Source organism: Chitinophaga sp. YIM B06452, assembly GCF_039655965.1.
Classification (GTDB): Bacteria; Bacteroidota; Bacteroidia; order Chitinophagales; family Chitinophagaceae; genus Chitinophaga.
In genome coordinates, this window is record NZ_JAWLKY010000001.1 from 1,496,997 (window position 1) to 2,407,923 (window position 910,927).

762 protein-coding genes, 7 tRNA genes, 1 pseudogene and 1 riboswitch (1 of these 771 running past the window's edge) are annotated in these 910,927 nt (G+C 52.4%); of the genes and pseudogenes, 425 read left to right on the plus strand and 345 right to left on the minus strand.

Features of this window, described 5'->3' with window-relative positions; all coding sequences use genetic code 11:
- Together R3I13_RS05840 and R3I13_RS05845 are read left to right on the plus strand one after the other, a co-directional pair.
- On the plus strand, positions 1 to 108 hold the end of the coding sequence (locus R3I13_RS05840; RefSeq protein ID WP_346316990.1) for a DUF4440 domain-containing protein. 324 nt of this gene lie to the left of the window's left edge; 108 of the gene's 432 nt are visible here — the last part of the coding sequence; its start codon lies beyond the left edge, outside the window; its stop codon occupies positions 106 to 108.
- A 160-nt stretch (positions 109 to 268) separates the two neighbouring features.
- The gene (locus tag R3I13_RS05845) at positions 269 to 1,867 is read left to right on the plus strand and encodes a D-aminoacylase (protein ID WP_346316991.1); all 1,599 of its coding nucleotides are present in this window, start codon (positions 269 to 271) and stop codon (positions 1,865 to 1,867) included.
- Positions 1,868 to 1,869: 2 nt separating this feature from the next.
- Here the strand turns inward: R3I13_RS05845 and R3I13_RS05850 are convergent, their stop codons facing one another.
- The 4 genes from R3I13_RS05850 to R3I13_RS05865 form a co-directional block, all read right to left on the minus strand.
- The gene (locus R3I13_RS05850; RefSeq protein WP_346316992.1) at positions 1,870 to 2,220 is read right to left on the minus strand and encodes a phage holin family protein; all 351 of its coding nucleotides are present in this window, start codon (positions 2,218 to 2,220) and stop codon (positions 1,870 to 1,872) included.
- A gap of 61 nt (positions 2,221 to 2,281) precedes the next feature.
- Positions 2,282 to 3,565 carry a pitrilysin family protein gene (locus R3I13_RS05855; RefSeq protein ID WP_346316993.1) on the minus strand — a complete coding sequence of 428 codons (1,284 nt, stop codon included), beginning with the start codon at positions 3,563 to 3,565 and terminating at the stop codon, positions 2,282 to 2,284.
- A gap of 4 nt (positions 3,566 to 3,569) precedes the next feature.
- Positions 3,570 to 4,766: a pitrilysin family protein gene (locus R3I13_RS05860; RefSeq protein WP_346316994.1), complete on the minus strand. Its 1,197-nt coding sequence runs from the start codon at positions 4,764 to 4,766 to the stop codon at positions 3,570 to 3,572.
- Positions 4,767 to 4,880: 114 nt separating this feature from the next.
- Positions 4,881 to 6,089, minus strand: coding sequence for an aspartyl protease family protein (locus tag R3I13_RS05865; protein ID WP_346316995.1), 1,209 nt, complete (start codon positions 6,087 to 6,089; stop codon positions 4,881 to 4,883).
- Between the two features lie 120 nt (positions 6,090 to 6,209).
- Here R3I13_RS05865 and mqnC point away from each other — a divergent pair, with 120 nt between their 5' ends.
- The 3 genes from mqnC to R3I13_RS05880 all read left to right on the plus strand — a co-directional run bounded on the left by mqnC (position 6,210) and on the right by R3I13_RS05880 (position 9,203).
- On the plus strand, positions 6,210 to 7,334 hold the full coding sequence (gene mqnC / locus R3I13_RS05870; RefSeq protein WP_346316996.1) for a cyclic dehypoxanthinyl futalosine synthase: 1,125 nt from the start codon (positions 6,210 to 6,212) through the stop codon (positions 7,332 to 7,334).
- A gap of 573 nt (positions 7,335 to 7,907) precedes the next feature.
- A complete protein-coding gene (locus R3I13_RS05875) occupies positions 7,908 to 8,558 on the plus strand; it encodes a hypothetical protein (protein ID WP_346316997.1) in 651 nt (216 codons plus the stop codon).
- A 99-nt stretch (positions 8,559 to 8,657) separates the two neighbouring features.
- Complete coding sequence (locus tag R3I13_RS05880) at positions 8,658 to 9,203, plus strand: GNAT family protein (protein WP_346316998.1); 546 nt, start codon at positions 8,658 to 8,660, stop codon at positions 9,201 to 9,203.
- A 9-nt stretch (positions 9,204 to 9,212) separates the two neighbouring features.
- Here the strand turns inward: R3I13_RS05880 and R3I13_RS05885 are convergent, their stop codons facing one another.
- A complete protein-coding gene (locus tag R3I13_RS05885) occupies positions 9,213 to 10,106 on the minus strand; it encodes a TIM barrel protein (RefSeq protein WP_346316999.1) in 894 nt (297 codons plus the stop codon).
- A 232-nt stretch (positions 10,107 to 10,338) separates the two neighbouring features.
- Here R3I13_RS05885 and R3I13_RS05890 point away from each other — a divergent pair, with 232 nt between their 5' ends.
- Positions 10,339 to 10,641 (plus strand): hypothetical protein, encoded by a 303-nt coding sequence (locus R3I13_RS05890; protein ID WP_346317000.1) that lies wholly within the window; start codon positions 10,339 to 10,341, stop codon positions 10,639 to 10,641.
- A gap of 15 nt (positions 10,642 to 10,656) precedes the next feature.
- On the opposite strand, the gene R3I13_RS05895 is transcribed toward R3I13_RS05890, so the two are convergent.
- Together R3I13_RS05895 and R3I13_RS05900 are read right to left on the minus strand one after the other, a co-directional pair.
- Positions 10,657 to 13,389: a TonB-dependent receptor family protein gene (locus R3I13_RS05895; protein WP_346317001.1), complete on the minus strand. Its 2,733-nt coding sequence runs from the start codon at positions 13,387 to 13,389 to the stop codon at positions 10,657 to 10,659.
- A gap of 24 nt (positions 13,390 to 13,413) precedes the next feature.
- On the minus strand, positions 13,414 to 14,292 hold the full coding sequence (locus R3I13_RS05900) for a GLPGLI family protein (RefSeq protein ID WP_346317002.1): 879 nt from the start codon (positions 14,290 to 14,292) through the stop codon (positions 13,414 to 13,416).
- A 123-nt stretch (positions 14,293 to 14,415) separates the two neighbouring features.
- On the opposite strand from R3I13_RS05900, the gene R3I13_RS05905 reads away from it, so the two are divergent.
- Positions 14,416 to 15,909, plus strand: coding sequence for a HAMP domain-containing sensor histidine kinase (locus R3I13_RS05905; protein WP_346317003.1), 1,494 nt, complete (start codon positions 14,416 to 14,418; stop codon positions 15,907 to 15,909).
- 8 nt (positions 15,910 to 15,917) lie between these two features.
- Positions 15,918 to 16,598 (plus strand): response regulator transcription factor, encoded by a 681-nt coding sequence (locus R3I13_RS05910; RefSeq protein ID WP_346317004.1) that lies wholly within the window; start codon positions 15,918 to 15,920, stop codon positions 16,596 to 16,598.
- On the opposite strand, the gene R3I13_RS05915 is transcribed toward R3I13_RS05910, so the two are convergent.
- Positions 16,591 to 20,319, minus strand: a complete 3,729-nt coding sequence (locus R3I13_RS05915) for an SNF2-related protein (RefSeq protein WP_346317005.1) — start codon at positions 20,317 to 20,319, stop codon at positions 16,591 to 16,593. The two genes, R3I13_RS05910 and R3I13_RS05915, sit on opposite strands and share 8 nt — an antisense overlap.
- A 284-nt stretch (positions 20,320 to 20,603) precedes the next feature.
- Between R3I13_RS05915 and R3I13_RS05920 the strand changes: the two genes are divergently transcribed.
- A complete protein-coding gene (locus R3I13_RS05920; RefSeq protein ID WP_346317006.1) occupies positions 20,604 to 21,053 on the plus strand; it encodes a DoxX family protein in 450 nt (149 codons plus the stop codon).
- 66 nt (positions 21,054 to 21,119) lie between these two features.
- Here the strand turns inward: R3I13_RS05920 and R3I13_RS05925 are convergent, their stop codons facing one another.
- From R3I13_RS05925 to gcvT, 3 genes are all read right to left on the minus strand, one after another.
- Positions 21,120 to 21,845, minus strand: a complete 726-nt coding sequence (locus tag R3I13_RS05925; protein WP_346317007.1) for a 2-phosphosulfolactate phosphatase — start codon at positions 21,843 to 21,845, stop codon at positions 21,120 to 21,122.
- 16 nt (positions 21,846 to 21,861) lie between these two features.
- Positions 21,862 to 22,335: an SRPBCC family protein gene (locus R3I13_RS05930; RefSeq protein ID WP_346317008.1), complete on the minus strand. Its 474-nt coding sequence runs from the start codon at positions 22,333 to 22,335 to the stop codon at positions 21,862 to 21,864.
- Between the two features lie 83 nt (positions 22,336 to 22,418).
- Entirely contained in the window at positions 22,419 to 23,507 is a 1,089-nt protein-coding gene (gcvT, locus tag R3I13_RS05935) for a glycine cleavage system aminomethyltransferase GcvT (RefSeq protein ID WP_346317009.1), read from the minus strand.
- Positions 23,508 to 23,668: 161 nt separating this feature from the next.
- Here gcvT and R3I13_RS05940 point away from each other — a divergent pair, with 161 nt between their 5' ends.
- The 7 genes from R3I13_RS05940 to R3I13_RS05970 all read left to right on the plus strand — a co-directional run bounded on the left by R3I13_RS05940 (position 23,669) and on the right by R3I13_RS05970 (position 31,078).
- Positions 23,669 to 25,294 carry a M28 family peptidase gene (locus tag R3I13_RS05940; protein WP_346317010.1) on the plus strand — a complete coding sequence of 542 codons (1,626 nt, stop codon included), beginning with the start codon at positions 23,669 to 23,671 and terminating at the stop codon, positions 25,292 to 25,294.
- A gap of 23 nt (positions 25,295 to 25,317) precedes the next feature.
- On the plus strand, positions 25,318 to 25,707 hold the full coding sequence (locus R3I13_RS05945) for a hypothetical protein (RefSeq protein ID WP_346317011.1): 390 nt from the start codon (positions 25,318 to 25,320) through the stop codon (positions 25,705 to 25,707).
- A 19-nt stretch (positions 25,708 to 25,726) separates the two neighbouring features.
- The gene (locus R3I13_RS05950; RefSeq protein ID WP_346317012.1) at positions 25,727 to 26,419 is read left to right on the plus strand and encodes an NUDIX domain-containing protein; all 693 of its coding nucleotides are present in this window, start codon (positions 25,727 to 25,729) and stop codon (positions 26,417 to 26,419) included.
- A gap of 210 nt (positions 26,420 to 26,629) precedes the next feature.
- Positions 26,630 to 28,039 (plus strand): nicotinate phosphoribosyltransferase, encoded by a 1,410-nt coding sequence (locus tag R3I13_RS05955; RefSeq protein WP_346317013.1) that lies wholly within the window; start codon positions 26,630 to 26,632, stop codon positions 28,037 to 28,039.
- 15 nt (positions 28,040 to 28,054) lie between these two features.
- A complete protein-coding gene (locus tag R3I13_RS05960) occupies positions 28,055 to 28,930 on the plus strand; it encodes a hypothetical protein (protein WP_346317014.1) in 876 nt (291 codons plus the stop codon).
- Complete coding sequence (locus R3I13_RS05965; RefSeq protein WP_346317015.1) at positions 28,927 to 29,805, plus strand: hypothetical protein; 879 nt, start codon at positions 28,927 to 28,929, stop codon at positions 29,803 to 29,805. Before R3I13_RS05960 ends, R3I13_RS05965 begins: the two co-directional genes overlap by 4 nt.
- A 238-nt stretch (positions 29,806 to 30,043) precedes the next feature.
- Positions 30,044 to 31,078: a BamA/TamA family outer membrane protein gene (locus tag R3I13_RS05970; protein ID WP_346317734.1), complete on the plus strand. Its 1,035-nt coding sequence runs from the start codon at positions 30,044 to 30,046 to the stop codon at positions 31,076 to 31,078.
- A gap of 63 nt (positions 31,079 to 31,141) precedes the next feature.
- Here the strand turns inward: R3I13_RS05970 and R3I13_RS05975 are convergent, their stop codons facing one another.
- Complete coding sequence (locus tag R3I13_RS05975) at positions 31,142 to 31,273, minus strand: hypothetical protein (protein WP_346317016.1); 132 nt, start codon at positions 31,271 to 31,273, stop codon at positions 31,142 to 31,144.
- A 176-nt stretch (positions 31,274 to 31,449) separates the two neighbouring features.
- On the opposite strand from R3I13_RS05975, the gene R3I13_RS05980 reads away from it, so the two are divergent.
- Complete coding sequence (locus R3I13_RS05980; protein WP_346317017.1) at positions 31,450 to 32,046, plus strand: DJ-1/PfpI family protein; 597 nt, start codon at positions 31,450 to 31,452, stop codon at positions 32,044 to 32,046.
- A gap of 11 nt (positions 32,047 to 32,057) precedes the next feature.
- Here R3I13_RS05980 and R3I13_RS05985 read toward each other — a convergent pair whose 3' ends face one another.
- The 4 genes from R3I13_RS05985 to R3I13_RS06000 form a co-directional block, all read right to left on the minus strand.
- A complete protein-coding gene (locus R3I13_RS05985) occupies positions 32,058 to 32,762 on the minus strand; it encodes a DUF4377 domain-containing protein (protein ID WP_346317018.1) in 705 nt (234 codons plus the stop codon).
- Between the two features lie 104 nt (positions 32,763 to 32,866).
- Positions 32,867 to 33,478 carry a YiiX family permuted papain-like enzyme gene (locus tag R3I13_RS05990; protein ID WP_346317019.1) on the minus strand — a complete coding sequence of 204 codons (612 nt, stop codon included), beginning with the start codon at positions 33,476 to 33,478 and terminating at the stop codon, positions 32,867 to 32,869.
- A 9-nt stretch (positions 33,479 to 33,487) separates the two neighbouring features.
- Positions 33,488 to 34,177, minus strand: coding sequence for a DUF4241 domain-containing protein (locus R3I13_RS05995; protein ID WP_346317020.1), 690 nt, complete (start codon positions 34,175 to 34,177; stop codon positions 33,488 to 33,490).
- A 10-nt stretch (positions 34,178 to 34,187) separates the two neighbouring features.
- The gene (locus R3I13_RS06000; RefSeq protein ID WP_346317021.1) at positions 34,188 to 34,643 is read right to left on the minus strand and encodes a hypothetical protein; all 456 of its coding nucleotides are present in this window, start codon (positions 34,641 to 34,643) and stop codon (positions 34,188 to 34,190) included.
- 542 nt (positions 34,644 to 35,185) lie between these two features.
- On the opposite strand from R3I13_RS06000, the gene R3I13_RS06005 reads away from it, so the two are divergent.
- Both R3I13_RS06005 and R3I13_RS06010 read left to right on the plus strand, forming a co-directional pair.
- Positions 35,186 to 35,740: a CAP domain-containing protein gene (locus tag R3I13_RS06005; RefSeq protein ID WP_346317022.1), complete on the plus strand. Its 555-nt coding sequence runs from the start codon at positions 35,186 to 35,188 to the stop codon at positions 35,738 to 35,740.
- A gap of 236 nt (positions 35,741 to 35,976) precedes the next feature.
- Positions 35,977 to 36,519 carry a CAP domain-containing protein gene (locus R3I13_RS06010; RefSeq protein WP_346317023.1) on the plus strand — a complete coding sequence of 181 codons (543 nt, stop codon included), beginning with the start codon at positions 35,977 to 35,979 and terminating at the stop codon, positions 36,517 to 36,519.
- An 11-nt stretch (positions 36,520 to 36,530) separates the two neighbouring features.
- Here the strand turns inward: R3I13_RS06010 and R3I13_RS06015 are convergent, their stop codons facing one another.
- Together R3I13_RS06015 and R3I13_RS06020 are read right to left on the minus strand one after the other, a co-directional pair.
- On the minus strand, positions 36,531 to 36,797 hold the full coding sequence (locus tag R3I13_RS06015) for a hypothetical protein (protein ID WP_346317024.1): 267 nt from the start codon (positions 36,795 to 36,797) through the stop codon (positions 36,531 to 36,533).
- Positions 36,798 to 36,806: 9 nt separating this feature from the next.
- Positions 36,807 to 37,571 (minus strand): glycoside hydrolase family 25 protein, encoded by a 765-nt coding sequence (locus tag R3I13_RS06020; protein ID WP_346317025.1) that lies wholly within the window; start codon positions 37,569 to 37,571, stop codon positions 36,807 to 36,809.
- Between the two features lie 121 nt (positions 37,572 to 37,692).
- On the opposite strand from R3I13_RS06020, the gene R3I13_RS06025 reads away from it, so the two are divergent.
- Positions 37,693 to 38,718, plus strand: a complete 1,026-nt coding sequence (locus R3I13_RS06025; RefSeq protein WP_346317026.1) for an SPASM domain-containing protein — start codon at positions 37,693 to 37,695, stop codon at positions 38,716 to 38,718.
- Between the two features lie 2 nt (positions 38,719 to 38,720).
- On the opposite strand, the gene R3I13_RS06030 is transcribed toward R3I13_RS06025, so the two are convergent.
- From R3I13_RS06030 to R3I13_RS06040, 3 genes are read right to left on the minus strand one after another with little or no spacing between them, the layout of a single operon-like run.
- Complete coding sequence (locus R3I13_RS06030; RefSeq protein ID WP_346317027.1) at positions 38,721 to 39,089, minus strand: hypothetical protein; 369 nt, start codon at positions 39,087 to 39,089, stop codon at positions 38,721 to 38,723.
- A 17-nt stretch (positions 39,090 to 39,106) separates the two neighbouring features.
- On the minus strand, positions 39,107 to 39,517 hold the full coding sequence (locus R3I13_RS06035) for a hypothetical protein (protein ID WP_346317028.1): 411 nt from the start codon (positions 39,515 to 39,517) through the stop codon (positions 39,107 to 39,109).
- Positions 39,518 to 39,548: 31 nt separating this feature from the next.
- Positions 39,549 to 39,743 carry a YtxH domain-containing protein gene (locus R3I13_RS06040; protein WP_346317029.1) on the minus strand — a complete coding sequence of 65 codons (195 nt, stop codon included), beginning with the start codon at positions 39,741 to 39,743 and terminating at the stop codon, positions 39,549 to 39,551.
- Positions 39,744 to 39,957: 214 nt separating this feature from the next.
- On the opposite strand from R3I13_RS06040, the gene R3I13_RS06045 reads away from it, so the two are divergent.
- Positions 39,958 to 41,034: an AI-2E family transporter gene (locus R3I13_RS06045; protein ID WP_346317030.1), complete on the plus strand. Its 1,077-nt coding sequence runs from the start codon at positions 39,958 to 39,960 to the stop codon at positions 41,032 to 41,034.
- Positions 41,035 to 41,050: 16 nt separating this feature from the next.
- On the opposite strand, the gene nadD is transcribed toward R3I13_RS06045, so the two are convergent.
- The 5 genes from nadD to paaA are packed head-to-tail and all read right to left on the minus strand — an operon-like array spanning position 41,051 to position 44,290.
- Positions 41,051 to 41,623: a nicotinate (nicotinamide) nucleotide adenylyltransferase gene (gene nadD / locus R3I13_RS06050; RefSeq protein WP_346317031.1), complete on the minus strand. Its 573-nt coding sequence runs from the start codon at positions 41,621 to 41,623 to the stop codon at positions 41,051 to 41,053.
- 27 nt (positions 41,624 to 41,650) lie between these two features.
- A complete protein-coding gene (gene paaD, locus R3I13_RS06055; RefSeq protein ID WP_346317032.1) occupies positions 41,651 to 42,139 on the minus strand; it encodes a 1,2-phenylacetyl-CoA epoxidase subunit PaaD in 489 nt (162 codons plus the stop codon).
- Between the two features lie 10 nt (positions 42,140 to 42,149).
- Positions 42,150 to 42,914, minus strand: a complete 765-nt coding sequence (paaC, locus tag R3I13_RS06060; protein WP_346317033.1) for a 1,2-phenylacetyl-CoA epoxidase subunit PaaC — start codon at positions 42,912 to 42,914, stop codon at positions 42,150 to 42,152.
- Positions 42,901 to 43,281, minus strand: a complete 381-nt coding sequence (locus R3I13_RS06065) for a hypothetical protein (RefSeq protein WP_346317034.1) — start codon at positions 43,279 to 43,281, stop codon at positions 42,901 to 42,903. The genes paaC and R3I13_RS06065 overlap by 14 nt, the downstream gene beginning before the upstream one ends.
- A 10-nt stretch (positions 43,282 to 43,291) precedes the next feature.
- Positions 43,292 to 44,290, minus strand: a complete 999-nt coding sequence (paaA, locus tag R3I13_RS06070; protein ID WP_346317035.1) for a 1,2-phenylacetyl-CoA epoxidase subunit PaaA — start codon at positions 44,288 to 44,290, stop codon at positions 43,292 to 43,294.
- Between the two features lie 133 nt (positions 44,291 to 44,423).
- On the opposite strand from paaA, the gene R3I13_RS06075 reads away from it, so the two are divergent.
- Positions 44,424 to 45,104: a hypothetical protein gene (locus tag R3I13_RS06075; protein ID WP_346317036.1), complete on the plus strand. Its 681-nt coding sequence runs from the start codon at positions 44,424 to 44,426 to the stop codon at positions 45,102 to 45,104.
- On the opposite strand, the gene R3I13_RS06080 is transcribed toward R3I13_RS06075, so the two are convergent.
- The 4 genes from R3I13_RS06080 to R3I13_RS06095 all read right to left on the minus strand — a co-directional run bounded on the left by R3I13_RS06080 (position 45,094) and on the right by R3I13_RS06095 (position 50,592).
- Entirely contained in the window at positions 45,094 to 45,975 is an 882-nt protein-coding gene (locus R3I13_RS06080; RefSeq protein WP_346317037.1) for a M20/M25/M40 family metallo-hydrolase, read from the minus strand. The two genes, R3I13_RS06075 and R3I13_RS06080, sit on opposite strands and share 11 nt — an antisense overlap.
- Before the next feature lie 101 nt (positions 45,976 to 46,076).
- Positions 46,077 to 48,203, minus strand: coding sequence for a ferrous iron transport protein B (gene feoB / locus R3I13_RS06085; protein ID WP_346317038.1), 2,127 nt, complete (start codon positions 48,201 to 48,203; stop codon positions 46,077 to 46,079).
- A gap of 204 nt (positions 48,204 to 48,407) precedes the next feature.
- Positions 48,408 to 50,210: a PspC domain-containing protein gene (locus R3I13_RS06090; RefSeq protein ID WP_346317039.1), complete on the minus strand. Its 1,803-nt coding sequence runs from the start codon at positions 50,208 to 50,210 to the stop codon at positions 48,408 to 48,410.
- Positions 50,211 to 50,253: 43 nt separating this feature from the next.
- On the minus strand, positions 50,254 to 50,592 hold the full coding sequence (locus R3I13_RS06095; RefSeq protein WP_120518891.1) for a PadR family transcriptional regulator: 339 nt from the start codon (positions 50,590 to 50,592) through the stop codon (positions 50,254 to 50,256).
- 407 nt (positions 50,593 to 50,999) lie between these two features.
- Here R3I13_RS06095 and R3I13_RS06100 point away from each other — a divergent pair, with 407 nt between their 5' ends.
- The 3 genes from R3I13_RS06100 (at position 51,000) to R3I13_RS06110 (ending at position 53,891) form a co-directional block, all read left to right on the plus strand.
- Positions 51,000 to 51,245, plus strand: coding sequence for a hypothetical protein (locus tag R3I13_RS06100; protein WP_346317040.1), 246 nt, complete (start codon positions 51,000 to 51,002; stop codon positions 51,243 to 51,245).
- 250 nt (positions 51,246 to 51,495) lie between these two features.
- Positions 51,496 to 53,142 (plus strand): SulP family inorganic anion transporter, encoded by a 1,647-nt coding sequence (locus R3I13_RS06105; RefSeq protein WP_346317041.1) that lies wholly within the window; start codon positions 51,496 to 51,498, stop codon positions 53,140 to 53,142.
- A gap of 65 nt (positions 53,143 to 53,207) precedes the next feature.
- Complete coding sequence (locus R3I13_RS06110; protein ID WP_346317735.1) at positions 53,208 to 53,891, plus strand: carbonic anhydrase family protein; 684 nt, start codon at positions 53,208 to 53,210, stop codon at positions 53,889 to 53,891.
- A 67-nt stretch (positions 53,892 to 53,958) separates the two neighbouring features.
- Here the strand turns inward: R3I13_RS06110 and R3I13_RS06115 are convergent, their stop codons facing one another.
- Together R3I13_RS06115 and R3I13_RS06120 are read right to left on the minus strand one after the other, a co-directional pair.
- The gene (locus R3I13_RS06115; protein ID WP_346317042.1) at positions 53,959 to 55,050 is read right to left on the minus strand and encodes a mannose-1-phosphate guanylyltransferase; all 1,092 of its coding nucleotides are present in this window, start codon (positions 55,048 to 55,050) and stop codon (positions 53,959 to 53,961) included.
- A gap of 3 nt (positions 55,051 to 55,053) precedes the next feature.
- Positions 55,054 to 56,028 (minus strand): KpsF/GutQ family sugar-phosphate isomerase, encoded by a 975-nt coding sequence (locus R3I13_RS06120; protein WP_346317043.1) that lies wholly within the window; start codon positions 56,026 to 56,028, stop codon positions 55,054 to 55,056.
- A gap of 171 nt (positions 56,029 to 56,199) precedes the next feature.
- Here R3I13_RS06120 and recQ point away from each other — a divergent pair, with 171 nt between their 5' ends.
- Entirely contained in the window at positions 56,200 to 58,401 is a 2,202-nt protein-coding gene (recQ, locus tag R3I13_RS06125; protein WP_346317044.1) for a DNA helicase RecQ, read from the plus strand.
- A 78-nt stretch (positions 58,402 to 58,479) separates the two neighbouring features.
- A tRNA-Phe gene (locus R3I13_RS06130) sits at positions 58,480 to 58,552 on the plus strand.
- A gap of 55 nt (positions 58,553 to 58,607) precedes the next feature.
- On the opposite strand, the gene R3I13_RS06135 is transcribed toward R3I13_RS06130, so the two are convergent.
- The 3 genes from R3I13_RS06135 to R3I13_RS06145 form a co-directional block, all read right to left on the minus strand.
- Positions 58,608 to 59,006 (minus strand): hypothetical protein, encoded by a 399-nt coding sequence (locus tag R3I13_RS06135; RefSeq protein WP_346317045.1) that lies wholly within the window; start codon positions 59,004 to 59,006, stop codon positions 58,608 to 58,610.
- Between the two features lie 335 nt (positions 59,007 to 59,341).
- Positions 59,342 to 60,073 (minus strand): HAMP domain-containing sensor histidine kinase, encoded by a 732-nt coding sequence (locus R3I13_RS06140; protein WP_346317046.1) that lies wholly within the window; start codon positions 60,071 to 60,073, stop codon positions 59,342 to 59,344.
- Between the two features lie 181 nt (positions 60,074 to 60,254).
- Positions 60,255 to 62,456, minus strand: coding sequence for an ATP-binding protein (locus R3I13_RS06145; protein ID WP_346317047.1), 2,202 nt, complete (start codon positions 62,454 to 62,456; stop codon positions 60,255 to 60,257).
- A 310-nt stretch (positions 62,457 to 62,766) separates the two neighbouring features.
- On the opposite strand from R3I13_RS06145, the gene R3I13_RS06150 reads away from it, so the two are divergent.
- From R3I13_RS06150 to R3I13_RS06175, 6 genes are all read left to right on the plus strand, one after another.
- Positions 62,767 to 63,627 (plus strand): ThuA domain-containing protein, encoded by an 861-nt coding sequence (locus R3I13_RS06150; protein ID WP_346317048.1) that lies wholly within the window; start codon positions 62,767 to 62,769, stop codon positions 63,625 to 63,627.
- Positions 63,628 to 63,642: 15 nt separating this feature from the next.
- The gene (locus tag R3I13_RS06155; protein ID WP_346317049.1) at positions 63,643 to 65,013 is read left to right on the plus strand and encodes a putative oxidoreductase C-terminal domain-containing protein; all 1,371 of its coding nucleotides are present in this window, start codon (positions 63,643 to 63,645) and stop codon (positions 65,011 to 65,013) included.
- Positions 65,014 to 65,018: 5 nt separating this feature from the next.
- Complete coding sequence (locus R3I13_RS06160; RefSeq protein WP_346317050.1) at positions 65,019 to 65,774, plus strand: glucose 1-dehydrogenase; 756 nt, start codon at positions 65,019 to 65,021, stop codon at positions 65,772 to 65,774.
- A 21-nt stretch (positions 65,775 to 65,795) separates the two neighbouring features.
- Positions 65,796 to 67,205, plus strand: coding sequence for a Gfo/Idh/MocA family oxidoreductase (locus R3I13_RS06165; protein WP_346317051.1), 1,410 nt, complete (start codon positions 65,796 to 65,798; stop codon positions 67,203 to 67,205).
- Positions 67,206 to 67,428: 223 nt separating this feature from the next.
- Complete coding sequence (locus R3I13_RS06170) at positions 67,429 to 68,148, plus strand: hypothetical protein (RefSeq protein ID WP_346317052.1); 720 nt, start codon at positions 67,429 to 67,431, stop codon at positions 68,146 to 68,148.
- Between the two features lie 127 nt (positions 68,149 to 68,275).
- Positions 68,276 to 68,629: a hypothetical protein gene (locus R3I13_RS06175; RefSeq protein WP_346317053.1), complete on the plus strand. Its 354-nt coding sequence runs from the start codon at positions 68,276 to 68,278 to the stop codon at positions 68,627 to 68,629.
- A 54-nt stretch (positions 68,630 to 68,683) separates the two neighbouring features.
- Here R3I13_RS06175 and R3I13_RS06180 read toward each other — a convergent pair whose 3' ends face one another.
- Positions 68,684 to 69,943: a hypothetical protein gene (locus R3I13_RS06180; RefSeq protein ID WP_346317054.1), complete on the minus strand. Its 1,260-nt coding sequence runs from the start codon at positions 69,941 to 69,943 to the stop codon at positions 68,684 to 68,686.
- Between the two features lie 31 nt (positions 69,944 to 69,974).
- Between R3I13_RS06180 and R3I13_RS06185 the strand changes: the two genes are divergently transcribed.
- Positions 69,975 to 71,048 (plus strand): winged helix DNA-binding domain-containing protein, encoded by a 1,074-nt coding sequence (locus tag R3I13_RS06185; protein ID WP_346317055.1) that lies wholly within the window; start codon positions 69,975 to 69,977, stop codon positions 71,046 to 71,048.
- 12 nt (positions 71,049 to 71,060) lie between these two features.
- Here R3I13_RS06185 and R3I13_RS06190 read toward each other — a convergent pair whose 3' ends face one another.
- A complete protein-coding gene (locus R3I13_RS06190) occupies positions 71,061 to 71,243 on the minus strand; it encodes a hypothetical protein (RefSeq protein ID WP_346317056.1) in 183 nt (60 codons plus the stop codon).
- A 73-nt stretch (positions 71,244 to 71,316) separates the two neighbouring features.
- Between R3I13_RS06190 and R3I13_RS06195 the strand changes: the two genes are divergently transcribed.
- From R3I13_RS06195 to R3I13_RS06205, 3 genes are read left to right on the plus strand one after another with little or no spacing between them, the layout of a single operon-like run.
- Positions 71,317 to 72,618 carry an MFS transporter gene (locus R3I13_RS06195; protein ID WP_346317057.1) on the plus strand — a complete coding sequence of 434 codons (1,302 nt, stop codon included), beginning with the start codon at positions 71,317 to 71,319 and terminating at the stop codon, positions 72,616 to 72,618.
- A gap of 12 nt (positions 72,619 to 72,630) precedes the next feature.
- Positions 72,631 to 73,581, plus strand: a complete 951-nt coding sequence (locus R3I13_RS06200; protein WP_346317058.1) for a carotenoid biosynthesis protein — start codon at positions 72,631 to 72,633, stop codon at positions 73,579 to 73,581.
- A gap of 42 nt (positions 73,582 to 73,623) precedes the next feature.
- Positions 73,624 to 74,157: a CopD family protein gene (locus tag R3I13_RS06205; protein ID WP_346317059.1), complete on the plus strand. Its 534-nt coding sequence runs from the start codon at positions 73,624 to 73,626 to the stop codon at positions 74,155 to 74,157.
- On the opposite strand, the gene R3I13_RS06210 is transcribed toward R3I13_RS06205, so the two are convergent.
- The 4 genes from R3I13_RS06210 to ybeY form a co-directional block, all read right to left on the minus strand.
- Complete coding sequence (locus R3I13_RS06210) at positions 74,154 to 75,518, minus strand: outer membrane beta-barrel protein (protein WP_346317060.1); 1,365 nt, start codon at positions 75,516 to 75,518, stop codon at positions 74,154 to 74,156. The genes R3I13_RS06205 and R3I13_RS06210 overlap by 4 nt on opposite strands.
- Positions 75,515 to 76,093 (minus strand): RNA polymerase sigma factor, encoded by a 579-nt coding sequence (locus R3I13_RS06215; protein WP_346317061.1) that lies wholly within the window; start codon positions 76,091 to 76,093, stop codon positions 75,515 to 75,517. The genes R3I13_RS06210 and R3I13_RS06215 overlap by 4 nt, the downstream gene beginning before the upstream one ends.
- A gap of 385 nt (positions 76,094 to 76,478) precedes the next feature.
- Complete coding sequence (gene mnmG, locus R3I13_RS06220) at positions 76,479 to 78,350, minus strand: tRNA uridine-5-carboxymethylaminomethyl(34) synthesis enzyme MnmG (RefSeq protein WP_346317736.1); 1,872 nt, start codon at positions 78,348 to 78,350, stop codon at positions 76,479 to 76,481.
- A gap of 876 nt (positions 78,351 to 79,226) precedes the next feature.
- The gene (gene ybeY, locus R3I13_RS06225; RefSeq protein WP_346317062.1) at positions 79,227 to 79,649 is read right to left on the minus strand and encodes an rRNA maturation RNase YbeY; all 423 of its coding nucleotides are present in this window, start codon (positions 79,647 to 79,649) and stop codon (positions 79,227 to 79,229) included.
- A 132-nt stretch (positions 79,650 to 79,781) separates the two neighbouring features.
- On the opposite strand from ybeY, the gene R3I13_RS06230 reads away from it, so the two are divergent.
- Complete coding sequence (locus R3I13_RS06230; protein ID WP_346317063.1) at positions 79,782 to 80,012, plus strand: FeoA family protein; 231 nt, start codon at positions 79,782 to 79,784, stop codon at positions 80,010 to 80,012.
- Positions 80,013 to 80,160: 148 nt separating this feature from the next.
- Here the strand turns inward: R3I13_RS06230 and R3I13_RS06235 are convergent, their stop codons facing one another.
- On the minus strand, positions 80,161 to 80,625 hold the full coding sequence (locus R3I13_RS06235; protein ID WP_346317064.1) for a DUF6364 family protein: 465 nt from the start codon (positions 80,623 to 80,625) through the stop codon (positions 80,161 to 80,163).
- A 236-nt stretch (positions 80,626 to 80,861) separates the two neighbouring features.
- Positions 80,862 to 81,869 carry a quinolinate synthase NadA gene (gene nadA / locus R3I13_RS06240; RefSeq protein WP_346317065.1) on the minus strand — a complete coding sequence of 336 codons (1,008 nt, stop codon included), beginning with the start codon at positions 81,867 to 81,869 and terminating at the stop codon, positions 80,862 to 80,864.
- A gap of 753 nt (positions 81,870 to 82,622) precedes the next feature.
- Here nadA and R3I13_RS06245 point away from each other — a divergent pair.
- Together R3I13_RS06245 and R3I13_RS06250 are read left to right on the plus strand one after the other, a co-directional pair.
- On the plus strand, positions 82,623 to 84,743 hold the full coding sequence (locus R3I13_RS06245; protein WP_346317066.1) for a SurA N-terminal domain-containing protein: 2,121 nt from the start codon (positions 82,623 to 82,625) through the stop codon (positions 84,741 to 84,743).
- A gap of 140 nt (positions 84,744 to 84,883) precedes the next feature.
- Positions 84,884 to 85,387, plus strand: coding sequence for a DUF2480 family protein (locus tag R3I13_RS06250; protein WP_346317067.1), 504 nt, complete (start codon positions 84,884 to 84,886; stop codon positions 85,385 to 85,387).
- Here the strand turns inward: R3I13_RS06250 and corA are convergent, their stop codons facing one another.
- The 7 genes from corA to R3I13_RS06285 form a co-directional block, all read right to left on the minus strand.
- Positions 85,388 to 86,485, minus strand: a complete 1,098-nt coding sequence (corA, locus tag R3I13_RS06255; RefSeq protein WP_346317068.1) for a magnesium/cobalt transporter CorA — start codon at positions 86,483 to 86,485, stop codon at positions 85,388 to 85,390.
- Between the two features lie 106 nt (positions 86,486 to 86,591).
- Complete coding sequence (locus R3I13_RS06260) at positions 86,592 to 86,792, minus strand: helix-turn-helix transcriptional regulator (protein WP_346317069.1); 201 nt, start codon at positions 86,790 to 86,792, stop codon at positions 86,592 to 86,594.
- Positions 86,776 to 87,216 carry a hypothetical protein gene (locus R3I13_RS06265; protein WP_346317070.1) on the minus strand — a complete coding sequence of 147 codons (441 nt, stop codon included), beginning with the start codon at positions 87,214 to 87,216 and terminating at the stop codon, positions 86,776 to 86,778. The genes R3I13_RS06260 and R3I13_RS06265 overlap by 17 nt, the downstream gene beginning before the upstream one ends.
- Before the next feature lie 126 nt (positions 87,217 to 87,342).
- The gene (locus R3I13_RS06270) at positions 87,343 to 88,608 is read right to left on the minus strand and encodes a DUF3472 domain-containing protein (RefSeq protein ID WP_346317071.1); all 1,266 of its coding nucleotides are present in this window, start codon (positions 88,606 to 88,608) and stop codon (positions 87,343 to 87,345) included.
- 80 nt (positions 88,609 to 88,688) lie between these two features.
- Positions 88,689 to 89,171 (minus strand): hypothetical protein, encoded by a 483-nt coding sequence (locus R3I13_RS06275; protein ID WP_346317072.1) that lies wholly within the window; start codon positions 89,169 to 89,171, stop codon positions 88,689 to 88,691.
- 161 nt (positions 89,172 to 89,332) lie between these two features.
- Positions 89,333 to 89,704, minus strand: a complete 372-nt coding sequence (locus R3I13_RS06280) for a septal ring lytic transglycosylase RlpA family protein (RefSeq protein ID WP_346317073.1) — start codon at positions 89,702 to 89,704, stop codon at positions 89,333 to 89,335.
- A 7-nt stretch (positions 89,705 to 89,711) separates the two neighbouring features.
- Positions 89,712 to 90,209 carry a GNAT family N-acetyltransferase gene (locus R3I13_RS06285; RefSeq protein WP_346317074.1) on the minus strand — a complete coding sequence of 166 codons (498 nt, stop codon included), beginning with the start codon at positions 90,207 to 90,209 and terminating at the stop codon, positions 89,712 to 89,714.
- Positions 90,210 to 90,296: 87 nt separating this feature from the next.
- Here R3I13_RS06285 and R3I13_RS06290 point away from each other — a divergent pair, with 87 nt between their 5' ends.
- Positions 90,297 to 91,370: a lipase family protein gene (locus R3I13_RS06290; RefSeq protein ID WP_346317075.1), complete on the plus strand. Its 1,074-nt coding sequence runs from the start codon at positions 90,297 to 90,299 to the stop codon at positions 91,368 to 91,370.
- A gap of 154 nt (positions 91,371 to 91,524) precedes the next feature.
- Here R3I13_RS06290 and R3I13_RS06295 read toward each other — a convergent pair whose 3' ends face one another.
- From R3I13_RS06295 to R3I13_RS06315, 5 genes are all read right to left on the minus strand, one after another.
- Positions 91,525 to 92,079: a putative glycolipid-binding domain-containing protein gene (locus R3I13_RS06295; protein WP_346317076.1), complete on the minus strand. Its 555-nt coding sequence runs from the start codon at positions 92,077 to 92,079 to the stop codon at positions 91,525 to 91,527.
- Complete coding sequence (locus tag R3I13_RS06300; RefSeq protein WP_346317077.1) at positions 92,076 to 92,921, minus strand: neutral zinc metallopeptidase; 846 nt, start codon at positions 92,919 to 92,921, stop codon at positions 92,076 to 92,078. The genes R3I13_RS06295 and R3I13_RS06300 overlap by 4 nt, the downstream gene beginning before the upstream one ends.
- Positions 92,922 to 93,088: 167 nt before the next feature.
- The gene (locus tag R3I13_RS06305; RefSeq protein ID WP_346317078.1) at positions 93,089 to 94,564 is read right to left on the minus strand and encodes a glutamate synthase subunit beta; all 1,476 of its coding nucleotides are present in this window, start codon (positions 94,562 to 94,564) and stop codon (positions 93,089 to 93,091) included.
- A gap of 36 nt (positions 94,565 to 94,600) precedes the next feature.
- Complete coding sequence (gltB, locus tag R3I13_RS06310) at positions 94,601 to 99,130, minus strand: glutamate synthase large subunit (protein WP_346317079.1); 4,530 nt, start codon at positions 99,128 to 99,130, stop codon at positions 94,601 to 94,603.
- Positions 99,131 to 99,414: 284 nt separating this feature from the next.
- Entirely contained in the window at positions 99,415 to 100,953 is a 1,539-nt protein-coding gene (locus R3I13_RS06315) for a family 10 glycosylhydrolase (RefSeq protein WP_346317080.1), read from the minus strand.
- Positions 100,954 to 101,212: 259 nt separating this feature from the next.
- Between R3I13_RS06315 and R3I13_RS06320 the strand changes: the two genes are divergently transcribed.
- On the plus strand, positions 101,213 to 102,217 hold the full coding sequence (locus tag R3I13_RS06320) for a DUF3500 domain-containing protein (RefSeq protein ID WP_346317081.1): 1,005 nt from the start codon (positions 101,213 to 101,215) through the stop codon (positions 102,215 to 102,217).
- A gap of 15 nt (positions 102,218 to 102,232) precedes the next feature.
- Here the strand turns inward: R3I13_RS06320 and R3I13_RS06325 are convergent, their stop codons facing one another.
- Positions 102,233 to 102,685 carry a methylglyoxal synthase gene (locus R3I13_RS06325; RefSeq protein WP_346317082.1) on the minus strand — a complete coding sequence of 151 codons (453 nt, stop codon included), beginning with the start codon at positions 102,683 to 102,685 and terminating at the stop codon, positions 102,233 to 102,235.
- Positions 102,686 to 102,776: 91 nt separating this feature from the next.
- On the opposite strand from R3I13_RS06325, the gene R3I13_RS06330 reads away from it, so the two are divergent.
- The 4 genes from R3I13_RS06330 (at position 102,777) to R3I13_RS06345 (ending at position 106,315) form a co-directional block, all read left to right on the plus strand.
- Positions 102,777 to 103,358 (plus strand): NifU family protein, encoded by a 582-nt coding sequence (locus tag R3I13_RS06330; RefSeq protein ID WP_346317083.1) that lies wholly within the window; start codon positions 102,777 to 102,779, stop codon positions 103,356 to 103,358.
- Positions 103,359 to 103,461: 103 nt separating this feature from the next.
- Positions 103,462 to 105,129 (plus strand): PNGase F N-terminal domain-containing protein, encoded by a 1,668-nt coding sequence (locus R3I13_RS06335; protein WP_346317084.1) that lies wholly within the window; start codon positions 103,462 to 103,464, stop codon positions 105,127 to 105,129.
- Between the two features lie 44 nt (positions 105,130 to 105,173).
- Complete coding sequence (pnuC, locus tag R3I13_RS06340) at positions 105,174 to 105,803, plus strand: nicotinamide riboside transporter PnuC (protein ID WP_346317085.1); 630 nt, start codon at positions 105,174 to 105,176, stop codon at positions 105,801 to 105,803.
- Positions 105,800 to 106,315, plus strand: coding sequence for an ATP-binding protein (locus R3I13_RS06345; protein WP_346317086.1), 516 nt, complete (start codon positions 105,800 to 105,802; stop codon positions 106,313 to 106,315). Before pnuC ends, R3I13_RS06345 begins: the two co-directional genes overlap by 4 nt.
- Here the strand turns inward: R3I13_RS06345 and mtgA are convergent.
- Positions 106,308 to 107,015, minus strand: a complete 708-nt coding sequence (mtgA, locus tag R3I13_RS06350; protein ID WP_346317087.1) for a monofunctional biosynthetic peptidoglycan transglycosylase — start codon at positions 107,013 to 107,015, stop codon at positions 106,308 to 106,310. The two genes, R3I13_RS06345 and mtgA, sit on opposite strands and share 8 nt — an antisense overlap.
- Positions 107,016 to 107,141: 126 nt before the next feature.
- Here mtgA and R3I13_RS06355 point away from each other — a divergent pair, with 126 nt between their 5' ends.
- Complete coding sequence (locus tag R3I13_RS06355; RefSeq protein WP_346317088.1) at positions 107,142 to 107,759, plus strand: L-threonylcarbamoyladenylate synthase; 618 nt, start codon at positions 107,142 to 107,144, stop codon at positions 107,757 to 107,759.
- Positions 107,760 to 107,817: 58 nt separating this feature from the next.
- Here R3I13_RS06355 and R3I13_RS06360 read toward each other — a convergent pair whose 3' ends face one another.
- The 3 genes from R3I13_RS06360 to polA form a co-directional block, all read right to left on the minus strand.
- Complete coding sequence (locus tag R3I13_RS06360; protein WP_346317089.1) at positions 107,818 to 108,966, minus strand: C1 family peptidase; 1,149 nt, start codon at positions 108,964 to 108,966, stop codon at positions 107,818 to 107,820.
- A 59-nt stretch (positions 108,967 to 109,025) separates the two neighbouring features.
- Positions 109,026 to 109,571 carry a GNAT family N-acetyltransferase gene (locus tag R3I13_RS06365; RefSeq protein ID WP_346317090.1) on the minus strand — a complete coding sequence of 182 codons (546 nt, stop codon included), beginning with the start codon at positions 109,569 to 109,571 and terminating at the stop codon, positions 109,026 to 109,028.
- A 155-nt stretch (positions 109,572 to 109,726) separates the two neighbouring features.
- Positions 109,727 to 112,564 (minus strand): DNA polymerase I, encoded by a 2,838-nt coding sequence (gene polA, locus R3I13_RS06370; protein ID WP_346317091.1) that lies wholly within the window; start codon positions 112,562 to 112,564, stop codon positions 109,727 to 109,729.
- 43 nt (positions 112,565 to 112,607) lie between these two features.
- On the opposite strand from polA, the gene R3I13_RS06375 reads away from it, so the two are divergent.
- Positions 112,608 to 112,958, plus strand: a complete 351-nt coding sequence (locus tag R3I13_RS06375) for an ArsC/Spx/MgsR family protein (protein WP_346317092.1) — start codon at positions 112,608 to 112,610, stop codon at positions 112,956 to 112,958.
- A 71-nt stretch (positions 112,959 to 113,029) separates the two neighbouring features.
- Here the strand turns inward: R3I13_RS06375 and R3I13_RS06380 are convergent, their stop codons facing one another.
- On the minus strand, positions 113,030 to 114,130 hold the full coding sequence (locus tag R3I13_RS06380) for a glycosyltransferase (RefSeq protein ID WP_346317093.1): 1,101 nt from the start codon (positions 114,128 to 114,130) through the stop codon (positions 113,030 to 113,032).
- 353 nt (positions 114,131 to 114,483) lie between these two features.
- On the opposite strand from R3I13_RS06380, the gene R3I13_RS06385 reads away from it, so the two are divergent.
- The 4 genes from R3I13_RS06385 (at position 114,484) to R3I13_RS06400 (ending at position 118,032) form a co-directional block, all read left to right on the plus strand.
- Entirely contained in the window at positions 114,484 to 114,732 is a 249-nt protein-coding gene (locus R3I13_RS06385) for a hypothetical protein (RefSeq protein WP_346317094.1), read from the plus strand.
- A gap of 303 nt (positions 114,733 to 115,035) precedes the next feature.
- Positions 115,036 to 116,175 (plus strand): formimidoylglutamase, encoded by a 1,140-nt coding sequence (locus R3I13_RS06390; protein ID WP_346317095.1) that lies wholly within the window; start codon positions 115,036 to 115,038, stop codon positions 116,173 to 116,175.
- 53 nt (positions 116,176 to 116,228) lie between these two features.
- Positions 116,229 to 117,122, plus strand: a complete 894-nt coding sequence (locus tag R3I13_RS06395; protein ID WP_346317096.1) for a YitT family protein — start codon at positions 116,229 to 116,231, stop codon at positions 117,120 to 117,122.
- 19 nt (positions 117,123 to 117,141) lie between these two features.
- The gene (locus tag R3I13_RS06400) at positions 117,142 to 118,032 is read left to right on the plus strand and encodes an alpha/beta hydrolase (protein ID WP_346317097.1); all 891 of its coding nucleotides are present in this window, start codon (positions 117,142 to 117,144) and stop codon (positions 118,030 to 118,032) included.
- A 68-nt stretch (positions 118,033 to 118,100) separates the two neighbouring features.
- On the opposite strand, the gene R3I13_RS06405 is transcribed toward R3I13_RS06400, so the two are convergent.
- Together R3I13_RS06405 and R3I13_RS06410 are read right to left on the minus strand one after the other, a co-directional pair.
- A complete protein-coding gene (locus R3I13_RS06405; RefSeq protein WP_346317098.1) occupies positions 118,101 to 118,745 on the minus strand; it encodes a GDSL-type esterase/lipase family protein in 645 nt (214 codons plus the stop codon).
- 9 nt (positions 118,746 to 118,754) lie between these two features.
- Entirely contained in the window at positions 118,755 to 119,678 is a 924-nt protein-coding gene (locus R3I13_RS06410) for a TIM barrel protein (RefSeq protein WP_346317099.1), read from the minus strand.
- A gap of 214 nt (positions 119,679 to 119,892) precedes the next feature.
- On the opposite strand from R3I13_RS06410, the gene R3I13_RS06415 reads away from it, so the two are divergent.
- The 3 genes from R3I13_RS06415 to R3I13_RS06425 all read left to right on the plus strand — a co-directional run bounded on the left by R3I13_RS06415 (position 119,893) and on the right by R3I13_RS06425 (position 123,978).
- Complete coding sequence (locus tag R3I13_RS06415; RefSeq protein WP_346317100.1) at positions 119,893 to 120,855, plus strand: formylglycine-generating enzyme family protein; 963 nt, start codon at positions 119,893 to 119,895, stop codon at positions 120,853 to 120,855.
- A gap of 132 nt (positions 120,856 to 120,987) precedes the next feature.
- The gene (locus R3I13_RS06420; protein WP_346317101.1) at positions 120,988 to 122,334 is read left to right on the plus strand and encodes a Gfo/Idh/MocA family oxidoreductase; all 1,347 of its coding nucleotides are present in this window, start codon (positions 120,988 to 120,990) and stop codon (positions 122,332 to 122,334) included.
- 348 nt (positions 122,335 to 122,682) lie between these two features.
- Positions 122,683 to 123,978, plus strand: coding sequence for a D-alanyl-D-alanine carboxypeptidase (locus tag R3I13_RS06425; RefSeq protein WP_346317102.1), 1,296 nt, complete (start codon positions 122,683 to 122,685; stop codon positions 123,976 to 123,978).
- Between the two features lie 71 nt (positions 123,979 to 124,049).
- Here R3I13_RS06425 and R3I13_RS06430 read toward each other — a convergent pair whose 3' ends face one another.
- Positions 124,050 to 126,191, minus strand: a complete 2,142-nt coding sequence (locus R3I13_RS06430; protein WP_346317103.1) for a S46 family peptidase — start codon at positions 126,189 to 126,191, stop codon at positions 124,050 to 124,052.
- Positions 126,192 to 126,341: 150 nt separating this feature from the next.
- Here R3I13_RS06430 and R3I13_RS06435 point away from each other — a divergent pair, with 150 nt between their 5' ends.
- Both R3I13_RS06435 and R3I13_RS06440 read left to right on the plus strand, forming a co-directional pair.
- Positions 126,342 to 126,818 (plus strand): META domain-containing protein, encoded by a 477-nt coding sequence (locus R3I13_RS06435; RefSeq protein ID WP_346317104.1) that lies wholly within the window; start codon positions 126,342 to 126,344, stop codon positions 126,816 to 126,818.
- A gap of 42 nt (positions 126,819 to 126,860) precedes the next feature.
- Positions 126,861 to 127,334, plus strand: a complete 474-nt coding sequence (locus R3I13_RS06440; protein ID WP_346317105.1) for a hypothetical protein — start codon at positions 126,861 to 126,863, stop codon at positions 127,332 to 127,334.
- Positions 127,335 to 127,453: 119 nt separating this feature from the next.
- Here the strand turns inward: R3I13_RS06440 and R3I13_RS06445 are convergent, their stop codons facing one another.
- Complete coding sequence (locus R3I13_RS06445; protein WP_346317106.1) at positions 127,454 to 128,896, minus strand: Gfo/Idh/MocA family oxidoreductase; 1,443 nt, start codon at positions 128,894 to 128,896, stop codon at positions 127,454 to 127,456.
- 221 nt (positions 128,897 to 129,117) lie between these two features.
- Here R3I13_RS06445 and R3I13_RS06450 point away from each other — a divergent pair, with 221 nt between their 5' ends.
- From R3I13_RS06450 to R3I13_RS06460, 3 genes are all read left to right on the plus strand, one after another.
- Positions 129,118 to 130,758: a peptide MFS transporter gene (locus R3I13_RS06450; protein ID WP_346317107.1), complete on the plus strand. Its 1,641-nt coding sequence runs from the start codon at positions 129,118 to 129,120 to the stop codon at positions 130,756 to 130,758.
- A gap of 478 nt (positions 130,759 to 131,236) precedes the next feature.
- Positions 131,237 to 131,401, plus strand: a complete 165-nt coding sequence (locus R3I13_RS06455) for a hypothetical protein (RefSeq protein WP_346317108.1) — start codon at positions 131,237 to 131,239, stop codon at positions 131,399 to 131,401.
- Between the two features lie 189 nt (positions 131,402 to 131,590).
- Positions 131,591 to 132,082 (plus strand): hypothetical protein, encoded by a 492-nt coding sequence (locus R3I13_RS06460; RefSeq protein ID WP_346317109.1) that lies wholly within the window; start codon positions 131,591 to 131,593, stop codon positions 132,080 to 132,082.
- Positions 132,083 to 132,139: 57 nt separating this feature from the next.
- On the opposite strand, the gene R3I13_RS06465 is transcribed toward R3I13_RS06460, so the two are convergent.
- From R3I13_RS06465 to R3I13_RS06475, 3 genes are all read right to left on the minus strand, one after another.
- The gene (locus tag R3I13_RS06465; RefSeq protein ID WP_346317110.1) at positions 132,140 to 132,793 is read right to left on the minus strand and encodes a hypothetical protein; all 654 of its coding nucleotides are present in this window, start codon (positions 132,791 to 132,793) and stop codon (positions 132,140 to 132,142) included.
- 66 nt (positions 132,794 to 132,859) lie between these two features.
- The gene (locus tag R3I13_RS06470) at positions 132,860 to 133,546 is read right to left on the minus strand and encodes a gluconate 2-dehydrogenase subunit 3 family protein (protein ID WP_346317111.1); all 687 of its coding nucleotides are present in this window, start codon (positions 133,544 to 133,546) and stop codon (positions 132,860 to 132,862) included.
- A 5-nt stretch (positions 133,547 to 133,551) separates the two neighbouring features.
- Complete coding sequence (locus tag R3I13_RS06475; protein WP_346317112.1) at positions 133,552 to 135,285, minus strand: GMC family oxidoreductase; 1,734 nt, start codon at positions 135,283 to 135,285, stop codon at positions 133,552 to 133,554.
- Between the two features lie 104 nt (positions 135,286 to 135,389).
- On the opposite strand from R3I13_RS06475, the gene R3I13_RS06480 reads away from it, so the two are divergent.
- A complete protein-coding gene (locus R3I13_RS06480) occupies positions 135,390 to 136,871 on the plus strand; it encodes a gluconokinase (protein ID WP_346317113.1) in 1,482 nt (493 codons plus the stop codon).
- Here the strand turns inward: R3I13_RS06480 and mutL are convergent, their stop codons facing one another.
- Positions 136,872 to 138,722 carry a DNA mismatch repair endonuclease MutL gene (gene mutL, locus R3I13_RS06485; RefSeq protein WP_346317114.1) on the minus strand — a complete coding sequence of 617 codons (1,851 nt, stop codon included), beginning with the start codon at positions 138,720 to 138,722 and terminating at the stop codon, positions 136,872 to 136,874.
- A gap of 258 nt (positions 138,723 to 138,980) precedes the next feature.
- Between mutL and msrB the strand changes: the two genes are divergently transcribed.
- Complete coding sequence (gene msrB, locus R3I13_RS06490) at positions 138,981 to 139,445, plus strand: peptide-methionine (R)-S-oxide reductase MsrB (RefSeq protein WP_346317115.1); 465 nt, start codon at positions 138,981 to 138,983, stop codon at positions 139,443 to 139,445.
- 166 nt (positions 139,446 to 139,611) lie between these two features.
- Here msrB and R3I13_RS06495 read toward each other — a convergent pair whose 3' ends face one another.
- The 3 genes from R3I13_RS06495 to R3I13_RS06505 form a co-directional block, all read right to left on the minus strand.
- The gene (locus R3I13_RS06495) at positions 139,612 to 141,324 is read right to left on the minus strand and encodes a RagB/SusD family nutrient uptake outer membrane protein (protein WP_346317116.1); all 1,713 of its coding nucleotides are present in this window, start codon (positions 141,322 to 141,324) and stop codon (positions 139,612 to 139,614) included.
- Positions 141,325 to 141,341: 17 nt separating this feature from the next.
- Positions 141,342 to 144,581, minus strand: coding sequence for a TonB-dependent receptor (locus R3I13_RS06500; protein WP_346317117.1), 3,240 nt, complete (start codon positions 144,579 to 144,581; stop codon positions 141,342 to 141,344).
- 402 nt (positions 144,582 to 144,983) lie between these two features.
- Positions 144,984 to 145,265 carry a YciI family protein gene (locus R3I13_RS06505; RefSeq protein WP_346317118.1) on the minus strand — a complete coding sequence of 94 codons (282 nt, stop codon included), beginning with the start codon at positions 145,263 to 145,265 and terminating at the stop codon, positions 144,984 to 144,986.
- Between the two features lie 168 nt (positions 145,266 to 145,433).
- Between R3I13_RS06505 and R3I13_RS06510 the strand changes: the two genes are divergently transcribed.
- The 5 genes from R3I13_RS06510 (at position 145,434) to R3I13_RS06530 (ending at position 150,783) form a co-directional block, all read left to right on the plus strand.
- On the plus strand, positions 145,434 to 147,191 hold the full coding sequence (locus tag R3I13_RS06510) for a DUF4836 family protein (protein WP_346317119.1): 1,758 nt from the start codon (positions 145,434 to 145,436) through the stop codon (positions 147,189 to 147,191).
- A gap of 95 nt (positions 147,192 to 147,286) precedes the next feature.
- A complete protein-coding gene (locus R3I13_RS06515) occupies positions 147,287 to 147,937 on the plus strand; it encodes an ATP-binding cassette domain-containing protein (protein ID WP_346317120.1) in 651 nt (216 codons plus the stop codon).
- A 1-nt stretch (position 147,938) separates the two neighbouring features.
- Complete coding sequence (locus tag R3I13_RS06520) at positions 147,939 to 149,129, plus strand: FtsX-like permease family protein (protein WP_346317121.1); 1,191 nt, start codon at positions 147,939 to 147,941, stop codon at positions 149,127 to 149,129.
- Between the two features lie 17 nt (positions 149,130 to 149,146).
- Entirely contained in the window at positions 149,147 to 150,454 is a 1,308-nt protein-coding gene (locus R3I13_RS06525) for an amidohydrolase family protein (protein ID WP_346317122.1), read from the plus strand.
- Between the two features lie 5 nt (positions 150,455 to 150,459).
- Positions 150,460 to 150,783 (plus strand): Dabb family protein, encoded by a 324-nt coding sequence (locus R3I13_RS06530; protein ID WP_346317123.1) that lies wholly within the window; start codon positions 150,460 to 150,462, stop codon positions 150,781 to 150,783.
- An 11-nt stretch (positions 150,784 to 150,794) separates the two neighbouring features.
- Here the strand turns inward: R3I13_RS06530 and R3I13_RS06535 are convergent, their stop codons facing one another.
- From R3I13_RS06535 to R3I13_RS06545, 3 genes are read right to left on the minus strand one after another with little or no spacing between them, the layout of a single operon-like run.
- Positions 150,795 to 151,478 (minus strand): DUF2569 family protein, encoded by a 684-nt coding sequence (locus tag R3I13_RS06535; protein ID WP_346317124.1) that lies wholly within the window; start codon positions 151,476 to 151,478, stop codon positions 150,795 to 150,797.
- 14 nt (positions 151,479 to 151,492) lie between these two features.
- Positions 151,493 to 152,584 (minus strand): DUF2891 domain-containing protein, encoded by a 1,092-nt coding sequence (locus tag R3I13_RS06540; protein ID WP_346317125.1) that lies wholly within the window; start codon positions 152,582 to 152,584, stop codon positions 151,493 to 151,495.
- Between the two features lie 6 nt (positions 152,585 to 152,590).
- Entirely contained in the window at positions 152,591 to 153,829 is a 1,239-nt protein-coding gene (locus R3I13_RS06545) for a geranylgeranyl reductase family protein (protein WP_346317126.1), read from the minus strand.
- A gap of 66 nt (positions 153,830 to 153,895) precedes the next feature.
- Here R3I13_RS06545 and R3I13_RS06550 point away from each other — a divergent pair, with 66 nt between their 5' ends.
- Positions 153,896 to 154,210 (plus strand): YbaB/EbfC family nucleoid-associated protein, encoded by a 315-nt coding sequence (locus R3I13_RS06550; protein ID WP_346317127.1) that lies wholly within the window; start codon positions 153,896 to 153,898, stop codon positions 154,208 to 154,210.
- Between the two features lie 68 nt (positions 154,211 to 154,278).
- Here R3I13_RS06550 and typA read toward each other — a convergent pair whose 3' ends face one another.
- The 3 genes from typA to R3I13_RS06565 all read right to left on the minus strand — a co-directional run bounded on the left by typA (position 154,279) and on the right by R3I13_RS06565 (position 159,617).
- Positions 154,279 to 156,093, minus strand: a complete 1,815-nt coding sequence (typA, locus tag R3I13_RS06555; protein WP_346317128.1) for a translational GTPase TypA — start codon at positions 156,091 to 156,093, stop codon at positions 154,279 to 154,281.
- A 184-nt stretch (positions 156,094 to 156,277) separates the two neighbouring features.
- Positions 156,278 to 158,530 (minus strand): patatin-like phospholipase family protein, encoded by a 2,253-nt coding sequence (locus R3I13_RS06560; protein WP_346317129.1) that lies wholly within the window; start codon positions 158,528 to 158,530, stop codon positions 156,278 to 156,280.
- 46 nt (positions 158,531 to 158,576) lie between these two features.
- Positions 158,577 to 159,617, minus strand: a complete 1,041-nt coding sequence (locus R3I13_RS06565; RefSeq protein ID WP_346317130.1) for a COX15/CtaA family protein — start codon at positions 159,615 to 159,617, stop codon at positions 158,577 to 158,579.
- A 108-nt stretch (positions 159,618 to 159,725) separates the two neighbouring features.
- Between R3I13_RS06565 and R3I13_RS06570 the strand changes: the two genes are divergently transcribed.
- The 5 genes from R3I13_RS06570 to R3I13_RS06590 all read left to right on the plus strand — a co-directional run bounded on the left by R3I13_RS06570 (position 159,726) and on the right by R3I13_RS06590 (position 165,131).
- Positions 159,726 to 160,337, plus strand: a complete 612-nt coding sequence (locus R3I13_RS06570; RefSeq protein WP_346317131.1) for a ribonuclease HII — start codon at positions 159,726 to 159,728, stop codon at positions 160,335 to 160,337.
- A 13-nt stretch (positions 160,338 to 160,350) separates the two neighbouring features.
- Positions 160,351 to 161,838, plus strand: coding sequence for an RNA polymerase factor sigma-54 (gene rpoN / locus R3I13_RS06575; RefSeq protein WP_346317132.1), 1,488 nt, complete (start codon positions 160,351 to 160,353; stop codon positions 161,836 to 161,838).
- Positions 161,839 to 161,853: 15 nt separating this feature from the next.
- The gene (locus R3I13_RS06580) at positions 161,854 to 162,519 is read left to right on the plus strand and encodes a hypothetical protein (RefSeq protein ID WP_346317133.1); all 666 of its coding nucleotides are present in this window, start codon (positions 161,854 to 161,856) and stop codon (positions 162,517 to 162,519) included.
- A 238-nt stretch (positions 162,520 to 162,757) separates the two neighbouring features.
- Entirely contained in the window at positions 162,758 to 163,759 is a 1,002-nt protein-coding gene (gene recA / locus R3I13_RS06585; RefSeq protein ID WP_346317134.1) for a recombinase RecA, read from the plus strand.
- A 145-nt stretch (positions 163,760 to 163,904) separates the two neighbouring features.
- Entirely contained in the window at positions 163,905 to 165,131 is a 1,227-nt protein-coding gene (locus R3I13_RS06590; RefSeq protein WP_346317135.1) for a J domain-containing protein, read from the plus strand.
- Here R3I13_RS06590 and R3I13_RS06595 read toward each other — a convergent pair.
- From R3I13_RS06595 to R3I13_RS06610, 4 genes are all read right to left on the minus strand, one after another.
- A tRNA-Thr gene (locus R3I13_RS06595) sits at positions 165,131 to 165,204 on the minus strand. The genes R3I13_RS06590 and R3I13_RS06595 overlap by 1 nt on opposite strands.
- Before the next feature lie 55 nt (positions 165,205 to 165,259).
- Positions 165,260 to 165,619: a DUF4180 domain-containing protein gene (locus R3I13_RS06600; RefSeq protein ID WP_346317136.1), complete on the minus strand. Its 360-nt coding sequence runs from the start codon at positions 165,617 to 165,619 to the stop codon at positions 165,260 to 165,262.
- An 8-nt stretch (positions 165,620 to 165,627) separates the two neighbouring features.
- Positions 165,628 to 166,665 (minus strand): GTPase ObgE, encoded by a 1,038-nt coding sequence (obgE, locus tag R3I13_RS06605; RefSeq protein WP_346317137.1) that lies wholly within the window; start codon positions 166,663 to 166,665, stop codon positions 165,628 to 165,630.
- Positions 166,666 to 166,856: 191 nt separating this feature from the next.
- On the minus strand, positions 166,857 to 167,465 hold the full coding sequence (locus tag R3I13_RS06610) for an adenylate kinase (protein WP_346317138.1): 609 nt from the start codon (positions 167,463 to 167,465) through the stop codon (positions 166,857 to 166,859).
- Between the two features lie 346 nt (positions 167,466 to 167,811).
- On the opposite strand from R3I13_RS06610, the gene R3I13_RS06615 reads away from it, so the two are divergent.
- Positions 167,812 to 170,817, plus strand: a complete 3,006-nt coding sequence (locus R3I13_RS06615) for a glycoside hydrolase family 3 N-terminal domain-containing protein (protein ID WP_346317139.1) — start codon at positions 167,812 to 167,814, stop codon at positions 170,815 to 170,817.
- Between the two features lie 69 nt (positions 170,818 to 170,886).
- Here the strand turns inward: R3I13_RS06615 and R3I13_RS06620 are convergent, their stop codons facing one another.
- The 3 genes from R3I13_RS06620 to R3I13_RS06630 all read right to left on the minus strand — a co-directional run bounded on the left by R3I13_RS06620 (position 170,887) and on the right by R3I13_RS06630 (position 176,591).
- The gene (locus R3I13_RS06620; protein ID WP_346317140.1) at positions 170,887 to 171,351 is read right to left on the minus strand and encodes a hypothetical protein; all 465 of its coding nucleotides are present in this window, start codon (positions 171,349 to 171,351) and stop codon (positions 170,887 to 170,889) included.
- 379 nt (positions 171,352 to 171,730) lie between these two features.
- A complete protein-coding gene (locus R3I13_RS06625) occupies positions 171,731 to 173,494 on the minus strand; it encodes a RagB/SusD family nutrient uptake outer membrane protein (RefSeq protein WP_346317141.1) in 1,764 nt (587 codons plus the stop codon).
- Positions 173,495 to 173,504: 10 nt separating this feature from the next.
- A complete protein-coding gene (locus R3I13_RS06630; RefSeq protein WP_346317142.1) occupies positions 173,505 to 176,591 on the minus strand; it encodes a TonB-dependent receptor in 3,087 nt (1,028 codons plus the stop codon).
- Positions 176,592 to 176,767: 176 nt separating this feature from the next.
- On the opposite strand from R3I13_RS06630, the gene R3I13_RS06635 reads away from it, so the two are divergent.
- A complete protein-coding gene (locus R3I13_RS06635; protein WP_346317143.1) occupies positions 176,768 to 177,415 on the plus strand; it encodes a hypothetical protein in 648 nt (215 codons plus the stop codon).
- Positions 177,416 to 177,425: 10 nt separating this feature from the next.
- Here R3I13_RS06635 and R3I13_RS06640 read toward each other — a convergent pair whose 3' ends face one another.
- The 8 genes from R3I13_RS06640 to rlmD form a co-directional block, all read right to left on the minus strand.
- The gene (locus tag R3I13_RS06640) at positions 177,426 to 178,034 is read right to left on the minus strand and encodes a DNA-3-methyladenine glycosylase 2 family protein (RefSeq protein ID WP_346317144.1); all 609 of its coding nucleotides are present in this window, start codon (positions 178,032 to 178,034) and stop codon (positions 177,426 to 177,428) included.
- 2 nt (positions 178,035 to 178,036) lie between these two features.
- On the minus strand, positions 178,037 to 178,999 hold the full coding sequence (locus R3I13_RS06645; RefSeq protein WP_346317145.1) for a M28 family peptidase: 963 nt from the start codon (positions 178,997 to 178,999) through the stop codon (positions 178,037 to 178,039).
- A 3-nt stretch (positions 179,000 to 179,002) separates the two neighbouring features.
- Positions 179,003 to 180,499, minus strand: coding sequence for a cysteine--tRNA ligase (cysS, locus tag R3I13_RS06650; RefSeq protein ID WP_346317146.1), 1,497 nt, complete (start codon positions 180,497 to 180,499; stop codon positions 179,003 to 179,005).
- Positions 180,500 to 180,591: 92 nt separating this feature from the next.
- On the minus strand, positions 180,592 to 181,707 hold the full coding sequence (locus tag R3I13_RS06655; RefSeq protein ID WP_346317147.1) for an endonuclease/exonuclease/phosphatase family protein: 1,116 nt from the start codon (positions 181,705 to 181,707) through the stop codon (positions 180,592 to 180,594).
- A 120-nt stretch (positions 181,708 to 181,827) separates the two neighbouring features.
- A complete protein-coding gene (locus tag R3I13_RS06660; protein ID WP_346317148.1) occupies positions 181,828 to 182,925 on the minus strand; it encodes an endonuclease/exonuclease/phosphatase family protein in 1,098 nt (365 codons plus the stop codon).
- A 66-nt stretch (positions 182,926 to 182,991) separates the two neighbouring features.
- A complete protein-coding gene (locus tag R3I13_RS06665; RefSeq protein WP_346317149.1) occupies positions 182,992 to 183,966 on the minus strand; it encodes a rhomboid family intramembrane serine protease in 975 nt (324 codons plus the stop codon).
- Between the two features lie 37 nt (positions 183,967 to 184,003).
- Entirely contained in the window at positions 184,004 to 184,858 is an 855-nt protein-coding gene (locus R3I13_RS06670; RefSeq protein WP_346317150.1) for a rhomboid family intramembrane serine protease, read from the minus strand.
- A 40-nt stretch (positions 184,859 to 184,898) separates the two neighbouring features.
- Positions 184,899 to 186,308 (minus strand): 23S rRNA (uracil(1939)-C(5))-methyltransferase RlmD, encoded by a 1,410-nt coding sequence (gene rlmD / locus R3I13_RS06675; protein ID WP_346317151.1) that lies wholly within the window; start codon positions 186,306 to 186,308, stop codon positions 184,899 to 184,901.
- Between the two features lie 42 nt (positions 186,309 to 186,350).
- Between rlmD and R3I13_RS06680 the strand changes: the two genes are divergently transcribed.
- The 4 genes from R3I13_RS06680 to R3I13_RS06695 all read left to right on the plus strand — a co-directional run bounded on the left by R3I13_RS06680 (position 186,351) and on the right by R3I13_RS06695 (position 190,302).
- On the plus strand, positions 186,351 to 187,754 hold the full coding sequence (locus tag R3I13_RS06680) for a redoxin domain-containing protein (protein ID WP_346317152.1): 1,404 nt from the start codon (positions 186,351 to 186,353) through the stop codon (positions 187,752 to 187,754).
- 97 nt (positions 187,755 to 187,851) lie between these two features.
- Positions 187,852 to 188,550 (plus strand): porin family protein, encoded by a 699-nt coding sequence (locus R3I13_RS06685; protein WP_346317153.1) that lies wholly within the window; start codon positions 187,852 to 187,854, stop codon positions 188,548 to 188,550.
- A 79-nt stretch (positions 188,551 to 188,629) separates the two neighbouring features.
- On the plus strand, positions 188,630 to 189,253 hold the full coding sequence (locus tag R3I13_RS06690; protein WP_346317154.1) for a porin family protein: 624 nt from the start codon (positions 188,630 to 188,632) through the stop codon (positions 189,251 to 189,253).
- A 335-nt stretch (positions 189,254 to 189,588) separates the two neighbouring features.
- Positions 189,589 to 190,302, plus strand: a complete 714-nt coding sequence (locus R3I13_RS06695; protein WP_346317155.1) for a porin family protein — start codon at positions 189,589 to 189,591, stop codon at positions 190,300 to 190,302.
- 206 nt (positions 190,303 to 190,508) lie between these two features.
- Here the strand turns inward: R3I13_RS06695 and metF are convergent, their stop codons facing one another.
- Positions 190,509 to 191,462 carry a methylenetetrahydrofolate reductase [NAD(P)H] gene (metF, locus tag R3I13_RS06700; RefSeq protein WP_346317156.1) on the minus strand — a complete coding sequence of 318 codons (954 nt, stop codon included), beginning with the start codon at positions 191,460 to 191,462 and terminating at the stop codon, positions 190,509 to 190,511.
- Between the two features lie 147 nt (positions 191,463 to 191,609).
- Between metF and lptB the strand changes: the two genes are divergently transcribed.
- From lptB to R3I13_RS06720, 4 genes are all read left to right on the plus strand, one after another.
- A complete protein-coding gene (lptB, locus tag R3I13_RS06705; protein WP_346317157.1) occupies positions 191,610 to 192,371 on the plus strand; it encodes an LPS export ABC transporter ATP-binding protein in 762 nt (253 codons plus the stop codon).
- A 28-nt stretch (positions 192,372 to 192,399) separates the two neighbouring features.
- A complete protein-coding gene (locus R3I13_RS06710) occupies positions 192,400 to 193,935 on the plus strand; it encodes a GH3 auxin-responsive promoter family protein (RefSeq protein WP_346317158.1) in 1,536 nt (511 codons plus the stop codon).
- Between the two features lie 50 nt (positions 193,936 to 193,985).
- On the plus strand, positions 193,986 to 194,735 hold the full coding sequence (gene fabG, locus R3I13_RS06715; RefSeq protein ID WP_346317159.1) for a 3-oxoacyl-[acyl-carrier-protein] reductase: 750 nt from the start codon (positions 193,986 to 193,988) through the stop codon (positions 194,733 to 194,735).
- A gap of 215 nt (positions 194,736 to 194,950) precedes the next feature.
- Positions 194,951 to 196,000: a nucleoid-associated protein gene (locus R3I13_RS06720; protein ID WP_346317160.1), complete on the plus strand. Its 1,050-nt coding sequence runs from the start codon at positions 194,951 to 194,953 to the stop codon at positions 195,998 to 196,000.
- 2 nt (positions 196,001 to 196,002) lie between these two features.
- Here the strand turns inward: R3I13_RS06720 and R3I13_RS06725 are convergent, their stop codons facing one another.
- From R3I13_RS06725 to R3I13_RS06765, 9 genes are all read right to left on the minus strand, one after another.
- The gene (locus R3I13_RS06725; RefSeq protein WP_346317161.1) at positions 196,003 to 197,463 is read right to left on the minus strand and encodes a rhomboid family intramembrane serine protease; all 1,461 of its coding nucleotides are present in this window, start codon (positions 197,461 to 197,463) and stop codon (positions 196,003 to 196,005) included.
- 65 nt (positions 197,464 to 197,528) lie between these two features.
- Complete coding sequence (ricT, locus tag R3I13_RS06730) at positions 197,529 to 199,070, minus strand: regulatory iron-sulfur-containing complex subunit RicT (protein WP_346317162.1); 1,542 nt, start codon at positions 199,068 to 199,070, stop codon at positions 197,529 to 197,531.
- 257 nt (positions 199,071 to 199,327) lie between these two features.
- Positions 199,328 to 200,464 (minus strand): hypothetical protein, encoded by a 1,137-nt coding sequence (locus R3I13_RS06735; protein ID WP_346317163.1) that lies wholly within the window; start codon positions 200,462 to 200,464, stop codon positions 199,328 to 199,330.
- 21 nt (positions 200,465 to 200,485) lie between these two features.
- Positions 200,486 to 201,013: a hypothetical protein gene (locus R3I13_RS06740; protein ID WP_346317164.1), complete on the minus strand. Its 528-nt coding sequence runs from the start codon at positions 201,011 to 201,013 to the stop codon at positions 200,486 to 200,488.
- A gap of 5 nt (positions 201,014 to 201,018) precedes the next feature.
- Positions 201,019 to 201,543 (minus strand): glutathione peroxidase, encoded by a 525-nt coding sequence (locus R3I13_RS06745; RefSeq protein WP_346317165.1) that lies wholly within the window; start codon positions 201,541 to 201,543, stop codon positions 201,019 to 201,021.
- Positions 201,544 to 201,628: 85 nt separating this feature from the next.
- Positions 201,629 to 202,252, minus strand: a complete 624-nt coding sequence (gene recR, locus R3I13_RS06750; protein WP_346317166.1) for a recombination mediator RecR — start codon at positions 202,250 to 202,252, stop codon at positions 201,629 to 201,631.
- A gap of 22 nt (positions 202,253 to 202,274) precedes the next feature.
- Positions 202,275 to 203,738 (minus strand): Ig-like domain-containing domain, encoded by a 1,464-nt coding sequence (locus tag R3I13_RS06755; protein WP_346317167.1) that lies wholly within the window; start codon positions 203,736 to 203,738, stop codon positions 202,275 to 202,277.
- Positions 203,739 to 203,788: 50 nt separating this feature from the next.
- A complete protein-coding gene (locus R3I13_RS06760) occupies positions 203,789 to 206,950 on the minus strand; it encodes an ATP-dependent DNA helicase (RefSeq protein ID WP_346317168.1) in 3,162 nt (1,053 codons plus the stop codon).
- A gap of 4 nt (positions 206,951 to 206,954) precedes the next feature.
- Positions 206,955 to 208,097 (minus strand): DUF3298 domain-containing protein, encoded by a 1,143-nt coding sequence (locus R3I13_RS06765; RefSeq protein WP_346317169.1) that lies wholly within the window; start codon positions 208,095 to 208,097, stop codon positions 206,955 to 206,957.
- Positions 208,098 to 208,181: 84 nt separating this feature from the next.
- Here R3I13_RS06765 and pdxH point away from each other — a divergent pair, with 84 nt between their 5' ends.
- Complete coding sequence (gene pdxH / locus R3I13_RS06770) at positions 208,182 to 208,829, plus strand: pyridoxamine 5'-phosphate oxidase (protein ID WP_346317170.1); 648 nt, start codon at positions 208,182 to 208,184, stop codon at positions 208,827 to 208,829.
- Between the two features lie 314 nt (positions 208,830 to 209,143).
- Here the strand turns inward: pdxH and R3I13_RS06775 are convergent, their stop codons facing one another.
- The 5 genes from R3I13_RS06775 to R3I13_RS06795 all read right to left on the minus strand — a co-directional run bounded on the left by R3I13_RS06775 (position 209,144) and on the right by R3I13_RS06795 (position 211,592).
- Positions 209,144 to 209,413, minus strand: coding sequence for an HU family DNA-binding protein (locus R3I13_RS06775; protein ID WP_074241463.1), 270 nt, complete (start codon positions 209,411 to 209,413; stop codon positions 209,144 to 209,146).
- Between the two features lie 296 nt (positions 209,414 to 209,709).
- Positions 209,710 to 210,012, minus strand: coding sequence for a DUF4286 family protein (locus R3I13_RS06780; protein WP_346317171.1), 303 nt, complete (start codon positions 210,010 to 210,012; stop codon positions 209,710 to 209,712).
- Positions 210,009 to 210,776: an exodeoxyribonuclease III gene (locus R3I13_RS06785; protein WP_346317172.1), complete on the minus strand. Its 768-nt coding sequence runs from the start codon at positions 210,774 to 210,776 to the stop codon at positions 210,009 to 210,011. The genes R3I13_RS06780 and R3I13_RS06785 overlap by 4 nt, the downstream gene beginning before the upstream one ends.
- 174 nt (positions 210,777 to 210,950) lie before the next feature.
- Positions 210,951 to 211,220: a hypothetical protein gene (locus R3I13_RS06790; protein WP_346317173.1), complete on the minus strand. Its 270-nt coding sequence runs from the start codon at positions 211,218 to 211,220 to the stop codon at positions 210,951 to 210,953.
- Between the two features lie 90 nt (positions 211,221 to 211,310).
- Positions 211,311 to 211,592 (minus strand): hypothetical protein, encoded by a 282-nt coding sequence (locus R3I13_RS06795; RefSeq protein WP_346317174.1) that lies wholly within the window; start codon positions 211,590 to 211,592, stop codon positions 211,311 to 211,313.
- Positions 211,593 to 212,010: 418 nt separating this feature from the next.
- Here R3I13_RS06795 and R3I13_RS06800 point away from each other — a divergent pair, with 418 nt between their 5' ends.
- Both R3I13_RS06800 and R3I13_RS06805 read left to right on the plus strand, forming a co-directional pair.
- Positions 212,011 to 213,981 (plus strand): HAMP domain-containing sensor histidine kinase, encoded by a 1,971-nt coding sequence (locus tag R3I13_RS06800; RefSeq protein ID WP_346317175.1) that lies wholly within the window; start codon positions 212,011 to 212,013, stop codon positions 213,979 to 213,981.
- Positions 213,982 to 214,978: 997 nt separating this feature from the next.
- Positions 214,979 to 215,656 (plus strand): hypothetical protein, encoded by a 678-nt coding sequence (locus R3I13_RS06805; protein ID WP_346317176.1) that lies wholly within the window; start codon positions 214,979 to 214,981, stop codon positions 215,654 to 215,656.
- 409 nt (positions 215,657 to 216,065) lie between these two features.
- Here the strand turns inward: R3I13_RS06805 and pyrH are convergent, their stop codons facing one another.
- The 6 genes from pyrH to R3I13_RS06835 form a co-directional block, all read right to left on the minus strand.
- On the minus strand, positions 216,066 to 216,779 hold the full coding sequence (pyrH, locus tag R3I13_RS06810; RefSeq protein WP_346317177.1) for a UMP kinase: 714 nt from the start codon (positions 216,777 to 216,779) through the stop codon (positions 216,066 to 216,068).
- Between the two features lie 149 nt (positions 216,780 to 216,928).
- Positions 216,929 to 217,753 carry a translation elongation factor Ts gene (tsf, locus tag R3I13_RS06815; RefSeq protein WP_346317178.1) on the minus strand — a complete coding sequence of 275 codons (825 nt, stop codon included), beginning with the start codon at positions 217,751 to 217,753 and terminating at the stop codon, positions 216,929 to 216,931.
- Between the two features lie 118 nt (positions 217,754 to 217,871).
- Positions 217,872 to 218,891: a 30S ribosomal protein S2 gene (gene rpsB, locus R3I13_RS06820; protein WP_346317179.1), complete on the minus strand. Its 1,020-nt coding sequence runs from the start codon at positions 218,889 to 218,891 to the stop codon at positions 217,872 to 217,874.
- A gap of 45 nt (positions 218,892 to 218,936) precedes the next feature.
- Positions 218,937 to 219,326: a 30S ribosomal protein S9 gene (gene rpsI / locus R3I13_RS06825; protein ID WP_298710469.1), complete on the minus strand. Its 390-nt coding sequence runs from the start codon at positions 219,324 to 219,326 to the stop codon at positions 218,937 to 218,939.
- 13 nt (positions 219,327 to 219,339) lie between these two features.
- Positions 219,340 to 219,783: a 50S ribosomal protein L13 gene (gene rplM / locus R3I13_RS06830; RefSeq protein WP_346317180.1), complete on the minus strand. Its 444-nt coding sequence runs from the start codon at positions 219,781 to 219,783 to the stop codon at positions 219,340 to 219,342.
- 243 nt (positions 219,784 to 220,026) lie between these two features.
- A complete protein-coding gene (locus R3I13_RS06835) occupies positions 220,027 to 220,701 on the minus strand; it encodes a zinc metallopeptidase (RefSeq protein WP_346317181.1) in 675 nt (224 codons plus the stop codon).
- Between the two features lie 605 nt (positions 220,702 to 221,306).
- Here R3I13_RS06835 and radA point away from each other — a divergent pair.
- Complete coding sequence (gene radA, locus R3I13_RS06840; RefSeq protein WP_346317182.1) at positions 221,307 to 222,683, plus strand: DNA repair protein RadA; 1,377 nt, start codon at positions 221,307 to 221,309, stop codon at positions 222,681 to 222,683.
- A 35-nt stretch (positions 222,684 to 222,718) separates the two neighbouring features.
- On the plus strand, positions 222,719 to 223,402 hold the full coding sequence (locus tag R3I13_RS06845; protein WP_346317183.1) for a ComF family protein: 684 nt from the start codon (positions 222,719 to 222,721) through the stop codon (positions 223,400 to 223,402).
- Between the two features lie 98 nt (positions 223,403 to 223,500).
- Here the strand turns inward: R3I13_RS06845 and R3I13_RS06850 are convergent, their stop codons facing one another.
- Positions 223,501 to 223,701, minus strand: a complete 201-nt coding sequence (locus R3I13_RS06850) for a hypothetical protein (protein ID WP_346317184.1) — start codon at positions 223,699 to 223,701, stop codon at positions 223,501 to 223,503.
- Positions 223,702 to 224,157: 456 nt separating this feature from the next.
- Here R3I13_RS06850 and R3I13_RS06855 point away from each other — a divergent pair, with 456 nt between their 5' ends.
- Both R3I13_RS06855 and metH read left to right on the plus strand, forming a co-directional pair.
- Positions 224,158 to 225,174 carry a homocysteine S-methyltransferase family protein gene (locus R3I13_RS06855; protein ID WP_346317185.1) on the plus strand — a complete coding sequence of 339 codons (1,017 nt, stop codon included), beginning with the start codon at positions 224,158 to 224,160 and terminating at the stop codon, positions 225,172 to 225,174.
- A 21-nt stretch (positions 225,175 to 225,195) separates the two neighbouring features.
- Positions 225,196 to 227,904, plus strand: coding sequence for a methionine synthase (gene metH, locus R3I13_RS06860; RefSeq protein ID WP_346317186.1), 2,709 nt, complete (start codon positions 225,196 to 225,198; stop codon positions 227,902 to 227,904).
- 56 nt (positions 227,905 to 227,960) lie between these two features.
- Here metH and R3I13_RS06865 read toward each other — a convergent pair whose 3' ends face one another.
- Both R3I13_RS06865 and ispG read right to left on the minus strand, forming a co-directional pair.
- A complete protein-coding gene (locus R3I13_RS06865; protein WP_346317187.1) occupies positions 227,961 to 228,545 on the minus strand; it encodes a hypothetical protein in 585 nt (194 codons plus the stop codon).
- 303 nt (positions 228,546 to 228,848) lie between these two features.
- On the minus strand, positions 228,849 to 230,861 hold the full coding sequence (gene ispG / locus R3I13_RS06870) for a (E)-4-hydroxy-3-methylbut-2-enyl-diphosphate synthase (RefSeq protein ID WP_346317188.1): 2,013 nt from the start codon (positions 230,859 to 230,861) through the stop codon (positions 228,849 to 228,851).
- A 131-nt stretch (positions 230,862 to 230,992) separates the two neighbouring features.
- On the opposite strand from ispG, the gene R3I13_RS06875 reads away from it, so the two are divergent.
- The gene (locus tag R3I13_RS06875) at positions 230,993 to 231,865 is read left to right on the plus strand and encodes a helix-turn-helix domain-containing protein (RefSeq protein ID WP_346317189.1); all 873 of its coding nucleotides are present in this window, start codon (positions 230,993 to 230,995) and stop codon (positions 231,863 to 231,865) included.
- Positions 231,866 to 232,060: 195 nt separating this feature from the next.
- Here the strand turns inward: R3I13_RS06875 and R3I13_RS06880 are convergent, their stop codons facing one another.
- The 4 genes from R3I13_RS06880 to kbl all read right to left on the minus strand — a co-directional run bounded on the left by R3I13_RS06880 (position 232,061) and on the right by kbl (position 236,074).
- The gene (locus R3I13_RS06880; RefSeq protein ID WP_346317190.1) at positions 232,061 to 232,801 is read right to left on the minus strand and encodes a tetratricopeptide repeat protein; all 741 of its coding nucleotides are present in this window, start codon (positions 232,799 to 232,801) and stop codon (positions 232,061 to 232,063) included.
- Positions 232,798 to 233,841, minus strand: a complete 1,044-nt coding sequence (locus R3I13_RS06885) for a VWA domain-containing protein (protein WP_346317191.1) — start codon at positions 233,839 to 233,841, stop codon at positions 232,798 to 232,800. The genes R3I13_RS06880 and R3I13_RS06885 overlap by 4 nt, the downstream gene beginning before the upstream one ends.
- A 109-nt stretch (positions 233,842 to 233,950) precedes the next feature.
- A complete protein-coding gene (locus R3I13_RS06890; RefSeq protein ID WP_346317192.1) occupies positions 233,951 to 234,751 on the minus strand; it encodes a penicillin-binding transpeptidase domain-containing protein in 801 nt (266 codons plus the stop codon).
- A 120-nt stretch (positions 234,752 to 234,871) separates the two neighbouring features.
- Positions 234,872 to 236,074, minus strand: a complete 1,203-nt coding sequence (gene kbl, locus R3I13_RS06895) for a glycine C-acetyltransferase (protein ID WP_346317193.1) — start codon at positions 236,072 to 236,074, stop codon at positions 234,872 to 234,874.
- A gap of 445 nt (positions 236,075 to 236,519) precedes the next feature.
- On the opposite strand from kbl, the gene R3I13_RS06900 reads away from it, so the two are divergent.
- The 6 genes from R3I13_RS06900 (at position 236,520) to R3I13_RS06925 (ending at position 243,250) form a co-directional block, all read left to right on the plus strand.
- Positions 236,520 to 237,005, plus strand: a complete 486-nt coding sequence (locus tag R3I13_RS06900; RefSeq protein ID WP_346317194.1) for an RNA polymerase sigma factor — start codon at positions 236,520 to 236,522, stop codon at positions 237,003 to 237,005.
- 26 nt (positions 237,006 to 237,031) lie between these two features.
- Positions 237,032 to 238,090 carry a hypothetical protein gene (locus tag R3I13_RS06905; protein WP_346317195.1) on the plus strand — a complete coding sequence of 353 codons (1,059 nt, stop codon included), beginning with the start codon at positions 237,032 to 237,034 and terminating at the stop codon, positions 238,088 to 238,090.
- A gap of 27 nt (positions 238,091 to 238,117) precedes the next feature.
- Positions 238,118 to 239,053, plus strand: coding sequence for an outer membrane beta-barrel protein (locus tag R3I13_RS06910; protein ID WP_346317196.1), 936 nt, complete (start codon positions 238,118 to 238,120; stop codon positions 239,051 to 239,053).
- 127 nt (positions 239,054 to 239,180) lie between these two features.
- Positions 239,181 to 239,522, plus strand: coding sequence for a hypothetical protein (locus R3I13_RS06915; RefSeq protein ID WP_346317197.1), 342 nt, complete (start codon positions 239,181 to 239,183; stop codon positions 239,520 to 239,522).
- A gap of 118 nt (positions 239,523 to 239,640) precedes the next feature.
- On the plus strand, positions 239,641 to 242,577 hold the full coding sequence (locus R3I13_RS06920; RefSeq protein ID WP_346317198.1) for an insulinase family protein: 2,937 nt from the start codon (positions 239,641 to 239,643) through the stop codon (positions 242,575 to 242,577).
- A 118-nt stretch (positions 242,578 to 242,695) separates the two neighbouring features.
- A complete protein-coding gene (locus R3I13_RS06925; protein WP_346317199.1) occupies positions 242,696 to 243,250 on the plus strand; it encodes a L,D-transpeptidase in 555 nt (184 codons plus the stop codon).
- 90 nt (positions 243,251 to 243,340) lie between these two features.
- On the opposite strand, the gene acs is transcribed toward R3I13_RS06925, so the two are convergent.
- From acs to R3I13_RS06945, 4 genes are all read right to left on the minus strand, one after another.
- Entirely contained in the window at positions 243,341 to 245,254 is a 1,914-nt protein-coding gene (gene acs, locus R3I13_RS06930) for an acetate--CoA ligase (RefSeq protein ID WP_346317200.1), read from the minus strand.
- Positions 245,255 to 245,466: 212 nt separating this feature from the next.
- Positions 245,467 to 246,612, minus strand: coding sequence for a tetratricopeptide repeat protein (locus R3I13_RS06935; protein ID WP_346317201.1), 1,146 nt, complete (start codon positions 246,610 to 246,612; stop codon positions 245,467 to 245,469).
- A 235-nt stretch (positions 246,613 to 246,847) separates the two neighbouring features.
- Entirely contained in the window at positions 246,848 to 247,114 is a 267-nt protein-coding gene (locus R3I13_RS06940; RefSeq protein WP_346317202.1) for a hypothetical protein, read from the minus strand.
- Between the two features lie 88 nt (positions 247,115 to 247,202).
- Entirely contained in the window at positions 247,203 to 247,445 is a 243-nt protein-coding gene (locus R3I13_RS06945; protein ID WP_346317203.1) for a hypothetical protein, read from the minus strand.
- 124 nt (positions 247,446 to 247,569) lie between these two features.
- On the opposite strand from R3I13_RS06945, the gene R3I13_RS06950 reads away from it, so the two are divergent.
- From R3I13_RS06950 to R3I13_RS06980, 7 genes are all read left to right on the plus strand, one after another.
- Positions 247,570 to 248,142 carry a helix-turn-helix transcriptional regulator gene (locus R3I13_RS06950; protein ID WP_346317204.1) on the plus strand — a complete coding sequence of 191 codons (573 nt, stop codon included), beginning with the start codon at positions 247,570 to 247,572 and terminating at the stop codon, positions 248,140 to 248,142.
- Positions 248,143 to 248,412: 270 nt separating this feature from the next.
- Positions 248,413 to 248,844 carry a hypothetical protein gene (locus tag R3I13_RS06955; protein WP_346317205.1) on the plus strand — a complete coding sequence of 144 codons (432 nt, stop codon included), beginning with the start codon at positions 248,413 to 248,415 and terminating at the stop codon, positions 248,842 to 248,844.
- A 172-nt stretch (positions 248,845 to 249,016) separates the two neighbouring features.
- Positions 249,017 to 251,833, plus strand: coding sequence for a carbamoyl-phosphate synthase large subunit (gene carB / locus R3I13_RS06960; RefSeq protein ID WP_346317206.1), 2,817 nt, complete (start codon positions 249,017 to 249,019; stop codon positions 251,831 to 251,833).
- 92 nt (positions 251,834 to 251,925) lie between these two features.
- A complete protein-coding gene (locus R3I13_RS06965; RefSeq protein WP_346317207.1) occupies positions 251,926 to 254,070 on the plus strand; it encodes a ComEC/Rec2 family competence protein in 2,145 nt (714 codons plus the stop codon).
- A 12-nt stretch (positions 254,071 to 254,082) separates the two neighbouring features.
- Positions 254,083 to 255,600, plus strand: a complete 1,518-nt coding sequence (purH, locus tag R3I13_RS06970) for a bifunctional phosphoribosylaminoimidazolecarboxamide formyltransferase/IMP cyclohydrolase (protein ID WP_346317208.1) — start codon at positions 254,083 to 254,085, stop codon at positions 255,598 to 255,600.
- Between the two features lie 96 nt (positions 255,601 to 255,696).
- A complete protein-coding gene (locus R3I13_RS06975; RefSeq protein WP_346317209.1) occupies positions 255,697 to 256,239 on the plus strand; it encodes a sigma-70 family RNA polymerase sigma factor in 543 nt (180 codons plus the stop codon).
- Positions 256,239 to 257,720, plus strand: a complete 1,482-nt coding sequence (locus tag R3I13_RS06980; protein WP_346317210.1) for a carboxypeptidase-like regulatory domain-containing protein — start codon at positions 256,239 to 256,241, stop codon at positions 257,718 to 257,720. Before R3I13_RS06975 ends, R3I13_RS06980 begins: the two co-directional genes overlap by 1 nt.
- Positions 257,721 to 257,759: 39 nt before the next feature.
- Here the strand turns inward: R3I13_RS06980 and R3I13_RS06985 are convergent, their stop codons facing one another.
- The 6 genes from R3I13_RS06985 to mutY form a co-directional block, all read right to left on the minus strand.
- Positions 257,760 to 259,139, minus strand: coding sequence for a LutB/LldF family L-lactate oxidation iron-sulfur protein (locus R3I13_RS06985; protein ID WP_346317211.1), 1,380 nt, complete (start codon positions 259,137 to 259,139; stop codon positions 257,760 to 257,762).
- A gap of 120 nt (positions 259,140 to 259,259) precedes the next feature.
- Positions 259,260 to 259,844 (minus strand): DUF3109 family protein, encoded by a 585-nt coding sequence (locus R3I13_RS06990; RefSeq protein WP_346317212.1) that lies wholly within the window; start codon positions 259,842 to 259,844, stop codon positions 259,260 to 259,262.
- Positions 259,845 to 259,851: 7 nt separating this feature from the next.
- Positions 259,852 to 260,451, minus strand: coding sequence for a gliding motility lipoprotein GldD (gene gldD, locus R3I13_RS06995; RefSeq protein WP_346317213.1), 600 nt, complete (start codon positions 260,449 to 260,451; stop codon positions 259,852 to 259,854).
- Between the two features lie 8 nt (positions 260,452 to 260,459).
- Positions 260,460 to 261,770, minus strand: a complete 1,311-nt coding sequence (gldE, locus tag R3I13_RS07000) for a gliding motility-associated protein GldE (RefSeq protein ID WP_346317214.1) — start codon at positions 261,768 to 261,770, stop codon at positions 260,460 to 260,462.
- 175 nt (positions 261,771 to 261,945) lie between these two features.
- The gene (locus R3I13_RS07005; protein ID WP_346317215.1) at positions 261,946 to 262,422 is read right to left on the minus strand and encodes a single-stranded DNA-binding protein; all 477 of its coding nucleotides are present in this window, start codon (positions 262,420 to 262,422) and stop codon (positions 261,946 to 261,948) included.
- 173 nt (positions 262,423 to 262,595) lie between these two features.
- Entirely contained in the window at positions 262,596 to 263,645 is a 1,050-nt protein-coding gene (mutY, locus tag R3I13_RS07010; protein ID WP_346317216.1) for an A/G-specific adenine glycosylase, read from the minus strand.
- A 225-nt stretch (positions 263,646 to 263,870) separates the two neighbouring features.
- Here mutY and R3I13_RS07015 point away from each other — a divergent pair, with 225 nt between their 5' ends.
- From R3I13_RS07015 to R3I13_RS07035, 5 genes are all read left to right on the plus strand, one after another.
- Positions 263,871 to 264,158, plus strand: a complete 288-nt coding sequence (locus R3I13_RS07015; protein WP_073084475.1) for an HU family DNA-binding protein — start codon at positions 263,871 to 263,873, stop codon at positions 264,156 to 264,158.
- Positions 264,159 to 264,181: 23 nt separating this feature from the next.
- Positions 264,182 to 265,039 (plus strand): tetratricopeptide repeat protein, encoded by an 858-nt coding sequence (locus R3I13_RS07020; protein ID WP_346317217.1) that lies wholly within the window; start codon positions 264,182 to 264,184, stop codon positions 265,037 to 265,039.
- Between the two features lie 32 nt (positions 265,040 to 265,071).
- Entirely contained in the window at positions 265,072 to 265,167 is a 96-nt protein-coding gene (locus R3I13_RS07025) for an AURKAIP1/COX24 domain-containing protein (RefSeq protein ID WP_224118025.1), read from the plus strand.
- A gap of 315 nt (positions 265,168 to 265,482) precedes the next feature.
- Positions 265,483 to 267,030 carry an Rne/Rng family ribonuclease gene (locus R3I13_RS07030; RefSeq protein WP_346317218.1) on the plus strand — a complete coding sequence of 516 codons (1,548 nt, stop codon included), beginning with the start codon at positions 265,483 to 265,485 and terminating at the stop codon, positions 267,028 to 267,030.
- Between the two features lie 131 nt (positions 267,031 to 267,161).
- A complete protein-coding gene (locus R3I13_RS07035; RefSeq protein WP_346317219.1) occupies positions 267,162 to 268,781 on the plus strand; it encodes a L,D-transpeptidase family protein in 1,620 nt (539 codons plus the stop codon).
- 88 nt (positions 268,782 to 268,869) lie between these two features.
- Here the strand turns inward: R3I13_RS07035 and R3I13_RS07040 are convergent, their stop codons facing one another.
- Positions 268,870 to 269,682, minus strand: coding sequence for a type II CAAX endopeptidase family protein (locus R3I13_RS07040; RefSeq protein ID WP_346317220.1), 813 nt, complete (start codon positions 269,680 to 269,682; stop codon positions 268,870 to 268,872).
- A gap of 106 nt (positions 269,683 to 269,788) precedes the next feature.
- On the opposite strand from R3I13_RS07040, the gene R3I13_RS07045 reads away from it, so the two are divergent.
- The 7 genes from R3I13_RS07045 to R3I13_RS07075 all read left to right on the plus strand — a co-directional run bounded on the left by R3I13_RS07045 (position 269,789) and on the right by R3I13_RS07075 (position 275,021).
- Positions 269,789 to 270,169 (plus strand): RidA family protein, encoded by a 381-nt coding sequence (locus R3I13_RS07045; RefSeq protein ID WP_346317221.1) that lies wholly within the window; start codon positions 269,789 to 269,791, stop codon positions 270,167 to 270,169.
- A 4-nt stretch (positions 270,170 to 270,173) separates the two neighbouring features.
- On the plus strand, positions 270,174 to 270,821 hold the full coding sequence (locus tag R3I13_RS07050) for a 3-hydroxyacyl-CoA dehydrogenase family protein (protein WP_346317222.1): 648 nt from the start codon (positions 270,174 to 270,176) through the stop codon (positions 270,819 to 270,821).
- Positions 270,822 to 270,833: 12 nt separating this feature from the next.
- A complete protein-coding gene (gene tsaB / locus R3I13_RS07055; RefSeq protein WP_346317223.1) occupies positions 270,834 to 271,508 on the plus strand; it encodes a tRNA (adenosine(37)-N6)-threonylcarbamoyltransferase complex dimerization subunit type 1 TsaB in 675 nt (224 codons plus the stop codon).
- A gap of 383 nt (positions 271,509 to 271,891) precedes the next feature.
- On the plus strand, positions 271,892 to 272,173 hold the full coding sequence (locus R3I13_RS07060; RefSeq protein ID WP_209145680.1) for a metalloregulator ArsR/SmtB family transcription factor: 282 nt from the start codon (positions 271,892 to 271,894) through the stop codon (positions 272,171 to 272,173).
- A 204-nt stretch (positions 272,174 to 272,377) separates the two neighbouring features.
- Positions 272,378 to 273,781 carry a rhodanese-like domain-containing protein gene (locus R3I13_RS07065; protein ID WP_346317224.1) on the plus strand — a complete coding sequence of 468 codons (1,404 nt, stop codon included), beginning with the start codon at positions 272,378 to 272,380 and terminating at the stop codon, positions 273,779 to 273,781.
- A 323-nt stretch (positions 273,782 to 274,104) separates the two neighbouring features.
- Positions 274,105 to 274,602, plus strand: a complete 498-nt coding sequence (locus R3I13_RS07070; RefSeq protein WP_346317225.1) for a BON domain-containing protein — start codon at positions 274,105 to 274,107, stop codon at positions 274,600 to 274,602.
- Between the two features lie 44 nt (positions 274,603 to 274,646).
- Positions 274,647 to 275,021, plus strand: coding sequence for a LysM peptidoglycan-binding domain-containing protein (locus R3I13_RS07075; protein WP_346317226.1), 375 nt, complete (start codon positions 274,647 to 274,649; stop codon positions 275,019 to 275,021).
- A 64-nt stretch (positions 275,022 to 275,085) separates the two neighbouring features.
- Here the strand turns inward: R3I13_RS07075 and R3I13_RS07080 are convergent, their stop codons facing one another.
- From R3I13_RS07080 to R3I13_RS07105, 6 genes are read right to left on the minus strand one after another with little or no spacing between them, the layout of a single operon-like run.
- Positions 275,086 to 276,033, minus strand: coding sequence for a lysophospholipid acyltransferase family protein (locus R3I13_RS07080; protein ID WP_346317737.1), 948 nt, complete (start codon positions 276,031 to 276,033; stop codon positions 275,086 to 275,088).
- Positions 275,997 to 277,595 (minus strand): L-aspartate oxidase, encoded by a 1,599-nt coding sequence (gene nadB / locus R3I13_RS07085; protein ID WP_346317227.1) that lies wholly within the window; start codon positions 277,593 to 277,595, stop codon positions 275,997 to 275,999. The genes R3I13_RS07080 and nadB overlap by 37 nt, the downstream gene beginning before the upstream one ends.
- Before the next feature lie 29 nt (positions 277,596 to 277,624).
- Entirely contained in the window at positions 277,625 to 279,244 is a 1,620-nt protein-coding gene (locus R3I13_RS07090) for a serine hydrolase domain-containing protein (protein ID WP_346317228.1), read from the minus strand.
- A 31-nt stretch (positions 279,245 to 279,275) separates the two neighbouring features.
- Complete coding sequence (locus R3I13_RS07095; protein WP_346317229.1) at positions 279,276 to 279,941, minus strand: lysoplasmalogenase; 666 nt, start codon at positions 279,939 to 279,941, stop codon at positions 279,276 to 279,278.
- A 36-nt stretch (positions 279,942 to 279,977) separates the two neighbouring features.
- The gene (locus R3I13_RS07100) at positions 279,978 to 281,312 is read right to left on the minus strand and encodes an ATP-binding protein (protein ID WP_346317230.1); all 1,335 of its coding nucleotides are present in this window, start codon (positions 281,310 to 281,312) and stop codon (positions 279,978 to 279,980) included.
- The gene (locus R3I13_RS07105) at positions 281,312 to 282,658 is read right to left on the minus strand and encodes a sigma-54 dependent transcriptional regulator (protein ID WP_346317231.1); all 1,347 of its coding nucleotides are present in this window, start codon (positions 282,656 to 282,658) and stop codon (positions 281,312 to 281,314) included. Before R3I13_RS07105 ends, R3I13_RS07100 begins: the two co-directional genes overlap by 1 nt.
- Before the next feature lie 336 nt (positions 282,659 to 282,994).
- On the opposite strand from R3I13_RS07105, the gene R3I13_RS07110 reads away from it, so the two are divergent.
- The 13 genes from R3I13_RS07110 (at position 282,995) to R3I13_RS07170 (ending at position 304,405) form a co-directional block, all read left to right on the plus strand.
- On the plus strand, positions 282,995 to 284,242 hold the full coding sequence (locus R3I13_RS07110) for an efflux RND transporter periplasmic adaptor subunit (RefSeq protein WP_346317232.1): 1,248 nt from the start codon (positions 282,995 to 282,997) through the stop codon (positions 284,240 to 284,242).
- 36 nt (positions 284,243 to 284,278) lie between these two features.
- Positions 284,279 to 284,968: an ABC transporter ATP-binding protein gene (locus R3I13_RS07115; protein ID WP_120517577.1), complete on the plus strand. Its 690-nt coding sequence runs from the start codon at positions 284,279 to 284,281 to the stop codon at positions 284,966 to 284,968.
- A 14-nt stretch (positions 284,969 to 284,982) separates the two neighbouring features.
- Positions 284,983 to 287,331 (plus strand): ABC transporter permease, encoded by a 2,349-nt coding sequence (locus tag R3I13_RS07120; protein ID WP_346317233.1) that lies wholly within the window; start codon positions 284,983 to 284,985, stop codon positions 287,329 to 287,331.
- A 2-nt stretch (positions 287,332 to 287,333) separates the two neighbouring features.
- Positions 287,334 to 287,534 (plus strand): hypothetical protein, encoded by a 201-nt coding sequence (locus tag R3I13_RS07125; protein ID WP_346317234.1) that lies wholly within the window; start codon positions 287,334 to 287,336, stop codon positions 287,532 to 287,534.
- A 12-nt stretch (positions 287,535 to 287,546) separates the two neighbouring features.
- A complete protein-coding gene (locus R3I13_RS07130; protein WP_346317235.1) occupies positions 287,547 to 289,961 on the plus strand; it encodes an ABC transporter permease in 2,415 nt (804 codons plus the stop codon).
- Positions 289,962 to 289,973: 12 nt separating this feature from the next.
- Positions 289,974 to 292,397, plus strand: a complete 2,424-nt coding sequence (locus tag R3I13_RS07135; RefSeq protein ID WP_346317236.1) for an ABC transporter permease — start codon at positions 289,974 to 289,976, stop codon at positions 292,395 to 292,397.
- Position 292,398: 1 nt separating this feature from the next.
- The gene (locus R3I13_RS07140) at positions 292,399 to 294,759 is read left to right on the plus strand and encodes an ABC transporter permease (protein ID WP_346317237.1); all 2,361 of its coding nucleotides are present in this window, start codon (positions 292,399 to 292,401) and stop codon (positions 294,757 to 294,759) included.
- Positions 294,760 to 294,761: 2 nt separating this feature from the next.
- Positions 294,762 to 297,152, plus strand: coding sequence for an ABC transporter permease (locus R3I13_RS07145; RefSeq protein WP_346317238.1), 2,391 nt, complete (start codon positions 294,762 to 294,764; stop codon positions 297,150 to 297,152).
- 10 nt (positions 297,153 to 297,162) lie between these two features.
- Complete coding sequence (locus tag R3I13_RS07150; RefSeq protein ID WP_346317239.1) at positions 297,163 to 299,586, plus strand: ABC transporter permease; 2,424 nt, start codon at positions 297,163 to 297,165, stop codon at positions 299,584 to 299,586.
- 26 nt (positions 299,587 to 299,612) lie between these two features.
- A complete protein-coding gene (locus R3I13_RS07155) occupies positions 299,613 to 300,275 on the plus strand; it encodes an ABC transporter ATP-binding protein (RefSeq protein WP_346317240.1) in 663 nt (220 codons plus the stop codon).
- Positions 300,276 to 300,424: 149 nt separating this feature from the next.
- Positions 300,425 to 301,864 (plus strand): TolC family protein, encoded by a 1,440-nt coding sequence (locus R3I13_RS07160; protein WP_346317241.1) that lies wholly within the window; start codon positions 300,425 to 300,427, stop codon positions 301,862 to 301,864.
- Positions 301,865 to 301,894: 30 nt separating this feature from the next.
- Complete coding sequence (locus tag R3I13_RS07165) at positions 301,895 to 303,274, plus strand: efflux RND transporter periplasmic adaptor subunit (RefSeq protein WP_346317242.1); 1,380 nt, start codon at positions 301,895 to 301,897, stop codon at positions 303,272 to 303,274.
- A gap of 111 nt (positions 303,275 to 303,385) precedes the next feature.
- Complete coding sequence (locus R3I13_RS07170) at positions 303,386 to 304,405, plus strand: NAD(P)H-dependent glycerol-3-phosphate dehydrogenase (RefSeq protein ID WP_346317243.1); 1,020 nt, start codon at positions 303,386 to 303,388, stop codon at positions 304,403 to 304,405.
- Here R3I13_RS07170 and hemW read toward each other — a convergent pair.
- Entirely contained in the window at positions 304,402 to 305,526 is a 1,125-nt protein-coding gene (gene hemW, locus R3I13_RS07175; RefSeq protein WP_346317244.1) for a radical SAM family heme chaperone HemW, read from the minus strand. The genes R3I13_RS07170 and hemW overlap by 4 nt on opposite strands.
- A 118-nt stretch (positions 305,527 to 305,644) precedes the next feature.
- Between hemW and R3I13_RS07180 the strand changes: the two genes are divergently transcribed.
- The 9 genes from R3I13_RS07180 to R3I13_RS07220 all read left to right on the plus strand — a co-directional run bounded on the left by R3I13_RS07180 (position 305,645) and on the right by R3I13_RS07220 (position 316,249).
- A complete protein-coding gene (locus tag R3I13_RS07180; RefSeq protein WP_346317245.1) occupies positions 305,645 to 306,616 on the plus strand; it encodes a DUF4271 domain-containing protein in 972 nt (323 codons plus the stop codon).
- Between the two features lie 159 nt (positions 306,617 to 306,775).
- Positions 306,776 to 307,441, plus strand: coding sequence for a uroporphyrinogen-III synthase (locus R3I13_RS07185; RefSeq protein WP_346317246.1), 666 nt, complete (start codon positions 306,776 to 306,778; stop codon positions 307,439 to 307,441).
- Between the two features lie 101 nt (positions 307,442 to 307,542).
- Positions 307,543 to 309,588, plus strand: a complete 2,046-nt coding sequence (locus R3I13_RS07190) for a thioredoxin domain-containing protein (protein WP_346317247.1) — start codon at positions 307,543 to 307,545, stop codon at positions 309,586 to 309,588.
- A 406-nt stretch (positions 309,589 to 309,994) separates the two neighbouring features.
- Entirely contained in the window at positions 309,995 to 311,275 is a 1,281-nt protein-coding gene (locus R3I13_RS07195; protein ID WP_346317738.1) for an SUMF1/EgtB/PvdO family nonheme iron enzyme, read from the plus strand.
- A 128-nt stretch (positions 311,276 to 311,403) separates the two neighbouring features.
- A complete protein-coding gene (gldL, locus tag R3I13_RS07200) occupies positions 311,404 to 312,135 on the plus strand; it encodes a gliding motility protein GldL (protein WP_346317248.1) in 732 nt (243 codons plus the stop codon).
- A 54-nt stretch (positions 312,136 to 312,189) separates the two neighbouring features.
- Positions 312,190 to 313,731 (plus strand): gliding motility protein GldM, encoded by a 1,542-nt coding sequence (gene gldM / locus R3I13_RS07205; protein ID WP_346317249.1) that lies wholly within the window; start codon positions 312,190 to 312,192, stop codon positions 313,729 to 313,731.
- A gap of 23 nt (positions 313,732 to 313,754) precedes the next feature.
- Positions 313,755 to 314,819: a gliding motility protein GldN gene (gene gldN / locus R3I13_RS07210; protein WP_346317250.1), complete on the plus strand. Its 1,065-nt coding sequence runs from the start codon at positions 313,755 to 313,757 to the stop codon at positions 314,817 to 314,819.
- Between the two features lie 81 nt (positions 314,820 to 314,900).
- Positions 314,901 to 315,473 carry a Crp/Fnr family transcriptional regulator gene (locus R3I13_RS07215; RefSeq protein WP_346317251.1) on the plus strand — a complete coding sequence of 191 codons (573 nt, stop codon included), beginning with the start codon at positions 314,901 to 314,903 and terminating at the stop codon, positions 315,471 to 315,473.
- Between the two features lie 149 nt (positions 315,474 to 315,622).
- The gene (locus tag R3I13_RS07220) at positions 315,623 to 316,249 is read left to right on the plus strand and encodes a DinB family protein (protein ID WP_346317252.1); all 627 of its coding nucleotides are present in this window, start codon (positions 315,623 to 315,625) and stop codon (positions 316,247 to 316,249) included.
- Between the two features lie 291 nt (positions 316,250 to 316,540).
- Here R3I13_RS07220 and uvrC read toward each other — a convergent pair whose 3' ends face one another.
- The 4 genes from uvrC to gpmI all read right to left on the minus strand — a co-directional run bounded on the left by uvrC (position 316,541) and on the right by gpmI (position 321,982).
- Positions 316,541 to 318,352, minus strand: coding sequence for an excinuclease ABC subunit UvrC (uvrC, locus tag R3I13_RS07225; protein ID WP_346317253.1), 1,812 nt, complete (start codon positions 318,350 to 318,352; stop codon positions 316,541 to 316,543).
- The gene (locus R3I13_RS07230; RefSeq protein ID WP_346317254.1) at positions 318,349 to 318,930 is read right to left on the minus strand and encodes a hypothetical protein; all 582 of its coding nucleotides are present in this window, start codon (positions 318,928 to 318,930) and stop codon (positions 318,349 to 318,351) included. The genes uvrC and R3I13_RS07230 overlap by 4 nt, the downstream gene beginning before the upstream one ends.
- Positions 318,931 to 319,047: 117 nt before the next feature.
- Positions 319,048 to 320,337: a hypothetical protein gene (locus R3I13_RS07235; RefSeq protein ID WP_346317255.1), complete on the minus strand. Its 1,290-nt coding sequence runs from the start codon at positions 320,335 to 320,337 to the stop codon at positions 319,048 to 319,050.
- A 121-nt stretch (positions 320,338 to 320,458) separates the two neighbouring features.
- Positions 320,459 to 321,982: a 2,3-bisphosphoglycerate-independent phosphoglycerate mutase gene (gene gpmI, locus R3I13_RS07240; protein ID WP_346317256.1), complete on the minus strand. Its 1,524-nt coding sequence runs from the start codon at positions 321,980 to 321,982 to the stop codon at positions 320,459 to 320,461.
- Positions 321,983 to 322,214: 232 nt separating this feature from the next.
- On the opposite strand from gpmI, the gene R3I13_RS07245 reads away from it, so the two are divergent.
- The 4 genes from R3I13_RS07245 (at position 322,215) to R3I13_RS07260 (ending at position 324,798) form a co-directional block, all read left to right on the plus strand.
- Positions 322,215 to 322,607, plus strand: a complete 393-nt coding sequence (locus R3I13_RS07245; protein WP_346317257.1) for a DUF4783 domain-containing protein — start codon at positions 322,215 to 322,217, stop codon at positions 322,605 to 322,607.
- A 92-nt stretch (positions 322,608 to 322,699) separates the two neighbouring features.
- Positions 322,700 to 323,560 (plus strand): carboxylating nicotinate-nucleotide diphosphorylase, encoded by an 861-nt coding sequence (gene nadC / locus R3I13_RS07250; RefSeq protein WP_346317258.1) that lies wholly within the window; start codon positions 322,700 to 322,702, stop codon positions 323,558 to 323,560.
- Positions 323,561 to 323,566: 6 nt separating this feature from the next.
- On the plus strand, positions 323,567 to 324,454 hold the full coding sequence (locus tag R3I13_RS07255; protein ID WP_346317259.1) for a diacylglycerol kinase family protein: 888 nt from the start codon (positions 323,567 to 323,569) through the stop codon (positions 324,452 to 324,454).
- A gap of 11 nt (positions 324,455 to 324,465) precedes the next feature.
- Positions 324,466 to 324,798, plus strand: a complete 333-nt coding sequence (locus R3I13_RS07260) for a translation initiation factor (RefSeq protein WP_346317260.1) — start codon at positions 324,466 to 324,468, stop codon at positions 324,796 to 324,798.
- A gap of 65 nt (positions 324,799 to 324,863) precedes the next feature.
- Here the strand turns inward: R3I13_RS07260 and R3I13_RS07265 are convergent, their stop codons facing one another.
- Positions 324,864 to 325,847 (minus strand): aldo/keto reductase, encoded by a 984-nt coding sequence (locus R3I13_RS07265; protein WP_346317261.1) that lies wholly within the window; start codon positions 325,845 to 325,847, stop codon positions 324,864 to 324,866.
- Positions 325,848 to 326,198: 351 nt separating this feature from the next.
- Complete coding sequence (locus R3I13_RS07270) at positions 326,199 to 326,939, minus strand: biotin--[acetyl-CoA-carboxylase] ligase (RefSeq protein WP_346317262.1); 741 nt, start codon at positions 326,937 to 326,939, stop codon at positions 326,199 to 326,201.
- A 153-nt stretch (positions 326,940 to 327,092) separates the two neighbouring features.
- Between R3I13_RS07270 and rsfS the strand changes: the two genes are divergently transcribed.
- The 4 genes from rsfS (at position 327,093) to R3I13_RS07290 (ending at position 331,101) form a co-directional block, all read left to right on the plus strand.
- Positions 327,093 to 327,497 carry a ribosome silencing factor gene (gene rsfS, locus R3I13_RS07275; RefSeq protein WP_346317263.1) on the plus strand — a complete coding sequence of 135 codons (405 nt, stop codon included), beginning with the start codon at positions 327,093 to 327,095 and terminating at the stop codon, positions 327,495 to 327,497.
- A gap of 71 nt (positions 327,498 to 327,568) precedes the next feature.
- Positions 327,569 to 329,608 carry an ATP-dependent zinc metalloprotease FtsH gene (gene ftsH / locus R3I13_RS07280; RefSeq protein WP_346317264.1) on the plus strand — a complete coding sequence of 680 codons (2,040 nt, stop codon included), beginning with the start codon at positions 327,569 to 327,571 and terminating at the stop codon, positions 329,606 to 329,608.
- 8 nt (positions 329,609 to 329,616) lie between these two features.
- Positions 329,617 to 330,252, plus strand: a complete 636-nt coding sequence (locus tag R3I13_RS07285) for an LUD domain-containing protein (protein WP_346317265.1) — start codon at positions 329,617 to 329,619, stop codon at positions 330,250 to 330,252.
- An 84-nt stretch (positions 330,253 to 330,336) separates the two neighbouring features.
- A complete protein-coding gene (locus tag R3I13_RS07290) occupies positions 330,337 to 331,101 on the plus strand; it encodes a UDP-2,3-diacylglucosamine diphosphatase (RefSeq protein WP_346317266.1) in 765 nt (254 codons plus the stop codon).
- On the opposite strand, the gene recO is transcribed toward R3I13_RS07290, so the two are convergent.
- Positions 331,102 to 331,836, minus strand: a complete 735-nt coding sequence (gene recO / locus R3I13_RS07295) for a DNA repair protein RecO (RefSeq protein ID WP_346317267.1) — start codon at positions 331,834 to 331,836, stop codon at positions 331,102 to 331,104. It lies immediately after the preceding gene.
- Positions 331,837 to 331,854: 18 nt separating this feature from the next.
- Positions 331,855 to 334,068: a two-component regulator propeller domain-containing protein gene (locus R3I13_RS07300; protein ID WP_346317268.1), complete on the minus strand. Its 2,214-nt coding sequence runs from the start codon at positions 334,066 to 334,068 to the stop codon at positions 331,855 to 331,857.
- 173 nt (positions 334,069 to 334,241) lie between these two features.
- Here R3I13_RS07300 and R3I13_RS07305 point away from each other — a divergent pair, with 173 nt between their 5' ends.
- From R3I13_RS07305 to R3I13_RS07330, 6 genes are all read left to right on the plus strand, one after another.
- On the plus strand, positions 334,242 to 336,566 hold the full coding sequence (locus tag R3I13_RS07305) for an efflux RND transporter permease subunit (protein WP_346317269.1): 2,325 nt from the start codon (positions 334,242 to 334,244) through the stop codon (positions 336,564 to 336,566).
- A 243-nt stretch (positions 336,567 to 336,809) separates the two neighbouring features.
- A complete protein-coding gene (locus R3I13_RS07310; RefSeq protein WP_346317270.1) occupies positions 336,810 to 337,511 on the plus strand; it encodes an IS1595 family transposase in 702 nt (233 codons plus the stop codon).
- Between the two features lie 503 nt (positions 337,512 to 338,014).
- Positions 338,015 to 341,224, plus strand: coding sequence for a SusC/RagA family TonB-linked outer membrane protein (locus tag R3I13_RS07315; protein WP_346317271.1), 3,210 nt, complete (start codon positions 338,015 to 338,017; stop codon positions 341,222 to 341,224).
- Between the two features lie 29 nt (positions 341,225 to 341,253).
- Complete coding sequence (locus R3I13_RS07320; protein WP_346317272.1) at positions 341,254 to 342,681, plus strand: SusD/RagB family nutrient-binding outer membrane lipoprotein; 1,428 nt, start codon at positions 341,254 to 341,256, stop codon at positions 342,679 to 342,681.
- A 193-nt stretch (positions 342,682 to 342,874) separates the two neighbouring features.
- On the plus strand, positions 342,875 to 345,721 hold the full coding sequence (locus R3I13_RS07325) for a SusC/RagA family TonB-linked outer membrane protein (protein ID WP_346317273.1): 2,847 nt from the start codon (positions 342,875 to 342,877) through the stop codon (positions 345,719 to 345,721).
- 3 nt (positions 345,722 to 345,724) lie between these two features.
- The gene (locus R3I13_RS07330; RefSeq protein ID WP_346317274.1) at positions 345,725 to 347,119 is read left to right on the plus strand and encodes a RagB/SusD family nutrient uptake outer membrane protein; all 1,395 of its coding nucleotides are present in this window, start codon (positions 345,725 to 345,727) and stop codon (positions 347,117 to 347,119) included.
- A gap of 68 nt (positions 347,120 to 347,187) precedes the next feature.
- Here R3I13_RS07330 and R3I13_RS07335 read toward each other — a convergent pair whose 3' ends face one another.
- Together R3I13_RS07335 and gatB are read right to left on the minus strand one after the other, a co-directional pair.
- Entirely contained in the window at positions 347,188 to 348,333 is a 1,146-nt protein-coding gene (locus R3I13_RS07335; protein WP_346317275.1) for a TlpA disulfide reductase family protein, read from the minus strand.
- Between the two features lie 210 nt (positions 348,334 to 348,543).
- The gene (gene gatB / locus R3I13_RS07340) at positions 348,544 to 350,001 is read right to left on the minus strand and encodes an Asp-tRNA(Asn)/Glu-tRNA(Gln) amidotransferase subunit GatB (protein WP_346317276.1); all 1,458 of its coding nucleotides are present in this window, start codon (positions 349,999 to 350,001) and stop codon (positions 348,544 to 348,546) included.
- Between the two features lie 90 nt (positions 350,002 to 350,091).
- On the opposite strand from gatB, the gene R3I13_RS07345 reads away from it, so the two are divergent.
- A complete protein-coding gene (locus R3I13_RS07345; protein ID WP_346317277.1) occupies positions 350,092 to 351,465 on the plus strand; it encodes an aldehyde dehydrogenase in 1,374 nt (457 codons plus the stop codon).
- A 3-nt stretch (positions 351,466 to 351,468) separates the two neighbouring features.
- Here R3I13_RS07345 and R3I13_RS07350 read toward each other — a convergent pair whose 3' ends face one another.
- A complete protein-coding gene (locus R3I13_RS07350; RefSeq protein WP_346317278.1) occupies positions 351,469 to 352,326 on the minus strand; it encodes an SDR family oxidoreductase in 858 nt (285 codons plus the stop codon).
- Positions 352,327 to 352,459: 133 nt separating this feature from the next.
- Between R3I13_RS07350 and R3I13_RS07355 the strand changes: the two genes are divergently transcribed.
- Positions 352,460 to 352,825 carry a helix-turn-helix domain-containing protein gene (locus R3I13_RS07355; RefSeq protein WP_346317279.1) on the plus strand — a complete coding sequence of 122 codons (366 nt, stop codon included), beginning with the start codon at positions 352,460 to 352,462 and terminating at the stop codon, positions 352,823 to 352,825.
- A gap of 71 nt (positions 352,826 to 352,896) precedes the next feature.
- Here R3I13_RS07355 and R3I13_RS07360 read toward each other — a convergent pair whose 3' ends face one another.
- Both R3I13_RS07360 and alaS read right to left on the minus strand, forming a co-directional pair.
- A complete protein-coding gene (locus tag R3I13_RS07360) occupies positions 352,897 to 353,874 on the minus strand; it encodes a PDZ domain-containing protein (protein ID WP_346317280.1) in 978 nt (325 codons plus the stop codon).
- Positions 353,875 to 354,140: 266 nt separating this feature from the next.
- Positions 354,141 to 356,756: an alanine--tRNA ligase gene (gene alaS / locus R3I13_RS07365; protein WP_346317281.1), complete on the minus strand. Its 2,616-nt coding sequence runs from the start codon at positions 356,754 to 356,756 to the stop codon at positions 354,141 to 354,143.
- 328 nt (positions 356,757 to 357,084) lie between these two features.
- On the opposite strand from alaS, the gene R3I13_RS07370 reads away from it, so the two are divergent.
- The 3 genes from R3I13_RS07370 to R3I13_RS07380 all read left to right on the plus strand — a co-directional run bounded on the left by R3I13_RS07370 (position 357,085) and on the right by R3I13_RS07380 (position 359,216).
- Complete coding sequence (locus R3I13_RS07370) at positions 357,085 to 358,053, plus strand: M23 family metallopeptidase (RefSeq protein WP_346317282.1); 969 nt, start codon at positions 357,085 to 357,087, stop codon at positions 358,051 to 358,053.
- A gap of 93 nt (positions 358,054 to 358,146) precedes the next feature.
- Positions 358,147 to 358,689, plus strand: a complete 543-nt coding sequence (locus R3I13_RS07375; protein WP_346317283.1) for a MerR family transcriptional regulator — start codon at positions 358,147 to 358,149, stop codon at positions 358,687 to 358,689.
- Between the two features lie 11 nt (positions 358,690 to 358,700).
- Positions 358,701 to 359,216, plus strand: coding sequence for a thioredoxin family protein (locus R3I13_RS07380; RefSeq protein WP_346317284.1), 516 nt, complete (start codon positions 358,701 to 358,703; stop codon positions 359,214 to 359,216).
- Positions 359,217 to 359,453: 237 nt separating this feature from the next.
- On the opposite strand, the gene R3I13_RS07385 is transcribed toward R3I13_RS07380, so the two are convergent.
- Positions 359,454 to 360,551, minus strand: a complete 1,098-nt coding sequence (locus R3I13_RS07385; RefSeq protein ID WP_346317285.1) for a mechanosensitive ion channel domain-containing protein — start codon at positions 360,549 to 360,551, stop codon at positions 359,454 to 359,456.
- 21 nt (positions 360,552 to 360,572) lie between these two features.
- A complete protein-coding gene (locus R3I13_RS07390) occupies positions 360,573 to 361,715 on the minus strand; it encodes an amidohydrolase family protein (RefSeq protein WP_346317286.1) in 1,143 nt (380 codons plus the stop codon).
- 165 nt (positions 361,716 to 361,880) lie between these two features.
- Here R3I13_RS07390 and prfA point away from each other — a divergent pair, with 165 nt between their 5' ends.
- The 3 genes from prfA (at position 361,881) to R3I13_RS07405 (ending at position 364,501) form a co-directional block, all read left to right on the plus strand.
- Positions 361,881 to 362,951: a peptide chain release factor 1 gene (gene prfA, locus R3I13_RS07395; protein ID WP_346317287.1), complete on the plus strand. Its 1,071-nt coding sequence runs from the start codon at positions 361,881 to 361,883 to the stop codon at positions 362,949 to 362,951.
- Between the two features lie 149 nt (positions 362,952 to 363,100).
- Positions 363,101 to 363,670, plus strand: coding sequence for a hypothetical protein (locus tag R3I13_RS07400; RefSeq protein ID WP_346317288.1), 570 nt, complete (start codon positions 363,101 to 363,103; stop codon positions 363,668 to 363,670).
- Positions 363,671 to 363,814: 144 nt separating this feature from the next.
- Positions 363,815 to 364,501 carry an OmpA family protein gene (locus tag R3I13_RS07405; RefSeq protein WP_346317289.1) on the plus strand — a complete coding sequence of 229 codons (687 nt, stop codon included), beginning with the start codon at positions 363,815 to 363,817 and terminating at the stop codon, positions 364,499 to 364,501.
- Between the two features lie 104 nt (positions 364,502 to 364,605).
- On the opposite strand, the gene R3I13_RS07410 is transcribed toward R3I13_RS07405, so the two are convergent.
- Positions 364,606 to 365,787: an aminotransferase class III-fold pyridoxal phosphate-dependent enzyme gene (locus R3I13_RS07410; RefSeq protein ID WP_346317290.1), complete on the minus strand. Its 1,182-nt coding sequence runs from the start codon at positions 365,785 to 365,787 to the stop codon at positions 364,606 to 364,608.
- 35 nt (positions 365,788 to 365,822) lie between these two features.
- On the opposite strand from R3I13_RS07410, the gene R3I13_RS07415 reads away from it, so the two are divergent.
- Genes R3I13_RS07415 through R3I13_RS07425 form a run of 3 tightly spaced genes read left to right on the plus strand, consistent with a single transcriptional unit; the run spans position 365,823 to position 366,725 of the window.
- Positions 365,823 to 366,344: a gamma carbonic anhydrase family protein gene (locus R3I13_RS07415; RefSeq protein WP_346317291.1), complete on the plus strand. Its 522-nt coding sequence runs from the start codon at positions 365,823 to 365,825 to the stop codon at positions 366,342 to 366,344.
- Between the two features lie 52 nt (positions 366,345 to 366,396).
- A complete protein-coding gene (locus R3I13_RS07420; protein WP_346317292.1) occupies positions 366,397 to 366,546 on the plus strand; it encodes a hypothetical protein in 150 nt (49 codons plus the stop codon).
- Positions 366,547 to 366,557: 11 nt separating this feature from the next.
- A complete protein-coding gene (locus R3I13_RS07425) occupies positions 366,558 to 366,725 on the plus strand; it encodes a hypothetical protein (protein ID WP_346317293.1) in 168 nt (55 codons plus the stop codon).
- Positions 366,726 to 366,977: 252 nt separating this feature from the next.
- On the opposite strand, the gene rsgA is transcribed toward R3I13_RS07425, so the two are convergent.
- The 5 genes from rsgA to R3I13_RS07450 are packed head-to-tail and all read right to left on the minus strand — an operon-like array spanning position 366,978 to position 371,797.
- Entirely contained in the window at positions 366,978 to 367,907 is a 930-nt protein-coding gene (gene rsgA, locus R3I13_RS07430) for a ribosome small subunit-dependent GTPase A (RefSeq protein WP_346317294.1), read from the minus strand.
- A gap of 33 nt (positions 367,908 to 367,940) precedes the next feature.
- Positions 367,941 to 368,951 (minus strand): VWA domain-containing protein, encoded by a 1,011-nt coding sequence (locus R3I13_RS07435; protein WP_346317295.1) that lies wholly within the window; start codon positions 368,949 to 368,951, stop codon positions 367,941 to 367,943.
- 9 nt (positions 368,952 to 368,960) lie between these two features.
- Positions 368,961 to 369,974, minus strand: coding sequence for a hypothetical protein (locus R3I13_RS07440; RefSeq protein WP_346317296.1), 1,014 nt, complete (start codon positions 369,972 to 369,974; stop codon positions 368,961 to 368,963).
- Positions 369,975 to 369,981: 7 nt separating this feature from the next.
- Positions 369,982 to 370,848 carry a DUF58 domain-containing protein gene (locus R3I13_RS07445; protein WP_346317297.1) on the minus strand — a complete coding sequence of 289 codons (867 nt, stop codon included), beginning with the start codon at positions 370,846 to 370,848 and terminating at the stop codon, positions 369,982 to 369,984.
- A gap of 25 nt (positions 370,849 to 370,873) precedes the next feature.
- Positions 370,874 to 371,797, minus strand: coding sequence for a MoxR family ATPase (locus tag R3I13_RS07450; RefSeq protein WP_346317739.1), 924 nt, complete (start codon positions 371,795 to 371,797; stop codon positions 370,874 to 370,876).
- Positions 371,798 to 372,129: 332 nt separating this feature from the next.
- Here R3I13_RS07450 and R3I13_RS07455 point away from each other — a divergent pair, with 332 nt between their 5' ends.
- From R3I13_RS07455 to R3I13_RS07475, 5 genes are all read left to right on the plus strand, one after another.
- Positions 372,130 to 372,462, plus strand: a complete 333-nt coding sequence (locus R3I13_RS07455; protein ID WP_346317298.1) for a hypothetical protein — start codon at positions 372,130 to 372,132, stop codon at positions 372,460 to 372,462.
- 86 nt (positions 372,463 to 372,548) lie between these two features.
- Positions 372,549 to 373,211, plus strand: a complete 663-nt coding sequence (locus tag R3I13_RS07460; RefSeq protein ID WP_346317299.1) for a peptidylprolyl isomerase — start codon at positions 372,549 to 372,551, stop codon at positions 373,209 to 373,211.
- A gap of 87 nt (positions 373,212 to 373,298) precedes the next feature.
- A complete protein-coding gene (gene gcvH, locus R3I13_RS07465) occupies positions 373,299 to 373,679 on the plus strand; it encodes a glycine cleavage system protein GcvH (RefSeq protein ID WP_346317300.1) in 381 nt (126 codons plus the stop codon).
- Positions 373,680 to 373,716: 37 nt separating this feature from the next.
- The gene (locus R3I13_RS07470) at positions 373,717 to 374,097 is read left to right on the plus strand and encodes a VanZ family protein (RefSeq protein WP_346317301.1); all 381 of its coding nucleotides are present in this window, start codon (positions 373,717 to 373,719) and stop codon (positions 374,095 to 374,097) included.
- Positions 374,098 to 374,317: 220 nt separating this feature from the next.
- The gene (locus R3I13_RS07475; RefSeq protein ID WP_346317302.1) at positions 374,318 to 374,746 is read left to right on the plus strand and encodes a helix-turn-helix domain-containing protein; all 429 of its coding nucleotides are present in this window, start codon (positions 374,318 to 374,320) and stop codon (positions 374,744 to 374,746) included.
- A gap of 19 nt (positions 374,747 to 374,765) precedes the next feature.
- Here R3I13_RS07475 and R3I13_RS07480 read toward each other — a convergent pair whose 3' ends face one another.
- Complete coding sequence (locus R3I13_RS07480) at positions 374,766 to 377,276, minus strand: DUF5686 family protein (RefSeq protein WP_346317303.1); 2,511 nt, start codon at positions 377,274 to 377,276, stop codon at positions 374,766 to 374,768.
- Between the two features lie 349 nt (positions 377,277 to 377,625).
- Between R3I13_RS07480 and R3I13_RS07485 the strand changes: the two genes are divergently transcribed.
- From R3I13_RS07485 to R3I13_RS07495, 3 genes are read left to right on the plus strand one after another with little or no spacing between them, the layout of a single operon-like run.
- Complete coding sequence (locus R3I13_RS07485) at positions 377,626 to 378,270, plus strand: hypothetical protein (protein WP_346317304.1); 645 nt, start codon at positions 377,626 to 377,628, stop codon at positions 378,268 to 378,270.
- Positions 378,271 to 378,280: 10 nt separating this feature from the next.
- Entirely contained in the window at positions 378,281 to 378,583 is a 303-nt protein-coding gene (locus R3I13_RS07490; protein WP_346317305.1) for a transcriptional regulator, read from the plus strand.
- Between the two features lie 30 nt (positions 378,584 to 378,613).
- Positions 378,614 to 378,973, plus strand: a complete 360-nt coding sequence (locus R3I13_RS07495; RefSeq protein ID WP_346317306.1) for a diacylglycerol kinase family protein — start codon at positions 378,614 to 378,616, stop codon at positions 378,971 to 378,973.
- A gap of 74 nt (positions 378,974 to 379,047) precedes the next feature.
- On the opposite strand, the gene R3I13_RS07500 is transcribed toward R3I13_RS07495, so the two are convergent.
- Positions 379,048 to 382,419 carry a hypothetical protein gene (locus R3I13_RS07500; protein ID WP_346317307.1) on the minus strand — a complete coding sequence of 1,124 codons (3,372 nt, stop codon included), beginning with the start codon at positions 382,417 to 382,419 and terminating at the stop codon, positions 379,048 to 379,050.
- A gap of 57 nt (positions 382,420 to 382,476) precedes the next feature.
- Between R3I13_RS07500 and R3I13_RS07505 the strand changes: the two genes are divergently transcribed.
- Entirely contained in the window at positions 382,477 to 383,139 is a 663-nt protein-coding gene (locus R3I13_RS07505) for an MBL fold metallo-hydrolase (protein WP_346317308.1), read from the plus strand.
- Between the two features lie 63 nt (positions 383,140 to 383,202).
- On the opposite strand, the gene R3I13_RS07510 is transcribed toward R3I13_RS07505, so the two are convergent.
- Together R3I13_RS07510 and arfB are read right to left on the minus strand one after the other, a co-directional pair.
- A complete protein-coding gene (locus tag R3I13_RS07510) occupies positions 383,203 to 384,696 on the minus strand; it encodes a polysaccharide biosynthesis C-terminal domain-containing protein (protein WP_346317309.1) in 1,494 nt (497 codons plus the stop codon).
- Between the two features lie 33 nt (positions 384,697 to 384,729).
- Positions 384,730 to 385,113 (minus strand): annotated as a pseudogene (arfB, locus tag R3I13_RS07515) (alternative ribosome rescue aminoacyl-tRNA hydrolase ArfB); the annotation flags it as partial.
- Between the two features lie 61 nt (positions 385,114 to 385,174).
- Between arfB and dtd the strand changes: the two are divergent.
- The 3 genes from dtd to R3I13_RS07530 all read left to right on the plus strand — a co-directional run bounded on the left by dtd (position 385,175) and on the right by R3I13_RS07530 (position 387,479).
- On the plus strand, positions 385,175 to 385,627 hold the full coding sequence (gene dtd / locus R3I13_RS07520) for a D-aminoacyl-tRNA deacylase (RefSeq protein ID WP_346317310.1): 453 nt from the start codon (positions 385,175 to 385,177) through the stop codon (positions 385,625 to 385,627).
- A 25-nt stretch (positions 385,628 to 385,652) separates the two neighbouring features.
- On the plus strand, positions 385,653 to 385,979 hold the full coding sequence (locus tag R3I13_RS07525) for a nucleotide pyrophosphohydrolase (protein WP_346317311.1): 327 nt from the start codon (positions 385,653 to 385,655) through the stop codon (positions 385,977 to 385,979).
- Positions 385,980 to 386,048: 69 nt separating this feature from the next.
- Positions 386,049 to 387,479, plus strand: a complete 1,431-nt coding sequence (locus R3I13_RS07530; protein ID WP_346317312.1) for a glycine--tRNA ligase — start codon at positions 386,049 to 386,051, stop codon at positions 387,477 to 387,479.
- 68 nt (positions 387,480 to 387,547) lie between these two features.
- Here R3I13_RS07530 and R3I13_RS07535 read toward each other — a convergent pair whose 3' ends face one another.
- Both R3I13_RS07535 and R3I13_RS07540 read right to left on the minus strand, forming a co-directional pair.
- Complete coding sequence (locus R3I13_RS07535; protein ID WP_346317313.1) at positions 387,548 to 388,294, minus strand: hypothetical protein; 747 nt, start codon at positions 388,292 to 388,294, stop codon at positions 387,548 to 387,550.
- Between the two features lie 160 nt (positions 388,295 to 388,454).
- Positions 388,455 to 389,180 (minus strand): FAD-binding oxidoreductase, encoded by a 726-nt coding sequence (locus R3I13_RS07540; RefSeq protein ID WP_346317314.1) that lies wholly within the window; start codon positions 389,178 to 389,180, stop codon positions 388,455 to 388,457.
- A 128-nt stretch (positions 389,181 to 389,308) separates the two neighbouring features.
- Between R3I13_RS07540 and mfd the strand changes: the two genes are divergently transcribed.
- Positions 389,309 to 392,680, plus strand: a complete 3,372-nt coding sequence (mfd, locus tag R3I13_RS07545) for a transcription-repair coupling factor (RefSeq protein ID WP_346317315.1) — start codon at positions 389,309 to 389,311, stop codon at positions 392,678 to 392,680.
- 155 nt (positions 392,681 to 392,835) lie between these two features.
- Positions 392,836 to 393,558, plus strand: coding sequence for an SIMPL domain-containing protein (locus R3I13_RS07550; RefSeq protein ID WP_346317316.1), 723 nt, complete (start codon positions 392,836 to 392,838; stop codon positions 393,556 to 393,558).
- Between the two features lie 201 nt (positions 393,559 to 393,759).
- Here R3I13_RS07550 and R3I13_RS07555 read toward each other — a convergent pair whose 3' ends face one another.
- The 3 genes from R3I13_RS07555 to R3I13_RS07565 all read right to left on the minus strand — a co-directional run bounded on the left by R3I13_RS07555 (position 393,760) and on the right by R3I13_RS07565 (position 398,354).
- Positions 393,760 to 394,272 carry a hypothetical protein gene (locus R3I13_RS07555; protein WP_346317317.1) on the minus strand — a complete coding sequence of 171 codons (513 nt, stop codon included), beginning with the start codon at positions 394,270 to 394,272 and terminating at the stop codon, positions 393,760 to 393,762.
- A gap of 211 nt (positions 394,273 to 394,483) precedes the next feature.
- Complete coding sequence (gene gyrB / locus R3I13_RS07560) at positions 394,484 to 396,463, minus strand: DNA topoisomerase (ATP-hydrolyzing) subunit B (protein ID WP_346317318.1); 1,980 nt, start codon at positions 396,461 to 396,463, stop codon at positions 394,484 to 394,486.
- A 220-nt stretch (positions 396,464 to 396,683) separates the two neighbouring features.
- Positions 396,684 to 398,354 (minus strand): hypothetical protein, encoded by a 1,671-nt coding sequence (locus R3I13_RS07565; protein WP_346317319.1) that lies wholly within the window; start codon positions 398,352 to 398,354, stop codon positions 396,684 to 396,686.
- A gap of 115 nt (positions 398,355 to 398,469) precedes the next feature.
- Between R3I13_RS07565 and R3I13_RS07570 the strand changes: the two genes are divergently transcribed.
- Entirely contained in the window at positions 398,470 to 399,396 is a 927-nt protein-coding gene (locus tag R3I13_RS07570) for an AraC family transcriptional regulator (protein ID WP_346317320.1), read from the plus strand.
- A gap of 396 nt (positions 399,397 to 399,792) precedes the next feature.
- Here R3I13_RS07570 and R3I13_RS07575 read toward each other — a convergent pair whose 3' ends face one another.
- Positions 399,793 to 400,266, minus strand: coding sequence for a PepSY-like domain-containing protein (locus R3I13_RS07575; RefSeq protein ID WP_346317321.1), 474 nt, complete (start codon positions 400,264 to 400,266; stop codon positions 399,793 to 399,795).
- Positions 400,267 to 400,494: 228 nt separating this feature from the next.
- Between R3I13_RS07575 and ileS the strand changes: the two genes are divergently transcribed.
- Complete coding sequence (gene ileS / locus R3I13_RS07580; protein ID WP_346317322.1) at positions 400,495 to 403,821, plus strand: isoleucine--tRNA ligase; 3,327 nt, start codon at positions 400,495 to 400,497, stop codon at positions 403,819 to 403,821.
- Here ileS and R3I13_RS07585 read toward each other — a convergent pair.
- Complete coding sequence (locus R3I13_RS07585) at positions 403,801 to 404,355, minus strand: hypothetical protein (protein ID WP_346317323.1); 555 nt, start codon at positions 404,353 to 404,355, stop codon at positions 403,801 to 403,803. The genes ileS and R3I13_RS07585 overlap by 21 nt on opposite strands.
- On the opposite strand from R3I13_RS07585, the gene R3I13_RS07590 reads away from it, so the two are divergent.
- On the plus strand, positions 404,321 to 404,899 hold the full coding sequence (locus R3I13_RS07590; RefSeq protein WP_346317324.1) for a TraR/DksA C4-type zinc finger protein: 579 nt from the start codon (positions 404,321 to 404,323) through the stop codon (positions 404,897 to 404,899). The two genes, R3I13_RS07585 and R3I13_RS07590, sit on opposite strands and share 35 nt — an antisense overlap.
- A 682-nt stretch (positions 404,900 to 405,581) precedes the next feature.
- Here R3I13_RS07590 and R3I13_RS07595 read toward each other — a convergent pair.
- Positions 405,582 to 407,120, minus strand: a complete 1,539-nt coding sequence (locus R3I13_RS07595; RefSeq protein ID WP_346317325.1) for a glycosyltransferase — start codon at positions 407,118 to 407,120, stop codon at positions 405,582 to 405,584.
- 173 nt (positions 407,121 to 407,293) lie between these two features.
- On the opposite strand from R3I13_RS07595, the gene rbfA reads away from it, so the two are divergent.
- On the plus strand, positions 407,294 to 407,659 hold the full coding sequence (rbfA, locus tag R3I13_RS07600; RefSeq protein ID WP_346317326.1) for a 30S ribosome-binding factor RbfA: 366 nt from the start codon (positions 407,294 to 407,296) through the stop codon (positions 407,657 to 407,659).
- Positions 407,656 to 408,885, plus strand: a complete 1,230-nt coding sequence (locus tag R3I13_RS07605; protein WP_346317327.1) for an FtsX-like permease family protein — start codon at positions 407,656 to 407,658, stop codon at positions 408,883 to 408,885. Before rbfA ends, R3I13_RS07605 begins: the two co-directional genes overlap by 4 nt.
- Positions 408,886 to 408,948: 63 nt before the next feature.
- Here the strand turns inward: R3I13_RS07605 and R3I13_RS07610 are convergent, their stop codons facing one another.
- Positions 408,949 to 409,785 (minus strand): transketolase, encoded by an 837-nt coding sequence (locus R3I13_RS07610; protein WP_346317328.1) that lies wholly within the window; start codon positions 409,783 to 409,785, stop codon positions 408,949 to 408,951.
- A 158-nt stretch (positions 409,786 to 409,943) separates the two neighbouring features.
- Here R3I13_RS07610 and R3I13_RS07615 point away from each other — a divergent pair, with 158 nt between their 5' ends.
- Both R3I13_RS07615 and frr read left to right on the plus strand, forming a co-directional pair.
- Positions 409,944 to 411,089, plus strand: a complete 1,146-nt coding sequence (locus R3I13_RS07615; RefSeq protein ID WP_346317329.1) for an MraY family glycosyltransferase — start codon at positions 409,944 to 409,946, stop codon at positions 411,087 to 411,089.
- Between the two features lie 94 nt (positions 411,090 to 411,183).
- Positions 411,184 to 411,747 carry a ribosome recycling factor gene (frr, locus tag R3I13_RS07620; RefSeq protein ID WP_346317330.1) on the plus strand — a complete coding sequence of 188 codons (564 nt, stop codon included), beginning with the start codon at positions 411,184 to 411,186 and terminating at the stop codon, positions 411,745 to 411,747.
- A gap of 51 nt (positions 411,748 to 411,798) precedes the next feature.
- On the opposite strand, the gene R3I13_RS07625 is transcribed toward frr, so the two are convergent.
- Positions 411,799 to 412,665 carry a DMT family transporter gene (locus R3I13_RS07625; RefSeq protein ID WP_346317331.1) on the minus strand — a complete coding sequence of 289 codons (867 nt, stop codon included), beginning with the start codon at positions 412,663 to 412,665 and terminating at the stop codon, positions 411,799 to 411,801.
- 65 nt (positions 412,666 to 412,730) lie between these two features.
- On the opposite strand from R3I13_RS07625, the gene R3I13_RS07630 reads away from it, so the two are divergent.
- The 11 genes from R3I13_RS07630 to R3I13_RS07680 all read left to right on the plus strand — a co-directional run bounded on the left by R3I13_RS07630 (position 412,731) and on the right by R3I13_RS07680 (position 420,489).
- Positions 412,731 to 413,504, plus strand: coding sequence for a PPK2 family polyphosphate kinase (locus R3I13_RS07630; protein WP_346317332.1), 774 nt, complete (start codon positions 412,731 to 412,733; stop codon positions 413,502 to 413,504).
- A gap of 55 nt (positions 413,505 to 413,559) precedes the next feature.
- On the plus strand, positions 413,560 to 413,937 hold the full coding sequence (gene mscL, locus R3I13_RS07635) for a large-conductance mechanosensitive channel protein MscL (protein ID WP_346317333.1): 378 nt from the start codon (positions 413,560 to 413,562) through the stop codon (positions 413,935 to 413,937).
- Between the two features lie 82 nt (positions 413,938 to 414,019).
- Positions 414,020 to 414,964, plus strand: a complete 945-nt coding sequence (locus R3I13_RS07640; protein ID WP_346317334.1) for a DUF3078 domain-containing protein — start codon at positions 414,020 to 414,022, stop codon at positions 414,962 to 414,964.
- Between the two features lie 68 nt (positions 414,965 to 415,032).
- Entirely contained in the window at positions 415,033 to 415,824 is a 792-nt protein-coding gene (locus R3I13_RS07645; protein WP_346317335.1) for a segregation/condensation protein A, read from the plus strand.
- 4 nt (positions 415,825 to 415,828) lie between these two features.
- Complete coding sequence (locus R3I13_RS07650; RefSeq protein WP_346317336.1) at positions 415,829 to 416,731, plus strand: helix-turn-helix domain-containing protein; 903 nt, start codon at positions 415,829 to 415,831, stop codon at positions 416,729 to 416,731.
- A 155-nt stretch (positions 416,732 to 416,886) separates the two neighbouring features.
- A complete protein-coding gene (locus R3I13_RS07655; RefSeq protein WP_346317337.1) occupies positions 416,887 to 417,762 on the plus strand; it encodes a pirin family protein in 876 nt (291 codons plus the stop codon).
- 41 nt (positions 417,763 to 417,803) lie between these two features.
- Positions 417,804 to 418,331: a YceI family protein gene (locus R3I13_RS07660; protein ID WP_346317338.1), complete on the plus strand. Its 528-nt coding sequence runs from the start codon at positions 417,804 to 417,806 to the stop codon at positions 418,329 to 418,331.
- 10 nt (positions 418,332 to 418,341) lie between these two features.
- On the plus strand, positions 418,342 to 418,494 hold the full coding sequence (locus R3I13_RS07665) for a hypothetical protein (protein WP_346317339.1): 153 nt from the start codon (positions 418,342 to 418,344) through the stop codon (positions 418,492 to 418,494).
- Positions 418,495 to 418,641: 147 nt separating this feature from the next.
- Positions 418,642 to 419,052, plus strand: a complete 411-nt coding sequence (locus tag R3I13_RS07670) for an OsmC family protein (protein ID WP_346317340.1) — start codon at positions 418,642 to 418,644, stop codon at positions 419,050 to 419,052.
- A gap of 189 nt (positions 419,053 to 419,241) precedes the next feature.
- A complete protein-coding gene (locus R3I13_RS07675) occupies positions 419,242 to 419,955 on the plus strand; it encodes a pirin family protein (RefSeq protein WP_346317341.1) in 714 nt (237 codons plus the stop codon).
- Positions 419,956 to 420,111: 156 nt separating this feature from the next.
- On the plus strand, positions 420,112 to 420,489 hold the full coding sequence (locus tag R3I13_RS07680; RefSeq protein WP_346317342.1) for a hypothetical protein: 378 nt from the start codon (positions 420,112 to 420,114) through the stop codon (positions 420,487 to 420,489).
- Between the two features lie 10 nt (positions 420,490 to 420,499).
- On the opposite strand, the gene R3I13_RS07685 is transcribed toward R3I13_RS07680, so the two are convergent.
- The 3 genes from R3I13_RS07685 to dxs all read right to left on the minus strand — a co-directional run bounded on the left by R3I13_RS07685 (position 420,500) and on the right by dxs (position 424,833).
- On the minus strand, positions 420,500 to 421,705 hold the full coding sequence (locus tag R3I13_RS07685) for a PAS domain-containing protein (RefSeq protein ID WP_346317343.1): 1,206 nt from the start codon (positions 421,703 to 421,705) through the stop codon (positions 420,500 to 420,502).
- 93 nt (positions 421,706 to 421,798) lie between these two features.
- Complete coding sequence (locus R3I13_RS07690; protein ID WP_346317344.1) at positions 421,799 to 422,854, minus strand: ferredoxin--NADP reductase; 1,056 nt, start codon at positions 422,852 to 422,854, stop codon at positions 421,799 to 421,801.
- A 47-nt stretch (positions 422,855 to 422,901) separates the two neighbouring features.
- The gene (dxs, locus tag R3I13_RS07695) at positions 422,902 to 424,833 is read right to left on the minus strand and encodes a 1-deoxy-D-xylulose-5-phosphate synthase (protein WP_346317345.1); all 1,932 of its coding nucleotides are present in this window, start codon (positions 424,831 to 424,833) and stop codon (positions 422,902 to 422,904) included.
- A 170-nt stretch (positions 424,834 to 425,003) separates the two neighbouring features.
- Here dxs and R3I13_RS07700 point away from each other — a divergent pair, with 170 nt between their 5' ends.
- Entirely contained in the window at positions 425,004 to 426,035 is a 1,032-nt protein-coding gene (locus tag R3I13_RS07700; protein WP_346317346.1) for a histidine kinase, read from the plus strand.
- A 76-nt stretch (positions 426,036 to 426,111) separates the two neighbouring features.
- A complete protein-coding gene (locus tag R3I13_RS07705; RefSeq protein WP_120517470.1) occupies positions 426,112 to 426,840 on the plus strand; it encodes a response regulator in 729 nt (242 codons plus the stop codon).
- Between the two features lie 478 nt (positions 426,841 to 427,318).
- Here R3I13_RS07705 and R3I13_RS07710 read toward each other — a convergent pair whose 3' ends face one another.
- Entirely contained in the window at positions 427,319 to 428,080 is a 762-nt protein-coding gene (locus R3I13_RS07710) for a geranylgeranylglyceryl/heptaprenylglyceryl phosphate synthase (RefSeq protein ID WP_346317347.1), read from the minus strand.
- A 281-nt stretch (positions 428,081 to 428,361) separates the two neighbouring features.
- Here R3I13_RS07710 and R3I13_RS07715 point away from each other — a divergent pair, with 281 nt between their 5' ends.
- On the plus strand, positions 428,362 to 431,685 hold the full coding sequence (locus R3I13_RS07715; RefSeq protein ID WP_346317348.1) for a vitamin B12-dependent ribonucleotide reductase: 3,324 nt from the start codon (positions 428,362 to 428,364) through the stop codon (positions 431,683 to 431,685).
- A 207-nt stretch (positions 431,686 to 431,892) separates the two neighbouring features.
- Here R3I13_RS07715 and R3I13_RS07720 read toward each other — a convergent pair whose 3' ends face one another.
- Entirely contained in the window at positions 431,893 to 432,111 is a 219-nt protein-coding gene (locus tag R3I13_RS07720; protein ID WP_346317349.1) for a hypothetical protein, read from the minus strand.
- Positions 432,112 to 432,670: 559 nt separating this feature from the next.
- Positions 432,671 to 433,420, minus strand: coding sequence for an ATP-binding protein (locus R3I13_RS07725; protein ID WP_346317350.1), 750 nt, complete (start codon positions 433,418 to 433,420; stop codon positions 432,671 to 432,673).
- 72 nt (positions 433,421 to 433,492) lie between these two features.
- Between R3I13_RS07725 and R3I13_RS07730 the strand changes: the two genes are divergently transcribed.
- The 3 genes from R3I13_RS07730 to R3I13_RS07740 all read left to right on the plus strand — a co-directional run bounded on the left by R3I13_RS07730 (position 433,493) and on the right by R3I13_RS07740 (position 436,009).
- Positions 433,493 to 434,836, plus strand: a complete 1,344-nt coding sequence (locus R3I13_RS07730; protein WP_346317351.1) for an alkaline phosphatase D family protein — start codon at positions 433,493 to 433,495, stop codon at positions 434,834 to 434,836.
- 166 nt (positions 434,837 to 435,002) lie between these two features.
- Positions 435,003 to 435,491 (plus strand): hypothetical protein, encoded by a 489-nt coding sequence (locus R3I13_RS07735; protein ID WP_346317352.1) that lies wholly within the window; start codon positions 435,003 to 435,005, stop codon positions 435,489 to 435,491.
- A 17-nt stretch (positions 435,492 to 435,508) separates the two neighbouring features.
- On the plus strand, positions 435,509 to 436,009 hold the full coding sequence (locus tag R3I13_RS07740) for a YcxB family protein (protein WP_346317353.1): 501 nt from the start codon (positions 435,509 to 435,511) through the stop codon (positions 436,007 to 436,009).
- Here the strand turns inward: R3I13_RS07740 and R3I13_RS07745 are convergent.
- Positions 435,985 to 436,416, minus strand: coding sequence for a GNAT family N-acetyltransferase (locus R3I13_RS07745; RefSeq protein ID WP_346317354.1), 432 nt, complete (start codon positions 436,414 to 436,416; stop codon positions 435,985 to 435,987). The two genes, R3I13_RS07740 and R3I13_RS07745, sit on opposite strands and share 25 nt — an antisense overlap.
- A 19-nt stretch (positions 436,417 to 436,435) precedes the next feature.
- The gene (gene prs, locus R3I13_RS07750; protein ID WP_346317355.1) at positions 436,436 to 437,368 is read right to left on the minus strand and encodes a ribose-phosphate diphosphokinase; all 933 of its coding nucleotides are present in this window, start codon (positions 437,366 to 437,368) and stop codon (positions 436,436 to 436,438) included.
- Positions 437,369 to 437,488: 120 nt separating this feature from the next.
- On the opposite strand from prs, the gene R3I13_RS07755 reads away from it, so the two are divergent.
- Positions 437,489 to 438,238 carry a carboxypeptidase-like regulatory domain-containing protein gene (locus tag R3I13_RS07755; protein ID WP_346317356.1) on the plus strand — a complete coding sequence of 250 codons (750 nt, stop codon included), beginning with the start codon at positions 437,489 to 437,491 and terminating at the stop codon, positions 438,236 to 438,238.
- A gap of 53 nt (positions 438,239 to 438,291) precedes the next feature.
- Here the strand turns inward: R3I13_RS07755 and R3I13_RS07760 are convergent, their stop codons facing one another.
- From R3I13_RS07760 to R3I13_RS07770, 3 genes are read right to left on the minus strand one after another with little or no spacing between them, the layout of a single operon-like run.
- Entirely contained in the window at positions 438,292 to 439,620 is a 1,329-nt protein-coding gene (locus R3I13_RS07760) for a TolC family protein (RefSeq protein ID WP_346317357.1), read from the minus strand.
- Between the two features lie 48 nt (positions 439,621 to 439,668).
- Complete coding sequence (locus R3I13_RS07765) at positions 439,669 to 442,800, minus strand: efflux RND transporter permease subunit (protein WP_346317358.1); 3,132 nt, start codon at positions 442,798 to 442,800, stop codon at positions 439,669 to 439,671.
- 50 nt (positions 442,801 to 442,850) lie between these two features.
- Positions 442,851 to 443,951 (minus strand): efflux RND transporter periplasmic adaptor subunit, encoded by a 1,101-nt coding sequence (locus R3I13_RS07770; RefSeq protein WP_346317359.1) that lies wholly within the window; start codon positions 443,949 to 443,951, stop codon positions 442,851 to 442,853.
- Positions 443,952 to 444,458: 507 nt separating this feature from the next.
- Here R3I13_RS07770 and R3I13_RS07775 point away from each other — a divergent pair.
- Genes R3I13_RS07775 through rnc form a run of 3 tightly spaced genes read left to right on the plus strand, consistent with a single transcriptional unit; the run spans position 444,459 to position 446,704 of the window.
- Positions 444,459 to 444,695, plus strand: coding sequence for an acyl carrier protein (locus tag R3I13_RS07775; RefSeq protein WP_012788038.1), 237 nt, complete (start codon positions 444,459 to 444,461; stop codon positions 444,693 to 444,695).
- A 22-nt stretch (positions 444,696 to 444,717) separates the two neighbouring features.
- Entirely contained in the window at positions 444,718 to 445,971 is a 1,254-nt protein-coding gene (fabF, locus tag R3I13_RS07780; protein ID WP_346317360.1) for a beta-ketoacyl-ACP synthase II, read from the plus strand.
- A 4-nt stretch (positions 445,972 to 445,975) separates the two neighbouring features.
- Positions 445,976 to 446,704, plus strand: coding sequence for a ribonuclease III (gene rnc, locus R3I13_RS07785; RefSeq protein ID WP_346317361.1), 729 nt, complete (start codon positions 445,976 to 445,978; stop codon positions 446,702 to 446,704).
- Between the two features lie 43 nt (positions 446,705 to 446,747).
- On the opposite strand, the gene R3I13_RS07790 is transcribed toward rnc, so the two are convergent.
- The 4 genes from R3I13_RS07790 to R3I13_RS07805 form a co-directional block, all read right to left on the minus strand.
- Positions 446,748 to 447,356, minus strand: coding sequence for a GyrI-like domain-containing protein (locus R3I13_RS07790; protein ID WP_346317362.1), 609 nt, complete (start codon positions 447,354 to 447,356; stop codon positions 446,748 to 446,750).
- Between the two features lie 48 nt (positions 447,357 to 447,404).
- Entirely contained in the window at positions 447,405 to 448,367 is a 963-nt protein-coding gene (locus R3I13_RS07795; RefSeq protein ID WP_346317363.1) for a YafY family protein, read from the minus strand.
- A 285-nt stretch (positions 448,368 to 448,652) separates the two neighbouring features.
- Positions 448,653 to 449,687, minus strand: coding sequence for a cytochrome d ubiquinol oxidase subunit II (gene cydB, locus R3I13_RS07800; protein WP_346317364.1), 1,035 nt, complete (start codon positions 449,685 to 449,687; stop codon positions 448,653 to 448,655).
- Positions 449,688 to 449,702: 15 nt separating this feature from the next.
- On the minus strand, positions 449,703 to 451,100 hold the full coding sequence (locus R3I13_RS07805; protein WP_346317365.1) for a cytochrome ubiquinol oxidase subunit I: 1,398 nt from the start codon (positions 451,098 to 451,100) through the stop codon (positions 449,703 to 449,705).
- A 638-nt stretch (positions 451,101 to 451,738) separates the two neighbouring features.
- Between R3I13_RS07805 and R3I13_RS07810 the strand changes: the two genes are divergently transcribed.
- Positions 451,739 to 453,790, plus strand: a complete 2,052-nt coding sequence (locus tag R3I13_RS07810) for an ATP-binding protein (RefSeq protein ID WP_346317366.1) — start codon at positions 451,739 to 451,741, stop codon at positions 453,788 to 453,790.
- Here R3I13_RS07810 and R3I13_RS07815 read toward each other — a convergent pair.
- Genes R3I13_RS07815 through R3I13_RS07835 form a run of 5 tightly spaced genes read right to left on the minus strand, consistent with a single transcriptional unit; the run spans position 453,785 to position 456,975 of the window.
- Positions 453,785 to 454,534 carry an SOS response-associated peptidase gene (locus tag R3I13_RS07815; RefSeq protein WP_346317367.1) on the minus strand — a complete coding sequence of 250 codons (750 nt, stop codon included), beginning with the start codon at positions 454,532 to 454,534 and terminating at the stop codon, positions 453,785 to 453,787. The two genes, R3I13_RS07810 and R3I13_RS07815, sit on opposite strands and share 6 nt — an antisense overlap.
- Positions 454,535 to 454,537: 3 nt before the next feature.
- Entirely contained in the window at positions 454,538 to 455,023 is a 486-nt protein-coding gene (locus R3I13_RS07820) for a hypothetical protein (RefSeq protein ID WP_346317368.1), read from the minus strand.
- A 4-nt stretch (positions 455,024 to 455,027) separates the two neighbouring features.
- Positions 455,028 to 456,287, minus strand: coding sequence for a Y-family DNA polymerase (locus tag R3I13_RS07825; protein ID WP_346317369.1), 1,260 nt, complete (start codon positions 456,285 to 456,287; stop codon positions 455,028 to 455,030).
- Positions 456,288 to 456,330: 43 nt separating this feature from the next.
- The gene (locus tag R3I13_RS07830; protein ID WP_346317370.1) at positions 456,331 to 456,546 is read right to left on the minus strand and encodes a hypothetical protein; all 216 of its coding nucleotides are present in this window, start codon (positions 456,544 to 456,546) and stop codon (positions 456,331 to 456,333) included.
- Positions 456,547 to 456,606: 60 nt separating this feature from the next.
- Positions 456,607 to 456,975: a response regulator gene (locus R3I13_RS07835; RefSeq protein ID WP_346317371.1), complete on the minus strand. Its 369-nt coding sequence runs from the start codon at positions 456,973 to 456,975 to the stop codon at positions 456,607 to 456,609.
- A 305-nt stretch (positions 456,976 to 457,280) separates the two neighbouring features.
- A riboswitch (cobalamin riboswitch) is annotated at positions 457,281 to 457,478 on the plus strand.
- Between the two features lie 145 nt (positions 457,479 to 457,623).
- On the opposite strand from R3I13_RS07835, the gene metE reads away from it, so the two are divergent.
- On the plus strand, positions 457,624 to 459,936 hold the full coding sequence (metE, locus tag R3I13_RS07840; protein ID WP_346317372.1) for a 5-methyltetrahydropteroyltriglutamate--homocysteine S-methyltransferase: 2,313 nt from the start codon (positions 457,624 to 457,626) through the stop codon (positions 459,934 to 459,936).
- Positions 459,937 to 459,999: 63 nt separating this feature from the next.
- Here the strand turns inward: metE and aqpZ are convergent, their stop codons facing one another.
- Together aqpZ and R3I13_RS07850 are read right to left on the minus strand one after the other, a co-directional pair.
- A complete protein-coding gene (aqpZ, locus tag R3I13_RS07845; protein ID WP_346317373.1) occupies positions 460,000 to 460,707 on the minus strand; it encodes an aquaporin Z in 708 nt (235 codons plus the stop codon).
- A gap of 78 nt (positions 460,708 to 460,785) precedes the next feature.
- Positions 460,786 to 462,255, minus strand: coding sequence for a glycosyltransferase family 39 protein (locus tag R3I13_RS07850; protein ID WP_346317374.1), 1,470 nt, complete (start codon positions 462,253 to 462,255; stop codon positions 460,786 to 460,788).
- 164 nt (positions 462,256 to 462,419) lie between these two features.
- Between R3I13_RS07850 and R3I13_RS07855 the strand changes: the two genes are divergently transcribed.
- The 3 genes from R3I13_RS07855 to R3I13_RS07865 are packed head-to-tail and all read left to right on the plus strand — an operon-like array spanning position 462,420 to position 464,580.
- A complete protein-coding gene (locus tag R3I13_RS07855) occupies positions 462,420 to 463,928 on the plus strand; it encodes a glycosyltransferase family 39 protein (protein WP_346317375.1) in 1,509 nt (502 codons plus the stop codon).
- Between the two features lie 33 nt (positions 463,929 to 463,961).
- Positions 463,962 to 464,252, plus strand: a complete 291-nt coding sequence (locus R3I13_RS07860; protein ID WP_346317376.1) for a nucleotidyltransferase family protein — start codon at positions 463,962 to 463,964, stop codon at positions 464,250 to 464,252.
- A complete protein-coding gene (locus tag R3I13_RS07865; protein ID WP_346317377.1) occupies positions 464,245 to 464,580 on the plus strand; it encodes a DUF86 domain-containing protein in 336 nt (111 codons plus the stop codon). Before R3I13_RS07860 ends, R3I13_RS07865 begins: the two co-directional genes overlap by 8 nt.
- A 35-nt stretch (positions 464,581 to 464,615) precedes the next feature.
- On the opposite strand, the gene R3I13_RS07870 is transcribed toward R3I13_RS07865, so the two are convergent.
- On the minus strand, positions 464,616 to 465,098 hold the full coding sequence (locus R3I13_RS07870) for a dihydrodipicolinate synthase family protein (protein ID WP_346317378.1): 483 nt from the start codon (positions 465,096 to 465,098) through the stop codon (positions 464,616 to 464,618).
- An 88-nt stretch (positions 465,099 to 465,186) separates the two neighbouring features.
- Between R3I13_RS07870 and R3I13_RS07875 the strand changes: the two genes are divergently transcribed.
- Positions 465,187 to 466,653 (plus strand): PLP-dependent aminotransferase family protein, encoded by a 1,467-nt coding sequence (locus tag R3I13_RS07875; RefSeq protein WP_346317379.1) that lies wholly within the window; start codon positions 465,187 to 465,189, stop codon positions 466,651 to 466,653.
- Positions 466,654 to 466,705: 52 nt separating this feature from the next.
- On the opposite strand, the gene R3I13_RS07880 is transcribed toward R3I13_RS07875, so the two are convergent.
- Positions 466,706 to 466,939 (minus strand): thioredoxin family protein, encoded by a 234-nt coding sequence (locus tag R3I13_RS07880; RefSeq protein ID WP_346317380.1) that lies wholly within the window; start codon positions 466,937 to 466,939, stop codon positions 466,706 to 466,708.
- 184 nt (positions 466,940 to 467,123) lie between these two features.
- Between R3I13_RS07880 and R3I13_RS07885 the strand changes: the two genes are divergently transcribed.
- Positions 467,124 to 467,795 carry a DNA alkylation repair protein gene (locus R3I13_RS07885; protein ID WP_346317381.1) on the plus strand — a complete coding sequence of 224 codons (672 nt, stop codon included), beginning with the start codon at positions 467,124 to 467,126 and terminating at the stop codon, positions 467,793 to 467,795.
- 180 nt (positions 467,796 to 467,975) lie between these two features.
- Here R3I13_RS07885 and R3I13_RS07890 read toward each other — a convergent pair whose 3' ends face one another.
- Entirely contained in the window at positions 467,976 to 468,278 is a 303-nt protein-coding gene (locus tag R3I13_RS07890; protein WP_346317382.1) for a hypothetical protein, read from the minus strand.
- A 471-nt stretch (positions 468,279 to 468,749) separates the two neighbouring features.
- Between R3I13_RS07890 and R3I13_RS07895 the strand changes: the two genes are divergently transcribed.
- Positions 468,750 to 472,013 carry a hypothetical protein gene (locus R3I13_RS07895; RefSeq protein WP_346317383.1) on the plus strand — a complete coding sequence of 1,088 codons (3,264 nt, stop codon included), beginning with the start codon at positions 468,750 to 468,752 and terminating at the stop codon, positions 472,011 to 472,013.
- Between the two features lie 208 nt (positions 472,014 to 472,221).
- On the opposite strand, the gene R3I13_RS07900 is transcribed toward R3I13_RS07895, so the two are convergent.
- Positions 472,222 to 472,311, minus strand: a tRNA-Ser gene (locus tag R3I13_RS07900).
- A gap of 123 nt (positions 472,312 to 472,434) precedes the next feature.
- On the opposite strand from R3I13_RS07900, the gene R3I13_RS07905 reads away from it, so the two are divergent.
- Positions 472,435 to 473,367, plus strand: a complete 933-nt coding sequence (locus tag R3I13_RS07905; RefSeq protein ID WP_346317384.1) for a sugar phosphate isomerase/epimerase family protein — start codon at positions 472,435 to 472,437, stop codon at positions 473,365 to 473,367.
- An 8-nt stretch (positions 473,368 to 473,375) separates the two neighbouring features.
- Here R3I13_RS07905 and R3I13_RS07910 read toward each other — a convergent pair whose 3' ends face one another.
- Positions 473,376 to 474,410, minus strand: a complete 1,035-nt coding sequence (locus R3I13_RS07910) for a type I asparaginase (RefSeq protein ID WP_346317385.1) — start codon at positions 474,408 to 474,410, stop codon at positions 473,376 to 473,378.
- Between the two features lie 42 nt (positions 474,411 to 474,452).
- Positions 474,453 to 475,223, minus strand: a complete 771-nt coding sequence (locus tag R3I13_RS07915) for a TatD family hydrolase (protein WP_346317386.1) — start codon at positions 475,221 to 475,223, stop codon at positions 474,453 to 474,455.
- Positions 475,224 to 475,343: 120 nt separating this feature from the next.
- Between R3I13_RS07915 and R3I13_RS07920 the strand changes: the two genes are divergently transcribed.
- Complete coding sequence (locus R3I13_RS07920; RefSeq protein ID WP_346317387.1) at positions 475,344 to 476,216, plus strand: hypothetical protein; 873 nt, start codon at positions 475,344 to 475,346, stop codon at positions 476,214 to 476,216.
- Between the two features lie 96 nt (positions 476,217 to 476,312).
- Here R3I13_RS07920 and R3I13_RS07925 read toward each other — a convergent pair whose 3' ends face one another.
- A complete protein-coding gene (locus tag R3I13_RS07925; RefSeq protein ID WP_346317388.1) occupies positions 476,313 to 476,927 on the minus strand; it encodes a polysaccharide deacetylase family protein in 615 nt (204 codons plus the stop codon).
- 55 nt (positions 476,928 to 476,982) lie between these two features.
- Here R3I13_RS07925 and gltX point away from each other — a divergent pair, with 55 nt between their 5' ends.
- Entirely contained in the window at positions 476,983 to 478,512 is a 1,530-nt protein-coding gene (gene gltX / locus R3I13_RS07930; RefSeq protein ID WP_346317389.1) for a glutamate--tRNA ligase, read from the plus strand.
- A gap of 449 nt (positions 478,513 to 478,961) precedes the next feature.
- Here gltX and R3I13_RS07935 read toward each other — a convergent pair whose 3' ends face one another.
- Positions 478,962 to 480,629: a glutamine--tRNA ligase/YqeY domain fusion protein gene (locus tag R3I13_RS07935; RefSeq protein ID WP_346317390.1), complete on the minus strand. Its 1,668-nt coding sequence runs from the start codon at positions 480,627 to 480,629 to the stop codon at positions 478,962 to 478,964.
- A gap of 104 nt (positions 480,630 to 480,733) precedes the next feature.
- Between R3I13_RS07935 and R3I13_RS07940 the strand changes: the two genes are divergently transcribed.
- From R3I13_RS07940 to fumC, 4 genes are all read left to right on the plus strand, one after another.
- The gene (locus R3I13_RS07940) at positions 480,734 to 481,153 is read left to right on the plus strand and encodes a cobalamin B12-binding domain-containing protein (RefSeq protein ID WP_346317391.1); all 420 of its coding nucleotides are present in this window, start codon (positions 480,734 to 480,736) and stop codon (positions 481,151 to 481,153) included.
- A gap of 140 nt (positions 481,154 to 481,293) precedes the next feature.
- Positions 481,294 to 482,121 carry a hypothetical protein gene (locus R3I13_RS07945; protein ID WP_346317392.1) on the plus strand — a complete coding sequence of 276 codons (828 nt, stop codon included), beginning with the start codon at positions 481,294 to 481,296 and terminating at the stop codon, positions 482,119 to 482,121.
- Between the two features lie 120 nt (positions 482,122 to 482,241).
- Complete coding sequence (locus R3I13_RS07950; RefSeq protein ID WP_346317393.1) at positions 482,242 to 483,021, plus strand: enoyl-CoA hydratase-related protein; 780 nt, start codon at positions 482,242 to 482,244, stop codon at positions 483,019 to 483,021.
- A 51-nt stretch (positions 483,022 to 483,072) separates the two neighbouring features.
- Positions 483,073 to 484,473, plus strand: coding sequence for a class II fumarate hydratase (gene fumC, locus R3I13_RS07955; protein WP_346317394.1), 1,401 nt, complete (start codon positions 483,073 to 483,075; stop codon positions 484,471 to 484,473).
- Between the two features lie 68 nt (positions 484,474 to 484,541).
- Here fumC and R3I13_RS07960 read toward each other — a convergent pair whose 3' ends face one another.
- From R3I13_RS07960 to R3I13_RS07995, 8 genes are all read right to left on the minus strand, one after another.
- The gene (locus R3I13_RS07960; protein ID WP_346317395.1) at positions 484,542 to 485,513 is read right to left on the minus strand and encodes a sulfite exporter TauE/SafE family protein; all 972 of its coding nucleotides are present in this window, start codon (positions 485,511 to 485,513) and stop codon (positions 484,542 to 484,544) included.
- 242 nt (positions 485,514 to 485,755) lie between these two features.
- Positions 485,756 to 486,406, minus strand: coding sequence for a lipoprotein signal peptidase (locus tag R3I13_RS07965; RefSeq protein WP_346317396.1), 651 nt, complete (start codon positions 486,404 to 486,406; stop codon positions 485,756 to 485,758).
- Between the two features lie 63 nt (positions 486,407 to 486,469).
- Positions 486,470 to 488,962 carry a bifunctional UDP-N-acetylmuramoyl-tripeptide:D-alanyl-D-alanine ligase/alanine racemase gene (locus tag R3I13_RS07970; protein ID WP_346317397.1) on the minus strand — a complete coding sequence of 831 codons (2,493 nt, stop codon included), beginning with the start codon at positions 488,960 to 488,962 and terminating at the stop codon, positions 486,470 to 486,472.
- 63 nt (positions 488,963 to 489,025) lie between these two features.
- Complete coding sequence (locus R3I13_RS07975; RefSeq protein ID WP_346317398.1) at positions 489,026 to 489,979, minus strand: TerC/Alx family metal homeostasis membrane protein; 954 nt, start codon at positions 489,977 to 489,979, stop codon at positions 489,026 to 489,028.
- Between the two features lie 50 nt (positions 489,980 to 490,029).
- The gene (gene gldG / locus R3I13_RS07980) at positions 490,030 to 491,745 is read right to left on the minus strand and encodes a gliding motility-associated ABC transporter substrate-binding protein GldG (RefSeq protein WP_346317399.1); all 1,716 of its coding nucleotides are present in this window, start codon (positions 491,743 to 491,745) and stop codon (positions 490,030 to 490,032) included.
- On the minus strand, positions 491,745 to 492,482 hold the full coding sequence (gene gldF, locus R3I13_RS07985) for a gliding motility-associated ABC transporter permease subunit GldF (protein ID WP_346317400.1): 738 nt from the start codon (positions 492,480 to 492,482) through the stop codon (positions 491,745 to 491,747). Before gldF ends, gldG begins: the two co-directional genes overlap by 1 nt.
- A 123-nt stretch (positions 492,483 to 492,605) precedes the next feature.
- Entirely contained in the window at positions 492,606 to 492,932 is a 327-nt protein-coding gene (locus tag R3I13_RS07990; RefSeq protein ID WP_120517413.1) for an iron-sulfur cluster assembly accessory protein, read from the minus strand.
- Between the two features lie 12 nt (positions 492,933 to 492,944).
- Positions 492,945 to 494,105 carry an IscS subfamily cysteine desulfurase gene (locus R3I13_RS07995; protein ID WP_346317401.1) on the minus strand — a complete coding sequence of 387 codons (1,161 nt, stop codon included), beginning with the start codon at positions 494,103 to 494,105 and terminating at the stop codon, positions 492,945 to 492,947.
- 100 nt (positions 494,106 to 494,205) lie between these two features.
- Between R3I13_RS07995 and mce the strand changes: the two genes are divergently transcribed.
- On the plus strand, positions 494,206 to 494,607 hold the full coding sequence (gene mce / locus R3I13_RS08000) for a methylmalonyl-CoA epimerase (RefSeq protein ID WP_346317402.1): 402 nt from the start codon (positions 494,206 to 494,208) through the stop codon (positions 494,605 to 494,607).
- A gap of 366 nt (positions 494,608 to 494,973) precedes the next feature.
- Here mce and murF read toward each other — a convergent pair whose 3' ends face one another.
- Positions 494,974 to 496,245 (minus strand): UDP-N-acetylmuramoyl-tripeptide--D-alanyl-D-alanine ligase, encoded by a 1,272-nt coding sequence (gene murF, locus R3I13_RS08005; protein WP_346317403.1) that lies wholly within the window; start codon positions 496,243 to 496,245, stop codon positions 494,974 to 494,976.
- 136 nt (positions 496,246 to 496,381) lie between these two features.
- Between murF and R3I13_RS08010 the strand changes: the two genes are divergently transcribed.
- From R3I13_RS08010 to apaG, 5 genes are all read left to right on the plus strand, one after another.
- Complete coding sequence (locus R3I13_RS08010; RefSeq protein ID WP_346317404.1) at positions 496,382 to 496,753, plus strand: hypothetical protein; 372 nt, start codon at positions 496,382 to 496,384, stop codon at positions 496,751 to 496,753.
- A gap of 19 nt (positions 496,754 to 496,772) precedes the next feature.
- Positions 496,773 to 497,321, plus strand: a complete 549-nt coding sequence (locus R3I13_RS08015; RefSeq protein WP_346317405.1) for a YceI family protein — start codon at positions 496,773 to 496,775, stop codon at positions 497,319 to 497,321.
- Between the two features lie 140 nt (positions 497,322 to 497,461).
- Positions 497,462 to 498,388, plus strand: coding sequence for a DUF5777 family beta-barrel protein (locus R3I13_RS08020; protein ID WP_346317406.1), 927 nt, complete (start codon positions 497,462 to 497,464; stop codon positions 498,386 to 498,388).
- Positions 498,389 to 498,673: 285 nt separating this feature from the next.
- The gene (locus tag R3I13_RS08025) at positions 498,674 to 499,000 is read left to right on the plus strand and encodes a DUF4157 domain-containing protein (protein ID WP_346317407.1); all 327 of its coding nucleotides are present in this window, start codon (positions 498,674 to 498,676) and stop codon (positions 498,998 to 499,000) included.
- 83 nt (positions 499,001 to 499,083) lie between these two features.
- The gene (gene apaG / locus R3I13_RS08030; protein ID WP_120517400.1) at positions 499,084 to 499,470 is read left to right on the plus strand and encodes a Co2+/Mg2+ efflux protein ApaG; all 387 of its coding nucleotides are present in this window, start codon (positions 499,084 to 499,086) and stop codon (positions 499,468 to 499,470) included.
- Positions 499,471 to 499,577: 107 nt separating this feature from the next.
- Here the strand turns inward: apaG and R3I13_RS08035 are convergent, their stop codons facing one another.
- Positions 499,578 to 500,609, minus strand: a complete 1,032-nt coding sequence (locus R3I13_RS08035; RefSeq protein ID WP_346317408.1) for a hypothetical protein — start codon at positions 500,607 to 500,609, stop codon at positions 499,578 to 499,580.
- Positions 500,610 to 500,629: 20 nt separating this feature from the next.
- On the opposite strand from R3I13_RS08035, the gene R3I13_RS08040 reads away from it, so the two are divergent.
- The 9 genes from R3I13_RS08040 (at position 500,630) to R3I13_RS08080 (ending at position 510,381) form a co-directional block, all read left to right on the plus strand.
- Positions 500,630 to 501,352, plus strand: a complete 723-nt coding sequence (locus tag R3I13_RS08040; RefSeq protein WP_346317409.1) for a porin family protein — start codon at positions 500,630 to 500,632, stop codon at positions 501,350 to 501,352.
- Positions 501,353 to 501,395: 43 nt separating this feature from the next.
- Entirely contained in the window at positions 501,396 to 503,063 is a 1,668-nt protein-coding gene (locus R3I13_RS08045; RefSeq protein WP_346317410.1) for an NAD+ synthase, read from the plus strand.
- A 41-nt stretch (positions 503,064 to 503,104) separates the two neighbouring features.
- Positions 503,105 to 504,376, plus strand: coding sequence for a serine--tRNA ligase (gene serS / locus R3I13_RS08050; protein WP_346317411.1), 1,272 nt, complete (start codon positions 503,105 to 503,107; stop codon positions 504,374 to 504,376).
- A gap of 108 nt (positions 504,377 to 504,484) precedes the next feature.
- On the plus strand, positions 504,485 to 504,781 hold the full coding sequence (locus R3I13_RS08055) for a hypothetical protein (protein WP_346317412.1): 297 nt from the start codon (positions 504,485 to 504,487) through the stop codon (positions 504,779 to 504,781).
- Between the two features lie 69 nt (positions 504,782 to 504,850).
- Entirely contained in the window at positions 504,851 to 505,396 is a 546-nt protein-coding gene (locus R3I13_RS08060; protein WP_346317413.1) for a GNAT family N-acetyltransferase, read from the plus strand.
- 3 nt (positions 505,397 to 505,399) lie between these two features.
- Positions 505,400 to 506,458, plus strand: a complete 1,059-nt coding sequence (locus tag R3I13_RS08065) for a M48 family metallopeptidase (RefSeq protein WP_346317414.1) — start codon at positions 505,400 to 505,402, stop codon at positions 506,456 to 506,458.
- Positions 506,459 to 506,503: 45 nt separating this feature from the next.
- Positions 506,504 to 507,580, plus strand: coding sequence for a HesA/MoeB/ThiF family protein (locus tag R3I13_RS08070; protein ID WP_346317415.1), 1,077 nt, complete (start codon positions 506,504 to 506,506; stop codon positions 507,578 to 507,580).
- A gap of 137 nt (positions 507,581 to 507,717) precedes the next feature.
- Complete coding sequence (locus tag R3I13_RS08075) at positions 507,718 to 509,163, plus strand: DUF1800 domain-containing protein (RefSeq protein WP_346317416.1); 1,446 nt, start codon at positions 507,718 to 507,720, stop codon at positions 509,161 to 509,163.
- An 18-nt stretch (positions 509,164 to 509,181) separates the two neighbouring features.
- Positions 509,182 to 510,381 (plus strand): DUF1501 domain-containing protein, encoded by a 1,200-nt coding sequence (locus tag R3I13_RS08080; protein WP_346317417.1) that lies wholly within the window; start codon positions 509,182 to 509,184, stop codon positions 510,379 to 510,381.
- A gap of 91 nt (positions 510,382 to 510,472) precedes the next feature.
- On the opposite strand, the gene bla is transcribed toward R3I13_RS08080, so the two are convergent.
- Positions 510,473 to 511,414: a class A beta-lactamase gene (gene bla, locus R3I13_RS08085; protein WP_346317418.1), complete on the minus strand. Its 942-nt coding sequence runs from the start codon at positions 511,412 to 511,414 to the stop codon at positions 510,473 to 510,475.
- Between the two features lie 118 nt (positions 511,415 to 511,532).
- Here bla and R3I13_RS08090 point away from each other — a divergent pair, with 118 nt between their 5' ends.
- Complete coding sequence (locus R3I13_RS08090) at positions 511,533 to 512,453, plus strand: trypsin-like peptidase domain-containing protein (protein ID WP_346317419.1); 921 nt, start codon at positions 511,533 to 511,535, stop codon at positions 512,451 to 512,453.
- 74 nt (positions 512,454 to 512,527) lie between these two features.
- Here R3I13_RS08090 and R3I13_RS08095 read toward each other — a convergent pair whose 3' ends face one another.
- Entirely contained in the window at positions 512,528 to 513,511 is a 984-nt protein-coding gene (locus R3I13_RS08095; protein WP_346317420.1) for an AraC family transcriptional regulator, read from the minus strand.
- Positions 513,512 to 513,596: 85 nt separating this feature from the next.
- Here R3I13_RS08095 and R3I13_RS08100 point away from each other — a divergent pair, with 85 nt between their 5' ends.
- Positions 513,597 to 514,052, plus strand: a complete 456-nt coding sequence (locus R3I13_RS08100) for a hypothetical protein (RefSeq protein ID WP_346317421.1) — start codon at positions 513,597 to 513,599, stop codon at positions 514,050 to 514,052.
- Here the strand turns inward: R3I13_RS08100 and R3I13_RS08105 are convergent.
- From R3I13_RS08105 to R3I13_RS08115, 3 genes are all read right to left on the minus strand, one after another.
- Positions 514,049 to 514,570, minus strand: a complete 522-nt coding sequence (locus R3I13_RS08105; protein ID WP_346317422.1) for a hypothetical protein — start codon at positions 514,568 to 514,570, stop codon at positions 514,049 to 514,051. The genes R3I13_RS08100 and R3I13_RS08105 overlap by 4 nt on opposite strands.
- Positions 514,571 to 514,591: 21 nt before the next feature.
- Complete coding sequence (locus R3I13_RS08110; RefSeq protein ID WP_346317423.1) at positions 514,592 to 516,655, minus strand: OPT/YSL family transporter; 2,064 nt, start codon at positions 516,653 to 516,655, stop codon at positions 514,592 to 514,594.
- A 99-nt stretch (positions 516,656 to 516,754) separates the two neighbouring features.
- Positions 516,755 to 518,479: a peptide MFS transporter gene (locus tag R3I13_RS08115; RefSeq protein ID WP_346317424.1), complete on the minus strand. Its 1,725-nt coding sequence runs from the start codon at positions 518,477 to 518,479 to the stop codon at positions 516,755 to 516,757.
- A 185-nt stretch (positions 518,480 to 518,664) separates the two neighbouring features.
- Between R3I13_RS08115 and purD the strand changes: the two genes are divergently transcribed.
- From purD to R3I13_RS08155, 8 genes are all read left to right on the plus strand, one after another.
- Positions 518,665 to 519,945, plus strand: coding sequence for a phosphoribosylamine--glycine ligase (purD, locus tag R3I13_RS08120; RefSeq protein WP_346317425.1), 1,281 nt, complete (start codon positions 518,665 to 518,667; stop codon positions 519,943 to 519,945).
- Positions 519,946 to 520,096: 151 nt separating this feature from the next.
- Positions 520,097 to 521,119 (plus strand): rod shape-determining protein, encoded by a 1,023-nt coding sequence (locus tag R3I13_RS08125; protein WP_120518663.1) that lies wholly within the window; start codon positions 520,097 to 520,099, stop codon positions 521,117 to 521,119.
- A gap of 66 nt (positions 521,120 to 521,185) precedes the next feature.
- Positions 521,186 to 522,091, plus strand: coding sequence for a rod shape-determining protein MreC (gene mreC, locus R3I13_RS08130; protein ID WP_346317426.1), 906 nt, complete (start codon positions 521,186 to 521,188; stop codon positions 522,089 to 522,091).
- A complete protein-coding gene (locus tag R3I13_RS08135) occupies positions 522,088 to 522,597 on the plus strand; it encodes a rod shape-determining protein MreD (RefSeq protein ID WP_346317427.1) in 510 nt (169 codons plus the stop codon). Before mreC ends, R3I13_RS08135 begins: the two co-directional genes overlap by 4 nt.
- A 34-nt stretch (positions 522,598 to 522,631) precedes the next feature.
- On the plus strand, positions 522,632 to 524,599 hold the full coding sequence (gene mrdA, locus R3I13_RS08140) for a penicillin-binding protein 2 (protein WP_346317428.1): 1,968 nt from the start codon (positions 522,632 to 522,634) through the stop codon (positions 524,597 to 524,599).
- Between the two features lie 5 nt (positions 524,600 to 524,604).
- Positions 524,605 to 525,891, plus strand: coding sequence for a rod shape-determining protein RodA (rodA, locus tag R3I13_RS08145; RefSeq protein ID WP_346317429.1), 1,287 nt, complete (start codon positions 524,605 to 524,607; stop codon positions 525,889 to 525,891).
- A gap of 44 nt (positions 525,892 to 525,935) precedes the next feature.
- Positions 525,936 to 527,900: a penicillin-binding protein 2 gene (mrdA, locus tag R3I13_RS08150; protein WP_346317430.1), complete on the plus strand. Its 1,965-nt coding sequence runs from the start codon at positions 525,936 to 525,938 to the stop codon at positions 527,898 to 527,900.
- Positions 527,901 to 527,952: 52 nt separating this feature from the next.
- Entirely contained in the window at positions 527,953 to 528,699 is a 747-nt protein-coding gene (locus tag R3I13_RS08155; protein WP_346317431.1) for an MBL fold metallo-hydrolase, read from the plus strand.
- A gap of 66 nt (positions 528,700 to 528,765) precedes the next feature.
- On the opposite strand, the gene R3I13_RS08160 is transcribed toward R3I13_RS08155, so the two are convergent.
- The 8 genes from R3I13_RS08160 to R3I13_RS08195 all read right to left on the minus strand — a co-directional run bounded on the left by R3I13_RS08160 (position 528,766) and on the right by R3I13_RS08195 (position 535,343).
- Positions 528,766 to 529,254: a hypothetical protein gene (locus R3I13_RS08160; protein WP_346317432.1), complete on the minus strand. Its 489-nt coding sequence runs from the start codon at positions 529,252 to 529,254 to the stop codon at positions 528,766 to 528,768.
- A gap of 7 nt (positions 529,255 to 529,261) precedes the next feature.
- A complete protein-coding gene (locus R3I13_RS08165) occupies positions 529,262 to 529,882 on the minus strand; it encodes a hypothetical protein (RefSeq protein WP_346317433.1) in 621 nt (206 codons plus the stop codon).
- Between the two features lie 37 nt (positions 529,883 to 529,919).
- Complete coding sequence (locus R3I13_RS08170) at positions 529,920 to 530,471, minus strand: sigma-70 family RNA polymerase sigma factor (protein WP_346317434.1); 552 nt, start codon at positions 530,469 to 530,471, stop codon at positions 529,920 to 529,922.
- Between the two features lie 146 nt (positions 530,472 to 530,617).
- Positions 530,618 to 531,580, minus strand: coding sequence for a transketolase C-terminal domain-containing protein (locus R3I13_RS08175; RefSeq protein WP_346317435.1), 963 nt, complete (start codon positions 531,578 to 531,580; stop codon positions 530,618 to 530,620).
- Positions 531,581 to 531,624: 44 nt separating this feature from the next.
- Positions 531,625 to 532,656, minus strand: a complete 1,032-nt coding sequence (gene galE / locus R3I13_RS08180) for a UDP-glucose 4-epimerase GalE (protein ID WP_346317436.1) — start codon at positions 532,654 to 532,656, stop codon at positions 531,625 to 531,627.
- A gap of 11 nt (positions 532,657 to 532,667) precedes the next feature.
- On the minus strand, positions 532,668 to 533,528 hold the full coding sequence (gene rfbA / locus R3I13_RS08185; protein ID WP_346317437.1) for a glucose-1-phosphate thymidylyltransferase RfbA: 861 nt from the start codon (positions 533,526 to 533,528) through the stop codon (positions 532,668 to 532,670).
- 134 nt (positions 533,529 to 533,662) lie between these two features.
- Positions 533,663 to 534,676 (minus strand): inorganic phosphate transporter, encoded by a 1,014-nt coding sequence (locus R3I13_RS08190; RefSeq protein ID WP_346317438.1) that lies wholly within the window; start codon positions 534,674 to 534,676, stop codon positions 533,663 to 533,665.
- A 16-nt stretch (positions 534,677 to 534,692) separates the two neighbouring features.
- Positions 534,693 to 535,343: a DUF47 family protein gene (locus tag R3I13_RS08195; protein ID WP_346317439.1), complete on the minus strand. Its 651-nt coding sequence runs from the start codon at positions 535,341 to 535,343 to the stop codon at positions 534,693 to 534,695.
- 235 nt (positions 535,344 to 535,578) lie between these two features.
- Between R3I13_RS08195 and R3I13_RS08200 the strand changes: the two genes are divergently transcribed.
- The 5 genes from R3I13_RS08200 to R3I13_RS08220 all read left to right on the plus strand — a co-directional run bounded on the left by R3I13_RS08200 (position 535,579) and on the right by R3I13_RS08220 (position 542,873).
- Positions 535,579 to 536,409, plus strand: a complete 831-nt coding sequence (locus tag R3I13_RS08200; protein ID WP_346317440.1) for a UDP-2,3-diacylglucosamine diphosphatase — start codon at positions 535,579 to 535,581, stop codon at positions 536,407 to 536,409.
- A gap of 127 nt (positions 536,410 to 536,536) precedes the next feature.
- A complete protein-coding gene (locus tag R3I13_RS08205) occupies positions 536,537 to 536,884 on the plus strand; it encodes a hypothetical protein (RefSeq protein ID WP_346317441.1) in 348 nt (115 codons plus the stop codon).
- A 202-nt stretch (positions 536,885 to 537,086) separates the two neighbouring features.
- On the plus strand, positions 537,087 to 539,918 hold the full coding sequence (locus tag R3I13_RS08210) for a TonB-dependent receptor (RefSeq protein ID WP_346317442.1): 2,832 nt from the start codon (positions 537,087 to 537,089) through the stop codon (positions 539,916 to 539,918).
- A gap of 116 nt (positions 539,919 to 540,034) precedes the next feature.
- Complete coding sequence (locus tag R3I13_RS08215) at positions 540,035 to 541,444, plus strand: hypothetical protein (protein WP_346317443.1); 1,410 nt, start codon at positions 540,035 to 540,037, stop codon at positions 541,442 to 541,444.
- Positions 541,445 to 541,586: 142 nt separating this feature from the next.
- Complete coding sequence (locus R3I13_RS08220; protein WP_346317444.1) at positions 541,587 to 542,873, plus strand: porin; 1,287 nt, start codon at positions 541,587 to 541,589, stop codon at positions 542,871 to 542,873.
- A gap of 5 nt (positions 542,874 to 542,878) precedes the next feature.
- Here R3I13_RS08220 and R3I13_RS08225 read toward each other — a convergent pair whose 3' ends face one another.
- Both R3I13_RS08225 and R3I13_RS08230 read right to left on the minus strand, forming a co-directional pair.
- Positions 542,879 to 543,931 carry an ATP-binding protein gene (locus tag R3I13_RS08225; protein ID WP_346317445.1) on the minus strand — a complete coding sequence of 351 codons (1,053 nt, stop codon included), beginning with the start codon at positions 543,929 to 543,931 and terminating at the stop codon, positions 542,879 to 542,881.
- Positions 543,932 to 544,061: 130 nt separating this feature from the next.
- A complete protein-coding gene (locus R3I13_RS08230) occupies positions 544,062 to 544,745 on the minus strand; it encodes a response regulator transcription factor (RefSeq protein ID WP_346317446.1) in 684 nt (227 codons plus the stop codon).
- Between the two features lie 252 nt (positions 544,746 to 544,997).
- Between R3I13_RS08230 and R3I13_RS08235 the strand changes: the two genes are divergently transcribed.
- The 11 genes from R3I13_RS08235 (at position 544,998) to R3I13_RS08285 (ending at position 557,933) form a co-directional block, all read left to right on the plus strand.
- Positions 544,998 to 547,184 (plus strand): hypothetical protein, encoded by a 2,187-nt coding sequence (locus tag R3I13_RS08235; protein WP_346317447.1) that lies wholly within the window; start codon positions 544,998 to 545,000, stop codon positions 547,182 to 547,184.
- Between the two features lie 74 nt (positions 547,185 to 547,258).
- Positions 547,259 to 549,022, plus strand: a complete 1,764-nt coding sequence (locus tag R3I13_RS08240) for an ABC transporter ATP-binding protein (protein WP_346317448.1) — start codon at positions 547,259 to 547,261, stop codon at positions 549,020 to 549,022.
- Positions 549,023 to 549,287: 265 nt separating this feature from the next.
- Positions 549,288 to 550,433, plus strand: a complete 1,146-nt coding sequence (gene atpB / locus R3I13_RS08245; protein WP_346317449.1) for a F0F1 ATP synthase subunit A — start codon at positions 549,288 to 549,290, stop codon at positions 550,431 to 550,433.
- 62 nt (positions 550,434 to 550,495) lie between these two features.
- Entirely contained in the window at positions 550,496 to 550,738 is a 243-nt protein-coding gene (gene atpE, locus R3I13_RS08250) for an ATP synthase F0 subunit C (RefSeq protein ID WP_209146418.1), read from the plus strand.
- A gap of 88 nt (positions 550,739 to 550,826) precedes the next feature.
- On the plus strand, positions 550,827 to 551,321 hold the full coding sequence (gene atpF / locus R3I13_RS08255; protein ID WP_346317450.1) for a F0F1 ATP synthase subunit B: 495 nt from the start codon (positions 550,827 to 550,829) through the stop codon (positions 551,319 to 551,321).
- Positions 551,322 to 551,343: 22 nt separating this feature from the next.
- Positions 551,344 to 551,904 (plus strand): ATP synthase F1 subunit delta, encoded by a 561-nt coding sequence (atpH, locus tag R3I13_RS08260; protein ID WP_346317451.1) that lies wholly within the window; start codon positions 551,344 to 551,346, stop codon positions 551,902 to 551,904.
- Positions 551,905 to 551,995: 91 nt separating this feature from the next.
- Positions 551,996 to 553,573 carry a F0F1 ATP synthase subunit alpha gene (gene atpA / locus R3I13_RS08265; protein WP_346317452.1) on the plus strand — a complete coding sequence of 526 codons (1,578 nt, stop codon included), beginning with the start codon at positions 551,996 to 551,998 and terminating at the stop codon, positions 553,571 to 553,573.
- Between the two features lie 229 nt (positions 553,574 to 553,802).
- A complete protein-coding gene (locus R3I13_RS08270; protein ID WP_346317453.1) occupies positions 553,803 to 555,959 on the plus strand; it encodes a TonB-dependent receptor in 2,157 nt (718 codons plus the stop codon).
- A 25-nt stretch (positions 555,960 to 555,984) separates the two neighbouring features.
- Entirely contained in the window at positions 555,985 to 556,635 is a 651-nt protein-coding gene (locus R3I13_RS08275) for a hypothetical protein (protein ID WP_346317454.1), read from the plus strand.
- 64 nt (positions 556,636 to 556,699) lie between these two features.
- Positions 556,700 to 556,999: a transcriptional regulator gene (locus R3I13_RS08280; RefSeq protein WP_346317455.1), complete on the plus strand. Its 300-nt coding sequence runs from the start codon at positions 556,700 to 556,702 to the stop codon at positions 556,997 to 556,999.
- Between the two features lie 91 nt (positions 557,000 to 557,090).
- Positions 557,091 to 557,933 carry a class I SAM-dependent methyltransferase gene (locus R3I13_RS08285; RefSeq protein WP_346317456.1) on the plus strand — a complete coding sequence of 281 codons (843 nt, stop codon included), beginning with the start codon at positions 557,091 to 557,093 and terminating at the stop codon, positions 557,931 to 557,933.
- 1 nt (position 557,934) lies between these two features.
- Here the strand turns inward: R3I13_RS08285 and pdxA are convergent, their stop codons facing one another.
- Positions 557,935 to 559,014 carry a 4-hydroxythreonine-4-phosphate dehydrogenase PdxA gene (gene pdxA / locus R3I13_RS08290; protein WP_346317457.1) on the minus strand — a complete coding sequence of 360 codons (1,080 nt, stop codon included), beginning with the start codon at positions 559,012 to 559,014 and terminating at the stop codon, positions 557,935 to 557,937.
- Positions 559,015 to 559,122: 108 nt separating this feature from the next.
- On the opposite strand from pdxA, the gene rsmA reads away from it, so the two are divergent.
- From rsmA to R3I13_RS08310, 4 genes are all read left to right on the plus strand, one after another.
- A complete protein-coding gene (rsmA, locus tag R3I13_RS08295; protein WP_346317458.1) occupies positions 559,123 to 559,875 on the plus strand; it encodes a 16S rRNA (adenine(1518)-N(6)/adenine(1519)-N(6))-dimethyltransferase RsmA in 753 nt (250 codons plus the stop codon).
- Positions 559,872 to 560,798, plus strand: coding sequence for an NAD(P)-dependent oxidoreductase (locus tag R3I13_RS08300; RefSeq protein WP_346317459.1), 927 nt, complete (start codon positions 559,872 to 559,874; stop codon positions 560,796 to 560,798). The genes rsmA and R3I13_RS08300 overlap by 4 nt, the downstream gene beginning before the upstream one ends.
- Positions 560,799 to 560,957: 159 nt before the next feature.
- The gene (greA, locus tag R3I13_RS08305) at positions 560,958 to 561,431 is read left to right on the plus strand and encodes a transcription elongation factor GreA (RefSeq protein WP_346317460.1); all 474 of its coding nucleotides are present in this window, start codon (positions 560,958 to 560,960) and stop codon (positions 561,429 to 561,431) included.
- A 102-nt stretch (positions 561,432 to 561,533) separates the two neighbouring features.
- Complete coding sequence (locus R3I13_RS08310; RefSeq protein ID WP_346317461.1) at positions 561,534 to 561,923, plus strand: HIT family protein; 390 nt, start codon at positions 561,534 to 561,536, stop codon at positions 561,921 to 561,923.
- A gap of 1 nt (position 561,924) precedes the next feature.
- Here the strand turns inward: R3I13_RS08310 and R3I13_RS08315 are convergent, their stop codons facing one another.
- Both R3I13_RS08315 and ruvC read right to left on the minus strand, forming a co-directional pair.
- Positions 561,925 to 562,626 (minus strand): response regulator transcription factor, encoded by a 702-nt coding sequence (locus tag R3I13_RS08315; RefSeq protein WP_209145438.1) that lies wholly within the window; start codon positions 562,624 to 562,626, stop codon positions 561,925 to 561,927.
- Between the two features lie 166 nt (positions 562,627 to 562,792).
- A complete protein-coding gene (gene ruvC / locus R3I13_RS08320) occupies positions 562,793 to 563,356 on the minus strand; it encodes a crossover junction endodeoxyribonuclease RuvC (RefSeq protein ID WP_346317462.1) in 564 nt (187 codons plus the stop codon).
- A gap of 66 nt (positions 563,357 to 563,422) precedes the next feature.
- Here ruvC and R3I13_RS08325 point away from each other — a divergent pair, with 66 nt between their 5' ends.
- Genes R3I13_RS08325 through R3I13_RS08335 form a run of 3 tightly spaced genes read left to right on the plus strand, consistent with a single transcriptional unit; the run spans position 563,423 to position 565,941 of the window.
- On the plus strand, positions 563,423 to 564,379 hold the full coding sequence (locus tag R3I13_RS08325; RefSeq protein ID WP_346317463.1) for a lysylphosphatidylglycerol synthase domain-containing protein: 957 nt from the start codon (positions 563,423 to 563,425) through the stop codon (positions 564,377 to 564,379).
- Positions 564,380 to 564,389: 10 nt separating this feature from the next.
- Entirely contained in the window at positions 564,390 to 565,181 is a 792-nt protein-coding gene (locus tag R3I13_RS08330; RefSeq protein WP_346317464.1) for a DUF3108 domain-containing protein, read from the plus strand.
- Positions 565,182 to 565,239: 58 nt separating this feature from the next.
- A complete protein-coding gene (locus tag R3I13_RS08335) occupies positions 565,240 to 565,941 on the plus strand; it encodes a response regulator transcription factor (protein WP_346317465.1) in 702 nt (233 codons plus the stop codon).
- 113 nt (positions 565,942 to 566,054) lie between these two features.
- On the opposite strand, the gene ruvB is transcribed toward R3I13_RS08335, so the two are convergent.
- Positions 566,055 to 567,083, minus strand: a complete 1,029-nt coding sequence (gene ruvB, locus R3I13_RS08340; RefSeq protein WP_346317466.1) for a Holliday junction branch migration DNA helicase RuvB — start codon at positions 567,081 to 567,083, stop codon at positions 566,055 to 566,057.
- A gap of 79 nt (positions 567,084 to 567,162) precedes the next feature.
- On the opposite strand from ruvB, the gene R3I13_RS08345 reads away from it, so the two are divergent.
- Complete coding sequence (locus R3I13_RS08345; RefSeq protein WP_346317467.1) at positions 567,163 to 568,152, plus strand: M20/M25/M40 family metallo-hydrolase; 990 nt, start codon at positions 567,163 to 567,165, stop codon at positions 568,150 to 568,152.
- Between the two features lie 36 nt (positions 568,153 to 568,188).
- Here the strand turns inward: R3I13_RS08345 and R3I13_RS08350 are convergent, their stop codons facing one another.
- Complete coding sequence (locus R3I13_RS08350; RefSeq protein ID WP_346317468.1) at positions 568,189 to 569,043, minus strand: endonuclease/exonuclease/phosphatase family protein; 855 nt, start codon at positions 569,041 to 569,043, stop codon at positions 568,189 to 568,191.
- 144 nt (positions 569,044 to 569,187) lie between these two features.
- On the opposite strand from R3I13_RS08350, the gene R3I13_RS08355 reads away from it, so the two are divergent.
- Positions 569,188 to 569,565 (plus strand): hypothetical protein, encoded by a 378-nt coding sequence (locus tag R3I13_RS08355; RefSeq protein WP_346317469.1) that lies wholly within the window; start codon positions 569,188 to 569,190, stop codon positions 569,563 to 569,565.
- A gap of 31 nt (positions 569,566 to 569,596) precedes the next feature.
- Positions 569,597 to 569,845, plus strand: a complete 249-nt coding sequence (locus R3I13_RS08360) for a hypothetical protein (RefSeq protein WP_346317470.1) — start codon at positions 569,597 to 569,599, stop codon at positions 569,843 to 569,845.
- A 91-nt stretch (positions 569,846 to 569,936) separates the two neighbouring features.
- Here the strand turns inward: R3I13_RS08360 and R3I13_RS08365 are convergent, their stop codons facing one another.
- Both R3I13_RS08365 and leuS read right to left on the minus strand, forming a co-directional pair.
- A complete protein-coding gene (locus R3I13_RS08365; RefSeq protein ID WP_346317471.1) occupies positions 569,937 to 573,080 on the minus strand; it encodes a S41 family peptidase in 3,144 nt (1,047 codons plus the stop codon).
- 151 nt (positions 573,081 to 573,231) lie between these two features.
- Complete coding sequence (leuS, locus tag R3I13_RS08370) at positions 573,232 to 576,009, minus strand: leucine--tRNA ligase (protein ID WP_346317472.1); 2,778 nt, start codon at positions 576,007 to 576,009, stop codon at positions 573,232 to 573,234.
- 170 nt (positions 576,010 to 576,179) lie between these two features.
- Between leuS and R3I13_RS08375 the strand changes: the two genes are divergently transcribed.
- From R3I13_RS08375 to R3I13_RS08390, 4 genes are all read left to right on the plus strand, one after another.
- The gene (locus R3I13_RS08375; RefSeq protein WP_346317473.1) at positions 576,180 to 577,052 is read left to right on the plus strand and encodes a permease-like cell division protein FtsX; all 873 of its coding nucleotides are present in this window, start codon (positions 576,180 to 576,182) and stop codon (positions 577,050 to 577,052) included.
- Between the two features lie 21 nt (positions 577,053 to 577,073).
- On the plus strand, positions 577,074 to 577,325 hold the full coding sequence (locus tag R3I13_RS08380; protein WP_346317474.1) for a DUF3098 domain-containing protein: 252 nt from the start codon (positions 577,074 to 577,076) through the stop codon (positions 577,323 to 577,325).
- A 69-nt stretch (positions 577,326 to 577,394) separates the two neighbouring features.
- The gene (locus R3I13_RS08385; RefSeq protein WP_346317475.1) at positions 577,395 to 578,189 is read left to right on the plus strand and encodes an undecaprenyl-diphosphate phosphatase; all 795 of its coding nucleotides are present in this window, start codon (positions 577,395 to 577,397) and stop codon (positions 578,187 to 578,189) included.
- A gap of 21 nt (positions 578,190 to 578,210) precedes the next feature.
- The gene (locus tag R3I13_RS08390) at positions 578,211 to 579,455 is read left to right on the plus strand and encodes a hypothetical protein (protein ID WP_346317476.1); all 1,245 of its coding nucleotides are present in this window, start codon (positions 578,211 to 578,213) and stop codon (positions 579,453 to 579,455) included.
- Between the two features lie 28 nt (positions 579,456 to 579,483).
- Here R3I13_RS08390 and R3I13_RS08395 read toward each other — a convergent pair whose 3' ends face one another.
- Both R3I13_RS08395 and tsaE read right to left on the minus strand, forming a co-directional pair.
- The gene (locus R3I13_RS08395; RefSeq protein ID WP_346317477.1) at positions 579,484 to 580,701 is read right to left on the minus strand and encodes an alanine dehydrogenase; all 1,218 of its coding nucleotides are present in this window, start codon (positions 580,699 to 580,701) and stop codon (positions 579,484 to 579,486) included.
- Positions 580,702 to 580,748: 47 nt separating this feature from the next.
- Positions 580,749 to 581,210: a tRNA (adenosine(37)-N6)-threonylcarbamoyltransferase complex ATPase subunit type 1 TsaE gene (gene tsaE / locus R3I13_RS08400; RefSeq protein WP_346317478.1), complete on the minus strand. Its 462-nt coding sequence runs from the start codon at positions 581,208 to 581,210 to the stop codon at positions 580,749 to 580,751.
- Between the two features lie 249 nt (positions 581,211 to 581,459).
- Between tsaE and R3I13_RS08405 the strand changes: the two genes are divergently transcribed.
- The 3 genes from R3I13_RS08405 to R3I13_RS08415 are packed head-to-tail and all read left to right on the plus strand — an operon-like array spanning position 581,460 to position 586,118.
- Positions 581,460 to 583,568, plus strand: coding sequence for a cation-translocating P-type ATPase (locus R3I13_RS08405; protein ID WP_346317479.1), 2,109 nt, complete (start codon positions 581,460 to 581,462; stop codon positions 583,566 to 583,568).
- Between the two features lie 39 nt (positions 583,569 to 583,607).
- Positions 583,608 to 584,213 (plus strand): trimeric intracellular cation channel family protein, encoded by a 606-nt coding sequence (locus R3I13_RS08410; protein ID WP_346317480.1) that lies wholly within the window; start codon positions 583,608 to 583,610, stop codon positions 584,211 to 584,213.
- Positions 584,214 to 584,216: 3 nt separating this feature from the next.
- Entirely contained in the window at positions 584,217 to 586,118 is a 1,902-nt protein-coding gene (locus R3I13_RS08415) for an ATP-dependent DNA helicase RecQ (protein ID WP_346317481.1), read from the plus strand.
- Here the strand turns inward: R3I13_RS08415 and R3I13_RS08420 are convergent.
- The 11 genes from R3I13_RS08420 to R3I13_RS08470 all read right to left on the minus strand — a co-directional run bounded on the left by R3I13_RS08420 (position 586,108) and on the right by R3I13_RS08470 (position 597,132).
- Positions 586,108 to 587,154: a Gfo/Idh/MocA family oxidoreductase gene (locus R3I13_RS08420; protein WP_346317482.1), complete on the minus strand. Its 1,047-nt coding sequence runs from the start codon at positions 587,152 to 587,154 to the stop codon at positions 586,108 to 586,110. The genes R3I13_RS08415 and R3I13_RS08420 overlap by 11 nt on opposite strands.
- A 5-nt stretch (positions 587,155 to 587,159) precedes the next feature.
- Positions 587,160 to 587,528, minus strand: coding sequence for an SdpI family protein (locus R3I13_RS08425; protein ID WP_346317483.1), 369 nt, complete (start codon positions 587,526 to 587,528; stop codon positions 587,160 to 587,162).
- A 51-nt stretch (positions 587,529 to 587,579) separates the two neighbouring features.
- Positions 587,580 to 589,136 (minus strand): helicase HerA-like domain-containing protein, encoded by a 1,557-nt coding sequence (locus R3I13_RS08430; RefSeq protein ID WP_346317484.1) that lies wholly within the window; start codon positions 589,134 to 589,136, stop codon positions 587,580 to 587,582.
- A gap of 28 nt (positions 589,137 to 589,164) precedes the next feature.
- On the minus strand, positions 589,165 to 589,611 hold the full coding sequence (locus tag R3I13_RS08435) for a hypothetical protein (protein WP_346317485.1): 447 nt from the start codon (positions 589,609 to 589,611) through the stop codon (positions 589,165 to 589,167).
- Positions 589,612 to 589,632: 21 nt separating this feature from the next.
- Positions 589,633 to 590,472, minus strand: coding sequence for an MBL fold metallo-hydrolase (locus tag R3I13_RS08440; RefSeq protein ID WP_346317486.1), 840 nt, complete (start codon positions 590,470 to 590,472; stop codon positions 589,633 to 589,635).
- Positions 590,473 to 590,499: 27 nt separating this feature from the next.
- On the minus strand, positions 590,500 to 591,828 hold the full coding sequence (locus R3I13_RS08445; protein WP_346317487.1) for an MFS transporter: 1,329 nt from the start codon (positions 591,826 to 591,828) through the stop codon (positions 590,500 to 590,502).
- A 37-nt stretch (positions 591,829 to 591,865) separates the two neighbouring features.
- Complete coding sequence (locus tag R3I13_RS08450) at positions 591,866 to 592,483, minus strand: ATP-binding cassette domain-containing protein (protein WP_346317488.1); 618 nt, start codon at positions 592,481 to 592,483, stop codon at positions 591,866 to 591,868.
- On the minus strand, positions 592,467 to 593,267 hold the full coding sequence (gene lpxA / locus R3I13_RS08455; protein ID WP_346317489.1) for an acyl-ACP--UDP-N-acetylglucosamine O-acyltransferase: 801 nt from the start codon (positions 593,265 to 593,267) through the stop codon (positions 592,467 to 592,469). Before lpxA ends, R3I13_RS08450 begins: the two co-directional genes overlap by 17 nt.
- 4 nt (positions 593,268 to 593,271) lie before the next feature.
- A complete protein-coding gene (locus R3I13_RS08460) occupies positions 593,272 to 594,690 on the minus strand; it encodes a bifunctional UDP-3-O-[3-hydroxymyristoyl] N-acetylglucosamine deacetylase/3-hydroxyacyl-ACP dehydratase (RefSeq protein ID WP_346317490.1) in 1,419 nt (472 codons plus the stop codon).
- A 67-nt stretch (positions 594,691 to 594,757) separates the two neighbouring features.
- Positions 594,758 to 595,813, minus strand: coding sequence for a UDP-3-O-(3-hydroxymyristoyl)glucosamine N-acyltransferase (gene lpxD / locus R3I13_RS08465; RefSeq protein WP_346317491.1), 1,056 nt, complete (start codon positions 595,811 to 595,813; stop codon positions 594,758 to 594,760).
- A gap of 92 nt (positions 595,814 to 595,905) precedes the next feature.
- Entirely contained in the window at positions 595,906 to 597,132 is a 1,227-nt protein-coding gene (locus R3I13_RS08470; protein ID WP_346317492.1) for an HD domain-containing protein, read from the minus strand.
- A 249-nt stretch (positions 597,133 to 597,381) separates the two neighbouring features.
- On the opposite strand from R3I13_RS08470, the gene R3I13_RS08475 reads away from it, so the two are divergent.
- From R3I13_RS08475 to R3I13_RS08500, 6 genes are all read left to right on the plus strand, one after another.
- A complete protein-coding gene (locus R3I13_RS08475) occupies positions 597,382 to 598,935 on the plus strand; it encodes a response regulator (RefSeq protein ID WP_346317493.1) in 1,554 nt (517 codons plus the stop codon).
- A 17-nt stretch (positions 598,936 to 598,952) separates the two neighbouring features.
- A complete protein-coding gene (locus tag R3I13_RS08480; RefSeq protein WP_346317494.1) occupies positions 598,953 to 599,270 on the plus strand; it encodes a hypothetical protein in 318 nt (105 codons plus the stop codon).
- Between the two features lie 6 nt (positions 599,271 to 599,276).
- Positions 599,277 to 600,038: an MBL fold metallo-hydrolase gene (locus R3I13_RS08485; RefSeq protein ID WP_346317495.1), complete on the plus strand. Its 762-nt coding sequence runs from the start codon at positions 599,277 to 599,279 to the stop codon at positions 600,036 to 600,038.
- Positions 600,039 to 600,283: 245 nt separating this feature from the next.
- Positions 600,284 to 600,916, plus strand: a complete 633-nt coding sequence (locus tag R3I13_RS08490) for a helix-hairpin-helix domain-containing protein (RefSeq protein WP_346317496.1) — start codon at positions 600,284 to 600,286, stop codon at positions 600,914 to 600,916.
- 15 nt (positions 600,917 to 600,931) lie between these two features.
- Complete coding sequence (locus tag R3I13_RS08495) at positions 600,932 to 602,074, plus strand: acyl-CoA dehydrogenase family protein (RefSeq protein ID WP_346317497.1); 1,143 nt, start codon at positions 600,932 to 600,934, stop codon at positions 602,072 to 602,074.
- 271 nt (positions 602,075 to 602,345) lie between these two features.
- Entirely contained in the window at positions 602,346 to 603,974 is a 1,629-nt protein-coding gene (locus tag R3I13_RS08500; RefSeq protein ID WP_346317498.1) for an NADP-dependent glyceraldehyde-3-phosphate dehydrogenase, read from the plus strand.
- Between the two features lie 232 nt (positions 603,975 to 604,206).
- On the opposite strand, the gene R3I13_RS08505 is transcribed toward R3I13_RS08500, so the two are convergent.
- The gene (locus R3I13_RS08505) at positions 604,207 to 604,707 is read right to left on the minus strand and encodes an AraC family transcriptional regulator (RefSeq protein ID WP_346317499.1); all 501 of its coding nucleotides are present in this window, start codon (positions 604,705 to 604,707) and stop codon (positions 604,207 to 604,209) included.
- Between the two features lie 97 nt (positions 604,708 to 604,804).
- Between R3I13_RS08505 and R3I13_RS08510 the strand changes: the two genes are divergently transcribed.
- Together R3I13_RS08510 and R3I13_RS08515 are read left to right on the plus strand one after the other, a co-directional pair.
- Positions 604,805 to 605,680 carry a c-type cytochrome gene (locus tag R3I13_RS08510; protein WP_346317500.1) on the plus strand — a complete coding sequence of 292 codons (876 nt, stop codon included), beginning with the start codon at positions 604,805 to 604,807 and terminating at the stop codon, positions 605,678 to 605,680.
- 27 nt (positions 605,681 to 605,707) lie between these two features.
- The gene (locus R3I13_RS08515; RefSeq protein WP_346317501.1) at positions 605,708 to 606,283 is read left to right on the plus strand and encodes a cupin domain-containing protein; all 576 of its coding nucleotides are present in this window, start codon (positions 605,708 to 605,710) and stop codon (positions 606,281 to 606,283) included.
- A 116-nt stretch (positions 606,284 to 606,399) separates the two neighbouring features.
- Here the strand turns inward: R3I13_RS08515 and R3I13_RS08520 are convergent, their stop codons facing one another.
- The 8 genes from R3I13_RS08520 to R3I13_RS08555 all read right to left on the minus strand — a co-directional run bounded on the left by R3I13_RS08520 (position 606,400) and on the right by R3I13_RS08555 (position 619,305).
- Positions 606,400 to 606,597: a hypothetical protein gene (locus R3I13_RS08520; RefSeq protein WP_346317502.1), complete on the minus strand. Its 198-nt coding sequence runs from the start codon at positions 606,595 to 606,597 to the stop codon at positions 606,400 to 606,402.
- A 10-nt stretch (positions 606,598 to 606,607) separates the two neighbouring features.
- Positions 606,608 to 607,849 (minus strand): ATP-dependent Clp protease ATP-binding subunit ClpX, encoded by a 1,242-nt coding sequence (gene clpX, locus R3I13_RS08525; RefSeq protein ID WP_346317503.1) that lies wholly within the window; start codon positions 607,847 to 607,849, stop codon positions 606,608 to 606,610.
- 176 nt (positions 607,850 to 608,025) lie between these two features.
- A complete protein-coding gene (gene clpP / locus R3I13_RS08530) occupies positions 608,026 to 608,745 on the minus strand; it encodes an ATP-dependent Clp endopeptidase proteolytic subunit ClpP (protein ID WP_346317504.1) in 720 nt (239 codons plus the stop codon).
- Positions 608,735 to 610,105 carry a trigger factor gene (locus R3I13_RS08535; protein WP_346317505.1) on the minus strand — a complete coding sequence of 457 codons (1,371 nt, stop codon included), beginning with the start codon at positions 610,103 to 610,105 and terminating at the stop codon, positions 608,735 to 608,737. The genes clpP and R3I13_RS08535 overlap by 11 nt, the downstream gene beginning before the upstream one ends.
- A gap of 330 nt (positions 610,106 to 610,435) precedes the next feature.
- Positions 610,436 to 612,418, minus strand: coding sequence for a tetratricopeptide repeat-containing sensor histidine kinase (locus R3I13_RS08540; RefSeq protein ID WP_346317506.1), 1,983 nt, complete (start codon positions 612,416 to 612,418; stop codon positions 610,436 to 610,438).
- Positions 612,419 to 612,724: 306 nt separating this feature from the next.
- Positions 612,725 to 614,185 carry a glycosyl hydrolase family 28 protein gene (locus R3I13_RS08545; protein WP_346317507.1) on the minus strand — a complete coding sequence of 487 codons (1,461 nt, stop codon included), beginning with the start codon at positions 614,183 to 614,185 and terminating at the stop codon, positions 612,725 to 612,727.
- 26 nt (positions 614,186 to 614,211) lie between these two features.
- Positions 614,212 to 615,975: a RagB/SusD family nutrient uptake outer membrane protein gene (locus R3I13_RS08550; protein WP_346317508.1), complete on the minus strand. Its 1,764-nt coding sequence runs from the start codon at positions 615,973 to 615,975 to the stop codon at positions 614,212 to 614,214.
- A 42-nt stretch (positions 615,976 to 616,017) separates the two neighbouring features.
- Entirely contained in the window at positions 616,018 to 619,305 is a 3,288-nt protein-coding gene (locus tag R3I13_RS08555) for a TonB-dependent receptor (protein ID WP_346317509.1), read from the minus strand.
- Between the two features lie 366 nt (positions 619,306 to 619,671).
- Here R3I13_RS08555 and R3I13_RS08560 point away from each other — a divergent pair, with 366 nt between their 5' ends.
- Positions 619,672 to 620,499, plus strand: a complete 828-nt coding sequence (locus R3I13_RS08560) for a TIM barrel protein (RefSeq protein ID WP_346317510.1) — start codon at positions 619,672 to 619,674, stop codon at positions 620,497 to 620,499.
- Positions 620,500 to 620,578: 79 nt separating this feature from the next.
- Here the strand turns inward: R3I13_RS08560 and R3I13_RS08565 are convergent, their stop codons facing one another.
- A complete protein-coding gene (locus R3I13_RS08565; protein WP_346317511.1) occupies positions 620,579 to 621,667 on the minus strand; it encodes a glycosyl hydrolase in 1,089 nt (362 codons plus the stop codon).
- 224 nt (positions 621,668 to 621,891) lie between these two features.
- Between R3I13_RS08565 and R3I13_RS08570 the strand changes: the two genes are divergently transcribed.
- The 5 genes from R3I13_RS08570 to R3I13_RS08590 all read left to right on the plus strand — a co-directional run bounded on the left by R3I13_RS08570 (position 621,892) and on the right by R3I13_RS08590 (position 629,399).
- Complete coding sequence (locus R3I13_RS08570; protein WP_346317512.1) at positions 621,892 to 623,949, plus strand: hypothetical protein; 2,058 nt, start codon at positions 621,892 to 621,894, stop codon at positions 623,947 to 623,949.
- A 2-nt stretch (positions 623,950 to 623,951) separates the two neighbouring features.
- The gene (locus R3I13_RS08575) at positions 623,952 to 624,788 is read left to right on the plus strand and encodes an AraC family transcriptional regulator (protein WP_346317513.1); all 837 of its coding nucleotides are present in this window, start codon (positions 623,952 to 623,954) and stop codon (positions 624,786 to 624,788) included.
- A gap of 91 nt (positions 624,789 to 624,879) precedes the next feature.
- Positions 624,880 to 625,638: a phytanoyl-CoA dioxygenase family protein gene (locus tag R3I13_RS08580; protein WP_346317514.1), complete on the plus strand. Its 759-nt coding sequence runs from the start codon at positions 624,880 to 624,882 to the stop codon at positions 625,636 to 625,638.
- Positions 625,639 to 625,810: 172 nt separating this feature from the next.
- Complete coding sequence (locus R3I13_RS08585; RefSeq protein ID WP_346317515.1) at positions 625,811 to 627,553, plus strand: family 43 glycosylhydrolase; 1,743 nt, start codon at positions 625,811 to 625,813, stop codon at positions 627,551 to 627,553.
- A gap of 37 nt (positions 627,554 to 627,590) precedes the next feature.
- Entirely contained in the window at positions 627,591 to 629,399 is a 1,809-nt protein-coding gene (locus R3I13_RS08590; protein WP_346317516.1) for a glycoside hydrolase domain-containing protein, read from the plus strand.
- Here R3I13_RS08590 and R3I13_RS08595 read toward each other — a convergent pair whose 3' ends face one another.
- From R3I13_RS08595 to R3I13_RS08605, 3 genes are read right to left on the minus strand one after another with little or no spacing between them, the layout of a single operon-like run.
- Positions 629,400 to 629,654 (minus strand): hypothetical protein, encoded by a 255-nt coding sequence (locus tag R3I13_RS08595; RefSeq protein WP_346317517.1) that lies wholly within the window; start codon positions 629,652 to 629,654, stop codon positions 629,400 to 629,402.
- 10 nt (positions 629,655 to 629,664) lie between these two features.
- Positions 629,665 to 630,006, minus strand: a complete 342-nt coding sequence (locus R3I13_RS08600; protein WP_346317518.1) for a hypothetical protein — start codon at positions 630,004 to 630,006, stop codon at positions 629,665 to 629,667.
- Between the two features lie 15 nt (positions 630,007 to 630,021).
- Positions 630,022 to 632,274: a hypothetical protein gene (locus R3I13_RS08605; protein ID WP_346317519.1), complete on the minus strand. Its 2,253-nt coding sequence runs from the start codon at positions 632,272 to 632,274 to the stop codon at positions 630,022 to 630,024.
- Between the two features lie 306 nt (positions 632,275 to 632,580).
- Between R3I13_RS08605 and R3I13_RS08610 the strand changes: the two genes are divergently transcribed.
- The 7 genes from R3I13_RS08610 to R3I13_RS08640 all read left to right on the plus strand — a co-directional run bounded on the left by R3I13_RS08610 (position 632,581) and on the right by R3I13_RS08640 (position 642,966).
- Entirely contained in the window at positions 632,581 to 633,762 is a 1,182-nt protein-coding gene (locus R3I13_RS08610; RefSeq protein WP_346317520.1) for an ankyrin repeat domain-containing protein, read from the plus strand.
- A 9-nt stretch (positions 633,763 to 633,771) separates the two neighbouring features.
- Entirely contained in the window at positions 633,772 to 635,064 is a 1,293-nt protein-coding gene (locus R3I13_RS08615) for an ankyrin repeat domain-containing protein (protein WP_346317521.1), read from the plus strand.
- Positions 635,065 to 635,074: 10 nt separating this feature from the next.
- Entirely contained in the window at positions 635,075 to 635,812 is a 738-nt protein-coding gene (locus R3I13_RS08620) for a DKNYY domain-containing protein (RefSeq protein ID WP_346317522.1), read from the plus strand.
- 111 nt (positions 635,813 to 635,923) lie between these two features.
- Positions 635,924 to 636,520 carry an RNA polymerase sigma-70 factor gene (locus tag R3I13_RS08625; RefSeq protein WP_346317523.1) on the plus strand — a complete coding sequence of 199 codons (597 nt, stop codon included), beginning with the start codon at positions 635,924 to 635,926 and terminating at the stop codon, positions 636,518 to 636,520.
- 96 nt (positions 636,521 to 636,616) lie between these two features.
- On the plus strand, positions 636,617 to 637,585 hold the full coding sequence (locus tag R3I13_RS08630) for a FecR domain-containing protein (RefSeq protein WP_346317524.1): 969 nt from the start codon (positions 636,617 to 636,619) through the stop codon (positions 637,583 to 637,585).
- Positions 637,586 to 637,717: 132 nt separating this feature from the next.
- Entirely contained in the window at positions 637,718 to 641,068 is a 3,351-nt protein-coding gene (locus tag R3I13_RS08635) for a TonB-dependent receptor (RefSeq protein ID WP_346317525.1), read from the plus strand.
- A gap of 23 nt (positions 641,069 to 641,091) precedes the next feature.
- Complete coding sequence (locus tag R3I13_RS08640; RefSeq protein ID WP_346317526.1) at positions 641,092 to 642,966, plus strand: RagB/SusD family nutrient uptake outer membrane protein; 1,875 nt, start codon at positions 641,092 to 641,094, stop codon at positions 642,964 to 642,966.
- Positions 642,967 to 643,077: 111 nt separating this feature from the next.
- Here the strand turns inward: R3I13_RS08640 and R3I13_RS08645 are convergent, their stop codons facing one another.
- Both R3I13_RS08645 and R3I13_RS08650 read right to left on the minus strand, forming a co-directional pair.
- On the minus strand, positions 643,078 to 643,605 hold the full coding sequence (locus tag R3I13_RS08645; RefSeq protein ID WP_346317527.1) for a hypothetical protein: 528 nt from the start codon (positions 643,603 to 643,605) through the stop codon (positions 643,078 to 643,080).
- Positions 643,606 to 643,942: 337 nt separating this feature from the next.
- Positions 643,943 to 644,024: transfer RNA gene (locus R3I13_RS08650), tRNA-Leu, on the minus strand.
- A gap of 243 nt (positions 644,025 to 644,267) precedes the next feature.
- Here R3I13_RS08650 and R3I13_RS08655 point away from each other — a divergent pair.
- From R3I13_RS08655 to R3I13_RS08670, 4 genes are all read left to right on the plus strand, one after another.
- Positions 644,268 to 646,502 (plus strand): bifunctional (p)ppGpp synthetase/guanosine-3',5'-bis(diphosphate) 3'-pyrophosphohydrolase, encoded by a 2,235-nt coding sequence (locus tag R3I13_RS08655; RefSeq protein WP_346317528.1) that lies wholly within the window; start codon positions 644,268 to 644,270, stop codon positions 646,500 to 646,502.
- A gap of 71 nt (positions 646,503 to 646,573) precedes the next feature.
- Entirely contained in the window at positions 646,574 to 647,836 is a 1,263-nt protein-coding gene (locus R3I13_RS08660; RefSeq protein WP_346317529.1) for an adenylosuccinate synthase, read from the plus strand.
- 96 nt (positions 647,837 to 647,932) lie between these two features.
- A complete protein-coding gene (locus R3I13_RS08665) occupies positions 647,933 to 648,478 on the plus strand; it encodes a hypothetical protein (RefSeq protein WP_346317530.1) in 546 nt (181 codons plus the stop codon).
- 99 nt (positions 648,479 to 648,577) lie between these two features.
- Complete coding sequence (locus R3I13_RS08670) at positions 648,578 to 649,777, plus strand: anthranilate synthase component I family protein (RefSeq protein ID WP_346317531.1); 1,200 nt, start codon at positions 648,578 to 648,580, stop codon at positions 649,775 to 649,777.
- Between the two features lie 2 nt (positions 649,778 to 649,779).
- Here the strand turns inward: R3I13_RS08670 and R3I13_RS08675 are convergent, their stop codons facing one another.
- Positions 649,780 to 650,700: a TIGR01777 family oxidoreductase gene (locus R3I13_RS08675; protein WP_346317532.1), complete on the minus strand. Its 921-nt coding sequence runs from the start codon at positions 650,698 to 650,700 to the stop codon at positions 649,780 to 649,782.
- Positions 650,701 to 650,860: 160 nt separating this feature from the next.
- Here R3I13_RS08675 and R3I13_RS08680 point away from each other — a divergent pair, with 160 nt between their 5' ends.
- The 5 genes from R3I13_RS08680 (at position 650,861) to R3I13_RS08700 (ending at position 656,887) form a co-directional block, all read left to right on the plus strand.
- Complete coding sequence (locus tag R3I13_RS08680; RefSeq protein WP_346317533.1) at positions 650,861 to 652,375, plus strand: hypothetical protein; 1,515 nt, start codon at positions 650,861 to 650,863, stop codon at positions 652,373 to 652,375.
- Positions 652,376 to 652,390: 15 nt separating this feature from the next.
- Positions 652,391 to 653,371, plus strand: coding sequence for a hypothetical protein (locus R3I13_RS08685; RefSeq protein WP_346317534.1), 981 nt, complete (start codon positions 652,391 to 652,393; stop codon positions 653,369 to 653,371).
- Positions 653,372 to 653,576: 205 nt separating this feature from the next.
- Positions 653,577 to 654,269, plus strand: a complete 693-nt coding sequence (purQ, locus tag R3I13_RS08690) for a phosphoribosylformylglycinamidine synthase subunit PurQ (protein ID WP_346317535.1) — start codon at positions 653,577 to 653,579, stop codon at positions 654,267 to 654,269.
- Between the two features lie 60 nt (positions 654,270 to 654,329).
- Positions 654,330 to 654,779 carry a protein-disulfide reductase DsbD domain-containing protein gene (locus R3I13_RS08695; protein ID WP_346317536.1) on the plus strand — a complete coding sequence of 150 codons (450 nt, stop codon included), beginning with the start codon at positions 654,330 to 654,332 and terminating at the stop codon, positions 654,777 to 654,779.
- Positions 654,780 to 654,877: 98 nt separating this feature from the next.
- The gene (locus R3I13_RS08700; RefSeq protein WP_346317537.1) at positions 654,878 to 656,887 is read left to right on the plus strand and encodes a cytochrome c biogenesis protein CcdA; all 2,010 of its coding nucleotides are present in this window, start codon (positions 654,878 to 654,880) and stop codon (positions 656,885 to 656,887) included.
- A gap of 98 nt (positions 656,888 to 656,985) precedes the next feature.
- Here the strand turns inward: R3I13_RS08700 and R3I13_RS08705 are convergent, their stop codons facing one another.
- A complete protein-coding gene (locus R3I13_RS08705) occupies positions 656,986 to 657,900 on the minus strand; it encodes a hypothetical protein (RefSeq protein WP_346317538.1) in 915 nt (304 codons plus the stop codon).
- Positions 657,901 to 658,057: 157 nt separating this feature from the next.
- Here R3I13_RS08705 and R3I13_RS08710 point away from each other — a divergent pair, with 157 nt between their 5' ends.
- A complete protein-coding gene (locus R3I13_RS08710; RefSeq protein WP_346317539.1) occupies positions 658,058 to 658,741 on the plus strand; it encodes a response regulator transcription factor in 684 nt (227 codons plus the stop codon).
- A gap of 6 nt (positions 658,742 to 658,747) precedes the next feature.
- Here the strand turns inward: R3I13_RS08710 and R3I13_RS08715 are convergent, their stop codons facing one another.
- Positions 658,748 to 658,999, minus strand: a complete 252-nt coding sequence (locus R3I13_RS08715; RefSeq protein ID WP_346317540.1) for a hypothetical protein — start codon at positions 658,997 to 658,999, stop codon at positions 658,748 to 658,750.
- A gap of 90 nt (positions 659,000 to 659,089) precedes the next feature.
- Here R3I13_RS08715 and R3I13_RS08720 point away from each other — a divergent pair, with 90 nt between their 5' ends.
- The 4 genes from R3I13_RS08720 to R3I13_RS08735 are packed head-to-tail and all read left to right on the plus strand — an operon-like array spanning position 659,090 to position 666,188.
- Positions 659,090 to 660,415, plus strand: coding sequence for a HAMP domain-containing sensor histidine kinase (locus R3I13_RS08720; RefSeq protein WP_346317541.1), 1,326 nt, complete (start codon positions 659,090 to 659,092; stop codon positions 660,413 to 660,415).
- A 36-nt stretch (positions 660,416 to 660,451) separates the two neighbouring features.
- Positions 660,452 to 661,849, plus strand: a complete 1,398-nt coding sequence (locus R3I13_RS08725) for a TolC family protein (protein ID WP_346317542.1) — start codon at positions 660,452 to 660,454, stop codon at positions 661,847 to 661,849.
- 12 nt (positions 661,850 to 661,861) lie between these two features.
- A complete protein-coding gene (locus tag R3I13_RS08730) occupies positions 661,862 to 665,098 on the plus strand; it encodes an efflux RND transporter permease subunit (protein WP_346317543.1) in 3,237 nt (1,078 codons plus the stop codon).
- Positions 665,079 to 666,188, plus strand: a complete 1,110-nt coding sequence (locus R3I13_RS08735; protein WP_346317544.1) for an efflux RND transporter periplasmic adaptor subunit — start codon at positions 665,079 to 665,081, stop codon at positions 666,186 to 666,188. Before R3I13_RS08730 ends, R3I13_RS08735 begins: the two co-directional genes overlap by 20 nt.
- 64 nt (positions 666,189 to 666,252) lie before the next feature.
- Here R3I13_RS08735 and R3I13_RS08740 read toward each other — a convergent pair whose 3' ends face one another.
- From R3I13_RS08740 to R3I13_RS08795, 12 genes are all read right to left on the minus strand, one after another.
- Complete coding sequence (locus tag R3I13_RS08740; RefSeq protein WP_346317545.1) at positions 666,253 to 666,639, minus strand: response regulator; 387 nt, start codon at positions 666,637 to 666,639, stop codon at positions 666,253 to 666,255.
- 101 nt (positions 666,640 to 666,740) lie between these two features.
- Entirely contained in the window at positions 666,741 to 667,652 is a 912-nt protein-coding gene (locus tag R3I13_RS08745) for a DUF5017 domain-containing protein (protein WP_346317546.1), read from the minus strand.
- Between the two features lie 29 nt (positions 667,653 to 667,681).
- Entirely contained in the window at positions 667,682 to 669,265 is a 1,584-nt protein-coding gene (locus R3I13_RS08750; RefSeq protein ID WP_346317547.1) for a RagB/SusD family nutrient uptake outer membrane protein, read from the minus strand.
- Between the two features lie 18 nt (positions 669,266 to 669,283).
- A complete protein-coding gene (locus R3I13_RS08755) occupies positions 669,284 to 672,433 on the minus strand; it encodes a TonB-dependent receptor (protein WP_346317548.1) in 3,150 nt (1,049 codons plus the stop codon).
- Between the two features lie 371 nt (positions 672,434 to 672,804).
- Positions 672,805 to 673,248 carry an HAD domain-containing protein gene (locus R3I13_RS08760; protein ID WP_346317549.1) on the minus strand — a complete coding sequence of 148 codons (444 nt, stop codon included), beginning with the start codon at positions 673,246 to 673,248 and terminating at the stop codon, positions 672,805 to 672,807.
- Positions 673,249 to 673,772: 524 nt separating this feature from the next.
- On the minus strand, positions 673,773 to 675,851 hold the full coding sequence (locus tag R3I13_RS08765) for a M3 family metallopeptidase (RefSeq protein WP_346317550.1): 2,079 nt from the start codon (positions 675,849 to 675,851) through the stop codon (positions 673,773 to 673,775).
- A gap of 118 nt (positions 675,852 to 675,969) precedes the next feature.
- Positions 675,970 to 676,365: a hypothetical protein gene (locus tag R3I13_RS08770; RefSeq protein WP_346317551.1), complete on the minus strand. Its 396-nt coding sequence runs from the start codon at positions 676,363 to 676,365 to the stop codon at positions 675,970 to 675,972.
- A gap of 93 nt (positions 676,366 to 676,458) precedes the next feature.
- Entirely contained in the window at positions 676,459 to 676,917 is a 459-nt protein-coding gene (locus tag R3I13_RS08775) for a DUF1572 family protein (protein ID WP_346317552.1), read from the minus strand.
- Positions 676,918 to 676,925: 8 nt separating this feature from the next.
- Complete coding sequence (locus R3I13_RS08780; RefSeq protein ID WP_346317553.1) at positions 676,926 to 677,339, minus strand: nuclear transport factor 2 family protein; 414 nt, start codon at positions 677,337 to 677,339, stop codon at positions 676,926 to 676,928.
- A 17-nt stretch (positions 677,340 to 677,356) separates the two neighbouring features.
- Complete coding sequence (locus tag R3I13_RS08785) at positions 677,357 to 678,373, minus strand: MBL fold metallo-hydrolase (RefSeq protein WP_346317554.1); 1,017 nt, start codon at positions 678,371 to 678,373, stop codon at positions 677,357 to 677,359.
- Between the two features lie 52 nt (positions 678,374 to 678,425).
- On the minus strand, positions 678,426 to 679,193 hold the full coding sequence (locus R3I13_RS08790; RefSeq protein WP_346317555.1) for a TetR/AcrR family transcriptional regulator: 768 nt from the start codon (positions 679,191 to 679,193) through the stop codon (positions 678,426 to 678,428).
- Positions 679,194 to 679,448: 255 nt separating this feature from the next.
- Positions 679,449 to 679,521: transfer RNA gene (locus tag R3I13_RS08795), tRNA-Ala, on the minus strand.
- A gap of 671 nt (positions 679,522 to 680,192) precedes the next feature.
- Here R3I13_RS08795 and R3I13_RS08800 point away from each other — a divergent pair.
- The 3 genes from R3I13_RS08800 to R3I13_RS08810 all read left to right on the plus strand — a co-directional run bounded on the left by R3I13_RS08800 (position 680,193) and on the right by R3I13_RS08810 (position 683,676).
- Positions 680,193 to 680,870 (plus strand): response regulator transcription factor, encoded by a 678-nt coding sequence (locus tag R3I13_RS08800; RefSeq protein ID WP_346317556.1) that lies wholly within the window; start codon positions 680,193 to 680,195, stop codon positions 680,868 to 680,870.
- Positions 680,870 to 682,105 (plus strand): HAMP domain-containing sensor histidine kinase, encoded by a 1,236-nt coding sequence (locus R3I13_RS08805; RefSeq protein ID WP_346317557.1) that lies wholly within the window; start codon positions 680,870 to 680,872, stop codon positions 682,103 to 682,105. The genes R3I13_RS08800 and R3I13_RS08805 overlap by 1 nt, the downstream gene beginning before the upstream one ends.
- A gap of 77 nt (positions 682,106 to 682,182) precedes the next feature.
- On the plus strand, positions 682,183 to 683,676 hold the full coding sequence (locus R3I13_RS08810) for a trypsin-like peptidase domain-containing protein (RefSeq protein ID WP_346317558.1): 1,494 nt from the start codon (positions 682,183 to 682,185) through the stop codon (positions 683,674 to 683,676).
- Positions 683,677 to 683,763: 87 nt separating this feature from the next.
- Here the strand turns inward: R3I13_RS08810 and R3I13_RS08815 are convergent, their stop codons facing one another.
- From R3I13_RS08815 to R3I13_RS08835, 5 genes are read right to left on the minus strand one after another with little or no spacing between them, the layout of a single operon-like run.
- Complete coding sequence (locus R3I13_RS08815; protein WP_346317559.1) at positions 683,764 to 684,180, minus strand: response regulator; 417 nt, start codon at positions 684,178 to 684,180, stop codon at positions 683,764 to 683,766.
- Entirely contained in the window at positions 684,164 to 685,261 is a 1,098-nt protein-coding gene (locus R3I13_RS08820; RefSeq protein WP_346317560.1) for a hybrid sensor histidine kinase/response regulator, read from the minus strand. The genes R3I13_RS08815 and R3I13_RS08820 overlap by 17 nt, the downstream gene beginning before the upstream one ends.
- A 12-nt stretch (positions 685,262 to 685,273) precedes the next feature.
- Positions 685,274 to 687,436, minus strand: a complete 2,163-nt coding sequence (locus R3I13_RS08825; RefSeq protein ID WP_346317561.1) for a 7TM diverse intracellular signaling domain-containing protein — start codon at positions 687,434 to 687,436, stop codon at positions 685,274 to 685,276.
- 35 nt (positions 687,437 to 687,471) lie between these two features.
- Positions 687,472 to 688,170, minus strand: a complete 699-nt coding sequence (locus tag R3I13_RS08830; RefSeq protein WP_346317562.1) for a hypothetical protein — start codon at positions 688,168 to 688,170, stop codon at positions 687,472 to 687,474.
- A gap of 27 nt (positions 688,171 to 688,197) precedes the next feature.
- A complete protein-coding gene (locus tag R3I13_RS08835) occupies positions 688,198 to 689,301 on the minus strand; it encodes a ThiF family adenylyltransferase (RefSeq protein WP_346317563.1) in 1,104 nt (367 codons plus the stop codon).
- Positions 689,302 to 689,963: 662 nt separating this feature from the next.
- Between R3I13_RS08835 and R3I13_RS08840 the strand changes: the two genes are divergently transcribed.
- On the plus strand, positions 689,964 to 690,698 hold the full coding sequence (locus R3I13_RS08840; protein WP_346317564.1) for a superoxide dismutase: 735 nt from the start codon (positions 689,964 to 689,966) through the stop codon (positions 690,696 to 690,698).
- Positions 690,699 to 690,780: 82 nt separating this feature from the next.
- Here the strand turns inward: R3I13_RS08840 and R3I13_RS08845 are convergent, their stop codons facing one another.
- The 3 genes from R3I13_RS08845 to R3I13_RS08855 form a co-directional block, all read right to left on the minus strand.
- Complete coding sequence (locus R3I13_RS08845; protein WP_346317565.1) at positions 690,781 to 692,418, minus strand: glycosyltransferase family 39 protein; 1,638 nt, start codon at positions 692,416 to 692,418, stop codon at positions 690,781 to 690,783.
- Between the two features lie 85 nt (positions 692,419 to 692,503).
- The gene (locus R3I13_RS08850) at positions 692,504 to 693,181 is read right to left on the minus strand and encodes a phosphatase PAP2 family protein (protein ID WP_346317566.1); all 678 of its coding nucleotides are present in this window, start codon (positions 693,179 to 693,181) and stop codon (positions 692,504 to 692,506) included.
- Between the two features lie 36 nt (positions 693,182 to 693,217).
- Positions 693,218 to 694,669, minus strand: coding sequence for an LptF/LptG family permease (locus tag R3I13_RS08855; RefSeq protein WP_346317567.1), 1,452 nt, complete (start codon positions 694,667 to 694,669; stop codon positions 693,218 to 693,220).
- A 140-nt stretch (positions 694,670 to 694,809) separates the two neighbouring features.
- On the opposite strand from R3I13_RS08855, the gene R3I13_RS08860 reads away from it, so the two are divergent.
- The gene (locus tag R3I13_RS08860) at positions 694,810 to 695,412 is read left to right on the plus strand and encodes a hypothetical protein (protein WP_346317568.1); all 603 of its coding nucleotides are present in this window, start codon (positions 694,810 to 694,812) and stop codon (positions 695,410 to 695,412) included.
- Here R3I13_RS08860 and R3I13_RS08865 read toward each other — a convergent pair.
- Positions 695,409 to 695,789 (minus strand): START-like domain-containing protein, encoded by a 381-nt coding sequence (locus R3I13_RS08865; protein ID WP_346317569.1) that lies wholly within the window; start codon positions 695,787 to 695,789, stop codon positions 695,409 to 695,411. The genes R3I13_RS08860 and R3I13_RS08865 overlap by 4 nt on opposite strands.
- Before the next feature lie 398 nt (positions 695,790 to 696,187).
- On the opposite strand from R3I13_RS08865, the gene R3I13_RS08870 reads away from it, so the two are divergent.
- From R3I13_RS08870 to R3I13_RS08910, 9 genes are all read left to right on the plus strand, one after another.
- Complete coding sequence (locus tag R3I13_RS08870; RefSeq protein ID WP_074240841.1) at positions 696,188 to 697,057, plus strand: RNA polymerase sigma factor RpoD/SigA; 870 nt, start codon at positions 696,188 to 696,190, stop codon at positions 697,055 to 697,057.
- Positions 697,058 to 697,186: 129 nt separating this feature from the next.
- Positions 697,187 to 698,506, plus strand: a complete 1,320-nt coding sequence (ffh, locus tag R3I13_RS08875) for a signal recognition particle protein (protein WP_346317570.1) — start codon at positions 697,187 to 697,189, stop codon at positions 698,504 to 698,506.
- Positions 698,507 to 698,631: 125 nt separating this feature from the next.
- Positions 698,632 to 699,090: a 30S ribosomal protein S16 gene (gene rpsP, locus R3I13_RS08880; protein ID WP_346317571.1), complete on the plus strand. Its 459-nt coding sequence runs from the start codon at positions 698,632 to 698,634 to the stop codon at positions 699,088 to 699,090.
- A 77-nt stretch (positions 699,091 to 699,167) separates the two neighbouring features.
- Entirely contained in the window at positions 699,168 to 699,689 is a 522-nt protein-coding gene (gene rimM, locus R3I13_RS08885; RefSeq protein ID WP_346317572.1) for a ribosome maturation factor RimM, read from the plus strand.
- 14 nt (positions 699,690 to 699,703) lie between these two features.
- Positions 699,704 to 700,384: a tRNA (guanosine(37)-N1)-methyltransferase TrmD gene (gene trmD, locus R3I13_RS08890; RefSeq protein ID WP_346317573.1), complete on the plus strand. Its 681-nt coding sequence runs from the start codon at positions 699,704 to 699,706 to the stop codon at positions 700,382 to 700,384.
- An 84-nt stretch (positions 700,385 to 700,468) separates the two neighbouring features.
- Positions 700,469 to 700,816, plus strand: a complete 348-nt coding sequence (rplS, locus tag R3I13_RS08895) for a 50S ribosomal protein L19 (RefSeq protein WP_346317574.1) — start codon at positions 700,469 to 700,471, stop codon at positions 700,814 to 700,816.
- Positions 700,817 to 701,209: 393 nt separating this feature from the next.
- Complete coding sequence (locus R3I13_RS08900) at positions 701,210 to 701,386, plus strand: twin-arginine translocase TatA/TatE family subunit (RefSeq protein WP_346317575.1); 177 nt, start codon at positions 701,210 to 701,212, stop codon at positions 701,384 to 701,386.
- Positions 701,387 to 701,465: 79 nt separating this feature from the next.
- The gene (gene gatA, locus R3I13_RS08905) at positions 701,466 to 702,908 is read left to right on the plus strand and encodes an Asp-tRNA(Asn)/Glu-tRNA(Gln) amidotransferase subunit GatA (RefSeq protein ID WP_346317576.1); all 1,443 of its coding nucleotides are present in this window, start codon (positions 701,466 to 701,468) and stop codon (positions 702,906 to 702,908) included.
- A gap of 15 nt (positions 702,909 to 702,923) precedes the next feature.
- Positions 702,924 to 704,153, plus strand: coding sequence for a lytic transglycosylase domain-containing protein (locus R3I13_RS08910; RefSeq protein ID WP_346317577.1), 1,230 nt, complete (start codon positions 702,924 to 702,926; stop codon positions 704,151 to 704,153).
- Positions 704,154 to 704,355: 202 nt separating this feature from the next.
- Here R3I13_RS08910 and R3I13_RS08915 read toward each other — a convergent pair whose 3' ends face one another.
- Entirely contained in the window at positions 704,356 to 705,768 is a 1,413-nt protein-coding gene (locus tag R3I13_RS08915) for a cation:proton antiporter (RefSeq protein WP_346317578.1), read from the minus strand.
- A gap of 42 nt (positions 705,769 to 705,810) precedes the next feature.
- Complete coding sequence (locus R3I13_RS08920) at positions 705,811 to 706,212, minus strand: DoxX family protein (RefSeq protein ID WP_346317579.1); 402 nt, start codon at positions 706,210 to 706,212, stop codon at positions 705,811 to 705,813.
- A 114-nt stretch (positions 706,213 to 706,326) separates the two neighbouring features.
- Here R3I13_RS08920 and R3I13_RS08925 point away from each other — a divergent pair, with 114 nt between their 5' ends.
- The 4 genes from R3I13_RS08925 to R3I13_RS08940 all read left to right on the plus strand — a co-directional run bounded on the left by R3I13_RS08925 (position 706,327) and on the right by R3I13_RS08940 (position 711,061).
- Positions 706,327 to 706,713 carry an RNA-binding S4 domain-containing protein gene (locus tag R3I13_RS08925; protein ID WP_346317580.1) on the plus strand — a complete coding sequence of 129 codons (387 nt, stop codon included), beginning with the start codon at positions 706,327 to 706,329 and terminating at the stop codon, positions 706,711 to 706,713.
- A 39-nt stretch (positions 706,714 to 706,752) separates the two neighbouring features.
- Complete coding sequence (gene lysA / locus R3I13_RS08930; protein ID WP_346317581.1) at positions 706,753 to 707,979, plus strand: diaminopimelate decarboxylase; 1,227 nt, start codon at positions 706,753 to 706,755, stop codon at positions 707,977 to 707,979.
- Positions 707,979 to 708,623, plus strand: a complete 645-nt coding sequence (locus R3I13_RS08935; protein ID WP_346317582.1) for a DUF3267 domain-containing protein — start codon at positions 707,979 to 707,981, stop codon at positions 708,621 to 708,623. Before lysA ends, R3I13_RS08935 begins: the two co-directional genes overlap by 1 nt.
- Before the next feature lie 80 nt (positions 708,624 to 708,703).
- On the plus strand, positions 708,704 to 711,061 hold the full coding sequence (locus R3I13_RS08940; protein ID WP_346317583.1) for a hypothetical protein: 2,358 nt from the start codon (positions 708,704 to 708,706) through the stop codon (positions 711,059 to 711,061).
- Here R3I13_RS08940 and R3I13_RS08945 read toward each other — a convergent pair.
- Both R3I13_RS08945 and R3I13_RS08950 read right to left on the minus strand, forming a co-directional pair.
- Entirely contained in the window at positions 711,058 to 714,690 is a 3,633-nt protein-coding gene (locus tag R3I13_RS08945; RefSeq protein ID WP_346317584.1) for a BamA/TamA family outer membrane protein, read from the minus strand. The genes R3I13_RS08940 and R3I13_RS08945 overlap by 4 nt on opposite strands.
- A complete protein-coding gene (locus R3I13_RS08950; protein ID WP_346317585.1) occupies positions 714,687 to 715,541 on the minus strand; it encodes a hypothetical protein in 855 nt (284 codons plus the stop codon). The genes R3I13_RS08945 and R3I13_RS08950 overlap by 4 nt, the downstream gene beginning before the upstream one ends.
- A gap of 84 nt (positions 715,542 to 715,625) precedes the next feature.
- Here R3I13_RS08950 and R3I13_RS08955 point away from each other — a divergent pair, with 84 nt between their 5' ends.
- The 4 genes from R3I13_RS08955 to R3I13_RS08970 are packed head-to-tail and all read left to right on the plus strand — an operon-like array spanning position 715,626 to position 720,766.
- Positions 715,626 to 716,858: a Pycsar system effector family protein gene (locus tag R3I13_RS08955; protein WP_346317586.1), complete on the plus strand. Its 1,233-nt coding sequence runs from the start codon at positions 715,626 to 715,628 to the stop codon at positions 716,856 to 716,858.
- Between the two features lie 3 nt (positions 716,859 to 716,861).
- Complete coding sequence (ppk1, locus tag R3I13_RS08960; RefSeq protein WP_346317587.1) at positions 716,862 to 718,862, plus strand: polyphosphate kinase 1; 2,001 nt, start codon at positions 716,862 to 716,864, stop codon at positions 718,860 to 718,862.
- A 9-nt stretch (positions 718,863 to 718,871) separates the two neighbouring features.
- On the plus strand, positions 718,872 to 719,366 hold the full coding sequence (locus tag R3I13_RS08965; RefSeq protein ID WP_346317588.1) for a DUF4442 domain-containing protein: 495 nt from the start codon (positions 718,872 to 718,874) through the stop codon (positions 719,364 to 719,366).
- Positions 719,363 to 720,766 (plus strand): MBL fold metallo-hydrolase, encoded by a 1,404-nt coding sequence (locus R3I13_RS08970; RefSeq protein WP_346317589.1) that lies wholly within the window; start codon positions 719,363 to 719,365, stop codon positions 720,764 to 720,766. Before R3I13_RS08965 ends, R3I13_RS08970 begins: the two co-directional genes overlap by 4 nt.
- Here the strand turns inward: R3I13_RS08970 and R3I13_RS08975 are convergent.
- The 5 genes from R3I13_RS08975 to R3I13_RS08995 form a co-directional block, all read right to left on the minus strand.
- Positions 720,763 to 723,864, minus strand: a complete 3,102-nt coding sequence (locus R3I13_RS08975) for a two-component regulator propeller domain-containing protein (protein WP_346317590.1) — start codon at positions 723,862 to 723,864, stop codon at positions 720,763 to 720,765. The two genes, R3I13_RS08970 and R3I13_RS08975, sit on opposite strands and share 4 nt — an antisense overlap.
- A gap of 54 nt (positions 723,865 to 723,918) precedes the next feature.
- Positions 723,919 to 724,776: an SMP-30/gluconolactonase/LRE family protein gene (locus R3I13_RS08980; protein WP_346317591.1), complete on the minus strand. Its 858-nt coding sequence runs from the start codon at positions 724,774 to 724,776 to the stop codon at positions 723,919 to 723,921.
- 105 nt (positions 724,777 to 724,881) lie between these two features.
- Complete coding sequence (locus tag R3I13_RS08985; RefSeq protein ID WP_346317592.1) at positions 724,882 to 726,918, minus strand: copper-translocating P-type ATPase; 2,037 nt, start codon at positions 726,916 to 726,918, stop codon at positions 724,882 to 724,884.
- 124 nt (positions 726,919 to 727,042) lie between these two features.
- The gene (locus tag R3I13_RS08990; protein WP_346317593.1) at positions 727,043 to 728,806 is read right to left on the minus strand and encodes a hybrid sensor histidine kinase/response regulator; all 1,764 of its coding nucleotides are present in this window, start codon (positions 728,804 to 728,806) and stop codon (positions 727,043 to 727,045) included.
- Positions 728,807 to 729,083: 277 nt separating this feature from the next.
- On the minus strand, positions 729,084 to 731,714 hold the full coding sequence (locus R3I13_RS08995; RefSeq protein WP_346317594.1) for a gliding motility-associated C-terminal domain-containing protein: 2,631 nt from the start codon (positions 731,712 to 731,714) through the stop codon (positions 729,084 to 729,086).
- A 183-nt stretch (positions 731,715 to 731,897) separates the two neighbouring features.
- Between R3I13_RS08995 and R3I13_RS09000 the strand changes: the two genes are divergently transcribed.
- Positions 731,898 to 733,412 carry a sulfatase gene (locus R3I13_RS09000; RefSeq protein ID WP_346317595.1) on the plus strand — a complete coding sequence of 505 codons (1,515 nt, stop codon included), beginning with the start codon at positions 731,898 to 731,900 and terminating at the stop codon, positions 733,410 to 733,412.
- A gap of 18 nt (positions 733,413 to 733,430) precedes the next feature.
- Here R3I13_RS09000 and R3I13_RS09005 read toward each other — a convergent pair whose 3' ends face one another.
- Positions 733,431 to 733,829, minus strand: coding sequence for a response regulator (locus R3I13_RS09005; RefSeq protein ID WP_346317596.1), 399 nt, complete (start codon positions 733,827 to 733,829; stop codon positions 733,431 to 733,433).
- Between the two features lie 183 nt (positions 733,830 to 734,012).
- On the opposite strand from R3I13_RS09005, the gene R3I13_RS09010 reads away from it, so the two are divergent.
- Positions 734,013 to 735,524, plus strand: coding sequence for an arylsulfatase (locus R3I13_RS09010; RefSeq protein ID WP_346317597.1), 1,512 nt, complete (start codon positions 734,013 to 734,015; stop codon positions 735,522 to 735,524).
- A gap of 230 nt (positions 735,525 to 735,754) precedes the next feature.
- Here R3I13_RS09010 and R3I13_RS09015 read toward each other — a convergent pair whose 3' ends face one another.
- Entirely contained in the window at positions 735,755 to 736,714 is a 960-nt protein-coding gene (locus R3I13_RS09015; RefSeq protein ID WP_346317598.1) for an aldo/keto reductase, read from the minus strand.
- Positions 736,715 to 736,789: 75 nt separating this feature from the next.
- Between R3I13_RS09015 and R3I13_RS09020 the strand changes: the two genes are divergently transcribed.
- The 5 genes from R3I13_RS09020 to R3I13_RS09040 all read left to right on the plus strand — a co-directional run bounded on the left by R3I13_RS09020 (position 736,790) and on the right by R3I13_RS09040 (position 742,688).
- The gene (locus tag R3I13_RS09020) at positions 736,790 to 737,755 is read left to right on the plus strand and encodes a D-glycerate dehydrogenase (protein ID WP_346317599.1); all 966 of its coding nucleotides are present in this window, start codon (positions 736,790 to 736,792) and stop codon (positions 737,753 to 737,755) included.
- Between the two features lie 86 nt (positions 737,756 to 737,841).
- Positions 737,842 to 739,818, plus strand: coding sequence for a sensor histidine kinase (locus R3I13_RS09025; protein ID WP_346317600.1), 1,977 nt, complete (start codon positions 737,842 to 737,844; stop codon positions 739,816 to 739,818).
- 27 nt (positions 739,819 to 739,845) lie between these two features.
- Positions 739,846 to 740,463 (plus strand): AraC family transcriptional regulator, encoded by a 618-nt coding sequence (locus R3I13_RS09030; RefSeq protein ID WP_346317601.1) that lies wholly within the window; start codon positions 739,846 to 739,848, stop codon positions 740,461 to 740,463.
- 57 nt (positions 740,464 to 740,520) lie between these two features.
- Entirely contained in the window at positions 740,521 to 740,877 is a 357-nt protein-coding gene (locus tag R3I13_RS09035) for a nuclear transport factor 2 family protein (protein WP_346317602.1), read from the plus strand.
- 74 nt (positions 740,878 to 740,951) lie between these two features.
- Positions 740,952 to 742,688, plus strand: a complete 1,737-nt coding sequence (locus R3I13_RS09040; RefSeq protein WP_346317603.1) for a PAS domain S-box protein — start codon at positions 740,952 to 740,954, stop codon at positions 742,686 to 742,688.
- Here the strand turns inward: R3I13_RS09040 and R3I13_RS09045 are convergent.
- A complete protein-coding gene (locus R3I13_RS09045) occupies positions 742,682 to 743,107 on the minus strand; it encodes a response regulator (protein WP_346317604.1) in 426 nt (141 codons plus the stop codon). The genes R3I13_RS09040 and R3I13_RS09045 overlap by 7 nt on opposite strands.
- A gap of 242 nt (positions 743,108 to 743,349) precedes the next feature.
- On the opposite strand from R3I13_RS09045, the gene R3I13_RS09050 reads away from it, so the two are divergent.
- Entirely contained in the window at positions 743,350 to 744,135 is a 786-nt protein-coding gene (locus tag R3I13_RS09050) for an alpha/beta hydrolase (protein ID WP_346317605.1), read from the plus strand.
- A 67-nt stretch (positions 744,136 to 744,202) separates the two neighbouring features.
- On the opposite strand, the gene R3I13_RS09055 is transcribed toward R3I13_RS09050, so the two are convergent.
- Together R3I13_RS09055 and R3I13_RS09060 are read right to left on the minus strand one after the other, a co-directional pair.
- Positions 744,203 to 745,423: a response regulator gene (locus R3I13_RS09055; RefSeq protein WP_346317606.1), complete on the minus strand. Its 1,221-nt coding sequence runs from the start codon at positions 745,421 to 745,423 to the stop codon at positions 744,203 to 744,205.
- 14 nt (positions 745,424 to 745,437) lie between these two features.
- Positions 745,438 to 751,704, minus strand: a complete 6,267-nt coding sequence (locus R3I13_RS09060) for a HAMP domain-containing protein (protein WP_346317607.1) — start codon at positions 751,702 to 751,704, stop codon at positions 745,438 to 745,440.
- Between the two features lie 167 nt (positions 751,705 to 751,871).
- On the opposite strand from R3I13_RS09060, the gene R3I13_RS09065 reads away from it, so the two are divergent.
- The 11 genes from R3I13_RS09065 (at position 751,872) to R3I13_RS09115 (ending at position 765,359) form a co-directional block, all read left to right on the plus strand.
- Entirely contained in the window at positions 751,872 to 752,279 is a 408-nt protein-coding gene (locus tag R3I13_RS09065; RefSeq protein ID WP_346317608.1) for a response regulator, read from the plus strand.
- A 35-nt stretch (positions 752,280 to 752,314) separates the two neighbouring features.
- Entirely contained in the window at positions 752,315 to 753,223 is a 909-nt protein-coding gene (locus R3I13_RS09070) for a serine hydrolase (protein ID WP_346317609.1), read from the plus strand.
- Positions 753,224 to 753,228: 5 nt separating this feature from the next.
- Positions 753,229 to 753,867 (plus strand): ABC transporter ATP-binding protein, encoded by a 639-nt coding sequence (locus R3I13_RS09075; RefSeq protein WP_346317610.1) that lies wholly within the window; start codon positions 753,229 to 753,231, stop codon positions 753,865 to 753,867.
- The gene (locus R3I13_RS09080) at positions 753,867 to 754,985 is read left to right on the plus strand and encodes a hypothetical protein (protein WP_346317611.1); all 1,119 of its coding nucleotides are present in this window, start codon (positions 753,867 to 753,869) and stop codon (positions 754,983 to 754,985) included. The genes R3I13_RS09075 and R3I13_RS09080 overlap by 1 nt, the downstream gene beginning before the upstream one ends.
- 100 nt (positions 754,986 to 755,085) lie before the next feature.
- A complete protein-coding gene (locus tag R3I13_RS09085) occupies positions 755,086 to 755,676 on the plus strand; it encodes an RNA polymerase sigma-70 factor (RefSeq protein WP_346317612.1) in 591 nt (196 codons plus the stop codon).
- Positions 755,677 to 756,161: 485 nt separating this feature from the next.
- Positions 756,162 to 757,343, plus strand: coding sequence for a FecR domain-containing protein (locus R3I13_RS09090; protein ID WP_346317613.1), 1,182 nt, complete (start codon positions 756,162 to 756,164; stop codon positions 757,341 to 757,343).
- Between the two features lie 192 nt (positions 757,344 to 757,535).
- Complete coding sequence (locus R3I13_RS09095) at positions 757,536 to 760,853, plus strand: TonB-dependent receptor (RefSeq protein WP_346317614.1); 3,318 nt, start codon at positions 757,536 to 757,538, stop codon at positions 760,851 to 760,853.
- A 27-nt stretch (positions 760,854 to 760,880) separates the two neighbouring features.
- On the plus strand, positions 760,881 to 762,461 hold the full coding sequence (locus R3I13_RS09100) for a RagB/SusD family nutrient uptake outer membrane protein (protein ID WP_346317615.1): 1,581 nt from the start codon (positions 760,881 to 760,883) through the stop codon (positions 762,459 to 762,461).
- Positions 762,462 to 762,599: 138 nt separating this feature from the next.
- Entirely contained in the window at positions 762,600 to 763,652 is a 1,053-nt protein-coding gene (locus R3I13_RS09105) for a carbohydrate-binding family 9-like protein (RefSeq protein ID WP_346317616.1), read from the plus strand.
- A complete protein-coding gene (locus tag R3I13_RS09110) occupies positions 763,645 to 764,727 on the plus strand; it encodes a family 10 glycosylhydrolase (RefSeq protein ID WP_346317617.1) in 1,083 nt (360 codons plus the stop codon). The genes R3I13_RS09105 and R3I13_RS09110 overlap by 8 nt, the downstream gene beginning before the upstream one ends.
- Before the next feature lie 56 nt (positions 764,728 to 764,783).
- Complete coding sequence (locus R3I13_RS09115; RefSeq protein ID WP_346317618.1) at positions 764,784 to 765,359, plus strand: YdeI/OmpD-associated family protein; 576 nt, start codon at positions 764,784 to 764,786, stop codon at positions 765,357 to 765,359.
- Here the strand turns inward: R3I13_RS09115 and R3I13_RS09120 are convergent, their stop codons facing one another.
- The 3 genes from R3I13_RS09120 to R3I13_RS09130 form a co-directional block, all read right to left on the minus strand.
- Positions 765,360 to 766,004 (minus strand): hypothetical protein, encoded by a 645-nt coding sequence (locus R3I13_RS09120; protein WP_346317619.1) that lies wholly within the window; start codon positions 766,002 to 766,004, stop codon positions 765,360 to 765,362.
- Positions 766,005 to 766,075: 71 nt separating this feature from the next.
- Positions 766,076 to 768,457 carry an ABC transporter permease gene (locus R3I13_RS09125; RefSeq protein WP_346317620.1) on the minus strand — a complete coding sequence of 794 codons (2,382 nt, stop codon included), beginning with the start codon at positions 768,455 to 768,457 and terminating at the stop codon, positions 766,076 to 766,078.
- 8 nt (positions 768,458 to 768,465) lie between these two features.
- Positions 768,466 to 770,889 carry an ABC transporter permease gene (locus tag R3I13_RS09130; RefSeq protein WP_346317621.1) on the minus strand — a complete coding sequence of 808 codons (2,424 nt, stop codon included), beginning with the start codon at positions 770,887 to 770,889 and terminating at the stop codon, positions 768,466 to 768,468.
- 200 nt (positions 770,890 to 771,089) lie between these two features.
- Between R3I13_RS09130 and R3I13_RS09135 the strand changes: the two genes are divergently transcribed.
- Together R3I13_RS09135 and R3I13_RS09140 are read left to right on the plus strand one after the other, a co-directional pair.
- The gene (locus R3I13_RS09135) at positions 771,090 to 771,701 is read left to right on the plus strand and encodes a phosphatase PAP2 family protein (RefSeq protein WP_346317622.1); all 612 of its coding nucleotides are present in this window, start codon (positions 771,090 to 771,092) and stop codon (positions 771,699 to 771,701) included.
- Between the two features lie 7 nt (positions 771,702 to 771,708).
- Positions 771,709 to 773,292, plus strand: a complete 1,584-nt coding sequence (locus R3I13_RS09140; RefSeq protein ID WP_346317623.1) for a glycosyltransferase family 39 protein — start codon at positions 771,709 to 771,711, stop codon at positions 773,290 to 773,292.
- Here R3I13_RS09140 and R3I13_RS09145 read toward each other — a convergent pair.
- The 3 genes from R3I13_RS09145 to R3I13_RS09155 form a co-directional block, all read right to left on the minus strand.
- Positions 773,285 to 774,178: a DMT family transporter gene (locus tag R3I13_RS09145; RefSeq protein ID WP_346317624.1), complete on the minus strand. Its 894-nt coding sequence runs from the start codon at positions 774,176 to 774,178 to the stop codon at positions 773,285 to 773,287. The genes R3I13_RS09140 and R3I13_RS09145 overlap by 8 nt on opposite strands.
- A gap of 58 nt (positions 774,179 to 774,236) precedes the next feature.
- Positions 774,237 to 775,061: a hypothetical protein gene (locus R3I13_RS09150; RefSeq protein WP_346317625.1), complete on the minus strand. Its 825-nt coding sequence runs from the start codon at positions 775,059 to 775,061 to the stop codon at positions 774,237 to 774,239.
- Between the two features lie 78 nt (positions 775,062 to 775,139).
- Positions 775,140 to 775,694 (minus strand): RNA polymerase sigma-70 factor, encoded by a 555-nt coding sequence (locus R3I13_RS09155; RefSeq protein ID WP_346317626.1) that lies wholly within the window; start codon positions 775,692 to 775,694, stop codon positions 775,140 to 775,142.
- Between the two features lie 91 nt (positions 775,695 to 775,785).
- Between R3I13_RS09155 and R3I13_RS09160 the strand changes: the two genes are divergently transcribed.
- The 4 genes from R3I13_RS09160 (at position 775,786) to R3I13_RS09175 (ending at position 783,646) form a co-directional block, all read left to right on the plus strand.
- The gene (locus R3I13_RS09160; RefSeq protein WP_346317627.1) at positions 775,786 to 776,826 is read left to right on the plus strand and encodes a FecR domain-containing protein; all 1,041 of its coding nucleotides are present in this window, start codon (positions 775,786 to 775,788) and stop codon (positions 776,824 to 776,826) included.
- A gap of 374 nt (positions 776,827 to 777,200) precedes the next feature.
- Positions 777,201 to 780,614: a SusC/RagA family TonB-linked outer membrane protein gene (locus R3I13_RS09165; protein WP_346317628.1), complete on the plus strand. Its 3,414-nt coding sequence runs from the start codon at positions 777,201 to 777,203 to the stop codon at positions 780,612 to 780,614.
- A gap of 13 nt (positions 780,615 to 780,627) precedes the next feature.
- Positions 780,628 to 782,034 carry a RagB/SusD family nutrient uptake outer membrane protein gene (locus R3I13_RS09170; RefSeq protein WP_346317629.1) on the plus strand — a complete coding sequence of 469 codons (1,407 nt, stop codon included), beginning with the start codon at positions 780,628 to 780,630 and terminating at the stop codon, positions 782,032 to 782,034.
- Positions 782,035 to 782,059: 25 nt separating this feature from the next.
- On the plus strand, positions 782,060 to 783,646 hold the full coding sequence (locus R3I13_RS09175) for a calcineurin-like phosphoesterase family protein (protein WP_346317630.1): 1,587 nt from the start codon (positions 782,060 to 782,062) through the stop codon (positions 783,644 to 783,646).
- Between the two features lie 75 nt (positions 783,647 to 783,721).
- Here the strand turns inward: R3I13_RS09175 and R3I13_RS09180 are convergent, their stop codons facing one another.
- The 4 genes from R3I13_RS09180 to R3I13_RS09195 all read right to left on the minus strand — a co-directional run bounded on the left by R3I13_RS09180 (position 783,722) and on the right by R3I13_RS09195 (position 786,589).
- Positions 783,722 to 784,333, minus strand: coding sequence for a hypothetical protein (locus tag R3I13_RS09180; RefSeq protein WP_346317631.1), 612 nt, complete (start codon positions 784,331 to 784,333; stop codon positions 783,722 to 783,724).
- 160 nt (positions 784,334 to 784,493) lie between these two features.
- Complete coding sequence (locus tag R3I13_RS09185) at positions 784,494 to 784,829, minus strand: hypothetical protein (RefSeq protein ID WP_346317632.1); 336 nt, start codon at positions 784,827 to 784,829, stop codon at positions 784,494 to 784,496.
- A 54-nt stretch (positions 784,830 to 784,883) separates the two neighbouring features.
- Positions 784,884 to 785,201, minus strand: a complete 318-nt coding sequence (locus R3I13_RS09190) for a hypothetical protein (protein WP_346317633.1) — start codon at positions 785,199 to 785,201, stop codon at positions 784,884 to 784,886.
- Positions 785,202 to 785,227: 26 nt separating this feature from the next.
- Complete coding sequence (locus R3I13_RS09195; RefSeq protein WP_346317634.1) at positions 785,228 to 786,589, minus strand: serine hydrolase domain-containing protein; 1,362 nt, start codon at positions 786,587 to 786,589, stop codon at positions 785,228 to 785,230.
- Between the two features lie 241 nt (positions 786,590 to 786,830).
- On the opposite strand from R3I13_RS09195, the gene R3I13_RS09200 reads away from it, so the two are divergent.
- Positions 786,831 to 788,564 (plus strand): hypothetical protein, encoded by a 1,734-nt coding sequence (locus tag R3I13_RS09200; protein WP_346317635.1) that lies wholly within the window; start codon positions 786,831 to 786,833, stop codon positions 788,562 to 788,564.
- A 9-nt stretch (positions 788,565 to 788,573) separates the two neighbouring features.
- On the opposite strand, the gene R3I13_RS09205 is transcribed toward R3I13_RS09200, so the two are convergent.
- From R3I13_RS09205 to R3I13_RS09230, 6 genes are all read right to left on the minus strand, one after another.
- Complete coding sequence (locus R3I13_RS09205) at positions 788,574 to 788,987, minus strand: DsrE family protein (RefSeq protein ID WP_346317636.1); 414 nt, start codon at positions 788,985 to 788,987, stop codon at positions 788,574 to 788,576.
- Positions 788,988 to 788,998: 11 nt separating this feature from the next.
- On the minus strand, positions 788,999 to 789,940 hold the full coding sequence (locus R3I13_RS09210; RefSeq protein ID WP_346317637.1) for a c-type cytochrome: 942 nt from the start codon (positions 789,938 to 789,940) through the stop codon (positions 788,999 to 789,001).
- Between the two features lie 5 nt (positions 789,941 to 789,945).
- Complete coding sequence (locus tag R3I13_RS09215; RefSeq protein ID WP_346317638.1) at positions 789,946 to 790,656, minus strand: hypothetical protein; 711 nt, start codon at positions 790,654 to 790,656, stop codon at positions 789,946 to 789,948.
- Between the two features lie 238 nt (positions 790,657 to 790,894).
- On the minus strand, positions 790,895 to 791,494 hold the full coding sequence (locus R3I13_RS09220; RefSeq protein WP_346317639.1) for a hypothetical protein: 600 nt from the start codon (positions 791,492 to 791,494) through the stop codon (positions 790,895 to 790,897).
- Positions 791,495 to 791,622: 128 nt separating this feature from the next.
- Positions 791,623 to 791,694: transfer RNA gene (locus R3I13_RS09225), tRNA-Glu, on the minus strand.
- Positions 791,695 to 791,757: 63 nt separating this feature from the next.
- Positions 791,758 to 792,126, minus strand: a complete 369-nt coding sequence (locus R3I13_RS09230; RefSeq protein ID WP_346317640.1) for a helix-turn-helix domain-containing protein — start codon at positions 792,124 to 792,126, stop codon at positions 791,758 to 791,760.
- 74 nt (positions 792,127 to 792,200) lie between these two features.
- Between R3I13_RS09230 and R3I13_RS09235 the strand changes: the two genes are divergently transcribed.
- Together R3I13_RS09235 and R3I13_RS09240 are read left to right on the plus strand one after the other, a co-directional pair.
- The gene (locus R3I13_RS09235) at positions 792,201 to 792,941 is read left to right on the plus strand and encodes a 3-oxoacyl-ACP reductase family protein (protein WP_346317641.1); all 741 of its coding nucleotides are present in this window, start codon (positions 792,201 to 792,203) and stop codon (positions 792,939 to 792,941) included.
- A gap of 141 nt (positions 792,942 to 793,082) precedes the next feature.
- Positions 793,083 to 794,177: an acyl-CoA desaturase gene (locus R3I13_RS09240; RefSeq protein ID WP_346317642.1), complete on the plus strand. Its 1,095-nt coding sequence runs from the start codon at positions 793,083 to 793,085 to the stop codon at positions 794,175 to 794,177.
- 168 nt (positions 794,178 to 794,345) lie between these two features.
- On the opposite strand, the gene R3I13_RS09245 is transcribed toward R3I13_RS09240, so the two are convergent.
- Positions 794,346 to 795,473 carry a FecR domain-containing protein gene (locus tag R3I13_RS09245; protein ID WP_346317643.1) on the minus strand — a complete coding sequence of 376 codons (1,128 nt, stop codon included), beginning with the start codon at positions 795,471 to 795,473 and terminating at the stop codon, positions 794,346 to 794,348.
- Between the two features lie 325 nt (positions 795,474 to 795,798).
- On the opposite strand from R3I13_RS09245, the gene R3I13_RS09250 reads away from it, so the two are divergent.
- From R3I13_RS09250 to R3I13_RS09260, 3 genes are all read left to right on the plus strand, one after another.
- Positions 795,799 to 796,647, plus strand: coding sequence for a hypothetical protein (locus tag R3I13_RS09250; protein WP_346317644.1), 849 nt, complete (start codon positions 795,799 to 795,801; stop codon positions 796,645 to 796,647).
- Between the two features lie 221 nt (positions 796,648 to 796,868).
- A complete protein-coding gene (locus R3I13_RS09255; RefSeq protein WP_346317645.1) occupies positions 796,869 to 798,068 on the plus strand; it encodes a hypothetical protein in 1,200 nt (399 codons plus the stop codon).
- A gap of 35 nt (positions 798,069 to 798,103) precedes the next feature.
- Positions 798,104 to 798,928, plus strand: coding sequence for an RteC domain-containing protein (locus R3I13_RS09260; RefSeq protein ID WP_346317646.1), 825 nt, complete (start codon positions 798,104 to 798,106; stop codon positions 798,926 to 798,928).
- Position 798,929: 1 nt separating this feature from the next.
- Here R3I13_RS09260 and R3I13_RS09265 read toward each other — a convergent pair whose 3' ends face one another.
- Positions 798,930 to 799,970 carry a PLP-dependent aminotransferase family protein gene (locus R3I13_RS09265; protein ID WP_346317647.1) on the minus strand — a complete coding sequence of 347 codons (1,041 nt, stop codon included), beginning with the start codon at positions 799,968 to 799,970 and terminating at the stop codon, positions 798,930 to 798,932.
- 75 nt (positions 799,971 to 800,045) lie between these two features.
- On the opposite strand from R3I13_RS09265, the gene R3I13_RS09270 reads away from it, so the two are divergent.
- Complete coding sequence (locus R3I13_RS09270; RefSeq protein WP_346317648.1) at positions 800,046 to 801,620, plus strand: beta-N-acetylhexosaminidase; 1,575 nt, start codon at positions 800,046 to 800,048, stop codon at positions 801,618 to 801,620.
- 43 nt (positions 801,621 to 801,663) lie between these two features.
- On the plus strand, positions 801,664 to 803,511 hold the full coding sequence (locus tag R3I13_RS09275) for a M1 family metallopeptidase (protein WP_346317649.1): 1,848 nt from the start codon (positions 801,664 to 801,666) through the stop codon (positions 803,509 to 803,511).
- Positions 803,512 to 803,562: 51 nt separating this feature from the next.
- On the opposite strand, the gene R3I13_RS09280 is transcribed toward R3I13_RS09275, so the two are convergent.
- Both R3I13_RS09280 and R3I13_RS09285 read right to left on the minus strand, forming a co-directional pair.
- Entirely contained in the window at positions 803,563 to 804,255 is a 693-nt protein-coding gene (locus tag R3I13_RS09280) for a DUF1345 domain-containing protein (protein WP_346317650.1), read from the minus strand.
- Between the two features lie 76 nt (positions 804,256 to 804,331).
- Positions 804,332 to 804,766: a hypothetical protein gene (locus R3I13_RS09285; RefSeq protein WP_346317651.1), complete on the minus strand. Its 435-nt coding sequence runs from the start codon at positions 804,764 to 804,766 to the stop codon at positions 804,332 to 804,334.
- A 348-nt stretch (positions 804,767 to 805,114) separates the two neighbouring features.
- Here R3I13_RS09285 and R3I13_RS09290 point away from each other — a divergent pair, with 348 nt between their 5' ends.
- The 5 genes from R3I13_RS09290 (at position 805,115) to R3I13_RS09310 (ending at position 813,580) form a co-directional block, all read left to right on the plus strand.
- On the plus strand, positions 805,115 to 805,717 hold the full coding sequence (locus R3I13_RS09290; protein ID WP_346317652.1) for an RNA polymerase sigma-70 factor: 603 nt from the start codon (positions 805,115 to 805,117) through the stop codon (positions 805,715 to 805,717).
- Positions 805,718 to 805,823: 106 nt separating this feature from the next.
- On the plus strand, positions 805,824 to 807,032 hold the full coding sequence (locus R3I13_RS09295) for a FecR domain-containing protein (protein WP_346317653.1): 1,209 nt from the start codon (positions 805,824 to 805,826) through the stop codon (positions 807,030 to 807,032).
- A gap of 164 nt (positions 807,033 to 807,196) precedes the next feature.
- Positions 807,197 to 810,397 (plus strand): TonB-dependent receptor, encoded by a 3,201-nt coding sequence (locus tag R3I13_RS09300; RefSeq protein WP_346317654.1) that lies wholly within the window; start codon positions 807,197 to 807,199, stop codon positions 810,395 to 810,397.
- Between the two features lie 20 nt (positions 810,398 to 810,417).
- Complete coding sequence (locus tag R3I13_RS09305) at positions 810,418 to 811,806, plus strand: RagB/SusD family nutrient uptake outer membrane protein (protein ID WP_346317655.1); 1,389 nt, start codon at positions 810,418 to 810,420, stop codon at positions 811,804 to 811,806.
- On the plus strand, positions 811,790 to 813,580 hold the full coding sequence (locus tag R3I13_RS09310; protein ID WP_346317656.1) for a TlpA disulfide reductase family protein: 1,791 nt from the start codon (positions 811,790 to 811,792) through the stop codon (positions 813,578 to 813,580). Before R3I13_RS09305 ends, R3I13_RS09310 begins: the two co-directional genes overlap by 17 nt.
- A gap of 260 nt (positions 813,581 to 813,840) precedes the next feature.
- Here R3I13_RS09310 and R3I13_RS09315 read toward each other — a convergent pair whose 3' ends face one another.
- Positions 813,841 to 816,249 (minus strand): ABC transporter permease, encoded by a 2,409-nt coding sequence (locus R3I13_RS09315; protein ID WP_346317657.1) that lies wholly within the window; start codon positions 816,247 to 816,249, stop codon positions 813,841 to 813,843.
- Between the two features lie 139 nt (positions 816,250 to 816,388).
- On the opposite strand from R3I13_RS09315, the gene R3I13_RS09320 reads away from it, so the two are divergent.
- From R3I13_RS09320 to R3I13_RS09345, 6 genes are all read left to right on the plus strand, one after another.
- Positions 816,389 to 817,018: a class I SAM-dependent methyltransferase gene (locus tag R3I13_RS09320; protein WP_346317658.1), complete on the plus strand. Its 630-nt coding sequence runs from the start codon at positions 816,389 to 816,391 to the stop codon at positions 817,016 to 817,018.
- Positions 817,019 to 817,095: 77 nt separating this feature from the next.
- Positions 817,096 to 817,659, plus strand: coding sequence for a sigma-70 family RNA polymerase sigma factor (locus tag R3I13_RS09325; protein WP_346317659.1), 564 nt, complete (start codon positions 817,096 to 817,098; stop codon positions 817,657 to 817,659).
- Between the two features lie 71 nt (positions 817,660 to 817,730).
- Positions 817,731 to 818,783 carry a FecR family protein gene (locus R3I13_RS09330; protein ID WP_346317660.1) on the plus strand — a complete coding sequence of 351 codons (1,053 nt, stop codon included), beginning with the start codon at positions 817,731 to 817,733 and terminating at the stop codon, positions 818,781 to 818,783.
- 121 nt (positions 818,784 to 818,904) lie between these two features.
- Positions 818,905 to 822,684, plus strand: a complete 3,780-nt coding sequence (locus tag R3I13_RS09335) for a SusC/RagA family TonB-linked outer membrane protein (protein ID WP_346317661.1) — start codon at positions 818,905 to 818,907, stop codon at positions 822,682 to 822,684.
- 19 nt (positions 822,685 to 822,703) lie between these two features.
- Positions 822,704 to 824,323, plus strand: a complete 1,620-nt coding sequence (locus R3I13_RS09340) for a SusD/RagB family nutrient-binding outer membrane lipoprotein (RefSeq protein WP_346317662.1) — start codon at positions 822,704 to 822,706, stop codon at positions 824,321 to 824,323.
- Positions 824,324 to 824,428: 105 nt separating this feature from the next.
- A complete protein-coding gene (locus R3I13_RS09345; protein WP_346317663.1) occupies positions 824,429 to 825,721 on the plus strand; it encodes a DUF4157 domain-containing protein in 1,293 nt (430 codons plus the stop codon).
- 206 nt (positions 825,722 to 825,927) lie between these two features.
- Here the strand turns inward: R3I13_RS09345 and R3I13_RS09350 are convergent, their stop codons facing one another.
- From R3I13_RS09350 to R3I13_RS09370, 5 genes are read right to left on the minus strand one after another with little or no spacing between them, the layout of a single operon-like run.
- The gene (locus R3I13_RS09350; protein ID WP_346317664.1) at positions 825,928 to 826,233 is read right to left on the minus strand and encodes an N-acetyltransferase; all 306 of its coding nucleotides are present in this window, start codon (positions 826,231 to 826,233) and stop codon (positions 825,928 to 825,930) included.
- Positions 826,234 to 826,242: 9 nt separating this feature from the next.
- The gene (locus R3I13_RS09355) at positions 826,243 to 826,551 is read right to left on the minus strand and encodes a GNAT family N-acetyltransferase (RefSeq protein ID WP_346317665.1); all 309 of its coding nucleotides are present in this window, start codon (positions 826,549 to 826,551) and stop codon (positions 826,243 to 826,245) included.
- Between the two features lie 53 nt (positions 826,552 to 826,604).
- Entirely contained in the window at positions 826,605 to 826,820 is a 216-nt protein-coding gene (locus R3I13_RS09360; protein WP_346317666.1) for a hypothetical protein, read from the minus strand.
- 16 nt (positions 826,821 to 826,836) lie between these two features.
- Positions 826,837 to 827,589 (minus strand): DNA-formamidopyrimidine glycosylase family protein, encoded by a 753-nt coding sequence (locus R3I13_RS09365; protein WP_346317667.1) that lies wholly within the window; start codon positions 827,587 to 827,589, stop codon positions 826,837 to 826,839.
- Positions 827,590 to 827,598: 9 nt separating this feature from the next.
- Entirely contained in the window at positions 827,599 to 828,354 is a 756-nt protein-coding gene (locus R3I13_RS09370; protein WP_346317668.1) for a hypothetical protein, read from the minus strand.
- Between the two features lie 113 nt (positions 828,355 to 828,467).
- Here R3I13_RS09370 and R3I13_RS09375 point away from each other — a divergent pair, with 113 nt between their 5' ends.
- Positions 828,468 to 831,062 carry a cation-translocating P-type ATPase gene (locus R3I13_RS09375; RefSeq protein WP_346317669.1) on the plus strand — a complete coding sequence of 865 codons (2,595 nt, stop codon included), beginning with the start codon at positions 828,468 to 828,470 and terminating at the stop codon, positions 831,060 to 831,062.
- On the opposite strand, the gene R3I13_RS09380 is transcribed toward R3I13_RS09375, so the two are convergent.
- A complete protein-coding gene (locus R3I13_RS09380) occupies positions 831,063 to 832,358 on the minus strand; it encodes a hypothetical protein (protein ID WP_346317670.1) in 1,296 nt (431 codons plus the stop codon). It abuts the gene before it with no gap.
- Positions 832,359 to 832,564: 206 nt separating this feature from the next.
- Here R3I13_RS09380 and R3I13_RS09385 point away from each other — a divergent pair, with 206 nt between their 5' ends.
- The 3 genes from R3I13_RS09385 to R3I13_RS09395 all read left to right on the plus strand — a co-directional run bounded on the left by R3I13_RS09385 (position 832,565) and on the right by R3I13_RS09395 (position 835,538).
- Complete coding sequence (locus R3I13_RS09385) at positions 832,565 to 833,785, plus strand: hypothetical protein (protein WP_346317671.1); 1,221 nt, start codon at positions 832,565 to 832,567, stop codon at positions 833,783 to 833,785.
- 153 nt (positions 833,786 to 833,938) lie between these two features.
- Positions 833,939 to 834,688 carry a histidine kinase gene (locus R3I13_RS09390; protein ID WP_346317672.1) on the plus strand — a complete coding sequence of 250 codons (750 nt, stop codon included), beginning with the start codon at positions 833,939 to 833,941 and terminating at the stop codon, positions 834,686 to 834,688.
- A gap of 91 nt (positions 834,689 to 834,779) precedes the next feature.
- The gene (locus tag R3I13_RS09395; RefSeq protein ID WP_346317673.1) at positions 834,780 to 835,538 is read left to right on the plus strand and encodes a LytTR family DNA-binding domain-containing protein; all 759 of its coding nucleotides are present in this window, start codon (positions 834,780 to 834,782) and stop codon (positions 835,536 to 835,538) included.
- Here R3I13_RS09395 and R3I13_RS09400 read toward each other — a convergent pair.
- Both R3I13_RS09400 and R3I13_RS09405 read right to left on the minus strand, forming a co-directional pair.
- Positions 835,516 to 837,756, minus strand: a complete 2,241-nt coding sequence (locus tag R3I13_RS09400) for an ATP-binding protein (RefSeq protein ID WP_346317674.1) — start codon at positions 837,754 to 837,756, stop codon at positions 835,516 to 835,518. The genes R3I13_RS09395 and R3I13_RS09400 overlap by 23 nt on opposite strands.
- A 2-nt stretch (positions 837,757 to 837,758) precedes the next feature.
- Entirely contained in the window at positions 837,759 to 839,258 is a 1,500-nt protein-coding gene (locus tag R3I13_RS09405) for an NAD(P)-binding domain-containing protein (RefSeq protein WP_346317675.1), read from the minus strand.
- 186 nt (positions 839,259 to 839,444) lie between these two features.
- Here R3I13_RS09405 and R3I13_RS09410 point away from each other — a divergent pair, with 186 nt between their 5' ends.
- Positions 839,445 to 840,341, plus strand: coding sequence for a class I SAM-dependent methyltransferase (locus R3I13_RS09410; RefSeq protein ID WP_346317676.1), 897 nt, complete (start codon positions 839,445 to 839,447; stop codon positions 840,339 to 840,341).
- Positions 840,342 to 840,429: 88 nt separating this feature from the next.
- Here R3I13_RS09410 and R3I13_RS09415 read toward each other — a convergent pair whose 3' ends face one another.
- Positions 840,430 to 841,935 carry a TlpA disulfide reductase family protein gene (locus tag R3I13_RS09415; protein ID WP_346317677.1) on the minus strand — a complete coding sequence of 502 codons (1,506 nt, stop codon included), beginning with the start codon at positions 841,933 to 841,935 and terminating at the stop codon, positions 840,430 to 840,432.
- Between the two features lie 203 nt (positions 841,936 to 842,138).
- Positions 842,139 to 842,453: an SRPBCC domain-containing protein gene (locus R3I13_RS09420; protein ID WP_346317678.1), complete on the minus strand. Its 315-nt coding sequence runs from the start codon at positions 842,451 to 842,453 to the stop codon at positions 842,139 to 842,141.
- 158 nt (positions 842,454 to 842,611) lie between these two features.
- Here R3I13_RS09420 and R3I13_RS09425 point away from each other — a divergent pair, with 158 nt between their 5' ends.
- From R3I13_RS09425 to R3I13_RS09460, 8 genes are all read left to right on the plus strand, one after another.
- On the plus strand, positions 842,612 to 844,303 hold the full coding sequence (locus tag R3I13_RS09425; RefSeq protein ID WP_346317679.1) for an arylsulfatase: 1,692 nt from the start codon (positions 842,612 to 842,614) through the stop codon (positions 844,301 to 844,303).
- 92 nt (positions 844,304 to 844,395) lie between these two features.
- Positions 844,396 to 844,959, plus strand: a complete 564-nt coding sequence (locus tag R3I13_RS09430) for a sigma-70 family RNA polymerase sigma factor (protein ID WP_346317680.1) — start codon at positions 844,396 to 844,398, stop codon at positions 844,957 to 844,959.
- A gap of 94 nt (positions 844,960 to 845,053) precedes the next feature.
- Positions 845,054 to 846,199 carry a FecR domain-containing protein gene (locus R3I13_RS09435; RefSeq protein WP_346317681.1) on the plus strand — a complete coding sequence of 382 codons (1,146 nt, stop codon included), beginning with the start codon at positions 845,054 to 845,056 and terminating at the stop codon, positions 846,197 to 846,199.
- 313 nt (positions 846,200 to 846,512) lie between these two features.
- Positions 846,513 to 849,902: a SusC/RagA family TonB-linked outer membrane protein gene (locus tag R3I13_RS09440; RefSeq protein WP_346317682.1), complete on the plus strand. Its 3,390-nt coding sequence runs from the start codon at positions 846,513 to 846,515 to the stop codon at positions 849,900 to 849,902.
- A 26-nt stretch (positions 849,903 to 849,928) separates the two neighbouring features.
- Positions 849,929 to 851,392 (plus strand): RagB/SusD family nutrient uptake outer membrane protein, encoded by a 1,464-nt coding sequence (locus R3I13_RS09445; protein WP_346317683.1) that lies wholly within the window; start codon positions 849,929 to 849,931, stop codon positions 851,390 to 851,392.
- Positions 851,393 to 851,403: 11 nt separating this feature from the next.
- The gene (locus R3I13_RS09450) at positions 851,404 to 852,609 is read left to right on the plus strand and encodes a TlpA disulfide reductase family protein (RefSeq protein WP_346317684.1); all 1,206 of its coding nucleotides are present in this window, start codon (positions 851,404 to 851,406) and stop codon (positions 852,607 to 852,609) included.
- 16 nt (positions 852,610 to 852,625) lie between these two features.
- On the plus strand, positions 852,626 to 853,711 hold the full coding sequence (locus R3I13_RS09455) for a TlpA disulfide reductase family protein (protein WP_346317685.1): 1,086 nt from the start codon (positions 852,626 to 852,628) through the stop codon (positions 853,709 to 853,711).
- Positions 853,712 to 853,738: 27 nt separating this feature from the next.
- Positions 853,739 to 854,938, plus strand: coding sequence for a TlpA disulfide reductase family protein (locus tag R3I13_RS09460; RefSeq protein ID WP_346317686.1), 1,200 nt, complete (start codon positions 853,739 to 853,741; stop codon positions 854,936 to 854,938).
- A 78-nt stretch (positions 854,939 to 855,016) separates the two neighbouring features.
- Here the strand turns inward: R3I13_RS09460 and R3I13_RS09465 are convergent, their stop codons facing one another.
- Positions 855,017 to 855,835, minus strand: a complete 819-nt coding sequence (locus R3I13_RS09465; protein WP_346317687.1) for a sialate O-acetylesterase — start codon at positions 855,833 to 855,835, stop codon at positions 855,017 to 855,019.
- Positions 855,836 to 856,051: 216 nt separating this feature from the next.
- On the opposite strand from R3I13_RS09465, the gene R3I13_RS09470 reads away from it, so the two are divergent.
- The 19 genes from R3I13_RS09470 to R3I13_RS09560 all read left to right on the plus strand — a co-directional run bounded on the left by R3I13_RS09470 (position 856,052) and on the right by R3I13_RS09560 (position 884,308).
- Positions 856,052 to 856,645 carry a sigma-70 family RNA polymerase sigma factor gene (locus R3I13_RS09470; RefSeq protein ID WP_346317688.1) on the plus strand — a complete coding sequence of 198 codons (594 nt, stop codon included), beginning with the start codon at positions 856,052 to 856,054 and terminating at the stop codon, positions 856,643 to 856,645.
- Between the two features lie 70 nt (positions 856,646 to 856,715).
- Positions 856,716 to 857,897, plus strand: a complete 1,182-nt coding sequence (locus R3I13_RS09475) for a FecR domain-containing protein (protein WP_346317689.1) — start codon at positions 856,716 to 856,718, stop codon at positions 857,895 to 857,897.
- Between the two features lie 562 nt (positions 857,898 to 858,459).
- Positions 858,460 to 861,864 (plus strand): SusC/RagA family TonB-linked outer membrane protein, encoded by a 3,405-nt coding sequence (locus R3I13_RS09480; protein WP_346317690.1) that lies wholly within the window; start codon positions 858,460 to 858,462, stop codon positions 861,862 to 861,864.
- 10 nt (positions 861,865 to 861,874) lie between these two features.
- Positions 861,875 to 863,347, plus strand: a complete 1,473-nt coding sequence (locus tag R3I13_RS09485) for a RagB/SusD family nutrient uptake outer membrane protein (protein WP_346317691.1) — start codon at positions 861,875 to 861,877, stop codon at positions 863,345 to 863,347.
- 33 nt (positions 863,348 to 863,380) lie between these two features.
- On the plus strand, positions 863,381 to 864,121 hold the full coding sequence (locus tag R3I13_RS09490) for a hypothetical protein (protein WP_346317692.1): 741 nt from the start codon (positions 863,381 to 863,383) through the stop codon (positions 864,119 to 864,121).
- 11 nt (positions 864,122 to 864,132) lie between these two features.
- Entirely contained in the window at positions 864,133 to 865,068 is a 936-nt protein-coding gene (locus R3I13_RS09495) for an ABC transporter ATP-binding protein (RefSeq protein WP_346317693.1), read from the plus strand.
- Between the two features lie 2 nt (positions 865,069 to 865,070).
- Complete coding sequence (locus R3I13_RS09500) at positions 865,071 to 867,392, plus strand: Gldg family protein (RefSeq protein ID WP_346317694.1); 2,322 nt, start codon at positions 865,071 to 865,073, stop codon at positions 867,390 to 867,392.
- A gap of 13 nt (positions 867,393 to 867,405) precedes the next feature.
- A complete protein-coding gene (locus tag R3I13_RS09505) occupies positions 867,406 to 868,695 on the plus strand; it encodes a DNA mismatch repair protein (RefSeq protein WP_346317695.1) in 1,290 nt (429 codons plus the stop codon).
- 5 nt (positions 868,696 to 868,700) lie between these two features.
- Positions 868,701 to 870,026, plus strand: coding sequence for a DNA mismatch repair protein (locus tag R3I13_RS09510; protein WP_346317696.1), 1,326 nt, complete (start codon positions 868,701 to 868,703; stop codon positions 870,024 to 870,026).
- A 25-nt stretch (positions 870,027 to 870,051) separates the two neighbouring features.
- Positions 870,052 to 871,542 carry a S41 family peptidase gene (locus R3I13_RS09515; protein ID WP_346317697.1) on the plus strand — a complete coding sequence of 497 codons (1,491 nt, stop codon included), beginning with the start codon at positions 870,052 to 870,054 and terminating at the stop codon, positions 871,540 to 871,542.
- Between the two features lie 6 nt (positions 871,543 to 871,548).
- A complete protein-coding gene (locus R3I13_RS09520; protein WP_346317698.1) occupies positions 871,549 to 872,316 on the plus strand; it encodes a sterol desaturase family protein in 768 nt (255 codons plus the stop codon).
- A gap of 154 nt (positions 872,317 to 872,470) precedes the next feature.
- Positions 872,471 to 873,064: a sigma-70 family RNA polymerase sigma factor gene (locus R3I13_RS09525; RefSeq protein WP_346317699.1), complete on the plus strand. Its 594-nt coding sequence runs from the start codon at positions 872,471 to 872,473 to the stop codon at positions 873,062 to 873,064.
- Positions 873,065 to 873,183: 119 nt separating this feature from the next.
- On the plus strand, positions 873,184 to 874,215 hold the full coding sequence (locus tag R3I13_RS09530) for a FecR domain-containing protein (protein ID WP_346317700.1): 1,032 nt from the start codon (positions 873,184 to 873,186) through the stop codon (positions 874,213 to 874,215).
- A 3-nt stretch (positions 874,216 to 874,218) separates the two neighbouring features.
- Positions 874,219 to 877,773 carry a SusC/RagA family TonB-linked outer membrane protein gene (locus R3I13_RS09535; protein WP_346317701.1) on the plus strand — a complete coding sequence of 1,185 codons (3,555 nt, stop codon included), beginning with the start codon at positions 874,219 to 874,221 and terminating at the stop codon, positions 877,771 to 877,773.
- A 19-nt stretch (positions 877,774 to 877,792) separates the two neighbouring features.
- On the plus strand, positions 877,793 to 879,157 hold the full coding sequence (locus R3I13_RS09540; RefSeq protein ID WP_346317702.1) for a RagB/SusD family nutrient uptake outer membrane protein: 1,365 nt from the start codon (positions 877,793 to 877,795) through the stop codon (positions 879,155 to 879,157).
- 18 nt (positions 879,158 to 879,175) lie between these two features.
- Positions 879,176 to 880,645, plus strand: a complete 1,470-nt coding sequence (locus R3I13_RS09545; RefSeq protein ID WP_346317703.1) for a TlpA disulfide reductase family protein — start codon at positions 879,176 to 879,178, stop codon at positions 880,643 to 880,645.
- Positions 880,646 to 880,648: 3 nt separating this feature from the next.
- Complete coding sequence (locus tag R3I13_RS09550) at positions 880,649 to 882,232, plus strand: S41 family peptidase (RefSeq protein WP_346317704.1); 1,584 nt, start codon at positions 880,649 to 880,651, stop codon at positions 882,230 to 882,232.
- Positions 882,229 to 883,368, plus strand: coding sequence for a TlpA disulfide reductase family protein (locus tag R3I13_RS09555; RefSeq protein ID WP_346317705.1), 1,140 nt, complete (start codon positions 882,229 to 882,231; stop codon positions 883,366 to 883,368). Before R3I13_RS09550 ends, R3I13_RS09555 begins: the two co-directional genes overlap by 4 nt.
- A gap of 172 nt (positions 883,369 to 883,540) precedes the next feature.
- Entirely contained in the window at positions 883,541 to 884,308 is a 768-nt protein-coding gene (locus tag R3I13_RS09560) for a CHAD domain-containing protein (protein ID WP_346317706.1), read from the plus strand.
- Positions 884,309 to 884,602: 294 nt separating this feature from the next.
- Here the strand turns inward: R3I13_RS09560 and R3I13_RS09565 are convergent, their stop codons facing one another.
- The gene (locus R3I13_RS09565) at positions 884,603 to 885,619 is read right to left on the minus strand and encodes a LacI family DNA-binding transcriptional regulator (protein ID WP_346317707.1); all 1,017 of its coding nucleotides are present in this window, start codon (positions 885,617 to 885,619) and stop codon (positions 884,603 to 884,605) included.
- 393 nt (positions 885,620 to 886,012) lie between these two features.
- Here R3I13_RS09565 and R3I13_RS09570 point away from each other — a divergent pair, with 393 nt between their 5' ends.
- From R3I13_RS09570 to R3I13_RS09600, 7 genes are all read left to right on the plus strand, one after another.
- Complete coding sequence (locus tag R3I13_RS09570; protein WP_346317708.1) at positions 886,013 to 888,943, plus strand: TonB-dependent receptor; 2,931 nt, start codon at positions 886,013 to 886,015, stop codon at positions 888,941 to 888,943.
- Between the two features lie 25 nt (positions 888,944 to 888,968).
- A complete protein-coding gene (locus R3I13_RS09575; RefSeq protein WP_346317709.1) occupies positions 888,969 to 890,765 on the plus strand; it encodes a RagB/SusD family nutrient uptake outer membrane protein in 1,797 nt (598 codons plus the stop codon).
- 33 nt (positions 890,766 to 890,798) lie between these two features.
- Positions 890,799 to 893,888, plus strand: coding sequence for a TonB-dependent receptor (locus R3I13_RS09580; RefSeq protein ID WP_346317710.1), 3,090 nt, complete (start codon positions 890,799 to 890,801; stop codon positions 893,886 to 893,888).
- A 19-nt stretch (positions 893,889 to 893,907) separates the two neighbouring features.
- Positions 893,908 to 895,758, plus strand: coding sequence for a RagB/SusD family nutrient uptake outer membrane protein (locus R3I13_RS09585; RefSeq protein ID WP_346317711.1), 1,851 nt, complete (start codon positions 893,908 to 893,910; stop codon positions 895,756 to 895,758).
- An 18-nt stretch (positions 895,759 to 895,776) separates the two neighbouring features.
- Positions 895,777 to 896,184 carry a hypothetical protein gene (locus R3I13_RS09590; protein ID WP_346317712.1) on the plus strand — a complete coding sequence of 136 codons (408 nt, stop codon included), beginning with the start codon at positions 895,777 to 895,779 and terminating at the stop codon, positions 896,182 to 896,184.
- A 125-nt stretch (positions 896,185 to 896,309) separates the two neighbouring features.
- Entirely contained in the window at positions 896,310 to 896,717 is a 408-nt protein-coding gene (locus R3I13_RS09595; protein ID WP_346317713.1) for a DUF3592 domain-containing protein, read from the plus strand.
- 43 nt (positions 896,718 to 896,760) lie between these two features.
- Complete coding sequence (locus tag R3I13_RS09600; RefSeq protein WP_346317714.1) at positions 896,761 to 897,171, plus strand: DUF3592 domain-containing protein; 411 nt, start codon at positions 896,761 to 896,763, stop codon at positions 897,169 to 897,171.
- A 94-nt stretch (positions 897,172 to 897,265) separates the two neighbouring features.
- Here R3I13_RS09600 and R3I13_RS09605 read toward each other — a convergent pair whose 3' ends face one another.
- The 4 genes from R3I13_RS09605 to R3I13_RS09620 all read right to left on the minus strand — a co-directional run bounded on the left by R3I13_RS09605 (position 897,266) and on the right by R3I13_RS09620 (position 901,056).
- Complete coding sequence (locus tag R3I13_RS09605) at positions 897,266 to 897,880, minus strand: SIMPL domain-containing protein (protein WP_346317715.1); 615 nt, start codon at positions 897,878 to 897,880, stop codon at positions 897,266 to 897,268.
- A gap of 31 nt (positions 897,881 to 897,911) precedes the next feature.
- Positions 897,912 to 898,337 carry a hypothetical protein gene (locus tag R3I13_RS09610; protein WP_346317716.1) on the minus strand — a complete coding sequence of 142 codons (426 nt, stop codon included), beginning with the start codon at positions 898,335 to 898,337 and terminating at the stop codon, positions 897,912 to 897,914.
- A 174-nt stretch (positions 898,338 to 898,511) separates the two neighbouring features.
- On the minus strand, positions 898,512 to 899,153 hold the full coding sequence (locus R3I13_RS09615; protein WP_346317717.1) for a response regulator transcription factor: 642 nt from the start codon (positions 899,151 to 899,153) through the stop codon (positions 898,512 to 898,514).
- On the minus strand, positions 899,143 to 901,056 hold the full coding sequence (locus tag R3I13_RS09620; protein WP_346317718.1) for a sensor histidine kinase: 1,914 nt from the start codon (positions 901,054 to 901,056) through the stop codon (positions 899,143 to 899,145). The genes R3I13_RS09615 and R3I13_RS09620 overlap by 11 nt, the downstream gene beginning before the upstream one ends.
- Before the next feature lie 210 nt (positions 901,057 to 901,266).
- Between R3I13_RS09620 and R3I13_RS09625 the strand changes: the two genes are divergently transcribed.
- Entirely contained in the window at positions 901,267 to 901,842 is a 576-nt protein-coding gene (locus R3I13_RS09625) for a Crp/Fnr family transcriptional regulator (RefSeq protein ID WP_346317719.1), read from the plus strand.
- 119 nt (positions 901,843 to 901,961) lie between these two features.
- Positions 901,962 to 902,321 carry a DUF1801 domain-containing protein gene (locus R3I13_RS09630; protein ID WP_346317720.1) on the plus strand — a complete coding sequence of 120 codons (360 nt, stop codon included), beginning with the start codon at positions 901,962 to 901,964 and terminating at the stop codon, positions 902,319 to 902,321.
- A 146-nt stretch (positions 902,322 to 902,467) separates the two neighbouring features.
- On the opposite strand, the gene R3I13_RS09635 is transcribed toward R3I13_RS09630, so the two are convergent.
- From R3I13_RS09635 to R3I13_RS09650, 4 genes are all read right to left on the minus strand, one after another.
- The gene (locus tag R3I13_RS09635) at positions 902,468 to 902,902 is read right to left on the minus strand and encodes a VOC family protein (RefSeq protein WP_346317721.1); all 435 of its coding nucleotides are present in this window, start codon (positions 902,900 to 902,902) and stop codon (positions 902,468 to 902,470) included.
- A 45-nt stretch (positions 902,903 to 902,947) separates the two neighbouring features.
- The gene (locus R3I13_RS09640; RefSeq protein ID WP_346317722.1) at positions 902,948 to 903,439 is read right to left on the minus strand and encodes an SRPBCC domain-containing protein; all 492 of its coding nucleotides are present in this window, start codon (positions 903,437 to 903,439) and stop codon (positions 902,948 to 902,950) included.
- Entirely contained in the window at positions 903,439 to 903,756 is a 318-nt protein-coding gene (locus tag R3I13_RS09645; protein ID WP_346317723.1) for a metalloregulator ArsR/SmtB family transcription factor, read from the minus strand. The genes R3I13_RS09640 and R3I13_RS09645 overlap by 1 nt, the downstream gene beginning before the upstream one ends.
- A 281-nt stretch (positions 903,757 to 904,037) precedes the next feature.
- Positions 904,038 to 904,109: transfer RNA gene (locus tag R3I13_RS09650), tRNA-Glu, on the minus strand.
- A gap of 278 nt (positions 904,110 to 904,387) precedes the next feature.
- Here R3I13_RS09650 and gap point away from each other — a divergent pair.
- Entirely contained in the window at positions 904,388 to 905,404 is a 1,017-nt protein-coding gene (gap, locus tag R3I13_RS09655) for a type I glyceraldehyde-3-phosphate dehydrogenase (RefSeq protein WP_346317724.1), read from the plus strand.
- Between the two features lie 93 nt (positions 905,405 to 905,497).
- Positions 905,498 to 906,691 carry a phosphoglycerate kinase gene (locus tag R3I13_RS09660; RefSeq protein ID WP_346317725.1) on the plus strand — a complete coding sequence of 398 codons (1,194 nt, stop codon included), beginning with the start codon at positions 905,498 to 905,500 and terminating at the stop codon, positions 906,689 to 906,691.
- 82 nt (positions 906,692 to 906,773) lie between these two features.
- Here the strand turns inward: R3I13_RS09660 and R3I13_RS09665 are convergent, their stop codons facing one another.
- Both R3I13_RS09665 and R3I13_RS09670 read right to left on the minus strand, forming a co-directional pair.
- Positions 906,774 to 908,147, minus strand: coding sequence for a dipeptidase (locus R3I13_RS09665; protein WP_346317726.1), 1,374 nt, complete (start codon positions 908,145 to 908,147; stop codon positions 906,774 to 906,776).
- A gap of 131 nt (positions 908,148 to 908,278) precedes the next feature.
- Positions 908,279 to 908,743, minus strand: a complete 465-nt coding sequence (locus tag R3I13_RS09670; protein WP_346317727.1) for a response regulator — start codon at positions 908,741 to 908,743, stop codon at positions 908,279 to 908,281.
- 334 nt (positions 908,744 to 909,077) lie between these two features.
- On the opposite strand from R3I13_RS09670, the gene R3I13_RS09675 reads away from it, so the two are divergent.
- The 3 genes from R3I13_RS09675 to R3I13_RS09685 all read left to right on the plus strand — a co-directional run.
- A complete protein-coding gene (locus R3I13_RS09675) occupies positions 909,078 to 909,656 on the plus strand; it encodes a LemA family protein (RefSeq protein WP_346317728.1) in 579 nt (192 codons plus the stop codon).
- A 69-nt stretch (positions 909,657 to 909,725) separates the two neighbouring features.
- Complete coding sequence (locus tag R3I13_RS09680; RefSeq protein WP_346317729.1) at positions 909,726 to 910,181, plus strand: TPM domain-containing protein; 456 nt, start codon at positions 909,726 to 909,728, stop codon at positions 910,179 to 910,181.
- Between the two features lie 29 nt (positions 910,182 to 910,210).
- Positions 910,211 to 910,927: TPM domain-containing protein (locus tag R3I13_RS09685; protein WP_346317730.1), on the plus strand; the 717-nt coding region annotated here is incomplete at its 3' end.

Genomic DNA, 910,927 nt, shown 5'->3' on the forward strand with positions numbered 1-910,927 from the left:
GGGAAATGGAACCTGGCGCGCACCATCGGCGACCTTTCCGGCCATTTTTCCATCCTGCTGCGTAAGATCAGCGGGGAATGGAAGATCGTGGCGGACCATTCCAGTTAAACAAAACAATCTGACTATGTTCCAGACTTTTGCAATCACAGAGATCATTTTGATCATATTAATATTGGGTCTCATAGTGCTGGTTGGCATCGGCCTCTACTTTCTTCTGCGCAGGAAATAACCGGCAGGTTATAAAAAACTCCTCGTCAATGTGTATTTTGTGTATACATCCAAACCTGCCATGCACAAACGTTTCACTTTATTCCCGGCGCTCCTGCTGGCCGCTTTCTCCGTTAAAGCACAAACCGGCGCCGATATCCTCATCAAAAACGCACGGATCATCGACGGCACGGGCAACAACTGGTATTACGGTGAAATTGCCGTGAAAGACGGGCGCATCCTGCAAACCAGCCGCATGCCGCTGAACATCACAGCCGCCCGCACCATAGACGCAGGCGGGAAAGTGGCAGCCCCCGGTTTCATAGACGTGCACACGCATATCGAAGGAGACGAGTTTAAAGTACCTACCGCGGAAAGTTTTATTTACGATGGCGTAACCACCGTGATAACAGGCAACTGCGGCTCTTCCAACGTAGACCTTAGAAAATATTTCTACCAGCTGGACAGCATGAAGCTCTCCATCAACACCGCTTCCCTCATCGGCCACAACGATGTGCGGCGCGCAGTGATGGGCAGTACAGACAGGGCGCCCAGCGCGGCAGAACAGCAGCAGATGGAAGCGCTCGTCGAAGAAGCCATGAAAGCCGGCGCGGTAGGCCTTTCCACCGGGCTCATCTATCTTCCCGGCCTTTACGCCAAAACGCCTGAAGTAGTAGGCCTTGCAAAAGTAGCCGCACGCCACGGCGGCGTATATGCCACGCACATGCGCAACGAAGGCGATGCCGTTGAAGCCGCCATCAATGAAGCGCTCACCATCGGCAGGGAAGCGAAGATCCCCGTTGAAATATCCCACTTCAAGATCGGCGGAAAGCAGAACTGGGGCCGCTCCAACGTTACGCTGGCCATGGTGGAGAAAGCAAGGAAAGAAGGCCTGGAAGTAACGATAGACCAATATCCTTACACCGCCAGCAGCACCAGCCTGCGCACGATGCTGCCGGACTGGGCATTGTCCGGCGGAACAGATTCCATCGTATACCGCCTGAAAGACCCTGTGCTGCGCAAACGCATTGCATCCGAAATGACGGCCATTTACAAAGGCCGCAGGCTCAAACACCTGGATTATGCCGTGGTGGCTTATTTCAAGCAGGATACGACATACAACGGCAAAAGCATCACCGAGATCAATAAGCTGCGCGGCCGTAAATCCAACCTGGCCAATGAAGTGCAAACCATTCTCGATATTTCTGAAATGGGCAATGCCGGCATGGTGTTTCACGGCATGAGCGAAGAAGATGTGAAGTACATCATGCAATACCCTTACAACATGTTCGCATCAGACGCGAGCATCCGGGAATTCGGCGTAGGCGTGCCGCACCCGAGGGGTTATGGCACCAACGCGCGGGTACTGGGCAAGTACGTTCGTGAAGAAAAAGTGATCAGGCTGGAAGAAGCCGTGAGAAGAATGACCTCGTTGCCTGCACAGAAATTCCGCCTGCAACAAAGAGGCCTGCTGCTGCCGGGTTACGCGGCAGACATCGTGGTGTTTGACCCCGAAACTGTAAAGGATCTTTCTACGTTCACCGCACCGCATCAATATTCTACCGGCTTCCAATATGTGCTGGTAAACGGCATGGTCACCCTGGATAACGGGAAACATAATGGCGCGCGCGGCGGAGCGGTGCTAAAACTGAACCAGTGATTTTATTCGCCGCGTTCCTGCGGGCCGAGGCTCAGCATAATGCTGCTAATGATGGACAGCACCACGCTGAAGAGCAGCGCCCACCAAAAATTGTCCACTTTAAAACCTTTTACGAGGCTGCTGGCCCACATCACGATCAGCGCGTTGATCACCAGCAGGAAGAGGCCGAGCGTAAAGACGGTCACAGGCAGGGTAAGGATCACCAGTACCGGCTTCACGATGAGGTTCAGCAAACCCAGTACGATGGCCAGTATCAGCGCAGCGGTAAAATCCTGTAGCTTCACGCCCGGGAGGATATAAGCTGTCAGCAAAGCTGCGAGGGCAGTAACGAGTATACGAATGAGTATTCCCATGGTCGAAGGAATTTAGCTATAGAAATTACAAAAAAGATATGCTGAATGTTCAACGCCGCCGTTATATCACGATCAGCTCGTAGAAATCTTCCTTGTTGTAATATTGCTGCGCAAGCTGCTGTAATTCTGCCGCAGTAATGGTTTTGATGGTGCGGATATTATTGTAGAAATAATTTTCGTCGAGATCATTCAGGATGAGGTTCTTCCACCGCTGTATCACCTGGAAAGCGCCGTCGAGGTCGCCCAGGATAGACCCGATCATGAAATTCCTCACCAGGCTCAGTTCTTCTTCCGGTATTTCCTCTTTCTGCAGGCGCTCCATTTCTTTGTAGACCTCTGCTAACGTTGCCTCGCATACGTCGCGGCCCGCTTCGGTGGAAATGTTAATGCCGCTTACCTGGCGGAAATTGTAGAGCTGCGAATGAATACCATAGGTATATCCTTTTTCTTCCCTGATATTGCTCATCAGCCTTGAACCGAAGTAGCCGCCGAAAATGGTGTTCAACACCAGCATCTTTGGAAAATCAGGGTGGTAGCGGTTAGGAAAAGGCCTTGCCACGCGCACTGCGCCCTGTACGCCGCTCTCGTCGTTAAAGATGCGGAATTTCTTTTCTTCAGCGGGCAATACAGGTATCTCGGGGCGGAGAGTGATGGTATCCCCGTTCCATTGCGTGCTGCCAAAATATTGGTTCAGCAGGGGAATGATGTTGGCAGGGAGGTTCCCGGCTATGAATATCTTACAGTTAGCGTAGTTGTAATGCCGCTGGTAAAAGGCTTTCAGGCTTTCGGTCTGCAGCGAGTCGTACGCTTCCATGCTGCTCACGCGGCCATACGGGTGGAATTCGCCAAAAAGGTATTTATCGATATGCCGGTTGGCCACGAACTCGCATTTTTGCAGGTTCACGGCCAGCTTTTGCTTCATGTTCTGGGAATAGATGGCCAGCTCTTCTTCCGGAAATGCAGGGTCCGTGATCACTTCCTGGAGAATGGGCAGCAGTTCCGCGGTATGTTTGGTCAAACAGTGAAGGGTATACGTAGCGTTCTCGTGGTAACAGTTGCGGTTGAGGTATGCGCCGTAATACTCCGCCATTTCGTTGACCTGCAGGGCAGAATGTTTGCTGGTGCCGTTCTTCATCAGGAAGTTGGTCGCGGAGGCAACCAGGTTCTCAGTTTCGTACCAGCTGCCTGCCGGGAACACAAGTTCCAGCTGCACCGTTTCCTGCTCTTCTGAGCGGACTACGTATACGGGAATACCATTGTCCAGCGTGAACAGCTCGTAAGGTTTCAGCAATATTTCAAAATCCACTGCGTCTTTTATTGCGGGGGCCTGGCTTCTGTTGATCATATGTTTAATTTCCTGCGTAATAATGAATGGTGTTGGAGTTCTTCTCCGAAAAAATGATCTGCGCTTCTTCCTGGATCTCTTTGGCGGTCACCTTTTCGTAGTTGTCGAATTCGGTGTTCATCAGCGATGCGTCGCCAAGCAGTTCGTAGAAGGCAAGGTTGTTCGCGCGGCTCAGCAGGCCCATGTCTTCAAACGCCAGCATGCTTTCCACGCGGTTCTTCACCTTTTGCAGCTCTCTTTCGGGTATGATCTGCTGCTGTACTTTTACCAGCTCTTCCTGGATGGCTTTTTCGGCGTCTTTCATTTTCACGCCTTTCACCAGCTTGCCGTCTATCGCCAGCAGGCCCGCGTCGAGGCTGCCGAAATGGTAGCAGTCGATGTTACTGAAGAGTTTCTTTTCTTTCACCAGCGCCTGGTGCAGGCGGGAGGAACCGCCGCCGCTGAGAATGTCGCTCAGCAGGTCTGCCGTGTAATAGCGCTGGTCGATGCGCGGGTAGATGTGATAGGTTTTATACAGTGCGTCCAGCGGTACTTTGCCTTTTATTTCAAGCAGGTGCGATTCCTGCTGCGGTGGCTCCACGGGCAGGTTGCGGACGTACCTTTCGCCGCTGGGAATATCGCCGAACCATTTTTCGGCCAGCGTTTTCACCTGTGCGGTGGTCACCTTCCCGGCCACAACGAGTATCGCGTTGATGGGGCGGTAATGGCGGAAGAAAAATGATTTCACATCATCCAGCTTCGCCTGTTCGATATGCGCCAGCTCGCGCCCGATGGTCATCCAGCGGTAGGGATGGCGGCTGTAGGCCAGCTCGCGCATCTTGTGCCATACGTCGCCGTAAGGTTTGTTGATGTAATGTTCCTTGAATTCTTCCGTCACTACTTTCCGCTGCACTTCCAGGCTTTTCTCTGAAAAGGCCAGGCTCAGCATGCGGTCGCTTTCCAGCCAGAAGGCCGTTTCCAGGTTCTCCGCCGGCAGCTCTATGTAGTAATTGGTAAGGTCGTTGGTGGTGTAGGCGTTGTTTTCCCCGCCGGCCATCTGCAAAGGCTCGTCGTACTCGGGGATGTTGACGGAACCGCCGAACATCAGGTGTTCAAAAAGATGCGCAAAGCCCGTCTGCGCCGGATCTTCGTCTCTTGCGCCCACATCGTACATCACGTTTACCACTGCCATGGGCGTAGTGGAATCTTCGTGTACGATCACCCGTAATCCGTTATCTAAAGTGAATCTGTTAAAGTGAACCATATGTTATTGATAATAAAAGCGGTTTGGCCGTTACTCAGCCAAAACATACAAATTTACGACAAATGCAGTTAGCTACAATATGCTCCTGATCGGCAGTTTTTTCAGCATCAGTTCCCCGTTGCGCATAATGAGCAGGGTGGGCCTTGTGCCGATGTTCTTCAGGATGTCGCGGTACACCTGGAGGTTGCTGGTAAAATTGTTGTTGATGGCCAGCACAAAGTCGCCGGGTTTGAAGCCGGCCTTTTCCGCCGGGGAGTTCCGGATCACATCGGTGACCTCTATCCGGTTGTCTATCAGGTAAATAATGAGGCCTGTGTAGGAATAATCGAACTGGTCGCGGAAGTGCGTGTTCGGCATGATGTAGATCTCCTTTTTCGCGTAGTTGAGCGTGAGGTTGAACCGCCGCAGGAGGTCGTTGCCGATCATGCCGGCCAGGGAAGGGTAGGAAGTGATATTGGTGATATCGTCGAACAGGTAGGTAGGCACATTCCTGAAATTATACGAACCTATCCTGAATTCGTTCATGGTGGTGATGTACATCTGCATTTTCCCGCCCAGGCCCTGCGCTTCGGTGGGAATCACCTTGGCCTTGCGCTTCACCAGCAGCGAGCTGTCTTTCACGAACTGCGTGCTCAGCAGCAGGCACATACCGGCGCCGGTATCGAAATAATAACGGTGGTTCACGTTATGTTTGCCGCTGCGCAGCGGGGACGAAATGACGGGAATGAAAGTAAGATTGGGGCGCAGCATATGCCCGCCACGCGGGTATTTGAAGCTGCCATGCGACCAGATGAGGATCTCTTCCTTGTCGTAGTCTACCTGGAAAATGTAACGGCTCAGCAGGCTAAAGCCGATGATGCCGTCTATCTGGATGCCGTATACCTGGCTGATGAGTTCGTAGTTGTTGATATGGAAGTCCAGGCTGTCTACCTGCAAACCGGGCAGGTGCAGGGTGTTATCTGTCGCGAAGGAAATATTTTTGCTGGCTACCAGGCCTCTCACTACTTTGTCTGAGGGGGTGAGCTTAAGGCCAAGGTTCAGGCAGGTGGTGGTATCGAGGGAAATGCCGGCGCTGCCTGTGTCCAGCAGGAACTGGAGAGTGTCCGGGAAGTTGTTGAGCCTGGCAGAGATCACCACCACGCCGCCATAGTATTGTTTGAAGGGAAAACGGGTGATCAGCCGGGCTTCCGGCTCGGAGGTGTTCTCGGTTTCCTGCGCCGGGGCAGGGATAGTAAACAGCAGGCAAAGGACGATAACGTGAAAAATGACTTTTGCTCCCATAATCGAAAGATGCAATACATCGGTGTTTACCTAAATTTAACGTTTCTGGTCAAACCGCCTTCATCTAATTGGTACAAGCGGCAAAATAAATTCTCCGGATACCCTACCTTTGTTTGCAAGATGCAATTACAGGACTTATACAAAAAGGCGCAGGAGTTCGGTTTTCTGACAGCGGAAGAGGGTGTATTTATGTTCCAGAATGCCCCGCTGGCGGAACTGATGGAGATCGCCAACGAGCTAAGGAAGCAGCAGGTGCCGCATGGCAAAGTAACCTGGCAGATTGACCGGAATGTGAATACCACCAACGTATGCACGGCCAACTGTAAATTCTGCAATTTCTACCGCATTCCCGGCCATAAAGATGCTTACATCACCGGGATCGAAGAATACAAGGTGAAAATAGACGAGACGCTCAAATACGGCGGGGACCAGCTGCTGTTACAAGGCGGCCACCATCCTGAGCTGGGGCTGAAGTTCTATACAGACCTCTTTTCCGAACTGAAATCATTGTACCCTGAGCTTCGCCTCCACACCCTGGGCCCCCCGGAAGTGGCGCATATCACCAAGCTCGAAAAAAGCACGCATATCGAAGTGCTGCGTGCATTGCAGAAAGCGGGCATGGATAGCCTGCCGGGCGCCGGCGCGGAGATACTCAACGACCGTGTGCGCCGCCTCATTTCCAAAGGCAAATGCGGCGCGCAGGAATGGCTGGACGTGATGAGGGCCGCCCACAAGCTCAACATTGCCTCATCCGCCACCATGATGTTTGGCCACGTAGAAACCGTGCTCGAAAGATTTGAGCACCTGGTGGCCATCCGCCAGGTACAGAGCGAAAAACCGGAAGGGCACTACGGCTTCACCGCCTTCATCCCCTGGACCTTCCAGGACGTGGATACCCTGCTGGCACGCATCCGCGGCGTTCACAACATGACCACTTCAGAAGAATATATCCGCATGATCGCCATGAGCCGCATCATGCTGCCAAATATCAGGAACATCCAGGCGTCCTGGCTCACCGTGGGCAAGTCTGTTGCACAGCTCTGCCTGCATGCGGGCGCCAACGATTTCGGCTCTATCATGATCGAGGAAAATGTGGTGAGTGCTGCCGGAGCCCCGCACCGCTTCACTTATAAAAGCATCCAGGAGGCTATCCGCGAAGCTGGATTTGAACCGCAGCTGCGCAACCAGCTGTACCAGTTCCGCGAGATCCCGCAGCAGATCGAGGAGCAGGTGATCAATTACTGATTTTTTTCTTTCAAACGATAGTAAAGGGCCGCTTCTAAAAAGCGGCCCTTTTTTGCAATGGAAAAGCCCGTCATTGCGAGGAGCAGCAGGGCCAAAGCGGGTGGGCGACGAAGCAATCTCTCACATTGGATTGATACACTCATATTCGGAGATTGCTTCGTCGCGGCTCACGCACAAATCCCCCACCGCTCCTCGCAATGACGGGCTTTTCTGATCTTTTTTGCATATTAAATTAACTGTAAAATTCCGTGCGAATTTTATTTCAATTAGTTGACAATCATGCAGATGTGCGTTTTCGGCATTGGTTTTACCAATTTTTCAACAGGTTGATACCTAACTTCTTATCAGGATCAAGTCCACGTCATCTCCGCCTCATCTCCACATTTCCGGTATTATTCCATCAGTTTCCATTGCATCACCCTTCAATACTACTTCCATCTTATCCCGGTCTGATCCCGGTGATACCTTCATTCTCAATCCTTTAACAGTTACCTAAAAGTTCTGTTAAATAGCGTTGCCCCATGTATCTTTTGCACCTTGTTTGCCGTCTAAAGAAATATAAACACTAGAGCAATGAAGAACAAGATGAGATTTTTAGCCGTAGGGATGCTTTCAGGGCTGGTGTTGTTCCTTGCATCCTGTTCAAGTACCAAGGTGACTTCTTCCTGGAAGGAGCCTGATGCTTCACTTAACACTAATCAGAAGATCCTCGTAATGGCGCTCGTGAGCGACAAGGAGGGCAGCCTGAGAACTAATATGGAAAAAGAATTCGTGGCCTCGTTGAAACAGCGGGGGTACAACGCCGTTTCAGCTTACGATGAACTGGGCCCCCAGGCGCTCAGGGGACTCAACGAACAGAAAGCCATGAACAAGATCCGCAAGACCGATGCAGACCAGGTACTGACCATCGTAATGCTGGATAAATCCAAAGAGAAGAATTACGTGCCGGGCCGCAGCTGGTATATGCGCCCGTACCCGATGTATTACGGCCGCTTCTGGCCTTATTACTACTCGATGTACAACCGGGTTTACGAGCCGGGATATTACACGACCAACACGAAATACTTCCTGGAAAGCAATCTTTATAACCTGAGAGACAAACAGCTGGTCTATTCCGTGCAAACGGAAACCTTCGACCCTTCGTCTGCCGCCCGCATGGCCGTAGTATACAGCCAGCAGGTGATCAAGGACATGACGAAGCAACAGTTGATCTCCAAACGTTAGTAGTACAGTACCGTCATAATCAAAATCAACAGGTAACCTGCTCCGGTGGGTTGCCTGTTGGTGTTTTTAGGGAGATTTTATATGTTTACCGGCCTACTTATGCTAGAACTGCCAGTAAACGATACGACCATCCTCCGCCAGCTGCAGCCTGAAAACGCCCCGCAGCTTTTCCAGCTGATCAACCAATGCCGGAAAACCCTGCGCAAATTCCTGCCCTGGGTGGATTATAACACGACTGAAGAACATTCCCTGCGGTTCATTGAACTGATGAAACGCAAAGCGGACGAGCAGGACGCCATTGCCTTCGGCATCTGGCACAACGGGGAGCTTTGCGGTGTGATAGATCTCCATGGCTGGGATCATCTTCTTTCCAAAGCGGAAATAGGCTACTGGATCGGGACAGAGATGCAGGGCAAAGGACTCGTCACGGAATCCTGCAAAACCCTTATCGGGTATGCCTTTTCAGCCATGCGGCTGAACAAGGTGGAGATCCGGTTCGTGCTGCAGAATGAAAAAAGCGCGCAGATACCCATCAAGCTGGGGTTTGCCAAAGAAGGCATTCTCCGCCAGAGCGCAAAGCTGCACGGGCAGTATGTAGACATGGTGGTGATGGGCATGCTCCGCAAGGACTGGAAGCATCAATAACCCCGCAGATCACACGTCGCAGATCTGTACGCCCTGCTTCAGGGAGGCCAGCTTATCTTCTCTTTTCGGCACAAATTCCTGGGCCACGAAACCTTTGAAGCCGGTATCCAGCACGGCCTGCATGATGGCGGGGTAAAACAGTTCCTGCGTTTCATCTATCTCATGCCTGCCGGGCACGCCGCCAGTGTGGTAATGGGCGATGTACTGCTGGTTTTCACGGATGGTGCGGATCACATCGCCTTCCATGATCTGCATATGATAGATATCGTAGAGTAATTTGAAGTTGTCGGAACCCACCGCTTTGCAGAGCTCCACGCCCCAGGCGGTGTGGTCGCACTGGTAATCGCCGTGGTCCACTTTGCTGTTGAGCAGTTCCATGACGAGCGTTACTTTTTTCTTTTCGGCGTAGCCGATGATCTTTTTGAGTCCTTCCGCGCAGTTTTCTATGCCCTGCTGATCGTCCAGCCCTTCGCGGTTGCCGGAGAAGCAGATCAGGTTGGTGAAGCCGGCGGCGGCTGTTGCGTCTATCATCGGCTTGAAATATTCGATCAGCTGGGCGTGGTGCTCTTTGCGGTTCCAGCCGCGGGTTATGCCCCATTCTTTGCTATTGGAGGCTACCATGGCGCTGGTGAGATCATATTTTTTGATCACATCGAAGTCTTTCGGGCTCACCAGGTCTATGCTCTGGATGCCGATATGCTGCGCGGCCTTGCAAAGCTCTTCCAGCGGGATGCCGTTATAACACCAGGCGCATACGGAATGCCTGATCCTGCCTTTGAGCTTATCGCTGAGCGCCTGTTCGTGCGCGGAAACACGGGAAGTAAGTGAAGAGAGGGCTGTGCCTGCCAGTGCCATAGTCGCTACTTTTTTGATCGCATCTCTGCGGGTGGAATGGTTTGCCATAACGGGTCGGATTTACCGGTGGTGAATTTACTTCAAATCCCCGCCAAATGCAAGCGGCAGGGAAACTACTTTTTTTGATATTCCGGGTAAATACGTGACCAATGCTGTTCGTACTAAAACCTTCTCCCAGTAAGCATTACAGCCGGCCGCACCGACGATTTCCGGGGAACATTCCCGGAAGCCCGTAACATTTTGGTAGGTTATTTGATTATATATACAAAAGCCAGTGAGTATGAAAATGAAAACTACTCCCAGTTTAACGATGTGCCTGGTAATGGACCTGATCGGTCTGGCCAGTTATGCCGTGCCGTTACTGGGCGAGGTGAGTGATGTGGTATGGGCGCCGATCTCGGCTTTCATCTTTTACAGGATGTTCGGCGGGCCGCTCGGCGCATTCGGCGGTGTGTTCAACCTGATAGAGGAGCTGTTCCCTGGGCTGGATTTCATCCCAACGTTCACCATCAGCCGCTTCGTGGTGTATATCACCCAGCAATGGTCCGCGCACCAGAAAAAGCGCGTCATCAATGACTTGTAACCCCTGTTAACCCCTTCAGAAGGAAACCGGCTGGGCCTTGCCCGCCCTTCCCATGGCCGCGGACTTGCCTCCGAACCGGTTCAGGAAATAAGAGAAGCTCAGCATGAAATAACGCCGCAGCACCATACTCCGCGTGTCTTCGATGTAGTTATCGCTAACGGTACGGTTTACACTCACATTCTGGTTCAGCAGGTCGAAGGCCTGGAGCTTCAGCAGCCCCTGCTTTTTGCTGAAAACCGTTTTGGAAACAAACCCGTTCACCATCGTAAACTGGTTGTTGTAACCCTCTCCCCGGCCGGTATTGGCCACAAAATCCAGATCTCCCCCGAGTGCGAATCCCAAAGGCAGGTTGAGGTTAAAATCCAGCGTGGCCGTATAGGTGAAGTAATTCGCGTTGTTGGCCTTGTTCTCTGAGAAACGCGCCCGGCTGTAGTTCACATTTCCACCCGCCGCCACGTCGAACAGCTCTTTGTACACCCAGTTCACATTCACACCCTGGTTGAGATTGAGCGAGCTGGTGATGTTCTCCTTCCCGTTCACGAAACTGATATCCCGGTTGTAAGTCGCCTGGGTGGCGGTGTTCAGGAAGGTTTTCTGTTGCCTGTTCAGCGCAAAGCCATTTACAAGGTAGCCGTTCAGGTTGTAAGTGCCGTTTACGTTGATGGGCTTGATGACCTGTATGCCTTCTTTCGTGATCGTATTGGAATTCACGATCCTGTTGGACGTAAGCGTACCGCTCAGGGAAGCAAACAGGCTGCGCATGGTGGTGTGGTCATAATCGTTGAACGTCAGCGTCACCGCATTGTTGAAGGACGGCTTCAGGTCCGGGTTGCCCTCCTTTACCAGCAGGGGGTTCGAGATGTCAGGCACAGGTTGCAGTTGCTCCAGCGTGGGCTGCTGCGTTTGGCCGCGGTAGGTGAATGCCAGGCGCTTGTTGGCTGAGAAGTTGTAATTCAGCATGGCAAGCGGCGAAAAGTTCCAGGTTTGCTGGCGGATATTGCTGCCGGTAGAAAGATTATCGCTGTTGAGGCTGTTCTGCTGGATGTTCACACCCAGGGTGTAATTGTAACGCAGCTTCTGCGTCATAAGGCTGAGGCCTGCCTGGTGGTTGCTGTATACGTTTTCGAAGAGGTTCGTAAGACTGTCTACCGCCACGTCATACACATCCCCGGTTTTGGATTTATTGTAAGTATAGCGGTCGTTGGAACTGAAATTGTAGTTATAAGCATAGTTGATCTCCAGGAAGCGGTCGCGGAACACGGGCTCCGTATAACTTACCCTGATGCCCGCCCTGCGGCTGGAACTTTCCTGTATCACCTTCTGGTTCACGGTATCGAGCCGCGGGTTGAGGCCGTCGTGGAAGTCGATATACGATTCGTTGATGGATTCTTTTTCGCTGCTGTTGAAGCCGAAGGTAAGATTGGCGCTGAGGGTGCGGCCCTTTTTATCGAACTTTTTCCTGAAAAGCGCAGCCGTGCTGAAGTTTGGAGTATTGGAAGAACTCATTGTGCGGTTGCGGCTGCTGTTTACCGTATCCTTCGCATTGTTCAGCGTGGTGCTGTAGGACTCGCTGGTACTGTTGCCGGTTCCATAGGTGAACATGGGTGTTACCAGCACTGAATGGCTGGAGTCTATCTGGTAATCCATGCGCATAAAAACGCGGTGGTTCACCTGGTCTGAAAGTATGTTGTTGAAGTTGTTGACGTAGGAGGAGGAATCCGGACGGAAGATGTTCTGGCGTTCACTGGATGTTTCGTTCTCGCTTTCATTTTTGTCTGCAAAATAACTTGCATTGAAGCGCATGCCTTTCAGGAATTCGTCGCTGTAGTTAAGGCCGCCGTTCCAGCTTTTGGTGAGGCCGGTACTCTGGCCGCCACGCACATCGCCAATGGCAAAGCCCGGCGCGTTCACATTGTTCGTGCTGCCCAGCACGGAGAGCTGCTGCGTTTCCCGGAAGCGGTTGAAGGTGGCCCCGGCCTGGTAGCGGTCGTCTGTTCCATACCCGGCGCTTGCCCGCCCGAAGAAGCCTTTTTTCTTGTCCTGCTTCACCGTCAGGTTGAGCGTTTTTTCTATTTCCCCGTCTGCTATCCCGGTAAACTGCGCCTGCTCGCTTTTCTGGTTGATCACCTGTATCTTATCGATGATATCCGCGGGAAGGTTGCGGGTGGCCATTTTAGGATCGTTCCCGAAGAATGGCTTCCCGTCTACCAGCACTTTTTTCACCGTTTCGCCATTGGCTTTGATGGTGCCGTCCTTTTCTACCTGCACGCCGGGCAGCTTCTTCAGCAATTCCTCCACCATGGCGTTTTCCCTTGTTTTAAAAGAACCGGCGTTGAACTCGATGGTATCTTCCTTGATTCGGATAGGCGGCACCTGGTCTACCACTTCCACTTCGTTCAGGTTGAGACCGGTGCGGGCCATGGCCAGGGTACCCATGTCTATGAGCGTCGTAGTGTCTTTCACATCTATGCGCCGGGAAAGCTGTTTGAAGCCCATGTAGGAAACCACGAGAAAATACTCCCCCGGCTTGGACCCGGAGAATACAAACGCACCCTTCGCGTCTGCCACCACGGTGGTATACACGCTCGAATCCTTCCGTTCCAGCAAGGCTACCGCAGCATTCGGCAATGCCTCTTTATTGGATTGATCCGCTATTTTGCCTGTGATCTTATTTTCTTTCTGCTGTGCCCGGGCAATGGTTCCGATGGCTACCAGGGCCACCAGGATCAAAAGTATACGTTGTTGCATAAAGGGGTTTATCCTGTGTCCTTCCTATTGTATTTGCTGCTGCATTTTCTTGAATTGTTCGTTGTGCCACTTTTCCATGATGGACCTTCTTTTTTCTTTCAGTTCATCTGCGGTGAGTTTCTGCGCAGTGGCGGGCAGGCTTACTTCCGATTCCGGAATGGGTTTCAACTCTACTTTTTTCGCGACGTAAGAACGTTTACTGCTTTCGATGGACAGTACCACTCCCTGCTGCGGCAATACGCCGTTCACGGGCGAAAAAGTTACCGGGATCTCCGTCGTATACCACAGCACAAACTGCTCGTCGCCCTGGTTAACTGTGGCGCGGTTGCAGTTGTACCCCGCGATCTTCTTCGTCTTTTTGGACGTTTTGAAGTCCGGCGTAGCTTTATAATCTTCTTCGGAATACCAGGTATTTTCCACTACGCTGTCTTTTCTTTCTTCTGTTACGCTAAGGTACTTCCTGTTTGCGAGATCAATATACGTCGTATTGCTGACAGGGGGCCGCAGTGCATTAGCAGTGAGCGGGCGGCCGGCGGGTGCGAACGCAACATTGCCAGGCCCGCCGGCGTCGCTTACCGTGGCGCTGCGTGCGGCAACCCCTGCTACGGGGCCTCCCATCATCATCATCCTGGGCCCGCCGCCTCCTTCTGTTTCCAGCTTGCCTTTCCCGCCGGAGAAGGTGAGAATCTGTTTTGAAGTGACCAGGTTCGGAAGGTCCGGCATGCCTTCCGGCGCTCCTTCGGTTCTGCCGCCGGCGGGAGAATAAGATACGATCCTCATCTGGCCGGCTTCAATGCGCGAGGTTACTTCGTACTCTATCACGCCCGACTGCTGGGCGGCGGCTTCCCTGCCCGTAACCAGCAGGGCCGCAATCACTACAAAGGCTGAAATGGTTTTTTCCATATCTCTGATTTTTTCGTAAAATTCAGGTATCCCCGGCAGGCGGCGGGTTAAGCAATCTTATTTAGTGTTAAATAGTGTTAAGCCCTTACGCCTGTTGCGTTAGATGCGATAGATTTACACCCGATGCGCAACAGAATCCGCAATATTCTCATCCTGATAACCGTCTGCACAGCCGGTATCTTTGCCCTGCAGGGCTATTGGCTCTACCAGGCCTACCAGATACGTTTGCAGGAGTTCAACCGGGATATCAACGACGCCCTCCGCACGGCTGTTTTTAATAAACAATTCACCGATGCGGGTAAATTATTGGGTTATGGGCACACCACGCGCATGCCTGCCGTAGCCGCCGCACGCGTTATTCCCGACCAGGCGGCCGGAGGTGTCGCTTTTGAACCGGCGCGCCCCATGGCAGGGTGGAGGCGTAGGGGGCAGAACGCTTTTTTCCTCCGCAAAAGCGTGACCTTTAACGACACCACTACCGCCGAAGGTTACGAGGAAATAACAGAGAACGGGAAGACCATCCGGATCAATCTTTCGAAAGACACGAATTACCGGCAGGTGGCCGATTCACTTTCCCGCAGGATCTCCAACATCCTCGTGCTGAACCGCTTCTTCGATTCCACCCTTACCCTCAACCGGCTGGATTCCATGTACACGGAAGAACTGCTGGCGCGCGGCATACAAACGGGTTTCAGGCTGGATACCGTACGCCTTGAAAAAGAAGATTCCATGTTCTTCGTGGCCAGCAAGCTGCAAACGGCGCCCATTCCTTTCAACCCGGTGCAGAACCTGCTGGTAAGCGCGACCTTCAAAAGCCCGCTGGCGCTCATTCTCGGCAAGATGATCTGGAGCCTGCTCATTTCCGCCGTGCTGATGCTCCTGATGGTACTGAGTTTCATGTATATGCTCCGCACCATTCTCCGGCAAAAACGGCTTTCCGAAGTCAGGAACGACTTTATCAACAACATGACCCATGAGCTGAAAACGCCCATCGCCACGGTATCCGCAGCCGTAGAGGCCTTGCAGCATTTTAATGCCCTGCAGGACCAGCAGCGCACGGCGCAATACCTCAATATTTCCCGCAACGAACTGCACCGGCTGAATGACCTTGTGGAAAAAGTACTGCACATCGCGGCGGAAGAAAAAGAAGATTTCGAGCTCACTCCCGAGCCGACGGATCTCAACGAACTGATCAGCGGCATCATCACGAACCACCGCCTCAAATCGGCCAGGAAAGTGGATTTTACCTACACCCTGCTCGCTGATGCAGAGGTGATGGTAGATGGCACGCATCTTTCCAATGCGATCAACAACCTGGTAGACAATGCCATTAAATATTCCCCCGAGCCCGCAGCTATCACCATCATGGTTACCCGGCAGCAAAACCGGCTCAGGATCAGCGTGAAAGACAATGGCATCGGCATTCCGCATGCTTACCAGGAAAATATTTTCGAAAAATTTTTCCGCGTGCCCACCGGCAACCTGCATAATGTAAAGGGTTTCGGGCTGGGGCTCAGCTATGTGAAAAAGATCGTGGAGAAACACGGCGGCTGGGTGCGGGTAAAAAGCGAACCGGATAAAGGCAGCGAATTCCTGCTGGAGATCCCCTTAACCTGATGTTATTTATGAACCCACGCGTATTGCTCATAGAAGATGAATGGCAGCTGGCCCAGATCGTGAAAGACAGCCTGGAAACCCGCGGCTTCAGCATGTTTTGCGCCAAAGACGGCCGCGAAGGCCTTGAACTCTACCGGGAACACCAGCCGGACGTGATCGTGCTGGATATCATGATGCCGCAGATGGACGGCTTCAGCTTCGCGGAGGAAGTGCGGAAAGGCGACAAACAAACGCCCATCATTTTCCTCACGGCCAAATCGCAAACGGCGGACGTGATCAAAGGTTTTGAGACCGGGGGCAACGATTATCTTAAAAAGCCCTTCAGCATGGACGAGCTGATCGTGCGGATACGCGCGCTGCTGGGGCGTTTCCAGCAAACGCCGCAGGGCGGTGAAGACACGGTGCAGATCGGGCAGTATGCATTCAACTATACCAAACAAACCCTTACGCGCAACAACCACGCTGAATTCCTCAGCCACCGCGAAGCGGAAGTGCTCATGCGGCTTTGTAAGAACAAGAACCAGGTGATGGAACGGAAAGCTGTGCTGCAGGAGCTTTGGGGCGACGATAATTTCTTCAACGCGCGCAGCATGGACGTGTTTATTACCAAACTGAGAAGGTACCTGAAAGAAGACCCGCGGATACAGATCGTGAACATCCGGGGCATAGGTTATAAGCTGATTAGCTGAAGAGGTAGAGCACGTCTTCCTTGGTGAGTTTTTTGATGAACCCGCTGTCGTCCGCGATGATATCCTTTACCAGCGACTTCTTGCGTTCCTGCAATTCCAATATTTTTTCTTCCACGGTATCCTTACAGATCATGCGGTACGCGAAGATGTTCTTCGTTTGCCCGATACGGTGCGTCCGGTCGATGGCCTGCTGCTCCACGGCGGGGTTCCACCAAGGGTCCACGATGTACACGTAGTCTGCCGCGGTAAGGTTAAGACCCACGCCGCCGGCTTTGAGAGAGATGAGGAACACTCGGCAGTCGTCGTTTTGCTGGAAGTTCTGGATCGCTTTTTCCCTGTCCATGGTGGAAGTGCTGCCGTCGAAGTATTCGTAGGAGATCTTCATATGCGCCAGCCTGTCGCGGATGAGGCCCAGCATGCCGAGGAACTGGCTGAACACCAGCACCTTGTGATTCCCGATGTTCTCAGAGATCTCGCGGGTCAACTCATGCAGCTTCACGGAATGGTTGGGATATTTTTCCGTTTCATTCAGGATGGCGGGTGAATCGCAGATCTGGCGCAGCTTCATGAGGCCCTGCAAAATGGTAAGCTGGCTGCGTTCCATGCCCTGGTCTTCTATCACGCCAAGTATCTTGGAGCGGTATGTGTTGCGGTATGCGTCGTAGATGTGCCTTTGTTCGGGATCCATTTCGCAGAAGATCACGGTTTCGATCTTTTCCGGCAGGTCCTTCGCCACCTGCTCCTTCGTGCGGCGCAGGATGAAGGGATAGATGAGCTTTTTGAGATGATCTTTCCGCTCTTCGTCCTGGAACTTATCTATGGGCGTGGCAAATTCATTGCGGAAGAAGTCCACGCTGCCCAGCATGCCGGGGTTCAGGAAGTTCATCTGGGCGTATATGTCAAACGTATTGTTCTGCATGGGCGTACCGCTCAGCGCAATACGGTTGCGGGTATTGAGCAGCTGCGCGGCTTTGGTCACCTTGCTCTGCGGGTTTTTGATCGCCTGCGATTCATCAAGTATCACGTAATCAAAATCGATCTTCATCAGCAGCTGCACGTCGCTGCGCAGGGTGCCATAGGTGGTGATGATCACGTCGAAAGCCTGCAATTCCTCCGAAACCCTTACCCTGGCCGGGCCATGGTGAATGTGATAGGAAATGCCGGGCGTGAATTTCTTGATCTCGTTCTCCCAGTTATAGATCAGCGTGGTGGGGCAAACCACCAGCATGGTGCAGTGTTCGTGCACGTTTTTGTAGTGCTGGATGAAGGTGAGGGCCTGTACGGTTTTACCAAGACCCATGTCATCTGCCAGGATGCCGCCCCATTTTACTTCGTCCAGGTAATTCAGCCACTGGAAGCCGCTTTCCTGGTAAGGCCGCAGGTGGGCGTTCACGTTCTGCGGCAAGGGGACGTTCCTGATCTCGTCGAACTGCAGCAGCTTGCGGCGCTTTTCGTCCAGCTCCACGAGAATGGCGTCGTCGTCAATGAATTCATACAGCTCGTCTATAACGGAGAAGTTGTATTTGCTCAGCTTGAGGCCGGCGCCTTTATCTTTTTCCTCGCCTATTTTGAAAAGGAGGGAATATTTTTTCAGCCATTCTTCCGGCAGCAGGCCCAGTGTGCCATCGGCCAGCTGCACGTAATTCTGCTTGTTGGCCAGCGCGCGTTTGATGTCGCGGATGCCTACTTTCTGATCGCCGTACACCACTTCCACCTGCGCGTCGAACCAGTCGATGCCGGAGCTGATCTGCAGGTTGGTAACGGGTTTCTGCGGATTGAAACGGAAGTTGCGCAGCTGTTCGAAGCCGAATACGCGAACGTCCATTTCCTTGAGCGCGTCGAAGAAGAGGAAGAACCAGTTGTTCTTCAGCGCTTCCTTGGAGCGGAGGTAGAAATAATTATAGTTGCTGAGATGTGTAAAATTGGTGTGCAGCGTGCGAAGCCTTGCCACGAAAGCGTTTTCCGCTTCCTTGTTGCGGTGTATCACCAGCACTTTATTGCCTTCCTGCACGGTAATGCGCGTTTCTTCGTTCCACTCCACTTCATGGCCATGGTAGGCAAATCCCGGCTGGATCACGAATGTTTCGCCCATTTCTTTGAGGTAGACGCGGGTTTCCGGCACAATGTCGTCCACTTCAGCCAGCAATGCGGCGTCGAACTGAACGGGATAGTTTTTGCCGAGGGGCAGCATGACATCCTTCAGGAAGTCCTGCCACTCGGAAGACGGTACTTTCAGCGCATGCATCTGCTGGTAGCGCATGATGCTGATGCTGTCCTGCGAATTGGCGAACGTGTAGATCACGCCATTGTAGAGGAACAGCATGGGGCTGGCCCACTGGTTGGCAGAAACGTTCACGGGTTCGCCGTCTATATCCACCCAGGCGGTCACTTCCACGTGCCCGTCTACCTGGTCTGCTTTAAAATAGGGTTTCAGCGGGTCGCCTTCGACTTGTACGAGCTGGAGGTTCTTGGTCTTGAAGGGCTGCCCGTCCCTCAGCAGGAAAACAAGCCGGTGCTCCGCCAGCACGGGAAGCAGCTTCACGAGCTTCGGGTGCATGTAATCCACGATCAGCTCCATGGTTTCCATAGGCAGGCCGTCTTCATTTTCATGCATGATGTTTTCCCAGATGCCGGCGAAGGGGGAATTTTTATTGAGGAACTTGCTCACCTCCGCATGCTGCAGTTTGCGGACGGGGGTGATCAGTTCGCGGTCTTTTTCTTTGAACTGGTAAAAATCCACGTACTTGGTCAGGTCCAGCTTGCTGACGAGGGACACGAATTCGGATTCGTCCTCGTTGGCGTCGCCGCTTACCAGTTCCGCCTGGAAGTAGGGGAACAGCGTATCGTTGGCATTTAGTACCACGCCCAGGCGGCGTGTAGCCGTGATCGTTTCCTCCGGTTCGGGCTCAGGCTTGGCGTTGGCCGGGGCTTCCACCTTTTTGATGGTGGGGTCCAGCACGCGCAGGAAGGGTTTGCCGTTCAGGTAGGAAAAAGCAAATTTCCCGTTCAGGTCGTCGCTGAGGGAATAGCCGTATGAAGAAAGGAGTTTGTTCTTTTCCTTGTCCCAGTTGCGGAGCGTATCAAAATAAAAAGGGCCGTGCGCATGCAGCAGCTGCAGGAACAGGGCGGTCTTATGCACGCACACGGGGTGCTCGTGCTCGTCGCAGGTGCAATGGGTATCGAAGTTCCGTTCTTCATTCCTTTGAAGGATGAGGGGATACTTCTTTCCTTCGTGCCGCAGTTCTGCTTCCACTTTCTCGTCCTTGGCGGATTTGATCACAGCCTGCGTTTTCCGCAGGATGCGTTCCGCTTCGGCCATGATAGTACTGGAAGTAAGCAGCTTGATCGTTTTAAGATCGATGGATTTCATTTTCACCAGCGTGTGCTGCTGGTCGTATTGCGTTTCGAAGGATTCGAAATGATTCCGGTCCAGCATTTCCTGGAGCTGGAAAAGAGCAGCCGCTTCGTGCCTGCAAATGTCGCCAAGGTTGTAAGGGCATTGGCAGCGCACGCTCATGGTAGCGGGCTCGTGGTATTTGTTGATGGTAACTTTATAATAATTGGCATGCGTGTCGCTCTTCACGCGGAAAGAGGCGGAACGCAGCACAGGATCGCCTTCCAGCAGCTCCACGCCGCCTGTTGCAAAGATGCGTTTCCCCCGGCGGATCACCTCGTCGGTTCCGTTGTTGTATACATATTTTAATAAATGGGGCAGCGACATGCTTATCCTGTGATCGCCTTTTTTTGCATGAGCCAGGGTTATGTAACAAAATCTTATGCCTCAATCTATCGGACTTTTACTGGTCTTTTACGCAGTTCATCTTAAAAATCGGCTCATGAAAAGGCAATCCACAAAAGTAAGCATAAAAATCCAAATAGCGCGTGTGAAAGGGAACAGAATAGCACGTTAGGGTGAAGCGCGCGCGAAAATTGTGCAACGGAAACAAAAAATTATCCATTGAGCCAGGGGGTCATATGACGCTACTTTTGTATAAAATTTTATCTATGGGAAACACACAACTTTTAGACAACGCGAAAACAAGGAACCTGGGATTATTAATTCTCCGCGCAGGAGTCGGCATATTATTTTTCGTTTTCGGATGGCAGAAGATCGCCGGGGGCGAGCAGGTATGGAACGGTGTAGGCGGCGCCATGCAGTTCGTAGGCATTTCCGCCTGGCCGGTGTTTTGGGGGCTGATGGCCACGCTGGCTGAGTTTGCCGGCGGCCTGTTGCTTGCTGTCGGGCTGTTCACCCGCCCGGCCGCCGCTTTCCTGGCCTTCACCATGATCATGGCCACCATCCTGAAAGGCGCTACCGGCACGGGTATCATGGACTGGTACGCTCCATTCACCATGCTGCTGATCATGATCTTCTTTATCATGAACGGAGGCGGCGTGTATTCTATTGACAGCGTGATCCGTTCCAAAAAACACGCGGGCAAGCTGGCCGCTTAAAAATATAAGGGAACCAATCAAAAAAGGGTGAGCTTTCTTATTGAAACTCACCCTTTTCCGTACATATTATTTTTCTTTTACCAATTCGCCGTTCCGGAGTATAGGCAGCACGTTGGCACCGTCCGGCGTGAGGCAGAAGCGGATATCCTCTTCCAGCCCGTAACGCGCAAGGCGCTGGTAGTGGCTGGCTTTTTTCATGAAGGAAAAAAGATCGTCTTTTGCGTGTTGGTAAAGCGTTTCAGCAGCAATTGCGGAATCGCAGTTCACGTCAAAATGTTCGCGGATGCGGCTAACCACGGCGCCGGCAAACAGGGTGTCTTCCATGTTCACCCGGTCTTTCCACGCAGCGCAGCCCAATATCACGTTCTGGCCCTGGGAAATAAGGTATTCGCAAACGGAGGAAATATTCGGGAAGGAACCGGTGATGATCTGCACAGCGTCCTTGGCCATATGCAGCAGCTTGGTGCCGTTGGTGGTGGTGAGCACCAGCACTTTGCCGCCGATGAACTCTTCGGGGTATTCGAAAGGGGAATTGCCGTGCAGCAACCCTTCCGCGATCTTACCGTCTCTTTCACCCGCGGTAATGGCATTCAGCTGGCGGCCGATGCTTACACATTCTTCTACGGTGGCCACCGGTATTACTTTGGCGGCGCCGTTATACAGTGCCGTGCAAATGGTGGACGTAGCCCGCAGCACGTCTATGATCACGACAATGCTGTTCTTTACGTCGTACAGGTGCAAAAGGGCCGGTGATAAACAGACTTCCAGCCTGGGTTTGGTATTCTCGGTCATTCTTTTTCGTTTCTTTTTAATCCAGGATCACCCGCCACTTCTCACTTTCCGCGTACTCCTTGATGATCTTATTACGCAGCTGCAACAGCCGTTTCATGTATTTCCTCAGGTATATCTTTTCAAACCACTTGCCAAACCTGCCGTAAGGCGTGCCAAATTCCATAATATCTATCATCACCGTGCCGTTCTCGATCTCGCGGAAAAAGTGCTCGTGTTTCATGAAGGTGAAATCGCCCTTTTCCATCTCGTCGCAGAAGTACTGCGGCTTTTGCATCGCGGTGATCCTCACGGTCAGCTCCCGCATTTTGGTGAGGTGCTTCGCCCGCCAGGTAACCGTTTCATCATAGTCAATCAAACCACTGGTGCGGCCTTTGACGGCCTCTTCCTGTAAATGTTCCATGCTGCGTTTGTGCAGCGTAATGCTCCGGCTCAGGTCAAATACCCGGGGCACCGGCGCATGAATAACGGTGGTAAGATGAATAAGCGGCATGGCAGTGTACTTTAACAGATATGGTTCTTTGGCAAAATAGGCTTCAATAACGCTGCTCTTCCCTTAAAATTGTCCTTCCCGGCTTATCCCAGGAAAGGCACTTTCACAACTTTCGCTTTCAGGAGCTTATCGCGCACTGCAATATATATCTCTGAATCGAGGGTTGCAAAGGCTGTTTTAACATATCCCAGCCCGATGGCCTTCTGGAGGGAAGGAGACTGGGTGCCGGAGGTTACCCTGCCGATGGTATTGCCGGCCGCGTCTTTGATCTCGTAGTCGTGGCGGGGAATGCCTTTATCTATCATTTCAAAACCTACCAGTTTCTGTTGGATGCCGTCAGCCTTCAGCTTTTCGATGATGGGGCGGGCGGTGAAGTCTTTGGTGAATTTGGTGATCCAGCCAAGACCTGCTTCCAGCGGGCTGGTGCGGTCGTCGATGTCGTTGCCGTAGAGGCAGAAGCCCATTTCGAGGCGAAGCGTGTCCCTGGCGCCCAGCCCGATGGGCTTGATGCCTTTGGAAGCGCCTGCGGCGAAAATGGCGTCCCAGATCTTGTCTGCCGCGCCATCCCTGTCTTCAAAATATATTTCGATGCCGCCCGCACCGGTGTAGCCCGTGGCGCTGATCAGCACGTTTTCCACCCCGGCAAAGGTGCCTTTCACGAAGGTGTAATATTTCAGGTTCACGATGTCCTTGTCTGTGAGGCTTTGCAGCGCGCTGGTGGCATTGGGCCCCTGGATGGCCAGCAGGCAGGTCTTATCGGAAATATCATGCATTTCAACGCCCTTGGTGTTGAAGCGGCTGATCCAGTTCCAGTCCTTTTCGATATTGCTGGCATTCACCACCAGCATATACACTTTATTTTCCTCGATGCAATATACCAGCAGATCATCCACAATGCCGCCTTCTTCATTGGGCAGGCAGCTGTACTGGGCTTTGCCGGCTGTGAGTTTGGATGCATCGTTGGTGGTTACACGCTGGATGAGGTCCAGGGCATTTTCGCCTTTGAGGATGAATTCGCCCATATGGCTCACGTCAAACACTCCCACACTGTTCCGCACTGCTGCATGTTCATCATTAATGCCCGTGTAGGAAATAGGCATGTTGTAGCCCGCAAAAGGGGCCATTTTAGCGCCCAGCGCAATGTGTTTGTGTGTAAATGGCGTGTTTTTCATTGAGTAAAATGTTTCTGTTTTGTTGTAACCCGTTCAGAGTGCGGCAAATTTAGCATATAATTTGAGTATTAAACAAAGAGGGGGACGGCGCCAGACAATCCTGTGATAATTACAGCGTTTGATCACCGATTCCCTATTTTTGTCATCAAATTCCCCTTGCAGTGAAAAAGATCTACCTGTTACTGCCGCTTGTTTCCATTGCGATGGCGGCTTACCCGCAGAAGAAAGCAGACCGCAAAACCCTCGGAAACCTGCAGACCCATATAACCTACCTCTCATCAGACAAGCTGGAGGGCAGGCGCACCGGCACTCCCGGGGAGCAGCTGGCCGCCGCTTACATCGCGGAACAGATGAAACTCGCCGGCCTCAGCCCGAAAGGGGACAACGGCTTCCTGCAAACCTTCACCGTCAGGGAAGGGAGAGAACCAGGGAACAATACCAAACTGGTGGTAAACCACAAGGCCCTGCCTGCGGAACAATACGTGCCGCTGCCCTTTTCCGCCGCCAAAGCCGCCAAAGGTGAAGTGCTGCCGGGCGTGAACGAGCCGGATAATGTATGGCTCATCAATGTAAAGGCTTCGGAAGATGAGATCAATCCCCACGGATCGCCGCTTGAGTTTTACCAGAAAAAAACCAAAGAAGCCAAAGCAAACGGTGCTACCGGTATCGTATTCTTCAACGGCCCGGAAGATTTCCGCACCGTGAGCCGCTGGCTGGACGGGAAAGAAGAAACGCCCCTCGCCATTCCCGCCGTTTGGGTGGGGCCGGAAGCCAGCAAAATATTGTCGGCAGACGATGCGAACGGCTTCCAGCTGGACCTGCAGGTGGATTTTAAACCCAGCAAACGCACCGGCACCAACGTGGTAGGGTATATCGATAACGGCGCCGCCACAACCGTGGTGCTGGGCGCGCATTACGACCATCTTGGTTACGGCGAGGACCATAACTCCCTCGCTCCCGGCGAAAAGGCCATTCATAACGGGGCTGACGATAACGCCAGCGGAACCGCGGCGCTCATTGAGCTGGGCAGGCTGCTGAAAGCCTCCAAGCTGAAAAATAACAATTATTTATTGGTGGCCTTTTCAGGAGAAGAGCTTGGCCTTTTCGGCAGTAAATATTTCACCGAACACCCTGCTGTGCCCGCTTCCAGCTTTAATTATATGGTGAATATGGACATGGTGGGCCGCCTCACGAAAGACAAAGGGCTCCAGATAGGCGGCACCGGCACTTCTCCCGCCTGGGGCGCCGTGCTGAAATCCGCCGTTCCTGCCGACCTGAAAGTGAGTTACGATTCCTCCGGCACCGGCCCGTCTGACCATACATCGTTCTACCGCAAAGATGTACCCGTCCTGTTTTTCTTCACCGGCACTCACGCCGACTACCACAAGCCCGGCGACGATGCGGACAAGATCAATTACGAAGGCGGCCTCACCGTGGTGAAGCTGGTGTACGATATCGTGGCAAAAACCAACAGCAGCCCCAAGCTCGCCTTCACCAAAACCCGTGAGCAGCAAATGGGCAGCAGCGCGCGTTTCTCCGTAACCCTCGGCATCATGCCCGATTACACCTGGACGAAAGGCGGCGTAAAAGTGGATGGTGTAACCGATGGAAAACCCGCCCGGAAAGCCGGCATCCTCACCGGCGACCTCATCACCCAACTGGGCGATTACCCCGTTTCAGACATCGAAACGTACATGAACGCACTGGGAAAATTCAAGTCCGGCGACAAAACGACGGTGAAAGTAAAGCGCGGCGCTGCCGATAAAGTATTTGATATCAGTTTTTAATCGCGCTTTTTATAACTTGCAGCATGCGTTATATCATTTTTACGCTGGCCCTGTTGGCCGCTGCTTCGTGTAACCCTGTCCGTGAAAAGACAGATACCACTAATTATGATGTGATAGATGCGAAATGTTACGTGCTGCGGGAGCATCCCATCCGCGCAGACAGTGCCGTGAACGCCCGCCGCGACAGTATTGTGAGCTTCCTGGAAGCGAATGATTATAAAGCGAGGTATATCAGGAAAGACAGCCTGATGTTCCGCCGCGCCAACGGATTACAGGTTGAAATTGTGCTGCCTGCCCCCGCAGATGCCTGGGAATCCGGAACCATTATTGTTTTTGATCCACAGAAAAATCCGCTCTTCGTGAACCTGCATAAAGGAACATCGCAGGTGAAGCAGTATGTAAGCGGTCAATGAATCCCTAAAATTTTATCCCTTGCCAGTTCATCAACATATCAGGGTGACGGCAGATGCCGTAGTATTGAGATTTACATCAAAAGAAGGAATGATGGTGCTGCTTAGCAAGCGCAGCATACCGCCGCATATCTTCAAATGGGGCCTGCCCGGCGGGTTCGTGCAGAACGACGAGCCGCTTGAAGACGCCGTTCACCGCGAGATCCGCGACGAAACCGGGCTGAAGGTGAATTACCTGGAGCAGATGCGCACCTGGGGCCACCCGGACCGCGACCCCCGCGGGCGCATCCTTTGCGTGGCGCACCTCGGGCTGGTGAAGCCTTCCGCGTCCAAACTCATCCTGGGCGCGGGAAACAAAGAAGCCCGCTGGTATCCTGTAAAAGACCTGCCTGCCACTGCGTTCGACCATGCAGAAGTGATCAATGGCGCCATCGATCATCTCCGCACACGCCTGCGCTCCGAGCCGCTGGCTTTTGAGCTGCTGGACCAGAAGTTTCCCGTTTCAGAACTGGAAAAACTCTACGAATGGGTCTACAACCGGCAGATCGACCGCCGGAACTTCCAGAAAAAAATGCATACGCTGGGATTGCTGGCCATCCAGCAGGAAAAAATGAAACATCCTTTACAAGGCCGTCCGGCTCAATTATATAGCTTCAACCGGCAAAAATTCGCTGAATTGAAGCAAAAGAGCGGTTATATCGAGATTTTCTCCTAATCAATTGACATTCAGCTTTTTCGCCTTTTTTACACAAAAAACATATTCACTTTAAATAAAATATCAAAAGTTTGTGTAAAAATTACGTAAATATGCTTATGCATACTACCAAACGCTTATCTGTATTGAATTTCATTGTTTTGGAACGGGAATGATGCGCATAAGTTCACATTGAAGCCTTACATTCGTAGAGAACAACCTTCGCGGCATATGGAGAACCTCATTTTACTGGCAGACGCATACAAAAATTCCCATCATAAGCTCTACGTTCCCGGCACTTCACATATCTATTCTTACCTGGAGAGCAGGGGCGGCCGGTTTGAAGAAACGGTTTTCTACGGCCTGCAATATTTCCTGAAAGCATACCTGGAGGGCCCGGTGATCACCGCGGAAAAGATCCGCGAAGCGGGACAGATGCTGCCCGAAGTGTTTGGCCGCAACGACGTGTACGACGCTTCACGGTTTGAATACATCCTTGCCAGACATGGCGGGCATTTGCCCGTGAAGATCCGCGCTGTGCCCGAAGGAACGGTAGTGCCGGTGAAAAACGTGCTGATGACCATTGAGAATACCGACCCGGCTTGTTACTGGCTCACCAATTTCCTGGAAACGCTGCTCATGCAGGTGTGGTACCCTTGTACCGTCGCCACATTGTCGCGGGAGATCAAAAAAGTGGTGCTGAAATATTACAAGGCTACTGCCAGCGGGGCTTTCTTTGACGGGATCGACTTCGTGCTGAATGATTTCGGGTTCCGCGGCGCCAGTTCTGTAGAAGGCGCGGGCATCGGCGGGAGCGCGCACCTGGTCAACTTCAGCGGCAGTGATACGCTGGTGGCTTCCACTTTTGCCAAAAGATATTATCACGCAGCATCCGCGCCCGGTCTTTCCATCCCGGCCACGGAGCATTCCATTGTTACATTGCTGGGGGAGGAAGGTGAAGCTGATATTTTTAAACATGTGCTGGACACGTTCCCCGAAGGCACCATCGCCTGCGTGTCTGACTCCTACAATATTTTCCGCGCCTGTTCAGAATATTGGGGCACAGAACTGAAAGAGCAGGTGCTGGCGCGGAAAGGCACGCTGGTGATCCGCCCGGATTCCGGCGACCCCGTGCGCACCTTGCTGGAAGTGTTCAGTATCCTGATGGACAAATTCGGTTTCACGCTCAACGAAAAAGGCTATAAAGTGCTGCCACCGCAGGTGCGGGTGATACAGGGAGACGGGATCAGTTATACTTCCATCCCCGAGATATACGAAGCGCTGAAACAGGCCGGCGTAAGCGCTGAAAATCTCGTGCTGGGCATGGGCGGCGCGCTGCTCCAGCGCGTGAACCGCGATACGCAGGAATTTGCGCTGAAATGCTCGTACGCGGAAATAAACGGCCAAAGCGTGGACGTATACAAATCGCCCGTGGAAATGGATGCGGAGGGCCGGCTCCGCACTTCCTTTAAAAAGTCGAAAGCCGGGAAGCTCAAGCTGGTGAAGGATCTGGATGGTTTCAAAACCTTGCCGCTCGCAGAAAGGCCCGATGCGGAAGACCTGCTCCAGACGGTGTTTGAGAACGGGAAAGTGGTAAAGGACCGGCGGTTTGAGGATATACGGAAACTGGCGGCATTGTAGTATATTAGTAATACTATGAAATATTTATCCCGCCCTGCGGTGCAATTGTTGATCCTCTCTGCCTTAACAGCTGTCATCGGCCTGATCCCGGGCACAGATTCAGCCACGGACCTGCATTTGCATGATACTTATTTTGTCATCTCCTTTCTCCACCTGAACCTGTTCCTGGGATTGATCCTGCTGGCGGAGGCCGGGATATATGCGGCCACGGAGGGATTTAAGCAATGGAAATGGTTACAGGTGCTTCATGTGATCAGCGTTCCACCGGTGATCGTCATACTTATTCTTTCCGCTATTCCTGCTACCATGCGCTGGTATGGCGACGTTGGTGTCGATACTTCTCCCTGGAACAATGAGGTTGTGCTCATGATCGCCAGGATATGCATCCTGTTATTTATCGCCTGCCAGATCGGGTTCATTGTAAATGTGATCGCAGGTTTCATCAGGGGCAGGAAAAACGGTTTCCTGCAAACCTGGCATGCCCATACCGCCGCCTGGCAGTTATATTTCATTGCCTTGCTGGTACTCGTTTTCGCGATCACCGTCGGTCTCTTCGACGATACGCTGCCTTATGTATTCCTTTTATTCTTCATGATAGCCGCATTTATTGCCGCCCAGGCGGGCATGTATGTTTTCACCTCCCGGTTCAGGCAATGGCGGTGGCTACGGATCGTGCATGTAGCGAGCATTATTGTGGCTTTTGTGATGGGGGTGATCTTATTGTATGCATTCATGGAAGACAAGGCATCTTCCATAGTGACCTATTCCATATGGGAACCGCCCGGGGCTTTGGCAACGGCTGAGAAGATCGTATTTTTTGCAGGGCAGGCGGCTTTTATTGTGAATGTTGCCGCCGGGCTTTTCCGGGGTAAAAAATCTCTCACCGCATGAAATACTTATCCCGGCCCGATATCCAGCTATATCTCATCGCTGTCCTGACATACGCCGCAGGGGTGATTGTCTCCGCCAATACAGCGCAGGACATTCATATGCACGACGTTTACAACGCCAGCGAAGGAATGGGAACCGCCGCGCAGCTGGGATTGTTCATTGCGCTGGAGGCGATCGTATATACCGTTACCCAGCGGTTCAGGCAGTCACGCATATTGCAGGTGCTGCATGTAGCCAGCGTGCCGCTCTTTCCTTTCGCTTACCTCTTTACCATCGCACCTGCCATGCCCCGCCGTTATTATGATTATGAAGGAGGGCCTTACCAGTTAGACAAACCTTTCAATACACTCACGTACATCGCGCTGCTGGTGTTTATAACCGGCCAGGTCATATTTATTGTGAACCTTGTAAACGGGTTCCGCCGCGGGAGAAGAGCGCCGCAGGAAGAGGGCACCCACATGCTATCCCCGGCTTCTTCTGCTATCCAAATGCTTACCATCGCATTGATGATGCTTGCCGCAGGGATAACAACGCAACTCTCTTTTGTGGCGGGCATTTTTCTCGAAGGCTTTATACCTGCCGCGACCGTCGCTGCTTTTTTTGCTTTCGAAGCGCTGGTATATGCGCTCACAGCACGTTTCAGGCAATCGCCGCTTTTACAGCGTTTGCATATAGTCAGCACCTTTGTGCTATCCCTTGCACTGTTCTTCTTCTACTATTTTGTTTTGCTCGATAATCTGCCCCCCGGTTATCATTTCAACATCTCCATTGATCTTCCAACGGCTTTATACTGGTTTATCCCTATCGTATTCTTTGCCGGGCTGGCCGTGTTTGCCATCAATGTTATCTTGGGTTTCGTCCGCGGGAAAAAATAACCTCGTCGCCGGCCCAACAGAAAAAATTCAAAATGATGCTATTTTAACAAATATTTATGTTAATCGCCCGCAAACGGCACAATAACGCAACACATTGCCGGTCGGAATATTTTTCGCATATTGCGCCCCTATGCGGAAAGCTTTATCAGCTCTATCATTGTGCGTGTTGGCAAGCTCTGGTTTAAAGGCGCAGGACTCTCTCCTTGCCCATAGAAAAAACAGCTTCTTTCCCTTGCCCGTGCTCGGTTATTCTCCCGAAAAGGGCCTGGAACTCGGCGTGGCGGCGCTTTACTCTTATTATGGCGATAAAAAGAATCCGTCTCCTTTTACCCGCAACTCCACTGCCAGCCTGCTCGCCACCTTCACTACCAACAAACAGTTCAAAATAGACCTGCGTACAGATAACTGGACGAGGAACAATGACTGGCACATCAAAACCAACGTCCGCTACCACGATTTCCCGGTCTATTTCTACGGCCTTGGCGATACCACACATTATGCAGACCGTTCTCTCGTGGGCAATCAACGTTATAAATTACTGGCGGAAGCCGAAAGGCGCATCACCAGCCACTTTTATGCAGGCCTTTCCGTCACCTACCAGCACGACGTGTTCACCCAGGATGAAAATAAAGGCATCTATCCCGAAACGGCGCTTGTGGATAAAGAAGGCGGCTACGCCACTTTCCTGGGTGTTACCGCTATCTATGACAACCGCGATAACCAGAACTACTGTACCCTGGGCACCTACGCCCGCCTGACCATGGCTTATGCCCCGCAGTTCCTCAGCAAGCACCCGCTGTGGCGTATGGAAGTGAAGGCCAGCAAGTTTTTCCGCATTTCCCAACGCAGCACGCTTGGCGTGAACGGCTACGGGCAGTCCCTCCAGGGGAAAACGCTGCCATTCTACCTGCTGCCGGAACTTGGTAGCGACAATATCATGCGCGGGTACTATACCGGCCGCTACCGCGACCAGAACTATCTCGCCGCACAAGCGGAGTACCGCTACTACTTCGACCCGAAGATGCATATCAACATGTGGTTCATAGACATGAAGCCCACCTTTGCCCTGGCGGCCTTTGCCGGCACAGGCACTGTATTCTCCAACCGCAATTTTGCGCTGGACCGGCTGAAACCCAATTACGGCCTGGGTATCCGCTATTTTTACGACAAGCATACCCGCCTGACCGTGCGGCTGGATTATGGCTGGGGTGAAAAAAGAACGGGAGAGAAGCGGCAGAGCGGCTTCTACCTTTCCGTATCAGAAGCCTTCTAAAAGTTCAGGGCATAAAAAAGGCCGCCCCATGCGGGAGCAGCCGGTATCTGGAGTAAGTTTGAATTAGCGTTTTACGTACTTCACCATGGCGTACAGGAACATTGCAGCGAAAATGATGATGCAGAACCAGGTGCCGAAATGGCCGATCTTATTGCCGAGTTCGTAGGTAGAATTAAGTAATACAGTCAGCAGCATGATATACAGTTTTTAAATATTTCAGGGGGCAAGTTAGCGCATTATACCGAAATAGACAATGAGTTTCCTCATTTCCTTCCCGTTAAAAAATTTTTCCCGGCCCCCCGTTTCCTGCTGACACACCGCTGTCAATCCCCCGCATGATCTTTGTACCATCACCTTCAAACGCGCTGATCATGAAAAACAAAGTTTGCTACCTGTTCGTCTTCAACGGTTATTCCGACTGGGAACCCGCACTGGCGGCCGCTGCGCTGCAGCAGTTCTCCGAATATGAAGTACGCCCCTTTTCCATCGACGGCAAAGCTGTTATTTCAGCCGCCAATCTCCAGGTCATCCCGCAGCTGTCGCTGGCGGAAGTAGAAGCAGACTTTGCAGACATCGTAATATTGCCCGGAGGCGCCGCCTGGAGCGAAGGCAGGAACCGGGAGATCTCCCCGTTTATCATGGACGTTCTTCACAAAGGCAAGCTGCTGGCCGCCATCTGCGACGCCACACTTTACCTCGCCAGCGAAGGCATCCTGGATGATATTCCCCATACCAGCAACGACCTGGGCCTGCTGAAACAAGCGGTTCCGGAATATAAGGGGGAGGCGAATTATGTAATGAAACCAGCAGTTACGGCAGACCACGTAATTACTGCCAATGGCACGGCGGGTACGGCTTTCGCCCATGCGATCGTGTCTAAGCTCGGGCTGCCGGAGAACAATGAACAATTTGCTTTCTGGTTCGGCTTCTTTCATAAACCCGAATTCCAAAGCCTTTGGCATGAGTGATTCTTAGCGGGTCATTTTGCTTTTTCTTTCAGCATTACTTCTATCAGCTTGTATTCGTACGCACCTATGTCCTGGATCTTCGGGTCGCGGGGGATACGGTTTATTTTGAGCTTGTAGATATTTTCCTTTTCGAAAGTGAATCCTTCAATGGGCTCCAACAGCTTGTCCCAGGTTTCGTTGGCCGGCACCATCATTTTATCGCCGTACTGCACCTGGTAACATTTCATTTTGCCGAAACCAGGGCCACGGTCGCACTCTTCCTCAGCCTTCACCCATACGATCAGTTCTTTATTGCCGGGAGCGGGCTTTTCTTTCTTTACCAGCGTAAGCCCGTCTGTACCATAATCGCTGCCGGTATATCGGAGACTTTCTCCTTCCTGCCGGAAGGTAAGCGTGTCTTTCTCCGGGTTGCCGCTGCCCACGGTAACGAGTGTGACCACTATGCCACTGTCTTGCAAGGCCCAGTTGCCGATCTGCACTACTTCAGGCGTTGCGTTCAGGTAATCTGTCGTCATTTCCGCATCGTTGGCAGGGCGGAGATTGAGCGTGATGTGCCTGCCGGGGCTGGAAGCCGCTGCCAGGCTGGCTTCGTAATATCCTTCAGCGGGTGAGGTTTGTGTTATGGCCGTACTGTCGGTTGCATTCGTCTTCGGGTTATTCTGGCAGGCGGTGAAAGCCAGCGCTGCCGAAAGTACCAGGATATGATGCTGTTTCATAAGATCGTTTTACAGGATAACAAACAAAAAGCATTTGTGTTGATCCTGCATTATTGTTCCATCATCGTTAAAAAAAGAAAAAAACAATTGTGTCAGGAGGCCCATTATCGCTCTAAAACTGTTACCAGCAAAGGACTTTCATAGATAACGCCGGGCGATACCATTTTTTCATCCAGCGGAACATTGTTGCCATAACGTTCTTTGATCGTGGCTTTCACCAGCGGATGGCTGAGGTCGTATTCGCGCATTGGTTTGAGCTGCCCTACTTCAAGACCAGTGGTGGAATGATAGATCTTCCATACCAGTTCGGAGCAATATATCCGCTCGTCCGACCAGCCGAAGTAGGCGTCGTAGTTCTTTCCCAGGTATTTTTTTCCTTCTTCTTTCATTTTAGCGATCACCTCGGGTGTGATGAGCGAATCGGCTTTGAGGCGTTTCACTGTATAATGATGGCGGTTGCCGCGCATTACCCATTCCTCAAAGGGGGTAATGCTCACGGGCTGCACGGCTTCGAGCACCATCCAGCGGCGGTCTCCCCTGAAAAGCAGCCCGCAGTGGCTGAATTTGGAATGCGTGGCTAGTTCAATGGCCTTGCATTGCGGGGAAATATTGCTCTGGAAAATGATGTCGCCTTCCCGGAGATCTTTTTTCTGGGCGAAAGCCGCCATGCTGAAGAGGCAGGCTGCGAATGCGAATATGTGTTTTAAAGCGGGCATACAAATAATTTATAGCACAATGAAATCGATCACGAGGCTGCTCACAGAACCGTCTTCCGCGATACCCCAATAAGCAGGGTAAATGCCGTCTCCATAGCCGGTCTGGAACATGATCACGTTCAGCTGCGGATGGGTGGGCAGGTAAAAATTATAACAAAGTTGTTCTTCCCCGCGTGCTTTCCGCGCGAAGGTCCTGGTGAAAAGCGAATCGAAAATATTCCCTTCGGGATTGTCTTTAAAGAAACGTTCCAGGTATTTGTTGTAGTGTTTCTGCGTGTGCGCGTCGCAGATGCAGCCGATGCCTGCGTCTGCCGTAAAGCCGGAGAAACCGTTATGCCTGCGCGCACGGCGGCCTGTTTGACCGGGAAGCGCCGCCAGCTCGAAGTTCACAGGCTTTTGATCTGCAAACTTCACCAGCAGCAGTGCGTTGCGCCTCCGAAAGCCGGAGCGTGCCAGCAGCATAGTGGCAGGGTATTCGCCGGGCGGCACTTTCCGCGCAAAAGGGAAGGCGTTGTGCAGCCCCAGCAGCGGATCGCAAGCCACCACGAAACCGACCGGCAAGTGCAGCTTGCCGATATACCATTTCTCCAGGGGCATACCTCCGGCTTCCGTCATCGCAAAGAACTTGCAAAAATCGCGGTGGATGGGCGGCGGCGCATTTTCCCTGTGCCGGGTCCATATTTTTTTCAGGAACTTCATCCGGCGGGGGTTAATGCATGCAGCCCATGTACACTTCGGTTTTCATCACCCAGGCGCGCTGGTATTGCCCGCGGATCAGCGCCAGCATTGAATCTGCCCCTTTTTTCTCCGCAAACAGGCCGGCTACAGCCGCCAGCATGCGGGTGGAGGTATCCCTGCGCCGGTACGCATCCAGGTATTCGATACTGCCGGCCGGCGTCATCTCGCGGCGGGGAAAATAAGCGCCCGCCCACATTTGATCCTCATCGTCTTCGTGAAGTATCAGGCTGTCCTTCTCTGCGTTGTAATACCTGCCGAAGGTGTCAATCCCTTGCCCGGTAAGGTTTTTAACCTCTTCAAGGATGCCGCGGAGAGCGTAATAATCCGTTCCGGTATCGGCCACCACCAGGTAACATTCCTCCCATAACTCCTCTTCAGGAACCTCGTTGAGGACGGAATCTTTTGTTAACACGATCGAATCAGCCAAAGGTTTCAGCTGTTGTGCGGATTTTTTTGCAGGGGCCGGTTGCCCGCATGAGGCAATCATTAACAAGATGGGGAGCAACCATGTGTTCACATGAAGGACAGTAACAGTCGGTTTCATTAATGTTGTTTGAGATTAATATAACAGCGAATAAAAATACGACCAATGTTCTGAAGAAAGGAATTTCCGGCGCTGAAATCTCCACTTCCACATGACATATAAATTTTTACATTATATCAAAAATTTATATATTTGTTCTGTTATTAAAAGCATGTCTAACCGGGAACGCGAATTTCAAACTATGCCGGCTATATCGATTTTGCTTCCCTGTACCTGTGAGCCTGGTTTACAATCTATTAACATTCAACCTGTTAACAGGAATTTTGCATGACGGAAGATGCAAATTCCGGGATTGGTAGATACCTTTGCCACGGTTTAACCATGCTTACGAATAGCCATTAAAAGATCATCCTCCCCCAAACCTGTTTTACCCATAGCCTTCCGAAAGCCGACTTTATTGTTCACTCTTTAAATCATTAAAGACAATGATTTTGCGATTCGTACGTCCCGCAATCGGGACCGCCGTATGCGTATGGCTACTCGTGTGCGCAGCCTGCTCCAAAGAACCATTGACCGTTTACACAGCGCCGCCGCCCGGGCCCATTGGAGACACGACCTTCCTGATGAACAATCCCGTTAATGCAGACCTGTTGCTCTCACTCGTGAACGACGTGCGCGCCAAAGGCTGCCAATGCGGGGATACGTTCATGGCGCCTGCCCCGCCCATCCGCTGGAACAGGTCGCTGGAACGCGCCGCTTACCTGCACAGCGAAGACATGGAGAAGAACCAATACTTCTCCCACAACGACCTCCAAGGCAACACCGCTGGCGTGCGCATCAGCCGCATGGGCTATATCTGGCAGAGCTGGGGCGAGAACATTGCCCTGGGCGTGCTCAATGAAAAGACTGTAGTGGAAGGCTTTGCCAAAAGCCCCGTGCACTGCAAGGTATTGATGAACAGCAAACTCACAGAAATGGGCGTGGCAAAGGTCGGCAACTTCTGGAGCCAGGAAATGGCCAGTCCCAAACCGGTCAAATAAGGCTCCCTGCATTATTTCCGCAGTTGCATGACAAACGAAGGATCATACTAAATTGATCTTTAATTTGTTATTTTCATTAACATATTTTTTGCAAGCCCTATGCTTGTTTTCGGGGGCTTCGCTTTACCTTTGGCTCCTGATAATTCTTAACCCTTTCCTCTGAAAAAGCCAACGTGCTTTAACCTCCTTCCTATAAAAAGCCCAGTACCTATTGTTTTTATATTAACTGGGAAATAATGTCACTGAAATTTGTTCGTTTTGTACCCTTATTAGTAGCTATCAGCCTGTTTATGGCGTCTTGCGGTAAAGAAGACCTCGTACAGCCTGGAGAAAAAGAGGAAGAAATTACCAAGCCCGGCACGGTGGATGTGGTGGAGAACAATGTGGACAAGAACCTGCTGCTGGAACTGGTGAACAACGTACGCGCCAAAGGCTGCAACTGCAACGGCACCTGGATGCCTCCCGTTGCGCCCGTTAAATGGAATGTACTGCTGGAGCTGGCCGCGGCCAAGCACAGCGTGGATATGAAGGATCGTAAATACTTTGCGCATAACAGTCCCACCGGTTCCACCCCGCAAACCCGCATCAAAGCGGCCGGTTTTAATTATTCACTGATGGGAGAGAACATTGCCAGCGGGCCTTCCAAAGAAGAAGCGGTGATCAGCGGCTGGCTGGGCAGCGAAGGCCATTGTAAAAATATTATGAATGCCGGTTTCCGGGAAATGGGCGTAGGTCGCGCAGCTAACTTGTGGACGCAGGTTTTCGGCACTTCGAAATAATATAACGCGGTTCAGGGCGGGGGCATTTTCCTCCGCCAGACCCGCCACAGGAAATAGATGTAAGCCCCAAGGCTCAACACAAACCAGCCATAAAAAATGGTCATCCTGAGCGGGGTAGATTCCTCCGGAACCCCAAACCCCAGGTACAGCCCGAAGAAAATATTGATCAGCATCCAAAACATACCGATGAACACGGTGCGGATGATCTTCGTGAAAAACTGCATCAGCTGCCAGTCAAACTGATCCTTCCTTTCTTCCTGGTCATTCTGTTCGTCCATACGCTAAAGTTACGGAATACAAAGATTTACCAGCTCCGAACTGTCGCCGCGAAACACGTTAAAATCAACCGTAGTGCGGATGCCGTTCACCCGGCCGATGTCGCTGTGCTGCCAGAACACCCAGTTGCGGGCGCTCCGCGGCTTGTCTTTCTGGTAATAATGCGCTACCCAGAGCGGGTATTCGTCAAATTCTTTCCCGAGATAGGTTTCGTAGAAATGAATATTGGTGTAGATGATGGGCTTCACGCCGTAAGCCTTTTCCATTTCCTCCAGCCAGATGCGGGCAGTGCTGCGGATCACGGCGGGCGGCTGATTGTTGTGCACTTCAATATCGAGCACGGGCGGCAGATCGCCGGACTCCAGCTGCACTACGTTCTTAAAATTGATCGCCTGCTTCAGCGGGTCGCGGGTGGAATAGAAGAAATGATAGGCCCCGCGGATGATGCCGGCCGTTTTGGCTTTTTCCCAATTGCGTTTGAATGTAGCGTCCTGCCGGGTGATGCCTTCCGTGGCTTTGATAAAAGCAAAGCTGATCTTTATTTCTTCCACCTGCATCTGCCGCACGGCCATCCAGTTCACATTCCCCTGGAATTTTGAGATGTCTATGCCATGAACGGAATAATTAACGGGAATGTCTATCCCAAACTCCTCGTACCGCACGAATTCCAGCGGCTCTTTGTTGCGCAGCAGCCACCATGCGCCGGCGATCCCGGCTGCGATCAGTATAAAAAAGAGGAAAATAAGGGGGCGGCGTACGCGTTTGGTTCTGGCCACGGTGGTGTTGAGCTTTTCTGTTCTCCTTAAAAATCAACAGCAAGTATAGGGCAATTTTTTGTGCTGTGCATGAAAGGCCGTATTGTTGTCGTAAATTTATACTCCTAAAGAGGCCCGATTTATGCCGAAACCGAACCTGAACGATGCATTGAACTTCCTTTCCAAATTCACGCTGCGCCGCGGCTGGAATGCCGGGAAAGTGCTGGGAAGCTACTACTGGAGCAAATGGCGGAAAAAACCCGTCCAATGGGGCCTTCCTATTTCCATTTCCTTCGAGCCCACCACTTCCTGCAACCTGCGCTGCCCGGAATGCCCCAGTGGGCTGAGGGCGTTCACCAGGCCAACAGGCATGCTGGAAAATGAATTCTTCCGCAAAACTATCGACGAGCTGCATAAAGAACTGCTGTACCTCATCTTTTATTTCCAGGGCGAGCCTTACCTGAACACCGCTTTCCTGGACATGGTGAAATACGCTTCCTCCAAAGGCATTTATACCGCCACCTCCACCAACGCCCATTACCTAACGGACGCGAATGCGCGAAAAACCGTGGAAAGCGGGCTGGACAGGCTCATCATTTCCATAGACGGCACCACGCAGGACGTGTACACGCAATACCGCGTGGGCGGGCATCTTGACAAAGTGATCGCCGGGGCAAAAAATATCGTGAAATGGAAAAAGGAACTGAACTCGAAAAAACCCTTCGTTTTCTTCCAGTTCCTGGTGGTGAAACCGAACGAGCACCAGATAGAGGACATCAAAAAGCTGGCGGCGGAGATCGGGGTGGATGAAGTGCGCTTTAAGACCGCGCAGGTATACGATTACGAGGAAGGCAACCGCCTGATACCTACTATCGACAAATATTCCCGCTATCATAAGAACGACGATGGCACCTATTCCATCAAAAACAGGCTCAGCGATCATTGCTGGAGGCTCTGGCATTCGCCGGTGATCACCTGGGACGGGCTGGTGGTGCCTTGCTGTTTTGATAAAGACGCCACGCACCGCCTCGGCAACCTGAAAGAGTCCAGCTTCAAAACGTTGTGGCATAATGATAACTACGTGCGGTTCCGCTCCCAGATCATCAAGGGCCGCAAGCATATCGATATCTGCGCCAACTGCAGCGAGGGTACGAAAGTGTGGGGGTAGGGTTATTCTTCAGGGCTTGATTTCGCTTTACTGGCTTCCGCTTTGCGGCGGTGCCGCCTGTTCTTGAAGTTGTTGAACAGCTTTATACCGAAGCGCACAGCAATGAATTCCAGCGCGGTGAGCGCTGCCTTGGTAAGCACGGACTTCGCGGAGCCGCTCTGCCAGAGGGTTTTGGCCATTCCGCCCAGGAAGCCCATGGCGCCGCTGTTGGCAATGCCGGGCACTACGGAATTGACGGCCATTTTCTTATAATTTCCTTTAAGATGATCGATGCGGCTGCCCAGCTGGTCTTCCAGCCTGCGGCTCTTTCGCTGGAGCCGCGCGATCTCCTGATCCAGCATTGCAAGGTTCTTGACTTTAACTTTCGCCATATGCGGGAGGGTAAAATTTAGTCATTGGATGCTTTTCTTTTTTCTTCCCTGCGCTCTTCGATCTTTTCTTCCATCTCCTCGATCTCCTCTACCAGCTCGGCCGCGAGCATATTGGCCAACGGGCGTTCAATAAGCCCTTTCCGGAAAAAGATGATCACCAGCAGCAGCACGATAAAGAAACCGGCGGCGCAGGAAAACCCGAGGGTCATGCTGCCCGTTCTTTCTCCTATCCAGAAACCAAGCACCATGCCGAGGAATACGACCACAAAAAAGAACAGCAGGAAAGCCATGATCAGCGAAAAGAACAAACCCAACGCCTTCGACAGCTTTCCTGCTGCCTGCAATTTGATAAGATCCAGCCGGGTCTCCAGGTATTCCCTGGCTACCTTGCCTGTTTCCGTAAAATAATTGGAAAAGTTATCTTCCATGCATAATGATTTTAAGATGCTGAAATGGATATCAAGTTAATTCATTTTCCATAGCATCTTCGAATTGTTGCTTTTTTGCACGGAACTTATCCTTCAGTTTGTCTGCCTGGTATTTCAGCTTCCCTACCAGCTCTTCCTTTTTGTCTGAATTCAGGAAATAGCCCACGGCTACGCCGACAGCGGCTCCTACAATAAAAGATACCACTGCTTTTGAACTTCTGCTCATAATCAAGAGTTTTTATAAAGTGAAAGAAATCGGGTTTCAGGGAGTACGGGGTGCCCATTCAACTCCACATCTATGGTTACAAACTTTGTTCCATAATTGTTCAACTCCCGGGATAAAACATAAAACAACATTATTAGTTCCTTTCGCTAATTCTGGCAAACTTTGTGATCATCCTAAAATCCCGTAAATTATAATTACACCCAGCAACCAAACTATGAGCCACCTCGACAATGAACGTTTAAAGCAGATCGTTTTTCTCCTGATCCTCGCCTTCCTGGCCATTATCCTCTTCAAGGAGCTATATGCCTTTTTCCCCGGGTTCCTCGGTGCGGTCACCTTTTATGTGTTGTCACGCAAATATATGTTCAGGCTGGTGGAGGTGCGCAAATGGGGCAGGCCCTGGGCCGCGGCTACCATCATGGTCCTGTCTTTCCTCATCATCCTCCTGCCCTTCGGGCTGCTGGTGAACATGCTTACTGCCAAAGTGGCCTATGCCATCAATCATTCTTCGGAACTGATCAAAGGGCTTGAAAAAATAAACGAGCAGCTGCACCAGAACACGGGCTTCGAACTGATGACCGACGCGCGGCTGCAAAAGATCCAGGAATATATAACCAATGTGCTGCCGGGCTTTGTGGGCGCCACTTTCAACACCCTCACGGCCGTGGCCATCATGTATTTTATACTGTATTTTATGCTGGTGAACGCGCGGGAAATGGAAGAAGCGCTATACGAATACATCCCGCTGAAAGACGAGAACGTGGAGCTGCTGGGTGCGGAAGTGAAGAACATGGTGGTGAGCAATGCCATCGGCATACCGCTCATAGCCCTCATCCAGGGCGTGGTTTCGCTTATCGGTTACCTGATATTTGGCGTGCCGGAACCGGTATTCTGGTTCGTGGTCACTTCTTTTACGGCCATGCTGCCTATCATAGGGGCGGCGGCGGTGTATTTGCCCATGGGCCTTTACATGCTGTCTATCGGGCAAACCTGGCAGGGTATAGCCGTGCTGGCCTATGGCTTCGGCGTGGTGGGCTCCAGCGACAATATTTTCAGGATGCTGCTGGCGCGGAAGATCGGGGACGTGCACCCGCTGATCACCATCTTTGGCGTTATCATCGGCATAAGCCTGTTCGGCTTTATCGGCCTGATCTTCGGGCCGCTGCTCATATCGCTTTTCATCGTGCTGCTAAAGATCTACTCCAACGAATACCTGGTGAAGAAACGCGAGGTGAAAGTGGTGAAAACCGCGCACGCGAAAGAAAAGCAGATGAAAAAATCGGGGGAATAACTCCACAGATTGTTGATCAGCCCCTGTAATAATTATTTTCATTGATGTACTTCCACACCGCGTCCGGCACCATGTAGCGGATGCTTTTGCCTTCCTGTATCCATTTGCGGATATTGCTGGAAGAAATATCCAGCATAGGTGCGTTCACGATAGTGACCTTTGCCCCGAAAGTGTCTGTTACCGGGTGTTCCGGCCTGTTGTACACATATACTTCGTAGTTGTCCAGCAGCTGGCGGTAGTTCTTCCAGCGGGGAATGTTCTGGAAGCTGTCACTGCCCATGATCACGACAAATTCCTGCGTGGGGAATTTCTCGGTCAGGTAGGCGAGCGTGTCTATCGTAAAGGAAGGGCGGGGGAGGGAGAATTCGATATTGCTTACGCGCAGGCGCGGCTCATCCTGGATGGCCATTTCGGCCAGGTGCAGGCGGTGATGTTCGTTGAGCAGGCTGGAGGAGGCTTTCAGCGGGTTATGCGGCGACACCACCAGCCATACTTTGTCGAGGTCGGTATGATAGGCCATAAAATTGGCGATAATCATATGGCCGGTATGGATAGGATTAAATGATCCGAAGTATAAACCGATTTTCATGGGGGCAATATACCTAAAATTGTCCGCTCACTCCAATGGTTTGAAGTGTTCGAACACGTGCCCGCATTCCCGGCAGTAGTGGATGGCCCGGCACAGCGTGCTGCCGAAAGGCGAGCGCAGGTACGTGTTTTCGCTGTTGCAATGCGGGCAGGCGGTATGCATGAGTATTTCCGAATAGGCTTCCCCGTTATGGATCTGCGGCGGCGCTATCCCGAAGTTCTTCAGTTTTTCCTTCGCGCTTTCCGCCATGCGGTTGCTGTTCCAGTGGGCTTCTTTATCTATTTCCACGGTCACGCTGGCGCCCAGTTCTTTTTCCACGGTGCTGCGGATGTTGTTGCGGATCAGCTCCACAGCAGGGCAGGCGGAAAAAGTAGGGATCATTTTAATGAGCACGGCTTCGCCCTCGGTGATCTCCACATGGGTGATCATGCCCAGGTCCAGCACGTTCAGCACGGGGATCTCCGGGTCCATCACCTGTTCCAGGGCTTTATATATCCTGTCTTCCGTTATCGTCATATGCATTTGGTTACCAGACCGCTTCCGGGTCCATCCTGAAAACGAATCCCATTTCATCCAGCAGGGGCTGAAGATATTCTGTATGATATCCTTTGCGGCCGCCATACACGGGCGTTACGGCTTTTTCATCGGGCAGGTTCAGCCCGGCCACGGCCAGGATGTTATAGACCCTGTCCATCCATTGTTCTTTCAGCGCGGCTTCCCCGGCGTAAATTTTTTCCGCCATCAGCAATTGTTCCGCTTCGGGGTGAGGCTCAAAAATACCCAGCGCCAGCGGGAAACAGGCATTGAGGGCGCTCTGCATGCGGGCGTGGCTTTCTTCCGCTGCGCGGCATAGCTGCGTGATCCAGGCGTTGGCGTGAAGCGTGTGGTATTTTATTTCGCCTTTCAGCTTGCGCGCCAGCGGCGCCAGCGGCTCAAAGGAGCTATGCTGCAACTGTTCCCAGCGGACGGCCTCCGCATGGTCGAACAGGAAGTGGCGCATAAGGCTGAAATCGTATTCGCCGTTGGGCATTTCCACGAGATGGCAGCATTTATATTCTTTTTCCCCGCGGAGGAACGCGAAGCGGTCCGGCTCCTGTCCCTGGAGGTTTTCATGCAGGATGCGGTAAAGCGCCCAGGCATGGCCTATTTTGTCCTGCGCCATGGAAGAAAAAGCGATGTCTTCTTCCATGATCGGGCCGAGGCCCGTCCATTCGGAGTTGCGGTGGCCCTGTACCAGGGCGTCGTCTGCCATGGCGGTAAGCAGGTAGCCGATGGCTTCATTCCTTGTCATTCGTGGATTTTTTAAACTTGTTGATCTTCTCCATTACCTTGAAGCCGCTGGCGTCGCGGTAGGTTTTTTCGAGGTTGTTGGCGAACATGTCCTCATCTTCCGTATCGAAAGAAAGGATGTCTGCACTGCGCACTACCCAGAGGTTCACGCATTTTTTGCGGCGGGCAAATTGTTCTTTCGCGAAAACGAGTGCCAGCTGGGCATTTGGAGCATGCACGCAACCTACGTGCTCGTGGTGGGCGCCGCGTTTTTCCTGGTGGAATACTTCAAAAACATTCCAGTTCTCTCCTTCCTGTACGGTAACGGGTTCGCCGCCGCTGTTGAGTTTCAGGCGTTTTACGCGAGGGTCTAATGATTGGTTATCCATGCTTATATCTTTATGCGACCGGGGCGGTTGTTTTTTCTGCGGGGTTCATTAAGGCCTTGCGCACCCAGCGGCCATGCTCTTCAGCCCATTTCCGCACGTCAAGCCTTTCTTTGTTGCAGGGGCCGCCGCCGTTGATGACTTTCTTGAACAGGTCCCAGTCCGGGTCGGAGTAGGTCCATTTGCCGGTGGCCGGGTCCTTTTTCAGGTTCTCGTCCGGGAGGGTGAGGCCGAGGTCCCAGATCTTGGGCACGTAAGTATCCAGGAACTGGTTGCGCATATCGTCGTTGCTGGCCATTTTCACCTTCCACTGCATCAGCTTTTCACTGTGCACGGAAGTTTTGTCCGGCGGGCCGAAGAAGTGCATGATGGGTTGCCACCAGCGGTTGAGCGCATCCTGCACCATGGCGCGCTGCGCGGGTGTGCCGGTAGCGAGCTCGATGAACGCGTCGTGGCCTTGTTTCAGGTGGAAGCTTTCTTCGTAGCATATTCTTTCCAGGGCGCGGCAGTAGGGGCCGTAGGAACCTTTGGCATTGGCCACCTGGTTCACGATTGCGGCCGCGTCTATGAGGAAACCTATCACGGTAACGTCTGCCCAGGTCTCAGCCGGGTAATTAAATACGTTGGAATATTTGGATTTGCCGCTCAGCAGGTCGTTGATCATGGCTTCGCGGCTTTTGCCGAGAGTTTCGGCGGCATTGTAAAGCAACTGGCCGTGACCGATCTCGTCCTGCACTTTGGCGATGAGCGCCAGCTTGCGTTTGAAACCCGGCGCCCGGGTGATCCAGGTGCCTTCGGGCAGTGCGCCTATAATTTCAGAATGGGCATGCTGTTCTATCAGCCGGATAAGCTGCCTGCGGTATTCAGACGGCATCCAGTCCCCCGGTTCTATCTTTTCTCCCCGGGCAATGCGGGCTTCAAATTCGGCGAGCTTTTCCGGATCGTCGTGCAATTGCTCTTCGTTCAACTGCCGTTTGTTCGGCTCGTCAAAGATGTATCCACCTCCGTACATGGAATGATTGTTTTGGTAATCCTGTAAATTACTGAATTTTACCCGTTCGCCCAATTCGGGATTCCTGCACCCACTGCGGATTTAACAAACTTTTTTGCGGCGCTTGCGGCACATTTCCGATCTTTAATACAGCATGATCACAACTGCCATTGCACTGGTTTGCTGCTGCCTCGCAGGGCCGCTGAACCCGCGGGGAACGGGCGGGGAAAAGATTTTTACGCCTGCAAAAAACTTCCGGCTAAATTATCATGCATCAGTTCAGTCCGGCCGCAAAGATCCCGTCATCAAAGTGGTATTTGTTTCGGAAAACCGGCCCGAAGACCCTTCGTCAGACACGCTTTTCTACCACCAGCGCCACATTGCTCCCGGCGATTTCCTCGGCAGGAGCAGCTCTTCCGGCAGGAGCGAGGCTGTTAGCTACACCAGCTTTGCATTCGATGGCAGCACCCGCCAGTACCGCGATACGCTGGAAATACGGCTGGTCTTGCAGGTGTTCTGGGTGAAAAGTTCTTCCTGGAGCAGGACCATGCCGCCCAGCCGTCACGTGCTGGAACATGAGCAGCTGCATTTTGATATTACCCGCCTGGTGGCGGAGCGTTTCCGGCACAAGGTGCTCTCCATGCCGCTCACGCCCGACGATCATGACAGCCGCATCCAATACGAATACCTCGAATCTTTCCGTGAAATGAACCGCATGCAGGAAGAATACGATATCGCGGTGAACCGCGGCATGAACGTCATCGCCCAGCAGGAATGGCTGCGCCGCATCCGCAACGAGCTGCGGGGGTTCGGGGTGGAGCCGCCTACCGATTGAATTCCTTCACCACTTCCAGCACTGCGCCGGCTGCGCGGTAAAAGAAAGAAGGATTGATCTTTTCAAACTCATCCGTCACTTTGTGATAGTCCGCGTGATCTTCCACGCCGAAATACAGGAAGGGGATCTTCACTTTATGAAATTCGTAATGGTCGCTTTGCGAGGTCCAGTTCTGGCTGCCGTCCGTCGGTTTGTCGTGCCCGAAAGGCAGGCTCACCTTACTGCGGGCTGCAGCGGCGCTCACCGGGCCTTTCAGCGCTGGATAGGGAGTAGTGCCGCAAACGTACAACTCGTTTTTATCGTTGTGGCTTACCATATCCATGTTGATGTTCAGTATAATTTTCCCGGCGGGAACAGGCAGGCGGGCAACGAAAGCCTTTGCGCCCTGAAGGCCCAGCTCTTCGGCATCAAATGCGGCGATGAGCAGGTTGTATTTCGGGGGATGCTCTTTAAAATATTTCGCGATGGCCAGCAGTGTTGCCACACCGGAAGCGTTATCGTCCGCGCCGTTGTAGATGCTGTCTGCGTCTCCCGCATTTTTCCTGATCCCCACATGGTCGTAATGCGCGGAGATCACGATGAAACTATCCACCCGCCCCGGGATGTACCCGTAAAGATTGGTGCCCATGATCCGCGGCTGGCCGAAATAAAAAGGTTGCTCGAAGGTGTTGTTGAACTGGCTGATCTTCAGTTGCTTTAACCTCTCCAGCAGGTAGAACTGTGCCATGCGGTTGCCCCTGGTGCCGGTTTTGCGGCCTTCCATTTTATCGGCGGAAAGGGTTTTAACGTCTTTCATCAGCTGCGATGAATCTACCTGTGCATGTGCATGAATAGAAAAGAGGATAGCTAAAATGGGGAGGGTGTGTCTCATAATGCCGGGTATTTTCTCAAAAATACCACTTCTGGGCCGATGGCCATCCATAAAAAAACCGTCCCGGTTATGCCGGAACGGTTACATATCGTTGAGCGTTTCTATTGAAAGATCTGGAACACGATCCAGCTGCATACATACGCAATCGCGGTCATGTACACGAACTGGATGATGGGATATTTCCAGCTCTTCGTTTCCCGCTTCACGATGGCCAGCGTGCTCATACATTGCATGGCAAAGGCGTAGAATATCATCAGCGACAAGCCTGTGGCCAGCGTGTACACCGGCGTTCCGTCTATCCGCGTGGCAGACGCCATTTTTTCGCGGAGGGTGGCGTCGGTTTCGTCTGCTTCACCAACGCTGTAAAGCGTGGCCATGGTGCCTACAAACACTTCCCGTGCGGCAAACGATGTGATCAGCGCAATGCCTATTTTCCAGTCGAAGCCGAGGGGCCTCACGGCAGGTTCTATCGCGTGGCCAAGAATGCCGGCGTAGGAATTGGCCAATTTATCGGATTGGAACTGGTGGTCGAGCTCTGCCAGCTGCGCGCTGTCTGTTGTTTGCGATTGCAGCTGCTCATATTTCGCATGCACTTCCTGCATCTGCCTTGAAGGCCCGTACGACGCGAGGAACCAGAGTATGATGGAAATGACCATGATCACCTTGCCTGCATCCATCACGAATATTTTTGCTTTCTCCACCATGGTGGTGCCTACGTTTTTCCAGCGGGGCGCGCGGTAAACGGGCAGTTCCATGATGAAATAACTTTTCTCCCTGATCTTAATAAACAATTTCATGATGGCCGCTACGAGAATAGCCATGAAGAACCCGAGCAGGTAAAGTCCCATCATTACAAGGCCCGGCAGGCTCAGGAAGCCCAGTACCGGCTTGTCCGGTATCACCAGTGCGATCATGATCGTGTAAATGGGCAGGCGGGCTGAGCAGCTCATGAGCGGCGTGATCAGGATGGTGATCAGCCTTTCTTTCCGGTTCTCGATATTCCTTGCAGCCATGATGGCTGGCACTGCGCAGGCCACGCCGCTGATCAGCGGCATTACAGACTTGCCGTTGAGGCCCACCTGGCGCATCAGCCGGTCTGTCAGGAAGCTGATGCGGGCCATGTAGCCGGTATCTTCCAGCACGGTAATGAGCCCGAAAAGGATCATGATCTGCGGGATGAAAACCGCGATGCCGCCCAAACCCGCGATGACGCCGTTTACCAGCAGGTCGCTGAAATTATTCTCCGGCAGGATGCCGGATACCCAGCCGCTCAGTTCCCCGAAACCGGCTTCGATAAGGTCCATAGGGTAGCTGGCGATCCAGAAGATGCTTTGGAACAGCAGGAAAAGCACCACCAGCAGGATGAGGTAGCCCCAGAAGCGGTGCAGCAGCAGGTTGTCTATCCGCTCCGTTTGCAGTTGCTGCTGCAGGGGATCGGTTTCCACCACGGTGCTGTTCATAATATGTTTGATGCGGGCGTAACGCTGCATGATCTCGTCTGCCTGCACTTTCGTTTTATTGAAATGCTGCTGCTGCAAAAGGGCGCGGATGGACTGCTGGCGGGTTTTGTCGAGGAAGTCCAGCTCGTCGTGGTTCACGGCCACGTGCAGGGCGGCGTAATCGCTGATGCCGTGGATGTTTTGTTTCACACCTTCTATCACGGCGGGGGCCAGCTGGTGATTTTCGATGAAATCGCGCGCCGGCGCGCCGAACTTTTCCTGCGCGATCAGCTCGATGTTCTTTTTGAGGGCGGGAATGCCTTTGTTCTTCCTTGGGTTGATAGCCACCACGGGCACGCCCAGCTCACGTTCCAGGCCGGCGAGGTCTATCTCTATGCCTTTCTTTTTTGCCAGGTCCATCATGGTGAGACCAATGATCACAGGCATTTTCAGGTCTATGATCTGGGAGCAGAAAAGGAGGTTGCGCTTGAGGTTGGAGGCATCGGCGATGATGAGGATCATATCCGGTCGGTCTTCCCCCTCGGGGTTGAGCAGCACGTCGTAAGTCACAAATTCGTCCGCGCTTTTGGGATACAGGCTGTAGGTACCGGGCAGGTCAATGATATTGGCATTCAGCTGGGGAGTAATGCGGGCAATACCGGTCTTTTTATCCACCGTTACTCCCGGGAAATTACTAACCTTCTGGTTTAATCCTGTCAGCGCATTAAAGAGAGAGCTCTTTCCGCTGTTCGGGTTGCCGACCAGCGCAATGTTTATTGGTACCTTCATCCTTATCTGATCCTTCAATTTTTGAATACGCAAAACTAGCAATTAAATGGCGAGGGGAATGATCGGATCGGGAAAAATGGAGGAACGGCGGCTTTTTTAAAGGAAAAACAGGGGAAACGCCCTGTTTAAGCAAAAAAACCGCGGTGGATACCGCGGTTTTATAATATGTGAAACTAAACTTATTGTGACGAATTTTTTCCTGGTTTACCGGGTAAAGGCGTTGCTGAGAACGAGGGACAGCAGCCCCATAGCCGTGCTCCGCCTGTCTTTCACCGCACCTGAGTCTTTTTGTTTGCTGTCTTCCACGGGCGTGGTATTCTCTTTCGGCGCTTCTTTTTTAGGCGCAGGGTTCCCGCGGGGGCCCTGGTAGCGGTAGTTCTGGTACACAGAATCTGTTCCGCGCTGCGCCGGATCTTCCCTCACTTCAGGCTCCCAGCCGTTATCGTTCATCTGTATCCTGATCTCGCGGTCTTCGTTCCAGTCATAATTGTGATTTCTCCACCATTTGTGGCCCCAATCGTTGATGATGCGGCGCACATCACGGTCTACGGTCACTTCGCGGCCTTTCGGCACGTACACATATATTTCCACTTCCTGGTTGCGGTAAAGGGAATGACGCGGGATGGAAAAGCCATCGGGTATCAGCAGCACGGAATCGTGCTGGTGGATCTTGTAGCTGATCTCACTGGCCAGCATGGCGGCCTGACTGGAATTCCGGCCGTGGGAGGCTTTTTTCACCTCTACGGAAAAGCTGTCTGTGGGGCTTTCGCGGAAAAACATCCGGATGTCGCCAATGATGGCGGTATCGTCTACCACGCGGAGATTGCCGTCGAAGATATTCATATCGTCTATCACCAGCATATCTTCCGCCTTGCGGATCACCAGCCTGCCGTTGGATGGCTGGGTGATGAAAACGTGTTCCTTCACATAACGCTTGGCTCCGGTGAAATCCTTTGTGACGGAAACCGTCAGCCACACGGTGAAAACGAGGCCCAGGATCCAGAAAAAGCCCAGGGTGTAACCTGCGTATTTATTCGTTTGTTTGATACCAGTCATTTTGCGCACCAGGAACAGGATCAGCGCGAGAATGGGAATACCGATCAGCAGTGCCACGGCAGGCCAGAAAAGAACCGTCTGCGCGCCCGAATCGAAAATGAGGTCTTTAACCGGAGCAAGGACCGCGGAAAAGATAGCGGCCATGATGAGGCCTACCACCAATACGAAGAGCATTACCACGCCGAGGAACAGGAAGAAGCCTTTGGCCATGAAGCCAATAACGTTCAAGATCCCCCGGAAGAACCCTTCTATTGCAGATCCGGCATCTCTACCGAACTGTTTCCCGCGGCCCTCCGAAAAATTTCGGACATCGTCTCCCATTTTTTCCATGCGGCTGCGGAAGGAGTTCATTTCTTCCTGCACGGTTGCCTTGATATTGTTAAGGTCTACCCGCTCCCCCCGCATCTCCAGTTTTTCCGCGGCGGTTACGGCCTCGGGAGTGGCAAACCAGAGAATGAAGTAGAGCACGATGCCGCCGCCATACAGGCCGATGGCCATCAGGGCGAAAATGATGCGGAACACGATAGGGTCCACATTAAAATAAGCGCCCAGGCCGGAGCACACGCCGCCCAGCACTTTGTTGTCGGTATCGCGGTAAAATCTTTTACGGGGGCGGATGTACGGTGCGAAGGAATCTGAGGCGGAAGAAGAGGTGTTGGATTGATTGTTGTTCGCACTGCCACCGGCTTCTTCCCCGAATTGTTCGGGCGTGCCCATGGAAGTTTTAATGGCCTGCACATCTTCATCGGTGATGCAATGTGCGCCTTTGCGGATCTTGTCCTGGAATATCTCTGCGATGCGGCTCTCGATATCTCCCACGATCTCATCTGCACCCTCTTCCTGCGAGAAGTAACGCCTGAGGCTGTCCAGGTACTGCCGCAGGATCTCGTAGGCACTGTCCTCTATCGGGATCAGGCGGCTAGACAGGTTTATGTTGATGATCTTTTTCATTGTCCAATCTTGTTTTTAGGTTTTAGGTAAACGGATGGGTCGTTTATTGGATGGTATTAGGTTGTGTGAGTTGCTGCACGGCATTGGCCAGTTCATTCCAGGTATTTTCCAGGTCGCGGTAAAAGAGTTCTCCTTTATCGGTCATGGAAAAATATTTCCGCGGGGGCCCTGAGCTGCTTTCCACCCAGCGGTAGGTGAGCAGTTCCGCATTTTTAAGGCGTGTTAAAAGCGGGTATAAGGTCCCTTCCAGGATATCCAGCTTCGCTTCTTTCATTTTTTCAATAATGTCTGAAGGGTAAGCCTCGCCTTGCTTGATGATAGAAAGGATGCAGAATTCAAGCACCCCTTTTCTCATCTGTGATTGTGTGTTGTCTATATTCATGGCAAGTGAGCTTTTTTTATGCCAGCTGACCAATTTATCAACTTGACGATACAAAGATAGAAAGAATTTACTACTATGCAATACACAATACCCTACATTGCAAACTAATTTGCTTTGAACATTACCGGTTGAAATACATAAAACCCGCCATGGTGGCTTAAAAAAGAAAAATTTGCGGCGTTTTTGAGAACCCCGGATTTGTGATGAGCGGTTTCAGGGAAGGATAAACAAAATAGAACTGCTATCAACTGTAAGTGTAAGGTTTATAATCTATTACAGTCCGATTTAACATTTTTTTGACCTAAGGGAATATGATTTCTGGTTTTAGGGGCTTATTTTTGCTTTTGTATAAGATTTTCATGAAAAAGTTACTCAGTATATTTCTCATCAGTCTGATGTGTATTCAGATGCTTCCGATCAAGGAGGTGGGGAAACTGCTGTTTTGTAACCAGATCGTGGAAGAGCATGTGGAAGGGGGTTGTTCCTCCAAAGGCCCCAAGCTCACCGGCGACTTTAATTTCCACCGGTATGCCGAGATGGAGACCGAGCTGAATCCCGAATTGTTTCTAAGCACCCTTAATTATAGCTATTACGAGGAAATTCCTGCGAGTCCCATCCAGGAAATACAGACGCCGCCCCCCAATGTGGCGTAAGCTTAGCTGACCCTTAGCATGCGTGTCCTCACGCCATGTTTTTCCCTTTTTTATTTCTATCAATAACAGATCAGGCACCGATCCCGCAACCGCGGCTGATTCGACGGCTTTATGCATTACCCGCGTTACCTGCGGTGGTTTTGCGGCCCCGTCTTTCTGCGCGGACCAGCGGACCATTCCTGCACGCATTTCATGACTGCATGTACCAGGAAAGGCTTCAGTGCCCGGCATCTGTATAAACCATTCAAAGATGAGTACGAAGACTTCTATCTTCTCCAATATCAAGGGCGATCTGTCCTCCGGCCTTGTTGTGTTCCTTATTGCCATCCCCTTGTGCCTGGGCATAGCCCTGGCATCGGGCGCCCCTTTGTTCTCCGGCCTTATTGCCGGTATGCTGGGCGGCCTGGTGGTGGGCTTTTTCAGCGGCTCGCAGCTCAGCGTGAGCGGTCCCGCAGCGGGTTTGATCACCATCGTTGCCGCCGCGATCCTCAAACTGGGTTCCTTCGAGGCCTTTTTGCTTGCAGTATTTCTCGCCGGCGGGCTCCAGCTGCTGCTGGGCTTTGTTAAAGCCGGCGTGATCGCCAACTATTTTCCGTCCAACGTTATTACCGGTATGCTTACGGCTATCGGCATCAGTATTATCCTTACGCAGATACCTCATGCCTTTGGGCACGACGAGCAGGCGGAAGGCCAGCTGGCTTTCATCCAGGTTAGCGGGGAGAACATTATTTCCTCTGCATTGAGCAGTATCCGACATATACAATTAGGCGCAGCCATCATCACGCTGGTGTCTATCCTCATACTGCTCTACTGGTCTAAAGTACCTAAACTGAGCGTTATCCCGGCCGCGCTGGTGGCCGTTCTTGCCGGTGTTGGCCTCAACGAGCTGTTCCATGCAACCGGCTCCAACCTCGCGCTGGAGCAGACGCACCTGGTAACGCTGCCTGTGGCCGAATCGTTCAACGGGTTTATCAGCCAGTTCTCACTGCCTGATTTCAGCCAGCTGCTGAACGGGCAGATCTGGATCGTAGCCGCTACCATCGCACTGGTGGCTTCTATCGAAACCCTGCTGAACCTGGAAGCGACGGATAAGCTGGACCCCCTGAAAAGGTACTCGGACCCCAATAGGGAACTGCGCGCCCAGGGTATCGCCAACATGGCCAGCGGCCTGATCGGCGGCCTGCCCATCACCTCCGTGATCGTGCGTTCTTCCGCGAACATTAACGCGGGCGGCCGTACGAAACTGGCCACTATGACGCATGGCGCGCTGCTGCTGGTATGCGCCGCGCTGATACCCGTGCTGCTGAACAAGATCCCGCTGTCTACCCTCGCGGGCGTGCTGCTGGTAACCGGTTACAAACTGTGTAAACCAACAGTGTTCAAATCCATGTTCGCCAAAGGCAAGTACCAGTGGATACCTTTCGTGGTTACCGTGCTGGTGATCGTATTCACCAACCTGCTGGTAGGTGTGGCCGTCGGCCTTTGCGTAAGCATCCTGTTCATCATGATCGGCAATATGAAAGTGCCTTATTTCTTCCAGAAAGAAAAGTACCGCACGGGCGACCTGTTCAACCTGGAACTGAGCCAGGAAGTGTCTTTCCTTAATAAGGCCAACATCCTGCTCACGCTGGACAAGATGCCGGAGAACTGCACCGTGGTGATAGACGCGAGCAAAACGCATTACATCGACCAGGACGTGCTGGACATCATCCGTGAGTTCGCGCAGATAAAAGCGCCGCAAAAGCATATCAAAGTAGTGCTTAAGGGTTTCAAAGAAGCGTATAAAGTAAACAATACAGACCATGTGTTCCATGAGCACCTGGAGAAGGAAAAACCTGTTGTGGCCGTTACCAACGGTACGCACAAGGACCTTTTAAAAGAGTTATCAGTAAACTAAACGTATACAGGCAAGGGCCTTTTCAGAGAGTAGCAGTAAACGTAAAACAAGAACAGTTAAAAAACATTGAATCCATGAAGACAAGCAATAAATCCCTCCAAAGCAGCCTGACGCCGGAATCTGCCTTAGAGATCCTCCGCGAAGGCAATGAACGTTTCGTCAGCAACCTTCGCATCAACCGCAATCTTTTGCAGCAGGTGAATGAAACAAAAGAAGGGCAGTGGCCTTTTGCAGCCATCGTAAGCTGTATGGACAGCCGCACATCCGCGGAGTTGATCTTCGACCTGGGGCTGGGAGATATTTTCAGTATCCGTTTAGCCGGCGCCGTTATTTCCGACAACGTGCTGGGAAGCCTTGAATATGCCTGTAAAGTAGCCGGCTCCAAGTTCATCGTGGTGCTGGGCCACACCCACTGCGGCGCAATCAAAGGCGCCTGCGACGGTGTTGAAATGGGCAACCTCACCGGCCTGCTGGGCAAGATCCGCCCGGCCGTGTTCCAGGAAAAAACATTTAATAAAGAAAAACGGACTTCCAACAACCAGGATTTCGTGGATGCGGTAACGAATATTCATACCGAACGCTCGGTACAAGCCATCCTTGAGCAAAGCGCTATTCTCGCGGACCTGATAGACCGCGGTGAAGTAGGCATCATAGGAGCCATGTATGATGTTGAGACAGGCACGGTAACTTTCCATGAGCACACCAAGCGGATAGGACAACCGCTGCACATGGTTGAAAAATCAGCCTGAGCCTGAAAAAGCAAAAGCCGGAAGAGCAGTCACTTCCGGCTTTTTTATGTCTTGCCTGGTTTTGTGCTTACATATATTTGTCGCCTTTATGGCGTTTCACTTCCGCCACATATTCCTTGATCTGCTGCTCGTTTTCTTTTTTGCAGATCAGCAGCACGTCGGTGGTATCTATCACGATCATATCATCCAGTCCCTGCAATAGCACCAGCTTATCGTTCGGCGCTTTCACCATGCACTTTGTTGCGTCTATCACCATCACGTTCTTGCCTTGTACGGCATTGCCCAGGTAATCCTTTTCCAGGTTCTCGTAGGCGGAAGCCCAGGTGCCCAGGTCGCTCCAGCCGAAGTTGGAAGGGATCACGTACACATTATCCGCCTTTTCCATGATGCCATAATCTATGGAGAGGTTGGTGCATTGTGAATAGATGCGGTCTATCACATCCTTTTCTCTTTGCGTGTTCAGCACTTCATGTTCCGCGACGAACAGCTCGTCCATTTCGGGAAGATGCTCGGCAAAAGCCTGCAGGATAGATTTGGTATTCCACACGAAAATGCCGGCATTCCAGAGGAAGTCCCCGCTTTTGAGGAAGGTTTTGGCCAATTCCAGGTTGGGCTTTTCGGTGAAGGTCTTCACTTTATACACATTATCCGCTACCTGCTCTGTTTCGTACTGGATGTAACCGTAGCCGGTATCGGGCCGGGTGGGCTTGATGCCGAGTGTGAGCAATGCATTGTTCTTTTGTGCAAAGAGCAGGGCGTTGAGGCAGGTGCTGGTGAAGTTGGTGGGATCCATAATGAGGTGATCCGCCGGGGCGCAGATCATGCTGGCTTTGGGGTCTTTTTTATGGATCTTATGGGAAATATAGGCCACGCAGGGCGCGGTATTTTTCCTGGAAGGTTCACTCACGATATTGGCGGCCGGGAGGTTGGGGAGTTGTTTACCCACTGTATCTGCATACTGGTGGTGCGTAACAACGTAGATATTCTCTTCCGGAATGAACTGCGTGAACCGTTCATAGGTCCATTGCAGAAGTGTTTTGCCTGTGTTGAGGATATCCAGGAACTGCTTCGGATAGTCCGTGCGGCTGTAAGGCCAGAAACGGCTACCAATACCTCCGGCCATAATGGCCACGTAAAAATGGTTATTCAACGGTGTCATCGCTCAAATAATTCCTTCTCGGATTAAATCGTGTAAATGTATAATTCCATGATACTGATCACCTTTCATGACCAGGAGTTGCGTGATGTCGTATTCCCGCATCATTTCCAGCGCGTTTACCGCCAACTCGCCATGCTGGATGGTCTTGGGGTTCCGGCTCATGATGTCTGCCGCTTTTACCCCGGATGCGTCCATGTTCTTTTCGAGCATGCGGCGCAGGTCTCCGTCTGTAATAATGCCCTGGAGGCGGTCTTCGCTGTCTACCACGCCGGTAACGCCCAGCATTTTAGAAGATATTTCGACGATCACTTCCCGCAGGGTGCTTTCCAGCTTTACCCTGGGTACCTGGTGAAGGCGGCTGAGATCACCCACCCTGAGGTAGAGTTTTTTCCCCAAAGTGCCGCCGGGATGGAACTTCGCAAAGTCTTCCGCCGTGAACCCTTTCATTTCGATCAGGCAAACCGCCAGCGCGTCGCCCATCACCATCTGGGCCGTGGTGCTGGAAGTAGGCGCCAGGTTATTGGGACAGGCCTCCTGTGTAACTGACGTATTGAGCACAAAATGTGCCGATTGCGCCAGGTAGGAATCCACTTTCCCTACGATGGCCACCAGGGTATTGCCCAGGTTTTTCACCAGGGGAACCAGCACCTTTATCTCCGGCGATTCCCCGCTTTTGGATAGGCACATCACCACATCGTCCGGGGTGATCATCCCCAGATCACCGTGAATAGCATCTGCAGCGTGCATAAATAAAGCGGGTGTGCCGGTGGAATTTAGGGTTGCCACTATCTTTTGGGCGATGATAGCGCTTTTGCCGATGCCGGTGATCACCACACGGCCCCGGCAGCTGGCGATCAGCTCCACTGTTTGTTCAAAGTCATCATCGATAAATTGCTCCAAACTCTCAATGGCAGCAGATTCCAGCCTGATGGTCCTTTTCCCTGTTTCCCGGATGTTTACGGAGGTCTTCTGTTTCATGCGACAGCTGCAAATTTATCATTTTTTAAGCAAGGGCGGCGATCATATAATTTATATTGACACAAAGGGGTTTTTTCAGTAATTTCGTGTCCCCCAAAAATACATGTTGAATAATTTTCATCTATCGGCAGGCGTTCTTACGCCCTGAATTACAAGTAAAATATTAATGTGATGGCTGTTGCAAAGGTAAGTTTGTTGGATGCATTACACGAACATTTTGGGTTCGATTCCTTCAAAGGGAATCAGGAGAAGATTATTAAAAGCATACTTTCCGGGAAAGATACATTCGTGATCATGCCAACAGGCGGCGGTAAATCTTTATGTTACCAGCTGCCAGCGCTGATGAGCCCAGGGGTGGCGCTCATTGTAAGCCCGTTGATTGCGCTGATGAAAAACCAGGTAGACCTGGTGCGTTCGTACAGCAGCAAAGACAACGTTGCGCATTTCCTCAATTCTACCCTCACCAAGGCGCAGATCAAAAAAGTGCGCACAGACCTGCAGTCCGGCAAAACAAAAATGCTGTACGTAGCGCCTGAAACCCTTACCAAACAAGAGAATATTGACTTTTTCCGCGAGCTGGAAATATCTTTTATCGCGGTAGACGAGGCGCATTGTATCTCCGAATGGGGGCACGATTTCAGGCCGGAATACCGCCGTCTCAAGGAAATGATAGACCTGATCGGCAGCGACCTGCCTATCATCGCCCTTACGGCCACCGCTACGCCCAAAGTGCAGAGCGATATCGTGAAGAACCTGGAGCTGAGAACGCCTGAGGTCTTCATTTCTTCCTTCAACCGCCCCAACCTCTACTACGAGATCAGGCCGAAACGCAAGAAGGAACAGACCATCAAGGAGATCGTCAAGTTCATTCACCTGCATAAAGGCAAAAGCGGCATTATTTACACGCTGAACCGCAAAACCACCGAAGAACTGGCGGATATGCTGGTGGCCAACGGCATCAAAGCCGTAGCCTACCACGCCGGCCTCGACGCCGGAACCCGCGCCCAGCGCCAGGATATGTTCCTGCTGGAAGAAGTGGAAGTGATCGTGGCCACCATCGCCTTCGGGATGGGGATAGACAAGCCTGACGTACGATTCGTTATACATTACAATATTCCGAAAAGCCTCGAAAACTACTACCAGGAAACCGGCCGTGGCGGCCGCGATGGGCTGGAAGGGCTTTGTCTTTGTTTTTATTCCTACAAAGACGTGCAGAAGCTGGAGCACCTCATGCGCGACAAGCCCCTTTCCGAACGCGAAATGGGCGCCCAACTCATCAATGAAACCGTGGCTTATGCGGAAAGCGCCGTTTGCCGCCGCAAAGTGATCCTGCATTATTTCGGCGAGAAATATGAAACGGAAAACTGCGGCAAGTGCGACAACTGCCGCAACCCGAAAGAAAAAATAGAAGTGAAGAACCGCGTCGTGATCGCTTTAAAGGCTATTTCCCGGCTCGAAGAGCGCTTCGGTTCAGAATATGTGATCAATATCATCACCGGCAAATCCAACCCGCAGATCAGCACTTTCCAGCACGACAAACTGGATGTGTTCGGCGAAGGGAAAGAATTTGACGCGCACTTCTGGAACTCGCTGCTGCGCCAGATGATGCTGGAAGGCCTCATCGAAAAAGATATTGAAGAATACGGCCTGCTCAAGATCACGGACAAGGGTAAAAAGTTCATTAAAAAACCCTTCTCTATCTACGTCGCGCTCAACCACCAGTTCGACGAAGATGGCGGCGACGACGATGAGAATGCCGCCGGCGAAGCCCCGCTTTCCGCAGACACCGTGCTGTTTGAAATGCTGAAGGACCTGCGCAAGAAAGTAGCCAAAGAAAAGAACCTGCCCCCGTTTGTGATCTTCCTCGAAACTTCGCTGGAAGACATGGCCACGCAATATCCCACCACCGTGCAGGAACTGGAAAAGATCCAGGGTGTGAGCAAAGGCAAGGCCATCCGCTACGGCAAAAAGTTCGTGGATGTGATCTCGAAATACGTGGAAGAAAACGACATCACGAAGCCGGACGACTTCGTAATGAAAAGCGTGGTCAACAAAAGCGGCCTGAAAGTTTTCATCATCCAGAACATCGATAAAAAGATGCCGCTGGAAACCATCGCGAAAAACAAAGAACTAAGCATACCCCAGCTGCTGGATGAAATGGAAACCATCGTAGCCAGCGGCACCAAGCTGAACCTGGATTACTGCATCGATGAAGAGCTGGACGATTATGCGCAGGATGAGATCATCGAATACTTCAAAGGCTGCGAAACATCCAGCCTGCAGGTAGCCAAGGAAGAGCTGACGGAAGGGGAGTACACCATTGAACAGCTGAAGCTGATGCGGATCAAATTCCTCGTGGAATATGGTAATTGACGAGGAAATTTTTCCTAACCTATTGGTTTTTTGAAAGATTGTCTTACTTTTGCATTCCCCTTTACAAACGGGATGCCTGGTGTGGTAGCTCAGTTGGTAGAGCAAAGGACTGAAAATCCTTGTGTCGCCGGTTCGATCCCGGCCCTCACCACGAAAAAAGCCTGCGGAAATCCGCAGGCTTTTTTTATTGTTGCCTGTTTTGTCTGCTACAGTTCTACAGCTAAGAGCTCCCCTCCCAATTCATGAAGCGCTTTTTGGATTTTTTGTTTTTGCGGCAGCCTGGGTTTTTTCAACCCGGAAGAATAGTGCTGCAATTGCCGCTGGTTAATGCCTGTAATATGCTCCAATGCTGATTTTGTGAATATTTTACTGTAGTATTTCAATAAGCTTTCAACATCAAACTTATAAACGATCTCGTATTTGCCTTTTAAAACAGCCGGTACATGCCGGGGGTCATTGTGCTTTATCAATAATTTAATGGCATCCAGTGCAGACTGTTTTGCTTCCTGAACTGTTGCCCCGCCGCCATAAACACCTTCTATGTTTTCAGCATAGGCACTATAAAAATCCTTACTTCTTTCAATGATAATTCTTACAACCTTCATAGCATTTGTTTTTATAAAGGGGATCATATCAACCCCATTTCTTTCACGATTTTCTTTCTGAGTCCTTCTCCTATTTCTTTCGCACCATGGAATGGCACCGGGTAAATCCGGCCCTCTTTTTCATAAATGTGATGGCTTCCTTCCGTTCTTACATGCCTCCATCCATTTCTCCTGATACGCCGGTGTAATTCACTGGATTTCATTTCATTAATTTAATAAACCGGGGTTGGGCCAACTATATAAAGGTAGTAATTTCACTACCATTTCCAAAACATTTCAATAAAAAAAGCCTGCGGAAATGCGCAGGCTTTTTGTTACAAATCCTTCCTGTTGATTCATTTTTTCCACGGAAGCACGATGGTGAACACGCTGCCAACGCCCACTTCGCTCTTCACTTCAACGTTGCCCCCCATCACTTCCGCCAGGTTTCTCACAATGGACAGGCCGAGCCCCATCCCCCCGAACCTGGATGGCACGCCCGAAACGATCTGGTGGTATTCCTTGAAAATGTAAGGCAGTTCTTTAGCCGGAATGCCGATCCCCTGGTCTGCAATCTCGACGCACAGCTTTTCTCCGCCACGCACGAAACAGGTGATGGTGACCCTGCTGGCCTTCGGGCTGTACTTGAGCGCATTCGTCAGGATGTTGTATATGATCTGGGTTAAGTAGGTTCTGTCTGAAAATACGGTGTGCGGGAAATCGTCCGAGATTCTTTTTACGACGGAGATCTCTTTTTCCATGAACAGCGGGGCCATAGAATGCAGGATACCATCCAGCAGCTTGCTGAAATCGAAAATGATCTCGTCCAGCTGGAAGCGGTGCAGGTTCTCCTGCTGCGCGGCCTGCCGCACCCGCTCGAATATTTCCTGGAGGTAGCTGGCAGACGTGCCGATCATCTGGATCAGCTCCTGGATAAATTCCTGGTTGCCGTTCTCCAGCTCCTGCTGCAGCAGCCGGGAGGCTGTTACAATACCGTTAATAGGCGTGCCGATCTCGTGCAGGGTGGTGCGGAAAATGGATTTCATCACTTCGCTGGCCGCAGGCCCTTCCATTTCACATGAAGACATGCTCTTGCTTTTAAGGTGTACGGTTGAATGCGGTTTCCCGTTTGGGTGGAACAAAATTCACGCACTACACCTGTAAAAACAATAAGGAAAAGTGCCTATTTTTCTACGCCTTAAGAAGCAGAATCCTTTACCATGGCTGGTTTCGGCGTGAGTATACAAACATCTGCGCGCAGCCCGCCGCTCAGGCTTCCAGCTTGTTGATCAGTTGTATTTTATTGGTGGCAGATATTTTCTCGAATATATTCTGCACATGTTTTTTAACGGTCCGCTCGGCGATAAACAGCGTTTCGCCAATTTCTTTGTATGAATATCCCTGGCCGATCAAACGGGAAATGTCCTTCTCCCGGGCCGTAAGCTGGTAAGCACGGCAGTTCTGCTCAAACTTGCTGAGGGCTTCCGGCGCCGGTTCTTTTTGCCGGAATTCCAGGTTGCCGGCAGACTTCAGGGCTTTTAACGCGGAATCGAGCATCATGCGCCTTTGCTGAACTGCGTTTTCCAGCATAGACGCCACTTTCAGCAGCAGGTCTTCGGTGTTGAACGGCTTTTGGATATAATCCAGCGCGCCCAGGCGCAGGCCATACGATTTGTCCGCCGGGGTCTGCTTCGCAGTCAGGAAAATAATGGGAATATGCTTTAGGTCGGGGTCTTCGGATAATATTTTCGCCAGTTTGAAACCATCTACTTTGTCCATCATCACATCGGAGATAATGAGATCCGGCGTGGCAGGGTAGTGCCGGAGCTTCACCAGCGCTTCCGAGCCGTTCACGGCTACGGTCACGTTGTATTTTTTCATCAGTTTTTTGAACAGGTAACTCAGCATGGCGGAGTTGTCTTCCACCAGCAGGATGGTTTGTTTCTTTTCGTCGTACAGGGAATCGGAAATGCTGAACCGGCCGAGTTCCAGCCCGGAATAACGGCTCACGCTGTAATCGGAGATAACAGGTTTCCCTTCCCCGGGTACATATTTTTGCAGTACGATCGCAATGCGGGTGCCGGGCCGCACTTCGGGATTGCTTTCGATGCTGATGCTGCCCCCCAGGTCTGCCACTGTTTTTTTCACGATCGGCAGGCCCAGCCCCATGCCCTGGAAGCCGCCCTTTTCCGAATTGATCTGGTAATACGGCTCAAATATCTTGTCGTGCAGGTCCTTCGAAACCCCTATGCCATTGTCTTTCACGCTGAAAATGATCTCTTCAGCGCCCGTTTGCAGCAGGATGCTGATCTCCCCGCCTTCGTCTGTATATTTGATCGCGTTCTCCACCAGGTTGTTCACAATACCATTGATGGCGCCGGGGTCTGCTTTGATGAGCACATCGCCGCCGATATTTTCCCGCAGCGTGATCTGCTTTTTCTGGCAATATACTTTGAACAGTACGAGGTTATCCGTCAATATCCTGCTGAAATTGGCCACCTGTCCGTGGTTGTAGATCACGAAGCCTTTGTTGTAGCGTTCCAGGTCGAACAGGTTGCTGATATCCTTATTCAGCTTGTCGATATTATTTTTTACGATGGCCAGTTCCTTTTCATACCCGTGTTTGTTGATGTACTCCTCCAGGTAATTATTGATCAGCGTCAGCGGCGTTTTTGTTTCATGCACCAGGTTCACCAGCGTGTTGGTGCGCTGCTCGTTGGAGCGTTCCAGCTGTATGGTCCTTTCTTTCACTTTTTCGCTCAGCGTGGTGTTGGACCGCTGCAGCAGGTCGTATTCCACGAGGAACCTTTTGATGGTCTGCCGCATGAAGAACCCGCTCATGAGAAGGAAGTTCACATTATTAAAGATCGCGCTGATGATCCATTTCTGCGTACTCCAGAGTTCGTCTATCGCCGGGGAAATGCACCAGATCACGACGGCAACGAATATCCACAGGCGTTCGCGGTACCCGGCCTTGTTATGGTCTTCGCGGTACTTCGCGCGGATGGCCCTGAACGTGGCCGTCAGCGCCACGATGGCGTACATGGCCGGCGCGTAGTAAGAATATTTGGCGGTGAACTCGAAATCGTTGTAGATCGGGTAGTGGATGAAATACATGAATATGGTCGGCACCAGCAGGAACAGGTAGCCGTATTTGCCGTGCCAGCGGAGCTTTTCGAGTCCCAGCGTTTTGTAGCAATAGAACGGGACATACATGGTCAGGAAATAACCGGCGCTGTCGCTGATGATGTTCTGCGCCATGATTGGCAGCGGGATCCTGGGGTCCGGCATGATCAGCAGGTTTTCGCACATGTTGTAAACGATGAGCAGCCCGGTGAGGATCACATGGTACAGCCTGTTCTTTTCATATGGCCGGGCCATATAAAATAATAGCTGGTTAACAAAAATGGCGATCTCAAGAACGATGATCACCAGGATCACGAGGTTGATGTGGATAGGAGGGAGAAGCATGTTGTGCCGTTTAAGCCAGCCGGAGCGGTGGAAAAATAACAGCCAATAAAAGACTAAAATCTGTCCCTGCCGGTTAAAAGTTTGTTAATGGCCCCAGAAACCCCGCTGGGTAAAACAAGTGAAACAGCTCGTCAATCATCAATAAAAGATACCGGCCATCCGCGTGTTCAAACGTTGTAATTGCGGGGGAAAGGGCTAATTGTCACGCGGTTATTGGTTTCCCCATACGGGATGATTACTTTTAACCACGGCCGCGTTATGAAAACAGGAGAGCCGCCACGTATTCCACTTGTAATTATTTTCTCTAGATATGACAGGTAAGCGCATTAACAGACCATTCATTTTATGGGTATTATTTTGTTTCGCCGCATATGGCATGGCCTGCCGCTCCACCGCAGGCGTGGCTGACGTGAACTGGAAAAAGACCCGCGTGCTGGTATATACCAAGAACGGGAAGGGTTTTGTGCACGATAATATTCCCAGCGCCATTGCGGCATTTAAAAAAATGGGGGCAGATCATGGTTTTACGGTAGATGTTTCCGAAGATCCTTCCGTGTTCACCGATGCGAACCTGGGCAAATATGACGCGCTCATTTTCGCTAGTACCAACAATGAAGTTTTTGATACGGATGCACAAAAAGTGGCTTTCATGCGCTATATTCAATCCGGCGGCGGGTTTATGGGCGTCCATTCCGCGATTGGCACGGAGCGCAAATGGACCTGGTTCAAGATGATGATCGGCGGAACTTTCAGCTGGCATGCGAAATTCCAGCAGTTCTCCCTGCAGGTGATAGATCCGAAACACCCGTCTATGGCCAATGTGCCGAAAGTCTGGACGCGGGAGGATGAATGTTATTTCTCAAAAGAAATGTATCCCGGCATCAAAACGCTGATGGCCCACGACGTATCCAGCCTGAAGATCGTGAACGACACGGTGCTTACTAAAAACCAGGGCTCTTTCGGCAACAGCTATCCCGCTGTATGGTACCAGCATTTTGACGGCGGGCACATGTGGTACACCTCCCTGGGGCACCACATGCGGGATTATGCAGAGCCGGTTTTTGTGAACCACCTGTACGAAGGCCTCCGCTGGGTGGTGAGCCAGAGCGGCCACCGCGATCTTTCGAAAGCTTACGCCACCAGCCCGGCAACGCCCGTGCGGTATGAATAAATACAAACGCAAACCATGAAATACAACAGCTACATCGTGGGAGCAGCCCTCCTGGTAACGGCTTGCAATCCCAAGGCACCGAAAGAAGAACAACAACAAATGGTACACCTCATTACGCTGGCTCCCGGGCACTTCCATGCCGCGCTTGTCCAGAAAAGCACCACTCCCGGCATCGACAGCGTTGTGAACGTGTACGCACCCGAAGGCCCGGAGTTGCAGGCGCACATGAGCCTCATCAACCAATACAATTCACGGCCGGACAATCCTACCCATTGGAAAGAAGAGGTTTACACCGGCCCGGATTTCCTGGAAAAAATGACCGCCGGCCCGAAAGGCAGCGTGGTAGTGATCGCAGGAAATAACCACGACAAAACCAAATACATCAGCACCGCGGTGCAGGCCGGCATGAATGTACTGGCTGATAAGCCGATGGCCATTACCACGGAAGATTTCGAGTCGCTGAAAAATTCCTTCACCGCTGCCGCTGAGAAAAAAGTGCTGTTGTACGATATTATGACCGAGCGCTCCGAGATCACCAATATCCTGCAAAAAGAGCTGATCCATCAACCTGCCGTATTCGGCGAACTGCAGCCCGGCACGGCAGACAAGCCCACCATCGAAATTGAAAGCATCCATCACTTTTATAAAATGGTGTCCGGCAAGCCGCTCCGCCGCCCGGCCTGGTTCTTCGATCCCTCCCAGCAGGGCGACGCCAATGTGGACGTGAACACCCACCTGGTAGACCTTGCCCACTGGATGCTGTTTGACACTACGGCACTCAGCTACCAGTCAGACATCAAGCTGACCAAGGCAGATAAATGGAGAACACCGCTTACGCTCAGCCAGTTCAGCACCATCACCGGCGCCACGGCCTTCCCTGATTTCCTAAAGGCATTCGTAAAACAGGATACCATCGTGGATGTAGCCGCAAACGGCACCTTGCATTATGCGGTAAAGGGAATTAACGTACGTGCGTCAGCGTTATGGAACTTCCAGGCGCCCGAAGGCGGGGGAGATTCCCACTACGCCATTGCCCGCGGCACCAAGGCCAACATCGTGATCCGCCAGGGAAAAGAAGAAGGCTGGAAGCCGGAGATCTATGTTGAACCCGTGACCACGGACGCCGGTTACGAACAGGCTTTGCAGACGGCCATCCGGCAGCTTGCCGGAAAATACCCCGGCATTACGCCGGAAAAACAGGACAAGCGCTGGAAGATCCAGATCCCGGATAATCTTAAGACTGGCCATGAGGCTCACTTTGCAGAAGTGCTGCAACGTTACATGCAATTCCTGAAAGCAGGCAAGGTGCCTGACTGGGAAGTGTCTAATATGATCGCGAAATACTACGTTACTACTGCCGGCCAGGCAATGGCCAAAGAAAAATAATGAACATGAATGAGTTCAATCTGTCAGGCAAGCTGGTATTGGTTACCGGCGGAGGTTCCGGCCTCGGCCGTTCCATGGCCGGTACTTTCATCCGTTACGGCGCCAGGGTCATCATTGCCGGCCGCCGGGAAAGCGTGCTGCAGGATACGGTAAAAGAATTGGGGCCGCAGGCCTCGTTTATCACCGCGGATCTGTCAGCGCTGGAAAACATCCCGGCACTGGTGGAGCACATCGAAAAAGAATTCGGCCCGCTGGACGTGCTGGTGAACAACGCCGGCATCCACCTCAAAAAAGACGCGCTGGACGTATCTGACGCGGAATTCGAGAGCGTGGTGCGCACGAACCAGTCCGCCGTATTCGCGCTTTCCCGCGAGGTGGCGCGTAAGATGATCCCGCGCAAAAAAGGCAGTATCGTAATGGTCAGTTCCATGGCCAGCCGGTACGGCATCCCGAAGGTGATCGCTTATACCGCCGCAAAGTCTGCCATAGAAGGCATGACGAAAGCGCTGGCGGTGGAGTGGTCTCCCGCGGGCATCCGCATCAACTGCATTGCGCCGGGATTTATTGAAACAGAGATGTCTGCCAAAGCATTGAACAACGACCCGGAGCGCAAGAGCAAAGTGCTGGGCCGCACGCCCATGCAAAAGCTGGGCAAGCCTGAAGACGTAGGCCTGGCGGCGGTTTTCCTTGCCTCGGACGCAGCCGGTTTTATTACGGGCGCGAGCCTGGCGGTAGACGGCGGCAATTCCATCGGTTTTTAAAAATCTAAATCCATATTCCACATGCATTCCAAGAAAACTGGCCAGGAATCTTCCCGCAGGAAATTCCTGAAAAATTCCATCAAAGGGGCGGTAGGCACACTGGCGCTTACCAATTTGCCCACCATTGTACCCGCCCATGTAGTGAAAGGCCCGATGGCGCCGAGTAACCGCATCAACATCGGCGCTATCGGCAACGGCCGCATTTCCCGTGAACACGATATGCCCGGCGTTTGGAAACATGACCAGGCCAGGATCCTTGCTGTGTGCGACCTGGATAAGAACCGCGTGGAATCGGCCCGTAAGCTGGTGAATGATTATTACACCAAAAAGACCGGCCAAACCTCCGACGCAGTAAAAGCATATGAGAATTATGAAGACCTGCTCGCCAATAAAGACATCGACGCGGTGATCATCAGCACGCCCGACCACTGGCATGTGATGCCCGCTGTAGCGGCCGTGCGCGCCGGGAAAGACGTGTATATGCAAAAGCCCGCTTCCCTTACGATTGCGGAAGGCCGCTTCCTCAGTAACGAAGTGCATAAAACCGGGCGCATCCTGCAGATCGGCAGCCAGCAACGCTCCATGCCGCAGTTCAAAAGAGCCTGCGAGCTGGTGCGCAACGGCCGGATCGGTAAGCTGCACACCATTTACGTAGGCCTGCCGATCGACAATCCTGCTGAAAGCACCGTGGAGCAAGACATGCCTGTTCCCGCCTCTCTCAATTATGAAAAGTGGCTGGGTGAAACGCCAATTGTGCCGTATACCCTCAAGCGCGTGCACCCGCTCAACGATTTCTCCAGGCCCGGCTGGCTGCGCTGCGAACAATTCGGCGCGGGCATGATCACCGGCTGGGGCGCCCATCACTTCGATATCGTGAACTGGGGAATGGGAACGGAATATACCGGCCCGATAGAAATCACGGCATCGGCGGAGTTTCCCAAACCCGGCAATCTCTGGGATGTGCATGGCCCATTCAAATCAGAGAACATTTATGCCAACGGCGTGAAAGTGCTGGCCAGCAACAGTTACCCGAACGGCGTAAAGTTCATTGGCTCCGAAGGCTGGATCTTCGTTTCCCGCGGCAACTATTCAGCCACGGCCAACGATCCCGCGCAGGCTGCCAAAAACAGCAAGGCACTCGATGCCAGCGATCCGAAAATTCTCAGCTCCGTAATAGGGGAGAACGAAATAAAACTGGTGGATAGCAAAGACCATCACGGCAACTGGCTGGAATCCATCGTGAGCCGCAATACGCCCATCACCCCCATTGAAGTGGGGCACCGCGCCTGCACCGTTTGCCTGCTGAACCACGCAGGCATGAAGCTGAAGCGCAAGCTCTACTGGGATCCTGTGCTGGAGCGGTTCAAAAATGACGACGAAGCGAATCTTTTGTTAAGCAGGCCACAACGCTGGCCTTATATCCTTGCTTAACGCTGGCGGAAGGGAACAGGGCGTATCTATCCAGGTACGCCCTTTTTTATTTTATTATTACACGCGGGGCTTTATTTCGCAGAAAATTATAAATAATGTTATTTTGTAAGGTCGCCATTTTAGGACGTCTGCACCCGGGTTTTCGTATACCCGTTAGCGTTCCCTGATAAATCCGGAGTCGATTGTCTGTGGCAGCGGTGGTGCAGACGCAAAACGAAAACTGATGCCGCTTAAAAACCTGGTGCCGCTGCTGATGGCCTTATACGGCGGCATTGTTTTATTGACCGTTCTCGGTGTAGCTTTTCTCATCAGGTCTTTTTACTACAGCAAAAGGTATCTTGAACAAAAGGAATTACTGCTGCGCCGCGAAAACGAAAAGGCCCGCCTCACGGTCCTTTTAATGGAAGAAACCAACCACCGCCTCTCCCGCGACCTGGAACAGGCCGGGCAACACGCACGGCTATACGAAGATAAATACCGCCTCCAGGCAGAATTGCTTTCATCCGCTGAAAACGAACGGCAGCAGCTGTCTGTACAGGTTGGTTTGCTGCAAAAGGAAATAATGGCCACTACCATGCAGCTGGAAAGAAAAAATGAAGTGCTGCATGCGCTCCGTGAAAAGCTCAGCCAGCCGGGGCTGAACATGGGCAAACTGGTCCATCATGAACTGCTGGTGGATGATGATCTTGACGCCTACCGCGCTTCCCTGAAAAATATCCACCCCGATTTTTTCCATTGCCTTCATCAAAAAGCCGTGCAGAAATTAACCCCGCTGGATGAAAAATACTGTGCGCTCATCTACATGAAACTCTCCAATAAACAAATGGCCGCTTTCCTCAACGTGGAGCCGCGCAGTATCCAAATGACCAAATACCGGCTCAAACAGAAGTTTGGTTTAGGGAAAGATGATATGCTGGATGTATACATTCGGGGGATTATTTAATTGGTTATCAAATAATTATAATAAATTGCCTGTAGTGTAGCCTGTTTGTAGGGCAACTTTTATCGCCCAACCGTTCATATTTGCATTATCGGAAACCTCCTTGCTTAAGCATCTTAATAACCCATCCATGAAAAATGAATCCTTAAGGGAACGCCTGTTCGCCCAATTCAATATTCTTCTTCCTATCAGCGGCGGAACGGGAGAAAGCATCGAAAACGCGGTCGTTATTACCGCTGAAGGCTGCGCACGCTTCGTGGAAGTGCAATTCCATGTGCTGGATCTCGTCTGGAAAGCCCGCGGGCTTCCATGGGAGCTGCACAAAAAAAGTATGCACGAACACTACGACCGCATGATCGACAAACTCGTGATCAAAACACGCGAGGTGAGTGAACATAACATTTCCTACCGCTACGAAAATTTTTTCTTCGATGTTACCGGTTGCCTGGAAACCAGGCTGGTAACGGGCAATGACCTTATCTGATCATCCTTTGTTTAACGGTTTTGCAGATAACCTGTCTGCAAAACCAACCCTTTTTTACAGTGGAACATAAGTTATCCTGATCTCGTTATTCCGTTTCATGTCGGTGTTCAGCCCGAAACTTTTTGTTTGCCCGCCGTAACGGATCCGCAGTTCCGCGGTGTTAGGCGGAATGCTGCCAAGGTTGTCTGCCGAAAAAAGCAGGATGTTTTCACCTGGTTTCAGTTCCACCGGTACCTGCGACATTTTCTTTTTCACGGCAAATCCTTTGTGGATGGGTATTCCATTGAGCCGGAGGGTCACGCTGTCCCCATCTTCCACCTGCCCGTCCCAGAGTTCGAGCGTGAGGTTCTTTTCTTTTACTTCAAAAGCGCCGAGGGGTTCGGTTTTCCGGGAAGTGGCAATGGCAGTGATCGTGTCTTTTTTGCCGGGCCGGTATTCTACCTGCGCCACCATGAAAGTGGCAAAGGCATTTGCCCGGTAAGTGAAATCCAGCGCGTATTCGCGCTGGTCTATGCCCATGTAAAGCCTGCCGGTATTGGGCGGCAGGCGCCCATAGTTATCCGCAAAAAATGCGAGGATGTTCATCCCGCTGTCCAGCATAATATGCTGGCGGCGGTTATCTTCATTTACTTCGGCTTTGGCCAGCAGCGGTTTGCCGTTGTGCAGCAGGGTCACGGTGTCTTTATCCAATGTTTCCTGGTCGTTGATCTGCAGCAAAACCTGCGGTTCGTGTGAAATGATCTTATCATACAGTCCGTAGAAGACATCGCGGTTTTCGGGATGAAGGATTTCCTGTGTAGCGGTGTCTTTCCAGGGAATGTTATTCACTTTTTGAAGGGTGATGGAATCGCGGTAGAGCAGTTCGCGGAGCGTTACTTTGGTGCTGACGTAAATTTCATCGTCGTCGTACAGTCCTTTCATCCAGATGCCGAAATTGTCTATCCACATCCGGTTCAGCGAAAGGTGTTTCCCCTGCAGGTCCAGCGTGCCGTTCAGGTACATGAGCCAGATGCCCGGTTTGAAAGGTGTTTCGCTGAAAGCGATCTTATTCCTGCCGATGCCCAGCTGGCCGTTGTTCTTTTTCACCAGCAACACTTTGTAGGAACCGGAAAAAACGCTGTAGCGGATGTTCAGCTTCGCCGGGAACAGCACGCCGTTCTCAGGTTCGCCGATCTCCAGCTCCATGGTGGTAGCCGGGATGCCAGGCCAGCGCTTGCTGCTCATTTTCCAGGTTCCGGTGAAGGGGTTCTGCTGGGCTGTGGCGTTGAAGAATATGCCCGTTAACCAGGTACAAACAATTATCAGTTTCCGCATACACTAAAATAAATATTTAATTTCGATGGGTATGACCCTTGCTGAAATTCTTCAGCTCCGCCTGGAGCAACAATTTATTGCGCGGCCATTCACCGGCAGCGCGCCTGAGCTGGCCAGCCATTTGTGCGCCATGCAGGCGCAGGATTATGCAGCGGGAAAATGGGCGATGGGCGTGCGTTTGCCGGGTTTCACCGATGCCATGGCGGATGCGGCCTTCGCGGATAGATCCATCATCAGGACCTACAGCCTGCGCAGCACTTTCCATATCGTGCATCCTGCGGACGCGCGGTGGCTAACTGCGCTTGCGCGGGAGCGTTTCATTTCCACGACAGCCAGCATGCACCGCAAGCTGGAGCTCGATGAAAAAACTTTCGCGAAATGCAATACCATCATTCACGACGCGCTTTCCGGCGGCAGGGAATTAACCCGGGAAGAACTGAAAGCCTTGCTGGAAAAGAAAAAGATCAACTGCGAACCGCAGCGAATGAATAATATCCTGTACCGCGCGGGGATGGATGAAGTGATCTGCTCCGGGAAACGCCGCGGCAAAGAATTTACCTATGCGCTGCTGGACGATTACGCGCCGGCCACGAAAAAACTCCCGCCGGAAGAAGCGCTGAGCTTGCTGGCGCGGCGATACATCGCCGGCCATGGACCTGCTACCGCACAGGATCTCGCCTGGTGGAGCGGTTACCCGGTCACGGCCTGCAAAGCGGCATTGCTTTCGCACGGTAAAGCGCTGCATACCGAAACAGTGCAGGAACAGGAATACTGGCTGCTCCCGGGAACCGCGCCGGGCAAAGCCGCCACAGGCATGAAGCTCCTTTCAGGTTTCGACGAATATTACATGGGTTTTAAGGATAAACGCCCCATGCTCGATGAAGCATTTTCCCAACACATGTCGCCGCCGAACGGCCTGCTGCCCTATATCATTTTGCTGAATGGAAAAATTGCGGGCACCTGGCGGAGGGACATCAAAAAAAATGTGATCGGGATGGAATATACGCCGTTCAAGCCTTTTAGTGCCGCACAGTTGAAAGCCCTGAAAGAAGCCGGGAAGGCGTTCAGCACATTCATGGAACTTCCGCTGGAATGGGCAGGCTGATCCTTTGAAAGATCAGTGTTCCGGGATCTCCCACATCTTCCTGAACCTTTCCTGCGTATAATCAATTTTATCCAGGCCTTCTCTCAGCAAACGCTGCTGGTAATGCTGCAGCTGCTGCATCCTGCGCAGGGCCCTGCGTGCCTGGCCGCTGCGGATCCTGAGCTGCCGGTTAACAATTTGCCGGTTGTTTTTCATAGTCAACGAATATAACTTTTTTTACCGCGCGCCGGCGAAACCTACATGACCGGGAATTATTTATTTTTGAAGGATGACCACTTCCACGATCCCTCGAAAAGCCAGTACCGCCTGGCGGCTGAAAGCCATCTTTACCGGCTCCGTCGGCAACCTGGTGGAATGGTACGATTGGTACGCCTATGCCGCATTCGCATTGTATTTCGCGCCGGTGTTCTTCCCGAAAGGCAATCCCACCGTGCAATTACTTAACACCGCCGCCATTTTTGCCGTTGGTTTTCTCATGCGCCCCATCGGCGGCTGGCTGTTCGGCAGTATCGCGGATAGACGCGGGCGCAAAACGGCCATGACCTTATCAGTGATGCTTATGTCCTTCGGTTCTTTTATGATCGCATGCACGCCGTCGTACAACAGCATCGGCATTGCCGCGCCTGTATTGCTTTTACTGGCCAGGCTGCTGCAAGGTTTGAGCGTAGGAGGGGAGTATGGCACTTCCGCTACGTACCTCAGCGAGGTAGCGGATCATAACCGCCGTGGTTTTTTCTCCAGCTTTCAATATGTGACACTCATAGGCGGGCAATTGCTCGCATTGGGCATCCAGCTCTTGTTGCAAAAAGTTTTCCTGGATAAAGCGCAGCTCGCCGAATGGGGCTGGCGCATTCCTTTCGTGATCGGCGCCGTGCTGGCTTTGGTAGCCTTATACCTGCGCCGCAATATGCACGAATCCGTAAACGTGGAAACCAAAAAGAAAGAACGCGGTTCGGTGAAAGTACTCGTCAGGAAACACCCTAAAGCCGTACTTACCGTTGTGGGCCTCACTTTGGGAGGAACGCTCGCGTTTTATACCTACACCACCTACATGCAGAAATTCCTGGTGAACACGGTAAAGCTCAGTACCGAGCAATCCACGCTCATCACTTTCTGCCTGATGCTGATCTACGCACTGCTGCAGCCTTTGTTCGGCCTGCTGTCAGACAAAGTGGGACGAAAACCTTTGCTGATGGGCTTCGGCATATTGGGAACTATTTTCACGGTGCCCATTCTTACCGCCATCAGCCATACCACTTCGCCCTGGGCCGCTTTTTTCCTGATACTGGCTGCGTTGCTGATCGTGAGCGGTTATACGTCCATCAACGCCGTTGTGAAAGCGGAACTGTTCCCTTCGGAAGTACGCGCGCTGGGCGTAGGCCTGCCTTACGCGCTTACGGTTGCGCTGTTTGGCGGCACGGCGGAATACCTCGCGCTCTGGTTCAAGAATATTGGTCATGAGCCCTGGTATTACTGGTATGTTGCATGCTGTATCTTTATTTCCCTGATCGTATACACCACTTCCAAAGACAGCCGGAAGGATTCGTATATGGACAAGGAACAATTATAAAACACAACGCTTATGCAACCCTTTGCCGGCATGCCTTACGGCTATCCGCCCGCTTACTGTTACCCCCTAACGGAATTATGCATGTACATCCTGTTCATGCTCTGCCTTTATCATGCCTGGAAAAAGGGGCCGGGCCACATGGCTTACCTGCTGGGCGGCCTGGGCTTCGGGCTTTTGCTGGAGTATGTGAACGTGCGCGCCAGTGCGGGGTATGTATACGGAAAGTTCTGGGTCATGTTCGGCAATGCCCCGAAAGATATCCCGCTTTGCATCGGCATGGGCTGGGCGGTGATCATGTACACGGCAAGACTGGTAACGGATTCTCTCAACATGCCGATCTGGGCCGCTGCCGCGGTAGATACATTGCTGGCCATCAACATAGACCTGAGCATGGACGTGGTGGCTTACCGCCTGCACATGTGGCACTGGGATTGGGAAAACCGCACGGGTGTTGAGTTTTCACTTACGGGCCAGTGGTTCGGCATACCATATGGGAATTTTTATGGCTGGTTGCTCGTCGTGTTCTATTACTCCGTTTTCGCGCGGCTGCTGGAAAAGGTGAAATGGGCGGGCAGCAAAGCCTGGCGGATCGCCACGCCACTGTTGTCCATTCTTATTTCGCAGGTGGCCTTATATATTTCACTTTTCCCGCTGGCCGATTGGTTGCGGACATTCGGCATCACCAGCGCACACAGGCTGGTGGCGCTTTTCATCATTTTCATCATCCTCGCCGTGCTGGGTTTTATGAAAAAAGGAACAGTGTCGCGCACACGCTTACCAATTGTAACCTGGCTGGTACCCGGGTGGTTCCACGTGTATTTCCTTTGCTGGTTCTTCGCTGCGGGCTTTTATCTTGAAAACAGCCGGATGACCTTCTGGTGCATCCTGAATTTCATCGTGGGCATCATCATTCACTGGATCATTTACCGTTCACTGCACCAGCGGGAAATGCGGGCTGCTTAGAATCACGCAGGCGCTGGTTGATTTTATGTAATTTTGCCGGGTATGTATCTCACCATTAAGGCCCTCCATATCATTTTCATCGTTACCTGGTTTGCCGGGTTGTTCTATATCGTCCGTCTTTTTGTGTATTTCGCGGAGGCTGAAGAAATGGAAGAGCCGCGCAAACAAATTTTGCAGGACCAATACCGCATCATGATGAAGCGGTTATGGTTTGGCATTACCTGGCCCTCAGCCATACTCACGCTCATTTTCGGGCCGTGGATGCTGATACTGCTGGGCAGCGTTCCTACCTGGTTGTGGATAAAGCTGGGGTTTGTGCTGGGGTTATATGTTTATTTCTTTTTCCTCCACGGCATTTTTAAAGACCTCACGAAAGGCCGCGTGAAACACACTTCCACGCAACTGCGCGTATGGAATGAAGTGGCCACGATATTCCTGGTGGCGATCGTTTTCCTGGTGGTGCTGAAAAGTTTTCTCAGTATGATCTGGGCAATGGTAGGACTGGTGATATTTGTAATCGCGCTGATGCTGGCCATTAAGATCTACAAGAACATCCGCGAGAAAAAATCCCGTTAATCTTTTTTCTTTCCCAGTATAGCCTGCACCGTTATCCCCGCAGAATATACTTTTACACTTCCCTGGCCTACACCGCCCACGGGAATTTTCACGTAGGGTTGCAGTCCCCAGGTCAGGCGGCTGCGGGTTTGTTTTTCCCAGGTTACGCCGAGATTGATCACTGAGAAATAGTGCTGGTTCTTGTTTTTAACGATCCAGTCTCTTTTCGTGTTGTTGTTGTAAGTGCCGGTGTATTTTTCTTTCAGCATAAAATAAGAAGATGCGCCGGCCATTACGCTCCAGCTGCTTTTCTTTCCTTCGGCGAAAGTGTAATTCACATTCAGCGGCACGTCTATCACATCGCAATCCGCATCGATCTTGTAATATGCATTGGGGTAGGACATGGTGTATTCTGAAGGCGAAGCCCCGTATAATTTTTTCGCGTAACCCACGCCGGTATTCAGGTACCAGCGGTTATTCACATGATATCTCACGATCAGTCCGCCGGTAACGCCAATGGGCAGGCCTTTGAAGGCAGGGGTTACGTTCAGGTCCGGGCCTAAAAAGAGTCCTCCGTCGAAACCGCGTTTTTGTTTTTTGCTCACTGGTTTATCGGTGTCTGCTGAATCACTTGCTGGTTGCGGCTTTTGAGCGGGGTTATCCACATTCGCGGGAGGGGGGGGAGCAACCCCTGGAAGCGGTTTCCCTGATGCAGGATTATTCACATTCGCCGGAACAGGCGATGGCTGCGGAACTGTAGCGGGCGTAGTTCCGGGAGTGTTATTCACATTCCCGCCGGTGGAAGTGGTTGGAGGATTTCCGGGCGTGATGGTGTTATTCACATTGCTGCCGGGTGATGGAATATTTTTTTCTTCAGCATTTCCCGCCGCTGGTTTATTCACATTATTTCCTGCTTTGCTATTGGCATTGATATGATCCCGAAGTTGGACGGAAGAATTTCCTGCGCCGGCTGGCTTTCCAAAAAACTTATCCTGTGCTGTTGCATGCTGCCTGTTCTTTCCAGCCGGGTTATCCACATCATCGGCATTCGCTGCTGGAATGGTGGCGGAAGGAGAAACCGGGATCTTATTTTCCTCGTTCGCTGAAATATTGGCGGTTGTATTTTGTTTGGACTTATTCACATCTGTTGCAGCAGCGGTTGTTTGTTGTTGAGCAAGCGTCGTACCGGACGGTCTTGCAAACCACCACCATCCCGCGAGCCCCGCGACCAGCAGCAAACCTCCGGCCCACCACCAGAAGAAGGGGCGGCGGCGGTCTGCATTATCCAGCTTGGCTTTCATTTGTTCCCAGGCGGCGGGATCAAATGTCGGTTCAGCTTCCTGCAGCTTTTTACGGATTATATTTTCAAACTGTTCGCTCATTTTTTAAAAGTTGCACCGATCGTGCCGGTGCCTGGTATTTTTAGGGATGATAATTCTTCTATCTTTTCCTTCAGTATTTTTTTTGCTTTGAATAGGTTCGATTTGGAAGTGCCTTCGGAAATGCCAAGCATGCCGGCAATTTCCTGGTGCTGAAATCCTTCCATCACGTATAAATTAAAGACTGTCTTGTAGGCCGGGGGAAGATTCTGAACAAGCTGCAGAATTTCATCATAGGATAGTTTGTCTAAGGCTTTATCGTCGGTAACTCCAAGATCATAGGCCTGGGAAATGTCTTCCGCAAACGCAATTTTTTTACGGCTTCGCAGGTGATCGATCGCAGTGTTTGCCATGATCTTGCTAAGCCAGCTTTTGAACGGTCGGGACGTATCGTAAGAATTGATGTGGTAAAAAACTTTCAAGAACCCATCGTTTAAAATTTCAATCGCCTCATTCTTGTTATTCGCGTAACGCAAACAGATAGCCATGGCATATCCGAAGAACTGCCGGTAAAGTGCTTCCTGGCTGCTCCGGTTCCACGACCTGCAGCCCGCTATGATGTCAGATATGTCCTGCACTGTTTTTGGTTACTACCTGTTCTTTTTGATTCAACAACCAGGCACAAATAATTTCTATCAGGTACCGATCTGTTTTTTAAAAGTTGTTTTACATTCTACGGGGCTTTATGCTCTTCGGTTGCCTGCCGCCCGGAAAAAATCGACATGATGCTCAAAAATGAAGTTCTTTTTGGAGGAAAAATCACTGATTCAAATTTAAGGCGATTTTTAGGCTTTTTATTCGATTTTTCTCTTTTTTGATAGCATTACCTTATACATGCCGAGATCATCAAAATTTGAGGATGTTTTTATTTTGTTGAAAATCAGTATTTTATGATTTTTGGGCTTATATCACAAAAAAAGAGCACCTTTCGATGCTCTTCCCTGAAAATTTATGTTGAAAAATTTAACGGCCCATGTAAACCATCAGGATTTGCACATCACTCGGATTTACCCCGCTGATCCTGCTCGCCTGTCCTAAAGTTCTCGGTTTGATCCGCGTGAATTTCTGACGCGCTTCGTTGGATAAAGAAACGAGTTTTGAATAATCGAAGGTATCAGGAATAACCAGGTCTTCGAGCTGGCTCATTTTCTGAACGAGTTCATTTTCCTTTTCGATATACACATCGTACTTCACCTGGATCTCTACCTGTTCCAAAACTTCCCGGCTGAAACCTTCCAATGCATTGGCGATCTTGGGCAGGTTGTTTTTCATGGACATAATATCCAGTCCCGGGCGGAGCAATACCTGGTGAGCGCGTTGTTTTTGTGTAAGCGGAGCGGAGTTGTTTTCCTGCAGCCAGGCATTAGTTTCCTCCGGTTCCAGCGGCAATTCCTTCAGGATGCTTTTCACTTTTTCCACACCGGCCATTTTCTGACGGGTCTTTTCCACTCTTTCTTCAGTGGCCAGCCCCAGTTTATAGCTTCTTTCGGTTAAACGGAGGTCTGCATTATCCTGGCGGAGGAGCGTTCTGAACTCTGCGCGGGAGGTAAACATGCGGTAAGGTTCTTCGGTTCCTTTGTTGATGAGGTCATCTATCAGTACCCCGATGTAGGCTTCGCTGCGTTTCAGTACGAGCGGTTCCTGCTCTTTTACTTTGAGGTGGGCGTTGATGCCGGCCATCAAACCCTGGCAGGCTGCTTCTTCGTAACCGGTAGTTCCGTTGATCTGGCCTGCAAAAAAGAGGTTGTTCACCTGTTTTGTTTCCAGGGAGAACTTCAGTTGGGTAGGCGGGAAGTAGTCATATTCGATCGCATAACCCGGGCGGAACATTCTCACATTCTCAAAACCGGGTACCATTTTCAGTGCTTTCAGCTGCACATCTTCAGGGAGGGAAGTAGAAAAACCATTCACATAGATCTCTACAGTATTAAATCCTTCCGGTTCCACGAACAGCTGGTGGCGTTCCCTTTCGGCAAAACGGTTGATCTTGTCTTCGATACTTGGACAATACCGCGGCCCGATACCCTGGATCCTGCCCTGGAACATGGGGGAGCGGTCGAAACCGGTGCGCAGCATTTCATGTACCTGTTCTGAAGTATAAGTGATCCAACAGCTGCGTTGTTGCTCCGGTTTGATCGTTTCCACGTCCATGTAGGAGAAGCCAACGATCTCTTCATCGCCCTTTTGTTCTTCCATTTTGGAATAGTCGAGGGAGCGGCCATCTATCCTGGGAGGGGTGCCGGTCTTCAGGCGGTCGCTTTCAAAACCCAGGGAAACGAGTTGTTCGGTGATTCCGGTGGCTGCTTTTTCTGCCACGCGGCCGCCGCCGAACTGTTTATCCCCGATATGGATCACGCCGTTAAGGAAAGTTCCGTTAGTGAGTACTACCGCTTTGGCAGAAATTTCGTGGCCGAGGCCGGTGATCACACCCTGGCAGGTGCCGTTTTTAATGAGCAAACCCTTCACCATATCCTGGTAAAAGTCTACTCCCGGGGTATTTTCCAGCGCTTCCCGCCACTTGGCGGCAAAGAGCATGCGGTCATTTTGTGTCCTGGGGCTCCACATAGCAGGACCTTTACTGCGGTTCAGCATGCGGAATTGTATCATGGACTGGTCTGTAACAATGCCGGAGTACCCGCCAAGAGCATCAATTTCACGGACGATCTGGCCTTTGGCTATGCCGCCCATGGCTGGGTTGCAGCTCATTTGTGCGATGGTTTGCATGTTCATGGTCACCAGCAGCACCTTCGACCCCATATTAGCGGCAGCGGCGGCAGCTTCACAGCCGGCATGCCCGGCGCCCACAACAATAACATCGTAAGAAGGGAACATTATTTATTTGAATTTGAGAATGCAAAGTTAGGTAAAAGATTGATGGGATGGGGATTAAAAGGACGGGCTTTGCCGGGAGGAGATTCAAACTATGGGAGGCCAGGCCTGGTACTTCCCTGAAACATTTGGCAAGCTGTAAAAAACCGGATTCTTTCTCACCAACCAGCTTTTAATCTAAGGTCGGTTATATCAAGCTTATATAAGTTAGCCGCTCATACTACCCCGTCTTTCAGGTTAGCCTGCGGCTTCGCGGGGATGCAGGTTTATCCCGGGAATAGCCCGTATTCGCACACCTTTTATTAGGAAATCCGCCTAAACCCGGGAGTATACTATCCGAGGCCAGTCACCTAAACACTCTTTTGTTATGAAGAAATAAACATTCCCTCTAGCTTACTTCCATCTTATGGCATTAGGCAGCGAGCTTTATAAAAGGGCATGGAATAAACGACACTAACGACTGTTAAAAAAGTCTTCCAAAACCGACCTAACCATAACCCTTTAGTAGGGCTTTAGTAAGGCTTTAGTAGGGATACCGTAATGGAACCGTAGCAAATCGCTTTAGAGAAACTGATATATATTGCATAAAATGGGGTACCAAGGCATTAAATCAGCCCAAAAGAAACCAAAAATCCCGGTAAATTCTAATCCTAATAGGGAAGGAGGGATTCAAAATAGTCCAAGGACGGATCAGAAATAAAGAAAAAGGGAAACAAAGCCAAGGGAGTAAAACGAAACACATCCTTAAAAATTCAACACACAATGTTCCACGTGGAACATTGTAGTTTTATAAAACAGTGGAATTCTCTGAATCAAAATGGGGAATGTTCCACGTGGAACATTCCCCATTCGAAATTATGTACCAAAAACTATGGTTTCCTATTACTGGAAATACAGCTGTAAATATTCATCCTCCTTCTGCCGCATAAGGGCTTCGTCTTTCTTAGACTTATCTTTATACCCACATAAATGCAAAGCCCCATGAAAAATAACCCTGTGAAGTTCGTAATTCTCGGTCACTTCATATTTCTCCGCATTCTCTTTTACCCGGTCGATGCTGATGTAAATCTCCCCTTCGGTGACGCGCGGGTCGTCGGATAACTCAAAAGTGACGATGTCCGTATAGGTATCATGCTTCAGGAACTCCTCATTTATCTGCAAAAGGTATTCGTCTGTACAAAATACATATTGGAGATTGGATAAACCCTGTTCCTCTCTTTCGAATAATTCCCTGATAAATTGTTTTAACCGTGTACGGTGTTTAAGGCCCACCTTTACTTCATGGGCGGAAAAATGTACTGCCATAATGTAAAATTATAGTGAAAATTCCGATACCCAACCTTCATTTTTTGCATATTGCCCATTGTGCGATACCTTTGCGCTGTAATAGCTGGGGCCTTGGTCACAGATCGGTTTTAACTCGCTCAACAAATATTTATGATTAAACTCTCATCCCTCACGATTGGCAGAAGTGCAGTAATCCGGGAATTTGAAAAAAGCGACATCCATATCAAGCTCATGGAAATGGGATGTGTTCCGGGAGAAACCGTTAAAGTAGAAAAAGTAGCACCGCTGGGAGATCCTATCTGTATCATTGTTGCGGGATATAATCTTTCACTCCGTAAAACCGAAGCAGATCACATCTGGGTAGAAGAGATCGCGGTGTAACTGAAAAGAAAAATATTTGGAAAAGGTTGTTCTGGAAAGAGCAACCTTTTTTATTGCGGAGAAATCATCCGGGCAGGGATTCAGCAACAAGCTCCAAAGCTGAAGCCTGAAATTTATCAAAGAGCCGCCGGCCAGTGCTTACATCTATTCAGCTGCACTCATAATAATAGTCAACAGAATTTTCTCCATCAGGCTGGTTATGTTCACCTGAAGAATCTAACTCCACGATCATATTTGGACCGCCCGATTTGGACCGGATAATATTCCCGGGCGAAAATTTTATTTTCATAAAAAGAATAAGTTTTAAAAAAGAAATCCGAAAGCTAACGTAGAAGTCTGAATTGGTATCTAAAAACAAGCCTGATCCTTCATACCTTTTCACCAACGTTTTTTGAGATTGCATTTCTGTTATCAAAGTCCTCGGCAATTGAACAACTCCTTTCAACCTCGCAACCTGCGGGTCATGCTTTTGAAACGCTCTATAACCTGGAGCAGTCAGTACCCATAAATAACTTTCGACCATGCCTGACAAACTTTGACCGCGGCTTTTGCATAACCTTTTTGCAAGGCGAATTACTTCCTCGTCTATAGTTAATGTAAGTTTTGTTGCCACGAGACGTTTGTATCCTGTATTACTAATATCAATTTACGCTTACAATAAACATCGGCAAAACAACCCTGCTAAACGAACCCGGGATACGATAAAAATATTCAAGTTAGAACATGCTTTTTAATATATATTAAAATAATAATCAAATAAATATATAGTAACTATAATCAAAAATAGTTTTTAGAATGCACAAAAAAACCGCCATTACCGGCGGTCTTTTTTATTCTTTTTCGCAAAAACTATAACCCCGCTTTTGCACTGATATCCAGCATGCGGTCGATCGGTTTCTTTGCAGCTATGCGCAGCTGCTCGTCCATCATGATCTCCGGCTCTTCGTATTCCATACAGAGATACAATTTCTCCAGCGTATTCAGTTTCATATGCGGACAATCGTTGCAGGCACAGGCATTGTTCGGCGGAGCCGGGATGAATGTCTTGCCGGGATTTTCCTTTTGCATCTGGTGCAGAATACCGGTTTCTGTTACCACGATATATTCCTGCGCGGAATCACGCTGGGTGAATTTCAACAGCCCGGTGGTGGAACCGATAAAATCCGCCACCGCCAGCACCGCCGCTTCACATTCCGGGTGAGCGATGATCTTCGCATTCGGATGATTCACCTTGAGCTTGGTGATCTTCTCCAGGCTGAAAATTTCATGCACCATGCATGCCCCGTTCCACAGCACCATATCACGACCCGTTTTTTTGATCAGATAAGAGCCAAGGTTACGGTCAGGCGCAAAAATGATCGGCTGGTCCTTCGGAACGCTTTCGATGATCTTTTCCGCGTTGGAGCTCGTGCAAATGATATCGGAGAGCGCTTTGATACCTGCAGAGCAATTAATATAGGAGATCACGATATGATCGGGGTATTTCTCGCGGAACTTTGCGAACAGTTCCGGCGGCGCACTATCCGCCAGTGAGCAGCCCGCCTTCAGATCGGGCAGCAGCACTTTTTTCTGAGGACTGAGGATCTTCGCGGTCTCGGCCATGAAGTGAACGCCGGCAAATACAATAATGTCCGCATCGGTTTTGGCCGCCTGCTGGCTGAGGCCCAGGCTGTCGCCAATGTAATCAGCCACGTCCTGTATATCCGGCTCCTGATAATAATGTGCGAGGATGATGGCGTTCTTTTCTTTTTTCAGCCGTTCTATTTCCGCGAACAGGTCCAGCTTCACGTCCACCTCCATATCCAGGAATCCTTTTTTCTGCAAATTTTTTTTAGCTTCCTTTAACGCCGTAAACATAACTATAGATTTAACTTTCTTTTTAAAAAGAAGAAAAAGCCCACTACTATTAGGGGTGTGAATTTGGGGGAAACTCGTTTTTCCCTCCTGATACAAATGTAGTTGTTATTATTTTTTTAGCCGCTATCCACATCAAATTAACACCGGTTTTTCCCGTCCCTGCTGAATTTGGCCTGCTTTATCCACAGTGTGGACAGGTAAAATATTGAATAACTTTTTCGGGCCGGCTATATTAAGAAAATGTTAAAACAAGCAGGTTATCCACCTTCGTAATTCACGAACCAGGTTGCGGCAGAAAAACAAATTTAGTTTTACCTCCTTTTAAAAGTGCCTTTTCCCACAAAAAACGGCGTTAACCCCAGGCTTATCAACAGTAATTGTGGAAAAAATGCTGTTGCCGGCTGAAATTTCTGCAGCACAAAAAATTTCTGTTTTTTACCGGAACTATCCACAAATTGTTGTGGATTATACCGGTTATATGTTTATTTTGTGGATAACCACCTGGTAATTTTTAAGCACGTTATGGCTGGAAATAACCCATGAGCGGACTGATCAACCAATTTTAACTAACCAATACCTGTGTATTAAAATTTATAAAAATGTGGATAATGTGTGAATGAAGCTAAAAAACAGCCCCTCCCGGTACCGCTCAAACCCTTTGCTGTATTGGCTTTCGGGTCAAAAAAACCGATTTTGCAGTTCCAACTTATTTATTCTATTTTTGCTACCTCTAAAATTTAGACTATATAATATATGTCAGTTATTCAGAAAATCAGGGACAAATATGCCGTAGTGATCATCGTATTGATCTGCGTGGCTATTGTGAGCTTTTTGTTACAGGATGTATTCTTCGGAAGAAACTCCATGTTTTCCCAATCCAATACCGTTGGTAAAGTGAACGGTACTGAACTGAGCCTTGCTGATTACCAGCAGCGCATCGAGAACGCTCAGCGCATGGCCCAGCAGAACATGGGCGGTTTAAATCTCAGCGACGAGCAGAACCAGCAGGTTCGTGAAGAAGCATGGAATGGTTTTCTGCAGGAACAGATCATGAAAGGTCAATTTGAAGAGCTGGGTATTGAAGTGACCGAAGCCGAGCTGATCGACGCGGTGAACAGCAAAACTCCGCACCCGGTGATGATGCGTTATTTCATCAATCCTGAAACCGGCCAGTTTGACCGCTCGCTGATAGACCGTGTAAGGGAAAACGCCCGCCAGGACCAGACCGGCCAGATGGCTACGCAGCTGGCGATGCTGGACCGCGAGATCGAACAATACCAGGCGAACAATAAATATATTACCCTGATCAACCAGGCCATCAACTATCCCAAATGGATGGCCGATATGCAACTGGCCGACAACGCGAAGAATGCGAACATCGGTTATGTGCATGTTCCTTATGTAACGATCGCAGACAGCACCGTGAAAGTAACCGATGCTGAGCTCAATCAATATATCCAGGATCATAAAGCCGCCTTCCAGGTTCCTGAAAGCCGCAGGATCGAATACATCACTTTCGATGTAGTGCCTTCCGCATCAGATTCCGCCGCCGCGCTGGCCGAACTCGAAAAACTGAAAGCGGAACTGGATACAACACCAGACGCCGCCAACTTCACCAAACTGAACTCCGAGCTTGCTTTCAGCGATGCGTTCATTTCCCGCAACGCCATCCAGGTTCCGGAAAAAGATTCTATCATAGACCTGCCGGTGGGCGCCATGTACGGCCCTTACCGCGACGCGAACTCCATCGTGTATGCAAAAATGCTGGCGCGCCGCACACAGGCAGACACTGTGAAGTTCAGCCATATATTACTCGTGCCGCAATCGCCTGCTGCAGATACAGTTGCTAAAAAACAGGCAGACAGCCTGGCCGGCGTGATCCGCGCCGGTGGCGACATTGCCGCGCTGGCCGCACAATTTTCACAGGATCCGTATTCCAATAAAACCGGCGGTGAATATACGCTGTCTGGCTTTGCACAGCTGCCCAATGAATTCGCTCCTGTAAAAGAAGCAGCTTACCTGGGCACTACCGGCGAAGTGAAAGTGATCAAATTGCCGATCGGTTATTCCGTGATGAAGATCACTGCGCAGATCAACCCGGGCCCGGCTGTGAAAGTAGCTTACCTCGCCAAACGCGTGGATGCCAGCACTACCACCAGCACTGAAGCGCTGGCGGCAGCCAACGAATTTGCCGGTAAAAACCGCGACCAGAAAACTTTCGATAAAACCATCCAGGAAAAAGGCCTGAACAAAAGACTGGCCAACAACATCCGCCCGATGGACTTCGTGATACAAGGTCTGGGTAATGCCCGCGAAGTGATCGCCTGGGCATATGAAGCAGATCCGGGAGACGTGAGCCCCGTGTTCTCTCTCGAAGACAAGTTCGTGATAGCCGTGCTGACCGGCGCCCGTGAAGAAGGTACCGCCGCCCTGGCGGACGTGCGCCCGCAGGTAGAAGCTGAAGTGCGCAAGAACAAAAAAGCAGAACAGATCATCGCGAAAATGAAAGAGCCTGCCACCCTCGAAGCCGCCGCTGCTGCCACCAACCAGCCGGTGCTGACTGCCGAAGGCGTGAGCTTCGGTTCTCCTTTCGTTGCCGCCCTCGGTCCTGAACCGCGTATTGCCGGCGCCGCCTTCAACAAGGCCTGGGGCACTGCAAAAGCATCCGCGCCCATCCAGGGTACCAGCGGCGTGTACGTGATCAAAGTGAATAACTATGTGGACGTTCAGCAACCCGCCACCGATTACAAAACACAGCGCGACGCGGTAGAACGCGATACCCGCCAGATGGTGGACCAGCTGCTGTTCCCGCTGATCCTGAAAAAGAAGAGCGACGTAAAAGACGACCGCGCGAAATTTTTCCGTGCGAATTGATCTTCGTAAAATATAGCCTGAAAAGGCCGGGCAGTCGCCCGGCTTTTTTTATGTCCCGGCAGCGTAAAAAACCGGCTGTGGCCAGTGGTACGGCATTTCCCGCCGCGCCGGCGGAACGTGGAATTCCGTAAATTTGCAGTATGGAAGAGATCGTAAATAAAGTGGCGCAAAGCGCGCTTACCACTATAGACCTGGAACAATATTACCCGCAGGGAGAAACTGTTGTGTTCGACATGAAAGACCATCTTTTCATGGAGCTGATCCTGAAGGAAAAAGATTTCCGTGCGGCCCTGCTGGCACTGGATTGGGAAGTTTACCGCGATAAAAATGTAGCCATCACCTGCACGGCCGATGCCATCGTGCCTTTATGGGCATACATGCTCGTGGCCAGTTACCTGGAGCCCGTTGCAAAATTCTATGCTTTCGGTGATGCGGAATTTGTGCATAAGACCTTGTTCCTGAAAAATATTGCCGCCATTGATCCCGCGCAATTCCAGGACCAGCGTATTGTAGTGAAAGGTTGCGGAGATAAAACAGTGAGCGAAGCCGCGTATGTGGAGATCACCCGCGTATTGAGGCCGGTAGTAAAAAGCATTATGTACGGGGAACCCTGCTCTACCGTGCCGGTGTATAAAAAGAAATGATCAGAACCAGCCGCGTTTCCTGAAAATAATGATCATGCCGATAAACATCACGAGCATGATGCTTAGCACCACGAAATAACCATACGGCGTTTTCAGTTCGGGCATATGCTCGAAGTTCATCCCGTAAATACCCGTGATCACCGTGAGCGGCGCCATGAGCGTGGTTACCACGGCTAACACCTTCATTACTTCATTCAGCTTCTGGTTCATCTGCGCGTGATACAATTCCTGTAAGTTCATCACCAGGTCGCGGTAACTCTCTGCCATATCTACGGCCTGCACGATATGGTCGTACACATCCTTGAAATATTTTTCCGTGTTTTCCTCGATCAGCGAGTTCTCTGTTTTCAGGATGCCGCCCAACACCTCGCGTACAGGGGCAATGCCGCGTTTGAAGATGAGCATTTCCTTGCGCAGGAAATTGATGCGCGCCAGCGTGCGGTTGGTAGGCTGACGCGGAATGATCTCTTCCAGTACTTCTATTCTTTCACCGAGATTATCCATCACCTGGAAATAATTATCCACGATCACATCGAGCAGGGAATAAAAAAGATAATCCGCGCCGGACGTGCGCAGCTTGGTGCCGCCGGTGCGGAGCCTGTCGCGGATGGGGTTGAACACGTCGCGGTCCGGGTCGTCCTGGAAGGAGATGACGACGTTCTTGCCCAGCACCAGGCTTACCTGTTCCTGGTTTACCGTGGAGCTTTCCGGCTGGAAATACATCATGGGCAGCAGGCAGAAAAGATTGTCCCCGATCTCGTCCATCTTTGCGCGCTGGCCTTCGCTGAGAATATCTTCCATCAGCAGGAAGTGGACGTTGTAATTTTTACAGATGGCTTCTACTTCTTCCCGGCGTATACCATCTACATTGATCCATTTAATGCAATCCGTTTTGAAAAAGCGGAAACAATCGGAAACCTTTTCCATGACCTCTTCGTGGACGACATCGGCGGAATATTCGAACACTGTGATACGCACATGGTCAACGGGTCTCCGGGTGGTAGTGGCGGTTACCGGGTTGAAATTCATCAGCCGTTGCTTACGTACCTTGAATGGATTGATCGCGTCTGGAATCGGCAGCAGTGCGTGTTTAGCCATACCGGGGTATTTTATGCTAAAATAGAACATTGTCTGCGATGAAAAAAGAAACAGCCGCCGAAGTGAGTGACACAACGGCGGCTGAATAAAGAAAAGAAGCTGGTACTTAATCTCCTTCTTCCAGTTCAAATATCTGCTCCAGCGGCTTTTCGAATACCCGCGAAATTTTCAGGGCCAGAATGGTGGAAGGCACGTATTTATTGGATTCGATGGTATTGATGGTTTGCCGTGAAACGCCCGTCAGGCGCGCCAATTCGTCCTGCGTGAGATTCTTCCGGGCGCGTTCCACTTTAATGCTGTTTTTCATAATTGTGCTTGTTTCGGTACAGTAAAAAATGGAAACGTATGATGAAGATCAACAGGATCGTGAACATGTTGTAGACCATCACGGAAAGGAAATCCAGCCCGAAAAGCGCCAGGGCCGCGAGGATCAGCAGCACGTAGTTGACGATGACCGCTACCTGTAACGATTCCATGCGCAGCCTGCTGATGTATTCGTCTTCCGTTCTTTCTTTGCTGAACGATACGAGCAACAGCCCGGCCAGCAGGCCGATCAGGATAATGGTGCCGAGCAGCGGGAACTCGCTGTCCAGGCTGTCCGCGTCGAAAGGCAGGTTATTAAAAAAAATGTCCCCGAGAATGTAAGAATAGATACCGTACAGGAGAAAAGGTATGGTGATGATCCATCCGATCTTTTTGTAAAGGTGAGGTAAGAGATACTTTGGTTTCATGGCGAGTAATTTTCATAAAGATAGGTTTATTTTACAAAATGTAAAATATATTTTACATCATGACTAATTTATTTTACAAAAAAGGCCCGCTTTTGGCGGACCTTTTAGTATAAAAAGAGTTGAAAATCAGAATTTAGGCAGCTCGATTTCCGGCGCTTTGCCGATAGGAGCTCTTTCGAAAATATCGCCCATTTTAGCGTCTGCCGGTACAAAACCTGCCGTCCAGAGGTAGAACATACCGTTTTCGGAACCGCCGCCGAAGTCCAGGCGGTCTTTAGCGCGGGCCGTAGCATCGTTGCTGAAGCGGGCTTTTGTCAGTTCGATCCATTCGCCTTTACTTGATTTTACCCAATGATTGCCGTAATATCCTTTGCGGTATTGGAAGCCGTTCTCGAAGCTGAAGTTTTCGAGGAAGGAATACAAATGGCCCATGTACTTGCCGTCTTTCGGCGCGCGGAAGCTCGCGATCATTTTCCATTCTTTATGTTCAGGTACGTAGAAGTAAGCGGTATACTGCGTTGTAGTGCCGACGGGCACGGCGTGCATCAGGAATTTGTAGGTTTCGCCGGCCTTCCAGTTATATACCCAATGACTGTGGCCACCGGTGCCTTCGCCGCCAAAGCCGTGCGCGATCACGCTGTCGCCTTTGCCCAGCAACGTTACCTGGTCTTCGTACTTCACTTTCGCGCGGTCGTCGGGCTCTTTGCCGGAATCCCAAACGGAAAAGATGATCCTTCTTTCGGTGGGGCTGTTTACCTGCATGCCGAAATAACCGCGGTGCCAGCCGCAGGACATAAAGTAAGTGCCGAGTTTATCCTCGCCTTCCGGCACTTTGATCTCGCCGTAGAACCATTCCACTTCCGTGCCCTCCGGCGCAGTGTAGTTCAGGTGCACGGAAGCCGAACGGCGCCAGGGTTTGGGATTGAACTGGATATCCTTTGTAGCGGCGCCTTCCAGCGTGATGCCTTTAACATCCGCATATACAGAACCTTGTTTTTCCAGGCCTTTCAGCGAGACCGTATAAAAGCCCGGTTGTTTCAGTTTGGTCTGCAATGCCGGAATGGTAGCATAGTCCGCGCCGGCGGGAATGCTGATGATCTTTTCCATGCCGTTTACGCTGACGCGCACTTTGGCAGGGGCGTCGCTTTTGGCTTGCAGCGCGACTTTCAGTGCACCGGTATTGGCCGCATGGAAATAAAAGTTAATGGCATTGGAACTATCCGTCCAGCTCACGACGCCGCGCCTGCCAGAGATGTCAACGCCTTTTTCTTCGGGAACGGCATATGCCGTAAAGCCGGGCAGCACCACTTCCGTGGCAGGGGATTGCGCCCGCAGGGTATGGCCTGATGCCAGCGCCGCCAGCAGCAGGAAAGAGTAGCTTATCTTATTCATGCTTACAAATAAAACAGACCTGCCCCGCAGATGCAAGCGCGGCCGGGAAAAGTGACAATTGACTGAAAGAGGACAGGAGATCAGGGCGTCAGGATATTACAGTTGCACCAATGCACGTAGATCAGCGAGAAGTTTTTTACAAGCCGGGCAATTTCGCGGTCTGCCAGGCCAGTGGCTGTATGCACGCCCAGCGATTTAACGATGCCGTTTTCTTCCAGCCCGTAAAAGTAACCGGTGGGCGTATTCAACGCGAAACCGTTTTTGACAAAGCCGGGGCGATCGTCCAGCGCAATGCTGCCGGGCGTATAACTTTTGAGAAGGGCCTTCAGTTCAAATAAAGGGATGAACAGCTCCGCAGCGCCGATCTGGCGCCGGATATGAAGACGATGAAACGAACGGATGCCGTCGGCCAATTCACGGCTATGATTGATCCATACTTCTTTGATCTCATCCACCTCCTCGCCAACTGTACACAGTTTGCTGATGTTGATGAATTCTGCCTGTCGCCATTCATTGCCGGAAAGGGAAAGGGTGAAATCCGGGTAAGCGGGCAAGTTGGTCATCGGAGGGCGTTCATCGGAAATGGTAGGTAGGGAAAACCAGTTATCCATGGGTGAACACGTCACTTTACTCTAATATATGACGAAAATTTGTTAAAAGAAACGGAGGGGGTGGTTTTTTAATAGCGAATTAACAGCGAGGTTATTGGAAATGATAGGTTTACTCAGCGTTTTTTCTTGTATTTGATTTTCACATTCGCCACCCCGGCCTGCGTCATCCCCAGTTTGCGGGCCGCTTTTTTAGACAGGTCGATGATACGGCCGGCAACGAAAGGCCCGCGGTCGTTCACGCGCACTTTTACGGTTTTGCCATTAGCCAGGTTGGTAACTTTTACTTTCGTGCCGAAGGGAAGGGTTTGATGCGCGGCGGTCATCCGGTTTTGCCGGAACGTTTCGCCATTGGCGGTTTTGCGGCCCTGGAATTTGTCTGCGTAATAAGACGCTTTCCCGGCCTGCGTTACTTTGCGGGAACAGGAAGCGGTGCTTAGCAGCACGATTGCCGCCAAAATCGGCATCAGGTTTTTAGGTGGTGTCATAGCCTGGTTATAACGTCATTTGCATTACCGCATCATTCATAAAATAGCCGTGCCCGATATCAATATCTTCTTCGCCCACTTTCACGAAACCTTGCCGTTCGTAAAAACCCACTGCATTATTCCGGCGGTTCACATTCAGTGAAAGATATTTCATACCCGCGTTGCGCGCAATGGCCGCCACTTCATCCAGCAGCGCTTTGCCCACATTCTTCCCCTGCATTTGCGGCAGCACGTAGATCTTATGCAACTTTGATACCGGTTTACCCTGGTAATTCAATTCGTAGGACGCATAGCCGCCAAACACTCCATCAGCCCGGGCTAACAGGAAAACATGGTTTTTGTTCCTAACCTGGTCCAGCAGGGAAGCTTCGCTGTACATCATGTTCAGCATGTAAGCGATCTGTTCCGCAGTGAGGATATGACCGAAAGTAACAGGCCAGGTGGCATGCGCAATTTCACGGATGATGTGTACCTGTTCAGGAGTTGCAGTAGTGATGGTCAGCATGATCGTTCAGGTGAATGGTATCAATTTTTGCAATTTACGGGTTCTCAACAATAGAACTTCTTTTTTGTTATGTTTACAAAAAAATGCATGCGCCCGCTCTTATGGATCCTCTTGTCCTGCCTGTATTTTCCGCTTAAGGCACAGCAACTGAAACCCGGTTTTGACGCGAAAGAATACTTCGAACTGATGAGCCTCCCTGAACGGGGCGACAGCGCATCTTTCAACAAACGCCCGCCCGATAATTTTTCCCTCGTGTATATTTCCCCGGAAGTCGGCTTTTACAATCAATTTGTGATCTGGAAGCGCAGCGATGGCGTGGGCGTGATCCGCATCCGCGGCACCATTCCCAAAGACGTGAGCTGGCTTGCAAATTTTTATGCCGCCATGATCCCTGCAAAAGGCGCCTTGCAGTTAAACGATTCCACCCGCTGGGATTACCAGCTGGCAGCCAACGACAGCACGGCGTACGTTCACGCCGGCTGGACCATAGCGCTCGGTTTTATGGCGCCCGATATCGTGAAACAGGTGAAGGAACTGTATGCGCAGGGCGTGAAAGAGATCATCATCGCAGGCCACAGCCAGGGCGGCGCCATCGCATTCCTCACGCGGTCGTATCTTCAATATGCTCCCGGCATGCCTAAAGACATTCAATATAAAACCTATTGCAGCGCCGCGCCGAAACCCGGCAACCTGTATTATGCGTACGACTTTGAAAGCATTACCGCCAACGGCTGGGGCATGCGGATAGTGAGCAGTGCAGATTGGGTGCCGGAAACGCCGCTGTCGCTGCAGGCGAAAAAAGATTTTGACGTGATCAATCCTTTCCTCAATGTGGAAAAACAGCTGAAAGAACAAAAACTCATCGTGCGCTGGTATGCCCGCGGTGTGTACAACAAGCTGCAACGCACTACAAACCGCTCTGTGCGCAGGTTCCAGAAGTATTTAGGAAGATTTATGTATAAGATATCCAGCAAACACCTGAAGCAGCTGCGGCAGCCAGCTTACGTGTTCAGCAATAATTATTCAACCTGCGGCACACCGGTGATACTGATGACCGATGCGGAATACCACCGGAAATTCCCGTTCGATGGTAAGAATGTGTTTATAAATCACCAGCCGCAGGCGTATCTCTACCTGTTAAAGAAGCACTATAGAATTTAATTATTCAAGCGCGTCATTGCGAGGAGCAGCACTGGTTTTGTGCAGGGGAGCGCGACGAAGCAATCTCCAAATACGGGGTGTATCAATTCGACGCAAGAGATTGCTTCGTCGCCCTTCCCGCTTTGGCTCTGCTGCTTCTCGCAATGACGGGCTTTTAGGAACCGATGCGCTGGAAAAGCCCGGGATAATCCAGCACCAGCCCGTCTTCATCTACCGTAAGCTCCGCTTTGAAATCTCTCACTACGCCTTCGTAGAGATATTTATCTTCCGCCAGGCGCGTGTACCATTGCGTAACGGGTTTGATCTCGTTGTCGAAAACGTTGATGTAAAGTACCTGGAGTTCGCGCCTGTCGTGCAGCGGCAGCTCAAGGCGGCGGATGGGCAGGGTATTGGTGAAAGGAGTGAGGGAAATATCGATGTCGGTGCATTCGTACCATTCGGGGCGGGCGTGGCCGCTTTGGGTCCATTTGCCGTCCGGGTCGCGCTGGATGGAGATCCAGGAGCAGTCGCCGGAACGCTCAACGGCCATTTCAAGCGCAGTCACTTCCCAGTTGCGGTCTGTAATGATATCGTAAGTAACAGAAAACGGTGTATCCTCACCGAAACCTACGATGGAGCCGTCTATACGTATATCCGTTTCCGTGATCTCCACGTTGCAGTATTCCATCATCTGGTAATGCAGCGCTTTCCAGATTACCTGTTTTTTCATTGTGCACTATTGAAGGTGTCGCCCTGGCGGATATCCCCGGTCTCGAATCCTTTCTTGAACCAGTACATGCGCTGGGCGGAAGTTCCATGTGTGAATGCATCGGGCACAACGTAGCCGCGGGATTGCTTCTGCAGGCGGTCGTCGCCGATGGCATTGGCGGCGTTAAGCGCTTCCTCGATGTCGCCCGGCTCGATAACGTTCTGCAGTTTCGAAGTGTGATGCGCCCACAGGCCTGCGAAGAAATCGGCCTGCAGCTCCAGTTTTACGGACAGTTTATTGTATTCCGCTTCGCTGAGGCGGCTGCGCTGGGCCTGTACTTTTTCAGAAATGCCGAGCAGGTTCTGCACATGATGGCCTACTTCGTGCGCAACCACGTACGCCATGGCAAAGTCGCCCGGGGCGTTGAGCTTGTTTTGTAATTCATCGTAGAAGGACAGGTCGATGTACACCTGGTGGTCTGCCGGGCAATAGAACGGCCCCGATGCTGCCGATGCGCCGCCACAGGCGGATTGCACCATGCCGGAGAACAGCACGAGCTTGGGTTCCTGGTATTGCTGGTTCATTTGGGCGAACTGTTTGTTCCATACGTCTTCGGTTTCAGCGAGCACTACCCTTACGAGGGAATCGGCCGCGGCTTCGGCGGCCTGTTGTTCCGGCGACATTTGTTGCTGCTGGCCGGTTTGCTGCTGCATGTCCAAAACCTGGGAGGGGTCGCCGCCAAGGAAATAAATGATCACGGCGATCACGATGGCGCCAATGCCACCGCCTGCCACGAGGCCCCCGCGCGATGAACCGCGACGGTCTTCAACATTACCGCTTTGACGGCGTCCTTGCCAACGCATAGAATTTCAGTTTGATTAGGTAGTATAAATTTAACAAATAAAAACTATACCAAATTCATGGACAGCCTTGGGTTAATGGAAAAGTAAAGGCCGGGTAAAAACCCGGCCCGGCTGAAGGTTACAACAAAATCTAAACCTGCTTATGAGAAGACTTAAAAAATTCAAATTTACATGGACAGGAACATCAGCGAATGGTCCTTGCTTTCCAGCTGGGAACTGCCCATCAGGAACTCATCCACTTTTCTCGCACATTCGCGTCCTTCACTGATCGCCCACACCACCAGCGATTGCCCGCGGCGCATGTCGCCGGCTGCAAATACTTTGGGGATGGAGGTTTGATAAGCTTTTTCCGTCGCTTTCACGTTGCCGCGGTCGTCTGTTTCAACGCCGAGGTCTTCCAGCATTCCTTTCTGTTGCGGGTGTAAGAAACCCATTGCCAGGAAAGCCAGTTCACAGGGAACTTCCCTTTCCGAGCCCGGTATTTCGGTAAACCTTGCAGGTGCGCCGTTCTCGCCGAGCGTCCATTGCAGGTCCACCAGCAGCAAACCTTTCAGGTTGCCTTTATCATCGCCCACGAAAGCTTTGGTAGCGATCGCCCATTTGCGGTCTGCCCCTTCCTCGTGGGAAGAAGATGTTTTTAATACCATCGGGTAAGTAGGCCATGGCATGAACGGCGTTCTTTCGCCGGGAGGCTTCGGCAGCAGTTCCAGCTGCGTAACGCTCACCGCGCCATGACGGTTGGAGGTGCCCACACAGTCAGAGCCCGTGTCGCCGCCGCCGATCACTACTACGTTCTTTCCTTTGGCAATAATGTCTTCCCCATCCACTTTCAGCTTGCTCACTCTTTTATTCTGCTGTTTCAGGAAGTCCATGGCAAAGTGCACGCCTTTCAGCTCGCGGCCGGGAATAGCGAGATCCCTGGGAATGGTGGAACCGCCCGCCAGCACTACGGCGTTGTATTCGCGCAGCAGGTCGTTCACGCTCACGTTCACACCCACATTCGCATTGCAGCGGAATTCAACACCTTCTTCTTCCATCAGCGAGATCCTGCGGTCTATTACCCATTTTTCCAGTTTGAAATCGGGGATGCCGTAACGGAGAAGCCCGCCGGGCCTGTCGTCTCTTTCAAACACGGTCACGTTGTGGCCTGCGTAATTCAGCTGTGCCGCGGCAGCAAGCCCTGCGGGGCCTGAACCGATCACGGCGACTTTTTTGCCGGTGCGCACACGCGGCGTTTTAGCTTTTACCAGGCCTTTATCGAAAGCAACTTCAATAATATGTTTCTCGATCTCCTCGATGGCCACCGGCGGCTGGTTGATGCCCAGCACGCAGGAACTTTCACAGGGGGCAGGACAAATGCGCCCGGTGAATTCCGGGAAGTTGTTGGTAGAGGTCAGCACATCGTATGCTTCCTGCCAGTCTTTCCGGTAAACGGCATCGTTAAATTCCGGGATCACGTTACCCAGCGGGCAACCGCTGTGGCAGAAGGGTACGCCGCAGTTCATGCAGCGCGCCGCCTGTTCGTTAAGCTTCGGTTCGCTGAACCGCTCTACGAATTCGTTATAATGCTTCACCCTGCTTTTGGGATCAGCTTTACCGGGAAGCTCCCTTGTAAATTCCAGAAATCCTGTTGGTTTGCCCATATCTGTCTCTGCTTGTCCGCTTTTAAAAATTGTTTGTTACGCTTTGCTCTTCACTCCCTTTGCAGCAGCCGCTTTCAGGGCCGCTTTGTATTCTTTCGGGAACACTTTCACGAAGTGGCGCAGTTGGTTCTCCCAGTCTTTCAGGATGAACTTGGCCACCGTACTGTTCGTATAAGCGTGATGTTTAGTGATCAGGTCCTGGAGGATGGCGGCGTCTTCTTCGCCAACCGGGTCCAGGTCGATCATATCCGGGTTGCACTGTGACGCGAAAGTTCCTTTCACATCGTACACGTAAGCAATACCGCCGCTCATGCCCGCGCCGAAGTTGCGGCCGGTTTCCCCGAGGATGACTGCTTTACCGCCGGTCATATATTCACAACCGTGATCGCCGGTGCCTTCCACTACAACCGTAGCGCCGGAGTTGCGCACGCAGAAGCGTTCGCCGGCCTTGCCGCGGATGTAAGCCTCGCCGGATGTTGCGCCGTACAGCGCCACGTTGCCCGCGATGATATTCTCTTCCGCTTTAAAGCCCGCTTCGTTGGAAGGATAAAGGATCAGCTTGGCGCCGGACAGGCCTTTGCCGAAGTAATCGTTCGCTTCGCCTTCCAGCTCCAGCGTTACGCCCTTGGTGTTGAATGCGCCAAAGCTCTGGCCGGCTGAACCGGTGAATTTATTGTGAATAGTGTCTTCCGGTAATCCTTCGCTTTTGTAGCGTTTGGAAATTTCGTTGGAGAGAATGGTGCCGACGGTACGGTCCGTATTCTTCACCTTGTAAGTGCCGTATACCCTGGTTTTGTTTTCCAGCGCGGGTTTGGCGGCTTTCAGCAGCTGCCAGTCCATCACTTCGGCCAAACCATGATCCTGCTCTTCCTGTTTGTACAGGCCGGTTTCGTCTGAAGCCGGTTCGCGGTACAGCACGGGGGAGAGGTCCAGGTGCTTGTATTTCCAGTGTGTAATGTTCTCGCGTACTTTCAGCACTTCCACCTGTCCCACCATTTCCTGTACGGTGCGGAAGCCCAGCTCGGCCATGATCTCACGGAACTCGGCCACCAGGAAGTGGAAGAAGTTCACCACGGCATCTGCGGTGCCGTTGAAGCGTTTGCGCAGGTCCGGGTCTTGCGTGGCTACGCCGACAGGACAAGTGTTCAGGTGGCATTTACGCATCATGATACAGCCTTCCACTACCAGCGCTGCGGTGGCTACGCCCCATTCTTCAGCGCCGAGTAAAGTGGCGATCGCGATATCGCGGCCGGTTTTCAGCTGGCCGTCGGTCTGCACGGTTACGCGGCTGCGGAGTTTGTTGCGAACGAGCGTCTGGTGTGTTTCAGCCAGGCCCAGTTCCCAGGGCAAACCTGCGTGCTTGATGGAGCTGATGGGAGATGCGCCCGTACCGCCGTCGTGGCCGGAAACGAGGATCACATCGGCATGCGCTTTGGCAACGCCGGCGGCAATAGTGCCCACGCCTGCTTTGGATACCAACTTCACGCTGATGCGCGCAGCGCGGTTCGCGTTCTTCAGGTCGAAGATCAGCTGCGCCAGGTCTTCGATGGAATAAATATCGTGGTGCGGCGGCGGGGAGATCAGGCCTACGCCGGGCGTAGCATGACGTACCTTCCCGATCCAGTCGTCCACTTTATGGCCGGGCAGCTGGCCGCCCTCGCCGGGCTTGGCGCCCTGCGCCATTTTGATCTGCAATTCGTCCGCATTCGTGAGGTAGTAGCTGGTAACCCCGAAGCGGGCAGATGCTACCTGCTTGATGGCGGAGCGCATGGAGTCGCCGTTGGGCAACAGCTCATAACGCATTTCATCTTCACCGCCTTCGCCGGTATTGCTTTTCGCGCCAATGCGGTTCATAGCCACAGCCAGCGTGGAGTGCGCTTCATGGCTGATGGAACCGAAGCTCATCGCGCCGGTGGCAAAACGTTTCAGGATGCTTTCAGCAGATTCCACTTCTTCGATCGGCACCGGGTTGCGGTTGCGTTTGAAGGTGAACATGCTGCGCAGCGTAGCTGCTTTTTCGCTCTGGTCGTTTACAGCTTTTGAATATTTTTTGAAGATGCCGTAGTCGTTCATACGGGTGGAATACTGCAGCAGGTGGATGGTAGTGGGATTGAAAAGGTGGAATTCACCTTTACGTTTCCACTGGTACACGCCGCCGGTGCTGAGGCGCTGAACCGGGGTTTCTTTCCGGCCGTAGCTGGTCCAGTGTTTGGCGAGTGTTTCCTGTGCAATTTCATCGAGGCCCATACCCTGGATGCGGGAAACGGCGCCGGTGAAATATTTGTCCACCACGGTCTTGTTGATACCGAGTATTTCGAAGATCTGCGCACCCTGGTAAGATTGCAGGGTGGAGATGCCCATCTTGGAGAACACTTTGAAGAGTCCTTCGCAGATGGCCTTGATATAATTCTTCTTCAGTTTGTCTACGTCCAGCTCTGTTTGCAGCTTTCCTTTCAGGCGCATGTCGCGGATGGTGCTGAGCGCCAGGTAAGGATTGATGGCAGTAGCGCCGAAACCGAGCAGGCAGGCGAAGTGATGCACTTCCCACACGTCGCCGGCTTCCACTACCAGGCCAACCTGGCCGCGGTAACCTTTGCGGATGAGGTGGTGATGCACGGCGGAAAGCGCCAGCAGCGAAGGAATGGGAGCATGCTCTGAGTCGATCGCACGGTCTGAGAGGATCACCACTTCAAAGCCGTCTTCCACCGCATCCACAGCGTAGCGGCAAAGGCGCGCCAGGCCTTTTTCGAGGGAGCCGGGCTTACCGTCTGCCTTGAAATAAGTATGTAACGTTTTGGCCTGGAAGATGCCGGTATCTATGCTCCGTATCTTTTCCAGCTCGTAGTTGTTCAGGATCGGGTGCGGCAGCGCAACGCTGTGGCAGTGCAGCGGATCTTCGTCGAGAAGATTGCCGTTGTTGCCCAGGAAGGTAGCCAGGCTCATCACCAGCCTCTCCCTGATGGGATCGATGGGCGGGTTGGTTACCTGTGCAAACAGCTGCTTGAAGTAGCTGCTGATATGCTGCGGCTGGTCGCTGAGGATGGCCAGGGGCACATCCGTACCCATGGAACCGATCGGCTCTTTGCCGTCGATGGCCATTGGCGCGATGATGGTGTCCAGGTCTTCGGTGGAATACCCGAAAGCGCGCTGGTATTTGAAGATCTGCTCGTGCTCCAGGTGCGTGAAAGTAACGCGGGGCTCGGGCAGCTCGTCCAGGCGGATCTTATATTTATTGAGCCATTCGGCGTAAGGCTGCTGGGAACAAATGCCCTGCTTCAGTTCTTCGTCGCCGATGATGCGGCCCTGTTCCATATCCACCACGAACATTTTGCCCGGCTGGAGACGGCCTTTTTCTTTTACATTTTTCGGATCGATGGGCAGCACGCCTGCTTCGGAGGCCATGATCACCCGGTCGTCTTTCGTTACCACGAAGCGGGAAGGGCGGAGGCCGTTCCTGTCGAGGGTAGCGCCGATGATCTTTCCATCCGTGAAAGAGATGGAAGCCGGCCCGTCCCAGGGCTCCATGAGGGAAGCGTGGTATTCGTAGAATGCTTTCTTCACCGGGTCCATGGCTTCATTGCCGTCCCAGGCTTCGGGGATCAGCATCATCATTACATGGGGCAATGAGCGGCCGGTAAGGTTCAGCAGTTCGATCACATTGTCCAGGCAGGCGGAGTCAGACTGGCCTTCGTCTACGATCGGCGACAGCATTTCCATTTCCTCCGGGGTGAAGTATTTGGTCACGAAGCTGTTCTCGCCTGCGCGCAGCCAGTTCAGGTTGCCTTTCAGCGTGTTGATCTCGCCGTTGTGGGCGATGTAGCGGAAAGGATGCGCGAGCTTCCAGCTGGGGAAGGTGTTGGTGGCGAAACGGCTGTGAATGAGGCCGAATGCGGATACCATGCGTTCGTCGCGCAGGTCGGTATAATAGTGGCCAACCTGGTAAGTGGTGAGCTGGCCTTTGTATACGATCGTTTTGCAGGAAAGCGAAGCGAAATAAATTTCGGCTTTATCTTTCGGGATGGAGTTGCGAACGGTTTTGGTAATATAATTACGCAGCACGAACAGCTTGCGTTCGAACTCTTCCGGGTCGGAGACCTGGTAGGGGCAGGCGATGAACAGCTGCTCTATTTCCGGTTCTACGCTCAGCGCGGTTTCGCCGATGCCATCGGGGCGAACGGGAACTTTGCGGTAGCCGAGTATTTCGAGGCCCAGTTTTTCCGCGCAGCGTTGTATGATCTCGCGGCACTCTTCGCGCCACCGTGGTTCTTTCGGGAAGAATACCATTCCCACACCGTATTTACCGGTTTCGGGAAGTTTGATGCCTAATTTCAGGCATTCCGCGTACAGGAATTCATGCGGCATCTGAATAAGAATGCCGGCGCCATCACCGGTAGTGCGCTCGCAGCCGCAGGCACCGCGATGCTCCATATTTTCCAGCATCGTCAATGCATCACGAATGATCTGGTGCGACTTCCTACCTTTAATGTGGGCGGTAAAGCCCGTACCGCACGCATCATGTTCAAATTCTGCACGATACAAACCCTGCTCTTGGCTCACTTTTTCCATTGGCTTTAGATTTTTTCCTTTTTATCAGATACACTCCTCCCGGCAGGCGCTAATGCTCCAGGCTTAGGTACCGTAATTGCTTTGGGAACGGTTTAAAGATACTAAAGGAATGCGGTATTTTTTACATAAAGTTCTATTAAAGGGCTAAAATTTAGAAATTCTTAAAAATGGCCACAGTTTGATTTGAAATAAACAAAAATTGAACCCCGCCCGAAGCCCACTCCGGACAAAAAAAGCCGGGAGCAATTCCCGGCCTGGTAATAAGTTGTGTAAAAGTCTATGAATCAGGGCGCGAACTCGAACCTGGGCCTGCCGTTCACGATTTCCACCCGCAGCGGATCGCTGATCATGCTCTCGTTTTGCATACGGTCCAGAGCGGTAACTATATAAATATATCCCTGCCCTTTAATGTATGCCCGGTCCATATACACGGGGTCCGGCATCTGCTGTACGATCGCGATGATCTTCGTCGGGTCGTTCACATTCACCACTTCTTTGTCGGTAAACCGGTACAGCACGTACTGTTTCGTTTGGTGCGAAGTATCATCATCCGCCCAGCGGATTTCCAGCCCTTCCGGCTTTTCGAAGGCGTCTGTGAAATAAGGCGCTTTCGGCGCGGAGTTATCCAGCCAGGGCATGGTAGGCCGCAGCGCGGGATAGTGGTAGAGGTGATTGCGCAAAGTGTCTTCAAAACCAAGCGGGTTGCCGTTGAAGGATTTGGAACTGAAGAACACGCTGCCCTGCACGGTGGCCAGCGAGCGGGCCGCATTGATCTGGCGGGCCATTTCCCGCGGGTCTTTCCAGCCCGCCGTGCTGCCGATGCGGTAAGGCGCATGACCGATGTACATATGCCGCCCATAGGCGTGTTGCGACCACCAGGTGATGGCCACTTCGTAAGGTACCAGCCGGTGGCCGAATTCCCAGTACAATTGCGGGGTCAGGTAATCTATCCAGCCCAGGCGCTGCCATTTGATCACGTCCGCATACAGGTCGTCATAATTCGTAAGACCGGCGCGGGTAGCAGAGCCATCGGGGTCCTGGTCGCGGTTGCGCCATACGCCGAAGGGGCTGATGCCGAATTTCACCCAGGGCTTTTCCGCTTTGATGGCGGAGCTGAGCATCTGGATAATGGTGTCCACATTAAAACGGCGCCAGTCGTCCAGGTAGCGGCCTTTGCCGTAAAGGCGGTAAGAGCCGTTGTCCGGGAAGTTGCGGCCGGGAATAGCATAGGGGTAAAAATAATCGTCGAAGTGGATGGCGTCTATGTCGTAGCGTTTCACCACATCGCGGATCACGTCCGTTACGTAGCTGCGCACTTCGGGGATGCCGGGATCGAAATATTTTTTATCCCCGTAGGTGAGGAACCATTGCGGTTTGGTGCGGGTGATGTGGTTCGCCGCGATGCTGCTGGAGCGGATGTTGGATACGGCGCGGTAGGGATTGAACCAGGCGTGGAACTCCATGCCGCGTTTATGCGTTTCCGTGATCATGAATTCCAGCGGATCGTAGTAGGGTATGGGCGGCTGGCCCTGCCTGCCGGTGAGGTATTCGCTCCAGGGCTCGTAGGGAGAAGGGTAAAAAGCATCTGCCGCGGGCCTCACCTGGAACACGATCGCGTTGATGCCGTTGCGCTGGTGCTGGTCCAGCAGCTGGGTAAACTCCCGTTTCTGCTCTTCCGTGCTCAGCCCCTTGCGGGAAGGCCAGTCTATATTCTCGATGGTTGCGATCCATACGGCCCGCAGTTCCCGTTTGGGTGGCAGCTGTGCGCTGGTTTGCCGGACGAGGCCAAAGAGTAACAATCCTGCCAATAAGTGCTTCACCATTTCTATACTTTAAAAACCTTTAAAAACCGTAAACTGCGAAAATAGAATTCCAACCGGCAAATCCCAAATGCAGATCAACCTGTTACATATCAAAAGCGGGGCCGGAGGCGCTCATAAAATACGGAAGACGGCGTTATTTCCACGGCCAACAAAGTACCTGCGGTTAAAAAACCGGATCAGCAGCAATAAACCCATTAACAGCATTTTCATAGCATCCACCATAAAAGATTTGTATTTTACTACGACAGATTCCACGGACATGAAAAAGATCCTTCTCCTCATATCGCTCGCCGCCCTTTGTCAGCAGGCTTTTGCACAGGCAGCCGAAAAAGCGGCGCAGCAGTTCCTCCGCACGCTTGATACGGGTTTGCGCGCCAAAGTGCAGTTCAGCTGGGAAGATGCCGAACGTTTTAACTGGCATTTTGTGCCCCGCTCCCGGAAAGGCCTTCCGCTGAAAGAGATGAACGACACGCAACGCGCCGCCGCTTACGCCCTGCTGAAGCGCTGCATGAGCAACAACGGCTACACCAAAGCCTCGGCCATCGTGCAGCTGGAATATGTGCTGCGCGCGCTGGAAGGCCGCGGGGAAAATGATGATTACCGTGACCCCGGCAAATATTACTTTTCCGTTTTCGGCGACCCTGCGGCGGGGAAGCCCTGGGGCTGGCGGGTGGAAGGGCATCATCTTTCGCTGAACTTTTCTGCCCTGGAAAATAAATGGATGGCCGGCAGCCCGATGTTCATGGGCTCCAATCCCGCCATAGTGCCGGATGGCCCGAAGAAAGGGCAGCAGATACTGAAGGAAGAGTCCGTTTTGGCCTTCGGCCTCCTGGAAGGCCTGAACGATCAGCAGCGGAAAGAGGCTGTGGTAGCGGAAAAAGCCCCGGCAGACATTATCACCGGCAATAAAAGGAAAGCCTGGCTGCAGGAGCCTCCTGGTCTTGGGTATGCCAAACTAAGCCCGGCGCAGCAGCAACAGCTGAAAGTGCTGGTGGCGGTGTATGTAGACCGCTATACTAAGCTCATGGCCGATATCATCTGGAAAGAAATTGCGGATGCGGGCTGGGAGAACGTTCATTTTGCCTGGGCCGGCGGCCATGCCTGGGGTACGGGGCATTATTACCGCATTCAGGGCCCGACCTTCATTATAGAATACGACAATACGCAGAATAACGGGAACCATGTGCATACGACCTTCCGCGACCTGAAGAACGATTTCGGGGAAGATATGCTGAAGGAACACTACGACAGTGCCCACCGGTAGTATTTTCTCTTTTTGCTATACCTTCCGGCCGAGGTACTGGCTGTAATCCGGCAGGATGACGGTGTACTCCTGGTGCATGAGGGGCGAGGTCATGAGGAAGTCCGCCGAGGCCCGGTTGCTGGCCATGGGTATGTTCCAAACCACGCCCAGCCGCAGCAGGGCTTTGATGTCCGGGTCGTGGGGCAGCGCCTCCATGGGATCCCAGAAAAAGATGATCACGTCAATACGCCCTTCCGCAACAGCCGCACCGATCTGCTGGTCCCCGCCGAGCGGGCCGCTCAGCAGTTTCCTCACGGATACGTCCAGGGCCTCTTCCAGCAGCTTGCCGGTTGTGCCGGTGGCGTACAGTTCATGCCGTGTGAGCACCGTTTTGTTGTAAAGCGCCCATTCCAGTAATTCCGCTTTCTTGTGGTCGTGTGCAATCAGCGCAATCCTCTTACGGGCCTGAAGGGATTTAGTGTGTACCATGCTGCAAAAATAGACGGCTTTCCCAACACTGCAAGATTAAACGCCCGAACTCGCCATTTTTTGCTAATTTTGCAGGAGAAAATTGTATATAATGATCAAAACAGGAAATCCAATTATCAGTATCTATACGGAAATGACGCCGAACCCGGAAACGATGAAGTTTGTGGTGAACAAGCTCCTCTATCCGAATAAATCCATCGATTTCCCGGATGCTGCCAGCACTGCCCCATCTCCCCTGGCCGCCGAACTGTTTACTTTCCCCTTCATCAGGGGCGTATTCATCTGCAGCAACTTCGTGACGCTTACCAAAACCAACGATACCGACTGGGCGGATGTGATCCCTACCATCAAACAATTCCTGAAGGAATACCTGGAGGACAACCGCGCGGTGATCAATGAAGACGATATTGTATCCACCCCTGTGTTCAGCGGCGACGAAAGCGACGTTGTACAGCGGATCAAGGAATTACTCGAAAACTACGTGAAACCCGCAGTGGAAATGGATGGCGGCGCCATCCAGTTCAAAGATTACCACGAAGGCGTGGTAACCGTGATGCTGCAAGGTTCATGTTCAGGCTGCCCCTCTTCCATGATCACGCTCAAAGCCGGCATAGAAGGCATGATGAAGCGCATGATCCCCGAAGTGAAAGAAGTGGTGGCTGAAGCAGAATAAGCCATAGTTGAGTGAATGATAGTGTTAGAAGCGCGGCCTGGAGGCTGCGCTTTTTTCATTTATGATCCTTAGCTTTACACCCGGCAATCTTTAAAAACTGACTATGAGAGGGATTTTATTGGGATGCGCATTGGTAATGGCCAGTGCGTCTTTGTTTGCACAGCAGGCTGAAGCAGTGATCACTTACGGCTTTAAGAACAACGGAAAGGAATCGCGCGGGGAACAGCAATTGTACATCAAAGGAAAGCAGGTCAGGCTGGCGCCCGCCGGCAGGCAAACGGAGCAGCAATTCCTTCACTATGGCGAAAAAGCCAGCTACCAGGTGCTCAACAGCAACGGCGAAATATTTACGTTGAAAAAATCCTTTTCAGAATACGTTAAACCGGAACTGATCCCGGGGATAGATACCGTGGCGGGCGTTCCCTGCAAAAAAGCGAAGGTCTTTATCCGCTCCAACACCATCGAAGTATGGTATACCAACGACCTGAAAATAAAAGGTACGCCCTCCATCACCGTGGCTCCCGGCCTGGGCCTCGTGCTTAAGACCATCCGCAACGGCAATTCGGAAACTTACGCCAGGCAGATCGAATACAGGGCCGTAACAGCGGAAGAACTGAACTGGCCTGCCAATAAAGGGAAAATTGTGGATGAGCCCACTTACCAGCGCCAGGTAATAGAAAGCCGCTACACCACGCTGCCCATCTTCGACCGGGAGCAGATCAGCTGGGGCAACGCGATCAACAATCCCGCGGCAGAAACGCTAAATGCGACCTACAAATTCGCGGGCGGCACCGTGATATTGAAGAAAGTGAAGCTGCCCGCCGCAAAGCCCGGCCAACGGCTGTTTGCGGAGCTGGCGCAATATTCCAACGGCGATGCTTACGACCGTACCGGCTCCGTGTTTATGATCCCAACTGATAAAGCCGTTACTTTCCTGCAGGGACTGCAACAAGGCGCGCAAGCCTTGCCAACCTTCACCGCCCGCAACGGTAAAAAATACCAGGGCTACGTAACCACGGATAATTACGTAGCGCCGCTGGAACTAATGCGCTTCTTCACGCCTTTCGGCGTAAGGCACTTCAACGCCCAGGCCCGCATCAAAGGCTACAACTGGGCCGACTCCGCCGTATATAAACAGGACATTTCCGAGCTGCTGCCGCGCCTGCAGGGCGAAGTATGGATCGGCATCTACATTGGCAACTACGACAAAGGCGGCCACAAAGCCAGCCTCAGCTTCAAATACTATCCCGGCTACGACGGGGAAGGAACAACGGAAAACAAAAAATGGATAATGCCCGTTTTCAACTCCACCAATCTCATGGAAATGGCCGGCCAGGAATACGCCACACTCTTCGGCCAGGATTCGCTGACCGTAACGGTGGATGTGCCGCAGGGCGTAAAGAACCTCAAGCTGCGCTACATTACCACCGGCCATGGCGGCTGGGGCGGCGGCGATGAGTTCAATCCAAAGCTGAACGAAATATTTGCGGACGGCCAAAAGATCTATCATTTCTTTCCCTGGCGGGAAGACTGCGCCACCTACCGGCTGCTAAATCCCGCTTCCGGCAACTTCGGGAACGGATTATCATCCTCAGACCTGAGCAGGAGCAACTGGTGCCCCGGCACGCTGACCTTGCCGGTAGACATCCCGCTGCCGGAACTGGCGCCGGGTAAACATACCTTGCAGGTGGCCATCCCGTTGGGTAAGCCGGAGGGCGGCAGCTTCAGCTTCTGGAACGTTTCAGGGGTGTTGATCGGCGATAAAGAATAACAATCATTCGCGGGACTGATACGTCAGTCCCGTTTTTATAAAGTATGGAACAGATCTACCAGGAAGTAATCAAAGGATTTCAGCGGATGACGTTGCCGGATATCATCGCTATGGTGTTTGGCGTAATCAGCGTATTATGTTCACGGCGGAACAGCGTATGGGTGTATCCGACGGGGCTTATTAGCACGGGGATCTATACATATACGCTGGCGCAGGCACATTTTAGACTGTATGCGGAATCTGCATTGAACGCGTATTATTTTATCATGAGCATATACGGCTGGTACAACTGGAGCCGCAATACCACGTCCGCCGGCGACCATGTGGGCATATCGGTTGTAAACCGTCGTGAGCTTGGTATTGCCGTGGGCATCGTGATTATCGGCTGGGGAATTCTTTATATGCTGCTGCATAATTTTTCTGATTCGGATGTTCCTGCGCTGGATGCATTCGTATCCGCAACCGCTTGCAGCGGCATGTGGCTGCTGGCTAAAAGAAAAATTGAGAACTGGATATTTCTCAACATTTCTAACCTTGTGGCAGTGCCGCTGCTGTTTTATAAAAAATATGAATCACTGGCAGTGTTGACTATATTCCTGTTCATTGTGGCGGTAGATGGGTATTTCCGCTGGAGGAAACTCTATCGTCAACAACTAAACGAAAATAAACCTTGAAGCGGATCGTAGTGATAGGCCCGGAATCTACCGGCAAGAGCACGCTCAGCGAACAGCTGGCCGCATATTTCAACACGGAATGGGTGCGGGAATACGCGCGCGGATACCTGGAAAACCTGGGCCGCCCGTATGAGCAACACGACCTGCTGCAGATCGCCGAAGGCCAGCTGCGCCTGGAGGACGAAACGGCTTCCCGCGCAAAAGATCTCATCATTTGCGATACTGATCTCCAGGTGATAAAAGTATGGAGCGAAGCGAAGTACGGCGAATGTGACCCGCGCATCCTTAAAATGATCGCGCAGCGGCAATATGACCTGTACCTGCTCACCTACATAGACATCCCCTGGACGGACGACCCCTTGCGCGAGCACCCGCTTCCATCAGAAAGAGAATATTTCTACAACATTTACCGGGACATCGTGATGAACGCCGGCATTCCCTGGGAGGACATCCGGGGAGATCATAACCAGCGGCTGAAAGCCGCGGTGGATGCGGTTAAACAAATTATTTGATCAAACCCGCAATATCCGGATCAGGGGCAAGGTTGCGCATCTGTACCAGTATCCTCCGCTGCCGCCAGTAGGTGATGCGGGCGGGCGGGTTCACGGTATATTTTATGGGATTAGGCAGGCAGGCCGCTATCATGGCTGATTCTTCCCGGTTGAGGGTTGCGGCGGGTTTATGGTAGTTAGCCTGCGCGGCAGCTTCCACGCCAAATACGCCTTCGCCCATTTCTGCCACGTTCAGGTACATTTCAAGAATGCGTTTTTTACCCCAGATCTTTTCGATCATAAAAGTGAAATACACTTCAAGGCCTTTCCGGATGTAACTGCGGCCCTGCCAGAGAAATACATTCTTGGCCACCTGCTGGCTGATGGTGCTGGCGCCGTGGATCTTCTTGCTTTTCTGGTTGTGCTTCATCGCTTTCTCGATGGACTTGAAATCGAACCCGTCGTGGTCCGGGAACAGCTGGTCTTCACTGGCAATAACGGCCAGCTTCACATGCTGGCTCATTTCATCCAGGTTCACATAATCGCGTTTGAAACTTTTATCAGTACCCCAAAGGCTGAACCAGCTGCTGATCATGGTAACGGTGATGGGAGGATTCACCCAGCGCAGCAGGATAATATACAACAGTTGTGCAACGAACAGTATGAGGAAAATTCTTTTAAACAGCCGCCAGGTCCTGGGGACGATTCCTTTTAATTTCATCCGGGTAGTTTTCAAACCGGGCGGAAAGTTAGCAAGATTATTGGATTTTATCTTTCCGGTTGAATGCGTAATTTCCACCGGCAACATATCAACATGGCATTTTGTTATTAGTATAAACCAGGGCTCATGAGACTAGAACTGCATCCGCAAAATCCGAATCCGCGCAACCTGAAAACCATCATCGAATGCCTCCGCGACGGCGGCGTGGTGATCTATCCCACCGATACCGTGTACGGCATGGGCTGCGATATTTTCAAGCACGAAGCCGTGGAAAGGATCGCGCGGATCAAAGGGATGGACCCGAAGAAAACACATTTCTCCTTCATCTGCTACGACCTGAGCCATCTCACAGACTACACAAAAAGTGTGGACACGCCGCTGTTCCGCCTCCTTAAAAAAGCGCTTCCCGGGCCATACACCTTCATCCTGCCCGCCAGCAGGCAGGTGCCGAAAATGCTCAAGACCAAACGCGATACCGTGGGCATACGCGTGCCGGATAATCTTATCTGCCGCACGCTGGTAAAGGAATTGGGCAACCCGATCATGAGCACGTCGTTGCCGGTGGATGAATACGTGGAAGAATACACGGACCCGGAGATCATCCACGACAAATTCGGGAAACTGGTAGACATCGTGGTAGACGGCGGGCCGGGCGGGCTGGTGTTTTCCACCGTAATAGACTGCACAGGCCCCGAGCCTGAACTGGTAAGGGAAGGCGCCGGCAGCTGGGAAGAGATCAGTTAAAAAAAGAAGCCGCTCCCTTGCAGGAACAGCTTCTCACAGGAAATACCCGTTAATATCTTCAGATGCCCATCTTTTTGGCGAGCGCAGCGGGAATCGCTTTTTTGTTTACCATATAACAGGTCGTTTTGTACGCGAAATACGGCATGGAAGCGTAGAAGTAGCCATTGCAGGGACTTCCGGCGGTTCCCCAGGAGTTTTTCACGATAAAGAATTTATTGCCCTGCTGATCTTTGGCCAGGCCGGTGATGTGCATGCCATGATCGTCCTGCGTTTCGTAGTTGTCGAAGGCCAGCTGGCGGTTTTCCTGGGTGATAGTCTTTTCCTTCGCGGGCTGCGTGAAAAGCGTTTCGCGCTCTTTGGCGGAATAATCAGCCCAGTCTTTTTCGGGAACGATGGCCAGGCCGTCTTTATAAGAAAACCCTTTCTCGCTCACGTCTGCCGCCCAGGCAATGGAATACCCGTTCATCACCGCCTGTTCCGCGATAGCGGTAAAGTCGTTCAGTGGCACATTGTATACTTTCTCCCAGTTCCAGTTATCCGGCACTTCCAGCACAAACTGTTCGTAAAACGGATGGTGGTTGAAGGAGGAGATGATCACGTAGTCGTCTGCATTCAGGCCAAGCTCTTTTGCGAAAGACTGCGGGGTGTAAGATTTACCCTTGTATTGGAAAGTCTCCGGCGTAGCGCCGATATATGCATCCAGCACGCCTTCCAGCGCTTTCTGCCAGTTGGGGTTTACGGTATTGGCTTCGCCCAGCTTTTTGACCATGGGTTCCATGAGGCCGAGCATTTCAGCGTGGTTGTAAGTTTTATCGCGGTTGCCATCGTATGCTTCCTGCGGAACAAGTCCGTATTTTTTCAGGCAGAGCAGGTCGTCAGGAAAACCGCCGCCTTCGCCGAAGTTGGCCTTGCCATGCATGCGCACGTAGTTGGCGGCTTTCAGCGGGTACATTTTGCGTACCACGAACATTTCGCTCAGGTTAAGGTCTTTGCCTTTCCCGTTGCGGATCAGTTCTGATTCAAAAAATGAAAGGCCTGAAAAAGACCAGCAGGTGCCGGTTTGGCCCTGGTTCTGCACAGCGTAGGCGTCGAGGTTCCTGAGAACGGTGAACTGGTATTGGCTGCCTTCCTTGTTGGTTTGCGGGATCGTTTGCGCGGCGGCGGTCATGCCCCATAATACCGCGGCGCTCAACAACAATTTCTTCATGCTCTTGCTTTAGTTGGTTTTGTAAAGCAGCAAATGTAAGGGTCAGGCGGTAACCGACCTCAGGAGGATTGATGAGCGGTATTTGCGGCCTCAAATTGTTCGCGGGTGATCTCCCAGCGCCACAGCTCGCCCGCATCGGTGCCGTTTACGGCGCCGGCGAAATGCATGCCTGCTTTTTGCAGCACTTTCACCGCAGCGTTATATTCTTCAAGGGTGTGAGCAATCACCTTATTCACGTAGGAATGACTGAAAGCAAAACGGATAAGGGTTTCCGCCATTTCTGTGGCATATCCCTGCTCCCTGTATGCGGAGGACACTTCGTAACCGATCTCCACCACGCCATTCGCATCGGGGCGGCCTTTGAATCCGCCGGTACCTATCAGCCGGTTGTCTGCCCGGTGAATGGCCAAATAAAAGAACCAGCCCAGCAGCGCCGGGTCGTTGCGCAATTTATCATAAGCCACCAACACCATTTCAGGAAATTCCGTCCACTGTTCCGGCACGTCTGCACCCAATAACTGTGCTAATGCTTCATTCCCATGCAAAGCCGCTTCGAAATATTTTAACGTGCAGGGCAACAATTGTAACCTCGAGGTTTGGATCATATATGAAAGCTAGTAAACGATTCTCGGAAATGCAAGGGGTATGCCAGGAAAGAATTGACAGATTTTCGGGGGCATATTGGCAGGGGTGCTAACGATATCCCCTGCCAATTTTTCAAAGGAAATTTTTCCGGGAGCGGGAAGCTCCCTGGAATATTTTAGTGGGCTTCGAGCCAGTTTTTACCGGTGCCTATTTCCGCATCGATGGGCAGCTTCTCCGCCAGTATGGGCATGGCATTGCGCATGCCTTCGATGATGAGGGGCTTGATGGTTTCCACCTCGTCCAGGTGCGCGTCAAACACCAACTCGTCATGCACCTGCAGGATCATGCGGGAGCGGAAATTGTGTTCTTTGAAAGTTTTGTGCAGCGAAATCATCGCCAGTTTGATGAGGTCTGCCGCCGTTCCCTGGATAGGCATGTTGATGGCGTTGCGCTCTGCAAACCCGCGCACCACGGCGTTGGAAGAATTAATGTCTTTCAGCCAGCGCTTGCGCCCCATCATGGTTTGCACGTAACCGGTCTGCTGCGCGAACCGTACCTGCGTTTCCATATATTTTTTGATGGAAGGGTACTGCGCAAAGTAGTTATCGATAAGGCTTTTGGCCTCGCTGCGCGGGATGCCCAGGTTCTCGCTGAGGCCAAAGGCGCTCTGGCCGTAAATGATGCCGAAGTTTACGCTCTTGGCGTTGCGGCGCATATCCGGCGTTACATCGGGAAGGTCAACCCCGTAGACCTTTGCCGCAGTGGCAGTGTGAATATCCAGCTTGCTGCGGAAGGCCTCCATCATATTTTCATCTTCCGAAATGGCAGCGATGATGCGCAGCTCGATCTGCGAGTAATCCGCGGAAAGCAGCGTGAATTCCGGGCTGCGCGGCACGAAGGCCTTGCGCACTTCGCGGCCTCTTTCCGTGCGGATGGGAATATTCTGAAGGTTCGGGTTGTTGGAGCTGAGGCGCCCGGTAACCGCCACCGCCTGGTTGTAGGAGGTATGCACGCGGTTCGTGCGCGGGTTGATCATTAACGGTAATGCATCAACGTAGGTGGACTTGAGCTTGCTCAGTTCGCGGAACACGAGGATGTTCTCCACGATAGGGTGTTTGCTGGCGAGCTTGGCCAGCACGTCTTCGCCCGTAGCGTATTGCCCGGTGCGGGTTTTCTTCGCCTTGGGGTCCAGCTGGAGCTTTTCGAACAGCACTTCCCCCAGCTGTTTGGGAGAGGCCAGGTTGAAGCGCACACCGGCCTGCTGGTACACGCTGTCTTCCGCTTTTTTGATCTCTGTTTCCAGTTCGCGGGAATAATCGGCAAGGGCCTGCTGATCTACAGCGATGCCTTCGTATTCCATATCGGTGAGCACTTTCACGAGCGGGTTCTCGATGTCGTAGAACACATTTTCGACGGTACGCTCTTTCAGCAGCGGCTCGAACCGGGTTTTGAGCTGAAGGGTGATGTCCGCATCTTCCGCGGCATATTCCTTGATCTTTTCTATTTCCACATCGCGCATGCTGCCCTGGCCTTTGCCTTTTTTGCCGATCAGCGTTTCGATGGAAACGGGCGCGTATTGCAGGTATTGGGCGCTGAGCAGGTCCATGCTGCGGCGGCCTTCGGGCTCTATGAGGTAGTGGGCCAGCATGGTGTCGAACAGTTTGCCTTTCACTTCTATGCCGTACCATTTCAGCACGATCATATCGTACTTGGTGTTCTGCCCGATGAACAGCGCGTCTTCGCGGGCAAACACGGGGCGGAACACTTCCAGTATCTCCTTCACCGCGGCCTGGTCTGCCGGCAGCGGGACATACCAGCCTTCAGCGGGTTTGATGGAAAAGCTCATCCCCACTATCTCCACGGCGTTGGCGTCTGTGCCGGTGGTTTCGGTATCGAAGCTGATGGCGGGCTCCTTCATCAGGAGGGCAGCCAATTCCCGGTGTTTTTCAGGAGTATCGGCGAGGTGATAGGCGTGCGGGGTGTTGTCGATATTTTTATCTGCCACGAGGCCGATGGGCTCAATGTCGCCAGCCTGCTGCACGAGGTTGTCTGCGGCGGATGGCGCGGCTTCCACGGGCTGACCGAAGAGGTCCTGCTGAACGGCCCTGCCTGCTGCGGCTTCCCCGCCGATAGCATTGAAAGTATCTCCCAGTATGCGTTTGCCGAGGGTTTTAAATTCCAGCTCGGTGAATACTTCGCTTAGTTTTTCTTTGTTTACCTCCGTGCAGCAAAAATCTTCTTCGTGGAACTGCACGGGCACATTGGTGATGATAGTGGCGAGCTTTTTCGAAAGCAGCGCGCTTTCAGCGCCGGCGCGGATCTTCTCGCCCATCTTGCCGCTGATCTTTTCTGCATTGGCGATCACGTTTTCGAGCGTGCCCCATTCGGCCAGCAGCTTCATGGCCGTTTTTTCGCCTACGCCGGGTATGCCGGGTATGTTGTCTACCGCGTCGCCCATCAGGCCGAGGATGTCTACCACCTGGTCTACGTTCTTAATTTGCCAGCGCTCACACACTTCCTTCGGCCCCATGATCTCCTCTTTATTGCCGAGTGCGGGCGGTTTCCAGATGAACACATTTTCTTTCACCAGCTGGCCATAATCCTTGTCCGGCGTAACCATATACACTTCGTAACCCTGTGCTGCGGCCTGCCAGGCGATGGTGCCGATAATGTCGTCCGCCTCGTAGCCGTCCACTTCCAGCACCGGGATGTTGAATCCTTCGATGATGCGTTTGATGTCGGGAAGCGCTGCCAGCAGGTCTTCCGGCGCGTCTTCACGGTTGGCTTTGTAATCGGCGAAATCGGTATGCCTTTCGGTGGGGGCATGCGTATCGAAGGCCACGGCGATGTGCGTGGGTTTTTCTTTATTGAGAAGGTCCAGCAGGGTGGAAGTGAAACCGAACTGCGCGTTGGTGTTCTTGCCTTTGCTGGTGAGCCTTGGGTTCCTGATCAATGCGTAATAAGCGCGGTAAATAAGCGCCAGGGCATCTAATAAAAAGAGTTTCTTGTGCATGCGGTAAAAGTAATGAATTACCCATAATTCATAATTTTACCGGATGAATAAGATTTATCATTTAGCTACCTGCGACACCTGCAGGAAGATACTCAAGGAAGTGGAAGCCGTGGAAAAAGGAGTGGCGCTGCAGGACATCAAAACGGAAAAGATCACGCCAGCGCAGCTGGACGAGATGAAGAAAATGGCCGGGAGCTACGAAGCGCTGTTCAGCCGCCGTTCCCTGCAATACAAAGCGAGGGGCCTTGCCGGGAAAGAGCTGACCGAAAAAGATTACCGCGATCTTATCCTGGAAGAATATACGTTCCTGAAACGGCCCGTGGCCATCGTAGGCAAACAGATATTCGTGGGGAACGACAAAAAAACGGTGGAAGCGCTGAAGAACGCGCTGTGAGGCGGTTTCCGTTAATGAATTTTAAATGAAGGATTTCTTTAAAGCGTTTTTAGGGAGATCCTTCGCTGTTTTCAGAGCGTTTTCACGAAATCCTGCACGATCTTTTTGTATGCTTCCATATCCTGCCCGTGCTGGAAAGGCGTGAAGGGGAAGCTGCGCGTGGCGTTGAGCGTTTCCTGCAGGTTGAATTGCGATTGCGGCACGCTGTAGAAATATCCTTTTTTCATGAGATATTTGCCCAGGTATTCCTGTTCAGACTGGCCGGGTGTGGGAATGAGGATACCTTTTTTATTGAGTTTGGCGAGGTCCATGAGGGTGGTATAGCCGGAGCGGCTGAGCACCATATCCGCCGCCAGCATGGCTTCGTTCAGTTCTTTAGCGCCAAGGTGGCTCACCTGCGTGATGCCGGGCGTGATCTCTTTTTGCGAAGCCTGGTCTGGCCGGCCGCTCACGATGAGGGCCTTCATGCCGGGTATTTGTTTGATCTGAGCCAGCAGCAGCTCTTCCAGGTTGGTGCGTTGCGGCTCCGGGCCGGAGATGAGGGCCAGCAGGTCATATTTCTTTTCCACGCCTTCTTTCGGCTCAAAGCGGCTCAGGCAGCCGAGATACGCGGTGTTGCCCGGCAGTTCCGCGGGATGGGCCAGTTTGCCGCTCAGGTTGGGCTCTCCTTCAAAATCGGGGATCCAGCAGGCGGAATAGCGGCGGATGTAGCGATAGTTCATTTTTTGCAGCAGGCGTTCCGTGACGCCGCCAAAAGGCGTTTTGATGAGCAGCTGGTGGGAAATGAACACACAGGGGATAGAAGAATGGTATAGCCCGAACCGGTTGTCCGATATCACGGCGCTGATATTGTGCTCGGCAACGGTTTTCCGCAGCCAGGCCTGTTCAAATTTCACGGCTTTCCAGATCTTGGGCACCTGCTGGAGGATCTTCAGCCCGAAAAAGAGGCCTTTTTGTGAATATGTAATGTGGTAACCGGGAAGCGGAAGAATGGTGAGTGTAGGGAATTCCCGGGAGAGCAGGGCGGCGTGTTTTCCTTCAGCCGCAATAACTACCTCACAACCAGCGTTTAATAGTTCGTGTATCAGCGGAATGTCGCGCGTGGCGTGGCCAAGGCCCCAATCGAGGGGAACGATCAGCACTTTTTTTCTGGCCGGGAAGCTTGTGGACAAATAATTAAAATTTTTTTGCGAAAATAGCTTAATTTAGAAATGATCATTGTTAAGAAAAGGTAAACACCCGCTCAGACAGACTAGCAAATATCGTCGCAGTTTATTAGTGAAATTATGAAAAAGTACAAATGGATTTTAGCTTTCTTAGTGGTGGGGAGTTTAACGTGGTCAGGTTGCAGTGTGCTGAAGAAAAACGATTGCGGGTGCCCTCCTATGCAGAAGGGGCGGATGAAACACTAATCGGAAATTTAATCGCTATACCTTTCCATTCCTAAATTACGGTAATGCAGGATGGACCGCGTTATTGAAAATTGATGTCAACAATAAGAGAAAAACAATCAAACGTAATCAGCATGAAGCCTGTAGAGAGGGATTTACTCATCTTGTTACATGAAGACCGCTACAACGAGCAGGAGATCCAGCACGAAGTAAAACAGATCAGCGATATGCTGAGCCTGGTTGAAACGATGGATTACCTGGCAGCGGCCACCGAGGTGGCAGACTGCAACAAACACCGCGTGAGCAGCAAACGCCGCGTGTTGGAGCGTGCCTTCTTCCGTAAGGAGCCAAAAGCATTTGAGTTCATCGTCCACAAAAATTAAACCGCAACAGCGTATTTGTCCGGTAGCATCAGACCTGCCACGATCATTACTGCTCTTTATCGGTTGTAGAAATTAAAAGAACAGATCATCGCCGCGGAAAGCCGCAAACTGTTTCTGGTAACTATTCCACACGTTATTGAACTGCTACGATCTCATCGCGCCAAGCCCGGATCGCACTCCTATGTACCCTTTCCTGCATTATTCCATTAACCGCCAACGCCGTTCATTTTATATGAACAGTGCGACCCTGCATGAATTCTAAAATTCTTGTTGTAGGTTTGCGGGCAAATAATATCCGTTGTGATGATAGACTTTCCACACTTGCAGGATTACCTTGCTCCGGTGTCCAAAGCCCGACTGAATGAAGATGAAACGTATGACGACCTCCAGATCGGCAACCTGATCGATCTCTACGAGGAAGGCCATATACCGGACCTTGACAGCGCCGATATTATCCTCCTTGGCGCCGGCGAAGAACGCGGCAACGGCACGCCCAACAACGGCAACGCCGCGCCGGACACTATCCGCCGCGAGTTCTACCAGCTTTACCACTGGCACAAAGATGTTCGCCTGGCGGATGCCGGCAACATTCTCTCCGGGCGCAATCTCGCAGATACCTACGCCGCATTCAAGACCGTGGTCACCGAACTGATAGACGCCGGCAAAACCGTTATCATCCTCGGCGGCTCGCACGACCTTACCTACGCGCAATACCAGGCCTACGCCAGCAAAAAATATATCATCGAAGCCACCGTGGCCGATGCGCAGATAGACCTCCAGGAAACCTCGCCGCTGCGCAGCAAACGCTTCCTGCTGGAAATGTTCATGGAACAGCCCAACTACATCCGCCATTACAATCACATCGGCTTCCAGAGCTACTTCGTACAGCCCCGCATGCTCGAAACGCTGGACAAGCTGCGCTTCGACTGCTACCGCCTCGGCAAAGTGCGTGAGAACCTCGAAGAGATCGAACCCGTGCTGCGCAATACAGACCTCTTCAGCGTAGACATCAATATGATCAAACATACCGATGCGCCCGCCAATTCCCTTTCCCCCAACGGTTTCAGCGGCGAAGAAGCCTGCGCCCTCAGCCGCTATGCAGGCATGAGCGCACAGCTCAGCACCTACGGCATCTACGGTTACCTCCCGGAAAAAGACCGGGACAACCTCACCGCCAAACAGATCTCGCAAATGCTCTGGTACTTCATGGACGGGCGTTCGGTAAAAAATAAAGAAGCCCAGCTCACAGAACGCGAATCTTTCCTCGAATTCCATATAGCCTTCACCGATATAGACACCGTGTTCCTGAAAAGCAAAAAAACAGGCCGCTGGTGGATGCAACTGCCGGATAAGAACTTTGTGCCCTGCGCGTATACAGACTACCTGCAGGCGAGCAACAACGAATTACCCGAACGCTGGCTGCGCAACCAGGAACGCCTGTAGCGCGTTTTAACAATTTGGTTTCGTAATTTGGAAACTGAAAATCATTACTTTCCTTGAGCCAATCCCGCAGAGCCCGGTTAGCGCGGCTGAACATTATCCAGAATGCACAGGACGCTGTCCTGATCGCAATCGGCGTGCTCCTGGCAGCTCTCGGCCTCAAAGCCTTCCTGCTGCCCAACGGCTTCCTCGACGGCGGCGTTACCGGTATTTCACTGCTTACTAACCGGCTGAGCGGATGGTCCATTTCCGTATTGATCGTCGTGATCAACACCCCGTTCATCCTGCTGGCGTATAAACAGCTTTCCCGCGGCTTTACCGTCAAGACCATCATTGCCATCGTTGGTCTGGCCACGGCGCTGGCGCTCATCAAGGTGCCGGTGATCACGCAGGATAAGCTGCTGATCGCGATCTTCGGAGGGTTCTTCCTCGGCGCGGGCATCGGCATGTCTATCCGCGGCGGCGCTGTGCTGGACGGCACGGAAGTGCTGGCGCTGTACATCAACCGCAAGACCGTGCTGTCTATCGGCGAGGTGATCATGTATTTCAACGTGATCATTTTCGGAGTGGCGGCGGTGCTGATCAACGTGGAAACCGCGCTGTATGCGATGCTGACGTACCTGTCCGCCTCCAAAACGGTGGATTTTGTAATATCCGGTTTCGAGGAATACATTGCACTGACGATCATTTCACCCAACAGCGAGCTGATCCGGAAAACCCTGACCCTGAAGCTGCGCAAAGGGGTTACAGTATTCAAGGGCAAGAGCGGTTTTGGAAAAAGAGGAGCGGTAGACGATGAAATTGATATCGTTTATACGGTTGTTACCCGCCTCGAAGTGCATAAGATCATAGATGAGATTGAAAAGATCGACGAAAAAGCGTTTATTGTGCAGACAAATATCAACGATACGCGCGGGGGAATGATCAAGCGCCGCGCGACGCATCATTAATCCACTAATTCTGCACCGTATGAAAAACAGCCTTGCCGCTGCATTGCTTATGTTCACAACACTCACCGTTACAGCACAGGAAAGGATAGACCTGTATCCCGGCCAGCCAGAGCTGCGTATTGGGGGAGGCCGCAAAGTGGACGATGTTCCGAACATAGACCATTACACCGCCGCGGGCGACAAAAAGAACGGCGCCGCCGTGTTGATCTGTCCCGGCGGGGGATATACCCACCTGGCCACCGGCCACGAAGGAAAAGACATTGCTGAATTCTTCACCGCACAGGGTTACGATGCCATCGTGCTGCACTATCGCCTGAACGATGCACAGCAGAGCGGTTCCCGCTTTCCCGCGCAGTACAACGATGTGACCAATGCCATGCGCCTGGTGAAAAGCAAAGCAAAAAGCTGGGGACTGAATCCTGAAAAGATAGGCGTACTGGGCTTTTCAGCCGGAGGGCACCTGGCTTCCACGCTGGCTACCATGATACAGCCCGGCAACCCGCAGGCAACCGACGAAACCGGGAAATGGAGCAGCCGGCCGGCCTTCGCCGTATTGGTATATCCCGTGATCGCCATGAACAACGAATTTGCGCACAAAGGCAGCGCGCTGAACCTGCTGGGTCCCGATGCCTCTCCTGAAAAGAAGGATTCGCTGAGCACATACCTCCGAATTACGCCGGAAACGCCGCCCACGATGCTGATCCACTCCTCCGACGATAAAACCGTGCCCGTGGAAAACAGCCTGCTGTTCTACCAGGGCCTGGTGAAGAATAAAGTTTCCGCTACCCTGCATGTGTACGACCATGGCGGCCATGGCTATGGTATGGCGCCGAAAGACCCTGTGCTGAACAGCTGGCCGGGCCTTTGCATTTCATGGCTGCAGGAATTGCTGAAAAGCAACGCTAAATAAATCAACGAACAAGCATAAAAGAAAAAGAGGCCATTACCGGCCTCTTTTTTTATTCCTTTCCGGAGCGGTCATTTGATCCCTTTCGCCACCGCTTCCGCTATCAGCACCGCGCCCAGCTTATCCGGGTGCACGCCGTCCGCGAAATATTCCCTGTGACCGGAGAGTGCTTTATACAGGTCGATGGTCTTTACTTTTTCTTTCTTCGCGATCTTCTTAATGGCCGGGATGATCTCGCTTTTTACCACGCTCTCCCTGATCTTAAATTTGTTCTCAGGCGAACCGTTCACCGGGAAAACCGGCACGGGATAACAGACATAGATCTTCGGCTTTGAAGGCAGCTTTTTCCACTCTTCGATGAACGCGCGGTAATCCGGGATAAAATCGTTTTTGTTGGCATCCCAGTTCTGCGGCTTGGAATCGTTCGTGCCGAGCTTGATGATCACGATATCGGGCGCCCAGTTCTTCCCGACGGTAAACAACGAGTCGGCCCAGTAAGGTTTGTCGCCTTTCTTCAGCAGCGTTCTGCCGCTGATGCCCAGGTTGTGCACTTCGTAACCCTCGCCCAGCAAGCGTTGCAGGTGTTTGGGATAAGTGCTGTCTCCCAGGCCGCGGCCGAAAGTAATGCTGTTGCCCACGCAGGCTACTTTTATTTTCTGTGCATACAGGGCAGTGCAGAACAGGAAGAGCCCCGCCAGTAAGAGTATTTTTTTCATTGAAACAGATTAAAGGAAATTATCCGCATCGCGGTACGCCTTGATGAGGGCGGCTTCGCCTTCCTTGCCGGGTTTGGCATTGCCGTGCTCCATGCCCATCACGCCTTTGAAACCTTTCTGGTGCAGGTGTTTGAAAATATTCTTGTAATTGATCTCGCCGGTGCCGGGCTCTTTACGGCCGGGGTTATCCCCGATCTGGATATAGGCGATCTCGCTCCAGCACAGGTCTATGTTGGGTATCAGCATGCCTTCGTTCTTCTGCATGTGGTAAATATCGTAGAGTATCTTGCAGGACGGGCTGTTTACGGCGCGGCAGATCATATAGGTCTGGTCGGAAGTGCGGAGGAACAGGTCCGGCGTATCGCTGAGCGGCTCCAGCACCATGGTGAGGCCGCCTTTTTCAAGTATCTCGGAGCCGCGGCGCAGCGCGTCTATCACATTGCCGGTCTGCACGCCGATAGGCAGCCTGCGGTCAAAGAACCCGGGCACTACGGTGGCCCATTTGGCATTCACGCGTTTGGCCAGCTCTACGGAGCGTTCGCAGGTTTTGAGGAATACTTCCAGGTGCTCCGGTTTGCCGGTCGTGAGGGATACTTTCCAGTTCTCCCCGCCGTCTATCACAAAAACGCCCATCCGCATATTGAGCTTGGCCAGCAGGTCGCCGATCTTGTTTTGCATGGCGGTGTCCCTTCCCAGCATGCCGTTGTCTTCAATGGAGCGGAAGCCCTGGTCGTGCATGAAGCGGATCTGGTCCAGGAAGTCATCTCCCGCGCTGTTCTTGAACATGCCGGCATGCGGGGCATAATCCAGGTTGAAGGTCTTTTCAGCCGCAACGGGACTTTTATCCGCGGCCTTTGCCGCGGCGGAGCCGCCGAGGGCGAGGGCCGAAATGCCGGCCAGGGTGCCTTGTTGAAGGAAGGTTCTTCTTTCCATAGCGTGTTTTTAGTTAAAATGAGCTGTGCGAAGACGGAAATTAATAGCTTTTCAATGGAAATCCGAATGATTTGACAAAAAAGCCTTCCCGGGTGAAGATTTGAGTAGAATTTGCAACATTCGTACATAATATTTGACGTTTATAAAATTAATATTGCTTTCAAGCCCCGGATTTAATAAATTCACACGCTTTAAATTTTAGCACATTTTGCCGATGAGAAAGAAAACAGTGTTCATGTTGCTGGGGGGAATGATAGCAAGCGCCGCTTACGCCCAGGATGACCCGTTTACAGCTTACGAACAAAAGATCGCGGGAACAAGCGTAACCATCAAAATGGTGCCTGTTAAAGCGGGAGAATTCCTGCTGGGCAGCCCTGATAAGGAGCCGGGCCGCAGTGCGGATGAAGGGCCACAGAAGAAGGTAAAGATCGACGCCTTCTGGATGGGCGCCTACGAGCTTACATTCGACCAATACGACCTGTACGCAGATAAAGATAAAGACCAGGCGCCCCTGCCAGATGGCATGACGCGCCCGAGCCCGCCCTACATCGACCTCACTCTCGGTATGGGCAAAAGCGGCGGCTACCCCGCCAACAGCATGAGCCAGTACGGCGCGCTGATGTATTGCCGCTGGCTGTACAACAAAACCGGCGTGTTCTTCCGCCTGCCCACTGAAGCAGAATGGGAATATGCCTGCCGCGCGGGCAGCACCACCGCTTATCCCTTCGGCAACGATGCAGCACAGCTGAAAGATTATGCCTGGACGGCGGAAAACAGCACTGACGTATATCACAAAGCGGGCGAGCTGAAACCCAATGCCTGGGGCCTTTACGACATGCTGGGCAATGTTGGCGAATGGACCATGGACCAGTATGATGAAGAAGCCTACAAAAAAGTGGAAGCATCCAATCCCTGGAACAAACCGACGGACAAAACGCCCCGCACCATCAAAGGCGGCAACTACCGGGAACCGGCCACTGCGGCAAGATGCGCATCGCGGCTGAAATCTGAGGAAGCCTGGAACGACCGTGACCCGCAGATACCTAAAAGCAAATGGTGGAACGCCGATGCGCCGTTTATCGGGTTCAGGATCGTGAGGCCGGTGAAACAGCCCACCAAAGAGGAGGCGGAGAAATTCTTCGCAGATGCGATAGACCAGTTCGTGGGCGCCCGCTAAGCCCGGGTTTTCCGTCAAAAATCTGTCAGGGCATGGATTTACGGAAAAGGTTTAGTAATTTCTGGAGAGCTAAAAGTTCTATTTATAATCACCAACGGTACTAGTAGCAGTAGTCCCGGTAAAATACCCATCATGGAAAACGAAAAAGCACAATCATTCCACGGTCAAAGTCGCAGAGACTTTGTAAAACAATCCTCTTTACTGGCGGGAGGTCTGATGGCGGCGCCCATTTTGTCTCATGCAAGCGAAACGAATTTCTTTTCCGGCGCACCCGATGTGATCAAAGTTGCGCTGATCGGCTGCGGCGGGCGCGGTACCGGGGCCGCCGTTCAGGCGCTCAGCACCAAACAGAACGTACAACTCGTAGCAATGGCCGATGCCTTCCAGGACAGGCTGAGCGACAGCTACAACAACATCGTTGAAGCGATGAAAAAAACGCCCGATCGTGTGAAAGTAACCGATGCGGACAAATTCGTCGGTTTCGACGGATATAAACAGGCCATGGCTAAAGCTGACGTGGTGATCCTCGCCACCCCTCCGGGTTTCCGCCCGATCCACTTCGAAGAGGCGATCAACCAGAAGAAACATGTGTTCATGGAAAAACCCGTGGCTACGGACCCTGCGGGCATCGCCAAGGTGCTGGCTGCGGCTGAAAAAGCCAAGGCCCAGAAGCTCAACGTGGTGGTAGGTCTTCAGCGTCACTACCAATCCTCTTACCGTGAACTCCTTAAACGTTTCCAGGACGGCATCATCGGAGACATCACGTCCATGCAGGTTTGGTGGAACCAGGGCGCCCTGTGGGTAAAACCCCGCAAACCGGAGTATACTGAAATGGAATATCAAATGCGCAACTGGTACTACTTCAACTGGCTTTGCGGCGATCATATCGTAGAACAACACATTCACAATATCGACGTCGGCAACTGGTTCATGGGCAAAACTCCCGTGACCGCCGTTGGCATGGGCGGCCGCGCAATCCGCACCGGTCCTGAATCCGGTGAGATCTTCGATCACCACTTCGTGGAATACCGCTACGACAATGGTGTGGTAATGAACAGCCAGTGCCGTCACTGGAAAGATTCCGTAAGTCGTGTGGATGAAGAGATCGTGGGCACCAAAGGCCGCATCATCTGCGACCGTGGCACCATCCTCGATCACAAAGGCAAAGTGCTTTACCAGTTCGACCGCAAAAAGGAAAACCGTCCTTACCAGGCCGAGCACGATGAACTGTTTGAAGCCATTGCCAAAGGCGAATACAAATTCCAGGACGCGCAGCGCGGAGCTGAAGCCACACTGTCCGCGATCATCGGCCGTATGGCCACGTATTCCGGGCAGTCGATCGCATGGGACAAAGCGCTGGCTTCAGGCCTCAACCTGCAACCCGAGAAGTACGCATTCGACGCGCCTCCGCCGGTATTGCCGGATGCAAACGGCAACTACGCTTACGCGAAGCCGGGCATCACCAAATATTTCTCCTGATCCAATACATGAACTGGCATACAAGGCTGGCCAAACGGCCAGCCTTTTTTACTACAGCTGGCTGAAGAAAATTTTGATGCGCTCTTCCATTTCAGGATTGCTGCCCATTTCATGGGGCCGGTCCGGGTAGATGAAAAGTTCCAGCTGGCCCTCCAAACCCAGTGCCTTCATGGCATTCAGCAATTTTTCTCCTTGCTGCGCCGGGGTGATAACGTCTTTCCCGCCAAAATGGGCCTGGGTTTGCGGATGGCGGTGAGCAAGGCCACGGTGCCGCCGCGGCTTCCTCCGCGTATCATTGGTTTAACAAAAGATTGGCAACTGAGCCGGGAATTTTTTATCTTGATGAACATGAAATTCATCTACCTCGCTTTGGCTGCCCTGCTTCCCTCTGCCGCAGCTTTTTCCCAGCCTAAGAATCTCCGCCAGTGGGCGCAGCAGGATGTGCTCCGCGCGAAAGGCCTCCGCGAAGCGCATGTGGGCATCAGCATCTATGACCCAGCAACGGGCAAATATTGGTACCAGCACCAAGATGATAAGTTTTTCATGCCTGCATCCAACACGAAAATATTCACGCTTTATACCGGCTTGCAGTTGCTCGGTGATTCGCTGCCCGGCATGCGGTATGCGGAAAACGATACCGCATTGTTCATCCGGGGCATGGCAGACCCTTCTTTCCTGCATCCTGATTTCAAATACCAGCCTGCAATGGACCTGCTAACCCGGACGGATAAACGAATATGGCTGCAACCCGCCCTGATCAAAAACAAACGTTTCGGGCCGGGCTGGGGCTGGGGCGATTATGCGGATTATTACCAGCCCGAGCTGAACGAATGGCCCATGTACGGGAATGTAGCCTGGGTGAAGCTCGCAGGCGCGGGATATACCATGACGCCGGAATTCCCCACAGAACTGGTGTACGAACGCGCGCCCGCCGAAGCGCTGGCAGACAGGGAAGAACGGGAGAACCTTTTTATCCTGCATCTCCGCGCGGATGATGCAGCAACCCGTGCCTTTGAAGTGCCCTACATCACCGGCTCCCGCCAGGAATTGGCGCGCCGGCTCCAGGATACCCTGCGTAAACCTGTAGGCGTACTGGCCACCCCGGCGGTGACTGAAAACCTGCTGCTGAAAAGCATCCCGGCTGATACACTCTTCCAGCCGATGATGCACCGCAGCGATAATTTCTTCGCGGAACAGATACTCATGATGTGCGCTGCAGAAAAATTCGATACGATAGACAGCCGGAAAGTCATCCAATATATGCTGGACAGTTCGTTGAACGATCTGCCGCATCCGCCAAGCTGGGTAGACGGTTCGGGGCTTTCAAGATACAACCTCTTCACCCCGCGCGACTTTGTGGCCGTGCTGGACAAGCTCCTGAAAAAATACCCGAAAGACCGCCTCTGGCCGCTGTTTCCCTCCGGCGGAAAAGGTACGCTGCGCAATTATTACCAGGCGTTGCCGGGCAGGCTGTATGCGAAAACAGGCACGCTCAGCGGCTGTGTGGCGCTCAGCGGTTACATTGTAACGAAGTCCGGGAAAACGCTCATCTTCAGCGTGCTGGTAAACAACCACAACTCCACATCCACCGTGGTGCGGAGGGCCGTGGAAAATTTCCTGGTGCGCGTGGCAAACGCGGGATAAAATATTCATGCATAAAGAAAGCGGTTGCTTCCATAGGGAAGCAACCGCTTTCTTATTTGGAGGAGCAAAGATTATTTAACGATCTTCAACTCGTTGATGATGTTTTTCGCGCCACCCAGCTTGTCTATGCACCAGAGCACATAACGGATGTCTACATTGATGGTGCGGTTGAGGTTTTTATCGAACTGGAGCTTGTGGCTCAGCGCTTCGTAGTTACCATCGAACGCGAGGCCGATCAATTCTCCGTTGCCATTGATAACGGGAGAGCCGGAGTTGCCGCCCGTAATATCGTTGGTAGTAATGAAACCTACGACCAGCGTGTTCCTTTTCGCATCAATATATTGACCGAAATCTTTTTTCTTCACCAGGTCAATGAAATCCTGGTGGAGATCGAATTCATAGTCACCGGGTTTATATTTCTCCATAACGCCATCGATGGTGGTCACATAATCGTAAGCCACGGCGTCGCGGGGTTTGTAGGGTTTCACCTGGCCGTAGGAAAGGCGCATGGTGAAATTCGCGTCCGGGTAGCGGATGGCGTTGGGCTGGCGGAGCATTTCGCCTTTCAGGTATAAACGGCCCAGCTCATTGTTTTCCGCGGTGAATTGTGAATAAAGCGGCAGGTATTTGCCCACATAGTTCTTCACAAAAGCGGATGCATAAGCATAAGCAGGATCGTCCTGCAGCACGGTGGCGTCAGGATTGGAAACGAATGCTTTCCATTTCGCATCATTCAGGATCATCGTGTTGTTGAACACGTTGGCGGCCCAGGTGCGGTAAGTTTTTTCATCATTCAGTTCGCCGAAAGATTTAAGCCCTTCATAGAACCCAATGGGGTGCTGATCTTTCGGGATATCGTCGTAGAACATCTGCGCGGTAATGGCCATGATCTTCTGGTCGCTGGGCTTGTTCTCTTCTTTCAGAAAATTAGCGCGGGCAGCGTCTGCAGCTGCAGCAGCGGCTTTCACGTCGCCTTTTTTCAGGATCGCGTTCTCAAGCGCCCCCAGGGAGCTGGCGAATGCAGCGAGGGGAGAGCCCAGGATGCCTTCGTTCAGGTAGATGCGCTCTTTGGTGTAAGGCGCCCAGGCTTTATAGGCCTTTTCGTATTGCGGGAACACGTTCTCGAATTCGGGTTTGCCCTTGGCCCATTGCTGGAAAGCGGCTTCCTGCTTTTGTTTTTCTTCGTACACGTGGTATTTGAGCAATTGTTTGCTTTCGCCGTCAAAGAATTTCCAGTAGTTGGCGATGCCGGCGTAAGAAGAAGCCAGCTGCAGTTTCACTGCGGGATCTTTCTTCATTTCCTCGAACATATATTTCAGGCGGATGTCGCGCAGGGCAACGATGGAAGGGTTTTCCACGTCGGTTTTCAGCTTCACGCCGAGAGAAGTTTCGTAACGGTTGGTCCCGCCGGGGTAACCGAAGATCATTGCGTAATCGTTCTCTTTCACGCCTTTGATGGAAACGGGCAGGAAATGTTTGGGTTTCAGGGGCACATTGTCTGCTGCGTAATCAGCCGGTTTGCCGTCTTTACCGGCATACACGCGGAATACGGAGAAGTCGCCGGTGTGGCGGGGCCATTCCCAGTTATCGGTGTCGCCGCCGAACTTGCCGACGTTTTCCGGGGGGGTGCCTACCAGGCGGACGTCTTTATAACGTTCGTACACGAAAAGGATGTACTGGTTGCCTTTGAACATAGGGATCACTTTGGCTTCATAGCCGCTGCCGGAAGTGGCCGCAGAGATGATCTCGCCGTAAATGCCCTGGAGCTTTGCCCCGCGTTCGTTGAGTGAAGCGCCTTTGATGGCCTCTTCCACCTTCGTGGTCACGTCTTCGACGCGTACGAGGAACTGAACGGAAAGACCTTTGGAGGGGATCTCCTGTTGTTTGCTCTTAGCGTAAAAACCGTCGCGGAGATAGTTATTTTCCACGCTGCTGGCGCTGGCGATAGCCCCGTAGCCACAGTGGTGGTTAGTGAAGATGAGGCCTTCGTTGCTCACGATCTCACCGGTGCAGCCGCCGCCGAAGATGATGATAGCGTCTTTCATAGACGACTTGTTGATGCTGTATAACTGCTCCTTGGAGAGTTTCAGGCCTTTTTTCACCATGTCTGCATAGGTCTGCTGGCCCAGGAGGTACGGCAGCCACATGCCTTCGTCTGCCTTCACCAGTTTTACCGACAGTAAAAGCAGCAGCAGGAATAGATTTTTCTTCATAGTTGAGTTCAGATTTTGTAAAAGAGGGCCCAAACCTAGCGATTTTTTCAATATCTGCATTTACCGGTCGTGGATTCGGAACAATTCGGACACGGCGGTGTTAAAATGGCTTGAAGATTGATAATGAAAGATTACCATAAAACCAGACTTATGAAACAAACGATTTTGACAGCCCTCGTCCTGGGCGCCACCCTGGCTTACGCCTGCCAGGGCACCAACAAAACACCCTCGCAGGACACCTCCGCCACCGCAGCCATACAGCCCGCCGGCGCCGAAACGGCCTGGAAGCTGGAAGGCACCCGCTGGAAACTGAAGGAGCTGCCCGGCGGCCCCCAGGCCATTCCAGACAGCGGGAAAGTGATATTCATGCAGCTGATCGACACTTCATCGCAGGTGCAGGGCTTCCTGGGCTGTAACGGTTTTGGCGCAAAATACCTCGCCACGCCTGAAGGCAACCTGCAGGTTACGAACGTGATCTCCACCCAAATGGCCTGCCCCGCGCTGGATGTGGAAAACGCCTTCTCCAAAGCATTGGAGGCCACCAGCCGCTATACCATCGAAAAGGACCTGCTGCGCCTCCAGAAAGGAGATTCCATCCTGGCCACTTTCACGGCCATCCAGGAATAATTTGGAATACCGTTTGCGATACCTTTTTTAAAACCGGTAATTATGCAAAAACATATTCTCGTGCTGGCCGCCGCCGCTTTGATGGCTTGCCAGAACAATCAGTCCGCCACAGGCAGCGATTCTGCCGACAGCAAAATAGAACAGGGCGCGGAACAAATGAAGGAAGGGCTGGAAGAGAAAGCCGACACTGCCGGGGCATACCTGAAAGAACAGGCTGATACGGCCGGCACTTACTTTAAACAACAAAGAGACAAGGCCTCCGCCGCCATCAAAGAAAAAATGGACAGCCTGGACGCGCGTATCGAAGAACTGAAGAAAGACGGCAGCAAAAAAAGCGAAAAAGCCCGTAAGGACCTCCAGGAAGTGCGCGACGATTTAGGCAAAAGCTTGAACGAAGTGCGCAACAGCACTGCCGAAGCCTGGGATAAAACCAAGGCGAACCTGGATAAGACCATGAAAAAGGCAGACGCTGAATGGCAGGAGTTCAAACGTGACTTTAGAGAACTGTTCCATTAAGCTTCTTTCGATCAAGACAACATAGAACCGGGGCGGGTCCCCGGTTTTTTTATGCCCTGAGCACAAATAAAAAGCGGCATCACAATGGTGATGCCGCCTGGGAAGTATCGGGTATCTTCTTATTTGCCGAGTGTCCAGCCGTCGCGGTAGGTGCGTTTTACGAACTGGTTGGCATCGTCGAAGTTGGTGATCTTCATGTTCGGGCCGTCCCAGAGCAGCTTGATGTAGCGGCCGGGGTACTCGAAGCCTTTGCCGTCTGCTTTGGGCTTACGGATGTCGTAGCTGCGGATGGCGAGGTTGCCCATGAGAATGGTTTCTGTGAGAGGGCCGGCAATGTCGAACGGAGCGCTCAGCTCTTTTTTGCCATAACCTGCGATACACGCGTTCACCCACTGCACGTAGTGGCCTTCCGGCACGCGCGCGATGGTTTTAGGCACATTGGCTTCCGCATTGCGGCTGGTAGGCAGCAGGGAAGGGTACATACCGTAGGTTCCGCACATCATTTTGCCCTTGGTGCCGATAAAGATGGCGCCATTGCCGCCGTCGCCCATTCTTTCGTTGGGACCCAGCTCTTCCGGGCGCGCAGGCTGGATACCGCCGTCCATCCAGTGGAGCTTGATATCGCCGTTCTTGCCTTTGAAGTTCATGATCACGTGAGAAGAAGGAGGGCAGCTGTCCGGGAAATAACCCTGCTTGAACTCGTCCACATACACGCTGCCAACGCTGGCTTCGGCGGAAGTGGGGTAGCCCAGGCCGAGCACACGGAAAGGAGGTTCCACGATATGGCAACCCATATCGCCGAGGGCGCCGGTACCGTAATCCCACCATCCGCGCCAGTTGAAGGGCACGAGTTTGTTTACAAAATCTTTTTTGGGAGCAGTGCCCAGCCAGAGGTCCCAGTCGAGGGTCTTGGGAACTTCAGCGCTGGCGGTAGGCCAGGGAATACCCTGCGGCCAAACGGGGCGGTTGGTCCAGCAATACACGGTGTGCACATCGCCGATGAGGCCGGCATTGTACCATTCCATCAGCTGGCGTACGCCGTCGCCGGAAGCGCCTTGGTTGCCCATTTGGGTCACCACTTTATATTTTTTGGCTGCTTCGGTGAGCATACGCGCTTCGTAGATGTCGTGCGTAAGCGGTTTTTGAACATATACGTGTTTCCCCAGCTGCATGGCTGCCATGGCGGCTACGGCGTGCTGGTGGTCCGGTGTGGACACAGTAACGGCGTCGATGTTTTTGTGTTCTTTGTCCAGCATTTCGCGGAAGTCCCTGTAATACTTCGCTTTCGGGAATTTTTTCACCGAATTGGCTGCGCGGGCGTCGTCTACGTCGCATAACACTACGATATCTGCGGGACCTTTTGCAATGTCGGCGATGTCGCTTTCACCTTTACCTCCAACACCGATGCCGGCAACGCGTAATCTGTCGCTGGGCGCTGTATAGCCCTTTCCTCCTAAAACGTGACGTGGAACGATCATAAAACCTGCTGCGGCGGTAGCGCCAGTGGTTAGAAATGATCTACGTGAAATCTGGTTTCCTTCGTTATTTTTTTCCTGAACCATGATTTGATAAATTTTCGTTCAATATAATAGAAAAATTGTTAGATTTTCCAAATAACTCTATGAGCGGCGGTTGATGCTAAATCGATTTTATAGAGGGAAGTATAAAGAAGCCCTGCTGCCGCGAATTACAAGTTAATAAACCGGCGGGTTATGTCCTCATTAATTTTGGCCGGATTGCCGTTTAAAATGTTATTTTTAGCGGCACCAAACAAGTTACAACAATGCCATCTGTCCGCAAGCATCCCGTTGCGTTACCGTTCTTATTTTTTTCTGAAATGTGGGAAAGGTTCGGGTTTTACCTGCTCCTGGCCATTCTCCAGCTATACCTGACAGACGCTGAAAGCGGCGGATGGGCTATGGACCGCACAAAAGCCGTGGACATTTTCGGCACCTTCATCGCCTTCGTATACCTCACCCCTTTCGTGGGAGGGCTGCTGGCAGACCGGAAGCTGGGGTATTCCAGGTCCATCATCATCGGCGGCATCCTGATGGGCATCGGTTACATCGGGTTGTCTGTACAGAACCTGACCGTATTTTACCTGTCCCTTGCGCTCATTTGCGTGGGCAACGGTTTCTTCAAACCCAATATTTCCACCCTGCTGGGCAATGTGTACAACGATCCGCAGTATAAAGCGCAGAAAGACACCGGGTACAATATCTTCTACATGGGTATCAACATCGGGGCCTTTATCTGCACTTTTTTTGCCGCCTATCTCCGCAACAGCATCAACTGGGGCGCTGCTTTCATCGCGGCGGGCATCGGCATGTTCCTCGGGGTGATCATTTTTATCGCCGGCCTGAAACATTATAAACATGCCGATGTGCTGAAGCCTACCCAGCCCGGGGATATGCCGCTGGGCAGCATCTTCGCCCAGGTGTTCGTGCCTGTGCTGATCGTGGGGTATATCGGGTGGATCATTCCCGGGAACATTTTCGGCTCCGATTCTACAGACGCGTTCATATTCGCCTGCCTTCCCATCATTTATTTCTTCGCCAACCTGCTGCGCAAAGCCAGCGCCGGCGACAAACAGCCGGTAAAGGCGCTGCTGGCTATATTCGCCGTGTCTGTGATGTTCTGGGCCGTGTTCAAGCAGAACGGCACCGCGCTCACCACCTGGGCGCAGTTCTACACGGACCGCGAGCTGGCGCCCTCGATAGAAGCACCTGCCAAAAGCCTTTACCTCGCCGAGACCGTGACCCACAAAAAGGACTCCGTTGTAGCGTATGATCACGAATTCAGGGTGGTAAAAGACGCCAAGGGCCAGCCAGTAAAAGAGATCGGCGTTCCTGTTTACCTGAAGAACGTGGCGCCGGAGCGCCTTCCAGCAGAAGGCAGCAGTATCAGCGTGGTGAACACAGAACTGTTCCAATCTGTGAACCCGTTTTTCGTGATCATCCTTACACCGCTGGTAGTGGCGTTTTTCGCGTACCTGCGAAGGCGCAACCGCGAACCCAGCACTCCTACGAAGATCGCCTGGGGTTTGCTGATCTCGTCGCTGTCTACTTTTATGATGGTGGCCGCGGTGTATTTCTGCAACAACGGGGCTGAAAAAGCATCCATGTGGTGGCTGTTCGGCTGCTACGGCATTATCACTGCAGGAGAGCTGCTGCTGAGCCCCATGGGGCTTTCACTGGTATCCAAGCTGAGCCCGCCACGGTTCACTTCGCTGATGATGGGCGGCTGGTTCCTGGCTACTTCCATCGGGAATAAATTATCCGGCGTGCTTGCCGCGATGTGGGACACTTACGATAACAAGATGAATTATTTCCTGGTGAACTTCGTGCTGCTGGGTTTTGCCGCGGGGCTGATCTTTGTGATGCTGAAATGGCTGAACAGGGTGTTTAAAGAGAATGTGCATTAGGTAGAAAATAAAAGGAAAAAACTGGCGGCTATGCATTGATGTGTAGCCGCTTTTTTTATGTGAATTACAGGCACTTTGAGGCTGCTGTAATCCTCTTGATACTGTGATTCTCAAATTGAGATTTTCGCAAGAATGAGCATTAAAAAAATGTATTTTCTGAAAATGTTCGTGATGTGTAATTGTGTATTTTCGGTAAAAATGGGAAAGGAATCATACAGCTTTTATCAACTTAAATTTTAATGAGATGAGAGACATAAAATTAATAAAAGTCAAACGGAAAACTACGATACCCCGCTGGCGGTAAGGGCAGCAGTAAAGGATGTTTTCTCAAGAGAGGCTTCAGATGATCAAATACAGAGCCAGGCAACCAAAGCCGGAAAAGCAAAACAAGCAACTAAAACAAAGTAGTTTATCTATTCAGACATATTATGCAGTTAACCCAGTTGGATAACAACAAGATCTTTATAAATTTTTAGCAATGAGAGGTATAATATTAAAAACGGGAAAACGGAGGGGAACCATACCGCGTTGGAAGATAAGGGCAGCGGTAAAAGCCCTCTTCTTAAGAGAAGCCCAAGAGGCTGAAATCAAGAACCAGGCAGCGAATACTGGAAAAGTAAAACACACTGTAAAAGCAAGGTAGTATATTTATTCAGACATATTATGCGGTTAACCCAGTCAGATAACGACAAGGTTTTTTATCAATTGTCCTTTTGATGAAGACTATCGGCCTTTACTTCATGCGATGGTGTTTGCTATATACAGGTGCGGTTTTTACCCGGTCACAGCACTTAATGAAGACGACGCCACGGACAGCAGGTTAAGTAAAATAATGAGATGTATTAATGATTGCAGGTATGGTATTCACGACATTTCGCGGACGGAGCTTAACGATGAAAAGCTGCCACGGCTCAATATGCCATTTGAGACTGGGCTTTTCTTTGCCGCAAAGCATTTTGGCGGAAAAAACCAGAAAGTGAAGTTTGGGCTAGTTTTTGAGCGGACGAAATATTTGTATCAAAAGTATATTTCCGATTTGAGCGGAATTGATACGAAGGCTCATGACAATGATCCGTTTAAAGTAATTGAAAAAGTCCGAGACTGGCTAAAGATCGTTTCCCGGAGAAGCACGATCCCCGCCCCGACTATATTAAAAAGAGAATACCTTGAATTTGAAAGGAGACTTGCAGAATTACTGGATGACCTGGAATTGGGGGATGAGAATATTTCATTTAATGACTATTGCCATTTCATTGAAGAGGTGCTGGAAGAAGGCCAACCGGACTCCGGAAATAAAAGCCATGCTAATGCTTTCGGTTCGTAATCCTTACGTAACGCTTACTGCACGACTGTTTCCGGTTTCACTATCATCGTACCAACCTCAGAAGATATACCCAATCTTAACACTCACCACAAAACCCGCCGCCCATTCGCTAACCGGGTCGTAGATTTTGTTCACATCCGAGTCTGACCGCCAGCCGCCGACGTAGTTCTTGTCGTTGCTCACCCGGCGGTATTTTAAGCCCGGGCCCGCGCTCAAATCCAGCACAAACCGGCGTTTCACGGGTATTTCATAACCGTATTTAAAGTTGGCGGAAAAAGTGCGGCGGTCGATATTCATACGGTCTACGGGGTTCACGGGCGCGGCATCGCTGTAAGTGGTGCGGATGGTATGGACTTCGAGGCGGTTGGCCTCCACGGAAAAATATTTCCTGATCTGCCGTTCGCGGCGCGTAGGGTAAAACCACTTCTGCTCGATGCTGATACGGTGGCCTTTGAAGCCATGGTATTCCTTTTCCGTGTCAAACATTTCATGCAGGCCGTTAGATAATATGGTATAAGCGACCTGTGTGGCCCAGCGTTCCCTGTATTGGCGTTCGTAGCTGAATTCAAAGCCCGTGTTGATCGGGTCGTGCAGCGGGAACAAAGAAAATTTCAACTGGTTGCGATGCTGGAAAACAGTGTTGTTGCTTTCGCTTTGGGAGTAAGCGCAGATACTGGTAAAGAGTAACAATATTGTAGGTAAAAATTTCATAGCGGCAGATTATAGGGCTTTCATCCTATAACGTGCCGCTATGTATAAGGTTACACCTTACCGGTGTTAATCTTCCCAGGTCATCACTTTCCCCCGGTCGTCCGGCTTGATGGAAATGGCGAGGGTCTTTTCGTCGTACGCCAGGCCATATTGTTTCAGCACATCATCCGGCACGCCGTCCCACACGTTAGGCTGATTGCCCTTGTAGCCAAGGTCTTTCAGGCCCATTTCGCTCGTGAAGAAGCCTGTGGCCGTAAGGTTGCGCATTACGCTGAAGAAGCTCACGCCCTGGCTCAGCTCAGGAGCTGCTTTGTCTGGATACGCGATCTGGTCTGCAATGGCCAGCTGCTGCTCTTTGCCGAGATCGGTGAAGATCTTGTTGTGCAACTTCAGGGAATGCACATCCAGCCAGCGCAGCCCGCCGCGCATGGGCGTCTGGAACTTCGGCTGGTCTTTTACGATGAACTCGATGAAGTCCGGCACTTTGGCTTCGGAAGCGCTGCCGGAAGTGTCGTCCTTCGGGATGATGATATCCGCCAGCACGGTAATGGTCTTCATTTCCGCGGCGGTGAAAAATGTTTCTTTTAAAAGCGATTCGTCACGCTGCACTTCGTCGGGCGTGCGGCCGTAGGCCTTCAATACGCCGGCTCCCACGTTTTCCTTTTCGCCGGGCTTGGTTTCGCAGGCGCTGAGTATAACGCCGGTAGACAAAGAGCCTATTACCAAGGCTTTGAGCGATTCTCTTCTGTCCATGATAATTACAGGTTTTGTTTTTTCAATTCGTCCACAATGTATTCTGATGCGCGGAGAGACAGTGCCAGGATGGTCCAGGTAGGGTTCTTGTCTGCCTGTGATACAAACGCGCCGCCATCTACCACGAACACGTTCTTCACGTCGTGCGCCTGGTTGAATTTGTTGAGCACGGAGCGTTTCGGATCATCGCCCATGCGGGTAGTACCCACTTCGTGGATGATACGGCCGGGATTTTCAAGCCCGTGCATCGTTTCAGCGCCAGGCCTGGTACCCAGGGGAATGCCGCCCATTTCATGGATGATTTGCTCGAAGGTGTCCTGCATGTGCTTGGCCTGCTTGATCTCGTGTTCGCTCCAGGTATAGTTGAAGCGCAGCACAGGGATGCCCCATTTGTCCACCACGTTCGGATCTATTTCGCAATAGTTGTCTTCCCGGGCAATGGCCTCGCCTCGCCCGGCAAAGCCAACCGTTGAACCGTAATAGCGGCGGTATTCGTTCTTCAGCGAAGCGCCGTAGCCGCCGGGCGTAATGCCGCCGGCATTGGGGTTCTTACCTTGCAGGTTCTCGATCCCGAAGCCAAAACCATAACCGGGCATCGGCATGCCGCCACCCATTTCGATGTGGTAGCCACGGGCGAAGTCCAGCTTCTTGTTGTCCAGCCACCAGGGAATGTACATGTGCATGCCGCCTACGCCGTCTTCGTTATAACGTTTACGGTCCATGAGGGCCGGAATGTAAGCCCCGCGGGAGGCGCCGGTGCTGTCGTGCAGGTATTTTCCCACGATGCCGCTGGAGTTGGCAAGACCGTTCTTATGGGCGGATGATTTTGAATTCAGCAGCAAACGCGCGGATTCGCAGGCGCTGGCCGCCAGCACGATTACCCGGGCATTCACAACATATTCCTGCAGATCGGTTTTATCTACATAACTCACGCCTGTGGCCTTTCCTGACGCATCGGTAAGCACTTCCCGGGCCATGGCGTTGGTATAGAGGTCCACATTCCCGTTCTTCATCGCTGGTTTGATGAGCACGGTGGAAGAGGAAAAGTCGCCATGTATGGTACAGCCCCTGCTGCATTGGCTGCAATAGAAGCACGCGCCACGGTCTTTATTCACGGTGCGGGTAAGAATGGAAAGCCTTGAAGGGATAACGGGAATGCCCAGCTTGTCGCCGGCCTTTTTCACCATCAGTTCATGCAGGCGCGGCTTGGGCGGTGGAAGAAAATAGCCGTCCGGCTCGTTGTAAATGCCCTCTTTGGAGCCAAACACGCCGATCATTTTGTCTACGCGGTCGTAGAAGGGTTTTACGTCGTCATAGCCGATTGGCCAGTCATCTCCATGCCCGTCAACACTGTAATGTTTGAAGTCGTTGGGTCCGAAGCGGAGCGAAATACGCCCCCAGTGGTTGGTGCGTCCGCCTACCATGCGTGAGCGGAACCAGTCGAACTGTGTGCCGTTCTTCTTCGTGTAAGGTTCGCCGTTAATTTCCCATCCGCCGTAGGCGGCGTCGAAGTCTCCGAAGGGGCGGGTGGTGCTGGCGCCCCTGCGCGGTGATTCATAGGGCCACTTCAGCTGTGTCTGCTGAGCGGGATCGGCGGGATCGTATTTGGGTCCTGCTTCCAGCAGCGCTACTTTGAGCCCTGCTTCAGACAGTACCTTGGCAGCCATGCCTCCTCCTGCGCCGGAGCCGATGATGCATACATCGTACGCCTTCGCCTGTTTTTTGATCTCAAATGCCATGGTTTTGAACGTGGATTTTTGTTAAAAAGATTCGACCTAAGTATTTAAATCTATAAATTAAATGTGGAAAATGGAAGGTGTTTTTTACTTTCGGTTTCTATTCTATGACAACGAGCACACCATATATCCTGGGAGTCGATATCGGAACGGGCAGCGCCAAAACGGTTGCAGTAACGCCTTCCGGGCATATTCCCGTATCAAAAAGACAATCATACCCAACCCTGCGGCCGCAGCCGGGTTTCAGTGAGCAGGACCCTGAGCAGATCATTTCCGCGGTGATCAGCACCATCCGCCAGACCGTTGAAGAGATGGGAGCGCCGCCGGCGGCCATCGCGCTCAGCAGCGCCATGCACAGCCTGATGGCCGTAGATGCAGACGGGGAGCCGCTTACGCCGCTTATGACCTGGGCAGACAACCGGAGCGAAGCATATGCCGCCGCGTTGAAAGACACGCCCAAAGGGCAGGAGATCTACCAGGCCACCGGCACGCCCATCCACCCCATGAGCCCGCTTTGCAAGCTGCAATGGATGCGCGACCACCAGCCGGAAATATTCGGGCAGGCGGCCTGTTTTGCCGGTATCAAAGAACTTTTCCTCTACCGCTGCTTTCATGAATTCGTAACAGATTATTCCCTGGCTTCCGGCTCGGGATTGTTTGATATCCGCAACCTGGACTGGTATGCGCCTGCCCTTGAGCTGGCGGGCATTACAGACGAGCGCCTGCCTATTCCCGTGGAGACCACGCGCCTGCTGATCGGCATGGATCCCGCGATGGCACAGGCGCTCGGCGTTCCGGCGGATACGCTGATACTGACCGGCAGCAGCGACGGCTGCCTGGCCCAGCTGGGCAGCGGCGCCGTTCAGCCCGGCCATGCCGCGCTCACCATCGGCACCAGCGGCGCGATGCGTATGATGACCAGCCAACCTGCGAAGGACGATCAAAGCAGGCTGTTCTCTTACCTGCTCACGCCGGAACATTACGTTTGCGGCGGCGCTGTGAACAATGGCGGCGGGGCGCTGCAATGGTTTTCCAAAGCTTTCCTGCCCTGGTCTGACTACAACGATTTCCTGAAAACCGCTTTCACGGCGCCTCCCGGCTCCGATGGCCTGCTGTGCATGCCTTACCTGCTGGGCGAACGCGCGCCCGTGTGGGACAGCCGCGCGGCCGGAGCATACATTGGTATCCGCCAGCAGCATGGTTCGCCGCATTTCCAGCGGGCATTGATAGAAGGGATCTGCTTCGGGCTCTACAGCGTGGGCGAAGCGCTGGAAAGCGTAGTGGGCGGCGTGCAGGAAGTGACCGTCAGCGGGGGATTTACCGCTTCGCCTTTGTGGATACAATTACTGGCCGATATATTCCAGAAACCGATGCTGCTGCACCAGGATGAGGACGCTTCCGCACTGGGCGCCGCGTTGCTGGGCTGGCACGCGCTGGAAAAGATCAACGCCTGGGATTTCAGTCCCGCGGCTGCCGCGCGCGTATTTGAGCCCGATGCCACGCACCTGGATGTGTACCGGAGAAATTACAAAGCCTATTCGTTATTGTACCATCAGTTGAAAGACGTGATGGACATGCTCAGGGGATAACTACATCCCTCTTTCAAACATTTTTTCGAGGTCGTTCAGCTTAAAGGAAATGAACGTGAAACGCCCACCCGGCGAAACATTCGGCGTGCTGCATGCAAACAGCTCGTCGATGATGTTCTGCATTTCCCGCGTGCCCAGCACTTTGCCGGGAGGGATGGCGTTGTTGCGCGCCATGGATCGCACGAGGCGTTCGCGGCGGTTATGTTTCAGCTCGTTACTGAAATGTTTGAACTGCTCCAGCAGCCCTTCGATGCTCGCCTGTTCGTTGCCCGTCTGTATATCTGCCGGGGTGCCGCGCACCACGAAAGTATGCTGTCCGAAAGGTTCAAGGTCGTAGCCAAGCGCCTGGAGATCGGGCAGCATTTCGGTGACCACCAGCGCATCCGCGGGGATCAGTTCCAGCGTTTGCGGGAAGAGGCTTTGCTGGGTAGCCATAGGTTTCTCCGCAAGCGCTTTCTGGTAGCGCTCGTACAGGATGCGTTCGTGGGCCGCCCGCTGGTCTATGAGAATAAAACCCGATTTTATCTGCGAAAGGATGTACTGCTGGTGAACCTGCACAGGCACTTTGTGGTCGGTGGCGGCTTCCTGCCAGCGTTCGTCTATCACGGAAGCTGTGCTGGCAGGCTGTTCCTGCGGCACGTTGTCATTGTCCGGCCGGGCGGGTTCGCCGTAGAGTTCTTTCCAGTGCTGGAGGTTGCTGCTGCTGGTCTTATCGATCACATGCGCCTGGTTGGCGTGCGTGAAGGTTTTGTAGATGGAGGTGTTGGCAGACTGCACTTTCTTTTGTTCGGTGAAAGGCTGGGTAAGCGCGTCCAGCTGCTGGATGCCGGGATCCAGGTCGAAATCCAGCGCGGGCGTAACGCTGAACTGTGCCAGGGCATGTTTGATGGCGGATTGCACGAAGGCGTAGAGTATGCGCTCATCGTCGAACTTGATCTCCTGCTTGGTGGGGTGCACGTTGATGTCCACATGCGCGGGGTCGAGATCGATGAACAGTACGTAGAGCGGGTAACTGTCGCCGGGGATCATTTCGGTGAAAGCGTTCATCACCGCATGGTTCAGGTAGCTGCTTTTGATGAAGCGGTTATTCACGAAAAAGAACTGGTCGCCGCGGGTTTTTTTCGCGGTCTCCGGCTTGCCCACAAACCCGTGGATATTCATATAATCGGTGGTTTCCTTAACGGTCACCAGTTTTGAATTATAGTTCTGGCCGAGGATGCTTACTATTCTTTGTTTGAGCGATCCTTTTTCGAGGTGGAACATTTGCTGGCCGTTGCTGTTGAGCGAGAACTGGAGTTGCGGGAAGGCGAGGGCTACGCGTATAAATTCATCTACAATATGACGCATTTCCGCCGCATTGCTCTTCAGGAAGTTGCGGCGCGCCGGTACGTTGAAGAACAGGTTCTTCATGGCTATGCTGGTTCCGGTAGCGGTCTGGCATGGTTCCTGCCGTTTGATGACGCTGTTGTCTATTTCAATAAAAGTTCCCAGCTCATCGCCCGCGCGCCGGGTTTTCAGCTCCACCTGGCTTACGGCGGCGATTGAAGCCAGCGCTTCGCCCCGGAAACCCATGGTCCGGATGTGGAAAAGATCGTCTATAGAACGGATCTTGGAAGTAGCATGGCGTTCGAAACACATACGCGCATCCGTATCGCTCATGCCGCTGCCATTGTCTATCACTTGTACCAGTTCTTTGCCGGCGTCTTTAATGAAAAGTTGTATCTCGGTAGCGCCCGCATCCACTGCATTCTCAAGTAATTCCTTTACCGCCGAGGCCGGCCGCTGGATCACTTCCCCTGCTGCTATCTGGTTCGCTAAATTGTCCGGTAATAAATTGATGATATCCGCCACTTGCCTGCCTTTTGGCGTAAAGGTAGGAATAAAAAATATTGTTAAATACAATACCCCGGCAAACCATTCGGAGGCGGGATTCGTACCTTTATGAAGGTTGAGGTAAAGATAAGCATCCCTGGTATTAACAATGGCGTTAAGGCGTAGTTAACGCGTAATCAAATTACTGGTATGAAATTGTGGAATCTTCTATTTTTAGGGCTGAGTTTATTGATCAGCCAATGCACATACTCTCAAAACGGGAAAAAAACCAATACAATGGATGAAAAAAAGAATCCGGTGTACTCCCGCACGGATAGTAGTAAAGTAAACCTAACAGACGCAGAGTGGAAAAACCTATTACCTAAGGATGTCTATGAAATTGCCCGCGAAAAAGGCACCGAATGGGCGTTTACGGGAAAATACTGGAACACAAAAGACAAAGGCACTTACTTTTGCGCAGCATGCGGTAATCCGCTGTTCGTGTCAGACACCAAATTTGAAAGCGGCTGCGGCTGGCCGAGTTTTTACCAGCCCATCAGCAAAACCAGCGTGATCTATACGCCGGACAATTCGCACGGCATGCAGCGTACCGAAGTACAATGCGGCCGCTGCAAAGCCCACCTCGGGCATGTTTTCGACGACGGGCCTCCGCCAACAGGCCTCCGTTACTGCATCAACTCGGTGATCCTCGATTTCGACAAAGCGAAGGACGCCGAAAAGAAGTACAAGGAAAAGGAATAAGTTTTCCACAAACCTGCTGTATGTTGCGGCGCAAACAGGCTTGTGCCGGTCGCTGGGTTTTTCACCAATGGCAGCGGATGCATAAATTATTCATGAGGTTTTTCCTGGGAATAAAAAAGAGCCCCGGCATATGGCCGGGGCTCTTTTCTTTTTTCGATGATGAGTATTAATAATTGGGATTCTGCTCCATCGTGGGCGATCCGTTCAGGCTGCTGTTCAGTATTTCCTGCGCGGGTATCGGGTAGTACTCATGTTTTCCTTTCTCAAACTTCACGTCGTTGAAATACGTGCGTTTCAGTTTCTCCTTCGCATAATAGGCATTCAGCACCTGGTCTGCAATGCCCCAGCGCACCAGGTCAAAAAAGCGGTGCCCTTCCATGCCGAATTCCAGCCTTTCCTCGAAGCGCACGGCCTTGCGGGCATACACGGGGTCCGTCCAGGGTGTGTTGTACAGGCCTATCACGTAGTTGGCGGCATTGGAGCCGTCTGCCCGTTTCACGAAACCGGCGGGGTTCTGTGATCGCGCGCGGATCTGGTTCACCAGCGTTCTGGCTCTTTCCAGGTTGCCCATCTCCACCTCGCATTCGGCCAGCCACAGGATGGCGTGGGAGAAGCGGATCATGCGGTAATTGTTCGCATTCTGGCGCGGGTTGCCCGTCCAGGTGGAGTTGCCGATCTCTGATTTGGAAAAGAGGTGTTTTTTGGGCGAATAAGGCCCGGCGTAAGACTGGTCCCTGATGTAGGCCTTGCCGGGATGGTCGCCATGGTCAAGATAGGGTATGCCGCGGCGGCCTACCGTCCAGTCCAGGCGCGGATCCAGCTGGCCGGCGTAGGGGGTGAAGGGTTGGGTGGATTCGAGGCCCTGGTCGTTGGTAACGTCGGCATCGTTGAAGGTATCGAGCATGGGAAGGCCGCTGGCGTCTGTTTTGAATGCGTTCACCATGTTCTGCGAAGGCTGGAAGAAGCCGCAGCAGGTGGTGGGCCCGCCGTAAGGATAGTTGAGCGTTACGCCCTGGTTGCCGTTTTCACCGCCGCCGGCGCCATCGTTCACGGAGTGTTCCACTTCAAAAATGGATTCTGCATTGTTGTTGGTGGCTGCGCGGAAATTCTCGGAATAACGCGCCATGAGCGAAAAGCCGCCGCGGATGTAGATGGAATCCAGCAGGGGTTTGGCTTGTGGGAATTTTTGCTGGAACAGGTACGCCTTGGCAAGCAAGGCCGCTGCGGCCCACCTTGTGGCGCGCCCTGGCTGGGTTTGCCGGTGCGGAAGGGTGGCCCATGCAAACTGCAGGTCTGCTTCTATCTTGGGCCAGATGTCTTCTTTATTGGGAACCTTTGTGCTGTTGGGATCTTCCGGGTTATAAGTGGCTTCGTCCACATACGGCACATTCTTCCACATTTTTTTTGCTTCAAAATGATAATGCGCGCGGAGGAACCGGGCCTGCGCAATGATCTGCTGCTTTTCCGCTTCGTCGATGTCTTTGGCTTTGCCCAGGGCGATGAGCACATCGTTGGAGCGGGCCACGCCATCATACACTGCGCGCCATTTGCCGCGGAAGTGGTTATTGTCAGGCAATATCTTGCGGGTTTCTATGAAAGAAATTTCCGGCTGGTCGCCTGATGTTGAACCTTTGTAGGCATCGTCTGAGGCCACGGCGCCGTAAATCCAGTTGTCCGCGGAGCCATGCCAGGATGTGCCGCCGGCGCCCACGCCGTCCAGCAGGGAATAAGCGGCGATGAGCAATGCGTTCACGCCTTTTTTATTGTTCATCTGGTCGGGCAGCAGCACGGCCTTGGGCTTTACGTCCAGGAATTTGTTGCTGCACGAAACCGCCACCAGGATCAAAACGAGAGCGGTAAATATTTTACGTAATTGCATAACGATCAGTTTTAAAATTAGAAGCTCAGGTTTGCGCCGATCAGGAATGTTTTAGCCGCCGGGTAAGCGCCTTCATCCACACCCATATGCCGGTCGTTGTTCGCGCCATATCCGCGCAGGTTGATCTCGGGATCGAGGCCGGTGTATTTGGTGATGGTGAACATATTCTGCGCCTGCAGGTACACCTGGAACATTTCCACGCCCACTTTGCGCAGCAGGTTGGCCGGCAGCTTGTAAGACAGCTGGATGTTCTTCATCCTGAAGTAGGAACCGTCTTCGAGATAATAAGTAGACGGGTTGGAGCTGATCACGTCGTTGGAACGCAGCTGCGGCAGCTTGGCGTCGGTTTTGCCGGGCCTCCAGGAATTATCCTTCATTTCGCGGCTGCGGTTGCCGCCGAACGTCGGGAAGTCTGTCCAGTAACGCACGTAATTGAATATCTGGCTGCCCTGTACACCGGCTGCAAAAAGCGTCAGCCCCCAGTTCTTGTAACCGAGCTGGATGTTGGCCCCATAAGTGAAATCGGGGTGCGGGCTGCCGATGATCATACGGTCTTCCGCATTGATCACTCCATTGCCGTCGCGGTCGTGGAAAATGAACTGGCCGGCTTTGTTGTTTGCGCCGCCGCCGAATTGCGTGGCATGTTTGGCGGCCTCTTCGTCTGTCTGGAAAATACCGTCTATCTGGTAGCCGAAGAAGGAAGAGATGGGGTAGCCGGCCTGGGTAACAGTCATGGATGGAAGGCGGGTGGTGAAGCCGAAGTAACGGGTGTTCGGGTTGCCGTCCGTCACTTCTACATTGTTGCGGTAAGTGGAAAAATTGACGCCGATATCGTAGCGGAACTCGCCCGCAGCTGCGTCGCCCACGTAATTGATGCCGAGTTCAATCCCTTTGTTCACCATCGTGCCGATGTTGCGGAAAGGGTTGGTGGCAATGCCCTGCGTGAATTGCAGCTCTACGGGAAACAGCATGTCGGTGGTCTTGCGGGTATACCAGTCGAAGTTCACGCCCAGCCTACCTTCCAGCAGGCTCGCATCGAAGCCGAGGTCGAAGCTGGAAGTGGTTTCCCACTTGGCGTTGGTGTTGCCGAACTGGGTGATCTCATAACCCTGCAAAGACGTAGTGCGCGCGCCGTTCAGGTCGTAGAACGACGTGGTGGGATTGGTCCCGAAAAACGTATAGGGGTTATAGTTACCGATCTCCTGGTTCCCGGTTTGCCCGTAAGCCGCGCGTATCTTGAGGTCGTTCAGGATGCGGCCGCTTTTCATGAACTCTTCTTCCGTTACGCGCCAGCCGATACTGGCAGCGGGGAAATACGCCACGCGGAAATCCTGCGCAAAACGGCTGGAACGGTCGCGGCGAAGGGTAAGGTCCACGAGGTATTTTTCGCCGAAGGCATAGTTGACCTTCCCGAATTCGGAAGCCAGGCGCCAGTTAGACGCATTGCCGCTGTTGGTGGAAGTACCGGCGTTACCCGCATCCAGGTAGCGGTTTTCGAGGTCGTCCAAAAAGAAATTGGCGCGGCCCGCGGCGAATTGCTCGAAGTAGCTGCTGATGGACTCTGTACCTACGATCACGTTGAACCGGTGGAAAGCACCCAGCCTGAATTTGTAAGTGAGCGTGTTGTACCAGGTCCAGGTGGCCTCGTAGTTGTTGTTCGTGCTCAGGTTGCTGTTGGAGGCTGATTCGGAGGATTCAATATCGCGGATGTTGAAGGTGCGGATATTGAAAGTGGTGTAATCCACGCCGAAGCTCGTGCGGGCAGTGAGGTTGGGCAGGATGTCCGCTTCCAGGAAAGCGTTGCCGAAAATGCGGAGGTCTTTGCCCACGTTGTCTTTATTGCGGTAGAGCAAAGCCACTGGATTACGCGCATTGTCAAGGTCGCCGCCTTTGGTGCCGGCAAAGTTGCCCATGATGTCGTACACGGGAATGATGGGCTGGAGGCGGTATGCGAAAGAAACGGGGTTGCCCTCGTTCTGGTTTCCCGCGGGCTGGCCCACTCTTTCGCCATATGCTACCTGCAGGTTTTCCCCGGCGCGGATGCGCTTGTTCACATTGAATTCTGTATTGGCGCGGATGGAATAACGTTTGAAGTACGTATGGATCATGATGCCCTGCTGGTTGAAATAGTTCAGGCTCATGGCATAACGCCCGCCGTCGTTGCCGCCGGAAACGCCCACCTGGTGGCTTTGGATGGGGGCCGGGTCAAAGATCTCGTCCATCCAGTCTGTACCTTCTTTGTTGGCTTTGGTGATCAGCCATTTGGTTTTCCTGAATTCGGGCGCGTCTATATCGGTGCTGTAGTTGTCGGGGTTCACGCGGGGATCGCTGGCGGAAGCGCCATCCGGGAAGATGTAATCCGGGATCACGGGACTTGCGCCGCTGCCGAACTGCGCATGCTTGGGATAGCCCGTGGCAGCGTCTACGTTACCGGCGTTGATGCGCGATTCCCAGAGCAGGTCCGCATACTCGCGGGTGTTGAGCAGGTCCAGGAATTTGGCGGCGCGCTGGGTGCCGTAATACATGTCGTAGGTGAGCTTGGGCTTGCCGGGCTTTCCCCTGCGGGTGGTGATGATCACTACGCCGTTGCCTGCACGGGAACCGTAAATGGAGGATGCGGAAGCGTCTTTCAACACCTGCATGCTTTCGATATCGTTCAGGTTAAGCATATTGAGGTTCCCTTTGGTGGGCACCCCGTCTATGATATACAGCGGCGAGTTGTCGTTGATGGTGCCGAAGCCGCGGATGCGCACCATCACATTGCCGCCGGGCGCATTTTCGTTGCCGATGGTAACGCCGGCGATGCGGCCCTGCAGGGCCTGGCCCACGTTGGCGGCGGGCGCGGAAAGGAGCTGTTTCACGTTCACGGTGGCCACGGCGCCGGTGATATCCTTTTTGGACTGGCTGCCGTAACCGGTCACCACCACTTCATTCAGCTGGCCTGCATTTTCGTCCAGCTCTACATCGATGGTGGCTGCGCTTCCAACGGTTACTTCTTTCTGTCCGAAGCCTACGAAGGAGAATTGCAGCACGTCGCCGCTTTTGGCGGTAATGGAATAGACGCCCTGTGGGTCTGTAACGGTACCGGTTTTGGTACCTTTGATGACAATGGTAACGCCGGGCAGCGGCGATTTGTCCAGTTTACCGGTTACCTTGCCCGTGATCTTACCGGATTGCGCCCATGAGGCCAGGCATGGCAAGAGCAATAGCCATACGGCCAGCAGCCTGCGGGCTCCGCAGTTTACGTGGAATGACATAGATGTTTTAGTTTACAGGATGGAAAATCGGTTGAATCCCGGTCAACAAAATCGATTTAGCTTTGGCGTTCAGGTCGTTGGCAGCCGTTTTACGGCGCGAGGTGATCGTACTTCTTAGTCATAATGGAAGTAATTTTGATGATGAAGAATGAGACTCGATTCAGATATGGCGTTCAAAAAACAAAAAGGATCGCTAGTGCGTTAACGTGTGAATGGTACTGTGCATAACGGGTGTTAGGTTTTTTAAAAGGTCAATGAAACAATTACAGGTTTTCTTTCTCTTCTGTGCTCTTTTGAATTTACAACTTTATTTTAAAAAGGCGGGCTTTTTTTGGATGACCGTTGGCAGTGCAGGCCGGGCATAGCCGGTGCGGTTAGGCAGGGAAAGGAATTACAGGATGATCAGGAGCTGATGTCGGCCATCTCGAAGGTGTTCGGCTCAAATTCGATGATATCGTACACCGCCAGCTGGAATTTATCCAAAGGATCTTCGGCGAGAATGGCCTCCACTTCGCGGCGGCTGCCGGCCTTGCAGAGAATGATGGCGCCCGTGCGGGGTTTCCTGCGGCCGGAGATGATGAATTTTCCTTCCCGGTATTGTTTTTCCAGGAAGGCATTGTGCGCCGCCATATAATGCTCTATAGCCGCAACAGGGCGGATGTACTGGAGGAGGATCAGGTACATAACTTAAACGGTTCTTCAGTAAATGGTTAAAATTCAGATATATGCAAAGGTAGACAAATTGTTGAAAGTAGCCGGTTTTAGGCCGTATATCAATAAATTTAAACGTATTAGCAAAAAAGCTTGTATTTTTACCGGTAATTTTCAAATCCATTTAACATCTTTCTCTTTATGAAAAGAATGATCTCCAGAACGCTGCTCGTTTTTTCCGGGGCAGCGGTGTTATTGTTATCCGCCTGTTCCAAAACCCCGGAGCAGGGCAAGCATATTCCCAAAACCGCTGCGCTCGTGCTGGGCATCAATTCTGCACAGGTACAGGACAAACTGGTCAAGGAAGGAGTAACAGTTGATAAACTGTTCGACGCCGTGCAGACCAAAGATACTTCCAGCTCATTGGGCAAGGCTTTGAGAGACGCAGAGAACTCAGGCATCGACCTGAAAGGCGACGTTTTTGTCGCCATGGTTCCCGGCGAAGCCGGCAACAAGGGCTATTTTATGGCCTCCGCCAAACTGAAAGACGTTGCCAAATTCGAAGCTTTCGTGAAAGAAAAATCCAAGAAAGAAGTAAAAGCCGGTACTGACTTCAAATACGTGGAAGATGAAGGGGCTATCGTTGGTTTCGACAAAGAAACCATCATCGGCGTTTTCGCATTCGATCCCAGTGACCTGGACCGCCAATCCGCATACGACGAAATGGGTGCTTTCGGTGACAGCACTGCCGCACCCGCGGCTGCAGCGCCTAAAGCTGTTAATAATGTTGAAACGCTCAACAAACTGTTCCATCTGAAAAAAGACGAGTCCATCGCCACTGTTGAATCTTTCAAAGACGTACAGAAAGAAAAAGGCGACGTGTTCTTCTGGATGAGCAGCGAGCAGATCTACGCTTTCAACCCTGGCACACCCTCCGGCATGGCCGCGCTTATGACCGGCAATATCAAGAAACTGACAGAAGGCGCGTTTACCACCGCCGCTGCGCACTTCGAAAGCGGGAAGATCAAGGTGAACAGCACTTCCTACGCTGGTAAGGAAATGACTGACATCATGAAGAAATATCCCATGGAGAAAGTGAACATGGAGATGATCGAAAATTATCCTTCCGACAATATCCTCGGTTTTGCCGTGATGAACTTCGACCTGCGCATGGTAGGAGAGATCCTGAAACTCGTAGGCATGGACGGCCTGGTGAACATGGGCCTCGCTGAAGCGCAGCTCACGCTGGACGATGTGCTGAAAGCATTCAAAGGCGAGATCGCTATTATCGGTTCAGACTTTACCGTTAAGAGCCAGCCTTCTGCCTGGGATTCTACCGTGACCACCGAGAAACCCGATGTTAAGTTCGTGTTCAATATGAAAGTGGGCGACAAAGCCGCGTTCGAGAAAGTAATGAGCAGCAAGATGATCGCGCCGATGTTCTCCAAACAGGGCGACCAGTATGTGCCCCAGCAGCCGATGGGCGAAGTGGCCATTTCCATCAACGACAAACGCATCCTGGCTGCTTCAGACGAGGCGCTGCTGACCGCTTACGAAGCCGGCAAATCCAAAGCCAAGCTGGAAGAAGTAGCAGTGAACGCCGCCAAAGGCAGCGTGCTCGGCATGTACCTCGATATCGAAAAGATCGTGAACAATATTCCTGAAAAGGAAATGAAAGAGCTGCCTGACAGTATTTCCAACGACCTGAAAGGCCTGCTCAAGAACTTCACCGTTTCTTCCGAGCCCTTCAACGGCAAGAACCAGAAATCCGTACTGGAGCTGAACTTCAAGAATGAAAGCCAGAACACGCTGGTGCAGCTGGTGAACTTCACCAAAAAGATGTGGGCTTATTACGAAGCGAAAAAAGCCGAAGACGAAGCGAAATGGGGCGGCGATATGGTTACCGACAGCGCTGCCGCCGTGGTAGACACTGCTGCTGCCGTGGCTCCCGTGCAATAACATAAAATTTTTTATCCGCTTAACGGAAGAAGAAGCTGCCTGCAACGGGCAGCTTCTTTTTTTTGCCTATATTTAAACTTCTACAACAGGAACATATGCAGATCCAGCTTTCTGCGGTTGTGCCGGTTCCGCTGCGCGAAAGGATATTGCAGCGGCAGTCCGACATCTGGAACCGCGACGTTACTTTCCAGCCGGGACAATTCATCAAGATCAAAGCCCCTTCGGGCACGGGGAAAACCACGCTGGTGCATTACCTCTATCATATCCGGTACGACTATACGGGCACTGTGAGCGTGAATGGCAAGCCCTGGCAGAGCTATGACCGCGACCAGCTGAGCGCCATCCGCCAGCAGCAGGTAAGCGTCGTGTTCCAGGACCTCCGCCTGTTTGACCAGCTGACGGCTTTGGAGAACATTGAATTGAAACGCGTGATGCATCCGCAGCCATATTACCCGCAGGAAAAAGCGCTGGAATTTGCAGAGCGCCTGGGCGTTACACACGTTTTGAAGCAGAGCGGCGCCACCCTGTCTTACGGCGAACGCCAGCGCATTGCCATCATCAGGGCGCTGATGCAGCCTTTTGAATGGCTGATGATGGACGAGCCTTTCAGTCACCTGGACGATGCCAATGCAGACAAAGCTGCGAAGCTCATTGCCGAAGAATGCACCGCGCGCAAAGCCGGTTTCATCCTGACGGACCTCGACCATGACCAACGATTTGACTACACCGTAAGCTATCTTTTATAACATGCAGTTCAACCAGATTTTAAAGAAGATCATTCATACCGGCGTTGGCCGGGGCCGCTTCTGGATGGCGTCCATCGGGCTGGGGATAGCCATGCTGCTGATACTCGTGGCATTGCAGGTGCATACCAATTTCAACGAACTGCTGTATGGCCGGAGGAACCAGAACGAAAGGGCGGATTATCTTGTAGTGAATAAAAAGATCACCAACGACATGATGGGCCGGCCGGAGCTGACGGTTTTCAGGCCGGAAGAGCTGAAAGACATCGCCGCGCAGCCTTTCGTGGAAGACTTCAGCGTGATCACCGCCGCGCAATACAACGTGCGGCTGGAGGCAGACCAGCTGGGCTTTTCCACTCTCGCGTTCTTCGAATCCGTACCGGATAATTTTATTGACGTGCAAACCACGGATTGGAAATGGCAGGAAGGCGAACAGATTGTCCCCATCATTGTTCCCCGTGATTTCACCAATATGTTCAACTTCGGGTTTGCGCTGGGTAATAACATGCCGCAGTTCTCCGAAGAAACGATCAAAACGCTGAGCCCCGGTATCGTGATCAGCCAGGGCATGCGCACCGGCCGCTTCATGGGCCGCATCGTGGGTTTCAGCGACCGCATTTCCACTGTGCTGGTGCCGCAAACCTTCATGGACTGGGCCAATAACATTTATGGCACGGGCTCCGCCAAAGCGCCTTCCCGCGTGATCATCAAAACCAAAGACCCCAGCAGCACCGTGCTCACCACTTACCTGGAAGAACACAAATACATCACCGACGAAGAGAAGACCAAATACAGCAAGATCAGGGGCATTGTGCAGATCATCGTATCTGCCGTGGGCTTCTTTGGACTGGTATTGCTGATGTTTGCGCTGCTGGTGTTCAGCATGTTCATCCAGCTGGTGATAGAATCATACCGCAACGAGATACGGCTGCTGATCACGCTGGGCGCGTCTCCCGGGCAGTTGCAGCGGTACCTGCTGAAGCAGTTCATTCCCATGTACATCGTTACCGGCATTATTGCTTTTGCGGCTGTGACCGGCCTGCAATGGTGGGCGTCCGGACAGCTGGCGGCACGCAACATGTTCGTGTCCCAATGGCCGGGGATCATGGCGCTGGTGGCTACCGTGGCGATATTGGCGCTTGTTTATACCGTGAACTGGCTGGCCGTGCGCAAGCATATCGCGGAACATACCTGATCAACCATTATACACATATGAAAAAGACCCTGCTCCTCCTGTTTTCCCTCTGCGGCGCGCTGACCGTATCCGCGCAGCGCACCATCCTGCATTGCGGCACGCTGATAGACGGCGTGAGCGACAAGCCGCGGCAGCAGATGACCGTGATCATCGAAGGCAAAAAGATATCCGCCGTGCAACAGGGCTATGCCACTCCCGCCCCCGGCGATAAGGTGATAGACCTTAAGAACCAGACCGTGATGCCCGGCTGGATGGACATGCACGTGCACCTGGAAGGCGAAACCAATAAGAACGCATACATAGAAAAATTCACGCAGAACCCGGCAGATCTTGCATACCAAAGCGTGCGTTATGCAGAACGTACACTCATGACCGGATTCACCACCGTGCGCGACCTTGGCGGCTCCGGCGTGAACATTGCGCTGCGCAATGCTATCAACAAAGGACTGATCGTGGGTCCGCGTGTGTTTACGGCCGGTAAGTCCATTGCCACCACCGGCGGTCATGCAGACCCTACCAACGGCTACAGCCGCGCGCTCATGGGAGACCCCGGGCCTGAGGCCGGCGTGGCCAACGGGCCGGACGAATGCCGGAAAGCAGTGCGGCAGGCATATAAAAACGGTTCCGATCTCATCAAAATAACAGCTACCGGCGGCGTGCTGAGCGTGGCGAAAGACGGCAGCAGCCCGCAGTTTACAGACGAAGAGCTGGCTGCGATCGTCAGCACGGCGAAAGATTATAATTTCAAAGTAGCCGCGCACGCACATGGCACAGAAGGTATCAAACGCGCCATCCGTGCGGGAGTGAACTCCATCGAGCACGGCACGCTGATGGACGATGAGGCCATGGCGCTCGCTATCAAACACGGTACCTGGTATGTGCCCACCATAACGGCGGGCCGCTCCGTAGCGGATTCCGCAAAAATACCCGGCTATTACCCGGACATCGTGAAGCCGAAAGCAGAAGCCATCGGCCCGCAGATACAGGTCACTTTTGCGAAAGCCTGGAAAAAAGGCGTCAAGATCGCTTTCGGCACCGATGCCGGTGTATACATGCACGGGCGCAACTGGCTTGAATTCGTGTACATGGTAGAAGCAGGCATGCCAGCGATGGATGCCATCAAATCGGCCACCATCAAGGCTGCGGAGCTGCTGGGCATGGAAAGCCAGATGGGAAGCGTGGAAGCAGGGAAAATTGCGGACTTCACCGCTGTAGACGGCGATCCGCTGAAAGATATACAGGCGATGGGCAAAGTGAGCTTCGTGATGAAAGACGGCTTGATTTTTAAGCAGGGAACCGCTAACTTGGCATCCGTAAAAAACTAGCGGTTATGCCTCACACAAAAAAATTCGTGCACGTTGTTAATTTCTATCTGAAACCGGACCTGTCCGCCGCAGATACCAGGAAATTCGAGGAAGGTGTTAGCTCACTCGGCAAAATAGAAAGCCTGATCGTGTTTAATGTTGGCAAACCCGCCGCTACAGACCGTCCTGTGATAGACAAGAGCTATAGCTACTGCCTGCTCACCGTTTTCAACGATATTGCCGGCCATGATGTTTACCAGGATCATCCCGTGCACCTGGAGTTTATCAAAAACTGTGAAATGTTCTGGGATAAAGTAGTGGTCTTCGATTCTGAAACAATAGATCTATAAAGGGAAGGGGCTTAGTGAGCCCCTTTTTTATTTTCTTCTTCTTCAAGGTCAGCCAAAAAATCCGGGTCTTCTTCATTCATCAGACTGCTATGCGGGTACACAAAAGTATGCGTAGACCTTTCTGAGCGCATCACGTACCCGATCATAAGCGCGATCACTACCCAGCGGCCCACGCTTTTCAGCAATACCATCGGGATATCTTCGGTAACAAATTGCTCAAACAACAGGCTCACGCCAATGGTGTCCAGCAGCACGAACACTTCCTGTAAAATAACGATGATCGTGAACGTGCGCGGGAAAATATCGCGGGTTTTAAAGAACAGCAGCAACAGGAAGGCCGAACCCACGATGAGGAATGTGTTGGTAATGATTTCCAGCGCAATGATCAGTTTCAGCAGCAGGCCCTGCCCGCCATCAAACCTCTCGGAGAGGTTCTGCCAGAAATCTTCACCCCATACCTCCATGCTCGCCAGGCTCCAGATGGCCGTAAGCTGCCGCACGATCAGTACCAGCGCAATGAATATCAGGCCCCCGCTGATGTTCCAGGGAACGGACGTGGGATATTCCAAAGTCAGCGAAAGCCGGTATACATAAAACGCAATTACGATAAATGCCGCCAGGGAAGTAAGCGCAATGAGCGCGGAAGAAAGATTGAGTCCGGCGGCGAGCACAAGCATGGAATTCAGGACGGTCATAGGTAAATATTTTATCAGAATTCTACGGTGAGCGCATAAACAGCGAAGGTCGCCAGCCAGTGCTCTCCCGCATAATCGCCGCTGGCAACGTGTGGCAGCGCAGCTTTAAGATGAAGCGTGGCCAGCGCGCGCACGGTTTCCTGCTGCTGCCCGCAGTGCTTCGCAATGCCGTAAAGGCACCAGGCACGGCTGAGATTTAACCCGTCGAGATGCACGAGCTTTCCATCGGTGCGGTCGTTCACCGTCGCGACGGTGAAAAGGGGAGTGCTGCTGTCAAAAAGGCCGGGCAGGAATTCCCTTATCCATTTTGCATACGCATCAGCAGGCAGGATGCGCCACATCAGGTCCGCCTCTTCAAGGCAGGGAGAAAGGAAATCATAACCGCCGGGCTCCCAGCTGGCAGGACAGTTCTTATCGTTCACATAGAACCGCATGGCAGTGCTTCTGATGGAAGATTGCAAGGCTGTGTCTCTCGCCGTAACGGCGTAATCCCAGGCCAGGCGCAGGCCGAAGGCGAGATTGGTATGTTCCCCCACTCTTATCGGGTAGGCGATCTTTTTAAGGAAATCACGGTAAGCGTTGCTGAAATAGAATGCCAGCGGCGCAATGTTTTGCCGCAGTTGCGCGGCCAGCGGATCGTTCCAGGTCACCAGCTCCTGTTGCAGCTGCAACAGCCAGCTCCAGCCATAGATGCGTTCAAAGCCTTTGTTTTCTTTATTGCGGAAGAGCTGTATTTCTTTGCGGATATTTTCCTGCGAAAGGTTTTCCCCGAGCTTCTGCCTGATCAGCGCTGCATTGGGCAGCTGCGGGTACATCTTCAGCAGGCGCACCAGCATCCAGTGGCCATGCACGCTGCTATGCCAGTCGTAGCAACCGTAAAAAGCAGGATGATAGGTTTTCGGCGCTCCGAGGGAAGATGAGTCGGTATAGACGATGCCGGTTTTGTAAGGGAACTCGTGCTGCATGCATTTCAGCGGCAATGCGGATAAATGGGCAGCGCCTTCGGTGGTAAGGCGGAGCTGTCCGTTCTTTTCCTCGTACAGCGGCATTTGCGCAACGCCGGTGAGGAAGGAGCATAAGCATAGCAGCAGGGATATTCCTTTCATAAGTAATTACCGGTTCAGTAAAAGTTTAACGTAAAAAGACGGTTTGGTCAGTTTTTTCCTGAGGTCCACTTCGTAGAACATGCTGGAGATCACGTCGCGGAGCTGTTTGTTGCGCATGCCCATTTTCATGAGCCAGTTGAACAGCCGCGGGTATTTCACCAGCTGCTGCAATTTATAGCTGAGATTCAGTTCCGGTCCCAGCACGCGGTACACGCTTTCGTCGTAAGCCATCATCGCGGCTTCGCTGAAGTTATCCGCTTCCAGGCAAGCTGCTGCTTGTTTCGCGGCAATAGCCCCGCTGTAAATGGCGTTGCCGATACCTTCGCCGGTGAATGGATCGATGATATAGGCCGCATCTCCCACCAGCATATAACGGTTGCCGGAAAGGCGGCGTTTTTTGGAACCGAGCGGCAGTCCGTAACCATCCAGGCTGCTGGTCATTTCCGCATCGCGGAAGCGCTCTGCGAAAACGGGATCCTGCTTCAGCGTTTCGGTGAGCAATTGTTTCAGGTTTACCTTGCGGTCGCGCACGGCGTCGCTGAGCATATCCATGCCTACGTTGGCTTCGCCGTCAGGCAGGGGGAAGATCCAGAGGTAGCCGGGCAGCAGGTTTTTCAGGAAATGCAGCTCGATAAAACTGTCTTCATGCATACCCTTCACACCTTTGTAATAAGCCCTGATGCCCGCTGCGTAATACTTCGGCTCCATACGGATGCCCGCAACATCTTTTGTGAAAGAGGAATGCGCGCCGTTGGCGATGATGAGCAGCTTTGCTTTCACCACGAAGTCGCCGGCATTGTTGCGAACGGTATAGCCGTCTTCTTCCAGCGAATATTTATCGATGGTAACGCCTTCGAAAAGCCGCACGTTCGGGCTGCGCTTCAATTCTTCCACCATGAAATTATCGAAGTGGATGCGCTTGCAAACGAAGCCGAGCGGCGCATCCGCCTGCTTGTTGTAATTAGGTTTGTAAGGCACGTCCATGCCCTGGCGGCCGGGGGAAACGAAGGTGACGCCCCAGCTGTTTTCCTTTGCTGCAAATGCTCTCAGCCGCTCCGCGATCCCTTTGTCGATCTTTTCAAGCCCGGTAATCACTTTGCCGCTGAGGCCGTCGCCGCATACTTTATCGCGGGGGAAAACGGCCTTGTCCACAACCACGCAGGGAATGCCCAGCCTGTCCAGCTGGAGCGCCGTGGTAGCGCCTCCGGGTCCTGCTCCTATTATACAAACTGAAGTGGTGATCATAGGGTGCCAAGATACGTAATCTGGTGCCGCGGAGGAAATATATATCTTTGCGGAAAACCTGGAAATATGTTCGGAGACTTGTTCGGAAAGCTGCAGGAAGCGCAGCAGAAAATGAACGACAGCAAAGAGCGCCTCAAACATATCACTGTTGAGGGCGAAGCGGGCAATGGCGCCGTAAAGGTGCTGGTAACGGGCGCCCGCGAGGTGCAAAGCCTTGAAATTGACCCGGCTTTATTGCATGCGGAAAGGAAAGAAGAGCTGGAAGACCTGCTGATCACGGCATTGAACCGCGGGCTGAAAAATGCGGAGAATGCCTGGGAAGCGGAAATGAAAAATGTAGCCGGCGGCATGCTGGGCGGCATGGGCCTTCCGGGGATGTAAGACATAAAAAAACCGTCCTGGCTCAGCCGGGACGGTTTCATTATCCTTTTGTCTTAACCTAAATAAACTCAGCCAACCTCTTCAGCCTTCAGCATCTTTTGAAACTTCTTCCTTTCTTCTTCGTCCAGGATGGTTTTACGCATACGGATGTGGTTGGGCGTCACTTCGATGCACTCGTCCTGCTGGATGTACTCCATGCATTCTTCGAGCGTCATCAGTATTTTAGGCGCAATGTTCGTAGCTGCATCGCTGCCGCTGGCGCGCATGTTGGTCAGTTTTTTTCCTTCGTTCGGGTTCACCACGAGGTCGCCGGGTTTGTTGTTTTCCCCGATGATCATGCCCCTGTACACTTCTTCTCCCGGGTCTACAAAGAAGGAACCCCTGTCTTGCAGTTTATCCAGTGAATAACCGGTGGTGGTACCGCCTTCCTTGGCTACCAGTACGCCATTGCTGCGTCCGGGGATGGGGCCTTTCCAGGGTTTGTAATCGTTGAAGCGGTGAGCCATTACAGCTTCGCCCGCAGTGTTGGTCAGCATCTGCGTACGCAGGCCGATGAGGCCGCGGGAAGGAATTTCAAATTCCAGGTGCTGCATTTCACCTTTGGTTTCCATTACCAGCATTTCACCTTTGCGGCGGGTAACGAGGTCGATCACTTTGGAAGCGAATTCCTGCGGAACGTCTACCACCAGGGTTTCATACGGCTCGCATTTTTTACCGTCGATCTGTTTTACGATCACGGTAGGCTGGCCTACGGTCAGCTCGTAACCTTCGCGGCGCATGGTTTCAACCAGTACGCCCAGGTGAAGGATACCACGGCCGTATACCATGAAGCTGTCCGCGGAATCAGTGTCTACCACGCGGAGCGCGAGGTTCTTTTCTGTTTCTTTCACCAGGCGGTCGCGCAGGTGGCGGCTGGTAACGAACTTACCGTCTTTACCGAAGAAAGGAGAGTTGTTGATGCTGAACATCATGTTCATTGTCGGCTCGTCTACGCTGATCACCGGTAGTGCTTCGGGGTTTTCGAAATCAGCAATGGTATCGCCGATGCCGAAATCTTCGAGGCCTACCACGGCGCAAATGTCGCCATGAACAACTTCCTGCACGCGTTTTTTACCGAGTGCTTCAAAAATATAGAGTTCGCGTACGCGGGACTTTTTAATGGTACCATCTACCTGCACCAGTGAAATGGGCTGGTTTTCGGTGATCTTGCCGCGGGTTACTTTACCTACGGCAATACGGCCGAGGAAGGTAGAGTAATCGAGGGAAGTGATCTGCATCTGGAGCGTGCCTTCGTTCACTTTCGGTTCGGGAACGTGGGTGAGAATGCCGTCCAGCAAAGGAAGGATGTCTTCGCGGGGCTCCAGCGAATCGTTGAACCAGCCGTTCTTGCCGGAACCGTAATAGGTCGGGAAGTTCAGCTGTTCTTCGGTTGCGTCCAGGTTAAAGAAGAGTTCAAATACGGCGTCATGCACTTCATCGGGGCGGCAGTTAGGCTTGTCTACCTTGTTGATCACCACGATGGGCTTCAGGTTCAGCTGAAGCGCTTTCTGCAGCACGAAGCGGGTCTGCGGCATGGGGCCTTCAAAGGCGTCCACCAGCAAGATCACGCCATCGGCCATTTTTAATACGCGCTCTACCTCGCCGCCAAAGTCGGCGTGGCCCGGAGTGTCTATCACGTTGATCTTTACTCCTTTATAGTCTACAGACACGTTCTTGCTGAGTATGGTGATACCGCGTTCCTTTTCAAGGTCGTTGTTGTCCATGATCAGCTCCCCGGTTTCCTGGTTGGCCCGGAAAACGTTGGTAGAGTGGAGGATTTTATCCACCAGGGTAGTTTTACCGTGGTCTACGTGCGCGATGATGGCGATGTTTCTAATTTGCATGACAATGTGTGATTTAGCCGCATTTTGAAGACCTTCCGGGCGATTATTTTTCCGGGCAGCTCCAAATGAAGGCGCAAAGGTACGAATATTAAGGGGAATTAAGTGTAGGGATACCTTAAATAACTGTGAAATGTCAGAAGACTGACGAAGCATACCTTATCGGTTCAAAATCAATGTCTTAAATCTATTGCTGCTGCGAAAGCGCACCCATCAGCGCTTCATTCAGCTGCCCGAAGGCCTGCTGGTTGCCGGGATTATCCAGCGCGCGGGCAATGTCCAGCTTCTCCCGCGGGGTGAGGTGCCAGCTGAGCGCGGCGGCTTTTTCCACCTGCTGCGGCACGTATTGAAAGATCAGCCGCTTGAATTTATTGGGAAAATAGGCTTCGATATAATTGACGAGATGATCCTGGTGGAAATCCTGCATGCTCATCCAGTGCGCCTGCATGGTAAACAGCGGCTCGAAGATCAGGTCGCCCAGGTCTTTTTGCTGTTTGATGGGCGATACGTCGTTTTTGCGCGTATCCCTGATCTGCATGAATATCACCCCGCCGGTGTTTTCATTGATCCATTCGCGGAAAGTATAAAGGAAACGGATGCTGGTTTCCTGTCCGAAATTATCACGGATGCCCGCGTCCATTACGTCTACAATGGGGTTGCTGGGAAGGAACACATTGGGCAATACGTATGGGAACGTGGCGCTCATGCGGATGGCGCTGGTCACACGCAATTCGTTGGCGTGCTGGTTGGCGAAGAACTGGCTGAAGTCTACCCCGTCTATATCACGCACGGCGCGGGTAGGGTAGCGGTAGTCCGCCGCGCAGAGATAGCTCACCGGCTGCGGGCTCATAAACAGCCTTCGCCCGTCTGAATTGATGGTGGCGCACCAGATCAGCATAGGAATCCTCGCTTCGTACTCGGGTTGTTTGTAGTCGCCGAGGGTTTTGTTCAAAACGTTATCCGTATTGAGGTTCAGCTGCATTTCAAAAGCGTAGCCGCGGTCTTTGGCATACGCATTCTTCCCGATCTTAAAATGCCGGAAAGGGGTAATGAAATCATTCACGGCGAAGGAACTGAACACGGAATTCAGCAGGTCGCGCGATACCTTTTCGCAATACAGGCTGTCGTACAGTTTCGCCGGCCCCGGCATTTTCCCTTCCTGCTGGCGGAGGTACAGCTCGCGGAAATAAGCGGCGCCCAGCATGCCGCCGGATGCGCCGGTCATCAGGAAAGTATGTTTCAGCAGTTTGCCTTTCAGCAGGCTGTCGTACCGCTGCAATACGTTCATGGTCCAGGCTGCGGAGCGGCTGCCGCCGCCGCTGGTGTTGATGATGATGATCGGCGGCTTGGAGCCGGGCGGGAATTTCGCTTTCCAGTTCTCCAGTATGGCCAGGGTATTTTCCCGGTCTGCATCACTGCGGGCCCGGGTGAAAAAATCCTGGAGGCTTTGCAGGCTGTATGCCGGGCGGTCTTTTTTATCGAGGTAATTGAGGCCGTAAGCCTTGTTGCGGTTGTCTATCCATTGGTTCTTCACCATCCAGTTCAGCCCCACCACCAGGAACACCAGCACGGGAATGGCCCAGCTTTCCAGCAGGTAGGCGTAAGCGCCGGCCACGCCGATCAGGAACGCAAAAAATATCAGCACGCTGGCGCCAGCCGGGATGCGGAACGCGTTGTAGTCCATCAGGTAGGCCATGATCACGAGGAACACCAGCGCCAGCCCGATGGTGATCATCGCCGCAAAGTGGTGCTGGCGGAAGATATTATCCAGGTAATGTTTGTTGTAGTGATCCACGTTCCTCGCACGGCGGATGCGCCAGGGACTTGAGAAGTAGCTGTACACCGGCAATGCGTTCTCGTCTCTTTCCTGGTTTGGCTTGAGCACAGTGCGGAGAAAATTTCGCGGGTTGCCGAATTTTTTCATCAGCCGCCGCCCGATATTTTTATCTGCGTTGAAAAAATAAAAGAAAGAAAAAAAGATTACGGCGAGATAACCGCAAATAAAACCTTCTGCCAGCAAAAAGATCTGGGGAATGGAATTCAGCTCCTGCCAGCGCTGGTATTGCCAGCCGCGCCACAGCAACATGATGAGGAATGCGCCGGGAATGATGGAATTGTTCAGGCAGTAGCGCGAAAAGGGTTGCGAGGTGGTAGCCAGGAATTTGAACCGGCCGCTGTGAAGGATGAAAGTGGTGATGTTCCAGCTCATGGTAAAGATGGCGGTAGCCACGCCGGTCACCGTTGTGCTGTAGAAATTCACCCTTCCCAGGTATTCCGGCGCAAGGAACAGCGCATCACCGCCAAACGTTTTGGCAAAGCCGCCGTTGATGGTGCTGAACAATATGGCCCAGAAGATCAGCAGAACCTGGTACTTGCGGAAATGCAGCAACAGCAGCTGAATAGGGAAGGAATAGAAAAATCGTAACCAAAATCTTTTCACCACCTTAAATTAAGGCAAATATCCGCAATGTAAAATTAAAAATAAATTAAATGTGACTTGGGCGTGGGGTAACGAAGCGGCCCCAGATCATTACCATGAGCAGCGCCATGCCGGTGAACTGGTGTGCCAGCGCGAAACCCAGCGGAATTTTCACCTCGCTGTTCATTACGGTGAGCACGCCTAAAAAGACCTGCAACAGCACTACCAGCAGGGCAAGGGCGCGCACGACCGCCAGCTGCGGGAGCCTGGCCGAGCGCAGGTACCATACGGCGATCAGCAGCGTGAGCAGGTAGGCGAGGCCGCGGTGGATGAACTGGATGGTGAGCTGGTTGTGGGTAATGTCTTCCAGGAAACCGCCCTGTGTAAACATGCCCGGCGGTGCAAAAGCGCCGTTGATGGAAGGCCAGGTGGTGGCGGCGAGTGCGGCATGAAGTCCCGCCATGAAAGCGCCGTAGATCAGTTGGAGCACCAGCAGGCCAAGGATCCAGCCGGAAAGCCTGCGCAGCCCGGGAGCCGGTACCATGGCGGATGCGGGCACGCTCAGCTTCAGGGCGAACCAGAGCACGTACCATAAAAGTCCCAGCGCGGCAATAAAGTGAATGGCTAAACGAATATGGGAAACGTACAGGTTTTCCTCGTTCAGCCCGCTTTTCACCATGATCCAGCCGATGAGCCCCTGGAGGGCGCCGAGCAGGAAAAGCACGATCATAGGGTTGATCATGCTGCGGTCTATTTTCTTTTTGATAATGAACCAGACGAAAGGTACGAAAAAGACGACGCCGATCAGGCGGGCCCAGTTGCGGTGAAGCCATTCCCAGAAATAGATCCATTTGAAGTCGGACAGGGTGAAGTGGCTGTTGATATATTTGGATTGGCCGATCTGCTGGTATTTTTCGAAAGCGGCCTGCCAGGCTGCTTCATTCATGGGAGGGAGCGCGCCCAGGATGGGCTTCCATTCCGTAATGCTCAGGCCGGAACCCGTGAGGCGGGTGATGCCGCCCAGGAGCACCTGTACAATGATCATGGCCACCCCGGTGAAAAGCCAGATGACGATGGCCCGGTTCCCTTTATTTTGCTGCATTTCCATAAACCCTGCAAAAATAAGGGTAAATCCCGCCCGGGACGGATGATTTTTATCAATTCCGGAATCATTCCGCCGGTTTTTGTAATTTTAGCGCCAACAAAATCAGTTAACTTGTTGCTGCCATATTACCAGGATGTATTAACGGAAGCGGGTTGCGATGAAGCCGGGAGAGGCTGCCTCGCGGGACCTGTATATGCGGCAGCAGTGATTTTGCCGAAAACCTTCCGTCACCCTCTTTTGAATGATTCAAAACAGCTGACGGAAGATGAAAGGAATGTTTTACGGGTGGTGATAGAACGGGAGGCGGTAGCATTTGCGGTGGCCAGTGTGTGCAACGAGGAAATTGACAGGATCAATATCCTGAAAGCCTCATTCAAGGCCATGCACGAAGCTTTGGCACGATTATCGCTACAACCCCAAATGTTACTCATTGATGGGAACCGTTTTCATCCCTATGGCAATATCCCGCATACCTGCATCATACAGGGCGACGGAAAATATGCATCCATAGCAGCAGCATCTGTGCTGGCAAAAACTTACCGGGACGAATACATGCAGGGTCTGCACGAGCAGTTCCCGCAATACGGATGGAAGGAGAACAAAGGTTATCCGACCAGGCATCACAGGGATGCCATCCGGGCCCATGGCGACACGCCCTTTCACCGCAGGACGTTCCGCTTATTGCCAGACCAGCTTAGCCTGGACGAGGAGGAAAAGTGGTAAAAAGGAACGAACCATGTTAAAGCAAACGCAACAACAGAAATTATTACAGAAGTTGTCACCCCAACAGATTCAGCTCATGAAACTGTTGCAGGTTCCTACTGCCAACCTGGAAGAAAGGATCAAAGAAGAACTGGAAGAAAACCCCGCCCTTGAATACAGTGAAGACGGCCAGGAAGACGACCTCGCGAAAGATAACAACGAAGAATTCGAAGCCAATACCGAGGAAGAATTTGAACCCGACGGCAGCGAAAACGAATACGACAACATTGATATCTCAGAATACGTTTCAGAAGGCGACGACGAAATAGCGGATTACAAACTCCGGGACGATAACTATCCCGACCCAGACGAATCCCGCACCATTCCCGTTCGCGTGGAAACCACCTTTCACGATCACCTGCTCAGCCAGCTGGGCCTGCAAACGCTGGACGACCGCCAGCGCCGCATCGCAGAGCAGATCATCGGCAGCATAGACGACGACGGGTATCTCCGCCGCGAAACCAGCGCCATCGTAGATGATCTTTCATTTTCACAGAATGTACAGGCAGACGAAGATGAGATCAAACAGCTCATCAAGCTCATCCAGACCTTCGACCCCGCCGGCGTTTGCTGCGCAGACCTGAAAGAATGCCTGCTGCTGCAGCTGAAGCGTAAAAACCCGGACGATCCGGGCGTACAGACCGCCATCCAGATACTCGACAATTACTTCGACGAGTTCACCAAAAAACATTACGAAAAGATCCAGCGCTCACTTAATCTTTCAGACGAAGACCTGCGCGAGGCCATTGGCCAGATCATCAAGCTCAATCCCAAGCCGGGCGGCAATTACAGCGTGCTGAACAAAGCCGAGAGCTACGTAATTCCTGATTTCTTCATACTTAACAATAACGGCAAGCTGGAATTGTCCCTCAACAGCAAGAACGCCCCTGACCTGCGTATTTCCGAAGGTTACCGCGAAATGCTGAAGGAGTACGACCGCGGGGATAAAAAGGACAAACGCCAGAAAGAAGCCGTACTGTTCATCAAACAGAAGATAGACGCCGCCAAATGGTTCATAGACGCCATCAAACAGCGCCAGCACACGCTGCTGAGCACCATGGAAGCCATTATGAGCTACCAGCATGAGTTCTTCCTCACCGGCGATGAAACCACCATGAAACCCATGATCCTGAAGGACATTGCCGACATCACCCAGCTGGACATCTCTACCGTGAGCCGCGTGGCCAACAGTAAATATGTTCAGACCGAGTTCGGCACCTTCAAGCTCAAGTTCTTCTTCTCCGAGTCGTTGTCTACAGACAGCGGCGAGGAAGTGAGCACGCGCGAGGTGAAAAAGATACTGTCCGACATGATCGGCGGCGAAAACAAACGCAAGCCGCTCAGCGACGAGAATCTTACGAAAATGCTGCAGGACAAAGGTTACAACATTGCGCGCCGCACCGTGGCCAAATACCGCGAGCAGCTGAACATACCCGTTGCGCGTTTACGCAAGGAATTATAATCATTACAAATTTTCATGGAAGAGCAGAAACCGTCCGTTAATTTTCCGCCTGCATTGCGGGCCGCAGCAACAGTATTTTCCTATTTGCTGCATCCTTTGTTCATTCCCCTGCTCATCACTTTTTTAGTGGTAACCGCGCTGCCGGAATACTTTATGGCTTTTAAGCACAACAGCTTCCGGTTCCCGTTCGACGTGCTGTATCTGCGCGTGGGCGTGGGTTGCCTGTTGTTCCCTTTGCTGTCGGTGGTATTGTCCAAACTGCTGGGTTTCGTGAACAGCGTGCAGCTGGAAAACCGTATGGACAGGATCATTCCTTATGTGGCGACTACGATCTTCTACTTCTGGGTCTTCTATACATTCAAACGCCAGGGCGTTACCCCCGGTTTTTTCAACGCGTTTTTCCTCGGCATTTTCATTGCGGTGGTGGTCTGTTTCGTGGCCAACAGCTTCGTGAAGATCAGTATGCACACAACAGGCTGGGGCGGTGTGCTGGGCTTCCTGATGGTGCTGATGTGGGGCATGGGCATGAACGTAAGCGTGCCGCTGGCGCTGGCTTTCGTGCTGACGGGGCTGGCCGCAACGGCGAGGCTCGTGCTGGACGCGCATACCACGCGGGAGATCTATACCGGCCTGCTGGTGGGCATTCTTTCACAGGTTGCCGCTTATGCTATCGTAGGCTGAGAGCGGTTTTTTTTCTTTTTAAAAGATATTTTTTCCACTGCGCATATTCCCTGCGTAAAGGCGGTGCACCTTTGTATTGTCCATTGCGTGTTACCCCAATTTAAGTTTAAACACCGGATGCTACAATAATTAGTATTTAGAAAAAAATGCTAAAAATTTTAGGAGTTTTCCGGGAAATAATTATACCTTGCATTACCATTAAATTTGTAACAAATACTTACTTACTAATTCAAAGATTATGTCAAACGGCAATACTGATAAACTGAAGGCGCTCCGCCTTACGATGGACAAGATTGACAAGGATTTCGGCAAAGGCGCCGTGATGATGATGGGTGAAAAGCCCGATGTGCCGATGGAGTTCATTTCCACAGGTTCCCTGGGGCTGGACATTGCGCTGGGGATCGGCGGTTTGCCCAAAGGCAGGGTGATAGAGATATACGGCCCTGAATCTTCCGGTAAAACGACACTGGCGATCCATACCATTGCGGAGGCACAGAAAAAAGGCGGCATCTGCGCGATCATAGATGCTGAGCATGCCTTTGACAGCACTTATGCCCGCAAACTGGGCGTGGATGTGGACTCCCTCCTGATTTCCCAGCCTGACCATGGTGAGCAGGCGCTGGAAATTGCAGACAGGCTGATCCTTTCCGGAGCGGTGGATGTAGTGGTGATAGACTCCGTGGCCGCCCTGGTGCCCAAAGGAGAGCTGGAAGGCGAAATGGGGGAAAGCAAAATGGGCCTGCAGGCCCGCCTTATGAGCCAGGCCCTCCGCAAACTGACTGCCACGATCTCTAAAACCAATTGCTGCTGCATATTCATCAACCAGCTGCGTGAAAAGATCGGCGTTATGTTCGGCAACCCCGAAACCACCACCGGTGGTAACGCCCTGAAATTCTACGCTTCCGTAAGGCTGGACATACGCCGTATGAGCCAGATCAAAGACGGCGACGAAGCAGTGGGCAACCGCGTAAAAGTTAAAGTAGTTAAGAATAAGGTCGCTCCTCCCTTCCGCCAGGCAGAGTTCGACATTATATTCGGAATGGGCATTTCCAAAGTTGGCGAGCTGATAGACATGGGCGTGGAATATGGCATTATCCAGAAAAGCGGTAGCTGGTTCAGCTACGAAGGCAACAAACTGGGCCAGGGCCGCGATGCCGTGAAACAGCTCCTGCTGGACAATCCCGAGGTAGCCACCGAGGTGGAAACCAAGATCAAGGCAAAGCTGGCTGAACAAGCGTAAGGTTTGTACCCATTTCTAAAGATTTTTAAACGTTCATTAAACGTTTGTTTGGGTTAGTTTAGTAGAAGGTCCGTTGTCTAACGGACCTTTCCTTTTTCGTTTGAATTTGCAATGGATGCATTAACTTTAACGTTCATGTATTAGCATGCCAACACATTACCAGACATTAGGTATCCCTGAAACCGCATCCCTGCAGGAGATCAAATCCGCCTTCCGCAAGCTTTCCCTTCGTTACCACCCGGACCGGAACAACGGCGACAAGCAGAGCGAAGAAATATTCCGCGGCATCCTGGACGCCTACAAGGTTTTGTCTGACCCCGATCAGAAACATTGGTACGACCAGCAATTATACTACAGCCGCCAGCCAAGGCAGGACCATTATCAAAGTAATACCGGGCATTCTTACCAGCCGCCGTATGGCCAGTACACGTACCAGCAAAACGACGAAAGCTGGACATATACGCCATCGCCCCCGCCCGTAAAACCATGGTATGAAAAAATTTCCCGCTGGTCGCTCGTGCTCCTGCTCTTCTTCTTTCTTAAAATGCTGATGTTCTCGTTGAACGACCGGAAATCCTACATAGGTGAATTCGATTTCAAAAAATTCGATACCACTAAAATGGCGCTTACGTCATCCACTTTGGGTAAAGTTACATATGTAAAACTGCAGAACGGGTCGCGCATTTTGCTGGAAGACATGATAGGTCACGATCTCAATGCCTCCGTTACTCACTCCACAGACGATATCGACAACGATGGGCAAGATGAATTGCGCATCATTATTACCCGCCGTAACCAGGCGCAGTTTACCGACCGGGACATTATCCTGAAGCGAAGGAACAGTATACAGGATGTTGTGGTGAAAGAACCGGGAAGCCAAAGCAACAGTCCTGCTTATGAAGAGTTTTTTAGCCACACCGGCGGCATGTACATTGTCGGGAACAACATACGCCTGTACTTCGATAACATGGTGGAAACCTATAGATCCTGCGGCATCTGCAATGTTCCCCGGATGCCCTATAAGAGCAATAAGCCCGGCATTTACCTCGTGGCGAACAAGGGCAAATTGCAGTTTTCTATGGATTACGATTACCGCAACAGGATACTGGAAGAAAGCCTGGCATACCTTAGCAGCCGCGGTGTTCCGGAGCTGGAAAACGGCCAGGATGACGGTACACGGAAGGAATACCTGCGCCAGGTGATCACCTATTACTTCAACAACCTGGACTTTGGAAAAACGGAGACGCTGTTCCGGAAATATTATACCGGTGAGGATGAAGATGTTGTTTGGGAAGATGCCCGGTCCATTATCCGGCTCTACGCCCAAAAAATAACCTCCAATGCAGCGTTTAGCCACACGGAGGCTTTCTGAGCCACCCATCGGGATCGAACCGACGACCTGTTATTTACGAAACAACCGCTCTGACCAGCTGAGCTAGGGTGGCAACTTTACAAAAATAAACTTCTGAACAATACAGTGTATAACCCCCGGGAAAAATCCTACCGGGAAAGGGTTTCGATGGCTTCAGCGGCGGAGTTCACGAAATTAACCTGCTTCCCTTTGTTGCTTTCGAAGATAAAATCGCGGAGGCTTTTACCGGGCACTTCCGCGAAATCACCTACTATGGCGAGCCTTACGCGATAATTCGTGAACTTTTGCAGTATGTCCCCGGCTATCCCGGTTTTCAGATCGAAAAATCCGGGAGTAATGTTTTTTCCATGAATGATCACTTTATCGAACCCCTGGAAGAACAGGTTGCCTAACAGGTCCAGCCCGTCGTCTACTGTCCGGACGATCATTTCATCGGAGATCAGTTCCGCGATGCTTGTATGGCCGGCCCGGTGGGTTTTGATGGTCATGATCGCTGTTATTCCGTTTCTTCTTCTTCCTCCTCTTCTTCTCCGTGGTGCAAATTTTCTTCGGAAGTAAGCGCGTCCCACAATATGTCTTTCAGTTCCTGTAAGCCGGATTGGGTAACGGAAGAAATGAACACATGCGGCACATCTTCCGGGAGTTCGGCTGCTATGGCGGCTTTCAGCTCCTCGTCCAGCATATCGCTTTTGCTGATGGCAATGAGGAACTGCTTGTCCAGCATTTCAGGATTGTATTGTTCCAGCTCGTTGACGAGGATATTGAATTCTTTCAAATGATCAGGGCTATCCGCCGGGATCACGAACAGCAGCACCGCGTTCCGTTCTATATGCCGGAGAAAGCGGTGGCCCAGGCCTTTCCCTTCATGCGCCCCTTCGATGATGCCGGGAAGATCCGCCATACAAAAGGATTTATCGTCGCGGTAAGGCACCATGCCCAGCTGCGGCGTGAGCGTGGTAAAGGCGTAATTCGCGATCTTGGGTTTGGCGGCGGTAATAGACGAGAGAAGGGTGGATTTGCCGGCGTTCGGGAAACCTACCAGCCCAACATCGGCCAGTACCTTGAGTTCCAGCAGCTTCCAGCCTTCCAGGCCGGGTTCGCCGGGCTGGGCATATTCGGGAGCCTGGTTGGTGGCGCTTTTGAAGTAAGCGTTGCCACGGCCGCCCTGGCCGCCGGGCATAAAGATGATCTCTTCCCCGTCGCGCAGCACCTCAGCTTCTACTTCGCCGGTTTCTTCATCGCGAACGATGGTGCCAAGCGGCACTTCGATCACAATGTCTTTCCCATTGGCGCCGGTACAGTTATCGCCGCTGCCGTTCTCGCCGTTTTCTGCCAATACGTTCTTATACCAGCGAAGATGCAAAAGCGTCCACAGCTGGGCGTTGCCGCGCAGGATGAGGTGGCCGCCCCTCCCGCCGTCGCCGCCATCGGGCCCTGCCATGGCTTTGAACTTGGTGCGCATAAAATGCCTGCTGCCAGCGCCGCCGTGGCCGGATTTACAAAATACCCGTATGTAGTCTACAAAATTCTCCATAATTCAATTCTCCTCCCGGCTCAACCGGCCGGTTTTTTCTGCTGATAACTATAAACCCGCTACCAGCAAGGCTTTTTAAGGGTAGATGCTTCTTCCCCGGCTTCAGCCCCTAAAAAAGCAAAACGCAAAGATCGTAAAGTTTGGCCTTACATGATCTTTGCGTTGCAATATGTATGCTTCAGGGCGCCCGTTTACACGCGAACCCCCATCAGTTCTTCGATTTCCTTGCTAAGCAGCTCGAAAATATTTTCGATGGTGCCTTCGCCTTTCACTTTTTTCAGTTTCCCGAATTTAGCGTAGTGATCCGCTACAGGAGCGGTTTTGTTGTGGTATTCCACGATGCGTTTTTTTACCACGTCTTCGCTCGCATCGTCTGACCGGCCGGAGGTAAGCCCACGGTCCAGCAGGCGGCGTACCAGCTCGTCTTCCGGAACTTCCAGGCTCAGCACCACGGAGATGCCGGTCTTTTTCAGCGCCAGCAGCTTATCCAGCGCTTCTGCCTGCACGGTGGTGCGGGGGAAACCATCGAAAATAAAGCCGCGGGCCTCAGGATTGGAGTCCAGCTTGGTGCTGATCATACCGATCACCACTTCGTCCGGCACCAGCAAGCCCTGGTCTATGAACTTCTGCGCTTCCGTGCCCAAAGGCGTTTTTCCCGCGATCTCAGAACGCAGCAGATCGCCGGTGGACAGGTGAAGCAGACCGTATTTCTCGATAATGTTGGCACTCTGGGTTCCTTTACCGCTTCCGGGAGGGCCAAATAAAATAAGATTGACCATGTTCTTCGATAATGTATTCATCGTAAGCGACATACTTACGCCTTAAAAACGTGTTACAGTTGCCTGGTTGTCCCCAACTTCTACAGAAATGTTCTCAAAAGGTTTAAGGATTGACAGTCACGTAAGGTGCAAATATAACAAACAATTGAATGAGTTGGTAATTAATATTCAGATTGATGAATTCTTATAAAAAATATACAAAAAATAATAAAAATCCTTCAATAAAAGCCGAAAAAAGGTAGAGGAATTGAAAAACGCATTCAGCCATATGACAACCGGCTATAAATATATGTTGAATTAGTGCAATGCGTTCGCCGTCAGTCAATTCCCTGCGGGAATGAGCTTGAAAATTTTGTATGTTTAGAGCATGATGAAGCATTTTTTGGTAGCAGTACTCTCCGGACTGTTGCTTGCAGCCAATGCACAACCGGGAACCACATCACATGAAAAAGATAAGCATAAGAAGGGAAAACCCAGTCAAAGCCAGGCGGACCGCTGGGTAGACAGCGTTTTTAATTCCCTGACCCACGAAGAAAAGATCGCGCAGCTGATCATGATCCGCATGCACTCCAACCTCGGGCAGGATCATATCAACAGCGTGCTGAATGATATCCGGACTAACAAAGTGGGCGGCATGGTCACTTTCCAGGGCGGGCCCGTAAGGCAGGCCTTGCTGGTGAACCGTTACCAGGCAGCCAGCAAAGTGCCGCTGCTCGTGGCGGTAGACGGGGAGTGGGGCCTCGGCATGCGGTTCACAGACAGCGTGATGGCTTTCCCCCGCAACCTGATGCTTGGCGCCGTGCAGGACAGTGCGCTCATCTACGAAGTAGGCAAGGCCATCGGTGAGCAATGCAAACGCATGGGCATTCAATACAACTTCGCGCCTGTGCTGGATGTGAATAATAATCCCAACAACCCCGTGATCAACGACCGGTCTTTCGGGGAAGACAAATACCAGGTGGCGCGCCTGGGCGTGGCCATGATAAAAGGCATGCAGGATGCGGGGGTGATGGCTTGCGCCAAACACTTCCCCGGGCATGGCGATACCGATGTGGACAGCCACTATGATCTGCCGTCTATCAATAAAACCATTCCCCAGCTGGATTCCCTGGAGCTGTATCCTTTCCAGCGGGCCATAGATGCGGGTGTGGGCTCCATCATGATCGCGCATCTTTATATTCCCGCCATAGACGGCAAAGCCAATACGCCGACCTCCATTTCCTATAAAGCCGTTACCGACCTCTTGCAGAAAAAAATGGGCTTCGATGGCCTGATCGTAACCGATGCGCTGGAAATGAAAGGCATTTCAAAATATTACAGCAAAGGGCAGGAATCGCTGCAGAGCCTGCTGGCCGGCAACGACCTGATGGAACTGCCTTCAACCGCCAAAGGCAGCATCACCGCGATTGCGGCGGCCATCAAAAAAGGAACGATCAGCCGCGCAGAAGTGTACCGCAGGGTGAAAAAAGTGCTGCGCGCCAAGTACGACCTGGGGTTGGCGAATGTACAGCCCATCGACCCGGTGAATATTACAGAAGACCTGAATGCCGCCGTGCTGCCTTTGCGGAGGAGGATCTCGGAAGAAGCCATCACACTGCTTCGCAACGACAATCATCTTCTTCCCCTGCCTGCTACTATTGGCAACAAAAAGATCGCGGTAGTGGCTGTTGGGGTAGACGGCGGGAATAATACTTTCATCGATGCTGTGCGCCAGCACAGGGCCGATGTGGATGCATATGTGTTCAGCCCGCGGCAGTCTGAAGCACAGGTATCCGCCATGGTGAAACGCCTGAAAAGCCAATACGATGCAGTGATCATTGCCGTGCAGAACTATAGCCGCCGGCCTGCGAACGATTACGGCATTAACCGTGCGCAAAAGGCTATCGTGAACCAGCTGCAGGAGGAAATGCCCGCGGCTACCGTCGCCTTCGGCAACCCTTATGCCATCCGTTATTTCTGCGATGCGCCTACCATTATTGCTGCGTATGAAGACGATAGCCTCACCCACAAAGCCGCTGCAGGCGTGCTGTTCGGCAAGCTGGAACCCAAAGGGAAACTGCCCGTTACCGTATGCAACAATTTCCAGTTCGGCACCGGCATCACTTCGCTGAAACCTGAAGTGCGCCCCAGCCAGCTGGAAGCGGCCGTACCTGAAACCGTGGGCATGAACAGCCTCACCCTGAACCGGATCGATTCCCTGGCATATGATATGATCTACAAGGGCGCCGCGCCCGGCTGCCAGGTGCTGGCGATGAAGGACGGGAAAATGGTGTACCATAAAAATTTCGGGTTCTATGACTACAGCCGGAAAGAAGCCGTGACAGACAGTTCCGTGTACGACCTCGCTTCTGTTACTAAAATATGCGCCACCACTTTATCCGTCATGCGCCTGTACGACGAAGGCAAAATTTCCCTGGATGCCACGCTGGGCACTTACCTGCCCTGGGTGCGCGGTTCCGATAAAGAGCGCCTCGTGATCCGCGATGTGCTGCTGCACCAGGCGGGTCTTGTTTCTTATATCCCTTTTTATAAAGAGATCCTTTATGAGAACGGCTGGCCCGACACCACGCTTTTCGCTACACGCATGGATTCCCTGCACAGCCTGCGCGTGGCGGAAAACCTCTACATGGAGCCGCGGTACAACGACACAATGTTTCGCCGGATACTGGACAGCAGGCTGATACCCGCCGGCACCAGGTATATTTACAGCGATAATGATTTTATTTTCCTCGGCAAGATCGTGGAAGCCGTCACCGGCAAACGCCTGGACCATTACGTGCGCGAAACTTTTTATGAGCCGCTGGGCCTTATCACCACAGGGTTTGAGCCGCGCAGCCGCCTGCCGCTCAGTCAGCTGGTGCCTACGGAATTCGAAAATAATTTCCGGGTGCAATGGATCAGGGGCGACGTGCACGATCCCGGGGCGGCGATGTTTGGCGGGGTAGCGGGGCACGCGGGATTGTTCTCCAACGCCACCGATCTCGGCGTGCTGGTGCAGATGCTGCTGAACGGGGGAACCTATAACGGGAAATCATACATCCATCCTGAAACGATCCAAATGTTTTCCGCGTATCATTCGGAGATCAGCCGCCGTGGACTTGGGTTCGACAAGCCGGAGAAAGACAATGCCTCACGCGATGAGCCTTACCCGGCGCGCAGCGCCTCGCCGCTTACTTATGGCCATACCGGGTTTACGGGCACCTGCGTATGGATAGACCCGCAATACAAGCTGGCCTTCATTTTCCTGAGCAACCGCGTTTGCCCGAATGGCGGCGCCAATCTTAAATTATCCACGCTCAACGTGCGCGCCAATATGATGGAAACATTGTACGACGCCATGTCGCCGAAATTATCCGGAACGAACCTGCAATAAGATATGCCTTAACGAAAAGAGGGTGCGCCATAGCGGCGTACCCTCTTTTTTTATGACTGTGCGTGCCTGCTACTCAACAGATACTACGCGGTTTACCTGGAATTGCGTTTTAATGTCGATGGATTTTTCGAGTTTGTTCTTACCGTTGCGGATCTCGAACGTGTAAGCGCCGTCTTCTAGTTTTTCCAGGTTAAAGCGGCCTACGAACCTGGGGTTGCCATCCAGCACCTCTTTGTGGAGGGTGTTGCTGTTGCCGTCCTTAATGTACAGCACCAGTTTGTCCTGGCGGGGATTGTCTACCTGAACAAGAAAACGCAATGCTGCAGTTCCTTCCTGCAATACGTCTATCTTGCAGCCTCTTTTGATCATAAAGCTGGCTTCTTCAGGGGCTGTTGCGGCATGGGTTGTTTTCTCTACGGGGTTGTTTGCAAGCGCAAATACTTCATTTTGTGCTGTTGCCTGTAAGCTAATGCCCAGTATGAGTGCTAATGCCGTCAGTACTCGTTTCGGTGCGTTTACAATGCTGTGTTTCATGTTAGTCAAAATAATTTAATAGTTAACTCTAAACGGGTCAGTTTAATAAGCAGGTGTCTTTTGCTGTTCTTTCTTTGATTTTCCGATGCAAAGTTCTGACCGTAGGATTAAGCTAACATTAAGGGCGCATTAACTAAATGTGAGCAGATCATTGCCTTAATGTTACGGGTGATTGCCGGGCTAATTGGAACTAAGGTCTTTAAGCTGATTCTTCGTTTTGGTGTTAATAAATTGTTAATCGCGGAAGGCGAAAGTAGGATTATTAAACAATACAAAATGCTAACGGGCCGCATTTTTTTTGTTAATGACATTGTGTAATAAATACAATAACACGGCCCGGCCTCAATTTGAAGCCAGGCCGTTGCAGATATGGGTTTTCCTAATAATTCGGGTTCTGGGTCATCTTGCTGTTCCGGCGGATCTCGGCGGCCATTATTGGTAATAAATAATGTTTCGCCGTGAATTTCCGGTCCTGCACGCCGGTTGTTAATACTTTGTAAGTATACAGCAGGGTGTCAGGGTTCAGCTTGCCGTAAATCTCAATGGCTTTCGCAGGCCCGCTGAAAACCGTTTCAGCGATCAGCCAGCGGCGCGCATCAAAATAACGATGCTCTTCGAAGGCCAGCTCATACCGGCGCTCGTAGCGGTATTGGGCCATCAGCGCAGCGCCGGTAACGGATGCCGGGATGGCCGGCATGCCCGAACGGGTGCGGATTTCGTTGATCGCATCCCGCGCAGCGGTTTCCTGCCCCAGCGCCAGGCTTGCTTCCGCATAGTTCAATTTGATCTCTGCATAACGGAAGAAAGGCCAGGACTGGTCACCGCGGAAGAATTGCGCATCCAGGTTAAAGTCCATAAACTTTCGGAGGTAATAACCGGTGTAAGATCCGTTCCAGTTCTCGATGGGGCCGCTGCGGCTGTCCAGCCCGCTGATCACGTCTATGCCGCCGGAAGCATTTTTCTTTTCATATTTCCCGGTCTGTATCACGCCCACAGGATCGAGGCCGATGGCGTCGCTGGGGCGTTTTTTCCATTTTGTACCATTGTAAAGAATGGTAGCATAAAACCGCGGATCACGGTTGTCGTAAGGCTTTGCCGCCATCGCGGGATTGCTCCAGTTAAACGGTGTGCCGTCGCTCATCTGGTAACCTTCCACGAAATTTTCCAGCGGTACGTTGCCGCCCCAGTTATGGTAACCGTTCGGGCCGTTGTAAAGATCATGCGAAGTGCCGAGCAGTTGCTTGTTAAAGTATTTGCAGAAGATCATCTCGGAATTATCCTTATCCAGGAATACGCGGGTGTAATTATCTACGCCGGAGGACGTGGGTTTGTAAACGGAGAATTTGTTGGTGAGGATCAGCGCGGAAGCTGCGTCCTGCGCGGCTTTCCAGCGTGCCTGCCGGTCTCCGCCAACATATCCCAGTTCGGGACGGGTGTTGCCTGGCCTGTTGAAAAGATCACTGGCGGCGTAGAGCAGGATGCGCGACTTCAACGCCATGGCAGCGTATTTGGTAGCGCGGCCTTTATTGTCGCGGTCGTGCGCTTCGGGCAGCAGGGCGGCGGCTTTGTCGCACTCTGAAACAATAAAGTTCACGCATTCCTCGAAGCTGTTGCGGGGAATGAACATGGCCTCGCCGTCTGTGAGCTGGAAGATCTGCGTCACCAAAGGCACGCCGCCCCAGTATTTCACGAGCATATGAAAGAAATACGCGCGCTGGAAATGCACTTCGCCTTTAAGACGGTCGCGCTGTGTTTCATCGGTAAAAGGCACGTCGTCTACCTGCGCGAAAAAGATGTTGCAGTTGCGGATCGCGCGGTAATGTTTTTCCCATTCGCCGAAAAGGTTCAGCGCGCCCAGGTCTTCAGGGCTCATGGCTTCCGTCACAGAAGTGGTGGTGCCATAGTTGTGAATGAAGCGGCTCTCGTCCGTCATGGAGCTGAGCATTACTTCATTGAAACCGTGGCGCATCTTGGAATACATGTCGTTCACATAGGCCTGCACCATGTTCGGGTCTTTCCACACATCGTCTTCGGTGTACTCGTTGAGCGGCCTTTTTTCCAGGAAATCCTTGTTGCAGGCTGTTGTGAGCAGCATCATGCCAATAAATAAACTATAGCTGAGGAGAGTGATTGTTCTTTTCATAACGCATGTTTTAGAAGGTTACATTCAGGCCAACATTGAAGATCCTTGTCTGCGGGTAAAACTGTCCGCTGCCGGTGGGCGATTCAGGATCGAAGATCTTCACCTTGTCGAAGGTGATAAGGTTCTGGCCGCTGATGTAAAGGCGCAGATCATCCAGCCCGAGGCGCTGTTGGGTGGCTTCGGGAAGGGTGTAGCCGAGCTCCAGGGTCTTAAGGCGCAGGTAGTCTGTATTCCACAGCCAGAAAGTGTTCTGGCGGCTTACCCAGTATTCCTTGTCGCGGTCGTAAGGGCGCGGCATGGAAGCATCTGGGTTTTCGGGCGTCCAGCGGTCTTCTGCGATCTTCATCGGGAAGTTGCCGATCAGGCCGGATTCGGTGCGGATGTACTGGCTGGCTCCTGTGGCGCCCTGCCAGAGCATAGTAATGTCGAAGTTGGCATAGTCTGCGCCAAGGGTAAGGCCGTAGTTCCAGATGGGATACTCAGAACGGTTCACACGTACGCGGTCCAGGTCGTCGATCTTGTTGTCGCCGTTCACGTCCCGGAAGATCACGTCGCCGGGAATGGCGCCGCCAATGTGCGGGTACTCGTCTACAGCGCGCTGGTCGCGGAAAATGCCGATGGCCTCGTAATAAAGATTGGCGCCGATCTGCCGGCCGGTGGACTGCTGCCATTCAGGCTGGTTGGGCACTTCGTCCCAAAACAGGATCTTGTTGCGGGCAGTTGAAATGTTGGCCACTACTTCGTAGGTGAACTTGCGCACGGTGCGTTTGTGGGTCAGGTGAAGGTCGATACCCTGGTTCTGCACCTTCCCGATATTTTCATCCGGCAGCGTGAGACCGGTGTAAATGGGAATGGAAGCGGAACGCTGGGAAAGGATGCTGTGGCGGCGGGTGAAAAAATACTCCGCTTCGATGCCGATCAGCCCGTTGAAGAGCTTGGCTTCGATGGCGAGGTCCATGTTGTTGGACACTTCCCAGGTGATGTTCGGGTTCGGGATGCGGAGGGAATTGATGCCGGTGTTCAGCTTGTCTCCAATGATGGTGCCGCCTTCGGAGATGCCGTAGGTGTTCATGTACTGGAAGGGGTTGATCTGGTCATTACCCATCTGGCCCCAGGAACCGCGGATCTTGAAATAATCCACCGTGCTGCCGATGGCCGATTTCCAGAAGCTCTCGCGGGAAACCACCCAGCCTGCGGACACGCCGGGGAAGAAACCGAACCGTTTGTCGCGCGGGAAGTTCTGCGATCCGTCGTAACGCCAGTTGAAGTCGAAGAGATATTTTTCGTCGTAGTTATAAGACAGGCGTCCGAAGTAGTTAAGGCGCGCATAGTCGAACCCGCGGCCGGTATTGTCTTTTTCTTCGTTGCTGCCGGCAAACAGCTGGTCTACCGCGCTGGAGATGTAATAACGGCGGCGCGCCCAGAAGTTGTCGTTCTTCATTTCATTCCGCTCGATCGCGAAGATGGCGGAGGTATTATGTTTGCCGAAACTCTTGATGTAATTGATCTTTCCGTTGATCGTGATGCTGCTGTTTTGCGCATAATTTTCTTCCAGCTCCGGCGCGCTCACGCCTCTTTTGCTGGCTTCGAGGATGGGCTGGTTGTTGCCGTCGTAGCCCTGGAAAGTATACAGCGTCCAGGGTTTGATGAAACGTTTGTTGAAGTTGAAGGCCTGGTCCACGGCGAAGTTGGCGTCCACGAAGAGGCCTTCTACTTTCGGGATATAAAGTATCACACCCAGGTTGCTGTTGAGGGCGTACAGCCTGTCGCGCTGGTAGCCGATCTCGTTGGTGCTGGTCACGACGGGGTTGTCGCCATACTCGATGTCCGGCCCGGGCAGGCCGTTGGGCCAGCGGGCGGCTTCAGTGGGTCTGCCGCGCAGCAATGCGCGGAAGATGGAGCCCGCGCTGCGGGGCGGGAAGTTGCGGTCTTCCAGCCTGCCGGCAAGGTCCAGTTTGATGGTCAGGTATTTGTTCACGTTGGCGTCCAGGTTCACACGGGCGTTGTGCTGGCGGTACTTGGTAGCGCTGTGCTTGAAGATGCCGTCCTGGAAAAGCGTTCCGAGAGATACGTAATAGGTGAACTTGTCTGAGCCGCCGCGAAGGCTGAGGTCGTGGCGGTTCTGGCTGCTGAGGGGCTTCACCACTTCATCCACCCAATCTGTATTCGGGTATTGCCATGGGTCGGACCCGTCCGCGAATTTCTGGATCTTATCTTCGGTAAAGCTGGGCTGGTCGCCGGCATTGATGTTGATCTCATTCACGATGCGCGCATAAGTGGGAGCATCGGCCATTTTGGGCATGCGGGTAGGTTGGGTGAAGCCTTGGTTGAAGCTGTAGCTCAGCAGCGGCTTGCCGGTCTTCCCGCGTTTGGTGGTGATGAGAATAACGCCGTTGGCCGCGCGGGAACCGAAGATGGCCGCGGAAGCGTCTTTCAGCACGGAAATATTCTCGATGTCGTTCGGGTTCAGGCGCTGGTAACCGTCCCTGGGTATACCATCGATCACCACGAGCGGGTCGGAGTTGCCATAGGTGCTCCGGCCGCGGATGAGGATGCGGGAGCCGTCGTAGCCGGGCTCGCCGCTGCTGTTGATGGCCATCAGGCCTGAAACGCGCCCTACGAGGGCGTTAGATACGTTTACGGTGGGCGCCTGCTTGATCTCGGAGCCTTTCACCGTGCTCACAGACCCGGTTTTGGTCACTTTTTTGGTGGTGCCGTAACCGGTAACGACGTACTCGTCCAACTGTTTTTCTGTTTCTTTTAAAAGGATATTCACCGCCGTCAGCCCGTTCAGCGGGAATTCCTGGGTTTCATAACCGATGTATTGCAGCACCAGCACGGCCTGCGGGTCTACATCGGTAAGTGTGAAAACGCCTTTCTCATCCGAGGCCGTACCCTTGGAGGTATTGCCTTTTACCACTACGGTCACGCCGGGAAGGGAAACGTTTTTGGCGTCCCTGATCCTGCCTTTTACCGTGATGTTTTTGGAAGACGATTGTTGGTTGACGTTTTGCGCCTGGGAGACGGGCATGCCTCCGGCAAACAAGGCAAAGGCGGCCATGAGAATGGCTCCGCCATAACGTGGAATGGTCTTCATAACTGTTGCTTGTGTTGGGTTATAAAATGTTCACTGTTGTTTATACGGCTTTATCAAGATAAGGTTGTCGATCCAAGTTATCTTGTTTTTCGTTAAATATTTTCTAAAATAAGCGTATGAAGTACCCTCTTCTTTAAAGAAATAACCGGTAACTTCGGTTACAGAACCCGTCAGTTATGAAAAGGATACCCCTGGCCGGCTTTATCATTATCCTCCTGGTATTCGCCGCGTGTAAAAAAGAAGTGAGTGTGGAAGAACCTGTCACAGCCAACGCCTGTGATTATGCGCCATATACCACGGGCTCTGTTTTTGAATACGAGATGGTAGACGTGGCCACGCAGGACACGCTGGATTACACGCTGCGCGTGGAAGGCGATACGGTCTACAACGGCGACGATTTCCGCAAGCTGACGGACGATTTCACGGGAGAATATTCGCTGTTCCGCTGTGGTGGCGGAGATTATGAGCAATTGCTGGACGTGTCATCCATCCCCAACGCGCCCGCTGACCCTATCAAGACTGTTTACCTGAAAGACGATATCGCACTGGGCCAATCCTGGGAAGAACTGTTGCCTGTTACCCTGCCGGTGATCGGCGATATCAATATCACCATTACTTACACCATCATGCAGAAAGGCACAGGCAAAAATGTGCTGGGCACGCAATACAATGATGTGATCGGCGTACGCATGGAAGTGTCCGTTCCGCCTATCCTGCCGCCGGAAACACTGACCACGAATTTTTATGCAAAAGGAGTTGGGCTCATCCAGGTAGACCGGGTTGAAGACACCACCCGGCTGAGATCTTACACACTGGTTAAATAAACGGCCGCATTTATTTCCCGTCTTTCCATATCCACAAATACCTGCAGGCGTGCGTTCTGTAAGGCGCCCAGCGTGCGGAAAGCGCCATGAGCTTTTCTTTGTAGGCTTTTTTATCGGTGGGGTCGAGCTTGTAGAGCTTGTTCATGGCGGTTTGCAGCCCGAGATCGTCTGCGGCGAAAATATCTTCCCGGCCAAGGTAGAACATGAGCAGCATTTCCACCGTCCACCTGCCCACGCCTTTGATCTGCGTGAGATAAGCCAGCACTTCCGCATCTTCCATTTTGCGCAGCTTCGCATCAGTCAGTTTTTCTGCTATCACAAAGCGGGCAACGTTTTGCACGTAGCTCACCTTGGCGTTGGAAAGGCCAATGGAGCGGAGCGTTTCGGGCGGAGTGTCCAGGATCTGTTGCGGGCGCGGTTCTTTGCCGCCATATAATTGAAGGAAGCGGTTATAGATCACGTCGGCCACTTTTACGGAAAGCTGCTGGCTCATGATAGAGCCGATCAGCTTCAGCGCGATATTCTTGGTCACAGCCAGTTCGCTGAGCGGCGAAGTGATGATGTTCTTCAGCTTCTTGTCTTTACTGAGATGGGCGATATACACATCATGATGCGTCATAATCAGTATTTGAAAGGTTCTCCGTAGAGCAGGCCCAGCAAAGGCTGGCCCACAGCGGTGAGGGTCTGCCGGTCGATCACTGAAATATTATCGTTCGTGGTATGATGGTGCGGCATCAGCTCGCCGCTGGGGCGGGTGGCAATGATGTCGAAGGTGGGCACTTTCAGGATATTGTTCACATAGGTATGATCGTCTTCGATGTAAAACGGGCCATTGGAGGGCGTTTCGTAGCGGAAATATTCCGAATACCCCAGCTGGTTGGCCACATCCCAGAAGAGTTTCATCTGTGCGGAAGCGAATTGCTGGGAAGTGCCTTCCATGTAAAAACGCGCTCCGCGCGCGCCCACCATGTCCAGCAAAATGCCGTAAGCGGCGGTGTAGCCGGGTATATGCGGTGTGCGCGCCCAGTATTGGGTGCCCAGGCAATAGTCTTCACCATAATCTTCCACGTCGGTAAACAGGAGGTCTATACCATAACCGGGCTTCCTGGCATTGAGATGGCGCGCTGCTTCCAGCAGTACGGCCGTGCCGCTGGCGCCATCATCCGCTCCATCGAAGGCCTTCTTCGGGTCGAATGCATCTTTGTCCGCAACGGGCCGCGTGTCCCAGTGTGTCAGCAAAAGGATGCGCCTTTTTTGGGCAGGATTAAAGGATGCGATGATATTGATGCAGGGAAGATTTTTTCCCTGGGCGTTCACATTCACGCGCTGAACGTATACGGTATCGGCTAAAGGCCGCAGGCTGGAAATGAGCCAGGCGGCGCATGCGGCCTGCGCTTTGGTGCCGGGTATACGCGGGCCGAAAGAGACCTGTTTTTCGACATAGGCATAAGCACTGTCTGCCGAAAACGCGGGCGCAGCAATGATTGCGGGTTTTTTCGCGGCAGTGTCTGCAGCGGCTGGCGGCCTCTTGCCGGTATTACAGGCCGTAAAAGCAATGGCGGCCCAAAGAATGTACTTCCGCATTATTTACTCGATGGCGTATGTAACGGTGCCGTCTTTCTCATCTTTCAGCTGGATGCCGATGGAAAGCAGCTGGTTCCTGATCTTGTCTGAAGTGGCGAAATCTTTTTTGCCTTTGGCTTCCCTGCGGATGTCTATGAGCAATTGCAGCACGCCGTCCAGCTTGTCGCTGTCCTCGGGCTTTTCAGGCTGCAGGCCCAGGATATCGATGAGGTAGGTTTGCCAGGTGACTTTCAGCAGGTCGAACGTTTCCTGGCTGATCTCATGCATTTTTACCTGTCCGCCGCGGAGGGAATTGATCACGGGGGCCAGCTCAAAGAGATTGGCCAGCACTTTCGCGGTGCTGAGGTCGTCGTTCATGGCGGCGGCGCAATCGCGGCACCATTCCTGCACCTGTTTATCCAGCTCTTCGTTGAGGCCTGCGCCATTGCTGCTGTAGCTGAGCTTTTGCAGCACTTCGTAGGCGTACCAGAGGCGGGCAAGACCTTTCTCCGCGGCTTTGAGCGCGTCGTTGGAGAAGTCCAGCGTGCTGCGGTAATGGGTCTGGAGAATGAAGAAACGAATGGTCATAGGGCTGTAACCCTTTTCCAGCAAGGGATGCGTGCCGGCGAACAGCTCCGTCAGGCGGATCACGTTGCCGTAGCTTTTGCCCATTTTTTTCCCGTTGATGGTGATCATGTTGTTGTGGATCCAGTAACGGGCCATCATTTCCCCATGGGCTACTTCGCTTTGGGCAATCTCGCACTCGTGATGGGGGAACTGGAGATCCATACCGCCCCCGTGAATGTCGAATTGTTTACCGAGATATTTGCTGCTCATGGCGGAGCATTCAATGTGCCATCCGGGGAAACCCTCGCCCCACGGGCTTGGCCAGCGCATCAGGTGCTCCGGCGGCGCTTTTTTCCAGAGGGCAAAATCGACCTTATTTTTCTTTTCATCCTGGTTGTCCAGCTCGCGGGTGGTTTCCAGCTGGTCTTCGATCACGCGGCCGCTGAGGATGCCATAATGATGATTTTCGGAATATTTTTTTACGTCGAAATAAACGGAACCGTTGGCTTCGTAGGCATATCCGTCTGCCATGATCTTTTTGATCATTTCTATCTGCTCCACGATGTGGCCGGTGGCCGTAGGTTCTATGCTGGGCTTGAGGTTGTTGAACTGTTCCATGGCCCAATGGTAGAGGTTGGTGTATTTCTGCACCAGCTCCATGGGTTCCAGTTTTTCAAGCAGGGCGCCTTTTGCGATCTTGTCTTCCGCGGCGCGGCCTTCTTCTTCAAAATGCCCCGCATCGGTGATGTTGCGCACGTAGCGCACTTTGTAGCCCAGGTGCAGCAGGTAGCGGAACAGCACGTCGAAGGTGATGAACGGCCTGGCATGCCCCATATGCGATTCGCCGGATACAGTAGGTCCGCACACGTACATGCCCACATGCCCGGGATATAACGGAGTGAATAATTCTTTTTGTCGGCTTAGGGTATTGTGTAGTTTTAGCTGTTCTGACATATCAATTGATTCGGTCGGCGAATTTCGGATTTTATCACCCTAATTTCGAATTTTTTAGCCAAAAGCAGCAGACAAATTACGAATGGCGCTCGTCAGCGGTTCAGCTTCAGGTTCGTGATCACCGGGTAATGGTCGCTGAGGCCGGAGTGGATAGTGCGGAAACCTTTTACGGTAAAGGCTTTGTCTGCGAAAATGTAATCTATCCGCAGTGTGGGCGAAATGCCGGAAAACGTGCGCCCGATGCCGCTGCCTTTTTGGAGGAATGCGTCCTGCAGGTTGCCTTTGACGGTGAAGTAGGTGTAAGATGCGGGCGTATCATTGAAGTCCCCGCAAACGATCACGGGGTGCGGGCTCGTTCTGATGAAATCAGCCACTATATTGGCCTGGCGGCTGCGGCGGATGTATGCGTCGCGCATTTTGTAGATGATGCCTTTGGCGGCCACGAGCCCGGTATCTTCCTGTTTCCTGATCTTTTCGATGCTCTGGTAATCCTGCGCGTTGAAGCGGTACGATTCCAGGTGCATGTTCACGATCCGGATCGTGTCTTTCCCTTTCCGCACGTCCGCGAAAATGAGGCTTTCGCCCAGCGGGCCGGGAGAGAGCTTCACTTTGTCCGACTTTAGGATGGGGTAGCGGGAAAAGATGATGCTGCCCCAGTGCTGGCTGCCGCCGCGGTTAAAGTCGCTGGAAAAGAAGCGGTGCGGCATGTTCATCAGGCTGCTGATGTCTTCCCGGTTATTAAAATCCCCGGGTTTTTCCGAAGTATAAAAATCCTGCAGGCACAGCACATCCGGGCGCTGCTGTTCTATCAGTTTAAAGATCCCTTCACGCACGGGTTTGCTGTCTTTTTTCGCATACAGGCCAAACAGGGCTACATTGTAGCTCATCACGTTAAAAGTACCTTCAGGTTTATTGCTGGTTTCCCAGTCAGACGGCCAGCGGATGGCAATGAACGCGGAAACGGACTTCCAGCCGAGCAGCAGGGCGATGAGCGGGATGAGCGCATATTTCGGGTGGAAGATCAGCCAGAATATCATGAACAGCAGCAGCGCGATCAGCAGGAAAGGAAACCCGAGGGTGATGAAACTGATCGGCCAGAACCTCACCGGCGATATGAAAGGCACCAGGCAGGCAAGGAGAAAAAACAGAACAACAACAATGTTCACGGTAAGGAAAAACCCTTTGGTAAATAGTCGTAAAAATTTCAACAAACTAGATATTTGGCCGCTATAAATTTAACGCATTAAAAAACAACGCGTTAATAAATTTAGCGCTTCGTTGTGGAACAACCATTTTCGTATTTGAATTCATTTTATTGTGACACGGAATCAGCGTTCGAGGGATAAACGCGCCATCACGGGAAAGTGTTGCAATCCTTTTTCGCGGTAGATGGAAAAATCTTCCACGGTAAATTCTTTGCCGGCCAGCACATAATCTATGCGAAGGGTGGGCGAGAGCGCGGAAAAAGTCCGTCCGAAACCGGAGCCCATTTCCAGGAACGCGTCCTGCAGCGCATCGCCGCGGATGGTGCGGTAGGTATACGAAAGGGGAATGTCGTTGAAATCGCCGGTTACCACCAGCGGGTATTTGCTGCGGCTGATCTCGCCGGCCATGATCTGCGCCTGGCTCGCCCGGCTCGCAAAGCTGCGGCGCATTTTGCCCATCATGGATTTGATCTTCCCGCCGTCAGGATTGCCCATGGCCTGGTAGTCGTGGCCGTTCAGCTTGTAAGAAGAGAGGTGGCCCGTGAGCACCTGTACAGTATCTTTATGTACCAGCAATTTTACGCTTATGAGATCCTCATTGCCTTTGTATCCGCCCCGGAACGCGATCCTGGCGGTATCTACGATGGGGAAGCGTGAAAAGATGACAGTGCCCCAATGCCAGGTCTTCCAATTGGTATAATGTTTCGCGAAATAGTGATAAGGATAGCCGCCGGTATGGGCAATGTTTTCCAGGTGCGGCTGCTGGTCCGGGTGTTCATTGGTATAGAACTCCTGGATGCAAAGCACATCCGGCCGGGCCGCTTTCAGGATATGATAGATATGCTCCCTTACCTTTGGATTCTCCGAATAGCCAGACAGCCCCATGGAGCTGGAGTTGAAGGTCATCACGGTAAACGACCTGTCCGTGGCGGTCTTGCCGGAACTGAAGAGGTTGAAGCCCCAGGAAAGGGCCATGCCGCGGAAAGAGATCATCAACGCAAAAACGGAAATGAGCCAGTATTTTTTGCGGGCGATCAGCCAGCCGGGAATGAAAATAACGGAAAGCAGCCACAGGAAAGGGAAAGCGAGCCCTGCAAACCCGGCTGGCCAGAAGGTTGCGGGGTTCATCATTGGTAAAAAAGCGGAGCAGATCAGGCCGGCGGCGATGAGCACATTTCCATACAGGAACAGGCGGTGGAAAAAAACAGGCACAGGTTTCACTTGCGGGTGTTAACGTTTATAACACTAAGATACTTTACCGCCTTGATATTTGCTGTAAAAAAGAGGTTAAATCCCGGTATCCTGCTCCCTGCTGGCGCGGATCAGAATTTCCCTTTCCTCGGCGCTGAGGCTTTTGAAACCCTGTTCGTTGATCTTGTCCAGCAGCTCGTTCACCTTGTGCTCAGGTACATGGCCTACTTTCACGTAGGGAACGGGGTTGCCTTTACGGTCGTGCTTTTCGGGCTCGGGCAGTTCTTCGTTGCCTGTTCCGGGTTTGGGATGGAACATATGGGTAACGTTGAAGATCACTTTGCTGACACCCGCGCCCCATTTGCTATTATTCCCGGAATCGAACATAAAGCCCATGAATGTACCGCTGGCGATGAACATAAATCCCAGGAAAGCGCCGCCCAGCAGGTATATCAGCGAACTGGTCCTGCTGTTGCCGGTGAATACGGCGGTGAGGTGAAGGGCAATATAAATGCAGGTGATGATCCAGATGGGAATGCCGCCTTTCAATACGAGGGGAAAAACGCGGTTGCCGGGAGCGAGGGCCGTGAGCCCGATGGCAATGGCCATCACGCCCGCGCCTGCGCCCATCATGCCGGGACCTGCGGCCGCAAGGGGTCTCAGGCCGGGGATGAGGTTTACGCCGGTCACATAAAAAGCAAAACCGCAAAGGCTGCCGAAAACATATAAAGGTATTACCAGTCTTATGCCTGAAAACTGCTGTAGCAGGGAGCCGAAGCAATAGAGCCAGATCATGTTGGAGAACACATCCCAGAATGCAACGTGCGTGAACATGGCCGTGATCAGGGTCCACGGTTTGGTGAGGAGGGTCATGGGCTGCGCAGAAACGACCGCATTCCGGAGGATGTCCCTGTCAAAATCAGCGATGGTATGATCTTCCATCTGGTAAATGATCTTGATGAAGTACAACAGGATGTATACGGTGATATTCACGAGCAGTAGCTGGGTTACCATATTCCTCTCTTCCCCCAGTGACAGGCGGGGCATCCGTTCTTTTTCGGCTACTTCCATGGTTCTGGTGTTTGTATACAAATTTAAGATTTTGCGCTCAATAAAAATCCCGCCGGTTTCGTTTGTTCCAGATCTTTAAAAGGATGTAAGCAAATAACACGCCACCAAGGTGCGCGAAGTGCGCCACATTGTCGCCGCCTGAGTTTTTGAACCCTAAGAACAGCTCCAGCAGGATGTATCCGCCGATAAAATATTTTGCTTTGATAGGGAATGGAATGGGCAAAATAAAAAGGAAGCTGTTGGGAAAAAGGTACCCGAACGCAAAGAGCACCCCGAACACGGCGCCGGATGCGCCTACTGTGGGAATGTTGCGGTACAGCTCCGCGAAATTGGAAAGATACAGCCTCGCATAGGTGATCATATCGGCGGATTCAGGAGGCATGGCCGCCCATGCATCCCTGAAACTCTGGAAGGTAATGGTGCGGGGGCCTTCCGTAATGGTGAAGCCCGCCAGGCCATATTTATCATAGATCTTCACGAAAGTGTCGAAAGACGGATTGACGTTGAAGTCCTGCAAGGCAGCCGTGAGCTGCATATTGTCATACGTGAGCACGCTCAGGTGACACAAAGCGGCGCCGATACCACAGACCATATAAAATATCAGGAAACGTTTGGGACCCCAGCGGTTTTCGAGGGTGCTGCCAAACATCCATAACGCGAACATATTGGAAAAAAGGTGCGCAAAGCCCCCGTGCATAAACAGGTGAGTGATGATCTGGTGCGGGCGGAAAAGCTCCGAGCCCCAGTAGTGCAGTCCGAACATCACATCCAGGTCTATCTGGAACAGGTTTTGAAGCGTGACCTGCGCGAGATAGACCAATCCGTTGATAATGAGGAGATTCTTTATTACGAGGGGTAACATCTCAAATCTCCCGGGCCTGAATTCACTCATTTTCGTGTATACTTAATCGTTATGGTTACTGTTTCACTGTTCAATACCTGCGCTGCAGCAGCGCTACGTTCTCGATATGATGGGTGTGCGGGAACATGTCTACCGCCTGCACTTTTTCCACGGTGTATTTTTCACTCAGCAGGGCAAGGTCTCTCGCCTGGGTTGCCGGATTACAGGACACATACACGATCCGCGGGGCCGCCACTTCCAGGAGCTTCGCCGTCAGCTTTTCGTGCATGCCCGCCCTGGGCGGATCTGTAATGATCACATCGGGTGCGCCGTGAGCGGCAAAAAATGCATCGTCGCAAATATCGATCACATCCCCTGCAAAAAACGTGGCGTTTTTCACATCATTGGCCGCCGCATTTTCTTTTGCATCGTCTATCGCCTCTTTAATAAGCTCAATGCCAACCACTTTGGCCGCCTGCCGGCTCACAAATATACCGATGCTGCCGGTACCGCAATACAGGTCGTACACGGTTTCCCTGCCGGTAAGGCCGGCGAACTCCCGGGTGATGCGGTACAATGCTTCGCCCTGGTAGGTATTGGTCTGGAAAAATGACTTGGGGCCTATCTTGAAGGTGAAATCCTCCAGTTTTTCCTCCACATAGCCTTTCCCGTAGAACACGCGCGGTTCCAGGTCAAAGATACTGTCATTCTTCTTCGGATTGATGGTGTAAAGCAGGGTAGTGATGGCCGGAATCTTCTCCAGCAGGTGATTCAGCAATGCTTCACGCTCTTCTTTGTCCTCGTGGTGGATCACCAGGTTCACCATTACCTCGCCCGTAGTGCAGATGCGCAGCACGAGGTTGCGCAGCCAGCCCAGCTGCTGGCGGATGTCGTAAAAGGACAGCTGCCGTTCTTCCGCCCAGCTGCGGATCGTATTTTTGATCAGGTTGGCCGGCTCTTCCTGCAAATGGCAGGTTTGAATATCCAGCACCTTGTCGAATAACCTGGGTATGTGAAACCCCAATGCGTTGCGGCGGGGCCAGTCTTCCCCGGCGGCTCGTATCTCTTCGTCTGTCAGGTAGGCTTTGTTGGAGAAGGTGAATTCCAGCTTGTTGCGGTAGCGGCGCGTTTCCTTTGCCCCGAGTATCGGGGGCATGGAAGGCAGTTCCAGGTGGCCGATGCGGCGCAAATGGTCTTCCACCTGCTGTTGCTTGTAAGCCAGCTGCTTTTCATACGGCAGCATCTGCCATTTACAGCCCCCGCACAGCCCGAAATGCTGGCAGAATGGCTCCACCCGGTCAGGGGAAAGGGTATGGATGCGGATGGCCTTGCCTTCGGCCCAGTCTTTTTTACTTTTACTGAGCTTTACATCCACCACATCGCCGGGCACCACGCCGCCTTCAATAAAAACGACCTTACCGTCTACCCGCGCCAATGCCTTGCCTTCAGCGGCATAAGCGGTTACGGGCACATTTTCAAGAACAACATTTTTTTTCCTCACGGGTGCAAAGGTAGGACGGTTTTAGTTACTTTTATTGCACCTATGCAAAAACTGCTATATCTTCTTATTTGCTGCCTTGGCGGCGCTTCCGCCCTGCATGGCCAGGGTTACAACATCTCTGTACAGCTGAAAGGATACAAGGCCGGAACGGTCTATCTCGGTCATTATATGGGGAAAACCACGTATGTAATGGATTCCGCGCAGATCAGCCCGGCCGGCACCGCCGTGCTGAAAGGCGGGGAAACGCAGCCCGGGGGCATTTACCTGGTCGTATTACCCGGCAAACAACGTTATTTCGAAATATTGCTGGATAAGGTGCAGACCTTTTCCATCGTGGCAGATACGGCGAACCTGGTCACCGGTACTGAATTCAAAAATTCGCCGGACAATACCATGTTCAGCAATTACAATAAGTTCATCGCGCAAAACTCCGCCGAAATACAGCGGCAGTTGGCCGCAGCCCGCACGGCGGAAGATTCCGCCAAAGTGAGGCCGCTCATGGAATCGTTCAGCAAACAACTGCAGGACTACCGGGGCCGCCTGGTAACGGAGCAGCCGCAATCGCTGCTGGCAGGCATTTTCAAAGCCATGCGCGAACCGGCCATACCGCCTATGCCCAAAAAGGCGGATGGCTCGCTGGATTCAACCTACCCCTACCGCGTGTATAAAAGCAATTACTGGAAAGAAGTGAACCTGGCGGATGGCAGGCTGGTGCGCACGCCCGTGCTGGAAACCCGCCTGGACCGGTATTTCAACCAATTGGTAGCGCCCGTTCCCGATTCCGTGATCCTGGAAGCGGATGCGATCATCGCGAAAACGAAAAAAGACAAAGAGAGCTTCAAATTCGTGCTGTGGTGGATCACCCGGAATTACGAAAATTCCTCTATCATGGGCATGGACGCCGTGTTTGTGCACCTCGTGGAAAAATATTACATGAAAGGGGATGCCTACTGGCTGAACGAGGAACAGAAGAACAAGATCATCGAGCGGGCCGTGACCATTGCGCCCAACCTGATCGGGCAGCAGGCCGCGCCGCTGGTGCTGCAGGATACAGCGGCCAAACGCGCGTCGCTGTACGATATCAAATCGAAATATACGGTGGTGGTGTTTTGGGACCCCACCTGCGGCCATTGCATAACGGAAGTGCCTAAACTGGATTCCGCATTCAACGCCAGCTGGAAGAGAAAAGGCGTGGTGATGTATGGCGTAAGAACAGACGGTACTAAAGACGAATGGACAAAGTTCATCAAAGAAAAGCACCTCACAGGCTGGATACATGCCTGGGACCCCGAGTATAAAAGCAACTACCGTAAGTTCTACGATGTATATGCCACCCCGGTAGTTTACCTGCTGGACGAGCATAAAAAGATCCTGGCCAAACGCCTTGGCGTCACGCAGTTAGATGAATTCCTGCAACGGGAACTGAGCGGCCGGAACATGCAATAGCTGTTTGCAAACGCTTCATTTTCAGCTTGATAAAAATAGCAATTTCTCCTTTGGCACAGTCTTTGGATTTGTTAGGTCATCACCAAAACCATAGGTTATGACTAAAAGGATTGTTCTATTATGTATGGCTACCGGTTTATCCGTAGCAGCAATGGCGCAGGTTAGAGTAGGTGTAAAAGGTGGTTGGAACATCGCGAATGTTACCAATACCAACAGTGGCGGTACTGACAACAGCCGCGCTTTAAATTCTTTCCATGTAGGCGCTATTGCGGATCTTCCGCTTTCTGAAATAATCTCCATCCAGCCGGGGGTATTCTACACCGGTAAGGGTACTAAAGTTGAAAGAGGCGAACCTGGAGATGTGGCGTATTTCAAATCCACCACCAATCCCCAGTACATTGAAATTCCCGTAAACTTTGTGGGTAAGATCCCTGTCGGGCAGGATACCAGGCTCTTCCTTGGCGTGGGTCCTTATGCTGCATTCGGCGTAGCGGGCAAGAACAAATATGAAACCACTATCGCAGGCGTGCACAGCAATGGCGAATCCAGCATTAAATGGGACGATGACACGCCCCTGAATTCAGGCGACCCCAACCAGGGCTATGACAAGTATAAACGTTTCGACTACGGCGGTAACATACTGGCCGGCGTTGAATTCGGCAACTTCCTGCTGTCTGCCCAATATGGTATGGGCTTCGGTAAAATTTATTCCGGAACGGACGATAGCCGGGACGACAAAAGCAAGAACCGGGTATGGAGTTTCTCCGTTGGTTATCTTTTTGGCGGAACCAGGTAAACAATTTTGCCTGAAGAGAGTTTTTTATAGGAACACCATTTCATCCTGACATATAAATTTCAAAACACAAAAGCAAAACATGAAAAAAGTACTCTTATCCGTTGCGGCCATGCTGATAGCCGGCGCTACATTTGCCCAGACCAAATTCGGGATTGTGGCAGGCCCCAGCTTTTCAAGTGTCACTTACAAAACAAACGGAAATAAGGAAACCAGCGACCTGTTGGTTGGGTTCAGGGCCGGTCTTACGGCGGACCTCCAGCTTGCAGATGAATTTTACATCCAGCCAAGCCTGTTATACACCGGCAAAGGCGGGAAACAGGAAGTGCTGGGCTTCGATACGAAGACCCGTGTAAATTATCTTGAACTGCCGATCAACTTCATGTACAAACCTGAAGTGGGTGCAGGCAACCTGTTCATCGGCCTTGGACCTTACTTTGCCGTTGGTTTAAGCGGTAAAGGCGAAGCCGTGGTAGGCAATACCGTGGTGGAAAATGACATCGAGTTCGGCGACGAGACCGGCGAACTGAAGAGGTTTGACGCTGGCGCGAACTTCCAGGTTGGTTACGAGCTGCCAATGGGCCTGAACTTCGGCCTGTTTACAGACCTTGGCCTGATCAATCTCCGCGGCAACGGGGACAGTGACAATACTTTCAGGAATACCGCCTTTGGTGTTACTGTAGGTTACAAATTCGGCGGAATGTAATCCGCGTTCATCGCAATTATTCAATAGACCGGCGGGTTATGCATAAGGGTTTACTTTCATGCATTTCCTGCCGGTTTTTTTATGGCCCTATGTGAACAATACCGGCCATTTCCGCGTTAATCCTCTCGCCAAGAATCCTGAATGACCGAATAAACCGAAATAAACTTTCGATGATTCCTGCCCAATTCGTTTCCAGTAAGTTGTGAAATTGAGAAAGTTTGCTGTATGTTTACGCCGCATATATTAGCTGTGAGAGACCTGTCTGTGCGAGCGCATAATATACCCCGTTACTTTCTCCTATAGCTCAAGGTAAGCCCCTATTAAAAACCGATTTCATGAGAACTATTGCGTTGTTGCTGGCAATGCTTTTTATTGGTCTGATGCCTGCCTCTTCCCAGGTAAGCCTGGGTATCCGTGCGGGGTACACTGCTTCCAATATGCATATTACCGGGGAAGCGCCCGGCAGCTTTTCCGTTTCCGGCGGCTCCATGGAAACTTACCATGGCTGGCATGTGGATCTTTTGCTGGATGTGCCTTTGGCTCCCGGCCTGTATCTTCAGCCCGCATTCCGGTATATAACCAAAGGTACAGGACTGAAAGATCCGACTGATCACAAAGGCGAACTTTCCGGCATATACATCCCGCGGGGCAACAGCCTCCGGCTGAATTACCTCGAAATGCCCCTCAGCGTCGTATATAAGTACCCGTTAGGAAAGGGGAGGATCACGGCGGGAGCGGGCCCTTATATCGCATATGGGCTGAATGGCCGTTATTCTTATAATATCGTGCAGGATGGGCGCACCGTATCCCGCAATTCAAAAGACGTGCAGTTTACCCGGAAAAACAACGACAACCTGGCCGTGCTGCGGATGCATCCCTGGGATGCCGGCGCCAATTTCTCCATAGGCTACGAGTTCTTCAGCTGCCTGACGCTGGGCGCCAATTACAGCCTGGGGCTTACAGACAACGACCGGCAGGAGCTCACCTCGAGCAAGAACCGGTACATGGGCATAAGCCTGGGATTCCTTTTCAGCAGGGAAGACTATTGATATTATCATAAAAAAACGAAAGCGGGACTGTTCTGAACAGTCCCGCTTTTTTTTGCCTGCTGATAGGGGTAAGTGAATTTACCCGCGTCATAATATCAGCAATACATCACCAATAAGTTCTAAACAAAGGTGTGACAGTTATAGGGAAATTATACCATTGCGTGTCAACGCAATGGTTTTTTTTATGTGCCGGAAGGCCGGACTGTTTAAACGATAGCTGATGCCACCTGCTGGATCACATGCGGTTTGCCCAGGGTGTAGTAGTGCAGTACGGGAGAGCCCGCCGCTTTCAGTTCTTTCGACTGCTGGATGAGCCACTCCGTGCCGACAACCTCCACATCCTTATCCGTTTTGCATTTCAGTACTTCCGTCGCCAGGTCTTCCGGCATATCCACGTGGAATGTACGGGGCAGCACAGTGAGCTGCTTACGGGAGGTAAGCGGCTTCAGACCGGGGATGATGGGCACATTAATGCCGTTTTCGCGGCATTTGGTGACGAAGTCGAAAAACTTTTTATTGTCGAAGAACATCTGCGTGACGATGTAATCGGCGCCGCCTTCCACTTTCTTTTTGAGATAAGCCATGTCTGTCTGCAGGTTGGGCGCTTCGAAGTGTTTTTCGGGATAGCCGGCCACGCCGATGCAGAATTTGGTTTTGATGCCGCCCATAAGGTCGTCTTCCAGGTAAATACCGTTGTTCATGTTCGTTACCTGCTGGAGCAACTCGAGCGCGTAGCGGTGGCCGTTGGGGTGGGCTTCGAAGAAGGTTTCGTTCTTCGGCGCATCGCCGCGGAGCACCAGTACGTTATCTATACCCAGGAAGTTGAGGTCGATCAGCGCGTTTTCTGTTTCTTCCTTGCTAAACCCGCCACAGATAAGGTGGGGCACGGCATCGATCTGGTAGTGGTTCATGATGGCGGCGCAAATGCCTACGGTACCGGGGCGCTTGCGGATCTCCACTTTGTCAAACGACCCATCAGCGCGTTTCTTGAACATATGCTCGCTGCGATGGTAGGTCACATTGATATACGAGGGCTTGAACTCCATGAGCGGGTCAAGGTGATCGTAAATAGACTCAATGCTCTTACCTTTCAGTGGCGGCAGTATCTCGAAGGAAATCAGGGTTCCTTTGGCCTGCGCAATATGTTCCGTAACTTTCATATATGGAGTTATCTTTTTAAAACCCCGCAAAAATAATATATCCCCTACTATTTATCTAATAGCAAATAAATGGTTAAAATATTTTATCTGAGGGGGTGAAAACCTTGTCCATTCGCCGATTTTATTATTTTTGCTCAGATTCAACTTATGGCATTAAGAATACATACGCAGCAACTGGTTAAGCGTTACCGGGCCAGAACGGTGGTAAACCACGTATCGGTGGAGGTTACGCAGGGTGAGATCGTGGGCCTCCTGGGGCCTAACGGGGCGGGTAAGACCACCACGTTCTACATGGTGGTGGGTCTCATAAAGCCCGATGAAGGGGAGGTTTTCCTCAACGATCTGAATATTACCAAGCTGCCGATGTATAAACGGGCGCAGATGGGCATCGGTTACCTGCCGCAGGAAGCCAGCGTGTTCAGGAAGCTGAGCGTTGAAGACAATATCGCTGCCGTACTGGAAATGACGAAGCTGAAAAAGTCCGAGCAAAAGGAAAAGCTGGAAACGCTGCTCAGCGAGTTTCGCCTGCAGCACGTGCGCAAAAGCCCGGGAGACGTACTCAGCGGGGGCGAGCGCCGCAGAACGGAAATAGCCCGCGCCCTGGCCGTGGACCCCAAGTTCATCCTGCTGGATGAGCCCTTCGCCGGCATCGACCCCATTGCCGTGGAAGACATCCAGGGCATCGTAGCCAAACTCAAATACCGGAATATCGGCATCCTCATTACAGACCATAACGTACAGGAAACCCTCTCCATTACAGACAGGGCGTATTTATTGTTTGAAGGCAAAATACTCAAGGCCGGCACCGCGGAAGAACTGGCAGAAGACGAACAGGTTAGAAAAGTGTATCTTGGCCAGAATTTCGTACTTCGCAGGAAAGATTACCTGGACGAAGCAGCAAAACAATAATCACTATCAACCCTAGTTAAAACCTGGTATGAAGATCTTAAGTCCAGCGCTGTCACAATTGGCCAGATTACGCATGGGGCGTATAGAGCACTTTATGCAATACCCGCTGCAGGTACAGCAGCAGGTGTTTCAGAACTTGCTCAGCGCAGCCCAGTACACCGAATTCGGCAAACAGTACGGCTTTTCCAATATTTTTAAAATAGACGAATTCAAGCAAAGGGTTCCCGTTCACAATTACGAATCCATTAAACCCTATATCCAGCGCGTGATGGAAGGGGAGCAGAATGTGCTCTGGAACACGCCCATCAAATGGTTCGCCAAAAGCAGCGGCACCACGGCAGACAAAAGCAAGTTCATCCCCGTATCCGTGGAAAGCCTTGATGAATGCCACTACCGCGCCGGCCGCGACGTTTTTTCCCTTTATTACAACAACTTCCCCGATTCAGACGTGCTCACCGGCAAATCGCTGGTGATCGGCGGCAGCCACCAGGTGAATAAGCTGTCTGCAGACAGCGACAGCTATTTCGGCGACCTGAGCGCCGTGATGCTGCAAAACATGCCTTTCTACGGCAACCTCGTGCGTACACCCGATCTTTCCATCGCCCTCATGGACGAATGGGAAGAAAAGATCGAACGCATGGCACAGGCCGTGATACACGAAAATGTGACTTCGATAGCCGGTGTTCCCACCTGGACCATCGTGCTCATCAAACGCATATTTGAGCTTACCGGCACCGATAACCTGGCAGACGTTTGGCCCAACCTGGAAGTGTACATGCACGGCGGGGTGAGCTTCACGCCTTATCGCGAACAGTTCAAACGCCTGATCCGTAAGCCCGGCATGAATTACCTGGAATCCTACAACGCATCCGAAGGGTTCTTTGCCGCGCAGGACGTAATTGGCGAAGAAGGGCTGCTGCTGTTCCTCAACCACGGCATTTTCTACGAATTCATGCCGATGGAAGAATATGGTAAAGAATTCCCGCGCACCCTGCAGTTGCATGAAGTGGAAGCCGGGAAGAACTACGCGCTCATCATCAGCACCAATGGCGGCCTGTGGCGTTACCTCGTGGGCGATACCATCCAGTTCGTATCCATGGCGCCTTACCGCATACGCGTGAGCGGCAGGACGAAGTCTTTTATCAATGCCTTCGGCGAAGAGCTGATCGTGGACAATACAGACAATGCCATTGCCAAAGCATGCGAAGCCACCGGGGCGGTTGTGAACGATTATACCGCGGCACCGATCTACTTCAGCGAAAGCGGCAACGGCGGCCACGAATGGCTGATCGAGTTTGAGCAGGCGCCGGCAGACCTGGAGCAGTTCACCACTGTGCTGGACAGTACACTCAAGGCCATCAACTCCGACTACGAAGCCAAACGCCATAAGGACATCGCCCTGTGCCGCCCCACCATTCACGTGATGGCGCCGGGCACCTTTACCGAATGGCTGAAAAGCAAAGGCAAACTGGGCGGCCAGCACAAGGTTCCGCGCCTCAATAACGAAAGAAATGTACTGGAGGAAATCCTCCGGTTTGTTGGAAAACACCAGGCGGAGGGATAATTTCCATTACCTTCGTCCATCATACTCAAGCTAAAACCTATCAGTTAAAAATGAAATTACTTAACAACAAAGTAGCCATCGTAACGGGAGCAAGCCGCGGGATCGGGGAAGCTATTGCACTGAAATTTGCAGAAGAAGGCGCCAATGTTGCTTTTACGTATGTGAGTTCAGATGAAAAAGCAAAAGCCCTGGAAGCCAGGCTGACGGAAAAAGGCGTGAAAGCAAAAGCCTACAAAAGCAATGCAGGCGTATTTGAAGAATGCGAAGCGCTGGTGAACGACGTGGTGAAAGAGTTTGGTACAGTAGACATTTGCGTGAACAATGCCGGCATTTCGAAAGACAACCTCCTGCTGCGCCTTAGCGCTGAGCAATGGGACGAAGTGATGAACGTGAACCTGAAAAGCGTATACAATATGACCAAACTGGTGATGCGCCCGATGATGAAAGCCAAAAGCGGCAGTATCATCAACATGAGCTCTATCATTGGTATGAAAGGCAACGCAGGGCAAAGCAGCTATGCCGCGTCCAAAGCGGGCATCATTGGTTTTTCGAAATCCATCGCCCAGGAAATCGGCAGCCGCAACATCCGTGTGAACGCGGTGGCGCCGGGTTTCGTGGAAACGGATATGACCCATTACCTGAAAGACGGTGAAGGTGCGAAGGAATACCTGGACAAAATTCCCCTGGGCAAATTTGGCTCACCGGAAGACATTGCCAATGTATGCCTCTTCCTCGCATCCGAAATGTCCGCTTACGTAACCGGCCAGGTGCTGAGCGTTTGCGGCGGGTTGAATACCTGATCTTTGAAGTGAAATATTTTGAATAACGGGAACCGTCCTTAGAAGGGGCGGTTTCCTTTTTTATAATACTATTTTAACGCGCTATCTCCGGCACTATCCTATTGCGATCCTTTATCTATCCTATACCGAAGGGATACCCTGGGTATATGTGAATAAAATACCAGGCGGCATTTTTTTTCGCGGGAAAAATTAAATGCGCCTAATTTGCAGCCCGTATGATTCACGTATCAGATATCAAAGACCTGGAAAGGCTTACGATCCATAAGGTGGGGAACGCCTCCAACGAAGATCCGCTGGTGCTGTCGCAGCAGCCGCTGGAACTGAAGGACGAAACCATCGGCAACCTGCTGCTGAGCTATTTCATCCAGCCATTTACCAACAATGCGGAGTATTTCCGGTTCACCCACGATGCGGACCTGCAGCTGAACGAGGTTTTCAAATACTGCAGCCTCATTTTCGAGGACCATGAAAGTTTCCAGGAACAATCCGTCAACATCGCCAAACATCTTTATAAAGTGTCTACCCACCCCAAGATCAAAGGCGGGGAACTGTATATCGTGCACTTTTCCAAATGCCAGGTAGACGGAGAAGAAGTGGAGGCCATTGGTATTTTCAAATCCGAGAACCGTGACACCTACCTGAAGGTCTACCTCTCAGACGAGAACTACGAGCTCAATTACGACGACGGCATCAATATCAACAAGCTGGATAAAGGTTGCCTGGTATTCAACATCGGGCAGGAAGAAGGATACAAAGTGAGCATTGTAGACAGCAACAGCAAGAACGAAGCCGTGTACTGGAAAGACGCGTTCCTGCAGGTGGAAAGAAAGGCAGACAGCTATCACCAGACCGAAACGATGGTAACGCTTTGCCAGCAATTCATCCAGCAGAAGCTGCCCGAAGAGTTTGAAATGAACCGTGTGGACCAGATCGAGCTGCTGAAAAAGTCCGCGACCTATTTCAAGGAAAAAGAACAATTCCAGGTAGATGAATTTGCGGAAGAAGTGCTGGGCCACCCTGATGCGGTAGATGCATTCCGCAACTACCGTGAGCATTTCCGCGACGAATACCGGCTGGATGTGCCGGATGAATTTGATATCTCCAACCCCGCTGTGAAAAAGCAGCAAAAGTTTTTCAAGAGCATTCTCAAGCTGGACAAGAACTTCCACGTATACATACACGGCAACCGCGAGATGATCGAGCGGGGCTATGATGAAGAGCGGAATATGAACTATTACAAGCTCTATTTCCAGGACGAAAAGTAAGGTCAGTAATTGAGCTGGCGGTGCATTTCTTCCAGCTCATGCACCGCTTTGATGATCTGAGTGTCGTATTTGTTGCGGCCTTCGTGGAGCGTTTGATAATTCCAGGTGAAGATCTGTTTGCGGGTGTTGTAGAGCCTGCGCAGCAGCCTGTTCTGCTGTTTTGAGTCGAAGCTCAGCGAGAGGCGGTCTATTTCGTCCATGATGCGGAGGTTCTCATCCATATAATAAATGGCATAATTCTTCAGCCAGTTCATTTTTTCCTCATCATTCCGGGCATGGTATACGCCGGAAGCGAGGATGTAGTTCTCGTCCAGCCGGGCGCGCTTGGCCATATAATCATTCACATCGCGGGGCAGCAGCAGGTACACCGCTGCAATAACGGCCAGCGCCAGGGTGGTGGCCAATACTGTGCTGCGTACCATCACGCTGCGCGGGGCATTCTTTTGCAGGCCGGGATACAGCAATTGCGCCAGCAGCATGCCCGTAAGCAGCCCGCCGATATGCGAGGCATGGTCGAAGTTGGTGGAAAGGAAAATGGTGGAAAGGCTCAGCACAATGTACAGGCCAATGCTGGTGAGCAGGGCTTTTCTTTCACCGGGTTCCAGGAAGCGGTGCAGCGAAAGGGTGAGTATGAAGCCGAAAAGCCCGAACACCGCGCCGGAAGCGCCAAGCGTGGGCGTAATGTCGTACCACCAGAGGCTGGTGAGGCTGGCCATCACGCCGCATAACATATACACGAGCAGGAACCGCCACCTGCCCAACAAGGGTTCCAGGTAAATGCCGGACACCATGATGCCGTACATGTTGAAAAAAAGATGCAGCACGTCCGCATGAAGGAAGCCGGAAGTGAGCAGCCGCCAGGGTTCCCCGAAGAGCGTGAGCGGCTTGAAGCTGGCGCCTGCCTGTTCCAGTACCTGCTGGTCCGGCGCCCAGCCGCTGCTGGCGGGAAACAGCCATTTGTTGGTGAGCAGCAGGAAGATGAACACGTTCAGCACGATCAGTACCGGCGTGACGTAATATCCTTTCACCGGCCTGAACACCTGCATAAAACCCGCTACCACCCGCCTGCTGCGGGTGAGATGGATGGCTTCGCCTTCGGGCCGGATGCGTTGCCGCCTTTGCTGATAAACTTCATCCACTGTTTCCGCGGTTGTTTCCGCTGCAATTGCAGCAACCGCTTTCAGCAACCGTTTGATGTTCTGCCGGTTCCTCCCGAAATCGAGTACCTGCACGCCGGTGGAAACGCTGAACAGGCTTATTTCTTCCGCCGCAAAGCGGATGCTGACCTGTTCATTCCAGGAGCGCAGGCTGAAATTGGTGAATGCGGTGATGTTGCCAGGCGTTACTTCGCTGACCTGCCAGCCCATTTTTTCCACGGCCAGCCAGAAAATGGTGAGTTGCTCCGCCGGGCTGCGGTCTTCAAGGGAGTAGGTGGTGCCGTATCGGGGAGGAAATCCGATCATGATGGGATAATAAACGTAGAGACGCTGCAAGAGCGCCTCTACTATTATACGGAACAATAACTGTTTTATTGTTGGTTATCCGGTTGTTTATTGTCCGGTTTCCGCGGGGGGCGGTTCCGGTGCTGGTTGCGCTGGCCGCCGCCGCCCTGCTGTTGCGGCCTTGGGCCGCCTTCGCGCGGTTCGCGGGGTTCACCCCGTTCATTACGGGGCTTTTGATCGCCGCCTTGCTGCTGGCGGGGCGCTCCCTGCTGGCCGCCTTCGCGGGGTTCACCCCGCTCATTGCGGGGCTTTTGGTCGCCGCGGGGCGGGCGTTGTTCCCTCGGTTCACCCCGTTCATTGCGGGGCTTTTGATCACCGCGCGGCTGGCCGCCTTCGCGGGGCTCACGGGGTTTTTGATCTCCGCGTTGTTCGCGGGGTTCTCCCCGCTCGTTGCGTGGTTTCTGATCGCCGCGTGGTTTTTGTTCCTGCCTGGGAGGACGGTCGCCCTGCGGGCGCTGTTCTTTCTGAGGCCGGCCCTGCTGCTGACCACCGCCGGACTGCGCAGGCTGCTGCTGGTTGCCGCCGCCTTTGGGTTTGTCTTTCTGGTGGTGCTCTTTATGTTTCTCTTTCGATTTCTGTTTGCGTTTCTGCGAAGCCTTTTCGAGGGAGCGGAGGCTGATCTGACCTACCACGTCGGCAAAGCCGAGATCTACGTCTTTATTGGGTTTGCTGGTAACTACCTCAACGGCTTTCAGCTCTTCCGGCTTAATACCCTGCCTGTTCAGCTGGCGTATTTCCTTCACGCGGGTGATGGTAAGCGGGTATTGTTTATTGCTGTTGTCGTAGGAATACCACATGAGGTTCTTGAAAATGTCGCGCTTTTGCAGGGAAGCATTGCCGCTGGCGGTTTCAATCACGTCGCAGTCGTCGGGGAAGTCTTTAAGGGCGTCCAGGTAAGTGTCCAGCTCGTAGTTGAGGCAGCATTTCAGGCGGCCGCACTGGCCGGAAAGTTTGGCCTGGTTGATAGAAAGGTTCTGGTAACGCGCCGCGGTGGTGTTCACCGATTTGAAATCCGTGAGCCAGGTAGAGCAGCAAAGCTCCCGGCCGCAACTGCCGATGCCGCCTACTTTCCCGGCTTCCTGGCGGGCGCCGATCTGGCGCATTTCCACCTTCACCCTGAATTCGGAGGCATATATCTTGATCAGTTCACGGAAATCCACACGGTCATCCGCCGTATAAAAGAAGGTCGCCTTACGGCCGTCCGCCTGGATCTCCACTTCTGCGAGCTTCATTTCCAGGCCTATGCTGCGGGCAATTGCCCGGGCTTTAATAAGGGCTTCGGTCTCGCGTTTTTTATTTTCGGACATGCGGTTCATGTCTTCCGTGGAAGCGCGGCGCAGCAGCTTTTTCACTTCGGGGGTATCTTCCACCCGGCGTTTTTTCATCTGCAGCTTTACCAGTTCCCCGGTAAGGTTCACCATGCCCACGTCAAAACCGCTGACCCCTTCAACGGCCACCATTTCGCCTTTCTCAAAAAGCTGCTTGGTGGAATTCCTGAAGAAATCTTTGCGACTACCGTTATTAAAACTTACTTCTATGATGTCAAATGGTGCTAAACTATCGGTCAAGGGAATATTGGACAGCCAGTCGAAAACGTTCAACCTGTTACAACCTCCGCTGCTGCAACCTCCATTACTCTTGCATCCCGCCGGCTTCCCATCCGCACCCGTACCACATCCGGCACAAGCCATATTATTTTGGTTTATTATTTTAAAAAATAGTTATTCCTGCTATCCCAGGTCACTAAAAGTACATATTTACTTCCAGATTCACAAAGGCGTACAGGGAATTTAAGGGGCAAAGGTACGGCAAATTGTTGACAGCCCTATACGGGCAGCGCCCTGCCCTTGAAAATGTACTGCAGCCGGATAGACAGCGCATGGAAGAGTATTTTGCCGTTGGCATTGCGTTCTATATGATAATAGGCATTGTCCAGCTCTTCGGTGATCTGCTCCATCTGGCCCAGGTTGGCCAGCTTCTTCAGCTTTTCCGCAAAATCCACTTCCTCGTCCGAAAAGGCCAGCTGGCTGCGGTCCATGTACTGCACGCGCAGGCTGTGTTCCAGTACGTTAATGAAGTACCGGAGGAATTGCTTCTGGTTTTCCCGGCCCATTTTGGCACTGGCCATATGCTCTACCCAATCCTGCAAACCCTGCCGGTTTTGCATGAAAATGCAGTTCAGCCAGTTGCGCAACAATTCATGGTAATCATTTTCGGCATGTTGCAGCAGTTGCAATGCTTCCCGGTAGTTGCCGGACGCGATGGTGGCGATCTGCCGCGCACGGGGCTCGGGGGCCTGGTTGCGGGTTACCAGGGCATCCACCACGTCCTGCTTGGAAAGCGGGTTGATCTTTACCAGCTGGGTGCGGGAAAGAATAGTGGCCAGTATCTGCTCCTGGTTTTCAGCCACGAGTATAAAAATGGTATTGGCCGGTGGTTCCTCTATCAGCTTCAGCAGGCGGTTGCCCTCGTTGCCGAGGTATTCGGGCATCCACATGAACAGGATCTTGTATTCGCTTTCAAAGCTTTTCAGGTTCAGCTTGCGGATGATATCGGAACATTCGTGCGCCGTGATATTGCCCTGCTTGTTTTCCGCCCCGATGAACTGCAGCCAGTCGTACGCATTGCCGTAAGGCTGCTGGGCGATGTATTCCCGCCATTCGGTGATATAATCGGTGCTGATGGGCTTGTCGCCCGCTTTGCGGGGAATAACGGGATAGGAAAAATGAATATCCGGGTGAATGTATTGTGCGGCTTTTTTGCAGGCGGAACACTGGCCGCATGCGTCCTGCGGCTGCCGGTTCTCACAAACGAGGTATTGCGCAAATGCCAGCCCGACGGGCAACCCGCCCGCTCCCTCGGGAGCCAGCAGTATCATGGCATGACTGAGGCGGTTCTGTTCCACAGCATGCAGCAAGTGATCGCGGGCTGCCTCCTGCCCTATAATATCAGAGAAAAACATGGCCGTAAAAATACTGCTTTATTATTGGATAGACCGAAAACAGACCCTGCTGAAACTACCCTGCATGGTCGCATCCGGGTTCACGGTTTCCACGTAGTAAGAGCCGGAAACGGTGCGGGTGGCCGCATCTATTTCGGTGATGGTAATGGACGAACTGTCTGTAGTAAGGAACTGATATTCCTTTTCGGCTTTGAAACCCAGCACTACTTTACCTGACGAGGCAGTGGCCTGGCGGCGGGAGAAGATGTAATCGCCCAGGTGAAGACTGTCGTTCTTCAGCCCGGCAGTGGTGTAGCCGGCATCGGCAAGGTTCAGCAGCACCCGCACGCTGTCCTTATAATAGGCCTCCATGGCCAGGAGCTTCAGGTCCTGGTTGCGCAGCATGTTGGCACTGAGCATCTTAAGGGAATTGCTTTGGCCGTTGCCGGAGAGGTAGAAAGCAGCATTTTCGCAATTCAGCAGTTCATTGGGATCGTAGCTGGAACAGGCAGTAAACAATAAAGCAGCGCAGCCGGTGGCTGTGAAAAGTCGCAGTAGAGGTGTAAACATATCGGTCAGTGTTTTTCTATCGCCTCAATCACTTCCGGCGAAGACGGCAGGGTGCGGGGCTTGAAAACAGCCACCAGTTCACCTTTCTCGTTCAAAAGATACTTTTGGAAATTCCAGGTCACTTCTTCCGGAGACAGTTGTTTGGCCTTGCTTTCGGCTATCAGCCACTGGTACAGGGGATGGATGTCTGCCCCTTTCACAGATACCTTGGCGGCCATAGGGAAAGTAACGGCGTATTCTTTCGTGCAGAAGGCTTTGATCTCCTGGTTGGATCCCGGTTCCTGCCCGCCGAAGTTGTTGGCGGGGAAGCCCACGATCACCAGTTTGCCTTTATATTTTTTGTATAGTTTTTCCAGTTCAGCGTATTGCGGAGTATTGCCGCACATAGATGCTGTATTCACGATCAGGATCTTCTTCCCCTTGTATTTGGAGAAATCTATCTTACCGCCTTCCAGCGCATCAACTTTAAAGTCATATACGTTACCGAAAGCAAAGGAAAACAGGACGGAGAGCAGTGCTAATTTCAACATGATCTGGTCTATTTGGAGGTGCAGTTGGAATAATAACTATGAAGTATAAAGATAACTATCCTGGCGGAATTTAGGGATGATCTTATTATTTCCCCTGCTGAAGGTAGTTTTCCAGCGGAAGGCGGTTGGTCAGGGACCGGGCCAGTGTCATTTCGTCCGCATATTCCAGTTCCCCGCCGAAGGCGATGCCGCGGGCGATGGTGGTGATCTTCACGGGGAAGTCCTTCAGTTTCTTGGACAGGTAATAGATGGTGGTATCGCCTTCGATAGTGGGGCTCAGCGCCATGATCACCTCTTCGATGCCATGCTGCTGCACTCTTTCCACGAGGGAATGGATATGCAGCTGGTCCGGCCCGATGCCGTCGATGGGGGAGATGATGCCTCCCAGCACGTGGTATACGCCGTTGAACTGCTGGGTGTTCTCGATGGCGATCACATCGCGGATGCTCTCTACCACGCACACCACATGGCTGTTGCGGGAGTGGTTGGCGCAGATGCTGCAGGTATCGTCGTCGCTCACATTGTGGCAATACTGGCAGAACTTGATCTGGCGGCGCATGCGGGCAATGGTCTCGGAAAACTGCTCTACCTGGGCCGTATCCTGCTTCAGCAGGTGCAGCACCAGCCGCAGGGCTGTTTTTTTACCAACGCCCGGCAACCTTGCAAATTCATTTACAGCATTTTCGATCAATGCGGAGGAGAAGATCATTGTGCAAAATTACGGATAAAGGCTATAGTTTGACCGCCGGGCTTACCGTCCAGTTCTTTTTGATGTTGATAGGGTCTTTGAACGAAAATACGGTTTCCGGCTGCTTCCTGGGCACACCGTAATACACGCCGGTATCCCATACGCCGTTCTTGTCACGGTCTACCACCACGCGGATCTGGTACTCCCCGGGCTGGATGAGCCCTCTTTCCCAGCGGCCGTTGCGGATCACGCCGGTATATTTGATGTTGTCGCCGGAAACGAGCTGTATCACGAACTGGTAGCTGGTGTCTGATTCAGGCAGGATGTTGCGGGCGCTGTCGCTGACGGTAAGCGCTACTTTGATGGTGCCGTAATCGTCCAGGTCTTTGGATTCGAAATTCACAGTGTCTGCCTTGGTGGTTTGCAGCCCGGAAGTGTCTGTGGCAAAGCCCGCCGGCAGTATGATCTGGTACGGTTTATCGGGCTTCCAGTTATAAGCGATCTTGAAGCTCTTGGCAGTGGTATCGGCCTGGTGAATGGTGAAGGCCACTTTTTTGCGGGTCGTGTCCTCGTATAGCCCTATCTGCGCCGAGTCAAGCGATTTGATCGGAAAGTTGAAGGTCATGGTAAGGGAATCACCCAGTTCCTGCTGGCCTCCGCTCAGGTCAAATCCTACCTGGAGCCTGGGTTTGGTCTTCTTCTTATCTTTTTCTTTTTCCCTTGCGGACGGCTGCTCGGCTTCGGGCTCAACTTCCTCTTTGGGAATGGTATCTATCTCGTTGAACAGCGCGAGATTCATGTCAGACAGGTTTTCGGTCAGCCGTACCAGGCTGTCGGAAAATGCGATCAGTTCCTCAGGCTGCGTGTATTGAAAGTCGCGGTCTTCTTCTTTCAGCGCAAAAAGCCTGTATGTGCCCGGTTTCAGGTTCTTAAAGCGGTAGCTGCCGTCGCCTTTGGTTTTGGCCAGGTACAGCGGCTTTTCTTTAGACACCACGGAATCTTCCAGGTTGCCATACAGCATTACGGCCACATTGCTGTCAGGCTTGCCGGTCTCCGCGATCAGCACCTTGCCGGTCATCTGCAGGGAGTCCATGTAAGTGCCGGTAGACACGACGTACTGGAAATCCTCGATGGGATTGCGTTCGTTCACGTCTTTTACGGCGTCGCCGAAGTTGAAGGTGTAAGTAGTATTGGGCTGAAGGGTGTCTTTGATCTCCAGGGTCACAACGCGCAGCTTGGAAGTAATAACCGGCGTGCGTTTCATGGTGGGGGATACGATCAGCTTTTCGATCACATTGTCCAGCTCCACGAATTCGTTGAAATGGAATACAACTTTATTCGCCTTGAAGTTCAGGGTGGAATCGCCCGGGTTCACCGATACCAGCCTGGGCGGCAGGGTATCGCGGGAGCCGCCTCCCGGAGGTACGATGTTCGCACATTGGGTGAAAAAACAGCAGAAAGCCAATACGATTAGTGAGCCTATCCAGCCCCGCATGTTCTGATTCATGATCCTGACCTGTGAATTAAATTATTTGCAAACTTACTGTTTGTTGTTCATTATTCATCTTCCTCCTCTTCCACGAGGGAATGCAGGGCAATTTCCAGCTTGTTGTCCTTTACAAAGCCGCACCATTTGCAATCTTCCTTGCCGCAGCCGGTATAGAATTCCTTGTTCTGTATCCTGATCCAGCTGTCTTTGATCTGCTGGCTCACGGTGGTAATGTCTTCCGGGAGGATGTCAATCTTTTCCCTGAAATACTCCTTTTGTTTGTTGGGCTCTATGAAATCAAATTCCGTGCTAACTACCTGCCAGTTCTTCTGTTTATAATTATCTAACAAAATTTTATAGAATACGGCCTGCCGCCAGTAGTCCCCGCCGTTGGGGTCGCGCTGGTTGGGCCGGTCAAACTTGCGGAGGTTGTTCTTGGTCTTTTCGTAATCCCCGGTCTTGTAATCCACTACGTTCACCTCGTTGCCGTTGAATTCCAGCTTGTCGATCTTGCCTTTGAGGGGCACGCCGTTCACCACCACGTTCCGGATATTCCTTTCTATGCTCACCACGGTGTTCCAGGTATGGATATATTTGTCGTAATAGGCGCTGAGTATGTCTTCCCCGTACTCGATCCTTCGTTTGAAAGCCTCTTTGGTAAAGCATTCCCGGTTGCGCGTCATGCTGTATTTGAAGTCTTTGATGAACTCTTCCCGCGGAGGGAATGCATTTTTTTCCTGCATTTTCTGGAACAGCTTTTCCAGCGCAAAGTGCACTGCTGAACCGAATTCGGTGCTTTCGGAGCGGCCGGAAGGCACACGCACGAGGTTCTGGTAATAGAAGGAAAGCGGGCAGCGCAGGTAATTGTTCAGCGCGGTCACGTTCATGGTGAAGCCGTTCAGCAGGGTGTCTATAAACAACTGGTCCACCTTTTCTATCTCGGGCGCCAGCTCTTTGCCGTATTGCAGGGCCTCGAAGCCGAACAGGGTTTCTTCGGGCACTTCTATTTTATGCTGCGGCAGGATGTGGGCCTGTAATATTTCGCTGATGAACATGCTGGGCTCCAGCGGCTTCCCGTCTTGCCGGAACTCTGGATAACTGATCGCCAGGTGCTTCTCCGCGCGGGTGATGGCCACGTAAAAAAGACGGCGAAGCTCCTGCTCGTCGGTAGACGTAGCCTCGGTTTCAAACACGGTATCGGGAAAAGAAAACCCGGCGGCATTTTTTTTCTTCTTTTCCCAGAGGTGGGAATTGGTGCCGGCTACAAATACGTATTCAAATTCCAGCCCTTTCGCGCCATGGGCGGTAAGCAGGTTCACGCCTTTTTCGTTGCCGGAAACCTGTACCAGCGGAATGGGCAGGGCATTGCTTTCCATCAGGTCCACCGTTTCCATGATGGATACGATGTTCATTTCGGGGTGACGGTGCGTTTCTTCCTTGATGAAGTCGAACAGGGCCTGGAGGTTCTTCATGAGCCAGATCTTTTCCGGCGAAGCCATGATGTACGCCAGGATGCCGCCTTCGCTTACGATGTTGGAGAACAGCTGCTGGAGGGTAACGTTGTGCGCGTCCGCGATCCATTTTTCGAGCAGGTTGCCCAGCCGCATGGCCTCTTCGTGGGGCGCCAGGGAAAAAAGCGTCGGGTTGCGGGTCTTGTTCCAGTCCTGGAGGTATTTGCGGATGGAGAATTTTTCGCTGTACCCTTTCTCCGCCACTTCGATGCTGATGCGCGCGGCTTCTATGGGCGGTATTTTGTAGAAGTCATAATGCATGATCTCGAACAGCAGATCGTCGCCGCTGTAGGGCGTTTCCAGCTCACATGCGATGTAGCGCAGGATGTGGATGATCTTTTTGGCAAAGGGCTGCTCGAATAAGTTGATGTTGCGTTTGGAATAAAAGGGGAGTTTTTTGAGCCGGAAATATTGCGCCAGCTCTTCGCCATATTTGTTCTCTTTATAGATGACGGCGATCTTCCCCGGCATCACGCCCTGTGCCAGGATCTGCTCCACTTCGGTGGTGATGCCCACCATCTCGTCGCGGGCGGTGTTGTAGCGGCGGATCACGGGCGGAATGTCCAGCGGGGTGAGCTTGCTGTTGGAGGCGAGCAGTTGCTTGCTGAGGCCGTCCAGCTTGTCTACCAGCCGCGAGCCTTTATTGTGGCCGATCACGGACATGCTGATGTCCAGGATGTTCTGCACGGAACGGTAATTCTGCGTGAGCACGATGGTGCGCAGGTCCTGCGCGAAATGCTCGCCGGCAAACTGTTCCATGTTCTCGATGTTCGCGCCCTGGAAGCGGTAGATAGATTGGTCGTCGTCCCCCACTACGAACACGTTCGGCTTTTCTTCGCCTCCGGTCAGCAGCTGGATGAGCCGGTTCTGCGTACCGCTGGTATCCTGGTACTCGTCTACAAGAATGTACTGGAAACGTTCTTTGTAATCCAGCAGCAGGTTCGGGTTTTGTTCGAATGCACGGATCACCCAGTTGATCATATCGTCGAAGTCGTAGCGGTTAGCTTTGTGCATCAGCTGCTGGAACACGTCGAATTGCTCCACGGCGGCCAGCAGGCGGATCATCTTTTCCTTTTCGCCCGCGAGCTTTTCTTCTTTCAGGTCGCCCTTTTTGAAGCGGCCGCTGGCGCGTTTGTAAATGTAATCCTCACGCTGCGGCAGCGACGTAACGTATTCTTCCACCTTTTCCCGGATGAAAGGCACCGTCCAGCCCTCGCGTTTCATAGTGGAAAACAGGTTGGCAAGATTGCGCATGTCAAAATAAACATCGCCGCGGTAACGCTTGAGCGGGTTGTCTTTGGTGAAACCGTCGATGAGCGTTTTGAGCAGCTGGATCTTTTCGAGGTCGGAGATCGGGTCCAGCACGTTCTTTTCGAAGAGAGACAGGTTGTCCTGTATCACTTCATTACAAAAGGAGTGAAAGGTATGGATGTTCACCCGGTAGGCATCGGGACCGATAAAATCGGTGAGACGCTTGCGCATGGCTACGGTGCCGGCATCGGTGTAGGTAAGACAGAGGATGTTGTGCGGTAAAAAATCGGTATCCATCAGGATCTTGCCGATGCGTGAAGCAAGGATCTGCGTTTTGCCTGTGCCGGGACCTGCGATTACCATCACGGGGCCTTCGGTGTTGTCCACCGCCTCGCGCTGGCGCTCATTCAGGCGCTCGTATACTTCCTGGAACCGTTGATTATATTGCTGGCTGTCTTTGTTGCTCATAGATTTATTGAAGGTACGCTTCCTTTACGATGCCTTTGATGTCTGAAAAAGGAACAAACAACGTGATCTGTCCCACGGCATAGGCGGCAATTTCGTAAGGTGTATAACTGAATACCGCGCCTTTGGGCGTGATATAAAAATTGTCATTCGGCCCGATGGTCTTGTCGAACAGGTATTGTTTGTCAAGCGGCTCACCGGCGGGTACTTTGTATTGTTTCCGGAAAGACTTGTCCAGCGCGGCGGAGAGCGCTTTCTTGTATCCTGGTTTGAACACGTCCGCGGGCTTGAGCACTTTACGGGTGGAAAGGTCCAGCAGCTTGAAAGTGGTTCCGTGGTTGGGATGCGCACCGCCCGTGTAGGAGGAGCCAAATGTTTCCAACGCCAGCAGCGGCCATTTGTTGATCACGACATTGGTGCGGGAGTATTCATCCCAGTTGAAAGAAAAGCTGCGTTCTTTCAGCTGGCTGGTATCCACTTCGCCGCGGATGTCGGTATATTCCTTCCCAAACGCTTTGGATTGCTCCTGCAGCAGTGCAGCGGGCTGGCTGCCAGGGGTGTATTCCGGGATGATCGTTTTGCGGATGAAATCCAGCACGGCTTCATCAGCGCCGCCGTCAGGCCATACAACGCTGGCCGTGAAATTGGCCTCCGGGGTGTTTTCCCGGCCGGAAAAAAGGACCATGGTGTCTTTGTAGACAGCCGTGGAGAAAAGTATGGCGCCGGCCGTGTCTTTTTTCAGGTTGAAAGGATATGTTTTTCCATTGCCTGTCCAGTTGCCGGTGAAAGTATCGTCAGAATTAAAATGACCGGTAAAAACACAGCTGTCGCTTTCCGCATTGTCTTCCCGGAGCCTCACCTCCCCGTTTTCCATGCTGCCCTCCAGCTTGATAGGATCGCCTACCTTATCGTAAAAATACCATCCGTCCAGGTCGTTCGCCTCGAACCGGGCGAGGTGCATGGTTACCGGTTGCCCTGCCAGCGTACCTTTCAGGGATTGGAAATTGGTGACGGTAACCTCGGGCACAGGCTTGCTGTCCTCTCCGGCGGAAGAAGTGCTATCGCCCCCTGGTTTTTGCCGGCTGGTGTTTTTAGGCTGGCATGCGCTGAAGCATACCATTATTGTGATCAGACAAGTCAGGATTCTCATGCTTTCCGGTTTAAAAACAGGTGTAAATTACCACTTATAGAGATACCATCATGATATCCCGTAATTTTGCGGAAAAGGAATAAGATGATCAATCAAAAGATAGCAGATCTCCGTCAGGACTACCGGCTGGCCACGTTGAATGAAAGGGAAGTGGCGGCGGACCCTGTGCAGCAGTTCAGCCACTGGTGGCAGGAGGCGATACAAAGCGAACTGGAAGAACCGAATGCGATGACGCTGGCCACCAGCACGGCAAACGGGCGTCCATCGGCGAGGATCGTATTATTGAAAAGTTTCGACGAGAATGGTTTTCTTTTTTTTACCAACTACGAAAGCCGCAAGGGGCATGAGCTGGCGGAGAACCCTTACGTCACGCTTCTGTTCTTCTGGAAGGAGCTGGAGCGGCAGGTGCGGATAGAAGGTATTGTCAGCAAAGCGCCGGAGGCGGTGAGTGACGAGTATTTCCATTCCCGGCCGGTGGGTAGCCGCATCGGGGCGATTGCGTCGCCGCAGAGCCAGGTGATACCGGGCAGGGCATTCCTGGAAGAAAAGGTAAAGATGTTGGAAGCGGCGCATTTGCAGCATGCGCCTGAGCGGCCCGCGCATTGGGGCGGTTACGTGGTGAAGCCTGAGATGGTGGAGTTCTGGCAGGGGCGCAGCAGCCGGTTGCACGACAGGTTGCGGTATACGCCGGATGGCCGGCAGGGCTGGAAAATAGAGCGCCTGGCGCCGTAAACGATAATGGAACATGTCCTGGAATGGACAAAAATAAAGGGATTCCGGGTGTTTGCGGGTTGCAAATAACCGGGATCCCCTGTATCTGGCTTAGTTGAATTAAGCCTTTTTAGCAGCCTTTGCGGCGGTAGCTTTCTTGGTCTTAGCCGGGCGGCTTTTACCGAAAGATCCGTTGGAAATCTTTCCCTTCTTGGTTTTGATATCTCCTCTACCCATTTTTTATAGTTTTAATAAATGATGAATGTTGGTGCAAAAATAAAAAAAGCAAGAAACAAATAATGTTCCTTGCTTAAATAATGTTGGGTCGCCAACTCTTAGAGCTTGTCAGACAGAGCTTTACCAGCTTTGAATTTAGCAACTTTTTTAGCTTTGATCTTGATGATCTGGCCAGTCTGGGGGTTTCTGCCGTTACGAGCAGCACGTTTGGAAACGGAGAAAGTACCGAAACCAACCAGAGTTACTTTACCACCTTTTTTCAGGGTGTCAGCAACAGCTTTAGTGAAAGAATCCAGAGCGTCGTTAGCTTGGGTTTTGGTAACGCCAGCGTCTTTGGCGAGTTTGTCGATCAATTCGGCTTTGTTCATAGTTAGTTAAGATTTAACTAGTGAGAAAATGTTTGATGTGAGCAAATATAGCGCGTTTTATAAGATTACCAAATTTTTAAAACTTTTTTTTGGAGGCTGAAAAACCCTACAGGTAACGTTTACAGCTGATTGGGCATTGCTCCGGGTTAAATTACCAGATCGGGAGTTTCCTATGAAACGCGCTACTGCATTGACTTTTAATATACTTGGTAATAAAACGCATACTTCTACCAAGTATTGTACCAAAGCGCTGAGGCCTTGAAAATAGTGAATTTCCTGTGGATAAGTTATGTTCGTTATACCACCTGCATTACCGTCCTGAAGGCTACAAACTGGTCTCCGAAAGCATCGAAGCTCTTTTGCCTGAGCATCGGCGCATGTTCCTGGAGGTAGGTATAATAGTTCTCAAGGGTGTCTGTAAAGTACTGGATGGTATAAGTAGGCCCGTCTGAATCGTCCTGCTCCAGCAGGCGGCAGAAGCGGTAGTCGTGAAACAGGCCGGTGGCCATGATCTCGGGGATATGTTCCTGCTTCATCCATTCCACCCACCTGTCTTTTACCATCACCGATACTTTCGTGGTAACATTATATATGATCATGCCTTTTTGAGTTGGAGGTAAACGGGGCAATGGTCCGAATGTTTCACCTGTTGCCAGATGGCCGCGTCCTGGAGCCTGCCGCGGAGCGGTTCGGTCACGTTGATGTAATCGATGCGCCAGCCTTTATTATTATTGCGGGCATTGGCGCGGAAGCTCCACCAGCTGTATTGGTCCGGCTCCGGGTGGAACTGGCGGAACGTATCCACAAAGCCGCTGTCAAACAATTTTGTCATCCATGCCCTTTCTTCAGGCAGGAAGCCGGAGGAATCTTTGTTGCTGACGGGGTTGTGGATATCGATGTTCTGATGCGCAATATTATAATCTCCCACTACCACGAGGTTGGGCCTTTCCTGGCGGAGTTGCTGAAGGTATCCGTAGAACTCGTCCAGCCACTGGTATTTATAGGTCTGCCTTTCATCTCCCGTAGTGCCCGACGGGAAATAGGCGTTGATGAGCGTTACGTCCCCGAAATCGGCTCTTATCACCCTTCCTTCGGCGTCGCTTTGCATATATCCGTTACCGTATTGAACGTGGTCGGGTTTTACTTTGGTCAGGATGGCTACGCCGCTGTAGCCTTTTTTCTGGGCGGGGTACCAGTAGTCGGTGAAGCCGAGCTGTTCGAATTGCTGGAAATCCACATTCTCGCGGTGGGCTTTTACTTCCTGCAGGCAGATAACGTCTGCCGGATCGGTTTTGAGCCATTCGCAGAATCCTTTGGTCATGGCCGAGCGCAAGCCATTCACATTATAGGTGACGATCCTCATGATGAATAATTTTTCCAAATGTAAGGATTCACATAAAAAAAAGACCGGCGTATTACGTTACGCCAGTCTTTAAAAGATTGTTTCTGTTTGATACGGTTTACCTGTCAAACCGTTCCGTTTTAATTACCGATGTCCGTTGATCTGATAAGTAATACAATTAACGGGGAGGCCCGTTTACAAAGGATTAACGATATCGCCGCCGAGGCCGCCAAGCAGGCTGTTCACCAGGTTGGTTACAGTACCGAGGATGTCGCCGAGCCCGCCAACACCGGGAACATTGGGGTCGCCGCCACCGATACCACCGAGGAGTCCGTTAACGAGGCTGGTAACGGTGCCGAGGATGCCGTCAAGACCGCCGATGCCGCCGAGATCGAGGCCGCCGTTGATATTACCGGCTTCTGTAGCGGTGAGTTCTTCAAATCCGAAAGATTGGAGGTTTTGCATAAGAATGGATTTTAATGGTGAATAAATGAAATGAAAGAAGGTGACGCCCTGTACCGGGGGCGTCACCTGGTTTTAAACCGGTTACGGGTACTAGCCCAGGATACCGCCGCCGAGGCCGCCGAGGAGGCTGTTCAGCAGGTTGGTAACAGGGGAGAGTAAGCTGCCGAGACCGCCGAGGCCTGGCAGACCACCGCCAGTGCCGGGAAGGCCGGGCAGGCTGCCGAGGAGGGCATTGGTGTCCAGCTGGCCGCCGATAGTGATTTTGCCGTTAACGTTGTTGATGCCCAGTGAAAGGAATCCGCCGTTAACTTCTTTGGTCGCGGTTGCATCCAGTTCCTGGCAACCGTAGTTGTGTACTTGCAAGTTTTCCATGTAATAGGAGGTTTGGTTAAAAAACGATTTTTGTTGGCTGTCATTCCTGGCTGGCAGGAAGGGTATCGGAGAGATGAATCCCGTGGGCTTGGACTTTCATGGCAGGGTCTGTTGGAACGCTCTGTCGGGGAACAACCTCGATAAAATCTGATGACAGACTGTAAATTACTGCGCTGCAATCGATCTAAAGCCGTTCAGTTTATTCATTTTCAAGACGTTGTTTTCTGCCTTGTTCATTTTTTGAACAAATTGCCGTTAGCAATCGATTAACATTTTATGTCAGGAATTCCCCGCATATTGAAATACCAAAATTCCAACCGTTTTTACGTAAATTATAGTAGCAAACACCGGCCCGGGCCGCTGCCAAAGAGGTTTTTTGACAATGCCGCGTTTAATTCTCCGGTACACACTATTCACCATGACAAAAATTTCCCTGCCCCGGATTTTCCTCAACGGGAGCAATATCCGCCTGCTTCCGCTGCTCTGTTGCATTTTCCTTTTCTCAAACTCCGCCCGCGGGCAGCAACAACTGATCCGCTCCCTTAAATCCACCCTGTACAGCGGGCAGGTGAAAGACAGCGCCCAATACACAGACCTGCTCAACCGCATCAGCGCCCTTTCGCTGGTGCACCAGCTGGACAGCACCTACATCTACGCCGAACGGGCCAAGGCCCTTGCCCTCAGAACCCGTTACCATAAAGGATTGGCGGATGCATATATGAACCTCGGCGCCAGCTTCTCCTTTCAGAATAACAGCAAGCTCGCCCACCGCTTCTATCTCGAAGGCCTCATACGCTACCGCAACCTCGGCGATTCCGCGGGCATCTGCCAGGCCCTCTATTGCATCGGCAGCTATTATCACTACGAAGGCAAAGATGAATTGGCCCGTCCTTACATGGAAGAGTCCATGGGTGTAGGCAGCCGCCTGCTGAAGGACTCAGTATGGGCCGTTATGCTGGCCAATTATTACCTCGTGTTCGCCGAAGACAGCCTCCGGCAGGACTCTGCCCGCTGGGCGCTTCAAAAGGCACGCGACATTGCCACCCGTTACCACGACGACCGCATTATCACCTATACCGGGCTCTTCCTCGCCCACGAAGAAGTAAAGGCCGGCCGGCTGGACCGCGCCATGAAAAGCCTCCAAAAGCTCGCCAGGCATTCCGTTGAGCAGGGGTACGCGTATCTCGCCCTGTATGCCAATGCCCAGATGGACATCTATTCCAGCTTTGCGGGCAGGGGCGATTCCATCACCTATAAAAAAGATATGCTGGACGCCGCAATACGGGGCGGTTATAAAAAACTGATGGTGCGCCCTGTCGCTTCCCTGTACCGGTATTACAAAGCGGTAAGCCCGGCCCTGGCCAGTCCATATGCCGATGTGCTTTGCGAAATAGCTACACACCAGGAAGACCTCCGCACACAGGGCGAGCAGGACTACATAGAATCCTTCATGCAGGAGCAGGAACTAAGGGCTTCGCGGCTGAACAGTGAATTGAAGAGACAGACCGCCGTGTCGGATAAGCTGGAAAGCAGGCACCAGTGGATGCTCATTGTTTTTGTTGTGGTATGTGGCTTGCTGGCCGCGGGTTTGACATACATCTATTTCAAATCCACGAAAGAATCGCGCATGAGTGCAAAGCGGATGAAGGAAGTGAACAGGATGATGATGGAAAAGAACCGGCAGCTGCAGCGGCACGACGATTTCAAGAACAAGCTGCTGTCTATCCTTGCCCACGATTTCAGGATGCCGTTGAGCAATATGATCAGCGTAGCGCATCTTTTCCAGCGGAAAGACATCAGGCCCGACGAGTTCCGGGAAATAGCCAACAGCATCTGTTCCCAGGCGGAAGAAACGCTGGAGCTTTTTGAAACGGTGCTGAGCTGGATCAAGACGCAGCTGAGCGGGTTTGTATACAAGGCCCAGCCTTATTCGCTGCAGGCGCTTTGGGATGAAGTGAAAGAGCCATTGATGGCGGATATCAGGGACAAGGCGCTGGCCATGGAGCTGAAGATCCCGGAGGGGCTTACCGTCAGAGCCGACCGGGAAATGCTGCAATTCGTGAACCGGAACCTGCTGCATAATGCGATCAAATATTCCTACCGTGGGAGCCCTGTTTCCATCGCGGCCCGCCGGCAGGGCGACCGTGTAGTGGTAACCGTCACAAACGGCGGCAGTGGTATCACCGAGATAGACATGCCTTACATTTTCACTTACCGCGTTCCGGGTGTTATTACCAGGGAAACAGGTCGCGGCGCGGGCCTTGCGTTGATCATCTGCAAGGATTTTATTGAAAAGATGGATGGAACGATAACCGTGGCGAGCGATGGGGAAACGTATACTTCGTTTGAATATACCTTGCTGGTGGATGTGGATGATCAGGCGGCCTGAAGGTTTTGGGAGCGCAAATTTCTCCTGCACGAAGGTTTCATAACAGGTTGTTGAAAGTATTTGCTGGTAAGCTTTTCCGCGCAATCAGCCAAATGACGATGCCGGTATTTCCGTTGCTTTCCCCGTGAATTTATCAGCAATCCACCCCTATCTTCCGGTGTTAACACCGCCTTGTGAAATGAACAAAGTGAACAGCTTTTTTATCATTCCGGCTTCTTAAATTGCAGGTGTTGTTATCATCGTTAACCCGCTGCGCTATGTTATAGCGCAACATATAACAACCAGGAAATTGAAAGATATTGTTAACCCGTTGTGATGCCAGCCAGCGTTTTTCACAACATTATAATGTACTCCGATGAAAAAGATCAGGCTACGTAAAACGATCAAAGGCGGAATAAAATCTGCCGGTGCTTCTGCGGGAACCAACCCGCCGGTTGACCCGGGAGCCGGTGATATTCTCACGAAATTATCAGGTTATTTTAAGGGGCATAACACTTCCATAGAAAAGCCTCCGGCCCGGGTTTCAGCCTGAAGGGCCTGAGGGATTATCATTGGAACCGGGCGATGGCCTGCTCCGGGTGGATGGCCGGCAGATGATTTGCCGCCGCTTTGCATTCAACATACATTAAGGGGTTAGGGTGTATCCGGCATACACGCAAGCACATTCATGTGCTTACGCCGGGTTGATTCGTCAGGCACGAGCAGCAAGACATCTTTGTACAACAATGCATCGCCGGCTATCCGCCAGGAGCGGCCGTTCCCGGCCAATGGTTCTTTTATTGCCAGTTAATACCCGGCTAAGATTTTAAGCCGGAGGAGGAGAAGTTTTGTGATAAATGAATGGTAAATACCTGGAATAGTTTCTGGGCAACGGGGTCGCTTATACGAAGGATTATGTGATAGATGAGCGGGAAGTATTTCAATGACAAACCGGATCGCCTGAACGAAGAATTGTTACAGGAAACAGTGAGTTCACAAAAACAGGAAACCACGGAACATGGAGCTTTTTACCGCCTGTTGCCGGCAGGGAAGATTATTACTGGAAGCGGACGAGCACAAACAGATCGTGTTGCAAAGCCTCGCTTTCCTGACCCGCGAGCAAAGGATCTGGTTATATGGCTTCGTCATCCTGGACGATGAATTTCACCTGTTATGGAAAAAGCAGCAGGCATGGGGAACAAAGAACATCCGGCAGATGATGCTGAAATTTATTGCCCAGCAGATCAAGCACAGGCTTCGTAGCACCCGCTCTCCCGAGCTTGAAAAATACCGGAGCAACCGGAACGACCGGCAATACCATTTTTGGGAAAAGAACTCCCGGGCCACACCGGTCATTTCCCGTGAAATGGCTGCGGAAACCATCTGCCAGCTGCACGAAGCGCCCGTCAGCACCGGCCTGTGCATCACACCGGAAGAATACGGGTATTCCTCAGCGAGATGTTACACGCCTGCTCAACCAGCAAAAAATAAGCGCTCCGGGAATCAATCGACAGTCTGTATGCGTAAAAGTAAAAAAGAGAAATGTTCATGGTTATATCATATATCAGAAACAGCCGGGATACTGGCAGAGCCGCCGGATAACAGCCAGAGCAGGCAGTTGACGGGAAATTCGAATATGCAGCTGATCATTACTGATTTTGAGACAGCTTTTGATCCCGCCGGCGTTTGCCGCTGAGAAAGTTTAGAATAAGGGAAGGAAAAAGAAAAGCAAAATTTCCCGGCTGTTCATCTTTTTACACTATATATCAGGTATTCGTTCATAACACTTCAAGATCCATGGCAGTCCGGGGGATTCTTCCCTTGGAGTACTCTTCATAAGCAACAAGGCCGGGAATACACAGGGTATTTACCCGGTGTAGTGCCCGGCTTTCATCAGGCTTCCCGGGCCGTGTGAGTTCGAGGAAACCCATATGCAGGGATCATTGCTTCTCTTCACATCAGAAGGCGGTATTCCCGCCGCTACAGGCAGCCAATTCATACACACTGCCAACCAGTATCCGCTTTTGTAAACAGGCATTCCATTCACTATAACTAATAAAAAAGCCGGGGAATCCCCCGGCTTTTTAAATATCTCTGCTTCGAATTTATCCCTTTACCAATGTACCCACATTCCTTCCCATGATCACATGCAGCAGGTTACCTACCTTATTCATGTCAAACACGATGATGGGCAGGTTGTTTTCCTGGCACAGCGTAAAGGCCGTCATGTCCATTACGTTGAGGGATTTCTGGTATACCTCGGTAAAAGTGATGGTCTCAAATTTGGTCGCTGAAGGATTTTTTTCCGGGTCGGCGGTGTAAATGCCATCCACACGGGTGCCTTTCAGGATCACATCCGCCTGGATCTCGATCGCGCGAAGCGAAGCCGCCGTATCTGTCGTGAAATACGGGTTGCCGGTACCGGCTCCGAATATCACCACGCGGCCTTTTTCAAGGTGGCGGATGGCCCTGCGGCGGATATAAGGTTCCGCAATTTGCTCCATTTTTATGGCAGACTGCAGCCTGGTATACATCCCGGCGCGTTCCAGCCCGCTTTGCATAGCCATCCCGTTGATCACCGTGGCCAGCATGCCCATATAGTCGCCCTGTGCCCGCTCAATACCGGTTTCCGCTTCATTCATCCCGCGGTAAATATTTCCCCCGCCTATCACAATGGCAACCTGTACCCCAAGGTCCGTTACCGCCTTAATATCCTGTGCATACTGGGATATCACTTTCGGGTCAATTCCATAATTGCTGTCTCCCATCAGGGATTCCCCACTCAGCTTGAGCAAAATTCGTTTGTATTTTGGCAACATGTCAGCTATGATTATTGTAAGATCTAATTCTCCTTATTCTCGAATAGTGCTAATATACAATTCCGATCCCAAAATTATCCCCTGAATACGTATAAGCAAAAAAAAGGAGAGAATTTTTCCATTCTCTCCTTTTATATCATTAAAAGTTATTATCCTAACGCCACGCGTTTGAAAGTGTTCACTTTCAGTTCGCCGTCCACGCTCTTCAGGTGGTCTGCAACGGATTTGTTGCCGTCTTTTACGAAGGCCTGTTGCAGCAGCGTGCTCTCTTTGTAGAATTTCTGGATCTTGCCGGCAGCGATCTTCTCAGCCATTTCAGCGGGTTTGCCTTCAGCTTTGATCTGCTCAACAGCGATCTCTTTCTCACGGGCAACCAGTTCAGCGGGAATGCCTTCTGCGTCAACAGCGAGGGGATTCATTGCCGCGATCTGCATAGCGATGTCTTTACCTACTTCTTCAGAAACAGGTTTGCTGAAACCAACGAGCACGCCCATACGGTAATTACCGTGGATGTAAGCGGTTACGGAAGCTGCTTCAACCCTTTCAAAACGGCTCAGGGTGATCTTTTCACCGATCTTGGCCACCTGGTCGTTCACTTTGTCCGCAACGGTAGCGCCGTCAAGGGAAGCAGCGTTCAGTTCGTCTACGGTCTGGATGTTGTTTGCCAGCGCCAGGTCTGCGATAGACTGCGCAAATTTCACGAAGTCTTCGTTTTTGGCCACGAAGTCGGTTTCGCAGCTCAGCAGTATTACCACGCCTGCTTTCGCGTCGGCAGTGGTTTTCGCGATCACAACTCCTTCTTTGGTTTCACGGTCGGAGCGCAGCGCGGCTACTTTCTGACCTTTCTTGCGCAGGTAATCCACCGCTTTTTCGAAATCGCCGTCTGTTTCAACGAGCGCTTTTCTGCAATCCATCATTCCGGCTCCTGTTTGCTGACGCAGTTTGTTTACATCAGCTGCTGTAATTGTTGCCATCGTATATAATCAGTTTATATGTTAATGTTTTATGAAGAATTTACCGGGAGGGGTATAATGTGAATCGTGAACGACAGGTATCATTCACGATTCACTATTGATATTGAATTATGTTCAATTATCTGGCAGGACCAGGTCTGCCTGCACCGGAGGGACGGAATCCGCCACCGCCGCCGGGACGGTTGCCACCACCAGGACGGCTGCCGCCGCCACCGGGACGATTACCGCCACCGCTTCTGCCGCCACCGCCACCAGGACGGTTGCCGCCGCCGCCACGGTTACCACCGGGGCCGCCGGGACCACGCTGGCCACCCGGACCGCCGGTTCTGCCACCGGGGCCACCAGGCCTGCGTCCGCGTTCACCACGCTCGTCGCCGCCTTCCAGCTCAAACTTGCGCAGTTTGTTGTCTGTTTCTTCTTCTTCTACCTCGTCGGTTTTTTCAACAGCCCTTTCAGCCAGGCCTTCAGCGATAGCTGCAGCAATGTAGCTAACGATGATAGCGATGGACTTGGTAGCGTCGTCGTTCGCGGGGATCGCGAAGTCTACCTTGGTAGGATCGGAGTTGGTATCAACCATACCGAAAGTGGAAACACCGAGACGTTTTGCTTCGGCCAGGGCAATGTGCTCATGGCTGATGTCTACGATGAAGAGGGCAGCCGGAACACGTGCCAGTTGGGCAATACCACCCAGCACTTTTTCCATTTTGTCCTTATCGCGGGAGAGCGTGAGGCGCTCTTTTTTGGTGATGTTGTCGAAAGTACCGTCCGCCAGCATTTTTTCGATGCTCTGCATTTTCTTAACGCTCTTGCGGATGGTTGCGAAGTTGGTGAGCATACCACCTAACCACCTTTCGGTAACATAAGGCATGTTCACGCGTTTTGCAGCTTCTGCCACGATCTCTTTCGCCTGCTTTTTGGTAGCAACGAACATGATCTTTTTACCGCTTTTGGCGATGGATTTCAGCGCAGCGGCTGTTTCCTGGAGGCCTTCAACGGTTTTGTTCAGGTCGATGATGTGAATACCTTTCTTCTCAGCGAAAATATAAGGCAGCATCTTCGGATTCCATTTCTTCTTCAGGTGACCGAAGTGTACACCGGCTTCCAGTAACTGCTGCTGTAATGAAGTATTATTTTCCATGTTGTTTTAATCAAATTGATGTTCAAAAATTGAATGATACAATCATTAACGTTTAGAGAACTGGAAGCTCCTTCTGGCTTTAGCTTTACCGGGTTTCTTACGTTCAACAGCTCTCGGATCACGTTTCAGCAGGCCGGCAGCTTTCAGTGCAGGGCGAAACTCAGGGTTGATCTCGCACAGTGCGCGGGCAATACCCAGTTTTACAGCTTCAGCCTGACCTTTGATACCACCACCCTGTGCATTCACTTTTACATCGAATTTATCCAGCGCGTCAATGGTCTTGAAAGGCGCTTCAACCTGGTTCTGCAGGTAGATCAGCGCGAAATATGTTTTATAATCCTTGTCGTTCACCAGAATGGTGCCGGTACCTTTGCTCACGTATACACGGGCAACTGCTTCCTTACGACGGCCGATAGTATTTTTTTGTTTTTCCATTATTCAGGTGTGATTAGAAAGTTAAAGACTGCGGTTTCTGAGCAGCATGCGGATGTTCCGCACCGGCATACACGAAGAGTTTTTTATACATCGCACGGCCCAGACGGTTCTTAGGCAGCATGCCCTTCACCGCTCTTTCGATCACCACTTCCGGACGGCGCTTCAGCAGGTCCTTGGCAGCTTCGCCTTTCTGACCACCGGGGTAACCGGAATAAGTCAGGTATTCCTTGTCGTTGAGTTTGTTGCCCGTGAAAACAACCTTCTCAGCGTTGATCACGATGATGTTGTCGCCACAGTCAGTATGCGGAGTATAGTAAGGCTTGTTCTTACCTCTCAGAATTGCCGCGATCCTGGCGCTCATTCTGCCCACAGTTTGGTTGGTAGCATCTATAATGTACCAGTCACGCTTTACGTAAGCGTCGTTAGCAGACTTTGTTTTGAAGCTTAAAGTATTCATTGCTTAATAGAATAAAATTTAATCTCGCCCTATTTGGGAGTGCAAAGCTAAGTTGTAAATTGAATAGAACCATCAATTTGGACAACTTTTTTTGAGTGAGGCCCTGTAATGAATTGATTTTCAATAAAAATTTTGACAAACAATTATCAACACCTTATGCAGGGCCCGGTTTTATTGGGCTTCCATAAACAAAAAAGACCGCAAGCACGGTCCTTTCTGCATTAATTTCCGGGAAAAACAACATTAATCTCTCCTGCTTGCTCCCAGATATATCATTATATATCGTAATAAGATGACGAGGGAAGATACAGCCGCCACCACATAGGTTAGGGCCGCCCACTTCAGCGCATCCTTGGCCATGTCATGCTCCTGCTTATAAGTGATCCCCGCACTGTCCAGCCATTTCAGGGCCCGGTTAGAAGCGTCGAACTCCACAGGCAGCGTAATAACGGAAAAGAGGGTGGTGATACCGAAGAGGATAATACCCCCCAGCAGCAGCTGAGGAAAGGCCTGTACCATCAGGATGCCCACTACCAGCACGATCTGCACCAGGTAGGAGCTTACCTGCACCACCGGCACCAGTTTGGAGCGCATGGTCAGCCAGGGGTAAGCCGTGGCATGCTGTACGGCGTGGCCGCACTCGTGGGCAGCTACTGCCGCCGCCGCTACACTGGCCGTTCCATATACGTCCGGGCTCAGGTTCACGGTTTTGGTGGCCGGATTATAGTGGTCGCTCAGGAAACCCTCGCCCTGCACCACTTTCACGTCGTAAATGCCGTTGTCGCGCAGCATTTTTTCAGCGATCTCATGCCCGGTAAGACCGGATGAGGTGCCCACCTCGCTGTATTTCTTGAATTTACTCCTTAAAACATAACTTACTAACGCACTGATCCCCACGAAAATCAGGGAAATGATCATTATGCTCATATCAGGTACCATACTCTATTGCTGTTTGTTTAGTTCTTGTTATAAAATTACCCAATATTTCTATCAAATCCCCTACCAGTTGCCAAAACTGACAGTTCTGGTATGTAACCGGCAGGTTACATAAAGGAATTTGTCAGGGCAAAAATTTAACACTGCCACTTTGGCCGGAACATACCCTTTTTCATCCACTTCGACCCCTAATATTAATTGTTATTTTAAATTATAATATGTGCAAAAATTAATATATCAAAGCCAGTATTACCATCCCTAGCTATCAATAATTTACGAAAGCTTATAAGAAATTATTTGCAGGCGAAACAGGCTACAATAGGGAGTTCCAGCCGACTGACTGCCAACGGAATTAACACGTTAAAAGTTATTAACATCCATTAAATAAACTTTTTTATTCTGAACCCATTTAGTAATTTAGTCCTGAATTTAATGGGTTAGTAAGTAGAAAGAGTCAGCGGAATCTTCCGTTGGCTCTTTTCTCTTTTTAACATTTTTCTCTCCGGGAAAGCGCGCATTTTTTATCTCCCGCTTCATCAAAGATCAACAATCACTCTCTTCTCCTTTTTTTCATTTTACTTTGTTGCATGAGTAAAATCAGAACAGCGTTTTTTTGCCAGAACTGCGGGTATGAATCAGCGAAATGGACAGGTAAATGTCCTTCATGCAATCAATGGAACACATTCGTCGAAGAAAAAGTTCAGAAGGATATTCCCATGCGCCAGATGGAATGGAAGCAGGAAACCACCGGCGCTTTCAAAGCACCCCGCACCGTGCATCTCGATGCAGTGGAAGGACTAGAAGAAAAACGCTGGCTCACGCCCGACGCAGAACTCAACAGGGTGCTGGGAGGCGGTATAGTGGCGGGTTCGCTCGTATTGGTAGGAGGCGAGCCCGGCATCGGCAAATCCACTTTGTTCCTGCAAAACGCTTTGTTGCTGAAAGGCATTAAAACACTGTATATCAGTGGCGAAGAAAGTGAACAACAGATCAAGATGCGGGCAGACAGGTTGAAGATCAGCAACGACCAGTTTTATCTCCTCACAGAAACTTCCACGCAGGTGATCTTCCAGGAGATCAAAAAACTACAGCCTGACCTTGTGATCATCGACTCCATACAAACCCTTCAATCTCCACTCATAGAATCAGCTCCCGGAAGCGTTTCGCAGATACGTGAAACAGCCGCGGAAATGCAACGCTTCGCGAAAGAAACCAATACGCCCGTTTTCCTCATCGGCCACATCACGAAAGACGGCGCCATTGCAGGTCCGAAGATACTGGAACACATGGTGGACACGGTATTGCAGTTCGAGGGCGACCAGCATTACGCCTACCGCATCCTGCGCACTATCAAGAACCGCTTTGGGTCTACCGCGGAGCTGGGCATTTATGAAATGACCGGCGCCGGGCTCAGGCAGGTGAATAATCCTTCCGAGATACTCATCTCCCAGCGCGATGATATGCTCAGCGGCGTGGCTATCGCTTCCACCATCGAAGGGCTCAGGCCGATGCTCGTGGAAGTGCAGGCATTGGTCACGCAGTCCGTTTACGGCACTCCCCAGCGCACCGCCACCGGCTTCGATCTGCGGAGGCTGCAGCTGTTGCTCGCCGTACTGGAGAAGCGCGGCGGGTTTCACTTTGGTGTGAAGGACGTGTTCCTCAACATCGCGGGCGGCCTGCGCATAGAAGATCCTTCCATCGACCTGGCGGTGCTGGTGGCGCTGCTCTCCTCGTTTGAAGACACCGGCGTTTCACACAAGAACTGTTTTGCCGGCGAAGTAGGCCTCAGCGGCGAGATCAGGGCGGTGAACCGGATAGAGCAGCGCATTGCTGAAGCGGAAAAGCTGGGCTTCGAAAAGATTTTTATTTCCAAGTATCATAAGAAAGGCATTGATTTCAGTAAATTGAATATCGAAGTGGTGCCGCTGGGAAGAGTGGAAGAAGTATACCGCCTGCTCTTCTGATCCGGCGCCTGTTTGTTAACCTAAAACCTTTCATCATGCTGCAGTCGTTCCTGCACCTGTTTTACCCGCATGCCTGCGAAGGCTGCGGGCAAGAGCTCAGCAGTACCGAAAAGATATTGTGCATCAGCTGCTCATTGCAATTGCCGGCCACCGGCTTCCAGAAGATCGCGGACAACCCCGCTGAAAAGAAGTTCTGGGGCCGAGTACCCATGCAGCACGCCATGGCCGGGTATTATTTCTATAAGCAGGGCGTGCTGCAAAACCTTATTCACAGCTTCAAGTACAAAAAGCGGGAAGACGTAGCTATCTTCCTCGGCCGCCAGCTGGGCTTGTTGCTCAGGGAAAGCGCCTGGTGGAAAGAGATCACCGCGCTGGTGCCCGTTCCGCTCCATGCCGCAAAGGCGCGCCACCGCGGCTACAATCAGGCTGCGCTGCTGGCGGAAGGAATGGCCGGAGTGCTGGAATGCAATGTGTGGGCAGACGGATTGAAGAGAACCGCGTTTTCCGAGACACAAACGCGCAAATCAAGAACGGACCGCTGGACGAACGTAGAAAACATTTTCGCCTGGAACAGGCATGAGCTGAAAAGCTCGCCGCATCTGCTGGTGGTAGACGATGTGATGACCACCGGCGCCACGCTCGAAGCCTGCGCCCAGGCAGTGCTGCAGGCGGGAAATAACGTAAAGGTAAGCGCCTGCGCGCTGGCCTGCGCTGCTTGAAGAAGACGGGGTATGTACAAAAAAATACAGGTGTTCGAAAACACCTGTCTCTGGTAACTATTCCACGTTATGAATACGCAATTGTTGCATTATGTCAACTACAGCTTAGAGGAAGTCTTGTTATTGTTCCCTTTCGGGGAAACCGCATTCGGCTCATGTACCGGCTGCGCTTTTGCATTTTTATTCACATAAACGACCCTGAAAGTCCCGCCTGCGGCGCTCTTTTCGGCCACAACCTGCTCCAGTCCCAGCTTCGCAAGCCGGAGGCTTAATTGCCTTAAATCATCCTTAATGTTCATTGCTAAAAGTTTTCGGTGATGTAATGTGTTGCGTTAATGGGTTCGATTAACAGCAGCGCATTGAACAGCACCCGGCAGCGGCACGGTGGTGGTAGGGGTATGCCCGCTGAACCTGGTATGAGCCTTGTTGCATCTCCTTTAAAAGCATAGTCTTTAAAAGTTAAAACGGTTGGTTTCTGTTTTGTTTTGATCTCGTTGTAATACCCTACAAATGTAATAGGATTTATAGACTAAACAAATATATTTTTCCGCTTTGAAAGAAATGTGATTGCAATTTATTGTAAACCATTTGATTATAACGGTAAAATTTTTTCAGCATCAAAGCTCAGGGCTTCAAAAGAAGGATTGAACATTATTAACCAGGACTTTTCTATCTTTGCAAATGCCCGTGGGTAGATTTGTTTATTGTTCGGCCCCCGGGTTCATCGTAAACCGTAACTAATAAACGTTATTGCCATGAAATCATTACAACAATGCGCCCGTGAGCGCATTCTGATCATTGACGGCGCCATGGGCACCATGATCCAGCGCTATAAACTCCAGGAATCCGATTACAGAGGGGAACGATTTGCCAACTACCACACAGACGTGAAAGGTAACAGTGACCTGTTGTCCCTTACCCAGCCGGCCATCATTGAAGCCATCCACCGGGAATACCTGGAAGCAGGCGCGGACATTATCGAGACCAACACCTTCAGCAGCACCGTGATTGCCCAGGCGGACTATGATATGCAGAGCCTTGCTTTTGAAATGAACACCGCTTCTGTCCAGATAGCCAGGCGCGCGGCAGACGACTATACCCGCCGCAACCCGGACAAGCCGCGGTTCGTGGCAGGCGCCATCGGTCCGTTGAATAAAACGCTGTCTATTTCCCCTGACGTAAACAACCCCGGTTTCCGCTCCGTTACCTTCGACGAAGTGGTCGATGCTTATTACGGGCAGGTGAAAGCCTTGTCTGAAGCAGGTGCAGACCTTCTGCTGATCGAAACGATATTCGACACGCTGAACTGCAAAGGCGCCATTTTCGCCATCAAGAAATACTTCCGTGATGCGGGCAAGCCTGAGCTGCCCATCATGATCTCCGGCACCATCACCGACGCATCGGGCCGCACGCTGAGCGGGCAAACGCTGGAAGCATTCTACATTTCCGTGATGCACGCCAAACCGTTCTCCATCGGGCTGAACTGCGCGCTGGGCGGCAACCAGATGAGGCCTTATGTGGAAGAGCTGGCCAACATCGCAAGCTGCTACGTAAGCTGCTACCCGAATGCCGGCCTACCCAATACCTTCGGCGAATACGATGAACAGCCGCACGAAACGGCGCACATCATAGAAGACTTTGCCCGCGAGGGTTTCGTAAATATCGTAGGCGGCTGCTGCGGCACCACGCCCGATCACATCCGTCACATCGCCGAGAATGTAAAGACCATTACCCCGCGCCCACTGCCAGTAGTGGAAACTACCCTGGCATAAGTAAGAAAGAGGAGATTAAGCATGAACACAACGCATACGATCAAGCCTTACCTGAGACTGAGCGGCCTGGAACCGCTGGTAGTACGGCCTGAGACCAACTTTATCAACGTCGGGGAAAGAACCAACGTTACCGGCTCCAAAAAATTCGCACGCCTCATCCGCGAAGGCCAGTTCGAAGAAGCGCTGTCCGTAGCCCGCCAGCAGGTGGAAAGCGGCGCGCAGATACTGGACGTGAATATGGACGATGCGCTGCTCGACGGCGAAAAGGCCATGACCACCTTCCTCAACCTGCTCGCTTCCGAACCGGATATCTCCCGCATCCCCGTGATGATCGATTCCAGCAAGTTCAGCGTGATAGAAGCCGGGCTGAAATGCCTGCAGGGTAAGTGTATCGTGAATTCTATCAGCCTGAAGGAAGGAGAGGAGAAGTTCATCGAACATGCCATCATCTGCCAGAGCTACGGCGCTTCAGTAGTAGTAATGGCCTTCGACGAGAACGGCCAGGCCGACACCCTGGAGAAACGTGTGAGCTTCTGCCACCGCGCTTACAAGATCCTCGTGGATAAAGTAGGTTACGACCCGCAGGACATCATCTTCGACCCGAACATCTTTGCCATTGCCACCGGTATTGAAGAACATAACAACTACGCGGTAGAATTCATTGAAGCCTGCCGCCAGATCAAACAACTCATGCCTCTCGCCAAGATCAGCGGCGGCGTGAGCAACGTATCGTTCTCCTTCAGGGGCAACGACGCTGTGCGCGAAGCCATGCACTCCGTGTTCCTGTTTCACGCCATCAGGGCCGGGCTGGACATGGGGATCGTGAACGCCGGCATGATCCAGATCTACGATGAGATCGAGCCGCAACTGCGCGAGCTTTGTGAAGACGCCATCCTCAACCGCCGCGAAGACGCCACCGAACGCCTCATCGCGTTCGCGGAAACCGTGAAGGCAAAAGGAAAAGTAATTGAAAAAGACGAGGCCTGGCGCGCCGGCACAGTAGAACAAAGGCTCAGCCATGCGCTCGTGAACGGCATCACCGATTATATTGAAGCAGATACTGAAGAAGCCCGCCAGAAATATCCCCGCCCGCTTGAAGTGATCGAAGGCCCGCTCATGGATGGGATGAACATCGTGGGCGACCTCTTCGGCAGCGGTAAGATGTTCCTGCCGCAGGTAGTGAAAAGCGCCCGCGTGATGAAAAAATCTGTGGCCGTGCTCACGCCCTTCATTGAAGCGGAGAAAGCGGAACTGGTAGCGAAGAACGGCGGCGAGATCAAATCCGCCGGAAAAATATTGCTCGCCACCGTAAAGGGCGACGTGCACGACATCGGGAAGAACATTGTAGGCGTGGTGCTGGGCTGTAACGGCTACGACATCATCGACCTCGGCGTAATGGTGCCCGCGGAAAAAATATTGCAGGCCGCCCGCGAAGAAAAAGTAGATATCATCGGCCTCAGCGGCCTCATCACGCCCAGCCTCGACGAGATGGTGCACATCGCCCGCGAGCTGAAACGCCAGCAGTTCAATATTCCCCTGCTCATCGGCGGCGCCACCACTTCCCGCACGCATACCGCCGTGAAGATCGCGCCGGAATACGAGAATGGTGTGATACACGTGCTGGATGCTTCGCGCAGCGTAACCGTTACCGGCAACCTGCTGAATAAAGCGCTTCACAAGAATTTCCTGGCTGAAGTAAAAGACGAATACATCAAGCTCAACGAGCAGTTCAAGAATAAAAAGCCTGTTAAACAATACCTGTCGATCGCCGATGCCCGCCAGCAGAAAGTGGATATCGACTGGGCGGCGTTTAACCCCGTAAAGCCCGCCCAGCTTGGCACACAGGTGTTCGATAACTATGACCTGGCAGAGATCGCGAAATATATTGACTGGCAGCCTTTCTTCATTGCCTGGGAGCTGCACGGCAAATTCCCGCAGATACTGGAAGACGAGGTGGTGGGCAAAGAAGCCACCCGCCTGTTTAACGACGCGCAGGAAATGCTGAAGAAGATCATTGCAGAAAAATGGCTGAGGGCCAGGGCTGTAATAGGCTTGTTCCCCGCCAACTCTAACGGTGAAGACACTGTGAAGGTAACTGCCATTGACGGTGCAGAAGTGCCGCTTGAATTCCTGCGCCAGCAGATCAAAAAGGCGCCGGGCCAGCCGAACATCAGCCTCGCGGATTACATTGCGCCGGCCAGTACCCAGAAGCAGGACTACATCGGCGGCTTTGCCGTTACTGCCGGCGAAGGCATTGAGAAGTACCTGGATCAATTCAAAAAAGAACACGACGATTATAGCAGCATTATGCTGAAGGCGCTGGCAGACCGCCTGGCAGAGGCTTTCACCGAACTGCTGCACGAGCGCGTACGAAAGGAATTCTGGGCATATGCTACAGACGAGCACCTCACCAACGATCAGTTGATCAAAGAGGAGTACCTCGGCATCCGCCCCGCGCCCGGTTATCCGGCATGCCCCGAGCACACGGAAAAATATAAGCTGTTCGACCTGCTGAGCGCCACCGAAGCCACGGGCATCACGCTCACGGAATCACTGGCGATGTATCCCGCGGCCAGCGTCAGCGGCTGGTATTTCGCCAACCCGCAGTCGAGATATTTTGGTTTAGGTAAAATTGAGAAAGACCAGGTGGAAGACTATGCCGCGCGCAAAGGCTGGACCCTGGAAGAAGCAGAGAAGTGGCTGCGCCCGAACCTTGAATACGATATGTAAACAAACCGCATAAAAAAGCCCCGGAGTACTTCCGGGGCTTTTTGTTTTGAATCACTTTAGTATTTTTTCAGCGCGCTGTCCTCTTTTATTACTTCGTTCAGCAATCCCACGTCCACACTTTGAATGAGGCGGTCTCCTTCATAAAACCGCACCTTCTTTACTTCCGGCGACTTCGGTATCGTGCCCAGCCAGGCCATTGCCGTGGTAAACGAACGGCTTGGGCCTTCTTCCATGATCGAGAAATGAAGGTCCACCGCGTCGCCTTCCTGCTTGCTGCTGGTCAGCGCTATCTTTTGCTCCAGGTTACTCAGCCGCAGCGTTACAGCTGTGAGCAAATGGGTATTAAAGTCTACGGTATCGATCGTATTGGAAACGGTCTTCGCCATGCCGAACACCTTTTCCATCTCCTGCCGGTTGTTGATCACCCAGCAAACCACGCTGTCGTTCTGCTTGATGGTATTCTTCACGAAATAACCGCTCAGCGGTTTAATCACGATATCTTTCTGGAAAGCAACAAGCTCGTTGAGGGTATCTCCCTGCTCCAGCTTTTCTTCCTGGGTAACGGTGCTTTGGGATGTGTTGGGGCCGCAGGCCGCCAGCAGCAGGAGGAACAGTCCCCCGGTATATAGCAGGTTCTTCATAAAATTCAATTTAGTTTGCAGGATAATAACCACAATCTCAGTACCAAAGTTCAAATACAGTGAGAATAACGGGATAGTAAAAAACTGATTTACAGGGAAAACACGCAGCAAAATGCGTACATCTACGCTTGATATACCCTCGGGAGGGTAGTAGTTTTGTGACATGCTTAAGGATCGCATTTAACCCCAAATAAGCAGTTCAGAATAAGAAAAGTTAAGGTACACAGTTATGTTAACCCCAGTTACAGTTTTAGGGCCGTCCCGGACTTGCTCCGTGACGGCCCTGTTTTTTTGGAGCATATCTTATTTCACGTCCACCCACATCCCGTTATCCCTGATAAGGTTGATCAGTTCGCTTACCGCTACATCGCTGCTGAGGCCGCGTTTCACCACTTCCTTGCCGCGGTAAAGCGTGATCTTGCCTACGCCGCTGCCCACGTAACCAAAGTCTGCGTCGGCCATTTCGCCGGGACCGTTCACGATGCAGCCCATGATGGCGATCTTCACGCCTTTAAGGTGATTGGTCACTGCCCGGATGCGCGCCGTGGTTTCCTGCAGGTCGAACAGGGTTCTGCCGCAGGAAGGGCAGGAGATATATTCTGTTTTGGAGATCCTGGAGCGGGTGGCCTGCAGGATGCCGAAAGCAATGTTGTTGATCAGTTCCAGCGGTTCTTTTACAGTGCCGGGCTGCCTGTTGAGCGACGGATCGGGCAGGGCTTTGAGCCACAGGCCTTCCCCGAAACCATCCAGCAGTAAGGCGCCGGTTTCGGTGGCATAATGTATCAGGTCATCGTCTGCATTGCCATGGCCGCTGTTGCACATGAGCACAACGGGTTGGGAGATCCGCCGCTCCATCATGTCAATGAGCGCACGCCTTACCATGGCCATGGCATGGGCTGAGTTGGAATACAATACAGGCACTGCGTCTTTGGCTTCGGCCAGCGTTTCCAGGAACGACGTGAATTCGGCTGAACCAAGATCATCCGCATGGGCAGCCACGAAGTTCATCTTCGCGAGGCGGCCCTCCTTGCGGGCTGCGAGGTAGCTGTGCACGTCCAGGTAGGGGAAATATTTTTCTTTGTCTTCCGCATGCAGCCATGCCGGGTGCTGCACGATCACTTTGAGCGTGCCCGGCAGCGCGAACGGCAGTATGTGATGGCCGGTGAAGATATAATCCGCGGCTGCATCGCCGATGTTCCATTTGTCGGTGGCTTCGTCGTAGTGATAGCCGATGCCGCGCAGATCGTGATGGGTAATGGTTTTGAGATGGCTGAGATCCGCTACTACCACGGGCACCTGTTTCCCGCCGATGTTATCCACGGCAACGCTTTCTCTTTTGGCAAAGTTGAAAGGGGAATAAGGCAGTTTCTCCGGGTTGCCGAGCGGCTGGATGGGCGCGTGGGAAACGCGGCTGCTGTAGCGTTTCACGATGTCGCGGCATACGGGTAGCTCAAATTCCGGGTCTTCCGTAAGGGATACGCGGATGGTATCACCCACGCCGTCTTCCAGGAGCGTGCCGATGCCTACTGCTGATTTAATGCGGCCGTCTTCTCCGTCGCCGGCTTCGGTTACGCCGAGGTGAAGCGGGTAGCAGTGGCCAAGCTCCTGCTGCATGGTGTTCACCAGCAGGCGGTAAGCCTGTACCATTACCTGCGGGTTGCTCGCTTTCATGCTCAGCACGATGTTGCGGTAATGCAGGTCTTCAGCAATGCGGAGAAATTCCATGGCGCTTTCCACCATGCCCATGGGCGTGTCTCCATAGCGGCTCATGATGCGGTCGCTGAGGGAACCGTGGTTGGTACCGATGCGCATGGCGGTGCCGTACTCCTTGCAGATGTTCACCAGCGGGGTAAAGCGTTCCCGGATGCGGTCAATTTCTTCCTGGTATTCCGCATCAGTATATTCCAGCAGCTCAAATTTCTTTTTATCTACGTAATTGCCGGGGTTCACACGCACCTTTTCAACAATACGGGCAGCCACTTCGGCGGCATTGGGCGTGAAGTGGATATCGGCCACCAGCGGGGTGTTATATCCTCTTTTGCGTAATTCGTTCTTAATATTCAGCAGGTTTTCCGCTTCGTTTTTACTGGGTGCCGTAATGCGCACCAGCTCGGCCCCGGCCTCTATGCAGCGGATAGACTGCTCCACGGTACCTTTGGTATCCATGGTGTCCGTAGTGGTCATGGTCTGAATGCGGATAGGATGGTAATTGCCGATGGTTAGGTCCCCCACTTTAACTTCCAGTGTGGCCAGCCGCTCATATTTGGTCAGCGAAGGGCTATATAATTGCATGAAATTGAGTCTAAGTTGTGCCACAAAATTAGCAAATTATTCAGCGATCCTTCTTCTTCATATTTTGTTATTTTATATGAGCGGTAACGCACACGGGGTTAATTTCCCTAGTTTTATCGTGTCAATTTGTTTGTAACCAGCTATTTAACCACTATATGCAGCAAAATAATACCGTGGATACGATACCCTATCAACAATTACCGCTCACCGGGCAATTCAGCGTGTTCGAGGTGGAGAGCTTTAAGACGGAACTGGCGGGCATTCCCCACCGGCATCACGATTTCCAGATCCTGTGGTTCACCAGGGCCGCGGGAGATCATATCGTGGATTTCGTGACCTATGAGCTGAAAGACAATATGCTCTTTCTTTTAAGGCCGGGGCAGGTGCACCAGTTACCCGCCAAAGGCATCTTTGGGTTCAGCATCACGTTCACGGAGAAATTTTATTTTTCCAACAAGCACGAACGCGAGACCTTATACGATTTCACCACCCTGTTCGACGATTCTCAGGAATATGCGCCCATCTTTATCAGCAAGCCGGCGGCGGCCAACCTGGGCATGATCATCACGCTCATGCGGCAGGAGCTGTCCGCGCAGTTCGAAGGCAGCAGCAGCAGCGTGATCAAGCATTACCTGAACGCTTTCCTCTTGCTGGCGGAGCGGGAGAAAAAACATAACGTTGCGAACTCGCCTATCCTGCTGAACCACGACACCAGGATCATCCAGCTGCGCAGGCTGGTGGAAAAGAACTTCAGGACGGAGCACCAGGCCGGGTTCTACGCGCAGCAATTTTCACTTACGCCCAAACGGCTGAACGAGATCACAAGGGACGCCATCAATAAAACGGTAACGGATATGGTGCACGACCGCCTGGTGCTGGAAGCAAAACGCCAGCTGGCCTTCAGCAACCGCAGTGTGAAGGAGATCTGCTACGAGCTTGGGTTCGAGGACCCGGCTTATTTCAGCCGTTTTTTCAGGAACCACGCGGGCACTTCGCCCCATGAATTCAGGGAAACAATGTTCAAATAATACCAGTTAATCTTCCCTTTGTCCAAACCGGGAGGATAATTGCGAAGTAATTTTACACCACGTTTTAACGGAACCCATGCTTTAGACGCGTTTTAAGTGAACGCGTTTCTTTATTTGGAAAGGAAAGTAGAAATAAAAACCGTCCCGAATTTTTCGGGACGGTTTAGTTTTTTATGCAAGTATGTTTGGGCGCCGTTACCAATCTTTCTCTACACTGCCCGGCGTGCCTTTCACTTTCTTCATCTTATCTTCCTGGAGTTTCTTTTCCTGCTGTGCAAGGTTCTGCAGGAGGCGCTTGGCTTCTTCAGGCGAAAGCTTGCTGGGCTTGGGCTGCGGTTGCTGCTGCTGTTCCTTGTCCTGCTCTTTCTCATCCTGGTTTTGTTTCTGATCCTGCTTCTGCTGGTCTTTTTTCTCCTGGTCCTTTTTGTCTTTCTGGTCTTTTTGTTTGTCCTTGTTCTCTTTATCATCTTTGCCGCCGCCCTGCTGCTGTTGTTTTTTCAGCATGGCTTGTGCGTAGGCAAGGTTATAGCGGGCCTGTTCGTCTGCGGGATTGGCTTTGAGGGAGGCTTTGTAGCTTTTGATGCTTTCTTCCCACTTTTTATCTTCCATGAAGGTATTGCCGATGTTGTAGCTCGCGTCTGCCTTCACATCTTTCCCGGTGGCGGTTTTGATGGTATTGGCATATTGCTGGCGGGCAGCGTCGAAGCGTTTTTGTTCGTAGTATGAATTGGCCAGGTTGTAGCTGCCTTCCACGGATTTGTTGTTCCGTTCCAGCGCCTTTTTGTAGCTGGCTTCGGCATCGGCGTACTGCTGCTTTTTGTATTGGGCATTGCCCTGGCGGATCAGTTTGCTGGTGCCTTCCTGTGCAAATGCGCCTGCTTGCGCAAACAAGGTTGCTATAACGGTAATGGTTATATGAAAAATATATTTCCTCATGCTGCGTCTGCTGTTTTAAGTCCGGGCAGTGCTGCTTCCCCCGCTTTTTTCTTCCTGCCTTCCGGCACGAAGAATTCCAGCAATATCAGTACCAGGCAGATGCCCAGGAAGTATTGAAAATAACTGTTGTAGTCGGTGAACACGTTTTCGCCGAACTCTTTCTGCTCCATTTTATCGATCTTATCCGCCAGCGCATCCACTACCTCGTCTGTATTGTTCATGAGATGCAAGTACATGCCTTTGCCGGTGGAGGCAAGGGCTTTGAGCGCGTCTTCGTTCAGTTTGGATACAACGGTATTGCCTTCATTGTCTTTTTTCAACCCGCCTGTTTCAGGATCGGGAAGGGGCGAGCCGGTAGGGGAGCCGATACCGACAGTGTTGATCACCACGCCGTTTTCCAGCGCTTTTTTGGCTTCGTTGATGGCGCCTTCGTTATGGTCTTCGCCGTCTGAAATAATGATAAGCGCTTTGTGCTTGCGTTCTTTTTTATTGAATCCTTCGTCAGACACACGGATGGCCTCGTCGATCTCCGTACCCTGGCGGGGGATGAGGTCGGGCGTGATGCTGCCGAGGTACATGCGGGCGGCGGAATAGTCGATAGTAAGCGGCATTTGCAGGTAGGCGTTGCCGGCGAACACGACCAGGCCCACACGGTCATTGTCCAGCTTTTCCATCAGCTTGGTGACCAGCTGCTTGGCACGGGTGAGGCGGTCGGGCTTGGCGTCTGTGGCCAGCATGCTCTTGCTCACGTCCAGCGCGATGATCACGTCCACGCCTTTGCGGGTGATCTTATCCACGCGGCTGCCTTTCTGGAGATTGGCCAGGCCGATCACGCCGAAAAAGAAGGCGGTGAAAAGCAGCAGGAACTTGAAAGTGAAAAGGCGGCGGGAATACCCGCTGAAAAGCTTTTCCACCATAACGGGATCGCCCATACGGCGAATGGAACGGCGCTTCCACCAGGTTACCCAGGCGAAGGAAAGGGCCAGTATGATCAGAAGGACGAAAGCCCAGAGGTATTCAGTATGTTGAAATCTTAACATGGTTAAAACAGCAACCCCGGCTCAGGCCGGGGAGCAATTTCAAAAATAATTTTTTTATAACGTATTACAAGGGTGTTCTGAAATGATTTAGGAGTTTTTTAACAGCGGCTTACTTTTCTCCTTTGAAAAAGCCCTCTTCGGTGAGGATGCTGCGGGTCAGCTCCATGCGCAGACCCTCGATATCGGGGTCCGGGTCTTCCGTTTCGAAATTCAGCACAAAAAAGGTGGGATGCAGGTTTTCCTCGACCCAGCCTACCATCCAGCCGATGTGTTTTGCGCCTGCGCGGCCCCAGCCGCCTTTCCAGGCCAGGATATATTTGGGGGTCGTCTCTTGGATCATCATGCCGCAAACCAGTTGCTGCGCGCGTTTCTGGTAAGGCAACTGGTTGAAATACAGCTGTTTTACGAAGCCCAGCTGCTCGTCGGGCGATATCTGGAGGGAGTTGTCCAGCCAGAAAGTATCGATCCTGCTGATCTTTTTATTGCCGTAACCGACAGAATCCAGCCAGCGCTGCATGGTATCTTTGCCAATGCGGCGGGCGATCTCCTGGAAATAAGGCACGGAGGAAACGCGGAAAGCCTGTGACATGGTCAGGTCGCGGTTCCAGGACGTATCCGGGCGAACGATGCTGTCCCACCTGATGACCATATTGGTATCGCTGGCTGCGCCGGTATGCAGTGCGGTGAGGGAATTGAATATCTTGAAGGTGGACGCCGGCGTGAAACGTTGTTTGGCGCGGTCTATATTATACACCTTGAATGTGCCCTGGCCGTTGTCAAACATCATGAAAGTGCCTTCCAGTTTATGTTTGGCGAAATATTTCTCCCATTCTTTAGCATCTTTCACGTTGTTGGGAGTGCAGGCGCCGAAAAGGATGGCGATGGTCAGCAGCAGGCCGGACAATTTCATCAGTATACGTTTTTTGTTGACGGGGCAAAAGTACGGCAAGCCGCTATAAAAAAGAATGACGGGCGTTTGTTTCTGCCCGTCATCCTGGAATTATCTTCCCCCGGCGGGGAATGGTATGTTTTAAACGGTGGCGGTGGCCTTCAGCACGCCCAGTTCTTTGCCGATCTTGGTGAAGGCGGTAATCGCTTTGTCCAGGTGGGCCTGCGTATGCGCTGCGCTCAGCTGCACGCGGATGCGGGCCTGGCCTTTGGGCACCACGGGGTAGAAGAACCCGATCACGTAAATGCCTTCCTGGAGCAGTTTGTCTGCGAATTCCTGGCTCAGCTTGGCGTCATAGAGCATGACGGGAACGATGGGATGGTCGCCGGGCTTGATATCGAAACCGGCGGCGGTGATTTTTTCCCGGAAGTAGCGGGTGTTGAATTCCAGTTTATCGCGCAGCTCGGTGGTTTCGCTCAGCATGTCCAGCACGGCGATAGAAGCGCCTACGATGCTGGGGGCCACGGAGTTGGAGAAGAGGTAGGGGCGGCTGCGCTGGCGGAGCATGTCTATCACTTCTTTCTTCCCGCTGGTGAAACCGCCGGAAGCGCCGCCCAGGGCTTTGCCGAGGGTGCCGGTAATGATGTCTACCCGGCCCATCACGCCGCGGTATTCATGGGTGCCGCGGCCGGTTTTGCCGAGAAAGCCGCTGCTGTGGCTCTCATCGCTCATCACGATGGCGTCGTATTTATCGGCCAGGTCGCAGATCTTGTCCAGCTGGGCAATGGTGCCGTCCATGCTGAAAGAGCCGTCTGTCACGATAATGCGGCTGCGCGCGCCGGCGGCTTCCTTGAGCTTCGCTTCAAGGTCTGCCATATTGTTGTGCTCGTAGCGGAAGCGCTGGGCTTTGCAGAGACGTACGCCGTCTATGATGGAGGCATGGTTGAGGGCGTCGGAAATGATGGCGTCCTGCTCGGAAAAGAGCGGCTCAAACACGCCGCCGTTGGCGTCGAAGGCGGCCACATAGAGGATAGTATCTTCGGTGCCGAGGAATTTGGATATCTTTTGTTCCAGCTCGGCATGAATATCCTGCGTGCCGCAAATGAAGCGCACGCTGCTCATGCCGTAGCCATGGGTATCTATGGCTTCTTTCGCTGCCGCCACCACCTTGGGGTGGGAGGAAAGGCCCAGGTAATTGTTGGCGCAGAGGTTGATCACGGTTTTGCCGCCCACGGTAATTTCCGCGCCCTGCTCCGAAGTAATGATCCTTTCCCGCTTGTACAGCCCGGCATTATTGATTTCATCCAGCTCGAGTTGTAAACGTTTGATGAAATTTTGGTTCATGATTTTGTTTGTTTTTGTCTGTCACTAACAAAGTTAGGGCAATAAATGTATCAAGGATTGCAAAGGGTGGGACGGGTAAATGCGGGAAGGATAAAAAGTTTGACGGAGGTGTAACATTTGTTTGCCGGTTTGCGTCATACAATTATCATAGACGGTAGATTATGACGAAAGTACTGTTCGCCCCATGATCCGGTGGTTTGCTCTATCCGCCTTCTGCCTCCCGGCTTTTACGGCTGTTTTCGGGGGCGGGATGCCCGTCGGGCGCCGCCTAAGGTGCGCTGGTCCCCTGGTTGTTGCTGAGCGGGGGATCGTTAAAAAGCGTGGCGTATGGTGGAATTTCTGTCATGAAACTGGTGATATAGCCGGTCCGGTCCCCATCCGAAGGGAAAGTCGGCGCTATTCAACAATTTGTCGGAAATTAGCACTCTAAAGAACCTATCGCCGGATGACGGAAAAGGAGTACAACAAATGCGTGGATCTGTATAGCGATAATCTCTTCCGTTTTATTGTCAAGAACCTGGAACATGCGGAAGATGCCAGGGATGTAGTACAGAATGCGTTTGAAATATTATGGAAACATTGTAATGATGTGCCTTTTGAGAAGGCCAAAAGTTACTTGTTTACCGTAGCGTACCATAATATGATCGATCATGTGCGGAAGGTGAAAAGGGTGTCGCTGGTAGAGGAGTTCAGGGAAGAGGCGAAGGTGACGGAACAAAAGATACACAATGCCAGGGCCATTATAGAAAAGGCGCTTAACCGCCTCAGCGACGTACAGCGGTCCCTGATAGTCCTGAAAGACTATGAAGGGTACAGCTACGAAGAAATAGGGGAGATCATGAAGCTCAACCCCTCGCAGGTGAAAGTTTACCTGCACCGGGCAAGAGCCCACCTGAAGGAATACCTGGTGAAAATGGAAAACGTGATTTAGAAAAAGGTATTCAAAATCAGTATTTTATGTCGATAGACATTCACATATCAAACTACGAGGAGTATCTCTACAGCTATGTAGACGGGGAGTTGACGCCGGAGGAAATACTGGCGCTCGAACTTTTCATTGACCAGCACCCGCACCTCCGGGCCGAGCTGGACCAGCTGATGGCCACCCGCCTCCAGCCGGAACCCCTCGTTTTCAGCAATAAGGCCAGCCTCTACAAAAGCAGCCAGGCACAGGAAGAGAACTTCGAAAGCCGGCTGCTCAGCTATATGGACGGCGAGCTGAGCCCCCAGGCTGCCAAAGAGCTGGAGGCTTTCATGGACGTGCACCCGCAGCTCAGGCAGGAACTGGCCGTTTGGGAAAAAACGCGCCTGGAGCCGGATCTTTCCGTTCGTTTTGAGAATAAACCGGTGCTTTACCGTCATGCCGCCCGCACGGTACGCATGCGCCCTGCTTACTGGTGGGCTGCCGCAGCGGTACTCGCCGGCGCGCTTTTCCTGTTAAGGAATTCCTTTATGCAGGACGATCCGGCAACCCCTGCCGTGACCGCCGCCAACCAACCGGCCCAGCCTGCAGATGCCGGGGTGGTGGAAAACAAAGCCAGCACACAGCCGGTTCCTGCGGAAACCGTTCCCGCCCCGCCACTGGTGAAGGAAAATACGGTTGAGCAGGCCCCTGCCCAAAAGGAAAATACAGTTGCCCGCCCCGTTCTGGCGCAGGCTTCTTCCAGTAAGACCGCCAATACGGAAACCGTACCGAACAACGATGTGGAGCGGGCTGCCATAGCAGCGGACCTTTCCAGCCTCCGTACGCATGCCCCCGAGCCCGCCGCCCGCCAGGCTGTGAGTGCGGACCTGACCAACGGCATCCCGAAGGTAAAAGAGAGCGAAACGGTGCTGGCTATGAACGGCAAGCCGTCTATCGACATACAGGCTGCAGCCCCGCTGGCTACCCCGCCGCCCGCACAGGAGCCCGGGGAGCTGATCATGTCCGTGACCGGCAACGGGCTGGAGAGCAAGGTGCTGGATAAGGTCACGAATGTGGCCAAGCTGTTTTCAAGAAAAAGAAATAATAAATAATGGACCGTCATAAAACGGCACAGTCATATGAAGCATAGAATTTTACTCACCCTTTTTACGATCTTCCTGTCTGCGGGCGCTTTTGCCCAACAGGCGGCCATAGATACCATACAGATCAAGGGATTGATCATCGTAAAAGGTAAAACCGCCGAAGGGAAGAGTGTTTTCAAAGCCTACCAGGATACTGCCTATGCACGCCAGAAGCTGAAAAAGAACCTGCACACCAAGTGGCTGGTGGTAGACCTGGGCTTTAACAATTATCGCGACAAGAGCGATTATCCCGCCGCCATGATCATGTCCCTGCACCCGGGCGGGGGCGGCGCGGCCTATTATCCCGGTGTAAGCTATGGCCAGGCGTATGCCAGCAAGAGCTTCGATTATTCCGGCGCGGCGCTCAACAACTTTGCCCCCCGCATGGCCAGCGAACCGCTCACGCCCGCGGAGTTCAAGGTGATACCCGCCAAATCCATCAACTTCAACGTGTGGGTGATCATGCAAAGGCTGAACATCAGGAAACATAAACTGAACCTGATATATGCGCTGGGCCTGGAGATGAACAATTACCGGTTCGCCCGCAACATCACGTATGTGCCGGGTTATTCCACCACGGTTATCCGCGATTCGGTGAATTTTTCGAAGAATAAATTATATGCACAATACCTGTCAGTCCCGCTTATGCTGAACTTTAATTCAAATCCTGCAAAACCTGGCAGGAGTTTTGAAGTAAGTTTAGGCGTTCAAGGTGGTTACCTGCTTAAATCCCGTACCAAACAGGTGAGCGAAGAACGCGGTAAAGTAAGATTGACAGACGATTTCAGCCTGAATAAATGGAGATTCGGACTCACCGGCGAAGTAGCCTACGGGCCCATTAAGCTCTACAGTAATTTTGCGCTGACCCCGCTACACGATTACGGCCTTGAACAGTACCCTTTTTCAGTCGGTTTTCGGTTTAACGGTTTCTAATACTTACCTTTGCAGAACCGTATAAAGCAAAAAGCAGGGAAAACCAGGAAATATATGAATAGGTTGGGTAACAATCCTATGGTTTGAGTTATCCTATTAAAACTGTACACAACCAAACTTGAGAAGTATGCGATCCATCTTGTCGTTTGTTGCTGTAGTGAGTGGAATAGTGTTGATGCATGCAAGCAAATTGAAATTACCGGCCAGTCCTACGGAATTGAGTGGAACCCCGAATCCCGCCACCGAAGTGAACATCCCCGGAAGCACACCTAAATTACCTGCCCCGCAGGCAACGGAATCACTGGTTTACATGCCCGACAGCCTCTTCCAGGCATACCGCGGGGATCATAACCTGTACGTTACCAATCATTATCACGTATTGTACGTTAAAACAGACTCAACGTTCCAGACTGCCGCCGGCCCGCTGGTACCCCATCGCGTGTTTGCGACCAGCCTGATGTATTGGTAATCGGTTGCAGCCGGACTTTTTGACCATTCATCCTGTCAAGGCGCATATTTTCAAGGTTTCAGCGCCGAATGTGCCCGCGCATTTTTATATTTGGTTTGAAAATCTTCAAACCAACTGTATGAGAATTATTAATCTGTTCCTCGTCCTGGTGCTGGCCGCCACCCAGCAAGTCTCGGCCCAGGCAAAGCACGAATGGAAAAACGCCTCCTCCGGCGGGTATTCCTACCGCTATATTTCCGGCGACCCGATGCAGGCCCGCTTTTATACCCTGAAGAACGGCCTTACCGTTATACTCAGCGTCAATAAAAAAGATCCCCGCATCCAAACCCTCATTGGCGTTCGCGCCGGCAGCAACAACGATCCGAAAGACCATACCGGCCTGGCGCACTACCTGGAGCACCTGCTCTTCAAAGGCACCACCCACTTCGGCTCGCTGGACTGGAGTAAAGAAAAACCCCTCCTGGACCAGATCACCGCGCTGTACGACCAATACAACAAAACCACCGGCACGGAAGCCCGCAAAGCCGTTTACCACCAGATAGACAGCGTTTCAGGCCTCGCGGCGAAATACGCGATCGCCAATGAATACGATAAAATGATGACCAATATGGGCGCCCAGGGTACCAACGCACATACCTGGGTAGAAGAGACCGTGTACGAAGAAGACATCCCGTCCACCGCCGTAGACAAGTTCCTGGCCGTGCAGGCAGAACGTTTCAAAAATCCCGTGTTCCGCATCTTCCACACCGAGCTCGAAGCCGTGTACGAAGAAAAGAACCGCGGGCTGGACAACGATGGCCGCAAGATGTACGAAACCATGCTGGAAACCATGTTCCCCACGCACAACTACGGGCAACAGTCCACCATCGGCACTGTCGAGCACCTCAAGAACCCTTCGCTGATCGCGATCCGTAAATTCTACAACGAATACTACGTTCCCAACAATATGGCCCTCGTGATGGCCGGGGATTTTGATCCCGATTATGTGATCAAACGCATCGATGAATCTTTTGCCTACATGCAGAAGAAACCCGTGCCCGAATACAAAGCCCCGGTGGAAAAGCCCATCACCAGCCCCATCGTGAAAGAAGTGTTTGGCCCTGACGCAGAGAATGTAAACATCGCCTATCGCATGCCCGGCGCGCTGGACACCAAAAACGCCGTGATCCTCACCGTGCTGTCGCAGATACTGTCCAACGGCAAAGCCGGCCTGATGGACCTGAACCTGAACAAACAACAGAAAGTGCTGGGCGCCAGCGTTAGCAACATGCCCTGGAAAGACTACACGGTATTTTCCCTCAGCGGCCGTGCCAAACAAGGCCAGAGCCTCGATGAAGTGAAAGACCTCCTGCTGGCACAGGTAGACATTCTCCGCAAAGGCCAGTTCGATGAAAGCCTCATCACCGCTATCGTAAACAACTTCAAACTGTACGAGATACAGGGCCTGGAAAGCAACGGCAACCGCGCCAACAGCCTGATGGACGCCTTCATTAAACACCGCGGCCAGAACTGGCTGTACGATGTGGCTTACATCGAAGACATGAGCAAAGTGACCAGGAAAGACATCATGGACTTTGCCAACAAATACCTCGTCAACAATTACGTACTGCTGTACAAACGCAAAGGCGAAGACAAGAGCATTGTGAAGGTTGAAAAACCACCGATCACTCCCGTAGAAGTGAACCGCGACGCACAGTCCGACTTCCTGCAAAAGGTAGCCGCCATGCCCGAAACCCCTGTGAAACCGCAATGGCTGGATTACAGCAAAGACATCCAGAAAGGGAAGGCCGGCCATGCGGACCTGCTGTATGTACAAAATAAAGACAACGGCCTGTTCCGCCTGTATTACCGCTTCAACATGGGCAGCTGGAACAACAAAAAGCTGCCGCTGGCCGCGCAGTACCTGCAGTTCCTGGGCACAGACAAATATTCTTCCGAAGAGATCAGCAAACAGTTTTACAATATCGCCTGCAACTTCGCCGTGCAACCCGGCAACGAAGAAACCACCATTTCCATCACCGGCCTGCAGGAGAATTTTGACAAGGCGGTTGAGCTGTTCGACCACCTGATCAACAATTGCAAAGCAGACGAACAGGTGCTGGCCGGCATGAAGAACAGGCTGCAGAAAGTGCGTGCCGATAACAAGCTGAACAAAGCGCAAATCCTCAGCGGCCTGCGTTCCTATGCAACATACGGGGCAAAGAATCCGTTCAATAACCAGCTAAGCACCGAAGAACTGAACGCGATCACCGCCGCGGAGCTGGTAGCCATCCTGCATGAGCTGCCCTCATACCGCCATACCGTGATCTACTATGGTCCCGACCAGCTGGACGCCGCCTCAGCGAAGATCGCGAAGCTGCACCAGCAGCCGGCTTCCTTCAAAGAAGATATGCCGCAGCAGCAATTCGAGAAAGCCGTGATGCAGCAGAATAAAGTACTGTTTGCAGACTACGACATGGTGCAGGCTGAAGTGAACTGGGTGCGCAACGGCGAGCTGTACGATCCGCGCCAGGCAGCCGTGGTGAACCTTTTCAACAATTACTTCGGCGGCGGCATGGGCTCTATCGTATTCCAGACCATCCGTGAATCCAAGGCGCTGGCGTATTCCACTTACGCGGTATATGCACAGCCCAATAAAAAGACAGACCGCTATGCCGTGCTTGCTTACGTAGGCAGCCAGGCAGACAAGATCAGCGAAGCGATTGCAGGGATGAACGAACTGCTGAATGTGATCCCTGAATCTGAAAAGAGCTTCGAAACCGCCCGCAGCAGCCTCAAGAAAGACCTCGAAACAGAGAGGATCACGCAAGACGGCATCGTGTTCAGCTACCTCAGCGCACAAAAGCTCGGGCTGGATACAGACATCCGCAAGAGCGTGTACGAAACCATAGATAACCTGAAATTTGACGATGTGAAAAAACTTCACCAGCAGAATATTGCCGGTAAGCCTTATTCCTACTGCATCCTGGCATCTGAGAAAAAAGTGAGCCTCGATGATCTGAAGAAATATGGCGATGTACAAAAAGTTTCGCTGGAAGAGATCTTCGGTTATTAATCCGTTGCATCAAACTAAAAATACAGGGATGAGACGCGCAATTGCGCGTCTCATTTTTTTAACACAATATTCACACTTTGCTCTTCGTTTAAGAATTCGATAAATCACCTATGTTACCATGTGGCGCTTTTGCTTTCTGATTGTCGTATTACCGCTTTTTGCGTTTGAGCACAATAATTCCGACCTGTATTCCGTTAGGCTCAACCCTTCGAGAATAGATGCCGACAAGGTTTTCCTGCTCGTCGATAAAAGTGATTACCGGATGTACGTTTATGAAGACGTAACGCTGATCAAGATCTATAAGGTCGTGTTCGGCAGCAATTCCACTGCCGATAAATATGTGCAGGGCGATAAGCGCACGCCCGACGGTACGTTCCGCATTTCCGCCAAACGTTACGACAGCCGTTGGAGCCGCTTCCTGTTACTGGATTATCCCAACGCCGAATCCTATTCCAAATTCCAGCAGCGCCAGGCCAGCGGGCAGGTATCGCGCAGTGCGGATATTGGCGGCGGCATAGGGTTGCATGGCGTGGAGTATGCGTCGGGCATCAGGGATTATTACGTGGACCAGCGCATCAACTGGACGCTGGGATGCGTGAGCCTGAAGAACGGGGATATCAACGAGATCTATGATGTGGTGAAAGTTGGCACACCAGTGGTGATCCGGCCTTAGCCGGCAACGACGGACTTTGATATGGATGAATAAGAAAACGGCTGCCGCCTTAAAAAGCGACAGCCGTTATATTTTAGTTTTAGTCAGTGCTTACAATCTGCCGGTCTTGATCTCTTCCACTACAGCGGGATCCAGCAGGGTAGTGGTATCGCCGAGGTTGTCCAGTTCGCCTTCCGCGATCTTGCGCAGGATGCGGCGCATGATCTTGCCGGAGCGCGTTTTCGGGAGGCCGCTCACAAACTGGATCTTGTCCGGTTTCGCGATGGGGCCGATGATGCGGGAAACAGTTTGCATGATATCCTTCCGCGTAAGCTCTGCGTCTTTCACCAGTTTTTCGGCGATCACGAATGCATATATGCCCTGGCCTTTGATCTCATGCGGATAGCCTACCACAGCGCTTTCCACAACACCTGCGTGCATATTGATCGCATTTTCCACCTCGGCGGTGCCAATGCGGTGGCCGCTCACGTTCAATACATCGTCTACACGGCCGGTGATGCGGTAATAACCGTCTTCGTCACGGAGACAGCCGTCGCCGGTGAAGTAGAGGTTTTCGTAAGTGGAGAAATACGTGGTGCGGCAACGTTCGTGATCGCCGTAAGTGGTGCGGATCATGCCGGGCCAGGGGAATTTGACGCAGAGGTTCCCGTTCACGCCGTTCCCTTCTATTTCTTTCCCGTTCTCATCCACCAGTATGGGTTGTATGCCGGGAAGCGGCAGCGTGGCGTAGCCTGGTTTTTCAGGCGTGATGCCCGCGATGGGCGCTATCATGATGCCGCCTGTTTCGGTCTGCCACCAGGTATCGGTAATGGGGCATTTGCCTTTCCCGATCTGGTCTTTATACCAATGCCAGGCCTCTTCGTTGATGGGTTCGCCTACAGTGCCCAGCGTGGTGAGCGAGCTGAGGTCTTTATGGTTCACCGGTCCGAGCCCGAAGCCCATGAGGCTGCGGATGGCTGTGGGCGCGGTGTACAGGATGTTTACCCTGAACTTGTCCACGATATCCCAGAAGCGCCCGGCGTCAGGATAAGTGGGCACGCCTTCGAACATCAATGTGGTGGCGCCTGCGCTCAGCGGACCGTACACGATGTAGCTGTGGCCGGTGATCCAGCCGATGTCTGCCGTGCAGAAGTAAACCTGTCCCGGCTTGTATTGGAATGAATTGATAAAAGTATAATTAGCATATACCATGTAACCGCCGCAGGTATGCACCACGCCTTTGGGTTTGCCGGTAGAGCCGGAAGTGTAGAGGATGAACAGCATGTCTTCCGCATCCATCTCTTCGGCCGGCACGGGCGGGTTGCCCATGGTTTCAACTTGTTTGATCTCATCTTCCCACCATACATCGCGGCCTTTGAGCATGCTCACCGGCGTGCGGGTGCGGGTGCATACGATCACTTTTTTCACGGAAGGGCAAACCATCAGCGCATCGTCTATCACTGATTTGAGGGGAATGTCCTTTGCGCCGCGGAAAGCGCCGTCGCAGGTGATCACAAGGTTGGCCTGCGCATCCTGGATACGGTCTGCAATAGACTGCGCGCTGAAGCCGCCGAACACTACGGAGTGGATGGCGCCGATGCGCGCGCAGGCCAGAACGGCGATAGCCAGTTCGGGGATCATGCCCATGTAAATGCAAACCCTGTCGCCTTTTTTCACGCCATTGTTCTTGAGCACATTGGCAAACTGGCAAACCTTGTTATATAATTCCCTGTAAGTAAGAATGCGATGCCTTTCTTCCGGGTCGTTGGGCTCCCAGATAATGGCTGGCTGGTTGCCCAGCGTGCCGAGGTGCCTGTCCAGGCAGTTTTCCGTGATATTGAGGCGTGCGCCCGAAAACCATTTCACGTCCGGTTTCTTGAAATCCCATTCCAGCACTTTGTCCCATTTGCGGCGCCAGTAAAAATGATCGGCCACGTTGGCCCAGAATCCTTCCGGATCGGTTACACTGTGCTGCCAGGCCTGCTGGTATTCTTCGAAGCTCTTGAGTTGGTATGGGTACGACATGATTCCCAAAAAGATTTATTTGTTATCGGTTTTTTTAACGGGGCTTAAATTTAATGATTTATGATTGAACAATATCAAATAATGTCAGAATAACATTGAATTAATTCAAATTGAAATATAAAAACCCGGCCACAGGAGCCGGGTTGAGAAAGGCCGTCGTTGCGAGAAGCAGCAGGGCTAAAGCGGGTGGGGCGACGAAGCAATCTTCAGGTCTAAAGGCTCTTCACCCGTTCCTTCGCATAAGCCTGTATGCTCTTTTCGTCTTTGCTTTCAGGTTTTGAATTTTTGAGGAAGAGCTGGTAATATCTTTTTGCTTTCAGCGGGTCCTGTACATACTGGTCGTAGATGCGCGCGATGCCGTACTGGCGCATAGGGTCTTTGAAAAGGAAATACGCCGTGTCGTAGTGCGAGATGGCCTGCCTGTATTGTTTCATCTGCTCGTAATTATTGGCCAGGGCAGTGTAATAACTGTCCAGCGAACGGCTTTTTGCGGCAGTGATACATTCTTGCAGCAGCTCATTGCTTTTGTCGAACTGCTTTAATTGGGCATACGATAAAGCCGCGTAATACTTCAGCGTTTCCGGCGCATCCCTTGCGAATTCTACCATTTTATCGTGCACGCGGATGGTGCTGTCAAAATGATCGAGCGAATAGTGCGACACGGCCAGGTAGAGATAAGCGACGGGGTGCACGGCATTTACAGCCAGCAGCGATTCTCCGTAGTTCACGGCTTCCTGGAAGTTCTTTTGCTGGTACGACGATTTGACGAGCGCGGCGGTAACCAGCGTGTTGGCAGAATCCGTCAGGTAATATTGTTTGAGCACGGTGTCTGCGCTTGCATAGTCTTTGCGGTCAAAATATTCTTCCGCAAGGAAAGTCACCACAGACGGGTCTTTCCGGTTAAGGTTATACGAAATTTTCATCAGGGCGAAAGCCGTGTCCTGCAGGCCGGAAGTATTGGAGGCCGCGAGGGCCAGTTGTTTATAGTAGAGCGCGTTATCCGGCCGCAAGGCTACCAGCTTCGAATAATGTGTAACGGCTTTGGCATACTGCTGCTGCGCCCGGGCGATATTGCCCAGCTGCTGCCGCGCGGCAATGTGGTTGGAATCTTTATCAAGCACAAGCTGGTAGGTTCTTTCCGCGTCAGCCGTCTGCCCGTTCTGCAGGTATGCGTTGGCCAGCAGGGCGAGCCCGTTCACATGCACCGGTTTCACGGTCCCTTCCATGTAGGCGATCACTTTGTCGTATTGCTGTTCTTGGAAATAATCCATCAGCAGGGCCTTATCGTACTGGTCTTGCGCGAAAGCGGCGAGGGTGCTGCAAAGCAGCAGGAATAATGCGGAAGATCTGCGGAGCATATCGGTTCGTTTTCATAAAACTAAGCATTTAGTTTATAATAACGAAGAAATTAGTTGATATCTTTTTTTGCAGAACGAAAGCAAGAAGGTGTGCCCGTCATTGCTTTTAAAAAGCAGGGGCATCACACGGAATTGATCCGGGATGCCCCTGGTATTCAAGATGGGGATAGGGATACGGGCATATAGCCCGCCGGGTGTGCAGCGATAACAATAATAATTTTAAGCGCCGCGCTGGTTACAGCCTCATGGGCCGCCTGCTGGAAGCGATGAATACCACAAGGTTGTCGATAGGCCCTTCCAGCGACATTTCCTGGTAGGAGATGGTGGCCACGCCCGGTATTTTTTCCGATACGAGGTGCTGAATGCGCCGGTCCGGCTCAAAATGTTCCGTCTTGCCATGAACGGTCACCGTAATGTGTCTGATAGATTCGCCCGCCTCGGCGTGCATGTGCCGGATAAAACCGGCGATGAGGGTCTTGAGGTTGGTTTCAGTGTTTAGCATGGTGGTGGAGGTTTGGGATTTTGAAATAAGCGGGGGTTAGCCTGAAAAATTGTTGTACGGGTGGTGAATATTTACACTGTTGTGCAGGTCACCGCCCCCGGTATTTGTTACTCCTGTCCCGGATGCGCTTCAGCAGGCCGTCCCCCACGGCCAGGATCTTATCCCGTTCCGCATTGCTGAACGGGTAGGTACCCTTCGCTTTCCGGTAAAAAGTCGCCTCGCTCCAGCCGCATTCCTTACATACGCTGTCCCGAAAGCTTTTGGGCAGCTGGACCATCTCAGCATGCAGGTCCAGCAGTAGGTTGTTGGATGAAAGTTGGTTTGTTTCCATTAGCAGTTAAATTTGTCATTTTGATTCAGTTTTTCTCAAAATGTCAATAAAAATGTTATATTGATAATAGAAGCATCACACTATTTATTGACACCTGTTACAAGTATAACAAAAATTATTTACAGTGGAGGTAATTCCCAAAAATATTATTCACGAAGGCGCCCGTTTAAAACAGATCGTGCGGGACAAACACATGAAGATCCTGGATTTCGCGCGGAAGGCTCATTTTTCCAACCAGATCGCGCACTATTACTTCCGGCAGGAAGCCATTAAAAGAACCAAGCTCCAGGAATTCTGCAACCTGCTCGGTATCAGTCTCGATGAATTCTATGCCTGGACGCACCCCCGCCGCGTGCTTTCCCAGCCCGCCACCGACCTTCACCAGGGCCACCGGCTGGATGAGCTGATCGAGGAAAAGGGGCTGAACAAGACCCGCCTGGCCAACCGGATGAACCTCAGCCGCCGCGCGTTGTACAACCTGATAGAAAAACCCGTGTTCACCCCCGAGCAGCTCAAGAAAGTGTGCCAGGTGCTGGAGATCAGCGCCAAAGATTTCCTGGGCGCCAATCATGTGGACGATAACGATCCCGAAGCGCCGGAGATCGAGAGCTGGAAAGACAAGTATTATAAATTGCTGGAAGATTATAACAAAGCCCTGGTGGAAATTTCCAGGCTGAGAGAGCAGACCCGTTCATAAGACCATTAATAAGGACATCCCCAAAAAGAAAGATGCCGCTGCCAGCGGCAACAGCATCCCCAGGGTCATCACAGGTCAGGAATTTTAGGGGTTTCTGATGTTAACAAGCCGGGATGATGCACAAAAATACCCTCCCCAACATTCATAATCAGCACATATCGGGAAAAAATTTTGCGTACCCGGGAAAAATCCCTGCCCGGAAGCTTCCTTTTTATCCCACAATTACATATATTAGCATTTCTATATCTATAACCAACTATCCCTGGAACTATGAAAAGAGCCCTGCTATCCCTGGCCACGTGCCTGTTCCTGCTGGTGGTAAAAGCCCAACCGGCCTCCGCTCCCGAAGTAAAGGAGTTTGAAGTATTCTGGAAAAAACTCTACACTGCCATCGTCAAAAAAGACTATAACGCTGTGTGCCAGTACATCGAATTTCCGCTTGTCGTAAAAAAGAGCCTGACGGATACCTCGGTGCAGACCATCGGCCGCCAGGAATTCCCCGGTTTTTTCTCCGGCTACCTCAACATGCCGGCCAAAGACGAGTTCATTAATAAATACGGCCTGCTCCGTGCGCGCAAAACGCTCAGCGACGACGATAAAACTATGGTGGACGAGGATTCCGCCACGATCGAAGACTTCGAATTCCAGAAGGTAGGCGGCGAGTGGAAGCTCGTATATGTATATGCTACTGCGAATGAATAAGGAATTGAGAATTATTTGAATATAAAATAAAACCCACACCGGTAATTTCTCCCCGGCATCTTAAATTTCTCCGGTGAATAATTAATTATTCCCGTAACTTTGCACGATTTTTTAGTTCGCTTCGCACTGAAAGATCGCATGGTTTTTCATTAACAACAGCTAATAAAAAAAGATGCCCAAAGACACATCTATCAAATCAGTTCTCATTATCGGTTCCGGTCCCATTATCATTGGTCAGGCCTGTGAGTTTGACTATTCCGGCTCCCAGGCGGCGCGTTCGCTCCGGGAAGAAGGGATCAAGGTGATCCTGATCAACAGCAACCCTGCAACGATCATGACGGACCCTATGATGGCTGACAAGGTATATCTGTTACCACTCACCGTGGAAAGCATTGAACAGATACTGGAAGAGAACGAGATCGACGCCGTATTGCCTACCATGGGCGGGCAAACCGCACTCAACCTCTGTAAAGATGTGGATGAGCTGGGTATCTGGGAAAAGAATAATGTCAAACTGATTGGTGTAGACATCAAAGCCATCGACAAAGCTGAAGACCGCGAACAGTTCCGCCAGTGGATGATCCAGCTGGGCATACCGGTGGCGCCTGCACGCACGGCCAATTCCCTGCTCGAAGGCAAGGAATTTGCCCAGGAGATCGGTTTCCCTCTCGTGATACGCCCTTCCTTCACCCTCGGCGGCACCGGCGGCGGTTTCGTGCATGGCAAGGAAGACCTGGATGAAGCGCTGGATCGTGGCCTGAAAGCCTCTCCCGTTCACGAAGTGCTCGTGGAGAAAGCGGTGCTCGGCTGGAAAGAATACGAGCTGGAGCTGCTGCGCGACATGAACGATAACGTGGTGATCATCTGTACCGTTGAAAACCTCGACCCGATGGGCATCCACACCGGCGACTCCATCACCGTGGCCCCGGCCATGACCCTGAGCGACACCGCTTTCCAGGACATGCGCAACAAGGCCATTATGATGATGCGCCAGCTGGGCAACTTCGCCGGCGGCTGTAACGTACAGTTCGCCATGAACCCGGAAAATGAAGAGCTGATCGCCATCGAGATCAACCCCCGCGTAAGCCGCTCTTCCGCCCTTGCATCCAAGGCAACCGGTTACCCCATCGCCAAGATCGCTTCCAAACTTGCGATCGGCTACACGCTGGATGAACTGGAAAACCAGATCACCCGCACCACCTCCGCATATTTTGAACCCGCGCTGGATTACGTGATCGTGAAAATGCCGCGCTGGAACTTCGATAAATTCAAAGGCGCAGACGATACCCTCGGCCTGCAGATGAAGTCGGTAGGTGAAGTAATGGCTATTGGCCGTACTTTCCCCGAAGCCATCCAGAAAGCCTGCCAGAGCCTGGAGAACGAAGCCGTTGGCCTCGGCTACTACGGCAAATCGCTGATGAAGAGCGAACAATTGATCGAGAAGCTGAAGCGCCCCACCTGGGACCGCATCTTCCGCATCAAAGACGCGCTCATGGAAGGCATGTCCGTGAAATCCATCCACCAGGCTACACAGATAGACCGCTGGTTCCTGCACCAGATCAACGACATCGTGACCCTGGAAAAACAGCTGATGGAGCACGACCTCGATTCCGTGCCCGCCTCCCTGCTGAAGGAAGCCAAAGAAATGGGCTTCTCCGACAAACAGCTGGCCCTCATCTTTACCAACTGCGAAGAAGAGGAAGTATACGAGAAACGTAAAGCCCTCGGCATTACCCGCACATACAAGATGGTAGACACCTGCTCCGCAGAGTTCGAAGCCAAAACTCCTTATTTCTATTCCGCATTCGATACGCAGAACGAAAGCATTCCTTCCGATAAAAAGAAAGTGATCGTGCTTGGTTCAGGTCCCAACAGGATCGGCCAGGGTATTGAGTTTGACTACTGCTGCACCCACGGCCTGCAAGCCATCCAGGAGTGCGGCTACGAGGCCATCATGGTGAACTGCAACCCGGAAACGGTGTCTACAGACTTCGACATGGCGGATAAACTTTACTTCGAGCCTGTGTTCTGGGAGCATCTCTGGGAGATCATCGAGCTGGAAAAGCCGGAAGGCGTGATCGTGCAGCTCGGCGGCCAGACCGCGCTGAAGCTCGCCAAGAGGCTGACCGAAAAAGGCATCCGCATCATCGGTACATCGTTCGACAATATGGACATCGCCGAAGACCGCGGCCGCTTCTCCGACCTGCTGAAAGAGCTGGGCATTCCTTACCCGAAATATGGCACCGCTTACAATACAGACGATGCCATTGAAGTGGCGAAAGAAGTGGGTTACCCCGTACTGGTGCGCCCCTCCTACGTTCTGGGCGGCCAGCGCATGCGTATCGTGATCAACGAAGAAGAGCTGGAAGCATCCGTGCTCAGCCTGCTGAAGCACCTGCCCGGCAACAAGATACTGATCGACCACTTCCTGGACCGTTGCCAGGAAGCCGAGATAGACGCCATCTTCGACGGCGAGAACTTCCACGTGATGGGCGTGATGGAGCACATTGAACCCGCGGGCATCCACAGCGGCGACAGCAATGCCGTGCTGCCGGCGTTCAACCTCAGCCAGATGATCGTGACCACCATGGAGTACTATGCGGAGAAGATCGCCCGTGCATTGGACATCCGCGGATTGATCAACATCCAGTTCGCCATCAAGGACGGGCAGGTGTTCGTGATCGAAGCAAACCCGCGCGCATCCCGCACCACGCCGTTCATCGCCAAAGCATACCAGGTGCCTTACCTGAACATCGCTACCAAAGTGATGCTCGGCGCGAACAAGCTCACCGATTTCAAGATCGAGAAAAAGCTGAAAGGTTTTGCGATCAAAGAACCGGTGTTCTCATTCAACAAATTCCCTGGTGTGAACAAGGAGCTGGGCCCTGAAATGAAGTCTACCGGCGAAGCCATCCGCTTCATCAAAGACCTCCGCGACCCTTACTTCCGCACGCTTTACAAAGAAAGAAGCATGCACCTGAGCAAATAACCAGGTCAAAAAAATATCACAACAAGCCGCTTCCGAAAAGGAGCGGCTTGTTTTATTTCGTACATTCAGGAAGTATCATTGTTTGTAAACCGATGTTTGTTAACCTGTGGCGCACTGCGCCTTTCCTTCGATTGCTGCTGCCATTCACGGCAGGCATTACAGCCGGGATGTTTTACCCGCTGATCCCCTGGGAGTGTATGATCGTTTGTGCGCTGGTGTGGATAGTTCCTTCATTTTTCAGCATCCGGAAACGTTTTGCCTGGCGGCATTACCGTGGCGCGGCTGTGCTGGCGATTGTATTTTGTATGGGTATGGTGCTGGTGTGCATACACGATGCAAGGCGCCATGCTGGCTGGCTGGGGCATCATGTGAAAGACAGTATGTATTGCGTGGCCGTGCTGAAAGAGCCGCCGGTAAAGAAAAAGCGGTCGTGGAAAGCGGAGGCTAATGTGGTGATGGTGCATTATGAAAAATGGAAAGCGGTACGGGGAACGGCTTTGCTGTATTTCAGGGATACACCCCGGCTGGCATATGGCAGCCGGGTGATGTTTCGCGGAGAGCCGCAACGGATAAGGAGTTCCGGCAACCCGGGGGCTTTTGACTATGCGCGGTATTGCAGCTACCGGAATATTTATCACCAGGCATTTCTCAGCGACTCCGCCTGGCGGCAACTGCCGGGCAATGGTGGAAACCCCGTTGGGTATTGGTTATCCACGGCACGGCAGTATGCATTAAGCACGTTGAAAAAGTATATCCCTGGAAAGGAAGAATACGGAGTGGCGCAGGCCCTGCTGATCGGCTACCGCGACGAGCTGGACGCCGATGTCGTGCAGGCCTATACGAATACCGGCGTGGTGCATATCATTGCTATTTCAGGGCTTCACCTGGGATTGATCTACGTGAGTTTGCTGCAGCTGCTGAAATGGCTGCCGCGCAGGCGCTGGGCGGATCTGCTGAAAGCGTTCGTGCTGATCGCGGTGCTATGGGGATTTTCATTGCTCACCGGCGCTTCGGCTTCCGTACTGCGTTCCGCCGTGATGTTCACCACCATTGCATTGGGGCAGTTCGTGATCGCGAGGCATTCCAATATCTACAATACCCTTGCTGCCGCTGCTTTCCTGTTATTGAGCTACAATCCTTTTTTCCTGGTGGATGCGGGTTTCCAGCTGTCGTTCCTCGCGGTGGCGGGCATTGTGCTCTGTTACCAGCCGTTGTACGATCTGTGGATGATCGAATGGAAGTGGCCGGACAAGCTCTGGCAGATGGTGGCGGTGTCGCTGGCGGCGCAGGCTTTTACCTGGCCGGTTTGCCTGTTCTATTTCCACCAGTTCCCGAATTACTTCCTGCTGGCAAACGTAGTGGCCGTGCCTTTATCCACCTTGCTGTTGTATGGCGAGATCGTATTGATGATGATCGCGGAAGTGCCGGTGGTAGCGGCTTTTGCAGGGAGAGGACTGGAATACGGCATTTTCGCTATGAATACGCTCATCCGGTGGGTGGACAGTATTCCCGGGGCGGTAGTGAGCGGCATCAGGATGAGCATGACGGGCATGTTCCTGCTATATGGCTTTACAGTGGCTTGCCTGGCAGTGTGGTTGTTGAAGAAAAAAGAATTCGTGTGGTGTGCTTTGGGGTTAATGATGGTTTTCATGGGCCTGGGCGCTTTGCAGCGGATACAATGGCAGCATCAAAAGCGGCTGGTGGTCTACAACCTTCCGAAAGCGACGGCTGTTGAATTTATTACCGGAAGAGAGAGTTTCAGGCTGGGAGATAGCGTGGGGTTGGAACATCTACAGCTGCCCATATCGCAGCTGGAGATGGGTGTGAAAAGAACAGTAATGACCTGTAACCTGCGCGGACTGCAGGATTCGAGCGATGTGAGGAAGCAAGTGGTACTCCCGGTCAATAGTGGTCAGCGCCGGCATGGCCCTTTTCATCTTTCGTATATCCAAGGGGGGTGCCTGGTAAGCCTGGGCGCTAAACGCCTGCTGGTGCTCACGGGCAACCTGCAGCATGCGCCGCCGTTGTCAAAAAAGATCAAAATAGATTACATATTGTTGTCACATAATCCAAAGGTCGATATCAGCAGGTTGCAGGATTTTTTTATATACGATCTGCTCATTTTTGATGCATCCTGTTCAGCTTTCCAGGTCAGGAAGTGGAAAAATGCCTGCAACAAACTACCTTTGCGCTGCTTTTCGGTTCCGGAGCAAGGAGCCTTTGTTGTAAATCTCTAATTATTACTGTGCATGCAAAAGCAAATCAAATCAGCTTTGATCTCCGTTTTCTATAAGGACAACCTGGAGAATATCGTTAAAACATTGGGCCAGCAAGGCGTAACCATCTACTCTACCGGCGGAACGCAGAAGTTCATCGAAGAGCTGGGTGTAAAATGCGTGGCTGTGGAAGACCTCACTGCTTACCCTTCCATCCTGGGCGGCCGTGTTAAAACCCTCCACCCCAAAGTGTTTGGCGGCATCCTCGCCCGCAGGGAAAACCCGCAGGACCTGGAGCAGCTTGCGCAGTACGAGATTCCCGAGATAGATCTAGTGATCGTAGACCTTTATCCCTTCGAAGAAACCGTTAAAAGCACCGCCGAAGAACAAGCCATCATCGAAAAGATCGACATCGGCGGCGTTTCCCTCATCCGCGCCGCTGGTAAGAACTATAAAGACGTGGTGATCGTTGCTTCCAAAAACCAGTATGCCGACCTTGAGAAGGCACTGGCAGAAGGCAAAGGCGCCACTACGCTGGAACAGCGCAGGCACTTCGCTGCCAAAGCCTTCGAAGTTTGCGCGCATTACGACACGGCTATCGCTTCCTGGTGGCTGCGCAACGAAGAAGAGAAAGATTATTTCCAGCTGTCCGTTCCCCAGGGCCAGGTTTGCCGCTACGGCGAAAACCCGCACCAGAAGGGCGTTTTTTATGGCAACCTGAGCGAACTGTTCGACAAGCTGCATGGCAAAGAGCTTTCCTACAACAACCTCGTGGATGTAGACGCGGCGGTACAGCTGATCGCCGAATTCCAGGAAACCACTTTCGCCGTGATCAAACATACCAACGTATGCGGCATTGCCAGCAGACCTACATTGCTGGAAGCCTGGGAAGCCGCGCTGGCAGGCGATAAAGAAAGCGCCTTCGGCGGCGTGCTGGCCTGCAACAAGGTTGTGGATGCAGCATCAGCCCAATCCATCAGCGAAATTTTCTTTGAAATATTGATTGCGCCCGGGTTTGAGCCCGCCGCCCTCGAAATACTCCAGGCCAAGAAGAACCGCATCCTGCTTCAGCAAAAACAGCCGCTGAAGACCGCGAAAATGTTCAAGAACGTGCTGAACGGCGTACTGGTGCAGGATAACGACGAAGGCAGCTTCGATACCTGGAACGATACCGGCGCCCAGCCAGCTACTGCGGCACAGCGCTCGGACCTGGAGTTTGCCAACATCGTTTGCAAACACCTGAAATCCAATGCCATTGCGCTGGTAAAAGACCGTCAGCTGGTAGGCAAAGGCTGCGGCCAGACATCCCGCATCGATGCCCTGCGTCATGCCATCGAAAAAGCGAAACAGTTCAGCTTTGAGCTGAAAGGCGCTGTGATGGCCTCCGACGCATTTTTCCCCTTCGATGATTGCGTACGCATCGCGCATGAAGAAGGCATCAACGCCGTGATCCAGCCCGGCGGCTCCATCCGCGACAACGATTCCATCACTTTCGCCAAAGAGAACGGCATGGTAATGGTGATCACCGGCATGAGGCACTTCCGTCACTAATCACATTTTTACTGCATAAAACAGGGCTGCATCTGGACAGGATGCAGCCTTTTTTTTGTAGTATTGCCAACGCAGATGCCCTTTTTACAGCAACATATGATGAAGGAAGCCGATGACGCCACGCTGGTCCGGGAATACAAGGAAACCGGCCGGCTGGACTACCTGGCGGCATTATATGAGCGTTATATGAACCTCGTGTACGGCGTATGCCTCAAGTACCTGGACGAAGAGAGCAGCAAAGACGCCGTGATGCAGATCTTCGAAGAGCTGGTTGAAAAACTGAAGAACCATGAGGTGCAGAATTTCAGGGGCTGGCTGCATGTGCTGAGCCGCAACCATTGCCTGATGAAGATCAGGGCCACCAAGGGCAGGGTTGTTTCCATAGACGACAACGGATTTATGGAATCCGGCGAAAATATTCATCCTGAGAACGGGTTTAACCTGGAAGCGAACCTCCAGGCCATGGAAAAGTGCCTGGAAACCTTGCCGGAAGAGCAGAAGCGCAGTGTAAACCTGTTTTACCTGCAGGAGAAAAGCTATCGTGAAGTGGCAGAGATCACCGGGTACGAAATGACGAAGGTGAAAAGTTATATACAGAACGGGAAGCGGAACCTCAAAATTTGTATGGAAAAGAATTAATGGCTGATAATCAAAAACATATCAAACCAACTGCGGACCTGATCCGCCGGTACCTGGCAGGTGAGCTGGACGATAAGACCATGCATGCCCTGGAAAAACAGGCGCTGGACGACCCGTTCCTGGCAGACGCGCTGGAAGGATATACCATGTATGAGCCGGACCAGTCTGCTGCCATTGCAGACCTCCAGGCCCGGTTAAACGAGCGGGTGAGCAGCGGCAAAAAAACAGCCGTTCCTGCAGCGGCCGCTGTTGGTCCTGAATCAGCCGTTGAGCCACCAAAAGCCAGGGTCCGCCGCCTGGATTACCGCTGGGTTGCTGCCGCCGTTATTCTCGTGATATTGTCTGTTGGCGGGGTATTGTTGTTGAATAAAGATCCCCGTGAGCAGGATATTGCGCAAGTGCCAAAAGCGAAAGACACTGTAGCTGCTTCCCAACCGGATGTGAGCGCAGCGGATGCCGCAGATTCGCTTTCAGGGCTCGTTGAAGTCCAAAAGGATGTTGCACCTGCCGCGGCAGTGCCTTCTGCTGAAGAACAGACTCGCCAGGATGCCCAACAGCAGGCACTTTCAGCCAAAACAAAAGAAGAGGCCGATACCCGGGCGAAAATAAATGAAACAAAAAAAGCCCAGCGTGCAAGAACCGCTGTTCCACCACCGCCTCCGGCAGCACGGGCGGCTGAAACCTCTGCCTACGCAGCGGCCCCGGCGCCTCTCATCGCAAAAGAGGAAACGCATGCGAGGGCTAATATCATAGACACTATACTGATCGGCAGTTCAAGGAAAGATACCGGCAGCGAACTTGCCATACGGAAGGCCCTGGCGCAGGGTAATAAGGTAGAAGGCGTAGTAACCGGCGCCGAATCCAAATACCGCCGTTACTCCGAAGAAAACGACCTCCGCATCCTCAGCGGCCAGGTGATAGACGCGATGAACGGCCAGAAACTTCCCGGCGTTGTCATCCACGTGCAGGGTACAGACAAAGCCGCGGTGACAGACACGGCGGGCTATTTCGCCCTCAAAGTGGAGCCCAATAAGAAACTCAATCTCGATTTCTCTTACATGGGCTATGAAAGCACCAACGTGGCCGTTGCCGGCAATCAAAACCACCTGAACGTAAGCATGCCACAGACGGAGAAGGCGTTAAAGAAAATAATGATAAGGGGTTACGGCACTGCCGCGAAAAAGGGGAATGCCCCCGCAAGCCCGTACTACGGTGATTCTGCGCATATAAAATACCTTGAGCTTATTAAAGCCTTTCCGGTAAAGGGTTTGAAAGAAAAGATCGCTGGTAAGGTAACTGTTTCCTTCACGGTAATGCCCGATGGCATGCTGAAAGACATCATAGCGCATCAGCCTTTCCGCGAAGAAGCGGGCAAAGCCGCTGTAAAAAATATCCAGGATGGCCCGAAATGGCTGCCGCCAAGCGGCAAAGAGTCCTTCGTGCTCCTGCAAGTGCCTGTGGAATTGGTTCCCGCGGAATAAAAAAGGGGCTGATCGCTCAGCCCCTGTATATTAGAATCTCTACTTTTTCCTTTCTTTCCACAACTGGTTGAATGATTTGGGCGCGAATATGGGCAGCCCTCTTTCATCGTCGCCCCATGCTTTTCCAAACAGTTTCCCGATCACCAGGTTTTTGGTTTTGCCGCCCACCAGATTCATCATACGGCGGCTGAGGCAGGCCTGTTTCCAGCCAAACCAGCCGAGCTTTTCAGCGCCGGTGGTATGATGCTCTTCTACGGCTTTATGGCGGTTGTGCAGCAGCAGCTCGTGCAGGTTGATGCGCACAGGGCATACTTCCGTACAGTTGCCGCAGAGCGAAGACGCGAAGCTGAGGTGCATGTATTTCTCGATGCCCTGCAGGTGCGGAGTGATCACCGCGCCAATGGGGCCGCTGTAGGTGGTCTTGTAGGTGTGGCCGCCGATGTTCTTGTACACGGGGCAGGCATTCAGGCAGGAGCCGCAGCGGATGCAGTAGAGGCTTTCCCGGACCTCAACGTCCTGCAGGATGTTGGTGCGGCCATTGTCCAGGAAGATCACGTACATTTCTTCCGGTCCGTCTGTTTCGCCTTCCTGGCGCGGGCCGGTGAAGATGGTATTGTAGGAAGTGATCTGCTGGCCTGTGCCGTAAGTGGCCAGCAGCGGCCAGAACAGCGCGAGGTCATTGATGGAGGGCAGCACTTTTTCGATGCCCACGAGCGCGATGTGCGTTTTGGGGAAAGAAGTGCTGAGGCGCGCATTGCCTTCGTTTTCGGTAACGGCGATGCCGCCGATGTCTGCAATGATAAAATTCGCGCCGGTGATGCCTACTTCCGCTTCCAGGTATTTCTGGCGGAGCTTGTCGCGGGCCACGAGCGTGAGCTCTTCAGGACTGAGCGTAGGGCTGGAGCCGAGCTTGTCGTGGAAAAGCTGCGCCACTTCTTCCTTGCTTTTGTGCATGGCTGGCGTCACGATGTGGTACGGCGGCTCATCGTCCAGCTGCTGGATGTATTCGCCGAGGTCCGTCTCTACGCTTTCGATATTATTTTCGTGCAGGAAATCGTTCAGGTGTATTTCTTCCGTGGCCATGGATTTGCTCTTCACCACGGTCTTGCAGTTCTTCGCTTTGCAAATAGCCAGTATCTCTTCGCGCGCCTGTTCGGCAGTTTCGGCCCAGATCACTTTGCCGCCGCGTTTAATGAAGTTCATCTCGAAATCTTCAAGGTGTTTGTCCAGGTTCTCGATGGCTTTCCACTTCACGTTCTTGGCGCGCTCCCTGGCTGTAGGCAGGTCTGCGAACTGGAGCTTGCCGTTCTTCACGGCGGCGTTATACTTGCCTATATTGAAGTTGATCGTTTTGCGGTGACCCAGATCAGCCGCTTTGATCTCGCTTTCGGAGAGAAAGGTGCTTGCCGTCTTGTTCATATGCCTGTAAAGATAGTCAAAAAGTGTTCGGGTGTTTTTGCAGGGCAAAGATTGCGCCTATTCTATCAATATTCAGAAAAATTATATCAATTATCATCCTGTACCTTCCTGCCTGGCAGGTTATTCTCCTTCTTCCGTTTCGTATTGTTTGCCGGCGATCTTGTCCAGCACTTCGTAGAATTCTTCGCCGTATTTCCGCGTGATGGCTTCTTTCAGGAATTTGTACACGGGTACCTGGAGCTGGTTACCCAGTTTGCAGGCGGGTTTGCAGATGCTCCACTTGTCGTAGTTGACTGCTTCGAAGGTTTCGTATTTGGTGATGCGGATGGGGTAGAGGTGGCAGGAAATGGGCTTCCGGTAATCGGTGGCGCCGGCTTTCCATGCTTTTTCGATGCCGCAGCCTACAATGCCGTTGTCGTCGATTGTGGCGTAGGCGCAGATGGCGCCGTTTACGATGGGAGTAACATGGCCATGCTCATCGTCCCAGGTGTGCAGCCCGGTGCGTTCTATTTCTTCAATGCCCTGCGGGCGGAGGAAGGGCTTTACTTTGGGATAGATCTTCTTCAGGATTTTCAGCTCTTCCTCTTCCAGCGGTGCGCCGCAATCCCCGGCCACACAACAGGCGCCTTTGCATGCGTTCAGGTTGCATACAAAGTTCTTTTCAACTACATCGTCACTGATGTATTTATCATCTATCACTATCATCGTTCGCTCAGTTAGCTTTCCATTTCAGTGTTTGGACCAGGTGCCGCATATCCTCTTCCAGGAACTTGTTCACGGGGGCCAGGGAATCCGCGTTGGGCGGAGCGTAAAAATACAAAGCTCCGCGCAAAAAATGCGCAGTGGAGTCCGTGGCATAGAATTGTTTGGCGGAAGCGGCGTTGCCGCCCACTTCATAAAACAGGCCGTGCACGTTGTTGGGCGTGTGAATGTCCTGCTCCTCGATGGATTCCGCCTTATAGGTATGTTTATAAGTCAGCTTGAAGGCATCGTTGATGAGCTTGTCCAGCGCATTTTTGGGGCCTACTACCTTATAGCTCATGTAGATCTTACCGTTCAGCTCCGGGATGTCTACATTGATCCACCAGGGGTTTTCGGCCTTTTCGTCGAAAAACAGCGTGTCTTTCACGATGCGGGCGTACACCGGGTATTCGAAAGTGTAAGGATAACCGGGTTCGTTGAACACCTGGTATTTTTTCTCCGGCAGGTCTATGCGGAAGTAGCCCCTGGGCTTGGGCGTGTAGCCCTGTTGCTGGCAGGCGCCGAAAACGGGCAGGAGCGCTGCGAGGAGTAAGTAGCGGAAATTTTTCACGGCCGGTCTCATTCAGTTTCAATACCAGATTTAATGCTCACCTGTACTTTCTGGATGCGCATCTTGGTCACTTCCAGGATGGTGAAATCGAAGTTGCCGTAGCTGATCACGCTGTTCTCTTCGGGGAATTTCCCGGAAAGTTCCAGTATCAGCCCGCCGATGGAATCGCTTTCGCCTTTAACGGATTCAAAGGTGTCCGGCGCGATGTTGAGGATGCGGCAAACGTCGTTCAGCATGGTTTTGCCTTCAAATACGTATGTGTGCTCGTTTACCTTGTTGTAGTTGAATTCTTCTTCATCAAATTCATCCTTGATATCCCCGATCACTTCTTCCATGATGTCTTCCAGCGTCACGATGCCCGAGGTGCCGCCGAATTCGTCTACCACCACGGCAAAATGCATATGCCGCGTCTGGAACTCATTCAGCAGGTCTTCGATGAGTTTATGTTCATGCACAAAAAAAGGCTGGCGCAGCACTTCGTGCCAATCGAAGTTGTCGCCTTTATCCAGGTGTTGCAGAAGGTCTTTGGTATGCACCACGCCCACGATAGTGTCCAGGTTTACTTTGTAGACGGGCAGGCGGGAGTAATGGAGGTCTGCCACCTGTTTCACGACTTCGCTGAAGGGCATGTCGTATTCCAGGCCGTTCACGTCCAGGCGGGTGCGCATGATCTGTTTTACGGCGATGTTGCCGAATTTGAGGATGCCACGCACGATGTTCTTTTCTTCCTGTGAAGCGCCCGGCTCCACGCTCATTTCGATCACTTCGTCTATCTCGTGGTAGTTGATGGGGCGGGTATTGCGGTGAAAGAGGCGCGCTTCGATGCCTTCGCTCATGTTCACGAAGAAGTCGCTCACCGGTTCCAGCGTGGCGTGAATGATGTGCACGAACCATGCGAAATAGGTGGCGAAGCGCATATTATTCTGGGTGGCCCATACGCGGGGGAGGATCTGGCCAAAGAATAACAGCACGAAGGTGATGATGGCGATCCTTACGATGAAGGACAGGAATTCCAGGTCCCGCAGCGTTTCCACCTGGGCGATCAGGTAGTTGGTAATAAAAATGAAGGCGATGTTGAACAGGATGTTCGCGATCTGGAGGGAAGCGAGCAGGGATTTGGGTTTTTCCAGCAGCCTGGTGATCATTTTGCCGGCATTGCTTTGCCGGGTCTTGAGCACGTTCAGGTCTTTGTAATTCAGGGAAAAAAACGCCACTTCTGCCCCGGAAACAATGAAAGTGAGCAGTAGTAATATGAAAATGACGAGCAGGAACACCACGACGTTCAGGTTAGGTGCGTTCGATGCCAGCTCTTGTAACAAAACACTCTTCGGTAAAATGCTAGCCGTCAGGTAAGCCAAGTTATAATGTATTGGTCAAAAATAATGGGAAAGTAATTCAGGTCTGTAATGATTGAATCGCTTTCCCGCATGCAAATATAAAGAATGTACCGTTACGGGCGGATAGTTGGTAAGATTTAACCTGCCGGGTGGGTTTTTAGAAGGGCAGATCATCCGCCGGTTCGCTCATGGGAGGTATATCCAGGCCTGAATAGCCTTCCCCGTGATGCGAGCCCCCGGAGGAAGCGGGCGCGGAGCCTGTGCTGTGATGGGGAACTGGGTGGTCGCCGTTGTTAACATCCATCCTTTTGTCGAGCATCACCAGGTTGTCTCCCACCACTTCGGTGGCGAATTTTTTGTTGCCCTCCTTGTCTTCCCAGCTGCGGGTGCGGAGGCGACCTTCGATATAAACGAGGCTGCCTTTGTGGAGGTATTTTTGGGCCAGTTCTGCCAGTCCTCTCCAAAGAACAACCGTATGCCATTCTGTTTGGGAAATCAACTTGCCGGCTCTGTCTTTAAACGTTTCGGTAGTGGCGAGGGAGAATTTAGCCACTGCGATATTACCTTCCAGGAATTGAACATCGGGGTCTCTGCCAAGATTGCCAATCAGGATTACTTTATTAACACCTCTCATAATTGTAGGTTTTAATCTGTCCGATTATAAATTATTCATCTCACGGTCAACCTTACTAAAGTTAATGTTTTTTTCAAATCAAGACATCAAATTTTTACCTTTTCCATTGACAGGTAAGGCTTACGGGTAAGGTTAGCCGTTGGCATGGTACCAAAGCCGTTCCCGCACGTCGTCTATCGTTTCAGGTAATCGGTGATGATCTTGGGGAAAGCGTATTTCTCCAATTGGTTTGCCGGCACGAGCATATAGTTTTCCGGCAGGCTGAAATCCGGAGAAAGGCTGAAGCGGATGAAGCTGGCGTGGATGGTCTGATGGGTGAGCTGCTGCTTTAGTTCCACGCCGGGTTCCAGGGCTTCGGACTTGCCAGGCAGCAGGCGCCGGAAGCCGGCGGTTTGGCGGAGGGCTTCAATACCGGCAGGGGCGGGCGTTTCAACGAGCGGGAATTCGTGCAGGTTCTGCCAGATGTCTTTGGCGGTGCGTTTGCGGATCCAGATCTTTCCATCCTGTTCGAGGAGTAAAAAATGGAAATATCTTTTTTTTATGACTAATTTTTTGGATTTTACAGGAACGAGATCTGTTAATCCTTTTTGAAACGCTTCGCAATGGAGCGAGAGCGTACAAGTTTTGCAGAGTGGTTGCTGAGGTTTGCAGACTACTGCCCCGAAATCCATAATCGCCTGATTATAAATGCCAGCCTGGTTTTTGGGGAGCACATCATTGGCCAGCATTGTGAAGAGTTTTTTGCCTGCGGTGGTATCCACGGGCGTATCTATGCCAAAATAACGGGCGAGCACACGGTAAACATTCCCGTCGAGCACAGCGTGGGGAAGATTATAAGCAAAAGAAGCGATGGCGGCTGCGGTATATGCGCCAACGCCTTTCAGCGCGGCGATGCCTTCGTAGGTGTCCGGGAATTTGCCGGCGGCAGCGATGGAGCGGGCGGCGGCGAGCATATTTTTACAGCGGGCGTAGTAGCCAAGCCCTTGCCAGAGGCGGAAAACCTCTTCCTCCGGGGCTTTGGCGAGATCGTTCACGGTGGGGTATGCGGTGATGAAACGTTCATAATAAGGCCATCCCTGCTCTACGCGTGTTTGCTGGAGGATGATCTCCGATAACCAGATGAAATAGGGATTTTTTTCGTTCTTCCAGGGCATGCTCCGGTCGTTGTGGGCGCGGTTCCAGGTCAGAATACGGTCAGTAAAAAATCTTTTAGTATCGGTCATTTGGGCAAAATAATTTATATATGTCGATGTTTTTCTATATATTCGTGTTCCCAAAGCCTTTATTAGTGCTGACTTGCAGTGATTTAGGCATTCGTGGGAGCACAAATAAACGTATTTTTAGAACGCGGTATCTATAACAAAAAAAGATAAATTTTATTTGCTTGAAAATTCAGCAATTAAATTTTTTTTAATAACTTTGGAAAACAAGTAATCCTCCGCTTCATTATGAGAAAAGCTGATTTGATTAACAACATTGCTGAAAAAACCGGCATCCCCAAAGTAGATGTGTTAGTAACACTCGAAGCCATGTTCAAGGAAGTTAAGGAGGCGTTAGCAAATGGCGAGCATATCTACATCCGCGGGTTTGGTAGCTTTATCACGAAGAAAAGAGCTGCCAAGATTGGCCGTAACATTAAGAAGAACGTGGCCGTGGAGATCCCGGAACACTTCATTCCAGCATTTAAGCCATCTAAAGAGTTTGTAGCAGAAGTTAAAAAGCTCAAAAGTTCTTAGATTTGCATCCTAACATTTATTAGGTGCAAAGAAATCAACTACTCCTTCTTGGCCTTGCTGTTGCCGTGGTTACGGTACTGTTTGCGTTTGGCCGTATAACGCCTAAAGTGCAGGGGCATGACCATGCCGGTCATGATCACGGCGCTGAAGGCGCTTCCATGGCTGAAGCAAAGGCGGCCGATTTTAATGATCTGCTGAAAAGGGCCAAGGAAAAAGTTCCTGCAGACAAGCTCGTGGAGATCACCGGGCTTGAAAATACTGTCGTACGCGGTGATGTCCAGACCCAGCAGATCACCGCCTACCGGCAATTGTACACTATCTGGGATAACCTGAACGAGCTCCCCATCGCTGCGCATTATGCCGCCGAAGCCGCCAAGTTGGAAAATTCGGGAAAAAGCCTCACCTTTGCAGCCAATTTATTTTTAGACCATCTCTCGCACACGCAGGACGCGGGCGTAAGACAGTGGGAGGCCGGCAAGGCCCTTGAGTTGCTTGACAGGGCCATCGCGCTTGAACCAAACAATGACACGCTGAAAGTAAAGAAAGGTACGCTGCTCGTTATCAGCAATAGCACGGCGCCTATGCAGGGCATCGGCATTCTGAGGGAAGTAGCGGAGCGGAATCCCGATTTCCTGGATGCACAGCTCACTCTGGCCAACTTCAGTATAACGTCCGGCCAGTTCGATAAAGCGATCGAACGTATGGAAAAAGTGCTGGAACGCAAGCCTGATGAACCGAAAGCCATGTTCCTGCTGGCCGTAGCCCATCAGAGCAAAGGCGAGAACGATAAAGCAAAAGACCTTCTCCGCCAATGCCGTAAGCTCATCAAAGACCCGGCCCTGGCTGCTGAGATAGACGAATATATAAAGAGCATTAAGTAATATATTATAAAACATTAAAAAAAGAAAAAGGTATGCCCTGCGGAAAGAAAAGAAAAAGACATAAAATCGCAACCCACAAACGCAAAAAAAGGTTGAGAAAAAACCGTCATAAGAAAGGTAAGAAATAATTCTCCTGTTTCCCCGCCATTTATACTAACAGGTATAAGTAGACGGTAGGGCCCGACACGATAAATTTTTTTAAGCGATCCTGCATGATTTTAGCTTTAATTGTTAAATTGCTAAAGTCATGCAGGTTGTTTTCGTAGTCCGGCCTGTACAGATTCCGGAACTTATCCTGTATATCACTAAACCCTTTGCACAATCCTCTCCTCGTAGTGAATCGCCGGTCCCAGATTCCCGGCCTCTCATTTGGGCATGTTGTATTCCCGTGTTAAAACTGCGGGTGCACTAAAGTGAAGTATTTATGGATAAAATTTTGACGCTTGAATAAGGAATTGATTATAAATGCAGCACCATCCGGTGTGGAAATTGCATTGCTGGAAGATAAGAAGTTAGTGGAGCTGCATCATGAAAGCGGCAATCCTAATTTTGCGGTAGGGGACCTTTATTTGGGCAAAGTAAAGAAACTCATTCCCGGCCTTAACGCGGCCTTCGTAGATGTAGGCTTTGAAAAAGACGCCTTCCTTCACTATACCGATCTCAGCCCCTACATCCGGTCACTCTTAAAGTTCACCCAACAATCCATTTCGGACAAATCCGAAACCTTCGATTTCGGGAAATTCAAAAATGAACCGGAAATAGTAAAGACCGGCAAGATCACCGAAGTGCTCGGCGGTAAACCCAACATCCTCGTACAGATCCTCAAAGAACCCATTTCTTCCAAAGGCCCCCGGCTCAGCTGTGAAATATCGCTGCCCGGCCGGTTCATCGTTATCACCCCCTTCAATAATATTGTGGCTGTATCCAAAAAGATACACTCATCGGAAGAAAGAAAACGCCTGCAGAAGATCGTAGAGGCCATCAAACCGCCCAATTTCGGGGTGATCGTACGCACCGCCGCCGAAGGAAAAAAGACCGCAGAACTGCACGAAGACCTGACCACCCTCGTGAGCACCTGGAAAACCATCCAGGAAAACCTCCGCAACGGCCAGGCCCCGCAAAAGATACTCAGCGAGCAAACCAAAACGACCAGCATCCTGCGCGACCTGCTCAACGAAAGCTTCAACCGCATCGTGATCAACGATAAAAATATTTATACGGACACCAAAACGTATATCCAGAAGATCGCGCCGGAAAAGCAGGACATCGTGACCTACTACCACAACGGCGCGCCCATCTTCGACCACTTCGGCGTTACCCGCCAGGTGAAAGCGTCGTTTGGCAAGACCGTGAACCTGGACAGCGGGGTGTACCTCATCATTGAAGCCACCGAAGCCCTGCACGTGATAGACGTGAACAGCGGTTATAAAAGCTCCAGCAACAACCAGGAACAGAACGCCCTCGCCTCCAACCTGGAAGCGGCGGCCGAGATCGCGCGCCAGCTGCGTCTCCGCGACCTGGGCGGCATCATCATCATCGACTTCATCGATATGAAGCTGCCGGAGAACAAAAAAACGGTGTACGAAGCCATGGAGAAATTCATGGCGCCTGACAGGGCGAAACATACCATCCTGCCCATCTCCAAGTTTGGCCTGATGCAGATCACCCGCCAGCGCGTGAAGCCGGAGATCACCATTTCCGTTGCGGAAGATTGTCCCGCCTGCAAAGGCACCGGCAAAATAGGCGCTTCCATGCTGATCGTGGAAGACATCGAAAAGAACCTGCAATACCTGCTCAATCACCAGCATAAAGGCCTTACCATACGCGTGCACCCCATATTGTACGCCTTCCTCACCAAAGGCTGGCTGCGGAGCCGCCAGTGGAAATGGTACTTTGCCTATAAAAAATGGATCAAGCTGCGGGCGGATTCCAACTACCACCTCACGGAATACCACTTCTTTGACGCCAACGACGAAGAGATCAAATTGTAAAAAAAGATATTGCAAAGAAGGGCGTACCAAACAAACGGTACGCCCTTTTGCATGATTGTTGCTGAATTGTTGGATACCGTGCAACATACACGGTATTCGATTGTTATACCTCGTAAACCACTCCGTTTGCTATGCTGAAAAAATACCTGCTGCCCGTATTCGCCATGCTCACCCTGGCCGCCTGTAAACAAGGCGGGAAATCGAAGTCTGAAGCCGTGAACCGCGATACCACGCACTATACCAAAGAGGAATATATCGCCCAGTCGCTGGACAGCAACAAGGTTAGCGAATTCCTTGCCCGGCATGCGGAATTCAGGCCCTACAGCGAACTGATCAAAGACTTCTACCGCAAACGCGATTTCCACTACGCGTGGATCAACGAAGAAGGCATTACCGAACAGGCGGGCGGCCTGCTGAACATGATGCGCCAGGATGCTGAAAGCGGCATTAAAGACAGCACGCTGAACAACAGCCGCGTGAGCGCCCTCTACGATTCCATCGCGCTCATGGGCGACAGCCTCAACCGCCGGGATACTATCATATCCGTGGCGGAACTGAGTCTTACCGCGGAGTTTTTCGTATATGCAAACAAGGTATGGGGCGGCATGACCAGCGATAACGCCAAAGACCTGGAGTGGTTCATCCCCCGCAAAAAGATCAACGTGGAAAGCCTGCTGGATTCGATCGTACGTTACCCGAAAAAAGCGCTGGCCTCAGACGAGCCCGTGAACCGCCAGTACAAGCTGCTCCGCGACCAGCTCTCAAAAATGGGCGATCTCGTGAAGAAACATCCGCAGCAGGATTCCATCAGGCTGGCGGATAAAAAGAAAACATTCAAATCCGGCGATTCTTCAGACGTGATCGCCGCCGTAAAATCGCGCCTGGCGCTTTACGGCGATTATAAAGAAAAGGACACCACCACCAAATTCACGCCCCTGCTGGATTCCGCTTTACGCAATTACCAAACCCGCATGGGCCAGAAGCCGGACGGCATCATCCGCCAGCAAACCGTAGACGCGCTGAACCGCCCGCTGCAACACTACATGCACCAGATATTGCTCAACATGGAACGCCTGCGCTGGGTGCCCGTGGAGGTGACAACGGATTATATTCTCGTGAATATCCCCGAGTTCCGCCTGCATGCGTATGAAGACGGCAAGCTGGCCTGGAGCTGCAATGTAGTGGTGGGCACGCCCGGCGCCAGCACGGTGATCTTCAGCAAAGACATGCAGTACGTGGTATTCAGCCCTTACTGGAACGTGCCGCCCGGTATCCTGAAAAAAGAAGTGCTGCCCGGCATCCGTAAGAGCGGCGCCGCATACCTGCGGCGGCATAACATGGAGATGACCGGCAGCGGCAATAATATTTCCGTGCGGCAGAAACCCGGGCCCAGTAATTCCCTCGGCAAAGTGAAATTCCTTTTCCCCAACGAATACAACATCTACCTGCACGACACCCCGGCCAAAAACCTGTTCAGCGAAGCAAAACGCTCCTTCAGCCACGGCTGCATACGGGTATCGGAGCCTAAACACCTCGCGCAATGGGTGCTGCGGAAAGATTCCAGCTGGAACGAACAGAAGATAGACGCCGCCATGAATGCCGGCAAAGAGAAGTATGTCACGCTGAAGAACAAGCTGCCCGTGTACATAGGGTATTTCACCTCCTGGGTAGACAGCCAGGGGCGCCTCAATTTCCGTGACGACGTATATGGCCACGACGCCAGGCTGGCGAAATTGTTATTTGGTCAATGATAAGCGGTTTTTGCAACGCCGCAGGCGCTTTGCCCGGGCGGCTTTTGGTCAATGATAAGCGGGTTGTGCGCATTCCTGCGCGTCGTTCTTATTTGGTCAGCAGCACGGCCTTCGGGCGGATCTTTTCCGGCATTGGTTTGGCCGTGGCGGGTGTAAGTTTCCTGAGCATAAAATAACCTGCTGTAAGCACCACCACGCATCCTGCGATGATCATTACATACATCACCGGCGAAGCGGCCATGAACTGGAACGTGCCCGCCGAAATAAGCAGGGCGGCTGCAGCGTTATGCGTAAGGTGTATGAGGAAGCAGGAGCAGAGGTCGCGGAAGCGGAGATAGAAAATGCCGGTGAGCAGCCCGAGCAGGAAAGTGCCCGGCATCTGCGCGGGATCGGGGTGTGCCAGCATAAAAAGCAGCGAGCTTTGCAGCAGGGCCACGCCGCCGGAGTAACGGTGGAGCAATGCTTCCATGATAATGCCGCGGAACAGCAGCTCTTCCATAAAAGCAGCCAGCATTACCGACACAATGATCATATAGCCGGAGCCGGTATGGATCGAGGTGAATGACAGTTCCGGCCAGGCCGGAAGGGGCAGCAGGTACCCGAGCCCGTCTTTCACCATTACCAGCGCAAGCGCCATGGAAAACGCCATGAGGAAGGTTTCCAGTGAAATATTGATCTTCGGTATGAGCCGGAAATTATCCTTTTTGTTGATGAATGTGAAAAGGATCACGCCAACGCCGCTGAGCAGGTGGACCGTAATGAGCAGCGGGGCGTACAGCAAAAGATTGCTCCCGGTAAAACAATAAAGAAGGCCGGCGCCCGCAATCCAGCCGGCATAAAGGCTGAGCTGCATTTTCCATGCACCGTTCAATGAAAGACCATGCTGGGTTTTGACATACATAATCGTGCAGATAATGTTGCGATGTGATATGGTACTTCTTTGGTTGACACTAGTTGTAATGCTAATATAAGCAATTTGCGTATCTAAAATCTTATTTTTGCCGCATATGGAAAAACTGATCATCAACACCAATAATGCCCCGGCGCCCATCGGGCCGTACAACCAGGCCGTGAAAGCCGGCAACATGCTGTTCGTTTCAGGCCAGATAGCCGTGAATCCTGAAACCGGGCAGCTGGAAAAGGATGATATCATCAGCGAAACGCACCGCGTGATGCAGAACCTCCGGAATGTTCTTGCAGAAGCCGGCATGGACTTTTCCGATGTAGTAAAGACCACCATTTTCATCACCGACATGAATGATTTTTCGCAGATCAACGAAGTGTACGGCAAATATTTCACGGGCTACTTCCCCGCCCGCGAAACCGTGCAGGTAGCGGCTTTGCCGAAAGGTGTGAATGTTGAGATTTCCGTGATCGCCGTTAAATAATTGTATGGACATCCTCGTAACAGGCGAAGCGCAGCGTTGGGAAGAATTCCGCGCCGCCCGCAGCACAGAAGGCCACAACTGCACCTGGGAGCCCGAACTGCAGCTTATCGGCAGTGAAGCAGACCTTGTGATAGACCTTTCGCTGGATGAGCGCCCGGAAAACCTCCTGCTCTATGCGATGAAACCCGAAGTGCCGGTACTGGGCTGCCTCGTGAAACTGTCGCCTTCAATATGGGAGCAATACGCGCATATTTACGCTGCCAACCTGCTGCCCGGTTTCATGGGCATGAACCCGCTGGAAACAGCCCTGTCCGCCACCGGCAATGCAGCAAAGCTGGACGCATTGATGAAAGAACTGGGATGGGAATACCAGCTGGTGAAAGCCGCAACAGGCATGGTAACGCCGAGAGTGGTGTGCATGATCATCAACGAAGCATATTTCACCGCGGCGGAAGGCACCGCTTCGCGGGAAGACATTGATATTTCCATGAAACTGGGCACCAATTACCCTTTCGGCCCTTTTGAATGGAGCAAAAAAATAGGCCTGCGCAATGTATACGAAGTATTGCAGGCCGTTTACCGGGAAACCGGCAACGAACGTTATCGGCTCAGCCCGCTGCTGCGCGAGGAATACGAAGCGATGCCGTTTTAAAAGAATGATAGTTTGGCACTCATCTTACATATCGACACAGCCACCGCGCTGGGCTCCGTTTGCCTTTCGAAGGACGGGAAGGAGCTGGAAACCCTGCACAACGCAGACCAGAAAGACCATGCGGCTACCGTCGGCCTGTTCATCCAGCGCCTGCTCGCTAATCACGGCACCGCTCACGAAGAGCTGGATGCTATCGCCGTGAGCGCCGGTCCCGGTTCGTATACTGGTCTCCGTGTGGGAGCTGCTACGGTGAAAGGGTTATGTTATGCCTGGAAAAAACCTTTGATCGCGGTGTCCACTTTGCAGATGATGGCTTCTGGTTTGTATGCTGAATACCCGCAGGATGCGTGGTATATCCCGATGATCGACGCGCGGCGGATGGAGGTGTTCACCGCGGTGTATAACAACGCATTACAAGCCGAAATACCCCCGCAGGCGATGGTGCTTTCACAGGATGCATTTAATGCCTTTTTAGGGCGTAAAACGACATTTTTCTTCGGGGATGGAGCCCCGAAATGGCATGGATTGTTAGGATCGCCTACCAATGCTGTATTTCCCTCATACCAGATATCCGCGGCACATATGATACCTTTGGCCGAGAAAGCCTTTGCCAGTAAGGATTTCCAGGATGTGGCCTACTTCGCTCCGCACTATCTCAAGGCCTTCTTCCACCCCGGAAAACAATAACATTCTTTATTTTTTTAGCAGATTTTTAGCATTTCGCCGCATCATATTACGCATTGAAACGCGTTATAATCTGAGAACGGCAGGATGGACAGTAAAATGCGCCTGGAAATGTCATGTGAACGTCAAATTGTGGAAAAAAGGGGCATATTCCAAATTATATATTAAAAAAGAAGGTATAGAAATTTTTTTTATTGTGACAGATATTATAATTTTGTATAATCAATATCCGTGGTTGTTGTCTAATAATCGCGTTTTACTGTCCGTTGATCCCTGTCATTTCATTTATTTTTTAAAACTATTTTGCGATGGAAAAACAATTATTAACTACCTCTTCTAATACTCTTATTATTTCTAGAGGTAACAATGAAAAAGATCAGATCAAATTGGATTACATTGCCGTTAAAAAGGCCGCGATGGTGTTGAGAGCGATCAACCACAAACTGCGCCAGCAAATGATCAAGCTGCTGGAAGACCATAAGCGCATGACCGTAACGGAGATCTATGTGAAATTGCGTTTGGAACAGTCTGTAGCAAGCCAGCACCTGGCCATCCTGAGGCGCGCAGGCATCGTGATTACCGAGAGAGACGGTAAGTTTATCCACTATACCATCAACAAGCAGCGTATTGCAGAAGTAGCTAAGTTTGTCGAAGAGCTGGTGGGATAATCCATCTACAATCCTGATCAAAAAATGGCCGGAAGAGCGGCCCTGCACCATACTGAGACCGACTGTCTTCTCCTCCGGGGAAGACAGTCTTTTTTTGCCCCTTTATCCCCCTTATCCTACCGGGTAACAGTTTGACCCGGCGCTGACAACCGTCATCGGCCGTTGTATAACTTCTTCGTATTTTTGCCAAAATCAAAAACCATTATGTTCATTAAGCAGTTGTATACAGGTTGCTTATCAGAAGCAGCATATTACATAGAGTCTGAAGGGGAAGCCGCTATCATAGACCCGCTGAGAGACATCGAGCCTTACCTGGAGCTCGCACACGAAAGGAACGCCTCCATCAAGTATATTTTCGAAACACATTTTCACGCGGATTTCGTCTCGGGCCACCTCGATCTTGCAGCCGCCACCAAAGCGCCCATTGTGTATGGTCCTGAGACCGTGACCAGCTTTCCCGTGCATATCGCGAAAGACGGTGAGGATTTCCGGATCGGGAAAGTGAGCGTAAAAGCCCTGCACACGCCGGGCCACACCATGGAGTCTACCTGCTACCTGCTGCTCGACGAAAAAGGCGAACCCAATGCCGTCTTCACCGGCGATACTTTATTTGTCGGCGATGTGGGCCGGCCGGACCTGTTCAGCGGGAACCTCAGCAAGGAAGAACTGGCGGGTTACCTGTTCGAGTCGCTGAAGAACAAGATCAAGACCCTGCCCGATCATGTAACCGTGTATCCCGCGCATGGCCCGGGTTCCGCATGCGGTAAGAATCTTGGTCCCAATACATACAGCACCATCGGCGATGAAAAGCGCAGCAATTATGCGCTGCTGGCGGAAGACAAAGCGGATTTCATCAAGCAGGTAACTGAAGGTTTGGCTACGCCTCCGCAATATTTTCCCATCAACGCGCAGATCAACAAAGAAGGTTACGATGCGATGAACACCGTTATGGAAAGAAGCCTGAAACCTTTATCCATAGAAGATTTTAAAGAAAAGGCCGCTGCCGGCGCCCTCATATTGGATACGCGCAATGCGAATGTTTTCACAGAAGGATTTGTGCCCGGTTCCATCAGCATTGGCCTGGAAGGCCGCTTCGCGGAATGGGCGGGAAGCCTGCTCCCTTTCAACCAGCCTATGCTGCTCGTTACAGCGGCCGGGCAGGAAGAAGAAACGATCGTAAGGCTGGCCCGTGTTGGTTTCGATAAGGTGGAAGGTTACCTGGAAGGCGGTTTTGAAGCCTGGCAGGCAGCCGGTGAAAAGATCGATATGATCATTTCAGTGGATCCCGATGAGCTGGCCATGGATATTCCCCACGACACAAACCTCGTAGTGGTGGACGTGCGCAAACCTGCGGAGTATGCAGACGGGCATATCAAAGACGCCATCAACCTCACCCTCAGCGAAATGACCGACCCCGGCGCCCTTGCGGACCTGGACGAACACCTGAACCTGTATGTTCACTGCCAGGGCGGTTACCGCAGCGTAATAGCCTGTTCCATCATGAAACGCGAAGGCATCCACAACCTCCGCAATGTGAATGGCGGTTACAACAAAATGAAAGATCAGAAAGGGCTGACCACCGTGCAGGAGAAGAACATCCTGAACTAAAAATCCCTGGATCGATATTGAACGCCGGCGGCATTTGCTTCCGGCGTTTTTTTATTTCTCCGTGTCTTCAAATGTTAATCAGATCAAAACATTTTATATCATAGCCAACATCCGCATTCATACTCGTTGGCTGCGGTCATACTGCTGCTCCTGTCAAAGTTTGTCATACTTCGTTATATAGTTTGCGGTTTAAACACATATAAATTTATACACTTACATTTAATATTTACTATTGCATAAATACTTGCTTAACAATTAATTAAACGAAGAAATAATTGTCGTTTACCTTGGAATTGGCTAAATTCCTATAAAATTCTAATCATATGAAACAACGCAAACCCATTTTGCTCGCCTTCCTGCTCGGGATAGGCGTGTTCCTTTACGCTTGTAAGCCAAGCGATGCAAAGCTCCAGAAGGAAGTGAACGACAAGCTGTCTACCGCTTCGCCCGGTGTGATAGCCGAAGTAAAGGGAGGTGTTGCCACCCTCAGTGGAGAAGTAATGGACGATGCAGCCAAAACTGCCGCTGAAGATGCTGCCAAAAGCGTGAAAGGTGTTAAATCCGTTGTTAACAACGTCATGCTTACCCCGCCCCCTCCGCCGCCCGCCGCCCCGCCGGTATCCATCAATCCTGACGATGTGCTCAAATCCAGTGTAGACTCCGCGATCAACGCTGCCGGCATCACTGGTGTAACAGCCACCATTGCGAACGGCGAAGTAACCCTCACTGGCACCATCAAAAAAGCGGACCTGCGCAAAGTGATGCAGGCAGCCAATGAAGCCAAACCGAAAAAGGTGAACAACAAGCTCACCCTGCAATAACCCTGGCTTTTCAATCCAATAAGTAACCTTAAAAAAGTATGATCATGGCATTACAAGATAAATACGCAGAACTCGTTCAGGCAGCCAACACCGGCGGCGTTAGCGGCTTACAGGTAGCGGAACAGAACGGCGTGCTGTATGTAACCGGCACAGCGCCATCTTCAGCAGTGAAGGACCAGCTCTGGGGCATCTACGAAAAGCTGGACCCGGAAATGCGCGCGGGAGACCTCGTGCTGAACATATCCCTGGCCGAAGGCGCCGAACAGGAATATGAAGTAAAGGCCGGCGACAGCCTCAGCAAGATCGCCAAGAAATACCCCGGCCTTACCTGGCAGAAGATCTTCGAAGCCAATAAGGACAAAATAAAAGACCCCGACATGATCCAGCCGGGCTGGAAACTGAAAATACCTTCAGCATAACCTTGTCTGAGCCATAAAAACAAAACCCCGGCCGCAATGGCCGGGGTTTTTTAATGTCTTCGGCTTATTCATCGCCGCCGTTCTCATACGCATACTCCGCTTTGTATTCATGTTTCCAGCGGCGGTGGCTCCACACCCAGACTTCAGGCTGCTGGCGGATGTTTTCTTCAAGATATTGCACAAATGCTTCCGTGATGCGGCCTTCCGGCTCATGAATTGGGTTTTCGAAGGCAAGGGTGAGCCTTGCTTTGTAATAACCCCTGCGTACTTTCCGGATGTCTGCAAACACCACCGGAATATTGTAACGGCGCGCGCTCATTTCAGGGCCTTTGTAGAAGGCGGTCATTTTATTAAGGAAAGGATACCAGTAACAGCGGCGCGGGTTGCCGGGGTTCTGGTCTGCCACCAGCGCCAGCAGGTATTGTTTCCCGATCCAGGGGGCCATGCCGTTGCGCATATCGTTGGCAGGTATCAGCACGGTGCCGAATTTTTCACGGAAGTGCCTGAACATGCGGTTCACGGCGGAACTGCTGATGGGCATGAACACGACGAGGAAAGGGAATTGCACGCCGTTCTTGGCAAACAGGTTCGCCCATTCCCAGTTGAAGTTATGGCCCAGGTGCAATTGTACGCTGCGGCCTTCGGCGTAGAGCTTATGCAGCACGCTCAGGTCGCAGTCGAAACGCTTGCGCAGCGAAGTGCTGCTCATCGTCAGCAGCTTGATGGATTCCACCATCATATCCGTCAGGTTGCGGTAGTATTTCCTGGCCAGCAGCCTGATCTCCTGTTCTGATTTATTGGGAAACGCCTGGCGGAGGTTGTCCAGCACTACTTTGCGCCGGTACCCGAGTATATGGTACACCAGCACATACAGCCCGTCGCTGATGAAGTAAAGCAGCCACAGGGGAAGGATGGAAACGCTGTAACAGAATGCCAGTAAAATATAATACATGGATCGCTTTCTCTTTAAGAACCTTACAGGATGATATTCTGCACAAGTTCGCTCTTGTATGGATAATCCGTGTTGTAATGCAGCCCCCTGCTTTCTTTGCGGAAGGCGGCCCCTTTCACGATAAGATACCCGGCGGTGATCAGGTTGCGCAGTTCGCAAAGCTGCGGTGAAACGGCGGTTTCCTTATAGAGGGCTTCCGTTTCGAGATGCAGTATGTCCAGCCTGCGCATGGCGCGTTCCAAACGCACATTGGTACGCACGATGCCCACGTAGTCGCTCATGATCTGCTTCAGCTCTTTGAGGCTTTGTGTAATGAGGATCATTTCGCGGGGAGCGGTGGTGCCCAGGGTATTCCAGTCCGGCACATTTTCTTTCAGGCTGATGGTATCGATCACTTTCACCGCATCCAGGTAACAACGGTGGGCAAATACCATGGCTTCCAGCAGGGAGTTGGAAGCGAGGCGGTTTGCGCCGTGAAGCCCTGTGCTGGCGCATTCGCCGGCTGCGTAAAGGTTGCGGATGGAAGTATGCCCGTGCTCGTCCGTCTTAATGCCGCCGCAGCTGTAATGAGCCGCCGGTGCCACGGGTATCATGTCCTTGCTAACGTCTATGCCTATGGATTTGCACTTTTCGTAAATATTGGGGAAGTGATGAACGAACTTCTCCATGTCCATGTGCCGGCAATCGAGGTACACATGCTCGGTACCGGTGATCTTCATCTCACTGTCTATAGCGCGGGCCACAATGTCGCGGGGGGCGAGGCTGAGGCGCTCGTCATATTTGTGCATGAAGTCTTCCCCGTTCTTGTTGCGCAAAATGCCGCCGTCGCCGCGCACGGCTTCGGTGATGAGGAACGAAGGGCTTTCGCCGGGCTGGTAGAGTGCTGTGGGGTGGAATTGGATGAACTCCATATTCTCGATCCTGCCCTTGGCGCGGTACACCATGGCCACGCCGTCGCCCGTGGCTATCACGGGGTTGGTGGTGGTGCGGTATACCTGCCCATTGCCGCCGGTGGCCAGCAGCGTGAGCCGCGACAATATCTTCTCGATCTTGTTGGTCTTGAGATTGAGGACGTAGATGCCGTAACACTCAATGTCCAGCGTGGATTTGGTAACGAGGTAACCCAGGTGGTGCTGGGTGATGAGCTCCACTACGAAGCAGTGGGTGATCAGTTCTATATTTTTTTTGCGGCGGATAGCTTCCAGCAGGGCGCGTTCTATTTCGCGGCCCGTCACGTCTTTGTGGTGGATGACGCGGAACTCGGAATGCCCGCCTTCTTTGCCGAGGGCGTAGTCGCCATCGGGCGATTTATCGAAACGGGCGCCCCAGGAAATAAGTTCATTCACACGGTCGGGCCCTTCCTTCACCACGATCTCCACCACCTCTTCGTTGCAGAGGCCGTCTCCCGCGATCAGGGTATCTTCGATGTGCTTTTCAAAGCTGTCGTTCTCCAGGTCATTCACCACGGCTACGCCGCCCTGCGCATATTTTGTATTGGTTTCGTCTTCCCGGGTTTTGGTAATGATCGTTACCTTTTTATCCGGACATTGCTCGGCCACTTTGAGGGCATACGTGAGCCCTGCAATTCCTGAGCCTACTACCAGGAAATCTGTTTGATGCATAGAACATCAAAATTAGGCAATTATACCCGTTATTTAACCTTTACGAAGGGGATGTTCCGGGCCCTTCCGAGGGATATTTTGAAGCCGGATATCCTGTTCTGCGCGTCCCGCTGGAAATACAGCGGTCCGTAAGGACTGTCAAACCCGTCCTGGTACTGGGGCGTGAGCGGGAACTTCTGATCGGACTTTTGAATGAACCAAATGGCAGTGCCTTCGGCTTTGATAGTGATGCGCGCATCTGCATCTTCGGAATAATATTCGCCGGCATACCGGGCAGCATCGCCATCTTTGTTGATATTGGCGAATTCGACGGCGGTGTAGACGAGGCTGTCGCCGTTGGATACCTGCACGAACTGGCCTTCGGAGAACAGGAGTGTGTTGCCTGTGGCGGTCTTGAAAGTATTTTTCGCCGTGGGCAGCAGCGGGGATCCGCCCAGAAGAAGGCTGTCGTTCCTTTGGGACAATTTAACGCCGCGGCCGTCTAAACTGCGTTTATACCAGCCCGTATATTCCCGGAGCATTTCCCCGGTTGTTTTGAAAGTGCCTTTAACGGCGGGTTTCTTCGCGGCTGCGGGCTCCGGTATGAAAATATTGCGCACCAGCGAAGCGGGGTTGGTGGAGTCGCCGTCGAAGGCGGAAGTGTTGCTCAGGAAAGCGAACACCAGCCCCAGTTTTGGGAAATATTCCAGGTTGGCCCGGTAGCTGGCCGTGGCGCCGCTATGAATGATCGCGTCCTGCCCATTGACAGGCGTGATCACCAGCCCGGCGGCATAATTGCCGGGTTTGCCGTTATTAAAAAGCCCGGTTTTAATTTGTTGCGGGTAAAGGGAAGGGGAACCGAATTTCCCGCTGCTGTAAAATTCCGTCCATTTAATGAGCTCTTCCGCAGTAGTGAGCAATCCGCCTTGCCCGTATACGCTTTCATTGGGCATATCGTTCTCAAACCCCCTGTTGGTACGGGCATACGCCATGGTACGGTTTTTTACCACCAGGCGGTAGCTGAGGCGCCAAACGCTCAGCGGCATGCCGGCGGGCTGGAAGATGGCTTGCTCGGAGAATCTCGCCAGCTCGCGCCCCGTTACTCTTTTCACTACGATCGCCAGCAGGTTGTAGTTCGAGTTGCTATAGATGTACTCCGCGCCGGGCACATTGTTCAGGGTTTTCTGCCTGATCATGATGGCCAGCGCATCGTTGTTGTCATATCCTTTGGTGCCGCGCGGCCAGCCGCTGATGCCTGCCACGCTTCCCCAGTCCTTCAGCCCGCTGGTATGCTGCATCATCTGCCGCAACGTAATGGGCGCGCCGTAATCGGGCAATTCAGGCACGTATTTGTGTATGTCATCGTCCAGGGAAAGTTTGCCTTGCTGCTCCAGCAGCAGGATGGCGGCGGCGGTGAACTGCTTGCTCACGGAACCCGCTTCGATGAGGGATTGCGTGGTCATGGGCACGTTATGCTCCAGGTCCGCCATGCCCCAGGCTTTTGAAAAGATCACTTTACCGTTCCGGCTAACGGCCATTTGCGCGCCCGGCCCGTCGGGCTTGTATCTTGCAAAGGCGGCCTCAATACGGGTAAGGGTATCCTGCCAGGTTTGGGCATAAGCGCCTGCGCCGGAGAAGGCAGCCAGGAAAAGGAGAAGAAATCTTTTCATGTTAGGGAAGGGTTTCTATAAAAATAAAAAATTATTCCGCTGTTTGCAGGTGCCGCAGGCTCCCGTCCACGATCATCCACTGGGCCACGCCATAGGCAAGCATTACGATCAGGCCGCTGCCGGGAAAGGGCATGAGGAATTTTTCCACGGCCAGTATGGAGTCCGATAATACGAACAGCAAAGCCCCGCCGATGCAGAACTTCCCGGCCCTGCCGCTATTCAGCCCGAAAGCGCGCACGGCGGAAAGGAACATCAGGGAAATGACAGCGGTATATGCGATCACGGCGGGTTTCATATCGCCGAGGCCGGGCGAGAGCCGCTGTACTAACCTGGATGCATATACGATCATTACCACGGGCACTACACCTTCTTTCCATCCCGGTTTGGGTTTCGGCTGAACGCTGAAGAAAAAACCGATGTACATCAAATGCGCCGTTAGAAAACTCACCAGTCCCGGGATGAAATACTGCGGGAAAAGCAGGAAGATATCGCCGGACCAGGAAAAAATGATGGCCGCCAGGATGAAATTTTTACTGCGCTGAGGCAGCGTTCCGGCCTGTGACCATCCGTAGAAGCCCAGCAGGATCATGAGCAATGGTTTCGTGGCAAAGCGGGCATAGGGAACATCGAAGGCTATCGCACACAAATCGGCCAGCAGTACGAGGAAATATATGATTCCCCAGTGTTTTGGTTGCATACGCTTGTGGAATTCGGCAGGCAACATACGCTGTTTTTAATTAGTGAGCAATACATAAAAAGTTGTACCCTTCCCGGGCGGGCTCACCACTTTCAGCTGGCCGCCATGCGATTGTATGATCTGCTGCGAAAGGCTCAGCCCGATGCCGGAACCTTTTTTCTTCGTGGTAAAAAACGGGATGAAGATCTTTTCCATGGCTTCGGTTTCAATACCCGGACCATTATCCGTAATTTCTATGACGATCTGCTGCGCATTGCCCAGTGAACCTTTCACGTGAATGAACGGTTTTTCGGTATGCTCCAGCGCGTCCATCGCGTTTTTGATGAGGTTGATGAGCACCATCTGCAATTGCGTTTCATCCGCATGTATCTCGATATTATCCGGTGAAACATGCGCCCGGTAAGAGATTCCGCCAGCTTTCATATCCGCCAGCAGCAGGTTGCTCACCGATTGTATGAGCTGTTTGAGGTTGATGGTGGTGAATTGCGGCTTGGGCAGCGTGGTGTAGTCGCGGTAGGCATTCACAAAATTCATGATGCCCTTGCTGCGGCTCTCGATGGTTTCCAGCGCTTCTTTCAGGTCTTCTACGGCCTCCACCTGCTCGTCCGCCGGCTGAATGTCGTGCTGCACGATCTCCTGCATAGTGCCGATGAGGCTCACGATGGGCGTTACGGAGTTCATGATCTCGTGGCGGAGTATCTTGGTAAGGTTCTGCCAGGCTTCCAGCTCTTTCTGCTGCAGTTCCGCGTGGATGTTCTGCAGGGAAATGAGCTTCACCAGCCGCCCCTGCAAACGCACGGTGGCTGCGTGGATAGACAACTGCTGGCCGTTTTGCGTGGCGTACAGCGATTTATGCCCTGCGGGCAGCTGCAATAAAAGCTCGGCAAGATCGGGATGCGCCGTCTTCAGTTCGTCCAGGTAACGGAGGCGGTAAATGCCCATCAGCCTGAACGCGGCGGGATTGATCAGTTCAATTTTGCCGTCCGTATCGAAAGACAGTACGCCGATGCTGATATGCTGGATAATGGTATCGATGTATTTCAGGTTGGCCTCCCTTTCGGCGCGCGTTTGCCGGAATGCTTCCAGCACTTCGTTGAACTGGTGGTTGAGGGCGCTGAAACTCTTGCCCAGCTTATTGTCTGCGCTGAACCGGATGGAAAAGTCCTCGTACCGGATGGCTTCCAGGAACAGCGTGAGCTTGCGGTTCACGCGGTTGAGATAATAATACAGGTTCATTACCTGCGCCACGAGGAAAGGCAGCAGCAGCAGCACTACCAGCGGGTAACCGTTCCACCACAGCCAGCAGCCGGCCATGATCGTGATAATGAGCACCACGATGCGTAAAAGGATATTCAGGCTAAACCGGTTCATCAGAGATTATATTTTTCCATGCGCCTGTACAGGGCGGCGCGGCTCAAACCCAGTTCCCTGGCTGCATCTGTGATATTGCCATTGCATTTTTTCAGGGCCTGCGAGATCATGTTGCGTTCCATTTCTTCCAGGTTGAAACCGGTGTCCAGCGATTCGGCGGCGGTGTTTGTTTTCACGAACACGTCTTTCGGCATCAGGGTTTTGCCCTGGCAAAGGATCACGGCCCGTTCGATGGCATGCTGCAATTCCCGGATATTGCCCGGCCAGTCATATTTTTCCAGCTGGGCCGTCAGGGTTTCGTGGAGGAAAGCGACGGGGCGGTTATATTTTTTGCGGTACAGGCCGAGGAAATATTCTGCCAGCGGCACAATGTCCTCTTTCCTGTCCCGCAGCGGGGGAAGGTGAATTTCGATAGTGTTCACGCGGTACAGCAAGTCCTGCCGGAACAGGTGCTGGGCGGCCATTTGCGCGATGTTGCGGTTGGTGGCACAGATCAGCCGCACGTCTACCGGTACGGCTTTGTTGGAACCCACGCGGGTTACAGACCGGTTTTGCAGCACGGTGAGCAGCTTGGCCTGGAACGGGATGGAAATATTGCCGATTTCGTCCAGGAAGATGGAGCCGCCGTTGGCTTCTTCGAATCGGCCGCTGCGGTCGTCGCGCGCGTCGGTGAAGGCGCCTTTGACGTGACCGAACAGTTCGCTTTCGAAAAGGGTTTCGCTGAGGGCGCCAAGGTCTACGCTCACGAAGGATTTGTCGCGGCGCAGGCTGAGGGAATGGATATGCCGGGCCAGCAGGTCCTTGCCGGTACCGTTCTCGCCCAGGATAAGGATATTGGCGTCCGTTCCCGCCACGCGCGAAACGGTTTCCATCACCTCCTGCATGGCGGGGCTGTCGCCGATCAGCACGTTATCTGTGTGCAGGGTGGCGCCGCCTGCTTTCTTTTCCTGTTTGGACTGATGGGTTTGCACGGCGGTTTGCAGGGTGGCCAGGAGCTTATCGTTTTCCCAGGGCTTCAGCACAAAATCCACCGCGCCGGCCTTGATGGCGCGAACGGCCATTTCCACGTCGCCATAAGCGGTGAAAAGCACCACGGTGGCTTTGGGATTGATATCCAGGATGCGGTCCAGCCACTCGAAGCCTTCTTTGCCGCTGCTAAGGTCGCGGGTGAAGTTCATGTCCAGCAGGATCACGTCATATTCAAAATTGCTTACCAGGTAGGGGATCTTTTGCGGGTTCTTTTCAAAGTCCACCTGGGCGAAATGGCGTTTCAGCAGCAGCCGCGCCGCGCGTAATACGTCTACATCATCATCAACGATCAGAATTTTTCCTTGCTGGGTACTCATGAGCTTGTAAAGTTATTGTTTGAATATACTGCAAAAGATTTTGTTATCGGCATACTGCAAAACGTATTCCGGCCGTATGCCATCAGCAGGTTCCAGAGGGTGCCGGAAGTTCCTAAAACGGCCCTGGCAACAATATTAAACAAGATTTTCTTAGCCCGGAGGTATTTTTCAGGGCTGCATGAACGTTTGGGGAAATGTCCGGATTCGGACACGGCCTGTCCGCTTTGGAACAGGAACGGACGCGGGTACTGCCTTAAAGCCCGCCATGGTAGGGCTTTTAACGAATTGGCACGGCTTGGCACATGGATTGACTTACCGGGGGCAGCAATTACTAACATGGACAGACAACTCAAAAAGAAATTCTGGAACAAACAAAGGATATTCCTGTTTGGCGGCGGCGGCGCCCTGGTGCTGCTGGTGTTGTGGAGCTTTATTTTCGCGGACAAAAGGAGCAAGCTGAACGTGGAAAAGGACAAGATCACTATTTCTCCCGTTACCAAAGGTTCCTTCGACGAATACATCGCCGTGACGGCGGTAGTTCATCCGCTCAAGACCATCCGCCTGGATGCCATCGAAGGCGGTTATGTGGCCCGCAAATTCCTGGAAGGCGGCAGCATGGTGAAAAGGGGCGATTCCATCCTGGCCCTTGAGAACCAGCGGCTGATGATGGACTTCGTGAACCGCGAGACCGAAATGTACCGCCTCATCAACGAACTGCAGAACACCCGCCTGCGCCTGAAGCAGGACCGGTTTGCCCTCGAAAAGACCCTCAGCGACCTGGATTACCAGGTAGACCAGGCCAAAGACCTCTACGACCGCAACAATAAACTCTGGAAAGACAAAGTGGTGGCCGAACAGGAATACCTGAAGACCAAACGCGAATACGAACGCCTTACACGCCAGCGCCAGATCGAAGTGCAGAGCCAGGAATACCAGCTGGACAATGCCAGGACCCAGATCATGCAACTGGAAGGGACTATCGCCCGCACCCAGCGCAACCTGAGCCTGATGAAGGAAAACCTGAGCAACCTGGTGGTGCGCGCGCCGGTAGACGGGCAGCTGTCTTCCATCAACGTGGAAGTGGGCACCAGCATCCAGGCCGGCCAGAACATCGGGCAGATCGATGATATGGACGGGTTTAAGATGCGCGCCGAAGTGGACGAACATTATATCTCACGCATATTCGCCGGGCTGAAGGCCAGCTTTGAATTCAACGGCAAAGTGAATGAAATGGAGATCACGAAAGTGTATCCTGAAGTAAAGAACGGCCGATTTGAAGTAGATATGAACTTTGTAAAAGCCGCACCTGAAGGTATCCGCCGCGGGCAATCCTCTCCTATCCGCCTCGAACTCGGGAAATCTTCCGAAGCCTTACTTTTGCCTGCGGGCGGGTTCTTCTCAGACACCGGCGGCGCCTGGGTATATGTTGTAGAAAAAAGCGGCAACCGCGCCGTGAAACGCAAAATATCCCTGGGCCGGAAAAACCCGGTATATTTCGAAGTACTGGAAGGCCTCAATGAAGGCGAACAGGTGATCACCTCATCTTATGAGAACTTCGGAGACAAGGAGGTACTTGAATTCTAACCCGCTCATCCATCCAATCACCAACAAATTACAACAATGATCAGAACAGTCAATTTACAAAAGCTCTTTACTACGGAAGAAGTAGAAACAACCGCTCTCAACGGCATCAACATGGACGTGCAGGATGGTGAGTTTGTTGCCATCATGGGCCCTTCAGGCTGCGGCAAATCCACTTTGCTCAACATCCTCGGCCTGCTGGACAATCCTTCGCACGGCGAATATCATTTCTGGGACAAGGAAGTGGCCCGCATGAGCGAACGCCAGCGTGCACAGCTGCGCAAAGGCGCTATCGGCTTCGTATTCCAGAGCTTTAACCTCATAGACGAACTGACCGTTTTCGAAAACGTGGAACTGCCCCTCCTGTACCTGAAAGTGCCCGCAGCCGACCGCAAAAAAAGAGTGGAAGAAGTGCTGGAACGTATGAACATCATGCACCGCCGCAACCACTTCCCGCAGCAGCTTTCCGGCGGCCAGCAACAGCGCGTGGCCATCGCCCGCGCGGTAGTTGCCAAGCCCAAGCTGATACTGGCGGACGAACCGACCGGTAACCTGGACTCCACCAACGGCGAAGAAGTAATGAAGCTGCTCCAGGAGCTGAACGATGCAGGCACCACCCTCATCATGGTGACCCACTCCCCGTACGACGCAGGGTTTGCACACCGCATCGTGAACCTCTTCGATGGTAAGGTGGTAACTGAGAACATCAAAGAACAATTTCACGTATAAACCAACGCCAGGCTATGCTTCGTAATATCAAAGTCGCTTTCAGAACGCTCTTCTCGCAGAAACTCTACGCCTCCATCATCATCGTGGGGCTGGGTATCGGCCTGGCCGTGAGCACACTGCTCCTCACCTGGGTGCAGGACGAGCGGAGCTACGACAACTTCCACTCCAAAGGGAAAGATATTTACGCAATAAGCAGCCATTTCATGAGCGGCACCAAAATGCAGAATTGGGAAACTACCCAGCCTGCTGTAGCCCCGCACGCCCTCAGCTCCGTGCCCGGCGTGCTGGATGCGGTGCGCATTGCCATTGCCTGGGATATGTCGAAGTTCGAAGGCGGCGGGAAAACCTTTTACGAAAATACCGCTGCCTATACCGATCCTTCTTTCTTTACCGTATTCGATTTTCCTATCCTGAAAGGGAAAGTGTTCCCGGATAATTATTCCGTGGTGCTGACCGAATCCACCGCGAAGAAATATTTCGGGGATGAGAACCCTATTGGCCAACTGATCACGGTGGACAAGGAATCCCAATTCACCGTCTGCGGCGTGATCGCAGATATGCCGCGCAATTCCAGCATCCGGCATGATATGCTTTTCCCGCTTAAGCTGCGGGCAGACAACTTCGTGCCGGATGAGTACCGGAAATCCATGAACGACGATTGGGGGAACTTTTATCTTTACACTTACCTGCTGATGCAGCCCAGTGTAGACCTGGCGAAAACCAGCAAGTTGCTGGGCGAGCAATGGATCAGAGGAAGTGTTGCTGAGACCACGCAAGGCAGGGGATACAACATCCTGCCGCTGCGCGACCAGCATTTATATGACGTTACCGGTGAAGAAGGGCTGATAAAGGTCGTACGCATCTTTTTTATTGTAGCCCTTGTGATCCTGCTGATCGCCGGTATCAATTATGTGAACCTCGCTACTGCCCGCGCGCACCAGCGCGCCGTAGAGATCAGCGTGCGTAAGCTGATAGGGGCGAACCGCTGGCAACTTTTCCGCCAGTTTATGACCGAGTCCTCCATCGTATTCGTGCTGGCAGTGGTGTTGTCCGTACTTGTTATCTGGCTGATGCTGCCCTTCTATAACCAGCTTACCGGTAAGTCCGCATCTTTTTCCATAATGGGAGGGCAGATACTGCTTACGCTCATTGTCAGCAGTGCGATCATGCTGCTGATGGCGGCTGTTTATCCAGCTGTTCACCTTACCCGCTTCAACCCGATCCGGAACCTGAAAGGCAGAACCGCAGCTAGCGGCGGCATGTTCAGGAAAACGCTGGTAGTGGTGCAATTCTTTATTTCTGTTGTATTGATAGGCTGCACCCTGGCGATAGGCATGCAGCTGAAATATATCAACAGCAAGCCGCTGGGCTATAACAAAAACAACCTGCTGATATTCGCCGCCCGCGACATGCGGAACCATGCCCAAGCCGTAAAAGACAGGCTGGGGAAGATCCCCGGCGTAAAGACGGTTACCTTCGGCGACGCAGACATCGCCGCGCTGGGCAACAGCACCAGCGATACAGACTGGGATGGCCGCGAATCGAAAATGAGCGTGAACATCAAGCACATCGGCGTGGATGAGAATTTTATGCCCGCCATGGAAATGCAAATGAAAGAAGGCCGCATGTTCCGCGGAGGCAAAGCCGACTCCACCAGCTACATCCTCAACGAAGAAGCCGTGAAGGTGACCGGGATCAAAGATCCGGTAGGCAAGCGGTTCAAGCTGCTGGATGTGGACGGTACCATCATCGGTGTGGTAAAGAATTTCCACACCGGTTCCATGCACCATAAAATACCACCGGTGATATTGCGTTACAGCCCTGATGCCTGGAGGCTGTATGTGAAAACCACCGGCCAGAATAATCCCGCCGTTATTGCGACCGTTGAAAAAATATGGAAAGAATACAACCCTGACTACCGTTTTGAATACGACTTCGTGGAAAGCACCTTCACACGGCTTTATACTGACGAGATCCGCACCGGCAAGCTGTTCACCTGGTTTGCAGGCGTTGCCGTCTTTTTGTCGTGCCTTGGATTGTTTGGCCTGGCTACTTTCACCATTCACCAGCGCACCAAGGAGATCGGCATCCGTAAAGTACTGGGCGCTTCCGTTACAGGCATCGTTCAGCTGATCACCAAAGACTTTTTGAAACTGGTGTTCATCGCCATCCTGCTGGCCACGCCTTTGAGCTGGTATGCTACAGACCAGTGGTTGCAGGGCTATGAATACCGTACTATCATACCATTCTGGGTTTTCCTGGCAGCGGGCGGAGTGGCTGTACTGGTAGCCATCGGCACCATCGGCCTGCAATCCGTAAAAGCTGCGCTGGCCAACCCTGTGCGCACCCTGAAAACTGAGTAGTCATGAGCAAGATGCAATGTTTTATTCACAAGGTGCTGGATTTCCAGTTGAGTCCCGGCACATTTTCCGGCAGCACGGAATCCGTTTCCTTTTCGGGTTACGACTTCCTGGCGCTGACGCCATACGTGATCATTCCTTTCCTGATGGTGCTGATAGCGGGCCTTTGCCTGATAGACCAGTACCGGAGGAAAACTACCATTTAACAATTTTCAGCCATGATCAGGAATTACATCAAAGTAGCCATGCGCCACCTGCTGCGCAACAAAGGAATAACCGTCATCAATATTTCCGGGCTTGCCATCGGCATGGCCTGCTGCATCCTGATCGTGCTGTTCGTCAAGTACGAACTGAGCTATAACAGCTTTCATAAAAATTCATCTTCCATTTACCGCGTCAATAGCGTCATTAAAGGCAAGGAAGGTTATGTAGGCGAAATGAGCGTTTCCCAATTCGGAACCGCTCCTAACCTGAAGCTGGAACTCAGCCGCATAAAGGAATCTGTGCGGTTCTATGAGCTGAATGAGCAGATCGTTTCTGCTCACAATGAAGAATTCAGGCAGCAGGGCGCTGTATTTGCGGACGCGGCTTTTTTCAGCATGTTCAGCTTCCCGCTGCTGCGCGGTAATCCGGCTACCGTTTTAAACGAACCTTATACTGTTGTGCTTACAGAAAGCACGGCCAAAAAATTCTTCGGCAACGAAGACCCCATTGGTAAAGTGATCCGCCTGCAGGACGATTACGATTGCCGGGTGACCGGCGTGGCCAAAAACGCTCCTTCGAACAGCGACCTGGAATTCGGGATGGTCATATCTTTTGCCACCTTCGTGCAGAATGCAGCAAAGGTGGGTTCCAAACCTGAAGAAAGCTGGTTCGGATTCAGCTCCAACCAAACCTTCGTGCAACTCCCGCCCGGCGTTACGCCGGCAGCCATCAGCGGCGATCTGAAAGCATTTGCCGACAGGCATGTAAGCAAGGTCGCCAAGGCCTTCGGCAACGAGTTCTGGTACCGCCTCCAACCGCTGGCCGGTATTCATCTTTACCCGGACGGAGATATGAAGGGCCGCAGCGAAAACCTTTCCCGTCTTTATATCTACGGCTGCATCGGCTTTTTTATTATCCTGATCGCCTGCATCAACTTTATGAACCTGGTTACCGCCCGCGGCAGCGAAAGGGCCATAGAAGTAGGCTTGCGGAAAGTAATGGGAGCGGAGCGCCGCGCGCTGATCGTGCAGTTTCTCGTGGAATCCATGATAATCAGTCTCCTGGCCTTCGTTTTATCGATCGTGCTGGCGGCCATCATCCTTCCCGGGTTCAACTTCGTGACCGATAAATCGATGATACTTTTCAGCAGCGCCAACCTGCTGATGTTCGCGGTGCTGTTGCTGACGGCGTTAGTCGTGGGCCTGATGGCCGGAAGTTACCCGGCATTGTACCTTTCCGGCTTCCTGCCCGTGCGCATCCTGAAAGGTCATCTTGGTTCTTCGGGCCACCGCTCGCTGTTCCGGAAAACCCTTGTGGTATCACAGTTCACCATAGCCATCGCTCTCATTATCGCTACTGTGGTGATATGGTCGCAGCTGCGTTATATGCAGCAGAAAGACCTCGGGTACAATAAACACGGCCTGGTGAACTTTTATTTGAACACAGTCAAACAAATGCCGCAGAGAGACGCGTTTAAAACCGAGGTCCTGCGTTTGCCATTCGTAAAACAAGCTTCCTATACCAATATGCCGCTGGGCGGGCGATCCGTAAACAATAACCCCGTTGCGAAGGAAGGGGCGCGCAGCGATGAAAGCATTGGGGCTATCGTTATTGATGCGGACTTCGGTTATTTTACCAATATCGGCGCAAAGTTTTTGATGGGCAGGGATTTCTCCGAAAAATTCCCGGCAGACTCGATCGACGCATTTGTGATCAACAAATCCGCCGTGGAAAAACTGCAGCTGCGGGAGCCGGTGATCGGCAGCAGGATCGAATGGCGCGGCGAGAACATTCCCCGCAAGGGCCAGGTGATCGGGGTGGTGGAAGATTTTAATATGCAGAACCTGCGTTTGCCCATTGAACCGATGATTTCCATGATACGTAAGGGCAGAGCGGGGATGCTTGCTGTAAGGCTCGAAGATGGCGACCGGCAAAAGCAATTGGCGCAGGTAGAAGGAATATGGAATAAGCTGATGCCCGCATTCCCGTTCAATTACCGCTTCGTGGAAGACGAGCTGGGTAATGAATATCTTGTTGAACAGCGCTCCGGCAGCCTCTTCGGGGCATATGCCGGGCTGGCTATCATCATTGCCTGCCTGGGCCTGTTCGGCCTCGCCATGCTGGTAGCCAGGCAGCGTACTAAAGAGATCGGCATCCGCAAAGTACTCGGCGCATCAGTGGGAAGCATTACGGCGTTATTGTCGAAAGACTTCCTGCAGCTGGTGGCAATATCCATCCTCATTTCCTCGCCGCTGGCCTGGTACGGGATGAATAAATGGCTGGAAGAATTCCCCTTCAGGACCAGTTTTCCCCTGTGGTCTTTCGCCGCGGCGGGCCTGCTGGCCTTGCTGATCGCTTTTGTGACCATCAGCTTCCAGTCTGTAAGGGCTGCATTGTTGAACCCTGTGCGCTCATTGCGCTCGGAATAACTTGTACCGGCAATGATCCGTAACTACCTGAAAATAGCGCTGCGTAACCTGTGGAAACACAAGACCAATACGCTCATCAACCTGCTGGGGCTTACCGTGGCATTCACCATTTGCCTGCTGCTGCTGTTGAGCGTGTATTATGAGTTTTCCTTCGACAAGTTCCACAAGAACCCGCAGGATCTTTACCGCACCTATTTTTCCGTTCAATTGCCGGAACGTACAGAGCTGCAACCGTCTATGCCCGAGCCGATGCTGAAGGCCCTGAAAGAACAATTCCCCGTTGTGGAATACGGCACACGTTACAACCGCAATGGATGTGAAATAGCATACAAAGACAAACATTTTTTCAAGGAACTGGTGTTTTGCGATGCGGATATCTTCAGCATGTTCTCTTTCCCGCTGGAAAAAGGAAACGCGCCACAAGCACTGGCCGGGCGCAACAATATCGTGATCACCCGGTCCCTGGCCGATGCCATATTCGGGAATGACGACCCCATCGGCAAGCAGCTGCGGGTACAGTCCGGCGGCCCGTGGAAAGTGTTTACCGTGAGCGCCGTGGCTACTGACATGCCGGCTAATTCCAGCATCCGCTTCGATGCGGCTGTGCAGTTCGAGCATGGATACACTTATCCCAACAGCGTTGGCAAATGGGATGTGACCAACCACGATATTTTTCTGCGGCTGAAGCCGGGATCGGACAAAGCCACTTTCGAAAAAGCTGCGCGGGGTTTCATCAGCAAACAATACACAGATTACATCGGCGATCTTAAGCGCGACGGCGCGCAGCCCGCAGCCAACGGGCTGTACATGCAGCTGCTGCTGCAGCCCATGCTCGACGCGCATACAGACATGAACATGCGCGGGCCCGGGACTACCGTCAGCCGTTCCTACCTGCATATGCTGCTGGCCGTGGCGGTGTTCGTACTTTTCATCGCCTGCATCAACTTCATCAATCTTTCCGTTGGCCGTTCCTTCACCCGTTCGCGGGAAGTGGGACTGCGGAAAACACTGGGCGCTTTGCCTTTCCAGGTAGGCATGCAGTTCTGGGGCGAAGCAGCGATCATTTGCGTGATGGCGCTGCTGATCAGCATCCCTCTCTTTTACGCCGTACTGCCGCAATACAAGCTCATTTTCGGCAGCTCGCTGGAAACGGCGGTGCTGCAGCAACCAATGGTGATCGCTTCGGTGATCGGCGGGCTCCTGCTGGTGACCGTACTGGCGGGCGCTTATCCCGCGCTGGTGATGACCAGGATGGATGCGGTGAATATTCTCAAGGGAAAACTCAAGCTCAAAACTTCCGGTGGCCTGCGCAACGGGCTTATCATCGGCCAGTTTGCCATTGCCATCCTGCTGATAGGCTGCACGCTCATCGCCTGGAAACAGCTGAGCTTCCTGCGCGCCAGGCCCCTGGGCTACAACAGCAGCCAGGTAGTGAGCATCCCTGTTGGCCAGGAGGTAGACGGCCGTGAAGCGCTTGCCCTTCTCCGCCAAAAGCTGGCAGCGGAACCCTCCGTGCTGAGCGTTTCCGGCATGTCCAACAACCTGGGAATGGGCGCGGACTGGGGCAGTTATACCTTTTCCGTCGGTTTCGATTATCACAACCGCACCATCAATATGGCCTGGCTGAACGTCGGGTATGATTTCGCAAAAACGCTGGACCTCCCTATGCAATACGGCCGGGACTTTTCGCAGGGCTTTGGGGCAGACAGCTCGGGCATCATCATCAACGAACAGATGGCCCGCAAAATGGGCGTCATCAATCCCGTTGGCGAGGTGCTGCAGCTGGAATCGATGAACAATATGCAGCTGAAAGTGCTGGGCGTGGTAAAGGACTTCAACTTCCAAAGCCTGCACAAACCCGTGGAACCCATGGGCCTCGTGATGTACGCTGACATGCCCATCAACTATCTCCTCATAAAAGTGCAGCCGGACAACCTGCCGGTTATCATGGGCAAACTGAAGGCCATCTGGGCGCAGATCGCGCCGCGCTCTGAATTCAGGGGCAGCTTTATTGACGAGAACATCAACCGGCAATACAACCGTGAAGAACGGTTTACGCAAATATTCGTGTATGCCGCCGTGGTAGCCATTGTGTTGTCATGCCTCGGCCTCTTCGCGCTGGCCGTGCTGGCCATCATGCAGCGCACCCGCGAGATAGGGATACGAAAGGCTTTGGGCGCTTCTGCCGGCAGCATTGTACAACTCATTACGAAAGACTTTGTAAAGCTGATATGTATCGCCATGATCATTGCCATGCCGCTGGCCTGGTATTTTATGCACACATGGCTGGAAAATTTTGCATTCAGCGTTCAGATAAAATGGTGGTGGCTGCTGGCCTCGGGGCTCCTGGCCCTTGCCGTGGCGCTTTGCACGATCGGGTACCAATCCCTCAGGGCGGCATTTGCCAACCCGGTCAAATCCCTTAAAACAGAATAACATGCTGAGAAATTATATCAAGATCGCCTGGAGGAACCTTTGGAACAACAAGGTATTCGGTATCATCAACATAGCCGGTCTTACCATCGGCCTCACCTGCTGCATGTTCATCCTGTTATGGGTGGCCAATGAGTGGAATTTCAACCGCAACCATCCGAAGCTGGAAAATATCTACCAGGTTTACGAACATCAGTACTATTCCCACGGCGACATACTCACCGTAACCGCCACGCCGGGCCCGCTGGCAGACGTATTGAAGGCGGAAACGCCTGGCATCCTGAAGGCCGCACACCTGTCGTGGCTGGATGAAAAACTTTTTTCCGCAGGGGATAAGAACCTGAAATTCGAAGGCCAGTTCGCCAATAACGATGTGTTTTCCGTTTTTGCTTTCCCGTTCATCGAAGGTGATCCCGCCACCGCCCTGAAACGCCCGAACGATATCGTGCTCACCGAAAAGGTGGCCAGGAGCCTGTTTGGCGATGCAAAGGCCGTGGGCCAGATCATAAGGCTGGACAGCAAAGAAGACTATATGGTCTGCGGTGTGATCAAAGACCTGCCGGCCAATTCAACATTCACTTTCAACTGGCTGCTGCCCTTTGAAAGGCTTGTGGAAGAGAACCAGTGGCTGAAGAACTGGGACAGCAACGCTCCCCGCACCTATGTGCTGCTCGATCCCAAAGCGGACTTCCGCCAGGTGAATGCCCGCGCGAAAGGAGTTATCCAGCGCAACCTGGAAGATTCGAAGACAGAAGTATTCCTTTATCCCTTTTCCGATATTTACCTCAAAGGCCAGTTCAGCAAAGGCCAGCTTACGGGTGGCCGCATCGAATATGTGAGGTTGTTCATCATCGTGGCTGTTTTTGTGCTGCTGATCGCCTGTATCAATTTCATGAACCTTTCCACCGCAAGGGCCATCCAGCGGAGCAAGGAAGTGGGCGTGCGCAAAAGCATCGGCGCGGGCCGCCCGGCGCTGATCTCCCAGTTCCTGGGAGAGTCTTTCGCGCTGGTGTTCATCGCTTCCGCATTATCTGTGCTGCTGGTTTGGATATTGTTGCCTTCCTTCGAAAAGATGGTGAACGTAACGATGAGTGTGAAGGTATTTACCTGGTACAATGTGCTGGGACTCTTCTTCCTGGCGCTTTTCACCGGTTTCATCGCCGGCAGTTACCCCGCCTTCTATCTCTCTTCCCTCGACCCCGTGGCCACGCTGAAGGGCGGCATGCTGCGGCTCCGCACCAGTGCCATCTGGCTGCGGAAAGGACTGGTGGTATTCCAGTTTGCCATCTCCACTATCCTCATTGTGGCAGCGTTCCTGATATACCAGCAGATCAGCTTCATCAAGAACCGGAATCTCGGTTTGAATAAGGACCAGGTGGTGTATGTCACCAATGAAGGAAATATCCAGAAAAATGAAGACGCATTCAGGAATGCGCTGAAAGGCATGCCGGGCATCGTGGCATCGTCTACATCCGACCAGCTGCCGATCCGCATTGGCAGCAACTTCCAGGGCTTGTCCTGGCCGGGCAAAGGGGCGGACGAATCGGTGCTGATCGACTACCTCTGGGTAGGGTATGATTTTGCAAAAACAATGCAGCTGGAAATGGTGGAAGGAAGAACCCCGTCCGCCGAATATCCCACCGATCAGCAGGGACTGGTGATCAACGAAACGGCCGCGAAGCTGATGAAGCTGAAACCACCGTATGTAGGGCAGCTGCTGACGCTGGATAATGAGAAACGGCCCATACTCGGCGTGGTGAAGGACTTCTCCAGCTCACATCTTTCAAGAAAGATCGCGCCCACCCTCATCCGGTATTCCAGCGGCACCAACCGTTATTTGCTGGTGCGCATCCAGCCGGATAAAGTGGAAACCGCGCTGGCCAGCCTCGCGTCTGTCTACAAAAAATTCAATCCCGAATATCCCTTCAGCGTAAAATATATGGACGAGTACTTCGCGAAGATGTACACCAGCGAACAGGTGATCGGCCGGCTTTCCGCAGGCTTCACCGTGCTGGCGATCTTCGTGGCATGCCTTGGATTGTTTGGACTGGCTACTTTCACCGCGCAGCAGCGTACGAAAGAGATCGGCATCCGCAAAGTGCTGGGCGCCACCATCGGCCAGATACTGGTGTTGCTCAGCAAAGAATTCCTGCGGCTGGTACTGATAGCTGTTGCGATCGCCATGCCGCTGGCCGCGTATTTCATGCACGGCTGGCTGGAAAAATTCGCGTACCATATAGACATCGCCTGGTGGGTGTTTGCCGCAACCGCGCTGCTGGCCGTTGTGCTGGCAATGCTTACGGTAAGCTACCAGTCGGTGAAAACCGCCCGTATGAACCCTGTGAAATCACTCAGAACTGAATAACCATGATCAGGAACTACATCAGGATCGCATTGCGAACCCTCTGGAAAAACAGGTTTATGTCCGCCGTAAACATACTGGGCCTCAGCGTGGGCATCAGTGCGGCGCTTGTGATATGGATGATAGTGCATTATGATCTTTCGTTTGACAAATTCCATAAGGACCGCGACCACATATACCGGATCGTGTCCGACCTGGATTTCAGCGGCATGAATATCAAGACAACCGGCGTGCCGATCCCCGTGCTGGGCGAGCTCCGGGAGCAGGCGCCGGGTTTGGAGAAAACAGCATTCATTTACCAATATTCACCGAACGTTAAAGTAAAGGAAGAAAAATTCGGGGTGCAGAAGAAGGTCACTTTTGCGGAGCCTGAATATTTCAACCTGTTCGAATACAAATGGCTGTATGGTTCTCCTGCCGTATTGAAAAGCCCTTTGCAGGTTGTGCTTACTGAAGAGCGGGCGGCGCAATACTTCCCCGGAACGGCTTTACAGGATGTGATCGGCAAAGAAGTGCGGTACGATGATTCAGTGAGCGTAACTGTCGGCGGTATTGTTGAATCGCTGAAAGGCAGAACAGATTTCACTTTCCAGGAGTTTGTATCTATGCAGACCCTTATATCCAACAAGGGGATGAGAGATTCGCGCGGCTGGGACAACTGGAATAATTTTAATTCTGCCATCAGCATGTTTGTGCAGCTGAAGCCGGGCGTTACACCTGAGAAGATCAATTCGCAGCTGATGAGTATTGTGAAGAAGCACAAAAATGAAGAATCCAAAAGTCAATATTTCCTTCAACCTCTGCGCGAACTGCACTTCAACGGTGAGTTCGGCGCATTCGACCAGCGGACGGCCGATCTGCCGGTGCTCTACAAGCTTGGCGCCCTGGTGGTGTTCCTGCTGCTGCTCGGCTGCATCAACTTCGTGAACCTGCAAACCGCGCAGGCGGGCGAAAGGGCGAAAGAGATCGGCATCCGCAAATCGCTCGGCAGCTCCAGGGGCAAAGTGGTGGCGCAGTTCCTCGGTGAAAGTTTTGTGCTTACCACAGTTGCGGCGATATTGTCTGTATTCCTGGTGCCGGGTATCCTTTATGCATTCAGCAGTTTTATTCCCAACGGCGTTACCATAGCCATGTTTACCGAATGGCAGGTGTTCCTGTTCATCCCCGTACTGGTGCTGGTGGTGGGCCTGCTGGCGGGTATTTACCCTGCCTTTGTGCTGGCGCGGTTTCAGACGGTGAAAGTGTTGAAGAACCAGGTGTATGGCGTGAACAGCAAAGCCCGCCTGCGCCAGGTGCTCACCGTTTCGCAATTCGCCATTGCATTGGCGCTGATCATGGCAACCGTGATCGTGGGAGAACAGACCAGATACGCTTACCGTAAGAATCTCGGGTTCAACAAAGACGAACGGTTTTTCCTGAAGGCCCCGGGCTGGAAGCATAATACCATTGCACTGAAAGCCAGGCTGGAGGCCATTCCTGAAGTGGAATCGCTGAGTTACGGATATGCGCCGCCTTCTTCCCCCGGTACCAGTTCCACTACCATGGGGCTTGGCACAGGAGCCATGGCCGAACCCTCTATGGTAGAAGTGAAGTACATCGATGAAAAATATATTCCATTCTATAATATCAAACTGTTGGCAGGCCGCAACCTGCTGCCGTCAGACACGATTAGCGAAATGCTGATCAATGAAAGCTTTGCCCGCGCTGCAGGCTTTGCAAAGCCGGAGGACGCTGTCGGGCAGCTGCTTAATTTCAACGACAACAAAAAGCCGGTAGTAGGTGTGATCGCTGATTTCCATACCAAAGGCGTGCAGGCACGAATACCGCCTTTGGCGCTTACCACGGGCCCGATGGCGAAATCATCACTGCATATTTCCCTGCGGAAAAACATCGATGCACCCCGCGCGATGGACAAGATCAAAGCCGCATGGGAAGCGGTTTTCCCGGATGATGTTTTTAAAGCCACTTATGTAGACGAAACGGTGGCACAGTTTTACGCCGGAGAAAGGAAATTAAGCAAGCTGCTGAGATGGGCCACAGGCGTGGCTATTTTCATCAGCTGCCTGGGCTTGCTGGGCCTGGCGATCTATGCCACGCGCCAGCGTACCAAAGAGATCGGCATACGGAAAGTATTGGGCGCCAGCGTGGGCAGCATCGTGATGCTGTTCAGCAAAGATGTAATGAAACTCGTATGCATTGCGGCTTTCATCGCTTCCGGCGTGGCCTGGTATGCTATGAACAACTGGCTGGAGAATTTTGCGTATCATATCAATATTCCCTGGTGGGTATTTCCCGCCGCGGCTGCGTCTGCACTGCTGCTGGCGCTGGCTACGGTAGCCACACAGGCTTTAAAAGCGGCCATGGTCAATCCCGTGCGTTCGCTGAAAACAGAATAAAATAATAAATATGTTCAGGAACTATCTCAAAATAGCGTGGAGAAATATCTGGAAAGCAAAGCAGGTATCCGCCGTGAACATCATCGGCCTGGCCGTGGCTATTGCAGGCGCTTTGCTGCTGTGCATAACGGTGTACAGGGAATTTTCCTTCGACAATTTCCATGAAAAGAAAGATTACCTCTACCAGGTTTACAGGGAAGAATTCCATGCGGATAAAACCGAGTCGCATTCTAATATGAGCTTCCCGCTAGGGCCGGTCCTGAAAGCGGAGGTACCCGGCATCAAAGCATTGACGCGCCTGGCCAACGGCGCTACAGTGATGAAGGTGGGAGAAACTTCGCAGACGATCGGGTTGCGGTATGTGGACAGTGCATTCCTGGACATGTTCACCTTCCCCGGAGCCAGCGGCAGCCACAAGCTGGATATGAACAGCGTGCTCATCAGCGAAAAAATGGCCGGCATCTTTTTCAAGGACCAGGATCCTGTGGGCAAAACGGTGCTCCTGCGTGCGGGAACCGAATGGAAAAGCTACACAGTGGCGGGCGTGCTGAAAAACGTGCCCGACAATTCCAGCATCCGCTTCGACGCGCTGGCGCGGCTGGAAACCCATCCCAGCTACCTGAGGGACCGTGAGAGCTGGGGGAATTTCAGCCTGGAAGTATTCGTTCAGCTGAACCCCGGCGTAAGCCCTGAAAGCTTTGAGCGGAGAGGCAAGATATTCATGGAAAAACATTATGCCGAAGACGTCCAGCGGATGAAAGCCGCCGGCGCCCGGAAAGACAAATTTGGCGGCGTGCTGCACCTGGGGCTTCTTCCCATCCGCGAAATACATTTCAGCGAACACAGCAACCTGCAGGACGCCAAGAAGCCCATCCTCTACATGCTGCTGTTCATCGCAGCCTTCCTGCTGTTCATTGCCAGCATCAATTTCCTGAACCTCACGCTGGCCCGCGCTTTCACGCGCGCCAAAGAAGTGGGCATGCGCAAAACGCTGGGCGCGGCAAGGTCGCAGCTTGTGCTGCAGCTCTGCGGCGAAGCGCTGGTGCTGTTCGTGATATCGCTTGCATTGGGGCTGATCATTACCTGGTTTGTACTGCCCCATTACAATTCCATGTTCTTCTCAAAAGCGGTATATTCTTTCAGCATACTGCTCAAACCTAAATTTCTCCTGGGCATACTGGCGGCGCTGCTTCTCATCAGCTTCCTTGCGGGCGGCTATCCCGCCTGGGTATTGTCCCGCACGCACACCCTGCTGGTGCTGAAAGGGAAGGTTTCTTCCGGGAAGACCAATTACTTCCGCAATACGCTCATCGTTACCCAATTCGTTTTTTCCTGCCTGCTGATCTGCGGCACCATTATCGCCTGGCAGCAAATGAACTACCTGCGCAACAGGCCCCTGGGCTTCAATACGCACGAAGTAGTGAGCATTCCCGTCAGCCCCGACCTGAACGGCCATCAGTTGCTGGCGCGGCTGCGCGCAGAACTGGAGCAGCAGCCCGACATCCTCTCGCTTACCGGTTCCAGCAATAATTTCGGCCGCGGGCTGGACGGTTCCCAGTCCACTTCCATTATCAACTTCCAGCTGTTCGACAAGGATGTGAACGGCCACTGGCAGGCGGTGGATTACGATTATGTAAAGACGATGGACCTGCAACTTGTTGCCGGCAAGGACTTCGACCGTTCCATGGGGCTGGATTCGTTTGGCTTCGTGATCAACGAACGAATGGCGAAGCAGCTGTTGGCGCTCGGTATAAAAGAACCTGTAGGCTACCGTTTCAGGATGGATAGCGAGGGGCCGGAATACCACATCAACGGCATCGTGAAAGATTTCCACTTTAAATCCCTGCACGAGGAAATAGCACCGCTGATAATGCACCTCAACCAGCAGGACGAGCGCCCCCTGTATATTTTCGTGAAAACGAAACCCGGCAACCTGCCGGCTTCCATGAAAACCATTGAGGCCGCGTTTAAAAAAGCCGCCCCGGGCCAGGCTTTCCTGGCGTCGTTCGTGAATGAGAACACCGAAAAACAATATAAATTCGAAGCCACGCTGATGAAAATATTCATCAGCGGCGCGGTGCTGACGATCATCATTTCCTGCATGGGCCTGTTCGCCATCGCGATGCTGGCGATCGCGCGCCGTACCAAAGAGATCGGCATCCGCAAGGTGCTGGGCGCAAGCGCGGCGGGCATTGCCGGGCTGATAGCGGCAGATTTCCTGAAGCTGGTGGCCCTGGCCATCCTGATCGCAACGCCGGTGGCCTGGTACGTGATGAGCGAGTGGCTGAAAGGATATGCATACCGGATCGGGATCAGCTGGTGGGTGTTTGTGCTGGCCGGTTTGCTGGCAGTGCTGATAGCCGCAGCCACCATCAGTTTCCAGAGCATCCGCGCGGCGCTGGTGAACCCCGTGAAATCGCTTCGTTCTGAATAATCAATAAAATATTTTACATTAATATCATGATTCAACTGCGCAACATCTCAAAACATTACCCGGTCGGGTTTGGGAAACATGAAATATTAAAGAACGTGGATCTCGTGATCCACGAAGGGGAGTTTGTGTCTATCATGGGCCCTTCCGGCTCGGGGAAGTCTACCCTGTTGCATATCCTGGGCCTGCTGGAAGAGCCTTCTGAAGGGGAGTACCTTTTCCAGGGCGAGCTGGTCCATAAAATGAATGATAAAAAACGGACGCAGCTTCACCGTGGCGCCATCGGCTTTGTATTCCAGGCGTATCACCTGATAGATGAGCTGACCGTGTATGAAAATATTGAAACGCCTCTCCTGTATAAGAATATGCCTTCTTCCGAGCGCAAAAGCCGGGTTGCGGATATCCTTGACCGTTTTAACATGGTGGCCAAGAAAGACCTGTTCCCGAACCAGCTTTCCGGCGGCCAGCAGCAGCTGGTGGGCATAGCAAGGGCCATCGTGGCCGAACCGGCGGTCATTTTTGCGGACGAACCTACCGGCAACCTGCATTCAGACCAGGCCAAAACTATCATGGAACTGTTTGCAGAGCTCAATAAAAAAGACGGGATCACGATCGTCCAGGTAACCCACTCAGACCTGAACGCCGGCTACGGCAACAAGGTTATCCAGATCATGGACGGACGGGTGAAATAATCTCTTCATCATTTTTCCGGAAGCTAAAAACTCATCATATGATGTTTTACCTTAAATTCGTGTGGCCCGGAGCCATACCTACTAGTAATTTGCCATCTATCAAGTACGGCCGAATGGAGTTATCTCAATTATTATATTTTTGTCAGGCTATGAAGATAAAGTCCCTTGCAATTGCATCGTTACTGGCTTTTCTGTTGTTTGCCAACCCGGCGGCCGCCCAGGATAACTGGAGCTACCAGCGTTGCCTGGACTATGCGCTTACCCACAACCTGACCCTCCAGCAGAGTGTGCTGCAAAAGCGTTTGCAGGAACTGACCCTGAAGCAGAACCGGCTGTCGCAGCTGCCTACGATCAACGCAGGAGCCAACGCAGGTTACCGTTTCGGCCGTTCCATCGACCCCACTACCAACACCTTCGTAACACAGACCCTTTTCAACTCAGGGCTGAGCATGGACCTGAATGCGGACCTCTTCGGATGGTTCTCCAAGCAGAATACCATCCAGGCCTCCAAATACCAGGTTTACGCGGCCAATTTCCAGCTTGAAAAAGCCCGGAATGATATGGGCGTGAACGTTGCCAATGCATTTTTGCAGATACTGCTGGCCGAAGAACAGGTGAAGATCAGCAAAGCACAGGTAGACCTGAGCATTGCCCAGCTGGACAATACCAAGAAACTCGTGGCCGCCGGCTCCGTCCCGGAAAGCAACCAGGCAGACCTGGAAGCCCAGCTGGCGCGCGACAGCTCCGCCCTCGTTACCGCGGAGAATAACGCCGTCATCCGCGTGCTGACCATGAAAGCCCTGCTGAACCTGGATTTCGCGGTTCCTTTTAAGACCGAGCTGCCGGAAAACGTGGAATCCGTTTCCCTGCTCAACCTTTCCGAAACCGATCCTGAAATGGTCTTCAGCGCGGCGCTGGCCAACCAGCCTGGCTATAAGGCTGACGAGGCGCTGGTGAAAGCAGCTAACAGGAGCCTGGCTTCCGCAAGAGGTGCTATGTTTCCCCGCCTGAGCATAGGCGGCAGCGCGGGCACCAACTACGCCAACTCGAATTACCAGCAATATGGCCCGTCTATCCCCTACGTGGATACCACCGGCTTTGTGACCGTGAACGGAACAACATACCCCGCGCTGAAAGCAGGCTCATTCAGGCTAAGCAAGCTCACGCCTTTCGGCGAACAGTTCAGCAATAACTTTGGTCAGAATATCGGCATCACGCTCAACATACCCATCCTGAACGCATGGCAGCTGCGGGGGAACGTGGAAAGAGCGAAGATTGACATGCAGGACAAACAGCTCACGCTGAACATCAACCGCCAGAAACTCCGCCAGGACATCTACACCGCTCATGCGGATGCGGTAGGCGCCCTGCAGAAATACCAGGCGGCCATTACCACCGAAAGGGCTTCCCAGAAAGCGTACGACTTTGCCACCAAACGCTTCAACGTAGGCCTGATGAACACCGTGGAATACGTTACCACGCAAACAAATCTTTTCAGGGCGCAGATAGACAGGGTATCCGCCCTGTACGATTATATATTTAAAATCAAATTACTGGAATTCTATCGCGACCAGCGAATAACGCTATAGTATTCCGGGGCACAGAAATACAAAGCGTATATGAAGAAAAGAAAGAAACTGCTTTTTTGGATTATCGGCGGCCTGCTGGTGCTGATAATCCTTATCGCATTTATAAAAGGTTCCGGCAAAGATGAGGGCATCAAAGTGGCCGTGGATAAGGCTGCCAAAAGGGACATCATTGAAGTGGTTTCAGCCAGCGGAAAGATCTTCCCCGAAATAGAGGTGAAGGTAAGCTCCGATATTTCCGGGGAAATTACCGACCTGATGGTGGAAGAGGGAGATTCCGTGGTGAAAGGGCAGGTACTGGCACGCATATACGCAGATATTTATGGCTCCGCCCGCGATCGTGCAGCCGCTTCCGTTAGCCAGAGCCAGGCCGAGCTGGCCAACAGCGACGCAGCGCTGAGCGCCTTCAAAGCCCGGCTGGACCAGTCTAAAGCAGCTTTCGACCGGAACTCCGAACTGCTCAAACAAAAAGTGATCTCCCGCTCCGAATTCGAAACAGCGGAAGCCACCTATAAAGCCGCGCAATCTGATTACAACGCCGCCCTTCAGCGCATCAACAGCGCGAAGTTCGCCGTTTCCAGCGCGCAGGCCAACCTTACCGAAGCCAACAAGAACCTGGGAAGGACCACCATTCTTTCCCCCATGGGCGGCACCGTTTCCCTGCTCTCAGTTAAAAAAGGCGAACGCGTGGTAGGTACCGCGCAGATGACCGGTACCGAAATGCTCCGCATTGCAGACATGGCCACCATGGAAGTGCAGGTGGATGTTGGAGAAAATGATATCCCTAAAGTAAAATACGGCGATTCAGCCCTCATTGAAGTAGATGCGTACACCAACCGCAAATTCAAAGGCCTGGTAACGCAGATCGCCAGCTCCAGCAAAGGCGCGGCCACTGCTTCAGCGTCTACCTCCTCAGCTGAACAAGTGACCAATTACGTGGTGCATATCCGCATTTTGCCTACTTCATACGCAGACCTCATCGATCCGAAATTCCCGCGCAGGTTCCCCTTCAGGCCCGGTATGAGCGCCAATGTGGACATCCAGACGCGTACCGAAAAACAGGTGCTGTCTATCCCCATCAACGCAGTGACCACGCGCAACCCGGCGGATACCCTCAAGAAAGACGAGAAAGAAAAGAAAGGCCCCGGCAAACCTGACAACAGCGCCCCCGTTGCGGAAGAAGGCAAACGCGATTTCAAGGAAGTGGTGTTCCTCCTGCAAAAAGACAATACCGTTAAAATGACCGAAGTGACCGTAGGCATCCAGGATGATAACAACATCCAGATCAAATCCGGTATCACGGAAGGGCAGGAAGTGATCAGCGGCCCGTACACAGCCATTTCCCGGCTGCTGGAAAACGGTAAGAAAGTGAAAGTAGTGCCCAAAGCACAGCTCTTTGAAGAAACCAAATAAACACATAATCAAAAAAGGAGGCATACGTATCTGTATGCCTCCTTTTTTATTGCCCTTTTATTGTCCCCTCGAATTTAACTACATTGCAGAAAAATTCAGGGAAAGTTGAGCATGGGTCATCATACAGGAATAATCGGGAGTGGCAGCTGGGCTACAGCCATCGCCAAGATACTGACGGATAACAACCAGCACATACATTGGTGGATACGCAGCGAAGAAACCATCCGCCACCTGCAATCCCGGCATCACAACAAGCACTACCTCACTTCAGTTTATTTCGATAACAGGCTGCTGCAGGTCAACAACGATCTCGCGGCGGTGGTACAGGCCAGCGACACGCTCATACTGGCCGTTCCTTCCGCTTTCCTGCGGCAGGTGCTGGAAACGCTTCCTGCAGACGCTTTCAGCGCTAAAAAAGTAGTGTCTGCCATCAAAGGCCTGGTGCCCGGCACCAACCAGCTGATCAACGATTACCTGGCGGACCGCTTCAACCTGCCGGTGGAAAATTATTTCACCATCACCGGCCCCTGCCATGCGGAAGAAGTGGCCAACGAAAAATTATCCTATCTCACTTTCTCCGGCCTCGACGCCGATGGCACCGAAGAACTGGCGGCCCGCTTCAACAACAGCTACCTGCAAACCATCGTGAATAAAGACTTGTACGGCGTGCAGTTTGCCTCCGTGCTGAAGAATATTTACGCCCTCGGCGCGGGTATTGCGCATGGCCTTGAGTACGGCGATAATTTCCTGAGTGTGTTTATCACCAACTGCTTCCGCGAAATGCAGGAGTTCCTCGAAAAATACGAGCAATTCCAGGCAGGGCACGGTAAAGAGGCCGTGGTGCACAATTACAACGCCAGCGCCTACCTCGGCGACCTGCTGGTGACCTGCTATTCACTGCACAGCCGCAACCGCACATTCGGGAACATGATCGGGAAAGGGTACAGTGTAAAGGCCGCCCAGCTTGAGCTGAACATGATCGCGGAGGGATATTACGCCAGCCGCTGCATCTTCGAGATCAACCAGGAAATAGGTGCATACATGCCCATTGCGCAAAAGATCTACAGCATTCTCTGGGAACACCTGCATACAGAAGAAGCTTTCCTGGAAATGGAAAAGGGGCTGGTCTAAAAGAACATCGCCGCGGCGATGCCGTCTGCAAAGAATTTCCCTTCGCGGGTGAGCCTGAGCATGGAGGCTTCCTGCAACATCCATCCTTTTTCGATGAATTCTGCGCCGGCTGAGAGAAGCTGCCGGCTCTTGTCCTCGCCGAACTGCGCGGAAATCCTTTCCAGGCTGCATCCTGCCTGGGTGCGGAGCGATATCATGATATATTCATTCAGGGCCATCTGCGGGCTCAGCACTTCCTTCTCAAAAGGCACTGTGCCTTTGCGGATGCTTTGCATGTACAGTGAATTGTTGGCCACATTCCACTGCCGGCTTTGCCCGTTATAAGAATGCGCGCTGGGCCCCAGTCCCAGGTAAGGTTTTCCCTGCCAGTAACTGCTGTTGTGCCGCGAATACATGCCGGGCTTCGCGAAGTTGGATATCTCGTAATGCTCGTACCCCGCCTTTTCCAGCGCCTGCATGAGCATCCCGAAATGATGCGCCGCGCGGTCGGGGTCGATGGGCGGGATCTTGTGGTGCTGGATGAAATTGTCCAGCGCGGTGCCGGGCTCCACGGTGAGCGCGTAACAGGAAAGATGCGGGATACCGAGGCTCACGGCTTTTGCGATGTTCTCTTCCCAGTGCGCATCAGTGAGGGTGGGGCCGCCGTAGATGAGGTCTATGCTGATATTGTCGAACCCCTTTTCCCTGGCGGTTTCCAGGCATTGGAGCGATTGAGCTGCGTTGTGGGCGCGGTTCATCCATTTCAGGTCTTCTTCAAAAAAAGACTGCACCCCGATGCTCAGGCGGTTGACGCCCGCATCGCGGAGCGCCTGGAGATTGTCTGATGAAAGGTCGTCAGGATTGGCTTCCAGGGTGATCTCGGCGTTCTCTGCGATGGTGTAATGTTTCCGGAGGGTATCCAGCAGCGCGCGGATGGCTTCGCCCGGCAACAGGCTGGGCGTTCCGCCGCCGAAATAAACGGTCTGTACGGCCTGGCCTTCGAGATATGCCTGCTGAAGGGCTGCTTCCGTATGAATGCATTCCAAAACTTCATCCCGGTACTGGAGCGAGGTGGAGAAATGAAAGTTGCAGTAATGACAAGCCTTTTTGCAGAAAGGAATGTGGATATAGATACCGGCCATGAGTTGTTTTAAGAAAGAATTGTCGGGATTATTTGCAAACCTCGAAAATACATGTGAGTTTTGTAGATATTTTTGGAACAAGAATAGTTAATTGCATCATTATAAATTTTACAGACCGTTGCGAACCTGGATGTTGTTCTTACTGCTGGTTACCTGCTCGCTGTCCCTCCGGGCGCAGTCAGACAGTGCTGTTAAGAAACCGGTTTCCCCCAAACCCGCTGCTACGGCTGTACGCAAAGTTAAGACAGATTCAGCGGTTACTGCGCCTGCTGCCATAAAGGATTCCATCGCGCTGCGGGATTCCCTGGCTGCGGCCGTTGCGCCCAAAGTGCATGCCTACGATACCATCATGGCGGCGCTGGAAAAAAAACATATGTACCTCAGCCGCGAAGGCAAGCGGGTGCAGTACGACATCAACCCGCTGCGGGAAGATCCTTCGCAGGACTGGCTGGTATACGTAGTGGCCGGCGTGATACTGCTGTTGGGCATCATCAGGAGCGCTTACCTCAAATATTTTTCCGACCTGTTCAGGGCTTTCTTTAATCCCACCCTCAGCCAGCGGCAGCTGAAAGACCAGCTTTCGCAGTCGCCGTTCCCCAACTTCCTGCTCAATACCTTCTTCGTGGTGAGCCTTGGGCTGTACCTCTACCTGCTCATGTACCGGCTGGATTACCCCACCGGCGCGATCGCCTGGATGCTGATACCCGGGCTGATGCTGCTGGTAGGCGTGATTTACACCGTGAAATACATTGTGCTGCGGTTTTGCGGCTGGCTGTTCGGGAACGAGGAGCTGATAGACGCATACGTGTTTATTCTCTACCTGATCAATAAAGTACTGGGGATATTGCTGGCGCCGTTCCTGGTGATACTGGCGTTCTGCAAGCCCGAAATTGCGGGAACCTGCCTCTATATTTCAATATTTTTTATTGTATTACTGGTTGTATACAGGTACGTAAGGTCTTATTCGCTGGTCCGGCAATATCTCTCTTTCAGCAAATTGCATTTTTTTCTTTACCTTTGCGCATTCGAAGTAGTGCCGGTTTTAATAATTACAAAGGTACTTTTACTTTGGTTAACTGGTAATCCGTAAGATTACTGCTATTGTTAACACAAGAGCAAATTACGTATGATAAAAGGCGGGCCAAAAAAAGATTTGCAGGAGAAACAACTAACGATCCTAATTTCCCAACCTAAGCCAGAGACAGAGAAATCACCTTATTTCGACTTAGCAAAGAAATTCAACGTTCGCTTGGATTTCCATCCTTTCATCCGAGTGGAAGGGGTGCCGGGTAAAGATTTCAGGAAGCAGAAAGTGGACATCATCACTTACACTGCCGTGATCTTCACCAGCCGGAATTCGGTAGACCACTTCTTCCGCGTATGCGAGGAGCTGAAAGTAAAAGTCTCACAGGATTGTAAGTACTTCTGTATTACAGAAGCCGTGGCGTTGTACCTGCAAAAGTTCATCCTTTACCGCAAACGCAAGGTGTTTTATGGGGCGGACGGCTCTACCAAAAGCCTGCTGGAAGTGATGAACAAACACCGGGAAAATGAAAAATTCCTTTTCCCGAGCTCGGACAGTCAGAAAAAAGACATCGAGGAGTGGTTAAAAGCCAACAAGTGCGAATATGCCACAGCCTCCCTGTACAAAACTGTTTCGAACGATGTAAAGGAGGTACTGACGAACACCGAATATGATATGATCGTATTCTTCAGTCCATCCGGCGTAAAATCTCTTTTCGAGAATATGCCTAAATTCAAACAGAACGGTACCCACATCGGGGCATTCGGTCCTACCACTTCCGCAGCCGTGGAAGAAGCCGGCCTGCGCCTGGATGTGAAAGCGCCCGCACCGCAGGCGCCTTCCATGGTAGCCGCGCTGGAACAGTTCCTCCAGGGGCTGACCAAAAAGTAAACGTAACAAAAATTTTATAAAAAAGGGAGCATCCTGGCGATGTTCCCTTTTTGTTTTAGCCTACTTTCGTATTGATTATTATACGCTTAACCGATCACACTATGGCAAACCGTCTCGCGAAAGAAACCAGCCCCTACCTGCTCCAGCATGCCCATAACCCGGTGGACTGGTACCCCTGGGGAGAAGAGGCTTTCCGGAAAGCTGAAGAAGAGAACAAGCCCATCCTGGTAAGCATCGGTTATGCCGCCTGCCACTGGTGCCACGTGATGGAGCGGGAGAGTTTCGAGAATGAAACGACCGCCAGGCTTATGAACGAGCATTTTGTGAACATCAAAATAGACCGGGAAGAGCGCCCGGACATCGATCATATCTACATGGACGCACTGCAGGCCATGGCCGGCAACGGCGGATGGCCGCTGAACATGTTCCTGCTGCCCGACAGGCAGCCTTTTTACGGCGGCACTTATTTCCCGCCACAGAAAGCCTACAACCGCCCTTCATGGACGGACGTGCTGCTGGCTGTGTCAGACGCGTTCAAAACCAAAAGGAAAGACCTGGAAGACCAGGCAGCCAACCTCACACAACATCTCCAGCAAAGCAACCAGTTCGGTGTAAACACAATAGATCTCGGCCTTCCGAAAGACGAGCTATTCACGCAGGCGCAGGCGGACGCGATGGTGCTGGCGCTGATGGGGCAGGCGGATAAAGAATGGGGCGGGTTCGGCCATGCGCCCAAGTTCCCGGGCAGTTTCGCCATCCAGTACCTGCTGCGGCATTACCGCGTGAGCAAAGATGAAACCGCTCTGCAGCAGGCGCTCCTCTCGCTGGACAAGATGATCTACGGCGGCATTTACGACCAGCTGGGCGGCGGGTTTGCGCGGTATTCCACCGATGAAAAATGGCTGGCCCCGCACTTCGAAAAAATGCTGTACGATAATGCTTTGCTGGTAGACACGCTGTGCGAAGCATACCAGCTCACCGGCCATCAGCGTTATGCGCAAACGATCCGGCATACGCTGGCATTCGTGCAACGGGAAATGACTGCTCCCGAAGGCGCTTTCTATTCCGCGCTGGACGCGGATTCTGAAGGAGTGGAAGGGAAATTTTATGTGTGGGAAGAAGAAGAAATTAACGCATTGCTGGGCGCCGACGCGCCCGCATTCAACGCATATTACGATGTAAGCCGCCATGGCAACTGGGAAGACGTGAACATTCTCTGGGCGCCGCGGCCGCTGGAAATCGCGGCGCAGGAGCAGGGCCTGCTGCCGGCTGAGCTGGAAGCATTGCTGGAAAGAAGCCGTCCCAAGCTCATGGCTGCCCGCGACAAGCGCATCCGCCCCGGGCTGGACGATAAGATACTGCTGGGCTGGAACACGCTGATGATCCACGCCTGCTGCAAGGCCGCAGCGGCTTTGGGAGACGAGGCTTATCTTGTTATGGCGGAGAAGGCAATGAACTGCATCTTTGAAAATATGCGCAGGGCCGGGGCATCCCCGGCGTTCTGGCATACGTATAAAGAAGGTAGCGCGCGTTATCCTGCCTTCCTGGACGATTATGCCAACCTCATCCGCGCATTGATCGCTTTACAGGAAACCTCCGGCAACCTTGAATGGGTCCGCATTGCTGCGGAGCTGGCGGAATTTGTGACCGGGCAATTCAGCGATGAGAATGCGCGTTATTTCTATTACACGGCGGCAGGGCAGGAAGACGTGATCGTGCGGAAGAAAGAGATCTATGACGGCGCTGTGCCCAGCGGTAACGCGGTGATGGCGCACAACCTCTGGCATCTTTCCATTGTTTTCGACAGAAAAGAATGGGCAGACAGGGCGCTGGCAATGACGGCCGGGTTGTCGCAAACAGTGGCCCGTTATCCCACCTCTTTCGGGGTTTGGGCGGCCATGATCCTGCGGCTGGTGCAGGGCACGCCTGAGCTGGCAGTGGCTGGGCCGGCTTATAAAGCGCGGATGCGGGAGCTGGGTGAATTGTATGTTCCTTACAAGGTGTTGCTGGGCGCTGAGGCGGATGTGGCGGATATGCCGCTGTTGCAGCAGCGGTTGCAGGCCGGGAAGACGCTGATATATCTTTGCAGGGATTACCAATGTGTTAAACCTGCCGAACACATATCGGAAATAACTAATTTAATATGAAATTTGTTGTAAATTGCATTCCCTTTGATATATTAGCGCTTACGACAAAAAAATAACAGCAATAATATCAAAATAAATATTATATTTATATTAGATGCGTGTATGATCTTGACTGGCAAGTGTTTACAGGATGCCCCAAAAGGGAGGACGGCCATGGTGAATTTGTGTGAGGGAAGGCGGTTTACATAATAAAATGTTAAATGGTGCGTTTAAATATGTTACGTAGCCCTGATACGTGGAATTGAAAAAGTTGGGTGAAAACTAACTACGGATTAAAATTATTTATTACATTTGCTATCTTTCTGATAAACAACCAGGTGAAGTTGAGACCAAAATAGGAGTATGTGCGGGGTCTGCATCTGGCCGGTTCAGGAAAAATCATCGTATTCTAATGAAAGTCACCCTTATGAAGCTTAATTATTGTAGTGGGCTGTTGGTCATACTGCTGCCGGTTCTCCTGGCCAGCTGCGGTGGTGGTAAAACCCCCAAAAACGCACAAGGTCAGCTGATAGGTGTAAGTCCCCGGCCGAAGTACACTCCCCCCGTACCTTACGGAATGGTATACGTACCTTCCGGAACTTTTCACATGGGTCCCAGCGATGAAGATGTGAACTATGCCTATACGGCCAGGAACAAAGCCATCTCCATTTCCGGGTTTTACATGGACGCCACGGAGATCACCAACAATGAATACCGCCAGTTCGTGAACTGGGTGACGGATTCCATTGCGCACATCCTCCTCGGCCACGTGAAGAACGATAATGGCCAGGATTATGTGGACTGGAAACAGAAGATCAACTGGAAAGACCCGTCTACCTACGAAAAGATCGACGCGATGATCTATGCGCCTGACGACCGCCTGTATGGCCGGAAGGACATCGACGTGCGCAAGCTGCTTTACCACCAGGAGACTTTCAACTGGGAAAAGGCGAAGTTGCGTGAGAATAAAGACAAAGCGCGCAATACTTTCATTGAGAAAAAAGACGTAGCCATCTATCCTGATACCCTCTGCTGGATCAGGGATTTCTCGTACGCTTACAACGAGCCGATGACGCGTATGTACTTCTGGCACCCGGCATTCGACAACTACCCGGTGGTTGGCGTAACCTGGCACCAGGCCAGCACTTTCTGCGAATGGCGCAGTAAGTTCTGGGAAGACTACCGTACCTCCAAGAAACAATTCACTGAAGATAAGTTCCAGCTTCCTTCCGAAGCGCAGTGGGAATATGCAGCCCGCGGCGGCCGTGAACAGGCGCCTTATCCCTGGGGCGGTTATTATATCCGCAACAAGAAAGGCTGTTTGCTCGCTAACTTCAAACCGGGCCGCGGCAACTACCCGGAAGACGGCGGTTTTTACACCGTGCGCGCGGATGCTTACTGGCCCAACGATTACGGCCTGTACAACATGGCCGGCAACGTAGCGGAATGGACACAGGACATTTTCTACCAGAACGCTTACTCCTTCACTTCAGACATGAACCCGTACCTGCGCATGGATGTGCCGGACAACGCGGCTCCGAAAATGAAGCGGAAAACAGTGAGAGGCGGCAGCTGGAAAGACATTGGCCACTTCCTTCAGAACGGCACGCGCTCTTATGAGTACCAGGACAGTGCGAAATCCTACATCGGCTTCCGTTGCACGATCGCATTCCTGAGCAGGTCTAAAAACGATTTCAACCGCAAGTAAAAAAGGATCAATAGCTGAAAACCATCCTAGATAAACCGTAAAATCGAACAGACATGAAAGACATGGCAAACCTGAAACGAGCTTTTTACCTTTTAATCACCCATAAACTTAAATTTTAACCTATGGCTATGAATCCTAACACAGCGAAATGGCTAAACTTCTTTGTATGCGTAGGTGCATCTGTCGTGATCATCGGAGCATTATTCAAACTCCAGCACTGGCCTGGCGCTGACGTTGCGCTGATCCTCGGTCTGAGCGTGGAAGCACTCATCTTTTTCGTGTACGCATTTGTGCCGGATACCAGCCATGCGCCCGCCCCTGCAGTAGCAGCCGGAGGCAGCCCCGCACTGGCCAACATGGACAAAATGCTCCAGGAAGCAGACATCACGCCCGCCAACCTGAGCCGCCTGAGCGAAAACTTCACCAAGCTGGGCTCTACGGTAGACAAAATGCGCGATATCAGCGACGTGGTTGCTGCTACCGGCGATTACACCCAGAAAACACGCGAAGCAGCATCTGCTATCGGTAATGTAACACAAGCTTACACCAACGCAGCAGCGGCCGTTTCCACTTTCAATAACGCATCCGAATCTACCCGTAATTTCCACGAGCAGGTACAGTCCATGACCAAAAATCTGGCTTCCCTCAATGCTATCTACGAACTGGAATTGCAGGATACCAACAACCACCTCAAAGCCATGAACAGCTTCTACAGCAACCTGCTGAGCGCTTCCCAGGCTATGAGCGGCTCCGTTGACGACGCCAAGAAAACACAGGAACAAATCACCCTGCTGGCGCGCAACCTCGGTAACCTGAACACAGTTTACGGCAACATGCTCACGGCAATGCAGGGCAGATAAGGTAACGCAATAGTGACCAAACAAGACACAATCATCTAAAACTTGTAATTAACTATGGCATTACCAAAAGACCCCAGGCAGAAGATGATCAACTTCATGTACCTGGTGCTCACAGCCATGCTGGCTTTGAACGTATCCGCCGAAATTCTGAATGCATTTGACATCGTAAATAATTCAATTACTACATCCAATACCTCGATCGATAGCAAAAACAAGGTTACTTACAACCAGTTCGCAGAGCTGGTGAAGACCGATGCTGCGAAAGTGGGTCCCTTTAGAGCCAAAGCAGAAGAAGTAAAGAAACTCTCTGCCGATGCCCATACCTATATAGAAAATCTTAAAAAAGAAATCATCGCTGCAAGCGACGGCCTGAATGAAAAAGGTGAGATAAAAGGAAAGGATAACCTTGATGCTGCAACGCGCATCATGGAGAACCAGAAGAAAGGTCCCGCATTACAGCAACAGCTCCAGGGACTCAGAACAAAAATGCTCGCGCTCATCGATCCGAAAGACCGCAAGGCTTTCGAAGCGAACCTCCCGCTGAGGGTGGATGAACCGGAACAAAAAGGCGCGGTGAAAAAAAGCTGGACGACCTACCACTTCAACATGGTACCGTCTATCGCCGCTATCACCCTGCTGAGCAAGTTCCAGAACGACGTCAAGAACTCAGAGGCGATGATCATCGACAAACTGCTGTCCGAAGTGTCTGAAAAAGACTTCAAATTCGACCAGCTGGATGCATTCGTATCACTGAACTCTAAGAACTTCACTTCGGGCCAGACCCTTGAAGCCACCGTGGTAATGGGCGCTTACAGCTCCACTGTAAACCCCACCATCGTGATCAACGGCCAACCCGTAACCGCGCAGGCTGGTAAAGGCGTTTACTCCACACAGGTGGGCGCCATCGGCGAACATACCATTTCCGGTACCGTTCAGCTCACCAAACCCAACGGTGAAGTGATCACAAGGCCGTTTACCGAAACGTATAAAGTAGGTGCTTCCGCCACCTCCATTTCCGCGGACAAGATGAACGTGATCTACGCAGCGCTGCAGAACCCGATCTCCATTTCGGCTGCCGGCGTGCCTGCTGAAAAGATCGTTGCATCCGTTAGCGGTGGTGGCGCTTCCATCAGCAAAAGAGGCGCGGGCGAATTTATCGTAACCGCTTCACAACCCGGTACCAAAGCCGTGATCACCGTTTCCGCGGAGATCGACGGTAAAATGAAAACGCTGGATTCAAAAGAATTCCGTGTGAAAATGGTACCCGATCCTACGATGAAAGTAGGCGTGAGCAAAGGCCCAACCATGAAGGTAGCTGAATTCAAAGCACAGCAGGGTCTTCGTGCCGACCTGGAAGACTTCGTATTCGAAGGCGTGCGTTATGCCGTAGTAGGCTACCGCATGGCGATCGATTCAAGAGGCCGCGAGTATGTTGAGGGTGAAGCGAGTTCAGAATACTGGCCTAAAAACCCGGAGGTTATAAATGCGATCCGTACGCTGAAAGCCGGTGACCTGATATATTTTGAGAATATCAGGGTAAAAGGCCCGGACAACAAAGTACGTTCTATGCAGAACATCTCTTTCAAGCTTAACTAATATAACAAATTAATTACTGGGTTATGCGAGCAGTAATATTGAAACAAATCAGCTGGGGTGCATTTTTGGCGATCATGCTGGCTTCTACAACGGCCGATGCACAGAGCCGCCGCCGCCGCAATGCGCAACCGACTGAGGGACAGCAACAGCAGCAACCTGCACAGCAGCCTGTTACCAATCCAGCCACAGGGCGGCCTGTAAATGTGCCTCCCGCGCCGGCTGGTACAGATCCGGCCACCATGCAGCAGCAGGCCCCTCCTCCGTCTTTACGGCAGGATGGCGTCGGCACGCCCGTAGATACGCCGCGTAAATCCCTCCGCATAGATGGTGTTTCCGAGAAAAGCCCGATCCGCGACCGTGTGCCCATTACGTATGACCACATCCGCGAAGACGACAAGTTCTGGGAAAAACAGATCTGGCAGGTGATAGACATCCGCGAAAAAATGAACCTTCCCTTCCAGTACAACGTGGAAGACGAAACAGGCGTAAACCAGCTGCTGATCAATATCCTGCTCAATGCGATCAGAACGAAGGAAGTAGAAGCCTTCAGCCCTATCGACGACCGCTTCAGCACCATCATGAGTTATGATGAGATCATGGCGAAGCTGACCGGCGAAGTAAGGTCTGTAAGGAGCGTAGACCCCGTTACAGGCGAAGAAAAACTGGTGGAAACCAGGGATGAATTCAACCCTGAGACCATCAAACAATACAAGATCAAGGAAGTATGGGTGTTTGACCAGGAAGCCTCCGCGCTGAAGGTCCGCATCCTGGGTATTGCGCCCATGGTATCCCGTATCAACGACGACGGGTCCGTTCGCGCCTCCATCCCCCTCTTCTGGCTGTATTACCCCGATCTCCGCCCCGTACTGGCCAAATACGACGTTTACAACCAGAATAACGACGCAGCCACCATGACCTGGGAAGATCTTTTCGAAATGCGCTTCTTTACCAGCTTTGTAGTGAAGGAAAAGAACGCGTTCAACAGGGATATCAACAGCTATATTAAAGACGGCGTAATGCGCCTCCTGGAAGGGCAGGCCATTAAAGAGAAGATCTTTAATAAAGAACAGGATCTCTGGGAATATTAATAGCGTTAAGGTTCAAATCCTGCGAACAATAATGAAAAGCTGCCTTCCAAACGGGAGGCAGTTTTTTTATATCTTAGACCCATGCAAGAGCTCCGTTCCGCCATACATGCGCTGGTGCCGCTGCCAGACGATACCTGGGAAGCGATGGCCGCCTGCTGGCATCCCGTGGAATTCAAACGGAAAACGGTGATCACTGCCGCGGGAGACACCGAACGGTACGGCTATTTCGTGCTGGACGGGCTGCAAAGGGCTTTCAGCCTGGGGGAAGGGGAGAAAGAAGCCACGCTGATCTTCTCCTACAAAGGTTCCTTTTCAGGCATCATCGATTCTTTCTTCCTGCAGCGGCCCAGCCGCTATTACCTGGAAACGCTCACTCACAGCGCTTTCCTGCGCATCTCTTTCCCCGACGTGAGCCGCCTGATGCAACAATACCCCCTGATCGCGCACTGGGTGCACCTGAGCACGATGCACGCCATGGCCGGCGTGATGGAAAGGCTGATCGAGATACAGACGCTGGGTGCCGAACATAAATTCCGGCGCCTGCTGGCCCGCAGCCCGCATGTGCTGCAAATGATCCCGCACAAATACCTCGCTTCCTACCTCGGCATCGACCCGGCTACCTTCAGCAAGCTGCTGGGCAGCGCCCGGCTTTAAGCGGATATTCCTGGTTTGGAATCCTAACTTCAGTGTTTCAGCGGAACAGGACAAACTTCCGCTTTCATTTCCATAAAAATCTTGGCGCAGGCAAAGATTTACGCTGCCATGCAGGTTTACCTTTGGGCTGTCATTAAAAAATTGAGATCATGCCTGTTTTTCAAGCAGCCACCCTGCTGCAAAATCTTCGCAACGATGTAAACGGCCTCCTGCATGCCGCCCGGGAAAAAATTGCCGGCCAACCCCGGGCTATATTGCTGCAGCAGCCCGCTCCCGGCAGCTGGAGCGCCGCCCAGTGCCTCGACCACCTGAATGGCTACGGCCGTTTTTACCTGCCCGCTCTTGAACAAGCGATTAACAAAGCCGAAAAGAATAACTGGACAGCACTGCCCCAATTCCGCAGCGGATGGCTCGGAAACTATTTCGCCAATCTCATGCAACCCAAACCAGACGGTGCTTTGCGCTCAAAAATGAGCACCCCGAAAGGCCACCGGCCCACTCCCCAATTAGACCCCGGCGCCGTGCTCGCTGAATTTATATCGCAGCAGGAAAAAATGCTCTCCCTCCTTCAACGCGCGGCAAAGATCAACATCACCCGCCTGCGCGTGCCCACTTCTCTCTCAAGTCTTCTGAAACTCAATGCAGGAGACACTTTCCGCTTTCTCATCGCACACCAGCAACGCCACATGCTGCAGGCGCTCCGGGCCGTAAATTCCGCCACCGGCAGCACCCAAACTGCGGTTACAATGCAGTACCTCGAAGACCAGTTTCGTTAATCATAACAGCAGTAAGAAAAATCGCTTGAAAGTCAATCCTGTTGGGCATTCCAACATGTTTGCATTTTTGAGATGATAACAAATTCTTAACAACTGCTATACGTTGTTCATACTACTTTAGTAAAAGAAAATTAATCTGAAAAGATTGGTCCCGGTGAACCGGGACTGTCAAAAATAAATCTGTGTCTTTTAATGGTTAACTTGGGGAAAAGAGCCTGGTTCTCAAACCGGGCTCTCGTCATTTTATAAGGTCCTGTGATGAAGTTTCCGTGAAGTTTTTTCCTTTTCCCTTCAGGTCGCAGATCCGTGAAAATGCTGGTAGATAAGCTGGGCCTTGCTTTGACCGACTTCTTTCACCAGCTCTTCCAGCGAAAGCTGCTTCACTTTATTCACCGAACGGTAAGTTTGCAGCAGTTGTGTCGCAGTATTCGCCCCGATCCCTTTGATCCCTTCCAGCTCGTTTTTAAAGGTGCCCTTGCTTCTTTTCTGCCGGTGGAATGTAATGCCAAAGCGATGCACCTCGTCGCGGATGCGGCGGATGAGTTTCAGGCTCTCGCTGTCGTAAGGAAGTTTGATGCTTTCTTTATCGCCGGGGAAGAATATTTCTTCCTCGTTTTTCGCCAGGCCTACCACCGTCATGCTGCCGATGAGGTCCAGCTTGCGGATGCTCTCCATAGCGGCGCCCAGCTGCCCTTTACCGCCGTCTATGATCACCAGCTGGGGCAGCGGCTGCTCTTCGTTCAAAAGGCGGTTATAACGGCGGAAAACGACCTCTGACATTGAAGCGAAGTCGTTGATGCCTTCCACCGTTTTGATATTGAAATGCCGGTAATCCTTTTTGGACGCCACCCCGTCTTTGAACACCACGCAGGCGGACACAGGATAGCTGCCCTGGAAGTTCGAGTTATCGAAACATTCAATGTGTACCGGCAGCTCCTGCAGCTCAAGGTCTGCCTGCAACTGGTACAGCACTTTTTTCTTCTCCATATCCGTTTTCCCTTCCAGGTGAAGCATCTTCTTTTTTTGCAGCTCTTCGCGGAAGTAGGTCACATTCTTTTCCGAGAGATCGAGCAGTTTCTTTTTGTCGCCGCCTTTAGGAACGGTAAGCGTAACGCCTTCTTCCGGGAACTCCACTTCAAACGGCAGGATGATCTCTTTCGCCATGCTTTGGAACGCGTCGCGGAGATATGCGATGGCGTAGGCCATTACTTCCTCGTCCGTTTCTTCAAGTTTCTTTTCCAGCGTCACGGTTTTGGTGTCTGCAATGGTGCCGTTCAGTACTCGGAGATAATTGACGTATGCGAAATTGCCTTCGGAAAGAACAGTGAACACGTCTACATTGCCCACCCTGGCGCTTACGATGGTGGAGCGGCTCTGGTACGCCTGCAGGCTTTCGATCTTTTTGCGTTGTATCTCCGCCTTTTCGAATTCCATGTTCATGGCATGCTCCTGCATCTTCGCTTTGAAAATATTCAGCACGGGCGAGAGGTTGCCACGCAGGATCTCTTTTACCTGCTGCAGCCCTTCACGGTAATCGTCCTGAGTTTGCAGCCCTTCGCAGGGGCCTTTGCAGTTGCCCAGGTGGTATTCGAGGCAGACCTTGAACTTCCCTTTTTTGATATTCTGTTCGCTGAGGTTCAGGGAACAGGTGCGGAGGGGAATGTTGTAACGGATCACTTCCAGCACTTCGCGCACCCTGCCCACAGAAGTGAAGGGGCCGAGGTATTCGCTGCCGTCTTTGATGACGCGGCGCGTGAGGAACACCCGGGGGAACGGCTCGTGTTTGATGATGATGAACGGGTAGGTCTTATCATCTTTTAAGTTGATGTTGAACTTCGGCTGGAATTGTTTGATGAGGGAATTCTCCAGCAAAAACGCATCCTGCTCCGAATCCACGATGGTGAATTCGATATGATGGATAGACTCCACCAGCTTCCGCGTTTTGTAATTATCATGGTTCTTTACAAAATAGGAGCTCACCCTTTTGCGGAGGCTTTTGGCCTTCCCGATATAAAGCAATTCGCCATCGGTGCCGAAATACTTATAAATACCGGCATGCACGGGCAATGTATGGACTATCTGTTGAAACTCGGCGGCTGTCATGTATTTCTTGTTGTCGGGTGAAACCAGGCCTGTACTTCCAGGCTTTCGGGTTTCAGGAAGATGATCTTCTGGAAGGTGCTGACCCGCAGTTGTTTGTTGCGCTCGTACAGCACTTCCTGGCGGTATTCATACACCAGGTTTTTGGTGTACGACGAAACCTGCGCGGTTTTGATATGGCCCTCTTTATCCACGTCCAGTATAAGCTGGGCGGGCCAGGTCTGTTTGCCCCTGGTATGGTAAATGAAGGTGGTATCGCCATGGAACTGGTCTGCGATGGTATCGATGTTGTAGGCACCGGAAAGGGAAGGTTTGCTCACATCTGCGTCCATCAGCGGCCTGAAAAGCGCTTCCAGCCCCGTGCTGTCCTTCACCGCCAGCGAGTCCGCCTTTCCGTTTACGCGTACTACTTTGGTAATGCCTATCTGCTGCTCCTTCATCCGCGCAATTTCCTCCCAGCAGTAATTGCCGAGGGCGCGGTAGCTCTTGTCTTTCTCGAGGGATTCCGGCCTGCCGGGCTGCACGTTACAACCGGCAAGGGCCAGGGCGCAAAGGAAAATGGTCCAAACTACAGGTCTCATACAGGCAAATTTAATGGGAACAGGGGGAAAATAACGGCAAAAAATAATGCGCCGTGAAAACGGCGCATCTGATGCATGAGCAAATCTGTCGAGAGCACTAAAAAGTTTATAGCCAGGTTATTTTTTCACCGCGATCCGGCTGAGCAATACGGGATTGCTCATGGATGTATAGTCATACTGATAAATTCCTTCCACAGCGCTCACCAGCAGGCGGTTTTCACCGGCGAAAGGGATCACGTCGTAGGCGTTGAGCCCGGTCTGCATGCTGGCCGGCGATATCTTATCCGGCGAAGGCGCATTCAGGAAGCGCAGGCCATGCCCGCCTTCGCAGATGAACAGCTTGCCGTTGTCTATGCCCAGCCCGTGGGGATTGAGCATCTGGTAAGTGGCCATTCTTACAGGGCGGTCCGCATCTCTCACGTCGTACACCTGCAGTTCGTTGACGTTCCCCTGGCAGAAAGTACCTGTGCGCACGGTCACATAAGCCGTTGTTCCTTCCACCACAACCGGGTCGCAGGCCCTGATATGCGTTACGGTGGAGCGCCGCGCGGGAACGTTGGGATCTGCCAGGTCGTAGATGTGCATGGCAGCGGTGCTGCCGATGTACAGGTAATCCCCGTAAGGGAAAATAGTTTCGACCCCTCCGCCGAGCTGCACGGGCTGCGGCGCTTTCACCGGGTTGGCCGGCGTTGAGATATCATAGCTTTGCAGCCTGGAGAAGTCAACGGTGTAAAGGTGCTCTTTAGCGATGGCAAACCGGGCCATGGAACCGCCTTTTCCCGCACCCGAGCCGGCGTTGGCCTTGAAACTCGAAGAGCTGAATGCCAGCGACTGGCTGTCGTACAGCACAAAATCATCGCCTTTCGGGCTTTCGCAGGGATGGCTGTAGGTGGTATCGCGCTCTGTATAACCCACCAGCAGGGAGTCCCTCATTTGGCCGCCGGGCGTGCCCAGCCACCGGCCTCTCGCGTCTATGGAATAACCCATCACATCGTCGAACCGCTTCACGAAACGGATATCGTTCAGGTTGCTGATATCAAACACCAGCAGGTCGCGGTAGCTATCCGCATACAGTATGTTGTCCTGCACCGCTATGTCGATGTTGCCCATCACGTTCAGGAATGAAACATTCCGCGGCGCCCTGGGATCGCTGTTGTCGATGATGTGAATGCCCTGGAAAGGCTCATTCACCAGGATGTATTTCCCTTTTACATAGATCTTGCCTGTCTGGGCAATATCCCTGGCCGGAAGCGTCTGCACGGCGGCAGCTCTTATCTCGCTCAGGCCCTTGTATACAGGGATGAAAATTTTCGCTTTTGTAATGTTTTGGCAATTCTCTTTCACACAACCGCTCAGTGCCAGCAGCATCACCACTATAACGGGGATGGACAAAATTGTGCGGCGCATAGGGAGCATGGATTTCAAGGTAAAACGGGAGGGAAAACAAAAAAGTTACAGCCGGGGAAAATAAAACGGAAAGAGGCTGACGCATTGCTACGCCAGCCTCTTTGATATGAATTAATTGATCTTATACCAGTACGTTGCCGGTCATTTCAGGCGGTATGGGCAGCCCCATGAAATGCAGGATGGTAGGCGCAAGGTCTCCCAGCTTGCCATTTTTGATCGGCCCTTTGAAGTCGTGGCTGATAATGAAGAAAGGCACCAGGTTGAGGGTGTGTGCGGTGTTGGGCGTTCCATCGTCGTTGATCATGAAATCCGCATTGCCATGGTCTGCCGTGAGGAAGATCACGTAATCGTTCAGCAGCGCGGTGGTTACCACTTTGGCCACGCATGCGTCTACGGTTTCAACGGCTTTTACGGCAGCGGGCCAAACGCCGGTATGCCCCACCATGTCTGCATTCGCGAAGTTCAGGACGATGAAGTCTGCCGTGCGCTGTTCCAGCTCGGGCACGATGGCGTCCGCCAGCTCGGGGGCGCTCATCTCGGGCTTCAGGTCATAAGTGGCCACTTTGGGCGAAGGCACCAGCAGGCGTTTTTCACCGGTAAAAGGCGTTTCACGGCCGCCGGAGAAGAAGAAGGACACATGCGGGTATTTCTCCGTTTCCGCAATGCGGATCTGCGTTTTGCCATATTTCTCCAGTACTTCGCCGAGCGTCATTACCAGGTTGTCGTTATCGAAAATAACGTGCACGCCGCGGAAAGACTTGTCGTATTCCGTCATGGTGGTGTAGTTGAGCGCGAGCGGCTGCATGCCGAAGGCCGGGAACGCTTCCTGTGTAAGCACTTCGGTGATCTCGCGGCAACGGTCTGTCCGGAAGTTGAAGCACAGCACGGCATCGCCTTCCTGTATAGTGGCGATGGGCTTCTGGGCTTCGTCGGTTACGATGATGGGTTTGATGAATTCGTCGGTAATGCCTTCTGCGTAAGAGGCTTTAATGGCCGTGAGCAGGTCTTGCGTGGGAGCGCCCTGGCCCAGCACCAGCGCGTCGTAAGCGAGCTTCACCCTTTCCCAGCGCTTATCGCGGTCCATGGCGTAATAACGGCCGGTAACGGAAGCAATGCGCCCGGTGGTTTGCTGCAAGTGAGTTTGCAGGTCTTCCAGGTAGCCCAGCCCGCTTTTCGGATCGGTATCGCGGCCGTCTGTGAAGGCGTGGATGAACACTTTTTTCAGCCCGCGCGCATGTGCAATGCTGACAAGGGCTTTCAGGTGACTGATGTGGGAATGGACCCCGCCGTCGCTCACCAGGCCGATGAGGTGTAGGGCTTTATCGTTGTTGAGGGCATAGTCCATGGAAGCCTGGAGCGCTTTATTGGCGGCCAGTTCCCCGGTCCGTACGGCTACGTTGATGCGTTGCAGCTCCTGGTAAACAATCCTTCCCGCCCCGATGTTGAGGTGGCCCACTTCTGAATTCCCCATCTGTCCATCGGGTAAACCAACGTCTTCGCCGCAGGTAACCAGTGAACTGTGGGGATATTGCTCATATAAACTGTCTACAAAAGGAGTATTTGCGTGCTGGATGGCGTCTGCGGCAGGAACTTTGCCCTCGCCCCAGCCATCCATGATGATCAGGATCGCTCTTTTAGTTTCCATACTTAATTCCGTTGATGAATGAATCGGGTCGTGAAATTAATAATAACATCCCTTTCCGTATTTAAAATTTTTGTGTTGCACCGCTTAAATCGATTTAATATATCATTAGTTTTTAATGCAGAAGAACAAAGTATATAGCACAATAATGGGATATTGCTTGACCATCAACAGTTTGGCATAGTTTTAGTTCCATCAGCAGTTGATAAAAGTATAACGAATCAAAAAACGGATAATGAAAAAGTTAATCTTTGTGCTGGGGGTATTGTTGGCCGGTGGTATGTTCACAGCCTTTACCTTGATGGCCGGTCCTTTCGAGGACGTGGTAAGCGCCATCAAGCAGGGAGATGCCGCCGCGTTGAGTAAACAGCTGGACAAAACGGTAGAGATCAACATGGCCGGCAGGAATAATTCCTACAGCAAGGCACAGGCAGAGATCATCCTGAAAGATTTTTTTGCCAAGAACCAGGTGAAATCCTTCGAGATCATCCACAAGGGTGAAGGCGGCGGATCGCTCTTTGGTATTGGCAACCTGGTAACTTCCGGGGGAAATTTCAGGCTGTCGTTTTTCCTGCAAAAGAAAGGGAACGAGCTGGTTTTGAATGAATTGAGATTTGAAAGTAAATAAAGGACGATAGCTTAAGCAAAAGGAATTGAAGGCTGTCCCGGTTTAACCGGACAGCTTTTTTGTTTGTAACTTGCCCTCAACTTTGCATGGATATGTTACAGAAAGAAGCATTGGAACAATTTATCAGCAGTGCGCTGGCGGAAGACATTGGCAGCGGCGACCATTCCACCCTGGCCTCCATTCCCGCGGGCGTTCGCGGCACAGCCCAGCTGAAGATCAAAGAGAATGGCATCCTGGCCGGCATGGAAGTGGCTGAAGCTATTTTCCGCCACCTGGACCCGCAGACGCAATTCAAACCCTTCAAAAAAGACGGCGATGAAATGACCGCCGGCGAACTGGCCTTTGAAGTGCAGGCCTCCGTGCGCACCCTGCTGATGGCCGAACGCCTGGTGCTCAACTGTATGCAGCGCATGAGCGGCATCGCCTCGCTTACGCGCAGGTATACCGATAAATTGAAAGGCTACCGCACGAAAGTGCTGGATACACGCAAGACCACGCCCAATTTCCGCATGCTCGAAAAAGAAGCCGTACGCATCGGCGGCGGTGTGAACCATCGCATCGGGCTGTATGATATGATCATGCTTAAAGACAACCACATTGATTTCAGCGGCGGCATTACACCCGCTGTGAACGCTGTGGTGGCCTATTTGGAGCAACAGGGGCTGAACCTCAAAATAGAAGTGGAAGCCCGCAGCCTGGCCGATGTGCAGGAGATATTGTCCGTAGGGCAGGTGCACCGCATTATGCTGGATAATTTTACGCCTGAGCAGATACTTCCCGCCCTTGAACTGATACAGGGCCGATACGAAACCGAAGCCTCCGGCGGCATCACGCTGGAAAATGTGGAGGCTTATGCCAAAACAGGCGTGGATTTCGTATCTGTCGGCGCCATCATTCACCACGCCGTCAGCCTCGACCTGAGCCTGAAAGCAGTTATCCATCCCCACAAATAAGAACCCTTGAGGAAGATACTCATCATCATTAACCGGAAAGCCGGGACAGACCGAGAGAAGCAGATGGGCGCGGCCATCCGGCAGCAGCTGCCGGCGGAACGCTTCACCGTGGAGGTGACCTACCTGCAGTACCTTGGCCATGGGGCCGACCTTGCAAGGGAAGCCGTGAAACGCGGTGTAGACACGGTGGTGGCCGTAGGCGGCGATGGTTCCATCAACGAAATTGCACAAGGCCTGCTCGGCTCCCGGACTGCATTGGCCATTGTGCCCCTTGGCAGCGGCAACGGCCTGGCGCGCGCGCTGAAGATCCCGCTGGATGTGGTGCAGGCGCTGCAGATAGTGGCCGATGGCCGGAAAATGCCAATGGACGCAGGTTTTGCGAATGAGCACCTTTTCCTCAGCAACGCCGGCGTTGGCTTCGACGCATTGATAGCAGACCGCTTCAGGCATTCCAAAAAAAGAGGGCTGATCAATTACGCGCGGCTGGTGATCGGCGGTTTTTCCGGTTATGATCCCGCGCAATATTCCATCAATACAGACGGCGTGGAGAGTAATGAAAAGGCTTTCCTGATGACGGTGGCCAACGGCAACCAGTTCGGTTACGAATTCAAGCTGGCGCCGCAGGCCAGTGTGTTCGACGGCCTGCTGGACGTATGCCTCATGCCGCCGGTAAGGTTCTGGCACCTGCTGCCTGTGAGCCTGCATTCACTGCGCGGCACCATCAACCACAGCCGCTTTATGAAACATTTCACCGGCAAAGAAATAACAGTAAGCAGCCCGGACCTCAACTGCCTGCAGGTAGACGGGGACGCGGTGCCGCTTACAAATGGCAAAACAGTGTATTTTCGTATCGCCCCGGGCGCTTTGCAGATCATCGTTCCCAATGAGGCATAAAACTTACCGTCATGAGCAAGAAAAAAAATTCCGGCAACGGCATCGTATACTCAACCGACCCTAACTATCAATACCGGGAAGAAGAACAGCAGGAGCAGGAAACACTTGCCCCGGCTGAGCAACGCCTGAAAGTAAAGCTGGACACGAAGCAGCGCGCCGGTAAAACGGTGACGGTGGTAGACGGGTTCATCGGCAAAGAAGAAGACCTGGAGAAACTGGGCAAGGAGCTGAAAACGAAATGCGGTACCGGCGGCAGCGTGAAAGACTGGCAGATACTGATACAGGGGGATTACAGGGAGAAGGTGCTGAAGTGGCTGCGGGACTGGGGTTACAAGGTTTCATGATATAATTGAACAGCAAGAAAAAGGAAGGCTTTTACGGGCCTTCCTTTTTGTTTATGCAGAACCGATCAGCGGTTCACCAGTTTCATCGATCCTTCGCTATACCGTTCGCCGCTTATCTGGTAGCCCGCCATCAGTGAATTGATCGTGTTGAGGTCGTCGTTGCTGAGTTTCACATCTACTGCTCCCCCATTTTCCTGCAGGTATTTCCTGCGTTTGGTGCCGGGGATGGGCACTACATCATCTCCCTGCGCCAGCAGCCAGGCAAGCGCCAGCTGGGCCAGCGTGCAGCTTTTGCTGTTTGCCACTTCTTCCAGCGCATTCACGATGCGGAGGTTCTGCTCAAACGCTTCCTGCTGGAAGCGGGGAAGGGTGCGGCGGAAATCGGTGGGATCCAGGTTGCTGACGTCTCTCAATGTGTTGGTGAGCGCGCCCCTGCCCAGCGGGCTGTAAGGCACGATGCCAATGCCCAGCTCACGAGCGGTGGGGAGTATCTCTTTTTCAATATCGCGCACAAAGAGGGAATACTCGCTTTGCAGCGCCGTGATGGGATGCACTGCGCTGGCTTTGCGGAGCGAGGCCGCAGAGGCTTCTGACAGGCCGAGGTAGCGCACTTTGCCGGCTTTCACGAGCTCTGCCATGGCGCCCACGGTTTCTTCGATGGGCACTTTATCGTCTACACGGTGAGAATAATAAAGATCGATCACATCTACGCCGAGCCGCTTCAGGCTTGCATCGCAGGCTTTCCTGAGATATTCGGGCGAGCCGTCGAAGTAGGTGCTGCCGTCTTCTTTGTAGCGGAAACCGAATTTGGTGGCGAGAAACACATCTTTCCTGCGGGTGGCCAGCACTTTTGATAACTGCTCTTCGTTATATCCCTGTCCGTACATGTCTGCCGTATCCCAGAAATTGATACCGAGGTCCAGCGCCATTTCCAGCGTGGCTTGCGACTCTTCGTCGTTGCGCGGGCCATAAGCGAAGGCCATGCCCATGCAGCCCAGCCCGATGGCGGACACTTTCTCCCCTGATTTGCCTAAAGTTCTGTATTGCATTGTGAATAGGATTTATGGATACAAATGTACGGAGGGGTCAAATCCCGGCAGTTGCATGATTCAAACGGGAAATTGCAAAATTCAATGCATTTTGTAAATGCTGTACCAGCACAGTTTTGCGGGGAATTGCAACATTTGTTGCACTTTTATATTTGGCAGGTCAAAAAAGAATCTACATCTTGTATGCCTCCATTTATTGACCAAAATCAGGGGAACCATCCCGTGACTGGCGTTTTTGGAGAAGCCGATCGAATATTGTCTTTACAAATTCCACTTCTCCAAAAGCCAGTTGTTAAACTGGCTTTTTTCATTTCACGCCCTCAACAGCAATGCCAGTGCGCTTTTCAGCCTTCAGTCCGCAAAAATGAATTCCACTTCGCCAAACCCCAGTTCCAGCATTTCTTTTCCTTTTTCGAGGCAAAGCCGCCCATCAGGCAGTACGTCATGGATAGTTCCACGGAAGATGTCGCCGTTGATGCGGTACAGCGCCGGCTCGTGGATGCGGTAGAGATGCTCTTTGTATTCCATCAGCAGCTGGTCGAATATAGCGGGATGCAAACGGCTGTAACGCTCTTCCAGGCTGCGGCAGAGATCATGCGCAAGCTCAAGGCTGTCCCAGTTCTTACCGGTGATCTGCCGGAGAGAAACGGGGTTGATAAGATGTTCAGGGAACCTGGGGGTATTGATGTTGATGCCCAGGCCTGCGATGGCATATTGCCAGACGCTGCCCCGTAAAACGTTCTCAATCAATATCCCTCCTGCCTTTCTGTCACGCCAGTAGATATCATTGCTCCATTTGATGCGGGTTTCTTCGCCGGCGTATTTGCTGAAGAAATCGAAGGCGCCGAGCGATACGGCCACGCTGAGCATAAACTGCTGATTCAGTGTGAGGGCGGGTTGCAGCACGGTAGTAAGCATAATGTTCTCTCCCGGGGCGGAAAGCCATTGTTTGCCGCGCTGCCCTTTTCCGGCGGTTTGCTCCATGGCAAACCAGGTGCTTCCGTCTGCCACAGGCCCGGCATTCACCTGTCCCATGGCATAGTTATTGGTGCTGTCTACAGTGGCCAGCACGTGAAATGGGTGACCTATCACAAAGCCTGTTTTACTTGAAAAAAGCAAAGTAAAACATTTTAACAATTTTTTACCGGCTCGTTCGTCTACCTAAGTACGCGGCTGGTGTTATATTTTGACGCTGGTTTAGTAATTTTGAGGATTAAAGTTTATTTTTAACAAAAACAGCATTTATTGGCACCCTTAACCATTCTGAATACCAGGAAAAAGGCGGTAACGCGCATTAACAGGAACAGTAAGATATTTACCACTATCATAAAGGCCATACAGGAGAAAAAAGGGGAGAATGTCGTTTCCCTTGATCTGCGAAAGATCCCTGAAGCGGTAGCTGACTTCTTTATCATTTGTGAGGCCAATTCCAATAATCAAGTTAAGGCGATTGCGGATTTTGTGGAAGAGGAAGTGAAGAAGCATACGGATGAAACGCCGTATAAACATGAAGGTTTCACAGCCCAGCAGTGGATCCTGGTGGATTATGTGAACATCGTGGTGCATGTTTTCATACCCGAAACCCGCAAATTCTACAATCTGGAAGAGATGTGGAGCGATGCAGAACGCATGGAACATCTTGAAAACTGAACAAAACCCCCGGTTTTGTATTAATTATTTGTATAAACAGACAACACTCATTCGTAAAGGAGCGAACGATCATGGAAAAAGGAGGCAATAACTATAACAAGGGATCAGAAAAATCTCCGAAAAAAGGCCCGAAGTTCAATATATACTGGGTGTATGCCTTTATCGGCATAGCCCTGCTGGCTATGAATTTCCTGCCGCCGCTGACCAATCAGCCCAAGGAGCTCTCCGGTTTTAAGGAGTTCCAGCAACAGTACCTCCGTACCGGGGACGTTGAAAAGCTGGTGGTAGTGAACAAGCGGCTGGTGGAAGTATATATCAAGAAAGACAGGCTGAAAGACCCTAAATACGAAAACGTATCCAAAGGCCGTTTCGGGAGCGAAAATCCCGGTCCGCACTTCCAGTTCACCATCGGCAGCGTAGAAAGCTTCCAGAAGGAACTGGACAAAGCACAAACAGATATGCCACTGGCAGACCAGATGAACGTGTCTTACATAGACCGGCCCAACTGGTTTGAACCGCTGATGCAGATATTACTGCCCATACTATTGCTGATAGGCATGTGGGTGCTGCTGATGCGTAAAATGGGCGGCCCTTCCGGCGGAAGCGGCGGGCCCGGCGGCATCTTCAATATCGGTAAATCCAAAGCCACCCTCTTCGACAAAGGCACCCGCGTGACCATCACATTCAACGATGTGGCCGGTCTCGACGAAGCCAAAGTGGAAGTGATGGAGATCGTGGATTTCCTCAAGAACCCGAAAAAATATACTTCGCTCGGCGGTAAGATACCCAAAGGCGCGCTGCTGGTAGGCCCTCCGGGCACCGGTAAGACCCTGCTGGCAAAAGCCATGGCAGGCGAAGCGCAGGTGCCTTTCTTCTCCATGAGCGGTTCCGACTTCGTGGAACTGTTCGTGGGCGTAGGCGCCAGCCGTGTGCGCGACCTGTTCAAACAGGCCCGCGAAAAAGCACCCTGTATCATCTTCATCGATGAGATCGACGCCATCGGCCGCGCACGTGGAAAGAACGTGATGATGAGCAACGACGAGCGCGAGAACACCCTCAACCAGCTGCTCGTGGAAATGGACGGTTTCGGTACAGACAGCGGGATCATCATCCTCGCCGCCACCAACCGGCCAGACGTGCTGGACAGCGCATTGCTGCGCCCCGGCCGCTTCGACCGCCAGATCTCCATCGACAAGCCGGATCTGAACGGGCGTGAGCATATCTTCAACGTGCACCTCAAACCGATCAAGATATCTACCAACCTCGATATCAAAAAGCTCGCTTCCATGACGCCCGGTTTTGCCGGCGCCGATATCGCCAACGTTTGTAACGAGGCCGCCCTCATTGCAGCCCGTAAAGGCAAGAACGAAGTGGAAATGGAAGACTTCAACGATGCCATAGACCGTGTGATCGGTGGTTTGGAGAAGAAGAACAAGATCATTTCCCCGGAAGAGAAAGAAGTGATCGCTTACCACGAAGCGGGCCACGCCATCTGCGGCTGGTACCTCGAACATGCCAACCCGCTCGTGAAAGTGACCATTGTGCCCCGCGGCGTTGCTGCCCTGGGTTACGCACAGTACCTTCCGAAAGAACAATATCTCTACAACACCGAACAGCTGATGGACGACATCTGCATGACCCTTGGCGGCCGTGCGGTGGAAGACCTCGTGTTCGGCAAGATCTCCACCGGCGCGCAGAACGACCTGCAGGTGATCACCCGCATGGCCTACGCCATGGTGACCGTGTACGGTATGAACGACAAAGTGGGGAATGTTTCCTTCTACGATCCCAACAGCGAACAGGCGTTCACCAAACCTTATTCCGAAGAGACCGCCAAGATGATCGACACGGAAGTAAGGCTGCTGATCGAAAAAGCATATGCCCGCACCAAAGCGCTGCTTTCCGAAAAGCTGGACAATGTGAAGCTACTGGCGCAGGAGCTGCTGAAGAAAGAAGTGCTGTATAAAGACGACCTGGAGCGCCTCATCGGCAAACGCCCGTATGAAACGCACAGGGAGCACCTGGTGCCAAACAAGGAAGGAATGACCACCGACGGCGTTCATCCTACAGACATCATCAACCCTTCACCCGCAAACGCGATTTCAGAATAGGGATCAACATGAAAGTATCTCCGGCAAAAGAAAATATTCTCAAAAGGGTCAGGAATGCGCTCAGCCAACCGGTTCAGCTGCCCTTCCCCAATGCAGAAGGCAACAACTCTGTGTTTGATACGGCACATGACGGATTGGAGATAAAATTCGCTGAAGAGTTTTCCAAACTCCAGGGCAAATTCATCTTCTGCTCTTCCCGCGACGAGCTGGCCGAAAACCTGCAAACCCTGGTGGAGAACAAGGAATGGACGCATGTTCATTGCAAAACGCCTTCCCTGGAAACGATCCTTAGACCGTACAACCCGGCATATCTCAACGTAGGCGATATGCATACGCTTGATGCCGCTATTACGGATTGCGAATACCTTATTGCCCGCACAGGCACCATCATCATGAGCGCCGCGCAGCCTTCGGGCCGTTCGCTGCCGGTGTACGCCCCCGTTCACATCGTGGTGGCTTACACGCACCAGCTCGTGTTCGACCTGAAAGACGGGATCAATAAAGTGAAGGAAAAATACCCGGGCCAGCTGCCCTCCATGATCTCATTTGCCACCGGCCCCAGCCGTACCGCGGATATTGAGAAAACGCTGGTGGTAGGTGTGCACGGGCCCAAGGAAGTATACGTTTTCCTGCTGGATGAATAACATGATCTTATTGAATACAAATACCTGTAAAATGCAAAAGGAATTCATCACTTTTGCATTTTACATTTTAAGAAAGTCCGTTTAATGGAAATATTACTGCCACCGGGCAAGCGCGTTTATTTTGCATCAGACTTCCACCTGGGCGCTCCGGACATGGAGAAGAGCCGGGACCGGGAACGCCTCATCGTCCAGTGGCTGGATGAAGCGGCGAAAGATGCGGCGCACATCTTCCTGGTAGGCGATCTTTTCGATTTCTGGTTCGAATACAAACACGTGATCCCGAAAGGATATACCCGCCTGCTGGGCAAGCTGGCCGAAATGCGCGACAAAGGCATTGGTTTCACCGTATTCATCGGCAACCACGATATGTGGATGGACGGGTATTTTGAGGAAGAACTGGAGATCCCCGTTTACTTTGAGCCGCAGCAGTACACCATCGGCGGGAAAAGATTTTATATCGGCCATGGCGACGGCCTTGGCCCGGGCGATCATGGTTATAAATTCCTGAAAAAGATATTCCGCAACCCCGTTTGCCGCTGGCTGTTTTCGTGCATCCCGCCTAACTGGGGCATTTCCATGGCCAACTACTGGAGCCGTAAAAGCCGCGCTGCCACCGGTTCCCAGCTGGAGCAGTTCTTAGGTGAAGAGAATGAATGGCTGGCCATCTACAGCAGGGAGATCCTGCAAAAAGAACATTTCGATTATTTTATTTTCGGCCACCGGCATCTGCCGCTGGACCTTACAGTGGGCGAACACAGCCGCTACATCAATCTTGGCGACTGGCTCAATTATAACTCCTACGCCGTGTTCGACGGGAATACGACGGAGCTGAAGTACTACGGGAAATGATCATCCCAGTATCTCGTGCAGGATGGGCGGCGATTGCAGCTCGGTGAAGTCCGGAAGGTGCAGCTTGTAAAATTCCAGGTAAGCATAGAGCATATTCCTTCTCCGCTCTTTGTTCAGTTCAATTTTTTCGAGGTCCGCGAAAACGCGGATGCTTTGCAGGCGGTCTGTAATGGCGCTGCTCACTTCATCCAGGTAATTGGTGTGATGCGGGGGAAGGTCTGTGAATACGCCCTCCTGCAGGTCCAGGTAAGGCGTGTATTCCGAATAATGGCCGCCAAAGTGGAAACCCAGGTGCGCAGCGAGCCGCAATGTAAAGAAGAGCGGCAGGTTGGCAGCCACCGGCGTAGATTCCGTATCCAGCGCTTTGAACGTGCTTTCCGCGAAATGATATAGCTCCGGCGTGTGTTCCGGCTGCTTCATCACTTTCTGCAACAGTTCTATCAGGTACAACGCTACCGTGTTCTTCACGATGTTCACATGCATGGAAATATATACATGCCCGAGCTTGAATTCCGAAATGCGCTGGAGGTTTTTCTGCTCGTGATGATACACCACGAGATCGAGGATGTTGCCGGGCTGGAGGATATTGCCTTTGGAGGCTTTGGGCTTGGACGAGCGCACGCCGTTCACGATATAGGACTGTATGCCGAACAGCTCCGTGAAGATGCTCAGGATGACGCTGGTGTCCCCATATTTAACGGTCCGTAATACGATACCCGGTGTTTTGTGCAGCATGTTGGCAAAATTCGGTGATCAGCGGATAAATACCAGCTTCGTAACGATCTTTTCTTTCCCGGTTTCATCAGAAGCCAATACGAGGTATACGCCGCTCTGCGGGCGGTAACCCGTGTAGTCCTTCCCGTTCCATACCGCCTGGCCGCCCTGCGCGCGCGTTTGGTAAACGAGTTTGCCGGTAATATCCGTGATCTTAACGATAGCATGCTGCACCAGCCCGCGGATCGCAATGGTGCCTTCGTAGCCGTGCGGCACAGGGTTGGGAAATACCACTACGTTGCTGCCCTGCTGCGGCGTGCCTTCCGTGGCGGTGCCGCGCCAGGAGATGATCCCCGCCGCGGTGGCGAAAAATACTTCGCCCGTTTCAGGGTGTATCGCGATGCGGTGGATGATGTTATCAGGGAGGGGGCTGTTAGTCGTGTTGAATTGCTGGATGATCCGGCTGCCATCTGCACTGATGAGCCATGCGCCGTTTTGCGTGCCCACCCATTTGCGGTTGGCGCCATCTACCGCAATGGTGTTCACCTTTTCATTCTGGAAGAGGTAACCGGCGAAATTGTCCTGGCGGACCACCGGCCAGATGGCATCGCAGCCCGCTGTGCCGAACATTTCCGGCGCGCATTGCACCACGCCCACGCCGCGGGCCGTGCCGATCCAGATCCATCCGTCTTTATCTTTTGCCAGGCAATACACTTCGCCGGAAGGAAGGTTCCCCCGGCCAGCGCCCGCCTGTAGCAGCTTCCACTGGTCATCCTGTGTATTTTCAACAGTTGCGCCATGGTTCAGCACCAGCACGCCGCTGCCCCGCGGCGAAACGATCCATTTCTGGTTGCTGTCGTCTATCAATACCTGGCTCACCGCATTGGCGGTGTGAAAAATGGGAATGGTGAAGCGTTGCCAGGTATTGTCTTTCCGTTTCACGAGCAGGTTGCCGTTGGCGCCGTAAGAACTTGCCCAGAGATAACCTTCCGCATCCGTTGCCAGCCCGCTGATCAGCGAATCGCCCAGTGGCCGGAGACCTGTGTAAGCGCCGTTTTCCGGGATGGTGAGCAGTCCGCCCCCGAATGAGCCGGCATATATTTCCCGCCCGCTGGCCGACAATGATATGATGTCGTGATAAGGCAATGGGAAAGCATAGTTATGCCATTCTTCCTGCTCAAAACGATAAAGTCCCTGTGTGTTGCCTGCTGCCTGCCAGCCGGGATTTACTCCGCCGGAAGCTGCCCAGAGCGCATTGTTATGTATGAAAAGATCGCCGGTGGCAATGCCTGCCGGCGCATTAGGTGTTAAAGATTCATAAACGCCATTCTCATGCAGTACCAAACCATTTTGCCCGTCTGCTATCCAGGTGCTGCTGCCTGTCATTACTGCGTCCATCGGTGACCGGATCAGCCCTGCCTGGCTGTATTCAGCTACCACCGTGCCCTGCGGTGAAAGTTGCAGCACTTTGCCGGCCTGGCTTAGCAGGATATTCCCGGATTGTACGGAAAGGCGCTGTACCGGCGCGGAAGCGGTATACCACTTCAGCCAGGTATTGCCCTCCAGTGAAAAAAGCGTGTCCTTCACCCGGCCTATCACCAAAGCGCCGGCTATGGCGATCTCCGTCATGGGCTGGGAGGGAAGGCCGGCGGAAACATCCGTCCAGCTGCGGTGATCCGCCAGGTTGCCGCCCTGCAGCGAAGCACTCCTGACGCCGACTGAGGTGGCGGCGTAGCAGGTATTGCCGTTTACCGCGGTGGAAAACACAATGCTGCTCTGCGCCGGCAGCCAGGTATCTTCTATTTCATACCGCTCCAGGTTCAGTACAATGATGCCCAGACCGGTGGACAGCAAAGCGCGCTGCCCGCTGAAGGCGATATGCCGGATCTGCTTATCGCCGGAGGTTTGCCTTTGCATGATCTCCGGGATGTTCACCACGTTCTCGTCCCGCAGCAGGTCCAGGTTGCTGTTCCGGTAAGCGACCAGGAGGGAGGCGCTGCCTTCATGCCAGCCGATGGTGGCAATGCCCGCATCATGCAGGCCGTTCACCTTGCTGTAGCGGGTGAATTCGTGGCCGGTCTGTGAAACCGAGAACAGGCTGTAGGGCGTGGCGCAGAAGATGGCCTCCCGCCCGGCGGCCACTGCTATGGCTTCCCGGCAGGGGAAATGCTCCCGCCATTGCCCGATGGGCAGCAGTTGGGCATAGGCGCCCGGGGCGAAAAGAAGCAGGCACAACAGTGATCGGAGGAACATGATCCAAATGTAACAATTACGAATTATCTCTTATGCATAAATCGTAATGAATGGTTACCTTTATGGCCTTTAGCAAATCAAACCAAGAAAAAATTATGTGGCAGCGCCTGGCAGGTTTTGTATTAAAATTCCGATTGTGGCTTCTGGCTTTGTTGTTTATAGGCACGGGCATCATGGCATATTTTGCCAGCAAGGTGGAGTTGTCTTATGAATTCACCGGCGCCATTCCCAGGGACAATCCCAAGTGGCTTGAATACCAGTCGTTTAAAAAACAGTTCGGGGAAGATGGCAACATGATGGTGATCGGCATCCAGACAGACAGCCTGTTCAGCATGCCTTTCTTTTCTTCTTATGTGAAGCTGAACGACGACCTGCGGAAGATACCGGCTGTGGAGAACACCCTGAGCATCCCCGTGGCCGTGAACCTCGTGAAAGACGACAGCACCCGCAAACTCAGGGCAGTTACCCTCTTCCAGCCCATGCCGCAAACGCAGGCTGAGCTGGACAGTCTCGCCAATGTTTTTTATTCCCTTCCATTCTACAAAGGACTGCTATACAGCCCGCATGGCCACACGTACCTGCTGGCGGTGCATATCAATAAAGAAGTGCTCAACTCCGCCGGGCGCATCAAAGTGGTAGGAGCTATTTCTAAAACTGCGCGTGCTTTCGGCCAGGAGCATAACCTGGACGTAAAGCTGAGCGGCCTCCCCATGATCAGGACCATCATGGCCACCAAAGTGGCTGATGAGCTGAAGATGTTCCTCGCCATTTCCTTTGTGCTGACGGCCTTCATCCTGCTGGTGTTCTTCCGCTCTTTCAGCGCCGTGCTCATGAGCATGATCGTGGTGGCGATGGGCGTGATATGGTCTGTGGGCACCATTGTGCTCTGCGGGTACAAGATCACCCTGCTCACTGGTCTTATCCCGCCGCTGATCGTGGTAATTGGGATTCCTAACTGCGTGTATTTCCTCAATAAGTATCATACCGAATACGCCGTTCATGGCGAAAAGATGACCGCGCTGGTGCGCATGGTGCAACGTATGGGTATCGTGACGCTGTTCACCAATCTCACGGCGGCTATCGGTTTTGGGGTATTCTATTTCACGAGGAGCGAACTGCTCAAACATTTTGGCGTTGTGGCCGGCGTGAATATCATGCTGGTATTCCTCATTTCATTCATTTTCCTGCCCTCCGTGCTGAGCTACCTGCCTCCGCCGAAAACCAAGCATACGAGCTATCTCGACAATAAACTCTGCCGTGCGGTGCTCAACCTGCTGAATACGCTGGTGTTCAAATACCGCCCCATGGTGTACCTGTTCACCGGCCTGATGGTGCTGGCCGCTATCCTGGGCATGATGCGCCTGAAACCAGTAGGGTATATCGTAGACGACATTCCCAAAAAAGATAAGCTGTATACCGACCTGAAGTTCTTTGAACAGAACTTTAAAGGCGTGATGCCGCTGGAGATCGTGATAGACACGAAGAAAAAGAACGGCGTGGTGAACCTGCAAACGCTTACCAAGCTGGATGAGCTGGGGGCGATCATTGCAGAGCAGCCGGCCTTTGCCCGCCCGCTGTCTGTAGCTGAGGGCATTAAATTCGCGAAGCAGGCGTATTATAACGGGGACAGCCTGAACTATGCCGTGCCAAACCAGTTTGACATTGGCTTCCTGGCGCCTTACCTGCGTATGAAAGGGGGCGACAGTGCGTCTATGTTCACCAAACTGGTATCGTCCTTTATGGACAGTACCCGCCAGGTGGCGCGTATGAGCGTGAACATGGCCGATGTGGGTTCCGTGGAGCTGCCGCGCCTCATCGATTCGCTGCGCCCGCATGTGAACGAAATATTTGACACAGCGCATTACAAAGTGACCTTTACCGGCACCAGCATCATTTTCCTGGAAGGTAGCCGTTTCATCATCAACGGGCTGCTGGAGAGCATCCTGCTGGCTTTTGTGCTGATCGTGTTCTGCATGCTGTACCTGTTCCGTTCCTGGCGGATGCTCATTATCTCACTGGTGCCGAATATCATCCCGTTGCTGGTAACGGCCGGGGTGATGGGCTGGCTGGATATTGCGATCAAGCCATCTACGGTGCTGGTTTTCAGTATTGCGCTGGGCATTGCGATAGACGTGACTATACGTTTTTTGGTGAACTTCAAGCAGGAGCTGCCGCTGAATAATTTTGACATATCCGCTACCGTTAGGCAGACCATCAACGAAACGGGTTTGAGTATCATTTACACATCCCTGATATTGTTTGCGGGTTTTATGATCTTCGCGTTCTCCGAGTTCCAGGGTACGAAAGCGCTGGGCTGGCTGACGTCGCTGACGCTGGTAATGGCCATGGTAACGAACCTGACGATCCTGCCGGCGATGTTGTTATGGATGGAAAAAGCGTTGAAGAAGAAGGCGCAGAAGAAGGAATTATGGAAGGCGCTGGACGAGGAGAAGGACCTTGAGATGAAGGAGCTGGGGCTGGAAGATAAGCATGACTGATACGCTTATCATTTATTATAGCCGTTCAAACAAATTAATATAACAGGGGCATGATAATTATTTTGCATGTGATTCCTGTAAGATCGTAGTCCGTGGCTTAATGCCACGGATTTTTTTTGCCCTCTTCATAAAATAATCTAGTAGGGTGCGCTCATCACACACAAATCGCCGCTTATAATAAAGCATTATATATAGCGCGGAAAAAGTAAGAGGTTTAGACTGCCATTTCTAACCTCTTAGTCCATGAAAAATAAGTTCCTGAAGGGCGCTCATTTGTCCGAGCGTAAATTTAAGGAGATACTTAAGTTATTCTCCGAAGACCTGACGGCCACGCAGATAGCGAATATCAGCGGCGTCAGCAGGGTAACCATCAACAGTTACCTGAAAAAGATAAGGTTGCAGATCGTGAAATATTGCGAGTCGTTGCAACCTGAAACTGCCACCAGTGCTGCCTCCTGGGCGCACAGGGCCAACTCCCTCCACCAGGGCCATGATACGGCCGTAGCCGTGAAAACGGACGTAGACCGCATCATCAAGCCGGTAATTTTCGGTATTTACAAGCAGGACAACAAGGTGTTCACGGAGATACTCCCTGACGTGAGCAGGTCCATGATCCAGGCTATCGCCCGCGGCCGTTCCGTGTTGGAAACGGTGGGCAGCGCCGAGCGCATCCGCCGTTTTAACGGTGTGGTAGACCTTGGGCAATACCGTTTATACCATTTGGGCAACCACCACCACGATGTGGATGCGGCCAAATCCGGGCTGGACGATGTGGACGGTTTCTGGGGCCTCACCAAGCACCGCCTGGCCAAATTCAAAGGACTCAACCGGAACACGGCTTACCTGCACCTGAAAGAATGCGAGTTCAGGTACAATTACCGTCACGAAGAATTATACGCTGTATTGCTCAACCTCTTAAAAACGTTTCCACTAAACTTGTCTTGACCGGGTATTTCCCGGGTAAGCGGCAGATTGGAAATTGCTGAGAGCTTGGTATGTTTACAGTACCAGAATCTGTCGCTTATGAAAAAGACATTATCAAACTGTTTGATATGGGATTATAATTCTATATCCGATCAAACTTTTGGCCAGACATGCAGTAACAGTACCCATCCTTTACTAGCAAATATTTCAACCAATAAAGACATTGTGCGCGGACCCAGCGGGTTCCGGGCATATGAAATCATTAAAGATCTCGATTTAGATTTTGGTTGATGATAAGCGGGTGATAATCTTGTCGCCTGCTTTTCTTTTTTATACCCCACCCAAACCCCTGGTGACGGCGGAAAGCAGGCACTCCCTATAGTGTTAAACTTATCCAGTATTACTCATTACTTAAAAAAAAATCTATGTCGCCTCCGAAAAAATTACAAACCAATTGCGTTAAAAAACCGTTAAGTAATTTATATTTGTCTGTTAAAATTTCGTTAAACAACTAAATTATGCTTATGAGGAAAGGTCTAACCGTGCTTTTCCTGCTCCTGGTATGCCTCTCAGGACAGGTATTAGCGCAGAGCCGAACCATTAAAGGAAAGGTTACTGCCGCGGAAGACGGCACCCCGATCATCGGGGCGACCGTGTTAGCAAAAGGAACAAATGTTGGTACCGTTACCAACGCCGAGGGTGATTACACCCTGAACGTACCGGATGGAGCTACCGCGCTGGTGGTTCGGTTCATCGGTATGAAAGACCAGGAAGCCAGGATCACCGGCTCTACCGTAAATGTTGTGCTCAGCGCAGACGTTACGAGCCTCACCGAAACAGTGGTTACCGCACAGGCTATCCGCCGTGACAAACGTTCCCTGGGTTATTCCGCGCCAGTTGTAAAGGCTGAGGAAATTACCAGGGGCCAGAGTGTTAGCCCGCTGAACGCCCTCACCGGTAAAGTGCCAGGTGTTAACATCACCAGCACCGCTTCCGCTCCCGGTTCCTCTTCCCGTATCGTACTCCGTGGTGGTTCTTCAATTGCCGGTAACAACCAGGCACTGCTTGTTGTGGATGGTGTGCCCATCGACAACGAAAGCATTATCGGCGGCGGCGACAGCCGTTCCGCTATCGACTTCGGTAACCGTGGTAACGACATCAACCCGGACGATATCGAAGATATCTCTATCCTGAAAGGTCCTGCCGCTGCGGCGCTGTATGGTTCCCGCGCTTCCAACGGTGCGTTGATCATCACTACTAAATCAGGGAAGAAGGGCGCTAACAAAAAACAGGAGATCACCTATACCTCCGCTTTAACGCTCTCCAACATCCTCAAACTCCCCACTTTCCAGAACGAATTCGGCCAGGGTTTCCACTTTGAGCCCGATCCGCTGGAAAACTTCAGCTGGGGCCCGAAATTCGACGGCGCCATGACCGAATGGGGCCAGTCTATCAACGGCAAACGCCTCTCCAAACCCTACTCTGCCGTTCCCGACAACGTTAAGAAGTTCTTCGAAATGGGCAGAGCCTGGAACAATAACGTGTCCCTCGCAGGCGGCAACGAAAAATCCACCTATTACCTCTCGCTGAATGCACTCAACTCCAACGGCGTTATGCCTTCCAATGTGGACCGTTACAACAAGTACGGCGTCCGCTTCAACGGAAGCACTGAGCTCAGCAACAAGTTCTCTACCTCCATCGGTATCGCTTACTCCAAGATCAACAGCAATATGATCCAGGGCGGCCAGGGCGATGGTTCCGTGTATGACAATGTGCTGCAAACTCCCCGTGATATTCCTTTACAGGACCTCGGCGATCTGAACAACCCTTATTACAGCTACGGCGATGTGCTGCAGGATGCTGACGGTAACCCGCAATACGGTTACTATGGCGCTTACACTAACAGCCCCTACTGGGTATTGAGGGAATTCAAAAACCTGAACGACGTGGACCGCGTTACCGGTAACTTTACCGTAACCTACAAACCGCTGAGCTGGTTGAACATCACCGAAAGACTGGGTGCAGACGTGTACACCGACCGCCGCCGCATCAAACAGGCTAAAGCCGACCTGGCGCCTGCTGACCCGGACTGGGGCGATCCCAAACATATCACCGGGGCTTATGAAGAAAACAAGATCAACCTCAGCGATATCGTTCATGACCTCATGATCACCGCGAAGCATGATTTCAGCAAAGACTTCACCGGTTCATTGATGGTGGGTAACAATATCCGCCAGCGTACTTTCACCACCCTGGACGCACGCACCAACTCTGCTGGTCTTGTAATTCCCGGATGGTATAACCTGGATAACAGTAACGGTGCGCCCGAAGCTGAAAACTTCTACAGCCAGCGCCGCCTGGTAGGCCTGTATGCCCAGCTGGACCTTGCTTACAAGAACATGTTGTTCCTCGGCGCTACTGCCCGTAACGACTGGTCTTCCACGCTGCCTTCAGCCAACAGGTCCTTCTTCTATCCCAGCGTAAACGGTTCATTCGTGTTTACCGAACTGCTGAAAGACAGCAAGATCTCCGACTTCCTGAGCTACGGTAAGATCCGCGCCAGCTACGCTTCCGTGGGTAACGATGCTGATCCTTACCAGCTGCTCAACTATTATGTAAGAACGCAGATCCTGGGCGGTTTCGCCAATACCCTGTTCCCTTTCAACGGTACTCCCGGCCTCACCATGGGCAATATCATCGGCAATCCTAACCTGAAACCGGAAAGGACCAACGCTTTTGAAGTAGGTACTGAACTGAATATGTGGGATAACAGGCTGTCTGTAGATTTCTCTTATTACCAGAACAGGTCTAAAGACCAGATCCTGGCAGCTCCTATCGCGCCTTCCACCGGTTTCGCCAACGAGATCATGAACACAGGCGTGGTTGAGAACAAAGGTGTGGAAGTTGGCCTCCGCGTTACCCCGATCAAAACTTCCACAGGCTTTACCTGGGAACTGTTCGGTACGTATACCAAGAATAAAAACACCGTTGTATCCCTGCTGCCGGGCGTAGACCAGGTAGTTGTGGGCGGTGTGCAGGGTATGAGCATCGTTGCAGCAGTTGGCCGTCCTTACGGTACTTTCTACGCACGCGATTATCTCCGGGACGACCAGGGCAGGATGGTGATCAACGACGAATCCGGCATGCCTGAACTGACCCCCGACGCGCGTTACTTCGGTTCTTACAACCCTGAGTGGATGGCTTCCTGGGGTACCAACCTCAGCTACAAAGGCATCAGCCTGAGCATGCTGTTCGATACCAAACAAGGCGGTTACTTCTATTCCAGGACCAGCGACATCATGACTTTCGTGGGTACTACCCCGAGGACCGTGGTAAACGACCGTCAGCCTTACGTTGTGCCTAACACCGTGATCAGGGACCGCAACAACCCCGGCAAGTATCTCCCGAATACAACCGTGGAAACACAGTGGATGGACTTCTGGACCAACCAGTCCATTGTGCCTGATGCTGCGCATATCATCGATGGTTCTTATATTAAGCTGAGGGAAGTGAGCCTTTCTTACAAGCTGCCCAAAACCCTGCTGAACAGGACTCCGTTTGGTGATGCGTCTGTTGGTTTGTTTGGTAACAACCTTTGGATCCACACGCCTAAAGAGAACATGTTTGCTGATCCGGAAGTTAACTCCGGCGGTGCGGGTAACGAACAAGGTTTCGACTTTACTGCCCAGCCTTCCCTGCGCAATTTCGGTGTGAACCTGAAAGTAAGTTTCTAACCTTTAGCTGAAAACGAGAAATTATGAAAATGAGAAAAATAAAATCCATCATAGCGGCTTTAGCTGTAGCGGCCATCGTACTGCCCGGGTGTAAAAAATTCCTGGACATCAACGAAAACCCGAACTCTACCACCAAAGCCAACCCGGAACAGCTCCTGCCTTCCATAGAAGCGTCTGTTGCGCATGTAACCAGTTATCAATACCAGACATACGGCAACTTCTGGAGCCAATACTGGACGCAGAAGCCCAACGCCAGCCAGTTCCGTACGATCGACGCATATGCCTCCGGGCCCAGCGATTTCGACCGTGCCTGGGCTATCCTGTATGCGAATGCTCTTGCAGATACGGATTCCCTGATCGCGCTGCAAGGCATACGGAAATTCAACCAGTGGTCTGCCCGCGCCTACATCCTGCGCGCGTATGCCTTTATGCTGCTCACAGACGGCTTTGGCGACATCCCGTTGTCTGAGGCGCTGAATGGCTCCGGCAACCGCAGCCCGCATTACGATACCCAGGAAAGAGTATACGACAGTGTGTTCGCGTGGATAAAGAAAGGCAGGGATATGCTTGACCCGGATAATGATTACCAGCCTGGTAGCGAGGACATCCTCGACAACGGCGAAGGTTGGGAAGCATTTGCAAATACTCTATTGCTACGCGCTTATCTCCGCATTTCAACGGCCAGTAATGCCGCTGCTGCAAAGGCTGCAGCCGGCATCCAGGCGTTATATGCCACCAACCCCACCTTCCTGACCCAGAACTGGCAGATCAACTATGTAGATGTAGGCGGCAATCAGTATCCTATCTGGGCTGAAGTGCTGGCACTGCAAATCCGTAACCAGGGCGCTTCCGGCACTGTACTGGATAAGCTGAAAGAATGGGGCGACGCGCGTATCGCCAGCTACTTCAACCTCTCCTCAGGCCAGTACCGTTCCATCCCCCAGGGTGGCTACGACAATGTGCCCAGCACCACCCCGCTGTCTAACCCGAGCGCACGCGTATTGAGCGGTGCTGCTCCCGGCGTTATCATCAGCGGAGCAGAAAGTTATTTCCTGCAGGCTGAAGCAGCCCTGAAAGGCTGGGGTACAGGCAACGCAGCCGAACTTTATGAAGAAGGCATCCGCGCCAGCTTCGTATGGGGTGGCCGCACCAATGCAGAAGCTACCACTTACATGACGCACCAGCAGGTTGCCTGGAACAGCGCAAATGTGGACACCCTGCAGAAACGCATCATTACCCAGAAATACTTCGCGATGGTGGGCACCCAGGGCTTTGAAGCATGGAGCGAATGGCGCCGCACACGCTATCCCGAGTTCCTTAAAAGGTCTGAAGCTTCCGTGCTCGGCGTAAATTCAAGGCCTCAGCGCTTCGTTTATCCGCAGGCTGAACTGACCAGGAATGCCAACTTCCCCGGTCTGCAAGCCATCGACGTACCCGTTTGGTGGGCTAAGAAATAAGATTTTTCTTCTACAGATAATGAGGGCCGGCAGCTATGCCGGCCCTCTTTTTTTGCCCCGTTTACCAGGATAACTTTTATATAATATCTTATCACATGTTTGTGTTGTAGCTTTTCCCCCTGAAAACCAGTATTTTGTGGCCGGACTGTTACCTGATTAACTTTTCTGTTCACGAGGCCTAATGAAAATCACGATGAAAAAAACGCTGTCCGTATGGTTACTAGCGGCCATAAGCGTCCCTGGCGTTGCACAAGTTCCATCCAATAAGGCGGACACTGCGGGTGTTCCCCGGATGCTGGATGAAGTGGCGATTACCGGCTATTCTCCCGCCACCCGCCGGCAATATACCGGCGCCGTTTCCACGATACCCGGAAGTGCTATCAATAATATTCCAATGGCATCCTTCGACCAGCTGCTGCAGGGGCGCGCAGCCGGGTTGTACGTAGCTTCCGGCAGCGGCCAGCCAGGCGCGGCCGCTAGGGTGCTTATCCGCGGCCAGGCAACCTACGGCGGCACCGTTTCCCCCTTGTATGTCGTGGATGGCATTGCCGTGGAAAGCGGCGTTTTTATGTCTATGAACCCGGCAGATTTTGAATCGGTGACCGTACTGAAAGACGCCAATGCCACCGCCCTCTACGGCTCCCGCGGGGCTAACGGCGTAATTGTGATCAATACCAAAAGAGGGAAGGCCGGGGATATATCGCTGCGGTTCAATACCCAGCACGGCTTTTCACAGCTTGCGCGCAACCATTTCGACATGATGAGTACGGAGGAACGCCTCCGCTTTGAAGAAGAAGTAGGGCAGGAAACAGGCCGCACATTGGGAGCGGGCTGGATATTTTCCCCGCTCAACCCCGCCAACGCCTCGCTGCCCGCATCCACCAAAAGCCGCTATGCCGCTATTCTCGACAGCATGCGCCATATCAATACAGACTGGCAGGACCAGTTCCTGCGCCGCGCTGCGCCCTATCACGAATATGAGCTCAGCGCTTCCGGCGGCAGCGAAAGCATCCGGTTCTATTCTTCCGCCGGTTACCTGAAGCAGGAAGGCATTGTGAAACGCTCCGGGCTGGAAAGGTATTCCTTCCGCACCAACCTGGACGTTCGCGCCAAAAGATTCTCCGCTGCCATTAATACCGCTGTCGGCTATACGAATAATAGTCTCATTGAAAGCGAAAATACTTCCTCCGGGCCCAATCCCATTGCGGCGCTGTATTATGCCCTGCCGTATGAAGCGCCTTATGTGAATGGCGTGCTAATGCACAGCGGCAACAAAAACCAGCTCGGCGGGGCATTTGACACGCGGGAAGGTTCCAATGCCATTGAAAGGATGGAGAACAGTACGTATAAAGTGAACCAGCTGAAAGGCATGATCAGTACCGACCTGAAATATTATTTCACAGATTGGCTGTACGCCTCTTCCAACCTGGGTTTCGATTATAGAGAAAACGTGGAGACGCGCACCATCAGGCCCGGTTCTTTCAGTGGCAGCCAGGACGGGGTGCCTGGCAAGCAGGGCATGCACCGCGAGGAAATGATCCGGTATTACCAGTTCACAGCCACCACCGGCCTCACTTTCGACAGGACCTTGCAGGAGAAGCATCGCCTTACTGTGGGCGCCTTTTACGAATTCAACCGCATTAAATATTCGAATATGGCTGTAACGGGTTACGGCATTACGCCCGGCCTGGACGGCACTTTGTCCGGCGTTACGCCAGGGTCCGCACTCAACAGCTTCATCCCGCAGGTAGGCGGCCGCAAGACAGGTTCCGCGCTGATCTCGCTGGTGGGCCTGGCGCGGTATCTTTATGATGATAAATTTTCCCTGAACCTGAGCTACCGGAGAGACGGCTCTTCTTCTCTCCCTGAAAAGAACCGCTGGCATGGTTTCTATTCCGTGGGCGCGGGTTACGATCTGGGGAAAGAATCTTTCATGGAAGGCCTCAGCTGGATCAATACGCTGCGGGTACGCAGCAGTTACGGTTCTTCCGCCGCCCCGTCTGCCCAGAACTTCGCATATGCCTCAGGCTACGGCGCCAGCCGTTACGACGGCGCCCCCGCCATTGTTCCCACTTCGGCGGGCAACGCGGAATTCAACTGGGAATACACCAACACCTTCAATACCGGCCTCGATATAGAACTGCTCAACCGCCGTATCAGGCTGGTGGCGGACTGGTATAACCGCAGCACGAAAGGGCTCTTCCTCGAAGAACAGCTTTCACAGACCAGCGGCTTTACTTCCCGCCCTATCAATGCCGGCACCATCCGCAACCGCGGGGTGGAAGCGGACCTGAGCGGGGATATCATCAGGACGGAGAACCTCACCTGGACGGCCGGTTTCAACATCGCGTTCAATAAGAACCGCGTGACGGACCTTGGCGGCACGAACGAGTTTACCGTGGGCACATACATTCTTCGTGTGGGCTTGCCCGTTAATTCGCACTATATCGTGAAATGGGGCGGGGTGGACCCACAGACCGGGAAGGCATTTTATTACGACAGGGACGGAAACCCGACCTCCAGCTACAATGTAGCCACACAGAGCGTGGCAGACTTTGGTTCCACCGAACCGCGCTACAATGGCGGTTTTTACACGCGTTTGAACTGGAAAGGATTTTCCGCAGACGTGTTCTTCACCTATGCGCAGGATTTTTTACGTTACAACGCCATTGAAGTATATACACTGAACAACAATTCCTTCGCGGCCAGCAACCAGAGCCGCCGGTGGCTGGACAGGTGGCGTAAACCCGGAGACATAACGGACATCCAGAGCTTCTCCGACCGCCGCAACTACACGTCGCGCGATCTGCAGGACGCATCCTATGTCCGTCTTCGCAATGCGAAATTATCGTACAATATCCCGGAGCAGTTATTAAAACCTACGCAGTTCCTGCGCCAGGCAACGGTTTACCTGCAAGGCCAGAACCTCCTGACCTTTACGAAATGGGACGGATTGGACCCGGAAGACAACAATGGCAACGCCTTTTTTGAATACCCTTCGCCGCGTACCATTACCGCGGGCGTAAGCATACAATTTTAGTACATGAAGAACTTCATCATACTTGGTTTATTAGGCTGCTGGATGAGCGCAGCGTCCTGCCTGGGCGAGCTGGACATCAAGCCTACGGACATGAAGGACCAGGCAGTGGCCTTTGAAACGGTGAGCGACGTAAATGCCGGCGTGCTGGGCGTTTACGCGGGACTGGACACTTCCAGCATCACCATCAGTTCATTGCTGGCAGACGAGAATATGCTGCCTGTTGAAAACACCGGCGGCAGGGGCATACAGGCTTTCGGCTGGAGCCAGGACCCTGTAAACCCTGATGTGACGGCAGCCTGGCAGAGCTTTTACAGGGTGCTCGACAGGGCCAACCGCATTCTTGGCGTGATAGACAATGTACCTTATTCTCCGCAGGAAGAGGTGTGGCTGCATCAGCTGAAAGGCGAATTGCTGGCGCTGCGCGCATTTTGTCATTTTGAACTGCTGCGGCATTATGCAGTTGACTATCACCCGGATTCTCCCGGCATTCCCGTGATGACTGCTTCTTACATCGGGAAGCCCGCCAGAGATAAAGTGCAGAAGGTTTTTGAACAAATAAATGAAGATCTGGCGCTGGCGAAGCAGAACATTCCTGTCTCTTTCAATGATCCCGACCGTATTACCCGCATCGCCGTAAGCGCTATGCAAGCCCGCGCAGCGCTTTACCAGCGAAACTGGGACGCTGCAATTACCGCTGCCACAGAAGTGATCAATGCCGTGCCGCTTGCCGCAGCAGCGCAGTTCCCCGACATCTGGACGGACAAAAGCACGGCAGACGTTATCTGGAAGCTCAAGCGCGACCCGCAGGATGGAAGACTTGGCGAGTTCTACCGCAACAATATTGGCCGCGTAACCTTCGCGCCTTCCTTTAAGCTGCTGGCTGCAATGGATGCCGCCAGCGACGTACGTTTCAACGCCTATGTCCGCGATCTTTCACCGGGCGGCGCTACGCGCCGGTGGGCCGTGATCAAATATGCAGGGGGCCAGCCATCCCTGGCAAACCTCGCAGACATCAAGCTTTTCAGGGTTTCGGAAATGTATCTCATCCGCGCTGAAGCATATGCTGAAAAAGGCGAACTGCAAAAAGGTGCGGATGACCTGAACGGCCTGCGTACGATGCGCATCAGCAACTACACCATGCAGACCTTTGCGAACACAACTGTGCTGAACAATGCGGTGCAGGAAGAACGTTTCAAGGAACTTGCTTTCGAAGGGCACCGTTATTACGACCTGCGCCGCAGGAAACAAAACATTGTCCGTTTACCCGAAGACGTTATACAGGTGCCGCTGCAGCCCACTACGCTCACGCCAAACGACAGGGCCTATTATCTTCCCGTCCCGCTGGCCGAAATACAGGCGAACAAGAATATGGCGCAGCACCCGAAATATGCATCCTGACAAGGTTTGCGGCAAACTAAAAAGGCGTCCTGCCAGGGACGCCTTTTTAGTTTATTATGAAGAATACGTTATTGCAATAATTCGCCGAGCTTCTGTTCCAGCCCGCTGCCGCGGAGGTTTGCAGCTACGATCTTGCCCTGCGGGTCTACGAGGATGTTGGTAGGAATGCCGGAAATGCCGTACAGCGGTACTACAGAAGAATCCCAGAACTTGAGGTCGCTCACGTGAGACCAGGCGAGGCCATCATCTGCAATGGCTTTCAGCCATGCGTCCTTCGTTTTGTCGAGCGATACGCCGAGGATGGTGAAGTTCTTGTTTTTATATTTAAGGTAAGCCTGCACCACGTTCGGGTTTTCCTGGCGGCAGGGTCCGCACCAGCTGGCCCAGAAATCCACCAGTACATATTTTCCTTTGAAAGAGCTGAGGCTGACCTGCTTGCCGGTCGGGTCAGGCAGGGTAAAGTCCGGCGCCTGCTGGCCGATCATAGACGAAGGGCCGCTGCTGGCTTCGGTTTTAGCGTCTTTCTCCACGTTGGCGATATTGGAAAGCAGGTCTTTCACCATGGCGTTTTCCGGGAATTTTTTGGCAAGCGCTTCGAAATCTTTTTTATGTGAAAGCAGGTCTTCCGCATCTTCGAACCCTACAAGCTGCAATGCAAATACTGCGGGAACGGGGTTTTTGCTTTGCTGTGATGCTTCCAGGAAATGTTGTTTGAAATTATTGGCTTCCTTTTCAAAGCTCTCCCGGCGCGCGGCCAGCAGGCTGTCCGGCGTTTTGGCCAGGCGCAGGCTGTCCATCGCCTGCATCTCTTTGCTGAGCACCTGCGATTTATCGCTGTAGTATTTAAGCAGCTGCTGGATCTCTTCAGTGGCTTCGGAACCTTTCACCTGGATCTTTTCCAATTCGTTGTAATCGCCTTTGATGCTCATGTCGCCGGCATCGAGCGCCAGCAGGATGTATTTGCCGTTCTCGAAGCGGATGCGGTACAAACCCTGTTCGGTGACCATCCCGTCCAGCTCCAGTTTCCCGGATGCGTCTTTCACGGCAGTGGTGTCCACTATCTTGGTAGATTGTCCTACAATTTCTTCGAGATATACTTTTTCGAGCGGTGCGTTGGCAAGTTGCAGGTCGATCTTGAATCCTCCTTTCTCCGGGTGATTGTTACACGCCGCCAGCAAGGCTGTTGCAGACAACCAAATGGCTAATTTTTTCATGGGCTTTTCTTTAAATCTGATATTCATTTCAAAAATAGGGTTAATTACCGGGAAGCTTATCCCGGTTTTGTTAAAATTATGTAGCCGGTGTGGACATGTTAATGCATTTCCCGGCCAAAACGGGATGTAACATATAACAAGCCGCAGCAGCCAGCCGGCAGTGATATGGCTTTATTCACATTATTCACGTTAATTGGGATGAACGGCTTATCAACCGTTTAAGCGCTTCATTAATAATTCGTTAGTGAGTTTCGGGTCTGCCTTTCCACCGCTGAGTTTCATCACTTCCCCTACAAACAGCCCTATCAGGCCTTTTTTGCCGGACCTGAATTCTGCTACTTTCGCCGGGTATTTGGCCAGCACTTCGTCTATCACCGGCATAATGTTGCCTGCATCGGTGTCCTGTATCAGGTTGAGCGCGTTGGCAATTGCGAGGGGGCCTTTGCCCGGTTCGGCTATCATGGCGGGCAATATGCGGCTGGAAGCGATGGAAAAATTCACTTTCCCGTCTGCAATGATGCCGATCAGTTCCGCCAGGGCAGCGGGTTTCACGGGGAAACCGCTGATCTCTGCATTGTTCTCGTTGAGCCATGATTTGACGGGGCCGAGCATCCAGTTGGCGGCGGCCTGCAAATGCGGCGTGGCGGCCGAGAGGGCTTCGAAATATTCGGCAGTGGGTTTATCGTCTGCGATCACGCGGGCATCATACTCGCGGAGGCCCAGCTGGCTGGTGTAACGGGTTACTTTTTCTTCCGGAAGCTCCGGCAGGGCGGCTTTGATACCGTCGAGATATTCAGTGGTGAGGCGGAAAGGCGCCAGGTCCGGCTCCGGGAAATAACGGTAGTCGTTGGCTTCTTCCTTGGAGCGGAGGGGGAATGAACTGCCGTTGGACGCGTCGAAGCTGCGTGTTTCCTGCACGATCTGCCCGCCCTGTTCCGTCAGTTCTATCTGCCGTTTGATCTCGTTCTCGATGGCGCGCTTCACGTTGCGGATGGAGTTCATGTTCTTCACTTCCACCTTGGTGCCCAGGCGGGTTTCGCCTTTGAGGCGGATGGAAATATTAGCGTCGCAGCGCATGGAACCTTCTTCCATGTTGCCGTCGCAGACTTCAAGCCAGCGCACGAGGCGGCGCAATTCGGTGAGGTAGGCGTAAGCCTCGTCTGCGTTACGGATGTCCGGTTCGGTCACGATCTCTACCAGGGGCACGCCGGCGCGGTTGTAGTCCACCATGGTATTGTCCGGGTCCTGGTCGTGCATGCTTTTGCCGGCGTCTTCTTCCAGGTGGATGCGGTTGAGCTGCACGTTGCGGCCTTTGCCGTCCGTGAAAATGGGCACATACCCGCCGATGCAGATGGGCGCCGTATGCTGGCTGATCTGGTAACCTTTCGGAAGGTCGGGATAGAAGTAGTTCTTACGGGCAAAGAAATTCTCTTTCTCGATCTCGCAATGGCAGGCAAAACCCAGCCTGATGGCCAGTTCGACCGCTTTCCCGTTCAGGAAAGGCAGGGTGCCGGGGTGGCCCAGCGTAACGGGACTGATATGGGTGTTGGGCAAACCGCCGAAAGCCGCGCTGTCGCTGCTGAACAGCTTGCTTTCCGTTTGCAGCTGGGCATGTACTTCCAGGCCAATTACCGCTTCATACTTGTTATAATCGATGCTCGCGCTCATATTGATTTTCTTCCTGCTGATTCGTACAAAGATATTCAAACTGCAAAAAAGCAGGGAATTTTCACGAAATTGTAATGCAAGCAATACCCTATGACGGCAATCCACGATATTTACCAGGCCCAGCGCAGCTACTTCGGCTCGGGCGCCACCCGCTCCGCCTCTTTCAGGAAAACGCAGCTCAAACTACTCAGGAAGGCTATAAAACGGCATGAGGACGCGATCCTGGCGGCTTTGTATGCAGATATGCGAAAGGCTCCCGTTGAGGCCTATGGCAGCGAAATAGGGCTGCTCTACGAAGAAATAGACCATGCCCTCACCAACCTGCGCCAATGGATGCGCCCGCAGCCGGTAAGTTCCCCGCTGCTGCATTACCCTTCCGGCAGCGTGATCTACCGCGAGCCGAAAGGGCTCACCCTCCTGATCGGCCCCTGGAATTATCCTTTCCAGCTGCTCATCAACCCGCTGATAGGCGCCATAGCGGCGGGCAACTGCGCCATTCTGAAACCTTCCGAAATGGCCCCGGCCACGGAAGCCGTTATCCAGCAGGTGATCGCAGACGCATTTAAACCTGAATTTGTAGCGGTGGTAACCGGGGAAGGGCATGTCGTGATCCCTGAGCTGATGCAGCACCGCTTTGATCATATTTTTTTCACCGGCAGCATTCCCGTAGGGAAAAAGATACTGGAAATGGCCGCGCCGCACCTCAGCCCGGTAACGCTGGAGCTGGGCGGGAAAAGCCCCTGTATCGTGGATGAAAAGGCGAACCTGAAAGTGGCCGCCCGGCGCATTATCTGGGGGAAGTGCTGGAATGCGGGACAGACCTGTATTTCGCCGGATTATGTACTGGTGCACCAAAAAGTGATGAACCCTTTGCTGGAGCAGATGAAAGCCGCCATCCGCCAGTTTTTCGGCGAAAACCCGGCCGAAAGCCCGGACCTTCCGCGGATGATCAACGATAAGCGGTTCAGCCAGGTGGCGGCATACCTCTCACAAGGAACCATTTACACCGGCGGGCAAACCGATCCCGCGGATAAATACATTGCCCCCACCATTCTCACAGACGTGTCTTTCGACGCTCCCGTGATGAAGGAAGAAATATTCGGCCCCGTGCTGCCCGTGATCCCTTATAAAAACACAGAGGACGCAATTGCGATGATCGCCCGGAACCCTTACCCCCTGGCACTTTACGTGTTCTCCCGCAGCCGCAGGACAGAACAGGCCTTCATCGAAAAAGTGGCGTTCGGCGGCGGCTGCATCAACAATACGCTGGTACATTTCGCCAATTCGGACCTGCCTTTCGGCGGTATCGGCTACAGCGGCATGGGGCGTTACCACGGCCGCAACAGCTTCAACGAGTTCACCCATGAAAAAGGGGTCATGAAAACCGCTACCTGGCTGGACGTGCCGGTGAAATACCCGCCGTTTAAGAACAAGCTGAAGCTGTTGAAGATGATGCAAAAGTAAGCGTTAAGAATATTGCTTCTTTAGAAACTCCGCCACCGGACTAGGTTCCCTGCCTAATAACCTTGCCAGGTCGTCGTGCACCAGTTCAAATTCGCCATTTTTTATAGATGCCGCGAAGCCCGAAAGTACCTGTATCCTGATCTCGGGCACTCCCATCTGCTTTAACTGGTCCTGGAATGCGGCGGGGTCTTTATCCGTATAAGTGATCTCTTTTCCTGACAGATCAGACAACAGCGCGGCAATATCGTAGAAGGAATAAAGCGCATTGCCGGTCAGGTGATATGTTTTGTTGCTGTGGCCTTGTTCAGTGAGAACGTTGGCGGCCGCCTCAGCCATATCTTCGCGGGATGCATAGGGCACCTTGCCATTGCCGGCGGGAATTATGACGCTGGTGTTTAAGACCTGGTTCCCGACGTAAACAGGGAGCATATCTGTATACAAAGAATTTCTCAGGAACGTGTAAGGAAGGCCGCCCGCTTTGATATATTCCTCTGTTTCAAAATGAGAGGTCATCAAAGGCTTTATGGGAGAGGTTTCCAGGCCTTTCATTGTAACGCCGGTATAGGCTATCTGTTCCACATTTGCTCTTTTGGCAGCATCCACTGCGTTCTTATGTTCTGTCAGCCGGGTGAGGGTTGTGGAAGAGATCAGTAGCACTTTTGTTACACCTTTCATCGCGTTATCCAGTGACGCAATATCGTTATAGTCGCCGATTTGTATGTTGACGCCCTGCTGCTGCAAAGCGGTGCTTTTCTTTTCGTCGCGTACCAGAGCGACTATCTGGCTTGCGGGTACTTTCTTCAATAAATTCGCTACTACAGCGGTTCCCAGGTGACCGCTGGCGCCTGTTACTAATATCATGTTGAATAATTTATTGTAAAATTAGCGGCTTCGCTACAGAATATATTCCTGGTTACTATTTAGTAACCGGTTACTGTATGGTAACCAATATGAATTGCTGTACTTTTGTGGCATCACTTTTTAATTTCGACACATGAGGAATGCAAATGGTCTTTCCAAACAATGCATAGAGAAAATCATCGGCGTACGAGATACGCAGGAACTTATTGCCGGTAAGTGGAAAACGGCCATCATCGGGATGCTTCAGTATAACGGGAAGACGCGGTTTATGGATATGAAAAGGGGATTGGAAGGCATTGCTTCCAAAGTGTTGTCAAACGAATTAAAGGAATTGGAGATGAATCATCTCGTGCGAAGGACGGTTGAGAGTGACGCGCCGTTATCAGTTGCGTACGAGTTGACTTCCCACGGGAAAAGACTTACTGCTGTGATCGAATCCATGGCGAGCTGGGGGATTGCTTACAGGAAGAGGGTACTCATCCATAAACAGCTGGATTGAAAATAAAAACGGCCCGGATAAACCGGACCGCTTCTCTTTGCTTACACTTAAACTATAATCTGCCTTACTTTTTACAAATTTTCCGTACGCAGGTTCTTTGGCACCTTGATAGTGTAGGTCTGCGCTGAACCGTTGCGCGTGCCTTTGACGGTAATGGTGGCTTCATCGCGGTGTTCCCTGTAGGCTTCGGCTACGTCGCGCGCATTCTTTACAGGCTCTCCCGCGATTTCCGTGATCAGGTCATCCGCTTTGAAACCGGCTTTTTCAGCGGCGGAGCCTTCTTTCACGCCGGTTACTTTTGCGCCTTTGCCATCTTCAGTGTCCTGCACGGTGAGGCCAATGGAAGGCGGCGGCGTAAAGAACTGGCCGGGCTGCATGCGGCGGGGCGCTTCCGGCATCCTGAAACGGAAGGGATTCACTTCATCGCCTTCCGGGTCGAGGCCAAAGCTGCGCGGGGAAATGGAAGTGCGTTTGCCCAGCGTGGCGTCTGCTTTATGTTCTTTTTTATCGCGGAGGTAAGTGATGGTCACCTTGTCTCCGGGCTTCAGTGCGCCGATGGTCTCAAAGAGGTCCTGCGGCTCTGTTATTTTATGGTCGTTCACGCGGGTGATCACGTCGCCTTCTTTCAGGCCCGCTTTCTCTGCCGCGCTGCCTTCCGCTACGGAAGAAACGGTTGCGCCTTCGGGCGATTTCTTTTCGGTGATAACGCCCAGCACTGCGGCGCCGGGAGTGATGCGGAGATCGCTGTCCTCATCGTCGAAGAACTGGATGCCGCCGTTGCTCATGTTGCCATTCCGTGGCGTGATCACGCGGCGTTGCACGGTAATGCTGCCGTCTTTGTATTCGTCGATCTTTTTGCCGTCTATCAAAACTTCACCATCCTTGATCTCTACGGTTACCTTGGCGTCTTTAGCGGCGCCTTTGCGTTTGATCACGATCTCATCATACTCTCCCAGTTTACCGGAACGTTTTTCCTGGGCTGCGGCCGGGAGAACCAGTGTTGCCATGGCGATGAGGCCAAAGCTGAAAGTGTACAACATTTTACGCATAGGAGTAATTGGTTTTGGGCAAAATTAATGGGACCGGCCGGTAAAAAAATGTTAAAACCGGGCGCTGCGGTTTAAGGGATTGTTAAAAAACATTTGGCCAAATTGGCCCTTTGAGGAAGGGGTTTTTACCGGTATGGTTTAGTAGTGCTTTAGTAAGGCTTTAGTAGGGATACCGTAAGGGAACCGTAGTAAAATGCATATAAAATAAATAAATATAAAACGGGCTCCCGGTTGGAAGCCCGCTCCTATTATTAGATGGTAAGTTTCTACAGGATTGTTTTCACATTATCGATCACCTGCTGCAGCTGGCTCACGTCCTGCCCGCCTGCGTTGGCTTGGGTAGGCTGGCCGCCGCCGCCGCCTTTGATGAGGCCGGCCACCTGCTCCTTGATAATTTTCTGCGCGTTCAGTCCTTTGGATTTCACCAGGTCGTCAGACACTACGACAGACACCTGGGCCTTGCCGCCGATATTAGATACAAGCACTGCCAGGAAAGGCGCTGCTAAATGATCTTTTACTGACGTGGCTACCTGGCGGAGCATATCCGCGCTGGCGGCTTCTACCGTTGTACCGAGGAACTGCACGCCATTAACAGCTACAGCCTGCTGCGGCAGTGTGGCTGCGAGCTGCGCGGCCTGCTTCTGCTCCAATGCGGCCAGCTGTTTTTCCAGCGCGGCTTTGTCATTGATGATGGTCTCCAGGGCCTTCGCCGGTTCTTTCGGGTTTTTTATCAGCGCTTTGATCTCTTTCAGCTGCGCCAGCTGCTCGTTCACATACGTTTCAGCTTTGGCGCCGGTTACGGCTTCCACCCTGCGTACGCCTGCTGCCACTGCGCTCTCCGCGATGAATTTAAACAGCCCCAGCTCGCCGGTATAGCCTACGTGCGTGCCGCCGCACAGCTCAATGGAATAAGACGGGTCGATGGTCACCACGCGCACGGTTTCCCCATATTTTTCGCCGAAAAGAGCCATAGCACCCAGCTTCAGCGCTTCTTCGCGGGGAAGTTCCTTTATCACCACGGGAATATTTTCCCTGATCTTTTCATTCACGATGGTTTCGATCTGCGCCAGCTCTTCGTCGGTTACTTTGGAGAAATGGCTGAAGTCGAAGCGGAGGTAGTCCGCATTTACGAGGGAACCTTTCTGGGCTACGTGCGTGCCCAGCACCTGGCGCAACGCTGCATGCAGCAGGTGCGTGGCGGAGTGATGGCGGGCAGTGTCGCGGCGTTTTGCAGCGTCCACTTCGGCCTGTACAGGGCCTTCTATCTTAGCAGGCAGATTGTCCACGAAATGAACGATCAGGTCGTTTTCCTTTTTGGTGTCCGTAACGGCAATGGCTTCGCCGTTGAAGCGCAGCACGCCGGTATCGCCCACCTGGCCGCCGCTTTCGGCGTAGAAGGGCGTCTGGTCCAGCACCAGCTGGTATTGTTCTTTTCCTTTTGCTTTGATCTTGCGGTATTTGAGCACTGTGGCCGCTGCATTCAGCTGTGTGTAGCCGATGAAGATGCCGGAAGGCTGGTCCTGCAGGATGGTCCAGTCGCCCATATCCAGCTCTGTGGCTGCGCGGGAGCGGTCTTTCTGCTTTTTCATTTCGGCGGTAAAGCCTTCTTCATCCACTTTAAAGCCCTTTTCGGAGGCGATCAGCATGGTGAGGTCCAGCGGGAAGCCGAACGTATCGTATAATTCGAACGCAACGGGTCCTTCAATGGTTTTGGATCTTTCACCGGAAGTGATCAGGTCCAGGCGGCTGAGACCGCTGTCCAGCGTGCGGAGGAAGCTGCTTTCTTCTTCAAACACTACTTTCTTCACAAAATCGGCCTGCTGCTCCAGCTCGGGGAACACTTTGCTGAACTGCTCGCCCAGCACGGGAACCAGCTCATGCAGCAGGGGCTTTTTCACATCCAGGAAAGAGAAATAGTACCGCACGGCGCGGCGCAGGATGCGGCGGATCACGTAACCCGCCCCGTTGTTGGAAGGCAGCTGCCCGTCCGCGATCGTGAAGCAGATAGCGCGGATGTGGTCTGCGATCACACGGAAAGCGATATCCGTTTTTTCGGTCTGCCCGTATTGTTTGCCGCAGAGCTTTTCAGTGGCATGAATAAGGGGCATGAACACGTCTGTATCGTAGTTGCTCTGTTTGCCCTGGAGCACGCGCACGAGGCGCTCAAAGCCCATCCCGGTGTCCACATGTTTGGCGGGGAGCGGCTCCAGGCTGCCGTCTTTCAGGCGGTTGAACTGCATGAATACATTATTCCATATCTCGATCACCTGCGGGTGGTCGTTGTTCACCAGGTCTTTGCCGGGTACTTTAGCTCTTTCTTCATCCGTACGGCAGTCTACATGAATTTCCGTACAGGGGCCACAGGGGCCGGTATCGCCCATTTCCCAGAAGTTATCCTTTTTGTTGCCCATCAGGATACGTTCTTCTGCAATATGTTCTTTCCATGCGGCCATGGCTTCCGCGTCGGCCGGCAGGTTTTCTTTGGCATCTCCTTCAAACACAGTCACATATAAACGGTCTTTCGGCAGCTTATACACTTCAGTGAGCAGCTCCCAGCTCCATTGGATGGCTTCTTTTTTGAAATAGTCGCCAAAGCTCCAGTTGCCCAGCATTTCGAACATGGTATGGTGGTAGGTGTCGATGCCCACTTCTTCCAGGTCGTTGTGTTTGCCGCTTACCCGCAGGCATTTCTGGGTGTCTGCCGCTCTTTTATAAGGCGCGGGTTTGTTGCCGAGGAAAAGGTCTTTGAATTGGTTCATCCCTGCGTTGGTGAAAAGCAGGGTAGGGTCGTTTTTCACCACGATAGGCGCGCTGGGCACTATCTGGTGGCCTTTTGAAGCGAAAAAATCGAGGAATTGTTGTCTGATCTCGGCTGCGGTCATAAAATATTACTGTGTATTAATATCTAATTTTAACTTTATAATTGCATCCATCCCAAATTTCCCTTTAATTTGTGTTTATCGCAAAGTGGCTCGCCGAGAAATTGAGATTCAAAAGGTTGACGTTTTAACCTAATTCCATTAGGTTTGCGGACCCCGGTTTAACCGTACAATTTTTTAAGCGTAGGTTGAATGCGGTGCAAAAATATTGAAATAAATAAAAACAAGGCATAACCGCCGTTTTCCTGTGAAAAAACCGGGGAATGCACTGATACTAAAAAAACGGGCAGCGCGTTGAATCGTTCGCGCACCATATCAACCCTCAAGGTTCATGAAGAAGGTCAAATATTTTTATAATACACAAACGCTTAAATACGAAAAGCTCGTAGTGTCCGTACGGGTCAAAATCCTCCGTATCCTCGGTTTCCTCTCTGCCGCCATTGTAACCGGCATCCTGTTCCTGTCCATTGCCTACCGCTTCCTGGAATCGCCCAAGGAAAAATTCCTGCGCCAGGATATTGAGAGCATGAAAGAAGAATATGATGCGCTGAAAGGCCGCATGGCGGAAATGAAAACCTCGCTGGATGAATTGCAGCACCGCGACAACGAGATCTACCGCGTCATTTTTGAAGCCGCGCCTATTGCAGACAGCGTGCGCGCGGGCAAACCCAAAGAGGAAGAGAATGTACAACTGGCCTCCAAAGCCAATTCCGAGATCATAGCCGCTTCCGCCAACATGCTCGCCGAACTGCACAACCGAGTGAAGGCCCAGGAAAAATCATACGTACAGATCGAAGATCTTATCAAGAATAAACAAAAAATGCTGGCCTCTATCCCGGCTATACAGCCGGTGGCCAATAAGGACCTGGACCGTATCGCTTCCGGCTACGGGTACCGCATTGATCCCATTTACAAAACCATGAAATTCCACAGCGGCCTGGATTTCACGGCGCCTTCCGGCACGCCTATTTACGCCACCGGCGACGGCGCCATAGAAGAGGCCTCCCTCAGCGACGTGGGCTATGGCAATCACGTGGTGGTAAACCATGGTTACGGCTATAAATCCCTGTACGGGCACATGGTGCGTATAAAAGTGAAACGCGGCCAGCAGGTGAAGCGCGGCGACGTGCTGGGCTGGGTAGGCAGCACCGGCAAATCCACCGGCCCCCACTGCCATTACGAGGTCATGAAAAACGGCACAAAAGTAGATCCCGTGTACTTCTTCTATAACGATCTCACCCCCGAGCAATTTGACCGTATGCTGAAAATTGCCCGTTCCGGCAACCAGTCTTTCGATTAGTGGAATGATTATTGGTAGAAAAGGCGGGTTGTGCATAAAAGGGATTCCGTAATATTGTATCCGTATTCTTTTTATCATACAATTTAACCGGTTATGATGCAGCAACTGGACTTATTCGGAGCCGCCGAGCCGCAGAAGCCCGCACCCGTCAAAACGCCCGCCCGGCCGCAACCCGCGGAAAACGGAGAAGCAGACGCAAATGGTGCAGAGGCCGCTATTCCTGAAGAGGGCGCTCCGCCGAAAGGCAAAAAAAGGGGGCGTAAAAGTCTGAAGGAACTGGCAGGCGACCCGCATGTGATCCAGGAGCTGGAAAAACTTACGCTGGACAAGCAGTACTATTCCATCAGTGAAGTAGCCGGCATGTTTCGCGTAAACACTTCCCTGATCCGTTATTGGGAAAATGAATTCGATATTCTGCAACCCAAAAAGAACCGGAAAGGCGACAGGCTTTTCAGGCAGGAAGACATCCATAACCTGAAGCTCATCTATCACCTGCTGCGCGAGCGCAAATACACCATCGAAGGAGCAAAACAGAAGCTGCGCGAAGATAAGCGCTCCGCTTCCCGGAACTTCGAGATGATCAAAAGCCTGCAAAAGGTGAGGCAATTCCTGACAGAGTTAAAAGATCAATTATAAATCACGAAACTATGCGATTACACAAAGTATTATTGGGGTGCGGACTGTTGCTCAGCTCGGTGACCATGGCACAGAGCAATCACAATCATGCGGCACAGGGCAAGCAGCTGAAAGGAGAATTCAAAATGAAAGAACTGCTGGCCGACTCCGCATTTGCCTGGTTCCACAGCGGTGTGAACCGGTACGATGCCAATGCGACAATGGTGAACTATATCAAATCCAATAAAGACAAGATCCAGCTGGTGGCGCTGGTGAACACCACCGAAGAGGCCAGCCAGAGCCTGCTCGGCCGTTTTTATAAAGTAATGATCCTGGCCAGCGTACCCGAAGAAAGCATTCACATGTACGGCGCCGATAATTCCGGCAACACCGGCAACGAAGTGGCAGACGGGTATAAAGTGAAACGCGTGCCCACCATCCTTGTAATGCGCGACGGGAAAGAAGAAGGCCGCATTTCCGGTAATTCCAAGGAATCCGTGGAGCAGGACCTGGCGCAGATCATCATGAAGATGAATAAAAAAGAGTAGCAGCACAAGCTGCGTATAAAAAAGGCTGCCTTAATGGCGGCCTTTTTTATTTTATTAGCCCGTCATTGCGAGGAGCAAATTGGGAACCTGTGCAGCGGAAAGCGCGACGAAGCAATCTCCAAACATGGGGTGTGTCAATACAATGCAGGAGATTGCTTCGTCGCCCCTCCCGCTTTAGCTCGGCTGCTCCTCGCAATGACGGGCTTTGTGCAATGCGGCGGTTTTTTCTGAGATAATTTATACAGCAGGATCCTGCCTGATAGCCAGCCGCACCCCGTTCTTTTCGAGGATGCTGATGGCGGCGAGGTTTACGTTTTCCCGCAATTCCAGGTAGGCGTTGCCTTCCAGGATGTTGGTCATGTAGATCACCTGGATGGTGTAAGAATCTTTTGTGAAGTCGAACAGGTTCACGGAATAGCCGGGCTCCACATCCGCATGGTTTTGCAGGTAATCCTGGATGCCTTTTACGACGGCCGCCACCTTGTCTGAAGTGGTATCTCCGGCCAGTTCCAGCTTCAGCGCGACGCGTTGTTGCGTGCGAAGGGAAAGATTGTCCAGCACACTGTCCACCATCTTTTTATTAGGCACCGTCACGAAAGTTTTTTCCAGCGTACGCAGGCGCGTGCTGCGCAGGCCGATCTTTTCAACCGTGCCCTGGAACGAATCCACCTTCACGCTGTCGCCCACCCGGAAAGGTTTATCCGAGAAAATAATGAACGAACCGATCAGGTTCTCGATGCTCTCTTTCGCAGCAAGGGCAAGGGCCGCAGCGCCTATGCCAAGGCCGGCCACCAGCTTGTCTACCACATCTTTCCCGAACAGGATATGAATGAGGATCATGGCGCCGATGATGAACATGATGGCTTTGAAGAAATCACGGAAGAAAATGATGAACTGGTTGTCTGTCTTGTCTTCCGTGAGGTCCGCTTTTTTCTCCAGTATCAGCGCGACGAAATCTATCAGGCGGAGAAGGATCAATATGACGGTCATGCTGAACACGATCTTGACCAGCGTGGCCAGCAGCATTTGCAGGGTGTAAGGGTTGCCGGCGCGGTTGTATACGATGATGTTCAGCTCGGAGGGGAATACGAGGTGGTTGCTCGCCATGATGAAGGCGGTCATGAGCAGGAAATATTCCAGCGGCTTAAAAAGCAGCTGCACGAATTCCTGCTGCGCGATGCTGGGGCTCCAGTGCTTGATAAGCCTGAACATACCGGCGGCAAGGCCTTTGGAGATGTAGCGGCGGATAAAGTACACGAACAGGATGATACCGGCTACTATCAAATAGTTCCTCACGGAATTATCGAGGAATTGCTGGTTTAAAAAATCATTCATAGGAAGCAAATGTATAGATAATTAAATCGTGTATGCTTTAGCGTTACCATTGTGTATTTGCACAAGCCCCGGTTTTTTCCCTTTTTCGAAGCTGCCGTATGTGGCTGAAATGCCCAGTGCCTGCGCCCCGTTTAGCGTGGCCCATTGCAGGATCGAGGCCATTGGTATGTCCGGGAAATGCCGGTGGATGGTACTGATCTCTTCCCAGATGGACAGTTGGCGGTTAGACGCAAGGCTGTCTGTTCCCAGGGCGATGCGTGCGCCTTCGTTCAAGAGTGTTTTTACATCGGGCAGGCGGTTTTCGATGTAGAGGTTGGCATTGGGGCAGAGGCACCAGAAAATTTCCTGCTCCAGCGAAGCGGCGTAACGCACGTCTTCCGGCGTGGTGTAAGTGTTGTGCACCAGCAGCATGCGCGGCGTGGCGGCGAAATAAGGAAGATAGCTCCGGAGGCTGCTTTTACCCGTCATCCCGAAAGCGGAGATATCCATATCGAAGTGCCGGTAGAAATCCAGGAAGGCGCCTGTTTTGGAGCGATAGAGGGAGTCTTCTGAGGCAGACTCCTGGTTGTGGATGGAAACGGGCGTATTGTTTTCCATGCCTGCCAGCAGCCTGAACAAAGTGGCGGAAACGGAGTAGGGGGCATGCGGCACGATGGAGCCGGGCAGGCCTTTTTCCCGGAAGCGGGCCAGCACGGCCAGGGAATGTTCCAGCCGGCGCGGGGCGGCCGCATCAATAAAGCCCATGCATTCCACGAAGCTGTGCCAGTAAATGCCGGGCTGCGTTTTGAAAGGGATGCTGGCAGCGGTGTTGCAGATGTCGCCCACGGCTATGATGCCTTCCGCTTTCATGGCGGCCGCGGCTTTGGCCATGGCTTCCTGTACCAGTTCAGGGGCGGGTATTTCGCGCTGCTCCATTACGGTTTGCAGGAAAACCGGCAGGCCGGTGCCTTCGGGGATCACCCCCTGCATATGGCTTAATTCGAGGTGGCAATGGGTGTTCACAAAACCGGGGCAAAGCCATCCTTCCACTTCAATGATCCCGTCTCCCGCCCAGCTGCGCGGTACCAGTGCAGACACGGCGCCGTCGTCGTCAAGAATGAGGCAGCGGTCTGCCCCCAGGAACTTTTGCCCGTCGAATATATCCCCTGCTGTTAGCTTGATCATGCTTTCCGAATTAACATTTAAAAATGAACGGGCCGCTTCCCCCTTTTTATTAATGGGCAAAAACGTAATTTTGCAACCCGAAGCAATTACGAAATACGGCAATTTCCGTGAATGATTATAATCCGCCGTGGCCTGTAAACGCTTCAGGGAAACAGAAATTTTATTATGATCGATAAATTAGATGCCATTAAAGGCCGGTACGAACAGGTAGCCCTGGCGCTTACCAACCCTGAAGTGGTAAAGGATAATAAACAGTTCAGCAAGCTGAGCAAGGAATACCGCCAGCTGGAGAAGATCGTGAAAGCGTACGACGCTTATCGCAACCTGCTGGATTCCATTGCCTTCAATAAAGAAGTGCTGGAAAGCGGCGACGAAGAAATGCGCGAGCTGGCCAAAGAGGAAACGGAAGGCCTGAACGAACAGAAGGAACAGATGGAGGCGGACATCCGCAACCTGCTGATCCCGAAAGACCCTCAGGACGAAAAGAACGCCATCCTGGAGATCAGGGGCGGCACCGGGGGCGACGAAGCCGCGCTGTTTGCCGGCGACCTGCTGCGGATGTACCTGCGGTATTGTGAGAATAAAGGCTGGAAAACAGCCATCATGAACGAAAACGCCGGTGCAGTAGGCGGTTATAAGGAAGTAGTGGTGGAAGTAACCGGCGACGATGTGTACGGCACGCTCAAGTTTGAGTCCGGCGTACACCGTGTGCAGCGTGTGCCGGCCACGGAAGCATCCGGCCGTGTGCATACCTCTGCCGCTACGGTGGCCGTGCTGCCTGAAGCGGAAGATGTGGACGTGGACGTTAGGGAAGCGGATATTAAAATGGATACGTTCCGTTCTTCCGGCGCAGGCGGCCAGCACGTAAACAAAACCGAGTCTGCCGTGAGGCTCACCCACATCCCGACTGGCGTGGTGGTGGAATGCCAGGAAGGCCGCAGCCAGCACTCCAACCGGGATATTGCCATGCGCATGTTACGCACCCGCATATACGAAGCCGCCGTCCGCAAACATGAGGACGCGATCGCTTCGCAAAGGAAAAGTCTCGTAAGCACCGGGGACCGCTCCGCCAAGATCCGCACATACAATTATCCCCAGGGGCGCATCACCGACCACCGCATCGGCATGACCGTGTATAACATGGATGCTTTTATGAACGGGGAGATAGACGACATGGTGCAGGCGCTCCAGTTCGCAGAAAATGCGGAAAAAATGAAGACCGGAGACGGGATATAAATTTAACTGAGCGCTAAAACAATTCCCGCAACAATTTGTTCGGCGGATGTGTTATTATGCTACGATGGCCCGGAACCGTTTACCAGATCGGGATATGCATAATGTTCGGTACCTCAGTTTTTTCTTATCCATCCTAAACCCATATCAAAATGTTAGATCAACTAGTTCAATTGGTGCGCGAGAACGCCCAGGAAACAGTGGTGGCCAATCCTGCTATTCCCAATGAGCAGAATGACGCAGTTATTGGCGAAGCCACACATTCTATCGCTTCCGGTTTGCAGGATGCCCTTGCCAATGGAAATGTAAAAGAAGTTATGGGCCTGTTCAACAGCAATGGCCAGGTAGATTCCCAGAACCCCCTGGTGAATAACATTTCCGGTAATCTTATCAGCAACCTCACCCAGAAGTTTAACCTCAACAGCGGCGCAGCCGCTTCCATTGCAGGATCGCTGATCCCCGCAGTGCTGGGCTCGCTGGTTAAAAAGACCAACGACCCCTCCGACAACGGTTTTTCGCTGGACAGCATCTTCGGCTCCCTTACCGGCGGCAGCACCAACGGTGTGAACCTCGGCGGCCTGCTGGGCAAATTTGGCCTGGATAAGGACGCAGACGGAGATGTGGACATGCAGGACCTGGTAGGCATGATCAGCAATGGCGCCAAACAACAACAGGGCAGCGGCGGCTTAGGCGGTTTGCTGGGCGGCCTTTTCGGGAAGTAAAATCATAAAACAGGCAGCGGCAAGAGCACCCGTGTGCCTGTTTTATTTTGCCTGTAAATAAGTGATTACCAGTTTTTTGCCGCCGAAGGTCTTTTCTTGGCAAACTATTTGTTTTAGGAACTAACACTCAAAATAAAACTTACTATGATGAAACGAATGAATGCATTAGTGGCGATGGCTTTAGCGGGAACACTACTTGTCAGCAGCTGTAGCACCTGGCAGGGCATGGACAATACGAAAAAAGGAGCGGTAATAGGGACCGGCGGCGGGGCCGCAGCCGGTGCAGTGATAGGTAAAGCAGCCGGCAACACAGCCCTCGGCGCCATTATCGGTGCGGCAGTAGGCGGTACGGCCGGTGTGCTCATCGGTAAGAAAATGGACAAACAGGCACAGGAGATCAAGAGCGAAGTGCCCAATGCCACTGTTGAACGCGTAGGCGAAGGCATCAACGTAACCTTCAACTCCGGCGTGCTGTTCGGCTTCGATAAGTCCGACCTCACCGCCACCGCACAAAGCAACATCAGGGAACTCGCGGAGGTATTGAACAAATACCCTGACACACACGTACGCGTGGAAGGCCATACCGACGACACCGGTGCGGATTCTTACAACTACGCACTGTCTGAACGCCGCGCTAAATCAGTAGCCAATTACCTGGTTGGCCAGGGCGTAGCCGCTAACCGCGTGCAAACGTTCTGGTATGGTGAAAACCAGCCCAAATTCCCGAACGACAGTGAAGCGAACCGTGCGCAGAACCGCCGCGTGGAATTCTCCATCTTCGCCAACGACAAAATGAAATCAGAAGCGAAGAGAGAAGCTGGTCAGCAATAAGTCTTTTAGTTGAATTTTCTCATAAGCAGTTTGAAACGATCCTCCCGGTTTCCCGGGAGGATTCTTGTTTTATAGGTGAGGCAAGGAAAACGGGAGGGGAGTTATCACAATGTATCCAGCCCTGCCAGCAACACGCTGCAGGCTTTCCGGATCTCTGCCTCGCTGATAACCAGCGGCGGCACAATGCGGATGCAGTTGGCCGCAAAAAGGAACCAGTCCGTGATCACGCCATTGGTGATGCAATGCGCAATTACTTTCTGCACGGCAGGGAAATCTGCCAGTTCCACGGCCAGCATCAGCCCGCGGGACCGCACTGCTTTTATTTTGGGGTGTTTCAGCAGGTCCAGGAACAGCTTTTCTTTTTCAGTGATGCCCGCCATCATGTTCTCTTCTATCAGCACTTTCATGCCCGCGAGCCCGGCGGCGCAGGCCACGGGATGGCCGCCGAATGTCGTGATGTGCCCGAGAACGGGCTGGTTTGTCAGGCTCCACATCACTTCGCGGTTGGCAATGAAGGCCCCTAAAGGCATTCCGCCGCCAAGGGCTTTCCCCAGCAGCAGTATATCCGGTATCATATCGTATTGTTCAAATGCCCAGAGCGTGCCGTTGCGGCCAAAGCCGCACTGGATCTCATCCAGCACCAGCAAAGTGCCGGTTTCGGTGCATCTGCGGCGGAGGGCTTGCAGCCATTCTTTTTGCGGGGCCAGCACGCCGCCTTCCGCCTGGATGGTTTCCGCTATTACGCAGGCAGTGCGCTCCGTGATGCGGTCCAGCATGTCCATGGAATTATGTTGAAGGTGTTGAACGTCCGGCAGCAGCGGGCGGAAGGCGTTGCGCCAGTATTCGTCGCCGATGATGCTGAGAGAGCCCTGGGTAGAGCCATGGTAGCTGTTTTTGAAGGCGATGATCTCCGTTCTGCCGGTATGGCGTTTGGCCAGTTTCATAGCGCCTTCCGTGGCTTCGCTGCCGGAATTGGTGAAGTACACGCTGCTGAGCGCGGCAGGCAAATGATCGGTGAGGTATTTGGCGTAGGCTACCTGCGGGCTTTGTACAAATTCTCCATACACCAGCAGGTGCATATATGTTTCCGCCTGTTCCCGGATAGCCTTTACCACGGCCGGGTGGCAGTGGCCGATGTTGCAAACGCTGATACCGGCGATCAGGTCCAGGTATTGTTTCCCTTCCGCATCCCACATGTACATGCCCTGGGCTTTCACGATCTCCAGCGCCATGGGGGCGTCCGAGGTTTGGGCCACGTGTTGTAAAAAAAGCTGCCTGTTATTCATTAGGGGCGAAGTTAGTGAAGTTCTATATTTGTAACATGCCAGTAATATTACCAGTTAAAGGAGTGCACCCGCAGATGGGGCCTAATTGTTTTATCGCGCCGAACGCGACGATCGTGGGAGACGTTGTAATGGGAAAGGATTGCAGCGTATGGTTCAACGCCGTGGTTCGCGGGGACGTGAACAGCATCCGGATGGGCGATAAAGTGAATATACAGGACGGCGCCGTGATCCACGCCACGTACCAGAAAACGAAGACCGTTATCGGGAACAATGTTTCCGTGGGCCATAATGCTATCGTGCACGGCTGTACGGTGGAAGATAATGTGCTGATCGGCATGGGCGCTATCGTGATGGACAATGCGCACATCGGCAGCAATACCATCATAGCCGCGGGCGCCGTAGTGCTGGAAGGCACCCAGGTGGAAGCAGGCTGCATTTACGCCGGCGTGCCCGCCAAAAAGGTGAAAACCATCAGCCAGGAGCTGATCCATGGCGAGATAGACCGGATCGCGAATAATTATATCATGTACGCGGACTGGTTCCGTGACCAGGTATAATATCGCTTTATAAAAAAACGTTATATTGCATCAGATATAATGCCCCTTACCTATGAAAAGAAAATGGTGGTTATGGCTCTGGCTGGCCTTCTTAGCGACCGGCTGCGCCTCCCAGAAGTACGGTTGCCCTGGCAGCACTTTCTACAATTCCGGTAACCAGAAGCAGAACAGCAAGGCCGGCAAACAAATGAAACTTTTCTAAACGGCCTGGTTATGCGTAAGTTATATTTATGGATGATATTGGCCTGTGGACTAATGGCCTATGGCTGCCGGACGCAGAAAACAGGCTGTCCTACGCCGGTGAAGAACCTGGGTGCGGAACGGGTAATGGATGAAATGAGCAAGCCGCAGAAAAAGGGATTATTCCGGAGGAGGCATTAGATAATCATTTCAGCGCTTATTAATACTGATACAGAGAAAGCTCGTCATTGCGAGGAGCAGTTGAGCTAAAGCGGGTGGGGCGACGAAGCAATCTCCTTCATTGAATGGAAGTACTCTAAGACATTGAGGAGATTGCTTCGTCGCGTTTTCTGCCGCACAGAATCCCTTGCTGCTCCTCGCAATGACGAAACTGTTCGCAATGACGGGGCTTCGAAGCAACGGGCTCTTTTTATACAAAGACAGGTTTTGTAACTAATAAGCCGTTTCTTCAATAGTGGCCAGTATGGTGGCGTAGCTCACATACCGGTCCATATCGATCTCCCCTTCTTCTACCGCCTCCTTCACCGCACAACCGGGCTCATCCATATGAATGCAGTTGTTGAACTGGCAATTGGGAAGGTAGGGCTGCATTTCCAGGAAATAATGGGATAACTCCGTTTTAGGAATGTCCACGATGCCGAATTCGCGCACGCCCGGCGTATCTATCAACCGCCCGCCTTCAGGCAGGTCGAACATTTCCGCGAAAGTGGTGGTGTGCAGGCCCTTGCCGCTCCATCCGCTCACGTTCTTCGTTTTCAATTGCAAATGTGGCAGCAGCTGGTTGATGATGGTGGACTTGCCTACGCCGGAATGGCCAGAAATGAGCGTGGTCTTGTCTTTCAGCAGGTCTTTCAGTTCCTCCATGCCTTCGCCCGCATTGGCAGCAGTGAGCAGTACGGTATAACCGATCTCTTCATACACCGCTTTCCAGTGTTCAAACTTTTCCATCTCTTTCGCCTTGTACACATCCTTTTTGTTGAACACAAGAATGACCGGGATATGATAAGCAGCGGCCGTTACCAGGAACCGGTCTATGAAACCCTGTGAAGTGCGGGGTTCTTTCACAGTGCATACCAGCATGGCCTGGTCGAGGTTGGCGGCAACGATATGTTTTTTGTGCTTGCCCTGCGGGGAGCTTCGCACGATGTAGTTCTTTCTTTCCGCGATACCGGTGATGATGGCGGGAGCGTTCTCTCCTTCTTCCAGCTCAACGCTCACTTCGTCTCCCACCGCGATAGGATTGGTGGAAGTAATATCCTCGTCGATCTTGAACAGCCCTTTGATGCGGGCCTGTAAAAGATCGCCTGTGTTCGTTTTCGCGGTGTACCAACTGCCGGTGGACTTGTAGATCGTTGCTTGCACGGTGTAAATATAAGGCAAATCGCGCAGGCGGCCTTACGGCAGGCGCCTGAAGAGCGTGTACCGCAGCACTGTTTCGAGCAGCATGCAGGCCAGCGCTATCATCGCCAGGGGGAAGAAATGTTCTTTATAGCGTTTGTAGGAGGTGATCTCCACCTTGGTGCGTTCGAGCTTATCGATCTCGTGGTAGATGTTTTGCAAGGAAGTGTTGTCTGTTGCGCGGAAATAGCGGCCGCCGGTTTCGGTGGCGATCTTTTTCATCAGCGGCTCGTCTATCTGCACGTCCACCATCTGCATCTGTATGCTGCCGTCCGGCATGGTGGCGGGTGAAGGGGCTTTGCCGATGGTGCCTACGCCTACGGTGTATACTTTTACTTTATAGGCTTTGGCGATCTCCAATGCGGTGAGCGGGTCTACCAGGCCGGTATTGTTCACGCCGTCTGTGAGCAATACGATCACTTTGCTTTTGGCTTTGCTGCTGCGCAGGCGGTCTACGGCGGTGGCGAGCCCCATGCCGATGGCGGTACCGTCTTGCAGCATGCCGCTGCGGATCTGCATGAGCTGTTGTTTGAGCACGCCATGGTCCATGGTGATGGGGCATTGCGTGAAACTTTCGCCGGAGAAGATCACGAGGCCGATGCGGTCGCTGATGCGGCTGTCCACGAAATCCATCGCAGTTTTTTTAGCGGCTTCCATACGGTTGGGCCGCAGGTCTTCGGCGAGCATACTGCCTGAGATGTCGATACTCAGCACGATGTCTATGCCTTCGCTGTCGATATTTTCGGAGGTATTGGACGTTTGGGGGCGGGCGAGAGCGGTTACCAGCGCGGCGAAGGCGATGATGCGCAGCGCCAGCAGCAGCGGCCTGAAGCGGATCTTCCAGGATACGGGCAAGCCTTTTAATCCCTGCAGGGAACTAACCTGCACCGATCCCTGGAACTTCCGGCCGGTGCTGAAGAACCACCAGATCATTACGGGAATGAGCAGCAGCAGCCAGAAAAAGGCCGGGTAAGCGAATTCAATATTTTTCCAAAGTTCAGCGTTCATGCGTTCGTTCTACTGGTTTGTGCCGGTAAGGCTTTGTTCTGTTTGAGCGGTCACGGAGCGTTTGGTCCATTCTACCACTGCCATGGCTTTCTGCAGGCAGTCTTCATGCTCATGCGGAGCAGGCTGCATCTTGGCGAACTTCGCCAGGTCTGCCAGCGTGAGGATGTGCTGCAGCTTGTCCCGCTGCTGGTTCAGCACGGTCACGGGCTTGATGTTTTGCAGCAGCTCGGCGCTGGTTTGCTCCAGTGCCGCGATATGAAACTGCTGCTCGAAATAATGGCGCAGCACGTCGGTGAGCTGCGTGTAATATAATTTCACATCGGTGTTCCAGGGTTTGTCCTTTTCCAGCTGCTGCAATTGGTCCATCGCTGTTTCGTACGGCGTCTTCAAAGGTTTGGCAGGAACGGGCGGCGCTTTGGGCTTGCGTTTGCGCCAATAGGCGAAATACAGCACCACGAGCGCAACTACCAGCAGCAAAGGCAGGAGGTAAGGCCAGTAGTCCAGGATATTCCAGGCTACGGTGCGCAAGGGTTTGATGGGCTTGAAGGCCTTCGTGGTGTCTACTGCCACGGTGTTCACGTCAATAAAAATAGGATCGGTGAACACGGAATCGTACGACCCGTCAGACACGGAAAACACTTCGAATTTCATGGGCGGCAGCTCCCAGCGGCCGGAATCGAAGCTCGTTACGGTGAGCGTCTGTTTCCAGTATTTTTCGTCGGGCGTGGAGCCGGTGGTGTCCAGCTGTGTGCGTTCCACCACTTCGATGTGGTTCACGGAATCCGGGAGGTTGGGAAACACTACCTTGATGTTGGCACCTTTGAGCGAACGGATCACCACGCGGGCGGTGATGCCGATCTTCACGGGCTCGCCAATGCGGATGGAAGTAGTGTCCGGCACAGCCGTTACTTTAAAATAGTCGTCATACTGTCGTGTGCCCTGCTGATCCTGCGCATGCGCGCGGCCCGCGGTAAAGAGGGCGGCCAGCAGGGTATAAACGAATATGTGCTTGATCCCTTTCATGTAAGTCTTAAACCCTGTTCAGGAAAAATGTTTGCAATGCTTTCACGTAATCTTCATCGGTCCTGATGCTGATCAGGTCCGCTCCGCTTTTTACGAAGGCGCTTTTGCAGTACTGCGCATGCTGCTGGAATTGCTGGGTGTAGTACTGGCGGACCTTTTTGTCGCTGGTATCCACCCATTGCGAAGCGCCGGTTTCGCCGTCTGTCATGCGCATGAGCCCTACTGCCGGCAGGTCTTTATCCCGCGGGTCGTATACCTGTACGCCCACTACGTCGTGCTTTTTGGCGGCGATGTTGAGCGCGTCCTGGTAATTGCCGGAGAAGAAGTCGCTGAGCAGGAACACGATGCTGCGTTTCTTCGCGGCATTGTTGAAGAAGCGCAGGGTTTCGGAAATATTCGTGCCTTTACGTTTAGGCGTAAAGGATAGTAATTCGCGGATGATGAAAAGGATATGCGATTTACCTTTTTTGGGCGGGATGTATTTTTCCATGCCGTCGCTGAAAAAGATGACGCCTACCTTGTCGTTGTTTTTGATGGCGGAGAAAGCCAGCACGGCGCAAAGCTCGGTAACGAGGCTGCGTTTGGTGTGGGTGGCGGTGCCGAAGGTTTCGCTTTCGCTTACGTCTACCAGCAGCATCACGGTGAGTTCGCGTTCTTCTTCAAACACTTTTACGAAGGGGTGGTTGAAGCGGGCGGTCACGTTCCAGTCGATGGAGCGCACATCGTCTCCAAAGTGGTAATCGCGCACTTCGCTGAACGACATGCCGCGGCCTTTGAAGGCGCTGTGGTATTCGCCTGCGAAGATGTGATTGGTAAGCCCTTTGGTCTTTATTTCAAGCTGGCGGACCTTCTTGAGTATTTCTGAAGTCTCCATGTTGTTGCAGGTTTTAATTCACGGCTCATGGCACTTCCACGGCATTCAGTATCTCGCTGAGGATGTTTTCGCTGGTCACGTTCTCGGCTTCCGCTTCGTAGGTGAGGCCCACGCGGTGGCGCATTACGTCGAAACAAACGCTGCGTACGTCTTCCGGTATCACGTATCCCCTGCGTTTCATGAAAGCGTAGGCTTTGGAAGCGAGGGCGAGGTTGATGGAAGCGCGGGGGGAACCGCCGTAGGAAATGAGCGGCTTGAGCTTGGCGAGCTTGTAATCTTCCGGGTTGCGGGTGGCAAACACCACGTCGATGATATATTGCTCGATCTTTTCGTCCATGTACACCTGGCGCACCAGTTTGCGCGCTTCGAGGATGTCCTGCGGGTTTACCACGGGATTGATCTTCGTTTGCCCGTCCGGCTGCAGGTTCTGGCGGATGATGTGGCGCTCTTCTTCCTTGGTGGGGTAGCCGATCACGACTTTCAGCATGAAACGGTCTACCTGGGCTTCAGGCAGCGTATAGGTACCTTCCTGCTCGATCGGGTTCTGGGTGGCCAATACGAGGAAGGGTTCTTCCAGTTTAAAAGTGGTGTCGCCGATGGTCACCTGTTTTTCCTGCATGGCCTCCAGCAGGGCGCTCTGCACTTTGGCGGGGGCGCGGTTGATCTCATCTGCCAGGATGAAGTTGGCGAAGATCGGGCCTTTGCGCACCATGAACTCGTTGCGCTGCTGGTTGTAGATCATGGTACCTACAACGTCTGCCGGCAAAAGGTCAGGCGTGAACTGGATGCGTGAAAAACGGGCGTTGATGGCGGATGACAGCGATTTGATGGACAGTGTTTTAGCGAGGCCGGGAACACCTTCCAGCAGCACATGGCCCTGTGCCAGCAGGCCGATCATGAGGCGTTCCACCATGTACTTCTGGCCTACGATCACTTTGTTGATCTCCATGTTCAGGAGGTCTACGAATGAGCTGGCCTGGTGAATCTTGTCGTTGAGTTGACGGATGTCGTAAGACGTATTTTCCATGTTTTACATTTCAAGTTTGCTAAAATAGCGTTTTACCTGGTAAAACCTTCTGCCATGGCGGATCAAGGCCGTTAAATTGCTGTTAAAAGACACGATTGAACGGCTTCCCCGGTAAGCAGATATGGTTTACAAAAAATTCCAATTTAAGAAAGCGGTTTGATATTTACATCAATTTTTTGTGTAAACCGTACATTTGTTGTCCGTTTGAGGCTGCAATCCGTATGCCACGAACAGAAAATATTAAAAACCAACAGATGGACCAGGACGATTTCGATAAAAGATGGAAGAATGTAGAGGATATGCTCACCGAGCGTTTCGGGAAAACGCCGAACATGGAAGCCTTGTTGCTGCTGATCGGCATCCAGGAGCTGAACAGCCCGAAAAAGAAGTTTACCAAGGAGCAGAAGCAGGACCTGATGCATATTGCAGTATGTTCATTGCTCAGCCAGAGCGGTTATTTTGAGCCTGAGGGGCGGGATAAGGACGGATGGCCCCATTTCAAAGAAGTGCAGCCCGTTCCGAAAATGGGCATGGAAGAGCAGGAGCGGTTCCTGAAGGAACATATCATCGCTTATTTTGAAGAATAAGCCCCATAGCCGCCCTGCGGCTGAAGAGTGCGACGCAACCCAAGCCCGGGGCTGAACCCAAAGCCGAAACCCAACCCAAATACCACATGCAAAAAACGATCCTGGCAGCACTGATGATCCTTGCATCCCTCACGGCCAGCGCGCAGCGCAACCGCAAAGTGAAAGTGATCACGGCGTACGGCACAATGGTGATCAGGCTGTACGACCAGACCCCGCTTCACCGCGACAATTTTATCAAACTCGTGAAAAGGCATTTTTATGACAGCCTGCTGTTTCACCGGGTGATCAGGAACTTTATGATCCAGGGCGGCGACCCGGACTCCAAACGCGCCACAGCAGGGGCTCAGCTGGGAAACGGCGGCGTCGGCTATACGATCCCGGCGGAGTTCAGGCTTGACCTGTATCATAAAAAGGGCGTGCTGGCTGCCGCGCGGGACGATAATCCTGCCAAAGCCAGCGATGGATGCCAGTTCTATATTGTGCAGGGAAAGAAGTTCACCCCGGGGCAGCTGGATACGCTGGAACAAACGCGGCTGGGCGGGCGGAAGCTGCCTGTAGACCAGCGCGAAGTGTATACCACCACCGGCGGAACCCCGCACCTGGACCAGAATTACACGGTGTTTGGCGAAGTGATAAAAGGGCTGAATGTGGTAGACAGCATTGCGGGCGTAAAAACCGACGGGAACAACCGCCCCGTGCAGGATGTACGGATGAAGATCAGGCTGAAAAAGAAGTTCCTGCTATTTTAATCATTGAATTTTAACATATTCGCGGGTAAGAAGTTTTTATTATTCCCGGCGCAATCTTTATTTTTACCGCTCAAAATCAAACTTGACATGAATTTTCCGTCACAACTGCGTTACACAAAAGACCACGAATGGGTATTGTTAGAAGGGAACACCGCGAAAGTGGGCATCACTGATTTTGCACAGCGCGAGCTGGGCGACATCGTATTTGTTGATATTTCCACGGTGGGCAAATCCCTGGGTGCAGAAGAGATTTTTGGTACGGTAGAGGCGGTTAAGACCGTGTCTGACCTGTTCCTGCCGGTAGCGGCGACCGTTCTTGAAGTGAATCCCGCGCTGGACGGCAGTCCTGAGCTGGTGAATTCCGACCCGTACGGCGAAGGCTGGATGGTGAAGGTCCAGGTGAATAACCCCGCTGATGTGGATGGGCTGCTGAGTGCAGACGACTACAAAGCGTTAGTAGGAGAATAATAACATGAATGAAATTAACCCGAATAACAAGTTAAGTATGAGAATGATCCGTTATTACCTGCCAGCAATGGGATGGATCATTCTCATTCTTTTTTTATGTACGCTTCCCGGCTCGGCGATCCCGAGCGTGTCTATTTTCGACAAGCTGCATGTAGACAAGATCGTGCATTTCGTATTGTTTGGCGGTACGGTATTGCTGCTGGCGTATGGTTATCACAGGCAGAAGGGAGAGATCAGCGGGCTGGCGTTGTTTTCGCTGGTGCTGGTGGTAACGTTGTATGGCTTGGCGATCGAGTTCATCCAGAAATACCTGGTGGCGAACCGCAGCTTTGATATCTATGATCTGCTGGCGGACGGGCTGGGTGCTGTGGCTGGAGCGCTGGTGTTTTTATGGGTAGGGAAGCGGTTCCTGAAATAGGATCGTTTGTTTAAAAACGTTGATGCGCCTGCGTTAGGCGCATTTTTTTTTGATACGGGTACGCTCAATTTGAGCGTATTTTTTTTGCTTATCGCAGAAACCTGGAGATTTCCTAGCGTGATTCAGAGATTATCTCAGTTTCGACTATGTTTTTTTGGAGGCAGTTTCTCAATCTGCTAATTTTATTTGCATGGATGGTTGTTAGCCTTATCCACTCTACATGAAGGAGACGAATGTTGGCCCGAGGATACGCAGGTTGAGAGAATCCAGGGATTATACGCAGGAGTATGTTGCGGCGAGGCTGGGGATCGGGGCAACGGCTTACGGCAATATTGAGCGGGGCGATGTAAAGCGGATCACACTGGGGCGGTGGATGGAGATTGCGCGGGTGCTGGGCGTGCATTATTCAGAGATTTTCGAGGGGATGGAAGCGCCGCATGCTCCTTTATACCGTTCGTCTTCGCAGGACCTGGCGGCGCTGGTGGAATATTTCAGGAAGGACAAATTACTGTTATATGAATTGCTGAAGAACTACCGGGAGTTGTTCGGCAAGCTGGAGCAGCTGTTGCAGAGCAGCAACAAAGCTATCCAGCAGGTGATGCAGATGCAGCTGGAGATACACCAGCAATTGCTGGAGCACCGGCGTTGAGCGGCCTTTTATCCATTGTTTAGAATTGTAACCTAAAGCTGCCGAATATCCCGAACCTTTTTTCGTAAGGCTCACCGGGGAGGGGTTTCGGCGCTACCCTCCACACAAAATCGACCCTTAGGAACTTGAGGATGTTCTCCACGCCGGTGCCTACTTCGATGTAGGGATTACCTTCCAGCGTTTTGAAAGGATAGCCGGCGGTGAGGTTGAGCGCCTTGTTCTCATTGCTGAGCTTGCCGATCACGCCTTTGGCGGTCCAGAACTGGCGGAACTTCAGCTTCCTGATGCCGGGAATGTAATTGAAGATACCGCTGCCGATGGTATGTTCCACGTTGAAGCCGGCGTATTGGTCGCTGATGAACTCGTAGCGGTTCATCATGTTGAAAGCGTATTTGTTGTAGTAGTAAATTTCGTTGCCGGGATGAATCTCCAGCATGGTGTAAGGCAATGCGCCGCTGCTGAATATTTTGCCGCCGAAGAAATTATAGTAGATCGTTCCGAACGGCGGTGTTTTGACGTAATCGGAAACGGTGAACGAGGCTTTGTGGTAGTTGTAATTGCTTTTGAACACGCCTTTCAGGCCCAGGGCATATTTCAGCTCTACGATGGGGTATTTGCTGCCCAGGCTGAAGCGGTAGTAATTCCCTTCCAGGAATTCTTCGTGGAAAGCGTAACGGAGTTTTACGGCCACTTCCATATTGGTAAGCGGGTCCAGCCCGTTGCCATTATGCGGGAAGAAGCCGCCCGTGGGCAACGGCGCGTAGGGCATGAATTGTTTATGCACTACGGACACATGATGGGAGAAACCGGAATAATATTCTTTGTAAAACTCCGCGCGTTTCTCGTCTATCAGCATGAACTTCTGCGGGACGCCGGACTTGCGGATGGCCAGCGAAAAGATGTTGTCCGTTCCCACTTCATCGTAGTAATTGGCGCCATTGTCCAGGTCGCGGATGAACGAGCCGTATACATACATGCGCGGGTGCCGTTTGAGCAGCCAGAGGGCGGAGGCCTTGCCTTTGAAATGCTGGTCGGTGAAGCCGTATGCCAGGTAACCGTTGAGGTAAAGGTCTTTGTGGAATTTGGGAGTGGTGCCCAGGTCGAACCGCACCCTGAAGCCTTCCAGCTTGTTCTGTGAAAAGAGGTACCAGTAAGGACCCCATTCGAGCATGCCGAAAGGTTTATATCCTGTTGCGAGGAAGCGGATGGTGTTAGAGTATTTCTGGAACAGGGGCATTTTCTGCAGGGTGTCCACCATTTTGTAGATGGACTGCTCATTCTTGCTCAGACCTTCGTGGCGGTTGCTTTCCCAGAAGGTCTCGGAGCGGTAGCGCGCGCTGTCTGTCAATACAATGTTCTCCGGGTATCTTTTCTCTGCGAAGAGGTTGGCAACGGAAGTATCATTGACCATTACCTTTTCGTAGGTGGTGGTTTTGCGGCCGATGAAGTCCATGGTTTTGGTGGGTTTGAGGCCGGGCGTCCAGAAATCGACGATGAACTTATCTTTTGCCAGGAACCATCCGCTGCTGTCCGGGAAAGGCTTGTATTCCTGCACCATGCTGATCTTGCGCACGAAATTGATATTGGCGTCTCCCGGTACGGCCATGGTCATTTTCTGTATGGCGAAAGTGGAATCCTGCACCCACATTTCACCGATAAAAGCGTTCTCGCCTTTCCTGCGGGGCTGGAAGTTCATTTTGATGAAACGCTGTTGGTTGATATACTGCGTGTCTGTGATCCGGTAGCTGTAATAAAGCGCGCCGCTGTTACTGATGGGACTTACGAAGCTTTTGTCGAACACAGGAATGTGATTGTCGTATATGTTCACGTTCTGGTACATGCCACCGAGGAACTTGGAAACGCTTTCATTGTCGAGCCCTGAAGTGCGGGATGCCTTGATAATTTCTTTGGTTTTTTTCGGGCTGCGCTGGAAGTAGTAATCGGAGATGCTTTCTGTGAGAAAAACCGGGAGGAAGGGTTTGGTTTCCGAAGTACTGTCTATATTCTGGAGTATGAAGGAGAATGGTTTGGTAAAACGGTTCCTGGAGAGTTTGGCGGTATTGAGGTTTTTGATATCGAGTTCCAGCTTGTTGTAGATCTCGTAGCGGTAGTTGCTGAGGCGGTCGTAGTTATTATCCGGCTTCCGGCGGATGATGTGCCGGAGGAGGATAAGAGCGAAGTTGACGTTGGCTTTTACTTCGTGTTGTTTGAGGGAAACGTCGCCGCGGGAGATCTCGAAATTGAGCGTCTGGTCTTTGAGGGTCTTGTCTACAAAGAGCACGGTGCGCTGGTATCCCATCACTCTCACCATCAACGAATCGGAGGGGATGGCGGGCAGTTCGAAGAGGAAAGAGCCTTCCGCGTCGGTGACCATGCCCGTATTGGTGCCTACAAACTGAAGCGTGGCAAAGGGGATCAGTTCCTGGGTGTGCGCGTCCTTTACTTTACCGCTGATCTTGTACTGGGCGCTGATAGGTAAGAAGCTGATGATGCAAATAATTAAAGCTATGGTTCGTTTCCGGCCGGTCATACACGAGGCAAATTAGAGATTTTCGCAGTAATAAGGCGAATTGTGGTTAAATGGGACAGTTTTATAACAATATTTTACCGTTTACCCGGGTGAATTATGTCCGGATCATGGGAAATGTTGGCATAGTTACCTACTAAAGACGTGCGCCGGCTTCAGTACCCCTATAACGGAGGTGAGAGCCTCAAGGTTACTATGTCAATTTCCTGCAGGCCGTCCTGCTATCTTTTAAAATACATGGACAGGATGACCGACCCGCAGACCATAACGCGTCCCGCCACTCTATTTATACAATAGCATGCCAGTTTTTTCTCCGGGAAAAAAAGCTAACTTTGACGCACAAAGTGCTTTTATGAACGAGCAACAACATCTTGATTCCCTTCATGATATCAAGCGCATTATGGAGCGCTCCACCCGCTTTATGTCCCTTAGTGGTCTTGGCGGTGTTGGCGCAGGTATCAGCGCGCTCATAGGCGCCTTCTTTGCCTGGAAGCTGCTGGAGGGGGAAACGCGGTCTTCCCGCGCTGAAGGGCTTGGCTCTTACGGCGCGCCGGCAGACAACCTGCTGGTGCTCCAATTGCTCCTCATTGCAGGCGCCGTGCTGGTGGCAGCCCTGGGCACCGGGTTTTTCTTCACCTGGCGCAAAGCCCAGGCACAGGGTCTTCCCGTTTGGGATGCCTCCGCCCGTAAAGTGACTTACAACCTCGCCATCCCGCTGTTCGCCGGCGGGTTGTTCATCGCCGGGTTGTTGTACAACGGCTACGCCGGGCTTGCAGCGCCCGCCTGTCTCGTTTTCTACGGCCTCGCGCTGGTGAATGCCAGCAAATACACGGTTACAGACATCCGGTACCTCGGCTACGCCGAAATACTGATCGGCATACTGGCGCTTTTTAATCTTTATAACGGCCTATTCTTCTGGGCATTGGGCTTCGGCGTGATGCACATTTTTTACGGAGCCCTCATGTGGTGGAAATACGAAAGAAACCCCGCAGCATAAACCTCGTCGCATGAACCCGATCGGTAACCTGAATAAAATATTTGAAAGCCGCATCCGCCTGGGCGTAATGAGCGTACTGATGGTGAACGTGAACGAGGAAGTGAGCTTCAACGACCTGAAAGAAGTGCTGGAAGTGACGGACGGCAACCTCGCCTCCCATCTTTCCACGCTGGAGGAAAATGCCTATATCAAGGTGCACAAAGGGTTTATCGGGCGAAAGACCAACACCACCTACTCCATCACCAAAGCCGGCGAAAAAGCCTTCAAAGGCCACCTCGCCGCACTGGAAGCCATGATCAAGTTTAACCAGTAGGCCCGCTTTTTTTCATCTAAACAAAACTACATGCCTGTTCAAAAGCGCTTCTTCGGTTTTCGCCATGCTTTTAACGGACTCGGCTTGTTCCTGCGCAGCGAATCCAACGGGCGCATGCACGCTGCCGCCACGGTAGCGGTGATCGCGCTGGCCGCCTGGCTCAGGTGTTCACTCACAGAATGGGCCATGCTGGCTATTGTTACAGGTATGGTATGGCTTACGGAAATGCTCAATACCGCGATAGAAAAGATCATGGACTATGTGCAGCCGGACATCCACCCAAAAGTAAAATGGATCAAAGACGTATCCGCCGGCGCAGTGCTGGTCGCTGCTGCCACGGCGCTGGTTGTAGGAGGGATTGTTTTTGTGCCGAAGCTGCTGGCGCTTTGAATGGCTATTACATTAAAAGAAAAAGCGGTTGCCCCATCCGGAACAACCGCTTTTCTATCCGGAATAATATCAAATCAAAAATCAACCCCCATCGCAAAGGTCACCAGCGGCTTGCCCCTGAAGAAGCCCGTCATTGGCCAGCCGGCGTCTACCCTTAAGAAGTAACCCAACAGCGTTGTTCTGGCGCCGAAACCATAACCGCCCACGAACGGCCCGAGGAATCCTTCCTTGATCCGCACCACTATGCCTTCAGGATTGGTGTAGGTGGTGTAATTGGCGTCTTTGAAAGACAGCTTCTGGTTCCAGGCGGTACCAATGTCTATGAAGGTCATCAGCTGGAAGTTGCGCAGGAACGCGGAATTGATCGGTTTGTCGATGAAAGTGGTGAACACGGGCAAACGCAATTCAGTGTTCATCAGCATCACGTTGTTCCCGTTCCTGATATTCTGTTTGTAGCCGCGCATATTCACCGCCAGCGTCTGGTAGGCGTAATTCTCGTTGGGATTGGGCTGGCGGTTGGTGTAAATGTCAGGTTTGATCAACCAGTTGTCGACCCCGCCGAGGAAATAGATCAGCTTGCGGCTGCCCATGGAAAGGTCTGCGGCAAACCGAGTAGCCCATATGAAGTTGCGGTGTATTTCCACGTAATGCCGCGCATCGATGCCCATGTTGTAAGTGAACTTGCCCTTGGGCGTTACATCGTTGAACACGGTATTCCGGTTGCTCTTCACCTGCGACATCAGGTCTGCATAGATCTTATACCGTGTGCCCTTGTAAATATTGATAGCCGGGTTCAGCACATTATCGTGCACGTATTCCAGGCGGGCCAGTACGTTGGTCTCTTTATAGTTCGGCTCTTTGAGCGAAATTTCATCGTTGGCGAGTATCACCATCTCGTCTGTACGCAAGCCGGCGGAAATGCGGAAGCTGCGCACCACGTCGAAAGGATAACGGACTTCCAGCTGGTAGATGTTCGTTTTATTTTTGATCGGGTAATCGTATTCATCCCCGGCCTGGTCGCGATAGATCACGCCGCCTTTTTCGACCTTACGGTAGTAGCTGAACTTATAGTCGAAGCGCTTCTTGAGGTATGCGAAAGAAAACAGGTATTCCGTACCATCCAGCGCAAGCGGGATGCGGAAGGCGCCGCTGAATTTGTAATCCTCCATCAGGTCGCTGATGCCGATGCGCACGAGGCCGTTCACCGGGTCCGTAAGGCGGATAGGTTGGTTAGGAGGCCCCATGTACGGCTGGTAACGGTTCATCAGCACCGAGTTATCCAGTTGCGCCACGAGGTAGTCGGACGAGAACTTGAGCCTGTAATTGCTCAGCCTGGCGGATTTGAGCACCGGCGGTTCTTTTGGCGCGGTAGCGATCATTTCCGCGGGAGCTGCAGTATCTGCCGGTTCGTTGCCGAACTCGTTCTGGAAGAAGTTATTCTGTTTGGAGGCAGTGTCTTTCTGGTACACGCTGGGCAGGCCGAGCTTGAGGCTGTCTTCCCTCATCTGCGCCATCCGGTAACGGGTGGGCCTGGCGGTTACGTTGCGCCTGCGCAGGGTATTGGTATCCACCTTCAGCTTGTACAGGCGTTTGTAATCGCCTACCTGCACCACTTCAGACACCATACCCTGGTCTCCCGCGATCCTGGATTCTTTGATACCATACTGGTAGTTGGTAACCGGGAACACGTAAGTGGAATCGTTGGTAATGGCAATGGCCTGCACGGAATCCGGCGCAGTGGAGCCGTATTCTGCGAGTGCGGAATCCAGTTCTTCCTTGTCAGGATTGTGCAGTATCTCCGCGCCTACGAAATACAACGAATCCACGCCGGCCCGCTCGGATTTGAAGAATCCGGCGTAGCGGTTGTTGATACCGTTGGCGTCGCTTACGAAGGTGAAGTGGGTGGTGTTGTATTGAACAGGCAGGCGTGCATTGCCGTACGCGAGGTTTGTGAGCTGGGAGATCTGTTTTTCGGAAGACTTGTTCCAGTTATCGATCAGGAAGATGTTGTAATTGTTGTGTGGCAGCACGGTATCTGCGCTGCGGGCTTTCGGGCCGGGGCGGTTGGAAGCGTAAATGATGCCGCTTTTACCGGGGAAGGCCACGAACGAAGGATCGAGATCGTCGTAGACGTCGTTGGTGATCTGTTCTGTTTTGCCGTTGCTGATGCTGTAGGTAAAGATATCCGTATGCCCGTTCTTCACGGCGCTCAGCAGCAGGGAATTGTCGAACTCGAAGAAATATTTCATGTCTATCACCCTGTCGAACTGCGGGAGGTCCTGCCTGATGGTGATCTTGGTGATCAGGTCGTATACCATCAGTTTGGTTTTGCCTTCATGTTCGTATACAATGGCCAGGCGGTTGCCTTTCTGGTTCCAGGCCAGCAGGGGATAGTTGGGGTCCAGCTTGGAGCTGTATTGCTTCACGCCGCTTTTGAGCAGCACTTTGGTGGTGCTCCAGCCCAGGTTGATCTTCACTTTGTAAAGCCCTTTGGTGTATTCCACCACGGCATACATACTGTTTTTGGGATTGGCCTGGTAGCGGTAGTAGTCCCTTTTGCCTATTTCGTTGGAGATCACGCCGGTGCCGCGGGTAACCTGGCGGCGGCGGCGGTTGTCTTCCTGGTAGCGTTTCATGGTGTAGGTCATGAAATCTTTCATGGCCTCTTTGGGTTTCATGTGCAGCACCTGTTCGAAGCCTTTTTTGAGGCCGCGGTTGATGCGGGTGATATACATGAGGTAAGGCACGGCGTCTTTCCCGTATTTACTTTCCACGTAATACCAGAAAGCCTGACCGGCCAGCAGCGGCTTGTCTAACGCCAGCTGGTTGAAGGTGGTATATTTCCCGGAAGCCATCACGGCCTTCAGTTCTTCGTCCAGCTTAGCGCTCCAGTTTTCGGCGGCATAGGAAATGAAGCCGTCGGTGAACCAGTTGGGGAAATCGAGCAGCACGGCATTGCCTGCGAATTCGCCGATATCTTCCCCGAAGAGCAAGGTTTCCAGCATCACGCGGGCAATACCCTGGCGGATCTGGCGGCGGAGATTGGTATGGTCGCCGTCGAAATACACGAGCAGCTTGTTGCCCACGAGCTTGGTGACGCCGCCGGTGTTCTGCCAGTCTATCCCGATGCCGATATTGGATTGTTTGAATTCGCCGAAGTTGTTGTACACCACAATATTTACTTTCTGCCTGAAGGTATATTCCATGAATTCCTCCAGCTGGGGCAATTCCTTTTCCGCGGTCTGCGCCACATACTTTCCGAGTTCGAGGCCGTTCTGGGCGAAATAGGTGTTAAAATGACGGGTGGTGTAAAAGCGCCATTTGAAGTTTTTGAACTGAACCCTGTTTTGACCGAATTCTACAGTATTCGTCTGTGCCTGAACGTGAAACGTACCAATCGATAGGAAAAGGAAAAACAAGAATGACCTGGTAATAAATCGGTTCATACGGAAAGTATTGATAATATTGTGTTGCGAATTAAAATTAGTAAAAAAGGTCTAACAATGTTCGAAATCAGATATTTCACGGTGAATCCCTTCGAGGAAAACACTTACGTACTAATTAACGAACAAAAGCAGTGTATCATTATAGACCCGGGCTTTTATTATCAAAATGAACGGGATGAATTCCTTCAGTTTATACGGGAAAACGGGCTCACTGTTGCCCGGCTGCTGAATACCCACTGCCACCTGGACCACATCTTCAGTAATGCGCTGGTCGTAAAAACGTTCGGCCCGGGCCTGGAAATGCACCAGAAAGACCAGGTGGTGCTGGACCGCTCGCAACAAAGCGCTTCCATGTACAACCTGCCTTTTGAGCCTTCGCCCATGCCCAAAAGCTACCTGGAGGAGGGAGATAAAGTGAAGCTGGGAGACGATGAGCTGGAGGTGATCCTCACCCCTGGCCATTCCCCCGGCAGCATTTCCTTTTACAGCGCCAAACAGGGTTTTGTGATCGCGGGTGATGTGCTTTTTAAACAGAGTGTAGGCCGTTCGGACTTCCCGGGAGGTAATTTTGAAACACTAGCCCGCAGCATCCGCCAGAAACTCTACAAGCTGCCGGACGATACCATCGTATACCCGGGCCACGGCCCTTCGACCACTATCGGGTTCGAAAAGCTGCATAACCCCTTCGTTCCGGAAGACCCCACGGCCAATTTCGCTTAAGAGAGGCAGGAAACGGCTGTTCCGCAGCCATTACGGCGCTTTTCGTACTTCGGCATCATGGCCTCAGACCTTCCTGCGCCCCAGCAGCCGGGTGAATTCGCTGCGTTCCATGAACAGTATAACGGCCATGTATATACCCATGCCCAGCAAGCCGCAGACCTGCAGCGTCCAGAAACCGGGATGCTGCGAGCGGAGCCAGCCGTGACCGGCGTATATCAGCGCGGCCAGCCCCAGGTAGAAAAGTATCCGCTTCACGTCGTAAGGGACGGGGTAATATTTCTGTCCCAGCACGTACGAGACGGTCATCATAAAGGCATAGCAGACGAAAGTGGCCCAGGAAGAGCCGGTGTAGCTGAACTGCGGGATCCACCAGATGTTCAGCCCCACGGTGATAAGCGCCCCGGCCAGGGTGATCCAGGCGCCGGTCATATTGCGGTTGGTGAGCTTGTACCAGATGGTGAGGTTGTAGTATATTCCAAGGAAAACCGTTGCCATGGCGAGTATCGGTACGATATGCATGCCTTCCGCATAACGTTTGTCCGGCCCGCGCGTAATGAACAATATCCAGAAATCAATGAAAAGGGACACCACCAGGAACACCGCTCCCAGCGCCATTACGAAGAACTTCATCACCCGGGCATAGGTATGCTGGGCATCCTCGTTCCTGCTCTGGTTGAAAAAGAAGGGCTCGGCCCCCATCCTAAACGCCTGGATAAAAACGGTCACGAGCACGGCCAGCTTGTAATTGGCGCCGAAAATACCCAGCTGGCTGTCCGTCACCTCATCCGGGAAAGGGTATACTTTCGGGAAGATAAGCCGGCTCAGCATTTCGTTCACCATACCGCCCAGCCCTACGATAATGAGGGGCAGGCTGTACCGGATCACTTCCTGCCAGAGGCTCTTATCGAACAGCCAGCGGAAGGAAACGAACTCCCGGCTGATGTACAGCAGCCCGAAGAAGCTGGCCAGCAGGTTGGCGAGCATAAAGTATTCCACGCCGGCCTCGGGGTTGAACCATTGCATCCAGCTATGGCCTTCTTTATACAGCGCCGGGCACAGCACCAGGAAAAATATCGTAAGCAGGATCTGGGTGACGATGGTCAGTATCTTAACCAGCGCGAATTTTCGCGGCCTGCCTTCCTGCCTTATTTTGGCAAAGGGCATGGTGGCCAGCGTATCAAAAAAGAGAATACCGGCGGCCAGCACTACCAGGTCGGTTTGACCGTGAAGGTCCAGCATTGCGGCTAGCGGCCCTGACCCTGCTATCAGCAGCAACGCAAACAGGGTGGTGGATACGATGAGGGAAATGCTCAGTGTATTGAACAGCCGTTCTTTGTCCGTATTCTGCGCAAACCTGAAATAACTGGTCTCAAGCCCATAAGTGAAAAGGACGTTCATAAAGGAAATGAAGGCGTACACCTGGGTCATCACCCCGAACTTCTCTGTGACGAAAATGCTGGTGAGGAACAGTTGCAGCACAAACCCCAGCATCCGCTGCACAATGGTCGGCAACCCATACCAGATAGTCTGACCCGCCAGTTTCTTAATATTTCCCAATTCTATGAATTTGATCCAAAAATAATTGTTGGCTTATTCGTTTCCAAAGTTATTCCGCCGGTTGCTTTTTTTCTCGCTGAGGCGTTTTTTGAACTGGATGCGTTTTTCTATCATGGCCTTGGTGGGCTTCACTTTGATGCGTTTCTTCGGCACCACGAGCGCCTTCGCCAGCAGCTCGTTCATTTTCCGGATCACTTCTCCCTTATTGCCCAGCTGGCTGCGTTCGGTCTGGCTTTTCACCTGCAGCAGGCCTTCGGCATTCAGCTTGTCTGCCAGCTTAGCCAGCAGCCGTGCTTTCTGCTCTTCTGTCAGCAATGCGGAGGCGGCGATATCGAAATACCCTTCCACCATGGTTTCCACCTTGTTCACATTCTGCCCGCCCTTACCGCCGCTGCGTGCAGTCCTGAATTTTATTTCTGATGATACATCCGGCATAACGCAATGCTTATCTTTAACCACAAATGTAAGACGAATAATCATGAGGGTAGTTATACAACGCGTCGCACAGGCTTCGGTCTCCATCGGCGGCAGGGTAAGATCAGCCATAGAGCATGGCCTCCTGGTGCTGCTGGGCATTGAAGAGGCGGATGGGCAGGAAGACATTGCCTGGCTTAGCGCGAAGATCGTGAACCTGCGCATCTTCAACGACGATGCCGGCGTGATGAACAAAAGCGTGCTGGAAACAGGGGGAAACATCCTGCTCGTCAGCCAGTTCACCCTCCACGCCTCCACGAAAAAAGGCAACCGCCCCTCGTACATCAAAGCGGCTAAGCCCGATACCGCCATACCGTTGTATGAACAAATGATCGCGCAGCTGGGGAAAGACCTCGGCAAATCCGTGCACACCGGGGAATTTGGCGCAGACATGCAGGTGGCGCTGGTGAACGATGGCCCCGTGACCATCATTATCGACACGAAAAACCGCGAGTAGATTAACTTTATAAAAATATCCGCACATGACCATCAAAGAAGCCCAGGAACGGGTAGACCAATGGATCAATACCACCGGCGTCCGTTATTTTTCGGAGCTCACGAACATGGCTATACTCACAGAAGAAGTAGGGGAAGTGGCCAGGATCATCTCCCGGCAGTATGGCGACCAGTCCTTCAAAGAATCCGACAAAAAGAAAGAACTGGCAGACGAGCTGGCCGATGTGCTCTGGGTGCTGCTTTGCCTGGCCAATCAAACCGGGATAGACCTGGACGTGGCGCTGGAAAAGAACTTCGATAAAAAGAACATCCGTGACGCCAGCCGGCATAAGGATAATGAAAAACTCAGATAATCATTACCTTGAAAATGTAATATTAATATAATACGTTGTTTCGAATTTCGATTTTATATTTGCGCGACTATGGCAACAGATCAGAATAAGTTCCAGGCGATCATTTCGCACTGTAAAGAATACGGTTTTATTTTCCAATCCAGCGAAATATACGACGGGTTGAGCGCGGTATATGACTACGGCCAGTACGGCGCGGAGCTGAAAAAAAACATCCGCGACTACTGGTGGAAAAGCATGACGCAGATGCATGAGAACATCGTGGGCATCGACTCCGCGATCTTCATGCACCCCACCATCTGGAAAGCTTCCGGCCACGTGGATAATTTCAGCGATCCGATGATCGACAATAAGGACAGCAAGAAACGTTACCGTGTAGACCACCTGATAGAAGCTTATGCGGACACGTTGCCCGAAGCGGAGAAAGACGCCGTGATCGCCAACATGGAAGCGCTGCTGAAAGAAAACGATTACGCGGGACTGAAGAAATTCATCGAAGATAAAAAGATCGTTTGCGGTGTAAGCGGCACGGCCAACTGGACGGATATCCGCCAGTTCAACCTCATGTTCTCCACCCAGTTGGGGAGCGTGGCCGAAGACGCCAGCGAAATATATCTCCGTCCTGAAACTGCGCAGGGCATTTTCGTAAATTTCCTGAACGTGCAGAAAACCGGCAGGATGAAGATACCGTTTGGTATTGCACAGGTGGGTAAAGCTTTCCGTAACGAGATCGTTGCCCGCCAGTTCGTATTCCGCATGCGCGAGTTCGAGCAGATGGAGATGCAGTTCTTCGTTCGCCCCGGCACACAGCAGGAATGGTATGCTTACTGGAAAGAAGAGCGCATGAAATGGCACAAGAGCCTGGGCCTGAAACCTGAGCACCTGCAATACCACGACCACGCCAAGCTGGCCCACTACGCTGATGCGGCGGTGGACATCGAATATAATTTCCCGATCGGTTTTAAAGAAGTGGAAGGCATCCACTCCCGCACAGACTTCGACCTGAGTCAGCACCAACAGTATTCCGGCAAAAAGATGCAGTACTTCGATCCCGAGATCAACCAGAACTACATCCCGTATGTGGTGGAAACATCTATCGGCCTGGACCGCTGCTGCCTGATGGTGCTGAGCGAAGCGTACGAAGAGCAGGACCTGAGCGTGGGCGATAAGCAGGACAGCCGCGTGGTGCTGAAGTTCCCGCCGAAGCTGGCGCCGATCAAGCTGGCGATCCTTCCTTTAACAAAAAAAGACGGCCTGCCTGAGATCGCGAAAGAACTGATGGCGGATTGCAAGAAAAATTTCTACTGCTATTACGAGGAAAAAGACAGCATCGGCAAACGTTACCGCCGCCAGGATGCGATCGGTACACCTTTCTGCGTTACTATCGACCACCAGACGAAAGAAGACGGCACCGTAACCGTACGCCACCGCGACAGCATGGAGCAGGAACGCATCCCGCTCACTGCTGTGAAAGAAATGGTGATGAAATCGATGATGGAATAAACTAAAGAGACATACAACAAAAGGCTGACGAACAGGTCAGCCTTTTGTGTTTTATAACAAGTGTTTTATTATTTCTTCTCCAGCGCCGTCAACCGTTTTTCCTGCGCTTCGATCTTCTTATGCTGATCGATGATGATCAGCGTGAGCTCTTCAATTTTCTGCAACAGCGCAGCCTGGTTGCTGCCAAGGTCAAGCCCTTTCTCGGCGACGTCTGCCGCAGAAGGCACGCCAGGCAAGTGTTTGTGTGTGCGGACGAAATTTTCCAATTCAGGAACGGAAGGTGTTTTATAACCGGGGTTAAATACAAAATCCGGCCAGTTAACCTGCAGCTTAACCTTTACTTTCTCAGCCAGGATGTTTCCTGCAACAGCTAGCCTGTTGCCATGGGTTTCCGTAGTGCCAATGCCGATGTTGTCTTGCGCGTCTGCATGCAGGAATATTTTTTGCGTGCTGTGATTATAGAAATTGAAAGAACTGTTGTTAGATGTAATGCTGTAGTAAGCAAGGTTCGGCTTTTCAAAGATCAGCTCTGTGGAATTCACACTATTTGTTTTGAGAAAAAGCGACCTCTTTCCGTGGATGTCACCATCCACTGTTAACTTCGCCGTGGGGCTGGTTGTGCCGATGCCAACGTTGCCCCCCTGCGCGATGTACATCCTGTACGCATTGCCGGTGTAAAACTTGAGCGTGCCTGTGGGAGCCGTTGTCTGCAGGATTATATCGCCGATGGCGTTGTACAGCCGGATGCCGGCGTCGCTGGACGTATACCCGAAAGAGCCTGCGTTCACGCCGTTTTGCTGCCATATCTGGTACAAGCTAGTGTATCCGGCCGCAGGGTCCTGCGTAGATTTTTGAAGAATGTGGGAATTGACTTCCAAAGGGGCGCCCTGAGAATATGCGTTTATAACGCAGGTTAACAGGAGGGCTAACCAGGTAAGGGATCGGGTTGCCATAATTTTTTTTCAAAGATATTAGTTATCCATATAATTCCAAATGAATATCATGCCGGTCGTACCCCATTGCCTGTATCTTCTGCTTCGCCTCATCGATCATCGCTTTCCAGCCGCAGAGGAAAAAATTGGCCGGCCGGCGGTCTGCCAGCAGTTCTTCGTACACGGAATGCACATAACCCTTACGGCCCGTCCAGGATGGGTGGTCTTCGCGGGAAAGCGTGGGAATGTAGTGGAACCCGGGCATTTCGGCTTCCAGCTGGCGCATTTCTTCCTTGTAAAGCATATCCTTTTCATAACGCACCCCGAAAATAAGGTAGATATTGGGATGGGGAAGCTGGTGCAGGTGCAGGTGATGCACCATGGACCGGAAAGGCGCAATGCCAGTGCCGGTGCATACCAGGAAGATGTCCTTTTCCATCGGCTCGGGCAGCGTAAACTTGCCCAGCGGGCCCTGCAGCAGCAGCTCGCTGCCTTCGCGTATCTCGTTGAACAGGTAAGTAGTGCCCGCGCCGCCTTCCAGCAACACGATCACCAGCTCGATCTCCGGGCTGCCGTTGGGATGGCTCGCGATGGAATAGCTTCGCCAGCGCTTGTTCTTCTTCTCGTGGATAGGAAGGTCCAGGGTAACAAACTGACCCGGCTTGAACTCGAAAGCGGCCTTTTCAGGAATGCGGATCCAATACCTCCTCGTGTTATGCGTCTCATTCACAATCTTCGTTACCACGCCTGTATACCATTGTTCGGACATGTATGAGGGATTTATGTAAAATGAACTTGTGGCAGATTTGACCTCATTTAAATTACGCAAAAAATTAACAATAACCGAAATCAACCCCAAATCGCATCTGTCCAAAATGCCTTATCTTTGCCATCTTCATGAATTTGCAGGGTGTTTTACAGTTATATGAACGCGACCCCCGCCTGAAATCACTGGCGGACGGGATCATATTGCCCAACCCCGGCTATTTTCACCTTACCGGCCTTACGGGCAGCGCCGCGGCCTTCGTAGCATCGGCTGCCTGGAACGCCACCGGGCTCAACCACCTCGTTATTCTCAACGACAAAGAGGAGGCGGCCTACTTCCACAACGATCTCGAACAGCTGACCCAGGCGCTGGATATCTTCTATTTCCCGGATTCGTTCAAGAAAACGGGCCAGTTCCAGGAATACAACAGCAGTCACAGCATGCTGCGCACCGAAGCGCTCATGAAATTGACCGGCAGCAGTGTGCACAAAAAAATACTGGTCACCTACCCGGAAGCCCTTTACGAAAAAGTAGCCGGCAACACCGCCTACAATGCCAACATGGTGCACGTAAAGGTCGGGGAAACCCTTAAAGTGGACGCGTTGCTGGAAAAGCTCATCAGCTGGGGTTTTGAGCATTCCGATTTCGTATACGGCCCCGGCCAGTACGCCGTGCGCGGAGGCATCCTGGACATTTATTCCTTCGGCAACGAAAAGCCTTACCGTATGGAGCTGTTCGGCGATGAAGTGGATTCCATCCGCCTCTTCGACCCCGAAACCCAGCTCAGCGAACGCAAGCTCATGCAGGTAACGCTCATCGCCAATATGGACACACGGGCCGTTACCCACCAGAAGATGAGCCTGCCGGACTTTCTCCCGGCAAATACCGTGGTCTGGATCAAAGATCCGTCTTATGTACAGGGCGTGATAGGCCAGATGGAAGAGCGGCTGGCAGACTGGCTGCAAACCGGAAACAAGGTGCGCGTCACGGAAGATGAAGAAATGCAGCTCGCCGCCGAAGATTTTGAAACCGCTGAAAAACTGATGCAGCAATTGTTGCAGCGTTCCTGCATCGTGTTCGGCCCGCATTTTAATTTCGATAAAGTGCCGGCAGGCGTGCAGGAAATAGCCTATCAGACTACGGAACAACCGGTGTTCAACCGCCAGTTCGACCTGCTGATAAAAGACCTCGGCAAACACAACGCCGCAAGATCGTCCATATTCATTTTCGCCGAAAACCCGCGCCAGCTGGAACGTTTGCGGAGCATTTTTGAAGACCTGAAGGCGGATATTCCCTTCTACCCGATCCCTGTAGCCATCAGCACAGGGTTCATAGACAACGACCTGAAGGTGGTGTGTTATACAGACCACCAGATCTTCCAGCGTTATCACAAATACAAGGTGAAACAGGCCTACAACAAGAACAAGGCCATCACCCTCAAAACGCTGAAAGAACTGCAGCCCGGCGATTACGTGACACATATCGATCATGGCGTGGGCGTGTACAGCGGCCTGCAGAAGATCGAATCGGGCGGAAAGATGCAGGAGGCGATCCGCATCATTTACAAGAACAACGACCTGCTGTATGTGAACATCAACTCACTGCACAAGATCAGCAAATACACCGGCAAAGAAGGCGTGGCGCCGAAAGTGAACAAGCTCGGCAGCGACGCATGGGAAAAGCTGAAGGAAAAGGCGAAGACCGAAGTAAAGGACATTGCCAAAGACCTCATCAAACTCTACGCCGCACGCAAGGCTCAGCAAGGGTTTGCGCACACGCCGGATACATACCTTCAAACAGAGCTGGAAGCCTCTTTTATTTACGAGGACACGCCGGATCAAAGCAAAGCCACCGCAGACGTGAAGCGCGATATGGAATCTCCTTCGCCGATGGACAGGCTGGTGTGCGGCGATGTAGGCTTCGGGAAAACAGAAGTGGCCGTGCGCGCCGCGTTCAAAACCGTGGTGGACGGGAAACAGGCCGCCGTGCTGGTACCCACCACCATCCTCGCTTTCCAGCACTATAAAACATTTTCCGAACGGTTGAAAGATTTCCCCTGCACCGTGGACTACATCAACCGCTTCAAATCCGCGAAAGAAAAGAAAGAAACGCTCAAGCGCCTCGAAGAAGGCAAAGTGGACATCATCATCGGCACCCATGCGCTGCTGGGAAAAGAAGTGAAGTTCAAAGACCTGGGCGTGATGGTGATAGACGAAGAGCAGAAATTTGGCGTAACCGCCAAGGAAAAGCTGAAGACCATGAAGGTGAACGTGGACACGCTCACACTAACGGCAACGCCTATCCCAAGAACACTGCAGTTCTCGCTCATGGGCGCCCGCGACCTTTCCGTGATCAACACCCCGCCGCCTAACCGTCAGCCCATCGAAACGGAAGTGCTGGTGTGGGATAAAGAGCAGATCCGCGATGCGATCTATTATGAAACGGAGCGCGGCGGGCAGGTGTACTTCATCCACAACCGCATCAACGGTCTCCGCGAAATGGCCGGCCTTATACAGGAGCTATGTCCCGACCTGAGCATTGCCACCGCGCATGGCCAGCTGGAAGGGCATAAGCTGGAAGAAGTGATCCTCGATTTCATTGACCGTAAATACGACGTGCTCGTATGCACCAATATCGTGGAAAGCGGCGTGGACATTTCCAATGCGAACACCATCATCATCAACAACGCTCATCACTTCGGCCTCAGCGACCTGCACCAGCTGCGCGGAAGGGTAGGGCGCAGCAATAAAAAAGCGTTCTGTTACCTGCTGGCGCCGCCAATGAGCACACTGCCGGCAGACAGCCGCAAGCGCCTTTCCACACTTGAGCAGCACAGCGAGCTGGGCAGCGGCTTCCAGATAGCCATGCGCGACCTGGACATCCGCGGCGCGGGCAACCTGCTGGGCGGAGAACAAAGCGGCTTCATCGCCGAGATCGGTTTCGACATGTACCAGAAGATACTGGACGAAGCGATCCGCGAACTGAAACAAACCGACTTCAAAGACCTGTTCAAAGAGCAGCTTGAAGAAAAGAAAGACTTCATCAACGACTGTACCATAGATACCGACCTGGAGATACTCATCCCCGATTCTTACGTGGAAAGCATCCAGGAAAGGCTAAACCTTTACCAGGAACTGGACAATATCACGAAAGAAGACAAGCTGGAAGAATTCATAAAAGGCATGGAAGACCGCTTCGGGCCTATCCCTGAGCCGGTTGCAGATCTCTTTACGATGATCCGCAGCCGCTGGATGGCGATAGAATTGGGTTTTGAGAAGATGATCCTGAAAGAAGAAACGCTGCGTTGTTATTTTATTAATAATCCTGACAGCCCCTACTTCGAATCGCCTACTTTCCAGCATATCCTGCATTATATCCAGACGCGCACCAACAACGCGCGCCTTAAGCAGATCGGCAAGAACTTCATGCTGATCGCAGACCGTATCAAAAACATGAACGACCTCCACAACTTCCTCCGCAAAATGACGGATGCACGCAATTAATCAATTGTAACATATCTTTGCCCCGAACGTTACACCCTCATTATTATTAACCTGACTTCAAACAAAAAAAACACAAAGAAAAGTTAAAGCCTGCAAGGGCATATGGAAACCAGGTATTCCCCTGCATCCTGACTGTGAATTTAAAACTGAAAGCAATGAAAAGATTAACCGTACTTTTAATGGCACTTATTATGACAGCTACATCCTTCGCCCAAACTACTGAAACCAAACCCCCGGTGAAAAAGATCGAAGTGAATGGTTCTGCAGAAATCGAGATCACCCCCGACGAGATCTGGCTCAACATCACCCTGCGTGAATACATGAAGAACAAAACGCAGAAAGTGGCCATCACCACGCTGGAAGCGCAGCTGCAGAAAGCTGTGGAAGCCGCTGGTATCGCTAAGGAAAACTTCACCATCGAAAACGTGTTCGGCTACAACTACGACCAATGGTGGAGGAAGAAAAAAGCACCCGAAGATTTTATGGCGCGCAAACAATACCGCCTCAAGCTGAACAGGCTGGATAAGATCAACGGCATCCTCGCCGCGGTGGATGAAGAAGGCATCGAAAGCGTGAACATTGCATCTTTCTCCAGCAGCAAGATGGAAGAATACCGCAAGCAGGTGAAGATGAACGCGCTGAAAGCCGCGAAAGCCAAAGCAGAATACCTGCTGGCCGCTATCGATGAAAAGATCGGCAACGTGATCGAAATACAGGAATTCAATACCGACCAGTACAGCGACGTACGCCCCGAAATGGCTAACGTAAGATCATTCAAGGCCGCTGCTGCAGACATGGGCGGCGCCCCGGATTCCAATATCGATTTCAAAACGATCAAAGTGCGTGCAGAGATCAGGGCCGTATTTGGTATCAAATAAACTGAACTGAAACTATAAAAGAAAAAGGGCTTCCAGTCGTCACTGGTAGCCCTTTTTGCTTGTCTGGTGTCATGTTGCGCCGGAAGACGAATGACTTGTTCTACTGTCGTTTTAATTGTCTTTCATTTCTATTTTGCTACTTGATGCCTCGGCATCAGTCAGGTAAGTTGGGATAAATAGGGACATGGTATAGTAAAGAGCTTAGTACATTTTCAGCACCGTTACCTCGAATTTACCTTCGGTAACGGTTTTCTTTTTGGTTTCATCCACATCGTGAATAAGCACGCCGGTGAAAGAGCCTTTTGCATGCGTTTCGCTGATGGATTCTATCACCACGCTGGAAGCGGCGCCCAGCGTAAGATCATCGGCAGCATAACTTTCAGCGGAACCGAGGGATTTCATCCAGCCGATGGAATTGAAGCCGTTCAGGTCCAGGGAATAAGTGCCCGGTTTCAGTTGTTTGTTAGGAAAAAGAATATTGATCGTAAGCAGCTGGTTGTCGCTGGTCATGCCGCTTACCACGAGCATGGCGTTGGCGCTGGTATCGTGAAGGCTGCCGGTCAGCTGTTTGGTGACTGTCAATTCCTGCCCGTCCAGCTTCATGGTCAGGTAGCCTTCGCTTTTGTTGTCCCGGAACGGATCCTTCTTTTCGCAGGCGGTGAAGCATAATCCGGCTATCAGGCTGATGGCCAGGAGAAAATATCTGGTTTTCATAGGTACTTGTTATAAACTAGTCGGTATAGGTAATGATGCGGCTGCAATATATTACTTATTTTACAAATTAAAAAAATATTTTATAAATAAGTAATGTAGGGTTAATATTGAAAATGGGGAGAATGGGGAAGAAATAAGTATCCATTTTTCGCTGAACCGTATAAAAAAAGCCACCCAGACGGATGGCTTTTTGCTTTTTTATAAGAATGTTTTACGCGTCGATCTTTGCGTATTTGGCATGAGACTCAATGAATTCCCTGCGCGGAGGTACTTCATCGCCCATCAGCATGGTAAAGATGCGGTCGGCTTCAAAAGCGCTGTCTATCGTTACCTGCTTCAGCGTGCGCACGTCGGGGTTCATAGTGGTGTCCCACAACTGCTCGGCGTTCATTTCACCCAGACCTTTATAACGCTGGATGGTCACACTGTCTTCTTTACCGCCGCCGGCGAGCCTGGTCACGGCCGCTTTGCGCTGTTCTTCATTCCAGGCGTAAATGTGGTCTTTGCCTTTTTTCACCTGGTATAAAGGCGGCTGGGCAAGGTATACATAACCCTGTTCCACCATTTCTTTCATGTAGCGGAACACGAAAGTAAGAATGAGGGTGGCAATGTGGCTTCCGTCCACGTCGGCATCCGTCATGATGATGAGCTTGTGATAGCGCAGCTTGCTGAGGTTCAGGGCTTTTTCATCATCCGGTGTACCGATGGTAACGCCGAGTGCGGTGAATATGTTCTTGATCTCTTCGTTCTCGTAGATCTTATGTTCCAGCGCTTTTTCCACATTCAGGATCTTACCGCGCAGCGGCAGGATGGCCTGGAAGTTACGGTTACGGCCCTGCTTGGCAGTACCGCCCGCGGAGTCACCTTCGACGAGGTAGAGCTCACATTTTTCCGGGTCATTGTCTGAACAGTCCGCCAGCTTGCCGGGAAGGCCACTGCCGGTCATCACGCTCTTGCGCTGCACCATCTGGCGCGCCTTGCGGGCCGCCTCACGGGCCTGCGCCGCCAGCACCACTTTGTTGATGATGGTTTTGGCCTCGCGGGGGTTTTCTTCGAGGTAGTCGTCCAGCACCTTGGCTACGGCGCTGTCTACGATACCCATCACTTCCGAGTTGCCGAGCTTGGTTTTGGTCTGCCCTTCAAACTGCGGCTCGGGAACTTTTACGCTCACGATACAGCTGAGGCCTTCGCGGAAGTCGTCTCCCGTTACCTCCACCTTCGATTTTTCGAACATCTTGTTCTTATCGCCATAGGCTTTGAACACGCGGGTGATGGCCCTGCGGAAGCCGGCCACGTGGGTACCGCCTTCGATGGTGTTGATATTATTTACGTAAGAAAAAATGTGCTCGTTGAAAGAATCGTTGTACAGCAAAGCCACTTCCACGGCCACATTGGAGGCTGCGTCGTGCGCTTCGATGTAGATGGGCTGGGGTACCAGCGCGTTGCGGCGGCCGTTCTTGTCCATCAGCTCTACGAATTCGATGATGCCGCCTTCGCTGTAGAATACTTCGCTGAAAACATTGCCGTTCTCATCCTTTTCGCGCTCATCATTAAGGGTGATGCGGATCTTCCTGTTCAGGAAGGCCAGCTCGCGCAGGCGGCCGGCAAGGGTTTCGCGGTTGTATATGGTTTCTGTGAAGATCGTCGCGTCCGGCTTGAAATGCGTAATAGTGCCGGTGATGTCGCTCGTGCCGATCTCGCGCACAGGGTATTGGGGAATGCCCATCCTGTACTGCTGCTCGAATATTTTGCCTTCCCGGTGAACGGTCACATGGCAGGGATCGCTTAGCGCATTCACGCAGCTTACGCCCACACCGTGCAGACCGCCGGATACCTTGTAAGTATTTTTGTCGAACTTACCGCCGGCGTGCAATACTGTCATTACCACCTCCAGCGCGGATTTTTTCTCCTTGGGGTGCATACCGGTAGGGATACCCCGCCCGTCGTCCTTCACGCGGATAGAGTTATCTTCACAGATCGTTACCTCGATGTTTTTGCAATACCCGGCGAGCGCTTCGTCGATGGAGTTATCGACTACTTCGTATACGAGGTGGTGTAAACCTTTCACCCCGATGTCGCCAATATACATGGCAGGACGTTTCCGCACCGCTTCCAACCCTTCCAATACTTGAATGCTACCCGCATCATAACCGTTGCTGGGGGTAGTTGCTTGCACTAGTTCTTCACTCATATTTTTAGCTGAAAATCTATTTTTAACAAAACGGTAGACAATCCAGCAAATGTACGCAAAATCAGGCTAATTTCCATGAAAAAATGGCCTTATTTGAGGGGTGTGGACAGGTTGTGAATTGCGGAAATACCGCAGGGTATACATGAGGGTTATTTTTACTTTATAGCGGCAATTATTGCGTTTACAGGCTGCCGGTTTTCATCGCTCGGCATTGAAATGGCTACATCAATCCTGATGCCGCGTCCGTGAGCACTGTTTCTTTAATACCGGCATAAATGGTTTTCCATACGAGGTTGAAAAAAGACTTTTTCGGGTCACGCTCGAACCTTGGCCTGGCAGTGCGTACAGGCTTGCCCGGTGAAGGATTTTCATTGTGCAGCGCCATTACATTCGCCAGGAAGCTGATCAATCCCTTTTTCCGTTTTTTGCCTTTTGCATTCCTCACGTCTTTCAGGAAATCGATCTTCAGGTCGGAATACAGGAGCTTGAAAGTGCCGGAGCAAGACCGTTCGTTGCCCCGCAGGTTGAAATCCATCTCCCGGATACTGGCGGAGCGGATGCCCACTTCCCCGAGCGGCCTGGTGGCAGGGTTCATTTCACGCCCGTCCATATCCGTCAGCTGGCCCGAAACGCCAAAGGCGCCGGAGGCATCGTTCAGCGTAAAATCGAAGCGGGCCCTCAGTTTGCCGGTGCGCATCAGTATCGCATGCACGTCCGCAATACAATGATTGTTTTGCTGGATGAGCGAATCCTGGTTCGTAATATGTAAGAAAGTGCCGCCCGCCTGGTGGAATTCGATCTTTCCGGTTTCCCCGCTGGCGGGGTTGAACTCGCTGTATGAAATATTGACGCCCTGGACCTTCAGGGTGTCGATGGTCAGGGGCATTTTCAGCTTATCCAGCAGCTGGTTGGGAAAGCCGCCGTATTTGTCTCCCGGCGGGTAGGGCAGGGCCCGGTTCCGGTAAGCATGCAGCTCACCGCCGTCTACACTCGCGCTTTTCACGAAAATGGCCTGCTGCAGCAGGTCTTCCAGCCTCACGCCTTCCGCTCGGATGTGATTGAACGTCACTTCGAAGCGGTCGCTCTGCGTCCCTTTCTGCTTATCAAAACCGGCCCTGTTGTAACGGGGTTCCAGCTTCACGCTTTCCACTTCCGCCACCCGTTCCACGGCATTATAACTGATATTGTTTACATGCAGCCAATACAGGCTGTCTGGCGTGCGGAAGTCCCACTGCCGGAGCGTTACATCAAAATTCTGGGCATACAGCACGCGGGACAGGTCCTTTTCCGTCATAGAATCGATCCGCAGGTCGCGGAGGCGCACGTCCAGGTTGTCGAAGCGGGCAAGCTTGCGGCTGCTGTCTTCCCGGATATGCACATAAGATAACCTGGTATTGGTGAGGTTGACCTGCCGGATGCGGAAATCGTGGATGAGTTCGTTGACGGAGGCGTAAAAACTGCGCCGGGGCGTGGTATCGCGGCTGCGGAGGTCCTGCACTACGGTAATTTCGGGCTCAGACAAGGTGAATATGCCCGCGTCTACCTGTTTATCCATAAAATACCGCCAGATCTTCAGCCCGGAAACCTGCACCCGGCTCATTTTGGCATTGTAGATCACCTGCGGCGCGCGCTGTTCCCGCACCAGCCGGTCGTACACTGCGGTATCCGGCAGCAGGGCGACATTCTGTATGCCGACGCTGCCCGTGAGGAGGTTCATGCTGATCTTCCCGTAGGCAAGAGTATACAGGCTGTCTGAGCCCTGGCTCACGAAGCGGCGCAATTCCTTATCCAGTATGTTTTTCCAGTGAATGCTCAGGTACCAGCCTGTACCCAGCACCACCGCGGCCAGGATAGCCGTTACCGTTAGTATGATCTTCCAGAACTTCGTCATGTGTCTTTATTGTTGCTAAAGTTGTACCAATTCACCCTGGCGGGCAGGGATTTGTAACCGCTTTGTCAAACTGTAAGAATTATAACAACGATTCGTTAATTTTGTGGCTCACTATATGAAAGAAGTACAGGAAATATTAACGCTCGCTATCCCGCAACCCGCCATGGGCGACCAGTTGCAGCTTGCAGAGGCCGATAACGTAGCGGTTCCTGACTGCCTTGATTATTCCCTCCAGCGCTTCGTTTACGAACGCCCGTTACCCGTGGAAGATGTGGCTATGGTGGTATACCAGCCCGCAAAACGGGGAAAAAGCGCGGCTATCGAGTTGCGGTATTGTGTGGCGGGCAACAAATATTGCCAGAAGCCCAATTGTACCGACCAGGTGTGCGTGGAAGGCCATAAGCATGAGGACTGCAACACCAAGCTCCCGTCTGTAGACCTGATCACCGTACGTTTTCAGCCCGCTTTCATTCAGTCCCTGCAAAAAGGGAACACTTCTTTTTCCCTCTTCGAGCTTCAATCCAAAAAACCTTTCGTAAAGACCATTCAGCCCTGCACCAAAAGCAAAGCCGTGCTGGAGCAGATGGTGCATCATAATTACGAAGGTATCCTGAAAAATATTTTCCTGCAAAGCAAGGCACTGGAGCTGTTGCTTTTCAGTTCCGACCAGTTTATCCAGAACGATACGGAAGAGCGCTATGGCTGCCGCTTCCTGACGCACCTGGAAGACCGCGAGAAGATCGAAAAAGCGCGCAGCATCCTGCTGGAGCAGCTGGATGCGCCGATCACGATCCGCGACCTGGCGAGAAGGGTGGCCATGAACGAATGTTACCTCAAAAAAGGTTTCAAAGCGGTGTATGGTACCACTATCTACGATTATTTCCAGAAAGAAAGGATGGAAAAGGCCAAAGGCCTCTTATATGAAAGGGGCTTATCTGTTTCAGAGGTAGCCATTATGATGGGATATTCCTGCATTTCCCATTTTTCCACCGCGTTCAAAAAACATACAGGCCTGAAACCCTGTGAGTTACTCCTCCGTTAAGCGGTTTTTCCTTTTACGATCATTACTTTTCCCGATCCGATAAACGCCGGTCTGCAGATTGTATTTTCTTTGTGCTACGATCTTTGGATGTCTATCCACGGTTCCTCATAAGCTTCCTTATCAGATTTGACCTAAGGAAAAGCTTGCAGACGATAGTAAAGCCATTATAAAAAGCAGTGCATATCAAACACCACAAAGACCTAATCTGCATTGCCAGTCAGTAAGTTTTTCCACCGTAATTTGCATAAAGCCGTTACTTTTCTGTGACGGCTTTTTTTATGCCCGGAACTTTGTGAATTGGTACAAAAGAAAAACCCCGCCCAAAAGAGCAGGGTCTGTCCTATTTATCCCTATACCTATGAAATACTTAATGAATGTCTTTGTCAGTAAATATCCTTAATCAACAATAGTGCCAGCATCATTCAGCAGTACGGTTTTGGCAGTCCCGTTGTCGTCAATATTTACTTTAAAATATGCTGCCACATCCGCTCTCTCAATTTTCCACCCTTCTTTAACAACTGCGGACGGGTATTTGTTCTTCAATGTTCCCAAAACGGTTTCGGGCAGATTGCCGGTTTCGAAAGCGCTGCGGGTAGCTACCCATGTGCCTTCTGCGTTGTATTCAACAGCGGTCTTCACATTGTCCCTGTTGAAGGAAGCGATCCAGTTGCCGCCGGAGGTTTTAGCCCACTGGGCATCTGTAGCGGCTGCAAATTCGGCATTTTGTGCAAATGCGTCTTTTACGGGAGCCGGTGCTTCCACTTTTTTAGCGGTCGTTTTGGTTTTTTTGGATTTAGATGATTTCTGCTGTGAAAACGCTATGCCGGATGTGAAGATGGCAGCGCATATTAATAACGTTACTTTTTTCATAAAAGATATGGTTTATAATCGCGTTAGACTCTTCAGAATCCTAACCAAAACAATGCCAAAAACGCAAAGCAAGCATAGTTTATTGCAAATTACTCAATTTTACGCGCATTTTTTTCATAAATCTGTTATTTTTTATGGCAGAACACAGCCCTCTGAAACCTGCACGTATTTTCGTAACTTTGCAGAATTTTAAATACCAAACTTAAGCACCCGGGTGGGGAATTGTTTATGTCCAGCAAATATCAGGAATACGATCAACTGAATTTACCGCAAATAGAACAGGATATACTGCAGGCGTGGGAAGCGCACCAGGTTTTTGAGAAAAGCATCTCGAACCGCGACGGCGCGGCGCCTTTCGTATTTTACGAAGGCCCCCCCAGCGCCAATGGCCTCCCCGGCATTCACCACGTGATCTCCCGCGCCCTTAAAGACCTAGTTTGCCGTTACAAGACCATGCAGGGCTTCCAGGTGAAAAGGAAAAGCGGCTGGGACACCCATGGCCTGCCCGTGGAACTGGGAGTGGAAAAAGCCCTCGGCATCACCAAGGAAGACATCGGCAAAAAGATCTCCATCGCAGAATATAACGATACCTGCCGCAAGGAAGTATTGAAATATAAAGACCGCTGGGAAGACCTGACCCGTAAAATGGGCTACTGGGTTGACCTGGAGCATCCCTACATCACTTTCGACAATTCATACATCGAAAGCCTGTGGTGGTGTTTGCAGCAATTATATAAAAAAGGATTACTGTATAAAAGCGTCAGCATCCAGCCGTATTCACCGGCGGCGGGCACCGGTCTCAGTTCGCACGAGCTGAACCAGCCCGGTACTTATAAAGATGTGAAAGACACGACCATCGTGGCCATGTTCAAGGCCCTGCAGTCGGACCGCTCACAGTTCCTGTTCGATGCCTCCCGTTCCGGCGAGGTGTTTTTCCTGGCCTGGACCACCACTCCCTGGACGCTTCCCAGCAACCTGGGCCTTACCGTAGGCGCCAACATCGAATATGTGCTGGTGAAAACCTTTAACCCTTACACGCATCTGCCCATCAATGTGGTGCTGGCGAAAGACCTGGCGGGGAAATATTTTAAACCCGAAGGTGAGAACGCTGATTTTGAAGCCTATACGGCAGATACGAAAGTGCTGCCCTGGAAAATACTGGCCAATTTCAAAGGAAGCGAGCTGGAGAACATCCGCTACGAACAGCTGCTGCCTTACGCCAAACCTGAAGAAGGCGACCCCTTCCGCGTGCTGATCGGCGATTTTGTGACCACGGAAGACGGCACCGGCATCGTGCATACCGCGCCGGCCTTTGGTGCAGACGATAACCGCGTCGGCAAAAAATATGGCATCGGTATTCTCACGCTGGTAGACCGCCAGGGTAAATTCACCGATAATGTCGGCGAATTCTCAGGCCGTTACGTAAAAGATTATAAGAACGACCCTGACTATAAGGACGTGGACGTGGATATAGCCGTGAAGCTCAAAAAAGAGAACCGCGCCTTCAAAGTGGAGAAATACGAGCACACCTACCCGCATTGCTGGCGTACGGACAAACCCGTGCTGTATTACCCGCTGGACGCATGGTTCATCAAAACCACGGCCATGAAAGACCGGATGGTGGAGCTGAACAAGACCATCAACTGGAAACCCGCCTCCACCGGTTCCGGCCGTTTCGGCAGCTGGCTGGAGAACATGGTGGATTGGAACCTTTCCCGCAGCCGCTACTGGGGCACCCCGCTGCCCATCTGGCGCACCGAAGACGGTACCGAAGAGATCTGCATCGGCAGCATCGCCGAGCTGAACGAAGGCATCAGGCTGGCCAACGAAGTGCTGGGCGGCGACGTCAATAAACATTACCTCCACGAGGGCATCCTCGACCTGCATAAACCTTATGTGGACGATATCATCCTGGTAAGCTCCACCGGCAAACCGATGCGCCGCGAGCCGGACCTGATAGACGTTTGGTTCGACTCAGGCGCCATGCCCGTGGCCCAGTGGCATTATCCTTTTGAAAATAAGGAGATGCTGGAAAAAGGACAGGCCTTTCCGGCGGACTTCATTGCCGAAGGGGTGGACCAGACCCGTGGATGGTTTTACACACTGCATGCGCTGGCCGTCATGCTTTTCGACAGCGTGGCGTATAAAACGGTCGTTTCCAACGGCCTTGTGCTGGACAAGAACGGCAACAAAATGAGCAAGCGCGTGGGGAATGTGGTAGACCCGTTCACCACCATCCAGCAATTCGGCGCCGATGCCACCCGCTGGTACATGATCACCAATGCTTCGCCCTGGGACAACATGAAGTTTGACGTGGACGGCATTAAAGAGGTACAGCGGAAACTGTTCGGTACATTATATAATACATACAACTTCTTCGCGATGTACGCGAACCTGGACAATTTTGCGTTCAGGGAGGCGTATATCCCGCTGGACCAGCGCCCGGAGATCGACCGGTGGATCATTTCACTGCTGAACACCCTGGTGAAACAGGTGACTGGCAGCCTGGAAGATTATGAGCCCACACAGGCAGGCCGCGCCGTGCAGGAATTCGTGGACGAGCACCTGAGCAACTGGTATGTGCGCCTTTGCCGCCGCCGTTTCTGGAAAGGGGAGTACGAGCAGGACAAGATCAGCGCTTACCAGACGCTGTACGAGTGCCTGGAGAAGATCGCGCAGCTGATGGCGCCGGTGAGCCCCTTCTTTACAGACTGGCTGTACCGCAACCTGAACAGCGTGAGCGGCAGGCAGCAGGAAGAAAGCGTTCACCTCACCAGGTTCCCCGTGGCAGATGAGGCAGCAATAGACCCGGACCTGGAGGAAAGGATGCAGCTGGCGCAGGACGTTTCGTCGCTGGTGCTGAGCCTTAGGAAGAAGACCAATATCAAGGTAAGGCAGCCTTTACAGAAGATACTTGTTCCGGTGCTGAACCCGCACATGCGGGAGCAGCTGGTTTTGGTGGAGCATTTGATAAAAAGCGAAGTGAATGTAAAAAGTATTGAGTATCTTACCGAAACCGAAGGTTTTATCAAGAAAAAGATTAAGCCAAACTTCAAGACCCTAGGCAGCCGTATGGGAGCGAAGATGAAGGCTGTGGCGGGAGCGATCAGCGCCTTTACGCAGCATGAGATTGCGGAGTTGGAGAAGAACGGCAGTTTTGGCTTAATAATTGAGAATGAGCAAATTCCGATTCAGTTAACCGATGTTGAGATCATTTCGGAAGACATTCCCGGATGGACGGTGGCGAACAAAGGTTCGCTGACCGTAGCGCTTGATATCACCATCACCCCTGTTTTATTGGACGAGGGCAATGCCCGCGAGCTGGTTAACCGGATCCAGAAGATACGGAAGGACAGTGATTTTGAGCTGACTGACCGGATTGCTGTAAAAGTGGCTGACGTGGACGCCCTGAAATCGGCGATAATTAACTTTAATGACTATATTTGCACGGAAATTTTGGCAGATAGTTTGGAGATAGTGCCGCAATTACAGGAGGGCGTAGAAGTAGAAGTTAACGATCTTAAATTCAACGTATTAGTTAACAAAAAAAGCTAATCCCATGGCAACAAAGAAGAAGGTTGCTAGTAAAACTACCAAGAAGGCGGTTCCTGCCAAGAAAGCTGTAGCGAAGAAAGCTGCTGCTGCACCGAAAAAAGCTGCGTCTAAACCGGCGCCGGCTAAAAAGGTTGCGGCTGCGCCCAAGAAGGCTGCTGCGAAAAAGGCGGCGCCTAAAGCAGCGAAGCCCGCTCCGAAAAAAGCGGCAGTAAAGAAAGTAGCGGCAAAAGCAGCCCCTTCGAAAGCAGTTCCTGCCAAAAAGAAAGCGGCAGCGGCCAAAAAGCCCGTCAAAGCAGTAAAACCCGCGCCGGCGAAAGCGCCGGCAACTAAAGCTCCGGCAGCGAAGAAACCTGTTGCTGCCAAAGCTCCCGTCAAGAAAACGGCTCCTGTTCCGGCGCCCAAGGTTAAACCGGCCGCTGTGGTTACCGGCAAGCCTGCTGAAAAGCAAACACCGCCTCCGGAACCGTTTATTTCCAAAACCGTAGAAAAAGTAGATATAATGGCATCAAAGAGTAAACAGGATAAATCAGACAAGGAACCAGTAAAAAAGACCAAGGTGGAAGAACCTGCCAGGAGGACTACTGAGAAACCGTCTTCCAGGACTCCTTCAAAGGCCGCCGGCAGCCGCCCGGTAATGAAAACCGTGACTTATTCTCCGGAATTCACCAAATCAGTACTGGATCAGCCGGAAACTCCTTCCGGCCCGATATATCGCTACAGCGACCCTGAGTTACAGGAATTTAAAGAGATCATCCTGAAAAAACTGGAAGCAGCGAAAAAAGAACTGGTATACCTCCAGGGCCTGATCACCCGCAAGGATGAAGCAGGTACAGACGATACCGAAAACAAATACATGAGCATGGAAGACGGCAGCGGCTCACAGGAACGCGAGCAGCTGAACCAGATGGCCAGCCGCCAGATCCAGTTCATCGACCACCTGGAAAAAGCCCTGGTGCGTATTGAAAACAAAACTTACGGCATCTGCCGCGTAACCGGCAAGCTGATCGAAAAAGCGCGCCTGAAAGCAGTGCCGCATGCTACGCTCAGCATCGAAGCTAAGCTGGCAAAAAGCAAATAAAATAAATGTCCCCCGGCTAAAGCCGGCATAATAAAAGAGATGTAAAGGGCTGTCCGGAAGGACGGCCCTTTTTCATACATCCATGTTAAAAACCCGGCAAGTAATGAGCCTACTGCCGAAGAACTTGTGGCGGAAGGAATACCCCGGCGGGCCCGCCAACCGGGAAGATCCCGGCGTGGCAGGGTACCAGGGCTACCAATCAGAACAAAAACCTGGCAGGTAAAGCCAAACGGGAAGAACCCCTAGTGGCGGATACCAGGCCATAACAAAACAAAAAACAGGTGGCATGCCAACCGGGAATGCTCCCAGCCGGACGATTACCCGTTGTAAATGACATCGAAAAGTACATCTGCCTGCCAGCCAATCCCTTGACACCATGTCATGGGTACTCGCTGCGCATAAATCAAAAAACTTGGCTGCCTGCCAACCAGGAATAATCCCGCGACGCGGGTACCAGGTTGCAAACAAAACAGCCGGCACTCAGCAACTATCTTCTCTTTCAGGATAACTGGAAAAGACCGGGAGACCCCGGTCTCCGTACACCAAAGAGTGACAAACGTCACCGCGATTCTGTAATGCGAATGTAACTGGAATGCGCTTCCGGGCATAGAAAAAAGGCCGGGACTTTCTTAAGCCCGGCCGATAATATCTCGGAAAAACGGAGGAGAATGAAAATTTGCAATCAGGCAGGCTTCAACTGCGGCTCATCCGCACAATCCGGCTGAAACGCTTTGCGCACCTGCCGCGCAGCCAGGTAGATCAATCCCGCGGTTGCCAGCGCAGCCAGGCTGCCCAGCCCGATATTGCGCACCTGCTTTTTCGTAGGCCAGCGGATCACATTTTTCTCAGGACTCGCCACCGCAATATCCAGCAGCGGCGCCATGCATATGTCTTCAATGATCTTGTCCGCCACAGTCGCCGCTTCTACATATTGTGGATGGTATGCCACACCAATGCCCGCTTCCTGCAACATCGCGCGGTCGCTTTCCCCATTGCCCACATAAATGATGTTCTGCGGCTGGATGTGGTATTTCTCGGCAATGTACTTCAGGATATTGCTTTTATTATATTCAGCCGCAGCGCCGCTCCCCTTCAGGAAATAATCGGGAATGCTCACCTCGCCGGTAGCCACGCTGTGCACAAGATGCAGCCGGTTGGCAAACGCGAAATCAGCCCCCAGCTTATTTTTCATGTGGTTCGCCACGCATTCGAAACCGTCTGTGATAAAACCGCAGATATACCCGCGCCGCTTCAGTTCGCGGATCACATGCCGGATATCGGGCGTTACAGGTATTTCGTCTGCCACCTCCAGCAGCTCCGCCAGGTTGCGGCCCTGGAACAGCGCGGCAGACCGCCTGATGATAGAGATCGGGTCTGTATAATGCTGCAGCACCTGCACCAGCGGCTCTTCCTGTTCGAAGGCCACCGCGGCGAGGTAAGTGTAGTTTTGCGTGAACACGGTTTCGTCCAGGTTGAAGATCACCATCTTCTCCAGCTTGTCGATAGATTCGAGGATGGAATACTCCATCTGCTCGCGGATGATGTTGATATTGCCCAGCGTTTCCAGGTTCTGCAACGGTATGCTCTCTGCTTTTTTGAGAATAGTGCGTGATACTTCGCGGCTCATTTTACTGAGCTGCTCCCAGGTTTGCATGGCGTTCTCCAGCCTGCCGATATTCACTTCACGGATGCGGGCCTGCTTGAGGTGCATGTCTATCAGCAGTCCAATGTCTACCCCGTAATCATTTTCAAAATGCACCTGTTTGAGGAATGATGTGCGCGCCGCGATCATGCCGCTCAGCGGCTGGTTGAAGCCGGCCAGCTCGGGGAAAAGTATGCTGAGAAGCGGTTTGGCGACCAGCTGCGTTACGCGCCCAGCCTGCCTTTCAAAATATGATTTGACAAAATCGGCTTCGTCGTTCACGATAGGATCGGTCAGCAATTCCACGAGATGATCGGGATAGGTAAGAATATCACCGTCCACATACATGACAATATCATGCTTCGCAGCCATCATGCCTTCCCGCATGGAGATCCCTTTGCCGCGCTGGCTGCTGGTGATCACGCGAACCTTTTCCTTAAGGGCTTCCTCAACCGTATGATCCGTTGAATTATCATCTACCACAATGATCTCTATGGGCCTGGAGGTTTTCCTGATCGTCTTGATTACCTGGCGTATGGTTGCGCCTTCGTTGAGCACTGGTATAATTACGGAAATCATAGGTTCGCAATTAGTTTGATGAACAAATAAGGTACCGTCTGGCACGCCCTAAGCTCCAAAAATGATACCACAATGCCGGAGGGGATTGATATTGCGGTGAACCGCTAAAATTGGTTATTTTTGAGCAATTCCCGAGAGGGGAGAATTTGAGAGTACAGCTTAATATTAGAAAAATGCAGGAAACTAAAAGGCAAAAACAGGTAGGGCAGCTGGTGCAGCAGGAACTCAGCGATATTTTCATGCGCATGGGATTCAATGTAACAGAAGGAGGGATGATCTCGATCTCTTCCGTTAAAATGACCCCTGACCTGCTGGAAGCGCGGGTTTACTTAAGCATGTTCCAGATAAAATCTCCCGAGGAAATGATGGGGCGGATGAACGAGAAAATGAGCGAGATCCGCCGCGAACTGGGAAACCGCGTGGGCAAACAATTGCGCCGCGTACCCGAACTCACCTTCTTCCTGGACGATACGCTGGATCATGTGTTCAAGATGGAAGAGCTCTTTAAAAAGATCAATGAAGAGAAAGAGAAGAAATGATCTGGCAATTCGCACTTCGTTACTTCCGGGCCCGTAAATCCACCAACGCCATCAATATTATTGCATGGGTAAGCGTTGGCGCCATCGCCATAGGCACCGCCGCGCTCATCACTGTGCTGAGCGTGTTCAACGGGTTCACCGGCCTCGTAAAATCCCTTTATTCTTCTTTCTATCCTACATTAAAAGTAGTGCCGGCCACCGGGAAGACCATTCTTTTCACCCCGGAACAATTAAAAGCAGTCACCCAAACCCGCGGCGTGGCCAATCTTTCCGCCAGCATCGAAGAGAAAGCGGTGCTGCGTAACGGGAACGAACAAACGATCGCGGTACTGAAAGGGGTAGACAGCGCTTTTTCGCATGTGGCCGGCGTGCAGGACAAGATCATCCGCGGCGAATACGACATTTCGCGTGAGCCGGGTTACCAGGCCGTTGTGGGTCTTGGCATAGAAAGCGCGCTGGGCGTGGATGTGGAGCACAGCAGCGTGCCGGTGAACGTGTACATGCCCAAACGCGATGAATCCGTTTTCACCGCGGGCCTGCCTGAACAGGCCGTGAATGCAGGCGTCATCTATCCCGCAGGCACTTTCGCCATACAACAGGAGTTTGACAGCAAATATGTGCTGGTGGATATCAACTTCCTCCGCAACCTGCTCGACATGCAGCCCGGGGAAGTATCATCCCTCGAAATATCCGTGCTGCCGGGTTTTTCAGAAAGAAAAACAAAACGTGCATTGCAGGAGCTGCTGGGTGAAAAAGTGAAAGTGCAAACGCGGGTGGAGCAAAATGCAACCATCTACAACGTGATGCAAACGGAGAAATGGGTGGTATACGTGTTCCTCAGCTTCATCCTCGTTATTGCGGCCTTCAACATGATCGGCTCACTGTCTATGCTGGTCATAGAAAAACAAAAAGACATCACCATCCTCAAAGCCATGGGCGGCAGGAACAGTCTCATCCAGCGGATATTCCTGCTGGAAGGGCTCATCATCGCAGGCGCGGGCAGCATCATCGGGTTCAGCCTGGCCATCACGATCTGCCTGGTGCAGCAGCATTTCGGATTGATCAAACTCGGCGGCGGCTCTTTCCTGATAGACGCATTTCCCGTGGAGATGCATTACGAGGATTTTATTCTCGTGATCGTTACCATCCTGGTAATAGGTGTGCTGGCCAGCTGGTACCCCGCGCAAAGAGCGGCGCGCCAGGAAATAGCGCTGAAAGCCACCTGACATACGCCCATAAAAAAAGCGCACCGTCCGGCACGCTTTCTATTTCAATGCTGATTTCGCGGATCAATAATCGCCCAGTGTTTCCGGCAACTGTGCCAGCGCTTTGGCCAGCTGTTCGTCGTTCGGGGCAATGCCATGCCATTCGTGGGAACCTTCCATGAAGTCCACACCTTTACCCATCGCAGTTTTCATGAGAATAACAATGGGCTGGCCTTTGCCTGTAAGGCCTTTGGCTTTTGCAAGTGTGGCAAGCACGTCGTCCATATCGTTCCCGTTCATCTGCAGCACTTTCCAGCCGAAGGAGAAGAACTTGGCATCGAGGTCGCCGAGGCCCATCACTTTGTCTGTAGGACCGTCTATCTGCTGGCCGTTGTAGTCAACAGTGGCGATAATATTATCCACTTTGTGGTGTGCGGCAAACATGATGGCTTCCCAGTTCTGGCCTTCATCCAGCTCGCCGTCTCCATGAAGGGAGTATACGATCTTGGGGTCTTTATTCAGTTTTTTGCTGAGGGCTGCGCCGAGGGCAACGCTCATACCCTGGCCCAGGGAGCCGCTGGCTACCCTTATGCCGGGCAGGTGCTCGTGGGTGGTGGGGTGACCCTGCAGGCGGGAGTCTATTTTACGGAAAGTAGCCAGTTCAGATACCGGGAAGTAACCGGACCTGGCCAGGGCGCTGTAGAACACGGGGGAAATGTGTCCGTTTGACAAGAAAAACAGGTCCTGGTTCTTACCATCCATATCGAAGGGTACGGGGGTGTGCTCCATTACCTTGAAGTACAAGGCAGTAAAGAATTCCGTACAACCCAGGGAACCACCGGGGTGACCGCTTTGCACGGCATGTACCATCCGTACAATGTCCCGCCTGATCTGCGTGGCGATATCTTTCAGTTCTGGCATGATAATTGGCGTTTTATGAGCCGCAAAAGTAATAAGAAATTACCCAGATTCTCAACGGATTGCGTGTTTTTTTCCTGGGATAACATAAATCCTTGAGTTTTAAAATTTTTTGATACGCATATCACTGAAATTAATATCTTTGCACCACAACCCCCCGTATGGAGAATGTAATTATCGCGACTGTCCTGAGTTTCGTTATAACCTATTTTGCTATCCCGGTACTGATAAGGGTAGCAGAGTTGAAACATCTTTATGACGAACCAGATGAGCGCAAATCGCATAAGATACGGATCCCCACTTTAGGTGGTCTTGGATTCTTTGCTGGTTTTATACTGGCCACCGCCGTTTGTGTTCCCTCACAACAGGCTTTCCCATTGCAATATCTTCTCGCAGCGTTTTTTATCATTTTCATCGTTGGCATGAAAGACGACCTCGTGGGCCTTTCCCCGGTGAAAAAGCTGATAGGCCAGCTGGTGGCCGCTTTTGCCATCATTTACCTTGGTAACCTGCAGATCAGGAATATGTTCGGCGTTTTTGGTATCGGCGAACTGCCATATCACTTCAGCCTGCTGCTTACTTACTTCACTTTCATTGTTGTCGTGAATGCCTTCAACCTGATCGACGGGATCGACGGCCTGGCAGGTAGTGTAGGCCTTCTGGTGTCTGCCGTGCTGGGCGCTTACTTTTTGTATGTGAACGAAGTATTATATGCCGTTATGGGCTTTGCACTGGCTGCAGGCCTGGCGGCGTTCCTCATTTATAACATTACCCCGGCCAGGATTTTCATGGGCGACACCGGCTCCCTGCTGGTAGGCCTCGTGAATGCCACCCTGATCGTGAAATTCATAGAAGTGGCCGGCAACCCCGCAGGTGTATTCCCGCTGCAGTCCGTTCCGGCCATCGCTTTCGCCATCCTCGTTATCCCCCTGTTCGACACACTACGGGTATTTGCCATCAGGATGAGCCGCGGGCGCTCCCCGTTTACGGCAGACAGGCATCACATCCACCACTATATGCTGGCCCTGGGGCTCACGCACAGCCAGGCCACGCTGATCGCCGTACTATCCAACATGGCTTTCATTTTTATGGCTTACAGCCTTCAGAGTATAGGCACCACCAGCCTGCTGCTGCTCACCGGCGGCCTGGCGCTGGCTGCAACTACAGCCCTCTTTTTCCTGAAAAGGCGGAAAGAAATGCCGAAACCGGCTTTGGTGGCTACTCCTGAAGTGCCAGACAGCAGGCCCAGCATCACCAAACCCAAAATTCTGCGCGTGAATACCGAATCGGTGCTGCAGGACAAATAAACATCACTCCTTTCAAGCCTTTCCAACTGTTGCTCATCCTTTGATGATTAAAAGATTTCATGTAGGTTTGCAAGCACTTTAAGTATTATTTCTTATGCAAGACGAACTTAATTTAATCCTGGATGATGCAAAAGATTCCATGCAGAAGGCTATTTCGCACCTGGAAACCGAGCTGACCAAGATACGTGCCGGTAAAGCCAATCCCCAGATACTGGACGGCATTACCGTAGACTATTACGGCGCGCCTACCGCCCTGAACCAGGTTGCCAACGTAAGCGTAGCAGATGCACGCACTCTTACCATCCAGCCCTGGGAGAAGAACATGCTTCAGCCGATCGAAAGAGCGATCATTGCATCCAATATCGGGCTAAACCCCCAGAACGACGGCATCCTCATCCGCTTATTCCTGCCCCCGCTTACGGAAGAACGCCGTAAGGAACTGGTGAAAAGAGTGAACGGTGAAGGCGAACATGCGAAAGTAGCCATCCGCAACATCCGCCGCGACGGTATCGAAGCCATCAAAAAATTGCAGAAGGACGGGCTGAGCGAAGATACCGCGAAAGACGCCGAAGCAGATGTACAGGCCCTCACGGACAAATACATCGCCGCTATCGACAAACATTGCGCGGCAAAAGACAAAGAGATCATGGCCATTTAATACCGGCCGGAAAATACCAGGAAAGAGACGGGTTTACAGCCTGTCTCTTTTTTATTTGCGGTTCACCAGGTAAACGCCGCCCATGATCACCGCCAGGCAAACCACCTGCAGGGCGTTAATGTCTTCCCCCGCCAGGAAACCCCAGCCAATGGCCACAATGGGCAACCCGTAGGTAACCATCGACGCGAAGATGGCACCGGCAGAGCGGATCAGCTGGTAGAACAGGATAGACGCCACCCCGGTGCCTAACAGGCCAAGGGTTACGCTGGCAGCCAGGCTCGTGTAAGCCCCTTCAGCTTTCCCGAAAACAGTGAAGAAATCACTGAAAAGCAATATGGGCAAGGCAAACAGCGCCATAAAAAATAAAGAGACAGACACGAGCTGCATAGATGCGAACTCTTTCAGGTAGTGATGCACGAGTGCAATGTTCAGCCCGTAACAGGCCGTGGCCAGTATCACGAAGAAACCATAATACCAGTATGCATTCGCATCGATCCCTTTCACCAGGAACAGGCAGATGACGCCAACAAAACCAATAGCCAGGCCCGTTAGCTGCCGCCTGGCCACCGGCGCGTGAAAGAGGGTGACGGTGAAGATCAGGGCGAATACGGGCGTGAAGGAATTGAGCATGCCCGCTAATGAGCTGTCTATGCGGGTTTCCGCAATACAGAACAAATACGCCGGAATTCCGTTACCTAATAGACCTGAAAGGATGATCACCGGGATCTTTTTAGCCGGCGTTTGCCCGATGTAGCGGAAGAAGACCGGCAGCAACGCCAGGCCTGCGGATATCAGCCGGATGCTGGCCACCTGGTACGGGGTGAACGATTCAAGCCCCAGCTTCATTAAGATGAATGAGCTGCCCCAGGTGAGAGAGAGCAGCAGGAAGATCCCCCAGTTAAGTACGCGTTGGTTCATAAGAAGCGTAAAGATACCGATTCCCGACATCCGGTAATTTGATTAAATTTAAAAAACATCCGCTTATGCCTCAGATCAAACTCGCTGACATTTCAACCAACGCGCCTAAAAAAGCCGACAAGGAAAAGACCAAAGAAGCGCTCAAGCTCATCCTCGAAGAGCTGGACGAGCTGCAAAACCTGCTCTATGCTGAACATAAACACAGTTTATTGGTTGTATTACAGGGCATGGACGCCAGTGGCAAAGACGGCGTGATCAGGGACGTGTTCGGCACCATGAACCCCATGGGGGTTACCGTGCAGCCTTTCAAAGCACCTACCGCGCTGGAAATGGATCATGACTTCCTCTGGAGGATTCACCAGCATGCGCCCGCGAAAGGCATGATACAGGTATTCAACCGTTCGCATTATGAAGACGTGCTGGTGCAGCGCGTGCACAAATGGATAGATGATGACACGGCGAAAAAACGTTTTGCCGCCATCAACGGCTTCGAGCAATTGCTGGAAGAGCACAACAATACGCATATCCTGAAATTCTACCTGCATGTATCCGCCGGCGCGCAGCAGGCCCGCCTGGAAGAGCGCACGCAGGACCCGCGGAAGATGTGGAAGTACAATGAAAAGGATTTCGCCGAAGCAAAACTTTTCAAAACCTACTGGAAAATGTATGAAGACGTGTTCAGGAACTGCAATAAAATACCGTGGATCATTGTGCCCAGCGATCACAACTGGTATAAGGAATTCCTGATCGCACAAACGGTAAGGGATACACTGAAATCGCTGAAGATGAAGTTCCCGAAGCTGCCTAAAACAAAAAATAATGCGGATAAAAAAGTATAAATCGTTAATCTTGCAGACGTTATACCACCATTTCTTAACTCTAAAACCTTAGCGTATGTCTTTTTTCAGTGAATTTAAAGCCTTTGCCATGAAGGGGAACGTGATCGACCTGGCAGTAGGTATCGTGATCGGTGCCGCTTTCGGGAAGATCGTGAATTCGCTCGTGGAATCCATCATTATGCCTATCGTGGGCATATTGATCGGCAAAGTTGATTTTAAAGGGCTGATGGTAAAAGTTGGAGACGCAGAAATAAAATATGGACTGTTCATCCAGTCTATCGTGGAATTCATCATCGTGGCATTTGCGATTTTCCTGGTGGTGAAAGCCATCAACCGCATGAAGAAAGAAGAACCCGCCGCTCCTGCAGAACCCGTACTCACCACGCAGGAGAAACTGCTGATGGAGATCCGCGACGAACTCAAACAAAAATAATCCACTTCATTTTTCATACAACGGTTGGCTGCCCCAATGCGGCCAACCGTTCACTATTACAACCTGTATAACCGATCGTATCATGAAGAAATTCAACTGGCTCTTAATGGTGTGCACATTGATATGCTTCACCGTAAAAGCGCAAGACGACAGCTTTAAAAAGACCCGCGAAGACGCTGCCGGAAGACTCAAGAACACCGAAAAAGACACCACCGGCAGACTATGGAAAAAAGGCGCCGCCTTAGGCCTTACCTTCAACCAGGGATCGCTCACCAACTGGGCCGCGGGCGGCGACAAGCTCTCCCTCTCCGCGCTGGCCACCTTTGCGGGCTTTGCCAATTACAAAAAAGGCAAACATAACTGGGACAACAATCTCGACCTCGCCTACGGCTACGTGAACACCACCAGCCTCGGCACCCGCAAAAGCGACGACCGCATCGACCTTACATCCAAATACGGCTACGAGATCGGCAAGAACTGGTACCTCAGCGCCCTCTTCAACCTCCGCACCCAGTTCACAGAAGGTTATCTCTACCCAACGGATAGTACCCGGGAATTCGTGTCGAAATTCTTCTCCCCGGCTTATATTATCCTCTCGCCCGGCGTGGATTTTAAGCCGAACGACGAATTTTCGCTCTTTATGTCGCCCATCACGGCCCGCTGGGTAGTGGTAATGGACGATACCCTTTCCGCCAAAGGCGCCTATGGGGTAGATACCGGCAAACACGTGAAATCCGAGTTCGGCGCATACCTGTCAGCCACCTGGAACAAGGAGATCATCAAAAATGTAACGTATAAGACCAAGCTGGAACTGTTTTCCAACTATAAACATAACCCTGGGAACGTGGATATATTCTGGACGAACCTGATCGCCATGAAGGTGAACAAGTGGCTTTCCGCCAACATCAGCGTGGATATGATCTATGACGACGACGTGCGGGTGTTCGAGAACAAGGAAACCGGCGTCCTGGGTCCCAGGCTGCAGATCAAACAGACGATCGGCGTGGGCCTGACGGCCAAGTTCTGATTCCCCCGGAAATTCATTATTTTTGATAAACCTGTCGGCCCCGCCCGGCAGGTTTATTTGTTTAAAATATGAGTAACGAACAGGAAATATATAAAATTAAGCTCCCCCAGTTCGAAGGGCCTTTCGACCTGCTGCTGTTCTTCATCGAAAGGGACGAGCTGGATATCTACAACATACCCATCTTCAGCCTCACCAAGGACTTCCTGGATTACATCCATCACATGGAAAACCTGAACATCGAGCTGGCCAGCGAATTCATCCTCTTCATTTCCACGCTGATGCGCATCAAAGCCAAAATGCTGCTGCCGCGCAAAGAGCTGGACGAAGCGGGCAACGAGATAGACCCGCGCCAGGAGCTGGTAGACAAGATACTTGAATACAAACGCTTCAAGCAGGCCGCCGCCGAGCTGGCAGAGCAGGAGGCGGACCGCATGCTGCAGGTGAAAAGAGGGAATATCGCGAAGGAGCTTGCCGAGATAGGAGAGGCCACCAGCGAGGGTTCCGAGGTGCAGACGCTTACGCTCTTCAAGCTCACCAAAACCTTCGAAAAGGTGATGCAGCGGGTAAAAGAGCGTGGCAACAAGCCGCAGCACGTTGTGTACAAATACGATTACACCATGGAAGGTTCCAGGGAATACATGATGGACCTGGCCCGTTCTGAAAAGACCATGGCTTTCGAAAAGATATTCGACCACTGTAAAGACCGCGTGCATGCGATCTTCCTGTTCCTGGGCATGCTGGAACTGGTGCAGGCCAAATACCTCAGCATTATGGTGGGCGAAGGCAGGAATAACTTTATCATTGAATACGTGGACCCTTCCGAACGGCCGGAAGACGCTCCCGTGGTATTTGAAGATTAAACATATGGCGGAAAAAAAAGAACAGATCGGGGTAGTTTCACTATCAGAATACGCCCACGTCGCGGACGAGCAGATGGAGTTCAGCGTGTCCACGCTTTGCAACCTGGGCTGCGCTTTTTTCGACCAGCAGTCTGCCCCGCACAGGCACAACTTCTACACCATTTACTGGATCAAAAAAGGCGAGCTTACCCATACGATCGATACGGTGACCCACGTGGTGAAACGCAATACGCTGTTTTTCCTTGCACCCGGCCAGGTGCACCAGCTGAAGCTTTCAGAGAAGGTAGACGGTTACATGATCGCCTTCCATGATTCCCTGATGTGCCCCAGCGACAAGTCGGACATGGCCGGCGTGCGCAAAGGCCTTTTTGTGAACGATGCTTTCAGCTCCGTGATCCACCTGAGCGACCCGGATGATGAAAAAGAGCTGGAATGGATGGTGCAGCGCATGATGCGGGAAATAGAAAATAAAGCGCCCAACTACGCGGTGGCTTTCCAGAACCTGCTGCAATATTTCCTGGTCGTGGCCTCGCGAAATACCACCACGCCGGTGGCCGTGATCCCGGAATACCAGGCAAAGCACAACAGCGCCCTTTTTATGAACTTTAAGACGCTGATCGAGGAAAAGTATAAAGAACTGAAGAACGTGTCTGAATACGCCTCATTATTGCATATAAAGCCCGTGCTGCTCAACGAGATCAGCAAGTCGCTGTCCGGCATCACCGCCGGCGAGCACATCCGCAACCGCGTGATCCTCGAAGCCCAGCGGTATCTCTATAATACCGACCTCACGGCCAAGGAGATCGCCTATAAGCTGGGATTTGAAGACCCGCATTATTTCTCCCGCTTCTTTAAAAAATACACCAACCAGTCCCCTTCGGAGTTTAAGGAACTGGCGAGAGTTTAAATTTATTGATATTCAATTGATTATGAGTGTCCCGGGCGTATGCCGCCCGGGACATTGTATTTTTTTATAAAAAAGTACACCGTTTAATGCTTTCTATCCATTTCCGTTAGGTGTTGTAACATGTAATTTTGTGTTGTCTTTAAGGAGATACACACATGAAAAGCACAAAACAAGTAGCAAAAGTTTTTGAAGGCGCCCAAACCCATATGGTGGGCGACGGATTCAGGGTGCAGAACCTTTTCCCGAACGGCAACCGCATCGGCAACAGGCAGCTCAGCCCCTTTTTCCTCCTCGATTATGCTGCGCCGCATTATTTCCCGCCTTCAGACCAGCCCCGTGGTGTAGACGAACACCCGCACCGTGGTTTTGAAACAGTGACCATCGCTTACCAGGGCGCACTGGAGCACCGCGACTCCGGCGGCAACGCCGGCAAGATCGGTCCCGGCGACGTGCAATGGATGACGGCCGCCTCCGGCGTGGTGCATGAAGAAAAGCACGAGCGTGAATTTACCCGAAACGGCGGCACCCTCGAAATGGTGCAGCTGTGGGTGAACCTGCCGAAAGCCCATAAAATGGACCCGCCCCGCTACCAGGGCCTCGAAAAGAAAGATATTCCCGTGGCAGACCTGGGCGGGGGGAGTTACCTCCGTGTCATTGCCGGGGAATTTGATGGACAAAAAGGAGCTGCGAAAACTTTTACCCCGCTGAACCTGTTCGATGTACAGCTGAAAGCCGGTAAGAGCATAGAATTGCCGCTGCCCGACGGCTACAACACCGGCATCGTGGTGCTGAAAGGCGAAGCGCGATTCAATGACACGCATACCGCCAAAGGCGTGCAGATCGCGGTGTTTGAAACCAAAGGCGAAGTGATCACGGTTACCGCCCTCACGGATGCTTCATTGCTGGTGCTGAACGGCGAGCCGATCAACGAACCGGTTTTCTCTTACGGCCCGTTTGTGATGAACACGAAAGAAGACATCATACAGGCCGTGGAAGATTACAATAACGGTAAAATGGGACACCTGAATTAAATACTGATAATAAATCACACAAAACTTTAAAACCAAAAAAAATGACAACCTGGAAAATTGATCCTTTACACAGCGAGATCGAATTTAAAGTGAAACACCTGATGATCACCAACGTGACAGGCCACTTTGCAGAATATGACGCCACGATGAGCGCAGGCGCCGAAGACTTCTCCGACGCGAAGATCTCCTTCGAAGCCAACGTAAACAGCGTGAGCACTAAAAACGCGCAGAGAGACGAGCACCTGAAAAGCCCTGATTTCTTTGACGCGCCCAATCACCCGAAAATTACTTTCACCTCTACCGGCGTGAAGAAAAAAGACGCGGAGAATTTTACGCTGGTGGGTGACCTCAGCATCCGCGGCGTTACCAAACCCGTAGAGCTGAACGTTGAATACAACGGCATCACAGTTGACCCCTGGGGCCAGACCAAAGCAGGCTTTGAGCTGACGGGCAAGATCAACCGCAAAGACTTCGGTCTTACCTGGTCTGCCACCACAGAAGCCGGCGGCCTGGTAGTGAGCGACGATGTGCGCCTCATCCTCGGCGTGCAGATGGTAAAACAAGCTTAACAAATAAATAATGACACTGACGATTGCGGGCCCGGCGGAAGGATCTGACGCGGCTGCTTATGATGAAATTAAGAATTGGAAAACAGGAACCTGCGCATGGTTGCAGTTGAGGCGGTTGGTTATTGCGCGGGAAGACGGAAAAGTGCAGCATGCGAAGAAGTGAAGAAATCTTGAAGAGAATTAGCGTAGTAAGGTTGTCAGGGTTTTAGGTAAACCGGGTGAAGCAATTCGCCCGGTTTTTTTAATTCCAATTCATTAATTTTAAGACCTCTTATCGTTCATAATTCACCCAAATAAAAAATTTTGACTCATGAAAAGATCCGCAACCGCCAATTGGAAAGGCACCGGTAAAGAAGGGAAAGGCACAGTTTCCACGCAAACAGGCGTACTGAAAGATACCCAGTATTCTTTTTCAAGCCGCTTTGAAGACGGCATCGGCACCAATCCCGAAGAGCTGATCGCTGCTGCGCATGCAGGCTGCTTCAGCATGAAGCTGAGCTTCATCATTTCCGGCGCGGGCCTTACCCCAACCAGCATAGACACGAAGAGCATTGTAACTTTCGAGGCGGGCGCCATTCCCAACATTCACCTCGAAGTGACCGCCAGTGTACCCGGCCTGGATGCCGCGAAGTTTGCTGAAATGGCGGAAGACGCGAAGCTGAACTGCCCTATCTCCAAACTGCTCAACACCGAGATCACCATGGATGCAAAGCTGGTGTAACCGCTTCAGCATGCAAGATATCAAAGGCCGTCGCAAGACGGCCTTTGTTTTTTTAACGGGCGTTGTCCTGGAACCCTTATCCCGACCTTGTTTCAAAGTGAAATAATTGTCCACCCTTTTAGCCGGAATGTCCATTGCGCAGCGTTTGTTTTATGCGGAAATTTGCAATAGAAAATACAGGAGGACATAATGAAAACAGTTATCCATCGCGGCAATACCCGCGGATTTGCAGACCACGGCTGGTTACAGAGTTATCATACTTTCAGCTTCGCCGGTTATTACAACCCCGAGCGCCTTCACTTCGGCGCGTTGCGCGTGTTGAACGACGATACCGTGAAAGGCGGAATGGGCTTCGGCGCGCACCCGCACGACAATATGGAGATCATCAGCATTCCGTTGAGCGGCGCGCTGGAACATAAGGACAATACCGGCCGCCATAAGATCATCAACCAGCAGGATGTGCAGATCATGAGCGCGGGCACGGGCATACAGCACTCCGAGTTCAACGCGTCGAAAACAGAACCGGTGAAGTTCCTGCAGATATGGCTCTTCCCTAAAAAGCGCGACATTGCGCCGCGTTACGATCAGAAAACATTCGATCCTGCAGGGCGGCAGAACAAACTGCAGTTGGTGGTATCGCCGGAAGGAAGTGCGGACACCCTGCTGATCAACCAGGACGCCTGGTTTAGCCTTGGCAATTTCGATAAAGGGAAAAGTTTCGAATACCAGCCTAAACTGGAGGGTAACGGCGTATACCTGCTGGTGCTTTCGGGCAGCCTGCAAGCGGGCGGAGAAACCCTCGGGGCGCGCGACGCCATTGCAGTTTCAGACCTGGAAAAATTGAATGTTACAACATTGGAGAATACAGAATTCCTGCTCATGGACCTGCCGATGGCCGTGTAGAAAGGCTTTGGCCCGGTGGATAAATTCCACCGGGTTTATTTTTCCCCGTAATAAAAAGTGTCGTAAATTAGAAGTGCAGGGAATGGACATATTGACTTAACAGCATGGATGTATGAGGGTTACGCTCGTCAAACATTTAACTTAAATCAATATCTCATGGAAGTACCAACACAGTCATCTGACCTGCAGGCACAGCTGAGTGCCTGGAAAGGCGAAGTAGACCAGGTGCGCGGCAGCCTGCGCACGATGAGAAGCAGGTTAGAAGAAATGGCCGGCGCCCGCCAGGCCAACCATGAAAGAATGGTGGAAATAGAGCACTTTCAGAACCAGTTCATCCGCCAGTTGGAAGTAGCTGATGAAATGTTCCACGATCTGAAACAATCCGCAAAATCGATGGGTTACGGCCGCCCGGCAATTATTCACCACGACAGGCCCGTAGACGATTACGACCGGCTGCACGACCGCATGCAGGTATTTCACAAATTACATGATGAGCTGAAGGGAGATTTTTCCCGGTTCGAATCGTTCCGGTAGCCTGGATATATTATTCTCTCATTTGCTGCAGTTTGTCCCGTATCCTGAACAGGGTGGCGTCCAGTTCTGCTGTGCTTTGCTGCAGCAGGCCAAACAGCCGGCCGTTCAGCGCAGGTTCATTCTTTTCCAGGTCTAGCATAGCCAGTATGCCCATGATGTTGGACACAGGCCGCCGTATTTCATGTGAATTGATACGCGCAATTTCCTGGAGTTTCTCATTCTGTTCCTGCAACAGGCGGATGAACTGCCGGCGCTCTTCCTGATGCCGCATGGATTCATCCACATCCTGTATGGCGCCGATCACACGCACGGCATCTCCATGGTCGCTGTAAAGGATATGCGCACGGTCCAGCACGTACTTATAGCTCCCGTCCGCACAACGGAAGCGGTATGCCGCGTTCCAGTGTATGTCCTTCCTTTGCAGGCTTTCGTTGAAAGAATCCATCACCTGGGTTATATCTTCGGGGTGAACTTTTTCTTTCCACCAATCCATTTTCTCTACCGCTTCTTCCTCCTTGTAGCCGAACATGGTTGAAGGGCCATGGTTGCGTGTAACCCGTCCTGAAAGCAGGTCCCAGTAGTAAATGCAATCCTGTGTGACCTGCGCCAGCAGTTCATAACGCGTACCAATGTCTTTTGCTTTGATAGTGTTGCGCACTTCCGAATCAATATCTATCGCCATCACGATACGCGCTTCCCTGCCGTTGTAATGGGTGGTATGCGAATACAATTCCACGTAAAACAATTCGCCGTTCTTCTTCCTGTGCTGCCAGATACCGCGGTAGTCAAGGTTCCTGTTGGTGCGGTTCACATCGTCCAGCACATCCGGGATAGACGAGGGGTCGCGGATGGAAAGGATATCCATCGCTTCAAATTCCTTCCTGCTAAAACCGTATTTGCTGACTGCCGCATTGTTTACCGCCAGGAACTTCAGCGTGCCCCACTGGTAGATCCACATGGGCACCGGGTGTTCGTAGAACAGCTGGCGGTATTGGGTTGAATAGGTGTTGTTGCGCAAAAGATCATGACGGACGATGATGTAAATGAGGATAGTGGAGACAGTGATAAAAAATGCATTCACGAAATAGGGCAACAACCCTGGATCCACATGTTTAAATAATCCTGTAAGCAGCGCCAGTAAACGGTTGTAACCCGCCAGCCATATGAGCCCGAAGGCCAGGAAGAGGCTTGCGGTTTTCAACGGGGTACGGCTCATCTCAGTAGTTTGAATATTGAATGTAGGAAAATTCGGGGAACTGGCCAATTTAGACCTGTAGCGGGTTTGACCCGCAAATGTGTTTGTTTTTCACTACCACTCCAGCGTTACTTCACTCGTTTGCGCATAGCCCGTGCAGGTAAGCACAAGCCCCTTTGCCAGCTCTTTTTCGGTCAGCACTTCGTTGACGGACATCCAGACCTTTCCCTGCGTGCAGGTGGCAATGCAGGAGCCGCAAACGCCGCCCTTGCAGCTATAAGGCAGGGCTACCTGCTGGCGCAGGGCCGCATGCAAAATGTTTTCATTGCCGGGCACCGTCAGCGTTTGCACGTTCCCTTCATGTTTCAGGTGCACCTGTTTCGGCGTAGCATCCTGTGGTATCTGCACGCGCGCGATTTTCGCCTCGGTGTTCACGACGAAGTTTTCTTTATGCAGCTGGTCTTCCCGGAAGCCCATGAAAGTAAGCGTGAACTGTGTCATCCGCATATATTCCGCGGGGCCGCAAATGTAGAACTGCGCAGCTTCGCGAGGGTGGTGCAGGTGTTTCGGGGCGATCATTTCCAGCAGGCTGTTGCTCATGCGCCGGTAAACGCCGGATGCATCGGCCGGGTCGCTGTAAAGCCATACGATGGTGAAGCGGTCGGGGAAGCGGGTTTGCAGTGCCAGCAGCCGTTCGCGAAAGATAGTGCTCTTCTCGTCGCGGTTGCTGTAGATGAGGGTGAGGTGCGCGGCCTTTTCGGTATGCAGGGCTTGTTGCAGGATGGAGAACAATGGCGTGATGCCGCTGCCTGCGCCCAGCAGGATGATGTCGCGGGGGAGCGCCGGCTCACTGTCCAGCGTAAAACGCCCGGAGGGCAGGAGTGAAGTGACCACATCGCCTGTCATCCAGGTGCGGAGGATGTAGCGGGAAATTTCCCCGTTGGCAATGCGTTTGACGGTAACGGCCAGGAAATCGTCTATGCCGGGCGTGGAGCTGAGCGAATAGGAACGGCGGTATTCGGCGCCATGCAGCTGCACGAGGAAGGTGAGGAACTGCCCGGCCTGGTATTTCACCGTCTTCCCGTCCGCACTTTCAAAATGATAAGTGAAGGTATCCGGCGTTTCCTGGATGATGCGGGTAATGCGTAGTTGTATGTAGAGGTCGCGCATGATGAAAAGCGTCCCGGAGCCCCAGGGCTCCGGGACGTATACGGCCTTTATAAGCTGGAGTGAACGGTTATTTTACTGCCAAGCATCTCGCGCACGGCCGATGCGATGGCGGCAGCGTCGTAGCCTGCTTCGCGCTGCAGTTCGGCGGGTTTCCCGTGCTCGATCAAACGGTCGGGGATGCCCAGGCGTTTTACTTCCGCCTTGTAATCGTTGTCTGCCATGAATTCCAGCACTGCGCTGCCGAAGCCGCCCTGGAGCGCCCCGTCTTCAACCGTGATCACACGGTCGTAACGCTGGAAGATGTCGTGCAGCATCGCAGTGTCAAGCGGTTTCACGAAACGCATATCGTAATGCGCAGGTTGCAGCCCGTCCGTCATCAGTTCTTTCATGGCTTCGGTCACAAAGTTGCCCGGGTGGCCGAGGGAAAGAATGGCAACGTCCCGCCCGTCCTGGATCTTGCGGCCTGTACCGATCTTTATCTCGGCGAAGGGCCTGCGCCAGTCCGGCATCACGCCTTCGCCGCGCGGGTAGCGGATCACGAAGGGCGATTTGTTGGACGGAAGCTGTGCGGTATACATCAGGTTGCGAAGTTCTTCTTCGTTCATGGGCGCGCTCACGATCATGTTCGGGATGCAGCGCATGTACGGAATATCATAAGCGCCGTGATGGGTGGCGCCGTCTTCCCCTACAAGGCCCGCCCTGTCAAGACAAAAGATCACAGGCAGGTGCTGGATGGCCACGTCGTGCACCACCTGGTCGTAAGCCCGTTGCATGAACGAGGAGTAGATATTGCAGAACACCGTCATACCCTGTGTGGCAAGCCCGGCGGAGAGCGTTACGGCGTGTTGTTCGCAAATGCCTACGTCTATCGCGCGGTCCGGCATCTGCTCCATCATCCATTTGAGGGAAGAGCCGGAGGGCATGGCGGGCGTAATGCCCATGATGGTTTTATTCTGTTCGGCCAGCTCGATGATCGTATGGCCGAAAACGTCCTGGTATTTGGGCGGTTGCGGGGCTTCTATGACCTTTTTGTAGATCTCGCCGGTGATCTTGTCGAACAGGCCGGGAGCGTGCCATTTGGTCTGGTCCTTTTCAGCCAGCGCATATCCTTTTCCCTTGGTGGTGTTGATATGCAGCAGCTTGGGCCCGGGGATGTTCCGCATATCCTGCAGGGTATCTACCAGCTTGGTGATGTTATGCCCGTCTATGGCGCCAAAGTAGCGCAGGTTGAGGCTTTCGAAGAGATTGCTGGATTTGGACACCATGCCTTTTACGCTGGCTTCCAGCTTGGAAGCCATGTCCCTGGTGAAATTTTTGCCGATAGGCAGCTTTCCCAGCAGGTTCCATACGTCGTCGCGGAACTTGTTGTAAGTATGGGAAGTGGTGATATCGGTGAGGTATTCTTTCAGCGCGCCCACGTTCGGGTCTATGGACATGCAGTTGTCGTTCAGGATGATCAGCAGGTTGGCATTGGCCACGCCTGCATGGTTCAGCGCTTCGAAGGCCATACCGGCCGTCATGGCGCCGTCGCCGATCACGGCAATGTGCTGCCGGTCGTGCTCTCCTTTATTTTTGGAGGCGATGGCCATGCCCAGCGCAGCCCCGATGGAGGTGCTGGAGTGGCCTACCCCGAAAGTATCGTATTCGCTTTCGCCGCGGTTGGGGAAACCGCTGATGCCTTTGTATTTCCGGTTGGTATGGAACACATTCTTCCGGCCGGTAAGTATCTTATGGCCATAGGCCTGGTGGCCCACGTCCCACACCAGTTGGTCGTAAGGCGTATTGAACGCATAATGCAGCGCTACGGTAAGCTCCACCACACCCAGGCTGGCCCCGAAGTGGCCGCCATGCACACTCACCACGTCAATAATGAACTGGCGCAGCTCGTCGCACACCTGGTGCAGCTGCTCCTTGCTCAATTTTCGCAGATCAGACGGGTATTCGATCTGGCTCAGTAATTGACCGGCCGTAATTTCCATATCAGCATTAGGGTTTAATGCCCAAAAATACATGTTTTTACGCTTATTCCGCGCCCCCACTTAAACGCCCCTGCAACCATTGATAAAAATTGGGTTCACCGCCTGTGACCCAGGTGGTATTTTTGGTTATAACGTGAAGTTTATCGCCAGACTTTGCTAACTTTTCATGGATGTTTAAACGCATATCAAAATATTGGTGGTGCCAGATACTCGGGTGGGGAGCTAACGCCTTTCTTTTCTTGTTCTTCGGCTTTTTTTTCTATCAGATAGACGCCGCGCAGGTGCAGTACATCCTTTCATATTCATTGCTGGGAATACTCATCACGCATGGATTCAGGGCGGTTATCGTCAAATACAAATGGATCGAGAAGCCCTTTGAGAATGTGGCGATCTATTTCTTTTTCGGCATCCTGGTATGCTCGATCGTGGATTCGTTCCTGCTGGCCTGCATTTCGCATTTCGTGCTGCCCGGCCCGCCGGACGGTGATTTTAAGGACAGCTGGATGAGGGCCTTCTTTTCACAGACCATGTTCATGGCCCTTTGGGCGGTGATCTATTTCCTCTGGCATTACGTGGAAGAGAGCCGCAACTCGCAGGTGGGCCAGCTGAAGCTTGAAGCCACCGTGCGCACGCTGGAGCTGAAAACGATCAAAAGCCAGCTGAACCCGCACTTCATCTTCAACGCGCTCAACAGCATCCGCGCGCTGGTAGATGAAAACCCGCGCCGCGCGCGCACCGCCATTACCGAGCTGAGCAATATCCTGCGGAATTCCATGCAGGCGGACAAAGCGGAAACGGTGAGCCTGGAAAACGAACTGAGCATAGTAAAAGATTATCTTGCATTGGAAAATATCAGGTTTGAGGAGAGATTGAAAGTGCAGTACGACATAGACCCGGAAACGCTGGAATTGCCTGTACCGCCGCTGATGCTGCAAACCCTGGTGGAAAACGCCATCAAACACGGCATTTCGCGGGAAGTGAACGGCGGGTTGATACTGATAGGCTCGCACGTGCACGACATGCGCCACGAGATCACCATCAGGAACACCGGGCAGATCGTGGAAGACCTGAATGGCAACGGTTTTGGCCTGGCCAGCACCCGGCAGCGCCTCGGTATCCTGTTCGGCAAAAGGGCTTCTTTCGAGATCTATAACCTGGATGGTGCCATGGTAGAAGCCAAAGTACAAATGCCAATACTCTAACCATCTGAATTTCAGTATATTTAAGACGTCTTTTGGACGAAAATCACATCATCAACCGAAAAAGACAGACTGTATCATGAAAAAAGCATTGATCATAGACGATGAACGACTGGCCAGGAGCGAACTCAAGAAACTGCTGGCAGACCACCCGGAGATCGTGGTGGTAGGGGAAGCGGTGAATGCGAAAGACGGCATGGAAAAGATCGAATCGCTGCGGCCCGACCTGCTGTTCCTGGACATCCAGATGCCGGACAAGACCGGCTTCGACCTGCTAGCCGAACTGGAAAGAACGCCCCAGGTGATCTTTACCACGGCCTACGACGAATACGCCCTCAAAGCGTTTGAGTATAACGCGCTGGACTACCTGCTCAAGCCCATTGAGCCCAAGCGCCTGGCCGACGCCATTCACAAGCTGCACCAGGTAGATGAAAAAGAGCGCCTGGCCGCCGCTTCCGGCATCCGTAACATTCTCGGGGAAAACGACCAGGTGTTTGTAAAAGACGGCGACCGCTGCTGGTTCGTGAAGCTGCAGGAGATACGCCTCTTTGAAAGCGTGGGTAATTATGCCCGCGTGTATTTCGAGACCAACAAACCGCTGATCCTGAAATCACTGAACGCACTGGAAGAGCGGCTGGACGAACGGGTGTTCTTCCGCGCCAACCGCAAGCATATCGTGAACCTGCGGATGATAGAACGGATAGACACGTATTTTAACGGCGGGCTGCTGCTGGAAATGCGCGGCGGGGAAAAGATAGAAGTGAGCCGCAGGCAGGCGGTGAAATTCAAGGAAATGATGAGCCTCTAGCACAGGGGGACGGCATATAATTCCAGGAAGGGAAAGGCTGTAGCCTTTCCCTTTTTTGTTGGCTTGAAATCCTTTACTGTAGCTGAATTGCGGAAAAAAAAGAGCTGTCCTGAAAAGAACAGCCCGTTAAATTATGCTTATGAAAAAAGGCCATAATGGCCATAAAGACGCATAATGCCTTTATTGCCACCTGGCGGCAGAAATATTACTAGCCCTTTAAAGATTTGCTGGATTATGGAAAAAGGTTGCTGAAAACAACAGGATGAAAGATGCTAATGCTGCTGAAATACCAGGTTTTCCCGCCTGTTCACGGACACAATTGCTCACCCGGGGTACCGGTAACTACTGGTTGGTTTGGTTTTGTTAATAAATCATGCACAAGATATACAACCTCTGCAATTTTTTTTACAAATTCTTGCAACTAGACAATAAATTTTTTCAAAAAGGTAATAGGCAGGGATAATAAAATAGGGGAGGGTTAACGTGCGGCCTTTACAGGAGCGCTATGTACGGCTTCCGCGATCTCGCGGATCAGGGAAGTATCTTTTTCGATGGCGTTGCCCACCACAATGATGTCTGCGCCGGCTTTACAGTTCAGGTAAGCTTTCTCCGCATCTCGGATGCCGCCGCCTACGATCACCGGTACTTCCACCTGGCTGGCTACACGGTGGATCATGGATTCAGTAATGGGTTTGCGCGCGCCGCTGCCGGCGTCCATATATATGACCTTCATTCCGAGCATGTCGCCCGCCATGGCGGTGCACATGGCAATATCATCTTTATCCGCAGGGATGGGCGTTGCGTTGCTGATGTAGGAAACTGTGGTAGGGGCGCCGCCGTCTATGACCATATACCCGGTAGAGATCACTTCGAGCCCGCTCTTTTTCACAGCGGCAGCAGAAACAACGTGCTGGCCGATAAGCAATTCTGCGTTACGGCCGGAGATCATGGAGAGATACAGCAATGCATCCGCATATCGCGATACCTGCGACGGGCTGCCGGGGAATAGTATCACCGGAATGGAACAGGTAGCCTTGATCTGCTGAACTACTTCGTCCAAATGGTTCGTGATAACAAGACTTCCTCCCAGGAAAATATAATCAACTTTAGCCTCGGTGCATTTGGCAGTCAGATCAGCAATCCCGGCAGGTGTAACCTTATCGGGGTCTATCAGAACTGCGAATGACTTTGTACCTTTTGCCTTTCTCTCGATAAAGGAACTGTATATTTTTCTGTACATTAATTTTGCATTGTTCCGGTTGAAGCAAATGTATAAATTTTTTTCTAATAAGGCACAGGGTTAAATAAATATGCATGGTATTGATTTTGCAATTGATTTAAGGTGAAAAGCACGCTTTTAATCCGGCTAACTACCGTAGTTTGTTAATGCGCCCTTATGCACAGGCTGTGGATAAGACTAATTGGTGTGAAGAGCATTTAAAATTATTTTAGTAATCCCACTCCAAAAGTGTAATCGGTATCAATTTATCTGTTTAATCCTGTCAAAAATTTCTAGGGCATATGAAAAATCAAGTTAATAAGGCTGGCGGCCTCGCATTTTCCCGCCACTTTACCCGGGAAGGTGTTAGCCCCTATGATCAGTTCCAATATGATATGCGCTCGTCCGTTATCCGCAACCCGGGTGGGGATGTAGTGTTCGAGATGAATAACGTGGAGGTGCCCAGGGCATGGTCGCAGATCGCGACAGACATCCTGGCACAGAAATACTTCAGGAAAGCCGGCGTGCCCCAGGCAGACGGCTCCACAGGCCGTGAAACTTCCGTAAGGCAGGTAGTGCACCGCATGGCCAACTGCTGGCGGGTATGGGGCGAAAAATATGGTTATTTCGCTTCCGCCGCAGACGCGCAGGTGTTCTACGAAGAACTCGTGTACTGCATGCTCAACCAGGCCTGCGTACCTAATTCCCCCCAATGGTTCAATACCGGCCTCCATGAAAGCTACGGCATTAAAGGCAAGCCGCAGGGCCATTATTACGTGGAGCAAAAGACCGGCAAGCTCGAAAAATCAACCTCCGCATACGAAAGGCCCCAGCCGCATGCCTGCTTCATCCTCAGCGTGAGCGACGACCTGGTGAACGACGGCGGCATCATGGACCTCTGGGTACGCGAAGCCCGTATCTTCAAATACGGCTCAGGCGTGGGCACCAACTTCTCACAGATCCGTGGCGAAGGAGAGAAACTCAGCGGCGGCGGTACTTCCAGCGGGCTGATGAGCTTTCTGAAAATAGGGGACAGGGCCGCAGGCGCCATCAAATCTGGCGGCACCACCCGCAGGGCCGCCAAAATGGTATGCCTGGACCTGGATCATCCCGAAGTGCTGGAATTCATCAACTGGAAAGTGGAAGAGGAAAAGAAAGTAGGCGCCCTCATCGCCGCCGGCTATTCTTCCGACTACGAAGGAGATGCTTACCGCACCGTTTCAGGGCAGAATTCCAACAACTCCGTACGCATCCCCAACAGCTTTTTCCATGCCCTGGAAGCGGATGGCGACTGGGAACTGAAAGCCCGCATGAACGGGAAAGTGATGAAGACCGTAAAAGCCGCCGACCTTTGGAACCAGATCGCCTATGCGGCCTGGCGCTGTGCAGACCCCGGCACCCAGTACGACACCACCATCAACGAATGGCATACCTGTCCCCAGGGCGGCCGCATCAACGCATCCAACCCCTGTTCCGAATACATGTTCCTGGACAACACGGCCTGCAACCTCGCATCCGTGAACCTGCGCCGCTTCTTCGACGAAGAAAAGAGCCTGTTCGACGTGCCGGGATTTGAATACACCGTAAGACTGTGGACTACCGTGCTGGAAATTTCCGTGCTCATGGCGCAATTCCCGTCCAAAGAAGTGGCGCAGCTCAGCTACGAATACCGCACGCTGGGCCTGGGCTATGCCAACCTTGGTTCCATGCTCATGGTGAGCGGCATTGCGTACGACAGTGAAGAAGCGCGCGGCATTGCAGGCGCCATCACTGCTATCATGACCGGCGTATCCTACAAAACATCTGCCGAAATAGCCGCCCACCAGGGCGCTTTCCCGAAATACGCCGAGAATAAGGAAGACATGCTGCGCGTGATGCGCAACCACCGGGCGGCAGCCTACGATGCTGCCGAGGCATATGAAGGGATCGAGATCAAACCGCAGGGCATTAACGCGAGGTATTGCCCGGATTACCTGCTGAAAGCCGCCACCAAAGCCTGGGACGACGCAGTGAAGCTGGGCGAGAAACACGGCTACCGCAACGCGCAGGCCACCGTGATCGCGCCCACCGGCACTATCGGGCTGGTGATGGACTGCGATACAACCGGCGTGGAACCCGATTTTGCGCTGGTGAAATTCAAAAAGCTCTCCGGCGGCGGTTACTTCAAGATCATCAACCAATCCATTCCCTCCGCGCTGAAGCACCTGGGGTATAAAGAGAACGAGATCAAAGCGATCGTGGATTATGCAAAAGGCACGGGCAGCTTCTCCGGGGCGCCTTACATCAACCCGCAGAGCCTGAGCGAAAAAGGCTTCATCGCCGAAGAGATCAAAAAGCTGGATGCCGCCGTGGCCTCTTCTTTCGATATTGCTTTCGTGTTCAACGTATACACGCTGGGAGAAGAATGCCTGCAAAGGCTGGGATTCAAGCCTGAACAGTATTTCAGCATGGAATTCAGCCTGCTGCACGAGCTGGGCTTTACAGACGAGCAGATGGAAGCCGCAAACGACTACATATGCGGCACCATGACCGTGGAAGGAGCTCCTTACCTGAAAGAAGCCCACCTGCCTGTGTTCGACTGCGCCAATAAATGCGGTAAAAAAGGCGAAAGATATATCCACGCCCATGGCCACATCCGCATGATGGGCGCCGCGCAGCCGTTCATTTCCGGCGCTATTTCCAAAACCATCAACCTGCCGAACGAGGCCGCAGTTGAAGAGATCGCCGATGCATACAAGCTGAGCTGGGAACTGGGCCTGAAAGCCTGCGCGCTTTACCGCGACGGCTCTAAGCTGAGCCAGCCGCTCAGCAACAAAAGCGACAAAAAGAAAAAATCCACCGAAGCCGCAGAACCCGCTGCAGAAGCGCCCGGCCAGATCATTGAAATGAACAAGCTCACGATAGACGAGCTGCTGGAAGAGCTGAACAAAAGGATGATCGCCAGTTCGGATACTTCGCTGAAACGGGCGCTGTCGCGCATTGTGGAGCGGAAAACATTGCCGGGCAAACGCCGCGGCTTCACGCAGAAAGCAAAAGTGGGCGGGCAGCCGATCTTCCTCCGCACGGGCGAATACAATGATGGAACGCTGGGCGAGATCTTCATAGACCTTGCAAAAGAAGGCTCCACGCTCCGGAGCCTGATGAACTGTTTTGCGATCGCAGTGTCTGTAGGCCTGCAGTACGGCGTGCCGTTGGAAGAGTTTGTAGATAAGTTCGTGTTCACCCGCTTTGAGCCCGCCGGCATGGTGGATCACCCGAATATCAAATCCTCCACTTCACTGATCGATTATATTTTCCGTGTGCTGGGTTATGAATACCTGGGCAGAACGGACCTGGTGCACATCCTGGATGCGCCGGGCAATACCGGCGAAGAGGAGTGGGACGAACCCGTGGTGAAACCTGAATTATCCAATGTGCGTGTGGTGGGAAACACCTCCGGCGCAAGCGGGCCGAAGGCGGTGAAACCACAGCCTGTAGCGGCTTCCAGCGGGGAAAGCAGTACGCAGGATTACATGCGCAGCATGCAGAGCGACGCGCCGGCCTGTAACACCTGCGGCCACATCACTGTGCGTTCAGGAACCTGTTACAAATGCCTGAATTGCGGCAACAGCATGGGTTGCAGCTGAATGGAAGGCGGCGGGAAAGCGCGCTTCTTTAAAAGTTTTTAACAAGTTTTGGAAGAAAACCCGGAACGACCGGTTCGCTGAAATCTGCGATGGTATTGGGTTTGTGGCGATCGTGACGAGCAGAAACTTTGTTAATTATTTGTTATTCAGGTTTAAAAATTTCAGATAAAGTTAACATAGATATACCTTTGTATACAAATAGGGTTTTCATAGGATAGTAACAAATTGAGGGCGCTTTTCTAAGTGCCCTTTTTCTTTTATACCCGCTTCCACAAAGGCTTTTAAAAAAGCTCCCCTTTTTCTCTCCTTCATTTTAATTTTTGTTGTGCGGATAAATTGCAGTGCATTTTGCGTCGCCGGGGAAATTTTTTTTGAAAAAAATGGCGGAGGTTCAAATGTATTTCTGCCGGGTAAAAAAAACATCATTTTGAGCGGGAAAAGTATCTTTTGCCTTTATTCACTTTCAATTCTCCGGGTTTTTATTTTACCAATTGAGATCATAAAGAGCGGGTTTACAGCTGTTTAATGGTCATTTTGCTACCTCCTGATTTTACTGGACATTTTGGAGCGTTAACAAAAAAAGTCTCTCCCAGCCTGGGTTTCCGCTATAGCTCCATACGAATTAACAAAAAAGGCTGTTTTTATTAACAAATCACTGCGGTAGGCAGAACCAAGTTTGTCAGGGCAATGATTTTTTATTCGATTCTATTCAAAAAAAGGCTATTCAGTTTTAAAAAATCTATTTTAAAAAGCAATTTTTGCGTTTTTTGAATATATAAACGAAAGCGATTGTAGTTATTTGATTATTTTTATATTTGTTAAAGTATTAATTTTTTATATGGTTACTGTCCTATGAAAAACCAAATATTCCTACACCGCGAGAATCTTCTTGCACAGTAAATGACTCTCGAAAGCAATGGATTAATCCATTGCTTTTGTTCTTTTATAGGGGGAGGTTCAGTAAAAAAGAAGAGTTTGCCACCAATTATGCCGGCAGCAGGTCGCAGAAATAGAAACGGGTATCCCAATTACCGGGTTCTTCCTTTTGAAAACAGTTATCACCATCATCTTTATAGCAATTACTACCCTGGTTCGCCGCCGGGGAATACACCCGCTCTACCGTTTCGCCGATGGTGAACGGCACGGGAGCGGCAAACAGGGGGCCGTCGAACACAAAACTGTGGAACTCGCCGTTTTCCCCACAGGGATCCACTCCCGGGGGCAGATCGGCGAGGAAGGCTTCATCTATTATTCTCCCGGCAAAGGAAGCCGGTAAATATTTCGCGTTTACGCATACTATCACCGCTTTAAAGCCCGCCGCGATGAAATCCCGGACCAGCGTAGCACTGTCCTGCTTCCATAGCGGGAACACCCCTTCCATGCCCGCCTGCGCCAGCTGGCTTTCCCGGTAAGCCCGCAGGTCTTCCAGGAAAATGTCGCCGAACACGGCGTGGCGTATCCCGGAAGCCTGGAATTCACCCAGCGCTTCATGCATTATGCGATTGTAATCCTCCATGGAAGCGTGTTCCGGCAGGAAGGCCTTTTTCACCGGGAGTCCCGTTTGCCGGGCCTGCTCGTCCAGCAGTTCTTCCCGCACCCCGTGCATAGACACGCGGCGGAATGCTCCGCTTAAAGTGGTGAACAGGTGCCGCACTTCGTACCCGGGCGTTTGCCGCAGCTGCCAGAGGGCAAAAGCGGCATCTTTGCCCCCGCTCCAGTTGATATATGCTTCCATTTAACGTAAAATTATTTAAAATCCCCTTCTCCGCGGGAAACGGGAATATTATATTTGACAAAATACTATCCCATGCGATTCGCCTCCCTTTTATTCCTGCTCCTCTGGATATTGCCCGCCGCGGCCCAGCAAAAGGCCCTCATTGCTGGCCCCATGGCCGGTTCTGTTGAGCTGCGCGACGTTATTATCTGGCTGGAAGCGGGTTCTGCCGTGAAGCAGGCTGCTATCCGGTATTACGAAAAGGGAAAACCGGCCGCGGCCAGGACGGAACGTTTTACCGGCGAACTGGGCAAACGCTACAATCCTGTTAAGATACAGCTCGTGAACCTGGAACCGGGCACGGCTTATGAATATGAAGTGCTGCTGGACGGGAAGGCCGTGAAAAGATCCGCCTTTACCACCAAAACGCTCTGGCAATACCGCCAGCCTGCGCCTGATTTCAGCTTTCTCACCGGTTCCTGCGCTTATTTTAATGAACCGGCATACGACCGCCCGGGGAAACCCTATGGCAACGATTCTTCTATTTTTGAGACCATGGCCGCGGTGCCGGCCGATTTTATGATGTGGCTGGGCGACAACTGGTATACCCGCGACGCAGACTTCCACTCCGTACCAGGCCTGCAATACCGCGCCCACCGCGACCGGTCGCTGCCAGTATTGCAGCGGTTCCTCCAGGCCATGCCCCATTACGCCGTTTGGGACGATCACGACTACGGCCCCAACAACGCCAATAAATCCTACATCTTCCGCGATCAAAGCCGCGAAGTGTTCTCCCAATACTGGCCCAACCCCAGTTTCGGGGAAGAAGGCAAAGGCATTTATACCCGCTACAGCTTCAGCGATGTAGACTTTTTCCTGCTGGACGGGCGGTACTGGTCCAGCGCGGGCGAGCTGCCAGACAGCATCAATGGCCAGCCCAATCCTACTAAAAAAATGTACGGCGACCAGCAGATGGAGTGGCTGAAGAACGCGCTGCTCACCAGCAATGCTTCCTTTAAGATCATCGTAACCGGCAGCCAGGCGCTCAATCCTATTTCAATTTTTGACAGTTTTCATCACTTTCCTGTTGAATATCATGATTTTATGAATTTCCTGGACCAGAATCACATTCCCGGCATCCTTTTCCTGACCGGGGACCGACACCATTCGGAGGTGATAAAGCTGCCCCGGGAAAACAATTACCCGCTTTATGACATTACCAGTTCACCGCTTACTTCCGGGGTGGGCGGGGTGCTCCTGGGGAATGAAAAAAACAATCCATACCGCGTGCCTGGTACGCTGGTGGTGACCCAGAACTTCGCACGGATCAGCGTTTCCGGCCCCAAAGGAGGGCGGTGGCTGAAGCTGGAGTTCATGGATAAGGGGAAGCAGGTTTTGGGCAATTTTGAGGTGAACCAGCAGGAACTGATGAAATAATTTCCGGGAAGCTGCAACTTTTGGGCTGGATGGTCGTCTTTTAAGTACAAACCCACACGATTAGTACCTGGATATGTGCAGTTTGTACCGTAGAAGTACCTGTTCGTCAATTAGGGGTAAAATATCTCAGTTATTTTGTATTTTTAGGTCATTAAATCTTACCCGTATGAAAAAGCTGTTGTTCATGTTGATACTGGGTACAGTTACAACCGCTGCAGCGTTCGCCCATAATGGCGATAAAACAAACAACAACGGCGACAAGCCGGACAAGGGTGCAAAAGCCAAAACCGCTACGAGGGTGGAAGACTTTATTTGGGGCTTGCCTCAATCTTCCAACAAAGTGGAAAAGGTGGAAGAAGCTGAAATGCAAAAGGCCATCGTTGACCTGTATAAATGGTATTTACAGAATGAAACCCGCGTGAACAGCAACACTCCTTTGAAAGGCGACGACGGCCAGGATGTGGTGGCGCCGTTCAAGGTAGATCCCAAAGTGCTGCAGCAATACCTGAAATTCATCAAGAAGAACTTCCCTGGTCTTAATGAAGAAGACCTCAGCGATAAACGTAACGTTACTTCTTCCGTACGCAAAAACAACGCGCCAGTGTCCACCTGCGACGACCTGGACGCACCAATGTCTTTGACCGCTTCAAAATAATTTCGTAAGTTCGTTGAATGCATTTGCTACAGTTCACTTACAACAAGGAAGAGGTTATTAATGCATTACGATTTCACTTTCTCCGCCGGGGCGAGATCAAAGTATTTCGCAATACCCTCATAATTTTATTGATTGCCACAATTACGGGTTACCTGTTTAACGTGGTGAATTTTAATGCCCTGCTCGGCATTTGCGCCATGATGGTCGTGTTGGGCTGGGCTTTCTGGTATTTGCTGCCGGTTTCTACTTACAATAAGGCAGCTACTTTCAAAGACAGTATCCGCCTGCGTTATAACGAAGAAGGCATGGCCATTTCAACCGGGCAGGGAGAGCGCAGCATGCCGTGGAGAATATTTTCACAGATCATAGAAACGCGGAATTTCTTTTTTATTTACCGCGATAAACGCACATTTTTTCTCATTCCCACCAGTGCATTCGAGAACGAAGAAGCCCGCAACGGTTTCAGTTCGCTGATGCAATCCACTTTCAAAGATTACAGCCGCCTGAACATTTCATAGTGCGGGATATTCACTTCCGTAAATTCTTCACCGCGCACCTGGTAGCCGTTTTTTTCATAAAAAGGCACCGCTTCTTTACGCGCATGCATCATCAGTTCCGAAAAACCGCTGGCCCGTGCCTGCTGTTCCGCGAAAGCGAGGATCTTGCTTCCCGTGCCGCTCCTCTGCATGGTTTCATCTACCGCCATCTGCCTTAACTGCACAGTGTTTTCATCCACCGGGCTGAGTATGCAGCAACCGATGATCTGCTCATTTTCAAAACCGCCGATGAGCACGTCTGAGATCTCCTGCTGTAAATATTCAGGTGAAAAAGTGAGGCCGAGCGGGCGGCGCAGTATCTTATCGCGCAAGGCCACCATATCGTGGTAGTCGCAACTGCCGTATTCTATGGTCCGGATCGTTAACATGCGGCAAAGTTATGGCTTCTCATACAGGCACTTCCTGGAAATATTCGAGTATCAGCGGGGCAACGGATTTCACCTCCAGGAAGGGATCGCTGATCTGCAGGGCGTTAGGATGCGTGTCTGTACACACCAGTTTTTCCACCAGCCCGCTGTTCCTGATCTTTTCAAAGCCGTTGCCCGCAAAGATGCCATGGGTCGTGATCACGGCAATGCTGCCGGCGCCCGCTTCACGGTAAGCTGCCGCGGCCTGCAGCAGGGAGCCGCCGGTACGGATCATATCGTCGTAAATGATGACGAGCTGGTCCTGCACATTGGCGCTGATGGCAGTAATGTCGGTTTCTTCGCCGGAAAGCCTCTTTTTGAAGACGAACGCAGCGGAAACATGAAGATCGTTGGCCAGGGATTCCACCCATTTGGCGCGGCCTGCGTCTGTACTGGCCATTACGAACGGCCTGCCACGGGCTATTTCGAGGGCGGCGTTGCGCACGAAGGTTTTGCCATAGAGATGCACAGGGCGGATATTGCTTTCGAAATAATAGGAAATGCCGTCTACATGCAGGTCGATCAGTATCACCTTTGCGCCCAGCGAAGTGGTGGGCAGGGCGGAGAAAAGGATGGCGCGGTTCTTGGCTTTCACGATTTCGCCGTATTTTACAGCCCTTTCCATGGTGGAATACCCGAAATAGGGGATCACAAGGCTGATGCACAGCGCCCCGTTCTGTATGCAGCCATGGGCAATGTCGAAGAGCTCGAGGGTTTCCTTATCGTCTATTGTTCCGCCGATGAGCACCGCTTCTTTTCCGCTAACGTTGCTGGTTATACGATGGTAATGTTCCCCGTCCGGGAAGTCGCGGATGGTCATTTGCCCGTCTTCCCAGTCGTCCGGGGCCAGGGACAGAATGCGTTCTTTCAGGTAGAGGTACCGTTGGGTGCAAAAGAGTATCTTTCGGGCCATGGCGCAGTATTTGAATGGTTGTTTGCCGAATTTAGGCAAATCTGCGGCATTGGCGGACTTGTGTGATAAATATTTTTAACGTTTCTTTTGATCCGGGAACGCTAATTTTGATTGAATAGTATGAAGCATGTTCTGATCAGATACACTGTTGCACTGGCCTTGTTCTTAATACCGGGTTTACAGGAAGCCGCTGCCCAGGTCCGCCTGATGGGGATGGTAACCGATGCGGACACCCGCACGGGCCTGCCCTCTGTCAGTATCTGGAATAAGCGCTCCGGCATGGGCACCGTGAGCAACGAAACCGGCCGTTATTACATCGAGGCGCTGCCGGGCGATACCATCGAGTTTACCATGATCAGCTACGTGCGCACCCAGATCGTGGCGCCGGGCATTTCAGGCACCCAGAACGTGCAAATGAAACGGCACATCTTCGGGCTGCAGGGGGTCAACATCCGCGGCCGCATTTATAAGCAGGACTCGCTGGCTATGCGCGACGAATACGAAAAATACTTCGGCTACAAACGGCCCGGTGCACTGGATGTGTTGAAAACACTGCCTTCCAATCCCATCACGGCACTGAGTTACCTCATTCCCAGCAAAGCCCGCAAACGCAAAGAAGCATTCGGGGAACAGCTGAAATACTGGGAAGAGGAAAAACATATCGATCACCGCTACAATCCTGACCTGGTGCAGCGCATGACCAAACTGGAAAGCCCGGAGCTGGATTCCTTCATGCTGCGTTACCGCCCTTCTTACAATTTCCTGCTGAGTGCATCGGATTACGACCTGATGCTGTTCATCAAACAGGCGTTTGAAAAATACCAGAAACAGCAGGGAATACTACCGAAAGACACTACACCGGCACAATAACAATATGCATAAAAAAGCGGCCCCTGAGCCGCTTTTTTATTGATTCGAATTTCTTATTTCAACAGGGAACCTTTCAGCCTGTGCAGCTCCGTTTCCGCCACCTTCGTATTATACCTCGCCTGGATGAGCCTGTAGGCAGCCAGTTCAAGGCTTTGCTGCGCTTCTTTTACTTCCAGCGTGGTAGACACGCCCTGCCTGAAACGCTCCAGCGCCACCATGGTATTCTCGCGCGCAAGGTCCACGCTTTCCTGCTCCAGCGTTAAGGCCATCTTGTAATATTCATAATCCTTGAAAGCATTCGTAAGCAAGAGGTTCACCTGCGACTGCGTGTTTTCCATTGCCAGCTGCTGGTAGGAAATATCCAGCTTGGCCGCTTTCAGCGCGCGGTGTGCGTTGAGGCCATTGAATATGGGAACGGTGGCGGAGAAGCCGTAGTTGAAACCCCTGTTCTGGTTGAATATCGGGCTGAACTGGTTCACCGCCGCGCTGGCATTGGATTGCGTGAAATTGTATGCGGAGTTGAAAGCGATCACCGGGTAAAAATCGCCTTTCCTTTCTTTCAGCACCAGCTTTGATATTTCGAGGTTCTGGCGGGCTACCTGCATTTGCGGGTTGGTGTTCGGCAGGTCCTGCAGTATTTCGCCATAGGAAAGGGAAAGGTTTACAGGGATGCTGTCGTTCACATCGTAATTGAGGTTCCCGTCTGCAATGCCCAGCAGCTGGTTGAGCGCGGCTTTGCTTTGCTCGATGGCCGTTTGCTGGCGGAGCCAGTTGGCGCGCTGCGCGTTGTAATCCACTTTGGCCTGCAGCCAGTCTGTTTTAGGCGCGAGGCCGGTCTGGAACTTGGCGTCGGAGAGTTTTACCCGTTCGTCTGAAATGCTCATCTGCTCGGCCAATGCGCGCAGCTGCTGCTTTTGCTGGGCGATGTTATAATAGCTGTTGATAATGTTGGCGATGGAATTTTCCACCTGGTTCTTCACGTTCAACTCGCCCAATATCTCGATAGCTTGTATGCGGTTGCGCGTGGCGAACATCTTGAGCCCGTCGAACAGCGTCCAGTTGAGGTTTACGGCCGCCTGCAGCTGCCGGTTCTTGATGCCGCTGGTATCTCTTTTGGTGCCGTTGCCGAATTCCTGCTTGGTAGCCGTATTGGTCCATACCTGTGAAGCGGTGCCATTCAGGCGCGGCGCGAATGCGAAGTTGGCGTATGCGTTGTCGTTGGCTGCCACGTCCGCGTCGTTGCGGGCCAGCCGTATGTCGAAGTTATTCTTTAAACCCAGGTCTATCGCCTGCTCCAGCGTAAGCACCTGTTGCTGTGCTTTGGCGCTTACCGCCAGCTGAAGAAAGAATATCCCCGTCAATAATTTTCTGTTCAATTTCATTTTATTCAGTTTACCGTTTCCCGTTGCCGGGAGCGATGATTCTTTTTCTTATGCGTGAGATACGGAGGCGGCTGCTTCGGGTGACGCCTGTTCCGCGGTTTCTTCGTCAGCCCCGCTGAGCTTGCCCCTGCGGCTCAGGAAAGTATAGATCGCGGGGATCACATACAGCGTGAGCACGAGGGAGAACATGATGCCGCCGACAATTACGATACCAAGCGGTATACGGCTGGTAGACGCCGCGCCAAGGCTCATGGCGATAGGCAGCGCGCCCAGCGCCATCGCGAGGCTCGTCATCAGGATCGGGCGAAGGCGCATCACGGAGCCATCCACCGCAGCGCGCATTTTCTGTTTGCCCGCGTCGCGCATGTGGTTGGCAAATTCCACGATCAGGATACCGTTCTTCGTTACAAGCCCTATCAGCATGATCACCCCGATCTGGGAGAAGATGTTCCAGGTTTGGCCGAACAGCTTGAGTGAAAGGAATGCGCCGGCAAACGCCATGGGCACGGTAAGCATGATGATGAAAGGATCCACCCAGCTTTCGAACTGCGCGGCCAGTACGAGATAAATGAGCACCAGCGCCAGCAGGAGGGCAAACATGGTATTGGAGCCGCTCTCCGCATAGTCGCGGCTGGAGCCGCTGAGCGCGGTGGCAAACGATTCGTCTATCACGCCTTCTTTCTGCAGTTTCGCATAAATGGCATTCATGGCGTCTATACCGTCGCCGATGGTTTTGCCCGGGGCAAGACCGGCGGAGATGGTGGCGGATTTCATACGGTTAAAGTGATAGATCACCGGCGGGCTTGTTTCTTCCTGGATGGTCACCAGGTTGTCCAGCTGGATGGCTTCGCCGCGGGTATTGCGCACGTAGATGCTTTGCAGGTCAACAGGATCGTCGCGGTCTGCGCGGAACACCTGGCCCATTACCTGGTATTGTTTACCGTTGCGGATGAAATACCCGAAGCGGCGGTTGCTCAATGCAAGCTGGAGGGTGGAAGAAATATCAGCCACTGAAACGCCCAGCTCGCTTGCTTTTGCTCGGTTAATGGAAATGCGCAGCTCGGGCTTGTTGAACTTGAGATCTACGTCTACGCCCTGGAACACAGGATTGGCGGAAGCCTCGTCCATAAACCTCGGGATCACGGCGGAGAGTTTTTCAAAGTTCACGTTTTGCAGCACAAAAGCTACGGGAAGACCACCGCGGCGGCCCACCTGGATAGTTTGCTGCTCGATGGCGAATACCTTGCCCTGCGGGAAGCGGTACATGTTGCGGTTCACCATGTTCACGATATCTTTCTGCGAACGGGTCCTGTCTTTCGGCTCCGGCAGCGTTACAAAAGAGAAAGCGGTGTTCACCGAGCCGGCGCCGGAGAAGCCGGGCGCTGTCACGGAAAGGATCACTTTCTTTTCCGGGATGGAATCGATCATGAAATCCACGAGGCTGGTCACGTATTTGTCCATGGCGTCGTAGGAGGTGCCTTCGGGCGTGGTGACGGAAAGGCGGAACGTGCTGCGGTCTTCCACCGGCGCCAGTTCTGATTGCAGGTTGCTGAACAGGAAATAGATCATCACAAGGCATCCCGCGATCACCACGAAGGCCATCCAGCGCACTTTCATGAACGCTTCCAGCGAGCGTTTATAACCGTTTTCGAGGCCGCTGAAGAAAGGTTCTGTTTTTTCGTAGAACCAGGAATGTTTATGTGTTTTGCGCGCGAGCTTAACGTTCAGTACAGGCGTGAGCGTGAGCGATACGAATGCGGAGATCAGTACCGCGCCGGCCACTACGATGCCGAATTCCCGGAAGAGGCTTCCCACGAAGCCCTGGAGGAAGATAATAGGAAGGAATACGAATGCAAGCGTTATGGAAGTGGCGATTACTGCGAAGAAGATCTCTTCGGAGCCTTCTTTGGCGGCGCGCATTTTGGGCATACCCGCTTCGATCTTTTTATAGATGTTCTCCGTTACCACGATACCGTCATCCACCACAAGCCCCGTTGCCAGTACAATGGCGAGCAGGGTGAGGATGTTGATGGTGAAGCCGCAGACGTACATGATGAAGAACGCGCCGATCAGCGAAACGGGAATGTCTACGATCGGGCGGAGGGCCATGAGCCAGTCGCGGAAGAAAAGGTACACGATCAGGATCACGAGCACCAGCGCGATGATCAGCGTTTCCTGTACTTCAAGGATACTCTTCTTGATGAAGGCAGTATTGTCCATCGCGATGTTCAGCGTGTAATCGTCGGGCACTTCTTTTTGCAGGTCCGCATATCTTTTATAAAATTCCTCTGAAATGGCCACATAGTTGGAGCCCGGCTGCGGAATAAGCGCCAGCGCGATCTGCGGGATATTGGATTCTTTCAGCTGTGTTTCTTCGTTCTCGGGGCCGAGCACTGCCTGGCCAACGTCGCGGAGGTGGATCTCTGCTCCGTTTACGGTCTTAATGATAAGGTCGTTGAATTCTTCTTCCGTATCGAGCCGGCCAAAGGTACGCACAGTGAGCTCTGTGGCGTTACCGGCGATCTTGCCGGAAGGCAGTTCCACGTTCTCACGCGCCAGGGCGTCCTGCACGTCGCCGGGGGTAAGGCTGTAGGCTGAAAGGCGCGAAGGGTCGAGCCAGATGCGCATGGCGTATTTCTTTTCACCCCAAACCTGGATGGCGGATACGCCGGGAATGGTTTGCAGCCTTTCCAGCAGCACGTTGGTCGCATATTCTGTGATCTCCAACTGGTTGTGCGTATTGCTCTGCACGGTCATGGAAATGATGGCGTCCGAGTTGGCGTCTGCCTTAGACACAACGGGCGGGGCTTCCAGGTCTTGCGGGAGGTTCCGCTGCGCCTGGCTCACTTTGTCGCGCACGTCGTTGGTGGCTGCTTCCAGGTCTTCGCCGAGTTCAAACTCCACGGTGATGTTGCTGCTGCCCTGGCTGCTGAGGGAAGAGATATTTTTAATACCGGCCACGCCGTTGATGGCTTTTTCCAGTACTTCTGTGATCTGCGTTTCAATGATGTCTGAGTTGGCGCCGGGGTAGGAGGTGCGCACGTTCACAACGGGCGGGTCTATGGCGGGAAAGTCGCGCACGCCCAGGAAAGTAAAGCCCACGAGGCCGAAGATCACTATGATGATATTCATCACAATGGCCAGTACGGGCCGTTTGAGGGATATGGAAGGTAAACTCATGATAATATCTGTTAGCGTTAATCAATGATCGTTGCACATAGTCAACGCACTTACTGCACCTTGTTATATTTGAACGGCATGCCCGGCTTGAGCTGCAGGATACCGGTGGTGATCACGGTGTCTCCCACCTGCAACCCGTCCGTGATCTGCACATTGCTTTCGTTCCGGATGCCGGTTTCCACGTTCACGAACTTTGCCTTTCCGCTGTCTGCCACGATCACCTGTTTGAAGCGGGTGCCGGGGATGACTGCCTGTGATGGTATCATGATGGCGTTCGGGTTGTCTTTCAGCTGGATCGTTGTTTTGGCGAAAGAGCCCGGGAACAGCCTGCCGGAAGCATTGGGCACGATGGCGCGGATCTTCACGCTGCGGGTGGCCAGGTCTATCTTGGGATCTATAGCATAAATGCTGCCACGGTATTTAACTGTATCGCCGGCCACGGTAAAGGTAACGGGGTCGCCTTTACGAATGGCGTTCTTATATTTCTCGGGCGATGCAAAATCGATTTTGAGCGGGTCCAGTTGCTGGAGGGTGGTCATAACGGTAGTAGGACCAACGATGGCGCCTTCGCTCACGTTGCGCAGGCCGAGGGTACCGCTGAAGGGCGCCCTGATCTCTGTTTTCTGCAGCTGGGCGCGGTTGTATTCGATATCCGCGGCATAAGCGCTCACCTGGTTGCTGGTCACATCCACATCCTGCTGGCTGATACCGTTGATCTTTAACAGCTGTTGCTGGCGGGTGAGGGTGGTTTTGGCCAACTGCTGTTGCAGTTCCAGCTTGTGGATCTGCGCGAGGATGTCGCCGTCATATAATTTAATGAGAAGGGTGCCTTTGCTTACTTTCACGCCTTCTTTGAAGAATATCCTGGTGATGCGGCCGGTGATCTCTGGTTTGAGTTCCACTTCTTCGTTGCTCTGGAGGGTACCGCTGGCTTCGATGTTCTCGTCGAGCTTGACGGGGGTTACCACGTAGGCGTCTACGAGGATGGCCCTTCCGGGTCCGGCGCCCCTGTTTCCTCCTGCTGCTGCGCCTCCGCGGGGGGCTTCGGGTTCTTTAGGATTGTTGCTTTTCGCGGCCAGTTTATAAATAAAGAAGCCGGCTACTGCCAATACGAGGAATAACAGAACGATTCTAGTGGTCTTATTTCGCATGTTTCAAATGAGTATAATATGTTTAACTGTTGCCGGATTACCGTGTCTGAAGCCAGTGTTCGCCCCGGGTTAAGTTATGGCGGGCCCGTTGCTGCAAGTTACGGGATTTCATAACCGGACAAATATAATAGTTGGACGTTAAGCCTTCCGCGATCCGGTTTTAAATGTGGTTAAGTGGCGGTATAAAAGGTTGAATGGTCAACTTATATGTCATAACACATAAATGGTATATAATGGCGGGCGGAGGGGGATGGAGTAGCGGTTATGTACTATATATAATGGTGTAAGCGGGTATAAAAGGAGATGTAAAACGTAAAAAGACATGAGCGATTTCGTGCATATGGAATCCGCTGGAACCTGCGAAGGGCGCGTTAAATGCAGGAATTACAATGGTATCGGGCGTGTTAGTAAATTGGAAATTCTGGGTTAAAATTGGCCGATATCCTTGGCAATTGAATAAAAATTATATTTTTGCAGTCAAGTTTTAAACCAAAAACACTTAAAATTATGTCAGACATTGCATCAAGAGTTAAAAAGATCATTATTGACAAATTAGGCGTTGACGAAGCCGAGGTAACTCCTGAAGCCAGCTTCACCAACGACTTAGGCGCTGACTCTTTGGATACGGTAGAACTGATCATGGAATTCGAAAAAGAATTCAACATCTCCATTCCTGACGAACAAGCAGAAACTATCACCACTGTTGGCCAGGCAGTAGCTTACCTGGAAGAACACGTAAAATAATCCAACAACCAGAACTGTTTTAATGCAACCAAGACGAGTAGTCGTTACAGGTTTAGGCGCGCTGACACCGCTCGGCAATTCCGTTGATGCCTTCTGGCAGGGATTGGCGAACGGTGTATCCGGCGCTGATTACATCAGGCAGTTTGATGCTTCCAAATTCAAAACCCGCTTTGCCTGCGAGCTGAAAGACTTCGATCCTGCGAATTATATGGATAAGAAGGACGCGCGCAAGATGGACCCTTTCACACAAACAGCCGTGATCGCAGCCGACCAGGCTGTGGCAGATGCCAGGATCGACCGGAATTCTGTGGATGTGGACCGGGTGGGCGTTATTTGGGGCACAGGTGTTGGCGGGATGATCAACTTTACCAACGAGTTAAAGGAATTCCATGCCGGAGACGGTACTCCCCGGTTCAGTCCTTTCCTGATCACCCGCCTGATCCTGGATATTGCCGCAGGGCATATATCCATGCGTCATGGTTTCAGGGGCCCTAACTTTTCGGTAGTGTCGGCTTGCGCCTCCGCTACCAACGCCATCCTGGAAGCCATGTACACCATCCGCTACGGTAAGGCGGACATGATCATTACCGGCGGATCGGAAAACATCATCAATGAACCTTGTGTAGGCGGATTTAATGCCATGAAGGCATTGAGCGAGCGGAACGACGATCCGAAAACAGCTTCCAGGCCTTTCGACCTGGACCGCGATGGTTTTGTAATGGGCGAGGGCGCCGGCGCTTTGGTGCTGGAAAGCTACGAACATGCCATGGCCCGCGGCGCGAAGATCTATGTTGAACTCGCCGGCGGCGGCGCTACAGCGGACGCACACCACATCACCGCACCCCACCCCGAGGGGCTGGGCGCGCTGAACGTGATGAAAGCAGCCCTGAAAGATGCCAACCTCCAGGCCGAAGACATAGATTATATTAACGTTCACGGGACCTCTACCCCTCTTGGAGACATTGCGGAGGTAAAGGCCATTCAGCAAGTATTCGGTGAAGCTGCATACAAACTGAATATCAGCTCCACCAAATCCATGACCGGGCATCTGCTCGGAGCGGCCGGTGCTGTGGAGAGCATTACCATTATCAAAAGCATTTTGGAAGGCCTCGTGCCCCCCACCATCAACCACTTCACTGACGATCCCCAACTGGATGCCAGGTTGAATTTTACCTTTAACGTAGCACAAAAAAGACAAGTAAGAGCAGCCCTCAGCAATACCTTCGGGTTCGGCGGGCATAATGCTTCTGTTATTTTCAAAACATTTGTTCCTTGACTGTGTGAAAATAGTTCCAGGTTTCTTATACAAGATCATCTACGGGAAAAGACGCCTGTACAAAGACCTTTACAATTTACTCGGGTTCCATCCGGGTAACCTGTCCTTGTACGAGGTAGCCCTTAGCCACCGCTCCAGCAAAGAGAAATTCCTCGAAAGCAACGAGCGCCTGGAATACCTCGGCGATGCCATCCTGGGCGCTATCATCGGCGACTACCTCTTCAAAAAATACCCCTACAAAACGGAAGGTTATCTCACCGAGATGCGTTCCAAGATCGTGAACCGCCAGCAGCTCAACGACATTGCCATCAAAATGGGTCTGCGCAAACTCACCATCTACGACAAATACAACTCCTTCCTTAAGATCAGCCAGATCTTCGGCAATACCCTGGAAGCCCTTGTAGGCGCCGTTTACCTGGACCGTGGTTACAACCAGACCAAACAGTTCGTCCACAAACGCATCCTCGTTCCCTACATCGACCTGGAAGCCCTGGAAACCGTGGAAATGAACCACAAGAACAAGCTTTACGGCTGGGCCAACAAGAACGGCAAAACGCTGGAGTTTGAGCTCATCGAAGAACAAATGGACAATGGCCGCCGCATCTTCACCGTAGGCGCCATGCTCAACGGCGAGCTGATCTGCACCGGCAAAGCCTTCAATAAAAAAGACGCCAGCCAGATCGCAGCCTCCCAGGCCATCGAACTGTTGGGGATTGGCGGGGACGACAAATAAAACAGCTTCAAATTCACTTCAACATTCACGGATAGCTTTGATGTCAGATCTTTGAAGATTTTACATCAAACCGCAGGATCGTTTTCAGCTTTTCAGCCGCCGTCTTGGTCGGATCGCTGAGGTAGATCTCATGATGGGCGCCGGTTACCTCCAGGTTGTGCTGGCGGATATATTCATCCAGCTTTTGAAGGGTGGGTGTTTCAGCATCGTAAGAGCCGGTGTGCAGGATCTGCGCGGCCAGTACGGCGGGCTGCGCTTCCCATTGCAGTTCATGGAGGTGAGCGGGATTCCTGTTCCCGGCCAACGCCACCGCCTGTTTGAAATCATTCTTTGCAACGAACGCCGGCATCTGGATCTGCAGCTTCCAGTGCCATTCCTCCCGCGGCCTTTCAGTCACCGGCTCGCCGCTTTCGGCCCACCAGAGGCCTTCCAGCGCGGCTACTTTAAAATCCTGGTCCTGGAGCTTGTTGATCTTTTTGATGTTGTATGCCACGGCATACAGCGCTTTGATCTTCGCTTTGAACCTGCCGGTGGCGGGATCGCCCGCACCTTCAACAGTAATATAATTGGCCGCGGAAACGGTGATCAGTTCCGGAGCGGCTTTGGCGCGGTAGTATTGTTTTTGTTCTTTGGAAAGATCAGTCTTTTGCATAAGTCATCGGTTTATGCAAAGGAACACCGGTGGTGTGACAGCCTTATGTCAGCAGCTGTAATGCTCGCTCAGCATTTTGATCTGTTTGCGTACGGTTTCTTTCAGGCTTTCCGGTTCAAGCACGGTTGCGCCGTTGCCCATCATCAGCAGCCAGCGGGCGAAGTAGTCCGGGTGCTGGTACATGAAATGCATTTCGACGTAGTTTTCTTCATTCTTCTCCTGTACTACGCCGTAATAATATTTCTGTTCACGGAGGTGACGGGCAATGTCGTAGGAGAAACGCATTTTTATCAGCACCGGCTGTTCATGCTCGGCCCTGAATTCCTGGGCAATGTATTGTTGCAGGCTCATGCGTTTGCTCTTGTCAAACTGCTGGTCTGTAAGGTGGAGGTTCTTGATCCGGTCTGCCCGGAAGTCGCGGTAATCGTTGCGCAGGCGGCAAAAGCCGATCAGGTGCCAGCTGCTGTGCATGTGAAAAATGCCGATGGGCTCTATTTCGCGGCGGCTAACGGAGTCGCTGTGATAGGAATAATATTCCATGGACAGCACGCGCTGACGGGCCACGCCATCTTGTATGTCGCTGAGGAAACGGTTGGGGAATTCGTCTTCTGTAGACACCCGCGGGCTGCGCAGCACGGCGATATTATCGTCCAGCGATTCGAGAAAATCCTTGTCGCTGCCGCGAAGCACGGCCCTGATCTTTTGCATGGCATTGCTGAATTGCTGGTGATTGGAGCGGTCGCTGTGTTTTTCCATGAGCTTTTCCCCGGTGAGCAGGGCTGCGGCCTCGGTACGGTTAAACATCACGGGGGGCAGGTGATAGCCGTCCACGATGTAATAGCCGGTGCCGGCTTCGGAACCAATGGGCACTCCGGCTTCCATGAGGGCTTTCACATCACGGTAAACGGTGCGGAGGCTGAGGTTGTAGCGGTCGGCTATTTCCTGGGCCTTGACGATCTTTTTCCCCTGGAGTTGTACAAGTATGGCAGTCAGGCGGTCTATACGGTTCATGCTTCAAATTTACATTTTCCCGGATGCCCGGGAAACCCCGGGGATTTTTTTGACGTATTTAAACTATGAACTTTTTAAATGGTCAAATGATATAACGTTAGAAAAAAACGTGTTTCAACGCACATGTTTTAATCAATAAGGACGTCTAACCACCAGTAACAAACACAACTAAAAAGATATTTTTATAATACTAGTTGCTGTTACAGCATATAGTTAGGTTAAATGGTAAAGCCCTGATAATTCCTTATCGGGGCTTCTTTATGCTTATTAATCAACGTGTTGGCCCTAATAGCTCATTTCATTCAGCTTCACTTTACCCCTGAAGGTCCAGAAAACGAATATGGTATACGAAAGTACCAGCGGCGTGCCGATCGCGGCCATCAACAACATGATCCTCAGCGATTTGGGAGATGATGCAGCGTCGTAAATACTGACACTGTAAGCCGGATCGATGGTGGAAATGACAATGTTGGGGTATAACCCGATGGCAAACAGGATCAGCAGTATGGCGGTGATGCAGCTGGAGAAAACGAAGGCCGTGAAATATTTCCTGCTGTCGATATTCCTTTTGATGTTCAGCACCGTTAGTACGGCCAGCAGCGGCAGGGCAAACAGCCATGGGTTTTGCTTGAATTCATCCGTCATGTGCGGGATGTAGATGAGGGTAGACATGCTGGCAAGGATGAAGCAGAGGATAAAGAATTTGCTGCAGTTGTTCACCAGTACGGTCAGTTTCGCATAGAGGCGGTTCTCCGTTTTCATGACAAGATAAATAGCGCCATGGAGCATGAACAGCGAGAGGGTAGTGAAGGCGATGAGGATGGCGTAGGGGTTGAAGAATGTAAGCAGGCCGCCGGTGAATTCATGCTTCGCGTTGATGGGAATGCCCTGGATGAGGTTGCCCAGCACCAGCCCCAACAGCAGGGTAATGAGTGTGCTGGAAGCCATGTAGCTGATGTCCCACATCTTCCGCCACCAGGCCATCGGCTCCTTGCTCCTGAATTCTATGGAGATAGCGCGGAAAATAAGCGCCACGAGGAACAGCATAAAAGGAATGTAGAACGTAGACAGGATGGTGCCGTATACCAGGGGGAAACCCGCAAACAGCGCCCCGCCGGCAATTACCAGCCATACTTCATTCCCGTCCCACACCGGCCCGATGGCATTGAGGGCAATGCGCCTGCTTTCTTCCTTGTTGAAAAAAAGATGAAGGCTTCCCGCCCCGAGGTCGAACCCGTCCAGCACGCCATAGCCGGTAATGAGCCCGCCGATCACGAGGAACCATAAAGTGGGGAGATCTAATCCGAGAATTGTGTCCATAATTTGTTCGTTTTATCAGGAATGTTCAGGAGCCTGGAGCTGTTTGATATTACGTTTCGAGAATTCGTCGCTTTCTTCCTCTTCGTTGGGCGTCATGGCCGGCCCGTGCTGGATCTTCTTGTTCAGCAGGTACAGGAACAAGACAAAAAGAAGGGTGTATACCAGGGTAAAGAGCACCAGGGAAAACACGACCTGGTTGGCTTTCACGTCTTTGCTCAATGCATCGGACGTGCGCAGCAGGCCATACACGACCCATGGCTGGCGGCCTACTTCCGCGGCGTACCAGCCCGCCTGGTTGGCGATCTGCGGCAACAGTACCGCCCAAACGAAGATGCTCATGAGCCATCGCTGGTCAAATAATTTTTTCTTCCAAAGCAGGAACAGCGCCAGCAGCGTAAGTCCTATCAAAGTAACGCCGATGGCCACCATGAGGTGATAGGTCTGGAATACGAAGTTCACCGCGCCGGGCTGTTCATTTTCAGGGAAAGCGTTCAGGCCGGTAACGGGAGCGGAGAAGCTGCCATGCGTGAGAAATGAAAGTCCGCCAGGGATGCGGATGCCGGCAGTTTTCCCGGTAGCTTTATCCACCCAGCCAACGATGTACATATCTGCCACGGCCGAACTGTCGAAGTGGCCTTCCATGGCCGCGAGCTTGGCGGGCTGGTATTCGCTTACATATTCCGCGGAGCGGTGCCCGGTGAAAAGCTGCGCCAGCGCGCTGATGGCGGCCACGGAGAGCCCGACCCTGAACATCGCTTTTGCGGGGGTAACGAATTTATTTTTCAGGATATACCAGGCGGCTACGCTCATCACAAGGAAAGAACCCGCCAGGAAAGCGCCGATCAGCACGTGCGACAGGCGGTCTACCGACGATGGGTTGAACACCATCTCCCAGAAGTCCGTGATAACGGCCCGCGCTTCCAGCCCTTCGCCTTCGATCACGTATCCCGTGGGCGTTTGCTGCCAGGAGTTGGCCACTACGATCCAGATGGCGGAAAAGATGGAGCCGAGCGCAACCATGATGGTGGAGAAGAAGTGAACGCCCTTACCTACACGGTTCCAGCCGAAGATCAGTATGCCGAGGAAGCCGGACTCCAGCGCGAAAGCGAAGATGCCTTCCGCGGCCAATGCGCTGCCGAACACGTCGCCCACGTAGCGGGAATAGGTAGCCCAGTTGGTGCCGAATTCAAACTCCATAACGATGCCCGTAGCCACGCCAATGCCGAATATGAGCGCAAATATCTTGATCCAGAACCGGGTAATGTCCTCATACATTTTATTGCCTGTGCGCAGGTACAGGCCTTCCATGATCACGAGGCATACGCCCAGCCCGATGCTCAGCGGGGGATAGATGTAATGGAAAGCGATGGTGAAGGCAAATTGTATGCGCGAGAGGATTTCTACAGAGGGCATGATATGGAGTTTATATCGCAAAAGTAGCCTGCCCGGCGGTGGTTTGTCCTGATAACCGTCAGGGCAGGAACCTGACGTTGATCAATTTAAGAAACAACCGGCGGAAAGGAAAGGTTTTTCGAAAATGATAACGTAAATAACAGCAAACTGTCTTGATACACACCGTTTTCTTAATAACAAGCTTTTAACACATCGTCCACGCTTGGGAATATACCTTTGATCCATCATTGAGGGTCAATTACGTTTGTAACGAGCTTTCAATGAATTAAATTGGAGCGTATTTAACGGGTCTGGGGTTCTCCCCGGACCTGTTTGTTTATATATCCCGGCATCTCTATTAACAACCAATTAACAAATCTTAACATTTAGTCTGGTTAATTTCGACCGAGCTGGGAATCTTTTTTATACCAGTAAGTTCAAATATAAATTGGAGAGTAAATTTCCTGGCCCGATCTTCATCGGGCTAGCCCTTTGGTAAATTTCGTTTTGTTAATCAGTTGTTGCCGGATAAGCAGCATTTAAACAGACAGGTCAATTTAAATTGTTGAAAACCAAAATCATATCAACCAAAGTTATTGCAGAAGAAGTGTTGACGGACTGTGAAAAAAGCTGTAACTTCTGACGGGTAATTAAGCGTAATGATCAGCCATTGGTTCAATATCATTAAAAAAGCAGGACTTTCCTCGGATATGAAAGACGGCGACGGCCGTAAGATCATGGTCGTCAATTCCTTCAGCTTCCTCACAGCCCTGTTGTGTACCTTCTGCGGGGTATCGCTCGCCCTCATGTCCGGCGACTATACCATTCTCTACACCGCCATAGGTTTTGTATGCGGCTTCCTTTCCATCCTCTGGCTCAACCATCGTAAAAAATATTCTTCCGCCAAGTTCGGCCTCATGTTCGTGTTCTGCATGGTGATGTTGTATTATGGCGTTACGTTCGGGGAAAGCACGCAGGTGCATTTCCTGGGACTGTTCCTCATCGGCGTACCGCTGCTGATCTGTTCCCATAAAGAAAAAGAATTGAAATTCATTTGTCTCGCGCTGATCCTTACCTGCCTGGTGCTGCTGGAAACCAATTATTATTTTATGGTGATAGAGCCGATGGAAATGAGCCGGGACCTGACTTTCACGTTCCGCTGGCTGATCATGTCCATCGTGCTGCTGCTGAACGGGATCGTGATCAGTTTTTACCAGATCAATATCACCGGGTTGGTGAAGCGCCTCAACAAACGCAACGAATCCCTGAAAAAGAAGAACGAGCTGGTGGTGAATAAAGAAGCGGAACTGACGGCCGCCTATACGAAACTGGAAGATTACAACGCCAAGCTGGAAAAGGAAGTGCACAACCGCACCACGCAGCTGCGTTTGAATAATATCGCGCTGGAAAACATGCTGGTGAACCTGAAGACCAGCAACAGCCAGCTCCGCGACCAGGACCAGCAATTAAAAGGCTATGTGGCCGAACTGGAATCGCTCAAGCAGGACCTGATGAGGGCCCGCGACGAAGCGCAACATGCCAACACCGCCAAATCGGCTTTTCTCCGCGAGATCAGCCACGAAATACGCAACCCGCTGAATGCCGTGATCGGCATCAGTTTCCTGCTGCTCAACGAACCCGCTATCCGCAACAAGATACCCCGCAGCATCCTGCAAATGATCGACAACATCCACAACAGCAGCCACAGCCTGCTGGACATTATCAACAATGTGCTGGAGCTGGCGAGGATCGAAGCCGGGAAAACCGACGAGCTGCATCCTGAGCCTTTCGTGCTCCGCGAATGGATCCGCAGCGTGGTGAATATTTACCAGGACGCAGCGAAAGTAAAAGGCGTGCAATTGCAGCTGCAGGTAGATCACAAGCTGCCCGGCGAAGTGGTGGGAGACAGGCTGCATCTTACACAGATACTCAACAACCTGCTGGGCAACGCGCTGAAGTTCACACCTTCAGGTAAAAAAGTGACGCTGCACATCTACCTGCAGGAGCCGGCGCAGTGGTGCATCCGCGTGGCAGACGAAGGCGTGGGCATACCGAAAGAAAAACAGAAACTGATCTTCCAGCCGTACGAGCAGGCAGATGAAACCATTCACCAGAACTTCGGCGGCACGGGCCTGGGCCTTACCATTTCACGCCGCATTACCGAGCTGATGGGCGGCAATATTGAAGTTTGGAGCGAGCCCGGCCAGGGCGCTGCTTTTACGGTTACGCTGCCGCTGGAAGAACAGGCTATCGCCAAACCGGAAGAACAACCCCGCGACGACCGCAAGGAATACGCCGCTTTCCCCGCGGAAAGAAGAGTGCTGCTGATGGAAGACAGCGAGATCAATCAAATGATCATGGAGCGTTTCTTCGCGCACCTGGGTATTTCATTGCATATTGCGAACAATGGTGAGGAAGGCCTGGAAATGGCGCATGCCTGCCACCCGGACCTGATCATCATGGACATGCATATGCCCAAGCTCAACGGTAACGAAGTGATCCGTTTACTCCGCGCAGACCATGACCTGCGGCATATTCCCGTGATCGCTATTTCCGCGGATGCATTCCGCGAGCAGCAAAAAGAAGCGCTGGAGGCCGGCGTGAATGAATACCTGATCAAACCGGTAGAGTTCGACCGGTTGTATTCTGTAATGGATAAATACCTCAGCAAAGAAACGCCTTACCCGCTCAGGATCATCAAAGCATCATAACGCGGGAAGGTCCGCATATTCCACCCTTTCGATCACTCCTTCATCATCAGGTTTTGCCTTGCGCACGGAATTCACCGTCCAGTATGCCATTTCGTCTGAAGGGAGGGAATAGTTGAGGATGCGCCGGATGCCTTCATCTGAAAGGTCCGGCCGGAGCCATTCCTGCTCATATTCCACCGGCAATATCAGCGGCATGCGGCCGGCATTGTCGCCGCCGTTGTGAATGCGGCTCATAACGTCGTTGGCATCGCGCGTGAGCACGGTGAAAGTGCCGGGCAGCTCACCGGTTTCGGGGTTGGGCAGATGCGAATAGGCATAGAGCCCCGCGATGAAAAATATATCGCGGTTTTTTAACCGGATATAATAAGGCACTTTATTTTTCCATCCCGGGATCTCCCGGTGTTCAAAGAAGCCTGTAGCCGGTACCAGGCAACGGTTCCGGCGGATGCGGCTCCAGTACGCTTTAGTGTCCAGCACTTTTTCGGAGCGGGCGTTCACCATCCACTTGCGGCCTTTTTTGATCTCCTCCGGCGTTTTCATGTAATTAGGTATCACGCCCCATTCAAACTTCATCAGCTTCAGCGTGCCGTTATCGTTCACCACTACCGGCCATTTGGGATAAGCCTGCGCCACTTTGTGATAGGTAGGTTCAAAGGACATATCCAGCTGGCCCATGTCTTTCAGCTCAGGGAGATAATCGAACACGGATTCGATGCTGGTGGAAAATGCAAGGTCGTAGCACATGCGTTATGTTTTTTCTATTTCGGAAAGGGGGATCTTTAATTCCTGCTGATGCCGCTTCAAATTAATGAAAAGTTCGCCAAACCGGATAGACAGTTCGGCAGACAAATTTTCTCTTCCATCGGGCCTGCTGCCGCCGTGCAGCCGCATGTACCGCCTGATGGCCGCAGTAAAGGAATGGCCGGGCTTCCACTCCCTGTCTTTCAGCAACGCGATATAAATGCCATAGCCTTCGGGCTGGCTGGCTGCGTAATACAATTTTTCCCTGTCGCCGGGATGGTATACGCTGTAGATATACCGGCGCGGGTCCGAAACAATGGCGTTGTAATGATGGTTTGCTTCGCCGGCGCTTTTGTAAGGCGTGATCAGCAGCGATTCTTTAATGTTCTTAAACATGCCCCTGGGGTAGGACTGCCGTACAAAGTACATGTGTCCCGCCTGGATGAGCCCATCCAGCACCATGGCACGTAAAATGGAAAGCGGGTTGTGCATATGGTTATGTTTTACAATGAAGAATTTCTGTAAGCCGCGTGGTATAACACTTCGAAAGCCGGTCACGCTTTATTTTCCCTTTTTCACCCTTGCCCTGCACCGCAAATTTAACGACCTGCTTACCATGAAAGTGTTGATGGATGCCGTCCAGCGCTTTCATGAGCTTCGCTTCGCGCGCCTGGTCTTTTTCCGGGAATAAGTTCTGCTGCACGCTGGTTTCCGGCACCAGGTCCAGCAGCAGGGCGCCCACCTTTTTATAATTATACCCGGGGCGGTAGATGCGGTCCAGCGCGTCCATGGCAAAATGTATCAGCGTGGGTGTGCTGCTGGTGGGTACGGGCAGGCGCAGGGTGATGGAGCGGTGATATTGTTTGTCCTGCACGCGGAAATAATTGGTGGACAGGAAAACCTGTATGGCGGCTGCGCAGCTTTGCTGTTTGCGGAGCTTCTGCGCGCAGATCGCTGTGTAATTGGCCAGCGTTTCACGCAGGTCGTTCTTTTCCGTTAGTAGCTGCCCGAAAGAGCGGGCCACGCAGATCGCTTTTTTTGCAGGCTCTGCTTCCTGCATGGGGATGCTTTGGATGCCACGCAGCTCATGCACAAGGCGAAGGCCTGTTACGGTCATTTCTTTCCTGATCCAGTCGTCCGGGGCCCGGGAAAGCTCCAGTGCCGTGTGGAATCCTTTTTGATGCAGCTTGTGCGCATACTGCGCGCCGATGCCCCAGATGTCTTCCACGGCAGTGGCTGCCATCACTTCACGGATGCCTTCTTCCGTATCCATGACCCATACGCCGGCGCGGCGATGGTGCTTTTTGGCATAGCGGTTTGCCATTTTGGCGAGCGTTTTGGTGGGGGCAACGCCTACAGACACCGGCAGGCCTACTTCTTCGAAGATATGTTTCCGTATCGCGGCTGCGATGCCCGGCAGGTCCTTCATGCCTGACAGGTCCAGGAAAGCCTCGTCTATACTATATATTTCCATATCCGGGGAATAATGGGAAAGTATCCGCATCACGCGGTTGCTGAGACTGCCATAAAGGGTATAATTGGAGGAAAACATGACAACATGGTGTTCCTTCAGCGTTTTTTCGATGGTAAAGGCGGGGTCGCCCATGGCGATGCCGAGGGCTTTGGCTTCTTCGGAGCGGGCTACCACGCAGCCGTCGTTGTTGCTCAGCACCACTACCGGCCTGCGGAGGAATTGGGGGTGGAAGAGCCGTTCGCAGCTGACATAGAAATTGTTACAGTCAACAAGGGCAATCATAATGCTATTATTATTAGCAAATGTAGCTAAAAATTTTGGCATTTCAGCCAAAGTGCTGTACGATCGCAGCGGCGAGTTGCTCTACCAGCGCGGCATCCACGGGCTCGCCGCTGGTAATGGCGCGAAGGTTGTCTTCTTCATCCAGCTCAAAAGAAATGCGGCTTCCCGGCGCATCGATGTGGAAGGAAACGGTATAGCCTTTTACGTAGGGCGTTACTTCGTAAAGCTGGCCGTTGACAGAAACGGAAAAAGGGTCCATATGGCGAAGATCGCTAAAAAATGAAAAAACGCAGGCCCGGAAAACCAGGCCTGCCAACAATCAACGCGCCAAAAGGCGTTTGATCGTGACGGTTAACTCGAATGGGCAGAAAGGCCGGATTACAGTTTCATCCGCGTCGATACCGAACCAGCCGCCAACGCTGCCGGTTAAGAATGCTGCCGGGATAATAGCCAGGATGGGGAAGGATTTACGTGCTTTTTTCAGGCGCAGGGCATCCGCCAGTTCCTGCAGGTGCGGGAATGGCAGCTTGAAATCCGCGATGACAAGTTCATACTCATGCGAGTTAAGCAAAAGAGTAGCTTCTTTTCCGTTATAGGCAAGGTCTGCGTCGTATCCCTCTTTCTGTATGATCAATTCTATCACATGAATCATCAGCAGATCATCCACAATTACCAAAATCCTTTTCATATACAAAAACATGGTTGTTCCATGCAGCATGAAGGACATAGCTCTTCTGGCCGGGATTCCGGCGTTACCTTATGCTGCTAAAATGGATGCTTGATTAATTTGAGACGCGTATACAGGTATACTACTTGTTCTTTCAATGGCCAGGCCACAGGTGTCAGGGAGTATACGGTTAAATGGTACAAAGGGACATTTGCATATACTGTGCCAAAATCGTTTTTGGTTAATGCGTATTAACGTTCGCCGGCGTGTTAGTAGGAAATGACCGGGCACCTTCCTATCTTTGACCCCGAGTTCTTTACTTTTATTCATTCTTTCCACAGCGCGGTAGGCGGCGAAAGCCGCTTTTAATAAGGAACCGTGTGTAAATCACGGGCTGTCGCGCAACTGTAAGTAACGCACCTGAATCATTGCCACCGATGTTCATTGCCCCCGACCTGAACGGGGTGAGAAGAACGGTAATGATGTTACGAGCCAGGATACTTGCCCCGCTGTGTAAGACAAATGCTTTCGCGATTTGAAGCAGTAGTCGGGAACGGATGGGCATGGCCCGTCGTGCCTTTTCATTCCTTATCTTCTACACAATCCTGAAAGCATACCGGAAACTGTAAGGAGCATTAATGCACATTAATGTTTTAACCAAAAAGTTTTATGCGTATGCTTAAACACAACCTCGGCTACCCGCGCATGGGAGCCCAAAGACAGCTCAAAAAAGCCTGTGAGCATTACTGGCAGGGCCGCATTGGCCGCAGCGAACTGTTCCTCGCCGCCAAACGCCTGCAGGAAGAACACTGGCAGCTGCAGCAGGCCGCCGGCATGAACCTCGTGCCCTGCAACGATTTCAGCTTCTACGACCAGGTGCTGGACATGACCCTGCTGCTCGGCGCAGTGCCAGACCGTTATGCGCCCGTGGTAACGGAGGTGGCAGAGAATGCCGAGATCGACCTTTATTTCGCCATGGCGCGCGGCTACCAGCAGCATGGGCTGGATATTACCGCCATGGAAATGACCAAGTGGTTCGACACCAATTACCACTACATCGTACCGGAATTCAAAAAAGACCAGCAGTTCCGCCTGCTGAGCAACAAGGTGTTCAACGCCTTCGACGCTGCGCGGCATACGCTGGAAGCCACGCCCAAGCCGGTGCTCATTGGCCCGGTATCTTATCTTTTATTGGGAAAGGAAAAAGAAAGCGGCTTCCACCGCATTGAACTGCTGCATAACCTGCTGCCCGTTTATATCAGCGTGCTGCAAAAGTTGCAGGCGCAGGGCGCGGAATGGGTGCAGCTGGACGAGCCTTTCCTGGCCATGGACATTAGTGAAGCAGAACAAAACGCTTACCGCTACGCTTATGCCGAGATCCGCAAACAATGCAAAGACCTCAAGCTGATGGTGGCCACTTACTTCGAAGGCCTGCGCGGCAATGCGGAGCTGGCTGCCGGCCTGCCCGTCTGCTGCCTTCACCTGGACCTCGTAAGGGCGCCGCAGCAACTGGATGAGCTGCTGCCGCTGCTTCCTCCCAAAACTTCTTTATCGCTGGGCCTGGTAGACGGCCGCAACATCTGGAAGAATAATTACGATATATCGCTTCCGCATATACGAAAAGCCGTAGATGCGCTCGGCGAAGACCGCGTAATGATAGCGCCTTCCTGCTCTTTGCTTCATACGCCTGCCGACCTTGACCTGGAAACAGGCCTGGACGCGGAAATGAGGTCCTGGATGGCATTTGCGAAGCAGAAACTGGAAGAAGTAACCGCGCTGGACGCCATTTTCCACGGCAACAACAGCCTGCTGGAACTGAACCGCACAGCCATCGCGGAAAAGAGCGCTTCCGCAAGGATTCACAAACCGGCTGTAAAAGCCCGTACGGCGGCTATTACAGACGATGACGCCCGCAGGCAAAGCCCCTTCAGCACCAGGCAGCAACTGCAAACAGCACGTTTCAACCTGCCGCTGTTCCCCACCACCACCATCGGCTCCTTCCCGCAAACGGACGATATCCGCCAGCTGCGCGCACAATGGCGGAAAGGGGATCTTCCTGCGGAACAATATGAAGCAGCGCTGGAGCAGGCTACCATCAATGCCATCAGGCTGCAGGAAGAGCTGGGATTGGATGTGCTCGTTCATGGCGAGTTTGAGCGGAACGATATGGTGGAGTATTTTGGTGAAATGCTGGATGGGTTTGTTTTCACCCAAAACGGCTGGGTGCAGAGCTATGGCAGCCGTTGTGTAAAACCGCCCGTGATCTATGGCGATGTGAGCCGCCCTGCAGACATGACCCTCCGCTGGACGAAGTTCGCGCAGTCGTGTACTGCACTACCCATGAAAGCCATGCTCACCGGGCCTGTGACCATCCTGCAATGGTCGTTCGTGCGCAACGACCAGCCGCGCTCCGTTACCACGAACCAGATAGCCCTGGCCATCCGTGATGAGGCCGTGGCCCTGGAAAAAGCAGGCATCGGCATCATCCAGGTTGATGAGCCTGCCATCCGGGAGGGTTTGCCTTTGCGGAAAGCAGACCGGGACGCATACCTGGAATGGGCTGTGAAAGCCTTCAGGGTAGCGGTTTGCGGCGTGAGGGACGATACGCAGGTGCATACGCATATGTGTTACAGCGAATTCAACGACATCATCGCGCATATCGCGGCAATGGACGCCGACGTGATCACGATCGAAACATCGCGGTCGCAGATGGAGCTGCTGGAAGCATTTGCAGGGTTTAAGTACCCGAACGAGATCGGCCCGGGAGTATATGACATTCATTCACCGCGGGTGCCCGGCGTGGAGGAAATGGTGCAGCTGCTGCAAAAAGCTGCGGAGCTGCTGCCGTTACGCAACCTCTGGGTGAACCCGGACTGCGGGCTCAAAACCCGCAAGTGGCCTGAAACAAAGGCCGCCCTTGAAAACATGGTGGCCGCTGCCCGCGCAGCGAGAGAAAGGACCAGTTCTAACGTGCCTGTATAGACCAAAAAGCACCGGGCCTGGTACAAATTTGTACCAGGCCCGGTGCTATACAACAAGTACGCTTTATTTTTTCTCCAGCGCGCGCCATACGAGCGCAGCTGCGATGCCTCCCACGATGGGCGCCACCACGAAAAGCCATAGCTGTGCCATGGCCTTGCCGCCGGCGAAAAGCGCAGGGCCGAAGCTCCTTGCGGGGTTCACGGAAGTGCCGGTGATAGGAATCGCTACCAGGTGAATGAGGGTGAGCGTTAACCCGATAGCCATACCGGCCATGGCGCCGTTGCCCCATTTACCGGTGCTGCCGAAGATCACGAAGAGGAAAAGGAACGTGAGCACTGCTTCGGCAATGAATGCGGAAGTGGTGTTGTAGCCCGCGCCATAACCTTCACCCCATCCATTGGAGCCTAACGCCCATTCGCCGGGCGTCCAGCCGCTCAGGCCACTTTGTATGCAATACAATACGGCCGCGCCGATCACCGCACCGATGATCTGTGCAATGATGTAACCCAGCGCTTCACTGCCTTTGATCTTACCGGCCACCAGCATGGCGATGGTAATAGCGGGGTTGATGTGGCAGCCGGAAATGCCGCCGATGGCGTAACACATCACCAGCACCGCAAGCCCGAAAGCGAATGAGATACCCAGGAGGCCTATCCCGGCAGGGCCTGCCGTCGAAACGCCGGATACAACCGCCGCGCCGCAGCCAAATAATACAAGGGCAAAGGTGCCAACCAATTCTGCAAAATACTTCGTGGATGATTTAATTTCCATAAGGGTCAGGTTTTGAGCTATAAACAAATTAAAAGTACTTATTGTTGTTAAAGGCCGCAAAATAGAAAAAGAGCCGAGTTATTCAAACACCTCCTTCTCCAATGAAGGCCAGATGTCTTTTAGCTTTATTTTCGGCTTGCGGCAGAGGTATACCGGGATATTATTTTCCTCACCGATCGCGTAGGGATGTTTGAGAACTTTGATGAGCTGATGTTCTTCATAGATCATCTCTACATCTTCGGCTTCATTACCTATGCTGATGGCCACTTCGCCGGGCAAGGGCCCGGGGCCCCAGGTCCAGAAGCTGCCGTGGCGGCATACCGGCTCACGGTTGCCGATGATGCGGATGGCGCCGGCTTCGCCGTAGTTCTCTGCCCAGAAGATACATTTCTCCCGGTCTTGGGGAGAGAGTGTGTTGTAGATGCTGTCTGCCACCTGTACTTGTTCGCGCCATCCGAACATATCCGCATAATCGCTGGTGAGCTCGTAACGACCTTCGTTATTGGGTTTGATGCGGGCGTATCTTACAAATTTTTCGATGGGAAGAACAGGGATCAGCAAGGGCAGCGCAAGAAGAGCGAAGCCCATCATCACTGCGGCAACGGCAATATTCCAGCGCGGCCGCGTGCTGGTAAGCCTTTCAAGCCAAACGGCGCCCGCGGCAAACATAGGCGGGTAAGCCGCAAAGAAATAGTAAGACTTCGAGCGCAGCGCCCACATCAATACGAACATCAGCAGGAAAGCAATTCCCAGGAAGCGCCACTGTGGCCTCCGCATCACGAAATACAAACCGCCGAGGCTCATCATCAATGTAAAAGGAGACAACGCCTGCATTATCACGAATTCGAACACGCTGTTCTTCTCCAGCTGCGTTTTGCTGAGCTGCTGCAAATGCAACAGGAAAGGGATCCCATGCCGGTATTGCCAGATGATATTGGGCAGGAAGATCAGCAAAGCGATGCCGCCGCCGATGTATAACCACTTGTTGCGGTACACCCGCGCTTTATCATGAAATAGCAGCGCGGGTAAAATGCCGGCGATCCATATCACGAAAGTATATTTGTTCATCAGCCCGAAGCCCGCCGTGATACCGGTGTACACGAGATATACATTACGCCCCGTGTTCACATAGCGCAGCACGAAATAAAAACCCAATGCCCAGAAAAGCTGGTCGAAAGCAACGGGCTGAAACAAAAAATGATTGCGGTAATAAGGCAGGAACGCCAGCGCGCAAACGCCCGCGAGAAAAACAGCCCACTTCTTTCCGCCCATTTCCAGCGCCATCAGGCAGCATAGCGCAACGATAACCACTCCCGCCAGGGTCGCGAGAAGCCGCATGCCAACAAGCGAATGGCCGAACAGGAAAATGGAAACCCGCGCCACCCAGCCAATGAAAGGCGGGAACTCGTAATAACCCCAGGCGGGATGATGACCCGCGCTCAGGTGCAACAGCTCGTCGCGCATGAAATCATAATTGTGATTCCCGGCCATATGTATGGCCAGTTTTACCAGGCATAACAGTAAAATGAGGGGCAGGTATCTTTTCATGTTTTCGGGACTGTTACAGCGATGTTAAAGTTGTTGTTGGTGCCTTAATAAATATATGAAAAATAACAGGTTATGCGTTGAAGGAAGGAAAATAGGCTGAAATTCCGGCACGATTCCGGATATATCAACTTGTCGAGACAACTGTTTATTGCTTACATCCGGATATGAAGATAAAAAGTTTCCGGGATGACCTGCATACTGCTTACACTGAAAACCGGTGGCTGGTATTGTCTGCCTTGTTCATCCTGCTGTTAAGACTGGCTTTTATTGGTTTAATGGGACTGATGCCGCAGGATGCGTATTACACCTTTTACACCGAGCACCCCGCTGCATCTTATTATGATCATCCGCCTGGCATTGCATGGGTGCTGAAGATCTTCACAACTGTGCTTGGAAAAAAAGTATACGCCGTAAAGCTGGCGGATACGGTTGTTACGTTGCTTACCCTCGCCTTTTTTTACCGGCTGTCGTTGCGGTTCCTCAGCCGTGTCAAGGCTTCCAACGCCTTGCTGCTGTTCAGTTCCACGCTCATGATCACTATCCTGTCCCTTGTATCTACGCCTGATGTGCCGCTGATGCTCTGCTGGACGGTGAGCCTGCTTTGCCTCTACAAGGCTGTCTTCCTGGAGAAAAAAGTTTACTGGCTGCTGGCGGGCGTTATGATGGGTTTGGCCTTTGACAGTAAATACACGGCGGTGTTCCTTCCCGCGGGGCTTTTGTTGTACCTGGCATTGTCTGCCACACACCGTAAGTGGCTGGGAACGGCCTGGCCCTGGCTGTCGCTGGTGTTGATGGTGGTGGCTTCCGCTCCTGTGTTGTGGTGGAATGTGCAGCATGATTTTGCATCATTCAGGTTCCAGTCCACCGGCAGAGCGCGGGGCATTGCATTCAGCGTTACTGATTTCCTGGGCGTACTGGCTCACCAGGCGGCGATCCTGGCGCCGGTGTTATTCTTTTCGCTGCTATGGATCTTGTATAAGATCATTCGGAAATACAAAGCGAAACTATGGACGGTGCAGGATCATACGTTGTTTCTCCTATGTTTTTTCCTGCCCATATTCCTTGCTTTCCTTTCCATTTCTTTTATCTACTGGGTGAAGCTGAACTGGATGATGCCGGCCTACATCACCGGCGTGATATGGGTCAGCCGGTATTTTTCACACAGGATGATCAGGTGGCAACAGGCGTGGGCGGTGGTGATACATGTTGCATTGGCCATTGAGTTGCGCTGGTATCCTGTTCCCGTACGGTCAGACGATGTGTGGGTGGGCTGGGGCCGCATGGCCGGGGCTGTGATGGCGCTGAAACGCGCTTACCCGGCAGACTTTATCTTTTCCGCCGATGATTACAAGACCAGCGCAGTGTTGAATTTTTATTTGGAAGAAATGGTGTATGGCCAGAATATCATCCGCAAGCCCGCGCTGCAATTCGATTACGTGGGTACACGGCTGGCGGCGTTGCAGGGGAAGAATGCGTTGTTCATCAATTCCATTCCGCGTATTGGAAATGAGGTGTCCGAAAAACGCTTTGCGGATTCGCTGCGCAGGTATTTCCGGAATGTGTACCCGCTGCGTCCTATCGAAGTAAAAAGAGGGGAGCGGCTGGTGCGGAAATTCCTGGTGTACCGTTGCGAGTATTATCTGCCGGGCCGGCCTGGGATTTCGGAGCGGTGAGCATATTAAAACGGGATTGTCTATATTTGTGTCATGACACAACTGAACTCCATAAAAAAAGTTCTTTTTGAATTAAAGCCAGAACTGGTTGAAAAATATCACGTCAACCTGATTGGCTTGTTCGGCTCTGTTGTACGTGATGATTTCCGGCCATCCAGTGATATAGACATTATTGTAGACTTTAGCGGTCCGGTAGGCATTGAATTTATCGATCTTGCTGAATTCCTTGAAAAGAGATTGAAGCGTCATGTGGATCTTGTTTCGAAGAACGGCATTAAGGAAAAATATTACAGGGAAATAGAACCTGAGATCGTGTATGTCTAAACGTAAGCCTGAATTGTTGATTGAAGATATTATTGAGAGCGGGAATAAAATATTGACTTATTCCCGCTCGATGTCTTTTGAAGAGTTTGTGAAAAATGATATGGTGGTAGATGCTGTTATCCGGAATTTTGAAATTATCGGAGAAGCCGCCAACCGCTTACCTGATGAGTTCAAAGAAAACCATCCGGATATTGATTGGCACCGTATCAGGGGCTTCCGAAACCGAATAGTACATGACTATTTCGGTATTGACTATAAGATCGTCTGGACAATTAAGGAGACCTTTCTTCCTGACCTAATTGAAAAATTAAGATTGTTAATCCCCTGATCACTATAACAATCTCTCCACAATTTCCAATTATCCTACACTACTTCTTCCGCACATTCCCGAAGAATACCCCGTAGCTGCTCCGTTTCTTCTGCCGTCAATGGTTTTAAAGGTGAACGCAGGTAGCCCGCGCTTGCGCCTGTTAATTCCAGGCCCGCTTTAATGGCGCGCGGCAAACCTTTGCTGACAATGAATTGCAACAGATGCAGCTGCCTGTAGAAGATATCCCTGGCTGCTTCGTAGTTGTTGCTGTCAACCACGCAGTATAGGTCCAGGTTCAGCTCCGGGATGAGGTTGGGCGCCGCGATGCACCATCCGTTGGCGCCTGCGGCAAATGCAGCCAGGGCGAGAGGATTGGAGCCGTTGTAAAAAGCCACATCTTCTCCCAACTCTTTCCGCAAATAGTGCATTCGCTGCACATCGCCGGTGCTTTCCTTGATCATGGTAACATTCGGTATCTGCAACAGGCGCTTCAGCAGCGCCGGCGACATATCCTTTTCTTTTGTTGTAGTGATCATATCTGGCAGTTTTTTAGGTGAATAAATTGATAAGGCAAAAATGAATTAACTTTGGACCATCTTAGTAATCCAGAAATAAGAAAAGTATATGGTCCAGAAACTCCGTCCCTGGAAGACCGTCATTTCGCTGAATTTTGATTGTGAACGGCCGGTTTACAGGCAAATAGCCGATGGCATTATTGAAGAAATAAAAAGGGGAAGATTGGTGCCAGGCACGCCGCTCCCCGGCACCCGGCAATTAGCGGAAGACCTGGCGGTGAACCGGAAAACGATCATCCTTGCGTTCGATGAACTGCTGGCTGAAGGCTGGCTGGTGTCTGTCAGTAAAAAGGGCACGTTTGTTTCGGAAAAATTGCCATTGCAGGCAACACTGCACCGTAACAGGAAAGAAGCGCCAGCCTCACCGGGATTTGGATTCAGGCAGGCGCCTGCGGAAGGCAGCCCGTTTATACCGAAAGGAAAGAATGTGATCACTTTTGATGACGGCCTGCCTGATGTACGGCTGGCGCCTATGGAAGAGCTGGTGAGAAGTTATAAGCGCATCTTCCAACAGAATGCAAGATGGCGGATGATGGGCTATGGCAACCCGAAAGGAACGGAAACGGCCAGGACTGCCATTGCAAAGATGCTGCTGCACGACCGTGGCCTGAATGCAGATAAGGAAAGGCTGTGCATTACAAGAGGCAGCCAGATGGCGTTATATCTGACTGCTAATACATTAGTGGAAAAAGGCGACAGGATAGCGGTGGAGGATCCGGGCTATGCCCCGGCATGGAATACTTTTACACAATGCGGTGCTAAGCTGGTCCCGATAAAGGTAGACAGCGAAGGGATGTGCATAGATACCCTGGAAAAAGTTTGCGCGAAAACACAGATCAAAGCCGTATATGTAACGCCTCACCATCAATTTCCCACCACTGTGAGCATGAAGATAGACAGGCGGTTGAAGCTGATCGCGCTGTCTAACCGGTTTGGATTCGCCATTATTGAAGACGACTACGATCATGAATTTCACTTCAGCTCCAAAAGCCTGCTGCCATTGGCCAGCCATGAGCATGCCGCCAATGTGATCTACATCAGTTCACTGAGTAAATTAGTAGCCCCTGCGGTGCGGTTGGGGTATATCGCAGGGCCGGAGGCTTTTGTGAATGCGGCAGCGTCGTTGCGGAAAATGATCGATGTGCAGGGGGATAATGTGATGGAACATGCTATTGCCGAGCTGATGGAAGACGGCGCGATCCGCAAACATGCGCGGAGGGCTTATAAGGTATATGAAGAACGCAGGGAGAATATGGGGAATAAGCTGCTGGAATATTTCGGTGATAAAGTGGATTTCCGGCAACCCAGTGGCGGATTAGCTTACTGGGTGCAATTAAAAAAGCAGCAGGATACAGGTAAGCTGGCTGCAAAGCTGCTGCAGCAAGGTGTGTCCATCATTCCAACGGAACCCTTTTCATTCGCGGGGAAACCACTGCATGCGCTGCGGCTGGGTTATGCGTCGCTGACTGCGGAAGAACTGGAGCGAGGCCTGAGGGCCATGCATAAACTGCTATGAGGAATACGCAGAGCCGTCCCGGAGGCGGCTCTGCGGCAATTTCCAGGTTGCATTACCCTTTTACCGCTTCCAGCGAAGCGCCAAAATTGATATGAAGCACGTTCCCATTGTCTGTTACCAATGCGGGCACAGATTTCACCCCTTCTTTTTCAGCCTGCGCGATCAGGTTCTGCTTTTCACCCAGGTGAATTACTTCCACTTTGTCTTGCCCGATAAGATTCACGATATCCTGTTCTGCGCTAACGCATACAGGGCAGCCGGCGTGATAAAATTTTGCTTTGCTCATTACTGAAGTTTTTTTGAATTGTAAAAATGATAAGCAATATTAGTTAGGAATCCTTATTACATATGGGTCCAGATTTAAGCTTGTTTACAAAAAGTGGCTCAATTCCATACTCGCCTCGCCACACATTTTTATCAAAAAACATTATATTGTATAGGTACGTAACATAACCGTTAAATACTGCAACATGACAGTGGAAGAAATACTCGAAAAACTTAAAGCTCTTGGCAGCGAGAAGCTGCGTCTTCAAAATAAAAGGCATGGAGCGGACGACAACCAGTTCGGCGTTAAGATGGGCGATATCAGAACGATTGCCAAACCGATAAAAGCGGATAACGAACTGGCGAAGTCCCTGTGGAAGACGGGTATAATGGAAGCAAAGCTTGTGGCGATGCTGATCATGAAACCGAAAACGTTAACACATGGAGAACTGGAGGAAATGGTGCGGTCCGGCAAACCGGCGCAGGTGGCTGACTGGCTGAACTCCTATATTGTGAAGAATCATCCTGATAAAGAAAAGTTCCGCGAAAAATGGATGAATTCAAAAGACCCCTGGACGGCCCGCGCAGGCTGGAGCCTTACCAGCGGGCGGATCGCGCGGGAGCCGGATGGATTGGACATACCGGGACTCCTTAACCGGATCGAATCCGAAATGGCCAATGCAGCACCGGAAGTGCAATGGACGATGAATTCAGCTCTTGCACAGATCGGGATTTATTTTCCAACCCACCGGAAACGGGCTATTGCCATCGGCGAAAAGCTGGGTATCTACCGCGATTACCCAACCTCCAAGGACTGTACCTCTCCCTTTGCGCCGGTCTGGATCAATGAGATGGTGAAGAGGCAAAGCAAGGCATAGTTTTTTTTACGCGTACTGATCATCCCGAGAAGGCCCATAGGCGATTTAATCAAACTTGGGGATATGTGAAATAGTTAAAGGAAAGATGATTGAGTGTATTCTTCAAACAAAAAAGTCTTCAGGTCTTACGGCCTGAAGGTTTTTTGTTTTCTTTGGAGAAGAGGGGAATCATACTATTTATTAATTCTTCAAACCAAGGTAACCCTTCACCGCCGCATAGTTCGTCCAGTCAATAACATTTGCCCTCCGCGCTGTAGTGCCGCCTGATATGAGGATATAACGGTATTGCTGGACTTTGGCGCCGGCATCTGTAAACGTACCCGCCTCGATGTTGGAATAGAACCGGATCGTGTTTGCAAATGCAACGAACCGGATGTAAATACCGGTTGCAAGATCAGTATAGGACAAGGAGGTAATGACCGGATCATTGGCGGTGTTGAGGTTGATGTATACCGAATGGTAGGAGTGCATTAAACGTCTCATGGATCAGTTGATTAAATTTTGGAGGTTTGTTATTAAAAATTGGTTGAAACGATCTGAATAGGTTAAAGCGGTAAAGGGCTTTCTGGGACTGCATCGTTAGGTATAAAGAAGAAACACCGACAATCGGTGGTCAACAGGGAATCGGCAGGCTGTCGGGGACTTTGGAACCTGATTCGGAAATAGTTTCGTATGGGGGGCTATATTGGCCCTACTCAGAATACCAGGCCTCTTCGAACCGATTTGTGGCTGATTTGAGAAAGATCAAGGACTTTTTGGATAGATATGGTATTTAACGGCATGCATGGGGAGATTTTAATTATGGAAAATCCATATCGGAATCAATCCCTATTTTTTAAATACATTTGAGAAGATAATCCATCATCTGCTTTCATTTCACCTACTTGTATGAGTGACAATCGAATGGATGACTCTGTGCTGACTAGGATCAACTGCAAACATAACAAAAGCCCAATGCCCGAAGCAACGTTAATTACCTGGACAAAGATGACAATAATACAGGAATTTAAAAGAATTCATATTGAGACAGGGCGTATACCAACCATGAAGGTCATCAGGGAAAAAAATACTTCATTAGCAGACGCCATACAACAAAAATTTGGAGGCATTACTTTATTGAAGGAAAAAGCGGGGCCATACTATACTCCCCGTAGTAAATTAACCGAAGAAGAGGTGGTAGTGGTCCTTAATAAATTTTGCAAAACAAACAAAGGGGAACTAAAAAACACCCATCTGTTTACACTATTACAGAAGGCGGGAGAGTATAGTTTGTATAAGGCTATATTAAAGTATGGCGGACTGCATCAACTCAACGCTAGTTATCACCTCGGATTGCAACTAAGATGCTATAGTCGTTCTAAGGAAGATATTCTGGATGCGTTGAGGAAAATCAAGAAAGACGGATATCCGATCACTCAAGCTTCACTTCTAAATATTGGCCAATCTGGAATACTTCAAAGTATAAAAAAATATGGTACCCTCAGTGATTTCAAGGAACAACTCGGCATTTCTGTCAGACGAACCAAGAGATGGAGTGAGAAAGAAATAATAAGAAAGTATAAATCATTACATAAACAATGGGGTTGTGTACCTAGTAATAAAAGTTTATGCAATGCAGGTTATGGAAATCTTAATGGCGCTATCCAACTGCATTTCGGAGGTATTGTTGCCCTTAGGGATAAAATAGGTCTGGCTAGCTATAAAAAGCCTGATCACTACTGGACATTAAAAAAAACGCTACAAACATTCAGGCTATTTCTCAAGGATAATAAAATGGAGCTGAAGAGCAGTTCTGTATATGGCCTGCTGGAGGCGAAACAGTTACATGGTTTGCGTACTGCTATTGGAAAGTGGGGAGGGCTTCGAAAGCTAAATAAACAGTATAAATTAGGGCTTGTATTACAGGGTGAAAAATGGCCACGCGAGAAAGTCTTAAAATTGTTATTACAATTACATAAAAAGGGAATTGCCATTACACAAAAGTACCTCATTCAAAGCGGGCGAAGCGATTTGATAGGGGCTATCTACAAATATGGAACAATGAATGAGTTGAAAGGTGAACTTGGGATAATGATTAAGCGACATAACTATTGGACGGACGATAAGATCATAAACGAATTGAGCCCCCTGATTGCAGCATTGGGAAGTATGCCAAGCAATTCCATGCTTAACGCTATGGGAAAAAGTGATGTAGCCCGGGCAATGGCTAAGCGGGGTGGGCATGCAAAGTTTTGTAAATTATTAAATACAAAGATATCCAAAACGCATCGCTCATGGGATGGATATTTTCTGCAAAGTGCCTATGAAAGTATATTCGATAATATACTTTTAAAATACAACATACAACGTAAAGTACATGTAAGGATCTCGGACAATCATAAATATATTTGCGACTTTCTGATTGGGGCTACCTACATTGAAATAGCTGGATTTTCGAAAGAAGAGCACCCATTATATTATAAAAATCTGGAGAAAAAAATTAAGTTATATGCGGACCTGAAGAAAGACTACCTGATTATATATAAGGAAACATTTACTAAGGGTATTGAACAGATAGAAAAAAACGTGCTTGCTAAGTTAAATTGTATATTGCCCGTTAAACAATCTATAGATAGTTGTGTCAGCAGCATTGATATCAAGCCTGCCGTCTTTTGGGCTGATATAGAAAATATTAAAAGAGAACTTTTACCGCTTGTAGATAAGTATGGAAGAATGCCGTTGGACATAGAATTACGAAGGGAAAAAAAGGCAGGCCTGATTGGAGGAATCTACAAATATCACGGCAACTTTTACGAGCTTGGAAAAGTATTGAATATACCTGTTCTGAATAAGCCTAAAGGATATTTTACTTATGAAAAAGCATTGTGTACATACACGGAGTTATCGAAAGAACAGGGACGATACCTTACCTTAAAGGAGCTTGCTAAAATGAAACTATATGGGATAATAAGTATTATACAGAAGAATGGAGGCATATATGCAGCAAAAACTGCATGCAATCTAAAGTTTGCCCACGAGCGAAGACCCTATAGGATATTTGACATAGATGAGGCTGTAGCGGAATATACAAGGCTAAGCATGGAAAAAGGGGGCTTTATGAAGGAGAGAGAAATAAAAGCATGCAACGGTACTTTGGCAAATTATATTCAAACCCATGGCGGGTATTATAAAATACAGAAGTTGACCAAACTTTCTTTTTCTCCTGAAATGCTGCCAAAAGGATACTATTCTCAAGATCAAGTGGTAGATCTATACAAAAGGCTTTGCATGGATAAAGGGTATTTTCTTACTAAAAGAGAGGCATTGACACTGACGTCGCATAAAATAATCGGGTATATTGAAAGAAATATCGGATTTGAAAGATTGCGTCAACTAACTGGTCTGAATCTGAAGGTGAATAAGGATATACGTAGAACATCTGCGGAGGCTAAACAAGCTGCGGTCGAAAAATACACACAACATTGCATTAAACAGGGGTGTCTGCTTACCATGAAGCAACTAAAGAACTTAGGAGAAGGGAAATTGGTTGGATTTATTATACGGGAGCTAGGTGTCCGGGAACTACATAAAATTGTTACAGTCAACATTCCGGTAAAGCCTGTTGCACCTGTTATCAAACAAAGGAAGAGAATGGAGAAAAAATCTGACGGCATCGAACGTTATAAAGCGTTATGTCTGCGACATGGGCGTCATCTTTCCGATAAAGAATTATGCGAAATGGGACAGCGATATCTTTCTGGCCTAATCTCAAGAAATGGTGGATTCGCTGCATTTCGTAAAGAGTGTGGCCTTACGTACCAACAACAAGCTCCCAGACATGGCTACAAAGCAGAGGATGCTGTTACGGAATATAAGGAAATAAGTATCCAGCAAGATGCTTTTCCTACTCACCGGGAATTACTCACCTTAGGAAAAACAGAGTTGAGCAGGGCAATACTGACTTTTGGTGGATATAATAAAATTAGAGATCTAACGGGATTAAAGAAACAGGTAAGAAAATTGGCCAACAAGAAGGAGCATAATATAAAAGAGGTATTGGATGTTTTCAGGAAACTGAGTATTAAAAAAGGACAATTTTTTTCCAAAAACGATTTTATTGCTATAGGTGAGCAGAAGTTAGCTTGGTTTATTCAAAATAATGGCGGTTATCGCAGGTTTCAAAAAATAAGTGGATTGAGTGTAAGAAAAATGCATAAACCCAATCAGAAAAAATCATAGAAAGTGGGTTTTATATGTTGGTAAATTTCTTCTATAAAGGACGTTGAAACAAAAAAACTCTGATGATTTGTGAAGCACAAATCCTTGGAGTTCGAACCGCTTAACAATTCGATAGTTAGGAACTTATAGAACTTCAATAAAAGGTCCCAAAACACTTCGAACGCAAAAAACGCCTTCAAATCAAAGACTTGAAGGCGTTTCTTTTTGGTGGCGGAGGAGAAGGGATTCGAACCCTTGATAGGATTTCTCCTATACACACTTTCCAGGCGTGCCAGTTCAACCACTCCTGCACTCCTCCGTACGGTTGAATTATTCAATTCAGGGCTGCAAAGATAACGCTTTGGCCAAAAAATCCAAGAATTTCCGGGAATTTCCGGGTTTTTATTTCCTAAAATTGATATTTTACTGAAAACCCAGCATCATGCCTTACACCCGCCGATCCTTCCTGCAAACCCTCGCCATGGCCGGCGCAGCTATTCCCCTTCGTTCCATGAGCTTCCCCGCTGAGGAATGGGAAATACACGGCTTCTCCAAACCCTTCCAGTTCAAATGGATGGACTTCAGCATGCTCTGCGAAACCTTTGCAGCAGCAGGTCTCAACGGGGTGGATTATACGGTGAGGCCGGAGGGGCACGTTACGCCGGACAAAGTAGCGCAGGATCTTCCGAAAGCCCTAGCGGCAGCGCGTAAAGCGGGCATCTCGGCCAAGCTGATGACCACGGCCATCCTGTATGCGGACGATCCGGCTACGGCGCCGGTGTTGCAGGCTGCCGCCGCGGAAGGTATCCAATATTACCGGATGGGCTGGTATGAATATGAAAAAGGAAAACCGCTGCCGGAGAGCCTCCGCAACCGCGGCAACCAACTGCAAGCCCTGGCGGAACTGAATAGGAAATATAACATCAAATCGGCCTACCAGAACCATTCCGGCCTGAGGATCGGCGCCACGGTATGGGACCTGTATGAAATGATCAAAAATGTGGACCCTGCCTGGGCTGGCGTGCAATACGATATCCGCCATGCCACTGTGGAAGGCGCCAACAGCTGGCCGCTCGGGCTTCAGCTCATCAGCCCGCATATCAATACGATAGTGATCAAAGATGTGCGCTGGACGAAACTGAACGGCAAATATGTACTGGAAAACGTGCCGCTGGGCGAGGGGATGGTGGATTTTAAAGCGTATTTCAAAAAGATAAAAGAGCTGAACATCAAAGCGCCCATCTCCCTCCACCTGGAATACCCGCTGATCTCCGCAGCGGAAGAATCCCTTTCTGCTTCGCAGAAACAAAAGATCGTGCAGGATAAGCTGAAGAAAGATGTGGATATGCTGAAAGGAATGCTGGCTGCAATGTAGGTCTGACTCTACAGTATAGGCTCCGTTGGCGTCAGCTCCCCGCGCATGGGCGTTTCTATCAGGCGCTTTATTTCAGCGGCGTCCAGGTTCTGGCCGAGCAGGAACATCAGCTTAGTGGTGGCCGCTTCAAAGGTCATATCGTGGCCGCTTACCACGCCTATCTTTTGCAGGTGCTGGCTGGTCTCATATTTGCCCAGCTCCACGGAACCACCGTCGCACTGCGTGATGTCTACCATGATGATCCCTTTATCCGCCGCCTTTTGAAGGCACTCGGTGAACCATGATTGTGTGGTGGCATTGCCGCTGCCGAAGGTTTCCAGCAGCAGGCCGCGCATGCCGGGCGTGTTCACAATGGCTTCCACGGCTTTGCGGGTAATGCCGGGGAATATTTTCAGCACGCCGATGTTGGCGTCCATATTCTTGTGTACCACCAAACCTTTGTCAGGCGCGGGCAGCATGTAGTTGTTCTTGTATTTGATGTCGATGCCGGCTTCTGCCAGAGCGGGGTAGTTCATGGAGTAGAAGGCCTCGAACTTTTCCGCGTTATACTTCTTGGCGCGGTTGCCGCGGAAGAGCATGAAGTCGAAATAAATGCAGACCTCGGGCACCATGCAGTGGCCGTTGCTTTTGGTGGAAGCGATCTCCATGGCGGTGATGATATTTTCTTTCGCGTCTGTCCTGATCTTGCCGATAGGTAACTGGCTGCCGGTGAGGATCACGGGCTTGGAAAGATTTTCCAGCATGAAGCTGAGCGCGGATGCTGTAAACGCCATGGTATCGGAACCATGCAGGATCACGAACCCGTCGTACCGGTCGTAGCGGTCTTCGATGATGCCGGCCAGTTCAGACCAGATCTCAGGGTGCATGTCGGACGAATCCATGGGAGGATTAAAAGCGTAAACGTAGAAATCGATTCCCATCCGGTAAAGCTCGGGCAGATTGTTCCTGATCTCATTGAAGCCGATGGGCCGCAGTGCTGTCGTCTTTTCGTCGTAGATCATCCCCACGGTGCCACCGGTATAGATGATAAGAATCTTCGTCATTTATCTCAGATAGAATTGCATGCAAATGTATTCACTTATCAGTTAGAGCATTTTGAATAATTTCCGGGCATTGCCTGTAGTAATCGCAGCGACGTCTTCAATTTTTAGATTTTTTACATCTGCGATCCGCTGGGCGATCAGCGGGATGTATGCGCTTTCGTTCCTTTTGCCCCTGTATGGGACCGGTGCCAGGTAAGGCGCATCCGTTTCCAGCACAACATGCTGCAGGTCAATATCCTCCAGCAGCACATCGAGCCCTGACTTCTTAAAGGTGACCACCCCGCCGATGCCCAGGTAAAATCCAAGGTCTATCACTTCCTGCGCCTCGTCGCGGGTGCCTGAAAAACAATGGAAAACCCCGCTCAGCCTGCCTGCGGGAAATTCCTTCACCACGTCTATGCATGCCCGTGTGGCCTCCCGGCTGTGAATAGACACCGGCAGCCCATGCTCCGCAGACAGCTGCAATTGCCGCCTGAAGGCCAGGTATTGCTGCTCCCGGAAGGTGGTATCCCAGTAAAAATCAAGCCCGATCTCCCCCACACCCCAGAATTTCCGGGTTTCCAGCCATTGCTGTACAATAGCCAGCTGGGCTTCAGCGTTCTCTTTCACGTAAACAGGATGTATACCCATCATGGGCAGGCATTCTGCCGGGAACTCAGCCTCCAGGGCCAGCATCCCGGCGATAGAGTCCTCGTCTATGTTCGGCAGCAACAACCTGTTCACGCCCTGCCGGATGGCCCTTTGGACCATCTCCGTCCTGTCGGATTCAAATTCACGTGAGTATAAATGGGCGTGCGTGTCAATCCAGTTCATTACATATTGTTTTTTTCAATTAATTGTTTATCTTTATTTTCTTATTATTTATAATACCTGTAGTAAACCTTTCCGCAAAGGTACAGTCTCAATAAGCCAATACCTATAAAAACTACTATGATGAAACACTATTTTAACACCAACAAAGTTCTAACTGTTACTGCATTGGCCATTGGCGCTATCACGATCTTCTTCGCCTGCAAGAAAGATGAAAAGACGGGCGCTGACGAACAAAGAGACGTGCTGACCATATCCGCCGCCGAAAAAGAAACTGAGATCAACGCCATATACGAAGATGCATTTACCGAAGTGATAGATGTGAACGCCACCCAGAAAGGACTGAATGGCCAGAACCGCCAGGCCGCTCCCACACAGGGGCTTGCCCGTTGCGCAGGCGTGGAGATCAGCTTCGATCCTGCAGACCTGATCACTTTCCCGAAAACAATCACCATCGACTACGGTACCGGCTGTACGGAAAGCAACGGCCGCAGCCGTAAAGGAATGATCATTGTGGTGGTAGACAAAATGTTCTGGCTCACCGGCGCTACCGCTACCATTACTTTCGAAAATTATTTCGTGAACGGTATAAAAGTGGAAGGCACGCAAACGCTGACCAACCTCTCTTCCAACGGCGGTTTCGGCTATACCTACGCAGTTGCCGGCGGCAAGCTCACTTACCCCAACGGAACAGTGGTAAAATACAGCGGCACCCGCACCCTGCAGCAGAAAGCAGGCGGCGGAACAATGTCTATCCTCGATGATGCGTATGAGCTGACAGGCCACGCCAAGCTGGAAGACAGCACCAGCAGCGCGAACATCCTGATCAAAAGCCCGCTGCACAGGAAGATCAGCTGCTCATGGATAGACAAAGGCGAACTGTCTGTTACTGTAAATGCACACACTGCCTCCATCAACTATGGTACAGGCGACTGCGACAATAAAGCGATGCTGACCGTAGGCGACAAAACAAAAGAAATTACCCTGAAGCCCTAAAAGGCTTTGCTGCCATATCTTTTTGAGGAACGCCCTGGTGAGAGCCGGGGCGTTTTTTATTGCGGTAAACTGTGGAAAAGCAGTACAGGCTTCAGCCTACAGGATGGCTTCACAACGCCAGCCCCGGCGTTTGCAATGCTCCAGTATCCTCGGGAGCGCGTAGCTCATCCGGTCCCAGGCTTTTTCGCTGTCGTGAAACACCACGATGGAGCCGGGTTGCAGCTTGAATACCACGTTCTGCACACATTCTTCGCCGGTCAGTTCCTTATCGAAATCAGCGCTGAGAATGTCCCACATGATGATCCGGTAATCCTTTTTCAACTCCCTGATCTGGAACGGGGATATACGTCCATATGGCGGCCTGAAAAGATCGGAACGGATATAGCCCGCGGCTTCGCGGATATTGGCGAGATACTTATCATTAGGGCTTTTCCAGCCATTGAGGTGATTGTGGGTATGATTGCCTACGGCATGGCCATCCAGCAATATCTGCTGGTAGATGTCGGGGTGCTCTACCACGTTTTTCCCGATGCAGAAAAAAGTGCCTTTGGCCTCGTATTTCTTCAGCTGTTCCAGCACGAAGGGCGTGGCTTTGGGATGGGGGCCATCATCGAATGTGAGATATACAGCGGGAACAGCGGGAGAGAAGTTCCAGATGCAGCTTTTGTACAGTGTTTTGAGGAAAGCGGGTGTTTTCGTAAAATAGAACATGTTGTGGGGATTTGAATCATGATTCCCAAGCCCGAAATTATTATTTTTGCGCCGTATGGATCATAAAAAAGTACGGGTGCGCTTTGCACCCAGCCCAACCGGCGGTTTACACCTCGGCGGCGTGCGCACTGTTTTGTTCAATTACCTGTTTGCCCGCCACCATGGCGGCGAATTTGTGCTGCGGATTGAAGACACGGACCAGACCCGTTATGTGCCGGGCGCTGAGGAATATATCATTGAATGCCTCCGCTGGTGCGGGTTAGAGGCAGACGAAGGCCCTCATAAAGGCGGCCCTTTCGCGCCCTATCGCCAGAGCGAGCGCAAAGCGCTGTACCGGCAGTATGCAGAGCAATTGGTGCAGTCAGGCCACGCGTATTACGCTTTTGACACCCCTGAGGAACTGGAAGCCATGCGCGAAGTGGAAAGAGCCCGCGGCAACCATTCTCCCCAATACAACCATTCCATCCGCCGCAGCATGCGCAACTCGCTCACGCTGGAAGCAGCGGAAGTGAAAGCGTTGCTGGATAAAGGCGCGCCTCACGTGATCCGCATCAAAATGCCGGAAAACGAGGAACTGCATTTTACGGATATGATCCGCGGCACCGTGAGCTTCCAGACCGGTACCGTAGACGATAAAGTACTGCTGAAAGCAGACGGCATGCCCACTTATCACCTGGCCGTAGTGGTAGACGATTACCTCATGAAAATATCCCACGCCTTCCGCGGTGAGGAATGGCTGCCTTCCGCGCCGGTGCACATCCTGCTGTGGAAATACCTGGGCTGGGAAAAGGAAATGCCCGAATGGGCGCACCTCCCGCTCATCCTTAAGCCTGATGGCAATGGCAAGCTCAGCAAACGCGATGGCGATCGTTTAGGTTTCCCCGTGTATGCGATGAACTGGACCGATCCGAATACGAATGAACTGACGAAAGGATTCCGTGAAAACGGTTTCCTCCCGGAGGCTTTCATCAATATGCTGGCGATGCTTGGCTGGAACGATGGTTCAGGGCAGGAGATATTTTCCATGGAAGAACTGATCGGAAAATTTTCTATTGAGCGTGTGCACAAAGGCGGTGCGAAGTTCGATTATGATAAGGCCAAATGGTTCAACCATCAATACATCCAGAAGACAGACAACGCCCGCCTGGCTGAATTGCTGCAACCCGTGCTGCAGGAAAAAGGCGTAGCGCCGGAGCCTGCGTATGTGGCCACCGTAGCTGGCCTGGTGAAAGAACGTTGCCATTTCGTGAACGAGATATGGGACCATGGTTTCTTCTTCTTCATCCGCCCTGAGAAATATGACCTCGATGCTGTGAAACCCAAGTGGAGCGCAGAAAAACAGGCATTTTTCGAAGAATGGGCCAACGTGTTGAACGGGCTGGAAGATTTCAGCTTTACACCGATCGAAGAAAGTTTCAAACAACTGGCAACGGCCAAAAGCATCAAGCCAGGCGAATTGCAGCTCCCTTTCAGGATCATGCTGTGCGGCGGCAAGTTTGGTCCTCCCGTGTTCACTATCGCCGAAACGATCGGCAAAGGGGAAACGGTAGAGCGGATAAAGCTGGCGCTGGCAGCTTTTCAATAACTAATTTTCAATAAGGAACGGGCCGGGAACAATTGCAGGTGCAATACATTCCGGCCCGTTTTTATTGGCAGGCGAAGCAGTACATTATTGATACCCCTTCTGCCTGCAAATATCACTAAATACATGCTGATCCCGGATTTGAACCAGGGGAGATGCAATCCTGATAAGGGTTTGAGCAGATAATGGCGGTACATTTCTGGTACCGTTCCTTAAAGAACAGAATTTTGATCTTTTTTGCGTACATCGGAGATGCAGGCCTGATGCTGGTTTGGCCGGATAATGGGGTACACTTGTGATACCGCCACGCATTAAAGTGCTGCTAAAGTTGCTTTATCCCCGGGTTTGAGTAGGGGGAGACACGGGCTTGACACGGGTTTGAGGGGAGAGTGGCCCGCATGAAAAAAGCCGCCCCGGCTACCGGGACGGCTTCTATGCATAAAAAATTGATGTTAGCTTTTCTTCGCTTCCTTCGCCCAGGTATCTTTCAGCGTTACAGTCCGGTTAAACACCGGCTTGCCTGGTTTCGAATCAGTGTCCGCACAAAAATATCCCATGCGCAGGAACTGGAAACGGTCGCCCGGCCTGGCATCCAGCAGCACCGGCTCTATGTACGCCTCGGGAATTACCTGCAATGAATCCGGGTTGATAAAGGATTTAAAATCTCCTTCCTCCGCCGCGGGATTTTCCACGGAAAACAGCCGGTCGTAGAGGCGCACTTCCGCTTTGGCAGCATGCGCGGCGCTTACCCAGTGAATGGTGCCTTTTACCTTCAGGCCGCTGGTGTCGCCACCACTAAGGCTTTCCGGGATGTAAGAGCAATAGATCGTCGTTACATTGCCGTTGGCATCCTGCTCAAAGCTGTCGCATTTGATGATGTACGCATATTTCAGGCGCACGGCCAGGCCCGGGCCCAGTCGGAAGAACTTCTTGGGAGGGTCTACCATAAAATCTTCCCGTTCGATGTACAGCGTGTTGCTGAATGTAACCGTGCGGGAACCGGCGGATTCATCTTCGGGGTTGTTTTCTGCGGGCAGCTCTGCCGTCTGGCCTTCGGGGTAGTTGGTGATTACCAGCTTCACGGGGTCCAGCACGGCCATTACGCGGTTGGCGGTCTTATTCAGCTCCTCGCGGATGCAGAATTCCAGCAGGCCCACGTCTATCAGGTTGTCGCGCTTTTGCACGCCGATCCTTTCCGCGAAGTTGCGGATGCTGGAAGGCGTATAGCCGCGGCGGCGGTATCCGCTGATGGTAGGCATGCGCGGGTCATCCCAGCCGGCAACGTGGCCTTCGTTTACCAGTTGCAGCAGCTTGCGCTTGCTCATCACGGTATAACTCAGGTTCAGCCGTGAGAATTCATACTGGTGAGAAGGGAAGATATTCAGTTTCTCTATAAACCAATCGTACAGCGGGCGGTGCGGCACAAATTCCAGTGTACAGATGGAATGGGTGATATTTTCAATACTGTCGCTCTGCCCGTGCGCAAAATCGTACATCGGGTAAATGCTCCAGGCATCGCCTGTGCGGTGGTGATGCGCATGTTTGATGCGATACATCAGCGGGTCGCGCATGTGCATGTTCGGCGAAGCCATGTCTATCTTGGCACGCAATACTTTGGAACCGTCAGGATGTTTGCCCTCGCGCATTTCGGTGAAAAGACGCAGGTTTTCGTCTACGCTGCGGTCGCGGAAAGGGCTGTTCTTCCCGGGCTCGGTGGGCGTGCCTTTCATGGCGGCTATTTCGGCGGCGCTGGAATCGTCCACGTAAGCGAGGCCTTTTTTGATGAGTGCTACGGCAAACTGGTACAGCTGTTCGAAGTAATCGGAGGCATAAAGTTCATTGGCCCATTCAAAGCCGAGCCATTGGATGTCTGCCTTGATGGAATCCACGTATTCGGTATCCTCGGTGATGGGATTGGTATCATCAAACCGGAGGTTCGTTTGCCCGTTGTATTTTTTAGCCAGTCCGAAATTGAGGCAGATGCTTTTGGCATGCCCAATGTGCAGGTACCCGTTAGGCTCGGGAGGGAAACGGGTAAGCACCCGCCCGCCGTTCACGCCTTTGGCGATATCCTCTTCAATGATCTGTTCTAAAAAATTCAGTGATCTTTCTTCGCTCATAAAAATTGTAGCTTTTGCCGAATTGCAAATGTAATATAAAGTGCTTACACCCCGTAAATCCCACTTTCGGGGAAAATACTACATTTACAATCCAATAAAGTATTATGGTCAACCCGAATCAACGCCCCATCCGCGTGCTGGTAGCGAAAGTAGGTCTCGACGGTCACGACCGGGGAGCCAAAGTGATCGCCTCCGCCCTGCGCGACGCGGGAATGGAAGTAATTTACACCGGCCTCCGGCAAACCCCGGAAATGGTGGTGAACGCCGCTTTACAGGAAGATGTCGACGCCATTGGCATCAGCATCCTGTCTGGCGCGCATATGACGGTTTTCCCGAAAATTATCAACCTCATGAAGGAAAAAGGGATGAACGATGTGCTGCTCACCGGTGGCGGCATCATCCCCGACGCGGATATGCAGGAACTGTACGCCCTCGGGGTGGGCAAACTCTTTCCGCCGGGCACCCATACCCAGGAAATAGCCAGTTATATCACAGACTGGACCAAAGAGCACCGGGAATTTTAACATTTTTTGTAACTTTTATGAAACCCGGTCGTCTTCTCCATAGAACGGCAGCAAGATAAGATCTCCTTTGGCTGAGAAAGGGAGCCCTGACGGCACAGGCTGACGTTGTGAAAACTAAATAACCGCAAAAGTTGAAACTTATGAACTTTATCCGCTACACTATGCTTATCCTCGGCCTGGCCGCCACTACAGGGCTCCGGGCGCAGAACGACACTTTGGAATCCTCCGTGGAAGTTAAAAGGAAAGTGTCGTATCATTTCCACATCTACGCTCCGCCCAAGCCCCGCCATGGCTATGTGACCGCCGGCGGCAATGGCCCCCTGCTGTCTTTTGCCAGGGTGACCAACAACGGGGAACATGTTCGCAACATCCCGCGTTTTACCATGTTCTTTAACGTGGGCACTAATTACAACTACGACTTTTCCAATCACTTCGGTTTCTTTACCGGCTTGAATATCAAGAATATAGGTCTTATCACCAAACCAAATGATTCCGTAAAGCTGAAGCAAAGGGTATACACGCTCGGCGTACCCCTGGGATTCAAAGTGGGCAACCTGCGCGACGGCTTCTTTTTCTTCGCCGGCGGTGAGTACGACCTGGCGTTCAACTACAAGGAAAAATATTTCCTGCACGGCGACAAGAAAAGCAAGTTCAACGAATGGTTCTCAGACCGTACAGACCTGCTGATGCCTTCTGTATTTGCCGGTTTCCGCTTCCCGCCCGGGTTTGGTGTGAAAGCGCAGTACTACCTGAACGATTTCTTCAATAAAGACTACACCGAAACCGTGAATGGCGTAAAAACCACGCCCTACAAGGATATCAAGGCCAATATGATATTCGTGACGCTGAGCTACAATTTCGGTGGCGGCTTCAAATGCAAAACGCATGAGTACCACCAAACCAAGACCAAGTACCGTAAAGGCACCAAGGTGATCATCGAAAAAAGGACCGAAATAGAAGATAAATAAAGTTATCGATAGCTATGACCAACGAAAGGGGCTGCACGCAGGTGCGGCCTTTTTTCATTTCCGTCATGCCGGATTTTAGGCTTAAATTTAAACGCCAAAACAAATAAAAACTTTTTCGATATGTATAATACACTGAGCACTCAACTGAAGGATGGCATCCTGGAGATCACCATCAACCGGCCGGATAAGCTGAACGCCCTCAACCAGGAGGTAATGAAAGAGCTGGCGCTGGCCATAGACGAGGTTTACAAGAACCACGATGTAAAATCCGCGCTGATCACCGGTGCGGGGCCAAAGGCATTCATTGCAGGGGCGGACATTTCAGAGTTCCTGACCCTTTCCCCCGAGCAGGGCGCGGAGCTGGCAAAAATAGGTCACACCATTTTCCAGCGGATAGAGGAAAGCCACAAACCGATAGTGGCCGCGGTGAACGGGTTTGCCCTGGGCGGTGGCTGCGAGCTGGCCATGGCCTGCCATTTCAGGGTGGCGAGTGAAAACGCGAAGTTCGGCCAGCCCGAGGTGAACCTGGGGATCATTCCCGGTTATGGTGGCACACAGAGGCTGGTACAGCTGATCGGTAAAGGAAAAGCGCTGGAGCTGATGATGACGGCCGACCTGGTCGGCGCTGAAGAGGCCCGCCAGCTGGGGCTGGTGAACCATGTGACCACCCAGGAAGCCCTGCTGGACAGAACGCGCGAGCTGCTGAAAAAGATCCAGGCAAAGGCGCCCCTGGCCATTGGCCGCGTGATCAAATGCGTGAACGCTTATTTTAAGCTGGAAGAAGAAGGCGGTTTCGAAACCGAGATCGCGGAGTTTGCGGCATGTTTTGCCACCCAGGACCTCCAGGAAGGGGCGGAAGCCTTTATCCAGAAACGGCAACCTCAATTTAAAGGCGAATAGGGGCAGATTTGCCGTTCCGAATTGTATTTTTGTGGTCCAAAATTATAGCATATGGATTTCAGGATAGAGAAAGACACGATGGGCGAGGTGAAAGTGCCGGCCAACGCGTATTACGGGGCTCAAACCCAACGTTCCATCGACAATTTCAGGATTGCGCAGGACATTAACAGGATGCCCAAAGAGATCATCCGCGCCTTCGCTTACCTGAAGAAGGCCGCCGCGCTCACCAACCAGGAAGCCGGCGTGTTGCCGAAAGAAAAGGCGGACCTCATCGGGAAAGTGTGCGACGAGATACTGGAAGGCAAGCTGGACGCCGAGTTCCCGCTCGTCGTTTGGCAAACCGGCTCAGGCACCCAGAGCAACATGAATGTAAACGAAGTGGTGGCTTACCGCGCCCACGTGATCAATGGAGGTCAACTGACCGACAAGGACAAAGTGGTTCACCCGAATGATGATGTGAACAAATCCCAGTCTTCCAACGATACCTTCCCCACCGCCATGCACATTGCGGCTTACAAAATGCTGCTGGAAGTGACCATCCCCGGTATCAAAAAGCTGCGCGACACCCTCGCGAAAAAATCAAAAGAATTCATGCACGTCGTGAAGATCGGCCGCACCCACTTTATGGATGCCACGCCGCTCACGCTAGGCCAGGAGATCAGCGGCTACGTTTCCCAGCTGGATCACGGCCTGCGCGCTATCAATAACACCCTGCCGCATCTCGGCGAGCTGGCCCTGGGCGGCACCGCCGTAGGCACCGGTATCAACACGCCCGAAGGTTATGCGGAGAATGTTGCGAAGAAGATAGCTGAGCTTACCGGCCTGCCTTTCGTGACCGCTGAAAATAAATTCGAGTCCCTGGCTGCGCACGACGCGATCGTGGAAGCCCACGGCGCCCTGAAAACAGTGGCTGTAAGCCTGATGAAGATCGCCAATGATATCCGGATGCTCAGCTCCGGCCCGCGCTCCGGCATCGGCGAATTGTTTATACCAGACAATGAGCCCGGCTCTTCCATCATGCCCGGCAAAGTGAACCCCACGCAGTGCGAGGCGCTCACCATGATCGCCGCGCAGGTATTGGGCAACGACGTGGCCATCAACGTGGGCGGCGCTACCGGCCATTTTGAGCTGAACGTGTTCAAACCAATGATGATCTACAACTTCCTGCACTCCGCCCGCCTCCTTGGCGACGGTTGCGTGAGCTTCAACGACAAATGCGCCGAAGGCATTGCGCCGATTGAAGAGAACATTAAAAAGCATGTGGATAATTCACTGATGCTGGTTACTTCCCTCAACACGAAGATCGGTTATTACAAAGCGGCTGAAATTGCGCAGAAAGCGCATAAAGAAGGTACTACGCTGAAGGAAATGGCCGTGAAACTGGGTTATGTTACCCCGGAGGAATTCGACGCCTGGGTGGTGCCTGCCAACATGGTCGGCAAGATCCAATAACAGCTTTTCAACGCATAAAAAAAGAGGCTCAACCGGGCCTCTTTTTTATTTATATAATTTGAATAGCATCATTTCCAGAATACCATGATGATGGTGCGGAGGCTCATGGCGATCACCAGCACGCCCACCAGGATCATCAGCGGTTTTCTCTTCATTCTCTTTACCAGTATGGCCGCAAAGGGAGAAGCGATCACCCCGCCGAGTATCAGGCCGATGATCACCTGCCAGCTGTCTATGCCGTTGAATAAAAGGAAAGTACCCGCGCTCGAAACAGAGATAAAGAACTCAGCGGCATTCACTGAACCGATGGTATAGTTCACCGTGCGGCCTTTGCTGAGCAGGGTGGAAGTAACGATCGGGCCCCAGCCGCCGCCGCCGATAGCGTCCATGAAACCGCCGAAGAAAGCCAGGGGGCCGAGCCTTTTGGTTTTGCTTTTGGGCTTGTGGCGCTGCAGCGCTTTGCGCAGGATGAGCACGCCGAGGATCATGAGATATGCGCTCATGAAGGGTTTGATGATGTCGCCGTCTATTTTGTCGGATAAAAGGTAAGCGCCGGTGATGGCGCCTATCATGCCCGGGATGAGCAGGTGGAGGAAGAGTTTTTTGTTCACATTACCCAGCTTGAAGTGGGCGATGCCCGATGCGCCGGTAGTGAATACTTCAGCTACGTGTACGCTGGTGCTGGTCATAGCAGGCGAAACGCCCAGCCCTAGCAACAGCGACGATGAAGTAGCCCCGTAAGCCATGCCCAGCGCGCCGTCTATCATTTGCGCGGTAAGGCCCACGCCCATGAAGAACAGCAGTTTGTCGGTAAACACATTCCTGGCAAACCGCGCAATGCGGGTCTGCTGGTCGAGGGAGATGCCGTAGTTGTAGGTGAACCAGAGGCCGGCCACCACCACGAGGATAGAAACACCGATGGCCACCCATATCCAGTGCTGTTTTTTATTGTCCTCGTTCACGAGGTCGATCAGCACCTTTTGTGTTTCAACGGTAGCTACGCGTTGCTCTGCCTTATCTATCACCTCATTATGCGACATAAATTATAATACTAATATAGTCTACAGGAATTGTGGACTAAAAATATAGCTAATCCCTGGTATATCCAAATATTTGTGCCTGCCTTTTAAAAAATGACGGAAAGGGGCAGGATTGCCGCTACCTGGCGGCAGGGGCTGTCCTTAAAGCAGGATTTCAAACGGCCATGATGCGCCGGGCCAGCAGTGCAATAAAAAAGGCGCTGTAATGCGCCTTTTCGTTATACCTGGTATGATAATCGTTTTTACACCGCTTGCTGCGTAGTGCCTACCGGCTGGTTTTCCGTATCGGTATTCCTGTGCAGGAACCGCTTCTGGAACAGCAGGATGGTAATAACACCCACGGATATAGCAGCATCCGCGATATTGAATACCGGTCTGAAGAAAATGAAATGTTCCCCGCCCCAGAAAGGCACCCAGCTCGGCAGGGTCCCGTCGAACAGGGGGAAATAGAGCATATCCACCACATTGCCATGCAGGAAAGTACCGTAACCGCCGCCGGCAGGCATGAACTGCGCCAGCTCGTAACGGGTGCTTTCGGAAAAGATCAGGCCGTAGAACATGCTGTCTATCAGGTTGCCCGCAGCGCCGGCCAGTATCAGCGCGCCGCAAACCAGCAAACCGTTGTGATATTTTTCTTTCACCAGTTTTTTCATATAAAAAAAGCCGATCACCACCGCAATGAGGCGGAACAGGGTAAGGGCTATTTTCCCGAATTCGCCGCCAAACTTCAGGCCGTAGGCCATGCCTTCATTTTCAATGAAATGAATGAAGAACCAGTCGGAGATCACAGGGAATTGTTCAGCAATGGTCATATGGGTCTTGATCCAGAACTTCAATGCCTGGTCTACCACCAGGATCAGCACTACTATTAAAACAATGTGTCGGTATTTCAAAACTTCAAATTTTTCCAAAAATAATGTATTATTTCAAAGATGGTAGCGCGTTAACAGCTTGTTTTATTCCTGGTAATATACGCGTTTCACCCGCTGCGAAATGCCCGTCAGTATTTCGTATGCAATGGTTCCCGCCCATTTGGCGAGCTGCTGCACGGAGAGGTCTTCCCCGAAAACGATCACTTCATCGCCTTCTGCAACGTCAGGTATGTGGGTGACATCCAGCATGAGCATGTCCATGGCCACTACACCCGCCACTGGCGCAAGTTTGCCGCGCACTTTCATTTGCCCTTTGCCGTTGCCCAGCGAACGTTTGTAGCCGTCTGCATATCCAATGCGCACGGTGGCTATCACGGCGGGTTCCCCGGCTTTCCAGGTGGCGCCGTAGCCCACGGTATCGCCGGCGGGAATGCGTTTTACCTGCGCTACGGTGGTCTTTAAAGTGCTCACGTTCCGCAGCTTATCCTGGAATTCGCCGACGCTGTCTACCCCGTACATCCCAATGCCGAGGCGCACCATATCCAGCTGCAGGTCCGGGTGGCGGTGAATGGCCGCGCTGTTGGCAATGTGGCGGATCACGGCGTAGCCCAGCTGCTGCTGCAGCGCAGCGCTCATTTTGGCGAAACGTTCTGCCTGCGTTTTGGTGAACGCGTCCATGGCAGGGTCTTCGCTGGCAGCGAGGTGACTGAATATAGACTGCACTTTGAACAGTCCTTCGGCATTGAGGCGCTGCGCCAGTTGCGCAATTTCATGCTGCTCAAAGCCGAGCCGGTGCATTCCCGTGTCCAGCTTGATGTGCACGGGATAATTGGTTTTATTGGCGTAACGGACGGATTCTTCGAATTGTTCGAGGGTGTACATGGAATACAATTCCGGCTCGAGGTTCCATTGCAGGATAGCATCGAAACTGCTGGGCTCGGGGTTCATGACCATGATAGGCAATGTAATGCCCGCTCGGCGCAGTTCCACGCCTTCGTCTGCATAAGCCACCGCGAGGTAATCAACGCCGTGGAACTGCAGCAGGCTGGCGATCTCGAAAGTGCCGCTGCCGTATGCGAAGGCTTTTACCATGGCCATCAGTTTGGTGCCGGGTTTCAAGAGTGCCTGGTACGCTTTCACGTTGTGCGCAATGGCGCTCAGGTTGATCTCCAGGATGGTCTGGTGCGCTTTCTGTTCCAGCAGCTTGCCGATGCGCTCGAACTGGAACACCCGCGCGCCTTTCACGAGAATGGACTCATTCTGGAAATCGGCGGTGTTCACTTTTTGCAGGAACTCTTCGGTGGATGCATAGAACGTGCTCTGCACTTTCTGGAAACTCTGCTTTTCCCGCGAAATATGTTTGCCAATGCCGATCAGCTTCTGGATGCCCTTCTTTTCCAGCATGCCGGCCACTTCTTCGTAAAGGGAGCCTTCGCTTTTGCCGGACTGCAGGATGTCGCTGAGGATCACCGTGCGGGTGGGGTGCTGGCGCTGCTGCTGGAGGAAATCCAGCGCGATGGCCAGCGAGCCGAGATCGGAATTGTAACTGTCGTTGATGATGCTTGAATTATTGATGCCCTGTTTCATTTCCAGGCGCATGGCGATGTTGCCGAGATGGTCCATGCGTTCCTGTATCACATCGGGCGGCTTGCCGAGGTAGAGCATGAGCGCCCAGCAATGGATGGCGTTTTCGATGGAACCTTCGTCTGTAAAAGGAATGCGGATGAAGAGCGGTTCCTGTTTGTACAGCGCGTCTATGCGGGTATGGTTATCGTTCTTGTCCACGCCGATGATACGCAGGTCCGCATCGGTCTTGCGGCTCCAGGTGAGCAGCTGCAGGTCGTTGTCTATCTCGCGTTTGCCGACGAGGTTGTGGAAGTTGTTCACGCATTCGTTCAGCGCGAGGTAATCCTTGCAATAAATGAGCACATCGGCGCGGGTAAAGAGCACGAGCTTTTCATTCACTTTCTGCCGGATGTTGAGAAATCCTTCATTGTGGGCTTCGCCGATATTGGTGAAGATGCCGATGGTAGGGCGGATGATCTTTTCGAGGTTCACCATTTCACCGGGCTGCGAAATGCCGGCTTCAAAAATGGCGAGCTGGTTTTCGGGTTTCATCTGCCAGACAGACAAAGGCACGCCGATCTGCGAATTATAGCTCTTGGGGCTGCGCACGATGTTGTAATCCTTTTCCAGCAGCTGGAAGAGCCATTCTTTGACGATGGTTTTGCCGTTGCTGCCGGTGATGCCGATCACCGGTATCTGGAACTGCTGGCGGTGATAAGCCACCAGTGTATGCAGCGCCTGCAAAGTGTTCTTAACGAGGATGATGTTGGCTTTCGGGTAAAGGCCGGCGGCTACGGGTTCGCTCACAACGAAGTTGCTCACGCCTTTTTTGTACAGCTCATCGATGTACTGGTGGGCATTGCGGCGGTCGCTGGCGAGGGGAATGAACAAGGATGTTTCGGCAACAAGTAATTTGCGGCTGTCCAGCAAAATATGTTCGATCTCCGGGTACCCGGTCTGTTGCATCAATTCGCCCTTCAGGATCTTGCTGATACTTTCTGCTGTATACAATTTAATATGGTTTTAATAAAAAAGCGCCCGGGGACTCTCTTCCCGGGCGCTTTTCGGACTAACTTAACTTTCTATCTCTTCTTTAACCGGCTTCACCGGCAGCTTTTTCTGGAACATAATGGAATAAACGATAGAACCTGCCAGGCACACTACGATCACCACGAGGCTCACCCATACCGGCAGCTTGAAGTGCCAGATCTCGGCCAGCATTTTGAGGCCGATGAACACCAGCACGATGGCGATGCCCTGCTGCAGGTAATCGAACTTGTCTACGGCGCCCCTGAGCAGGAAGAACAGGGAACGCAGGCCGAGCACGGCGAAGATGTTGGAAGTGTACACCACCAGCGGTTCTTTCGAAATGGCAAATACGGCCGGGATGGAATCGAGCGCAAACACGATGTCGGTAACAGCCAGCATCACTACCACTACGGCCAGGGAAGTGAAATACACCTTACCGTTGTGTTTCACGGTAAAACGGTCATGCGGGTCCGCATGCGAAATGCGCATGTACTTCTGCATGAAACGGTATGCAAAATTCTCTTCGGGTTTAAATTCTTCGTGCTGGTCTACCATGAACATCTTGATACCCGTGTATACAAGAAATGCGCCGAATATGTACAGGATCCAGCCAAACTGTGCGATGAGCGCCACGCCCACGGTAATGAAGATGGCGCGGAACACGATGGCCATAAGAATGCCGATGAGCAGCACGCGCGCGTAGCTGGTCTCTTTGATCTTGAAGAACCCGAAGATCAGGATGAACACGAAAATGTTGTCGATGGAAAGCGACCATTCCATGAGGTAGGCGCTGAGGTATTCGATCGCCATTTTGGAACCGTCCTCATGCCAGATAAAGGCAAAAAAGCCGAATGACAGGGCAACCCAGAAACAGGTTTGGATCAGTGCTTTTTTAATGGAAATAACCTGTCCCTTTTTACTTAAAAGTCCGAGGTCGAAAATCAAAGCCAAGACGATAACAATACCAAATACGGTGTACGTCCATTGTTGCGGTGTCATGCAAAGCGGAAAATTTAATGAACAGCAAAGATAATGGATTCCCCGGGGTTTTACCCGGCATACTTGCGTTGGCGGATGAACTGGAACACCATGGCAAACAATAAGATAGCGCCGATGGGAACGGCAAACGCGACTACTTGCCATTTGGTGCGCCCGTTTTTCACCTTTTCCTGGTCCAGCAGCCTGAGGGTCAGTTCCTTATTGCGGGTATCCATGATGGGCGTTTTGCTGGTCAGGTATTCTATGCTGTTGAGGAAAAATTCTTTGTTGGCGAACACATATTGCGGATTAAACTCATTCACGCCCATCTGGAGCGGGCCGTTCTTCTGGGAAACAGCATTAGCGATAATATCCGCATCTCCCACCACGATCATTTTACCGATGGTATCCGCTATTGCCTTGAACGGCTTGCCTGAAGCGGCTTCCAGCGCTTTTTGCTCTGCCGCGCCCAGCCGGTGGTTGAATAAAGACGGGAAACGTCCTTCCAGCAATACTGCTACGGGCACATTGCGCAGACGGTAATCTCTCGGGTTGGGCTGCTGCTGCACGCTTTCGAGGGTTACCTGCACGGGCCCGCGCAGTACGCGACTATGCTCGGAGCTGGCCAGCAGCACCGTTTTCCGGATATCGCCGCCTTTGATGGTATCCACGGAATTGGCGAAGCGGCTCATCACCAGGTCCATGTTCTTCACGATGGGATGCGCATTGGTAGGGGTGAAGAGCGGGAAGAAAGGAAAAGGCACCGGCTGGATCTGCGGTTTGTCGCCGATGTTGCCTACTACGAGCGGTATCACATCGCTCTGCAGGTCTTGCACCAGGTCCAGGTTTACGCGGGCGCCGTATTTGAACAGCAGGTCTTCCAGCTGCAGCCCGCGGTCGAAGGCTACGAAATCGCGGCCTCTGAGACTGTCTACGGAGGCGCTGAGGTTATCGATGAACCAGATCACCTTGCCGCCGTTCATGACGTACTGGTCTATCTTCAGTTTGTCTTCGTCTGTGAAAGTTTCCGTGGGGCGAACGAACATGATGGCGTCAAACTCGCGCGGGATGTAGGCGTCGGAGCGGAGGTTGATGGTATCTACCTGGTATTGTTCATGCAGGGTTTTGAGGGCGTCATAGATGTTGGCGCCTTCGGGTTCGCCATGGCCGAGCATATAGCCTACCAGCGGGCGTTCCGGCTGCTGCAGCTGGTAAATGGCGTTGGCAAATTTATATTCGAGCAGGGCTTCTGAATTGTTGAGCGCGGCCATCGGGTCCAGCCCGCCCTGGCTTTTCAGCAGGTTGATAGCGTTCTCGCGACCTTTGTACTGGATAATAGCCCCGGGGAAAATGAGCCTTTCCGCGAAAGCGTCTTTCCCGTCTTCCTGCACCTGTAAATTAAACGGCAGTATCCCGCGCGCCATCAGCGAATCCTGGAAACTGGTGCGCATGGAATCGGGCAGGTCTGTACCGGGATTGAGGAAAGTGAACCGGATATTATTGCCGCCGTATTGCTGGAATTCTTCCAGCAACTCGCGCGTGGCGTCTGCCAGCTGGCGGAAGCCCGCGGGGTATTTGCCTTTGAGGTATACTTCTATGGTCACCGGCGCATCCAGGTTCCTGAGCAGGCTGCGGGTGGAAGCGGCGAGGGTATAACGTTTTTCGGCAGTAAGATCCCAGCGGCCGTGCAGGTAGGCGGCGGCCACGTTCAGCGCGATGATCACGGCCAGTACGCCCAATGTGCGCTGGAGGTATTTTTTTCGTTTATCCTTTCTCGTTACTTCCATTAGCCCTGCCAGATTTTGCGTTCCAGTGAAATTTTAGTAAGGTAGAGCATCAGGCCGGTAAGGCTGAAGAAGTAAATGATGTCGCGGCTGTCTACCACGCCGCGGCTGATGCTGTCGTAATGGTAGCGGATGCCGGCCATTTTAAGGTAATAGTCCGCCCCGCCGGAAAACACCGGTACCCGGCTGAGCGCGTCAAAACCATTGTACAATATGAAGCAGGTAAAGATCGCGATGAGAAAAGCCACCACGGCGTTGCCGGTAAGCGACGACGACCAGATGCCGGTGGCGGTGAACACCCCGCCCAGCAGCAGCAGCCCGATATAGGAGCCGAGAATGCTGCCGCCGTCCAGGCCGTTGTTGGTGGCGGCCAGCTGGCTCATGGCAATGTAGTATACAACAGTAGGTATGAGCGCGATGAGCACGATGAGCAGGCAGGCCCAGTATTTCCCCCAAACGATCTGCCACCAGGTGAGGGGTTTGGTGCTGAGCAGCTCCATGGTGCCGCTCCTGAACTCGTCTGCCAGGCTTCGCATGGTGATGGCGGGTATCAGGAGGAGGAAGATCATGGGGGCCAGTTCAAAAAGACCGTCCAGGTTGGCGTACCCGGCGTCCAGCAGGCTGGTGTCCGGGAAAACGAAGAGGAAAAGCCCGTTGGCAAGCAGGAACAGGATAATGGCTGCATAGCCTGTAATACTGCTGAAAAACTGGTGGATGTCTTTTTTGAATATCGCGTACATAGACGGTGACAAATATAGAATATTTGATTTTTTAGTTATCCGTTATTTCTTTTTAAACAAGAAAAAAGCCGTCCGGAACATGTTCCAAACGGCTTTTCCCGTTAAAATCGTATGTAATGGCGGTTATACGGCGAAGCTGTCTCCGCATGCGCAGGTGCGGGCGGCGTTCGGGTTGTTGAAATAGAACCCTTTACCATTGAGGCCTTCGGAGAATTCGAGGGTGGTGTTGCAGAGGTACAGGAAGCTTTTCAGGTCTGTTACCACTTTAATGCCTTTGTCTTCAAACACCTGGTCTTTCGGTTTGGTCTCTGTATCAAAGTCCAGCTTGTAGCTGAGGCCTGAGCAGCCGCCGCCCACTACGGATACCCGCAGGAAAGCGTCCTCCCCCAGGGTGCCTTCGGCCCTCAATGCGTCTACTTTTTGTTTGGCTTTATCGCTTATATAAATCATGATCGTTCCCTTTTATTTTAAAATTTCATTGAATTCACGGATCGTATTGTCTACCGCCGCAATGGCAAAATCTATCTCTGCGTCGGTGGTGTATCTTCCTAAAGCGAAGCGCAGCGAAGAGCGTGCCAGTTCATCTTCCACGCCCATGGCCAGCAGCACATGGCTGGGTTCGGGATTGGCTGAAGTGCAGGCTGAACCCGAAGATACGGCAATTTGCCGGCTTATGGCCCGCAGCAATGCGTCGCCCTGCATGCCATGGAAGGCGATATTGGTCACATGTGGCAGCCTGGGTGCGCCGGAACCGTTTACGGTGGCGTGTTCCCGGGCCAGGATGGTGCTTTCCAGCCTGTCGCGCATGGCAGATAACCGCTGGGTAATGGCTGCCATTTCGGCGGCTGCCAGTTCGCAGGCCTTCCCGAAGCCGGCAATGGCCGGAACGTTCAGCGTGCCGGAGCGCATACCGCGCTCATGGCCGCCCCCGTCCATCTGGGCAATGATCTTCACTCTCGGGCCGCGCCGCCTTATGTACAAAGCGCCCACGCCCTTGGGGCCGTACAGCTTGTGCGCGCTGAAAGCCATCATGCCAATGCCTTCCTGCTGCACGTTCAGCGGGATCTTCCCAACGGCCTGCGTGCCGTCTGTGAACAGGATCACGCCCTTTTCCTGCGCAATACGGCTGATATCCGCCATGGGCTGTATCACGCCGGTCTCGTTGTTGGCGTACATGATGGCGATCAGGATGGTTTCAGCCGTGATGGCGGCTTCCAGCTCATCCGGGCTGATCAGCCCGGAGGCATTCACTTTTAGCCGGGTCACGGAAGCGCCCTGTTTTTCAAGGTGCCCCAAGGTGTCGAGCACGGCTTTGTGTTCCGTTTCCGCGGTAATGATGTGGTTGCCTTTGCCGGCGTATGCTTCAAAGAGCCCTTTGATGCCGAGGTTCGCCGCTTCGGTGGCGCCGGAGGTGAATATGATCTCCTGCGCATCCGCGCCGATGAGCGCCGCCACCTGCTGCCTGGCATGGTCCACTGCGCCTTCCGCCGCCCAGCCGAAAGCATGGTTGCGCGACGCGGCGTTGCCGAAATGCCGCGTAAAGAACGGCAGCATCACTTCCAATACCCGCGGATCGCAGGGCGTGGTAGCGTTATAATCCAGGTATACAGGCGGCTGCTGCATCCCGCAAAATTACGATATAAGTTCTACTTTTGGCCGGTCTGGCCATCAATTAGGCCCGATGGGGCGATAGCTTCCGTCTATATTTCAAAGCTGTAAGATTATGTTAAAAGTGGAACACATCGGGATTGCCGTGAAGTCGCTGGCGGATTCCGTACCTCTATTCGAGAAATTATTGAACACGCCCTGTTACAAAACCGAGGATATAGCCTCTGAAGGCGTTTCCACGGCGTTTTTCAGGCAGGGAGACACCAAGATCGAACTGCTGGAAGCTGCGCAGGAAAGCAGTCCCATTGCGAAATTCCTGGCTAAAAGGGGAGAAGGCGTGCATCACATCGCCTTCGAGGTAGCGGATATCAAAGCGGAAATGGCCCGCCTGCAATCGGAAGGATTCGAATTGCTGAATACCGAGCCCAAACCCGGTGCAGACAACAAGCTTGTTTGTTTCCTGCATCCTAAAGGCACCGCCGGCATATTGGTGGAGCTGACGCAGGAGCGGTTGTAAATCAGTGACTTGGCGGTTTTGTCAAAAAAAATGTCACGCTTATTTAAACCTTTTATTCAATCGTGCGTTGATAATAGAGTAAGTAAGGAATACTTACTTCTTTTGAGAAGCAATAACAAGCCCGTGTGGGCTTTGAACATAACTCTAAAGTTGGCATAGGTTATGAAAACCTGTGAGTTTTTTAACTCGCAGGTTTATTTTTTTATGAAAGCCCGTCATTGCGAGAAGCCGCGGAGCTAAAGCGGAAGGGGCGACGAAGCAATCTCCACGCTGCTTCCTGCAAATGCAGTTTTTTTAAGGGGACCAGCTCCGGAACTGCTATTGGGCGGCCGTTGCGTCGCACTCTTCAGCAGTAGTTTCGTAGCTTTAGCTGAGCACTTTTTCCATGCCGACGCTCCTGCTGCCTTTTACCAGTATGAATGTATTCTCATACCGTTGTTGTTCCACCCATTTCTTTGCTTCTTCGGCAGTTTCCAGGTAAATGTAAGGGTGGTCGGTTTTCGCGAATTCTTTACCCACCAGCACCACGGCTTTCCAGTGGCTTTGCTGCAGCAGGTCTGCCAGTGCCTGGTGTTCTTTCTCACTGTCTTCTCCCAATTCTTTCATAGCGCCCAGCAGCAGTACTTTCTGCTTCGCATCAAGCCCCGCGAAATTCTCCACCGCCGCTTTCATGCTGGAAGGATTGGCGTTGTAGGCATCCATGATAAAGGTATTGCTGCCCCGCTGCATGATCTGCGAACGGTTGTTGGAAGGCACATACCCTTCGATCGCTTTCCTGATAGCCTCTCCAGGCACTTTAAAGTGCAGCCCGATGGCAATGGCCGCCATTACATTGGGAAAGTTGTATTCGCCCACCAGCTGTGTGTGCACGTGACCGGCTTCCACTGCTTCCAGCTCCAGCAAAGCCGTTCCCGGGAAAGGCGCGCCTGCGTAATCCGCTTCGCCGCGGCCATAGGTAACGATATTGCCGATGCCTTTGCTCATGTCTACCAGATAAGGGTAATCTTTGCAGACGAACACTGTCCCGCCGTTTGCCCGCAGGTGGTCATACAGCTCGCCCTTGGCGAGGCGCACGCCCTCTTCGCTGCCAAACCCTTCCAGGTGCGCCTTCCCGATATTGGTAATGAGCCCGTGCGTGGGCAAGGCCACTTTGCAATAACCCGCGATCTCCCCCCGGTGGTTGGCACCCATTTCTATCACGGCCATTTCCGCGTTCAGCGGGATGCTGAGTATGGTCAGCGGTACGCCGATATGATTATTGAGATTCCCTTCCGTGGCATGCGTGCGGAAGGCGGCGCCCAAAACGGTGCGCACCATTTCTTTCGTAGTGGTTTTGCCGTTAGTGCCGGTAATGGCGATGAACGGGATCTGCAATTGCCGGCGGTGATGCCGCGCAAGGTCCTGCAGGGCGGTGAGCACATCGGATACCAGCATCATTTTTCCCGGCTGCGTATGATAGGCGGGATCGTCTACCACGGCAAGGCTGGCGCCCGCATCCAGCGCGGCTGCGGCGTATTCGTTGCCATTGAAGTTGGGGCCGCGGAGGGCAAAGAAAATATCGCCCGCGCGCAGCTTGCGGGTATCCGTTTGTACGCTCGGGTGCTGAAGGTAATGCTGGTAAAGCTGTTCGATGTTCAAAGCACAAAGATTTGATGCAAAAATAAGGAATGGATTCCCTCATTTTCTTCATTATCTTTCGGAGGAAGGCAACCTATGATAAATACCCTCCGTATAAAAACCTATGCAAGCCCATATAATACCAACTCAAAAGAGTATGCAACGATTATTGAACAACCTGATTTTCCTTTCCGTCTGCGGATTGGCGGCCTGTACTTCAGAGCAGGCGCCCGAACCGGCCACACCATCTGCCTGTGCTTCGGTAGACATCAAAAGCGCCCGCGTGTACACCATTGTGCAGGAAAATTGCACCAACAGGAGCTGCCATCCCGGCGGAGGCGCGCCGCTGGGCGCCGATTTTTCCACGCTGGCCAAGCTGAAAAGTTACATCACCGCCAACGGCACAGCATGGACGATGCGTGTTACCGGCCCGAATGCAGACATGCCGCAAAGCCAGTCCTTCCCGCCATTATCCCGGGCCGTGCGCGATTCCATCGCCTGCTGGGTGAGCAATGGCATGCCGGATTGATACACTTTAAAAAGAATTTATGAAAAAGCTCGTCATTATATGTTGCCTTCTCTGTTGCTGCCTGTACGGCGTTGCGCAGAACATACAGTCATGCCGCAACGTGATGTTCCGCTTCTATTCCAGCGCGCCGCTGGAAGATATAGAAGCGAAGACCACACAGGGCGTTTCCGCCATCAATACCAATACCAAGGCTATTTATTTCAAGGTGCCCATCAATACTTTCCAGTTCAAAAAGAAGCTGATGCAGGAGCATTTCAACGAAAACTACCTGGAAAGCGATAAGTACCCGCATGCCGAATTCAAAGGCAAAGTGCTGGAAAACCCGGACCTGACAAAGGATGGCGTATACCCCGTGACCGTGGAGGGCAGCCTGCAGATACATGGCGTCACCAAAACGTACAAAGAGCAGGGGACGCTCACTGTACAGAACGGCAAGCTGTCTGCCAGCGCGAAATTCAACGTGCGCGTGGCAGACCACAAGATCAAGATACCCAGCCTGGTAGTGAAAAACATTGCCGAAGTGGTGGAAGTGACCGTGGAAGCGGCTTACCAGCCGGCAAACCAATAAAGGAAAACAAAACAGGAAGATGAAGAAACGGCCGCAGGATCCGCTTTTCATCTTCTATCGTAATTATAACAAACCGGACCGGTGAAAGCCGCTGCAGAAGCTGTTCTTCACCGGCCATAAAAAAATAACAAACCAACGATATGTTGAAACTCCGCATGTTATCTGTTCTGCTGCTGGCGGCGCCCGCCGCGATGGCGCAGAACGACCTGGGCGAAATGTTCGGGAAGGATTCCGTTCGCCGCGACCCTGTAATTGCCACCTTTAAAAGCACCCGCATCATCAACGGGCAGAGCAACGAAACGCTTGCCAAAGGCGACCTGGACTTCCGCGTGGCGCACCGCTTCGGCGATATGGGCGGCTCCGGCGGCGGCAGCAGCACGTTTTTCGGGCTGGATAATTCAACGGACATCCGCATTGCTTTTGAATACGGCATCACAGACCGGCTCACCGCGGGCATCAGCCGCACCAAGGGCAGCGGCAACTTTTCCCAGATGTACGAAGTGCTGGGCAAGTTCAAAGTGCTGCAGCAAACGATGGATAACCGTATACCCGTTGGCGTTACCGTATTCGGCAACGCGGTGGTGACCGGCATGAAAAGCAGTCCTGACAAAAGCGACCTGAACTATTTCGATAAATTCAGCAGCCGCCTGAGCTACACAGCACAGGCCATCATTTCCCGCAAGTTCGGCGACATCATCTCGCTGGCGCTGCTGCCCACCTATATCCACCGCAACCGCGTAGGGTATAAGGACATGAACAATATGTTTGCCATGGGCGTGGGCGGCCGTTTGCGGTTTTCCAAGCGGATGGCGCTGGTGGTGGATTATTTCGTGCCTTTCCGCGACGAGGAAAGCAAGGACTACTACGAATCCCGCGGCACGAAATATTACAACTCGCTGGGCGTAGGGGTAGAGATCGAAACGGGCGGCCACGTGTTCCACCTGAACTTCACGAACTCCACGGCTGTGCTGGAAAACCAGTTCATCCCCGAAACCGTTTCCACCTGGACGCATGGCCAGTTCAGATGGGGCTTTAACATCTCCAGGAGGTTTTCGCTGGGGAAATAATTTGCTGAAATATTTTACGGATTTTTCAAAGGGCATTGCCTTTTGCGGATCACCTATGGAAAATAATTTTTCCCAATTTAGCTGAAACACCTGTGCCAGCTGAGTTTCAACCGTAATTGCTTTTGCCGGCCGCTTGGCTGGCAGAAGGGGTTACGGTATTTTTTTGATCGCGATATCCTCAGAATGAAACGGTCCCGGTTCTCATCCTGTTATTGGCAGCCGCATCATGAGCCGTGGCGCGTCCGGGCGCAGCAGCCGTGTTTTATTTTCCTTTAAATTGCGGCTATGGAAACGCTTCATTGCCGGATCAGGGAAAATTCGAAGGTGGCCCGCCTGGCTGCCTGGAAAATGGGCAGCAGCAACATTGCCATCGTTTTTGGGCGGGTGATACACCTGCATGGGGTAAGCCGCGCCGAATTCCTGGGGAATATCCGCTGGGTGCGGCATGAAGTGCGGCACGTGCGCCAGTACCGGGAATATGGCTTCTGGGGCTTCCTGCGGCGTTACCTGGCGGACTGGGTACGGTTCGGGTACTACGATATTCCCTTCGAAAAGGCCGCCAGGCTTGCAGAGCACAATGCCCGGGAGCTGGATGGTGTCGAAATAACCTAAAGATTCGTTAAAACCCCCGGGGCAGGATAAAAAAATGTTGCAACGTGGGTATTTTCCTTATTTTTACGTTAAAGGTTGATCATATGGTCAAGAAGGTCACAGAAGGAATCACGATCAGCGTGGAAACGTTTTATCAGCCGGATTACTCCAATCCGATAGGAAGTGAGTTCATGTTTGCATACCGCATCACCATTGAAAATAACAACACATTCCCGATAAAATTGCTCCGCCGCCACTGGTACATCATTGATTCCAACGGCTCTCACCGCGAAGTGGAGGGGGAAGGCGTAGTAGGCGTACAGCCTTTGCTGGCGCCCAATGAAAGCTACCAGTATGTTTCCGGTTCCAACCTCCGCACGGAGATCGGTAAAATGTACGGTACTTACCAGATGGAAAACCAGCTGAACAAAAAGCTGTTCGACGTGAAGATCCCGGAATTCCAGATGGTGGTTCCGTTCAAAATGAACTGATACGGCATGCTGCCGACCGATACCGGCTCCCCGCCGGGTTAATTTCCCTGTACTGTTTTTATCCAGCTCAAGGTTTAGTGCCTATTTTCAATTTTTTCATTAGCCGCTTACGGCCTGTATTTCGCTTTGTTGAAGATCGTCATTGCATCTTTGGTGGCCATCAGCTGCTCCAGCGTTACCTCCGGGTTTTTGCGCATGTAAGCCTGCACGATGCGGTAACCTGTATACGCGCCGATCTGCCCGGGTGCGCCCGCGGGCATGCCCTGGGTGGAAGGGCCTTCGCCGGTATAACGCATGATGTCCTGCCAGTCTGAAGTATAAAGCAGCTTATTCTGCACAAAGTACTGCCACACCATTTCCTCGTTCTCATTACAAAAATCCAGCTGCTCTTTCGTATAGCCGAGCCGCACTTCTTCCGGCGTTTCCGGCAACACCTTTTCCAGGAAATACTGCTGCCTGCCCAGGTCTATGAGATATGCGACCAGCTGCGCACCCTCTTCGTGCGGCGGATAAAGGTCCTGCTGCACCACTTTCATCACGTTCACCGGTATGTATGCCGGCGTGAATTTCTGCACGATGTAAGCCGGGTAATCAGGCAGCATGCCATAGACGGGGAAATCCGCGCCCATGTGCATATCCAGCCCGATGCCGACGGTCGAGTCCATCGTTACCGCGCCGTAATTGGCGATGGCGGAAATAAAGCTCACCACTTTAGGCGCATTGAACCGGGGGATATAATATTTCGTCAGCCTGAAAGCCTGCGTCAGCTCGGCTTCCAGCGGTTTCATGTTGCTAAAGTGCGCTTCCACGGAATCCTGCAAAGCCCTGAAATCCTTATTGGCCAGGAAATTGCGTACCTGCACAGGCATCAGCCGGTTGGTATCAGACAGCGGGCCAAAGTTGAGTATCTGCGAAAAATAAGTAGGAGCGAAGTGAGGATAGGCCTTTTCCAGCAATTTTAACTGCCCGGGCACGTTATTGGTATCGATACGGAAAAATTCTTTGTCGAACCGCTGGATGGTAACATCGATAGGTATGTGGCTCACATCAGGGATATGTTTCCTGCCGCCGCATCCTGAAATTATCCAGCCGACGAGGAATAAGGCAAACAGGAAATATTTATTCTTGTAATTTTGCATCGCCTATTAAAACTTTAGAAATGGTAAAAATATTGCATAACAACCTATTCCCGAAATCTTTGCTCCTTGTTTGTTCCCTGCTGATCTTTTCCGCTGCGCAGGCCCAAACGCTGAGCAGTTCCCTGTCAGAGAAAACCGGCCGCAAGATGCGCCTTGGTTTCAAGCTGGACCCCGGCGCGTCGTTCCTCAAAGCGCAGGACAACGGCGTGGAGCGCAACAGCGGCCGCTTTTATTTCAGCTACGGCATCCTGGCAGACTTCTTCCTGGATGAAACCGGCAATTATGCGATCGGTTCGGGCCTGCAGATCAGTCATATGGGCAGCGTGATGCAGTACAACACCGGCATCGGCCTGGATGATTACAACGCGGCTGCTTCCGAATACGACATCCGCCTCCAGTACATCGAAGTGCCGGTAACCCTCAAGCTGCGTACGGACACAGACCAGGGCCTGGGCATCTGGGGCCAGTTCGGGGGCTTCACCGGTATTCCCATCAGGGCGCGGGCCAACGTGATCAGCGGGCAGGAGAAGTATAACAAGGTGAACATCTTCAAAGATATCAATCCCCTGACAGCCGGGCTGATACTGGGCGGCGGCATCGAGTACCCTCTCACCGAAACCCTCACCGGCACGCTGGGCATTATTTACCAAAACAACTTCATAGACGTGACGCGCAACAGCAAGTGGGACGACGGGCGGATCAATACCAACAACTTCGTCGTACGCCTCGGGGTTTATTTTTAAACCATCGATTAGGCGTACCTTTGCAGCAGAAAAAAAGGAACGGATGAATATCTTTTTAGCCCAGCAGAACTATCATATCGGGAATTTTGAAGCCAATACCGCGAAGATCATCAACGCGGTCAAAGAAGCAGAGCAGCAGGGGGCAGACCTGGTGGTGTTCTCAGAGCTTTGTGTTTGCGGCTACCCCCCGAGGGATTTCCTGGAATTTGAAGATTTCATCTCCCGCAGCTATGCCGCCATTGACGAGATAAAAGCCCATACCCACCGCACGGCCGTGCTGGTAGGCGCTCCGCGCCGAAACCCCAATATCGAAGGGAAAGACCTTTTCAACGCGGCCTGGTTCCTTTACGAAGGCGAGGTGAAACAGGTGATCCATAAAACGCTGCTGCCTACGTACGACGTGTTCGACGAGCACCGGTATTTTGAACCAGGCTACGAATGGCAGGTGATCCCTTTCAAAGGAAAAAAGCTGGCCGTTACCGTTTGCGAGGATATCTGGAACCTGGGAGACAATCCCCTGTACCGCATTTGCCCCATGGACCAGCTGATGGCGCAGGAACCCGATGTGATGATCAACCTGTCCGCTTCCCCGTTCGATTACAACCACGACGAAAGCCGCCGCGAGATCATCCGCGCCAATGTGCTCAAATACCGTCTGCCCATGTATTACTGCAACACTGTGGGTTCGCAGACCGAGATCGTATTCGACGGCGGTTCCATGGTGTTTGACGCAGACGGCAATATTGCGCTGCAAATGCCTTTCTTCGAAGAGGCTATGGGTAGTTTCCCGCTGGATAAGCTTCCCAAGGCAACAGCTACCGGCAGCCCCACGCCGAAAGCCGTTGCGCTGGAAGAGCTGGAATTTGACCATAACATCCACCGCATATACGACGCTATCGTGCTGGGCATCCGCGATTATTTCAGGAAGATGGGCTTCAAACAAGCCATCCTGGGCTCTTCCGGCGGTATAGACAGCGCCGTTACCCTGGCCCTGGCCGTAGAGGCATTGGGGAAAGAGAACGTGCGCGCCATCCTGATGCCTTCCCCTTATTCCACCGAACATTCCGTGGACGACGCCGTGCAGCTCTCCCGTAACCTGGAGAACCCGTACGACGTGATCCGTATCAATAATATCTACGAGTGTTTCCTCGATACGCTGGACCCCTTCTTCCACGGTCTTCCCTTTAACGTGGCCGAAGAGAACACCCAGAGCCGCATCCGCGGCAATTTGCTGATGGCGCTGAGCAATAAGTTCGGCTACATCCTGCTCAATACGTCCAACAAAAGCGAGCTGAGCACCGGCTATGGTACGCTGTATGGCGACATGGCCGGCGGCCTTTCCGTGCTGGGAGACGTTTACAAGATGCAGGTATATGCCCTGGCGCGTTACATCAACCGCAACCGGGAGATCATCCCTGCCAACATCATCGAAAAAGCCCCTTCCGCGGAGCTGCGGCCCAACCAGAAAGACAGCGACAGCCTGCCCGATTATGCCGTACTGGACAGGATCCTGTACCAGTATATAGAGCGCACCCAAGGCCCGAGAGAGATCATTGCCCGCGGTTATGACGCAGCGCTGGTGGCCCGTACACTGAAAATGGTGAACACCAACGAATACAAGCGGAACCAGTTCTGCCCCATCATCCGCGTATCGTCCAAAGCCTTTGGCGTGGGCCGCAGGGTGCCAATTGTAGGGAAATATTTGAGTTAAGGGAGAACCCCGTTATCTTTGTCGAAATTCAAGAGCAATACATGTTACAGGTACAATTTATTCGTCAGAACAAAGAACTGGTACTGGAAAGGCTGGCTGTAAAGCATTTCAAAGAGCCCGGTATCGTGGATGAAGTGCTGGCGCTGGACGATCAGCGGAAGAAGCTGACATTGGAGTATGATGACACACAAGCGAAAATAAATTCGGCCTCAAAAGAGATCGGCAAGCTGATGGCTTCGGGCGACAAAGCGGGTGCGGAAGCGCGCAAGCAGGACGTTGCCGCTTTCAAACAGGCCCTCGCCCCGATCGATGAATCGCTCAGGGAAACGGAAAAACAACTGCACGATACACTCGTTAAACTGCCCAACCTGCCCGGCGCTAACGTGCCTCCCGGCAAAACCCCGGAAGACAACGTGGAAGTGCGCGGCGGGGGCATAAAACCTACACTGGCAGCAGGTTCTGTGCCGCACTGGGACCTGGCGAAGAAATACGACCTCATCGATTTTGAGCTGGGCAACAAGATCACCGGCAGCGGGTTCCCCGTGTACAAAAACAAGGGCGCCCGCCTGCAACGCGCGCTGATCAGCTATTTCCTGGACTTTAATACCGCCAACGGCTACACGGAAGTGCTGCCGCCCTATATGGTAAACGAAGCCTCCGCCTACGGTACCGGTCAGCTGCCGGATAAAGAAGGGCAGATGTACTTTGTTACGGAAGACAACTTCTACCTCATACCCACCGCGGAAGTGCCGGTGACCAACATTTACCGCGACGAGATACTGAAAGAAAGCGAGCTGCCCGTGCGCATGACCGCCTATACGCCCTGCTTCCGCCGTGAAGCCGGTTCTTATGGCAAGGACGTGCGCGGCCTGAACCGCCTTCACCAGTTCGAAAAAGTGGAGCTGGTGCAGCTGGTGCAACCGGAGAAATCATATGCCGTATTGCAGGAAATGGTGGAGCACGTAGAGAAGCTGCTCATTTCCCTGAACCTGCCTTACCGCATCCTGAACCTTTGCGGCGGCGACATGAGCTTCACTTCCGCACAGACCTACGACTTTGAAGTATGGTCTGCCGCACAGGAAAAATGGCTGGAAGTAAGCTCCGTGTCCAACTTCGAAAGCTACCAGACCAACCGGATGAAGATCAGGTATAAAGATGAGAACGGGAAGAACCAGCTGGTGCATTCCCTGAATGGCAGCTCCCTGGCGCTTCCCAGGATAGTGGCCTGTTTGCTGGAAAATAACCAGACGCCCGAAGGCATCATCCTGCCGGAACCGCTGCGCGCTTATTTCGGCAGCGACAGGATCGCATAAGCAACGCAAAGCGTGTTAACAACGTATAAATTTTGAAAGCGTGCGGGCATATCCGTACGCTTTTATATTTTTTACGTTAATTTGTTGTCAGGTCTTAAAATGCAAATTATGAAAACACTAATCCAGTTTTGTCTGATCGCGGTAGTGCTTTACGGATGTGCCGGCGGCTTGAATCCTAAAGACACAGCAGCGGTGGAAGCAGCTTTCTCGAAGTATGAGGAATCAGACGGCAAGGCCATTTTCAAAGAAAAATGCGCCAAATGCCATGGTTACCGCCTGCCGGAAACGCGCACTGCCGAAAAATGGCCGGGAATTATAGACAGGATGGCCCGCAAAGCAAAACTCACCGAGGACCAGAAATCCGCAGTGCTTGCTTTTGTGACCAAGCACGCGAAAGCATCCTGAGCATCTGTTTCGAAAACGAATTACAATCAAAAGAGCGGCTCAAGGGCCGCTTTTTTTATATTTGTGATCATGCGTCATTTTCTTCCAAACGGTCAGCAGCTCGTTATCCGCCAGCCCGGCATTGCCGATGCGGCAGGGTGCCTGGCCTGTTTCCAACAGTTTACGAAGGAAACGGACTTCCTGCTGTTCACGCACGAAGAAGCCATGAAGCTGGACCTTGCGCAGGAAGAAGCATTTATCCGCTCATACCTGGAGCACCCGGAGAACCTGTTGCTGGTGGCCGATGTAGAAGGAGAGATCGCCGGCATTTTCAGCCTCAACAGGAGCCGTTTCAAAAAACAACACCACATGGCGCTGATGGGCCTGGCCGTGCTGCACAAGTACTGGAACATGGGCGTGGGGCGGCGCATGCTCACCGCGGGCATCCGCTGGGCAGAGCAGCATCCGCAGCTTACCACCATTCATTTTGAAGTGCTGGCCACCAACGAAAGGGCCATACAGTTATACCGCAATTTCAATTTCACCGAACATGGCCGCATCCCCAAAGGCGTCCGCCAGCCTAACGGCGAATGGGTAGACCTGGTGGTGATGTCTAAAATCCTAAAACCTGTTTGACCTATGAACCTTTACCAGGGCTATTATTCCTACGATTCGCCGGACAATGTGCAGGCCGCTGAAGTAAGCCTGAAAAAAGACAGGATCGAGATAAATATCAGGGACGCGCATGGCAACCCGCGGCAGGTGCATTGGTATTGGTACAATGTAACGCAGGGCAAACAAACCGTGGGCGGTATTGAATTGCATCATGCGGGGCTTCCCCTGCAAACGCTCCGCGTATCTTCCAATGAATTTGCAGGCATCGCCGAAAAGAAATTACAGCGGAAAGGCCGCACATTTCCCACTGCCGTTGCTGTATTCCTTACTGCCGGGGCCGTGATCATCGCCCTGCTGGCGCTGGCGTATTTCTGGCTCATCCCTTTCCTGGCGGGCCGCGTGGCCAAATCGATGCCGGTGGAATATGAAGTGAAAATGGGGAATGAAGCGTATAACTCGCTGATCAAAGAATATAAAATACTGCCGGAGAAAACAGAGCTGGTTAATAAATTCTTCAAAGAGCTGAACATTAAGACCGAATACCCGGTGCAGATCACCGTGGTGGAGGAAAAACAAACCAATGCCTTTGCCGTACCCGGCGGCCATATCGTTGTGTTCAGCGGCCTGCTCGATAAAATGCAAAGGCCGGAAGAGCTGGCAGCCCTTTTAGCGCACGAATTTTCGCATGTGGAGCTGCGGCATACCACGCGCTCGCTGATGCAAAGCCTGGGCACGTACATGGCCGTGAGCCTTGTTTTCGGCGATCTTACGGGTATTGGGGCCGTGCTGGTGGAAAATGCGTCTACGCTGAAGAACCTGGAATATTCCCGCAAGCTGGAAAAAGAAGCGGATCTGAACGGGCTGAAGCTGCTGGAAGCGCGGCACATCAACCCGGAAGGATACATCTGGCTCTTCGGCATACTCAAACAAGATGGTGGGGCTTCGCCTTCAGAGTGGCTGAGCAGTCACCCCGACCTTGATAACCGCGTGGAATATGTGAAAAAGGAAATGAAGCCGGGCCCGCCCGCGGCGTTGCCCGCTGCTTTGCAAAGCACCTGGAAACAAATCAAGGCAGACTATTGACAAGCGTTGTAAAAATTCCGAAATTTAAGCCGGGAGAACTAGCTTATGAACCGATACGACCGCCAGATCAGGCTTACGGGATTCGGTCCTGAAAAACAGGAACTATTGCGCAATGCAGCCATACTGGTGGTAGGAGCCGGGGGGCTGGGCGTGCCGGTGCTGCAATACCTTACCGCCATGGGCGCGGGCCGCATCGGGATCGCGGAAGAAGATACCGTTTCCATTACCAACCTGCAACGGCAGGTGCTGTATAACACAGCAGACGAGGGCCGCCCCAAGCTGCAAACCGCCATCGAAAGGCTGCAGCAGCTTAATCCTGAAGTGGCGTTCATCCCGCACAACTCATTCCTCAATACTTCCAACGCGCTTGAGATCATCGCGCAATATGATGTGGTGATCGATTGTTCTGACAACTTCGGCACACGGTACCTCATCAACGACGCCTGCGTGATACTGGGCAAGCCTTTTGTGTCAGGCGCTATTTTCCAGTATGAAGGGCAGGTGAGCGTGTTCAACTACAACGGCAGCGCCACCTACCGCTGCCTGTTCCCCGAGCCCGGCGATGCGCCGGACTGCAATGCGATCGGCGTGCTGGGCGTGCTTCCCGGTATTATAGGCAGCTACCAGGCCAGCGAAGCCGTAAAGGTGATCTGCGGCATCGGCGAGCCGCTGGCGAATCAATTGCTCACCATCAACATCCTCGACAATACCCACCAGGTATTCTCATTCCAGACAGACCCGGCCAATCATAACATTACGCAGCTGCGGGAAACCTATGGCGACCAGGCCTGCGACCCCGTGCTCATGCAGTTCCTCAACGTGAAGGAACTGAACCGCTGGTTGGAAGAAGGCCGGGATTTCCAGCTGATAGACGTGCGGGAAAAAGAAGAATGGGACATTTGCCGCATCGAAGGCGCGCTGCATATACCCATGCGGCGGATAGACGCTTCCATCCCAGGCCTGTCCAAAGAAACCCCCGTTGCCGTGATCTGCCACCACGGTATGCGGAGCAAGGCCGTGGCGGAACATCTCCTCAAATCCGGCTTCCAGCAGGTGTACAACGTTACGGGCGGCATTCATGCCTGGGCGGAGGAGATCGATGATACCATGCAGATGTATTGACCCTTATATCCGATTGAGCTTATATTACCCGCATTTCCCGTCGTGGAATGAATTTTTTGGAAATTTCCCGGAAAGGCGCCAGCATCGTTAAACTATGCCTTTAAATAGCCGTCTTACTTACTCAAAATTTTTAGCATATGGCTGTTGTTCCCGAACAAATTCAATTACAACACCTGGGCTGGAGGGCAGGCTTTGGGGAAAACCCCGCCGTCATCCGCTCATGGGCGAAAAAGCGGAGAAAAGAAGTGGTGCGCAAGGTGATCCTTGGCCCCAGTGCAGCCCCGGAATCCATCAAAGTAGTGGATGAAACCGACCTGCCCGATTACCGCCGCCAGCGGAATATGGGCGCGGAGGAACGCAAAGCCGTTCAGAAAATGAATGTGGACGGCATCAAAGACCTCAACGTGATGTGGACCCACGCCATGATCAACAGCAGCCACCCCCTGCAGGAAAAGATGGCGCTGTTCTGGCATGGCCACTTTGCCTGCCGCACGCAGAACGTGCTGTTCAACCAGCAATTGCTCCAGGTGATCCGGCAGCACGGCCTGGGCAACTTCGGAACATTGCTCACGGAAGTATCCAAATCCCCCGCCATGCTGGGTTTCCTCAACAACCAGCAGAACAGGAAACAACGCCCCAACGAAAACTTTGCCCGCGAAGTGATGGAACTGTTCACACTCGGTCGCGGCAACTATACCGAAAAAGACATTAAAGAAGCCGCCCGGGCCTTTACCGGCTGGGGCTACGACGAAATGGGGCAGTTCAGCTTCCGGAAAAACCTGCACGACACCGGCAGCAAGACCGTGCTGGGCAAAACCGGCATGTTCGACGGGGACGACATCATCAAGATACTCCTGGAACAGAAGCAAACGGCGCGTTACATCACTGCGAAGATCTACCGTTATTTCGTGAACGAAACAGAAGACGATGCCCATATCGATCACCTGGCGGCGAAATTCTACCAGTCCAACTACGACCTCCGGGAACTGATGCGGGAAATATTCATGGCAGACTGGTTTTATGAAGAAAAACATATCGGTGCCAGGATCAAGAGCCCGGTGGAATTGATCGTGGGCCTGCGCCGGTCCATCCCCATGCAGTTTGAACAGGAAGAAGCCATGCTCGTGTTCCAGCGGGTGATGGGGCAAACATTATTCTATCCTCCAAACGTAGCGGGCTGGCCGGGAGGCCGCAGCTGGATAGACAGTTCCAGCCTGATGTTCCGCATGCGCGTGCCGCAGATCATTTTGTATTCGCAGGAATTCAACATCCGCCCCAAAGAGATCACTCCCGAAATGGGCGAAGGGCAGAATTATAAAATGACGATGCAGGTGAATGAATTCCTCAAAAAACAATACGCGCGCAGGGTGAACGCAGAAGTGGACTGGAAGCCGTTCCTGGAAGATTTCAAAGATACGCCCCGCGAAAAGTTGGCAGACGCCATCGCTTCGTCGCTGCTGATGCGCAACAGCGGTATCGACAAACAATTATTGGAAAAATATTCAGATAACTCTTCCCGTGAGAATTACATCAAGACAGTAACGATCGATGTAATGAGTACACCGGAATATCAATTGTGTTAATCTATAATCCGACGAATTATGCAGATCAACAGACGCCGGTTCTTACAGGTAGGTTCACTCGCTTCGGCCAGCCTGATGCTGCCGAAATTCCTGAAGGCCATGGAGCAGGGGCAGCTGGTGCCGCCGGGCAATAAAGTGCTGGTGGTAGTGCAGCTCTCCGGTGGCAACGACGGCCTGAATACCGTGATCCCTTACCGCAACGATATTTACTACAAACTCCGTCCTTCCCTCGGTATTAAAAGGGAGGCCGCATTGTCGCTCACAGATGAGCTGGGCATACACCCCGCGCTGAAGAGCTTCAAATCGCTGTACGATGATGGTTCGCTGGGCATCCTGAACAGCGTGGGTTATCCCAATCCTGACCGTTCGCACTTCCGCTCCATGGACATCTGGCAAAGCGCCAGCGACTCCCGCGATTACTGGGGCACCGGCTGGCTTGGCCGCTATCTTGACGCGCAATGCAAAGGCTGCGACAAGCCCACACAGGCCCTCGAAATAGACGATACGCTCAGCCTCGCGCTGAAAGGGGAAGCCGTGAAAGGCCTTGCGCTCACCGATCCGCAGCGCCTCTTCGGCGCCAGCAACGACAAGTACTTCAAAGAACTGCTCGCCAAACAAAAGCACGACGACGAGCATCATAACGTGGATTACCTGTATAAGACCATGGCTGAAACGATCTCTTCCGCATCATATATCCAGCAGCAGTTCAAAACATTCAAAAGCAAAGAACAATACCCGAATTCTGAACTGGGCCGCAATATGAAAACGATCGCGGAGCTGATCATGACGGACATCAATACCAGCGTCTATTACGTGAGCCACGGCAGCTTCGATACGCATGTGGGCCAGCAGGGCCAGCAGCAGCGGCTATTCGAGCAGTTGAGCGATGCGCTGGGCTCTTTTACCACCGATCTGAAGAAAAATAACCGCTTCCAGGATGTGCTGGTGATGACCTTCTCCGAATTCGGGCGGCGCGTAGGCCAGAACGCCAGCGGCGGCACAGACCACGGTACAGCGAACAACATGTTCCTGATCGGCGGCGGCCTGCAGCAGAAAGGTATTCTCAACGAAGGCCCCGACCTGGCGAACCTGAACGAAGGCGACCTGCAGTATAAAGTGGATTTCAAGAATGTATATGCCACCCTGCTGAAGAAATGGCTGGGGGCAGACGATCAGGCCATCCTGCAAAAGCAGTACGAGCTGTTGAATTTCATTTAACGGGATTGAAAGACCCCGGAGAATATCAAAGCCATCCCGGAGAGGGATGGCTTTTTATTTTAAATGATTTTTCTGTAATGATAAAACCCCTCTAATTCCCCGCGCTCAAAGCATGATCATACGCTGCTTTGGTGATCTGTGCAATTATTTTGTCGCGGGTATCGGCATCTGCGTGGGAAAGCGATACAAATACGGCGATGGCCAGTTTCTGCCCGTTGGGAAGGAGGACGATGCCCACGTCGTTGGTGGCTGCGGCCAGGCCATCTGGTTGAACGCCCGAAGTGCCGCTTTTATGGGCTACCTGCAATTCCTTTGGCAGCAGCCCGCGGATGCGGCCCGGCGCGGTGCTGGTTTCCAGCATGATCTTCCAGAGAAAATCATTGCTGGTTTTAGACAATGCTGTGCCTTTATTCATGATGTCCAGCAGCTGCGTGTAGGCGGAAGGCCGGCACCAGTTGGTGAATTGAACATCCCATGCGGCGTGCATTTTTTTCTCGCTGGCCACGATCGCGATATCGGTAACGCCGAGGCTGTGAATGAAGTCGTTCGCTGCAGTTTCGCCGCCAATAAGGTCCAGCAGCCGGTCGCAGGCCACATTGTCGCTGAGGGAAACCATCAGGCCGGTCAGGCGGCTCAGCGGCACGTTGGCATTGCCATTGGGCATGGAATCGCGGAGCGGGCTGTGGGTTTTGTAATACCATTTTTTATCAACGAATATGGGCTGGTCCAGCTTCAGCTTGCCTTCATCTACCTGTTTCAGCACAGCCATGGCAATGGGGAATTTGTAAGCGCTCTGCATCGGGTAGTGGGCCGTGTCGTTGAGCGTCAGCGTGTCGCGGGTATCCAGGTTGAGGATAGAGACGCCTACTTTGCCATCCGTTTGGGTGACAATACTGTCGATCGTTTTGCGGAGCAATGCGTTTTTGTCGGTTACGGTTTGGGTACTGTCTGTGGCCTGCGGGTTCCGGTTTGCGGGGGATGAGCAGGCTGCCAGGGCCAGGCAGGCAGCTGCGGTTAAGCATAAAACTTTCATGGAGTGTTTGAGTTAGAGAACGAATGTAGGGCTTATCCCGGAACAGGTTTTATGTCAATTTGGCAAGTTTTCCACATGGCTTGTTTTTGGTAGCATAAATGGGAAAGAAGGAGGTTATATGGATGCTTATTCCCAGATCATCCATCACGCGGTGGAAGCCGCCGGCAAGTCAGTCGTAAAAATAGAGCGGCTGGATGCCAACCGGAAAGTGACCGGCACCGGATCGGGATTCTTCTTCTCATCCGACGGTTATCTTTTCACCAACTCTCACGTAGTGCACAAAGGGAGTTATTTCAACGTGATGCTGCACGACGGAAGCGTTTACCCTGCAACACTAACGGGCGAAGATCCCGATACGGACATTGCCATACTGAAATCGAGCGCATATGATTTTCAGCCTGCCCAGCTGGGGCGCGCCGAAGACCTGCAGATCGGCCAGCTGGTGATCGCGATCGGCAACCCGATGGGGTTTCAGCATACCGTTACCGCCGGCGTGGTGAGCGCTTTGGGGCGTTCGCTGCGCAGTGAAACCGGCCGGCAGATAGACGGCCTGGTCCAGACGGATGCGGCGCTGAACCCGGGTAATTCCGGGGGCCCGCTGATCGATTACAAAGGGGAAGTGGTGGGTGTGAACACTGCCATGATCCGTGGTGCGCAAGGCCTCTGTTTCGCCATCAGCATCGATACCGCGAGAATGATAGCGGCGGAGCTGATGAAGAACGGCAAGGTAAGCCGCGCTTATTTGGGCTTGAGCCTGCAACAGATCACCCTGGTGCCCAAACTCAGAAGCGGGCTGGAACTGAAGAACAAAAGCGCGCTGTTCGTAACCGGCGTGGAAAACGGCAGCCCCGCAGGTAAAGCAGGCATCACCGACGGCGACATCGTAGTGTCTTTCAACGACACGCCGGTGGAAACCTCGGATGCGCTTTTCCGCCAGCTGGACCGTGATAAGATCGGGCAGTTCCAGTTCATCAGGATCATCCGGCAAAACAGGCTGGTGGAACTGAGGATCACGCCTGCTGAGAAGATCGCCGTGTAGCAGGTTGCAGCTAACAAAAAAGGGGCGGACTAAATTTTAGTCCGCCCCTTTTTTATCATAAATTTTTGTGCCCGTCAGCCTCTCGCATCCCTGGGAGGGCGGCCAAACTTCTTCTTGAAGGCATTGCTGAAATGATGTATGGACGAGTATCCCAGTGAATCGGCGATTTCTGTAATGGACTTGTTATGATCCGCGAGGTAATCCCTGGCAAGCTCCAGCCGTTTTTCGGCCAGGTAGCCGAATACGGTGTTGCTGAACTCTTCCTTGAAGCCGCGCTTTAATTTATATTCATTCAAACCGGCCACCTTGGCCAGTTCTGACAGGCTTGGCGGGGTTTCGATATGTTGTACCAGGTATTCTTTTGCATAGAGTATCTGCTCTTTATCATAGTCTGTTCTGGCCACCCTGGTTTTCCGCGGGGAGGAAGTGTTGAAAGCTTCCGCCTGCATCACCAGTATCTCTATGGCCTTTGAAAGCAGGAACATTTTTTTGAGCCCGTCCCGGTATTTGCAATGCAGCACGGCATCTATGGCCTGCCGCATAGGAATATCGATGGGCAGGGTGTGCTCTGAGAACAGCGACAGCCTGCCGGTTAAAACGTTTTCAGAGAACCGTTTTAATGCATCATTGCTGTCTTCCGTCAGTTTCAGGAAATTATCTTTGGTGAACTGGATGACAAATTGTGAAGAGTGCAGGTCCTCGTTCGCTATGGTGCCGGCATTGCCGTTTGCGTACAATAAATTATGCTGGTTGTGGCCGAACGTGATAGGTTTTTCGTACTGCTCGAAGTTGATGGATACCTTGCCCCCGAGGTTGAATTGCAGCTGCACAATTTCCAGGTCGGCTTTCCAGGCGAAGTCGGATTGGTACTTGTAATGCCAGTCCGTGTGAATGATCTGGATCCCGTTGAAGCGCCAGTGCGAAAGTACGGCATCGGCAAAAGGCAGCTCTACCCGGTTAACGGCTTCCACCAGCTGCGGCCCGTCAAAGTCGTTGTGAGACACCGGGCTCTGGTGCAACACCTGATTGGTGGCGATATGTTTTAGCTCGAATGCCATATCATCTCCAGATGTAAATTTTACTCCGTTAAATGTAAATAAATTCCTGGAAAGGAGGCCAACTTCGCATCAAAACAAACAGGCTATGAATATGTTCCTCCTTAGTTTATTGATGCATATCACAGGGCTGACGCTGGCCGCGGGAACAACCCTCGTCGGCTTCCTGGTGAACCGCCGCTTCTGGAAATTTTATACCGCAGACAGGATGAAGGCATTGACCGTAATGGAATTGGGCGCGCGGCTTCCCGCGGTCATTGGTATTGGCATGGGGCTGCTGTTGCTTTCCGGCTTTTACCTGATGTTCCTTACAAAAGGCGTTTTTGCTGAACAGATCTGGTTCAGGATAAAAGGCATACTGGTAATATTGGTCATCGCCAACAGCTTTTTCGCCAGGTCGCTTACTAAAAGAATGAAATTCCTGATCGCTGCAAACAACGATTCCGGCCTCGCCAGCCTGAAACAGAAAGTGAACATCTTTTACATCGTGCAGCTGCTGTTGTTCTTCAGCATATTTGTGCTGGGCGTGTTCAAGTTCAATTAAGGCGCCTTCTGGTACTTCATCTTAAAATACCCGTCGGTAACGATTTTCATCGAACCATCGTCCATGCTTACCATGGCGCCTGAAAAGTTGGCGCTGATCACGGAATCTTTCATGCTCAGCACCTGCACTGTAAGGCTGCCGTAATCTTCATCTGCGGTCAGCAGTTCAAAGTCAGGGAACATCTCCATGGCAAAGAGGTTGCCGGGCGTGCCGTTGGTATAGGTGCGGCCGGGCTTCAGTTCTGCTTCGGGAGCTGTAAGCCGGATATTGATCACATCGCGGGTATAAGTATAACCGGTGATAAGCATGGTTGCCTGGTCGTTGCTGGGGTCTGTGTCCGTCGTGTTGCCGGGCAGGTAATAGGCACGGTTGGATTGTTCGGAAAGGGCCACTTTTCCGTCCATTTTAAAGGAAATGAACCTGCGTTTAGGTTCCACTTCCGACTGGTCCTTCCCCTGGCAGGCAGCCAGCATTACCATGGCGGCCAAAGCAGCTAAACAGGAGCGTGTTGAGGGCATAGGTATGATGATTTTAAGTTTTTACAATTTGTCTATCGATACTTGTTTCTGCCTGCCGATGCGGTACAGCATGTAACCCATCACGGCGAAAAAAGCGACCCCGAGCAGCTTATAACCGGTTTCACCGATCATGCCGGTAATGCCCGGCTCTGCACTGATGGAGGCCAGACCGTCCTGCACGTCTTTTCGTACAGACAGTCCCGCTACGATCACCCCGGCAATTGCACCACCCGCCACCAGGCCGGTGGCAAACAGGCTGCCTTTGCCCAGCTCTTCTTCTTCAGCGCTCAGCTTGATGCCGGAGCGTTTTTGTTTCCAGTCCACCAGCCCGCGGATCAGCCCGCCAATAAAAATGGGCAGCGTGGTGGCCAGCGGAAGGTATGCGCCTACCGCGAAGGACAGGGATTTGATGCCGCACAATTCCAGTGTAATGGCGATGAAAACGCCTGCCAGCACAAATTGCCAGTCCAGGTCGCCGCCGAGTATCCCTTTGATGAGCGTGGCCATCAGCGTGCCTTGCGGGGCGGAAAGCCCTGCGGTGCCGATGGCGTGGTGAACGCCGCTTTTTACCATTTCTTCCGTCGGCGTGTCCAGCAGCTGCACCGTCCAGCCGATCACGAGCGAAGATACGATGGCGCCGACAAACAACGCTATCTGCTGACTGCGCGGCGTGGCGCCTACGAGGAAGCCCGTTTTCAGGTCCTGCGAGGTGGCGCCTGCGTTGGCTGCTGCGATGCAGATCATGCCGCCTACCACGAGGGCCATGGGTTCATAGGTCTTGCCCGTCCAGCCTACGGCTATGAAGATCAGGCAGGTACCCATAATGGTGGCGATGGTCATCCCGGAAATCGGGTTGTTCGTGGTGCCGATGAGCCCCACGATACGGCTGCTTACCGTTACAAAGAACGCCCCGAATATCACAACGAGTATGCCGATCAGCAGTTTTTGCCATACAGAGTCGCCGGGCAGCTGCGGCACAATGGCCATGAGCAATACCAGCACAATGCTGCCGATGATCACCACTTTAAAGGAAAGGTCGCGCTCGGTCCTGATGGCCGGGGCTTTATCCGTACCGCCTTTCACGGAGCCGATGCTTTCTTTGAAGGAAGTGATAATGGTGGGAATGGTTTTCAGGAGGGTGATGAAACCGCCTGCCGCTACTGCGCCTGCACCGATCTGTTTCACGTATGCCTGGTAAATGGCGGTGCTGAAGTCCCCGAAGGTATGATTCACCGGGTCCCAGAAACCATTGGTGCCGGAACCGGGCGTGGTCATGGAGGCCAGCAGGTTCAGCTTCACAAGTTGCTGGGCGATCACGTCGGGCGGCACGAGGGAAGCCAGTAAAGGAATGAGGCAAAGCCAGGCCAGTACGCCGCCCGCCACCAGCACGCCGGAGATCCTTGGCCCGATAATATAGCCCACGCCCATGAATTCAGGTGTGATCTCCCCGCTGAGCTTGGCGGAAGGGAATACTTTATTAGCCTGCGCCGTCATAAAGGCCGGCACTTCGGAAATAACATGCAGCACTTTTTGCAGCGTAGCATACAAAAAGGCGATCCCCAGGCCCAGGAAGGCCGTTTTGGCAAAATCGCCGCCCTTTTCCCCCGCTTTCAATACAGAAGCGCAGGCAGTGCCTTCAGGATAGGGTAGGGTTTCGTGCTCTTTTACGATCAGCGAGCGCCGCAGCGGGATCATCATGAGCGTGCCCAATATGCCGCCGAAAATGGCCAGGATGAGGATGGTGATATAGCTGAAAAAGTCTTTCCCGCCGCTTTCCGCGGAGAGGAACAGGAAGCCCGGAAGGGTGAACACCACGCCGGACGCGATGGATTCGCCGGCGCTCCCGGTGGTTTGAATGATATTGTTCTCCAGGATGGTGGTCTTAAAGAACCGCCGCCCCAGCGTAATAGCGATCACGGAAATGGGGATGGATGCGGATACGGTCAAACCTGCCTTCAGGGCCAGGTATACGGTGGCTGCGCCAAAGATCACGCCCGCAATGCATCCCAGCAGGATGCTTTTCAGGGTTAACTCTTTCATCATCATATCGGGCGCAACAAAAGGTTTGAATTTGTTGTCGGACATACAGGTTGTATATAAGATAAATTTCCTAAATATAAGTAAAAAGGAGCAGGGTGAGATGACCTGCTCCTTTTAATATTATAAACGGTAACGCTTTGACAATTAGCGTACTCCGTGCATTTTCTTTTTCAAAACCCCAGAGATCAGGAACAGCAGCACGGCTGCTGCGCCCGGCAGGATCACCATCACCATGAAGAATTCGAAGAGGTTGTGGATGGTAAAGCCCATGAAGGAAGGGTAATGCGCGGGGATGTTGAGGGACTTCAGCGTGGCCAGCTGTTCCGCGGTGGCGGTCACTGTTTTGTCCAGGATGGGTTGCAGGGCGATGCCCGCTTTCTCCGCCTCGGCAAACTTGTTGCCGGTTGGCGGCAGCAGCGTACCCAGTGTGCCTGCCAGCGCATATCCGGAGGCATTGGAGAGGAACCATACGCCCATCAGCAGTGAAGAGAAACGGAGGGGGGCCAGCTTAGATACCAGGGACAAACCGATGGGAGAGAGGCAAAGCTCGCCCAGGGTATGGAACAGGTACATCACGATGAGCCATATCACGCCGAGCTTTTCGGTGGTGCCAAGTCCTTTTACCTGTAAGCCTATAATAAGAGAGCCGATGGCCAGTAAAGCCAGGCCCATGGATTGTTTCACCGGGGAAATGGGCTCCATTTTCCTTTTCTGAAGGCTCATCCATACGATAGAGAGCGGTATGGCAAATACGATAATGAAAATGGAATTGGCATTCTGCACAAAACTCGGTGGCATATTCCAGCCAAACAACCGGCGGTCGGTCTGGTAATCCGCAATAAAAGTGAGGGATGAACCTGCCTGCTCAAAACAGGCCCAGAAGAAGATCACAAAGAAAGCCACGGCATAGATCACAAGAATGCGGTCGCGCTCTACCTTGGTGATGGATTTATCTGTAAGGATCAATACCGCCAGGCTGATGCCCGCCGCATAGATAAACGGATAGATCCATACTTTGATAGGGTTCTGTACCTGCAACGTACTGTCCAGGCTCAGGTAATGGATACCGAAGAACAATACGATCATCAGCACCACAACGCTGATCACCGCGCCGGTAGTAAACTTGGCCTTATCGGCTTCTTCGCCGTGGGCAAGATTTGCGTTGAACTTGGGTTTGGCGCCTACAGGTTTGCCTTCAGGCGATACCACGTATTTGTCTTTCAGGAAGAAGAATAACACCGTTCCAATCAGCATAGCGAGGCCTGCAGCCAGGAAACCCCATTTGAACGCAGCTACTACCCGGGTGCCGTCGTCCAGTTTCACATCTCCCAGCAGGGGGCAGATGGACATGCCAAGGAATGCGCCCACATTGATGCCCATGTAGAAGATGGTAAAGGCGGAATCGAGCCGGCTGTCTCCTTTCGGGTACAACTGGCCTACCATGGCTGAAATGTTGGGTTTGAAGAAGCCGTTGCCGATGATCAGCACGAAAAGGCCCGACCACATCACCAGCTTGGCCGTTTCGAGGTTGGAGGCATAAAGGAATGCGCTGGTGAACATGAACAACTGGCCTATTGACATGGTGAAACCACCCAGCAGGATGCAGTTCCTGTTGCCGAGATACCGGTCTGCAACAAACCCGCCCAGCATGGGAGTGAGATAACAGAGGCCGAGGAAGCCGCCGTAGATAATAGAAGAATCAGAATCTGAAAAAGCGAGTGCATTTACAAGGAACAGGGTAAGGATGGCGCGCATGCCGTAGAAGTTGAACCTTTCCCACATCTCTGTGGCAAAAAGAACGCCTAATCCTTTGGGATGGCCCTTCTGCACCGCAGCTTCCGTCTCTAAAGCAACAGTTGTTGTATTCATAAATGGTTAGTTTTGAAAAAGAAATTTACAGTTAAAAAAACAGTTAAGGCAGGCAAGTTAAAGAAAATCAGGTATCCACATGAAAAAACCGGTTTTTTTGACCGTACTTTGCAAAAATTTTCCGCGGGTACTACATCATGTTCTACACCGGAGATTCCCCTCATTTTATTACGTTTCAATCCATTATGAACATTTTACTGTTAGGTAGCGGCGGCCGGGAACATGCCCTGGCCTGGAAAATGACACAAAGCCCGGCTTGCACGAAGCTGTTCATTGCCCCTGGCAATGCCGGCACGGCCCAGCACGGAACCAATGTGAACATCGGTGTGAGCGACTTTGCGGCGATCCGCAGTTTTTGCCTGAGCAATGAGATCGCCATGGTGGTGCCCGGCTCTGAAGAACCGCTGGTAAACGGCATTTACGATTATTTCAAGCAGGATGAGGCTTTGAGGCATATCCCGGTGATAGGCCCTTCCGTGGAAGGCGCCAAACTCGAAGGCAGCAAGGCTTTCGCCAAGGAATTCATGCTGCGCCACAACATTCCCACCGCGGCTTACCGCGAGTTCAGCGCAGATAATTTCGAAGACGGCGTGGCTTACCTGCGCCGGCATTCGCTGCCCATCGTGCTGAAGGCAGACGGGCTGGCCGCCGGTAAAGGCGTGGTGATCACGTCCGACCACGACGAGGCGGTGAAGGAATTCGGCGAGATGATCAAATCCGCCAAGTTTGGCGACGCGGGCCGGAAAGTAGTGGTAGAGCAGTTCCTCACCGGCATAGAATGCTCCGTGTTCGTGCTGACGGATGGTAAGAACTACCGCCTGCTGCCCGTGGCAAAAGATTACAAGCGCATCGGCGAAGGCGATACCGGCCTCAATACAGGCGGTATGGGCGCCGTATCGCCCGTGCCGTTTGCAGACGGGGCTTTTATGAAACAAGTGGAAGAACAGGTGATACGCCCCACAGTGGAAGGCCTTGCGGCGGAGAACATCGTGTACCAGGGCTTCATTTTCTTCGGCCTTATTAGCGTGAACGGCGCCCCCTACGTGATCGAATATAACTGCCGCATGGGCGACCCCGAAACGGAAGTGGTGATGCCGCGTCTGCAGAACGACCTGCTGGAGCTGTTTGCCGCCGTACCGGGCCAGCAGCTGGACAAGCTCCAGGTGTATGAAGATCCCCGGGCAGCCACCACCGTTATGCTGGTGAGCGGCGGTTACCCCGAAGCATATGAGAAAGGCATGGAGATCACCGGCATACCGGCCCCGGCTAAAGACCAGCTGGTGTTTCATGCAGGTACAAAGGCCGAAGGCGGCAAAGTGCTGACGAACGGCGGAAGGGTGCTGGCTATCACATCTTTGGCAGGCGATTTGCAGCTGGCCCTTGCCCATTCAAAGCAAACGGCAGAGCGCATATCGTTCGCGGGTAAGTATTACAGGCGGGACATTGGCTATGAATTTGTTAATTAGGGGAATCTACGGGGTTCAGGCATAGCGAAAATATGCATAAAGCATTTCTTTCATTTATTTCTGTATATCTGTTGAATAATCCAATAATTGTCTCGTATATTCGTTAGAATTATTCATTTTTGCATTCAAATATTTTTGACCGTATCAAACAATGGGCTTCTTTAACTTTTTAACTCAGGAGATTGCAATAGACCTTGGAACTGCCAACACGCTGATCATTCACAATGATTCGGTGGTTGTGGACGAACCTTCCATCGTGGCTATAGAACGCGCCAGTGGCAAGATCGTTGCTGTAGGCAAAAAGGCGATGATGATGCACGAGAAAACGCATGAATACCTGCGCACTATCCGTCCGCTGAAAGACGGTGTGATCGCGGATTTCAATGCTGCAGAGGGTATGCTCCGCGAGCTGATCAAAATGGTGTATCCGAAGAAGCCGTTATTCGCGCCCAGCTGGAAAATGGTGATCTGCATCCCTTCCAGCATCACGGAAGTGGAAAAGCGCGCCGTGCGCGACTCTGCCGAACAGGCGGGCGCCAAGGAAGTATATCTCATTCACGAACCAATGGCAGCCGCCCTTGGTATTGGCATAGACGTAGAGGAACCGGTAGGTAACATGATCATCGATATCGGGGGTGGTACCACCGGTATTTCCGTGATCGCCCTGGCTGGTATTGTGTGCGACCAGAGCATCCGCATCGCCGGCGACGAGTTCACGGCCGATATCATGGAAGCCCTGCGCCGCTACCACTCCCTGCTCATCGGTGAAAGGACCGCCGAGCAGATCAAGATCGGTATCGGTTCCGCATTAAAAGAGCTGGACAATCCGCCGGACGACATCCCCGTGAACGGGCGCGACCTGGTGACCGGCATCCCCAAACAGATCATGGTATCGTACCAGGAAATAGCCGAAGCCCTCGATAAATCCATCTTCAAGATCGAAGAGGCCATCCTGAAAGCGCTGGAAACAACCCCCCCGGAACTGGCAGCGGATATTTACCGCCGCGGTCTTTATCTCACCGGTGGCGGCGCCCTGCTGCGCGGGCTGGACAAGCGCCTCAGCCAAAAGATCAAGCTGCCCGTGCACGTGGCAGACGATCCGCTGCGCGCCGTGGTAAGAGGTACCGGTATTGCCCTGAAACATATTGGCAAATATCCTTTCCTGATGCAATAAAATCATTACACCCCGGTTGGTTCACGCTCGCCGGGGTGAAATACGGAATCCTTAGACTCGTATCCAGTGCGCAATCTGATCATTTTTTTAAGGCGGTATTTCAACTTCTTTCTGTTTCTGCTGCTGGAAGTGATCTGCTTTGTTTTCGTATTCAGGACCAACAACCACCAGCGTGCAGTATACCTCAATTCCGCCAACAGCGTAAGCGGCAAGCTCTACACGCAGTACAACGGCATTCAGTATTATTTTCATCTCAAAGCTACCAACGACAGCCTGGTGAAAGAGAACCTGCGCCTGCACAACGAGCTTTCCGGCAGTTTTGACGTCAGGGATACCTCCGCTTCCATCGTATTCGACACCCTCCGCAAATTCAGCAACGATACGGCCCGCAAGCTGCTCAGCACCGAGGTGCGCAAGTTCCTCTACCGCGAAGCCAAAGTGATCAACAACTCCGTGAACCGGGAGATCAATACCATCACCATCCGCCGCGGCAGCAAAGACGGCGTGCGCCCTAACATGGGTGTGATAGGGCCGAACGGCGTGGTGGGCGTGGTGCGCAGCGTAAGCGAGAACTATGCCGTGGTGATCTCTCTGCTCTATAAAAGCCGCGGCACCGGCAATACGTCCAACTTCGGCGTCAGCGCCCGCCTGCGCAACTCCGGCGAAACGGGTACCGTGGGCTGGGATGGCATGAATGCCGGTTATGTCCAGATGAAGGATATTCCCCGCAGCGCTAAGCTGCACAAAGGCGATACGGTCGTAACCAGCGGTTACTCCGCCGTGTTCCCCGAGAACCTGCCGGTGGGGTATATCGATACATTCTATGTATCCGACAAATCCAGCACGGCGTACACCATCCGCCTTAAACTCGCTACCAACTTTTACAACCTGCAATATGTGTATGTGATCGAAAACCTGCTGCGCGATGAGCAGACCAGGCTGGAAGATTCAACACGCAACCTGTTAAAATGAGCGTACTGTTAAAAAATATCATCCGGTTTATATTATTGATCCTGTTCCAGGTGTTGGTGCTGGACCAGATCCTCATTCACCAGCTGGTAGTGCCTTACCTGTACATGCTCTTCATCCTGCTGCTGCCTTTTAACCTGCCGCGCCCCGCTTTGCAGCTGCTCGGTTTTTTCCTGGGCCTCACGCTGGACATGCTGACGGACAAGATGGGCATCCATGCAGCAGCCTGCGTGTTCATCGCTTACCTTCGCCCTTTTATCCTTAACATCCTTTCGCCACAGGGCGGTTTTGAAGGAACGCAGCGCACGCCTTCCGTAACAAGCATGGGCACTTCACAATTTGCCATTTATGTATCAGTGCTCGTGCTGTTGCATCACATTGCTTATTTTTGTTTGTCCGTTTTCAGTTTTTCCGATCCCTTATACCTGTTGATGAAAATATTGCTGAGCACAGCAACCAGCCTGTTCCTCATTTTGATCTATGAGCTGTTGTTTTTCAGCAGGAAGTAATACGGAGATAATTTTTTTTTAACAAGGTACCTGCATGTCTGTTTTTAATCAGCCCAGAAAAAGAGTCATTCAACTGATCTTCCTCGGCATGGTGAGCCTCATCGTGGTGAGGTTATTCTTTTTGCAGGTAGTGGAAACCAAATACTCCAAACTGGCGGATGCCAACGCGCACCTGCGCAAAGTGATCTACCCGAGCAGGGGCATCATTTACGACCGCAACGGCCGCAGCGTAATGCGCAACGAAGCGCTGTACGACCTGATGGTGACCCCGCGCAACGTAAAAAATATCGACACGGCGTACCTCTGCGAGGTATTGTCTATCACCCGCGAAGAATTCATCAAACGCATCAACGCCGCCCGCATGAAAGAAGGGCCGGTGCGCCCCTCTGTATTTGCCAGCCTGCTAACGCCCGAAGTGTATGGCAAGCTGCAGGAAAGCATGTACATGTTCCAGCCCGGCTTTGAGCTGGTGCTGCGGCCCGTGCGCTCTTACACCTATGGCGTGGGCGCTCACATCCTCGGGTATATCAGCGAAATATCACCTTCCATGCTGGCGGATTCCAGCGGGCGCTACAGCGCTTACCAGCAGGGCGATTACATCGGCAGAACGGGTTTGGAAAATACGTATGAGAACATCCTGATGGGCCAGCGAGGCATCCAGTACCTCGTGAAAGACAACCTGAACAGGCCGCAGGGCCCGCTGGAAAACGGCGAATTCGATACGGCGGCCGTTGCGGGTAAAAACCTCCGCCTCGCGCTGGACATCGATCTCCAGGTATTGGGCGAGGCCATGATGAAAGGCAAGGTAGGCTCCATCGTAGCGATCGACCCGTCTACCGGCGGCATCCTGGCCATGGTAAGCGGCCCCACCTTCGACCCGAACCTGCTTTCAGGCTCCTACCGTTCGCAAAACTACAACAGGCTTTACCTCGATACTACCAAACCTTTCTTTAACCGCGCTGTGCAGGCGGCTTACCCGCCGGGCTCCACCTTCAAGCCCATCACCGGGCTGGTAGCGCTTGACGAAGGCGTGATCACCCCGGACTTCGGCTTCCCCTGTCACGGCGGCTACGGCCTGTGCGGCCGCTTCATCCGCTGTACGCACAGCAATCCCGGTCACGCGGCGAACATGCGCATCGCCATGGCCAATTCCTGCAACTCGTATTTCATGCACCTCTACCGTTTGTCTGTAGACAGCCGCAAATGGGGCGGCGTGGTGAACGGGCAGGTGCAGTGGACCAATTACCTGAACCTGATGGGCCTCGGCCGCAGGCTGGGCATCGACATACCCGGCGAAGTGAGGGGCGTGGTGCCTGATACGGCGAGAATGAACTACGTGTACCGCGGCTCCTGGAATTCCTGCTCCGAAGTGTATGTAGGCATGGGCCAGGGCCAGCTGATATTGACGCCCCTGCAAATGGCCAACGCCATGTGCATCATCGCCAACAGGGGCTACTATTACATCCCGCATTTCGTGGAGTCTATCGACAACGATAAGTCAGACATCCTGAAGAAATACAAGCAGAAGGTATCCGTGGCCGAACATATTTCCGACGAGGCTTTCAGCTCCGTAATACTCGGGATGGAAGACGTGGTAACGAAGGGCACGGCGCGCGGCGCGCAGATCGAAGGGTTTTCCGTATGCGGCAAAACCGGTACTGCCGAAAACAAGGCCAGGATAGACGGGAAGGTAGTGCAGCTGAAAGACCACTCCCTGTTCGTAGGCTTTGCCCCGAGGGAGAACCCGAAGATCGCTATCGCCGTGATCGTGGAGAACGCGGGCTTTGGCGCCACTTACGCGGTGCCTATCGCCAGCATTCTCATGGAAAAATACCTGACGGATACTATCTCCGCCAAACGTATGCCCATTGTGCAAAAGATGATGGAAACCACCACCATGAGCCCGGAAATGCGCGCCAAATCCAAAATGGATTCGCTCAATAATATGTTTACCACTTCTACTGACCGTGACGCACTGTTAAGAAGAATTCTTTCAAAATAAAATACATGAACCGCCCACAAGCGAAACTCACAGCAGGCATCGACTGGCCCATTTTCGGGATGTACCTCGCGCTGGTATTCATCGGCTTCCTGGCCATTTTTGCCGCGGAGTACCGCGAGGGTGACCATGTGATCCAGAACCTTCTTTCACAGAACAAAAACTGGGCGAGGCAGGTGCTGTGGTTCGGCGTGTCTATGGTGCTGGCTTTGGGCATATGGCTCACAGACAGTAAATTTTTTACCGCTACAGCAAACCTGTTATATGCTTTCGGTATACTGTTGCTGCTGGTGGTGCTGGCTATTGGTACGGGTGTGAAAGGTTCCAACTCCTGGCTGGAACTGGGCGGGTTCCGCTTCCAGCCTGCTGAATTCACCAAACTGTGCACCAACCTGGCTTTGGCGAAGTATTTGTCCAGCATGGAAACGGACTTCACCAAAATGCGCGCCCGCCTGATCGCCGCTTCCATGGTGCTGATCCCTTTCGGTCTCATCATTTTGCAGGACGAAACAGGTCTTGCGCTGGTATATTTCTGCTTTTTCCTCGTCATGTTCCGCGAAGGCCTGCCCGGCATCCTGCTGGTGATCGCATTCTCCGCGATCATCCTGGTGCTGTCGGCCTTGCTGGTGGATAAATACGTCCTGCTTTACATCTTTACCGGCATTGCCGCGTTGGTGATCTATTTCATGCGTCGGGAAATACGGCGAAAGCGTTCGCGCCTGGTGATGATCATCGCGCTGTGGGCGTTCTGCTCTGCTTTCGTGATGTTCATTGTGCCGTTCGCCTTCACCAAGGTGCTGAAAGATTACCAGGTGCGCCGCATCGAAGTAATGCTGGGTAAAGAAAACGATCCCAAAGCCACTTACAACACCAGGCAGAGTATGATCGCGATCGGCTCCGGCGGGTTCTGGGGCAAAGGTTACCTCAAAGGCACCCAAACCCGCTTCGACTTTGTGCCGGAACAAAGTACAGACTTCATTTTCTGCACCATCGGCGAAGATTTTGGATTCTTCGGCAGCCTCATATTCCTGGGCCTCTACGTCGCCCTGCTCTTCCGGATCATCTTTATCGCGGAACGGCAGCGATCGACATTCAGCCGCGTGTATGCTTACGGCGTCGCCAGTATCATTTTCTTCCACCTGGCCATCAATATTTCCATGACCATCGGTCTTGCCCCGGTGATAGGCATACCCCTGCCATTGGTGAGCTACGGCGGTTCTTCACTGATGACCTTTACCATGCTCATCTTCATCATGCTGCGCCTCGATGCGGACCGCCAGATGGTGCTGCGCTAACCGGAATAAACTTTAGAGATAGATATTTTTAACAGGAAACCTGCATGTCTGTTTTTAATCAGCCCAGAAAACGGGTGCTTCAGCTGATCTGCCTTGGAATGGTGGCCCTTATTGTGGCCAGGCTGTTCTATTTGCAGGTGGTGGAAACCAAATACTCCAAGCTCGCGGACGCCAATGCGCACCTCCGCAAAGTGATTTACCCCAGCCGCGGTATTCTCTACGACCGCAAAGGCCGCAGCGTAATGCGCAACGAAGCGTTGTACGACCTGATGGTGACCCCGCGAAATGTGAAGAACGTAGACACGGCGTATCTCTGCGAAGTGCTCGGGATAAACCGGGAAGAATTCATCAAACGCATTGCCAACGCGAACATGAAAGAAGGGCCGAGGCGCCCGTCTGTATTCGCCAGCCTGCTTACGCCCGAAGTGTATGGCAAGCTGCAGGAAAGCATGTACATGTTCCAGCCCGGCTTTGAGCTGGTGCTGCGGCCCGTGCGCAGCTATCCTTACGGTGTGGGGGCTAACGTGTTCGGCTATATCAGCGAAATCACGCCGGGTATGCTGAACGATACTTCCGGCAAATACAATGCTTACCAGCAGGGCGATTACATCGGCATGACGGGGCTGGAGCGCACTTATGAGAGTATCCTGATGGGGCAGCGCGGCATACAATATCTTGTGAAAGACAACCTGAACAGGCCGCAGGGCCCACTGGAAAACGGCGAGTTCGATACTGCGGCGGTTGCCGGCAAGAACCTGCGGCTGGCCATGGACATAGAATTGCAGCTGCTCGGTGAAAAGATGATGAAGGGGAAAGTGGGCAGCATTGTGGCGATAGACCCGCAAACCGGCGGCATCCTCGCCATGGTGAGCGGCCCTACCTTCGACCCCAACCTGCTTTCAGGCTCATACAGGGCGAAGAACCTGGGCCGGTTGTTGACGGACACCGTGTCGCCCATGTTTAACCGCGCGATCTCCGCGTCTTACCCACCCGGCTCCACCTTCAAACCCATCACCGGCCTCATAGCGCTGGACGAAGGGATCGTAGGGCCGGACTTTGGTTTCGACTGCCGCGGCGGTTACGGCAACTGCGGCCGCTTCAGCCGCTGCCTGCACAGCAACGCAGGCCATGCGTCCAGCATGAGGAACGCGCTGGCAAACTCCTGCAACGCTTATTTCATGCATCTATACCGCCTGTGCGTAGACAACAGGAAATGGGGCGGCATCGGGGCGGGACAGGCCAAATTCGTGGACTATCTCAACGACATGGGCCTCGGGCGCAGGCTGGGGGTGGACATTCCCAATGAAAAGAGCGGCGATGTGCCAGACACCGCGCGCATGAACAGGCGTTATGCCGGCCAGTGGAATTCCTGCTCTGAAATGTACGTGGGCATGGGCCAGGGCCTGCTGGGCCTTACGCCCCTGCAGCTGGCCAACGCCATGTGCATCATCGCCAACAGGGGCTTTTATTATGTGCCGCATTTCGTGGAAAGTATAGACGACGACCGTTCCGATATACTGAAACAATACAAGGTAAAACATCGCGTAGCCAATATTTCAGACGAAGCCTTCAACTCAGTGGTGCTGGGCCTGGAAGACGTGGTGACGAAAGGCACCGCCAAAGGCGTGCAGATAGACGGCATCGCCGTATGCGGTAAAACCGGTACCGCGGAAAACAAAGCGCGGATCAATGGCGAATATGTGCAGCTGAAAGACCATTCGCTGTTCGTTGGTTTTGCGCCGAAAGACAACCCGAAGATCGCGATAGCCGTGATCGTGGAGAATTCCGGTTTTAGCACCACCTACGCAGTGCCCATCGCCAGCATCCTCATGGAAAAATACCTGACAGACACCATCTCGGCCAAACGCAGGCCCATCCTGGATAAAATGATGGAATCCATTACCATTTCCCCGGAAATGAAAGCCAAATCCAGGCTCGATTCGCTGAACAGCGTGAGCTATATGGCTGCCGCCGGCGACGAGCTTTTAAGAAAGATCATCGCTAAATAACGCGCCGGCATTCATCACGTCATGCCAGGCAGGAATTGTTTATTTTTGCACAATGGCACGAATCATACCGCTTTCGGAAGGAAGTTTTACAGTAGACGGAACCAAGAAATTCATTCCCTACGATGAGCGTAAGGACTCCATGAAAGACCGCAGTGCAGGCTCTTTGCTGGTAGAGATACAACCCTTCCTGGTGATCACAGACCGGGATATCCTGCTGCTGGACACCGGCCTGGGCTTCCGGAATGCGGACGGCATTTTGCAGCTTCACCAGAACCTGATAGGCAACGGCATCAATCCCATGGAAGTGACCAAGGTGCTGATGAGCCATCTGCATAAGGACCATGCCGGGGGCGTGAGCATGGAGGACATTATCACCGGCGAGCGTTCGCTCAGCTTTCCCCACGCCACCTACTACGTGAGCCGCAAAGAACTGGATTACGCCATTGCCAACGACGGGAAATCGTACCTTGCTGAAGAAGTGAACCTGCTGCCTAAGAGGGACAACGTGGTGTTTACGGAAGGCAACGGCACGATAGACGGGTATATCCATTATGAGCACAGCGGCGGGCATTGCCCTTACCACCAGGTGTTCCTTATAGACGACGGTGAGGGTAAGATATTTTTCGGGGGAGACGAGGCGCCGCAGATCTCCATGATGCGGAGCCGCTTTATCGCGAAATACGATTACGACGGGAAAAAAACAATGGAGTTGCGCCAGCAGTACATGGAGCGGGGAAAGGCGGAAGACTGGACCTTTCTTTTCTATCATGATACCAAGCTGCCGACCACTAAATTTTAATAAAAAAGCCAGCCCAAATGGGCCGGCCGCTTTTTTTCCTACATATTTATTGATGATAATTATTGTCTATTTATGGCGCCGCATCATGCGGTTGTCTTTTCTTTCTTTGAGCTGGCGGATCATCATGCCCCTGAATTCCCTTTCCGCGCGGTAAAGGTTGCTCACTTTGCGGGCGGGCAGCACCTTCATGAATTCCTGTTTATAACGGGTGCGGATGTCCAGCATCTTTTTTTCATAGCCTAGTTCCTTGTCCATGGCTTCTTCGGCCACCTGGTCGGTGCGGGGCACGTTTTTCAGTTCCTTTGCCTTTTTCCTGCGCTCGGCGATCAGCTCATTCACTTCCTTGGTATATTTATTATACACCGGCCAGAATTTCTGGGCTTCTTCGGGCGTCAGGTCCAGCTCCTTGGAGATGTAAAGCAGCTCCAGGGATTTGATTTTATCCTGTTTGGCGGCGTCTTCCTGTTGAACGTCCTGCGCGTGCAGGTTGCCGGCGGGCAGCCAGGCCATGCAGAAAAATGCCAGCACTAACCATATCAGCTTACGTCGATTCATTCTTGCATTAATTAAAGGGTGTTTCCTGTAAAATATTCTCTTCCAGCATCTTGTCTATCTCTTCATTGGTCAGCTCTTCGGGCAGTACGGAAGGGAGTTCTTCGTCCAGTGAAACATTTGTAAAGATATTCTCATTATCAAATTCGTCTGTATTGTATTGAAGGTAATCCACGATCTCCTGGTCGCTGATCTGCGCCAGCTGGCGGTCTAACGCGCTGCCGGAGTATTCCTTCGCCAGGAACACCGCGCCCACGCTGATCACGCCTGCGATGGCGGCAGCTACCAGGCAGCGTTTGAATAGCCTGATGCGCTTGTTCAGCGGCAGTATCTTCGCTGTGGGCTCGGCTTCACGGTTCAGCACCATCTCTTTATCCAGCTCGCTGAAATACCCGGCAGGCATATAATAAGGCGTTTTCCGGGGCATAGCGGCCAGCAGGGGAGAGAGTTCTTCCAGCTCGCGGGAAACTTCCTCAGCGTTCTCCATCCGGTGAATGCGGGCCATCAGCTCGCCGGGGAACCGGTTAAAGTACCCGTGCGGCAGGTCAAACTCCGGCGGATGACCCAGGGGGCCTAATTCCGGAGCGATCTGTCCTAACTCCTCTACTATTTCTTTTCCTTTGGGCGTCATACTATTAAGACGTTATTTATCCCTGATGGTTTAAAAATCAATTATTTTTCAGGAAATCTTCCACCTTTTTTACCGCATGATGATAGGAAGCTTTCAGCGCGCCTTCGGAAGTATCCAGCACCCTGCTCATTTCTTCATATGGCATTTCATCGTAATAACGAAGGTTGAATACGGCCCTTTGTTTTTCCGGAAGGCTGAGGATGGCATTCTGTAATTTCCATTCTATTTTACCTACGTCGTAATGCGGGTCCGACTGCAGTTTGTTGGCCAGCCCCGTTTCCACGTCAGACATGGAGATGGCCGATTTGCGCTTTAGCTGCTCCAGGAATGTGAGGCATTCGTTGGTGGCAATTTTATACAGCCAGGTATATAAGCGGGCATCCTCCCGGAAGTTTTCCAGGCTTTTCCATACCTTGATGAATACGTTCTGCAAAACATCGTTGGCGTCGTCGTGGTCTATCACCAGTCGCCTGACATGCCAGTACAACCTTTCCTGGTATTTCCGCACGATGAGCGTAAATCCCTTTTCCTTTGTATCCGGTTCCCTGAAAAGCGCCAGTAGTTCTTTATCTTCTTGCGTTACTGCCATAGGCGGTTAAACAGTGTGTTGTTGTATCCATGGAGGATGTATAGATTATATAAATATACCATTATCCACGGAATCAGCTTTCCTAAACGGAAAAAACCATCACTAGGATGGTTTTTTCAGCATAAGGTTTAACGCCCTGATAAATTTTAACCTTTTTTACGGGCAATGGCTTTTTCGGCCGCTTCCACGATCTGCGGGGTATCCAGGCCGTATTTTTTCAGCAGGTCCGTAGGTTTGCCGCTTTCGCCGAAGGTATCGTTGGTACCGATGTATTCGATGGGAATGGGCAGGTGGCGGGCTGCAACCTGCGCAATGCTGTCTCCCAGGCCGCCCAGCACGTTGTGCTCTTCGGCGGTCACTGCGCAGCGGGTTTTGGTGATGGATCTGATCACGGCTTCCTCATCCAGCGGTTTGATGGTGTGGATGTTGATCAACTCCACGCTGTAGCCTTTTTCTTCAAGGATACGGCCTGCTTCCACGCACTTCCACACCAGGTGGCCGCATGCAAACAGGGTGACGTCGGTGCCTTCGTTCAGCACCTGGGCTTTGCCGATCTCGAATTTCTGGTCTTCAGCAGTAAAATTCGGCCATTTCGGACGGCCGAAACGGAGGTATACCGGGCCTTCATAGTCTGCAATGGCTATGGTGGCTGCTTTGGTCTGGTTAAAGTCGCAGGGCACGATCACGGTCATACCGGGCAGCATTTTCATCATGCCGATATCTTCCAGGATCTGGTGGGTAGCCCCGTCTTCCCCGAGGGTAAGGCCGGCATGGGATGCGCAGATCTTCACGTTTTTGCCGGAATAGGCAACGCTCTGGCGGATCTGGTCATACACGCGGCCGGTGGAGAAGTTGGCAAAGGTGGTAGTATACGGGATCTTGCCGCCGATGGTCATACCCGCCGCCACGCCGATCATATTGGCTTCGGCGATGCCGCATTGTACAAAGCGGTCGGGGAATTCCTTGATGAATGCCTGGAGTTTCATGGAGCCCAGCAGGTCCGCCGTCAGCGCAATCACGTTGGGATTCCTTTTGCCTGCTTCAAGGATGCCTTCGCCGAATCCGCCGCGGGTTTCCTTTTCGTTCAGTACTTGTATATCTTTTACCATAATGCCGATAATTTATAAGCCGCAAAGCTAGTAAAATAAACTTTTTAATTATTCAAAACCCTGTCCCTCAGCGCCACTTCCCACTGCCAGGCCGTGCGCATCATGTCTTCGATGCCCGATTTCGGCTCCCAGCCCAGTTCTTGGCGGGCTTTGGTGTTGTTGGCGTAGATAGCGATCACGTCGCCGGGGCGCTCGGCGCCCAGCTCATAATTCAGCTTCTGGCCGGATATTTTCTCGAATGCGTTAATAGCCTCCAGTACGGTCACGCCGGTGCCGGTGCCGAGGTTGAACACTTCCAGGTTGGCGCTGTTGCGTTTGTCGATCAGGTATTGCAGCGCCTTGGTGTGGGCGTTTGCAATGTCCATCACATGAATATAATCGCGGATGCAGGAGCCGTCGCGGGTGGGGTAGTGGGTGCCGAAAACGGTCACTTTCGGCAGCTTGCCGATAGCGGTCTGCGTGATCACCGGCACCAGGTTGTCCGGCTTGCCCAGCGGCAACTCGCCGATCAGCGCGGAGGGATGTGCCCCCACGGGATTGAAGTAGCGCAGCAGGATGCTCTGGGTGGGATTCACACGGCTGTAGTCTTCAATGATCTGCTCGCCCATCTGTTTGGTGCGGGCGTAGGGAGACTGGGCTTCGCCAAGCGGCGTTTCCTCCACCACCGGCAGTTCCGTGGCATTGCCGTACACGGAGCAGGAAGAAGAGAATACGAAATTGGGGATATTGAATTCCTTGATGCATTTCAGTACGTTCACCAGCGAGGTAATGTTGTTCTGGAAATAGAACAGCGGGTCGTTTACAGACTCTCCCACGCTTTTGAGGGCGGCGAAGTGGATCACGCCCACGATGTCGCGGTTTTCGTGGAACACGGCATGGGTGTCTTCCAGGTTGCACAGGTCCACTTTGTAATTGCGGACTTTCTTCCCGGTGATCTTTTCCACCCCTTCAAGCAGCTGGGTGGAGCTGCGGATGTTGCTGTCTACAGACACTACGTCGAATCCGTTGTTGATCAGGTCTACGATGGTATGCGAGCCGATGTATCCGCAACCTCCGGTAACGAGGACTTTTTGCATAATATAGAGCGTTATTTTATCAGGTTCATCAGGTAAGTGCCGTACCCGCTTTTTACGAGGGGTTTGGCCAGTTCTTCCAGTTGCGCTTTGTTCACAAAGCCTTTACGGTAGGCGATCTCTTCGATGCAGGCGATCTTGATGCCCTGCCGCTGCTCGATCACCTGTACGAACTGGGAGGCCTGCATCAGGGAGTCGAAAGTACCGGTGTCCAGCCAGGCGGTGCCGCGCGGCAGGATGGATACTTTAAGTTTTCCCCGCTTTAGGTATTCCCTGTTCACGTCCGTGATCTCATATTCCCCGCGGGGGCTGGGCTGCAGCCCGGCGGCTATATTCACTACTTCGTTGTCGTAAAAGTACAGTCCGGGCACCGCATAGCTCGATTTCGGCTTCTCCGGCTTCTCTTCGATGCTGACGGCCTTCATATCCTGGTCGAACTCCACCACGCCGTAGCGTTCGGGGTCTGATACCTGGTAGGCATATACGATCCCGCCGTCCGGCTCTGTATTGTTGGCCAGCTGCGTGCCGAGGCCCGCGCCGTAAAAGATATTGTCTCCCAATACGAGGGCAACATTGTCGCTGCCGATAAAATCGCGGCCGATCACAAAAGCCTGGGCAAGCCCGTTAGGCACAGCCTGTTCGGCATAGGAAAGCTCCAGGCCGTATTGGCTTCCATCTCCAAAGAGGCGTTGAAAGGCGGGCAGGTCGCGCGGGGCGCTGATGATGAGTATTTCCCGGATACTGGCCAGCATGAGGGTTGAAAGGGGATAATAGATCATCGGCTTATCATACACAGGCATGATCTGTTTGCTGATGGCGTATGTGATGGGATGCAGGCGGGTCCCGGAACCTCCTGCGAGAATAATTCCCTTCATGGACTTTCAACTATTTGGAGGCACAAAAATAGGTGGTCTGATCTATTTGCCATAAACAATTTGTTATTAACATGAAAAAAGCCGCCCCGAATGCTTTCGGGACGGCTCCAGTTATTTCAGGCCTCAGCTTCTGACTAGAGGATCAGGTTGACGATAAAAAACACGCCGGCAGCGAGCAAAGCGCTGATGGGAATGGTCAGTATCCAGGCCCAGAGCAGGTTTACAGTTACCCCCCAGCGTACGGCGGAAAGGCGTTTGGTGGCGCCCACCCCGATGATGGCGCCGGTGATGGTATGGGTTGTGCTCACCGGGATACCGAAGCTTTCCGTGAGGTAAAGGGTAACGGCGCCCGCGGTTTCGGCGCTTACGCCTTCCAGTGGCGTTACCTTGGTGATGCGGGTGCCCATCGTTTTCACGATCTTCCATCCGCCGCTAAGCGTACCGAGGCCGATAGCGGTGAAGCAGGCAAACGGCACCCAATCCGGCACGTCTGTGATGGTTTTTACCCCGGGGATGCCGCCGTGTGCCACCATGGCAGCAGCGATGATACCCATTACTTTCTGAGCGTCGTTGCCGCCGTGACCCAGCGAAAAGGCCGCGGAAGACACCAGCTGCAGGCGTTTGAACCAGTTTTCGGCCCGGTAGGGATTGGCCCTTTTACAGATGTTCACAATAATGACCGTGATAACAAAGGCTACCACCATGCCTATGAAAGGCGCCAATACAATGAAATATACTGTGGGCAATACTTTGGCGTAGTTGATCACGTCGAAGGAGCCACCGGCATTAGCTACGGCAGCACCAATAAAACCGCCGATCAGCGTATGGGAGGAACTGGAAGGAATACCGTACCACCAGGTAAGCAGGTTCCAGGCAATAGCGGCCACAAGCCCGGAAAAGATCACCTTAAGGGTGATGGCATTCTCAAAAACGGACTTGGCAATGGTGTTACCCACCTTGAATTCCCCGTAAATGTATTTGGAAACGAAAAAGGCTGCAAAGTTGAAAAGGGCCGCCCACAGCACCGCCTGGAAGGGGGTGAGCACCTTGGTAGACACAATGGTGGCAATGGAGTTGGCCGCATCGTGGAAACCATTGATATAATCAAAAATGAAAGCCAGTATGATGATTACTACTAGAAAAGCCATGGGTATGAGTTTGCGGCTATGCGTATTTGATGATGATGGTTTCTATCACGTTGGCGGAGTCTTCGCACTTGTCTGTAGCGATTTCCAGCGCCTGATAGATCTCGCGCATCTTGATCAGCTCCACGGCGTTGCTTTCCTGCTCAAACAGGTCGGCAATAGCGCGGTCGTAGATGTCATCCGCATGGTTCTCAAGGCTGTTGATCTTTACACAGGCATCGGTGATCACCCTCATATTGCTCATGGTGCGCATTTCGGGAATAGCGCGGGCCAGTTCCTGAACGCCCTGGTTGATGAGGTCCGCCAGCTTACGGATGCTGTCGTTCATCTCGTTTACCCTGTAAATATCAATACGTTTGGCTGAACCGTGGATGTAATCCGCCACGTCGTCCAGCGTGGAAGCCAGGTAGTGGATATCTTCCCGGTCGAAAGGGGTAATGAAGTTCTGGCCCAATTCTACGAAAATACGATGGGTATAGTCATCGTTCTTATGCTCCAGCCGCTCGATCAGGTGCACTTTGTCCTTCCTGACAGTCATATCCTTCGTTTCAACGAGCTCAACGAGCACCTGGCCCATTTCTACCAGGTTAGCCGCCACGTCTTCAAAAAGTGAATAAAACACCCTGTCTTTCGGCATGAACAGTTTAACAATAGAATTAAAGCCTCCCATATTTGATTGTTGTTAGTTGAGAAAATTTGCCGCAAAATTAGCTTTCTGTAGGAATAGGAGCCAAGAAATTTTGAGAATTAATGTTTTGGTAACACTGGATTAATATAAAAGTAATATAGCAATTTTTCCTTTGCATAAGAAAAAGGAGAGCTCCCGGTACCTTCAAACACATGGATAACAAACTTTATATTAAATAGTTTGATCAAGTCCTGGATTTTCTCCGAATAACTGAAAGATGTCCGAAAAACGCCCATTAGATATAGTTGTCATCTCCGACGTACACCTCGGGATCTACGGCTGCCATGCAAAGGAACTCGTCCAGTACCTGGACTCCATCGACCCGCGCATTCTCGTGCTCAACGGGGATATCATCGATATCTGGCAATTCAGCAAACGGTATTTCCCGAAATCCCATACCAAGGTGATCCGCCGCATCCTTAAAATGATCGGCAAAGGCACCGAAGTATATTACCTCACCGGCAACCACGACGAAGCCCTGCGCAAATACGCCGGTTTCGGCCTCAGCAATTTTGTGATAGACAATAAGCTGATCCTGGACGTAGACGGTAAAAAACACTGGTTTTTCCATGGGGACGTGTACGACGTGACCATGAAAAACTCGAAATGGCTGGCCAAACTCGGCGGAAAAGGGTACGATTTCCTTATTATCCTCAACCGCCTGGTGAACCACCTGCTGGAGAAACTGGGCCGGGAGAAGATGTCTTTTTCCAAAAAAGTGAAAGAAAGCGTGAAACAGGCCGTGAAATTCATTTCCGATTTTGAACAGACCGTGGCGGAGATCGCGGCAGATAAGCAGTTCGACGTTGTGTGCTGCGGCCACATCCACCAGCCGGAGATCAAACAGATGAATTACAACGGCAAAGCCATCACTTACCTGAATTCGGGCGACTGGGTAGAGAGCCTCACGTCCCTCGAATACCACCAGGGCGAATGGAAACTGTACCAGCACGCGCATAAAAAAGCCCACCTGCCGGAAGAAGAAGAGGAAACCAGCCTGCCGGAATGGGCTGCGGTTGCTAAAGTGGTCACTTTCCCTGCACCCTGACCGTACAATTAAGAACCAGGGAATTACATCTAAAATTAACCTTGCGGTAATATTTAATTAACCTTGCTAACGTAAGTTTGAGAAACCAGCTAGAATATTGATGAAGACGCTCAAGTTACATCCATTAATGACGATATCCTTATTACAGATGCAGATACAGCGGTTGCTTCATTGCAACGCGGCCGTGTATATCCACCATTCCCTGGCCAATGCATTTGATACCCTCCGCGAAGCGGGGCTGGAAGAGGACGTCATGGTGGAACACCCTATCGATGAAACCCTCAGCCTCCGGGAATTTGAAGAAGAACTGGAAGAAAAGTTCCACTTTACCCTTGAGCTGTGCAATCAGGACTCGAAACCATTCATGAATAAAAGCCTGCGGCTTTTCCAGATCACGCCTTGCAGCGGGAACGGGGCAGACCGGGCGCTCGACATATCCATCGAGCAACTGGGCAGGCAAAGTAAAGCCAGTTGAAAACCCTTTTGATTGAATACTTTCCGGCCGGTTCACCGGCCCGTCCTACAACACCTATACCTTGACCTTGCTGTATTCCCGGCCTCCCCGGGAGACTTAACGATTTTTTAATCATTTCTTAACAATTAACATTCTGGTAATATTGGCTTAACATAGGCGTAATAGCGCGACGGTAGTTTTGCGGCATAAATCAACATAGATCGTGAAACAAAGCATTATCGTTGTACAATTAATCGGGATTTTATTACTGGGATGTTTCAACGTCCAGGCACAAAACAACACCGGGAAGGTATCCGGTAAACTGACTGATAAAAAAACAGGCGAGCTGCTGATCGGCGTTACAGTGCTGGTGCAGAACACTTCCAAAGGCGCCGTTACAGACGTGGAAGGGCGTTACATCCTCCAGCTGGAGCCCGGCACTTATACCCTTGATTTCAAATACATGGGTTACCAGACCAAATCCATTTCAGAAGTAGTAGTGAAGAACGGCCAGGTGACCACATTGGATATCGCGTTGGACGAACCTAAGTCAAAAGAGCTGAAAGAAGTGGTGATCCGTGGTTCATATAAACAGGAAACCATCAACGCGCTGTATGTTGCGCAGAAAAATAACCCCAGCATTTCCAGCGGTATCTCAGGCGAAAGCATCCGCCGTTCGCCGGACCGCAATACCAGCGAGGTGCTGAAACGCGTGAGCGGTGCGAGCATACAGGATAATAAATACATTATCGTGCGCGGCCTCAGCGACCGTTACAACACCGCTACCATCAACAACGCCATCCTGCCCAGCACCGAGCCTGACAGGAAAACGTTCTCCTTCGACATCATCCCTTCCAACCTCATCGATAATATCGTGATCAACAAAACCGCATCGCCTGAAATGCCCGGTGAATTTGCCGGCGGCCTGGTGCAGGTTTATACGAAAGATATTCCTACCGAAAATTACATTTCCATAAGCCTCGGCTACGGCTATAACTCCCAGAGCACATTCAAAGACACGAAAGGCATGGAGCGCGGCAAGAACGACTGGCTGGGTTTCGACGATGGCCTGCGTGACCTGCCTGCATCGTTCCCCTCTTCCCGCAGCAAATACGCTACTTTGACGCGGGATAAACAGTTGGGCATTACCCGGGATTTTAAAAATTCTTTTGGCACGCAGAACTTCGGCAGTGCATTGCCTTCACAGAACTACCAGCTTACCTGGGGCAACCGCATCCGTTTGAAAAAAGACGGTTCATTCGGCAGCATTATCAGCCTTACCTATCGTAATGCTGAAAATATACAGCCCGGCAACCGCTACGACTACGACTCCAGGAAAGCAGCCAGCTATAACTTCACCGACAACATTTATAAATACAATACCAGCATCGGCGCCATCGCCAACTTCACCTATGTGAAAGGCAATAACAAGATATCCTTCAAGAATATCTTCAACCGTATGCTGGACAATAATTTCACCGACCGTGCCGGCGTAAACTACGATAACACCCAGGACCTGCAGGTAACCAGCCAGGAACTGGTAATGAAGACCCTGCTGAACTCCCAGCTGGAAGGCAGCCACAAGCTGAACAAAAAAGACTGGAAACTGGACTGGAACCTGAACTATTCATTGATAGACCGCGACCAGCCGGATATGAAAATATTGTCTTACGGTAAATCCCTCGGCACTGCCGAACCTTATGAGGCCCAGGTGCCTTTCGGCTCTGCATCAAGACAGGCTTCCCGCTTTTATTCCCTGCTTACGGAAGACAATATCGGCGGTACTGCTTCCCTGACCGTTCCTTTTACCATTTCAGATGTGAAGCAGAGCGTGAAGATAGGCGGCCAGAAGCTTTTCCGGCAGCGTGATTTCAAAGCCAGGGTATTGGGCTACATCTGGTCTACTTACACAGGTTACAACGAATCGCTGAAATTCCTTTCGCCAGACAAGATATTTGCTGACGAAAATATAGTGGACAATGGTTTCGTGATGAACGAGATCACCAACAACTCCGATAAATACTCTGCTGAGTCTGACCTGATGGCCGGTTATGTGCAGTTCGACAACAAGATCGGCGACAAATGGAGGATCGTTTGGGGGGGCAGAGGAGAGTCTTATTACCAATATATCAAAACCGCGGATGCAACCGGTAAGTCCATAAAAAAGGACATCACCTGGTTCGATTTCCTGCCTTCCGCGAATATTTCTTATTCACTGAACGAAAAATCCAACCTGCGTTTGTCCGGTTCCAGAACAGTAAGCCGTCCTGAGCTGCGTGAGCTGAGCAATTTCACCTATTACGACTTCGTTACCTACAGCACCGTGCAGGGTAACCCGGACCTGAAACGCGCCAATATCACGAACCTCGACTTCCGTTATGAACTTTACCCTGGCGTGGGCGAAGCCATTACCGGTTCCGTGTTCTACAAACGATTCAAAGACGCCATCGAGCAATATGTGGATCCGGGATCCACCCCGAACAGGCGCCAGCTGCTGTTCAGGAACGCGCCGACCGCTTCCGCCCTTGGCTTTGAAGTGGAAGCGAGGAAAAAACTCGACTTTATCAGCTCCGAGCCTTTCTTTGACCGCATGACCGCGTTTACCAACTTCTCTTACATCCACTCCACGGTAGATCTGCAGGGATATACATCTGACGGTAATGCCCGTGCGCTCCAGGGCCAGAGCCCTTACCTGATCAACGCAGGATTGCAATATGCCGCTGAAGATAATGACCTCGTGATCGGCGTACTGTACAACAGGATCGGCCCCCGCATTTACCTCGTTGGCTTTGAAGATTACCCGGACATCTACGAGAATGGCCGCAACATCCTCGACTTCCAGGTGGCTAAAAGAGTGATCAGGAAAAAAGGAGAGCTGCGCCTCAACGTAAGCGACATCCTGAACAATGCAGCTATCTTCTACCAGAACCCTGTAGGCGCGGACAAAAAGAGCTATAAGAAAAACAGCGACGACCAGGTGATCAGCACCTTCAAATACGGTACTAACGTGTCGCTGACATTCTCTTATCAATTTGGATTAGGAAAAAAGAAATAACAAATATGACAACAGCAGGCGCCTTAATGATTTGGTAACACTTTGTTAAAGTGCCTGTAACATTCAACCAACACCTTTGCGGTGCATATTCACCGAAAATTAAAAACTGAGTACTAATGAAACTTGCAAAATTTCTTGCCTTCACATTTGGCGCAGCTGTTTTATTGTCTGCCTGCCGGAACAACGACACTGGAGACGACGATGATCTGGACCCGATCCTGCCTGAAACACTGGTAGGCGATGTGACCACGAATAAAACACTGACCAGTGACAGGGTATGGATTTTAAAAGGCCAGGTGAAAGTAAAAAATGGCGCAACCCTCACCATCCAGGAAGGCACAGTGATCAAGAGCGACGTTACCGAAAAAGGTTCCCTGATCATTACACGCGGCTGCAAGCTGATGGCTGTAGGTACTGCGGAAAAACCCATCGTATTTACTTCCGGTAAAGCTGTAGGCAGCCGTGGTCCTGGCGATTGGGGCGGTATTGTTCTGCTGGGCAACGCACCGACCAATAAAACCAATCCCCAGATCGAAGGCGGTATCGGCGAGCAGTATGGCGGAAACGATGCAGCGGATAATTCAGGCACCCTGAAGTATGTGCGCATTGAATACGCTGGTATCGCTGCTTTCCAGAACTCTGAGATCAACTCCCTCACGCTCGGCGGTGTAGGCAGCGGCACTGTTATCGATTATGTAATGACTGCTTATGCCAACGACGATGCTTTCGAATTTTTCGGCGGCACCGTAAACCCCCGTCACCTGATCGCTTATGCTACTGCTGACGACGATTTCGACTTCGATTTCGGGTACACCGGTACTGTACAATATGCCGTATCATTGCGCGATCCTAAGTTCGTAGACCCGGGAGACGCCGGTAACGGAATCGAGTGCGACAACGACGGTCAGACTTCCAACCAGACGCCGTTTACCCGCCCCGTGATCTCCAACATGACCATCGTAGGTCCCAACGGCGCACAAGGCACTGCCAGCAACCACAACTTCGGCAACCGCTGGAGAAGGGCTACCAACTTCGTTTTCCTGAACTCCATCATCCTGGGTTCTCAAAAAGGCGGCACGCTTTTCGAATCCAAACCGACTTACGATTTCTTCATGGATAACGCTGCTACCAACTACACTAACAATATTATCTACACAGTAGCTACTGCTAAAGTAGCCTGGACGGATTCTTCCACTGCCCGCCTGTACACAACCGGCTTCCCCGGCAACCCGATGAGCTCTGCAGACAGGGATGCAATGATCGCTGCGGCTTCCGCTCCGCTGCTCGCCAAATTGACCGGGTCAGGCAATACAGTTGCAGCTTCAGCTGATGCTGTTGGCCTGACTGATCCCTTCAACCTGGCTAACCCGAACTTCCTGCCCAAAACCGGTTCTCCTGCATTGGGTGTTACTTCCGTTGGTTTCGCCGGTTCAGCTATCGAGCAGACTAACTACCGTGGCGCCTTTGGTACTACCAACTGGGCTACCGGCTGGACCAACTTCGACCCCCAGAACAAAGTTTACTAGTCATTTCATCTGTCGATCATAATTAACGCGGCGCCCGGACGAAAGTCCGGGCGTTTTTGTTTGAATGCGGCATTTCCTATTTTTGCGCGGTATGACAAACATGAAGACTACCGCCAGGAGGGTAATATTGATCGGAATTTTAATGTTTAGTTCCTTCGCGTCCAGGGCCCAGTTCCTGATGGACATGATAGATACGACCACCAGCCTGGGCAAGGGCATGATCTCCATGTACATGCGTTACGATCATTTGCGGATCAGCGGCTATATGCAGCCGCAGTTCCAGTATGCGTCAGATAAAGGAATAAAAAGCTTTGCAGGCGGCAACTTTGCCGGCAGGAGCGACAACCGCTTCATGCTCCGCCGCGGCCGCGTGCGCTTCGATTACGCCCACTACAACAAAAGGAATCTTCCCACCGTACAATTCGTTTTCCAGTTCGACGGTACCGAGCGCGGCGTGAACATCCGTGACTTCTGGGGCCGCGTGTTCGACGGTCGCTGGGACGTTGCGGCGCTGACCATGGGTATGTTCGCCCGGCCTTTCGGCTACGAGGTAAACCTCTCCTCCGGCGACCGCGAAGCGCCGGAACGTGGCCGCATGTCGCAGATACTGATGAAAAGTGAGCGTGACATGGGCGGCATGCTCACGTTCGAACCAAGAGACAAAACACACCCGCTGCATTCGCTGAAGATAGACGTAGGCCTGTTCAACGGCCAGGGCCTCTCCGGCCCCGCGGACTTCGACAGCCATAAAGACCTCATCGCCCGCGTGGCTATGAAGCCCACGCGCGTGAACCGGCAGGGCTGGCTGCTGTCTGCCGGCGCCAGCGTGCTGTATGGCGGCATGGAGCAGTTCACCAAAGTAATTTACGATATGGGCGCCGCCAGCAATGGCCGTCCTGATTTTAAAGTGGACTCGGCAGTGACGAACATCGGCAAAATTGCCCCACGACATTACTTCGGCGGAGATGCACAGCTGGTAATTCCCAACCAGCAAGGCACCACACAGCTGAGAGCGGAATACATCCGCGGTGTACAGACAGCAACGTTTGGAGACAGTGAAACGCCCGGCGTGATACCGGTGAACACCGCGGGATATGCGCCGCTCTACATCCGCAATTTCGACGGGGCATACTTCACCTTCCTGCAGCATCTCGGTAGTAAAAAACACCAGCTGGTGCTGAAATACGACTGGTACGATCCCAACACAGATGTGAAAGGCCGGCAGATCGCGGAAACCCTTACCACGCACCTTTCCGCGACAGATATCCGTTACGATACCTTCGGCTTCGGGTATGTGTATTACCTCAATGAAAATATGAAAGCCACCTTCTGGTTCGACCGTGTGTGGAATGAGTCCACGGGCATAGAAGGATTTGAGGATGATATTGCGGATAATGTATTTACCGCAAGGCTGCAATACCGTTTCTGAGACGGTCAGTTGTCCCTGCCCAGTTCCAGGGTGAAGCCGAAGGTGGAGCCGACTTCTATTTTGCTGCGCACATTGATGGTTTGATCGTGCGCTTCCACGATATGTTTTACAATGGCAAGGCCCAGCCCGGTGCCGCCGATGTCCCTGCTGCGGGCACGGTCTGTCCGGTAGAAACGCTCGAACACGCGCGGGAGGTGCTCTTCAGCCATACCGATACCGGTATCTGAGATCTCTACCAGCACGCGTTTGCCGTCCATATTGTAAATGCTGGCGATGGTCTGCCCGTCCTGCTTGCCGTATTTCACGGAGTTCTCAATGAGGTTGATCAGCACCTGCCGGATCTTTTCCTTGTCTGCATACACATGCACAGGCGCTTCGCAGCCTTTTTTGATGCTGAATTTTATTTCCTTCTGCTTGGCCTTGATGCTGAGCGTGTCGAACACATCCTTCACGAGGTCCTGTATCACGAAGATCTCTTTGTTGATGGTCATTTCACCGCTTTCGAGCTTGGATATCTCGTCCAGGTCGTCTATCAGCCGGCAAAGGCGGTCAATGTTCTTGGTGGCGTTCTTGAGGAACATCTTATTGACGGAAGGGTCTTCTATCGCGCCGTCCAGCAGGGTGTGGATGTAGCCCTGTACCGCGAAGATGGGCGTTTTAAGCTCATGGGAAAGGTTCAGCAGGAACTCTTTGCGGAAGGCTTCGTTGCGGCGCAGGTTGTCCAGCTCTTCTTTTTTCTGCGAAGCCCATTTTTCCACGTCCTCACTCACTTCGTCGATCGTTTTAAGGGGAAGGATATTTTTATTGAAGAAGTCTTCGCGTTTGGAAGCTTTCGTCTGGTAAATAAATTTGTAGATGAGCTTGATCTTGCGGTAGATAAAGTTCTGCAGGGTATAGAGGTACAGGTAATACGCCACCAGGAAGGTGAGGCCCAGCGCGATGAGGGTTTCCTTCAGCGTGGCGCCTATGAGAAGGCATCCCGTGGCCATGATGGCGGAAAGCACCAGCGCTGTAAAGCCCGCCAGCTTCTGCGGCGAAAGGTTTTTTGCTTTGAACATACTCCAGAGTGAGTAATTTTTGTAATAAAGGGAAATTAAGCCAATTTTTTTACTTGCCATAATTCACGGAGCCAGTTCACGCACGCGGCATGTCTGCGGGGAGAAGAATACTGAAATATCTGGATGCGGGTTACAATTCGAATTTATAGCCTACGCCTTTTACGGTGGTGATCAGGTCCACACCCAGTTTCTGGCGGATCTTGCGGATATGCACATCGATGGTGCGGTCGCCCACGATCACTTCGGTGCCCCAAACCTGGTTGAGGATCTCGTTGCGGAGGAACACACGGCCCGGTTTGGAAGCCAGGAGCTGGAGGAGTTCAAATTCTTTTTTCGCGAGGATGATCTCCACGCCTTTATAGGTAACAGTGAATTTTTCGCGGTCTATCACCAGGTCGCCCAGCTGCATCTGCTGCTCTTCCACTTTGTTCAGCCTGCGGAACAGCGCGTTGATACGGCTTACCAGCAATTTTGGCTTGATGGGTTTTGCAATGTAATCGTCCGCCCCCATATTCAACCCTTCTATCTCGCTCTTCTCATCATTCAACGCCGTAAGGAACAGCACCATGGTTTCCTTGAATTCAGGCAGCTTCCGGATCTCGCGGCAGGTATCGATGCCGTTCTTGTTGGGCATCATGATATCCAGCATAATGAGGTCGGGGCGGAATATCTTGGCTTTCTGGATCGCTTCTATCCCGTCTTTGGCCGTTACGGTCTCGTATCCGGCGCTCTTCAGGTTATAGCTGATGATCTCGAGGATGTCGGTCTCATCGTCCACTACCAGGATTTTTCCAACTGCAACTGAAGGTTCCATCAACATAATTTGGTTTTTAAGACGGCACAAAATTAATCACCATAATTCCCATTCATGAAAAGATAACATTATGTAATTGTTAATTCAGGCCCTCTCTCCGCCCGCAAAGATACTGATTCCCCGGGCTCGCCATTCATGCCTGATATAATGGATTTTTCGCATTAGTGTTTATTGCTATGGGTAGGGCTGAATTGTGATTTAGCAATATTTGGTAGTAAATTTGCAGTATTCGAGAAGGCGTAATCATCTTATATGAGAAAAACATTACTAATCATAGCGTTAGGCATTGCTTACAGCGGATTAACCTATGGTCAGAAAGTACAGATCCCCATCAGCCGGCAGGGCTTTCATGACAATATCGACAAAGAGCAGGTAGCGGCTGACAAATTTGACGGCAAGCAGGACAATTTCGTGAAGGTGTCTGACGACGAGAGCATGAGCCTCCAGGTTACCAACGCCCTCCTCAAACAGGTGGACGACATCCAGAACGAAATTGAGCTGGACACCGCGCTGGATCACCGCCTGAAGGTAAAATACCTCTCCGGCCTCCAGCAAACCCTCAAAGACTACAATACCAAAAGAGCTTTCAAAAGAATAGACGCGGAAGAAGCGCCCGCCATGGTGCAGGCTTACCGCGCTATGATGCATGCAGATATCAAAGGGGCCAGCATTTACCCCATTGCCCGCAAACTCAGCTTCGAAGCTGGGGAGCGGATGATCGAACCGTTCAAGGAAAATCCCGGCTACCAGGAGTCACGCGCGGAAATGTTCTCCAAATATGCTTTCAAGAACCTGGAAGACATCATGCCCAAGCTGGGGCCTTACCTGGACTACCCCGTCACCGATTCCATCATCGCCGCCGTGGCGCGCCAGTATCCGAATAAAGTGCTCACCTACGCTACTTCGTATACGCCCACAGCCTCGGCCATCCGCCGCAACCAGGACCCCCTGGTGCAGCAGATCGTGCAGATCGGCCGTTCAGGGCAGAGCACCAAGCTGATGCCCTTCATAGACCAGCTGCTGGACGGTACCGCCACTATCAGCGACCTGGAATCGACCGTGAGCAACGACGATAACTACTTCCGCCAGATGGTGAAAGCCTCCATTGCCCTGCAGAAACGGAAATCTAACGGCGAAAACCCGCTTGGCCTCAAGTCTATGCAGGAGAACATGCATGCCAAATCGCTGCGGTACATCCGTGAGATCAACGACCTGCACGACGAAGGGCATGCCGTTCGTTTCCGCATTGTGAAGGATTTTACGCCGGAAGAGCTGTATTACCTGATCATCAACGGGCAGGAAGAACTGTATACTTCCAGCTATACCAATGCCGCGAAAAACGGCCTGTACGACCAGATGATGCTGCGCATGAAACCCTCGCGGGGCGACAGCCTGCTGATGCTCGTAAGCTTCGACCGTTTCAAGAAATTCATCGCCATGGCCGCGGGCTTCAATACCCTGGACCATTTCCTGAAATCCATGGACCCCGAGAACGCCAACTACCTGATGGTGAAATTCGTGCGCAGCCTGGAAAAAACGGCTGACCTGGAAGACGCCGTGGACGTGGCCAATTCCTTCGGTTCCATCCGTGATCCCAAGCTGCTGGACTTCCTCCGCACCGAAGTGCGTAAGAACCTCGTGTTCGTGACCGGCAAAAAGGACAAGCGCGGCATGACCATTTACGAACTGCTCAACAGCATTTTCACCGAAGAAGGCCAGGGCAGCGACAGCAGCTGGGCCAGCGAAATGAGCAGCAAGCTGAAACTGCCTCCTATCAACTATGTAGAGTTCAAAGACCTGCCCAGCGACAGCGGGCGCGTATACCAGCAGGTATTTTTCTATGGCGATGAAGACGGCGTTAGTTCCTACGCCAGCTTCATGGGCAACTTCCCGCGCAGCGACTGGGATGTGAACAAGAATAAATACTGGACTACCATCACCTCGCTCAAAGGCAAGCCCACCACCATTTACGCGAACAACCCGCTGGACGAGCCGGAAGATAAGACCGCGATCGAAAAGCTGGCCGAATACCTGGATGAAAAAGACATTCACCCGACCATATTCATCCACCGCGGCCACAGCTACCATGTGAACACCACGCTGGACAACCTGCAGAGCACTGCCCGCATCGTGATACTCGGCAGCTGCGGCGGTTACCACAACCTGGCCACCGTGCTGGAAAAAGCGCCGGAAGCACACATTATTTCCTCCAAGCAGGTGGGCACCCGCTGGGTGAACGAGCCCATCATCCGCAGCCTGGAAGACCTGGTACGCGGCGGAAAGAATGTAGACTGGGTGCATATGTGGGCCGGACTCGGCAAAAAATTCTCGGCAGAACCGGCCAACAAACCGCTGTTCGACGACTATGTGCCACCGCACAAGAACCTGGGCGCGATCTTCATCAAAGCGTACCGCCAGGTGATGAAAGACGAAAACTGATCTTCATAAAGATTTAAAAAAGGGAGCAGCCGCTCCCTTTTTGCATTTTGGGATTATCCATTTACTTTTACTGAATGAACAACGGAAAGGCCAAACGTGTATTTGATTTCAGCCTGCTGAACCGGGTATTCTCCTTTGCGGCGCCTTACAAGCGCTATTTTTACGTCTCCATGTTCCTGACGGTATTGCTGGCGCTGCTCAGCCCGGTACGCCCTTACCTGATACAGCTTACCGTAGATAAATATATTACCAACCAGTGGGTGCAGATGCTCGTGATCGTGACCATCGTGCAGATCGTGATGCTGCTGCTGGAAACCGTGGTGCGGTTTTTCTTTTCCTACATTACCAACTGGCTGGGGCAGTCTGTGATCAAAGACCTGCGCGTGGCCGTGTACCGCAAGGTGACCCGGCTGAACCTTTCCTTTTTCGATAAAACCCCTATCGGTACGCTTACCACCCGCACCATCAACGACATTGAGGCTATCAACGATATTTTTTCCGAAGGCATTATTTCCATCGTGGCGGATGTACTGATGATACTGGCCATCCTGGGCGTGATGTTCTATGAGGACTGGCGGCTCACGCTGATCAGTCTTTCCCCGTTCCCCGTGCTGATACTGGCCACGTATTGGTTCAAGGAGGCGGTGAACAAGTCCTTCCACCGCGTGCGCAATGCAGTGGCGGCTTTGAATGCCTTTGTGCAGGAGCACATCACCGGTATGCTGGTGGTGCAGGCGTTTTCCGCGGAGAACCGGGAGTTCGGCAAGTTCCGGGTGATCAATAAAGACCACCGCAAAGCCAATATAGACGCCATTTTCGCTTACTCCATATTTTTCCCCGTGGTGGAAATTATCCTGGCCATTTCGCTGGGACTGATGGTGTGGTGGGGCTCCAATAAAGTGCTGAACTACGAAGTAACGCAGGGCGTGATGATCGCGTTTATCATGTACCTGAACATGCTGTTCCGCCCGCTGCGCATACTGGCGGATAAGTTCAATACCCTGCAAATGGGCATGGTGGCCAGCGAGCGCGTGTTCAAGGTGCTGGACAGCGCGGATTATATGCCGGACAAAGGCACGCATTCAGCCGCGGGCATGAAAGGGGAGATCAAATTCGAGAACGTATGGTTCGCTTATACAGACGAGCGATACGTATTGAAAGATATTTCATTCCACGCCCAACCGGGGCAAACCATTGCGCTGGTGGGGCATACCGGTTCCGGGAAAACCACTATCATCAGCATCCTGAACCGCCTTTACGAGATACAGAAAGGCCGCATCAGCATAGACGGGCTGCCGCTGGAAGAATATAAACTTTCCGAACTGAGAAGCAGGATAGGTGTAGTATTACAGGATGTGTTCCTGTTTTCCGGCTCTATCTACGACAATATCACCCTGCGCAACCCGGCTATCAGCCGCGAACAGGTGGAGCATGCGGCGAAGCTGATCGGTATGCATGATTTTATATTGCAGCTGCCCGGCGGGTACGATTACCCGGTGATGGAAAGGGGCAGCACCCTGTCGCTGGGGCAGCGCCAGCTGATCTCCTTTATCCGCGCGCTGCTGTACGACCCTGCTGTGCTGATACTGGATGAGGCGACCTCTTCCGTTGATACGGAGTCCGAACAACTGATCCAGCATGCGATAGACAAGCTGATAGCCGGGCGTACCGCCATCGTGATCGCACACAGGCTGAGCACGATCAGCAAGGCAGACCAGATCATTGTGCTGGACAAAGGGGAGATCAAGGAAATGGGGAACCATGAGGAGCTGTTGCGGATGGAGGGGTATTACCATAAACTGTATACCATGCAGTTCCAGAAGACCCAAAGTGTGTAACTGTTACACTAAGTTGAATTTTTATTGACCTGACCCCAAAGTGTGTAATTCCTACGCTAAGTTATTCGCATGAAATAATATCCTAATGGGAGAGAAGTTCAACCATAGAAAAAAGCCTGGCGGCTGAAGGAGGGAAGTGCTAAGACGCTGACGGAGAGCCCTTTAGCAGTATGGTATACATTCCACATGATCCTCGTCAGTTTTTTCATTCGCCGCTACTATTTAATATAAAATCGGTTACCTTTGCACAAAATTTCAGAAAACGGTGATTTCCTTGACTCGGTTCAAATATAAGCTGGTAGCCCTGATAACGGTATTTTCAATGGCCGTTTCCGGCGCATTTGCCACAGCCAATGAAGGCCATGACCCCCATGCTGAAGGCGGGCACGGAGAAAAGAAAGGTTTTAACGCAAAGGAAGTGATCCTCGGTCACGTAAAGGATGCCCACGACTGGCACCTGCTGAGCCTGGGCGACCTGCACGTTACCCTGCCTTTGCCTGTGATCGTATACAGCCCTGAGCGCGGTGTTTCCATGTTCTCTTCTTCCAAATTTGAACACGGTCATAAATCCTACGAAGGCTACCGCATCGTGGACGCCCACTACCTGCACGCCAATCACCTGGACGCCAAGCTGTACACAGAAGGCAAGATCATCGCGGTGGACGCGAACGATCAGCCTACCGGCGAAAAGATCTACGACCTGTCTCTGACCAAAAATATTACCTCTATGATACTGGCAGCTGTGCTGCTGGTGATCCTGATGCTGAATGTGGCCAAAGCTTACAGGCTGCGCGGCAGCCGCCAGGCGCCCAAAGGCTTCCAGAGCCTCATTGAGCCGGTGATCATTTTCATGAGGGACGAAGTGGTGAGGCCGAACATCCCAGGGGTGAAAGGCGACAAATATGTTCCCTTTATCCTGACGATCTTCTTCTTCATCCTCATCAACAACCTGCTGGGCCTGCTGCCGGGTTCCGCTAACGTAACCGGCAATATTGCCGTTACCGCCGCGCTGGCGCTGATCAGCTTTGTAGTGATGATCGCTGCTACCAACAGGCACTTCTGGGGCCACATCTTCAACCCGCCGGTGCCCGGCTTCGTGAAGCCTATCCTGGCGCCCGTGGAGCTGATCGGCGTGTTCACCAAGCCTGTTTCCCTGATGATCAGGTTGTTTGCCAATATCCTGGCCGGCCACATCATCATTTTGAGCATTATCTCCCTGGTATTTATTTTCGGTTCCCTGAACAAAGCGATCGGTTACGGCTTCCTGCCGGTGACCATTGCCTTCAACATCGTGATGATGATGCTGGAACTGCTGGTGGCGTTCATCCAGGCCTTCATCTTCGCCAATTTGACCGCTGTATTCATCGGCCAGTCTATGGAGCACACCGGGCATCATGATGCGCATCATTAATTGACAACTGTTTAATCTTTAATTTCAAATACACAATTCAAATGGCACTTTTAACTGTTTTAATGCAGGCTACTGAAGCTGCTTCTACAGGTCTGGCACAAGCCGGTGGCGCAATCGGCGCTGGTATCGCTGCTATCGCAGCTGGTATCGGTGTAGGTAACATCGGTAAGAGCGCGCTGGAATCCATCGCCCGTCAGCCCGAAGCTGCTAACGACATCCGTGCTAACATGATCCTGGCTGCTGCGCTGGTTGAGGGTGTTGCCCTCTTCGGTGTAATCGCCGGTCTGCTGGCGGTAGTTCTGTAAGAACAAACTTATTACTGCATCCGGCGCACAGGGCAAAGGATGCAGTAATCTTCAAAACCGTAAAGAATAAAAATTTAAATACTGATATATGGATTTGTTGATGCCTGAATTAGGCTTGTTCACCATTTCGCTGCTCATCTTCATCATCGTTTTCCTGATCCTGAAGAAATTTGCCTGGAAGCCCATCCTTTCCACCCTGAAAGAGCGTGAGGATTCCATTACAGATTCCATTGCCACCGCGGAGCGTGTGAAAGAGGAAATGGCCCAGATGAAAGCCGAGCATGAACACGTACTGGCCGAGGCAAAAGCAGAACGCAGCAAGATACTGAAAGAAGCGAAGGAGCTGAAAGACCAGATCATCAGCGAAGCCAAGGCACAGGCCCAGGCTGAAGCCAAGAAGATCGTGCAGGACGCTTCCGTAGCCATCGAAAACCAGAAGATGGCGGCGCTTACAGACGTGAAGAACCAGGTAGGTACCCTGGTGATCGAAGTGGCGGAGAAAGTACTGCGCAAAGAACTGTCAGACAAAAAGGCACAGGAAGCTTACATCAGCCAACTGGCCTCTGAAATCAAAATGAACTAATTAACCGGCTGAATAAAGAATTATGCAAAATCCCCGTTTAGCAAACAGATACGCTAAATCGCTGATAGACCTGGCGGTGGAGAAGAACGAGCTGGAAGCAGTGCACAGCGACATACTGCTGCTGCAGGCCATTACCCGCAGCAATGCGGACGTGGTGGCTTTGCTGAGAAGCCCGGTAATTAAGGCCGATAAGAAAATAAAGATACTGGACGGCATCTTCAGCGGTAAGATCAGCGGCATCACCGCAGGGTTTATCCGACTGCTGGCCATCAAAGGCAGGGAAAGCGTGCTGGCTGAAATAGCCGGAGAGTTCATCAAACAATACAACGTGATCAAAAACATCACTCATGTAAAACTGACCTCCGCCGCACCGCTGGAACCCGCTCTGCTCAACGTGATCCGCGAGAAAGTGGAAACCTCCGCCGGCCGCAGGATACAGCTGGAAACAGCCGTGAACCCCGACCTGATCGGCGGTTTCGTACTGGAAACCGGCAACGATCTGTTCGACGCATCCGTGCTCCGCGACCTGAAAGACATCAAGAAACAGTTCCTCAAGAACATCTACGTGTCAGAGATCAGGTAATTTTGTATTTAACAGCAGCCGCTGCGTACCCGCAAAGCTGTTGTCGTTATATTTAGTTTAAACCTTAACGACTCTTTTAAAAAACATAACAATGGTTGACATTAAGCCAGATGAAATTTCGGCGATATTACGCCAGCAACTGAGCAACTTCAATGCCTCCGCAGAACTGGAAGAAGTTGGTACCGTGCTCTCCGTGGGCGACGGTATCGCACGTGTTTATGGTCTTAACAACGTTCGCTCCGGTGAGCTGGTTGAATTCGAGAACGGCGTTAAAGCCATCGTATTGAACCTGGAAGAAGACAACGTGGGTGTGGTATTGATGGGTTCTTCCAACGGCATCAAAGAAGGCGCTACCGTACGCCGCACCAGGCAGATCGCTTCCATCAAAGTGGGCGAAGGCATGGTAGGCCGCGTGGTGAATACCCTCGGCGAACCGATCGACGGTAAAGGCCCCATCTCTGGCGAATTATATGAAATGCCCCTGGAACGTAAAGCTCCGGGCGTAATCTACCGCGAACCCGTAAAGGAACCGCTGCAAACCGGTATCAAGGCGATCGACGCCATGATCCCCATCGGCCGCGGCCAGCGTGAGCTGGTGATCGGCGACCGCCAGACCGGTAAAACTGCCATCTGCGTGGATGCCATCATCAACCAGAAAGAATTCTATGACGCCGGCAAACCGGTGTATTGCATATACGTAGCGATCGGCCAGAAAGCATCCACCATTGCCGGTGTGATGAAAACCCTGGCAGACAACGGCGCGCTCGCTTACACCGTGATCGTAGCCGCTTCGGCATCTGAGCCTGCTCCGCTGCAGTTCTACGCTCCGTTCGCAGGCGCCGCCATCGGCGAATTCTTCCGTGACACCGGCCGCCCGGCACTGATCATCTACGATGACCTGTCCAAACAAGCCGTAGCTTACCGTGAGGTATCCCTGCTGCTGCGCCGCCCTCCCGGACGTGAAGCTTATCCCGGTGACGTATTCTACCTGCACAGCCGCCTGCTCGAGCGCGCTGCAAAGATCATCTCCAGGGACGATATTGCCCAGCAGATGAACGATTGCCCCGATTCTATCAAGCACCTCGTTAAAGGCGGTGGTTCACTGACGGCGCTGCCGATCATCGAAACACAGGCCGGTGACGTATCTGCATACATCCCCACGAACGTGATCTCCATCACCGACGGCCAGATCTTCCTGGAAGGTAACCTGTTCAACTCAGGTATCCGCCCGGCGATCAACGTTGGTATCTCCGTGAGCCGCGTAGGTGGTAACGCACAGATCAAATCCATGAAGAAAGTATCCGGTACCCTGAAGCTGGACCAGGCGCTCTATCGCGAGATGGAAGCCTTCTCCAAATTCGGCGGAGACCTGGACGCGGCTACCAAATCCGTACTGGACAAAGGCGCCCGCAACGTGGAGATCCTGAAACAACCGCAGTTCAGCCCGTACAGCGTTGAAAAACAGGTAGCGATCATTTACCTCGGTACCAACGGCCTGCTGCGTGAAGTACCCGTGAAAAACACCCGCGCTTTCGAAGAAGCCTTCCTGCATGAAATGGAAGTGCGCCTGCCGGAAGTACTGGGCGAATTCAAAAAAGGCAACCTGCCCGAAGATGGCCTCAAGAAAATGGTGGCCCTGGCAGATGAACTGAAACCAAGGTTCGCTTAATAGCAATTTGCTGTGAATATTTAAAAGCCTCCTGCACCCGCAGGAGGCTTTTTTTATGCTTGCTTGCCGCCCGGTTTCACCGGGTTTTTGCCCCCGCTTACCGAATAGTTGAAGGCATAAGTAATTGGTTGTGAATACCGATTAATTTTTAGCCCCTTTGTATTTTAACACCTCGTTTGGTTTATACTATAAACCAGTCTACTTTTGATATGCCATTTAATCTAACTATATGCTCAAGCCATTTTCAACCCTGATCATCTTTGCAATCCTGCCCCTGTTGCTGCACGCACAGACCACCGTAAAAGGCCGGATCACCGATGCGAAGAAGAAACCCCTTGCCGGCGTGAACATCGCTATAAAGGGCTCCTACGACGGCGCCACCTCTGCCAAAGACGGCACCTTCTCCTTTACTACGTCCGCCAAGGGAGAACGCATCCTCACCGCTTCGCTCTCCGGCTACCAGACGCTGGAAATAAAAGCAGAACTGGGCATGCCGCAGGAATTTAACCTCGTGCTGAAAGAAACCGTGAACGAACTGAAAATGGTGACCATTTCCGCCGGCAGCTTCGAAGCCAGCGACGAAAAGAAAAACACCATGCTCAAACCCCTGGATATCGTTACCACCGCCGGCGCGAACGCAGATATTGTAAGCGCGCTCAAAACCCTCCCCGGCGCACAGCAGGTAGGAGAAAAAGAAGGCCTGTTCGTGCGCGGCGGCACCGGCGCTGAAACGCAGACTTTCATTGACGGGATGCTGGTGCGCAACCCCTTCTCCACCGGCATGCCTGACTTTGCGGCCCGCGGCAGGTTTTCGCCCTTCCTCTTCAAAGGCACCACATTCAGCAGCGGCGGTTATTCCGCGCTCTATGGCCAGGGCCTCTCCAGCGCGCTGGTGCTGGAATCCACAGACCTGCCGGACCGTTCCTCCTATTCCCTCGGCATTATGACCATTGGCGCAAGCGCGGGTGTGGACAAGCTTTCCGACGACAAAAAGAAAGCCTATGGCTTTGAGCTGGATTATGCCAACCTGGACCCTTATTTCAAGCTGGTGAAACAAAAGCAGGAGCCCGTAGTGGCCCCGCAACAGCTCAATTTTTCCGCCAACTACCGCCTCAAAACTTCGAAAACAGGCATGCTGAAACTCTTTCTCACCGGCGCCTGGAACGAATTCGGCTTCCTCGGAGAAAGCCTCGAATACCCGGGAGACAAAGAAGAATTCAGGGTGGATAACAAGTACGTATATACGAATATCAGCTATAAGGAAAGTCTTGGCAAAGGCTGGAAGATCCAGCTGGGTACATCTTTCAGCACCAACCGCGACAAGATCTACATGGATACGATCAACAAATCGCCGGAGCCCAGCCATGTGAGAGCGCGGCAGGACTTCACACAACTGAGGGCGGTGGTGTCCAAAAATCTTGGCCAGTTCTCCGTATTACGCTTCGGCAGCGAGTTCCAGTACGCGGATGAAAGGAGTGCATTGAATGACATGCATGCGGATTATACCGACAGCTACAGCGCGTCTTTCGCGGAGGCGGACATTTATTTCACACCGCGTTTTGTAGGCCGCTTCGGTGCGCGTTATGAATACACTTCCGTGCTGAAAGCCGCCAACATCGCGCCGCGCGCTTCCCTCGCCTACAAGCTGGACGCCAAAAGCCAGGTAGCTTTTGCTTACGGCGAGTTTTACCAGAAACCTGAACAGCAATACCTGCGCTTCTTCCGCAACCTGGGGTACCAGCGCGCCACACATTACATCGCCAGCTACCAGCATGTATCCGAATTCTTTACGCTGAGAGGCGAAGTATTCTACAAAAAATACCACGACCTGTTCAAGACCGTTCCTTCCTATAACAACAACGGAACCGGCTACGCCAAAGGCGCAGAGCTGTTCTGGCGCGACCGGAAAAGGTTCAGGAACGTGGATTACTGGCTCTCCTATTCTTACCTGGACACTAAAAGGGATTACCTCAATTATCCCTACGAAGTGCAGCCGGACTTCGCGGCGAACCACACTGCCACGCTGGTGTACAAACATTATATGCCATCCGTGCAGCTGAACCTGGGAGCGACCTACACCTTTGCCACCGGCAGGCCGTATTACAATCCCAACCGCCCGCAAACCGAATTCATGCAAGACCGTACGCGCAGCCTCAATACGCTTGGCCTCAACGTGAATTACCTGACCACCGTCGGGAAAGCGTTCACCGTGTTCGTGCTCACCATCACCAACGTGCTGGGCAACGACCAGGAATATGGCTTCCGCTATTCGTCTGACGGGCTGCGGAGAAACATGGTAGGCCCGATGGCGCCGCGGTTCTTCTTTGTAGGCATGTTCATGAGCTTCGGTATAGACCGCAGGCAGGAAGTGATAGACAGGCAATAAACAGCAACATCTTAAAACCCAAAATATGAAAAGGATCCTTTTTTCTCTGATGGCAGTAGCCGGCACCATCTTCACCGTTCAGGCGCAAAGCGACCAGTTTACGGGCGCGATGAAGGAGCAGCTGACACGGCTGAGCACAGACAGCACTGCTTATACCCCCGCCGGCATGCAGCAGCTTGCCAACACGTTCGAACGCATTGCAGAAGCTGAAAAAACACAGTGGCTGCCGTATTATTACGCCGCTTATTGCCGCGTGAACGAGGCCTTCTTTACGCAGGACAGGAACAAGACAGACGAGATCGCAGACAAAGCGCAGCTGGCCATCGAAAAGGCGCAGGCGCTGAAAGGCCAGGATTCCGAGATATCCTGCATCCTTTCCATGATCGCGTCTGCCCGCATCGGCGTAGACCCGATGACGCGCGGCATGAAATACGGCCCGATGTCTGCCGAGCTGCTTGACGCCGCGCAGAAGCAGAATCCCAACAATCCCCGCGTGTTCATGCTGAAAGGGCAGAACCTGCTGTACACGCCCGAAGCCTTCGGCGGCAGCAAAACCAAAGCGAAGGAAATGTTTGATATCGCCCTGCAGAAATTCGCTGCTTTCAAGCCTGAAAGCGAGCTGGCGCCCACCTGGGGCGAGCCGTATGTGAAAGAGCTGATCAAGCAGGTCCAATAATTTTTATTACTTTACGGGCAGTGCACCCACTGCCCGTAATTTCTTACACCAAACAACTGTGTTGATGGACTTTAAAGAACTGGACCCGGTATTGCATTCTCAACTGAGGCTGGCCGTGATGTCTGTACTGATCAGTGAGCAGGAAGCCGAATTCACCTACCTGAAAGAAAAGACCAACGCCACGGCGGGCAACCTGAGCGTGCAGATCAACAAGTTGAAAGAAGCGGAATACATTGAAGTGATCAAACAGTTCAGGGACAATTACCCGCAGACGGTTTGCAGGATCACATCCAGGGGGGAAGCGGCTTTCCAGGCATACGTCAATTCCATTCAATCTTACCTGCACGCGGGAAAAAGAAAGTAAGCCGGTTCCACAACTGATAATGGGATGCAGCGCATTGTGTTAACTTCATCGTCCGCGCAGCGCACATTGTATACCCATAAAGAGACACAGGATGGAACTACTTGAAAAACTCAAGGTGGCGCCCACGGCCGCTATTGTAATGCTACAGGCACGCCCGCTCTACACCTCCGGGCTCACCGCGCAATATTATGCCCTGCTCGACCTCGGGGATGTGCAACAAATTTCCGGGGAGATCAGCCAGGTGTTCAAACATTTCACAGAGATCGTTCTTTTCCGTAAAAGATTCGTACGCTACCTGCTCGAACAATTCCTGCAGGACGGCGCGCCGGTGCAGGTTTGCATCATGGGCGCCGGGCTTGACCCGCTGTCGCTCTGGCTGCTGGAAAACCACCGCGGCGCCATCGGCAGCATCTATGAAATAGACAGCTCACATCTTCAACATAAATCTGCCTTATACAACCGGGTATTGCCGGGATCATCCCCGGTACATTTTATTCAGGCGGATATCACAGATACCCTGCATCTGCTGGATAAGCTCCGGGATGCGGGGTATTCCCCTGAAAAGCCCACCGTTATTGTGTTTGAAGGCCTGATCCATTACATCGCCGACGAGCAGTTCCTCAACACCATGCAGGCTTTCAGAACGCCGAACAAAACAAATGTGGTGCTGCTGGATTATTTGCTGCCGGAAGATGATGTGCCGGAGCATACGCTGCCCATGTACGGGGAAGTGGTGAAAAAAATTGAAGCATTTATCGGCGGGAAATTCCAGACCTACAGCCGGCCGCATATATTCCGGCTGGCCTCGCTGCTGCACGGCGATATGGCGGCAGTAGACTCCCTGCAGGACATTGAATTCAAGCTGAACGGCCGCAATGAGCTGTTCTATGAAGAAGGGGAAGGTTTTTTGGAAATGACGGCCTTTTACCTCTAGGTTATACCGCGCCTTTCTCGGATACCAGTTCCGTTTTCTTGAGCGGGTTACGGGTGTTTTCCTCGTATTGTTTCCGTTGGCCGATCACGTCTATGCAGGTGAACACGGCCTGCCGGAACGAAGCTTCGTCTGCCGTATTTTTCCCTGCGATATCGAAAGCAGTGCCATGATCGGGCGAGGTGCGCACGATGGGCAGGCCGGCGGTATAGTTCACGCCTTCGCCGTGTGCCAGGGATTTGAAAGGAATAAGCCCCTGGTCGTGGTACATGGCCAGCACACCGTCGAAGCTGGCGTGCATTTCGCGGGCGAAGAACGCATCGGCGCTGTAGGGGCCGAATGCGAGGATGCCGTTTTGTTTGGCCTGTTTGATGGCCGGGGTAATATGTTTGATCTCTTCGTCGCCGATCAGCCCTTCGTCTCCCGCGTGAGGGTTCAGCCCCAGCACGGCGATCCGTGGGTTGTCTATGCCAAAGTCCTTCACCAGGCTGTCTTTCATGATATTCAGCTTGCTGAGGATGTTTTCCTTGGTCACATATTTCGCGATCTCCGCAACGGGCACATGCTCGGTGAGCAGGCCCACGCGCATGTTCTCAGCGGTCATGAACATCAGAACGTCCTTGCTCTGGAAAGATTGCTGGAGGTAAGGGGTATGGCCGGTGAAATTGAAATCTTTGCTCTGGATGTTCTTTTTGTGGATGGGGGCGGTCACCAAACCCTCTATCTGCCGGTCTTTCAGGCATTCGATGGCTACGGCCAACGAGCGGGCGGCGTATTTGCCGCCGGTTTCGTTGAGCACGCCGGGCGTGATCTGCACTTCCTCTTCCCAGCAGTTGAACACGCTCACCTGCTTGGGGTTGAGCCGCGTAAAATCCTTAATGCTCTGGTAATTGAAGTTGTTTTCGTTCATCAGCTTCCGGTAAAAGTTGATGGTCTTGTTAGACGCAAAGATCACCGGGGTACAGATCTCCAGCATACGGTTGTCGGCGAAGGTCTTGATGATGATCTCCATTCCGATGCTGTTCAGGTCTCCGACTGAAATGCCTATTACAGGGCGGTGCGTATGTGAAGTAGCTGTACTCATATGCTGTACGGATAAAAAATACGGACAAATATACGTTGAATAGTTGACAGATTGCCGGGCAGGGGCAAACTGGCGGGGATTCCTTAAATTTGCAGCTTATTCCATTTCATGTATACGCTCAAGAAGTCATTAGGCCAGCATTTCCTCCGGGACGAAAATATGTGCCGCCAGATCGTGGACGCGCTGCCCGTGCAGGAAGGCATGCAGCTGCTGGAAGTGGGCCCCGGCGCGGGAGCCATCACCAAATACCTGCTGGAGCTGCCCGGTGTGCAGTTCAAAGCAGTGGAGCTGGATACGGAAAAGGTGCAGTACCTGGAGCAAACCTATCCCGCCATCCGCGGGAAGCTCATCAACGAAAGCTTTTTGGAGATGAAGCCGCCTTACGAAGGGCAGTTTTCCATCATCGGCAATTTCCCTTACAACATTTCCACGCAGATCATGTTCCAGGTGCTGGACTGGAAGAGCCAGGTGCCGGTAGTGGTGGGCATGTTCCAGAAAGAAGTGGCGCAGCGCATCGCGGCGAGCCATGGCAATAAGGAATACGGCATCCTAAGCGTATTGCTGCAGGTGCACTATAAAATAGAATACCTGTTTGAAGTGCATGAGAACTGCTTCAACCCGCCGCCCAAGGTAAAGAGCGCCGTGATAAGGCTTACCCGGCTGGAGCAGCCGTACGACGTGAAGAACGAAAAGAAGTTCAGGCTGCTGGTGAAAACGGCCTTCGGCCAGCGGAGGAAGCAACTGCGCAATCCCCTCAAAGGGCTTTTCAATAAAGAATATTTACAGGAACCAATATTTACAAAAAGGGCAGAAGAGCTTTCCGTAGCGGATTTTGTAGCCCTGGCTGAACACATGTTATGAGTAATAAAGTATTGATCACCGCTAAAGTTCATGAATATCTCATCAACGAACTGGAAGCAAAAGGATACACCGTCAACTATCAGCCGTCTATCACCTACAACCAGGTGCTGGAGGAGATCCACGATGTGAACGGCCTGATCGTGACCACCCGCATTAAAGTAGACAAGGCGGTGATAGACCGCGCTTCTTCCCTGGAATGGATCGGCCGGCTGGGTTCCGGCATGGAGCTGATAGACGTTGCCTACGCGGAGAGCAAAGGCATCCATTGCGCCAGCAGTCCCGAAGGCAACCGTGAAACAGTAGGAGAGCAGGCCGTGGGCATGCTCATCATGCTTATGCACAACCTTCTCAAGAGCAGCCTGGAATTGCGGCAGAACATCTGGGAGCGCGACGGCAACCGCGCCTGGGAGCTGGGCGGCAAAACCATTGCCATTATCGGTTACGGGCACACTGGCAGCGCTTTGGCGCGCAAGCTCCGCGGTTTCGACATGCGCATTCTCGCGTACGACAAATACAAAAAAGGCTTCGGCAACGAATACGTGGAAGAAGCAGACCTGGACACCGTTTTCCGCGAGGCGGACATTGTGAGCCTGCACCTGCCGCTGAATGAAGAGACGCGGCACCTGGGGAACCTGCAATTCTTCCGTTCCTTTGCCAAACGCATATACTTGCTCAATACTTCCCGCGGCAAAGTAGTGAGCACCGCAGACGTCATTACCGCCCTTGAAAGCGATACCCTGGCGGGCGCCGGGCTGGATGTGCTGGAAAACGAAAAGCTGGAAACATTCAGCGAAACGGAGCAGCAGCAGTTCCGTTTCCTGCTGGGGCATCCGCGGGTGGTGATCACTCCGCACATTGCCGGTTATTCCCACGAAGCGAGCGTTAAAATGGCAAAAGTAGTACTGGAAAAGCTAAACGTTTAGCAGGGCTGGAATGTAGTATATTAGCGATTTTAATATGTGAGACAGGGTGTAGAGGCTACAACATTTTTTCGTTATATTTGCGATAATCATACTGAATTGACGTCTTTGCGCAAGCGGGGGCGTTAATTTTTTTTTCTTTATACTAAATCAATAAAGGTTATGTCTGGCGTAAATTATGTAACCAAAGAAACCCTCGCACAAATGAGGGATGAGCTTACGCAACTCAAAACTAAAGGTAGGGCTGAGATTGCCAGGGCTATTTCTGAGGCGCGTGAAAAGGGAGACTTGAAGGAAAATGCGGAATACGATGCCGCGAAAGAAGCACAGGGGCTTCACGAAGCAAAGATCGCAGTGCTTGAAAATGCCATTGCCACCGCCAGGGTAGTGGAGGCCGACACCATTGATACCTCTAAAGTTTCCATCCTGTGTAAAGTGACCATTACCAACCTGGCCAGCAAAAAGACTGTTACTTACCAGCTGGTATCCGAAAAAGAAGCGGATCTGAAGCTGGGTAAAATTTCCGTGACCTCGCCCATCGGCAAGGGCCTGCTGGGTAAAAAAGTAGGTGAAGAAGCGGATATCGTGGCGCCCAACGGCACCATGAAGTTCAAGATCGATAACATTTCCGTATAGAACGTACGGTGCTGAATATTAAAAAGGCCCGCCAACTTTGATTTGGGGGCCTTTTTTTATGGGAAATTATACCGTAGATTAGTATTTGCTTAATTATTTATCATGACCATTTTTTCCAAGATCATCAAAGGCGAGATACCCAGCTACCGCATTGCGGAGAACGATCATTTCTATGCTTTCCTGGATATATTCCCGCTGGTGGAGGGGCATACACTCATTGTGCCCAAAGTGGAAACCGATAAATTCTTCGACGTCAGCGACGGGTTGCTGGCGGAATGGTTATTGTTTGCCAAACCCATTGCAAAAGCCATAGAGGCCGCGGTGCCCTGCAACCGTGTAGGCGTGAGCGTAGTAGGCCTCGAAGTGCCGCATGCACATATGCACCTGGTGCCCATTAATTCTGCTGATGATCTGAATTTTACGCGTGCCAAGCTGAAGTTGAGCCCGGAGGAATTTAAACAGGTACAGGAGCGGATTATAGCGGGATTGTAGGTTATAAGGTCGTTACGTAGAATTTGAAACCGATGCCGTGGAGTGTCTCCAGCTTCACATCCTTATCGTCCAGGAAATGCTTGCGGATCTTGGTGATAAAAACGTCCATACTCCTTCCCAGGAAATAATCGTCTTTACCCCATACATGGTACAGGATCTCTTCGCGTTTGAGGGTTTTGTTGGCGTTCTCACAAAAGAACTTCAGCAGGTCTGCTTCTTTCTGGGTAAGGCTGGCTTTCAGTTTGCCTGACTTATCCATCAGCTTCAGTTCGCCGTAATCGAACGTGGTTTTGCCAACTGTGAAGGTGGTGCGTTTGTCCGCATTCAGCGGGCGGGTACGTTTGAGGAACACTTCAATTCTCAACAGCAGCTCCTGCATGGAGAATGGTTTGGTCACATAATCGTCGGCGCCGTGCTTGAATCCGCTGATCTTGTCTTCGTCCTGCGATTTGGAGGTCAGGAAAAGAATAGGAATAAGGTCGTTACGCTGCCTGATCTGTTTGGCCAGCTCGAAGCCGTTCTTTTTGGGCATGACCACATCCAGCAGGCATATGTCGTACAGGCTTTTTTGAAACGTTTTCCAGGCAATTTCACCATCAGAGCAATGCGTCACTTCGTATCCCGATTCTTCCAGACGTTTTTTGGTAATTGCACCCAGGTTATAATCATCCTCCACTAGTAATATTCTAGCCTTCGTATCCATCTACGAAAAATATTAGGGGTGATAAAAGGAATAAATTTCATTTGTAACGTTGCAGTTTGCGCTTTTATTTCGGTACTGTTTAAAGCGCCTCAGCCATATTTTAGTTCAAAATAAGTACATTTTCTCAATTAACAAACATCAGCCTCCCTCTTTTGTTCATTTGACACTACGGCTTGCAAAGCCTTTCGGGGTGCTGCTGAAGGAATTTATCCCAGCCTTTTGATTTGCCGGCAGTTGCAAGCGGGCTGGTTTCCTGGAAATGGTGGCACACGGCCACAGCCAAAGCATCCGTTGCATCCAGGTATTCGGGCTGCTCGGTAAATTTGAGGATGCGCTGCAGCATCTGCCAGACCTGCTCCTTATTGGCGTTACCATTGCCGGTAATCGATTGTTTGACCTTCTTGGGCGAATATTCAGACACGCCCACCCCCGCCTGCATGGCGGTGGCAATGGCCACTCCCTGGGCTCTTCCGAGCTTGAGCATACTCTGCACGTTTTTCCCGAAGAAGGGGGCTTCGATGGCGCAGCTAACAGGTTTGTGCTGGCTGATGATGCCCATCATACGGTCGTGGATGGCCCTGAGCCGCTCGTAATGATCCTTTTTAGGGTTCATTTTCAGCACGCCCATCTCTATGATCTGCACCTGCTGGCCCGTTACGGCAATCAATCCATAGCCCATGATGATCGTCCCGGGGTCTATGCCGAGAATTATTTTTGTATTGTTTGCCAAGCGGAGACTATTTTTGCCAAAACTCTTGAACGTCTGAACAAAAGTACCAAAATAATCCTCAATTATGTGCTGGGCGGGGCACTGTGCATCTGGTTAACCTTCGCGATCTACCAACAGGTACAGCACCAGCAGAACCTGCCCGCCGCCTGGGCCCATATGAAGGAAACGGTACTGGAAAAGGGCTGGCTGATGCTCATGCTCGTGGTGGCCCTGATGTTCGCCAACTGGGGCCTCGAAGCCCGCAAGTGGCAACTGCTCGTAAAGCCGCTGGAAGAAGTGCCCTTCGCGAGGGCCTTCGGCGCCATCCTCAGCGGCGTTTCCCTCTCGGTGAACACGCCCAACCGCATCGGGGAATACGGCGGCCGCATCCTCTACCTCCGCAACCCCAACAAGCTGAAAGCCATTGCCGCCACCATCGTGGGCAGCTTCTCCCAGCTGATCATCACCATCGTTTTTGGGATGGTGGGGTTTATTTATTATATTAATCAATACGAACTGACCGGCAGGAGCACGTATTTTGCGCCGGAAGTGGCTGAGAAATTACTGTTAAGTATACTCATAGTCATTTGTGCGCTCGGGTTAATCCTTTATTTTCGGTTGCGGATTATTGTTACCCTGGTGGACAAGATACCCTGGCTCCGGAAAATTAAGGTGTTCATACAGATCATAGCCCGATATTCCCCGAAGGAACTGGAAAAGCTGCTGCTGCTGAGTGCAGTGCGTTACCTGGTGTTCTCGGCACAATATTTGATTTTATTATATGCGTTGGGCGTGTCATTTGTATGGTGGCAGGGCTTCTTCATGATCAACGTCATCTACATCGTCATGGCGGTGCTCCCCACCATCGCCATCGCGGAGATCGGGTTGAGAGGAAGCGTAAGCCTTCACTTTCTCGGGCTGCTGAGCGGCAATACCGCCGGTATCCTGGCCGCCACCGTAGCCATCTGGCTGATAAACCTGGTATTACCCGCTGCCATCGGCAGTATTTTGCTGCTGGGGGTTAAAATTTTCAAGGACAAATAGCGATCGATCGATGAAGTATTTTCTATTGTTGCTTTGCGGGTTAACTTTTACCATGGGCGCAGCCGCGCAGGATCAGTTCTGCGGCATCACCAACACTAGCTTCAAAGCCGGCGAGTCCATCACTCTCAAGGTTTTCTACAACCTCGGCAGCGTTTTCGTGGGCGCCGGTGAAGCCACCTTTACCTCCCAGCTTGAAAAGTACAACGGGAAGGACGCATATCACATAGTTGGCGAAGGGCGCACTTACCGTACTTATGACTGGATCTTCAAAGTGCGGGATAAATACGAAAGTTATATAGACACAGCCACCATGCTGCCGATGCGCTTCATCCGCAATGTGAACGAAGGCGGCCATAAGATCTACAACAACGTGGGCTTCAACCGCGAGGCCAACACCGCTACCAGCACCAACGGCACTTTCAAGGTGCCACATTGCATACAGGACGTGATCAGCGCTATTTATTACGCCCGCAACATCGACTTCTCCAAATACAAACCGGAAGATAAGATACCCTTCACCATGTTCCTGGACGATGAGGTGTATAACATCTACATCCGCTACGTGGGCAAAGAAGAAGTGTCTACCCGCTATGGCACCTTCAGGGCCATCAAATTCAAGCCCCTGCTCATTAAAGGCACCATCTTCGAAGGCGGGGAGCAAATGACCGTTTGGGTGAGCGACGACGGGAACAAGATACCCCTGCGCATAGACAGCCCCATTTCCGTGGGCAGCATCAAGGTAGACATGATCAACTACAGCAACCTGCGGCATGCCATGGGCGCCCTGGTAAAGAAAAGATAGCCGGGCCCCGGATTCATCTTTATCCGTTATATTTGTTGCAGCTTAAAATCATTTAGATATGGAAGAACGCAAACCTAAGATCCTGTTGGCTGAAGACGATACCAACCTTGGCATGGTATTGAAAAATTACCTGGAGCTGAACGATTACGAGGTGGAATTGTGCAGGGATGGCATTTTGGCGCTGGCAGCCTTCCGCCGCGAGAAGTTCGACATCTGCCTGCTGGATATCATGATGCCCAACATGGACGGTTTTAAGCTGGCCGAAGAGATCCGCGATGTGGACCCGGACATTCCCCTTTTCTTCCTCTCCGCCAAAACCATGAAGGAAGACATCATCCAGGGCTACAAGCTCGGGGCAGATGACTATATCTCCAAACCTTTCGACAGCGAGCTGCTGCTGCTCAAGATCAAAGCGATCCTGAAACGTAACCAGGAGCTGAACAGCAAGGAAGAAGAGCAGTTCGAGTTCAGGATCGGGCAATATCATTTCAATTCAAGACTCCGCACCCTCACCAAAGGCAACGACAGCCATACCCTTTCTCCCAAGGAAAACGAGCTGCTGCATATGCTCTGCGAGCATAAGAATGACCTGCTGCCGCGCGAAGTGGCGCTCAAGAAGATCTGGGGCAGCGATACCTACTTCAATGGCCGCAGCATGGACGTTTACATTGCCAAGCTGCGAAAATACCTGAAAGACGACCAGCACATCGAGATCGTGAACATACACGGCAACGGCTTCAGGCTGGTGGTGAAAGATTAAGGAAAAAAGACATTTAAAGGATCAGTTCCTCAAAAGCCTTTCCCGTAAAGGCTTTCAGGGGAACTGGTGCTATTTAAACCCAGCTCAAGGGTTTTTCCCGGCTAAGCTGACAATTAGAACAAAAGATTAGAACCTCCTTTCAACGGGCTCTTACCCAGGTGCATATACGCCTTTTCCGTCACCTCGCGCCCGCGGGGTGTGCGTTTGATGAAGCCTTCCTGTATCAGGAACGGCTCGTACACTTCTTCCAGCGTGCCTGCTTCTTCGCCTACGGCGGTGGCAATGGTGGTGATGCCCACCGGGCCGCCTTTAAAGTTCTCGATGATCACGTTCAGGATGCGGTTGTCCATTTCATCCAGCCCGTATTCATCTACGCTCAATGCTTTGAGGCTGAATTGCGCGATCTCCAGGTCTATCACCCCGTTGCCCATTACCTGCGCAAAGTCGCGCACACGGCGCAGCAGGCCGTTGGCAATACGCGGCGTACCGCGGGAGCGGCGTGCGATCTCGGCCGCAGCGTCTGACGTGATCTTGGAGCCCAGCAGTCCTGCCGCGCGCCAGAGTATCTTTTGCAGCGTGGCGGCGGAATAATATTCCAGGCGGCTTTTGATGCCGAAGCGGCTCAGCAGCGGGGCGGTGAGCAGGCCGGAGCGGGTGGTGGCGCCCACGAGCGTGAAAGGGTGCAGGTTGATCTGTACAGAACGGGCATTGGGGCCGGAGTCGATCATGATGTCTATCCGGTAATCTTCCATGGCGGAATAAAGGTATTCTTCCACCACGGTGCTCAGGCGGTGTATTTCGTCTACAAACAGTACATCGTTCGTTTCAAGATTGGTCAGCAGGCCGGCAAGGTCACCGGGCTTTTCTATCACGGGCCCGGAGGTTTCGCGGATGTTTACGCCCAGCTCGTTGGCCACAATGCGGGAAAGGGTGGTCTTCCCCAGGCCAGGGGGGCCGTGGAAAAGGATGTGATCCAGCGCTTCGCCGCGCATTTTAGCCGCTTTAATGAAAATTTTCAGGTTCTCAATGATCTGCTCCTGCCCGGAGAAATCCATGATCTCCTTCGGCCGGATACTGTTCTCGAATTCCTTTTCGGCAGCGCTCAACCGGTTCTCATCTGGTCTTAGGTTTGAATTGGACATATCTTCGCCTTTCATCTCCAAAAGTAAAGAGAAATTGTAGAGGATATTTCCATTATTTTTAGCGAAATCTTTATCAGCCATGAAATTAAGCGCACTATGCCTTCTGGGCGCCCTGGCGGCGGGAATCATACCTGCACGGGCGCAAAAGATCAGTGAAACGGAAGTCAGCCGCCTCATCAGCACTTTAGCCGCAGACAGTATGCAGGGCCGTATGACCTTCACGCCGGGGATCGAGAAAGCTTCCCTGTTCATTGAAGAAGAATTCAGGAAAGCAGGACTGGAGTCGCTTCCGCGGCAGAAGAACTTTCGCCAGGAATTTGCTATGCTCGACGGTAAATTGTTCCCGAGAGATTCCTCCGTTTCCACCGCTTCCACCTCAGCGCCCAAATTCCTGCACAACGTGGCCGGTATGATCAAAGGCAGCAGCAAGCCCGATGAATATGTGATCTTCTCCGCGCACTATGACCACATCGGCATACAGAAACCGGTCGGGGAAGACAGCATTGCCAATGGTGCAGACGATGATGCGTCGGGCGTTACGGCGGTGATCCTGCTGGCTGATTATTTCAAAGAACATGCGCCTGAGCGCAGCGTGATATTCGTGGCGTTCACGGCGGAAGAGATCGGCGGCTTCGGCTCCCGTTATTTTTCCAGGCAGCTCGATCCCGCGAAGATCGTGGCTATGTTCAACATCGAAATGATCGGGAAAGAATCCAAATTCGGCCGCAATAGCGCATTCATCACGGGTTTCGAGAGATCGGACTTTGGGAAGATACTCCAGGAAAACCTGAAAGGTTCCAGCTTCCAGTTCCATCCCGATCCTTACCCTGAGCAGCGGCTCTTTTACCGGTCAGACAATGCGACGCTTGCCCGCCTGGGCGTACCGGCCCATACCATTTCCACCACGCAGATAGACAAGGATACGCTGTACCATAGCGTGAACGATGAAGTGGAATCGATGGACATGAAGAACATCGCCGATATTATTGAAGCCATAGCGATCAGCTCCGGCAGTATAGTCGGCGGAAAGGATGCACCGACGCGGATTGCGGAAGAAAAGAAACAATAAAAAAAAGGGCTGCTGTTGAAGCGGCCCTTTTTCTTTTTATAAGTTAAGATTGGCAAACACCGAGTAGTGGTCTGAAGCGTAGAGCCCTTTCCAGGATTGGGTGATAGTGGCGTGTTGCAGCACGGTCCATTTCCCTTTCAGGAAAATGTAATCGATAGGCTCCGTGCTGGTTTCGTGCGCTTTGAAGCTGTTGAAAGTGCAGTCGGGCCCGTAGTGCGGGATCTTGCTGAGCGGTTTGGAATCCGCCAGGTGCAGTGGGTTCTGCGTGTCTGTGATCACGCGGATGGGCTCGTCTGAAGGTGTGGCGTTGAAGTCGCCGGTGATCACTGCGGGCAGTTTGCCGCTGATTTTTGCAACTTTTTCCAGCAGCAGCTTCGCACTTTCGCGGCGGGCGATCTTGCCGATGTGGTCGAAGTGGGTATTGAAGTGGTAGAATTCTTTCCTGGATTTGCGGTCGCGGAATTTGGCATAGGTTACGATGCGGCAGATGGCGGCGTCCCAGCCTTTGCTGCCAACGGTTTCCGGGGTTTCGGAGAGCCAGAAGGTGTGCGATTGCAGCAGTTGCAGGCGGGTGGTATCGTAAAAGATGGCGGAGAATTCGCCTTTTTTCTTGCCATCGTCGCGGCCTACGCCTACGAATTTATATTGAGGGAGGCGTTGGCTGAGATCGTCCATCTGGTCAGACAGGGCTTCCTGGACGCCGAGCAGTTGCGGCTGGTGGAAGAGTACCTGGGAAGATACTTTGTCTATCCTGTTGGGCCAGGCGTTGATGCTGTCTTTCGGGTTGTTGTAGCGTATGTTGAAAGACATGACGCGGAGGTTGGTGGTCTGCGCGAGCGCTGTGGAAGCGGCAAAGAGGCAAAGCAGCCATACGGTGGTGATCCTTTTCATGGGCGCCAAATTAATAATTATACTTTTCAGATTGCATTCAAAATACGGAGATATTCTATTCTTAACATGAGATATTTCCGGGCAAATTTTCACCATCCGGTTCCATAACTGGTTAGATTTGGGATAGGTGAAAAAAATCGTTGTATGGACAGATTTTCATTTGACCTGCCGGGCCGGGATTATTACCCGGTGCGGGTCCGGGGCCTGTTGTTCGAGGATGAGCAGGGGTGTTTTTTCGCGCATTTGCCGGGGCTGGACCTTACGGGTTACGGCGCTTCCCGGCGGGACGCTAAAGATTGCCTGGAAGTGGTGTTGCGGGTATATTTCACGGATATGCTGTTGAAAGGGACCCTGGCGGAAGATATGATCCGCCTTGGCTGGATCTTCCAGGGAGAGATGATCTGGCCGCCTCAGCCGGATATGGCGGGGTTCAACGATATGCTGGAGCTGATGAAGGATGGCTCTGCTGTGCGGGGTTTCATGTGTACGATAGACATCCCGTATTCCAATGCCCGGGCCTGAGCTTTTTTGTTAACCGTCCAAACGATCACGCGTGATGAAGGATACTCATTTACCGGCTGTCAGTCTTGATGCTTTCCGTTCATTTTTAACGGCGAAGGGTTTTGTATTCCGTTTTATTGCCGGCGGTTATGAAAAGTGGCATCAGCCGGGGGAAGGCCGGCCGGTAGTGATCCGCATGTACCAGGACCCTGTGCCGCTGTTCGCCGTGAGAACGGCCCTGCGTGCGATCGGGGAAGAAGAGGAGACCCTGCGGAAGTTCATGGAACAGGAACTGCGATAATAAAACGTAAATGATGGCTTCAATGTCCAGGATAATAAAAAAGGGCCGGGTGGTCCGGCCCTTCCTGAAAGGAGTTGTATAAAACGCTTGTTTATTTCATGTCCTTCAACACTTCCTGTACAGCCTTTTCCAGCTGCGGGTCTTTGTTTTCCAGCCTGTCGGTGAAAGTGGTTTTTACATAAATGTCGGGGGCTACGCCTTCTTTTTCGAGGTTTTTGCCATCGAGCGTGTAGCAGCCCCAGGAGGGAAGGCGGTAGAATGAGCCGTCTACCAATCCTTTGCCGGAAGTGAAAATGATCCAGCGGTAAGACTCGGTACCGATGATCTTGCCCAGCTTCAGCGCTTTGAAGCCTGCCGCGGTCATTTCCGCATCGCTGAGGGATTGTTCGTTGATCAGCAATACGATGGGTTTGCCGGCCGGCGCGAAATTCGGTTGCGGGGAGAGTTTGCCTTCACGGTATTGCCATTGCAGGTAAGGGCGTTGAGACAGGAACCTCAGTACTTCATCATGCACGTTGCCGCCGGTATTGTAACGGAGGTCAAGAATGAGCGCGTCTTTACTGCCAAGCTTGGCGGCCATGTCGATGAGGAATTTTTCCAGCTCGCCGGTGCCCATGTTCTTCATGCAGGTATAGGCCACTTTATTGTTGCTGAGCTGGTCCACACGTTTTTCATTCCCTGCGATCCATTCGTCATAGAGCTGGTCGTCAAGTGAATAGTATGGCTGTGGATGCAGCCTTACATCGAAAGGTTTGCCGTCGCGCTCGAACGTAAGGGTGATCTCTCTTTCGAAAGACGGGCGGGTAAAATATTGATCACGGCAAAGATCTTTTTGCACGGGAGTGCCGTTCACTTTGGTGAGGACGTCGCCGGGGCGTATGTCCACACCGCGTTTGTCCGCGCTGCTTTTGGCGACGATGCGGTTTACCTTGTAGGGTTGCTGGTTATCGAACTGGATGCCAGTTTCCATGGTCCGGTAGCTGAGATTGATCTTTTCTTCGTCGCCAGAGCTGTTGAAGCCCAGGTGCGAGGAGTTCAGCTCACCGAGCAGGTCGTTCAGCAGGATGCGGAGGTCCGACCGGTTGTTGATATACGGCAGGAAGCGGCTGTAATCGTCGCGGAGCCTGGCCCAGTTGGTACCGTGGAAGTCTGCATTGTAGAAGTTTTCTTCCACGTTGGCCCAGGTTTCGTAGAATATCTGCTGGAATTCGGCGCCGAGGTTGCGGTAGAAAGGCATGCTGATATTGATAACGTCCAGCTTGTTGGCGTCAGGGTTCAGCTTGTGGATGTTGCCGCCGGCAAGAGTGTAGAGCTTACCATCTACTTCGCGGATGGGGTATGCACCCCTTTCGGAGCCGGCGATCTTTTCCGTTTTGTTGTCTTCAAACGGTTCGATCACGGTTTTCCAGAGGGCAGACCTGCCGTCTGAATGGTTGGAAGCAAAGTACACGGTGGCTTTATCGCCTTTCTGGGAAATATGGTAGGGACCATACTGGGAGCCGAAGTCGGGACTTAGTTGTTCCGTGCGCTGCATGATCTGGTCTGCGTCAATGGCGATAGCGCCGGCAACAGCAGGAGAGGGTGTTTTGGAAGTATCTTTCTTCTCTTCTTTCTTTTCTTCTTTTTTGAAGAGTTCGTCGAATTTATCGGCGCGGAAAGGTTCGTCCAGTTTTTCCAGCGCAATGCGGTACACCTTGGCATTGCTCATGCCGAAGGGATAAGCAGGTTTGGTGCGGGAAGAGGTGAAATAAATATACTTCCCGTCGGGCGACCAGTACGGATTGGTTTCAGTAACGCCGGTGTTGGTGAGATTGGTGGTGGTATTTTTTTTCAGGTGATGCACCAGTATGTCCGATTCAAAATTGCGGTAGGCGGTGAACACGATGTATTCATCGTTGGGAGAGAAGCGTGGGTCTGCGTTCTGGAAGGCCCAGATCTCGTCTTTCACAACGGTTTTGGATTCGAAGGTTTTAAGGTCCATCACGCGCACTTCATCGCGGCCGCTGAGATACACGGCTTGCGTGCGGTTTTTGTTCATGTTCAGCTGGCGGTTATTGCGTTTGTCGCCGGTATGCTGTTTGGCGGAACCGCTGCCGTCTGCCGCTATGGTATACCAGTTGAGGTAACCGTTAAGGGTTTGGTTGAAGAGGAGCGTACGGTTGTCGGCCAGCCACTGCACCTGCACGGCGCGTTCAGCAGGGCGGGAAAGCTGGCGGACGAACTTGCCTTCGATGTCTGAAACGAACAATTCGCCGCGTGAAATGAAAGCGAGCTTTTTGCCGTCGGGAGACACGTCGAAATGAGAGATCCTGTCCTTCACTTCAAAGCCCTGTTCTTTCGGGAGCACAGGATTGCGGAAGAGTTTGACGGGAAGTTTTTCCGCTTTGCCGGCTGCTACGTCATAGATCCAAACCTGGTAGTCTTTTTCGAACACTACTTTGCCGCCATTGGCATTTGCAAAGGGCCTTTTGATGGAAGTAGGAAAGCTGGTAAGGGCTTTTTTGCTGCCGTTTGCAAAGGTGTAGAGGTTATATTCGCCATTGGCCTCGTCTGAAGTGAAGTAGACATTCCCTTTGCGGTCGATGGTGGTCCAGAGGTCTTTGCCGCGGTAATCTGTGTAGCGTTTGTAGGCTTTGGTAGCGGGTATGTACGATTGGATATCCGGGTTGAAATCGCCTTTGTAACGTTTGCGGTTGGCCTGGTTGCTGCTTTCCCAGGTATCGTTGAAGAACAGTTCACCGGAGCTGGGGTGCTCCACAACATTGTGGATGAGATTGAAATAGTGGGGGAATATGCGCACAGGCGTACCGCCGTCGATGCCCACCTTATAGCTCGTGGGATTACCGGAGCGGCCGGAAGTGAAATATACCGAGCGGGAATCCCAGCTCCAGGATTCCATCTGGTCTGAGGCTTCATGCATGGTAAGCTGCCTTATTTCGCCACCGTCTATGGGTATCAGGAAAACGTCCGCATTGCCGAACTGGGTGGCGGTGAATGCGATCCATTTGCCGTCGGGAGACACTTTCGGCAGGGTTTCATTTCCCTGCATAGCGGTGAGGCGGGTGGCCTGCGGGCGCTGTACGTCCGCCTTCCAGAGGTCGCCTTCATAGCTGAAGATCACCGTTTGTCCGTCGGGAGTAAGGGTCGGGTATGTTGTAAAATAGGCTTCTGTGGTCTGGGCATGGGTGGGCAGGTACAGGAAAGCTGCCAGGAGGCCCGGGAGTAAAGCTCTCATAAAGCTGGAGATTTTAGTTAACGGGAAATTAAGAAGGAATCGGCGGATGAAGAAACCTTTTATCACGAATTTCAGGCAGTAGTCAGCGTCCGCACAAAAAAGCCCGGCTGGAAAACTTTACCAACCGGGCCATATCATACCGCGACAGGGATCAGATCACTACGTTGATCATCTTTCCCTTCACGAAAATAACTTTCTTGATCTGCTGGCCTTCCACCCACTTCTGTACTATTTCGTTAGACAGTGCAATCTGGCGAACTTCTTCCTCGCCCGCGTCCAGCGAAATGTTGATAGTAGTGCGAAGCTTGCCGTTCACGGAAACAGGGTATTCCTTGGTGCTTTCCACGATATACTTTTCCTCGAATACAGGGAAAGCAGCATCCAGGATGGAGCCGCTGTTGCCGATAGCCTGCCACAGCTCTTCGCAGATATGCGGGGCATAAGGCGCGAGCAATACCAGTATCTGCTCCAGCACGGCTTTTTTGTGGCATTTCAGGTCTGTCAGTTCGTTGATACATACCATGAAAGCGCTTACCGCCGTGTTGTAAGACAGGCGTTCGGTATCTTCTTCGATCTTCCGGATGGTCTTGTGCAGGGTTTTCAGCTCTTCGGCAACAGGCTCGCCGCTTTTCACGATCAGGCCTTTCTGCTCGTCCATAAACAGGCGCCAGAGCTTTTTGAGGAAACGGTGAACGCCCTCAATGCCCTTGGTTTCCCAGGGTTTGCTCTGCTCTACCGGGCCCAGGAACATCTCGTACATCCGGAAAGTGTCTGCGCCGAATTTTTCTACCAGCATGTCCGGGTTCACGGTGTTGAACTTGCTCTTGCTCATTTTTTCGGAGAGCGTACCGCAGATGTATTTTCCATCTTCGAGGATGAACTGTGCATTGGCATAATCCGCCCGCCATTCACGGAAGGCTGCCGTATCCAATTCCACGCCATCCACGATGTTCACGTCCACGTGCAGCTCGTCGGTTTCGTATTTGTCCTTAAGACCGGCGGATACGTACTGGTTGGTGCCGCGCACGCGGTACACCAGCCTGCTGCTGCCTGTGATCATCCCCTGGTTCACGAGCTTTTTGTACGGCTCGTCGAACCCGATGTAACCCAGGTCGAACAAGGCTTTGGTCCACATGCGTGAATACAGCAGGTGCCCCACGGCATGCTCGGTGCCACCGATGTAAAGGTCTACCTGGCCCCAGTAATCGGATATTTTCCGGTCGCAGAAGGTGGCGTCGTTATGCGGGTCCATATAGCGCAGAAAATACCAGCTGCTGCCGGCATAACCAGGCATGGTATTGGTTTCCCGGCGCAGGGATGTACCCGGGGCGGCAGGAAGGTTCACCCATTCGGTGATGTTGGCCAGCGGGCCTTCGCCTTCTTCACCCGGACGGTAATTTTCCACGTGAGGCAGTTCCAGCGGCAGCTCTCCTTCCGGCAGCGCTTCGGGAACGCCGTTGCGGAACACGATCGGGAAAGGCTCGCCCCAGTAGCGCTGGCGGCTGAAACCTGCGTCGCGCATGCGGTAATTGATCTGCTTTTTACCGATGCCGAGGCTGTCTATTTTGTCGATCACCGCGTCCATAGCGTCTTTCATCTCCATGCCGGTGATAAAGTCGCTGTTGTAAAGCTTGCCTTCTTTGGTGGGATTGGCTTCCTCGCCATTAAATGCAGGCCCGAGGATATTGGTGATGGGAATACTGAAGTGCCGCGCAAAGTTAAAGTCGCGCTGGTCGCCACAGGGAACGGCCATGATGGCGCCGGTACCATAACCGGCCAGCACGTATTCGGAGATCCAGACGGGGATCTTCCGGCCGTCGAACGGGTTCACGGCATATGCGCCGGTGAAGCAACCGGTGATCTGTTTCACTTCAGCCATCCGTTCGCGCTCGGAGCGGCTTTGCACGTATTCTTTATAAGCGGCGATGGCCCCGGATTGTTCCTGCGTGGTAATGCGCTCTACCAGCTCGTGCTCGGGCGCAACGACCATAAAATCCACGCCGAAGATGGTATCGGGACGGGTGGTGTATACAACGATGCTTTCCAGCGTGCCGGCCACGTTGAACTTGATCTCCGCGCCCTGGCTCTTCCCGATCCAGTTGCGCTGCATGTCTTTCATGGCCTCGCTGAAAGTGATCTTTTCAAGGCCTTCCAGCAGCCTGTCTGCATATTCGGTGATACGCAGGAACCACTGGCGCATTTTTTTCTTGATAACGGGATGCCCGCCGCGTTCGCTCACGCCGTTGATCACCTCGTCGTTGGCCAGCACCGTACCCAACGCTGGGCACCAGTTCACTTCGGCATGCGCGAGGTAGGCGAGGCGGTATTCCATCAGCACGGCCTGCTGCTCCTCGTACGTATACCCGTTCCAGGTATCGGCATTGAAGCGGATCTGCCGGTCGCCGGGACATTCATGGTGCACATTGCCATCCGACTCAAAAATGCGCACGAGGGCCTCAATGCGCTCGGCTTTGCCGGCATGGCGGTTATACCAGCTGTCGAACAGCTGGAGGAAAATGTATTGCGTCCATTTGTAATAGGAAGGGTCGCTGGTGCGGAATTCCCGCTCCCAGTCGAAGCTGAACCCGATATTGTCCAGCTGGCTGCGGAAAGAATTGATGTTTTGCTCCGTGGTTACAGCCGGGTGCTGCCCGGTTTCGAGGGCATATTGCTCGGCAGGAAGGCCGAAAGCGTCATACCCCATAGGGTGCAGCACGTTAAAACCTTTAAGACGTTTAAAACGGGCGTAGATGTCTGATGCGATATACCCCAGCGGATGGCCCACATGCAAACCCGCCCCCGAAGGGTAGGGGAACATGTCGAGCACGTAACATTTGGGCTTACTGCTGTTGTTGTTTACCCGGTATGCATGGGTCTTCACCCAATGCTCCTGCCATTTCCGTTCGATCTGCCTGAAATTGTACTCCATATGCGTAAAAAGCCCGGATTGCCGGGCGGTTGTAGTAATTTAAGGTTTTGTGTGCCATTTTCCAACCGGCCACATTTCTATATAATAAAAAATGTTAAAATACCGTTTGGGATGGCAAATGTAAACATAACTCCTAATTTTTATTATTTTCGCCCATAAACTAAAGAGGAATGGCTCAATCAGGGAAATCATCAGCAAAGAAATCGAAGCCGTCGTATATCTATTCAATCATCGGTGTTACACTGGTATTGATCCTGCTCGGCGTACTCGGCCTTTTCATGATCAATGCCCGCAACCTCAGCCGTTATTTCAAGGAAAGCATTGAATTGCAGGTGTTTCTGCGCGAAAGCGTGAAGGACCAGCAGGCTAACCTCCTCAAAGATTCGCTGGCCGTGATGCCATTTGTGAAGGAGATCGAATATGTGTCGAAAGACATGGCGGCGGAACGGTTCAAGAAAGAAAACCCGGAAGAGAACTTCGCCGTGCTGGGCTATAACCCGCTGGACGCAAGCATAGACATCACCCTGTATGAACGTTACGTACACCCGGACAGCCTGAAGATGATCGAAGATCATATCAAGAACCGCGTGGCCGTGCGTGAGCTGAACTATCCAAAGGCCCTGGTAACACAGGTGCTGGACAAAGCGCAGAAAATTGGGCTGGTGCTGCTCGTGATCAGCATCGTAATGGCGATCGTAGTGCTTTTCCTGATAGACAATACCATCCGCCTGGCTATGTACAGCAACCGTTTTCTCATCAAGACCATGCAGATGGTAGGGGCAACACGCTGGTTCATTGCCAAGCCCTTCGATATGAGAAGCATCATCAACGGCGCCATCAGCGCCATCCTGGCCATTGCAGGCCTCATCGCGCTGATGTATATGGCTGAATCAGCCCTCCCCGAACTGAAAGGGATGCGGGATTACCTGATGACCAGCCTGCTGTTCCTGGGCCTGATCGCCATCGGCATCGTGATCTCGCTGCTGAGCACGCACCGCGCGGTGATGAAATATCTCAAACTGAAACTCGACGATTTATATTGATCAAAAGTTAATGAAACGATAATGGCTAAAGAACTTAAACAAGGCGACCAACAACCGAGCCTCTTCGGGAAAATGAATTACCAGCTGATGCTGGCGGGCCTCGCCCTGATCGTGATCGGCTTCCTGCTGATGATGGGCGGCGACAGCTCCGATCCTAACCGTTTCTCACCCGAAGAAGTATACAGCTTCCGCCGCATCACCCTGGCGCCCATCGTGATCCTGCTGGGCCTGGCCGTGGAGGTATATGCCATCATGCGCAAACCCAAACAGTAAACCAGAACGGAAAACATTTACATCATACAGCGATGAGTACCTCATCGCTTTTCTTATTTTTTCAGCACCATGAGCATCTTAGAAGCGATCATTATTGCAATTGTAGAAGGACTGACAGAATTCATTCCCGTTTCGTCCACCGGCCACATGATCATTGCCAGCAGCCTGATGGGGATCAATAAAGACGAATTCACCAAGCTTTTTGAAGTATGTATCCAGCTGGGAGCCATCCTGGCCGTAGTGGTGCTGTACTGGAAGAAATTCTTCAATTTCGGGAAACCGCAGTTTTATGTAAAACTCTTCCTCGGCGTACTGCCCGCGCTTATTCTAGGCTACCTCCTCGGCGACCAGATAGACAGCCTGCTGGAAAAACCGGAAGTAGTAGGCGCAACGCTCCTGCTGGGCGGTATCTTGCTGCTATATGTGGACAAATGGTTCAATGCCCCTACCATCACTTCAGATGAGCAGATGGATTATTTCAAAGCTATCCGCATCGGGCTGTTCCAGTGCCTGGCGCTGGTTCCCGGCGTAAGCCGCAGCGCGGCCACCATCATCGGCGGTATGCAGCAGAAGCTTACCCGCCATGCCGCCGCTGAGTTCTCCTTCTTCCTGGCCGTGCCCACTATGGCCGCTGCCACCGGCTATAAGCTGCTCAAGCACCGCGACCTTCTGCTGAGTTCCGGCGAAAATATCAAGCTGCTCGTGATCGGCAACATCGTCGCGTTTATCGTGGCTATGCTGGCGATCAAGTTTTTCATCGGCGCCTTGCAGAAATTCGGTTTCAAAATGTGGGGCTATTACCGCATTGTTGTTGGCATTATCATCCTCGCCGCTTTCTTTATGGGCTACAAGATGGAAGCGTAAAAAATATCAAAGTATCTACATATGAAATTCCTATACCTCACCTGTACCTGCCTGCTGGCCGCGCTTTCGCTGGCCGCGCAGCAAAACTTTGTGCCGGGCACGCTGTTGCTCCGCAATGGGGACAGTGCCGCCGGCCAAATAGACTACCGTAAATGGGATGCAAGCCCCCTGCAAATTGTTTTCCGCGCAAACGGAGGGACTGAGAAGACCTATAAACCGGCAGACATCAAAGGATTCCGGATCGCGGAAAACGATGAGCTTTACCTGTCTGTTGCGGCCCGGCTGGACGTTACCGATGAAAGCGTCAGCGTGCTTTCCGCTTCCGAGGATCGCGATACGATCAACGGCGAGCACTTTTTCCGCGTATTGATGAACGGCCCGGTAAAGCTGCTGGTGTTCGGCGATGTCAACAACCAGGAACATTTTGCCGTCATGGAAAAAGACAGCGTAACGCAGCTGGTAAAAAAAGAAACATACATTCACGATAAAGAATCCGCGGATCATGGCAAGCTCAAGACCCACTATTTCTACCGGCAGCAGCTGGCCAACCTTGCCGCCGGATGCGTGCCGCAGCAAAAGCTGCTGCGCCTCGGTTATTCCGAAGCTGAGATCCGGAAAATATTGCAGCAATACGTGGCCTGCCGTTATCCCGGCGAGCAGGTAGTGCTGCGCAAAGAAGACCGCCAGCTGAAGGCCACCTTTGGCATCATGGGCGGCGGAAGCCTCAACTTCACCAAATTTACCGGCACGCATCCGCTGGCAGACGGAAAATATGGCAGCAAAGCCACTCCTGTATTGGGTGTTTTCCTGGATATCCCCATTTCCCGCAACCGCCAGAAGTTTTCCTGGAACAACGAAGTGGTGTACACCAGCCGCGCATTTTCTTCCGACTTCACCCGCAATGGCCTGAAATATAATGTGGACGTGAATCTCCAATATATCCAGGTACAAACGATGGTGAAATATACCTACCCCAAAGGCAACATCCGCCCGTATGCAATTGCAGGCGTGGCAGGCGCCATCAGCATCGGCGGTAAAGATGATCTTAAACGGTACTCCGAACTCAGCAGCGCGCCCGTGGTTGTCGAAAAGGCGCTGGATGGCGGAAGGGAGTTCATGCTGCCGCTGATAGCAGGCATCGGCGTGAGGTATAACAAACTGCATGCAGAAGTGAGACATGTGCTTCCGCACAACATCAGTCCTTTCCTGGCATTGGACTCCCAGGTTACGAGCCTGCAGTTGCTGCTGAGGTATACGTTGTTTTGATTAAGTTATTATATGAGGCAAGGGTTCTTTATCCCTTCACCGCCAGCAACAGCTCCAAATCTGTATACTTCAGCTTGAACTTCTCGCTGAGGTGATAATTGGTGAGGGCGCCTTTGTAGAGGTAAATGCCGTTGCGCACGCCGCGCTTGATCCACACCAGGTTATCGAAACCGCCGTCGTCTGCGGCTTCCAGCAATAGCGGCATCAGCACGTTGCTGATAGCCTGCGAAGCGGTGCCCGCGAAGCCGGAAGGGATGTTCGGCACGCAGTAATGGATCACGTCGTATTTTTTGAAAACGGGGTTTTCGTGGGTGGTCACTTCAGAGGTCTCAAAACAGCCGCCCCGGTCGATACTCACATCTACGATCACGGAGCCGGCTTTCATGTTGCTTACCATGCTCTCGGTAACCACGATAGGCGTTCTGCCGCTTTGGGATGACAGCGCGCCCACCGCCACATCGGCATTACGCAGCTGTTCCGCCAGCACCTTGGGCTGGATAACGGAGGTGAATACACGTACGCCGATATTGTTTTGCAGCCTTTTAAGCTTGTAAATATTGTTGTCGAAGACCTTTACGGAAGAACCTAACGCCAGCGCGGTACGGGCCGCAAATTCGCCTACAATGCCCGCGCCAATGATCACTACCTTGGTGGGTGGAATGCCTGTAACGCCGCCCAGCAGTATACCTTTGCCTTTGTTGGAATTGCTCAGGTATTGCCCGGCAATGAGCATCACCGCACCCCCGGCTATTTCACTCATGGCCCTTACGATGGGGTAAGTGCCGGAATCGTCTTTCAGGTTTTCGAACGAAAGGAGGGTAATGCGTTTGTCCATCATCTTCTGGAGCTGTTCTGCTTTCAGCACGGAGAGATGGATAGGTGAAATAACGATCTGGTGCGGGTGCAGCAATTCTATCTCTTCATCGTTGAGCGGGGCCGATTTCACAATGATATCCGCTTTGAACACTTCCTTTTTTTCATACACGATCTCCGCGCCGGCCTCGGAATAGTCTGTATCATAGAAGTGCGAGCCGTCGCCTGCTTTATGTTCCACGACGATATGGTGACCATTGTTGCTGAGAATGCTTACTGCATCGGGCGTCAGCGCGATGCGGCTTTCCTGGAAGGATGTTTCCTTGGGGATACCGATGAACAGCCTGGAATTCTTCGTGGGGATATCCAGCGTTTCTTCCAGCGGGGAATATGTAAATCCGGCACTCACAACAGTTTTTTGCCTTGGCTCCATAATCGTAGAAAATTGAGTGTGTTAGGTCACTTTCAAAGATACATTTATTATTGCAGGGACGGCGTAAATTCCCCCGGGTCGGCCAATCCGGCCACCAGCTTCCTGCGCTGGTCCGCGGTTACGGACAGGTATACATACACTGTATCCTGCGGGAGCAGCGGCGCCACTACGTCCGGCCATTCCACGAAGCAGATAGCGTCAGGATGGTAAAGGCAGTCTTCTACCCCGGCTTCTATGGCTTCTTCCAGGCTTTTCAGCCGGTAGAGGTCCAGGTGGTAGATGATCCTCTCCCGCTTGCGGGCATCTGTGTACCGGTATTCATTGATAATTGAAAAAGTGGGGCTGGCGGTGGGATCTTCTACCCCTTTGGCAGTGCAAAGCGCTTTCACAAAAGTGGTCTTTCCCACACCCATCTCGCCATTCATGGCAAAAACCTGCTCGTCGGTGAAAGTTTCCCAGAACTGGCGGGCGGTTTCCGGCAGTTCCGCATGTGAAAATGTAATCCTCATACGCTATATCCCTGGTATAAGCCATAAAATTAGCAATTCCGGAGCATTTAATTACGCTGCCGGAGATACGGAAAAAGCACCCCTGTTGCAATAATAATCCCGCCCCGGCGTAAGCCCCGGCTATAGCCGGAAAAGTCCCGCCAGCGGCTCTAAATAGCACCGCCGTTGCAATAAAATCCCTGGCGCCGGAAGGCGGTATGTGGTACTTTTGTATTGCATCCTGTTAGCCCCCGGATCAATTGACAAGCTATGGAAACGATCAGTTGCAAAGTAAAAGGGATGAACTGCTCCAGCTGCGCCCTTACCATTTCAAAATACCTGGAGAAAAAAGGCATGGAAGATGTGGCCATCAGCGTGGCTACGGAAGAACTCAGCTTCAACGTTCCCCAGGGAACGGACGCGGGCGAGATCATCAGCGGTATTAACAGTCTTGGCTATGAAGTGGTGCTGCCCAACCAGGGCCCTGCCACGAAGCCTTTCTATACTACGCTTACCTTCAAATTCTGGTTCTGCCTTGTATTCACCGCCCCGCTATTGCTGCACATGTGGGTGAGCTGGCACTGGCTGCATAATGCCTGGATACAGCTGGCTTTAACAGTACCTGTATACATAGTGGGCATGCTGCACTTCGGCCGCAGCGCCTTCCGCTCTCTGCGCAACGGCATGGCCAATATGGACGTGCTGATCACGCTCGGCGCCACTGCTGCATTCGCTTACAGTCTTACCGGTACGCTCATGAACATGGGTGCGGATTATCTCTTCTACGAAACCGCTGCCGCCATTCTCACGCTTGTGTTCTTAGGCAACCTGCTGGAGGAGAGATCAGTGAAATCCACTACCACGGCCATCGCAGAGCTGGCCAGGATGCAGCATACCATGGCGCGGAAGATCCATGTGAACGATAAAGGACAGGAACATATCGACGAAGTGGACAACAGCGCCCTGCGCGTGGGCGACCGTGTACTGGTGAACACAGGCGACAAGATACCCATGGACGGCACCATTTACTGGGGCAGCGGCCATGTGAACGAATCCATGATCACCGGGGAAAGCGAACCCGTGGCGCGGAATGAAAAGGACAAAGTGATCGGCGGCACCATCCTGGACAGCGGCAGTATCAAAATGTATATCACCGCTACCGGGAAAGACACCGTATTGTCTTATATCATCGACTTGGTAAAACAGGCCCAGCATAACAAACCGCCCATGCAAAAGCTGGCGGACCGGATCAGCGGCATCTTTGTGCCAGCGGTGCTGGGCATTGCGCTCGTCACTTTCCTCGGCTGGTACTTCATCGGTGGCACCCCGCTGGATGTAGCCATCATGCGGAGTGTAGCCGTGCTCGTGATTGCCTGTCCCTGCGCCATGGGCCTGGCCACGCCTGCCGCTGTAATGGTGGGTCTGGGCCGCGCCGCGCGCAACGGTATCCTCATAAAAGGCGCCAACACGCTGGAATCTTTCCGCAACATCCGCCAGATCGTGTTCGATAAAACGGGCACGCTTACCACCGGGAAATTGCAGATCGGCCAGTGGAAAGCCATCGGCATGGACGACGATACTTTCCGCTCCCTCGTGTTCAGCCTTGAAAAATATTCTTCCCACCCCATTGCCCGCTCGCTGGTGGCTGCCTGGAAAGGCGTGCCGGAAACGGTTTTACAGCAGGTGCGCGAACATAAGGGCGTTGGCATGGCGGCGAAAGATAAAGAAGGGAACGAATGGCGCCTTGGTTCTTACATCATGGCCAAAGAAGCCACCACAGAAGATTCTCACAGCATTTACCTGCTGCGGAACGGCGCGCTTGCCGGCTGGATAGATTTCATCGACGAGCTGCGCCCCGAAGCAAAAAACGTGATCAGCCAGCTGAAAAGCAACGGCATCCGCACCATCCTCCTCAGCGGCGACATGCGCCGTAAATGCGAGCAGCTGGCCCGTGAACTGGGGATCGATGAAGTGTTTGCAGAGCAGTCGCCGCAGCAGAAATTAGAGAAGATAGACGATCTGATGCAATCCGCGCCCACCGCGATGGTGGGAGACGGCATCAACGACGCGCCGGCACTGGCAAAGGCCACCATCGGCATATCGCTCAGCGATTCCACGCAGGTGGCCATGCAGAGCGCCAATGTAATATTGCTGAACAACCACCTGGGCGCCCTGCCGCTGGCATTGGGGCTGGGGAAACATACTTACCTCACCATCAAACAGAACCTGTTCTGGGCCTTCATCTACAACGTAGTGGCCATTCCCGTTGCCGCGCTGGGGTTCCTGAATCCCATTGTAGGCGCGCTGATCATGGGTTTGTCTGACGTTGTGCTGGCCATCAACTCTATCCGCCTCCGCTTCAAAAATGTAAACCATTAAAATTTGTCGTTAATTCGTATATCATAATCGGTTTGCTGAATGATATACTGGTTAGACCTCATTGGTACTTTTGTTTTTGCCATATCAGGCGCATTGGCGGCCTGGGACAAAAAAATGTACCACGACATATTCGGCGTGAGCTTCACGGCCTTCGTCACTTCCATTGGCGGCGGCACTATGCGTGACCTTATCCTGGGCGTACGCCCCGTTTGGGTGGCCGATGGCGATTACATTATCGCCATTGCGCTGGGCGTATTGGTAACCGTACTGTTCCGCGCGCGGCTGCTGCGTTTCCGCCGGTCCATCTTTTTCTTTGACACGCTGGGCATCGGGTTCTACACCGTCATCGGTTTGCAGAAAGCCCTGCTCTATGGCGTGCATCCCTGGGCGGCGGTGATCCTGGGCATGATCTCCGCTATTTTCGGCGGGGTGATCAGGGATATGATGGTGAATGAAATACCGCTCATCTTCAGCCGCCAGGTGTACGCCACGGCCTGCCTGGCCGGCGCCGCGCTCTACATCGGCCTGCGGCACCTGGGGGTGGATGAGGACTGGAACATGGTGGCCAGCATCCTGCTAGTGATCGGCATACGTTTGACCGCGCTGAAGAAAGGCTGGTCCTTACCCTACTTACAGAAACATTGACGCATGGTTTCGGCGCTTTCCATATTACACCGCTTCTGGGGCTACCAGCAGTTCAGGCCTTTGCAGGACGAGATCGTCGCGTCCGTTGCCGCCGGGCGCGACACGCTGGCGCTGCTGCCTACGGGCGGCGGTAAGTCCATCTGCTTCCAGGTGCCGGCTATGATGAACGAGGGCCTTTGCCTGGTGATCACCCCGCTGATCGCGCTGATGAAGGACCAGGTGGAAAACCTTAACAAGCGCGGCATCCCGGCCTTCGCGATCTACGCCGGCATGCAAACCCGCGACGTGGAGAAGGTGCTGGCGCTTGCGCGGGAAGGGGAGATAAAATTCCTGTACGTTTCACCGGAACGCCTGCAGAGCCGGCGCTTCCTTTGGTATTGCGAGGTGCTGCCCGTAAAGCTGATCGCGGTAGACGAGGCGCATTGTATTTCCCAATGGGGCTACGATTTCAGGCCCGCTTACCTGCAGATCGCCTCCATCCGCGAACAGTTTCCCGATGCGCCCGTGCTGGCGCTCACGGCCACGGCTACACCGAAAGTAAAGGAAGACATCTGTGCGAAGCTCCAGCTGCGCGACCCCGCCGTGTTCGTGAAAAGTTTTGCCCGGGCGAACCTTTCCTACAGCGTGGCCGAAGGCGAAAATAAATTATCCCGCATTCAACAGATACTGGACCGTGTGCCCGGCTCCGCGGTCATTTACTGCCGGAACCGGCGGCAGACGAAGGAAATAGCCGGCCTGCTTTCTTCGCAAAATATTTCAGCCAGTTATTACCATGCGGGCCTCAGCAGCGCCGAACGCTCCGCCCGCCAGGAAGCCTGGATCAAGAACGAGATCCGCGTGATGGTATGCACCAATGCCTTCGGGATGGGCATAGATAAGCCTGACGTGCGCATGGTGATCCACGCCGATATGCCCGACAGTATTGAAGCCTATTACCAGGAGGCAGGCCGCGCGGGCCGCGACGAGCAAAAGGCCTATGCCGTAATGCTTTATTCCGAAAGGGATATTAAGGAACTGGAAGCCCGCATCCCGCTTCAGTTTCCCAACCTCGAAGAAATACGCGGCGTATTCCAGGCGGTTGTGAATTATTTACAGGTGCCCAAAGGCACGGAAGGCGTGTATTACGATTTCGACATCAACGAATTCGTGAAACGTTTCTCCCTCAATATCACCACGGCTTTCAGCGCGCTCCGTATCCTGGAGCAGGAGGGCGTTTGGCAGCTCAGCGAAAGCGTTTACCTGCCCTCGCGCGTGGAATTCGTGACCAACCGCGATGCGCTCTACGAATACGAAACAGCCAGCCCTTCCATGGAGCCGCTGATCAAAACTTTACTCCGCACCTACGAAGGTATTTTCGACAACGCCGTGCCCATCTTCGAAAAGCAGATCGCCCGGCTCATGCGTATCGGTGAGCAGGACGTGATCCATGACCTGCAACTCCTGCACCGGCAGGCGATCATCCGGTATTATCCCCGGAAAGACAATCCACAGCTGAATTTCCTGGAAGAACGCGTGAGCGCGCAGTTCCTGCAGGTAAATATGGCCCGCGTGGAGGCCCGCAGGAAAGTGATGGAGGCACGCATTGCCGCGATGGCAAATTATGCCCGCAACAGCAGCACCTGCCGCACGCAGCAGCTGGTGGCTTATTTCGGTGAAAAAGACGCGAAGCCCTGCGGCGTTTGTGATGTATGCGTTAAGAAAGAAAAAGGAGAACTGAAGGAAGGGGAGTTCGGAAAACTGGCCATCGCCATCCTCGAAGCGCTGCAGGAAAAAGGTTCCGTGCAGGACCTGGTGAGGCGGGTAGACGCGGAGGAAGGCAGGGTGCTGGCCACCCTGCAGTTCCTGATCGCGGAAGGACTTGTGCTGCGCGATGGCGACGGGATACTCGTCGCGGCTAAAGATTGATTACGCGGCCTTCTTCGCTGCTTTTGAAAACAGCTTCAATAACTTTTACGACATTCAGCCCGTCTTCCGGTGTAACCGGGTTGGGTTTATTTTCCCGCAACGCGGCGTAAATGCCCTGGTAATAATCCAGGTAATTGCCGTTGCCGCCGGGAAGGTATTCTTTCACGGTCTTGCCGTCTATTTCAGTATGCAGCAATCCCCATTCAGCAGGCACTTCAGCGCCCCAGTCCGGCGTATCGGGCAGCACGCCTTTCATGAGCAATGCTTCCTGTATGTCTGATTTGGATTTGATGAAGGAGCCTTTGCGGCCGTGCAGGATATAAGCCGGCAGCGCTTCCCGCACCAGGTAGCTGGATTTGAGGCGTACGCGCAGGGTATCGTAATACATCAGCAGCTCAAAATAATCGTCCACCACTGAATCTTTGCGGATGATGCGCACATCGCCGAAAACGGCTTTGGGCATACCGAAAATGGTCAGCGCCTGGTCTATCAGGTGCGAGCCGAGATCGTACAGCACGCCGGTACCTTTGGCTGCCACCTCTTTGTGCGCTTTGTAGCTCAGCTCTTCCTTAAAACGGTCGTAGTGGAACTCAACTTCGAGGATGTCGCCCAGCAGCCCGTCGTTCACTACTTTCTTCACGATCTTGTAATCGCTGTCGTAGCGGCGGTTCTGGTACACGCTCAGCAGCAGCTTTTTGGAAGCGGCCAGCTGTATCAGCTCTTCGCCTTCGGCGGAAGTAACGGTGAAAGGCTTTTCCACGATCACGTTCTTACCAGCCAGCAGTGCGGCTTTGGAGTATTCGTAATGCGTATAGTTGGGCGTATTCACTACGATCAGTTCCAGGTTCGGGTCTTTGAACAGCGCCTGCACGTCCGGGTAAATTTTTACGTACGGGTAACGTTGCTGCGTGAGGTGCTTGCTGCGCTCCACTACAGCCGTAAGCTCAAAGCCCGGGTGCACGTGAATGAACGGCGCATGGAACGCATAGCCGCTGTGGCCGTAAGAGCATAAACCTGTTTTGATCGGTGCTGACATATCTTTTATTTTTTCGGATTTCCTTCGTTATCGAAAAGTTGTTTGAGTTTTCGCTCCGTAAAATATAAAGGAATTATCGTAGCTGCAACTATTGGGATGATGGGAAGCAATACAATCAACACCGGGTTCCCTGTATCGTAGTTATAACCTGAAAGCCAGAACAGTGGTGCAATTACCAGCAACAGCGCCAGCCCGCAAAGACTCATGAGCCTGCCGGCGTATACCTGGGCAAAATCCCATGCCGCCTGGCTTTTCATGGACCGTTGCGTGCGATAGCCCGCCAGCAGGTTGATCTTCCGCGGGGGCTTTTTCCACATCCAGGCCCCAAGCCCGGCGAAGATCAATCCCAGCCCCGCGAATATTACATTGATCATATAGACGTTCAAATTATTGGTTATCCGCAATCACGATCTTCACCTTAACCGTTAAAACCAGCTCGTCTTCTTCTTGCTGCGCCCGCCCAGCCCCAACGCGCCCAGCAGGCTGCGGGTGATCACGTTCGCGGCGGTGCGGCCTGCCTGCCTTGCGGCTGAGCTGGTCATGATCGTTTCAAACAGGCCCTTCTCTTCCTTCGCCCGTCCTTTTTTCGCAGGCGCTTCGTCTTCCTCAGCTTTGCTGCGTTCTGCGGCCTCTTCCAGCTTGGCGTTCAGCATCTCGTAGGCACTTTCGCTGTCTACTTCCGTGTTGTATTTTTTGATGAGTTTTGAATCGTCTACCAATTGCTCCAACTCTTCGGGGGTGAGGATGTCCATCCGCGAACGCGGGCTTACCAGCATGGTGGCTGCCAGCGGCGTGGGCGTGCCTTTTTCGCTGAGGCAGGTTACCAGCGCTTCGCCAATGCCGATCTGGGTGAGCAGCTCGTCGGTTTTGTAGAAATCGGAGAGCGGGTAGTTCTCCGCCGTTTGTTTGATGGCCTTGCGGTCGTTGGCGGTGAATGCGCGGAGGGCATGTTGCACTTTCAGGCCAAGCTGCCCCAGCACGGAAGCGGGTACGTCCATCGGGTTCTGCGTGCAGAAAAAGATGCCCACGCCCTTGGAACGGATGAGCTTGATGATGGTCTCGATCTGCTGCAGCAGCGCGTCGCTGGCTTCCTGGAAGATGAGGTGCGCCTCGTCTATGAACATTACCAGCTTGGGTTTGTCCATATCGCCTTCTTCCGGCAGCGTGGCGTACAATTCGGCCAGCAGGCTGAGCATGAAGGTGGAAAAGAGTTTCGGCCGGTCCTGTATGTCGGTTACGCGCACGATGGAGATCTTGCCGCGGCCGTCGTCCCCGATGTGCATCAGGTCGTCCACTTCAAAGGATTTTTCGCCGAAGAACAGGGCGCCGCCCTGCTGCTCCAGCTCTATCACTTTCCGGAGGATGGTGCCGGTGGAAGTGGTGGATATTTTGCCGTAGTCTTTTTCAAGCTCCTTCTTGCCTTCGTCGCTCACGTACTGCAGTACTTTTTTGAAGTCTTTCAGGTCCAGCAGCGGCAGCTTGTTGTCGTCGCAGTATTTGAAGATCATGGCTACCAGGCCGGCCTGCGTGTCGTTCAGCTCCAGTATCTTGGACAATAGCACCGGGCCGAATTCGGTCACGGTAGCGCGGAGGCGCACGCCTTTTTCCTGGCTGAGGCTCAGCAGTTCCACGGGATAGGCCGCAGGGCTCCATGTGCCGCCGATCTTGGCATACCGCTCTTCGATCTTTGCATTGGAAACGCCCGCTGCCGCAATGCCGCTGAGGTCGCCTTTGATGTCCATAAGCATAACGGGCACGCTGGCGTCGCTGAGGCCTTCGGCGATCACCTGCAGGGTTTTGGTTTTACCGGTACCGGTAGCGCCGGCGATCAGGCCGTGGCGGTTCAGGGTCTTGAGCGGCAGCGTTACATCCGCGCCGGTCACCACTTCGCCGTTCAGCATGGCGCAGCCCAGTTTAAAATGTTCGCCTTTGAACGTATAGCCGTTTTTGATGTATTCGAGAAATGCTTCCTGGTTAGCCATGTGGACAGTTTTTAATTAAAACAGGGGACTATTCTTCTTTCAGTAAGGTTTTGGCGCCTTTGATGCTGCTGCTCATCAGGTCCTGCACGTCGGCGATCTTCTTTTTCTCCGCTTCGAGGTAGGCCTTTTTCTCGGGTGTGGTCTTGTCTTTCAGTTCCATGTCGTAACCGGTCATCCAGCTGTTCATGGCGTTGGTGGCGCTGTCCAGCAGGTTGGCGGTCACAAAGTAGGCGGTAGTGTCGCCCTTTTTAGTGGCAAGACTGTCTTTCACGGCCACTACGCGCTCTTTCAGCCTGCGTATGGTCATCATCTTCTCCATGCCTTCGTTGTGGATGGTCATTACCACGGTGGAAAGCGAATCAATTGCCAGTGAATCTGCAAGCGCGGCGGTGTTGGTACCGGTGTTTCCGCCCTGGCAGGATACGAGCGCTATCACTGCGGCTGCGGGCAGGATGCGGGTAAGTAACTTTTGCATGGTTAAATGTTTTATGGGTGATTACAATGAGTTCAATGGGAATGATTCTTTCAGCCTGATGCCTTTTTCCGTGCTGTGCAAAATGCCGCATTCATTGGCCGGGTCGTGCTCGAAATAAAGGACATATTGCCGCTCAGTGGCTTCATTAAGAAAACGTTTTTTCTCTTCCAAAGTAGTGAGCGGGAACATGTCGTAGGCCATCACATACGGCAGCGGGATGTGGCCCGCGGAGGGCAGCAGGTCTGCCATATACACCAGCGTATGGCCGTTGTAGCGGATCTCGGGCAACATCATGGCGTCTGTATGGCCGAAAGCGAAACGTACGCGCATGTGGTCGGTGAAGGCAATGCCGTCCTGCTGTTCAATGAATTTCAGCTGGCCGCTCTGCTGGATGGGCAGGATATTTTCTTTGAGGAAAGAGGCTTTTTCCCGGTCGTTGGGATTGGTGGCCCATTTCCAGTGCGCTTCGTTGCTCCAGTAAGTGGCGTTTTTGAAAGCTGGCACGAGCTTGTCGCCCTGCCGTTCTATGCTTCCGCCGCAATGGTCGAAGTGCAGGTGGGTGAGGAATACGTCGGTGATATCGTCGCGGTGGTAGCCGAGGGCTTTAAGCGATTTGTCCAGCGTATCGTCTCCGTGCAGGTAGTAGTGACTGAAGAATTTTTCGTCCTGTTTATTGCCGATGCCGTTGTCTATAAGAACGAGACGGCCGTTGTCTTCCATCAGCAGGCAGCGCATGGCCCAGGTGCAGAGGTTGTTTTCGTCGGGCGGGTTCAGTTTCTGCCAGATGGTTTTGGGCACCACGCCAAACATGGCGCCGCCGTCCAGTTTAAAGAAGCCGGTGTTGATCGTGTGTAATTGCATCCGTTAAGGTTTTCTTCCCGCAGGGGTCTATGCCCTGTTTTCGAATGCGGGCGCCTGCGGTTTTCCGTTTGCTAATCTACGTTGTTTCTGCAAAGCAGAAAAAAGCCAGATCAGGCCGATGGTGAAAAAGCCGATCAATACCAATACAGACGTGCGCATGTTGTTGGTCATGTGCTCGATATACCCGAAGCTGAACACGCCGATGGCGATGGCCATTTTTTCGGTAACGTCGTAATAGGAGAAAAAAGAAGCGGTGTCGCGGGTTTCGGGGATGAGTTTGGCGTAAGTGGAGCGGCTTAGCGACTGAATGCCGCCCATCACCAGGCCGACGGCCATTGCCAGGATGTAAAACTGTGTTTCGGTGGTAATGAAATAAGCATTGATGCATACCCCGATCCACAGCAGCACCGTGGCGATCAGCACCTTAAAGTTGCCGAAACGGCCTGAAAGCCGCGCCATGCCCCATGCTCCCAGGATGGCCACCAATTGGATGAGCACCACGCAGATAATGAGCTTGGTGGATTCCATTTTCAGTTCCACGGAAGCGAAAATAACGGCCACCATCATCACGGTTTGCACACCCATGCTGTAAAAGAAAAACGCGCGCAGGAACCTTTTCAGGACGGGCATTACGCGCACCTGCGCGTATACTTTTTTCAGCTCAATGAACCCGTCTTTGAACACGCTGCCGGTATGCTCGCTGATAGCGGGTTTGGAAGCAGGCAGGCGCTTAAAGGTGATCTGCGCGAAGCCGAACCACCAGATGCCTACGAGCAGGAAGGTAATGCGTACGGCTTCGCCGTCTGTAATGCCGAAAGGATGGAGGCTCACCAGGGCAAAGCCTATCAGCTGCATGAGCACGCTGCCCATGTAGCCGAAGGAGAAACCCCGCGCGCTCACACGGTCCTGGTATTCGGGCACAACGATCTCGGGCAGGTAGGAGTTGTAGAACACAAGTCCGCCCCAGAAGCCAATTGCCGCCAGCATTACAGAGAGCATGCCGGGTTCCAGGGGCCTGTTGTCCGTAAAAAAGAACAGCGAAGCACAGGCGAAGGAGCCGATATAACAGAAAAAGCGGAGGAAATTCTTTTTATTGCCCCTCGTATCCGCGATGGAAGAGAGGATGGGCAGGCTGATGGCGATAATGAGGTAAGCGGCGGAAAGCACGTAATCGTACAGCACGGAATTCTTCAGGGTCTTGCCGAAGAACACCACATCGTCGCCGCCGAATTTGGAGCGGGTTACGCCCAGGTAATAAATAGGGAAGAACGTGGTGGTAATAACAAGGTTATATACGGAATTGGCCCAGTCATACATGGCCCAGCCATTCACTACTTTCTTGTTTGGAATGCTCATAGGGAATTTTTAATATTCACATGAATAATTAAAAGTACTACTTATAATCGCTGATCTGTATACGTTCTTTGCAAAATCCGTATTCCGCCTCGTCGTTGGAGCTTACGATCACGAGCCTGTTGCCGCAGTATTCCCGTACCAGCTGCTGGTAAAGGGCAATGCCGGGCGCGTCGAGGTTGGTGCAGGGCTCATCCAGCAGCAGCACGGTCACATCTGAAAAAATAGCCAGGGCAAGACGGGCGCGCTGTTTCATCCCGGAGGAGAAGTAACGCACCTGTTTGTTCCAGGCTTTGTCCAGGCCTACGATGCCGGCAATTTCCCGGGCTTTGAAGCCGGGAAGGAAAGATTTGAAGTGAAGATGGAAATCAAAACATTCCTCCAGCGTGAATTCTTCCACCAGCTCCAGGTAGGGCGCCACGATGGCGCAATGGCGGAAGAACTGCTCCTGCGGGAGAACCTGTTCGTTGAAAAGATATTGTAACTGGCCTTCGCTGTGATGATGGTGGCCGCTGACGATCTGCAGCAAAGTGGATTTGCCGGACCCGTTTGGCCCCAGGATGGCGTAATGGCCTGTACCGGAGAATGTATAGGTGAAACGACGGAATATCCAGTCGTAGTTGAACCGCTTGCCTACCTGGTTAAGCGAGATCGTCATTCGCCCTGGTGCTGTACCCTCTCATGATGCCGCGGCCGGAATCGCGGATGAAGGAGAGTATCTCATCCCTTTCGTCCGTGGCCGGGAACTCGGCTTCAATGATACGGATGGCTTTGGAAATATTGTTGCCTTTTACGAAGAGTATCCGGTAGATGTCCAGGATGTGGTTGATCTTGTCCAGCGAAAACCCGCGGCGTTTGAGGCCGATGGAGTTTACGCCTACGTAGGAGAGGGGTTCTCTTGCCGCTTTCACGTAAGGAGGAACGTCTTTCCGCACCAGCGAGCCGCCGGTCACGAAAGCGTGGTTGCCGATCTTGCAGAACTGCTGAACGGCTACCATCCCCGCCAGCACTACGTGATCGCCTACGGTGATGTGGCCTGCCAGGGTGGTGTTGTTGGAAAAAACGCAGTAATCGCCCACCGTGCAGTCGTGCGCGATATGGCTGTAGGCCATGATCAGGCAATTGTTGCCGATGGAGGTTTTCCAGCGGTCTTTGGTGCCCCTGTTAACGGTCACATATTCACGGATGGTGGTGTTGTTGCCGATCTCCACGGTGGTATCCTCGCCTTCGAATTTGAGGTCCTGCGGAATGGCTGCTATCACCGCTCCGGGGAAGATGCGGCAGTTCTTGCCGATGCGGGCGCCTTCCATCACGGTCACGTTAGACCCGATCCAGGTGCCTTCCCCGATCTCAACATTTTTATGAATAACAGTAAACGGATCAATTTTTACATTGGGCGCAACTTTGGCGTCCGGGTGGATGTATGTGAGCGGGTGAATCATGCTGTTATTTTGTTCCTTCGCGTTTAACAATTTGAGCAACCATGTCAGCTTCTGTGCATACCTTGTTGCCTACGAATGCCGTTCCTCTCATTTCCACCAGACCTCTGCGGATGGGGCTGAGCAGCTCCATCTTCAATACCATGGTATCGCCGGGCAATACTTTCTGTTTGAATTTGCAGTTATCGATCTTCAGGAAATAGGTATCATAGTTCTCGGGGTCCGGCATAGGGTTCAGCGCGAGGATTCCGCCTACCTGTGCGAGCGCTTCGCAGATCAGCACGCCCGGCATTACCGGGTTCCCGGGGAAGTGGCCCTGGAAGATCTGTTCGTTGAAAGTTACATTCTTTACGCCTACTACACGGGTATCGCTCAGTTCGATGATCTTATCTACCAGCAGCATCGGGTAACGGTGCGGCATGGTGCGCACGATCCGGTTGATATCATAGATCGGCGGCTGGTTGGGATCGTAAATGGGTACGTCCTTATTGTGTTTGTTCTTTTTGATATACGCCTTGATCTTACGGGCAAATTCCACGTTGGAAGCGTGCCCGGGACGGTTGGCGATGATATGCGCCTTGATGGGATAGCCGATCAGGGCAAGGTCTCCCACGATGTCCAGCAGCTTGTGGCGCGCCGGTTCGTTGGGGAAATGAAGCTCTGCGTTGTTGAGGATGCCTTCGCGCTGCTGCACGGCGATCTCTTCACGGTCGAAAGCCTTGGCCAGGCGCTTCAGCTCGTCTTCGGTCACCGGCCGGTCTACCACTACGATGGCATTGTTGATGTCGCCGCCTTTGATGAGATTGTTGGCCAGCAGGTATTCCAGCTCATGCAGGAATACGAAGGTGCGGCAGGGCGCAATTTCTTTTTTGAAATCGCCGAGGCTCTTCAGGTTGGCATGTTGCGTGCCCAGCACCTGGGAGTTGAAGTCGATCATGGCGGTGATGCGGTAATCTACCGCGGGCAGCGCCACCATTTCCACTTTCTTTACCTCGTCGTAATAATTGATGTTGGTGTCTATGGAATACCAGATCTTCTTGGCGTCCTGCTCCTGTATGCCTACTTCTTCGATCACTTCAATGAAGGGCATGGAGCTTCCGTCCATGATGGGGATCTCGGGGCCGTTAAGCTCTATCAATACGTTGTCTACCCCTTTTCCTACAAGTGCTGCGAGGATGTGCTCCACAGTGCTCACGCGTGCGCCGTTGTGCTCGAGGGTCGTGCCGCGGGCGGTGTCCACCACGTAGTCCACATCAGCCTTTACGATGGGCTGGTCGGGGAGGTCGATGCGTTGGAACTTAATCCCGAAACCGGGCATAGCCGGCTTGAGGGTCATATTCACATGAGCGCCTGTATGCAGACCAACACCCGATATTGTCACAGGGCCTTGCAGGGTTTGTTGGTTCTGTTGCTGATTATCCATCATTATATCTTCGTATTCAATGCGTTAAAACTCCTTATCCAACGTGAAATAATCCCGCGGGAGAGCGTCCTCACACACCGGCTTTTTCCGCCAGCAGCTGCTTCACCATGTCTTCCAGCTCTTTCACCCGCTTTTCAAGGTCCGGCAAATTTCTAAAAATTGCCTGACTTTTCAGTGAACTTTTATAATCATAGGCAGGGGAACCCGTTAAAGACGTGTTGGGAGCGGTTATTGATTTTGAAAGTCCGCTCTGGGCGTTGATCTTCGTGCCGTCCGCGATCTGGATGTGGCCAACAATGCCCACCTGGCCGCCTATCACGCAGTTCTTCCCGATCTTGGTGCTGCCGGAAACCCCGGTTTGCGCCGCAATCACGGTATTGGTGCCTATCTCCACGTTATGGGCTATCTGGATGAGGTTGTCCAGCTTCACGCCGGAGTGGATCACGGTGGAGCCCATGGTTGCGCGGTCTATGGTCGTGTTGGCCCCGATCTCCACATCGTCGTGAATGATCACATTGCCGACCTGGGGCACTTTTTTATAGGAGCCGTCTGCCTGCGGCGCAAACCCGAAACCATCCCCGCCGATCACGCAGCCGGCATGGAGGATCACACGGTTGCCTACCACGCAGTTGTCGTATACTTTCACGCCGGGGTACAGCACGGAGCCGTTGCCGATCTTCACATTATCGCCGAGGTATACGCCGGGGTAGATCTTTACATTGTCGCCCAGCACCACGTTCTCGCCCAGGTAGGCGAAAGCGCCGATGAACAGGTTCTTGCCCATTTTCACCGAAGTAGGCACATAAGAAGGCTGCTGGAAGCCCGTTTTGGCGCCCGCGCCCACCATTTGCTGGTATTTTTCAAGCAGGAGGGCAAAGGCGCTGTAAGCGTCCTTTACGCGGATCAGCGTAGGCTTGATGGCCCGCTCTATCTCCAGCGTATCGTTTACGATCAGGATAGAAGCCTGCGTGGTATAAATGAACTCCTCGTATTTCGGATTGGCGATGAAGCTCAGCATACCATCCCCTGCCTCCTCTATCTTGGCGATATTGTGCACCTTCACTTCCGGGTCTCCTTCCAGCTTCCCGTTCAGTATGGTAGCCAGCTGTAATGCGCTAAATTGCATAATTATAAGTTGAAATGTTACCTTCCAGGCCGTCTCCGGATAATATAAATGTATTCCCTAACATGTTGCGTCCGTATAAAACGTTGTTTAGCCTAGAATTTTGGATGACAAATGTAGAATTTTTTTATCGGTCTTGCCAATGTATGCGATATAAGGGCATTATCGATAGAAGAAATGTCTCTCACCGTGCCATCTTTAAACAAAATGTTGATCTCCTCGTCGTCTGCATCATAGGCTTTGAGGCTGGCGGTATCGGTAAATACGAGATACTCCGCCTCCTCTTCCGTTAACCCCCAGCGTTCACGAACTTTTTGCTTAAGATCCTCCACCAGCCCTGATTCGAACGGCTTGTCGCTGAGTTGGACCTTAAACAGCTCCCGGTTTACCAGCCAGCCGCAAATGAGGCTGAGCGCTTTGTCCGGGTGTTGGGCCCATACTTTGATGGCGCCCATGATATCATAGTCATCTAATAAACAAAATTGGCCCAGGCACCCTTCCTCCCGCTCAAATTCTTCCCGTCCGATGTGGTTATACAGGAAATACCGCAGGGCAGGGGAGGCAAACAGTTCTACGCCCCTCCCGGCCAGCATTTTGGCCCGGCGGAGCACTTTTACCAGCATACTTTCCGCGCTCAGCACGGTTTTATGAAGGTACACCTGCCAGTACATCAGCCGGCGCGCTACAATGAACTTTTCAATGGAATAGATCCCCTTTTCCTCCACCATCAGCTCCCCGTCATGAACAATGAGCATTTTGATGATGCGGTCGTAGCTGATCACCCCTTCGGCCACCCCGGTATAAAAACTGTCCCGGCTAAGGTAGTCCATCCGGTCTACATCCAACTGGCTGGAAACCAGCTGGTGCAGGAACTTTTTAGGGTACCGGTTGTTAAAGATCGCCAGGGTAAGGTCCAGCGCGCCGTTCATTTCCCGGTTCAGCGTCTGCATCAGCAGCTGGGAAATTTCCTCGTGCGACACGTCCTCCACCAGGGTATGTTCCAGGGCGTGGGAATAAGGCCCATGCCCGATGTCGTGCAATAATATAGCCATTTTCGCGGCCACTTCCTCTTCCTCCGTAATAACAACGCCTTTTCCCCTCAGTTCACTCAGGGCACAGCTCATCAGGTGGTACGCGCCCATGCTGTGATGAAAACGCGTATGCATGGCTCCCGGGTATACCAGGTGCGCCAGTGCCATCTGGTGAATGCGCCGGAGGCGCTGGTAATATGGATGCGATATGAGGCTGAAAATCAATGGATGATCGATGGTGATGAACCCGTACACCGGGTCATTTACGATCTTTCGTTTGCGGTCAGTCATCGGTTTTTTATGATCAATCGGTACAAATCTACACCATTGAAGGTAACTTTTCCGGCCACAAGGTATTACGCGGATGCCGATAATTTAACAAAATTTTTAATACAGTACCGCCCGCCAGGGGCAAAGCCGCCGTCCAAACCAGGGTGGCGGGTATGATTTTTGACCAGTTTCAAATAAATCGCAATAAATCATAAATATATTCGTAATTCGTAATTGACAACCCGATCCTGTCAATCGTAAAGGAACAACATGAATCAAATCAACATACTCTGGGTAGATGATGAAATAGAATCGCTCAAATCACAGATTATCTTCCTCGAAAGCAAAGGTTATAATGTTTCAGCCCTTACCAACGGCTACGACGCGCTGGAGTTCCTCAAGGACCATATCGTGGACGTGGTGCTGCTGGACGAGTCCATGCCCGGCATCACCGGCCTGGAAACCCTCGGCAAGATCAAGGAAATGGACCAGCAGATACCCGTGGTGATGATCACCAAGAACGAGGCGGAAAACGTGATGGATGAAGCCATCGGTTCGCAGATCACTGATTACCTCATTAAACCGGTGAACCCTAACCAGGTGCTGCTGAGCCTTAAAAAGATCATAGACAACAAGCGCCTGGTGGCCGAAAAGACCACCACGGCCTACCAGCAGCAGTTCCGCACGCTGTTCATGGCGCTGAACGATAACCCCAACCATGAAGAATGGGCGGAGATCTATAAAAAGCTCGTGTACTGGGAAATGGAAATGAGCAAGAGCGACGCCCCTGAAATGCTGGAAGTGCTGCATTCACAGAAAGCGGAAGCCAATACCGAGTTCGCTAAATTCATCAGCCGCCACTACAGCAGCTGGATGCAGCCCAAAGCGGCCGGCGCGCCGGTGATGAGCCATACCCTCTTCAGCCAGAAGGTAGTGCCCCTGCTGGATCCTACCATGCCGAATTTTTTTATACTGATCGATAACCTGCGGTACGACCAGTGGAAAACCATCCAGCCCATCTTCGGCGAATCGTTCCGCACGGTGGAGGAAGACACCTTTTACAGCATCCTTCCCACTTCCACCCAATACAGCCGCAATGCCATATTTGCCGGCATGCTGCCGGTAGACATAGAAGCGAAGTTCCCGCAGGAATGGAAGAACGACGACGAAGAAGGCGGGAAGAACCTTTACGAGGAATCTTTCTTCGCCGCGCAGCTGGCCCGCCTGAAAATGGACCCGCGCTTTTCCTACACCAAAGTGACCAATCACGCAGACGGGCAGCACCTGGTGAACAACATGCACAACCTGCTCAACTACCCGCTGAACGTGATCGTATACAATTTCGTGGATATGCTCAGCCATGCCCGTACAGAAATGGAAGTGCTCAAAGAGCTGGCCGGCGACGAGATCTCGTACCGTTCCATCACCGCCAGCTGGTTCGAACATTCGCCGCTGCACCAGGCACTGAAGCGGCTGGCCGATAAGAAGATCAATCTCATTGTGGCTACAGACCACGGCAGCGTGCGCGTAAAAACGCCGGTGAAAGTGATCGGCGACAAGCAGACCACCACCAACCTGCGGTACAAGCACGGGCGCAACCTGAACTACGACCCGAAGGAAGTGCTCGCCTTCCGCGACCCGCGCGATGCGGGGCTGCCCAAGCCGAATGTCAATTCTTCTTATATCTTTGCCCGCGAAGACGGGTATCTTTGCTATCCCAACAACTATAATTATTTCGTGAACTATTACCGCAATACCTTCCAGCACGGCGGCATTTCACTCGAAGAGATGATCGTGCCCGTGGCGAGGATGGTGAGCAAATAGCATAAAAAGGAGACAATATGAACCTGAAGAGTACCCCCAACAACCTGGCGAAGCTGGAAAAGATATTTGAAGAGGCGAAGTACATATTGCGGTATGAAAAAGGCACCTTCAATTCCGGGTATTGCGTACTGGAGCATAAAAAAGTGGTGGTGATCAACAAATTCCTGAACGTGGAAGGCCGCATCAACACGCTGATGGACATCCTGCCCTCCATCAACCTGGAAGAAGGCTTCCTGACGCCCGAAAGCCAGAAACTGTACCGCCAGGTGATAGACAGCAAAGATGCTGAAGCCGCCGGCGAAGAAACCTCCTCTTCCGAATCCGAAACAGAATAAGCAGCCGTGAAAGTTATTTTCCTTGGAACGGGAACCTCGCAGGGCGTGCCGGTAATAGCCTGCCCGTGCAGCGTATGCGCCTCGGCAGACGCGCGTGACAAGCGCCTGCGCAGCAGCATCCTCATCCAGTCTGAAGGGGGGAACATCGTGATAGACACTACGCCCGACTTCCGCTACCAGATGCTCCGCGCACAGGTGAAGCGCCTGGAAGCCGTTGTGATCACACATTCCCACAAAGATCATATCGCGGGCATGGACGATATCCGCGCGTTCAATTTTTTCCAGCAGCAACCCATCGATATTTACGCGTCCGATTATTCGCAGAACGTGATCATCCGCGAGTTCTCCTATGCATTTGCGGATTTTAAATACCCCGGCATCCCCGAGCTGAACCTGCGCACCATTCTCGACGATCCTTTTACGATCAACGGGCTGACGTTCATCCCCGTGAATGTGCTGCATCATAAAATGCCCGTGCTGGGCTTCCGCTTCGGCGATTTCACCTACATTACGGACGCCAATTACATTTCACCCGAAGAGAAAGAAAAGATCCGCGGCTCGAAAGTGCTTGTGCTGAATGCGCTGCGCCGCGAAAAACATATCTCCCATTTTACGCTGGAAGAAGCCATTGCGCTGGGCAAGGAGCTGGAAGTGCCGAAGGTGTACTTCACCCACATCAGCCACCAGCTTGGTTTGCATGCCGAAGTGGACCCTGCCCTGCCCGAAGGGATGCACCTGGCATACGATGGTTTGGAAGTGGAATTGTAAAGCGCGGCACTGAAAATTTTTTCCGTTCAAAAATTAATCAGACATTCGGCGAAGATCAATAACCATTGTTTGTGCCGAACTCATTTTTTGAATTCTCCCGCAAGGAGCGCCGGGGGATTGCCTGTTTGTTAAGCCTTACCCTGCTCCTTCAATGCCTGCCATCTGCGTGGGATCACTTTTTTCATCAGCCGCCTGCGGCGGATACTTCAGGATTACATATTGTTGCCGTTGAAATTGCGGCTTTGATGGAAGCTGAGCGGGAAGCCGCTTCGCAGCAATACCGTGCCCGCTGGCGGGATAGCGGGGCCCGTACGTATGCCCGGAGGTATGAAGATAGAAAACCCGGCTGGCGGAAATTTTACCGCGACAGCGGGAGATATTCCAATGAAAGGCAAGGCTGGCGAAGCTTCTACCGGGATAGCGGGAAGCATGCTTATTATAACAACTATAGGCCGTTCAATGAAAAACGTACATCCGTTACCGTGATAGACGTCAATGCCGCGGATTCTGCGCAGTGGGAACGTTTGCCCGGCATCGGGCCTGCTCTCGCAAAGAGGATTGTGGGTTTCCGGGAACGGCTCGGGGGCTTTTATGATACCCGGCAGGTAGGGGAAGTATATGGTTTGGCCGATTCCGTATTTAATAAAATTCAACCGTTCCTCCGGCTGGGTGATGTTTCTCTAAGAAAGATCAGCCTGAACGAGACAGATGATAAATCTTTGGCCCTACATCCATACATCAACACGAAACTGGCCCGTGTGATCGTACGCTATCGCAGTGCCCACGGGCCTTTCAGGGAGGTGGAAGCGCTCCGCGCCCTTGCTTTGGTAGATGATTCCATTTATCGTAAAATTGAAAAATACTTAAAGGTCAACTAAACCCAATTTCAGGTTATGAATTTTCAGCCAACGGACATGCAACAACAGATCGCCCAGGTGATCCGGGATTTCGGTAAGGCACATATCCAGCCCCATGTGCTGGAGTGGGATGAATCGCAGTTTTTTCCAACTGAACTTTTCAAAAAGATGGGCGAACTCGGTCTCATGGGTGTGCTGGTGCCTGAACAATATGGCGGCTCAGGATTAGGATACCTTGAGTATGTAACGGTTGTGAGCGAAATAGCCCGCTTCTGCGGCGCCATCGGCCTGAGCGTGGCGGCGCATAACTCGCTTTGCACGGGTCATATCCTGCAATTCGCCAGCGAAGAACAAAAGCAGAAATATCTTCCCAAACTTGCTACCGCGGAGTGGATCGGCGCCTGGGGCCTCACGGAGCCCAACACCGGCTCCGATGCCATGAATATGAAATGCGTAGCAAAAAAAGAAGGCGATGAATGGGTGCTCAACGGCACCAAATGCTGGATCACGCACGGTAAAAGCGGCGACGTGGCCGTTGTGATAGCCCGCACGGGCGAAGTGAGGGACAGCCGGGGCATGAGCGCCTTCATTGTAGAGCGCGGCACGCCCGGCTTCAGCGGCGGGAAAAAAGAGAACAAGCTCGGCATGCGCGCTTCCGAAACCGCGGAAATGATCTTCGACAATTGCCGCATACCTGCCGGGAACCTTATCGGTAAAGAAGGAGAGGGCTTTATTCAATCCATGAAAGTGCTGGACGGCGGGCGCATTTCTATCGCCGCACTTTCCCTGGGCATCGCAAAAGGCGCATACGACGCTGCCGTAAAATATTCCAAAGAACGCCACCAGTTCGACCAGCCGATCGCCAACTTCCAGGGCGTATCCTTTAAGCTGGCGGATATGGCAACGCAGATCGCGGCGGCCGAGCTGCTCACCATGCAGGCCGCTGATATGAAGAACAAACACCTGCCCATGACCAAACAGGCCGCCATGGCCAAATACTACGCTTCCGAGATCGCCGTGTCCGCCTCCAACGACGCCGTGCAGATCTTCGGCGGTTACGGCTACACGAAAGATTTCCCGGTGGAGAAATTCTACCGCGACGCCAAGCTTTGCACTATCGGCGAAGGCACATCAGAGATACAAAAGATCGTTATCGCGCGGGAAGCATTGAAACAATAAGCATACATACAAAGTGGTCAAACATAAAGAGAGGGTGTACCTGCGCAGGTACACCCTCTTTCATTTACCAAGTTTTTAAGCCCGCATGACAATTCCAACCCGCATTCATTGTATTTTTGCAATCGGTTGCATTTCAGGCAGAAGCTGCCATCCGGACAATATTAATTTATCATGTACCGATGCAAAATTATTATTGGACATTCGTACTTTGTGGCATTATAGCGTGAGCAACAATACATTATCCTGATTTTTTTATTAATTACCCTAAGTTATGACCACTTTTGAAGAACAATTAGACCATCTTTTCCTAACAGAAGACGCCATCCCGGCGGAATTTAAACTGCCGGCCGAGATCCACCAGCGCGAATACCTCTCAGACGGGGAAATGAAACCCTGGACCGGCGATGTGCACACCGTATTATCTCCCATCTGCATCAGAACTGCCAAAGGCCTCGAACGTAAAGTGATCGGCTCGTACCCGCTCTGCGGAGAAGAAGAAGCCATGGCCTCCCTCAACGCCGCTATCCACGCGTACCGCGACGGGCGTGGGGAATGGCCCACCATGTCTGTTGCCGAACGCATTGCCTGCGTGGAGAAATTCACCGGCAAAATGATCGCCAAAAAACAGGAAGTGGTGCAGCTCATTATGTGGGAGATCGGGAAGTCTTATGCAGACTCCGTAAAAGAATTCGACCGCACCGTGGAATACATCAACGCCACCATCGATGCGTTGAAAGACCTGGACCGCAAATCATCCGGCTTTGCCATAGAACAGGGCATCATCGGCCAGATCAGGCGCAGCCCGCTGGGTGTGGTGCTGTGCATGGGGCCGTTCAACTACCCGCTGAACGAAACCTTTACCACGCTCATTCCCGCGCTCATCATGGGCAACACGCTGCTGTTCAAACCTCCGAAACACGGCACCTTATTGCATTACCCGCTGCTGGAGGCTTTCCGCGAATGTTTCCCGAAAGGCGTGGTGAACACCATCTACGGCCGCGGCAACGTGATCATCGCCCCGCTCATGGAAAGTGGCAAGATCAACGTGCTCACGCTGATCGGTTCCAGCAAAGTGGCCAACCAGCTGAAAAAAATGCACCCGAAAGTGAACCGCCTCCGCGCCATCCTCGGGCTGGATGCAAAGAATGCGGCGATCATTACCGACAAGGCAGACATCGACCTGGCCGTGAAAGAATGCGTGCTCGGTTCGCTCTCGTTCAACGGCCAGCGCTGTACCGCCATCAAGATAATTTTTGTGCATAGCTCCGTGGCAGACGCTTTCCTTGAAAAAATGAGCGCCGCCGTGGGCAAGCTGAAATTCGGCATGCCCTGGGAAAAGGACGTGTTCCTTACACCCCTGCCAGAACCGCAGAAACCGGGCTATTTGCAGAGCTGCGTGGCCGATGCGGTGGCACATGGGGCAAAGGTGATCAACACGCATGGCGGGGCTGCAAATGCCTCTTTTGTGTATCCTGCCATCGTGTACCCGGTAAACGAACAAATGAAACTCTACCGCGAGGAGCAATTCGGCCCTGTGATCCCCGTGATCCCGTTCGACAGCATCGAAACGCCGATCAATTACCTGATCGAAGCGGACCACGGCCAGCAGGTGGCGCTGTTCTCCAACGACGCGGAAGAGCTGGCTTCGCTGATAGACCCGCTGGTAAACCAGGTGAGCCGCGTGAACATCAACTGCCAGTGCCAGCGCGGGCCGGATATTTTCCCCTTCACCGGCAGGAAAGATTCCGCCGAAGCAACGCTCTCTGTTTTTGATGCGTTGAGGGCATTCAGTATCCGTTCGCTGGTGGCCACCAAACAAACAGAAGAGAATAAAGCACTGATCAATAAGATCGTCAGCGATCAATCCTCGAACTTTCTTTCAACAAAGTATATTTTTTGATAAATTGTAAAAGTGCTGGCCTGGTAAGATTTAGCAGGCCAACACTTGCTTTTTTACATTTTTTTTGATATTTACACCTTAGTGTGATGGAAATATGTAAACAGAAAGTTAAATTTGGGTTAATTACTTTCCTTACCAATTTATCAACCTAAACACAAAACAAGAAAGATCGAGAAAATTTCTACTCCAAATGTGAAACCGCCTCAACCGAGGCGGTTTTCTATTGGGGTTGTCAAAATGCGATAAATGCTTTCAGTTTTGCCGGCGGATAGCCGAACATCTTCTTAAAAGCCGCGGAGAAATGATTGGGCGAGCTGTAGCCCAGGTGATCCGCCACCTCATTCACATTCATTCTTTTTTCCACCAGCATCTGCCGCGCGGATTTCATTTTCAGTTCCTGCACAAAACCAAATACGGTATTCCCGAAAAGTTGCTTGAAGCCTTTCTTCAGCTTGAACTCATTCAGCCCGAACCGCCTGCAAAGCAGGTCTAGGCTGAGTTCCGGGCAGAGGAATTCCGTGCGCAGGTGATCCTTCACTGCCTGCAGCCGTTCTGCGTCTGCGAGGGAAATACGTTGCACGCCGGTGGTAACCTGGAAGTGCATTAAAGCCTGCAGGGGATCCCACAGTTCGTTTTCCGCTGGTTGTTCTTTTGGGAGAAAAGTAGCATGGTCTCTAAAGAACGCGTGGTTCGCGATGGCATTCAGCGCCTCGCGTGTTGTTTTTGGGGTCATAACTCTAAATCCGTTTTACGTATATGTTTATCCGTTTCTCGTACTATCCGCGGGGGTTGCGCGGTATAATTTTGATGCAACAAAAATAATCACAAACATGTTGCGGAAAATACTGAAATGGACGGGCGGCATCATTGGTGTATTGGTGGCTGCTATACTTATTTTTTATTTCACCATGTATATCATCGTGAATAATAAACGGGATAAAACTTACCACGTAGATGTACGGATGATCGATATTCCCACGGATTCAGCCTCTGTGGCGGACGGAGCGCATATATACGCTACAAAAGGCTGTGGGGACTGCCATGGTGAAGATCTTTCCGGGAAAATCTTTATCGACGACGATGCGCTGGGCAGGGTCATTGCCGCCAATCTGACTTCCGGCAAAGGCGGCCGCCCCGCGGGTTATTCCAACCGCGACTGGCTGCTGGCTATGCGCCACGGGCTGCGCTCCGACGGCAAACCTTTGCTCATCATGCCTTCTTACGAATACTACAAAATGTCTGATCATGACCTGGGAAATCTTATTGCTTACGTCAAATCTGTTCCTCCGGTGGATCATGAGCTCCCGGAACATAAGCTGGGCCCGCTGGGCACTGTATTGTCGGGTCTGGATAAACTTCCGCTGATACCCGCTGAACAAATCGACCATCACCATAAATCCCGCGCTGCCGTGAAACGTGGCCCGACAGCAGAATATGGTGAGTATCTTTCCATGTCGTGCACCGGCTGCCACAAGCCCAACCTGAAAGGCGGCCCCAGCCCGGTGCCCGGCGGTACGCCCTCGCGCGACATTACGGCTTCGGGCAATATCGGCAAATGGTCGCTCGGCGAATTCAACAAAGTGCTGCGCACCGGCAAAACGCCCGACGGGCGCCAGCTGCAGAATGAAGACATGCCCTGGAGAATGACCGAGAAATATACGGATGAAGAAATACAGGCAATTTATCTCTATCTCAAAACGCTGTAACCTCCTGCAGTTTTAAAACGTTTAATCATGGCTTTACCGCGAACGATCTCGAATCCTTATATCGGCGACACGGTTACTTTCCTGGAAACAACCGAAGAAACCGGCGGCTCGCACGTAACGGTGCTGGTGGAACTGGCGCCGGGCGGCAAGAACGGGCTGCATTACCACACCACGTTCACCGAGCATTTTGAAGTGGTGGAAGGGGAGCTGGGCCTGCGCGCGGGAAAAGAATTTCTTTTCCTGAGTAGGGGTGGAACGGCATCTGTGCCGTCTCATATGCAGCATCTCTTTTTTAATCCCAGCACCAAACACCCAGTGGTGTTCAAGGTGACGGTGACGCCGGCGAGGCAGTTCGAAGCCTGCCTGCGCGTGGCTTACGGGCTGGCGATGGATGGGAAGATGACTAAAAAAGGAATGCCGAAAAAGTTCAGCCATCTTGCGGTGTTGCTGGAGCTGGGGGAAAGTTACCTGACCTTCCTGCCGCACAAACTCCAGGTATGGCTGTATACGTTCTTCGCCAAAAGGGCGAAAAAGAACGGGGCTTTGAAAGAACTGGAACCGTATTATAAACAACAAGAGACGCCCGAAGGCGTCTCTGCTTAAATATCAATCACATGCTTTTATTGATCATTTCTTCTGTAAAGAACCTGGGAGACCTGGCGCTGTGCTTCTTTTACGATGCTTTCCGCTCCATCTTCAAGGCTGCCTGAGCAGGGAGCTTAATCCAGGAAGTCGTCCGCAGCGTTCTGCTTTGAAGCAGCGCTGCCGGCCATTCCTTCGAACCATGCATCCACGTTGCCCGCAATTACCGGCGGCAATTTGCTCTTCACAAAATCCTTCACCGCTTCTATCGCTTTAACGGCCTGCTCGTCTGAGATACCGGCCTTGTCTTTGAGTTGTTGGATCAGTTCCTGCATGAGGTTTGTTTTAGGCTACTTTTAAGGTTACCAGTGTGCTCTTCTCCAGCTTCTCCGCGCAATATTCGCGTGTGAGCACGAATGATTTTTCATTCGCGGAAGGCAGGTTGAACATCGCATCGGCCAGCACCACTTCGCAGATGGAACGGAGGCCGCGGGCGCCCAGCTTGTATTCCAGCGCTTTATCCACGATATACTCCACTGCGTCGGGCGTAAAAGTAAGCTCGATGCCTTCCACTTTGAACAGCTTTTTGTACTGTTTCACGAGCGCGTTGCGCGGCTCGGTGAGGATGGCAGACAGGGCTTCCTTATCCAGCGTATTCAGGTAAGTAACGACCGGCAGACGGCCCAGCAGCTCGGGGATAAGACCGAACTGTTTCAGGTCCTGCGAATTCACGTAGCGGAGGATGTGCTTGCGCGCGTCTTCTTCTTTCTCCTTATTCACGGTGAAGCCGATGGAATGCGTTTGTATCCTGCGGGAAATGATGCGGTCCACCCCGTCGAATGCGCCGCCGCAGATGAAGAGGATGTTCTGCGTGTTCACTTTGATGAGCTTTTGCTCCGGGTGCTTGCGGCCGCCCTGCGGGGGAACGAGCACTTCGGTGCCCTCCAGCAGTTTGAGCAGGCCCTGCTGCACGCCTTCGCCGCTCACGTCGCGGGTGATGGAAGGATTGTCGCTCTTGCGCGCGATCTTGTCGATCTCATCGATGTATACGATGCCTCTTTCGGCTGCTTCCACGTCGTAGTTGCACACCTGGAGCAGGCGGGTGAGAATGCTTTCAACGTCTTCGCCCACGTAACCCGCTTCTGTGAACACGGTAGCGTCCACGATGGTGAATGGCACATTCAGCAGCTTGGCGATGGATTTGGCCAGCAGGGTTTTACCGGTACCGGTTTCGCCCACCATGATCAGGTTGCTTTTTTCGATCTCCACGTCATCTTCCGTAACCTGCTGGTTGAGGCGTTTGTAGTGGTTGTACACCGCTACTGCCAGTATTTTCTTCGCATCGTCCTGCCCGATCACGTATTCGTCCAGGAAATGCTTGATCTCCACCGGTTTGGCAACTTTAGGAACGAAATGGGAAGGAGTGGCCTTCCTGGCTTCACCGCCCGGGTTCAGTTCCTGTTCTATGATCTCCTGTGCGTTGGCCACGCAGTTCTCACAGATATGCCCTTCCGCGCCGGCGATCAGTATCCTTACCTCGTCTTTGTTACGGTTGCAGAAAGAACAGCGAATCTTGGATTCTTTCATCTAAATAATTTTAATATGAAGGCTGTGTCCCTTGAAGGGGCTACAAAATTAAGCATTTTTTCCGGGGGAGGGTGAAAAAGAAAGTCTCACCGTGGGAATGGAAGAAAAAAGGGAACCGCTGTTCCGGAAAGGGTTGAAAAAGAAAACGTCCCGCTTTCGGGCGGGACGTTTCAGTGTTACTGAGGATTGTTATTTTCCGCGGCTTTTTTCTTCGGGTTCTTTTCCAGAACGTCGTCGATAATGCCGTATTCTTTGGCTTCGTCTGCGGTCATCCAGTAGTCGCGGTCGCCGTCTTTTTCCACGCGTTTCACGGCCTGGCCGCTATGGGTGGCGATGATCTCGTTCAGCTCTTTTTTCAGCTTTACGAATTCGCGGGCGGTGATCTCGATATCGGAGGTCTGTCCTTCAGCGCCGCCATGGGGCTGGTGGATCATTACGCGGGCATGTTTCAGCGCGGTGCGTTTGCCTTTGGAACCGGCTACGAGCAGCACGGCGCCGAAGGAAGCGGCCATACCGGTGCAGATGGTAGCCACTTCAGGGCTGATGATCTGCATGGTATCATAGATGCCCAGGCCGGCGTATACGGAGCCTCCGGGGCTGTTGATATACATCTGGATATCCCGGTTGCGGTCGGCTGATTCCAGGAACAGCAGCTGGGCGGTGATCACGTTGGCCACGTAATCGTTGATGGGGTCGCCCAGGAAGATGATCCTGTCTGCCATCAGGCGGGAGAACACGTCCATCTGGGTAACGTTCAGCTGGCGTTCCTCGATGATATACGGCGTCAGGGAATTGATCTGGTGCTGATGGGCGCGGGCGTAACTATCTACAACCAGGCTGCTGATTCCTCTGTGCTGGATGGCATATTTCCTGAATTCGTTGTTATTAATGTTCATGATGGTGATGTTTATGAGGTAATTTAACGAAATCTTCTGCAGAAATTTCCTCTTCTTTTACGTTCACCTTTGTTTCGGCCCAGTCAAACAGCTTTTGGGTGATCATTTCGCGGTAGGTCTGGTCTACATACTTCTCGTCCTGCAGCAGGCGTTCCAGGTAGCTGTCCAGCCACTCTGCCTGTTCGCCGCCGAGGCCGTAGTATCCCATGATCTTGGCACGGGCGCTTTCTTTCAGTTCCTCGAAGGAAACTTCCAGGGAATTATCACGGATCAGTTTGTCGCTGATCAGGGTCCAGCGCAGCTGATGGTCGAAGCTCGGGTATTCTTTATCGGCTTCCTCGGCTGTTTTCGGTTTTTCACCGCCTTTTTGCAGCCAGCGTTTGAGGAAATCTTTGGGAAGCTCGATCGGTGTTTCGTGCACCAGGGTTTCGAACAGATCGTTGTGCATGTGGTTGGTCGCTTCCTGCTTCCAGTACTTGCCGATCTCTTCTCTCAGTTTTTCCCTGAATGCCTCTTCTGTTTTGATCTCCTGGCCGGGATACACTTCGTTGAAGAACTCTTCGTTCAGCTCTCTTTTTTCGATCAGGCCTACTTTGGTGATCGTGAGCTGGAAGTATTTTTTCAGGGAATCTTTGTCGTTGGCAAGGCCTAGGTCTTTCACGATGGCTTCAGCCTGGGTTTTGTCGAATGCTTTGGACAGCTGGATCACCAGGGTGTCGCCGGCTTTTTTGCCTTGCAGGTCTTTTTGCGCGGCTTCGGAGAAGGATTTTACCAGCAGGGAATTTTCTTTCTTTTCAGCGCCTTCGGCTACGTTGCCTTTTGCGTCTGTTTCGATGAATTCCAGGCTGAGCACGTTATTGTCCGAAGTGATGGTTTCGGGCTCGGACATTTTGCCGCCTTTCAGCTGCAGGCGTTCCAGCTCCTGGTTCACCACTTCATCCGTTACCTTGATGTTGTAGCGGGTGAGCGAGGTTTTGGCGAGCAGGCCGTCTACATCGAAAGAAGGCTTCAGGCCTACTTCGAACTCGAAATTATATTCGGAAGGTTGCGCGTAATCAAGTGATTTGGCTTCTGTATCCAGAGACAGGGGCTGGGCGAAGATCTCCAGCTTTTCCTGCTGAAGGTAACCCATCAGTTCCTTTTCTACGGTTTTCAGCACCTCGTCCTGGAAGAGGGCCTGGCCGCTCATTTTTTTGATCATGCCGGCAGGAACCTGGCCTTTCCGGAACCCCGGAATGCTCGCATTCTTGGAAAAATGCTTCACAGCTTTCTCGAAATTGGGAAGGTAATCTTCCTGGCTCACTTTCACAGTGATCTTATCATTTAATAAACCAATGTTCTCTCTGGTTACGGTTGCCATTTGTTTTTTGTTAATATTTAAAACACAGAATAAATAAGCTTATTGATGGCTGTGAAGCACTAGTCTGCGAAGATTGTGCCACGGGGCCGGAAGCAGGATTTCCTGCCGTTTTAGCAGAAAACAACCGGGAAAGGGCAGACAATTTATCATTCCTGGCGCCCCCAGAACCCGGTTCCTTCAGCTCCGCCGGTTGCTGTAAAGTGGTAACTGTCAGCTGTTTGCAGAAAAATGCCACCACCGGCGAAGCGCGAAGATAGTGCGTTTATACGAGATTTTGAGGGGATGGGCGACATATAAAAAGGGAATGGAATACGACCCGGGCGGGCTCTGTCACGAGGCGACCTTCATTTCGATGTAAAAAGTGGTACCCCCGCTTTCTTCTGTTTCAAACCATATTTTCCCGTTGTGCGCTTCGATGATCTGCTTGGAAATACTCAGGCCGAAACCAAAAGATGCTTCCCCGCGGGTGCCCTTCCTTTTCACTTCATGGGTCTGGCTGAATATTTTATCCTGCATGGAGAGGGGGATCCCGATGCCATGGTCTTTCACGGCAACCCTTACGGTGCCGTTCTGCCGCTTCACTTCCACTTCTATGTGCGTGCCGTCGGGACTGAACTTGATGGCGTTATTGATGAGGTTGCTGAATACCCGCCATATTTTTTCCCGGCAGGCGATCACCTGCACGGGTTCTGCCTTGAGCACGATGCTTTGCTGCTTTTCCATGGCTTTTGTTTGCAGCAGGTCCACGCAGTATTTCAGCGCAACATGTATCTCCATCAGTTCCATTTCCATGTCGCTGAGCGAAGTATCGAGCACCAGCAGGTCCGAGATGAGGTCGAGCGCACTGCCGCTGGATGTATGGATCAGTTCTACCATTTCCCTGTCCTGCGCTTTTCTTCCGGGATCCATCAGCATCAGGTCAGACAGGGTGCTGATGGCGCCTACGGGATTGCGGAGGTCGTGCGCTACTATTTTCATCATGCGGTAATGGTTTTGCTGGCTCTGTTCCAATGCTGCGAGGCTTCTCCGGATATTGTCGTGCTGGGCGGTCACTTCCTGGTTCAATTGTTCCAGCGCCGCTACATGCCGGCGGGACTTCCGCCAGTTGTGCCATACCATTCCCGCGATCAATATGGCGGCGAAGAACAAAACGACTAGAATGGCGAGGTAAGCTGTTTGCAGCTCATTGTTCTTTTGCAGCAGTTCCAGCTTATGTTCCCCGGCCATTCGTTCAAATTCTTTGTTGATGTCTGCCACGGCGGGTTTCACGGCAGCGGCCTCCAGGGAATCATGCAGTTTTATGTAGGCTCTCAGTGCGGTATACCCCGGTTCCTGCTGGCCGGTCTTTTCATAATATTGCCATTGCAGGCGGTGCCAGCGTTGCCGGACCCCCGGATCGCCCACCAGGTCCAGGGTTGAACCCATTTCCTGCAAAACGGATCTTGCACTGTCAAGCCGGTTGCCGGCCAGGTAGAGGGAAATAAGTTTAGCCATTGTCAGTTGTGCGTCCCTCTTTTCGTCCTCTCCGTGAATGTTGATATCAATGCTTTGCCGGAGCAGGGATTCCGCGCCCAGCGTGTCTCCCAGGCGAAGCAAAACGCCGCCTTTGTTGCCATATATAACGGCTTTCCCTGCCTGGATGTCGTCTACATTATCCCGGACGTTGAGGAACTTGGCGCCGGACTTTTCGATGAACCTGAGCGCGCTGTCGTAGTAGAAGATTGCCCGCTGGTTATCGCCGCCCTTTTCATAGCTTAAAGCCGTATTGTCCAGCTGGGCGTGCTGATAGGAGAAGATAGGGAATGTGGAGGTGTCGCAGCGGGAGAGCCGTTGAAAGGCTTCCGCGAAATAAGGCGCCGCTTCCAGGTATTTCTCCTGGTGGTAGTAGACCAGCGCCAGCCTGTTGGCATATTCGTGGTAGAGGCAGGTATCGGTTGTCTGCAGCAGCATTTCGCGGCCGCGGAAAAAATAGATATAGGCTTCGTTGTATTTTTTCTGGTCGCGGAATATATCTCCCCGCGCAAAGAGTGCCTGTGCATAGTACTGGGGATAGCGTTGCTGCATGGATTTGTCGTTGAATATTTGCAGCATGCTGTCTGCATACAGCGAGGCTTCCTGCAGCTTGCCCATGCGCATGCAGCGCTCGTGCCGGTAGAAATATTTCCGGTGCAGATCGATTGTTCCTGTTGTGGGAGATACTGCATAGGCTTGTTCCAGGTAAGCGAGGCCGGCGGCAGAGCTGGATTGTTCGATTTGGTAGGTTCTTGCGAAAACCGAATCGAAGTATGCGGGATGTTCGTGCGTTTTTTGCACGGTAGGTGTACAGGCGTTTAAGAGTATCAGTATCGACAGAAGAATTAGCCTGTTTGCCGGAAAGCGGGACTTAAACAAGGAGCATTCATTCATATTTTTCCAGGATATGGGCTATTGCATAGACTAATATAAGCATTTCTTTTTACCCGGTAAGGTTATGATTTACAGGGTATTTTTCACCCTTTTTTCGTTAATCCGGAATCGGTTCATGCCAGATTTATATCAGGCCTGTTAACAAATGGCATTGGCCGTAAACAGAAAAAGACCCACATTGTGGGCCTTTCCTGAACTGTTTGACAAATCTGTTTATCGCTGTATATACGCCCTCACATTCAACCGCTGCACAGCCTCCGCATCCGCCCTGTCTGTCCGCAGATCCGAGATATGCAGCTGCTCCACATCATCCGCGATCACCGGCACGCGGGGATCGGCTGACTGCGAACGGAGCGTGATGCCATACAAACCAATGTCCTTCACATGCCGGATGAAAAGGCCGGAACTGGGCAGGTTGCGCCACCGGTCCGGTGCGGGGTATTCTTTTTCCAGCTCGGGAACTTTTAGCGGGTCGCCGGTGTATTCCCCCTGCTTAAGCCCGCCCCTGTTCACAATGCGGATATTGCTCAGCGTTATATTTTCTATCGGGGAGCCGGGAATGCCGGTGATGGAAGAGGAATAATTGCCAGCGTCATAAACATTGATGTCCGATAAAGAGACATTGCGCATGTGCCCACGCGGCGGCTCCGGCGCCGTGTCGGTATGTTTGCGGGCCCTGTTGCCAAGGCGCACATAGATCGGGCATTCCGTGCCTTGTATCACGATATTGCTCACGGTTACGCCGTCCATGACCCCGCCGTCAACGATTTCCAGCGCTATGCCCACCTGCCCGATGCGGGGCGTTCTGAATATCGGCTCGGTTGGACATGCAGAGGGTTTTACGATGCAATTGCTGATCACGATGTTCTTAAAACCGCCGGTAGATTCTGTACCGCATTTGATAGCAGCGCAAAAACTGCTCACGATACAATTGGTGACGGTCACATCTTCGCAGGGGGCTGCACCGGTGCTTTTCAGCGTAATGCCGTCGTCGTCCGTGTCCATGATGCTGTTGGAGATCACGACCTGCCTGCATCCGTCTATATCGATCGCATCGTTGTTGCGGTTGCTGTGGTTGTAAACGCGGATGTTGTCGATGCTGAGGTTCTCACAATCGAGATAATGCTGGTTCCAGATGCCGGAACTCTGCATGGTAACATCGCGAACGGAGATCTTTTGGCAGGAGATGAACAGGATATTCCTTGGTCTTCCGTCCCGGTCTTCATGCACGGCCCCTTTCGGATGAGGGCGCGGCACTTGCCTGGCGCCCTGGCCGTCTATCGTCCCAAACCCGCTGATACCGATGTTGCTGGCGCCTTCTGCATAGATCAGCGCATACCAGCCGCCGGGGTCTTTCTGGGAGCGGTAGGCGGGCTGCTGCTGGCGGGGAAAATCGCGGTGATCGGTGCTGGCATACAAAACAGCGCCCCGTTCCAGGAACAGTTCCACGTTGTTCTTTAAAGTAATCGTGCCGCTTTTATAATGGCCATTCGGGATAATGACCCTTCCGCCCCCGGATCTGAAACAAGCGTCCACCGCCCTGTTGATGGCCATGGTGCTCAGTTTGGAAGTGTCCCTGCCTGCGCCGAAATCGAGGATATTCACATCTTTCCCTTTCACATCTAAAAAAGACAATGCAATAACCGGCAGTAATAATGCGCTTTTAAATTTCATTCATCTGCATTTTAATCCGTTCGAATCTAATATCCATAACCCTGGCGAAGACTGGGGTTGCTACTGAGCGTCTGCGGGCCGTAAGGCAAAATTTCCCTTTGGTTGGGCACAAAGCTCCCGGCCCAGTCATTGGCAAAAGTGTTTAAGTACGCTGTCGCCCATTTCACGCTGGTATAACCCGCCGGCTGTGAAGAAGGCGCGGGCTGGTAATACCCCGAATAATACACAAGGCCTGTGGTTGAATTATTGAGGTAATACATCACAGCTGGCACATTCTCGTAAGGCGCCTGCCGCAGCCTGAGCTTCTCCAGGTTGCCGCGGGTCTCGGCAAATGTGCTGCTGATCAGGTTCCAGCGGATGAGGTCCCATTTCCTCAAGCCCTCGCCGCCGAATTCAAACATCCTTTCATCGGTAATGGCTTTGAAAAAACCGTCAAAGCTGGAAGGGATCGTGCCTATTTTAGTTTCATCACCATTAAACCCTCTTAAACGCACCTGCTTAAAGGCATCAGTGGCAGCCGCGGTAGGGCCGTTGTTCAGCTGGTTCTCCGCTTCTGCAAACATCAGCAGCACATCAGAATAACGGATCATCGGCCAGCTGATGCCGGTGTAAGCAAAGTTGCTGTTAAAGGCAGTGGCGGGATTGGAATGCCAGTCCCTCCTGAACTTCGCCATCAGGAAAGGCCCGTAAACCGAAGCGCTGCCGATATAGTGGCCGGACCCGTTGATGGCATAGCTGGCAATGGTCACATCCCTTCTTACGTCCATGCTGTCGAACTTATAAAAGTAGGTGGGAAGCGCCCAATTGGAGCCCATGCCGTTTCCATTCGTACGGATGCCGTCAATAAAGCCCACGCGGCCGTCAGAAACGCCGTTACCGCCAGAGAGTCCTACCTGGAATAATATTTCCCCGTTGGGCTCGATCTTATGCGCGTCCAGGTTATCCTTGAACACAGCCATGAAGCTGGGGTTCAGCTTATGTTTGCCGGAATTGATGATGTCATTGCATTCATCTCGGGCGATCTGGTAATATTTCCGGAAGTCCGCAGGCCGTTCCATCTGCTTCGAAGCAGCCCGCAGCGAATACCCGCCCCTGAACAGGGCGATCCTTGCCCGCAGGGCCTTTGCGGCACCTTTGGTGATCCGCTCATCTGTTGCAACACCTGCATCTCCCCGCCAGGGCAGGAGCGTGGCGGCCAGCGCCAGGTCGTCCAGGATATGATCGTAGATGGAATCCCTGTTCGATGCCGGCAGGTTAAGATCAGGCTGGTCTATGGAAGGGATATAAGGCGCCGGTACATCGCCCCAGAATTTGATGATGTCGAAAAAGAACTGAGCCCGCAAAGCCAGCGCCTCGCCATGCAGTCTTCGCAGGCTTGCTTTATCGTTGTCGGACCCGTTGTTGTACAGGTGCATCTTCGGGATGTTCTTGATGCATTGATTGGCCCGGTCGATGCCAGCGTAATAGATATTCCATTCCGCATCCAGCTCCGTATTGGTGGCAAGGGCATTATACCTGCAAAGGGCTTTGGGCCCGTTGTCGCCGCCGATGCTCACGGTATTGCTGGCGTTGCAGTACGATTCGTCGCAGTCATTGGAGAAATAATACTGGATCCTTCCGCCGTAGCCCCTGTCGCCGGCGAGTGAAGCGTAGGTGCCCAATACGGCGCCGTAAGCGTCGTTCACGCTGCCGAAAACATAAGCTTCATCAAAAGCGGAATTCGGCGTCAGCGTTAAAAATTTCTTGCAGGAATTTAATGAGACGGCCAGGAGAAAGCATCCGGCAAGCATAACAAGTCTCTTTGAACGGATAATATTCATATGCTGAATGATCTAAAATTTGACATTAATACCGGCGATGAAAGTTCTGCTGCGTGGATAAGGAGAAGAATCAACGCCCGGCGTTACATAATTGGAATTCTTGGTGCTTACCTCGGGATCGGGGCCGGTATATTTTGTGATGATACCTGCATTGTTCACCGTGCAATAGACCCGCAGGCTGCTGATCTTATTCCTTGACAGCGTTTCCACCGGCAGGCTGTAACCCAGTGTGATGTTGCTGAAGCGCAGGAAAGATCCGTCTTCCACTGCCCAGGAATCCAGCAGGAGGTAGTTGCCTCCTTTGATAGGCTGCCAGAGCTTCGCGTCCTTGTTGATCGCAGCCAGCACTTCCGGGGGAGCGCCTGCAGGCAGGGTTTTGCCATTTACGGAAACGGCCCATTGCATGGCATTGCCATTAGCGTCGATGGTGCGCCAGCGGTCGTTCATGATGGCCGTAAGGTTGGAAAAGCTGCCTGCATAGGCATTGCTGAACTCCGCTTTATCGCCGTTCAGTATTTTATTCCCATACACGAAGTTGACGAATACGCTCAGGTCAAATCTTTTGTAGGTGAGCTGGTTGTTGAGCCCGCCGGTGAATTTAGGCTGCGCGGTACCGAGGATCGTCCGGTCGTCGGCATTTACGATGCCATCGCCCGTCCGGTCCTTTAATTTCTTGGTTCCCGGTGCAGGAATGCCTACGGAAGGGGTATTATCTGCCACTCCTTTTTTCAGTACATACGCGCCGTTGGCGGGATTGTAATCAAAATCATCCAGGGTATACATGCCGTCTGACTCATATCCCCAGATAGCGCCCACCGGCTGCCCTACCTTCACGAGGTATTCGTTGCCTGGCCCCCAGCCTGAGCTGGCGAAATACTGATCGGCTACGTTAGACAGTTTAATGATCTCGTTGCGGTTAGTGGCGATGTTGAAATTGATATTCCATTTAAAGTCCTTTGCTGAAATGGCCGTTGTGCTCAGTTGCAGTTCCAGCCCGCGGTTCCTCACGCTGCCCACATTCTGCAATTGCGTGCTGAAGCCGGAGTTGGCAGCAATGGGCACATTGATCAGCAGGTCGCGCGTGTCGTTCAGGTAGGCGTCGAGGCTTACCTGGAGGGCGTTGTTGAAAAGGCTTACATCCAATCCTGCGTTGCGCGACAGCGTGGTTTCCCATTTCAGGTCCGGGTTGGCCAGGTTGGCGATGGCATAGCCCGGGAGAAGAGTGTTGTTCAGGCTGTAAGGCGTGCTGTTTGACCGGTACAGGGAAGTGTATAGGAAATCGCTGATGCGGTTGTTGCCTGCCAAACCATAGCTGAGGCGGAGCTTGAGGTCGGACGCAAAGTTGTTCGGCTTAAAGAACTCTTCGTTGGAGATGCGCCAGGCAACGGATGCAGATGGAAAGTAGCCCCATTGGCGGCCCGGGGCGAACTTGGAAGAGCCGTCTGCCCGCAGGTTGAACGTAGCCAGGTATTTATTCCTGTAGGTGTAGCCGATCCTGGTAAAGAAAGAAATGATCCTGCTTTTTGCATCCGTGGAAGCAGGGTACAGCGGCATGGAGGTTCCCAGGCTTAGCTGCGAAAATGCTTTTTCAGGCGTGATGCCTACCGGGAAATATCTTACCTGGTCCGTTTGGGAATTGGAAGAAACCTGGTATATCTCCTGGCCCAGCAGTGCATTGATGGAATGATCCCTGTGAAAACCGGATTTCAACGAGCTGTTGTTAAAAGTAAGCACTGCATTCTCATTCACAGAGGTCATGTTGCTGTTGGTGATGCTGATGATGGGTTTTCCTGCGCTGTTGGTGATCGCGTTCCAGGTGATGTAGTCGTCGAACGCATCCATCTTACCCGCGGTTTTGTTGATACCGCCGGTAATGCGCAGCGACAGGTATTTGGTGAACGCATATTGCAGGTAGGAGCTGATGGTGGTATTGACGGAACGGTTTTTCCGGTAGGAAGCATTCGCGAATTCAATGGGATTGATGAGGTAATAACCCGTTGCATTGGTCTGCGCAAAATATGCGGCGTCGTTGGAACTGTTGGGGTCCTCTGAATTAACAAGGAAAGGCCGGTATTTAACGGAATTGCGCAGGCGGTTGTTGGTCACATTGCCGGATGCGCTTGTTCCGGGGCCGTTAATGACCTGGTCGTTGTAAACAAAATTCAACCCTACTTTGAGTTTATCTGAAACGGTATGATCCAGCCGCGCATTTAAGAGGTTCCTTAAATAGCTGGAATTGATCATCACGCTTTTTTCGTTGTTGTTGGTATAGCTGATATTGAAAGTGGTGGCTTTATCGCCGCCGGTGATGCTCACATTATGGGTTTGGGTAGGCGCGCTCCTGCCGAACGTAAGCTGCTGCCAGTCTATATTTTCCGCGTTCCTGATGGAATCCAGCCCTGCCCAGGTATTACCGTATTGCGAAGTAAAGGCAGAGCTGTCTGCCAGCGTGTTCCTTGTTTTTTCCCAGTTGTATTCGATGAATTCCCTTGGGTTCATCACATCGAATTTTTTTGCCAGCTTGTTGACGCCATAGAAATAATTATACGCTACGACGGTTTTCATGGGTTTGCCGCCTTTGGTGGTGATGATAACTACGCCATTGGCGCCCCTTGCGCCGTAAATGGAAGTGGCGGCGGCATCTTTCAGCACGTCTACAGATTCGATGTCCTGCGGCGCTATTTTTGAAAGGGCGTCTTCCACCTGGATGCCATCCACCACATACAGCGGGGTGTTATCCTGCGTGATAGAGCCGCCGCCCCTTACCTTGATCGTAACGGCTGCGCCAGGGCCTCCTTCCGTTGTCGAGATATTAACGCCGGCCAGCCTGCCCTGCAAGGCCTGCATGGCGGAACTGAGCGGGATATCTTTTATCTGGCCGGCATTGACTGACGATACGGCGCCCGTGAGATCCCGCCGCCGCTGGGTGGCATAGCCAACCACCACCACATCATTCAATGCCGTCGTTTTATCCGCCAGCGACACATTCAGCACCTGGCCGGCAGATACCGGCACTTCTTTCGTAGTGACGTTGACCGCCGAAAACACCAGGATAGCCTGCACCCCCCGGATGCGGATACGAAAATCACCGCGGGCATCTGCCTGTGAAAAATTCTGCGTACCTTTTTCAGTGATGGTGATCCCGGCCATAGGCTCGCCTTTTTCGTTGGTGATATGCCCCGTGACCGTATTGGCGGCCGGCGGGGCACTGGTTGGTTGCTGAGCCGATGCAGCGGTAAAGAGATACAATCCTGCGGAAACAAGCGCAAACCGGCAGGACATGCGTAGCGATTTTAGCATAACGGAAATCTATTTTAGAATGATAACGAGATATTGCATGGAAAAAAATGAAGCATTCCTTTACTGTCTAATGCCTGATCCTTTAAATATTAAATACGTGGAAAGCCTGACCCGAACTAATGTATAAGAGAGTATGTATATTTTTCAAAACGTGCGCATCCTGTATTCAACCATTGCTGTAAAAATAGCGACTCCTTTTAAGGAGGTAAACGACATCTTTTATCTTAAAATGGCTGTTTTTTACGCTAAAGCGACTTTTCGAAAGTATAACACCCGGTAAGTGCTTACCTTACCACAGCAGGGCAACGCCGGCGGATTTGCCGCCTGTCCGCGTCCGGCAGCTTTTTTTATAAACCAGATGATAACATGAATAACAAATTTGAACTCAAGATCCTGGCCACCAGCTGGGGTTTCACCGGTACAACCGGAGAATTTTGCGATAAGGCGAAAAAGGAAGGATACGACGGGATCGAAGTACTGTGGCCTTCCGGGAAAAAAGAGCAGGATGACCTGTTTGCCGCGCTGGAAAAATATGAGCTGGAGGTAGGCGTGCTGTGCGCCGGTTTCGACAGGCAATACCAGAAGCACCTGGAAGAATTCATCGCTATGACGGAAGAAGCTACCGCGCAAACTACCCGGCCGCCGCTTTATATCAACTGCCATTCAGGGAGGGATTATTTCAGCTATGATCAGAACAAAGCTTTCATCGATCATACCACCCGTTTATCAAAGGAAACCGGCATCATGATCTGTCATGAAACGCACCGGGCAAGGATATTGTATTCCGCCCCGGCCGCCAGGCATTACATCGATACTATCCCTGAGCTGCGCATTACTTTCGACGTATCGCACTGGTGCAATGTGAGCGAAAGCCTGCTCGAAGATCAGCAGGAGACCATTGATCTTGCGTTGAGCCGCGTGGATCATATCCATGCGCGCATCGGCCACCCGGAAGGGCCGCAGGTAAACGATCCCAGGGCCCCCGAATGGGAACCAGCCGTGAATGCGCATTTGAGCTGGTGGGACCAGGTGGTGGAAGCAAAAAGGAAAGCAGGCGAACGCCTTACCATATTAACTGAATTCGGCCCGCCCGATTATATGCCTACGCTTCCCCATACCCGCGATCCTTTATCGGATCAGTGGGCCATCAATGTGCACATGCTGCATTTGCTGCGGGAAAGGTATCTTCGGTAGCGGGAAACCCGTCATTGTTGCAAAGCCCGTCATTGCGTAATGACGGGCTTTGCAACGCTTGTGGGAATTTTGAAAACATTTAATAATTAACATCGCTGGCCCATGCCACCCAGCTGTGATTGACGAGGTTGCTGTAATTGTTCTTGTACATGGATTTATAGATCCATCCCAGCTGCGTGGTATTCCAGTCGTGCCAGCACAGCCAGCCCACTACGTTGGGATAGGTGGTCCTGATCTTTTCCGCCAGCAGGTTGTAATCAAAAGTGCCGTTCAGGTTGGGATCGCTGTTGCCCCGCACGCCGTGGCCGGTGCCGAATTCCGTCAGGAAAATAGGCTTGGCCAGGGTCCTGATCACGCTGTAGTCGTTGATGACCATGTTATCGGCATACACGTCCGCCCCCACGATATCCACGTAATTGGTGCCGGGGTAATAATTGGTATAGGCGCCGTCGCCCACCACGTTATTGTTGGGCGCGTATATCCAAATGAGATTGTTTAGTTTCTTGACGCTGGTGAAATAGTTGAAGAGGTCTGCCCACAGGGCCCTGAAGTTCGCATAGTTCGTCGTGTAATACCAGCACCAGCTGCCGTTCATTTCATGGAACGGCCGGTATAATATGCTTACGCCGTTCGTCTGGAAGTACGCCAGCTTGGCGGCCATGGAGTCCATATTGGTCACCCACTGCGCCCTCAGCGACCCGCCGGGCAGCAGCGCACTGAGATCGCTGCCGCTGGAAACGCCGGGGTTCTTCAGTCCGCCGCATATCTCGATCACGCATCCATGCTGTTTGTCCAGGTCTTTCAGGAAAGGCGAATGATGATTCCAGTTATCGACATCATTAAAATCAGAGCCCACGATAGCCGGGTATTTGCCGGTGGCCTGGGCAAATGGATGGATGATCTGGTCGTCTCCCAGCTTGTACTGTGTTTTGTGGGAGATATTACTGTTTTGCCCGGCCAGTATCCGTTTGCCCGGCTGGTTCTTGAGGTTTTGAATGAGCCTGAGCAGCGCATCGGTCCTGGGGTTCAGCGCAGGATTGGCGCCCATCAGCATGTTTCCGCGGGGATTGGCTACAAGCGGGTCTGCCTGTTTGTTTTCCTGCTTGGCACAGCCTGCATTGAGCATAAGCTGCGCGGCCGCAAACAGTTTCAGGATAGTGAGTTTCATAACGTTTCATTTTTAGGTGGTCAAATGCATATCCACAAGCGTTGCCTTGCTGTTCTAAAGTAGCACATCCGCGGGCTCGCGCGGTGGTGAAGTCGTTTTAGCGTATTAAACAGTTATTTTAAGATAAAAGAAGGCACTTTCCTGCTTAAGATCAGGCGCTATTTTTACGGCGATGTCAAATAATTTATTGGTATAATTAAGCAGATAAAAAGATAAATTCGAAGATGAGAATACGCTTTGCAGGAGCCAGTCTGCTCCTATTCCTGGTCACATGCTTTTGCTCACGGCTCATGGCCCAGCCGAAATGGCGGCTGGAGGATTTTTCGGCGGACCTGAACCGGCTGGTCATTTCTCCGGGCCAGCTATGGGTGGGTAGCGGTTATACCAGCGTAAACCCTGTTCTGAATTCAGTGCTGGGTGTAGGAGATGTAATGGCGCCGCCTGTTTCAGGCCGCGGGTTTAAGCTGGAAGCGCGGTTCATCGCGAATGGCGATACTATCAGGGACCATTTCGTATGGGGCAGCAAAGTGAGGAATATCCTTTATACCGGCGGACAATGGCAGCCGGACAGGATCACGCGCAGGGGCACCTATCACAGGATGCACGAGGACGGACTGATCTCCTTCGAGATCAATTCACACCTCATTCCCCTTGCAGACAAGCCGGGATTTTTAATTCGTTACGAAGTAAAGAACAGGGCAACCGTTGCTTTGAACCTCGCGATGTTCCCATTGGTCACTCCCGGGAAACCCGCAGTGTACCCGATGAAAGACTGGGGCTTTATGCCGCCGGCCGATATGCAGAACAGCGATACGCTGAAAGTAAATGTATTGCAGGAAGGGCAGGGGATGAACATTCCCCCGCAGCAAAGCCGTACCGGTTATATTGCCGTAGTATTTGCCAAAGATGCAGGCGCAGTATCAGCTTCCGGAGGTTTGGCCGCCTGGGAAAAAGAAACCGCGGCGATATGGGAAAAACGCATGGGATGGGCGCTGAAGAATATCCCCGTGTTGAAAACAAACAACGCGGCACTGGAGAGTTATTACAAAAGATCCATCGCTTCAGGGCTGGTGTGCATCTGGGAAAAACCGGATTTCAAATTGCAGCCCACGATCGTTACCAGCGGGCTGGATGGCGGCGGCATGAACACTTATCTCTGGGATGTGGCCGGGTATGCGCCGGGCCTGGTTTCCATGATGATGGGCGATAAATTGCTGGACATCGCGCGTACCATGACCGCCATCGACCTGGAGAAATATTATGCTTTCGCGCAGGACGGCACAGGGCTGGGCGTAAGATACGCCTACAGTACAGCCGCCTTTACCTCGCTCGTGTATGCCATGGCCTGCCAGGACAGCGTTTATCCCGACCTGTTCGAACAGGTGAAGAACCTGGTGCTGAGCGATGAAAAAAGACCCATGGAAAACGGCGTGATCGATTACGGAGGCCAGCATAATTTGCTGGAGATGCGCGGCATGGGCTGGGAGCATATGGTTCCGAGCCCGAATGCAGAAAGGGTATGGTGTTTGAGGCGGTTGGCAGACATGGGAGAAAAGATCGGTTATGATAAAACAGCCATTCAGCAATGGCGGAAAAAAGCGGAGGTCATCGCCGCCGATATCAGGAATGCGCTCTGGGATGAAACAGCAGGATGGTTCTGCTGCAAATACCCGGGCGGACACAAGGAAACTGTGTATTCCATCCAGGTGTTCGATATGCTTAGTACGGGCGTATGCACCCCGGAGATGAAAAAAAGAATGCTGGAACAACTGGAGGAAGGCAAATTCCTTTTTCCTTACGGGGTTAGCAGCGTATCCAAAGCGGATTCCATTCATTACGAAGTGACAGATACCGACTGGGGCGGGGGAGGAGCATATTCAGGGGATCTTCCCCAGCTGGCATTGGACCTTTACCACGAGAACCTTCCCGGTAAAGCATGGGATGTATTGCAGCGGCAGTTCTGGATGGGCACGCAGCTGCCTTATTTCCCGCAGGAACATTATTGCGACCGACCCGGTTCTCCTTCGTTCAAAAGATCCAATGTGGTGGCCGGCTTAATGGGCGCGGCGGCTGTCCTGTACGGCATGGCAGGCCTGGAGCCCCGGCTGGACGGCAGTTTGTGGATACATCCGCGGTCTGCGATAAAAGACAAAGTGGAGATAAAAGGTTTTGTTCACCGGGAGCATGTGGTAGATGTGGAGTTTTCTGCTTCTTATTGTAAGGTCATCCTGGATGGTAAAATTAAATACCAGGGGAAACCTGCAACCGTAAAGATATTCTAAGCATGAGCGTCAAGAAATTCCTGCTGAAGAATTTTATCAGGGGCGATGAAGCTTTTCACCTGGCGAGGGTCACCATTCACTCCCGCCACGACCTGTCGCTGCACCGGCATGATTTTGCAGAGATCTTCTGGGTGGAAAGCGGAAGCGGCACCCATTTGGTGAATGGCTGTAAAATTACACTGGAGCCCGGCAACCTGGTCATGATCCGGCCGGAGGACCAGCATACTTTTACCGCCGCAAGAGGAGGCGTGACGCTCATGAACCTCGCCTTCCAGCTGGAAACCCTGCAACACCTGAGAGACCGCTACTTTACGGGCGTTGAATCTTTTTTCTGGACCCGCGATATTGTTCCTTATCAAACACTGCTGCCGGTTTCGTCCGTCCGCCGCATCTCCCAAAGGGCCGAAGAGGTGCTGCAGAACCGCAAATCCAGCTTTTACCTCGATCATTTACTGCTGTTCATTTTCCGTTTATTGCTGGATAACGATAACCTTTCCGCCGACCAGAAAATACCGGCCTGGCTGAACCACGCCATCAGGGGCTTTTCTACGCCGTCGCTGTTCAAGCAGGGCGTGCGTGGTTTTGCGGACCTGGCGGAGCGGAATATAGACCATGTGAACAGAACGGTGCAGCGCACCCTGCATAAAACCCTGACCGACCTGGTAACGGAGCTGCGCATGAATTTCGCCTCCAAACAGCTTTCCATCACCAACACGCCCATCAAAACCATCTGCAACGATTGCGGGTTTACCAACCTCGGGCATTTCTACAAAACCTTCAAACAGGTATACCAGCAAACGCCTTCCGCCTACAGGAAGAGCAGCCAGACGATCGTGTAAGTCGCTTTAGCGTAAAAAACTGGCGTCCGGGAATAAAAGATAAGCCACATTCCAATGCCCGTGCTTGCTAGCTTTACAGAAAAAATCAGGTATGAGAACAGCAGAAAGAACAAAGCTCTCCCTGGAAGAAATTTCCTATTACAAAGACAATGGATATCTGCTCACCGGCAGGCCGTTATTCAGCAAAGAAAAATTCGACAGGTTGTTTGCCATCTTTGAAGAGCACCTGGAAAACCGGGGCAACCTGAAACCGGATGAGCTGGATGTGCCGCATATGAAAGACGCGCGCCTGTTCGAATTTTTAATGGCGCCCGAGATACTGGACATTGTAGAGGGATTGATAGGTCCCAATATAGGCTTGTGGAGCAGCCACTTCATCTGCAAAGAGCCCAGGACAGGCAAAAAAACACCCTGGCATGAAGACAGCGCCTATTGGAACGGCCGCTTCGACCGGTTTGACAGCATCGTTACCCTCTGGCTGGCGATAGACGAATCTACAAAAGAGAACGGCTGCATGGGCGTGATCCCCGGCTCGCACCACAACGGGTTTTCCGAGTATGAAAAGATGGATACCGATCACAGTATTTTTAATATCGAGATAAAAAAATCAGCTGTAGATGAAAGCAAGGTGGTATGGTTCGAGCTGCGGCAGGATCATTATTCCCTGCACGATTCCCGCATCATCCACGGCGCCAACGCCAATACCAGCGATAAACGGCGGACCGGCTACACCATGCGCTACTTCAATACAGACCTCGTTATGAACCGGCAGCATCCCGATAACCTGGATCATAAAGTATATCATTGCCGGGGAGAGAACCGGGGCAATAACCCGCTGATCTTCCTGTAGAATTTTGCGGCAGGCTATATCCCTGTATTGTTGCAAACCTGGTGAAAAGTAAAAGGCTCCTGTAGCGGGAGCCTTTTCAGTTAATCCAATCTCCTCCCGGCGCATTGTTTTTTTCCTTACTTTGCCTGGGGAAGCTGCTCACTACTTTCACCTGATTTTCCACGCTATAGTTATGATGAAAAGATGGATATACGCATTGATGGTCATGTTGTTTAGCCTGGATGCGAAGACGCAGACCACGTATTGCAACCCGGTAAATATTGATTACGGTTACTGTCCCATTCCAAACTTTACCACCTGGGGGAAACACCGCACCACAGCCGATCCGGTAATAGTAAATTATAAAGGCGATTATTACTTGTTTTCCACCAATCAATGGGGATACTGGTGGAGCCCCGATCTGCTGAACTGGCATTTTGTAGCGCGGAAGTTCCTGAAGCCATATCACCATGTATACGACGAGCTGTGCGCTCCCGCCGTTTGGGTAATGGGTGACACCCTGCTGGTTTTCGGCTCTACCTATACCAGTGATTTTCCGATCTGGATGAGCACAGACCCTAAAGGGAATCAATGGAAAGAAGCGGTCGATTCGCTGGAGATAGGCGGTTGGGACCCTGCTTTTTTTGCGGATGATGATGGCCGTTTGTACATGTACAACGGCAGCAGCAACCGCTATCCTTTATACGGCGTGGAAATGGACAGGAGAACGCTGCAGCCCAAAGGCGCGCGGAAAGAAATGTATTTACTGGAACCGGACCGTTATGGCTGGCAGCGGTTCGGCGAAAACCTTGATAATACATTCCTGGATCCTTTCATGGAAGGCGCCTGGATGACAAAATACCGTGGGAAATATTACCTGCAATATGCCGCGCCCGGAACGGAATTCAGCGGTTATGCAGATGGTGTGGTGGTGGGAGACCATCCGCTGGGGCCTTTTACGCCGCAGCCCGATCCGTTTTCTTATAAGCCGGGAGGATATGCCCGCGGCGCGGGCCATGGCGCTACTTTCCAGGACAATAAAGGTTTTTGGTGGCATGTGTCCAGTATGGTGATCTCCGTGAAGAACAGCTTCGAGCGCCGTATCGGCTACTGGCCGGCCGGCTTCGACAAAGATGATGTGATGTTCTGCAACACATCGTTCGGCGATTACCCGCATTACATTTCCCGCGGCGCAGATACCGCTGCTTTTGATAACGCCGGGTTCACCGGCTGGATGTTGCTCAACTACAACAAGCCCGTTACCGTATCATCAGTATACGGCGGGTATTTGCCCAACAACGCCGTGGATGAGAGCATAAAAACCTACTGGAGCGCGGCCACCGGCAACAAAGGTGAATGGATCCAGACAGACCTTGGCAAGGTGAGCCGGGTAAACGCGGTGCAGGTAAATTACGCCGACCAGGATGCTCCTTTTTTAGGCAAGCAAACGGATATTTATCATCAATATATTCTCCGGTTCTCGGAAGATGGAAAACATTGGAAGGTGCTGGCCGATAAAAGCAAACAACGGAAAGACGTGCCGCACGATTACATCGAGCTGGCAAAGCCGGTGCAGGCGCGGTATATCAGAATGGAGAACATCCATATGCCCGGTGGAAAGTTTGCCCTTAGCGGCCTGAGGGTATTCGGCAATGGTAATGGCGCAGTGCCGGATACCGTGAAAGAGTTGCAGGTGCTGCGCACAGAAAAAGATAAACGGAGCGCATGGATCAAGTGGTCGCCGGCGGATAATGCGTATGCCTATAACATTTATACCGGCACCTCGCCTGATAAGCTGTATAACTGCATCATGGTGCATAATAACAACGATTATTATTTCAAAGGAATGGACAAGGACCGCGCATATTATTTTTGTATTGAGGCGGTCAATGAGAACGGCGTATCAGCCAGGACAAAGGTGATAAGATCAGAATAGAACGATTCAGCTCATTGTACATGTAACAAATTAAAGCATGAGAAAAAATTCATTGATCCTTATCCTGGCCGGCTGTTTTGCAATACCGGCTTTTTCGCAATACAAAGGAGAAGTTGATCTCAGCCATTTGCCGGCTTTAAACGCCCACTACCAGCCGGAATATACCTTCGATAGAACAACCGATGCACAGGCCTGGGCCGCCCAGGGCCGTGGTCTGCATGTTTCTTTCGCGGCTACAGACAAGCTGTATTTCCGGACGGAAGTACCGGTGCAAAAGCCGCTGACAACCTGGAGCGCCACCGGCTGGAAGGCGGGGAGATTGAATGTGCAGGTATTGGTATGGTCGCCGGATACGCTGAACCAGGTGCGCTTTACGCTAAGCGATCTTACCGGCGCCGGTGGTACGGTCAGCCGGGAGCACATCAGTTTGAACATGCAACGGTATGTACTTTCCAACTACCCGTATGGCGCGAAAGACGCCGTGTGCGGCGTAACGCCGTATAAGAACGGTTACCTGATGCCTGACCGGTTCGAGCCGTTTGAGCGTTTCGATGTTCCCGGCGGAACGGTAAGACCGGTATGGCTGTCGCTCGACATTCCGGCCCAAACTGCGCCCGGCACCTATTCGGGAACGGTGAAGGTCAACACGGATAAATACAGCACAGATTTGCAGATCAATATCAGGGTGCAGCCGCAGTTATTACCGCCGCCGAAGGAGTGGGCGTACCGGCTCGACCTGTGGCAGAACCCCTGGGTGGTGGCCTGGCATAACCAGTTGCAGCCCTGGTCCGCAGAACATAAAACGCTGTTGAAAAAGCACCTGCAATTATATGCGGATGCCGGCGGAAAATATATCACGACTTACGGCGTGCATTCTCCATGGTCCGATAATTCGTACATGATAGAAGGAGGAATGATAGAATGGGTAAAACAAAAGAACGGCAGCTGGAAATTTGACTACCGCATTTTCGATGAATATGTAGACATGTGTATGGCGCTGGGCATTGATAAAGCCATCACCGTGTACACCGCTATACCCTGGGCCAACCGCTTCCGTTTTATGGACGAGGCTACCGGCAATTACCAGTATGCGTATTGGCCGCCGGAGACTGCGGCATATAAAACACACTGGCATATTTTCCTCGATGACCTGCAAAAGCATTTACAGCAAAAAGGATGGTTTGGAAAAACATACCTCGGCATCAACGAGAACGAAATGAAACAGACGCTGGCCGCCATCAAAGTAATAAAAGAACACCAGGCCAAATGGCGCATCACCTATGCGGGAAACTGGCACAAGGAGCTGGATTCGCTGCTGGACGATTATTCCTACCTGTACGGCAACGAGCCCGGCGCTGCTGAGTTGAAACAGCGCGTTGCACGAGGTGCTTCCTCCACGTTTTATGTTTGCTGCAACCCCGCCAAACCCAACAATTTTGTTTTCTCGCCTCCCTCGGAAGGGCGGTGGATCAGCTGGTATGCCGCCGCTGCGGGATACGATGGGTTCCTGAGATGGGCCTACGATGCATGGACGGAAGATCCCGCCAGAGACGCCCGTTTTGGCTCATGGCCCGCGGGCGATTGTTTCCTTGTGTACCCGGGAGGCCATAGTTCCGTGCGTTTCGAAAAACTGCGGGAAGGCATCGTCGATTTCGAGAAGGTGCGCATCTTAAAAGCAAAGGCCGCTGCATCAAAAGACCAGGCTGTAAAAGCAATGTGGAAAGCATTGGAGCAGCACCTGGAACGCTTTGCCGCAGAGCGGGATTTTGAGGAAGGGAAGATCACAGCAGATGTTGATAAAGGAAGAGCGTTGGTAGATGTTTTGAGTGATAAGCTGGGCGGGTAATTAAAATACCCGCACCAGGTGAGGCACGCCCCGCATGGCAGCAGCGTCGCGGATATCTACTTCCACCTGCGCGCTATATCCTTCGAACCGGTAGCGGCGGCCGGTAACAGCACCTGCCACGGTGAGCGAAGCTGCGCCGTTGTATTGAAAAGTGACCGCAGATGGAATAGGGGAATTATTATTATCTGCGTATGCCTGGCTATTATAATTGTGTTGAGCCGTCCAGGCGGAACGGTTTTTTCCACAGCATCCCATAGAATTAGTTTTAAGGTTCATGATGAGTGGCGGGCGGTTCCGGCGGCTCTTCCCAATATTGGGCGGGAGGCGCCGGGGGGCCGTCCATCCACCTTTCCAGTAAAATAGCTGTTGCCGAGAAGGCCGGCCACAGCAGGAAGCATGCTTCCCAGCTGTGACCCAGCCATACGGCGAAGGGCGCGCTGATCCAAACGCTCAGGCAGGCGGGGCAATCCAGGAGCCGTCCCCACATACTGTCGCCCGCTTTTTTTCGCAGGGCGAATATCCAGTTGAAGGGCCCATCCTCTTTTGCCAGCAGGTGCGTGATACGCCAAACGGCCAGCGCGCCCGGTATGAACCATTGATAATCCATCGTTGCTCGTTTTGTTTACGGGCGCTGGATGCCGATCAGCACTGTGCCCGCGGTAATGGAAGGATACAGGCTTTCACCGTTTGTCAGCCGCAGCTGGTACCCCAATGAAACGCCGAAGGCGCAGAACTGCTGATCCGGCAGCAACCAGCCGCCTGATGCAGGTCGAAGCGTGGCGGTCACGTATCCTTCGCTGTCTGCGCCCGTTTCGTTCACCGTTCCGCGGAAATACCGGATACAGCTGAGGTGGTCGCCGTGTACATAGTTCCGGCCGCTGTTCACCGTCGCGTCCAGGAACGGCGGGAAAGTGAAGATGGCAGGAGCCACCGTTGGCGTAAAGCTGAATCCGCCGGAGCCTTTCATCATGCTGAGGCCGTAGCTGTTCATAAAACCTGTGCTGCCGCCGAAGTTGTGCACTGCGCGGTAGCGGACGGTAATGCCGGGATTTTCCACGGTAGCCCCACCGGAAACCGGCAGTGTGAAAAGAGCGCATTCGCCCAGGGTGCCCACGCCTTCCATATTGATCTCGGGGTCCAGGCGGGCCTGAACGGAAGCATTATCGAAGTAAAGCGGAACCGTTTCAATGGTACCGGCCACAGGATTCAGCGAAGCGTCGAAGCCTTCGATGCGGAACAGGTACGGGCCATTGGTGAAAGCGGCGGTATTGATCCGCGCTTTGATATTCCGGAATGCGTGGAGCCAAACGCCGGTGGGATCGCTGGCGGTTTCGACGTTGATGTAGGCATTGGCAGTGGAACTGAATACCTGTTTCTCGATCAGCGTCACGCCGTTATCGAATGGGAGGGAGAACGGTTGCGTGAATGGCGTGAAGATAAGACTGCCGCCAATAGCGCGGTAGGAGAGGCGGTAGAATTTGACGGCGGGGTTCTTCAGGCAGCCGCGCAATTGCAAAGTGCCGTACCAGGCTGCGCAGCGGGCTGCGGGAGCGCCGCTTCCGAAGGCGGTGATAAGCCCGTCGGAGCCGAGGTAGTTGCCTCCCCCGATGCGCGCGCCTGAAGCAGAAGGCTCTGCCAGCGCTATGTTGCCCACGCCCTGGATGATGTGCACACCGTCGCAGGCGAGCGGGATCAGGCAGGATTTTGATTTCGGCACACAGATGTTGATCCGGTACAAATGCCCGATGTTCCAGTGCGGGGCAGTTTCGAATGCAGGTACTGCGATTCCGGGGCACATGAGCTGGAGCAATACATCAGGCGCGGTCTGTTCCCCGGCGCTTTCTCCGGCTGCGGTATCGTTCAGTATCTCGTCGCTCACTTTGGCGCCGGTCATGCGGACACGGAAAATATAATTGCCGTTGCGGTCGCAGATGGTGGTGCCTTGCAGCTCCCGCTCTCCCAGGCCGCTGTAAGGGGCTCCGGCGAGTTCTGCCGCGCTGCGGTCATATTCCTGGACGCGGAGAACGGCATTGGGAAGAGGCCCGGTTTCGCAAAGTAATTTAAAGCGCCCGGCCACTGAAATGGCTTCCTGCCGCACACTGTCAGACAGTGATGTGCGGAAAAGGGAAGCAGATGTTTCAGGAAGCGCTTCAGCGGAAGTCAGCTGGCGGTAGGAGAAACTTTCTGTTTTATCCTTCGCAGATTTTTTATCTCCCTGCTGAAGATCGAGCGAGCTGGCGGTGCTGCGTACGAGCAGCCGTTGTTTGGGTGGTATGGGTTGCGTGCCGGCCAGGGGTATCACCAGCGGCGTGAAATCCGGTTCCTGCCCGGGAGGAAGCGGTTGCGGGTTCAGGGCGACGGCGTTGGCGCGCTGTTGCAGCCCGGCCACCTGGGAAGGGTAGTAGTCGGATATGAGCGCGCGCAGGGCGGCGTTCTTCATGGCTTCCTGCAGCGAATGCAACGTGTCTACCACGATGTAGCGCTGGAAGCAGGGGTTGAAGCAATGCCCGCTGTAATAACCGACGTTGCCGTAAATGAGGTAATCGTCTGGCGTGATGGGCGTCCGGCAGGTGATCACCAGGTCATCGAAATCCTCGTCGCCACCGGCGTCGTTGGACTCAATATCGAAACTGTAGAAGCCGCCTGAAGAAACAGGGAACTTGATCTGCATTTCCGATGGCACGAATCCTGCGCCGGGATTGTTGAGGATGGTAATGGACCAGCTGTCGCCATTGACGAACACTTCGGGTGTGGACGTGACGCCGTTGTATATACCGTTGCCGGTAAGGGCGCCGTCGATGCGGAATTGCTGCGGATAACTGGCATTCCTGGATCTGACTTTCACCAGCCACATGCCTTGCAATCTGATAGACATAATTTTGGGGTTTTAAAACATTGATAAAATAAATAGTAATAGTGTATCGGGGTTACGTGTTGCTGCTGTTATGGCTATTGGGGTTCATCTCACTCGTAAGCCGGATGGAAAGTTAGTGCATCGGCCTATTCCGGGCATAGGTATAAATACCTGTTTTCTTTGGTTCTGCCGCAAGCAGGGAACTCCCGGGAGAGGGTCGCCGGGAAGGTCCGGCGTGCAAACGCCGCACTCAAACGCAACATTGGCATGGTATTAGCAAATATCCTATCTTAGCCCCAATGTATAACCCAGTAAACCCAGTAAACGATGACCGCCTTATTGAATGCATTAAAGACACTTGACCTGGAGTTAGCCACCACCCTTGCCGGCCAGGGTGAGAAGTTACCCGGTAGCCTGCCCGGCTACGAAATCCGCCAGCTATTCGAGAACCTTCTGCGGGCCAAGGCCTACCCGTTGCTGCTGAACCTGGTCGATAACGGATTCATCGAAACCGATATCTACGAATATGGCAAACTGGAAGACGGCGTATTCGAAGTGCTGCTGCGGTGGGTAAATGAAGAAGACGACCGCCTGCAGTTCCTGCGGGATTTTGTTTCCAAACTGGATAATGTTGGCGACGCCGTGCAGGACAAAACCCTCCTGGATATTGCCTTTTCCATGCAGGCGCCCGTAGCCGCCATCCGCATTTTGGCAGAAGCCGGCTGCGACCTGCACCGTAAGAACAATGCCGAAGCCAACCATCTCTATAAAGTGGTACAGGAATTTAATATCAAAGAAGAAAGGGGTCTGCAATATATTGCCTGCCTGCTGGACGAAGGCATTGACGTGAACGAAGGGAACGTTGTGGGCGAAACACCCCTGCACCTGGCGATCAGCAAAAATAAGAAACCTTACATCCGGTTGTTACTGGAGAAAGGCGCAGACCTGAACCAGCCGGATGCAAAAGGCGAAACGCCGCTCTACTGCGCCGTCGTGCACCAGGTGTGCGACGCAGCTACTTACAGATCTCTCACTGCTTTTGCGCCACCAGACTTTGAGCGGGCCACGAAAGACGGTGAAACCCTGCTGCTCGGCGCTGTGCGCATGCGTCATAGCGGGAATGACCGCGAAGCAGAACTCCTGACCGCTCTGCTGAACGATGGCGCAGATCCGTACCAGACCTCTCCCCATTATGGCGCGGATAAATCCGCGCTCGACTGGATCTGCGAAAAACCGTCCGGCCTGCTGAACGCTGTACTCTCTGCCGGCGCCGCCGACGTGCACCGCCGCGACGATGAAGGCAATACCCTGATGCATCATGTATGTGCCTGCAATGTGAATTACGACCAGGAAGCTGCCCGGCAATTGTATCAAAAGGTAAAACTTCTCATCGCGGCCGGCGCGGACCCGAATGCCACAAACGACCAGGACCAGACTCCCCTGATGCTGGCCGTGCAGGACAACCTGAAAGCCAAAACAGTTGAACTATTGCTCAAACATAAAGTCTAAACCATGTCGATGTCTTTTATTATTGCCTGCGAAAGCGGCAAACGGAAAATCGCTGAGATCCTGCTCGCCAATAAGGAAGTGGAGGTAGCTTACACCGACGAAAAGGGCCGTACTGCCATCCACTACGCCGCCCACCGCGGCTATCTCGATCTTGTGAAACTTTTGATAGAAGCCGGTTCGGATATCGATTATGAAGATCATAACGGTGAAACACCCCTTTATTTTGCCTGTCTGCAGAAGCAAAAACAAACCGCCATTTATCTCCTGGAGAAAGACGCGCGCACCAATATAAACGATTACCAGGGCAATAGCCTGCTGCACCTGACCGCCCGCACCGGGCAGACCGAAGTTGTTGCCAAACTGCTGGAACAGGGCATGGATGTGAACCTGGAAAATAATGAAGCCGAAACACCCCTGATGATCGCTGTCGCCGCCCGTTTTAAAGAGGTGGCGGAGCTGCTTGTCCGCCAGGGCGCCAACGTGAACGCTGCAAACAAAGCCGGCGACACGCCGCTGCTGATAGCGGCGCGCACGAAGAATCAGCCAATGGTCTCCTTCCTGCTGGAGAACGGCGCCAACATCAACCATGTAAACCACGCCGGCGAATCCGCCCTGCTAATCGCCTGCTATGATGCCAACCGCGCACTTACCAACCTGCTGGTGCAACAGGGCGCCGATGTACTGATCACCTCCAGGGAAGGCCTGTCTCCCATCTGGTATGCCTGTGCTAAAAACCAGAAAGAGATCGTGGCCCTGTTCCTGGATAATGGTGTGAACGTGGATTTCAGTCAGCCTGTATCCGGCAGCACAGATAGTATGAATAGTTATCTCAGCTGGGTAGAGACTACGAATAATCTTTCCATGGAAGCAAGTTTCAGCTTTCATCACAGCTATAGTTACGGCGGCGAAAGCCTGTTGCACGTGGCTGCCAAAAACGGGCACCTGAGCATGGTGAAGCTGCTGCTGGAAAGGGGAGGAAACGTCAACATCCAGGACGAATCCGGTAATACCGCTTTACACTATGCCGCCTCCGCCGGCAAAAAGGATGTGGTAAAATACCTGCTGGAACAAAGCGCGGATGTTTCGGTCGTAAATGCGAAAGAGCAAAAAGCGATTGATTACGCTAACATCAAGGGCCTGAATGAAATTGCTTCCCTGTTGCTTGGCGCAACCGTGAAACCGCAACAACCGGCTATTCCCGATGTCAAGAAAGCCCTGCTGGACCTGAAGGAGCTGCTGGATGCAGGCGTGTTGACGGAAGCTGAATTTGCAGCGCAGAAAGCGAAATTGCTGGCAGTGTAATTATTGGGATATGAGTAGAAAAGCATTAGATCACGGCTTCTATATTATCGACAACAAATTCATACTCCACTTCGACAGGGAGGTGTACCGGAAATTTTACCCGGTTATCGACTTCGCCAGTTTCGGGATCATTGAAAGCAACGGTTCCACTTTTCATTATTTCCGGGATAAAAAAAGGGTCTATATCGAAAGCTATATGAATGCGTTTGCAGTGCTTCCAGATGCTGATCCCCTCGATTTCAGGATCGTTGATTTTGAAAGCGGCAAGAGTACCTCTAAGGGGAACGATTACCTTTTTGATCAAAAATTGCCTCTTCGTTTTGACGAATACCAGGTCCTGTCCAGGTACTACCAGGTCGCGGCCGGCATGGTTTACTTCAACTATCTCCATGCCATGCACGAAGCCGATATCCGGTCTTTCGAAGTTTTGCAGGCTGAAAACGCAGGTAATGTAGCCAGAGACAAGCAACATGTTTACTTCCGGGATAAGATCGTGGAGGGTGCAGATGCCGGCAGTTTTCATTTCCTGGAGGAATGTTTTTCCGGGGAATACTACAGGGAATGCGACCATACGTATTATGCAAAAGACAAAAATCAAGCCTACTACGTGGATACCATCGACAAGGTATTTAAAGTCATTAAAACAAAGGATACCGGGCAATTCCACTTTAGGGTCATCGACGAGCTTGGCTATGCATTCGACGGAAAATATCGTTACCTGTTTGGGAAAAGAAAACCGATTGGCTGAATTTCATCCCCCGGCAACCTATTGAAGCGGAATGTTTTTTTGTACATTTATTCTGCCTAACTTAGTGTTAACCAGGAAATGTCAACACCTGGTACCCGTACCACATAACACATGAACAAGTTCCAAGCAGATACCGGGGATCTGATTTCCATCAAAAATGGAGACAGAAATGCGTTTGATGTCTTTTACACCGGGTATTTCGAGCGCATCTTTGTTTTGCTTCTTTTTTTCACCAAATCCAGGGAAATAGCGCAAGACCTGGCACAGGAAACTTTCGCCAGGGTATGGGAGTCCCGCGGCTCCCTGGACCCCGGGAACTCCCTTAAAAGCTATACGCGCCGGATAGCTAAAAATCTTCTCCAGGACCATTTCAGGAAAGTGGCGGTAAGAAATAGGCATGAAAGAAAACTGCAGCCGGTAGAGTTATCGGAAAACGGGGCGATGGACCGCGTTTTGGACAGCGAACTGCGGAACCTGCTGGAAGAAGCCGTAAACAGGCTATCCCCGGAAAAGCAAAAGATCTTCAGGATGAGCCGCTATGAACAACTTACTTACCCTGAAATAGCGGCTATATTAAATATTACTCCCAAGGCCGTTGAAAGACATATGGCAAGGGCGTTGCAATATCTCAGGAATTATCTCTCCGAAAAGGCCGGTTACCAGCTGCCGGTCTGCCTCCTGTTCTGCACAGCATTGTCCGGCATCTGAATATGCCGTTTGTTTCCCCTGGCTGCTCAATTTTTTTTTTTGAAGAGAGGGGGGAAGCTGCCTGTAAAACGTATTAGGTAATTATATCGTTTCCAAATGAACAAAGCCAGGTTATATTCCATTCTCGATAAAATTCGAAAAGGAAATTCCACGAAGGAAGAACGGGACATGTTGGCTCAATGGTATGAATCGGCCGGTGAGGCGGATGCGGATGAATTGTTTGACGAGGTGGGAAATATCATTGATGAGATGGACAGGCATTCCCTGGAAGCGCTGGAAAAGCAGTTGTCAGCCCCGGTGAAGACACGGGTGATTGCTATCGGCGGCCGTTGGCGCAGGATCCGTATAGCCGCCGCCGTATTGGTCCTGGTTTTCGCCACCATCGCAGGATACCGCTATTTCAAAGCTAACCCGGCTTCCGGATTGAGATATACCGCGGGGAAAGGCGAAACCCGTCATATCCGGCTTCCGGATGGGTCGGAGGTGACACTGAATGCCGGCAGTTCGCTGGAGGTGCCGGGATCTTTCGGATCAGCGGAAAGAAAAGTATTGCTGAATGGCGAAGCTTTTTTTGCTGTGTCGAAGAACGAAAAAGCGCCGTTCAGCGTGATGTCGGAAGACAGTGTGCTGGTAGAGGTGCTCGGCACTTCATTTAATATCAGTGCATACAGCAGCCATGCGGAAACAAAGGTGGCGGTTTCTGCCGGCAAAGTAGCGGTAAGCAGGGCAAGCCAACGCTTCGGTATACTCGCTGCGGGGCAGCAGCTTGCTTATGACAAGAACCGCAGGCACTTTTTACTGATCAATGACGAAAATGCGGCCGCGTGGCTGAAAGGGATCGTGGCTTTCAGGGGCAATACCTTGAATGAGGTGGCTGAAACACTTTCCAGGACCTATGATAAACAGGTGCGGCTTAAACCGGGTGTGGACGGGGAGCTGCAAATAACCGGCAACTTTAAGAAAGAACAGGGCATAGATAATATCCTGAAAATGATATGCGCACTTCATCACCTGGAATATGCATACGAAGACGGTCTGATCGTAATCGGCAAATTGCCGCTTTAACTTGAAAATACTGGAATTGAGAAATAACAGGTTGCGCAAGCATCCCTGGCTTTGCTATGCCAACGGGTAAGGCCTGCACGCATTTAGAGTAAGCAATACTTAGAATACCAAAATTTAAACTCCACGTCAAATATGAAAGAAAGATCAATCAGGGATTTTTTGCACCGGTGTGCATTTGGGCCTTTAATGGTATTTTTTGCCGCCAGCTTGCTGGCGGCTGCCCCAACGCTGTCCTGCCAGGCACAGCGGCTGGGTGAAACACGGGTTTCCCTCGATGGCGGCGGGCGAACGCCGGTAGAAGTGCTGGATGAGATCCAGCGGAAAACAGGCATCCAGTTCGTATACGATCCGAAGCAAATCAACGGGAACAACATAAGGGTACGCCAGGTATTCAGCAATGCTACGGTAAAAAGCGTGCTGGACAGCATGCGGCTGGTTGCCCAGGTAAGCGCCGGCAATGTGATGCTGACCAGGGCGGAGGCCAGGCCGGGTAATGGCAATGAAAAGATCAGGATCAGGGGCCTGGTGAAAGACGGAAGGGGAACGCCGCTGCCAGGTGCGCTGGTGCAGGAAAAAGGTACGGACAATGGCCAGGTCACCGGCGGGAACGGCACGTATGAGATCACGGCAGACGCCGGCGGCGTACTGGTATTTAGAATGATGGGATATGGCGAAAGCGAGATCCCTGTAGAACGCAGAAGCATTATCAACGTTGTGCTGCAGGATGCGTCGAAACAACTGGATGAAACAGTGGTGGTGGGATTTGGCACGCAAAAACGTTATTCAGTCGTTGGGGCCATTACCACCATTCAGCCCTCACAATTGCAGATGAACACCAGCCGTTCGCTCAGCAATAACCTGGCCGGCCAGCTCTCCGGCGTGATCGCTACCCAGCGCAGCGGTGAGCCCGGGTATGATAATTCGAGTTTCTGGATCCGGGGTATTTCCACGTTTGCGGGCGCCCGCAGCCCGCTCGTGCTGATAGATGGCGTTGAGCGGTCGCTTAACAATATCGACCCGGCGGAGATAGAATCTTTCTCCATCCTGAAAGATGCCGCGGCCAGCGCGGTGTATGGGGTTCGCGGCGCGAATGGCGTTATCATCATTAATACAAAAAGAGGACATGTTGGTAAGCCTTCGATCAATATACGCCTGGAGCAAGGGTTCACCCAGCCGGGGAAATTGCCGGACTTCCTGGGCGCCGCTGATTACCTGGAAACATTGAACAGCGTTGCCCGCGAATCAGGTACGCAGGTGCCCTTTACCCAGGAGCGGATAGACAATATCCGCAATAAGGTGGACCCGGACCTTTACCCCGACGTCAACTGGCTGGACGCCATTACTGAAGACCGCGCGTCCAACAGTAGGGTCAACCTGACCGTAACCGGCGGCAGCGACCTGCTGCGCTATGCTTTTGTAGGCTCCTATTATGGAGAAAAGGGCATTATCGGAAGGGATGAGATGCAAAGCTGGAACTCGTCCATGAAATTGCAGCGGTACAACATGCGCACCAACATCGACCTGAAACTTACTCCCTCGACCCTGATGAGAGTCAATCTCGGCGGGTATTTGCAGGATCAAAACAGGCCGCCCCAGTCTATCGACGCATTGTTTAGCCTGGCTTTTGAGACGCCGCCCTATGTGCATCCCACCCGTTATTCCTCGGGTGAAATACCCGTTACGCCCGAGCGGTCGAACCCATGGGCGCTTGCCACCCAATCCGGTTACGAGCGGCTGAGCGCCAGCAAACTGGAATCCCTTTTTGCCATTGAGCAAAGCCTGGATGCGCTTACGGAAGGACTGAAAGCGAATGTCAAGTTCTCTTTCGACCGCTACTCCGCCAACAGCGTTAACCGCAGTAAAACGCCGGATTATTATAATCCCGCCGTAGGCAGGCGTCCTGATGGTTCGCTGGATCTTGTCATCTACAAATACGGGCAACAATTCCTGAACTATTCCACAGGGTCCGAGTGGGGAGAAAAAAGCGTGTACCTGGAAGGTTCCCTGAATTATACCCGCAATTTCGGCCCGCATTACGTCGATGCACTGTTCCTCTACAACCAGCGGAGTTATGACAACGGCGACCGGCTTCCTTTCAGGAACCAGGGCATTGCAGGCCGGTTCTCTTATTCTTTCGACCGCCGGTATATCGCGGAGTTCAACTTCGGTTACAACGGTTCGGAAAACTTTGCCGAAGGCCGCCGCTTTGGTTTCTTCCCTTCAGTGGCCGTCGGCTGGATCATCAGCGAAGAACCGTTCATGGAGCGCTTCCGCAATACGGTAACGAAATTAAAGGTAAGAGGTTCCTATGGCCTGGTCGGCAACGACAAGATAGACGGCCGCCGCTTCGCCTATATCACCACCATTGGCAGCACCGGCGGCTACCGCTGGGGAATTGACAATGATTATCACCGGGCCGGCGTACGGGAGGGAGATTACGGTGTTGACGGCCTGACCTGGGAAACAGTCACCAAATCCAATGTAGGCATCGAACTGGGCTTGTTCAACAGCATCGAACTGCGTGTGGACATTTTTGACGAGCTGCGCCGCGACATCTTCATGCAGCGCAAAACGGTTCCCGGTTCCGCAGGCTTTATCCAGACGCCCTGGGCCAACTTCGGGAAGGTGAACAATAAAGGAGTGGACATGTCTCTCGACTTCAGCAGGCAATTTAATTCAGACTTTTTCCTGGCGGTAAGGGGCAATCTCACCTATGCCGTCAATGAGATACTGGAACAGGATGAACCCGCTACGGTGAAAGGCACCAACCGTTCATCAACAGGCAAGCCTGTAGGGCAAATATTCGGCCTGGTGGCAGAGGGATTGTTTACGGAAGCGGATTTCGAGGATGTGGACAACGGCGTGCTGAACAAATCGGTGCCCGCCCACACTTACGGCATCGTGCGCCCGGGCGATATCAAATACAAAGATCTTAACGGCGATGGCGTCGTCAACGATTTCGACCGCACGGCCATCGGCGGCACGGTGGATCCGCAGATCGTTTACGGGTTTGGATTAAACGCCCGGTACCGCCAGTTCGACCTGGGGCTTTTATTCCAGGGCAACGGAAGAACGCACCGTGTGATCGGCGATGGCACCACCTATTTTATCCCCGGCTCCGGCGGCGGGTCGCTGGGTAATATCTACGCCAACGTAGATGACCGCTGGACCAAGGAAAATCCGCGTCAGGATGTATTCTGGCCGCGGCTTTCCAGCTATGTGCATGCCAACAACACGCAGGCATCCACCTGGTGGCTGAGGGACATGAGCATGATCCGGCTCAGGAACCTGGAGCTGGGATATAATTTCCGCACCTATCACATCGGGAAAGTAAAAATGGATAATGCCCGCCTGTTTGTGCGCGGCAACAACCTGTTCGTGCTTTCCTCTTTCGACCTGTGGGATCCCGAGCTGGGTACGTCCAACGGTTTCAGGTACCCGATCATGAAATCGTTGTCCATCGGGCTGAATGCAAATTTCTAAGTTTCAACCAAAGATCCTTCGTCATGAAAAATATACGTTACTTATTCATACTGCCTTTGCTGCTTCTTTTCAATTCCTGCGAAAAATTCCTGGATAAATCCCCGGAAGACCTGCTGACACTTGAAATGGTGTTCAACGATAAAACGAGGACGGAAGACTGGCTGGCCGGCATCTACACCAGCGTCCCCGATCCTTACTGGGGCTTTACCAGGGAAATCGGGTACGACCCCTTGTCTGATGATATGGCGCCTTCCACCGGCTGGGAGCAGTTTGGCTGGACTGTAATATCGAAACAAACCGGCAACTGGAACCCCACTTCCTCCTGGGGCCCGGACTACTGGACCGTACTGCCGCAGCGTATCCGCTCCGCATATATTTTCATAGCTAACGTGAAAGCGAACATCGCGCAAAAAGTGACCGAAGAAGATGTGGAGCTGATGAGGAACGAGGCGCGCTTCCTGATCGCCTACTACTACTGGCTGCTGACCGAGACCTATGGCGTGGTTCCGTTCAACGACAAGATCGTGCCGTCTGACGCACCGGACGAGGAGCTGATGCAGGGCCAGATTCCCTTTGACAGGATGATAGACTGGATAGATAATGAACTGAAGAGCCTCTCCGGCAAACTGCCGGCTTCGTACGACATCCCCAGCAAATATGGGCGCGCCACATCCATCATGTGCCTGGCGGTGCGGGCGAGGATGCTGCTTTTCGCGGCCAGTCCGCTGGTGAACGGCAACCCTGATTATGCAGGTTTTCAGAACAACAAGCAAGAACAATTGTATAACAGCACCTATGATCCGCAGAAGTGGGTGCGCGCCAAAAATGCCTGCAAGGAACTGATCGATGCAGCGCATTCAGCAGGGCATAAGCTGTACTATGAGTATAACAGCGACGGCTCCATCGATCCGTTCATGTCTTACCAGAACATGATGTTCACCAAAGGGAACGCAAACAAAGAGATCCTCTTTGCGCGGCCCGACAGCCCGACATGGGAGTATGGAAAACATGCCCAGCCGCGGGGCACAGGCGGAAACGGGGGGATGGGCGTTACCCAATCGCTGGTGGACGCATTTTTTATGAAAAATGGCCGCCCCATCACCGATCCGGCCTCCGGTTACGTGGAAAAAGGATTCTCGGCCCAGCCGGAAAAACGCAATACAAAATGGCCAGAATCGCAGGGCAACCAGGCAGGTAAAGAAGGACAGGTAACGCTTGAAGGCACCTATAATATGTACTGCAACCGCGAAGCGCGGTTCTATGTTTCCGTGCTTTACAACCGCGCATGGTTCCGCCGCGAAGGCCGCACCACCCGGTTTATGCAGCAGGAGTGGGACGGAGGGCCCACGCACGATGCGCCGCAGAATGGCTACCTGCTGAGAAAAAAAGTGCATCCTGACCACGATCCAAGAACCGGCGTTGACCCTTATCGCCCGGGGATACTCTACCGTCTTGCCGAGGCCTATCTCAACTACGCGGAAGCGCTCAATGAAACAGATCCCGGCAGCCCGGAGGTCTTTACTTATCTCAACCTCGTGAGGGAAAGGGCCGGCATTCCTGGCTACGGGCCTGGTGCAGGACAGATACCGCTGGCCGGGCAAAGCCAGATCCGCGAAGCGATCAGGAGAGAGCGCAGGGTGGAATTGAATAACGAAGGGGTGCGCTGGAATGACATCCGCCGCTGGAAGATCGGCGAAGCAACCCTGGACGGGAACTTTTACGGGATGAACTACAACGGCAGCAAACTCAGCGACGATGAAAACGATCCGCAGGCATTTTTCAAGCGGACCGTTTACCAGAGGCGCCGATTCAACAAAAAGAATTACTGGTTCCCTGTTCCCCAGTCTGAGATCGATAAAAACCCCAATCTTGTCCAGAACCCGTTCTGGTCAAATTAATACTGTGTAAAGGCCGGGATATTCCCGGCCTTTACTTTTATCGCCGGAACAGATGGAGCGGCCGGCTGATAAAGGAACAAACTATATAAGTGAATGTATTTCATTTAAACCTTAGCAACCTTTGCGGGGGGCATGCTTATAAATTATTTTACCATCCCGTTCTGCATATTCGCCCGATATTATTGGATATGCATACTTGGGCGCGTACGTTACGCCATGGCTTTTTACAATTATTTTGTCGTTAACCTTCAGGCTGCGCAGCTGCTGAGGCTCATCGTCAAACCTGAGGATATAATCTTCACCATTGATCCTGGCCATTACTCCGAAACCTAATCTTGAGCCTGGCGGGAGAGAAAGAGAGGTAACAACTGCCTCCATATTGGTATAATTCCTAATGTGCATCCTTATTTTAACGGCACCGGCAAGCACTTTTTGGCCTTCGGGAGACGCTTCCCATTTTTTGAACTTTATACCCTCGGGGGTAGCCTCCCATATTTCCCTTTCGGTTTTCATTTCAGCGCCAGAGAGTGGTTTGGGGGTTGATTTTTTGGAAGTGTCATTTTTGATTTCGCGATTGGCGAATACCAGTCCGCTTACGACAACCAGCGGCAGGATCAGCGCATAAATAACTTTTTTCATGGTTTTTGTAGTTTTAAGTAACATTGATTTATCCTGATAGTTTGATACAGCGAAACTACTTTGATCCATTCAGCCTGAAGAATCAGGGTTGTAAATTTTAAATGTAAACTTTGTAAATTATTGTAAATAGCGCCTTGGGCCTTGGGAACTAGTTGCTTAGGATCAACACTTATAGTAAAAAGGTTGCTGCACTCTTAGAAGGGGATGAACGAATTGCGACGCAACGAAGACACCCGAGGAACCGGAAGCTGGTACCCTCACGAAAATTTATCCCTTAAACTGGTTAACCTGTTTAAAATACAAAACGGGAACACTCGCCAGAGTATTCCCGTTTTCGTGCGGATGAAAGGACTCGAACCTTCATGCCTCGCGGCACCAGATCCTAAGTCTGGCGTGTCTACCAATTTCACCACATCCGCATTTTTAAGGTCTGCAAAGGTATCGTTTTTTTGTAATTATAAAAATTGAACCCGGCTTTCAGCCTTTATTTCCCAGGAATAGCCCACCGTACTGCGCCGGGGCAAAGCGCCCAATCCGCAAACACTCCCCCGGCCAGTCGTTCCTTCCCTCAAAATCCCGCCATTTTACCCCTCCGCCGGCCAAAAAGCCGCCACAACGGCAGTATTCCATTACTGGTCCTCTTTTTGTATTTTTGATATTGCATGGAAACTGTGACCGTTCAAAAATATAACCTCGACGAAGAGCAGGAAAAAAAAGAGATCGTCCGCCACTACCGCGCCCTGTTGCGGGCGCTCAAACCCCGTTTGAAAAAAGGTGACCGTGAGCTGGTACGTACCGCCTTCGAAATGGCTGCCGAAGCCCACCGCGATATGCGCCGCAAATCCGGCGAACCCTATATTCTCCATCCCCTGGCCGTTGCCCAGATCACCGTGGAAGAAATAGGCCTGGGCGTGCGCTCCGCCATCTGCGCCCTGCTGCACGATACCGTGGAAGATACCGAAGTGACCCTCGAAGACGTGGAACGGGAATTCGGCTCCGAGATCGCCCATATCGTGGACGGCCTCACCAAGATCTCCACCGTGATCGACTCCAACACCAGCACCATGCAGGCGGAAAACTTCAAAAAGATCCTCCTCACCCTGGCAGACGACCCCCGCGTGATCCTCATCAAGCTGGCGGACAGGCTGCATAACATGCGCACGCTGGACAGCATGAGCCGCGAAAAACAGCTCAAAATATCCTCCGAGACCGTGTTCATCTACGCCCCGCTGGCTCATCGCCTCGGGCTTTATACGATCAAAAGCGAGCTGGAAGACCTCGCGATGAAGTATACCGAGCAGGACAAATACCGGGAAATAGCCCGCCGCCTGAAAGAAACCAAGCGCGAGCGCACCCGTTACATCAACGAATTCATCAAACCGATCAAGGAAGTGCTCCAGGAGGAAGGCTTCCAGTTCGAGATATACGGCCGCCCCAAGTCCATCCACTCCATCTGGAACAAGATCAAGACCAAAGGCGTGCAGTTCGAGGAGGTGTACGACCTCTTCGCCATCCGCATCATCCTGGATTCAGCCCAGGAAAAGGAAAAGGCGGACTGCTGGAAGGTGTATTCCATCATCACGGACTTTTACCACCCCAGCCCCGAGCGCACCCGCGACTGGCTGAGCAATCCCAAAAGCAACGGCTACGAGGCCCTGCACGTGACCGTAATGGGCCCGAACGGGAAATGGGTGGAAGTGCAGATCCGCTCCAAACGTATGAACGACTACGCCGAAAAAGGCGTGGCCGCCCACTGGCGCTATAAGGAAGGGAATTCCACCGTGCAGGAATCCAAGTTCGAACAGTGGTTTAGCCAGATCAGGGAGATACTGAACAGCCCGGATTCCAATACCCTGGACTTCCTGGCCGATTTCAAGAGCAACCTTTTCACCGAAGAGATTTACGTGTACACCCCCAAAGGGGACCTCAAGATATTGCCGGTGGGCTCCACCGCGCTGGATTTCGCCTATTCCATCCACAGCGCCGTGGGCAACAAATGCATCGGCGCGAAGGTGAACTACAAGCTGGTGCCCCTCAGCCACAAGCTGCGCAGCGGCGACCAGGTGGAGATCATCACCTCCAACAAACAAAAACCTTCCGAAGACTGGCTGAACATCGTGCTCACGGCCAAAGCCAAAAGCAAGATCAAGGACGCGCTGAAGGAAGAAAAGCGCAAAGTGGCCATGGACGGCAAGGAGCAGCTGGAGCGCAAGCTGGAACATATAAAAGCGTCTGCCAGCCAGCACAACATCAACGAACTGGTGCAGTTCTACAAGCAGCCCAGTCCGCTGGACCTGTACTACCAGGTGGCCGTGAAAAATATTGACCTGAAGGAACTGAAGCAGTTCCATGTGCTGGGAGACAAGCTGGAGCCGCCCAAGCCGGTGAAAGCGCCCGAACCCGTTACGGAAGAGCCGCATCACAAGCAGCCTTCCAAAAAGGACGCGGAACTGATCATTTTCGGCGAAAGCTCAGACAAGATCGCCTACAAGCTGGCCAACTGCTGCCGCCCCATCCCCGGCGACGACGTGTTCGGCTTCATTACCGCCAGCGAAGGCCTCAAGATACACCGCACCAACTGCCCCAATGCCGCGCAGCTGCTGGCCCACTATGGCCACCGCGTGGTGAAGACCAAATGGGTGAAGAACCGCGAGATCTCTTTCCTCACCGGCCTTAAGATCGTGGGGATGGACGATGTGGGCGTGATCCACAAGATCACCAATATCATCTCCGGCGAGCTGAGGATCAATATCGCCGGGCTCACGATCGAATCGAAGGAAGGGCTGTTTGAAGGGCTCATCAAGGTGTTTGTGCACGATAAGGATGAACTGGACGAACTGGTGGAGCGCCTCAAGGGCCTGGACGGCATCCAGAGCATCAGCAGGCTGGAAGATTAAATATTCTGCAACATTTCATTCAATCGCCTTATTTTTGCCTCTTCTTTTAAACATAAAATCACATATCAACAATGGTAGATGTTCTGCTGGGGCTGCAATGGGGCGATGAAGGGAAAGGCAAGATCGTGGATTACTTCGCGGGCAAATATGACGTTATCGCCCGTTTCCAGGGAGGCCCCAACGCGGGGCATACCTTGTATGTTAATGGCCAGAAAGTGGTATTGCATACCATTCCGTCCGGCGTTTTTCATACCAACACCCTGAACCTCATCGGCAACGGCGTGGTGCTGGACCCCGTTACTTTCAAAAAAGAATGCGAAAAAGTGAGCGCGCTGGGCATCGACCTCGGCAAAAACCTCTTTATCGCTGAAAAGACACATATCATTGTTCCCAGCCACCGCGCGCTGGATAAAGCCTCCGAACTGTCCAAAGGCCAGGAGAAAATCGGCTCCACGCTCAAAGGCATCGGGCCTGCGTATATGGACAAGACCGGCCGCAACGGCCTCCGCGTGGGAGACGTGCTGAACCCGGATTTCCAGGCCTCTTACGAAAAGCTCAAAACCAAGCACCTGCAGCTGCTGGCCAATTATAATTTCAGTGAAGACATTGCAGAATGGGAAGCTGAATTTTGGGATGCCGTTGAATTCCTCCGCAAAATGAATATCGTGCGCGGCGAATACTGGCTGAACGAACACCTCAAAGCCGGTAAAAAAGTGCTGGCGGAAGGCGCGCAGGGCAGCATGCTCGACGTGGATTTCGGCACTTATCCCTTCGTAACCTCTTCCAATACCATTTCCGCCGGCGTTTGCACCGGCCTGGGCCTCGCGCCCAAATGGATCCGTGAAGTGATCGGCGTTACCAAAGCCTATTGCACCCGCGTAGGCGGCGGCCCATTCCCTACCGAGCTGGAAGATGAAACCGGCGAAAAGCTGCGCCAGGCAGGCCATGAATTTGGCGCTACCACAGGCCGCCCCCGCCGCTGCGGATGGATAGACCTCGTGGCGCTGGACTATACCTGCATGCTCAGCGGCGTTACCCAGCTGGTAATGACCAAAAGCGACGTGCTGGACGAATTCCCCACCGTACAGGCCTGCACGGCATATGAGATTGACGGCCAGCAGACTAACGAAATGCCGTTCAACATCTGTGGCGTACCCATCAAACCGGTACTGCAAAGCTTCCCCGGATGGTCGGAGCCCACTGCAAAAAGTAACAGCTACAACACATTACCCGTGGAAATGAAAAATTTCTTATCTTTTGTGGAAAGCTACCTGGGCGTGCCCGTACAATACGTGTCCAACGGCCCTGGCAGGGATCAGATACTCGAAAAGTAAAGTCAAAAAAATACAAAAAAAACAGTCAAAAAAAAATTTGGCGAATCAAAAAAACTGTTAAAACTTTACCTTAGAATCTAATAGTAACGTACCATTATGAAATCAAAATCTGATAAAGAAAAAGAGACTAAAAAACCTACTTCGCCTAAGACTGACAAAGCTTCTGAAAAGAAAACCAGTGCCAAGCCTAAGAAAGAAGTAGACGAGGATGAGGATGAAGATGAGGAGGAATCTCCCCGTAAGTCTGCTGCTTCTAAAAAATCAGATAAGCTTGCGGCAACATCCAAAAAGAAAGACGACGAGGATGATGACGACGATGAAGACGCGGACGATGACGCTGCTCCCAAAAGAGGCCGTCCCGCCAAAGCCGCCGCCAAGAAGAAAAAAGACGACGACGACGATGATGACGATATAGACGACGATGATGATGCGGACGATGATGATGATGCCTGGGAAAAAGGAGAAGACGAAGACTACGATCCTGACTTCGAGGAATTTGATATGCCCAAGCCGAAAAACAAACGCGGCCGCCCCAGCACCAAAAAAGGCTCTGACGACGATGACCTGGACCTGGACGATGATTTCAAGGACATGGGCATGTTCAACGACCGCTTTGATGATGACGACGACGATGATTTCTAAGCCATAAGCGTGCTATCATACAGTTTTCCTGTTGAAAATATAAGCGCATTTAAACAGCAAATGTTGAGCTGGGGTAACCGGTTCAACATTTGTTGTTTTTTGGACAATAACGATTACCGGCTTGCCGGTTCCGGCGCTGAAGCACTGCTGGCCGCAGATGCGGTGGAAGTGCTGCAATGCGGTGCCGGTACTGCATTCCGCCAGCTGAAGGAATTTCATTCCGCCAATCCCGGCTGGCTCTTCGGCCATCTCGGCTACGATCTCAAGAACGAAACGGAAAAGCTCCACTCCACCCATCCTGACGGTATCGGCTTCCCTGATATGGCCTTTTTCCGCCCGCGCTACCTGCTCACCCTTCGCCAGCACGAGCTCAGCATCAGCGGCATTGCCCTCACCGAAAACGAGGCCCGTGAAATATACCGGGACTGCCTGGCGCAAAACACGCCTTCTCTGGTCAATACCAGCCCCGTTTCTGCCCTCGGCGCCTACCTGGACCGCACTGCCTACCTCGGCGCTGTAAAAGCCCTCCAGGAGCATATCCGCAAAGGCGATTGTTATGAAGTGAATTTCTGCCGCGAACAGTTCGCTCACAAGGTCGTTGCCGACCCGCTGGCACTGTTCCTCCGGCTCAACGCCCTTTCTCCTTCGCCCTTCGCAGCTTATTACCGCAACGGCCATCGCTACCTGGCCTGCTCCAGCCCCGAGCGTTTCCTGCGCAAAAAAGGCGATACCATCATCAGCCAGCCCATCAAAGGCACCGCCCGCCGCGCGGCCGATGCGCAGGCAGATGCCGTATTGCAGCAGGCGCTCCGCAACAGCCCGAAGGAGCGATCGGAGAACGTAATGATCGTGGACCTCGTGCGCAACGACCTCTCCAAGACCGCCGTGCAGGGCTCTGTGCGGGTGGAAGAGCTTTTCGGCATCTACACCTTCCCGCAGGTGCACCACATGATCTCTACGGTAACGGCTACACTGAGCCCTGAACACCATTTCACGGACGCGATCAAACACGCCTTTCCCATGGGCTCCATGACCGGCGCGCCCAAACTGCGGGTGATGGAACTGATCGAACAATACGAAAGAACCAGGCGGGGACTGTTTTCCGGCGCGGTCGGCTACATTACGCCGGAAGGGGATTTTGATTTCAACGTCGTGATACGCAGCATCCTGTACAACGCCCAAAGCCCGTACATCTCTTTCCAGACAGGCTCCGCCATCACTTTTTACAGCGACCCGGAAAAGGAATGGGAAGAATGCCTGCTGAAGGCTAAAGCCCTGGAAGCCGCACTGGGAGCTTAAAATCAGGGGTTCGAAACGATCTGTTTCACGGCGCTGTCCACATCAGGGTAGGAGAATGCAAACCCCGTCTGCTGTATTTTTTCAGAAGAGACCTTTACGCTTTTCAGCACCTCAACACTCATTTCGCCCAGCGCCATTTTCAGCGCAAAGGCCGGCACATGCACGGTAATGAAACTGTTGCCTTTTACGGCGCGAGCCAGCGCCTGCACCAACTCCCGGTTGGTCACAGGGCGGGGAGACACTGCGTTGTAAACGCCCTGCAGCTGGTCATTTGCGATGGCGTTGTGGTAAAGGCGCACCAGGTCCTGCAGGTGGATCCAGCTGATGAACTGCTCGCCGCTGCCCATGACGGTAGCGAAGCCGAGCTTTGCAGGCCTGTGGAATTCCTTCAGGGCGCCGCCTTTCAGGCTCAGCACAATGCCAGTGCGCAGGATGATCACTTTTTTGCCGAGCGTTTCTATCTGCCGCACACTGCCTTCCCAGGCTTTGCAGGTGGTGCCGAGGAAGTCATCTGCCGGGGGATCGTTTTCTGTAAAGGGTTTGCCGGTATAGGGGCCGTAATAGCCCGTGGCGGAGGCGCTGATCACTTTTTTGACCTTATTGGGATGTTCGCGCAGGCTGCTGAAAAGAAAATTGCTGCTGTCCACCCGGCTGTCTACCAGCTCCTGCTTGCGCCGTTTGGTCCAGCGGCCTTCGGCTACGTTGGCGCCGGCCAGGTGCACGATATGGTCTGCCTCCTGCAGCGCGGTGATATCCAGCATTTTGCGGAAGGGGTCCCAGTGCGCGTACCGCAGGTTAGGGGTTTCGGAAACCTTGTTTCCGCGGGTGAGCACCGTTACCCGGTAGCCCCGTTCAAGCAGTAAAGCAGTTAATGCCTGACCCACCAGCCCGGTGCCGCCCGTAATTAATACCGTGTCCATCATAATAACGCCAACGTTTTGCCAATAAATTTACGCAATAAATCGCGCCCTGTTCTTAGCGCTTTGCAATAACGTAATTTTCGTGTAGGTTTGAAAGCAGAACATGCATAAAACTGGTACATTCAACGTTTATCCTGTATCTAACCTTAAATATTACTTGTCCATGCGCATTCGTTACATCGTGCAAATTTGTGTGCTCGCCCTGTGCAGTACGGTAGCCAACGCCCAGAAGATCACCTATTCAGAACCGGAACGGGACGATTATAAGACCACCGAATTCGAGATCATCGGCAGAATGGCGGGTAACATCCTGGTTTACAAGGCTGATCGCGGGGAATACCATATTTCCATTTACGATAATGCCATGCAGCTGAAAGACCGCGTGAAGCTGGATTTCCTCCCGAAAAAACTCATCAGCGTAGATTTCATCGCCTACCCGGATAAAGCTTTTATGATCTACCAGTTCCAGCGGAGGGACGCTGTGTACAGCTTCGCCGGCCAGGTGAACCCCGACGGCACTTTCACCTCGGCTCCCGTGATGGTAGACTCCACTCGCATCGGGAACTTTTCGAAAGAGAACAAGATCTATTCTGTGGAAGTGTCTGAAGACAAGAACCGCATCATGGTGTACAAGATCAACCAGGACAAGGAGAACGACAATGTGTTCTATACTTTCCTGTACGATAGCTCCTTCAACCTCGTGAACAACAGCCGCGTATCCCTGCCCATGGAAGGGAAACGCCAGTTTCTCAGCAATTTCCAGCTGAACAACGATGGCGACCTGGTATTTACCAAGCTGGACCGTACTTCCAACCGCGATTACATCGTGCAGGGCGAAGTGGTGATCAAGCGGGCGGTGATAGATTCCTTCGAAACGGCGCCCTTCGAAACCAAGAACCTGCTGCTGGACGAGGTGAAACTGAAGCTGGACAACCAGGACAAACAATTGCTGGTAACCGCTTTCTTTTACAAGCAAAAGCGCGGCAATGTGGAAGGGCTTTACCTGCTGCGGCTGGATTATGCCAAACGGGAACGCATGTTTGAAAAAATATCTCCCTTCAGCCCTGAGCTGAAACAAAGCGCCCGCGGCGATGCGTCTACCTCGGCGGCCTTCAACGATTACTTCATCCGCAAGATCGTGAATACGGCCAACGGCGGCTTCCTGCTTACCGCGGAGGCCTATTATACCACATCGCGTAGCCAGCCCTGGAACCGCTGGAACTATATGTACGGCGGCTTCGGCGGGTATAACCCATACTACTATTCACCTTATTCGCCCTACTACTACAACCCCTACGGCTGGAACGACGGCCAGGGCACGCGCTATCACTACGACAACGTGGCCATCCTGAGCTACGATGACAAGGGCGACCTTCAATACAGCAACTTCGTGCACAAAAGCCAGTTCGACGACGGGGCGGACCTGTACCTGAGCTATATGCTGGTGAACGTGGGCAGCGAGCTGCGCTTCCTGTTCAACACGCTGGACCGCCGGCAATATGTGCTCACCGAAAACACGATCGGGCCGGATGGCAAGGTAGACCGCAGCCCCACCCTGCGTAACCTGGACAAAGGTTTCACCTGGATGCCCCGCTACGGCAAGCAGATCAGCTCCCGGAGCGTGCTGATACCCTGCATTTACAGGAATTACATCTGCTTTGCTAAAATTGACTTTTAATCACATCTTTGCATCGTGATAAAATTTTTCAGATCAGGCAATCCGCTGACGGTATTGTTGCTGTTTATCTATTTGCTTTTTGTCAAGTTCTACTACCTTATCCATCCCGCCGTATACCAGGCAGACGGCTCTGAAGGCCTGCTGTACACGGAGATTACGGGCTGGCTGGAAGGGATAGCAGGCAAAAGCGCCTTGTTTTTCACCTGCCTGGCCCTGCTGCTGCAGTTCCTGCAAGCCCTGCTGTTCACCCGCATCATCAACAACCACCGGCTTTTTTCAAAGGATACCTACCTGCCGGCCATGAGCTTCCTGCTGTTTACCTCGCTGCTGGAAGGCTGGAACGTGTTTTCCCCCGCCCTGATCGTCAATACTGCAATGCTTTGGATATTTTCCAGCATTTCCGACCTCTATATGCGTACTTCCGCCCGCGATGTGGCTTTCAACATGGGTTTTGCCCTCGGGCTCTGCGGGCTGGTCTATTTCCCTTCCGTGCTGTTCCTGGCACTGCTGCTGTTGAGCCTGCTCATTATGCGCTCGTTCAGGCCGGCGGAGTGGATCATCGGCCTGCTGGGCATTCTCTGCCCGTTTTACCTGCTGGGCACCTGGTTGTTCCTCACCAACCGCACGGCACTGATCCTGGACATGCCCCGCATTGGCTTTCACCTGCCGATGATCACCGATTACAAGGTCTGGGGCGCCCTCATCACGAGTGTGCTGTTTTTCGTGACCGGCTGGCTGATGCTGCAGCGCACTTTCAAAAAGATGCTGATCCAGGGGCGGAAGATCTGGGCTACGGTGGTGATCTACGTACTGGTGGCGATGCTGATACCGCTGTTTAGCAGCCATTTCAGCCCCAATTACTGGGTGCTGGCGGTGCTGCCCATCTCCCTTTTTGCCGGGAATGTGTTCTGGACGGTGACCAACAACACGATAGCGAACGTGATACACGTTATTGTTTTGGCTTATGTGATTGTAATGCAGTACTTTTCCCACTAAGCCGATGGTGTTAGCGGAATCATAAATCTATGAGCGGTTATTGTATATTGGCCAATGCGCAGTAATTTTGTTCTTTTCCGAGATAAATTAACAGAGGTGTTAATATGAAAATGGCCCCGCGGCCATGGGAATAGCCTCGAAAAACTATATATATTCATGAGATGGTAATCCATCCCATCTGTCCTTTTAAAATGATTATTATCAGATGAAATTTGGAGTTGTTACTTTTCCCGGTTCAAACTGCGACCAGGATATGATCGATGCACTGCGTTACGACCTGAACCAGGATGTGATCGACCTTTGGCATAAGGATAAAGACTTGAGCATGTTTTCTACGGAAGACTGCATCCTGCTGCCGGGCGGATTTTCCTACGGCGACTACCTGCGTTGCGGGGCGATTGCCAAGTTCAGCCCGATGATGCAGAGCGTGGTGGAGTTCGCCAAAAAAGGCGGCCGTGTGATCGGCGTTTGCAACGGCTTCCAGATCCTGTGCGAAGCGGGCCTGCTGCCCGGCGCGCTGCTGAAGAATGAGAACCAGCAGTTCGTGTGCAAGAACATCTTCATGAAAAGCGAGAACACCCATGCTTCCATTACCAAGGAAGTGACCGGCCGCCCGCTGATGATACCTGTAGCCCATGGCGAAGGCAGGTATTATGCAGACGAAGCCACGCTGGACGGGCTGTTTGCCAATAACCAGGTTCTTTTCCGCTATTGCGATGAGTTTGGCAACATTGTTGATTCTGCTAATCCTAATGGCGCTATCCGGAATATCGCCGGCATTTGTAATAAAGAAAGAAACGTATTTGGAATGATGCCCCACCCGGAAAGAGCAACCAGCGAAGTGCTGGGTAACCGCGACGGGCAGCTGATATTCCAAAGCCTGATCAATAACAACTAACGCCGGGAGGAAGTACCTGGCCTATCAAAACCACCAACCAACCAGAAAAAAAAAGAAGCTATGAAGAAATTACTCGTTGCATTGTGCCTCTTCGCGCTGCCCGCACTGGCAAGCGCACAGCTCGCAGACCCTGTAAAATGGTCATTTTCAACCAAGAAGGTAGACGCTAAGACCTATGACGTAACGGCCACCGCGACCATCGAAAAAGGCTGGCACCTGTACGCGCAGGAAGCAGGCGAAGGCCCGATCCCTACCAGCTTTAAGTTCGCGAAGAACCCGCTGGCAGCCACCCAGGGCAAAGTGAAAGAAGTAGGCAAGCTCAAAAAAGCCTTCGACAAGAACTTTGATTCTGAGCTGAAGTACTACGAGAACACCGTTTCCTTCGTTCAGCGCGTGACCGTAAAAGGTAAAGCCGCCACCAAACTGAAAGGCTCTGTAGAATTCATGGTCTGCGACGACCATCAGTGCCTGCCGCCAACTGAAGTGGAATTTGCCTTCGACCTGAAATAATTTCCAATATTTTTCAGCATATCGGAACGAGTTCTTTCACCCGGAAGAACTCGTTTTTGCATTTATCATTAATTCAATCTGTTAAGTCTATCATATATATGAAGAATGTTTTAACGTTGATAGCCGCCATGGTCTTGCTGCTTCAGCCAAAGGCACAGGCCCAGGAGGCGGATTCCATCCCGAAACATGTGAAATGGGAATTTAAGGCGGAGAAGAAAGGGGAGAAGGAATTTGTATTGCATTTTACAGCCAAAATAGATGCGGGGTGGAAGCTGTTTTCTGCTACGATGGGCAACGATGATCCGAATACCCGCATCGTGCTCGACAGCCTGAGCGATACCCGTGCGAAAATAACCGCCCTTGCAGAAGCTGCCGCGCCTAAAACGGCCAAAGAACCCCTGCTGGACGATATGGAGATCAAATACAACGAGAACGGCGCTGAAGTGTTGGCCACCGTACAGTTCAACGACTCGGTGAAAGACCTGCGCGGCACCGTTACGTATTATATCCTCAAAGGCGAAGAAGTGTTGCCTGAAGAAACATTGTTCACCTTTTCCGCAGATGCTTCCGGCAATCTTACCGGCGAGCAGGGCGGCCTGAAAGTGAATGCTGATGCGGCTGCCGGCCTCAAACGCACCACCATCGATATGAAAAACCCGGTGATGCGCGTGGGCGGCATTGGCACGGAAGGACAGACCAATCCCTGGTTTATCTTCCTGCTGGGCTTCCTAGGCGGGCTGGTAGCGTTGGTTACACCCTGCGTGTTCCCCATGATCCCGCTCACGGTATCGTTCTTCACCAAATCTTCCCAGGATAAAAAGAAAGGCATCTTCAACGCGACGATGTACGGCTTTTTCATCTTCCTGATCTACGTGCTGTTCAGCGTGCCCTTCCACGTGGCGGGGCTTGCAGAGCCGGAGATATTCAATAACATTTCCACCAATGTATGGCTGAACGTCATCTTCTTCGCGATATTCCTCGTATTCGCTTTGTCTTTCTTCGGCCTGTTCGACATTACGCTGCCTTCCGGCCTGGCCAGCAAAGCGGATTCCAAGGCCAATAAAGGCACACTGGTGGGTATCTTCTTCATGGCGCTCACGCTGGTAGTCGTGTCGTTCTCCTGCACCGGTCCCATCCTGGGTTCGCTGCTGGCAGGGTCCCTGAACTCTGATGGCGGCGCATGGCTGCTTACCGCCGGCATGGCCGGTTTCGGCGTATCACTGGCATTGCCTTTCGCGCTGTTCGCACTGTTCCCCAACTGGCTGAGTTCCCTGCCGAAATCAGGCGGCTGGCTCACTTCTGTGAAAGTAGTGCTGGGCTTCGTGGAGCTGGCGCTGGCAGTGAAATTCCTGTCGAATGCAGACCTGGTAACGCACTGGGGCATCCTGCACAGGGAAACCTTCTTCCTCATCTGGATCATCATCGGCATACTCACCACGCTGTACCTGTTCGGCGTGATCCGTTTCCCGCACGACAGCCCCGTGAAAAAACTCGGCCCCGTGCGCATCATTTTCGGCCTTGTTTTCGGCCTGTTCACGCTGTACCTGATACCAGGCATCACCAACACCAAATACGCCCGCCTGAAGCTCATGAGCGGCTTTGCGCCCCCGATGAGCTACAGCTGGTATGGCAACACCGCCCACGAAAGAGGTTCCGTAGAGCCGGACGTGATCAACGATTACGAAAAGGCGCTGCAGCTCGCCAAAACGCAGAACAAACCGGTCCTGATCGACTTCACCGGCTGGGCCTGCGTGAACTGCCGCAACATGGAAGAGAACGTATGGACGGACCCCGAGGTGCACGACCTGATCAAGAAGAACTACCTGCTGGTATCGCTGTATACAGACGACCGCAAGAAATTGCCGGAAGACCAGCAGTTCAAATACGTATCCCCCGAAGGCAAACCGAAGAATATCGTGACCATCGGCGACAAGTTCGCCACCATGCAAACGGTGAACTTCATCAACCAAAGCCAGCCGCTGTACGCGCTCATCACGCCTGACGAGCAGCTGCTCACCTGGCCGGTAGCCTATACGCCGGATATACAGGAGTATGCAGACTGGCTGAAAGCCGGGCTGGAAGGCTGGGAGAAAGTGAAAAAGAAATAATGTCTTCTTCAGAATAATGCGAAAGGCCACCATTGCGGTGGCCTTTCTTTTTTCAAGGTAAGCGTATTCAGAACGGAGGTTCCCGTTTATAATTCAGATCAGAACAATGACTGCCCGCAGCCGCGCAGCACTTTGCCGTCCAGCTTGAGGGTGACGGTGCTTGGGCTTTTTTTGCCCGCATCGTCCGTACATACTTTATTCTCGAATTTTATTTCCAGTGTATGGCCGTCTGCCGAAGTGGTGAATTCTGTGGCGTCGTTGTCGCCTTTCTGCGCCTGTGCCGCCGGGAATTCTATTTTCTGCTCGCCGTAATTGCCGGTGTAGAGGATCTTTTTATAAGGAATAATGGCCAGCGACCAGCCGGGTTCATTGCCCGTGGCCCAGTGCGAGGCGCCCAGCTTGCGGGCGTCGTTGGCGCCGGGGCTCAGGTCGCGGCGGGTGATGGTGAGGGCAATGGCAGCGCGCTGCGCCAGGTCGTTCACCTCCTGCGGGCTGAAACGGAAATCCTTGTCCCCGTAAGCTGACTTGTAAGGCACGATCTCCGCGTTTTCCAGCGAGGCAAGGTCTGCCGCCTTGCGGGTTTCGGATTGCAGCAGCGTATCGTCGTTGAAATAAAAACTGTTCTCTATCACACCGGTGGGCGTGGTGATCACTTCGCGCATCAGCTTCACCTTCACGGTAACGGTATCGAGGTAGAACCAGGTTTCGGCGGAAGTATCCGCCTGAGGGCCTTCGGGGAATATGTAGAGGCGGATAGGCGTGTCCTTTTCGGAGAATACGCCTACCACGCCGGAGGTATTATCGCCACGGTTAAAATTATGCACTGCCATCATTTTGTTGCCGCTGGAGCCTTTTACGTCTATGCTGGTAGCGTAGTTGCTGATGGTGGAAATAGCGGCGGACAGTTCATCGGTAGCGGCTTCGCCTTCCTCTGCTTTCTTTTCGGACGACGGCCCTGCGCACGATGCCGCGAAGAGCACGATCAATACGACGAAAAAAGAATATGGTTTCATATTATAGGTTTTACGGCTGTTGCTATACAAATCGCCTGCCAGAATGCGGAACAGCTGTATTTCAATCAGTTGGGTTCATTTTCATAACACGCGAAAGACCCGGAAGGTTGAGTGGCTTCAAGATTGCTTCAAATTTCTGTGTAATTTGCAGGGTTATATGAAAGTGTTGCTGATTGAAGATAACGTGGAGCTGGCCAGCAGTATCTCCGAATTCCTGGCCAGGGAGGGTTATATCTGTGAAGTAAGCTATAACATCCGGGACGCGCAGGACCGGCTGATCTCCTTCCAGTACGACTGTGTGCTGCTGGACATTATGCTGCCTGACGGCAATGGCCTGGAGATACTTTCATTCATGCGCCTGGAACGCATCCAGAGCAGCATCCTCATCCTTTCCGCCAAAAACTCCCTGGACGATAAAGTGATCGGGCTGGAAGAAGGGGCGGACGATTACCTCACCAAACCTTTCCACCTGCCTGAGCTGCATGCCCGCCTGCGGGCCATTTACCGGCGCAAAAAGCTTAACGGCAGCAATATCATTGCATTCAACGAGATCAGCCTCAATATAGACACCCTGGAGGCCAGGGTGAACGACATCCTGCTGGATATGACCCGCAAGGAATTCGACCTCCTGCTTTATTTCATCGTAAACAAAAACCGCGTGCTCTCCCGCCAGAGCATTGCCGCACACCTTTGGGGGGATTATACAGATAATCTCGCTAATTTTGACTTCGTATACCAGCACGTAAAAAATATCAGGAAAAAGATCAGCGCAGCCAATGGAACGGATTATATCGGGACAGTATATGGGCTGGGATATAAATTCAATACCTCTAAACAATAGATTTGTTTATACCGATACAAGGAAAGGCCACCATTGCCGGGAATGCCCGTCATTGCGTGAAAAGATCGTCATTGCGAGGAGCAACAGGGTATCCTGTGCCGCAGGAAGCGCGACGAAGCAATCTCCCAATATTGAGAGTATCAATCCAATGTAAGGGATTGCTTCGTCGCCCCTCCCGCTTTGGCGCTGCTGCTCCTCGCAATGACGGGATGTTCCTTCCTTCGCCATCCCTCCCGCGTTGGTTTGGCGGCTTTGCAATGGCGGAGTATAATCAATATCTGGAAAAGACTAATATCAACGAATGAAATGCAATTCCATTCGACCTCTAAAAAAGACGAATAATAACGAATGAAACTTGTAGACAGATTCACTTTGTGGTTCCTGGGCGTTACGCTCCTGATCATACCCATCAACAGCTTCATCACTTACATGAGCATCAAAAGTGAGATAGACAAAGCTGCGGTGGAAAGGCTGAAACATGTGAACCAGCGTGTAGGCGAGGTTTTGGAAAAGGGACAGGAACCCGGTGAATACACCCAGGGCTGCCGCATTAAGGTCGTGCCCGTGGGCGACACCAAACCTGCCGACTACTACGAGATCACCGACCGCGACGTAACCCACGACCCCGACCTGAAAGACAACGACCGCAAAATAACCGTGACCAGCTGGCATACCGTGAACGGGCAGCATTACAAGATCACCTCCGGCGACTACGTAACCCGTTCCGAGCAGATCCTGGCGGGCCTGCGCATCAGCATCATTGCCAAACTTCTTATCCTCATCGCGCTGGTAGTGCTTACCGCGCGCCTTGCTTCGCGCATCGTGCTGGCGCCGTTTTACAGCACGCTCAAAAAACTCCAGCACTTCAACCTGAAAGCCAAAAAGAAACTTTCACTCCGCCCAACGCGCACCAAGGAATTCAGCGAGCTGAACACTTATGTGGGTAAAATGACGGACAAAGCGGTAGACGATTATATCTCCCTCAAAGAATTCGCCGAAAACGCCAGCCACGAGTTGCAAACGCCGCTGGCCATCATCCGCAGCAAGCTGGAACTGCTTTCTGAGTCAGACATCCGGGGAGAGCAGGCGGTGCTGATCTCCGACATGCAAAACTCGGTGGACAAGCTCACACACATCAACCGCTCGCTCGTGCTGCTGTCCCGCCTGGAAAACAACGAATACGAATCCAAAGAAGAGGTATCCTTCAGCAAATACGCCAAAGAGGCCATGGGCACGTTCGAGGACCTGATCACGCTGAAAGGCCTGAGGCTCAGCTGCCGGATCGCGGACGATGTGGACGTGAAACTGCATGCCGCGCTGGTGGATATTTTGCTGAACAACCTCATCAGCAACGCCATCCGCCACAACATCCCCAACGGCCGCATAGAAGTGGTGCTGGACAGGGATTGCCTGCGCATCATCAACACCGGCGTGCCGCCCACCGGCGATCCCGAGGAAATGTTCCAGCGCTTCAAAAAGGGTACGCAATGCAACCATTCCATCGGTATCGGTCTGTCAATTGTCAAACAGATCTGCGACATAAATTCCTTCCAGATCCGCTACCAGTTTGCCTCCGGGCTGCATGTGATCACCATCGCCTTCCCTGGTGTTTCCAACTCTTCAAAATTGCTTCAAAATGATGAGCGCTATTTGCATGAGAAAATCCAGCTTTAAAGCTGCCATGCTTTTTAATCGCTCATTTAATCTAAGATGACACAACGCTCAGCTGTTCGCATGCTGTTGCCTGTTATCTTTCTCTGCTGTACCTGGAGCGCAAAAGCACAGGTGCTGACCATGAAAGATGCAGTACAAACAGCGTTGAACAATTATGGCACGATCAAGGCCAAAGCTAACTATGTGAATGCCTCCAGGGCAACCGTACAACAAGTGAAGAGGGACTATCTTCCCAACCTGAATATCTCAGCCCAGCAGGACTATGGTACAGTGAACGGACAGAACGGACCATTATACGGCTTCGGCGGCCTGGGGGTTGCATCCTCCGGTCTTCCCCTGCCCGAACAGAACTGGAACGCCGCTTTCGGCGCGCTTTACCTTGCCAACATCAACTGGGAATTCTTCGCTTTCGGGCGCATGAAGGAAAGAGTGAAAACGGCTGAAACACTGGCCCGCCGCGACGAACACGACTGGCAGCAGGAACAATTCCGCCATGAAGTGAAAGTGGCCGCCGCCTACCTGAACCTGCTGGCCGCGCAACGCCTCACCCAGAGCTGGAGAAGGAACCTCGAAAGGGCAGACACCTTTCGTTCCGTAGTGACCCGCCGTGCCAGCAACGGCCTCATTGCAGGCGTAGATTCATCTCTCGCCAACGCCGAAGTGGCCAGCGCGCGCATTGCCCTCACCCGCTCCATAGACCTGGAACAGGAACAAAGCAACCAGCTGGCGCAGCTGATGGGCGTGGCTCCGCAGGAATTTTCGCTGGACAGCCTCTTCCTCACCCGCCTGCCCGCCGTGGTTACAGACACCCTCAGCTTCCGGGGAGACACGCATCCCGTGCTGCAATTCTATCAAAGCCGCATCGCGCTCAGCCGCGAACAGGAAAAATATATCCGTACGCTCAATTTCCCGGCATTCAGCTTCTTCAGCGTAATGCAGACCAGGGCCTCCGGCTTCAGTTCCGCTTATGCGCAAGACCAGACGGCCTTCACGCACGACTACTGGGAAGGCATCAAACCCAACCGCAGCAACTACCTGCTGGGCGTGGGCGTAACCTGGAACCTGACCAGCCCGCTGCGCGTGAAACAGCAAAGTGCCGCGCAACGCTTTACTTCGCAGGCGCTGGAAAATGAAATGACCGTGGTGGACCAGCAGCTGAAAGCACAAATGGTGCTGGCGGACGCGAAGATGAAGAACGCGCTGGACAACTACCGTGAAGCCGGCATCCAGATCAGCAGCGCATCGCAGGCCTACCTGCAGAAAACAGTGATGTACCGCAACGGGCTCAGCACGCTGGTGGATGTAACGCAGGCGCTGTATACCCTCAATCGCGCGGAGACAGACCGCGAGGTGGCATACAGCAACGTGTGGCAGGCGCTGCTGCTGAAAGCCGCTGCTGTAGGGAATTTTGGGTTATTTATCAACGAATTCTAATTATACAAGATAATGGGACTTATCAAAAGCGCGCTGAACAAACCGATCACGATACTCGTACTGGTGGCGGGATTGTTTTTCTTCGGCATCAAGGCAGTGCGGACCGTGAAGGTGGACATCTTCCCCAAGCTGGACCTGCCGGTGCTGTACATCGCGCACCCTTTTGGCGGGTATACGCCCAACCAGATGGAAGCCTTCTTCGCGAAGAACTACGTGAACATCCTGTTGTTCGTGAACGGGCTGAAATCCATCGAAACGAAAAATGTGCAGGGGCTGATGCTCATGAAGCTGAGCTTTTACCCCGGCACCAACATGAGCCAGGCCGCCGCTGAGGTTTCCGCGTTTTCCAACCGTGCCCAGGCTATTTTCCCGCCGGGCTCGCAGCCCCCGTTCATCGTGCGTTTCGACGTGTCTACGCTCCCTGTGGGCGAGCTGGTACTGAGCAGCGAAAAACGCACGAACAACGAACTGATGGACCTCGCGAATGTATACGTGCGCGCGTCCTTCACTTCCATTCCCGGCCTGGTGGCGCCGCCTCCCTTCGGTGGCAACATCCGCACAGTGGTGATCAAGGCCGATCCTGAGCAGCTGCGCGCGCACCAGCTTACGCCGGACCAGTTGGTGGAAGCCCTGCGGTTGAACAACCAGGTGGCTCCCTCGGGCAACGTGCGCATCGGCGACAAAAACTATATCACTCCTACGAATACACTCATCCGCAATGTCAAAGATTTTGAGAACATCCCGCTGTTTAAAGGCGGGGTACAGAACCTGTACCTGCGTGATGTGGCCACGGTTGAGGACGGTGCGGACATCGCCGCCGGATATGCCCTGGTGAACGGTAAACGCTCCGTGTACCTCAACGTGGCCAAGTCCGCAGATGCTTCTACCTGGGAAGTGGTGCAGAACCTGAAAAAGGCCCTCCCGCGGCTGCAGGCGCAGCTGCCGGAAGATGTGTCGCTCAGCTATGAGTTCGACCAGAGCACTTACGTGATGAACGCCGTAAAAAGCCTCATCAGCGAAGGCATCATCGGCGCGGTGCTTACCGGCCTGATGGTGGTGCTCTTCCTCGGCGACCTCCGCGGCGCGCTCATCGTGATCCTGACCATTCCCGTGTCTATCATCTCCGGCGTGCTCTTCCTCAGCCTTTTCGGGCAAACCATCAATATCATGACACTGAGCGGTCTTGCCCTGGCCATCGGCATCCTGGTGGATGAGAGTACGGTAACGATAGAAAACATCCACCAGCACCTGGATATGGGCAAGCCAAAAGCGCTGGCCATCTGGGATGCCTGTAAGGAGATCGCGTTCCCGAAACTGCTGATCCTTTTCTGTATCCTCGCCGTGTTTGCGCCCGCTTTCACCATGAGCGGCATTCCCGGCTCGCTTTTCCTGCCGCTGGCCCTGGCGATCGGCTTCTCCATGATCACTTCTTATTTCCTTTCGCAGACCTTTGTGCCCGTAATGGCCAACTGGATCATGAAAGGGCATAAGAAAACGCATGTGCCTGCGGCGGACAACGATACCTGGGACCAGAAGAAAATGCTGGTGGAACGTGCCGACAGCAACGCGGACGGGAAAGTTTCCCGCTTCGAAAAATTCCGTGCCCGTTTCATGCGCTTTATTGACAGGATCATGCCTTACCGTGTGCCCATCGTGATCGCGTACCTCGTGATCATCAGCGGGCTGGCCGTATGGCTGCTTTCCGGCATCGGGCGCGACGTGCTGCCGCGCACCAACGGCGGCCAGTTCCAGGTGAGGATCAGGGCCGAAGAAGGCACGCGTATGGAACGCACCGAAGCCAAAACGCTCACCGCGCTGAAGGCCATCGAAGAAGTGGTGGGGAAAGAAAATATTTCCATCACCTCCGCTTACGTAGGCCAGCACCCGGCACTGTTTTCCGTAAGCCCCATCTACCTGTTCATGGCGGGGCCGCACGAAGCGGTGATACAGGTAAGCCTGAACAAGGAAAAACATTTTGAGCTGGATGAAGTAAAAGAGCAGATCCGTGAAAAGCTGAAGAAGCAGGCGCCGGACCTCCAGCTTTCCTTCGAGCCTATCGAGCTGACCGATAAGATCCTCGCCCAGGGCTCGCCCACGCCGATAGAAGTGCGTATCTCGGGCAGGAATAAAAAGCAGAATGAAGAATATGCGAACAAGGTAATAGACAAGCTGAAGCAGATATCCTACATGCGCGACGTACAGCTGATGCAGAGCACCAAGTACCCGGCCATCAACATCGAAGTGGACCGTACCCGCCTGGCGCAGCTGAACGTGGATATGACCGACGTAACACGCTCGCTGATCGCTTCCACCTCTTCTTCCCGCCTCACGGAAAAGAACGTGTGGGTAGATGAAAGGGCCGGCCTGATGTACAGCGTGCAGGTGCAGATACCGGAAAATAAAATGAACAGCCTTGACGAGATCGCGGAAATACCGCTGATGAAAAACGCTGCAAGACCGGTGCTGGGTGATGTGGCTACTATCAAACAGGAAACCACGTATGGCGAGAACGACAACCTGGGCGCCATGCCTACCTTGTCTGTAACCGCCAACCTCAACAATATAGACCTTGGCACAGCCTCAACAGCCCTGAAAGAAGCGATCGCTTCGCTGGGCGAGCTGCCGCGCGGCCTGACCGTAGAGCCGGTGGGCATGAGCAACACCCTCACCGAAACACTGGATAACCTGCAAAGCGGCCTGCTCGTGGCGGTAGTGGTGATATTCCTGATGCTGGCGGCCAACTTCCAGAGCTTCAGCGTATCATTCGTAGTGCTCACCACGGTGCCTGCTGTAATACTCGGTTCGCTGCTGCTGCTGAATATCACGGGCAGCACGCTCAACCTGCAATCGTATATGGGCATTATCATGTCTGTAGGCGTATCCATTTCCAACGCGGTGCTGCTGATCACGAATGCGGAGCACCTGCGAAGACACAACGGCGATTCGACCGCGAGCGCCAGGGAAGCGGCTGCGCTGAGGCTCAGGCCGATCCTGATGACGAGCCTTGCGATGGTGGCCGGTATGATACCGATGGCGATCGGCCACGGCGAAGGCGGAGACCAGGTGTCTCCCCTCGGCCGCGCGGTGATCGGCGGGCTGGTGGCTTCCACAGCCGCTGCGCTGCTGATCCTGCCGCTGGTATTTGCCATGGTGCAGAAAAAAGCGTCCATTGCTTCCGTTTCCCTTGATCCAGAAAATAAAGAAAGTAAACATTATATATCCTCCCTGTATGATCACAATCATCAATAGAACGCCGGCGCGTGTACTGATGGCGGCAGTGCTGCTGGCCGGATGCGGCGTTTCGCAAAGCAAACCGGATAATAAAAAATCCGAAGAGGCGCTGCCCGCGGCAGTGAGCACCTTTGCGCTGGAAAAACAGATATTCTCCGCCTCCCTCAGGATGCCCGGCGAGCTGGTGGCATTTCAGCAGGTAGACCTTTACGCGAAGGTGAACAGCTTTGTAAGAAAGCTCTACGTGGATGTGGGCTCTAATGTAAGCGCGGGCCAGGTGCTTGCCACGATGGAAGCGCCCGAACTGAGCAGCCAGCTGGCAGGCGCGGAATCGCGGCTGCGCAGCCAGGAGGCCGTATACCTGGCCAGCAAGGCTAATTACGACCGCCTGTATCAAACCAGTCTTACGCCAGGCACCGTGTCGCAAAACGACCTGGACCTTGCGCTGGCCAAACAGAAATCAGACTTCGCACAGCAGGAAGCAGCCCGCGCCGCTTACCGCGAAATTTCCGATACCCGCAATTACCTGGAGATCCGCGCCCCCTTTGCCGGCGTGATCAGCAGCCGCAACGTGAGCGCAGGCGCCTATGTGGGCCCTTCAGGCAAAGGTTCGGAAATGCCGCTGTTCACTTTGCAGGAACAAAAGAAACTGCGCCTGGTGCTGGCCATACCCGAGGCATATACCGCTTACCTGGGCAGCAAAAGCGATGTGAAATTCACCGTGAAATCGCTGCCCGGCCAGGAGTTCAAAGCTACGGTGAACCGCCTCTCCGGTACGCTGGATACCAGGTTGAGAAGCCAGCGCGTGGAAATGGATGTGACCAACAACGATAAAAAACTGCTGCCCGGCATGGTGGCGGAAGTGAGCATCCCGCTCAACACGGCAGACAGCGTGTTTGTAGTGCCTTCCACGGCCGTAGCCAACAGCACGGAAAAAATATTCGTCATCCGCGTGAGGAACGGTAAAGCAGAATGGGTGGACGTGCGGAAAGGACGGGAAGCAGATGGAAAAACGGAAATATTCGGGGACTTACAGCCCGGAGATATGCTTATGGAAAAGGCCAATGATGAAGTACGGAACGGATCAGCGGTGACGCCTCAAAAGTAACGAATCAGAGACTGGACATGTGAAGGGGAACAGCACGGTGATAGGTGTTGTTCCCCTTAAGTTTTTAGTTGAAATACCGCTTCAGTATCTCTTTCAGCGAAGAGATGCTGTATTGTTTCACCACGTAATCCGCGGCGCCCATTGCTTTGGTATCCTGTATGTCTTTCGGGTCTGAAGAAGTGGAATAGATCACCACGGGAATGTCCGCCAGCAAAGGATTTGATTTGATAGCGTTCAGGCAGTCCCTGCCGGTCATGCGCGGCATGTTCAGGTCCAGGAAAATGTAGGTGGGAACAAAGTTCTCTTCCTGTTGCAGCATTTGCAGTCCTTTTACACCATCATCCGCGGTCAGGCAAAATACTTCCCCGTTTATATCCTGCAACGCGAGTTTGAATATTTCCTGGTCGTCCCTATCATCATCTATCAACAGGCAGCTGAGTTTGTGCTTCATTTGGATGAACTGTCTTTTAAGCAGATAAAGTTACCAAAAAGACAAAAAATAATATAGCCCGGCGCGTAATGCCGGGCTATATTTTACGGAAAGGTTGTATATCAGGGCACTATGGTCAGCGTCATTTCTTTTACAACAGTTTTTACGTCGGTTGAACTGGTGTTGGAGCCCACGAAAGTGACAACATAAGTACCGGGTGTGCGGAACACGTAGCTGTAGCTTTCCTTACGTTTGCTATAATCCTTGATGGCCAAGCCTTTATCGGGCGCTACTTTCGTTACCCAGATGGGTTTGGTGATCATCCAGTCTTCGGAAGTTTCCAGCGTGCTGGCCGGTGAAAACTGGATATTGTCTGCGGATACGGCCCATTTGTTGGCCCTGTTGATCACGTCTACCGCCAGCCAGCCAGCTGAAGTATGGCTCACCAGCGTGTTGGGCGCGCCGCCGGGCTGGGTGCCGGTGAGCGAAAAGCCCAGGATGCGCCAGGTGCGCTGCGTTGGCGTAGTGCCTGCCGGTTTTTCACCAACGTATTGGAAGCCGATGTAGAGCGGTTTGCCCCTCACCACCAGGTCTGAAAGATCGGCTTTCCCTGAAGGAGTGTTCGCGCTGAGACCGCCGGCCGGCGCTGTGGCCAGGGTGAAGCGGTTGGTGATATCCACCCAATTGGTGTTTTTTACATTGGCGGAATCGTAGATACCTGAAAACTCATTGGAAGCCACTACTTTCAGGTTGTTCGTTTGACTGCCGTACAGCACCCGGCTGACGAATTCCAGCTCGGTAACGCCCGCTTCTGTATCCGTGCGGTCTTTGTAACGGTATTCTTTACCCGGCTCGCCGGAATAGAACGTGATGATATCCGGCTCGCCGGAGAAAGTAAACAGCACGGAGTCGCCGGCTTTGTATTCTGCTTTTCCGGCGCGGGCTTCAAAGGCCGGAAGTTCTACCACATCCCGCTTGCAGGCGAAGAGGAGGCTGAGGGCGGCCAGGGGAAGTATGTTCTTATATTGAGACATTGTGATCTTTTATGAGTTGCTGAATCAGGTTACCATTCCGGGTTTTGAACAAGTGCTTTGTTGATGGCCATTTCGGAGCTGGGAATGGGCAGCAGAAGGTGACGCTGGCCCAGGTTGTCGCCATGGCGGGAAGCATATTTGTAAGCCGCGGGCGCCGTAGTGGTGATCTCGTTGGCGAGGTCTTTCATCGTGGAGATATAAATGCCCCAGCGGATGAGGTCGTGGCGGCGGATGGCTTCAAAACCCAACTCCAGCGAACGTTCTTTGCGTACGGCTTCGCGGAAAGACACCTGGTCCAGACCGCCCGGCAGGTCCGCATCCGCAGCCGGGTCGGGAGGCGCGGGCAGCAGCAGGCCGTAAGCTCTTTTTCTCACCTGGTTCACCGCTGCATAAGCATCCGCGGTAGGGCCGCTCAGCTCGTTCTCCGCTTCGGCAAACATCAGCAGCACGTCTGAATAGCGTAGAATGGGAAAGTTAATGGAAGAGGTGTTGATATTCTTGGGCAGCGCGGTTTCATATTCCCTTCTCCATTTCGCATTGCAACGGTTGTAAATGGAAGTGGCAGGATAGGGGATCTTGGAATTCGGCACGCCGCCAACGGTGCCGTAGTAATAGGAATTGCTGGTCCAGTCGCGGCGGAGATCGCCTGCGGCGAATGCGCGGTAATACCTTTCCGTGATGTGCACGGCGCCGTAGCTGTACATGCTGCGGTCAGACGAACCGATGCCGTTGATGGAGCCCACGGAGCCTTCTTCATCCTGGCTGCCGTTGTTCACTTTATTGAATTCCACCTCCCAGAGCACTTCCCTGGTATCGTATTTATCCTGGCACTGGTTGATGAAGATCTGTTTGTAATCCGGGTTGAGCGCATGCCCGTTCGCCGGTTCCATAGCCTTCAGCGCCCATTTACGGGCCTCTGCCCAGCGCGATGCATCGTTTAAGGGATAACCCGCCATCTTGAGGTTCACCCTCGCCAGGATGCCCCACACAACAGATTTGGTGATGCGGCTGTTGTAGGTGTAGGCAGAGATCGGGTTCACGAGGTCCGCAGCTGCTTCCATATCTTTTACAATGAATGCATAGATCTGCGCAGAAGGCGTCCTGGCGCGGCTTACGTCGTTCACGTCCTTGATGGATTCAAGCCGGACCGGCACCTCGCCCCAGTTGCTCACGAGCATGAAATAATAATATGCCCGCAGGAAAAGCGCCTGGCCTTTGGCAGCCTTGCGTTTGGCTTCGTCCATCTGCAGGTCCGCATTATCAATATTCTCCAAAAAAACATTCGCCCGATTGATGCCCTGGTACAGCAGGTTCCAGAGGTTGTTCACCTTCGTGTCGGACGAGGTGTAGTTGTTGATGGAGAGGTCAATGGTGGTGGAAGACAGGGCGTTGAAACCTTCATCGCTCATATCCAGTTCGAAAAAGAGCGTACGGCCGTAGGTGCCGGTTTTGCCCAGCGGGTCGTAAATGCCGCTGAGCGCGGTGTTTACGTCGTTCTCGGTTTTGAAATAATTTTTCGGCAACGGGAAGTCCGTCGGCGTTTTATCCAGGAATTTGTTGCAGGATATGGCGCCGGTAGACAATATCAGGAAGCTATACAGGATGTATTTCATGTTCTCGCCATTTTAGAATTAGAAGGTAACGTTTAAGCCTATGGTAGCTGTTTTCGGCCGCGGGTAAGCGGAATAGTCGAAGCCGGGCGTAAGCGCGCTGTTGCGGATGGATACTTCGGGATCGTAGCCGGAGTAATTCGTCCAGGTGTAAAGGTTCTGCGCGGAAGCATACACACGGACGGCGCTGATCTTCGCTCTTCTCAGCATGCGCTGCGGGAGGTTGTAACCCAGCTGCACCGTTTTGAGGCGGAGGAAAGAACCGTCTTCCACCATCCAGGTGGCGTAGGTCTTGAGCGTGGTGCCCTTCACCCGCGGGATGTTGGATTCCGGGTTCTCCGGGCTCCAGTGGTTCGCGTAGGAAGCATATTGGTTCGTATTGTATTTGTAGCCGGTTTCCAGCATCAGGCGGTTGGCGTTGTAGATGTCGTTGCCATAGCTCCACTGGAAGAAAATGCCGAGATCAAAACCTTTGTATTCAAAGTTGTTGCTGAAGCCGCCGGTATGCACGGGCAGCGGGTTCCCGATCACGGTCTTGTCGTAGTCGTCTATCAGCAGGTCGCCGTTCAGGTCTTTGTATTTGATGTCGCCGGGCTGCACATTGGTGCGCACTTCGCCATTAGCGGTCACATTGTCTTTCAGGATATAATTGTTACCCACTTTATCGAAGTCGGAATATTTGTACACGCCGTCTGAAACATGGCCGTAGAACTGTGCCACGGGCGCGCCCACTTTCGCAATGTATGCCGGTATCAGCACCCAGTCGTCGCCCCAGTACTGGGTGGTGAGCATAGACAGCTCGTTTTCCGCCAGCTCCAGCACTTTGTTGCGGTTGAAGGAAATGTTGAAACTGGAATTCCAGTTGAAATCTTTTCTTTTCACGACATTGGCGAAGAGGCTGATCTCCAGGCCCTGGTTGCGCACCTTGCCGATGTTCTTGAACTGTGACGCATAACCGGTGCTGCCGGGAAGATTGGCATTCAGCAGCAGGTTGCTGGTGTTTTTGCGGTAGAGGTCCACGGCCAGTTTGATGCGGTCTTCAAAGAAACCGAGATCCAGCCCGATGTCTGTCTGCGCGGTCCTTTCCCATTTCAGGTCGGGGTTGCCCATGGAACCGGGATAGCTACCCGGGTTCTGGATATTGCCGAATGAATAACCGCCGGTGGTGGGCGTGATGTAGTTCATGTAGTTAGAAAAATTGCCCACGTTGTTGTTGCCCGTAATGCCCCAGCTGGTGCGCAGTTTGGCATCTGAAATGAAACGCAGCGGTTCCATGAAAGGCTCTGCGCCAAAGCGCCATGCGAGCGCGCCGGAAGGGAAGGAACCCCAGCGGTTGCCGTTGCTGAAGCGGGAAGAACCGTCTGTACGGAACGATGCGGTGAAGAGGTATTTGGATTTGATGTTGTAGTTCACACGTCCAAGGAAGGATGCGAGGCTCCAGGCAGAAGAAGTGGAGGAGATGGATAATGGAACGCCCTCATCCAATCCGCTCAGGCCCAAACCTTCGTTGGGCAGCAGTTTGGCGTAAGCGCCGAATGCATTGCTGCTGCCTTCCTGCATAGTGAAACCGCCGAGTACAGACAGGCTCTGGTGCTGGTTGATCTTTTTATTCCAGGTGAGGGTGTTCTCATTTAGCCAGCTGGTGGAGTTGATATACGTCATGCCGCCGTTCACCTGGTTGTTTGTGGTGGGGTTGCCGCTGCGGGAAAGCCCGTTGTTGAACACGTCTACGCGGGTGGCGCCTTTGGTGTAGCCGATGCTGCTCCTGAATTTCAGGCTGGGCAGGATGGCGTATTCGCCGTAAGCATTGATGGAAAAGTTGTCGTTATAGTTTTCGCGGAGTTCGTTTTTGGTAGTGATGATAGGGTTCCACCTGAAATCGAAGCCCGGTTCCACCTCGGGATCGGTCCCTTCTTCGATGAGATTGGTGGTGGAGTTGAGCAGCGTGATGGGGCGGTACGCCCATACGCTGAAGAGCAGGTTCAGCTCGTTGTTGTAGTTGCTGGATGAAGTGGGTGTGCCGTAACGTTTTACGTTGGCATACGCGGCGTTCATGCCTACCTTCAGCTTGTTGTTCACGCTGTGATCCAGGCTCAGGCGGCCTTGCAGCCTTTTAAAACCGGAGTTGATGATGATGCCCTGCTGGTCGAAATAAGAGAAGGACGCGTTGAACTTCGTTTTGTCGTTGCCGCCGCCAAGGGAAAGGTGATGGCTTTGCATGGGGGCGGTTTGCATTACCTGGTCTTCCCAGTTGATGCCCTGCACGTTGTTATAATATTCCAGGGGCAGGGTATCTTTCACGCCATTTTCGTTCCTGACGCGGTAAAGCGTCATGGTCATGATGGGGTCGATCTCGTTCTGCAGCTTGATGAACTCGTAAGGGCTCAATACAGCGAGGCGTTTGTTGCTTTCCTGCCAGCCGAAGTAAGTATTGTAATTAATGGCGGTTTTACCTGCTTTACCGCGTTTGGTGGTGATCACCACTACGCCGTTGGCGCCGCGCGCGCCGTAGATGGCAGTGGCGGAAGCGTCTTTGAGGATGTCGATAGACTCGATATCTGCCGGGTCCAGCGCGTTGATGGGATTGCTTTCGTTGTCGCCGCCGGGGTCTTCCAGGGGGAAGCCGTCTATGACGAACAGCGGCGAGTTCTTTTGGGTCACGGAGTTACCGCCGCGGATCACGATGTCGATAGCAGCGCCGGGGCGGCCTTCGGAGGAGGTGACCTGTACGCCGGCCACGCGGCCTGCCAGGGCCTCGTCGAAAGACTTCACCGGGGCTTTTTGAAGATCGGCCACGTTCACGCTGCCTACCGAGCCTGTGAGGTCTTTACGCTGAACAGTGCCGTAACCCACTACCACGACCTGTTTCAGGGCCTGCGGGTCCTGCGTGAGCATGGCGTTGTATACGGTGACTTTGGTGAGCGGCAGTTCTTTGGTGAGGAAGCCGATGCTGGAGAAGACCAGCGTTCCTTTCAGTTCCCGGGGGCTCAGGGAAAATACGCCGGCTTCGTTGGTGGCTGTGCCTGTTTTAGTGCCTTTCACCATAACGGATACACCGGCCAATGGTTCCCCATCTTCCCCGGTCACCCTGCCGGTGATCTTAACGGCCTGCGCTGCTGATGTGAGGGATGCCAGCACCAGCAACAGAATAGCGAATGTTGTTTGTTTCATTAGCGTATTTGTGGTTGATATGTTTCGAGATACTTGCGTTTATGTCCGTGGTATGCGTCGCGATGTTATCAAAGCAATGGTTGAAATGCGTATAGGTTACGTGGCTGGTCCGGGAAAAACCGGTACTTACTTAGTTAATTATTTTAAAAGTGAGCTTCAAATTAATAATTAATATTTTAATACTGTACTACTTTTTAAATAAAATTATTTATTAGGGCGATTTGATACAAAAATGATAATTAATGAAGCGAGAGAAGGATAAACGGGTTAGAAAGTATAGGAGGTATAGGGGGGAATCCGGAAACTAAAAAGCCGGAACATTTCCGGCCTTTCTCTTATAAGTGATTTTTACTATTAAACTTGGTTCAGCATTAAGCTTTGGAATAAACACTTTGTAGGAGTTCTTCTGTAAGTCCCACATATGAGCTGGTCTGTATTAAATGCGCCTTTAAAAAGTCAGGAAGTTCGTTTAAGGACTTATCATCATCGATAATTACAAAATCCTCAGTGAAATTATTCAAATCGAACCAATTGATGATCTCATCTTTACGGCTAAGATTATGAATGTTGGCCGGAAGGGATTTTATATTTTCAATATTAATACCTCTGTTTTGGAAAAGATCTTTCCAGGTCTCGATATTAAAAGTTGACTTATGCGATGTAGTGAGCATAATAGTAGCACCCTCAGAAATTAAATTCTGAAGTGCAATAGTCGCTTTGCTGCTAAAAGCAGGAAATCCATCATTCAAAAATTCAGGACTTTTCCAGCCTTTGGCCGGTACCATAACACCATCTATATCTAAGAAAATCAACATGATTCTGCGAAATTACAGATTGTTTTAACATTTCGGCGAGTTCGTCAATTGATATGTTATTATAATTTGCATCATGCTCATTTAACAGGCTAATTTTCTCTGCGGTATCCCAATCGGTTTCTTCAAAATTCACTGATCGCCAATTGATCGTATTCATTGCTGATGTGCGGACAGACGGAGTTGTGTTGATGGAATATTTTGCCAGGAGAGATGCCAAATACCTGTGATGACCATCACAAATCATACTGTTTACAACTTTGATTCTGTAAACCTGATCCCAACCAGCATCTTTCTATATATTCTGTCAATAATAGGCACGCATAATTTTGGTTGTGTGCAACTCAAAGTGAATTTATTTTCCGAAACAAATTTCTGAACGACTTCTTTTGTAATGTTCTTCAATATTACTGCTTTTAGGCAGCAAATATATTTTGGGAGGGAAAGCGAACAAAATTGTTCTCTTCTAAAATTTTCCAACTGTTAATAGCATTATTCTAAATTTTCTGCTTTCCATTGAATGCATTTTAATTCTCCAACCCCCTGCTTTTCAGCAAAAACTTTACTTCCGGCGCGCGCTGGCGGAATGCTTTGTACAGGTCCATCGGTTCTACGGTGCCGCCTTTTTCCAGCACGTTCGTGCGGAAAGACTTGGCAGTGGCGGGATCGAAAATGTTGCCCGTTTCCTTGAAGGCGGCGAAGGCATCGTTGTCCAGCACTTCAGACCAGATGTAGCTGTAATAGCCTGCTGAATAACCGCCGGAGAAAATATGCTGGAAGTAAGTGCTCCTGTAACGCGGCGCGATCTGCGGGATGAGGCCCAGCTTGTCCATCTGCTGTTTTTCAAACGCTGGCGCGTCCACTTTTGTGCCGGCGGGCAGGGTGTGATAGTTCATGTCCAGCAGGGAAGCAGCCAGGTATTCCACGGTGGCAAAGCCCTGGTTGAATTTAGAAGCCTCTTTCATTTTGGCCACGAGAGCGTCCGGCACCAGTTCGCCGGTTTCATAATGTTTGGCGTACATCTTCAATACTTCCGGCTCAAATGCCCAATGCTCCATGATCTGGGAGGGCAGCTCCACGAAGTCGCGGGGAACGGAAGTGCCGGAAAGCGTTTCGTAGCGCACGTTAGAGAGCAGGCCATGCAATGCGTGGCCGAATTCGTGGAAGAAAGTTTCCACTTCATCGGGCGTGAGCAACGCGGGCTGGTTGCCGTTGGGCTTGGTGAAGTTGCATACAATGGATACAACGGGCGCGGTGCGCACGCCTTTTTCGGCAGACTGCTTGCGGTAGGAGGTCATCCATGCGCCGCCGCGCTTGGAGCTGCGCGGGAAAAAGTCCATATAGATCACCCCGATGTGCTGGCCGTTGGCTTCTTTTACTTCGTAAGCGGTCACGTCTTCCTGGTACACGGGAATGTCTTTCAGCTGCGTGAACGTGATGCCGTACAGTTTTTTTGCAGTGGCGAAAATGCCTTCGCGCACATTTTCCAGTTTGAAGTAGGGGCGCAGCTCTTCAGCGTCGTAGTTATATTTTTCCTTTCTTACTTTATCTGCGTAATAGAACCAGTCCCAGGCTTCGAGCTGTTCGTTTTTCCCTTCGCGGTCCATTACTTTTTGCATTTCCGCTGCTTCGTTCTTTGCAACGGGCAGGGCGGCGGTCCAGAGTTTGTTCAGCAGTTCATTGGCTTGGGAGGGCGTTTTGGCCATGTTCTCTTCCAGCACGAAGTCTGCATGCGAAGCATAACCGAGCAATGCCGCTTTATCCGCGCGCAGGGCGGCCAGCTGGGCTACGATGGCTTTGTTGTCGCGCTCGTCGTTGTTATTGCAGCGGTTGGTGTAGGCTTTGTACATTTTTTCGCGGAGGGCGCGGTTTTGCGCGTATTGGAGGAAAGGCATCACGCTGGCGTTGTGCAGGGTGAAGCGCCATTTGCCCTCTTTGCCGGCTTCTTTGGCAGAGGCTGCTGCTGCGGCCACTACAGAAGCGGGAAGCCCGGCAAGGTCTTCCTGCCTGTCCACGATCATTTCGAAACCATTCGTTTCGGCCAGCAGGTTCTGCCCGAATTTCACGGTGAGGAGCGACAGTTCTTTATTGATCCCGCGCATCTGCGTCTGCTGCGCTTCATTCAGCTGGGCGCCGGCGCGCACGAAGGCTTTATAAGTTTTCTCCAGCAGGCGCTGCTGCTCGGGTGTGAGCTTCAGAGAAGCGCGCTGGTCGTACACGCTTTTCACGCGGCTGAACAGCTGAGGGTTCAGGTAGATATCATCGCTGTGCTGTGCCATGCGCGGCGCAACCTGGCGGCTGAGCGCTTCCAGTTCGGGATTGGTGTTGGCGGAGGTAAGGTTAAAGAACACGGTGCCCACCTGTTGCAGCTGCTTGCCGCTTTGCTCAAGCGCCGCAATAGTATTCTCAAAGGTAGGCGCGCTTTTTACCATAGTAAGCGCTTTTATTTTTTCCTGCTGTTGCTGCATGCCTGCGTCGAATGCGGGCATAAAATGAGCGGGTTTGATATCTGCAAACGGCGGCACTTTGAAAGTAGTGCTGTAAGGCTGCAATAACGGGTTGTTGTCTGCCGGCGTTTGGGCAGACAGCGTGCTGGCTGTGGTCATACTAATGGCAAATATCAGGTTCCGGGAAATATTTTTTACCCTCATCGGTCCAGGTTTTGTTGGTAAGGTTGGTCAAAACCTAAAAATAATAAAAATCAGGGAGGGTAAAAACTCCGGCTCAGCCCCGTTTGAGGCGGATCACATGGAAACGGTCCGTCGGGATCACTTTTTTCAGGACGAGCGAGTCGCCATCGGATATGTATCCATAGGGCGCGGGAGACTGGGATGAATAAGGCATTACGCCGCGCAGGATCACGCTGTCTGCACCGCGGATGATAAACTCCTGGCTATCCAGCTTATCCTGGTTATCCTGCCCTGATTTTTTTAGAACGATGTCAAATTTATTGCCGTGGAACCAGAAGCTGACCTCGTAGATATCCACCCGTATGCCGGACTGCTCGGTATACAACACGCCGCTGTAGTAGCCATTGAAAACCGGGTGATCGCTTCCTTCTTTTTTACAGGAAGACAGCAGGAGGGAAAAGCATAGAGAGAGGCAGATGAGGGACCGCATCGGGGAGATTTGTTTTTCTTTTAACGTGCAGAAGGCTGCGGATGTTACAGCCAGGGATACCGGCGGCAGCAACGCTCCAGGCGCGGTAACGCATCAGGACTGCAATAATCTCCGGTGGTAATTTATCTGGCCCAGGTGGTAATTGACATGTCCAACGAGCTTAATAAGGAATAAATTGACCGAAAATACATTGCCGCCTATCTTTTCAGGGAATTCACGGAATGTATCTTCGTCCGTTAGATTGCCTAATACCACGGGTACTACCTCCATGGCTTTTTTCAGCTGGGAAATAATTTCTTCCCTTGCTATCCCGCGCAGGCTGAATTCCTTTTCCCGGTCCCGCACAAAGCCGTTCTGTCCCAGCACAGCGCCAACGAAATGATTAACCGCTCCTGCGATATGAAGCGCCAGGTTTCCTGCCGAGTTGTTAATATCACCCTCTTTAATCCAGAGGGCATCTTCATTTTTATACAACTCTACTTCAGCTATTGTTTTTTGAAGTCCGTCTGAAAGTAATTTTGATATGGAGGATACAGTCGATTCTGTTGTCATGCTCATTATTATTTTATTTTTCTTTCTTTTTCAGTTATAGCTACATCATTTATACTGGCATACCTTTTTGCCATATAGCCGGCTTCGTCAAATTCCCACATTTCGTTGCCATACGACCGGAACCATTGTCCCGAGTGGTCGTGCCATTCATATTCGAACCGGACGGCTATTTTATTATCATTAAATGCCCACAGTTCTTTTTTTAATTTGTATTCCAGTTCTTTTTCCCATTTGCTTTCCAGGAACTGTTTTACCTGGCTGCGTCCCTTCAGGAACAGTGAACGGTTCCGCCATTCTGTGTCTGCAGTGTAGGCGAGGCTGACATTTTCAGGATTGCGGGTATTCCATGCATCTTCTGCGGCCTGCACTTTTTGTTGTGCTGTTTGCGTAGTAAACGGTGGAATGGGGAATCTTTTTTCCATGATTGACCGATTAATGATTATAAAATGATCTCTTCAAATATTTTTTTCGTCTGTGCTTCCAATGAAAATGAGGGAACCACTGCCGGCTCGGGAATGAGATATGTTTTTATTTTTTCGTCATTCCTGATGATCGTCCTTAGTTCCGGGAGTTTGTCTTTAAGCTGGCCGTAACTGAGTCCTGCCTGTTTTTGAGCCGTTACCCATTCGTACAGCACCTGGAAATACCGTTGCTGGTTTTTTACAGTGCTGTGATTGCCCAGCTCACCGTGACCGGGCACCAGTATCTCGGCGCCCAGGGCGTGCATTTTATCCAGCGTCCTGATCCAGGAGCCGGGCTCTGCATCCAGGAAGAGGTTGTAAGGTCCGTTGAGGCAGGCGTCTCCCGTAAAGAGTATTTTATGCTCCGGCAGCCATGCAACGGCATCGCCTCTGGTATGCCCGGCTCCGAGATGAACCAGTTCAAGCCGTTTGTGCCTGTCTTCTATCACCAGTTTTTCTTCAAAAGTCATGGAAGGGGGCAGGAGGGAATAAGCCATTAGATCTGTTCTCCTGCTGCTCGAATTTTCCCAGCGTCCGGGTTTGTTGCTATAATAGCCTGTTTCATATTTCCGAAGTTCGGCCACAACGCCGGTGTGGGCTATGGCTGTTGCTCCCTGGCTAAACCAGAACCTGTTCCCATAAATGTGGTCGCTATGGTGATGCGTGTTAAAAACGTATCGTACGGGCTTTGAAGTGGTCTTTGCGATTTCTCTTAGTAATATTTCTGCTTTTGCGGGAAAGTTCGCGTCTATCAGCACTACGAAGTCTTCAAAAACGATCCATCCATTATTGCATTCCACTGCCTGGTAGTTGCCACTTTTGAAGTATTCCACTTTGCCTTTGCTGAAGAAGACATCCGGCGCAAGCTCTTTTACTTCTTCAAAATCAACCGGTTGTTCTGTTGTACTTACCATTGATCCTTTTACTTCGCCTGCGTTTACCAGCGAACCCAGCGTTAAAGCTGACAGATTCTTCAGGGCGGTCCTTCTGTTCATAAAATTAGATAAATACAGATCGGTCTGTCTATTTTTATTGAAAAAAATGTAGTTATTCCATGTCTTCTATAATCAATTTGGCCATCATTCTTGCTCTTTTAATGGGCCAGGCGTCTTTATAGATTTTAGATTCAACGATGGCCCCCTCAAACAGCAGGTAAATGGAATCGCCGAGAAGGTCTTTATCCTTTTCAGGACGGTTCTCAAGAGCTCCTGCGGTGAGGTGTTTGAAGAAGTTTCTCAGTTTTGCTTTATGTTCCAGGATTTCTTTTGACATCAGCGGGCTGGTGCTTCCGATCTCTGTAAGCATGTTGATGAACCGGCAGCCCAGGAAACTGTTCTTCCGCAAGGCATATTCAAGGAAATCGAAACAGGCGGTGAGCTTTTGCGCGGATGTTTTTTTGCCGTCAGTCCATTTTTCAAGGCCGGCAAACCATTCTTCCCGCCCGGCTTTTAAATAATGGACCCCCAGTTCGTCTTTAGACCCGAAATGCTGGTACAAACTGGCCCTTGCGACGTTCGCTTCATCAAGGATCTGGTTTATTCCGGTATTGTTATACCCTTGAGTATAAAAGAGTCTTGAAGCTGTTTCAAGGATTCGTTCTTTCGGACTTGTTTTGTTCATGCCGGCATAAAGGTAAGCATTATTCTGTATAAATAGAACGGTCTGTCTATTTTTTTCAATATTAATCCAATTTTCATAATTTTTTAACTGGCGTGGTGACCGGGGAGAAGTGAGCCCTGACCTTGCCGAAAGCATTCGGGACGCTCTATGAAGTCTAATTGAATAACAAACAAAAAAGCCTCCGAATTTCTTCAAAGGCCTTTTCTTTTCTGTGGAGGATAGGGGAGTCGAACCCCTGACCTTCCCGAAAGCATTCGGGACGCTCTATGAAGTCTAATTGAATAACAAACAAAAAAGCCTCCGAATTTCTTCAAAGGCCTTTTCTTTTCTGTGGAGGATAGGGGAGTCGAACCCCTGACCTTCCCGAAAGCATTCGGGACGCTCTATGAAGTCTAATTGAATAACAAACAAAAAAGCCTCTGAATTTCTTCAAAGGCCTTTTCTCTTCTGTGGAGGATAGGGGAGTCGAACCCCTGACCTCTTGCATGCCATGCAAGCGCTCTACCAACTGAGCTAACCCCCCGAACGGAGTGCAAATTTAGCCGCTTTTTCGAATAAACAAAAAAAAATGTTGAAACACGGCCGTTTCAGCCACGACAGGCAGTTACTGCCCGACGGCACTGCATTCCGCGGGACTGACAAACCCCACTCATCCCTTCCTGCGAAATTTTCCGGCCGCAAAATTTGGAAGTAAACTTTCATATCGTATATTTGCCTACATATTCTACAGAAATAATAGAGTATATAATTTACCACCACAAAACATTCACTGGTCTGCCGCAACGGCAGCGGCCTTAACTCTTAAATGCATCAGCTCATGAATAGTCATTTGCGTTTTGTGGTGTGCTCCCGCTCCTGTTCGTGCTGCACACGAATGTAAAACTCAGAGAAACATCGTTGAACCTTATCATAAAGCCTTTGTCAGGCTGCGGGGGAAGCAGTGCCTTGTATTACTTGGTGGTAAATTATCCGGCGCCGCCGATCCCGCAACCGCCTGACGCTATCCTGTAAGATCTGAAACCAACCATTTCCCATTTTTAAGGCCACGGCGCCATAACTGACTGCTATGGCGCCGCTCCGGCCTTCCCGCAATCACAAGGCCTGCCAATTTGTTAATAATGATGGATCTGTACAGTCCGCGGAAGCAATTCCGCGGACTGTTTTTTTTAGTATATTCATCGTCCAACGGAAAAAATGAAGATCCTGATCATCGAAGACGAACTGGCCCTGGGCAAAAGTATTGCCGCTTATCTCCAGGCGGAAAGCTACACCTGCGAGCTGGCGCCCGACCGCAAAACCGCGCTGGACAAGATCGAGAGTTTCGATTACGACTGCATCCTGCTGGACATTTCCCTGCCGGACGGCAATGGTTTATATGTACTGCAGGCCCTCAAGGAAAATCATAAAACAGACGGGGTGATCATCATCTCCGCCCGCGATTCCATAGATGACCGCATCAAAGGCCTGCAACTGGGGGCAGACGATTACCTCGTCAAGCCCTTCCACCTTTCGGAACTGAGCGCCCGCATCGCCGCCGTGATCCGCCGCCGCCGCTTTTCCGGCAGCAACCTGCTGGAAGCCGAAGAACTCAGCCTCAACACGCAGGCCCGTACCGTACAGGTGAACGGCCAGCCGGTGGAACTTACCCGCACGGAATACGACCTGTTGCTGTACCTGCTCACCAACCGCAACCGTGTAGTAAGCAAACACGCTATTGCAGAGCACCTCAGCGCAGACGGGGAGGGGCTGTTCGATAACTACGATTTCATTTACGCCCATATGAAAAATCTCCGCCGCAAGCTAATGGCGGCCGGCTGGAAAGACCGCATCAAAGCGGTATACGGCATGGGGTATAAAATGGAGGTATCCTGATGAGGCTTCTGAACAAAACCATACAATACTATTTCATCCTCAGCATGGTACTGCTGCTGGTGGCTGTGCCCGTATTTTACCTGGTGCTGCGGAAGATCGTGATCGCCAATATCGATGCGGACCTCGTAGCCACCAAAACCCAGCTGATACCGCAGCTGCAGGTGATGGAAATAAAACCGGGCGCTCCCAATCCCTTGCTCAACAACGATGTGACGCTGGAAAAATCGCAGGGCGGGAAAGTGCCCGACTCCCTGTATACTTCCGAATCGCACCGCCTGCTTTCCTCTCACCTGGTAATCAACCAGGAAACATACCGCCTCCAGATCAAATCTTCCATTGCCAATCATCAAAAGCTGATCGGCAGCATCATTGTGCTCCAGTGTGTGCTGCTTATCTTATTGCTGGCAGGCCTGCTGCTGGTGAACCAGGAACTTTCCCGGCGCATCTGGAAGCCGTTCTATCAAACGCTTCGCAAGCTGCGGGCCTATAAAGTGGATGATGCCGACCCGCTGCAACTGGGCAATTCAGCTGTGGCCGAATTCAGGGAACTGAACACCGCCGTAGAGCAGCTGGCAGAACGCAGCCGCAAAGCCTACGTGGCGCAAAAGGAATTCGCGGAGAATGCGTCCCACGAAATGCGCACGCCCCTGGCCATTTTCCAGGGAAAGCTGGAGCTGCTCATGCAAACGGACCCGCTTACGGAAGAGCAGGCAGAACTGATCACAGACCTGGCCACCGCCAGCCAGCGCATGGCCCGGCTGAACAAAGGGCTCATCCTGCTTACCCGCATCCAGAACGGGCAGTTTCCCGAAACAGAAGAAATTGCCGTGAAAAAGACGGCCGAACACCTGCTCAGCCAATACCAGGCACAGATAGAACAAAAGAACCTGCAGCTGGAAAAAGACTGGCTCGATGACATCACCGTAAACGTGAACCCCACCCTGCTGGAAGTCTTGCTGGGCAACCTGCTTTCCAATGCCATCCGCCACAACATTCCCGGCGGCAGGATCGTCGTGAAGCTGGCCAACGGTGCCTTCAGCGTGCGCAACACGGGGCAGCCCTACGCCCTGCCGGAAGACCGGATATTCGAACGTTTCGCGAAAAGCAGTGCAGATGCAGACAGCATGGGCCTCGGGCTGGAGATCGTCAATAAAATATGCGGCCTCTATGGCTTCACGGTCCGCTACGCCTACGAAAGCCAATACCATTCCTTCACAGTGCAAATGAAAAGTTAATTCTTCCCCGCACCCGGCCGGTATTCAGAATGTATTCAGAATGGGCGGTGATTTTTACACCATCTAAACCGGATACTATGAACAAAAGACATCTTCTTGCAGGCGGCCTGATGGCTGCAGCTTTTACAGCCGGCGCTTTCGCTTTCAGCGGAAAGGCCGGGGATCTTTACGACAGTATCGCGCAAGCCCCCTCCCAGCCCCTGATCAAAACGGCCTACACCGGCGCGCCGGCGGCCCAGCCAGTAGATTTTGAAAAAGCGGCAGGCGCGGCAGTGCCTTCTGTTGTACATATTAAAACCCTCGTTCAATACAAACAAACCGCCGGGAATCAAAATCCCTTCGGCGACGGGGAAGACGATATTTTCCGCCACTTCTTTGGCGACGGCGGCCGCAGGCAGTTCAACCGCCCTGAACAACGCGCTTCCGGCTCCGGTGTGATCATCAGCGAAGACGGGTATATTGTGACCAACAACCACGTGGTAGACAATGCCACGGAGATCACCGTTACGCTGAACGACCGCAAGAACTACAAGGCCAAAGTGATCGGCACAGACCCGAATACGGACCTGGCGCTGATCAAGATAGACGGTAAGAACCTCCCCGCGGTGGCCATCGGCAACTCCGACGATGTGAGGCTGGGGCAGTGGGTGCTGGCCATCGGCTTCCCGCTGAACCTGGACGTGACCGTTACCCAGGGCATTATTTCCGCCAAATCACGCAACATCGGCATTAACCGCCAGGGGCCCGCTCCCGTGGAAGCTTTCCTGCAAACGGACGCTGCGGTGAACCCGGGCAGCAGCGGCGGCGCGCTGGTAAACACGAATGGCGAACTGATCGGCATCAACGCGGCGATCGCTTCTCCCACGGGCTCTTACGCAGGATATGCCTATTCCATTCCTGCCAACCTGATGAAAAAAGTGATCAACGACATCAAGCAGTTCGGCAGCGTGCAACGCGGCTACCTCGGCATCAGCATGGCGCCTGAGAACCTGGACGATGCGCAGAAAAAAGAACTGGGCATTAAAGACGATGTGAACGGCGTATTTGTTGCCGGCACCGATCCCAGCGGCGCGGCTGCTGCGGCGGGCATTAAACAGGGCGACGTGATCACCAAAGTAAACGATGCAGTGGTAAGCAGCGGCTCCCAGCTCTCCGAGAAGATCGCTACGCTGAAGCCCGGCGATAAGGTAAGCCTCACCTACAGCAGGAACGGCAGCGAAAGCACCGTAAACGCTACGCTGAAAGGCAAGATGGGCTCCATTGCAGGCGCCCGCTCCGGCAGTGCGATCATCGAATCACTGGGCGGCCAGTTCGAAGACCTTTCGAAACAGGAAGCAGCCCGCATCGGCATTGCCGGCGGTGTGAAGGTGACGGACATCAGTGAAGACGGAGTGCTGGGCGACCAGACGAATATGAAACCCGGCTTCGTGATCACCAAAGCAGGCGGCATCCCGGTAAGAACGGTGGAAGAGCTGAAAGCGGCGCTGAGCAAGCAAAGCGGCAACTTCCAGCTGGAAGGCACCTACCCCGGCAGCGGCAGGACTTATTTCTACGGTATCAACGACTATTGATAAAACGCATCTTTTATACTGGGGGTTAACTATAAATGGGAAGGCTTCTTCATCTTCATGAAGAAGCCTTTTTTTATGGAAGACGGTTTATTGTTCCCTGAAGATATTCTCGATCACTTCCTTCAGTTCCTTTGGCTGGAGCGGCTTTTTGAGCAGCCTGATCACCATCGGGTTGGCGTTGGTGCGGGAAATATCCCCGAAGTCCAGCGAAGAAGATACCATGATGATATAACATTGGTTCTTGATCTTCTGCGGGTACGAATCAAAGGAGCGGAGGAATTCGAAGCCGTCCATCTCGGGCATTTGTATGTCCAGCAAAATGACGGTGGGAGGGATGTGCGGCAGGGTGATATTGCTGGAAAGGAACTCCAGCGCTTTGTTGGCATTGCTGAATGAAAGAATGGTATGGCTGAGCTGCTGAATGGATATCAGCCGCTCATGCAACAGCAGATCGATGTCGTTATCGTCTATCAGTATTACGCGCAGATCAGGAATCGAATTCATTTCTGTTTGGAATCGAAATTTCAAATTGTGTGCCTTCACCATAGCGGGAATCAACACCAATGGTGCCGCCGATCTTGCTCAGGGCTTCTTTTACGATATACAGCCCTATGCCGCTGCCCGGCTTGTTATTGTTCTTGGAGCGGAAGAACATCTTGAAAATATTGCTTAAATGCTCGCTTAAAATGCCGATACCATTGTCCTCTATGCGGATGGTGGCTTTGTGCGGTTCCACTTTGACAGACAGGTTTACCTGCGGACTCGATTCGTCAGGCTTCTGATATTTAACGGCGTTGGAAATGAGATTGTTCAAAATCACGCTGATCCTGAAAAAATCGCCTTTGAAAGGCACGAGCTGGTCCACTTTTACATTGAAATTGATCGAGGTATTCTGATGTTTGAACGTATCGATGCAGTCGTTGATCAACAGGTTGAAGTCGATCTTTTCATATTCAAGGTCAAGACGGGAATTGCGGTAGTATTCGATGATCTTCTGGATAAAGCTGTCCAGCCGCGTGATGCACACTTCGATCATGCCCATATATCCCTGCGGGTCCGTCATGGTATTATCCAGCCGGCTGAGGTTGATGATGCCCTGCACGCTCATCAGCGGGGCGCGGAGGTCGTGGGAGGTGGAATAGATAAAGCGGTTCAGCTCGTCGTTGGTCTTCTCCAGTTCCAGCACTTTTTCTTTCAGCTGTTTGCGGGCTGAATAGATCTCATAGGCGTTATTGATGGTTTTGAAAAGCTCGTGTTCGTCCCAGGGTTTTTTGATGTAGGAAAAGATATGTCCCTTGTTGATGGCGTCTATAATGTCTTCCACATCGGTATAACCGGTCAGCAATATCCTGATGGGGTCAGGCAGCACTTCCTTGATCTGGTTGAAAAATTCCACACCCGTGGTGGTGGGCATCTTCTGGTCTGCTATGATGATATGTACTTCAATACCTTTTAAGACCTGTAAACCTTCGGCAGCCGAGTTGGCAGTATATATCTCGTAGCTCCGCCGGAAATTGGCGCGGAACGCATTGAGGTTATGCACTTCGTCGTCGATGTACAGAATTCTGATACGGTTATTTTTCATGAGGGTCTTGTATTAGGACGCTTGACTTTGGGCAATCGGCATATTCTGTGGTAAATATATAATAAATTCCGCTCCTTTACCCGGCTCCGATTCAACCACTATCTTTCCGTGATGCTTCTCAATGATACTAAATACAATGGATAAACCCAGGCCTGTTCCTTCGCCTACGTCTTTCGTGGTAAAGAACGGCTCGAATATCTTCTCTTTCACTTTCTCCGTCATGCCAATGCCGGAGTCCCTGATGCTGATGCTTACCATCTTGTTGGCTTCCAGTCGCGTGGTGATGGTAAGGCTTTCTTCTCCCTGTACGGGCTTCATTTTGATGGCGTTCAGGGCGTTGTTGATGATGTTGAGGAACACCTGGTTCAGCTTGCCCGCGAAGCACTCTATCTTGGGCAGTTCCCCGTAATTGTAATGCACGGCCACGTTCTTCGGGATATTGTTGCGCAGCAGCACCATGGTGGAATTAAGGCCTTCGTGGATGTCCACGAACTTGAGGTCGCTCTCGTCCAGCCGGCTGAAGGTGCGCAGCCCTTTCACGATCTCGGCGGTGCGGTTGGCCCCGTCTTCGATGCCTTTGATGAGCGTTTCTATCTCGGTATGCACATAGTCTATATCTATCTGCTGTTTGAACTGCTCTATCTCGCTGAGCTTCTCCTGCACGTTATCTCCCGGGTTGATGGACTCGTATTTGCGCAACAGGGCCCTGAGGTCTTCAAAATCGAGCTTCAGCGGTTTGATATTGCTGGTCACGAAGTTGATGGGGTTGTTGATCTCATGGGCGATCCCGGCGGTAAGCTGACCGAGGGAAGCCATCTTTTCCGACTCCACCAGCTGTGTTTGCGCCTCTTTGAGGTTGTTGAGCACGCGGTTGAGCTCTTTGTTGGATTGCTGCAGGGCTTCGGTCCGTTCCGCCACTTTATTTTCCAGCACAACGTTTTGCTCGCGCACCAGCTGTTCGTTTTCCTGCGATATGCGGAGGGCCACGGCCTGCGATTCTTCTTTCTCCTTGCGGTAGATGTTGATCTTATTGGCCAGCGCGAACGACAGCAATGTTACTTCCGCGGCGGAGCCCACCTGCAGGGCGTAATAGGTGAAGTCGTTGTAAGGCAGCACGTTGAAGTTCCGCATCACGAATATCACTACGCTGGTGAGGAAGATGCTCCAGGCCAGCAGGAAATAACGCGCGGGAATGAAACCGGTGCGGGCCACCACCACGCCGATGAACATGGCGCCCAGCGAAGCGGTCATGGCGGTGATCTGCGTCATCATATTGGCCAGGAACTGCATGTCCAGGAAGGTGGGGATGAACACAAGCGCATAGGCGATCACCACCCCGGTGAGTATCTTATGGCCGAGTTTGTAACGTTCTTTGGTATGAAGGAACGACTGAATAAACAGCGCCGCGGTAATGCCGTTCAATATGGGGATGATCAGTGTGTCGTGCTGCGCCATCCAGGTGCTGTCAGGCCAGAGGAACCGGAAAGTGTACCCCTGCTGGGAAGCCTGGGTGAGGCCTACGCAGATGATGTAGCTCACATAGATAAGGTAGCTCCGGTCGCGGGTGGTCAGGAATATGAAGAAGTTGTAAAGGGCCATCACGAGGATAATGCCGGAGTATAGCCCGAATATGAAGTTCCTTTCTGTGTTCTTGGTGTTGAGGGTGGTTTCGGCGCCGAGGTAAACGGGCAGTTGGGCCTGCTCGCCGGCGCGTACTTTCAGGTAATATTCACGGGTCTCGCCCTGCGGGATGTCCAGCGGGTAAATATAGTTCTGGTGATCGTACGGCCGGTTGCGGTAGGGCTGGAACTGGCCCAGGCTCAGGATGCGGTAGCCGCCCGCAGGCAACACTTCGTAAAGGGTGATCTCGTCGATGGTCGGGTATTCCACCTCCAGCATCAGCCGGGGCAGGTCTGTTTCATTTTTGATATAGAAACGGGCCCAGTTTGAAAAGGGGGAGATCTGGAGGTTAGGCACCGTTTGGCCGGACGGGGCGAAATGCTGTTTACGGATTTGGTCGATGGTAAGCAGGTTGGTACTGTCCCGGTAAAGGTCCAGAGCATGCCCGATCTGCATGAGTTTGGAGCTGTCTCTGAATACTACCGGTTCAGATGCAAAAGCGTTCCCGTACCCAAGGAGGGCCAGGAAAAACAGGACAAAAAAACGTATAGGCATCTCAAAACGGGATTGTATTATGCAAACATAACAGATTATTGCACCATTTGTGGCAGACCAAGCAGGTAATTCACTTCAAAAGTTCCTTTGGGCCCGGTTTCGGTTCTTACCTGGTTGGGGTTGCTGCGCAGGTTCCGGATCAGTTCCCTTTCGCCCGGGTCGGCGCTGGCCACTTCGTGAATGTCCCTGATGATCATGGCTGTAGCCACCAGGTCGTCTTTCGGGTAATAGAACACGCCTTCATTGCCGAGGGAGGTATCTATCACGGCGCCCACCCGTTTAGCCCCGCGGGTGGTAACGGGGGCGCAGAGTACGTGTACATTGTCTACCGGCAGCTGGGTCATGAGCGCTACGCACACCCTGCTGAGGATGAGGCTTCCGATGCCCATGCCGGCCACTTCCTTCGAGTTCCACAAGCCGCATATCTCCGCGCTGCCGATCTTCACATCTGAATATATTTTAGGATCGTATTTCCCGATCGCCGTTTCGATAGGCAGGGGCAGCACCCCGTCTGCCATCTGCACGCGCGCGCCGCCGTAGGTCTTCGTGCCGGTATCGTCTTCCACGATCACCACTACGGTGTTCTTGTGGTTGATCCAGTCCACATTGCCGGACGTGATCTTGGTAATACCAAAATATATCTGCAACAATTTACTGTGGCCTTCGTAAAACCGCATAGCCGCTTCCGGATCATCCGGCGCGAAAAAAGCCCTTACGTTAATCGGTGCGCTCATTGGTTGCTTCTTTTATTTACAGGGGCATTATTGAATAAGTTGATCAAAATCCACATAATACCGGCCTGAGACTCTCAGCTGATCCAGCAGTATGCGCCTGCATGTATCAGTTACCATCGCACCTCCCAGCATCACGGATGACGCAAGCTGAGGCCAGGTCGTAATTGTTTTGCCGATCTGCCCCACGGAATATTTCATCCGCTGGCTCATATCGGCGAAGCCCGCCATCGGGCCCAGGATCGGCACTTTCTCTTCGTTGCTGAGGTTGCGCAATGAAGCGAGATCGTCTATCTGCGGTATGAGGCCGTGGAGCATCGGGTAATCCGGTTCCAGGTCGTACCGCTCGATATCCAGCATGCCGCGGTCGTTGGTGTCCATCACCACCGGAATCTGCATGGCTTTGGCTTTCTGGCGGCTGAGTATCTTCACGTCTATGCCGTCGCACTCTTCCACGAGTATATCCAGCTTGCCGCCTTCGGCCAGGAAGCTGTCTAAATTATTTTCGGTAGCACCGTCTGTATAACATTTCACGGTGAGAAAAGGATCTATTTCCGCGATCTCGCGGGCAGCCACGATCACCTTGGGCATGCCCAGGCTGGAAACGTCCGTGCGCAGGCGGTTCATATTGGTCAGCTCCACCGCGTCAAAATCTGCCAGCCTCAATTCGCCGCACACTCTTTCCATGGCCAGGGTGAGCGCAATGGTCTGCCCCACGCTCAGGCCGATGATGCCGATCTTCTTCTGAGCCAGCAGGTCCCTTTCCTCTGCGGTGATCTTATGCATGTTGCGGGATGTGCGCAGCGCTATGAACTCCTCCCTGCCCAGCAGGTGCACTACCTTGCCCGACCAGGGATAATATACCCAAACGCCGTGATCTTCCGGCTGAACCCCGTTAAGATGCGCTTCAATGGCTTCGCTTGTTTCTGCTGCCGTAAGACTGCGGGTAGGATGGCTGATTTTAACAAGCTCCTTCAACTGGCTCTGAAGCTCGTCAAACACGCTGATCTGCGGGTTATCCCGCAGTAATCGCAGCAGGGCCTCCTTTTCCTCTTTCCGGACGGGCTCAAAAAATACTGGCGAATAGGTTAAGCGCTCATGCCGTGTCTGCTGTATTCGTTCCTGGATTGTCATGCTGCCTCCACTCTCATTTTACTGGTGATCAATTCTGCTTTGCCTGGTGCTCCTTCTAGCTTCGTTAGGTTATTTTTTACTTCAAAAGTATAAGGATCATTCACCAAATCTTTTTCCGCCGGAAAGGAATGTCTCAAACTCAAATCTCCTCCCGGCCTGTAACAAGCAATAAGTGAATATTGGAATAACTGTCTGAAATACAGTTAACTCCGGACCTTTAGGTCCTGGTTATGTAAATATCTGTGTCAAAAACTTTCCCTTTGCAGGGAAAGCGGTTATTAATTATAAATAATGAACTGAAGAAAAATCAAGAACTACATTCAACATTTGCGGGGGATGGACGAGTGCCGGATGCCGCCGGTCAAGGAAGTACAGGTTGCCTTCCGGCGAAATCCGGTCCGGGGAAGGGTAAAGCCTTATTCCAGGGATAAATAGCTTCATCTTTCGAAAATGATTAAAATACTACTACAACAACACATGAATATAAAAGTAAAATAGCAATTAATTTCAAATTAAACTATAATCTCCTACTTTATTTTAACCAGTTAGCAAAAATAACGATAATATTACGTCAGTTTTCCCTTCGCGCACCTTCACATTGGTGTAAAATTTGCTTCCCTTTGTTCTGTTAAATTATAGATTTGTAACATTAATATTTTCATATGAATAAAAGAGAATTCATAAAACTGGCCGGCCTGGCAGGGATTGCCGCCCTTGCAAATCCTTCCGCCACCTGGGCCGCCACGGCGCCTGCGGACAATAAAAGCCTCCTGGCCCTCAAGCCTCCCTTCGTGCTGCCGCCGCTGCCTTATGCTACGGATGCCCTCGAGCCGAATATCGACAAGCTCACTATGGAGATCCACCACGGAAAACATCATGCTACTTATGTCACCAACCTGAACAACGCGGTGAAAGAAGGCGCTTTCGCAGGCCTCAGCCTGGGCGACATCCTTGGCAAGGTAACCGCCACCGACGCAGCCGTGCGCAACAACGCCGGCGGCCACTACAACCACAGCCTCTTCTGGACGCTGCTGGCCCCGGGCCAATCATCTCCTTCCGGGGAACTGCAACAGGCCATCAACAGCGCCTTCGGCTCGCAGGAAGCCTTCCAGGCCAAATTCGCCGACGCCGCCAAAGGCGTTTTCGGCAGCGGCTGGGCATGGCTCATCGTGCAGAAAGGCGGCAAACTGGCCATTACTTCCACACCCAACCAGGATAACCCGCTCATGACCAACCTGGCCAAAGATCCCGGTACTCCCATCCTCGGCCTCGACGTGTGGGAACACGCCTATTACCTCAAGCACCAGAACAAGCGCCCGGACTATATCGCGGCTTTCTGGAAAGTAGTGAACTGGAATACGGTGAATGAACTGTATGCGGAAGCACTGAAGAAATAACGCAGCAGATACATAAAGAAACCGGGCAGGCAACGGAACATTCCGCGCCTGCCCGGCTTCGTTTGATGCTGACAACAAAAAATTATTTGCGCCGGAAGAACACGAACCCGTTCTTCTCCCCAATCACCTCCAGGTTGGGATGCTGCCGCCAGGGCTCCGCGTCGGTAATGCGGCAGATGAAATAGGCCGGTTTGTCTATATCGCCCTCCAGCAGCCATTTTTCGCGGCTCTCTTTATCCGTGTAATACGCTTTGTTCGTACTCGGCTGCTTCCTGGTATAATAAAGGTGCGCATAACTGTGATAGCTCAGCGGCTTCACATACACGTCCTTCCCGATAAAGGATTCATAATATTCAATGGCGGCGCGCTGGCTGAAGCCTTCCACCTTCGGCACGAAATGCAGCACGGTAACCTGTATCATCACCACGCTGCTGATGAAAAGGCAGAGCAGGCCCTGCTGCATCTTTTTACGGAACAGCAGCACGCAGCTCACGATCACCAATACCATATAAATAAGGCCATAGGCCATTTCGCCGTAGCTGAAAGGAATGTCTGCCTGGAGATTGGCCCTGGCAAAGCGGTCGCCAATGTGCGGGATCAGCTCCTGCCTGTAAATGCCCACCAGCGGCAGCAACCCGATAGCCAATCCCAGCACAAGCCCGATGAACAGGATCAGGGAAATGTTCCAGGCCTTCAGGGTGAACCTGCCTTCGAGCAAACGGTAGACCTGCAAAGCAGCCAGGTAGCTGAGCGGGAAATAACAGAGGGAAGAGTAATGCACGATCTTCGTTTTCACGATGCTGAACAGTATCAGCACTACCCAAAACAGCACCCACATCCATACCCGCAGGTCCCTGCCCTCTGCGGGCTGCGACAGGTAGATAGACCGCGTGCGCGCAGTAGTGAAATAGCTGAACAGGAACAGGCTCGCCGGGAAGCAGCCGATCAGCAGCACCATGGGGTGGTAAAAGAACGGCTGGTCGTGCCCTGCATCAGGCGTGGAAAACAGGCGCCACTGGTACTTTACGAATTCTTCCACGAACCACATGCCATGGCTGGCTATTTCATAACCAAACCACAGCAGGGTGGTAACCGTTGCGCAGCCGGCGATGGTGAGCAGGTGCGTCAGGCGGATGTGGATGCGGAACTTGTTGTAGATCCAGTACGCCACAAGCGTGAGCCCTGATATGAGAATGGCCGCCGGCCCTTTCGTGAGCACGGCAAGCCCCAGGAAGATACCGCTGAAAACCGCCATCCGGAAGGCTTTTTCGGCATAACCAATGCGGTATGCAAAATAAATGGCGAGGAATATAAAATAGTTGAAAGCGGGATCGATGATGCCGGACTTGAAATAAAAATGCGGCAGCCAGCTGCCCGCATACACCAAAGCCCACCACAGGCCGAACTGTTCATCCACCTGTTTTTTCCCGATATGATAAAAGGTGAGCAGCGTGGCAATGCCGATCACAGCATTCGGGAAGCGGGCGGCAAAATCGTTGATGCCAAAGAGTTTCATGCTCAGCGCCTGGAACCAGATGAACAGCGGCGGTTTTTCCCAGAAAGGAGAGAAGTCTATCTGCACCTGCGAATAATTGCCGGTCACGATCATCTCCCGCGCGGCTTCCGCGAAATTGATCTCGTCCCAGTCAAAAAGGTGGACGGCGCCAAGGAAAGGAATGAACAACAGGGCAGCTGCAAGAGCTATCAACAGATATTTCATCAGGATGTACGGTTTGCCGCTTCACCGCATGCCGCGCGGGGAAGCGTTTTGGTTCGAGATAAATTGAATAATTGAACCCGCTGTTTCAGGCTACGCCTGCAGACGGTGTAATAACGGTCTCACGGGGGCATGTAGTACCCGGCGTGCCCGTCTTTCTGAGTTCAAACAATCCATAGATGAAAACACTGCTGAAGGTGCCGATCATGCTGCCGGTATACACATCTTCGAAAAAATGCTGGCAAAGGTACATCCGTGAATGCGCCGCCGCCAGGCCCAGCGCGAAAAGCAGCAGCCCCACTTGTTTTTTGTTCCACCAGAGCGCCAGGAAACAGCAAAGTGCAAAGGCGGTGGAAGTGTGGCCGGATGGAAAGCTGTTCCATGCGTGCGGCGGCATCCAGGCTACGGTGTGCAACAACGAATGGTCGGCGAAATAGGTAATAGGGCGCGGTTCGTCGAACACATTTTTGGCAGTGCAAACCAGCAGGGTCACCAAAGCAAGGATGGAAGCGCTGATCAGGAAAGGCCGCCACTGCCGCCTGAGGAGCAGGATGAGCAGGATGAAGCCGTAGGTCTGGCCGTCGCCGAGGTAAGTGGCAACGGTGGCCAGAACGTCTGCAACCCGGTTGTGCAGGCCGTTCACTGCCAGGAACAAGTTTTCTTTAGTGTACAAGGATAGCAAGATACCGCCTGAAATTATCCATACCAGGAATGGAATAAAAAAATAACGGTTCTTCTGCACCAGTGTTACCAGGGTGTAGAACATAGTAAAAGTTGTAGGTCCGCAATGTGGTCAGTGAGGCTAAGCGCTTATCTCATGTTGGCTGCGCCGCCGCTGAATGTATTTCTTGATTGTCTGAAATGCCCTGTAGTAAGCTTCCTTGTTGAACAGGTTCGAATCGTTCATCGCTTTATACACCAGGAAGCCCGCGATCGGTAAAAGAACGATGTTGGCCAGCCACATCCCGCTCCAGGAGGCCATTACATCCCTGCGGGCCATCTTCTCGCCCGACATAAAGAATATGTTGAATATCACGAAGAAGATCACGGCAAATACGAGCGGCGTGCCCAGCCCGCCTTTCCGGATGATGGAGCCCAGCGGCGCGCCGATCAGGAACATCACGATGCAGGCCGCGGCCAGGGAGAATTTCCGCTGCCACTCCACTTTAAAGAGCGCGATCTTGTTCTTATTGTCTGTATAGTCTTTTGCGCTGGTGGTAAGCGAGGTCTCCGTTTCGCGGAGATTGGATTCCACACGCTCCAGCACGTTGCGCCGTGATTTTTCGGGGATCGTTTCGTAGAAGTTGTCCGTTTTCAGCGGCGGTGCGGAAGCCAGCCAGCCGGTGTCTTTCCATTTGTAGAAAGGGTAACGGGTGGTTACGTAGGCATGAACGGTACGGATATACGAAGAATCGATGCGGCGCAGGGAATCGAGGCCCTCGTCCAGCTGGCGCACGTTCAGCATCTGCTGGTTGGAAGCGAAGGCGTCCAGCGGCAGGCGGTCGAAGGCCAGCACTTTCAGGTCGAAAGGTTTTTTATAGGTTTTGAACCCGAGGCGGATCAGTTCGTTGCTGCCGCCGGGGCCACGGTTGTTGCTTCTTTCTTCGAAGCGCCAGCCGTTCTCAAGGGTGAAGTTGAGGTAACGCTTGTCCGGCGTGAGTTCCATCGTACCTTTTTCGGCGAGTATCAGCCGTTCGTCGCTGTTGTTGCCAGTGGTACGGTCGTAGATCATCACCTGGTGGATGGTCTTGTTGTCCGGGTCTTTTTTGGCCACTTTGATGGAGTAACCCGGAATATCGTTGTAAAACACGCCCTGCTTGATGTTGAAGGCGGGTTTGGATTGCGTGATGTCGTACAGCAGCGATTTGGCGCGCAGGTTGGCAATAGGTATAATGTAATTGGCGAAGAGGAATGCGCCGGTGCCGATGATGGCGGAAAGGAAGAACAGCGGCCTGATGAAGCGCAGCAATGAAATGCCGGCAGACTTGATGGCTACCAGTTCGAAACTTTCCCCGAGGTTGCCGAAGGTCATGATGGAAGAAAGCAGCACTGCCAGCGGCATGGCGAGCGGTACCAGGCTGGCGCTGGTGTACACCAGCAGTTCTACGATCACCGGCGTATCCAGCCCTTTGCCGACCAGGTCGTCTATGTACTTCCACACAAATTGCATGATGAGCACAAAGAGCGTCACGAAAAAGGTGGCCACAAACGGCCCTACGAAGGTCTTAATAATGAGTTTATCGAGTTTCTTCACAACCGCTCAACGGAAATTAGAATTGAAAAATGTGAAACTGCCTGGGTTTCAATATACTTTTGTAAACCAGCCGCACAAAGTTAACACGATTCCCTGAAGCTGGAAGCGGCGGTAAATCAAAAAACCGTTAATTTATTTCCATGAGCACATTTGAGCTGGATAACAGGGAAATGGAGATGGTCCGGGATGCGGACTGGCTCCTTACAAAGAACCGGATCATCGACAAGGTGTACGGGCTTTTCGGGGCCTTGCAGGAAACAATGGTGGCCGTGCCGGTGATACGCGCCGCGGCGGAAGTAACCATGCAGCCGCCGAAGATCAGCAGGGGAGAGCAGTACCTGGGATTGCCGTACGTGATGCTCGACTACCCGCGGTCGTTCAGCCGTGAGCGTATTTTTGCCTGCCGCACATTTTTCTGGTGGGGCCGGTTCTTCAGCATCACGCTGCACCTGGCGGGCGAAGCGCTGGCCGCGCACCGGGAACAGCTGCATGACCTGCAGGGCCGGCTGGCGGATGCAGGCTGGCAGGCCTGTGTGCAGGACGATCCCTGGCAGCATCATTTCGGGCCGGACAATTTCCGCACGGCGAGGTCTTTCACACCTGCGCAGTGGAACTCGCTGGTGCAAAAGCCTTTCGTGAAGCTGGCAAAACAGTATGATTTAGAGGAATGGGGAAGGATAGTACCCGTTGCAGCGGCTGAATATGCAGCCCTGCTGGAATTGCTGAAAGGGGAAAATGGCTAATTGCCGATGCGGTGGAACAGGTCTTTGATCTGGTAATCCCACAGCTGGCTTTGATCTGCCACTTCTTTCTTTTCGGCGAAATCTCTGATCACCAGTATGGTCATATTGGTAACTTCGGAAATCTGGATCCTGAATTCGAAGAATTCATTTTTAGGAGCGTGTAACCAGTGTAAACGGATGAACTCGTCTTCCTCCTGTTCCATTACTTCTGCCTCTTCTGTTGATCCGTTCCAGGAAAAAGAAAAAACATTATCACGGAAATCTACTTTATCTGCAAACCATTCCTGCAAACCTGCCGGGGTGGAAAGAAATTCATATAGGATACTTGGAGAGCACCGAACCGGATATTCTAACTCATATTGCACTTTCTTTGACATCGCACAGTATTATTAATAAATCAAAATCATCTGCCTGCAATTATAGAAATTTTTTCATCCTATCAAAATAAATTTTAGAAAATTTTCGATATATTAACTATTTCATTCTCAAACCTGCACATAATTTGAAATATGTAGTTTTCCGATTATGTATCCGGCAGTCTTTTACCTTATTATTCCGGCTTCCCCGGCCTTCTTTTAAGGTTCGGGGTGAATTAAGTATCAATGTATGTTAATTGAATATAACACGAATATATTATAGCCAACAATCGATTTAGCTTAAACATGATTCAACAGGGCCTAATTTTTTTTGGGTGGTATCTAAAAAAAGTTATTTTTGTCTAGCATTCTTCTAAATTAACTTATTAATAACCTGTAACTGTTCCCATGCTATGTCAATGCGCCAACTAAAAATCACGAAGTCCATCACGAATCGTGAGTCGCAGTCGCTAGAAAAGTATCTGCAGGAGATCGGCAAAGTGGATCTCATTACGCCGGAGGAAGAAGTGAATCTGGCTATCCGCATTAAACAAGGGGACCAAAGGGCTTTAGAGAAGCTGACCAAAGCCAATCTGCGTTTCGTGGTATCTGTGGCAAAGCAGTACCAGAACCAGGGCTTATCCCTTTCTGACCTTATCAACGAAGGCAACCTCGGCCTCATCAAAGCCGCGCAGCGCTTCGACGAGACCCGCGGTTTCAAATTCATTTCCTATGCTGTATGGTGGATCCGTCAATCCATCCTCCAGGCCCTGGCCGAACAATCCCGCATCGTTCGCCTCCCGCTCAACAAAGTGGGCCTGTCTAACAAGATCAGCAAGGCATATTCCCAGCTGGAACAGGAATTCGAGCGTGAGCCTTCTCCCGATGAGCTGGCCACCATCCTCGAGATCAATACAGAAGAAGTAGAAGCCACCCTGGGCGTTGCCGCCCGCCACGTGTCTATGGACGCGCCTTTCATAGACGGGGAAGACAACTCCCTGCTGGATGTACTCGAAAACCCGAACGCCGTTAGCGCAGACGAAGAGCTGGATCACCACGATTCCCTCCGCCGCGAGATCGAACGTTCGCTCAGCACCCTCACCGACCGCCAGAAAGACGTGATCATGCTGTATTTCGGCATCGGCGTGGAACATCCCATGAGCCTCGAAGACATCGGCGAAAAATTCGGCCTCACCCGCGAAAGGGTGCGCCAGATCAAAGATAAAGCCATCACCAAGCTCCGCACCACCAGCCGCAGCAAACTGCTGCGCAACTACCTGGGAGGCTGAGCCGGTTCATAAAACAACAAGCTGGAAAAGTAAAAAAGAAGGTTCGGATGCAATGCCAGCCATCTTTTTTACTTTTTTAGTTTATAGAAACCGTATTTTTGCAGTCCAAAATTTTTACCAGCATAATTTATGTTTGAATCATTATCAGAGCGGCTCGAAGGGGCCTTCAAACAACTAAAAGGGGAAGGCCGCATCTCGGAGATCAATATTGCCACCACGGTGAAAGAGATCCGCCGGGCCCTCGTGGATGCGGACGTGAACTATAAGATCGCCAAGGATTTTACCGATAAGGTGAAAGACAAGGCCATGGGCGAAAAAGTGCTCACCGCCATCTCTCCCGGCCAGCTGATGGTGAAGATCGTGAAAGACGAGCTGGTGGAACTCATGGGCAGCACGGAATCTGAGCTGGACGTTAAAGCCAATCCCGCCGTGATCCTCATCGCCGGCCTGCAGGGTTCGGGTAAGACCACCTTCTCCGGTAAGCTCGCCAATTTCCTCAAAACCAAGAAAAACAAGAAACCCTTGCTGGTGGCGGCGGATATTTACCGTCCCGCGGCGATCGACCAGCTGAAAGTGCTGGGCGGCCAGGTAGGGGTGGAAGTATACAGCGAACCTGAGAACAAGAACGCCGTGCAGATAGCCGAAAACGCTATCAAACACGCGAAAGCCCAGGGGAACAATATCGTGATCATCGACACGGCGGGCCGCCTGGCGGTAGACGAAGTGATGATGACCGAGGTGAGCAATGTGAAAAAAGCCGTGAACCCGCACGAGATACTGTTCGTAGTGGATTCCATGACCGGCCAGGACGCCGTGAACACCGCCAAGGCGTTCAACGAGCGGCTGGACTTCTCCGGCATCGTGCTTACCAAGCTGGACGGCGATACCCGCGGCGGTGCGGCCCTGACCATTACCTACACGGTACAGAAGCCCATCAAGTTCGTGAGCATGGGCGAAAAGCTGGACACGCTGGACGTATTTTACCCTGAGCGTATGGCCCAGCGTATCCTGGGGATGGGAGACATCACGACCCTCGTGGAACGCGCCCAGGCACAGTTCAATGAAGAACAGGCCAAAAAGCTGGAGAAAAAGATCCGCCAGAACCAGTTCGATTTCGACGACTTCAAGGAGCAGCTGCAGCAGATCAAAAAAATGGGCGGCATCAAAGACCTGCTGGGCATGATACCCGGCGTGGGCAAAGCGGTGAAGGACCTGGACATCAGCGACGATTCCTTCAAAGGCATCGAAGCGATGATCAATTCCATGACCCCCGCCGAGCGTACGAACCCCGACCTGATAGACGGCAGCCGCCGCAGGAGGATCGCGAAAGGGGCCGGCAAGGAGATCCAGGACGTGAACCAGTTCATGAAACAATTTGAGCAGATGCGGCAGATGATGAAAATGATGAATAAGATACCTGGCGGCGCCAAGGGTTTAAAGATGAGATAATAAGATATAGCAGAAAATTATAGAGTTAATTTTTGTTTTGAGAATTTCATTTTTAGCGCTACATTTGCTGCCCGAATTAGAAACAATATTTTTTAACAACTCGCAAAAAATAATTCGACTTATTTATGCCAGTAAAGATCAGATTACAGAGACACGGCGCGAAAAAGAGACCTTTTTACTTTATTGTTGTGGCTGATGCCCGCGCGCCCAGGGATGGTAAATTCATCCAGAAAATTGGTACCTACAATCCTTTGACAGTACCCGCATCTATCAACATCGATACGCAGAAAGCGCTCCGCTGGCTGCAGAAAGGCGCACAGCCGACCGATACTGTTAGGCGCATCCTGTCCTTCAAAGGCGTACTGTACCTGAAACACCTTCTCAGAGGGGTTAAACTCGGTCTGTTCGACGAGCCTACCGCTTACACCAAATTTGAGCAATGGCAGGCTGACCACGAAGAGAAAGTATCTGCGCGCCGCGAAAGCCAGAAAAGGGCTGTACGCGCTGCACAACCGGTTGTAAGGAAAGTGGAGGACGTAGCTCCCCAGGCTCCTGCTGCTGAAGGCGAAGCTCCTGAAGCATAATCCGGAACATAACATCATTCAGAAAGGGAATATTTGTTCGCAAAGATTCCCTTTCTGCTTTTACAAGGTACCTGTTCATGGCTAATTATTTCAATATCGGCAAGCTGAGCGCCACCTACGGCACGGAAGGGGAATTCATTCTCCGCCACAGCCTGGGCAAACGCACCGCCCTGAAAGACGTTGCAGCCGTTTTTATCGAAGAGCGGAAAGACAGCTTCCTGCCGTATTTCCTTCAGAAAGCCAAAGCAAAGGACGCGGAGCACGTATATATCAAGCTGGAAGGCATTGATACCCGCGAAGCCGCCAGGAATATGCTGCAGAAAGGTGTATACCTGGAAGAGGCGGACTTCAAGGCGCAGGCTTCGGGCTCCGCCCCGCTGTCGCTGCTGGGCTACCAGGTGGAAGACAGCGTGCAGGGCCCGCTGGGAACTATAGAAGAGATCATCGAAATGCCGCACCAGGTGCTCGCAAAGGTTACCTACCGGGAAAAGGAAATGCTGCTGCCGCTGAATGAGCAAACACTGCTGAAAGTGGACAAAAAGCAGCAGCTGGTGCGCCTCGAACTGCCGGAAGGCTTGCTGGATATATATTTAGGCTGATTAATCAACATAACATGCGGATAGATATCATCACGGTATTGCCGGAACTGCTGGAAAGCCCCTTTGCCCATTCCATCATGAAACGGGCTAAGGACAAGGGTTTGCTGGAAGTGAACGTGCATCACCTGCGCAAATACTCCAACTTCCGCCAGAACCAGGTGGATGATTACCAGTTTGGCGGCGGCGCCGGCATGGTGATGATGATAGAGCCGCTGGTGAACGCGATCGAAGCCCTGCAAAAGGAAACGGTGTACGATGAGATCATCTACCTCACGCCCGATGGCCAGACCTTTAACCAGAAAATGGCCAACCGCCTGAGCCTGAAAGGCAACCTGCTGCTGATCTGCGGTCATTACAAGGGGATAGACGAACGGGTGAGGGAGCATTTCGTGACCATGGAGATCTCCATCGGCGACTTCGTACTGTCTGGCGGGGAACTGGCTGCGGCCGTAGTGGTAGACGCGATAGGGCGGCTGCTGCCCGGCGTGCTGAACGACGAAACCTCGGCCCTGTTCGATTCTTTCCAGGACAACCTGCTGGCGCCCCCGGTGTATACCCGCCCGGAAACCTTCCGCGACTGGAAAGTGCCGGCCGTGCTCATGAGCGGCGACCACCGGAAAATAGAGGAATGGCGGCACGATGAGGCGGTAAAACGCACCAAAGAGCGCCGGCCGGACCTGCTGAAGCACGATTAGAACATTATTTTTATAAAAACCTGGAAAAGGTGTTGGTATTTGGAGATAGTTCCTTACCTTTGCCGTCCTATAAATAATTGAAAGATGAACGCGATTTCTTTTGTTCACGAGCAGTTGACTGCTAACAAGCAATTTCCGAAATTCAAAGCCGGTGACAATGTTACCGTTAACTATAAGATCGTAGAAGGGAACAAGGAGCGTATCCAATCCTTCAAAGGCGACGTAGTGAAGCTCCAGGGCACTGGTTTCACCGCTTCTTTCACCGTTCGTAAGATCTCTGACGGTGTGGGCGTTGAAAGGCTGTTCCCGCTGTATTCTCCCAACATTGATTCCATCGTGCTGAACAAAGTTGGTAAAGTGAGAAGGGCAAGGCTGTATTACCTGCGCGAACGCCAGGGTAAAGCCGCACGTATCAAAGAAAAAAGGGTTTAGTATTTATACAGGGAAATTAGTATACGGAAGTCCGGACGGGCTTCCGTTTTTTTATGCCCGGAAACGGCTGGCTAACAATAGTTTAGGCCGGGAAAACAGCTGTAAGGGGAACCGGCTTTGCCGGGAAATGTCATTTTTTTATGGCATTGCGCCCGCGGCCTGAAATTAATGTATCTTACTCACGGTAAATGTGTATGCAGGCAAAGGAGAGGGGAAGCGTTGCGGAACCGTGCTGCGGCTGTTTTAGCGGACCTTAAAAGTTCATTAAAGTATGCCCCGGCCCGTTGAAAAAGCCCGAAATAAACCCTACCTTTGTTAGCTGAACTTTTTAAAAACTGAGAAATGACTGCTATTTTCGCTAAATCACCATTATTACTTTTTCAAGAATTAGGCATGACCGAACTTATCCTTATTGCTGCCGTAGTATTGCTCCTTTTCGGCGGTAAAAAAATCCCCGAGCTCATGCGTGGTCTTGGTAAAGGTATCCGCGAATTCAAAGACGCCAAAGACAATGTGCGCCGCGAAATGGAGGAAGGCATGAAAGAATCCGAAGTTAAGAAGAACGCCTAGTCAACTCCGGGAAAGGCTGCTACAGCCGGTTTCCCGTTTCGTAGAAATCTCCCATTGTAAGATTTAAACTGGTTTGGGTTTGACTGAATTCAGCAGTATATCGTCTTTTCATGAGGCGTTGTATGCCGGAAAAACGACCTGCGAGTCCATGGTACGCATGTACCTTGACAGGATCGGGCAGGCCCGGCGTCTCAATGCTTATTTAGAAGTATTTGAAGAAGATGCGTTGGCGCAGGCGCGTTCCCTGGATGAGAAGATCCAAAAGGGAGAGCGCCCGGGCCTTTTGGCGGGTGTAGTGATCGGCATCAAGGATGTGATCTGCTACCAGGGCCATAAGGTTTCCGCCGCATCTAAAATATTGGAGGGTTTTACCTCCCTCTATTCCGCAACGGCGGTCGAAAGGCTGCTGGCTGAAGGCGCCATCATCATCGGGCGCCTGAACTGCGATGAGTTTGCCATGGGCAGCACCAACGAAAATTCGGCTTACGGCAAGGTGCTGAACGCGCTGGATGAAACCCGTGTTCCGGGAGGCTCTTCCGGCGGTTCCGCAGTGGCTGTACAGGCCGGTCTCTGCCAGGTAAGCCTGGGCAGCGATACCGGCGGCTCCGTACGGCAGCCGGCGGATTTCTGTGGTATCGTGGGGCTGAAACCCACTTATGGCAGGGTATCGCGGCACGGACTGATCGCATACGCCTCTTCCTTTGACCAGATAGGCATTTTTGGCTCGAATATTGCAGATGTGGCTGTGGTTCTGCAAGTCATCTCCGGGCCCGACGCCTATGATAGCACAGCCTCTCAAAGTGAAGTTCCTGATTACCAGGCTGATCTCCGGCACAATAAAAACCGGAAATTTGCGTATTTGAAAGATGCCCTGCACCATGAAGGTCTGGATACCGAAATGCGGGCGGGATTTGAAAGTTTCTTTGAACAATTAAAGGCAGAAGGCCACACCGTGGAAGGCGTGAACTTCGATTACCTGGATTACGTGGTGGCCGCTTATTACGTGCTGACCACCGCGGAGGCCTCCAGCAACCTCAGCCGGTTCGACGGGGTAAAGTACGGTTACCGTACACCCGAGAAGAACCTGGACCTGGCCGATTTCTACAAGAAAAGCCGGTCTGAGGGGTTTGGAAAAGAGGTGAAACGCCGTATCTTACTGGGCACCTTCGTGCTGAGCGCCGGTTATTACGACGCTTATTTCACGAAGGCACAGCAGGTAAGAAGGCTGGTGATGGAGAAGATGCAGCAGATCCTGTCTGAATACGACGCGATCCTGCTGCCTACCGTGCCCAGCACCGCCTTTAAGATCGGGGAAAAAATGGACGATCCCATAGCCATGTACCTGGCTGACATTTACACGGTATTGGCCAATCTGACCGGGGTTCCGGCGATTTCTGTACCTTTGCACCGGCATTCAAACGGGATGCCGTACGGCCTGCAGATCATCACGAAGGAGTTTGACGAAAGGAACTTGTTACAAATAGCGCATAACATGTTGCAAGAGCAGCAAGTACACATATAAAACAAACAACAGCGTATGACGAAAGTCTTTTTATTACTCTTATTGCCGGCATTAGCGGGGAGTACCAGTGCGGTAGCCGCCAGCAACGAGAGCCCTAAGGAGATGGTGCTTCCGGTTCAGGATGCACACGCCGATACCTCCGTTACCTTAAAAAAATCCGCCCACCTGCCGAAAGACACCATCGTGCGTGGCGCCCCCGCTTCCCAGTCAGTGAAGCAGGCCGCCCAGTCGATGCCGGTTGTAGTCCGCACCCCCAAGGTGTACGAACAGCTGGGTAATCACTTCGTAAAAGGTTATATCAACGACTACGCGACCCGCTACAGCCGCCACCTTGCCGTGATGGTTGAGCGCTCGGCCCCGTATTTCACCATGATAGAAAAAGTATTCTCAGACCACGGCATTCCCGCGGAAATGAAATACCTCGCGGTGATAGAATCCGGGATGTCCTACAACGCCCGCTCCCGGGTTGGCGCAGTAGGCATGTGGCAGTTCATGAGCGGTACGGCCCGCATCTTCGGACTGAGCGTTGGTAAAAAAGTGGACGAAAGGAAGGATTTCTATAAATCTACCGTAGCCGCCGCCAAATACCTGAACGAGCTTTACGAACAGTTCGACGACTGGTTGCTGGTGGTAGCCGCTTACAACTGCGGCGCAGGCGGTGTGCAGCGCGCGCAGAAGATCAGCGGCAGGAGCGATTTCTGGGGCATCCAGTATTTCCTCCCGGCTGAATCCCGCGGGCATGTATACAAATTCATCGCCACCGGCTACATCCTCGACCGTTTCAACACCTTCTTCGGTGTGGGCGACAACTACGCCGCTGCTCCCGCAGCACGTATGACCACCGCCGCAGAGTTCCGCAAAGCAGCGCCGCTCACGGAAGACGATATGTTCAATACCGTGGAGTTCAATATCTCCGGGAAATACAGGCTCGAAGCCATCGCCAAAAAACTGGCCATGGAACCTGCCGAGCTGGAACGTCTGAACCCCGGCTTCTCTCAAGCCCTGGCCAGCGAAGCCAACAGTTACGACCTGCGTATCCCGAAAGAAAAAATGAAACTCTTCCAGGCTGAAAAAGAGGAGATACTGAAAGAATCCCTCCAGCTCACCCTGGACGATAAAGCTTCAACGGTTGACAAATCCCGCTTCCCGGCGCCCATTAAAAAACCGGAAGTGAACACCAACCCGAAAAAGAAAGTAGTGACCAAGAAACCCACTACCCGCAAAAAAACTACCCGCAGAAAATAGTCAGTTCAGACATAAACGAAAAGGACCGCTACATCAGGCGGTCCTTTTTTATTGGCAAGCCCGGCAACGGGCTTTTGTTTTTTGTAGCCGGGATGAACGGGCGCTGGCGCAAGTCTGAAGTCAGGCATGTGCGTGAGCCGGCTTGTGCCTTCCGTATTGGTAAATTGATATGCGGTTTTTGAAGGGGGGCGTCAACTTAATTTCAATGCAATGCTTTCTGTTTCCCCGCAGCATAGCTGTAATTGATCACATCCAGCAGGGGGCCGGTCATAAAGGTGGTAAGCAACGCCATCAGCACCAGCATGGCGAAAACCTGCGGGGTGAGAATGCCGAGGTCGTAACCGATGTTCAGCACCACCAGTTCCATCAAACCGCGGGTGTTCATCAATGCGCCGATAGACAAGGCTTCCGGCCAGGGCTGGCCTACTACCCGTGCGGTGAGCGCCGAACCGGCAAATTTCCCTGCAACCGCCACCAGCATAATAGCGGCGAATACCAGCCAAAGGTGGCCTTCGTTCAATAAACCGATCTGCGTGCGCAGGCCGGTGAAAGCAAAAAATATGGGAAGCAGGATCACCACGCTCACGTCTTCCAGCTTGTCCTGCAATACCTGCTTGATATTGGCTTCCGCGGGCATGATCACCCCGGCCAGGAAAGCGCCGAACAGCAGGTGAATGCCGATCACTTCAGCAAGGTAACCCGCGATCAGCAATACAAAGAAACCCAGCGCCACTTTGGTTTTGGTGCCGGTCAGCCGGCTCATCCTGTGCCGCAGCCAGGGCCGCACCACCAGCAGCATCGCAAGAACGAACACCAGCGCCAGCCCGATCGTGACCAGCGCGCTGAGCAACCCGGCAGACTTCACAATGGCTACCACCACCGCCAGGATTCCCCAGGCGGTAATATCATCCGCCGCCGCGCAGGTGATGGCCATAGACCCCAGCTGCGTGCCTGTAAGCCCGCGTTCCTGCACAATGCGCGCCAAAACCGGGAAGGCCGTCACGCTCATGGCGATGCCCATGAACAGTGCGAACGACAGGAAATTTACATGCAGCGGCGCGTATTGCTGGTAGGTGAAATACGCCAGGCACACGCCGAGGAAGAACGGTATTATAATGCTTGCATGGCTGATCATCACCGCGTCGTGCGCTTTTTGGCGCACTTTGGAGAGGTCCAGCTCCATGCCTACGATGAACATGAAGAATGCCAGCCCGATCTGGCTGAGGAACTGCAGGTTAGGCAGCGACCCTGCCGAGAAGATGGCCTGCATCGTGGCGGGAGACAGCCAGCCAAGCAGCGAAGGCCCCAGTATGATGCCGGCTGCGATCTCGCCCACTACGGCAGGCTGTTTGATCTTTCGCGCGAGGAACCCGAAAACGCGGGTGGCGCAAAGCACCACGATGATCTGCATCAGCAGGATGCTCAGCGGATGCTGCGCGTGATGAAGGAGCTCAGTGAACACATTGCCGCTTGCGGCAGGCGCCGGTTGTGTTACAGCCTTGGTAAGCGGCGTACCGGCGCGTTCAGGTAATTTCTCGCCCCGGGCGATGATCAGCCAGGTGAACAGCGCGAAAACGCCGATGATCAGGGGGTAAAGCAGGTGGCTCCTTTTCATTTCTACAGGTATAATCCACCGAAATATACGAACTCCGCTTTACTAAATGAACCCCGGCTGGAGCGCTGACGCTGTTATTTTTTGCTTGCGCAGCTTATGATACAGCAGGTAAGAACCGATCACCAGCGCAAAGGGTATGATCATAATAGCGATCAGCACAAAATCCTCGCCGATGGCGATCCCGGAATAGGTAGCGCCGGTAAGGTCAAATATAAGGCCGGCATAAGCCCACTCCTTTACACGCGGGTAGCCGGGGATGAGAATGGCAATGATGCCCAGCAGCTTGGCCACGCCGAGGAAAGGAATGATGTATTTGGGATAACCCAGCTTGGTGATGGATTCAACAGCTTCGGGAGCGGAAATGGCGTCGAAAAAAGCGCCGAGGCCCAGCAAGGCGGCCATGAGGCCGGTTACGATCCAGTAGAAGATTTTGATCTTTTTCATAGCAGTGTGTGGTTTTATAGTCTGCAACAAAAGTAGCCGATGCGCTTTGTTTGCAGGGGTTGTGATCATGACATATTAAGGGTCGGATACGACATTTTGCGTAATTTTGCGCCCATGAGCGCGGAAAAATTACGCCTGGACAAATACCTCTGGGCCATCAGGATATTCAAGACCCGCACCCAGGCCGCAGCCGCCTGCGACAGCGGGAAAGTGAAACTTCGCGGGGCAGCTGTGAAAGCCGCCAGGCCAGTGGCCATTGGCGACCAGTTCGACGTGCGTACCGAAGCCAAACGCTGGAAGATAGAAGTAACGGGGCTGCTGGCCAACCGCGTGCAATATTCGGAAGCCATTAAATACTACCTGGATATTACGCCTGAAGAAGACAAGCTGTTCAACCAGCGCATCGCATCCAGCTTCGATACCGGCAAGCGCCAGAGCAAGATCGGGCGGCCTACCAAGAAGGAACGCCGCGACCTGGACGATTTTATGCAGGAAGATTAATATTCTTATTATTTTCGCACATTCAATTTACTAGATACAATGGCTAAACAAAGCGATGTTCTCAGCGCTGAGTTCCTGGTGAAAACTGCACAGGAATTCGGCACCCCGGTATACATTTACCATGCGGAAAAGATCCAGACACAGTATGAGAAGTTAAAGACTGCCTTCAGCAAGGCGGACGCCCGCTTTTTTTACGCCTGTAAAGCCCTTACCAATATCAACGTGCTCCGCTACATCAATTCCCTGGGTTGCGGGCTGGATACGGTTTCTATCCAGGAAGTACAGCTGGGCCTCAGGGCAGGCTTCGACCCGAAGAACATCATCTTCACTCCCAACTGCGTGGACCTGCAGGAGATCATTGCGGCGAAGGAGCTGGGCGTGAATATCAATATCGACAACATTTCCATCCTGGAACAGTTCGGCAACCAGTTCGGCGGCAGCTATCCCATCTGCATCCGCCTGAACCCGCACATTATGGCCGGGGGGAACTTTAAAATATCCACCGGGCATGTGGACAGCAAGTTCGGCATTTCCATCCACCAGCTGCGCCACATCGAGCGCATCGTGAAATCCACCAAGCTGAAAGTGACCGGCCTGCACATGCACACCGGCTCCGAGATCAAGGATGTGGACGTGTTCCTGCGCGGCGTGGAGATCATGTTCGAAATGACCGAGCACTTCCCCGACCTGGAATTCATTGACCTGGGCAGCGGCTTCAAAGTAGCCTACCAGCAAGGCGATCCGGAAACCGACATCGACCTGCTGGGGAAGAAACTCACCGATGCTTTCAACAAATTCGCCAAACAATACGCAAGGCCTTTACAGCTGTGGTTTGAACCGGGAAAATTCCTGGTGAGCCAGTGCGGTTATTTCGTGGTGAAAGCCAATGTGATCAAACAAACAACTGCCACGGTGTTTGTAGGCGTAAACTCGGGCTTCAACCACCTGATCCGCCCCATGTTCTATGATTCTTTCCACCTGATCAAGAATATTTCCAACCCGAAAGGCACAGACAGGATCTACACCGTAGTGGGCAACATCTGCGAAACGGATACTTTCGGCTGGGACCGCAAGATCAACGAGGTGCGCGAAGGCGATTACCTCGTGTTCTACAACGCGGGCGCCTATGGCTTCGAGATGTCCAGCAACTTTAACAGCCGCCTGAAACCCGCCGAGGTGCTGGTGAAAGACGGTAAAGCGCACCTGATCCGCAAGCGGGACACGATAGACGACCTGCTGAAGAACCAGGTGGAAATCCCGATGTAATGACGGACAAGCTGGTTGAATCGCTCCGGGAGCAAGGCTATACAGAATATGCCCGCTTCAGCTTCAGCGAACTGGCTGTTCCTTTGCAGCAGGGACTGCGCTCCGGCAACATATACGCTACCACCTTCTTCATTTTTATATTACTGGGCTTTGGAGGCATCGGCGCCTTCATAGCCCATTTTCTTTTAACGGATAGGCTCACCGGCGGGCAGATAGCCGGATGGATGCTGGCCGGCATACCAGCCACACTGCTGCTGGTGCCGCTGCACGAACTGATACACGGCTGGATGTTCCGCTGGTATGGCGCGAAGGACGTGCGGTATGGCGTGATCTGGAAAAAGCTGATGTTCTATGCAGTGGCGCATGCCTTTGCCGTGAATTACAGGCAGTTCCGCTACATCGCCCTGGCGCCGTTCTTAGTTATTTCCCTGCTGCTGATAGCCGCTTTCCTGATGGTAAGCGCTCCCTGGAAGGCGCTTTTACTGGGCGTTTTAGTGTTCCATGCGCTTTGCTGCGCGGGCGATTTCGGGCTCTGCGCCTACTTCTACCGGTTCCGCGGGCGCCAGCCCCTCAGCTTCGACGATGCAGACCAGGACATGACCTATTTTTACGCCCGCCCCGGTTTGGAACCCGAAAACCCGTAACTTTGCAGAACTATCCCACACAACCAATTCTGTTTTCCTGCACACTGTGACTGTAAGCACAAAGGATTTATGTATTGCATATGAAGATACTCACAGCACACCCCGGCTTATTTAAGGACGACTACCTGATCGACAGTCACATCTCGTTTGTGCCTTTCGTGCGGTTTATGAAAGAAAGGGCTGAGCAAGCCCAGGGTGCAAGAGCCGGTTATTATAAAGAGATCGTCCGCCACTTCGAGAGCAATCCCGAATTGCAGCAGCCATTACGCGATGACGCCGATATTTCCAAATACCAGGAATACCTGGACCTGATGACCGCCACCGTGTTCCCCGTCACCATGGACGAAAGCCGGGACATCTACGGCATCGGCGTACCATTCCGCTTCGCGATATTCTATTATTCAGACCGCTTCCGGCAGATATTCACGGAAGACGGCAAGGAGCTGATGGCCGTTCCCAAAGGCATTTCCGTAGATAAAGTGCGGAGAGACAAATTGTACTGGTTGTACAAAATGATCCTCGAACGCTGGTATAACATGCCTATCAACTACGACCAGGAGTTGATCCATCACATCGTGAACCCGGAAACAGGCCTCTCCAAATACATCAAAGTGCATATAGACCCGCGCTTTACCGACGTGAAGCTCATTGGCGAGCTGCCGAAGCTGGATTGCGGGGAGATCTGCGCGGGCGACTTCAAATTCCAGGACATCGAAGAACTGGAAAAGCTGGTGCCGCTGAAGAACTTTGCACTGGAAGGCTTCGTGATCTGGACCATACAGGACGTGACGAGAGACCATGTGGTGAACGGCATGAAGAACCTGGTGCTCAACATCCGGAAAGACAACGAGCTGAAAACATACACCCAGGCCAGGGAATACCTGAAAACGCTCACCGGCCGCAGCGACCTGAACATCCATCTTGTTCCGTTCCTGAAGGTGAACAACAAGAGCGTGCTGGAAACCACTTACGTCACGCAGAGCATTATTTTCTCCAGCGCCCGCAACGATGGGGAAAGGCAGGCCATCAATGAACAGCTCCAGGAATTCCTGGCCGGCAACCCGCAGCCGCTTGTGCTGCCCGAAGTGAACCGGCAAACGGTGGAGCTGTATCCTTTCCTGAAATACCTGCCGCTGCACGGCGTGAAAAGTTTCCTGCTGTTTCCCATCCAGCATGAGAACAATTTGCTCGGCATGCTTGAAATAGCTTCCACCAGCGACGAGGCGGTGGATTGGGAGATACTCGGCCAGCTGCAACCCACTTATGCCGTGGGCTCGCTGCTGTTGCGCAGGAGCGTGGAACTGGCGAACGAGCGCATCAATGAAGTGATCAAAGACCAGTTCACCGCGCTGCAACCCGCCGTGGAATGGAAGTTTACCGACGCGGCCTGGGAATACCTGCACACGCCCAAAGCGCAGCAGAAAGACATCGGCAACATCCTTTTCGAAGATGTGTACCCGCTGTATGGCGCGGTGGATATCCGCAACTCTTCCGTAGAGCGCGGTTCCGCCATCCGCGACGACCTCAAGGAACAGCTGCAGCTCATCCAGCAAACGTTCAAACGCATCAATGGCGACCTGCACCTGCCGCTGCTGGAAGAATTGCAGTTCAAGAACAACCGCATGCTCAACAGCATGCACGACACGCTGTTCGCAGAAGATGAAGTGAAGATCAACGAATTCCTGGACCATGAGATCGCCCCTACCTTCAGGCATCTATATGAAAGCGAAGAAGAGCTGAAACCTTTGCTGAACCAGTATTTCGAGAAAATAGACAAAGCTTCCGGCCACGTTTACCACCACCGCAGGGAATATGAAGAAAGCCTGCGCGACATCAACATGGCCATCAACGAATACCTCGAAAAAGAAAAGGACGAACTGCAGCGCTCATACCCCTGTTACTTCGAAAAATACCGGACAGACGGGGTGGAGTATAACATCTACATCGGGCAAAGCATTGCGCCGGAACGCAAGTTCGATATGCTGTACCTGCGTAACCTTCGCCTGTGGCAGCTTTCGTCTATGGCGGCGATCGCGAGGATCACGCATGAATTGGAACCGAAGCTGAAGCTGCCTTTGCAGACCACGCAGCTGATACTGGCACACAGCAACCCGATCGCCATCAGCTTCCGGAAAGATGAGAGGAGGTTTGATGTGGAAGGCGCTTACAATATCCGTTACGAGATCATGAAGAAGCGGATAGACAAGGTGCGCATCCGGAATACGAATGAAAGGCTTACCCAGCCCGGGAAGATCGCGATCGTGTATTCATACGCCCGCGAGGCGGACGAATACCGCAAATACATCGAGTTCCTGCAAAACAAGGACGTGCTGCTGCCAGACGTTGAAATGCTGGACCTGGAAGAGGTGCAGGGCATCAGCGGCCTGAAGGCCATCCGTTTGACAGTGAACCTGCCGAAGATCGCAAGCCTGTCTTAAAACTTAAACCCAAACGTTACGTAGGGTAAAGTCTCCTCGGTGGAGTGGCCTACCACTGCCGTGATCACCAGCAGGTTCACGGGAGAGAAGTAGAGCCCTCCGCCAAAACCGTCGTGCCATTGGCCGGATTTTTCCCCTTTCTGCCAAACCCTTCCCACGTCGTTGAATGCGATCAGCCCCACTGAGCCCGGCACGATGTACGATGCGAAGTCGAACAGTTTTACGCGAAGTTCCATATTGTTATAGAACATGCCCGTACCGGTAAACCGGTTGTTCCTGAAACCGCGCAGGTTGGCCGTTCCACCGAGGGACAGCGACTGGAAAAACTCCGGCTTGCCCCAGGTGTAACCGCCGCCGATGCGGGTTACCAGCACTACGCTGGGCGGCAGGCCGAGGGAGGCGTATATGCTCATGTCAGACCGTACCTGGAGGAAGTCATTGCTGAATTCATTCAATCCTTTGTTGCCGGTAACGGAGGTGTTCCACAACAGGCCGCGGGTAGCTACGATATCGTTGTCGCGCGTATCAATATTAAATGTGCCGCGCAGCCCGGCGAAATATTTATTCTTAAACAACGCGGCGGAATCCAGCCCGTGGGCCTTGTAATTGGTGAGGAAGCGGCCTTCGTTGTCTTCCTGCTCCAGCGTAACTGCGGTGATGGAAGGGCCTATACCCAAACTGATGTTCTGCGCAAGATTGGTACGCAGCAAGGCTTCTGCGGCATACAGGTTAAAACGGCTCCTGTAATAACGTATAGGCGGATCAGTTATATTTTTATCATACACTGTTTCGTTCCCATACCCGAAGAAGTTGGCGGTATTATGCGGCGCTTTGGCAATGCCATACAGGAGGAGGTCCGATTCCCCGAGCACATCATTGAACTGTCCTTCATATTTGAACTGGAATGCTTCCGTAGCCACGGCATGCACGCCTGTGAATGTATGTTTCACGGCAAAGGAATCTTTCCTGAAACCGTGCCCGGTGTATTGCAGGCCCAGGCCGATGAGCAGCCCGTCGTCCAGGTTGTAGCCGCCTGCCACCAGTGGCATGAGCTTGTTGTATTTAAACGCAAAACGGTTGTAGCGGATCACTTCAGGGTCACCGGACAATTTGAGTTTTTCGCGGCGGGTGATGGCAAAGCTGTCCTCTTTCCCTTTGAGATCGTAGATGAACACACGTTTTCCGCCGCCGGAAGCAGCGCTGTCGATATAGGTGTCCTTGTTCCGGCCGCCAACGAGGCGTACGCGGATAGATGATTTATTATCTCCGCGTACCACGAACCGGTCTTCACCGCCGAGGCCGTAAACGATCACTTCTTTGGTGTGGGCGGGGTTAAAAGTGCGGTCGTAGAGCGTTTGCTCCAGCTCGCCTTTTTTGCTGATCTTCTGCGAGGTAACCTGCACATGCCCCCCGGGCAGCCGGTTCACGGTGAACAGCTCATTTTTCTGTGAGCCCGGCACATCCACGGCTTTGGCGAGGAAGCGGTAATATTTCATGGCTTCTTTTTCGATGATGCCTCTCCTGGCGATCAGCGTGCTCACCATCATATCCTCCGTCTGTTTGCGGATGGTATCCGGAAGCTGCGCCACGGCGGCTTTGATCACACTGTCCGTCATGGCGGCTACCAGTGCTTTTGATTTTTCTTTCCATACTTCTTCACCGAGCCCGGTCAGGAAAGTATGGTCGAAATAGCGGTTGTTAAAGGCGAAGCCGTTTATATTCGGGATCTTTTTACGGAAGCCTTGTGCAAAAGGTAAAAAGTAAGGCTGGCTCAGTATCCGGGGAAGAACGCCGGTGTTGACAAAAAACGCCTGGTCCCGGTCTCTCGGGATGGGGTAGAAGATCTTCCGTTTTTTATCTTTTTCCGCGTACCAGCGCCACTGATCGTCGTGCCGGTCCCAGTCTGAAATGTAGGTGTCAAAAAGCCGTGCATACAATACTGATGGCTGGTGAACGCTATTGTCATTATCTGCCAGCATTTCTTCCAGCAGCTTCATGGTGTTATAGGTTTTGCTGGCAGTCACCGGTTCGCGCTCTTCAAAAAGATACAGCTTGTTGGCAAAATCTTTCCTGTAAATGCCCAGGGAAGTATCGTCCGGCAGATATACAAATGTAGGCGTGGTATGAGGGATGCCGGCGGCCTCTGCCAGTGGCGCCACTGCCAGCGGGGCGTAAGGGTTGGCCGCGGATATCTGGTCCTGCACGATCTCTTTCGCGAAGGTCTCCCTTAATATTTCGGGCATGGCGCTTACGGGCCATTTTTCCAGCGAACGCAGCACCCATTCCTGGCCGGAGGGGTCTTCAAGACGAAGAGAGCGGGTCTGTTTGCCGCCGCCGCGTTTCAATATTTTCAACCCGCCTTTGGCGGTGTCAAGATCAATGACGGGGAAGGTGAGGGGAGTAGCCCATACGTTGCGGTAATTGGTGCCGAGGAACCACCTGTGAAAGCCGTTTACATCTGCATACTGCGGATCCGCGGGCAGGGTAACCGTTTTGGGCGGTACGATGGACGCCTGTGCGGCCAGGCGGCGCTGGTAATCTTTCAGGTTCAGCAGCGGTGCGCTGTATACGGGCTGTGCGTCTGTGTCGTTATAAAAGTCCACGCGCACGGAGCCGTTTTTCATCACGGTAATGGTGCTGTAACCATTGAGATGGCTGGCAAAGAGGGAGTTCTTTCCTTTTTTCGCCCTGTTATCTTTTGCTCCTGAACCGCTTACGATGTAATTCCTGTCGTGCTCGCGGATCAGCTGCAGGCTATGATCATGGCCGGAAACAAACACCACGGCGGCATCTTTCGGCATGGCCTCTTCGATGCCCGCGATCATTCTTTTATAAAGCGGGTGGGGAAGGTCTTCGCGGGTACCAAACACCCCGCGCACCAACGGATATACGGAGCCGATCACGGGCATGGGTACATAGAGGTAACGTTTGGCGTCCGTTAAAGGGAAAATATGCTGTTTGAGGGTGTAATATCCGCCGTGAATACCATGACTGCGCAAAGGGTGATGCGCCGCGAACACCAGCAGCTTGCCGGGATTGAGAGCCGCGATGTCCGCGAGTTCGGCCAGCACCTCATCTTCTGTTTTCTGGTCGCAGCTTGACTCTATGCCGGGCTTGAGGCCGGGGTACAGCCACCATTCAGTGTCCATGATCACGAGCAGCACGTCGTCGCCGAGGGGCACGGTCACCGGGCCGGGGCAGCCATCTTTCGGCAGGAAGTTTACATTGGGCAGCAGCAGCGAATCGATGTAACGCTGCTGGTTGCGGATCTGCCGCCATCCATCGGGGCGGTGCTTGCTCCAGTCGTGGTTGCCTGGCACGAATATACCTTCCGCTTTCGTGTCTTTTACGAGGTTTACCTGGTAGTCGAGGATGAAGCGGGCTTCGTCATAATTTTTGGCGAGAGCATCGGGTAACCCCAGTGGATACACGTTGTCGCCCAGGAACAGCACGGTGTTTTTACCCTGGTTGAGATTGATGTTGCGGCGTACGGCGTCTACCACGGCATTTTTGCCGTTCTGCATTTCACCGGCGTCGCCGATGAGGATGATGCGTTGCTGCACGCTGTCGTTCTGCGCCAGTGCGCCGGTGGTAAAACAGCTGAGTAGGAGGATAGCTAGGTATTTCAATTTTTCGGGTGGTATTTAAATTTTAGAATGTCTGCCGTGTATTCATCATCGCCTTCATTCGAGATATACATATCGCCATTAGGGGCGAAGGTAATACCTTCCGGTTGAGAAAAGTGTTTTCTTGGCAGGCGGTGCGCTTCCTGCACGTTGCCCTGAAGGTCGGTAATCACCAGCAGCTCGTTGACGGAAGCTACGATATATACACGTTTTTCAATAGGATGTACAGCGGCGCCGGAGGGGCGGAAGTGTTTGGAAGGCGATTCCGCGAGCCCGGGAATATCACTGCTCCTGATCCTGAAGGCGGTATCGGGGAGGTAAGCCATGGAATCGAGGCGGAAGGCGTATACGCTGGTGAGGCCCTGCCGTTTGTCTTCATCGCAGGTTTTGCAGATCACCATCACCTGGTTGCGCTGGATGTCGTAATACGCGGCTTCCATATCCCGCTTGCCTGGCCGGGGGAAGTCGTATTGCGTGGATTCGGTGGTATCGGTAAAAAGATAATCGATACGGAAGAGGTCCCCGTTGCTTTTGAGCACCAGCCAGTCTTTTCCGGTATATACCAGCTCTTCGTAATCCCCTCCTTTGCCGAATTTCCAGGAAGGATAGGCAGTTTTGGTACGAAGGCCCACCTGGAACACTTTTCCCTGCTCGTCGTTATTGGCCATGAAATGGTCTTCGTCGCGGTAGAACACGAGGCTGGAGATCTCCTGCAACGACTCCCGGACCTTGAAACGCTCATACTGCGCAAGGTTGTAGCCTTCCGGAGAGGTCTGCGTTTTTTTACGCTTTATCCCCAGGGCATCACAGGAAATCAGGGTGGTGACAATCAGGGCTTGCAATAACATCTTCATACGCCAGTCTTTATACAATAAAATTAACGCAAAAAATGCCGTAATTTGGAAATAGAAATTCTTTCTCAGTAAATACAAGATCAGATGGAAATAAGTTCAGTGATTTTAGCTGCACAATCCTATGTTACCAGGCAGTACGAGCAACATGCAGACCCGGTGCTGGTATATCACAATCTCGCACACACGCTGCAGGTAGTTCAGGCCGCAGAACAGATATCCGCTTACTACCGGCTCACGGAGGCAGACCAGATGGTGGTGCTGCTGGCAGCCTGGTTTCATGATATGGGCTATTTACTGGGCGACCGCACCCAACACGAAGCCGCCGGCGCCGCATCCGCAAAGGCTTTCGTGACCCAGCAGCAGCTGCCGGAAAGCGTGGGCCAGGCCGTGGAAGATTGCATCATGGCCACCCGCATCCCGCAACACCCCCGCAACCTGCTGGAACAGATCGTTTGCGATGCAGACCTGTTCCACCTGGGCAGCAAAGACTTTTCGAAGCGGAATAAGCTGCTGCGCACAGAAGTGGAACTGGCAACAGAACAAAAGATCTCCGGGGCAGACTGGGCAAAATCCAGCATCCAGTTCCTGGAATCGCATACCTATCACACCGCTTACTGCCGCACCCTGCTGAAGCAGCAGAAAGAAGAAAACCTCGAAAAGCTCCGCAGCAAGCTGGAACAGAAGCTGGCCGAAGCTTTGGAAGAGAAAAAAGGGAAGGCGGAAAAAGTGGAAAAGAAAGAAGAGAAAAAAGAAGAAAAGGAAAAGAAAGAAAAGGAGAAAAAACCGGAGAGAGGCGTGGAAACCATGTTCAGGACCACTTCCACCAACCACATCCGGCTCAGCTCGATGGCAGACAGCAAGGCCAATATCATGATCTCCGTGAACGCTATTATCATTTCCGTATTGTTGTCTGTGCTGCTGCGCAAGCTGGAAGACTATCCCAACTTCATTCTCCCCGCCATCATATTCCTGGGCACCAGCGTTACCACCATCGTGTTCTCCGTGCTGGCCACGCGCCCGAACGTAACCAGCGGCCGGTTTACCGACCTCGACATCCGGAGCAAAAAAGCCAACCTTCTCTTTTTTGGTAACTTCCACCAGATGACCTACCAGGAATACGAAGAGGGCATGGAAACCATTATGCAGAACGGGGAATACCTGTACAGCAATATGATCCACGACATTTACAACCTCGGCGTGGTCCTGGGCCGGAAATACCGCCTGCTGCGCCTGGCTTACAATACTTTCATGTACGGCATTGTGGCCTCTGTACTGGCCTTCATCATCGCTGCCATATTTTTCCCGGTAAAAGGATAGGCTTTGCAAAAGAATGATATACCACTGAACGACCGGGACCTGAGCTGGCTTTCCTTCAACCACCGCGTGCTGGGCATGGCGGCGGACCCGCAGGTACCCCTTTTCGAGCGCGTACGTTTCCTGTCCATCTTCTCCTCCAACCTCGACGAATTTTTCAGGGTGAGAATGCCCGCGCTTATGGCGCTGCATGATATTGAAGAGGCAGACACGGCTGTGCTGCCCACTGTACAGGAAGCGCTCAAAAAACAATTGCAGGAATTCGGGCAAACGCTGACCCAGCAGCTATTGCCGGCGCTGAAAGCCGAAGGCGTGCATCTTTATTACGGTGAAGAGGTAGACGCGGCGCACCGCAAGCCGGTAAAGGATTATTTCTTCAATACCGTGCTGGGCTTCCTGCAACCGGTGATCATCACGCTGGATGAACCCGTGGAGATATTCCTGGAGAACAATGCGCTGTATTTCGTCGTGTGCCTCGGAGACGGCCGGCATGGCATCGTGAACATCCCTTCCTCCAATCTTCCCCGCTTCCTGCGGCTGCCCGATAAACAGATCATTTTCCTCGACGACGTGATCCGGGAGCATCTTGGTTTCCTCTTCCCGCACCAGCAGGTGACCGGTTGCTACAGCATCAAACTCACCAGGGACGCGGAGATCGACGTGGATGAATTCAGCGGGCACCTGCTGGAAAAAGTGGAAAACATGCTCGTAAAGCGGCAGCTGGGTGTGCCCACGCGTTTCCTCTACGATGCGCGCATGCCCGATGACCTGCGCGATGGCCTCGCCAGATATTTCCGCATCGCGAATATCGAATTGGCGGCGGGCGGAAGATATCACAACCTTAAAGACCTTGCGGAGCTGCCCATGCAATCCGGCAACGCGGCCTGCGCTTACCCGCCCATGCCAGCCGCGCCGGTAGCCGCGCTGGAAGGCGAAGGCAGCCTGCTGGATACGATCAAAGAAAAGGACGTGCTGCTGCATGTGCCGTACCAGAAATACGATTACATTCTACGTTATTTCAACGAAGCGGCTACGGACCCTGATGTAAAGGAGATATACGTAACGCTGTACCGCGTCGCTTCCGGCTCGCAGATCGTGCATGCGCTCATCAGCGCAGCGAGGAACGGCAAGCAGGTTACCGTAATGGTGGAGCTGAAAGCCCGGTTCGACGAAGCGAATAACATCCGCTGGGCCAAACGCATGAAAGAGGCCGGCGTGAAAATATTGTACAGCATCCCAGGCCTGAAAGTGCACGCCAAAGTAGCGCTGGTAAAGCGCAAACGCGGCTTCCAGTGGGATCATATCGGCCTTTTGGCCACCGGCAACTTCAACGAAAGCACCGCCCGTTTTTATACGGACCATATATTGCTCACCGCCCATAAAGGCATTACCCAGGAGCTGGAGCTGCTGTTCGTATACATGCAAACCGGCATTACGCCCACGCGTTACAACTTCATGCACTTCGAAGACCTGCTGGTAGCGCAGTTCAACCTGGTGGACCGCTTCACCGCCATGATCCGCCGCGAAGCGGAGAACGCCAGCAAAGGCCTGCCCGCACGCATCGTGATCAAGCTGAACAACCTGCAGGAAAAACAGATGATCGCGGAGTTGTACGCGGCCGCGGATGCAGGAGTGGAAATAGACCTGGTCGTGCGGAGCATCTGCTGCATAGTGCCGCGGAAGGGCATCAGGCTGCGCCGGATCGTGGACCGTTACCTGGAACATGCGCGGATATTCATTTTCCACAACAATGGCGAAGAAGAAGTGTACATGGGCTCGGCAGACTGGATGAACAGGAACCTGCACCGGCGCATAGAGGTCTGTTTCCCCATATACGACCCGGTTTACCGGCAACAGGTAAAGGATATTATCGATATTCAGCTCGCGGATAACACAAATGCCGTAATATTGGATGCGCAAATACGGAACATCCCCATCGAAAGGAAAGAAGGGGAGACGGCCGTCAATGCGCAGAAAGGTATTTACGCGTATGTACATCAACGTTAATGTCTGCATATGGCTACACCTGCTTCCACCGAGAGGTTTGTATCACTGGTAAACAACCGGTTCAAGTTTTCCCTGTTCCTGCTTTACAAACTGCCCAGCGCCTGGCTGGCCGGTGTACGTGTGCATAGGATGTCTGCCGGAAGCTGCACCACCGTAGTGCCTTACCGCTGGCTTTCCCAGAACCCGTTCCGCTCCACCTACTTCGCCTGCCTGGCCATGGCGGCGGAGATGAGCAGCGGCGTGCTGGCCATGGCGCATATAGACGCCGCGCCTGCCAAAGTATCTATGCTGGTAACGGGCATGGAAGGCATCTTTCTCAAAAAAGCCAAAAGCAAAACTTATTTCACCTGCGATGCAGGCAACGATATCCTGAACGCGATCCATCAAACAGTGCAGACCGGTGAATCCTGCGCGCTGACCATTTCCGTGGCCGGCAAAGCGGCAGACGGCGCCGAGATCGCCCGTTTTATGATCACCTGGAGCTTTAAAAAGATCACAACATGAAGATAACATTTCACGGCGCAGCGCGTACGGTGACGGGTTCCAAGCACCTCATCACCCTGAAGAACGGAAAGAAGATTTTACTGGATTGCGGTATGTACCAGGGTATGGGCAAAGACACGGTGCCGCTGAACCTCGATTTCGGGTTCGATCCGAATGAAGTGGACCTGATGATCCTTTCCCATGCGCACATAGATCACTCCGGCCTGGTGCCACGCCTTTCCAAGCTCGGCTACCGCGGGAAAATATACTGTACGCCCGCATCCCGCGACCTTACGGAAATATTGCTGCTGGACTCTGCCGAGATACAGGAAGACGATATCAAGTTCGTGAACAAAAAGAACGCCCGCGAAGGCAAACCCTACATCGAGCCGCTGTACCGGATAGAAGACGCCAAGCGCGCCATAGACCAGCTTACGCCGGTGCCTTACGGCAATTGGCACAGGATCGATAAAGACGTGGAAGTGATGTTTACAGACGCGGGCCACATCATTGGCAGCGCCTGCGTGCACCTTCGCATCACGGAAGACGGGAAAACACGGCAGATCACTTTCAGCGGCGATATCGGGCGCTATGGCGACCCCATCCTCAAATCGCCGGAAGTATTCCCGCAGGCGGATTACATCGTCATGGAATCTACCTACGGCAGCAGCCTGCACGAAGAGATCGGCCCTACGGACGACATCCTGCTGAAATACATCCACGACACCTGCATCGGGAAAAAAGGAAAACTGATCATCCCCGCATTCAGCGTGGGCCGAACGCAGGAGTTGCTCTTTGCGCTCAACCGCGCGCAACTGGCGGGCAAGCTCCCGCATGTGGACCTTTTTGTAGACAGCCCGCTGTCGCTGGAAGCCACCGAAGTGACCCGCGCGCATCCCGAATGTTTCAATAAAAAAGTGCAGAAGATACTCGAAGTGGACGACGATCCGTTCAGCTTTCCCGGCATGAGGTACATCAGGACGGTGGACGAATCCAAGATGCTGAACTTCCGCAAAGAGCCCTGCGTGATCATCTCCGCATCAGGCATGGCGGAAGCGGGCAGGGTGAAGCACCACATCGCCAATAACATTGACCAGCAGCGGAATACCATTCTCATAGTCGGTTACTGCGAGCCGCAATCCCTCGGCGGGCGGCTAATGCGCGGCGCCAAGGAAGTATCCATTTACGGCGAGCGCCATGAAGTGAAGGCTGAAGTGGGCGTGATCCGTTCCATGAGCGCTCACGGCGACTACGAAGATATGAGCCAGTGGCTGGCCTGCCAGAACCCGCAGGAGGTGAAGAAATTATTCCTCGTTCACGGTGAATATGAAGTACAGACTGTTTTTAAAGACTGGCTGGTGAAGAAAGGATTTTCAGATGTGGAGATCCCGGAACGGCATTCTGAAGTGGGGCTCGGCTAATCTTCCAGCAACGGGAACCACAGGTTCACCCTCGTTCCGCTGGCATTCCCCTCCGCATCCTTCAGGTCCTCGATATCAAAGGAAGCATCCATTTTAAACCGGCTGTTGTAGATCTGCAGCCGGTCTTTTGTTATCTGCACACCCCGCGAAATATGCGTGGGGTGGCTTTGCTGCTTGAGCGTGGTGGCGGCGTCGCGGCCAATGCCGTTGTCTTCTATGATGCAAAGTATCTTATCGCCGCGGCGGATAAATTCTATCGTCAGCAAGCCTCTTTCGTTTTTGTGCTGTAACCCGTGCCAGATGGCGTTTTCCACGAAAGGTTGTATCACCATCGCGGGGATTTCCAGGAAGTCTTTGTCCAGCTTGGGGTCTACCATAATGCGGTAGTCGAAGCGTTCAGACAGCCGGAGGCGTTCCAGTTCCAGGTAATTTTCCAGCATATCCGTTTCACGGGCGATGGAAATGCTGTTGAGCTGCGAATGGTCCAGCACGTTGCGGATGAGCCTTGCGAAGCGGCTGAGGTAAGCCAGGGCCTGCTCCGTTTCATTTTTCATCATGAAGGTCTGGATGGAATTAAGCGCGTTAAAGATGAAATGCGGGTTCATCTGCGCCCGCAGCGCTTTCATTTCAAGCTGCGCCAGCTCTTCCCGGAAAGCCGCGCGGCTCTTGGCTTCTTTCCTCACCAGGTACAGCCTCACCCGGAAGTAACCGTACACCAGCGAAAGGATCAGCAGGCCGAGCAGCAGCCGGAACCACCAGGTTTGCCAGAATGCAGGTTGCACGTGGATGTACAGCGAAGTAACGTTACGGGAAAACATGCCCGCCATGTTCATGCTTTTCACCCTGAAAATGTAACTGCCCGGCGGCAGGTTGGTGTAACGCGCCACCAGCAGGTTCTCCGCGTGTATCCAGTCTTTGTCCATCCCTTCCAGCTTGTAATAATAGCGCGTTTTTTCGGCATGGTATTGCAGGGACTTGAATTCGATGCCGATGTAGTTCTGGTTATGATGCAGTTTCAGCGGCGTATCCGGGTTCATCGCGGAATCGGCTATCAGAGGGTGGTTGAGCACCCTGAAATCGACGATGGTAACGTCCGGCGGCGGCGGTTTCACTTCCAGCCGGAAAGCTGAAAAAGCCACGGCATGGTCCGATGCGCCTACCAGCAGCCGCCCGTCCTGCAGTATCGCGATGTTGCGGCGCACTTTGCGCTGGTTGTCGATAATATCATCGTTCTGCACAAAAGAGGAGAGCGTGCGCGTTTCGCCGTTGAGCCGGTAGAAGCCGAAGGGTGTGGTAAACCAGGCGTCGCCTTTGCCGGCTGGCTGCATGCTTAGTATCCATTCGTCGAACAGCTGGTCGTTGATGGTTTGGGCTTCCCAGGTGTTGCCGCGGTGGTTGTAGAAAAAGATGCCATGGTCTGTACCGGCCAGCAGCACGCTGTCTGAATAAGGCAGCAGGGAAGTAACATTCCGCACGGTATCCGTTCCGCGGCGGAACATGACCTGCTGGTCTGCCTTCCCGGAAAGCTTGTTGAACCTGACCACGCCGCCGCTGCTGGTGGCGAGCCAGAGGTAATTATCGTTGTAGGGTATAATGCCTGTTACAGAAGTGTTGCGGTGCACGAATTCCGGTATCTGCGGGTAATTGGTCACTTCGCCCGAACGCATATTCCAGCGTGCAATGCCGTGCTTGTACATGCCTACCCAGGTGATGGAATCGTTTTCCGGGAACATACACAACACAGTCTGGTCGCGGAAGCCGGGGGGATGGTAATGTGAAAAGCGTTTGGTTTCCGGGTCAAATTCTGAGATGTACCCGTTTTCCTGCCCGACCAGGATGTTGCCGTTGGTGCGTTCTGCAAAGCTCCATACCTGCGAACGTTCTTCAGGGATACCTGTGCCATCGGGCCGGTGGGTGTAATGCGCCTTCACCCGCAGGTCGGGGCCCAGCCAGGCGAAACCCTGGCCCCAGTAGCCGATGAACACATCGCCGTTGCGCGCGGAGTGAATGCCGGTTACCTCGGATTTGGGAAGAGCGCTGTTGCGGTAATCGAGCCGGGTGAAGGACTGGTTGTGCAGGCTCATGACATTCACGCCACGGTCTGTGCCTACCCAGAGGTGACCGTCGCGGTCGATGAGCAGGCAGTTGGTTTCGTAATCGTAATGAAGGCCGAGCGCGTCGTTGTTATTGCCGGGCAGATGGAGGTTGAAACCTTCTTTTTCATTGTAGCGGTGCAGCCCGCTATGTTCCATGGCGATCCATATTTCGTCGTGGATGTCTTCTATGATATCATACACCTGGTCGTTCTCACCTTTTTTGTAAGGAAATACGGTAGTGTGCAGGCGGTTGGTGTCCGGGTGCCAGCGGTACAGCTCGTTGCTACCCCGCGACGCGATCCACAGCCGCTGGTGGTGGTCTTCGAATATTTTTTTAGCGCTGGCGGGGATGTTGAGCACTTCCAGCTTCAGGGGATTGTTGTGCCGGGTATATACTTCCTTCCGGTCTTTCGTGATCATGAACATCTCGGTGATGCCGCTCACCCACAGCCGGCCGGAAGCGTCTTCCAGGATGGCGCTCCGCATTTTGCCGCGAAGGCTGTCCGGTATGCCGGGAGCCCTCCGGAAACGGCGATGCCCGCTGTCCAGCTGCAGCAGGCCCGCGCCGGTGGTAAGCCAGAGCACGCCGTTATGATCTTCCAGGAAGGCGTGGCAGCGGAAGTCGCCGGGGCTCATAACGCCGGGCTCTATTGGCACCAGGGTGACTTTAGCGGTAACGGGGTCGTATACACGCACATTGTCCGGCGTGCCCATCCAGATGCGGCCATGGTGGTCTTCAAGCAAAGCGATGTCTTCGTAATAAATGGAACCGGGCAGCCGGTCGAAGTTGGAAACGGTGAGGAAATTTTCGCCGTCGAAGCGCTGCATGGCAGTGCCGGCGATCCAGATGAACCCTTTTTTATCCTGGAGGATAGCAGAAACGTGGTTGCCGGCCAAACCGTCTTCCATATTGAGATGGGAGAAGGTATAGGCATGCCCGGGCTGCTGCGCGTAGGCGCTTAATCCCAGTAGTATTGCTGCCAGCAGATGTATAGCTCTCATTCAGGTATAAGAAACTTCCGGGCGGGCGGATGTGCCCGCCCGAAAGGCATGAAGTTACTTGGTTACGGTCAACTGGTAAGCGGAAACATTGTTGCCGAAGAAGGTGGGCACATACACGATCTTCTTTTTCGCGTCGTACCCGATGTCTGCCGTCTGCAGTTTGTTTGCCTGTGTGTCCAGCATCTTGCTGGCGGCGCCTGTTTTGATGTTCACGTAAAACACTTCGCCCTGCCAGCAGGAAACGATGTATTCGTCGCCCTGCACATGCTCGATGCCGTCTGTGCCGCGGGCAACGTCTGCCAGCTTGGTCAGCTTGCCGTCTTTACCTGCGCGGTAAACGGCGCCTGCATCCAGCAACAGCAGGCCATCAGGGCGCCAGAGCACGCCGTTGGGGCCTTTCACGCCATTGGCAGCGCTATCCAGCAGCACGGCGGATTTGCCGTTGATGAGGGTATGCACTTTTTTCTTTTTGGAATCTGTTACATACACCACGCCTTTGGGATCTATAGTGAGATCGTTCAGGTTAACGGCGTCAGGAATGGCGTGTTTGGTAACAACGGCGCCTTTCGCGATGTCTATTTCCACCACTTCGCTCATATCCGCTACATACAGGCGGTTGCCACGTATGCCCATGCCTTTGGGTGAATTCAGGCCCTCTACCCAGTGGAGGTTGCTGATCTTGCCGTCGGGGCTCATTTTGGAAATGAAGCCTTTGCCATCATTGGCCCAGGGGGCGCCGTCGATATTGGCAATGAACAATACATTGCTCTTAGCGTCGAAATAAACGGATTCGGGCACGCGGAGCGTGGTGTCTGAGTCCCATTTTTTTTCCAGGGTGGCCGTTTGGGCTGAAACGCGCAGCAGTGGAAGGGCTGCGCATGAAAGACAAAGGATAGCAGCTTTAAGTTTCATAACTGGTTAAGATTAGGTTTTAAATTTAATAAATCCCGCCGGGATTAATAAGAAAAGCCGGTTTTGCAGAACCGGCTTTCTAATGTTGTTTGAGGAAGAGGGGAGCTAGTTCCTGATCTTTAACATACCCGCATTGATGGCCACCACAACGGTGCTTACGCTCATCAGCACCGCCCCTGCGGCCGGGCTCAATAATATGCCCATGCCGCTCAGAATGCCCGCTGCCAGCGGCAGGGCAACGATGTTGTAACCGGTGGCCCAGGCAAGGTTCTGTATCATTTTGCGGTAAGTAGCCTTGCCGAACAATACCAGGTTCACCACATCTTTGGGATTGCTGTTCACCAGCACAATATCCGCCGTTTCCGCTGCCACGTCGCTGCCGGAGCCTACGGCTATGCCCACGTCCGCCTTTGCCAAGGCCGGCGCATCGTTCACGCCGTCGCCGGTCATGGCTACGTATTCCCCGGCTTTCTGCAGCTCCTCTATTTTTGCAAGTTTCTGGTGGGGAAGCACTTCCGCGAAATACTGGTCCATGCCCAGGGTTTTGCTCACGCTTTCCGCCACTACCTTGTTGTCGCCGGTGAGCAGCACGGTTTTGATGTGCTGCCCGCGCAGGGTGCGCACGGCGTCGGCGGATTCGGGGCGGACCTGGTCGGAGAGGGCAATGTAGCCTATCGCCGCATCGTTCTGCTGAACGTACACCAGCGTTTCCCCGGCCCGGATGTCCACCGGCTGCGACGGCAGCGCATTGGGGCTTACCACGGAAATGGCCTGCCCGTTTACGGTGGCGGTAATGCCCTTGCCGGTGATGGCCGTTACATTCTCCGCCTTTTCCGCCGTCAATCCCATTTCTTTCGCTTTCTGCACAATGCCGGTGGCGATGGGGTGTTCGGAGCTTTGCTCCAGCGCATATGCGAGGCGGATGATATCTTCGTCCTTAAAATTTTTATCCAAAGCGCCATACCGCACCACGGCGAATTCTCCTACTGTCAGTGTGCCGGTTTTGTCGAATACCAGGGTGCTGATCTTGCGGGCGTTCTCAAAAGCTGTGCGGTTCTTGATCAGCAGGCCATGTCTTGCCGCCAGCGCCGTAGATTTGGCCACTACCAGCGGGATAGCCAGGCCCAGCGCGTGCGGGCAGCAGATCACGATCACCGTCACCATCCGCTCGATGGCGAAAGCCAGCGTGCTGCCGGAGAAATACCAGGCGGCAAATGTGGCCAGCCCCGCTACGATAGCAATGAGCGTAAGCCAGCGCGCGGCTTTGTCTGCCAGCAGCTGCGTGCGCGATTTGGACCGCTGTGCGTCGTTCACGAGCTGTATCACCTGTGAAAGGTAGGACTCCGCACTATTGTGCGTTACCTGCACCTGCAATGCGCCATTGCCATTGATGGAACCGGCGATCACCCTGTCGCCGCTGTGTTTCTCCACGGGCCGCGATTCGCCGGTGAGCATGGATTCGTTCACGGCGCTCTCTCCTTCGTTCACCAGCCCGTCTGCGGCGATCTTTTCGCCGGGCTTCACAAGAATAATATCATCTTTTTTCAGGGAACCTGTTTCTACGTCCATGATATGATCGCCATGCACAAGGTGCGCCGTGGAAGGCATCAGCTTTACGAGCAGCTCCAGCTCCCGGGAAGCGCCGGCCACGGAGGTCATCTCGATCCAGTGGCCGAGCAGCATGATGAGTATCAGCGTGGCCAGTTCCCAGAAAAAGTCCATGCCTTCCAAACCGAATACGGTAGCTGCGCTGTAGATGTACGCTACTGAAATGGCGAACCCTATGAGCGTCATCATACCGGGATTGCGGGCCTTCAGTTCCTCCGCGAGCCCTTTCAGGAAAGGCCAGCCGCCATACACGAAAATGATGGATGATAATGCAAACAGCAGCCATACGGACCCGGGGAAGCTCCAGTCTGCACCCATCCAATGCTGTATCATGGGGCTGAGCAGCAATACGGGTATGGTAAGCACGAGCGTTATGTAGAACCGCTTCTTAAAATCCGAGATCATGGCATGATGATCATGCCCGGCGTGGCCTTGTGCGGCATGGCCGTTGGTATGGTCCGTTGGTGCATGACCGGCGTGCTGATGAGCGGCGGGTGGTTCCGTGTGATGATGATGGCTGTGAGAATGATCCATTTTTGCGTTGCTTTCAGGTGTGAAAATGAAACAGGTTTATACGCAAAGATGTTCAAAATCCTTACCAAATAAGACTTTTGACGGAATTGTGTAATAAAAAAAGGGAATTATGTAAAAAGCAGGATCATACCGGCGGATGCGTTACCCGAATGTTGCCACCACCGTTGAAATGTTTGTCGAGTATCTGGCGGAGTGCAGTGAACTCAATGGGTTTGGTCACATAATCGGACGCGCCTTCTTTGAGGAAGCGGTCGGCAGTTTCTGTAAAGGCGTCGCCGGAGGCGATCACGACGGGAATGTGCCGGAGCGATTCGTCCTGCATGAGATGATACAACATTTCGCGCCCGTTCATCGTCGGCATTTCCGAATCGAGGATAATGAGATCAGGGGTTTCTTTGCGGAGTATCTCAAGTCCTTCGGCGCCGTTGCCCGCCTGCAGGACCGTTACGCCATTGTTTTGCAGGAAGTTCCGGAGAATGGCCTGGTTCATTTCGTTGTCTTCCACCACGAGGACGATCTTTCCCGCAAACTGCCGCGGTGTGGGCGCTGCCCGCATAGGCTGGGGCACATGTTGGATCACTACGTCTTTCACCGGGAACTGTATGGTGAAGGTGGCGCTGATGCCTTCCAGCGAGTTTACCACGATGTTGCCGCCCAGCAGTTCGGTGAAGTGTTTGGAGATACGCAGGGCAAGGCCATTGTCTTCCATGAAACAAGCCCTGTCACTATCTGCATCCGCTTCGAAACAGTGGTGAATATGTTTCAGCTTTTCGTTTTCCAGGCTGCCTGCCTGGTCTGTAATGCTGATGTACCATTTTTCTTCCAGTACGCCGCAATCAATGGAAATGATACCCTGGTTGCGCGTGTATTTGATGGCGTTCACCAGGAGGTTGTCCACTATTTGCGTGAGTTTCGTTTCATCTGTGCATACCAGGTCGGGCATATTGGTAAATGCAAGCCTGATCTCAACGCCTTTGGCGCGCGCTGTATGTTCATAAACAGATACACAGTTCTGCAACACATGGCGGATGTTCACATGTTTGCGGTTGATCTCGTACAGCTGCCCGGCTTCGATCCGCGAAAGTTCCAATACATTGTTGAGGATATCTTTCACATTGGAACTGGCTTTATACAGGTTGTCTACCAGCAGGGGCAGATCATCGATCGTGCCGCTGTCCAGGCCCCGCCGCATGATCTGTACGATGCCGTGTATCGCGTTCATCGGGTTCCTGACCTGGTGGCTTGTTTCCTGCAGGAATATTTTCCTGGACCTGTTGGCCTTCTCCAGCTCCACAGTCCTGTCTTTCAACGCTTTCATCAGCTGGGCCGCCGTGTTCTTATAAAAAAGAATGCACACGGTGTTGATCGTGAGAATGAAGGCAATGGCGACCCAGCGGAATAGGAAGGTGATGCCGTGGGAAAATTCAGCAGGTTTGATGTATCCGGTGTAATAGAAAAATTCGGTGACGATAAGGCTGAAGAGCGTGATACAAAGGCAGATGATGATAGACTTCCGTTTGTTGAACACGAGGTAGGTTGCGCTGATCATGAACAGCAAGGCCAGCGTTATCTCTACCTTGGTGCCCAGCAACACCCCGAAGTACATGACACACAAGGCATGATAGCTGACCATGGCGATGCCCGCGGTTTCATGTTTCCGGATGTGATTGAGATAAATGATGAAAAAGAAGCCCAACCCTTCGATGGTAGCAGGAATAAATATCCGCAGATTGCCGGTGATAAGCCAGAAGATAAAACCCATGGTGATGGCAAGCGTACCCGTGGTGAGGCACAGCGCGTTGTTGATGCGTATCCTTTGTTTTTGTTCATCCGTAAGGCCTTCAGTGCCCGTTGCAATGATGGAGGCAATCCATGAAAATGAATTCATTTTGCAGGTCGTTAAAATGTTTTGGTGTCCTAACAATGGTTACTTTGGGGAGTGTCGTGCTTTATTTTGGTTGCTATATATAAAAGTACGGATAAGAATGCTGCCCGCAAAAAAAGAATGCTGCTCACAAAAAGAGAATTTTTGAATCAGCCGGAGAGTATTTCGTTCAAACTCGTTTGCACGGTTGTAGCGGCTTTGCGGGTCATTTCTCCAGGGAACGCTTACGTATATGGGTGCAGAGTTGTAATGCTGTTTAAATCAGTGATATGCGTGCAGTTCAGCGGAGCAGGGTAGCGGTGCCGGTCAGGAAAAAATCGTAGCCCAGGTAATCTACCGCCTTTACCTGCCATACATATACGCCGGTGGATTGCGGTGCGCCGTTGATGCGCCCGTCCCAGCCAAGACCATTGGCCGTGCTGGTGAATACCATTTGCCCCCAGCGGTTGTACACGGAAAAATACCGGATCTCCTTAATGCCCGCGCCGATGGGCCTGAGATAGTCGTTGGCGCCGTCGCCGTTGGGCGTGAAGGCGGTGGGCACAAACACCTGCGGCAGGGTGTTATACACTTTCACGGTGATGAATGCGGAATCAGCGCAGCCGGCCTCGTCCTGCACCAGAACTTTATACCGTATGGCGGGAGTGGGAGTGTTGAAAGTGATGACCGGGTTTTGGATAAAGGGGCTGGACAAACCGGTTGGCGGGAACCACATATAGCTCAACCCGCCGCTGGCATTCAGCTGCAACGGCTGCCCCAGTACCACGGTGGTATCCCTGCCGGCTGAGGCATTCACTTTCGGCAGCACGGTTACCAGCACGGTGTCTGTCACCGGTTTGGGGCATCCACGTGTATCCGTAACTGTTATAACGTATTCGGTAGTGGCTTCCGGCCTTACTAATGGGTTGAGCGTATGAGGCAGTACGGGCGTCCAGGTGTAGTGGCTGCCGTCTGTGGTGGCATGCAGGACGGCGAAGCTGTCGAAGCAGATAACGGTATCCTGTCCTGCGTTGGCAAGGGGATAGGGTACGGTGCTCACGTTGATGTCTGCCGTGGCGGTGCAGTTGCTGATGCTGGCGGTAACGGTGTAATGAGTGTTGCCGGTTGGTGTGGCGAGCGGATTTTTTATGCCAGCATTATCCAGGCTGGCGGCGGGCGTCCAGGTATAACGCAGCCCGTCTGAAGAAGGTCGCAACGTAATGGCGTCTCCCAGGCAGATCACCGTGTCTGCGGGCAGCGTAAGACTTACGTGATTCACGGCGCGGATCATCACTGAATCGCGGTTCAGGCAGCCGTCGTAATCGAGGTCTACGTAGTATTTGGTGTCGGAGGTCACATTCACGCGCGGGTTAGGGGTGTTGGCGCCGGTCATGTTGATGTTGGGGCTCCAGGTGAAAACGCCCAGCCCGCTTGCCTGCAGCTGCAAGGGATCGGGCGGGCAAATGAGGGTGTCTCGGAAAGCCAGGCTGATGGGCGGTTTGTCCAGTATCGTCACCTGCCGGACCAGCGTGTCCTTACATCCCACGGTGTTGTGCACGATGAGCCTTACATCTTTCAGGCCCTGTGAAGCGTAGGTCCATGACGGATCCCGGAGGGATGAGAAATCCGTTTGTGTGCCAATGTCGCCAAAATCCCAGTCCCAAAAATTGACTGTTCCAAACCGCGTGGTGGTTTCGTCGCGAAAAAGGACGGGCTTGCTGATGCAGGCGCCTGCGGATGAAAAGCGCGGTTCGAAGCCGGGATATACAAAGGCTTTTGCTTCGGTGGAATCAGGGCATTGCATGCCGCGGTTGGTGGTGAGTTTCACGGTGTAAGTGCCGGGTGCGGTGAAATTAAAATCCGCCGTTTGCGTGTTGGAGTTGTACACCACATTGCCTGCGCTGTTGGTAAACTCCCAGTGCCAGGAGGATATCAGCGGGCTGTTGCTTTGGTTGGCCACGGTAAGGCGCTGGGTATTACCGCAAAGCATGTACTCCGGCAGCAGCGACGCTGCGGCTATAGTGCAGCCGGTGATGTTCAGCTGCAGGTCTTTTCGCTGCACAGCAATGGCTACGCCGTTCCTGATCTCCTGTACGCAAACGGTGACCACGTAAATGCCTACGCCCGGCGCAATGCCGGAGATCATGCCCGTTGTGGGGTTGATCGTTACCCGGCCGCCCAGCGGGCTGTTGCCGTTGAAACCGGAGCCATAGGGCACGGAATAATAGGGTGGGGTTGCAACGGGCTGGCTGGTTTGCGGGCCTCCGCCACCGCCTCCTCCACCGCCGCCACCGCCGGCATAACCAACGGTCTGGTAGGCTTCGCAGAAATAATATCTCAGTTCATCGCCATCGGCGTCCTGCGCTGCAAAGCTGTAGTTGAAAGAATTTTCCGCGCAGATGGTCACCAGGTCGCTGCCGGTGAACTGCGCGCTGCTGTTGTTGGCCGCGGTGCTGAGTGGCCTGGTGCCGGGTATCTCAGCAGTATAGGTAGCGCCGATGCGGCCATAGCCGCTCTCCAGGTTGTTGATCCCGTCTACGCGGTTCGTTACCTGTGAAGTAAGCAGGTAGCCGTCTGCAGACAGCGGTAAGGTGATATCGAATTCCCAGTACCCCACATAAAAGCAGATCAGCGGCGGCCGCGTGATGCAGGGGTCGGTGCTGGTGGCGCTCAGCTCTTCTTCCCGCGAAAGCGGCACCTGTTCGTCGCGGATGCGTTCTCCCGTTATACGGTTAAAAATGCCGATATAGATAGGATTGTAAAAATTCCGGTTCGGCGTGAAACAGCTCCTGAATTGTTTCAGCGTAACGTGGTAGGTATTGGAGCCGCCTGAAGAATTGGTGAGAACATAATACATCTCCCCGCCGGTGATGTGATCGGCTTTGAGGGGTAGGAAATATCCCAGAAAAATGAGCAGCAGGATGTGCTTCATGCAGATGTAATTAATCTGACCAGGTATACGTAAACGCTCATGTACCGGTTGCTCGCGCCTGCAAATGTTAGGTCGGGATGGTATATTGTAAATGTAAGCAACCGGCGTGAGTATTTCGAATTTGATAAATGCCTAATGTAATATGGATTGCTTACGAACAAATAACTTTTTAACTTAGGGAGTATGATAAGCATGAAACGCATTTTTTGCGGCCTGGCGCTGTGCGCCGCCCTGCAGGCAAACGCGCAGCAGCGCCCCAATATCATCGTTTTCCTGGTAGACGATATGGGCTGGCAGGATACCGCCGAACCTTTCTGGACGCAGGCCACCCCGCTCAACAAACGATACCGTACTCCCAATATGCAAAGGCTGGCCCGGCAAGGCATGAAGTTCACCAACGCCTACGCCACCCCGGTGTGCACGCCTACGCGTGTGAGCCTGATGACGGGCATGAACGTTGCCCGCCACCAGGTGACCAACTGGACCAATTACCAGCTCGACAAGCGGTCTGACGGTCCCGATTCCACGCTCACGCCGCCCGCCTGGAACCTGAACGGGCTGAGCCCCGTGCCCGGCATTCCTAACACCGTGTATGCCACGCCGTTACCGAAGCTGCTGGCAGAGGCCGGTTACCATACCATTCACTGCGGCAAAGCGCATTATGCTTCCAGCGGCACGCCCGGCGCGGATCCGCTGGCCATGGGTTATGCGGTGAACATTGCTGGCCATGCGGCAGGCCATCCCGCCAGCTATCTGCCTGAAAAACAATACGGCGCGGCCAGCAAAACGCATGGTGTGCCCGGGCTGGAAGAATTTTACAACACAGAGGTCTTCCTCACGGAAGCGCTTACCCGCAAGGCAATCGCGGCGGTTGAAGGAAACCGTGCGTCGGGGAAACCGTTTTTCCTGTACATGGCGCACTACGCGGTGCATGTGCCTTTGGAGGCGGATAAACGGTTCTGCCAGTATTACCTGGACCAGGGGCTTAGCGCACAGGAAGCGAAATACGCAAGTCTTATAGAAGGCATGGATAAAAGCCTGGGCGACCTGGTGGATTACCTGCAACGCGAAGGCATGGCGGAGAACACGGCGGTCATCTTCATGTCAGACAATGGCGGGCTGAGCCTGTCGCCGCCGCGAACGCCGCCGGCGCATACGCAGAACCTCCCGCTGAAAGCAGGCAAAGGCTCGGTGAATGAAGGCGGCATCCGCGAGCCAATGATCGTAAGCTGGCCCGCGGTGGTGAAACCGGGTACAGTGGCGGCACAGCCGGTGATCATCGAAGATTTTTTCACCAGTATACTGGACATGGCGGGCGTCCGCAATGCAACAATGGCGCAGCAGGTGGACGGGAAAAGTTTCCTCCCCATTTTGAAGAACAGCATGCTGCAAACACAAGACCGCCTGTTGGTGTGGCACTATCCCCACCGCTGGACGCAGGGCGAAGGCCCCGGCCTGCATTTTTATTCCGCCGCCCGCAAAGGCCGCTGGAAGCTGATCTACGATCAACGTAAGCAACAGCTGCATCTCTACGACCTGGAAACTGATATCGGGGAGGAGAAGGATGTGGCGGCGCAGCAACCGGGAATAACCAGGCAGCTGGCGAAGGAACTTACACAGTATTTACAGGAAAGGAATGTGACCATGCCCATCATAAAAAGCACAGGGCGCCCGGTGGAATGGCCGGCTGCATTGTAAAACAGAATGAATGGAACCTTACCGGGTAGCGGGATACAGCAGCCCATGCAGTATGCCTACCAGTTCGGAGAATTTCTCCGGTTTGGTAATAAACTGGAAAGCGCCCAGCTGCTTCGCTTCGTTGATGGTCTGTATATCCGATGCGGTGGAATAAATGATCACGGGCACATCCTTGGCTTTGTGGCCCGCTTTCACTTCCCGCAGGAACTGCACGCCGTTCATCACCGGCATGTTGAGATCAAGAAAGATAAGATCGGGTAAGGTACCTGCGCTGTTCAGCTGCATAATGGCCTCGTAGCCATTCGGCGCTGTGTTGCATATAATGGATTCATCTATGAACTCTAGAGCAGACAAGAACATTTCCTGGTCATCAATATCATCATCGATCAATAGAATGGTGGGTATATTTGTCGTCATACAGCGCTGGGATTAAAATATTTAAACTCCGAACAATCAATTGGCCGCTATAATACATTTTAAAATATTCATATACATTACGGGACGGGCAAACGTGTTACTGTTAATTTAATCAATTTAAGTTGAAAAAAAATGTATTTAATGAGTAAGATTGCAATCCGGTGTTTAATTAACGCTCATCCAATGAAAAAGTTGCTCTTTATGTTGATAGCGGGCCTTATGGCCCCGGGCGTATTTGCCCAGCAGAAACCCAATGTGGTCATTATTTATGCAGACGATGCCGGGTATGGAGACCTGAGCTGCTACGGCGCCAGCAAAGTGCAAACGCCCAACCTGGACCGGCTGGCCCAAAGCGGCATCCGTTTCACCAACGGGCATGCCACTTCCGCCACCTGCACCCCTTCCCGCTTTGCGCTCATCACCGGGCGTTATCCCTGGCGCAAGACCGGTACAGGCGTGCTGCCCGGCAATGCGGCCATGATCGTTCCTGTCAACCAGCCCACTCTTCCTTCCATGATGCAAAAGGCCGGGTACAAAACCGCGCTGGTCGGCAAATGGCACCTGGGGCTGGGCGATGGAAAAGAAATAAACTGGAATGAAGACATCAAACCCGGGCCGAATGAAGTGGGATTCGATTATTCATTCTTTTTCCCCGCAACGGCAGACAGGGTGCCGACGGTTTTCGTGGAGAACGGGAAAGTGCTGGGGCTGGATAAAAATGATCCCATCGAAGTGAACTACAAGGAGAAGGTAGGGAACGAACCGACCGGCAAAGACAACCCCGAACTGCTCAAAATGCAGGCCTCGCACGGTCACAACAATACCATCGTAAACGGCATCGGCCGTATCGGTTATATGAAAGGCGGCCAGAAAGCCCGCTGGGCGGACGAAGAGCTGGCCTATGCTTTTACTGATAAAGCGGAACAATTCCTGGAAGAGAACCGCCAGCGCCCGTTCTTCCTGCTTTTTGCACTGAGCGACATCCACGTGCCGCGCATGCCGGCCACCGTGTTCAAAGGCAAAAGCGGGCTGGGCTACCGCGGCGACGCCATCCTGGAAATGGACTGGATGGTGGGCCAAATCATGGATAAACTGAAGGCGCTCGGCCTGGAGAAAAATACACTGGTCATCTTTTCCAGCGACAACGGTCCCGTGCTGGACGATGGCTACCACGACGATGCCGTGACCCTGCAAAACGGCCACCAGCCGCTGGGTCCGCTGAGGGGCGGCAAATACAGCGCCTTCGAAGGCGGCACCCGCGTACCCTGGATCGTGAGCTGGCCCGGCCATATCAAAGCCGGCCAAACTTCCGGTGCGCTCATCAGCCAGGTAGACCTGTTTGCTTCTTTCGCAAAAATGACCGGCCAGCCGCTCGGGGCAACCGATGCGCCGGATAGTTTTGACATGCTGAACACCTTGCTGGGCAAAACCCCGAAGGGCCGCGACTGGCTTATCCTGCAAGGCGGCGCGCTTTCGCTGCTGCAGGGCGGCTTCAAATATATTTCACCTTCCAACGGGCAGAAGCTGTCTAAAGAAGTGAATATCGAAACCGGCAACGATCCCGCCCCGCAGCTATACGACCTGGAAAAGGACCTGGGAGAAAAGCAGAACATTGCCGCAGCGCACCCGGAGAAAGTGAAGGAAATGGCGGCTATGCTGGAGAAACTGAAGGAAGCGGTGAAGACGAGGGAATAATTAGGGAACTGTCATCGCGGAATTCCGTCATTGCGAGGAGCAGCAGAGCCAAAGCGGGGGCGCGACGAAGCAATCTCTTGCACTGGTTTGATATACCCTGTATTTGAAGATTGCTTCGTCGCGTCTCTTGTTGCACAGAATTTCCTTACTGCTCCTCGCAATGACGGTTTTTTCTGCCTCGCTGTTTCCCGTGCACGGGGAGGCTTCTGGTCAATGTCATTTTGTTTAGATCATTCCCGCTCATAATCACTCGCATCATTCAGCAGCTGCATCGCATCGGTATCCAGCCGGAGGGATACGGCGCGGATCAGTTCATTGAGCTGTTGGAGATTCGTGGCGCTGGCGATGGGCGCGGTTACGCCGGGGCGGTTCATCAGCCAGGCAATGGCCACCATGCCGGGTTTGGCGTTGTAGCGGGCCGCCACTGCATCCAGCGCGTCCAGGATGCGGAAGCCTCTTGACGTCATGTATTTGCTGAGGTATTTGGCACGGCTGCTGCCCGCAATATCTTCTTCCTTCCTGTATTTGCCCGTAAGAAAACCGCTGGCCAGCGCGAAATAAGGGATCACGCCGAGGTTGTGCTCTATTGCGTACGGGCCGTATTCCGTTTCGAATTTTTCACGGTCGAATAAGTTGTATTCGGGTTGAAGGGTCTGGTAGGAAGGATATCCTTTTTCCCTGCTGATTGCGGCGGAAGCAATGATACGCTCCAGGCTCATATTGGAAGTGCCTATGGCGCGCACTTTCCCTGACTTCACGATGGCGGCGTATGTTTCCAGCGTTTCTTCGATGGGCGTTTCGGCGTCGTCGTAATGCGTTTGGTAAAGATCAATGTAATCGGTTTGCAGTCTTTGCAGGGAATCGTCGATAGACCGGAGGATGTAATCTTTTTTCAATCCCTTTTTTTCTTCGCTGAACACGCCGCCCACTTTGGTGGCCAGCATGATCTTATCGCGTTTCCCTGTTTGGGAGAGCCATTTCCCGATCACCCTTTCAGAATCTCCGCCGGTATTGCCGGGTACCCAGCGGGTATAGGTATCTGCGGTGTCTACCGCGTTGAAGCCTGCATCAGTAAAGGCGTCGAGCAGGCGGAAAGAAGTTGGTTCATTGGCCGTCCATCCGAATACGTTGCCGCCAAACATCAGCGGCGCGATCCGGAATCCTGTATTTCCAAGCGTCCTGGTTTCCATATTGCAATGATTTAAGGGCACTAATCTAACAAAATAGCATGATCTTTATCCCCTGTAACCGGCATTACCACTATCATGAAAGTTTTCATCACAAGGATCATTCCCGAAACAGGACTGGAACTGCTGCGCGAAGCGGGCATTCAATACACGGAACACCGCGAAAAGCGGCATCTCAGTCCCGAAGAGCTGATTGCCGCCTGCCGGGAGCACGATGCATTACTGAGCGTGGGCGGCAACAGGATAGACGCGGCTTTCCTGCAGGCCTGCAAACATCTGAAGGTCGTGTCGCTCATGGCCGTGGGTTATGACAACGTGGATGTCGCCGCGGCCACTGCGCTGAAGATCCCCATCGGCAACACGCCCGGGGTGCTGAGCAATGCCACGGCTGATACGGCTTTCCTTTTGATGCTCGCCACCGCGCGGAAAGCGTTTCACATGCATAAGATCATTGCCCGCGGACAATGGGGCTTTTTTGAACCGACCGCCAACCTTGGCATGGAGCTGAACGGCAGAACGCTGGGCGTGTTCGGCCTGGGGAAGATCGGCACGGCACTGGCCAAAAAATGCCGCGGCGCTTTCGATATGCCGGTGATATACCACAACCGCAGCCGCAACGAAGAAGCGGAACAATTACTGGGCGCGCGTTATGTAGATTTTGAGACCCTGTTGCGGGAGAGCGATGTGCTCAGCCTGCATGCCGCCCTTACCCCAGAAACCGCCGGCCAATTCAACGCCGCCGCTTTCGCAAAAATGAAACCCACTTCCATTTTCATCAACACTGCCCGCGGCGCCATGCACAATGAGCAGGACCTGCTGGCCGCCCTGCAGCAGCACATCATCTGGGGCGCCGGGCTGGATGTTACCAATCCCGAACCGATGGATAAGAACAACCCCCTGCTGGAAATGCCCAATGTAGCCGTGCTGCCGCATATCGGCAGCGCCACGGTGGAAGCCCGCAGCGGTATGGCGAAAATGGCGGCGGAGAATGTTATCGCCGGTTTGAAGGGAGCGCCTTTGCCTTACAGCGTCAATAAGTTGTGAAATATTTCGCATAGCGTTCACCCTTTTTTCATCTTATTTTGTCCTATATTATGAATACCATGTTTACTTATGCATAACCCGATGTATTGAGAAAACTTATCATTTGTTTCATCCTGCTGATTGCTCCACAGTTGCTGCCCGCCCAATCCACGAACACACTAAGCAGCGACAGGCCCTACGTGCGCATCGGAAAAACCACCAGCTGGCTGGTAGACCCTTCAGGCAGGCTCAGTTACCAGGATGTGAAGCAGTCCGGCGCGGCGTTTCAGCCCATACAGCACGATATCGGCGCCTTCGGGATCACGAAAGCCGCTGTGTGGATACATGGACAGGTGAGTAACCCCGTTACCGGCGTTACGCATTTGCTGGTGGAGTTTTCCAATATCGACAGCCTTACGCTTTATTACGAATACCAGGGCGAAGTGCATATTGTGCAATCGGGCAGCATGCAATACAAGCCCAACAACTTCCATTACCACGGGTTCACTTTCGAGCTGCCGGCGGCGGATGGGCAACCGGTGGACTTCTGGCTGCGCGCCCGCACGGGCAATGCATTGATCGTTCCGCTGGCGGTAGCTACAGGAGAGGGTTTGCCCTCGGCGCTAACCGTCATGTACGTGGTGGAGTTATTATATCTCGGCGTTGTGATCGCGCTGTTCTGCTATAACCTATTGCTTTATTTCTGGATAAAAGACCAGGCCTACCTGTGGTATCTTGGTTATCTCGTTGCGCTGGCCGGCTTCAACCTGCTTTACCTGCGCGGTTTTCATTACAGCCTGGGCCCTTCCGCCGCATTGTTCTTCAACCAGTACGGTATAGGCCTGGCGGCGGTGAGTTATATGTTCACCATCCGGTTTTCCACGCTGTTCCTGCAAAGCCGGAAATACGCGCCATTGCAGACGCGCATTCTCCGCGTCATCTTTTGGGTGCTGATACTGCCGGTCATCGCAGTGGCCGCCGGCTGGCGCGAACCTGCTATCAGGATCAACGAGCTGTGCAGTTTCTGCATTCCGATCCTGTTCATTTGGATGGCTCTAAGGGCCTACAGGAGAGGATATAAGCCGGCCTTGTATTTCCTGGTCGCATGGAGCTTGCTGCTGGTTTCGATCATACTTTTTGTGATGACCAACTTAGGGATCCTGCATTACACCACCTTGTCGTTCCAGATACTGCCCATCGGCTCGGCGGTGGAGATGATCCTGCTGTCGCTTGCTTTAGGGCACCGGTATGCCTTGCTGAAAAAAGAAAAGATCGAAATGCAGCAGGCGCATCTGGACTATATCACCAGCCAGAACAATGTGCTGGAAGATAAAGTGGCGCTCCGCACGCAGGAGCTGGCCAAAATGATGCAGAACCTGCGCGAAAGCAATACCGTAAAAGATAAGCTGCTGGGCATTATTTCCCACGACCTGCGCACGCCGCTGGGCACGCTTTCCGGCCTGCTGGAGCTGCTGGAAATGAAGGCCCTCTCGCCCCAGGAGATCAAAGAGTTTGCGCAGATGGCCCGGCAGCATATCAAGCACATCAATTCCACCATGCACAATATGCTCAACTGGTCGCTGTCGCAAATGAACCGGATCGAGACAAGGCCCGTAAAAGTGGAGCTGGCGCCGCTTTTCCAGCTGATCGGCGATACGTACCGCTTTGCGGCCGCCCAGAAGAACATCAGGCTGGAAATTGCCGTGCCGCCGGGCGCCACCGTGTATGCAGACGACCATCAGCTGGAACTGGTGATCCGCAACCTGCTGGACAATGCCATCAAATTCACGCCCCGCGAAGGTTCCGTTGCCATCGGCGGCCGCGATGCGGGCAACAGGGTGGAGCTGTACGTGACAGACAGCGGTAACGGCCTCAACAGCGAATCCGTTTATAAAATACTCTACGGCAACAAGCTGTATTCAACAGACGGCACGGCTAATGAAAAAGGCACCGGCCTGGGGCTTTGGCTCTGCAAGGAATTTGTGGCCAACAACGGCGGGGAGCTGAAGATCAACAGCATTCCCGGGCAGGGCAGCACTTTTTATTTCCTGCTGCCTAAGGAGCCGGTGGCGGTTGCCATGTAACCCGAAAGTTTGTAATTTAACCCCGCAATGATCACTCCCTTTTCAAATTTCAACGAGCGGAAAGCCCGCGTGCAGCGGCTGTACACCAACCCGGTGCTGGACATGGCGCTGTGCGGTTACGAGCGCGCGTCTGAAGACGAATTTTTCATGCCCCATGCCGCGCTTACCTGCGTGAAACAAGGCCGGAAAACCGTGTACCTCGATGGGAAAAAACATGAAATGAAAGAAGGGGACATCCTGTACATTCCCAAATACGCTGTTATCTATTCAGACATCGAGGTGAAAGACCGGCCTTTCATCAGCCTCAACACCGTGATCCGCGATGAAACGCTGCCCGGCAGCGATCCTGCTGCGATCCTTGGCGCCATTGCGGCTACGGTGAACCAGCCGCAGCCGCTGACCCAGCTGGCGAGGCTCCATCATATGAGCCTGAGCACTTTCAAACGCTGGGCCCTGCGCAACACCGGCAGCAGCCTGCACCAGTGGATCATACAGCGGAGGCTCGAAAGGGCCCGCTACCTGCTGGAGCATAAACGTATGCCCGTATCGCAGGCCTGCCATGAGAGCGGATTCCAGGATATTTCTTATTTTATCCGGAAGTTCAGGGAGCGCTTTGGCCTTACTCCGGGCAGCATCAGGAATTGAGCTTTTCGTCATACCACGTCCCCCATGCCGCGCCTATCTTTGCAGGAAAAGGAAAATATGATCACAAGAGAACAGGCGCTTGAATTCGCCCATGCCTGGGTGAACGCGTGGAACAGCCACAACCTCGGAGAAGTGCTTTCCCATTATACCGAGGATTTTGAAATGAGCAGTCCCTTCATCAAGCAGATGGGCATAGCGGATTCCGGCACCCTCAAAGGCAAGCAGGCTGTGGCGGACTACTGGAGCAAGGCCATGGTTAAATATCCTGATCTTCATTTTGAACTGAAGGAAGTGTTTTCCTGCATCCAGACCATCATCATTTATTACAACAGTATTGCCGGCAAAAAGGCGGCGGAATTCTTTGAGCTGAATGCGGATGGAAAAGTGTTCCGGGCGATGGGCCATTACGATTAAAACAACAATAACACATTTAGTGGCACATCATTTGGGCAGGAAAAGAATAACTTAGATTTTGACCATTCTCGCCCATGGGAACTAACATGAACAGCCCGTACACAGATCAACCGGTTCCAGAGAACTCAGCGTACGCGGAAATTATCCAGAAACTGTATGCCGCCGTCTATTCCACAGATGCCAACGGACTTATTACCTATTACAATCAGGCAGCAGCGGAGCTTTGGGGCCGCGAGCCCGAGATCGGGAAGGATCTCTGGTGCGGCTCCTGGAAGATATTTGACGCTCACGGCGCACCAATGCCGCTGGATAATTGCCCGATGGCCATTACGCTCCGCGAAGGACGCGAGGTGAAGGGTGTGGAGATCATTGTGGAACGGCCGGACGGCAGCCGCCGGAATGTGGCGCCTTTTCCACGCCCGGTTTTTGATGAAAAAGGTATCCTCACGGGCGCGGTAAACATGTTGGTGGATATTACAGACCTCCGGCAGGCTGACGCAATGCTGCGAAGCAACGAAGAAAAATCCCGCAACCGGGTAGCCGCGCTCGAAAAACATGAAGAGAACTCCCGCATGCTGGTGGCTTCCCTCGAAAAAAGCGAGGAAGACTCCCGCCAGCGGTTGGCCTCACTGGAGAAAAGTGCGGAAGAGCAAACCGAAGAACTGCTCCGCAGGAATATGGAATTAAAAAAAAGCGAGGAGCGCTACCATAAAATGATCGAGGAAGTAGAGGACTATGCTATCCTGCTGATGAGCAGGGAAGGGCTTATTCTGAACTGGAACAAAGGCGCGGAGAAGATCAAAGGTTACCGCGAAGATGAGATCATCGGCAAACACTTCAGCATATTTTACCTGCCGGAAGACCGGGAGCAACTGCTGCCCTGGAAACTGATGGCCGCCGCGGAAACCTACGGCAAGGCCATGCAGGAAGGCTGGCGCGTGAGGAAGAACGGCACCCGCTTCTGGGGCAGCATCGTGATCACCGCGCTGCACAACGATATGGGAGACATCATCGGCTTTTCGAAAGTAACGCGCGACCTGACCGAGAAAAAAAATGCGGAAGACAAGATCAGGAAATACGCCGCCGAGCTGGAATTCCAGAACAGGGAGCTGGAGCAATTCGCCTACGCCGCGGCCCACGACATGAAGGAGCCCCTGCGGAAGATCCGGTTCTACAACAATTATATCATCGAAAACTCCGCCCATCTGCCGGAAAAGATGCAGGAATTCCTTCAACGCTCCATCGGCGCTGCGGCACGCATGCAACAGCTGATAGACGACCTGCTCACGTATTCAAAAGCCTCCTCATTCTCCCAGGACCTGACGCTGGTGAACCTGAACGACATCGTGAGCACCGTGCTGCTGGCGCATCACGATTCCATTGAAAGAACAGGCGCGGTGATCGAATGCGGGCAGCTGCCGGTGATCAAAGCCATGCCTTACCAGTTCAACCAGCTCTTCGAAAACCTCATCAGCAATTCTCTCAAATACTATCACCCTGAGCGCGAACCGCGGATCAGGATCGCCGCGAGCCTCGTGCCCGGCTCAGAATTAAAGGATATCAAAGAAGTGGAGGGAACTTATCACAAGATCACGGTAACAGACAATGGGATAGGGTTCGATACTTCGTATTCGGGAAAAATATTCGACCTGTTCCAGCGCCTGCACGACGATCCGAATTATTCGGGAACGGGCATCGGGCTGGCCATCTGCAAAAAGATCGTACAGAATCACCAGGGATTTATCAGGGCCAGCAGCCTGCCTCACGAGGGCGCCGAGTTCGCGGTGTATATTCCCGGCACGGATTACTGACGCCGTTTTTCGAGGGCCTTTTCGCAGAGAAAAAGCACGCGGTCCACGATGTTGCTCAGCTCGCCTACCTGCGAGGGTTTCACAAAATATTCGAGGGCGCCTTTTTCGAGGCATGACCGCACATGCTCCGGCTGGTTGGACGTGCTCCACACTACTTTGGGAATAGCTTTCAACCTCGGCTGAACCCGTATGCGTTCCAATACTTCCACGGCATTGAACACGGGCATTTTATAATCAAGGATGATAAAACAGGGCAATTCGTTATCGGCGCAGCTCTCCAGGTATTCCACGGCCTGCTGCCCGTTATTCGCCATGTGCATTTTTATAGCCGGGTCAGCTTCCAGCATGGCTTCTTCCAGCATTTCCTGGTCTTCGGGATCATCGTCTGCCAACAAAAAAACCTTCGGGTAGATCATCATTTCTTAATACGGGCATTTACTATTGCTAATGTAATGCAAATCAAACCACTTTCAAAGCTCCTGCCGGCCTTCCTCTTAAGAAATGCGGCATTTAGCCGCTTCGTGCAGATCGTCCATTGGAAACCATGAATGGAACAACAGTAATACCCGCCGATATCCGTAACTTACAGTACACTACATCTTCAGCCCCGGCCCTGGTCCCCAACAGGCTTTATTTTCTATAAAACACTGAAAATCAGACTATGGAAACGAACAACGACAAAACGATCCTGTTTGTGACAGGCGCTTTCGTGACCCACCATTGCTGGGACGAATGGAAGGTTTATTTTGAAAACCTCGGTTATAAAACGATTGCCCCGGCGTGGCCCTTCAAAGACGGCTACGCGGCGGAACTGCGCGCACGCCAGCCGGACGATGTTGACCTGGCATTGCTCACGCTCACCGAAGTGATAGATTCTTACGCGAAGGTGGCGGCGGGCATCCCGGGGAAACCATACATCATAGGGCATTCGCTGGGCGGGATGATGACGCAGGTGCTCAACAACCGCGGGCTGGCAAGGGCGGCGGTGGCTATTCACTCCGTGCCCACGCTGGGCGTGTTCCCTTATGAATTCTCTTTCCTGAAAGCCGGCTGGAAAAGCCTGGGATTGTTCACTTCGCTGAAAAAGACCTACCTCATGTCTTTCAAAGACTGGCAGTATGCGTTCGTGAATGGGATGCCGCTGGACCAGCAGCAGAAAGCCTGGGAGCAGTTCACCGTACCCGAATCCAAGACCGTGGCCCGCGGTGGCCTCACCAGCGCGGCGAAAGTGGATTACAATAAACCGCATGCCCCGATGCTGTTCACGGCCGGCAGCGAAGACAATATCATTCCCGCGCACCTCAACCGCCGGAATTTCAACCGGTATAAAAAGAACGGCTCCGTGCTGGAATACAAAGAATTCCCCGGCCGCAACCATTTTGTACTCGGCCAGCCCGGCTGGGAGGGCGATGCGAAGTATGTGGCGGACTGGATCGCGAAATACTGATACTGCTTATGAAACATACAATCCTTATCGCCCGCGGGCGGTAGGGATTTTTTTATTGCAGGATGATCTAAGATTGTTTTTCCGGTATGCCGATGATGAACGTAGTGCCATGGTCTACCTCGCTGGTAGCGGTGATGGTGCCGTTGTGATGTTCCATGATCTTTTTGCAGATGGAAAGGCCTATGCCTGTGCCTTCAATTTCATGGTAGCTGTGCAGCCGCTTGAACACGGCGAAAATATCTTCCAGGTAGCGGTTGTCTATCCCGATGCCGTTGTCTGCCACGAATATCTGGTAGTGTGGCGTGTTCTCTGCCTCCGGCGATCTGCGCGCGTAGATGTGCACCACCGGCACCACGTTCTTTTTCCTGAACTTGATGGCATTGCTGATCAGGTTGTTGAATACCTGGCGGATCATGGTGGGGATCACGGGGATGCAGGGCAGCGGGTCTACCTGGATGCTGGCCTGGTTGCTTTGTATGGCGATCTCCAGTTCGGATACAGCTTCCTTTACGATTTCATTGAGGTCTGCCGTTACATAGTCGCGGCCCTGGGCGGAGTGGCGGGAGAAGCGCAGCAGGTCGTCTACCAGCTGCTGCATGCGCTGCGCTGCGTCGCCTATTTTGGAGATGTAACGGTCCATGTCCTGGGCGCCGTCTTTTTTGGTGCTGATGAGGTCTGTGAACACCCTGATCTTTCGCAGCGGTTCCTGCAGGTCATGCGAAGCCACGTAGGCAAAGCGGTCCAGCTCCTCGTTCACTTTCTTGAGATGGATATTGCTGCGGTTCAGCTGACGGTTCAGCTCCAGCACTTTCATTTCGGAGGCTTCCCTGTCTTCTATTTCCTTTTGCAGCAGCGCGTTGGCCTGCAGCAGGTTCTTTTCCTGTTCCCGCAGGGAATGCGTTTTTTGGTACAGCTCTACGAACAATCCCACTTTGATGCGCAGCAGCTGAGGGTTCAGCGGTTTATGGATAAAGTCTACCGCGCCAACGTTGTAGCCTTTATATATGGCTTCTTCCTCATGGCTGTGCGCGGTAATGAAAATGATGGGAATATTCTTCAGCTTTTCGCGCTGGTAGATGAGCGAGGCGGTCTCAAACCCGTTCATGTCGGGCATCTGCACATCCATGAGGATGAGGGAGAAATCGGTATCCTGCAGCAATGCTTTCAGCGCGGCCCTGCCGGAGGACGCTTTTACGATGGCATAGTTCTCCTTTTCGAGAATGGTCTCGATAGACAGGAGATTATCCTGCCGGTCGTCTACGATCAATATTTTTGCGTCTTTGTTCATGTCCGGGTTAAAATTTATCTGTAAAGCCAAACCCGCATGAGCGATAATAACTGGTCGATCTTCAGCGGCTTCGTGATATAATCCGAAGCGCCGGCCTCCAGGCATTTTTCCCTGTCTCCCTTCATGGCCTTGGCGGTAACGGCAATGATGGGCAATGCGCTGTTCTTATGTTCGCGCCTGATCTTCTGCATCGTTTCGTAGCCGTCCATTTCCGGCATCATGATATCCATCAGCACGATGTCTATATGTTCTTTTTCGCTGAGTATGTTCATGGCTTCCTGGCCGCTTTCCGCGGTAATAGTATTGATGTGGTACCGCTCGAATGCCGTGGTGAGGGCAAAGAGGTTGCGCACGTCGTCGTCTACCACCAGCACATTCTTGCTGCTCAGCACATCTTTCTGCGAACGCAGGTCTTCTATCAGCTTCCGTTTTTCTTCGGGCAACGCGTGGTGATTGATGTGCAGCTGCAGGATGGTCTCTTCCAGCAGCAGGTCCAGCGAATTCACGTCTTTGAGCAGGATCTTGTTGGCGTATTGTTTGAGTTTCGATTTTTCCGCATTGGTGAAATCTTTGGCGGAGTAAACGATCAGCGGCGTGGTGTTTTGCCGGTTGGAAGCCTGTATGGTAGCGAAAAGATCGGAGCCGTCCACATCGGGCAGCATGTAATCTGCAATGATGCAGTCGTAGGTGTTGGTGCTCAGCCTTTCCAACGCGCGCTGGCCGTCTTCCACGAAATCGAGGTCTATCAGCTCGCCGTTTTCCAGTATCCTGGCGATCTGCGATGCATCCGGCTGGTTGTCTTCCACCACCAGCACGCGTTTCTTTTTCTGCTCATGCTGCTCCAGCACTTTTTTGAAAAGCACGGTAAGGGCTTCGGCCTTGAGCGGTTTGAGGTTGAAGCTGCGCGCGCCGCGCTGCATGGCCAGCAGGCGGTTCTCTTCGCCGGAAATGAGGTGGATGGGGATGTGACGCAGGTTCACATCGTTCTTGAAGAGGTCCAGGATGCGCCAGCCGCTGGCATCGGGCAGTTTTACGTCCAGGGTTACGGCAATGGGATTGTATTTGTTGGTGAGGTCGAACACTTCGCCGAAGCTGACGGCCACTACGGCTTTGAGCCCCATCTCATGCGCTTTTTCCTGCATGATCTTGGCGAAGCGCACATCGTCTTCGATGATGAGCACCACTTTATCGCCATCGATGATGTTGTTGCGGTCGTCGCCGATCTCGTTGATGATCTCGTTGAGGCCTTCCAGGTCTTTGGTCTCGGCAGGTTTCACGCTTGCCTCGAAAGGATGGAAAGCAGGGTTGCGCGGCCTTTCTTTGCGTACAATAGTTTGGCTGTTGAGCAATGGCAGGAAGAGCGTAAAAGTGCTGCCCATGCCGGTTTCGCTGACCAGCTCGATGGACCCGCCCAGGAGGTCGGCCAGGCCGCGGCTGATGGAAAGGCCGAGGCCCGTGCCGCCGTATTTGCGGCTGGTGGAGCCTTCCGCCTGCTGGAAGGCTTCGAAGATGATGTTCTGTTTGTCTTTCGAAATGCCGATGCCGGTATCGCGTATCTCGAATGCGACCACCTGCCCGGCGGTTTCGAGGCTGTCGTTGGGTATTTTCCAGTTGTGGTCAGCCATGTATACCCGCAGCTTCACTTCGCCTTTTTCGGTGAACTTGAAAGCGTTGGACAGGAGGTTCTTCAAGATCTGGTTCAGCCGCTGCACGTCGGTTTCCAGCATCTGCGGCAGCCTGTCGTCCAGCTCAATGCCGAAGCGCAGGCTCTTGCTTTCGGAGATATGTTTGAAGGTGGTTTCCACGAAAGTGATCACTTCCTGGAAACGTACTTTGATGAAGTCTGTGGAGATGTAGCCGGACTCGATCTTCGAGAGGTCCAGGATGTCGTTGATCAGCTGGATGAGGTCGTCGCCGCAGCTGTGGATGGTTTTGGCGTAGCGCACCTGCTTGTCGTTCAGGTTGCCGTCGCTGTTTTCGTAAAGCTGCTGTGCGAGTATCAGCAGGGAGTTGAGCGGTGTACGCAGCTCGTGGCTCATATTGGCGAGGAACTCGGATTTGTATTTGGAGGTGAGCTGCAGCTGCGCGGCTTTTTCTTCGAGCGATTTGCGGGCTTCTTCCACTTCCTTGTTCTTTTCTTCCACTTCGTTCTTCTGTTTCACGAGCAGGTGCGCCTTATCCTGCAATTCTTCGTTCGCCTTGCGCAGCTCGTCCGCCAGCGACTGCGATTGCGCCAGCAGGTCTTCCGTGCGGGAGCTGGCTTCGATGGTGTTCAGCACGATGCCGATAGATTCGGTGAGCTGGCTCAGGAAGTCCAGGTGGGTTTCGCTGAAGGGATCGAAAGAAGCGAGTTCTATGACGGCTTTGGTTTGTGACTCGAACAGCACGGGCAGCACGATGAGGTTCAGCGGCGGCGCGGCGCCGAGGCCGGAGCTTATTTTGATGTAGTCTCCCGGCACGCTGGTGAGCAGGATGCGCTCTTTGTCTACCGCGCACTGGCCTACCAAACCCTGTCCCAGCGCAAACTCCCGTGTGGTGTGCGATTCTTCGCCGAAGGCGTAGGAGGCGTGCAGCTTGAGTTTGGGCAGGGCTGCATTTTCGTCCTGCTTCAGTACGTAGAACATGCCTTTCTGCACGTTCACCACCCGGGCCAGCTCCGTCAGGATGCGGTTGGTTACCGTATGCAGGTCTTTCTGGCCCTGCAGCATCTGTGTGAAGGTGGCGAGGTTGGATTTGAGCCAGTCCTGCTCCTGGTTCAGCTGCGTGGTTTCTTTCAGGTTGGCGATCATCTGGTTGATGGTGTCTTTCAACTGCTCCACTTCGCCTTTTGCTTCCACGCGGATCATTTGCGTGAGGTCGCCTTTGGTTACGGCGGAGGCTACGGCTGAAATGGCGCGCACCTGCGTGGTGAGGTTTTCCGCTAACTGGTTCACGTTCTCTGTCAGGTTCTTCCAGATGCCGGATGCGCCTGGTACGCTGGATTGTCCGCCCAGCCTGCCTTCTACGCCCACTTCGCGGGCCACGGTGGTCACCTGGTCTGCAAACACGGCCAGGGTATCGATCATTTCGTTGATGGTTTCGGTGAGCTGTGCCACCTCGCCACGGGAAACGATGGACAATTTTTGTTTGAGATTACCGGTGGCCACGGCTGTCACCACCTTGGCGATGCCCCGCACCTGGTTGGTGAGGTTGGAGGCCATCATGTTCACGGAGTCGGTGAGGTCTTTCCAGGTGCCGGCCACGCCCTGCACTTCGGCCTGGCCGCCGAGCTTGCCTTCCGTGCCCACTTCACGCGCCACGCGCGTTACTTCGTAGGCAAAAGAGTTGAGCTGGTCCACCATGGTGTTGATGGTATTCTTAAGGTCGAATATTTCGCCCTTTACGTCGATGGTCACTTTTTTGGAAAGGTCGCCGGAGGCCACGGCCTTGGTTACTTCGGCGATGTTGCGCACCTGCGAGGTGAGGTTGCCGGTCATGTTGTTCACGGAATCGGTGAGGTCTTTCCAGGTGCCGGCTACGCCCGGCACAAAGGCCTGGCCGCCGAGCTTGCCGTCTGTGCCCACTTCGCGCGCCACGCGGGTCACTTCGGAGGCGAATGCGCGCAGCTGGTCCACCATAGTGTTGAGCGTTTCTTTGAGCTGGAGTATCTCGCCGCGCACGTCTACGGTGATCTTCCGGCTCATGTCCCCGTTTGCCACGGCAATGGCCACGTCTGCAATGTTGCGCACCTGGGCGGTGAGGTTGCCGGCCATCATGTTCACGGAATCGGTGAGATCTTTCCAGGTGCCGCCTACGCCGGGCACGTTCGCCTGGCCGCCGAGCTTTCCTTCGGTGCCCACTTCGCGCGCCACACGGGTTACTTCGGAGGCGAATGCGCGGAGCTGCTCCACCATGGTGTTGATGGTATTCTTCAGTTCAAGGATCTCCCCGGCCACGTCCACTTCAATTTTCCTGGACAGGTCGCCGTTGGCCACGGCGGTGGTCACCTCGGCGATGTTGCGTACCTGCGAGGTAAGGTTGGAAGCCATGATGTTCACGGAATCGGTGAGGTCTTTCCAGAGGCCTTCTACGCCGGGCACGCTGGCCTGGCCGCCGAGCTTTCCTTCGGAACCCACTTCCCGCGCCACCCTGAACACTTCGGAGCCGAAAGAGTTCAGCTGGTCCACCATGGTGTTGATGGTATTTTTCAGTTCCAGTATCTCTCCTTTTACATCCACGGTGATCTTGCGCGACAGGTCGCCTTTTGCCACGGCGGTGGTCACTTCTGCGATGTTGCGCACCTGGGCTGTGAGGTTGGATCCCATCTGGTTCACGGAATCGGTGAGGTCTTTCCAGGTGCCGCCCACGCCCTGCACTTTGGCCTGGCCGCCGAGCTTGCCTTCGGTACCTACTTCCAGGGCCACGCGGGTTACTTCGGAGGCGAATGAATTGAGCTGGTCCACCATGGTGTTGATGGTCTTTTTCAATTCAGCGATCTCGCCTGCCACATCCACGGTGATCTTTTTGGAGAGGTCACCGTTGGCCACGGCGGTGGTTACTTCGGCGATGTTGCGCACCTGCGCGGTGAGGTTGGACCCCATCTGGTTCACGGAATCGGTAAGGTCTTTCCAGGTGCCGCCCACGCCCTGCACTTTGGCCTGTCCGCCGAGCTTTCCTTCGGTACCCACTTCCAGGGCCACGCGGGTTACTTCGGAGGCGAATGAATTGAGCTGGTCCACCATGGTGTTGATGGTCTTTTTCAATTCAGCGATCTCGCCTGCCACATCCACGGTGATCTTTTTGGAGAGGTCACCGTTGGCCACGGCGGTGGTTACTTCGGCGATGTTGCGCACCTGCGCGGTGAGGTTGGACCCCATCTGGTTCACGGAATCGGTAAGGTCTTTCCAGGTGCCGCCCACGCCCTGCACTTTGGCCTGTCCGCCGAGCTTTCCTTCGGTACCCACTTCCAGGGCCACGCGGGTTACTTCGGAGGCGAATGAATTGAGCTGGTCCACCATGGTGTTGATGGTGTTTTTCAGCTCCAGTATCTCTCCTTTTACATCCACCGTGATCTTGCGTGAAAGATCGCCTTTGGCCACGGCGGTGGTTACGTCGGCAATGTTGCGCACCTGGGCGGTGAGGTTGCCGGCCATCTGGTTCACGGATTCGGTAAGGTCTTTCCACACGCCGCCCACGCCTTTCACGGTGGCCTGGCCGCCGAGCTTTCCTTCGGAACCTACCTCACGTGCCACGCGCGTCACTTCGGAGGAGAAGGAATTGAGCTGGTCCACCATGGTGTTGATGGTATTTTTCAGTTCGAGGATCTCGCCTTTTACGTCTACGGTTATCTTACGGGAAAGGTCGCCGCGCGCCACGGCGGTGGTCACTTCGGCGATGTTGCGCACCTGGCCGGTAAGGTTGGAGGCCATCTGGTTTACGGAGTCGGTGAGGTCTTTCCAGGTGCCGGCCACGCCTTTTACTTCGGCCTGGCCGCCGAGCTTGCCGTCTGTTCCCACTTCACGCGCCACGCGGGTTACTTCGGAGGAGAAGGAATTGAGCTGGTCCACCATGGTGTTGATGGTGTCTTTCAGTTCGAGTATTTCCCCCTGCACATCTGCCGTGATCTTCTTGGAAAGGTCGCCTTTTGCCACGGCGGTGGTTACGTCCGCGATATTACGCACCTGGGCCGTGAGGTTGCCGGCCATGAGGTTCACGGAATCGGTGAGGTCTTTCCAAACGCCCGCCACATCCTTCACTTTGGCCTGGCCGCCGAGTTTTCCTTCGGAGCCTACTTCGCGGGCCACGCGGGTTACTTCCATGGAAAAGGCGTTGAGCTGCTTCACCATGCCGTTCACTTCGGTGGCAATGCGGGCAAATTCACCCTGGAGCAGGCTGCCTTCTATCTGCAGGGTCATTTCCCTGGAAAGATCGCCTTTGGCCACGGAACTGATCACATGGGCTATTTCGATAGTGGGGTGCACCAGGTCGGAGATGAGGGTGTTGATGGAGCCGGCTGCGGTGTTCCAGGAGCCCCTGGCGGTGCGGGGCATCATCACGCGGTGGTTCAGCTTGCCCTGTTTGCCGATGGTGTTGCGCGCCAGGTGCAGCTCATCCACCAGGGTTTCGTTCAGGGAAATGATCTCGTTCATCACGTCGCAGATCTTGCCGCTGAGCCCCGTTTTATCCGCCGGCATACGCGCCGCAAAATTCCCGTTCCTCACCTCGGTCAGCACCCGGAGGAGCTGGCTGGGATCGAGCGAATCGTGACCGTTTGTAGAAGTAGGCTGAGGAATTTTCTCCACACTTCGGGTTTTGGGGACGGTAGGCTCCCCGGTTTTTTTCCGTGTGTTCATTGTAAAGGAATTAGCGCGTATAGGTCGATATTATTTTATGAGCATGCATATACGGGTTTCGCAATGTCGAAACAAGTGTTACTTTTGTGCGTCAACCATATTCAATCCTTGCATATATGCAATTTCCAGGCCACGCAACTAAGTTCATCGTTCTCGCTGAAGACGACCAGGACGACCAGGAGATGTTGCAATTCGCCTTCCGGGAAGTAGACCCGCAGATGCGGCTCGTTTGCATGCCTAATGGCAAAACATTCATGGCCTGGCTGGAAAAGCAGCCTGACGAAGGCTTACCGTCCCTGATCGTATTGGATTACAACCTGCCTGAGCTGAACGGCGCGGAGATCATGCAGTTGCTGGCGCCCGACGAACGGCTCAGGGACATTCCCAAGATCATCTGGAGCACTTCCAATTCCCCCGTTTTCCGTTCCATTTGCCTGGAACTGGGCGCAAAGGATTACATCGCCAAACCCAGCGACCTGGCCTCGTACCTCGCCATTGCCCGGCATATCCTGTCTTTTCTCTGAATCTTTTTCTATTTTGAGGGTATTAATACCTGTTCATGAAGAAGGTTATCAGCCTGTTATTCATTTTAGTACTCCCTTGCGCGTTATATTCCCAGGAGCGTAAGCCCGACCGAAAACTGGAAAAGGCGCTTGCCGCCATGATAAGCGAATTCAAAGGCACTGCCGGCGTGTATGTGCTGCATGTGCCCAGCGGGCGCTACGCCGCGGTGAACGCCGATACCATATTCCCCACCGCCAGCATCGTGAAAGTGCCGTTGCTGGCAGGCCTGTTCAGCAAAATAGATAAAGGGGAGCTGCAATGGCACCAGCCGCTGGTATACCGTGATTCCGCGAAGTACGGCGGGTCGGGGCTGATGCAATTTTTCAAAGACAGCTCAGAAACCGAAGTGAGCGTGCTGGCCGCATTGATGATGGCTTACAGCGACAATACCACTTCGCTCTGGAACCAGTCGCTGGCGGGCGGCGGCGCGGCGGTGAATGCATTGCTGGAACAATACGGCCTGAAAGATACGCGCGTGAATTCCCGTACGCCGGGGCGCGAAGAGAACCGGAAAGTATTCGGCTGGGGGCAAACCACCCCGCGTGAAATGAGTATGCTGCTGAAGATCAGGAGGGGAGAAGTAGTGAGCAAAAGCGCCAGCGAAAGGATGTACCGGCTGATGACGAAAGGATATTATGACGACCAGGCCGTTTCCGAAGTGCCGCCTTACGTGCAGGTGGCGGCCAAAACCGGCTCGGTGAACGAATCGCGGTCTGAGCTGGCCATGGTGAATGCGCCGCATGGCGATTACGTTTTTTATGTGGGCACGAAAGGCATCAAAGACCAGCGCTGGGAGGCAGACAACGAGGCCGTTCAGCTGATCCGCAAGGTAAGCGCCTATCTTTGGGCGCATTTTGAACCCCGGAGCGGCTGGAAACCTTCCTGGGATGTTTTGAAAAAATAACCGGCATGCCCGAGATCATCACTTTGCATAACGTACAAAAAAGTTACCAGGACTTCCCGGTACTGGATATCCCGCGGCTGGAGCTGCCGTCCGGCATTTACTGGATGCAGGGGGAGAACGGCGCGGGGAAAACCACCTGCATGAAGGTGATGGCCGGTCTCATCCCTTTCAAAGGAGAGATCACGCTTCACGGCAACGTGAGCAGCCGCAGCCACCCCGTGCAGTTCCGGCGGATGATCAATTATGCTGAAGCCGAACCTTTGTACCCTTCTTTCCTGACCGGCCGCGACCTGCTGGAGCTGTACCTTGGCACGAAAGGCGGCGACCGGAAGCACATTCGTGAGTTAGGCGAACGTTTAGGCGTGAACGTTTACATGCATAACGCGGTGAGCACTTATTCCAGCGGGATGCTGAAGAAATTATCGCTGCTGCTGGCCTTTACCGGCAATCCCGCGCTGGTATTACTCGACGAGCCGCTGATCACGATCGATGCGCAGGCGCTGGCCGTGCTGTATGACCTGGTGAGGATGCATCATGCAAAAGGCGTTACTTTCTGCATTACTTCCCACCAGCCGCTGGACCGGTCGGAACTGCCGGTGAGCGGCACTTTGCGGGTGGCGGATAAGACCATAAAATTATTGTGATGCGCGCAGTGGCGGCGATATTACAAAAGATATTCGTGCAGCGTTTCTACATCCAGAACACGCTTTTTTTTCTCGTGCTTTTTTATCTCCTCTTCGGCGTAGTAGATGGCGGCAGCCTGTTGAGCTACCATCGTTCCCTGATGCTGGGCTTCCTGGGCAGCGCGCGCTTCCTGGCCGTGGTACTGGTTTTGTGGGCCTTGTATGCATTGAAGTGCGCGGGTTTTGTGCTGAAAGTAATGCAGACGCAGGGTTTTGAATTCCTTTATCCCACTTTGGGCAGCGTGGAAAAACCGGCACGCCTGCGGCTATGGCTGCTGGTCCATACTGGCATTTATATGCCCGTGCTGGTATATTCCGGTATTGCGGTAGTGCTGGGCATTGTGCACCAGTTTTTCCTGCCTGCGCTGCTGATCATCGTTTTTAATCTCCTCATGCTGGCCTGGCCGCTGGTGGTATACGAGCGCAAGCTCCACCATCCTGATGTCACTTTCTTTACCGGGCATTTGCAGCGCTGGCTGAACCGGCGTTTCACCAAGCCGCCCGTGCTTTATTTTATTTACGAACTGCTCACCAATTACCCGCGCCGCATCCTGGGCGTAAAGCTGGCCTGCGCGGGCCTTTTGTGGCTTACGTTTTACCTGCTGCGGCAAACCGGCGGCTTCGACATCAGGGGGCTGCTGCTGGGCGTTATGCTCTGCGTGATCGCGCACGGGCAGCTGATGATGCATCACCGCAGCTTCGACGATACCTATCTTGCCTTCCTGCGCCAGCTGCCGCAGCCGCTGTGGCGGCATTACCTGCGCCTGGCGGGCATTTACATCCTCCTTTTCCTTCCCGAAATGGTGATCATGGCGGCGAATAAAACTCCGTATCCCGCGCTGCTCACCTGTTTTGCGCTGGCCGTTTCCATGCTGCTGCTCTTCCGCTGCCTGCTTTATTTCCCGAAAATGAACGCGGAAATACACATGCGGTATGTGCTGCTGGCCTGTTTCGTGGTGCTGTTCATGATGCTGGGAGGTTATGCCTGGCTGGCCGTGGCGGTGATGCTGCCGGCCTCGGCAGCGCTGTTCTTCTCCCTTTTCCGCCGGTATGAAACATATGTAGAACCGGGATCATAGCATCAACGGTTTATATGTGTGTCAAAAAAAGTGCGCATAAATACTTTTTCTTGATAAATTTGTTGCAGACCAACTTGAATTTATTCCATTGTCTATAGGTATGCAATCAGAGAAGGAGTTGCTGCAGCTCGCAGCAGGTGGAAATGAATTGGCATTTACCAGGCTTTTCCACGGATATAAATACAAATTATACGGTTTTGTTTTCAGGCTCACCGGTTCTCATGCTTCAGCGGAAGATGTGGTGCAGGATATTTTTGAGAAGTTGTGGAAAGACCGGGAACTGCTGCAGCAGGTGGAAAGCTTCAGCAGCTACGTGTTCCGCATGGCGCAAAACCAGGCGCTCAATGGGTTTAAACGCATGGCCCGCGAAGTGGTGATCCTGAAACAGCTTGCTGAGGCCCCGGCTAACACTGCCTCCACCCCGCAGGGCCACCTGGCGCTGAAAGAAACGCAGGAACGTCTTCACAACGCCATCCAGCAATTGCCGCCCCAGCAAAAGATGGTATTCCTGCTCAGCCGCGAAGAAGGCATCAAACATGAAGAAATTGCCCGGCGGCTGCACATCACCACCGGTACGGTCAAAAATCACATGATCCAGGCGCTGCGCACCCTGCGCAAACACATGCAGCAATATCCCAACTCGCTGGATACCATGTACCTGCTGGCGCTGCTGCCATTTTTGGACAGGTGATTTTATTTTTTTCGATCCCCTTTGTCCCCCTGCCTTCTGATAGGATATTACCCGACATCAAGTCCGGATCAAGTCCGCGTCGCCTCCACTTGTCCTGGGCCTCTCCAAGTCCGGCCCTGGCTGATTTTCGGTGGTTTGACAGGCATGCCCAGGTAAAAGATAAAATACTATCATATTGTCGATCAACAAAGCCCGTCATTGCGAGGAGCAGCAAGGAATTCTTTGCGGCTGGAAGCGCGACGAAGCAATCTCCAAACATAGGGTGTATCCATTCAACGCAGGAGATTACTTCGTCGTCCCTCCCGCTTTGGCGCTGCTACTCCTCGCAATGACGGGTTTTTCGCTTCGTCACTCTCTCTCCGCCTGCTTGGGTTTTTCCCTTTATTTAAATTTTTTTTCAACCTGACTATGCCTGTTTGTTTTCCCAATTGTCTTATTGGATTACAGGGGCAATCCATCCCGTTATTGAAAAAACATTCAACCATATGTCTGACGCCAGGGTCCACTATCTCGTTACGCGATTTTTTGAAGGTTCCATTACCGGTACGGAAAAGGAAGAGCTGGCTGCATGGGTGAACCAGGCGGAAGGGGATGACGTGTTGAAGAAAGAACTGGAACAAGCCTGGGACCGGTACGAACCCGATGCCGCGCTGAATGAACAGGCAGATCCCGCCCTGGACCGCATCATCGCCAACCTGTACGCCAACGCGGGGGAGGACGAAGCCGGTAATGCCAGGCCGGCGCGGTTCCGTTTCCTGAAACGTTTTGCCGCCGCTGTGATCCTCGTTGCCGCCGGCGCCAGTCTTTATTACTGGTACCAACCCGGTTCAAAACAGGAAACCGGAACAGCTGCAATAGTCAACGATGTGCTGCCCGGCAGCACCAAAGCTGTGCTTACGCTTTCCAACGGCCAGCAGATCGTGCTGGACAATGCAGCAGACGGCGTCCTGGCGCAACAGGGCGGCACCAGCATCAGCAAGCAGGCCGGCGGCCAGATCGTATACAACGCCAATGGCGAGGCCAGCGGGGAAGTGCTCTACAACACCATGAGCACGCCCAGGGGCGGGGAATACCAGCTCACCCTGCCTGACGGCACGAAGGCCTGGCTCAACGCCGCATCATCCATCACTTATCCCACCGCATTTACAGGCCATGAACGCAGCGTGCGGATCACAGGCGAAGTGTACCTGGAAGTGGCCAAAGACAAACGCAAACCCTTCCTGGTGCAGGCAAACGATGTGAAGCTGGAAGTGCTGGGCACACATTTCAACGTAAATGCCTACGGCGACGATAAGACCGTGCGCACCACCTTGCTGGAAGGCAGCGTGAAAGTGAACGCAGGAGGCAACAGCCGCGTGATCGCGCCCGGCCAGCAGGCGAAAGTGGCGAAGGGCGGTACAATGACAGTAGATGCCAATGTGAATATAGCGGAAACAATGGCCTGGAAGAACGGTCGTTTCGTGTTCGAAGGCGCCTCCATCGAAACGGTTATGCGCCAGCTGAGCCGCTGGTACGACGTGGAAGTGCAGGCGGTCGAAGATGTGGACGACCTGTTTTTCGTGGACGTGCCGCGCAATAAAAAAATATCGGATGTGCTGAAAGCACTGGAATTGACGGGGAAGGTGAAGTTTAAGATCGAAGGAAAAAAAATAATGATACTGAAATAAAAAGAAGGTCCGGTAAGATCGGAATAAAAACGCGCCCTGCCTGGTCCGCAGGGCGCTGAAAACGTCCGAGCTTATCCAATTATCCCGTTATCGAAACACAGTTTTATTGGTTCACTCAAACTATGCAAATCTATGCATTTAAAGCTCCTTTGTGCCTTCCTTCCGGAGGGTTTTAACAAAAAAATGCGGGTTATGAAACTCACCGCTGTACTACTCTTATCCGTTTGTATGTGCGTTAGCGCAAAAAGCATCAGCCAGACTGTCACGTTATCTGAAAAGAATGCCCCGTTAGACAAGGTATTCCGCGAGATCAAAAAACAAACAGGATACACGTTCGTTTACACCGCGAAGCAACTGGCGAAATCAGCGCCGGTCACGCTTTCCGTGAAGAACACCAACATCCGCGAGGTGCTGGACATCTGCTTCCGCAACCAGCCGCTCATTTACACACTGATGGACGACATGGTGATCGTAAAAGAAAAAGCTGTGTCTGCCGCCATTGTCATGGCAACAGAAGCCGCGGCCAAACCGCCCATCAAAGTGAAAGGAACTGTGAAAGACGCCACCGGCGCGCCTTTGATCGCTGCCACGGTAGTGATCAAGGGCACCCAGAAAGGAGTGCTCACCGACGCCAACGGCGCTTTCCAGATCGAAGCGGAAAGCAATGCCGTGCTGGTGATCTCGCTGCTGGGATTCCAGTCTAAAGAAGTGCCGGTTACCCAGGAAGAAATTTCCGTAGTGCTCGAAACCAAACAAAGTGACCTGGAACAGGTGGTGGTAGTGGGTTACGGCGTACAGAAAAAAGTAAACCTCACCGGTTCCGTCGCTACCGTCAATTCCAAACAGCTGGAAAACAGGCCGGTAACCAGCGTGTCTAACGCCTTGCAGGGCACCATGGCCGGCGTGGCAGTGACCGCGGCCAACAGCGGCCAGCCCGGTAAAGACGTGGGCACCATCCGCGTAAGGGGCATCGGCACCCTCAACAACGCCAACGCCATGGTGATGGTAGACGGTGTTATTTCATCCATGAACAATGTGAACCCAGACGATATTGAGACCATTTCCGTACTGAAAGACGCCGCCTCCGCGGCCATTTACGGCTCCCGCGCCGCCAACGGCGTGATCCTCATCACCACTAAAAAAGGGAAAAAAGGCGTGCCGCAGATCGTGTTCAACACCTACGTAGGTAAGCAAAACGCCACCGCGCTGCCCGATTTTCTTCCTTCATGGCAGGCCGCCACACTCTACAACCAGGCACTGAAAAATGAAGGCAAACCCGTTCGTTACACAGACGCCGAGATCGCCAAATTCCGCGACGGCTCCGATCCTTTCAACTACCCGAATACAGACTGGCTGGACATTGCCTACAAAGGCAACGGCATCCAGCAGAACTACTACCTGGGCGTAAGCGGCGGCTCCGACAAGAGCCAGTATTCTTTCTCCCTCGGCATGTACGACCAGAACGGTATCATGAAAGAAACGAACGCCAAACGTTACACCACCCGTTTCAACATCAGCCAGAACCTGACCGACCGGCTGAAAGTATTCGGCAACCTGGCATACACCTATTCCATCACGAAAGAACCGCAGGCCAGCTATCCCGGCGTGCCGGACTTTACGCAGATCATCCGCCAGTTCAACCGCATTTCACCCATTGTTCCTTATAAATACGCCAATGGCCACTACGGCAGCATCGGCGACGGTAACCCCGCCGCATGGCTCGAATCGCCCAGCTACGGCCGCGAGAACTATGCGGACCTGCTGGGGAATGTGGGCGCGGATTGGGAGATACTGAAAGGGCTTCACTTCAAACCCTCCATGGCTTACGTGATGCGTACCGGGGCAACGAAATCATTTGTGGCAGACATCCAGTATTACAACGCCGCGGGGGAGAAGACCTTTTACCAGGGCCCGAACTCCGTTACCGATGGCAACACGACCAACAACGTGGTTACCTTCCAGCACCTGCTGGAATACGGCACTTCCTTCGGCAAACATAACCTGAAGGCCATGGCCGGTTATTTCCAGGAGTACACGAAATATACTTTCAACGAAGGTTACCGCAAGAACCTGCTGAACAACCAGTTGGGCCAGATCAACCTGGGCTCCGCAGACGGCCAGCGCGCTGAAGGTTATGCCTACGAATCCGCGCTGCGTTCCTACTTTGGCCGCATCAACTACGACTTCGACGGTAAATATCTTTTCGAAGCGAACATCCGCCGCGACGGTTCTTCCCGTTTCGCGCCTGATAACCGCTGGAGCAATTTCCCGTCTTTCTCCGCAGGCTGGAACATAGACCGGGAGAACTTCTTCGTACCTGTCAAAGACGTTGTGTCCGCATTGAAGCTCAGGGCTTCCTGGGGTGAGCTGGGCAACCAGATACTCTCCGATAACGGGGATTACCCGACGTATCCGTATTACCCTTACCTGCCTACTTTTAACGCAGGACAGAACTACGTGTTCGGCGGCTCCAACGCGATCATCGGCAACGGCATTGCGCCTGTGAATGGTGCGAATCCTTTGGTGATGTGGGAAACCACGGCTGAGACCAACGTGGGTATAGACGCATCTTTCCTCGGCGGGAAGTTTACGCTTACGGCAGACTGGTTCAAAAAGAACACCCGCGGCATCCTGATAGAACTGCCGATCGGCGCGGCTTACGGGCTGAATGCGCCTACGCAGAACGCGGGTAAAGTAGAGAACAAAGGCTGGGAGTTTACCGCAGGCTACAATGACAGCAAAGGTGACTTCTCCTGGAACGCGACTGCCAACGCTTCCTTCATCAACAACGAGATCACACAATACGTATCAGCCGGTCCTTCCGGCTACACCATCCGGCAGGTGGGCCTGCCCATCAACGCGCTGTGGGGATATGTGGCTGAAGGCATCTTCCAGACCAAAGAAGAAATTGCCGCACACGCCAAACAATCCGCCAACACAAAGCCGGGCGACCTGAAGTATAAAGACCTGAACGGCGATAAGGTGATCGATACCAAAGACAAACAATATCTCGGCAATTACTACCCGAAAGTGACCTACGGCCTGAACCTCGGCGGTGCATGGAAAAGCGTGGACGTGACCGTGTTCTTCCAGGGTGCGGCCGGCGTGAAGACCTACATCGATGCAGGCAAGATAGGGCAGATCAGCGCAAGCTCCGGCAAGCCCACATCCGCCATGCTCAACACCTGGACCGAAAGCAACACTTCCGCGCCGTTGCCCAGGGTACTGTCTACCCAGCAGCAGAACGACCCGTCCAGCATGCCTTCTTCCTTCTGGGTAAAAGATGCATCCTACCTCCGTTTGAAAAACCTCCAGGTGGGTTACACCCTTCCGCAGAGCTTGCTGGACAGGATCGGGATCAAAAAGGCGCGCGTGTTCTACAGCGGGCAAAACATCCTCACCTTCAGCGGGCTGTACGACTGGATAGACCCGGAAGCGCCTTCCACCAGCAGTATCTATTATTACCCGCAGGTGAAAGTGAACACCGTTGGCTTAAACGTAACTTTTTAAGGCTGCATGCAGCAAAAAACGAACACGATGCAAAAGAAATTATTTTATCTCATAGCCATATCAGGCACGCTATTGACGACCGCATGTAACAAAGACTTCCTGGACCGCATCCCGGAAGACGCTTACAGCAACGAATCCCTCTGGACCTCTGAAGCAGACGCCCGCGCGGCCCTCAACGGGTGTTACCGTGACTGGGAGGACAGCTACAACGTGATCTACATGGATTGCGCGTCAGACAATGCTTACAGCCAATTCCTCTGGGAAGGGTATATGAACATCGGCAACGGCTCGCTCACACCTTCAGACGGGAACGTGACCAACCGCTGGAACTTCAAGACCATCCAGAAAGTCAACTGGTTCCTTGAGAACGTAGACAAAACCCCGATGGACGAAGCCCTCAAAACCCGCTTCAAAGCGGAAGCCCGCTTCCTGAGAGCTTACCAGTACTATACGCTTACGCAGCTCTATGGCGACATTCCGCTGGTGCTCAAAACCCTCACCACCGCTGAAGCCAATACCGTAACCCGGACGCCCATCGCCGAAGTGCAAAAATACACCCTCGACGAGCTGGCCGCCATTGCGCCGCAGCTGGAGCCTTCCTATTCCGGTTCCGACGTCGGCCGCATCACGCGCGGCGCCGCTTACGCCCTGCGCGCAAGGCTGGAGCTGTACATGGGCAAGTACGCCGATTGTATTGCAGACTGTGAGAAAGTGATGGGCCTGGGTTATGATCTTTTTCCCAGCTACCAGGACCTGTTCCGCATCCAGAACGAAAACAACGTGGAGGTGATCCTGGATATGCAGTATAAGGAGAACGATTATGCCAACGGCAATATCGGCATCATGCCTACCTCTTCTTCAGGCGGTTGGAGCTCCATTGATCCTACCCAGTCTTTGGTAGACGCTTATGAAATGAAGAACGGCAAACTCATCACCGATCCAATTTCCGGGTATAACGCCAACGATCCTTACGCTAACCGCGACCCGCGCCTTTCAGCCAGCATTATTTACCCCGGCATGATGTACGACGGTAAATATTATAACCCGATAGACCCGGCTTCCAGCGACTTTATGCTGGGAGACAACAATTCCAAGACCGGCTACCTGCCGAAAAAGTTCATTTCTAACCTCTCCGACTATACGGATATGTGGAATACCGGCCTGAACATGATCCTGATCCGTTATGCGGACGTGCTGCTGATGTACGCCGAAGCGAAGATCGAGAGCGGGGTGATAGACAACAGCGTGTATGCCGCTATCGATAAGGTGAGGTTACGCGCCGGCATGCCCGCCACAGACCGCCTGGCATACAACACGCAGGCGACCATGAGAACGCTGGTGCGCAGGGAGAGAAGGGTAGAACTGGCGCTGGAAGGCCTTCGCTGGTACGACATCAAACGCTGGAAGATCGGTGACCAGGTGCGCAAAGGCGCCGTATACGGTGCAAGGCAGGGCAAGGTAGACCCCGCGAATGGTAAAGTGACCTTTACCGCGGATCACCAGCTGGTGGAAAACCGCCTCTTCGATGCAAGCATTCACTACGTTTGGCCTGTTCCCCAAAAGGAAATAGACATCAACAATAAATTGGTGCAGAACCCGAATTACTAACATACGTTCGACAGATCATAAAGGGGCTGTCCTGGCTGAGCCGGGGCGGCCCTTTTGCTTTCACCGCTTATCCAGAATAACAGCTGTAAAAAACGCCGATTGATTATATTTAAACCCATGTGCGTTTACAGGTTATTCATGATCCATTCCGGCTTGATGCTGGCGCTTTTGCTGGCCGGTATTCCCATTGCGGCCGGGCAGACTTTTTCCGTTAATTTCGAAGCGTTTAAGGAAACGCCCCGCCACTACATCTGCTATCAAACACCCGATTCCATCCGCATAGACGGCAAGCCCGAAAGCGCCTGGAATAAAGCCTCCTGGACGGAAGATTTCACAGACATCGAAGGCAGCAGCAAACCTGCGCCCCTTCACCGCACGCGCATCAAAATGCTGTGGGACCAGCAGCATCTTTACATCTTTGCGGAACTTACAGAACCCAATGCCTGGGCCACGCTCCGCCAGCACGACACCATCATTTTCCAGGATAATGATTTCGAAGTGTTCATCGATCCCGACGGCGATACGCACCAGTACTACGAAATGGAGATCAATGCGCTCAATACGGTGATGGACCTCTTCATGCCCAGGCCCTACCGCAACGGTGGCGGAGCGATGCTGAACTGGGACACGAAGGGCCTGCGCACCGCGGTGTACGTGAACGGAACGCTCAACAAACCTGGTGATAAGGACCAATCCTGGACCGTGGAAATGGCGATCCCTTTCAAAGCGCTCGGGGCTTACCGGTCGCGGGCTGTGCCGGAAGACGGCGGCCTGTGGCGCATTAACTTTTCCAGGGTGCAATGGCAGACGGATATTGTCAATGACCAATACGTTAAAAAGCCCCGCACGCCGGAATACAACTGGGTATGGTCGCCGCAGGGCATCATCAATATGCACGCGCCGGAAAGATGGGGCTACCTGCAATTCAGCACTTCATCCACGCCTGTGACTTTTAAAGAACCTGCTACCGTTGCGGCACGGAACGTGCTGTGGGAAGTATATTACCGCCAGCAGCAATACCGCAGGCAGCACAGGCAGTACGCGAAAGACGCTGCCACCCTGGGTTTAACGGAGCTGCCGCTGGCCCCGGCCATAGAAGCGACCTCCTCGCAATTCACCGCATCCGTGAAAGATGCGGGTTTTGAAACGGTCATCAACCAGGAAGGAAAAATCACTTCACGTCATGAATAAAAGAAATTTCATCAAATCGCTGGGGCTTGGAAGTCTTGCCATGATAGAGCCCGGCATTGCCTCCAAAGCCGCCGCTGAGCTGAAGCCCATAACCCCGGCCAAAGTGCAGCACCGTGTGTGGATCAATCCCAATCATAAGGATACGGCCGCGGAACTGAAGCAGCGGTACGCGTCGTACAAGGAAGCAGGCATTGGCGTGATCTATTTTGAAGAAGACAGCGAGCTGCACTACAAAGCCGCGAAAGACGCCGGGATAGCCGCCCACCGCTGGTTCTGGACGATGAACCGGCCCGATAAGGAACTCGTGGCCAAATTCCCCCAATACTTTTCCGAGAACAGGAAAGGCGAATCCTGCGCAGACAAACCGCCTTACGTGGAATATTACCGCTTCCTCTGTCCCAACAAGCCGGGCGTGGCGGATTACCTGAAAGCGCAGGCAGAGCAGATATTGTCCAAAGACTATGTAGACGGCCTCCACCTGGATTATATCCGTTTCGTGGACGTGATATTGCCGGTGAACCTCTGGGCGAAGTACGGCATCGACCAAAGCCGCGAGCTGCCGGAATATGATTTTTGTTACTGCAAATCCTGCCGGGAAAAATACCAGCAGCAATACGGCGCAGACCCGCTAACGATGCAACACCCGGATCAAAGCCCGTCCTGGCGAAAGTTCCGATACGACAGCATTACGCAGATCGTCAGCAATATGGCCGGCGTGGCGCGCAGCCATAAAAAGCCCATCACCGCGGCAGTGTTCCCCACGCCGGAGATCGCAAAGCGGATCGTGCGGCAGGATTGGGTGAACTGGCCGCTGGACGCCGTTTGCCCGATGATCTACCATGGCTTTTACAGCGAAAGCGTGAAATGGATCGGCGATGCGGTGAGTGAAGGCGTGAAAGCGCTGGATGGCCGTTTTCCGCTGTATGCGGGACTTTTCCTGCCGGATTTTAAAGGAAATGAAGCGGATATCAGGGAAGGCATCAGGCTGGCTATCGGGAACGGCGCGGCCGGCGTGTCCATCTTCGGGTCGCTGTCGCCGGAACTGTTGAAGATCCTCCGGGAATCTGCTTCCTGACTGCTGACATACGGTTGTCAAACACCTGTTTTACTTTTGTTGAAAACGGATGCATAATGGAAACATTCAAAGGCAAACCCACCTTTCACCCTAAAAACGCCAAAGAATGGCGCAATTGGCTCAGTAAGCATGGAGAGAAGGAAACAGCGGTCCACGTTATCTTTTACCGTAAAGACAGCGGGGTGGAAGGCTTGCCATACGCAGAAGCCGTTGAGCACGCGCTGTGTTACGGCTGGATAGACGGCTGGGCGAACCGCCGCGATGAAGACTCGCGGTACATCATGTTCACGCCGCGTAAACCCAAAAGCAACTGGAGCAATTCCAACCGCGAACGCGTGGAGAAGATGATCAAAAAAGGACTGATGACCAAAAAGGGGCAGGACATGATAGACCTGGCCAAAGCATCCGGCACCTGGGACAATCTCGTGGATGCGCAGAATAAAGTGATGCCTGCCGATCTGAAGAAATTGTTCTCCAAAAATAAAACCGCCCTGAAACACTTCGAGGCATTCCCGCCTTCCACCAAACGCACGATTTTTGAATGGATCGCGCTGGCCAAAAGGCCGGAAACACGGCAGAAAAGAATGGAAGAAACCGTGGCGAAGGCTGCTGAAAATATCCGCGTGAAATGATCACTGCATACCGGAGAGCATGGCCTTGTAATACTGGATGCCTGAGCTGTCCGGCGCATTGGCCGGGTCATCCACGAAGGTTTGCATGGCCTTCCTGTATGCCTGCCTGAATTCTTCATTGGAGGGGCTGGCTTCAAACGTCCGCCGCGCTTTTTCTACCTGCTCCTTTCTTTCATAGATCTTCCGCATGACCCCATACATCGATTCATCGCTGAGGATCACGAAATTTTTCTCATAACCGGGAATGAACTTCACCGCGAAAGGCTCGCCCATAGGCGGAATGAGTATCTGGTTGCGGACGGGGTAGATAGCGGCGGACATGGTGGAGAATCCTGTTATCACGTCTTTCCCGTCCTGCGTTTTAACCACGGCGTCGTAGTCCCAGATATATTCATCATTCAGCGTGGAATTGGTTTGCTCCGCATGCGTGACCACGGCAGTGCTGCGTACGCCGTAAGCGTTCAGGAACCAGGCGTTGAGCATATGCGCGCAGAAAATATTCGCCATCGGCACGAGGAATGCAAGGATGGCGTAAAACACTTTTTTACGGAGGAGGCCAATGAAAATAAAGATGCCTGCGAGAATGGGAAACGACCAGCCAGGGTGATGGCTAAGGAAAAACAAAACAGTGGATATGGCTTTCATGCCGCTAAAATAAAAAAAAAGGCTGTTTCATCCGAAACAGCCCTGTTATCAAATTGGAAAGGAAATGTCTTCTATTCAGTGCGCAGGCTCTTTACCGGGTTCATCCTGGCGGCCCTGATGCTCTGGAAGCTCACTGTAAGCAAAGTAATGCCCAGCGCGCCGAGGCAGGTGGCGGCGATGATCCAGCCGGAAATCTCCGTGTGGTAATCGTAACGCAGCAGCCATTCCTGCATAAAATAATAAGCCAGCGGCACGGCTATCACCAGGGAGATAATGATCAGCACTACAAAATCTTTGGACATCAGCCGCCATAAAGCAAACACTGAAGCGCCCAGTACCTTGCGCACCCCGATCTCTTTCACCCTTTGCTCCGCCATGAAAGACGCCATGCCGAACAGGCCCAGGCAACTGATGAAGATCGCCAGCACGGCGAAGAAACTGGACAGCTTGCCGATACGCTGCTCCGCCGCGAATTTCTCACCATATTGCTGGTCCACAAACTTATAATTGAAAGGCATGGCCGGGTTGTATTTCTTGAAAACGGCTTCCACCTGCGCAAGGGTCTCTTTCGTAGGTTTCGCAGGATTGAGCCGCGCGTTCACAACGCCGGCCGATTCGGGATCCAGCGTGAACAGTGTCCTGAAGACAGGCTGGTAGGGCGATTGCATCACCATGTCTTTCACCACGCCGATAACGGTATAGGTATGTTCATCTTTCCGGATGATCTCGCCGATAGGGTCTTTCAGGCCCATGAACTTCACGGCGGTTTCGTTGAGGATCATGGACGCGGAATCTGCGAAGTCGCGGGAAAAGTCGCGGCCGGCCACCAGCTTCCATCCTATGGCTTTTCCAAAATCGTGCGACACGTCTACCTGCGCGAAGTTGCCCTGCGCGCCCGGCTGCATGTTCTTCCACCTGAAATCGTTGTTGATGGCGTTGATGTTCGTAATACCGCTGGAAGATTCACCCATGGCCGTTATGGTGCCGGAAGTGATCAGTTCGTGTTTCATCACTTCCAGGTTCTTTTGCACATCAGGGTTGGCAAGGAAAATGGTGATGAGGTTGTCGCGGTCGTAAGCTACAGGACGGTCCTTAGCATGGTTTATCTGCCTGAACACGACAATGGTGCCGATGATGAGCACCACGGATACGGCGAACTGTACCACTACCAGCACTTTGCGCGGAACAGCCGCGAAGCGCCCGGCGCGGAAAGTGCCTTTCAGCACTTTTATCGGCTGGAAGGAAGAGAGGTACAGCGCGGGATAGCTGCCTGCCAGCAAGCCGGTGAACAGGGTGAAACCGAGGCCTATCAGCCAGAACACGGGATTAAGAACAGGAAGCGCGACCCTTTTATCTGCCACATCATTGAACGCGGATAAGCTGCCCAGTACTAACAGCAACGCCAGTACGAAACCGATCACGGCGAGCAACAGCGATTCGCTGAAGAATTGTGCTACCAGCTGCCCGCGGATGGAGCCGATGGCTTTCCGGATGCCTACTTCCTTGGCGCGTTTTTCGGAGCGGGCCGTGCTGAGGTTCATGAAGTTGATGCAGGCCAGCAGCAGCACAAACACGCCGATGATGCCGAACAGCCACACGAACCGGATGCTGCCGCCGGTATTTTTCCCGTTCTTCCATTCTTCGTAAAGGTGCCATTTACGCATAGGATAAATGAACACCTCCGGCTTAAACGCCGCATCCCTGGGGCTTACGTTGCGCATCTTCAGGTCTTTGATCTTCGCGGATACCACGTCAAGATCGGCATTGTCTGCCAGCTGGGCGTATGTTTGGGTGAAATTGGCGCGCCAGGGGTCTTCCAGTTCCTTCACCCAGGTAAAAGTATTGAGGTACAGGCTCCAGGGTACCATGAAGGCAAGACCCCGGAAGGCTGAATTATAAGGCAGGTCTTCATACACGCCGGTCACCTTCACATCCGTCCGCCCGTCGAGCTTGATGATCTTATCCATCGGCTCATCCTTGCCGAAGATCGCCTCGGCCGCGGACGCGGAGAGGAGGATGGAATTGGCGTCCTTCAACCCGCTGCGTGTGCCTTTCAGCATTTTGATCGTGAACATTTCCGGGAAGTCGGCCCCAAGGTAATTCCCCATTTTAAGGACAGAATTCCCGTTGTAGGCCAGGATGTGCTCGTATGGCCAGCCGGCCATGGCGATATATTTGAAATTGTCGCCGTATTTTTCTTTCAGCTCATCCCCCGTCAGGTAAGGCATGGCGGTCTGTGTGCCGATCTCCCCGTTAAAGGTCTGGTGCTGCATGACCTGCACGATACGGTCGTAGTTCTCATGCTGCTTGCTATAAGTCACTTCATCCCATATCCACAGGCCGATCAGCAGTGCTACCGCCATACCGATGGACAGCCCCGCGATGTTGATCAGCGAGAACATTTTGTTCTTCAGGAGATTTCTCCAGGCGATCTTGAGGTAGTTCTTAATCATAAAATCTATTATTCAGTGCGAAGACTTTTAACCGGGTTCATCCTGGCTGCCCTGATGCTCTGGAAGCTGACAGTGAGCAGCGTAATGGCCAGCGCGGCAAGGCAGGTGACAGCGATGATCCAGCCGGAGATATCGGTATGGTAATCGTACCGCAGCAGCCACTTTTGCATGAAATAATATGCCAGCGGCACGGCTATCACCAGCGAAATGATGATCAGCAGCAGGAAATCTTTGGACATCAGCCGCCACAAAGCGAACACGGAAGCGCCGAGTACTTTGCGCACGCCGATCTCTTTCACCCTTTGCTCCGCCATAAATGATGCCATGCCAAACAGGCCCAGGCAGCTGATGAAGATCGCCAGCACGGCAAAGAAGCCTGCCAGCTTGCCAATGCGCTGCTCATTGTCGAATTTGGCGGCGTACATGTCATCCACAAACTTGTATTCGAAAGGGGAGCCGGGAACATGTTTTTTGAATACCGCTTCGATCTGCGCAAGCGATTTAGCCGGAGGCCTGGAAGGATTGAGCTTCAGGTTGAAGACGCCGGTATTCTTAGGATTGAGTGTGAACAGGGTCCTGAATACAGGTTCGTATGGCGACTGCATTACCATATCTTTCACCACGCCTATGACAGTATAGGCACGGTCGTCTTTCCTGACGATCTCTCCCACGGGGTCTTTCAGCCCCATGAATTTAACGGCGGATTCATTGAGGATCAGCGCCGATGAATCGGTCACAAAATCACGGGAAAAGTCCCGGCCGGCAATAAGCTGCCACTTCACTGTTTTCCCGAAATCATGCGAAACATGTACCTGCGCAAAATTGCCCTGCGCGCCCGGCTGCATATTTTTCCAGGTAAAACCGTTATTCACCGAATTGATCGTGGTCGGGCCGCTGTTAGACATTCCTACAGCGGTTACGGCGCCGGAATTGACCAGCTCAGTGCTGATCAGCTCGGATTTATCCAGCATGGTCAGCGAGGTCATAGGAATTTCCAGCAGCCCTTCGCGCTCATAAGCGATAGGCCGGTTCTGTGCATAATGGATCTGCCGGAACACCACGATGGTGCCGATGATCAATATCACCGATACGCTGAATTGCAGCACCACCAGCACTTTGCGCGGCATCGTGGAAAAACGGCCCGCGCGGAAAGTACCTTTTAAGACTTTTATAGGCTGGAAGGAAGAAAGATACAAAGCGGGATAACTGCCGGCCAGCAGTCCTGTAATAAAGGTGAAGCCGAGGCCCAGCATCCAGAATACCGGGTTCTGCAAAGGCAGGCTGACCTTTTTATCGGCCACATCGTTGAATACCGGCAAAGCGCACCATACCAGCAGCAGCGCCAATACGAAGCCGATCGATGCCAGCAGGAGCGACTCGCTGTAAAACTGCGTCAGCAGCTGGCCGCGGATGGAGCCGATCGCCTTGCGGATACCCACTTCTTTCGCGCGTTTTTCAGAACGGGCCGTGCTCAGGTTCATAAAATTGATGCAGGCCAGCAACAGCACAAACGCGCCGATGATACCAAAGAGCCATACAAACTGTATCCTTCCGCCGGTATTTTTCCCGGCTTTCCAGTCGGCGTAAAGATGCCATTTGCTCATGGGGTGCAGGAACACTTCCGGCTTATGGACCTTTTGTTCCGCCCGCACATTCCGCAGCCTGACGTCTTTTATCCTGGCTGAAACAACGGCCGGATCGGCGTTATCAGCCAGCTGGGCATAGGCTTGGGTGAAGTTGGAGCGCCAGGGGTTCTCCATTTCCTTTATCCAGGGATTATTATTGATGTACAGCTGCCAGGGCGCTATGAATTGCAGGTTGCGGAAAGCGGAATTATAAGGAAGGTCTTCGTACACACCCGTTACCTTCACGTCCGACTGGTCGTCCAGCCGGACGATCTTGTTGATAGGATCCGCGTCGCCGAATATGGCTTTGGCCGTGCTGGCAGACAGCAGGATGGAATTGGCGTCCTTCAATCCGTCGCGGGAACCTTTGAGCATGCTGAGGGACAGCATTTCAGGGAAAGCCGGCTCAAAATGATTCCCCGTTTTGAGGAGAGTTTTCCCATTGTAGTCCAGTATGTGCTCGTATGGCCAGTCCGACATTACCACGTGTTTGAAATCACTACCATATTCCTCCCTGAGCTTATCGCCTAACAGGTGAGGCACGGCGGTTTGTGTATTGGTCTCGCCGTTAAAGGTCTGGTGTTGCATCACCTGCACGATACGGCCGTAGTGCTCATGCTGTTTGCTGAAAGTCACTTCATCCCATATCCACAAGCCGATCAGCAGCGCCACGGCCATACCGATGGATAGCCCTGCGATATTGATCAGCGAGAACATTTTGTTCTTCAGGAGATTTCTCCAGGCGATCTTGAGGTAGTTCTTAATCATACTACCGGAGGTCGCGAAGAGGATGCCAGAGTCGCGCATATGTTTGCCTAAGCGAATTATGAATTATTGAAAATTATATATGTCCGGTTTTGGTACAATAGTTGTCCGCTTCAGTAACATGATGAATTGAATCACGGACCATTATCTGCTCAAATTTATAGAAGAACCGCCGCTCAAAAGCAATGATTTCATCATACTCCCGTAACAATTAGGAAACATACTTTCAAGAAATTTCGAACATGAATTGGAAAGAATGGATGCAGCAAATCGATGAGGCACTGTTCATCAGCATTCACCAGGCAGGTTCGCATGAATTCCTGGATACGCTGATGCTGCTGATGCGCAACGCGCTTACCTGGGTGCCTCTGTATCTTTTTGTGCTGATCTACATTATCAGGTACCGCCGCAATAAAGCGGTGATATTCCTGGTGTGCACGCTGATCACCTTTGCCATTGCGGATTACGGCAGCGCCAGCATTTTAAAGCCGATGTTCCAGCGGGTACGTCCCTGCTTCAACGAAGACCTGCAGGCACACCTGCGCAACCTGATCGAATGCGGCGGGCGTTACGGCTTTCCTTCCTCTCATGCTTCCAATCATTTTGCGCTGGCCACTTTCTGGTTCCTCAGCCTCCGCTCCATCGGCATCCGCAGGTGGTGGTGGGTATGGGTATGGGCCCTGCTGATAGGCTATGCGCAGGTATACGTCGGCAAACATTACCCGCTGGACATTGCAGGGGGCGCCATCTACGGCTTCCTGGTGGGCTGGCTTATTTCAAGACTCTTCATCTGGTGGAACCAGTCAGGTTTCAGGCTCATCAGGCACAATCGTCGCCTGGATGCAGTAACTTAGATACATTATGCAAACCTATCCTGCAACAGCCAGGTTCTGGCAGTGTGTAGCCATTATCGTTATTTCGCTTATCCCGGGTCTTTTTACCACGCTCATGGAGCCGGATGCGGCCCTGTATGCGGGCATCGCCAAACAGATAGCCTGGCGCGGCGACTGGGTGAACCTTTTTGCCGACGGGAAGGACTGGCTGGACAAGCCGCATCTTCCTTTCTGGATCAGCGCGCTTAGTTTCAAGATATTCGGGGTCAGCACCTTTGCCTACAAGCTGCCGGCTTTCCTTTGCTGGCTGCTGGGAGCGAGATTTACCTATCTTTTTGCCCGCCATTTTTATGGAGAAGGCGCTGCGCAGATCGCAGCACTGGTTTACCTCACCGCGCTGCATGCCATTATCAGCAGTAACGACGTGAGGGCGGAACCATACCTGACCTGCTTTTTGATCGGCGCGTCGTGGTACCTGGTGAAAGCGATGGGAAATGTGTGGAACATTGTGCCTGCGGCCTTTTTCACGGGCCTGGCCATGATGACCAAAGGCCCGTTCGTGCTGATCCCCATCGGCGGCGGCATGTTGCTGCACTGGGCCATGCAAAAGGATTGGAAACAACTGCTGCAATGGCGCTGGTACCTGTACCTGGTGTTGTGCGGCGTGTTCATACTGCCGGAGCTCTGGTGCCTATGGCTCCAGTTCGACGCGCATCCGCAAAAAACAGTGTTTGACCGGCAGAACGTTTCCGGTATCCGGTTCTTCCTGTGGGACAGCCAGTTTGGCCGTTTCTTCAACACCGGGCCCATCAAGGGCAAAGGCGATCCGTTCTTCTTCCTGCATACGCTGCTCTGGGCCTTCCTGCCATGGAGCCTGTTGTTATACGCCGCTATTTTCCAGCGCTTCCGGAGGCTGCGCCGCGGTGTGGAATGGATTACGCTGGGCGCGGGAATGCTCACGCTGCTGGTGTTTTCCCTTTCAAGGTTCCAGCTGCCGCATTACCTGAATATTTTATTCCCGTATTTCAGCATCCTGCTGGCCGCCTGGCTGTTTGAGCTGGCGGGGGAGAAGAAGGTGTTCATAACGCAACGTATCATATCTGTGATCGTGGTAGTGCTGCTGGCGGCGATCACCGTGCTGTTCCAGCCACCGTACTGGTGGGTGTACATCGTGCTGAGCGCTATCGCGTTCGTAGTGTGGTGGCGTTGGAAGAAGCCGGAAGACGTGGTGCGGGTGAGCGTGCTGGCCAGCGTGTGTGCGGCGGTTTTCCTGAACGTGTTCTTTTACCCGGCGCTGGTACAATACCAGGGCGGATCGGAAACGGCGATGTGGAAGAATAAAAAATTTCCCGGCGAATCAGTACGGTTCTACCTGGTCAATTCCTATTCTTTCGAATTCTACAGCGATGCGCCGGTACTGCGCAGCGACAGCGCGCATGGGCTGGTATACACCGGGCGCGAAGGCCTGGCTTCGCTGGATGAGAAAGGTGTCAGCTATAAAACGGAAGCCGTATTCCCCAGCTACCGCGTCACCCGGCTGGATGGCAAGTTCGTGAACCGCGCCACGAGGGCGAAAGAGCTGGACAGTGTGTGGGTGCTGAGGGTCAGGTAGCCTTCGCCCGCTTGCTGCTGAGCCAGATGCCCGCCAGCACCAGTACGCCGCCTGCCAACTGTAGCGTGGTCAAAGAATCTTTCAGGAATATGAATGCGATCAATGCGCCGATCACGGGGTTCAGGTTCAGGAAGTTGCCCACCTGCGCGGCCGGCAGGTTTTCCAGCGCCTGGTTGTAAAGTGAATAGGCCACAGCCGTAGCGAATATCCCAAGGTACACCATTCCCGCCCAGGCCCTCCATGAAATATCAGGCATGCCATGGACAATGATCTCGTAAGCCGGCAACGGCAGTGATAGCGCGGTGCCAATGAACGTGCTCACTGTTGTGACCAGCACCGTATCCGAATCCTTCACACTTCTCGACAGCAGCGTGTAAGCGCTCCACAGCAACACGGCGCCTACTATCAGGAAGCTCCCCAGCAAAGCGTTCTGCGACTTTTCCGCATTGCCGATAAACCCTACCAGGATGACCCCGGAAACAGATAACACGATCCCCGCAATGGTTCTTTTGCTGAGATGTTCTCTCAAAATAATAGCAGCAGGAATAGCAATGGCCACGGGCACCAGTCCTTCTATGAGCGCTCCCGTGGAAGCGGATACGAGCTTCATGCCTGTATTGAACACGAAATAATACAGCGTAGTGCCTGCCAGGCCCATCAGCACCAGCTTTTTATAAGGAAGCGGCTGTTTCACCTTCCGCCGCCTTACAAGATAAAAAGGAAGCAGCGCCGCGCAGCCAATGAGGTTGCGGATGCCGGCGAACACAAAAGGCGGCACTTCTGTTACGACCAGCTTGGTAACAGTAAAGGAGCTGCCCCAGATGAGCATGACAAATATGATACTGATGAGCCCTTTGGTGTGCTCGGGGAGAGTTAGTTTCGGCATACAGGCTTCCCGGTTAATGGTATCGATAAAGATAAGAAAGCCCGCGGAATTGACAGGTTCAGGGCTGCTTTTTCTCCTGTTGGTGCTGGTTGATCTTTTCCCAGGCCTCCCGCGTAAGCGTTACCAGCTCGTTCTTTTTGCAGTCCCAGATGGAAACGAATTTTTCCGAGATCACGTAATGCTGCTCCCAGCCGGCGTACTTTGCATACAACATCAGTGTACAGATATCCGTTGCCGTGATGTGATAGCCTGTTTCAGGCCGGTGGCTGTGCATAGTTGCCGTGTTGGGTTCTTCTTTTTTGTATTCGATGGGAATGATGTTCCTGTGCAGTTGTTGGGTACTGATCACCTTGTTGTCCTTATCGAAAGTGAGCAGGTAATCATTCCCGAAAACTACCAACCCGCTCACTTTCGGGCCGGTGAGCACATACGCCTTCCTGTAGCCTTTGCCGATAAGTGGGATGGGGTTCAGGTTGGTGTTGTTGTAGAGCCTGAAAATGGTGTCCCGGTTTATTTCCGCAAGGGTGGCCTTGCGAAGCAGGTAGATATCCCGTTCTTGTGCGGTAAAAGCCCGCGCAGCGCTGTCTATCGTTGCCTGCGCAGGATCAAAATTATTACCGAAAGTAATGGCGGCCAGCACCCGCGGCGTGTCGCTGCGGGAGAAGAAAATGCAGGTATGGTGTTCTCCCCCGCTGTACGAAAAATAACCGCCCGGGTTTTCCCGCCGTGGCGCCAGCTTTTCCATAAAGATGTCTGTGCCGTGCCAGGAGGCCATCTCCAGGGCATACAGCATTTTTCCTTCGGCAACAATATCGTCAGGAGTGCTTTGGGCGCGCGTTGTTGTAAAGAACAATACCAGGAGAACAACGGGAATGACTTTCATATGTATACGGATTTTAACACCTGATGCGGGAAAGGATAAATTTCCATAACACCGGTGCAGCGGAAAGATAGGAATTAATCAAACCACATGCTCGCCCAACTTCTCCCTCAATATGTTCAGCGCTTTGCCGATATGTTTTTCAACGGTGTTGACGGAGATATTCATCCGCTGGGCAATGGATTTGTAGGAAAGCCGCTCGAAGCGGCTTAGAGTAAACGCCTCTTTGCATTGCGGGGAGAGGTCGTCTATAATGATATGAAGCTTTTGTTCCAGTTCTTTGGCCTGCAGCATTTCCACGGCCTCGTGGGTAAATATCCCGGGTTGCTCTTCCTGGAGGGAAATGGCGTGTTTGGCCATGATCATGCGGGCTCTCATTTCGTGCAGCACTTTGTTCCGCAGCGTGGCAAACAGGTAAGCCTGCACATTCCCGTGCCGGTCCAGGGTGGGCGCTTTCTCCCAGAAATTGATCAGCACGTCCTGTACTATTTCCTCCACGACAGCTTCGTCCTGTATCCGTTTAAATGCGGCTGCGCACAAAAGCGCGTAATACCGGTAATGTAAAACGGTCAGCGCAGCTTCACTTTTATGAGCAACCTGTTCAAGCAATTCCTGGTCTGTAAGTGAAAAAAGCAAAGGAGTAAAGTGTTTGGCCGGATCAAAATTAGGAAGGGGGATTTTAAGACGAAATCAAGTGTTTGTTAAGAAAACATTATCGTTATATGAAATGCTGAATTATTCCTGCATGCGCATGGCGGTAAGCAGCGGGGTATGCAATATAGATAGTAGCATGGATGAAAAACAATTGATCAAACTCATTGAGAAATATCTTTCCGGGCAATGTTCGGAAGAAGAGAAAACGCAGGTAGAGCAATGGTATGCATCTTCCGGGCAGGAGCAGCCGGCATTTTTTAACGGGGATGCGCAGCTGGTGAAAGATTCCGCCGACCGTTCATTAAAAGCCATACGTGAAAGACTGGCGGTACGTGAACAGGTTGACGTGCCGGAAAAACAAGGCCGGCGGCGGATCATACGGCTCTCCTCGTGGGCGGCAGCGGCCTGTGTGCTGGTATGCGTGTCTGTTATCGCGGGGTTTTACCTGAAAAGTTCCCGCTCTGCCGGTGAATACACGGTGTTGTCTACAAGCATCGGCGAAGTGAAAGAGTGGAAACTGCCAGATGGTTCATCCGTATGGCTGAATGCAGGCAGCAGCATCAGGTTCCCGGCGGGTTTTAATGAACAAACGAGAGAGGTCTACCTCGAAGGCGAAGCTTTTTTTGATGTGGTGCAGGAAGTGAATAAACCTTTTATCATCCATTCCGGCAAGCTCAATACACGCGTGCTGGGTACAGCTTTCACCGTATCGGCCTATCCCGGCGCGGCACTCAGTACCATCACTGTATTGCAGGGAGAAGTACAGGTAAGCGATGCTTCACATGTGCTGGGAAACCTGGTGGCAGACAGGAAAATAGAATACCGGAACGACATCGGGAAAAGCACCGTGGCAGGTGTGGATGCCACTAAGGACGTGGCCTGGAAAGAAAGGAAGCTGGTATTTACGGACCTGCCCATGTCGGATATTTCCATTCACCTGGAGCGCTGGTATGGTTACAGGTTTCATTTTGAGAACCGGCAGCTGAAAGACGTCCGGTTTACGGCCAGCTTTGCCAATACCATCAGCCTGCCTGACCTGCTGAAGCTGATGAAAGAGGCCAGTCATGTGGAATACCGGCTGGACCATCAAACGAAGACAGTAACTTTTTTATAGAACATTCATACAGGAAGACAGGAGACACTTGCCGGGCATATGCACAGCGGGTTTCCGGCAGGCGGCGCCGCCTGTGCGGGTACCGGCCTGCGTTAGCCGACGGGGATAGCCATACATACAAAAACCGTTTTGTGGTGAGAGACAAAACGGTTTGAAAGGACTCTAATATGTAGCATTTCATCATTAAAATCCAACGTAAATATATGCATTTTCTTTCCAAAAGAGGAAGGGTATTGTATTGCCATCAGCGCCCTTTACCTGCTACCAGGCTTCGCCTACATTTTTATACCATTATGAGGATCTGCACGATTGTTTTTCTGCTGACATTTACCGGGGCTCTTGCGTTGCTGGCTAAAAATGGCCATGGGCAGGGCATGAGAGATACCAAGATCAGCCTGGATGAAAAAAATACTTCGCTGGACGTTGTGCTTTCGCGCATTGAGAAGCTGAGCGCCTTTCATTTTATCTACCAAAGTGAAATGGTGCGGCAGCAAAAGATCACCCGTTTCAAAGTGGACCAGGCCAGCCTGGAAAATGTGCTGCATGCCCTGCTGACCCCGCGGGGCTTCAGCTTCAAACAAATGGGGGAGAATATCATTATCGACCTTGCAAAGAACGTTAATAAAAAACAAGCTGTAACAACAGAGGCAACCCGGCAATCCGCTATCTCGGGAAAGATCGTCAATGAAAAAGGCGAGGCCATGCCGGGCGTTACCGTGATGGTGAAAGAAAGCCGCCAGGTAACTTCTTCCCGGCCTGACGGTTCGTTCAGCATCACCGCGGAAGCGGGGCAGACGCTGGTGTTCTCCTACCTGGGCTACAAGAGAACAGAGAAAGTGATAAGCAGCAGCGCCGGCATCAACATCACCCTCGAACCTGAAAGCAGCCTGCTGAACGACGTAGTGGTAGTAGGCTACGGCACACAGAACAGGAAAGACGTGACCACGGCCATCAGCTCGCTGAAAAGCGCTGATATCAACAACTTCCCCGCAACGGGCCTGGATAAAGCAATGACCGGTAAAATGGCCGGTGTGCAGGTAATGCAGCCCAGCGGCTCACCCGGCGCAGGGATCACTATCGCCATCCGCGGGAAATCTACCATTACCGCCGGCTCAGCGCCCTTGTACGTAGTAGATGGTTTGCCGCTTTCCGATTTCGGCGATAACAATAATGCGAATGGCATCGGCCTGAAAGTGAACCCTCTGGATGCGATCAACGTAAACGACATCGAAAGCGTGGACGTGCTGAAAGACGCTTCCGCCGCGGCCATTTACGGATCGCGGGGCTCCAACGGCGTTATCATCATCACCACGAAAAGAGGAAAGAGAGACAAGCCGGTAGTGAGCTACGACGGCTACTACGCGGTTCAGCAGGTCGCCAAAAAGATACCTATGCTGGACGCCTACGAATACGCCAAACTGATCTACGACGCGCATAACAACTCCTATCTCGACCTGCTGGCAGACAAAAATATCCAGGGCAGTATCAGCGACGATAATGCCACCAGGCTGGCCAAGCTGGGCGGGGATAACAGCGGTGGACAGGCCTACCTGCTGCCTCCCCAGATCTTCCCCTACCTCAACGGCGAGCCCGGTCTCACCAACACAGACTGGCAGGACGCCATCTTCAGGAACGCGCCCATGCAAAGCCATACCGTGTCTGTAACAGGTGGCTCGCCCAACGTGCGTTATTATATTTCCGGCAATTACCTGGACCAGCAGGGCGTCGTGATACAGTCCGGCTTTAAAAGATACGGCGGCCGTGTGAACCTCGATGCTTCTTACCAGCAGCTCAAATTAGGCGCCAGCATCAACTACACCCACGAACGATACCAGTTCCAGCCCTCGGAAGGCCGCTTTGCCTCCGATGAATTTATTGTGCCGATCGCCTTGACCGCCGCGCCGTTCTTCCCTGTATACAACGAAGACGGATCGTACGATTACGGTCAATATAATTTCCGCTACGCGGGCTCGCAAACCATCAATCCCGTGGCGCTGGCCAACCTGAAAACGGATATTACCGGGAATAATAAGCTGCTCGGGAATGTTTTCGCACAGTATGACTTTACGCCGGAGTTATCCAACAAGCTGTCTTTCGGCATCAACATGGACAACTCCAACCGTAGCGCATACCGGCCTTCCACCCTGCCCACTGTTTCCCCTTCTTCCCCCACTTCCAATCCCGTTGGCACTTACTGGAACAGCGATTTTGTGAACTGGATGGTGGAAAACACCCTTTCGTACAACAAGCTGATCGGCGATCACTCCATCAAGGCCATCGCCGCCGTGAGCGCGCAGAAGGAAACCCGCTCCAACACCCAGGTACAGGGAACCGGCTATGCCAACGATCTCGTTAAAACGCTGAACGGCGCCACTGCTATCAAAAGTTTCGGCGGAAGAACAGAGCAATGGGCGCTGCTGTCTGCATTAACCCGTGTGCAATACGGCTTTAAAGATAAATACCTCCTTTCCGTAGCGCTCCGCGCTGATGGCTCTTCCCGCTTCGGGGCCGATTCGCGGTATGGATATTTCCCTTCCGCCTCCGTAGGCTGGAATATAGACCGGGAGGCATTTATGCAGGACCAGCAGCTGATCAGTTCACTGAAATTAAGAGGCAGCTACGGCCTGACGGGCAACTTCCAGATCGGTAACTACCAGTACCAGTCGCTGCTGTCTTCTTCTAACTATGTATTCGGCGACCAGGGCGCTACCAGCCTGTATTCCGGCCTTTTCCAGTCCACGCCGGGCAACGATAAGCTGGGATGGGAGAAAACCTCCGCCTTTAACCTCGGCCTGGATGTTGGTTTCTTCAAAGAACGCCTGCACATCACCATCGATGCATATAACAATAATACCAGCGACCTGCTGCTGGATGTGCCCGTACCGCAAAGCTCAGGCTACCGCACCAACCTGATGAACATCGGGAAAGTGAATAACAGGGGCATTGAGATCTCCATTTTTGGCGACAACAAGATCGGGCAGTTCCGCCTCACCAACAGCGGGAATATTTCTTTCAACCGCAATAAAGTGCTGGACCTTGGCGGCGCCAATTCCATCATCACGCAGGCCAACGGGGTGATCTACTTTATTACCGAGGTAGGGAAACCCATCGGCAATTATTATACCCTCGTGCACGACGGCATCTATAAAAGCGAAAAGGAACTGAATGATCCTTCCATTCCCAAAGTGGCTGGCGCCAAAGTGGGTGATTTCAAATTCGTGGACCAGAATGGCGACGGCGTGATCGACGGCAGCAACGACCGCGCAGTGACCGGTAACTACATGCCCGCATTCACTTATGGCTTCTCCAGCCAGCTTCAATACAAAACATTCGACCTGAGCATGGCACTGCAGGGCATTTACGGGAACGAGATCGCCAACATCAACTCCCGCTACATCAACAGCCTGGAGAGTTTCGTGAACAATACCACCGATGCGCTGGACAGGTTCCATTCGGAAGACAATCCCGGCAACGGCTGGGTGGCCAGGGCCAACCGCAGCCAGCGCGGGCTGAATGCAACGATTTCCACCTATTCCATCAAAGACGGGTCTTATCTGAGGATCAGGGATATCACGCTGGGCTTTAGCCTGCCGGAGAGGCTGGTGCGCAAATCGGGCTTCTCGAAAGTGAGGGTATATGTTTCGGCCAACAACCCGTTCATGTTTACCAAATACGATGCGTATAACCCGGAGATCAGCCAGTCTACAGATCCGTTAACGCCGGGTATCGACTATGGAAGTTATCCGTTAAGCAAATCCTACGTGTTTGGTCTCAATTTAAGATTATAAAAAGATTTATACTATGAACAGAATTATAATGTTGATGGCGGTTTGCATGATGTTCGCGCTGCCGTCGTGCGATAGTTTCCTTTCACTTACGCCACCGTCCCAGGCTACCGCCGGTAATTTTTACAAGACCACCGCTGATGTGACCAATGCTGTAACGGCGGCCTATTCCGCTTTGCGGTCTGGCTCTATGTATACCGGGCATTTTATTTACCTGATGGAAGTGCGTTCGGATAATATCGAAGACCAGAACCCCGGGGCCAATGCCGGCATGAACTACAACATAGACCGGTTCCTGGCGCTGGCAGACAATGGCGTGGTGGGCGACGCTTACCTGGCGTTGTACGGCGCGATCTCCCGCTGCAACAACGTACTGCCCCATCTTGGTGTTGTGACGGACCCGGCTTTGAAAATGCAGTATGAAGGAGAGCTTCGTTTCCTGCGTGCGCTGCATTATTTCCAGATCGTGCGGTTGTGGGGAGCGGCGCCTTTGGTATTATCAGTAGTGACCACGGAAGAATCCAAAAGCATTGGAAGAAGCCCGGTGGCTGATGTATATGCAGCCATCGAGGCCGACCTGACAGCCGCAGCAGGCCTTTTGCCGGCAGTGTATACGAAGAACGCAGATATGGGCAGGGCAACAGCCGGGGCTGCAAAAGCTTTGCTGGCGAAGGTTTACCTGACAGAAAAAAAATACAGCCAGGCAGTGAACACATTAAAAGAGCTGGCGCCTCCGCAAAGCAATCCATTCGGTTACCGTCTGCTGGACAATGTGGCCGACGTGTTCAGCGCCGGCAATAAAATGAATGACGAGATCATTTTTGCCATCCGCTATGATAAAACCATCCTGGGGCAGGGGCACGGGTTGTTCTTCGGCAACCCCGTTCTTGACCCTAAACTGCTGAACGCCTACGAAAGCGGGGATGCCCGCCGCGATCTGCTGAATAAGGCGCAGCTGAATGCCACCACCTTCCTGGTGAAGAAGTATTACGACACCTACGACCTCACCAACCAGAACATGGGCAACGATTTCGTGATCCTGCGGTATGCCGATGTATTGCTGATGTATGCTGAAGCATTGAATGAAATGGCTTACAGCAGCGATCCCAATGGCGATGCTTTCAAATACCTGAATATGGTGCGTACCCGTTCGGGTGCAACGCCCTTCACTCCCGTACAGCTGGCCAGCCAGGCGGCTTTCAGGGTAGCAGTGCTCCAGGAACGCCGTTTGGAATTGCCATTGGAACTGCATCGCTGGTTCGACCTGGTGAGGACTTCCACAGCGATCGATGCGCTGAAAACGTCAGGCCTTACGCCGATCACCATTGAGCCGTACCAGTACCTGTATCCCGTGCCGCAGGGGCAGATAGAGACGATGAACAACCAGGCATTGTATCCTCAGAACCCCGGCTACACCAAATAAAACTCAACATCATAGGAATAATGTCATGAAGAAGATCGTATATATGTCAATGCTACTGCTGTCGGTTTATGGCAGCAAAGCCGTTGCTCAGCAAACAGCCAAAGGCTGCGTTTACCTGGACGCCAATGCAAACGGCAAAAAAGACGGGAAAGAAAAAGGCATGCCGGGAGTGGCCGTCAGCAATGGCCGCGAAGTGGTGACCACGGATAATAAAGGCCGGTACAAATTACCTGTAAGCGACGACGCGATCATTTTCGTGATCAAACCTTCAGGGTATGCGTTGCCGCTGAATGCCGACAACCAGCCGAAACACTATTACATCCACAAACCGAAAGGCTCGCCAAAGTTTGAATATGCCGGCTCCGCGCCAACGGGTCCGCTTCCTGCGTCTATCGACTTCCCGCTGAGGCCGCAGAAGGAATCCAATAACTTTAAAGCGCTGGTATTCGGCGACCCGCAGATCTACGACGACCGGGAGCTGGGATATTTTGATAAAGGCATTGTTTCCGAAGTAGTGGGCGTGAAAGATGTTGCATTCGGCATTTCACTGGGAGACCTGGCGGGGAAAGACCTGGGTTATCATAAACCCTACAGCAAGACCGTCGCCAAAATAGGCATTCCCTGGTACAACGTGGAAGGCAACCACGACATGAATAATGATGCGCCGGTCGATTCCCTGGCGGATGAGACCTTTGAAGCGAATTTCGGTCCCAATACCTATTCCTACAACTACGGCAATGCGCATTTCATTATCCTCGACGATAATTTATACCCCGATCCCCGCGGCCACCGTCGCGGGTTATGGGCCGGTTTTACCGAAAAGCAGCTGGAGTTCATCAAAAACGACCTGGAGCTGGTGGACACCAGTAAGCTGGTAGTACTTGCTTTCCATTGTTCGATGTACATCGTCAACGAAAATTCTTTCCGGAAAGAAGACCGCAACAGGCTCTTCAACCTGTTGCAGCCATACCCGCATGTGCTGGCACTGTCGGCACATTCGCATAACCAGCGGCAGCATTTTTATGGAAAAGAAGAAGGCTGGAACGGCGCAGCGCCTTTCCATGAATTCAATGTAGGCGCTACCTGCGGCAACTGGTACTCCGGCAGGGTAAATGCACAGGGAGTAATGGAATCCGTCATGAGCGACGGCACGCCCCGCGGGTATGTGTACCTGAATGTTTCCGGCAACCAATACACCGCGGATTACAAAGTAGCCGGGAAGCCCGCGGATTACCAGATCGGGCTGTATCACCGGAAGGTGATGTCTACCATCTGGTGGGACGGCCAGGGATTCATTTACGCGAATTTTTTCATGGGCCACAAAGGCAGCGAGCTGGAGTGCCGCATCGATAACGGCGGCTGGAAACGCATGATATATACAGAAGAAGGCGATCCTGCGTTTATCAGCGAGCTGTACAAATGGGATGATTCAGATTCCCTGTTCCGCGGCCGCAGGCCCACAACCTATGCCAACAGCCTGCATTTGTGGAAGATGCGGCTGCCGGAGAACCTGGGCGTTGGCACACACCAGGTAGAAGTGCGGGCAACCGATCCTTTTGGAAGGAAGTTTGTGCAGAAGAGCGCTTACCGGATTGAAGAACCTACGTTTTAACGGGTCATTTACTGAAAAGAAAAGCCGCTGACGAAGCATGTCGGCGGCTTTCTGTTTTTTATTTAAGGTGTGTTTTTAGTTCATGGCCCGGTAGCTGTTGTGGATCATCTGGCGGTTTTTCCAGGCGTCCAGCAGGGTGAGGTTCCTTTTTTGCAGCGCCCTGAACAGTTCCATGGCATTGGCGGCTTTTGAAAGAAATTCCCTGTCGCTCAGCAACCCGTGCTTTTTGCCGGCGCGGCCGTTCAGGGAAGTTTGCAGCACTTCCGCACTTTGCATGAAACGCCTGACGGCGTCCTGCATTTGTTCGATGTTTTCGATGCCGGAGCTGTGGAATTTATCAGACAGCTTTGCGGCAAGCGGCTGGAGCGTGTCGTTGTGGAAGGACGTAAGCAGGCTGTGATATTTGCCGGTGGCACCGGAAAGGTCTTTACCGGGGGCCTGCCGCAATACTTCCATCAGCCGCGTGGCCGCAGGGATGTCGGTATTCCTGAGCTTATTGGCAATTTTGATGATGTAATGGCTGGAATCGTGCTCTTTGTTATGCCATTCCAGCAGCTTCTTCAGGTCGTCTTTCCCGGTATAACATTTATAGATCAGCGTGTCGTGCTGTTCCAGCGATTTGAAAGGAAAGAATGTAAACCCTTCGCAGAATTTCTTTTGCAGTTCGGTGTCTGTAAATGTAGGCATATCCCTTGTTGTTTACGATGATCGGTTTCCTTACGGTATAGGTTCCACAGGCAGTAATGTATTCTATTCAAAGATAAATTACCATCCGCGTGCGCCGGTAACCCTTAAGTGGTAGAACAGCTGTAAACAACCATAAGATGCGTTGTATCTTAGTGTTACGTCAATCCCAATAAGTGCCGTCCAGCCCGAGCACGGTGCCCAGCCATAACCCGAAGATGTAGACGATCACGCCCAAAACGATGCCCAATACCGCTCTCCAGCCGCCGTGGTGGCGCAGATGGTCCATGAAGTAGAAGAAGGCGCCGCCTGTTGCACCAGCGAGTGGAACGATGACGAGCGGGCGTACCATCCAGAACCGGGGCCAGGCCGGGTCGCCTTCCCCGGCGCTGATGAGGAAAGCGGTGATGAGGGCAAGCGCGATGGCGGCTCCCAGGAGCATGCGTTTGGTAAGCGAAACGGGGTGGAGTGGGCGGGTTGATGTGTTTTCGTTTGTCATGATGTTTTTTTGGTTTGTGGTAAATACTTTGTATTTGAAAAATATTTTATCCGGTTAAGCGTGTTTCATTTTGCCGAGAAGATAATGAAGGGCCAGCGCGAGAATGCTCCAATAGAAAGCAAACCCGGCGAGGAAAAATGGAGGAGGTGTATCCGGGTCCTGGCGCAGAAAATGAATGAATGGCAACAAAGGGCCTACCAGGATAATTTTGACAGGAGACAGGATGATGGACACAGCCGATTGCCAGCCGGCCTGCGATGCCGATCCGAAGAAGGATCCAGGCGGCTGATCCAGCAGCGATGTGGTGCAAAAAAGGAAAGCAAATGCGATAATGAGAAAGAGCGCAATAAATTTTATTCTTGAAATGTTCATGGCCTGTTTTTTTAAGTTAGACGGGCTTAGTTTTCTTTCGTGAATATCCTTTCAATCCCGAGCCGCTTCATGGTCATCTGTTTTTTCGCTGTGTCAAATTCAAAAGACACGCCGTTTACGCCTTCTATTTTGAATTTGTCCTGTGCTGTTGCTTCGAGCGGGGCCGGAGATGATTCCCCCGGAGGTTGAATATAAAGCGTGCTGCCGTTCCTGGTGACCGTAAATTTGGCGGGAGCACCGGTGAGTGAATAAACGCCTGCGTATTGATCCAGTACTTCTGTGCTGATGGCGACCGGTTCGAAGCTGGGGATATCAAACGGCTTATCGTAGTAAATGTCCGTGATGCCTTTCATAATGTCTCCCACCGGGTGAACCTTTGCATTGGAAGCATAAGCGACCGCCAGCTTTTCTTCAGGCATGTATGCCAGCCATGCGCCATAATTATCAGCTCCGCCTGTGTGCCCGTAGAATGTTCTGCCGGCGAAATCGAAAGGCTCCATGCCTATGCCATCGTTGTCTTCCATTGTTTTCATGATGTGCAGGTTCTCCTTCGAGATCAGTTTCCCTTCAAACAGCGCCTGGATAAATTTAGCCATGTCGTTTGGAGTGGATACGATGGCACCGGAGCTAAAAAGATTGCCGGGATGCGTTTCTGGCTGCTGTTTCCAGCCGCCGGTATACCTGTAAGTAAGACTTTCATTTTTATTCACATCAATGTTCCCGGTCGCGATATAGGTATCGCGGAGCCCGTTCCTGGAAGTGATCCTGTCGCTGAGGGCTTCCGCATAAGGTTTGCCGCTTATTTTTTCAATAATAAGGCCTAAAAGGATGTAGCCCGAATTGCTGTAGGCATGTTTGGCGCCCGGCTCAAAGTCAGATTTGCCTTTGGAGATGATAGAGAGCAGTTCCTCTTTCGTTATTGGTTCCGTTTTTGGCCGGGTGCGCATGTTCACATCCACCAGCGCATCATGAATGCCGCTGCGGTGCGCGAGTATATGTCCGATAGTAATTTTGCCGGCGTTGTCGACCTGAGGGAAGAATTGACTGAGCGTATCAGTGAGCTTCAGTTTCCCTTCTTCTGCCAGCTGAAGGATCATTACAGCGGTGTACATTTTGGTGACCGAACCGATCCGGTACCGGCTGGCCGCGGTGAGCGGTTTCTTTTCAGTTTCGGTTACCCGGGCGTAGCCGATGGACCGGGTGTAGAGCACATCGCCGTCTTTGGAGATGACGAGGGTGCCCATGGCTTTATTTTTTTCAGCGAGCCGGTCGAAGTACTGATCGAGTTTTGCTTTGTTGAACGTCTGCGCATAGCCGGAAGTAAGCAGCGTCAGTACCAGCAACGGGGCGGATAGTATTTTCAGGATCATAATATGGATGTTCTGCATTGGTTAATAAAGTGCTTTGTGTTGCAAAGTTAAATAAAAACACTTTGCATTTCAAAGTAAATTCGAAAAATTCTCCTGGAAAGGTTAAGGGATTGGTAATCTATGTGTTGTGTTTGGGATGGAATATCAGCCGTAAGCGGAATATTCCGTAAATTAGCGCATAGTTCCCCGAAATATATTTAGTGAGCAGTATACTTATGATAACGCATCCTCAACTCCAAAATCTCCTCAACTCAATATTATGAGAAAGATCTGCCCTGCACTTATCCTGGTATTTTTTCTTTTCGCCTGCATCAACCGCAAAGCGCCTAAAGGCGATCAGTCAACTGTTAAAGCTTCCGGCTCTGTTGGTTGTTATGTTCCCCGTACGACCGACAAGGAATGGTATACTTCAGAAAAGAAAGCGCCCATGTTTAAAGGTTTGGGCGGCATTGATTTTAATATTTCAACGCCGGTTAAAGAAGCGCAGGCTTATTTTAACCAGGGAATGATGCTGGCTTATGGTTTTAACCATGCTGAAGCAGCCAGGTCATTTTTTGAAGCGAGCCGCCTTGATCCCACCTGTGCTATGGCATATTGGGGCTTCGCGTATGTATTAGGCCCCAATTACAATGGTGGAATGGAAGAAGATAATTTTCAACGCGCCTACAAAGCGGCTGTTAAAGCACGATCGCTTTCCGGGAGCTGCACTCCCAAAGAAATTGCGCTGATAGAGGCATTGGCAACCCGGTATGCGCAACAGCCCCCGGCCGACCGCAGTCCACTGGACATTGCCTATGCCGCAGCCATGAAGAAAGTATACGCGCAATATCCTTCCGACCCGGATGTAGGAGCGCTGTACGCAGAAGCGATGATGGACCTGCATCCATGGGACTTGTATGATAAAAAAACGAAAGCTCCCAAAGCATGGACACCCGAGCTGGTCCGCGTGCTGGAGCACCTCATGAAAAGCCATCCCCTGCATCCCGGCGCGCATCATTTTTATATCCATGCGCTGGAGGCTTCCGCCACCCCGGAAAAAGCACTGGCAAGCGCGAAATTGCTGGATACACTGGTACCGGGCGCCGGTCACCTGCTGCATATGCCTTCACATATTTATATCAATACAGGAGATTATCATCTTGGCTCAATCTCCAATATCCGCGCGGTGGAAACAGACAGCGCATATACCACCGCCTGTCATGCCCAGGGCGCTTATCCCCTGGCTTATTTCCCGCATAACTATCATTTCCTGGCTGCTACCGCAACATTGGAAGGCAATTCAGCCTGGGCCTGGAAAGCCGCGAAGGAATTGCAGCAGCATACTTCCGGGGAGATCATGCGCATGCCCGGCTGGGGAACATTGCAACACTATTATACCATCCCGCTTTACATAGCCGTAAAATTGTCGATGTGGGATACGATCGCCGCACTTCCGCCACCCGGGCGGGACCTCGTGTATCCCCGAGCCATCTGGCATTACGCAAAAGGAATGGCCTTCCTGGGAAAACAGGATGTAACAAATGCGGCAAAAGAACTGGACAGCTTAAACATCCTCGCCGCAGACACGATCCTCCGGGACCTCACCATCTGGAACATCAATACCACCGCCGACCTGGTGCAGATCGCGTCGAAAGTATTGTCTGCGGGGATAGCATTGCAAAAAGATCAGCCCGACCGTTCCATTTCGATGCTGAAAGAAGCAGTTGCCATGGAAGACGATCTCAACTACAACGAGCCGCCGGATTGGTTCTTCTCAGTCAGGCATCACCTGGGCGCGGTGTTGCTCAAGGCGAAAAAATATAAAGAAGCCGAAGAAGTTTATCGCCAGGATCTGCGGACCTGGCGGAAGAACGGCTGGGCGTTGATCGGTTTGCATAAGGCTTTGGCGCTGCAGAACAAAAAGGATGAAGCGCAGAAGGTCCTTGCCGCTTTTGATGAAGCGTGGAAGTATGCTGATATAAAGATCAATTCGTCTTCTGGTATTATGCAATGACCGGTTTTTCTATTGAGCCACTTTAATATAACCCCAGCCTTCTTTTTGACGGGAGATGATCTCATAGATCGCGTCCGGTACAACTTTAACACCAGGTATCAGCTGGCTTTCATCCATATTCTTTCTTTTGAGTGTATAGCCGCATACCTTGAATGCCACTTTTTTTTCATTGATCAGTTCTTCAATATCTTTTACAAAAGCTGATTTTTCTTTGCACACCATTTCAATCCCTTCGCTATAGATCGCGACCTCCAGTTTGGCGTCCGGTCTTGATTCTATGATGCTCCTGGCCTGCCGCAGCACGGCCTGGTGGTTTGCAGGGTCTTTACTGGTCAGGTCGAAGATCACTTTGTAAGGTATTTTCTGGGCATAAATGTAAATGCTCCCGAAAAGTAAGAACAGCAGAACAATTAATTTTTTCATGAGTGAGGTTTTTAATGTTTTTGTTTGTGCATTGCTTTAATAGGCGCGAATGGGCCATATTTATGTTGCAGTGCCGGGAAGGTGTCTGCGAATGGCCCGAATGGATGATCGATGGGCTTGGTGTATATGACCGGCCAGTCGCCGGGGAATTTTTTCTCCGGCCGGGGTTGCGTAATAATGAAAGCGGCAACATCCCAGGCTTCGGCATCTGTGAGCTGTGGGTTGCTGTAATTTGTGCCCTGTGGCATGTTGTGCCTGATATAACCGGCCATTTTTGTAAGACGGTAAATTCCCGCGCCCGTATTGAAGCTGCCATCTCCCCATAAAGGCGGGTAGTGGTATCCCGCGGTATCAGTCTTCTTTTTTCCTTCTCCGTTCAGGCCATGGCATTGCATGCATTTTTTTGTGTAAACCAGCGCGCCCTTCACGGTGTCTGCGGCCCTGTCTAAAAATGGTAATTCTTTAATACCGCTTCCCGGCGGCCGGGTTCCCTTTCGCAGGCCCTTTCCCAGCCAGCGCATATATGCAACCATGGCCTGCATTTCGCGGCTGTTGCTATCGATTGGTTCGCCATTCAGGCTCCGCTCCAGGCAATCGTTTATCTTTTTTTCAAGCGATTCAATGGTGCCGCTTCTTTCCCTGAATTTTGGATATGTGGAAAATGCCGCCCCGTAGTTATTTCCCCAGGGTATGGTACCTGCGGAGAGATGGCAGTTCTGGCAATTCATGCCATTGCTGACCGTTCCCACGGCGCCTCCCGGGCCGAGATACTGCGCTGTATTGGCGATCAGATCCCGCCCATAGCGGATCAGCGTACCCTCCGCCGTATGCGGTATAGTTGAAGTGTCGGGAGCGGCCCATAAGATTTCGGGTACCTGCTTATTCCTTTTACAGGTTAGCAGCAATACGATAACAAGGGAAATTCCCGGCAGTAAGATCTTTTGCCTGTTCATGGAATTTACCCCGCAAAGCAATACCCGCAGCCCTTTTCCTGTGCGCGGCCAATGGCCCATACGCCGGATGGCACAACGTGTATCCCCGGCAATACGCCGGCAAGCCATTCTGCTTTCACCGCGGCAGGGTCAAGCCCCATGCCCGCCCCAACAGCTGCGCTGTATACGGTAATGGCCATGTTGCATACGCAGAACAATACGCCGCTCTTTTGCAACTGGTCGATGCCGATCTCCACCGGTCCTACGCCGGGAACGGTGAAGTCGTCAGGTTTCGGCTGCCAGAAAGGATTTCTCAGTGAAGGCGCTTTGGTGGCGGGATCATCCGCCTTAAACACTTCCCCGAACTTGTACTTGGCCCAGAGCGCGTTTTCCATCGCATATGGAATGGCATCGTGCCTCAGCACTACTACAACGGAACAATCCTGCTCAGGGGTGCCGGTAGCAGCGTTGGTGAGCAGGAACACTTTAGGCCATGCAAAGGGAAAGATCTCATGCGGCCGGGGTACGTCTACTAACAGCTTGTGTTTCCCGGTGATCTTGTTGAACCAGGCATCCGGATCATCGTCTGATGAAGTGAAAATATCTGGCTGCTTCAACGCGGCCTGCAAATGCAGCGGGCTGGCCAGCGAAGCCAATCCCAGCGATGTTGCCCCCAATGCCAGCTGGTTCAGAAAATCGCGGCGTGAATGCTGCGGATCATGAAAGGAGTGTGACATAAATTATAATTTAATTGGTTCACATTTCCACTGATTGGTGGTCTTTCATGTTTTGCGAGGATGTAGTCGGGGGAAGAAGGGTTGGTATAAATAAGACTGATTTGCAGGTGTAAATTTCGGTAAACTTTGGCAGCCGGCAATTAAAAGGGGATCGCGTTAACAATGCATTATAATTTGGGCCTTAAGGTGGAGCAAAAGGATGGGGAATGGGGCGGGAATAGCGACTGCTAAGTTGATTTTATAAGTTATCTATAAAGCATTCGAAGAAAGGCTTATTTCCGTTAATTTCTGCCATCTCATCTTTCCTGGTAATTCTGTCAAATGAACGGTGTGATACAATCTCACCAGACTTTAAGAGGTAGGAGTGATTAATTATTTCAACTATGTCTTCAGCCTGATAGCCAGTAGGTAGATCGAAAAATTCTATATCCCAGGTTGTGCCGAAGCCAAGAGCCCTGCCATCCTTGAATCTGGCAACAAATGCAGTCCAACTCATCGAGGTTTCGCCTTTAATTTGATTTCGAATATGTATTGGAAATGCATGCCTGCTTTTTTCAACTTTAATAATATTATAATGGTTAACACGATTCCCGCTCGTAACGAATGTTTTAACAATTTCCCGATACCCTAATCCTGATGACTTATTAAAGATACTTTTGCCAGACTGTTCTTCCTTAAACCGTTTGATTGCCAGGTTTATGGTGATTGAAGGATTACGGAAGATGACACAAGGTAGAAAGGTGCCATCTTTCAGGGTCACTGCCGCATTATATCCCAGACCAAAATTACTATCCTCTACGGGTTCGATATTATTCTTCAAAAAACTTATCACATCCATATGTGCAAATTTTCGACAGGATTACTGTGCGGTCGCAAAATAGAAGAATTTGTTTGAATAAGGGAGTGGCGTAAAGTATATAAAAACAGATAAGTCATGGACTCAAACTGAATCCATGACTTATTTTGTACCGCGTACGGGAGTCGAACCCGTCATTCCTCCGTGAAAGGGAGGCGTCTTAGCCGATTGACCAACGCGGCATTGGTCATTTTTGGGATGGCAAAGGTAAATAAATCATTCACAAAACCAAAAAAAAGCTGATTTTATTCCGCCATAACTGGCTGATCCTTCTGCCGGTGCATGTTGCCCCAGTCTGAAATGCATTGCAGCATGGGGCCGGTAGACTGACCCAGCTCCGTCAACTCGTATTCCACCCGCGGCGGCACCTCGGGGAACACGTTCCGCTTCACCAGCCCGTGATCCTCCAATTCCCGCAGCTGCGCCACCAGCATCCGCTCGGAAACGGCGGGGATCGCCTTCCTCAATTCGTTGTAACGCATTTTGCCCTCCAGGAGGTTGAACAATATCGCGGGCTTCCAACGGCCGCCGATCACACCCAGGGCATAGGCCATCCCGCAGTTGCGGAGTATGATCGCTTCGTTGAGAGCGTTTGTAGAGTCCTGTTTACGCATACTTACTTTTTTGTTAGTACTTAACAATTTTAGCTGTACCTGCAAATTTAAGGCTTCTGATTTACTTTTGACCTATGAAAACTTTACAACACAAAACAGCCCTGGTAACGGGCGGCAGCCGCGGCATCGGCGCGGCAATAGCGAAAAGACTGGCCAGGGAAGGCGCAAACGTCGCCATCACCTACAATGCTTCCCCCGAAAAGGCAGCGGCGGTAGTGAAAGAAATAGAAGCGCAGGGCGTGAAAGGGCTCGCCATTAAGGCAGACAGTGCTGATCCTCATGCAGTTATAGCTGCGGTAGACCTCACGGCAAAAGAGCTGGGCGGCCTGGACATTATCGTGAACAACGCCGGCATTGGGGTATACAAGGATGTGATGGAATTCACCCTGGAAGATTTCGATCTCATATCAGCCGTAAACATCCGCGCGGTGTTTGCCGGGTCAAAAGCAGCGCTGGCCTACATGGGCAAAGGCGGTCGCATCATCAATATCGGCAGCTGCCAGGCGGAAAGAATGCCCACCCCCGGCGGTTCATTGTATGCCATGAGCAAAAGCGCGCTGGTAGGGCTTACCAAGGGGATGGCGCGCGACCTGGGCCCGAAGGGCATCACGGTCAACGTAGTGCATCCCGGCCCGATCGATACGGACATGAACCCGGCCAACGGTCCTTTCGCAGATTACGAACGTTCCATCATGGCCATTCCCGAATTTGGAACAGGCGATGATGTAGCAGCCATGGTGGCATATCTCGCTGGTCCTGACAGCAGTTACGTGACCGGCGCGGGCTTTTTGATCGATGGGGGGACAAACATTTAACAATACTATAGGATTCTCAAAGCGTAATATATTTCGGTTACCGGAATATTTTGTCTAGTATTACATGAAATGCCAACTGTGTTTATCAGGTGACGAACTAAATTCATCATTTCTATCCACGCCGGCGGTAATACCTACATAATGCCTAAAGTTTCCTTTAACAACAAAAACGCGCTGTTCTTTCCTTCCCTCAAAGCGTCGGTAGAAGAGTATTTTAAGACCAACAACGTGCAGAAAACGGGTAACGTGCAGCTCTACCTGAAAACGGTAGTGCTGATTCCCGCCGCTATATTATTGTATGTCAGCCTGCTGGTATTCCCGCTGCACGCCGCCACAGGCGTCCTCATGAGCGGTCTCCTCGGGTTCACGCTGGCCTGCATCGGGTTCAACGTGATGCACGACGCCTGCCACGGCAGTTATTCCAATAAAAGCTGGGTAAACGACACGCTGGGGCTTACCCTCAACGCGCTCGGCGGGAATGCATTCATCTGGAAACAGAAACACAACATCATCCATCATACCTACACGAATGTGGACGGTGTGGACGACGATATCGCCAAAAGCCCGCTGATGCGCCAGTGCAGTACCCAGCAATGGGTGCCCATGCACAGGATCCAGCATTTTTACGTGGTGCTCGTTTACGGCATCTCTTCTTTTGCATGGGTGTTTATCATGGACTTCGTGAAATATTTTTCGCGGAAAGTGTACAGAACGCCTTTACAAAAAATGAAGCTGCACGATCACCTGGTGTTCTGGGGCAGCAAAGTGCTGTACGTTCTCTTCTACATCGTACTGCCTATCCTGCTGGTAGGCGCACAGGCCTGGGTAGTGGGTTTCATCGCCATGCACCTGGTTATGGGCTTTACCCTGGCCATCGTGTTCCAGCTGGCGCATGTGGTGGAAGAAACTTCTTTTGAAGTAGTGGGCGATGATGACAAACAGATCGAAAATGAATGGGCGATACACCAGATCAAAACCACTGCGAACTTTTCGCCGGATGATAAAGTGGTGTCATGGTTCGTGGGCGGACTGAATTACCAGGTGGAACATCACCTGTTCCCCCGCATCAGCCACGTGCATTACCCGGCCATCAGCAAGATCGTGGAAGCGAAATGCAAGGAATTCGGGTTGCAGTACAACAGCATGCCTACGATGATGAGCGCCGTGCGTTCGCACTTCAGGTTCATGCGCATGCTGGGCATGAAGCCCGCTGTGGCAGCTGTGCCTGCGGCATAAGCTTTATTAAGATAAGATATACCGGAATCAAAAAGCCGCTCTTACGGGAGCGGCTTTTTTTAATGTCTCAGCGTGATGGAGTCGCTATCATTAATCTACACATCACTTAATTAGTTGGAGCGTACCAGTTTGTCCTTAGCCTGGATTATGCATCTACATTAGGATTGGCTATTTTGCGTGGAGCATACCGTTCTTCCAGTATAGCTCCGTTGTTTTGAGCTGGTTGATCTGTTCTACCAGGTCGTCCAGCGGCTGGTTGCGGAATATTTTCCCGCTCACCAGTTTCCCGCCCGCTTCCGGTGAATCGATATACAGCGTGGTGTTGAACCACCGGCTGGTCAGATCCCCGAAATCCTTCACGGTCATTTCATTGAAATATATCTCACCGGTTATCCATGTTGTGGTATAACGCGGATCATACAGCGTTTTCGTAATGGGCTGCTCGGTGGCCACCCGCGCCTGTTCCCCGGGATGCAGGCTGCTTTTCTTTCCCCATGCGCTCAGCGTGGCTTCGCCGCTTACGATGGAAGCGATCACGTCCGTTGCAGTGTAGGCGTTGGCGTTAAAGCTGCCCGCTGTGGTTTGAATATCGGCCTGCCCTGCATGTACGATGAATGGCCGGTCGGGGTCTTCCTTCACGATAAAATATGCTTCCCCGTCCAGGTATACTTCTCTTGCCCCGCCTGCCTGGAAGCGGAAAGGAAACCGCAGCCTGGACACGCTGTTGAGGTATACTTCGGTGCCGTCGCCAAGCAGCAGCCGCTGTTCTTTGCGGGGCGGTATGGTCAGCGCATTCCAGCCGTAAGCATCTGCTTCCGAAGGATGGAACCGGAGGAAACGGCTGTCTTTATAAACAGTAGTACTGCCGATCTTATAACTCTGCATGCCGTTCTCCTGCATGCTGATGGTTTCCCCGTTGGCAAACTCCAGCATCATGGCATGGTTGCGGGGCGGCATAATGGATCGTGGCGATATGGCCTCCGGGAGGCGGGGCCAGGCCCAGTATACGGAAGCCAGCAGGCAGATGGCTGCAAAGCCCGTCAGCAGCCTGTTCCGCATGCGCTGCACTTTAATGACGCGATGCCTGCGCAGCACTTCCTGGTAATCCGCTTCCATATCCCTCGTGTAAAAATCTTTGCCGGGCGCTGTAATGGTATTGTTTTTCACTTCAACACGCAGGGCGCGGGCCTCCTCGCTGGTTGCAAGTATCTTGTTCAGCTTCTCCTGCTCATCAGGAGTAAGCGTTCCAAAAACTTCCTTGTTCAGGAGACTGCGTATTTGAAATTCATTTTCCATTCTGAATATAAGATACTTTATCGGAGGGGGTAGGGTGAATCAAATCGTAAAATAAATTGTTAACGCCGGTGGGTTTATACCCCTCATTTTGTTAACGCCGTTCCTGCACTGGAATATAAACGCTTCGCAGACATGTTTGTTGAAAAATATAATTCAAAGTTATAACATTCTCCTGTCGCCTGTTTTCTTTGGCGCGTTTACACCGCAATTCCATGATCCTGTCGCACTGCAGCCCCAATGCATGCCATCCTATAAAATTGAGTGTCACATTTTCACCCTTTTTAAACCACATGAGCATCTTATAAAAAGGAAATTCAGTGTGAACATGAACAGGCTAAATCAATTGGTGTATGTACGTTTCGCTCCCGGCGACCTGATCTGCGAAGAAAGGCAGATGCCGGTTTACCTGAAAGAGATACGAAGCGAGAAGTTCAGGATCACGGCAGACCTGCGGAATATAGACGAGCAGGCCGCCAGGGAAAGCTGGGACGGCAATGCGCGCGCGCTGCGGCAATACCAGATGCAGACCGTGGCCATGCTGGATGTGCTGCAACTCTTCCGCCAGCAGGCAGCCCAGTCGCTGCACGGCTTTTACGGGGAAGTGTCGCACGTGCTGCTGGACATACTCATTGCCCTGGAACAGCATTTTCCTGAATACCTGGCCAAAGACATTTACATGCCCCAAGCCTACTCACGCCACGTGACCGCACAGCTGGAACCGCGCGTGCGCGCCGTTGAGAAATGCCTGCTCGACAAAAAGGCCGACCGCGAGCTGGTGCGCCTGATCTTTAAACCCCTGCGCGAACCCGATACACAGCTTACCTTCGGCATGGCCATGTATTACAGGCGGCTCATCAGTGACCTGCAATTGCAGCAGGCACCCCGGCATATGGACATCGACGAACGGATCCATCATATCCTGTATGCGTATAATTTTAATTCGCCGGAACTGTTCCGGTATTCCACCAGGATGCTGCGGCAGAAAGTATCGCAGCTGCGTACGCTCCAGGAAAAAAAGGCCCTGCTGATATGGTACGGGAAAGAACTGAAGAATATGCCAGCTAATGAATATGCCTTGCACAGCGGAAAAGGTTCCATCCGAAGCCAGCTAGAAGAGTGGATGAACGAAGAGAAACTGTTCCTGCATACGCTGTTCACCACCTGGGAATCCTAGGATACCACCACGTGCGGTTGACCCCCGAAAGCCCTGTGACCTCCGGTTATGAAAAAATAATTCTCACACCTGTGACGATGATGTAAGATCATTCAAAATTATAACCGGACTTTTACAATGATATGTGCGTGTTCTTTTGTTCTTCATTTTTAAAAGACAATACTGTTCTTCCCGTTTGTGATCGGCCCGTTGGTAGGATTGGATGATAATTATTCCCCCATATGAAAACATTTGACCAATTTGTAACGGTACAGTTAAGCCCGGAAACGCTGGTGAACAATACAGGCAGCCTGCCTGCCTACCTCAGCCGTGTGCAGGAAGAAAAACTGCGTATCACCGGGCAGCTGCTGGAGCTGGCATCATTGCCCGACGAAGGGAAGGCACATGCAGCCGTTGTACAGCAGTGGCAGGGAATGTGTGTGGACCTGCTGGAGGCCCTGCACCGTTTCCGCTTCAGCCATCGCGCTACTATGGCCGCTTCCACGGAGCCTGACGGCATCGATCTTTTTTATGGTACGGTGGAAGAAATGCTGCAAACCATTCTGGTAGGGCTGGAACAGCATTTCAAAGACCATCTTCTGCCGGAACTGCCGCTGCCGTTGAGTTATGCGGCAAGGGCCAGGCAGCAGCTGGCGCCGCGCGTAAAAGAAGCAGAACGCCAGCTGAAAAAGAACGGCCTGGACCCCGACCTGCTGGAGCTGTTGCTGGAACATGTCAAAGTATTTATTGATGATGCGGACGTACGCCTCAGTTTCCGCGAACTGATCTATTACCGCGAGCTGATCAGCCAGCTGTTCAGCGCCGCCAGCCTGGAAGCCGTGCCGGCAGACCAGTTCAACCTCCAGGTGCATTACCTGCTGGTGCATCTCAACTACAATTCCGTGGAATACTTCCTCTACTGCACCAGCCGCATGCGCAAATGGCTGAAGCAGTTCAGCGACATGCAGAACAGGATCAACACGCTCACCTGGTGCATCAAGGAAGTGAAAGCGATCCCGGTGCTGCGCAACAGCAGGGGCTTCCGCGCAGGCGGCTTCCCGATCAAAGACCAGCTGGGCGCCTGGCTGGAAGAAGAAAGGATCTTTATCCGCACCGTGATGGAATCCATGACGCCTAAGCCAGCTGCGCATGCGGAAGAAGAAAAGATGCGCGCCTTCCTTACCATCCCGCAGGCCGCGCTTATGGCAAGAGTGTACATGGAAGAAGGGATCATCCGCTCCGCTTCCATCCAGCAGATATTTTCCACGGTAGCCGGTATGTTGCAGCTGAAGAAGACAGACGCGGGGATGGAAGACGTTTTCCGCCTGAAGTTTTTTAACCCCAGCCTCGCCACGGTGATGACCTGTAAAAGCTGGATCAGCAGGGTGCTGGACAGGTTAAATGATTACGAAGACCAGATGCGCGCATATATCGACAATTAAAGTCAACATTAAATCCTGGAAAAAATCACGCTGAAATGAAAAGTTTTTTTACGCAAACGCTGGCAAATCTGGAACAGGACCTGGCAGAGATAGAGACCCGCATCCCAAACGTACTGGAAAGATATAAAACAGGCGCGCAGCTGGCGGACCGGGCTGCCGCCAAGTTAAAAGGCGCAGTGCCCGAGCGGTTCAGCAGCACGGCTACCGAAATATATTTTTTCAAGAACATCCAGCCGCAGGTGCTGAGCCGGAAGATCTACTACAGCCAGCTTTTCAGGATAGAAGCAGACCGGCCGAAAAGCGTACGCGATGATTACAAAAAATTCCTCGACCAGGAACTGCAGCGCATCACGATGTTCTTCGAAGTGCATAACGCGCTTTACCTTTACTTCCGCGGCGGCGCCACGGAAAAAGACGCGCAGTACTTCCTCCGCAGCAGTTTTTACAATAACGAATACCCCACAGACCTGGACGGCGTGCTGGACACGCGTTACTGCACCGTCACCTCCTTTAAGCTCGCGGAGCTGATCGCATTGGAAGATGTAAGCAAATACATTATCAGCAAGCTGGAACAGATCTATGCCCTGCCCCGCAACCTCCACTACAAGCCGCGCCTCCGCTGGACGGAATCGAAGACCGACCTCGTGGAGCTGGTGTATGCCCTTCATCTCAACGGCAGCTTCAACAACGGCTCCGCAGACCTGAAGCAGATATTCGAATGGCTGGAAAATTCGCTGGAAATAGATTTCGGCAACGTATACAGCAATTTCCGCGACATCAGGATGCGCAAAAAAGAAACCGCCTCTTTCCTGACCCGGTTGAAAGACGGCCTGCTGAAAAGGATCGAGGAAATGGAATGAGCTACAGCTCAGCCGCCACACGCCGCAGCGCGTCGGGCAGCTCTTGTTTGTCCCAGCAGGTGCCCAGCGCCACGCGAACATATTGATTGTCGCCCGTTAAACTGAACATTCCCCCATTAGATATATCGATGTTTTGCTGCAGCAGGTTCCGCACTGTTTTGCCCGGGTCTTTGCATTCCAGCCAGTAATGGTAGCTGCCCGGGAAAGTGCGGTAAGCTGCGCCATTGAAGATATCTTTCCACATTTCCGCGCAGCGCTCAGCCACTGTGCGTTTCTCTTCCATCACCTTTTGCAGCAGCCCGCTTTCAATCACATGCAGCCCGAAATGCAGGAACAGGAGCGAGGCGCCGCTGCTTTGCATCCTCACGATATTGCCCATTTCAGGCATCACGTTCTTCGGATGGATGGCATAGCCGGATTTTAACATCGGGTTGAATGCCTTGGAAAGGCTGTAAAGATGAATGGTGCGCTCCGGCGCCAGCGCCAGGAAAGAAGGCGGCGGCGAAGCGTGCAGGAAGCGGTAGGCATCGTCTTCCAAAATGAGCACGTCTTTGAACGAACGCACCACTTCCACGATAGCTTTCCTTCTTTCCAGCGACATCACCGCGCAGGTGGGATTATGAACGGTGGGCTGCAGGTAGATCAGCTTGCAGGGATATTTTTCAAGCGCTTCCGCCAGTTTTTCCGGCAGCATGCCTTCCTCATCCGCTTCAATCACCCTGAAACGGTAACCCTCCATTTCCGCGCACTGCCTGAAACCCGGGAAGGTAAAGGGTTCTACGGCAATTTCCTCCGTTTTTCCCCGCATGCCCGCAAGCGTTGCCGCCAGGCCCCCGTTGGCGCTGGGCAATATCGTGATGGTATGATCGCCGGGCGTAAAATGCAGCCATTTTCCCAGGATGGCTTCGCCCTGGCTATCCAGCGGCTGGTAAGGCGGATGCAGCAGATCGTATTGCTGGCTGGCCGGCAGGTTGCGGCAGAATTCCAGGAATATTTCCATTTCCCTGGGTACGGAAGGGTAGTTGAGGCTAAGGTTAAGCATCCCGAAAGTTAGGAAATATGACTCTTCCCGGGAGATTATTATCTTTAAAACTTCATAAAATACGTTGAATCCTGTATGATAAGATCTCTTTTCCCGGTACTGGCCCTCCTGTGCGCCAGTTTCTTTTCCAGGGCGCAGCAGCACTGCCCCGTGATCCCGCTTCCTTCGCAGAGCGCCCCCGTAAAGGCGGTTTTCCCGCTGAGCGACCAGACGCCGCTGGCAGTTTCCGAGCCTTCGCTGCTGGCATCCGCCAACATGCTGCAACAGCAGCTGCTGCAATATGCCGGCATCAGGCTGGCCCTGGCTGCCAAACCCTCCGGCAACGGCATTTTGCTGAAAAGGGTAAAAGGCGATAACCCTGCCGCCTACACGATGGAAATGACCGGCACACAGGTAACCATCAGCGCTTCGGGCGATGAAGGCCTGTTTTACGGCCTCATGTCGTTCGTGCAGCTGGTGCGCACGGCCAAACCAACGCAGGCTTCCGCGCAGGTGCCCTGCTGGAATATCACAGACAAGCCGCTGTACGCCTGGCGGGGTTTTATGCTGGACGAGTCCAGGCAGTTCTTCGGCAAAGCCGTGGTGAAAAAGCTGCTGGACGAAATGGCTTCCTATAAGCTCAACCGCTTTCACTGGCATCTGACGGACGAGCCGGGCTGGCGGCTGGAAATAAAACAATACCCGCGCCTTTCCCTCGTGGGCGGCATCGGTGTGCATGGCGATTCTACCACGCCGGCGCAATATTACACGCAGGATGAAATAAAAGAGATCGTGGCCTATGCCACTGAAAGGCACATCACGGTGATCCCGGAGATAGACATGCCGGGCCACGCCACCGCGGCCAACAAGGCTTACCCGCAATTCAGCGGCGGCGGCTCCGCGAAATATCCCGAGTTCACATTCAACCCGGGAAAGGAGGAGACTTATCAATATCTCACCAATATCCTCAGGGAAGTGAACGTGCTGTTCCCTTCGCAGATGATCCACATCGGCGGCGACGAGGTGAGCTTTGGTTCCGAAAAATGGAAGTCCGACCCCGCCGTGCAGCAACTGATGAAAACAAAAGGGTATACCAGCCTGCTGGAAGTGGAACATTATTTCATCAAACGCATGGCCGATACGCTGTTGAAGCTGAACAGCAAAGTGCTGGGCTGGGATGAAGTGACCGCGGCTGAACTGCCTGCCAAAGAAACCATCGTGTTCTGGTGGCGCCACGATAAGGCAGACCAGTTGAAAGGTGCGCTGGATAAAGGTTATAAAGTAGTGCTCTGCCCTCGCCTGCCTTTTTATTTTGACTTCGTGCAGGACAGCTCCAATATGGTGGGCCGCCGCTGGCAGGGCGGATTCAACCCACTGAAACGGATATACGATTTCTCACTCTCCACACTTCCTTTTTCCGTAGACAGCAGGCTCTCACAGGTAGAAGGCATCCAGGCCAACCTCTGGACGGAAACAGTAAGAACGACCGAGAGGATGTATTACATGACCTTCCCGCGCCTCATCGCCCTCGCCGAAGCCGCATGGACGGCCCCCGCCGCCAGGGATTTCGTGCAGTTCGAGCAGCGCCTGAAGCAGCATCTGCCGCTGCTGAAAGAACAGGGTATCTATTACATGGAATCGCCTAAACTGACGCCGGAACCTATACGGTAGTGGATTTTGTAATATCTTCGGACCAATCATCAAAACCAGCTTCATGAAATACGCAATGCTCGCGGGAATATTGTTTGCCGCGGCCGCCTGCCAGCAACCCGCTCCAAAACAGGCCCCGGAAACCGCCACAGTGAAAGACCTGCACACCCTTTCCAATGCAGACAGCATCCAGGTGCGCAACCTGGACCTCAATATCGACATAGACTTTGACCATAAACAGATCAGCGGCGTTGCAGCCTGGCATGTGTCTAACCCCGGCGGGATAGACGTGCTGAGGCTGGATACTTACGGCCTCACGATAGACAGTGTGGCGGTGAACGGCGCAAAAGTGCGGCATACCCTCGATGCGGCCGTGCCCATCCTTGGCAGCCGGCTGAATATACCCGTAAACGGGCAGGCGGACCTTGTGCAGATCTGGTACAAAACTTCCCCTGACGCCACCGCGCTGCAATGGCTGGAACCTTCGCAGACCATGGGCAAAAAACAGCCTTTCCTGTATACACAATCCGAATCCATTTACGCACGCACCTGGATCCCCTGTCCTGACGGGCCGGGCATCCGTTTCCCCTACACCGCTAAAGTGAAAGTGCCTAAAGGGCTGATGGCGCTGATGAGCGCGGAGAACGTGCAGCAGCGCAATGACAGCGGCGTGTACACTTTTTCCATGCAGCAACCTGTGCCGGCTTACCTGATGGCGCTGGCCGTCGGGGATATTGCGTTCAAAGCGGTGGACAGCATTACCGGCGTGTACGCCGAACCGGCCATGCTGGACAAAGCGGCCTGGGAACTGGCGGATATGGGCAAGATGGTAACCACGGCAGGGCAACTCTACGGGCCTTACCGCTGGGGCCGTTACGACGTGCTGGTGCTGCCTCCCGGCTTCCCGCTGGGCGGCATGGAAAACCCGCGGCTTACTTTCGCCACGCCTACCATCATTGCCGGCGACCGCTCCCTTGTATCCCTTATTGCACATGAGCTGGCGCACAGCTGGAGCGGCAACCTGGTGACGAACGCCACGTGGGAAGACTTCTGGCTCAACGAAGGCTTCACCGTTTATTTCGAAAGGCGCATCATGGAAGCCATGCAGGGCGAAGATTATGCTGATATGCTCTGGGAGCTTGGTTTCCAGGACCTGCAAGGCACTGTGGACGAGCTGGGCAAAGACAGTAAAGACACCTGGCTCAAACTGGACCTCCGCAACCGCAACCCGGATGACGGCCTTACCGATATCGCCTACGAAAAAGGCGCGCACTTTCTCCGCCTGATCGAAAAGACCGCCGGGCGCGCGCAGCTGGACACTTTCCTCCGCACCTATTTCGACAGCCATGCCTTTAAGACCATGAACACCGCGCAGTTCCTGCAATACCTGGATGAAAACCTCATTAAAGGAGATACTGCCATGGCTGCGAAGATCCGGATCAAAGACTGGGTGTATGGCCCGGGTATCCCGGGTAATTGCCCGCGCGCGCCGCAAAAGCTGTTCACCAAAGTGAGCGAAGAAGTGAAGCGTTTCCAGGGCGGTACTGCCGCGAAAGAATTGCAAACCGCCGGCTGGAGCTCGCATGAGTGGTTATATTTCCTGCGCGGGCTTACCGGCGTCAGCAAAGAAAAAATGAAGGAGCTGGATGCGGTATTCCATTTCACCCAAACCGGCAACAGCGAAATGGCGGACCAGTGGTTCGTAATGGCTGTGGCCGCGGATTATGGGCCGGCTTACCCTGCGATGGAGAAATTCCTCAGCGAAGTGGGCCGCCGCAAATTCCTCACGCCCCTGTACACGGAAATGATGAAAACGCCTAAAGGCAAAGAAATGGCGCTTCGCATTTATGGAAGATACAAACAGAACTATCACCCGCTGGCACAGGAAACGTTGAATAAGCTGGTGAAATAAATAAGATCGTCATTGCGCAATGACGGCCTCCCTCCAGCGATAGGCTTTTGCCTAATTCCTGAAGCCCGCGATCAGGTTGACGGTAAGCGCTACGGCAAAGGTATTCAGGAAAAATGATAACAACCCGTGCACCAGCGCCACCCGCCTGATCTTCCGCGATACTACCTGCACGTCAGACACCTGGAAGGTCATGCCGATGACGAATGCGAAGTAAGCAAAATCCAGGTAATCCGGTTGTTTGGTGTGAGGAAAACTCAGTCCGCCGGCATGTTTGGTGATGTCGGTCTCATCATCGTCGTAATAAAGATTGGCATAATGGATGGAGAGCGTGGTATGTATGAGCCACCATGAAATAAGTATGCCCCCGATGGCTACGGGCAGGTAAACTGCCATGGCCGTGCCTCCCGCGTCTTTCGACAATATCAGCAGCAGCACGATGACCATGCTGGCCAGGGAGGCAAGGAGGATAAAACTGTATACGAAGGTACGCCCGCCATCGTCTACCCGGGCCAGCTTGCGTATCTCCCCGATGGAGCGGGTGAAGAATATGCTCCAGGTAATGAGGATGTAGGTAAGGCCGAAAGCTTCCCAGAGCAGCATGTACAGCACCAGGTCGTTCAGCTGCGCGTTGCGCACCAGCAGGTAAACGATACCGGCTGCCAGCGCGCCTGCCAGCACTTTATGGAAAGGATGCAGTTGTAGCAGCAGGCGCGAAAATTTGTTGTTGGATTCATGCAGGGGCATTAATAAAGTTACACAAAAAAAGCGTGTACCCGTTTGGTACACGCTTCAGTTTTTTCCCGCGGGCGGAAGAAGAGGATTATGCTTTTTGCAGTTTTTTCATCACGATGGCTTCGCCCCAGCTGTTGGTCCTGAGCACGGTCCATTCCGTTGCGCTTTCAAGGGTGATAGCGTAGTAAGTATTTCCATCCACTACGTATTCCACTACGTTGTGTATCTTCTGGTCAGGGTACTTGCGGATGAGCGTGGAGATCACTTCCACCGGCAGCTCCGAATCGGAAATGATGCGTGAAGTGGCAATGAGGGTACCGTCTTTATCGAAGTGAGCGGTCACTTTGCGGGCTTTGAGCGTGAACTTGGCCATGTAGTTATTGTCCGTTTCGTACCAGCGTACGTCGGTGGCGCCTGCAAACACGCGGTCGAAAGCGAGCTGCATTTTACGGTTGTCGATGTCGCGGCCGAAAGAAGCGGCGGCGGAAAGAACGATGGCGGCGAGGAGGATGAGCTTTTTCATGATTATAATGTTTTTTAGGATTTGAAATGTTGTTTTGTGTTCGTGTTGTTTGATGATGTAAAATTAGTTCCGTGAAAGGCAGGCGGCAAGCGAATAGGTATTAATGGAGGGGCTGAACGGCCATTGTCCGGAATTGGGATTTATGCGGACACCGGCGTCTGTGGCGGGTTTGAAGGCAGTGCTGCATACATAGCCCCCGGGGGGCCGTATAACCGGCACAGTGACGACCGGTTCCGTAAAAACGGTGATTTTCAAAAGCGGACACTTTATCCCAAAAGCGGACGATTTTTGGTATTTTTAAGCCCTTGAACCAATATAAAAACACAGGCGAGGCTGTTTTCCGTGGGAATGTCCGAGAATCTAAATAACGAGATGGAGCTGCTGCAAAAAGTGGCCCGGGGAGACCAGGAGGCTTTCAGGGTTATTTTCGGCCGGCATTACAGGGCACTTTGTTTTTTCGCCGCATCCGTCGTTACAGACCGGCAGGAGGCCGAAGACATTGTGCAGGAGGTGTTTTCCCGCTTCTGGGACAAACGCGCGGATTTTTCCACTGCATCCGCTGTGAAAGCGTTTTTATATATCTCCACAAAAAACGCCTGCCTCAATCATCTTAAATCGAGGGAGCGCCGCAGCGAGCGGGAGAAGGCCTTTTCTTACCTCCACGAAAGCAGTGACCCTGGCGCTTTTGATCCTATCCTGGCTGAAACGGAGATCATCCGTGAGCTGTACCGCGAGATAGAGAACCTGCCCGCGCAATGCCGCCGGGTATTTACCATGAGTTACCTGGAAGGGCGGAAGAACGAGGAAATTGCCCTGGCAATGGGCGTTTCCTACAACACGGTGCGCACCCAGAAGCTGCGCGCGCTGAAACTGATCAGGAGCGCGTTGTTGAAGAAGAACCTGTTGCCCGCGCTCATGGCTTACCTGGCCTTCCTGAAAGGGATAAATTAAATATTTCCCTCATTTACGCGATCTTTTTAAAAAATCCCCAAAAAAGTTCCTCATTTCTTTCATCGAAACGAAGAGATCGTTGTTTCTATACTAAAACCGCTAAAAATTGGAACCAGATCAACCGTTAATGCAAAGGGCTGCTTACCTGGTGCTTGGCTTCCTGCGAGGGGAGCTGAGCGCCCGTGAGCAGGAAGAGCTGGATGGCTGGCTGGCGGCTGCGCCGCAGAACAGGGCATTTTTTGAATCGCTGACGGGGGACGAAGCGTTGCAACAGAAGCTGGCCGCTTACGGTAGTGCCGACGAAGATCAAGGCTGGCGCCGTTTTGCCGCCAAGCACTTCCCGGGGGAAATACCGCAGGTCGTGCCGGTGGACATAATGGCCCGGGAGAAAAACCGCTTCGCGGCCCGCAACCGCTGGTGGATGGCCGCCGCAGCCATTGCCGTGCTGGCCCTCGGCGCCTGGATGTTCCTCTCCCGGAAGCAGGAACCCGTGGCCATCGTGCAACAGCAGGCCGGCGACGCCCTGCCCGGCACCAGCAAAGCCTTGCTGATGCTGGCAGACGGCACCACCGTTCCGCTGGACAGCGGGGGCAACCAGCTGATCGCCCAGCAGGGGGCGGCCATCAGGCAAACCGGCGGGTTGCTGGAATACCAGCCGCAGGAAGCCGGCTCGCAACCCGTGTATAATATTTTGAAAACCCCGCGTGGCGGGCAGTTCCGTATTGTGCTGCCGGACGGCAGCGCCGTATGGCTCAATGCGGAATCGTCCCTGCGTTTTCCCGTGGCTTTTACCGGTACGGAAAGAAAAGTGGAAATGACGGGCGAGGCCTACTTTGAAGTAAGACCCGACGCCACGAAGCCTTTCCGGGTGCAGGTTACGCCGCAAACGGAAGTGACGGTGCTGGGCACTCATTTTAATATCAATGCCTATGCGAACGAGCCCGGCATCAGCACTACGCTACTGGAAGGCGCCGTGCAGGTAACGGCCGGCAACGGCTCGCGCAGGCTCAGCCCCGGCCAGCAGGCGCGGGTGAACAGTTCCGGGCAGATCACCGTAGTGCACAACGTAGATACGGAAGAAGCCACGGGATGGAAGAACGATATCTTCTATTTCCGCGATGCGGATATTCAATCCGTAATGCGCCAGCTGGAACGCTGGTATGATGTGGAAGTGGAATACCGCGGCCAGGTGCCTTCGCGCCGCTTCCAGGGTGAAATTCAACGGAACCTGAAGCTCTCCGATGTGCTGGAAGGCTTACGCAGCACGGGTGTCGGCTTTAGAATAGAAGGAAAGAAAATTATCGTAATGCCTTAAAAACAGGAACCGGAGGCGCTTGGACCCGCCCCCGGTGATTGTCAGGAAATATAGCAACCAACTAGTTATTACTATTATCCAAACAATGCAAATCTATGCAATTGAATGATCATGCAAAGGCCCATTCCTTACCTGGGCTTTTTTCAACCAAACTAAGACGCACTATGAGATTAACAGTCGTTCTCATTATTGTGGCCAGCCTGAAAGTATCAGCGGGCACTTATGCCCAGAGCGTATCCCTGTCTCTACGGAATGCTTCCCTGGAAGAAGTGTTCACCGCCGTTAAAAAACAGACCGGCTACCTGTTCTTTTACGACCGCGACCTGCTGCGCAGCACCCGCAAAGTGACCATTACCGCGAAGGACCAGCCGCTGGGCACTTTCCTGGCGGCCGTGTTCAAAGAGCAGCCGCTGGATTATAACATCAAAGACAAAACTATTTTTATCAGCCCCAAACCGCTTGCTCCCGCTTCTCCTTCCGCCACAGGTGTATTGCAGGAAATAAAAGGTACCGTAACGGGGGAAGACGGCCTTGCCCTGATAGGCGTCAGCATTAAGGTCAAAGGCGCTTCCACCGGCACGGTCACCGATGTGAACGGGGCCTTCTCCATCAACGCAGCGCCGGGAAGCGTGCTGGTCGTGTCTTTCATCGGTTATGAAAGCCGGGAGGTAACCGTGCAGCCCGGCAGTACCCTTGCCATCAGGCTGAAGCAGGCTGTGAGTTCGCTGGACGAAACGGTGGTGATCGGCTATGGCTCTGCTGTGCGGAGAAATCTCACCAGCAGTGTATCGTCCGTGAAAAGCAAAGAGATTGCCAACAGCCCGGTGGTAGACCCGCTGGCCGCCATGCAGGGCCGCCTTGCCGGGGTGTTTATTTCTTCCACCAACGGCCTGCCCGGCGCAAGGTTCAATGTAACGCTGCGGGGGCAGAATTCGCTGTTCCAGGCGAACCAGCCGCTGTACGTGGTGGATGGTGTGCCTTATTTCAATGAATCGCTGAATAGCGGCACTTTTCAGAGCGCTAACGGCGATCTCAGCCCGCTTTCCAGCATCAATCCTTCGGACATCGAAAGGATAGACGTGCTGAAAGATGCGGATGCGACCGCTATTTACGGTTCACGTGCGGGTAACGGCGTGATACTGATCACTACTAAAAAGGGGAAGTCCGGCAAAGCGAAAGTCAATTTCAACGTATACAGCGGCGCGAGTAAAGTGGTAAACATGGTGCCCATGCTGAACCTGGACGAATATATCGCATTGCGTAAAGAAGCCTATGCCAACGACAACAAAACCTATGACCCGGATGTAGCGCCGGACCTTACAACCTGGGACCAGCAAAAAGGAACCGATTGGCAGGAAGAACTGGTAGGTGGAACTGCCAATATCACCGAAGCGCAAGGTTCCGTTTCAGGCGGTACCGAACAAACGCGTTTTATGTTCAGCGGCACTTACACGCGCCAAACTACTGTAATGCCTAACGATCCGGCCTACCTGCGCGGGGCGTCACACATTAATATCGATCATAACAGCGCGGATGGGAAGTTTAACATCAGCGCATCCGTCAACTATTCCAGCATCAAAGACCGCTCTGTTGCCAGTGACCTCACCTATTTTTATAACATGGCACCCAATTACCCGGTGTACAACAGCGACGGGAGTTTCTTTTGGTTCGGCAACCTTCAGAACCCATTCTCTTACCTCAAAAGGAAATCCACTACCCGTACCAATAACCTGATCGCCAACAGCGTGATCCGATATACCGTACTGCCGGGCCTTAATGCCAAAGTGAACCTTGGTTATACTACTACCAATATGGATCAGGTGCAGGTATATCCCAACGTCGTATTTAATCCGCTTAATACCACCGGTAGCAAGACCTATTTCGGCAATGCAGACGCCAATTCCTATCTCGTGGAGCCGCAGCTGGAATATAACCGCAAAGTAGCTAAAGGCGACCTGCAAGTGCTGGCTGGCACTACCTGGCAGCAGAACATCCGCGAATCGAACCGCGTGAACGCGGAAAACTTCTCCAGTGATGCGCTGCTCGAAAGCATGGAAGCAGCTGGGAAATTGACCAGCAATACGCAGTATAGCCTTTACCGTTATAATTCTGTTTTCGGTCGCATTACCTATAACTGGGATGAGCGGTATGTGCTCAACGGCAGCTTCCGCCGCGACGGTTCCACCCGCTTCGGGCCTGACAACCGTTTCGGCAATTTCGGGGCCATAGGTGCGGCATGGATATTTTCCAACGAGTCTTTAATGAAGAACAATGCCTGGCTGAGCTTCGGCAAGCTGCGCGGCAGCTGGGGAACCGTAGGAGCTGATGATATCGGCAGCAACGACTACCTGGACACCTGGAATCCTGCGGGCTTCTCTTATGATGGAATTGCAGGCCTGGTACCAACACGGCTGGCGAACGATGAATTCAGATGGGAAGAGTCCAGGAAGTCGGAAGTGGCACTGGAACTGGGCTTCCTGCAAGACCGCATCCTGTTCAATACCAATTATTATTACAACATCACCGGCAACCAGCTGGTAGACTTTATGCTCACGCCGCAGGTTGGCTTTAGCGGGCTGCGCGCCAACTTTGACGCGCTGGTGCAGAACAGTGGCTGGGAGTTTGAATTGAACACCGTGAATGTAAGGAAGAAAGACTTTACCTGGAATTCTTCCTTCAACCTGACCGTCAACAAAAACAAGCTCAAAAAGTATGAAGGGATCGAAAACTCCGCGTATAAGGACCAGTATATGGTAGGCAAATCGCTCACCATCGTGAAAGGATATGATTTCATTCGCGTAAATCCCGATAATGGTGAAGCGGAATTCAGAGACCTGAACGGGGACAATACTGTTTCAGAGAACACGGATTACGTGATCCTCGGGCAGCGTATGCCGAAATATTACGGCGGCCTGCAAAACTCCCTGCGGTATAAAAACCTGGAGCTGGATTTCTTGTTCCAGTTTGTGAACCAGGAAGGTCCGGGTCTGAACTACGGTTATGAATCGCAGGTGTACGGGGTGATGTATAACAAAGACCGCAGTGCGCTGAGCCGCTGGCGCCAGAAGGGGGATATAACTGACTATCCCAGGGCTACCACTGTAGCAGCGAATGTAAAATATGACCTGTATCGGGTTTCCACTGCCGTATGGGGGGATGCGTCTTATGTCCGGTTAAAGAATGTTTCCCTTCGTTATGACCTGAGCCAGTATGCGCACTCGCTGAAAATGAGCCGCCTGGTCGTATATGCCAATGCGCAGAACCTGCTCACATTTACAAATTATGACGGTATCGATCCTGAAACGCAGGGCTTTAGAATGCCACCGGTGAAGAACATTACGGTAGGTATCCAGCTCACTTTTTAACGGACCTTAAACATTCAATGATGAAAAACATACAACTCTTAATAATAAGCGCGGCCGCTTTCTTCGCATCATGCAGCAAGTATGTGGATACGCCTGTGCCCAAAACGGAATTGGCGTCGCAGCTGGTGTTCACGGACGATAAAACCTCAACGGCAGCCGTGGTAGGTCTTTATGTGGATATGAACGGATTTAACTACCAATTCGCAAACTCGCTGATGAACTACCTGTCTGCGATGCACGCAGATGATCTGTATTATTTCTCCACCTTCGAGAATTATGATGTATTCCGCCAGGTGCGATTACTTCCTGCCAGCAATTATGTAAATGCCTACTGGGCATCCGTATACTCCTACATCTATCACACCAACGCCTGCATAGAAGGCATTACCGCCGCGCAGAACCTCACGCCTGCTGTGAAGAGACAGCTGCTGGGCGAATCGTACTTCATGCGGGCGTTCTTTTATTTCTATCTCATAAACATTTACGGCGATGTTCCCCTGGTTATTTCGACAGACTATCGTGAGAACAGTCTCAAGGGCCGCGAAGCCACAGCTAAAGTGTATGCCCAGGTGATCAGCGACCTCAGTGAAGCCAAAGAGAAGCTGACGGACAACTACCAGACCACGAACCGCGTACGTCCTAACAAAGCCGCCGCCACTGCGTTGCTGGCAAGAGCTTATCTCTACAATAAGGAATGGGCCCGTGCTGAAGCCGAAGCTGCCGAAGTGTTGACCAACAGCCGTTACAGCCTGTTGCAGGACCTCAATACCGTATTCCTCGCCAATAGCCGTGAAGCCATCTGGCAGCTGCAGCCGGTGAACATTGCCGGGGGCCGCAATACATGGGAAGGTTTTACGGTAGTGCCGTTCTCCAATACTTCTACAGTTGTCTTCCGGCTGGATACCACCAATCTCATCGCAAAGTTCGAAACCGGCGATGCAAGGCTTGAGAACTGGACATCCAACCGCGTATTATCCACGGGCGCTCGTATTTATTGGCCCATGAAATACAAAGTGCGCACCAGCACCGCCGCTGCGCCAACCGAATACTCCATGGTCATGCGCCTGGCCGAACAATTCCTCATCCGCGCGGAAGCCCGCATCCAGCAAGGTAAGCTGGACGATGGCCGCTCAGACCTTGACTCCATCCGCCTGCGCGCGAAACTGCCTGTGCTGCCCGCGAATCTCGACAAAGCAGCACTGCTGCTGGCCGTGGAAAAAGAACGCCAGCTGGAACTGTTCACCGAATGGGGCCACCGCTGGTTCGACCTGAAGCGCACCCAGCGCTCCGCCGCCGTGCTCGGCCCCATCAAAGGCGCCAACTGGCAGGCTACGGATACCTTGTATCCCATTCCTTCAGACGCCATCAGAACCAATATAAACCTGACACAGAATGAGGGCTATAAATAAAATAATAACCCTGCTGCTGCTCCCCGTATTCGCGGGAGCGCAGCAGCGGGTGACCATCCGTCCCGAAATGCCGGAACGCGGGCAAACAGTCACCGTTACCTTCGACCCCGCTGTACCCGGTTCGCCCATTCCCGCGGATGCGGCTTCGGTGACCCTCAACTTCACGTACTCTAATTTTTACGACCTGCCCTGGAAAATAAAAATGGAGAAAAAAGAAGGGAAATGGACCGCATCATTCAAACTCGCGAAATTCGCCGCCTTTGCCACTTTCACGCTGGTGAGCGGTGATGTGGCAGATAAGCCTGCGCCGAACAGGCATTACGAAGTGCCGGTGTTCGAAAACGGGAAGCCCGTGGAGAATGGAAACCTGTACAAAGGCTATAGCCTGAGTGCGCAGCTCGGTAAAAGTCCCAGGCTGGCAGCTGCCCAGGCCGCGCATTATGAAAAGGAATTGACGCTGTACCCGGGCAACTACGAGGCGCAGGTGCGCCTGCTGCACTATAAAATGAGTATCAGCAAAGGGAAAGGGCGTGAGAAATATTACGCGCAGGCTCATAAAATAATTGCGGACCGCTTTGATGCCGCTCCCACGGTGATGGGCAACCTGAACAAGGTGACCATGGCTTACCTGATACTCGGCGAACGCAGCCGCGTGGATTCCATCTACAAAGTAGTGCGGGAACGATACCCTGAAACTGAGATCGGGCGCGACCTCCGGGCCAGCGCCATCAGCAGGGAGCCGGACACGGCGCGCCGCATCACCTTATTAGAAGCTACGTTGAAAGCGGAAACGCCGGCCAATACCCGCGAGTTCTCTCCCATGCACGAGCAGCTGTTCGACCTGTACGCCGCGAAGAAAAACGAAACGAAAGTGCGCTACCATGCTGGAAAAATAGTATTAGACACTGCCAGCCCCTACCTGCCCAACACTTATAAAAGTATGGCGCAAACCCTGCTGGACCATAACGTAGCACCAGATCTTGCCCGCAACTACGCAGAAAAAGCGCTGGCCATGGCAGACCGGTTTCCCGCCGGCATTATCCGCCATTTTCCCGAGACCGGGCACATCTATCCCGCTGTGGATGACAGCACCCGCCGCGCCGTTACCGCCCGCGCAAAGGCCAATATGCTGTCTATCCTCGCACTGCTGGATATGAAAGCAGGTAGTAACGGAAACGCAACCACGAAAATGAAGGAAGCGCTGGAAATTTCTATCGATAAAGAAACATTGGATAATGCCGCACTGTTTTACAAACAAACCGGCATGCGGGACGAGCTGGCCGCATTGAATGCGCTCCGTGAAAAAGAACTGGCAGCGAAGATCGCGGCGCAAAAGATAGACCGGCCCGCGCCTTCCCTCGCTGCTTTCGTGGATATGAAAGGCAAGCCCGTGGAAACGGAAGCATTGAAGAACAAAGTGATCCTGGTCGATTTCTGGGCTACCTGGTGCATACCCTGCATGGAGGAAATGCCTTACGTGCAGCGGCTTTATGACCAGTACAAGAATAATCCCGACGTGGTGTTCATGATAGTGAACAGTGGCGCGCGCAATACCCTGGCGGATGCGCAGGGCTGGAAAGGGCATAAACAATATTCTTTCCCCGTGTATTACAACACGGATCCGGAAATGGGAGAGAAGTTCCGGTTCAATATCATCCCGGCCACTTACATCATCGACAGAAAAGGAAATATCCGCTTCGGCAACATCGGCTTCGAAGGGCCTGAAGTGGAAACAAAACTCAAGCTGCAGCTGGAGCAGGTTTTAAGAAATTAGTGGATGCCATTTGCAGAGAAAGAAAGGGCGCCTGTCATTGCTGGAAAAGCCCGTCATTGCGAGGAGCGATGGGGTTTTGTGCGAGAGCCGCGACGAAGCAATCTCCTCCATGTATTGAAGTACATCCACCCAACGCAGGAGATTGCTTCGTCGCTCCCCCGCCCTGGCTCTGCGGCTTCTCGCAATGACTTGCCTTTCCGGCTTCGTCAACCTTCCCCTTTTCGGCTTAGCAGTTCCTGGCGATAATTGGCTTTGCGCATTTATTCGCTGCGCAAACTCTTAACCGGGTTGGCCACGGCGGCCTTCAGCGTTTGCAGCACGATCAGCAGCATAGATGCAATGCCAAGAATCAGTATGGTAAGGATAAACGGATGTGCCGTAATATCCACGCGGTAGGTATAATTCCCCAGCCACTTTTGCATGATCAGGAAAGCCACGGGGATAGCGGTTACCGCGCCAATCAGGATCATCCAGAAAAAATCCTTCATGAACAGTGCGGCGATCCCTCCGGCGGAAGCTCCCAGCACCTTGCGTATGCCGATCTCCTTGGTGCGCTTCTGCACGCTCAGCGAAACAAGCCCCAGTATGCCCAGCAGCACAATTACCAGCGACAGCCCCGTTGCAATGTAAGTGCCGCTTTTTAGCTGCATTTCCACGGAATAGAGCCGCTTCAGGCGGTCGTCAATAAAAGTATATTCGAATGGCGCGCCGGGCATCAGTGCCGCCCATTTTTTGCGCACAGCTTCAATCCTGGCGGAAGGAGAGCCGGGCTTCAGTTTAAAGGACATGTACCGGTACATCACCGCGAGATCGGTGGAAAGGATCATCATCGGCTCTATTTGCTGGTGCATGGTCTTGAAGTGAAAATCTTTGATCACACCCGCAACATGATACACCCGCTGGTCGCCATCCGCCGCACGCAGCGTTTGATTGACCGCATCCTGCGGCGTCCATCCCATGGACTTGGCAAAGGTTTCGTTGATCACCACCCTGGATGAATCTTCCAGCCGCAGGCCCTTCGTAAAATAATCGCCGGCGCTCATATGCAGGTTGTACAACGAAGCGTACCGGAGATCGGTGAAGATCGTCATCGAAGAAATAGCGGAAGCAGAGTCGGTGCCGGATCTGAAGAAAGGGCGGGTGCCGGAGTAGTTGCCGTCCGGTATTTCGTAAGAAAGACTCACCTTTTCAACATCGTTCAGCGTGGCAAACTGGTCGCGGGTGCTGTACATTTTCTGCAGGCCTTCGGGCGACCAGTTACGGGGCAGCTGTGCGGCGATCACGAATTCGCGGTCGTAGCCCAGGTCTTTCTTAAACAAAAAGCCGATCTGCTGGCCGATAATGATGGCGCCGGTCAGTACCACTGCGGCTGTGAAGAACTGGAAAGTGATCAGCGCTTTCCGCATCCAGATATTTTCTTTCACCGTTCCCGGCTTGCCCTTCAGCGAATCCACCGATTGGAGCGAGGAGAGCATGAAAGCCGGGTAAATGCCGGCCAGCAGGCCGGTGAGCAACACAAATAGTATAGGATAAATGATAAAATGAACAGGGAAATCCAGCAGGCCTGGGATGTTTGAGCCCAGCATCGCGGAAAAATAATCGCGCCCCGCCAGGTAGAGCAGGAACGCAAAACAGGTGGCCACCGTAACAGTAATAGTAGATTCCATGAGGAACTGGAGGACCAGTTGTTTCCTGAGGCTGCCCAATACTTTCCTGACGCCGATCTCCTTCATGCGGGAGGAAGATTTGCTGATGGAAAGGTTCACGAAATTGATGATGGCCATGAAGAGAATGAAGAGCGCCGCGGCGGAAAGGGCATACAGCATTTTCCGCACGATGCCGTTGTTCGCGTCCAGGTGGTATTCGCTAAGCGGTACCAGTACCGGTGTGAGGTTGTCAGATACATTGGCCTGGGCGTTTTTCTTCAGCAGGTCCTTCATAGGCTGTGCCAGCGCGCCGGGCGTTACCCCGGGCTGCAGCTCTACATAGGCGATCGTGTATTTGGTGAACCAGTTGTTGATATCGCGGTTGAAGAACGGCATATTGCCGGTGGAAATATAGAATTGGTTGTTGTCGTCGGCTTCCAGGCTGGTAATGGAATTAGCCACCGGGTCTTTCATTACGCCGGTGATAATGAACGCCTGTTTGGCCCCGCTGAAATTGGAAATGTCCAGCGTTTCGCCGAGCACGTGCGTTTTGCCGAAATATTTCTTCGCCTTGCTCTCCGTGATCACAACGCTGTAGGGCCCTGTGAGTGCGGTTTTAGGGTTGCCCTGCACCAGGGTGAAGCCGTACATGTCAAGGAGTGTGCTGTCTCCCAGCTGAAGCCCTTCCCTGAAGGCCTTGTCGCCACGCGCTACAGTGGTGGTCACACCGTCCCAGCGGTAGAAGTTGCGCACAAGGTGCGGGTATTCTTCTTTCATGGCCCGCGCCAGCATGCCGATAGTGGTCATTTCCCCGCCCTGGCTTTCTTCTTTCCAGCGGCTCTGGATGATGTACTGCCGGTCTGCATTCTGCAGGCTTTTGTTCACATTCAGTTCTTTCCACACAAAAGCCGCCACCAGCAAGGCAAACCCGATACCTGCGGAAAGCCCCAGTACATTCACAGCGGCATAGAACCGGCTCTTGCGGAAATTGCGCCAGGCTATTTTGATATAGTTTGAGAACATATGAAAGAATTGGATCGCAGCCAAAACTACGAAAAGGATGCCGGTGTTTATATTGTTGATAATCAATTAGTTTGTTGATACAGATTGTTCGTTCCCGGTCGGCGATTGTCCGCTAGCGGACACTTCGTACATTCGGTAAGTGAAGTACCTCATCCATTTCCTGTATGTTGCCTGGTATTGGGACCTGCCGCTTGCCTTCTTCATCGTGAAGCGGGAGATCGCAGGGGAGCGCCGGTACGGTATAAACACCACCGGCACCGATAACCTGAAAGGGATCATGCCCGCTGAAGACCGCGTGCATATCACCATGTACGAGCCGGTGAATTATTTTTCAGCCGAGTGGCTGATGGACCGGGTGACGGAGGAAGAAAGACAAACCGGTTTCCTGGATGTGGGCTGCGGGAAAGGGCGTGTGCTGGCCATTGCGGCGGCATACGGGTTCAGTTCCGTGACGGGGATAGAAATATCTCCGCGGCTTTGCAAAGCCATCCCGCAGGGCCGTTATACCGTTCATTGTATAGATGCGCGGTATTATGATGTGCCGGATCATATCGGCGTCATCTTCCTTTTTAATCCATTCGACGAAACGGTGATGAAGGCATTTATACAGAAGGTAATGGAAAGCCTTGGAAGGAAGGGCCGCCCGCTGAAAGTGCTGTATGCCAACCCGCGCTGCCGGCAGCTTTGGCTGGATGCGGGTTTTGAAGAGACGGACTCGTTTGTGAAGATGAAATACCTGCAGGGCTCTGTGCTGGAGCGGAAAATATAAATTAGGAAATACCTGCGGGAAGTTCTAACTTGGTAGAGAACAATGAAATTCGCTGCAATAGTCTAATACATTTTTACTTGCCTCCGGGGGAACACAATATTATCTGGGAAAGGTTTAAGAACGGGGATCTGCATGCCCTGGAGGAGATATACAGCGCCCACGTGAAATCCATGATCCGGTATGGCCGCAAGATCACCCACAACCTGGACCTGATACAGGACAGCATACAGGACCTGTTCATTGAGCTGTGGAAGAACCGCCGCAATCTTTCCGGTACCACCCACCCTGAATATTACCTGTTCCGCGCCCTGCGCAACAAGCTCGCCAAAGCCCATTCCCGCCAGTCTTTCATCAGCGAATCGGAGCTGCGCCTCGCGTCAGACAGCCTGCAGGTGGAATACGTGGAGCTGGAAATAATGGCCCGGGAAGTGGAAGCCCAGACCCGCAACACCCTCAAACACCTGCTGGAACAATTGCCCCTCCGCCAGCAGGAAGTGATCCATCTTCGTTTTTACCACAACTTCCCCTACGAGCAGATCGCGGAGCTGATGGGCATGAACTACCAGTCTGTGCTCAACCTCATGCAGCGTGCCCTGAAAGCCCTCCGTAAAGCCTACGCCGCCCGCCAGGACCGGTTCTGAAAAAAAATTTAAAAATTCTTTTGCCGGGGTGAGTATATATTGGGTAGAATCTCCATTACCATATATACGCGATGCATAACGAAGCGCACATACACGCCTTACTGCTGGATAACCGGTTTATAGACTGGGTGGTGAACCCCCAGAGCCCGTATGCCGAATACTGGCTGCAATGGATAGCGGCAGACGGCAGCAATGCCACTGTGGCCGAAGAAGCCCGCCGTTTTATCCTCGAAATGAGGATGGCAGGGCATGACGGCCCGGAAGATGTGCCGGAAGACAAGCTGGACGAGATGCTGGGCAATATCAAAGCAGGCGTTGCGCCGGCTCACCGTTCCAATAAAAAATGGTACTGGATGGCCGCCGCGGTGGTTACCGGCGCCATTGTTGCCGCGGCGCTGTTCCCCTTCTCCACCCCCCAAAGCGGCGCGGGAATTGCCGCTGCGGAAGTGCAGATGACGGATGTGGTGCGTTATAATGGCAATAAAGAAGACGAGCTGCTGTTCCTGCCCGATGGGTCGAAAGTGATCTTGTCCAGGGGCGCGCGCATTTCTTATAATTTATTAATGAATGGCGATAAAAGGGAGATCACCCTTTCGGGCGACGCGTTTTTTGATGTGGCTCCCAACCCCCAGAAGCCTTTTTATATCTATACGCAACATGTGGTGGTAAAGGTGCTGGGCACCAGCTTCAGGGTGAATGCCTCCGGCGGGAAAGAAACCGTGGCGGTGAGCACCGGCAAAGTGTCCGTATACCTGAAAGGGCAGGACCTTGAGCAGTCTGCCGCCCGCATCGTGCTGCCGAAGCAGGTAGTTTCGCTGACGGACGACCTGCAGGCGCTGACTACCCGTGAATGGAGCGGAGAACCCCGTGCCGCGGGCGTATTGCAAAAAACAACCAGCTACGACTTCCAGGAAGCGCCGCTCAGCGGCGTGCTGAAAACGCTGGAAAAAATGTACGCCATCCCCGTAAACTATAATTCCGAAGCATTCGATAGTTGTTATATCACTATATCATTGGGAGACGAGAGCCTGGAAGAAATATTAAAAGTAATCACCAGAACGATCGATGCATCGTACAGCATGAGCAGCTATGGCATAACGATAGAAGGGAAAGGCTGCAGGTAACAGTAAAGAGGAGCAATCAATCACGACATACTACCAAAATTGAGGACAAGGCCGTCTATAACCGGCCAGGGCGCCCTTGTGCCCGAAAGAAGCTATGTTTTATCAACTAAATCGTTCAGCAATGAAGAAAATTTATTCCACTTCGTTTTTTATGAAGGCCGCACTGGTACATTATTTTCTTACACTTGCTATTTCCGTGGTGGCATCTGCCGCTCCTGCAAACGGACAAGGCATCTTAGACAAGAAAATATCCCTTACCGTAGAAAATGAAGCGTTCCGTACCGTACTGGAGAAGATCAGCCGGAAGGCCGGCGTGAAGTTTTCCTATACCCGCAACACCATCCCGGAAAAGGAAAAGGTAAGCCTCCAGGCCAAGGATGAAACGCTGGCGCGCGTGTTCGCCCAGCTGTTCCAGCCTTATGATATTCAATTTGAAGCCATTGGCAGCCAGGTGGTGCTGAAACGCGCCCGCCTGCTGAGCATCCTGCAGGGCGAGCGGCAAATGGCCGCCACGCTCGAAGGCGCTGTTTTCAAAAAAGTGACGGGCGTGGTGAAAGACGCATCCGGCATTGTTATTCCCGGTGTGAGCGTCGTGATCAAAGGCACGCGCAAAGGCGCCAGCACAGACGGCAACGGCCGCTTTGAGCTGGAAGCTGAAGACGGCGATGTGCTGGAGTTTTCCGCCATCGGCTTCAAGACCGTTTCCCTGCATATCACCGCGGCAAACGATTATGCCGTAACCTTGGAGACCGACGAAAAAGCACTCGGCGAAGTAGTGGTGACGGCCATGGGCGTTAAGCGCTCTCCCCGTTCCCTCGGTTATTCCGTGCAGAAAGTGACCGGCGACGACATCAATATCGCGCAGGCGCCGACCATTGCGCAGGGCCTGATGGGGAAAGTGGCCGGCCTCAACATCAGCCAGGCTTCCGGCGGCGTGGAAGGCGGTTCTTCCCGCCTCGTGATCCGCGGTAACACCTCGCTGACAGGCGACAACCGTGCGCTCATTATTGTAGACGGTGTAGCTATCAACAACGACCCCGTGAATAATAACGATAACAACGGCGGCGGCGGCGCGGTAGGCACCCAGCAGGGCGCGGACGTAAGCGGGTATAATGACTGGGGTACCGGCCTCAACTTCATCAACCCTGAAGACATCGAAGATGTGACCGTACTGAAAGGTCCTGCCGCTGCGGCTTTATACGGCGCGCGCGGCGCCAATGGCGTGATACTCGTAACCCGCAAAAAAGGCGAGAAACGCAAAGGCCTGGGCGTGGATTATTCTTTTTCTACGCGGAAAACGCAGGTCTATGAGTTCCTTGACTTCCAGAACTCATACGGCTCCGGCCTTGTAGGTTCTATGTGGACGGCCGACCAGCAGAAACAGTTCCCGGTGAATGCAAACGGCCAGCGCATGCAGATCGGCACTTATACCGGCACCTATGCGGCGGGCGATTATAAGACCGGGGCATACGGTTTTTTGCCTTATGCCAATCCCACCCAGGCATGGAACCTGTTCTCCTTTCCCAGCGGCCTTTCCTGGGGGCCGCGCTTCGATAACCAGCCGATACTATGGTACGATGGTGTGCAAAGACCTTATTCCGCGCAGCCCGATAACTGGAAAGATTATTTCCCTGATGGAAATGTGAACCAGCATAACATTGCAGTGTCCGGCGGCGGCGATTTCGGTACAGTCCGTTTTTCCTACACGAGAGACGACAGCAAGGCGAACATTCTCAACAGCAATTACAAGAACAATACGTTCAACCTCGGTTCCAGCATCAAGATCAGCAAAATATTGTCTGCTGACATAACTGCCAGCTATGTAAATTATACGAGACTGAACACACCGCCCGTAGGTGCCGGTGCTTTCATGGCCGGGTTTTCCTACGCGGCCACGAGAGATTTCCGTTCTGATGTGGAACGGATGAACAATACCAAGGCAAACGGCTCGCAGCGCGATGTGACATCGCGGAGTGAATTCCCGGCGAATACGCCTCCATACCCGTATTATTCCTACATGGCCAACTCCTTCTGGAATATTTATCAAAACAATACCACCTTCAACCGCAACCAGCTGATCGGCGGCCTGAAACTGACGGCTAACGTTACGGACTGGCTTACAATTACCGCACAAGGAAGCGTGGATAATTCTTCTGACGGTACGGAGATCAGGGAATATCCCAAAAATATCCAGGGCACGACAGGCGCATACAAGGAGGCCAACTCCCGCAATCTCAGCCGCAACATGAACGCAATGGCGAGGATATATAAAGACAATCTCTGGGGTAAATTGCTGAATGCAAGCCTTACCGGCGGCGTGGAATCCTATTACAGGAATGATTATACCGTCAGCAACCGCACGAAAGGGGATTTTATCAAACCTTTTATCTTTACGCTGGACAATGGGAAGGAAGCGCCAGACCCTGCGAAGGAGACCCGCTTTACCAAAAAGATCAACTCCGGTTTCGGATTCCTGGACCTATCCTATAAAAATTATTTGTTCCTGCAACTCACCGGCCGCAACGACTGGTCGTCTACCCTTGCCGAAGACAATAATTCCTATTTTTATCCTTCCGCTAACCTGAGCTACGTATTTACCGATGGCATCAGCGCTGTGCGGGACGGATTGCCATGGCTGAGCTTTGGTAAACTGAGCCTTTCTTACGCCGAAACCGGCAGCGACACCGATCCTTATTCCATCTTCAACGTGCTGAACACGGTGAACTTCAACGGCGCAGCGGCACAAACCTATCCTTCCACGCTGAAATTTACCGGCATTGAGCCGCAGAGAAGCCGTCAGTACGAGGTCGGGCTGAGCCTGGGAATGTTCAACAACCGCCTGAACCTGGAAGTGACGGCTTACACCATGAAAACATTCAACCAGATACTGACCAATGCATTGCCCCAGTCTTCAGGCTATACCAGCATCCAGCTGAACAAAGGCTCGCTGAGCAACAAAGGTATTGAGTTCATCATCAATGCCACTCCCGTGAGCACCAAAGATTTCACCTGGAGCGTAGCTGTAAACGGGGCGCATGCGCAAAACAAGGTATTGGCGCTGGATGAAGGCGTGGAAGAGCTTACGCTTGGAAGTTTCTTCGGCGGCAGCGGCGTTTCGCAACGCGTGAAAGTGGGAGAGAACTACGGAACGATCTACGGGAAGGATTACACTTACCTGAACGGCAAACGTGTGGTGAAAAGGGCCATTAATCCTGAGACCAACGAAGAGCTGTATTATGAAGTGAACGGCACCCGCTACGCTGCCGGCACCCAATGGGTACTTACCGGCACCGAAGTGCCCATCGGCAATTCCCAGCCATTCCTCACCGGGGGTATCGCCAATACATTCCGCTACAAATCGCTCAGCCTTTATGTAATGGCAGACGGCAAGTTCGGCGGCGACACGTATTTCGGCACCTACGCCGCGGCAATGGGTAACGGCCTGCTGAACGAGACGCTGAAAGAAAGAGATGGCGGCGGTCTTCCGTACATATACCCTGACGGCACCACTGCCAATACCGGCGTGATATTTGACGGCGTATTCGCGGATGGCAAGCCGAATACAGATGTAGTGCCGTACCATTGGAAATATCTCGGCACCTACACTTCCTGGAACCATATCGGCGTACCGCGCTCCGCATCTGTATTCGAGAACACCTGGATGAAACTGCGCGAAGTGGCGCTTACGTACCAGCTTCCGCAGAACCTGGTACGGAAAACCAAGGTCTTCCAGAACCTGAGCCTGTCGCTGATCGGCCGCGACCTGTTCTACATCTTCACTACTATTCCCAAGGGCCTGAACCCTGAAGGCGTGAATGGTATCGGCAACATGCAGGGTATTGAATACTCTTCCATGCCGCGCATCCGCTCATTTGGCTTCACCGTAAAAGCCGCTCTCTAAAACTTAAAAAAGACCGACAATGAAAAAAGTACCTAACATATTATATACTTCTCTTGTTTGCGGCGCTTTGTTAAGTGCGATCGCGTGCAGGAAGGATTTTGATGAAATCAACCGGCCTTACAAAGACGCCGTCGAAGAAACCGCTTCCATACCGGGTTTATACAATGGCCTGGTGTCTTCTCTCGGGAAATACGGGAATGATGTATTGAGCGTAGGCGTGCTGTACCCGACTGCCAACCAGCAGGCTTTTCAGAACGTTTCCACCCCTTTCGTGAATTATGCGGGCGGCTTCTGGAGCCAATATTACCCGGACCTGAATACATACCGCGCGTTGCTGAAAAAGATCGCCGAGCAAACCGATCCGGCTTCTTTTAACAACGTGAAATATATGGCCACCATACTGCTCGCGTCTAAAACGCTGCGCATGCTGGATTATTACGGCGATATTCCCTACAGCCAGGCTTCGAGGGGCAGCGAAGGGAGCGCCAATTACAGGCCGGCGTACGACGCGGCGCCCGATGTGTATAAAAGCGTGCTGGCCGATCTGAAAGGAGCGGTAGACGGGCTCGTAAGCGATCCCTCACAGGTCAGCATCGGCTCTTCGGAAAGTTACCTGGGCGAGGACCTAGAGGCATGGAGAAAGTTCGGCAATGCGTTGCGGCTGCGTTATGCCGTGCGGTTGTATAACAAAGAAAATGCTTTGGCGAGCGCCATCATTACAGAGATCGTTGGCGGCAATAAACCCCTGCCGAATAACCAGGTGGCCGGGGAGATGTATAAAAACAACTTCGGCCTCTGGCCCAGCCGGATAGCTACCACCAGCACCATTGATGCGCTGGCCAGCAAATGGGATTCCTTCCACGAGCTGTCCATTTCCAATATCAGGATGAGCAGCAACGTATGGAACCAGATGTCTTCCACCAACGCCACCAACGGCTCCGGTATCTTTGACCCGCGGTGTTTCGTGTTTTTCCAGACGAACGACGCAAACCTCTGGGTACCCCAGCCGCAGGACGGTTCGCAAACCGAAGGCGGTACGCCATACAGAAGCGAAACCGACAGGCGGAGGCCTTTTGGTACAGACCCGACCAACAAATTCGCGAGCTTTAACTATTTCATCGCATACGACCGGAAATATTACCCGATACTGGTGATCACCGAGGCAGACGTGCATTTCCTGCTGGCCGAGATCTACCAGCGCGGCATGGGCGTGGCAAAAAATATCTTAAAGGCTAAAGCCGAATATGAAGCCGGCATCAGGGCATCCGTGGAGTTCTGGTACGATTATGCATTACGTTCCGAAGTCTGGCTTACAAAGCCCACTGCGCCGACACCCGCGCAGATGACCGCCATGCTCATCAATCCCAAAGTGCTGTACAACGGCGCCAACGATGCAGACGCGTTGAAGAAGATCGCGACACAGGCATGGCTGGCCACGATGTTCCAGCCCTGGGAAGCCTGGGCCATCGTGAGAAGAACGCAGCTCACCCCGCGCGACCCCGCGCTGCCGCCCTTGTCCATCAACCGCATGCCGTACCCTGACGATGAAAATGTAAACAACCACGACAACTGGCAGAAAGCCTCAGGCGGTAAGTCGCCGACGGACCAGGTGGCCGTGAAAGTATATTGGATGCAGTAACTGCATGCGATCAAACCCTGTGTGAGCGTTCCTGCCCTTTGTGGCGGGAACGCTTTTTTGTATGATTTATCCGTAACTTTAGGTAACCCCCAAAATCCTGCGGATATGAAGAAAGAGTCCCGGCACGCCCCGGCGTCCGTACAAAAACAACCAGGCCGAAGCTTCTTTACACCTGCTTCTCACCAGAACACCCATCCCGGTATTTCCGCCAAAAGCGGCGGCCACGCATTGCCTGCTGGTACGCGCGGTGAAATGGAACATCACTTTGGCAGCGATTTCAGCCATGTGCGCGTACATACAGACGACCGCGCCGTGGAAATGAACCGCAGCCTCGGTGCACATGCTTTCACGCACGGGAATGATATCTATTTCAACAAAGGCCGCTATGATCCTTCCGGCGGCAAGGGCAAACGCATACTGGCGCATGAGCTCACGCACGTGGTGCAGCAGCGCAGCAATGGGCCGTCTGTCCAATGCCTCCGCGTTACCAACGGCGAATACGGGAAGGCGCTGGAAGAATACACCAATATCCACAATGTGCCCGATAAGCTGATCCGCCTGCTGGCCGGCTCCGCTGAGTTTATGAAAGTGGCTGCCGCGCTGGATAAACATTATGTGTGGCGCACCACCAGCTTCAATTGGGAGAAGAAAAGCCAGGAAGCGCTGGAATACGACGCCTCTCACCGCATCACCAACAAATCGGCCCCGTTCAAAGGGAAAAAGGAACTGATGGTAGTAGGCGGCGGCACCGGCGCATTATTTGAACCGCAGGAAGCGCCCACCAGCAGCGTGTCCGGCGATGCGATCATCATCAATTCCACCAGCGACGAGGAATTTATCCGTCAGGCCGTGCACGAATCCATTCATGCGCGCAACCATATCGCCGGCGGTGGAGGAGCGGCGCCGGCTACGCTGGCAGACCATATCGCGGCGGGCTTGAAGGAAGAGACCTCCACGCGGGCGCAGGAGGAAAAGATCATCTCCGGCATTGCAAAAGCCAAACCTTCCATGAATTTCGGCCCCGCGGCTTCCACCGATCCCGACGTGGTGAAAAAAGAATATTCACCCGGCCTGGGCATGACCTATATCGAAAATCTCTTTTTCACCTGGCGGTTGCAGGAGGCGAAAGCCAAAGACCGCATCGATGATGAAAAAGCGGGGAAGATCTGGGAAAAAGTGAAAGCGGGCGATACGCTGCAATTCCAGGAATTTGTGGCGCCCAGCGGCCTGATAGAGCTTTCAGACTACGCGCAGGTAGCGGCCGATTACCTCAAGGTGCAGAAAGAATGGGCGGAATTGATGGAAAAGAGAAAAGGCCATCCCAACCTTGCCGCCTTCCAGGAAGCCCTGCTGAAAGACCATGCAAAACGTTTCTTTGAGAAAAGAGTGACATTATAGAGATAAGCCGGCGTTAAGCAGAAATCCGTCATTGCGAGGAGCCGCAGCGCCAAAGTGAGCGGGGCGACGAAGCAATCTCCTGTATTGAATGGGAAAGGCCCGGTATTCGGAGATTGCTTCGTCGCATTTCCTGTTGCATAGTATCCTCTGCTGCTCCTCGCAATGACGGGCTTTCGCAATGACGGCCTCGGTGACCACTATTTCGTTTAACCCTTCCCGTAATAAGCCGGATCCAGCTGGGAGCGGTACTCAGGATGATCTTTGATAAACTTTGCCACGAAAGGGCAATACACCATCACTAATTTCTTTTCCGCCGCGGCGAAGGCGAATGCCGCCCTCGCCAGCGCCGAAGCCACGCCTTTGCCGGCCATTGCCGGGGGCACGGTGGTATGCATGAATGCAATATCTTTTTTATAATAACGGTAGGTGAGCTGCGCCAGCTCACCGTCCAGCCGCACTTCAAACTGCTGGTTCTCCCGGTTGTTCACCACTTCGTAAGTCGCATCGCTCATACCGGAGGTTTAAAACGGTTTCACGGAAGGGTCCAGCAGGCGCTGCCATTCGGGATGGCGCTTCAGGTAGGCATGCACGAGCGGGCAAAGCGGTACCAGTGTGTAATGATGTTCTTCCAGGTAAGCCAGCGTCTTTTCGATCAGCGCAGTAGCCACGCCTTTCCCTTCCAGCGCTTCCGGCGCTTCGGTATGGATCAGCCACACTTTCGTTCCGCTTTGTTTGTAGTCGATGAACGCGGTATGCCCGTCCACCGTCAGCTCAAAGTGATGGATGGCCTCATTCTTCACTAATGGCAGCGGCTTGTATTCTTCTTTCATATGCTCTCCGGTATTTTTTCAAATATAACAATACCGGTGAACTTAGAGCTGTTTCAGTTCGAATCCTGCCGCTGGCCGGTACCTGGTACGCCCGTGGATTCGTTTGTGCTGTCTGGCAGGTCTTCTTTGGTAAGCCCGCCCGTCGCTTCTTCCGTTCCTTCAGGATTGTCTTTTTTTATTTTGCTGCCGGTGGATGAATGTTCGCGGCCTTCCTGCTCTTCATTCTTTTTCTGCGTTTCTGTATCCGGTTGTTCGATAGGTTGTTTCATGGCAATATTTTTTACATTATGTATATTCTTCCTGTTCTTCGGTGTAGTATGTCGTGCGCCCGTTCATCTCCGCATGCTCGATCTTTTTTCCTCCCGGGCTTTTTTCTTTCCCATGCTGGTGCACCCGCATGAAATCGCGCACTTCCCCCGCAATGATGTCCGGGTGGCCCTTTTCGATCTTCTTCACGGCATCTTTCAGTACTTTTTTAATGGACCTCGCCAGTCGCGCGGAGGCTTCGTCCGGTATTTTCCCGGCGATGGAAAAAGGCGAGATCCGCGCGTCGTAGAGGATCTCGTCTGCATACGCATTGCCGATGCCGCGGATCATATGCTGGTCGGTGAGGAGTTTTTTCACTTTGGCGCGCGAGCCTTGCAGCAGTTTTTTGAGATAGGCGCTGGAAAACTGCCGTGACAGGGCATCCGGCACTTCGGATAGCTGCGGGTCGGGCGTGATGCGGGCCCGCTTTTGCCAGTCTGTTACGGACAGTGTGGAGCCGTCGTCGAACTGCAAAGAGAAGACGGTGTGCGCTGGTTTCGTGTCTTTCTCTTCATACACCAGCTTGCCGTGCAGCATGAGGTGCAGGCCGAGGATGTGGCCGTTCCTGAAGAGAAAGCGCAGTTCCTTGCCTTCGCGGTACACTTTTTTGAGCGGCTGGCGCAGGAAATCCTTCTTCCAGCTGCCGGCTTTGGAAAGGGCTTTGAGCTTCTTTCCCTTTAGTTTTTTCTGGAGGTGCTTGCTGAACACTTCCAGGTCCGGTAATTCAGGCATATCGTCAGTTTATTCGTACCAAAGGAATATCTCATCACCGATGGCGTCTACCAGGCCCTGGTCTTCCACGCCATCCAGCTTCCAGCCGCTTTTCATGCAGCGGATGGTGCCCAGGTAGTCGTCGTTCAGCGTAACGTCCAGCTGGTCGCATACGCCGTTGTGGCAGGTTTGGGAGATGGGCAGGGCTTCGCCGCGGTAGGTCTTTCCTTCGTATTCAAATTCGATCGGTACTGCCTCTGCTTCCAGCTGGGCGATCAGCTCATGCAGCATTTTTACCAGCCTTTTCCGCTGCGTTTTGGCAGTGGCGCTCCATTTGGTTTTATCCGCCCGTTTATGCGCCAGCTTATATTTCAGCCCGGTGAGAGAGGTCGTATAGTCGTTTGCGTTCAGCTTCCGCACATTCTGATGCGCCATGATATACCAGTGATATTCCGTGCCTACGGGCACGCCGGAGCCTTCGGGCGCTTTCCCGGCCCGGCGTTTGGTAACGGCGTAGGTGCATTCCCAAAGGTCGGGCGTGATCTTTGTTTCTTTCCAGACGCCGGCGTCGTAATTCCATTTATGCGAGCGGCCCACGCGCATGCCGGTGTAATGCTGCCCTTCAAATTCCTTAAATTCGTTGTAGGTTTTGACCAGGTCCTTTTTTGCTTCTTTTTTCTGGCGTGCCGCTGTTTTTTTAGGCGGTTTACGGGTAGCAGCTGCTTTCTTCCGGGTTGTTGTTGCCTTTTTCCTCGCGGGGCGGGCACTTGTTGCAGTGGTTGCCATATATTCCGTTTATATGTCTGGCCCCATATACCATGCCAGCGGTACGGCTGTTTGAAGAGGAGGAACAAAAACGGTATCCGGATTGTAATCAAATCAATAGTAAATCAGCACGAATGGAAGCATATCAACGCAAACAGCAGGACATACTGAAGGAATTATCATCTGATGCCGGCAAGGGTCTTTCGGCTGAAGACGCCCGCCGCAGGCTGGAAGAGCATGGGCCCAACGAGATCAGCAGCAGTAAACGCATTTCCCCGCTCATGATCCTCCTGCACCAGTTCAAAAGCCCGGTCGTGTACCTGCTGCTGCTGGCCATGGGCCTGTCCCTCTTTTTCCAGGAATGGCTGGACGCGATAGCCATTGCCGTAGTGATACTGCTGAATGCGGTGATCGGTTTCGTGATGGAATTCCAGGCTGAACGGTCTATGGAAGCCCTGCAGAAAATGACCTCCCAGTCTGCCCGCGTCCTGCGAGACGGCAAAGTGCAGGAAATCCCTTCGGCAGACATCGTTTCCGGCGATATCATGCTGCTGGAAGCGGGAGATATGGTGCAGGCGGACGGGCGCATACTCGAATCCACGGACCTGCAATCGGATGAGTCTGCGCTCACCGGTGAGTCGTTGCCGGTAGACAAGCTGCCCGGCGAGCTGGAAGCAGGTACACAGCTGGCTGAAAGAACGAATATGGTGTACAAAGGCACGTTTATCCGCAACGGCAATGGCAAAATATTATGTACCGCCACCGGTATGGAAACCGAGCTGGGGCACATTGCGCATATGGTGGCCGGCGCCCGCAAATCCGCCACCCCGCTGGAAAAGAAGCTGGAGAGCTTCAGCAAACGGCTGATAGGCATTACCGTGGGGATCGTGGTGCTGATATTCGGTGCGGGGCTGCTGAACAAAGAGCCGGTGCTCGAAATGCTGAAAACTTCCATTGCGCTGGCAGTGGCCGCTATCCCGGAAGGGCTGCCTGTTGTGGCCACGCTGGCCCTCGCAAGGGGAATGATCAGGATGGCGAGGCAGAATGTGATCGTGAAAAAATTGTCCGCCGTGGAAACCCTCGGCGCTACAACGGTGATCTGTACAGATAAAACAGGCACGCTTACGGAAAACAGGATGGAAGTGACCGATGCGCTGCTGCCCGCTGTGGAATGGCATCAGAAAGAAGAAGCGCCCGATGAAGAGTCGTTCCGCTGCCTGCAAAGGGTGGCTATTCTCTGCAACAACGCCTCCCTCGATGGCGATAAAGGCATCGGCGACCCGATAGAAGTAAGCCTTTTGAACTTTTCCGCCGCAACCGGGGCGGATGTTGCGCAGATAAGGGAAAAATTCCACAAGCTTAAGGAAGCCCCCTTCAACTCAGATACCCGCGTAATGGGCACCCTGCATAAAGGCGAAGAAAAATACCTCGTCTCCGCGAAAGGCGCCATCGAAAACCTGCTGGACATTTGCAGCCATTCCCTGCACGATGGTTCGCCCAGAGAACTGGCGGAAGAAGAACGCGGCAAGTGGATGCAGGAAACGGAAAAGCTGGCCGCTTCGGGCCTTAAAACCCTGGGCTACGCCTACCGTGAGCTGGACAGTGAAACCAACCAGTTCATGGAAAACCTCGTTTTCCTCGGCATTACCGGTTTCATGGACCCGCCCCGCGAAGGCATCCAGGAAGCGATCGGCGAATGCCGCCAGGCGGGCATCCGGGTCATCATGCTTACCGGCGACCATCCCGCCACCGCTGCGCATATCGCGCACCAGCTCGGTATCAGCAAAGATGAAAAGGATGTGGTGACGGGCAAAGACCTTACCCCTGAAAGCGATTCCTGGGCGGAGCGCGCCGTTTTTGCCCGCGTGAGCCCTAAACAAAAACTGGATCTCGTAAATGCTTTGCAGGACGACCACCAGGTCGTAGCCATGACGGGAGACGGCGTAAACGATGCGCCCGCGCTCAAAAAAGCGGACATCGGCATTGCCATGGGCATCCGCGGCACGCAGGTGTCGCAGGAAGTGGCGGATATGGTGCTGAAAGACGATGCCTTCGAATCCATCGTGATGGCGGTGCGCCAGGGCAGGGTGATCTTTACGAACATCCGGCGGTTCATCGTGTTCCTGCTTTCCTGCAACCTCAGCGAACTGCTGGTGATAGGGCTGGTGGCCACGGCGGGCCTGCCATTCCAGCTGGCGGCCATCCAGATATTGTTCATCAACCTGATCACGGACGTGTTCCCCGCCATGGCGCTGGGTTTTACGGAGGGCGACGAAACCGTGATGCAACGCAAACCGCTGGACCCGCGACGGCCCATTATCAGTAAAAAAGCCTGGGGCGTGATCTGGTTCTATTCGGCAGTGATCGGCGCAAGTGCGCTGGGCGCGGCTTTCACGGCAGAGCATTTCAGGGAAGGCGATATAGATGTGCATGCGGCCAACAACGTGCTGTTTTACACGCTTATCCTTTCACAATTGCTGCATGCGCTGAATATGAAGGAAGGAAAGGAAAAATTCCTCGGCGGCCCCGTGATGCGCAACCCTTACGTGATCGGCGCCATGGTGTTGAGCGCAGGTGTTACCTTGCTGTGCCTGTTCATCCCGCCGGTGAAAGAAGCCTTGCGGCTGGAAATGATGCCGCAGCTGGACTGGTTGCTGGTAGGCGGTTTCAGCCTGGCAGGCATGCTGGTCATCAGGCTGGGATCAGCCATTTTCGGGGGCCGGGACTGATCACTTCGTCCGGAATTGCACCGCGTAGGGCACCAGCGGGTAACCTTCTGAAGATTTGAACCCCAGGTCGGTTACCTGCAGACTGTATTGTGATCCGGGTTTGAGCTTTACTTTGAATACAATGGAGCGGTTATCAGGCGCGAATGCAGGTTTGGCGTCTGTGCCGGGATAATGATCTTTGCCGCCGGTACCGAGGCTGAATGAATACCGGGCAGGGCTCATAGCAGTGGAAAAAACGAACCGGATCTCGGTGATGTCCGCACTCACAAGGGAGTCCCCATTGGCAAAAGGTTCCATTCTTACCACGTAGGGGCGTTTATTTTGATAGGCCTGCAACAGCGCCTGCTTGTCAAGTTTTTCTTTGTAATACTTCGAGCGCAGTAGAAAACTTTCTACCGCGGCAGTGTCCGCATAATTCAACTCAATGATCTCAGCCACCGCTTTCTTTTTATCCTTCGCATTTTTATAATAGGAGCGGCAGATGGCATAACCCATGTAATACCCAAGGTCCGCCATGTCTTTTGCGGCGCTGCCGTTATACAGCCAGTCTTCGTAAGCAGTAGTGTACATGACGGCTTTGAATTGCTCTTTCAGTTCCGCTTCATGCTCGTCGCCGTAGATGATATAGCTTGTCCGCATAGGCTTTTCCAGCACCAGTTCCGTAATAAAATCGCAGGTGCCCTCGTAGATGGCGAGGCTCAGCAGGGTTGTGGGATCCCCTTTCTGCTGCGTATGCACATATTCATGGATGTTAAGCGCCACAATATTATCCGCTTTTTGTTTGGCAAATACGCGGGCCAGCGATTTGCTGGGCATTTCCGATACATTGGTGGTACTGTCGCCCGTTGCGATCTCCGTGCCCACCAGCACCAGGTTGCCGCTGGTAGTGCCGCCGGAACGGAGGCCGCCTATGGTGAAATACATTTGGGCATCCCTGAGCGCCGGGTACAATTTTTTGAACTGCCCGATGCTTCGCTCTATCTGCGGCTCATACGACCTGACGGTAAATGTATTCGGCCTGATGGAGGTCCAGAACTTCGGGTACTGCCGGATGATCTTCACATACAGCGGCGCATCGTAATCCCGCGCTTCCATAAAGGCTTTCAGGCCGGGAGTGGCTTTATCAAGGTAAAGCGCCTGGATGTATTGTAATTGCCGGAGGCTGTCTTTCGTGGTCTGGATACTATCGTACGCCTGCCAGAAACGGTCGATGTCTGATGTGAAAACTACCTGTGCCGTTTGCGCTGAAGCTGAAAAATAAAAGAAAAGAGTAAAAAAAAGGGCTCTGCTTTTCATGTTGAAATAAATAGGACTTTAAAATACTGAAATTTCCATCACTGTCCGTGCTGTTATTCAGCTGGATAATTAAACTGCCTTCCCCATCCGTCAATTTAAAACCAGTGTTCGTTAAATCGCCCTGTTGGCGGGAATTTCGCTGCCCTAGTTTTGTAACCGCAATCAAATTCAAATTTTAAACCCCAATCAAAAAATCAAAAAAAGTTATGAAAAAGAACCTCAGAACTGTTTTATCCGGCTTGTTAGCCTGTGCGGCATTGTCCGTGGCAAGTTGTAAAAAAGAGAACCAGCTTGCCGAAAAGTTATCATCTGCGGAACTCGGTAAAACCTCAGGCCTCGGCCTGGAAAACAACCTCCGGTTCGATCCCGTGAAATTTGCGCAGGGCATTGAGAACTACATGGAAGGAAAAGTTTCAGGATATGGTTACGCCATTTACCATGAAGGCCTTCCTTATTTCATCGCCAACGGTGGCGGTGGTTATGCCCGCAAACCCCACGACGCACCGGCCAAACTGCATGGCGCGTACGTACGCCAGGGCATTGCCAGCAGCACCAAGTTCATCACCGCGCTCACCACGGTAGCCCTGCTGGAAAAGTGCAATGTGAACCTGAAAGAAAAGCTGTATCACTATCTTCCCTCCGGCTGGAAACCTTCGGCAGAGTTCAAGGAACTGGATTTTGAACGCCTTATCGGGCAAAGGACCGGCCTGATCAGTTATGGCAGCGGTAGCTATGGCAACCTCAGGCGCACCGTGGAAGACGGCGTGAACAAAGCGCAGTTCGAATCAGGAGACTGGTTTTATAACAACGTGAACTTCGACATTGCGGCCATAGTGCTTCCCTATGTGTACGCAAAAAAGAAATCCCCACTGGATTACAATGCGCTGAAATCCCTGGAAAGCAATCCAACGGAACTGTACAAAGGCCTTTGCCAGCGGTACATCGGCATTGTGCGCGTAAACGTGTTCAAACCCGCCGGTCATATCCATTATGGCGTGATGGACTGGAGGCCCTGGGACAACAACGGCCCTATTAACCCTCTTACCGGCACCCTCGGCTATACGACCATAAGCGGCACAGAAAAAGGCACGCCCAAAGGAGATAACACGCTGAACCCCGGCCCGGGCGGATTGTACATCAGCGCGGTGGAATTTGCCCGCATCCAGTCTGCCGCCGCAATGGGCAAGATCGTCAGCGCAGCGGGCTATAAGGCCATGCGCGACAAGCTGCTCGGCTTCGACGGTTTCCGCAATGGCAAGCATGGCCGTTATACTTTCAAGAACGGTGGCGCCAACAACCACGAAACCATGATCTTCGATTTCGGGATCACCCAGGTGGCCGTTTTTGCCAATATCCGCATCAGCGATATCGGGAACGACCCGATGATCCTGGTAAATGCCTACGATAATGCCTGGGTAACCAAATAATATTCAATGGTAACCTGCAAAAACCACCCCATGGCCCCCGGTTGTTCATACAGCCGGGGGCCATTTTCGTTAAGCCAAACCCTGCATCCGTTAATTGATACCTGCCATACTGCTGTTATTTTACCAACTTTACCCCAAAGCAGAGGAGAGGTTATGATCTTAGGATGGATAACAGGTATCATAGTGATAGTTGCTGCCGTATGCAGTTACCGCCTATACCAGGGAAAAAAGCAGCTGGCCGCACGGCTGGCTGAGCGGGAGAGGCAGATGCTGCAGCAGGAAGAGCAACTATCCCAGATGACCACCCTGTTGAAAATGAAAATATTGCAGGCAAGGCTCAACCCGCACTTCCTGTTCAATTCCCTTAATTCCATCCAGTATTTTATCAGCGCAGACGACAGGAAAACATCCCTGCAGTACATCAGCCGCTTTTCCGCCTTCCTCCGCAAAATGATCAATTATGGAGATGAGGTCTCTATTCATTTGCAGGACGAGGCCGAGCTGATCAAAGATTACCTGGTGCTGGAGCAGTTCCGCTTTCCTGACCGGTTTGAATACGAGATAGACCTGCCTGAAGCGCTTTGCCTGGAAGACATTCCTCCTTTCCTCACCCATGGCCTGCTGGAGGAAGCATTGTATAAAGGCGTGCTGCACCTGGGGAAAGAGGAAAAGGGAAAGATATCTGTGGCGCTGCGTTCCACGGAAGGCGGTCTGGAACTGGAAGTAACGGACAATGGCCTGAGCGGCGAGTTTTCGCCGGGGATGGACGAGCGGGCGGTGCTGTTTGGCCACCGCATCGAGCAGTTCAATGCGCTGAACCAGCGCAAGATCAGCCTGGAAGAGCGCAGCCCCGTGGAAAACGGCAACGGGCGCCTGAACAGGGCTGCTATCATTATCAGGTAAACGAAATTTCCTTATATTGTTATCACCTCAAAACCCTCATATGAAACCGCGAGGTTCCATTTGACCCCTAAAAAAAATTAAATATTAACGAATGAAATTCAAGGCTTTAATTGTGGAGGATGAAAAACTGAGCAGGGATTTTTTGTCGAACATGGTCCGCGAATACTGCCCGCAGCTTGAGCTGGTGGCGGTTGCGTCAGACGTGGAGGAGGCCCTGCAGCGCATCAGCGCCCATTCCCCGCAATTGATCTTCCTGGATATAGAAATGCAGACCGGCACCGGCTTCGACGTGTTGCAGCGGGCCAGTCATCATAATTTCCACGTGATCTTCACCACCGCTTTCGATCATTACGCCATCCAGGCCATCAAGTTCAGCGCGGTAGATTACCTGCTCAAGCCCATTAATGTAGACGAGCTGGAAACCGCGGTGGGCAAGGCCGTTAAACAAATGGAAGGGCCCGTGCCGGACAACCGGCTGGAAGTGCTGCTGAAAAACCTTAACAGGCAAACGGGCGAAGATTTCTGCATAAGTCTCTCCACCTCCGAAGGTGTGGATTTCATCCCGCTTTCCGGCATCATCCGCCTGGAAGCAAAAGGCCCTTACACCATCTTTTACCTGAAAGACGGCCGCCAGATCATGGTCAGCAAAAACCTGAAGGAATACGAAACTTCATTACAGGAACACGGATTCTTCCGCATTCACAACTCCAATATGATCAACCTGAAGGATGTGAAACGCTGGGTACGTACTGACGGCGGCTATGCCGTGATGAGCGATGGCGCCATGGTGGCCATTTCCCCGAAAAAGAAAGATGAATTTATGGCGCTTATGACAAAGCGGACGGTTTAAGTTCCTGCAATTCCCTGATCGCCTGGTTGCAAACCTGTTTTACCTTTTCCAGCTGTTCCGGCTCCGCGCGTTTCTCTTTTTGCATGCGCGACAATTCTTCCCCGATATGCGTTTTCAGCCCGAAGAAGCTCACCGAGGTGCTGAGCGTATGCGCTATTTTATACACCTGTTCCCCGTTCTGCTGCTTCACCGCTTTCTGCAACGCTTCCAGGTCTTTCGGCGCCTGGCGCACGAACGTGCGGATCATGTCTTTGATGAAAGGGATGTTGTTGCGGGTTTGTTCTATTAAAAAACCGAGGTCTATCACCGCTGTGCGTTGATAGTTGGCGATGGTGGCCAGCAATTCCTGTTCCCGGAAGGGTTTGGGCAGGTAGTCGTTCATGCCGGCAGCAATGCATCTTTCTTTTTCACCGTTGAAGGCGTGCGCCGTGATGGCGATGATGGGCACATCCAGCTTCAGTTCCTCCCTGATCTTGCGGGTGGTGAGGTAGCCGTCCATGCCGGGTATCTGCAGGTCCATCAGCACGATGTCCGCTTTTTCTTTCCTGAGCAATGCCACGGCTTTGGTGCCGCTGTTGGCGCCGCTTACGGTGAAGCCGTTGTTGGCCAGCATGATGCGGGTCATTTTCTGGTTCAGCACATTGTCTTCCACTACGAGCACATGCATACCGTTGCCATGCACGGCCTGTGCGGCGGCCTGCTTGGTTTTGCCGCGTTTGCCGGCTTTCGCGAAAGGCAGGCGCACGGTGAATTCTGAGCCTTTGCCGGTTTTGCTGCTCACGGAAATAGTGCCGCCCATCAGCTCCACCAGTTCCCGCGTAATAGCCAGCCCCAGGCCGGAACCGCCGTATTTGCGGGAAATGGCCGTGTCTGCCTGCGTAAATCTTTCAAAGATGCTCTGCTGCTTGGCCGGCGGTATGCCGATGCCGGTATCGCGGATGCTGATCTTCACCTGTATGCCGTGCGCGGTTTCTTCTTCCGCTCCGGCGGTGATGGTGATGCCGCCTTTTTCGGTGAACTTGATGGCGTTGCCGATGATGTTGAGCAGGATCTGCGTAAGCCTCGCGCTGTCTGTCAGTACGGGTTTCTGCAATGCCTTGTCTGTATCGCAGGTGTACATCAGTTGTTTATGCCGCAGCCTGGAAGCAAGCATCATCTCTATGGACTGCAGCAGCTCGGGTATTACGATGGGCGCTGATTCGAAGCTGATCTTCCGTGCGTCCAGCTTGCTGAGGTCCATGATATCGTTGATGGTGCTGAGCAGGTTGCTGCCGCTGGCGCAGATGGCTTCCAGGTATTCCGCCTGGCGGGCGGTGAGCTTTGTTTTTTTGAGCAGCTCGGTGAAGCCGAGAATGGCCGTGAGCGGGGTGCGCAGCTCGTGGCTCATGTTGGCTACGAAGTCGGACTTGGCGCGGGAAGACTCTTCCGCCAGCAGCCGTGCTTTTTCCATCTGCTCTTCCACCGTTTTTCGCAAAAAGAAAGTAGGGATCTCTGGCGGCGCTTTTTTGATATGATGTTTGCGGTGCGTTTTCGCGAATTGCTGTATATGTTCCTCGATGCGGTGCGGCGGGCTCATGATGAAGGTGCATTGCTCGTCGCCCTGTGCGCGGCAGCTCACTTCCACTGCGGTGAGCGGTATGCCGAAGCTTTCCTGGCACCAGCCGGAGGAATAACCGGTGCTCATAATGCACACGGGAAAACGGGATGCAGCGCCTGAGCGAACCCAGGCGTCTGCTTCAAAGGAAAAAGGATGATGATATATCAGGTAATAATCATCGTCGGGCGTGGGATTGCTTTCCGGGAGGATGTCCACGAACGCCCAGCCGGTATGCGCAAAATGCACGGGGCCGGCTGAGAGTTTAGATAAAGGGTCTGTTACGCGCATCTTCGCATGAAAGGCTTTGGCGTCGTTCATGCCGATGGCATGGGAAATATCGAACAGGAAATTGCGGCCGATGCTGAAGGCTTCGCTCTCCCCGCGGTCTGCATACAGGCTGAGGATGCTGTCCAGGAAATCTTTGGACAGTGCGGAAGCCCTGATAAGCACATACCTTTCATTATTGATCTCGATGGTACCTTCGGAAGGGTTGAGGCGCATGTTGGAAAAATATTCCCGCACGTTTTCTTCCGCTTTCCTGAAAAGTCCTTCCATTTCTGGCGGTACTTTTACAGAAGGTTGATGAGAGGCCGATGCTGCTGGTTTTTTCGAGTTTTTCATTTTTACTGGATGATTTCTGCCGGCTGATACACCGGGATGTGTTGGGGGGCCTTCCGGACAGCGGCTTGCAGCAAAATACGATAATCTTTCGGGTTAATGGGTTTGAAAAATTCATAAGGCAGCCAGCGGGTGGCTTTGGTTTTCAGGCCCATGTCCTTCATCAGCATATCCAGGTGCATGAAGTTGAAAGGCGCAACGCAGGTGCCGCTGAACTCGGAAGAAACAGGGCGGCTGGTTTTGCGCCACTGGGCCATATAATCCATGTCCTTTTTGATCTCTTCTTTCGCGGGCAGCTGCAGGGTTCCCTGCGCGTACTTCACCAGCCAGTTGGCCGCAATCTCGGAAGTGAGGGTGGTGAAAAGGCTGGAGTTGAAGCCTATAAATCCCAGCTGCGGCACGTCGGGGTTCACGATGTTGCGGAAAAGCCGGAAGCCGCCGTCTTTATCCATGATAGCGCTTTTGTAGGGCTCGCCGAGGAAGGGCATGGTTTGCGTAAAGCCTGTTCCGCATACCACCACATCCGGCGTGAGCACTGCGCCGTTTTGCAGGTATACGCGGTTGCCTTCAAAATGGCTGATCTCCGTTTGCCTGGCCCTGATGGCGCCACATTTCACTTTTTCATAGAATCCTTCGGGAGCCACGCCCAGGCTGCAGCTGATCTGGTCTTCGATGCGGTGCGCCGGTATCATGCCGCAGGCTTTGAGGGAAAACTGTTTTTTGAGCAGCAGCTCCAGCCCGCGCCATTGCGCCCATACGAGCGGCTTGCCCACGCTGTGCAGGAATTTCTGGAAGCCTGTTTTATACGGCGCGTTGAAGAAGGCTTCGGAGAACCGGGAGAACAAAAGATAACGCATGTTGATGAGGTTGCCGAAATAACGCGGCACTTTCCATTGCGCTTTACGGTACAGCAGCTGGCATTCGCTCGCAACGTCCGCCGCCAGGGTGGCAATGTCTGTCGCGGATTTGGCGAAGCCTACTACGGCAACAGATTTATCTTTTAAAACGCCGGCGTCCGCCACCTGGCTGGTATGCAGCACCTGGCCGGTGAAGCTCTCCATGCCTTTGAACGCCGGGATATGGGGTTTGTGGAAAGTGCCGGTGCAGATGGCCACGAAGTGGAACCGCAGGGTATCGGTATAATCTTCCGCCGCATCGTAGATCTCCATTTCCCAAACCCCGTTCTCATACTTCAGGTTGGTAACGGCTGTATTAAAACGGATGGCGGGCAGTATGCCGAAATGATGCGCATAGCTTGCCAGGTACTGCTGCACCTGCTGGCCTGAAGGCCATTGCGGGTAATGGGCAGGCATGGGGAAATCGGAGAAAGCGTATTCGTCGCGGGTGGTTTGGGTGGCTACGCCGTGGTAGCTCCTGCTTTTTTCCCAAACGCCGCCCACTTCAGCCGATTTTTCTATAACAGTAACGTGAAAACCTTCGCGGAGAAAGGCTTTTGCTGTGGCCAGGCCGCTCAGGCCCGCGCCGATGATTCCTATATGTTTCATTTGGGTGGGGTTTATGCTGTGAAATTACACTCCCGGCATATGCCCCGGCATGCTGAATTAATGTATGCGGCATTTTGGTTAACCCAATTCCGGTTTCCGTTAATTGGATGTTCCGACCACACCTTTCCTGCGCCAATTTTACAGCGTTAAAACACCATTCCGCGAACAATTAAAAACAAAACCCCAATGACACGCAGTAAAGAACCCCTGGCCTTCCTGAAGGAAGTGATCGCAAACGGCGGCCCTGAAACCCGCCAGTACGAAACCCTGCATGAAGTGTTTGCAGACATTACCACCGCCTACAAAACCGGCAGCCTGAGCGGTGACGAACTGGCCATGCTCCAGTCCAGCTTCAGCGAACAGGAAGAAGGCATGAGCACCATCCTGGGCCACTGCCGCAGCAAGCCTTTCGGCTATGCCGGCGATTTCCTTATCATCGATAAGATCTACCGCCAGCAGGTAACCGCAGATGAACGGTTTGAGAAGTGGGACCAGTTCTGGCACGAGCAGCCCGCCTGCAAAGCGGTGCGCAACCGCAAAAGTTATTTCATCCGCACCATCCGCGAAATGCTGCAACGCCAGTCGCCTATGCGCCTGCTGAATGTAGCCAGCGGCCCCGCGCGCGACCTGGCGGAGGCTTATGCCTGCATCGATCCTGCGTTGCTGCAAACGGTTTGCGTGGAAGCGGATGAGCATGCCATCAATTACGCGAAGGAACTGAACGAGCCCAATGCACCGCAGATAGAATTTATACATAAGAATATTTTCCGTTTCCAGACGGATGAGCAGTTTGATATCGTCTGGAGCGCCGGCCTGTTCGATTATTTCGAGGATAATGTGTTCATCAGGCTGCTGCAGAAGTTCATGAGCTGGACGAAACCCGGCGGAGAAGTGATCATCGGGAATTTCGGGGATCATAATCCCACCCGCAATTATATGGAGCTGATCGGGGAGTGGTACCTGCACCACCGTTCAGCAGAGGAGTTAATGACCATGGCCATGAAAGCCGGAGCCAGCCCCGCGGCTGTGAGCGTCAGGCAAGAGGAGGAAGGGGTGAACCTTTTCCTGCATGTGCGGGCCTGACGGATATAATGGAGAACGTGTGAATGAGCAAAGGTTGCAGGCATGGAGACCTGCAACCTTTTTTTTGTGTGTATATGATGATGGTCTGCTACTCTTTTCCTTCCAGTACATGGTTGATCTGCCGGTACAAAGCCTGCTGCTCACTGGGCCGCAAAGCCTTGCTCACCACCAGTTTCCCTTTTTGGTTGAAAAGGAAATACTGTGGGTAATATTCCGCTTTGTCAGGATGATCGGCGAGTAGTTCTTTCCAGAACGGCGCAATGGTTTCCCGGGTTTTGCGCAGGTGGATGCCGGTCATTTCGTTTACCCGGATAAATTCTTTCCATAGCGCGTCCCGGTCGTCGGTATCCATGTCCAGGTATACGAACGCGACGTTCTTGTCTTTGAAAGCAGCCCTGAGCGCGGGCAGGTGCTTTATCTCTTCCTTGCAGGGCCCGCACCAGGTGCCCCACACATCCAGGTATACCACTTTCCCTTCCAGGCCTTTGATCACTTCGTAAATGGATTGCACTTTATCGTAGGCCTTTACAACCACGATGTCTTTATTACCGGCCTGCTGCGCCAGCAGGTTGTTCAGCGTATCCATCATTTGCCGGACGTGCGGGTTGAAGCTGCTGGCAGGAAATTGTTGTGTGAACGCACCTGCGAGGCTTCGCGCCTGCGAAAGGTCGCGGGAGTAATATTGCGTTATGATCTGCTGGTATGCATAATTTTCCGCGACGGCCGGCGGGAAATTGTGAAGGCTCCCAATCCAGCGCCAGTATGGTTTTCCATATTTTTTAACAAGGATGTTGGCACTGTCCAGGCTGATGTGGTAATAAGGAATCGGCGCGGAGGGTGGAATGTTCTCTTTCCTGATCTTCACAAATGCCTTGGTTTCCAGGTAGCGGAGGTAATTGTCCGCGAACTGGTAATACTGCGGACCGGCGGGCATTACCTCGGGCTCAATGGCAACCTGGTCAAATACACCGGTCACGAAATTTTCTACATCTTCTTTATTGCGGAGCTGCGTTCTCGCGAAATCGTTGAGGTAATTATAGCCCCAGTACCGGGTTTCAGAGGCGATCAGTTTTTTATCGGCGGATGAAAGGCCGGAGACAAGGATGGTAGCTATCTTTTGTTGTTGCTGTGCCAGGAAGGGCTCTGTCAGCCTGTTTTTCAGTGCCGCGTAGGAGAGGCCCTTCAGCGAATCTGCACCGGCCCCTGTGAAAAAGAAGGGAGGCGTATCAGGATCGGTCTGCCGCAGCAGCTTGTTCTCGGCAAGCGCCTTGCCCGAAAGAAGCCTGATGGTTGAATCCTTTGCATTCAGCTCCACCGACAGGTCTTTCCGGTTGGTAAGCAATAAGGTATAAAACTTCCGTTGGAAGATCAGCCACGCAAATTTCTGCCGGTTTACCGGCAGAGTGGTGCTGAAAGTGCCATTGGCAGCCACTGGTATGCTGATGCTGTTTTCCTTGTAAAACCCATGCACAGTGGGGATGTTGATCTTCAATTCCGTTTCCCCGCTGTAGTTCGTTACCCGGCCCTTTAATTTGAATTGGGCGGGCGCGTGGAGTGAAATAAGCAGGCAGAGAAAGAAAAGGGCTGTTTTCATTTTGCGTTTTTGGGTGACTGGATAAAAATATCCAACCCGGGCGGAGTATCCGGCAGAAAGTGACGGATGCCGGTAAAACTGTGACGAACCCGGGGAACGGTGCTACGGGTTTTCAACATATCGCTTAAAAGTCTCCAGTACAGACGCACAGAAGCGTTCCTGTTCATCCAAAGGTGTTTCTTTTTCAGGCTCAAAAATTTCTGTTATAGTGACGCCGTTTCCAGTGGAAGCGAATATGGTCGTGTTTCCCGGCCATCCGTAAGCGTGTAGCTGATCTTTTCAAAGCGGATCACTTCATCGTAAACGCCTTTGAAGTCGAAGCCGGCGCTGCCGTCTTTCGCGCGCATGGCATACAGGAACTGGCCGCCGGTCACTGCGTTGTTCTCCACATGCGTAGTATGCCAGTCTGCTGAAGGCTGGTTCCAGCGGAGAATGTGCTGCGGTTCCGTCCACAGCCGCCATACTTTTTCCATCGGTGCATGGATGGAAATTCTTGCGGTAATGAATTTTTTTTCCATACAACAAATTTAATGGCATAGCCGCAGTTGTGCACGGGGTATGCGTTCCATTATGCGGGGCATTTTGCGCCATGGCCGGTTGGTTTACATTGACGCTCTTCTTCCCGCGTCGTTATAAACAAGTGGATAATCTTTTATTTTTATATTATATTGACCATATGTTTACCCGTATCACCTTTGCCAGCCTCGTCCTGGCGGGCTTTATGCTCACAGGCGGAAAGGCTTTCCCGCAGGCCGGGAAAAAAGCGCGGCCCAATATTATCCTCATTATGGCGGACGACCTTGGTTATTCGGACCTCGGTTGCTACGGCGGCGAGATCAGCACGCCGAACCTCGATTATCTCGCTTCCCGCGGCCTGCGTTTCAGCAGCTTTTACAATACCTCGCGCTGCTGCCCTTCCAGGGCGGCCCTGCTTACCGGCATGTACAACCACAATGCGGGAATAGGCGAAATGACCACGGACAGGCAGGTGCCCGGCTACCGCGGCGCTTTGGGAAGGGATGTGGTAACCGTGGCGGAAGTGCTGAAGGAAGCGGGATACCGCACGGCCATGACCGGCAAATGGCATGTGTCTAACACCATAGAAGAGCCCACCCCGCAGGCGCAGCTGGATTGGCTGAACCATAAGACCGACCGGCCGCTGTTCTCCCCGGTAGACCAGTACCCGGTGAACAGGGGCTTCGAAAAATATTTCGGCACCATCTGGGGCGTGATCGATTTTTTTGATCCTTTCAGCCTGGTGAATGGTACGGAACCTATTAAACAGGTGCCCGGCGATTATTATCATACAGACGCCATCAACGATTCAACGGCGAAATACATCCGTGAGTTCAGCAAAGGAGAGCAGCCGTTCTTTATTTACGTGGCGCACAACGCGCCGCACTGGCCGTTGCAGGCTAAGCCGGGCGACATTGAAAAATATAAGGACGTCTACAAAACCGGCTGGGACGCCATCCGGAAAGCGCGGTATGAAAAACTGGCGAAGTCTGGGTTGATCGATGCGCGGAAAGCCCCGCTTTCACCCCGTATAAAAAATGAACTGGCCTGGGAAAATAACCCGGATAAAGAATGGGATGCCCATGCCATGGCCGTGCACGCCGCCATGGTGGATTGTATGGACCAGGGGATCGGGAGGATCATTGCCGCCCTCAAAGAAACCGGCGAGTTGAACAACACGCTGATCCTTTTCCTCAGCGACAACGGCGCCAGTCCCGAAGATTGCACCCGCTATGGCAAAGGCTTCGACAGGCCGGGCCAAACGCGTGACGGGAAAGAGATCATTTACCCGCGCGATAAAAAAACTATGCCCGGGCCGCAAACCACCTTCGCTTCCATTGGCGAGCGCTGGGCCAATGTAGCCAATACACCTTATCAATATGCCAAGATGGAATCTTACGAAGGCGGCGTGCGCACGCCCATGATCGCCTTCTGGCCGGAAGGGATCAGGAACGGCGGGAAAATTTCCAGGCAGACCGGTCATGTCATGGATTTCATGGCCACCTTCACGGAGCTGTCCGGCGCCACATATCCTGCTTCGTACAAGGGAAATGCCATCCTGCCCATGCAGGGCCGGAGCCTTGTTCCTGCTTTGAAAGGAAAGAAGGCAGAGGGGCATGCATATCTTTTTAATGAGCATATGAACGCGCGTTATGCGCGGTCGCAGGAATGGAAGCTGGTTTCGCTGACTAGAGATACCACCTGGCGCCTTTACAGGATACATGAAGACGAGACGGAGCTGAATGACCTTGCGGCGAAATATCCCGGGGTGGCGAAAGACCTCCAGGCCCGGTGGCACCAGTGGGCGCGGGACAACCGCGTGCTGCCGAAGCAGCAGAAAAAACAGGATTGAGCCAGCATTTGGATAAAGGAGAAAAGAAAATTAGCGGGCCGGGTTTCAGCCCCTTTTTGTAAATTTATGCGGAGCTGCTGTCTCAATTACTTATGCGAGATACCAATGATATAGCTTTATTGACGTTGTTGAAAGACGGGGATGAAACTGCTTTTACCGAAATTTACAACCAATATTGGGAGCCGCTGTATTTCATGGCGCACAAACGCCTGCAATCGGCGCAGGACGCGGAAGAGATCGTTCAACAGGTGTTCCTGACGCTCTGGCAAAAAAGAGCCTCCCTGTCCATCCAGTCCCTTCCGTTTTACCTGGCGGCGATGGTGCGGTATGCTATTTACCGTCATTTCGCCAGCCTGCAGCGCAAAAAGGAACAGACCGGCGCCTTGCAGGCCGTTACCGCGGAGCAATCTCCCGCTTTTGACATCGATAACAGGTTCCTGCTGGAAATATTGAACAAACTGGCCAACGAATTACCCGCCAAACATCGCATTGTTTTCCTGCAGCACAAGCTGCTGGACCGGCCCCTGGAAGAAGTGGCCGGGGAACTGGGCGTATCCGTGCGCACCGCCGAAGGATATGTAGCCCGCGTGATGCAGGTCATGCGCCAGCGGAGGGAATACCTCACCCTGGCTATGATCTTTATGCTGATCAAATAATTCCCCTAAAATTTTTTCTCCTTTTTTGCGTGTGAATTCCTCTGACGATGCTCTATTATATAAATGGGCATAGTTTATTATTTAATTGCATCCAATGGATACAGGGCAGATCAGTGATTTGGCAGAAAAATATCTTGATGGGAGGGCAACCGCGGCTGAACAGGAAGCGTTGCATGAGTGGTACGACCGTGTGAATGAGGGTGACACCGAAATTGTTGTCAACGCGCAGGCCGATACCCTGGAAGGCGTAAAAGCGCGGATGCTGCGCCAGTTGCAGGAGCAGATCGCCCGGGACAAAGAAGCCGCGCCCGTTTCCGTGCTGCCTATGCGCCGTAAATGGCTGCCATGGGCTGCTGCTGCTGCATTTATAGTAGCGGTTGCCGGCACATACCTGCTGAAGCAGCCGGAGGAACAGGGAAATACAACAGCCGTATTGCCCCTGCCCCCGGCAGGCAACAAAGCCATGCTTACCCTGGGCAACGGTACCGTAGTGGACCTTAACGCCAGCACAGACGGCGCCATCGCGGAACAGAGCGGTACCACCGTCAATAAACAGCAGGCTTTGCTGGTATACGATGCGAATAACGGCGGGGCGAAACCCGCTATCAATAAGCTCTCCGTGCCGCGTGGCGGCAAATACCGGCTTATATTGCCCGATGGCACCAAAGTTTGGCTCAATGCCGCCAGCGAACTGCAATTCCCGACCGCTTTCCCCGGTGCGGACCGGGTAGTGGAGCTGAGTGGCGAAGGTTATTTTGAAGTAGCGGCGGATGCGGACCAGCCATTCATCGTTAAGACCGCCGCCGGCATGCGCGTAGAAGTGCTGGGCACACATTTTAACGTGAAAGCCTATGCAGACGAAGCCACCATTAACACCGCCCTGCTGGAAGGAAGCGTAAAAGTAGTGGCGGCCAACGGGAAAAGCAGCCTGCTGAAACCCGGCGACCTGGCGAAAGTAGCCGCAGACCACAGTATCAGCATCACGCGGGAGCCGGACCCGGAGCAGGCCGTTGCCTGGAAGGAAGGACTCTTTGCCTTCAGGAACGCGGATATCGCCGTCATACTCCGGGAAATTGGCCGCTGGTATGATGTAGAGATCAGTTATGAAGGGCCGGTTACGCGCCGCCGCTTTACCGGGAAGGCATCGCGCAGCTATAGCCTCGCAGAAACGCTTTCCATACTGGAAGCCAGCGATCTGCATTTCAGACAAGAAGGAAAGAAGATCATCGTTTTACCATAAGATCATTTTGCAGGAAGAGAGAAAGACCAGGCTGCGTGCCACAACGGAACCGGCGCCGGCATTTCAGACATGAGAGACAGATCATTTGTTTTACCATTAAAACCAAATAAAAAAAAGAGACAAGGACCAAAATCGTACACCAGCTTCTGATAGAATTTTATTAAATCATTAACCAACCAGTTTTATGATCTCAACTACCTTTTGCCCGAAGCGGCAAGGCAGGTTATGCCTATCAACCAAATCCGGGCTGCGCCCGTTCACAAAAAGATTGATCACCGTGAAGCTGTCAATTATCATTTTATTACTGGGAGCAATGCATGTAAGTGCCGCCGTGTCTGCACAACGGATCTCCATTTCGCAAAAGAATGCGCCGCTGGAAAAAGTGCTCGATGAAATAGAGCGCCAGAGCGGCTACCAGGTCTGGTACGAGGAGGGTACCCTGCCCTCCGGCGACGTGGTGAGCATTGCATTGAAGAACGCTTCCCTGGAAGAAGCGCTTGATGCCTGCCTCAACGGCCGTCATCTTACATGGACCATTATCAGGAAAACGATCGTGCTCAAAAAAGAAGCACAGATACCATTTATACCCCGCCCGCCGCAAAAGATCAATGGCGTAGTGAAAGAGGCCGGCACCGGCAAACCTTTGGCGGGCGCTACCGTACAGATCAGGGGTACTTCGAAAGCAACCGTTACCAATGCGGAAGGCGCTTTTGAACTGGAAACGGATGCCCGGGAAGTGATGCTGGAAGTGTCTTTCGTCGGGTATGAGCCGCAACGGGTGAAAGCATCCGGCAGCCTACCGGTGACCATCCTGCTTTCTATCGGTACTTCAAAGCTGGATGAACTGATCATCACCGGTTACTCCGCCAAAAAAACAGGCGAGCTCACCGGCGCAGTGCAAAAGATCAGCGGCGACCAGCTCCGGAAAGGCATTACCACGGCTGACCCCGTTTCCCTGCTGAAAGGCCGCGCCACCGGCCTGTATATCTCCGAACAGGGCGCGGGCGACCCCACCAGCGCGGGCGGACAGATATTCGTACGCGGGCAGAGCAGCATCGTAGGTGTGGGCGTAGACCAGGTGAATGAATTCGTAATGCCCACCCAGAACTACGGGCCGCTGCTCGTGCTGGACGGCGTGATCATGCCCAACCAGAACCTCAAGGAGCTGATCAACCCGCAGGACATTGATAACCTCACCATCCTGAAAGACGCCGCTGCCACGGCCATTTATGGTTCGCGCGCCGCTGCCGGTGTAATAGTGGTGACCACCAAAAAAGGCATGGTGGGCAAACCGCAGATACTGGCGGAAATAAAATACGGGATGAACAGGCCCAACCGCGGATCGCTGCGGTTCCTGACAGGCCCGGAACTGTATGATGTGCAGAAGCGCTACTATACCGAAGATTACCGCATCAACAACGCCAGCCTCGCGCCGCAATATCCCACGCTGCAGGCATACCTGGATAACCGCCTGCCCGCTATGGAGGATGTGCAAAACAGCTACGACTGGCAGAAATATGCCTTCATCAACAGCAACACCAAACAAGTGAACCTCTCCGCAAGAGGCGGCACGGAAAACACCCGCTACTACGTGGGCGGCACCTATTACGATGAGCAGTCCACCGGCATTAACAACGGCCTGAAACGCGGCACTTTCCGCATCAACCTGGAGACCAGGCTTAGCAAAAGACTGACCACCAACATATCGCTCAACGGCATCATCGACAATGGCAGGAGAGAGAACTCCAACACCGGCACTTTCCTGTATGGCATGATCCCCTGGGTGAACCCGTATAACGCGGACGGCTCTCCGAAGCCCGTGCTGGAATACAAGATGAACGGCAGGATACAGAAGCGCGAAAATCCCATCTTCGAAAACCAGTTCAACTACATCCATCCCAGGGCGCAGCGTTTTGCAGGCTCCATCAAGGCGGATTACAAGCTGACGGAATGGCTCAGCTTTTCCAGCACCAACTCCGCCAACCTCAACTACACAAAAGACGAGCGGTATATAGACGTCCGCAGCTATGCTGGTTCCGGCACGGCCACTTCCTCCAAGGGTTTCCTGGGCACTAATACCAATTACATCAACACCTTCCTGACCTCCAACCAGCTGAACTTCCATAAATCGTTTGGCAGCCATTCCCTGCGCGCGCTGGCGGCTACGGAATATGGCCGGACGAAAATGGAGAACATGCTGGTGAACGTTAACAATGTAAGAGCAGGTTATCCCGTAATATCGCTGGGCAGGCTGGTGGGCAACCGTTACGACTATTCCGTTTACGGCATTCCCACAACCAAAACCGGTAATATAGAAGGTGGCAAAGAAGACCGCGCTTCTTTCTCCGCCTTCGGCGAAGCGGGATATACTTATGATGAGAAATACAGTGTCAGCGCCTCGCTGAGGACCGATGCATCCAGCAGTTTCGGGAAAGATAAACGTTATGGCACGTTCTATTCCGTCGGCGGCGCCTGGGTGATCAGCAACGAGCAGTTTGCCCGCAACCTCGGTTTCCTGAGCAACCTGAAATTGCGCACCAACTATGGTACCAGCGGCTCTCAACTGGGAGACAACTTCCTTACCCGCACATTGTACGATCCCCGTTATACCTACAGCCAGCAGGCCGGCGCTACTATTTCAGTGCTGGCCAATCCTGAACTGAAATGGGAGATCACCAAAACCTTCAGCGCGGGTGCAGACATTGGCCTGTTCAACAGGATTACCGCCAGCGTGGATTACTATAGCCGCCGCTCGGAAGACCTCCTGCAGAAAGTAGCGTTGGACGCTATCAGCGGCTTCCCGACGCAATGGCAGAACGTTGCCACCGTGCAGAACAAGGGCTGGGAGGTGCTGATCAATTCAGATAATATCACCGGGAAAAATTTCCGCTGGAACACTTCTTTTAATATCAGCTTCAACAAGAACAAGATAATAAGCGTAGCCAACGATTCCCTGCGGCAGGGCTTCTACAATGCCAACAGCTTTTACCTGTTCCCCGGCGACGACATCAACTCGCTGAAGGCAGTTAAATATGCGGGAGTAGACCCGGAAACGGGCAAGCCCCGGTTTGAAAAACTGATCTTCGACGACAAAGGGCAGAAAACAGGCGTCGAGTATGTGAATACGGTAGACGAGGTAGGCGCAGCCGCCGACCCGCGGCAGTTCCAGTACATTGGCAACTTCCAGCCGAAATTCTACGGCGGTCTTACCAATACTTTCACTTACCGGAATTTCTCGCTGGACGTACTGATCACCTATGCTTACGGCTACATGATCTCGGACGAATATGCCGAGCAGATGCAGGGCACCAGCATCACCAGCTACAACCAGATCGCTTACCGCAAGCACCAGAAGCAATGGACCACGCCGGGGCAAACGGACGCCACCGAGCCTGAGCTTTACACGCATGCCAACGCGGATTATTTTGGTTCCAGCAAATACATGCACGATGGCAGTCATGCCCGCCTGCGCAGCGTCCGCCTGGGATACGAAGTACCTAAATCATTCCTGAAAAAACTGAATCTCTCGCAGGCGAATGTTTACGTGAGCGGCGATAACCTGTACACGCTGTATTCCAAGAACATTGTCTCCTCTGATCCGGAAGGCCCGTCTGTGGGGCAGGCGCAGGATTTCGGCGGCTCTGTCGGATCAGGCATCGGCATCCCGCGGCGCTATGTGTTCGGCCTGCAGATTGGGTTTTAATTTTTAGGTTTCAAATCATGAAAACAATGAGATACGCTATCATAATTATATTCGCGGGCCTGCTGGCAACTGCATGCAACAAGCAGATAGACAGCGTAAGGCCGCTGACGAAGATCGACAAGGAAGGAGAACTGGCCTCGCTGGCCGGCATCGAGGAAACGACGGTAGGCAACTACAGCCTGCTGCAGGGAAGCGGGTTTAACAGTTTCGATGTGCCCATGCATGATTTCGCGGAAAGCCGCGGCAACAATGTGACCCTGCAAACCTGGGGGCCTGTGGACAAAACCACGGACGCGTTCTTTTTCCGGAACAGCAGCAGCCCTACACAGGGCAACAGCGTTGATTTTTACCGCGGGGCCTACCAGGTGATCGTGGGTATCAACACCACGCTGGAAGGCATTGCAGCGATGGAAAAAACTACTTTTTCCATGCTGACGGAAGCCGAGAAGAACAGGTTCCGTTATGCCAAAGGAGAAAACCTTTTTCTCCGCGCGATGATCTACTTTAATCTCGTAAGGGTGTATGGGAAGCCTTATTACCAGTCAGCCGCCACCAGTCCTGCCGTGATCATCAAAACCAGCAGCGACATTAAAGACGTGCCGGAACGAAGCTCTGTTAAACAGGTCTATGACTTTATCATCGGCGACCTGCAAACCGCGGCGCAGCTGATGAAAGCGCCTGTAAACAAAACCAACGCTTTCGCCAGCACTGCCGCCGCATGGTCGCTGCTGTCGCGCGCATACCTCTACATGGGCGGCAGCGCAGCCGCGCCGGACGCGGCTGCCAACCAGCGCGCCATTGAATATGCGGACAGCGTGATAGACCATTCCGGCGGGAAATATATACTGCTGCAGGGAGAAGCCTACAGCAAGATGTTTGCAGACGACGAACTGGGCACTATCGGCCGCGCCAATGGCACTACCAACAAAGAACTGATCTTTGCATACGACAATGCTGCCGGTGGCAGTTCCCTTGGCCAATTCTATCACTACGACGCCATCTACAACGTTGGCGCCACTTTCCTCCCTTCCGCCAGTTTTAAAAGCCTGCTGGTGACAGGCGACGTCAGGGGCACTTTCCTCAAGCTGAACCCTAATTCGGGTTTCGTGGAAACCACCAAATTCCTGGTACTGCCTGAAGCCTGGCTTACCCGCGCGCCCTACATTTATTTCCGGCTGGCCGAGCTGTATCTCAACAGGGCCGAGGCATACGCCAAGCTGGGCAATACCGCCAAAGCAAAGGAAAACCTGGCAGCGATCCATACCCGTGCCGGCCTGCCCGCTTCTGATGTGGACAACCTCGCCGCGCAGGACGTACTGGCTGCGGTATTGAAGGAAAGGAGGATAGAGCTGGCTTTTGAAGGCCATAATAGTTTTGATTATTTTCGTAATGGCCTGCCCATGACAAGAACTGCAGCGGACAACAACGGAACAGCCCTGACCATACAGCCCACAGACCCGAAAGTAGTACTTGAATTACCTAAAAACTGACCGAACCAGCCATGATAAAACAAACCATTCTCGCAGCATTCGCCATCGCGCTCCTGTCTGCGCATGAGCCCGGCGGCTTCCGGATCAAAGGAAAGATCAGCGGCCCGGTGGAAGGCAAAAAAGTATACCTGAAGTACGCGGACATTCCTTCCAAAGCCATCCTGGACAGCACCGTGATCCGCAATGGGGAGTTTGCTTTCAGCGGAACAGCCGCCACGCCCCGGTTCTATTCCCTTGTATTTAAAAATGAAGAACCGACAGACAGGGTAATGCAGGACCGTGTGATCAACCTCTTTGCTGTCAATAACGACAACATCAGCGTTTCCGCGGTGTACGACAGCCTGAAAAAGGAGATAGAACTTTATTCCGGCGGCGGCACTTCCCCGGCGGCTACCGTTAGCGGCAGCGCCGGCAACGATCTTTTTATGCAGTATTACCGGCAGAAAAACGCCTTTGACGAAGAGATCGATCAATATTTTGACGGCTACGTCGCCTACCTGAATCCCGGGAAAGGCAAGGAGAAAGGGCCGAGAGAAATAGGCATGGACCTGTGCAGGAAGATGGATGTGGTGGAGAAGAAGCGGACGGCTTTTATGACCGGTTTCATACTGGATAAAAAACCATCCGAGGTGCTGGCGTTCATCGCATTGCAGGCAGTAGGGCAGCGCAGCATTCATGTCACAGAAATAGACAGGCTGATGCAACATTTTGCCGCAGCGGAAAAGGGCATGCTCACCAGCCATTTCCTGGAAAAGGCGGAGCTAAGCAAACAGGCCGCCGTAGGTGCCATGGTAGCGGATTTCACGTTGCAGGATACCACAGGCGCGCAACATCGCCTGAAAGATTATATCGGCAAAGGCAAATACGTATTATTCGAATTCTGGGCCAGCTGGTGCGGCCCCTGCAGGGCAGACATTCCACATCTCAGGGAAGTATATGCGCTGTACAATAAAAAAGGATTCGAGATCGTCAGCATTTCCATGGACGACAACAAAGAAAAATGGCTGCAAGCCATCCGGGAAGAAAAAATGAAATGGACACAGCTGTCTGACCTGAAAGCCTTCGACAGCGGGCTGGCCAAAACCTACCGTATCCGCGGCATCCCGTCCTGCCTGCTGTTTGACCCGCAGGGGAAACTGGTGACCCGCAACATGCGCGGTTCCTGGATGGACGCCGCCTTGATAGACATGTACGGCGATCTCTTTGCGAAACACTAAAACCCAACCAACTATTATGCATATAAGAAGCATTTTCGTCTGCCTCTCTGCCGCCGCCATCAGCGCCTGCAGCCAGGGGAAAAAACAACAGGCTACCATCACTGCGGAGATCACAGGCCTGAAAGATTCCGTGATATATATTTCCATACCGGTAGCCGATTCGGCCAAGACAGACACCATTCCCGTTAAAGACGGCAAATTCACCTGGACCGGCGAGGCCGCCGAGCCGGTAAAAGTATTTTTAATGTTCCCGACCCGCTTCGCGGATTTCTTTTTGGAGAACAGCGATATTCATATCACCGGCCATGCGGACTCGCTGGATAAGCTGAAGGTCACCGGCTCTGCAAGCCATGACGAGCTGATGGCTTACCAGGCCTCTATCAAGAGCATTACCGACCAGGAAAGGCAGCTGTACGGGAAATATGAGGAAGTTCAGAAGAACGATTCCGCGAAGGCCGCATGGGAAGAAGAGGTCGCTGCTTTCCGCAAGCAGCGCAGGACCGCGATGATGAATTATATTACGGCGCATCCCAAAAGTCCCGTCAGCCTTTCCCTTCTTTCGGATATGGCGGTGATGGGGGAATACAAACAGTTGGACAGCCTGTACCGCATGCTGGATGCATCCGCGCAGCAGACCGCAGTAGGCACCCGCCTCGGGAAGAGGATCGCCATTTTAAAAAAGAGCGCCATCGGCGAACCGATGATAGACTTCACCCAACCGGATGTAAACGGCAAGCCGGTAAAGCTTTCTGATTTCAAAGGAAAATATGTGCTGCTCGATTTTTGGGCCAGCTGGTGCGGCCCCTGCAGGGCGGAGAATCCCAACGTCCTGAAAGCGTATAACACTTATAAAGACAAAAATTTCACCGTTGTAGGCGTGTCGCTGGATGAAAGCGGGGAGAAGTGGCATGAGGCGATCAAAGAAGACGGCATGCCCTGGATACAGCTGTCTGACCTGAAAGGATTCAGGAATGAAGTGGCCTCGCAGTATGGCATCCAGGCCATACCGTCCACTTTCCTCGTTAGTCCTGAAGGCATTATTATCGCGAAGGACCTTAGAGGCGAAGCATTGCATAAAAAGCTCGGAGAGCTGTTGAATTAACCTTTCATACATAACCTAATCATGAACATGAAACAATTTTCGTTGCTGGTTGCCGCCTGCATATGGTACTCTGCCGCACAGGCACAATCTTTCACACTCACCGGCACCGTGGAAGGCAAACCATCAGGATATATTTATTTAAGCTATTCCCCGAATGGCGACGATTACCGGATGGATAGTGTGCAGCTGAAAGAAGGCCGGTTTACTTTCAAAGGGAATATCGGCGGGCCTTCCATGAGCAGCCTGTCGTTGGACAGGCAGTCTCTCATGTCGTACGGCGGCGACATAGCCTCCCTGTTCCTGGAGCCGGGTACGATGACGGCTTCCCTGAAGAAAGGGCATCTGAAAGAAGCCACTATGAAGGGTTCCAAAGCGCAGGACGACATGTCGCTGCTGAATAAGGCCAGGAAACCGGTCATGGCCGGCCTCGAACCATTGTCCTCCAAATACAACAAGCTCAACATGGCATACATCGAGGCGCGCAAAGCAAAAAAAGACAGCGCAACGCTGGCCGCTATGCTGGATGAGCTGGAAGAAGTAAAAGAAAAAATGGAACCTTACTACGAAAAGATGGAAGCCATCGACAAGGATTTTATCGAAAAGCGCCCTGCATCCTATGCCAGTGCTTACCTGCTGCGGTTCCGCATCAGCCGCATGCCGCTCGCGGAAGCGGAAGCCAGCTACAACAGGATGCCGCCGGCCATGCAGCAGAGCAGCTTTGGGAAAGAGATCAAAAAAGAAGTAGACGGATTGCGCAGCGGCTCTCCCGGCAGCGAGGCATACGTTTTCAGCAAAACGGATATCAACGGTCAGCAGCTTAGCCTGCAGGATTTCAAAGGCCGGTATGTGCTCATCGATTTCTGGGCCAGCTGGTGCGTGCCCTGCAGGAAAGGCAATCCTCACCTGAAAGAATTGTATTCAAAGTACAAAGGCAAAGGCCTGGAGATCATCGGTATTTCTGACGACGACAGCAGCCCGGATAAGTGGAAAAAGGCCGTGGAACAGGATGGCATCAGCATATGGAAGCATGTGCTGCGCGGCCTGGATATGCAGAAAAGGCAACGCAAAGAACCCAATCCGGAAGACATCAGCGATCATTACGGCATCCATTCCCTGCCCACCAAAATATTGATCGATCCCAAAGGGATGATCATTGGCCGATACGGTGGGGGAGGAGAAAATGATGAAGCGATGGATAAGAAGCTGGCGGAAGTGCTGGGGAATTGATTTATCTATACAGGTAATAATATAAAGAGAGGCGGTTTCCTGTTATGGGAGACCGCCTCTCTTTATTTGTATACCATATCACCGCTTCACCAACGGGAGCATGGCTGCGGCATAGCGCCTGCCGAATTCACGCTGCGAGGCCGCATTGATATGAACGCCGTCAGGCAGCGCCGTGAAGCCGTTCGCACGAACGACGGCGAAGAACTGCAGCGAACTTGCCGCATCGTAGAGGGTGGGGTTCAGCGTAGCCGCGCCTTTGTTGAAGTCCGGCAGCTCGCCGGCCACGAAGGGCAGGTCTTGTATTTGAAATGCCTGGCGGAATTTGCTCACCAGCTGCACGAGGTTGCTGCTGTAGGCTGCGGCTTTATCCGGCGCAGTGTCTGCCTCGCCCTGGTGCCAGAGGATGCCTTTTAATACGCCGTCTTTCATGGCCAGCCGCGTGCGCAGGATGGCGTTATTCCAGGGAAAGGACCGCGTTTGTTCCCAAAACTTGTCTTGCAGCCAGTTTTCCATGCCTGAGCCGCCCGCCGCGCAAGGTACCAGCCCTATTACGATGTTAGGATCATGTTTGATCATTTCGCGGGCGAAGCTCAAGCCCGGGCCCACACCCGCTGCGCTTTTATCGAAGTGCACCGGGTCTTTGGCGATCTCCCATTCCCCGTCGCGGTTAAGCGCCAGTATGCGCGGGTCGCCGATAGTGTCCTGCGCCTCCGGAATGCCCCTGCCTGCCATATTCGATTGCCCGGCCAGCAGGTACAGGTGGAATTTTTTCGCCGGTACTTTTGCCCTTGCTTTTTCCCGGTACTGCGGCGTAACAGGCGCCTGTTGGGCCTGGAGCGTTTGCATGGCTGATACCAGCAGGATCAGCATGGAGTAACATAAGCGTTTTCTTTTCATACTTTCATTTAGACGGTTTCCTGTTTTTGAAAAAGTATAACGGGCGGAACAAAGATAACAGGCCATTATTAACCTTGCATCTAAATCATTATATTTGTTCATAACAGCTATGTGCACACTCTTTGCGGTCCTGGAAGCTGTTTTCCTCCCTCCAGTGTTTATTCCCCTTTATACGAGCATTCAACCAACATACATTAGATAATTAAGTACTACGAATTGCCTACCGATGTATCATATGATGTCCGGGAACTATTAACGAGAGTGGCCGACGGCGATGAGGCCGCCTTTCAAAGTTTATTCGAGCGCTACCGGTCTCCTTTTTTTGGCGTCTGCATGAAATTGTCGGGCGCCCGGGAAGTGGCCGAAGAAGTAGTGCAGGAAACTTTCATCCGCATCTGGGAAAAACGGCAGCACCTGCGGGACCTGGAAAAGGCGCAGGCATACCTCTACCGGATGTTCCGCAACGTACTCTTCGAATATTTCCGGCATATGGCGGCGGAGCGCAAGGCCATGGGCGCCATTCTCGACCATTATGACACGGGAACAGATGAAGGCGTGAGCGAAAAGCTGCGGCTCGAAGCCCGCCTGGCATTGCTACAGGAATCGCTCCGGCACCTCACCCCGCAGCAGGCCAACGTGTTCCGCCTCATCAGGCTGGAAGGGCTGAGCCGCAATGAAGCTGCGGACCGCCTGGGCATCTCCCCCCATACCGTCCGCAACCTCCTGGCTGAAGCCACCAGGGTATTACGCACAAAAAGCGGGCGCCTCGAACTGGCGATTCTTTTTTTCCTGTCTATGGCGGAATCGTAGCCGCGGAAAATTTTTTTCCGTTTTACCTAGTACATCCTGCAAACCCTCCCGTTTACTTATTTGAATACTTATGGATCAGCAGCAGGAACGCATATTATACTTATTGCATCGCTACGGCGAACGCACGGCTACCGAAGAAGAGCGCGGCGAACTTACGCTATGGCTGGCTTCCGCACAAGGTGACGACATCCCCGATGAATTCGTCGCCCGGTTGCTGGATGATCATTCCGAACAGCCGCATGAGCAGGAGCCCGACTGGGATCTTGTATACCAGCGCATACTCGCCGGCCGGGAGGCCACTGCGCCGGAAACCACAACCGGCAAGGGATTGAGGCTCATCCGTTCAACCTGGCTGCGGTATGCAGCGGCGGTGCTGTTAATGGCCGGCATGATCGGTGTGCTGTATATAAGTCTCACAAAAGAAAGCACAGATACCGCGCAAACAGACCAGCTGCCCGGCGGAAAAGATGTGCAGCCCGGCAAGAACGGCGCCGTGCTGGTATTGGCAGATGGCAGCCAGCTCGTGCTGGATAGTCTTCGTAATGGTGTAGTAGCCTCACAGTACGGTTCAACCGCGGTGCTGCAAAATGGCCAGCTAGCCTATGATGCAGACAGCGCCGCTGCCGGCAGCATTTCCTATAATACTTTGTCTACACCCAAAGGCCGGCAATTCAAGCTCACGCTTCCTGACGGAACAAAAGCGTGGCTGAATGCCGCCAGCTATATCCGCTTCCCGACCGCATTTGCGGGGGGTGAGCGGAAGGTGGAAATAAACGGGGAAGTATATCTGGAAGTGGCGAAAGACGCTGCCAGGCCATTCAGGGTGAATGTGCCGGGAAGAGCGGAGATCGAAGTGCTGGGAACGCACTTCAATGTAAGCGCCTACGACAACGACCGCGTGGTGAATACCACCCTGCTTGAAGGCAGTGTAAGCGTGAACGGGGTGAAGATAAAACCGGGCCAGCAGGCGCTTGTGGCAGGCGGGGAAACGGTGGTGAGCAAGGCGGACGTGAACAGGGCCGTGGCGTGGAAGAACGGGCTCTTCAATTTTGAAGGCGCTTCGCTGGAAGAAGTAATGAAACAACTGGAACGTTGGTATGATATAGAGGTCGTATATGCCGGGGGCATCCCGGATATCGTTTTCGGGGGGGAAATGACAAAGAATATATCCCTGCAGGGTTTATTGATCGTATTGGAAAAATCTGATGTGAATTTTCGACTGGAAGGCAGGAAGCTGATCGTGCTTCCCTGATCTGTCACAAAAAACAGGATGCGACGCAACAAAAAACCGGAAGTGTTGGTACCACTTCCGGCGGAAAGTTTAGTTGGTCCAAATGGAGCTGAATCCTAATTGTAACAACCAAAAACTAATTAAAGGTATGCAAAAAACTGCATGCGGGTCCGGATTATTTCCGGGAGTGGCCGCCCATTGGCCTATTGTATGGCGCCCTGTCACCAAGATCTTATGGGCGATGGGACTTGTCTTCGTTCGGGCTCATCGCTCCATTAGGATGAAAATATTTCTCGCGATGAGCCCGAACGAAGAGAGGTCCCATCGCTCCATTAGGATGAAAATATTTCTCGCGATGAGCCCGAACGAAGAGAGGTCCCATCGCTCCATTAGGATGAAAATATTTCTCGCGATGAGCCCGAACGAAGAGAGGTCCCATCGCTCCATTAGGATGAAAATATTTCTCGCGATGAGCCCGAACGAAGAGAGGTCCCATCGCTCCATTAGGATGAAAATATTTCTCGCGATGAGCCCGAACGAAGAGAGGTCCCATCGCTCCATTAGGATGAAAATATTTCTCGCGATGAAACTAACCGCGCTGCTCTTAACTATTTTCTTCTTGCAGGTACATGCCTCGGGTTCGGCACAGTCTGTGACCATCTCGGGGAAAGACCTGTCCCTTGCACAGGTGTTCGCTGCTATCAAGCAACAAACGGGGTACGTTGTTTTCTATAACCGCAATATGCTGGCGGGAACGAAACCGGTATCACTGACGGCGCGGAATATGCCTTTGCAGGAATTGCTGGATGTTGTATTCAGGGAACAGCCTGTTGCATATGTTATCCAGGACAAAACCATTATCCTTTCCCGGAAAAAATCACCCGCTGCCCAAACTCAACCATTGATCAGTGTTGCGGAAGGGACGCCGGTTTCCGGGCGGGTTGTGGACCAGGATAACCAGCCGCTTCCCGGGGTAACCATCCGTGTGAAAGGAAGTAACAAAGGCGTGACAGCGGGAATGGGCGGCATGTTTACGCTGCATGTCAACGAAGGCGATGAACTGCAGGTAACGGCCATCGGCTATGAAACGATCACCATCAGGCTGGCAGGTGAAAATTTCCTGGTACTGCCTGCCGCCGGCGCCGCCGGTAAGGATAAGCCTGAATCGCAGAGCATCCTGATCGTTTCGCATATATCCAGCCCGCTTATCCGCCTGGGCCGCGCCACCTCTATGCTGGACGAAGTGCAGATCGTGCCCTACGGCGTAACGTCCCGGCGGTTTGCCACCGGCAGCATTGCCGGCATAAAAGGGAAAGACATCGAAAAACAGCCCGTTACCACCGTATTGCAGGCGCTGGAAGGTAGAGTGCCGGGCCTGAACCTTACAGCCCTCACCGGCAACTCCGCAGCGCCCGTGCGGGTGGAGATCAGGGGGCGGCGCTCCCTTAACCCGATGGCGCTCTCAGACCCGCTGTATGTTATCGACGGCGTGCCGCAGAACATACTCGAAATAAACCCCATCGCAAAAAGAGAAGTGTCTATCGGTTTTACGCAAAGCGGCTTTACAAACACGCCCGGCGAAAATCCCCTGCTGTACCTGAACCCCGGCGATATTGAAAGCATAGACGTATTAAAGGATGCGGACGCGACCGCCATCTATGGGTCCAGGGCCGCGAACGGCGTGATCCTCATCACTACCAAAAAGAATAAACCCGGCCCTACCCGTTTTTCTGTTTCCATCAGCCGCGGTACTACTTCAGTGCCGCGTTATCTGCCGCTGATGAATACGCCGGAATACCTGGCCATGCGCCGCGAAGCTTTCCTGAACGATCGCATGGAACCGACGATCTATAACGCGCAGGACCTGATGTTGTGGGACTCTACCCGGTATACCGACTGGCAGCGCGATCTGATCGGCACAGGGAACCAGCTTGCGATAGACGCAAAACTGACCGGCGGCCTTGTGCAAACGTCCTATACCATCGGCGTGAGCCATTACGCGCAAACGGAGCTGCAGAACAATAACGGGAAGACCAAACGCAGCTCGTTCTTTGTGAACCTGGGGCATACCAGCCTCAACCAGAAGCTGAGTGTGAACGTGGTCAGCCGCCTTTCTGCTACAGACGTGGAGGCATATTCCATTTCGGGCATCACCGGTATTCCGCCGAATGCGCCTGCCATCTATGCGGAGCCCGGCGAATTTAATTTTGTGCCCTGGCGCGGCCAGTGGAACAGCCTGTTTCCGCTCTCCGGTCTTAAGAAGCCCAGCGAGAGCAAAACGCATGCGCTGACCAATAGTCTCAGCATCCGCTACGAGCTGCTCCGGGGATTGACACTTACCGCAACCGCGGGTTATAATTATACTCAGAATGATAACGCGAACTACACGCCCGCCGCTTCTTACGACGCTGCTTTCTTCGCATTGTCTTCCGCCTTTTTCGGCAATTCCTCCAACAGGTCGTGGACCGCTGAGCCCCGGCTGGAATACAACACGCACATCGGGAAAGGCGACCTGAGCGTACAGGTGGGCGGGAATTTACAGGAAGTGCTGACGAAAGGGAACACAGCGGTGGCCCAGGGTTTTCCGAACGACAACCTCATCAGGAGCGTCAACAATGCCAGTTTCGTGATGAATATCGACGCGATGGGCGAGTACAGGTATGCAGCGCTTTTCGGCATACTCAATTACCGGTGGGATAATAAATACGTGCTGAACCTGAATGCGCGCCGCGACGGATCATCCCGGTTCGGGCCGGGCAAGCAGTTCGGGAATTTCGGATCGGTGGGGCTGGCCTGGATCGCATCCGAAGAAAAATGGATCAGGAACAACCTGCCTTCCTGGATCAGCTTCGTAAAGCTCAGGAGCAGCTACGGCATCACCGGCCGCGATGGCATCGGCGATTATGAATATCTTTCCCGCTGGTCCAGCGCCACTTCCCTTGGCGGCGGCGCCGACAAGCTTTTCGAATACAACGGCGTGCCGGCGTTTCACATCGTGCGCCCGCTGAACCAGCGGTTCCAGTGGGAAACCACGGCGAAGTTCGACGCTGCCCTGCAGCTGGGCTTCTTCGACGACAAAGTAAACCTCGAAGCAATTTATTACCGGGAACGGAGCGGCAACCAGCTGACAGCCATCCCCACGCCCGCATACACCGGCTTCACCACCGTTACCGCCAACTGGGGAGCCGTGATCCAGAACTCCGGCCTGGAAGCGTCTTTGATGGCAACATTGCTGCGCACGAAAGACTGGATGGTAAGCGCCACCTTCAATTTCTCCATGAACAGGAATGAGCTTGCAGACTACCCAGGATTGGAATCTTCTCCCTACGCCAACACCTACTTCATAGGAAAATCCCTGCAGACGCAATACCTGTTGCGCTATACAGGCATAGACCCGCTAACCGGCGATTATACCTTCGAAGACCATAACAAGGACGGCAGCGTTCAGTTCGAGAATGTTGGTGTTCCGCGGAACTCCTGGGACGACCGTTATATCGAAATAGACCTCAACCCAAAGTATATGGGAGGTTTCGGTACCGATGTAAACTACAGGGGTATCGGGCTGTCTGCAAACTTCATATATAAAAGGCAGACGAACAAAGACCCGTTCCTCACGCTGGAACTGGGGAGAATGGCCAATGGCTTATTGCCGGCGGAGGTAGCGGAAAATCACTGGAGAAACCCCGGCGATAAGGCGCTTTACCCCAAGTATACAGTGAACGGCAACCTGAACCGGACGAGTATGGCCCTGTCTGACGGCGGCTATACAGATGCTTCGTATGTAAAACTCAGTACGCTCACGCTTTCCTATAACATCCCGGATAAGATACTGCAGAAGATCAAAATGCAGAGCTGCCGCCTTTCCGTACAAACGCAAAACCTGTTCACGATCACTTCATTTAAGGGCATCGATCCCGAAGTGCTGGACCTGAACAGTGCCACGCCGATCCCGCGGATCATTACCACCAACCTGTTATTTAACTTTTAAAACCGGTTCTATGATCGTTAAAAAAATCATCCGCCTTTTTATATACGCGCTGTTTCCGGCACTGCTGCTCGCCGGTTGTAAAAAATGGATGGAGATCGATCCGCCCATAGACACGATCACTACCACCGAGATGTTCTCTTCCAACAAAGAAGCTGAATGGGCGATGGCTGCTGTGTATAGCAAGCTCATCAACGGTATGGAACTGACCGGCCCGTCTGATGTGGCGGAAAAGAATTTCGGCTCAGGCCTGGTTACTGTATTGGGCGGGGTGTCTTCAGATGAAATCATAATGGCCCCGTCCGCGCTTTCCGGTGAATATCTCTACCTGTCTTCCAACACCCTGACGGTGAAGAACAGCAGCATGACCGCCAGGCTCTGGAACACAGCCTACAAGATCATCTTTGACACCAACGGGGTTATTGAAGGAATTGAAGGATCGAAGTCTAACCAGCTTACGGACAGCGTACGGAAACAATTGACAGGCGAAGCACTGGCGGTCAGGGCATTTGCCTACTTCTATCTCGTTAATTTCTTTGGAGACCTGCCGCTGGCGTTAACAACGGATTTCAACCAGACGATGGGGCTTTCCCGCACGCCCGCCGGCAGGGTATACGAACAGATCGTTGCGGATCTCAGGCAGGCGAAGACCTTGCTGCCCGCTGATTTCTCCGCGGGAAACGGAGAGCGTGTGCGTGTTAACAGGTGGTTCGCGGAAGCGTTGCTGGCGCGTGTAAGCCTTTATACCGGCGACTATCAGCAGGCAGTAGCCAGCGCCACCGCCGTCATCGGCGAAACAGGGTTATTCAACCTCGAGGGCGATGTGGCGAACGTATTCCTGAAAAACAGCAGGGAGGCTATCCTGCAGCTTAAGCAAACCAATGCGGACCAGGTATTGAGAAATGCCACGCCCGAAGGTGTTGCGTTTAATCCCTACCAGTGGGGTTTTCAGTCGAAATTCCGCCTTGGCAGCGGCTGGCCGGAGCTGTTTGAAGAAACGGACAAGCGCAGAACTTCCTGGATAGGGTACAATGCCGGGGAAGCCTATCCCAACAAATACAAAACGGGCAACCATAACAGCGTATACATGGCAGAGCAGCCCGAGTACTACATGGCAATGCGGCTGGCAGAAATGTACCTCGTGCGGGCGGAAGCAAACGTGCGCGCAGCAGGCGGCAATACCGTGGCTGCTGTCAAAGACCTGAATGCCATTCGGAAAAGAGCCGGCGCGGAGGAGCTTCCTGAAACGCTTACCGCGCAACAGGTAACAGATGCAGTGGCGAGGGAAAGGCAGCTGGAGCTGTTCGCAGAATGGGGGCACCGCTGGCTGGACCTTAAAAGAACCGGCAAAGCCTCGTCCGTGTTGTCTGCCATTCCCCGGAAGCAGCCATGGAAGGGAGATTACCAGCTGCTGTATCCCATTCCGGAAGATGAGATCAGGAATAACAACAGGCTTGTCCAGAACCCGCAATACAATATTCAGTAAACCCAGGCCTGCCGGCTAAAAAAAATACGAAACATGATGTGTAAACATTTTGCTGCGCTCTTATTGCTCGCCGCAGCCTCGCTTTCCTGCAAAAAACAGAAGGTATACGACAACCCTCCCGCTGTGCTGCAGGTTGTAAACGCGCTGGAAGATGGCGTTTCGCTGTATGCGAACGCGAGCGGCATACATCCCATACCTTATTCACATGCATTGTTCATCGCCAACAAACAATTTGCGAGGATGAATTTCACAGGCAACATTCAGCCGCTGGCCCTTTACGGGACCAAAGACACCCTGCCGGAAAACAAGCCCGTCTGGGCCCGGGACCTGCAGCTGGAAGAGAGCAAGCTGTATTCCCTTTTTCTTTTCGGCGAGAAGTCAAAACCAGGCCACCTGCTGATCCAAAACAATTTTCCTCCTTTCATATCCGGCGACAGCGTGACCCATGTGCGTTTCGCCAACATGAGCAACGGCCAGCCAGTGAGCATCAACCTGAAAGGAAACCCCGCAGGCTCGCTGCTGAACAACCTGGCTTATAAAGAAGTTTCAGCCTTTACCGCGCTGAATGTGGACAAGTCTGTCAGCCAATACGAGTTCGAGTTCCGGGATGCCGCAACCGGCGCGCTGCTGGGCACTTTCCTCGCGCCTTTTGTGAATGATTATTCACTTGGGTCGAACGTTTATTTGAACATGTCGTGGATGCTGATGCTGGCCGGGAAACCCGGCGGTACCGGGGTCAACCAGCTGAGTATTATAAAAGTGGATAACAGATAGAACGGATAAATATGACAAAAACAATTTTGAAAGTAGAAAACCTGTCGCACAGGTACACCAGTTCCTGGGCTATCCGGGATATCAGCTTCGAGATCAGCAGGCACGGCATCGTGGGGCTGCTGGGATCTAACGGCGCGGGAAAATCCACCACGATGAACATCATCTGCGGTGTGTTGAGCCAGACGGAAGGAGAAGTGCTCATCAACGGCATCAACAAAAATGAAGACCGCCTGCTGGCGAAAAGGCAGCTGGGCTTCCTTCCGCAAACACCCCCTTTGTACCCGGACTTTACCGTGCGCGAGTTCCTGAGCTATGCGGCTGAACTGCGGTTTGTAGATAAAATGAAAGTGAAATCAGCCGTGGATGCAACAATGGACAAATGCAACATTGCGCATTTCAGCACCCGGCTGATCCGGAATTTATCCGGCGGCTACAGGCAGCGTGTAGGCATCGCGCAGGCAATCATCCACAACCCGGAGATCGTGGTCATGGATGAACCTACCAACGGCCTGGACCCCAACCAGATCATCGAAGCCCGGAAGCTGATCAAGGATATTGCCGCTGAGCATACCGTGCTGCTGTCTTCCCACGTGCTTTCCGAGATCAACCTCCTTTGCCGCGAGGTGATCATGATCGAAGGCGGCAGGATCGTTTTTTCCGATACCATGGAAGCATTCAATAATTACCTGAAGCCGCAGTCGCTGCTGGCAAGAATGGAAAATATGCCAACCGAGGCCGAGCTGCTGAAAGTGCAGCATGTTAACCGCGTACAATTCCTCTCCGACCGCCAATGCCGGATTTATTTCACAGGGAACACAGATATCACCGAGCGCCTTATTGCCGCGAGCATGCAGCAAAACTGGCGCCTGCAGGAGATCCAGCTGGAAAAATCACTGCTGGATGATGTGTTCAAACAATTGTCCATTCAATCCAAACGAGCCAACTAACTATGGGTATTATCATTAAAATCGCGAAAGCGGAACTGCGCAGCCTTTTCTATTCACCGATCGCCTGGTTTCTGACAGTCGTGTTCTTTGTAGTGTGCGGTATCCAGTTTGTAAACCCTATCGTCGTGTATTCCCGCATCCAGGACGTGATGCTGCAAAGCGATCCGAAATGGATAGGTTTCGATGACATAGCCGGTTTGTCTTTCAATATGTTTTCCGGCGTATACGGCAAGGTAGTGGAAAACCTGTACCTGTTCCTGCCCCTGCTCACCATGGGCGTCATCAACAGGGAAATACAATCCGGTTCCATCAAGATGCTGTATTCATCGCCGGTACGCACGCGGGAGATCGTGTTGGGCAAATACCTGGGGCTCATGGGCTTCAACATGGTATTGCTGGTCAGCATCGCCCTGCTGCTGCTGACAGGCTGGTTCAGCATTATCAACGCGGATTACAAAGCGTTCCTGTCCGCATTGCTGGCCATCTTCCTGCTGTCTAACACCTACGCCGCCATCGGCCTGTTTTTGTCCAGTCTTACCAGCTACCAGATACTGGCCGGTGTATTGACCTTTGCCGTATTCTTTGCGCTCAAGGCAGTGCAATGGCTGTGGCAGGACTACGATTTTTTCCGCGACCTTACCTGGTTCCTGTCCATTTCGAACCGGACCGAGCAGATGCTGGGCGGTATGATCACTACCCGTGATGTGGCGTATTTCCTGCTGATCATCGCCATGTTCCTCAGCTTCGCCTGCATCAGGCTGAAAAGCACGCAGGAATCGCGGTCCTGGCGGGTATCTTTTTTTCGTTACGCCGGCGTTTCCCTGCTGGTGCTTATGCTGGGATATTTCTCTTCAAGGCCTGGCTATGTGGGTTACCTTGATGTGACCACCCGCAAGACGAACACCCTGCATCCCGCCACGCAGGCCGTGATAAAGGAACTGGATGGCTCCCCGCTGAAGGTGACCCTTTACACCAACCTGCTGGGCAAGAACGCGCGCACAGGCTTTCCCAATATGCGCAACCCGTACATATGGCATTTCTGGGAATCGATGAGAAGGTTCTACCCCAATATCGATTTGAAATATGAATACTACTATGATTTTAAGGACGGGGACAGTTCGGCCCTTAAGACCTTCAACGCAAAAGACATCCACGAAGTAGCCGATAAAGTGGCCGAGATACTGGATGTCCGCCTGTCCCTCTTCAAAAAGCCGGAAGAAATACGGAAACAGATAGACCTGAGCAAAGAAGAATACGGCCTGGTGATGCTGCTGGAATACAAAGGGAAACGCACTTACCTGCGCACTTACCAGGACGACCGTGTGTGGCCCGACCAGAACCATATCTCCGGCTCCATCAGGCGGCTGGCCAGGGATACCGTGCCCGCCATGTTGTTCACCACAGGGCATTATGAAAGGAACCCCTATAAATTCGGTGAACGGGATTACGGTCCGCATACCCGGAACATCGCCTCCCGCAACGCGCTGGTCAACAAAGGCGTTGACGCAGACACGGTATCGCTGCTGCACTCGGATATTCCCGACAGCACGGATATTTTGGTGGTGGCCGATCCCCGGTCTGCCCTCGACACGGTAGAGCAGCGGAAGATACTGGCTTACCTGGAAAGCGGCAAGGACGCCATTTTATATGCAGAGCCAGGAAAGCAGCAGATGCTGAACCCCATTCTCAACACAATAGGCGTTAACGCAGACAATGGCGTTATCGTGACAGAGAACCTGCACAACCAGCCGCATTACATGATGGCGACCATGACGCCCAACGCTCATTACATGGCATTGGAGCAAACCATGTTCGATTACCAGGTATACAAGAAAGACCTGGGTGTTGTGTACCAGGTTGGGACGGCTAACCTGAGCTTCAGGGAAACGAATGGCTTCAAGGCGGAGCCCATCTTTAAGTTCAAAGGGAATAACAAGACCTGGATCGAAACCGGGATATTCGTGGCGGACTCTGCCGCGCCTGTATTCTCAAAAGCGGAAGGCGATGTGCAGAAGGATGAATATATAACAGCCATCAAGCTCATCCGGAAGATCAACAACCGCGAACAGCGCATCATCGTCACCGGCGACGGCGAGTTCATGACCTCCCTCCGCCAGGACGGCGGGAACTTCGGCAATGGCGGCTACAGCTGGCTGCTGGACAACGAGTATCCCGTTTACCATAACACGCCCAAGCCGAAAGATACTTTCCTGCGTATCGGCAAACACCAGGCGAAGATCTTGTGGTTCAGCTACGTTTATATACTGCCGGGATTGATCCTGCTCTCCGGCACTGTTATACTCACCCGCAGGAAACGCAAATAAAAAAACAGAAGAGATGTTTTTGCAGACGGATGAACAGACAATAGAAGATCTCCGGTTGTTCCCAAAGCGCGACCAGCCCGGCATCATGGACATTTATAATCAAACATACACACGCGGCGGCGAAGCGCTGATGCAGGAAATGTTCCATCATCCCCTGAGTGATCAGCAGGCTATTGCAGCAAGAACGGCCATCATTGCCGCATTCGCCGCGATGAATGCGAAATTCCCGTTTGAAGGGGCGGTGCTGGATATGGTGGAGAAGTACCTGCTGCACGGCGAAGAAGAAACAGACGGGCATAAGCATGCATTGGGTGAAAAAGAAATAGCCGGCGGTGTGGCAGCCGTTATCGAGCTGTTGCATAAGGTCAGGGAATTTGTAGCTGGCAGCGGGCTGCCCCGCATACCGCAGCTGGAAAAAGAACGGCAGCGGATAATGGACTTAATGCAGGATACTGCGCTTGCGCCCGTGTTCCAGGACCAGCCCAGGAGCAAGCTGTCTTTCGCGGCGGTCACCGCTTACGATGTGTTGATCCGCGCGCGGGAGAAAGATAAGGTGCTGGAAGTGCTGCAGTTCATTTACCTGGTAGACGTGTTCATTTCGGTAGCGCATGTGGCTGTGAAACGGCAGTTCGTATTCCCTGTGCCGCTTCCGCGCGAATCGGGGACGCTGAAGATAGAAGGCGTTTACCACCCGGAACTGAAGCAGCCGGTTGCCAACAGCCTCACGATGGACCGGAACAGGAACCTGGTGTTCCTCACGGGGGCCAACATGGCCGGGAAAAGCACGTTCCTGCGGTCTTTCAGCACCGCGGTGTATATCGCGCATATGGGTTTCCCGGTGGCGGCTTCCCATATGGAATTCCCGGTAATGGACGGCATTTATACCACCATCAACCTGCCGGACAACCTGGGCATCGGCGCGAGCCATTTTTATGCGGAAGTATTGCGCGTCAAAAAGGTAGCCATGGCGCTGAACGACGGGAAGGCCCTGTTCGTCTTATTCGATGAGCTTTTCCGTGGCACCAATGTGAAAGATGCACATGAAGGGACCGTAGCCGTGACCCATGCCTTCGCCGACAACCGGGACAGCATATTCATCATTTCCTCCCACATCGTGGAAGCCGGCGATGCGCTAAAACAGAAGCCCAATATCGGTTTTTGTTACCTGCCCACCCGCATGAACGGCAATATACCGGAATATACCTACAAGCTGGAAGAAGGCATTACAGACGACCGGCACGGGATGATCATCATCCGGAATGAAGGCATCCTGGAAACACTGAAAAACGGTAAAAAGGATTAAACGATATGGATTTCATTATAGATAAACAATCGCTGGACGAGCTGAACCTGACGGGCAAGTTCCGCCAGGGCTCCGTGTACCAGCTGTTCAACCGTGTGAGAACGCGTGGAGGCGAGCAGTTGCTGGACGCCCTGTTCAAAAAACCATTGACGGAGGCAAACCGGATCAACGAACGCACGGCCATATTCCGTTTTTTCCAGGAGGCCAGGCTGGATTTTCCTTTTGATACGCAGCAGGTGTCTATCATGCGCGAATACATCGACGCGGGCAGCGAGCAGGGACTGCTGGGCACGCTGGGCACCGTTCTCACAAGGAAGCTGCTTTCCGTACTTACCCACGACGACCGTTTCAAATTGCTGATACAAGGGCTCCAGGCCACGATCATGACCATGAAGCGATGCTATGCATTCGCGGAAACGCTGTCGCTGTATGCCGGGCCGTTTCACAGCAGGGCGCTGGAGATAAAAAAGATACTGTCGCATCCGCAGCTGAAGGAACTGCTGGAAGTGGATATTTACCATGCCATCACCATCCGTGAAACCGCCCGGTACGACCATCTCGTGCGGAACAGGCTGAACCCTGAATTGCGGGAGCTGCTGCATTTCATTTCAGAATGCGATGTGAACATGGCCGTGGCCGAAGTCGCCAACCTGCGGGGATTCACTTTTGCCCGCGCGCAGCCTGCTGCCGCCAATATGCTGCATGCAAAAGACCTTCGCCATCCTTGCCTGGAAGACGCAGTGGGCAATGATCTGCGACTGGAAGCCGCCAGCAACGTGGTATTCCTGACCGGGGCCAATATGGCCGGAAAAAGTACCTGGATGAAATCCATCGGCATCGGCATGTACCTCGCGCACATCGGCTTCCCGGTAGCCGCCGCGGAAATGACGTTCTCCGTGAGGGAAGGCATCTTTTCCAGTATCAACGTAGCAGATAACATCAGTCTGGGCTACAGCCACTTCTACGCGGAAGTGGTGCGCGTAAAACATGCCGCAGATGCAACTGCCACCGGCAAACACCTGCTGCTGATGTTCGACGAGCTTTTTAAAGGCACCAACGTAAAAGATGCTTACGACGGCACACTGGCTGTAACCGAGGCCTTCGCCGGGTACCGCAACTGCCTGTTCATCGTATCTACCCACATCATCGAGGTGGGGGAGGCGCTGAAACAATATGACAATATCCAGTTCTCTTACATGCCGACCGTGATGGCAGGCATGATGCCGGAATACACTTACAAACTTGAAAAAGGAATTACTGAAGACCGCCAGGGCATGATGATCATCCGTAACGAAGGAATACTGGAACTGATCAGGTCGCGCCGGCAGTAAAACACCCACATCAAATCAAATTAAAATGAAACTGAGATTTAAGATCGGCGCGGCTGCCATCCTGCTCGCATCAGGATTTACGGCGGCAGCGCAGGACAATGCTTTTACCGGGTTTACCAAAGAAGACATGATCGCGGACTTCAGGCTGGCCATGGGCATCCTGAAAGCCCAGCATCCGCACCCCTATAAATTTATCGATTCCGCCAGCTATGCCCGGAAGGTGGATTCCCTTTTGCAGCGGATGGCCGGCGCCGGCAATGTGCAAGAGTGCAGCCGTTATTCGCCCATTCAGCTCATCAGGGATGTGCACACCAGTATTGCCTATTCAGACGATAACGGCCGGGAGCTGTACAGCAAGATCAATTTCCTGCCCTTGCAGGTGATCGTGGAGCGCGGTAAAATGCTGGTGAATATCAAGGGAGAAGCCATACCATTCGGGGCCGAGATCGTCAGCATCAACCAGATGACGGTCAGCGAAATGCTGGATGCAATAGCTGGTTCCGTTTACAGCGACGGTCACATCCAGACGGGCATAGACAGGGTGTATCCCGACTTTTACCTGCGCTTCAGCATGCTGAACGCAACACGTAAAACTTTTGATATAGCCTACCGTTTGCCCGGGAGCAACAGCATCCGCAATGTGACGCTGCCATACGCTACGCCGCAGAAGGCCTTTCAATCGAAATCCCAGGCCGTACTGCCCTGTAACCTGCTCCAGCGGAGTTATTTCATCTACCGGGATTATAACAGCGCCAGTGAAACAGGAATTCTCACCGTGAATTCATTTAACCTGCAGGAACCATACGCTTACAAGGAATTCAGCGAGTTCTTCAAAGAAGTGAACAAGCGCGGGTATAAGAATGTGATCATAGACATCCGGAATAACGGTGGCGGCAACCCCGCCATTTCCGCGCTCCTGTATTCATTCCTTTCATGCAAGCCATTCCGCAACGAATACAACTACCGTACAAAAAACACCCAGATCGCCTATGCCGAATACGCCATTGATGATTACGGCAGGAAGCTGTCGGAAGAAGACATCCGCAACACCACCAATTTCCTTTACCAGCGTTTTGACAAGGACAGCGCTACGGGGTTCTATGTTGGTAACGCACGTTTAAAAGAAGGGCAGCTGGAGAATTTCCCGCCGGACAAAAATGCCTTCAGCGGCAATGTGTACGTGCTTACTGGCGGCGGCACCGTTTCCGCGGCTACCTATTTCGCTTCGCTTGTGCAGAAAAACAAACGAGGCATGATCGTCGGGAAGGAGACGGGCAGCGGGGAACAGGCTACTACGGCCGCATGGTTCGTGAAATATATGCTTCCAAAAACGAAGTCTGTATTGACGGTTCCCATGTCTGAATTATATTTTTTCAACGCTACCACGGACAGTGGCAGGGGAGTGATACCGGATCAGGAAGTGCCGTTGCCGCAGTTCATAGACTTTGCGCGGGCGGGCCAGGACCCGGAATTGAGCTATGCACTGGAACTGATCAGCAAAGCGGGAAAAAAATAAATATCCATGAAGCAGGCGGTTATTGAGCTGTTTACCATATTCCTTATCGCTATTGGCCGTTACCTGGCCATTGCAGGATCGGCCTTCGTGATCGTGTACAAGTGGCTGCCGGCAAGGATGGCCGCCGCGAAGATCCAGCTGCGTACGGTTGCCGCTTCACAGGTATGGCAGGAGATACGGCATTCCGCAACAGCAACGCTGATGCTGGTCATTGTTGCATATGCCGTGATGGCCGGCCCGCTGCGCCCTCATACGCTTATATATGCAAGCGTGCATGATTACCCCCTGTGGTGGCTGCCGCTGAGCTTCGTGCTCGCGCTGGTGATGCACGATGCCTACTTTTACTGGCTTCACCGGCTGATCCACCACAAACGTATATTCAGGTATGTTCACCTGGTGCATCACCTGAGCGTGAATCCAACGCCATGGTCATCTTACTCATTTCATGCTGTAGAAGCTGTTCTGGAAGCGGGTATCATACCGGTGCTGGCTTTCACGCTGCCACTCTACCCCGGTACTATCGCGGCTTTCACGCTGGCGTCGTTCATCATCAACGTATACGGCCACCTGGGCTACGAGATCATGCCGCAATGGTTCCGCCGTTCTGTGCTGTTCGGGATCATCAACACTTCCTGCCATCATAACCAGCACCACAGGCGGTTCCGGGGAAATTACGGGCTGTACTTCCGGTTCTGGGACAGGCTCATGAAAACTGAACACCCGGACTATGTTGCGGAATACGACAAGGTGCAGGAGCGGAGATTTGGGAAGTAACCCTCCAGCCATAAAGAAGGGATTGCCTGTACGGGCAATCCCTTCGATTTTTGCCGGCCCATGGCAGGTACCCCAGCCTTATCCCCGGGGTTTTTGAAAATCTGGCACATTTTCCCCACTTTCGCATTTAAACCAGAAACGCTAACATACATTCATGAGGGATGAGCAGCTCATATGGGATACCTTCCGGTTCGGAGATGAATCCTCCTTCAAAATGCTCTTTGAACAATACTACACCCCTCTTTTCAACTACGGCCATAAATTCTCTGCAGACGATCATCTCATCCAGGACGCGCTGCAGGAGCTGTTTACCAAGCTCTGGAAGAACCGGGAGGCTATCCGGGAAACCGGCTCTGTCAGGAACTATCTCTACAAATCTTTCCGGCGCGTGCTACTCCGCATGCTGGAAGTGCAGCACCGGAAATACGAATTCTCACCGCTCATAGAAGTTACCAATCCTGCCACGGAGTTCGGTTACGACGAAACCATCATCAGCCGCGAGCGCCTGGAAACCATCCGTGCCAACCTGGCCCGCGCGCTGGAGAAAATGTCGCCGCGGCAAAGGGAGATCATCCACCTGCGCTATTATGCGGAAATGGAATATGAAGAGATCGCCGTGATCATGCAGCTGTCGCCTTCCAGCACCTACAAACTATTATACAAAGCCATCGATACCCTCAGGCAGCATCTGAGCCGGAAAGACCTGTTTATCCTCTACTCCTTACTATCCTTGAAAAATATCTATTAAAAGCTTATGGAAGGGGGCGTTATTAGATAATATTCAATAATTCGCCCGGAAAATAAAATTGTTGATTTTTTATCCCAGGGAGGGATAAAAAGGCAAATCATCGTGTGATAATATAAACCATGGATCAGGATCGGGATTACAGCAAATTTACCACGACGGATTTCTTTACAGACGATCTGTTTGTCAGGCACGTACTGTCGGGCGACGATGCGTCTTCCGCCTACTGGCAGGCTGTAGCCCGGGAGTATCCCCGACAGGCCGGGGCCATGGAGCAGGCGCGGCTGTGGATATGGGTGCTGAATAAACAGGCGATCTACCAGCCGAAAGTTCCGGCATCGGAGGCGTGGGCGGCGATCGAAGCTAATATCGCAGAGCACAGCCGCCGGAGGCAGTACTACCGGCCTTTGCGCATAGCTGCCCGGTGGGCAGGCGCTGTGGCGGCCAGCCTGCTGCTGATGATCGCCATCCGCGAGTTTTCCGCGCAGGGTAAAAAGACCTATGTCACAGACTTTGGCAAACGCGAACAGATCGTGCTGCCGGATGAATCCATCATTACGCTGAACGCCAACTCAAGCATACATTACGACCGGACCTGGCGTTCCGGTAAACCGAGGGAGATATGGCTGACCGGGGAAGCCTATTTCGAAGTAAAACATGTGGCCGTCCGCAACCGGCTGCAGCAATCAGATTCCTTTCATGTGCATGTTGGAGGGCTCGACCTTACCGTGCTCGGTACCCGCTTCAATATTAAGAACCGCCGCCGGCATACAGAAATATCACTGTTGGAAGGCAGCCTGCGCATAGCCAGAACAGGCGCGGGCGCATTTGTAAAGATCATCAAGCCAGGCGAGGCCTTCGTGTGGGACAGCACACAGCTCCGCCTGCGGGAAATGGAACGGACGCCGGATGCCAGCAGATCGTGGACGCACGACGAACTGGACCTGGATGGCTATTCGCTCCGCGAAATCCTCAACGTGCTGCAGGATACCTATGGATACAGTATCACCCTGCAGGCGCCGGAACTGGCGGAAAAACGATTGACAGGCACTATTCCGGCACAGAACGCCGAAGACATTTTATTCGTATTGAAAAAAGTGTTCGATCTGAAGATCGAACAGGAAAACAAACATTTAACGATCAGCCAAAATTAGACAATGAGCAAAAAATTGCTGGTGGCCATGTGTTTCCTTTGGGTTACACTGCCTATAAGCCTGTATGCGCAACAACAGGTGCCGCTTAAGAAAGCGCTGGATGAAGTAAGGGCCGTGTACGGCACCAAGTTCTCCTACGAAGAACATTTACTGGACAATATTTACGTACCGAAGAAAACGTTCACCAAAAAGGAGCCGGTGGAAAGCGTGCTGAAAGATCTCTTATACGGCAAGGGTTTCCTCTTTCTCTACATCCAGGAAAATTATTACACCATCATCAAAGATAACCGGCCCAAACCAGGACCGGGCGAGACAGGAGAGGAGCAGCCTGGGGACGGCGGGTATGTGCAAACTATCTCCGGCCTTGTAACGGATACAGATGGCAAACCATTGATAGGCGTTACCGTATTACCTGAAGGGTATGCTGTTCACTGGGGCGTCACCACCAGCAGCGATGGACGTTATACGCTCCGTCTGCGGGAAAAGACCGAAGCGCTGGTGTTCAGCTTCATTGGCATGGCGCCGCATAAAGAAACGCTGGACGGGCGTTCCGTCATCAATGTGAAGCTGGAAACAGATGTTAAACAGCTGAATGAAGTTGCCGTAATATCCACCGGTTACCAGAAGATCCCGAAAGAGCGGGCCACTGGCGCCATAAACGTTATAGACGCCAAAACCATCCGCGAGGTGCCCGCCGTGAACATGCTGGAACGCCTCGAAGGCGCGGTGCCGGGCGTGCGCTTCGATGTAAGGAATAACAGGATCAGTATCCGGGGGATGAATACCCTCAGCACGGCCACCTCCAGCACCCCGCTGATCGTGATAGACGGTTTCCCCGCCGTAGACCAGGACCTGTCTAAGCGCGAGAATTCCGGGGCTTCCATTGGTACCATTTTAAGCCGGTACAATCCCGAAGACATTGAATCGATCACCATCCTGAAAGATGCCGCGGCCACCTCCATCTGGGGCGCCAAAGCCGCCAACGGCGTGATCGTGCTCACTACCAAAAGAGGAAAGAAAAATTCCTCCCAGATGAATTTCAGCACCAACCTCAGCATTTCCAATCCTTCCAATATGAAGAACCTGAACAGGATGAACAGTGCGGAATACATTGAGCTGGAAAAGGAAATGAAAGACCTGGGCTACTTTAGCGATCCCGCCGTGTGGGACAACAGCTGGATGACCTTCAACCAGAACCGTCCTGTGAGCGAGGCGCTGGAATGGATGTTCAGGGCAGACCGCGGGCAGGCCACCCCGAAACAGCGGGATTCAGCGCTGGCGGCATTAGGCAGCCTGGATAACCGCGGCCAGATCAGGGACCTGCTGCTGCAACGCGCCGTTTCCCAGCAATATAACCTTTCGTTTTCCGGCGGCGGACAAAATAGTACTTATTATCTCTCCACCAACTACACGAAAGATGTGCCGGTGTACAAGAGCAATAAAGGCGAAGCGTATTTCGTGACCGCCAATATGAGCAACGAGCTGTTCAATAAAAGAGTGACCGTCAACACCGGCATCAATTACAACTACGCCAACACCACTTCCAACATGGCCACGCTGAATGCGATCGGCAACGGCAGGCTGGGTTTGCGCCCGTATGAAATGCTGCAGGACGCGCAAGGCAATACTATCGCCCGCTCCATCGATTTCCGCGATGAAGTGGCGGCGGACTTCCTTGCCAAAGGATACCTGCCCTGGACGTATAGCCCGCTGCAGGAACTGGATTACGGCTTCGTCAAAACCAAAGAGAACCGTTTCCGTTTTAATGCGGACATTATCACCAGGCTCACCAACTGGGCCGACCTGAGCGTGGCGGGTTCCCTGCAGCGCAACACCGGCAGCACCGCTACGCTGGGCGAACTGAACAGTTACGACACGCGTACCATGCTGAACATCGGGACCACCATAGGCGCCAATGGCCGCCTGGTATACGGCGTGCCTTATGGCGGTAAATTAACGAGCGACACCTACAACGAATCGGCTTATTCATTACGCGGGCAATTGAACGTCAATAGATCATGGGGAACCCTCTACAGCCTGAATGCATTGGCTGGTGCGGAGATCCGTGAGCAGACGGGAGAACGTTACTCGCAAACCCGTTATGGCTTTGATGAAGCTACTTTTTCTTCCGCCAGCTGGAAGCCTAATGATCCCTACAATACCGTTTACGGCTGGACCAACACGCTGAGCTATAACGACGGCGGGATTAACAAAAGCATCAGCCGGGCGCTGTCTTACTACGGGAACGCTGCCTTCTCCGTGCTGAGCGGCCGCTACATTGTTTCCGGCAGCCTGCGTTTCGACGATTTCAACCTGCTGGGCGCTACCCGCGGCCAGCGCGCCAAACCGCTGTGGTCCGCCGGTGTGAAGTGGAACGTGAGCTCGGAAGATTTTATGCGGAATGTAAACTGGCTCTCCAACCTGAACGTGCGCTTCACCTATGGTACCGGCGGTTCCATACCTACCAGCGTGAGCAACGCCGCCATCCTGAGCCTGGGCGGTATAGACCCGGTTACGATGGAACCCATCGGCTCCGTGCAAAGCCCGGCCAATAATCACATCAGCTGGGAGCTGACCCGCACGGGTAACCTCGGCGTTGATTTTTCATTGCTCAACAACCGCCTCAGCGTGAGCGCAGATGCTTACCGCAAAAGGACAACAGACATCCTGTGGACTTTCCCCATCAACTCCACCTATGGCTGGAATACCCTGCCGTTCAACGCCGCTTCCATGAAAGGCCATGGTTATGAATTGGGGCTTCGCGCAGAGGTGATCCGCAGAGCGGACTTTGGATGGGCATCCACTTTCAACATTTCCTACAACACCAACGAGGTAACGGATGCGCGCTTCAAACGCCCTTCCGGCATACAGATCATCGGCGGCAACTTCGTGGAAGGCATGCCCCGCGATGCCATGTACGCCTACCGCTGGGCGGGCCTTGATAACCAGGGGCGCTCGCAGATATTCGATAAAGACGGTAAGATCATCACCGCAGATAACGGCAACAACGTGATCACTACGGATGATATCGCCTACATGGGCCGTACTACGCCTCCCTACTTCGGCGGTTTCTTCAACGATTTCAGATACAAATCGTTTACCCTCGGCGTACGCATCAGCTATGAAATGGGTCATAAGATCCGCCGTTATTCGATCGAGAACTATCCCACTTTCACAGGTGACTACTATGGCCTGATCGGCAGCCAGAAAGACCTGGCGCTGCGCTGGCGCAAACCGGGCGACGAGGCCTCCACCAATGTGCCGGGCCTGGCGAACGTAAGCATCAACAACATCAACCGCTACAAATTCTCGGACCTGCTGGTGGAAAGCGGCAGCCATATCAGGCTGCAACAGGTGTCACTGGGTTACCAGGTGCCTCCGCAGGTTTTATCCCGCATCGCGGTGAAGTCGCTGGGCATGAGCGCATCCGCCCGCAACCTTGGGATCATCTGGAAGAAGAACAAAGCCGGCATAGACCCGAGCTACGTTGCTTCCTCGAATTATACCAACCTGCCGCCCGCGCCGGCATTTTACCTGAGCCTGAATGCTTCTTTCTAACCGGAAAAAGAATGACGACATGACACTGAAAAATTTCTATATAACACTCCTGGCCATCGCAACCATTGCGCCATCCTGCCGCAAATTCGTGGAAGTGGACCAGCCCAACCAGCGTTTATTCAGATACACCGCAGACTTCCAGCGCCTGCTGAGCGACAAGTCTGTATTTGAAAGAACGGCCAGCCTGCCGATGCTGTCTGCCGATGACATCAACCTCGATGCGAATGCATCATTGCAAAACCTGTTCAACAGTGGAACCGACAGCATATACATCTGGGGCGCGAGCTATTACACCACAGATCAGAGCGATGCAACCTGGGACCAGCTCTACAACACCGTCTACGTCTGCAACCAGGTGATCGAAAATGTGCTGGGCAGCGAAGGCGGCACAGACGCGCAGAAGAACAGCACGCAGGCCGAAGCCAAAGTACAGCGCGCTTATACTTACCTCACGCTGGTAAATCTCTACGCAAGGCCTTACAATGCAGCCACGGCATCCACAGATCCCGGCCTGCCGCTGCTGCTCAAACCCGACCTGTTCGTAAACCTGGAGCGCGCTTCCGTGCAGGCGGTGTACGACCAGGTGATCAAAGACCTCACCGAAGCGCTGCCTGCATTGCCGGCCCAGCCTTCCAACAATATTCACGCCGCCAAAGCGGCGGCGCATGCTACCCTGGCGAGAACCTACCTGTATATGCAGCGTTTCGCTGAAGCGGCAGAGCAGGCGGGGCTGGCATTGGATTACCGGAACACCGTGCTGGACCTGAATGTATATGCTACCGGTACGGCTTTCCCGCGGCGGTTAGACAACCCGGAAGTGATCCTGGCCAGGCAGGTTACGATGCCGGGCAACTTCAACCTGCCGCTGAGTGATGAGCTGCTGGGAAAATTTCAAACCAATGATCTGCGCTATGAGCTGTACATGCGCCCCGGTAATACTTTCCAGCCGGCCTTTACCGGCCGCGGTTCCTGGCGCGCAAGATTGTTTGGCGGCGACAACGTTACCACTGGTATCACCGTGCCGGAAGTAATGCTCACCCAGGCGGAAGGCCTCGCGAGAACCGGCCAGTCCGGGCCCGCCATGAACCTGGTGAATGCCCTGCGGCAAAAACGTTTCCGCCCGGCGGATTACATGGAGCTTACCGCAACTGACGCCAACGCAGCGCTGCGCATCGTGCTGGATGAAAGAAGGCGCGAGCTGTTTGGCACCGGCCTCCGCTGGTACGATCAGCGCAGGCTGAGCCTGGAACCGGCACTTGCGGAAACGGAAACACGCGTGTTCAAAGGCAATACCTATACGCTGGTGCCGGGCAACCGCTACGTATATCCTATCCCGCCGAAAAATATTGATCTCAACCCGGAACTGACGCAGAACCAGCGATAACAAAAAATGATGAAAGATATGAGGAAAAAAATCACCCTGATCGGCAGCCTGCTGCTGCTGGGCATTACCGCTGTGCAGGCGCAGCAGTATGAACAGTATAAGAACGCCGCGCCGGAAGAACTGGTCAAAAGAAAAGACCTTTCACAGCAGGAGCTGGAAGCCGTACACCGGTATTTCCGTTTCGGGCTGAAAGACAATAAAAAAGCCTCCGAACTGGAAACGCTGATCATCGCAAAATATCCTAAAGGTTCTTTTGCGCGGTTCAATGCCTTTCAGAAAGCAAGCACCGGTAAAGACAATGAAGAAGTGATCGTGAACGGAGAGCGTTTCCTGCAGGCTTTCCCCTATGAAGAATGGAACGCCAGCCGCAACGGCCAGTCTTTTATTTACTACAACACCCACCGCATGCTGGGCACGGCCTATTTCGAAACCAGGCGGTTCGATAAATTCCTGGCCATGTGCACAACGCTGGATTACAAAACGGAGAACGAGATTTTCCGCTGGAATGTAATGCGGGCGTATGTTTTTAAATTACTGGGGCAGGATACGCTGTACAATGTGGCCACGCCGGTGATCAAGGAGCTGATCCGGAAAGTGAAGGACGGCTCTTATGTAGAAGGCGGCGTGTTCAACAAAGAGCAGGCGCAGGCCAATGCAGATGAGCAGCTCGATAATCAACTCGGCACTTACATCAGCCTGCTGCGCGATATGAAGAAGTACGCGGAAGCCAAAACATATTTCAAACACCTGTCTCCCAAAGGCGCCTGCGGCTCCGCTGAACTGAACGATACACACCTGGAAATACTCCGGCAAACCGGAGACGAGCCCGCTATACGGCCTTTCCTGGAGCAATGCATGAGAGCCAATGCCATGACTCCGCGCATGCTGGATGAACTGAAAAAACAGTATATGAAGGAAAACGGGAACGCGGACGGGTACGACCAGTACGCCGCTTCCCTGCGCTCCCCCGTAGAGCTGGAAGCCATGATGGCATACGTGAAGGAACATATGACCAGCAAGGAATTCATGCCATTTGCCGTGGAAGATGCGGATGGCAATACTGTACGCTCCAGCGAATGGGGCGATAAAATAGTGGTGATCGACTTCTGGGCTACCTGGTGCAAACCCTGCATCATGGCTTTTCCCGGCATGCAGCTGCTGACGGATAAATATGAAAAGGACGATAAAGTGGCGGTGTACCTCATGGGCACGATGCAAACAGGGGATTACAAAGAAAAGTCTACCGGCTATGTGAAAAAGGAGGGATTCCGTTTCCACCTGCTGCACGACAACATCAGCAAAGTGACCGGCGGGCAGGACGGAGTGTTCAAAACATTCGTGCCTTTCTTCCAGTCATCCGCCATCCCCAGGAAAGTGATCCTGAAAGACGGAGTGATGCGTTATACATCGGAGGGTTACTCCGGCAGCCCGAGCAAGCTGGCCGAAGAACTGTCTATGGCCATAGAAATATTAAAAAACGAGCAATAGGTTATGAGGATGAGAAGAATGGCCGTTGCCGCCGCGGTGATGGCGAGTTTTACCGGTACGCTCAAAGCGCAGGTAAACCCGAAAGAGAAACTCTGGCAGACATTGAAGGCCATCGAGGAGAATTACGTGGATTCGCTGGGGGAGAACCGGCTGGTGGAAGCCGCTATTGCCGGCATGATGAAGGAGCTGGACCCGCATTCGCATTATTTCGGCAGGCTGGAATCCGAAGAGCAGCAGGAGGCCATGAAAGGCCGCTTTGCAGGCGTGGGCATCCAGTTCATGATGGAGAACGACAGCGTGTACATCACGCAGGTAACTGCCGGCGGCCCTGCTGAAAAGGCCGGCCTGCAGGCGGGCGACCGCATCCTGTCTGTAGACGGTGAGCGCGTGACCGGGAGCCGGCAAACCAGCTACGCCGTGATGAAAAAGATCCGCGGGCAGAAAGGAACGAACGTGGCGCTGGAAATATTCCGCAGGTATGTGCAGGCGCCGTTCAAAAAACAACTGGAACGCGATTTTGTGGCGGACCATTCCGTGCGCGCCGCTTATATGATCAATGATAAGACCGGTTACATCGCCCTCCGCATTTTCAACGAAACCACCCGCCAGGAAATGGACAAGGCGCTGATCGCACTGAAACAGCAGGGCATGCAAAACCTCGTGCTCGACCTGCAAGGCAATGGCGGCGGGTATGTGCAGGCCGCTATCGGCGTGGCAGATGAATTCCTGCCGAAAGACAAGCTGGTGTTCTACAGCGTGGGCCGCGACAAAGGCAGGGACTATTATTACACCGGCGGTTTCGGGCAGTTCCCTGAAGGCAGGCTGGCAGTGCTTATAGACCAATCCACCGCCTCTGCCGCAGAAATACTCACCGGCGCGCTCCAGGATTGGGACCGCGCGCTGATCGTTGGCAGGCGGAGCTTCGGCAAGGGCCTGATGCAGCGCCCCGTGCCGGTATTCGACGGGTCTGTGCTGGAACTGACCGGCGCCCGCTATTTCACGCCTTCCGGCAGGTCCATTCAAAAACCTTATCACGGCGCGCAGTACGACGATAACATCCAAACGCGCCTGCAAAGCGGCGAACTGCTCAATGCCGGCGCCATTCATTTCCCCGATTCACTGAAATATACCACCCTGCTGCATAAACGGACCGTATACGGCGGCGGAGGCATTATGCCGGATGTGTACGTGCCCATCGATACCGTGGAGTACAGCGGCTGGCTGCAGTCTGTTTCCGCAGCTGGCATCACCGGCAAATACACTTTTGAATACCTGGATGATCACCGTGCGAAACTGCTCGAAGCATATCCGGATTTCAACGCATTCAACAAAAATTTCACGGTGCCACCCGGCCTGCTGGAAACGGTAACAGGCACTGCTGAAAAAGGAGGCCTGCCGCTGCAGCCCGGAAGCAGGAACAGGGCCGTTCAGCTGCTGGCGCTCGACATCAAAGCGCAACTGGCCGGCCAGCTGTACGCCGGGAACGATTACCTCCTGCGCGTGCTCAATACAGACAATGCCAGCCTGCAGGAAGCCTTGCGGATACTGGCGCAACCATCACTTTACACAAAACATCTGAAACCATGAAAATTTGTCGCATACTCATGCTGGCGGCGGTCGGCGCGCCATTGCCGCTCGCTGCCCAGCAAACTTATACCATCAAAGGCAGCGTGGGCAAACTGAACCCACCGGCCAAAGCATACCTCTCTTACCGGGTGAACGGTGAACGCATCCTGGACTCCACGGAGATCAGGAACGGGCAGTTCCGCTTCAGCGGCAAAGCCGTTGGTACCCGGGAAGCCCACATTCTTGTGAAGCACAGCATTGAAGAGCACAACCCCGTTACCCGCCCGCAGGAAGATGTGCTGGCCTTTTTCCTGGAAGACCGTACCATTACTATCACTGCCAAAGATTCCATTCACAACGCCGTGATCAAAGGCTCGCCAACGCAGGACGATAACCTGAAGGTAACCGCCATGCTGAAACCGTACTACGACAAGTATGAGCCGCTGAACAGGGAATTCAAAGAGCAGCCGGAGAGCAAACAAAAAGACTCCGCTTACATTGCCAGCCTTGAGCAAAGGGCAGACGCGATAGCAAAGGAGATCGTGAGCGTGAAAATGAAGTACGCAAAGGCCAATCCCGGCAAATACATGTCACTGATGGCTTTCAACTCCACGCTTCCCCCGGAGTTTGACGCGGTGCAGGCGGAGAAAGATTTCCTGGCATTGAGCGAAGACATCCGCAACACCGAGTTTGGCAAAACGGTGCGGGATAAAATACTGAAAGTGAAAAAAACACAGGAAGGCTCCCCCGCGCCCGAATTCGCACTGAACGACGTGAACGGCCAGCCCGTGAAGCTGTCTGACTTCCGCGGTAAATACGTGCTGCTCGATTTCTGGGCCTCCTGGTGCGCTCCCTGCCGCCGGGAGAATCCCAACCTGGTAAAGGCGTACGATGCTTTCAAAGACAAAGGTTTCACCATCCTCGGCGTTTCGCTGGACAAGCCCGGCGACAAAGACAAATGGCTGGAAGCGATCCGGAAAGACGGCCTGCCGTGGACCCATGTGTCTGACCTGAAAGCATGGGAAAGCGAGGTAGCGAAGCTGTATGATGTGAACGCCATCCCGATGAACTTCCTCATCAACCCCGACGGTAAGATCATCGCCAAATACCTCAGGGGCGGTGCCTTGGAAGAACAACTGAAAAAAGTGCTGCACTAATCGCTGAAGATATTTCCTGTCGAAACCCAACCATGAACCTTTTGTGAAACAGCTTGCGCAACGCTGCCTGCTGTTTTGCAAATGGTTTTTTGAACAAGAGGCCTGGAGCGAGTTCAGACGGACAAGGTGCCGCAAGAGAATAAATGGTAACTTTGCTTATAAAGTTGCCCTTATGCTTAAAAGGAAGAAGCAACAAAAATACCTCGTCAAAAGATGCCTGGAAATACGGCGGCAGCTGCGGGCTTTTGCTGATTCCGGCAGCCAGGAGGCGCTGCACAAACTGCGTGTAGAGATAAAAAAAATAAGAGCGTTCGAAAAATTTGCAGTACCGGGTAAGGAGAACGCCAAGCGCATGAAAACGATCAGGGAAATATTCCACCGCGCGGGAATTATCCGGGAAGCCAATATCAACCTGCAAATGATGAAGCAGTACCACATCAATCATCCTGCATTTAGCACTGAAGCCACTCAAACCCTCCGTCAGGAATCCGAACAATTCCGCCTGCATGCCGCCGGTTATGATCAATACATCAGGAATACGGTCAGCGCTCTTCTGCGGGCAACACGCCCCGTCCGCAACAGGGATATCAGGCATTGGGCTGCCCGGCAGCTGAAGAAAATAGCGGCCGGGGTTACTGCATTATCCACAGACCAGCTTCATGAGGCCAGGAAGAGCATCAAGAATCTCCTGTATGTGCATGGGATATTGCCCGAACGGTTAGTGGAGCGGTTGAATTTGAACATTCCGTATCTGGACCAGCTGCAGGATGATATTGGTAAATGGCACGATACAGCGTTAGCCGTTGATCTGCTGGCTTCCGGCGGTGCGGGGAATAAAACAAAGATCATCAAGCTGAAGAAGGAGCAGGATAAAATGAGTGATGCTGTTCATGCGGCGAGTGATGGTTTTTGGGATAAAGCCGTACAGCCGTCGCCGTGAGAAGTAATAGGATAATTAATGAAGCCTAGTTGATTTTTTCCAAAACCAGACAGTAAGAAATACAAAAAGTATTGAAAAAATAATTGCAATAGGTAGCACAGATTCTCGGTTCTCAGCAATATCAGGTGCATTTGAAGTTAGAATGCGAAATGTTTCCCGTAAAGATCCTAAGCTCACCAGGGCCATAATAATTGCATAGATTTTCCATTTATTCATTTTGGGAAATTTAGATATAGGTACTAGATTTTCTGCAAGATAAGTTTAAAAAAAATAATTTACTGATTTCTGGTAATATCAATACCTGGCAGTAGAACGCCCCTTGATCAATCTCGATTTCAACACCACATCTCTCTCTGCCGCCACAAGTTTATCTTTCCTGTTGATCAGCTTGAACAGCTCGTTGGCGGCTGTTTCACCAATATCAAAGGCGGGCTGCGTGATCGTGGTAAGGGAAGGGTTCAGCAGGGAAGCGGTCTGGAGGTTGGAGAAACTGATCACCTTAATGTCTTCCGGTATCCTCAGCCGGATCTTTTCGCATACCCGGTAACAGATCACCGCCAGTTTTTCTATCGATGCAAAAATGCCATCAGGCTTTTCCCTAAGGAGCATCTGTTTGAGAGACTGGAAGGTCTCTTCGTTATCATTGGCTGATTCCAGCACCAGCGGCTCCGCCTGGGAAGAATGTTGCTGCAGCGCGTCCAGGTAACCTTTCATGCGGATCTTGCCCACGGGAATATTTTTATGCACCTGCAGGTAGGCGATCTTTTTGCATCCCGCATCGATAAGGTGCCGGGTGGCGACAATGGCGCTTTCATAATTATCAGAAGTAACCTTTACCACATCTTGCAAGGTATCGGATACCCTATCGAACATCACGAGCGGGATCCCTTTCTTTTCCAGCTCTCCCAGGTGATGGTGGTCGTTGTTTTCGCTGGACATAGACAGCAATACCCCGTCCACCCTGCCATTCGCCAATGTTTTGATGAAGGAAACCTCCAGCTCATGATCGCCATGTGTAAAATAGAGCAGGATATGGTAGCCTTTGCTTTGGGTAATTTTTTCAATGCCGCTGATCACAAGCGAAAAAAAATCATTCACCATGTCGGGTATCACTACGGCGATCATCTTGGTCTTTTGTCCGCGAAGGCCACTGGCATTGGGGTTAGGCTCATAATTCAACTGTTTCGCTAACGCGAATACTTTTGCTTTGGTGGCGGCACTTATTTCATGGCTATCCCTTAATGCGCGTGATACTGTAGAAATGGCAAGATTTAGCTCTTTAGCCAGGTATTTGATGTTTATCTTATTCATGTAAGTCTCCCGGTCACCTACTAATAATAGGATTATTAGTTAATAAAAACAACTAATGATATCCAAATTCACGGAAACGTTTCCGTAAATATTAGCGCATTTATGCAGAATCCCGCATTTTTCTTCATAAGTTTCCGGTCCAGTTTCCAGTTCCACGTCAGTTTTTATGCAGGTTTAAAACAAAAAAAATGAAACCACCAGCACAACCAGTTTCGTAATCGCTTAGCTTTTTTAACCACAGACAGGGTCAGTGAACCGCCCGTAAATCCTTTGCAGTAAAGGGAAGGGTTTGTTATGTCCATACAGTTCCACAAAAAACTTTGTGCACTCCGCGCAGAGCGGGCTTGTTTATGCCTGACCCGATCCGCTACTTTTTTTTCAGAAATCTACGCTATGAAAAGAACACGATCAATTATCCCACGCCATTCCGTGCAACTCTACAGGTACCAGCTATACCTGAAGAGCGCCGCCGGAGTGTTCTGCTGCCTGTGCCTCTCACTGTCCGGCACAAACGCCGCAGCCGCCCCGCGGCCTTACCAGGCACAGCGGGCAGACAGTATCCCTGAAGTTGAGGTCAGGAAAGATTATGTCCAGGTGCTTAACAACCGGCAACCACGGCACGACGTCAGCGGGTCATTCGCTACCATGTATGGCGTTTCCGTGGAAAACAACCCGGTGATCAATAACCTGAACAAAATGCAGGGCCTGCTGCCCGGAGTCTTTATCATGCAGAACAACGGGGAGCCGGGCGATGAAGCCGCCGGCGTACTGGTGCGCGGCAAAAGGACCTTCCGCACCAATGGCCCGGTGATATTGGTAGATGGCTACGAAAGGAATATGGAATTCCTGGATCCCAACGAGATTGAATCCATCACCGTTTTAAAGGATGCCGCAGCTACGGCACAATACGGCCTCCGCGGCGGGAACGGCATTATTCTCGTTACCACCAAAAGAGGGCAGGAAGGCCGCATCCGCATCACCTTCAACGCCCGCACCGGTGTTAAATCGCCCACTACCACGCCTAAGCTCCTTAACTCCTACCAATATGCGACGCTGTATAACGAAGCGCTGACCAACGACGGCTCCGCGGCGAAGTACAGCGATGAGGAACTGGACAAATACGAAAAAGCATCCCGGGGCATTTATGAAAATGACCTCGACCGCTACCTGTACCCGAATATCAACTGGTACGACGAGTACGTCAACAAATCTACCTGGCAGCAACGTTACAGCCTGAACATCGAAGGGGGCAACAAAGCGGCGAGGTATTTTGTATCCGCCGGCTATACCCGCAACAGCGGCCTGTATAAAGTAGATGAGAACGCGAACACCTACAACACGAACGCAGATTTCAGCATGATCACCCTGCGCTCGAATGTAGACATCCAGGTGAACAAACGTTTTTCCATGACGCTGGACATCGCCGGCCGGCAGGAACAAAGCACCACCCCCGGCTCCCGGACGGATGCATCGCTGCGCGTATTCCGCTCTCTTTATAAAACACCGCCCAACGCCTTTCCCGTATTTACGCCGGACGGTACGCTCGGCGGCACCAAGGACTTTACAGGCAATCCCTACGGCCTGCTGAACAACCAGGGATATTCCCTCTATTACGTCCGCAGCATGTTTGCCACCTTCCGCGCGAAACATGACCTGGACTTTATCACCAAAGGCCTTGCCATCAAAGCCAATGTGGCTTTCGACAGCTGGTACGATATGATCACCAACCGGAGCAAAAGCTTTAAGGTATACGATCTGCGCCAGCCCAACGGCGACGTGGAATACAAGCCAGATGGCAGCATCAAATACGTGGAGACCGGTTCCAACACACAAATGTCTTCCGGTGTAGAATACCCTTCCACGCAAAGGATATTCAATGCCGACGCATCCCTGAACTACGACCGTGAGTTCGGCCGCCATGCGGTATCAGCTTACGTTGCCATGGCGCAGCGCATTATTTCCAATGAAAACAACGGCAACATTCCCCGTGCATACCTGGGCGCAAACGGTAAGGTTACCTATGTATACAACAAGCGGTATATCGCCGAATTCAACTTCGGCTACCAGGGCTCAGAGCAATTCCTTCCCGGGAATAAGTTCGGCTTTTTTCCCGCTGCATCGGTGGCATGGGTGGCTTCCGAAGAGAATTTCCTGAAAGGCAGCAAATGGGTGAACTTCCTCAAACTCCGTGCATCCCACGGCCTGACGGGCAATGACGATATCGGCGGGTATTTCCTCTGGTACCAGAAATACGCTACCTCAGGCGGTGTGAACTTCGGATATACCTCCATCGGCTACACCGGCTGGAATGAATCCGCATTCGCGCTGAACAATGTAACCTGGGAAAAAGTAAAAAAGACCAATGTTGGCATCGACGCGACGGTACTGAACAATAGGCTGAGCTTCAGCTTCGACTGGTTCTATGAAAAGAACAGGGACATCATGATACAGCCCGCGCTGCCTAATATCATGGGCATCCGCTTCCCTGACTTTCCCATTGGCGTGATAGAGAACAAAGGGTTTGACGCCTCGCTCGCTTACACCCAGAAGATCGGGAAAGTGGAACTGACGCTGAACGGCACGGTTACACGGGCGGAAAATAAAGTGCTGAACAGGGGAGAAGAGGTACAACGCTACGAATACCAGACCCAGACCCGCCGGCCGCTGGACGCCATCTTCGGCCTGGAAGCGCTGGGCCTTTTCCAGGACCAGGCTGAAATTGACGCAAGCCCCCGGCAGACCTTCGGGGTGGTTAAGCCCGGCGATATCAAATATAAAGATCAGAACGGCGATGATGTGATAGACGCCTATGACGCGGTGTATCTCGGCCGCAGCAATTTCCCAACCGTTCAATACGGCGCGGGGCTGGGCCTCCGTTATAGTGGTTTTGACCTGAACGTGCTGTTCACCGGCCAGTCGGGCACCAAACAAACCCTGAACGGCGAAGCGATGTATGAATTCCACGACAACGGCACCGTTCGCGAGCATCACCTGGGCCGCTACAATCCCGATGACCCGGCCAGCTGGGCCAATGCCACCTATCCCCGTTTATCGCTTTCCAACAAAGCCAACAACCAGCGCACGTCTACCTATTGGCTGAAAGACGCTGCCATGGTAAGGCTCAAGTCGATGGAGCTGGGGTATACGCTGCCGGAAAACCTCAGTAAAAAGATCAGGATGGAAAAAGTAAGGGTGTACGTGAGCGGTTATAACCTGTTCACCTGGTCCAGCACAGACCTGATGGACCTGGAAGCAAGGTCTACGCACTACGTGCTGTATCCCATCCAGCGTATCCTCAACGCCGGCCTCAGTGTTACTTTTTGATCCTGTTTAACTGAAACCTGAAATCATGAAAAGATCTACTTGTCAATATCTCATGGCGGCCCTTGCAGCAGGCGTGATAGCCGGTTGCATGAAACCGCTGAACGTGGTGCCGGTCGAGTTTAAATCTGCGGACGATGTGTTTACAGATTCCGCGCGCGCGGAACTGTTCATCAACAACGCTTACACAGACCTGCCGGCAGACGTTTCCGCCAGTTACAACTGGCTGGATGGCAACGCCATGCTCGCCTCCGCTTGCGATGAAGCCACGCACGTATCTACCAATAAAACATCTCCTTCCGCGGCGCAGCGCATGAGCGCTGGCAACTGGAACCCTTCCAGCATGCGCTACTGGCGCGCCAGCGACGGGGCCGGTGAAATAGGCTCCTGGCTGAAATGGGGCGGCTATCACGGCAACAGGAAAGCCAACACCGCCCTCGCCAACCTGCACAAACTGCCTACCACCACCAGCGAAAGGTTCCGGAAAAGAATGCGCGGGGAAGCCCTTTTCCTCCGAGCCCTTCATCACTGGTTCCTTTTCCAGAAATGGGGCGGCATCCCGATCGTGGACCGGTCGTTCGAAGCCAGCGACGACGTGCTGCTGCCACGCAACTCCGTGCAGTCGGTCGTCAACTTCATCGTGCAGCAATGCGACGAGGCCATTGCCCTGCTCCCTGCAGACCCATACACGGAACCCACAGAAGTAGGCCGAGCGGACCGCGGCAGCTGCATGGCGCTGAAGGCGAAAGTATTATTATACGCCGCCAGCCCGCTGTACAACAGGGCCGGCACCGATTCGCTCACCTCGATGACCAATGTTGATCCTAACCGCTGGGCGCTGGCGGCCAAGGCTGCACAGGATGTGGTGGACCTCAACTGGTACACGCTGTATAAGCCCACTACCAACGGTCAGCGCAATTACAAGGAATTTTTCAACGCATGGGGCGCAGGCACCACCAACCGCGAATTTATCTTCGGCCGTTTGAGAGGGCCCAACCGCGATACGGAAAATGATAACTTCCCCGCCGGGTTTACAAACGCCAAAGGCGGCACCTGTCCTTCGCAGGACCTGGTAGACGCCTACGAAATGGAAGACGGCACCGTTTTCAGCTGGACAAATCCCGCACATGCAAAAGATCCATACCTGAAAAGAGATCCGCGCTTCTATGCCAGCATTATCTACAACGGTGCGAAGTATGCAAAATTCGCCAACAAGACCAATTACACCTTCCAGACCTATACGGGCGGCGAAAATGCTACGGGCAACGCCAAAACGGAAACTTCCTACTACCTGAACAAGTTCATGGACTATGCCAACGCAAACCCCGCCCAGGGGACCGGTACAGTGTATCATAACTGGCATTATTTCAGGTATGCGGAAGTGCTGCTCAACCTGGCCGAAGCCGCCAATGAAGCCGGCGGCCCGTCCTATACCGCTCCCGGAGCCGGCAACCCGCTCACCGCGGTAGCCGCGCTGGACCTGCTGCGCGACCGCGTAGGAATGCCGGATGTAGCGACAACCTTTAGCAGGAGAGGGCTTCCGCTGAACCAGGAAAACCTGCGGGAATTTATCCGGAACGAACGCCGCGTGGAACTGGCCTTTGAAGACCACCGGTACTTCGATGTGCGCCGCTGGATGATCATTGCACAACTGCCGAAATTTATCCGCGGCTGCGTGATCACCAAACAGCCCGACGGTACCTTCACTTACGACCCGGATGTACAGGTGGAAACCAAGGTGTTTGAAACCAAACACTACTTCTTCCCCATTCCGCAAACGGAAGTGAACCGGAACCCCAAAATGAAGCAGAACCCGCAATGGTAAACCGTTCAACGCTTACAATCTAAATCCCACAGGATGAAAAAAATATTATTAGTGCTTATAACCCTCCTTTTATCCCTGCCGCAATTATATGCACAGGTAAGGGCCATCACCGGCAAGGTGACGGACAGCGAAGGAGAAGCGCTCATCGGCGCCACCGTGATAGAAAAAGGCGGTGCCAGCCGCGCTATTACAGACCCGAAGGGGGAATTCAAAATGAATGTAGCCGGCCCCAATGCCGTGCTGCTCGTATCATTTATCGGGTATAACCCGCAGGAAGTGGCGGTGAAAAATCAGTCCATCCTGCGTATCACCCTCACATCCGACGCCACAAAACTCGGGGAAACGGTGATCGTCGGCTACGGCACGCAAAAGAAAGCCAGCGTGGTGGGCGCTATTTCGCAGGTAAAAGCAGAAGAGCTGCAGCAGTCTTCCACGCCTAACCTTACCAATGCCATCGCGGGCAGGGTTTCCGGCGTGGTGACGATCATGGGCGCAGGCAAACCCGGATCGGACAATGCCGAAATATTCGTGCGCGGTATGGCCACCACCAACTCCACAGCCCCGCTGGTGCTCGTGGATGGTATTGAAAGGGAATGGCGGCAGATAGACCCCGTGGATATCGAAACATTCTCCGTGCTGAAAGACGCCTCCGCTACCGCCGCTTACGGCGTACGCGGCGCGAACGGCGTTATTCTCATTACCACCAAACGCGGTGTGAAAGGGAGGCCGGTGCTGAGCATTTCCACGCAGGCCGCGGTGCAGCAGTCTATCCGCAAGCCTAAGTACCTTGGCTCGTACGACTTTGCCATGCTCACCAACGAAGCATTGAAAAATGAAGGCAAGCCGGTGGAATATACCGCCAGCGACCTGGAGCACTACCGCCTGAAGAATTCTCCTTACACCCACCCGGATAATGATTATTACAACGATTTTGTGCGCGATGCATCCTGGCAGCAGATGTCCAACATCAACGTAAGAGGCGGCAACGATGTGCTGGCTTACTTTATCTCCGCCAACCACCTCCACCAGGAAGGCCTCTACAGGGAATTCCCGAACGCGAAATATGAAACCAACTCCAACTTCGAACGGTACAGCTTCCGCTCCAACCTGGACTTCACTGTGAACCCCTCGCTGAAAGTGGGCGTAGACCTCACCGGGAGATTTGAAGTAAGGAAACAACCCAACTTCGGGGACGACCTGTACGACAAGCTGAGAAGGCTTCCGCCCAACTGGCAGTCTTACATCAACCCAGACGGTACGATAGGCGGCCGTTCCGACGAAAGCAGGCTTTCTCCTTATGCATTATTATCCCAGTTCGGGAACAGGGAACGTAATACCAACGTGCTGGAAGGCGCTTTCAAAGCCAACCAGGACCTTGGCAAGATATTGCCGGGCCTGTCTATCAGGACGCTGATCGGTTTCAACAGCAGCTACGAATCCCGCCGCGACATCGTGGAGAAGCCGGAGCTGTACGAATACAACCGCTTTGGCAATTACAGCCTGAATAAAAGTCCTACCGAAATATCCATCTCCACCGGCAGAGGCCCCGGCAGGCGCAGGCAGTCTTTCGAAGCGGCGTTAAATTACAACCGCACCTTTGGCGACGGCGACCATGCCGTGACCGCCATGGTGCTCTACCAGCAAAGCCAGTATTTCGACGAAGCGAAGATCCCGACCGGCTACCTGGGCTGGGTGGGCCGCGCCACCTATGCATACAGGAATAAATACCTGTTCGAAGTAAATGCCGGTTACAATGGTTCCATGCAATTTGAAGCCAGCAGGCGGTATGGGTTCTTCCCGGCTATGTCCGCAGGATGGGTTCCCTCTGAAGAACATTTCTGGAAAGACAATATCCGGTTTGTGAATTACCTGAAAATAAGAGGTTCTTACGGCGAGATCGGCAACGATAAGATCGGCGACTTCAGCTATCTCTACGAGCAGCGCTACCTCTATGCAAGAGATGAAGACGGCTGGCGGTATGTGTGGGGTGAAAACCCGTTTGCCGAACGCGGGATCATTGAAGGCCAGCCGGGCAACCTGCTGGTATCCTGGGAAAGGGCAAAGAAATCCAACATCGGCTTTGACGCGAGGATGTGGAATAACAAGATCAACGCCACCGTGGACGTGTTCCAGGAAAAACGCCGCGACATTCTTGCCATTCCTTATTCAGTGCCCCTGCTTTTTGGCATGAACAACCCGCAGGGTACTGCACGGTCAGACGGGCAGGGCCTGCCGCCTGAGAATATCGGGCAGGTGCTCAATAAAGGGATCGATTTTGAGCTGGGATATAATGACAGGATCGGCGACGTGAAATATTTCATCAAAGGAAACTTCACTTACGCACGCAACGTCATCGAAAAGATAGATGAAGAAGGTAAACGCTACGACTGGCAAAAGATAGAAGGCAAACGTATCGGGCAGCACTTCGGTCTTACCGCGGAAGGTCTTTATTCCAATAATGATTTTGAAAAAGACGGCAGCGGCAACCTGTTGCTGGAAGGCGGTTTCCCCGTACTCCGCAAAGACGTGCCCCTCCCATCTTTCGGCGTGGTATACCCAGGCGATATCCGTTACAAAGACCTCAACGGCGATGGCATGATAGACAGCTACGACGTGGGAGCGATCGGCAAAGGCCGCGTACCCGAATACATCTATGGCATCACGGTTGGCGGCAGCTACAGGAGTTTCGACATCAACGTACTATTCCAGGGCGCCGGCGGTGCAGACATGTACTTCCAGCAGGATGCGGTATGGGAATTCAGCCAGCTGGGCAAAGTGATGGAGCATCACCTGGGCCGTTACAATCCTGATGATCCTTCTTCCTGGGAAAATGCCACTTACCCGAGGCTGCATCCTTCAGAGAATACCAACAACCACCGCAAATCCAGCTACTGGCTGTATTCCCGGAATTACATCCGCCTGAAGAACCTGGAGGTTGGCTACAATATGTCCAAAGCTTTATTGTCCAGGGTGAAGATCCAGAGCGCGAGGATATTCGTGAACGGAACGAACCTCATCACCTGGGACAAAATGCTGAACTGGGACCCTGAATCTGCCAGTGAAACCGGCAATTCCTATCCCCAGCTGCGAACCTGGAATTTGGGTATAAAAGTGACCCTGTAAGTTTTAAAAGACCATCACCATGAAGCAATTAAAATACATACTGTTCATATTTGCCATCTCCGCAACGCTTGCGGCCTGCGTAAAAGATGGGGCGGGATTGCTGGACAAGGCGGAGTCAGGCGATCTGAACGAGGAAAGGGTATTTTCCAGCGCGAAATACACCAAGGAATTCCTCACGGATATTTACCGCCGCATCCCCTACGGCTGGGACGATAACGTATACCTCGACGCTGCTACGGACGACGGCGAATCCCGTCCCTGGTGGGGCTGGGTGAATACCGTGCACGTAGGTGCCTACAATCCTACCAGCCTGCCGGACAAATTCAAGCGCTGGGCCAACTATTACGCGGCCATCCGCGCCTGTAATCTTTTCCTGAGCAAGATAGACAATGTGCCGGTGGATCCGGAACAATACATGGCAACGGAAGAGATCAGGGACCGCCTGAAGTATGAAGCCTTTTGCCTGAGAGCTTTGTATTATACAGAACTGGTCCGCTGGTACGGCAGTGTGCCCATTATCACCACTGTGCCGGAGCGCGACGACGAAGTACTGAAATCGCCCCGCGCCAGCCTGGAAGAGATCAAAGAGTTCATCCTGGCGGATTGTGATACCGCGGCAAAGCATCTCCCTGCCCGGCAAACCGGCGTGGATTATATGCGGGTAACCAGCGGGGTGGCCAAATCCATCAAGGCCCGCCTGCTGCTGCACCTCGCAAGTCCTTTGTTCAACAGCGCCACATCCGGCCCGGCCAGTCCATGGTCATGGGGCGGTTACGACGCCAACCGCTGGAAAGAAGCAGCCGATGCGGCTAAAGCGGTGATGGACCACGTGGACGAGAACGGCGCACCGGTATATAGCCTTGTTGTAAAAACCGGCGCTAACAACTTCTTCGGCAATAAGGTGACCTATCCCGGTTCTTTGAAAGCGATCGGCTGGTACGATGTGTTCATCACCCGCGTGAATACGGAAATGATCCTGGGCTACGGAAAAAAAGGCCTGACCAACGAACTGGATAAATGGCAGCTCCCCGGCGCGATGCAAAAGGCGGGAGATGCGTCTTATACTTTACCCACATATAATTACGCCGCCTGTTTCGAGACCAAAGACGGTTACCCGGTATACCAGACAGACGACTACGGGGTGCCGTTGATGAGCAACGGCGAGTTCGTTGTAAACCCTGCTTCCGGCTTCAATCCGCAGCAACCGTATGAAAACAGGGATTCCCGGTTCTATCATTCTCTCTGGTACAATGGCGCAATGTTTGGCGGCACAACTTTTAATACCTGGAGGGCCGAAGACGGCTCCATGGGCCAGGAGTTCCTGAACGGGTACGGCCATACCGGCCTTTTCCTCCGCAAGTTCATGGACCCGAAGAACGTTTCGCTGAACAACGGTGTGACCGGCCAAACCAACCACAACTTCCCGCTTTACCGCTACGTAGAATTCCTGCTGGGCTACGCAGAAGCGATGAACGAATTCCTGCCCGACGGGGCCGCACGCACGGAGGTGATACAGGCGCTGGACCTCATCAGGGCGCGTGCAGACATGCCCGGCGTTGCCGCCACTTTCACGAAGAATGGCTGGAATACTGCAAACCAGAAGCACATGCGCAAATTCATCCGCAACGAACGCAGGATCGAACTGGCATTCGAGGAGCACCGCTTCTTCGACGTCCGCCGCTGGCTGATCGGCGAGCAAACGCAGAAAGTGGTATACGAACACGACGTCCTGAAAAAACCGGATGGTTCGTTCGTGTATTCGATAAAAGTGTGGGAGAGAAGGGTATTCCAGTCAAAGCACAACCTGCTGCCGCTCCCGCAGTCTGAAGTGAACAATAATCCCAATATGCAGCAAAACCCGGGCTGGTAACATTTAAAAAGAACTGACATGAAAAAAATACTGGTTTTACTGACGATGAGCCTGGCTGCATTCAGCAGTTGCAAGAAGGATGACTTCATGGACAGGTTTGTGCCTGAAGTGCTGTATTATGAAAAAGACAACGTGGAGAATGCTGATTTTACCGCCACCACGCTGGCTGCGGGCGTTGCCGAATGGAACGTGAAATGCAGGGTGAGCGCGCCGTCGAAGCTAAAGGAGATAAAAATGTATAAAACAGAGAAAGGAAAAAGCGAAGAACTCGTGGAAACATATACGGACTTCCAGCTCACGCCCACCGTGTATCATGTGAAATACCTGCTCAATAATATCGGTGCTGAAACCGTGATCAGGATCGATGCGGCGGATATGAAAGACCATCATACGGTCCGCAGTTTTACAATTAAAGTGACGCCATAGAAACCTGAATAAGCACAGGAAGGGCCGTCTCCGGGGGGAGATGGCCCTTTATTTTTTGCTCAATTATGTAACCGCCAAAAAACGTATTTTTATAGCACGGGAACATTCATCGACTTTATCATCATATGAAATACAGATTATTTTTGTTAACCGGCGTCATATTATTTGCCATCTCATTATATAAACTGAAACAGTCCGTTGATTTCATCAACAGGAGCGAGCGGGCCATTGGCACGGTTACATCCCTGCATGAAATCGACGGGGCCTACTCACCGGTTTTTACAGTAAAAACAAAAGATAACGCCCAGGTCATTTACCATCATGCATCGGCGACTAACCCGTCCAGCTGGGATATCGGGGAAGAAGCGATGTTCCTGTACGATCCGGGGGATCCCCGTTCTGTTGCCATGATGAGTTATTTCTGGCTTTTCAACTGGGCGATACTTTTTATGGGGATCGCCATCCCGCTGATCATTCTCGGGGCCGGTTACTATATGATCCGCCCGGTGATACAAATGCCACAGAAAGCATGACCTGTTCCGGGTGATATTTTATATTTTATTCAATGTTATACAGATGCTCATTTATCTCATTTTTATAATCGTAGGCGTATTGCTGTTAGCCTTCGCCCTGCTTGATCTGAAAGGCAGGCTGAAATTTGTAAAAAATGCCGAACGGTCTGTAGGCACCGTTTCCAGGGTTGCTGAGCGGAAAGATGATGACGGGACATATTATTCTCCTGTTTTCGAGATCAATACAAGCCAAAATGAAACGATCACCTACCGGCATGGCACGTCTTCTTCGTCCCCAAGATGGCAGGTAGGGCAGGAGGCCGTATTTATTTACGAACCCGGAAAACCAGATACAGCAAGGTTCCTGGACTACTGGGACATTTTTTGGTTCCCGTTGTGTGTGTTAGCCGTGGCTGTGGATCTGCTGGTTATCGGGTGCGGGTATTTCCTGTTGCGCGGGTACTTTGGTGGTTAGGGTGCAACAAAACCAGCAAGGGCCGTCTCCCGGAAGGAAACAGCCCTATTTTTATGAGTCTGGGAGTTAAAATGAATGATGGCCGGGTAGTCTGCTACTCCAATGCAAATTTTATCGACAGGTAGTAATGTTGATCCACCACCCGTTTGTAATAGAAATTATCTTCAGCGCTTTCATCAAGCGGGGTGTAATCTATGACCGAGAGAACCGCTCCCAGTTTTTTATCGATAGCCTTCGCAATGCCCGCCGCCTTCTCCTTACCGTCGCGGAACGCCGCTTCAACATATTTCCGTTCATCTTTCAGCGGCTTGAACTTTGAACGGGTAGCCGTGATGCTGATAACGCCGGCCCCGTTGTTGGCCAGTTTGGCCGCTTTCAGCAGTTCTTCTTCAGAGCGGGCTTCCAGCGTATATAAGCTGCCTTCCCTGTATAAATGCAGGGCCTGGAAGGCCATTTTATCTTCTTTGAACCGGCTTTCCTCTAAACCGGCGGCCTTGGCTTTAGCAAAAAAAGCATTTTTCAGGTCTTCGAAAGATTTCCTGCCTTCTATTTCACCGTAGTCTTCGGATATGGCAAAATCAACCTGGAACGATTCGATCTCCCGCTCTATTTTGGCAACGCCCCGTACTTCGATCGTCGCGTCTTTTGCCTGGGCAAAGCTGTTCAGCGCCGCCAGCGATACAACGGCGGCCAGTAATATCTTTTTCATTGGGTTTATTGTTGAGGTGAAATGATGTGTTTTAAGCAACTGCATACAGGAAGGAGGCTATGATCATCCATGCGCCTACAATGAGACCCAGTATGCCGAGCGCGCCTTGCTTCGGTGCTACTTTCTCCCTGATCCGCACGGCTTTTTCCCGGGCCTTTACGCTTTCGGAGAGGAACAGTTTATTGATGAGCGGGAAGCCGAGCAGGAATCCCAGGCAGGCTTCCACCAGGCTGCCGGCCGCCAGCGTTGCCCACCAGATGGGCGCCGATGCGATCCAGCCCATGTTCAATACGGCGGATACGATGCCCCATATCCCCCAGAAACAGAAAATGATCCCGATCCATCCCTGGTAAGGTTCCACTTTTTCCAGGAGCTCTTTTGCATTGGGTTTTTTAGATAAGATGAGGGAAGGCACAGCGATGATGCTCAGCAGGATCAGGGTAATTCCGTAGATCATAATGTTTGATTTTTTTGGTAAAAGATTGATTTTTTACGATGTTGAAACAGGCGGGAACGCTGAACTGTATTGCGTAATACGATCGTTCCCTTTTGTTGTGCAACAAAGGTAGCCCGGTACGATGGGGGCAACTACATCGTATCCAGTGAAAATCAATACCCTGTTTTCAGGGGGTTAGCTAAGGAGGCCCAGTTTGACGGCATACCTGGTGAGACCGGCCAGGTTGCGCACTTTCAGTTTCAGGATAAGGGTTTTGCGGTAACTTTCAATGGTGTGTTTGCTCAAAAAGAGCTTGTCGGCAATTTCCTGTGTAGTGTATTCTTCCGCGATCAGCTTCAGTACGTCCTTTTCGCGGGAGGTGAGCATTTCGAGGGTTTCTTTTTCCTTGTTGAAAACGCTGTTGAGATAACCTTGCTTTACGGCTTCTGAAAAGTATTTTCCGCCTTTGAGGATCGTTTTGACCGCTTCCATCAATTCACCGGAATCCGCGTTCTTCGATAAAAAGCCGTCCACATTATGCTGCACCAGCGCGTCGATCATATTACTGTCCGTATGCATGCTTACCACCAGCGTGCTTATTTCCGGCCTTTTTTCCTTGATGTGATTATTCAGCGTGATGCCGTCCACATCCGGCATGCTGATGTCCGTGATCACCAGGTCCACCTGCTCTTCCGGGTGCTGATCCAGGTAATTCATGACCAGCTTCCCGTTATGGGCGTAATACAGCACATGGAGGTCCGCCTCTTTTTCAATTAACCTCATGAGTCCTTCCAGGAACAGCTTGTGATCGTCTGCCAGGATAATATTATGCTTCATACGATGCTGGTTTTAAGGGTATTTCAATGTCAATTACCGTGCCTTTCGAAGGGAATGAATCAATGGAAAGTGTACCACCGAATAACTTTAACCGCTCCTGTATGTTCTGAAACCCAATGCCCTGGCGTGTTGTGGCGGTGGAAAAGCCTTTGCCGTTGTCTTCAAACAGCAACTTCAGCATTCCATCGATCTGCGTCAGCTGGATCTCGACTTTCGTTGCCTGGCTGTGTTTTTGTGCATTGGTGATCAGTTCCTGCATTATTTTATAGATTTCGACTTTCAGCGTAGTGCCGATCAGGTCTATTTCTTCGGGGGGATAAGCCTGGAACGAAATCCTGGCGCTCCCGGGAACATCAAATTGCCTGAGATAGCCGGCGATCAGCTCCGTAAATCCGGTGTTGCTGAATTTTTGCGGGATAAGATCGTGCGAAAGGTCGCGCACCTGGTGGTAAGTGTCATCCACCTGCTGTATCAGCTCTTTTAATCCGTTTGCACTGGCTGGGTTCGAAAGCTGGAGCTTGATGGCGGCCAGGTTGCCGCCGATGCTGTCGTGCAATTCTGTCGCGATCCGCTTCCGTTCCTGTTCCTGTCCGCTTACGGAAGCTTTCAGCAGGGCCAGCTCTTTATCTTTTAGCAGCGCTGTGATCTTTTGCTGGTTCATTTCTTCCATGGTGGCATTCAGCCGGCTTTGAGCCTGCAATTTTTGATAATACATATACAGCAGCCCGATCACGGGCAGCAGGATGGCGAGGAACCCGATCAGCAGGCTGTATTTGACCGTTTCCTGGTGGTTCAGCTCATTTTCCTTGTTCAGTATCTCCTTTTCTTTCTGTGCGGTCTGGTATTTTATTTCAAGCTCGTTGATCTCTTTTTTGTTCTGCATGTCCAGCACTTCGCGGGAAACGCCCATGTACTGCGTCATAAGCGCATAGGCATTTTTGTAATCGCCGGTTACGGCATACAGGTTGCGCAGGCTGTTCAGTACTTTCAGCTGCGCTTTCAGGTCATTCCATTGGATAGTGTTCGTATAAACCATGGAGAGCAGCCCTTTTGCATTCTCGTAATCTTTCTTTGCGATCAGCAGGTCGCCCAATCGCTGGCCTGCGCTGATATAGATATCGAAGAACTGCTGCTGCTGCGCGCTGTTCTTCACTTCGTTGTAAATGGAAAAGGCTTCTTCAGTATGTTGATTAAGTTCAGCAATGATCCCCAGGGTTAGTTTCGTCTGCAACTCGTTCTTCACCTGGCGCGACTCCCGGAAAAACGCCAGCGCCTTTTCAGCGTACTGTTGCGCAGGCCCCAGTTCTTTCCTGTCCAGGTAGATCGCGCTCAGTTGCTTATATACGATATGTTTCAGCTGCTCGTCGCCGGATGTTGCCAGCAGTTCGTTGTATGCCGCAATAGCTTTTTTCTGCTCATTACGCGCGAAATATACATTGGCGATGCCCAGCCTGTTGTCGTTGACCGCTGCGTTGTTGCCCAGTGATTCCGCTATCCTGGCGCCTTCCAGGTAAAAACGCAATGCTTCTTCATGCAGTCCTTTGTCTTGATAAGCCTTTGCCAGGGTATGAGATAAAGTAGCCTGATATGTAAGCCTGTCGCGGGACGCAAACGTACTTTTGCCCAGGTCGCTGATCAGCTGCTGTGCGTAAAAAATAACAGAATCCGTGGTGCCATGGTCGGTATGGAACGTCAGCAGGGGTTGTGCCGCCAGCATCTTTTCTTTGAAGCCGCCGGCAAGTTCCAGTTTCTGCAATAAAGAGTCAGGCGTTTTTATGGGAATGTCTCCATATCCCGTAAAGCTGTCCTGGCTTTGGGCAAAGCAGGAAAGAGAGGCCATCAGCATGCAAAAAAGCAGCGCCTTTTTATTCATTTCTCGCAATACCATTTTCAGTCTTTCCATTTGCCGGTAAGTTTCTTTTGATCCAGCACTTTCGCCGCAGTGCCCGCCAGGCAAAGAAAGCAATCGTGGCAGTAGATCATTTTTTTTTGTTGAAAGATAAAGGTTTTTTGGTTTTCATGATCATACAGGCATGTCCCACACTATGTGAGTTGCTGGCTGCTTATATGAAAGGGAATAATTTTTTATTTTAGTCCTTAAAATCAAGCCACGATGAGCAAAGCGCAGTTTTTCCGGCAGGTCAGCATGTACCACCCGCTTTCGGCAGCGTCGGAGCAGGCTTGGGGGGAATTACTAAAAGAAAAGACGTACCGCAAAGGCGAGCTGCTGGTGATGGAGGGCCAGGTGCCGCGCAAGTTTGCTTTTATCTGCCGCGGATTGGCCTACCAGTCCTATCTGCCGCCGGAAGGCGAAATGATCATTAAATACTTTTTTCCTGAAAACCGCCTGGCAGCATCGGTTTCCGCAACCATGACCGGTACCCCGAGCAAGTTCGCCATCACAGCTATTGAGGATACTACTGTGCTGGAATATGATTTCAGTGCGTTTAGAAAACTGGTGGATACCCACCAGGATATTGCCCTGTTTTACATTAATTACCTGGAAAAGCACTGGGTAGTTGAAAAAGAACCGCTGGAAATTGCTTTCCGGTCAGACACGGCGGCCGAGCGTTACCGGCAATTCCTGCTGTCGCACGGCCAAATACTGCCGCGTCTGAAAAAGTACCATATTGCCTCCTACCTGGGAATAACACCTACCCAGTTGAGCCGCATCATCAGCGGTAAATAATTTTTCTGTTTCTCAACATTTGTAAATTTTTTTCCGGCCCGGCTTTGCGAATTTAGCATTGTCGAAGCCGGTCTGGGTCTGCAATATCCGGCCATTGCGAATACTATAAAAGAAAAAATATGAGTTCAAAAAAAGTAGATGATTTCCTGGCAAAGCTGGATCATCCGTTAAAAAAGGAGCTGGCAGTACTGCGGGATACGATTATGAAAATACATCCCGGAATTACAGAAGATGTGAAGTGGGGCGGTCCCAGCTTTTATTACAAGGGAGACATTGCCACTTTCAGCCCGCGCGTGAAAGATACGATAACGCTGGTCTTCCACCAGGCAGAAGGGCTGACCCCAGGCACAGTGCTGGAGCCGGCGCCCAAAGGTAAAGCTTATGCCAAATTCAAAAGTATGGCTGAAGTGGAAGCTAAACGCAAAGATCTTCAGACTGTCATTAAACAATGGATCAAATTCATGGATAAATCAGATTAACTAAGTTTAGATTGCTAAAAACGAAAGACCGCTCGCGTTGAATAGTCTTTCGTTTTTAGCAGTACCGTGAACGAGGGGTGTTCAAACACTTGTAATCGGTTCGTCACATCTTGTGGAGAGAGGGGGCGTCAAACCGGGTTTTGAATTTACCCTTTATAATTGGGATCAAATTCCACGATCCATTCAATGCCATATTTGTCTCTAAACATCCCGGCGTAAGTATCCCAGGGACTGTCGCCAATTGCTCCTTCTACATCTCCGCCAGCCGATAGCCCGTTAAATATTTTGTCTGCTTCTTCGCGGCTTTCGGCAGCCACTACAATTTTAGACCTGTTTTCATTTTCGTTTACACGCCCCATAAATTCGGGCACATCGTTGGCAATCAGTACATTGTTTTTGCCAATAGGCAAAGCAATATGCATTAGCTTATCTGCTTCACGCTCAGGTACCTGGAATTCATCGCTTGCCAGGTCTTTAAAACGGACGATCTTTGTGAACTCGCCGCCAAAAACTGATTTGTAAAAAGTGAATGCTTCTTCGGCATTTCCGTTAAAGTTGATCCACGGGTTAATTGTTCTCATGATTTTTATTTTTAGATGTGATTGAAAGATTTTCTTTTATTATTTCTATGATAAATTGGCCAACAGGTCTTCCAGGTTTTTTAGTGTCATGGTGAACCCGATCTTAAAGCCCTCTAATAATTTTTCCATCCGTTCGAACGACTCGTTAAAAATGGTAATGTGTACTTTGGTGATGCCGTTTTGCTCGCTGAAATTATAATCCCATTCAGAACCCGGCAGTTCACGATTTTCGTCTTTATCTGCAAACGCGCTGTACATCTTAAAATTGGTCTTCGGGGTGATGGATGTAAATTCCTGTACCGACCAACGTTCCTGTCCATCAGGGCTTATCATCGCGTAAAAACGCCGCCCGCCGACTTCAAAATTCATATACTTGGTTTTGGCACGCATGGGCGCAGGCGCGCTCCATTGGTCCAGTAATTCTGCTTTGGTAAAAGCATCCCATACCAACGCTTGATCGGCATTAAATTCCCTTGTGATAAATACCATTTTCGCTGCCTTATCAACGCTAAAATCAAATAGCAAATCGTTGTTCATTATTTCTGTTTTTTAATTGTTGATAATAGATTGTCAAGCTGGTTAAATTGCTTTTCCCAGTTATGCCTGAATTGAGCTAGCCAATGGTCAAATTCCCGCATTTTTTTGGCGTTGAAGTGGTAATATATTTCTCTGCCCTTTTGTTCGGGCTTAATCAGATCGCATTCATACAATACTTTAATATGTTTTGATACCGCCTGCCGGGTCATATCAAATTTTTCGGCCATAGCATTTGGTGTTAATGCCTGGATAGCGACTAAAGTTAAAATAGCCCTGCGCGTTGGATCTGCTATGGCCTGGAATATATCTTGTTTCATTGTTGAGCATTAATTGAGCAACCCTCAGGTTGCAAATATATATGCAACTTTTGAGTTGCGCAAATATTTTTTGCGGTATGGCCTGTCTTACGGCGAGGTCGCTGCTTTAACGGGTGATAAAATTGTTTTTGAAGGAGTGCTAAGAAAAACTGGGGTTGCTTGATATTAATGAGGAACCTGGTGATTAATTTGGAAGCAGACGTGTTAGTTGCACTGATTAAAAAAAGAATGCTTTAAATTAAAAAGGGTTGCTCTTCTCAGAACAACCCTTTTCCCTTTTGTACCGCGTACGGGAGTCGAACCCGTCATTCCTCCGTGAAAGGGAGGCGTCTTAGCCGATTGACCAACGCGGCATTCCCTCATTTGGGATTGCAAAGGTATAATCCATTTCGATATTTCCAAAATAAATTTACTTAACCTAAATACCTGTTGATTAATCCCCGCCAAGCTCGTAATTTTGCTTTTCAATTTTTCATCTACAAACTACAGTGNCCCTCATTTGGGATTGCAAAGGTATAATCCATTTCGATATTTCCAAAATAAATTTACTTAACCTAAATACCTGTTGATTAATCCCCGCCAAGCTCGTAATTTTGCTTTTCAATTTTTCATCTACAAACTACAGTGTAAAATGGGAACTTCTCTCAAAATTGGTATTAATGGTTTCGGCCGGATCGGCCGTTTGGCGTACCGTCAAATTTACAATATGCCCGGCATCGATGTGGTGGCGATCAATGACCTGACAAGCCCCGCGGTTTTAGCGCACCTGCTGAAATACGATTCCGCACAAGGTAGATTTGGACAGGAAGTGAAGCATAGCGACAATTCTATCACTGTAAACGGTGATGAAGTGAAGATATACGCGCAGAAAGATCCCTCCCAGATTCCCTGGAAAGACCACGGAGTGGACGTTGTGCTGGAATGCACCGGCTTTTTCACCGATAAAGCAAAAGCTGAAGCCCACATCACCGCAGGCGCCAAACGCGTTGTGATCTCCGCTCCCGCGACAGGCGACCTCAAAACCATCGTTTTCAACGTAAACCACGATATCCTGGATGGCAGCGAAACCGTTATCTCCTGCGCTTCCTGCACCACCAACTGCCTCGCCCCCATGGCGAAAGTGCTGAACGATAAATTCGGCATCGTGACCGGTCTCATGACCACCATCCACGCTTACACGAACGACCAGAACACCCTCGATGCCCCCCATCCGAAAGGTGACCTGCGCCGCGCACGCGCTGCCGCAGCCAACATCGTTCCCAACAGCACCGGCGCTGCCAAAGCCATCGGCCTGGTACTGCCCGAGCTGAAAGGCAAACTGGACGGTAACGCACAACGCGTTCCCACCATCACCGGCTCCCTCACCGAACTGACCACCGTGCTCAGCAAAAAAGTGACCGCCGAAGAGATCAACGCTACCATGAAAGCCGCTGCCAATGAGTCTTTCGGCTACACCGAAGACGAAATCGTAAGCTCAGACATCATCGGCATCAACTTCGGCTCCCTGTTCGACGCTACCCAGACCAAGGTAATGACCCAGGGCGACCTCCAGCTGGTGAAAACCGTTTCCTGGTACGACAATGAAATGAGCTACGTATCACAGCTGGTACGTACCGTTAAACATTTTGCAGGACTGATCAGCAAATAAGCGGGTCTTACAGATATTACCAACCCTCCGCGATAAGCTGTTCCGCAGCCTACCCGGAGGGTTTTTTTCTTACCTTCCTAAAACCTCCACATCATGAGCAAGTTCTCCGATCATAATTTCAAAGGCCAGAAAGCCCTTATCCGCGTTGACTTTAACGTTCCCCTGAACGAGCAGCTGGAGATCACCGACGATACCCGCATGCAGGCCGCGGTGCCCACTATCAAAAAGATACTGGCAGACGGCGGTTCCGTGATCCTCATGAGCCACCTCGGCCGCCCGAAAGACGGCCCCACCGATAAATATTCCCTCAAACACCTGGTAAACCGCCTCGTGAAGCTGCTGGGCGGCGCCACCGTGAAGTTCGCGGAAGACTCCATCGGCGAAGTGGCCGAAAAAGCCGCCGCCAACCTGCAACCCGGCGAAGTGCTGCTGCTGGAGAACCTCCGCTTCCATAAACAGGAAGAAAAAGGGGATAAGGCTTTTGCCGAACAGCTCTCCAAACTCGGCGACGTATACGTGAACGACGCCTTCGGCACCGCTCACCGCGCCCACGCCTCCACAGCCGTGATCGCGGAATTTTTTGCGGCGGACAAAAAAATGTTCGGCCTCCTGATGGAAGCTGAAACCACCAGTGCCGAAAAAGTGCTGCACAGCGCGGAAAAACCTTTCACTGCCATCCTCGGCGGCGCCAAAGTGAGCGACAAGATCCTCATCATTGAGAACCTGCTGGCTAAAGCCAACAACCTCATCATCGGCGGCGGCATGGCTTATACTTTCCTGAAAGCCCAGGGCAAAGAGATCGGCAACTCCCTCGTGGAGAACGATAAGCTGGACCTGGCGCTGGAATTGCTGGCCAAAGCAAAATCCCTCGGCGTGCAATTGCTCATCCCCGAAGATTCGGTAGCGGCGGACAAATTTGCCGCAGATGCCAACACACAGCAGGTTTCCAACGACAACATCCCCTCCGGCTGGATGGGCCTCGACATCGGGCCGAAATCCATCGCGAAGTTCAGCGAAGTGATCGCCGCTTCCAGGACCATTCTCTGGAACGGGCCTATGGGCGTGTTTGAAATGCCCGCTTTCCAGGCCGGCACCAAAGCCATTGCAGACGCCATCGTGAAAGCTACTGCCAACGGGGCTTTCTCCCTGGTAGGCGGCGGCGATTCCGTGGCCGCGGTAAACCAATTCGGCCTGGCGGATAAAGTGAGCTACGTATCCACCGGCGGTGGCGCCATGCTGGAGTACTTCGAAGGAAAAGAATTGCCCGGCATCGCAGCGATCAAATAATAATTACGTTCCGTAACATAAAAAGGCGCCGCGATTGCTCGTGGCGCCTTTTTCGTTAATACTGTACTTGCTGCGGCAGGTATTATTTTTTGCTTCCTTCCGCAAAATATTGGTGGAAGTACGGGATGGTTTCGATGCCTTTGTAGAAGTTGGCCAGGTCGTACTTTTCGTTGGGTGAATGCAGGTTGTCGCTGTCCAGCCCGAAGCCCATCAGCACCGTTTTCAGCCCCAGCACCTTTTCGAATAATGCGACGATGGGAATGGAACCGCCGCCGCGCATGGGTATCGGCTCTTTCCCGAAAGTAGCTGCAAAGGCCCGGTTGGCGGCCTTGAACGCCAGGTGATCCGTAGGCGTTACATAAGGAGCCCCGCCATGGTGCGCGGTTACCTTCACCTTCACGGATTTCGGCGCTATTTTTTCGAAATGCGCTTTGAACAGGTCGGAGATCTTCTCCCAGTCCTGGTTGGGCACCAGGCGCATGGATATTTTCGCGAAAGCCTTGCTGGGCAGCACGGTTTTGGCGCCTTCGCCGGTGTAACCGCCCCAGATGCCGTTCACTTCCAGCGTTGGCCGGATGCCGGTGCGCTCGATGGTGGTGTAGCCTTTTTCGCCCCAAAGTTCGTCCACGCCCAGGTCTTTTTTGTATTCAGCTTCGTCGAAAGGAGCCTTGTTCAGGCCCTCGCGCTCCGCTGCGCTCAGTTCCAGCACACCGTCATAAAAGCCGGGTATGGTGATGTGATTGTTTTCATCATGCATGGAAGCGATCATTTTGGCGAGGATAGTAGCCGGGTTGGCCACCGCGCCGCCATAAACGCCGGAGTGCAGGTCGCGGTTCGGGCCGGTCACTTCCACTTCCATGTACGCCAGGCCGCGCAGGCCGGTATCGATGGAAGGCGTGTCCAGGCTGATCATGGAAGTGTCTGAAATGAGCACCACATCTGCTTTCAGGCGCTCTTTATTTTCATTCAGGAAAATACCGAGGTTGTTGGAACCCACTTCTTCTTCCCCTTCGATCATGAATTTCACGTTGCAGGGCAGCGTGTTGGTTTTGATCATGGTCTCAAAAGCCTTCACATGCATGAAGAACTGGCCTTTGTCGTCGCAGGCGCCACGGGCGAAGATCTTGCCGTCTTTGATCACCGGCTCAAACGGGGGGCTGGTCCAGAGGTCCAGCGGGTCCGGCGGCTGCACGTCGTAGTGGCCGTAAACGAGTACGGTAGGGAGGGAAGGATCGATGATCTTTTCGCCATATACGATAGGATGGCCGGCGGTAGGGCATACTTCCACTTTTTCCGCACCGGCTTCGGTGAGTCTTTGTTTTACGGCTTCCGCGCAGCGCTTCGTGTCTTCATTATGCCGGGAATCCGCGCTAACAGAGGGGATTCGCAACAGTTCCAGCAGCTCGTTCAAAAAACGGTCTTTGTGCTGGGCCTGGTAATCTTTCCAAACTTGCATGATTGAGCTATTAAACGTTCACAATGGACGCAATTTAAAGGAAATTGCACTACCGGCCTTACCATGCAAATAAAAAAAAGGAAGCGCGTTGAAGCGCTTCCAATCCGGTATGAGATATAGGGAGAACGATTTTACGAGATCAGTTTCTGCCGCAGCAGGAACTCCAGCTTTTCATTCACGTCCAGCAGCTTTTCGGTCAGTTCCCTGTTTTCCTTGCGGAGCGCGTACACTTCATACGCCTTTTCTATATTATGGCGAAGCTCCTCGTCGTTCCAGGGCTTGGAGAAATATTTGTAAACCTGTCCTTTGTTGATGGCGTCTATCACGGCATTGATATCCGCATAGCCGGTGAGCAAAACTCGTATCGGTTCCGGGTATTTGTTGAGAATACTCTCAAAAAATTCGATCCCCGTCATTTTGGGCATACGCTGGTCCGATATAATGATGTGAAAATCATGATCTTCCAGCAATTTATAAGCATCATCCGCAGATTCAGCCGTCTGAACCGTATATATCCTCCTGAACGATGCTTTAAATGCATTCAGGTTATGTATTTCATCATCGATATAGAGGATGTGAATGTGTTGTGCACTCATTATAACGAAGTAGACTTAATGTAAGTTAATAAAAATAAATGAGTTAGAAACAACGGAACTGTTACGCAAGTGTAAAAACCGGAACACAGGCATGGCATTCTCTAAACTTCTGTCCGTAATGTCAAAATTCACGTCCATCCACGGGAAATCTGCACCAAACATAGATATTTTTTAACATTCGGATTTCAACTTTCTGCTGACCGGCAACATGTAATTCGTAACCGCTGGAAGTTGACGGGTAACCGTTATGGTTTGAACCTTGTTTTGCGCTTTCCGTTATTTCTTGTAGGTTTGGTGGTACCCATAACCCAACATTATTAAAAAAAGATAGAATATGAAAACTGGAATCATTGTAATCATTGTCCTGGTACTCCTGGGCTTTTTCGGTTGCAGCAAGTACAATGGATTGGTGAAGAAGGATGAAGTGGTGCAAAAGGCGTGGGGTAATGTTGAAACGCAATATCAGCGCAGGGCCGACCTGGTTGATAACCTGGTAAGCACCGTAAAAGGTTCTGCCGCTTTCGAGCAGGAAACGCTCACCAAGGTGATAGAAGCCCGTTCCAAGGCTACTTCCGTTCAGGTCAACGCAAATGATCTGACGCCTGAGAAGATCCAGCAGTTCCAGCAGGCGCAGGGTGAATTAAGCGGGGCGCTCAGCAGGCTGCTCGTTTCCGTTGAAAAATATCCTGAGCTGCGCACTACCGAACAGTTCCAGACGCTCATGGCTCAGCTGGAAGGCACGGAGAACAGGATCGCGGTTTCCAGGAATGATTTCAACGGCGCCGTAAATGAATTCAACAGCAGCGTGCGCACGTTCCCGAACAATCTCATTGCGGGCCTCGGCGGATTTAAAGCCAAAGGCTACTTTAAAGCGGCCGAAGGCAGCGAAAAAGCGCCTAAAGTCCAGTTCTGATCCGTTAACGCATAGAGCACGGCTGGTTTTGCCCGCCGTGTTCTATATGTTATACAATACCCCTTTGAAATGAAATTATTTTCTTTCAATAAAAAAGAGCTTTTCTCCGAACCGGAAAAAGAACGGCTGGTACACGCCATCCGCCAGGCGGAACGGCTCACCTCCGGCGAGATCCGGCTGTTCGTGGAGAGCCGCTGCGAATACGTAGACCCGATGGACCGCGCCCGGGAAGCCTTTGTGGCCCTGGGTATGGATAAGACCAAACAACGGAACGGCGTGCTGCTGTATATCGCCCTGCGCGACCACCAGTTTGCCATCCTTGGCGACCAGGGCATTCACGAGAAAGTGGGGAACGACTTCTGGCAGAAAGAAGCCCTGCTGCTCAAAACACATTTTTCCTCTCACAAGATCATTGAAGGCATAGAAGTATGCGTGAAAGAGATCGGCGAATCCCTGTATCATTATTTCCCCTACGAATCCGGCGACCAGAACGAACTGCCGGACGATATCGTGTTCGGGAAATGATCAACGCAATGATTCATAAGCAATAAACAATGAAGTTTACCCGCTGGTTACTATTATGGGGTCTGATACTGACAGGATGGAGCGCTATTGCACAACAGATCCCGCAAAAACCTGATCCGCCGCGCCTCGTGAACGATTACGCAGGCGTATTGCTCCGTTCCGAAGTTGACGAACTGGAAAGGAAGCTGGTGGCTTATGACGACAGTACTTCCACGCAGATCGCGATCGTGCTGGTGAAAACCCTCGGCGGTTACGACATTGCCGAATACGGCCTGAAGATTCTCCGCGAATGGGGTATCGGCGGGCAGAAGAACAACGGCGTGCTGATACTGGCGGCGATAGACGACCGCAGGGTAAGGATAGAAACAGGCTACGGCATGGAGGGCGCAGTGCCCGATGCTGTTGCCTTCGGCATTATCAATGAAGTATTAAAGCCTAATTTCCGCGACGGCCACTATTACCAGGGGCTGGAGCAGGCTACAGATAATATCATATCGGCCGCGGCAGGCGAATACAAAGGCGTGCCGCGCAGCACCAAAGGCGGCAAACCCGGCGGCGGCAGCATTTTCGGGATCATCATCCTGATACTCATTATCCTGTTCTTCGTAGGCCGCGGCGGTGGCGGCGGCAGAGGCGGCGGCAGGGTGATCAGCCGCAGGGGCGACAGCGTATTCGGCGGCATCCTTGGCGGAATGATCGGCAGCGCCCTCGGTGGGGGCGGCGGTGGCTGGTCCGGCGGCGGCGGC

What these genes read in the sequence shown, in the direction of transcription:
- R3I13_RS05850 (WP_346316992.1), bottom strand. Translation starts at nt 2,220, where the DNA reads ATGGGAATACTCATTCGTATACTCGTTACTGCCCTCGCAGCTTTGCTG.
- R3I13_RS05855 (WP_346316993.1), bottom strand. Translation starts at nt 3,565, where the DNA reads ATGATCAACAGAAGCCAGGCCCCCGCAATAAAAGACGCAGTGGATTTT.
- R3I13_RS05865 (WP_346316995.1), bottom strand. Translation starts at nt 6,089, where the DNA reads ATGGGAGCAAAAGTCATTTTTCACGTTATCGTCCTTTGCCTGCTGTTT.
- mqnC (WP_346316996.1), top strand. Translation starts at nt 6,210, where the DNA reads ATGCAATTACAGGACTTATACAAAAAGGCGCAGGAGTTCGGTTTTCTG.
- R3I13_RS05875 (WP_346316997.1), top strand. Translation starts at nt 7,908, where the DNA reads ATGAAGAACAAGATGAGATTTTTAGCCGTAGGGATGCTTTCAGGGCTG.
- R3I13_RS05880 (WP_346316998.1), top strand. Translation starts at nt 8,658, where the DNA reads ATGCTAGAACTGCCAGTAAACGATACGACCATCCTCCGCCAGCTGCAG.
- R3I13_RS05885 (WP_346316999.1), bottom strand. Translation starts at nt 10,106, where the DNA reads ATGGCAAACCATTCCACCCGCAGAGATGCGATCAAAAAAGTAGCGACT.
- R3I13_RS05890 (WP_346317000.1), top strand. Translation starts at nt 10,339, where the DNA reads ATGAAAATGAAAACTACTCCCAGTTTAACGATGTGCCTGGTAATGGAC.
- R3I13_RS05895 (WP_346317001.1), bottom strand. Translation starts at nt 13,389, where the DNA reads ATGCAACAACGTATACTTTTGATCCTGGTGGCCCTGGTAGCCATCGGA.
- R3I13_RS05900 (WP_346317002.1), bottom strand. Translation starts at nt 14,292, where the DNA reads ATGGAAAAAACCATTTCAGCCTTTGTAGTGATTGCGGCCCTGCTGGTT.
- R3I13_RS05905 (WP_346317003.1), top strand. Translation starts at nt 14,416, where the DNA reads ATGCGCAACAGAATCCGCAATATTCTCATCCTGATAACCGTCTGCACA.
- R3I13_RS05910 (WP_346317004.1), top strand. Translation starts at nt 15,918, where the DNA reads ATGAACCCACGCGTATTGCTCATAGAAGATGAATGGCAGCTGGCCCAG.
- R3I13_RS05915 (WP_346317005.1), bottom strand. Translation starts at nt 20,319, where the DNA reads ATGTCGCTGCCCCATTTATTAAAATATGTATACAACAACGGAACCGAC.
- R3I13_RS05920 (WP_346317006.1), top strand. Translation starts at nt 20,604, where the DNA reads ATGGGAAACACACAACTTTTAGACAACGCGAAAACAAGGAACCTGGGA.
- R3I13_RS05925 (WP_346317007.1), bottom strand. Translation starts at nt 21,845, where the DNA reads ATGACCGAGAATACCAAACCCAGGCTGGAAGTCTGTTTATCACCGGCC.
- R3I13_RS05930 (WP_346317008.1), bottom strand. Translation starts at nt 22,335, where the DNA reads ATGCCGCTTATTCATCTTACCACCGTTATTCATGCGCCGGTGCCCCGG.
- gcvT (WP_346317009.1), bottom strand. Translation starts at nt 23,507, where the DNA reads ATGAAAAACACGCCATTTACACACAAACACATTGCGCTGGGCGCTAAA.
- R3I13_RS05945 (WP_346317011.1), top strand. Translation starts at nt 25,318, where the DNA reads ATGCGTTATATCATTTTTACGCTGGCCCTGTTGGCCGCTGCTTCGTGT.
- R3I13_RS05955 (WP_346317013.1), top strand. Translation starts at nt 26,630, where the DNA reads ATGGAGAACCTCATTTTACTGGCAGACGCATACAAAAATTCCCATCAT.
- R3I13_RS05960 (WP_346317014.1), top strand. Translation starts at nt 28,055, where the DNA reads ATGAAATATTTATCCCGCCCTGCGGTGCAATTGTTGATCCTCTCTGCC.
- R3I13_RS05965 (WP_346317015.1), top strand. Translation starts at nt 28,927, where the DNA reads ATGAAATACTTATCCCGGCCCGATATCCAGCTATATCTCATCGCTGTC.
- R3I13_RS05975 (WP_346317016.1), bottom strand. Translation starts at nt 31,273, where the DNA reads ATGCTGCTGACTGTATTACTTAATTCTACCTACGAACTCGGCAATAAG.
- R3I13_RS05980 (WP_346317017.1), top strand. Translation starts at nt 31,450, where the DNA reads ATGAAAAACAAAGTTTGCTACCTGTTCGTCTTCAACGGTTATTCCGAC.
- R3I13_RS05985 (WP_346317018.1), bottom strand. Translation starts at nt 32,762, where the DNA reads ATGAAACAGCATCATATCCTGGTACTTTCGGCAGCGCTGGCTTTCACC.
- R3I13_RS05990 (WP_346317019.1), bottom strand. Translation starts at nt 33,478, where the DNA reads ATGCCCGCTTTAAAACACATATTCGCATTCGCAGCCTGCCTCTTCAGC.
- R3I13_RS05995 (WP_346317020.1), bottom strand. Translation starts at nt 34,177, where the DNA reads ATGAAGTTCCTGAAAAAAATATGGACCCGGCACAGGGAAAATGCGCCG.
- R3I13_RS06005 (WP_346317022.1), top strand. Translation starts at nt 35,186, where the DNA reads ATGATTTTGCGATTCGTACGTCCCGCAATCGGGACCGCCGTATGCGTA.
- R3I13_RS06010 (WP_346317023.1), top strand. Translation starts at nt 35,977, where the DNA reads ATGTCACTGAAATTTGTTCGTTTTGTACCCTTATTAGTAGCTATCAGC.
- R3I13_RS06015 (WP_346317024.1), bottom strand. Translation starts at nt 36,797, where the DNA reads ATGGACGAACAGAATGACCAGGAAGAAAGGAAGGATCAGTTTGACTGG.
- R3I13_RS06025 (WP_346317026.1), top strand. Translation starts at nt 37,693, where the DNA reads ATGCCGAAACCGAACCTGAACGATGCATTGAACTTCCTTTCCAAATTC.
- R3I13_RS06030 (WP_346317027.1), bottom strand. Translation starts at nt 39,089, where the DNA reads ATGGCGAAAGTTAAAGTCAAGAACCTTGCAATGCTGGATCAGGAGATC.
- R3I13_RS06035 (WP_346317028.1), bottom strand. Translation starts at nt 39,517, where the DNA reads ATGGAAGATAACTTTTCCAATTATTTTACGGAAACAGGCAAGGTAGCC.
- R3I13_RS06040 (WP_346317029.1), bottom strand. Translation starts at nt 39,743, where the DNA reads ATGAGCAGAAGTTCAAAAGCAGTGGTATCTTTTATTGTAGGAGCCGCT.
- R3I13_RS06045 (WP_346317030.1), top strand. Translation starts at nt 39,958, where the DNA reads ATGAGCCACCTCGACAATGAACGTTTAAAGCAGATCGTTTTTCTCCTG.
- nadD (WP_346317031.1), bottom strand. Translation starts at nt 41,623, where the DNA reads ATGAAAATCGGTTTATACTTCGGATCATTTAATCCTATCCATACCGGC.
- paaD (WP_346317032.1), bottom strand. Translation starts at nt 42,139, where the DNA reads ATGACGATAACGGAAGACAGGATATATAAAGCCCTGGAACAGGTGATG.
- paaC (WP_346317033.1), bottom strand. Translation starts at nt 42,914, where the DNA reads ATGACAAGGAATGAAGCCATCGGCTACCTGCTTACCGCCATGGCAGAC.
- R3I13_RS06065 (WP_346317034.1), bottom strand. Translation starts at nt 43,281, where the DNA reads ATGGATAACCAATCATTAGACCCTCGCGTAAAACGCCTGAAACTCAAC.
- paaA (WP_346317035.1), bottom strand. Translation starts at nt 44,290, where the DNA reads ATGTACGGAGGTGGATACATCTTTGACGAGCCGAACAAACGGCAGTTG.
- R3I13_RS06075 (WP_346317036.1), top strand. Translation starts at nt 44,424, where the DNA reads ATGATCACAACTGCCATTGCACTGGTTTGCTGCTGCCTCGCAGGGCCG.
- R3I13_RS06080 (WP_346317037.1), bottom strand. Translation starts at nt 45,975, where the DNA reads ATGAGACACACCCTCCCCATTTTAGCTATCCTCTTTTCTATTCATGCA.
- feoB (WP_346317038.1), bottom strand. Translation starts at nt 48,203, where the DNA reads ATGAAGGTACCAATAAACATTGCGCTGGTCGGCAACCCGAACAGCGGA.
- R3I13_RS06090 (WP_346317039.1), bottom strand. Translation starts at nt 50,210, where the DNA reads ATGAAAAAGATCATCAACATAAACCTGTCTAGCCGCCTGATCCCGATA.
- R3I13_RS06095 (WP_120518891.1), bottom strand. Translation starts at nt 50,592, where the DNA reads ATGAATATAGACAACACACAATCACAGATGAGAAAAGGGGTGCTTGAA.
- R3I13_RS06100 (WP_346317040.1), top strand. Translation starts at nt 51,000, where the DNA reads ATGCTTCCGATCAAGGAGGTGGGGAAACTGCTGTTTTGTAACCAGATC.
- R3I13_RS06105 (WP_346317041.1), top strand. Translation starts at nt 51,496, where the DNA reads ATGAGTACGAAGACTTCTATCTTCTCCAATATCAAGGGCGATCTGTCC.
- R3I13_RS06115 (WP_346317042.1), bottom strand. Translation starts at nt 55,050, where the DNA reads ATGACACCGTTGAATAACCATTTTTACGTGGCCATTATGGCCGGAGGT.
- R3I13_RS06120 (WP_346317043.1), bottom strand. Translation starts at nt 56,028, where the DNA reads ATGAAACAGAAGACCTCCGTAAACATCCGGGAAACAGGGAAAAGGACC.
- recQ (WP_346317044.1), top strand. Translation starts at nt 56,200, where the DNA reads ATGGCTGTTGCAAAGGTAAGTTTGTTGGATGCATTACACGAACATTTT.
- R3I13_RS06135 (WP_346317045.1), bottom strand. Translation starts at nt 59,006, where the DNA reads ATGAAGGTTGTAAGAATTATCATTGAAAGAAGTAAGGATTTTTATAGT.
- R3I13_RS06140 (WP_346317046.1), bottom strand. Translation starts at nt 60,073, where the DNA reads ATGTCTTCATGTGAAATGGAAGGGCCTGCGGCCAGCGAAGTGATGAAA.
- R3I13_RS06145 (WP_346317047.1), bottom strand. Translation starts at nt 62,456, where the DNA reads ATGCTTCTCCCTCCTATCCACATCAACCTCGTGATCCTGGTGATCATC.
- R3I13_RS06150 (WP_346317048.1), top strand. Translation starts at nt 62,767, where the DNA reads ATGACAGGTAAGCGCATTAACAGACCATTCATTTTATGGGTATTATTT.
- R3I13_RS06155 (WP_346317049.1), top strand. Translation starts at nt 63,643, where the DNA reads ATGAAATACAACAGCTACATCGTGGGAGCAGCCCTCCTGGTAACGGCT.
- R3I13_RS06160 (WP_346317050.1), top strand. Translation starts at nt 65,019, where the DNA reads ATGAATGAGTTCAATCTGTCAGGCAAGCTGGTATTGGTTACCGGCGGA.
- R3I13_RS06165 (WP_346317051.1), top strand. Translation starts at nt 65,796, where the DNA reads ATGCATTCCAAGAAAACTGGCCAGGAATCTTCCCGCAGGAAATTCCTG.
- R3I13_RS06170 (WP_346317052.1), top strand. Translation starts at nt 67,429, where the DNA reads ATGCCGCTTAAAAACCTGGTGCCGCTGCTGATGGCCTTATACGGCGGC.
- R3I13_RS06175 (WP_346317053.1), top strand. Translation starts at nt 68,276, where the DNA reads ATGAAAAATGAATCCTTAAGGGAACGCCTGTTCGCCCAATTCAATATT.
- R3I13_RS06180 (WP_346317054.1), bottom strand. Translation starts at nt 69,943, where the DNA reads ATGCGGAAACTGATAATTGTTTGTACCTGGTTAACGGGCATATTCTTC.
- R3I13_RS06185 (WP_346317055.1), top strand. Translation starts at nt 69,975, where the DNA reads ATGACCCTTGCTGAAATTCTTCAGCTCCGCCTGGAGCAACAATTTATT.
- R3I13_RS06190 (WP_346317056.1), bottom strand. Translation starts at nt 71,243, where the DNA reads ATGAAAAACAACCGGCAAATTGTTAACCGGCAGCTCAGGATCCGCAGC.
- R3I13_RS06195 (WP_346317057.1), top strand. Translation starts at nt 71,317, where the DNA reads ATGACCACTTCCACGATCCCTCGAAAAGCCAGTACCGCCTGGCGGCTG.
- R3I13_RS06200 (WP_346317058.1), top strand. Translation starts at nt 72,631, where the DNA reads ATGCAACCCTTTGCCGGCATGCCTTACGGCTATCCGCCCGCTTACTGT.
- R3I13_RS06205 (WP_346317059.1), top strand. Translation starts at nt 73,624, where the DNA reads ATGTATCTCACCATTAAGGCCCTCCATATCATTTTCATCGTTACCTGG.
- R3I13_RS06210 (WP_346317060.1), bottom strand. Translation starts at nt 75,518, where the DNA reads ATGAGCGAACAGTTTGAAAATATAATCCGTAAAAAGCTGCAGGAAGCT.
- ybeY (WP_346317062.1), bottom strand. Translation starts at nt 79,649, where the DNA reads ATGGCAGTACATTTTTCCGCCCATGAAGTAAAGGTGGGCCTTAAACAC.
- R3I13_RS06230 (WP_346317063.1), top strand. Translation starts at nt 79,782, where the DNA reads ATGATTAAACTCTCATCCCTCACGATTGGCAGAAGTGCAGTAATCCGG.
- nadA (WP_346317065.1), bottom strand. Translation starts at nt 81,869, where the DNA reads ATGTTTACGGCGTTAAAGGAAGCTAAAAAAAATTTGCAGAAAAAAGGA.
- R3I13_RS06245 (WP_346317066.1), top strand. Translation starts at nt 82,623, where the DNA reads ATGTCAGTTATTCAGAAAATCAGGGACAAATATGCCGTAGTGATCATC.
- R3I13_RS06250 (WP_346317067.1), top strand. Translation starts at nt 84,884, where the DNA reads ATGGAAGAGATCGTAAATAAAGTGGCGCAAAGCGCGCTTACCACTATA.
- corA (WP_346317068.1), bottom strand. Translation starts at nt 86,485, where the DNA reads ATGGCTAAACACGCACTGCTGCCGATTCCAGACGCGATCAATCCATTC.
- R3I13_RS06260 (WP_346317069.1), bottom strand. Translation starts at nt 86,792, where the DNA reads ATGAAAAACAGCATTAAAGTGGAACGCGCCCGGAAGAATCTCACGCAG.
- R3I13_RS06265 (WP_346317070.1), bottom strand. Translation starts at nt 87,216, where the DNA reads ATGAAACCAAAGTATCTCTTACCTCACCTTTACAAAAAGATCGGATGG.
- R3I13_RS06270 (WP_346317071.1), bottom strand. Translation starts at nt 88,608, where the DNA reads ATGAATAAGATAAGCTACTCTTTCCTGCTGCTGGCGGCGCTGGCATCA.
- R3I13_RS06275 (WP_346317072.1), bottom strand. Translation starts at nt 89,171, where the DNA reads ATGACCAACTTGCCCGCTTACCCGGATTTCACCCTTTCCCTTTCCGGC.
- R3I13_RS06280 (WP_346317073.1), bottom strand. Translation starts at nt 89,704, where the DNA reads ATGACACCACCTAAAAACCTGATGCCGATTTTGGCGGCAATCGTGCTG.
- R3I13_RS06285 (WP_346317074.1), bottom strand. Translation starts at nt 90,209, where the DNA reads ATGCTGACCATCACTACTGCAACTCCTGAACAGGTACACATCATCCGT.
- R3I13_RS06290 (WP_346317075.1), top strand. Translation starts at nt 90,297, where the DNA reads ATGCGCCCGCTCTTATGGATCCTCTTGTCCTGCCTGTATTTTCCGCTT.
- R3I13_RS06295 (WP_346317076.1), bottom strand. Translation starts at nt 92,079, where the DNA reads ATGAAAAAACAGGTAATCTGGAAAGCGCTGCATTACCAGATGATGGAA.
- R3I13_RS06300 (WP_346317077.1), bottom strand. Translation starts at nt 92,921, where the DNA reads ATGCGTTGGCAAGGACGCCGTCAAAGCGGTAATGTTGAAGACCGTCGC.
- R3I13_RS06305 (WP_346317078.1), bottom strand. Translation starts at nt 94,564, where the DNA reads ATGGGCAAACCAACAGGATTTCTGGAATTTACAAGGGAGCTTCCCGGT.
- gltB (WP_346317079.1), bottom strand. Translation starts at nt 99,130, where the DNA reads ATGGAAAAAGTGAGCCAAGAGCAGGGTTTGTATCGTGCAGAATTTGAA.
- R3I13_RS06315 (WP_346317080.1), bottom strand. Translation starts at nt 100,953, where the DNA reads ATGGTGAAGCACTTATTGGCAGGATTGTTACTCTTTGGCCTCGTCCGG.
- R3I13_RS06320 (WP_346317081.1), top strand. Translation starts at nt 101,213, where the DNA reads ATGAAAAAGATCCTTCTCCTCATATCGCTCGCCGCCCTTTGTCAGCAG.
- R3I13_RS06325 (WP_346317082.1), bottom strand. Translation starts at nt 102,685, where the DNA reads ATGGTACACACTAAATCCCTTCAGGCCCGTAAGAGGATTGCGCTGATT.
- R3I13_RS06330 (WP_346317083.1), top strand. Translation starts at nt 102,777, where the DNA reads ATGATCAAAACAGGAAATCCAATTATCAGTATCTATACGGAAATGACG.
- R3I13_RS06335 (WP_346317084.1), top strand. Translation starts at nt 103,462, where the DNA reads ATGAGAGGGATTTTATTGGGATGCGCATTGGTAATGGCCAGTGCGTCT.
- pnuC (WP_346317085.1), top strand. Translation starts at nt 105,174, where the DNA reads ATGGAACAGATCTACCAGGAAGTAATCAAAGGATTTCAGCGGATGACG.
- mtgA (WP_346317087.1), bottom strand. Translation starts at nt 107,015, where the DNA reads ATGAAATTAAAAGGAATCGTCCCCAGGACCTGGCGGCTGTTTAAAAGA.
- R3I13_RS06355 (WP_346317088.1), top strand. Translation starts at nt 107,142, where the DNA reads ATGAGACTAGAACTGCATCCGCAAAATCCGAATCCGCGCAACCTGAAA.
- R3I13_RS06360 (WP_346317089.1), bottom strand. Translation starts at nt 108,966, where the DNA reads ATGAAGAAATTGTTGTTGAGCGCCGCGGTATTATGGGGCATGACCGCC.
- R3I13_RS06365 (WP_346317090.1), bottom strand. Translation starts at nt 109,571, where the DNA reads ATGATCCAAACCTCGAGGTTACAATTGTTGCCCTGCACGTTAAAATAT.
- polA (WP_346317091.1), bottom strand. Translation starts at nt 112,564, where the DNA reads ATGCACAAGAAACTCTTTTTATTAGATGCCCTGGCGCTTATTTACCGC.
- R3I13_RS06375 (WP_346317092.1), top strand. Translation starts at nt 112,608, where the DNA reads ATGAATAAGATTTATCATTTAGCTACCTGCGACACCTGCAGGAAGATA.
- R3I13_RS06385 (WP_346317094.1), top strand. Translation starts at nt 114,484, where the DNA reads ATGAAGCCTGTAGAGAGGGATTTACTCATCTTGTTACATGAAGACCGC.
- R3I13_RS06390 (WP_346317095.1), top strand. Translation starts at nt 115,036, where the DNA reads ATGATAGACTTTCCACACTTGCAGGATTACCTTGCTCCGGTGTCCAAA.
- R3I13_RS06400 (WP_346317097.1), top strand. Translation starts at nt 117,142, where the DNA reads ATGAAAAACAGCCTTGCCGCTGCATTGCTTATGTTCACAACACTCACC.
- R3I13_RS06405 (WP_346317098.1), bottom strand. Translation starts at nt 118,745, where the DNA reads ATGAAAAAAATACTCTTACTGGCGGGGCTCTTCCTGTTCTGCACTGCC.
- R3I13_RS06410 (WP_346317099.1), bottom strand. Translation starts at nt 119,678, where the DNA reads ATGGAAAGAAGAACCTTCCTTCAACAAGGCACCCTGGCCGGCATTTCG.
- R3I13_RS06415 (WP_346317100.1), top strand. Translation starts at nt 119,893, where the DNA reads ATGAGAAAGAAAACAGTGTTCATGTTGCTGGGGGGAATGATAGCAAGC.
- R3I13_RS06420 (WP_346317101.1), top strand. Translation starts at nt 120,988, where the DNA reads ATGGAAAACGAAAAAGCACAATCATTCCACGGTCAAAGTCGCAGAGAC.
- R3I13_RS06425 (WP_346317102.1), top strand. Translation starts at nt 122,683, where the DNA reads ATGAAATTCATCTACCTCGCTTTGGCTGCCCTGCTTCCCTCTGCCGCA.
- R3I13_RS06430 (WP_346317103.1), bottom strand. Translation starts at nt 126,191, where the DNA reads ATGAAGAAAAATCTATTCCTGCTGCTGCTTTTACTGTCGGTAAAACTG.
- R3I13_RS06435 (WP_346317104.1), top strand. Translation starts at nt 126,342, where the DNA reads ATGAAACAAACGATTTTGACAGCCCTCGTCCTGGGCGCCACCCTGGCT.
- R3I13_RS06440 (WP_346317105.1), top strand. Translation starts at nt 126,861, where the DNA reads ATGCAAAAACATATTCTCGTGCTGGCCGCCGCCGCTTTGATGGCTTGC.
- R3I13_RS06445 (WP_346317106.1), bottom strand. Translation starts at nt 128,896, where the DNA reads ATGGTTCAGGAAAAAAATAACGAAGGAAACCAGATTTCACGTAGATCA.
- R3I13_RS06450 (WP_346317107.1), top strand. Translation starts at nt 129,118, where the DNA reads ATGCCATCTGTCCGCAAGCATCCCGTTGCGTTACCGTTCTTATTTTTT.
- R3I13_RS06455 (WP_346317108.1), top strand. Translation starts at nt 131,237, where the DNA reads ATGAGAGGTATAATATTAAAAACGGGAAAACGGAGGGGAACCATACCG.
- R3I13_RS06460 (WP_346317109.1), top strand. Translation starts at nt 131,591, where the DNA reads ATGAGATGTATTAATGATTGCAGGTATGGTATTCACGACATTTCGCGG.
- R3I13_RS06465 (WP_346317110.1), bottom strand. Translation starts at nt 132,793, where the DNA reads ATGAAATTTTTACCTACAATATTGTTACTCTTTACCAGTATCTGCGCT.
- R3I13_RS06470 (WP_346317111.1), bottom strand. Translation starts at nt 133,546, where the DNA reads ATGGACAGAAGAGAATCGCTCAAAGCCTTGGTAATAGGCTCTTTGTCT.
- R3I13_RS06475 (WP_346317112.1), bottom strand. Translation starts at nt 135,285, where the DNA reads ATGGCATTTGAGATCAAAAAACAGGCGAAGGCGTACGATGTATGCATC.
- R3I13_RS06480 (WP_346317113.1), top strand. Translation starts at nt 135,390, where the DNA reads ATGACAACGAGCACACCATATATCCTGGGAGTCGATATCGGAACGGGC.
- msrB (WP_346317115.1), top strand. Translation starts at nt 138,981, where the DNA reads ATGGATGAAAAAAAGAATCCGGTGTACTCCCGCACGGATAGTAGTAAA.
- R3I13_RS06495 (WP_346317116.1), bottom strand. Translation starts at nt 141,324, where the DNA reads ATGCAATTACGTAAAATATTTACCGCTCTCGTTTTGATCCTGGTGGCG.
- R3I13_RS06500 (WP_346317117.1), bottom strand. Translation starts at nt 144,581, where the DNA reads ATGTCATTCCACGTAAACTGCGGAGCCCGCAGGCTGCTGGCCGTATGG.
- R3I13_RS06505 (WP_346317118.1), bottom strand. Translation starts at nt 145,265, where the DNA reads ATGTACCTGATCCTCCTCCAGTACATCCGCCCTGTTGCGGCTATAGAG.
- R3I13_RS06510 (WP_346317119.1), top strand. Translation starts at nt 145,434, where the DNA reads ATGAAAAGAATGATCTCCAGAACGCTGCTCGTTTTTTCCGGGGCAGCG.
- R3I13_RS06515 (WP_346317120.1), top strand. Translation starts at nt 147,287, where the DNA reads ATGCAGATCCAGCTTTCTGCGGTTGTGCCGGTTCCGCTGCGCGAAAGG.
- R3I13_RS06520 (WP_346317121.1), top strand. Translation starts at nt 147,939, where the DNA reads ATGCAGTTCAACCAGATTTTAAAGAAGATCATTCATACCGGCGTTGGC.
- R3I13_RS06525 (WP_346317122.1), top strand. Translation starts at nt 149,147, where the DNA reads ATGAAAAAGACCCTGCTCCTCCTGTTTTCCCTCTGCGGCGCGCTGACC.
- R3I13_RS06530 (WP_346317123.1), top strand. Translation starts at nt 150,460, where the DNA reads ATGCCTCACACAAAAAAATTCGTGCACGTTGTTAATTTCTATCTGAAA.
- R3I13_RS06535 (WP_346317124.1), bottom strand. Translation starts at nt 151,478, where the DNA reads ATGACCGTCCTGAATTCCATGCTTGTGCTCGCCGCCGGACTCAATCTT.
- R3I13_RS06540 (WP_346317125.1), bottom strand. Translation starts at nt 152,584, where the DNA reads ATGAAAGGAATATCCCTGCTGCTATGCTTATGCTCCTTCCTCACCGGC.
- R3I13_RS06545 (WP_346317126.1), bottom strand. Translation starts at nt 153,829, where the DNA reads ATGATCACCACTTCAGTTTGTATAATAGGAGCAGGACCCGGAGGCGCT.
- R3I13_RS06550 (WP_346317127.1), top strand. Translation starts at nt 153,896, where the DNA reads ATGTTCGGAGACTTGTTCGGAAAGCTGCAGGAAGCGCAGCAGAAAATG.
- typA (WP_346317128.1), bottom strand. Translation starts at nt 156,093, where the DNA reads ATGCAAATTAGAAACATCGCCATCATCGCGCACGTAGACCACGGTAAA.
- R3I13_RS06565 (WP_346317130.1), bottom strand. Translation starts at nt 159,617, where the DNA reads ATGGAAATGCAGCAAAATAAAGGGAACCGGGCCATCGTCATCTGGCTT.
- rpoN (WP_346317132.1), top strand. Translation starts at nt 160,351, where the DNA reads ATGTTAAAGCAAACGCAACAACAGAAATTATTACAGAAGTTGTCACCC.
- R3I13_RS06580 (WP_346317133.1), top strand. Translation starts at nt 161,854, where the DNA reads ATGGAAGAGCAGAAACCGTCCGTTAATTTTCCGCCTGCATTGCGGGCC.
- recA (WP_346317134.1), top strand. Translation starts at nt 162,758, where the DNA reads ATGTCAAACGGCAATACTGATAAACTGAAGGCGCTCCGCCTTACGATG.
- R3I13_RS06590 (WP_346317135.1), top strand. Translation starts at nt 163,905, where the DNA reads ATGCCAACACATTACCAGACATTAGGTATCCCTGAAACCGCATCCCTG.
- R3I13_RS06600 (WP_346317136.1), bottom strand. Translation starts at nt 165,619, where the DNA reads ATGACCATCAAAACCCACCGGGCCGGCCATACAAGCATCGCGGAACTG.
- obgE (WP_346317137.1), bottom strand. Translation starts at nt 166,665, where the DNA reads ATGGAGAATTTTGTAGACTACATACGGGTATTTTGTAAATCCGGCCAC.
- R3I13_RS06610 (WP_346317138.1), bottom strand. Translation starts at nt 167,465, where the DNA reads ATGAATACATTATCGAAGAACATGGTCAATCTTATTTTATTTGGCCCT.
- R3I13_RS06615 (WP_346317139.1), top strand. Translation starts at nt 167,812, where the DNA reads ATGATGAAGCATTTTTTGGTAGCAGTACTCTCCGGACTGTTGCTTGCA.
- R3I13_RS06620 (WP_346317140.1), bottom strand. Translation starts at nt 171,351, where the DNA reads ATGAAACACAGCATTGTAAACGCACCGAAACGAGTACTGACGGCATTA.
- R3I13_RS06625 (WP_346317141.1), bottom strand. Translation starts at nt 173,494, where the DNA reads ATGAAAAGAACAATCACTCTCCTCAGCTATAGTTTATTTATTGGCATG.
- R3I13_RS06630 (WP_346317142.1), bottom strand. Translation starts at nt 176,591, where the DNA reads ATGAAGACCATTCCACGTTATGGCGGAGCCATTCTCATGGCCGCCTTT.
- R3I13_RS06635 (WP_346317143.1), top strand. Translation starts at nt 176,768, where the DNA reads ATGAAAAGGATACCCCTGGCCGGCTTTATCATTATCCTCCTGGTATTC.
- R3I13_RS06640 (WP_346317144.1), bottom strand. Translation starts at nt 178,034, where the DNA reads ATGACGCATCATGATGTGTATATCGCCCATCTCAGTAAAGACAAGAAG.
- R3I13_RS06645 (WP_346317145.1), bottom strand. Translation starts at nt 178,999, where the DNA reads ATGCGGAAGTACATTCTTTGGGCCGCCATTGCTTTTACGGCCTGTAAT.
- cysS (WP_346317146.1), bottom strand. Translation starts at nt 180,499, where the DNA reads ATGTCAGAACAGCTAAAACTACACAATACCCTAAGCCGACAAAAAGAA.
- R3I13_RS06665 (WP_346317149.1), bottom strand. Translation starts at nt 183,966, where the DNA reads ATGGAAGTAGCCGAAAAAGAACGGATGCCCCGCCTGTCACTGGGGGAA.
- R3I13_RS06670 (WP_346317150.1), bottom strand. Translation starts at nt 184,858, where the DNA reads ATGAGTGAATTCAGGCCCGGGAGATTTGAGATGTTACCCCTCGTAATA.
- R3I13_RS06680 (WP_346317152.1), top strand. Translation starts at nt 186,351, where the DNA reads ATGCAAAAACTGCTATATCTTCTTATTTGCTGCCTTGGCGGCGCTTCC.
- R3I13_RS06685 (WP_346317153.1), top strand. Translation starts at nt 187,852, where the DNA reads ATGACTAAAAGGATTGTTCTATTATGTATGGCTACCGGTTTATCCGTA.
- R3I13_RS06690 (WP_346317154.1), top strand. Translation starts at nt 188,630, where the DNA reads ATGAAAAAAGTACTCTTATCCGTTGCGGCCATGCTGATAGCCGGCGCT.
- R3I13_RS06695 (WP_346317155.1), top strand. Translation starts at nt 189,589, where the DNA reads ATGAGAACTATTGCGTTGTTGCTGGCAATGCTTTTTATTGGTCTGATG.
- metF (WP_346317156.1), bottom strand. Translation starts at nt 191,462, where the DNA reads ATGAAAGTTACGGAACATATTGCGCAGGCCAAAGGAACCCTGATTTCC.
- lptB (WP_346317157.1), top strand. Translation starts at nt 191,610, where the DNA reads ATGGCATTAAGAATACATACGCAGCAACTGGTTAAGCGTTACCGGGCC.
- R3I13_RS06710 (WP_346317158.1), top strand. Translation starts at nt 192,400, where the DNA reads ATGAAGATCTTAAGTCCAGCGCTGTCACAATTGGCCAGATTACGCATG.
- fabG (WP_346317159.1), top strand. Translation starts at nt 193,986, where the DNA reads ATGAAATTACTTAACAACAAAGTAGCCATCGTAACGGGAGCAAGCCGC.
- R3I13_RS06720 (WP_346317160.1), top strand. Translation starts at nt 194,951, where the DNA reads ATGATTCACGTATCAGATATCAAAGACCTGGAAAGGCTTACGATCCAT.
- R3I13_RS06725 (WP_346317161.1), bottom strand. Translation starts at nt 197,463, where the DNA reads ATGATCGGATTTCCTCCCCGATACGGCACCACCTACTCCCTTGAAGAC.
- R3I13_RS06735 (WP_346317163.1), bottom strand. Translation starts at nt 200,464, where the DNA reads ATGTTTTTCTCTGATATTATAGGGCAGGAGGCAGCCCGCGATCACTTG.
- R3I13_RS06740 (WP_346317164.1), bottom strand. Translation starts at nt 201,013, where the DNA reads ATGTTTACACCTCTACTGCGACTTTTCACAGCCACCGGCTGCGCTGCT.
- R3I13_RS06745 (WP_346317165.1), bottom strand. Translation starts at nt 201,543, where the DNA reads ATGTTGAAATTAGCACTGCTCTCCGTCCTGTTTTCCTTTGCTTTCGGT.
- recR (WP_346317166.1), bottom strand. Translation starts at nt 202,252, where the DNA reads ATGATCTTCTCCTCCGCATTGATCGAAAATGCTGTAAATGAATTTGCA.
- R3I13_RS06755 (WP_346317167.1), bottom strand. Translation starts at nt 203,738, where the DNA reads ATGAATCAGAACATGCGGGGCTGGATAGGCTCACTAATCGTATTGGCT.
- R3I13_RS06760 (WP_346317168.1), bottom strand. Translation starts at nt 206,950, where the DNA reads ATGAGCAACAAAGACAGCCAGCAATATAATCAACGGTTCCAGGAAGTA.
- R3I13_RS06765 (WP_346317169.1), bottom strand. Translation starts at nt 208,097, where the DNA reads ATGAGAATCCTGACTTGTCTGATCACAATAATGGTATGCTTCAGCGCA.
- pdxH (WP_346317170.1), top strand. Translation starts at nt 208,182, where the DNA reads ATGATCAATCAAAAGATAGCAGATCTCCGTCAGGACTACCGGCTGGCC.
- R3I13_RS06775 (WP_074241463.1), bottom strand. Translation starts at nt 209,413, where the DNA reads ATGAACAAAGCCGAATTGATCGACAAACTCGCCAAAGACGCTGGCGTT.
- R3I13_RS06780 (WP_346317171.1), bottom strand. Translation starts at nt 210,012, where the DNA reads ATGATCATATATAATGTTACCACGAAAGTATCGGTGATGGTAAAAGAC.
- R3I13_RS06785 (WP_346317172.1), bottom strand. Translation starts at nt 210,776, where the DNA reads ATGAGGATCGTCACCTATAATGTGAATGGCTTGCGCTCGGCCATGACC.
- R3I13_RS06790 (WP_346317173.1), bottom strand. Translation starts at nt 211,220, where the DNA reads ATGCAAAACCTCCAATCTTTCGGATTTGAAGAACTCACCGCTACAGAA.
- R3I13_RS06795 (WP_346317174.1), bottom strand. Translation starts at nt 211,592, where the DNA reads ATGGAAAACTTGCAAGTACACAACTACGGTTGCCAGGAACTGGATGCA.
- R3I13_RS06800 (WP_346317175.1), top strand. Translation starts at nt 212,011, where the DNA reads ATGACAAAAATTTCCCTGCCCCGGATTTTCCTCAACGGGAGCAATATC.
- R3I13_RS06805 (WP_346317176.1), top strand. Translation starts at nt 214,979, where the DNA reads ATGGAGCTTTTTACCGCCTGTTGCCGGCAGGGAAGATTATTACTGGAA.
- pyrH (WP_346317177.1), bottom strand. Translation starts at nt 216,779, where the DNA reads ATGTTGCCAAAATACAAACGAATTTTGCTCAAGCTGAGTGGGGAATCC.
- tsf (WP_346317178.1), bottom strand. Translation starts at nt 217,753, where the DNA reads ATGGCAACAATTACAGCAGCTGATGTAAACAAACTGCGTCAGCAAACA.
- rpsB (WP_346317179.1), bottom strand. Translation starts at nt 218,891, where the DNA reads ATGGAAAATAATACTTCATTACAGCAGCAGTTACTGGAAGCCGGTGTA.
- rpsI (WP_298710469.1), bottom strand. Translation starts at nt 219,326, where the DNA reads ATGGAAAAACAAAAAAATACTATCGGCCGTCGTAAGGAAGCAGTTGCC.
- rplM (WP_346317180.1), bottom strand. Translation starts at nt 219,783, where the DNA reads ATGAATACTTTAAGCTTCAAAACAAAGTCTGCTAACGACGCTTACGTA.
- R3I13_RS06835 (WP_346317181.1), bottom strand. Translation starts at nt 220,701, where the DNA reads ATGATCATTTCCCTGATTTTCGTGGGGATCAGTGCGTTAGTAAGTTAT.
- radA (WP_346317182.1), top strand. Translation starts at nt 221,307, where the DNA reads ATGAGTAAAATCAGAACAGCGTTTTTTTGCCAGAACTGCGGGTATGAA.
- R3I13_RS06845 (WP_346317183.1), top strand. Translation starts at nt 222,719, where the DNA reads ATGCTGCAGTCGTTCCTGCACCTGTTTTACCCGCATGCCTGCGAAGGC.
- R3I13_RS06850 (WP_346317184.1), bottom strand. Translation starts at nt 223,701, where the DNA reads ATGAACATTAAGGATGATTTAAGGCAATTAAGCCTCCGGCTTGCGAAG.
- R3I13_RS06855 (WP_346317185.1), top strand. Translation starts at nt 224,158, where the DNA reads ATGAAATCATTACAACAATGCGCCCGTGAGCGCATTCTGATCATTGAC.
- metH (WP_346317186.1), top strand. Translation starts at nt 225,196, where the DNA reads ATGAACACAACGCATACGATCAAGCCTTACCTGAGACTGAGCGGCCTG.
- R3I13_RS06865 (WP_346317187.1), bottom strand. Translation starts at nt 228,545, where the DNA reads ATGAAGAACCTGCTATATACCGGGGGACTGTTCCTCCTGCTGCTGGCG.
- R3I13_RS06875 (WP_346317189.1), top strand. Translation starts at nt 230,993, where the DNA reads ATGCAGCAAAATAATACCGTGGATACGATACCCTATCAACAATTACCG.
- R3I13_RS06880 (WP_346317190.1), bottom strand. Translation starts at nt 232,801, where the DNA reads ATGAGGAAATATATTTTTCATATAACCATTACCGTTATAGCAACCTTG.
- R3I13_RS06885 (WP_346317191.1), bottom strand. Translation starts at nt 233,841, where the DNA reads ATGTTAAGATTTCAACATACTGAATACCTCTGGGCTTTCGTCCTTCTG.
- R3I13_RS06890 (WP_346317192.1), bottom strand. Translation starts at nt 234,751, where the DNA reads ATGAAATTGTCCGGCCTGCTGCTGACCATCGCCATCCTTTTCGGCGCC.
- kbl (WP_346317193.1), bottom strand. Translation starts at nt 236,074, where the DNA reads ATGAACCAAAATTTCATCAAACGTTTACAACTCGAGCTGGATGAAATC.
- R3I13_RS06900 (WP_346317194.1), top strand. Translation starts at nt 236,520, where the DNA reads ATGACGGAAAAGGAGTACAACAAATGCGTGGATCTGTATAGCGATAAT.
- R3I13_RS06905 (WP_346317195.1), top strand. Translation starts at nt 237,032, where the DNA reads ATGTCGATAGACATTCACATATCAAACTACGAGGAGTATCTCTACAGC.
- R3I13_RS06910 (WP_346317196.1), top strand. Translation starts at nt 238,118, where the DNA reads ATGAAGCATAGAATTTTACTCACCCTTTTTACGATCTTCCTGTCTGCG.
- R3I13_RS06915 (WP_346317197.1), top strand. Translation starts at nt 239,181, where the DNA reads ATGCGATCCATCTTGTCGTTTGTTGCTGTAGTGAGTGGAATAGTGTTG.
- R3I13_RS06920 (WP_346317198.1), top strand. Translation starts at nt 239,641, where the DNA reads ATGAGAATTATTAATCTGTTCCTCGTCCTGGTGCTGGCCGCCACCCAG.
- R3I13_RS06925 (WP_346317199.1), top strand. Translation starts at nt 242,696, where the DNA reads ATGTGGCGCTTTTGCTTTCTGATTGTCGTATTACCGCTTTTTGCGTTT.
- acs (WP_346317200.1), bottom strand. Translation starts at nt 245,254, where the DNA reads ATGTCGTACCCATACCAACTCAAGAGCTTCGAAGAATACCAGCAGGCC.
- R3I13_RS06935 (WP_346317201.1), bottom strand. Translation starts at nt 246,612, where the DNA reads ATGCTCCGCAGATCTTCCGCATTATTCCTGCTGCTTTGCAGCACCCTC.
- R3I13_RS06940 (WP_346317202.1), bottom strand. Translation starts at nt 247,114, where the DNA reads ATGCTAAACACTGAAACCAACCTCAAGACCCTCATCGCCGGTTTTATC.
- R3I13_RS06945 (WP_346317203.1), bottom strand. Translation starts at nt 247,445, where the DNA reads ATGGAAACAAACCAACTTTCATCCAACAACCTACTGCTGGACCTGCAT.
- R3I13_RS06955 (WP_346317205.1), top strand. Translation starts at nt 248,413, where the DNA reads ATGAAAAGAGCCCTGCTATCCCTGGCCACGTGCCTGTTCCTGCTGGTG.
- carB (WP_346317206.1), top strand. Translation starts at nt 249,017, where the DNA reads ATGCCCAAAGACACATCTATCAAATCAGTTCTCATTATCGGTTCCGGT.
- R3I13_RS06965 (WP_346317207.1), top strand. Translation starts at nt 251,926, where the DNA reads ATGTTTGTTAACCTGTGGCGCACTGCGCCTTTCCTTCGATTGCTGCTG.
- purH (WP_346317208.1), top strand. Translation starts at nt 254,083, where the DNA reads ATGCAAAAGCAAATCAAATCAGCTTTGATCTCCGTTTTCTATAAGGAC.
- R3I13_RS06975 (WP_346317209.1), top strand. Translation starts at nt 255,697, where the DNA reads ATGATGAAGGAAGCCGATGACGCCACGCTGGTCCGGGAATACAAGGAA.
- R3I13_RS06980 (WP_346317210.1), top strand. Translation starts at nt 256,239, where the DNA reads ATGGCTGATAATCAAAAACATATCAAACCAACTGCGGACCTGATCCGC.
- R3I13_RS06985 (WP_346317211.1), bottom strand. Translation starts at nt 259,139, where the DNA reads ATGAACAAGACGGCAAGCACCTTTCTCTCCGAAAGCGAGATCAAAGCG.
- R3I13_RS06990 (WP_346317212.1), bottom strand. Translation starts at nt 259,844, where the DNA reads ATGATAGTGATAGATGATAAATACATCAGTGACGATGTAGTTGAAAAG.
- R3I13_RS07005 (WP_346317215.1), bottom strand. Translation starts at nt 262,422, where the DNA reads ATGAGAGGTGTTAATAAAGTAATCCTGATTGGCAATCTTGGCAGAGAC.
- mutY (WP_346317216.1), bottom strand. Translation starts at nt 263,645, where the DNA reads ATGACCGATACTAAAAGATTTTTTACTGACCGTATTCTGACCTGGAAC.
- R3I13_RS07015 (WP_073084475.1), top strand. Translation starts at nt 263,871, where the DNA reads ATGAGAAAAGCTGATTTGATTAACAACATTGCTGAAAAAACCGGCATC.
- R3I13_RS07025 (WP_224118025.1), top strand. Translation starts at nt 265,072, where the DNA reads ATGCCCTGCGGAAAGAAAAGAAAAAGACATAAAATCGCAACCCACAAA.
- R3I13_RS07035 (WP_346317219.1), top strand. Translation starts at nt 267,162, where the DNA reads ATGCTGAAAAAATACCTGCTGCCCGTATTCGCCATGCTCACCCTGGCC.
- R3I13_RS07040 (WP_346317220.1), bottom strand. Translation starts at nt 269,682, where the DNA reads ATGTATGTCAAAACCCAGCATGGTCTTTCATTGAACGGTGCATGGAAA.
- R3I13_RS07045 (WP_346317221.1), top strand. Translation starts at nt 269,789, where the DNA reads ATGGAAAAACTGATCATCAACACCAATAATGCCCCGGCGCCCATCGGG.
- R3I13_RS07050 (WP_346317222.1), top strand. Translation starts at nt 270,174, where the DNA reads ATGGACATCCTCGTAACAGGCGAAGCGCAGCGTTGGGAAGAATTCCGC.
- R3I13_RS07065 (WP_346317224.1), top strand. Translation starts at nt 272,378, where the DNA reads ATGTTCATTAAGCAGTTGTATACAGGTTGCTTATCAGAAGCAGCATAT.
- R3I13_RS07070 (WP_346317225.1), top strand. Translation starts at nt 274,105, where the DNA reads ATGAAACAACGCAAACCCATTTTGCTCGCCTTCCTGCTCGGGATAGGC.
- R3I13_RS07075 (WP_346317226.1), top strand. Translation starts at nt 274,647, where the DNA reads ATGGCATTACAAGATAAATACGCAGAACTCGTTCAGGCAGCCAACACC.
- nadB (WP_346317227.1), bottom strand. Translation starts at nt 277,595, where the DNA reads ATGCATCAAACAGATTTCCTGGTAGTAGGCTCAGGAATTGCAGGGCTC.
- R3I13_RS07090 (WP_346317228.1), bottom strand. Translation starts at nt 279,244, where the DNA reads ATGAAAAGATTTCTTCTCCTTTTCCTGGCTGCCTTCTCCGGCGCAGGC.
- R3I13_RS07095 (WP_346317229.1), bottom strand. Translation starts at nt 279,941, where the DNA reads ATGCAACCAAAACACTGGGGAATCATATATTTCCTCGTACTGCTGGCC.
- R3I13_RS07100 (WP_346317230.1), bottom strand. Translation starts at nt 281,312, where the DNA reads ATGAACCGGTTTAGCCTGAATATCCTTTTACGCATCGTGGTGCTCATT.
- R3I13_RS07105 (WP_346317231.1), bottom strand. Translation starts at nt 282,658, where the DNA reads ATGAGTACCCAGCAAGGAAAAATTCTGATCGTTGATGATGATGTAGAC.
- R3I13_RS07110 (WP_346317232.1), top strand. Translation starts at nt 282,995, where the DNA reads ATGGACAGACAACTCAAAAAGAAATTCTGGAACAAACAAAGGATATTC.
- R3I13_RS07115 (WP_120517577.1), top strand. Translation starts at nt 284,279, where the DNA reads ATGATCAGAACAGTCAATTTACAAAAGCTCTTTACTACGGAAGAAGTA.
- R3I13_RS07120 (WP_346317233.1), top strand. Translation starts at nt 284,983, where the DNA reads ATGCTTCGTAATATCAAAGTCGCTTTCAGAACGCTCTTCTCGCAGAAA.
- R3I13_RS07125 (WP_346317234.1), top strand. Translation starts at nt 287,334, where the DNA reads ATGAGCAAGATGCAATGTTTTATTCACAAGGTGCTGGATTTCCAGTTG.
- R3I13_RS07130 (WP_346317235.1), top strand. Translation starts at nt 287,547, where the DNA reads ATGATCAGGAATTACATCAAAGTAGCCATGCGCCACCTGCTGCGCAAC.
- R3I13_RS07135 (WP_346317236.1), top strand. Translation starts at nt 289,974, where the DNA reads ATGATCCGTAACTACCTGAAAATAGCGCTGCGTAACCTGTGGAAACAC.
- R3I13_RS07140 (WP_346317237.1), top strand. Translation starts at nt 292,399, where the DNA reads ATGCTGAGAAATTATATCAAGATCGCCTGGAGGAACCTTTGGAACAAC.
- R3I13_RS07145 (WP_346317238.1), top strand. Translation starts at nt 294,762, where the DNA reads ATGATCAGGAACTACATCAGGATCGCATTGCGAACCCTCTGGAAAAAC.
- R3I13_RS07150 (WP_346317239.1), top strand. Translation starts at nt 297,163, where the DNA reads ATGTTCAGGAACTATCTCAAAATAGCGTGGAGAAATATCTGGAAAGCA.
- R3I13_RS07155 (WP_346317240.1), top strand. Translation starts at nt 299,613, where the DNA reads ATGATTCAACTGCGCAACATCTCAAAACATTACCCGGTCGGGTTTGGG.
- R3I13_RS07160 (WP_346317241.1), top strand. Translation starts at nt 300,425, where the DNA reads ATGAAGATAAAGTCCCTTGCAATTGCATCGTTACTGGCTTTTCTGTTG.
- R3I13_RS07165 (WP_346317242.1), top strand. Translation starts at nt 301,895, where the DNA reads ATGAAGAAAAGAAAGAAACTGCTTTTTTGGATTATCGGCGGCCTGCTG.
- R3I13_RS07170 (WP_346317243.1), top strand. Translation starts at nt 303,386, where the DNA reads ATGGGTCATCATACAGGAATAATCGGGAGTGGCAGCTGGGCTACAGCC.
- hemW (WP_346317244.1), bottom strand. Translation starts at nt 305,526, where the DNA reads ATGGCCGGTATCTATATCCACATTCCTTTCTGCAAAAAGGCTTGTCAT.
- R3I13_RS07190 (WP_346317247.1), top strand. Translation starts at nt 307,543, where the DNA reads ATGGCAAACCGTCTCGCGAAAGAAACCAGCCCCTACCTGCTCCAGCAT.
- R3I13_RS07195 (WP_346317738.1), top strand. Translation starts at nt 309,995, where the DNA reads ATGAAGCTTAATTATTGTAGTGGGCTGTTGGTCATACTGCTGCCGGTT.
- gldL (WP_346317248.1), top strand. Translation starts at nt 311,404, where the DNA reads ATGAATCCTAACACAGCGAAATGGCTAAACTTCTTTGTATGCGTAGGT.
- gldM (WP_346317249.1), top strand. Translation starts at nt 312,190, where the DNA reads ATGGCATTACCAAAAGACCCCAGGCAGAAGATGATCAACTTCATGTAC.
- gldN (WP_346317250.1), top strand. Translation starts at nt 313,755, where the DNA reads ATGCGAGCAGTAATATTGAAACAAATCAGCTGGGGTGCATTTTTGGCG.
- R3I13_RS07215 (WP_346317251.1), top strand. Translation starts at nt 314,901, where the DNA reads ATGCAAGAGCTCCGTTCCGCCATACATGCGCTGGTGCCGCTGCCAGAC.
- R3I13_RS07220 (WP_346317252.1), top strand. Translation starts at nt 315,623, where the DNA reads ATGCCTGTTTTTCAAGCAGCCACCCTGCTGCAAAATCTTCGCAACGAT.
- uvrC (WP_346317253.1), bottom strand. Translation starts at nt 318,352, where the DNA reads ATGACAGCCGCCGAGTTTCAACAGATAGTCCATACATTGCCCGTGCAT.
- R3I13_RS07230 (WP_346317254.1), bottom strand. Translation starts at nt 318,930, where the DNA reads ATGAGACCTGTAGTTTGGACCATTTTCCTTTGCGCCCTGGCCCTTGCC.
- R3I13_RS07235 (WP_346317255.1), bottom strand. Translation starts at nt 320,337, where the DNA reads ATGCGCCGCACAATTTTGTCCATCCCCGTTATAGTGGTGATGCTGCTG.
- gpmI (WP_346317256.1), bottom strand. Translation starts at nt 321,982, where the DNA reads ATGGAAACTAAAAGAGCGATCCTGATCATCATGGATGGCTGGGGCGAG.
- R3I13_RS07245 (WP_346317257.1), top strand. Translation starts at nt 322,215, where the DNA reads ATGAAAAAGTTAATCTTTGTGCTGGGGGTATTGTTGGCCGGTGGTATG.
- nadC (WP_346317258.1), top strand. Translation starts at nt 322,700, where the DNA reads ATGTTACAGAAAGAAGCATTGGAACAATTTATCAGCAGTGCGCTGGCG.
- R3I13_RS07260 (WP_346317260.1), top strand. Translation starts at nt 324,466, where the DNA reads ATGAGCAAGAAAAAAAATTCCGGCAACGGCATCGTATACTCAACCGAC.
- R3I13_RS07265 (WP_346317261.1), bottom strand. Translation starts at nt 325,847, where the DNA reads ATGCAATACAGAACTTTAGGCAAATCAGGGGAGAAAGTGTCCGCCATC.
- ftsH (WP_346317264.1), top strand. Translation starts at nt 327,569, where the DNA reads ATGGAAAAAGGAGGCAATAACTATAACAAGGGATCAGAAAAATCTCCG.
- R3I13_RS07285 (WP_346317265.1), top strand. Translation starts at nt 329,617, where the DNA reads ATGAAAGTATCTCCGGCAAAAGAAAATATTCTCAAAAGGGTCAGGAAT.
- R3I13_RS07290 (WP_346317266.1), top strand. Translation starts at nt 330,337, where the DNA reads ATGGAAATATTACTGCCACCGGGCAAGCGCGTTTATTTTGCATCAGAC.
- recO (WP_346317267.1), bottom strand. Translation starts at nt 331,836, where the DNA reads ATGCTGCACAAAACACCGGGTATCGTATTACGGACCGTTAAATATGGG.
- R3I13_RS07300 (WP_346317268.1), bottom strand. Translation starts at nt 334,068, where the DNA reads ATGTTCCTCCGATCACTGTTGTGCCTGCTTCTTTTCGCCCCGGGCGCC.
- R3I13_RS07305 (WP_346317269.1), top strand. Translation starts at nt 334,242, where the DNA reads ATGGCATATTTTGCCAGCAAGGTGGAGTTGTCTTATGAATTCACCGGC.
- R3I13_RS07310 (WP_346317270.1), top strand. Translation starts at nt 336,810, where the DNA reads ATGAAAAATAAGTTCCTGAAGGGCGCTCATTTGTCCGAGCGTAAATTT.
- R3I13_RS07315 (WP_346317271.1), top strand. Translation starts at nt 338,015, where the DNA reads ATGAGGAAAGGTCTAACCGTGCTTTTCCTGCTCCTGGTATGCCTCTCA.
- R3I13_RS07320 (WP_346317272.1), top strand. Translation starts at nt 341,254, where the DNA reads ATGAGAAAAATAAAATCCATCATAGCGGCTTTAGCTGTAGCGGCCATC.
- R3I13_RS07325 (WP_346317273.1), top strand. Translation starts at nt 342,875, where the DNA reads ATGAAAAAAACGCTGTCCGTATGGTTACTAGCGGCCATAAGCGTCCCT.
- R3I13_RS07330 (WP_346317274.1), top strand. Translation starts at nt 345,725, where the DNA reads ATGAAGAACTTCATCATACTTGGTTTATTAGGCTGCTGGATGAGCGCA.
- R3I13_RS07335 (WP_346317275.1), bottom strand. Translation starts at nt 348,333, where the DNA reads ATGAAAAAATTAGCCATTTGGTTGTCTGCAACAGCCTTGCTGGCGGCG.
- gatB (WP_346317276.1), bottom strand. Translation starts at nt 350,001, where the DNA reads ATGAGCGCGAGCATCGATTATAACAAGTATGAAGCGGTAATTGGCCTG.
- R3I13_RS07345 (WP_346317277.1), top strand. Translation starts at nt 350,092, where the DNA reads ATGACGGCAATCCACGATATTTACCAGGCCCAGCGCAGCTACTTCGGC.
- R3I13_RS07350 (WP_346317278.1), bottom strand. Translation starts at nt 352,326, where the DNA reads ATGATATTAGTAACAGGCGCCAGCGGTCACCTGGGAACCGCTGTAGTA.
- R3I13_RS07355 (WP_346317279.1), top strand. Translation starts at nt 352,460, where the DNA reads ATGAGGAATGCAAATGGTCTTTCCAAACAATGCATAGAGAAAATCATC.
- R3I13_RS07360 (WP_346317280.1), bottom strand. Translation starts at nt 353,874, where the DNA reads ATGCGTAAAATGTTGTACACTTTCAGCTTTGGCCTCATCGCCATGGCA.
- alaS (WP_346317281.1), bottom strand. Translation starts at nt 356,756, where the DNA reads ATGACCGCAGCCGAGATCAGACAACAATTCCTCGATTTTTTCGCTTCA.
- R3I13_RS07370 (WP_346317282.1), top strand. Translation starts at nt 357,085, where the DNA reads ATGAAGAAGGTCAAATATTTTTATAATACACAAACGCTTAAATACGAA.
- R3I13_RS07375 (WP_346317283.1), top strand. Translation starts at nt 358,147, where the DNA reads ATGATGCAGCAACTGGACTTATTCGGAGCCGCCGAGCCGCAGAAGCCC.
- R3I13_RS07380 (WP_346317284.1), top strand. Translation starts at nt 358,701, where the DNA reads ATGCGATTACACAAAGTATTATTGGGGTGCGGACTGTTGCTCAGCTCG.
- R3I13_RS07385 (WP_346317285.1), bottom strand. Translation starts at nt 360,551, where the DNA reads ATGAATGATTTTTTAAACCAGCAATTCCTCGATAATTCCGTGAGGAAC.
- R3I13_RS07390 (WP_346317286.1), bottom strand. Translation starts at nt 361,715, where the DNA reads ATGATCAAGCTAACAGCAGGGGATATATTCGACGGGCAAAAGTTCCTG.
- prfA (WP_346317287.1), top strand. Translation starts at nt 361,881, where the DNA reads ATGATCGATAAATTAGATGCCATTAAAGGCCGGTACGAACAGGTAGCC.
- R3I13_RS07400 (WP_346317288.1), top strand. Translation starts at nt 363,101, where the DNA reads ATGTTAGATCAACTAGTTCAATTGGTGCGCGAGAACGCCCAGGAAACA.
- R3I13_RS07405 (WP_346317289.1), top strand. Translation starts at nt 363,815, where the DNA reads ATGATGAAACGAATGAATGCATTAGTGGCGATGGCTTTAGCGGGAACA.
- R3I13_RS07410 (WP_346317290.1), bottom strand. Translation starts at nt 365,787, where the DNA reads ATGAATAACAGGCAGCTTTTTTTACAACACGTGGCCCAAACCTCGGAC.
- R3I13_RS07415 (WP_346317291.1), top strand. Translation starts at nt 365,823, where the DNA reads ATGCCAGTAATATTACCAGTTAAAGGAGTGCACCCGCAGATGGGGCCT.
- R3I13_RS07420 (WP_346317292.1), top strand. Translation starts at nt 366,397, where the DNA reads ATGAAAAGAAAATGGTGGTTATGGCTCTGGCTGGCCTTCTTAGCGACC.
- R3I13_RS07425 (WP_346317293.1), top strand. Translation starts at nt 366,558, where the DNA reads ATGCGTAAGTTATATTTATGGATGATATTGGCCTGTGGACTAATGGCC.
- R3I13_RS07435 (WP_346317295.1), bottom strand. Translation starts at nt 368,951, where the DNA reads ATGAACGCTGAACTTTGGAAAAATATTGAATTCGCTTACCCGGCCTTT.
- R3I13_RS07440 (WP_346317296.1), bottom strand. Translation starts at nt 369,974, where the DNA reads ATGAAAGGGATCAAGCACATATTCGTTTATACCCTGCTGGCCGCCCTC.
- R3I13_RS07445 (WP_346317297.1), bottom strand. Translation starts at nt 370,848, where the DNA reads ATGGAGACTTCAGAAATACTCAAGAAGGTCCGCCAGCTTGAAATAAAG.
- R3I13_RS07450 (WP_346317739.1), bottom strand. Translation starts at nt 371,797, where the DNA reads ATGGAGATCAACAAAGTGATCGTAGGCCAGAAGTACATGGTGGAACGC.
- R3I13_RS07455 (WP_346317298.1), top strand. Translation starts at nt 372,130, where the DNA reads ATGGACCAGGACGATTTCGATAAAAGATGGAAGAATGTAGAGGATATG.
- R3I13_RS07460 (WP_346317299.1), top strand. Translation starts at nt 372,549, where the DNA reads ATGCAAAAAACGATCCTGGCAGCACTGATGATCCTTGCATCCCTCACG.
- gcvH (WP_346317300.1), top strand. Translation starts at nt 373,299, where the DNA reads ATGAATTTTCCGTCACAACTGCGTTACACAAAAGACCACGAATGGGTA.
- R3I13_RS07470 (WP_346317301.1), top strand. Translation starts at nt 373,717, where the DNA reads ATGAGAATGATCCGTTATTACCTGCCAGCAATGGGATGGATCATTCTC.
- R3I13_RS07475 (WP_346317302.1), top strand. Translation starts at nt 374,318, where the DNA reads ATGAAGGAGACGAATGTTGGCCCGAGGATACGCAGGTTGAGAGAATCC.
- R3I13_RS07480 (WP_346317303.1), bottom strand. Translation starts at nt 377,276, where the DNA reads ATGACCGGCCGGAAACGAACCATAGCTTTAATTATTTGCATCATCAGC.
- R3I13_RS07485 (WP_346317304.1), top strand. Translation starts at nt 377,626, where the DNA reads ATGAACGAGCAACAACATCTTGATTCCCTTCATGATATCAAGCGCATT.
- R3I13_RS07490 (WP_346317305.1), top strand. Translation starts at nt 378,281, where the DNA reads ATGAACCCGATCGGTAACCTGAATAAAATATTTGAAAGCCGCATCCGC.
- R3I13_RS07495 (WP_346317306.1), top strand. Translation starts at nt 378,614, where the DNA reads ATGCCTGTTCAAAAGCGCTTCTTCGGTTTTCGCCATGCTTTTAACGGA.
- R3I13_RS07500 (WP_346317307.1), bottom strand. Translation starts at nt 382,419, where the DNA reads ATGAACCGATTTATTACCAGGTCATTCTTGTTTTTCCTTTTCCTATCG.
- R3I13_RS07505 (WP_346317308.1), top strand. Translation starts at nt 382,477, where the DNA reads ATGTTCGAAATCAGATATTTCACGGTGAATCCCTTCGAGGAAAACACT.
- dtd (WP_346317310.1), top strand. Translation starts at nt 385,175, where the DNA reads ATGAGGGTAGTTATACAACGCGTCGCACAGGCTTCGGTCTCCATCGGC.
- R3I13_RS07525 (WP_346317311.1), top strand. Translation starts at nt 385,653, where the DNA reads ATGACCATCAAAGAAGCCCAGGAACGGGTAGACCAATGGATCAATACC.
- R3I13_RS07530 (WP_346317312.1), top strand. Translation starts at nt 386,049, where the DNA reads ATGGCAACAGATCAGAATAAGTTCCAGGCGATCATTTCGCACTGTAAA.
- R3I13_RS07540 (WP_346317314.1), bottom strand. Translation starts at nt 389,180, where the DNA reads ATGTCCGAACAATGGTATACAGGCGTGGTAACGAAGATTGTGAATGAG.
- mfd (WP_346317315.1), top strand. Translation starts at nt 389,309, where the DNA reads ATGAATTTGCAGGGTGTTTTACAGTTATATGAACGCGACCCCCGCCTG.
- R3I13_RS07550 (WP_346317316.1), top strand. Translation starts at nt 392,836, where the DNA reads ATGAAAAGATTAACCGTACTTTTAATGGCACTTATTATGACAGCTACA.
- R3I13_RS07555 (WP_346317317.1), bottom strand. Translation starts at nt 394,272, where the DNA reads ATGAAAACCAGATATTTTCTCCTGGCCATCAGCCTGATAGCCGGATTA.
- gyrB (WP_346317318.1), bottom strand. Translation starts at nt 396,463, where the DNA reads ATGAGTGAAGAACTAGTGCAAGCAACTACCCCCAGCAACGGTTATGAT.
- R3I13_RS07565 (WP_346317319.1), bottom strand. Translation starts at nt 398,354, where the DNA reads ATGACGAAGTTCTGGAAGATCATACTAACGGTAACGGCTATCCTGGCC.
- R3I13_RS07570 (WP_346317320.1), top strand. Translation starts at nt 398,470, where the DNA reads ATGAAAGAAGTACAGGAAATATTAACGCTCGCTATCCCGCAACCCGCC.
- R3I13_RS07575 (WP_346317321.1), bottom strand. Translation starts at nt 400,266, where the DNA reads ATGAAAAAAGTAACGTTATTAATATGCGCTGCCATCTTCACATCCGGC.
- ileS (WP_346317322.1), top strand. Translation starts at nt 400,495, where the DNA reads ATGTCCAGCAAATATCAGGAATACGATCAACTGAATTTACCGCAAATA.
- R3I13_RS07590 (WP_346317324.1), top strand. Translation starts at nt 404,321, where the DNA reads ATGGCATCAAAGAGTAAACAGGATAAATCAGACAAGGAACCAGTAAAA.
- R3I13_RS07595 (WP_346317325.1), bottom strand. Translation starts at nt 407,120, where the DNA reads ATGATTTCCGTAATTATACCAGTGCTCAACGAAGGCGCAACCATACGC.
- rbfA (WP_346317326.1), top strand. Translation starts at nt 407,294, where the DNA reads ATGCAGGAAACTAAAAGGCAAAAACAGGTAGGGCAGCTGGTGCAGCAG.
- R3I13_RS07605 (WP_346317327.1), top strand. Translation starts at nt 407,656, where the DNA reads ATGATCTGGCAATTCGCACTTCGTTACTTCCGGGCCCGTAAATCCACC.
- R3I13_RS07610 (WP_346317328.1), bottom strand. Translation starts at nt 409,785, where the DNA reads ATGCCAGAACTGAAAGATATCGCCACGCAGATCAGGCGGGACATTGTA.
- R3I13_RS07615 (WP_346317329.1), top strand. Translation starts at nt 409,944, where the DNA reads ATGGAGAATGTAATTATCGCGACTGTCCTGAGTTTCGTTATAACCTAT.
- frr (WP_346317330.1), top strand. Translation starts at nt 411,184, where the DNA reads ATGCAAGACGAACTTAATTTAATCCTGGATGATGCAAAAGATTCCATG.
- R3I13_RS07625 (WP_346317331.1), bottom strand. Translation starts at nt 412,665, where the DNA reads ATGAACCAACGCGTACTTAACTGGGGGATCTTCCTGCTGCTCTCTCTC.
- R3I13_RS07630 (WP_346317332.1), top strand. Translation starts at nt 412,731, where the DNA reads ATGCCTCAGATCAAACTCGCTGACATTTCAACCAACGCGCCTAAAAAA.
- mscL (WP_346317333.1), top strand. Translation starts at nt 413,560, where the DNA reads ATGTCTTTTTTCAGTGAATTTAAAGCCTTTGCCATGAAGGGGAACGTG.
- R3I13_RS07640 (WP_346317334.1), top strand. Translation starts at nt 414,020, where the DNA reads ATGAAGAAATTCAACTGGCTCTTAATGGTGTGCACATTGATATGCTTC.
- R3I13_RS07645 (WP_346317335.1), top strand. Translation starts at nt 415,033, where the DNA reads ATGAGTAACGAACAGGAAATATATAAAATTAAGCTCCCCCAGTTCGAA.
- R3I13_RS07650 (WP_346317336.1), top strand. Translation starts at nt 415,829, where the DNA reads ATGGCGGAAAAAAAAGAACAGATCGGGGTAGTTTCACTATCAGAATAC.
- R3I13_RS07655 (WP_346317337.1), top strand. Translation starts at nt 416,887, where the DNA reads ATGAAAAGCACAAAACAAGTAGCAAAAGTTTTTGAAGGCGCCCAAACC.
- R3I13_RS07660 (WP_346317338.1), top strand. Translation starts at nt 417,804, where the DNA reads ATGACAACCTGGAAAATTGATCCTTTACACAGCGAGATCGAATTTAAA.
- R3I13_RS07665 (WP_346317339.1), top strand. Translation starts at nt 418,342, where the DNA reads ATGACACTGACGATTGCGGGCCCGGCGGAAGGATCTGACGCGGCTGCT.
- R3I13_RS07670 (WP_346317340.1), top strand. Translation starts at nt 418,642, where the DNA reads ATGAAAAGATCCGCAACCGCCAATTGGAAAGGCACCGGTAAAGAAGGG.
- R3I13_RS07675 (WP_346317341.1), top strand. Translation starts at nt 419,242, where the DNA reads ATGAAAACAGTTATCCATCGCGGCAATACCCGCGGATTTGCAGACCAC.
- R3I13_RS07680 (WP_346317342.1), top strand. Translation starts at nt 420,112, where the DNA reads ATGGAAGTACCAACACAGTCATCTGACCTGCAGGCACAGCTGAGTGCC.
- R3I13_RS07685 (WP_346317343.1), bottom strand. Translation starts at nt 421,705, where the DNA reads ATGAGCCGTACCCCGTTGAAAACCGCAAGCCTCTTCCTGGCCTTCGGG.
- R3I13_RS07690 (WP_346317344.1), bottom strand. Translation starts at nt 422,854, where the DNA reads ATGCGCGACCTCTACATACAACTACGCATTACCCGCATCATCCAGGAA.
- dxs (WP_346317345.1), bottom strand. Translation starts at nt 424,833, where the DNA reads ATGGAAATTACGGCCGGTCAATTACTGAGCCAGATCGAATACCCGTCT.
- R3I13_RS07700 (WP_346317346.1), top strand. Translation starts at nt 425,004, where the DNA reads ATGTTTAAACGCATATCAAAATATTGGTGGTGCCAGATACTCGGGTGG.
- R3I13_RS07705 (WP_120517470.1), top strand. Translation starts at nt 426,112, where the DNA reads ATGAAAAAAGCATTGATCATAGACGATGAACGACTGGCCAGGAGCGAA.
- R3I13_RS07710 (WP_346317347.1), bottom strand. Translation starts at nt 428,080, where the DNA reads ATGTACAGAAAAATATACAGTTCCTTTATCGAGAGAAAGGCAAAAGGT.
- R3I13_RS07715 (WP_346317348.1), top strand. Translation starts at nt 428,362, where the DNA reads ATGAAAAATCAAGTTAATAAGGCTGGCGGCCTCGCATTTTCCCGCCAC.
- R3I13_RS07720 (WP_346317349.1), bottom strand. Translation starts at nt 432,111, where the DNA reads ATGATGTTTTTTTTACCCGGCAGAAATACATTTGAACCTCCGCCATTT.
- R3I13_RS07725 (WP_346317350.1), bottom strand. Translation starts at nt 433,420, where the DNA reads ATGGAAGCATATATCAACTGGAGCGGGGGCAAAGATGCCGCTTTTGCC.
- R3I13_RS07730 (WP_346317351.1), top strand. Translation starts at nt 433,493, where the DNA reads ATGCGATTCGCCTCCCTTTTATTCCTGCTCCTCTGGATATTGCCCGCC.
- R3I13_RS07735 (WP_346317352.1), top strand. Translation starts at nt 435,003, where the DNA reads ATGAAAAAGCTGTTGTTCATGTTGATACTGGGTACAGTTACAACCGCT.
- R3I13_RS07740 (WP_346317353.1), top strand. Translation starts at nt 435,509, where the DNA reads ATGCATTTGCTACAGTTCACTTACAACAAGGAAGAGGTTATTAATGCA.
- R3I13_RS07745 (WP_346317354.1), bottom strand. Translation starts at nt 436,416, where the DNA reads ATGTTAACGATCCGGACCATAGAATACGGCAGTTGCGACTACCACGAT.
- prs (WP_346317355.1), bottom strand. Translation starts at nt 437,368, where the DNA reads ATGGCCCGAAAGATACTCTTTTGCACCCAACGGTACCTCTACCTGAAA.
- R3I13_RS07755 (WP_346317356.1), top strand. Translation starts at nt 437,489, where the DNA reads ATGAAGCATGTTCTGATCAGATACACTGTTGCACTGGCCTTGTTCTTA.
- R3I13_RS07760 (WP_346317357.1), bottom strand. Translation starts at nt 439,620, where the DNA reads ATGAAATTGAACAGAAAATTATTGACGGGGATATTCTTTCTTCAGCTG.
- R3I13_RS07765 (WP_346317358.1), bottom strand. Translation starts at nt 442,800, where the DNA reads ATGAGTTTACCTTCCATATCCCTCAAACGGCCCGTACTGGCCATTGTG.
- R3I13_RS07770 (WP_346317359.1), bottom strand. Translation starts at nt 443,951, where the DNA reads ATGCGAAATAAGACCACTAGAATCGTTCTGTTATTCCTCGTATTGGCA.
- R3I13_RS07775 (WP_012788038.1), top strand. Translation starts at nt 444,459, where the DNA reads ATGTCAGACATTGCATCAAGAGTTAAAAAGATCATTATTGACAAATTA.
- fabF (WP_346317360.1), top strand. Translation starts at nt 444,718, where the DNA reads ATGCAACCAAGACGAGTAGTCGTTACAGGTTTAGGCGCGCTGACACCG.
- R3I13_RS07790 (WP_346317362.1), bottom strand. Translation starts at nt 447,356, where the DNA reads ATGCAAAAGACTGATCTTTCCAAAGAACAAAAACAATACTACCGCGCC.
- R3I13_RS07795 (WP_346317363.1), bottom strand. Translation starts at nt 448,367, where the DNA reads ATGAACCGTATAGACCGCCTGACTGCCATACTTGTACAACTCCAGGGG.
- cydB (WP_346317364.1), bottom strand. Translation starts at nt 449,687, where the DNA reads ATGGACACAATTCTCGGATTAGATCTCCCCACTTTATGGTTCCTCGTG.
- R3I13_RS07805 (WP_346317365.1), bottom strand. Translation starts at nt 451,100, where the DNA reads ATGCCCTCTGTAGAAATCCTCTCGCGCATACAATTTGCCTTCACCATC.
- R3I13_RS07810 (WP_346317366.1), top strand. Translation starts at nt 451,739, where the DNA reads ATGATCAGCCATTGGTTCAATATCATTAAAAAAGCAGGACTTTCCTCG.
- R3I13_RS07815 (WP_346317367.1), bottom strand. Translation starts at nt 454,534, where the DNA reads ATGTGCTACGACCTTGCATTTTCCACCAGCATCGAATCCGTGTTCGAT.
- R3I13_RS07820 (WP_346317368.1), bottom strand. Translation starts at nt 455,023, where the DNA reads ATGCACAACCCGCTTTCCATTTTACGTGCCATGGTGCTGGATGGGCTC.
- R3I13_RS07825 (WP_346317369.1), bottom strand. Translation starts at nt 456,287, where the DNA reads ATGATTGCCCTTGTTGACTGTAACAATTTCTATGTCAGCTGCGAACGG.
- R3I13_RS07830 (WP_346317370.1), bottom strand. Translation starts at nt 456,546, where the DNA reads ATGGACCCTTTTTCCGTTTCTGTCAACGGCCAGCTTTACGAAGTAACG.
- R3I13_RS07835 (WP_346317371.1), bottom strand. Translation starts at nt 456,975, where the DNA reads ATGAAAAGGATTTTGGTAATTGTGGATGATCTGCTGATGATTCATGTG.
- metE (WP_346317372.1), top strand. Translation starts at nt 457,624, where the DNA reads ATGCGTATGCTTAAACACAACCTCGGCTACCCGCGCATGGGAGCCCAA.
- aqpZ (WP_346317373.1), bottom strand. Translation starts at nt 460,707, where the DNA reads ATGGAAATTAAATCATCCACGAAGTATTTTGCAGAATTGGTTGGCACC.
- R3I13_RS07850 (WP_346317374.1), bottom strand. Translation starts at nt 462,255, where the DNA reads ATGAAAAGATACCTGCCCCTCATTTTACTGTTATGCCTGGTAAAACTG.
- R3I13_RS07855 (WP_346317375.1), top strand. Translation starts at nt 462,420, where the DNA reads ATGAAGATAAAAAGTTTCCGGGATGACCTGCATACTGCTTACACTGAA.
- R3I13_RS07860 (WP_346317376.1), top strand. Translation starts at nt 463,962, where the DNA reads ATGACACAACTGAACTCCATAAAAAAAGTTCTTTTTGAATTAAAGCCA.
- R3I13_RS07865 (WP_346317377.1), top strand. Translation starts at nt 464,245, where the DNA reads ATGTCTAAACGTAAGCCTGAATTGTTGATTGAAGATATTATTGAGAGC.
- R3I13_RS07870 (WP_346317378.1), bottom strand. Translation starts at nt 465,098, where the DNA reads ATGATCACTACAACAAAAGAAAAGGATATGTCGCCGGCGCTGCTGAAG.
- R3I13_RS07875 (WP_346317379.1), top strand. Translation starts at nt 465,187, where the DNA reads ATGGTCCAGAAACTCCGTCCCTGGAAGACCGTCATTTCGCTGAATTTT.
- R3I13_RS07880 (WP_346317380.1), bottom strand. Translation starts at nt 466,939, where the DNA reads ATGAGCAAAGCAAAATTTTATCACGCCGGCTGCCCTGTATGCGTTAGC.
- R3I13_RS07885 (WP_346317381.1), top strand. Translation starts at nt 467,124, where the DNA reads ATGACAGTGGAAGAAATACTCGAAAAACTTAAAGCTCTTGGCAGCGAG.
- R3I13_RS07890 (WP_346317382.1), bottom strand. Translation starts at nt 468,278, where the DNA reads ATGAGACGTTTAATGCACTCCTACCATTCGGTATACATCAACCTCAAC.
- R3I13_RS07895 (WP_346317383.1), top strand. Translation starts at nt 468,750, where the DNA reads ATGCCCGAAGCAACGTTAATTACCTGGACAAAGATGACAATAATACAG.
- R3I13_RS07905 (WP_346317384.1), top strand. Translation starts at nt 472,435, where the DNA reads ATGCCTTACACCCGCCGATCCTTCCTGCAAACCCTCGCCATGGCCGGC.
- R3I13_RS07910 (WP_346317385.1), bottom strand. Translation starts at nt 474,410, where the DNA reads ATGACGAAGATTCTTATCATCTATACCGGTGGCACCGTGGGGATGATC.
- R3I13_RS07915 (WP_346317386.1), bottom strand. Translation starts at nt 475,223, where the DNA reads ATGAACTGGATTGACACGCACGCCCATTTATACTCACGTGAATTTGAA.
- R3I13_RS07920 (WP_346317387.1), top strand. Translation starts at nt 475,344, where the DNA reads ATGAAACACTATTTTAACACCAACAAAGTTCTAACTGTTACTGCATTG.
- R3I13_RS07925 (WP_346317388.1), bottom strand. Translation starts at nt 476,927, where the DNA reads ATGTTCTATTTTACGAAAACACCCGCTTTCCTCAAAACACTGTACAAA.
- gltX (WP_346317389.1), top strand. Translation starts at nt 476,983, where the DNA reads ATGGATCATAAAAAAGTACGGGTGCGCTTTGCACCCAGCCCAACCGGC.
- R3I13_RS07935 (WP_346317390.1), bottom strand. Translation starts at nt 480,629, where the DNA reads ATGAGCGAAGAAAGATCACTGAATTTTTTAGAACAGATCATTGAAGAG.
- R3I13_RS07940 (WP_346317391.1), top strand. Translation starts at nt 480,734, where the DNA reads ATGGTCAACCCGAATCAACGCCCCATCCGCGTGCTGGTAGCGAAAGTA.
- R3I13_RS07945 (WP_346317392.1), top strand. Translation starts at nt 481,294, where the DNA reads ATGAACTTTATCCGCTACACTATGCTTATCCTCGGCCTGGCCGCCACT.
- R3I13_RS07950 (WP_346317393.1), top strand. Translation starts at nt 482,242, where the DNA reads ATGTATAATACACTGAGCACTCAACTGAAGGATGGCATCCTGGAGATC.
- fumC (WP_346317394.1), top strand. Translation starts at nt 483,073, where the DNA reads ATGGATTTCAGGATAGAGAAAGACACGATGGGCGAGGTGAAAGTGCCG.
- R3I13_RS07960 (WP_346317395.1), bottom strand. Translation starts at nt 485,513, where the DNA reads ATGTCGCATAATGAGGTGATAGATAAGGCAGAGCAACGCGTAGCTACC.
- R3I13_RS07975 (WP_346317398.1), bottom strand. Translation starts at nt 489,979, where the DNA reads ATGACACCGCAACAATGGACGTACACCGTATTTGGTATTGTTATCGTC.
- gldG (WP_346317399.1), bottom strand. Translation starts at nt 491,745, where the DNA reads ATGGAAGTAACGAGAAAGGATAAACGAAAAAAATACCTCCAGCGCACA.
- gldF (WP_346317400.1), bottom strand. Translation starts at nt 492,482, where the DNA reads ATGTACGCGATATTCAAAAAAGACATCCACCAGTTTTTCAGCAGTATT.
- R3I13_RS07990 (WP_120517413.1), bottom strand. Translation starts at nt 492,932, where the DNA reads ATGATTTATATAAGCGATAAAGCCAAACAAAAAGTAGACGCATTGAGG.
- R3I13_RS07995 (WP_346317401.1), bottom strand. Translation starts at nt 494,105, where the DNA reads ATGCAGCAGCCGCCTGTATACCTGGATTATAACGCTACCACGCCCTGC.
- mce (WP_346317402.1), top strand. Translation starts at nt 494,206, where the DNA reads ATGTTAAAAGTGGAACACATCGGGATTGCCGTGAAGTCGCTGGCGGAT.
- R3I13_RS08010 (WP_346317404.1), top strand. Translation starts at nt 496,382, where the DNA reads ATGCAACGATTATTGAACAACCTGATTTTCCTTTCCGTCTGCGGATTG.
- R3I13_RS08015 (WP_346317405.1), top strand. Translation starts at nt 496,773, where the DNA reads ATGAAAAAGCTCGTCATTATATGTTGCCTTCTCTGTTGCTGCCTGTAC.
- R3I13_RS08020 (WP_346317406.1), top strand. Translation starts at nt 497,462, where the DNA reads ATGTTGAAACTCCGCATGTTATCTGTTCTGCTGCTGGCGGCGCCCGCC.
- R3I13_RS08025 (WP_346317407.1), top strand. Translation starts at nt 498,674, where the DNA reads ATGGAAACGCTTCATTGCCGGATCAGGGAAAATTCGAAGGTGGCCCGC.
- apaG (WP_120517400.1), top strand. Translation starts at nt 499,084, where the DNA reads ATGGTCAAGAAGGTCACAGAAGGAATCACGATCAGCGTGGAAACGTTT.
- R3I13_RS08035 (WP_346317408.1), bottom strand. Translation starts at nt 500,609, where the DNA reads ATGCAAAATTACAAGAATAAATATTTCCTGTTTGCCTTATTCCTCGTC.
- R3I13_RS08040 (WP_346317409.1), top strand. Translation starts at nt 500,630, where the DNA reads ATGGTAAAAATATTGCATAACAACCTATTCCCGAAATCTTTGCTCCTT.
- R3I13_RS08045 (WP_346317410.1), top strand. Translation starts at nt 501,396, where the DNA reads ATGAATATCTTTTTAGCCCAGCAGAACTATCATATCGGGAATTTTGAA.
- serS (WP_346317411.1), top strand. Translation starts at nt 503,105, where the DNA reads ATGTTACAGGTACAATTTATTCGTCAGAACAAAGAACTGGTACTGGAA.
- R3I13_RS08055 (WP_346317412.1), top strand. Translation starts at nt 504,485, where the DNA reads ATGAAAACACTAATCCAGTTTTGTCTGATCGCGGTAGTGCTTTACGGA.
- R3I13_RS08060 (WP_346317413.1), top strand. Translation starts at nt 504,851, where the DNA reads ATGCGTCATTTTCTTCCAAACGGTCAGCAGCTCGTTATCCGCCAGCCC.
- R3I13_RS08065 (WP_346317414.1), top strand. Translation starts at nt 505,400, where the DNA reads ATGAACCTTTACCAGGGCTATTATTCCTACGATTCGCCGGACAATGTG.
- R3I13_RS08070 (WP_346317415.1), top strand. Translation starts at nt 506,504, where the DNA reads ATGAACCGATACGACCGCCAGATCAGGCTTACGGGATTCGGTCCTGAA.
- R3I13_RS08075 (WP_346317416.1), top strand. Translation starts at nt 507,718, where the DNA reads ATGGCTGTTGTTCCCGAACAAATTCAATTACAACACCTGGGCTGGAGG.
- R3I13_RS08080 (WP_346317417.1), top strand. Translation starts at nt 509,182, where the DNA reads ATGCAGATCAACAGACGCCGGTTCTTACAGGTAGGTTCACTCGCTTCG.
- bla (WP_346317418.1), bottom strand. Translation starts at nt 511,414, where the DNA reads ATGAAAGTTTTATGCTTAACCGCAGCTGCCTGCCTGGCCCTGGCAGCC.
- R3I13_RS08090 (WP_346317419.1), top strand. Translation starts at nt 511,533, where the DNA reads ATGGATGCTTATTCCCAGATCATCCATCACGCGGTGGAAGCCGCCGGC.
- R3I13_RS08095 (WP_346317420.1), bottom strand. Translation starts at nt 513,511, where the DNA reads ATGGCATTCGAGCTAAAACATATCGCCACCAATCAGGTGTTGCACCAG.
- R3I13_RS08100 (WP_346317421.1), top strand. Translation starts at nt 513,597, where the DNA reads ATGAATATGTTCCTCCTTAGTTTATTGATGCATATCACAGGGCTGACG.
- R3I13_RS08105 (WP_346317422.1), bottom strand. Translation starts at nt 514,570, where the DNA reads ATGCCCTCAACACGCTCCTGTTTAGCTGCTTTGGCCGCCATGGTAATG.
- R3I13_RS08110 (WP_346317423.1), bottom strand. Translation starts at nt 516,655, where the DNA reads ATGTCCGACAACAAATTCAAACCTTTTGTTGCGCCCGATATGATGATG.
- R3I13_RS08115 (WP_346317424.1), bottom strand. Translation starts at nt 518,479, where the DNA reads ATGAATACAACAACTGTTGCTTTAGAGACGGAAGCTGCGGTGCAGAAG.
- purD (WP_346317425.1), top strand. Translation starts at nt 518,665, where the DNA reads ATGAACATTTTACTGTTAGGTAGCGGCGGCCGGGAACATGCCCTGGCC.
- R3I13_RS08125 (WP_120518663.1), top strand. Translation starts at nt 520,097, where the DNA reads ATGGGCTTCTTTAACTTTTTAACTCAGGAGATTGCAATAGACCTTGGA.
- R3I13_RS08135 (WP_346317427.1), top strand. Translation starts at nt 522,088, where the DNA reads ATGAGCGTACTGTTAAAAAATATCATCCGGTTTATATTATTGATCCTG.
- mrdA (WP_346317428.1), top strand. Translation starts at nt 522,632, where the DNA reads ATGTCTGTTTTTAATCAGCCCAGAAAAAGAGTCATTCAACTGATCTTC.
- rodA (WP_346317429.1), top strand. Translation starts at nt 524,605, where the DNA reads ATGAACCGCCCACAAGCGAAACTCACAGCAGGCATCGACTGGCCCATT.
- mrdA (WP_346317430.1), top strand. Translation starts at nt 525,936, where the DNA reads ATGTCTGTTTTTAATCAGCCCAGAAAACGGGTGCTTCAGCTGATCTGC.
- R3I13_RS08155 (WP_346317431.1), top strand. Translation starts at nt 527,953, where the DNA reads ATGGCACGAATCATACCGCTTTCGGAAGGAAGTTTTACAGTAGACGGA.
- R3I13_RS08160 (WP_346317432.1), bottom strand. Translation starts at nt 529,254, where the DNA reads ATGAATCGACGTAAGCTGATATGGTTAGTGCTGGCATTTTTCTGCATG.
- R3I13_RS08165 (WP_346317433.1), bottom strand. Translation starts at nt 529,882, where the DNA reads ATGACGCCCAAAGGAAAAGAAATAGTAGAGGAGTTAGGACAGATCGCT.
- R3I13_RS08170 (WP_346317434.1), bottom strand. Translation starts at nt 530,471, where the DNA reads ATGGCAGTAACGCAAGAAGATAAAGAACTACTGGCGCTTTTCAGGGAA.
- R3I13_RS08175 (WP_346317435.1), bottom strand. Translation starts at nt 531,580, where the DNA reads ATGGTAAAAGATATACAAGTACTGAACGAAAAGGAAACCCGCGGCGGA.
- galE (WP_346317436.1), bottom strand. Translation starts at nt 532,656, where the DNA reads ATGCAAAAAGTCCTCGTTACCGGAGGTTGCGGATACATCGGCTCGCAT.
- rfbA (WP_346317437.1), bottom strand. Translation starts at nt 533,528, where the DNA reads ATGAAGGGAATTATTCTCGCAGGAGGTTCCGGGACCCGCCTGCATCCC.
- R3I13_RS08190 (WP_346317438.1), bottom strand. Translation starts at nt 534,676, where the DNA reads ATGGCTTTTCTAGTAGTAATCATCATACTGGCTTTCATTTTTGATTAT.
- R3I13_RS08195 (WP_346317439.1), bottom strand. Translation starts at nt 535,343, where the DNA reads ATGGGAGGCTTTAATTCTATTGTTAAACTGTTCATGCCGAAAGACAGG.
- R3I13_RS08200 (WP_346317440.1), top strand. Translation starts at nt 535,579, where the DNA reads ATGTCCGAAAAACGCCCATTAGATATAGTTGTCATCTCCGACGTACAC.
- R3I13_RS08205 (WP_346317441.1), top strand. Translation starts at nt 536,537, where the DNA reads ATGACGATATCCTTATTACAGATGCAGATACAGCGGTTGCTTCATTGC.
- R3I13_RS08215 (WP_346317443.1), top strand. Translation starts at nt 540,035, where the DNA reads ATGAAACTTGCAAAATTTCTTGCCTTCACATTTGGCGCAGCTGTTTTA.
- R3I13_RS08220 (WP_346317444.1), top strand. Translation starts at nt 541,587, where the DNA reads ATGTTTAGTTCCTTCGCGTCCAGGGCCCAGTTCCTGATGGACATGATA.
- R3I13_RS08225 (WP_346317445.1), bottom strand. Translation starts at nt 543,931, where the DNA reads ATGTTCAAAGCAAAAAACCTTTCGCCGCAGAAGCTGGCGGGCTTTACA.
- R3I13_RS08230 (WP_346317446.1), bottom strand. Translation starts at nt 544,745, where the DNA reads ATGGAACCTTCAGTTGCAGTTGGAAAAATCCTGGTAGTGGACGATGAG.
- R3I13_RS08235 (WP_346317447.1), top strand. Translation starts at nt 544,998, where the DNA reads ATGAGAAAAACATTACTAATCATAGCGTTAGGCATTGCTTACAGCGGA.
- R3I13_RS08240 (WP_346317448.1), top strand. Translation starts at nt 547,259, where the DNA reads ATGAACAACGGAAAGGCCAAACGTGTATTTGATTTCAGCCTGCTGAAC.
- atpE (WP_209146418.1), top strand. Translation starts at nt 550,496, where the DNA reads ATGCAGGCTACTGAAGCTGCTTCTACAGGTCTGGCACAAGCCGGTGGC.
- atpF (WP_346317450.1), top strand. Translation starts at nt 550,827, where the DNA reads ATGGATTTGTTGATGCCTGAATTAGGCTTGTTCACCATTTCGCTGCTC.
- atpH (WP_346317451.1), top strand. Translation starts at nt 551,344, where the DNA reads ATGCAAAATCCCCGTTTAGCAAACAGATACGCTAAATCGCTGATAGAC.
- atpA (WP_346317452.1), top strand. Translation starts at nt 551,996, where the DNA reads ATGGTTGACATTAAGCCAGATGAAATTTCGGCGATATTACGCCAGCAA.
- R3I13_RS08270 (WP_346317453.1), top strand. Translation starts at nt 553,803, where the DNA reads ATGCTCAAGCCATTTTCAACCCTGATCATCTTTGCAATCCTGCCCCTG.
- R3I13_RS08275 (WP_346317454.1), top strand. Translation starts at nt 555,985, where the DNA reads ATGAAAAGGATCCTTTTTTCTCTGATGGCAGTAGCCGGCACCATCTTC.
- R3I13_RS08280 (WP_346317455.1), top strand. Translation starts at nt 556,700, where the DNA reads ATGGACTTTAAAGAACTGGACCCGGTATTGCATTCTCAACTGAGGCTG.
- R3I13_RS08285 (WP_346317456.1), top strand. Translation starts at nt 557,091, where the DNA reads ATGGAACTACTTGAAAAACTCAAGGTGGCGCCCACGGCCGCTATTGTA.
- pdxA (WP_346317457.1), bottom strand. Translation starts at nt 559,014, where the DNA reads ATGAGTACAGCTACTTCACATACGCACCGCCCTGTAATAGGCATTTCA.
- rsmA (WP_346317458.1), top strand. Translation starts at nt 559,123, where the DNA reads ATGTATACGCTCAAGAAGTCATTAGGCCAGCATTTCCTCCGGGACGAA.
- R3I13_RS08300 (WP_346317459.1), top strand. Translation starts at nt 559,872, where the DNA reads ATGAGTAATAAAGTATTGATCACCGCTAAAGTTCATGAATATCTCATC.
- greA (WP_346317460.1), top strand. Translation starts at nt 560,958, where the DNA reads ATGTCTGGCGTAAATTATGTAACCAAAGAAACCCTCGCACAAATGAGG.
- R3I13_RS08310 (WP_346317461.1), top strand. Translation starts at nt 561,534, where the DNA reads ATGACCATTTTTTCCAAGATCATCAAAGGCGAGATACCCAGCTACCGC.
- R3I13_RS08315 (WP_209145438.1), bottom strand. Translation starts at nt 562,626, where the DNA reads ATGGATACGAAGGCTAGAATATTACTAGTGGAGGATGATTATAACCTG.
- R3I13_RS08330 (WP_346317464.1), top strand. Translation starts at nt 564,390, where the DNA reads ATGAAGTATTTTCTATTGTTGCTTTGCGGGTTAACTTTTACCATGGGC.
- R3I13_RS08335 (WP_346317465.1), top strand. Translation starts at nt 565,240, where the DNA reads ATGGAAGAACGCAAACCTAAGATCCTGTTGGCTGAAGACGATACCAAC.
- ruvB (WP_346317466.1), bottom strand. Translation starts at nt 567,083, where the DNA reads ATGTCCAATTCAAACCTAAGACCAGATGAGAACCGGTTGAGCGCTGCC.
- R3I13_RS08345 (WP_346317467.1), top strand. Translation starts at nt 567,163, where the DNA reads ATGAAATTAAGCGCACTATGCCTTCTGGGCGCCCTGGCGGCGGGAATC.
- R3I13_RS08350 (WP_346317468.1), bottom strand. Translation starts at nt 569,043, where the DNA reads ATGAAAAGGATCACCACCGTATGGCTGCTTTGCCTCTTTGCCGCTTCC.
- R3I13_RS08355 (WP_346317469.1), top strand. Translation starts at nt 569,188, where the DNA reads ATGGACAGATTTTCATTTGACCTGCCGGGCCGGGATTATTACCCGGTG.
- R3I13_RS08365 (WP_346317471.1), bottom strand. Translation starts at nt 573,080, where the DNA reads ATGAGAGCTTTACTCCCGGGCCTCCTGGCAGCTTTCCTGTACCTGCCC.
- leuS (WP_346317472.1), bottom strand. Translation starts at nt 576,009, where the DNA reads ATGGAGTACAATTTCAGGCAGATCGAACGGAAATGGCAGGAGCATTGG.
- R3I13_RS08375 (WP_346317473.1), top strand. Translation starts at nt 576,180, where the DNA reads ATGGCTCAATCAGGGAAATCATCAGCAAAGAAATCGAAGCCGTCGTAT.
- R3I13_RS08380 (WP_346317474.1), top strand. Translation starts at nt 577,074, where the DNA reads ATGGCTAAAGAACTTAAACAAGGCGACCAACAACCGAGCCTCTTCGGG.
- R3I13_RS08385 (WP_346317475.1), top strand. Translation starts at nt 577,395, where the DNA reads ATGAGCATCTTAGAAGCGATCATTATTGCAATTGTAGAAGGACTGACA.
- R3I13_RS08390 (WP_346317476.1), top strand. Translation starts at nt 578,211, where the DNA reads ATGAAATTCCTATACCTCACCTGTACCTGCCTGCTGGCCGCGCTTTCG.
- R3I13_RS08395 (WP_346317477.1), bottom strand. Translation starts at nt 580,701, where the DNA reads ATGGAGCCAAGGCAAAAAACTGTTGTGAGTGCCGGATTTACATATTCC.
- tsaE (WP_346317478.1), bottom strand. Translation starts at nt 581,210, where the DNA reads ATGAGGATTACATTTTCACATGCGGAACTGCCGGAAACCGCCCGCCAG.
- R3I13_RS08405 (WP_346317479.1), top strand. Translation starts at nt 581,460, where the DNA reads ATGGAAACGATCAGTTGCAAAGTAAAAGGGATGAACTGCTCCAGCTGC.
- R3I13_RS08410 (WP_346317480.1), top strand. Translation starts at nt 583,608, where the DNA reads ATGATATACTGGTTAGACCTCATTGGTACTTTTGTTTTTGCCATATCA.
- R3I13_RS08415 (WP_346317481.1), top strand. Translation starts at nt 584,217, where the DNA reads ATGGTTTCGGCGCTTTCCATATTACACCGCTTCTGGGGCTACCAGCAG.
- R3I13_RS08420 (WP_346317482.1), bottom strand. Translation starts at nt 587,154, where the DNA reads ATGTCAGCACCGATCAAAACAGGTTTATGCTCTTACGGCCACAGCGGC.
- R3I13_RS08425 (WP_346317483.1), bottom strand. Translation starts at nt 587,528, where the DNA reads ATGATCAATGTAATATTCGCGGGGCTGGGATTGATCTTCGCCGGGCTT.
- R3I13_RS08430 (WP_346317484.1), bottom strand. Translation starts at nt 589,136, where the DNA reads ATGGCTAACCAGGAAGCATTTCTCGAATACATCAAAAACGGCTATACG.
- R3I13_RS08435 (WP_346317485.1), bottom strand. Translation starts at nt 589,611, where the DNA reads ATGCAAAAGTTACTTACCCGCATCCTGCCCGCAGCCGCAGTGATAGCG.
- R3I13_RS08440 (WP_346317486.1), bottom strand. Translation starts at nt 590,472, where the DNA reads ATGCAATTACACACGATCAACACCGGCTTCTTTAAACTGGACGGCGGC.
- R3I13_RS08445 (WP_346317487.1), bottom strand. Translation starts at nt 591,828, where the DNA reads ATGAGCATTCCAAACAAGAAAGTAGTGAATGGCTGGGCCATGTATGAC.
- R3I13_RS08450 (WP_346317488.1), bottom strand. Translation starts at nt 592,483, where the DNA reads ATGACGATCTCGCTTAACCAGGTAGGCAAGCGGTTCAACTACGACTGG.
- lpxA (WP_346317489.1), bottom strand. Translation starts at nt 593,267, where the DNA reads ATGATTCACCCGCTCACATACATCCACCCGGACGCCAAAGTTGCGCCC.
- R3I13_RS08460 (WP_346317490.1), bottom strand. Translation starts at nt 594,690, where the DNA reads ATGATGGATAATCAGCAACAGAACCAACAAACCCTGCAAGGCCCTGTG.
- lpxD (WP_346317491.1), bottom strand. Translation starts at nt 595,813, where the DNA reads ATGCAATTTAGCGCATTACAGCTGGCTACCATACTGAACGGGAAGCTG.
- R3I13_RS08470 (WP_346317492.1), bottom strand. Translation starts at nt 597,132, where the DNA reads ATGACTGACCGCAAACGAAAGATCGTAAATGACCCGGTGTACGGGTTC.
- R3I13_RS08475 (WP_346317493.1), top strand. Translation starts at nt 597,382, where the DNA reads ATGAATCAAATCAACATACTCTGGGTAGATGATGAAATAGAATCGCTC.
- R3I13_RS08480 (WP_346317494.1), top strand. Translation starts at nt 598,953, where the DNA reads ATGAACCTGAAGAGTACCCCCAACAACCTGGCGAAGCTGGAAAAGATA.
- R3I13_RS08490 (WP_346317496.1), top strand. Translation starts at nt 600,284, where the DNA reads ATGGAAGCTGAGCGGGAAGCCGCTTCGCAGCAATACCGTGCCCGCTGG.
- R3I13_RS08495 (WP_346317497.1), top strand. Translation starts at nt 600,932, where the DNA reads ATGAATTTTCAGCCAACGGACATGCAACAACAGATCGCCCAGGTGATC.
- R3I13_RS08500 (WP_346317498.1), top strand. Translation starts at nt 602,346, where the DNA reads ATGACCACTTTTGAAGAACAATTAGACCATCTTTTCCTAACAGAAGAC.
- R3I13_RS08505 (WP_346317499.1), bottom strand. Translation starts at nt 604,707, where the DNA reads ATGACCCCAAAAACAACACGCGAGGCGCTGAATGCCATCGCGAACCAC.
- R3I13_RS08510 (WP_346317500.1), top strand. Translation starts at nt 604,805, where the DNA reads ATGTTGCGGAAAATACTGAAATGGACGGGCGGCATCATTGGTGTATTG.
- R3I13_RS08515 (WP_346317501.1), top strand. Translation starts at nt 605,708, where the DNA reads ATGGCTTTACCGCGAACGATCTCGAATCCTTATATCGGCGACACGGTT.
- R3I13_RS08520 (WP_346317502.1), bottom strand. Translation starts at nt 606,597, where the DNA reads ATGCAGGAACTGATCCAACAACTCAAAGACAAGGCCGGTATCTCAGAC.
- clpX (WP_346317503.1), bottom strand. Translation starts at nt 607,849, where the DNA reads ATGAAAGAATCCAAGATTCGCTGTTCTTTCTGCAACCGTAACAAAGAC.
- clpP (WP_346317504.1), bottom strand. Translation starts at nt 608,745, where the DNA reads ATGAACATTAATAACAACGAATTCAGGAAATATGCCATCCAGCACAGA.
- R3I13_RS08535 (WP_346317505.1), bottom strand. Translation starts at nt 610,105, where the DNA reads ATGGCAACCGTAACCAGAGAGAACATTGGTTTATTAAATGATAAGATC.
- R3I13_RS08545 (WP_346317507.1), bottom strand. Translation starts at nt 614,185, where the DNA reads ATGAAATTTAAAAGCGCATTATTACTGCCGGTTATTGCATTGTCTTTT.
- R3I13_RS08550 (WP_346317508.1), bottom strand. Translation starts at nt 615,975, where the DNA reads ATGCTTGCCGGATGCTTTCTCCTGGCCGTCTCATTAAATTCCTGCAAG.
- R3I13_RS08555 (WP_346317509.1), bottom strand. Translation starts at nt 619,305, where the DNA reads ATGCTAAAATCGCTACGCATGTCCTGCCGGTTTGCGCTTGTTTCCGCA.
- R3I13_RS08560 (WP_346317510.1), top strand. Translation starts at nt 619,672, where the DNA reads ATGAATAACAAATTTGAACTCAAGATCCTGGCCACCAGCTGGGGTTTC.
- R3I13_RS08565 (WP_346317511.1), bottom strand. Translation starts at nt 621,667, where the DNA reads ATGAAACTCACTATCCTGAAACTGTTTGCGGCCGCGCAGCTTATGCTC.
- R3I13_RS08570 (WP_346317512.1), top strand. Translation starts at nt 621,892, where the DNA reads ATGAGAATACGCTTTGCAGGAGCCAGTCTGCTCCTATTCCTGGTCACA.
- R3I13_RS08575 (WP_346317513.1), top strand. Translation starts at nt 623,952, where the DNA reads ATGAGCGTCAAGAAATTCCTGCTGAAGAATTTTATCAGGGGCGATGAA.
- R3I13_RS08580 (WP_346317514.1), top strand. Translation starts at nt 624,880, where the DNA reads ATGAGAACAGCAGAAAGAACAAAGCTCTCCCTGGAAGAAATTTCCTAT.
- R3I13_RS08585 (WP_346317515.1), top strand. Translation starts at nt 625,811, where the DNA reads ATGATGAAAAGATGGATATACGCATTGATGGTCATGTTGTTTAGCCTG.
- R3I13_RS08590 (WP_346317516.1), top strand. Translation starts at nt 627,591, where the DNA reads ATGAGAAAAAATTCATTGATCCTTATCCTGGCCGGCTGTTTTGCAATA.
- R3I13_RS08595 (WP_346317517.1), bottom strand. Translation starts at nt 629,654, where the DNA reads ATGGGATGCTGTGGAAAAAACCGTTCCGCCTGGACGGCTCAACACAAT.
- R3I13_RS08600 (WP_346317518.1), bottom strand. Translation starts at nt 630,006, where the DNA reads ATGGATTATCAATGGTTCATACCGGGCGCGCTGGCCGTTTGGCGTATC.
- R3I13_RS08605 (WP_346317519.1), bottom strand. Translation starts at nt 632,274, where the DNA reads ATGTCTATCAGATTGCAAGGCATGTGGCTGGTGAAAGTCAGATCCAGG.
- R3I13_RS08610 (WP_346317520.1), top strand. Translation starts at nt 632,581, where the DNA reads ATGACCGCCTTATTGAATGCATTAAAGACACTTGACCTGGAGTTAGCC.
- R3I13_RS08615 (WP_346317521.1), top strand. Translation starts at nt 633,772, where the DNA reads ATGTCTTTTATTATTGCCTGCGAAAGCGGCAAACGGAAAATCGCTGAG.
- R3I13_RS08620 (WP_346317522.1), top strand. Translation starts at nt 635,075, where the DNA reads ATGAGTAGAAAAGCATTAGATCACGGCTTCTATATTATCGACAACAAA.
- R3I13_RS08625 (WP_346317523.1), top strand. Translation starts at nt 635,924, where the DNA reads ATGAACAAGTTCCAAGCAGATACCGGGGATCTGATTTCCATCAAAAAT.
- R3I13_RS08630 (WP_346317524.1), top strand. Translation starts at nt 636,617, where the DNA reads ATGAACAAAGCCAGGTTATATTCCATTCTCGATAAAATTCGAAAAGGA.
- R3I13_RS08635 (WP_346317525.1), top strand. Translation starts at nt 637,718, where the DNA reads ATGAAAGAAAGATCAATCAGGGATTTTTTGCACCGGTGTGCATTTGGG.
- R3I13_RS08640 (WP_346317526.1), top strand. Translation starts at nt 641,092, where the DNA reads ATGAAAAATATACGTTACTTATTCATACTGCCTTTGCTGCTTCTTTTC.
- R3I13_RS08645 (WP_346317527.1), bottom strand. Translation starts at nt 643,605, where the DNA reads ATGAAAAAAGTTATTTATGCGCTGATCCTGCCGCTGGTTGTCGTAAGC.
- R3I13_RS08655 (WP_346317528.1), top strand. Translation starts at nt 644,268, where the DNA reads ATGGAAACTGTGACCGTTCAAAAATATAACCTCGACGAAGAGCAGGAA.
- R3I13_RS08660 (WP_346317529.1), top strand. Translation starts at nt 646,574, where the DNA reads ATGGTAGATGTTCTGCTGGGGCTGCAATGGGGCGATGAAGGGAAAGGC.
- R3I13_RS08665 (WP_346317530.1), top strand. Translation starts at nt 647,933, where the DNA reads ATGAAATCAAAATCTGATAAAGAAAAAGAGACTAAAAAACCTACTTCG.
- R3I13_RS08675 (WP_346317532.1), bottom strand. Translation starts at nt 650,700, where the DNA reads ATGATGGACACGGTATTAATTACGGGCGGCACCGGGCTGGTGGGTCAG.
- R3I13_RS08680 (WP_346317533.1), top strand. Translation starts at nt 650,861, where the DNA reads ATGCGCATTCGTTACATCGTGCAAATTTGTGTGCTCGCCCTGTGCAGT.
- purQ (WP_346317535.1), top strand. Translation starts at nt 653,577, where the DNA reads ATGAAATTTGGAGTTGTTACTTTTCCCGGTTCAAACTGCGACCAGGAT.
- R3I13_RS08695 (WP_346317536.1), top strand. Translation starts at nt 654,330, where the DNA reads ATGAAGAAATTACTCGTTGCATTGTGCCTCTTCGCGCTGCCCGCACTG.
- R3I13_RS08700 (WP_346317537.1), top strand. Translation starts at nt 654,878, where the DNA reads ATGAAGAATGTTTTAACGTTGATAGCCGCCATGGTCTTGCTGCTTCAG.
- R3I13_RS08705 (WP_346317538.1), bottom strand. Translation starts at nt 657,900, where the DNA reads ATGAAACCATATTCTTTTTTCGTCGTATTGATCGTGCTCTTCGCGGCA.
- R3I13_RS08710 (WP_346317539.1), top strand. Translation starts at nt 658,058, where the DNA reads ATGAAAGTGTTGCTGATTGAAGATAACGTGGAGCTGGCCAGCAGTATC.
- R3I13_RS08720 (WP_346317541.1), top strand. Translation starts at nt 659,090, where the DNA reads ATGAAACTTGTAGACAGATTCACTTTGTGGTTCCTGGGCGTTACGCTC.
- R3I13_RS08725 (WP_346317542.1), top strand. Translation starts at nt 660,452, where the DNA reads ATGACACAACGCTCAGCTGTTCGCATGCTGTTGCCTGTTATCTTTCTC.
- R3I13_RS08730 (WP_346317543.1), top strand. Translation starts at nt 661,862, where the DNA reads ATGGGACTTATCAAAAGCGCGCTGAACAAACCGATCACGATACTCGTA.
- R3I13_RS08735 (WP_346317544.1), top strand. Translation starts at nt 665,079, where the DNA reads ATGATCACAATCATCAATAGAACGCCGGCGCGTGTACTGATGGCGGCA.
- R3I13_RS08740 (WP_346317545.1), bottom strand. Translation starts at nt 666,639, where the DNA reads ATGAAGCACAAACTCAGCTGCCTGTTGATAGATGATGATAGGGACGAC.
- R3I13_RS08745 (WP_346317546.1), bottom strand. Translation starts at nt 667,652, where the DNA reads ATGTCTCAATATAAGAACATACTTCCCCTGGCCGCCCTCAGCCTCCTC.
- R3I13_RS08750 (WP_346317547.1), bottom strand. Translation starts at nt 669,265, where the DNA reads ATGAAATACATCCTGTATAGCTTCCTGATATTGTCTACCGGCGCCATA.
- R3I13_RS08755 (WP_346317548.1), bottom strand. Translation starts at nt 672,433, where the DNA reads ATGAAACAAACAACATTCGCTATTCTGTTGCTGGTGCTGGCATCCCTC.
- R3I13_RS08760 (WP_346317549.1), bottom strand. Translation starts at nt 673,248, where the DNA reads ATGTTGATTTTCTTAGATATAGATGGTGTTATGGTACCGGCCAAAGGC.
- R3I13_RS08765 (WP_346317550.1), bottom strand. Translation starts at nt 675,851, where the DNA reads ATGACCACAGCCAGCACGCTGTCTGCCCAAACGCCGGCAGACAACAAC.
- R3I13_RS08770 (WP_346317551.1), bottom strand. Translation starts at nt 676,365, where the DNA reads ATGCGGTCCCTCATCTGCCTCTCTCTATGCTTTTCCCTCCTGCTGTCT.
- R3I13_RS08775 (WP_346317552.1), bottom strand. Translation starts at nt 676,917, where the DNA reads ATGACAACAGAATCGACTGTATCCTCCATATCAAAATTACTTTCAGAC.
- R3I13_RS08780 (WP_346317553.1), bottom strand. Translation starts at nt 677,339, where the DNA reads ATGGAAAAAAGATTCCCCATTCCACCGTTTACTACGCAAACAGCACAA.
- R3I13_RS08785 (WP_346317554.1), bottom strand. Translation starts at nt 678,373, where the DNA reads ATGAACAGAAGGACCGCCCTGAAGAATCTGTCAGCTTTAACGCTGGGT.
- R3I13_RS08800 (WP_346317556.1), top strand. Translation starts at nt 680,193, where the DNA reads ATGAAGATCCTGATCATCGAAGACGAACTGGCCCTGGGCAAAAGTATT.
- R3I13_RS08805 (WP_346317557.1), top strand. Translation starts at nt 680,870, where the DNA reads ATGAGGCTTCTGAACAAAACCATACAATACTATTTCATCCTCAGCATG.
- R3I13_RS08810 (WP_346317558.1), top strand. Translation starts at nt 682,183, where the DNA reads ATGAACAAAAGACATCTTCTTGCAGGCGGCCTGATGGCTGCAGCTTTT.
- R3I13_RS08815 (WP_346317559.1), bottom strand. Translation starts at nt 684,180, where the DNA reads ATGAATTCGATTCCTGATCTGCGCGTAATACTGATAGACGATAACGAC.
- R3I13_RS08820 (WP_346317560.1), bottom strand. Translation starts at nt 685,261, where the DNA reads ATGAAAAATAACCGTATCAGAATTCTGTACATCGACGACGAAGTGCAT.
- R3I13_RS08825 (WP_346317561.1), bottom strand. Translation starts at nt 687,436, where the DNA reads ATGCCTATACGTTTTTTTGTCCTGTTTTTCCTGGCCCTCCTTGGGTAC.
- R3I13_RS08830 (WP_346317562.1), bottom strand. Translation starts at nt 688,170, where the DNA reads ATGAGCGCACCGATTAACGTAAGGGCTTTTTTCGCGCCGGATGATCCG.
- R3I13_RS08835 (WP_346317563.1), bottom strand. Translation starts at nt 689,301, where the DNA reads ATGACAATCCAGGAACGAATACAGCAGACACGGCATGAGCGCTTAACC.
- R3I13_RS08840 (WP_346317564.1), top strand. Translation starts at nt 689,964, where the DNA reads ATGAATAAAAGAGAATTCATAAAACTGGCCGGCCTGGCAGGGATTGCC.
- R3I13_RS08845 (WP_346317565.1), bottom strand. Translation starts at nt 692,418, where the DNA reads ATGAAATATCTGTTGATAGCTCTTGCAGCTGCCCTGTTGTTCATTCCT.
- R3I13_RS08850 (WP_346317566.1), bottom strand. Translation starts at nt 693,181, where the DNA reads ATGTTCTACACCCTGGTAACACTGGTGCAGAAGAACCGTTATTTTTTT.
- R3I13_RS08860 (WP_346317568.1), top strand. Translation starts at nt 694,810, where the DNA reads ATGAGCACATTTGAGCTGGATAACAGGGAAATGGAGATGGTCCGGGAT.
- R3I13_RS08865 (WP_346317569.1), bottom strand. Translation starts at nt 695,789, where the DNA reads ATGTCAAAGAAAGTGCAATATGAGTTAGAATATCCGGTTCGGTGCTCT.
- R3I13_RS08870 (WP_074240841.1), top strand. Translation starts at nt 696,188, where the DNA reads ATGCGCCAACTAAAAATCACGAAGTCCATCACGAATCGTGAGTCGCAG.
- ffh (WP_346317570.1), top strand. Translation starts at nt 697,187, where the DNA reads ATGTTTGAATCATTATCAGAGCGGCTCGAAGGGGCCTTCAAACAACTA.
- rpsP (WP_346317571.1), top strand. Translation starts at nt 698,632, where the DNA reads ATGCCAGTAAAGATCAGATTACAGAGACACGGCGCGAAAAAGAGACCT.
- rimM (WP_346317572.1), top strand. Translation starts at nt 699,168, where the DNA reads ATGGCTAATTATTTCAATATCGGCAAGCTGAGCGCCACCTACGGCACG.
- trmD (WP_346317573.1), top strand. Translation starts at nt 699,704, where the DNA reads ATGCGGATAGATATCATCACGGTATTGCCGGAACTGCTGGAAAGCCCC.
- rplS (WP_346317574.1), top strand. Translation starts at nt 700,469, where the DNA reads ATGAACGCGATTTCTTTTGTTCACGAGCAGTTGACTGCTAACAAGCAA.
- R3I13_RS08900 (WP_346317575.1), top strand. Translation starts at nt 701,210, where the DNA reads ATGACCGAACTTATCCTTATTGCTGCCGTAGTATTGCTCCTTTTCGGC.
- R3I13_RS08910 (WP_346317577.1), top strand. Translation starts at nt 702,924, where the DNA reads ATGACGAAAGTCTTTTTATTACTCTTATTGCCGGCATTAGCGGGGAGT.
- R3I13_RS08915 (WP_346317578.1), bottom strand. Translation starts at nt 705,768, where the DNA reads ATGAAAAGGAGCCACCTGCTTTACCCCCTGATCATCGGCGTTTTCGCG.
- R3I13_RS08920 (WP_346317579.1), bottom strand. Translation starts at nt 706,212, where the DNA reads ATGAAAAAGATCAAAATCTTCTACTGGATCGTAACCGGCCTCATGGCC.
- R3I13_RS08925 (WP_346317580.1), top strand. Translation starts at nt 706,327, where the DNA reads ATGAGCGCGGAAAAATTACGCCTGGACAAATACCTCTGGGCCATCAGG.
- lysA (WP_346317581.1), top strand. Translation starts at nt 706,753, where the DNA reads ATGGCTAAACAAAGCGATGTTCTCAGCGCTGAGTTCCTGGTGAAAACT.
- R3I13_RS08935 (WP_346317582.1), top strand. Translation starts at nt 707,979, where the DNA reads ATGACGGACAAGCTGGTTGAATCGCTCCGGGAGCAAGGCTATACAGAA.
- R3I13_RS08940 (WP_346317583.1), top strand. Translation starts at nt 708,704, where the DNA reads ATGAAGATACTCACAGCACACCCCGGCTTATTTAAGGACGACTACCTG.
- R3I13_RS08950 (WP_346317585.1), bottom strand. Translation starts at nt 715,541, where the DNA reads ATGAAGATGTTATTGCAAGCCCTGATTGTCACCACCCTGATTTCCTGT.
- R3I13_RS08955 (WP_346317586.1), top strand. Translation starts at nt 715,626, where the DNA reads ATGGAAATAAGTTCAGTGATTTTAGCTGCACAATCCTATGTTACCAGG.
- R3I13_RS08965 (WP_346317588.1), top strand. Translation starts at nt 718,872, where the DNA reads ATGGCTACACCTGCTTCCACCGAGAGGTTTGTATCACTGGTAAACAAC.
- R3I13_RS08970 (WP_346317589.1), top strand. Translation starts at nt 719,363, where the DNA reads ATGAAGATAACATTTCACGGCGCAGCGCGTACGGTGACGGGTTCCAAG.
- R3I13_RS08975 (WP_346317590.1), bottom strand. Translation starts at nt 723,864, where the DNA reads ATGAGAGCTATACATCTGCTGGCAGCAATACTACTGGGATTAAGCGCC.
- R3I13_RS08980 (WP_346317591.1), bottom strand. Translation starts at nt 724,776, where the DNA reads ATGAAACTTAAAGCTGCTATCCTTTGTCTTTCATGCGCAGCCCTTCCA.
- R3I13_RS08985 (WP_346317592.1), bottom strand. Translation starts at nt 726,918, where the DNA reads ATGGATCATTCTCACAGCCATCATCATCACACGGAACCACCCGCCGCT.
- R3I13_RS08990 (WP_346317593.1), bottom strand. Translation starts at nt 728,806, where the DNA reads ATGAATTCATTTTCATGGATTGCCTCCATCATTGCAACGGGCACTGAA.
- R3I13_RS08995 (WP_346317594.1), bottom strand. Translation starts at nt 731,714, where the DNA reads ATGAAGCACATCCTGCTGCTCATTTTTCTGGGATATTTCCTACCCCTC.
- R3I13_RS09000 (WP_346317595.1), top strand. Translation starts at nt 731,898, where the DNA reads ATGATAAGCATGAAACGCATTTTTTGCGGCCTGGCGCTGTGCGCCGCC.
- R3I13_RS09005 (WP_346317596.1), bottom strand. Translation starts at nt 733,829, where the DNA reads ATGACGACAAATATACCCACCATTCTATTGATCGATGATGATATTGAT.
- R3I13_RS09010 (WP_346317597.1), top strand. Translation starts at nt 734,013, where the DNA reads ATGAAAAAGTTGCTCTTTATGTTGATAGCGGGCCTTATGGCCCCGGGC.
- R3I13_RS09015 (WP_346317598.1), bottom strand. Translation starts at nt 736,714, where the DNA reads ATGGAAACCAGGACGCTTGGAAATACAGGATTCCGGATCGCGCCGCTG.
- R3I13_RS09020 (WP_346317599.1), top strand. Translation starts at nt 736,790, where the DNA reads ATGAAAGTTTTCATCACAAGGATCATTCCCGAAACAGGACTGGAACTG.
- R3I13_RS09030 (WP_346317601.1), top strand. Translation starts at nt 739,846, where the DNA reads ATGATCACTCCCTTTTCAAATTTCAACGAGCGGAAAGCCCGCGTGCAG.
- R3I13_RS09035 (WP_346317602.1), top strand. Translation starts at nt 740,521, where the DNA reads ATGATCACAAGAGAACAGGCGCTTGAATTCGCCCATGCCTGGGTGAAC.
- R3I13_RS09040 (WP_346317603.1), top strand. Translation starts at nt 740,952, where the DNA reads ATGGGAACTAACATGAACAGCCCGTACACAGATCAACCGGTTCCAGAG.
- R3I13_RS09045 (WP_346317604.1), bottom strand. Translation starts at nt 743,107, where the DNA reads ATGATGATCTACCCGAAGGTTTTTTTGTTGGCAGACGATGATCCCGAA.
- R3I13_RS09050 (WP_346317605.1), top strand. Translation starts at nt 743,350, where the DNA reads ATGGAAACGAACAACGACAAAACGATCCTGTTTGTGACAGGCGCTTTC.
- R3I13_RS09055 (WP_346317606.1), bottom strand. Translation starts at nt 745,423, where the DNA reads ATGAACAAAGACGCAAAAATATTGATCGTAGACGACCGGCAGGATAAT.
- R3I13_RS09065 (WP_346317608.1), top strand. Translation starts at nt 751,872, where the DNA reads ATGCAATTTCCAGGCCACGCAACTAAGTTCATCGTTCTCGCTGAAGAC.
- R3I13_RS09070 (WP_346317609.1), top strand. Translation starts at nt 752,315, where the DNA reads ATGAAGAAGGTTATCAGCCTGTTATTCATTTTAGTACTCCCTTGCGCG.
- R3I13_RS09075 (WP_346317610.1), top strand. Translation starts at nt 753,229, where the DNA reads ATGCCCGAGATCATCACTTTGCATAACGTACAAAAAAGTTACCAGGAC.
- R3I13_RS09080 (WP_346317611.1), top strand. Translation starts at nt 753,867, where the DNA reads ATGCGCGCAGTGGCGGCGATATTACAAAAGATATTCGTGCAGCGTTTC.
- R3I13_RS09085 (WP_346317612.1), top strand. Translation starts at nt 755,086, where the DNA reads ATGCAATCAGAGAAGGAGTTGCTGCAGCTCGCAGCAGGTGGAAATGAA.
- R3I13_RS09090 (WP_346317613.1), top strand. Translation starts at nt 756,162, where the DNA reads ATGTCTGACGCCAGGGTCCACTATCTCGTTACGCGATTTTTTGAAGGT.
- R3I13_RS09095 (WP_346317614.1), top strand. Translation starts at nt 757,536, where the DNA reads ATGAAACTCACCGCTGTACTACTCTTATCCGTTTGTATGTGCGTTAGC.
- R3I13_RS09100 (WP_346317615.1), top strand. Translation starts at nt 760,881, where the DNA reads ATGCAAAAGAAATTATTTTATCTCATAGCCATATCAGGCACGCTATTG.
- R3I13_RS09105 (WP_346317616.1), top strand. Translation starts at nt 762,600, where the DNA reads ATGATCCATTCCGGCTTGATGCTGGCGCTTTTGCTGGCCGGTATTCCC.
- R3I13_RS09110 (WP_346317617.1), top strand. Translation starts at nt 763,645, where the DNA reads ATGAATAAAAGAAATTTCATCAAATCGCTGGGGCTTGGAAGTCTTGCC.
- R3I13_RS09115 (WP_346317618.1), top strand. Translation starts at nt 764,784, where the DNA reads ATGGAAACATTCAAAGGCAAACCCACCTTTCACCCTAAAAACGCCAAA.
- R3I13_RS09120 (WP_346317619.1), bottom strand. Translation starts at nt 766,004, where the DNA reads ATGAAAGCCATATCCACTGTTTTGTTTTTCCTTAGCCATCACCCTGGC.
- R3I13_RS09125 (WP_346317620.1), bottom strand. Translation starts at nt 768,457, where the DNA reads ATGATTAAGAACTACCTCAAGATCGCCTGGAGAAATCTCCTGAAGAAC.
- R3I13_RS09130 (WP_346317621.1), bottom strand. Translation starts at nt 770,889, where the DNA reads ATGCGCGACTCTGGCATCCTCTTCGCGACCTCCGGTAGTATGATTAAG.
- R3I13_RS09135 (WP_346317622.1), top strand. Translation starts at nt 771,090, where the DNA reads ATGAATTGGAAAGAATGGATGCAGCAAATCGATGAGGCACTGTTCATC.
- R3I13_RS09140 (WP_346317623.1), top strand. Translation starts at nt 771,709, where the DNA reads ATGCAAACCTATCCTGCAACAGCCAGGTTCTGGCAGTGTGTAGCCATT.
- R3I13_RS09145 (WP_346317624.1), bottom strand. Translation starts at nt 774,178, where the DNA reads ATGCCGAAACTAACTCTCCCCGAGCACACCAAAGGGCTCATCAGTATC.
- R3I13_RS09150 (WP_346317625.1), bottom strand. Translation starts at nt 775,061, where the DNA reads ATGAAAGTCATTCCCGTTGTTCTCCTGGTATTGTTCTTTACAACAACG.
- R3I13_RS09160 (WP_346317627.1), top strand. Translation starts at nt 775,786, where the DNA reads ATGCTGAATTATTCCTGCATGCGCATGGCGGTAAGCAGCGGGGTATGC.
- R3I13_RS09165 (WP_346317628.1), top strand. Translation starts at nt 777,201, where the DNA reads ATGAGAGATACCAAGATCAGCCTGGATGAAAAAAATACTTCGCTGGAC.
- R3I13_RS09170 (WP_346317629.1), top strand. Translation starts at nt 780,628, where the DNA reads ATGAACAGAATTATAATGTTGATGGCGGTTTGCATGATGTTCGCGCTG.
- R3I13_RS09175 (WP_346317630.1), top strand. Translation starts at nt 782,060, where the DNA reads ATGAAGAAGATCGTATATATGTCAATGCTACTGCTGTCGGTTTATGGC.
- R3I13_RS09180 (WP_346317631.1), bottom strand. Translation starts at nt 784,333, where the DNA reads ATGCCTACATTTACAGACACCGAACTGCAAAAGAAATTCTGCGAAGGG.
- R3I13_RS09185 (WP_346317632.1), bottom strand. Translation starts at nt 784,829, where the DNA reads ATGACAAACGAAAACACATCAACCCGCCCACTCCACCCCGTTTCGCTT.
- R3I13_RS09190 (WP_346317633.1), bottom strand. Translation starts at nt 785,201, where the DNA reads ATGAACATTTCAAGAATAAAATTTATTGCGCTCTTTCTCATTATCGCA.
- R3I13_RS09195 (WP_346317634.1), bottom strand. Translation starts at nt 786,589, where the DNA reads ATGCAGAACATCCATATTATGATCCTGAAAATACTATCCGCCCCGTTG.
- R3I13_RS09200 (WP_346317635.1), top strand. Translation starts at nt 786,831, where the DNA reads ATGAGAAAGATCTGCCCTGCACTTATCCTGGTATTTTTTCTTTTCGCC.
- R3I13_RS09205 (WP_346317636.1), bottom strand. Translation starts at nt 788,987, where the DNA reads ATGAAAAAATTAATTGTTCTGCTGTTCTTACTTTTCGGGAGCATTTAC.
- R3I13_RS09210 (WP_346317637.1), bottom strand. Translation starts at nt 789,940, where the DNA reads ATGAACAGGCAAAAGATCTTACTGCCGGGAATTTCCCTTGTTATCGTA.
- R3I13_RS09215 (WP_346317638.1), bottom strand. Translation starts at nt 790,656, where the DNA reads ATGTCACACTCCTTTCATGATCCGCAGCATTCACGCCGCGATTTTCTG.
- R3I13_RS09220 (WP_346317639.1), bottom strand. Translation starts at nt 791,494, where the DNA reads ATGGATGTGATAAGTTTTTTGAAGAATAATATCGAACCCGTAGAGGAT.
- R3I13_RS09230 (WP_346317640.1), bottom strand. Translation starts at nt 792,126, where the DNA reads ATGCGTAAACAGGACTCTACAAACGCTCTCAACGAAGCGATCATACTC.
- R3I13_RS09235 (WP_346317641.1), top strand. Translation starts at nt 792,201, where the DNA reads ATGAAAACTTTACAACACAAAACAGCCCTGGTAACGGGCGGCAGCCGC.
- R3I13_RS09240 (WP_346317642.1), top strand. Translation starts at nt 793,083, where the DNA reads ATGCCTAAAGTTTCCTTTAACAACAAAAACGCGCTGTTCTTTCCTTCC.
- R3I13_RS09245 (WP_346317643.1), bottom strand. Translation starts at nt 795,473, where the DNA reads ATGGAAAATGAATTTCAAATACGCAGTCTCCTGAACAAGGAAGTTTTT.
- R3I13_RS09250 (WP_346317644.1), top strand. Translation starts at nt 795,799, where the DNA reads ATGAACAGGCTAAATCAATTGGTGTATGTACGTTTCGCTCCCGGCGAC.
- R3I13_RS09255 (WP_346317645.1), top strand. Translation starts at nt 796,869, where the DNA reads ATGAAAACATTTGACCAATTTGTAACGGTACAGTTAAGCCCGGAAACG.
- R3I13_RS09260 (WP_346317646.1), top strand. Translation starts at nt 798,104, where the DNA reads ATGAAAAGTTTTTTTACGCAAACGCTGGCAAATCTGGAACAGGACCTG.
- R3I13_RS09265 (WP_346317647.1), bottom strand. Translation starts at nt 799,970, where the DNA reads ATGCTTAACCTTAGCCTCAACTACCCTTCCGTACCCAGGGAAATGGAA.
- R3I13_RS09270 (WP_346317648.1), top strand. Translation starts at nt 800,046, where the DNA reads ATGATAAGATCTCTTTTCCCGGTACTGGCCCTCCTGTGCGCCAGTTTC.
- R3I13_RS09275 (WP_346317649.1), top strand. Translation starts at nt 801,664, where the DNA reads ATGAAATACGCAATGCTCGCGGGAATATTGTTTGCCGCGGCCGCCTGC.
- R3I13_RS09280 (WP_346317650.1), bottom strand. Translation starts at nt 804,255, where the DNA reads ATGCCCCTGCATGAATCCAACAACAAATTTTCGCGCCTGCTGCTACAA.
- R3I13_RS09285 (WP_346317651.1), bottom strand. Translation starts at nt 804,766, where the DNA reads ATGAAAAAGCTCATCCTCCTCGCCGCCATCGTTCTTTCCGCCGCCGCT.
- R3I13_RS09290 (WP_346317652.1), top strand. Translation starts at nt 805,115, where the DNA reads ATGTCCGAGAATCTAAATAACGAGATGGAGCTGCTGCAAAAAGTGGCC.
- R3I13_RS09300 (WP_346317654.1), top strand. Translation starts at nt 807,197, where the DNA reads ATGAGATTAACAGTCGTTCTCATTATTGTGGCCAGCCTGAAAGTATCA.
- R3I13_RS09305 (WP_346317655.1), top strand. Translation starts at nt 810,418, where the DNA reads ATGAAAAACATACAACTCTTAATAATAAGCGCGGCCGCTTTCTTCGCA.
- R3I13_RS09310 (WP_346317656.1), top strand. Translation starts at nt 811,790, where the DNA reads ATGAGGGCTATAAATAAAATAATAACCCTGCTGCTGCTCCCCGTATTC.
- R3I13_RS09315 (WP_346317657.1), bottom strand. Translation starts at nt 816,249, where the DNA reads ATGTTCTCAAACTATATCAAAATAGCCTGGCGCAATTTCCGCAAGAGC.
- R3I13_RS09330 (WP_346317660.1), top strand. Translation starts at nt 817,731, where the DNA reads ATGCATAACGAAGCGCACATACACGCCTTACTGCTGGATAACCGGTTT.
- R3I13_RS09335 (WP_346317661.1), top strand. Translation starts at nt 818,905, where the DNA reads ATGAAGAAAATTTATTCCACTTCGTTTTTTATGAAGGCCGCACTGGTA.
- R3I13_RS09340 (WP_346317662.1), top strand. Translation starts at nt 822,704, where the DNA reads ATGAAAAAAGTACCTAACATATTATATACTTCTCTTGTTTGCGGCGCT.
- R3I13_RS09345 (WP_346317663.1), top strand. Translation starts at nt 824,429, where the DNA reads ATGAAGAAAGAGTCCCGGCACGCCCCGGCGTCCGTACAAAAACAACCA.
- R3I13_RS09350 (WP_346317664.1), bottom strand. Translation starts at nt 826,233, where the DNA reads ATGAGCGATGCGACTTACGAAGTGGTGAACAACCGGGAGAACCAGCAG.
- R3I13_RS09355 (WP_346317665.1), bottom strand. Translation starts at nt 826,551, where the DNA reads ATGAAAGAAGAATACAAGCCGCTGCCATTAGTGAAGAATGAGGCCATC.
- R3I13_RS09360 (WP_346317666.1), bottom strand. Translation starts at nt 826,820, where the DNA reads ATGAAACAACCTATCGAACAACCGGATACAGAAACGCAGAAAAAGAAT.
- R3I13_RS09365 (WP_346317667.1), bottom strand. Translation starts at nt 827,589, where the DNA reads ATGCCTGAATTACCGGACCTGGAAGTGTTCAGCAAGCACCTCCAGAAA.
- R3I13_RS09370 (WP_346317668.1), bottom strand. Translation starts at nt 828,354, where the DNA reads ATGGCAACCACTGCAACAAGTGCCCGCCCCGCGAGGAAAAAGGCAACA.
- R3I13_RS09375 (WP_346317669.1), top strand. Translation starts at nt 828,468, where the DNA reads ATGGAAGCATATCAACGCAAACAGCAGGACATACTGAAGGAATTATCA.
- R3I13_RS09380 (WP_346317670.1), bottom strand. Translation starts at nt 832,358, where the DNA reads ATGAAAAGCAGAGCCCTTTTTTTTACTCTTTTCTTTTATTTTTCAGCT.
- R3I13_RS09385 (WP_346317671.1), top strand. Translation starts at nt 832,565, where the DNA reads ATGAAAAAGAACCTCAGAACTGTTTTATCCGGCTTGTTAGCCTGTGCG.
- R3I13_RS09390 (WP_346317672.1), top strand. Translation starts at nt 833,939, where the DNA reads ATGATCTTAGGATGGATAACAGGTATCATAGTGATAGTTGCTGCCGTA.
- R3I13_RS09395 (WP_346317673.1), top strand. Translation starts at nt 834,780, where the DNA reads ATGAAATTCAAGGCTTTAATTGTGGAGGATGAAAAACTGAGCAGGGAT.
- R3I13_RS09400 (WP_346317674.1), bottom strand. Translation starts at nt 837,756, where the DNA reads ATGAAAAACTCGAAAAAACCAGCAGCATCGGCCTCTCATCAACCTTCT.
- R3I13_RS09405 (WP_346317675.1), bottom strand. Translation starts at nt 839,258, where the DNA reads ATGAAACATATAGGAATCATCGGCGCGGGCCTGAGCGGCCTGGCCACA.
- R3I13_RS09410 (WP_346317676.1), top strand. Translation starts at nt 839,445, where the DNA reads ATGACACGCAGTAAAGAACCCCTGGCCTTCCTGAAGGAAGTGATCGCA.
- R3I13_RS09415 (WP_346317677.1), bottom strand. Translation starts at nt 841,935, where the DNA reads ATGAAAACAGCCCTTTTCTTTCTCTGCCTGCTTATTTCACTCCACGCG.
- R3I13_RS09420 (WP_346317678.1), bottom strand. Translation starts at nt 842,453, where the DNA reads ATGGAAAAAAAATTCATTACCGCAAGAATTTCCATCCATGCACCGATG.
- R3I13_RS09425 (WP_346317679.1), top strand. Translation starts at nt 842,612, where the DNA reads ATGTTTACCCGTATCACCTTTGCCAGCCTCGTCCTGGCGGGCTTTATG.
- R3I13_RS09430 (WP_346317680.1), top strand. Translation starts at nt 844,396, where the DNA reads ATGCGAGATACCAATGATATAGCTTTATTGACGTTGTTGAAAGACGGG.
- R3I13_RS09435 (WP_346317681.1), top strand. Translation starts at nt 845,054, where the DNA reads ATGGATACAGGGCAGATCAGTGATTTGGCAGAAAAATATCTTGATGGG.
- R3I13_RS09440 (WP_346317682.1), top strand. Translation starts at nt 846,513, where the DNA reads ATGCATGTAAGTGCCGCCGTGTCTGCACAACGGATCTCCATTTCGCAA.
- R3I13_RS09445 (WP_346317683.1), top strand. Translation starts at nt 849,929, where the DNA reads ATGAGATACGCTATCATAATTATATTCGCGGGCCTGCTGGCAACTGCA.
- R3I13_RS09450 (WP_346317684.1), top strand. Translation starts at nt 851,404, where the DNA reads ATGATAAAACAAACCATTCTCGCAGCATTCGCCATCGCGCTCCTGTCT.
- R3I13_RS09455 (WP_346317685.1), top strand. Translation starts at nt 852,626, where the DNA reads ATGCATATAAGAAGCATTTTCGTCTGCCTCTCTGCCGCCGCCATCAGC.
- R3I13_RS09460 (WP_346317686.1), top strand. Translation starts at nt 853,739, where the DNA reads ATGAAACAATTTTCGTTGCTGGTTGCCGCCTGCATATGGTACTCTGCC.
- R3I13_RS09465 (WP_346317687.1), bottom strand. Translation starts at nt 855,835, where the DNA reads ATGAAAAGAAAACGCTTATGTTACTCCATGCTGATCCTGCTGGTATCA.
- R3I13_RS09475 (WP_346317689.1), top strand. Translation starts at nt 856,716, where the DNA reads ATGGATCAGCAGCAGGAACGCATATTATACTTATTGCATCGCTACGGC.
- R3I13_RS09480 (WP_346317690.1), top strand. Translation starts at nt 858,460, where the DNA reads ATGAAACTAACCGCGCTGCTCTTAACTATTTTCTTCTTGCAGGTACAT.
- R3I13_RS09485 (WP_346317691.1), top strand. Translation starts at nt 861,875, where the DNA reads ATGATCGTTAAAAAAATCATCCGCCTTTTTATATACGCGCTGTTTCCG.
- R3I13_RS09490 (WP_346317692.1), top strand. Translation starts at nt 863,381, where the DNA reads ATGATGTGTAAACATTTTGCTGCGCTCTTATTGCTCGCCGCAGCCTCG.
- R3I13_RS09495 (WP_346317693.1), top strand. Translation starts at nt 864,133, where the DNA reads ATGACAAAAACAATTTTGAAAGTAGAAAACCTGTCGCACAGGTACACC.
- R3I13_RS09500 (WP_346317694.1), top strand. Translation starts at nt 865,071, where the DNA reads ATGGGTATTATCATTAAAATCGCGAAAGCGGAACTGCGCAGCCTTTTC.
- R3I13_RS09505 (WP_346317695.1), top strand. Translation starts at nt 867,406, where the DNA reads ATGTTTTTGCAGACGGATGAACAGACAATAGAAGATCTCCGGTTGTTC.
- R3I13_RS09510 (WP_346317696.1), top strand. Translation starts at nt 868,701, where the DNA reads ATGGATTTCATTATAGATAAACAATCGCTGGACGAGCTGAACCTGACG.
- R3I13_RS09515 (WP_346317697.1), top strand. Translation starts at nt 870,052, where the DNA reads ATGAAACTGAGATTTAAGATCGGCGCGGCTGCCATCCTGCTCGCATCA.
- R3I13_RS09520 (WP_346317698.1), top strand. Translation starts at nt 871,549, where the DNA reads ATGAAGCAGGCGGTTATTGAGCTGTTTACCATATTCCTTATCGCTATT.
- R3I13_RS09525 (WP_346317699.1), top strand. Translation starts at nt 872,471, where the DNA reads ATGAGGGATGAGCAGCTCATATGGGATACCTTCCGGTTCGGAGATGAA.
- R3I13_RS09530 (WP_346317700.1), top strand. Translation starts at nt 873,184, where the DNA reads ATGGATCAGGATCGGGATTACAGCAAATTTACCACGACGGATTTCTTT.
- R3I13_RS09535 (WP_346317701.1), top strand. Translation starts at nt 874,219, where the DNA reads ATGAGCAAAAAATTGCTGGTGGCCATGTGTTTCCTTTGGGTTACACTG.
- R3I13_RS09540 (WP_346317702.1), top strand. Translation starts at nt 877,793, where the DNA reads ATGACACTGAAAAATTTCTATATAACACTCCTGGCCATCGCAACCATT.
- R3I13_RS09545 (WP_346317703.1), top strand. Translation starts at nt 879,176, where the DNA reads ATGAGGAAAAAAATCACCCTGATCGGCAGCCTGCTGCTGCTGGGCATT.
- R3I13_RS09550 (WP_346317704.1), top strand. Translation starts at nt 880,649, where the DNA reads ATGAGGATGAGAAGAATGGCCGTTGCCGCCGCGGTGATGGCGAGTTTT.
- R3I13_RS09555 (WP_346317705.1), top strand. Translation starts at nt 882,229, where the DNA reads ATGAAAATTTGTCGCATACTCATGCTGGCGGCGGTCGGCGCGCCATTG.
- R3I13_RS09560 (WP_346317706.1), top strand. Translation starts at nt 883,541, where the DNA reads ATGCTTAAAAGGAAGAAGCAACAAAAATACCTCGTCAAAAGATGCCTG.
- R3I13_RS09565 (WP_346317707.1), bottom strand. Translation starts at nt 885,619, where the DNA reads ATGAATAAGATAAACATCAAATACCTGGCTAAAGAGCTAAATCTTGCC.
- R3I13_RS09570 (WP_346317708.1), top strand. Translation starts at nt 886,013, where the DNA reads ATGAAAAGAACACGATCAATTATCCCACGCCATTCCGTGCAACTCTAC.
- R3I13_RS09575 (WP_346317709.1), top strand. Translation starts at nt 888,969, where the DNA reads ATGAAAAGATCTACTTGTCAATATCTCATGGCGGCCCTTGCAGCAGGC.
- R3I13_RS09580 (WP_346317710.1), top strand. Translation starts at nt 890,799, where the DNA reads ATGAAAAAAATATTATTAGTGCTTATAACCCTCCTTTTATCCCTGCCG.
- R3I13_RS09585 (WP_346317711.1), top strand. Translation starts at nt 893,908, where the DNA reads ATGAAGCAATTAAAATACATACTGTTCATATTTGCCATCTCCGCAACG.
- R3I13_RS09590 (WP_346317712.1), top strand. Translation starts at nt 895,777, where the DNA reads ATGAAAAAAATACTGGTTTTACTGACGATGAGCCTGGCTGCATTCAGC.
- R3I13_RS09595 (WP_346317713.1), top strand. Translation starts at nt 896,310, where the DNA reads ATGAAATACAGATTATTTTTGTTAACCGGCGTCATATTATTTGCCATC.
- R3I13_RS09600 (WP_346317714.1), top strand. Translation starts at nt 896,761, where the DNA reads ATGCTCATTTATCTCATTTTTATAATCGTAGGCGTATTGCTGTTAGCC.
- R3I13_RS09605 (WP_346317715.1), bottom strand. Translation starts at nt 897,880, where the DNA reads ATGAAAAAGATATTACTGGCCGCCGTTGTATCGCTGGCGGCGCTGAAC.
- R3I13_RS09610 (WP_346317716.1), bottom strand. Translation starts at nt 898,337, where the DNA reads ATGATCTACGGAATTACCCTGATCCTGCTGAGCATCATCGCTGTGCCT.
- R3I13_RS09615 (WP_346317717.1), bottom strand. Translation starts at nt 899,153, where the DNA reads ATGAAGCATAATATTATCCTGGCAGACGATCACAAGCTGTTCCTGGAA.
- R3I13_RS09620 (WP_346317718.1), bottom strand. Translation starts at nt 901,056, where the DNA reads ATGGAAAGACTGAAAATGGTATTGCGAGAAATGAATAAAAAGGCGCTG.
- R3I13_RS09625 (WP_346317719.1), top strand. Translation starts at nt 901,267, where the DNA reads ATGAGCAAAGCGCAGTTTTTCCGGCAGGTCAGCATGTACCACCCGCTT.
- R3I13_RS09630 (WP_346317720.1), top strand. Translation starts at nt 901,962, where the DNA reads ATGAGTTCAAAAAAAGTAGATGATTTCCTGGCAAAGCTGGATCATCCG.
- R3I13_RS09635 (WP_346317721.1), bottom strand. Translation starts at nt 902,902, where the DNA reads ATGAGAACAATTAACCCGTGGATCAACTTTAACGGAAATGCCGAAGAA.
- R3I13_RS09640 (WP_346317722.1), bottom strand. Translation starts at nt 903,439, where the DNA reads ATGAACAACGATTTGCTATTTGATTTTAGCGTTGATAAGGCAGCGAAA.
- R3I13_RS09645 (WP_346317723.1), bottom strand. Translation starts at nt 903,756, where the DNA reads ATGAAACAAGATATATTCCAGGCCATAGCAGATCCAACGCGCAGGGCT.
- gap (WP_346317724.1), top strand. Translation starts at nt 904,388, where the DNA reads ATGGGAACTTCTCTCAAAATTGGTATTAATGGTTTCGGCCGGATCGGC.
- R3I13_RS09660 (WP_346317725.1), top strand. Translation starts at nt 905,498, where the DNA reads ATGAGCAAGTTCTCCGATCATAATTTCAAAGGCCAGAAAGCCCTTATC.
- R3I13_RS09665 (WP_346317726.1), bottom strand. Translation starts at nt 908,147, where the DNA reads ATGCAAGTTTGGAAAGATTACCAGGCCCAGCACAAAGACCGTTTTTTG.
- R3I13_RS09670 (WP_346317727.1), bottom strand. Translation starts at nt 908,743, where the DNA reads ATGAGTGCACAACACATTCACATCCTCTATATCGATGATGAAATACAT.
- R3I13_RS09675 (WP_346317728.1), top strand. Translation starts at nt 909,078, where the DNA reads ATGAAAACTGGAATCATTGTAATCATTGTCCTGGTACTCCTGGGCTTT.
- R3I13_RS09680 (WP_346317729.1), top strand. Translation starts at nt 909,726, where the DNA reads ATGAAATTATTTTCTTTCAATAAAAAAGAGCTTTTCTCCGAACCGGAA.